The organism is Ruegeria sp. AF2, assembly GCF_056542025.1.
In genome coordinates this window covers 1-913,079 of sequence record NZ_JBQFZC010000001.1, presented here as the reverse complement: position 1 = coordinate 913,079, position 913,079 = coordinate 1, and the positions used below count along the sequence as shown (strand labels likewise).

The following is a 913,079-nucleotide window of genomic DNA, read 5'->3' as shown; positions in this document are numbered from 1 at the left end:
CCTTTGCGTACTGCGCCGACCAGAACGCCTTCTGGGAAATCGATGTCGCGCAGTTTTTGTCCAGCCATGGGCGAGGTTGATAGCACTTCGGCCTCGATTACCTCGGCCTCGGCATCTCCAATGGAATACACCTGACGCACGCGCCCGTGCCGAATGTGACGCAGGATCGAACTGACAGTGGTGGCGCGCGGGTTGATATATGCGTCAATCCCCAGCGGTCCCATCAAAGCGACCATGCTGGGATCGTTGATCAGGGCGATGGCCAGTGGACAACCCTCTCCCTTGGCGCGTACCGCGGCCAGCATGTTGGTGCGATCGTCATCCGTGACCGCCAACATCGCGTCGGCGCGCTCAATCCCTGCTTCGCTCAGCAAAGATGAATCTAGGCCGTCGCCGTTCAGAACAATCGTCCGCTCCAATGCTTCGGCAGCGATTTCGGCGCATTTGCGGTCACGCTCGATAATCTTGGCACGCACCCGGCTTTCGCGCTCTTCTAGTGTGCGGGCCACTTCCAACCCGACATTACCGCCGCCGACGATCACCACACGATCTTGCTTACGCTGAGCCTTGCCGAACACCTCCATCGTACGTTCAACGTCTTTTACGCTAGTGAAGACGTAGCATTCGTCGCCTACAAACAGCTGATCCTCGGATTCCGGCGCAAACAGCGTCCCTTCACGGCGCACACCAACCACAATCGAGCTGAGCGTGGAAAACAGGTCGGTCAATTGTCGCAGCGGTGTGTTGACGATTGGGCAGTCTTCCTCGACCCGAATGCCGAGCAGCTGCGCCTTTCCATCCATGAATATCTCGGTATCGAAAGCAGAAGGTGCCGAAAGACGGCGCATCGCTGCGGCGGCAACTTCGCGTTCCGGGCTGATCACTACATCAATGGGCAGATGATCGCGGCGGTAGAGATCGGAATGGATTGCTTCAAGATAGGATTTCGACCGCAAACGCGCGATCTTGCGCTGGATCGAAAAAACCGAATGCGCCATCTGGCAGGTGACCATATTCACCTCATCCGAATGGGTCGCGGCGATGATCATGTCGGCGTCGCGGGCCCCTGCACGATCCAGCACATCCGGATAACTGGCGAAACCGGCGATCCCCTGCACGTCCAGCGTCTCGGTCGCGCGACGTACCAGATCGGGATTGTTGTCGACCACCGTCACATCGTTCAGTTCGCCCGAAAGGTGACGCGCAATCTGCCAGCCGACCTGACCGGCACCGCATATGATGACCTTCATGCTCTTGGCCTTTCTGCCTGAAATCTTTGAATGACAGATGCCCCCAAAGCGGTCAATTGAATTGTCATGCCTCCTAAGCTGCGCCAAAGTAAGCATATGAAAACCATTCTGCCTGCCCTGATTTGCCTGCTGACGCTGTCCGCCTGTGGTCCGCTTTCTTTGTATTATCGCGAAGGTGAGAGCGTCTCGAGGATGCAGACCGAGACCACGAACTGTCAGGTGCAAGCCCTCAAGGACGCCCCTGTCGCCAATCAGGTCCGGCAGAGCCCGCCAGTCTATTGGCCCGGGCGCACCTATTGCGATGGCCGAGGACGCTGCTATCGCAACCCCGGATGGTGGGAGCCTGGGCGGGTCTATACCGTCGACGTGAATCAGGGGCTGAGAAACAAGGTCGAGGCGCAGTGCATGGCCCAAAAGGGCTATCGCCCGGTCAGCCTTCCGCCTTGCAAACAAGGTGTCAAATCGCGGGTCACGCCCACGCGCACCACGACGCTCCCGCCGCTGAACAGCGCGTCCTGTTTCGTGAAATTCGACGACGGGTCATTTCAGATCATCACTCCGGGACAAGCCAGCTGATTTGCGACGCCGCGCCAGCAGCAGATGCGCTATGATCGCGATGCTATAGAACGCGGCGACGGCTACAAACATGCCAGCCTCATCGACGCCCAGCAATATCGCCAGCAATACCGGGGTTCCAAGCAGGTTTCCGGCATTGCCCATCTGCGCCATCGCACCATAACTCAGAGCTTGGGCTTCGGTGGTATCGTTTAACTCTGGCACAGCGGCGAAGCTGCCGCCCTGTACAAGCCCGAGCACGGCAAACAAGGCGATACATCCGAACTTAAGGGGCGCCCCCAGAAACAATGCGATGATCGTCGCGATCCCCAGCATAAAGCCCAGATTGACGACGCTGACGCAGGACAGGACGGTCAACAGCAAGGGCACCAGCAGCCATGACAGTACAATCCCTGCCAGGGGCATAAGTGCCGCAATCGATGCGCCCTGCCCTTCGGGTAAACGCCCCGGCAGGATCGCTAAAAGAGAAACAAATGTCAGCGTGTAAAAGAACCAGCCAATTGCCGGGGCCGAAATAAAGGGTGAGCGGTAGGTCCTGATATGCACATCAAGGAAGGCGGAGAGCCCCCACCCGGTACCCTCCGTCTGGCCTATGTCGGTTTTCAGATCGCTAAGCGAGATCAGCGCGGCGATCAGCAGCATCAGACCCCCGTGCATGGCAAAGTATGTGGGCAGTCCGAAACGATCGACGATGGGCAGCCCAACCCAAGCGTTTAATGCGAATGCAACGCCAAAGAATGTACTCCACAGCACCATGGAATTATACCGCGCCCGACCGGATGTGATCTGAGCAATCAGCGTCGGTGCCGCCACCACAATCGCAAGATGGGACAGCCCCTCGATCACCCGGCTGAGCAGCATCAGTTGAAAAACCGGCAAGCTTGCTTGCAGCAAAGATAACGCGCCACCGAGCACAAGCCCTAATAGCAATAGACGATTTGGCCCAATACGCGCTGTGATCGCTCCGGATATCGCGCCCAAAGCAGCCCCCATTAGACTGATAATGGACAGCAACCAGCCGATCACGGCAGCGTTGTCCGGGTACAACAGCCCCACATCAGAAAATGGTACGGCAATCTTTGCAAATTGGGTTGCCGCACCGAGGCCAGCAAACCAGATCAGCATGACCTGCAAGAATGTACGAAAAGAGTCACTCATGCAGCCGGTCTATCGCGCCTAACCTGCCAGCGGAACGCATAAATTATGCGGTGACTTCGCGCCGCCCGCTGACCAGACGGACCGGAGTGCCATCACCCAGATACAACCGCTCCCACACGATTTGCCCGGCGCTGATCCTGATTTGATCATGCACAGCCTCGGAAGTCAGAAACGCTTTGGGTGAAGGCGAATGCAAATCCCACCAGCCATCTTTCTGCAGTTCTGCTTCGGCTTGTCGGATCTCATCCGTTGCAAATTGCCAAAGCGACACGCCCAGCAAGGCGCGCTGTGAGGTCTTCCAATCCCGCGCCCGGCTGCCCGAATAAGCAAGGCAGGTATGGCTGGCCTCTTCGACAAGGTGCAAGCACTCTGCCGAATGAACGACCAGACGTTTCAGCGCAGAATCCTGCACCCGAACCGGCCCCAACGCTGCAAAAACGGACTGTTGAATATGCGGCGATGGCGTTTGACCCCCGTTTTCCCACCGGGAAATCGTGGTTTGGTCGACTTCAATCAGATCTGCGAGGGCGGATTGCTTAAGTCCAACCGACCGCCGCAACCGCTTCAACCGTTTACCAAAGGCGGGAAAACCGATGGAAACGGCTGCGGTCTTTGTATTTGGCGCGGCACTCACTCGGCTGGTTCGGGCTCGTCAATCTGAGCCACCCGCGCACCGGATTTGTTCGAGGTCACGACGCCCAGCGACTTGAGCTTGCGATGCAAGGCGCTGCGTTCCATGCCGACAAAACTGGCCGTGCGGCTTATGTTGCCACCAAACCGATTGATCTGGGTGAGCAAATATTCACGCTCGAACGCTTCGCGCGCCTCACGCAGCGGCAGCGTCGCCAGTGCGCCAGACAGTACCACGCGCCCGGACTCGTCGGATTTCTCTTCTTCGTTGGGCAACTCGCGGGCCTCGATCGGGCCAGTGCTATCGCCTAGGATCAGCACCCGCTCAATCAGGTTCTTCAGCTGACGCACATTGCCCGGCCATGTCATCGTTTGTAGCAAAGCAATAGCCTCATCCGACAGCTCGCGCATCGGCAGACCCTGTGTATCGTTGCACATCTCGATGAAATGTTGCGCCAGAACCGGGATGTCCTCTCGCCGTTCCTCCAGCGAGGGAACCGCAATCGGCACCACATTCAGCCGGTGATACAGTTCTTCGCGGAACCGTTCGGCGGCGATCTCTTCTTCCAGATCGCGGTTGGTCGAGGAGATGACCCGCAGATCAACCCGCACCTTGTCAGAGCCACCGACACGCTGGAATTGCTGATCAACCAACACGCGAAGAATCTTGGACTGCGTCCCCAGCGGCATGTCAGCGACTTCGTCGAAGTAGACAACGCCGCCATGCGCCTCTTCCAGCAGGCCTGACTCGATTCCGCGCTCAGACGATTCTCGTCCGAACAGAACCTCTTCAACCCTCTCAGGTTCAATCCCCGCACAATTGACCGTCACAAATGGGGCATTCGCCCGGTTGGAATGGGCATGGATATAGCGCGCGGCAATTTCCTTGCCCGACCCAGCCGGCCCGCTGAGCATAACCCGGCCATTCGACTTTGTTACCTTGTCCAACTGCCCCTGCATCGCTCGGAACGACGCAGAATTGCCAATCATGTCTGAACAGCTGACCTCCTGCCGCTTCAGCGAGGCATTCTCGCGACGCAGGCGCGAGGTTTCCATCGCGCGACGGATCACAACCATCAACTGGTCAATATTAAAGGGCTTTTCGATAAAGTCGTATGCCCCCTGTTTGATCGCAGCCACCGCAATTTCGATATTACCGTGGCCCGAAATGATCACCACCGGCACATCCGGGTTATCCCGTTTAACCGCTTTCAGGATGTCGATCCCATCCATACGGCTGTCTTTCAGCCAGATATCCAGGATCAACAGCCCCGGAGGTTCGGCATTGATCGACGACATGCACTCGTCCGAGTTTGCCGCCAGCCGGGTGGAATAGCCTTCGTCCTCCAGAATATCGGACACCAATTCGCGAATATCGCGTTCGTCATCTACGATCAGAATGTCGCTCATCTTTGGCCTGCTTTCAGTTTGTTTGTTTTAATCGCCTGTTTTTCCGGCGCATTTGTCGGGCCGCCTGAGGCCCCGGGTAGACGAATGACAGCCATTGCGCCGAAATGGTCCTGTCCGTCGAATGTGGGCGCGTCTTCCAATGTCAGCGCTCCGCCATGTTCTTCGATGATCTTCTTTACGATGGGCAGGCCAAGGCCGGTGCCTTCGTCACGCGTGGTCACATAAGGTTCGAACAGCCGTGCCCTGTCCTCGGGCAGACCGATGCCATTGTCCGCAATGGTGATCTGCGTTCCTGCATCGTCAGTGGAGACAACGACTTTGATCTGAGGTTTCAGATTGTCCGGTGCGCCTTTTTCTTTCAGCGTTTCAATAGCCTCGCCCGCGTTCTTGATCAGGTTCGTCAACGCCTGGCTCAACATGGTCGAATCCACATCCGCCAAAATGGGCTGTTTAGGTAAGTCCGCATCGATCTGAACATCAGGCTGACCCGCCTGCTGCAACAGAACCGCCTCACGCACTAGCGTCACGATATTCTCTTCGCGCCGTTCCGGTTCGGGCATGCGTGCGAATTTCGAGAACTCGTCAACAATCCGCCGCAGATCATTGGTCTGCCGCACGATCACGTCGGTCATCGATTCCAGGCTATCGCAATCGTCCTCGTCCAGCTTGCGCGAGAATTTGCGTTTGATTCGCTCGGCGCTCAGTTGGATCGGTGTCAGCGGATTCTTGATCTCATGCGCAATGCGACGGGCCACATCACCCCACGCCGCCATGCGCTGCGCGCTTACCAGATCGGTCACGTCATCAAAGGCCACAACGTAGCCTTCCAGCCTTCCATCCTCGCCACGCCGCGTCGCCATGCGTACCAGTAAGTTCTCCAACCGGCCTTTACGGGTTACCTTGATCTCCCCCTGAACCGCCTCTTGCCCGCTGTCCTTAAGGGCTTCGAACAAAGGCAAAAATTCGGGAACAGCGATACCGATAGCCAGGTTTTGCTCTCCACCAGACCAGCCCAGAAGACGTTCAGCGGATCGGTTCACGAAGGTCACACAACCCTCTGAATCAACGCCAACGACACCGGATGTCACCGAGCTTAGAACTGAATCAAATAGCCGCCTTCGACGTTCGATATGGCGTGTGTTTTCCAACAGCGTGTCGCGCTGCCCCTTCAACTGACGAGTCATCTGGTTGAAGTAGCGGCCCAGCATCGCGATTTCGTCGTCGCTGGCCTCTTCGATGACCTGAACACTAAGATCACCAGCACCAACGCGTTGCGCCGCCGTTGTCAGCCGTCCGACAGGGCGAGAAAGACGTTCGGCGAACCACATGCCCAGCGACATCGCGGCCAGAATCAGGATCACAGCAAAGCCGAGATACAGAAGGCCGAATTCGAACAGGACCCTGCCCCGCTCGCTTTCCAGTTGGCTGTAGAACTGTGCTGTCTCTTTGGTTTCATCAAGCAGGGTCAGAAGCTGCCCATCAACCTCGCGACTGACATAAAGATACCGGTCAAGATAGGCATGCAAAGGAACAAGCGCGCGGAATTCGCTGTTCTCCCAATCGGCAATGATGGCCACGCCCTGATCATTGGCCTCGATCATCTCTTCGGGAGTTGGTGCCTCGTAGTCGAACAGGTAGGACCGATCACCGCGCGATCGGATTTCGGCGCTGCCATCGATCACATAGGCCTCGCGCAAACCGCGTTGTATCTGGGCCTGCCCCTGGGCCAGAACCTCTCGCAATTCGGCGTCTGAGACAAAATAATCCAACGATCGCGCGTTATCGAGGAAACGCGCCAGAACAACCGCATCCTGCGTCAGGCCCTCGCGGTGTTCCTGTTCGTAAGCTTCGGCCGCAGTCAGTGACGACCCAACCACCTGCCGCACACGGTCCGAGAACCAACCTTCAAGGCCGATATTCACCGTCAGCCCGGCGAAAATCGCCACGGTGACCGTCGGTACCAGAGCCAACAGCGTGAAAGCGCCGATCAGGCGCAGGTGAAGACGGGAGCCCGCAGATTTTGCGCGACGCGCGGCGATCAGACTGAACAATTGGCCCAACACCAGCGCAGCTACGACCAGCACGTAGACCAGATCAGCCAACAAAATCAGCCGCAGTGTCGGTGCCGCCGCGCCAAGATCAAAAGGGCCAATGACGAGATAGGTTGCAAGCGCCAGAACCGGGCCCAGCATAACCAATCCCAATGTACTGAAATTGCGCATCCTCCGGGACTTGCGCCACCGGTTGATCGATAGGATCGGCCCGTTCTGTGCCCGGGTTGCCACCGTCTGCCCTCATTCTGATGTGCCGCTTGCGCGGCTTACCGCCATATATCGTGGTCGTTCCCGGGGTCGAACCCGAATGCCACTGTTTGTGTGGCGATATTACATCAGTTTGCGACGGCGTGTCACCTGAATATCGAGGTCAGTAATCTTTTTCCGCAGCGTATTCCGGTTAATCCCCAGGAGATCAGCACATTTTGCCTGATTTCCACCAGTCGCATCCAGCGCGATTTCGATCAACGGTGCCTCGACTTCGCGTAGAATACGTTGATAGAGGCCGGGAGGCGGCAGGATGTTTCCGTGCAGATCAAAATACCGGCGCAGGTGACGACCAACAGAAGATGACAGCTTCTCACGCTCGCCATCACCCAGAACTGGTTCGGCCTCGGGCTGGCTACCCAGCACCATCTCAACTTCGGTGCGCGAGATTTCATCAGATCGGCTGGTTAGACCAAGACGCCGGATCGCATTTTCAAGCTGTCGGACATTGCCGGGCCAGGAATACCGGCGCACCAACTCGACCGCTTCGGGGCTGAGGCGACGCTGCGCGCCGCTTTCCCGCTCCTCCCGCGCCAGAAAGTGATCGGTCAGCAAGGTAATATCATCAACCCGTTCGCGCAACGCAGGCACGTGGATCGTCGCACCGCAGAGACGGTAATAGAGATCTTGCCGCACGCGACCGCTTTCCATCGCGTCGGTCAGATCTGATTGACTTGTGGCCATGAAACGCGGCACGTGATCGCCCGGCGTGTCCATCATGCGCACGATACGGGCCTGAATCTCATCATCAATATCGGCAATTTCATCGATCAGCAGCGTACCACCACGTACGCGCGCCATAACCCGTGCCGGGCCTTCCAAATCGCTCAGATCGGCAGTAGTCACGGTGACAAAGGGCAGTGTCCTTCGGTCAGAGAAATCGTGAATAGCGCGTGCTATCAGAGATTTACCCGTCCCACTTTCACCAGAAATCATTACAGACAGATCCGTGTTCATCACCCGAGCGACCAGACGATAAAGCGCCTGCATCACCGGGGTGCGCCCGACAAGCGGCAGTTCATCAGGTCGGTCTTCGCTGGCCATCACCGGCTCAGCCTGTACCCGCTGCTTTTGATCCAGCGCCCTCGCGGTGCGCTTCATCAGATCGGGCAAATCGAAAGGCTTTGGCAGATAATCGTAAGCTTCCGCCTCAGCCGCCTGAATGGCTGTCATGATGGTGTTCTGGGCCGAGATCACGATGACCGGCAAACCGGGACGGTCCTGCGCGATCTTTGGCAGCATCTCCAACCCGTTTCCATCCGGCATTACCACATCCGAGATCACAACGTCGCCCTTGCCTTCGGCTACCCAGCGCATCAGCGTGGTCAGCGAAGATGTCGCGTGAACCTTGCACCCCGCCCGCGTCAGGGCCTGTGTAAGAACCGTGCGGATCGTGCGGTCGTCATCGGCAACCAGAACTGTGCCATCCATCAGATGCTCTCCTTTTCATACGCGTCGTTCGGTGCACGCCGCAGGGACAGTCGAAAACTAGTGCGTCCGGGCACAGATTCAGCCGAAATCCAGCCGTCGTGGTCGGAAACGATCTTGCTGACTAGCGCCAGCCCAAGCCCGGTGCCGTTCTCCTTGCCCGACACGAAGGGGTCGAAAATATCCCTGCGAATATTTTCCGGCAGGCCCGGCCCATCATCAATAATCTCGATCTGCAGAGGCAGCGAATGACCCGAACCGTCGCTGCGCCGCAGTCGGAATGAATGCTCAAAATAGGTACGCAGCCGGATTGTACCGTTGCCATCAGCAGCTTCCGAAGCGTTTTTGAGCAAGTTCAGAACCACCTGCAGGAACTGATCCGGGTCCCCATAGGCCAAGGGCAGCGAGGGGTCGTAATCCTCGATAATCGCCATATGCGCGCCAAAACCCAACAGCGCTGACCTGCGCGCGCGATCCAGTACATCGTGGATATTGACCGGTTTGAAATCGGGTTGAGACAGGTTTCCGAACTGTTCTACCTGCTCCAACAACTTCACGATGCGGCGGCTTTCCTCAACGATAAGGTCAGTGAGCTCAAGATCTTGCTGCGAAATATTCATGCTGAGCAATTGCGCCGCACCGGTGATCCCTGCCAAAGGGTTCTTGATCTCATGCGCCAGCATCTCGGCCATACCAATCGCAGACTGCGCTGCCGATTTCACAGTGTTGCCACGGGTCATCCGACCGGCCAGTTCGCGCGGCGAGATGATCATGATCATTGAACCGGGATGCCCCATCAGCGGCGCGATTTGCAGCGCACATTGTAGCGGCGCGCGATTGCCCGACCCAACGTCCACATCGTTCACGAACAGCGGTGTACCTTGTTGACGCGCGCGCAGAAACGCCTCTTCCAACGGCGCGTCAACCGCGAGTTGATCCCAGACCGGGTGTCCAATCACTGCCTTGCGGGAGGCGTTCAGAAACCCCTCACCCGAGGAGTTGACGTCCGATATCCGATCTTCGGCATCGATAATGAACGCCGGAACCGGAAGCGAGGTCCAGATGCTCTGGTCAGAGGTCATGCTGCTGCCTCCGCCGTGCCACTAAGCGCATCTGCCAAAAGCCGTAACACCTCATTGGTGTCGCGGGATGTCAGGACAGCCCGCCGCAAGGTGGCGGGTGTTCCGGCCTCATCCATGTACCAACCGAGATGTTTGCGTGCGACGCGCAGGCCCAGATCGGTACCGTAGAACTCCAGCATCGCCAGATAGTGGCCACGCACCATCTCGATCAGTTCAGTGCCCGTGGGAATGGTTGGAGAAGCAGCGCCATAGAGATCATGGCAAATCTGCGCCAGCAGCCAGGGCTTGCCCTGCGCCCCCCGACCTACCATGACGCCATCGGCCCCGGACTGATTCAGCGCGATTTGCGCGGCCTCGGTATCGACGATGTCACCGTTTGCGATGACAGGGATCGAGACGGCTTCTTTCACCGCCCGGATCGCCCGCCAATCTGCCCGGCCTTTATAGAATTGACAGCGCGTACGCCCATGGATGGTCACCATCCGGATGCCTGCGTCCTGCGCACGCCGCGCCACATCCGGCGCGTTCAGCAGATTGTCATCCCAGCCTAGCCGCGTTTTCAGCGTAACAGGCACATCAACTGCACCCACAACGGCCTCGATCAGCGTCAGTGCATGGTCCGGAGTTTTCAACAAAGCTGAACCGGAATAGCCATTGGTTACCTTCTTGGCCGGGCAGCCCATATTGATATCGATCACGCGCGCGCCCCGGTCAGCGACTTGCCGGGCGGCCTCGGCCATCCAATGCGCCTCGCGTCCGGCCAATTGCACTGCGGTGTTTTCCACATCCGCCGACAGCTCGGCCCGTTCACGTACGCCTGGTTTGGCCTGTACCATCTCTTGGCTGGCGACCATTTCGCTGACAACCATGCCCGCGCCGAAGCGCATCACAAGGTCCCTAAAAGGCCGGTCGGTGATTCCGGCCATTGGTGCCAGCAGCACCGGAGGAGTCAGATCCTTATCAGCAAGACGCAGGGCCAATGTGCTTAATCCTTGAGCAGTTGCGCATTTGATATCGAAATTGCGGCATATGAACAATAAAACGGGAACATTCAAGCCCGCAAAATCATCATATGCTTATTTTTTAAGCAAATTGACGCGGGTGATTGCCTCTGCATTCACCGCCCCCTAAACAATGCCCCAATCAGGAGACCTTTCAGATGACCACAGCCGCCATCATCGTCGCCGCCGGGCGCGGCCAGCGCGCCGGAGGCGGAGTGCCCAAACAGTGGCGTGCCTTGGCTGGGCGGCGCGTGGCCGATTGGACGATTGATCGCTTCGAAGGGTTGGTTGATCACGTCGTTTTGGTGCTGGCCGAAGAGGACACAGCCGTTTGGGAAGAATTCAGCGCGACAAACCTGATCCTTGCACCCGGCGGTGCAGACCGCGCCGGATCAGTGCGCAACGGGTTGCAGGCTTTGGAAGCGTACAGCGTTGAAAAGGTTTTGATTCACGATGTTGCCCGCCCCTGCGTCAGCGCTCGGATAATCGGCGATGTTCTTAAAGCACTCGACACGCATGCGGCAGCTGCTCCAGGCTTGGCCGTCACGGATGCGCTCTGGACAGGCGACGGTTCGACGGTGACAGGAACGCAGGATCGATCCGGCCTTTACGCTGCGCAGACACCGCAGGGATTTCATTATGGCACAATCACCGCCGCCCATTCAGCCCATCCCGGAGGTGCGGCGGATGATGTAGAAGTCGCGCGCGCTGCAGGAGTCGAAGTCGCGATTATTCCGGGCGATGCGGATAACCTGAAAATCACACGGCCCGAGGATTTCGCCCGGGCCGAACGTACAATGGGTATGAATATGGATGTAAGGCTGGGCAACGGCTACGACGTGCACCGCTTTGGTGACGGAGATCACGTGATCCTCTGCGGGGTGAAGGTGCCGCACAATCGTGGGCTCCAGGGTCACTCCGATGCAGATGTGGGGATGCACGCGGTCACCGACGCGATCTATGGCGCTCTGGCGCGGGGTGATATCGGACAGCATTTTCCGCCCTCCGATCCGCAGTGGAAAGGTGCAGCGAGTGAAATTTTCCTGCGCCACGCAGTCGAATTGGCTGGGCAGTTGGGCTATGAGATCTCGAATGTCGACTGCACACTGGTCTGCGAATTTCCCAAGATCGGCCCTCATGCCGATACCATGCGTGCCGAAATGGCACGGATCATGGGCTTGCGCACCGATCAGGTCTCGGTCAAGGCCACCACATCCGAACGGCTGGGCTTTACCGGTCGCAGCGAAGGCATTGCCTCGCTCGCAACTGCCTGTCTGGTGAAGTCATGACAGCGGCTCGTCTAATCGGAACCGTCTGCGGCGTCGGTTACCTCCGCCCTGCCCCCGGCACCTGGGGATCGCTGGCTGCTTTGCCGCTGGCGTGGGTTCTGCATACGCTGGGTGGCTTCCCCTTGCTGGTCATCTCAACACTCGCGGTTTTCTTCGGGGGCCTGTGGGCCACGCGAGTGATGACAGCTGGACAAGATGACCACGACCCGTCCGAAATTGTCATTGATGAAGTCGCGGGCCAGTTCATCGCGATATGGGCGATTTCCTACCCGTCTTGGGCGCATGGGATAGACATCACAGCGCTCTGGCCCGGCTGGATCGCGGGTTTTCTCTTGTTCCGCCTCTTCGACATTACCAAACCCGGTCCCATTGGCTGGGCCGACCGGCGTGGAGATCCAATGGGTGTCATGCTGGATGATGTGATCGCAGGGGTCTTTGCAGCCATCGGTGTGGTCGTCCTCGCCGGTATCTCACATGGAGTGATGGGTCTATGACCGTTGTCGAGCTGCTGGATCGCGCCAAGGCGCAGGGCATGATGATCGCCACTGCTGAAAGTTGTACCGGTGGTATGGTCGCCGCTGCACTGACTGACATCCCCGGCAGCTCTGCCGTGGTTGAGCGCGGCTTTGTCACCTACACCAACACCGCAAAGCAAGAGATGCTGGGCGTGCGCGCCGATACGCTTGAGACATATGGAGCAGTTTCAGAAGAAGTCGCCCAGGAAATGGCCAATGGCGCCCTGCAGAATTCGCGGGCACAGTTGGCGGTCTCGATCACTGGCATCGCGGGCCCCGGCGGGTCCGAACACAAACCCGAAGGCCGCGTATGCTTTGGCCTCGCTGCACAGGGTCAACTGACCCGAACCGAGACCGTGGAATTCGGAGCGCAGGGACGGGATAACGTACGTCGCGCTGCGCGGGACCACGCTTTGACCCTTTTGAGCGACGCTCTTGCTGATCTGGCTCAGAACTAAGAAAACCTGCACCCTTCATCGCATCATTTCGAATAATGGGCGCTGTATACAGTTACCGCGCGGCAGCCTACGCATTTGTGACGGCGATGGTGGTTGCGCTTCTTACCTCGCCTCGCATACACGTCGATACCGAGATTGAAGGCACGGTCTTGCCGATTGCGGAAAGCGAGCCTGAGAAATGAGCAGTCAAGCCCACCTTGGCTGCTCTGCCCGCAAGGGCATCAAGCGGACCTCTTGGGGGTCCGCTTTTCTTTTAGCGTGCCCTCTCGACTCTGGGCCGGGGGTCAGGCTATCAGCCTGCGACACCCTTTCAGCCCAGAGGTTTGCGCCATGATCCCCAGTTCCTTCCCCGACAGCACCGAAATCGCCCGCCTGACCGCGCGGATGCTGCTGGAGATCAAAGCCGTACACTTTAATTCCCGCGAACCTTTCACGCTGGCCAGCGGTCTACCAAGCCCGACCTATATCGATTGCCGCAAGCTGATCTCGTACCCGCGCATCCGCTCGACCCTGATGGACTTCCTGACGGTTACCGTGATGCGCGACGCGGGGTTCGAAGCGTTTGACAATATCGCCGGTGGCGAAACAGCGGGTATTCCCTTCGCTGCAATGGTCGCCGAGCGCATGGCACTGCCAATGACCTACGTGCGGAAGAAACCCAAAGGCTACGGCCGGAACGCCCGCATCGAAGGCGCGATGAGCGAGGGTGAGCGGGTACTGCTGGTTGAAGACCTGACCACCGATGGAGGCTCAAAACTGTCCTTTGTCGACGCGATCCGCGAAACCGGTGCGACCTGTGGGCATACGGCTGTGATCTTCTATTATGGTATTTTCCCCGAAACCGAGAAAACGCTGGGCGATCACGGCGTAAAATTGCACTCGCTTTGTACTTGGTGGGATGTTTTGGCGGAAGCCAAAGCGCAAAAGGCCTTTGACGAAGAGACGCTTGATGGCGTCGAGGCCTTCCTGAACGACCCGCGCGGTTGGCAGGACGCACATAAAAGCTGACGTTGCGCAAACTGTTTTCAAAATGGAAACACTGACCGCTGCATCGATCGCTTCATCCACAAGATGTTGACGCAACCCTGCCTCATCCTTCAATATGATGGGGCAGAGAGATATGCACAGCATATCCCCAGAAAACATACAATTTGCGCCGACTCACAGGGCCGCGCTATGGCCTCTGTCCAGGGGACAAAGAGAACAGCAATGAACGAGATCAGCAGTATCGAGCAGGCCGCCGCACAGATTCAGAACCCAGAAACAATGCCGCACTCCATCGAGGCCGAGCAGCAGCTTCTGGGTGCGATTCTGACGAATAACGATCTGTATGATCGCGTCGCTTCGATTATTGGGGCCGAGCATTTCTATGATCCGGTTCATGCGCGCATCTACGAAGTCGCGTCGACCCGTATCGCTAAAAATGCGCTGGCTTCACCCGTCACGCTGAAGTCTTTCATGGCCGAGGATGAGGGCCTGAAGGAACTGGGCGGTCCGGCCTATCTGGTCAAGCTTGCCGGTGCCTCGATCAGTGCCTTTGCGGTGCATGACTACGCCCAAATGATCTATGACCTCGCCATTCGGCGCGAGCTGATCCGGCTGGGCCGGGACATTTCTGACAAGGCGGCGCGGGTCGATGTCAGCAGCGAGCCCAAAGAACAGATCGTCGAGGCCGAGCAACAGCTTTATCAGTTATCCGAGCAGGGCCAGACCGAACAGGGTTTTCAATCCTTCCTCAAGGCGGTCACAGAAGCCGTCAACGTCACCAACGAGGCGTACCAACGCGGTGGCGGCATGGCGGGGATTTCCACCGGTCTGGCCGATCTCGACAAGCAATTGGGTGGCCTGCACCCGTCCGACCTGATCATTTTGGCCGGGCGTCCGTCGATGGGTAAGACCTCGCTGGCAACAAACGTCGCATTTAACGTGGCCAAGGCCTACAAACGCGGCACCAAGCCGGACGGCTCTGAAGGTGCGATCGACGGCGGTGTGGTTGGGTTCTTTTCACTCGAAATGAGCGCCGAACAACTTGCGGGCCGGGTTCTGGCCGAGGCTTCCGAGATTTCCAGTCACAAAATCCGCCAAGGCGACATGACCGAGGCCGAGTTCCGCCGCTTCGTTGACGCCGCGAAAGAACTGGAAGCCTGCCCGCTATTCATCGATGACACCCCCGCCCTGCCGATCTCGCAACTCGCTGCCCGAGCACGGCGGCTGAAGCGGACGCACGGGCTGGATTTGCTGGTGATCGACTACCTTCAGCTCTGCCGCGGAATGGCCGACAACCGCGTCAACGAAATCGCCGAGATTTCGATGGGCATGAAAGCCATCGCCAAGGAACTCAACATCCCGGTCATCGCATTGTCACAGCTCAGCCGACAGGTAGAAAGCCGTGACGACAAACGCCCGCAGCTGTCTGACCTGCGGGAATCGGGCTCGATCGAACAGGATGCCGACGTTGTGATGTTCGTGTTCCGCGAGGAATACTACAAGGAACGCGAAAAACCCGGCGATCACGAGTTGGAAAAGATGGAAGAGTGGAAACAGGCCATGGAGCGCCTGCATGGCAAGGCCGAGGTCATCGTCGGCAAGCAGCGCCACGGCCCCATCGGCACGGTAGAGCTGTCGTTCGAAGCTCAGTTCACCCGATTTGGCAATCTGGTCAAACCCTGGCAACAGGATAGCCAAATCGAGGGTTATTGATTCCTTGACCTGCCCGGTCCGATGTGTACGGATCGGGCCATGCAAGCTTGTCTCAATCCCCTACCCCGGCGCGTGATTCTGGCGCGTCATTTCGGGCATCGCCGCAAACGCTTTGCGGGATAGACCGGGGGCATTTTTGCCCCTGCAATCTTCCCAATATAAGCGAGAGAGACATGACTGAATTCACAGAGATCCCCGTTATTCGTCTGGGTGCACGCCCTGATGAGGAAATCGCGGCCGAGTTTCGTTCGGCCTACGGCACGACCGGTTTTGGCTATATCGAAGATCACGGAATAGACCCGCAGCTGATGCGCGATGTGTTCGAAGCCTCAAAACGGTTTCACGCACTGCCGCTGGATCAAAAGCTGGCAATCGCAGTCGACCACACGCATCGCGGATACATCGCCATCAACACATCGACAGATGTGAACTCAACACTGGCCCATGTAAAAAAACCCAACCAATCCGCCAGCTTCATGATGATGCGCGAGGATGCTGGCGTTGATCCCGATATCTACCTCTCGGGTCCAAACCGATGGCCTGATCTACCGGATTTTCGCGACACCCTAGAAACCTACGTTAAGGCTATGTCGTCCCTTGGACGCAGATTGATGCATATCGCGCTGATCGCTTGCGAGGCGCAGGATTTCTCGATCCTTTCCGCCTTTGATGAGCCTACATTCTGGCTGCGTCTGCTTCACTATCCTCCGCAAGCAAAGACCAGCCCCGATGATCTATTCGGCTCGGCCCCGCACACTGATTTCGGATGCCTTACGCTGCTTGCTCAAGATCAGGTGGGCGGCTTGCAGGTCAAAACACCGTCAGGGCATTGGGTTGACGTTCCGTCCCGTCCCGACGCTTTTGTCGTCAATGTCGGGGATATGCTGCACCGGATGTCGAACGGCCGCCTGCTTTCGACGCCGCATCGGGTCATCAACCGTTCGGGCCGTGAACGATATAGCGTTCCGTTCTTCTTTGATCCTCATGTCAGCACAATCATCGAACCCCTACCCGGGACCGGCCAACCTCAGTTTAGCCCCTTATTATTTGCGGATTTCCTGCGTTCCGAGCTGGAAGCGGCCTATGAGGCGCATAAACCCGCCAAGAATTAAGGTGCTCCCCCTTGACCTGGGCCAATCCTATGTGATGAACGGCGTTTATGAGTACCGCACATCTGACGATAAATCTGCACGCGCTCGCCCAGAACTGGCAGGCGCTTGACGCAAAGACCCAGGTTGAAACCGGCGCAGTGGTCAAAGCTGACGCTTACGGGTTAGGTGCCGGTCCAGTCGCCTCTGCGCTGGCTGAGGAAGGCGTTGCAAAATTCTTCGTCGCCGTTGCCGAGGAAGGCGTGGCCGTGCGTGAGGCTGTGGGCCCCGGCCCGCTGGTTGCGGTGTTTTCCGGACATATGGAGGGTGACACGGATCTGCTGCGCCAGCATGATCTGACGCCGTTGATCAACTCGCCCGAACAATTCAAGCGTCATCGTCAGGCCCTGCCCGATCATGGCTTTGGTATCCAGCTCGACAGCGGTATGAATCGCCTTGGGCTTGAGCCTGCGGACTGGGCCGAACTGCGGCACGAAGCTCTTGCCCTGGACCCGCTGGTCGTGATGTCGCATTTGGCCTGCGGGGATGAGCCTGAACACCCTATGAACCGCCAACAGTTGAACACGTTCAAACAGATGACCGATGGCGTCGACGCGCCGCGCTCGCTTGCGGCGACGGGTGGTACTCTGATGGGGCCGGAATTCCACTTTGACTTTTGCCGCCCAGGGATTGGCCTGTACGGCGGGATGCCCTTTGCCGGGGCCAAGCCGGTCGTCACCGTCGATATGCCGGTGATTCAAGTGCGCGACGTCGCCGTCGGCGAAACAGTCGGCTACGGCAACAGCTGGAGCGCGCGTCGCCCGTCGAAGATTGCGACCGTTGCGGCCGGTTATGCCGATGGGCTGCATCGCGCCATTGGGGGCGGCATCGATACATTCGCTGGTGATCAGCCCTGCCCGGTGGTAGGACGTATCTCGATGGACCTGATCACCGTGGATGTGACTGACTTGCCGTATAAACCTGATCGCCTGCGTATCCTGAACGGGCACCAAACCGTCGATGATCTGGCCGAAGCCGCTGGCACCATCGGCTATGAAATTCTGACCTCGCTCGGCAGTCGCTTTTCGCGGGGCTACGTGGAATGAATCCCGTTTCATTGCTGGGTGAGCTGGGGCGTTCTATCCTGACCATGCTCGCCGCGTTTGGCCGCGTCGCGCTGTTCGCGCTCGACGCGGTTTCGCACATTTTTCGACCACCGTTTTATCCGCGCGAGTTCGGAATCGCCCTGCTGAATATCGGCTGGTTGTCCCTGCCCGTGGTCGGCCTGACCGCCATCTTCACCGGCGGCGCGTTGGCGTTGCAGATCTACGCAGGCGGCGCGCGTTTCAACGCCGAGGCCGTGGTGCCCCAGATCGTCGCCATAGGCATGGTGCGAGAGCTTGGCCCGGTGCTGGTCGGCCTGATGATCGCCGCCCGCGTGACGTCTTCGATCGCCGCCGAGATTGCGACGATGAAAGTGACCGAGCAGATCGACGCTCTGGTCACATTGTCCACCCATCCGATGAAATACCTCACCGCCCCACGCGTGCTGGCCGCCCTGATCACGGTTCCAGCGCTGGTCGGGGTCGGAGATATCATCGGCATCGCAGGCGGTTACACCGTCGCGACGCAAAATCTGGGCTTCAACCCGGCAGCCTATCTGAAAAACACCGTCGATTTCCTTGAAACCCGCGACATCGTCTCGTCACTGGTGAAAGGCGCCGCCTTCGGCGTTATCGCCGCCATCATGGGCTGCTACTACGGCATGTCCTCAGGCCGCGGTGCGCAGGGTGTGGGCCGGGCCACCAAAGGCTCGGTCGAGGCTGCAGCCGTGCTGATCCTCGCCGCCAATTTCGTTCTTACAGGGGTGTTCTTCTCGCTATGATCCGGATGGAGAACGTACATAAGGCCTTTGACGACAACCACGTCCTGCAAGGCATGAACCTTGATATTCCCCAGGGCACCTCGATGGTCATCATCGGCGGTTCTGGCACGGGTAAATCCGTGGCGTTGAAATGCATACTCGGCCTGATCAAGCCTGACAGCGGCATGATCTATGTCGACGGCAAGGACGCCTCCAAAGGAGACCGCGACGCGTTTCTGGCCCGTTTCGGGATGCTGTTTCAGGGTGCTGCGCTGTTTGACTCCCTGCCCGTCTGGCAAAACGTCGCCTTCCGCCTGCTGCGCGGTTCACTGAAACGCCCGGCGGATGAGGCGCGCGAAATCGCCATCGAGAAACTGCGCCGCGTCGGCCTGAAATCCAACGTCGCCGACCGCTTCCCCGCCGAGCTATCGGGCGGCATGCAAAAACGCGTCGGTCTCGCCCGCGCCATCGCCGCCGAGCCCGAGATCATCTTTTTCGACGAACCCACCACGGGCCTCGACCCTATCATGTCCGGCGTTATCAACGACCTGATCCGCGAGATCGTGACCGAGATGGGCGCCACCGCAATGACCATCACCCACGACATGAGCTCGGTCCGCGCGATTGCCGACAACGTCGCCATGCTGCACGGAGGTGTGATTCAGTGGACCGGCCCGGTCGAACAGATGGACGCCTCGGGTGATCCTTATGTGGAGCAGTTCATCAGCGGGAGTGCAGAGGGGCCGATTGAGGCGGTGCGGTAAAGTTTGTTAGCCAGACAATGACCCTCCTGCTCTTTACCCCGCTTGTCTTTCTCGGGCTCTATTTGTTGGCCATACATGACTTGCGCCATGAACGCGGACGTTAACGCGATTTCTCAAAGCTAGTGTTTTTCGGCATGTTGCCGATAGTTTTGTTTGCTGTGACGTTGTGGATCGCAAACTCATCCGATCAATACATTTGGGCTTCGAGTGTATCCACGGTTTTGACACTGATCGCATACTTGAAATGCGGTTTTGATTTGATTGCGTTTCGAAAAGAAGAGTCAGCGCCTGTTCGATCAAATATCGCATTGGCAATTTGGTTCGGTTCTTTGGTGGTCTATGCTTTCGTATTTCTCAATCGATTTCTGGGACTCTGAATACTTCGATAGTGCAACGAACTCCGTTGAAAAGGATTGTCTGGGTAACCCACTTGTTAGGATCAAATAAACCCCTTTATCTGTGTAGCATGACCCTCCGCCTCGCCACCCTCTCCCTCCTGATCCTCTACCCCATCGCGTGGTTCGCCCCGCTGATGCGCGCCGGGCTCCTCCCGATCTTTGGCCTCAGCGAAATCAGCGTCATTACCGGGCTCCAATCCTTGTGGAAATCCGACATCTTCCTCGCGCTGATCGTCACCATCTTTGCCCTCTTCGCGCCCTACATCAAAACCATCGGGACCGCGCTGATCCAATGGAACCTGCTGGACCCGCGCGTCCAACCCGCACTGAACACACTCGGCAAGCTTGCGATGGCCGATATCTTCCTCATCGCGCTCTACATCACACTGGCCAAAGGCATCTCATACGCCACGATCGAAACTGCGTGGGGTCTCTATCTGTTTACCGGCTGCATTCTGGCCTCGCTGGCCTTAGGCCACATTACAGAGATGACATTTGGATCACGAAAACCTCAGACCTGATTGATTGAAAACAGATTTCTGAGTATCATCTTTATATTTCGAGCAGTAAATTTTGTAGTTTTCGGGTCCGTAGCGGATCACTTCGCGTCTGTTTAACCTTCCGCTTCGGCCCGGTTTTGTACCGGTTGAAGAAGGAGAACGACGATCATGGCCGCCCTCCACACAATAACATTGCAATTTCAGAATACCTTATTAAGGCTCACTTTTTTCCTTATCTGCGCCGCAGCATTGTTCGCGGTGACGACCACCATTTTATCCGCGATTGGCATCCTGCCCTGGCTCTCGTTGCAGGCCGGTCTCAGTAACGGTGCAACGATTGACGCAGGCGTATATGTTCAGGCCGGATTGACCGCCCTGATCCTGATGCTGGTCTTCTATCTGCCATCGAACGCCCGCATGATGGCGCTTGAAAACACCCATCGTAAGTTCACAATGAATATGCAGGACGTGGCCGGGGCCTATCAGGTCGCCCATGCCGCCGACCGCAGCGGCGCCTTTGCGCTGGCCTCCGAATTCGACGCGGTGAAAGAGCGCATGGCCTTCCTGCGCGATCACCCCGATTTGCAGGGGCTCGAACCGCAGGTGCTGGAACTGGCTGCTCAGATGAGCCAGATCAGCCAGGACCTGGCCGAGACCTATGGGGACACAAAGGTCGAACGCGCCCGTGCCTTCCTGCGGCAACGTCAGGAAGAGGTCGAACAATTCCAGCAGCGCATCGAGGAAGCCCAAATCATCCAGCACGAGCTGCGCCAATGGACCCGCGATATAGAAATCGAAGAATCCATCGCCAAATCCCAGCTCGCGCGCCTCAGGGACGAATTGTTTGACCTGCTGCCCGAGCTGTCGGCGCAATTGCAATCTTCGACCGACGAATCCAAACCTGCCAGCGTCGTCGCGATGACCCCGCCGCGCGCCGCGGAATAGGCGCGTCTAGCGCCCGCAGCGGACGATGGCCCGCAGGGCCTGAGGACGTGGCGCGCCACCGGCGGTGAGGAAAGCCCGCAAGGGCTTGAAGAACCGCCCTTCCTCGGGCACCAAGGGCGACATGGCAAAGACACAATCCTTCACCTGCTCCGCCTGCGGTGCCTCACATACACGATGGTCAGGCCGCTGCGACGGCTGCGGCGAGTGGAACACCATCGTTCAGGAAGCCCCGCTCTCGGCTGGACCAGCCAAGAAATCCCTCGGCGGCAAACGCGGCCAGTCAATCGCGCTCACCGACCTCTCGACCGAAGAAACACCCCCGCCCCGCACCCTCTGTGGTGTTGAAGAATTGGACCGTGTCCTCGGCGGCGGCCTTGTCCCTGCATCGGCCCTGCTGGTGGGCGGAGACCCCGGTATTGGCAAGTCCACCCTGTTGCTACAGGCCGCCGCACGTTTTGCCCGCAAAGGTGTCAAAACCATCTACGTCTCGGGCGAAGAGGCCAGCGCGCAGGTTAGGATGCGCGCGCGCCGGTTAGGTCTGGAAGAGTCGCCAGTGCAATTGGCCGCTGAAACCAACCTTCGGGACATCCTCACGACGCTAGAGGCAGAAAAACCCGGCCTCGCCATCATCGACTCGATCCAGACGATGTGGGCCGACAATGTCGACAGCGCGCCGGGCTCGGTGTCGCAGGTGCGCGCCGCAGCGCATGAGCTGACGACATTTGCAAAACGCCACGGCGTATCGATCATCATGGTTGGCCACGTCACCAAAGAAGGCCAGATCGCTGGCCCCCGTGTAGTCGAACATATGGTCGACACCGTGCTTTACTTCGAAGGCGAACGCGGGCACCAGTTCCGCATCCTGCGCGCCGTTAAGAACCGCTTTGGCCCAGCGGATGAGATCGGCGTCTTCGAAATGACCGGCAAAGGGCTGGCGCAAGTCACCAACCCCTCGGCCCTGTTCCTATCGGAACGCGGTAAGCCCAGCCCAGGTTCCGCCGTGTTCGCAGGTATCGAAGGCACCCGCCCCGTGCTGGTCGAATTGCAAGCACTGGTGGCGCCGTCCCCCCATTCCCAGCCCCGCCGCACAGTTGTCGGATGGGATAGCGGGCGGCTCGCCATGATCCTTGCAGTGCTCGAAGCACGCTGCGGCATCCCCTTTGCCGGGCTCGATGTCTATCTGAACGTCGCCGGAGGGCTGAAAGTCAGCGAACCCGCCGCTGACCTCGCCGTTGCTGCTGCACTGCTCAGCGCTCGTGAAGACACCGCCCTGCCTGCCGATACGGTCGTTTTCGGAGAAATCTCGCTATCCGGGGCACTTAGACCAGCCCCGCAGACCGAAAACAGGTTGAAAGAAGCGCAAAAACTTGGTTTCACAGCGGCAATTGCTCCGGCAGGTGGCAAAACTGGCACTGTGGCAGGTCTGACACTCACCCGACCCTCTGATTTGGTGGGGTTTGTTGGCGAAACCTTCGGAGCAGGGTAAAGTCGCGCCTTGAGGGGCAGAAAACGAACAGGCGAGGGCCATGGAAGGTTTTACAATAATTGACGGGGCTGTGGCCCTGATCATCGTGCTGTCGGGCTTGCTGGCCTATTCGCGCGGTTTCATGCGCGAGGTTTTGGCCATCGCAGGTTGGGTCGCCGCGGCAGTTCTAGCATTCATCTTTGCGCCGCAGGCTGTGCCGCTGGTCAAAGAAGTGCCAGTGGTCGGTGAATTCCTGCGCGACAGTTGTGAGCTTTCGGTGATTACCGGCTTTGCCGCCGTCTTCGCCATTGCACTGATCGTAGTCAGCATCTTCACGCCGCTATTCTCTTCACTGGTGCAGCGTTCCGCGCTTGGTGGGCTGGATCAGGCGCTTGGCTTCTTCTTCGGCATCGCCCGCGGCATCCTGTTGGTTGCCATCGCGTTCTTTGTCTACGACACGGTGATGACCGGCCAGTCTTATACCATGGTTGATGAAAGCCGCTCTGCCAAAGTGTTCGAACAGTTCAGCGGACAGATCGAAGAACAAAACCCCGAGGCGGCGCTGGGTTGGGTTACCGCCCAGTACGAAGAGCTGGTCGCAAGCTGCACCGCCGACAACGCCTCTGAGGGCTAATCAAACCAAATTCCAACGAGAAGCCCGGTTTCAGCCGGGCTTTTTTGCGTTTGGTTCGGAAAAATCAGATAAACCCTTCGCCACCACAAATATTGCAACGGATGGTCTTCAGGCCAAAGCATCCGTCACATCGGCTTGAGATCGGCTTGCCATACTGGTCTCGGCTCTTGATCACTTCACCGGTTCCCTTGCAGATCTCGCAGGGTGCGCGCCCTGCCCCACGACATCGGTGGCAACGCCGCTTGACAGGTTTGTCCTTCGGTGTGTTTTGCTTGTGTTGCCACATGGCGTCTGCTCCACCAGGTATTGCCGGACTGCATGCAAAAAAACCTTCGTAATGATATGACAGCATAGGTCTGTACATTTGTCATCCTAAACCCGCGGCGTGTACAATTCGCACCTGCGTCAAATCGCGAATGTGATCCTTTGATGACACACGCATCGTTTGGCATTATGTGGAGGCCATACCGACATGGAATCGGAGCTGCCGACCTTGCTGTATCTGTTTTCTTATGCGCTAGCCGCTTTCGTGCTTGTGCCTGAGTCCCGTGCAAACGGACCAAAACACACCATTCAGATACCCGTCCGCACCCGATCCGACCTGAACGCCATCCTAAGCAAGTCATAGAAATTGGAGCCCGTGTATGTGTGGGATTTTGGGGATCGCAAGCCGGACACATGATGTCTTTGCGGAAATCTATGACGGCTTGCTGATGCTTCAGCACCGAGGTCAGGACGCCTCGGGGATCGTCACCTACAACGGCGAGTTCTTCCGTGAGAAGAAAGCAAATGGTCTCGTCAAAGACGTGTTCAATGCCAGTGACGCCGAAACCCTGTTGGGAAAGGTCGGCATGGGCCATGTCCGCTATCCAACCGCTGGCTCGCTCAGCGCGGCCGAGGCGCAACCATTTTTCGTGAACGCGCCTTATGGCATCTATCTGGTTCACAACGGCAACATCACCAATACCGAAGAACAGCGCGAAAAGGTAACTGCCAAATACAGCCGTCACCTGCGCACAACTTCGGATTCAGAGGTCCTTCTGAACGTACTGGCCGACAAGGTCGCTGATGCGATCAAGGTCAATGGTAATGCTGATCCGATCCGCAACCTGTTTGCCGGTGTCAAAATGACGATGGAGCGGGTTCAGGGGGCGTATTCGGTGATCTGCCTCGTCGCGGGCGTAGGGATGCTGGCCTTCCGCGATCCTTACGGCATCCGACCTTTGTCTGTTGCCAAGCGTGCTGCAACTGGTGACGGCGATGATTATGCCTTTGCGTCCGAAGATGTGGCATTCGGCATCAACGGTTTTGACAAGCTGCGCGACCTAGGTCCCGGCGAGGCGATCCTTATCGACCTCGACGGCAATATGCACGAGTTCCAGGCCGTTGAAGGTAAACTGACGCCCTGCATCTTCGAGTATGTCTATCTGGCCCGACCAGATTCGCTGCTGGATGGGGTGTCGGTTTACAAAACCCAGATGCGCATGGGGCAGACGCTGGCCAAGCAAATTCAGGACTCGGGACTTGAGATCGACCGGATCATCCCTGTGCCAGATAGCGCCCGCCCTGTCGCGCTTGAGGCCGCAAAGATCACAGGCATTCCCTATCGCGAGGGGCTTGTGAAGAACCGTTATGTTGGCCGCACCTTCATCATGCCGGGCCAGGAAGAACGGCAGAAATCCGTGCGTCGCAAACTGAACGCGGTGCCTTTGGAGTTTGACGGTCATAACGTACTGCTGATCGATGATTCGATCGTGCGCGGCAATACAATCAAAAAGATCGTCCAGATGTGCCGTGAGGCCGGCGCCAAAAAGGTCTACATCGCCAGCGCCTCGCCCCCGGTGAAATACCCCAATGTCTATGGCATCGATATGCCCACCCGACACGAGCTTGTCGCGAATGGCAAAGAGATCGAGGAGATTCGCGAAGAACTGGGTGCGGATGCGCTGTTCTACCAACATCTCGACGATCTGATCTGGGCTGCCAAGGAAGGCAACCCCGAGATCGAAGCCTTTGACTGTTCCTGCTTTGACGGCAACTACGTCACCGGCGTCGATGAGGAATATCTGGGCAGCCTAGAAAACAGCAGTCGGGTCAGCAAGAAGCGTGAAGATATGCAGGTGGTCGGCAGTTCGTGGAACGCGGCGAAACTTGCCTCGGGGTGATCGGGCGAATCGCTTTGTCCTGAGGCGTCGGCCAAGAGACTTGCGCTAGCCGCCATAGGTCAGAATCCGCCGACAACCTATTGCTGAACAGGCTGCATTTGCAACGGGTTCGGTATGCGGCATTCGAACCGCTCCGAACCGAGTGCTGCCGGCCTTTTGGTCCGGCAAATCCCGTGTTACCCGAATGCCGAAAACCACTCACAAAACGGGGTCCGGGCGCGCAGCTCGGCCACAGATCATGGCAAACGCAACGGTGAAAAGCGCCGCCACACAGGCGGGAGCGCTCAAGAAGAACGCGGTCTCGGTATTGGGCATTTTTGGGCCCAAGGCGGACCTGCAAGCCCTGGTCCGCATGTCGTCGGGGCGCATTAAGAAAGTGAAACCCGGCAGTCGTGTCGGCCCGGGTAAGGTCGTCGCCATTGATGAAAATGGTGTTGTGCTGCGACAAAGCGGCCAGAACCGAAGGATCGACATCCCCGGCAGCTGATCCTGACTTGACGCCCTGCGCGTGCAGGTTCAAACCCCCCTCATGACCGATCAGACCAAAATCGCCCTTATCACCGGGGCTTCTCGTGGGTTGGGCGCGGCGCTGGCCGAAGCGCTGGCCCCCGACTATCACATCGTCGCTGTCGCTCGCACTCAGGGCGGGCTGGAAGAGCTGGATGACCGCATCCAGGCAAAGGGTGGCTCGGCCACTCTGGCCCCCATGGACATCACCGATCCCAATGCGATGGCGACCCTGTGCCGGGGCATTCACGATCGCTGGGGCAAGATCGATTTGTGGTTGCATACTGCAATCCATACCTCAGCCCTGACGCCAGTGCATTTCGTTGATCCGAAGGAATGGAACAAGGCAGTCAGCATCAATGCAAACGCCACCTCGGTTCTGATCCCGTATGTCGCGCCTTTGTTGGGCGAAACTGGCCATGCCGTGTTCTTCGATGACCCGAAGGCAGGCGAGAAGTTCTATGGCATCTACGGCTCCACCAAAGCGGCGCAGATGGCGCTGGCTCGCAGTTGGGCGACCGAGACCGCGCGGACGGGACCGCGCGTGTCGATTGTTGTGCCTGCACCGATGCCGACCGCCGTACGTGCGCGTTTCCATCCCGGTGAGGATCGGGATGTATTAACCAGCACTGCGGATGAGGCGGCGCGGATTATAGCACTGTTGTGAGAATGGCCCTGACGGGCCATGCCTCCGGCGGAGGTATTTCTGGCCAGATGAAGCGGGCGGACTAACCGATATGGACGCCGTTTCGCCCGGCGAGGTCGACGAAGAATTGCCAGGCGACGCGGCCCGAGCGCGCCCCCCGGGTGGCTTGCCACTCGATGGCTTCGGCGCGCAGAGTTTCGGGATCAACCTTGACGCCATGAGCGGCGCAGTAGCGATCGATCATCGCTAGATATTCGTCCTGATCGCAGGGGTGGAACCCCAGCCACAGGCCGAAACGGTCAGAGAGTGAGACCTTCTCCTCGACCGCCTCGGACGGATTAATGGCGCTGGAGCGTTCGTTTTCGATCATGTCGCGCGGCATCAGGTGGCGGCGGTTTGATGTGGCGTAGAACACAACGTTTTCCGGGCGACCTTCGATACCGCCGTCCAGCACGGCCTTGAGCGATTTGTAATGCTGATCATCGTGGCTGAACGACAAATCATCGCAAAACAGGATGAACCTGTGCGGCGCGGCACGCAGGTGGTTCAGCAAACGCGCGACCGAGCCCATATCCTCGCGCTGCAATTCGACCAGTTTCAGGTCAGGATGCTCATCCTGCAACGTACCGTGCACCGCTTTGACGAGGCTGGATTTCCCCATTCCGCGCGCGCCCCACAAGAGCGCGTTATTAGCCTTGTAACCCGCAGCAAAGCGGCGCGTGTTGTCCAGCAACGTATCGCGGGAGCGGTTGATCCCCACCAATAGATCAAGGTCGACCCGATTGACCTGTGTGACGGGTTCCAGCCGGTCAGGCTCGACATGCCAGACGAAAGCCGGGGCCGCGTTGAAATCAGGTTTCGCCAGCGGCGCGGGCGCCATGCGTTCCAACGCGTCCGCAATGCGATTCAGGGCTTGGTCGTCCATCGGCTCCTCCGGGATGTTCTGGCGGAGTTCAACCATGTTCCGATCAACACAACAAGAGTAGCAATTGAAAAAGGCGCGCCTACCTTGGGCGCGCCTTTAAAGCTATTGGAACAGGTTACTTGTTCTCTTCGTAATCCTGCATCACGTCTGCGTCGGCTTCGGCCTCTTCATCGTCGTAGTATCCATCGGCGCGCAACTGTTCTTCGCGCTTCTTCTCGACACGGGCGACCAGGAATATTGAAATCTCATAGAGCCCGTAAACTACGACAAAGAGGATGATCTGGGTGATCACGTCCGGCGGTGTGACAATCGCAGCCAACACCAGAATGCCTACCACCGCATATTTACGCACTGCCCCCAGACCTTCGGCACTGACAAGTCCGGCCTTACCCATCAGTGTCAGCAATACGGGCAATTGAAAGCACAGGCCAAAGGCAACGATGAACTTGATGGTCAGGTTGAGATATTCCTGCGCCGAACCCTGAAACACCACGCTCAAAGGTGCGGTTGCGCCTTCTGCTACAGCTTCCCCTTCCGCTCCAAATTGCTGGAAACCGAGGAAGAAGTCATAGGCCAGTGGCGTGACCACATAAAAAGCGAAGCTTGCGCCCAGCAGGAACATGAAGGGAGAGGCCAGCATGAACGGCAGAAACGCGTTCTTTTCCGATTTATACAGGCCCGGCGCCACGAACCTCCACATCTGCATTCCGATATAGGGAAAGGCCAGAATGAACCCGCCCAGCAGCGAAACCTTGATGGCTACAAAGAACCCTTCCTGCGGCGAGATGAAGATCAGCCCGCAATCCTGTCCACGCTCGGTCAGCACCTCACATAGCGGTTGCGTGAGGAAATTGAACAGTGGCGTGGCCACGGTGAAACAGATGATCATACCGATCAGAAACGCCACAACGCAGTGGATCAGCCGCGTACGTAGCTCGGCCAGGTGCTCGATCAGGGGTGCCGAGCTGTCCTCGATCTCGTCGGTCTTGGTCATGTTTTGCTTTCGGTTTTCAGCGCTGCTTCGGCCTCTTCCGCCTTGGCCAGCGCATCCGCGGCTTCCTTGGCTTTGCGTTCAGCGGCAGCGCGGGCCGTTGTGGCTTGGATCTTCTTGGCTTGCTCTGCTCGCTCGGTGGCCAGCTTGCCGGTCTCGCTGTCAGGGTCGAACTTGGTTGGGTCGATGGATTTGGCCACGTCGCGCGCGGCTTCGTTGATCCCGTCCATCGCTGTACTAACCGGGTTGGTCGCCGCGTTCAGGCCCTTCTTGATCTCATTGACGCCTGCTTCGTCCGCAGCCTCGTTCATTGCAGTGCTGAATTCGCGCGCCATGCCGCGCGCCTTTCCGACGAACCGTCCGACATTGCGGAACAGCACAGGCAGGTCCTTTGGCCCCACCACGATCAACGCGACGATGCCGATGACCAGAAGCTCGGTCCAGCCCAGATCAAACATCTAGGCTCAGACCTTGTCTTTGTCAGTCTCAGGCGTGACGTCTTTGGCCAGCTCAGACGCGTCTTGTTCCAGCTCTTCCGAACCTTCCTTGATGCCTTTTTTGAACGAGGTAATGCCTTTACCCACTTCGCCCATCAGCGAACTGATCTTGCCGCGTCCAAACAGGACGAGAACCACAACAGCAATCAGCAGGATACCCGGAAGGCCAATATTGTTGAGCATGACTTGTCTCCTTCTACGTCGGCGCAGCGCGCCGTGAATATGTCTGGCCCCGTGTCTACGCCCGTACGGGCATCAGCAAAAGTGCGACAGATCAAATCCGCGCGCAAAATTGAACGGATCATGCGTTTTTTGCGGACTCGCATTTCTCAACTGACAGGTTTATGTCAGTTGATATCACCTAGAAGGACGATATCGAAACCTGGTCTACGGAGAACCACATGACCCATGTCGCAGAAATCGTCACCTTTACCCTTGCCGACGGCACAAAGCCCGAACAGTTCGTCAGGCTAAGCCAAGCCTCCGAAGCCTTCGTCCGCGCGGCTCCCGGCTTTACCCACCGCCAGCTAAGCCATGGCGAAGATGGCCGCTGGACCGACTATGTCGTCTGGACCGATATGAAATCCGCAAAGGATGCCGCTGCTGCATTCATGCAACAGGATTTTGCACCCGCTCTGATGGCGGCAATCAACCCCGACAGCGCCCAGATGCGTCACGAGACCGTGCTATGGAACATGACCGCCTAAGGGCGGCTCAGACGGCGTGTCATGCGCCGCACTGACCGCCTGTTCGACATCATACAGATCCTGCGCGATGGTAACTTGCACCGCGCGCAGGACATCGCGGACCGACTTGAGGTGTCGGTCCGTACGATCTATCGCGATATGGACACGTTAGTGGCCTCGGGCGTTCCTGTAGAAGGCGAACGCGGCGTAGGTTACATGGTACGCGAACAGATCACTCTGCCCCCGCTAAACCTGACACCCGCCGAGCTTGAGGCTCTGAACCTCGGCATGGCGATCGTGGCCGAAGCCGCCGATCCCGATCTTAAATCCGCCGCGGAATCTCTGGCCGAGAAAATCGACGCCGTCTTGCCCACGCAGGTCATTGCCGAGGCCGACAGCTGGAAATTCGCGGTCTATCCCTTCGCTGATGTCGTACGCGGAATGGCACATATGGCCCCGATCCGCGCCGCGATCAAATCGCGCCAGAAATTGCAGCTCAGCTACCGTCGCATTGACGGCGCGCTGACCGAACGCACCATCCGACCGCTACATATGGAATACTGGGGCCGTGTCTGGACACTGACTGCCTGGTGCGAGCTGCGCAACGACTTCCGCGTCTTCCGCATCGACCTGATAGAAAACGTCACGCCTCTGCCGGAACTCTTTACTGACGAACCGGGTAAACGGCTCAGCGACTACGATCCCAATGCGTGATCCGTCCTTCAACTGGCCCCAAATACCTCCGCCGGAGGCATGGCCCGGAACGGGCCATTTCGGTCACTTCAGGTAAGGCTCGGGATCAACCGACTCGAACCCTTTGCGCACTTCGAAGTGCACATATGCATTGTCGCCCCCGCGAAGCGAGGCGATCTTTTGTCCCCGTCGCACCCGATCACCTTTCTTGATGGTGATATTGTCGACATTGGCATAAACAGTCAGCAAGTCATTGTTGTGTTTCACAACGATGATCGGAACCTGATCCGCATCCGCGGTGATCGCGGCGACCGTGCCTGCCTCGGCCGCACTGACCGACGCGCCTGGCGCTGCGGCGATATCTATCCCCTCATTCTTACCCTTCTTGTAGGTCCGAATGATGGTGCCGCTCACCGGGCTTGCCAGCGCCGAGCTTCTCGAATTGGTCGGGGCCTCGGCTGTGATATCCGGCGCAGGCGTTGCCGCGGCAACTTTCTCATCCGGCAATGGCTGCGTCGCGCTCGGCGGCGTAGGAGTTGGTGAGCCTTCCCCCGGTTGGGTTACCGCAGTTGCCGTGGCGGCCGGCGCTGCTGCCCGAGGTGCCGGTTGATTCTTGACCGGGATCAACAGGTACTGGTCTTCGCGCACCATAAAATCTGGTCCCAAACCGTTCCATTCTGCCAGAGACTCCACAGGCACCTGATAGAGGCGCGAAATTGTATAGGCTGTCTCACCCCGCTTGACCTTGTGCCGGATCGGCTCAGGCCCCGTAGCAACCGGTGCCGGAGCCGCAGCAGGTTGCGCGGGCTCCAATGTCGATGTCTGTACAGATCCTGTGTCCGGTGCCTCGTCAATCGCGGTTCCGGCAATGGTCGCAATATCAACATTGCTCGTCCCACCGACCGAGCGCGGCAAGGCCAGAACTTCACCGTCACGCAGGCTGTCATTTGGCTGCAATCCGTTAAACCGGGCCAATTCGGCCACCGGCATGCCGATCCGGGTGGCGACATCGCCAACTGTATCCCCACGGCGGGCTACCGCGACCTGATAGTTCGGATAGGTGATCACGCCACGCGCATCCGGCGTCGGGCGGTTGGCGGTCGCTGCAAGGGCGGCATCTGCAGTGGAGAACCCGCCGACATTGCCGCGCAGGTCATAGTCATATGGCCCTTCACACCCGGCCAGAATTGCCAGCGCGGCAACACCTGTCGCATAGCGGCGCATTGCTGATTTGGAAACTGCTCTCATTTTACTGTCCTCAACACCTGCCCCTGTTCTCCGGGGTTCTGGCGCCTCTAATATACCTTCACGCTCCGTCTTTTCCCAGCCCCTCAAGCAAGGGCACAAAACGGACCGGCAACAATTCGTCATAGTCCAGACCGGTTTCAGTGCGCGTGACCCGGATTAGGGTCTGCACCGCGTCCGATTGGCCTACGGGTAACACCATGATACCGCCGATTTTCAACTGCGCCAAGAGCGGCCCCGGAGGATCTTCGGCGGCCGCGGTCACAATGATACGGTCAAACGGGGCCTGTTCGGACAGGCCAAACGATCCATCCGACAGCATCGCGGTCACATTCGTCAGCCCCAGCTCACGGAACAGTTCTCCCGTTTCGCGCACCAGCCTCTTGTGCCGCTCAACCGTGTAGACCCGGCGCGCCAGCTTGGACAGGATCGCCGCCTGATAGCCCGAGCCGGTGCCGACCTCTAGAACCGTATCACGCGGACGCACCTGCAGCGCCTGCGTCATCAGCCCCACAACCGAAGGCTGGCTGATGGTCTGGCCACAGGCAATAGGCAGTGGAGTGTCCTCATAGGCCCGGTCCGCGAACAGGCCTTTGACAAACTGCCCCCGGTCAACCTGCTCCATCGCCGCCAGCACACGTGCATCCGTTACCCCGCGCGAGCGCAGGGCAAACAGGAACTGCATTATGGTTTCTGCGCTTGGTCCAGTCATTCGATGACCTTTAGCGCCTCGAGCGTGTCATATGCTGTCAGATCAGCGCGCATCGGAGTGACCGAGATATATCCTTCCAGATTGACCGCCGCATCCGTGCCCGGAGCAGTCGGGTTATGTTGATACCCGCCCTTAATCCAAAGGAACCGGCGACCCGAAGGCGAGCTGTGCGGCTCGACAGAGAAATGTGTATCGCGTCGGTACCCCTGCGGGGCCACGCGCGTACCCAGCACCTCATCTGCGGGAACCGGAGGGAAATTCACATTATAGAACAGACGATAGTCGCCCTGCTGCTCGGGTGTCGCATCAAGAATGCGGCGCACCAGATCGGCCCCAAATTTGGCAGCCGCCTCAAACGGATCGTCCAGCCCCAGATTGCGCGGCCCGAAATATTGCGACAAGGCAATCGCGGGCACACCTTGCAACGCCGCCTCTATCGCGCCGCCGATTGTACCCGAATACAGCGTGTTTTCAGCCGAGTTGTTGCCCCGGTTCACCCCTGACAACACCAGATCGGGCGGTGCGTCCTTCATAACGTCGTGCAAACCGGCTAACACGCAATCCGCCGGAGACCCTTCGGCGGCATAGCGACGCTCGCCCAGTTTGGCGACCATCATCGGGTGGGTATAGCTGATGCAATGGCCCACGCCCGACTGTTCAAAGGCAGGCGCGACGACCCAGACCTCGCCATCGGGACCGGCCAGTTCAGCCGCGATCGCTTCAAGTACAATCAGTCCCGGCGCATTGATGCCGTCATCATTGGTCAGAAGAATTCGCATGCCCGGTCCACCCCTCGTTTTGCCCTTGATAGACCCGCCTCAGCGCTGCGACAAGCAATGCACATGCGCAATCTGAGGCTTTCACGCACCACTTGGATGAAAATGCAGGATTTGAGCGTCAGGCCGGGAATACAAAACACCGGTCGCGGCGAATGGTCAGCCACATGACACGGCCCTCTTTGGGCACAAAGACGTTCGGGACCGTCGCCTTCAGGATCGAGCCATCATAGTCCATGCGAAACTCGACAAGGCTTTCATTTCCCAAAAACCGAGCACGCTCAACCACGCCTCGGGCGGCAATGCCGTCTGTCGGCGTCGGCGCAGGCCCTTTGCCATTGCGGTCGAAGTCCAGCTTGACGTGCTGGGGTCGAAACACGATTTCAACATCGGTCGCGTCCGGCACACCGGGCGCAAGAAAACGGCCAAACGGAGTATGCGCCAACGCACCATTAACTTGAGCCTTCAACACATTGATATCACTAAAAAACGAAACTGCTGCCTTGTCTGCAGGCCGGGTATAGACATTGTATGGCGCCCCCTGCTGCACAATCTTGCCGCGCCGCATCAGCGCGATTTCATCAGCCATTCGCATCGCCTCGTCCGGCTCATGCGTGACCAACAGAACAGCAGCGTCCTCTTCTTTGAGGACTGCGAGCGTTTCGTCCCGAATGCCGTCGCGCAGACGGTTATCGAGGCCCGAGAACGGCTCATCCATCAGCATGATCCGCGGACGTGGGGCCAAAGCACGGGCCAGAGCAACCCGCTGCTGCTCACCCCCAGATAACTGATGCGGAAATCCATCGATGAACCGCATCAGATCGACCTTGGTCAGCAGTTCCTCGACCCGCGCGCGTTTCTGCTCTTTGCTGCCTTTCAGGCCGAACGCGACGTTATCCGCTACGCTGAGATGTGGAAACAGCGCAAAATCCTGAAACATCAGCCCAATCTCGCGCCGTTCGGGCGGTACGCGGAATACCGTGTCACAGATCAGCTTACCATCGACGTAAATCTCGCCCGAGGTCTGCATTTCGACCCCCGCGATCATCCGCAAGGTGGTCGACTTTCCGCAGCCCGAAGGCCCCAGCAGGCAAGTCACCTGCCCCGCGTGTACGGTCAACGATACATCATCCACGACCGTCCGCCCGCCAAAGCGCGCAATCAGATTGCGGATTTCCAATCGAGGAGGAGTTGTCGTCACTGTCACCGATGGACCCCATTGCCTTTCCCGATCAATTCCATCGGGCTTAGGCGGGGATAACAACCCCGCCCATCAGGCGCAAGGGATCAGCAGCACCCGGTCGAGGCAGCTTCGCCCTGTACAACAAACGGGCTATCCCCGCCGCAGCCTTCGAAAATCCCGTAATGGGTCGAAAAATCGCCGATGAACTCAAAATACCGTGCAAAACGGGTGTCTTGCAACATCATCCACGTGTTGCCACAGACCGGGAATACTTTGCCGGCCTCGATCGTATGGTGGTCATCCAGTACAAATTCATGCGGCGCATGCGGCACTGTGCCCTTGTAGATCACAGCCTGACCGTAATCCTCGCACGCAGGCTCCAACTCCGGCAGCTTGAAAAGACGGTAGGTGGCCGAGATAAAGCTCAGCGGTGCGACCCGTTCTTCAAGAATTGGGTTTTCGATCGTCAAAGGACGATGCGTCACCCGACGGGGATCGCCAAATCCGGCAGCACGCGACATCGACAGAAAATCGTTCCAATAGAGCGCACCCGACAGGCATTCGCCATACAGGATCTCATCCTCGGCCATCGCCTTGGGCACCCGGCGATCGGCGTAGACGTCCGAGAAATACATCTCTCCGCCCTCTTTTAGCAGCCGATGCGTACCACGCAGCACAGCAGCCTTGTCGGTCGCCAGATTGATCACGCAGTTTGAGACGATGATATCGAACGATCCCGGTTCGAGGTCCAGCTCATCCAGCTTTTCGATATAGCCGTGGTGAAACTCGACATTGCTGGCCGAATGTCCGAATGCCTTCGCGTGATGGTCCTGATGCGCTCGCGCCACGTCGAGCTGCTCAGGCGTCATGTCAACGCCGACAACACGGCCCTTTTCACCGACCATCGCGGATAAAGCATACACATCGCGCCCCGCACCACAGCCCAGATCCAGGATACGCATTCCCTCCAGATCCAACGGAGCAATCAGCCCGCATCCATAGTAACGTGTCAGCACATCATCATGAATTTGCGACAGAATTTTCTTGAAGTGATCCGGCATATCATCCGGAGTACAGCAGGCATTTGTTTGCAAATCCGCGCTGCCTTGCAACACCTCACCATAGTAGTTCTGCACAGCCTCGTGCTTCATCGGGGCAATCCTTTTGTCACTGGTCTTTTGCAGCTAGTGCAGCAATCCACACCACGCAATCCACCAGCGCCCGATCTGACGAAACCGTGACAGGGCTCAAGCGAGCAGATCGAAATCCACGCCTGCGTGCACGCGGCCGTTCACTTGAATCTCTAACCGATGCGGCCCAGGAACCAACTTGAATGTTGTTGCATTGCCCTTCAGCTTGTGCCGCTTTCTAAGTGTCAACTGACCACCTGTAAGCGCGGCCTGTTTCAACTTGTGAACCTTGGGTGAGATCTTTCCGCCAGGTCGTTGGAAATGAACGATATAGTCGACCAAGACTGGCTGATCTTCTGCGCCGCTCAGGCGGGTTTCAAACTCCAGCGCTTCACCAATCCGGGCCGGGCCGTTTACCTGAATCTCAACCGCAATATCTGCATCGGGATCGTATCCAAGCACCTTCATCGCCTTGGGATGCCCAGATTTCACAAGGCCTCGTAATGCATGAGATGTCATCCAGTTCAGTTCATCCTTGTCCTGCCGCCCTGCCTTGCCCCAATCCCGCAGACGTTCCAGCACCAGATCGGGGTCTTTCTTGGTGATATCATTCAGATGATTGGCGACCGAGCGCGTCACATAGCGCGTCCGATCCCCGTGCAACCGGTCCAATAACGGCAATGGGTCTGACATTGCCAAGCCAACGGCCTGCCCCCACGGTAAACGCGGCCGCGTGCCCTCGCTGACCAGACGACGCACGTGATAGCTGGGATGGGTGCACCAGCCCTGCATCCGCGCCATGGCCAGTTCGGAGTGGTGATTGAGGAACGGGCGGATCGCCCATTCCATCGAAAATCTCTGGGTCAGCTCTTCGAATACATCCAGCGCCAAAGCGGGATGATCCAGGCCGATTGCACAAACCCAATCACCCAAGGGCGCAAAGATAAAGTCTCCGAAGTCATCATCACTTTTGGCGGGGTCCAGCGGAGGCGGCAGCGCCCGCAGAATGATCGGTGCCACTGCCGGCAAATCGCCAGGCACCGATTCTTGCAGACACTCTGCAATCCACGCCATACGCTCTTTCAGTTCAAGCTCGGGCAAACGCGACATCACTTTCGCCGCGAATGCTTCTTCTTTGAAATCGGAATCAGCATTGGCGAACAAGCCCGCAAGAAAGCTTACCTTTTCCGCGTTGAACAACTGATCTTTCAGAGAAAAGTTCTGTGCCATACCTACATCGTCAAATTGGTGCCACCACCGTCCAGCAAAATGTTCTGCCCGACAATGAACCCGGCGTGTTGCGAGCATAGAAACGCGCAGGTCGCCCCAAACTCTTCCCTCGTGCCATAGCGTCTCGCTGGGATGGTTGCAGCGCGTTCAGCCCGTGCCTCGGCCATCGAAATACCTTTCTGCTCTGACACCCCGCCATCCAGCGCGTTCGCGCGGTCGGTGGCGTGGATACCTGGCAGCAGATTATTGATCGTCACGCCATGTGGTGCCACCTGGCGCGATGTGCCCGCAACATAGCCGGTTAATCCAGTTCGCGCCGCATTTGACAGGCCCAGCACCGCAATCGGCGCGCGTACCGACTGCGAGGTGATATTCACCACGCGACCCCAGCCCTTATCCATCATGCCCGGCAGCAGAGCCTTCATGAAAGCTATGGGTGTCAGCATATTGGCATCCAGTGCTTTGATGAAATCATCACGCTCCCAGTCCGACCACATGCCGGGCGGAGGGCCACCCGCGTTTGTGACAAGGATATCAGCACCCTGCGCAGCACTTATCACCTCGGCCTGACCCTCTGGTGTGGTAACATCACAAGCCACTGTCTGCACGGCAACGCCATATGATGATCGCAAACGCGTGGCTTCAGCCTCCAACGTTTCGGCTCCGCGCGCGTTCATCACAAGATCGACGCCGGCTTCGGCCAACGCCTCGGCACAGCCCAATCCCAAGCCTTTGCTGCTGGCACAAACCAGCGCGCGTTTTCCGCGAATTCCCAAGTCCATTCTGACCCTCCCTATCTTCGGCACACATCTAACATCGGCCCGGCAAAGAAGGCCAGAATGGGATCTTGCGGATTAATAAAAGAACTCTTCACGCACGATCTTGCCATCGGCGACGTGATAAACACCGACCTCACGCATATTAAAGCTCTCACCGGTTTCTCTCACCTTGCCCTGCACTTCAAAGATCACGGCAAAGCGGTCGTCACCATGCGGGTACGGGCCACTGACGGACGCGCCCGATACTTCATGTGCGCCTTCCCACCATTCGTGCTTGCCACGAATAGCTTCCAATCCGTGCGTCTCGCGCCCCATGCCCGCAAAATCCTGTCCCTCAACAGAAACAGCATCCGAGGCATAAAGCTTCTCGAGGTTCTCCTTGGCCCGGTTCTCGCGGCATCCAGCAACCAGTTCGTCCGCGATTTCTTTCAAATTCATTGGTCCACTCCATATTTTGTTCACTATATGTTCTTATTGCCACAGCCACATGATTCGAACCACCCCCTTTGTCTTGCCTCAGTTGGATTCCCCGCCTATACGCGCGCTTATGCTTGATACTTCGAACCAACCCACCCTGCCGCCCGAGATCGCTCGTCGCCGGACATTCGCTATCATCTCGCACCCGGATGCGGGTAAGACGACGCTGACGGAAAAGTTTCTGCTGTACGGCGGCGCGATCCAGATGGCTGGACAGGTACGCGCCAAGGGTGAGGCACGGCGGACGCGGTCGGACTTCATGCAGATGGAGAAAGATCGCGGTATCTCGGTCTCAGCCTCGGCCATGTCATTCGACTACGGGAACTTCCGGTTCAATCTTGTGGACACACCCGGCCACTCGGATTTCTCCGAAGACACCTATCGCACCCTGACAGCCGTAGACGCCGCCGTCATGGTCATTGACGGTGCGAAAGGTGTGGAAAGCCAGACGCAGAAACTGTTCGAGGTCTGCCGCCTGCGCGATCTGCCGATCCTGACCTTCTGTAACAAGATGGACCGCGAAAGCCGGGATACGTTCGAGATCATCGACGAAATTCAGGAAATGCTGGCGATCGACGTCACGCCAGCCGCGTGGCCTATCGGCGTGGGTCGCGATTTCATCGGCTGCTACGACATGCTGCGCGACCGGCTTGAGCTGATGGACCGCGCCGACCGCAACAAGGTGGCCGAGAGCATTCAGATCGACGGGCTGGACGACCCCAAACTGGCCGAGCACGTGCCTGCCGAACTGCTGGATAAGCTGCTGGAAGAGGTTGAGATGGCACGCGAATTGCTGCCCAAGCTCGACCCTCAGGCGGTGCTTGAGGGGCACATGACCCCGATCTGGTTTGGTTCGGCCATCAACTCGTTTGGCGTCAAGGAACTGATGGAGGGTATCGGCGCCTATGGTCCGCAGCCGCAGGTTCAGTCGGCTGAGCCCCGTCAGATCGCGCCCGATGAAAAGAAGGTCGCCGGTTTCGTGTTCAAGGTGCAGGCCAATATGGACCCCAAACACCGCGACCGGGTGGCCTTTGTCCGCATGGCCTCGGGCCATTTCAAACGCGGCATGAAGCTAACGCATGTGCGATCGAAGAAACCGATGGCAATATCGAACCCCGTGCTGTTCCTCGCCTCTGACCGGGAACTGGCCGAGGAAGCCTGGGCCGGTGATATCATCGGCATTCCCAACCACGGTCAGTTGCGCATCGGCGACACGCTGACCGAAGGTGAGGCGATCCGGGTAACCGGCATCCCCTCCTTCGCACCGGAATTGCTGCAAACGGTGCGCGCGGGTGACCCATTGAAGGCCAAGCATCTGGAAAAGGCCCTGATGCAGTTCGCCGAGGAAGGTGCCGCGAAGGTATTCAAACCTTCGATTGGGTCGGGCTTCATCGTCGGCGTCGTCGGTGCGCTGCAATTCGAGGTGCTCGCCAGCCGGATTGAGATGGAATACGGCCTGCCTGTGCGGTTTGAGGCGTCTCAGTTCACCTCGGCCCGTTGGGTCAGTGGCAACAAGGTTGAGATCGACAAATTCGTCAACGCCAACAAGCAGCATATTGCCCATGATCACGATGGAGATATCGTCTATCTGACGCGGCTGCTGTGGGACATCGACCGGGTCGTCCGCGATTATCCCGAGCTGAGCCTGACCGCGACGAAGGAAATGATGACCTGACGGACTCTGCGGGCAATCCAGAAGTGACCACATGGGGGATTGTGTCCACGATCCGCGCCCCGCGTGAGGATATTCTGCGCTTTGCCGCCCACCACCTCGATATCGGCGCGGACCGGATTCACATCTTTCTGGACGAGCCGGTCCAGGGGGACATCTCAGCCCTGCGCGACCATCCCCGGATCCGGGTGCGTACCTGCGATGCGGCGTTCTGGAAGCGCCGCAGGCGTGAGAGGCCGGACAAACATCAGGTTCGACAATCCTCGAATGCGAATTTGATCTACAACAGGACTGATCTGGACTGGGTCGCACATATCGATGTCGATGAGTTTTTGTGGCCAATGTCCCCGATCCCAGACCTGCTGCGCGACATTCCCGATGACATCCCCGCCGTCCGCGTCCGCCCGATTGAGGCGCTGGCGGGTGGCCAGGACCTCTACAAAGCGTTCATTCCCGAAGGTCAGAATCGACAAGCGCTGGTCGAAGCGCTCTATCCCAATTTCGGCACTTACGTTCTGGCCGGTTTCATGAGCCACATTCAGGGCAAACTGTTCGTACGCGGCGGTTTGAAAAAACTGAGCGACCGTATCCACAACCTCTATCAGCACGGTGAGTTTCTGCCAGTCAGAACCGAGCTTCCTCAGATCGATCTGTGTCATCGCCACGCCCCGGATTGGGAGCATTGGCTGGCGCATTATCGTTTCCGCCTCGAACGCGGCTCGTACCAGGCCAGCCTGGATCGGCCGCGAAAGATCGGTGCGCTAGACAGGTACGAATTGATCACCCTTCTGGAAACCGAATACGGGCTCGATGGCCTGCGGGAATTTTACGATGAAATCAGCGCTGCTGACCCGGAAGTGCTGGAACGGCTTGAGGATAACGACATGATCCGTCACCGGCCGCTTGATCTGGACCAAAAAGTCGCGAAACACTTTCCCGGAACCATCTGAATTGTTGCGGAAATCCTTGTTACCGGCAGATTTGCCACGGATTAAACCGACTTCATTTGACCCTGCCCCACGTTTTTGTTATGCCCGCGCCACAGCCGAAACGCGCATGGGGCGCATGGCCATCCGGGCCCGGCATTTTCAGACGCGCGGGCCAGGTCTAGTGTCCGCTTGAACCGGACATACATGACAAAGTTTAACGAACTGAACCTGAACCCGAAGGTCCTCAAAGCAATCGAGGAAGCCGGATACGAAACTCCGACCCCGATCCAGGAAGGCGCAATTCCAGCCGCGCTGGAAGGGCGCGATGTTCTGGGGATCGCCCAAACCGGCACCGGCAAAACCGCCAGCTTCACCCTGCCGATGATCACATTGCTGGCCCGTGGGCGCGCCCGCGCACGTATGCCACGCTCGCTGGTCTTGTGCCCGACGCGGGAACTGGCAGCGCAGGTGGCCGAGAATTTCGATACCTACGCCAAGCACCTCAAGCTGACCAAAGCACTGTTGATCGGTGGCGTTTCCTTCAAGGAACAGGATGCTCTGATTGACCGCGGTGTTGACGTGCTGATTGCCACTCCGGGCCGTCTGCTGGATCATTTCGAACGTGGGAAGCTGCTTCTGACAGGCGTTCAGATCATGGTGGTGGACGAAGCTGACCGGATGCTCGACATGGGCTTCATTCCTGATATCGAGCGCATCTTCTCGCTGACGCCATTCACCCGCCAGACGCTGTTCTTCTCGGCCACCATGGCGCCCGAGATCGAACGGATCACCGATACTTTCCTGTCGGCCCCCACCCGGGTCGAAGTTGCGCGTCAGGCCACCGCTTCGGAAACCATCGAACAAGGCGTGGTGATGTTCAAAGGTGGTCGCCGGGATCGTGAGGCCAGCCAGAAACGCAAGACCCTGCGCGCATTGATCGATGCCGAGGGTGACAAATGCACCAATGCCATCATCTTCTGCAATCGCAAGACCGATGTAGATATCTGCGCCAAGTCGCTGAAGAAATACGGCTATAACGCCGCCGCGATCCATGGCGATCTGGATCAGTCGCAGCGGATGAAAACACTGGACGGATTCCGCGATGGATCACTGCGGCTGCTGGTGGCTTCGGACGTTGCTGCACGGGGTCTGGATATCCCCTCGGTCAGCCACGTGTTCAACTTCGATGTTCCCGGCCATGCCGAAGATTATGTCCACCGCATCGGCCGCACGGGCCGTGCCGGGCGCGAAGGCAAGGCAATCACGATCTGCTCGGGCCGCGATGAAAAGGCGCTGGCCGCGATCGAGAGCCTGATCCAGAAGGACATTCCGCGCATCGACAATCCGGTCAAGGCCGATGAACCCAAGCCCGAGGCGCCAAAGCCAGAGAAGAAGGCCAAAGCGTCGGACAACAAAAAGAGCGAGAGCCGCAAAGAGCGAGAGCCCAAAACCCGTGGTCGAGGGCGTCGCGACGATGGCGGGCCAGCAGTTGTAGGCATGGGGGATCACCTCCCCAGCTTTATCGCCCTCAGCTTTGATGAGCGTCGCGCAGGCTAGATTGTCAGCACAAGCGCCAGTATCGACAAGCCAAGCAACGTCATCCCGGCGATCTCGCGCCGGGTGATGGTTTCACGGAAAAACAGCAGCGATGCGAACAGGCTGAGGATCAGTTCGATCTGACCCAAGGCCTTTACATAGGCTGCGTTCTGCAACGTGAAGGCGAAGAACCAGCAAAACGAACCACAGAGGCTGGTCAGGCCGACAAAAACACCGGTCCGGCGAGTCTCCCACACCGCGCGCAGCTCGGCCCTGTCTCGCCAAAGCAGCCACAGCCACATGCTGAGAAACTGAAACGTTACCACGACGGCAAGTGTCACAAGTGCCCGGAACCACGCATCGATGTCGCCCAATTGCAAAGAGGCGCCGCGATAGCTGACCGAGGAGAATGCGAATAACACGCCTGACCCCAGTCCAAGACGCGAGGCTTTGTTTGTCAGATGTTGCCACCAAGCGCCGCTGCCTCCGGGCGTTTTTGACAATAACAGGACGGCCAGCAACCCAAGCAGAATTGCCCCCAGCGCCCCGGTAGAGACCTGATCGCCGAGGACAAGGAACCCCACAATAGCGGTTTGAATCACCTCAGTTTTCTTAAACGTAATCCCTACCGCAAAGTTGCGCTGCTTGAACAATGCCACAACGCAGATCGTGGCCAAAATCTGTGTGGTCCCGCCAATGACAGCAAATATCCAGAACTTCGCCGTCAGCGCTGGCAGTTCGTACCCTGTCGCGCCCAAAGCAATGAAAAGCCCCAGCAAGGCCAATGGCATGGAATAGGCGAATCGTGCAAATGTCGCCCCGGCAGCCGAAAGCTTCACGCTGCTCAGGGATTTCTGCAGCATGAACCGCACCGTCTGGAACGATGCGGCCGCGATGGTGACGGGAATCCATAAACTCATGGCTTCCCTTCTGTCGTTAAATCAAGGCTTTGGCCAGAGCGGATGCGCCACCGGATCCTTGGCGCGCCAGAAATACTCTCGGAATATCTGCCCGTACGAACGGTAGACATAAGCCTCGTTACAGGCTAAGTATCTTTCCTTGCCCGTGCGGTAGAGTGCAGGCAATCGGTACCAAGGTGCTGATGGGTTCATATGATGAACGACGTGCAAGTTATTGTTCAAAAACAGAAATGCAAGGATGCCACGGTCTTCTACGATCACTGTGCGCGCGCGCGATTTCTCATGCGCGCGGTGTTCCAGGAATGTGCGGATCTTGACCAAACCCAACCCGATATATGCTGAAAGGGCGAAGGCCCAGATCGGCATTTGCGAAAGCGCGACGATCCAAAGAACCGCGACAACGCCGGGCATATGCAGCGCCCATGCCAACAAAATCGCCCGATCTCCGCGAAGTGCACCACGCAGTTCATCCCGCAAGAACGCAACCTGCCCGATCGCAGGCCCCAGAACCATCCGCCCCAGCAAAGTATTGTTCACTTGATACATCCGTCTTTGCCATCGAGCCAGAGACGCCCAGACCTGCGGGTCGAGATAGTTGGTCTCAGGGTCATCATAGGGATCGGTTAGGTTCGCGTCACAGTGATGCGCCAGATGCAGGTCCCGAAACCGATTGTAGGGAATGAACAAAGTCAGTGGCAGCGCCATCAGCGTCTCATTCAGCCACTTCTGGCGAAAGGGATGCCCGTGCAAAGCCTCATGGGTCAGCGAGGAATGCAGCGCAGCCACCAGCCCCATGAACGGGATCGCAAGCCAAAGCGATATGCCTGCCAACCAGAAAATCGCACCAATCCAGGCTAAATAGCACGCGATGATCAGGGCAAATGTCGCCCATTCAGGTGATTTGGGTGTGACCGGCTCAGCCATTGCGGCCCCACGTGATTCCGGCCCAGATACGCTCGTAAATTACATACATGGTCAAGCCAATGGCTGTGTTGACCAGAGCAACCATCCCTCCAAGTGCTGCTGAACCCGTGGCGATCAAACCAACCAGCGTCATCATCGCCAGCCCCATCGCATTCCACACCAGCGCCTTCACGACCGACCTGCGTCGTGTTTCCATTCCAGACCCCATTCTTATTTTTGTAACACCAGCGTTACAGACAGACCCAAGGGTCGTGAATTCTGAATATGATTAACAATTCTCACCAAAGGTGATATTAATCACCACATGATTGATAAAATCGACAAACGGGATCGCGCCCTGCATTTTCGCCAGCGCCTGGCCCGAGCGATGCAGGATCGAGATGTCAGCCAAAGCGCCCTGGCACGCAGCATCGGGGTTGACCGATCTACCGTTTCGCAATTGCTGACCGGGGCGGGGGCACGCCTTCCGAATGCTCATGTCGTCGGCAGCTGCGCCTCGGCGCTTGGGGTTTCCGCCGACTGGCTTCTTGGGCTTTCCAACCGACCCGAAAGCGCGGCAGAACTATTGGCCAGTTCCCTCACCCTAACCGAGGCCGCCCGGGCATTGGTTGATGAGCGCATTTTTGAATGGCATCAAGAGGCCGCCGGCTACAAGATACGCTACGTTCCGGCTACCCTGCCCGACATGCTCAAGACCCGCGCCGTGCTTGAATGGGAATACGCTCCGCATCTCGGCCGTACTGCAGATCAAGCCATTGGCGCCTCGGCAGACCGGCTGGCATGGATGCGCAGCGCCCAGTCCGATTATGAGATTGCCATGCCGTTGTACGAGCTTCACAGCTTTGCCTATGCCACCGGTTACTACGAGGGACTACCGCTTCAGGTCCGGTTGGATCAGATCGATCACCTGCTGTCGGTGTGCGAGCAGCTTTATCCACGTCTGCGCATCTATCTATTTGATGCAAAACGTCTTTACTCTGCCCCCGTCACGATATTCGGCCCACTTCTTTGCGTGTTCTATGCCGGAAGCCACTACATGGCTTTCCGAGACCGCGACCGGATTGAGGTCTTTACGCTCCATTTCGACCGGCTGGTTCGAGAGGCGGATATGACCGCGCGTGATTTCCCGGACCATCTGCAGCAATTGCGCTCAGAAATCTCTCAGACATGACCTGGGCTGAAAGCTGTAGTATAGTCACTTGGCGCGAAACTACAGACATTCCGATCTGAGATGGAGGATGACGGGAATGGACGCACTCAAAACCGCTGAATACGCACGTGCCCTTTATACGGCCCATGGCGATCGGGCCGAAGCCGAAGCTGCGCAGAAAATGCGCGAATGTGAAGCCGCCGGAAATCAGCAGGAGGCGCAGGACTGGCAAGCCGTCCGCAGCGCCATCCGCCAGATTCGGGGGCCAAATCAGGGCTGATTCACAGTTTCGGGTCAGGATTGACCGTATGGCCATCCACCGCGATTACCTGACCCGACACCAGCCTCGCTGCATCTGAAGCCAGGAATACAGCCATGTTCGCTATGTCCTGCGCCTCTACAAAGCGGCCCATGGACGTGCCCGAGGCATAGCCGTCGTAAACCTGATCCCGGGTCATGCCCTTGGCATCGGCCTCGCGCTGTAACACGCCCTCCATGCGTGGTCCTTCAACCGAACCCGGGCAGATCACATTGCAGCGGATACCGTGCGGCCCAAGCTCCATCGCCAGCGTCTTGCCCAATCCCACCATGCCCCACTTGGCCGCCGCGTACGGCGCGCGGTTGGGGTATCCGTACTGGCCTGCAGTCGATGAAGTGATCAAGATCGCCCCGCTGCGCTGCTGTTTCATCAGAGGTGCAGCGTATTTAGAGCACAAAAATGACCCCTCTAGATTGATGGAAAGGCATGACCTCCAATCCGTCAGGGAAACGTCCTCAACTGCTGCGGTGGGACCCGCTATCCCCGCATTCGCACAGAGCACATCAAGCCCGTCCCATTCGGTCTCAAGGTCAGTAAACACAGCCGCGACAGCATCCTCATCCGACACATCAAGCTGGCTTTGCTTCCAATGCGCCGGGCAATCCGCCAACGCATCCGCATCAACATCCGCAACCCAGACCTGAGCCCCGGCAGCATCAAACGCTTCAGCCATGGCCCTGCCGACGCCAGAGGCGCCTGCGGTAATCAAGACCCGGCTGCTCATGCGGGCTTGCGGATCGCCGCGCCCGCGCCTTCGGGATAAGGCAACCCGGCCTGCGCCTCGGCAACCCGTGCCATCGCGGCCTCGATCTCGGGTGAAGGTCGGCTGGGGCGTCGGGTCTCAAGGCTGACATGCAGAAGAAAGCTTTCGCCTGTGGCCAACAGCGTTTCACCCTCGTACATGCTGTGGAAGACATGCAGCTTCTTGCCCTGCCCTAACAGCATCTGCGTACGGCATTCGATCCGCGACCCCGCATGGGTCTCCTGCATGTAACGGATGTGATTTTCGGCAGTGAAATAGCTGCCGCCTGTCGCGATATACTCCATATCGCAGCCAATGATTTCCATGAAACGATCCGTGGCTGCTGCAAAGGCCTCCAGATATTTAGCTTCATTCATGTGGCCATTGTAGTCGGTCCAATCCAGCGGAACGGCGCGCGACAGCGTGAGGATCGGCTGGCTCAGATCCGCCTCGTCCAGCGTCGGCAGCGCTCCTGGCTTCAAGGCCGCATCATGCTGGTTCAATACCGCCCCTGCACCATAGTTCTGGGCCTTCAGCGCCCGCATCATACCAACGAGGTTATTGTCCCGGATACGCTCCAACTCGCGGATCGAGTGCTTGCCAGACTGCGCATCCGACTGATCCGCAATCAAGTCGACCAGTTCGTCGGTAAACTCGGGCACATCCATGAGCTTGGTCCAGGGCCATTTCAGCGCCGGGCCGAACTGAGCCATGAAATGCCGCATCCCGGCCTCTCCACCGGCCACGCGATAGGTTTCGAACAGTCCCATCTGGGCCCAACGGATACCAAAACCCATGCGGATGGATTCATCGATCTCTTCGGTCGTTGCGATGCCGTCTTTCACCAGCCAAAGCGCCTCGCGCCACACCGCCTCGAGGAACCGGTCAGCAATATGCGCGTCGATTTCCTTCTTGATGTGCAGCGGGAAGAACCCCACCGAAGTCAAAAGATCTTTGGCCCGCGCGATCAAGTCAGGTGAATTCTTGTCGGTCGGAACCAGTTCGATCAGTGGTAGCAGGTAGACCGGGTTGAACGGGTGGGTCACCACGATCTGCTCGGGTCGCAACGCGCCTTCCTGTAACTCCGAGGGCTTGAACCCGCTGGTCGAGGACCCGATGATTGCATCTGGATCACAAGCCTCCTGCAGGCTTTTGTAAACCTTCAGCTTCAGATCGAGCCTTTCCGGTACGCTCTCCTGAATCCAGATCGCACCCTGAACTGCCTCACTGAGATCGTCATGAAAGCTCAGCGTCCCTTCGAGAGGCAGAGGTACATCGCTCAACCCCGGCAAAGAACGACGCGCGTTATCTAACACCTCACCGATCTTCCTCTCGGCTTCAGGGTCGGGATCGTATACCCGAACATCCCATCCGTTCAGCAGGAACCGGGCAGCCCACCCGCCACCGATCACTCCGCCTCCGATGATTGCTGCTGCTTTTGCTTGCTGTTCTTTGCCCACGATCCGCCTCTTCATCTGGCCAAAAATATCTCGGGGGTTTGGAGGCTGGCCCCCAATCCGCGACTACTTCGCAACCGGAGCCCGCTTGGTAAGCCCCAGCTTCTCACGTACTTCCTGCGGCCCGATCACCCGCGCGCCCATGTTTTCGATGATGCTGCCTGCACGCTCGACCAACTGCCAGTTTTCGGCCAGAACACCCTTTTCCAGCCACAGGTTGTCCTCCAGCCCGACGCGCACATTACCGCCCGCCAGAACCGAGGCCGCGACATACGCCATCTCATTGCGCCCCAGCGAAAACGCGCTGAACGTCCAGTCCTCCGGCACATTGTTCACCATCGCCATAAAGGTGTTGAGATCATCCGGAGCCCCCCACGGCACCCCCATACATAGCTGGACCAGAGCGTTCGGTTCCAGAACCCCCTCTTTCACCAGCTGCTTGGCGAACCACAGATGGCCGGTGTCGAAGGCCTCGATCTCGGGCTTCACGCCCAGATCGGTCATCATCTGCCCCATCGCCCGTAAGGCGCCGGGCGTATTGGTCATCACATAATCGGCCTCGGCAAAGTTCATCGTGCCACAATCCAGAGTACAGATTTCAGGCAAGCACTCCGCTACATGTGCAACACGTTCAGTCGCACCAACCAGATCGGTTCCGGCCTCTGCCAAAGGCAGCGGATTTTCGATCCCGCCGAACACCATGTCTCCGCCCATGCCCGCCGTCAGGTTCAGAACCGCGTCTACTTCGGCATCGCGAATGCGGTCCGTGACTTCACGGTACAGCGCCAGATCGCGTGAAGGCGCACCGGTCTCGGGGTCGCGCACATGGCAGTGCACCACGGCCGCACCGGCTTTCGCTGCAGCAATTGCACTATCGGCAATCTGCTTCGGCGAACGCGGCACATGTGGGCTGCGATCCTGTGTCCCGCCCGAGCCGGTGACGGCACAGGTGATAAAGACTTCGCGGTTCATTTCCAAAGGCATGGCGTTATCCCCAGCTTATACCCGGTTTTACCGTGGGTTTTCCCCAGGCTTCTCCCCGGATTCCGATTTGCGTCAACGCCAACTCTGACGCAGCCTTGAGGGAACCACTTAGCAAAATGCGAATCAGACTTGATGAAATCCGCAAAAAACATACTGCAGCCCGAACATCGCGCCCTGAAAACGGCGGTGCTGGTGCTGGACGAATGCAACACACTCAGCTTCGCGGCCGCCGTCGATCCGATGCGTGCTGCCAACCGACTAGCGGATCGGCCCGCTTTTGATTGGGACTACGTCACGGCAACCGCAGAACCCGCGTTGCTGACCAGCGCTCTGAATGTGCAGGGCATTCCCCTGGCCCGGTTGCAGGGCTGCGATCTGTTGATCGTAGTTGCCGGATTCCAATTGGCCCGTCATGCGACGCCAAGCCTGCTCGCCGGGCTCCGCAGGATCGCGGCCACCGGTGCAACAATCGCCGGGATAGATGGCGGCCCCTGGTTACTGGCTGAGGCTGGATTGCTCGACGGTCACGCGGCGACGACCCATTGGGAGGATTTGGAGAACTTCGCTGCGCGCTTTCCCAATGTCGATGTGCGCCCTGACCGATTTACCGTCTCCGATACACGCCTGACCTCCGGCGGCGCCGTCCCGGCGATCGATATGATGCTCCATATTATTGCTGCACGTCATGGCGCGGGCTTTGCCGCCCGCGTGTCCGGGCTATTCCTCTATGAAGGTGCGTCTCAGCCCTCAAAACCACAAAGCCGCACCGGTGCGCCGCACCGTCACACCGCGCTCACAGCCAAAGCCAACTCATTGATGGAATCCTCACTGGACGACCCCCTGTCCCTTGCGCACATCGCCGATAGACTCGGCACTAGTACGCGCACCCTGCAGCAGCAGTTCCGCCTGCGCCTGAATACAACTCCACAGGATCATTACCTGCAACTCAGACTGGCCGAGGCCCGCCGACTGGTTACCGATACCGACCTGCCGCTGATGGACGTGGCGCTGGCCACCGGCTTCGCCTCGCAATCCAGCTTCGCGCGCGCGTTCCGAACCGCCCACGGCCTCACGGCTCGCGACCTCAGGCAAGACCGTACGCAACCCACCCATCACTGACGCGATCCAACTTCATCTGGCCTAAAATACCTCGGGGGTGTCGCCAAAAGCGACGGGGGCAGAGCCCCCATCCCTTCAATATGGCATCGGAAACGCCCGATGCGCCGCACTGATCTCGGCCATCACTTCGGACGACAGCTTCAAATCCTTACCCGCCAGAATATGTTCTAGCTGCGCTACATTTGTCGCGCCAAAGATGGTTGAGGCCATGAACGGACGGCTGCAACACCACGCCAGTGACATGTGGATCGGGTCCAGCCCATGCCGCGCGGCGACATCCAGATAAGCCGCCACTGCATCAAAAACGCGATCTGTTTTGCGCCCGCCCATATTCGGCACCAGCGCCATGCGTGATCCTTCTGGAACAGCACCCCCTTGATATTTCCCAGTCAGGAAACCTGCCGCCAACGGTGAGAATGATAGTAGCCCGACATCTTCCAGAAGACACAATTCAGCCAGGTCGGTATCGAATAACCGGCAGAGCAAAGAATATTCGTTCTGGATCGACGCGACCCGAGGTCCACTAACCTCATCCGACGCCCGCAACCACTGAGCGGTACCCCAAGCGCTTTCATTCGACAGACCAAAGGCGCGGATATTGCCCTTGTCCACCTGCGCCTGCAGAGCGATCAGGCTTTCGCGCATCTCGTCCATAATCTCGTCCCGGTTGTGACCCGAGGGTGCATAGTCCCAGTTCTGTCGGAACATGTAGCTGCCACGATTTGGCCAGTGGAACTGATAGAGATCTATACAGTCAGTCTGTAGACGACGCAGTGAACCCTCTATCGCCTCAGGTATGGTCTCTTTCGAGATTGGGGCGCCATTGCGCGCATGCACGAACCCTTCACCAGAGTGTTTCGTGGCCAGCACATAGTCACCGCGCCGCGAAGGATTGGCGGCATTCCAATTGCCAAGAATCTCTTCGGTCCGCCCGACCGTCTCTGCCGAGATCGGGTTCACCGGATACATCTCAGCCGCGTCGACAAAGTTGATCCCACCCGCAAGCGCCATGTCCATCTGGCGGTGCGCCTCAGTTTCCGAGGTCTGAGTACCAAAGGTCATTGTCCCAAGACATAAATCCGACACCATGATCCCGGTGCGGCCCAAAGGCTTCATATCCATTTGAAATCTCCTAAAATATATTTGTGGCCGATCAAGCCTCGGCCTTTTTCTCCCATCGTCCGGATTCCTCGGACCAATACTGTGCCGAACACCCCGCCCCGGTCAGAGCCTTCCACTGCCCGCGCGCATGTTGAACCGCCTCCGGATCATTCCCGTCGAACAGAATGCAGACACGCTCCATGGTCGAAACTTCCTCCGCCTCAACCGTTGCCCCATCGACAGCCATTACACAGGTCGCGTCATTTGCTGCCCCTTGGCCGGTCGTCAGCAGAACGGGCTGTGCCGCGTCGTGCGGGCCACCTTCGCGGCCATGCGGCAGGAACCCGTCCTCAGGTCCCAGCCACAATTTCTCATCCAGCCAGTCCATCCGCGCAGGGTCGACACCCCGCACGGCAATCCGCCATCCGGCCTGCCGTGCCTTGTCGAGCAGCACAGGCAATGTGTGCTCCAACGGCTGACGGGTCAGGTGGTAGAAATAGACGGCACCCATGCGCTTACTCGAAATTATCCTGCACGAACCGGCTTAGCGCGCGGACGCCCCAGCCCGTGGCCCCTTTCGGTGCATAAGCGGTCTCGGAAGAGACAGAGGCCACACCTGCGATATCCAAGTGAATCCACGGCGTCTCTTCCTTGACGAAACGCTGCAGGAACTGCGCTGCGGTGATCGAACCTGCGGGCCGCCCGCCCACGTTCTTCATATCCGCAATGCGCGATTTAAGTTGTTTGTCGTAGCCTTCACCCAAGGGCAGCCGCCATGCGCCCTCGTCCTCGGCCTTGGCCGACTTCAGGAAGGCGTCGCAGAAGGTGTCATTGTTTGAAAACACACCGGCATTCTCATGCCCAAGACCAATGATGACCGCGCCCGTCAGAGTGGCCAGATCGATCATGCCCACCGGCTGGAACCGATCCTGCGCGTACCACATGACGTCACACAGAACCAAACGACCCTCGGCATCGGTGTTGATGATCTCGACAGTGTCGCCTTTCATCGAAGTGACCACATCGCCCGGGCGAGAGGCATTGCCCGAGGGCATGTTTTCGACCAACCCGACCAGCCCCACGACATTGGCTTTGGCGTTGCGCTTGGCCAACGCTCGCATGGTTCCGGCAACAACACCCGCGCCGCCCATGTCCATGGTCATGTCTTCCATGCCTCCGGCCGGCTTAAGCGAGATACCGCCGGTATCGAACACGACGCCCTTACCGACCAAGGCCAGTGGCGCGTCATCCTTGTCGCTGCCGTCCCATTGCATCACCACAACTTTCGAGGGGCTGACCGAGCCCTGCCCGACGCTCAGCAACGTGCGCATGCCCAGTTCTTCCAGCTTGTCCTCTTCCAGAACCTCGACCTTCAGGCCCAGCGATTCCATCTCGACCAACCGGTCCGCGAACTCAGTTGTCGTCAGCACGTTTGCAGGTTCATTTGTCAGATCTCGTGTCATGCGCACACCGTCTGCGACGGCATAGAGCGGGGCAAATGTGGCCTTGGCCTCTTCCGGTTTAGAATGACCGATGGTGATCTCGCCTGCCGGATCGGCCTCCTTGGTCTTGTGGACATCAAAATCATAGGTCCGCAGCACCATGCCCAAGGCCAGTTCTTTGATACGCGCGTGATTGGCGGCCATGACCAGCACGGGTTTGCCCGCTGCAGCTTTCGCCAGATTGGCCCCGGCCTTGCGTGCCTCGTCCGCGTCGGGACGGCGCGGCAACACCAGAATATCCAGCGCCTCGGCCACCATTCCGGCAGGCCAGGCCAGCGAAATAACATTACCCGATTTGACCTTGCTGAACCGCTCGCTTTCGACCAGTCGCGCAACCGCGCCTTTGGTCAGGCGATTGGCTCGACGCGCGGCGGGGCTCATCTTGCCATCGGCGGGAATGAGAATGGCCACGCGCCCTTCGGTTTGCGCTATCGCATCAAGGTCAAAGGGGGTGAATCGGACGGGCACAAGACTGCTCATATCATTCTCCTGAAAAATGCGTTGCCCAAGACCTAGCCCGCGCAGCCACCGTTGACCAGATAGCAGTTTTCCCCGCCGGGCAATTGCATTATGGTCGCGCGAAAATAACGGCAGGCTCGGGGGAGAGAACGTGACACCAATCGGCAGTTACAGGCCGTCGCGCATGATTCCATGCCCGATTGTGATTCTTGGATGCCGGGGTTTGACGGGGATGCCCAAGTGATCCTCGACCGCTATTTTGCCCGCCGCTTTATTCAAAGCTTTCTTGTAATCGGCGGTATTTTTCTGACCTTGATGATCCTGATCGATCTGATCGAACAGGTGCGGCGGTTCGATGGTGTTGACCTATCCTTTGGCCAGTTGCTGCAACTGACGTTGCTGAACACACCGGCCGCGATCAGCGAGATGTTGCCCCTGCTGATGATCCTGGCCACGATCGCGCTGTTTGTCGGCCTCGCCCGCAGCTCCGAACTGGTGGTGACCCGCGCTATCGGGCGATCCGGTATCCGAGCCCTGCTGGCGCCCGTGTTGCTTGCGCTGACCATCGGCGCACTTGCTGTGACTTTGCTGAATCCCATCGCGGCCGCGACGTCGGAAGAGTTCCAACGCTTGTCCGATGGCTATCGCAACCAGGGTGGCTCAGCCCTGTCCATCAGCCGCGAGGGGTTGTGGCTGCGCCAGAGCTCAGCCAACGGTCAGTCGGTGATTCACGCAACCGGCACTGTCAACGGCGACCGGTTCGCCCTGCGGAACGTGACCATCACAACGTTCTCATCCGACGGCAAGCCGAACCAGCAAATCTCGGCCCAGCAAGCTGATCTGGAGGATGGATTCTGGACCTTGCATCAGGCCAAAATCTGGCCCATTCAGGACGATCTCAATCCCGAAGCAAATGCCACCAGCCATGAGATCCTGAACCTACCCACAACGCTGACCAGAGACCGGATTCTGGACACTCTCGGGCAAAAGGATTCAGTTTCGGTCTATGATCTGCCACAGTTGATTCGTGATCTGGGCGAGGCGGGATTTTCAACCAAGCAATATGAGGTCTGGCTGCAGGTACAACTTGCGCGACCCCTGTTTCTGGTTTCGATGGTTCTGATCGGGGCCGCCTTCACAATGCGCCATGTCCGGTTCGGCGGCACCGGAGTTGCCGTGCTGACCGCTGTATTGCTGGGGTTCGGTATCTACTTCATCCGGAATTTCGCCCAAATTCTTGGCGAAAACGGGCAATTACCTATTCTGGTCTCGGCCTGGGCCCCACCCTTTGCGGGCATTCTACTGTCTCTGGGCCTGTTGCTCCATGCGGAGGATGGCTGATGCGCTCCCTCCTGTCTTTGTTGCTGTCGAGCGCACTGATCCTCTCGCTGCCTGCAGCAGTTGCCGCACAGTCCGAACCAGAAGGTGCCGCCAGCGAGGCTGACGCGACTGAACAGAATCAACCCGCCCTACTGGTGGCCGATGAGATATTCATTACCCCGGATCGCAAACTGGTCGCAGAGGGGAATGTCGAGGCCTTCCAAGGCGACGTCAAACTGACAGCGCAAAGCGTCACCTATGATCGCGAAACCGGCGAGCTGACCCTGACCGGCCCAATCCGGATCGATCAAGGCGGGAACAGCACATTGCTGGCCGATTCCGCGCAGTTGGACAGCGGGATACAGAATGGACTTCTGATGGGCGCGCGCATGGTCTTTGACCAGCAAGTGCAGATCGCCTCAGTCCAGGCCACCCGTGCGGCAGGTCGCTATACGCAATTCAGCAAGGTCGCTGCAACCTCATGTCATGTCTGCGCGAATGGCAGACCCCCGATCTGGCAAATTCGCGCCCGGAAAGTGACCCATGACCAGCTTGAACGGCAGCTCTATTTCGAAGGCGCACAGTTCCGAATACTCGATGTCCCGGTCTTCTACTTTCCCACGCTACGCCTACCCGACCCAACACTTGAGCGGGCGACCGGCTTTCTCGTGCCGTCGATCCGCACCACTTCGCAACTGGGCACTGGAGTTCAGGTGCCGTATTTCTTCAAGATCGGAGATCACAAGGACCTGACTCTGACGCCGTATCTGTCGTCCAAGACCCGCACACTTGGGTTTCGTTACCGGCAGGCATTCAAACGCGGGCGCATTCGGCTGCGAGGCTCTTATACACGCGACGACCTGCAGCCCGGTCAGGATCGGGGGTATTTCTTCGCCGATGGCCGGTTCGGTCTTGGAAATGACTACCGGCTGACATTCGATATCAAAACAACTTCGGATGACTCGTATCTGGCAGATTACGGCTTGCCCGATTTTGACCGCCTGCGTAGCGAAATTGCACTTGAGCGGATCAAGCGTGATACGGCGTTCAGAACCAGCTTCATCCACTACAAGTCCCTTCGGGATAGCGAAAATCAGGATGAAATCCCATCGCGTGTCTTCGACATCAACTATCGAAAGCGATTCTTCCCCAGCACCTTAGGGGGTGAAGTTGAACTAAGCCTCGATGGTCACACCCACACGCGAACCAGTGACGAAGATATTATTGGTCGCGACGTCGCCAGGGCAACATTCGATGCGGAATGGCTGCGCAACTGGACCTTTGCGACCGGATTACGTGCAGAGGCATTGGTGGGCGCGTCAGTGGATACGTTCAATATCCGCAATGACAGCGAGTTTCCGAACAATGTAACCCGCTCGACCCCGCGTGCAGCTTTTACCCTGCGCTACCCCATGCTGCGCCGCGAGCAGTCCGGTGCAACACAAATCCTTGAGCCAATCGCGCAAATTGGTTGGACGCATGTTTCGAACAATGACGTTCCCAACGATGAAAGTACCTTTCAGGAACTCGATCAGGGCAATCTTTTGTCCCTTTCGCGCTTTCCGGCCCCCGACCGCCGCGAAGACGGTGCAACCGCCGTTGTGGGCCTGAACTGGTCTCGGTACAATGCTGACGGCTGGCGGGCGCTGGCGACAATCGGACAGGTCTTCCGGTCCGATGCGGATCCGGATTTCACGCTCACATCGGGGCTGCAGGGTACCAAGTCCGACATTCTGCTTGCCGGGCAATTGAATAACGGCAAGGGGCTGACATTGGCCGCGCGTGGGCTTTTAAACAGCGATTTCAGTTTTACCAAAGCTGAAATTCGTGCAGGCTGGTCTAATGGAGATACGGCAATCTCCGGCGGGTACATCTGGCTCGAACCTGATCCTGCTGAAGCAAATAATGATGAAATCTCGGAACTACGGGTCGGTGGCCGCTACCGCGTAGACCAAAATTGGCTAACCCTTGCCAGCGCACGCTATGATTTCAGCGAATCCGAACCACTCCGCCTTGGGTTCGGCGTGACCTACGAAAATGAGTGTGTGCAGGTAAATGTGAACGTCAACAGACGCTTTACCTCCACATCAAGTATTGAGCCTTCGACAGAATTCGGCTTTACCGTTGCCCTGACAGGGTATTCCGTCGAAGGCGATGGACAGAAGTTTAAGAGAAGATGCAGTTGATCTCAGGTTTCACAAAATCTCTCCGCTCTGGCTGCCGCAGATCGGTGCTGCCGGTGCTAGCTGCCGCGCTTGTTGCAATGGCCACACCACAGGTCCAGGCTCAAAGCCTGTTCTCGCCTGCAATCCGGGTCAATCAGGACATCGTCACCTGGTATGAACTTCAACAACGTCAGCAGTTTCTCGAACTGCTCGGCGTTCCGGGCAGTTCCGAGCGCGAAGTCCGCGAAGCCCTGATCGAGGATCGTCTGCGCAAACAGGCGATGCGCGATGCCGGCATCGAAGCCGCGCCCGAAGATATCCAGACCGGGATTGATGAATTCGCCTCGCGCGGCAACCTCAGCAGCGAAGAGTTTCTGCAGCTGCTCAACGATGCGGGCGTATCAAAGGAAACCGTCAGGGATTTTGTTGCCGATCAACTGTCCTGGCGCGACTTTGTCAGTACCCGCTTTCTGTCGCAGGCTCGTCCCTCGGAAGATGAGATCAACCGTGCACTGGGTCAGGGTGGCGGCGGCGGCCTGCAGGTTCTGTTGTCCGAGATTATCATTCCGGTAACACCGCAGACCCTGGCGCAGGCTGAAGCCCTGGCCGATGAAATCTCACAACTTCCCGATCAAGACAGCTTTTCTTCGGCTGCTACGCAATACTCTGCCGCTGCCACACGCGAGAATGGCGGGCGACTGGATTGGCTGTCGCTCAACAACCTGCCTCCGGCCCTGCAACCCGTCATTCTGGGCTTGAAAAACGGTGAGATCACCGACCCACTGTCGCTCCCGAACGCCGTTGCTCTGTTCCAGATGCGCGGCATCCGCGAAGTTGCCGCTGGTGCCCCAACCTATTCCGAGATCGACTACGCGATCTACTACCTTCCCGGTGGCCGCAGCACCGAAACGCTTGCGAAAGCCGAAATGCTCAAGGAAGAGATCGACACTTGCGATGACCTCTACGGCATCGCCAAAGATCAATCGCCCGACGTGCTGGAACGCCTTACCCAAAGCCCCTCGGCGATTCCACGCGACGTAGCGCTTGAGCTGGCCAAGCTTGATCCAAATGAGGCATCGGCCACGCTGACGCGCAACAACGGGCAGACGCTGATGTTCCTGATGCTGTGCAATCGCACCCGCAACCTGGGCGAAGACACCACCCGTGTGGACGTGGCAAACGCACTGACCCAGCAGCGGTTACAGGCCCTTGCAAACAGCCTGCTGGAACAGCTGAGGGCCGACGCTGTCATCATCGAACAATGATCGCCCCAATCGCACTAAGCTGCGGTGAGCCCGCCGGGATCGGACCCGAAATCGCAGCCAAAGCTTGGGCAGCCCTGCGCGATACCTGTCCGTTCTTCTACATCGGCGACGCATCACATTTGCCCGATGGAACACCCATTACCCGGATCGCCGACCCGTCAGAGGCCACACCGGCCAGCGCCTCGGCTCTCCCGGTGCTGCATTTCGACTTCCCCGCCCCGAACATGCCCGGCCACCCCGATCCAGCAAACGCACTTTCGGTCATCGATTCTATTGAAAAGGGTGTTGAGCTGGTGAGTTCCGGCGCAGCCTCTGCACTGTGTACCGCGCCGATCCACAAAAAGGCGCTGATCGACGGTGCGGGTTTTGCCTTCCCCGGCCATACCGAATTTCTTGCGGCGTTGGCAGGCCGGTCGCGCGTGGTAATGATGCTGGCCAGCGAACAGCTCCGCGTGGTTCCGGCCACCATCCACATCCCGCTCTCCCAGGTCCCAAGCGCACTCACCCCAGAAGTGCTGCGTGAAACCATCGAGATCACCGCCCAAGGCCTGCGCACCCAATTCGGCATCCCCCACCCTCGCATCGCCATCGCGGGGCTGAACCCCCATGCGGGCGAAGGCGGGAAAATGGGTACGGAAGAACTCGATTGGATCGCGCCACTGATCGCAGACCTCAATCCAGTCGATTGCACCGTGACCGGACCCCACCCGGCAGACACTATGTTCCACGCCGCGGCGCGCACGCGATATGATGCCGCGATCGCGATGTATCACGACCAGGCCCTGATCCCGATCAAGACACTGGATTTCGACCGCGGTGTGAACGTAACCTTGGGCCTGCCCTTCGTCCGGACCTCGCCGGATCACGGCACCGCTCTGGATATCGCGGGCCAAAGCAGCGCGACCGCCACCAGCCTGATCGAGGCCCTGAAACTCGCCCAGCGAATGGCGCAGTCCCGCTAATGCTTCATCTGGCCCCAAATACCTCCGCCGGAGGCAAAAAAATCTCTGGCGCTCTCCCCGCAACCCGCGCGACGGTAAAGTCATGAGCGCCATCGACTCCCTCCCCCCGCTGCGCGAGGTTATCGCAACTCACCAGCTTTCGGCCCGCAAGTCGCTGGGCCAGAACTTCCTGCTCGACCTCAACTTGACCGCCAAGATCGCGCGGCAGGCGGGTGATCTGACTCAATGCGATGTCCTTGAAATCGGCCCAGGCCCCGGAGGTCTGACTCGCGGGCTTCTGTCCGAAGGCGCGCGCAAGGTCGTGGCCGTGGAAAAGGACACCCGCTGCATCGCCGCCCTGAACGACATCGCCACCGCCTATCCGGGCCAGCTGGAAGTGATCAACGGCGACGCGCTGGAAATCGAGCCGCTGGCCCATCTGACGCCTCCGATCCGGGTGGCCGCCAACCTGCCCTACAATGTCGGGACCGAGCTTCTGGTCCGCTGGCTCGCCCCGCCCGAATGGCCGCCCTTCTGGCAGAGCCTGACCCTTATGTTTCAACGTGAAGTGGCCGAGCGGATCGTCGCCCAACCCGGCAGCAAGGCCTATGGCCGCCTCGCCATCCTTGCCCAATGGCGGGCCGAAGCGCGCATTGCAATGTCCCTGCCACCCGGAGCCTTCACTCCACCGCCCAAGGTCTCAAGCGCCGTGGTTCACCTGACTGCCCTGCCCGAACCCCGCTATCCCGCTGACGCCGCAACCCTGTCGCGCGTGGTTGCCACAGCCTTCAATCAGCGCCGCAAAATGCTGCGGGCCTCACTGAAAGGGGCAGCGCCAGATATCGAGGACCGCCTGATCGCAGCCGGTATCAAACCCACCGACCGGGCCGAGCAGATCCCGCTCGAAGCCTTCTGCGCGCTCGCGCGCAAAATTCGCAAACCCTGAACGAAAAAACCCCAGGCCTTTGCCCGGGGTTTTCATTCAATTCATGATCAAAAAGCGCTTATTCAGCTGCCTCGGGTGCGTCGCCCTTGTCAGCGGGTGCATCCTCAGCCGCAGGGGTGGCAGCCTTTGGCTTCCGGGTGCGCGGGCGGCGCGGCTTTTCCTTACGCTCGGTCGCTTCGGGTTGCTCGGCATCCTTGCTTTCCGGCGTCTCGACCAGCCCTGTATCGGGCGCAGCCGCCTCATTCCCGAAATCCACAACGTCCGGCTGCGGAGCCTCGGCCGGATCGGCCTGACGGGCTGCTTCGCGTTCCTGACGCTCGGCGCGTTCACGATCACGCTCGGCCTGCCGTTCGCGGTTCTGACGCTCTTGCTCTTCGCGGCGCGCTTCGATCTCGCGCTGCGCTTCGCTTAGCATGCGCAGATAGTGCTCGGCGTGTTGCTGAAAGTTCTCAGCTGCCACGCGGTCATTCGACAGCTGAGCGTCGCGCGCCAATTGGTTGTATTTGTCAATGATCTGCTGCGGTGTGCCACGCACCTTGCCTTCGGGGCCCGAGCTGTCAAAAACCCGGTTTACGACGTTTCCGCCAGAAGGACGATTGCGGTTGTTCTTGGCCCGCGAGCGGGATTTGGAAGATCTCATCTTACTTTACGTCAGCCTTATCAATTCACTGTCGATCAACCCGTATCTAACGCTGCTCAGTGGCTTGTGCCGTTACGCGCTATCGACTTTTTGGGCTTGGCGTCAGGGGTGCGCTGAAACAGCGTCAACCTCGCCGACTAATCCTGAGTAAACATGTCCTGAGCGTTCAGACAAGGGGATTCTCGAAAATGTCGCAGCTTTTTTACATCAATCGGCATTTTTCGGCCTCAGTTTCGCTTAGAAGGCGGCATTCTGGCCCCCACAACACGATCACGCCTGTCCAGATCGGGGATCACCTTTACGCCGGTCAAACCAGCGGCATCAAAAAGGGCAGAAACATAAGCGCCCTGTGTCGGGCCAATTTCAACCAAGATACGCCCGCCGGGCATCAGATAATCCGGAGCCGACGCCGCAATACGGCGATAGGCATCCAGACCGTCGCCCTCATCCGTCAGCGCCATGCGCGGCTCATGCTCGCGCACTTCAGGGGAAAGCGCGTGCATCTCGTCCGCTGAAATATAGGGCGGATTCGAAACAATCAGATCGAACTGACCTTCAATGTTTTCGAACCAGTCAGATTGCCGAATCTCGACGCGCGCCTGCACCTGATGCTGTACTGCATTGGCGCTGGCCTGCAGACAGGCAGCTTCGCTGAGGTCGGCGCCGACGCCCGAGGCACTCGCCCGCTCGGCCAGCAAGGTGATCAGGATACAGCCCGAGCCCACACCCAAATCGAGTACATGATCAAACGGCTCGCTCAGCGCCGCCTCGATCAATGCCTCGGTCTCCGGGCGCGGGTCCAGCACATCGCGACTGACCCGAAACCGCCGACCATAGAATTCACGCTCGCCCAGCAGATGCGATACCGGCACTCGGATGGCCCTTAGCGAGATCAATTGATCGTAGCGTTCCGCGATATCCACCGGCAGCTCCTCGGGCGCGATCAGCGTCACCCGGCTGGCCTCGATCCGCGCCGCATGCGCCAGCAGCACCCGCGCATCCCGCGCTGGATCAGGCACACCGGCTGCGCGCAAACGTGCGGTTGCAGCGACCATGGCCTGCGCGGCTGTCAGCGCCGCAATCATTGCGCCATTTCGGCCAGAAGCCGAGCCTGATCATCTGCGGTCAGCGCGTCGATCACCTCATCAAGATCGCCCTGCATCACCTGATCCAGCTTATAAAGCGTCAGGTTGATGCGGTGATCCGTCATGCGGCCTTGCGGGAAGTTATACGTCCTAATCCGTTCCGACCGGTCACCTGAACCGACCTGACTGGCGCGATCCGCCGAGCGTTCGCTGTCGATCCGCTGCCGTTCAAGATCATAAAGGCGCGTTTTCAGCACCTGCATCGCTATCTCACGGTTTCGGTGCTGGGATTTCTCGGAACTGGTCACCACGATACCGCTGGGCAAGTGGGTAATCCGCACGGCCGAATCCGTCGTGTTCACGTGCTGCCCCCCCGCGCCCGAGCTGCGCATCGTGTCAATTCGGATGTCATTGGCATCGATCTGAATGTCCACATCCTCGGCCTCTGGCAAAACCGCCACCGTCGCCGCCGAGGTATGAATGCGCCCACCGCTTTCGGTTTCGGGCACGCGTTGCACGCGATGCACGCCGGATTCGTACTTCATCCGCGCAAAGACATTGTCGCCCTTGATGTGTGCCACCACCTCTTTGATCCCACCAAGATCAGACGCTTGTTCCTCGATGATCTCGAACTGCCAGCCCCGCGCTTCGGCATAGCGTTGATACATGCGCAGCAGGTCTCCGGCGAACAGCGCGGCCTCATCCCCGCCGGTGCCGGGGCGTATTTCCAGCATTGCCGGGCGCGCATCAGCCGCGTCTTTGGGCAACAGCGCCAGCTGCAAGGCATGCTCCGCCTCGGGGATACGCGCCTGCAGTTCTGGAATTTCCTCTTCGGCCAGCTCTTTCATGTCCGGGTCGGACAGCATCGCCTCGGCCTCGGCCAGATCTGAAACCAGCTGACGCCACGCCATGATCTGATCGACCACCGGCTTGAGGTCGGAATATTCCTTTGCCAAAGCTGCAATATCCCCGCCCGAGGCACCATCCGCCATGGCCGCTTCGAGGTATTGGAATCGCTGAGTTATCTGTTCAAGGCGTTCTTCGGGGATCATCCGCGCGGTGTCTATCATCCAGAGGCTTTGGTCAAGGCCCTGCCTTGTGCTAGGCTTGGGCCATGAAGCGACTGATCTTAGCCCTGACACTCATTGCGACGCCCGGAATGGCCGATGTTGTTGGCCCCGGAGGCAAAGTGCAAGACTGCTATTGCACCGACAAATCCGGCACCCGCATCGAGTTGGGAGAGATGATATGCCTGCAGGTCGACGGCCGCATGTTCATGGCCCAATGCCAGATGTCGCTGAACGTGCCCATGTGGCGCGAGGTGCAAGAGGGCTGTTTGTCGTCAGGGTTGCAGCAAAGCAAGCCATTGGGTGACCCGGTCCCGATTAACGCCGAAATCTTTCCGGCCAAATCTTAATCTGGCATAGATACGCAGCGTATCGCCGTCTTGCTGCACGGTGGTGTAGTCGGGAAACCCGAACACCTTGGTACGGGTGATATAGGTGATCATGCCCTCTTCTAGAGATCCGGCCAGCACACTGGTGCGTGGTGTTGCGCGCGCAATTTTGTCGAGACGCGCCAGCCCATCAGGACCGGTTTCGACGACCCGAACGACACCACCCTTCAGGTCTCGTTCCGCGTCTTCAGGGGCCACATGCCAGCGCACAGGATCTGAAGGCGCAAGTCTGATATAGGCACCCATTGCAAGGCCCACCGCAATCAACAGCCACAGCACCATTTTCATCTGCCCATTCATTCCCGCTATGCCCTGCTTACTCGGTCAGAGGATGGCGTCGCACCCCTATCGTGACGTCACTCCGGGCAGAATGCACAGCATCTCGAACAGTAGATTGGCTGCGGTCAGTGCCGTATTGCCCGACGGATCATAGGGTGGAGTTACTTCGACCAGATCGCAGCCCACCACGTTCATGTCCGCCAGCGCATGGATTAACTGCAGCGCCTGCGGAGTGGTCAGACCTGCGATCTCGGGCGTGCCCGTTCCGGGTGCATAAGCCGGGTCAAGGCTGTCGATATCGTAGGTGATATAGACCGGGTGATCGTCAACCGTTTTACGGATCAAAGAGCCGATTTCGGTCAGGTTCTGTTGCCACAGCTCCCACGCCGGGTACTGACGGAACCCCCAACCCTGTGCCTCGGTAAAGTCGCTGGCGGCGTAACCCGAACCTCGAATGCCGATCTGAAAGGTCTTGTCAGGGACAATCAGCCCTTCCTCATAGGCGCGGCGGAAGACAGTGCCGTGGGTTTCCTTTTCACCGAACATCTCATCATTCACGTCGGCATGGGCGTCCACGTGCACCAGAGCCACAGGCCCGTGCTTGGCTGCCATCGCCCGCAGGATCGGCAAAGTGATCGAGTGATCCCCACCCATCGCCACCGGGATGACACCTTGCGCCAGAATGCCGTCATAGCTTTCCTTGATGACCCTAAGACTATCGGCAAGCGAGAAAGTGTTGATCGCCAGATCGCCGATATCTGCGATCTGCAAATGGTCGAACGGTGCCGCGCCATTGGCCATGTTATAGGGCCGGATCATCGCACTTTCGCTGCGAATCTGCTTGGGTCCGAACCGTGTGCCCGACCGCCACGAAGTGCCGATATCCATCGGAACCCCCAGGATCGCCACATCCAGCCCGTCCAGCGACGACGCCTGTGGCAACCGCATAAACGTGTTCGGCCCCGAAAACCGTGCCAGATCATTGCCGCCAATCGGTTGGTTGTATTGGGTCATGTAATGTCTCCGATCCGGTGCCTCACCAAGCAGATACCGGGATTATGCCTAACCAAAGGTTAAGGCTTCACCAGCTTGTTCCACCCCAAAAGGCAAATGATCTGTGTTGCCACATGAGCCCCCGCAATCGCCGTCGCACCAGAGGTGTCATACGGCGGAGAAACCTCGACCACGTCGCCACCTTTGAGGTTGATCCCGGCAATGTCGCGCAGGATGATTTGCGCCTGAATCGAACTCAGCCCACCCCAGACCGGCGTACCAGTACCGGGCGCAAAAGCAGGATCCAGACCGTCGATGTCGAAGCTCAGGTACACGGGGCTGTCGCCCAGAATACCCCTGATCTTCTGCGCCACGGCGGCTGGGCCGGATTCGTAAACCTCGCGCGCGTCGATGATGTTGACGCCCAACGTGTCTTCGTTTGTAGTGCGAATGCCCACCTGAACCGAGCGTTTCGGATCAACCAACCCCGATTTCACTGCCTTGTAGAACATCGTCCCGTGATCCACGCGGGACATGTCGTCATCGGCCCAGGTGTCCGTATGCGCATCAAATTGCAGCAGCGACATCGGCCCATATTTCTCGGCATAAGCTTTGAGGATCGGGAAGCTGATATAATGATCCCCGCCCAGCGTGACCGAAGCGACATCGGCCTTCAGAATGGTCCGAATGTGGTCGGTCAGCGTGTCGGGAAAGGCCGGGATATTGGCGTAGTCATAGGCCATGTCGCCATAATCCACGATGGCCAGCTCACTCAGAGCATCAAAAGGCCAGCCATAAGGCGCATCCGGCGATTGCAGCGCGCTCGCCTCACGGATCGCGCGAGGGCCAAGCCGGGTTCCGGGGCGGTTTGTCACCGCCTGATCGAAAGGCACGCCGGTTACAGCAATATCCGCACCAGTCAGGTCTTTGGTATAAAGCCGCCGCAGGAATGAAGTCGCGCCGCCAAAGGTGTTTTCATAGGACAGCCCCTTAAGATCGGGGTTGGTGAATGCCTCATCCACCTGGTTCTTTGCATCTTCCAGTGCCATGTCTTTTCCCTGTCAGCCCAACGGCTGTGCCTTTTCGACGATCCGTGCGAAGAAGGACGCTCCGATCGGCGCGACGTCGTCATTGAAGTTGTATTTCGGATGGTGCAGCCCCGCGCCATCTCCTTGCCCCATGAACAGGTAAGCACCGGGTCGGGCCTGCAGCATGTAGGAAAAATCCTCTGCCCCCATCTCACGCCCAGCATCATCTTTCACGCGTTCCGCGCCGGATACATCCCGCGCCACTTCAGCCGCGAATGCCGCCTTGTCGGCGTCGTTGATAGTGGCGGGATAACCCTCCTGATAGTCCAGTTTGGCTTCAACACCGTACGAGGCCGCCTGCCCCGCCACGATCTGCGCCATTCTCTCTTTGACCATCCTTTGCACGGCCGGATCAAAGGTGCGAACGGTGCCGTTCAGATAAGCGGTATCAGGTATCACGTTATTCACTGTTCCGGTGTGTATCTGCGTCACCGACACCACCAGATCGTCCAGCGCATAGTGGTTGCGGCTGACGATAGTTTGGATCGCCTGCGCCATCCCGCAAGCTGCCATCACTGGGTCGCGCGTCTCATGCGGCATTGCCCCGTGGCCGCCCACGCCCTGAATATGGATCTCAAACGTATCTACTGCGGCCATCAGCGGCCCCGGCGTGGTTTCGAACAGCCCTTCGGGCCGACCCGGAGTGTTATGGATGCCGTAAACCTGAGAGATATTGAACCGATCCATGATGCCTTCTTCAACCATCACGCCCGCGCCGCCGCCCTCTTCCTCGGCAGGCTGAAAGATCAGCGCAACGCGGCCCGCGAAATTCCGCGTTTCGGCCAGATAGCGCGCAGCACCCAGCAGCATGGTTGTGTGCCCGTCATGACCGCAGGCATGCATCTTACCGGGGTTTTTCGAGGCGTAGTCCACGCCCGTCTCCTCGGTAATCGGCAGAGCATCCATGTCAGCGCGCAGACCAATAGTCGGTCCCTCGCCCTGCCCGTTGATGATCGCGACCATGCCGGTTTTGGCGATTCCCTCATGCAGTTCATCTACCCCAAACTCGCGCAGACGCTCGGCCACATAGGCGGCGGTCTCATAGCATTCGAATTCCAATTCGGGGATGGTGTGAAGGTGCTGGCGCCACTTGGCCATATCAGCGGCGTAATCGGCAATTCGGTTGACGACGGGCATCTGGGGTGGACTCCTGATCATGACTGCGGGATGGATGCATCTGACACCGGAACGAAAGGGTTCGCAATGGCCGAAAATCCTCTGATCCACGATACGGACGCTGGCATAGACCGCCTGCTGGAAATCATGCGCCGCTTACGCGACCCTCAATCCGGCTGCCCGTGGGATATCGAACAGGATTTTTCGACCATCGCGCCCTATACGATCGAAGAAGCCTATGAAGTCGCCGATGCCATCGAACGCGAGGCTTATGACGAATTGAAGGGAGAGCTGGGCGACCTGCTGTTCCAATCCGTCTTCCACGCGCAAATGGCTGAAGAGGCTGGGCATTTTACCTTTCAGGACGTGGTGCGCACCATGTCGGACAAGATGGTTACCCGTCACCCACACGTCTTCGGTGATGAGTCCCGAGACAAGTCGGCGGATCAACAGACAAAGGACTGGGAAACCATCAAAGCCGCCGAACGCGCGGGCAAAGAACAAAAAGGTGCACTAGACGGTGTCGCCGCGAACCTGCCCGCCTTGCTACGCGCACATAAGCTGCAGAAACGTGCCGCGCGCGTAGGGTTCGACTGGCCTGACGCCAGCCATGTGCTCGCCAAGATCACCGAGGAAGCCGCTGAGCTGGAAGAGGCGCGCGACAGCATGGATGCCGACGCGCTCGAGGATGAATTCGGCGATCTGCTGTTCGTGATTGTCAACCTCGGCCGCCACTTAGGCATCGAACCCGAAGCCGCCCTGCGCCGCACAAACGCCAAGTTTACTCGTCGTTTTGAGAAGGTCGAAGCCCGGCTGGCCGAACGCGGAAAAACGCCCACCCAAAGTGATCTGGCCGAAATGGACGCGCTGTGGGACGAGGTGAAAATCGAGGAACACCGCGCCAACGGCAAACTCCCGCCGGTGGATGCCGCACGCGAGGCCTGAAACCGCTGGACAAGCCCCGCGACACTTGCGAGTGTCCGCCCTTCACGGCCCCGGAGACCACAATGCCCCGCAAGATCATAATCGACACCGATCCCGGACAGGACGACGCCGTCGCCATTCTTCTGGCGCTTGCCAGCCCCGAAGAGATCGAGGTTCTGGGTATCACCGCCGTCGCTGGAAACGTGCCTTTGGAGCTGACCGCCAAAAACGCCCGCATCGTGTGCGAGTTGGCAGGTCACACCGATATCCCCGTCTACGCCGGATGCGATCGCCCCCTGAAACGCCCGCTCGTCACCGCCGAGCATGTGCATGGCAAAACAGGGCTCGACGGCCCTGTTTTGCCAGATCCCGAAATGCTCCTGGCCGAGGGTCACGCGGTCGATTTTATCATCGATACCCTACGCGCACATGAGCCCGGCACTGTGACGCTCTGCCCTCTGGGGCCGCTGACCAACATCGCCACTGCGTTCCAGAATGCGCCCGATATCATCGACCGGGTGCAAGAGATCGTATTGATGGGCGGCGCCTATTTCGAGGTTGGAAACATCACACCAGCAGCCGAATTCAACATTTATGTCGATCCGGAAGCTGCTGAAATCGTGTTTAAATCCGGCATTCACATCGTAGTCATGCCGCTGGATGTCACCCACGACGCGCTGGTCACGCCCCATCGCAACGATGCATTCCGGGCATTGGACAGCAAGGTTGGTCATGCGGTCGCAGAAATGACCGATTTCTTCGAACGTTTCGACAAGGAAAAATACGGATCGGAGGGCGCACCGCTGCACGACCCCTGCGTCACCGCCTATCTGATCCGACCCGAGTTGTTCTCGGGCCGCCACATCAATGTTGAGATCGAAACCCAATCTGAATTGACATTGGGCATGACAGTGGCCGACTGGTGGAGGGTCACTGATCGCGCACCAAACGCCATGTTCATGGGAGACGTGGATGCCCAAGGTTTCTTCGACCTGCTCACAGAAAGACTTGCCCGCCTATGACCGCCGCACTCCGCCTTGCCCGCCCCGACGATCTGGACCGACTGATGGCGCTGGTCGCAGCGTTTCACTCGGAATCCGGCATCGCGCAGGATGACGAGAAACGTCGCAACGCGCTGGCCCCTCTGCTGGATGGAATACCCCATGGGTGCATATATCTGATCGGTCCGGGCCGCGCACCGCTGGGCTATGTCATCCTCACCTTCGGTTGGTCGGTCGAGTTTGGTGGCATGGATGCCTTTGTAGATGAGATTTACATCCGCCCCGCCGTCCGCGGACGCGGTATCGCCACCGAAGTGCTGCATGATCTCCCCAAGGCGCTGGCCGAGGCCGGTCTGACCGCCCTGCATCTTGAGGTCGATCGAACCAACGAAACCGCGCAGAAACTATATCTGCGGTCAGGTTTTAAACCGCGCGATCGCTACATGCTGATGAGCAAATCGCTTTAGCGCGATTCCCCCCGGAAGATTACCGCCGGATTTGCCATTTCCTGCACAGGATCATCCTGCGAAACCTGCATCCCTGTGATCGGATAGGTCCCAGGCTCTGAACATGCGGCCAGCATCCCCGCGCAAAGCATTGAAATTACGAGAAAGACCTTTGAAGCAGACATATCGTCCCCCTTTCTGCGATGCTTGCAGACTATCGGGAGTCACAGCGCCGCAATAGGAACAAGTTCACACATAACGACATTTATGTTTGTTTAGCTCAACGATCAGCGGCAGTTCTTATTGAACGTCTGCTCCATGGTCTTGAACTGCCGGGGCACGCGTTTGGGTTTGGGCAGCGCATTCAACTGTTCAGTTATGTTCTCACCGGTGTACCAGGACTCGAACAATAATTCTTTGATGTCATCGTCCAAAACCGTGTTGGCGACGTTATAGGTGCACAGGCATTCCTCCATCGTGACCTGCCCGCTGGGATCGCCTTCCACCATTTTCTGGCACACTGCCTGAGGCGGACGATCAGCCCCTGCAAGCTGAGGCAAGATCAATAGCGCCCCAGCGCCAACGATGCGTTTGAATGTTGTCATAAATCGCCCTCTCCCATGTTGGCCTTCGATGCCCAGCTTAGACGGATCGGTAATGACTCAAAGAAAAAAATGGCCCCGGCGTTCTACCGGGGCCTGATCTGGTTTTACCAAGTACGCCAAACTCAGCGCTTCAGGATCGACGCGCCGGCGTATTCTGCGACCTCACCCAGCGATTCCTCGATGCGGATCAGCTGGTTGTATTTGGCCAACCGGTCCGACCGCGCCAACGAGCCGGTTTTGATCTGCCCGCAGTTGGTCGCCACAGCCAAATCGGCAATGGTGGCATCTTCGGTCTCGCCCGAGCGATGCGACATCACGTTGGTATACCGTGCACGGTGGGCCATATCGACGGCGCGCAGAGTTTCGGTCAGTGATCCAATCTGGTTCACCTTGACCAGCATCGAGTTGGCACAGCCACGATCGATTCCCTCGGCCAGACGCTCTGGGTTGGTTACGAACAGGTCGTCGCCGACCAGTTGTACTTCGTTGCCGATGGCATCAGTCAGCGCTTTCCAGCCATCCCAATCGTCCTCGGACATACCGTCTTCGATCGAGATAATTGGGTAATCTTTGACCAATGTCGCCAGATACTCTGCGTTTTCCTCTGAGGTCAGCGAGATGTTTTCACCCGACAGAACATATTTTCCGTCGCGGTAGTATTCAGTGGCGGCGCAGTCCAGCGCCAGATGGATCTCTTCGCCGGGTTTGTAGCCCGCTTTTTCGACCGCCTGCAGGATGAAATCCAGTGCCTCACGGGTCGAAGCGATGTTAGGGGCAAAACCACCTTCGTCCCCCACTCCGGTGGCCAGTCCGGCAGCCGACAGTTCGCGCTTGAGCGTATGGAACACCTCCGACCCCATGCGCACGGCTTCGCGGATATTCGCGGCCGAGGTCGGCATGATCATGAATTCCTGAATGTCGATCGGGTTATCCGCGTGCTCACCTCCGTTGATGATGTTCATCATCGGAACGGGCAGAACACGGGCCGACGTACCGCCGACATAGCGATACAGAGGCTGGGTGGTGAAATCCGCCGCCGCCTTTGCGGTCGCCAGCGAGACACCCAGAATGGCGTTGGCACCCAGACGGCCTTTGTTCTCGGTCCCGTCGAGTTCAATCATCGCCTGATCGATGGCCACCTGCTCGGTCGCGTCAAAGCCGACCAGCTCTTCTGCGATTTCTCCGTTCACCGCAGCGACCGCTTCCAGCACGCCTTTGCCCATGTAACGGGATTTGTCGCCGTCCCGCTTTTCAACCGCCTCATAAGCACCCGTAGACGCCCCCGAAGGTACTGCGGCGCGGCCCATGGTGCCGTCTTCCAGGATCACGTCCACTTCGACAGTCGGGTTGCCCCGGCTGTCCAGAATTTCGCGTGCGTGGATGTCGATGATGGTGCTCATGATACGGGTCCCAATATGGCAACGATTGTATGCCTCATAGCAGCACCCGACGAAAAGTAAACCGTTTCCGTTATCGCTAACACTTATATTTTTCAGCCTTTAGGGCTAACAGTTTGCTGTTTGCGCCAACAGGTCGCGGGCGCTTAGGCCACTGCCAATGCCCGCGCCAGCTGGCGTTCTCGAATGAAAGTATACAGACCTGATCCGATAATCAGACCGGCACCGGCCAACGTCATGCTGTCGGGGCGTTCGCCAAACATCAGCATCCCGGCCGTGATCGAGAACACCAACCGGGTATACCGAAACGGCGTCAGCGCTGAGGCTTCGCCAATCCGCATCGCGGTTACGATACCGTAATAGCCCAATACGCCGAACCCAATGGCACCCAGATAAGGCCCGATCTGCGCAGCTTGCAGCGGCACAACGGGCTGTGCTGTGAACACCATAAGGGCCGCACCAGCCAGCGCCACTCCGATATAGGCCTGCAATGCGACGACCGACGAGGCCACACGAACATCCAACCTGCGTGTGATCAGATCACGTGCCGCGATCGCAACGACCGATACCAAAACAAACAATGATTCCGGCTGGAATCCCTCGAACCCGGGGCGGATGATCATCAAGACGCCGACAAAGCCGATCCCGATGGCGCTCCAACGGCGCCAACCGACCTGCTCACCCAGAAACAGTGCTGCCCCCATCGTGACGAATAGTGGCATCGCCTGAAAAACCGCCGCCACAGTCGACAGATCAACAAGTGACAGCGCGGTCACGAAGCTGAGTGCACCAAAGGCTTCGGTCCCGGCACGGATCAGCGGCAAAGGTTGCCACGCGACCGGGTCGAAGATGCGTTTGCGTGTTGCCATAGACATAAGCGTGAACACAGCCCCGCAGATCAGACCCAATGCGATCATGATCTGCCCGGTCGACACACTGACCGAGAGATGCTTGATGAACATGTCCTCAAGCGCGAAGGCCGCCATCGAGCCGATGATCAGCAAAATGCCGTTTACGTTGTTCATGCGCGTTTCCATTGGAACAGGCCGCTGACAGGCGGACCTTTCCGGCAGCAAAACCGCAACCTTTGCGACGTCGCAAGCAGTATTACGACATGTTCGATGAAATCGCGTTCACCGACCGATCGATTTTTGTGATGTGTCAGTCTTTTTCTAACGGTACGCCGTACAATTCAAGGCGATGGCCTTTCAGCCTGTAGCCAAGCTTGGCCGCAATCTTTTCTTGCAGCGCTTCTATCTCAGGGTCGACAAACTCGATCACCTCGCCTGACTGCATGTCGATCAGGTGGTCGTGGTGATCACGCTCTGCATCTTCGTATCGCGCGCGCCCGTCGCCGAACTCCAGCCGCTCAAGTATCCCGGCCTCTTCGAACAACTTCACGGTACGATAGACTGTCGCGATCGAAATTCCCGCATCTTCGGCTGAAGCACGGGCATAAAGCTCTTCTACATCCGGGTGATCTTCGCTTTGCTGCAAGACCTGTGCAATGGTCCGCCGCTGGCCGGTCATGCGCAGGCCCTTGGCTTCGCAACGTTCGATAATCGTGTCGGACATGGTGACCCCCGGGACTGTTCGGTGTTCTGTCTTAATATGTCTACGCGCCCTGCGCCACAGACGATTTTGCGGTCAGGCGATGCGTCGCAGATCGGCCCAGACCGGCAAATGATCCGAGGCGATATGCGCGGGCCGCGCATCATGCACCCCGTGCAGTGCAGCCTCAAGCCCCTGACCCACCGCGATTCTGTCCAGTGCCCCCAACGGCTGCGCGGCAGGAAAACTAGGAACCGGTGGCAGAAACTGCATGTCCGGGGCCAAATGATCAAGAACCGGCTGGCGTGACCATTCGTTGAAATCCCCGGCCCAGACGGTGGGCATGTGTTCCAGATCAGAATCACATCGACGGATATGACTGATCTGTTGGCGTCGCGACGCCGGCAAAAGCCCAAGATGCATCCCCATCACCCGCAAAGGCCCGATCTGCGTATCAAACTCGACCCGCACGGCGCCGCGGGGCTCCAGACCCGGCAAATCATGATGACCTGCCTGACGCACCTGAATGGCGTCCCCACGCCAGATCACCGCGTTGCCATGCCAACCAAGACTACCGGCACCGCCCAAGTCCACGATCTGCCACCCGGCCTCATCCAGCATGAAATGTGGCAAAGCGGCAGGACGGGGCGGCAATCGTTTGTCCGCCTCCTGCAAAACAACGATATCGGCCTGCATGCTTTCGATGACCTGCAATATCCGTTGCGGCTGCCGCCGGAAATCGAGGCCCACGCATTTCTGAATGTTGTAACTGGCAAGGCGCAAGGTCGAGCGGTAGGTCATCGGCACACTTAAACTGATTTAACCCAAGATCGCCAACTGGTCGGACAAGTGCAAGCCGAACCCAGCGCTGAATGGCAACGCGCCGCTTGCTCCGCTAACATTTGTGCAAAACGGCCTTGAGCCCGCGCAGCCTCTCGGCCACCTTCACGATCATGTTCATAAGGTTTGTCCACCCGATCAAGATAGAAGATATGGACGCGCGTCAGGGGTTCTTCTGCGCTGCCTACGACCTGCGCGACACCACCGCTCTGGATAAATACACATTCGATCGAATTGAGGCGCTACTGGCTTGGTTCCGGGAAAACCTTGAAATCCCCTATCGTTTCAACAGGACAAAATCTAAAGGCGCCTTTCAACGCAACACCAAAGGCCTCAGCTGGTTCAAACCCGAAGCCAATGAGGTTTTGGGCAAGTCGTATGAGATGGTCGCACTGCTCAAAGAAAACGGATATCAGATCGATACTCTGCGATCAGACCGGATCGGCTACGTTGTCTATGAAGATGCGTGTCAGGTGATCGCCGAACCCTTTGCAGACACGCCCCGATAGCCTCGAAACCTGAAACTTCAAAAGTTTCAGGCTCGGTTTCTTCATAAGAAACCGTCTCTTTGTTACGTACCGCAGAATGTCGCGTGTACGACCTCGTTCTTCGCCGGAGGGCGCATCAGGTCAGCTGATTCTGGTTGATCCTCATACGGCCGTGACAGCACTTCATTCAGCCGATTGAACGGTGCGTAATCGCCCTGCACCGCAGCCTGAATCATCTGCTCCACCCGATGATTGCGTGGAATGAAGGCCGGATTGGCCGCATCCATCACGTCCGAAGGCGCATCCTCACGCGCCAAGCGTTCCTGCCACCCCTTTGCCCATTCGTCAAAAGCCGCCGGGTCGGCAAAATGGTCTCGCGCGCGGTCGCTGCCCAGCGCGCGGAACGTGTTTGAGAAATCCGCCTGATTCTGCGCCATCCGCGTCAACAGGTCCGAGATCATTTCAAGATCCCCCTCCTCTGCCCGAACCAATCCGATCTTGGCCCTGAAATGTTCCAGCCAATGTGCCTGCATCAACGCAGGCATGGCATGGACAATTTCGGTGGCCTCTTCGACAGCTGCGTCCTTGTCCTCAAACTGCTGAATTAGGGCCGTTGCCAGCTGCGCCAGATTCCAAACCGCAATCTCAGGCTGGTTCGAGTAGGCATACCGCCCCATCCGGTCGATCGAGCTATAGACTGTATTCGGGTGATAGCTGTCCATGAACGCACATGGGCCATAATCGATCGTCTCACCGGCGATCGAGCTGTTGTCAGTATTCATGACCCCGTGAATGAAACCCACGCTCATCCATCGAGCGATCAACCCGGCCTGCGCATCCCGAACCGCGCGCAACAAACCCATAGCCCCGTCCGCCTCAGGATAGTGGCGCTGAACGGCATATTCAGTCAGCCGTTGCAGGCTCTCTATCTGCCCTCGCGCTGCAAACACCTGAAACGTGCCCACCCGCAAATGGCTCTGCGCCACACGTGTCAGTACCGCCCCGGGCATCGGACCCTCGCGCAGCACGATCTCTCCGGTTTCAACCGCTGCCAAGGCGCGCGTGGTGGGAATGCCCAGCGCATGCATCGCCTCGGAAACCACATATTCGCGCAAAACCGGCCCCAGCCAGGCACGTCCATCTCCCTGGCGCGAGAAAGGTGTCTGCCCTGAGCCCTTCAATTGAATATCCCGCCGAATCCCGTCGGTTCCGACCGTCTCACCTAACAAAACCGCGCGCCCATCTCCTAGTTGAGGGTTATAGGTGCCAAACTGATGCCCGGAATATAACTGCGCCAGCGGCTCGGCCCCTTCGGGCACAGTATTGCCCGCAAAAGCCTGCGCCATCTCTTCTACGTCGCCCGGCGCAATCCGCAACAGTCGCGCCAGATCACTGTTGAAGGCAACAAGCTTCGGTGCACGCACAGGCACAGGCCCCTGCCGCGCAAAGAAGGTGTCCGGCAGGCGAACATAGCTGTTGTCAAACGGGATCGTCAAAGTCATGCGGCAAACATATGCTCTGCATACACAATTGCCATAGCAGATCGTGCGCGTGCGTGCATAATCCCACAAACAGACCCGAGGCTTCCATGACCGCGCAAGACATCATCCAACACCTGAACCTGCAGCAGCACCCCGAAGGCGGCTGGTTCAAAGAGACCTGGCGCGCCGACAATCCCGGACGTGCCACCGGCACTTGCATCTACTTCCTACTGGCAGAGGGTGAGCGCAGCCACTGGCACAAGGTAGATGCGACCGAGATCTGGCTCTACCATTCCGGCGCTCCGCTGATCCTCTCGCTCAGCGCCTCCGATACAGGCCCTGCCAAAGACCACACCCTCACACCTGATCTGACCCAAGGCGCACCGCAGCTTATTGTACCCAAGGGCCATTGGCAGGCGGCGCGCAGCAGTGGAGACTACACGCTGGTCAGTTGCACTGTTTCACCGGGATTTGATTTTGACGGATTTGAACTCGCGCCACCCGGCTTTGATATTCCAAGAGTGTAATTCCATGGACCACCGCGCCCTGATCGCCGCGATCCCGCCCGAGACCAAGGACAGGCTGCAACAGCGGTCAGACATGGCAGGTCTCAGACATCTAGCGATCTATTTCGGCGCTTTGACAGCAACCAGCACCGGTATCATCCTACAGGTTCCCCTCTGGCCACTATTGCTCCTGCCGCAAGGCCTATTGCTGGTTTTCCTCTTTACGCTCAGCCACGAATGCACCCACAAGACGCCGTTCAAAACCCCTTGGATCAACGAAGCGGTTGGGCACCTTGTCTCAATTCCCATCTGCCTGCCGTTCACATGGTTTCGCTACTTTCACCTTGCCCATCACAAATGGACAAACCACCCGACCAAAGACCCGGAACTTGGCGGCAAACCCCGCCCCGAAAACTGGCGCAGCCTTGCGATCTATCTCAGCGGCTGGCCATATTGGACGGGTATGGCCCGTGTGTTGACCGACAACGCGCGCGGCAGGATTGACGCCGCTTACCTGCCAACCCGCCAGCACCGCGCCATACGAACCGAAGCCCGAATATTATCTACACTATATGCCCTGGCCGCACTCAGCCTGTTCTTCAGCCCCTTGTTGTTCTGGCTCTGGCTTCTGCCCGCCCTTATCGGCCAGCCTTTCCTGCGCCTATACCTGCTGGCTGAACACGGCCTCTGCCCGCCGGTGGCAAATATGCTCGAAAACTCCCGTACCACCTTTACCAATCGAATGATCCGATTTCTGGCCTGGAACATGCCCTACCACGCGGAACACCACGCCTTTCCAAACGTGCCTTTCCACCACCTTCCAGCCTTCCACCGCTGGACCCAGGCACACCTGCAATCCACCTCGGACGGCTACACCGAATTCACCCTGGATTACGCCCGCGCCCTAAATCGCTAGATCCGCCTCTTCATCTGGCCAAAAATACCTCGGGGGAGTCGCGCAGCGACGGGGGCAGAGCCCCCTACCCGCTCACCACGACACCCCTCGCCGGAGACGACACGACACCGCCCCCGACCAGCGCACTTACCCCGGTGGTACCCGGGCAAGAGGTCGGCAATCCCCGCGCCACACGCACGGCAAGGTAGGCAAAGGCCTGCGCTTCCAGCATGTCTCCGTCCAGCCCAACCGCCTCAACCGGTTCGACCGGGCAATCCAGCGACACGCGCAGCATTTCCATCAGCACTGGGTTGTGACGTCCGCCACCGGTAACCAGCATGCGCACAGGCGGCTTGGGACAATGCTCCATCCCCTGCAGCACACCCGCAGCGCTCATCCCGGTCAACGTGGCCACCGCATCCGCATCGCTCAGCTCGGTCACCAGACCGATCATTTCCGAGAAATCATTCCGGTCCAGCGATTTGGGCGGCATTCGGTTGAAATAGGGCTCGGCCAGAAACAGCTCCAGTGCGCCGGTCTCGACCGTACCCTCTCGGGCCAGCGCGCCGTCCCGATCCATCGGCAACCCCAACCGCGCCTGCATCAGATCGTCAACCGGCGCGTTGGCAGGTCCGGTGTCGAAAGCCAGCAACGCCCCTGGCGCTTCAGGCCCGTCAAAAGACGGGTCAACATAGGTCAGGTTCCCAACACCGCCCAAATTGAGGAAACACAGCGGCTCTTCCGCCCCGATCCATTTGGCGCAGGCGAAATGAAAGAACGGGGCCAGAGGCGCACCCTCTCCGCCCAGCGCCACATCATCGCTGCGAAAATCCCAGACCACCGGCAGCCCCAAAGCCTGCGACAGACCCAGCCCGTCACCCACCTGCAACGTGCCACGCCCACGCGGCTCATGTGCCAATGTCTGACCGTGGAAGCCGATCAGATCGACCTCTTCGAACTCTGAAAGAACCTCGGCATGTGCCCGGGTCACCAATTCAGCCGAAATATCAACCTTTGGTCCATGCCAAAGCCCCAGCGCCGCGCGCAGTGAGGCACGCTCTTCTTCGGAATAAGCGCGATACCCGCTGGGACCAAAGCCGAATATCTGCTGCCCATCGGTTTCAACGACCGCAGCGTCCACACCGTCCAGCGATGTGCCCGACATGGCCCCCAACGCTCTGATCGCCCCCGATTTGCTGATGACCCTGCCCACGCCGACCTCGTATTGCGTCTCTCCACCCGTTTCGCCGGGTTCTGAGCACAACCTGCACGGTAATGCAAAGCCAAGGCAAGACACATCATGCGCGAGCTTCATTTTTCTTGGAAAAGGTGCCTTTTCCTTGCCTCTTCCCCCGCCTGTACCGTGCGCCGCTACAGAGTTCCGAAAGGTACGAGACCGCGAATGAAGGCGACAAGGCGTTCCCAAACGCAGCGCAGTTCCGAGTGCTCATGAAAGAGCTGTACAAAGTCCATTACCACATGTTCGCAGATCGCTACAGCTGGTGCCAAGCTCTCCCAAGAATGCCCGTCGCCGGTTTCAGTGTTCCACTTGATCTGAAGCACCTACGATCATTCCATATAGCTCAGCTTCGTCAGATTTTCATTGAAACAAAGCGACTGAATAATGGCAGGTACTTTGGGATGTTCAGTGCAATAAAAGCGCAGGCTCAAAACCCCGGATATTCGCAAATGTTGCACCAATGCTTATAGATGAGATATTAATATGCAGCAAAGCACAGACAACAAATTGAGGACGGGTGAGTAGGTTCATACCGCTTAGTAAAAAGCGGCAGTGAATTGGCCTGAACAGGGTTTATGCCAAACATATACGGTGCATTTCGGACGGACACGACTCTGACCACGAACCAGGCCCAATTCGGCGGCGTTGGAACGACATTTCAGATCTCCGCGTACAATACGATCGAAATTACTGATGGTGTTGACCCCAACACCATCGAAGGAGACGGTGTAAACAACGAATTCCCAGACGACCCCACGCAAACCTATCTGGGGAATGCAATTGCCTGGGACTACAATTACATAGTCACGGATGGCACCAACACCTATACGATTGGTGTTTTCGACTATGATTCCAGCGGCAACGGCGCGTTTGGCGGCGGAGCCGAGCAAGGGTTCTTCATCGGCTTTTTGGGGGATGTCCCCCCGCTCAACACAACACTGACGATCACGGCGCTGGGTGACGGTGCCTTCGCCAGTCCAGTCGTAAATCTGCCCGTTGACGACTTTGTTCCCTGTTTCACCAGTGGCACGAATATTCGGGTAAGGGGTGGCCATAAGGCGGTCGAGGATCTGAAAGCCAGCGATGAGATCGAAGTGTTTGATCCCACAGGTGATGGGCCCGGATTTGCCACCCTGCTGCGGGTGTTTCGCCGTACGATATCTGCCCCGGAACTGGCCGCAAACCCCAAACTGCGCCCGGTTCGTATCAGCGCCGGAGCGTTGGGTCTCGGCTTGCCTCAGCGTGATCTTGTGGTGTCCCGGCAGCACCGGATGCTAGTGTCTTCAAAGATCGTCGAGCGTATGTTCAGGACTTCCGAAGTTCTGGTACCCGCCGTTAATCTGACTTCGCTGCCCGGTATTTTCATCGATCACGATGCCCGGAGTGTCGAGTATTTTCATCTCCTTTTCGGGCAGCACGAGGTGATCTATGCCGAAGGCGCACCATCGGAAAGCCTGTTTACCGGACCGGAAGTGCTCAAGTCCATCAGTGCAGAAGCGCGAACAGAAATTCTGAGCATCTTTCCCGAGATCGAAGAACTGGAGTTTACCCCCAGACCCGCCTGCCCGATCCCGTCCGCGAAGCTGCAAAAGCAATTGATTGAACGCCACATCAAGAATGAAAAACCGCTTCTGTCTGGACACGCTGAACGCTAGAAGCAGAGGTTCTCCGGCAGGATTTTCTGCGCTTCAAAGATTGAAGTAACATTCTGCGCTACGCTATGCGTTGTTTCCTTATGTTTCTTTCCCAAAACTTACCCGCACGATGGTTTCGGTGCGGACTGCACTTGCTCTGCAATGACTGGACATTCTGCGAGACTTAGGGAATTAGAAGGCCAATCGCACGAATGTAGCTACCGTCGTGCAACCAAGCGGGTCTGGTTTTGAAATTACTGACCTAAGACTTACACCAGCCCTTGCAGAGAGGGCCAGAACACAGGGCCTGTTGAGCGTCATGACCTACCACCCCAAATCGGATTTCATCGCCACGATGATCGAGCGCGGCTTTCTCGCCGACTGCACCGATTATCAGGGCCTTGACGACGCGCTGATCTCTGGGGTGCAGACGGCTTATATCGGCTATGACGCCACGGCGCAGTCTCTGCATGTGGGTCACCTGATGAACATCATGGTGCTGCGCTGGCTGCAAAAGACTGGGCACAAACCGATCACCCTGATGGGCGGTGGTACCACCAAGGTGGGCGATCCCTCGTTCCGGTCAGACGAACGGCCCTTGCTCGGCCCTGAACAGATCGACGCCAATATCGCTGGCATGAAACAGGTGTTCTCGAAATACCTGTCTTACGATGACAGCGAAACCGGCGCGCTGATGCTGAACAATGCCGAATGGCTCGACAGCCTGAACTACCTCGATTTCCTGCGCGATATCGGGCGGCATTTCTCGGTCAACCGGATGCTGAGCTTTGAATCGGTGAAATCGCGGTTGGATCGTGAACAGTCGCTGAGCTTCCTCGAATTCAACTACATGATCCTGCAGGCCTATGACTTCCTCGAACTGAACCGCCGATATAACTGCGTTCTGCAGATGGGCGGCTCGGACCAATGGGGCAACATCGTCAACGGCATCGACCTAACCCGCCGGGTGCTGGATCACGAGATCTATGGCCTTACGACCCCCCTGCTGACCACCAGCGATGGCCGCAAGATGGGCAAATCACAGGGCGGTGCGGTTTGGTTGAACGGCGACATGCTGAGCGCCTATGAGTTCTGGCAGTTCTGGCGCAACACGACCGACGCCGATGTGGGCCGTTTCTTGAAAATCTTCACCGAGCTTCCTGTGGACGAATGCGACCGCATGGCCGCGCTGCAAGGGTCCGAAATCAACGAGGCCAAAATCCGCCTCGCCAACGAAGTCACAACTCTGCTGCACGGTGCAGAAGCCGCTGCAACCGCCGAGGCGACCGCGCGCGAGGTGTTCGAAAAGGGCGGCGTTGGCGGAGACCTCCCGACCCTGACCCTCAGCGCATCAGAGCTGGGTGACGGCATGTCCATCGTCCAGCTGATCGTCAAATCCGGCCTCGCCAAATCCGGCAAAGAGGCCAAGCGCCTGATCGCCGAAAACGGCGCCAAACTGGACGATGCCCCGCTGACAGATGCGGGCTTGATGATCGACGCAGGCGCGTTGTCATCGCCGATCAAGCTGAGCGCGGGCAAGAAGCGTCACGCTCTGGTTCAATTGGGCTGATCCAAATTGGGCGGTCGCCGCCGGGTGGCCGTCCATTGAAGTAGAAGTGGCAGATTAATTAGGTCGAGACGTAGTGGTCAGCTTTTGGTTTTAGAACCGATCAAGAACCACGTTTTCACAGCACCCAATCCCTTTATCTCCACCACGCCTCGGGGTTCGAAGTCGTAGTCCGCTTCAAGCTCCTCTTTTGCGGCACCCGTTACCTGGATCCTCCCCGGTTCACCGTGGCTCTCCATCCGGCTGGCGGTGTTCACCGTTTCCCCCCAAACATCATAGAACAACTTCTGGTTTCCAATGACACCGGCGACAGCAGGCCCTGCGTGAAGTCCGATTCTTACTTGAAGCCCATCCGGAAAATCAGGTGACATTTCCGCAACCGACCGCTGCACGTCCAGTGCCATCTCGGCGACGCGATGCACCGGGTCGCCGACCGGAGACGGCATGCCTGCCGCGACCATATAGGCATCACCAATTGTCTTGATCTTTTCCAATCCGTGTTTGTCGGCCAGTTCGTCAAATAGGCGAAAGATCTTGTTCAGAAACCCGACTACATCTTCCGGTGGCAGTTTCGATGCACGGGGCGTGAAATCCACGATATCAGCGAAAAGTATTGCAACCTTGGGCAAACTGTCAGCGATAGTCCGGTCTGGCTCAAGCTTCAATCTTACCGCAATGTCTTCCGGCAGCAGATTGTAAAGCAACTTTTCCGACCGGTCGTATTCGGCTTCCAGTTCGGCTCGCTGGGTCTCTACCTGTTCATATAGATCACCCAGACGCGCACTTGTTGCATTCACGTCGTTTGCCAATTTGCCAAGCTCGTCGCGATTGGGGACATTAACTCGCGTCGCGAAATCTCCTTCGGCGACAACGCTGAGTGTTTGACCAATTCGGCGCATTGGCCAGATCAGCGAGGAAGAGATCGCGTAGCCAAGAAAAAGGGCTGCCCCCATTGCAATTGTTGCCGCCGCCACAACCATTTTGCGCGTCGACTGGTAAACTTCGGCGTTCCTATTTGCCCGGTCGTGCATCTCTGCTTCGGCGGCCTGCACAAGATTATACGCATCGCTTTGCAGTGAACGAACTTGGCGAAAAATCTGATCCAATCCCAATTCGGCGAGATTCTGCATGTCTCCGTCTCTTCGAAACCGCACCATGGCGGCGGCCTTGGTTTTGATGTCGCCCAAATCTGCGCGGATTTCATCAATGGTTCGGGACTCTTTGCTGCCCGCCTGCAGGAATCGACGTATCCCTTGCGCGATGTGATGCTGCAGGTTCTCGATCTGACCGATGAAATTGCCGGTTGAAAATGCAAAAATTTCGTCCGAGTCGTCCCCGGGCGTCTGATCGATGACCAAGGACAAGTTCATCAGGTTCAGCTCGCTCAGCGCCAAATGGATTTCGTTGAAATATGCAATCCTCTCCTGATCATGGATCATCGCATCGACACGCCTGTTCGATTGCTGCAAGGCCGACACCGCAAAAAGAGCCAATCCCAAAAGCAACAAGGTGATACCCAAAAACGCCATCAGCAGTTTTACCCGCACAGACAGGGCAGCTTTTGCCACGCTCCTTACGATCAGATTTGGTTGCTGAGAGTTCCTAATGCCCCGCTCCCACATGGATTAAGCCCGTCTCGAATGGTGCCGATACATTAATCAGACTACAGTCTGCGGGTGGACTAGTCACTTTTGGCCGCAATTCTTTGGCCCGATCGTCTGCCTCGCTGCCATTGTGTGATGCCAACACACCCCCCCACAAAGATGCGTTTGAGATGTTTTAGTGAACCTCCTTCGAGTTGCCGTTTATTTGACGAAACCCCAACGTCGCATTTCGCAACAGTCTTTCGCATTCCTGCATGTGCACCCCACCCTTTCCGTTCCACTCTGAACCGGAAGGAGGCACCATATGACCAGAACTGCCACAGCCACACGTACCGGAGGGCGCTCTGCCCGGCGCGCCATGCGCACCGCTCCAAACTTCGAGATGTTGCCGGGCCTGACCCGAGGCATTCCGTTATGCGAAGTGATGGACGGCGCCCAGGTTGAACGCATTGATGCGGCCTCGATGGATATTCTGGAAAACGTAGGCGTTCAGTTCCGTGACCCCATCGCGCTGGAAGACTGGAAGAAGGCTGGTGCCAAGGTCGAAGGCGAACTCGTCTATCTGGATCGCGGTCTGGTGCGTGAGCTGATCGCGACCATTCCGTCAGATTTCACCTACCACGCGCGCGATCCGAAAAAGAACGTGCGGCTGGGCGGTAAACACTCGATCTTCGTGCCGATGACCGGTGCGCCCTTCCTGCGCGATCTGGAAGATGTGCGCCGCAACCCGACGCTGGACGATCTGGCGATGTTCCACAAGCTCAGCCATATGTTGCCCGCGCTGCATTCCTCGGCCCATCACATCGTGGAGCCCTATGATCACCCGATCAGTCAGCGGCATCTGCGGATTACCTATTCGTCAATGAAGCACTCTGACAAAACCTTCATGGGCATGACCACCAGCCCCAAGAATGCCGAAGATGTCATGGAGATGTGCGCCATCCTGTTCGGCGAGGATTTCCTTGAAGATCACCCGGTCACCACTGGCAATTGCAACGGCAATTCGCCGCTGGTCTGGGATGAAACCATGTTGGGCGCGATGCGCGCCTTCTGTCGCCGAAAGCAGCCGGTGTTGTGCTCGCCCTTCGTTCTGGGCGGGGCCAATACGCCTGCCAGCGTTCCGGCGACCGTGGCGCAACTGAATGCCGAGGCGCTCAGCGCGCTGGCCTATACGCAGGTGATCCGCAAGGGCGCGCCCGCGATCTACGGGCACTACCTGTCGACCGTCTCGATGAAATCCGGCGCACCGATGGCAGGCACGCCCGAGATCAGTCTGATGAACTTCATGATTGGACAGATGGCCCGGTATTACGAAGTGCCTTGGCGTACCTCAAACACTCTGGGCGGAGCCAAGACGTTCGACGCGCAGGCAGGCTATGAATCCGCAACCACTCTGCAGGCCGTGATCCATTCCGGCGCCAACTACATCTGGCATTCGGCGGGCTGGAACGAGGCCGGGATGCACTGCTCGACCGCCAAGTACATCGTTGACGCAGAACAATGCGCCATGGCCTATCGCATGGCCGAGGGCCCGAAATGGGGCGATTTCGATCAGGCCGTTTCGGCAGTCGGTGATATCGGTCCGGGCGGGCATTACCTTGGGCATCCGCATACGCAGGACAATTTCCAGAGCGCATTCTTCATGCCGGATATGTTCGACAACAACTCGATCGAACAATGGCAGGCTGAGGGTTGTGTTGAAATCACCGAACGCGCCCTGAAACACGCCCGCAAGCTGCTGGCCGAGTATCAGGAACCAACGCTCGATATCGCCAAGAACGAAGAGCTGCTGGATTACATCGCCCGGCGCGAGCGTGAAATACCGGCTGCGGATGAGCTGAACCAGTCCTACTAAATCCCGGGGAGGTACACGAATGAGGTTCGCTAAAAAAACCGCACTCGTCACAGGGGCGTCGGGCGGGATCGGGGCCGCCATCGTCAGCCAGCTGCGGGCCGAAGGCGCGCGTGTGGCTATTGCTGACCGCGATGTGGGCAGCCTTGAAGCCGAGGCGCATCTGCCCGGCGATCTGCGCGATCCCGACTATTGCGACGGGCTGGCCTTGGCCGCGCATCAGGCGCTGGGTGGTCTTGATATCGTGATCAACAATGCAGGCGTGATCACCCGCGGCCCGGTGACTGAAACATCCGATGAGGACTGGGCCCTGTCCGTCGGAGTGAATGTCGAGGCCCCTTTCCGTATCTGCCGCGCTGCGATTCCAATCATGGCGGCGGCGGGTGGCGGTGCTATTGTGAACACTGCCTCGTGCTGGGGCCTTCGACCTGGCCCGGATCATGCGGTGTACTGCATGACCAAAGCGGGCATTGCCAGCCTCACCCAATGCATGGGGCACGATCACGCCCATCAGGGCATCCGCATCAACGCCGTTTGCCCGAACGAGGTGAACACACCGATGCTGCGTTCGGGCTTTGCCAAACGTGGGTTCGATCCTGATACGGCGATTGCCGAGCTTGGGAAGTCGGTGCCTTTAGGGCGTATCGCCGAACCCGAAGATATAGCCGAAGTGATCCTTTTTCTCGCCTCGGATTCGGCGCGCTACATGTGTGGTGCTCTGGTCGAAGTGAATGGGGGCAAGCCGGTGCAATGAAAAGATTTGCAGGAAAAACAGCGCTCGTGACCGGTGGCCGCAGTGGCATCGGACAAGCCATCGCCCGGCGGCTGCGCGAAGAAGGGGCAAATGTCTACACTGCGCAGCGCGGTAAAGATGATGAGTTCCCCTCTATCCCAGCGGATTTTGCCAACCCGGAAAGCCCGGCGCAGATCATCAAGCTGGTTGTGGACAGCGCGGGCCAGCTGGACGTACTGATCAACAATGCAGGCATGATGCAGGAGGCTTCCGTCAACGACATGCCGCTTGAAGATTGGCAACGCAACCTCATGGTCAACCTGACCGCCCCGTTCCTGCTGATCCAGGCTGCACTGCCACATCTGCGCAAAACCAAGGGCAGCATCGTCAATATCGGCTCGGTCGAGGGGTTGGGCAGCAACCCCGGCCACGCCGCCTACTGCGCCTCTAAGGCCGGGCTGCATGGGCTGACCCGCGCGGTTGCCGTGGATCACGGAGCAGAAGGCATTCGCTGCAATGCAGTGGCACCGGGCTGGATCGACACAGACCTCAACATCGATTTCATCGAGAGCATGAACGACCCCGGCGCATTCCGCCGGGATATCGCCCGCATTCATCCCGTTGGCCGCACCGGCGACCCGAAAGAAGTCGCCGCACTGGTCGCTTTCTTGGCAGCCGAGGAAGCGGGTTTTGTCACCGGTCAAATTTACACGATCGATGGCGGACGGATGGCAAAGCTCAGCCTGCCCTGACCAGCCTGCAAGCTATTCCGCCCCTGATCGCCACTCTTTCCAGCGCAGATACGCATTGGCCCCAACCGATGCGAAGGGCTCGGGTGGTAAACGCGGTGGCATCGGTTGCGCCAGAAAATGATCTGCAATCTGGGAGTCTTTCCCCAGCACAAGCTCTGCCACACCCATTCCCTGCAGTGTTCCTCGCGCTATACCCAATCCGTTTTGACAGCAGGCGGCATATACACCCTGCTCGATCTCACCGAACGCGGCCGAGCCATTGCGGCTGAGGCACAGCATCCCAGCCCAACGGTGCTGCATCTGTACATTCGGCAAGTTGGGAAATCGCGCCTGAAACTTACGATCGTGCACCGCGCCTGCCCGTTTCAAATGGCTGTCGCCGCTGTGGATTTCAGGATGAAAGCTTGAACAGGTCCGGATCAGAATGCGATCCCCATAACTGCCCGAAACCCGCCGGACCGAAGTGCCCATCGGATCCGCTGGCGTTACTGACCAGCGTGGCTGTCCGCCCAGCGTGGCGATCTGATCTGGCGTCAGTGGTTCCGTTATCGACGCGTAGAGGCAGATGTGCATCAGACGCCGCTGGTAAAATCCAAAGCTTTCCAGATGACCATTCGTTGCCATCACGATCCGCCCCGTCGAAACCCGCGCCTGTTCGGTCTCGACCACCCAGCCACCGCCTTGTTTGCGAAACCCTGTCACGGCAGAGTTTTCATAAACACCGATCCGCCCAGCCAGATGCGTTGAGAGAGCCCGCACATAGGCTGCAGGCTGGATCATCACCGTCCCGGGCGCAAACAGACCAGATGTGTAATGCGGGCTGCCTGTCAGCGCCTGCATCTGCTGTGCATCATAAAGCTCGTGGGGCTCTCCCAATCGTGCCAGATGCACTGCGTAGTCTGCGTTGTGCCGATCACCCGCTGCGGTCGCAGCAGCGTTGATCTTGCCGCACGGGTCGAACATCTCCGGCGACAGGTCGCACTCAGCGGCTACCCGGGTCGCAAAGGAAATCGCCTGGCGATTCAGCGCGATTGTGGCCCGATCTGCCTCCAGCCCATCGCTGGCGTAATTGTCCGAGGCCAAGTCATGCGGCAGATCGATCATGAACCCCGAGTTGCGCCCGGCAGAGCCTTCCGCAAAGCGCCCAGCCTCAAGCACCACAACCTTCAGCGCCGGATCAAGCTGATGCAGCCTCAGCGCTGCGGACAGCCCGGCAAAACCACCGCCGATGATGGTCACATCTGCGGTCTGGTCTTGCTCAAGCCGAGGCAGGTCTTGCTGCAGAGGCAGGATGGCATTCCATCCTGCCACGCCGGTTTGCCGGGGCAAACGTTTGGCGGTGTAGATCGTCAATCTACCGCCTCATCTTCGTCATCGGCCAGATCAATCCAGATGGTTTTCAGCTGGGTATACTGATCATGGGCGTGAACCGAGTTGTCCCGGCCACCAAACCCGGACTGCTTGTAGCCACCAAAGGGTGTGGTGATATCCCCTTCACCAAAGCTGTTGATCGTGACGGTACCCGCCCGGATCGCCCGCGCGCCCCGGATCGCGCGTTTGGCGTTGGCCGTGAAGATCGAGGCGCACAGCCCATACTCGGTGTCATTGGCAATGCTGATCGCCTCGTCAAAGCCCGAAACTTCGATCACCGACAAAACCGGGCCAAAGATCTCCTCGCGCGCCAGCGTGGCATCGTCTCCGGGCACCTCGACCACCGTGGCTTCAACAAACCCATTCTCCGCCTTGCCACCAATCAGCACAGTCTCGGCCTGATCCAGATAGCCGCACACCTTGGAATAATGCCCCTCGCTGACAAGCGCGCCCATGCGGGTCTCTGGGTCCAACGGGTCGCCGACATTCCAGTGCTTGGCATGATGTGCGATCCGTTCCAGCAGTTCTGCCTTCACGTCCTTATGCACGATCAACCGCGACGAGGCCGAGCAATTCTCGCCCATGTTCCAGAATGCGCCATTGACGACATGCGCCGCCACCCGATCCAGATTTTCCGCATCGTGCAAGACGATGGCCGGGTTTTTGCCGCCCATTTCAAGCACAACTTCCTTGGCATTGCTTTCAGCGGAATAGCTCAGGAACTTCTTTCCGGTTACGGTCGAGCCGGTAAAAGACACCATGTCGATGTCCATATGCCGCCCGATGGGTTCGCCCACCTCGGCACCACCGCCGGGCACTACATTCAGCACACCGCGCGGCAACCCGGCCTCAGACGCCAGCTCCGCCACCTTTAAAGCGGTCAGAGAAGTCTCGGCCGCCGGCTTCAGCACCACTGAACACCCCGCCGCCAGCGCCGGCCCGATCTTCCACGCCAGCATAAGCAGAGGGAAGTTCCACGGCAGGACCAGCCCAACCACACCAATGGGCTCGCGCACCACCATGGCAATGTGATCATCGCTGGCGGGCGAGACCTGATCATAGATCTTATCGATCGCCTCGGCATGCCATTTCAGGCAGTGGATCGTCTCGGGAACATCAACGGTTTCGCAATCAAAGATGGTCTTGCCGCTATCGATGCTCTCCATCACCGCCAGTTCCCGCGCGTTGCGGGTAAGCAGCTTGCACAGGCGGATCAGAATGTCCTTGCGATCCGAGGGGTGCATCTTTGACCAACGCCCATCCTCAAACGCCTCACGCGCTTTTTCGACGGCAAAATCCACATCCTCCGATCCGCAGGCAGCAATGCTGGTCAGCACCATCCCTGTGGCCGGGTTCACAGTCTCGAACACCTGTCCCGAGATTGCCGGGCGATAGCCGCCATCAATGAACGCGCCCGTCGGCAAATCCAGATGCGCAGCGATGGATTCGTATTCGTCTTTCGTCAGCAAGCCCATGCCTTAACCCTCCGCCACAATATCTGCGATTTTGCGTTTCAGAACGCGCGTCACCTGCTCCAGCGCGCGTTTGTCATCTTTGTTCAAACCTTTCAGAGGCGGCCTCACCACGCCTGCGTCAATCCCGTTCATGGTGACGCCATGCTTGATCGTCTGGATGAATTTGCCGCCCTGCTCCAGCACCCGCATCAGCGGCATCAGCGCGCTCATGATGCGGCGGCCTTTGGCAAAGTTGCCCTCGATCACACAGGCCTGATACAGCGCCACGTGTTCGGCAGGCAGAAAGTTCGACCCGCCACAGACCCAGAACGGCGCTCCCCAGGCGAAGAACTCCAGCGCCTGATCATCCATGCCACAACCAAGTTGGATATGCGGGTAGTCCCGCGCCAGCAGATGAACCCGGTTGATATCGCCCGAGCTTTCCTTGATGCCACAGAAGTTCCGGCTGCGGCCTACGCGGTCCAGGAACTCTTCCCCCATCATCGTGCCGGTCCGGTGCGGATAGTTGTACAGCATCACCGGCAGGTCAGCCGCCTTGTCGATTGCCAGCGCATTCAGCGCATTCTCGCGGTCGGTGGGCACCGAATACGGCGGGCTGGCCAACAAGATCGCATCTGCGCCTAGGTCTCGCGCACCTGAGGCTAAAGCGACGGAATCCCCGGTCAGCATCGCCCCCGTTCCCACAACCAGAGGCACACGCCCCTTTAGTTGTTCATGCGTAAAGCGCGCCAGTTCCAGCCGCTCATCGACGGTCTGCGCATAGTTTTCGCCGGTGGACCCGCCCGAGATCAGCCCGTGCACACCATTCTCGATCAGGTACTCGATCACCTCGGCCAACGCGTCCCAGTTCACGCCACCATCCGCCGCGTAGGGTGTCACCACCGGCGTATAAATACCCTCAAATCTGAAGATCGGAGTCATGTGTCCCTCATGCAGAAGTCTTACCGGGGACCTGCCCCAGCGGAAAATCCAACCCCTCGGGCATCACGAACAGCTCGATCTGATCGCGTGACAGGGTCCAGTGGTCGTCGGCCAGCTGCGCAGCAGCCGCCTCATCGCCCGCCTCGATGGCGGCGATGATGGCGTCATGCTGGTCGCTCGCCTCTGAAAGGTTCTCAGCCATTCGTGCGGTCTGCGGGCGATAAAATGTCATCCCGATCCGCGCGTGATCGATCAGCAACCGGTTGAACGAAGGGGATAAATAGACATTCCCCGCCATCTCTCCGGTCACCTCGTGAAACCGGGTATTGGCCAGCGTCCGCTCCTCAGCCGAGCCTGTACGCAAGGCTTGCCGAAACGTCTCTTGCGCCTCTTTCAACTGATCGATCTGATCGTGCGTCGCATTCGCCGCGGCCAGACGCAGCACCGCGCCATAGACCATCGGCGCAACCAGAAAGAAATCGCGTAGCGTGGTATGAGACATCTCTGACACCCGCGCCCCGCGATGGGTGCGCAGGTCCAGATACCCCTCACCGGCCAACTGCCGGAACACTTCGCGCAAAGGCGTGCGCGACAGGCCAAAGGCCTGCGACAGCTGCGCCTCGTCCAAATCTTCTCCGGGACGCAAACGCAGGGTCAGAACCGACATCTTCAGATGCTCAGCCAACGCCTTTTTTGGTGATTTCCCTTCGTCCCTCATCCGATCCCCTTCATCACGATCCCGCGAATCGATAGCTTGCCCTCTGGTATCGTATAAAAATACATGTTGTATACAGTTAGTTTTCGTGCAGCATGCAGAAAACTGTCAGAACGCCCTGATTCCGGTCCTATCGATGAGCCAAACACAGCACTACGCCTTCATACTGGTCGAGGAATTCTCGCATCTCGCCTTCTCCTGCGCGGTCGAGCCATTGCGGATCGCAAATTTGCTGGCCGAGGAAGATCTTTATCGATGGTCCTTCCTGTCCGAACACGCAGAGCATGCGGTCTGTTCAAACGGATCGGTCACTTTGGTGCATGGCGGATTGGGATCTATCCCAAAATGTGACCAACTGTTTGTTCTATCAGGAATAAACATGCGCAATCACGTCTCGCGTCCGCTGCTCGCAACCCTGCGACGAGAGCGGGCACGGGGCACCAATATCAGCGCCTTGTGTTCCGGTGCATGGCTGCTGGCCGAGGCCGGATTTTTGGATGGGATGCAGGCGGCGATCCATTGGGAATACCATGATGCTTTCATGGAGGCCTTCCCCGAGATCAATCTTGTTCGCAGCGTCTTTGTCGCCGACGAAAAACACATGACCGCCTCGGGCGGCACCGCGACCGCCGATTTGATGCTGCACCTGATCGAACGCGACCACGGCCACGACCTGTCGGTCGCAGTGGCCGATCAGATGGTCTATAACGCCGTGCGCAACGCCACTGCCGATCAGCGCGTCTCGCTGCAATCGCGTAACGGGATGCGGAACGTGCATCTGGCCAAGGCAATCCACATCATGACCGACAATATCCAAAGCCCGTTGTCCCCCTCGGTCATTGCCAGCGATATCGGCATCTCAACCCGGCAACTGGAGCGCCTGTTTGGGAAATTCCTGAACACCTCGCCTAAGAAATACTTCATGGAATTGCGGCTAGACCGCGCCCGCAATCTGCTGTTGCAGACCGAATCTTCGGTGACCGAGGTCGCCTTTGCCTGTGGCTTCGAAAGCGCCGGCCACTTCTCGCGCGTGTACAGGGCTGCCTTTGGAGTCACGCCCATGCAGCAGCGCAGCAGGCTTGATTGATCAAAGCTGTTACTGGACAGGAGGCCATGGTTGGGATTATCTGAACAAGTGTTCAGATCAGGAAGGAACCCGCCATGCAACTCTCAACCACAGCTGCGGTGATCACCGGCGGAGCCTCCGGCCTGGGTGAAGCCACAGCCCGTCACTTTGCCGAGAACGGCGCGCAGGTCACCATCCTTGACCGCGACGCCGAGCGTGGCCCGCAGGTCGCGGCTGAAATCGGCGGACATTTCGCGCAAACTGATGTGACGGATGAGGCCTCGGTCGCTGCAGCGATTGCACATGCGATGGACAAGATGGGTCGCATCACCGCCGCCGTGAACTGCGCCGGGATCGCGATCGGAGCCAAAACGGTTGGCAAAGACGGCCCCCACCCTCTGGAGGCGTTCCAGCGTACCATCGACATCAATCTGGTCGGCTCCTTCAACGTCTCGCGTCTTGCTGCCGCAGAGATGGCAAAGAATGATCCTGAACCAGATGGCGCGCGCGGCGTGATTATTAACACCGCCTCCATCGCCGCCTTTGACGGGCAAAAAGGTCAGGCGGCCTATGCAGCCTCGAAAGGCGGCGTGGTCGGCATGACGCTACCCATGGCGCGCGATCTGGCCTCGACTGGTATCCGTGTGATGGCCATCGCACCGGGCATCTTCATGACCCCGATGCTGGCCGGCCTGCCTGAAGAGGTACAGCAACAGCTTGCGGCGGACGTCCCCAACCCTGCTCGCCTCGGCGACCCGCGCGAATACGGTCGTCTGGCCGGGTTCATCGTCGAGATGGGCTACCTGAACGGAGAGGTCATCCGCATCGACGGTGCCCTGCGGATGCGCTAAGACGGGTTTCATGACCGAGCGGCAGAAAATGGCGGCAGGCGAGTGGTATTGCTGCCTCGACCCCGAACTGGAAGTGCTTCGTATGAAAGCACGCCGCGCGGTCCATGCCCACAACACCTGCCCGCCCGATGACCGAGGGGCTATAGCTCCCGAATTGGCGGCGCTCTTTGCGGGGATCGGGCAAGATTGCTATTTTGAGGCTCCGTTCCACTGCGCTTATGGAATGAACCTGTCGCTGGGCGACCGGGTTTATCTGAATGCGGGCTGTGTCATTCTCGACACCGCGCCTGTTCGCATCGGCAGTGACTCGATGCTCGGCCCCACGGTGCAGATCTATTGCGCCCAACACGCCAAAGACCCAGCCCTGCGCGCACAGGGTCTGGAAATCGACCACCCGGTGACAATCGGCGAAAACGTCTGGATCGGCGGTGGCGCGATCATCATGCCCGGCGTTACTATCGGAGACCGCGCCATCGTCGGCGCGGGCAGTGTCGTCACGAAGGACGTCCCCGCCGGAGCAACTGTTGTCGGTAACCCCGCCCGCCCCATTTGAGCACGCGCAAACCGGTGCATAGGTTTGTACAACTCAGACAATCTAGTCGATTGAGGTTGTACAACTCGGACTCAACCGGCTTCGGCCTTCTCTTCAAGCATCAGCCACTCTTCCTCAGCCGCTGACAGTTTTTCCTGCCGTTCGACCAAGGCATCGGTTGCCTTCTGGAACTTGATCGGTTCGCGTGTGAACAGCTCAGGATCAGACATCAGTTCTTCGAGCTTGGCGATCTCGGCTTCAAGGCGCGCGATCTCTGCTGGTAGCCTCTCAAGTCGGTGTTTCTCCGAGAACGACAGCCCTGCTTTTGCCTTCGCTTCTTGCTTCACTTTCGGTTTTAAAGGCCTTGCTTTTTCTTCCTTTTTCGCAACTACATCACCTCGCTGAGCGATGTAATCGGACCAACCACCAGCATAGACGGTCGCGCGCCCGTTGCCCTCCATGGCGATGGTTGTGGTCGCAACACGATCCAGAAAATCCCGATCGTGGCTAACGAGCAGCACCGTGCCATCATAGTCGTCCAGCAATTCCTGCAGCAGATCCAGCGTTTCGACATCCAGATCGTTGGTCGGTTCGTCCAGCACCAGCAGGTTAGAGGTTTTTGCCATCAGTTTCGCCAACAGCAACCGGGCTTTTTCCCCTCCGGACAATGACTTAACAGCCGCTCTTGCCTGCGCATCATCAAACAGAAACTCTTTGAGATAGCCCACCACATGCTTGGGCTGCCCGCCGACCATCACCTGATCGGCCTTGCCCGAGACCCGCATCTCGGGATCGCCGGTCAAGCTGTCCCACAGGCTCATTTCCGGGTCCAGCTGTGCCCTCGCCTGATCGAACACGGCGATCTCAAGGTTAGTACCCAGCACCACCGAACCCTTGTCCGGTTCGACCTGACCTAGCAGCATTTTCAGCAACGTGGTCTTGCCCACACCGTTCGGCCCAACAAAGGCCACACGGTCACCGCGCTGAACCAGAAGATCGAAATTGCGCACGATCTGCTGAGAGTCAAATGCCTTTGAAACGCCATTGGCCTCGATGACCTTGCGGCCTGATTTCGGACCGGATTCCAACGTCATGGCAGCCGATCCCTGACGTTTGATCTGCGCTGCACGCTCGGCGCGCAAGGCTTGTAGCGCCCGAACACGACCCTGATTGCGCTTGCGGCGGGCGCTGATACCCTCGACGGCCCATCGCGACTCGGACTTGATCAAGCGGTTCAGCTTGTGGCGCTGCTGATCCTCCTCTTCCCAGACCTTGTCCCTCCAGTTTTCAAAGGCCGCAAAGCCCTGTTCCTGCCGCCGCACAACTCCGCGATCGATCCACAGCGTCGCACGGGTCAACGCACGCAGGAATGCGCGATCATGCGAGATCAGAACATAGGCTGCACGGGTCGAGCCCAACTCACGCTCCAACCACGCTATCGCCTCGATATCCAGGTGGTTCGTCGGTTCGTCCAGCAACATCAGGTCCGGCGCTTCGGCCATCAGCTTGGCCAAGGCGGCGCGTCGCCTTTCCCCACCCGAAGCGGTTTCGACCGCACGCTCAGGGTCGAATTTCAGCCCTTCGCCCGCGCGTTCGACCTTATACAGCTCACCCGGTTCCAACCCGCTTGAGGCATAGTCTCCAAGCGTCGCGAATCCCTGCATTCCGGGATCCTGCTCCATGTAACCCACTGATTTACCCGGAGGGATGACGATTTCACCCTGATCGGCCTCAACCAGCCCTGCCATCACTTTCATCAAGGTGGATTTGCCAGACCCGTTCCGCCCGACCAGCGCGACGCGATCACCGGGTTGAACCACAAGGTCCAGATCGGAAAACACCGGATCACCCCCGAACGTCAGAGAGATACCGGACATCTGCAATAAAGGAATTCTCGCCATACCCGCCAGCTAAACCGGCCAAAGCAAGGCGTCAACGCCCCAACTTCACCTTTTCCCAGATACTCAAATCACCCAGCCACCGCGCGCAGCAACCGTTTACGAGCTGGGGGAATTGCTCCGATTTCAAGGCCAGTGAACACATGCAGGGTGTTCATGTGCCTGTCCACCACCGCATGATCGCTGACCCACCCCCCCATCATCAGATAGGTGCGCAACAAGGGCGGCATCCGAAGCATCGCCTGTTTTACATCGGGGCGTCGGCGCAAACGCGCCGCAAAGCGAAACACATCCGGCGCCTTGACTCGTGGCAACCAACGCCTTGGTGCCAGATGCCGGTGTTTGAGCATCGCAAAAGCGTCAAGATATTCGGCTGTTTCGGTTCCAGCGAATGACGAACAACCAAACAGCATTTCGATCCCGTTCTGATCGACATACGCCGTCATTGCGCCCCACGCGACACGCAAGATATCCGGATCATTGTAGTCCGGGTGGATACAGAACCGGCCCATCTCAACCATCGGTCCCGTAAAATCGCGTAGCGCCGACAGATCATAGAACTGTGCCGAGTAGCTGAGTCCGACTTCGAAGCCGCCCTGCATTGTCAGCACACGGAAACAGCACACCAACGCCTCACCGGCCTGCAGATCTTCGACCAGAACATGGGCGCAGCGTTCGTCAAAAGCATCACAATCCTGACCATCAGTAGCAAAGGTCAGCATCCTCAGCGTCTGCGCCGCCGCCACGTCTTGCTTGGTTTGCGCCAAGCGGGCGCGATATCGGCCCTTGTCCAACAAAACCGCCATGGTCGCATCCTCCTGCGGTTGCTGACCGGTCACATCTGTCTGGTCCTTACTACAGAATGTGTGACTGTCCTGTGACCACTGCAAGAGAATTGGTCGCTTTAGTTGTTTGCGCCAGGAATATTTGCCGGGTTGAAGTTGCCGATGTTACCCAGAAGCTGACGCAGGAAGCCTTTGTCTTCCACGTTGGAATCGGTCACGCGACGATCCAGCACGATGACATAGCCGTCTTCCAGGCCGAACCGCTCGATATTGCGAACGACACCGCGCTGATCAAAGCTGATCGCGACCAGTTCACGTGAAACGACCTCGGGTCGTTTGGGCCCATAATGACGGACGCGCGAGGCGACATAGTAATAGCCCGAATCCCGCACTACCCCCGCCGAGCTGGGCGCGCCGATGGTTTCTTCAACACTATCGCGGGTATCGACGCCGACCTTGATTTTGGCCAGATCCTCTGGCGGAGGCACGTAGCCGTGATTCTTGAAGATTGGTGAACATGCGCCCGCGACCGCCAGACAGGCCGCAAAGACAAGCGTTTTCGACGCTGGTTTCAACCTGTTCAAACCCTTCAACATGCACATCCTCTTGCCATGGCCCCTTGCGGACCCTATCCGATTACAGAAACCAAGGCTCCGGTTCAACACAGGAAAACCTCACGAATGAGCAACCAGACATCTTTACGCGTCGCAGACCTGCCGCAAAACGCTCCGACCCCGTTTGAGTTGCGCCCGACCGGCGACGCGCTGGAGGCCATAAAACAAGAGCTCGGACTGCTTGGCCTGCGCAAGCTCAGCTTTGTCGGCGAATTACGCGCGCAGGGCAAACGGGATTGGATGCTTTCTAGCAAGCTGGGCGCAACGGTGATCCAACCTTGTGTCGTGACGCTGGAACCTGTGACCACACGCATCGACACCCCGGTGAGTCGCGTCTTTGTGGCTGATTGGAGCGATCCGGAGGAGCCCGAGTTCGAAATCCCCGAGGATGACGAGACCGAACCGCTTGGCCCCGAGATCGATCCTGCGCTGATCATGGTTGAAGCGCTGTCGCTGGCCCTGCCCCAATATCCACGGAAGGATGGAGTCGAGCTGGGCCAGATAGACTATACTGAACCGGGCAAACAGGCCCTCACAGATGAGGATGTAAAACCCTTCGCTGGTTTGGCGGGGCTGCGGGATGCGATGAAAAAAGACGAGTGACAGGCGAGGGATTTCCTGTCATAGCAGGCCGTCAGAAAAACCGCTTGAACATGACGAGAATCGCAGTATTTTCGCGCGCTCATTGGAATTTGGGTTGGACATTGCGGGGCAAGCCCCTTAAACGCGCGTCAAACCACGAGAAAACAAAGTACGTAACCCGGCTGACAGCGAATCTGTCAGCCCATATCAGACAAAGGTTGAGACCATGGCCGTCCAACAGAACAAAGTTTCCAAGTCGCGTCGCAACAACCGCCGCGCACACGACGCTCTGGTTGCTGCAAACCCGAACGAATGCCCGAACTGCGGCGAGCTGAAGCGCCCACACCACGTTTGCGCATCTTGCGGCCACTATGACGATCGTGAAGTCGTCGCTCAGGCCGACGAAATCGACCTGGACGAAGACGCGGCCTAAGCCTGATTGGACGCAGGCCAAGGCATGACGGATCAGCCCACGCAGACCGGACGGATCATCATCTCGGTTGACGCTATGGGCGGAGATTCGGGCCCTGCCGTCGTTGTGGCGGGCATTGCAAAATCTGCGGACAAGAACCCGAAGATCGGGTTCATCCTGCACGGTCAGGAACAGGAACTACGCAAGCTGGTTGCCAAACGGCGTGTCCTTGATGGGCGCGTCGTTTTTCGTGATTGCCCGGACGTGGTCACGATGGAAGACAAACCAAGCCAGGTTGTCCGCAGCGGCAAGAGCACGTCGATGTGGTCCGCTCTGGAAGCGGTGCGTGCAGGTGAAGCGCACGGCGCAGTGTCCTGCGGCAATACGGGCGCGCTGATGGCCATGTCCATGTTGCGGCTGCGCAAGCTGCCCGGCGTGAACCGCCCTGCCATCGCGATCCTGTGGCCCTCGCGCAATCCGCATGGGTTCAACGTGATGCTGGACGTCGGCGCAGATGTGCGCGCTGATGCCAAGGACCTTTTGCAATACGCGCTGATGGGGGCTTCATACGCGCGCAACGGTATGGCGCTCAGCCGCCCTCGGATCGGGTTGCTGAATGTCGGCACCGAAGAACACAAGGGCCGCGCCGAACTGAAAGAAGCCCATGCGATGATTTCGGACTTTGCCGATCAGGCGAATTTCGAATTCGTGGGCTTTGTCGAAGGCAGCGATATCCCCGGCGACAAAGCTGACGTGATCGTGACTGACGGGTTCACCGGCAATGTCGCCATTAAAACTGGTGAAGGCACCGCGAACCTTATCGGTGATTTGCTGCGTGAGGCGTTCAAATACTCGCCTCTATCCCGGCTGGCCTCGATCCTGGCAATCACCTCGTTGAATCGTCTGAAAAAGCGGATAGACCCGCGCCGCGTCAATGGCGGCGTGTTCCTGGGACTCAACGGAACCGTGGTGAAATCCCACGGCGGAGCGGACGCAACCGGCGTTTCCGCAGCGGTTAAGCTGGCCTTCACTCTGGCTGAATCCGGTTTCGCCGAAAAATTGGCGGCACGGGTTGCATCAACAGCCGCACTTGCACAAGATGCGGCCCATTCCGTGTCTCAATCGGAATAATAACAAAAAAGGCAGTACCCCAGCATGGCAGGCCGCTCAGTTGTTGTAGGTGTCGGGCATTATTTGCCAGAGCGCGTTGTACCGAACTCTGAGTTCGAGAAAACGCTGGATACGACGGACGAATGGATTCGCACCCGGTCCGGGATCGAGCGGCGACATTTCGCGGCCGAGGACGAAACCACTTCCGATCTGGCCACCAAAGCGGCCGAAGCCGCACTGGCTGATGCCGGACTGACGGCGGATGATATCGACGCGATTGTACTGGCAACCTCCACAGCTGATCTGACCTTTCCTTCGGCGGCAACCATGGTACAGGCCCGGTTGGGCATGACCAAAGGTTTTGCCTTCGATGTACAGGCGGTCTGCGCAGGGTTTGTCTTTGCGCTCAGCAACGCCAACGCCCTGATCCTGTCCGGTCAGGCCAAGCGCGTACTGGTGATCGGCGCCGAGACCTTTTCACGAATCATGGACTGGACCGACCGGTCGACCTGCGTGCTGTTTGGCGACGGCGCGGGCGCACTGGTTCTGGAAGAGCAAGAGGGTCAGGGCACTTCGGATGATCGCGGTATTCTTGCGACCGACTTGAATTCGGACGGACGCTACAAAGACCTTCTCTATGTTGATGGCGGGGTTTCGACCCAATCCACCGGCCACTTGCGGATGCAGGGCAATCAGGTCTTCCGTCATGCGGTCGAGAAACTGGCCCGAACCGCAGAAGTCGCGCTGGAGCGTGCAGGTCTGTCCAGCGACGATGTTGACTGGATCGTGCCGCATCAGGCCAATATCCGCATTATTCAGGGCACCGCCAAGAAGATGGGCCTGCCGATGGATAACGTTGTGGTCACCGTTCAGGACCATGGCAACACATCGGCAGCCTCAATCCCTCTGGCCCTGTCGGTGGGCAAGCAAAACGGCCAGATCAAAACCGGCGATCTGATCGTTACAGAGGCGATTGGTGGCGGTCTGGCCTGGGGTGCGGTTGCCCTGCGTTGGTAACCGGCACAATCCGGCTTACAAAGCCTCCTGCAATTCATTGATATTGACAGCGAATTTTGCATAGCCATATGCTCAGACATCAACAGGGGAAAAAGCATGGGCGACAAAACACTGACCCGAATGGATCTGAGCGAGGCCGTCTTTCGTGAGGTTGGCCTGTCACGCAATGAAAGCGCACAGCTGGTCGAAAGCGTTCTGAACCACATGTCTGACGCGCTGGTGCGTGGCGAACAGGTTAAGATTTCGTCATTCGGCACCTTCAGCGTTCGGGACAAAACCGCCCGTATCGGTCGCAACCCTAAAACCGGTGAAGAGGTTCCGATCCAGCCCCGTCGTGTGCTGACATTCCGTCCGTCGCACCTGATGAAGGATCGCGTCGCCGCAGGGAACCGCAAGTAAGTTCAGGACATCCAGGTTATGAGTAAGTCCCCCGATGCCTTTCGCACCATAAGTGAAGTTGCGGACTGGCTCGGAGTTCAGGCTCATGTGCTGCGTTTCTGGGAAAGCCGGTTTACCCAAGTCAAACCCGTCAAACGCGCCGGTGGGCGGCGATATTATCGCCCCAATGATATGCGTCTGCTGGGCGGTATCAAGAAACTGCTACACGAGGACGGGATTACCATCAAAGGTGTTCAGCGTATCCTTCGGGAACAGGGCGTTGCGCATGTTGCATCGCTGTCACCTAGCCTGGACGAAAACGCGCCAGCACCCAGCATCGACGATACTGTGGTTCCGTTCGCTTCAGCGCCGGAACTATCCGCAAACCAGATCGACATGGATTTGGGCGAACCCGCCCATTCCCCTGCCCCAGAGGCTCCGAAACCCGTCGCAACCCCCGAACCCAAACCGATACCGGCTGAGCTGGATGCAGCGCCGCTGATGGGTGGTATTGCCTCGCTGGCATGGAATCGTGACGAGTATGACGATGAGCTGTTGCACCAGATTGCACCCATCGCCAAGGACCTGCGCAGGTGGCTGGATCGCGTCGAACACCACACGGCGGGATAGCAAAAAAGGCGATGATTTCCTCTTGCCCCCGCCGGGAAAGTCTTTATGAACACCTCAACGTCGGGCTATGGCGCAGCCTGGTAGCGCGTCCGTCTGGGGGACGGAAGGTCGCAGGTTCGAGTCCTGCTAGCCCGACCAAATCACACCGACGTTTATGGCACATAGGCCAGATCCCGCTCTGGCAGCAGAGGGGATCGAGATGACAGGTGTTTGCCCAAATCAACAGCTTGAGGCGATGATTGCACGCGGTGAGATCGCCGCAAGCCCAGACATCATCCCTGCACAGGTGCAGCCGGCAAGCCTTGATCTACGTTTGGGAACAGTGGCTTACCGGGTGCGCGCGTCGTTTCTGGCAGGCGAAGGACGGTCTGTCGCAGACCGGCTGGCCGAGTTTGAGATGCACCGCATCGACATCACTGAAGGCGCTGTTCTGGAAAAGGGCTGTGTCTATCTGGTACCGCTGATGGAATCACTCGCCCTGCCCGATGACGTCAGTGCGGTGGCCAATGCCAAAAGCTCGACCGGGCGGCTCGACTTGCTCACGCGCACGATCACCGATGGCGGAACCGAGTTTGATCGGGTTCCCGCAGGCTACACAGGTCCGCTTTATGCCGAGATCTGCCCGCGATCGTTCTCGGTTCTGGTGCGCCCCGGAATGCGTCTGAATCAGATCCGTTTCCGCAAAGGTCAGGCGGTACTCAGCGACGCCGAGCTGACCGCGTTGCATGGTCAAACGCCGTTGGTTGATGGGCCAGCCGTCATTCAGGACGGGTTGGGGTTTTCGGTCGATCTGCAACTGCCCGATACCGATCTGGTCGGCTATCGCGCCAAGCCCCATACCGGAGTGATCGATCTGGATCGGATCGGCGAATACGACCCGCAGGAATACTGGGAAGAGGTGCATACCAAGGATGGTCGCATCATCCTCGACCCCGGCGCGTTTTACATTCTCGTCAGCCGCGAAGCGGTGCATATCCCGCCAATGTATGCTGCTGAAATGGCCCCATATCTCGCTATGGTCGGCGAGTTCCGGGTACATTACGCCGGATTCTTTGACCCGGGCTTTGGACATGCCGAAGCAGGCGGCGCCGGATCACGCGGGGTGCTGGAAGTGCGCTGCCACGAAGCGCCATTTGTGTTGGAACACGGACAAGTCGTCGGGCGCCTGGTTTATGAGAAGATGGCCGAAATGCCGACACAGCTATATGGTGCTGGGATTGCCTCGAACTATCAGGGTCAAGGCCTGAAACTGTCCAAGCATTTCAAAGCTGTGGGCTGAGTTTCAGAACTTCATGAACCGACGCATCTGACGCGACACCTGCCGCATCTGCTTTGCGCTTTGATTTTGGCGCTTGGTCGCATCGCGCATCTGGCGATCCGCCTCGGGGCCATTCTCAACATCAGACTGCCCCGGTTTGCGGCCCACCTTGCTGGCCATATCAATACCCTTGTCCACACTGTGGTTCACCAGGCGACGCATCACCCGGCGCACGATCATATCGATGATCCGATTGGCATTCATTGGCTCAACTCCGTTATGTGCACCCTAGGATAGGTGCGATCTGCGGCAATAAAAGGGCCGTCCGATCACTCTTCTTCGAACAGCTCGGTTTGATCTTCGTCCTCGTCATCACCCTGCCCTTCGCCCAGCGGCACAGCACCAGGGGGTGGGCGATTCTCCAGCAATCCGGCTGCGCGCAACTCCTTCAGGCCCGGCAGGTCACGGGCGTTTTCCAGCCCGAAATGATCCAGAAACTCAGGCGTTACGACGAATGTCACCGGACGGCCTGGTGTCATGCGACGGCGGCCCAGTCGGATCCACTCCATCTCAAGCAGTTGGTCAATGGTGCCGCGCGAAACGGACACGCCCCGGATTTCCTCGATCTCCGCACGCGTGCAGGGCTGGTGATAAGCCACGATCGCCAGCGTTTCGATGGCCGCCCGGCTAAGCTTGCGGGTCTCAACCGTTTCCTTCTGCATCAGGAAGCCAAGATCGGGGGCTGTGCGGATCGCCCAAGCCTCACCAACGCGCACCACACGCACCCCGCGCCCTTCATACCGTTTCTGAAGCGATTCAACAGCTTGCGCGGCATTGCTGCCATGGGGCATACGCGCTTCGAGATCACCAATCGTCACTGGCTCGGCGCTGGCAAACAGCACGGCCTCGACCATACGTTCCTGTTCCGCCAAGGGTGGCGCTTCGAACAGTGTGCCTGTCTCTTCGTTGGCGTCAGTCACGTGTCTCAGTCCTCTTACGCAGATGGATCGGCGCAAAGGTCTCGCTTTGCTTGATCTCCATATGTCCTTCTTTCACCAGCTCAAGCGAAGCTGCGAAGGTTGCAGCCGTGGCCGAGCGTCGCCGCACCGGATCGGCATCCCAGCCTTCGGGCAGGTAGGTCTCCATATCCGTCCACGCACCGGCAAAGCCTATCAAGGGCCGCATCCGCTCAAGCGCTTGTTCCATGGTGAAAACGGCGTCGCGGTCCATGACGAAGGGGCGGAACTCGTCGCGCGTGCGGATACGCGCATAGCCCTGCATCAGGTCCAGCAGTGTGGCTGAATAGGTCACGGTGCGGATACGCGTAACATCCTCACCCTGCCCGCGTTTGAAAAAATCACGGCCCAATTGATCACGCGCCATCAGGCGCGCAGCGGCATCGCGCATGGCCTGGAGACGCTCCAATTGGAATGCGAGGTGCGCGGCGAGTTCCTCGCCCGATGGGCCTTCGTCATCCGGGTCCGGAGGCAATAACAGGCGTGATTTGAGGAAGGCCAGCCAGGCCGCCATCACCAAATAATCCGCCGCCAGCTCAATCCGCAACTGCCGCGCTTTTTCGACAAAGGTCAGATACTGTTGCGCCAACGCCAGAACCGAGATTTTGCGCAAGTCCACTTTTTGCGTACGCGAAAGTGTCAAAAGCACATCGAGCGGACCCTCAAACCCATCGACGTCCACAATCAAAGCCTCGGCGGCCAGCCGATCGGCAACCGAGACCGGGTCTTCGCTGAAAAGGTTATCCTGCATATACCTGCCCGCCCATTAGGGCAGATAGTTCCGCCTCGGCGGCTTGGATGTCAAGTTCCTGTGGCGGTTGTCTCCGGGCCAGCGCCCGATCTGCGCGGGCTTGTGCCGCATCCGACATCTCACCAGCGGCTTCGAGCACTTGCGCGCGTTCTTCAAAGGCCCCGTTGCAGTGCAAAGCAACATCGCATCCAGCGTCCAGTGCCTTTCGGGCCAAGTCGGCGGGCGCGCCGTTCAGGGCTTTCATCGTGATATCGTCGGTCATAATCAGACCGTCGAAACCGATGCGCTCCCTAATCATCGTCATCATTCCAGCAGAAATCGTCGCGGGCCTTGGATCGATCTGGTCATAAACTAAATGCGCCGTCATCCCCATCGGCAAGTCGTTCAGCGCGCGGAATGGTGCAAAATCTGCTGCTTCCAGTGCACTTAGAGAAAGATCCACATGCGGCAACTCGTGATGACTGTCGAGCGTCGACAGACCGTGGCCGGGCATGTGCTTTACTACCGGCAACACTCCGCCATCAAAGTGTCCGTTGGCAACGGCTCGACCAATCGCGGAAACTTTTTCGGGATCGGACCCATAGCAGCGGTTCTTCAGGAACGCATGAGTACCCTCGCGGGCCAGATCGACCATCGGTGCACAATTGCTGTCGATGCCCAATTCCAGCAGTTCATGCGCGATCAGACGATAGCGCAGATACATCGCGCGCTCGGCCTGATCTCCGGCATGCGCGACATGATCCAAAGGAGGCAACCATTCACGGGCTAAAGGTGCGCGCAGACGTTGTACGCGGCCCCCCTCCTGATCGACGGTGATTAGGCAATTTCGGCCAACCGCTGCGCGAAAGTCCTCGCACAAGGCGCGGGTCTGATCAGCGGATTCGATGTTGCGGGCAAACAGAATGAACCCGAACGGGTTCATCTCTTTGAACAAAGCTTTTTCATCCGGCGTCAGGCGCAGCCCTTCGGCATCGGTGATAACCGCGCCAAATCTCACCGGACGGCGACCGGGATACAGTCTGCACCCTGCGCGACTAGGGCCGCGCAAAACTGGCGCGAGTCGCTCAGATCATCAAACCCCATGACACGCAGACGATAGAAGGTTCGTCCTCCGCTTGAGGTCTTCTGGATAACACGCTGTTTTCCATCCATATATTCTCCAAATCGGCCATTCAAACGTGCCCATTCGGCCTGCGCCACATCTGCACTTTCGTATGCCCCAAGCTGAGCCAATCGCGTGCCTTTGGTCAATGTATCGGGATCAACATCCAGACCAACAGCAGCCTTTACTGCAGCATTGATCGCAGCTTCCGTAGCGCTGTTGGACGAAATAGAACTTGGCGTAGCGCGGGCTGGACGCACATGCGGACGCAGCGACCGGCGCACACCAGGCAGTGCAGCAATCTTAGGGTCGGGCTGTTGCGCGGCGTAATCAGCCGGATCAATCGCGGGCTCGTCTTCGGGCGTGACTAGGGAAGCCAATTGCACGCCCTGCTCAGGCGTCTGTTCAGGCAGAGGTTCGGCGGCGAGCCCTTCGGCCAGAGCGTTCACGATCGCCTGATCAGTGGCGGGTTCCTCAATCATTTGCACTGCCTTTGTGGCCTCAAGCGCGGTCATGGGCGTGTCTTCATCAGTCAGAGACACGGGGCGCGGTGCGAGGATCAGACGATCTGCTGGCGGTGCAGCAGTCCCGACAGCGGCAACTGCATTCACCGCTAGGCCCTGATGATCAGCAGGCGTCCCGCCGGGATTTTCGGGCTGCACGCGCATGGGTCCTTCGGCGGCACGCACGACCGGTACCCCGCTGACGTCGCGCATGATCAGTTGGTAGCCCCAAACGCCGACTCCGGCGACCAGCGCCAAAGACGCAACCGCCCCAAGCACGTTGACAATACGGCCCAGCCCAGCGCCTGCGCGCGGGGCGTCATCATAGTTATAGCTTTCATCAGGATAATCATACGCATCTTCAGGATGCGATTGATTCGAGTAATGCATCTGCTCGGGGCTATTCTGCCCCGAGTAATCGTAACGTGCCATTTCCGCCTCACCGCCCGATTGCGCCGTAAAAAGTGGCGCGCGGGTCATTTCTTGTCTGCCTCAGACCGGCGGTTCGGGCGATATTTGTTATCGCATCTCCTGCGCCGGGGTAACGCCAAGAATACCCAAGCCCGCTGAAATCACAACAGAAACAGCCCGGGCCAGTGCGATTTTCGATTGGCTTGTGGCAACATCGCCATCCTGAATGAAGCGCAACTGGGTTTCGTCATTGCCCTTGTTCCACAGCGCGTGGAAATCTCCTGCCAATTCATAGAGATAGAAGGCAACCCGGTGCGGTTCATTTGTGCGAGCGGCGATTTCAACCAGACGTGGCCATTCTGCCAGCTTCTTGGCAACGGTCAGCTCAGAGGCGTGGTCGATCTTGCCCAGATCTGCCCCTGATAGCGTAGTATCATCGGCAGAAATCCCGGCCTCAGCGGCGCGGCGCAGCACACTCATGACGCGGGCATGGGCGTATTGGACGTAGAACACCGGGTTTTCGCGGCTTTGTTCCAACACCTTGTCGAAATCGAAATCCAGCGGTGCGTCGTTCTTGCGGGTCAGCATCACGAAACGGGTTACATCAGGCCCGACCTGATCGACTACATCGCGCAACGTGACAAAGTTCCCTGCCCGCTTGGACATCTTGAATGGCTCGCCATTCTTCCACAACTTCACCAATTGGGTCAGCTTGATATCCAGCGGCACCTTACCATCGGAAAGGGCCGAAACCGCCGCCTTCATCCGTTTGACATAGCCGCCATGGTCCGCACCGAACACGTCGATTAGCGCGTCAAACCCACGGCTCACCTTGTCATAATGATAAGCGATATCCGGGGCGAAATAGGTCCAGCTGCCGTCCGATTTCTTGACCGGGCGGTCGACGTCATCCCCGTGTTCGGTCGACTTGAACAAGGTCTGCTCGCGCGGTTCCCAATCCTCGGGTTTCTTACCCTTGGGCGGCTCAAGAACGCCTTCGTAGATCAGGCCCTTGTCGGTTAGCGACTGAAGCGCAGCCTCGATCCGCCCTGTGCCGTAGAGCGACTTCTCTGAGAAGAACACATCCATCTCAACACCCAGCGCCTTCAGGTCGGCGCGGATCAGGTCCATCATAGCACCGGTCGAGAACTCGCGCAGCTCTTCCAGCCATACGCTTTCAGGCTTGTCGATCAGGCTGTCGCCGTATTTCTCTTTCAGCGCTTCACCGATCGGGATCAGGTAATCGCCGGGATAGAGACCTTCTGCGATCTCGGGGCTCAGCCCGTTAGCCTCGCGATACCGTTCATATGCCGACCGCGCCAACACATCCACCTGCGCGCCGCCATCGTTGATGTAGTATTCGCGGGTCACCTCATGGCCCGAATAGGCCAGCAAGCTTGCCAGCGCATCACCGAACACAGCCCCCCGCGTGTGGCCTACATGCAGCGGACCGGTCGGGTTGGCCGAGACATATTCCACGTTCACCTTCTGACCATGCCCCATGGTCGAACGGCCATAATCGGTACCCTTTTCCAGCACCGCAGCCAGCACGCCCTGCCAAACCGTAGACGCTAGCCGCAGGTTTAGAAAGCCCGGGCCCGCCACCTCGGCGCTGGTGATCCGGTCGTCTGCAGACAGCTTGCCCGCCAGCACTTCCGCAATGTCCCGCGGCTTCATCTTCGCCGGTTTCGCCAGCACCATCGCCGCATTGGTCGCCATATCGCCATGCGCCGCATCGCGCGGAGGCTCAACCGCCACGTTGTCAAAGCTCAGCCCCTCAGGCAGCGCGCCTTCGGACTGCATCTGCGCCAGCGCGTCCAGTACCAGGCCGCGGATCTCGGAAAACAGGTTCATTTCGGATGTCCTTTTGCTTGTCGCGGGGTTTACCACGCAAAGCGCCAAGGTCAATGGACGCCTAAATTTTGCGCTTGGATTAACCGTCATCGGGGCTAATGTCTGGGAAAACCGTGACCGGAGCCCCTGAATGCGCCTTACCCTGCCCTTTGCCCTGTTGCTGAGCACCGCCTTGCCTACGTGGGCCGAGATGCCCTCACCACAAGGCCACGTGTTGCTTACGCTCGGTGGCGCCGTCACCGAAACCAACTTGCCCGCGCGCGGCGAGAATGACGGCGGGTTGTTGGGTTTTCTCGAAGTCACCCATACCGGTGCAGCAGGCTTTGACGCGGCTATGCTGGACAGGTTGGATCAGATCGAAATCACCATCCCCTACGGCCCGCCAGAAAACCAGCGCGACTATACCTTTTCTGGCCCACTGTTGTCTGACGTAATGACGATGGTAGGTGCTAAGGGCAAATCCGCCCTGCCCATGGCTATGGACGGCTATCAGGCTGAAATCCCCTGGGAAAGTATCGAGACACACCAACCCATCGTGGCCACCCACGCGGATGGCGCGCCCATGGGTATCGGCGGTTATGGCCCCACGATGATCGTGTTCCCGCCCACGGATGATGCTGAGCTGGCTCAGACACAAGCCGGCCAACAGGTCTGGGCCATTGCCTATATTTCGGTCGAGTGATCTCCGGTCAGCCGGGCATGGTCTTGCAGCGCAAACCGGTCAGTCATGCCCGCGATGTAATCCGAGACGATGCGGGCCAGCACGGTTTCATCCGTTGCAGCCTCGATATCGCTGTGCCAATGCCGCGGCATCTGTTTTGGATCGGTCAGGTAAATCGGGAACAGATCCTCAACCACCTTGCTGACTCTGGCGCGCACTTCCATCACGCTGGGCGCGCGGTACATGCGCGAAAACAGGAATGCGCGGATTTGTTTGAGCTTCGCCCAGAGCTCATCCGAGAACTGTATCACCGGATAACCCAGATGGCGGATCTCCTCGACCGACTGCGCCCCCGAGGCAGCCATCAGGCCGCGTGATGTGTCAATCACATCCGAAACCATGACGCCAAATACCCGCCTGAGCGCCTCGTGCCGGCGGCGATACGGATCGAGGCCCGGATATTTGGCATCCACTTCGGCGAAACAGGCATCAATGATCGGAAGCTGCTGAATATCTTCATCGCTGAACAAACCCGCCCGCAATCCGTCAAACAGATCGTGATTATTGTAGGCGATGTCGTCCGATAATGCCGCGACCTGCGCCTCGGCGCTCGCATGAGTATGGAGTTCGAGGTCAAAGCCCTGGTTGCATTCGGCCAATGCCCAAGGCAATGCACCAGTGACCGGCCCGTTGTGCTTGGCTATCCCTTCCAGACATTCCCAGGTCAGGTTGCACCCATCGAACTCGGCGTAGTGACGCTCGAGTTTGGTCACGATCCGAATGGCCTGTGCGTTGTGGTCAAAGCCACCATATGGCTCCATCAACGCATGCAGAGCATCCTCGCCCGTGTGGCCAAACGGCGTATGCCCGAGGTCGTGCGCCAACGCGACCGCTTCGGTCAATTCGCCGTTCAAGCCTAAGGCCCCGGCAATCGTTCGAGCCACCTGAGCCACTTCTATGGAATGCGTCAGGCGGGTTCGATAACTGTCGCCCTCATGCTCAACAAACACCTGAGTTTTGTGTTTGAGGCGCCGAAATGCGCTAGCGTGAATAATCCTGTCCCGGTCGCGCTGAAAGCATGACCGAAAACTGCTTTCCTCCTCAGGTACAAGCCGCCCCCTTGCGCGGCCTGGGTCCGAGGCAAAACCCGCTCTGTCCAAAGGTCTTGTCCTTGTCGCCTGTCGTCAGATTCCATATATTGTACGATGCTAAGGAAATAAACCTTTGGAGACCGGCATGAATCTGCCCCCAACAGTCACAGAACGCGCCTTTGAACGCCTGGCCGAAATCGGTGCCGCAGATCAGGGCCAGGCCCTGCGTGTCGCTGTGGAGGGTGGCGGATGTTCCGGTTTTCAATACGAGATCGCCCTGGATGAGCCGAAAGAGGACGATTTGGTGCTAGAGGGCAAAGGCCAAAAGGTCATCGTCGACTCGATCTCTCTGCCGTTTCTGGAGAACGCGGTAATTGATTTCACACAGGAACTCATCGGCGCGCGCTTCGTGATTGAGAACCCCAACGCCACGTCTTCCTGCGGCTGCGGCACATCGTTCTCGATGTAGCGCCAGTGGGGGGCCTTGCCCCCACACCCCCAAGGTATTTTTAGCCAGATGAAGAGGGATCCGCTCTCTGACAGTCAAAGTCAGAGAGCTTCACCTGGCGCGGTCATCGGCGCCTCCGCCTGTACCGCATGCTCAGTTTTGACGAATATGGTTAAGAATCCGTTTCTTCATCTGGCTAAAAATACCTCGGAGCGCGAGGCAGAGCCTCGCTAACTTGTTCGGCAACTTGCCGTTGCGTGTATTCTGCGCGATAGGTTGCCAATGGCACCGGAGGATCACGCATGAAAATCGCCACATTCAACATCAACGGTATCAAGGCACGCGCCGAGGCGTTACCTCGCTGGTTGGATGAGGCACAGCCCGATGTCGTGTTGCTGCAGGAAATCAAATCAATCGATGAGAATTTCCCCCGCGAGATTTTCGGGGAGCGCGGATATAACGTTGAAACCCACGGGCAAAAGAGCTTCAACGGCGTTGCAATCCTTTCGAAATTGCCGCTTGAGGATGTCTCCCGTGGGTTGCCCGGTGATGAAAGTGATGAGCAGGCGCGCTGGATCGAAGCTACTGTCATAGGAAAGAGAGCACTGCGCATCTGCGGATTGTATCTGCCAAATGGCAATCCGGTGCCGGGGCCGAAATATGACTACAAGCTTGAGTGGATGGAGCGCCTCTATGATCGTGCCCGCGATTTGATGGCATCAGAGGAACCCGCGTTGATGGCCGGGGATTACAATATTATTCCGCAGGCCGAAGATGCCAAGCGCCCCGACGCCTGGCGCGAGGATGCGCTTTTTCGACCCGAAAGTCGCGCTGCATTCCGCAAGGTATTGAATCTAGGCTTCACTGAAGCCTTTCGCGCGCGAACGCAAGGCCCTGGTCATTACTCATTCTGGGATTATCAAGCCGGCGCGTGGAACAGAAACGACGGGATTCGCATCGATCACTTTCTTCTGACGCCGCAATCTGCAGATTTGATGCGTGATTGCAGGATCGATGCCGAAGTGAGGGGGCACGAAAAACCTTCGGACCATGTGCCGGTCTGGGTTGATCTCGACCTGTGAACGCTTACGCGGTCGCGTCGTAGCTATAGATCCACTCGTAGCGCCGTGCCAAGCGTGGACCAACCGCCATTAAGGCGGCCTGTGCGGCCAGCCTCATTGGCCCACGAAGATGGAAATTACGCGCATTTGCGCCTGCGGCGCCAACCACTTGCCTGGCACGCGGTCGTCGAGTGGCTTCATAGGTAGCCAATGCGCGGGCGACGCCTGAGTTGTCCTGGAACGCGCGTGTCAGGACCCAGGCATCTTCCAGTGCTAGGCAAGCTCCTTGGGCCATAAAAGGCAACGTCGGGTGCGCAGCATCCCCAAGCAAGGCCAATCGCCCATTCTGCCAGATTTGCGCCACGGGGCGCAGAAACAGCGCCCAAAGGTGAACCTCGTCAATCTTTGACAATATGTCACCAACCGGTCCGCCAAAATCGGCGAACCGGGTTCGCAGGTCGTCGGGATCACCATGACGTCGCCAGCCTTCCTCTTGCCAGTCGGAACGCTCTTCTATGGCCACGATGTTCACGAGGCGTTGATCGCGCAGCGGGTAGGTTACAACGTGTCGGCCTGGCCCCATCGTCAAGGACGCGCATGGCAATTCTTCTCGCTGGGTCCAGGGGATCGTTGCTCGCCAGGCAACCTGATGGGTGAACACCGGGACCTCGGGGCCATTCAAGATCGGGCGGATAGCGCTGCGCGCACCGTCTGCTGCGATCGCGCATTCCGCACGCAGCCTTTCGCCGCTTTCCAGAACGATCTCGGCTTCGCTTGGGTGTTTATGAACCGTGGTGACAGGTGCATCCAGCCGAATATCCACCCCAGAGCGCAAGGCGGCTTTGTGCAACAGGTCCAGCAGGTCTGCCCGGTGATAATAGTAAGTCGACCCAGCGGCAGGGACCGGGACCCGACTGATCACGCGCCCATTACGGTAATCGCGCAGAACGGTCCCACCCGAGATTTGTCCAGCTTCCGGGACCTTACCAGCAACGCCTAGCGCACGCAGTACCGCCATCCCGTTCGCACTGATTTGCAATCCAGCACCAACTTCGGTCAGTTCTGGGGCCTGCTCCAGAACCGTCACCTGAGCACCCTGACTTCGCAGTGCGAGTGCCGCCGCCATGCCCCCAATGCCGCCGCCAATGACGCAGAAATTCAGACCATTGATATTCATGGGCCTGCCATAACGCAAAAACGCCGGGGCGACAGGCCCCGGCGCTGTTGTTTTGTTGCAATTTCCCAGCGATCAATCGTCGCGGTGGACCTTTTCGCGGCGCTCGTGACGCTCTTGCGCCTCAAGCGTCATAGTCGCGATAGGACGCGCATCCAGGCGCTTGAGCGAGATCGGATCACCGGTCTTCTCGCAATATCCATACTCCCCTTCTTCGATCCGGCGCAGGGCCGAGTCGATTTTGGCCACCAGCTTACGCTGACGATCCCGGGTGCGCAGTTCCAGCGCACGGTCGGTCTCTTCGCTTGCGCGGTCAGCGACATCGGGAATGTTTCGGGTGTTGTCCTGCAGACCTTCGATCGTATCACGGCTGCCTGCGAGTAGTTCTGTCTTCCAATCCATCAGCTTGCGGCGAAAATACTCAAGCTGGCGATCATTCATGAAAGGTTCATCTTCAGCCGGACGGTAATCTTCCGGCAGAAAAACTTCCTGCTTCATATTTGCTCCCTCGGTATGGCCTGAAACGTCGGTTGCGATTGTATTACCTGACATTCGGCACCCCCTTCTGCGGAGCGTTTATCCGACGGGGCAGAGATTGTCACTACACAAACGTATGCCTCGCCGCCGCGTCACTCCGACTGCTCTAATTTTGAGACTTGTAACAACAAAACCTTGTTTTTCTGTGGTTCTCGCAAGGCGTTTTTCAGGCAGCTTCAACCCCTGCGATACCCCGCCCCGAACGAATCGCCCAAAACAGATTGGACTTACAGCCCATCCCATCCTTTCGCGACGCTGCGGCCCGGCTTGTAAATAACCTTGCCTCTCTGTAACCCGAGCAGAGCAAACCCAGCCCGCATTCCGCGGAAACCACATGAGGGGTCCCATGACCGCACGTTTTCAAGGCACCGCAGAATATGTTGCCACCGACGATCTGAACATTGCCGTGAACGCCGCCGTCACGCTGGAACGCCCGCTGCTTGTCAAGGGCGAACCCGGAACCGGCAAAACCGAGCTGGCGAAACAGGTCGCAGGCGCGCTGGGGCTGACGATGATTGAGTGGAACGTGAAATCCACAACGCGCGCGCAGCAGGGACTGTATGAATACGATGCGGTCAGCCGTCTACGTGACAGTCAGCTAGGTGATGAACGCGTGCACGATGTCTCGAATTATATTCGCAAGGGGAAGCTATGGCAGGCATTCGATGCGGATGAAAAGGTTGTGCTACTGATCGACGAGATTGACAAGGCTGATATCGAATTTCCCAACGATTTATTGCAAGAACTCGATAAGATGGAGTTCCACGTCTACGAGACCGGCGAGACGATCCGTGCTAAGAACCGCCCGATCGTCATAATCACGTCGAACAACGAAAAGGAACTACCTGACGCATTCCTGCGCCGCTGCTTCTTTCACTACATCCGCTTTCCAGACGAAGCCACGATGCGCCGTATCGTCGAAGTCCATCACCCCGGCATCAAAGATGCGCTGCTGACCACCGCGCTGACCCAGTTCTACGAAATCCGCGAAACGCAGGGTTTGAAGAAAAAGCCCTCGACCTCGGAAGTGCTGGACTGGCTGAAACTGCTCTTGGCTGAGGACTTGAGCGCTGAGGACCTTAAACGCGACGGTGTGAATGCACTGCCCAAGCTGCATGGTGCGCTTCTAAAAAATGAGCAGGACGTACACCTGTTTGAACGGCTGGCCTTTATGGCACGTAGCAAGCGGTGATCACAGCTTGTCATCGGTACGGTCGGGTGTCAGCATTACATCAACGAAAGACCCCGCGCCAATCGGGCCTCCAGAGCAGGAAATAATAAAATGACTAACGCCCTCACAATTCGCCCCTTGCGACCAGAAGACCGGGATCAATGGGCCGAAATGTGGCGTGACTACCTGGCATTTTATGAAACCGAAGTGCCGGATTCGACTTTCCAAAACACCTTTGCACGGCTCTTAGGTGATGATCCGAATGACTTTTCCTGTTTTGTCGCGGATTTGGATGGGCAACTGCTTGGACTGACCCACTACCTGTTTCATCGCCACGCCTGGAAGGAAGAAAGTGTCTGCTATCTGCAGGATCTCTATGCCCGCCCAGAAGCGAGAGGCACCGGAGTTGGACGCGCCCTGATTGAGGCCGTCTATGAAGAAGCGGACAGGCAGAAAGCCCCCTCAGTGTATTGGCTGACGCAGGAAAACAACCATACCGCACGCAAACTCTATGACCGCATCGGCAAGTTGTCGCCGTTTCTGAAGTATCAGCGACCATGAGGCTTTTGGGCGCAACTCTCCTTCTGGCGGCGCTGTCTGCCTGCACCACGGTCGACCGGATCGAGACGCCGACCCGTACCCAGGTGATCGAAGCATCGCTACCGCCGTCTAAATCCTTCGGCGCTGCTCGTCCAAGCCCACCTGCCCGCTCAAACAAGAACATCGCCGCAGATTTCCTATCGCTGCATTTCGCACTTGAGAGCGGCGCAGAGTTGCCCGTTTTCACCCGGTTTGATGGACCGATCACGGTGCGTCTGACAGGGACACCGCCACCAACGATGCAGACCGACCTGAGCCGGCTACTGACACGGTTGCAACGTGAGGCGAAGATCGACATCCGGCAGATTCCAGAGGGTCAGGCGAACATCACGATCGAGGCTGTAAGCCAGAAACAGATCCGCCGCATCCTGCCGCAGGCCGCCTGTTTCGTCGTGCCCAACTCTTCAAGTCTGGAAGAATACCGCCGTGACAGGCGCAAAAGCAAAAGCAACTGGACCGAACTGCGAAAACGTGAACGGATCGGGATATTCATCCCCTACGATGCCAGCCCACAGGAAATTCGGGACTGCCTGCATGAAGAATTGGCTCAGGCACTTGGACCTCTGAACGACCTCTATCGCCTAACCGATTCAGTATTCAACGACGACAATTTCCACACGGTTCTGACCGGATTCGACATGTTGATCCTGCGCGCAGCCTATGCGCCTGAGCTGCAAAATGGCATGACACGCGAACAGGTGGCAGCGGTTCTGCCCGGCGTACTCAGCCGGCTGAACCCCAGAGGGGATCGGGTTGCGCCACAACAGGTTACTGAGACACCTCGGGCCTGGATTAACGCAGTTCAACGCGCTTTGGGGGCTGGCGCTGGTACGGCCAAGCGCGTTAACGCTGCGAACGAGGCAGCGCGAATTGGTCAACAGCAAGGCTGGACCGACCACCGCCGCGCCTATCCGCATTATCTGCTGGGGCGCATGGGGCAATTCGACGACCCCGAGGCGGCGCAGCAGCAATATGAAATTGCCCTGAAATACCTGAACGCCACCCCGGGAACAGAAATTCAGCGCGCTCATATCACGGCACAAACCGCAGCCTTTGCTTTGGCACAGGGTCAGGGCACCGAGGCCCTGCCCGAATTGAACAAAGCAATCAATGTCATGACCAAGGCCGAGAACGCCGCCCTTCTGGCCACTCTGCTGCTGCTCAAATCCGAGGCACTGCGGCAGTCCGGTCAACTAGATCAGGCACGTCGCGTTCGGCTGGACAGTATCGGATGGGCACGTTACGGCTTCGGCTCGGATTTGGTGGTGCGCTCGGTCACACAAGACATCGCGCAGTCAGCCGCCACAAGCACGGGTGGATAACGTCACATGATAGTGGTTCTGGGCATGGCTATTCTGGGCGCGATTCTGGGCGCGTTGACAGCACGCAAACGTAACGGAAGCGGTGCGGATATGGCGCAATACGCTGCGGGCTACGGCATTGCCTTTGCGTTGGTCGGGCTGGTGATTTCACTGGTCATTGTCCGTCTGGTATAGAACGATGTTCCTGCCCTTCTTCGAAAACCTCCGAAACGCTGGCATTCCCGTATCTCTGCGCGAGTACCTGACGTTTCTGGAAGGGATGAAAAAGGGCTTGGCGACATACGATGTCGAGGCGTTTTACTATCTCGCCCGCGTTTCGATGGTGAAAGACGAGCGCAACATCGACAAGTTCGACCGTGCCTTTGCCGCCAGTTTCGAAGGGTTGGGTGAAATCAGTTTCGATCAAGTACTCGAGGCGGTCGATATTCCTGCCGAGTGGCTTGCAAAGATGGCCGAAAAGCACCTGTCGGATGAAGAAAAAGCCGAGATCGAGGCGCTTGGTGGCTTTGAGAAGCTGATGGAGACGCTACGCGAGCGCCTCAAGGACCAACAGGGTCGCCATCAGGGCGGTAACAAGTGGATCGGCACCGCGGGCACCTCACCTTTCGGCGCCAATGGCTACAACCCCGAAGGCGTGCGCATCGGCCAGAAAGAAAGCCGCCATCAGCGTGCCGTAAAGGTCTGGGACAAGCGCGAATTCAAGAACTTAGATGACACTGTTGAACTAGGCACCCGGAACATCAAGGTTGCCTTGAAACGCCTGCGCCGCTGGGCGCGTGAGGGTGCAGCGGAAGAGCTTGATCTGGATGGAACGATCAGGGCTACGGCTGAACACGGATATCTGGATGTCAAAACCCGACCCGAACGACACAACGCCGTCAAAGTGCTTTTGTTTCTGGACGTGGGCGGATCGATGGACCCGCATATCAAGGTCGTCGAAGAACTGTTCTCAGCGGCCCGAACCGAATTCAAACATCTGGAATACTACTACTTCCACAATTGCCTCTATGAAGGCGTCTGGCGCGACAATCGCCGCCGCTGGGATCAGCAAACTCCGACGCACGAGGTCTTGCGCACATACGGGCCGGACTACAAATGCATCTTTGTCGGCGATGCCTCGATGAGTCCTTACGAGATCGCTTATCCCGGCGGTGCAAATGAGCATTGGAATCAGGAATCTGGCCAAGTCTGGCTGGGCCGTGCACGCGAACAGTGGACATCGAACCTGTGGATCAATCCAGTGCCAGAGAAGTATTGGGAATATACCCATTCGATCGGCATGATCCGTGAGATATTCGAAGATCGCATGGTACCCATGACGCTGGCGGGTTTGGAACAAGGTATGCGGGAACTGACGCGCTAGTCACCGTCGGAGTCCTGGTTGACTCAGAAACCGGAAACAATAGGCCTAGTTTTCAGAGATATTCGCGTCAAAAGCACCACCAAAGAAACAATCTCGGCAAAATTCCCTGCCTCTCTCGAATTCGTGATATACGACAAAGGGATTGAAGCTGGGGGGCTGAGATGACCATTTCAAAACTACGAAATATCCTGACATCTGTTTTGACCATTACAGCGTTCGCAATTGCATCGGGTGCGACCGCGACATTGGTACTTTCCCCTGACGCCGCTTATGCCAAGAATGATAATGGCAAGGGAAAGGGCCGCGGCGGCGGCAAAGGTAGTTCTGGAAAAAGCAACGACGGCAACAAAGGCAAGGGAAAGTCCGGAAAAGGCAACGACGGCAACAAAGGTGGCGAAAAGGGAAAATCCGGCAAGACTAAGGGTGCCAAAAGCGCGGGTAAAGATCCCGGCAAGGCCAAGTCCAAAACGCACCGCGTTAAAAAGGCTTTCGGGTTCAACAAGAAGCAAAAGGCAAAACACCACCGGTCAGCCAAAACCTCTGCTAAAGCTAACGGACGGAACGGCAAGGTACAAAAGACCACACTGGCGGGCTTTGGAAGAGAGTTTAAACGCGATGTCGAGCAACTATTTGGCAAGCGTTCGCCGGTAAAAACCAAGTCAAGCGCGAACCGGGTAAAGAAATCGTACCGCAAGGCGTCGGTGGCTCCGGTTGAGTATTCCCCGCGACCTGTTGCTCGCACAGATTATAAATCCAAGCACTATGACGATAAGAAGCCCAGCAAGCGTCGCTATCGCGACCCGCTTGTTGCAGCGATCACCGATCCCGATGGCTCGGACAAGCTGCGTAACCTGAATGCATCCAAGGCAGCGGCCCCGGCGTTCCGCAATGCTTCACCTAACAGCAATGTGGGCAAGATCGCGACCTATCAGGCGGCGGCGGAAACCTATTACGATCTACGCGGTGACCTCTATGATACGCGCCGCGAACTGCGTGATCTGAACGAAGACTACGATGGCCGCAGCAGCGAAGACATCGCCGATGATATCGCCGCGCTTGATCCTGCGGACCCGGACTATGATGACAAGCTGAGTGCGCTTGAGGATGAGTTGCGCGATGCAGAAACCTATGAGGAGGCGCGCGACGATCTGCGCGCGGATCTGAGGGACCTGAAATACGAAACCCGCGACGCGTTGCAAGATGCGGAGGCTGCCTTTTATGACGCTTCGAAAGGGCGGACATTGACCAAGGCGACGCTGGGCGAGTTCCACGGCAATCTCGATCTGCCACAGCCAAACTACCGGCACAAGGACTGGGCAACGGTCCAGCCGGTGCCTTACAATCCTGACGGCTACCGCTATTCGGACGATAAGAAGATCTATGATGAAACCGACTATCGACTGCGCTTCGACAAGCCATATTCCGATCGCAAGAAGGACCGCTACCGCTATTACCGCGACCCGCTTGTTGCAGCAATCACCGATCCCGATGGCTCGGACAAGCTGCGTAACCTGAATGCGTCTAAGGCCGCGGCCCCGGCGTTCCGCAATGCTTCACCCAACAGCAATGTCGGCAAAATCGCGACCTACCAGGCGGCGGCGGAAACCTATTACGACTTACGCGGTGACCTCTATGAGGCGCGCCGTGAACTGCGTGATCTGAACGAAGACTACGATGGCCGCAGCAGCGAAGACATCGCCGATGATATCGCCGCACTTGATCCTGCGGACCCGGACTATGATGACAAGCTGAGTGCGCTTGAGGATGAGCTGCGCGATGCTGAAACCTACGAGGAGGCGCGCGACGCTCTGCGCGCGGATGTGAGGGACCTGAGAGTTGATGCTCTGGTCGCAGAAAAGGAAGCTGAACGCGCATTTTTTGAGGCTTCGAAGGGCGAGGTCTTAACCAAGCAGTCCCTTGCCGAGTTTCATTCGAACCTGCACCTGCCCTCGCCAGGCAGGTAAGGCTGGATTGAGTCGCATAACTGATCGGACGTGAAGGGCGAGTTACCGCTTGCCTCCTCGGGGTGGGCCGCCCATATCTAACTCATGCTTCGCTTAACACCCATCCTGCTGGCCATAGCCTATGCCGTTGTGATGTACCGGATATCCGTCTGGCGCACGCATCGTGAGTTGGATGCGAAGTCCACCGAACTGGCCGATCCTGCGCTAAAACGCATGACGGACCGGCTGGCTGCAGCCTTGGAGATTGATCGGGTCCCAGTCTACATCTACGAGATCGATCCGGTGAACGGGCTGGCAGCGCCGGATGGGCGTATTTTCATCACTCGCGGTTTTTATCGCAAATTTGGCAACGGCGAAGTATCAGCGGAAGAAATGGCAAGCGTAATCGCGCATGAATTGGGCCATGTCGCCCTTGGCCACGCCCGGCGGCGGATGATTGATTTCTCGGGTCAAAACGCCCTGCGTGCTGCGCTGATGATGCTATTGAACCGCTTCATCCCGTTCATTGGAGCCTGGATTGCAAATATGCTGACTCATTTGCTGGCCTCCCGCCTGTCGCGGAGTGATGAATATGAGGCGGATGAATATGCGGCTGCGCTTTTGACAAAAGCCGGGATCGGGATTGGTCCACAGAAGTCTTTGTTCCACAAGCTTGAGGATCTGACTCAGCAGCGTGCGGGCGTTGTGCCCGCTTGGTTGATGAGTCATCCAAAGACGGATGAGCGGATCGCAGCTCTGGAAGTACTTGAACAAAAGTGGGGCGTGGGAGTTTAGGATAGGAGCGAGGGGCCAGCCCCTCGCGCTCCCCGAGATATTTTTGGCCAGATGAATGGGATCCCGAATTAAGTACTCAGGGCTTTGCCAAGGCGCGGCAGGCGGGCTTTTTTCATTAAGCTGCGCAAGGTCCATTGAGCACCGGATAGCCGGTTGGCTTCAGCAAGGACCGCTTTGGAAACCTGCGTCATGCCTTCGGGGTCGGACAGCCAGAGTTCATGTAGCAGTCCGTCCGGATCGCGCCGCTCAAGCCCTTCGTCGGCCAACATATTCTTGGGAAAATCCTTGGCATTGACGGTGACAATGACATCTGCCGAGCTTGTGACCGCCGTTGCGAGAACGTGGATGTCGGCGGCATCCGGCAACCATAGGCGCTGTTCAACACCGAGGTTGGCGGGTTGCACGGCATTTGGCCAATGGGCCTGAACCAGCGCGATTTCGGCGCGCGCCTGCGCCTCGCCCTCGGGGCCAAGCTTGCGGGCGGCGCGGGCCCATTCTTCGAGGATACGTGCAGACCAGACGGGCGTGAAATAACCAAGCCTCGCAGCGCCCAACAGCATCTCTCGCATCACCGTGGGATAGATGACGCAGGTATCCAGAACGGCCTTCACAGACGGTAAAACACGGCTTTGAGGTAGCCGCTTTCTGCCAGCTGCGGCAGTTGTGGATGGTCCGGCCCGGCAAAGCCAGTTCGGATCAGTTGGGCCTGTCGTCCTGCCCGTCCGATCCCACGGGATGAGGCATCGCGGAAGCGGCCCAGATCAGCGGCATGAGAACAGGAGCAGAGGCCAAGATACCCGCCCGGTTTGACCAGCGGAGCCGCCAGACGTGCGGTACTCTCATAGGCACGCAAACCTGCATCCAACGCCTGTTTCGAAGGTGCAAAAGCCGGGGGATCACAGATGACGACGTCGAACAACGCGCCCTCTTCGCCGAGTTTGGTCAGTATATCAAAGGCGTCGCCTTGTCGGGTCTGGAAACGGGCAGAAAATCCTGAGACTTCTGCGCCCTTCGCCGCCAGTTCGAGCGCCGCTGCCGAGCCGTCAACGGACAATGCCTGTGCTGCGCCGCCCGCCAGCATGGCCAGACCAAAGCCTCCGACGTGGCTGAATACGTCCAGCACCTGCGCCTCGGGGTGAACCAACTTGGCGGCAAAGGCGTGGTTGGGGCGTTGGTCATAGAACAGGCCAGTTTTCTGTCCCCCGGTCAGGTCGGCCATGTAGGTTGCGCCATTCATTGGCACCGGCAGAGGCTTATCGGGCGCGGTGCCGCGCAAGGTCAGATTGGTGTCGTCCAACCCCTCGAGCACACGCGTGCGCCCCGAGGCGTTCTTCAGCACGGTGTCGACCCCGGTCACCTTGACTAGCGCGTCGGTCAGAGATTCAAGGTGTGCCTCAGCCCAGGCAGCGTTGGGTTGGATCACGCAGGCGTCTCCGAACCGGTCGATGATCACCCCGGGAAACCCATCCGCCTCGGCATGGATCAGGCGATAGTAAGGCGCATCGAACAGTCGCTCGCGCATCTCAAGCGCGCGGCGCAGACGGGTTTCAAACCAGTCCGCATCCAACTGCGCGCCGATATCGCGATCCAATACCCGGCACATGATCTTCGAGACCGGATTCACTGCGACCAGAGCGATTGGCGCGCGCTTCTCGTCTTCCAGCACAGCCAAGGACCCCGGCCCGATCTTGCGAGTCCGGCGGTCGGTGACGATGTCATTGGCATAGACCCAGGGAAACCCATGGCGCAGGCCACGCGCATTGGCCTTGGGTTTCAAACGGATACGGGGGCGGTCAGCTACGGGTGTCATGGCGCCCTCATAATCGTGAATGCACGGGGGTGAAAGCCCCGTTAACGATTGCGCTTGCGCCAGCCGCCACGACGCTTGGGGGCTTGGGCCGCCTGCAAACCCTCGGTCAGGACCTGCGTCATCGGATGATCAGCAGCCTGTTCCGAATAGACTGCGTGTAGGTTGGTCAAGGCCTGATTTTGATCAAGCTCTCCGGGCAGGCTCAGCGCCCAATCCAGAAAGATGCTGCGACACTCGGGCAAGGTGATGCCTTCAATGCGATACGCCTCGCGGATCAGGCCTTTGTGGTCATTCGGATCATCACTGCGTGCCATCTTCAACGCCTCCGACAACTGCGCCAATCAACGAGGCCGCAGTGCTGTAATTGTCTTGCAACGCGGATTGCAGCTGTTCGACCTGATCGAACCCGGTCGCCCGACACAGAAAGGCCGTACCGCCTTCACCGATCTTGTCGGCCTCGATCACCTTTCCCGACAGCAGACGCGCCGCACATTGCACCGACCAGCATAAATCGTAACAACCCTTCAGGGTTTGCGCCTGTGCGACATCCAGCAGCCCGACAGCGACCGCCCCGTCCAGACCCGAATGGACATCGCGCTGGGGGAATCCGGCCAGCAATGCGCCCGTCTCTGCCATCAGCTCGATATCCATCATGCGGCCCGGCCCATTCTTTGCGTCCCAAACGCCCGCTGGTGCTTTGGCTGCGGCCAGTCTTTCGCGCATCTCGGCGACTTCTTTCAGCACCTTCTGGTGGTCGCGCGTTTGCGATAGGAATTCAGCGCGGAAGCTTTCGATATCCTCGGCCAGACCGGCGTCGCCTGCGACCACATGGGCGCGGGTCAAAGCAAGGTGTTCCCACACCCAGGCCTCATTCTGCTGATAGTTGGTGAAGCTGACCCAGCTTGTAGCCACCGGCCCCTGATTGCCCGACGGGCGCAGACGCATGTCGACCTCATAAAGCCGTCCCTGCGACATTGGCGCGCTGAGCGCCGTGATCAGAGCCTGGGTGAAACGAGCGTAGTATGTCCGCGTTGCCAGCGGGCGAGGGCCATCGGACATGTCCTGATCCTGAGGATCGTAGATGACAATCATGTCCAGATCGGATTGCGAGTTGATGCGCCCTGCCCCAAGTGACCCCATGCCCAAAACCGCAGCGCCACGCCCGGGCGCCGGTCCATGCTTTTTGGAGAACTGGTCGACAACGCAGGGCAGAACCGCCGCAATCACGGCCTGCGCCAGTTCGGCATATTGCTGCCCGGCCTGCGCCCCATCGATCAGTCCGCGCAGATGATGCACACCGATGCGAAAGTGCCATTCCTTGCACCAGCGACGTGCGAGATCGAGCTGTGTTTCATAGTCGCTTTCCTCTGCCAAGGCCTGCGTCAAGTCCGACTGCAAGGTCGCCTGCCCGGGCCAATCGCTGAAGAAACTGCCACCAATCACCGCATCAAAAACCGAGGCGTTGCGCGACAGATGGGTGGCGAGCGCATGTGACGTCCCAACGATATCGACCAGCAGATCAATCAGATGCGGGTTCGCTTCGAACAGGGAAAACAGCTGCACTCCAGCGGGTAATCCTGCCAAAAACCCATCCAGCGCCAGCAATGCTTCGTCGGGTTTCGCAGTTTTCGCCAATCGCGCTAAAAGTTCCGGTCTGAGCCGCTCGAATATCCGCGCACCACGCTGCGATCGAAGCGCCGGGTAAGTCGGCCAGCGGGCCAGCACACCCTTGTCAAACTCAACCTCCTGAAGCGGCTGGGGTGCCGCGCCTGGTCCAGGGGCGAAGAACCCTTCGGTCAGTTCGTGCACTTCGGTCAGGCGGCGGGTCAGTTCGGCGGTCAATTCGGCGCTGCTGATCCCCATCAGGCACGCGACCCGTTCGAAACCGTCCTCTGAACTTGGCACCTTATGGGTCTGCGCGTCATGCACCATCTGGATTCGATGCTCGACCTCGCGGTGGGCACGGTAATGATCGGTCAGCTTCTCGGCGACATCTTCGGGCACCCAGCCTTTTGAGGCCAGCGCCGCCAGACCGGGAACGGTGCCCCGGACGCGAAGGTCTGGATCACGTCCGCCCGCGATTAATTGGCGGGTCTGGGTGAAGAACTCGATCTCTCGAATACCGCCCTGCCCCAGCTTCATATCGTGGCCGGGAATCGAGAGGCTTCCGCCCGTTCCCTTGTTCTCGCGTATACGCAGTCGCATGTCATGAGCGTCTTGAATGGCGGCAAAATCCAGATACCGCCGCCAGACGAACGGGCGCAATGTATCGAGGAATCTCTGACCTGCCGCGATATCCCCGGCGCAGGGGCGTGCCTTGATATAGGCCGCACGCTCCCACGTGCGCCCAAGACTTTCGTAATACCGCTCGGCCGCTTCCATCGCCAGACAGACGGGCGTGACTGCAGGGTCGGGGCGCAATCGCAGATCGGTGCGGAACACATAGCCATCCGCCGTCTTGTCGCTGAGCGTGGCACAGAAATTCCGCGTGGCGCGCACCATGCCCTGTCGCGCTTCGTAGAAATCATCGGGATCAAAGCGGGTTTCGTCGAACAGCACGATCAGATCGATATCCGAGCTGTAGTTCAGCTCATGTGCGCCCATTTTGCCCATCGCCAGAATGACCATACCAGCTGCGGTTTCGACATCATTCTCGGTCATACCCGGCAGCTTGCCGCGCCGGATCAACGCAGCAATTTCGGCCTTCGCTGCCACATCTGCGGCCAAAGCGCCAAAGTCGGTCAGCGCGGCAGTTACCTTTTCCAACGGCCACGCACCTGCCAGATCGGCCAGCGCCGTCAGCAAGGCCATGCGCCTCTTCGCTTGCCGCAAACCGGGTTTCAACTGATCCGACGGCAGCGCGCGCGCCGCGTCCATCACTTCCGACAATGCCTGGTCCGGTTGCTGCAACGCGTGTGGCAACCAGTTCCTTTCTTGGTCAATCAAACCTTTCAGGTAGGGGCTAGAGCCCGCAGTTCCCGCGATCAACTCCCCCTGCTCGGCAGTCAAATCGGGCAGCGCCGCGCGTGTTTCGTCACCCAGATCGGTATGAAAAGCGCGCGGCAAGCGGTTGATAACAAGAGGCTGGCTCATGACCGTTCCAGTGGCGTGTCCTGGCTGAAACTGTTGATCCAGACGTCGTGACGCCGCTCCCACAGGGATGAGATCAGCATCGCCTCCCATTCCTGTGCTTCGGGGCGCAGATAATCTGCCCTGTATGAGAGCAAAACCACATCCGCCGATAAGACGCGCAACCTGGTATCGCTGAGTTCATATTGCGCCATCGTAGGCGCATCGGCGAACTGGCCAACATGATCGTCGCGATTGGCAAAACCCGTTGGATACACGCCCAGAAAATCGGGGCTCAACAGTGCCCGGTCCGCCTGTGCATTGCCTTCAACCAGCGCAGTCCATACCTGTTTTTCCAGCGAGAGGATCTGATCGAGTGACGGTGGGCTGGTGTTTTCAATATCTTCCATTTGCCTATGACTTGTGACGGCCGAAAATCAGATGCGGCCAGCGCACATGATCGGACAGAGTTGGCTTAGCCCTGTCCGATTGAACAGCAGATAGGGCCGAATGTCCAAATCGTTATAGCCACTGATCCACTGGCGGCAAATCGAAAGTGAACGGGTTTTCAATCCCCTGCCCGGCCAAATCCCACTCATCATAGTGCTCGTCTTCACGAAGCTGCAAAAACACCGCCTCAAGCTGATCGTTCAAACTCACCAACTCGTCCCAGGCGTCACCCATATGAGCCTGGAACATCGCCAGTTGTTGGAACAAGCCATCTGGCAAAGGGCCAAATTCCACACTCCCCAGATCGCGAGCTGGGAAATACATATCCTCTTCAAACTCAAAGTAGCGCGACATTCCGTCGTTAAAGTCAATTTGGCCATCGAACGAGACCGCAGCAAATACTTCATAAAGACCGGTCTCATTTATTTCGAGCTCGAACGACACCTCGAAACTAAGTGCAAAATCAGAAATTCCGTTTTGGTGAAGCTTGCCTGCGATCTCGACGACCTCGTAATAGCCGTATGACGCCAATACCAGATCGCCATTTGTATCGAACCCATGCACATCGAACATCTCCCCCTGTTCGCTGGCTATAGACAGATGCTGAAACTGTGCTGCCTGACTAATGTGAACGCCCTCAAATCCAAAGGCTGACCGGGCCTCATAAGAAACAGGTATGTCCGTTCCATTCATGCTTATGGTTTCAAGCGCGACTTGCTGTGTATGGTACAGCTCGGAAATGAGCGTGGCGCTTCCGCGTGTCGCGATCTCGTGGTTCACCATCGAAAGATTGAACTCAACCTCGTGAGACCCAGCAACTTGATACGCGCTGACCGTGCTGTCGATCACCCCGTCCCAAAACCCGCGCAGTTCGATATCCGGCAGATCTTCTTTCCCTTCGAGATCATGGGGATCTAGGTTCAAAAAAGGCAAATCGACCTGATCAATCGAACTAGATACGCCGCCTTGCGAAGCTAGGCCTGGTTCGGTCGACAAGATGAAACTCTCCTCTGACCCGAACGGCCAATGAGTTGTGTTCACAACATTCATTTCAGCGACCTCCCTTGATTGCTCCTCGGAAAACTATGTATGCAGCCATTGCGCAAACCCTATGGAAGGGTTTGATTATTAAGCGTTCTTAATGAAACGTTTAACCGATGGGCTGCGTCGCTCGGCCTGAATTACTGAGACGTAAATCCGCTATAGTTGAATACTCTATACTGCAGTAGATCAGAGGAAGCGGGATAATTGCGAATGGACCTGAATTGGCGTGTAAAATATGGGCTCAAATGCATTTCCTTAGTTTGAAAATCTCATGAGCCCAATGGTTTTCAAGAAGGCCTTGAACAGCTATTTACGCGGTCTGCTGTTTTCTGGGACATAAAAGTGGCAAATGCCCAATGTCTCATGAAGCCAATCAAACAAATAGTTTTGGGCGCTGGTAAGAATGGCTTAGCCAAGCCATGAGTTGTTTTCATTGAATATCTGGCCAGGGTGAGCGCCCTCCTTTAGGCCAATCAGAACGTGCATATAGCCATCCTCCAAGCCAATACGAGAAGCGCAGCGATAGATCTCCAGTTTCAAAAATAGAACTGGCATTGCCTATGCCTAGACAATGCCAGCGCAGGCAGCTGGGAGGAAAGATTGAACTGCCTAATATTTCTGACCTTCGTCGTGAAACCCGCTTCTTACAGATGCACGAAGAGATCACTGCCCTCTACTGATACATCGAAGCGTCTCGTTTTAATGGACGAATCCACAAGAAACTCACCGCTGCGAATGTCGAATTCCCAACCGTGCCAGGCGCAACGGACGATTTCACCGGCGCGATCATAGACAAATTCGGTTGAGTCCGTTTGGCGGGTCGTACCGCAGACCGGGCCTTCGCAGAGGGCCGCACCTTTGTGAGGACAGATGTTGAGCAAAGCGTGATAACCGTCGTCGAGTTTGAAAACGCCGATGGGCATGTTCGAAACTGTGACGATCTTTGCCGCGTCGCTGGGGACTTCATCAGTTTTGCAGGCGAAATACTTGTTTGCCATGGTCGATGTCTCCTTCTTTATTCGGCGGCATGCGCCATCGGGCGTGGCAGACGGGTATATACGTCCAACGCATTGAGTCCGAAGATCTTCTCGCGCCATGCGGGCGGGACATGCAGCTTGTTGACGTCGTCGTAGTCCCAATGCGGATAGTCCGACGCGAACATCAGGGTGTTCTCTCCATCCATCGCCTCAAGCGTGGCCCACAGGTGCTGGATATTCGCGGGCTGCTCCAACGGCTGGGTCGACATGCGGATGTTCGACTTGAAGTACTCGGACGGCAGACGCTTGAGCCACGGCGTTTCCTTGCGCAGCGCCTTGTAGTTCGCATCTAGACGCCAAAGAACCGAGGGCACCCAGGCGACGCCACATTCGATTATTACCACTTTCAAGCCCGGCCATTTCTCAAACACGCCGTGGGCGATCAGGCTGGCCATGTGGGTCATGGCCGTCTGCGGCAGGATCGCGTGGGTTTCCCAGAAAAAGGTCGAAGGCCCGGCCCCGATCGGGGTCGAGTTGATGCCGCCCTGTCCGCCGAGATGCATAGCGAATGGCAAGCCCATTTCGGCGCAAGCCTCATAGATCGGGTGATAGAACGGGTCGCCATAAGGGCGTGCGGCACCGTGGCTCACCAAAACTTGAACGACACGGGGGTGGCCGCCAACCCGGCGGATTTCAGCGGCGGCCAGATGCGGGTCCTGCGGTGCCACCACGATCGAGCCCCAGAACCGCTCGTCCTTGGGCAGCCAGTAGTCGATCATGTAGTCGTTATAGGCTTTGCACAGCGCATTGGCGTAATAAGGGTTGGCCAGCGTTGAGGCTTCGATCGGTTCGTCGCCGGTCAGGATCGCAACGTCGATATTGTATTTATCGAGGTGCTTTTCCTTCATTATCAAGTAGTTGTCGTCTTCCTCAACCGGGTTCACGTCATGGCGGGCAAATCCTTCGGGGTGGAACCAGGGACGATGGCCATGTGGGAATGCACCACGTGGGCCGGTGCGTTCACCCCGGACGAACATGTCCTTGAAAAGACCTTCCATGTAGGGTTCCAGAACCGTGGCGCTGCACCAATAGTTGTGGCAGTCGCAATCGACGATGAACATGAACTTCTCCTGTTGCTGGCGCCAAAAGGGCGGGCTTACATCTTGTTCAACGATGCTTGATATCTGCGAAACTTTGGCAAATAAATACAATTGAAACGCACCTATCGATCGGGATTACCGATTAAATGAATCGCCAGCTTTTAGTGACCTACATGGATGTTCTGGAAACGCGGAACTTCAACCGCACCGCCGAACGTCTGAATGTGACCCAATCCACGGTCAGCGCTCGCATCCGTCAGTTGGAGCAGGAGCTGGACACACGCCTGTTCGAACGGGGGCGCGGCGGGGCTGAACCCACGGCCGCCGGGCGCCGCTTTGAGACCCATTGCCGGTCACTGCTGGCTGCTTGGAGTCTGGCACGACGCGATGTTGAGGCGGGTGGCAGCGGCAACAGGCAACGCTTGCGTATATCAGTTCAGTTCAGTTTGGCCCGATCCGTGCTGATAGACTGGACTAAGGCAGTCAGGGAAAGAAACCCGTATCTGGACCTGTATCTCGAGGCGAATTTCTCACAACAGATACAGCGGGATGTTCTGACCGGCGAGACCGATATCGGTATTGTTTTTGTCCCGCAGCGGGCGCCTGACATGTTTGTCAGCGAATTGGGCAGCGAAAGCTATGTAATGCTGTCCACCGATTGTGACCGGATCGAGGACGTTCCATGGACGCGCTACATTCAGGTAGCCTACACATCATATTTTGACCGCCAGCATGACGAGGCGTTTTTGGATCAGCCGCAAAGCTCGACCCTGGTGGGCAGCAATGATCTGGCTTTGGATTTCCTAAAAGCCAGCGGCGGAACGGCATATTTCCCCGGATTTGCCGCACCGGGTCTGTGTGCCGAGTATCCAACATTGCAACAGGTTACTGACGCACCAGTGATCCCACAGCCCATCTATTCCATCGTGCACGTTCGAAAACGCCATGACCCGCTGGTGGCGCAAGCTGTCACCCTGTTCAAAGAACTAATCCAACACAGATCAATCGCTCTAACCGATTGATACCGCAATTCTGCACCGTTTTTCAGTCCCCTCGCACCATTATCCTCGCGCGAACCCTATTCTGGAGGTTTCCGCAAGATGCTCGTTGCGACGGACAGTCCGTTTTCCCTGAGTTCAGCCAACAACCAACCCTGCTACGCAGGTGGGCCTGCCACTTTGACCTGCAAAGCGGTGATCGATGAAACGCATGACAGCAAGACCTTCGTCTTTGAAGACACGCAAAGCCGCAGCTTCGACTTCAAACCAGGCCAATACGTGACCTTCTGTTTCGAGATCGAGGGCAAGCAGCATGTACGCGCCTATTCGATTTCGTCCACGCCGACCCGGCCCCACAACATTCAGGTCACCGTCAAGCGCGTGCCCGGTGGGATTGTGTCCAATTATCTGAACGATCAGATGGTCCCCGGAACAGAGATCGAGATTGCAGATATCACCGGTGGCTTCAACTGGGTGGATATCCCCAGCGATAAGCCATTGTTCCTGTCCGGTGGCTCGGGTGTCACCCCGGTCATGTCGATGCTGCAATACGTCACCGACGTGACCTTGCCGAAAGACATCGTTTTCGTGCATTTCGCACGCTCGCCTAGGGACATCATTTTCCGCGACCAGCTTGAGTTTTTGAACCGACGCTTCGCCAACGTGACCATCCATACCATTGTGGATGAAGCGAATGATGGGTTTGAGGGTGAAATCGGTCAGATATCGGCAGATTTGCTGCAGCGACTTGTGCCTGATCACGCCGAGCGCAGCATTTTCATGTGCGGTCCCGAAGGGTTCATGAAAGCAGCCCGTGATGTGGCTTCTGTCATTCCGTTTGCCGCTGTCCACGAAGAAAGCTTTGGCGAAAAGATCACTATCGAAGAAAGCAGCGGCACGGGGGGTGAGGTCTATTTCTCACTCAGCGGTCTGCACGGTCATGCCGCCGAGGGCGAGACCTTGCTAGAGGCTGCGCTGAACGCAGGCGTCTGGATCGACTCGGCCTGCCAGCAGGGCGTTTGCGGCAACTGCAAAGTGCGCCTCACTCAGGGCGATGTTGAGATACAGGACATGGGCGGCCTGCAACCCGGTGATACCGAGCAAGGGTATGTGCTGGCCTGTTGCAGTTGGCCGAAAGGCCCGGTCGCGCTCGACGCGTGAAGCGGAGATTCAAAGGGAGGAATACAAATGTCAATGAAACCACCACTATCGGAACTTCCGATAAAAACCGCTGACAACGGTTTTTACCGGGGGTTCAGCGTCAACGTGACGGTAATCAGCAAGATCGTCATCAGCCTGCTGGTTGTTTGGTGCATAGTCTGGCCAACACAGGCGGGTAGAATTCTTGGCGATTGGAATGCCGCCATTCTTTCGCAGTTTGCTGCCTGGTATATCTGGGTTGTTACCGGGTTTGTCATCGTCTGTATTGGGCTGGCCATCTGGCCAACTGCTGGACGTATGAAACTTGGCGTAGAGGGCGAGAAACCCGAGTTCTCTAACTTTTCCTGGTTCTCGATGATGTTTGGCGCGGGCATCGGTGTCGGAATGTTAACTTGGGCGGTCGCCGAACCTGTCGCGCATTTCAAGAACAATCCATCCGTTATTCAGGGGGTGACGACTGCACTGGATGCAGACAATGTCCGAACGGCGTATGTGTGGTCATACCTGCATTGGGGTTTCGGGGCGTGGGCATGCTATGCGATAGCTGGCTTGGCGCTTGCTTTCTTCAGCTATCGTCGCGGACTGCCGCTGACGATCCGCTCCTCATTGACCCCACTGTTTGGTAAATCACTGTCGGGCAACCTCGGTCATCTGATCGACATCGTCGCCGTTGTCGCCACTATTCTTGGGGTAGCCCAGACGCTCGGCTTCGGTGTTGAACAGTTCGTTGCAGGTCTCACACGCATCGGCATCGGTGGGCTCGCACAGCCCGATGGTTCTGCGACAAACTTGGGTATCGTCGTCGCTCTACTTGTCATCATGGGCGCGTCGACCTTGTCGGCCCTGTCCGGTGTTGGCAAGGGCATCAAATGGCTATCGAACATCAATATGGGCCTGTCGATCTTCCTTCTGGGGTTCTTCATCCTGTTCGGAGCGACCTTCTTTGGCGCCAAAGCGTTTTTTGTAGGCATATGGGACTATGTGGTCGCGCTGCCATGGCTGAGCTTCAACGTATACACATCTGATGGTGTTGAAGGGTCGGAAGCGTTCCTTCTTGCGCAGTGGCAAGGCTGGTGGCCGGTCTTCTATTGGGCGTGGTGGATCGCGTTCGCACCTTTCGTCGGTTTGTTCCTGGCGCGGATTTCCAGAGGCCGGACAATCCGTGAGTTCGTGTTGGGCGCGATGATTGTTCCCGCACTAATGTGCTTTGTCTGGTTCGCCTGGGCCGGAGGCACGGCAATCGACCTGGAACTGAACGGAGACGCAAACGGCGTCATCCTGGATGCGGCGAACGGTGACAAGATCTTCGCGATGACAGAACACATGCTTGCTCCGATTGCAGAAGCATTGGCGTGGGCAATGGCCGCTGTGATCGTTGTCCTGCTGATGACGTTCCTTGTCACGTCTGCAGACTCGGCCGTGCTGATCGTGAATACGATCAACGCAGCTGGCGACGAAGGTCCCAAGGCAAGGCCTCACATCATGTTTTGGGGCGCAGCTCTGGCACTTGTTGTCGGGGGCTTGCTTGTCTCAGGTGGTACCGGAGCCATCCAGACCGCTATGGTGATAGGTGCATTGCCCTTCTCTATTGTAATGGCGTTGATGTGCATCGCACTGATCAAAGCAATCTGGAATGATGGGCGGCGCGAAGCAGCGGGCATCGCGACAACAATCTCAGCTGAAGCAACGACTATGCCAGCCGAATAGAGGTTGAGCTAATATCTTTGATTGGCCTCCGGTATTTCGGAGGCCATTTTCTGTCTGGCCCTCAATGCCAACCCATCAAAGGTGTGAGCAAACTGAAACTGATTCAAATCTGTATTCCAGTTTGAAGTTGTTTGCGACAATGTCGGCCAATGTGGACGCTTTACTACAAGTATCGCCCCGCACTTTTTTGCCGACAATCGAGGTCGCGCACATGATCCGTAAAGGTCAGCTAACGCTTGGAGTCTGTTCCTTTCAAAAGCTCAAAGAACTGACCACTTTATACCGCAGGTCAGATGCATTTATTAGAACTTCAGGAGGCTTCGCTGTAGAACCCTTATGCATTCATGCGGCACCATCGGCCTTCGTCTTGACCGATGCCAGTACGCTTGAGATTAACGCCATACCCAACAAACCGTCACAAAGACCGGGCAGTAAGTGGTCCGCCTTATCCTCACATCGGATCAGTTCGGCGGCCTCGGCGTAGAAGGTTGCAAAGCCTTCCAAATATCCTTCAGGGTGGCCCGGAGGGATACGAGTTGCTCGTTGGGCGGCTTGCGGCAGCACCGATCCTGATCCACGTGTCAGGAGCTGCATAGGTTGGCCAAAGCGGGTGAATTGTAGGTGGTTAGGGTGTTCCTGTGACCACTCCAGACCACCACGTTCGCCATAAACCCGCAAACGCAGGCCGTTTTCGTTTCCCACGGCCACGTGACTGGCCCATAGCATTCCACGCGCGCCACTAGCATAGCGCATCAAGACGTGGGCGTTGTCGTCCACCTGGCGGCCCGGAACCAAGCTTGAAAGGTCGGCGGCAAGGTGCGATGGCACTCCGCCCGTTACAAAATGTGCCAGATTGAACGCGTGAGTACCGATATCACCAATTACACCAGCACCGGACCGAATTGGGTCGGTGCGCCGGTCGGACTGGTTGATGTCCGATGCGGTGGGTACGGCCAGCCAGTCTTGCGCATATTCCACTTGCACCAACCGCAGCTTGCCCAACTCGCCCGCACGCACCATGCCACGTGCCTGACGAACCATTGGATAACCCGTGTAGTTGTGAGACAGTATAAAATGAGCTGATGACGCTTGTCGGAAGCGCAGAATGGCGTACTCGGCATCACGTTCGGTCTCAAGATCGCCCTTCTTTGCGAACCAGGCTCTTATGTGCCCGAATAGTTCGGTATCCGGATCGTAAACCTGTTCGAGATCTTACGAGTCGATGACGGGTTCATACAGTTTTCGAACCTGACATGGTGCCCTGTTCAAACCACCATGCTGCAGATTCAGTTTTTGACCGATGCTTAGGTCATCTGGCTTAATACCTATCATGCGACACTGATTGAACGTCTTGGCCCCCTGCTGTCGTCGTCAAAATTGACATGATTCAAAACCGCGTTTGCGCTGTTGCCACTTTATAGAAGCCGGTTCTGTCGTAACGGGACCCGTTGCAATCTTTTGACCATTGACCTTGGTGGATCTAGCGCCTGTTTGGCGAAAGGTATTATCCAGTTGACGGTCTGCTATTGGTCTCCTTCAAAAGGCGGTTCAGTGCAGCGTGGTCCAAGACTACGCTCCGCTCCGACATGGTTTCTTCTGGGTCCCGGCAAGAAACACGCTAGCGCAGGTAGTGGAAAACCGCGTGGATGATCACTTCATAAGGAAAAAGTGCTCCCTTGAGTAAGATCAGTACATACCGCTCCTGTCTGTTTTGCGAACGCCGCCAAAAGAACTACCTTGCAAGAGACATTTGGGATCGTAGATTGCGACAGAACCTATCTGGTTTGGTCCGAAAAACATCGTTTTCAGGCAAGGCTGTGAGTGTTCAGGGTAGTGTGTTGCAGACTTCAGCCATATCGATTGAATGACCACCGAAGTCTGCAGATGTTGCCTGCCCCGGACCTGCCGAGGCAAGCGTGCGCACCCCTACTTCAGTGCCCAATGCGGGCTAAAATCACGCTGCCGCAATCTGGCGAGCCTTTTCGACCATGACCTCAGCCTGGCGGATCGAGGCATAGTCGATCAGACGACCATCCAGCGACACCGCACCTTTGCCTGCGGTCTCGGCCTCGGCCATAGCAACAAGGATACGCTGCGCCTTGGTGACTTCGGCATCGCTGGGTGACATGACCTCATTCGCCAGAGCGATCTGGCTGGGATGGATGGCCCATTTGCCTTCGCAGCCCAACACCGCCGCCCTTTTGGCAGCTGCCTTATAGCCTTCAGGATCCTGGAAATCACCGAACGGACCATCAATCGGACGCAGACCGTTGGCACGGGCGGCGACAACCATACGGGCGAGCGCGTAGTGCCACATATCGCCCCAATGGGTCGCGCGCGTAGCATCGCCATCCGGGTCGGTCAGAACCGAATAGTCGGGGTTCACACCACCGATGATCGTGGTCCGCGCGCGGGTCGAGGCTGCATAGTCCGCCACACCGAAGTGCAGGCTCTCATTGCGGTTCGAGGCCGCCGCGATTTCGCTGACATTCTGCATGCCCAGAGCGGTCTCGATGATATGCTCGAACCCGATGCGTTTCTTGTAACCCATCGCGTCTTCGATCTGCGTGACCATCAAATCGACGGCATAGACATCTGCAGCTGTGCCGACCTTGGGGATCATGATCAGGTCCAGCCGCGCACCGGCTTGTTCGACTACATCCACAACGTCGCGATACATGTAATGCGTATCCAGCCCGTTGATGCGCACCGACATTGTCTTGCTGCCCCAGTCGATATCGTTCAGGGCTTGAATGATGTTCTTGCGGGCCTGCTCTTTTTCATCCGGGGCTACCGCGTCTTCGAGATCTAGGAAGATCACGTCCACCTCCGAGTTCGCGGCTTTTTCGAACATGCCGGGCTGGCTGCCCGGCACGGCGAGTTCGCTGCGGTTCAGGCGCGCGGGGGCCTGTTCGATGGCATAAAAGCTCATGGTTTTTGCTCCTTTGAAGAAGGGTGCGTCAGATCACGCGGTCACGGGGTGGGCGACCAGCGAAGAAGTCGCCCAGATTGTCCAGCACGCGAAAGCCCATGGCTTCGCGCGATTCTTTTGTTGCGCTGCCCAGATGCGGCAGCATCACCAAGTTGTCGCATTGCAACAGGTCAGGGTTGATGCGCGGCTCGCCGTCGAAAACATCCAGCGCGGCGCCGCCGATCGTGTCGAACATCAGCGACTGCACCAAAGCGCGCTCGTCCACCACCTCACCGCGCGCGGTGTTGATCAGGAAGGCGTCGGGCTTCATCAGGTCCAGCCTGCGTCCGTTGATCAGGTGCCGGTTCGCAGCCCCGCCGGGGCAATGCAGCGAGACAAAGTCGCAATGCGGCAGCAGATCATCCACCGTTTCGACTTGGGTCGCATCGAACTGCTTCAGCACGACGGGCGACACGGCGCTGCGGTTCTGGACAAGAATTTTCATGCCAAACCCGTGATGGGCGCGACGGGCCATTTCCTGACCGATGCGGCCAAAGCCGATGATGCCCAGCGTCTTGCCGCTGACCTTGGTGCCGACCAAATGGGTCGGACGCCAGCCGGTCCAGCCGCTTGCGCGCAGCTCGCGCTCGCCCTCACCGGCGCGACGGGCGACCATCAGAAGCAGGGTCATGGCCAGATCGGCGGTGCATTCAGACAGAACATCGGGCGTGTTGGTGACCGTCATACCCAGATCACGGGCCGCCGGTTCACAGATATGACTGTACCCGACGCCGTAATTGGCCAAAATCTTGGTCTGAGCTGCGGCCACGTCCAGCGCCTCGGCGCTAAGCGTGTCGGTGACGGTGGGCAGAACCGCGTCGTATGTCTTCAACGCGTCGCGGAGTTCCGCCGGAGACATCGGAATGTCCCCGGTATTCAGCACGGCGTTGTAGTTTTCGGCCAGTTGCGCCTCGACGGCGGCAGGCCAGCGACGGGTGACAAGGACCGAAGGTTTGACCATCACGCGGCCTTTCCCATGACACGGGCGATAGTCTCGCCGATCACCGCGGGGTTTTCAGCAACCGTTACACCAGCCGCTGACAGGATTTCCACCTTCTCGCTGGCGCTTTCGCCAAAGGCCGAGATGATCGCCCCAGCATGGCCCATGGTCCGGCCCTTGGGCGCGGTCAGACCCGCGACATAGGCCACAACAGGCTTGGTGACGTGGTCACGGATATATTCTGCAGCCTCGGCTTCCTGAGGGCCGCCGATCTCGCCGATCATAGCTATGACCTCGGTGTCTTCGTCCTGTTCGAACCGCTCAAGGATATCGCGGAAGGACGAGCCGTTGATTGGATCGCCGCCAATGCCGACGCTGGTTGAGACACCGATGCCGCGCTCTTTCAACTGCGCCGCAGCCTCATAACCCAGCGTGCCCGAGCGTCCGATGATCCCCACAGTGCCCGGCAGGTAGATATGTCCCGGCATGATGCCCAGCAGCGCCTTGCCGGGGCTGATGGTACCGGCACAGTTCGGACCGGTCAGCACCATGCGCTTGTCCTTAGGATAGCGGTACATGTAGCGTTTTACGCGGATCATGTCCTGCGCGGGGATGCCGTCTGTGATGCAGACGCAATAGCGAATACCGGCATCTGCGGCCTCCATGATCGAATCCGCCGCAAACGGCGGAGGCACGAAGACAAGGCTAGCCTCGGCGCCAGTGGCCTCAACCGCCTGTTTGACGGTGTCGAATACGGGTACGCCTTCGACGGCCTCTCCGCCTTTGCCGGGAACAACGCCGCCAACGACGTTGGTGCCATATTGCACCATATCCTTGGTATGCAGGCGCGCCATGCGTCCGGTGATGCCCTGAACGATGACGCGGGTGTCGCGGTCCAGAAGAATGCTCATTACACAGCCCTCATCTTGGTGTTTTGGGACAGATCGTTGCGCCATGCACCCACAGCGCGTTCAGCGGCTTCCATAAGGGTTGTCGCGCGGATGATTGGCAGGCCCGATTTGGCCAGGATTTTCTGACCTTCCTCGACATTGGTGCCCGCCAGACGCACGATGACCGGCAGGTCGATTTCCAACTCGCGCAGCGCCTGTACTACGCCCTCGGCCACCCAGTCACAGCGGTTGATGCCTGCGAAGATATTGACCAGCACCGCCTGAACGTTGTCATCGGACAGTACCAGTCGGAACGCCTTGGCCACCCGCTCGGGCGAGGCACCGCCACCGATGTCCAGAAAGTTCGCAGGTTCACCGCCAGCCAGCTTGATGGTGTCCATAGTGGCCATGGCCAAACCGGCACCGTTCACGATACAGCCGATATTGCCGTCCAGTCCGACATAAGACAGTCCGCGATCCGCCGCGCGGCTTTCGCGCGGGTCTTCCTGACTTTTGTCGCGCAATTCAGCAACCTGCGGATGGCGAAACAGGGCATTGTCGTCAAAGCTCATCTTCGCGTCCAATGCCAGAACACGGTCGTCACCAGTGATGACCAGCGGGTTGATCTCGACCATAGTCGCGTCCAGCTCGCTGAACGCAGCATAGCAACCCTGCAGGGTACGGACCATGTGCTGAGTTAGGCGAGGTTCCAGCCCAAGATTAAACGCTATTTCGCGGGCCTGAAACTCCTGCAGTCCAACGGCAGGTTCAACGATTGAGCGGACGATACTGTCGGGGCGCTCAGCTGAGATTTCTTCGATCTCCATCCCACCTTCCGAAGAGGCCACGATCATCACCCGCTGACTGGACCGATCCAGCACAAAGCCCAGATAAATCTCGCGATCAATCGGTACGGCGGCCTCTACATAGACGCGGTAGATGCCTTTGCCCTCGGGGCCGGTCTGGTGCGTCACCAGCTTGCGGCCAAACATCTCGTCACAAGCCTCGTATATTTCGCTTTCCGAGTTGCACAGCTTTACACCACCGGCCTTTCCACGCCCGCCGGCATGGACTTGCGCCTTAATGACCCACTTGTCACCACCCAACTCACGCGCGCGATATGCCGCTTGCTCGGGGCTGTAGGCCAAAGCCCCCGAAGGGACCTCGACGCCGAAATTCGAAAGAAGTTCTTTCGCCTGATATTCATGGATATCCATCTGCATTCCCTCCCGTTATGCAGCGATAGATGTGCCGTAGCGACTTTCCAAAAGTGCTTCGATGGCTTCGAAATCAACCGAGCCGCCCATCTCGCGGATGGCCTGGGCGAACAGCCTGACGATGCGACTGACCGATTGGTGGGTTAGCTGGTTCAGGATGCCGATACGGACTTGAACCGGGGCGCTGAGCGTGGGCCAGATGCCAAAGCCACGGGCGCGGCAGTTCTGTACCAACTCCATCTCTCGACCCGCCAGCTCTGCGGGCAGGTTCAGCACCACAAGGCTGGGCATGTCCGATGTGACCTGGCAACCCATCGCGGTGACGGCGTCGCGCAGGACGGCCTCATGCGTGCGATAGGAATGCGCACGTTTGGCCAATCCCTCCTGCAGAGTCAGGCGTAGCGATTCATGGAAGGCGGCGACCGCATAGCCCGAATGGGTACGGTGATAGGTGCCCTTTTCCACGTCTTGCCCATCAACGATGCCCCAGTGGCGTGCTTCGAAAATCGGGTTGTGGACGTATGTATAGGCGCCGGAGGTCTTCAGCGCGTCGATATAGGCGTCGGTGAAGCTGACCGGCGCATAGGTCAGCGGTAGGCAGCACAGCCCTTTTTGCGGGCACGAGGCCCATCCCGCGACACCCGGATAGTCATCGATGCGTAAATCCGCGATACCCAACGACGATACGGCATCGATCAAACCCATCACATCGTGGCGTTCACAGGCATCCGAGAAGCCACGCAGGTCGTTGACCCGACCCGACCCGGTTTCCCAATGCGCCATGAAGGCCCACTTCGGTTTGTGCGTGGCCAACACCTCTTCGACCATCTCGCCTGTGACGGGCTGGCCGTGGGGAATTTCAATAACGGCGACACTCGCGGCTTGCGGGTCCAGAGGGTTGGTCGCGTGCTCTTCCGGTGTTGCAGCCTTGATCCGCAGAGTCATCGCATCGATGCCCGAGAAGGTGCCATTGGTGAAGGCCACAACCTTGTCACCCGGCATCACCGCCGAGAACATGGTGTCCAGCCCACTCCATCCGGTGCCAGCAACCGCGAAGGTATGGGTGTTGGCGGTGCCCCAGATCAGACGCAGCATGTGCTTGCATTCGATCATGCCACGCAGCACGTCGCTCTGCATGTGGTCGGCAACGCCGGCGCTGGCAAACGCCTGCAAAACACGTGCGTCGGTGTTTCCCGGTCCTGGGCCAGCGGCCAGCGTCTCGGGGATGTCGAGCGTTGGATAGATCTGAAACGTCATGTGCTCCTCCTATGCGTCGGGTGTGTTCGATACCGCCGATCGCCTTGACCCAGAGGAAAACTGAAACTTGCGCCGGGGCGCAACGTAACTTACTACAGCTTTAGCATATCTTGTTAGGTGAGTATTAACCTACCCATTTTGGTAAATATGCCAATGTATACTGAAAGCATCCCCACCAAAGTGGGTAGGTTTAGATAAAATCAGACGGGAAAACAATGTCCGACACATCTCAACGCCCCATTGATGTCATGCTGGCCAACAACAACCCTTTGGTGCTGTCGGCCATGTCCGAGATCTTCGAGCGCGACCCGCGATTCTCTCTGGTGGCCACTTCAGCGACCGCCGAGGGATTTCTGGGCACAGTCATGCGGGTGCCTGTTCAGGTGGGGATCGTGTCCTGGGAACTTCCTGCTTTGGGCGCGGCAAAACTGATTGAGGTTCTGCGCGAGCAGACCAACGCGCCACGCTTTGTGGTCTATGGGGACGAGGCTGGGGATGTACCGCGTCAGGCTATGCAGGCCGGGGCCGCAGGGTTCGCGCCGCGTTCGGGCGAGGTCGAAGGCTTGCTGGAAACCTGTGTCGATGTCGCTAAGGGCAAAATGGTATTTCCCTATATCGACGTGCGCAAAATGCATCAGAACCCTTTGCAGACTCTGTCGCGCAAGGAACTCGCTATCCTTGAGGCACTGGCGCAGGGCATGTCTAACAAGGAATTGTCGAAAGAGCTGCAGATTTCGACCAACACGGTAAAGTTCCATCTGTCGAACATATACGACAAGCTGTCGATCAAGAACCGCGCGCAGGCGATTGCCTTCTATTACGCTTCAAAACTAGACAACGGAAACTCGTGAACTGCGAAACCTCGTGGCGTCCGTTGCTAAGGTTTAGATTGTTAAGCGGCTGGTTCAGCGAATTGATGAAACGGACAGATTCCGGGTATGATTTGACCTTTGCGGATCATATGCGTCACTTACCTTTCGTCGAGCGTTACCCCCGCTGATTTGAGCGCGCTGCTCCAGCCGATCTGAGGTTGAGCTTATGAATGACATTTGGGCCATGGACATCGCGTCGGACCGGCTGGCGTAGATCAGGGGCAAACCAGCGGGCTATGCCTACTATGAGGCGTTGTCGCTGTGCACTGAATTTCTGGACGCAGATATACGCTGATGCTCTAGCCCAGATTTTGTGCCCGTAATTCTCGGATATACACGGGACACCAAATTTCTATTAGGCCGCCCAAGGGCAGCGATTCAGTTGGGGGACCCGAACCTGATCGCAACCCTCGTTGCCTTCGTTCTGTAGTAAGCTCGGTTCGAACACGGCTTCGAACTCAGAGCCTTTCACCCTGACTTAACTGGTCGAAAAAGAGCTTTTCCATAGTCTTTGCGACCCGACCACCGTGAGCGGATACATCAACGGGCAGTAATAATCGCCTTCGGTTGTCTTTCGAGCATTCTTTCCCGACGTTGCGCTGAATATTTCAATCATGCGCCCTGCGCATTGCCTGCCATCCGCCGCGGCAAATGATCTTGTACATCAACTAGTTTCAACGATTGAACGCATCAATTAACAATTTTGATAAGCAACATGCCATTGCTACCACTCGACCTCTGACGCAATTAGTTAAAAAAAACCGGCTAGGAATAAGAACAAAGCTTTGACGTCGTCAATCTGGATTTGACAAGGACTTCGGCAAAAGTGACGGCACATGCAACGCCATCTACCACCGGCAGGCCGAACTCTTCGGACAGTTGTGACATCAGATCTGTCATGCCAGCGCAGCCCAGAACAATCGCTTCCGCTCGGTTTTCTTCGATTGCGGCGCGTATCTCTGCCCGTATTATATCGATGGTCTTGGGGTCGTTTTCCTCCAGCTTCAAAACCGGCACATCCGAAGCCCGAACCCTGACACATCTGCGATCTAAGCCGTATCGCAACAAGTTTGCCTCTAGCCCTGCTAGAGATCGGGACAAAGTGGTGATGACGCTAAATTTTGGACTGATCATGGACGCCGCGTGGTAGGCCGCCTCCCCAACGCCGATGACTGGCGCCGAAGTGACGCAGCGCACGGCGTCGACTCCGGTATCATCGAAACAAGCAACAACAATTGCGTCCGCATCAGCATGCGCCTTCACGACCTCCAGAAGACCGGGTACACAGGTAGAGACATCCAGATAGCCGTGAATGCTGGCGGGGCCTTCTTGCGAATTGGCGGCAATGATCGTGGTTTCGGAATGCGCAGCGGCCCATGCAGCTTCTTCGATCTTTCGCGTCATGGAGGCGGTGGTGTTGGGATTTACAACAAGCAGTTTCACAGCGTCCTCACACTTCTCCGCCCAGATAGGCGGCTTTGATCCGGGGACCAGTGAGCGAAGAAACCAGAAAACGACTTGCTGCAATTATCCATGTCGAAATTTGAATAAAACCATGGCGCGCTTCACCCCGCTGATTGACCCGCCCGGTCAGACGCTGGATTCCGAAAAATGTAAATCTTTTTCACATACCCCCTTGCAACCACCTATCCCCCCTCCCATCTTGGTAATGTGAAAAGCATTTACATCCTAACTGGAGAGAGCACATGACCGCATTGTCCGACCACGCCGTTCCCCAAAATCCGGGATGGCTGCACCGAAGCGAAGCCTGGCTTGATAGCAAGGGCAAAGGCGCCTGGATCGCCGCAATGGTCCTTGGCTTTATCTTCTTCTGGCCCATCGGCCTGGCCTTTCTTGCCTATATGATCTGGAGCAAACGCATGTTCAGCAAATCCTGCAGCCGCCGTTCGTCGTGGAACAGCCACATGAGCGCCATGAAACCTTCGGGCAACAGCGCGTTTGACGCCTACAAGGCCGACACCCTGGCGCGTTTGGAGCGCGAACAGAAAGACTTTGAGGCGTTCCTGCACCGCCTGCGCGAAGCCAAGGACAAGGCCGAGTTCGACGAGTTCATGGACGAACGCGCCCGCGATAATCGTGATGACGAAAACGGCGAACAACCTGCCTAATCGCGGCTTGCCCTGTCCCGCCCATCGGGACAGGGTGTTTCTGCACAATACCCGGATTACAGTCTATGTCTCATCTGCCTGACCCCGACAGCCAACCCGAATTCTACCGATCCGTAGCGACCAAGCGCTTTTTCGCGTGGCTGTTCGACATCGCCTTTATCTCATTGCTCTGTACAGTTGCGATTCTGCTGACCTTTGGCATGGGCTTCTTCATATTGGCGCTGATCTACGCAGTCATCAGCTTTGTCTATCGCGTTGTTACCATCGCCAACGGCTCGGCCACGCTGGGGATGCGCTTCATGGGGATAGAATTGCGTGACGCCTTTGGCGCCCGAATGGATACGGGGAAAGCCATTGCACATACGGCAGGTTACTTTGTCAGCATGGCGATCCCGGTACTACAGATCATTTCGGTCATCATGATGATGACCAGCGCCCGCTGTCAGGGCCTGACCGATGCCTTCCTCGGCACCGTGATGATCAACCAGCGCGCCTAAAAACACCTGAGTGAAACACTTGGCTGCGCCAAAAACCGTTGCTATCATCGGTTCCGAGGAAATGCGGGACCTTCATGCGACACACGCTGCCAATTGCGCCACAATTCTATGTGACGGCACCCCAGCCCTGCCCTTACCTTGAGGGCAGGATGGAGCGCAAACTGTTCACCGCCCTACAGGGGGAAGGTGCGGATCAATTGAACAATTGCCTTTCACAACAAGGATTTCGCCGCTCGCAGAACGTTCTGTATCGCCCGTCCTGCACCGACTGCGCCGCCTGTCTGTCTGCCCGTATCGATGTGTCAGCCTTTCAGCCAAGCAAAAGCCAAAAACGGGCCCACAAGCGCAATTCCTACTTGATCCGACGTGCAACATCGCCCTGGGCAACGGATGAGCAGTTCGACCTGTTCCGTCGGTATCTGGACGCGCGCCATGCGGATGGCGGCATGGCCGATATGGATGTCTTCGAATTCGCCGCGATGATCGAGGAAACCCCGATCCGCAGCCGAGTCGTAGAATATGCCGATCCCGAAACCGGCGAGCTGATCGCCGTCAGTTTGACCGATGTACTGGATGACGGGCTGAGCATGGTTTACTCATTCTACGATCCAGAGTTCCAGCAAAGCTCGCTGGGCACTTACATGATTCTCGACCATATCGAGATCGCGCGCGAGGCTGGGTTGCCCTATATTTATCTGGGCTATTGGGTGCCCGGCAGCCCCAAGATGGGGTACAAGGCCAAATTCGCGGGCTTGCAGGTCTATATGCAGGGTGAATGGCAGCGAATTAAAAATCCCGAGCAGTGTGACCATACGGCCCACCACCCCCTATCGTCGGCCCCGATTGCCGAGCAGGTGGCCAACATCCAACTGCCTGACCGCCACCCCACCAAAGGTTAATCTATCATGCGTCAGAGCCTTCATGCGGTGACGCTGGTCGTTCCGGATTATGACGCAGCGATCGCGTTCTACACCAAAGTGCTGTGCTTTACTCTGACGCAGGATATTGATCTGGGCGATGGTAAACGCTGGGTGCGGATCACGCCTCCGGGCTCGGATGGTGCTTCGTTGTTGCTGGCCAAGGCGGTGGGCGCGGAACAGATCGCATCGGTCGGCAATCAAACCGGTGGGCGCGTTGGCTTTTTCCTCGAAACAGATGATTTCTACCGCGATCACGCGGCGATGCTGGAAGCAGGCGTAGGATTTGAAGAGCGCCCGCGCCATGAACCCTATGGAATTGTCGCCGTCTGGCGGGATCCTTTCGGAAATCGTTGGGATTTGATCGAATTTTCAGCACCTGTATCGACAAAATAAATACATTTTTTTCATCACGTTAAACTACCTTCCGCCATGCTGCGCCCAATTGTTAAGCAATCTTAATCGACCTTCCCCCGCCCGTGCGATTGAAAGTTGACGCTAGGTCACCAAATTAGCCGCACTTCTAAACGTCCAGCCCAAACCTGAAACCCGCAGCTCAATCAGACGCTGACCGGGCTGGCTTTATTGTCGCTACGGCAGGCCTCCCACCCTGTCGCAGAGGTTCTGAAGGAGGGGGAAAATGACATATGCCGCACGCCGACTGGTTTCGGCCACGCTGACGACCCAGATTCTGGTCGCGCTCGCCTTGGGCTCGATCTTTGGTCTGGTCTTGAACTATCTCGATATCGCTGCGCTCAACGCAACACTTGTGCAGGGTGTGCTGTCCATGTTTGGGCAAATGTTCCTTAATGCACTTCAGATGCTTGTTGTGCCGCTGGTTGTGTTCTCACTGCTGTGCGGCGTTGTCGGCATTGGCGATGTCAAATTGCTGGGCCGTGTCGGAGGGCTGACCTTCGTTACCTATCTGGCCACCACCGCCTTGGCCGTGACAACTGCCTTGATCTTTGCGGGCCTCATTGGGCCGGGCACAGGATTCACGAGCCTGCATCTGGCCGGTGATAGCGTAAGCGTCGCCGACCCGCAGACCACTTGGGAAATACTGGCGAACATCATCCCAAAGAACCCGATCAACGCTCTGGCCAATGGTGAGATGCTGCAGATCATCTTCTACGTGATGGTCGTTGGTATTGCAGTGCTAATGATGGGCAGCCGCGCCAAGGCCTTTGTGGAAGGCTGCGAGTTCATGAATGAACTGGCGATGAAGATCGTCAATATCGTCATGGCCTTCGCCCCCATCGGCGTCTTCAGCCTGATTGCCAAAACCTTTGCGATGGAGGGCTTTGGCTTATTCGGACCGGTGATCGGCTATCTGACCACGATCAGCCTGACGCTGGTATTCCATCTGTGTGTCACGTTGATGGCGCTGCTGTATTTTACGACCGGGCTGAGCCCTCGGGTATTCCTGCGCAAGATGCGCTCGGCGCAGGTGTTTGCGTTCTCGACCTCAAGCTCGAACGCGACAATTCCGGCCAGCTTACAATGCGTGACTCAGAGAGTCGGCGTTGACCGTTCCGTGGCGTCGTTCGGTATTCCCCTAGGGGCGACGATCAACATGGATGGCACCGCAATCATGCATGGAGTGGCGACCGTTTTTCTGGCTAATGCCTATGGCATTGATCTGGGGCTAAGCGGTTATCTGACCGTGATTTCAATCTCGGTTCTGGCCTCAACCGGCACGGCAGGTGTGCCCGGTGTGGGGATAGTGATGCTGGCGATGGTTCTGAACCAGTTGGGTATGCCGCTGGAAGGCATCGGCATCATTCTGGCCGTCGACCGGATCCTCGATATGATGCGGACGGTTGTGAATGTCACTGGCGATGCGGTGGTGACCACCATTGTCGGGCAAACGGTCGGCAAGCTGGACAAGGCCACGTTCGACAATCCCAATGCCGGACTTGTCGAGACCACAGACCTTGCAATCGATCATGCCACTGAAGCGGAGTTTGAAAGGCTGACACACCCACAGCCGAATTCCTGAAAAACAAACGGAGGCCCTAATGGGCCTCCGTATTCGTCAGTCTATGCGACAGATCAGTTCGGGATCAGGTCAGGAACGATGGTTACAATCGACGGGAAGAACCACAGGATTGCGATGCCCACAACCTGAATGATCACGAACGGTATGATGCCGCGATAGATGTGGCCAGTGGTGACCTCTTTCGGCGCAACACCCCTGAGATAGAACAGCGCAAATCCGAACGGAGGCGTCAGGAACGAGGTCTGCAGGTTCACCGCCACCATGATGGTCACCCATTTCGGATCAAACGATCCGCCATAGATCACGGGGCCCACGATCGGGATCACAATGTAGATGATCTCAAGGAAATCCAGCACAAAGCCAAGAATGAACAGCACCAGCATCACGATCAGGAAGACCGTGAATTCATTATCAAAGCTGCGCAGGAACTGCTGGATATAGTGCTCTCCACCAAAGGAAATCACCACCAGGTTAAGCAGTTGCGATCCGATCAGGATGGTGAAGACCATCGACGTCACCTTCGCTGTCTCACGCACCACCGGTGTCAGAACCCCGCTTGAGAACAGCACCCAGCAGCCGTAGATCAAGCCGAACAGCGCATAGAGGTAGGCCGAATAGGCGATGATGAACGCGATCCAGCTTTCAACTGAAACATTGCCCTGATTGATGCGCAGATCAAAGTTCACTCCCATCACCAGTGCGATGATCACTGCAAAGGTTGACCAGATGATCACTTTGCCCGACCGGTTCTGATCCTGAAGTTTCCGATAGGCCGCTAGCATGATCGCTCCACCCGCCCCCAGTGCCGCAGCCGGCGTAGGGTTGGTGACACCGCCAAGGATCGAACCCAACACCGCGATGATCAGCACCAGCGGTGGGAAGACCACACGGATCAGATCATTGGTCGCGCAACGGGCGGCAGCTTCTTTGCACCCATACATTGCGAGCGCAAAAGGTATGGCGAGTATCAGGAACGTAGCCCCGGACGAAGTCGTTGGCGCGATCAGCAACACGTCGACCAACAACATCAGCAACAGGCCAATCGCTCCGACGATCAGAGGCTGCGGCGCTTGCGACGGTGCAATCCCGCGACCCAGCACCAGCGTCAGACCCAACAGCACCACAATAACGGCGACGCCGTTGCCGATTGGCGCTGCAGCGGCAATCTTGGCCTCTTGCGCAGCAGCCAGTTCCTCTTCGCTCAGACGCTGCGCTTCGGACGAACCACCTGCTTCGTCAATCGCTTCCTGCTCGGCCACGGCCTGATCCCAGGCTGATTGCCCATGCAGTTCGATCATCGAAGCCTTACACTCTTCGGACACGTTCGTGCGCAGCGAGGCGCCCTGCCCGATATCCGTAAATGCCGAGACCGAGATGTTCTGGCTGCCAATCACTCCCGCGCTTCCCAGAAGCACCGTGCCAACAATCAGAGCAACCGGAGCGCCCAGCAGCCAGGTCAGCCCTTCCGAGCGCGTGATGGTTTCACCCGAGCCTCCCGACAATTCAACAGCCGGGGCCTTTTCCGGGTTCAACAGCGCATAGCCAAAGGCATAGAGCGCATAGAGCAGCGCCAACATGATCCCAGGCAGCAGCGCCGCCTGGAACAGTGTACCCACCGAAACAACTGCAGGTTCGCCCAGATAGGTCAGCGCGTCGGTGCACCCGGCCTCAACCGCGCGTGTTTCCTGCGCGGTCGAATAGAGGTCACCAGCCAGTGTACCTAGCAGAACGATCACGATGGAGGGTGGAATGATCTGCCCCAACGTACCCGAGGCCGCGATCACACCTGTCGCCAATTCCGGCGAATAGTTGTTACGCAGCATGGTCGGCAGGGCCAACAGTCCCATGGTAACAACGGTCGCGCCGACGATTCCGGTCGAGGCAGCAAGGAACGCGCCCACGACCACAATCGAGACCGCAAGGCCACCGGGCAGCGGGCCAAAGACGCGCGCCATCGTGGTCAGCAGGTCGTTTGCAATTTTTGAACGCTCCAGCGTGATGCCCATCAGAACGAACATCAGCACCGCCAGCAGCGTCTCGATCGACTGCCCGGCCAGAACACGTTCGTTCATGCGGTTCACGATGAAGGAAACATTCCGGTCCAGCGCGGTTTCCCAGCCTTGTACAAAGACCGGCTCGGCGATCCTTGGCAAATCCGGGTATCGGAACACGGATATCACGTCAGGTTTGACGCCAGAATTCACCACGTCGCGGTAGGCTTGCGAGCCGGTGTCGATCGCCTGGTGGATCAACAGTCCGGCACTATCCAATGCAGCGATAATCCCGAACGAAATCACCCCGGCCCCACCGATGGCAAAGGCCACGGGGAAACCCGAAAGAATGCCTCCGAAGAGGCAGAAAAATACAATAATGAGGCCTATCTCGACGCCATCAAGTCCGAATAGCATTGTCTGGTTCTCCGTCCCTAATGCGCGCCTTCGTAGGCTTCTTCACCCTCGCCAAGGCTGTCCTTGTCGAGGTATTTTCCTTCACTTTCCGGCCCTTCCACGTATTCCAGATACGAGCGATACAGGAACGCAATCGCGTGCAGGAACACCATGGCGGCAAAGGCCACCAGCAGGATTTTGAACAGGAAGTAGGCGTTGAACCCGTTGGGACTAAACCCGATGGTTTCCACGTTCCAACGCAGCGCTCGGGACTTGGCCACAAGCCTATCCAGCGTGTCACTGGCCGAGGGTTTCGGCACGATCAGGTGCCGCCACATGAAGTACCATCCATACATCCAGGTCAGAACGGCCATGGGCATCATGAACAGAACCGCCCCGCACATATCAACGACGCGTTTGGCCTTGTGACTGATGCCCGCATAAATCAGGTCAACGCGCACATGGCCGCCCTGCACGAATGTGTAGGTGCAGCAAAGGCACACAACCATCGCGTTGTAGAGTTTAAGTTCTTCGGCGAACCAACTGATATCCATTTGAAAAGGGATACCCAGCCCAAAGGACATATCCGGCCGTGTGAACACCCGCTGCATGAATACGATAACGATCTGCTGAATTACCATCAGCAATCCCGCCCACGCAAAGAAGCGGCCAGTGGTATTGGCGAAGCCCTCGAGCCCGCGCACCATTCCCCACATGAAGTTCCGATAGTAAAGACCAATGGCCGTCAGCACCAGAAACAGCGCGAAGATCACGAAGAAGAACTCGACAGACCCGCCATAATAAACAAAGCGCATGATTGCTTCTTTGTTCGACCAGTCCAGCCAGAGCTGCGGATGCGTGATGGCGTATCCGAAATTATAGAAGGCTTCGGCAATGTTCTGAATGAACCAGACCAGTCCATTCCACAGGGCGCCGAAGAACGAGATACCGTTTTCGTCCTGCATGTTGTCCCCAGGTCGCATCGGTTGCACGTTTGGTTATGACGGCATATCCGGGCCGCTTATGTGCAACAGGAAAGGCTCCCCCGCTGACGGGGGAACCGATTGCATTGAGCGGATTGCTTAGCCGCGTACGCGGTCACGCTGCGAGGTGTAGACACCCGACGACAGGTTGTTCCATGCCGACGATGCTGCCATCGACTCCATGGCGCTGTCGTGAATGCGCTTGAACAGCTCATCACCCATGTTTTCATCCAGAACTTCTTGGCTGGCTGCGCCAAACGCGTCCCAAACGCTGTCCGGGAATTCCATGACCTTGACACCACCGGCCTGCAGACGCTGCAGCGCTGCACCGTTGTTGGCCAGGAATTGTGCCAGGTTCCACTGGTGGCACTCGGCAGCTGCGATCTCGATGATCTTCTGCTGCGCGGCGGACAGGCTGTCATAAACCTCGCGGTTGGTGGCCAGCGACAGACCCGCACCCGGCTCATGGAAGCCCGCAGTGTAGTAGGTTTTGGTGATTTCCTGGAAACCCGCTTTTTCATCAGCCCAGGGACCGATCCACTCGGTTCCGTCAATAGCACCGGACGACAGCGCCTGATACACTTCCGACCCCGGAATGTTCTGAACGGAAGCGCCCAGTTTGCCCAGCGCCTTGCCGCCCAGACCCGGCATGCGGAATTTCAGGCCGTTAAAGTCTTCGGGGCTGTTGATCTCTTTCGAGTACCAGCCACCTGCCTGCGCGCCAGTGTTACCGGCCAGGAAGGATTTCAGGCCGAAGATTTCGCCCAGCTCATCATGCAGCTCCATGCCGCCGGCATGGTAGTACCAGTTCACCAGTTCCTGCGCGGTCATGCCAAATGGAACAGCGGTGAAGAACGCATAGCCCGGGTGCTGACCCACAAAGTAGTAGTCTGCCGCGTGGTACATATCGGCCTGACCGGACGATACCGCGTCAAACACCTCAAAGGCACCAACCAGTTCACCAGCGGCTTTGATTTCAACGTTCAGGTCGCCATCCGACATTGTGGTAATGCTGTCGGCGCAACGCTGCGCGCTGTCGAACACACCTGCGAGGCCACGGCCCCACGAGGTGACCATAGTCAGCGTGCGCTTGCCTTGCGCATAGGCGGGCGCTGCCAGCGTGGTGGCTGCAGCGGCCGAGCCGCCCAGTGCTGATGTTTTCAGAAACTTACGACGATCCATATGAGTGATCCTCCCCTTCATATTCATTCCCCGGGTGATGCCGGGTCGATCGTTTCTAGTGCGCGTTAGCCTAGTTCCACACACATGAATGTGAATACCTACTACTACGTAGCCAGTCGGGTTTTTCCACATTCAAAAGCACAAATCCGGTTGATTTTAGCCGCTCGCGCCCAAATCACTGTGGCCGAGCACTGTGTTCTTCCAAATTTTTTGCAATTTCCCGGCAGCTTGCGTATCGATTCGAACATGGGAGGAATCCGGAACCTAATCTCGCTAACCTATGCGCAAAAACTGTCGCTGGTTGCCGCAATCCCGCTGATCGCAGCGGTTGCGGCCATTGCAATGGTGGTCGCTTATGAATCCCGCGCGACCGCCGAGAGTGAGATACAGGCCCTCGAGCGCCGCCTGATCGAAGCCAAAAAAGAAGAGCTGCGTAATTACGTGACCCAGGCGCGGAATGGGTTTGCCTATATTTACGGTCGCGCCTCCCCGGATGACGAAATCGCAAAAAACCTCGTGACCCAGATTCTGTCGGCGATGATTTACGGCAAGGACGGGTTCTTCTTTGTCTATGACTATGACGGCAACAACCTCGTCAGCCCGCGCCAGACTGAATTCATCAATCGCAACTGGGCCGATCTGACCGACAGCGATGGCACCCCGATTGTGGATGAGTTTATCACGCTCGCCCGACAGGGCGCGGGCTGGCACAGCTTTATGTGGCAAAAACCATCGACCGGTGAAGAGGCTCAGATGATCGCCTATGTTGTTGGCCTGCAGGACTGGCGCTGGGTGGTGGGCACGGGTGTGTTCATCGATGACATCGTCGCCACCGTCGCCAATGCTCGTGCTGAGGTTGAGGCGCGCGTGCAGCGCACATTCCTTTATATCGGAGGCATTGTTCTGGCCGCTGTTCTGATCGTCTTTGCCTCGGGCATGTTGCTGAACTTCCGCGAACGGCGGCTGGCTGATGCCAAGCTTAAGGAACTGACACAGCGGGTATTGGACGCTCAGGAAGAAGAGCGCGGGCGCGTCGCCCGCGAATTGCATGACGGCATCAGCCAGATTCTGGTTGGCGTACGCTATGCACTGGACAACGCCCGACGACGTCTGATCCGCGGGGATGACGAGTCGGCGCAGGAACCATTGCAAACAGGTATCGACAATCTGGCCACCGCCATCACCGAGGTTCGCCGCATCAGCCGCGACCTGCGTCCTGGTGTTCTGGATGATCTTGGGCTTGGGCCAGCGCTCAAGGCTTTGACCGACGATTTCAGTGAACGCACGGGGATTGAAACCGATTTCTCGACCGTGGTGTTCCGAAACCGATTGGATCAAGACAGCAAGATCGCCCTCTACCGTATTGCGCAGGAAGCCCTGACCAATATCGAGCGCCACTCGGGAGCAACCCGTGTTACCATTGACCTGCGGGGTCATAAGAAAGGCGCCACGATGCGGATTACAGACAATGGTCGCGGGTTGCGGAACGAACCAGGCCATGTCAGCACCGGGATCGGGCTACGCAACATGCAGGAACGGATCGAACAGCTTGACGGCACTTTACGCATCCTCTCATCGCGCGGCGGGCGCAGCGGCACCGTGATTGAGGTCAGCTTGCCGCTCAGTCATATGCTGCCACCACAGGAAGACCCAACGCCAAAACGAAAGGCCGGTATCTGATGTCCGACTCAATCATCCGAGTCCTTATTGTCGACGATCATCCCATGGTCGCCGAAGGCATTCAGTCTCTGCTGGAAAGCTATGATGAGATCGAAGTTGTCGGCACACTTTCCAACGGACAAGAAGCTGTCGATCGAGCAACCCACCTGCAGCCGGACGTGATCCTGATGGATCTCAACATGCCCGGCCTGAGCGGGTTGAACGCCACCGAGATCATTTTAGAGCGCCTGCCCAAAACCCGCGTTCTGATCCTGTCGATGCATGACAGTCCCGAATACATCTCAACCGCGCTCAGCCACGGCGCCAAAGGCTATATCCTCAAGGACGTTCCCACCGAAGAGATCAAGCAAGCCATCGATGCCGTGATGCGGGGTGAGCGGTATCTTTGTACCGGGGCCAGCGGCTCGCTGGAGCCCAAGGACGGCAACACGCGCGAGGCGCTGACCGGCCGGGAACAGACAATCCTGCTGGAATTGGCGCAAGGTAAATCCAACAAAGAGGTGGCACTGGCGCTGGACATTTCGGTGCGCACGGTTGAGACGCATCGCAAGAACATCAAGCGCAAACTTGGCATCTCCTCCACCGCCGGCTTGACCCGCTATGCCCTGGAGCATGGCGTCCTGCAGGGCACCAGCCCCGGGCTATGACCGCAGCGCGAAACGCGCTGCCCGGCCCAACCGAAGGAGATGTGCCAACGGCACATTGAAGTCGGGCGGGAGCACTACCCGCTGCCGCGTTCACTGATATCTTCACCAAAGAACACCAAAGTCCCGTCTTCATCGAGGACATGAAATTCGCGCTGCTGATAGGGCTGATCGAATGGCGGGCGCACCCGCCCTTCAGGCAGTTCCTCCAACCCGGGGCGCAGGCTTTCGAACAAGCTGTCGATTCCTTTGACGTCAACATAGAACGACTGCTCATCCCCCAATGCGCGCCCATCCTGACGCGGTGGACATTCCAATAATCGGATCGCTACAGGATCACGGCGCAAAAAGGCATAATTGTCCTGCCTGAATGTGCAGGAAAACCCAAGCCGCTGAGTGTAGAACTCAATCTGCACGTCCCAAGAAGAACAAAGGACAAATGGTGTAAGTTGTAATATCTGCATCAAAACAGCCCTCTTCCAACCTCGGGCCCGAGACTAGCACAAATCAGTCAAGCAGTTGATCACCCCGCAACCCTTCACGCTCATAATGATGCGGCAGCACACGGCCATAGAGTTGACGGGTCCGCTCCACCCCACCACACATGCCTTCGGTTTCGACAAACGAAAAGATACCAACATAGCGTTTCCGTTGTCCTTCAACCGGCGCTACCCGGTGCAAGGCATAGCGCCCCTTGAATATCTGCAGGTCGCCCGGTTGCAGTTCCAGTTGGTGTACGCCCCTCCTGCTGCCATCCAAAATCGCAGCGACGCCTTTGAAATTCTCGTCTTCACTGGTCCGCAGATTGGGTGCGTATTCGAATGCACCGCCCTCCTCGCCATTCTGGATTGCCAGCGTCACGGTGTAATTATTGGTGTCAAAATGCCACGGAAAGCCGCCTCCCTTCTCGACCACATTGATGATCACATCCGCCAACGGGTCATCATATCGGAAGAATCGATCCTCCGGCTCGTTCAAAGCCATGCGGATGAAAGGCATGAAACCTTCATACTCATAAATACGCCGCAGCGGGCTTGTGACAGGGAAGTTGTCAGCCGGAACAAAGGCGTTGGATCGGTCATAAAAACGTCGGATTGGATGACCGATCCCGTAACTGGGATCATCCTGCGTAAAATAGGCATTCGTGCGATTGAACGATCGATGAGCTTTGGGAGCGACGTGATCGGCCTCAGCGATCAGTTTCCCAAGGCCATCTTTGTGCACAAAGCCGGGGAGGACCGCGCATCCATCAACTTCCAGATCCCGCCTCAGGTCAGCGATCAGCTGCCTGTACCCGTATGAATCAGGCCGATCGATCGGATAGCGCCCCAGATCCACAAGATCGTGCAGCATGTCTGACCTCCCGATTTAGCGCTGTTTTCACCAGCCTGCCTCAGCATCGGGCGCTGCTCTGGTCTGTTTCAGACATAGGCCTGACGCAATCAGACCACTGTTGATCGCGGGATCGCGCCCCAAATTTCGGCGAATTTTCGCGGATATTTCTCGACCTGCGTCATTTTGCGCAACAAAATATCAAATCTCACAAGCCCAGACTTACAATATTTTTGTATTTGCCTGTTGACGCCCCTTTCCCTCAACCATAATGTCCCTGCACGCAAAGAAGGAGCCTCTGGCGATGAAAGCGCTAGTCGTAATCGTAGGAAACACGCGCATGGGCCGGTAACGGTAAACCATAATCGAACCCATGCGCCTCCGAAAATCTCGGGGGCTTTTTTTTGGCAACACGCAAGACACATGTCGCGAACGGAGCAAAGCAGATGACACGTGAGATGACCGGCGCAAAGATGGTGGTTCAGGCCCTCAAGGATCAGGGCGTGGACACGGTATTCGGATACCCAGGTGGCGCCGTCCTACCGATCTATGACGAGATCTTTCTGCAAAATGACATCCGTCACATTCTGGTACGGCATGAGCAAGGTGCGGTACATGCTGCCGAAGGCTATGCCCGCTCGACCGGCAAGCCGGGCGTTGCTTTGGTCACATCCGGTCCTGGCGCGACCAATGCCGTGACCGGCTTGACCGATGCGTTGTTGGATTCAATTCCGATCGTTGTTCTGACCGGTCAGGTTCCGACCTTCATGATTGGCTCTGACGCCTTTCAGGAAGCAGACACTGTGGGCATCACGCGCCCCTGCACCAAGCACAACTGGTTGGTGAAGGATACGGACTCGCTGGCGGCAACTATGCACGAAGCCTTCCATGTGGCCACTTCCGGTCGCCCCGGCCCCGTGCTCGTTGACATTCCGAAAGACGTTCAGTTCGCCTCGGGTGAATACACGACGCCAAAACCGTCGACCTCTCACTATCAGCCAGTATTGAAGGGCGATCTGGAAGAAATCACGGAGCTTGTTGCAGCAATCGAGACCGCAAAGAAGCCAGTCTTCTATACCGGTGGTGGCGTTATCAATTCTGGTCCAGCTGCCAGCCAGCTGCTGCGCGAACTGGTGGATGCAACCGGCTTTCCGATCACTTCGACTCTGATGGGGCTTGGGGCCTATCCGGCCTCGGGCGAAAACTGGATCGGTATGCTTGGGATGCATGGGCTCTACGAGGCCAACATGGCGATGCATGATTGCGATCTGATGATTAACATCGGCGCGCGATTTGATGACCGTATCACCGGCCGGATCGATGCGTTCTCGCCGAACTCAATCAAAGCCCATGTAGATATCGACCCTTCGTCGATCAACAAAGTTATCCGTGTCGACATCCCAATAGTTGGCGATGTTGCCCACGTGCTTGAGGATATTCTGAAAGTCTGGAAAGCACGCGGTCGCAAAACAGACGCTGCCAATATCAAGCAGTGGCAAGACCAGATTAACGAATGGCGCAACGTCAACTGCCTTGCCTTCACAAACAGCGAGAAGACCATCAAGCCGCAATACGCGCTGCAACGGCTTGAAGAGCTGACGAAGAAATATGACCGCTATGTCACGACCGAGGTTGGACAGCACCAGATGTGGGCGGCGCAATACCTGGGATTTGAAGACCCCAACCGCTGGATGACTTCGGGCGGGCTGGGCACTATGGGCTATGGTTTCCCCGCCTCGATCGGTGTGCAAATGGCACATCCCGATGCGCTGGTCATCAACGTGGCTGGTGAGGCCTCGTGGCTGATGAACATGCAGGAAATGGGCACGGCCGCGCAATACCGCCTGCCCGTGAAACAGTTCATTCTGAATAACGAGCGGCTTGGAATGGTACGACAATGGCAAGAACTGCTGCACGGCGAACGCTATTCGCATTCGTGGTCCGAGGCCCTGCCTGATTTCGTCAAGCTCGCTGAAGCCTTTGGTGCCAAGGGTATCCTGTGTTCCGACCCGGCCGATCTGGACGACGCGATCATGGAGATGATCAATTACGACGGTCCGGTCATCTTCGACTGCGTGGTCGAAAAGCACGAGAATTGCTTCCCGATGATCCCATCGGGCAAGGCCCACAATGAGATGCTGCTGGGCGAAGCCGAAACGCAAGGTGTTATTCAAGCTGGTGGAGCTGTGCTTGTTTGAGCACCGCTTTGCCACATCTAGGTCAAATGCCGGAGCTAAGGTCGCCGCACGTGACATGAAAAAGGGTTAGATCATGCGTGATCTCAGCAGTCAGTTCTCAGCCAGAGCTTCGAGCCCGGAAGAGAATTTGTCGATATTCACCGGCCGTCGCGGTTGGCAAGTGGGGCTCATGGTTCCACTCTTCGTACTAGCGTTGATATTGTTCTGGGTCGGCACAGGCTGGTATGCCGTTGTTGATCAAGGAAAAATGGCGTTATCCGTTGATTTCAAGGTGTTCTGGGCTGCAGGTCACCTCGCGCATTTAGGCGAACCGCTTGCGGCATTTGATATCGACAGATTGTCGGAAATACACGAAGCGTCCAAGGAAGACGATTGGATGCCTTGGTCTTATCCTCCCTCGTTCCTTGTCGCACTCCAACCACTCGGGGCATTGTCGTTTTCTCCGGCTTGGGCGATTTTCACAGCGATTTCAATTGTCGCGATGTTTCTTGCTGTGCGGCCATTTTCCTGCGGAATCGTACCGGTTTGGTTTGCTTTTGCGCTCTCCCCCGCCATGTTGCCAAACTTGTATATGGGGCAGACCACAACCCTTTGGGCAGCAGGCCTTCTGGCCGCACTAGCGGCGCTAAATAACGACCGCTTCGTACTAGCAGGGTTCTTTATTGGATTGCTGACGCTTAAACCCCAACTCGGCCTGCTCATACCGCTTGCGCTTTTGGCAAGCGGTGCGTGGAAGACGATCATATCAGCAACGGTCACGACGGTGGTCTTGTCCGTTCTGGCCACTCTGGTCGTTGGCGTCGAATATTGGACCGAAATGCGCAACATGATGGGCGTTCACTTTGAAGAGATACGAAGCTCAATCCACCTGAATACGGTCATGCTTAGCCCTTATTCCTTGCTAGCCAGCATCGGTGTGCCAGAAACGCTCGCGCTTGCGATGCAATGGACTTTGACAGTGTTGTCTGGAATTGCAGTCTTCGTTGCATGGCGCAGCCCAAGAGTAGGTTTTGACTTGCGGGTAGCGGTACTCTTTCTAGGTATTTCCATGTCTACACCGTACTTCTGGTTCTATGAATCTGGGCTGCTTGCAATCGTTGCACTGTTCCTGCTTCGAGCTGGCGTGCTGACAACTTCTCCATGGCGTCTGATACTGGCCGCCGCAATGTGGATCGGTATCGGACCAGCAACACATATGGTGCTTTTCAAGATGACCGAGATATTGTCTTTGCGCCTCGTGTTTGCCCCGATCCTAATACTGGCTTGCGTAGTTTGCCTCCAAGCGCTGATTTCTGCGCTACGAAAGCCCGAAGAAACTTATGTCCAAGATGAGGTCTATCAATGACTCCGCTAAACATCGTCAAAGGCTCCACCCGCCATTCTGCATATAACCTACGCCCAACATTCTCGGACGTGCAGGAACAACACACGATCGCGGTGCTGGTTGAAAACGAACCGGGGGTTCTGGCCCGCGTAATTGGTCTGTTCTCGGGTCGTGGCTATAATATTGAAAGTCTAACGGTTGCCGAGGTTGACCATACCGGGCATCTCAGCCGAATTACCATCGTCACCACCGGCACCCCGCAAGTGATTGAGCAGATCAAGGCGCAGCTTGGACGCATCGTGTCGGTCCGTGACGTCCATGATCTGACAGTCGAAGGTGCTTCGGTCGAGCGCGAGCTGGCGATCATAAAGGTTGTCGGTGAAGGCGACAAACGGGTCGAAGCCCTGCGACTGGCCGACATTTTCCGGGCCAATGTCGTCGATAGTACGCTGAATTCGTTCATCTTCGAGATCACCGGTGCACCGGACAAGATCGATGCCTTTGCCGATCTGATGCGCCCTCTTGGCTTGATTGAAATCGCCCGTACCGGAGTTGCAGCCCTGTTGCGCGGTGACTAAGCCCCATTTCCGCCCCGGGACTGAATTCATTCTCGGGGCGGCGGCCTGCTTGGCCATTGTGCCCTGCTAACCTCAAGAAGGCTTAATGCGTTCATCAAATATGAGCAACAGCATGAAAAAGATCATGCAAATAGGCTGAAAGCCTATTGATTTTGCTTATCATCAGACTAGCCTGTGAAGCGTAGCGAGGCGCTTTGCAGCGCCCGTTGGGGTCAACTTTACGATTTCTGAATACTGCGCGGCCGCTGTGCCGCCGCAAACCTGTTTTTGCTGAAGATACAAACGGAAATCTGGGACAGAAGTGACCGACATCAATCGCAGCCCCGCAGAATTGCGCAGCATATTCGGAGCCAACCTTAGGCAGCTCGCAAACAGTTATCGGTCGGTTTCAGAGCTTTGCCGCCAATTGGGTATCAATCGAACTCAGTTTAATCGCTATCTGTCAGGTGAAAGTTTTCCCAGGCCGGATGTGCTGGACCGGATGTGTCGATTCTTCGATATCGACGCGCGTATCCTGCTGAAACCTTTGGATGAAATAGAACCGGTCGCCGCTCATCCCGCATCAGAAATCATCGATCGATTTCTCGTCACCGGGTCAGAAAAAACTATGGCGACCGGATTTTATCACGCCGCTGAGGCCTCACCAAACCGACGCGAACCAACACTTCACCGGCTACTGTTTATGCGCCGCATTCGGCATTGCACCTTGCTGCGCAGCTATGAACCCTTGTCGCATATGCCGAAATGCTCCGCGCCCATGCGTGAGGTTCAGGGCATCGTTTCTCACATCGGCGGACAAGTCTGCGCATTGATGTCCCGGCCCGGCGCACAGGATTGCAGAATGATGGTTCTGAACCTTCCGCCTGAATGGGCACCTCAGGAATGGTCGGGTTATGTGTATCGGTTGGCCGGTGGCAGTGGATCCGATGTAAGACGGCTTACGCTGCATCACCTTGGGCATGATTTGTCCGCAGCACTGCAATCGGCCCGAAAGGCGCACAATTCATCAGGGCCTGACTTAAACGGACAGATTTAAGAGGGTGTCGGCTGAGCAACCCCGGACGGATCGTTGTCCAAGATCAAGCGATAAAGATGCCAGCTGGCATGCCCCAGCAAAGGCAGGACGATAAACAGGCCCAGGAACCAAGGGATCATCGCCAAAAAAGTGATGATCGCTATGAAGGCCCCCCACGCCAGCATCACACCCATGTTCGCTTTGACATAGGCAAAGCTGGTGATCATCGCGGTCACAAAATCCAGCTCACGATCCAGCAGCATAGGGATCGACAGCACGGTGATCATGTACAGAATGATCGCAAATACGGCCCCGACCAGTGTGCCCAATACCAACATGCTCAGCCCATTCGGGGTCAGGAACACCTCAAATGATGTTGAAATGTTGGTCATCGTCGACAGCCCCATGAACAGGGCAAAGATCATGTGGCCCAGAAAGAACCAGAACAGAAAGATCACCACGATAATGGCGCAGATTGACGGCAGTTGCCTTCGGCTTTGCTGTATGACCACGCCAAATATCGCACCGGGATTCAACGGCTCGCCCTGTTCCAGCCGGTGCGAGACTTCATATAATCCCACGGCAGCAAACGGCCCGATCAGGGGAAAGCCGATCGCGGCCAAAACCAGCCAGAACGACGTTCCCGTCTGCAGCGTGACCCACGCCATCAGCCACCCGGCCAGCACGTAGAAGCCCGCAAACAGAAGCCCAAAAAGCGGCGCGCGGCGATAATCCTGCCACGCTCGACGCAGTGCCTCTTTCAGCATCGCGGTATCAACGGGTTTCAGCGTCGGCACACCAAAGGGTTTGTCCATTCTTGTTTTCTCCTCCCGGACGGTTGTTCTACATGGCGGGTCGTTTCTGAGGCCAAAGCGTTGCAGAATGATATGCTGCCCCAATCGACAAGATCCGTGCATCTGCACCACGAGGACCGAACAGCTGCATTCCCATCGGCAGCCCGTGTGGTCCGAAACCGACAGGCGCACCCAGACAGGGCAACCCTAAAAGGCTGACGGGTGTCACGACCTGCATCCAGCGATGGTAGGTATCCATCCCCTGCCCCTTGATTTCGGTTGGGTACGGCGTTTCAAGCTCGAACGGCCAGACCTGCGCTGCGGGCAACACCAAGGCGTCATAGTCTTCGAAAAGCTCCACCGCCCGTCTGTGCCAGCCTGACCGGATCACACTAGCCCGGTGCACATCCATCGCGCTGAGCGCCAGTCCGCGCTCCAACTCCCATTGCGCAGTGTCTTTGAGCGATGATTTGTTCTTGGCCAAAGGCTCCAACCCTGCGGCCACTGACCAGGAGCGCAAAGTAATCCAGCTGTCCCAGATCAGGTCCGCATCAAACGGTGGTGCAAGCGCCTCAACGCGCGCACCGCGTCCTTCGAAAACGTGCAACGCATCGCGGCATAGCGCGAGGATACCCTCTTCGCACGGAAACGCCCCGCCCCAGTCGCCCAACCAGCCTATGCGCACCCCTGTCAGATCAGCCGCTTGAACGGGCGACACGCGCTCGACCTCTGTGCTTAATGGCATCCTTGGATCGGGGCCGGATATGACGTCAAGCAATAGCCCGATGTCTTCGGGGCTGCGCGCCATAGGCCCCAGTGTTGAAAGCTGATGCAGATAACTGTCCCCAACTGGCTCAGACGGAACGCGCCCCCAACTTGGCCTGAACCCGTAGACGTTGTTCCATGCGGCCGGGTTGCGCAGGCTGCCCATCATGTCCGAGCCGTCTGCCAGCGCCAGCATTCCAGTCGCCAACGCCACTGCTGCACCGCCCGACGAACCTCCACAGGTTTTCGTGGGATCATAGGGGTTGCGGGTTGCACCATAGACAGGATTGAACGTGTGCGAACCCAGTCCGAATTCCGGCGTGTTGGTCTTACCGATCAGAATTGCCCCAGCAGCCCTTAGCCGGGCGGCCAGCAGATCGTCAGTTTGCGGCATATGATCCTTGAACAATGGCGAACCCTGCGTCGAAGTGATCCCTGCCACATTTACCAGATCTTTCACCGCTATCGGCAACCCGTGCAGCGCGCCGCGAGGTGACGCGGCATCCGCCGCCCGCGCCTCGGCCATCAAAGCGTTTTCATCCCGCAGCGCGACAATCGCGTTTACCTCACCGTTCACCTGGGCGATCCGTTCCAGCGTCGCGCGCATCAGTTCTGCAGCTGAAAGCTGTCGGCGGGATAAGGCGTCAAGAAGGTCCGTCGCGGATGCTCTGGTCAAATCCATGCGGGTTGGTCCTTTGGCTGCTCGTCATCAGCCTAGCGACGTGCTCGGACCATTTAAAGCCACTGTTTAAATGTATCTTTTTAGAATTTCGCGAAGAAGAGCGGCGCAAGAGCGCGCATCATCTGATCCTGAGGTCGATCCGCACATTGCTGTCGCGGCCCAGCACATTCATCAGACCAAAGACGATCATCACCAGACTAAGCACCAGCCACAACCCGCCCCACATCATGGTGGTTCCGCCGAATTCTTCAGCCAGCATATATGCATCTGATCGCAATCCCGCGCGTCGGATCGTGTCATCGAAAATGTCAAACGGAACGTAGATCATGCTGGTCAGCCCGATGACCCGTAGAATCAGATCACACAGGTTGCGGTTCAGGAACCACGCGGTGGCCAGCAGCACCGCTCCACAGCCCGCGCTGAACGCCATGGCAAACGGTTCCCGGATATACAGGAGCGCAACAATCAGCATGACTCCCCCAAAGAGACCAAGCGCAGCCCGATCGGCATTGGTGCGCAGGGCGATCATCAGCAGGCCCATCCCAAGCATCAAGGACCCAAGATATCCCGCTGACAGACTGACAAACCGATTGCCTCCTCGGCCAATAACCAGACCACCTTGTTGTGGAGAGACCGAGAAACTTTCAACCGAACCACCGGTCAGGATAATGGCACCGGCATGTGAAAGCTCATGCAGGAACACAACCAGGATTTTCAACGGAAGCACCAGCATCGTGTTCCAGAACACAAACACCAACGCGACAATTGCGATCAATTGCCAGTGGCCCTTGATCAGGTTCACAGCCGAGGTCAGGGACTGCCGCAATTAGCCCTCGCCCTGCGCCTCGGACCGGCTTTTGCCCGAGACATTCAGGGCCAGTGTCGCCGCCATGAAACCATCCAGATCGCCATCCAGCACACCCTTGGTGTCCGATGTCTCGTGATTGGTCCGCAAGTCTTTGACCATCTGATAGGGCTGCAGCACGTAAGACCGGATCTGGTTGCCCCAGCCCGCATCACCCTTTGCTTCGTGGGCGGCGTTGATCTCGGCGTTTCTGCGATCCAGCTCTTGCTGGTACAGCCGGGACTTGAGCGCCTTCATGGCAATATCTCGGTTCTGGTGTTGCGATTTCTCGGAACTGGTCACCACGATTCCGGTTGGAATATGCGTGATCCGAACGGCCGAGTCCGTCGTGTTCACGTGCTGACCGCCCGCGCCGGACGAGCGATAGGTGTCGACGCGGATATCGGCCGGGTTCACCTCAATCTCTATATTGTCATCCACCACAGGATAAACCCAGACCGAACTGAACGAGGTATGACGCTTGGCCGCCGAGTCGAACGGAGAGATACGCACCAGACGGTGCACGCCACTTTCCGATTTCAACCAGCCATAGGCGTTGTGGCCAGTTATCTTGTAGGCGGCGGACTTGATCCCCGCCTCTTCCCCCGCTGTCTCGGATTGCAGTTCGACCGTATAGCCTTTTTTCTCGGCCCAGCGGACATACATCCGCGCCAGCATCGAGGCCCAGTCGCAGCTTTCCGTACCGCCCGCGCCCGAGTTGATCTCAAGGAAGGTATCATTGCCGTCCGCTTCGCCATCAAGCAGCGCCTCAAGCTCTTTCTTTGCGGCCTTGGTCTGCAGCTTTTTGATCGCTTCTTCGGCGTCGGTCACGACCTCTTCGTCCTCTTCCATCTCGCCCAGTTCGATCAGCTCAATATTGTCGCTGAGATCGGTCTTGATAGATTCGTAGGTCTCGATGGCATCGACCAGCAACTGCCGCTCGCGCATCAATTTCTGCGCGTTCTCGGGATTGTCCCACAGGTTCGGATCTTCAACACGCGCGTTGAATTCCTCCAACCGGTGCGGCGCTGTTTCATAGTCCATGCGCTGCGCCAGCAGCTCCAGCGACTTTTCGATTTCCGCCACGATATTCTGGGTTTCGGCGCGCATGGTCAGGTCCCAACTTGCTCAATCAGGTGTGCGTGATAGCAAGAGGTGCGAGGCACCACAAGACGACTGAGCCGGGAAACTTGGGCGGATCAGTAAAGCCCGCCGCCCTGCAGATCGCCCTGGCTGGCATTGGGGCCAACCGTGATCGTATCCCCGGTTGAGGTGGTCACCTGACGGCCCGAACTTGCCTCTTCAAACAACGGCAGGTCAGATCCCATCGCGAAGCCACCGTCATAGACGCGATCGATAAAACCATCCACGCCATCACGGAAATACTCGGCGACCACATATTCTCCACTCGCGTCTTCTGGCAGGCGCGCGCCGCTGAAACGGTCAATCTTGATGAAATGGCCACCCGGAGGCACCTCGAACGGGCCACCGCCGTATTTCTCGACTGCTTTTTCCATAAAGCTTTGGAACACAGGACCGCACAAGGTGCCGCCGTAGGCTCCTCGGCCCATCGGGCGCGGGCGGTCATAACCGATGTAGCAACCGGCCACGATATTTGAGGTGAAACCGATGAACCACGCATCCTTGGATTCGTTCGTGGTGCCGGTCTTGCCCGCTGTGGGCACGGGCAGGTTCACAACACGTGATGCAGTGCCGCGATCAACCACGCCCTTCATCATCGACGTCAACTGGTAGGCGGTGATGGCATCCATGACCTGGCTGCGATCGGTGAGGATCGTCGGCGATTCATCAGGCTCAAGCCAGCTAGAGTTACAATCGACACACTGGCGATCGTCATGGCGATAGATGGTCTTGCCGAACCGGTCCTGAATACGGTCAACCAGTGTGGGTTCAACCCGCTCGCCACCATTGGCGAACATCGCATAGGCAGCGACCATTTTGTACAGCGTAGTCTCTTCAGACCCTAGCGAGTTCGCAAGGAACGCCCCCATCCGGTCATAAACGCCAAACCGCTCGGCATAGCCTGCGACCACGGGCATTGTGACTTCTTGCGCCAGACGGATGGTCATCAGGTTCCGCGACTGTTCGATCCCGGTACGCAAGGGCGTTGGACCGTAAAACTTGTTCGTCGAGTTCTTGGGTCGCCACAGTCCCTGCGGTGTATTCACTTCAATCGGCGCATCCACAACGATCGTTGCGGGGCTGTATCCGCTGTCTAGCGCCGCTGCATAAACGAACGGTTTGAAGCTCGACCCGGGTTGGCGCTGTGCCTGAGTGGCGCGGTTAAACACGGTATCCTGATACGAGAACCCGCCCTGCATCGCCAGAACACGGCCCGAATTCACGTCCATCGCGACAAAGCCGCCCTGCACTTCTGGCACCTGACGGGCAGACCACTGCCCCTCTTCGCCAGCCATTACCAGAATGACATCGCCGCGTTCGAAATTGTCCTGGAAATTGCCCTGCATCCACTTGATGTCTTCGCGCGGGACGGTGCCATCTGCTGGGCCATCTTCGATACCAACGGTCAGGGATTGGTCGGCCACGTTCAGAACAACGGCAGGATACCACTGCGTCGGCAGCACCACGTCGCGGGGGATTTCCATGATCGCCAGCGCCTCGCGCCACTGTGCTTCATCCGCCAGCTTCTCCTCGGCGATGACCTCGCCTGTGCCGCGCCACCGCCCGCGAGAGCGGTCGTATTTCTGCAGCGCCGTGCGTAGGGCTTTCGCCGCTTCGACCTGCATTTCCTCATCCACCGAGGCGCGTACGGTGAAACCGCCAGTGAAGAACTCACCCTCGCCAAAATCCTCGCTCAACTGGCGTCGGATTTCGTCGGTGAAATAGTCACGCGGCGGCAGTGCAGTGCGGAAGCTTTCAAAATCCCCGTTCTGAACCGAACGCAAAGGCATCTCGACTTCGGTCTCATAGGTGGCCTGATCGATATAGCCGTTCTGCTGCATCTCGCGCAGCACATAGTTGCGGCGGTTCAGCAAACGTTCTTTCTGCCGCACAGGATGGTAGTCCGATGGAGCCTTGGGCATCGCCGCCAGCATCGCGGCCTCATGCGGGGCCAGTTCCTGCAGAGTTTTGTTGAAATAGGTCTGCGCAGCAGCGGTCACACCATAAGAGTTCTGACCCAGAAAGATCTCGTTCATATACAGCTCGAGGATCTGTTCCTTGTCCAAGGTATCCTCAAGCCGGGTGGCGAGGATAATTTCCTTGATCTTGCGCTCGGCCCGGCGGTCACCGGACAACAGGAAGTTCTTCATCACCTGCTGCGTGATGGTTGACGCACCACGAACGGTTTCGCCTTTAGTGCGTACGGCCTCGACCCCGGCAGCAATGATACCCCGCGGGTCATAGCCCTGATGGGTATAGAAATTCTTGTCTTCCGCTGAGATAAACGCCTGTTTTACCAGATCGGGAATTTCCTCGGACGGCGTGAACAGGCGGCGCTCCTGTGCAAATTCGTCGATCAGCTGGCCCTCACCCGAGTAAATCCGGCTGATCGTCGGTGGTTTGTATTGCGCCAATGACTCGTGGCTGGGCAGGTCTCGGCCATACATCCAGAACACCGCGCCAACGACCAGCGCGGCCATAAAAATACCTAAGGTCACGAGACTGAAAATTGCCCCGAAGAACGAAAGAATGAACCGGATCACGTTACTGCCTTTTACTCGCGATGACGCCTATATAGTGTCGCCCCCGCGCAGGGTCAAAACACGAAAGGCTACAATGGCTGTTTTGCGCCGCTGCGTCATTGTCCGATCAGAGATCGCTTCACCAGATCGTCCCGACGCCAGTTCTCAAGCCCCTGCACAAGCCCATGCGCCATGGATGCGCGCCAGTTTGGATCAGAGATGTTCTTGAAATCGCGCGGGCTGGACAAAAAACCCAGCTCAACCAGAACCGACGGGATATCTGCTGCCTTCAACACCGAAAACGACGAAGAACGTAGCGGACGACGATTCATCGGGCCTCCCTGCTGCGTCATTCCATCCACCAGCGAGCGCGCCAGTGCGCTACTGCGTGGTACGGTCTCTTGCCGAGCCAGATCCAGCAACACATCAGCGACCTGATCGTCTGCACCGCTGAGATCAATACCTGCGATCAAATCACTCCGGTCATGCCGTTCGGCCAGCTTTTGACTGGCAACGTCTGAAGCTTCCTCTGAAAGAGTGTACACGACCGACCCATGCGCCAGCCCTTCGGAAAGCGAATCCGCATGCAGTGAGATAAACACGTCGGCCCCGGCCTGATGTGCCAGCGAGATACGGCGTTCGAGCGAGACGAATTGATCGTCAACACGCGTCATCACCACTTCGAAACCGCCGGTACGCAGCAGCGCCTCTCGCAGCTCTCGCGCGAAGGTCAGCATCAGTGTTTTCTCATTGGTATCAGCGAATTCTGCCCCGGGATCAATGCCGCCATGCCCGGGATCCAGCATGACCCGTACCGCCCGCACGCCGTCGCGCCGCGGCAGTGCCGGTGTCACTGCGGGTTCCGGCAAATCCCAGCCAGGCTGACGGGGGGCACCTGCGCTGGCTGCAAAACTGTCAAAATCAGTGCCTTTCAGGTGCAGCGATAGTTGAGCAGTGCCCGTCGCCTGATCAACCCGCAGATCAGCTGTTTCCACCGCCAGCGGAGCGCCCAGCTCCAACACCAGACGCGACCAACCGGGCACGTATGCGCCGAATTGAACACCGCTGATCCGGCTGGTTTGCAGAAAGGTCTCGCGGTTCAGGCCAGACCAGTCGACCTCTTGGAAATCCAGCACCACGCGGTATGGATCGCGCAGCGTGAACACGCGGTATGGCACGCCTTGAGTCAGCCCAAGTTCGACCCTTACGCCGGTATTGCCATCATCGACGATGCCGCTCTGGTCCGGAAGGACGCGTGCGAGCGCGCTGAAGTCCTGCGCGACAGCGACACCGTTCAACGCCCAGATCAGGGCGATTGCGTAGAAAATCCTGCTCATGGCCTCAAGTTATCCCGAGATCGTTTGAGGCAGAGCCTATCGCATGACGCCGCCTTTGTGAACGCTTTAGGCCGATTGCGGGATCGCACCTCGCTTGGCCATAAAACGTTGCAGCCGATCCAGCCCCTCCTGAATGTCTTCGGTCGATCGCGCATAGGAAAATCGCAGCGTCGTGTGCCCGCGCACCGGGTCGAAATCCAGCCCCGGCGTCACGGCAACCCCGGCTTTGTCGAGAATCTCGGCTGCAAATGCCCGGCTGTCGTCGGTCAAGTCTGAGACATCCGCGTAAACATAAAACGCCCCATCCGGCGGTGCGATACTGTTAAAACCGGCCTTAGGCAACCCGTCCAGTATCAACAGACGATTGCGGCGGTATACATCCAGATTGGCCTGCAATTCGTCGTCACAATCCATAGCTGCCAATGCGGCCACCTGACTGGCGTGAGGCGCGCAGATGAACATGTTCTGGGCAATCCGCTCAACCACCCGTACATGATCTTCGGGCACAACCATCCAGCCAACGCGCCAACCGGTCATCGAGAAATACTTGGAGAATGAGTTGATCACATAGCACTCATCCGTCAGCTCGAGCGCAGTGACGGCTTTGGCCTCGTATTCCAGCCCGTGATAAATCTCGTCACTGATGAACGATGCACCCTGCCCGTGCGCCGCATCGATCAGCGCCTGCATCGCCGCATGATCCAGCATTGTCCCAGTCGGGTTGGCAGGCGAGGCAACCATCAATCCCTGCAAATCAAGCCCCGTGAAATCGGCGGGCACCGGCTGCAGCCGGTTTTCCGGTGCTGTCGGCAAGTCTACCGGCACCAAACCCAATGCTTTCAGGATTTGCCTATATGAGGGATATCCCGGGGCACCAATCCCCACCCGATCACCGCTGTCGAACAGAGCGGTAAAGGCGAGCAAAAACCCGCCCGATGATCCCGGTGTGATGACCACCCGTTCTGGATTGAGATCAACGCCATACCATTCACCATACATCTGCGCGATCCGCTGACGAAGAGCGGGCAAACCCAAAGCCACCGTATACCCAAGCGGCCCTTGTTCCATGGCCTTCGCCAATGCTTCGGTTGCCCCTTTGGGTGCGCCGGTCCCCGGTTGACCTACTTCCATGTGAACGACATGCCGCCCGGCTTCTTCCGCCTTGCGCGCGGCCTCCATCACGTCCATCACGATGAAGGGATCGACCCCGGAACGGGTTGAGTTTCTCATGGCCATCTCCCATGTTGCAGCCATGGCTTTTGAACGCTTATCCCGGCTGGCGTCAATCCCGGCCGTGTTGCTGCTGGCAGTGACATGGTCGATCAGCGCCATGCAGGCCAGCGCGCAAAGCCTTATCCGCGATCCCGACATTGAACACGGGCTGCAAGAGCTCGCCTTTCCGATCCTGCGGGCCGCTGGCCTGAACACCAACCGGGTGCGCGTACTGATCGTCAATGATGGTACGTTCAATGCCTTCGTGATCGATTACAACACGATCTATATCAACTATGGCTTGATCCTAAGCGTCGATACGCCCGAGATGCTGCAAGCGGTGATCGCACACGAGGCCGCGCACATCGCCAACGGCCACCTGGCCAGACGCTCAGAGAACCTGCGCGCGGCGCAACGTAATGCGCAGCTTGGGACGCTTTTAGCGCTTGCAGCCGCGGCCGCAGGTGGCGGAGAAGCTGCAGCAGGAATTGCAGCGGGCACACAAGCCTCGGCGCTGCGCAGCTTTCTGGGCCATACGCGGGCTGAAGAAGCCTCGGCGGATCGAAGTGCTGCCAGCTATTTGCGTTGGGCGGGAGTATCTCCGCGCGGGATGGTCATCCTGCACCGTAAGTTCGCGGGGCAAGAGCTGTTGAACCCCGTCAATCAAGACCCCTACATGCGCTCACACCCTACCAGCCGCGAACGTTTGCGCGCCGCCGAGGCCTTTCTGAACGAATTCGGCGACAAGGCAGAGCAAAACGCAAATGCCGATTACTGGTTCGCGCGGATCAAAGGTAAGTTGTCAGCCTTTCTTCGATCCCCGACCTGGACCATGCGTCGCGCGGGCGAAGAAAAAGATCGTGACATACGCCTGATGCGCGAGGCATCGGCCCATCATCAAAATCGCGATCTCGCCCGTGCCCGCGCCGCAATCGATGGTGCGCTGGAGATTCGCCCTGACGATCCGTTTTTTTATGAATTGAAGGGCCAGATTCTATTGGAGAACCGGCGCGTGCCCGAAGCTGTGGATGCCTACGGTGCAGCCGTTGATATGGCGCCCAACAATGCCCTGATCCTCGCCGGTTACGGACGTGCTTTGCTGGCGGATGGCAAGACGAAGAAAGCCCTGCAAGTGCTTGAAAAGGCGCGCGCACGCGACTATCGCAATGCCCGGCTGATGCAGGATCTGGGTTCTGCCTATTCGCAGGTGGGCAACAACGGAATGGCGTCTGCGGTGACTGCAGAACGCTATGCGCTGCAGGGCCGACTTGATGATGCGGGCATACATGCTAAACGGGCTGTTGCACAGCTCCCCGAAGGCTCTCCGGGTTGGCAAAGGGCACAGGATGTGTTGATTGCCTCGGAGCGCGCAAAGAAGAAGAAAAAGAGGAAACGGAAATGATCCTGAGACATGCTGCACCGGCCCTATTGGGTCTTTCCCTGATCACTGGTCCTGCGCAGGCGCTGGAATTGAACGCGATGAGCGACGCCGAGAAGGCCGAGTTTGGCGCACAAGTGCGCGAGTACCTTCTGGAAAACCCCGAAGTGATCCTCGAGGCGATCAACATCCTTGAGGAACGCAATGCCGTTGCCGAGGCTCAGGCTGACAAGGAGCTTGTCGCGGCCAACGCTGACGAGCTTTTTAATGACGGTTACAGCTGGGTCGGTGGCAATCCGGACGGCGATATTACTCTGGTCGAGTTCATGGACTACCGTTGCGGTTACTGCCGGCGCGCCGTGCCCGAAGTGGCCACCCTGCTGGCCGAGGACGGCAATATCCGTCTTGTGATTAAGGAATTGCCGATCCTGGGCGATGCCTCTGTAGCGTCATCCCGCTTTGCCATCGCAACAAAACAGGTGGCGGGAGACGATGCCTATAAGCAGGTCCATGACGCTCTGCTGGAATTCAGCGGCGAGCCCTCCGAGGTGACCCTGCGCCGGATTTCAGATGGGCTGGGTCTGGACAGCGACGCGATCATCGCGGCAATGAACAGCGATGAGGTCACCGAAGAAATCGCAAAAACCCGCGATCTGGCGCAAAAGCTGCGGATTTCAGGCACACCGTCCTTTGTTCTGGGCACCGAAATGATGCGCGGGTACCTGCCCGCAGACCAAATGCTCCAGATCGCAAATGGTGTTCGGGCAGAACAGGGTTAAGTCATCACTGTGGGTTTCCAGCATGGATCGACGGAACCTCTTACTCACTGGAGGTGCGCTGAGTTTTATGGGCCTGTCTAAGCAAACCCTCGCTCAGCGCACCTCAAACTTCTTTGTACCGGCGGAAGAAGCGCCCCACGAACGCACATTTATGCAATGGCCGGTCAGCCGCAAAGTTTACCGTGACCAGATCTTTCTGGATATGGTGCAACAAACCATCGCGGAAATCGCGAACGCCATTTCCGCCTTTGAACCCGTGACGATGCTTGCGGCGGGAAAGCACCATGCGGATGCGCGTCAAAAACTCTCCTCATCAGTCGAGCTCTGGGATGTTCCAACCGAAGATTTGTGGTGCCGCGACGCAGGTCCAATCTTCGTGATCGACAATCGAGGCGGGATTGCGGTCACTCATATCCAGTTCAACGGCTGGGGTCGGAAACAGGTGCACAAACACGATGCGCGGATCGCTGCCAAGGTTGCCGACCATCTCGGTCTGCCCCTGCTTCCGACCGGCTTGAAAGGCGAGGCCGGCGGTGTAGAACAAGACGGTCATGGGTTGATCATGGCCCATGAAAGCTCGTGGGTGAATGAGAACCGCAATCCAGACCTGTCACGCAATGAAATTGAATCTCGATTACTGGCTGCATATGGGGCCGACCGCATGGTCTGGTCTGATGGGGTCTGGGGCGAGGATATCACCGATTACCACATCGACAGTCTGGCGCGCTTCACCGGCCCTGGGCGCGTTTTGATCAACCTGCCAGACGAGCCGGATATGGATGATCCGTTTCATGTCGCGGCCCTTGATACTCATGACCGTCTCGTCGCAGAAGGATTGCAGGTTGAGGTGATCCCTGAACCCAATAGGCGCCGAGTTAACGATCCCGAATTCGTGGCGTCTTATGCGAATTACTATGTTTGTAATGGCGGCATCGTGATGGCCCAGTTCGGAGACCGCGAAACCGATGAGATTGCACAGAAGGCATTAGCTCGTCACTACGCCGGGCGCGAGATCATTGCATTGAATGTCGACGTATTGGGCGAGCTGGGCGGCGGCATTCACTGCGCTACACAGCAAATGCCTGTTGCATAGGCCTTGTTACTCAGCAGCTTCAGCTGCCGCATCCAGCTCTGCTGCCTTCTTTTCGACCTCTTCAACGATGTGATCAATCATCTGGTCGTTTGACATCTTGTGGCTGGCTTTGCCTGCCAGATAGACCATGCCCGAGCCTGCCCCGCCACCGGTGAAACCGACATCTGTCATCAGCGCCTCACCCGGACCGTTCACGACACAGCCGATGATCGACAGGCTCATGGGTGTCTTGATGTGTTCCAAGCGATGTTCCAACGCCTCAACCGTTTTGATTACGTCAAAACCCTGTCGCGCGCAGGAGGGGCATGAGATGATGTTCACGCCGCGATGGCGCAGGCCCAGAGATTTCAGGATCTCATAGCCGACCTTGACCTCTTCCACCGGATCAGCAGACAGGCTGACGCGGATCGTGTCGCCAATGCCCATCCACAGCAGATTGCCCAGACCGATGGCCGATTTGATGGTGCCGCTGACCAGCCCTCCGGCCTCGGTGATGCCCAGATGGATGGGCGCATCCGTCGCCTCGGCAATGCCCTGATAAGCCGCGGCTGACAGGAATACGTCGCTGGCTTTCACACTGATCTTGAAATTGTGAAAGTCGTTGTCTTCGAGAATACGGATATGCTCCAACCCGCTCTCGACCATCGCTTCGGGGCACGGCTCGCCGTATTTCTCAAGCAGGTGCTTTTCCAGGCTCCCTGCGTTCACCCCGATCCGGATCGAGCAATTGTGGTCTCGCGCGGCTTTGATGACCTCTTTCACCCGTTTTTCATCGCCGATATTGCCCGGATTGATCCGCAGACAGGCCGCACCGGCCTCGGCGGATTCGATTCCGCGACGGTAGTGGAAATGAATATCAGCCACGATAGGAACAGGGCTTTCGCGCACGATCTCTTTCAGCGCTATTGACGAGGCCTCATCCGGGACCGAGACCCGCACGATATCCGCCCCCGCCTCTGCTGCCGCCTGCACCTGTGCCACGGTCGCAGCCACATCGGTGGTCAGCGTGTTGGTCATGGTCTGCACGGCAATCGGTGCGTCACCTCCGACGGGCACATTGCCAACCATGATCTGGCGGGATTTGCGGCGATAGATATTGCGCCAGGGGCGCACGTGATTGAGCGACATGAGGATCGATCCGGATCAGCCTGAATTGACCCTTAGATAGTTCGCCATCCCTTGGGGAGCAATGCCAAGATCACTCGGCTGGCGCTTCTGCCGCCTCGGTCTGCAGCTCGGCCACCAGTTGCTTGAGTGCGCTGTTCTGATCGGCCTCAAGATCGGCAACTGCGAAGGTTTCTGCAACGGCATCTTTTGACAGAACAACACCTTTGGCCACCGTACCCGGCGCGCCCACAGGACCAAAATGTTCGCCATTCATCGAGAAATAGACCGACCCCGCGGCTCCTGCTCGCAGTTGCGGGGGTTCCTCGGTGAGCGGCACCTCGAACGTGCTGCCCTGCTCAACGGTGCCCAGAGTTCCTTCGAAAATCACGCTGCCATCGGCTGCCGTGACACGCATCCAAGCGGGGTTCACGGCCACGATCTTCAGCGTCGTATCCAGCTTTTCAACCACTTGAGGCAAGGCCGGGCGTTCAACCGTATGAACTTCGGTCACCTTGATCTGCGGAGGTTCGGGCGCGCGGAACGTTCCGACATTGCGCGGATCAAGGGTGGAAATCGGCGCATCCCGCGCCACCAGCACCGGCACATCAAGTGCCTGCGGACGATACAGACGATCCAGCGCTTCAGAGCTTGGCACCTCGGCGCTGGCCAGTTCCGTTGCCTCGGGCCGGGCCTGTGCGGCATCCAGCGGGTCAAGGTCTGTAAGCACGACGGGGGCCTGCTCAACCGGGCTGACCTGCACCTGCTGAATGCGGTTCAGAACCGACCAGCCCCCATAACCGATGCCGCCAATGACGGCCAACAGCACCAGCGTCGATCCAATAGCACGCGGTTCAATCTGGCTGACTACGGATTCTCGGCCCGGTATATAAGGCGTATTGGGCGAGACAAACGGATCACGTCCCATCGGCCCGCGTGAGGGCACTCCACCTTGCGCCTTTTTGACCACCGACGCCTCAGCCGACATGCCATGCGCAACCTCGAAACCGCTTTCTTGACAGAAGGTCGCAAAAGTCTCATCGGGGTTCATGCCCAGATAGCGGGCATATGAACGCACATACCCGGCGATGAAGCCGGGTGTGTCAAAGGCATCGGGATCTGCATTTTCGATGGCGGCGATGTAGTTGGCTTTGATTCGCAGTTCACGTTGCACATCCAGAAGCGACTTGCCCATCGTTGCACGTTCGCCGCGCATGACATCGCCAAGCCGTACCTCATAGTCATCAAAACCCTTGGGTCTGACGTCCATGTCTTCTTCGGAATCGCGCTGTGATCTGCGCCCAATCATTCCTGCTGCCCCATCTTTGCCTGTCGCGTGTTACGCGCAAACGTCGAATCGCCCCTATAACGATTCGTCCGCTTCTTTTGTTAGCGTAAGCTTAACACGCAGCAAACTCGTTGCACACTTTAGCGTGAGGTTATCCAGCAAGTTCGGCGCGATTTAGCGCACAATGTGACCAAAGTTCGTCCATCGCCTGCACCAGACGGTTCATTTCGTCGGGTCCATGCACCGGAGATGGCGTAAACCGAAGACGTTCGGTGCCGCGCGGAACGGTCGGGAAATTGATTGGCTGCACATAGATACCATAGTCATCCAGCAGCATATCGCTCAACTTCTTGGTGTGGACTGGGTTGCCAACGATCACCGGCACAATGTGGCTGCCGTGATCAATCAGAGGCATGCCAAGTCCTTTCAGCCTCAGCTTAAGAATGCTGGCCTGGGTCTGGTGCTGCTCGCGCAGTTCAGGCGCGCGCTTGAGATAGGCCACCGAGGCTGCCGCCCCTGCCGCAACCGCAGGTGGCAGCGAGGTAGTGAAGATAAAGCCCGGCGCATAGGACCGGATGGCGTCACACATCTTGGCACTCGCCGCGATGTAGCCGCCCATGACACCGTAGGCTTTGGCAAGCGTTCCGTTGATGATGTCAATGCGATGCGCCAACCGATCACGCTCGGTTACGCCCCCGCCGCGGGGGCCGTACATGCCAACCGCGTGAACCTCATCAATATAGGTCAAAGCACCGAATTCATCGGCCAGATCGCAAATATCTTCAATGGGTCCGAAATCGCCATCCATCGAATAGACCGACTCAAACGCGATCAGCTTGGGGGCTGCAGGGTCATCAGCCTCAAGCAACTCACGCAGATGTGCCACGTCATTGTGGCGGAAGATGCGTTTGGCCCCCCCGTTGCGGCGCACGCCTTCGATCATCGACGCATGGTTCAGTGCATCGGAATATATAATCAGGCCGGGGAACAGTTTTGGCAGAGTGCTGAGTGTCGCGTCATTGGCGATATAGGCACTGGTGAATAGCAGTGCGGCTTCTTTGCCGTGCAAGTCCGCCAATTCAGCTTCCAGCCGTTTGTGATAGACTGTCGTGCCTGAAATGTTGCGCGTTCCGCCCGAGCCTGCGCCTGCGGCCTCCACCGCCTCGTGCATGGCCTCCAGAACAACAGGATTCTGACCCATGCCCAAATAATCATTGCCACACCACACGGTGATGTTCTGCTGCGAACCATCGGGACAAGTCCGTACCGCATGCGGAAAATGACCGTTCCGGCGTTCAATATCGATAAAGGTCCGATAACGTCCTTCGTCATGCAGCCTGGCAATCGCTGTATCGAGCTGAGCAGTATAGTCCAACGGACCCTCCTTGGATGCCCGGTTATTATAGCCCCGGGCGACTTTTTTCGCCACTTCACAAGCCGGGCTGGAAGTATGGCGTCGCGTTCATCTGTCCAACTGGCCTACAGCCGAATAGCTGAACCCAACTTTGATTTGCATCAAATAACGCCAAACGCCTAAACCGACAAGCAAAGTTACGACCACAAGACGCGAGGAAACGCCGCAGGCCTTTCCCCCAGATCCAGCACAGAAACCTGCTGGACGGTACCGCCCATGCTGATAGGCTCTGCCCAATTTCAAGACCTTCCCAGGAGACCCCTATGTCGCTTGACGCTGTACTGAGCCGGATCGATACCGATCTGACCACCTCCATCGACCGCCTGATGGAGTTTCTGCGCATTCCCTCCATCTCGACTGACCCGGCCTTCAAGGACCAAGTCGACCAGGCTGCCGATTGGCTGGTGGCGGATCTGAAAAGTATCGGTATTGCAGCCGAAAAGCGCGAAACTCCGGGACATCCCATGGTCGTTGGCCATGTCGGTGAGGACAGCGGTGGGCCGCATGTTCTGTTCTATGGGCACTATGATGTGCAACCTGTCGATCCGCTGGAGCTGTGGACACGCGATCCTTTCGATCCGGCTTTGGAAGACACTCCACACGGACAGGTGATACGCGGGCGCGGCGCTTCTGACGACAAAGGCCAACTGATGACCTTCGTCGAGGCCTGCCGCGCCTGGAAAGCAGTGCATGGCACCCTGCCCTGCCGCATCACGTTTTTCTTCGAAGGTGAGGAAGAATCTGGGTCGCCCTCGCTCGTGCCATTTCTCAAAGCAAACAAATCCGAGCTTCAGGCGGATCTCGCGCTGGTCTGTGATACTTCGATGGTGTCGCGGGGGGTGCCTTCGATAGCGTCGCAATTGCGCGGCATGCTCAAGGATGAATTCACAATCATCGGTCCCCGCATCGACCTGCATTCGGGCCACTATGGCGGGCCGGGTCTGAACCCGCTGCGGGAACTGTCGCGCATCGTCGCATCCTTCTATGATGAAGAAACCGGCCGCGTCGCAGTCGAAGGTTTTTACGAAGGCGTACACGAAGTCCCGGCCGAGCAGTTGCGCCAATGGGAGAATTGCGGGTTCGATGAAGCGGAATACTTGAATTCGGTTGGCTATACTGAGCCGCACGGTGAAACAGGCTATTCCACGCTGGAACAACAATGGGCGCGACCCACGCTCGAAGTGAATGGCCTTTGGGGAGGTTACAACGGCGCGGGCTCCAAAACCGTTATCCCGTCCGAGGCACATTGCAAGATCACCTGCCGCCTGGTCGGCGACATGGACCCGGACGCGCTCCGCAAAAGGATCCGCAAACATGTCGAAGAGCGCCTGTCTACGGATGCTAAAGTGGTCTGGGACAGTGATCTCGAAGGCTCGCCTGCTTCGGTGATGAACCTTAGCCGCCCAGAATTCGAAGCGGCCCGCGGAGCACTTTCGGACGAGTGGAATCGCGAGGCCGTTTTCACCGGGATGGGCGGATCAATCCCGGTGGTTGGATATTTCAATACAGTGTTGGGGCTGGATTCGATGCTGGTTGGGTATGCCAATGACGATGATGCCATCCACTCGCCGAACGAGAAATACGACGTCAAAAGCTTCCACAAAGGCATCCGCTCGTGGGCCCGTATATTGGAAGCAATAAATAAATGAGGATCCTTTGCGAGGCTCTGCCTCGCGCTCCGAGGTATTTTCGGCCAGATGAAGTACGGATCCCCTGCTTCATCTGGCTATAAATATCTCGGGGGAGTCGCGGCTTGCCGCGGCGGGGGCAGAGCCTCCTGTCCTTACATGTGGATCACGCGTCCATAGGCATCCAGCACGCTTTCATGCATCATTTCAGACAGCGTCGGATGCGGGAAGACGGTGTTCATCAGGTCTTCTTCAGTGGTTTCCAACTGGCGACCGACCACATAGCCCTGAATAAGCTCTGTGACTTCGGCACCGATCATGTGTGCACCTAGCAGTTCCCCAGTCTTGGCATCGAAGACGGTCTTGATCAGTCCCTCGGGCTCACCAAGCGCGATGGCCTTGCCGTTGCCGATGAACGGGAAGCGTCCGACCTTGATGTCAAAGCCCAGCTCTTTGGCCTTGGCTTCGCTATACCCAACCGAAGCGACCTGAGGCTGGCAATAAGTGCAGCCCGCGATGCTTTCAGGCTTGACCGGATGTGCGTGTTTGCCCGCGATCAGCTCAGCTACCATCACGCCTTCGTGGCTGGCTTTGTGTGCCAGCCAGGGCGCCCCGGCGATATCACCTATAGCGTAAAGCCCGTCTACCCCAGTGCGGCAGTATTCATCGGTGACCACGTGCGTGCGGTCGATCTTCACACCCAAGGCTTCAAGCCCGAGGTTTTCCACATTGCCGACGATGCCCACGGCCGAGATCACCGTGTCAAAATCGTGTTTCTCAACCTTGCCTTTCACCTCGATATGCGCAGTCACCTTGCCCTTGGCGCGGTCCAATTGTTTAACCATCGCCTTTTCCATGATGGTCATGCCCTGCTTGGTGAAAGCTTTCTTGGCAAATGCACTGATCTCGGCATCTTCGACAGGCAGCACTCGATCCATCACCTCGACCACGGTCGTGTCCGCGCCCAAAGTGTTATAGAAGCTGGCGAATTCGATCCCGATCGCACCCGAGCCGATGACCAGCAGTTTCTTGGGCATCCGCGGCGGTTGCAGCGCGTGTTTGTACGTCCAGACCAGATCGCCATCCGCTTCAAGGCCCGGCAGTTCGCGCGCCCGGGCACCGGTGGCCAGAACGATATTCTTCGCGGCTAGGTCTTCCGTGCCTTTGTCTGTTTTGACGCTGACCTTGCCCTTGGCGGGGATCGATGCCTCACCCATGACAACGGCGACTTTGTTCTTTTTCAGCAGATGACCTATACCGCCGGACAACTGCGCGGCAACACCGCGCGAGCGCTTCACAACCGCATCCAGATCGTAGCCGACCTTGTCTGCTTTCAAGCCAAAATCTTTGGCACGCTCCATCAGGTGGAACACTTCCGATGATCGCAGTAGTGCCTTTGTCGGGATACAGCCCCAGTTCAGGCAGATACCACCCAGATGTTCGCGCTCGACGACAGCGGTCTTCAGGCCCAGTTGCGCCGCGCGAATAGCGGCTACATAGCCACCGGGGCCAGCCCCGATTACGATCAGATCATAAGATTGTGCAGCCATGTTTCCCTCTCGGCACAGGTCAGTTCAAAAACTAGTTTACCGTTAAACTATTTTTTACAACGCATCAACATCAGAGCCCGCGACATATGTGACGCGGGGTCAAATCAGGTATTTGGAGCTGAATTCAGCCTATACCCACGTTACCGCAAAGGCTAGAACTGACGAATATGCACTACCAGTTTTTGACCTTCCCGATTTTCGAAAGGCGTATCATGGCTAAAACGCTCAAAGATTTACTGCTCGCTCTTTTGAACGCGACATTGATATTGTTGGCTTTATGCCTGTTTTTGGGGTGGAAACTTGCGCAGTCTGTCGATCAGATCCGGGTCGGGTTTGCTGAGAACCTGCAGGTCGTGGCGCCGCTACGAGATCAGGCGCAGGGAATTCGTGGGGAACTGGCCGCGTTGCGCAGCGATCTTGCGACCCTTGGCAGTCAGGGCACGCAGCTCGATGCGGTCACGCGCCAACAGTTGAATGCGGCATTGCGACGTTTGGGTGATCTGGAGGGGAAGCTGGAAGACACTCAGGCCCGATTGGCGGGCCTGGTCGAAAAACCAGAAGACTTGATCGACTATGCCATCACGACATCCGCCGACACTGTCACCGACCGCCTTCTGATCCTAAAAGGCTGTGAGCCCGCGACCTAGGTCGCGGCCTGCAACTCGCGCACAGTCGAACCATATCCGCCATTACTGACATATGCGGCTTCGTGTTCAGTGGTCGCGCGTTCCAGCGCATCGTTTCGATACGGGAAACGACCGAACTTGCGGATCACTTCACGATGAGCGCGCGCATGAAGCAGATTGCTCTCGCCGCCTTCCGGCATCCGTTCGATCATAAGGCGCACACAGCGCTCCTGATCGCACAGATTTTCCGAATGCATCATCGGCAAATAAAAGAACTGCCGCGCCGGTTCGTCGATCTTAAGATCCCAGCCTTTGTCGACCGCGCATTTCGCTGCAGCCAGTGCTGCCCGATCCGATGCAAAGGCCTGTTTGCTTCCCCGGAACATGTTGCGAGGCAACTGATCCATAAGAATAATATAGGCCAGCGAACCGCTAGGATAGGTCAGCCAAAGCGAGAATTTACCCTCACACGCGGCTTCCCATGTTGAAAGAAATTTATCCCGGATCCGCGCATCCAGCGCTTCATCCTGCAGGTACCACCCCTCGGGGCCAACCTCATCTAACCAAAAACTCAATACTTCTTCAGGACCTACCATTGCCCTAGACTCCGTAATTGCCCTCCCCAGGACGTAACGTCATTAAAATCACTTTTACAGATTTGTGACAGTAACATATTGCAACACAAAAGTCACATTTCCGACGTTCAGGCGGGTTCTTGCGTATCCTGCTCGTCTTGGGCGGCCTCAATGGCGACCTCTTGCGCAACTTCCAGGGCAACGGGCGAAGATGTCGGGTAGATCGGGGCAATCGATCCGGTTTCATCCACGGGTTTGTAGACGCGCTGGGTCATACGATAGGCCGCGTAGGCGGCCATGATGAACATCAGCGCCGCGATGAACAGGAAAAAGCCTTGTGGGCCGAGCACGCCAGCCCCCATTAGCCAACCGGTGATAATTGGACCTGCGATTGCGCCCAAGCCGTTAATAAAAACCAGACCGCCCGAAGCCGCCGACATATCGTCATACTCCAAGTAGTCATTGGTATACGCGATCAACAGAGAATAGAGCGGGCTTGTCATGCCGCCGATGATAAAGGCAGCTACGAGAAGCATGGTGAAAGTGACGCCAAGTATCATGCCTATCACGGCGCCTACCCCACCAACAGCGGCCACCAGCATGATCAGCAGACGGCGGTCCATTCTGTCGGACATCCAGCCCAACGGATATTGCAGGACTACGGCGCCGATATAAAACACCGCTACGAAGGTCGAAATCTCGACCAGACTCAATCCAACCTGAGCGCCATAAACGGCGCTCATCCCGAATTGCGCTGAAAATATCCCGCCAAGCAAGAACATGCCGACGCAGCCCAGCGGCGATGTTTCCATCAGCTGGCGCAATGTCATCGGTTTGGTGGTATCGAACGCCGGGGTCGGAGAAATGGACAGCAGGATAGGCGCAAATGAGATCGAAACCAGTATAGAAGCGATGACAAAGGTCTCATATCCTGCCGGGTCACCGACCAGCAACAAGGCCTGGGCACTCACCACACCTGTCATCTGCACCATCATATAAAGCGACAGCGCCTGCCCTCGGTTCTCGTTGTTTGCGGCATTGTTCAGCCAGCTTTCCGCGGTCACATACACGCCCGAAAAACAGAACCCGATAATCACGCGGCCAATCGACCATGCAATTGGATCGGTCAGCATCGGATACATGATCATGACAGCCGAGATGAACGAGGCCAGCGCCGCAAACACGCGCACGTGCCCCACGCGGCGGATCATTTCAGGTGCCAGACGCGAGCCGCCAAGGAACCCAAGGAAATAGGCCGACATCACAAAGGACATCTCTAGGGTCGAGAATCCCTCGATTTCTCCACGCACCCCCAGCAACGTGCCTTGCAGGCCATTGCCGACCATCAGCAACCCCATTCCCAGAAGAAGCGCCCAAGCGCTGGAAAGAACCTGAAGCATTCTGCCTATCCAAAATTGCTGGTGTGTTTTGTCCGCTTTGCCGTCAATGACGAAGCACGTCGCGTTTGTCTACGACATTGTAAGGGCGCAGATGGCCAAGATACGACTATGGTATCAGCAGAGACGCGTCGCCGTATGAGAAAAAGCGATATTCTTCTGCGATAGCGTGGTCATAGACCGACTTGACCCGATCCTGCCCAATCAACGCCGAAACCAGCATCAGCAATGTGGATTTCGGCAGGTGGAAGTTGGTCATCAGCGCATCAGTGACGTGAAATTCAAAACCTGGGTATATGAAGATATCGGTCTCGCCCTCCCACGGCGCGATCCGGCCGCGTCGTGCTGCGCTTTCGATCAGTCGAAGGGCAGTTGTGCCCACCGGGATAACGCGCCCGCCCGCTTCTTTGGTCGCCGCAATCTCGGCAGCGGCCTGCGCGCTGACCCGTCCCCATTCGGCGTGCATCTTGTGGGTGGTCACGTCTTCCACTTTGACCGGCAGAAATGTGCCTGCCCCCACATGCAGTGTGACATGCGTGAACTCGACACCGCGCTCCGATAGCGCCTGCAAAAGCGCATCATCAAAATGCAAGGACGCGGTTGGGGCCGCTACGGCTCCGGAGTTTCGCGCCCACACAGTTTGGTAGTCGGTCTTGTCTTGTTCATCCGCCGCACGTTTCGCTGCGATGTAGGGAGGCAACGGCATCGCGCCGGCCTGCTCCAACGCTTGATCGAAATCCTCTCCGGTCAGGTTAAAGCGCAGATAGGCTTGGCCATCGGCAACTCGGTCCAGGGTTGCGCTCAGATCGTCTGAGAATACGATCTCTTCGCCCGGTTTGATCTTCTTAAGCGGCTTGATCAGCGCGGCCCAACAACCATCAGATTGCGGGTCCAGCAATGTCGCCTCAATCGCGGCAGATACCGGCCCTTGCGCGCTGTCACGGTGGCGGCGACCGCTGAGGCGAGCGGGAATGACGCGGGTGTCGTTCAGCACCAGACGGTCCCCGGGCTGCAATATGTCCGGCAGATCGAACACGTGCCGGTCCTGAACAGCATCACCCTGCGCAAGCAGCAGTCGCGCGGACGAGCGCGGGCTGGCGGGACGCGTGGCAATCAGGTGTTCGGGCAGGTGGAAGTCAAAGTCGCTGAGTTTCATGGCCGCGCCATACATCGGCCCGACAGATTCGGCCACAGCTCAGATCAGCGATCCTCACCACGTGTCTGGAAGGCGGGATTGGGTTCGCCAGATCGATCCGGTGTGGCATTCGGGCCATCCGAGACCGTTGGCGCAGGTTCGCGCAACAGGTTGCGCAGAAACAGGGGTGCGAGACCAGACAGAGGATTGACCGAAACTTGCGGGTCGGACAGCGGTCCGGACAAAGTGTAGTTGAAGGCAAAGATACCTTCCCCCTTTTTGGTCAGAACGCTGCCAATAGCATTGACCAGATAGATCGGTGAAATCGCGCCGCGCAGGTTCAGCATCCCGGCTACAGTGTCGACCGTACCATCAAAGGACAGCCCCATTGATGGCCCCACGGCACTACCGCTCAGCACTTTCACCTCGGTCGGAGTGATACGCATTTTGCTGTCGATGGCTGCGAAGAAAATACCTTGCCCCGCCATTTCATCCAGCAACCCCACCAGACTGATCGCGTTCAATATCGCTGCCATGGCCGGGGCGTCCGTGATCCGCGTATTTTTGATTTTCAGGTCGACGTCATAGTTTCCAGGCTCCGCGATCGGATCCAGCTGCAATTGCATTGTTCCACCGCGTGCCTGCGTCAGAACCCCCGCTGATCGCAGAACTGCCCCCGCATCGTCCGAGGTTAGACCAACCGCAGATCGGGACGCGCGCGGGGTGACCTGTCCGCGGATCGCTGCACCGCCATTGACTTGCGACGCAAAGCTGCCGGTCAGTCCGCCAGTGGTTTGAAACGAGCCAGTCAACCCGGTCAACGCAACGGATTCAGTGACTTGTAGTCGGTCCAGCTTCACATCCAGCTTTGGCCCGGGCCCGGCAGCACCACCGCTGCTACCTCCCTCACCGATGGTGGATTTTCCCAGATCAAGCACGCCGCCCAACACACGGATATCTGGCAGCGCGGCACCACGCCCAATCAATTCCGCCGGAACTGCAAGCCAGTCGCCCAGTTCGAACGTGCTGAACCGTACCCTTTCGAACCCGCCATCCCGGAACGAGATCGCTGCAGTTGTCCGTAGACCAGCAGCGTTGATCCGAAGGGAATCGACACTTAGCTGAGCGCCCAGCGTGGCCTCGGCAGTCAGAGAGCCGCCAGTGCTGGCTGATTTGCGCCATCCAAGCTCAGGGATCGCCAACGCGACGCCAACCAAATCGGACTGTGCCGATAAGCGCGGGGGCTCACCCGCACCAAGACTCAGGCTGAAATCGGCGATCCCCTCTCCGGTCAACATGCCGCGCGGCAATCCGGCATTGATTTGTTCCATCAGACGCGGGGAGAGTTCGATTTGACCTGTCAGTTCGCTTTGCTGCGGGGTTTCGCCTCCGATCGGCTGCCGCCAAAGCGCTTCAACCGGTACGACACCAAACAGCCCCTCGCCCTGGATGGCCACTTGCGTCTGGTCGCCGCTCAGGTCCAATCGGTCTGCGCTGACTTCAAATCCGGGTACCAGCTTGCTGCTGTCCAAATTCGACAACTCGCCAATGAAATGGAACCTGGTATCTTCCAGCTTCAGGCCCTTGATCAGCGGCAAGGAAAGCGTTCCACTCAGACTGACCTGACCGTCGGCCAGATCCACCGGCAGATTGGCCTTGGTCAACAGTTGCAGCGGCGGGCGGTCCAGCAATGACATGGCTGCGGTTACACTGCCGCTGGCCTTAATCCGCGCAATGGCCGGGGTGGTTTTTTTGATGCCGGTATCGGGGATGATGAACGAGGTGCCCGAGGCATCAACGGTACCTCCTTCATCCGCGATCACAATCCCCTTTTGCGCCGAGACGGTAAAGCGCCGGTTGAGCAGGCTGGCCTGCCCCTGCGCGTCTTGGATAGTTGGCAACGTCTTGGCGAACCGAATCTCGGTCTTGTCGAATTCGAAATCCGCATAGATGTCCGGCTTTTCGCCGGGCCGTAGACGCAGGGCGAAATCCAGATCGGACATTTCTCCGTGATAGAGGTTATCGGTGACCCAAAGGCGCGGTTTCGGGGCAAGTCGTTCGGGCCAGTAGTTCAACAGCTGATCAGAGCTCATCCGATCAATCTGCGCATCGATGGCTGCGACCCAGCCGTCGTTCAAACCAGCCAGAGACCCGCTGAGCCGTGCGCGATGTGCACCGTCTTCAACCGTCATTTGCCCCAGCTGTATACGGAACGGCGCAAGTTTCATCTGGAAATCAACATCGGCCCGCGTCAGATTCAGTGCTTCGGGGAACAGATTGGCCGGGTTGATCTCAATCCCGCTGAGGCGGAACTGCCCCGACATACTGTCCAACCCGCCAGCTTTGACCCCATGTAGAAAGGCCTTGCCATCTGCCTGCACCGTACCCCAGGCAGACTGGATCGAGACTTCGTTGAAATCCAGCGCCTGTTGTTTCGGGTCGTAGGTAAAATACGTCCGCGCCGCGTCGAATTTGATCGGTGTTGTTTCAGGCGTGGGCTGCACGGCGCCTGCACCCAGATTCAACGTGGCAAAGACCGGCCCCAGCGCGCCCTCAGTATCAATGCCACCCCTCAAAGCACCTGAGATCGGTGTGCGAAGTACCTGCATCCATGCCAGCGCCGGGCTGTGGCCTGCGATATCCTCGGCGGGAAGATCGGTGATCGAGATGCCGAACTGCGCAGCCGGACTACCCAGCAAACTGGTATAGTTGGCCTCGATCGTACTGACATAATCGCGACCGGCCAGCACCGAGAAATTGGTGGCCAGACGAACCTCACCCGCGTTGCGGTTGGCCTGAATGCGCCCGCCGTCCAGCACCCAGGACCGGCCCAACCGCAGGTCTTGATAGTCCAGCGTAATTGCATCCAGTTCGACCGAGGTCAGGGCTGACAAAATAGGTGCCTGGAACACCTCGTCCGATGATTCAATCAGCTGCGCCAGGTTCCGGGCCTGACCGACCGGCGCACTTCCGGCACCGACCGTCAGCGACAGCGCTCCATCGACACCCCGTGTCAGTGCAATCTGCGCGCCTTGCAATATGATCCGCTTCGGGCGCACATGCCCACGCAACAGCGGGCGCATCGACAGGCTGGCCCGCAGGTCGGACACTTCGGCAATCTGCCGTCCGTCCGCATCGCTGATACGAACATCGGTCAGTCGCAATCGCGGACGCCAGCCTTCATGAATGATGAAACTGACATCGCCGAACCGAACTTTGACGCCACCCAATGTCTGATCAAGGCGCGCCTCGACCCGGTCGCGCAACCAATCCGGCGCGTGCATGCGCTGGCCGACAACCATAAAGCCGGTGACCAGTGCCAGAAATCCAAGGATGAAGACACCGCGCAATGTCCACAGCCCTGCGGTCCGACGCCGCGACCGACGGCGGGGTTTCTTATCCGCCTTCGTGTCATCCTGCTGTTCTTGCTGGACCAATTTGCGTCTCACGCCTTTCAACCTGTCAACGGAGCCCTATGATATGCGGCAACCGTTAATTTCTCAGCCGGGGTTTGAATATGCCCGAAGTCTCAGACATCGCACCCGACTTTACACTGCCTCGCGACGGCGGCGGCGAGGTGACCCTGTCGGAACAGCGTGGCCGCGCGGTCGTTCTGTTTTTCTATCCCCGCGATGATACGCCGGGCTGCACCAAGGAATCCATCGGTTTCTCGGAACAACTACAAGCCTTTGCGGATGCGGGTGCTAACGTTTTCGGCATCTCGCGCGATACCGTGGCAAAGCATGACAAATTTGTCGCCAAGCACGGCCTGACGACGCCGCTTTTGTCCGATGAGGGTCAGAGCGTGTGCGAAGATTATGGCGTCTGGGTCGAAAAGAACATGTACGGACGCAAATCCATGGGCATCGAACGCTCGACCTTTCTGATTGATGCGGATGGAAAAATCGCCCGCGTCTGGCGCAAGGTGAAAGTGCCGGGTCATGTGGACGAAGTGTTGGAGGCCGCACGCGCGCTCTAGCCCTCTCGACCCGCGCGGGCATCAAGGGTAGGACCCGCGCGGAGTGCAGCGTAAGGGGGCAAGCGTGTCAAAAACACTGACCGAAATGGCGACCGAGATTCTGACCACATCGGTCGGTCGCGAGAAAACCGCCCTGTCCAAACGATACGCCGCTGCCTGGTTCGCAGCCCGGCAGGGCGACGCGCCCAAGATCGAAGTGGGCACCGCAAAGCCACCGCTATACCCTGCGCGACCTGAAAAGCCCGAACTGTTGTCGCCTCGTGATGTACCGCGCCGAAGGGCGGGGTCCGAGGCCGGCCGCATCGCACTGTTGCACGCTGTCGCTCATATAGAGTTGAACGCCGTGGATCTGCATTGGGATATCATTGCCCGGTTTGGCCATGTGCCCATGCCCATCGGCTTCTATGACGATTGGGTGAAATGCGCCGAAGAAGAATCGCGCCATTTTGAGATGGTCTGCGACTGCCTCGAACAGATGGGGAGCCATTATGGCGCCCTGCCCGCCCATGCAGGCATGTGGCGCGCCGCCGAGGACACTGCCGAGGATCTTATGGGTCGTCTTGCCGTCGTCCCAATGGTGCTTGAGGCACGTGGGCTGGACGTGACCCCCGGAATGATCGACATTTTCCGCAAGGCCAAGGCTGACGACGCAGTCGCTGCACTGGAAGTGATTTATGCCGAGGAAGTTGGTCACGTCGCCTATGGCTCGAAATGGTTCCACTTCTTGTGCGGGCGCGAGAATGCCGACCCCAAGGATGTATTCCACGCCCTCGTCCGCCGCTATTTCCACGGCGCGCTGAAACCACCATTTAACGAAGAGAAACGGGCCGAGGCCGGACTGCCGCCAGATTTCTATTGGCCCCTGACCGAAGACCTGCCACCACCCGGAGTTGTGTCGGACTGACAGCAAATGCTCGCTATCGGCAAGTTCTCGCCGATCACGTGCGGTAATTCTCCGTTCATAGCTCTTGATTGGTTAACAAACTTGCCCGAATGCCTCGACCGCTTTATGCAATCGCGTCAAGGAGCGGCTACTCACTCACGACCGGCTCCGAGATATGGGGACAATTGAGGTAGGACGCGTGCGGACACGTCTGGCAATTAAACTACACTCACTGCTCGAGCGGCACTTTCCAGAGCGCCGTGTTTTTCTGAAATCTGACAACGACACGCGGTTCATCCGACTGAGTTCTGAAACTCAGATCGCTGCAGTCGCCGGTGTGTCGGTGATGGTCGCCTGGACCGCGATTGCCACGTCAGTTCTGTTGATGGACAGCATCGGATCGGGCAATTTCCGGGAACAGGCCAAGCGCGATCAGGCTACGTATCAAGAACGTCTGAACATCCTGTCGGAAGAGCGCGATGCGCGTGCGGCGGAAGCTCTGGCTGCACATGACAGGTTCAACGCGGCGTTGGAACAGATTTCGGTCATGCAGTCCGAATTGCTGGAATCCGAGAACCGCCGGCGCGAGCTGGAAACCGGCATCGAGGTGATCCAAACCACGCTGCGTGCCACTATGAAGCAACGCGAAGACGCGCGGACCAAACTGGCCGAACTGCAACCCAGCACTGATGCGGACGCGGCTTATGCGATGGCATCGGCAAACCCGGAACAGATGGCGTTCATGACCGATGCCCTGGCCCGGACCGCGGCGCAGCGCGACCAGATCGCTGCCGATGCGCAAGGCGCGTTGGACCAGCGTGACGAGCTCGAGCTTGAAATCCGCCTGATGCAGGAGCGCAGCGACGAGATTTTCCGCCAGTTGGAAGAGGCGATGCTGATCTCGGTCGAACCTCTCGACAAGATGTTCCGCAGCGCGGGCATGCCAACAGATCGTATCCTCGACGAAGTTCGGCGCGGATATAGCGGTATGGGCGGTCCGCTGACCCCTTTATCCTTCAGCACCCGCGGTGAGGAACTGAGCCCCGACCAGATCCGCGCCAATATCCTGCTGGAACAGATGGACCAGCTGAACCTCTATCGCATCGCTGCAGAAAAGGCCCCCTTCGCCAGCCCGGTGCGCGCCGCTGTCCGTTATACCAGTGGCTACGGAACCCGCCGCGACCCCAAAACCGGCGGCCGGCGCATGCATAACGGGTCGGATTTCGCCGGTCCTCGCGGGACCGATATCTTTGCGACCGCCGATGGCGTTGTCACCCATGCGGGCTGGCAATCCGGTTTCGGAAAGCTGGTGAAAATCAAACACGCCTTCGGGATTGAGACACTTTACGCTCATAACAGCAATCTTCGCGTTAAGGTTGGCCAAAGGGTCTCGCGCGGGGACCATATTGCTGATATGGGTACCACCGGACGATCGACCGGCACGCATCTGCACTATGAGGTGCGCGTGAACGGAAAACCCATGAACCCAATGACTTACATCAAGGCTGCGAGAAATGTTTTCTAAGAGCAAAATCAACGAACCCGGGTCGAAAGAGACTGAGGCAGCAAAACCGGCCGCTCCGGCCACTCCGGCAACACCTGCACCGGCTGAAACAAAGGCCAGCACCCCTCCCAAGCCCAAGCCACCGGCATCGGTGCTGTCCTCGGATCTGCACATCACCGGTAACATCAAGACCTCGGGCGATATCCAGGTCGAGGGCACCGTCGAAGGCGACATCCGCGCCCATCTGCTGACCATCGGCGAGACCGCCACCATCAAGGGCGAAGTCACTGCAGATGACGTAGTGGTCAACGGCCGTATCGTGGGCCGCGTCCGCGGCCTGAAGGTCCGCCTGACCTCAACCGCCCGCGTCGAAGGTGACATCATCCACAAGACCATCGCCATTGAAAGCGGTGCGCATTTCGAAGGTTCGGTGCAGCGTCAGGACGACCCGCTGAACCCGGGCCGCAGCGGCAAATCGGGTGCCAACCCGGCGGCGGAAGTGAAGCAGTAAACACTTATCGGCAAGACAAATCAGCAACGCCGCAGGATACCCTGCGGCGTTTTTTTTGTTTTGGGGTGTTCGTCTAAATCTGACAATGACCTCAATGCGGGACGTAGCGGCCCCACACCGCGCAAGTGCCGCAATGCGCTTGGTTGATCAGGAGGGCTTGGTCTGCGCTGCCCCCGCTACTCGTACTGCACGATCACCGAAAGAAAATCATCATCGCTTGTTACTACTGTGTGGTGGCCTTTGCCGTGTTTGTCTTCCATATGCCAGACGTCACCCGGACCAATGTCTCTGAATTCCCCGTCGCTCGCGGTCACGCGCACTGAGCCAGAAAGACAAATGAGCTTTTGAGCGACAGGTGTGGGATGAATTGGCTCATCCCAACCCTTCTTGAGTCTCAAGAACATGGTTTGCTTGACAGCTTCTGGCTTTGAAATCTCGATTGCTTTTGCAGGTGGTGCAAAGCTTTGCTCTTCAAGTTCGACTTCGATGTCTTTCCAATGGCTTTCGCCTTGAGCATCCGAATACAGCTTTTTGAACTTCACTTTGATACCCCCGCCACATCGCAAGCCCACAACCGATACCGGACATTGGGGCGCAAAGGAGAAAAACGCAAGTTGGGCCGAGTGTGTCGTTCTTAATCGCCAACACACCGGAATAAGCATATTCCCTAACAGTCCCCCCTATCTGACGTGTCTTGAAGGAAAATCCCTCGCATTCTCACAGTTTCACAAAAAGCGTTTTTTGAATTAACCTTAAAGTCATTGATTTCTGGAGGGCTTTTCATGTCATCAAAACTCATGGCCGAATTCTTCGGTACATTCTGGCTGGTACTGGGTGGCTGTGGCAGCGCGGTACTGGCTGCAGGTGTGGCCGATGTGGGTATCGGCTGGCTGGGCGTTTCGTTCGCTTTCGGCCTAACGGTGCTGACCATGGCTTATGCGGTCGGTCATATATCGGGCGGGCACTTTAACCCGGCGGTCAGTCTTGGGCTGATGATCGGAGGGCGGTTCGATGCCAAAGATCTGATCCCTTACTGGATCGCGCAGGTGATCGGAGCGATCGCCGCAGCAGCGGTGCTGTACCTGATCGTCAGTGGCGCGCCCGGCTTTGAAGGTGTCGGAGGATTTGCTTCGAACGGGTATGGCGAGGCGTCACCCGAAGGCTATTCGATGATGTCCGCATTGATCATCGAAATCGTCATGACCGCGTTCTTCATCGTGATCATTCTCGGCGCGACCTCCAGCGGCGCGCCTGCCGGGTTCGCCCCGATTGCGATTGGTTTGGGGTTAACGCTGATCCACCTGATCTCGATTCCGGTGACCAACACCTCCGTAAATCCCGCCCGGTCAACCGGCGTGGCGTTGTTTGCTGACGGTCCGGCACTGGCGCAGCTCTGGCTGTTCTGGGTGGCACCTTTGATCGGCGGTGCGATTGGCGCACTGATCTGGCGGGCGATGTCGGACGAAGATTGACCCGGCCGCATCAAGAACCCCCGGCCCGCAGAAGCGCGCCGGGGTTTTCTTTTATTCGGTCACCGTGACCTTTTTCATCGCATCCGGTTGTCCGATCACTGCGCCATTAGGGCCATCGCCCCGCTTGATCGCATCGACCACGTCCATCCCTTCTGTCACCTGACCGACAACCGTGTACTGACCATTCAGGAACGGGCCGGGCTCGAACATAATGAAGAATTGCGAGTTCGCGCTGTCTGGGTCCTGCGCCCGCGCCATACCCACGACGCCCCGGTCATAATTGAAATCCGAGAACTCAGCAGGCAGATCAGGGCGATCCGATCCACCCGTACCCGCACGACGCATGTCGCCACCGACCCGGCCAAACTCAACATCGCCGGTCTGCGCCATAAAGCCGTCGATCACACGGTGGAACACAACCCCATCGTACTGACCAGCAGCGGCCAGAGCGGTGATCTGCTCTACATGCTTGGGTGCAATATCCTCGAATAGATCAACGGTGACGGTGCCATTGGCGCCCTCGCCCTCGATCTCAATCTCAAGCCCGGTTGCCAGCGCAGGGCTGGCCAGAAGGGCAAAAACAGCGGCCAGCTTATGCATCGGCGGCCACCTTGACGCTGATCATGCGGTCGGGGCTTGCAGGCGGTTCACCGCGTACGATGGCGTCCACATGCTCCATCCCGTCGATGACGCGGCCATAAACGGTGTACTGGCCGTTCAGGAAGTGGTTGTCCTTGAAGTTGATGAAGAACTGCGAGTTTGCCGAATCCGGGTTGGCTGAGCGTGCCGCACCCAAAGTTCCGCGATCATGGGGCAGTTTCGAAAACTCTGCCGGAACGTTCGGCAGCGACGATCCACCGGTGCCCGCCATACGAATGTTGAACCCGTCTTCCATGTCGCCATGCTGCACATCGCCGGTTTGCGCCATGAACCCGTCGATCACACGGTGGAAGGCGACGTTGTCATATTCACCACCACGCGCCAGCTCTTTCATGCGGGCCGAGTGCTGAGGGGCCACGTCGGGCAGCAATTCGATGACGACATTGCCGTCTTTCAGCTCAATGATGATCGTGTTTTCGGGGTCTTTGATCTCGGCCATCTGGCCCTCCTGTCTTTGAAACTTGCGCAAATACCTATGACGCGGGCGCGCGAATGCCAAGTGACGCATTGACCTGAACGCAAAATGCAGGAAAAGAACCGCTGAAACTGGATGCAATGGGCAAGGATGAGCGCGATGGGCTGGAAATCTCTGGACGATATGGATCTTGGCGGTAAGCGAGTTCTGGTGCGCGTGGATATCAACGTACCGGTCGCGGATGGCATGGTGACCGACGACACCCGCATTCAACGGATCGTGCCAACCGTACGCGATATCCTCGGCGCAGGCGGTAAACCCATCCTGCTGGCCCATTTCGGACGCCCCGGTGGTCAGCATGTACCCGAGCTGTCATTGAAGCAGCTTGTGCCAGCACTTGAATCCGCTTTTGGGGCTCCCGTGCGCTTTGCCGATGATTGCGTAGGCTATGAGGCTGAAACCGCAGCCTCCGCCCTGGCGGAAGGTGAGGTTCTGCTGCTGGAAAACACCCGCTTCCATGCCGAGGAGACCAAGAACAGCGTCCCACTTGCCCAAGGCATGGCAAAGCTGGGCGACATCTATTGCAACGATGCCTTCTCGGCCGCGCACCGCGCCCACAGCTCGACCGAGGCGCTGGCCCGTCTGTTGCCCGCCTGTGCCGGGCGCTTGATGCAGCAGGAACTGAGCGCGCTTGAAGCCGCCCTGGGCGCGCCCAAGCGGCCTGTCACAGCGGTTGTCGGGGGCGCCAAAGTGTCGACCAAGCTGGACCTGCTGGGCAACCTGATCGAGAAGGTTGACTATCTGGTCATCGGCGGTGGCATGGCCAATACTTTCCTGCTGGCCCAGGGGATCGATGTCGGCAAATCACTGGCCGAGCACGCCATGACCGATACCGCCGCCGAAATCCTCGGCAAGGCCGAAGCCGCTGGCTGTACGATCGTCCTGCCGCGCGACATCGTCGTGGCCGAAGTGTTCGAGGCCAACGCGCCGCATCAGGTGCTGCCCGTTGATCAGTGCCCTTCGGACTCGATGATCCTGGACGCCGGTCCCGAAAGCGTCGCAGCCGTGTCCGAAGTGCTGGAAGAAAGCCAGACCCTGATTTGGAACGGCCCACTGGGGGCGTTTGAGCTGACCCCGTTCGATGCCGCAACCAATGCGGCGGCGCTGAAGGCCGCAGCACTAACCCGCGATGGCAAGCTGACCTCGGTCGCGGGCGGGGGCGACACGGTGGCCGCACTGAACGCATCCGGTGCCGCGGTTGATTTCTCGTACATCTCGACCGCCGGTGGTGCCTTCCTGGAATGGATGGAAGGCAAGACCCTGCCGGGCGTGGCCGCGCTGGACCCGTAAGCGCCCAAACCTCAGGTCTCAGCTTTTTCTACACAGGGGATTCACAACCCGAATCACCTGTGACATAGTGCGTCGAGACATCCAAAAAGGGTGCGTTTCTGAGGCAGTATTTCACACGGCGGTTAACACAGTGTCCCGTTCCAATCGGCCCGGTTTAGGGGCTTTCATTTTCTTCACGATCGCCTTCATGCTGGGGGTGTATTTCACCTTTGCCGCCGTTCAAGGGGATTACGGTCTGTTTCGCCGGGTCGAGATTGCCGCCGAGCGCGATGTTTTGTCTCGCGATCTGGCGCAGCTGAACGCCGAGATCAAGCAGATGGAGAACCTGACCCGCCGACTGTCAGACACCTATCTGGATCTCGATCTGCTGGATCAACAGGCCCGCTCAGTGCTCGGCATGATCCGCGCGGATGAGATCGTCATCCGCTGACGAAATTTTTGACTAAGAATCTCTGTACCTTAACGCCTGGAAGATAAGCTGTGGCAGGCCGCAACTCGCGTATCCTGCCCTCGCGTAACATTAGTACTCGCCAGAACGTGTGAAATGCTCTATGAGATAGTTTAACGCTAAACTATCTTGCCGAAAGGGGGAGATCGCCACTATGGCTGCGCGAAAAACCACAAAGAAACCAAATGTTTCTGCGGAAGAACTGACCACATATTACCGCGAGATGCTGCTGATCCGCCGATTCGAGGAAAAGGCAGGTCAACTCTACGGCATGGGTCTGATCGGGGGTTTCTGCCACCTCTACATCGGTCAGGAAGCGGTTGTTGTCGGCCTTGAGGCCGCGGCCAAAGAAGGCGACAAGCGCATCACGTCCTATCGCGATCACGGCCACATGCTGGCCTGTGGAATGGATCCGGGCGGCGTAATGGCCGAATTGACCGGTCGCGAAGGCGGGCTGTCCAAAGGCAAAGGCGGCTCGATGCACATGTTCTCGAAAGAGAAGAATTTCTATGGCGGCCATGGCATCGTCGGCGCACAGGTTCCGCTGGGTGCGGGTTTGGCCTTTGCTGACAAGTATAAAGAGAACGGCGGCGTCACCTTCACCTATTTCGGTGATGGCGCGGCCAACCAGGGTCAGGTCTATGAGACCTTCAATATGGCTGCTCTTTGGGAACTGCCGGTGGTATTCGTGATCGAGAATAACCAGTATGCCATGGGCACCGCGCAAGCACGCTCGACCTCTTCGGCCGACATCTACCACCGCGGTCAAGCCTTCGGAATACCGGGTGAAATGGTGAACGGCATGGATGTGCTGGCCGTCAAAGCCGCAGGTGAAAAAGCGGTCGCCCACTGCCGTGCGGGCAAAGGTCCCTACATCCTCGAGGTGAAAACCTACCGCTATCGCGGCCACTCGATGTCTGACCCGGCCAAGTATCGTACACGCGAAGAGGTTCAGAAGGTCCGCGAACAAAGCGACCCGATCGAGCACGTGCGCGAGCTGCTGCTGACCGGCAAACACGCGACCGAGGATGACCTGAAGGCGATCGACAAAGAGATCAAAGAGGTCGTCAATCAGGCCGCCGAATTCTCGAAAGAAAGCCCCGAGCCGTCGCTGGACGAGCTCTGGACTGATATCTACGCCTGAGAGGACGAATAAGACATGGCAACCGAAATTCTCATGCCCGCCCTTTCGCCCACGATGGAAGAGGGCACATTGGCCAAGTGGCTGGTCAAGGAAGGCGACACCGTATCCTCGGGCGACATCATGGCCGAGATCGAAACCGACAAGGCTACGATGGAGTTCGAAGCCGTCGATGAAGGCATCGTCGGTAAGATTCTGATCAGCGAGGGCACCGAAGGGGTCAAAGTAAACACCCCTATCGCGATCCTGGTCGAAGATGGTGAAGACGCCTCCGCCCTGCCCGTGGCTGCGCCCGCAGCCGCAGCGGAGGCCGAAGCCGCCCCTGCGGCGGTTGAGGCCCCCGCTCCTGCCGCAGCAGCCCCCGCTGCTCCGGTTGTGGACCTGTCGCCCGATTGGCCTGCCGACGCCGAGATGGCGCAGCAAACCGTTCGCGAAGCCTTGCGCGACGCGATGGCCGAAGAAATGCGCGGCGACGAAGATGTCTATCTGATGGGCGAAGAAGTCGCTGAATATCAGGGCGCCTATAAAATCTCTCAAGGCCTGCTCGATGAATTCGGTGCCAAACGTGTCATCGACACCCCGATCACTGAACACGGCTTCACCGGCATCGCCGTCGGCTCGGCCTTTGGCGGGCTGAAACCGATTGTCGAGTTCATGACCTTCAACTTCGCCATGCAGGCGATTGACCAGATCATCAACTCTGCCGCCAAAACGCTTTATATGTCTGGCGGTCAGATGGGCTGTCCGATCGTATTCCGTGGCCCTAACGGTGCCGCTGCCCGCGTGGCCGCGCAACACTCGCAGGACTACGCCGCATGGTACATGCAGGTGCCAGGTCTAAAAGTGGTGATGCCCTATTCCGCAGCCGATGCCAAAGGTTTGCTGAAATCGGCCATCCGCGACCCGAACCCCGTGGTCTTCCTGGAAAACGAAATCCTCTACGGCCGGTCCTTCGACGTGCCGCAAGTGGATGACCTGACCATCCCGCTGGGCAAGGCCCGCATCTGGCGCGAAGGCTCTGACGTGACCATCGTCAGCTTCGGCATCGGCATGCAATATGCGCTGGAAGCCGCCGACAAGCTGGCCGAAGACGGCATCAGCGCCGAGGTGATCGACCTGCGCACTATCCGCCCGATGGACACCGGCGCGATCATCAACTCGGCGATGAAAACCAACCGTCTTGTGACCGTCGAAGAAGGCTGGCCGCAAGGTTCCGTTGGTAGCTACATCAGCTCGGTCGTCATGCAGGAAGCGTTCGATTATCTCGACGCCCCGGTCATCACCCTCACCGGCAAAGATGTTCCGATGCCATATGCGGCGAACCTCGAAAAGCTGGCGCTGATCACCACTGATGAGGTGATCGCTGCGGTGAAACAGGTGACCTACCGGTAATGGAGATCAGGGGCCGCGATCCAGCAACCGAATGCTACCGTGTCGAGATTGACATCGACAACCGCATCGTGCGGGCGCTTGTACCCGAGCGATTGGCGGCGGATATGCGGTTGATCGGCGCGCGCCCCTCACACCAGACCGCCTATGTCTGGATGGCGGAGAACAAAGACAAAATCGAGGCTGCGATTGCGATACTCGCACGCGGCACCGGGCGCCCCAAGGCGCCCTTTGACCAAATTACTCTGATTGAGGAGCGCTGAAATGCCCACCGAAATCCTGATGCCTGCCCTGTCCCCGACGATGGAGGAAGGCACACTTGCAAAATGGCTCGTCAAGGAAGGCGACACCGTCTCCTCGGGCGATCTGCTGGCCGAAATTGAAACCGACAAGGCAACAATGGAGTTCGAGGCCGTTGACGAAGGCACCGTCGGCAAGATCCTTATTCCTGAGGGAACCGAAGGCGTTAAAGTCAACACCGCCATCGCAGTCCTGCTGGAAGATGGGGAAAGCGCTGATGATATCGGTGCAACGCCAACCGCTGCTCCCGCGGCTGCGCCAGCTGCCGCAGCGGGCAACGAGGCTGCCGCACCAGCGGCACCCGAGGCGCCCGCCCCTGCCCCAGCGGCACCGGCCAAAGCGGATGGCGGTCGTATTTTTGCTTCCCCCCTTGCTCGTCGGATTGCCGCGCAAAAGGGTCTAGATCTGGCTCAAATCTCAGGTTCTGGCCCGCATGGCCGTATCGTCAAAGCCGATGTGGAAAGCGCCACAGCCGCACCTGCAGCGGCACCTGCGCCTGCTGCTGCAGCCGCCCAAACCGCCGCCGCTCCCGCAGGTCCATCGGCGGACGCCGTGGCCAAGATGTACGAAGGCCGCGAATACGAAGAGATCAAACTCGATGGCATGCGCAAGACCATCGCCGCGCGTCTGTCTGAGGCCAAACAGACCATCCCGCATTTCTACCTGCGTCGCGATATTAAGCTGGATGCGCTACTCAAGTTCCGCAGCCAGTTGAACAAGCAACTCGAAGGCCGGGGTGTGAAGCTCAGCGTCAACGACTTTATCATCAAAGCCGTCGCCAACGCACTACAGCAGGTTCCCGAATGCAACGCCGTCTGGGCGGGCGACCGGGTTCTGCAACTGAAACCTTCGGATGTGGCTGTTGCCGTCGCCATCGAGGGCGGTCTGTTCACTCCGGTCCTGCAAGATGCCGACACCAAATCGCTGTCGGCGCTGTCGACTGAGATGAAAGACCTCGCCGGACGCGCCCGCGAGCGCAAGCTGGCCCCGCACGAGTACCAAGGCGGTACTTTCGCAGTCTCGAACCTCGGCATGTTCGGCATCGACAATTTCGATGCCATCGTGAACCCGCCGCATGCAGGTATCCTCGCAGTTGGTACCGGCCTCAAGAAACCCATAGTGGGCGATGACGGAGAACTGACGGTCGCAACCGTCATGTCCGTCACCATGTCGGTCGATCACCGGGTCATCGACGGCGCGCTTGGCGCTCAGCTGCTGCAAGCCATCGTCGACAACCTGGAAAATCCGATGGTCATGTTGGCCTAAGCCCAGAAGATCATGCACAAAAAAGGCCGCCTCGAACCCCGAGGCGGCCTTTTTCATCTATTCACTCCGAATTACTGGTCTTTCCCCAGCATATGATCCATCGAGATTGACGGCTGGTCGCACCCGGCCTCACCCACGATCTTGGCGGGAATGCCAGCAACCGTCGTGCACGGTGGCACTTCCTGCAGCACCACTGATCCAGCGGCGATACGGCTGCAATGGCCAACCTCGATATTGCCCAGAACCTTAGCACCCGCGCCGATCAGAACGCCGTCACCAATGGTTGGATGGCGCTGTTCTTCTTCCTTGCCGGTCCCGCCCAGCGTCACCGAATGCAACATCGAAACATTGTCCCCAACCACAGCGGTTTCACCGATCACGATAGAATGGGCATGGTCGATCATGATGCCTTTACCGATGCGGGCAGCTGGATGGATATCAATGCCGAATATCTCGGAAGATCGCATCTGGAAGAAATACGCCAGATCATGGCGCCCCTTGTTCCAAAGCCAGTGGGCTACGCGATAAGCCTGCATCGCCTGATACCCCTTGAAATAAAGGATCGGTTGCAGCAGGCGGTGGCAGGCCGGATCGCGTTCATAAACAGCCATCAGGTCCGCGCGCGCGGCTTCAATCAACGCGTTGTCGTCAGCATAGGCCTCATCCACGATCTCACGCAGTACCATCATCGACATCTCATTCGAGCATAGCTTGGCCGAGATGCGATAGGACAATGCCCTCTCAAGACTGCGGTGATGCAAGATACAGGCGTGCACCAACCCACCCATCAGCGGCTCTTTCTCGACGGCTGCATGGGCTTCCGAGGTGATGCGGTCCCAAACCGGGTCCACAGGTGTCACTTGGCTGCGCGTTTCGAACATGGCTTTTCATCCTTTGCTGCGCTTAGAATAGCCATCTAGTCGTAAAATTACCAAACGCAAACCCTTGATATGCACTACAACAAAAAATGAACTCAGCCGATCTGGACCATTTTCGGAAGCTTATTCACCAGCGCCTTCGCGATCTCGCCGCGCAATCCGCCGCCGGTCAGGATGCGCAATCAGTTGTGGAGCTGGATCAACAGGCAGTGGGTCGGCTCAGCCGGATGGATGCGTTGCAAAATCAAGCAATGGCCAAGGCGCAACAGGCCCGGCGCGACACCGAAACGCATCGGCTTCGGGCCGCGCTGAACCGGATGGACGAAGACGAATTCGGCTATTGCGAAGATTGCGGCGAGGAAATAGCGCACGGAAGGCTAGAGCTGGACCTTGCCGCCTCAAAATGTGTCAGCTGCGCATCTGGCTGATTTGGAACCCGATCAGTTTTCGCAGAACCATCTCGAAACATTGGCAATATTGCAGATCGTCGAAATTTGGCTCGTCTGCCAAGGGCCGGCAGCGCGCGGCTGCCATCAACGAGCCATTTCCATAAACAGGATGCAACCGCCCTGTTCTGGCGACATGTCGATCCGCCAGTTCGGCCTCAGCAATCAGGAGGGTGCTTATCCTATCGCGGTCGGTTCGCGGCGCGGCCAGCAAAGCCCGCGCCGCCGCGCTGAGATCTCCGTGCAGGACTGGCCGCACGGCTAGCCGACCGAAAGGCGCGCAAACGCCCCGGGTCCGTAGGTAGCCGAAACCTGCGCGACTGCGATATCGTAGGGTCCGGCCAGCCCGTCATCGGCTTTCATCGCGGCAGAATACTGCCAAACCGGATCACTGGTGACAGTTTCGCGCAACAAAGCACCCTCAGTGAAGACGCGGATCAGATAGGATTCGCTTTCTTCGCCCAGAGGCACATCCAATACGCTCCAGTCATCGCCATCAATCCGGGTGCGGCGCACCCACGAGATCTTGTCCCCGGTAGCCGACGCAGAAGCCTGCAAATGCACTGGCGCATAAGGTCTCAGCCCATTGCCATCGAACGCTTCAACCAGATGCACATATGCCGGGTCCTCGTAGCCGCGCGTTGCAGGGCCGATACGGTAATGCTTGGCCACGCGGCGTTCGGTGCGCAGCAATCCAGTCTGATAAACACGTTCATCCAGTAGGACAAAGGTAGACGCTTCAGGCCATACATCCGGCATCAGGGCATCCGTACCCAACTGACCACGCAAGCGGCCTGACAAATTGTAAACGCCAGTCTCCTGCAAGACCGCATCCGAGAACTGAAACACTTCCCAATTGCCCGGTGTTCCGTCACCGATGGCAGCCAGATTGGCACCACTCAGCAACGCCGAGCGTGGACGCGACTCCAAAACGCCATCGATCAGGTTGACACGCAACGCGGCCCCTTCGTCCCAGATCCCAGCGCCTGCGCGTCGCAGGGGTGTTTCGGTGAAGCCAATCACCGCCTGCCCCGCGATCACTTGATGCAAGGTATAGTCCTCATCCTGTGCAGCCGAATAGACAGCCACGTTACCGGGCCAGGGCTCGGCCGATATCGCCAGATACGGCGCATGGGGCGCTTCGGATCCAGTGATCAGCGGCAGATCCATGAACACCGGCAGAACTGGCACCGGAGCAATGAATGGCTTGGCTGCCGCTACATCATCCAAAACATCGGACGGGGTATAAACTCCGGGTTCAATCCGCACCGCATCCGCCAATTGCATCTCGGCCTGTTCCAGCCGGTCGATCCGATATAGCGTTCCGTCCCCGCCATCCGGCAAACGCACCACATCGCCGGCCCCGACATGCAGCAGCGAGGGCGGCAGAGCAAATCGCACAGTCTCGCGCGAGATGCGGGATTCGCTCAGCCAGCGCTCGACCGTCTGACGCCCTTCGGCGCGAGTCATCGACAAGGGCATTTCGTTGACGGCGACCGAATGGGTTCTGTCATCAGGCAAGACGGCCTCTTCCGCGACAACATCATGGTCCGCATCCGATTGGACGAACCGTAGCCGCACGCGCCCGGTCATCTCGGCCTCTGCCTCGCGGCGATGTTCCACCGGCCCGTCGATATCCGCGCTGATGGCGATCTGCTCGGGGTCAATGTCAACGGCCCGACGCCCGTCGCGGGTTCTGAACTTCAGCACCCCGTCCCGCTCGATCGCGTCGAACCCATAGCGCAGCATCAGCGGCTGCAAGGCCTGCCGAGCGTTCATCACATCCTCTACCGCGTAACCACGCACCACGCCGTAGAGCTCAGACACATCAATCGCCGTCACCCCTGCCTCATGGCAGATTTCTGTCACGACCGAGGCCAGAGTCCGCGACCCGGACCGCCCGTTCAGCCAATGCCCACGTGCATAGTTATCGCCGTCCGACCAGTGCGTCCGCAGGTTCGGGAAAGTCGGGAACGGACGCGCATCCCAAGCCCAGACAAAGGCGTTCGAAAGGTCCACCATCGGGCCGTCATAGATATCTGAAACCGGGTTGATCTCAGCATCACCCCAATAGCCAAGGACGGCCCGAAGGTACTGAACCATGATAAAATCATCCCGTACTCCGTTGGAATAGCGCGGCAAATTCGATTCAGACGACTTTGGGTCCAAGAATTTGTTCGGCTGGTTCGTACCCTTGTCGATGGCCGCGCAGCCCAGTTCGGTGAACCAGATTGGCTTGGACCCCGGAACCCAACCCGTGGGTGTTTGCTGCCGCACGCCCCCGATCCGCTCATGATGTCGGTTCGCCCACCAGTTGCGCAGGTCCTTGTACCGCCAGACCCACGGCTCGCCATGATCGTCATCAGTGATCGGGCTTCGGATCTGCGCTTCGGCTTCCTCGGGTGACGCATAGTACCAATCATACCCCTCGCCGCCTTCGATATTGCCGCGCAGATAGTCCAGATCGTAGATCGACCCATTCGACACCTCAGCGTCCAGATGCGAGGCCCTATCCCGCCAGTCGGACAGCGGCATATAGTTGTCGATGCCGACAAAATCTATGTTCTCATCGGCCCAAAGCGGGTCGAGGTGGAAATACCGGTCTCCGGTGCCGTCTTGCGGCTGATACCCGAAATATTCGGTCCAGTCTGCGGCATAGCCGACCTTAGTTTCCGGCCCCAATATCGCGCGCACTTCCGCGGCCAGAGACCGCAGCTCCGCAACTGCAGTGAAGCCAGACGCGCCGCGGATTTGCGTTAGCCCGCGCATCTCGGACCCGATGCAGAAGGACTCCACGCCGCCCGCCGCCTTGCAAAGGGCCGCATAGTGCAGAATGAACCGCCGTAATCCCCATTCGCTAGGGCCGCGATAGGTCACTTTGCTGCCGCTGGTCGAGAAATGTGACGCGCGCGCCGTACCAAAGAACGCCGCCACCTGCGCATCCGCATCGGCAGTTTGATCCGGCGAGCCTGGCCGCCCCGGAGCAACATCCAAAGTGATCCGCCCACGCCAAGGCAAATGTGGCTGATCCGGCGCATCGGACCACGGATCAGGCAGGCCGTTGCCCTCTGATTGCTCCATCAAAATAAACGGATAAAACATAACCCGTTTGCCCGAGTTCTTCAGGTGCCGGATCGCCTGCACTACGGCCGCATCAGCCGGTGTGCCGCCATAAACCGGACGCCCATCCTGCCATTTCACCTGCCCCGCCGCAGTTCGGGACAGACCTGAAACACTCCAGGGCATGTTTGCGCCCTCGATATTCTTGCGTTCAACCTTGGGGCGGATCTGGCATTCTCCGCAGCGCAAATCATCGCCGAACCACGACACGATCAACGAAGCCGCCTCGCAGCCCGGCAATTCCTGGCCGAGCGCCCGCGTCGAGGTCACCAGATCGGACTTGCCCGATGGTGAATTGACATTCGCCGCCCAACTGCGCCCCCGGCCCTTGGTGTAATTAACCTGAGATGAAGCCAGTGCGTATTCACCCGTACCCGGCATCAAGGCCACCCCCTTGATGATCCGTGACAGCCCGTCCTCGGCATCCGGCATCTCGTCTTGTTCCTGCCGCACCACCTCGAACGAGAATTGCGGCACGCGGTTGCCAAAGGGGCCCAGCGCCAGATCTTCGATCACCACATAAGCCGTGCCGCGATAGGCGGGCACCGTGCCTGCCCCTTCCACCGCTTCAATCAGCGGGTCGGGCAATTGCTCGTGATCGCCGCGATATATCCGCATGTTCAGCGTTCGGCGCTCGACCTCTTCACCATCGGCCCAGACACGCGTGATATCCGCAACCTGTCCCGCGCCCACCGCAATCGCCAGAGACACCGAATAGCTGTAGCTATGCGTGGTTGTCGTTGTCGTCACTTCAACGGGCTTGGGTTTCCCCTTGCCTCCACCGCCACCGCCTGATGTTTGCGTCGTCGTCGAGGTCGATCGGGTTTCCAGAAAGTCCGAGGCCCAGATGACCTGTCCTCCAACTCGCATCCGGCCGTAGACCGTCGCGACGGTCGCACCCTCACCGGTTTCGGTGAGACGGAAACGATCCAGACGCCCGGTCTCGACCACCTCGCTGCCGCCGCCCATTACGGATTGGCTGGCCATCAACCGGTTGTCGATCACCCGCCCCAGCGTCGCCCCGACCGCGCGGCCAATCACCGCCGTTGACAGGCCCGCAACCGAGCCCCCGATCGAACCACCTATTGCCGCACCTGCAGCAGACAGAACTATTGTGGCCATCAGAAATCCTCCAGCGGGAATTCGAAACAAGCGACCACGCGGCGACGCCAAGGCTCGCTCAGCGTGTTTTCAACAACACCATGCCCGGTATAGGCGTGGATGAATCGCATCGGGTCTTGGGCGCTGACGATGCCCAGATGCTTTGCCACTGCCGCATCCCGCATCCGAAACAGCAATACATCCCCCGGGGCCAAATCATCGGGCGATTTCTCGACTAGATGGCGACGGGCTGCGGCCCACATGCGTTCCTCACCCTGCGGCTCGGACCAATCCATGCTGTAGACCGGCACCGCCTCGGGCTCATGCCCCATCACCGCGCGCCAAACGCCCCGCAGTAAGCCGAGACAATCGGCGCCTGCACCCCGAACAGAGGCCTGATGAACATAAGGTGTGCCCAGCCATCCGCGCGCTTCGTCCACGATATCTTGTTTTGTCCGCATCACCGCCTACTTCCCCCTTTGTGTTGACTACTGCGCTTGGGTACGGCCATGACCCAATCCTCGTGCGGCAGGTCAGGGAAGCCCTGAAAATTCAGCATGTTGTTGAACTTCAGTCGGCAAGTGGTCATACGCTTGTCACACCCAGCGGTCAGCTGGACCCGGTCCCCAACCGCCAGCCCGCCGCCAATCGCCGACCACAGCGTGACATCGCGGCCATCTCTGACCTGTTCATCCAGCTTGATCGAGGCCCACAGGCCCTGCGCCGCCCCGTCCAGCACATCCAGCCTGCCGCGTTCAAACCAACCCGCATCAGAACTCTCCGCGCCCTGCAAACGCAAAGCCGCGCCGTCCAGCGCGACAATTTCAGCCTCAGCGCGATAACCCGGCGTCTCCAGGGCAAAGCGGCACGCCTTATCCCCCAACACTGCCGTACAGGGCTTCTGATAAATCCGCCCAAAAGGCCGGTTCAGCAGATCGGTCAACCCGCGCAATTCCGCATGAAACGCCCCGCCAGCGCGACGCAACTCGCCAATCGAACCACGAAACTGCAACATCCGCTGCTCAGGATCGGCCCAATTGACCAGCCAAGCCCGCACCTCGGCCCCATCAAATCGCCCCGCCTCGATATCCTCTTCCCGGACCGAGGCATCAGACAGCGCGCCCATCGCCTCGGTATTATCGATCGACAGGCCGGTTGCCTGCTCGATCGCCGCAGCGGTCAGACCGGTGCTGGCTCTGAACACCAGCCCGTCAAAGCGCAACTCCATATCGTGATCCGTGAAACCATAGACCTGTGCGTCGCTGCGCGTGATCGCCCAGCAACGACAGGTGGTGGTCAGCCCGCTTTGCAAATGCGCCTGCAGCGCCTGTTTGTCCCCGCTCATCAGACCCGCACCTCGACCACCGGTACGTTCGGGACGTCACCGGCCTGAAAGCTGGCGACGCTGGTCTGGATCTTGTCGGTGTCGAACCGTACCGGAACGTCGAACTCAAACCCGGCTGTAATCTCGACCTTCTCAGGCGGCGGGGCCGAGAACATCACGCGTCCGGTCGCCAGATCGACCTCAAAGTCCACGCCTTCGCGCAGCGCGTCCTGATCCAGCCCCAGTGTCACAGTGCCCAGTACCGGCTTCAGGATTGGCCGCACATAGCTGAACCCGCCCGAGCTGTAGGTCTTGACCAGCTGAAACGAGACCGTCTCGCCATCTCCGCGCGCAATCACCTGATCGCCCTTGTCGACCTCAGCCGTCGCCGCGCCCGACTTGAAATCCGACCAATCCTTCCAGCGGAACCCGAACATCTGGCCCTGTCGCGCCTCGAAGAAGGAAATCAGCGTTTCGATATCGTCCAGCGACCGCATCCCCAGACCCGCATCATAGCGCCTGCGCGAATGCGCCCAGGGCGTGTTGCGTTCTTCGAACCCGTTGGCCAGCGTCACGATATCCGTGCGCCGTTCCGGCCCACCGACCGAGCCAAAGCTCAGGCTGGCGGGAAATCTCACCTCGTGGAAATTCATCGCCTGCTCCCCTTATCTGTTGCGATTGCCGCGGCCCAATGCGCGGCTCATCTGCGCCGCGATCTGGCCTTGAGAGCGGCGGAACCCCTGCACATCCGGTGTTGAGATATTCATCACCACGTTGACCGCTCGCGCGCCGCCCTGTGACCGCACACCCAGCTTGCCATCGGCCCCGCGCGCCAGTGGCATGATCGCCTCAGGCCCCGCCTCACCCATCAACCCGGTGCCGCCTCGCATCGGGAACATGGTTGGACTGCTAACGACCCCACCATTGGCAAACGGCATCACACGGCCCTGAGAAAAACTGCCTCCGTCCGCGAAGGGCAGAATCCCCTGAACCAACCCACCAACCCCGTTGGCCAGCATGCCGCCAAAATGATCCGTCACAGGTTTGATCGCCGCCGAATACGCCGTGCGGATCATCGAGTTCTTCAGCACATCCAGCGCGCCTGAAAGGTTCATTCCGTCTAGCACCACGCCATCAAACGCCTTGCGCAACCCGCCGGACATGCCACGCTCGAGCGTGGCCACATCCTTGCCGGTCTCTTCAAACGCGGCCTTGATCCGCCGCATCTGGCCATCAAATGCCGAGGCCATGGTCGCCGCATCGCCCAGCGCATCACCCAGCGCCTCTCCCCGCTCCTGCAGGTCGTCAAAACCATCACGATCCGTCATTACGCTCTCCTTGTGTCTTGTCCGGATAGGCCGCCAGCAGCGCATCCAGCCCTGCCCGGTTCATCGCGGGCATCCCGGCGCCCTGCCCCAGCATCAGCCGCAGCTCAGCCGGGGTCAGACGCCAGAACTGATCCGGCGTCAGGCGAAGGCCGAGGAACCCGGCCCGCATCAGTACGGCCCAGTCGAACCCGCTCACTCGGGCACCATGAAGGCCCGCGCCAGCAACTCGGCTGCCGCCTTGGCCCCCGCCATCGGCCCGCCCGCAATCTCGGCATGCAGCAGATCATCGCGGGTCACCTGAGACCCGCCGCCGCGCAGCCCGGCGACAAGCAAGGCGAGCACATCGCCGCTGGAATACGCGCCACCCTCGAACCGCTGCACCAGCTCGACCAGAGACCCGGCCTGCAACTCTTGTTCCAATTCCGCCAAAGCACCCAATGTCAGCTTGAGCACCCGCCGCTCCCCATCGATTGTCAGCGCCACCTCGCCCGTCCACGGATTGGCCATCAGAGCGCCGTAAAGCTCAGCGCGCCGGCGCTTGCCATGCTCATCTCATAAGTCGCCTCACCGTTGTGCGAGCCCGCATATTCGATGCTGCTGACCTGAAACGGGCCTTCGACAATACCGAAATCGGGGATGATCACCTGAAAGCCGGGCGTCTCACCGTCAAAGAACAGCTGGCGCGCACGCTCATCTGTGCCCGCATCCTTGAACACGCCCGAGCCCGAGATCGCGGCCGATTTGACCCCGGCCCCCGACAGCAGCTCGCGCCACCCGCCTTGGCTTTCCAGACTGGTCACATCCACACTTTCCGCGTTGAAACTGATCCGCGTGGCGCGCAGCCCCGCGATGGTCTCGAACAGGCCGGTGCCGTTCATATCCACTTTGACCAACAGGTCTTTTCCGTTCTGGGCAGCCATATGCTCTCTCCGTTGATTGCTTAGTCGTCTTCCACGCGGGCGCGGAATCTCAAATCGATCTGGCGGATCGCGCCGCCAGTTCCCGTGCGCCGGGCGCTAGCGCGTTCAAACCACAGCCCCACCAGATGGCCCCGGTCCAAGCTCAGCGCCGCACCTTCCAGCGCGTCACACACCGCGCCCGCCAGTGTCTTGGCCGCACTGAAGCCCGCCACCTCGGACACCACCGAAACCGTGAACCGGTGCAATGCGCCCGCCCCGGATCGGTCCGAGGCGTCCCGCACCTCCTCCGGCCCGAGCGTCACATAGGTCTGGGGCAGCACTCCCGATGGCACCGCGTCATAGATCGCACCGCCTGACAGGGTGCTTACCTGCGCATCCCCCAAAAGCTGTTGAAACACGGCCGCCTGCAACGCGGCTGCAACGCCATAGCTCATGCCGCCACCTCTTCATCTGCGAAACAGGTCAGGTACTGGCCGCGTCCATCACGCTCGGCCACCGCGCGGATGACAAACCGGCGCGCCCCTTCTGCAAACCGCTGATCCGGCGCAGGCCGCATCGAGGACCCCACGGGCGCGCCGCGCACCACGATCCGATACCCAACCCGCGACACCGAGGCACCACCAACCGCCCGTTCCGCACCGCTGCGCGCCGTCACCTCGGCCCAAAGCGAACCCAGCGCGGTCCAGGTCTCGGTATACCCCCCCGCGCCGTCCGCGCTGCGCACCGGACCCTCCAGCACCAGCTTGCGGTTCAATCGCGGCGCGCTCATTGAGTCACCCCTGCACTGAAGCGCACCGTGCGATAGCGCTGGATCAAACTTGTCACGCCAAAGGGCATGCACCCCGCGCCCAGCGCCGTCTCATCGCGGTATTCGTAGTAATGCGCCGCCAGCAGCAGCACCGCCTGCCCAAGGTCAGCGGGCAGCCCGCCCCAATCCGTGGCCATCCCGACAGTGAAGGCAATCTTCACCGAGCCGCCGGTCTGCACCCTTGGCAAGCAAGTGCCAACCGGACGCAACCGAGGGCGCTGCATGTCGCGCTCCAAACGGTAAGCTTCGGCATCCACAACCATGTCGGTCCCCGCCGCATCCGTCAGCGTGATCGCAGCAACCGAGACCACCGGGGCCACCGGCAGCACTTCACCTGCTGGATCGCGCCAACCGTTCAGGCTCCACGAGAAATCCCGTTCTATCAGCACCTTACCGGTGCGCGCCTCAATCGCCGCAATGGCCGCACGCAGAAAGCCATTCAACACCTCGTCCTGCACATTGCCCTCGGCAAACCCCGTGCCCAGCCGCAGATGCGCCTTGAACTGATCCACCGGCAGCGCCGCATCCGCGATGGCGGTTTCTTCGATCAACATCATCCATTCACTCCGCAATCTCGGACCCCTCCGGGGCCGTATCCTTGGAAAATGACGGGCACGCGCCGCCCCACGTTGCTCGGACGGAGGGGAGCAGCTAGACAACGCGAGGGATCTCACCCCGGCCCGCGCCCGCCGCCCGAGGGGCTTGCAGCCCCCCGGATCCGCCACCGCTTAGGCGATGCCGAATTTCAGCAGTTTGATTGCAGCAAAATCGCTCACATCACCGCCCACGCGCTTGGTCGCGTAGAACAGGACATGCGGCTTGGCGCTGAACGGATCGCGCAGCACCCGCAGATCGGGACGTTCGGCTATGGTGTAGCCCGACTGGAAGTCACCGAAGGCAATCGAATAGCTGTCGGTTGCCGCATCCGGCATGTCCTCGGCAATCAGCACCGGATAGCCCATCAGACGCGCAGGCTCACCAGCGGCTAGGCCATCCGACCAAAGGAAGCGGCCATCGCTGTCCTTCAGCTTGCGGATCAGACCCGCGGTTTTCGAGTTCATCACGAAAGTGCCGTTCACCCGGTACTGCGCGCCCAGCGCATAGACCACGTCCACAATCGCATCCGCATCGACGCCACCATCAATGCCCGACGCGACATAACCCAGGCTATCCCAGCCCCAGCTGCCGTTTTCCATCGTGCGGTGGGTCAGGATACCCTTGGGCTTGTCCACACCGTCGCCATTGATAAACGCCGCTGCCTCGGCCCGGGCAAACTTGTCGGCGATACGACCGGCCAGCCAACCTTCGACATCAAACGCACTGTCATCCAACAGACGCTGCGACGCCTTGGGCAGCGCGCTCAGCTCGTGCAGCGGGATCGAAATCCGATCAATCGATGGGGTCGAGGTCTCAGCCGTGGCCGAGTTTTCATCCGCCCAACCAGCGCCCACATCGGTGTGGTCGATCAGCACGTCGAACGAGTTCGCCTCGACATTCACAACTGACGCAATCGAACGGAGCGAAGCGGTTGAATTCAACACCGACTTGATCATCTCAGCCGTCTGCGGATCGACCAGATAGCCACCGTCGCTGTTCACCGCCGTCGAAAGCGACTTGGCCTCAATCTCCAGCCCGCGCAGCCCGTCATCCTCGCCCGAACGCACATAGGCGTCAAAAGCCTTCTGATGCGGGGCGCCTTCTTCGATCGATGCCGCAAGGTGCGGACGCGCCGCGATGGTTGATTTACGATCCAGCATGGTCAGTCGCTCTTCTGTCTGTTGCAGTTGGGTTTTAACTTCGGCCTTGAGGCCGTTGAATTCATTCACGAAGCCAGCCATCGCCTGCTTCACCTCCTGAACCAGGGACGCACCCTCTCCGGTCAAGGCCGGGGTCTCGGTCTTGCTCATCAGCACTTCCTTATTGGGGGGTTAGAGGCGCTAGATTCGCGCCAGCTCCTGCCGGGCGTCGTTGAACACCTCAGCAATACTGCGCCAGGTGTTTTCAACGTCAGGCTCAACACCCTTCGCCGCCACCCGCGCACTGGGCAGCATCGGGAAAGTCACCAGCGACACCTCCCATAGCTCCAGTTCGGTCAGGACCCGCTGGCCCTTGTCATTCTTCACGGCCCGTTTGGTGCGATAACCAATCGACAGGCCATCCATAGCGCCCGCCCGGATCAACTCGGCCGCCTCACGGCCCTTTTGCGTGGCCTCCAGCAGACGCCCTTTGACCCACAGGCCCTTGTCGTCCTCGCGCACCTCATCCCAGACGCCGATAGGCTGCGCCGGATCGTGCTGCCACAGCATCTTGACCCGCTGACCTGCCTTCGCCAGCCCCTCCAGCGAGCCGCGATACGCCCCGCGCTGCACCACATCGCTGCCCTGATCGACCTGCCCAAACAGGCTGGCATACCCTTCGATCACCGCATCGTCGGTTACCGACAAGCTGTCTCCGAACTGTGCGAATTTATGTTCCAAATCCATGAACTTCTCCATGTAACCCACTGACATTATGGCGTTACCACAAGGAATGACTGAAACGCCTGCGCCAAAATCACCGCCGCCACGCCGTACACTGTCAGCCACAACCGTTTCTCCAGCCGCTCCATCATCTCTTCGATCTGATCCAACCTGCGGCACAGATGCGCATGCTGGATCTCGGCCACCCTCTCATGCGCGGCCAGACGTAGGCCCGGCGCACAGTCGAACGGAGGATACCCGTCACCCATCGCCACGCTCCGGCAGCCCCAGCAACGCGCGTTTCTCGGCATCCGTCAGGAAATCCGCCCCGTTGACCCGCGCCCATTGCGCATCGCGTTCCGCCGACAGCGCGGGCACCTGATCCAGATCCGGCTTCAGCACCAAATCCTCACCCGAGAAGCCCGCCAGCCACTCGGACATCGCCGCCGCCACCCGCGTCACCAGAGGCAATACGGTCAGGCGATAAAACGCCCGGTTGGCCTCCTGATAGTTCGAATAGGTCGCGTCGCCTTGGATCCCAAGCAACATTGGCGGGACACCGAAGGCCAGCGCGATCTCGCGGGCGGCGGCTTCCTTGGTCTTTTGAAACTCCATATCGGACGGAGAGAACCCCATCGGCTTCCAATCCAAGCCCCCTTCCAGAACCATCGGACGGCCCGCATTCCGCGCCCCGCGATAGTTCTGCTCGATCTCATCCGACAGTCGCCGGAACTGATCTTCAGCCATCACCCCATGACCATCACCCTTCCACACCAACGCCCCCGAAGGCCGCGCCGCATTGTCCAGCAGCGATTTCGACCACCGCGACGCGCTGTTATGCACATCAATCGCCATCGCCGCCGCCTGCATCGGTGAAAATCCATAATGATCATCCTGAGGATGGAACGATTTGATATGACAGATATTTTCCGCCGCAAACCGGTGCTTCTTGCCACCAACCGCGTAATCATAAGCCTTGGGCCACCCATCCGCACCCGGCACCACGCTCATCCGGTCGGATCGCAACACATGCAGTTCAACCGGCAGGCCCTCATCAGCCTGCACCCCTTCGACATAGGCATTGCCCGACAGCAGCAACTGCCCAAACAAGGCTTCCATCAATTCCGCCCGCCCCTGTGCCGCATTCGGGCGGCGCATCAGCGACAGGATCGGATGGGTATCAAACCGCTGCGCCTGATCCTGCAACACCAAAGGCAACGCAGCCGCCGCCTCGGCAATCAGTTTTACCGAGCGAAACCCCACCGGGTTCCCCGAAAATCCCGTCCGCGTCAGCGACACCGCATCCCGAGGGCTCCACGCCACTCGCCCGCCCGTCTGCCACGCCACCACAGGCCCCGCCGCGCTCGCCTTCGCCTCGGGCGCTGCCTCAGCCGATCCACGACGCAAGAAATCGAATACCATCTGTGCTCCTTTCTGCCGCCGCTCTGCCCGGCTTGTTGAAAGGAGTTATGAGGGAAAGAAGTTTAAGCCTTGGGAATGGGGCGTTCGGGGGGTAGGCAACGGGTCAGCGACCATTCTCCGACTGCCATCAGACAACAAGACAATTAATCGGCAGCTCCGGACTTTCGAAGCTTACGATCTGCACTGCCCACGCCTCGAAAACAAACATGACCGACATGTGATGTCCACGACATTTTGGCTAAATCACTAGGGTGGGTATCGATCCCAAAGAGCAATTGTTGCAGCTTTCATACGTCTGCTGCGTGCTTATTTACAAACTCTTTTACGACGTTTGAGTAATCAATATTGAGAATGTCCAAATTGCGGATAGCTGATTGAATGAGCCACTTTGACTCATCCTCCACCTCAAAGAACAACTCAGCACTATTCCCAGATGCAACACTATCCATATGCTTGATACTGTTTTTGGGGCGCACAAGTAATTTTCTGAGCTCTTTTTCACTCAACTTCTTCCAGCCGAGTTGCTCCACGCCCACTTTTTGGATGACGTTCAAACGATTAACTGCTTCAGTCATTTGGTCCACATCGCCATTTGCACGAATAAGCTTGCCAAGAAGCTCCTCTGCCACTCCGGCCAAATTCATTGCGGCGAAATATCTTTGACGCAACTCTCTTTCTTCAATAGCTGCTTCTAAGTACTCGAGAGCTATGTTTAATTTGGGGTATTTGCTCAAATGCCTTCTCCATACTCTCAAGTAGTATCGGCTGGTATTGGCATGAATTGAAACTTCAAACCAGTGTCGCAATTTGATCGTTGGTCTGCGGTTAGCACGCCGGTTTGACCTATTGTTCTTTTCCGTTGGTCTGGAAACAGGCCTGCTAAAGGCTAAGCATTGTCGTAGAGCCACTAGCTTCGAAATACGCGTTTTAATCACAAACTTCGCACCCGACGCCGACCATACGCTCCCGCAGGCACCACAATCAATTCATGCGGCGCCCATACCAACGCATCTATTCTGTCTGGCGAGCCCTGGCCCTGACTCCAGCTTGGACTATTACAATAGCCGCGGCGCGCTCAACGTCCGACCAAATTCCTTTGCAATCACCGCCAAGTTCTTGTGATTTCGTGCCACGGCAATTGTCTGCGTTTCACATGCCCCCACGTGTGCTTCAAATTGAAGAGGCCACCCGATGAATGAAAACGAACCTGTGCCGTCCGGACACTCCGATACAAACAATAACTGGACCAAGGAACCGACTGCTGCCGACAAACACGTCTATGAGGTGTTTGCCTCCAACGTAGTCGTTCTTGTGCAGCTGCTTGACGACTACAAAACCATGATGTCGCCGGATGTCCATGCAAGGCTGTTTTCTTCGCTGCTGACATTGTCGCGTTTGCTCGGCGAATACGAGGACAGTTGGAATCAAGAGTACCCAACGTCCTGAACCTGAATGCGCCCAGCGAAAGAGCAGCCCTTAAGGCGAAATATGATTGTTTGTAGAGCAACCCTCAAAGTGCTCACAAACTCCGCACCCTGGGCCGCCGAAACGCCCCCGCAGGTGCCACAACTAACTCATGCAGCGCCCAGACCAACGCGTCGACCCGGTCGGGTGAGCCCTGCCCTTCGAACCCGCGCGCGGTCATCTGGCACATCTGCTCCTCTAGCGCATCCAGCCCGGCCACATGGCTTACCCGCCCCTGTTCGTACAGCGCCGCCACAGGCTCAGCCCGCGCGACCTTGCCGCGTGACGCCCGCACCGCGCGATAAGGCACCAGAGGGTCCACCTGCCGCACGACCTCTTCCACCAGTTGCCCGCCCTGATTGACCTCGGCCACCAGCCGTTCGGCCCCGAACTCATCCATCGCGTCAATCGCCGCCTGCGCCCAGCCCGCCGGGCCAACGCCCTGCACCGTCCGGTCAGCCAGCACATAGGCCCGCCAGTCCTCGGGCGGCCCCTCTAGCTGAGCACCAACGACCACGATCCCGCAAGCATCTGCATCCGCCCTCGCCGTTACTGCCGGGTCCAGTGCCACGACGATGCGGTCCAGCGTAGGCACCCGCGTACAGCGCGCCGCCTCCAGCATCGAACCCGTCCACAACGCGCCTTCGGCATCCGACAGCAACACCCCGTCTAATTCCTGCCGCCCCAGCCGCGTGCCTGCATAGCGCGCGCGTACCTCTTCCAAAAAGGAACCCGCCAGATTGGCCCGGTTCGCCTCGGTCGGCGCGTGGGTCTGCACCGTGGACGGAGACGCCAGCAACTCCTTCAAAACCTTCACATTGCGCGGCGTCGTGGTCACACAGACCCGCGGCCGTTCCCCCAGCCGCAGCGCAAATTGCAACATATCCCAGGTCTCGCCCGCCTTCTTCCACTTGGCCAGCTCATCCACCCAGGCCGCATCAAACTGCGGCCCCCGCAACCCCTCGGAATCATGTGCCGAAAACGCCTGCGCCTCGGCCCCGTTAGGCCAAACCAGCTTGCGTTCGGACGCCTTCCAAACAGGCCGCCGATCCGGCGGTGAACACTGCAATATCCCGCTATCCCCAAAGATCATCACATCGCGCACCTGATCAAATGTCTCACCGACCAGAGCCACACGACACGCCTGCCCCCGATCCAGAGGCAATGACCCCTCGACCACCGACCGCACCCACTCGGCCCCCGCCCGCGTCTTACCGGCCCCGCGCCCGCCCATGATCACCCACGACCGCCAGTCGCCCTCGGGCGGCAACTGATGCGGCAGCGCCCAGAACTCGAACAGGAAAGGGAGGGCACACAGCCCCCCCTCCCCGATCTCACTCAGAAATCTGTCCTGCACCGCAGCAGGCGCGGAGGCGAGCCAGCCTGCACCCGATCTCAGATCGTGCCCGATCAAGGTCGAGCGCATAGCCCCCTTGGGCAATTCCGGCTTGTCTGTGATGTTGTTCGACAAAGCTTGTCTCCACTTTCTGGCAACTGCGGATCAGCCCCTCTAGCTGACCCAGTTGCTTGCCTGTTCCGGCAAGGTCTGCATCCTCCCCGGCACCGATCTGTTTTCGCAGTTCTTCCGCCGCTTGGCGCAGATCGCGAATGGATCGCTCAAGCGACTGCAATAAATCAGCCGTCTGAGAAATCCGCTCTTCCGGGGTAATCAAAGTCATGTTTGCCTGTGACCTCATGCGTGAGTTTTTCCGCACGAGAGAAACGAAAAACGACCGCCGGGTCGCCCCGGGGCCGTTGCCCACCTCTTCTAGCATGACATAATTCATACCAAGAAAAGTACGCAAAGTCAATGTGTTACGCAACGAAGATGCAACACCCGGCGTCCGATCCGTTAACGATCAGCCCCGCATGACCTCAAGAAACGCAGCGCTTACGATCAAAGCCGCACCCAATACTTCTCTCATCCCAAACGGCTCGCCCGAGAAGACCGCCGCCGAGATCAGGCCCACCACAACTTCGCTCATCAGCAGTAGACCAACGCGTGCCGGGGTCAGCTTGGTTGCGGGCCAAATCGTCAGAAAAAACATCGGCAAGGTGTACAGGACCGACAGCAACGCGACCGGGCCGATTCGTATAACCATCTCGCCGACTGCCTCTGATGACGCCAAACCGCCGCCGAATGGAAGGCTCAGCAGAGACAACACCAAAGCGCCTGAAACAAAGGCAAAAACCTGCCCCGGAACAGAGATACCGGACGTCCGATAAAGCCCCAGAGATCCCATCGCCCAAGTGATCCCCGAGATCAGGGCCAGCCAGTCTCCAGTATTGCGCGGCCAGGGAAACCCCTGTTCTCCGCCAAGCACGATGAACATGCCACCCAGACCGCAGAGTAAGCCCAGCACGCGCGCCGGGCCAAGACGTTCACCCAGAAACACCATTCCAAGGATCGTTCCCCAGACCGGTGTCAGATAGAACAGCAGGATTGACCGGACGACATCTGTGTAAACCAGACTGATGGTAAACAAGCTGAACGCAGCACCGGTGAACATCCCGCTCAAGATCAGCCCGCGCCAGTCTTTCAAAAGCGCTTGCCGTTCGCGCATCAGGAAAGGCGTCAGTACGATCAACGCCGAGGTGTACATCACAATACCGGGCCATGGGCCATCCAGTCCTTGGTCGACAAAGTAGCGAACCGGAATCCAGTACAGCCCCCACATCATCCCGCCGATGACAAGGGCGACGCTGGCGGTCCTCAAATCCGCTCCGTGTAAAGCTCTGAATGTCATGACCCGACTCATAAAACCTTCCGAACCGTATCTGGCAAACGCGCAACCCGCGCAAGCTTATGGCCGACACGGCGCTTGACAATCGCGACCGCAAGGCGCATGTGCCCCTCAAACAGCGCTACCGCGTGAGCACGTGGGCGACACCGCCCCCAACAGCGCCCGATTCACCCATAGTTCCCCATCACGCAGGGTTCTTGACGCGACAACCAGATGCTGCAGGGAACGCCTGCACGTCCTGAGGTTTCGCACAACCCCTGCCGGTCGCGGAAGCGGCCCATCACGACTTGCCCGTGGACCTTTGCCTCGGGCTGTAAAGGATAGTTATTTGTTCGACTTCGATATGCTGGGCCTTGCGCCCGCTCTAAATGATGCGCTCAAACGCGCCAACTTCACTCAACCGACCCCGATCCAGAACCAGGCGATCCCGCTGGCCCTGAATGGTCACGATATCCTTGGCCTCGCCCAGACCGGTACAGGTAAGACATTGGCCTTTGGCCTGCCGCTGATCGACCATCTGCTGGCCCAGCCCGGCAAGCCCGATCCCAAAACCGCCAAGGCGCTGATCCTTGCGCCCACCCGCGAGTTGGTCAACCAGATCGCCGACAGCCTTTGCAACTTGACCAAGAAAACCAAGATCCGCGTCGCGACCGTGGTTGGCGGTCAGTCGATCAACAAGCAGATCATGTTTCTGGCGCGCGGCACCGACATTCTTGTCGCCACCCCCGGTCGCCTGATCGACCTGATGGATCGCGGTGCGGTTAATCTGGGTTCAGTCAAGCACCTCGTACTGGACGAGGCTGACCAGATGCTCGATATGGGCTTCATCCATGCCCTGCGTCGGATCGCGCCGGAACTGGGCACGCCGCGCCAAACCATGCTGTTCTCAGCCACCATGCCGAAGCAAATGGAAGAGCTCAGCCGTGCCTATTTGACCAACCCGCAACGGGTGCAGGTCTCGCCCCCCGGCAAAGCAGCCGACAAGATCACACAGTCGATCCACTTTGTTGAAAAGCCTGCAAAACCCGCCAAACTGCGCGAGATCCTCTCGGCTGACATGGACGCGCTGACGTTGGTCTTCTCCCGCACCAAACACGGGGCCGAAAAGCTGATGAAGGGGCTTGTCGCCGATGGCTACAATGCAGCCTCGATCCACGGCAACAAAAGTCAGGGCCAACGCGACCGCGCCATCAAGGCGTTCCGCGCCGGTGAGGTCAATGTTCTGGTCGCTACCGACGTCGCCGCGCGCGGCATCGATATTCCGGGCGTGGCCTATGTGATCAACTACGACCTGCCCGAGGTACCGGACAACTATGTCCACCGCATCGGCCGCACCGCTCGTGCAGGCCGCGAGGGCGAGGCCATTGCCTTCTGCTCGGCGGAAGAGGTCGACCTGCTGCGTCAGATTCAGAAGCTGATGAAGATCGAAATCCCGGTCGCCAGCGGTGAGATGCCTGAAGCAATCTCACCAAAGAAAACCCCGCGCCGCCCAAGCAACCGCCGTCGCAGCCCGAAACCTCAGCACTCTGGTGCGCCCAAACCGGGCGGTCAGAAACGCCGCCGACCGCGTCGCGCGAAAGCGGCCTGAATAAGAAACGGCCCGGTCGATTGACCGGGCCGTTGCTTTATCGGGGTCAGAGATTCGTGTTGTACAAGTCGGACAAAGTGCCGTTTCAAACCTGTACAACACGGACGATTGAATCAGTTCCCGGAATTCCGCTCGGCCTCGATCTCACGCCACTTTGCGACGTTGCGATTGTGCTCTTGCAGGGTCTCGGCAAAGGCATGACCACCGGTTCCGTCCGCAACAAAGAAGATGAAATCCGTGTTGTCAGGTGCCACCGCAGCCTCAAGGCTCGCGAGACCCGGATTGGCAATCGGGGTCGGCGGCAGCCCTTCGATGACATAGGTGTTCCAAGGCGTCGCACGGCGCAGTTCGCTTTGCCGCAAACCGCGACCCAAAGCACCCTGCCCTTTGGTTACACCATAGATCACCGTCGGGTCTGTCTGCAGCCTCATACCTTGGTTCAGACGGTTAACGAAAACGCTGGCTACCTGGCCACGCTCTTCCGGCTGACCTGTTTCTTTTTCGATGATCGAAGCCAAGATCAGCATCTCTTCGGGGCTGTTCAGAGGTAAACCATCCTGACGCCCCTCCCACGCCGCGTTAATTCTAAGCTGCTGTTTTTCCTGCATTTCAGAAAGAATTACATTCCGATCTTCACCGGGTCTGACCTCATAACTGTCAGGGGCCAACATCCCTTCAGCGGGCAAATCGGCTACTTCGCCGGTTAGCAAATCCATCGCCTTTAGCGACTCCACAATCTGCCAACTGGTGACGCCTTCAGCTAACGAGATGCGATAACGCGTATCCGCCTCACCGCGTTTTTCTGCATAAACTTCCGGGGCGTCCTCTTCGCCGATCACAAAGGAAGCCACCTCATCAAAATCCAGAGTCGCCGGGTTCAGCTCCCGCACGCGGGTCTGCATACGGGTCACGCCAATGCGGTATTCGATCTCGGTCCCGCAAGTGCTGGCGCCGCTATGAGTTATGTCGTCGACGATTTGCTCCATCGACGCGCCTTCGCGAACCAGAAAGCTACCCGCTTTCAGCTGCTGAGATTTGTCTGTGTAATCAGCAGCTAAGCGGAAAATCAACCCGCTGCTGATCGCACCCTGATCCTCCAGATCACGGCTAACCCTTGTCATGTTAGAGCCCGGCTTTACCTGCAAACAGATCGCAGTTTCTAGGGGACCTTCGGACTTGTATTGCGACTGCCCCCACAGGACGACACCGCCCATCAGGAACAGCCCAACGATCAGTATTGTCAACGCGTTCGAAGCGAGCGCTCGCCACATTTAGTTGACCTTTCCGAAGATCACACTTGCATTGGTGCCGCCGAAGCCGAACGAATTTGACAAGGCCACGTTGATCTCACGCTCGCGCTTGGCATTCGGGGCCAAATCGATCGGAGTTTCAACTGCTGGATTGTCCAGATTGATCGTCGGTGGTGCAACCTGATCGCGGATCGCAAGGATAGAGAAGATCGCCTCAATCGCGCCAGCGGCGCCCAGCAGGTGACCAGTGGCCGATTTGGTCGAAGTCATCGTCGCGTTGCTGGCGTGATCCCCCAGCAGGCGTTCTACCGCGCCCAGCTCAATCGTATCCGCCATGGTCGAGGTCCCATGCGCGTTAATATAATCCAGATCCTTCGGCTCAAGCCCCGCACTACGCAGCGCTGCTTTCATCGAGCGTTCGGCCCCATCGCCATCCTCGGACGGCGCGGTGATGTGATAAGCGTCACCCGACATGCCATAGCCCAGAACCTCGGCGTAAATCTTGGCACCGCGCGCTTTGGCGTGTTCGTAATCCTCAAGAACTACAATGCCTGCACCTTCGCCCATGACGAAACCGTCGCGGTCGATGTCATAGGGGCGGCTCGCTTTCTTCGGATCATCGGCGTATTTGGTCGACAGCGCCTTGCAGGCGTTGAAGCCGGCGATACCGATTTCGCAAATACAGCCCTCGCCGCCGCCTGCGATCATCACGTCTGCATCCCCGGCGCGGATGATGCGGCTGGCATCACCGATCGCATGGGCACCGGTCGAGCAAGCAGTCACGACCGAGTGGTTCGGCCCTTTGAACCCATGACGGATCGAAACCTGCCCTGAGGCCAGATTGATCAGCGCGCCCGGGATAAAGAACGGAGAAACCCTGCGCGGACCTTTGTCGCGGATCAGGTTGGCCGTGTTGGCAATTGATCCCAGCCCACCGATACCGGACCCAATCAGAACGCCCGTGCGCAGGCGGTCTTCTTCGTCTTCGGGCAGCCAATTGGCATCCTTGCAAGCCATCTCGGCTGCAGCGATGGAATATAGGATGAAATCTTCAATCTTGCGCTGTTCTTTCGGCGGCATCCAATCGTCAGGATTAAACGTCCCGTTGGTGCCATCTCCGCGCGGCACTTCGCAGGCATAGGTCGTGGTGACCCCGCTTGCCTCGGCATCAAACTGCGTGATTGGTCCTGCGCCGGATTCTCCATCCAGCAGCCGTGACCATGTTTCCTCGACCCCACTGGCCAAAGGAGTGACCAATCCAAGACCGGTTACAACGACTCTGCGCATGAAGTGCCTCTTGCCTGCTTCCTGTTATGAGAACCGCTCATACCCCGGCCCGGGGTGCGGGGGCAAGAGCAACGGCATATTCTGAACCGGCATCCTTGTGCCGTAACCTGTTCAAATCCTCTGTCAATTGAGTTGAACGATGCCTGAAAGGCAAAAACCCGCCCTTCCTTCAACGGGAAAGGCGGGTCGTCTGGTACTGAAGTTTACTGGAACTCGGCGACTGGCTCGTGTGCCGATTGGGCGACCTCCAATGCTTCGGACAGATCGACGGACTTGCGGAACAGTGCCCGGCCAACGATCGCACCCGAAATATTCGAGATATAGGCGAGACGAGATATATCGTCGCTGGTACGCACGACACCGCTGGCTATGATCGGTGTACGCGATTTTTCGGCCAGTCCTGAAATCAGACCCAGCTGCGCCTCGACGTCTTCCATATCGCTATCGATATCGGTCACCAAAATTGCTGCAAGCGGCGTATCCGCGAAAGCTTCGATGAAGGCTTCCGGGGTAAACGCACTTTGGCTGCGCCAACCTTCGGTCATCACTTGCCCTTGCCAAACATCGACCGCCAACACGATCTGATCGGGATAAAGCTTAGCCAATTCCTTAACCAATTGCGGGTCCCAAGCCGCAAGTGTGCCAATCACGATTCGGCCAGCCCCTTTATTGATCCAATGTTCAACATGCTCGCGGGTCCGCATCCCCCCTGCCAACTGCACTGACATTTCAGAGGAGCGAATGATTTCTTCGATCAGTTCGGAATTGGTATCCCGGCCTTCGATCGCATCAAAATCCGTAAGCTGCATCCATTCCGCTCCAGCCGCAGACCAGCCGCGCGCGGTCTCGACCGGATCGACATGCCAGATCATCGCTTCATCCAGACGCCCCTTGTCCAGCGTAACGCACCGACCGTTCTGCAACTCCATCGTGGGGTAAATCATCATGATTCATATCCTCCGCTGAATCATTCCGTAATTCCACGATAGCATAGAGTCTCAGTTTGCCGCTTTATTTCACAAGATCGGCAAAGCTCGTCCATTTTGCGGCATCGCACTGCCCAATGCGTTTCACACCCGTGTCGGAGGTCCGTCACGGCGAAACAGATGAACGGGGGTGTCGCGGTATTCAGCTTCGCGCAACAGCTTGTAGCCCAGCTTTTCAGCCAATCGCTGTGAGGCTGCATGGTCCGCGTCGATCAGCGCAACCAACGGGCCCGGAATGATCCGGTCGAACCAGTCGTGCGCCGCCTGCGCGGCCTCACACCCGTATCCTTGCCCCTGCATGTCCGGGGCCAGAACCCAGCCGGCTTCGGGAAAACCATCAAAATCATCGCCCAGGGACCGGTTGCCATAAAAGAACCCGGCTTGCCCGATCAGAGTACGATTCGACTGCAGCATCACACCCCATTGACCGAACCCGGTCATCTGCCAATGTCCAGCGTTGCGCAGGAAAGAATCCCACGCCTCGCCGCGCGTTTTCGGGGTGCCTCCAATATGGCGTACAACCTCGGGGTCGCGCCAGATTTCGGCGAACCGGTTGAAATCTTCGGGGCGCATTGCACACAAGGTCAGACGCGCCGTGTTGATCATCGGGGTGGATCTTATCATGCCCTTGCCCGCTCAGAAACTTGCCTCAGGTGTCAGAGTGCGGAGCCTCAACGCCTCAAAGCAAGCGCGAAATGTGGCAGAGCATAAAAAAACGGCGCTTCCGTTGCCCGGAAGCGCCGTTTTTGTCTCAGTCAGGTCAGCTTAGGAAGCTTCGCTGATGAATTTGACCGCGTCGCCAAAGGTCTGGATGGTCTCGGCTGCGTCGTCCGGAATCTCGATGCCGAACTCTTCTTCGAACGCCATTACCAGCTCAACGGTGTCCAGGCTGTCTGCGCCCAGATCGTCGATGAACGAGGCGTTTTCGGCAACCTTGTCCTCTTCAACACCCAGGTGCTCAACAACGATCTTCTTTACGCGATCTGCGACGTCGCTCATGTCTATTCCTCATTTCAATTTCAGGGCTGTCCGCCCGGTTCTGCCCTTGCCCGTTCGGGGTGGACTTGTTTTGCCCTTTCCGGGCGGTTTGGGTCCCGGGTCCCCGGGAAATCAGAGAACCGGCCCTTGGACCGGTTCCTGCGCATATGCGCCGCCTATAGCACAGACAACGCACAAGGCAAACGCTTTCGCGCCCACCCTGAATTGCGATTACAACATGGCCATACCGCCATTCACATGCAAGGTGCTTCCGGTAACATAACCTGCTTCAGGGCTTGCCAGATACAGCACAGCGGCTGCGATTTCCTGCGGATCACCCATACGACCGGCCGGAACCTTGAGCAGCAGACCCTTCTTTTGCTCATCCGTCAGCTTCTCGGTCATCGCGGTGGTGATAAAGCCCGGCGCAACCGCATTAACGGTAATGCCACGGGTCGCAACCTCATGCGCCAGCGCCTTGGAAAAGCCGATCATGCCGGCCTTGGAGGCAGCATAGTTCGCCTGCCCTGGGTTTCCGATCGCAGCCACAACGGACGAGACATTGACGATCCGACCCCAGCGCGCCTTCATCATGCCCCTGATCACGCCTTTGCACAGCTTCATCGTTGCGGTCATGTTCACGTCGATCACGCTCTGCCATTCTTCATCCGACATGCGCATGAACAGGTTATCGCGTGTGATGCCTGCGTTGTTCACCAGAATATCAACCGAGCCCATCGCCTCAGCCGCTTGTTTCGGCAGGGCCTCGACGGCTTCGGGATCGCTCAGGTTACACGGCAAGACATGCGCACGATCGCCAAGGCTGTCGGCCAGAGCTTGCAGAGGCTCCACGCGCGTTCCGGAAAGGCCAACAGTTGCACCAGCGTCGTAAAGCGCGCGGGCGATATCGCCGCCAATACCACCCGAAGCACCGGTGATTAGCGCATTCTTACCTGTCAAATCAAACATCTATGTTTCCTCTCTGGCCGCCGAATCCGGCGGCTGTCCCTTGTTCATGCGCCGGGGTTAACGGCTTTTTGTACATCTTCAGGCGTCCCGACCGCTGTGCAGACCAGAGCACGGTCGATCTTGCGGATCATGCCCGACAAAGCTTTGCCCGCGCCGATCTCCCACGCTTCGGTCACACCCTGCGCGACCATGTACTGTACGCTCTCACGCCACCGAACCGAGCCGGTGACCTGTTCCACCAGCAACTGACGGATCATATCTGGATCAGCCACAGCTTCGGCGCGAACATTCGCAACCAAAGGCACGGCAGGCGCTTTGATTTCAACCGAGGCCAAAGCCTCTGCCATTACATCTGCCGCAGGCTGCATCAGCGCACAGTGAAATGGAGCACTTACCGGCAACATAATTGCACGCTTGGCACCTTTTTCCTTGGCGATCTCGGCTGCGCGCTCAACAGCGGCCTTTGAACCAGACACAACAACCTGGGTCGGGTCGTTGTCATTGGCAGCCTGACAGACCTCATCTTGCGCGGCCTCTTCCGCAACGGCGCGCACCGCTTCAAGATCGAGCCCCAGAATGGCGGCCATTGCGCCCTCGCCCACCGGCACTGCACTTTGCATCGCCTGCCCGCGCGTCCGCAGCAGGCGGGCAGTATCGGCAACCGTCAAGGCTCCGGCCGCAGCCAGCGCCGAGTATTCACCCAGCGAGTGACCCGCCACATAAGATGCCATTGAAATCGAAACGCCTTCGGCCTCAAGTGCGCGTATTGCGGCCATCGAGGTTGCCATCAGCGCGGGCTGTGCATTCTGAGTCAGGGTCAGCTCTGCGATATCGCCGTCCCAGATCAGATCGCTCAGTTTTTCGCCCAAGGCCTCATCGACCTCATCGAAAACGGCGCGGGCGGCTGGATATGCCTCAGCCAAGGCCTTGCCCATTCCGATGGTCTGGGCGCCCTGCCCGGGGAAAACAAACGCGCGTGTCATTGGTGCCTCTTGCGTGACGTCAGATTTCGGCGGGGTTTAAACTGACAATCGGTGCGGCACAAGCATTGCCTGCGTTCTGCATCAGGACACCTTTACTGTGCATTTCTCTGTCTTGTGTCCACACGGCATCCATTTAACTTACCCTCAATTCAGAAACTCGGAGAGCCAATCGATGCCCCTTACCAACACCCGGTCCAGCTATGGTGGTGTAACCAAAGCATTTCACTGGCTGACCGCGCTACTGATCCTGACGGCTCTGCCGCTGGGCTGGTTCGCGAACCAATTGGCCCATGCGATTTACGATCCGAGCATTCCCACGACCGAGGATGATATCGCCCGCGCCGCCCAGCTGTTTTCACTGCACAAAACCATTGGTGTTACCGTGTTCTTCGTCGCACTGGCCCGAATCCTTTGGGCTGTTACCCAGACGAAGCCGGGCTTGCTGAACGCTGAAAACAAACCCGAGGCCTTCGCCGCCGAAACTGTGCACTGGCTGCTGTACGGCTCGCTTGTTCTGGCTCCGCTCAGCGGCTGGATTCACCACGCCGCCACCGACGGCTTCGCGCCGATCCTATGGCCCCTTGGCCAGAACCTGCCGCTTGTTCCGAAGTCAGCTTTCCTTGCCGACATCAGCGCCAGCCTGCATTGGCTTTTCGTCTGGGCCCTGGGTGTGGCGCTCGTGCTGCACATAGCGGGCGCGCTGAAACACCATGTCGTGGACAAAGACAGTACCCTGCGCCGTATGCTGCCCGGCCAATCGGACGCGCCGGAACCCCCGGCACAGCACCATTCCATTGTTCCCGCCTTCGCCGCCTTGGCAATCTGGGGCGCGGTGCTGGTCGGAGGTTGGTCCACCGGTGTCTTTGACGACCAGTCCAAAGCATCCGAAGACACGGCCGAACTTGCGCAAGTTCAATCGGAATGGGAGGTCGAAGACGGATACCTGTCGATTACTATCTCGCAATTGGGCAGTCCCGTAAGCGGCGAGTTTGCTGACTGGACTGCAGCGATAGCGTTTGAGGATCCCGCCGAGCCGGGATTGGCCGGTTCCGTCGATGTAACGATTGCCATTGGCTCACTCAGCCTCGGCACAGTCACCGACCAAGCGATGGGTGCGGATTTCTTTGACAGTGCGCAGTTTCCTACGGCTCAATTTAAGGCCGACCTGTTCAAAACGGATGCGGGTTATGAGGCGCGAGGACCTCTGACAATCCGGGACAAATCTATCGATGTCGTCCTGCCATTTACGCTGGAACTGGCCGACGATGCAGCGACGATGTCGGGGAATCTGGAACTCAACCGAATGGATTTCGACGTTGGAACATCGCAACCCACCGAAGATTCGTTGGGGTTCACGGTTATCGTGGCAGTCGAATTGACGGCAGAACGCGACAACAAATAAAAAACCGCCGGGGCGCATAACCCCGACGGTTTCTTTTTGGGATCATGAAGGGATTAGTCGGCCTTCTGTGCCTCGATCGAAATCTTGACCTCGACCTCATCACCCACGAATGGAGCGAATTGGCCCAAATCAAAATCGCTGCGCACCAGCGTTGTGGTGGCGTCAAATCCGGCCCATGGCTTGCCCGCCATCGGGTGCTCACCCACCTGGTTAAGCTTGGCATCCAGAACCACGGATTTGGTGACACCATTCATGGTCAGATCACCGGTGATGTTGGCTGTGTTTTCGCCAGTGACCTCAATACCAGTTGAAGTGAAGGTCACCAGATCACCTTCGGCTGCGCCAAAGAAATCTTCGGTCATGAAGTGATCTTCGCGCGGTTTCCAACCGGTGATCATCTCAACGACCGGCATCGAAACAGTCACGCTCGATGCTGCCGGGTCTTCCTGATCAAACATGATTTCGCCCTCAAAGCCCGAAAACATGCCCGTGGTGGTCGAAAAGCCAAGGTGGTTATAGCTGAAGATGACCTGGCTGTGGCTGGGGTCCAGAACGTATTTCTCGGCGCTGGCAAACGCCGAGGTCGCTGATACGGCCAAAGCAGCAGCAAGAAGGGTGGATTTCATGACAATCTCCGCAAATTTGTGAATGCAAACCGAATGGGTTGCTCGATAACAAAAATGTGCTGCCCAAGGGCAGCACACAAGTTTTTTTGATTCACAACTTCTGTTCCTTTTTGAACAGAATAAAAATCAGGCGAAAATTGTTACGTTTTGGCTGAGTTGACCTTTGAGCGCTGAGCCAACATCCGCCGATTCCAGTGGCAGCTTCATCAGCAGGCTTCCGTCTACATCGTACAGTTCGACCTGGTCGTCAGCGAAACGCGCGCCACCCAGCGAGTCGTAGCTGCGGCGCAATACCGTTTGCGGCCGACCGTTTTCGTTTTTCTGCAGAATGCGAACCTCGCGGCGGATTGGGTCAAAATAGGCGTCTGGGCGCGCATCCATCACCTCGATGGTCAGCAGGCTGACGCCAACAATCAGGAACATCAGCGAAGCGACCAACTTGATAGGCCAAACCTCGGCTCCCATAACCGAACCCGGCATCAACCACATCGAAAAGGCCGACACGATCAGAAAGACACCAACGGCACGCAGAAGAAACATCCGCGCCCGCCAATTCGGTGCAAACGTAATCAGAACGGGCACGGATTTATCAAATATCGCGGCAGGCGTCGATTGTTCAAAAGTGTTTGTGTTCATGACGGCCATTGTCTTGCCCTGTCTATGTTTTCCAATCTACCGGGTTCTCCCGGCTTCATGAACAACCTCGGGGCGAAAAGCGTCAGGAATTGGGCGCACCAGTGGAAATAGGGCGACTTCACAAAGGCATATGTGGCAGGGCTTGCCCCGCCCGCTCAAACGTGTATACGGAGCCATCCTTCGCAGGAGTTATGAATCGCGCAGCCTCTCGTGGCAGGGTCGCGAAGGACCATATGGCCCCGCCTTTGAAATGCGCCTTGATATAAACAGGAGTGCACATGCCACTGTATGAGCATGTAATGATCGCGCGTCAGGATTTGTCCAACGCGCAGGCAGAAAGCCTTGTCGAACATTTCGGCACAGTTCTGGCTGACAACGGCGGCAACGTCGTCGAAAGCGAGTACTGGGGCGTCAAGACGATGGCTTACAAGATCAACAAGAACCGCAAAGGCCACTATGCCTTCCTGAAAACCGATGCCCCTTCGGGTGCGGTTCAGGAAATGGAACGCCTGATGCGCCTGCATGATGACGTGATGCGCGTTCTGACCATCAAGGTCGACGAGCATGCCGAGGGCCCCTCGGTCCAGATGCAGAAGCGCGATGAGCGCGAAGGCCGCCGCGAGCGCCGCTGATCAACGCCTGACGAAAGGACATAAACCATGGCCGCAAAACCATTTTTCCGCCGCCGCAAGGTCTGCCCGTTCTCGGGTGAGAACGCGCCGAAAATCGACTACAAAGACACTCGTCTGCTGCAGCGCTACATCTCTGAGCGTGGCAAGATCGTACCTTCGCGCATCACCGCCGTTTCGGCGAAAAAGCAGCGTGAACTGGCCCGTGCTATCAAGCGCGCCCGCTTCCTCGCCCTGCTGCCCTACGCCGTGAAGTAAGGAGAGACTGACATGCAAGTTATCCTTCTGGAACGCGTTGCGAAACTGGGTCAGATGGGCGACGTCGTTGACGTCAAGCCCGGCTACGCCCGCAACTTCCTGCTGCCCCAAGGCAAAGCGCTGAGCGCATCGAACGCCAACATCGCGTCGTTCGAAGCCCAGAAAGCCCAGCTTGAGGCACGCAACCTGGAAACCAAGAAAGAAGCTGAAGCGCTGGCTGAAAAGCTGGACGGTCAGCAGTTCATCGTGATTCGTTCGGCATCGGATGCCGGCGCTCTGTACGGTTCGGTCACCCCGCGTGATGCCGCAGACGCCGCAACCGAAGCTGGCTTCACCGTCGACAAGAAACAGATTGCCCTGATCGCTCCGATTAAGGAACTGGGTCTGCACTCGGTCGCAGTCAACCTGCACCCCGAGGTAGAAGTCGAGATCAAAATGAACGTCGCACGTTCGGAAGAAGAAGCCGAACTGCAGGCATCGGGCAAATCGATCCAGGAACTGGCTGCTGAAGAAGAAGCCACCGCCGAATTCGAGATCGCCGAGCTGTTCGACGACATAGGCTCTGCCGCTTCGGAAGACGAAGATCTGGTTGCCGAAGAAGCTCCGGTCGAAGAAGACGAAGCAAAAGCCTGATCTGGCTGCATATCCAATATCAAAGGGCCGCGCTTTTACGCGGCTCTTTTTTCTTTTTGTTACATCGCAAGCAAAATTCGGCCCGATTGTTCGCCTGGCCTTGCAGACCGGCGAGGGTTTCATATCATCGCCATTCGCAATCAGGAGTATTTTGATGACCCCCCTCCTTCGTCGCCGCGTCTTAACCTTGTTGCTTATGGCACCGCTTGCAGCTTGTGGCAGTCCTGGCAGCTCGGGTTCCGGCGATACGTTCGATCCCCCCCTCTACCCCAATGAAACACCCGAGCTTCGCGTTTCGATCAATAAATGGGCTGACCACTACGAGCTCCCGCGGGAGTTGGTGCACAAGCTGGCGATCCGTGAAAGCACACATCGGCCGTGGGCGGTGAACCGCCCCTATTATGGGCTTCTGCAAATCCTCCCGGCCACTGCGCGATCAATGGGTTATACTGGAAATGCCAAAGGCCTGCTGGACGCCGATACCAATCTGGAGTTTGCCGGAAAATACCTGCGAGGCGCCTGGCTTTTGTCTGATGGAGATCAGCAGCGTGCCATCTTTCTTTATGCCAAAGGATATTGGCCCGAAGCAAAGGCCAGGGGCATGCTCGTCGAGACGGGTCTGGTTTCTGCCACAGAATAGGCATGTTTAATTCGCATTTCGATTGTAATGCACATACATAACCTTCGAAATGCCACGGCGAATCCCATGACCTACTGCACAACTCTGACGTTAAATCTTTTAAAGGTGCGTAATTGTGTGCCCGAAAGGCACATTTACCTATAAAAGGCAGACATTTCCCACATCTTCTTGTCTTGACAAGCGAAATGTGGTGTCCTGCTTGACGTCAGGGAAGACAGTATCATTTTCCTGGCCAAGGGGATCCGCCCGCTCACTCGGGTCTAACTGGTCGTTACCGTATGGATATTGTTGATCTCAGCACTCTTCCCGAACAGGATACTCGGTATGACGAGTTCCTGCGTCAGGTCTGTGACAAATATGAAATGGACCACGCAGCCTATGCGGGTATGAATCCTGCTGCAGGTACGATTCACGGCCATGTGACTTATGGGGACGACTGGAAAACCCACTATCAAGAGCAAGGCCTGCACCTGATCGATCCGACGCTGCACATGAGCCAGCGCAGTATCGCTCCGGTCGACTGGAGCCGTCTGGAACGCGGTAAAGATTTCCAGCGCGTTTTTCGCGATGCACATGATTTTGGCATTCCAGATCAAGGCATTACGATTCCGGTCCGCGGGCCGTACGGAGATATCGGCTTGCTTAGCGCAGTGCGCGAGTGCAGCCGGGATGAGTGGAAGAAACTGGTGCCCAACGTGATAAGTGACCTGCAATCATTGGCCGTACACATCCATGACAATGTCATGACATCGGATACGATCAGCCGGATGCTGTACCACCCGACCCTCTCCAGCCGAGAATTGGAGATTTTGCAATGGGCCGCAGCGGGTAAATCGCAACAAGATATCGGCGATATCCTGTCGATTTCGCACCGCACGGTTGAGGTGCACTTGCGCTCTTCTCGCGAAAAGCTTAATGCACTGACGACTCCGCAGGCTGTCGGTCGGGCCATCGGAATCGGCTTAATCTACCCAGGATAAAGCCAAATTTTGCCGAAATTGGGCTAAAAAAAGCCAATATTACGGGAAACCCCCAATAGATTCGCTGTGGAAACCGGGTAACGTCTTATCCACAGACAGATCACTCGAAGGGGGTTAACATGATTTTGGTAGTTGATGGGCTGAACAGACATCTGTTCACCGAAGTTCTTGACGATATGTTCGAACTGCGCGCTCGGGTTTTTGGTGGACGACTTGGATGGGACGTCCACATCGAAGACGGCAAGGAAATCGATCAGTTCGATCACCTGGATCCTGCATACGTAATTGGTCTCGACGATGAGGGGAACGTCGTAGCCGCAGTACGTGCACTCCAGACCACCGGCCCGCACATGCTTTCAGATGTGTTCTCGGATATCTTATGCGGCGAAGCGCCGATGCGCAGCGCGACCATGTGGGAATCCACCCGCTTCTGCGTCGACACGCAGCGACTGACCCGAGGAAAAGAGAAGAACTCGGTTTCTTACGCGACCTGTGAGCTGATGATCGGATCTCTGGAATACTGCCGTAGTGCGGGTATCCAGGACATCATCACCGTGATTGACCCGGTTATGAACCGCGTTCTCAAACGCTCGAACTGTGCGCCTTACGACTATGTGGGCGAAACCGTTCCGATGGGCAAGGTACCGGCCATGGCGGCGTTGCTGGATTGCACAGAAGAAAGGATTTCGGGTCTTCGCGAATTCGCAGACATTCACCACGATGTCTTTATCGAAGAAGAAAAGGCGTTGGAGTTCTTCGAGGCCAAAAAGGCCGCCAAACTCAGCCCGGCAAATCGTGACCACAAGCCGCTCACCGATCTTGAGAAGTACTTTGTCGAACAGATGAGTGCGGCCAAGACGGAAGAAGAAAGGCAGGCAGTGCTGAAACTGATCGAAGCGCTGTCCGACACATTCACCCCAGAGCAGAAGACCGCTCTGTTACAGACCCCCCGTGCTTTTGCTCATGAGGCCTGACCCCCTCACCTCATAGTACAAAGCCACCCATGCGGAGCCGTCTAATTCGAGACGGCTCCGCTTTTTTTTAACCCCTAATGGGGGAAGGAAGAGGATTATTCCTCTTCCAGTGCCTCAACGGCTTTTTGCAGATCGTCCTTGCTGACTTCTTTGTCCGCAACCTGAGCCAGTTCGAAGACGTAGTCGACAACCTTGTCTTCAAAGATAGGCGCACGCAGCTGCTGCTGCATTTGGGCGTTCTGCTGCACAAATTCAAAGAACTGGCGCTCCTGGCCCGGGTACTGACGCGCCTGGTTCATGATCGCTTGTGTCATTTCCGAGTCGGTCACTTCAACCTCGGCCTTCTGGCCCAGTTCGGCAAGCAGCAGGCCCAGACGCACGCGGCGTTCGGCAAGCTTGTTATGCTCGTCGGTTGGTTCGATCGGATCGTGATCGTGACCTTCAACGTCAGGGTTTTCCTCGTGCCACAGCTGGTGTGCGATCTGCTTGGCTTCGGCTTCTACCAGTGACGGCGGCAGGTCGAACGAGACTTTCTCGTCCAGCACGTCCAACAAAGCGCGCTTCATAACTGCACGGGACGCACCAGCATATTCGGCTTCCAGACGCTCGGCGATCTGTGCCTTCAACCCAGCCAGATCTTCGGCACCAAATTTCTTGGCCAACTCGTCGTCGACCTCAGCCGCGACCGGCTCTTTCACCTCTTTGATGGTGCAGGTGAAAACGGCGTCTTTGCCGGCCAGATGCTCAGCACCGTATTCTTCGGGGAAGGTGACGTTGACGTCTTTTTCTTCCTCGGCCTTCACACCAACCAACTGCTCTTCAAAGCCGGGGATGAAGCTGTTCGAGCCCAGAACCAGCGGGTAGTCCTCGGCCGATCCGCCTTCGAACTCTTCGCCGTCAACCTTACCAACAAAGTCGAACACGATCTGGTCGCCATCTTTGGCTTTGGAACCCTTACGGCGCGCTTTGAAGTTCTGAGCGGTCTCGGCCAGGTTGTTCAGCGCTTCTTCAACGGCTGCGTCATCAGCTTTGACAACCAGCTTCTCCAGCTCGACCGATTTCAGGTCGACCTCGGGAATCTCAGGCAGCGCTTCGTAGGACATCGCGACCTCGACATCGTCGCCTTCTTTCCAGTCCTCATTGGTCATCTTGACCTCGGGCTGCAGCGCAGGACGCTCACCGCTGTCTTCAAAGTGCTTGTTCATCGCACCGTCGATGGTTTCCTGCATCGCTTCGCCAAGCAGGCGCTGGCCGAACTGCTTTTTCAGCAGAGCCATCGGCACCTTGCCTTTGCGGAAACCCTTCATTTCAACCTCGGGCTGCGCTTCGGTCAGTTTCTCGTTGACCTTGTCGTCCAGCTCGGCTGCGGTCACAACGATGTTGTAGCCGCGCTTCAGACCTTCGTTCAGCGTCTCGGTAACCTGCATTTTGGTAGTCCCCATAGGATTCGGGGCGCGCAAAACGGGCGCGCCGGGCAAATTTGACGCCTTCTATTTGCACAGCCGCCTGCGCGCAAGAGGCAAAGGCCCTTTCAGGCTGGTTTTACCCCTATTACAGACGAAAAAACGCCCCGGCACAGGCCGGAGCGTTCGATCATCGAAAGCTGAGAAATCAGAACCTCCAGCGGGCCCCCAGCACCCACGCCTCGTTGTTGTCGAACGAAGCGCCATCTTCGAAATCGTGATTGCGGTATTTCAGATACGCATCTGTGTTGATGCTGTCGATACGCTGAACAACAGCGATGCCCCAAGCATCGGTGCTGGAACCGTCATTTACGAAGTCCGAGCCCGAGTAATAGTCGATCCCGATACCGGTTTTACCCCAGGATACCCACTGATCCTCATAGGCAATCTTGCCGTAGAAGTAGTTCGGGTCAGACGCACCATCCGCGTCATTGTCCCGCGTCCCGGCGGCTACGGTGAAGCTCAGGCCGTTTTGCAGCATAACCGAGGCCGACCCGATCGTATCCTTGCGGTCCCCCGATCCATCGTCAGCCGAGCGCACCGAGTATGCAACCGCCGCTGCAAATTCAACCCCGCCGCCGAAGGTGTTGTTATAGCGAAGGCCGATATCGTAATAGTCATCGTCATCGCTGCTGGACAGAATGTTCTGACCATAGGCGATGCCGGCCTTAAAACCGCTGAACTCCGGCGTGTCATACCGAACGCGGCCACGGCGCGCACCGTCAAAGTTGCTGCTGGAATCGCCAACGGTGATGTCGCTCAGCAAACCGTCAGTACCGCGATAGAAGAACCCGCCATTTTCATCGTTGGTAAAGGAATACAGCGCAGTTCCAACGTAAGACAGATCCACTTCGGCAGCGCCATCGGCCACCATGCTGCCCTGACCGGCCGAGAATTTACCCCAGTCACCGGCAAGTGCGAAATCCACGTGACGGATATCTTCACGGGTCCAGCCGCTGAAATCTGTGCCCAGCTGGTTCCACTCGCTCGAGCTCGGCAGACCAAGCCCGGTTTCAAAACGGAAGGTGAAATCGTTGTTGCCGAAGGGCTGCAACAGTTCCAAACCGACGCGGCTGTTTGACAGGTCATTGTCCAGAACGCGCGTTTCGGTCTCTTCACCGTCGTCAACCGAGATTAAGGCCGGGTGCAACTGACCATAAAGCAGGACATAACCGCCCGTGTTGTTTTCGTATTTCAGTTCGGCGGCGGCGGGGATTGCCGTTGTTGCGACAAGCGCCGCTGCTATCGAAGTCAGCTTAATATTCACTGTCATGTCATTCACCATAGATGGGTCAGTTTTTTTGATATTGCCGATATGCGCACCTGGATTAACGGTTCCAATGATTGCTAAAGCTTATTAGCCCGGCATTGCATTTCTGCCACAGGCGGAGGCGGGGACCTTCAGGGAAAGCGTTTTATAATCAATATTTTGACCTAGTTCGAAAGCAGCGCCCAGCTAACCTGCAAGACAATTCTTGCGCTGCGTGTTGCAGCTTGCAAACACCCGTTATGCGCACAGGTAAATCATAAGGCGAAACATTGCCGCTTTGACCCGCGATCGGCCAATATTTGCCTATGACCCATTGATTTCAAGCCGCGCGAATACCGCTGGCACTTGTTCCGGCAGATCTTCAGCAATCAACCCCGGCCCAAATTGCCTGGCGCATTCCACATGTAACCAAGCTGCGGTCTTGGCTGCAGCCATCGGGTTGAAGCTCCGCGCCAGTAGTCCCGTTATGAACCCGGCAAGCACATCGCCCGACCCTGCTGTCGCCAGCCAGGGCGCCGCCCGGTCAAACAGCGCCGCATTGATCGCACATTGCCCATCCGGTGCAGCAATCACCGTGTCAGGGCCCTTGTATAGTACCACACAGCCAGCCTGCTTGGCCGCCTCACGCACGGCATCCACTTTGGAATAAGCCGGCCCTCTGCCCGGCTTGACCGAGAGCTTTTCGGTGATCTCCGGGAACAATCGCGCAAACTCGCCCCCGTGCGGAGTCAGAACACATCTGTCATGGAGCATGTCCAACAGCACCTCTGGCGCATCAGCAAAAGCCGTCAAAGCATCCGCGTCCAGCAACGCGGGACGCCCCGAGGCCAGCGCCGCAGGAACCAGCTCCTGCGCACGCGCCAGCCCCAATCCAGGACCGAGGCATAGTGCATTCAACCGCGCATCCATCAGGACTTCCAACAGATCATCACCGCTCTGGACCCGCTGCAGCATCAGCGCAGTGATATGGCTGGCAACCTCCATCTGAGCCGAGGGTGGAACACCCAGCGTCACCAATCCGGCCCCGATGCGTAATGCACCACGTGCCGCCAGCCTTGCTGCGCCGGTTGCCCCCGCACCTCCACTAATAATCAAGGCATGCCCATGCGCATATTTGTGTAAGGCAGTTGCCTTCGAAAAATCAGCATCCGGGGTGGTCACTAGTTTGACCGCACCCTGAACTCCCTCCTCCAAACCAATGTCCTTGACGACCAATCGGCCACTTCTGACCGGCCCCAGCCCCAGATAATGCCCCAGCTTTGCAGTATGAAACGATACCGTGAGCCTGGCCTGAACCGTCGCGGTCCCCGGGGCCAGCTCACGCCCACTATCGGAACACAGGCCAGACGGCATATCAACGGATACTGTCTTTTCGGCGATGGCTGGATCCGAGGCAGTCATTTCTGCCCATTTTAGAACATCACCCTCAAGCGGTCGCTGTAAGCCCGTCCCGAATAACGCATCGACATAAAGGTCAGCCCCTTGATGCGCGGCAAACACTTCGGAAAATGGGTGAACCTCCCCCAATTCGCGCCACCTGTCATGATTCACACGCGCATCTGGTGGCAGCTTCGCCGGATCACCAAGAAGAAATGCCGCCACCTCCCAGCCGCGCTCCCGCAGCAAGCGTGCAACAACAAATCCATCCCCCCCATTATTTCCTGGCCCGCAAAGAACTACCGCACGCAGCGGATCCTCTTCATCTGGCCCCAAATACCTCGGGGGTGCGGGGGCTGGCCCCCGCTGCAGCTCTGGCCATTCTTCAAATACGGCTTGAAGAACACCGCGCCCCGCCCGCTCCATCAGCTCCAGTCCGCTCACGTCACCGGACTCAATCGCGGACTTTTCGATCGTCCGCATCCGTGCCGCTGTCAGCAACTCTGCCATATTGCGCCCCCACGCGATTCAATTCCGATTACATTTTGTGCATATCGATCAAAATTTAACCCGTTGCACGATTTCGCAGCACCACAAGGCGACCAAATTCGCGGTTCCATTGCCGCCCGATCTTAGACGTGATCATTGCCATCAAGACAACCATACAAGGTGAGCCGGAATGAAAAAGATCGAAGCGATCATCAAGCCGTTCAAACTGGACGAAGTGAAAGAGGCGCTGCAGGACGTGGGAGTCCAGGGCCTCAGCGTGGTCGAGGTGAAAGGCTTTGGTCGCCAGAAAGGTCACACCGAACTTTATCGCGGCGCAGAATATGTTGTTGACTTTCTACCCAAGGTAAAGGTCGAAGTCGTGCTGGATGATGATCAGGTTGACGCTGCGATCGAAGCCATCGTTGGCGCCGCAAAGACCGACAAGATCGGGGACGGAAAAATCTTTGTCTCACCTATCGAACAAGCCATTCGTATCCGCACCGGCGAAACCGGTTCGGAAGCCCTGTAACACAGCAATCTTCAAATCAGAGGAACAAATAGTATGAGCAAGGACGCAGTTCTTCAGCTGATCCGTGATGAAGACGCCGAATACGTCGACATCCGCTTTACCGACCCGCGCGGCAAACTTCAGCACGTCACCATCATGTCCGATCAGGTCGATGAGGACTTCCTGGAAGAGGGCTTTATGTTCGACGGTTCGTCCATCGCGGGCTGGAAGTCGATTGAAGCTTCCGACATGAAACTGATGCCCGACACCGACAGCGCCTATGTCGATCCGTTCTATGCGGAAAAGACCATCTGCCTGCACTGCTCGGTTGTGGAGCCTGACACGGGTGAAGCTTATGAACGTGACCCGCGAGGCACCGCTCAGAAAGCCGAAGCGTACCTGAAGGCTTCTGGTATTGGTGATGTGGCCTACATGGGTCCTGAGGCCGAATTTTTCCTCTTTGATGACGTTCGTTTCTCGAACAGTATCAACAAGGTATCCTACGAAGTTGATGCGACTGATGCATCGTGGAACACCGACACCGAATACGAGATGGGCAACATGGGCCATCGTCCGGGAGTCAAAGGTGGTTACTTCCCCGTAAACCCCGTTGACGAAGCGCAGGACCTGCGCTCGGAAATGCTGTCGACCATGAAACGTCTGGGCATGAAGGTCGACAAGCACCACCATGAGGTTGCATCGTGTCAGCACGAACTGGGCCTGATATTCGACAGCCTGACCAAGCAGGCCGACGAGCTTCAGAAATACAAGTACGTGATCCACAACGTTGCACATGCCTATGGCAAATCGGCGACCTTTATGCCGAAGCCAATCGCAGGTGACAACGGCACCGGTATGCACGTGAACATGTCGATCTGGAAAGACGGCAAGCCGCTGTTCGCGGGCGACAAATACGCCGACCTGTCTGATGAGGCGCTGTACTTCATCGGCGGCATCCTGAAACACGCCAAAACGCTGAACGCCTTCACCAACCCGGCAACCAACAGCTACAAGCGTCTGATCCCAGGGTTCGAAGCCCCCGTCTTGCGCGCCTATTCGGCCCGCAACCGTTCAGGCTGCGTGCGTATTCCGTGGACCGAAAGCCCGAAAGCCAAGCGCGTCGAGGCCCGCTTCCCCGATCCGGCCGCAAACCCCTATCTGGCGTTCGCCGCGCTGCTGATGGCCGGTCTGGACGGCATCAAGAACAAGATCGATCCGGGCGAAGCCATGGACAAGAACCTGTACGATCTTCCTGCCGAAGAACTGGCCGACATCCCGACCGTATGCGGCTCGCTGCGCGAAGCTCTGGAAGCGCTGGCATCTGATCACGACTTTCTGCTGCAAGGCGACGTGTTCACCAAAGACCAGATCGACGGCTACATCGCGCTGAAGATGGAAGAGGTAGAAACCTACGAGCACACACCTCACCCGGTTGAGTACGGCATGTACTACAGCTGCTGATTAAGAATTTTCGACGAAAATTCTCAGGGGGCGCCCATCGGGCGCCCCTTTTTCTGTATCTCCGCGAGATTTGACGGATCGATGATGATCTTTCAAAATTTGAGCTCAACATCAGGCGGAGAGAGCACATGCCCGCAAGCGACAATCCCTTTTCTGAGTATTCAGGACTTGTAACCTCGGAAAAAGATCTGGAACGCATTTGCGGGCAACCCTTGCCGCAGATCATTGCAAAGGAATTGCCTGCACTTGATGAGATGTGTCGAGACTTCATCGGCATGTCCTCGTTCTGCCTGATCGCTTCGGCCAATCCCGATGGGCATCTCGATATTTCGCCTCGTGGCGATCCTGCGGGGTTTGTGCAGGTGCTCTCGAACTCGATGATTGCGATCCCGGACCGGCCCGGGAACAAGCGCGTGGATACGTTTCATAATGTGCTGAAAGATCAGCGCGTCAGCGTGATATTCTTTGTCCCCGGAAAATTGGAAACTCTGCGCCTGCGGGGATCCGCGAGAATTAGCGCAGATCCCGAACTTCTTTCAAACATGGCCGTCGGTGGACGCGTGCCCAAGCTGGCCCTGTTGATCCATGTCGAAACCGTCTTTGCGCACTGCCCCAAATGCATCATTCGATCAAACCTGTGGCAACCCGATGAATGGCCGGACTCATCCAGTCTGCCAAATATGAACGCGATGATGGTCAAACATGCCAAGATCGACAAAACCCCGGATGAATGGTTCGAATCCCTGAAAGGCACAGACGAGCTTGATCTCTATTAAAGCACTTTGCGGTAGGTCGAACTCGGCTTAGGCTGAGCGTAGTTTTTTTTGCACTCGGATTTCCTCTATGCCTCGTCTTCGCCTTTACGCTGCACTCGCGTTCCTTCTGCCCTCGGTGGCACTGTCCGCCCCTTGTGGGAATACCAGCAGCGGGTTTGAGGCCTGGAAAGCCGACTTTGCCAAAACCGCCAAACGAGCGGGTGTGAAAAAGAAGGGTCTGCAAGCGCTCGCACAAACGCAATATGCAACACGTACGATTGCCGCGGATCGCAATCAGAAGAGCTTTAAATACTCATTGGAGAAATTCATGCAGGTGCGCGGGGCAAACACCATCGTTGCGCAAGGGCGCAAGCGCAAAGCTCGCAATCCGCAGTTTTACGCCGCGCTCGAGCGTCAATATGGCGTACCGGCGGGTGTGCTGATTGCCATTCACGGCATGGAAACCGGCTTTGGAGGTTTCATGGGAGATAGTCAGGTTGTTTCCGCAATCACGACATTAGCCTATGATTGTCGCCGATCCGAATTCTTCATCCCGCACGCTATCGGCGCCTTAAAACTGGTTGACCAAGGTACCCTTACGATGGCGACAAAAGGGGCAAAACATGGCGAGCTGGGGCATACACAGTTCCTGCCCGGCAACGCCCTGACCTATGGTGTGGACGCCACGGGCGATGGTCGGGTCGATTTTTATAACATGACCGACGCGCTCGCCTCGACCGCGAATTTTCTACGTAAGAAAGGGTGGAAGCCCGGTCGCGGCTATCAACCCGGAGAGCCGAATTTTGCGGTCATACAGCAATGGAATGCGGCCTCGGTCTACCAGCAATCCATTGCAATCATGGCGGCGCGAATCGACAACTAGGGCAGTCATAGGCTTGACGTCAGAGCACCTGAATTCGGCCACATTGTTGCCACATAGTTTTAAGGAAACCCCGATTTTCTTGGTTTCCAAAGCGTAATCAATCTTGGAATATTTCGACTTTTTTCCATTTTGGTCAAAATTTGCGCCATTTCGCCTGTTAATTTGTTGTGAAGATTATGACAGCAAAGGAACATGCTGTGACTGCAAAGCATAGTTACCACGGTGGGCTCCAGTTTGACGGGTCGGCAGATGGCGCGCTTGAGCGTATGTGCGAGGTCGTCTCGACGACGCTGGGTGACTATGGCCATCTGGTCGAGCGCAAGACGCTTCTTAGCGCATCGGAGGCCAGTATCGTCAGCAGCCAATATCTCGTGCGTCTGACATTGGACTCGGAACCAACCCAAGTAGATCACAATCACCATGAGCGGATGGATCGAACCGCTGGTCTCAAAACTATGCCGCGTGCTGCGGTAACCCTGCCGGGAAACCGGCTGACGATCTCGATTTGTCCGGTGTCAAAACTGCTCGATGACAGTGAAATATCCGAGTTGATGCTTGTGGTGATCCTGTACCGAATGGTCGACATCTGCACGACCCGTCGTGTCGAATGGTTGTCGCCCAAAACCGTTCTGACCATCGAACAATTCATGAGTGCCTTTGATTCAATTGCGCCGCGCAACGCCCGGAACCGAAAGCAGATATTCGAAGCAGTCAGCGGCCCATTTGCGGGGCTCGATCTGCCTGATCCTGATGCGGAAGATGCACAGACCAAACACGCCAAGCCGCGTCCGATCAAGCTAAGTGACGACCAACTGCTCAGTATCGCCTTCCGGACCGAGGCTGATGCTCCCCTGCCCGCCGGCAACATTCACCAGTCCGAGGACGAAACGGAACGCCCAAGCGATATTCTGCGACTGACCAGCTGGGGCATGACTGGTGCTGTGGCAAGCATATCGACACCGATTGCCATATCCCTGGCAGCAGTCAATCTGATCCGGGGTGAGGATTTCCGCCTCAACACTCAGGTTCTGGCTTTTACCACAGCGATTTTTGGCCTGAACGCTACGAATGCTTTTGCCGAGGTCGCAAGCGCGATTGGCATGTAATCAAATTACCCAAGACCCTCCTTGGAGGCCCCGCCGTCAGGCGGGGTTTTCCATTTTAAGGACCTGATCAGCGGCCATTACATAAGTGTGGATCGCGAACACCACCGCGTTTGTCTCAGGTAAACGCAAGAGAGTCTGACGTTCACTACGCAGATATCGGGCCGAATTTTCATCCCGCGGTGTGCGTCGCTGCATGAGACTACGCGGTTGGAACAATTCGGCATCATTGTACCAAAGCGCATTGAACCGCCAGAGTGGCCGGTTGGGCTGAATGCCGTCAAACAAACGTTGAACTCTGCGGGCAATATTGGCGTCGTAGGCGTCAACCGGTTCATGGATCCCAATCAACGGGCGCATGAACTTTTCCGACAGCATCCAGCTTGCAGGAAAGCACAGGATCGCGCCAGTCAAAACATGCTCGTCATCGTGTTTCTGCAGAATGCAGAAATCCTCTTGTACCAAATGGCATAGCGTTTCCAACGGGCGTTCCCGGTCAACCTCAACCCGTACACCGTCGGGCCGCACAACGTGATCGGAGACATTCGGATAAACTTGCTGAATGACCAGTTCCAGCAACTCCTGCGCGGGTGCCAACGCCTCGGGGCTTTGCGCCAAGACATCCTGTTTTTGCTGCGTCAACAGCGCCGCGCGTCGTTGCATCTGGGCAGAAAATGCATCGTCGCGATGCAACCAAGCCCTGGGGTCCGCGGGCTTAATGCCAGGCAGCGGGTTTAGGGCGAGTGGATCATAGGGAATGGCTTGCTGTAATATCACGATCATAGTCGAGGCATAACACCCTGCTCTGGCGCTGTCGGTCAAAAAGCGACCAGAAGACGGTCGCAAACCTAGAAGACGCAGCGCATCTGGATTTGCAGGTTGGGCAGGCAAGCAGAAAGGTCCAACCGTGAACACACCATATCGTGACACCCGTAAGATTGACCCGACCCGGGGCGCCACCCTCGGGGACGGGACACCGAACGACAATGACAGGATCGAGATCGGACCGACACAGCTTGCCTTCGACGAATGGGCCGCTGCCGGGCTTAGCCTGCCCAATCTAGAACAGATGCGTAAATACCGCTGGAAACGCCTCACTCAGGCCATCGTGCAGCGCGATTGGGGCGGGATCCTGCTGTTTGACCCCCTGAATATCCGCTATGCGACTGACAGCACCAACATGCAGCTCTGGAATACCCATAACCCGTTCCGGGCCGTTCTGGTTTGCGCTGACGGGTATATGGTGATCTGGGACTACAAGAACTCTCCGTTCTTGTCGAAATTCAACCCGCTGGTGCGCGAGCAGCGCTCGGGCGCCGATCTGTTCTATTTCGACCGGGGCGACAAGATTGACGTTGCCGCAGATGTGTTCTCAAACGAGGTGCGCGCCCTGATCGAAGAACACGGCGGCGGCAACATGCGGCTGGGTGTCGACAAGATCATGCTGCACGGCCTGCGCGCGCTTGAGGCTCAGGGGTTCGAGGTGATGGAGGGCGAAGAGCTTACCGAGAAAACCCGTGCCATCAAAGGCCCAGACGAAATCCTCGCCATGCGCTGCGCCAGCCACGCCTGCGAGACCGCAGTGGCCGAAATGGAGCGCTTCGCACGTGTCAATGTCGGAGACGGGAAGACATCCGAGGATGACATTTGGGCAGTGCTACATGCTGAAAACATCCGGCGCGGTGGTGAATGGATCGAGACCCGCTTGCTTGCCTCGGGCCAGCGCACCAATCCCTGGTTTCAGGAATGCGGCCCGCGCATCACGAGGCAAAATGAAATCATCGCGTTCGATACCGACCTGATCGGGTCTTACGGCATTTGCGTCGACATCTCACGAACCTGGTGGATCGGCGATCAAAAACCGCGCCCCGACATGATCTATGCCATGCAGCACGCGCATGAGCATATCATGACCAATATGGAAATGCTGAAGCCCGGCGTCATGATCCCGGAACTAACTGCGAATGCCCATCGGCTGGATGACAAGTTTCAGGCACAGAAATACGGCTGCCTGATGCATGGAGTTGGATTGTGCGATGAATGGCCCTTGGTAGCCTATCCCGACAAGGCGGTCGAGGGATCCTATGATTATCCACTTGAACCCGGAATGGTGTTGTGCGTCGAAGCGGCAGTTGGCGAGGTTGGCGGCGATTTCTCGATCAAGCTGGAAGATCAGGTGCTGATCACCGAAGACGGCTATGAAAACCTCACGAAGTATCCGTTCGACGCACAGTTGATGGGGTCTGGCTAAGCGCTATCGCCTAGTTTGACCAGTGGGACCGTCTGACATTACCGTGCCAATCCTCAGGCGCTGTGAGAGTTGGCGTGTCCTCAGACGTATTCGTCAGCGGCCAGCTTTGTCCCAGTGCAAAACCAATTGCGCCAGTCACGAGAATTGCCAACAGAACTCCGGCGTGGAGTGTCGGGCTTAGCGGTGCAGATGTTGTATGTGCCATTTTGACCTCTGCTTTGGATAAGAAGGATGATTGCAAGTTGGGGTCCAAGTATAAATAAGTAAAATGAATGTTTATCCGAATTATCATCACATTTTTTGATTGTTCAGATACCAACCCCAACAATGCATTGATGCGACGCGCCAAGGGCTACGTGGTCCCAACCCCTCACCTTCCTGTTACGCCACTGACACAGGGGTTGAGAGAACCGCACACAGCACACAGTATTGTCGAAACCTGGACCACCAAGGATTCATCATGCCCACCGAACGCATTACTTTCGCCGGTCACGACGGCAGCCAATTGGCCGCGCGCCTTGATCTGCCGGACGGGCCGGTACTGGCAACGGCTTTGTTTGCGCATTGCTTTACCTGCTCTAAGGACATACCTGCCGCACGGCGCATTTCGGCGCGTTTGGCGGCGATGGGCATCGCCGTGCTCAGGTTTGATTTTACAGGCCTTGGCCACTCGGATGGAGAGTTTGCGAATACGACATTCACCTCAAATGTCGAAGATCTGATCGCTGCAGCGCACTACCTGTCCGGCCGCAACATGGCCCCCGCCCTGCTTATTGGCCATTCACTTGGCGGCGCTGCGGTACTGCGCGCACGCGCTGGCATACCGTCGATCAAGGCGGTCGTCACATTGGGTGCGCCTGCTGACCCGGGCCACGTATCACACCATTTCGAGGCCGCCCTGCCCGAGATTCAGGCGCAAGGCAGCGCAGAGGTTTCGCTTGGCGGTCGCCCGTTCCGCATTGGCAAAGCTTTTGTCGATGACATTTCAGAGGCCGCGCTTAGCCCTGCCGTTTCAGATTTGAAAGCAGCGCTTCTGATCCTGCACGCACCGCGCGATGACACGGTCAGCATTGACAACGCCAGCACCATCTTTCTGGCTGCGAAGCATCCAAAAAGTTTTGTCACGCTGGACGATGCCGACCATCTGATCACACGCGCCGCTGATGCGGATTACGCGGCGGATGTCATTGCGGCTTGGGTGTCGCGATACGTCAAACTGTGCCCGCCCGCCCCACCACCCGGCGCCCCGGAAGGTGTTGTTCGCGTGACCGAGGCAGACCCGGCAGGGTTCCTGCAAGACATCCAGTCCGGCCCGCGCCACCATGCGGTCGCTGACGAGCCCGCTTCGTACGGAGGAACGGACCGAGGCATGTCCCCTTATGGATTTGTGTCCTCGGGATTGGGCGCCTGTACCTCGATGACCATTCGCATGTATGCGCGGCGCAAGAAATGGCCGCTGACAGGTATCACCGTCGATGTCTGCCACGACAAGGTACACGCCCAGGACGCCGGACTGGCCAGCGATGGCAAGGTCGATCAGTTCCGCCGCAAGATACGGCTACAAGGGCCGCTGGATGCCGCGCAACGTGCTAAGCTATTGGAGATCGCAGATAAATGTCCCGTGCACCGAACCCTTGAAGGCTCGGCCCATATCACGACTGAGCTGCTGGACTGAAAACCACCTTTGTCAGCTTATGATAATGATTGAAGGGGGCTTTTGCCCCCTTTTTCTAACGGCGCCTCGGTGAGGGTCGGTGAATTGGTGGCCGTGCCGTCGGAGGACGCGCCACCGGGGGATGCGGACGCGACGGCGGTTTGGCGATCGGTGGCTTTGGCCGCGGTGGAGGGTTCGGACGAACCGGTCGATCGGGGCGGTCGGGCCGGTCTGGGCGGTTTATGTCAACATCTACATTCACGTTACGGTCGTGGTAGTAATCATTCCACAGCATCGAGTCGTAGAACGGGTCATACCCAACGCCATACCCTACCCCGACGGACACGCCATCGCAGGCGGACAATGTAAACGTTGCAGTACCCAACCCCAGCGCCAGAACAGACCGTTTTAACAGTTTGCGAGTCATCCGAGCCTCCTTACTGCAAAGACCGGAACGACGCGAAAACGGCGTTCAAGGCATCAACATAAGACGGGTCGGCCCCGTCACGCAGGATCGCAACCCCTATCGCAACACGGTCACGCGGCAGGTCAATCACGGTGGCGGTAAAGTTTACGCCTCGCCCATCCCGATTGCCGGTGCCTCGAATAACGTGGGCTGGCCGCCCACCAATCCTTGTATTGCTGGTGCTGGTCACGGTCGGGTCTTTGACGAGGAATTTGTCGATATCCTCAAGATAGCTCAGCCCGCCCTGAATGCTGGAAACCCGTGATGGTGAGACGAAGCCCATCCAGACATTATCGTCGGTCACCGGTCTGATCCCCATGACGCGCGAAACCGCACGGGCATCGCCCAGATTGGTATCCTCGATTTCACGCGGGCCACCGGTACGCAATGTCCAGAAGTCGGGAACCTCAAAGCGGAACAGGGCGCGTCCTTCATCGGTGTAAGTCACCGGCGTGTCGGCTTGCACAGGCGTTACAGCCAACCAAGTCACGGCACTTGCAGCAAGCACCAAGCTTAACAAAATACGCATATCTCAATAACCTGATCAGTTTTCTGATGTCAGGTTGCCCATGCAGTTTGACTTTGTCCAGCATCCTGTTCTGCAGACAATAAAAAACCCGCGTCCGGAAAGCTCCGAACGCGGGTGTATCTTGCGCAAGAGCGCGCTATCAGGTGCGTGCGTCGCCCAGCAGCTTCCACAGGCCAGGGATCAGCAGAGCGGCCAGCGCCAGCTTGATTGCGTCACCCAGCAGGAACGGTGTCAGACCCCATTCCAGGATCGGCTTGTCCCAGCCATACAGCTGACCCAACCACAGCAGGCCCGGCACATAGATCAGGACATTGGCCAGCACCAGCGCCAGCGCCAGCTTGCCGACCGAACGATCCCAGCCGCGCGCGGCCAGTGCGCCCAGCAGAATGGTCGCCATCAGGTAACCGACCAGATAGCCACCGGTGCCACCCATCATGTAGGTCAGGCCGAATTTTTCGGCCGAGGAACCCGCAAACACGTCAAAGCCCAGAGCACCAACCAGCAGGTAACCCAGCATCGTGATCAGGCCAAGGCGCGCGCCATAGGCGGTGCCGATGGTCAGAACGGCGAATGTGCCCATGGTGATCGGAACCGGCCACATCGGCACTTTGATTTTGGCTGCAACAGCCAGAGCAACGATACCCAGGGCAACCAGAGCCACCTGCTTGACGCGCAGCGCCGTCCCCTCACGCGGGCCAAAAGCATTGGCCAGTACGTTTGCGTTCATCTCATTTCTCCACATTCGGACTTATTTGCACATGCAGCAATGCCCGTTCCGGGCCGTTGCTGCAAGATGATTACGCTATCGCAGCGCGTATTTGGTCTCCATTTCATAGGATTTTCGCGGTCCTGATACAGTCCAACGGACTGTCCAGCGCGGCCATCCTGAGAAATCATAGTCTGCATCATAGCTGTCCGGCGGGCAATCGTGATGATCCTTGACGCGGGTTTGGCCAAGTTTGAGTGCGTGAAAAAACCGATCATCATCAAAATGGATAGCGATCCGATCACCGGCGTCGCGCCAAAGGTATCGACGCGTTCCCGTCATTGCAGGCTGCCCCGGAACACGCAGCGTGACCGTCTCATCATAGACCAACCCTTGGGTATCTTGCCGTAGCTCTGCCTTACCCTCGGCCTGAATGACCTGGCCTGCACGCTCGTCCCGGATGAGGCGGCTCAGGTCCCAAACCCCCTGGAAATCATGAATATTTCTGGGCAGGCTCACTTCAAATAGATTCCGTCAGTTGTATTGCCTGAATCATCCACAAACCGGATGGTTTCACCGCTTTGCTCAACATCATAACAAGCCCAGAAATCCGAAGGCGGCCAGACCGAGCAATAGCGATCATCACGAACGGCCCATCGTCCCGAACTTGGGCGGCCTGAAAAGTACTGCGTTTGCATATTGCTATCGAAGGTCTGGGTGATCCCCTCGCCATAGTCGAGCTTCTTGCCAGCAAGCGCCATCAGAATCTCATCACCCGTCAGTTGCTGAAACTCGTCGGCGGCCACAAATCCGGGCCAAAGCAATAAAATCAGGGCAAACCGTCTCATCCCAGCACTCGCGCCTTGTTCCTTGGTCAATGCGCGGCTAAACCCCGCGCCAACGCCTCATCCCAATCATAAAAAGGTGCTGCCGCCAATGATTCCCCGCTATTCACGCCCCGATATGGTCGCCATCTGGTCACCCGAGAGCAAGTTCCGCATTTGGTACGAGATCGAGGCGCACGCCTGCGACGCCATGGCCGATCTAGGCGTGATCCCGCGTGAAAACGCCGAGGCCGTGTGGAAAGCCAAGGATGTGGAGTTTGATGTCGCCCGTATCGACGAGATCGAAGCCGTCACCAAACACGACGTCATCGCCTTCCTGACCCATCTGGCCGAACATGTGGGTAGCGAGGAAGCTCGTTTCGTGCATCAGGGCATGACCTCCTCGGACGTGCTGGACACTTGCTTCAATGTGCAACTGACCCGTGCCGCCGACCTGCTGATTGCAGACCTCGAAGGTCTGTTGGCTGCCCTGAAACGCCGCGCGATCGAGCACAAAGACACCGTTCGCATCGGTCGCAGCCACGGTATCCATGCCGAACCCACCACGATGGGCCTGACCTTTGCCCGCTTCTATGCCGAGATGGACCGCAACTTGTCCCGGATGCGCGATGCCCGCGCGGAAATCGCCACCGGAGCGATCAGCGGCGCGGTCGGGACGTTTGCGAATATCGACCCGCAGGTTGAAGAGCATGTCTGCGACAAGCTGGGTCTGGTGCCTGAACCGATCAGCACGCAGGTCATTCCCCGCGACCGTCACGCCGCATTCTTCGCCACACTGGGTGTTATCGCCAGCAGCATCGAAAACATCGCTATCGAAATCCGCCATATGCAGCGGACAGAGGTGTTGGAAGGTGCCGAGTTCTTCTCGATGGGACAGAAAGGTTCCTCGGCGATGCCGCACAAGAAGAACCCGGTCCTGACCGAGAACCTGACCGGTCTTGCGCGCATGGTGCGTGCGGCCGTGATCCCGGCGATGGAGAACGTGGCGCTGTGGCACGAGCGCGATATCTCGCATTCCTCGGTCGAACGCATGATCGGGCCGGATGCCACTATCACGCTGGACTTTGCACTCGCGCGATTGACCGGTGTAATCGACAAGATGCTGATCTTCCCCGAGAACATGATCGAGAACATGAACAAGTTCCCCGGTCTTGTCATGAGCCAACGAGTGCTGTTGGCGTTGACCCAAGCAGGTGTAAGCCGCGAGGATGCCTATGCCATGGTTCAGCGCAACGCGCTGAAAGTCTGGGAGCATCGCACCGACTTCAAAGAGGAACTGTTGGCCGACGCCGATGTCACCGCCGCGCTGAGCCCGAAAGAAATCGAAGAGAAATTCGATCTCGGCTACCATACCAAACATGTAGATACGATTTTCGCCCGCGTATTCGGCGAATAATTCAAACTCAAACAGTGCTAAAAACTTGGCCCGGCTTGCTCAATGCAGCCGGGCCTTGTGTCTTTGCCAGATTGGCAAAAATCGGTTAATCTGTTGGCACAGTTTCCGCGAAAGGAAAACTCGATGCTACGAACTGCTCTATGCGCAATTGCTCTTATCTGTGCGGGCACCGCCGGATTTGCCTGTAACGGTAACACCAAGCAAACCCAATCCTGTGCTGAAGGCACAATTTGGGACAGCGAAAGCCAAAGCTGCATGAAAATCGTCAATAGCTGACATTTTTATTTCCTGCTTGTGAATAAAAGCGATCAGTCAATCGTTAGCTTTTTTGAAGATCAAGCTATGATTGTAACAAGTCTCTTTGACAACGGAGTAGGAAAATGCGTCTTGTACTAGCCTCGGCCATCGCTCTTCAGGCCTTTACTTTCGCGCCCATGGCCATTGCTGCGGGTGGTGGGGACAGCAGCCCGCCCAAGCCCACCAACACCACAAAGAAATGCCTGTTTGGCCGCGTCTATGACGAGGCAGCCGGGCGCTGCGTCAAACCCAACAAGACAAATTTCACCGAAGACCAACTGTATGATGCCGTGCGCGAGTTGGCTTACGACGGGCAGTACGAAAATGCTCAGGGCATTCTGCGTATCATGGATCAAGATGATGATCGGGTGCAGACCTATTGGGGGTTCACCTATCGCAAGATGGGTGAGCTGAAACTGGCTGACGCGTTTTACCAGAAAGCAATTGAATCCAACCCCGACAACATCCTCGCCCGCAGCTACATGGGTCAGGGATTTGTTACCCAGGGCAAGACCGAGTTGGCCATCGCACAATGGCGCGAGATCAAGGCGCGTGGTGGCGAAGGCACATGGGCTGAGACATCGCTGCGCGAAGCGATCAGAACAGGGCTGACATATAGCTACTGAGTTTCAGGGTTTCTTTACCCGACTCTCTATATTCTGCCTGCAACGCGAATGAGGCATTGCAGGCAGATGCAGGACACGAACCTAATGGTGCAGATGACGCCGGGCGCGCAACCCCCGGTCGTTGAACAAGACGATGATGCGCCACGTGTTGTGCCGCGCGCCCTCAGCAACCGAGAGAAAGCCGCAGTTGTGGTTCGGCTGCTGCTGAACGAGGGGGCGGATATCCCGCTGGAAGAGCTTCCCGATCCACTGCAGGAACAACTTACCCACCAACTTGGACAGATGGGGTTGGTTGACCGGGTAACGCTGGCCGCCGTCGCGCAGGAATTTGCCGATGCGCTGGATGGCGTAGGGCTTGCATTTCCCCATGGGCTAGCCGGTGCTCTGGACGCGGTGAACGGCAAGATCGCCCCAGCCACCGCCGCCCGGCTGCGCAAGGTAGCTGGCGTGAGGCAGATCGGTGACCCATGGCAGCGTTTGCGCGAAGTACCCTCAGAAGATCTGGCCGAGATGGCCAAAGCTGAAAGCACCGAAGTCGCCGCCGTTATGCTGTCGAAACTCGAAACCGCCAAGGCTGCCCAGTTGTTGGGCCACCTGCCCGGCCCCACAGCGCGACGGATAACCTATGCTGTATCGAAAACGGCCAACGTGACGCCCGAGGCAGTAGAGCGGATCGGATGGTCCTTGGCCGCTCAGCTGGATCAACGCCCCGAGCCCGCCTTTCGGGATGGGCCGGGTGAGCGTGTGGGCGCGATCCTCAACCAGTCGGCCGCGGCGACGCGTGATGGTTTGCTGACCGCGCTGGACGAAGAAGACTCCGATTTTGCCGATACCGTCCGGCAATCGATCTTCATCTTTTCGCATGTGCCCTCGCGCATCCAACCCCGCGATGTTCCAGCGATTCTGCGCGGTGTGGATCAACCCGTTCTCATCACGGCGTTGGCCGGAGCCAATAGCGACGAAGACCTCGCCACGGTCGAGTTCTTCCTAGCCAACATGTCCTCTCGCATGGCGGAAAACTTACGGGAAGAAATGGCCGAACGTGGCAAGGTCAAACAATCCGACAGTGAAGATGCGATGTCGCAGATCGTTGCAGCCATCCGCGCGCTTTTGGACGAGGGCGCGATCGCACTGGTCGAGGCGGAGGAGAATGCAGAATAGTCTGGCAAGGCGCGACCACTTGTGATCGCACGATGGGGCCTGTATGTCTCGTCGCGCAGTTCACAACGCTCAGGTGTCTCTCCCTATGCCCGTCGAAAAGTCGGAACTAAGCCGATTTGAGCTTGGAAAATACTACGTCGCCAACCTGTTTCTGACCGGCGTAATCCGCGGCATGCGCCTGCTGCCATATGAGCGCCGCATCGGAGCGATGGGCGCGATTGTGCGCTGGCTTGCCCCTATTGTCGGGTTTCGAACCCGCGTGCGCCGCAACCTGAAACTCACCTGCCCAGACCTGCCCGAGGCCGAGGTCAAACGCATCTGCCGCGCCGTGCCTGACAATGCCGGGCGCGCGATCATGGAGCATTTTTCAGCCGACGGTTTCATCGAGCGACAAAGCAAGGCCAAAGTATCGGGCTCGGGTGTCGAAGCATTTGATGCCGCCGTGGCGGAAGGGCGTCCAGTGATGATGATCACTGCGCATTTCGGGCACTATCTGGCCGCGCGGGTCGCGCTGCAGGCGCGTAGCGGTAAACCCATCGGCAGCCTCTATCGCCGCATGGCAAATCCATATTTCAACGACATGTATGTCGAGGCATTCTATCAGACCGGGTCGCCCATGTTCGAACAGGGCCGCCGAGGTATGGTCGAAATGGTCCGTTCACTGAAAAGCGGAGGCATCATTGCCATTGTATCCGACCTGCATGCGCATGGTGGTGAGGAGCTGACCTTTTTCGGCAAACCCGCCGTCACCTCGGTGCTGAACGCGGAACTTGCGATCAAATACAAGGCTGTGCTGATCCCCTGCTATGCAGTGCGCCAACCCAACGGGATCGATTTTGAGATCGTCCTACACGACCCGGTCCCGCATACTGATGCCAAAACCATGACCCAGTTCACCAATGACGACCTGGAAGCGATGGTGCGTCAGCACATGGGACAATGGTTCTGGATTCATCGGCGCTGGAAGTCCTGGAGGGGACTGGGGGTCCAGCCAAAGGATATGCCCTGATCACTTAACCCGCGCTGCGGCCACGATCGGACCATGGCCACTGCGCTGGATCAGAACAACGGCAGGCAATTCCGATGACAATGTTGCGGTGAAACTCTGCGGTGTTTGGCCATCCCAGCGACCGGCAATCTGCCAATTCTCGACCACGTTTGCATAATCCAGATCATGTCCGGCCAATTCGCCACGCCGGATCGAGGTGCGACGCATCGGCGAATACTGCACAATCCGAACATCATAGGTTTCGTCGTCTGGTAACTCGATCGGAACGACATTCATGGATACTTCGTTCGCGGTACGCGTGGCACTGACCTCGGCCTCCGGCGGCGCAGTCAGGTGTGCATCGATTAGCCGGTTCAGTTCAATTGACTTGGCCCCAACCACATCCTGCTGCCCATTCACAACCATCTGCGGCGTATAGATCATCGTCCGCCCGCCTTCACGTGCATAGGCGCGCTGACGATAGGTATGGTCGGGATTGGCGTATTCATCTTTCCAGCCAATGTAGTCCCAATAATCCACATGCAACGCCAGACCGATTACATCATCCCGCTTGGCCAATTCATGCATGATCCGGTCTGCTGGCGGGCAGGACGAGCACCCCTGCGAGGTGAACAGTTCGACCACCACCGGGTCATCCTGCGCCTGAGCCGGGGCAGCAAGAAAGAGTGAAACAAACGCGGTCGCAGCGACTGATCTGAGCATGTTTTCTCTCGATAGAGGATGATTGCCTGAAAGGTTTAAGTCGGAACCGAATAAACTGCCAATCAAGGTTTCTTGAGACCTCAGACACAAGCTTTCGACAAAATGTGTGCAATGGTATACAAAAAATCACCCAAACTGCCCGTTGCACCTTGAAACAACGGGTGTGGTAATGCAGATAACCCTTAGCGAAGCCCGTATTCCAAGTCATTTGAGAGGGAGGCCACAGATGCCCATCAAGGTCGGACAGGACACCGCCAAGACACGCCGCAGCCTGAACGTGAATGGCAAATCCATTTCCTATTATTCGATTCCAGCCGCGCAAGAAGCAGGCTTAGGCGATTTTTCGAATCTGCCTGCCGCGTTGAAAGTGGTTCTGGAAAACATGCTGCGGTTCGAAGATGACGGGTTCTCGGTTTCCGTCGATGACATCAAAGCCTTTGCCGAATGGGGTGCCAACGGTGGCAAGAACCCACGTGAGATCGCCTATCGCCCTGCCCGGGTTCTGATGCAAGACTTTACCGGAGTTCCGGCCGTGGTGGATCTGGCAGCGATGCGCGACGGCATCAAGGGCCTTGGTGGGGACGCGCAAAAGATTAACCCGCTGAACCCGGTCGATCTGGTCATCGACCACTCGGTCATGATTGATGAGTTCGGCAACCCACGCGCGTTTCAGATGAACGTGGACCGCGAATATGAGCGCAACATGGAACGCTATCAGTTCCTGAAATGGGGTCAGAACGCGTTCAACAATTTCCGCGTCGTGCCTCCCGGCACCGGAATCTGCCACCAAGTAAACCTGGAATACCTGGCGCAGACCGTCTGGACGGACACGGACCAAAGCGGCGAAGAAGTCGCTTATCCCGATACACTTGTTGGTACTGACAGCCACACCACCATGGTCAACGGCATGGCCGTTCTGGGTTGGGGCGTTGGTGGGATCGAGGCCGAGGCAGCGATGCTGGGTCAACCGATCTCGATGCTGATCCCCGAGGTTGTGGGCTTTGAACTGACCGGTTCGATGGTCGAAGGCACAACGGGAACTGACCTTGTCCTGAAAGTCGTCGAGATGCTGCGCGAGAAAGGCGTGGTTGGTAAATTCGTTGAATTCTACGGCGAAGGTCTGGACCGCTTGCCCTTGGCCGATCGCGCAACCATCGCCAACATGGCCCCCGAATACGGCGCGACCTGTGGTTTCTTCCCGATTGACGGCGAGACCTTGCGCTATATGCGCAATACTGGACGCGACGAAGTCCGCATCGCATTGGTCGAGGCCTACGCCAAGGAAAACGGCTTCTGGCGCGATGCCGATTACGCGCCGATCTACACCGACACTCTGTCGCTGGATATGGGCACAATTGTTCCTGCGATCTCGGGCCCGAAACGGCCGCAGGATTACGTCGCACTAACCGACGCCAAGGCCGCATTCACCAAGGAAATGGCCGAGACCTTCAAACGCCCGATGGGCAAACAAGTAGAGGTCAAAGGCGAAAACTACGGCATGGAATCGGGCAAAGTCGTGATCGCCTCGATCACCTCCTGCACCAACACGTCGAACCCGTATGTAATGATCGGCGCGGGCCTCGTCGCACGCAAAGCCGCCGCGCTGGGATTGGATCGCAAACCGTGGGTAAAGACCTCATTGGCGCCCGGCTCGCAGGTTGTGTCCGCCTACTTGGAAGCTGCGGGTCTGCAGGAAGATCTGGACAAGATCGGCTTCAACCTTGTTGGCTATGGCTGCACCACCTGTATTGGCAACTCAGGTCCGATCCAAAGGGAAATCAGCGAAGCGATTGCCGAAGGCGATCTTGTTGCCACTTCGGTTCTTTCAGGCAACCGCAACTTTGAAGGCCGCATCTCGCCCGACGTGCGCGCCAACTATCTGGCTTCACCGCCGCTGGTGGTGGTTTATGCTTTGGCTGGTACGTTGGACATCGACCTGACCTCGGAACCGATTGGACAGGATCAGGCCGGCAACGATGTCTACATGAAAGACATCTGGCCGACCCAAAGCGAAATCGCCGAATTGGTTGAGGCAACTGTGACCCGCGAGGCGTTCCAGTCGAAATATGCCGATGTCTTCAAAGGCGACGAGAAATGGCAGGAGGTCGAGGTTCCACAACAGGAAACCTATGATTGGCCACCGACGTCAACCTACATTCAAAACCCTCCCTATTTCCAAGGCATGGGGCCTGAGCCGGGCACAATCTCGAATATCGATGGTGCAAAGGTTCTGCTGATCCTGGGTGACATGATCACCACCGACCATATCTCGCCCGCCGGTTCGTTTGCGACAACGACACCTGCCGGGAAGTATCTGACCGATCGTCAGGTTCAGCCGCGCGAATTCAACTCGTATGGCTCACGCCGTGGCAACCACGAGATCATGATGCGCGGCACCTTCGCCAATATCCGCGTCAAGAACGAGATGCTGGATGGCGTCGAAGGCGGTTATACAAAAGGCCCGGATGGTGAACAAACCTCGGTCTACGAAGCATCGATGGCCTATCAGGAGCAAGGCACCCCGCTGGTCGTCTTTGGCGGCGAACAGTACGGTGCAGGTTCGTCACGCGACTGGGCGGCCAAGGGCACAGCTCTGCTTGGCGTCAAGGCAGTGATCGCCGAAAGCTTTGAGCGCATCCACCGTTCAAACCTGGTAGGCATGGGCGTCATACCATTCGAATTCACCGATGGTGATACCCGCAAGACACTGGGTCTGAAGGGTGATGAGACCGTTTCGATCCACGGGTTGGATTCGGTTGAGCCCCTGCAGGAAGTGCCCTGCACCATCATTTACGGAGATGGTACCGAAAAGACGATCACCCTGAAGTGCCGCATCGATACCGCGCCCGAGATCGAATACATCGAAAACGGCGGTGTGCTGCAATACGTGCTGCGCAATCTCGCAAAAGCGTCATAAATCAGCAGGTTGATATCCAACCTCAGCCCCCGGCCCTGCGCCGGGGGTTTTGTTTTCTGGCCATTTATTCAAAAATCTGAAACTGTTGGGCAAGACAGTCTTCGGAATTCCATCACCATGAAAAAGCCCAACGCCCTACTGGTTTGCTCGCTTAGCGTCATCGCCGTGATCGGGATCTGGGGCGTCGTCGATATCGAAAGCTTGGTGACTTGGGCCAACAGCATCGTGCAACAAACCTTCCACAGTCGCGGTTGGTTCGTGATGCTCGCGGCCTCAGGCATGTTGATCGGGTGTTTGGTTCTGGCCTTTTCACCCTATGGCAAAATCCGTCTGGGCCGGGATGATGAAGAGCCCGAGTTCTCGACCGCCACCTGGATCTCAATGCTGTTCTCCGCAGGAATGGGCGTTGGACTGCTGTTCTGGGCGGTCGCCGAGCCCCTGACCCATTTCAACTTCATCTCGGGCATGGCACCCGACTATGTCGCCGCGCAGCAGGCCATGCTGGCAACAAACTTCCATTGGGGCCTGCACGCATGGGCGATTTACGGTTCGACCGCGCTGACCATTGCTTATTTCAGCTTTCGGCGCGGGACAGGCATGATGGTCAGTGCACCGATCAAAAGCCTGTTCCCAGGAGAACGCTGGGCCGAGCGGGTCGGGTGGCTGTCGGATTTCATGGCCATTGTTGCAATCTCTATCGGTGTTGGCGGTTCAATGGCCATGGGTGTGTTCCAGGTTGCGGACGGGATTGCGGTTCTGGGTGGCCGGGAAACGGTTGGTGCCCTTCTGATCGGCGTTGTTTTCCTGGCGATGGTCGCAGCCTACATCCCTGCTCTGTTAATCGACCTTGGCCAAGGCATGGCGCGCTTGTCGAATGCGGCAATGCTGATCGCGATCTGCCTTGTGGCCTACACAGTGGTCCTCGGGCCTACAGAGTATCTGTTGAACACTGTGGTTCAAGGGTTCGGCGATTACGTCACCAATGTCATCCCTCGGGGCTTTCAGACCTTCACCTTCTTCGGCGATGACGTCACCAAATGGTTCAGCGACTGGACCCTCACCTATATGGTCTGGTGGATCGCCTGGGGACCTTTTGTTGGTGTGTTTGTCGCGCGTATCTCTCGCGGTCGCACGATCCGGGAATTCGTGATCGGAGTACTCTTTGCGCCAACGCTGTTCTCGATCCTTTGGTTCGGTGCCTTCGGCGGCATCGGTCTGTTCGAGGCGCTCAACGGTGCCGGAGAACTGCTGGCCTATACGCAAACAAACATCGAGCGTGTGACCTTCGCCCTGCTCGACCGTTTGCCCTTATCGCAGATCACAATACTTGCAACCGTAGCAGCGGCGTTTCTGTTCATCGTAACCAGCGTTGTAAGCGCGGCCTTTGTGCTGGGTACATTCTCGTCCCAGGGGGATGAAAACCCGCCCCCGCGCGTGCGGCTGATCTGGGGTGCATTGCTGGGCTTGTTGAGTGTCGCGATGATCCTGTCGGGCTCGGTGGAATCGGTCAAAGTCCTGATCTCACTCGGGGCGCTGCCCTTTGTGTTCATCTCGGTTCTGCTGATGGTCTGCCTGTTCCGAGGGCTACGAGAAGAGGGGCTGAGCCATGCTGATCGGTGATCTGACGGATACGCTTATGAATCTGACCACTTTTGCATTCATCGGCGCGATGATCTGGATTTTGGTCCGTAAGTAACGGCTTGAATCCCGGCCATTTTACCGATTTCCTACGATTATGGACAAAGTCGCATTGATAACCGGCGGTGCACGCGGAATTGGGCGTGCAATCGTCGAAGACCTCAGCCGTGATCACCGCGTCGCGTTTACTTGGTTGTCGAGTAAACCCATGCCCGAGCTACTGGGTGGGGATGTTCTGGCCATACGCTCTGATCTATCTGCGCCCGACCAGCCGGCTATCGTGATTTCGCAGGTGATCGAGAGGTTTGGAAGGCTGGATGTGATCGTCAACAATGCCGGCCTTGTGAAATCTACCCCCAAAGAGGAATTTCGGGCCGAGGACCACCGCGCCATTCTGGATTTGAACCTGCTGGCCCCCGCCGCATTGTTGGCTGCTGCGCTACCACATCTGAAACGCGACGCCTCAATCGTCAGTATCTCATCTATGAACGCGGTCTTACCGCCTCGGGATGCGGTGACCTATGGGGCAAGCAAGGCCGCCCTGAATCTATGGACCCATGCCATGGCAAAGGAGCTTGGGCCAAAGGGGATACGCGTTAATGCAGTCGCACCGGGTGCGATCAACATCCCCGAAGCGCCCCGGTCCGAGGAGTTGACCGCGCTGTTTGTCAAAGAAACCGCTTTAGGTCGCGCGGGAAAGCCCGAGGATATCGCCAAAGTCGTCAGGTTTCTGGCGTCCGATGCCGCATCCTTCATCACTGGTGAGGTTCTGGGCGTCACCGGTGGCTATCGCTTATGAGCCACCTGCGGCTTTCTCAAGTGCTGGGCGGATCGTGCTTTCGATCACCCGCTGAGTGACCGGACCAGCCCAGCGCAGGATGATCGTGCCCTCACCGTCGATCACATAGGTTTCGGGCACACCGTAGACGCCCCAGTCCAGCCCCATGCGGCCCTGTTCATCCCGACCGATACCGGCATAGGGATCGCCCAGTTCGGCAAGAAATCCTTCGGCGTTGTCCAGTTGATCTTTGTAGTTGATACCATAGACCGGGATACCCTCGTCAGACAGAGCCTGCAGATTGGGGTGTTCGACGCGGCATGGTGCACACCAACTGGCCCAGTAGTTGACCAGCTTGACCTCGCCATCACGCAGTGTGGCATCATCGAAGCCCGGTTTGCCCGCGAACTCGGTCAGTACAACCGGCGGTGCTGGCTGACCCTCGCGCGCCGAGGGCAAGGCGTTGGGATCGTCACGGAACATGCCGATGCCCGCGAGCACAGCGAAGGCGCCGAAAATCAGCGGAGGCGCGATCATCAGGGGCGAAATCTTAGCCATTGCGTGACATCCTTTGTTCAACCTTCTCCATCTCGGCCCGTACCTTACGGCCCCGGATCACGCTGAAACCCACCAATGCGATCAGAAGTCCGATTGATACGACATAGGACCACAAGACGGTATCGGCATATTTTCCAAGATCAGGCATCACCCGCTCACCCTTTCACGCGCCATAAGCGCCTTGGTCCGGCGGGCGCGAATTTCTGTGCCCGTACGATAGAAGACCAGCGCAATGAACAGCAGTACAAAGCCGATGATGCAAAGCAGCAGTGGATAGAAGTAGATATTGCTTACCTTCTCCTCAGTATCCGTGCCTGTGATCGCCCCGGCGCGCATCACCGAAGCCCCTTGATGCAGCCCCTGATTCCAGAAGTTCACCGCATACCGGCTGAGGAACGCAAAGACAGAACCCACAAGGCAAAGGACCGAGGTCAGGTCAGCCGCGGTGTCCGGGTCTTCGATGGCTTCCCACAGGGCGACATAGCCCAGATAGAACAGGAACAGGATGAGAAACGAGGTCAGGCGCGGGTCCCAGGCCCACCATGTCCCCCACATAGGCTGCCCCCAGATCGCTCCGGTGGCCAATGCGATCAGCGTCATCACGATGCCGATGGGCGCAGCGGCGCGAGCAGCCAGCGCACTGACATGGTGGCGACGCACCAACCAGACCAGCGAAGTTGCCAGCATCATCAGCCAGCAATTGATCGCCATCAACGCGGCAGGTACATGCAGGTAGATGATCTTTACGGTCGAGCCTTGCTTGTAGTCATCCGGGGTGAAGAAAAAGCCCCAGATCAATCCGACGACCAGACAAAGACCTGAGCTGATCCAGAAGAACGGAAGGACCCGTTCGCTGGTCGCGAGGAACTTACGCGGGTTGGCGTATTCCCAAAGGGCATTGGCTTTGGCTGCGATTGTCATGGGCTCTATCTAGTCCGAGTCGGCGTGGTTCTCAATTGACCTCAGTCAAGCTTTGTGGCCATCACCTAAGATTGATGCGCAGTACCGCTGCGCTGGCAAAGGGTAAAAGTGCGACCGTTGCGGCGGTAATCCCTGCCAGCATTAGCAGGGGCGTTTGCGTCTCCATGCCTGTCGCACCGCGTCGGGCGACCTCGGCTCCGAAAATCAAAGTCGGCACGTAGAGCGGCAAAACCAGAAGCGACAGTAGCAGACCGCCCCGTTTTAGACCAACAGTAAGGGCCGCGCCAAAGGTGCCGATAACGCTCATCGCCGGAGTACCGAAGAGCAGTGAGATCACTAGCCACGAAAACCCGGGTACAGGCAGGTTTAGCAACACGCCTAGGAACGGCGCGGCCAGAACCAGCGGCAATCCGGTGGTTAGCCAATGGGCTAGCGCTTTGACGGTAACAACCGATTCCAACGGAAGCGGCGCGGTCGCGAGCAGATCAAGCGAGCCGTCTTCCCAATCCAGCGCCAGAAGGCGATCAAGTGACAGCAGACACGCCAAAAGCGCGCCCAGCCAAAGAACGCCCGGTGCGATGGTCGAAAGCAGCGAAGATTGCGGGCCAACCGAGAATGGCACCAGAACGGTGACGATCAGGAAGAAAGCAAGACCGAGACCAAAGCCACCCCCCGCACGGAAGGCCAATTTCAGATCACGCAGCAATAAGGCGATCACAAGAAACCTCCGTCGAAATCGTCGATGGGCTTGGGCTTGGCCTTGTTGGGGCCAACGTCCAGAACCTCTCCGTCCAAGCCAAGATCAATATGGGTCGCGATCAGGGCCGAACCACCCTGCCCCAGATGCGCGCGCACAGCATCCGCAAACATCTGCACGGCGTGACGATCCAGCGAGACCGTCGGCTCGTCCAGCATCCAGATCGGGCGGCCAGTAACCAACATACGCGCCAATCCCAGACGCCGTTTCTGCCCTGCCGAAAGGTTGCCCGCATGGCGGTCAGCCAACTCGTTCAGCTCAAACGCATCAAGGGCGTGCTGGATATCACGGGTGCCAAAGACCGACGCCCAGAAGTTGAGGTTTTCGACAACGGTCAGGGTCGGTTTTAACCCGTCGGAATGGGACGCGTATGCGATCTGGTCTTCTGCCCCGTCGATTTGCCCTGCCAGCGGCGGTTGCAGGCCCGCAAGCGTACGCAGTAATGTTGTCTTTCCAATCCCATTCGGTCCACGCAGAATCAGCGCCCTTCCTGCCTCGAGCGAGAAGCTCAGCCCTTCGAGCACGGGAACTCCGCCGCGTGCGATGGCCAGATCGGTTACCTTTAAAGTCATGAAGCCCGCTTAGCGGATTGTGCGTGTGGGCAAAAGGTCGGAATTGCCGCAGAGCGGCTGGTCGGATCGCAGTGAGGGGCCAGCCCCTCACACTCCCCGGGATATTTTTAGCCAGTGGAAGAACAGATCCTCAGACCGGGATCAGCGCAAGCGCAATGCGGCGGCCTTCAGAAAGCAGCACGTTGTAGGTGCGGCAGGCCGCCGGAGAGTTCATGATTTCGACACCCAGACCTGCCTCTTCCAATGTGGTGCGCAAGTCGGCTGGGATGTGGGTCAGTTCTTTGCCCGTACCGATGAACAGAACATCGACATGTTCGGACAAGGCCAGCAGGGTCTGGGCGTCGGAGTAACCCGCCCAAGCCGATGTACCGGTGGGGCCGGTCAGGACTGCCCCATCATGAACTTCCCCGCCTATCCGAAAGAACCCGGGGCCATAGCCATCAACCGGCTGAGCGTTTGTATATGTGATCTCGTTCAGGCGCATGTGCAGGGTTCTAGCCCCAAAGCGGCAGGCCGGACAAGGCCGCTGTTGCAATCACCAGATAGGCTGCGGCGCGGTAGAGGTTCTCGTACTCGGGTCGGAACATCCAGCCCCCCAGCCAGTTGCCCGCGATGTTGGGAACCGCAAGCGCAAGGCCCAATCCGATGCTCGCGATCGAAAGACGCCCCATCCCGCCAAGATATCCGAGGATCAGCAAATCGAAAGCAAACAGGAACAGCAGGATCGTCGCGCGGATGATCTCAACCGGTAAGGGCCGTGACATATAAAACAGGATGACAGCAGGCCCCGGTATCCCGGCTACCCCGCCAAGTAGCCCTGCAGCCCCGCCGATCGCAGCAACCATGCCACGCGATACCGCTCCCCGGTAGCGCAGACCAAAAACCAGAACGGCCAGCATCGACAATGAAATCAGGCTGACGATATAGCGGAACACTTCGGGATCGGTCCGGGTCAGCAGCCATAAGCCAACCGGTAGAAGTAGCGCGCACCCGACCAAAAGGCGCATCAGATCTGCCTTGTCAACAACCGTCCATGCGCGGCGCAGGTTCGGGATCGGGCCAAATATGTCCATGACCGTCAGCGCGATGATGGCACCGAAGGGGCCAAGATACGGGCTGGCGATGGGCAGGAAGATCAGGGCCGTCCCAAAGCCGGAGAACCCGCGCACGATGCCCCCAACAAAGGCGGCGAAAATAATAACGGCCAGACCGGTTGGGGTCTGGCCGAAATACTCAGGCATCAATGTTGGCAAACTGGTTGCCCGCCGTATTCGACGGCTTCGACCAGTCGCGCTTGACCCCCAGCCACAGCAGGATGGTCGAGGCCACGAAGACCGACGAATAGGTCCCGACGATCACGCCCCAGATCATCGCGAAGACAAAGCCTCGGATCACGTCTCCGCCAAGTACATAGAGCGAGATCAGCGCCAGCAGCGTGGTCACAGAGGTCATCACCGTCCGGCTGAGCGTTTCGTTGATCGAGATGTTCAGCACCTCTTTGAGGTCTTTCTTCTTGTACTTCCGCAGGTTTTCGCGAACCCGGTCGAAGACGACCACGGTGTCGTTCAGCGAATAGCCGACGATAGTCAGAAGAGCGGCGATGATCGCCAGGTCAAAACGGATTTGTAGTTCCGAGAAGATGCCGATGGTCAGGATCACGTCATGCACCAACGCGGCGACCGCCCCGAGTGCGAACTGCCATTCGAACCTAAGCCAGATATAGACAAGCACTGCGCCAATCGCCAAGGCGACCGCAATGACCGCGGTCTGGATCAACTCACCCGAAACCTTGGGGCCAACCGATTCTACCGAGACGAACTGGATATCCGGCGCGGCGACGGTCAGCGCTTCTTCGACGGCTGTGACGGTTGCGGCCGCCACAGCTTCGGCCCCGTCCTGCGCCTGAATGCGGATCATCGCGACGTTTTCATCCTCGCCAAAGGTGGGATCAAAAATCTCGGTGATAGTCACATCGCCAAGCTCAAGCGGCGCGATGGCGTCGCGATAGGCGCCGACGTCGATCTCTTGCGCGCTTTGGGTCCGAATCGTGGTGCCGCCGCGGAAGTCGATGCCGAAGTTCAGCCCTTGCAGCAGGAATGACGTGAAGGCGATCACCATCATTAAACCCGAGATACCCAGCCAGACCTTCCAACGGCTAAAGAAATCGAACGAGGTGTTTTGGGGTACGAGTTTCAGTCTCATGTCAAACCTCGATCGTTTTCGGACGGCGGCGTTCGAACCACATCACGATCATCAGACGCGTCACAAAGATCGCGGTGAAGACCGAGGTCAGAATACCCAGACCAAGCGTAATGGAGAAGCCGCGCACAGGACCACTGCCCATGGCAAACAGGATGGTTGCAGTAATGAATGTGGTCACGTTTGCGTCCAGAATGGCCGAAAGCGCTTTTTCGTATCCCAGCTCGATGGCACGCGCCGGACCTTTGGCAGATTTCAGCTCTTCGCGGATACGCTCGAAGATCAGCACGTTGGCGTCAACTGCCATGCCGACGGTCAGCACGATACCCGCGATCCCGGGCAAGGTCAGCGTGGCGCCGATCAGTGAGAGCAGGCCAAACAAAAGCCCCACGTTCAGGATCAGCGCAATATTGGCGAAGATGCCGAACAGGCCGTAGCTGAGAGCCATGAATACCAACACGGCGACAAAGGCCACGATTGTCGCGACTTTACCTGCGTCGATACTGTCCTGACCCAGCTCAGGGCCGATGGTGCGCTCTTCCAGGAAATCCAGACCTGCAGGCAAGGCACCTGCGCGCAGCAGAACGGCCAAATTGGTGCTTTCTTCAACTGTGAAGTTGCCAGTGATGATGCCCGAACCACCTGGGATATGGCTTTGGATTACAGGGGCCGAGATCACCTCGTCATCCAGGACGATAGCAAAGGGTGCGCCAATGTTTTCCAGCGTGTAATCGCCGAATTTGCGCGCGCCAGAGGTGTTGAACCGGAAGCTGACCGCAGGGCGGCCGTTCTGGTCGAACGACGGCTGTGCGTCGACCAATTCTTCACCGGTCACGACGGGTGCGGCGTCCAGAGTGTAATACACACCATCTTCATCGATCGATGGCACAAGCTTCTCACCAACGCCCGGAATGGCATCCGGGTCAGTCCCGCGCCCAACGACAGGATTGAACGTCAACTGTGCCGTCGTGCCGATAATCTCTTTGAGCTCCCCGGCGCTGCCGATACCGGGCACCTGAATAAGGATACGATCAGCGCCCTGGCGCTGGATAGTTGGTTCGCGTGTGCCAACCTCGTCGATCCGACGGCGGATGATCTCAAGGGACTGGCGCACGGTGCGGTCATCCGAAGCAAGCTTTTCGGCCTCGGACAGTTGGACAACGATAGTGTCCCCCTCCGCGCGGGCCTCTATATCTGTTGCCCCTGCCCCGGTCAGCGTCTGCACCTGTCGGGCCAGACCGCGCACAACCTCTAATGCGCGGGACATGCCCTCGGGTTGGCTGATGCGCACGCGAATCTCGTCAGGCGCCGAATCCTGACGACGGATCGTGCCGACCGTCGCGCGTTCATCACGCAGCGCGTCGCGGATTTCGGGCCACATAGCCTCCATCCGGGATTCGTAGACATCATCAACCTTGACCTCGGCCAGCAAATGCGCGCCGCCGCGCAAGTCGAGCCCGAGATTGACCAGAGACGACGGCAGCCAATTCGGCCATTGCGCGGCCTCGGCCTGCATTTCAGGTGTATCAATGCCAAGCTCAATCGCAGCCTTGGCATCGTTAGATTGTTCGACGCGCGTATAAAACGCATTCGGCAGGGCAAGGAATAGACCGATCACACAGACCGACCAGATCAGAACCCGCTTCCAGGAATCAATTTGCAGCATTACCCTGCCTTTTCAAGGAATTGTCGCGCGAAGTTACTTCGCAGGTTCGGTCTTGTTCAGAACCTGAGCGATGGTCGATTTGACCACGCGAACCTTAACGCCCTCGGCGATCTCGACTTCGATCTCGTTGTCGCCTTCCTTGACCTTCGACACCTTGCCGATCAGCCCGCCTTGGGTGACAACCTGATCGCCCCGGCGCACGGCTTCGACCATGGCCTGATGTTCCTTCATCTTTTTCTGCTGCGGACGGATCAGCAGAAAATACATAATCGCGAAGATCAGGATCAGCGGGAGAAACTGGGCGATTGCGCCACCTTCCATGGGATATTCCTTTGTTCTGATGATGCAGAGAGCTCTCTGCAAAGTTTGCGGGAACCTATGCTTTGAAACATGGGTTTGCAAGCAAACCTGGCCCCATTTCGACCATCGGGTTCAAAGGTTTGCTGCCGGACGTTGCAGATATGTTCTAGGCAGACCCTTCCAGTCAGATATAGTCCTGTGGCAGGAGGCCTAATGATTCAATCAATCCAGACCCTTGGCGCATTTGTTCGCCTGATGCTCGTGACAACCTGTATAGGTCTTTTGGCGTCGCCCGTATGGGCACAGAACGCCACTAGCGAAGAGCCTGCTATAGAAGACACTGAATCAGAGATTTTTCAGGCTCCGGTTATCGTTGACGGCGACACCTTGTTTCACCTGCGCGGCTCCAGCGCGCTGCCCGCTCCGGAACGGGCCGCGAGTGTACAGAACAAGATCATCGAAATCGCCGAGGCCTCAGACGCCGAGCAGGTCTCTATAACCTTCGAGGACTCAGAGTTCGGCATTCGAATCTTTGCCGATGGTGTTCAAGTTTCGATCGTGACCGATGCCGATTCCGAGCTTGAGCAGATGGACTTGAACGTTCTCAGTTTGTTGCACGGCGACGCTATTAAACAATCCATTGAAAGCTATCGCGCAAACCGCACCGAACAGGCGCGTGTTTCGGGTGCCATCGAAGCCTTAGCATGGACAGCTGGATTCGCGCTTTTTGTCGTCGTTATCCTGTGGCTGCACCGGCGCATTCGCCGCCGTACGCTGAAACTGGTCAAGCGTTACCTCAAGGATGTCGAAACCGCGACCGCAAAAAGCGTTCAGGCCGAGGCCATCGCCGCGTTGATCCGGTATGCTCTGAATTTTGTCCTGCTGGTGATCTTTTTCCTCGGCTTCTACTACTACCTTTCCTTCGTTCTGCTTGCCTTTGCCGAGACGCGCTATTTCGCGCAACTCCTGCTGACCTACTTGACCGAACCGGTCCTGCTAATCTTCAAAGGCATCCTCAGCTACATCCCAAACCTGATCATGTTGATACTGATCGCATGGATAACGCTGTATATTATCCGGGGCATGCGTGTGTTCTTTGACGCCGTCGAGGCGGGAACCTTTGACATGGGCGATTTTGAAAGCCACTGGGTGAACCCGACCTTCAACATCGCCCGCGTCGTCGTTATCCTGATCGCTCTGGTCTTTGCTGTCCCTTACATCCCCGGATCAGATTCGGCGGCGTTTCAGGGGCTGACGATTCTGGTTGGTGCCATGCTGTCGCTGGGCGCAAACTCGGTCGTGTCGAACATGCTGGCGGGGCTCTTCGTGATCTATCGCCGCTCAACTTCGATCGGTGATCGGATCCAGATCGGGGACCATATTGGCGATGTGGTGCAGATCAAGTTGATGGAGACGCATCTGAAGTCCATCAAGAATGAACTGATCTCGATCCCGAACGCCCAATTGATGAATTCGGACGTGGTGAATTTCTCGAAGAGAACCGACGGTAGCGGGTTGCTGCTGCATACGACCGTCGGGATTGGCTATGAAGAGCCGCCCGAAAAGATCGAAGCGATGCTGATCGAGGCCGCCCATCGCACCAAGGGAATCAAGGCCAAGCCCGAACCCTTTGTTTTATGGACCGCATTGGCCGATTACGCGATCAACTATCAGATCAACGGCTATACCACGCGAGGCAGCATCATTCCCAAAATCCGCTCGGATTTGCACCGCAACATCGTGGCCGTGTTCAATGAGAATAACGTGCAGATCATGACACCTTCGTACATGGCTGATCCGCCCGAGCCGAAGATCCCAGCGGAAGAGTGGGATGGCCACCTGGCACATGAAACTCCGGACACAATCGACTAGTTAAATTTGAGGCTAACTCTATATCCGATGAATAAATCAACCTATCCTCGCGACCGTTTAGGGAACCGCTCGGTTTCAGTTCAATTTGTATTCGAAGCAAGAGATATTGAAGGTGACGACATTACCGATTGAGCCGGAGGTTTTCTGGGGCATTATCTGGGCCGGGGGATTGCTGACAGCAATCTTGGTGATATTCGGAGCCTTCCCCGAAGGAACGCACCACACAGCCCCGTTGGAGCGATTTCAACAACGACTAAATCTGGACAAAATCAATCCGGGTATCTTTCTGATCTCTCTGATCTTATGGGGCATCCTGTTCGGGTTGCTGTTCGTCAGTATAATCAGTCTCATTTGGGACTTCCTGTGGCTGCAAGCGCCCAGGAATCCTGATGAGCGCATCGACTGGCGCTTTACGCTGGTAAAGTTGACCGCAACAACGGCTGTTTTGGGTGCGGTCGTGGCGTTTCCGATCACAGTCATGAAAGCCTCTTACAACCGACGCCAAATCGAAACGCAGGAAAAAGGACAAGTCACGGATCGCTTTACAAAAGCAATTGAAGGCCTTGGTGCGGATAAGGTGATATTCAAGGACGGTGTGCAGCATACTGTGCCCAACCTTGAAGTACGGATTGGCGCTATTCTGGGACTGGAGAAAATCGCATTTGAAACCTCTTCAGAGCTTGAGCCCTCGCTCGAAACACTTTCAGCGTACGTACGTGAGAACGTTGCAACAAAATTTGAAACACCACAAATTGAAGCAAATGAAGCTTTTATTGCGGAATACAAGCACTTGAGTTTCCCTCGCTCGGACGTGCGGGTCGCGATGAGAGCACTCTCAAAATTGGCTGATGGCTATGAGGACAGAGATATAGATCTGAGAACAAGTAGCTTTAACGGCTTGGCGCTGGTCAACCTAAATTACTCACAATTCGATCTGAGGATGTGCGATTTCACCGATTCTTTCGTAGCAAATTGCAACTTTTCAGACATAAACTTTCATGGCAGCTTCTTTTCCAAAACATACTTCTCGGCGACAAATCTGAGTAGAGCTCAATTCGTCGAAGTGTTTTTCAAAGGGGAACCCGACTTCGAAAACAGCAATCTGAAAGGTGCCCTGTTCTTAGAATGCGACTTGTCACAATCTTCCATTACAAAAGAACAATTGTATTTTACCTATGGCGATGCTTCAGTGAAACTCCCTGAGAACCTTAGACCACCAAAGCACTGGAGCAAACAGATACGGCCCTATGAAAAAGCGCGTCTCAGGTGGGAAAAATTCCTAGAGTACAAAGGTTACAATCGTGATGAAGAATCGGCATAAGGCTGCAATACCGATTCACGCATTAAGGATCTAGGACATGCACGACATCCGCGCCATACGCGAAAACCCAGCCGCCTTCGACGCCGCCCTTGCGCGCCGCGGGGACGCGCCGGTGTCGTCAGACCTGCTGAGGCTGGACGAAAGCCGCCGCGCCAAGATTCTGGCTGCTGAGACAGCTCAGGCCGAGCAGAACAAGGCCTCCAAAGAGGTTGGCGCTGCCAAAGGGCGCGGGGATGAAGCTGAATTCGAACGCCTGCGCGCTCTGGTCGCCGAGAAAAAGGCCGAAGTGGCGCGGATGCAGACCGAGGCCAAGGATCTGGATGCTCTGCTGGCCGATCAGCTGATCCGCATCGCGAACCTGCCCGCCGAGGATGTGCCCGAAGGCGCGGATGAGAACGACAATGTCGAGATCAACCGCTGGGGCACACCACGCGAATTGGATTTCGCGCCGAAAGAGCATTTTGAAATCGATGCCGTTCAGAATGGCATGGATTTTGAGACGGCTGCCAAACTCTCCGGCTCGCGCTTTGTGCTGCTTTCGGGCGGCGTCGCGCGCATCCACCGCGCTTTGGCGCAGTTCATGCTGGACACCCATATCAATGAGAACGAGCTGACCGAGGTCAACGGCCCGGTTCTGGTTCTCTCGGAAATGATGCAGGGCACCGGCCAGTTGCCGAAGTTTGGAGAAGACAGCTATCAGACCCGCGAAGGCTGGTGGTTGATTCCAACCTCCGAAGTGTCGCTGACCAACATCGTCAACGACACGATGATCGAGGAGAGTTACCTGCCTCGCCGCTATACCGCGCATTCGCTGTGCTTCCGGTCCGAGGCTGGTAGTGCGGGCAAGGACACACGCGGGATGCTGCGGCAGCACCAGTTCGAAAAGGTCGAGATGGTCTCGGTCACCCATCCGGACAAGTCGGATGATGAACAGAAACGTATGCTGCGCTGCGCCGAAGGCATTCTCGAAAAGCTGGGCATCCCCTATCGCACCGTGATCTTGTGCACCGGCGACATGGGCTTTGGTGCACGACGCACTTACGACATCGAGGCGTGGCTGCCGGGCCAAAATACCTATCGCGAGATCAGCTCGGTCTCGACATGCGGGGATTTTCAGGCGCGCCGCATGAATGCGCGCTTCCGGCCCGAGGCCGGGGGAAAGCCAGAATATGTCCATACCCTGAATGGTTCGGGCCTGGCCGTGGGGCGCTGCCTGATAGCTGTGTTGGAAAATGGTCAGAACACGGATGGGACGGTCACCCTGCCCGAGGTTCTGGCACCCTATCTGGGCGGCAAGCTAACCCTTCAAACCAACGGCACGCTGACTTAAAAAAACCGGCGCATTCAGGCGCCGGTTCCCGATCGGATAAGGCGGAGAAGTATCACTTCTTCGCCTTTTTCTTATCTTTCTTCTTTCCGGGCTTCTTGTCGGACTTCTTCTTATCGTCCTTCTTTTTGGCGTCCTTTTTCTTAACGTCTTTTTTGGGCTTCTTGTTTTTCTTACCCTTCTTGGTCTTTTCCTTGACCTTTTCCTTGGCTTTGGAAAACACCGCCTCCATTTCAGACTTCTTCTTGGCCGCCTTTTCAGCCTTGGCCTTGGCTTTCGCCTTTTTCTTTGCCTTGGCCTCGGCAGCGGCCTGTTCTGCCGCCGCGCGCTCCTTTGCCGCCTTACGCTCGGCCTCGGCCTTGTTCGCAGCCGCATTGCTTTTGGCTGTCGCGCGCTGCACAGCCGATTTCCGCTCTGCAGGCTTGCGGGTAGCAGCGCGACGCGCGGGCTTGGGCTTGGCACCGACGACTTCTTTCGCAGCCGCGATCAGCTTAGCTGCGCGGGTGGAACCGACGCGCGGGGTGCCGGACAGATCTTCCGGTTTGGCCTTGGCAATGGCTTCTGCTGTTTTGTAGCCCTTTGCATTCAATGCCTTAGCAAGCGCTGGCCCTACGCCACGCACCTCAGTAACTGCGGTCATTTCGTTTCCTTTCGTTAACTCCCCCAGATTGTAAATGCACAGCACATACGTTCCTGAGAGAGCGCCAATTCAAGAATTAGATAGGAGGTTACCCGCTTTCGGCCAGGCGATGGCCTGCAGTTCGGCTGGGAAATGGGACAAGTCTTTTGGCGTCTTCATCCCATAGTTTCAGATTCAGCGCAGCCACTGCCTCGGGAAACTTGATCCGTCGCGGTGTGTATTCTGGCGGCAGGTTATAGTGGCACGCGCGCAGCCGGTAAGATGGGATGCGGGCATTGAAATGGTGGATGTCATGCAATGTGATGCAGGCCACCGCATTATCGAACCACCAGCCGAAATCCAGCGCCGAGGACCCCTCCAACGCAGCCAGCTTCGGATCCAGCTCGGGGCGGCGATCCCAGTAGGTGTCTTCGAAATTGTGCTGCAAATACACCAGGAACACCCCAAGCATCCCGCCCAGGAGCGAAAACACCAGCCAGACCAGAATGCCGGTGGCACCGGCGATCAAATACAGCAGTCCCAAAAACACAACAATCGAGAGGTTGTGCAGCACCACGCCCATAACACCGAACCGCACGGTGTTCTTGGGCCAGCGATAGCGGATGAAGTATGTGAACAGCGCGCCAACCGGCACCAGAATGAAGGGATTCCGATACAGTCGGTAAAACAAACGCTTTTTCCAATCCGCCTCGTTCCATTCACGCAGCGTCATGGTGTGGATTTCACCGGTCTCGCGATGCTCGAGGTTGCCGATTCCGGCGTGATGCAGATTGTGGTTCTGCTTCATCACCTCGAACGGGGCAAATGTGAAGGGCGATAACCCATGGCCAGCCCATTCGTTCTGCTCGCGCGTTTCAAACAACGAATGGTGCCCGCAATCATGCTGCAGGACATAGAGACGCACGGCAGAGAAGGCAAAAACGATCCCGGCCGGGATCATGATGTACCAGCGGTCGACATAGGTGATCGCCAGTGTAAGCGATGCGAAATACACCGCGAATGTTCCGAAATAACTGAGCGCGGCAAGCTTGTTGTCCTGCACCGCGTATTGTCTTGTATATTCTCTCAGATCCATCACGCCCGCTCCCCACGGAGGTCCGACCAATCACAAATTCAAAATTAAGTGCGGAGATCCCGCAAACAAGCAGCACGTGCAAAACAAATGCACGTGCTTGAATGCTAACGCGCAGAAACGGGGCTGTCACGCCCCCTCTCTGAAAATGCTGGAAATTAGCGCAGTTACGCCCGTCCCTTGAGATGCTTGGCCAGTGCGCCTGCGTTTTTCTTGCGCCGCCCTTTGTAGGGGTTCTTATCGCCCTGTCCGCGCAACGTCAGGCGGATAGGGGTGCCCGGCATATCAAAATCCTCGCGCAGGCCGTTGACCAGATAACGCGAATAGCTGTCAGGCATCTTGTCCGGATGCGAACACATGACCACAAACCCGGGCGGGCGGGTCTTGGCCTGCGTCATATACCGCAGCTTGATCCGGCGCCCCTGCGGGGCTGGCGGCGGGTGCTGTTCCAGCATGGCGGTCAACCAACGGTTCAGCGCAGCGGTCGGCACGCGGCGGTTCCACACGTCATGGGCACGCAATATCGCGGCGCGCAAACGTTCCAAACCGCGGCCTGTTTTAGCCGAGACTGTGATCAGCGGCGCTCCACGCAACTGCGGCAGCAAGCGTTCGAAGGATTCTTTCAGATCGCGCAGCTTTTCCTGTTTGTCTTCTTCGATGTCCCATTTGTTGACGGCGACGACCACAGCACGACCCTCACGTTCGGCCAGATCGGCAATGCGCAGGTCCTGTTGCTCGAATGGGATAGCCGCATCCAGCAACACGACGACGACCTCGGCAAACTTGACTGCGCGGAGCCCGTCGGAAACCGAGAGTTTCTCAAGCTTCTCCTGCACCTTGGCCTTCTTCCGCATCCCGGCGGTATCAAAAATCCGCATCGGGGTGCTGTCCCCGTCAGGGTCGGCCCAGTCGATCCGCAAGCTGATCGCGTCGCGCGTGATCCCGGCCTCGGGGCCGGTCAGCAATCGATCCTCGCCGATGATCTTGTTGATCAGGGTGGATTTACCGGCATTCGGACGGCCAACTACAGCGACTTGCAGGGGTTTGTCAGCGGTGATCAGCGGGGATTCGCCTTCCCCGTCTTCGTCCAGCTCGATATCGGTTTGCGGTGTCTCTTCTACGCGCGCCTCTTCAGCCGCGTCAGCCAGTGGCATCAACTGCGCATAGAGGTCCGTCATCCCCTCGCCATGTTCGCCCGACAGACGCACCGGCTCGCCAAGGCCAAGGTTGTATGCTTCAAGCACGCCCGCATCTGCCGCGTTCCCTTCGGCCTTGTTGGCTGCCAGGATCACGTGTTTTGAGCGCTTACGCAGAATCTCGGCGAACATTTCGTCCGTGGGCGTCAAGCCCACCCGCGCGTCAATCATGAACAGGCAGACATCGGCCATGTCCACTGCACGCTCGGTCAGGCGGCGCATCCGACCTTGCAAGCTGTCATCGGTTGCGTCCTCAAGACCCGCCGTGTCGATCACGGTAAAACGCAAGTCGCCCAGCCGCCCTTCACCTTCGCGCAGGTCACGCGTTACGCCGGGCTGGTCGTCGACCAATGCCAGGCGTTTGCCCACAAGGCGATTGAACAGAGTGGATTTGCCCACATTCGGGCGCCCCACGATGGCGAGGGTCAGCGACATGATACTCAACTTTCAAGACTCAAGATGCGCCCTTTAACGCATCTTGTCGTCAACGGAAAGCGTGCAGTTCGCCCTTGGTCGACACAACATACAGCGTCTGACCCGCCACAACCGGTGCCGTGGTCGCGCCACCCGGCACTTCGACCTGATGCACCAGCGCTCCGTCGACGGGATTGAAGAAGCGCAGATAGCCGTCGTTCGAAGCCACGACAAGGCGTCCACCGGCCATGATCGGGCCGTAATGGGCAAAGATCGGACCTCGGCGGCCCGGCTTGTTCTTGACGAAGCCCGGCAGATCGATGGCCCAGACAGTCGAGCCATCGGCGGCATCCAACCGTACCAATTGACTGCGATCACTGATCAGAAAAACACTGTTCCCCGCCGGCCAGACTGTATCAACGGCCCCCTCCGGTGCAGTCCAGTTCCGCTCACCCGAATTCCCGTCGAAGGAAACCGTGCGCCCCGAGTGGTTGCCGATTATGACCGAACTACCCGACACCATGGGCCCGGCGGTCACATCCACGATCTGAGCTGCCGCTCGGCCCCGACGCCCGCCTGCAACGGACGCGTTCCAGCGTAAAATACCGCCCCGGCGGAATGTTGCCGCGACATCACCCGATCCAAAGGCAAAGACTGACAAGTCCGAGGCAATCACGGGCGCAGGTGCACCCAGAACGTTGCCGACGCTCGGCGTGCCTTCGATTTGCCAGATGATCCGCCCATCCTTGGTATTCACCGCCCAACCGGTTTCGTCCCCGGCCACCAGATAGAGTATGCCGCCGCTAACCAAAGGAGCACCGCTGCCAGTTGCATTCAGACGTTTCTGCCACCTTTGCGCCCCGGATTTCGCATTGAGCGCGGTCAGCCTACCGAAACCCGACGAAACATAAAGCACACCGTCGGCATAGGCGAGCCCTCCGCCTGTGGCATCTCCGTCCTTTTCATTCGGCGGGATCAGGTTTGTGCTCCAGGCGACCTGCCCTTGGGGCGTAACAGCCGAGACATTTGCCCCGGAATCGAGCGTATATATCAGGCCACCAGCAACAACAGGGTCTGCGGTGATCCGCTGTTTTCGGCTATCGCCGGACCCAATGTTAGCAGACCAAATACGCTGCGGTGTGGCACTCAGCGCTGCGTTGGTAGTGCGGAAGGCGGGTGTACCCGCGCTTTGCGACCAGTTGGCGTTGCGGCTTTGAGCCGGAATACTGATCGGTTTGGCGCCACGGGTTTCAACGGTTTCGTTGTCGATGGAGGCACGAATATCCTCACGCTCACCCGGCAGAATGACTTCGGGTTCCTGACAGGCGCTGAGAACGGTGAGCGCGGCTGCCGCAACGGGCAATCCGAAGCCTGAGAAATAACGTGATAGCATAATCTACAAACTCGCCTGTGATGTTCCGTTTCGCTGCCGGTTAACCCTGCTGGTTCGCCACGGGCTCGGGTTCGCCCCCAAGCGCGACGATCAGTTGAGCCGCGCGCTGTTGCAGATCGACGCTGGCCTCGGCGTCCTGGCGCAACGCCTGCAAACGGTCCAAAGCGGCTTGCGTATTGCCCTCGGCCACATCGATCAGGGCCAATTGTTCTTCGGCGAGCAGACGCAACGGAGCACCAGGTATGGCCAGCGCTTCGAACTGCTGACGACGATCCGCCACTGGCATCGTGTCAGTTTGCAGTAGCAATGCCTTGAAACTTGCAATCGCGCGATAGATTTCTGGCAAATCCCCCTGCGTGGCGATCGCGTTCAGGCTGTTCACCGCATCTTGCGCCGATCCGGCCTCGGCCTGAGAGGCGGACAGCAACATGTTCAAAACCGCGTCACCGCCGACAGACGCAGCATCGATCGCCTGCAGGCTTTGTGCCCGTTCGGCTGATCCGTTTTCAGCCAGCGCCGACAGAATCGCATCACCCAGAGCCTCGGCCTGGTTGGTATCACGTGCTTTTCGGTATTCGTTGAACGCAGCGCCCCCGACAATGGCCACGACAGCCAGCACACCAACCCAGCCCCAACGGCGCAAAAGAAGGTACATGCGATCGCGGCGCACCTCTTCGGTGACCTCTTCAATAAAACTGTCGGCGTCGCTCATCCCTGCCCCCAGGCTTAAGTGTCCGGTTTTCTAGCGCCATGTCATACCCCGGCGATCAGGCCAAGCCAAGTGCCCGAATTCATACATTTGCCACCATGTGGGTGACCCTTGCGTAAAAAACTAAACCGAACTATTCAGTTCAGTATGGAAAAGACATGGCCACAGCCCCATTTTAAGGGATAGCGGCTAAAGCCGACCGCGCGAACAGATCTGGAGATTCTACCGCATGCGATTGATTTCATTCGTTAACGCCATTTTGGTTATTGTTGCGTTGTATTTTCTTGTTTTCGAGCGCGACGCGCTGTTTGCTTTTGCAGGTCGCGGAGACGAGCCATCCGAGACCGCGACCGAGGCCTCGGAATCGGTGCAATCACCGGACTCGATCGGCGTTGTCGTGCTGCGCTCGACTGCGCGCGAGATCGGCAGCGCCGTTCAATTACGGGGTCAGACCAAGGCAAACCGCCAGGTCGAGGTCCTTGCCGAAACCATTTCGACAGTCCTGTCCGAGCCCAAGCGCAAAGGAGCTTTTGTCGAAGCAGGAGATCTGCTGTGCGAGCTTGATCCCGGAACCCGGCCCGCGAGCCTGGCCGAAGCCATGGCAGCCAAGCTTGAGGCCGAAAGCCGCGTTCCCGAGGCCGAAGCGCGCCTGGAAGAAGCCCATGCCCGTTTGGCTGAAGCCGAAATCAATCTGAAAGCAGCCCGCAAGCTGTCGGAAACCGGGTTTGGATCAGAAACGCGCCGTATCTCAAGCGAAGCTGAAATGAGCACTGCCGAGGCCGGAATCAAATCCGCCGAGGCCGGTTTGGAAGCTACGCAAGCCGGGATTGAAGCCGCCACCGCAGCAGTAGCAGCCGCTCAGCGCGAGATTGATCGCCTGACCATCAGCGCACCGTTCAAGGGTCTGCTTGAAAGTGATACTGCGGAATTGGGCAGCCTGATGCAGCCCGGCTCGCTCTGCGCAACCGTCATCCAGCTCGATCCGATCAAGCTGGTGGGTTTTGTGCCTGAATCAGAAGTGAATCGGATCATTGTCGGATCGATGGCAACTGCGCAGTTGGTTACGGGTCTGCAGGTCGAGGGGCGCGTGACCTTCCTCAGCCGTTCGGCCGATGAAACCACGCGGACATTCGAGGTCGAGATCACAGTGCCAAACCCGGAACTGCTGATCCGTGACGGCCAAACCGCCAACATTCAGATCGCGGCCGAAGGGGTCAAGGCACATCTGCTGCCCCAATCCGCACTGACCTTGAACAATGAAGGTGAGCTTGGTGTTCGCACAGTGGTAGCCGACAATGTCGTTGATTTTGTTCCGATCCGCCTTCTACGTGACACCGCTGATGGTGTATGGGTTGGTGGCCTGCCGGAAACTGCTGATATCATCGTGATCGGGCAGGAATTCGTCACACGTGGTGTGACGGTCGCGCCGACATACAGGGAAGCATCGCAATGACGGGTATCGTCAGTTGGGCCGCAAGCCGTGCCAGAATGGTGCTGGCTTTCATCGCGATTTCGCTGGTTATCGGCGGGTATGCTTATGTCGGGCTCCCAAAAGAGGGTGAACCCGACATCGATATCCCGATGCTCTTTGTGTCGGTGCAGTTTCCAGGGATTTCAGCCGAGGACAGCGAAAGCCTGCTGATCAGGCCGATGGAAACCGAGATGGCCGATCTCGACGGGTTGGACACGATGACCGCCACCGCCGCCGAGGGCTACGCAGGCATTCTGCTGGAGTTCGAGTTCGGTTGGGACAAATCCGCCACCATCGCGGATGTTCGCGATGCCATGAACACCGCGCAAGCTGATTTCCCTGATGGGGCTGAGCAATACACGATTACCGAGGTCAACTTCTCCGAGTTTCCCATCGTCATCGTCAACCTGACCGGCCCGGTACCAGAGCGTACAATGGCGCGCGTTGCCAAAGATCTGCAGGACGAACTTGAGGCGTTGGACGCAGTGCTGGAAGCTGGCATTGCCGGAAACCGCGATGAAATGCTTGAGGTCGTGATCGACCCGCTGCGGCTTGAGGCCTACAACGTCACGGCCGCCGAACTGATCAACGTTGTGCAAAACAACAACCAACTGATCGCTGCAGGTGAGGTCGAGACCGAACAGGGCACGTTCTCGGTCAAGATCCCGTCGTCATTTAAGACTGCTCAGGACGTCTATGGCCTGCCCGTAAAGGTCAACGGAGACCGCGTGGTCACCTTAGGCGAACTGGCCGAAATCAACTATACGTTTGAAGACCGCGCGGGCACGGCCCGGTTCAACGGCGAACCCACCGTCGCGCTGCAGGTGGTCAAGCGCAAGGGCTTCAATCTGATCGACACCGTTGCGCTGATCAAAGCCACTGTCGCCGAAGAACAGATCAAGTGGCCAGCCGAGCTGCAGGCCGCTGTTGATGTGGGCACCTCGAACGACCAAAGCCGCATCGTCGATTCAATGGTGCGCCAGCTTGAAGGATCGGTTCTGACCGCCGTCGCGCTCGTGATGATCGTGGTGCTGGCTTCGTTGGGAACACGCGCCGCGTTGTTGGTGGGTTTTGCCATTCCAACCTCGTTTCTGTTGTGCTTCGCCTTCCTCGCGATGATCGGGGTCACCATCTCGAATATGGTGATGTTTGGCCTGATCCTTGCCGTGGGCATGCTGGTCGATGGCGCCATCGTTGTTGTGGAATATGCCGACAAGCGCATTAAAGAAGGCGTTGGTCCGATGCACGCCTATGTCGAGGCGGCGCAACGGATGTTCTGGCCGATTGTTTCGTCGACGGCCACTACACTGTGTGCATTTCTTCCGATGTTGTTCTGGCCCGGTATTCCCGGCGAGTTCATGAAGATGCTGCCCATCACGCTGATCTTCGTTCTGTCGGCCTCGCTGATTGTGGCACTGATCTACCTGCCGGTCGTGGGCGGTGTCTCGGGCCGTATGAGCCGCAGTTTCGAGCGCAGCTCGAACTGGCTGCGAGCCCGCACGCCTTGGTGGCTGCGAGTGCTTCTGGTACCGCCTTCACTGTATATGATCTTCCTCGGCGCAATGCAGGTCTTGAACCCCAACTATCTGCTGCCCGGCGGTTCACTTTCTGGCGTGCTACTGTTTCTGTTCGGCGCCTTTGCTGGGTCGGTCACGCTGAGTGCTGCCAAGATCGAACGCGCCCCGGATGAACATGTTCATACCGCTAAAGAGCACACGCCCTTCGGTTATGTGATCAAGTTCCTAGTCGGCAATCCGGTCATGCCGGTGGTGTCCATCGCAGTCGTCTTTGCGGCGGTGTTCTGGGTCGCATTCATCATATTCCCGCAAAACTCTCGCGGCGTTGAATTCTTCGTGGAAAGCGAACCGGAACAGGCCACGGCCTATGTCCGGGCGCGCGGCAACCTGTCTCTGGCTGAAAAGGACGAAATGGTTCTTGAGGCCGAGCGCGTAATCAGCGAACACCCGGCGGTGATCAACGTATTTGCCTTTGCGGGCGAAGGCGGGCTCAATCAGAACAATGGCGGTGCAGAAGCCCCCGCCGACACAATTGGTCGCGTCCAGTTCGAGCTCATTCCTTGGGAAGATCGCCCAATCAGCTCTGAACAGATTACCGGTTGGTTCTGGGGACCGATTGCAGGCCTACTTGGCTTTGCAAAGGAAGAGGTCGCGGCGGAATATGACGGCAATTTTGTTCTGGACGAACTGACCGCAGAGCTGGCAACCCTTCCTGGCTTTATCGTTGATCTTCAGGCGCTGGAACAAGGTCCTGCTTCCGCCAAGCCCGTTCATCTGCGCATCAAAGGCGATAGCTGGGAGGATCTGACGGCCGCGACCGTCACAGCACGAGAAGCCTTTGACACCACACCCGGCTTGATCAAGATCGAGGACACCCTGCCCCTGCCCGGCATCGACTGGCAGATCGACGTGGACGTGGCCAAGGCGGGTCGATTCGGCGCGGACGTCGCAACCGTTGGCGCGATGGTACAGCTTGTGACGCGTGGCATCTTGCTGGGTGAAATGCGACCGGATTCAACCGATGAAGAGGTAGAAATCCGCGTCCGCCTACCTGATCAGGATCGCGTCCTGTCGACGCTGGATACGCTGAAAGTTCGCACACCGGACGGGTTGGTCCCCCTGTCGAACTTCGTCACCCGCAAACCCGTGGCTAAGCTCGCCGAGATCAATCGCGTGGATCAACAGCGCTACTATGACGTTAAAGCGGATGTCGAGCCTGGGCTGAGCAAGATCGTGACCACCGGTCCTGACGGTGCAGAGCTGCGTTTGGCAACCGTGCGCGCGATTGGCGAAGGTGCCACACCAACTGGCACCACGATTACCAGCGCGGACGGAGCAGAGTTCGAACTCGTACAACTAACGGGTGCCGAGAACGTGGGTGAAGTGCGGTCCGCCATCGAAAGCGGTGACGCTCGGTTTGCCTTGATCAATCCGAACGAACGGATTGCCGTGCTGACCGAGTGGCTGGAAACCGACCCTTTTGGTCGCACCATCACTTGGGAATGGACCGGCGATCAGGAGGATCAGGCTGAAAGCCAGGCGTTCCTGTCCAGCGCATTCCTGGCAGCACTGGGTCTAATGTTCGTGATCCTGCTGGCGCAGTTCAACTCGTTCTACAACTCGGTGCTGGTGCTGCTGGCCGTGGTTCTGTCTACGACCGGCGTGTTGCTGGGCATGATGGTAATGCAACAACCGTTCTCGATCATCATGACCGGGACCGGGATCGTGGCGTTGGCCGGGATCGTGGTGAACAACAACATTGTTCTGATCGACACCTACCAGGAATATAGCGGCTACATGTCTCGCATTGATGCAATTGTCCGCACGGCTGAGGCGCGCATCCGTCCGGTTCTGCTGACTACGCTGACAACAATGGCGGGTCTGACCCCGATGATGTTCGGCCTGTCGCTGGATTTCATCGGCGGAGGGTATTCGATCGACAGCCCCACGGCATTGTGGTGGAAACAGCTGGCCACGGCGGTGGTCTTTGGCTTGGGTACGGCCACGGTGTTGACACTGATCGTGACGCCGTCATTCCTGGCGCTGCGAGTGTGGGTCACAACCTACGCGGTATGGCTGGGTAAGGCGCTGGCTCGCGCCACGGCGGGCCGATCCAGCCAAATCGCGCAGGACATGGCAATCGGCCAAAGCGCGAGAGATGTGCAAGCAGCCGAAATGATCTGGACCGATGAACAGGACAAAGCTGCCCCTGATCAGAGCGCTCAGGACGACCGCCCTGATCATCCTCCAACAACACCGTTGAAGGCGGCGGAATAAAAAAAGGCGAGCCTTCGGGCTCGCCTTTTCAATTCTGGCAGACGCGTTACTCGACGAACGCGTATTCGCCCAGATCACACAGGTTCAGACCATAGTCTTCAATCGATTCTCCGTCGCTGAAAACACCGCGGATGTCATAGACACAGGTGGTCAGCCCGTCCGCAATAAGGACGTCTACTTCGTAATCCGCGCCCAGATAACCACCCTCAAGCAGGTTGCCTTCCCAGCTGCCGGACGAGGCCGGAGACACGTTGAACTCAACCAGGTCATAGCTGGTTTCGTTGATAATCAAGAATTCCAGATCCTCGGCTGCCGCCGAAGTGGCCATCAACAGTGTTGCAGTCAACGCTGCTGCTGCTCGCATTTTCATGAAGTTTTTCCTTGTCTGTGTTTCGGTCTGCAAAGTGTCGCGGCGGCGGATCCGCGTCAAACGGAAACCGTACCACAGCAGTCGATTTTCTTTTCGAACCGATCCGCACAATCATAGGCAGTCAAGGCTGTCGGGCCTAGGCCGCTTCGCTGTCGGCCTGTTGACGGTTCCATAGCTGGGCATATCGCCCTTCGCGGCTGAGCAGCTCATCATGCGTGCCCTGCTCAATGATCTCACCACGTTCCAGCACGACGATCCGGTCCGCCTCGGCAATGGTGCTAAGGCGGTGTGCGATGGTGATCACCGTCCGCCCCTCACCCGCTCGGGCCAAAGCATCTTTGATGTCCTGCTCGGTATCCGTATCCAAGGCTGACGTCGCTTCGTCCAACAACAGGATCGGCGGGTTTTTTAGCAAGGTTCGGGCGATGCCGACGCGTTGCTTTTCACCGCCTGATAGTTTCAGGCCGCGTTCACCGACCTTGGTATCGTATCCTTCTGGCAGGCTGACGATGAAATCATGAATCTGCGCGGATTTGGCGGCGGTCTCTACATCCTGCTGGGTCGCGCCTTCGCGCCCATAAGCGATATTGTATCGGATCGTGTCATTGAACAGGACCGTATCCTGCGGAACGACACCGATCGAGGCATGCAGGCTTGACTGGCTAACATCGCGCACATCCTGCCCGTCGATTTTCAGCGACCCGCCGGTGACATCGTAGAACCGAAACAGGAGCCGCCCGATTGTGGATTTCCCAGACCCGGTGGCGCCGACAATCGCAACGGTCTGACCGGCTGGTACGGCCAAGGAAACGCCCTTGAGGATTTCGCGATCAGGCTCGTATCCAAAGCGGACATCTTCAAGCGTGACCTCCCCACCATTTACCTTCAGGTTCGGGGCGCAGGGTTTGTCCATCACTTCTGCTGGCTGTTCCAACAGATCAAACATCTGCCCCATATCCACCAGTGACTGACGAATTTCGCGGTACACCGTGCCAAGAAAATTCAGCGGTACGGTTATCTGGATCATATAAGCATTAACCATCACGAAATCGCCGACGGTCAGCGCCCCCTTCTGCACGCCCATTGCAGCCAGAACCATCACGCCAATCAGGCCACATGTGATCAGGAACGACTGACCAAAATTCAGGAATGCCAGCGAATAGGCCGTCTTCAGCGCGGCCTTCGCGTAACCTTTCATCGAAACATCATACCGTTCGGCTTCGCGGGTTTCGGCATTGAAATACTTGACTGTTTCGAAGTTCAGCAGGCTGTCGATGGCGCGCTGGTTGGCCTCGGTATCCTGATCGTTCATCTCGCGCCGCAGCTTCACGCGCCACTCGGTCACCGCAAAGGTGAACCATATATAAAGCGCAATCGTCACCGCAACGACGACCAGATACCAGACGTCGAATAACCATAGCAGGATGATCGACACCAGAAGCAATTCCAGGATCAGCGGCCCGATTGAAAACAGCAGAAACCGCAACAGAAACTCTACGCCTTTCACGCCCCGCTCGATTATCCGGCTGAGACCACCCGTGCGCCGGGTCACGTGATAGCGCATCGAGAGCTGGTGAATGTGCTGGAACGTCTCAAGCGCCAGCGCTCGCAGCGCGCGTTGCCCAACCGGCGCAAAGAACGCATCCCGCAATTGCTGGAAGCCAACAGTCATCATACGGGCCACACCATAGGCAACGGTCAATCCGATCGCACCCGACGCAAGCGGCGGTACACCTTCGCCCGCCAAACCATCCACGGCACCTTTGTACAGGATGGGAGTATACACAGCGATCAACTTGGCCAGCACCAGCATCGCCATCGCCAAAATGACACGCCGTTTCACCCATGGCTCGTCCTCGGGCCAAAGATAGGGCGAAACCTTGCGGATGGTTCGCCAGCCCGAACGATGCTCGTCCGTGTCGGTTTTGATCGCGGATGGTTGTCTCATCACGTACCTTAACTGCGGTCAGAGAAAAGCCCTGGCCCGGGTTGGGCCAGTGGTCATGTTTATTCAGGAATGGTGAAAATCTGCCCTGGATAGATCAGGTCAGGATCACGGATCGAATCTTTGTTAGCCTCGAAAAGTTTGACATACAGCACACCGTCACCAAACCGGTCGCGCGAGATCGCCCAAAGCGTATCACCCTTTTGAACCGTGACCGAGCGGATCGCCGGAGCGTCGGTTGAGGCCTCACCCGGATTGGTGGTTTCGGTCGCGCGCAGGACCTCGACGGGTTCGCGTTTGAACGGCGTTTCAAGCCTGCTGACCACAGTGCCATCAGGGGCAACCTCATCCACTCTCAGAGTGTATACCCCGGGGTCAATGCCCTCGACCTCGCCGCGCCATTGCCCGTCAGTCGCTGGCGCAATGTCGGCCACAAGCTGGTTGTCCAGATACAAGCGTACGGCCGATCCATCCTGTGCCCGCCCGGTCAATTCCACATCACCCGCGTCCGAATAGCCAATCGTGTCCAGGGCAATCTGCTCTGGCGGCGTATCCTGAACAGTGGGTGCTTGCAAAAGTTCAACCCCTTCTTCGCCCGAGCGCAGGATCGCAACCTGCTGGTCAGGCGCGTCGCCTGATTCCGGCTGAGTTTCAGTCGCGGGCGCGGTCTCATTCACAGGTGGCGTTGCGGCACCTGCAACTTCTGGTTCATTCTCTTCGGTTTCAACTTGGTTGGCTGCTTGCTGATCGGTTGTTTCCGTATCCGTCGTCTGTGCCTCGGCAACCTCTTCGACCGGCTCATCGGCAGCGGGCTCCGACACGGCCGGTGGAGCCGGTTCGGGCAGCGCCGCGATCAGATAATCATCTGAACGGCTGGTGTCTTCGCCTTTCCGGGTCTCAAGAACAAGCCCGCGAGCGTCGTCTGCAAACGGGATCGATACAAACTCGGCGAACTGGCCGCTGTCATCGACGGTGAAGCTGTGAACAGTCTCACCGTCCAGCAGAACACTGACCTCGGACCCCGGTTCGGCATTGCCGGACAGTACCGCGTTTCCATCGGACTCAACGAATATCTGATCCAGAACCGGCGCGGCCAAAACCGGAACATCCGCTTCTTCGCTACCCGGAGTTTGATCGGAAATCTCGGGCGGTGTGTCTTCAGCAACAGATTCGCCGGCTTCCGCCGCCTGGCTTTCGGGCTGTGCCTCCGCTGGCTGGGTTTCCGGCTCGGCGACCTCCGCAATCGGCTCGGATGTTTCGGTTGCTTCCTGCTCAGCCTGCTGTTCCGGCTCGCCGAACAGACCGGACAGGTACAACCCGCCCGCAACGAGCACCACAACGATCCCGGCAACCAGCCCCCATATGAAGGTACCAGAACCTCCGCTTCCCGATTTGGCGTTCATTCTTTTCCTTTCACTCCGCCCGGGAAATGCCCAGTTTGGCGCGCATTTCATGGAGCGGTTGAGCCAACCTATCAATCCCGCTATCAGGGGTCAAAACCCCTAACACAAGAGCAGAGAGCCCTACCTATGTCCCAGAAATCCGTCTGTGTGTATTGCGGGTCACGCAATGGTGTGAATCCTGCCTACTCCGCCGCTGCCCACAGCTTTGGAACCTTGTTGGCCAACGAAGGCTGGCGGCTGGTCTACGGGGCCGGAGATGTGGGTCTTATGGGCGAGGTCGCGCGTGCAGCGCAATCGTCCGGCGGCGATACATTTGGGGTGATCCCGGTGCACTTGCTTCAGCGCGAGGTCGGCAAGACCGACCTTACCCGGTTCATCGTGACCGAGACGATGCACGAGCGTAAAAAAGTGATGATCATGAACGCGGATGCCGTAGTTGTCCTGCCCGGCGGCCCCGGATCATTGGACGAGCTGTTCGAAGCGCTGACTTGGCGTCAACTGGGGCTGCATGACAAACCCATTCTGGTGATGAATGTTGACGGGTACTGGGACACGCTACACACGCTGCTGGATCAACTGATCGATCAGGGGTTTGCAGATGGTTCTCTGGCAGAATTCATCACCTGGGTCGACACACCGGATGCGACCATGTCCGCGCTTCACAAATTACTGAACTAAGAAAAACCGGCAATCGGGCGGCGCAAACCGCCCGAGTCTCAGCATTCGATTAGGCAGGTTTTGCCAACCGGGTCTTCAGTATCCGTTCGACCTTGTGCAACGGGTGGTTTGTGAGTGTTTTGTCGACTTCGGCCACGACCTTTGCCAGTACTTCACTGTGCAGCCGACGGCGCAAGAGGCCCAGAACATGCGGACTGGCAACCAACACCAATCGTTTATAGGCCCCTTTCAGACCCTTGCGATTCAGAAGGTTCGCCACATCCTGAACGAACAGAGATTTGGCGTGGGTCTTCCATGTCTCTTCTTCAACCGCTGATTTCTGGTTCGGTCCCGTATCAGGCCGCCGCCCTGCCCGGTCTGTTGGCTTGGACGGCGCCGCGTCCTGTTCTTCGACCGACACGACAACCAGATTGGGGTCTTGTGCGTCCGTGATATTCTCCATCACCAGCGCTTTTTCCCCATCGGCGATGATAACCCATGTTCCCTGTTCAAGTGCAGCCATTCGTGATCTCCTGTATCGCTTTGGTTGGCCTTCGCCTGTCCCTTAGACACACTCGTCCGGCTATGCGGCGTTGGTGTTTCGCGCGCAGTCTGGTCGGTATTTGGTTGATTGGCGGTTCTCTCCCTCCGCCTACTTTACGTAGGTGCTGGAAGGCGGCACACAATGGGTGCGAGCATGAAAGTTGACGTACCGGCAGGTTTTCACCGGCCACTCATCATTTCCTAAGAAAAAGGCCCGCCAGCATCACTGCCAGCGGGCCATTCGTTAAGTTCTACCAAGCGTGGATCACATCCGCGAGGCGACGTTTTCCCAGTTTACCAGGTTGTCGAGGAAGTTCGACAGGTAAGCCGGACGCTTGTTGCGGAAGTCGATGTAGTAGGAATGCTCCCACACGTCACAGCCCAGCAGCGCGGTCTGACCAAAGCACAGCGGGTTCACGCCGTTCTCGGTCTTTGTGACAGCCAGCGAGCCATCGGCATTCTTGACCAGCCACGCCCAACCCGAGCCGAACTGACCAGCACCGGCAGCGCTGAACTGCGATTTGAATTCATCAACCGAACCAAAGCTTTCGGTCAGAGCTTTCTCCAGCTCGCCAGGCATCGCGTTGCCGCCGGGGCCCATCATCTCCCAGAACTGGTTGTGATTCCACAGCTGGCTGATGTTGTTGAAGATACCGTTCTGCGCGACGGCGTTTGCGTCGTAGGTGCCAACGATGATCTCTTCCAGCGACTTGCCGTCCCACTCGGTGCCCGCAATCAGCTTGTTGCCGTTGTCGACATAGGCTTTGTGGTGCAGGTCGTGGTGATATTCCAGCGTTTCCGCGGACATACCCTTGGCTGCCAGCGCGTCATGTGCATAAGGAAGATCAGGAAGTTCAAAAGCCATCTCGGCCCCCTGTTGAAAATGAATGTTGCGGTTCCAAAGGTTAAATGCTTTGACAGCCGCCGCAGGTCAAGGGCCGCAACACAAAAACCCGGAGGTCCGCGATGCTGACACAGGCGCGCAAAATGTTCTATCGCGCCCGCGGATACTATGCGGGCAACTTGAACGGTGAACCCTTTCGCCTGGACCCTTACCACTCGAAATTCTGGCGCAAGGTATCAGCCGGGGAGTGGGAACCCGAGACATTTTCGGTGCTGGACCAATATCTGTCGCCCGAAAAGGACTATCTTGATATCGGTGCATGGATCGGCCCCACGGTCCTCTATGCCGCGCGCCGCGCTCGCCATGTGTGGTGTTTTGAGCCTGACCCAGTGGCCTATCGCCATTTGGCCTGGAATCTGGAGCTGAACGACATCCGCAACGTATCAGCTTTCAGCATCGCATTGTCTGATGGGTTTGGAGTAACCCGAATGGCATCGGCGCACGGAGAGGCAGGCGATTCAACGTCATCATTGCTCCACGAAGGAAGCCATGGCACTGACGCACTTACCATCGGTTGGGATCAATTTTCTGAATCCGTCGACCTGTCTAACGTGTCTTTGGTCAAAATGGATATCGAAGGCGCTGAATTTTCGGTCCTACCTTCTCTGCTGCCTTGGTTAGAAAAAGATAACCCAGCGCTGTTTCTCTCAACGCACGCACCTTATCTGACCGCAGACAACCGCAGCGCGGCCATGAACAAACTATCAGAAGGCCTGGCTTTCTATCGCCATTGCCACGACCCACACACAGGCGAAACCGGCAAGTCAGCCCTCACCGGCCAGCGTGCACTCACTCAGTTCCCGACATTCCTTTTCAGCGCGAACCCCTGACACCCGAACCAGAGATCCGGCCTTCATCTAGACAGAAATACCTTGGGAGTGAGGCCGCAGGCCGAAGGGGCAAAGCCCCCTCACCCACATATCATCAGGCGATCAGGGCTTAATAAACCCCGACCTCGCTGCGGGGCTGCGCCGCAACCTTCAGCAATTTGAACGCATAATCCGCCGCAGAGCGGAAGCAGACGATGCGGAAGGTTTCAGCTTCGTCCATCCAGAAAGCACCGGCCACCTGCGCCAAACGAGAGCGGCGGATCTGGCCGGGTTGGAATGCTTCGGCGGATAGATCGACCGGAGCCAGCTTGCCCAATACCTCGCGCGCACTCGCGCCCGAAACGCGGAATACGGCCCGCGCGTCGGAGACGTTAACCGCCAGCGCGTGCGTACCGCTTAGCGCGTTGGTCATCGCGGCCAGCTTGGCCTCGACCTCGGCATAAGGCACAAGCACCAGAAATTCGTCGGTGGACATCCAGCAAACACCGGTGTCGCCATTCACAAACGCTTCACGCTGACCGGGCACTTTCTGCCCGGTGGCATCTTTGACAGCCTTGGCCAGTACCTTGTCCGACAGATCACCGCGCAGTGTGATCATGCCCTGCAGACCGCATTCCTCAACCTTGGCGATGCCATCATAAGAGGCGTGGTTCAGTGCGCTGATGGGTTCAGACATTCTGCTTCTCCCCGTCCTTGTCATAGAAGATCGGGTCCACGATCTTGGCCTTATAAGTTTTGCCGTCGGTTCCCGGGAACTCGACCACTTCGCCCATCCGATCGGGGCCGTGTTTGATCAGGCCCATGGCGATGCCTTTGCCCAGATTGGCCGAGTAGTAGGTCGAGGTTACGCGCCCGATCATGTTGCGCTGACCATTGGCATTCACGCCTTCGCCAACCGCATATGCTCCGTCGGGCAGAACCGATCCATCCACAGTCTCAAGACCAACCAGTTTCCAGCGTTCAGGATCGGCCATATGGGTCCGCGAATGGGCGCGTTTGCCGAGGTAGTCCTCTTTCTTTTTGGAGAGCGCCCAGTGCAGCCCCAGATCCTGCGGGATCACGGTGCCGTCGGTCTCATCGCCGATCATGATAAAGCCTTTCTCGGCACGCAGAATATGCAGACATTCGGTGCCGTATGGCATCACTCCGAACTCCTGCCCTGCCTCGATCAGAGCGTCCCAGAACGCCTGACCTTGGCTTGCAGGGACCGCGATCTCATAGGACAGCTCACCCGAGAACGAGATACGGTAGGCCCGCGCGTCGAATGCGCCGATCTTGCCATCGCGCCATTCCATGAAGGGCAGCGCCTCTTTCGACAGATCCATGCCGCCCAGCTTCTCAAGTACCTTGCGGGCGTTCGGACCTACCACGGCGACCTGCGCATATTGCTCGGTGACGTTCGCGACGTAGACTTTCCAGTCCCACCACTCGGTCTGCAGCCATTCTTCCATGTGGCCATGGATACGCTCGGCCCCGCCGGTGGTGGTGTGGCACAGCCACGTGTCCTCATCGATGCGGGCAACAACGCCGTCGTCGATCAGGAAGCCATTCTCGGAACACATCAGGCCATAGCGGCATTTGCCGACCTTCAGCGTGGACATCATGTTGGTGTACATCATGTCCAGGAACTTGCCTGCGTCGGGGCCTTTGACGATCAGCTTGCCGAGGGTCGAAGCGTCCAACAGCCCGAGGTTTTCGCGGGTGTTTTTAACCTCGCGATTCACCGCATCATGCACGGATTCTCCGGGTCGCACATAGGCATAGGTTCGACGCCAATGGCCGACCGGCTCCCAATCGGCCCCGTTCTTATCGTGCCAGTTATGCATCGGCGTTTGACGGATCGGCTGGAACACCTCACCACGCGCTTCACCACCAATCGAAGCCATCGAGATTGGAGTATATGGCGGGCGGAAGGTGGTGGTACCGACCTTCGGGATCTCCGAATCCAGCGCATCAGCAAGGATTGCCAGACCGTTGATATTACTCAACTTACCCTGATCCGTTGCCATGCCCAGCGTGGTGTAACGCTTGGTGTGCTCGACACTTTCATAGCCCTCGCGCGCAGCCAGTTGCACGTCCGAGACCTTGACGTCGTTCTGGAAGTCCAGCCACGATTTCATGCGCAGATCAATCTCGGCATTAGAAGGCATGAGCCAGACAGCGGCCATTGGGGCCTCGGCCGTAGTCTCACCAACTGGCGCTTTGGTGCGCTTCGCGGAGAACCCGGCCGCCTTCGCTGCCGCTTTGCCGGCAGTATCTGCATCCTTCAGGACATCCCCCAGGGCCAGCGGGCCGTTCGAAGCCCCTGCCGCCAGAACAAAACCTTCACCGTCTGCCCCCAGCGGAGGACGTGAAGGATCGGGGCGGAAATGCGCGTTCGCCTCGTCCCAGATCAGCTTACCGCCGCAATGCGACCACATATGCACGACCGGAGACCAGCCACCTGACATGGCAATCGCATCGCATTCGACCTCTTCCCGGGCGCCTCCGATCCCCTCTTGATTGCAGATCGCAACTTTCTTGACCCGCTTGCCGCCTTTGACCTTTGCGATCGCCTTGCCCGGATCGACGCGGATACCCAGCTGACGCGCCTCTTCGGCCAGAGGTCCGGCGGTGTCGCGCGCATCAACCACGCGCAGGACATCGACACCGGCCTGTTTCAAGGTAATTGCAGTCCGGTAGGCGTCATCATTGTTGGTGGCGACAATCACACGCTCGCCCGGCGTCACGCCCCAGTTGACCACATAGTCGCGCATGGCAGAGGCCAGCATAACGCCAGGCACATCATTGCCTGCGAATGACAGCGGACGCTCGATGGCACCGGTCGCGGTCACGACCTGCTTCGCACGAATGCGCCACAGGCGGTGACGCGGCCCCTGAACACCCGGTTTGTGGTCTGTCAGACGCTCATAACCCAGTACATAACCATGGTCATAGACCCCCGCACCCATGCAACGATTGCGCATGGTGACGTTGTCCATTGTTTCGATTTCGGAAACCAATTGTTCCACGAACTTATCCACAGGCTCACCATTGATGGTTCCGCCATCAACCGGAGCACGACCACCCCAGTGCGCAGTCTGCTCGATCAGCATCACCTTGGCACCGGTTTGGGCTGCCACCTTGGCGGCCTGCAAACCCGCGATACCACCACCAATCACCAAGACATCAGTGAAGGCGTAAAAATGCTCGTATGTGTCCGCGTCACGGTTGTCCTTGTCGGGCGCTTTGCCCAAACCCGCCGACTGGCGAATAAACGGCTCGTAAACATGTTTCCAGAACGGTTTCGGATGGATGAACATCTTGTAATAGAATCCGGCTGGCAGAAACCGCGACAGATGCGTATTGATCGCGCCGATGTCGAACTCGAGGTTCGGCCAGTGGTTCTGTGATGCGGATGTCAGACCATTGAACAGCTCTGTCGTGGTGGCGCGCTGGTTCGGCTCAAACCGGTTGCCCTCACCCAGACCGACCAGAGCGTTTGGCTCTTCCGCGCCACTGGCGACCACGCCGCGCGGGCGGTGATACTTGAACGACCGGCCCATCATCATCTGATCATTTGCCAGCAAGGCAGACGCGAGCGTATCGCCCTCGTAGCCCTGCATCGAGGTGCCGTTGAAGGTGAAGTTGACCTTTTTCGACCGATCAATCAAACGGCCATGTTTTGCGAGACGGGTGCTCATGATGCGGACCTTTCGCAGGCGGTATTTTGGATGGCTGTACAGATCATTTGTACTCTCTCCACGTCCAGCCGGGACGCTTGGCGGTGATGGCGTCCTTGATCTCTTGGGGCGGCTCGGTTGTCTGCGCCGAATAGGTGCCAAAGACCTCAAGCGTGTTCGTACAGCGCGCGGCGTGGAACCACTTGCCGCACCCATTGGCATGGCGCCAGCGTTCGAAATGAACGCCCTTGGGGTTTTCGCGCATGAACAGGTAGTCGTGGAACTCATCATCTGACGAGCCCGGGCCATAACGCTTCAAATGCGCCTCGCCACCTGCAGCCAGTTCAGTTTCTTCGGCTTCGACGCCGCAATAGGGGCATTTCAAGATCAGCATGTGATCATCCTCTTGGCAGCAGGCGAGACGTATCTGCCTGCAGATTCTGCGTGACGGGCGTGCGAGATTTTTCGACGAAAAATCTTCATCAGTGCGCCACCCCGGCCGCGACGCTTTCGTCGATGAAGCGGCCTTCTTTGAAACGATCCAGCGAGAAGGCTTCGGTCAGTGGTGAATGCCCCGTGGCCATCAGCTGTGCCATGCCCCAGCCCGATCCCGGAATGGCCTTGAAGCCGCCGGTGCCCCAGCCTGCGTTGATAAAGCAGCCATTAAGCGGTGTTTTCGACAGGATGGGTGAACGGTCGCCGGTCATATCCACAATACCGCCCCACTGGCGCAGCATTTTCAGGCGCGAGATCATCGGGAAAGTTTCGACCAATGCGCGTACCGTTTCCTCGATATGATGAAAGCTGCCGCGCTGGGTATAGTTGTTGAACCCGTCCGTGCCACCACCAATCACCATCTCGCCCTTGTCGGACTGAGACATGTAGCCGTGTACGGTGTTCGCCATCACAACGACATCCATGCAGGGTTTGATCGGCTCAGATACCAGCGCCTGCAGCGCGACGGCCTCAAGCGGCAGACGGAAGCCCGCCATCTCAGCCAACTGGCCGGAATGCCCCGCAACCACGATCCCCAGCTTGTCACAATCGATGGCCCCTTTTGTGGTATCGACCCCGACAACACGACCGTTTTCGGACCGGACGCCGGTGACTTCGCATTTCTGGATGATGTCCATACCCATGGCCGAGCATGCACGGGCATAGCCCCATGCCACCGCATCATGGCGCGCGGTCCCACCACGTTCCTGCCAAAGCCCGCCCAGAACCGGATAGCGCGGACCTTCCAGATTAATGATCGGCACCAGTTCTTTCACACGCTCGGGCCCAATCCATTCGGTCTGAACACCCTGCAGCGCATTCGCATGCGCAGTACGCTGATAGCCGCGAATCTCGTGCTGGGTCTGCGCCAGCATGATTACGCCACGCGGACTGAACATGATGTTATAGTTCAGTTCCTGGCTTAGATCTTCGTAGAGACCGCGAGCCTTTTCGTAAATCGCCGCTGACGGGTCCTGCAGATAGTTCGATCGGATGATGGTCGTGTTCCGACCGGTGTTGCCACCGCCCAACCAGCCTTTTTCTATTACGGCGACGTTCTGGATGCCGTAGTTCTTGCCAAGATAGTAGGCTGTTGCCAAACCGTGACCACCGGCCCCGACGATAATGACGTCATAGCGCTTCTTAGGCTCCGGCGAACGCCATGCGCGCTCCCATCCGGTGTGATAGCGCAGCGCTTCGCGCGCTACAGCAAAGGCTGAGTAGTGTTTCATGTGCGAATCCGTCCGGTCTTCGATGATTGGGCGCAGGTATGCCGTGCCCATACATTTTAACCCTGCCGCGCAACGCCGCAATAATGCACTATTGCGACATGAGCGCCCTTCGCGGCTATTTGTCCCTTTTTTCCATGCGCCGACAGGTCTAAGTCAGGGCAACCATTTTGGAGGGACCATGCCGTTCTGGGTTCTCATCTTCTTGATCGCGCTGCTGATCGCGATTTTCCTGGGTTACACGATGCTGCGCGGTCGTCGCGGCACCGGCCCGACAGCTGCTTATGATCTGCGAGTCTATCGTGAACAGCTAGCAGGCGTTGACAAAGACTTGGCGCGCGGCGTGATCGCGAAAGCTGATGCCGAGCGTGTACGCACGGAAATCTCGCGCCGTATCCTGGCCGCAGACGCGCAGATGCGCAATGAAGACAAAGGCACCGGGCCATCACGCTTGGTTACCATAATTGCGTTCCTCGCCATGGCCGCCGTTCTGGTTGGTGGCGGGTTGGCGATGTATCGCCAGTTGGGTGCTGCCGGTTTCCCTGACATGCCCCTTTCAGTTCGTCTGGAAATGGCAGAAGACCTGCGCGAAAATCGACCCAGCCAGGCTGAGGCCGAGGGCATTGCCTCACCGCTCCAGACGCCTCCGCTGGACGAAAGCTATGCAACTTTGCTGAACCGGCTGCGCGAAACTGTGGCCGAACGCCCCGATGATCTGCAAGGCCATACCCTGCTGGCACAACATGAAACCAATGCGGGGAACTTCAAAGCAGGGTATGAGGCACAAACCCGTGTGATCGAACTGTCGGGTGACAATGCCTCGGCTCAGGCCTATTCGGATCAGGCCGAGATGATGATTCTGGCCGCTGGCGGCTACGTCTCACCAGAAGCGGAAGCCGCCTTGCGACAGGCGCTTGAGCGCAATCAGCGCTTGGGTCCTGCCCGGTATTATTGGGGGCAGATGCTGGCACAGACCGGGCGGCCTGATATGGCTTATCGCGTTTGGGTCGAAACTCTGAATGACGCCCCGGCCGGCGCGCCATGGGCGAATGCCATCCGGTCACAGATCGATGAATTGGCATTCCGCGCAGGCGTGTTCAACACACCCGACTTTTCTGCTGCATCCGGCCCCAGCCAGGACGATGTAAATGCCGCTGCCGAGATGTCGCCAGAAGAACGACAAGAAATGATCCGCGGCATGGTCGATGGCCTTTCGGACCGCCTTGCGACCGAGGGCGGGACACCCGAGGAGTGGGCACGCCTGATTGCCGCCTTGGGCGTGCTGGGCGAAGGCCAACGCGCCATCAAAATCAGGAACGAAGCCAAGGAAGTATTTGCGGGTAACGCTGAAGCGTTGGAGATGATCGACGCTGCCGCGCTGCAGGCCGGAATCGCTCAATGATCCACGACGCGTTCGAAGACTTCGCAGCATCCCTGCCCCCAATGTCAGCCCTGATGGGGCTGGATCTGGGAGAAAAGACCATCGGCGTTTCCGTCTCGGACCGGATGCGCGGCGTGGCCACCCCGCTTGAGACGGTACGACGCAAGAAATTCACACTGGATTCCGCGCGTTTGATCGAGATTGTGACCGAGCGTGAGATCGGCGGAATCATCCTCGGACTGCCGCGCAACATGGATGGCAGCGAAGGGCCGCGCTGCCAGTCAACCCGCGCCTTCGCACGAAACATGACCCGTTTGACCGATCTGCCCATCGGTTTCTGGGACGAACGACTAAGCACCGTTGCGGCAGAAAAAGCACTGCTTGAGGCGGATACGACACGAAAACGTCGCGGACAGGTTATTGATCACGTCGCAGCAGGTTATATTCTGCAAGGCGCGCTGGACAGACTGCGCTTTCTTTGACGGATCGGAAAACGCCCATGACGAATATGGTTTGGAAACGGGACGAGGTCGAAAGCCCTTGTATCCAAATCTGCGTCGTTCACCCGACCGAACGTATCTGCACCGGCTGCTACCGCACCATTGACGAGATCACGCGCTGGTCAAAGATGGACAGCACCGAACGGGCCGAAATCATGCAGGATCTGCCGGAACGCAAACCCCGTCTGGCAAAGCGCCGTGGTGGCCGTGCCGGCCGGCTGCAAGGGTCCTGATCCGCAAGCCTAGTATTTTGGCGTCCGCGTAGGCTTGAGATCACTCAGAGATTCGTGATCCCGCAACTCAGAACCGAACAGTTCAACCAGCTCGTTCTGGGTTGTCGTCTTTGCAGGTCGCGGGCGCAACTCAGCTTCCACCTCGTGGCTTTCAGCCTGTTCGGGAGTGTCCTTCGAAAGAATGCGCTTTAGTACTGAGCGAAAAATCATTGCTCTTCCAATATGTAATAAACGACGCGCCACTGCGGGACCGTTCCGAACACCGAGGGGGAAGAGTCCGGAAGCTGTGTTTGAGTGAGTGGTGGCCCACAGCGACGCGAAACAGCTTGTTGCCTCTCCCTCTAAATCCGGGACAGGTAAGGACTTTTTAAGTTATTTGACCAACCAGTCAATAATAGCGCTATCTTAAAGTTGCATTCCGTAACGTCAACGCAAAAAAGAACAATGCCTATGATTACAAGGCATTGTTTCTGAACCATTTTTAGAGCATTTAGCCAGTCGCAAGCCAGGTTTTTGCATTCTCGTATTCCTCAGCCGGGAAATACTGGGTCCGCGTTCCCAGAACATGGCTGGCCATGCGTTGCGCCATTTTTTGCCATGTCTTGTCACCGACAATCGCTGCACGATCCAGCATCCCAATATGACCAGCCGCCAGTCTGAAATGGGCTGCCATTGCAGTCAGACCCTGCCAACCATCGAACTCGCGCAGATCGATCAACAGGCGAAACCCGTCACGTTCGCGCAACAGCGCATCAAGATCGGTTTGAGCCTGACCGTATTCCTGCGAATCCAGTTTGCCCATCAGGCTGATCTGCACGCAAGGTCCGCCCAGATCCGTCACGTGGATCGCCCCGAGAGATTCGCGCATCCATCGACGCGCTTCCTCCACCTCATCCATTCCAAAAACGTGCACCGGGCAAGGCAGGATCGGGGCAGCCAGGCGGACGCTTGTTTGCACCCATCCCTGGTCCGCCACAACGCCAATCCGGTCGAATCCGCGCCAATGGCTGAGCCCCAACTTGGTATCAGACCATGCGGCGCCCAGATCATATCCCTTGAACTCGGACCCAACGATCGCCAGCAGTCGTATTGCGTCGTGCTCTTCCAATGCGGCCTCAATAGCGGGAACAAGCGTGCTCGCGTAATCTGCGCTAGTGACCTCGCCCGAAAGCTCGACCTCAATAAGGGCACCATCTGCATTCGTGTGAACCGTAATCATCGAACCAACTCTCCAAAGCCAAACAATGGCAGGAGGTTACGGGGATTCGAGCCATTGCGCTACACCACCAGGCAACTGAGGGCGGAAATAGGCGATCATCCGTCCATCCGGTCCAGCGCTGGCATTCGGACCCCATGGTGCAACACCATGCAGACAGTGGCGGTGCAACAGATAGGCTTCGCCTGGGCGTGCTGGTAGTTCGAGGCGCGGACAGGTCTCGAATACTTCGCGGCGCGCAGCCTGATAGACATCTGTGATATCGGCCTCGCCCAATTCATGCCGCGGCACCTTCTTCATCGCGGACCGAAAAGCATCGCCGAGGATTTTGTGGCTTCCCTCCCACAGCACCATTGGTGCTGCGTCCACACTGGCCTCGGTAAGTGGGATACCCAATATCCAGGCATGAGGTTCATCCACCCGCCGTCGTCGATCAGGGCCAGCTGGCTTGAGCCCGTCCACATGCGCCGCATCTCGCCGCGCACGATACCGCGCCGCAGCCTCGCTTTCGCCACACCGGGGTTGAGGGTAGCCCGGATATATTACCGACACCTGCCCTTTGTGCAGATCAATCGATCCAAACTGCTGGTGTGCCAGTTCGATGGCCGCGCCCGCCAGTGCAGGCGAACCCGCGACCCTGCCCTGCGCATCATTATCCAGTGCATCAACGCCAATGAACCACGTGCCATCGCAATCGTGCCAAGCTGCATGAGCCGGATCGCTGACGGATGCACGCGCAGTGGGAAGAGCGTGCGCCACCCAATCCGCCAACGCTCCATCATAAGGAAACTTTACCCAACCTAGCTCGTAAAACGACGCTACCACCCCAACGCCTTTCTCAGCATATTCAGAGCAACCAGGGTAAGGAATACCGCGAAGACCCGCCTGAGCGGCTTCGGATCCATCGCATGCGCCAGCTTAACGCCCCACGGGGCGGTGATCATAGTCATCGCAACGACGATACCGAAAGCCACCAGATTGACCGCGCCAATGGTCAGCGGCGGGCGATGCTCCGGAGCGATGTTGAGAAATAAAAAACCCAGCACCGACGGTACAGCGATGATCACGCCAAAGCCCGCTGCGGTCGCAACCGCCCGGTGGATCGGAGTGTTATAAAGGCTCATGAGCGGAACACCGAAACTGCCCCCGCCAATTCCCATCAGTACCGACAGAAACCCGACCGAAGGCGAAAGCGCGGCGCGGCGCAATCCTTTGGGCATCGCATCCCCCAACCGCCACTCGGATTTACCCAATCCAAGATAGATGCCGATAACCATGCCAAGCATGCCGAACAGCGCCTGCAAAAACTCTGTCCTCAGAGCTGAAGCCACCAGTACACCGATCACCGCACCCACCGCTATGCCTGGCCCCCAGCCGCGCAGGATGCCCCAATCCACCGCGCCTTTCTTGTTATGGCTCAGAACCGATCGGATCGACGTTACAATGATCGTCGCCAGCGAAGTTGCGAGGCATAGCTGCATCAGCTGAGGCCCGCCATATCCAAGTGTCTGAAACGCATAGAAAAACGCGGGCACCAGAACGATTCCACCGCCAACGCCCAAAAGCCCAGCCAACACCCCGGCCAAAGCGCCGATCACAAGCAAAAGGCCCAGCATCTGGGCCAGCAACATCGTCTCGGGCATCATTCCCCCATAGCGGCTCGAAGCCGTCTTAGCCTACCTGTTCCACCTGCGATAGCGCTGCGACAGAGTCCAGAGCCTGCAGGATCACTTCTGGGCCGGCATTCTCGCGCACAGCACCTTCGGAGAGCATCCGCCGCCATCCCCGCGCACCGGGACGCCCCGCGAACAGGCCCAGCATATGCCGCGTGATCTGGTGCAATCGACCACCGTCGACAAGATGCGCCTCGACATAAGGCAGCATATTCTGCACCACTTCAATGGGATCCGCGACGCTGCCCGTTCCAAAGATCAACGGGTCCGCAGCCGCCAGAATATCTGTCGGTTGGTGATAGGCGGCACGACCGATCATGACACCATCAAGCCCAGCCTCCAGATGCTGTTGCGCCTGAGCAAGCGACGTAATGCCACCATTGATCGAGATATGCATGTCCGAAAAATCAGCCTTCATCCGATGCACCAGATCATAATCCAGTGGCGGAATATCTCTGTTTTCCTTGGGACTTAACCCCTGCAACCAAGCTTTGCGCGCATGGATCGTGACACGTTGGCATCCGGCCTCGCGAATTTGGTCGAGGAAAGCAGGTAGCACTTCTGAAGGTTCCTGTTCGTCAACACCGATACGGCATTTCACCGTGACTTCGACCTTCACTGCCTCGCGCATCGCCGCAACGCATTCCGCGACCTTTTCGGGTGCGCGCATCAATATCGCACCAAATGTCCCTGATTGCACCCGGTCAGACGGACACCCACAGTTCAAGTTGATCTCGTCATATCCGGCTTCAGCGCCCAGCATAGCCGCCTGCGCCAATTCCTGCGGGTCAGAACCCCCTAGCTGCAACGCAACCGGGTGCTCCTGAGGATTAAAGTCCAGCAGATGCAGCGCGCCGCCGCGCACCAAAGCAGGCGCTGTGACCATTTCAGTATAAAGCAAGGTCTCAGAACTCAGCAAACGATGCAGAAACCGGCAATTCTTGTCGGTCCAATCCATCATCGGCGCGACAGACAGTCTCGCACTTCTACGGATGTCTACAGGTTTCTTATCCGGCATATCTTGCTCATGTCATCGGAACGCAGCTTTCGCCAAGTACCGGGTATACAGAAAGACCTGCAACCGGCAAACCGTTCTTGGGTTTTGGGAGATGGTACCGCCTCCCTGGCTTGAACAGGGGACCTCTGGATCCACAATCCAGCGCTCTAACCAACTGAGCTAAGGCGGCACTTGTGAGGGGCGATTTAGCGAAGGCGTACGGGGATTGCAAGGGGATTAAAGCTGAATTCGCCAGCTTTGTTCGACCAGATCGACACCGAAGGAATGCACCGGCTTGCTGTCGACAAGCTCCCACCCAAACGCACGATACAGCCCGCAAGCGGCGGCGTGACTCTCATGGGTCCACAGCACCATCTGGCGATATCCTGCGTCGCGGGCGAAACCCATGCAGGCAGTCAGTAGCCGCTTGCCCAGCCCCTGTCCACGAGCCTCGGGCAGCAGCAGAAACAACCGCAGCTTGGCGGTTTGATCATCCAGCCTGACACAGAAAATACTACCCAAACGATCCCCGTCGCACTCGGCGATCCAGCCTTGTTCGCAAGTTGGATCGTGATCCGCGATGAATTCCGTCAGAATGCGGGCAACCAGTGGGCCGAAACTGTCATCAAACCCTTCGTCGCGGGAATAAAGCACTCCATGCTGTTCAACCAGCCACGGCGCATCCTCGGCGCGGAAAGGTCTGAGCGTTGCCGTCTCCATGCCCTATCTGAACTCATAGTCGGCTTGATTCTCAACCCATCGCGCGTTAGCACCAAAGCGCATTTCCCGGAGGCGAACATGAGCATCAATACCGAACGCGATATCGAAGCGAACCTGCAGATCGGCCCCACCGATCATGGTATGGTGCGGCTGTTCATTGAAGGTGCCGGTATTGAGATTCCAATGGATTTCGACCCCGAAGAGGCCGAAGAAATCGCCGAGGAAATCCGCGCAGCAGCCCAAGCCGCGCGCGCCATCAAAAGCTAAACCCTGGGGTCGCGCAAGGCCTGCAACCGACGTGCAGAATCCATCGCGAATTTCTGAACCATCTTTTTGCGCCGCGCCGGGGCCAGCTTGCTTTCTGGCCCCATACGGATGATTTCGGCATCATAGGCATCGGCGATGATCAAGCCTGTTTTCGCAGGCAGAAGCTCGGTCGGGAAATCCGTATCAACCGCCCAAAAGAATCGGTCACACCAGTCAAGATAGCCCTGCCATTTGGAATCCGACTGATAATCGGCGCGGCTGGATTTACACTCGACCACCCAAATCTCACCCTTTGGGCCCAACCCCATCACATCGACCCGCAGCCCTCGGGTAGGGACAAATTCTTCAATCGAAACATAGCCGTGGGTCAACAAGTGACGCGAAACACCACGGGCCAGCTTCTGTCCAGGCTGCATAATTAGTGTCATTCCGAGAATGTGAACAATTCATGAACAAAAATCAAGCAGCTTGACATAGTACCATTTGGTATCGCAATAATATGAAACCAAATGGTATCTAATAAGAGGTGCCCGATGAATACACAGACCCAAAACGCATTTCGCGCCCTGGCGGACCCGACCCGCCGCGACATCGTTCAGATGCTAGCAGCGCAGGATATGACGATCGCTCAACTAACCGAACGTTTCGACATGACCCGCGCGGCCGTCAAAAAGCATCTGACCGTTTTGTCCGACGGAGGATTGATCACCGTCGAAGCTCGTGGACGCGAACGCATCAATCGCCTTGAACCCAAAGGAATGGCTCCGGTTCTGGACTGGCTCAGCTACTTCGACCGGTTCTGGGATGATCGCCTCGCAAATCTGAAAAAAGCTATCGAAGGGAATAAGAAATGACAGACGCAGTTTTGCAGAAAACAATCTTTCTCCGCGCCACACCGGAAGTCGTTTGGGACTATTTGACTGATCCCGACCGGTTGGCCGAGTGGTTTCACAAACCCGAACGTCCCCTTGCTGCTGGACAAAAGCTTGAGATGTTCGGGACGACCAGTGGCGACCTTCTGATTTGGGGTGAAGTGCGTGAAGCGAGACGTCCAGAGTATCTTGAATATACATTCACCATAAAACCGATGGGCGGCGCCGAAAGTGTGGTCAAGTGGACGCTGGAACCCGTCGCCGGCGGTACACGCCTTGGACTGCTGCACGAGGGCTTACCTCAAGGGGCTGACGCCTTTGGCCTGATCCTTTCGCTGGATGACGGATGGGATGAACATTTCGGCAAGATGCGCACCGCATTGCACGAAACTGTTGATGCTTAACCCCTTGTGCGAACCTGCTTCAGGCCCTACTTAGGCCCGTGGCGGGTTCTGCCCTTCTTGTGACAGGTAGCATTCTGGTGGCCTTAAGCAATTCCGAGGGGGCTGGCTCTGTTCAGGTCCTGGCCTGATTACCTGGCGCCCACCTGTACATACAGGTCCTCGGGAATCAAACCGCACGGTTGACTGGTGGTCCCGCCACATATTTACCTAATAAATCAGCGCCCTGCGCGCACTTCCTGTTTGATCGGCGCAGGCCTCAAACCATGAGCAATCGGTGTTCCACCACGTGGTTTGTTCGGCTTCTCAGCCATGCTCATGATCGCATAGGCGAACTGCACACCCGCAAAGACGATCCCGTTCATGAACCAGATCATGGCCAACGCGATCAGACCAATTTCCGAACTGGTGATCAGATGCCGTAGATTGGCCACGTTGAGCGCCAGCAGCACCCCGACAAAGACGGCCGAGATCACAAAGCCCCAGATGACTTGCGTAATGTAGAGACGGACCAGTTTGGGCATGGCGAACCTCCTTGCGCTGTGATGGTGAGTCTAGCGCATGCAGGGTCGCGGTAAAGGCGTCAGAACGCCTCGGGCTGGGCTTCGCGCGCCATGTGATCCAACACAGCGTTCACGAATTTGGGCTCTTTGCCTTCCGGGAAGAACGCACGTGCGACATCGACGAATTCGGTGATCACGACCTTTGGCGGCGTGTCGCTCTGGGTCAACTCAGCCCCGGCCGCGCGAAACACAGCGCGCAGGGTCGGATCGATGCGCGCAATGGGCCATTTGGCGACCAATGCACGATCGGTCATCTGGTCGATGGTGGCCTGATAGTTCACGGCGTCATCCACCAACTTACGGAAGACACTAATATCGCCATCCAGCATCTCATCCCCCTCGTAGACCGCGCCAAACCGATGATCCAGAAACTCATTCACAACCTGTTCAGTCGTCTGGCCCGACTGCTCCATCTGGAACAGCGCCTGTACGGCATAAAGCCGGGCGGCGGATTTCATAAGGCGTTTCTGGTTGGCCGGTTTCGGCGCGTCTGTCTGGGTCATGCTGTCGTGGGTCCGTTGCTGTCGCCCGCCACAAGGATGGACTCGGACGGTGGCTTGAAGCCCACGCCCTTTTTGGAAGAGCCCCACTTACGGCTGAGCGCGATCAGATGCAAGGCCGCAGCCGCCGCTCCGCCGCCTTTATTCATCTTTTCGGGGTTTGCACGTACCTCGGCCTGTTCATCGTTTTCGACAGTCAGGATGCCATTGCCGATCAGCAGGCCCTGCAGGCCCATCAACTGGATTGCACGGCTAGAGTCGTTGCAGACGGTTTCATAATGCGTCGTCTCGCCCCGAATGACACAGCCCAACGCGACATAGCCGTCGTAGTTGCACTGGCGGTCGGCCATGGCGATTGTGGTCGGGATTTCCAGCGCACCGGGCACTTCGACCACGTCGCAGGTTCCGCCTGCGGCCTCGATCTCGGCCTTGGCACCAGCGACCATGTTGTCAGCGATGGCACGGTAGAACGGAGCCACCACCAGCAGCAGTTTCACCGGCTTGTCGAAGCTGGGAGTCGGCAGAATGCCATGTTTGTCTTTTTCAGCCATTATCAGTCTTCCTTGAGGATCGAGCGGGTGCCGACGATTGACAGTCCAAACGCGTCGAGCCCCAGATATACGGTTTCAGGCGAGTCTGTCAGCAACACCAGTTCCTGAATACCCATCTTGGACAGGATCTGCGCACCCAGACCGGTTTGCTTGATCGTGCGCGGGCCTTCGTCGTCTGCGGCATACAGCGAATTTCGCGGCTGACGGAAAAGGCAAACGACGCCGCGCCCCTCTTCGGCGATCTTTTCCATCGCGCGGGGCAGCTCTCGTGAAGATTTCGGGCCAAGACCCAGAATATCGGGCGCTTCATGCAGGGCGTGGGTCCGGGTCAGGACCGGCTCGGGCGTTGTGATGTCGCCCTTGATCATGACAACGTGTTCGATACCGTGGGTCTGGTCGGTGAAAATCCGCATCTCCCATTCGCCACCGTATTCGGAATTCACTGTCTCGCGCGAAGTTTCAACCACCAGATTGTCGTTACGCGAGCGATAGGCGATCAGATCACTGATCGTGCCGATCTTCATGTCATGCTCTTTGGCGAAGGCGACCAGATCAGGCAGGCGCGCCATTGTGCCATCGGGCTTCATGATCTCGCAGATCACGCCCGAGGGATTCAGCCCGGCCAGACGCGAGATATCAACGGCGGCCTCGGTATGCCCCGCCCGCACCAATACCCCGCCCCTTTTGGCGCGCAGAGGGAAGATATGGCCAGGTGTCGCGATATGCGCCATTGTGTTCTGTTCATTGATTGCCGTCGCCACGGTCAGCGCGCGATCAGCGGCGGAAATTCCGGTCGACACCCCTTCGCGCGCTTCGATTGACACGGTGAAGGCTGTCTCATGACGCGACGAGTTGTTCACCGCCATCATCGGCAGCCCCAGACTATCGATCCGTTCCGCCGTCATCGGCAGGCAGACCAACCCGCGCCCATGGGTCGCCATGAAATTGATCGCCTCCGTGTCAGCGAACTCGGCCGCTATCACCAGATCACCCTCATTCTCGCGGTCCTCGTGATCCACAAGAATGTACATCCGGCCCTTACGGGCCTCTTCGATGATCTCTTCAATCGGGCTGATCGCCTCGCGCAATTGGGCCTCTACCGGTCCGGGGGTTTCAAAACTCATAGGGCAGCCTTTCGCACAACGGGTTTGAATGGCGGGATAGACCAGAGTGGACGCAAAGACCAGCCTGTAAGCACTGCGACATAGATTGATATGCCCAGCGCTATAGGGCCAGCGATGAAATCTGGTGCCAACTCAAGTTACCAATCCTATGCGCTAGTTTTGACTTAGGCCTTTTCTGCGCATTGTTGCCAATAGCTGAACCTTTAGGTCGGTTGCGTGAACTTTGTCCACAAATTGCCCCAATTGGGCCCTTGGATCGCCTGATATCCTGGGCACCAGTCATTGTATAATGTCCTAGCTAGACGAGAATTTGAGCCCAGTGTCTAAGACCGCTGATCTGCCCGCTGCAAATTTCGTGCGAGTAAGCGCCCTTCGGCGAAACAGGCTGCTGCTATCATTCATTGCACTGCAGATGGTCTATGCCATTGCCGTTAGCATCTATGTAGGACGGTCATATTGGGATTTTTCGACCTCTTCCCTGATTGTCATCTCAGTTCGTCTGCTTGGTTTCATGTTCGCAAATTTCGTTCTTTGGCGACTTGGCGTTGCCATGTTCGTCGTGCGACCCAAAAAGCCAATTCAATGGATGTTGCAAGATCTGCGATCCAAGTTGGCAGATGTTGAAAAAGCGACCGATGCGGTTATCTGCTTTCTCAGCATCGTCGCTCTTATCCTGACCTATACCTTCCTGAAGAACGAAATACATGCTGTGAATCCGACACTCTGGGATGAGCAATTCGTGCAATGGGACCGGTTTCTGCACGGCGGCGTCGATCCGTGGACCTTGCTATGGCCCATTTTGGGATCACCGATCGTAACCACTGCGATAAATGGCGCCTATCACATCTGGTTTCCCATGATTTACATCGCGGTTTGCGTCGCCTGTCTGGACCGCAGTGACCCGAACCGCAGCACCGTTTTTCTGGTAGCGTTTGCACTGTGCTGGTTTGTAGGCGGCAATGTGATTGCAACCATCTTTGCCTCGGTTGGTCCCGTTTACTACGAACCCTTCAATCTTGGCTCTGAATTCGTTCCGCAGATGGAGTTGTTACGCAAATCACACGAAATCAGCCCGGTCTGGGCGCTGAATGTGCATGAAATGCTGTTGGATGGTTATCGGAATAGTGGGCTAGCAGGCGGAATCTCGGCGATGCCCAGCATGCATGTTGCCTCTACCGTGCTGCTGGCGTTCTACGGCTTCACCTATTCGCGTTGGCTCGGCTGGGCGCTGTCGGTGTTTGCCTTCATCATCTTACTAGGCTCGGTTCACCTCGCCTGGCACTACGCCATCGACGGGTATGTCTCAATCCTGCTGGCTTCATGCTTCTGGTGGCTGTCCAAGAGGCTGACGGCCAAATTTGGACCTTCCACCTGAAGGTCAGGACATCTCGGCCAGTCGCGCGACGTATCGGGCCAGGGTATCGATCTCAAGGTTCACGCGATCACCAACCGAGACGTCACCCCATGTGGTGACCTCTTTGGTGTGAGGGATGAAGTTGATACCAAAGTCACACCCGTCCACATCATTAACCGTCAGCGATGTGCCGTTCAGTGCAACGGACCCTTTCGGAGCGATAAACCGGGCCAGATTGGCAGGCGCCCGCAATGTCACCCGCGTGCTGTCACCCTCGTCTATCACAGAGACCACCTCTGCCACGCCATCCACGTGGCCCGAGACGATGTGCCCTCCCAATTCATCCCCGACCTTCAAGGCACGTTCCAGATTGACGCGCTTGCCCACCTGCCAACTGTCCAGATTGGTTTTCGAAACCGTCTCAGCGCTGATCTGCACATCATACCAATCATCGCCCAACGCGATGACGGTTAGGCAGACGCCATCGCTTGCGATGGAAGCGCCAATATCAATGCCCGCCGTTTCATAGCTTGTCTTGATCCGTGCCCGCAGGTCTCCCTGCTGGTCCAGTTCGGTAACGGTGCCAATATCGGTGACGATCCCTGTGAACATGTCATTAACCCTCTGAACCTAGCTTCAATAGCCGAGGTAAAGGCACGTAGCTCTACCGGCAAGCCCTGCCTTGCCGTGAAAACGACAAAGAGGCATAATTTTATACAAACGCACCAAAAGTCACCACACGAGCAGACCGCATGATCCCTTTGGCCAACAGCCCTAACCGGCGTGTGTTCCTGTTTCTACAAGGACCGCATGGTCCGTTCTTTAACGCGCTTGGTCGGATGCTGCGGGCTGCGGGTGCTCAGGTCTGGCGGGTCGGCTTCAACGCGGGCGATCAGGCTTTCTGGGGCGACAAATCCAGTTACATTCCATATCGCGGCGCGCCAGATGATTGGCCGGAGACCTTAAGCGAATTGCTCACCCACTATGATGTGACCGATATCGTGCTCTATGGCGACACCCGGCCCGTGCATGCACGCGCAGTTGAGATTGCCAAAGCACGCGGGACCACTGTTCATGTGTTCGAAGAAGGCTACCTGCGCCCTTGGTGGGTGACCTATGAACGAAACGGGTCGAACGGAAACTCACGCCTGATGGAACTGGATGTGGCGCAGATGCAGACGGCGCTGGAACAGTCCGAAGGGCACGCCCCCCCACCGCCTTCCCATTGGGGCGATATGCGCCAGCACATCTTTTACGGTGCCCTCTATCACTGGTTCGTGCTGTTTCTGAATCGCAGATACCGGAATTTCCGACCCCATCGAGAGCTGCCGGTCTCGAAAGAGTTTCGTCTATACTTCAAACGCCTGACACTGATGCCCATTCACAGGCTACAGCGGGGCTGGGCCACAGCACAGGTCAGGTGGAGCGGTTTTCCCTATCACCTTGTGCTGTTGCAATTGGGGCATGACAGCTCGGTCCAATATCACTCGGATTTTTCCGGTATGTCCGATTTTCTCGAACAAGTGATCGCCGGATTCGCCAAAGGCGCCCCTGCGCATCACCACCTTGTCATCAAGGAACACCCGCTTGAGAACCACCGTGAACCGCTGCGGCTGCGGGCGCGCCAGCTTGCAGCACAGCACGGCATCACAAACCGAATTCACTATGTGCCCGGTGGTAAGCTGGCCAGGTTGCTAGACGATGCAAAATCCGCCGTGACGGTGAATTCCACGGCAGGCCAGCAGGTTCTGTGGCGCGGCATTCCTTTGCGGATTTTTGGGCAGTCGGTTTATGACAAGCCCGAATTCGTATCTCGGCAATCGATTGAGGCATTCTTTGCCCAGCCAGATGCCCCGGGCGGCAAGGCCTATCGGGCTTATCGCCAATTTCTTCTGGAAACCTGCCAAGTCCCCGGGGGGTTCTATTCTCGCCAAGGGCGTCGTCAATTGCTGCGGCGAGCGGCTGATATGATGCTATCGGCTCAGGACCCCTATCAAGGGTTGCTCTCCGATAAAGAGGCCACAGCGCCACAGTTGCGCGTTGTTGAATGATCGCGGGCAACCTGCTGCTGGATGTTTCGAAGCGATGCGGGTAACCTTCCCAAAACAAAGACGATTGAGGTAAATCGGCAGTGCAGCGCTTTCCTACCCGATGGATCCGGGGGGTTTCCCTTGTGGCGGCCCTTGGCCTGCTGGCAGCATGCCAGCTTCCCAAATCCGGACCGAACAAAAACGAAATTCTAGCCGGGTCGGTCGAAAACGGGGGTAACGCCTTTGTGGTTGAGGTCGACGACCGTGTTGCGCGGGCCACATCGGTGATTCCGCAATACGGGTTTTCGAAATCCTTCCGCAGCGCGCAAAGCGTCGCATCCGATACCGTACGCCCCGGCGATATTCTGAGCCTCAGCATCTGGGAAAATGTCGAGGATGGGTTGCTAAGTTCCGCAGCCGGTGGCGCAACCGTTCTGGATCAGGTGCAGGTCGACAGCGAAGGTTACATATTTGTCCCTTATGCAGGGCGGCTGCGTGCAGCGGGCAATACGCCTGAGCAGCTCCGCACGTTGATTTCCTCGAAGCTGGAAGAACAGACTCCGGATCCGCAGGTCCAAGTGTCGCGTACTCCGGGCGATGGGGCGACCGTTTCTCTGACCGGAACTATCGGCGCGCCGGGAATCTATCCGATTGAGCGACCGACTGGCTCGTTGTCGACCATGCTCGCGCAAGCAGGCGGGGTGGCAGTTGCATCCGATATCGCATTGGTCACTGTGATCAGGGGCAAGCAAAGAGGAACAATCTGGTACGACGATCTGTTCCGCAACCCGGAAACCGATATCGCCCTGCGCGGCGGCGATCGCATTCTGGTCGAACAGGACAGCCGCTCATACATCGCGCTGGGTTCGACCGGCGGGCAATCCCGCGTGGCCTTTGAAAGTCAGGACCTATCCGCCCTTGAGGCGCTGGCACAGGTCGGAGGCCTACAGCCGCTATCCTCAGACCCGACCGGTATTTTTGTTCTGCGTGAGGAACGGCAGGATGTGGCGCGCAATGTCATGGGACGTCCCGAGCTACAGGGTGATCAGCGCATGATCTATCTGCTGAACTTGACCGCGCCCAATGGCCTGTTCATCGCCCGCGATTTCGTGATCCGAGACGATGACACGATATACGTCACCGAGGCCCCATATGCACAGTGGAGCAAATCTGTCTCGCTGATTGCTGGAGGTCTGACGCCATTTGCGAATGTGGCGACGCTTACGGGTAACTGATGAATGCTCTCTGAATCGGAGAACACGGCCGGGGGCGAACGCTCCCGGCTTTTTGTTTACAACGGTGGGTTCCTGACACAGTCGCGGCTGCGTCGTATATTATCTCTGGCCGGGTATGACATCCGGCTTGGTCTGCCACAGCCAGACGATCTGGTCGGGGTCTGGGGCAACAGCCCGACAGCCCATCGGGGAATGGGTATCGCGCAGAAACGCGATGTGACCGTCCTGAGGGTCGAAGACGCGTTCCTGCGGTCTCTGCACCCTGGACGAAGCGGTGAGGCACCCATGGGTCTGTTGTTGGATCGATCGGGTCTGCATTTCGATCCGAGTGTGCCTTCGGATCTGGAAACTCTGTTAGCCACGCATCCGCTGGACGACACCGCCCTGCTGGATCGCGCGCGAGGCGCAATCGCGCGCATCCGAGAGCTGAATCTGAGCAAATACTCGGCCTTTGACCTTGATCTGACGCCTCCCGATCCTGGCTACGTTCTAGTGATCGACCAGACGCAGGGAGATGCTGCCGTCACCGCAAGCAACGGCGACTATGCACGGTTCCGCGAGATGCTGGTAATCGCGCAAGAGGAAAACCCCGGCGCACGCATCCTCATCAAAAGCCACCCCGAAACCACGGCAGGCCACCGCAAGGGATACTTTTCCGATCAGGTTCTGAGTGACAGAATATCGATCCTCGACAGCCCCATAAGTCCATGGTCGCTGCTTGAAGGGGCCATCGGGGTTTACACGCTGTCCTCGCAGATGGGATTTGAGGCGATATTGGCCGGGCACAAACCTCGCGTGTTCGGGCAACCATTCTACGCTGGGTGGGGGCTGACGCAGGATGATGCCCCCCTGCTCCGTCGCCAACGGAATCTTACGCGGGCGCAGCTTTTTGCCGCCGCGATGATCCTGTACCCGCGCTGGTATGATCCCTACAATGATCGTTTGTGCGAATTGGAATGCGTGCTCGATACGCTTGAGGCGCAAACCCGAGCCTGGCGGCAGGACCACAAAGGCTGGACCGCCTCCGGGATGCGGGTATGGAAACGCCGCCACCTGCAACGCATTTTCGGCCAGCACCATAAGGTGCGTTTCGTGGCCGAGCAGCCAGAGAACACCAAACAACCCCATATGGTCTGGGCCAGCCGGGCCGGTGAGACGCTGAATGCAACCCGGATTGAGGATGGCTTTTTACGATCCCGTGGGTTGGGCGCGGAGCTGGTTCCACCGCTGTCGCTGGTGACCGATGATATCGGCATCTACTACGATCCAACGCATCCCAGCCGCCTGGAAGAATGGATCACCACGCGCGAAACCTTGCGCCCTGATCAGAGGCTCCGCGCCGAGCGGCTGACAGCCCGGCTGCTGACCGAGGGCCTAAGCAAGTACAACATCGGCCACCCCGCCCCGGACCTACCGAAGGGGCGTCGCGTTCTAGTGCCAGGTCAGGTTGAAGATGACGCCTCGATCCGGCTGGGAACAAGCAATATCCGCACCAATCTGGACCTGCTGCGCGCGGCGCGCGAGGCCAATCCCGACGCTGTGTTGATCTATAAACCTCATCCGGATGTCGAAGCTGGTCTGCGCGACGGCAAGATCGAAACTGATCTGGCCGATGTCATTGTAGAAGGCACCGATCCTGCCACCCTGCTTGGACAGGTGGATGAGGTCTGGACTATGACCTCTCTGCTGGGGTTCGAGGCTTTGCTGCGCGGCGTCCGGGTCACCACACTCGGCGCTCCGTTCTACGCCGGTTGGGGGCTGACAACGGATCTGGGGGCAGTGCCTGCGCGACGTGGCGCGCGGCCTTCGCTGATGGGATTGGTGCACGCAACGCTGATTGACTACCCCCGCTATCTCGATCCGGTGACGGGACAGACCTGCCCCGTCGAAATCGCGGTCGAACGGCTTGCGCAGGGTACGCCATCCCCTACCGGACCCGTAAATCGCATCTTGTCCAAATTTCAGGGCGCGCTGGCAACGCATGCGCATTGGTGGCGCTAAAGGCTAGTGCGTCACGCGCGCCCAGCGATGTAGGATATCGCCGCCTACGACCTGTGTTTTGATCAGATCAAATCGGGGGGCAGTATCCAGAGTATCAAGCCTCAGAGCCCCGATCGCGGACAGACCTTCGGCCCCGATGGTCAGCCCCGCTGTAAAACCGACCAACTCATCGACCAGATCGCCCTTTAGCAAAGATGCAGCCAATGCTGATCCGCCTTCGCAAAAGACACGCGTCAATCCGGCCTGCCCAAGCTGCTGCAACAGATCAGCCGCATCCACGTGATGACCATCCAGCGCACAAGGGATCAGACGGGCACCCAACCCCTCCCATGCGCGCGCACGCTCGGGGTCTGGGTGGGGGCCGTGACAGAGCCAGACAGGGATATCGGACGCGGTTCGCGCAAGTTGCCCCATCAAGGGCAGATCTAGATGGCGCGAGACCACCACGCGCACCGGCTGATGCTGCACGCCCAGATCACGAACCGTCAGCGACGGATCATCGGCGCGCGCTGTCCCTGCCCCAACCATCACCGCATCGTGGCGCGCACGCATCGCATGCACCGCGCGGCGAGCATTTGGACCTGTGATCCACTGACTGTGCCCGGTTTCCGTAGCAATCCGTCCATCAAAGCTGCTGGCCAGTTTCAAAGTCACAAACGGGCGGCCCTGCTCGGTTTTCAGGAAAAACCCTGCGTGGTCGCGTGCTGCCTGTTCCGCCAGAACACCGGTGGTGACCTCAATCCCGGCCTCGCGCAACATGGCAAACCCTTGCCCTGCGACCCGAGGATCGCTGTCTTCGATCGCCGAGACCACACGGGTAACACCGGCCGCAATCAGCGCTTCGGCACAGGGCGGCGTCTTTCCGTAGTGTGAACAGGGTTCAAGCGAGACATAAGCGGTGGCACCTCGCGCGGCCTTACCCGCCTGCGTCAGAGCCATAGGTTCTGCATGCGGACGACCCCCGGGCTGCGTCCAGCCGCGACCAACGATGCGTTCATCGCGCACGACGACACACCCGACGGACGGATTCGGCCAGCAGGTGCCTTGGCCGCGCCGCCCCAATGATAGGGCCAGCGCCATATATCGCTTATCTGTATCGCTCACTCATCCGTCGAGGGTTGCGGCGGGCGCAACTCGTGGACAAACTCCTCGAAATCATCGGCCGCCTGGAAATTCTTGTACACACTCGCAAAGCGAACATATGCGACCGTATCAATCCGGGCTAGCGCTTCCATTACAATTTCACCGATTTTATTCGAAGGGATATCGGTTTCCCCCATGCTTTCAAGACGGCGCACGATACCGGAGATCATCTGATCAATCCGATCGGGATCAATGGGCCGCTTCTGCATCGAAATACGGATCGAGCGTTCCAGCTTGTCGCGGTCGAAGTCTTCGCGCTTACCGTTGGTTTTGATGACGACCAGATCACGCAGTTGCACGCGTTCATAGGTGGTGAACCGTCCGCCGCAGGCCGGGCAGAACCGCCGTCTGCGGATCGCGACGTGATCCTCTGCCGGGCGTGAATCTTTGACCTGAGTATCGATATTTCCGCAAAACGGGCAGCGCATCCGCCGTCTCCTCGTCCCTAGCTGGCCACTTTTTGTAAGCGCTGCGGCTTACTTATCCACAACTATAGGACAGCCTCTAGAGTTTGGGTAGTCGGAATTTTCCACCCCAATATAAAGCGTCACCCAAAATGCGCAGCGACCTTTCTTTCATGCGGCGCGTTGCGGTGTTCAAACAGATATATCCCCTGCCATGTGCCCAGCGCAGGTACCCCATCTGACACCGGTATCGACAGCGATACAGGCATCATCGCGGCCTTGATATGGGCTGGCATGTCGTCCGGCCCCTCATAGGTGTGGCGCAGATAAGCCATCGACGGATGATCCGATTGCGGCACCAACCGATCAAAGAATGCGCGCAGGTCAGTCTGCACCTCGGGGTCGGCGTTTTCCTGAATAAGCAGCGAACAAGAAGTGTGGCGTACAAAGAGCGTCAGCAAACCGTCCGAAACCGGCCTCAGCCAACTGCGCACAGGGGCGGTAATCTCATAGAGCCCCACGCCCTGTGTCTGGATCGAGAATTCTGTCTGCATCGCAGGTCAATTGATAAACGGACGGACGCCGCACCGCGCATTTGCGCCCTGTACCGACATGCTGTCACCCGGCTGGAACCCGGCTGTGACCGAAAAGCTGCCTTTCTGCGGGACATTGGCGGGTTGTTTCAGTGTGAACTGTACCGCCGTCCGGCGTCCCGTTGTCACGCTGGGGCCGTAGCCGCGCAGAACGTAGATTTGTTGCTGCCACCCAGCACCCAATTTCCGGCGGGCAAAATCAGCAGCGGCGCACCAATATCCATCAGTATCCTGACGTGTCCTTGGAATGACCTCGAAGTCTGTGCCGCTCATCGGTTCTGTTCGATAACCGTTCGGCGCTGCATCGACAACGCCCGCAGAGCTGGTCATAAGCAGTGCTGCAAATGCGCAAAGTATTGTCTGTTTCATTGTGACCATCTTCCTGTTTCCATGTGAAATATAGACTAGTGCGTCGCCATCGTCAGCACAGCGAACTAACGATCATGTCAGCTTGACCCACGTGGTTCGTGAACAGGCTCTAACCATCCCTCATAGCGGATCAAGCGCCCCAATCCCGGTGCTGTCGCCGAAATGTCAAAGCGAAACCTCAATTGTGCGTCCTCAGCCTCGGTCGATCCGGAAGGTGGCAAAAGAAACCCCGGACACGGAATGCCAAATAAAGCGAGGCGGCGGATCTCAATGGTCAGCCCCTTATCAGTTCGCACCGGCTGCAACCATATTGTCAGCCCGCCGATCTGTTCCCGCACCATGCCACACAGCGGATCAAAAGTGATCCGTGAACGCGTTTTGTGGCCTGCGAAATCCCGTTCCCATTGCCAATATGCGCCGGACTTTCGGATCGTAAGGGTGACCGGCAAATCTTCGCCCGCAGGTGGAAATCGTCCGATGCGAAGTGCCAGAGCGACCAAAACGCCTCGGCCACGCTGAATGCTGCATCGACCAGAGTAGCGACCTTCCCCGCTGTGCAAATCCCTGACCAATCCAGGCACAGCTTCATCTATACCCAGCGCCTGCAGGAATGGATCACGATCAGAATCCATCTTGGGCAAACCGCGATCTGAGAGAAGGATCAGGAACCAGGCACTCATCCCGCCGCCCAAATAGCGCATATCTGTTACGGGCAATCATCCGGTACAGCGGGTTCTTCAGAAACTTCGGCAGGTATCGACACAAGGACAATACCCGCCACGGAACATATAATGCACGCATCGCAGCGGCAAATGCGTCGAGATTTTGGTGCACCTTTCCTTTGACGATCACCAAATTGGTTTCAAATTCGTCTGTCGGCAGGTTCAGGAGAGCATAAAGCTGCTGCCCAAGCGGTGACTGCGCAGTTGCAAATAGAAATTTCTGATCTCGATCATGGCGCAACATGAAGTGAAAAAACCCTGAACACAGCACGCATTCACCGTCGAAGACGATCAAATCTGTATCGATGGAAAGATCATCAGCCACGAGAGATCAAGAAATAACAAAAGGTTCCCCGTGATGCTGTCACGTCGAATGCGCCGCAGCAATGCGACATGACTGACCAGAAGAATGAGAGGGGCGTGCCGGGGAACCCGTTGAAACGGCTTGGTGGACCGCTCGCTCAGGCTCTGACCTTTTCCCCAAAAGGCGCTGACCCGACAACACCGGTCATGTAGCTATTGGCCAAGGCTACGGACATGGCCATTTCTGCCATATCTTTGCGAGTTGCGGTCAATTCCTGGGTATCAGCACCGAGGCTGGCGCATTGCCACGGTTTGCCGCTAGGGTAACGGTATTACAGTAACGCGTTTTTTGGGCTGGGTGATGGACATCGACATTTCACGCATTCAATTGCTGACACGGACCCTTGAGGATCACGCAAGCGCGACCGTGGTGGAACAAGTCCTGAGTGACTGCGCATTGACCCGCAGCGATATTGAACCGCCTGCCAAAAGGTACAGCGCCCACAAAGAAGCGCTGTTTGTCCGACACGCCTGCGATGCACTTGGCGATATCACCTTTGGCGCACGGGCGGGTCTGGAATTCAGTTCTTCTTCCAGCATTACGGCCTATATCAGCAAGTACTCTCGTGATCTGAAGCAGGTGATCGAGAATACGGCGCGGTTTCATGGCATTATCGACCCGGCCCTGGCCTTCAATCTGCGCCTTTCAGGTAACGCTGCCTCGCTTGAGGCCGATTGGAAAGACCCGAGCTTTTCTCGCTATCATCGGCGGACCGAGTTCCTGCTGTTTGGCGCGATCGCCCGGATGCGGGCGTTGACTCAGTTGAATCTGAATCCGATTGAGATACGGTTTCAGCACACAGTTGGGCAACACCAAGCCACCTACCAGAAGATCGGAGGTTTCCCAGTTACCTTCGGGGCCGAACGCTTGGAAATCATCCTGTCGCTACCCTCGCTGGAAACACCGATCCCAACTTACGACCCTAGCCTGCGCGCGCATTTGGTTGAATTTGGTGAACGCCTGCTGGCCGAAAGACAGTCGCCAAGACAGAAAACCCGAGCACAGATCGAAGGGTTGATCACAGATGCGATGCCGGGGGGAATTGTACAGGTGGACGACGCCGCCACCCAGCTCGGCCTAAGCCCTCGAACACTGGCTCGCCGCCTGGCTGACGAAGGCACTTCATATCGCGAGATTGTCGAAGATTTACGATGTGACCTGGCGCAGACCTTCATCAAGAACGGTATGCATCTGTCCGAAATCTCGTATTCGCTCGGTTATTCCGATCAGGCTGCGTTTTCCACCGCCTTCAAACGTTGGACGGGTCAGGCCCCGACTGCTTTTCGCAAACGTGTCTCTCATCCGCTTTCATGAAGCTACAACGTGGCCGGGGGTCATCAGCCCAATCACCTCGCCCCGGCCTGTCCATGAGTGGACAGCGGCGATATAAAGATGGCATCGCCGGACTCCTTGCGAATTCCCGCCAATTTGATTTGAAGTTCAGTCATTGTGAGCGGGCGAAAGAAAAAAGCGCCTCGGGATGAGGCGCCTTTCGATTTACTGATCCAGGAAGGACCGCAATTTACGCGACCTACTCGGGTGTTTCAGCTTACGCAGCGCCTTCGCCTCGATCTGGCGGATACGTTCGCGCGTCACGCTGAACTGCTGACCGACCTCTTCCAGCGTGTGGTCGGTGTTCATGCCGATGCCAAAGCGCATCCGCAGAACCCGCTCTTCACGCGGGGTGAGAGAGGCCAGAACCCGTGTGGTGGTTTCCTTGAGGTTTTCCTGAATGGCGCTGTCCAGCGGCAGAACGGCATTCTTATCCTCGATGAAATCACCAAGCTGGCTGTCTTCCTCGTCGCCGATGGGCGTTTCGAGGCTGATCGGCTCTTTGGCGATTTTCATCACCTTGCGCACCTTCTCAAGCGGCATTTGCAGCTTTTCGGCCAATTCTTCCGGTGTTGGCTCGCGGCCGATTTCGTGCAGCATCTGACGACCTGTCCGGACCAGCTTGTTGATCGTTTCGATCATATGCACCGGGATACGGATCGTGCGCGCCTGATCCGCGATCGAACGCGTGATCGCCTGACGGATCCACCAGGTCGCATAGGTCGAGAACTTATAGCCCCGGCGGTATTCGAACTTGTCCACCGCCTTCATCAGGCCGATGTTACCTTCCTGAATAAGATCAAGGAATTGCAGGCCGCGGTTCGTGTACTTTTTGGCAATCGAGATCACCAGACGCAGGTTGGCCTCGACCATTTCCTTCTTGGCTTGCCGCGCCTCTTTCTCACCCTTTTGAACCTGCTGCACGATGCGGCGGAATTCAGGGATATCGAGACCAACATATTGGCCAACCTGAGCCATGTCATTGCGCAGTTCCTCAACCTTTTCGGTCGAGCGTTCGATGAACATCTGCCAACCCCGACCCGGTTTCTCGGCCATTTCGGCCAACCAGTTCGGATCCAGCTCGCGCCCACGATACGCATCAATGAACTCGCGACGGTTGATGCGAGCCTGGTCAGCCAGTTTCACCATCGAGCTGTCCAGTGACATAATCCGACGATTGATGCCATAGAGCTGGTCGATCAGAGCTTCGATCCGGTTGTTGTGCAGGTGAAGACCATTCACCAGTTCAACAATCTCAGCGCGCAGCTTCTGATAGGTTTCTTCGTCCTTCGCGCTGAAAGTGCCATCCTCATTCAGCGTCGCAGAAATCCGGCTGTCCTGCATTTCGGACAGCATTGCGAAGTCGGTCGAGATGCGTTCCAGCGTGGTCAGAACCTGATCCTTCAGCGCTGCTTCCATCGCGGCCAGGGACATGTTGGCCTGATCGTCGTCATCATCGTCATCATCGTTGGCGATCGGGTTGCCGTCAGCGTCAAGCTCCGGCCCCTCATCCTTGGCAGGCTTGGCCGCCTGCACCGATGAGGTATCGACAACCGGCTCTTCAACCTCGCCGTCTTCATCCATCTGGTTGCCGAAAGTGGTTTCCAGATCGATGACGTCCCGCAGCAGAATGTCTTCGGACAAAAGTTCATCATGCCAGATGGTGATCGCTTGGAAGGTCAGCGGGCTTTCGCACAGACCAGCGATCATGGTGTTCCGACCGGCTTCGATCCGCTTGGCGATAGCAATCTCGCCCTCGCGGCTCAGCAGTTCGACTGAACCCATCTCACGCAGATACATGCGTACGGGGTCATCGGTGCGATCCAGCTTTTCGGTTGCAGCACCAGCCAGCGCAACCTCGCGCGGACCTTCGGTGGTGACCAGTTCGGTCGAGCCTTTGTTTTCTTCTTCTTCGGCTTCTTCATCTTCGATGATGTTGATGCCCATCTCGGACAGCATCGACATAACATCTTCGATCTGTTCCGAGCTGACCTGATCAGGCGGCAGAACCTGATTGAGCTGGTCGTAGGTGATGTAACCTTTCTCGCGAGCCTCGGCGATCATCTTCTTGACCTGGGCCTGGCTCATGTCCAGCGAGATTTCCTGTTCCTGCTCGTCGGATTTGCGGTCTTCGTTCGTATCCTTGGCGGCCATTCAATGCTCCTGCAGGGATGGGTGATTCGTTTGAACCGAATCATTAGCGCGTAGAAGTGATTCGGCCACCCGTTTACCCGTTTTTCTTTTCCAGTGCCTTACGAAAACACCACTTCATCGATGTTTCCGTTCGAATTTGATGCCAGACGTGATGGCCTCAAACGCGTCTTTCTCATCGCGGTTGATTCGCGCACCATTGTCGGCGATGTCGAAAACGGCCCTGTCTTCGTTCTGGCTGCGGCTTGTACGGTTGCGCTCTTCGGCGGCTTGCGCCAGCCGATATGTCAGCGCCTCATCGGCCAGATCAGACAATTCCTCTGCCGCTTCGGCAATCTCAGCATCCAACCCCCGGAGCGCTTTGATCTTTGCGAGTTCCTCGGCCAGCGTCATCTCGGCCTTTTCAACGTCGCCCGGTTTGTACACACAGGGGATCACTGCGACATGGCGAAGGGCCAGCAGGTTTTCAAGGGGTTCCGGCCCCAAAGTTTGCATGATGTGGTCTTGCAGGTTATCGGGATTGTCAATCGCATGACGCAGGATTGCCCCCCGCAAGGCCGCATGATCAGGGTCGTGGCAATCCATTTCTTCCAGCTGAGTTTCGAATTGCACGACAACTTGTGGATTCAGGATGGCAATCGCGAGAATTGCCGCTTCGCGCAGTTGAATATCCGCATTCTCAGCCGAGGCCAGAAATGACGCCCGTGCGCCTGGCGTGGCAGGCTGTGCCTGCGGCTGCCATTTTCCGCGCGGTTGCCACGGACGATTTTGCGATTGTCGCTGTGGGCGAAACAATTGCCAGCGCAGGTCCTTAATTTCCTGCCCGTAATGCGATCGGATCGAGGGGTCGCGGATCAGCTTGATCTTCTCTCGCAGGGATTTATCCAGCGCCGCTTTGCGTTCGGGGCTGTCAAAGACCTTGCCTTCCGTCTCGCGTTGCCAGAGCAGTTTGACCATCGGGATTGCAGCATCCAGCACACCCTGCACCGCTCCCGAACCTTCGGCGCGCAGCAAATCGTCGGGGTCCTTGCCTTCGGGCATCAGTGCAAAGCGCAAGGATTTGCCCGCTTCCAGCAACGGCAGCGCCAAGTCGACCGCCCGCATCGCCGCGCGCAGCCCTGCCGTATCGCCATCCAAAGCGATGATCGGCTCGTCAGAGATGCGCCAAAGTAGTTGCAACTGATGCTCGGTGATCGCCGTCCCCAATGGCGCAACCGACGCGCCAAACCCGGCCTCTGCCAAAGCGATCACGTCCATATAGCCCTCGGCCACGACCAAAGGCTGCCCCTTGCCTGCCGCCTGTCGTGCGGGGCCATGGTTGTAGAGGCTGCGGCCTTTGTCGAACAGATCGGTCTCGGGCGAGTTCAGGTATTTGGCGTGGTCATTGGGATCCATCGCCCGGCCACCAAACGCAATGCACCGCCCGCGCGGGTCGCGGATCGGGTACATGATGCGGTTGCGGAATGTGTCATAGGGCTTTTTGCCCTTATTCGAAGGTTTCGCCAGCCCGGCCCCAAGGATCAGGTCCTCGGAGACACTCTTACCGGTCAGATGATCCCACAACGCCTGCCAGCCGTCCGGCGCGAACCCGATCTCCCACCGATCCACCGCCTGCGCATCCAGTCCTCGGCGCCCCAGATAGTCGCGCGCCCCCGCCCCTGCGCCGGTCTTGAGTTGCAGGCGGAAAAACTGCACCGCCTGCTCCATCACCTCGGCCAGTTGCGAGCGGCGGTCCTGTTTCTCCTGCGCCCTGGGATCGCGTGCGGGCATCGGCATCCCGGCCTCGCGCGCCAGAATTTCCACGGCTTCTATGAAAGAGACATTCTCGGTCTCTTTCACAAAACTGATCGCGTCCCCTTTGGCGTGGCAGCCAAAGCAATAATAGAATCCCTTTTGGTCATCGACGTGGAACGAGGCGGTCTTTTCGTGATGAAAGGGGCAAGGCGCCCACATATCCCCCTTGCCCTGATTGGATTTGCGCTGGTCCCACATGACCTTACGCCCAACAACCTGAGACAGGCTGAGGCGCGTGCGCAGTTCATCCAGAAATCCGGGGGGCAAAGACATGGGTCAAACCTGCCAGAAATGAAAACGCGCGCCAAGGGGATGGCGCGCGGTTGTCCACAGAGAAATGATCTGACTGTGGATTATTGTTGTAAACACAACTCCAGCCACGCAGCTCCGAGATCCTTCTTACGCACGTCGCGCATCTTCTGCTCATATACCCAAGGCGTGATCAGTGGAACAGCGGCATTGTAGTTCTCGGGCCAGGTAGGACCACTGTCGGCCACCGCCTGCGCCACATCGCGTTCCTTGACTCGGTCAAGTCGCGCTTTCTGTATCGCTGCAACAACGTCGGCCTGATACTTGCAGCTCTGTTCCTTGGTTTCCTGTGCAACCACTGGCGTGGCCAGCACGGCCGCAACGATGGCGATACGCAACATGGGGATCTCCCGGGATTCGTTTCTTTCAGCGCAGCTTACCCGCGCGCGGCGATGCCTTCCATCGCCCTTTTCAAATCGTGAACCAAGGTCTCAGCCATGGATCGGAAGACCATGATCTGAAACGTGTTCTCCCCAACGCGCGTGATCGAAGCAGTCATGTGGAACAGCAGGGTCCGGGCGGAGTGGCCGCGCTTGAAGTTCGCCTTACGCAGATCAATAGGCACTACGCGCGCCAGTACGTCTTCGACATCAGCACCCTCTAACCGGACCACAGCCCAGGCATCTGATTGGTCCACAATGGCAGCATTCTCGGTCAGGGTCGCATCAGGAGACGGCCCGATCAGCATCGCATGCGCCGGGCCGAACCAGATCGCCCGCGCGCCAGCCTTACCCGTTGCGCGGTTGGCCGATGGATAGGCCATCCCGTGCGCTGCTTTCAAATCCTCCGACAGCGCCTTTTGCTTACCCTTGAAAGGTGAGATCGAATGGATCGCCCCTACATCCTCTTCGCTGAGCGTTACTGAGCCGATAGTCAAAGGCAGCAACCCGTCGCAGGGTGTTTTGGCGGTCAGATTATCCACGGACGCGCCCTCCTTCGGGGTCAAAGAAAACCGGGTTCACCACTTCACACAGGGTTGTCACGCCGCGCAGATGATCGACCATTTTCACGATTTCTCCATACCTCTCAGGCCCGTCCGCCAAGAAGCCCAAGCCCAACATCGTTTCCAGCGTCGGGGAATAACACACGGAGGTCAGATAGCCCTGATCATTGGTGCGCACCGGCTCGGCCTCTTCAAGGTAAAGATGCGCGCCCGCCAGCAATTCCTTGCTTTCGCCAATGGGTTTAAGCCCGACCAAACGCTCGCGCCCCGGCTCTTCAAGGCCCGGACGTTGCGACATAGTTTTGCCGATGCAATCCTTCTTCTGCGACACCATCCGACCCATGCCGATATCATAGGCAGTTGTCCGTCCGTGTATCTCGGAGTGCGTAATAAAGCCCTTTTCGATCCGAAGAACGTTCAGTGCCTCCATCCCATAAAGACCACCGCCCAGTGTCTCAGCCCGCTCGGTCAAAATATCGAACAGGCTCGCGCCATAGCGCGCGGGCACGGCGATTTCATATGCATGCTCGCCCGAGAACGAGATCCGGAACAAACGCCCCTGCACACCCAGCACCGAGATCGATCCGCAAGCCATGAAGGGCCAGCTTTCTTCATCAAGAGGTGCGCCCAGCAGATCGTTCAACAATTCACGCGATTTTGGTCCGGCCACGGCAAACTGTGCCCACTGTTCAGTGACCGAGATGAACGAGACATCCAGATCAGGGCGCAGTCCCTGATGAACGAACTCCAGATGCTTCATTACGTCGCCAGCACCTGCCGTGGTGGTAGTCATCAGGTAATGCGTCTCTCCCAGCCGCGCGGTGGTGCCATCATCCATGACGAATCCATCCTCACGCAACATCAGGCCATATCGCGTTCGGCCAACTTTGAGGGTCGAGAACATGTTCGTATAAACGAAGTCCAGAAACGCCCCCGCATCCGGCCCCTGTATGTCAATCTTGCCAAGCGTCGAGACATCGCACACCCCGACGGCCTGACGCACCATGTTGACCTCACGGTCACAGGATTGCCGCCACGTGGTTTCTTCATCTTTTGGGAAATAGCTGGGGCGATACCACAACCCGGCCTCAACCAACGGAGCTTTCCGCGCTACGGTCGCTTTGTGCGAAGTGATAAAGCGTTGCGGCTTGAAACCCTTGCCTTCAGCCCCAGCACCCAGCGCGGCAATGGCGATAGGAGAATACGGAGGGCGGAACGTCGTGGTTCCGGTTTCGGGTATCGCGCGCCCGGTGACGTCCGCTAGAATGGCCAACGCCGCCACGTTCGAATTCTTGCCCTGATCCGTCGCCATACCTTGCGTCGTATAGCGCTTCATGTGCTCGACTGACCGGAAGTTCTCAGTCGCGGCCTGTTTGACGTCTTTCACTGTAACATCGTTCTGGAAATCCAGCCACGCGCGCCCTTTGCCGGGAACGGCCCAAAGCTGCGTGATCTCGTATGGCGTATCCTCGGCCTGCGGTGGCACAGTCTTCGAGGCCTTGTAGCCAAGATCGCCGAGCACGCCTTTGGCTGCCTCAATCCCTTCACGAAGGCAGGCTGTAGTTGAGAAAGATCCATTGCACGCACCCGCTGTCACCATGCCCGGCACGGCCCCCGGCGTTGGCACAAAGGCCTCGATCTCACGCTTCCAGATCGGGCGGCTATTCATGTGACAAGTTAGATGAACCGAAGGATTCCAGCCCCCTGTCATGGCAAGGCAATCCGTGTGTATCCGTTCTTCTCCACTGGCGCGGCGCACTGTAATCGCCTCCAGCCCCTTACGGCCCGAACTGTTACAAACTTGCGCCCCGCGTAGAACCTCGTAGTCGTCAGACAAGGGCGCGTCATGGCGGCTATCGATCACAGCCGCCACATGGACACCAGCATCCAACAAATCACGAGCAGTGCGATGGATATCGTCAGTATTTCCGAAGATCGTCACATTGCGGCCCGGGCTGACACCCCATCGGTTTAGATACGCCCGCACCGCGCCAGCGGTCATGATCCCCGGGCGATCATTGTTGCGGAATGCGACCGGGCGCTCCAACGCGCCTGCCGCCAGAACTGACCGCTTGGCCACGATCCGCCAATAGGTTTCCAACGGCGCCCCGTTGGGGCGGTGATCCGTATGGTGAAAAACGCGTTCCAACGCCGCAAAGGTACCTTGGTCATAGGCGCCTGCGATAGTGGTCCGGGTCATGATGCGGACATTGTCCATCGCGGCTAACTCGGCCAGCACCTCGTCAACCCAATCGGGACCCGGTTTTCCGTCGATCTCATAGGTCTCGGCCAGCAGACGCCCACCCACGCGACTGTTTTCGTCGGCCAGAATGACGTCCGCGCCGGCACGACCCGCGACCAGAGCGGCCATCAGCCCCGCAGGCCCTGCCCCGATAATCAGCAGATCGCAAAAGGCATAAGCGCTTTCGTACTTGTCGGCATTGTCTTCGCCCGACAGTGCTCCCAATCCGGCGGCACGTCGAATGATCGGCTCGTATAGCTTTTCCCAGAAGCTTTTCGGCCACATGAAGGTTTTGTAGTAAAAACCCGCGCCCAAGAACGGGGAAGCCAGATCGTTGATCCCCATCAAATCGACACTCAGGCTGGGCCAGCGATTCTGGCTGCGCGCTTCAAGTCCCGGATAGATCTCTTGCATCGTGGCGCGAATATTTGGTTCTTGACCTGCGCCTGCCCCCAAGGTCATCAGCGCATTCGGCTCTTCGCTGCCTGCGCTCAGCACACCCCTAGGCCGGTGGTACTTGAACGAACGCCCCATCAGTCGTACGCCATTCGCCAAAAGCGCTGAGGTCAGTGTGTCGCCCGCATAGCCGCTATAGCTGGCACCATCGAAAACAAACGGAATCGACTGCGTACGATCGATAAGACCCTTTCCATCGATCCTCATGCCCGCTCCTCCGATGCCGGCTGCGCGTCGATCATCTCATGCGTGACCGTGTTTCGTGTGACCACGATCCATGCACCGCACCCGCCTTCGTGATACCAAAGCTCTCGTGTCGGCCCCGCCGGGTTTTCCCGTTGGTAGACAAAATCATCCCAAGCCGCCTCACCGGCATCCGGGGCCGGTCGGTCCAGATCCACTGCCGCCCCGCGATAGTAGAATTCGCGCCGATCCCGCTCGCCGCAATATGGACAGGTGATCCTCATAGCCGCGCGCCCTTCTTGATCTTTTCAACAATACCCAAATCCAACATCGCGCCCCTCAATGCAGATTGTGCTGAGAGCCCTTGCCCTCTTCATCGATAATCCCGCGCCCGGTGCGGAAACGATCCAGTCGGAAGCCGGTGGCATTCTCGTGATACCCATCCGTCGCAATCAGATGCGCAAACACATTCCCCGAACCTGGAACCGCCTTGAAACCGCCATAGTTCCAGCCGGCATTCAGATAGAGCCCGTCGATATCCGTCCGGTCGATGATCGGAGAGCCATCGGGCGACATATCCATGATCCCGCCCCAGGATCGCAGCACCCGCGCCTTGCCGATCATCGGCATCAGCGCCATCCCGGCCTCCATCACGCTTTCGACGGTGGGCAAGTTACCTCGCGCCGCATAGGAGGCGTAAAAATCCAGATCACCGCCAAAGACCAGACCGCCCTTATCTGACTGGCTGATATAGAAATGCCCCATGCCAAACGTCACCACATGATCGATGCAGGGCTTCAGACCTTCGGTCACGAAGGCCTGCAAGACATGGCTTTCAATCGGCAGCCTCATTCCAGCCATCGCCGCCACCTGACCTGAACGCCCGGCAGCAACCATCGCCACCTTCTTGGCCTGGATCGGCCCGCGCGAGGTCTGAACACCGCGCACCACGCCATTCTCGATATCAATACCGGTCACTTCGCAGTTCTGGATCAGATCCACGCCGCGCTGGTCCGCTCCGCGCGCATAGCCCCAGGCCACGGCATCGTGTCGCGCTGTACCTCCGCGCGGGTGGTAGAGACCGCCATACAGAGGGAACCTAAGGTCATCGAAATTCAGATAGGGCACCATCCGCCTCAATTCATCGCGATTGAGCAGGATAGCATCGTCACCCTGACTGATCATCATGTTGCCCCGGCGCGCAGCGGCATCACGCTGCCCGTCCGAATGGAACAGGTTGATGATCCCGCGTTGCGAATGCATGACATTGTAGTTCAGATCCTGCTCAAGACCTTCCCACAGCTTCAATGAGTGCGAGTAGAACTCGGAATTGCCCTGCAAAAAGTAATTCGCGCGCACAATGGTGGTGTTGCGCCCGACATTGCCCCCACCGATATAGCCCTTTTCCAGAACAGCGATATTGGTCAGACCATGTTCCTTGGCCAGATAATAGGCCGTGCTCAACCCATGACCTCCGCCGCCGATAATGACGATGTCATATTCGGATTTCGGTTCAGGCTCGCGCCAGTGCGGCGTCCAGCCTTTGTTGCCGGTCAGGCCCTCTTTCAGGACACGTAAGCCGGAGAAACGCATTCAGAACTCCCTACAGGTGTGTCGGCATCAAACCAACTTCACCCAGCAGTAACAACGCCGGAATCCGGTTCCACTCCTGTTTTCGACGAAAACTTGTCGCTGGGCGACCAATCCACACACTCTGACGACTTCGACCTAAATGAAAAATGGCCAACCCGATGGTTGGCCACTCAAGAATCTTCTGTTGTCTGTGCGCTCAGAGGCCCTTGGCGCGATAGCTTTTTGAGACGCGGTCGATCGCAACGATATAGGCCGCCGTGCGCAGATCGTCGACATCCGCGCGATCATGCCAGACTTCGCTCATCGATTGATAGGCAATGCGCATCGTGTCATCGAGACCAGAACGCACCAGCTCCAACTCGCCCGCACCCTTTAGGTACTTGGCCTTGAAATCCGGAGACATCGACCAAGCGTCACCCAGATACCGATCCAACCGTTCCAGTTCGCTGACGATCAACTCATGCCGAGCTTCTTCCTGACGCCGCTGCATCCGGCCAAAACGGATGTGGCTGAGGTTTTTGACCCATTCAAAATAGGACACGGTCACACCACCGGCGTTTGCATACATGTCAGGAATGATCACCGTGCCTTTCTTGCGCATGATCTCATCCGCACCCGCCGTGACAGGCCCGTTGGCGGCCTCGATGATCAGTGGTGCCTTGATACGTTCGGCGTTGGATAGGTTTATTACCCCCTCCAGCGCCGCCGGAATCAGGATGTCACACTCGGCTTCAAGCACCGCGCCGCCCTCGGCGGAATGCGTGGCGTCGGGATAGTCCTTCACGCCGCCATGCTTGACGATCCACTGCCGCACGGCTTCTACGTCGATGCCATCGGGATTATACAGTGCGCCATCCCATTCGATGATGCCGACCACACGCGACCCGTCTTCTTCGCTGAGGAACTTGGCTGCGTGATAGCCCACGTTACCCAATCCCTGCACGACGACGCGCTTTCCGTCCAGCGTGCCTGACAAGTTCGCCTTCTTGACGTCTTCCGGGTTTCGGAAGAATTCGCGCAACGCGTATTGGATGCCGCGCCCGGTTGCTTCGACCCTGCCCGCGATGCCCCCCGCGTTCAGCGGTTTACCTGTCACACAGGCTCGCGCGTTGATATCTGTCGTATTCATCCGCGCATATTGGTCAGCCATCCACGCCATTTCGCGCTCGCCTGTTCCCATATCGGGCGCAGGCACGTTCTGTGAGGGGTTGATCAGATCGCGCTTTGCCAGCTCATAGGCAAAACGACGCGTGATCTGTTCCATCTCATGTTCTTCATACTGGCGAGGATCAATGCAAAGGCCCCCTTTCGAGCCACCAAAGGGCGCTTCGACCAGTGCACACTTGTAAGTCATGAGCGCAGCGAGCGCTTCGACCTCATCCTGGTTCACCGCCAAGGCATAGCGAATGCCACCCTTTACCGGCTCCATATGTTCCGAATGAACCGAACGATATCCGGTAAAGGTGTGGATCTGCCCCCGCAGACGCACCCCGAACCGAACGGTGTAGGTGGCATTACAAACCCGTATCTTCTCTTCTAGCCCGGGCGGCAAATCCATCAGAGACGCCGCTCTGTTGAACATCAAATCAACACTCTCACGAAAGCTGGGTTCTTTAATGCCGGTCATAAAATCCTCCGTGCCGGTAGACGAGATACGTCATGACTTTTTGTCGCACTGCTTGCCAAATACCGCAATCAGTAACTGCACGTATTTTCATCAGTTTGTGAACTTTACTTTTCAGCTCCATTGGTGAGTCGGGCGTTAACGAAAGCCGCGCGATTGTCCAAAGGCGCGAAACAAAACCACCAATAACACCGGGAATAAAGCTGAATCTCGTTAAAAACGAGCAGCATAGTGTCCACTGCGCCCAAATCTCGCCACGATCCGTGAGTAAATTATTAAAGTTGCGAAGTGCTGGCATCAGTGTGTCTGATCGACCGAGGAACCAATTATGCGCAAGTTTGATTTGAAGGCCCAATTCAACCGTCTCTGCCGCGAAAACAGTTGTTCGCGGCACTTGCGGCACTTTGTTTCTTCGACAGAAGGCACGATGACGATCCTTGCCCTTTTCCTGATCGTGATAGTCTTCACCGTGGCCGGGTTCGCGGTCGACGTCATGCGGTATGATCGCGAAAGGGTAAGGCTACAATACGCACTTGACCGCGCGGTCCTTGCCGCAGCTGACCTGGACCAAGAGCTTTGCCCACGGGTCGTGGTGAATGATTACATTCGCAAAGAAGGTTTCGATACGAACATCATCAAAAATATCAAGGTCGAGCCCGAGACATGCACGACAAACGACGACGGAACCGTGACTCAGGTTGCAGAACTTGAAGGAAAACGGAAAGTCGAAGCCAGCGCCGACATGAGCATTGAGACACACTTCATGAAATGGAGTGGCGTCGATTACATTGATACAACCGCCACCAGCATCGCCGAAGAATCGATTGGTAACGTCGAAATTTCATTGGTTCTGGACGTCTCGGGTTCGATGCGCGGGACAAAGCTGACCAACCTCAAAAGTGCCGCTGAGGACTTTATCGATGAGATGATCCTGAAATCTGAGGATGGTAGATTGTCGATCTCAATCGTGCCCTACTCGGAACAGGTGTCGGTGCCTGACTATCTTATGAATGCTTTGAACACGATCGGGGCTAACGAAAGGGCCAATTGCATCGATTTCCAGGCTTCGGACTACACAACGACCGATTTCAACTATTACGACATCGTGGACGACGAAGGAAACATCATCACAAAAGGGGATTATGTCCCGCAAACTCTTCATTTCAAGGATAATGGCTCCAGCGACAAAAGGTTCAACGACACGTTGGTAACCAGCAATACGTGCCGTCTTGAAACCACCACAGATCGGCGAGAGATGACGGTAATCCAGAATGATCCTGACATTCTGAAAGGTCAGATCCAGAATCTTGTGGCAAGCGGCTGGACTTCGATCGATGTGGGCCTCAAGTGGGGTCTAACTTTGCTTGACGATAGTATCCAACCGCTGATCGCTCAGATTGCGGACAGTTCAGAAATTCCGGACTCGTTCGCAATTCGGCCAGCCCCTAACAAGACCACGGACACCCTCAAGGTTCTGGTGCTGATGACGGATGGTGAAAACACTTATCAGCACAAAGTGAATCCGCCTTATAATGACGGCCCCTCGGACATCTATTGGAATGAAGATGCCGAAACGTATTCTATCTACGATGAAGAGTATGACCGCTGGGCTTGGCCTAATGTCGCCACAACTGTACGGGACAGTTCGTATAGGCGCTGGACCCGCGACAAATACCAAGATCATGCCCATGGCAATGGGACTTATATGCGCTACCGCTGTACGGATTACTACAACGGCACCTGCTATTCGATGGATCGATCGCAAACACGCGAGGACTCCGAAGGGCTTTCAACAGATTCCGATCCGGTAGAACTGGAATGGCCCGATGTCTGGGCGCATACTGAAAAATACGCAATTCGGAATATGTTGCGTCACGCTTATGGCTGGGATCGCGGCGAAGAATTTGCAGCTGACTCCACGACCGAAATTGGTCCTTCGACCAAAAATCCAAATGTTGTAGATCTCTGCGAAGAAGCTGAAGAAGATAATGTCATCATCTTCTCGATCGCTTTTGAGGCACCCTACGGTGTTAAGCAGATGCTGAAAGACTGCGCGATCAAACCTGCCCGTTACTATGAAGCGACCGGCAATCAGATTGAACGCGTCTTCGATTCAATCAGCACCTCCATTCAAAACCTGAGGCTGACCCAATGACAAAGACACTGCGGAATCGGCTTCGGAGATTTCGAAAGAATGAGGATGGAAACTCGTCAATCGAGTTTATCTTCTGGTTTCCATTCTTCCTGTATGTCGCTTATTCAGGCATGGATCTGGGATTGCAGTCCTTCCACCATGCCGATCTTGAACGATCTCTGGATATGACAATTCGGGAGGTTCGGCTTAATCGCCTTCCTGACGGGGAAGATGAATGGGATCACGCGCTGCTGAAGAAAATGATCTGTGACGAAGCGCTGATAACCAATTGCTCGGAAAACCTCGCGCTCGAGATGAAGTCCATTGATCCGCGGGTCGGCAATCAGTTGGATCCAACCCCCTATTGCGTCGACACTCCGGAGACAATTCGTAAGCCGGACGAAGTTGTTTTTGAACAAGGGACTTCAAATGAGCTTATGATTATCCGCGCCTGTCTTGAGGTTTCACCTGTTTTTGGGCTTTCGATGCTGAGCGGCATTGCGAAGCAGGACAACGACGGCCAATGGGAATTGCAGGCGACGACCGTATTTGTTCATGAACCATTTGGTGGTTCATCAGCTGATCCTGACGATTCATCTGACACAACAGTGGATGTGGCCGATGCCTCGAATTAACAAAGAAAATCGCAACCTTCCCAAGGCACTGCTGAACCGCTTTCTCAAACGAGAAGACGGCGCCTTATCGGTCGAGGCAATGCTGATATTGCCGCTGCTGTTCTGGTCAATGTTTGCGTCTTACACCTATTATGACAGCTATCGCCAAAGCGCGATCAACATCAAAGGAGCGTACGCAGTTGCGGATGTGCTCTCACGCGAAGCTGAAGATGTTAACGCCGCGTATATCAACACTATGTACGACCTTCTGGAAAACATGGTTGATACCAGAGCACCGGTCTCGATGCGTGTGACCTATCTGACCTATGATGGTGATAACGATCTCCACGATGTTCTATGGTCCTGCGTGCGGGGCACTGGATATCAGAAATGGACCGACGCAGAGATCGTGAAAATCAAACAACGGCTTCCGGTAATGCCTGATAACGGCTCAATGATACTGGTCGAAACCAACAATACATACAAAGCGCCATTCCAGATGGCATTCAAATTTGCTGACTTTGAAATGGATAATCTGGTCTTCACACACCCTCGTGTTTTCGACCAGATCGTCAATACCGACCCTGCTTGCTTGGGTGTCTAACTCTTTTCAGCAAGCATCGCCGACAGCATTTCCGACATGTATTTGGTCTCGGTGGCGGCTGTCATGCCGCCTATGCCAATCCTTCGTCCGACACGCCACCAAAGACCGGGCGCCCACTGGTTTGAGCTTCGTGCATGAGTGGTTACCAAGAAGCCATTTGATGGCTTAAATGCGAACACGCCCCGGTCTACGCCTTCGACATCCTCGATATTGCAGATCACCTGCCCTGAGCCTGTGCGCAATTGGGATTGGGTCAGTTCGATCCTGTCTTCGGTCGCGTACCACATGCGACGGGCTAACCAGAACGCGGCTGCCCCGGAAACCAGTAAGAAGACCTGCCAGCCTAACTCAGGCGGCGATGCCAACGCGACGTAAATGACCAACGCCCCGACCGTGACCAGCATCCCTACCCCAGTCCAGCGCCGCGGTGCCGAGGCCGCGACCGTAGCCAGCACTTCTTCTTGCATATTGTTCTCCTGATTGTCCGCCCGCTTTAACCGCTTTGATACGCAAAGGACAGCACCGCGTCACCTGTCTGAGCATCTTCGCACAGCTTCAGTGTTCCTGCGCAAATTGACTGCCTCAGGCCGACGCATAAGTTCCGGTCAAAGGATCAGGAGGCGTTTATGTCACTCAGACCAACTTTGGAATTCCGCAAGGCGGTCCCGACAATGGAAGGCGCGGGCGTCAAATTGCACCGGGCGTTTGGGTTTCAGGACCCGTCGGAACTGGACCCGTTTCTGCTGTTCGATGATTTCCGGAATGACAACCCATTGGACTATATGGCCGGTTTTCCGTGGCATCCGCATCGGGGCATCGAAACGATCACTTATGTCCTGTCCGGTACAGTCGAACACAGCGACTCGCTGGGCAATAGCGGCACGCTGGGTGCCGGAGATGTCCAGTGGATGACCGCCGGGTCAGGTATCCTGCATCAGGAAATGCCCAAGGGGTCGGCCAGCGGTCAGATGCATGGGTTCCAGCTGTGGGGCAATCTGCCATCAGATCAGAAAATGGCCGCCCCGCGCTATCAGGACGTTCAAAGCACTGATATTCCAGAAATCATCGATGATGATGGGACAAAGGTCCGTGTGATTGTCGGCACATTCTGGGGACGCACGGGCCCAGTGGACGGTATCGCTGCCGATCCGCAATACCTGGATATCAGCATACCGGCAGGGGTGAAAAAAACCATTCCGATCGACACATACCGCCGGGCCTTCGCCTATATCTTTGAAGGCAGTGCTGCCTTTGCTGATGCGTCTCAGCCAACCGGTGTTCTTTTGGAAAAAGAAGTTGCCGGGCAAGAGGTCAACATCCGCGACATGTCAGGAGACAGGACGTTGGTTCGGTTCGGGACCGGAGACGAAATCACGGTTCAGGCCGGGCCCGAGGGTGTACGGTTTCTTTTGATTTCGGGCGCTCCGATCGATGAACCCGTGGCGTGGCATGGCCCGATCGTGATGAATACGCAGGCAGAATTACAGCAAGCGTTTCGGGAGTTGCGGAACGGAACGTTCATCCGCCCGGCCCACTAAGGGCTGGTCAGGCGGTAACCGCTTTGCGGACCATGTCCCAATACACCTGCTCGACCTCATCCAGCGACAGGCGGCCACCGCTGCGATACCAAGTGATCACACCATTCAGCATGGCAATCACCGCTAATGTGGCGATCTTGGTATCGGTGACCGAAAATTGACCCGATTGCTGCCCGTTACGCAGAATATGCTCTAACGAGTCCTCGTAACGGCGGCGCAGGGCCTCGATTTCGGCAAAATTTTCGGGGTTCAGATTGCGCAGCTCCATGTAAGCGATGAACACCTCGTCGGGACGCTGCAGGTGAAAACGGATGTGGAACCCGACAAACTGACGCAACGCATCTTGTGGATTATCAAACCGGTCGAGATCGTCATAGGCGGCCATCAGATCCTGCATGTGATCGCGCATCAGCCGAAACAGCAGGCTCTGCTTGTCGGGCGTGTAATTATAGAGTGCCCCAGCCTGCACCCCCACCTCGCCTGCGATCTGCCGCATTGAAACCGCAGCATAGCCATGGCGGGCAAACAGCCCCAGTGCGGCCTCGCGAATGCGGGGGCCGGTGATATCGGAATGAGAACCTTGTGTACGCGCCATGCTTCGATCGTATCTGAACAGACGTTCAGATAGAACCCCGCTTGAACCATTCCGACAAAACGTGCATCACGGGATACACGCTGCGACCCGAAGGACTGCGATGAAGCTTTTGCTGCCCATTCTCTTTGTGCTGGCCACCGCCGGCTGCGCAAATATCCCTGAGTTGGAAGGCAGCGAAACCGCCGCATTGCGCAAGGCACCCTACCCCAAGCTTATTGCTTTAGATCCCGCCCTCGGCCCTCCGACCGATCCAATCAGCGAAGCGGAAGAGGTAGAAGAAGACCTGACAGCACGCAGCGAAGCGTTGGCGGAAAAGGCCGAAGCGCTGCAGAATGCCGAGATTAACTAGGATTTCGGTCACGTCACTAGCTCCAAAAGATTAGACGGATTGCACCCCTGCCTCGAACCCGCTAAGGCAGCCCGCAAAGGACACTTCGCCATCGCGGGCGGTATAGCGAGCAGAAAGGACCCAAGGGAATGACACAGGCGCTGAGGCTTGGAATTGCCGGATTGGGAACCGTTGGCGTGGGTGTGGTCAAAATTGTGCGTCGTCATGCCGATTTGTTGCACGCCCGCACCGGGCGTCGCATCGAGATCACCGCAGTTTCAGCCCGTGATGCCAGCAAGGACCGTGGCGTAAACTTCTCGGATTATGCATGGGAAACCGATCCCGTTGCATTGGCGAAACGCGAAGACATCGATGTTTTTGTCGAACTGATGGGCGGGGAGAACGGCCCCGCGAAAGCTTCGGTCGAGGCGGCGCTGACCAGTGGCAAGGATGTCGTCACCGCAAACAAGGCGCTGCTGGCGATTCACGGGCAGGAATTGGCGGAATTGGCTGAGGCCGCAGGGCGTGTAATTCGCTTCGAAGCGGCTGTCGCGGGTGGTATCCCGGTAATCAAATCTCTGACCGAAGGACTGGCGGGTAACGAGATCACGCGTGTCATGGGCGTCATGAACGGTACCTGCAACTATATTCTGACCCGGATGCAATCGCAGGAGTTGGGCTATAACGCCCTGTTCGAGGAATGCGCGCAGCTTGGCTATCTTGAAGCTGATCCTAATCTGGATGTTGGCGGCATCGACGCGGCGCACAAACTGGCGCTGCTGTCTTCGATTGCCTTTGGCACCAAGCCGAATTTCGACGGGATCGAGATCGAGGGCATTCAGCATATTAGCCTCGATGACATCCATCAGGCCCACGACATGGGGTATCGCATCAAGCTGTTGGGTGTAGCACAGCGAACGGCGCGCGGACTGGAACAGCGGATGCAACCCTGTCTAGTGCCGAGCAATTCTCCGCTAGGTCAGTTGGAAGGCGGAACAAACATGGTTGTGCTGGATGGGGACGCAGTTGAACAAATCGTTCTGCGCGGCCCCGGTGCCGGTGAAGGTCCCACTGCCAGCGCGGTGATGGGCGACGTTTGCGATCTGGCGCGAGGCTTGCATATACCGACATTTGGCCGCCCTGCGACGACCCTGCAAGACGCAGCCTCCGCCGTTACTGGCTTACCTGCACCCTACTATCTGCGGCTCGGTCTTCTGGACAAGCCCGGCGCTCTGGCAAAGGTCGCGGCGATTCTGGGCGATGCTGGCGTCTCGATCGACCGGATGCGGCAGTATGGGCACACAGAAAGCACAGCGCCTGTGCTGATCGTGACCCACAAAACCACGCGGGCGACGCTGGACCATGCACTGGATGGCCTGCGCGCCACCGATGTGGTGGCCGGAGAACCCGTCGCCCTGCGTATCGAACAAGTCTGACCCCTTGCGGCCTATGCTGCGCGCAGGCTATGCCGGATAAAACGCCTTAGCTGACCAAAGGATATGCGAAGATGAACGCTGCCAAGATCGATTTCAACGACCGCCTGCTGTCTCTGGGCCTTGCACGGGTGGCAGAACAGGCCGCGCTGGCGTCCGCCTCTCTGGTTGGCCGGGGTGATGAGAAAGCTGCCGATCAGGCTGCCGTCAACGCTATGCGTGAACAACTGAACCTTCTGGACATTGAGGGTGTCGTTGTCATTGGTGAGGGCGAGCGTGATGAAGCGCCGATGCTCTATATCGGCGAAGAGGTTGGCACTGGTAACGGCCCGGGCGTAGACATTGCGCTGGACCCGCTTGAAGGCACAACCCTGACCGCCAAGGATATGCCTAACGCGCTGACTGTCATTGCCATGGGCCCGCGCGGCTCAATGCTACACGCTCCGGACGTATACATGGACAAACTGGCCATTGGTCCGGGCTTTCCCGAAGGTGTCGTAAGCTTGGACATGAGCCCGCGCGAGCGAGTTGAAGCGCTGGCCAAGGCCAAAGGCTGTGAGCCCGCGGATATTACCGTATGCATATTGGAGCGTCCTCGCCACGAAGCGATGATCGCAGAGGTGCGCGATACCGGCGCCTCGATCCGCCTGATCACCGATGGCGATGTCGCGGGTGTCATGCACTGCGCTGAAAGCGAAGTGACCGGCATCGACATGTATATGGGTCAAGGTGGTGCGCCCGAGGGTGTGCTTGCCGCAGCCGCGCTGAAATGCATGGGCGGTCAGATCTTTGGCCGCCTGTTGTTCCGTAATGACGACGAACGTGGCCGGGCGGCCAAGGCGGGCATCACCGATCTGGACCGTGTTTATGCGCGCGACGAGATGGTAACGGCGGATGTAATCTTTGCTGCTACTGGGGTCACCGGAGGTTCACTGCTGCCGCGCATCAAGCGGGAACCGGGTTGGGTTGAAACAACGACGCTGCTCATGCGATCAAAAACGGGCTCGGTGCGGCGGATGTCCTACCGCACGCCGATGTGGCCACACAACGAAGCGTAGCGGCTTGCGCCAGCGCCTTCAGCAAGAGTATTCATAAAAGACCAAGAGGCCGGATCCGCAGGGGTCCGGCCTTAGTGCATGAGGTGAGATGTGGCATTTCTGGACGTAGAGCAATCTCTGACGGGGCGACGCTGGATCGGACCGGGGATTGAGGTCGAGCGGTCAGCAGAAATGATGGCGCAGCAGACAGATCTGCCTCGCGCCGTCTGTCAGGTTTTGGCACGGCGTGGTGTTCCGGTGATGGAGGCCGCCGGTTTCCTGGAACCTAAGTTGAAGGAACTGCTGCCCGACCCGCGATCGATGAAAGATATGGAAGTCGCTGCGGCCCGGTTTCTACAATCTGTGCGCAAGCGCCAAAAGATCGCAGTTTTTGCTGACTATGATGTGGACGGGGGCAGTTCGGCTGCGTTGTTGTTGGTGTGGCTGCGCCAGATGGGGCTTACCGCGACGCTTTATGTGCCCGACCGGATTGATGAAGGCTATGGGCCAAATGTACCTGCAATGCAGGAACTGGCGGCTAGCCATGACCTGATCATCTGCGTGGATTGCGGAACGCTGAGCCACGAACCTATCGCGGCGGCGAAGGGTGCGGATGTGATCGTTTTGGATCACCATTTGGGTGCAGAAACCCTGCCGGATTGCGTCGCGGTGGTGAACCCGAACCGACAGGACGAAAGCGGCGATCTGGGCTATCTCTGCGCTGCTGCGGTGGTGTTCCTGATGCTGGTCGAGGCGGGTCGTCAGTTGCGTGAGGCCGGGGCCAAGGGGCCGGATCTGATGGCAATGCTCGATCTGGTGGCGCTGGCCACGGTGGCGGACGTTGCGCCGTTGATCGACGCTAACCGGGCGCTGGTTCGACAGGGCCTGAAAGTGATGACCCAAAGGCAAAGGCCTGGTTTGGTCGCGTTGTCAGACGTGGCGCGCATGGATACCGCGCCCAATAGCTATCATCTGGGGTTTCTGCTGGGGCCGCGCGTCAATGCAGGCGGTCGCATTGGTCAGGCTGATCTTGGCGCGCGGCTGCTGAGCACGGACTCGATCACTGAGGCCGAAGCCTTATCCGAGCGGCTGGATGCTCTGAATTCGGAACGGCGCGAGATCGAAAACGCGGTCCGCGCGGCGGCTTTGGCGCAAGCCGAGGACCGTGGGCTGGATGCGCCGCTGGTCTGGGCCGCAGGCGACGGTTGGCATCCCGGCGTGGTAGGTATCGTTGCTTCGCGGCTGAAAGAGTCGGCAAACCGGCCCGCTATCGTGATCGGGTTCGACGGGGATGAGGGCAAAGGTTCAGGCAGGTCGATCTCGGGCGTTGATCTGGGCGCGTCGATCCAGCGACTGGCTGCCGAAGGGCTGCTGGTCAAGGGTGGTGGCCACAAGATGGCGGCCGGTCTGACGGTGATGCGTGATCAGTTGGAGCCTGCAATGTCGCGCCTGTCCGAGCTTCTGGCCAAACAGGGTGCAGGCCAAGGCGGTCCCGCCGACTTGAAACTGGACGGGGCGCTGATGCCCGGGGCCGCGACAGTCGATCTGATCGAACAGGTAGAGAAAGCGGGTCCTTTCGGGGCCGGTGCCCCTGCCCCGCGCTATGCGCTGCCTGATCTGCAAGTGCGCTTTGCTAAACGCGTGGGCGAAACACATTTGAAGCTGTCACTTTCGGATGGAATGTCTGGCGGACTGGATGCCATCGCCTTTGGCGCGTTCGACGGCCCGTTGGGGGATCGCCTGTCTAATCACGGCGGTGCGCGGTTCCATTTCGCGGGTCGGCTTGAGGTGAATACCTGGGGCGGACGACAGAGCGTGCAGCTGCGGCTGGAAGACGCGGCAGAAGCTGTCTGACAACCGTTTCAACGCCGCTCAGGAACGGCCAAAAAAGTTTCACAGCCTTGCGTTTTTCGTCTTGCGGGGGGGGAAGGTAAACCGTAAAAGGCCCTCCACAAGCCAGCGTGGCCCGTTCGTCTATCGGTTAGGACGCCAGGTTTTCAACCTGGAAAGAGGGGTTCGATTCCCCTACGGGCTACCACTTGTGCTTGTCTGGTCTAAATGGCCCGTTCGTCTATCGGTTAGGACGCCAGGTTTTCAACCTGGAAAGAGGGGTTCGATTCCCCTACGGGCTACCATTTTCTTCAATGCTACAATCGTTCCCGGCGACGTATTCTTACGGCATCGTGTTTAGCACGAAACCTGCGCGCCCCGTTTTGAAGACGCGAAATGCGGTTGAAGGCACGCCTGTCAATGGCGGCCCCGGACCGAGTTCACCAGCATTTGGTATTTGCCATTCCATCACCAAGCCTGCACAGTTTTGGCCAACAACAGATATGATTTGGATTCCCAATGGATTACCTCAAAGAACGCAAAGACTTCGCGATCGCGATCTGCAAGGAAGCTGGCACAATCGCCTCCAGATATTTCTCCGACCGGGGCGGTTTGATCGTCGATCAAAAAGGCGCACAGGATTGGGTCAGCGAGGCAGACCGGAATGTCGAAACCTTCATCCGCCAGAGGATCGCCGAGGCTTGGCCCAACGATGGCATATTTGGCGAAGAGCATGGTGAAACACAAGGCTCAAGCGGATTTGACTGGGTGATCGATCCAATTGATGGCACCACGAATTTCGTCAATGGCATTCCGGCCTGGACCATCGTTCTGGCGGGCGTCGCTGAGGAAAATACCGAGATCGGTGTAATCCATGACCCAAATATCAATGAGACCTTCGTAGCCTCGCGCGGAGGCGGGGCAACACTGAATGATGCGCCAATGAGGGTCGCTTCGGGTGTTGCGCTGCATCAAGGAACGGTGGCAGTGGGTTATTCGAACCGGGTGGATAACCGTAACATTGTTCCAATCGTCGCGAACCTGATCGAGCGTGGGGCCATGTTTCACAGAAACGCCAGTGGCGCGCTGTCACTGGCCTATGTCGCAGCGGGCCGGCTGCTTGGCTATGTCGAAGAACATATGAACGCCTGGGATTGTCTGGCTGGTCAATTGATGATCGCGGAAGCAGGCGGCGTGGTCGAAGATCAGGACGCAGGCGCAATGATCCGCAACGGCGGTCGGGTGATCGCTGGTACTCCGGATGTGTTTGATACTTTGCGTGAAATCTCGGAGAACGCGTGGCAGGCCTGACAATCTAGTCGATTGAGCGCCATCCGCTCAGCGGTTTAAGGTCCGTTAGATCGGCTTGCCAATAATGGCCTTGCCCGGGCTGATCATACCTCCGATCAATGGGGCGGCCCGACAAGGAGCACCACAGAAGGGTCCCGACGGCCCCATGGGTAACGATGGCGAGGTCACTGCCATCATGCGTTTCGATAATTGAAGTTACTGCTTGGTTTATCCGCTGCTGGGCGGCAGCGGCAGTTTCCCAGCCGCGAAAACCGGTGTTGGGGTGGGCAAAGAATGCATCTGCGGCAGCTTCGAACCGGTCACTCGGCAGAAAACCGGTGGCGCTTCGATCATTCTCACCAAGTGCGGCATCATGTTTTATCCGCAGGCGTCGGGGCGCAGCCAGGATGTCGGCCGTCTCGCGGGCCTTTTGCTCGGTGCTGGCCCATAGCTGGGTAACCTCTGCAAAAACTCCGCTGGTTGCGAAGGCCGCGGCGCGGCGGCGGCCTACCGCGCTAAGCCCCCAGTCCTGAATGGGGGTGTTCGGGTCAATGATGACCTCGGGGTGCGTGATGATTAGAAGGCAGGGCATCTATTCGGGCAAAAGCACCGGACCTTTCTCGGCGAAGGCCATCTGTACTTCTGCACCCGGCTCTAGCGGCGCATCGACATCGTCATGGACTGCAAAGACCTGGCCGAACGCACCAGTCAGAGTGTACTCCATTCGGACACCCACATAGGTGGCTTTGGAGACGGTCGCTGCAACCCCTTGCGCGGCTCCAATCACAAGTCGAGAAGGCCGGATGGCGACGGTCGCAGGCCCTTCGGTCAAGCCACGGGATGCCAAGGTATGGCGGTAGCCTTCGATCTCGATGGTGGCCATGTCGCCGTCGACCGAGATGATCTGACAGGCAAGCAGATTTGCCTCACCAATAAAATCAGCAACAAAGCGATCATTTGGGGCGTCGTAAAGCTGGCGGGGCGTGCCAATCTGGGCAATCGCGGCATTCCGCATCACGACGATTTCGTCCGATACTGCCAGAGCCTCTTCCTGATCGTGTGTTACGTAGACGACGGTCAGACCAAGGTCTTGCTGAATGGCCCGGATGTCCTCGCGTACCTGGCGGCGTAGTTTCGCGTCGAGGTTCGAGAGCGGTTCATCAAACAACAGCACCTGTGGTTCCAACACCAAAGCCCGCGCTACAGCGACGCGCTGCTGTTGGCCACCAGACAGTTCCGACGGGAGGCGGCTGTCAAAGCCTTTCAGGCCAACCAGCTCCAAACCGTCCAGCGCGCGGCGGCGGGCCTCGTCTTTAGCAAAGCCCGAGAACGTGAGGCCATACATCACGTTCTCAAGCACGCTCATATGAGGAAACAGCGCATAAGACTGGAACACCATAGATACGTCGCGGTCCGTCGCGGGCAGTTTGGTCACATCGCGATCCCCGATGGTGATCTTTCCTGAGGTGGCCATTTCGAGCCCTGCGATCATCCTCAGCGTCGTTGTCTTGCCGCAGCCTGACGGGCCCAACAGCGTGACCAGTTTTCCTGCATCGACATTCAGGTCAATATTGTCGACGGCAACGACATCCTTGCCGAACATCTTTGTCACGGACTCGAACCGAACCGGCGCGGCTTTGGACTGCAGGCTCATGTCAAACTCTCCTAAACATTGGTCCGCGACTGCGTCATTCGTCGCCCGATCTTGGTCCGGCCCACGATCAACTGCATCAGGGCAACCACTGACAGCATCACAAAGATCAGTGTGGTGGAATAGGCGATGGCGAGACCATAGTCGTTATTCTCGACCCGCCCGATGATATAGCTGGTCGCCATGTCATATTCCGCGCTGACCAGAAAAATCACCGCCGAAATCGCCGTCATGGCCCGCACGAAACTGTAGACAAGGGCGGCAAGAATTGCCGGGCGTAGCAGAGGCAGGATGATCCGCCGGAAAGTCTGCCACGAATTTGCCCCGAGGGTCAGAGATGACTCGTCAAGACTGCGATCCAGTTGCGACATGCTGGCGATGCCGGCTCGGACACCGACCGGCATATTGCGGAAGATGAAACTGACAACAAGGATGACACCCGTGCCCGTGATCTCGATCGGTGGCACGTTGAAGGCGAGAATGTAGCTGACACCGATCACGGTACCGGGGATGGCAAAGGACAGCATGGTGCCGAACTCAAAAGCGTCTTTGCCTGCGAAACTCTGCCGGGTTAGTAGATAGGCCGTCACGAGCCCAACTGCAGCCGTAAGCGGCGCGGCGATTGCGGCGATTGTTATGGTGGTCCAGAAACTGTCCCATGCGGCCCCTGTCCAGCGAATTCCTTCCGACTCGAACCGAACCGAGAAGGCAGTGACGTAGTGCTTGAACGTCAGGGAATTATTGACTCCCCACAGTTCAACCACGCTGCCGTAGACGATCATGGCGTAGACGACGATGGTAAACACGGCCCAGCCAAGGGCGACGGTTAGCACCGGGATGGAAAGGCCGGTTGGCATCAATGGATGTACGCCAGCGTCACCTTTGCCCGTGACTGTGGTGTAGCTTTTCTTACCCAGCCAGGCTCGCTGCGCGTAGAAGGCTGAAAGCGTGAAGAACAGAAGCACCATGGCCAGAACCGCAGCGCGGCCTTGATCGTACTGGGCGCCCACGATGGCAAAGAATATCTCGGTCGATAGCACGTCAAAATTGCCACCCAGCACAAGTGGGTTGCCGAAATCGGCCATGCTTTCGATGAAGCCCAAAAGGAAAGCATTGGCGAGGCCCGGGCGCATCAGCGGCAGGGACACGGTTTTGAACGTCTGCCATCTATTCGCGCGCAATGTCTGGGCCGCTTCTTCCATCGAGGGAGACACCCCTTCAACGACGCCAATCAGCACAAGGAAGGCGATGGGTGTAAATGCCAACGTCTGCGCAATCAGAACACCCGGCATGCCATACAGCCAGCGAGTGGGTTGGGTGCCGAATAATTCGGCAAAGAACTGCGTTACTGAACCCGACAATCCAAACAGCAGGATCAGCGCTAGGCCGATCACGAACGGTGGCGTGATAATCGGCAGAACCGTCAGTGCGCGCAACGCGCGCTTGTACCGAAAGCCCGAGCGGGTCACGACAAGCGCAAAGCACAAGCCGAGCGCAGTGGTGATGAAGCCGACGAGGATGGCCAGAAACAGTGAGTTCCATGCCGCCCCGCATCGTGCGCCCCAGAAACATCCCAGCCCCCAAAGCCGGTCGTCAAAGAATTTCGAGAAGAACACTGCCATGGAGTACGCGCCCTCTTCCGTCACAAAGGCAGCGAACAGCATCTTGGCGATAGGAAAGAATACAAACGCGGTGACGATGGTGATCACACCACCGATGGCGCTGACCACGAAGACGTCTCCGTTAATCGCCCCACGTGCGGCGACACCCTGGGTCAGAAGGAACAGAAAACTCGACGCGCAGATCATCGCGCCATAGCCCATGCCGAACTGCCGATCACCGAGCTCGCCAAACAGGGTTTCGAGCCAGTCGAAGTTGTAGCCTCGGATTCCGATGCTGAACCCTTGTGCGATCAGCCAGCCGAAGCCCAGCGCCCCTGACAGGATCAAAATTCGGGCATAAAGCGGATCTGATTTGGCGCGTCTTAACAGCAGAAGTGGCAGCAGGAGTGCAATAAGAAGCGGAGCAAGCCACAGCTTTTCACCCTGCCCGATTAGAAAGGCAGCAGGCGCATAATCTTCGTCGAAAGGGTAGCCGTCCAGCAGCCACTCGAACGACCACAGGCCACCGTCAACCATGTACCACGGCAGCAGGCAGAATCCGACCCACCCGGCGATGACCCAGAAGATCAGAACCGGATGGGTCGTTTTTGTCGTGTCGTCAGTCATTTACTGCGGCAGTACCGAAACCTCTTCGTCCCATTTCTGCAGCAAGCGCTTGCGCTCATCCGACGAGCCGTATTTCTTGAAGTCATAGTCGATCAGCTTGATCTGGCTCATGTCAGGCGCGCTTTCCGAAGTTTCAGCACCTTTGTTTGACGGCACTTGGAAGGCATTTACCTGAAGGGCGAGGTTCTGCGCCTCGGGCGACAATGCCCAGTCATAGAACTTTTTGGCCTCATCTTCGTTGCGCGCGCCTTCGATGATCGACATCGAACCGATCTCGTAACCAGTACCTTCACATGGCGCGACGACTTTGATCGGGAAACCCGATACCGCCTGCTTTACTGCGTCATGCATGAAAACGATACCAATTGTATTCTCGCCTCGACCAGCAGCCTTGATCGGTGCCGAGCCCGACTTGGTGTATTGGTTGATGTTCGAATGCAGCCCCTTCATGAACTCAAACCCTTCGTCCTCGCCGAAGATTTGCACCATCGAGGCCAGGGTCGTGTAGGCCGTACCTGATGAGTTCGGGTTCGCCATCTGAACGTGCCCCTTGTACTCGGGCTTCAGAAGGTCCTTCCAGCACGCAGGTTCGGGAAGGTTGTTCGCGGCGACAAGATCGGCATTGTAGCCGTAACCAAGCGCACCTGAATAGATGCCGATGGTCTTGTTACCCGCGCTTTCCGCCTGAGAAATCGCCCAATCATGAAGCTGGTCACGCATCGGCGACATGTATTCCATCGTCAGGCCCTCTTCTGCGGCCTGTAGATGTGGATCACCGGTACCGCCCCACCAGACATCACCCTTGGGGTTGGAGCTTTCTGCACGGATCTGAGCAAATGTCTCACCCGAGGATTTACGGGTCATATTGACGTCAATGCCAGTCGCATCTTCGAAACTGCGCGCCATAAGCTGGCACCAATCCTCTTGCGCAGAACAATAAAGTGTCAACTTGTCAGCCTGTGCCGCTGACATCGATGCGGCAAGGGCAATAAGCGATCCCAACGTTGTGGATGTAAATTTCTTCATTGATTTCTCTCCCTTTAAGTTCACTGCGTCCGGATTTCCCGGCTCTTATATGCCCTTCCTCATGCGGCCTTTCGCAATTTTTCGATAACAGCCAACGTCTCTTGATTATCTGACAGGCTCTTTAACAAACGCGCCAGTTCTTTCTCTTCGACAAGCTTTGCGGCCTTGGCAGGTGAGAACCAGTGGCGCTTGCGTTCGTCGCGTTCCTTCCAACGGCGTTTGAGCCGTTCCACAATCAACGGATAAAGCGTTACGCGGCAAGGCACGCTGCTTTTACCCTCGTATCGCTTGTCATAGTGAAAGCACCCGATCGATTTCTTGGAGATAAAGCCAACCGCTCCGGCCTCTTCCAAAGCTTCGATTTCAGCGGCATGCCAAGGCTTCTTACCATCCATCATCCAACCTTTGGGGATGACCCACCGCCCCCGGTCACGCGAAGTGACCATGAGAACCCGCAGCTTGTCGGACTTGTCCCATCGCACTGGAAGCGCACCGATCTGATCTGTGAATTCGGTCTTGCTCATGCGCGCGCTCTTGGCTCTGGCACTACGCAAAGGGCAATGGCAACACATACGTGCTGTTGAACAAGGTGGCTACATCCAGAACGCCGGTGCACTTCGATTGCTACGCCTCGAAATAGAAACAGTTCTTTGAAGTCTCACAATGAATCGTGGGCTTTGCAACAGAAATTGTTGCAAAACGACTGAAACGCCACAAAAGTGAGATTGAAACCGAGTCGGATTGCCAGATGCCCAAAGCGGAAACGCGCGATAAGAAAACCAACAAGGGCCAGAGTCGGTTCAAGAAATCCGACCGCCGCCGTGAGATATTGTTGGAGTTGAAGCTTCGCCCGCACGTCCGGATCAGCGAATTGGCGCAGCGTTTCAATGTTTCTGCGGAAACGGTGCGCAGGGATTTTGATGCCCTAGCTGATGATGGGCTGATCTCGCGGGCGCATGGCGGTGCCTCTGCCCCGATACAAGGACGTTATCCAAGTCTGGATGAGCGCACCCACGCCCGCCTTGATGAGCGTGAAAAGATCGGCAAATGCGCAGCTGACCTGATTCAGGAAGGCGAGACGGTGATGATCGATTCCGGCTCAACCACGATCGAGATGGCCCGTATGTTGGCGTATCGGGGCATTCACTGCACGGCAATTACGAATTCGATACCGGTGGCCATGACCCTTGGTCACGCACCAGTTGAAGTCATTCTATGCCCAGGCGAATATCTGACCGCCGAGTCCGCCACGATCGGGACAGATACACTGGATTTCCTGTCTCGTTTCAACGTCGATCGTTGCATGATTGGCGCGTCCGGCCTGTCAGAAGAAGGGCCGTCAGAGACCGTGCGCGGTTTCGCAACCGTCAAACGGATGATGCTGGCACGCGCCGCGACGCGACATCTTCTGATCGGGTCCGAGAAATTCGACCGCAAAGGTTTGACCCGTGTGGGCGACCTTGACGGGCTGAATTCAATCGTAACTGATACCAAACCAACAGGGGATTTGCTTGGCGCGATCAACGACGCCGGGGTGAAGATTCTTGTCGCTGAGCAGTCCTTACAAAGAACGACAAACCGTGGACAGAAAAGCCACGCATGACTGGGAGGAAGAAATGAAATTTGATATCAAACTACTGATCGGAGCTTCCGCAATCGCGCTCTTGTCACTGTCGGGCACGGCTTCGGCGCAAGACTGCCCGCGCGGTGATCTGGATGCGCGGTTCTGCGATGCCGATGGCGATCTGATCGCGGATATCCCCGCTGATCCTGCCGATCAGATTGATCCTGATACCCTGATTTTTGCCTACACCCCGGTTGAAGACCCTGCCGTATACAAAACTGCTTGGTCGGACTTTCTTGATCATCTGAAAGCGGAAACTGGCAAAGACGTTGTTTTCTTTCCAGTTCAGAACAACGCGGCCCAGATTGAGGCCATGCGTTCGGGGCGTCTGCATATTGCGGGCTTCAATACCGGTTCAAACCCGTTGGCCGTGAACTGCGCCGGATTCAGGCCCTTCACGATCATGGCGTCGAAAGACGGAAACTTCGGATACGAGATGGAGATCATCACCTATCCCGGTTCAGGCATCGAAAAGGTTGAGGATATCAAGGGCAAGCAATTGGCCTTTACTTCTCCTACTTCGAACTCGGGCTTCAAAGCGCCGTCAGCGATCCTGAAAAGCGATTTTGATCTGCTACCCGAACGCGATTTTGAGCCGGTTTATTCGGGCAAGCACGACAACTCGATCCTGGGTGTCGCCAATAAGGACTATCTGGCTGCCTCGATCGCTAATTCGGTCAAATCGCGGATGATCTCGCGCGATGTGATCAACGAAGACGACGTCATCACGATCTACAAGTCGCAGACCTTCCCGACGACAGGCTTTGGAACCGTGTACAACCTGACGCCGGAACTGCAGGAGAAAATCCGCAATGCCTTCTTCAGCTTCGACTGGGAGGGAACAACGCTTGAGGCTGAGTTCTCGAAGTCGAATGAAGGTCAGTTCCTTGAGATGACATATCAGGAGTTCTGGGACGTCATCCGCAAGATTGACGCGGCTAACGGCGTTTCCTACGCCTGCCAGTAATCGATACTACATCCAACGGGCCCTGCGGGGCCCGTTACCACCCGAACCGGGGGCATAAATGCTGCGGCTTCAAAAGCTTACAAAAACTTATAAAACCGGCGATCAGGCCCTGAAGGCGATCGATCTAGATGTGCCAAAGGGCCAGGTTCTGGCGCTGATCGGGCCTTCTGGTGCTGGCAAATCCACCATGATCCGCTGCATTAACCGTTTGGTTGAACCCACAAGTGGCGAGGTTCTGCTGGACGACGTGGACCTGGTCAAACTCGGCTCGGGCGCGCTGCGGAAAGCACGTCGTGAAATGGGGATGATCTTTCAGGAATACGCACTGGTTGAACGCCTGACCGTCATGGAAAATGTACTGTCGGGACGGCTGGGATATGTTGGGTTTTGGCGGAGCTTCCTGCGACGTTACCCCCAGTCTGACGTGGATGATGCATTCCGCCTGCTGGATCGCGTGGGTCTGTTGCATATGGCCGACAAACGCGCGGACGAACTGTCAGGTGGTCAGCGTCAGCGGGTTGGAATATGCCGGGCGCTAATCCAAAATCCCAAGCTTCTGCTGGTCGATGAACCGACCGCCTCACTGGACCCAAAAACCAGCCGTCAGATCATGCGCTTGATTACCGAGCTGTGTCAGGAACGCGGATTAGCCGCGATAATCAACATTCATGACGTGGCCCTTGCGCAAATGTTCGTACCGCGCGTCGTTGGCCTACGCTTTGGTGAAATCGTATTTGACGGCCTCCCCTCTGGGCTTACGCCTGACAAGTTGACCGAAATCTATGGCGAAGAAGACTGGGAAGCGACCATAGAGAAAGTTGAAGACGACGAAGAGATCGAGGCCGCGGAATGAGCCATCCCGAACTTGATGACCTGCTGGGCAAAGGCTGGCGGAAACCGGCCTTCGTCAAAAACGCCTTACTGCGCTGGACCTTGATCGTTGGATTCGTCGCCTATCTGATTGCGGCATTTATGACCATCGAGGTGGATTGGGGCCGGGTTTATGAAGGCTTGGATCGCGGTTGGGCTTTTGTCCTTGCTTTCACAAGCCCGGATTTCATATCGCGCTGGAGCGATATCTGGAGCGGTCTTCTCGAGAGCATCGTGATGACGGTTGCAGCGTCGGTGGTGGGCATCCTGATATCGATCCCGATCGGACTGGGCGCTGCACGCAATATTGCGCCTCTCCCGGTCTATGTGATCTGCCGAGGCATTGTTGCGATCAGCCGCGCCCTGCAAGAGATCATCGTCGCCATTCTTCTGGTTGCCATCTTTGGGTTCGGACCTTTGGCCGGCTTCCTGACACTGTCCTTCGCCACTATCGGTTTCCTGTCCAAGCTCTTGGCTGAAGACATCGAGGCCATGGACAAAGTGCAGGCCGAGGCGATCAAAGCCTCGGGCGCGCGATGGATGCAATGGATCAACTACGGCGTGCAGCCACAGGTCATGCCGCGACTGGTCGGGCTGTCGATGTACAGGATCGATATCAACTTTCGCGAAAGTGCAATTCTTGGGCTTGTGGGGGCCGGCGGCATTGGGGCCACGCTGAATACGGCGTTTGACCGTTATGAGTATGACACTGCGGCAGCCATTCTGATCCTGATCATCGGGATCGTCATGGCGCTCGAATACCTCTCGGGTATCATCCGCGCGAGGGTCCAGTAATGCCAGTGCTTGAACATGAAGGTACGCAAATCTGGCGCAGACGCACGACCGGTCAAAGCCTTGTGCGTTGGTTTTGCTGGCTGTTGGGTGTGGCGGTCTTTGTCTACTGCTGGCAGATCATCTCGGCCTCGACGACATGGTTCTTTGTGTGGGACGCACCCCGGATCGCGAACGATATCTGGACCCGCGCGACACCACCAAAGTGGGACTACATCACGCAGTTAGGCCGCCCGATCTGGGACACGCTGAACATCGCCACACTTGGTACGATCATTGCGCTGTTCCTTGCCGTACCGGTCGCCTTTCTGGCCGCCCGCAACACCACGCCGTCGGCCGTGTTCATCCGCCCCATCGCGTTACTGATCATCGTCTCAACCCGCTCGATCAACTCGCTAATCTGGGCGCTTTTGTTAATCGCAATCATTGGACCCGGAGTATTCGCAGGTGTTATCGCCATAGCCATTCGTTCGATCGGCTTCTGCGCCAAGCTTCTCTATGAAGCCATCGAGGAAATTGATCACACCCAAGTCGAAGCCATCACCGCCACCGGCGCATCCCGCTGGCAGGTCATGGCCTATGGAATCGTCCCGCAAATATTGCCCGCCTTTGCCGGGATCGCCGTATTCCGCTGGGACATCAATATTCGCGAGTCTACGGTTCTTGGCCTTGTGGGCGCAGGCGGCATCGGGCTGCAATTGTCGGCGTCGCTGAACGTTCTGGCATGGCCGCAGGTCAGCCTTATCCTGATCGTCATTCTGATTGCCGTCATGATCAGCGAATGGGTGTCTGCCAAAGTACGAGGGGCAATTATTTGAGCCGCTTCACGACCCAAGAGGCTTTCGACGCCTACGAGGCCGTTCGGCATCGACTTCCGGCTGCTGAACCGGCTGTTCAATCCTATCAGCATGCGAACACTTTGATGGATATTGCTGAAGGCTTCGATGTATTCCTTCTGGATGCGTTCGGTGTCCTCAATATCGGCGAGACTGCGATTCCCGGTACAGCCGTGCGGATTGATCAGCTCAAAGCCATGGGTAAACGCGTTCTGGTCGTCTCGAATGCAGCTGGTCACCCTCATGCGGCGCTCGTCGAGAAATACGCCCGGCTGGGATATGATTTTGCGTCAGAGGATATCATCACAAGCCGCGCAACACTGCTGGCAGAGCTGGGCGGTCAACGCGCGCTGCATTGGGGTTTGATGGCAACACCCAGCACCGGCCTTCGCGATCTGGAAGATTTGAACCTGACTTATCTCGATGACGATCCCGAGCCCTATGACTCGGTTGAGGGGTTTCTGATGATCGGCTCAGCCGTCTGGTCCGAGGCACGTCAGGCTCATTTGGAAGCAGCCCTGCTAAAACGCCCGCGTCCGGTATTGGTTGGAAATCCGGACATAGTCGCACCGCGCGAGCACGGGTTTTCAGACGAACCCGGTCTGTTCGCGCACCGTCTTGCCGATCGAACCGGCGTTGTACCCGAATTCTTCGGCAAACCATTTGAGAATATTTTTGACTTGGCTTTCAAGCGACTTGGCCGGGTCGATAAAACTCGCGTGCTTATGGTTGGTGACAGCTTGCATACCGACATATTGGGGGCCCATGCTGCCGGAATCGCCTCGGCCCTGATTTCGGGGTACGGTTTTTTCGCAGGGCATGACGTCGATGACGCAATCACACAGGCGCAGATCATGCCGGATTTCGTTGTGAACCGACCATAATCTGATCACGCCTGCTTAGTTCCGCTTCAAATCCAAGCGCCCGCCCGTGCTTTTCAATACTCGCCATGTGATCAATTCGCGAAGGCATCACAGGTCGTTGTTGGCTCATCGCTTCCCAAATACTGAACCCTGCGCCCTTCATCGAAGGTTGGACTGCCCAACGCACATGCGACCTCTAAGCTCAACCTGTCCCAAACCCGAACATCACCAGCTTCGCTGGTTGTCGCAAAAGAATTTCCGTCTGGTGCCAGCGCAATACGCCAGGTCGGGCCTGCATGGATCTTTTCGACAGGCATGAGCCGACGGTGCGTCGCGGTATCCCACCAATGCAGTTCCCCAGATCGGTCGATTGCCACCAAGGTTGCCTCATCCGCCAAAAAGGCAACATCCGTCGCCCCACCCTTATGGCCGCCATAAGCGGCAAGCTCTTCGCCGGTTTCAACATCCCACACCTTGACCACCTCATCGCTGGAAGCAGTTGCAGCCTGTGCGCCATCACGACCGAAAGCAACACTCCAAAGCGTGTTGTCATCAGCTTCAATCACTCTGATCAACTGACCGTCGCCAATCGACCAAATATAGACCTTACCATCCACCGAGGCCGCTGCCAGCATGCCGCCATCTTCAGAGACGGCGACACGATTTGCCTGAATGTCAGCTGGCGCAAAGCTCTTGACCAAATCAGCGTCTGAGATATCGATTTGCAGCACTCCATCTCCTGTCGCCACAAAGACCTCGGGACCTGACCCCGGCATGATCGACCAGACGGGAGCCTGCCCCAGATCGAGTTGATTTTTCAGCCGCATGGCAGCCGTGTCCCAGATTTTCAAGCCGCCTTCGCGATCACCAGTCACCATGGTTTTGCCATCCAGCGAGAAAGAGATCGCCCACACCTGGCTTTCATGCCCCTTCAGCTGCATGGGTTTCATGGAAGCCCCCATCTTCCAGACCCAGATATTCCCCTCACTGTCACCGATGGCTATAGACTTTGCATCCGGCGTATAAGCGATGCCCAGCGCCTTTGCCCCGTTCTGCAAAACAAGCGTGTCTTTGCCGCCGGGGTCGATCCCAATCCGCCAGAGACGTACCTGCTGATCCCGGCCCAAAGTCGCCAGCAACGGGGCATTTTGGGCGACTTCAAGGTCCACAACCCTCTGACTGTGCGCTTGCACCACGTCGCCAACACTTTCCATGTTTGAATTTTCCAATCGCAGCGTTCCGTCTGCCCCTGCCCCTACCAGCAGATTGTCCGGCGCGGTAAATGCTGCTGCTACGATGTCGGTACTATCTGAAAAACGATCAACAATTGGAGAACCATCCGGAAAACCAATCGTCGTGACCTTCCCGTTCGTATGGGATACCGCGAATGATCTCCCGTCGCGGCTGAAGGACAGGTGATCGGGGTCAGGCCCCAGCGGACCGCCCGGTATCGGCTGAAATGCAGGCGTAGCCTTTGCGTCGACCCAGCCGAATATGCCACCATCGACATTTCCGGCTACAAGTCCTTCTGAAACGGGCGAAAACGCGACCTTTTTGAAGCCCAGCGGCATTTTCGCCAATGGCTCTCCAATTTGCATTCCATTGGAAACGTTCCAGAGGCGAACGGTCCCGTCACCGGTCGCCGACGCGATACGCTTGCCGGTGGAATCAAAGGCCACGCCGAATGCGACGTCATTGCCAGAGAACAGTGTCGTGATCGGGCCGTATTTGGCCGAACCAACATTCCAAAGGCGGACATCCCCATCCGTTGCCGCTGAAACCAGCAACTCACCATCGGGAGAGAATGCAACATCCCTTATCCCGCCGGAATGCCCCACCAGTTCAGCAATAACCGCTCCGCCGGATTCAGCCCTATGAACCACGATGCGCCCATCACGCAATCCAACCGCAACACGCGTACCAGATGCATCAATAGCCATCGTCTGCGCGTCACCAACCGTAAACGGGCTGCCCAATGGGACAAGCCCACCCTCACCCAGATTTTGCCGAGCCATCAGCATCGCCGCCCTCGCCTCTGATGTCGAACCAGCAGTTTCGGCTCGGACAATCGCTTCGGCGCTGAGTGACAGGGCAAGCAAGGGATCTGTATCCGATAACCCGTTCGCCGCAGCGCCTAGCGCCCTTGCGAACCTTTCATTGGCTTCAGCTGTTGCGGCAACGGCCATCTGTCTGTTGCTTTCGGCAAGGTTGGACGCGCGGATAGCCAAGAAAGACGAAACCGTTGCGCCAATGGCCAGCAAGGCAAGGGCAGCAACGGCAACTTGATTGATACGTCGACGCCGACGCCGGCGCATCTTGGATGCAGCCTGCGCTTGGTCACGCGCGTCTCGTGCAGCGCCCAGAAATTCCCGCTCTAACGCACCGAGGATATTCTGGTTCTTCACCGACCATTCTTCAGCCGACAACAACCTTGTGCCGCGATAAAGTAAATCGGGCTCGCGATTTTCAACATCCCACTCTGCAGCGTCATGCTGAATACGCTGACGCATGCGCAGATCATCGCGGCTTTCTTCGATCCATGAATTAAGTCGCGGCCATGTACGCAGCAGCGCCTCATGCGCAATCTGAACATTTTTGTCATCCAGCGTCAGCAACCGCGCATCTGTCAAAGCTTCAACGACCCGCCGCGTTGTGTCCGGGTCCGAGTCGCGCTCGATCTCATCGATCGGCAACAACCGCCGTGTGTCCGGAGTCCCCTCGCCGGGCGTAACCAGACGCAAGAATAGCCGCCGGGTTGCCTCTTGCTGAACTTTGTCAAAAACGTCTGTAAAAAGTGTCTCTGCTGTCTGGCTGATTGCCCCTGTGACACCACCGGACTGACGGTAGCCGTCCAGAGACATGACCGCACCTTTACGTCGGCTCCATGTTTCATACAGAGAATGCGCCACCAGCGGGAGCGAACCCGCTTCGCGCCCGGCCTCATCAACGATCGCATCAATAAGGGACCTGTCCATGTGCAAACCAGCTGCATGTGCCGGTTCGCTGATTGCGCGGCGCAGCTCGGGCCGTGTCATCGGCCCGACCAAAAACTGGTTTTCCGAGATTCGATCCGCAAGCCACGGTATCTCTGCACAGGATGCATAAAAGTCCGCACGGATTGTCAGCACGATACGAACGCGGCTATCTGCAGGGTCCGTCATGGCTGACAAAGCTTCGATGAACTTGCTTCTGCGTTCATGTTTGACCAGCGTGAACAATTCTTCGAACTGATCAATGCAGATCAACAACTCTCCTTCATTCGCGGTGGCCAATCGGCGCGCCGCACTCGGATAGGCGATGAAGTCGTTGAGCGAGACCTGAGCCGTAAGGTGAGAATTGTCGCCGATGAGTTGAAAGTACAAATCGGTCATTGGATCGCGCCCGGGGGTAAAAACACAAACGCGCCAGTTTTCGCTACCGGATATCGCGTTGGCAGCGATCGCTGGCAGCAGCCCTGCTCGCAGAACGGATGATTTACCACTGCCGGATGAGCCACCCAGAACCAATATCCGGCTCTGTTGAAGCCGGGTCACAAGTTCCTCAACAAGATCCTCGCGTCCAAAGAAATAGTCGGAATCCTCTGGCTGGAACGCGGCGAGCCCTTTGTAGGGGCATTCCAACCTACTTTCCGATATCTGCGTCACCGCTTCGGATGCGGCCTCTCGCCGGTCACGATCCAACGCATCATTCATTGCACTGCGCCAGGACACCATATCCAGAAAACGCGCCTGCGGGTCCATTGCCATCCCGTGCTCAATGCAATCGCGCCACATTTCCGGCAGGCTGGAAAGATACTCGGTAACGCGATGGAATGGCGGCGGCGCCTTTCCCGTCAGGACATGCCACATCAGCGCGCTGGCCGAATAGATGTCGGTCATCGGCGTCACGGGTTGCCCGTGCTCAGCTTGTTCTGGCGCTTGGTAGAGCGGTGTCCCAGCCATCATGGTCGCGCCGGTCACACCGATCGCTAAATCCTTCGCAATACCGAGATCCGCCAGAAAAACCCTCTCGTCTAGGCCGACCAAAGCATCAGAAACCGTCGTGCTGTTATCGTCTTTGGACCGCTTCACTCGTTGCAGAAGGACATTTGCGGGTTTGACGTCCCGATGCACGACATTCGCGTCGTGAACCGCAGACAAGCCATCTGCCATTGCATCAATCAGTATTTCCACACCTTCGCGTTTGGTCAAAGCAGCGGGGCTTAGACGCTTTAGTCGGTCGGCCAATGTGCCGCGATCCGCGTAGTCCATGACAAAATAGGGCCGCCCGTCCTCCAAACGCCCCACGTCATGCACGGAGACAACGCGCGGAGATCGAATGCGCCGCAACAGACGGGCTTCTTCGAGAAAATGGGTGATGACTTTGTCATTGGTCGCAAGGTTGGCGTGCAGAATCTTGAGGGTTACCGGAACCTCCAACTCGTCATCCCGCGCAAGGACAACCGCCGCGAACCCACCGCTCGCGATTTCACGGTCAACAGCGTAACGGCCGATGAACGCAGGAAAAGTCATAATATTCTTGGCGCTTCAGAGGTGCTCTTGCACATCCACGCAATGATACTTGGTCGCATCCAATATGTTGTGGTCCCTATCGGCAGCAGTAACGCACAGTGTCGTCCCTCCCTCGCGTGCCGATGTCGAGGCCGCCTCCTTCGTCACATAGCTTGGGTAATCATCGTGCCGATGCCACCTGCCCTGAACGGCATTGAATTCGCTTTGGGCATTTCTGCCGACTTGCTCAACGGAATAGCTTTCGCCCCACCATGTATGGAAATGGTTCTTCGATACGTCCGGAGTGAAATTCGCGTCATAGTTTACAAGCAGTTCGTCGCCCTCTTTGGCGACCGATACAATCTGCACCTCACATCCATCCACAGGGCAGGCATTGGGCATCGCTGACTGGGCAGTTGCATCAGCACCAAACAAGAGTGTAGCTGCACCCAGGATCAGAGCGCCCTGACGAAGCTGGTTTCCTGAAGTATTCAATGACATCATTCCCTCCCAATCTTGGTTGAAATACGCAATTGGTGCCGATTCTAGCACAATCGCGAGTTTCTTTCTGAGACTTTCACCACAGAAGCCAGAATTCAGGCGTGCCACGTCGTTTATCGGCGGACGACCTCAAACTCTAATGGGCGCGCATCAGAGTGCAAAATTGATAGTGCAGGCGATATCAGCCCGCTATCGGCCAGCATTATGTTCTCGCGCTTAAGCTGGATTTCACGCGCATTCTCGAATTGTACGTAAGTTCCCGACGAACTGCGATCCGCCAGCATCAGCTTCCCGCCTTTCATGCTGAGTACCGCATGCAGTCGCGAAACCCACGGCTCAGGCAGGATGACATCGCATTGACTGGATCTGCCGATCGTTAGCTCCCCGCCTTCCCGACACCGCCAGGTATGATCGTCGTGATAAAGAATGAGCGCAAAGCTTTCATTCTGCTGCATGCCCTCAGATCCGCTGGCCGTCTGCGTCGGCAGATGCATCACGGTGCTTAACCCGTCCGTTGAGGCCACGATTGAATAGGCTTTGACCGGGTCACTCACACCTTTCAGGCGAAGCGATCCGATTGGGGTGAGCATCTGGAGACTTTCGGGGCTTAGATCCTTGGCGACGCTTTCGCTGACACAAGCTTCACCCGGATTGGCCGCGGCCGCCAAACGTGCGGTCAGATTTACTGTTTCGCCAAATATCCCATTATCGCCAATAACAACAGGACCTTGATGAACACCCGCGTGGACCGACAGTAATGTTCCGGGCGGTTTTTGAATCATCTCGACCACGGCGATAATGGCTGCCTCGGGTTCTTTGAAATAGGACAAGACATCATCGCCTTTTTGCCCCACAGGAACTCCGCCAAACCCAAGTAGAACCTCACGCAATCGATCGATTTCAAACTGAATCAACTGCTGCGCCTGATCGTCCCCCATTTCTTCGTAGAACGGAGTGCTGTCAGAAATGTCAGCAATTATGGTCGTGACGAGCTTGGTTTCCACGGTGCTACTCGCAATTTGCTTGTCCGGAACGGCAAACCCTATTTGGGATCATAAACATAACCTATACCCCGCACGGTTCTGATGATTTCCGGCTTTTCCGGGTTGGTTTCAAGCTTCCGGCGCAGTCTGGATATTCTGATATCAATGCTGCGATCGAACGGGTCCCAGGACCGGTCATGCGCTTGTTCTAGCAACTGATCACGGTTCAAAACACGCCCTTTGTTTTCAGCAAACACCTTGAGCAGACTATACTCCATCGCCGTTAGCGGGACCTCGGATCCATCCGGCGCAAGAAGTTTGGCTGCCTCTTTATCCAGCGTGTAGTCGCCAAAAAGGGCCAAATTGCCTTCGGAGGCATCTGCAGGCAGACTTTCGTTGATGGCCCCTCGGCGCAATAGGGCCTTGATCCGCGCTTCCAGTTCCCGAAGATCAACCGGCTTTCCAAGATAGTCATCTGCCCCCATCTCAAGCCCGATGATCCGGTCCACTACATCGCCTGCTGCAGTCAACATGATCACGGGCGTCGTGTTTTCAGGACGAAGCGATCTGAGGATCGAAAGACCGTCTTCCTTTGGCATATTGATATCCATGATCATGACATCAACAGCACGAGAGGAGATGACAGACCGGAGCTCTTCTCCGCCAGCGGCTGCAGAAACCTCGTACCCGCGTTTGCTCAGATATTCCTGAAGCATCTCGCGCACGTCGATCTCGTCATCGCAAACCAGGATATGGGTTTTCTGGTCATTCATCCGTTTGATCCTTCTGATCGGCGAGCAGCTTTCCGACAAGTATTCTCAGTTCCGAAGGCGAGACGGGTTTTTCCAGATAGGGCAGACCGGATTCCTTCAGCAGTCCCAATGAGCTTTCACCCATGGTGTCCCCGGTGATGTATGCTGTCCGGGTCAGCATTTTCGGAAAACGCGCCACCAGCGCCTCATAAATCTTGCGTCCGTCAACACCGGGCATGTTCATATCACTTAGGAATACATCGTAGTTGGCGGACTGCAGTTGCCTGAGCGCCTCTTCCCCTGACGTAACGAAATCAACGTGAAAGCCGTCCTTCCGCAGTATCTCGGCATTGATCTCACCCACTTCGACCTCATCATCCACGACCAATGCACGGTGCTTGGCAAAATTCGCGGCGGGTTCGGGTTTTTCTTCAGCCACATCATTTTGCATCTTTGCGACGGGCAGAGTTATCCGGAAGTAGGTGCCGGACACTGCGGCCTGATCAAGCCTGATCTGACCGCCATGGGACAGAATGATCCGGTGACAGAAAGCAAGCCCAATCCCGGTGCCGTCACCCACTTCTTTTGTGGTGAAGAACGGCTCGAAGATACGTGCGCGTATGGCTTTGGGGATACCGGGGCCATTGTCCTGAACCGTGATCTCAACCATTCCGATGGCAGGCTTGACCTCGGCAGACAGCATGATCTGGTCGCCGATGCCGGATGCGGTCATGGCCTGCTCGGCATTGATGATAAGATTCAAGACGACTTGCGTAAGCTGGTCCGCATCCCCGGCAACTGCAGGCAGGTCTGCTGGCACACTTTGCTTAATGCGAATTTCACCTGATGAGCTACCGTACCCGGCGACATCCGCAGCTGTTTCGATCAGGCTGGGAACATCAACCTGCTCGATCTTGCTGGGCTGCTGACGCGCCATCGCCAGAAAGGTCTTTACAATCTTCGCGCAGCGTTCTGCAGCATTGCCGATTTTTTCAATCCTGACACCGAGATCGGGGTCGGAAATTTCTTCCTTCAACATCAACGAATGACCCACAACAACCGACAATGGATTGTTAAGCTCATGCGCCACACCGGCGAGTAGTTCGCCAAGCGCAGACATCTTTTCGTTCTGGAACAGCAGCTCTCGTTGCTTTTCAAGCTCAGCCTCAATGGCCAATTCATCGGTCAGATCGCGGGTATTGGAAACGATTACTTCTTCACCATTGAACTCGATCAGCCGTGAAGAATCCGCCCCCCAGAACTTTCGTCCGCTTGCATCGACGAACTCCATACGCCGATCCTTAAGCGCCCCCGCTTGCCGGAGGTCTTTCAGGTACCGTTCGCGCTCATTCGGATCCGCATAGTAGGATTTCGAACTTTCTGCATCACCAAACAGCGCCTTTATCTCGGGCGTAGCAAACAGCACCTCGCCGGTGTCGGCATGCGTCATGTTGATGGCTGCTGGATAAGCCTCCATGACCTGACGGATCAAGGCATCAGCCTCTTTCTGGACGGTTAGATCGATCACGCTGGTCACGATGACTTCTTCGCCTTTGTAATCGATCAATTGAGACGAAATCGACGCAGGGAAGGTTTTGCCAGCCGCATTAATCAAGTCGAGCTTGTAGTCATCGACACGACCATCGGCCAAAAGCTGGGTTACAAAATCCGCGCGCTCTTCCGGCTTTTGATAATGCTGTTTTGCAGATTTGGAAGGTCCGAACATCTGCAGCGCAGCAGGCGTGCGATACAAGATCTGTCCATCACCAATCCGCGCCATAGTTACGATTGCCGAACTGGCATCCAGCACCTTTCGGATCAATAGATCCCCATCGCGCTCTTCGACCTCGGCTTGTTTGCGTTCGGTGATATCCTCACGCGTGACGACAAATCCGCCGAACTTGGTGGGATGAACAGAAACCAGATAGGTGCGCCCATCCGTTTCCGTCAGCTCAAAGTCTTGGATGAACTCGACCCCGTTGGCCAACCGATCCGAAACCCACTGCTGTTCATTGCCAATCGCATCAGCGTAGATTCCACGGCGCGCCGTCTCGCGCATCAGGATTTCCCAGTCCAGTCCGGGTTGCAGCAGGTCGGCAACCCCCTTGTTCATCTCGGCATATCGTTGATTGAACAGGACAAGGCGGCGATCATCATCATAGAGGGCGAACCCTTCTTTGAGAGATTCGATCGCATCACGAAGAAGGTCCCGCGCCTTCTCGATTTCTTCAAATTCGTTCGCCATGCCCATCGTCATCCTGAATTTTTAGGATACCATTGTTTCAATGCCATTTCAAAATCAGCATCGCGTGTTTCAATTGTTTCAATAGGTGCCAACTCAGCCAAGTACAGGCCGATAAACCTGTTTGTTTTTGAGCCAGATAGCAAGTTGTGTGACCTGCTTCACAGAGCAACAACTGAAACACTTGGCACCGCTTCCAGACATCACACTGAAACATAGAAAGGTCAGTTATTGCCCATCTTAAGTGCGATTGGGTAAGAACGATGACTATTTCTTTTAGAACTACTGAAATGAATAACGCACCTATTTTTGCGTTGCATTCTTCGGCGTCCAATAGTGGGCAATGGAACCAACTGGCGGCGGATCTGGAAGGTCGCTTTAGTGTTCACGCTGTTGATCTTCCCGGGTACGGTCGTAGCCCGTTGACTGGAGATAACTCTCAAAACGGTGCGGCGTTTTCTGCCATACCGGTAATCCGCGAAATCGAAGCGCTGGGACGCCCCGTGCATCTGGTTGGGCATTCCAACGGCGGAGGCGTCGCCATCAAGGTCGCGTTGATGCGCCCTGATCTTGTCAAAAGCCTGACGGTATATGAGCCTGCAGCCTTTCATTTTCTGCAGGCTGGCAATGATGTCAGCAAGAAACTGTTCGGGCAAATCCAGCTTCTCGCGGGTGTGGTGAGCGCCGCAGCAGCGGATGGCGATGCCGCTGCTGGTATGCATCACTTTTTGGATTTCTGGAACAAGAAGGGGTTTTGGAACTCGCTGCCCGCGCAGGCCCGAGACCGGTTCATTGGGATGATCCCATCAGTCATGTCTGATTTTGCAAAAGGTTTTGCTGAAACCTGGCAACTGAAGGACCTGTCCAAGCTTGATATACCGACGTTGGTAATGACTGGTTTGGAGTCACCTGAGATTGCGCAGCACGTCTCGGTTGAGATCGCGAATGCTTTGCCCAATGCGCGGATCGCGTTGCTGCCCGAGCTGGGCCATATGGCGCCGGTCTTCCAGCCCGAATGGATCAACGCAAGGATTTTCGAACACGTGGCCAATGTGGAGCGGCCCGTTGAAACTGTCAGCTGGCCAGAACGTCAAGCTGCCTGACCGGGGCCGCATTTAGCAATGCGGCCTTCATCAAACCACTGCCAAATCAAAAAGGAGCAATATCATGGGTATTCAAACATCGATCAACGCCACCACAGACTTTGCGGCAATCAAAGCAAAGCAAAACGTCGCCTGGGGCTCCGGCGACTACAGTAAAGTGGGTGTCACCCTTCAAATTACGGGTGAAGAACTGGCTGAAACCATGGATATGATGCCTGGTTCCAAGGTGCTGGATGTCGCCGCCGGGAATGGCAACGCCACCCTGGCCTTCGCCCGGCGCTTTTGTGATGTTACATCAACCGACTATGTAGAAGCCCTGCTGGACGCCAGCAGCCAGCGCGCCAAAGCGGAAGGTCTGTTCGTGACCTACAAGGTTGCCGACGCCGAAAACCTGCCTTTCGATGATCAATCCTGCGACGCGGTGGTTTCGACGTTCGGCGTGATGTTCACACCGAACCAACAACAATCAGCAGCAGAGCTGCAACGGGTCGTCAAACGCGGCGGCAAGATTGGTCTGGCCAACTGGACGCCGGATAGCTTCATCGGCCTTCTGTTCAAAACGATCGGTAAACACGTGCCTCCACCTGCTGGCGTAAGCTCTCCGGCTATGTGGGGCAGCCGGGACTGGATTGAAGAAGCCTTCGGATCGCACAGCACCATCGTTTCGTTCCGACGCAAGAACTTCATGTTCCGCTACCGTTCAGCCGAACACTTCCTAGAGTATTTTCGGACTTTCTATGGTCCGATGCAAAAGGCCTTCGATGCACTGGACGCATCGGGACAAGAGGCGCTGCAGCGCGATATCATGGCCCTGATCGAGAAGTTCGATATCTCAGGCAATGACACACTTTGCATCTCATCCGAGTACGCTGAAATTGTCATGCAGCGCGGCTGAGATCGTGAATCACTGGCTCATCGTTCTTTGACCCAACCGTCAAAGAACGATGAAGATCACCCGGTGTAGTCGATCCACCATTTTCTTGGTATTAGTTTGTTTAAGGGGGATTTTGTTATGGCCGAGCGCACACTTTATGAAAAGTACGGTGGGTTTTCACAGATCAGCAAGATCGTGTTCTCGTTCTATGACATCCTGCTGGACAATGACGAGGTTGGACCCTTCTTCGACAACGTGGATATGAGCCGCATGGTCGACCATCAGACCAAGTTCATAGCGTCGCTCCTTGGTGGTCCGGCCTCCTACACCGACAATCAACTGCGCCAGTTACACTCTCATCTCGAAATTACCGATGACCATTTCGACGAATTGGAGGTCGTGCTCCGTGACGCTTTGCAAAGACACGGCGTGGATGCCGAGGACATCGATATCGTTGTCGCGGAATTCAGTAAACGTCGCCCCTTGATTGTTGGATAAATCATGACCATCGAAGCCATCAATGAACAGCTCCTTCGCGCGATTGGTGTGGGCGTTGCCCTACTGGACCGTCAATCGCTGAAGTTTGGGTTCCGCAATGATACGTTTGACGAGTGGTTCAGTGCCGATGGCCCTTCAGACCAATTGCAGCAGCTCTTTCCTGATCTGGATATCGACACAGTGCAAACAAGCCTGTCCGGCACCGGGCGACATACATCAGAAATCACGTTCAAAAAGAAACGCCGCACACTGGTGATCGCACTCGATTTCACGGTCGCGCATGACGATGTGCTGGTTCTGGTATGTCAGAACATCACCCGCATCAAAGAGCTGGAGTCCATGATCGACTCCTATTCGATGATGGTGGAACGGAACACCCGCGAGTTGAAGCGGGAAAAGGAGCAGGTTGAAAAACTGCTGCTAAATCTGATGCCCCGGTCGGTCTACGAAGAGTACAAGACTTTCGGCGTGGTCACGCCACAACTCTATGATCCCGTCTCCGTCCTGATGCTCGATTTCGTGGGGTTCACGGATATGGTCGCCTCGCAGGACCCAAGCGTCACCGTCACTGAGCTAAACGATATTTACAGCGCGTTTGATCGCATAGGTGAGCAATTCGGTTGCGAACGGATCAAGACAATCGGAGACGCATATATCACCGTCGCTGGTCTGCCCGATCCGACTCCGGATCACGCCAAGGCAATCGCAAACACAGCCATTCGTTTCGTACGCTATTTGACCCGCCGAAACCTTAGCCATCCGCATCAGTGGCGGTGCAGAATTGGACTGGCCACGGGATCGGTCGTCGGGTCGGTCGTTGGCATCCAGAAGTATGTGTACGATATCTTTGGTCCGGCTGTGAATCTGGCCTCCAGACTTCAGGAATTCTCTGACCCGATGCAGATTTCAGTCCAGGACGAAGTCGCGCAGGTCCTCAAAGATCAGTTTGACCTTGAGAATGTCGGCGCGCGAACAATCCGTGGGTTTGGAGAGCAAGACATCTGGCGCTTGTCCGACGATAGCTGAGCGTCAATGCCCGCTGTAATCCTTTGTTCGCACTAAATGGTGACTGATCACTGCAGTGAATACAGTAGGCTGTTTAAACAGCCCCAAAAACTACTGATTTTGATCCCGAAATAAGCGGCTACTCGTTTGGGCGTTTGCTGACAACGGATTCCAGCACCTCGCCTTCGTGATCAACAACCCGCCAGAGGCAATGTCTCTTGCCATTCACCTCCACAAAATCTCGTCGGCGTGCCACTTCCATATCGAGAGTGCGCGCAGTTGTTGCATCCGCATTCTTCGGATCTCAGAGGCAAACATCGGACCGAACCTGTCCCAACAGTAGCAGTCGGTTTCTTGACTCAGGTCGATGCCTCGCTCGTGCAACAGATCTACGGCATTCCGAAGCGAGAGCGGGAATCGGATGTACAGCATCTCGGTCAAGCGGATGATCTCAGAACCGGTTGTTATAGTATTTGAAAGATGCAGGTCTGGTCATGGGCAAAAGCTACGCAACACCCCTACCCCGCCCAAGCAAAGTTCTTCTGACAAGATTCTTTTGACAGTTCCCCGATTGCAGTTTTCCTTGGTCACACAAACCTGTTCACATAATTCTCCAGAATCTCCTGACGCCCAGATTGTGGTTTCGGGTTGGTATTTTCCTGCAGAACCCGGGCAGAAATCTCTTCCAGACTGCTACCCAACATAGACACTGCTTCCGGCGTGTTCCAACCGGAATACCGTTCCGTCAGCGCGTCCTCCAAGCCACCGTCTTCAATCATAGCAGCCGCAGCTTTCAAGCCTCGTGCACAAATGTCCATTCCACCGACATGGGCTGCAACAAGATCTTTTGCATCAAGCGATTGCCGACGAATTTTGGCGTCAAAATTTGTGCCCCCAGTTGTAAAGCCACCAGCTTTCAGGATGTGGTAATATGCCAAAGCAACCTCTGGCGTGTTATTCGGGAACTGGTCCGTATCCCATCCGGATTGGTAATCGTTTCGGTTCATGTCGATCGAGCCAAGCATCCCTTCGGCAGCGGCGACCGCAATTTCATGCTCGAAACTGTGTCCGGCCAGGATCGCATGCCCCTGCTCGAGGTTCAACTTGACCTCGTCCTCCAACCCGTACTTCCTGAGAAACCCAATACAAGTCGCGGCGTCGTAGTCGTATTGGTGTTTGGACGGCTCCTGAGGCTTGGGCTCCACGAGAATAGTTCCTTTGAACCCAATCTTGTGTTTGTATTCAACGACCATGTTCAAGAAACGGCCCATGTGGTCCAATTCGGATTTCAAATCCGTGTTCAACAGGGTTTCATAGCCTTCTCGGCCACCCCATAGAACGTAGTTTTCTCCGCCGAGCTTGTGGGTCGCATCCATGCAGGATTTCACTGTCGCAGCTGCAAACGCAAAAACGTCGGGATCAGGATTGGTACTGGCACCAGACATCCAGCGACGATGGCTGAACATATTGGCCGTGCCCCAAAGCAGCTTGGTACCAGACACCTGCATCTTTTCACCGATATAATCGGTGATATCTTCCAATGTGCGCAGGTTATCGGCAAAATTTCCTTGTTCGGGCCGGATGTCAGCGTCGTGCCAGCAAAAGAATGGCTGCCCCAAAAGCTCAAACAATTCGAATGCAATATCTGCCTTCTGACGGGCCCGGCCCATATCGTCCTGAGGATACCATGGGCGTTCGAACGTAGGTCCACCAAAGGGGTCTCCGCCCTCCCACGCGAATGAATGCCACCAGGCCACAGCAAACCGCAGATGGTCCTCCATACGCTTGCCCATGATGATTTCATTCGGGTCGTAGTGACGAAAGGCCAACGAGTTCTTGCTATCCACACCTTCAAACTGGACCTTCTCGATCCCTTCAAAAAATCCACTTGGCATTTCTGCCCCCTACTCTGCTTTTTGTGCTGGCTGCTTGCCGAGAATGATCATCGACAATAGATCGTCATCAGTTACATCTGCGATATCGACCGTCCCAACCAGTTTTCCGTTCTTCATGACCGATGCGCGGTCGCACAGTTCCATGACGGCATGCACGTCGTGATCGATCAGAAATATCCCGATGCCTTGCGCCTTTAGCTGGTGGATCAGATCCGCCACCATCTGAGTTTCATGTGGCCCAAGCGCTGCTGTGGGTTCATCCATGATCAGGATACGGGCGTTGAAATAGACCGCGCGAGCGATGGCCACCGATTGCCTTTGACCGCCGGATAATGCGGAAACGGGATCATTGAACTTTTGAAAGTTCGGATTGAGCTGCGCCATGATCTTTCGGCACTCGGCCTCCATGGCTGCGTCGTTGACCAAGCCAAAAGGCGTCGTCATCTCGCGCCCCAGGAACAGGTTTGATGTCGCGTCCAGATTGTCGGCCAAGGCGAGCGTCTGATATATCGTTTCGATATTGTTCGCCCGGGCGTCACGGGGATTGCCAATCTCGACCGGCTTGCCATCGATCAGAATCTCGCCGTGGTCCATCTGATAGGCGCCGGACAATACCTTGATCAACGTGGACTTTCCGGCCCCGTTGTGGCCAAGCAGGCCAACGACTTCACCCGGATAGAGATCGACCGACACATGGTCGACGGCCTTGATCCCACCGAAGGAAATCGAGATGTCGCGCATCTCGACCAATGGCGGCGCGCCTGAACCGCGCCCAGTGCCAGAAGGTTTTTTCTGCGTATCCTGAGCTTGCATCACTTTGCCCCCAGTCGCTTGCGGTAAACGATGTCGATATAGACGGCCAACACGAGGACGCTGCCGACGACGATGTTCTGAAACGGCGCGTCAACGCCAACCATTGCCATGCCCGATTGCAGCGCCTGCATGATCAATGCACCCAGGATCGCGCCATAGATGGTGCCGATGCCGCCCGACAATGCGGTTCCTCCGATCACTGCAGCTGCTATGACCCGAAGTTCGTCGAGCGTACCAATGTCGTTCGAATGGTTCGCCAAGCGAGCCGAGGCGACCACCGCGGACACGGCGCACAAGAAACCCATCAAAGCAAAGATTTTCACGGTTAGCAGTCGAGTGTTGATACCCGAAAGCTCTGCCGCATCCGGGTTGCCGCCAGTGGCAAAGATGTACCGACCAAACCGGGTTTTTCGCGCCACAATTGTCAGCGTGACAGCCACGATGATTAGGATGAGTACAGAAATCGGTATGCCGTATCCGACGACCAGCCCCTCTGGCATTGTCTCTCCGCGCGCTTCGAACATACGTTGCAGCCGCCGCGTTGGTATGGCGTAACTGTTTACGATGTAAACGTACCCAAGGATGGCGATTGCGATTATCCCGGCCAGAGTGGCTTCGGCCCAGACAGGTTTGACGGGGAATCCATGTGCCGCCTTTGCGCGACGACTGCTCCACAAAGCCCAGATCGCGATTGCGGTAGCAAACAAGCCGAACAGCCAGCTTGTCGTCGCTCCCAATGTCCCGTTGGTCCCGCCAAACATCAGGAATGTACTATCCAGAGGACCGATCGTCTGACCGCTAGTCAAATACCACGCCACGTTTCTCCAAACCAGAAATCCACCAAGCGTGACGATGAAGGCTGGTATCGTCAGGTATCCGACCATCCAGCCATGAAACGCACCAATCAGCGTGCCGACAAACAACCCGACGACAATGGTGATCGCCCAGGTTGCTGGATTGTTCAAACCCATCCCAAGGACTTGTGGCAAAAGCTCGGTTTGCGTCATTGCCATCACAGCCGAGGTAGTTGCCAGCAGCGCTCCTACCGACAAGTCGATGTGTCGCGTGACGATAATGAACACCATCCCACATGCCATAATGGCGACCGAAACTGTCTGGATGGACAGGTTGAATAGATTGCGCGGCGTCAGGAACCTTCCATCTGTGAAGATGTTGAACCCGATGCACAGGATGACAAACGCGCCGATCATTCCCAAAAGCCGCATATCCAGTTCCAGTTGCTGGAACAGGCTGGGTTTCGCTTTTTCAGGTACCGGCTGAGACGAAGTTTCGGTCATTTCCGATCTTTCATATTCAGCAATAGTCCCCGGCCCAGACGGGGCCAGGGACTTTGAAGTTTAGTTGCAGGGAGCAGGTCCGTTTTCAACGCCCTGACACAGATCTTCCAATGGGATCCATCCAGCGTCCACAACAACGGATAGGTTGTCCTTGGTGATCGGAACGGGCGCGAGGAAGACCGAGTTCATCTCGGTGCCACCAGGGGATGTCCAGCTCACTGCGCCTTCGACGTCAGCAGGGCTTGTCCCTCCGCTCAGTGCGACTGCGATTTCGCCAGCGGCCTTTCCGAGTTCACGAGCGTCCTTCCATACCGAAACGGTTTGAGTGCCCAGCGCAACGCGGTTCAACGCTGCGTGGTCGCCATCCTGACCTGACACCGGAATGCCTTCCATACCCTGTGCTGTTAGGGCCGCAACAACACCGCCTGCAGTACCGTCATTCGACGCAACGACTGCATCCACGTTGTTCTCGTTCGCGGTCAGGATTTGTTCCATGTTCCGCTGCGCGTTCGCGGGCAACCAACCATCTGTGTAGGCTTCACCAACGATCACGATGTCACCGCTGTCGACGGCTGCTCCGATGATCTCTTGCTGACCACCGCGCAGGAAATCTGCGTTCGGATCAGTAGGAGAGCCTTTGATCATCACGTAGTTGCCTTTGGGCATGGCCTCAAAGACAGCCCGAGCCTGCATTCTGCCGACTTCCACGTTGTCGAAGGTCAGATAAAATGCTCGGTCGTCCTCGATCAGACGGTCATAGGCTATCACAGGAATACCTTCGTCCGCCGCGGCCTGAACCGCGGGACCAATGGCCTGCGCGTCCTGCGCTAGGATGATAAGCGCGTCCACACCCTGGGCGATCAGGCTTTCGATGTCCGATAGCTGCTTTGCGGAGGACGATTGCGCGTCTGCCGAAATGTACTCGGCACCGCCTGCTTCAAGTGCCGACTTGATGGCCGCTTCGTCTGTTTTCCAACGCTCCTCCTGAAAGTTCGACCAGCTCACGCCGACCACTGGCTCTGCGAATGCGGTCGAAGCCAACAAAGTGGCCACAGCCGAAAAGCTGAGAATTCTCTTCATGATTTCCTCCCATTTGCCGAGCCATCGCATTTCGATTCGCGGCTCTCACAAACTTGAATACCATATTTATTTCAGCCGGTAAAATATTTAGTCTGTTAGGACAGGCGAAATCCAAATAGATTGAGGTAAGAACCAGATTCGTGAGGCCAAGATGCTGAAAAGCAAAGCTTCTCAAAATGCCGCGGACCAGCGGAACATTACGCGCCTGCGGGTGTTGGAACACATTCGGACAAGAGGCTCGATCTCCAGGATAGATATCGCCAGCGCTTTGCAGACCAGCCCTGCGACGGTTACTGCAGCCACAGCCGACCTCATATCTGCGGGGCTGATCAAAGAGATCGAATCCGAACCGCAATCCAAATCCGCCAAAAGGGGTCGGCCCAGAGTTTTACTTCAGCTGGATGGCCGCTCTTACCTTGTTGCGGGCCTCAAAGTGGCGCGCCACATGATCTCGGTCATCCTTGTAGATTTCAAAGGCAACGAGGTCACGTCATACAAACATCCGTTGGACGACGTCCGGATGACGCCAGGCGCATTAGTGGCAACCATTCGCAAGGCCTTGGATGAGGCCTGCGCTCAGATCAACGAGACCCTCGACACCTTATCCGGAGTGTCAATTGGGGTTGCCGGTCTCGTGGACGCAGAAAGGAACTTTGTACACTGGTCCTCTTCACTTACCGATAGAAACGTCGATTTTAGCCAATTTCTGGAAACAGAGCTGCCCTGCCCCGCCTTTATAGAAAACGACGCCAACCTGGTAGCAAAGGCGGAACAACTCTTTGGGTTAGGCAAGGGTTTTAAGAACTTTCTTGTCGTCACGATCGAACACGGCGTTGGGCTTGGAATTGTCCTGGACGGTAAGCTATATCGCGGGGAAAGAGGCTGCGGAGCGGAATTTGGCCACACAAAAGTCCAACTGGACGGCGCGCTTTGCCAGTGCGGCCAGCGGGGTTGCCTTGAGGCCTATGTCGGGGACTATGCACTGATCCGGGAAGCAACCGTCGCCGATCAACGCATTGGAACGGAAACTATTAAAGAGATCCACGAAAATGCTCGATCCGGAGACGAAAGGGCGAAATCCGTTCTGGCCCGCGCGGGCCAGATGTTTGGTCTGGGAATATCCAATCTGATCAATCTGTTTGATCCCGAACGCATTATTTTGTCCGGAGCTCAGATGGACTTAGAACACCTGAATTCGGACGAGGTGATGACCCGAATTCGCAGTGGCGTCGTGAATGTCGATACCCCCTTGCCGGAAATCACAGCCCATCATTGGGGCGACCTTATGTGGGCTAAGGGAGCTGCGGCGTACGGGATTGAGCAGGTCTCGATCCTCAAGGTAAAGGAGCTGTCGACAAATGCGCCCTGAGCTTTGTATCCTATTCGCTTTTGCATCTGCGGCCAGCGCAGAATCTCAAGCTCCGCAATTCCAAAAGATTGACATCGGCGCTCATATTTATGACGGCGGCTGGGAGCACTTTGTTGGCGGCGGAGTCGCCGTTTTCGATTGTGACGGTGATGGGTTGCCCGAACTCTTTGCAGCGGGTGGCACCAACACATCCAAACTGTTTAGAAACACATCGCACGAAAGCGTTTCATTTCGTGCTGATACCCCCGAGCTGCTTTCCATGGTCGACGTAACTGGGGCTTACCCGCTGGATGTCGACAGTGATGGCGTTATGGATCTGGCTGTTTTGCGCGTCGGCCCCGATCTGCTTATAAAAGGTGAGCCTGATTGCAAGTTCCGCCCTTTCAGCTCCCTTGGCTTCAGATCAGAGGATCATTGGACAACCGGGTTCTCTGCCACCTGGGAAGCTAATCAGACTCTGCCAACATTGGCCTACGGAACTTATGTTGATCGTCACAATCCCGACGGCCCGTTTGAGACTTGCGGACCCACGGTCCTATACCGGCCCAGTGGCGGCAGTTACCAGCCACCGGAACATCTCGAACCAGGCTATTGCGCGCTGTCCATTCTCTTTTCTGACTGGTCCCGCACCGGGCAAGCGGATCTGCGGGTCAGTAACGATCGCCATTACTATGTACGTGGCGGCCACGAGCAATTGTGGGCAATGGAAAAAACTCCACGCCCCTATTCGAAAGAAGACGGATGGTTGGCATATTCGCTCTGGGGCATGGGCATCGCTTCACGAGATCTAACAGGCGATGGCTTCCCCGAAGTTTACCTGACTTCTATGGGTGACCAAAAATTTCAAGTTTTTGACCCCGAAGCTGGCGGCCCAACCTGGCGAGACGCCACTTACAGCAAAGGCACAACCGCTCACAGGCCACATATTGGAGACGACGGTCGCCCATCAACTGGATGGCATGCGCAATTTGGCGACGTCAACAACGACGGTCTAGACGATATCTTTGTCGCCAAGGGAAATGTCGAGCAGATGCCAGATGCAGCATTGAATGACCCCAACAACCTACTGTTACAACTGGAGAATGGTCAATTTCAAGAAGCTTCAGTCGAGGCTGGCGTTGCCTCTATGGCCAAGTCGCGCGGCGCCGCTTTGGCTGACTTCAACAATGACGGCTGGCTTGATCTGGTGGTGATTAACCGGGGCTCGGAACTTGAGGTCTATCAAAACCAGCCCCACACCGGGAATTGGGTGATGCTGGACATTTCCCAAGATAAACCAAACCGCTTCGCGGTCGGCGGCTTTATCGAGGCCAGGACCGAGTCAGGTGTGGTAACCCGGGAAATCACAATCGGTGGAGGGCACATCAGCGGTATCGCAGGGCTTCATCATTTTGGACTGGGGGATGCGAAGGCAATCGAAGTTCGGGTTATTTGGCCTGATGGCGAAGAAGGAGGATGGCAGGAAATCCAATCAAATCAGATCATTCAAATTGAGCGATGATCATTGGTCAACCGGCAGTCCACTTGGAACCTGTTCTGGAACACCAAGACGTTCCGCGGGATCTTCCAGACTGGCCAGAAAGCTCAGTAGCGCGCTGATCTCCTGATCCGTCAGACTTATCCTCGACAGGTCGCTGCTTCTGGCAATCGCATCCAAATTCTCCGGGTTCGACAATGGCAGCTGATCCTTTGCACCCGGAAAGTCAGGAAGCACAGCCATTTCCAAGGAGTACGAACGCAGGGAATCCTCTGGGTCGAGATGATGGCGCACGATATCTTCAAGCTGCGCATAGGCACCGTTATGCCCGTACGGGGCCGTCAGCGTTACATTACGCAACGAGGGCGTGCGAAACGCAAACGCATCCTCTGCGTCACCAGTCACGCGTAGGCGCCCATCATCCCGGACATGGCTTTCGAACCGCGCCGCTTTTCCGGGTCCTATCTGCGGCATCGCTATGGAGTGAAATTTGTGGTCTGTTTGGAACCAGCCCGAATGACAGATGCTGCACCCTGCCTTCCCGTAGAACAACTGCATGCCGCGCTGTGCATCTTCCGGCAACTCAGATTCCCCCCGCATCGCAAGGTCAAACGGGCTATTGACAGCGCGCCATTCGAAGGCAATGAAATCAGCTATTACATTCGCAATAGCGGAAAAGGTGATCGTATCCCCCGGTGCAACCTGAGAAAAACGCTGTTCGTATTCCGGGATGGCCGCGACGCGAGCCGCTATCAAATCCCACGCCCCGCCTTCCTGAGTAAGCAACCCGAGGCGTACAGCCTGGCTGACGTCATTCTCGGAATAGTGGCCTGCCATCTCATCAGGAGACAGCACCGGAAACATTGCCTGAGCTGCCAGAGCGGATTTGAAACCTGACCTCATATGAGTGCCCAGCGGCGTCCTGATACCGTTCGCGCGTGTCGGATCAGTTTCAAGGCGCCCATCATGAAAGAAGACTGTGAACTCGGTTGCGCCAAGATTCCAAAGACCCGGCGAATTGCGCGGGATTCGTTGCTCCGGCGGGTTTTTCGCATCGAATTTCCGCTTTGCCCCCAGACCCGCACCACCTTCACCGATCCCAAGCGAGAGCCCATCGGACGTGCCGAGTTTGGGGTGATGACAAGTCGCACAGCTGATATTCCTGTTCCCGGACAAGATCGGGTCGTAGAAAAGCAGTCGCCCAAGTTGGACCTCTTTCACGCCAGGTTCAACAAATTCAGGGATTGGCCCAAGGTTCTGAGCCGCTGCCACCGTAATGGACGCAATTACCACGCTAAAAGCAACAATCGGTGTAACAAGCTTCATGTCACACCCTCTGAAATCTGCAGAATCAATGTCTGCTCGTAAGGGGCTTCAGGAGCGCATATGATCGACGGGAACTCGGGGATGTTGGGCGCGTTGGGATAACCCGATGGCTCGATGCACACGCCAGCGCTCTTGTAAAAGGGTTCCGTGAGGTGAGCCCCGGAGTAAATTTGCACCCCTGCCTGGTCTGACCATACAGATAGCTTCAAACCCGTGGGTGTAGTAAGGTCGGCGACCGGAAGCCCCTTCTCTCGTGCGCTGTTGAAAACGAAGTAGTTGTCCAAATCCGTCAAAACGGCACTGATCGCTTTCGGCGCGGAAAAATCCATACCACTATCTCTTGCGTCCACAATCTTGCCCGAGGGAATACCCTGATTGTCAACTTCAAGATAACGGTTTGAAGTCAGCCGCAGACAATGTTCTGAAATGCCCGTTACGCAACCCAGGCTATAGTAATTATGTTGCGCTATACTTACGGGTGTCGGCCGATCCGGCTGTGCTGAAATCGAATAAACCAGACGCGGATAGTCCAGCCTTACTCGCACTTCAAATCTGACGGTTCCCGGATAACCGCTGGCACCCTCCGGGGAAGTGAGGCGCAATACGGCCTCGTTTGCTGTCATCTGCTCAAGAGCCCAATTCTGATGCGATAGGCCTGCCCGCCCACCGTGCAAGGAATTTCGACCCTCGTTTGCGTCCAGTTCATACCGAACATTTTCCATGTCAAAACGCGCTGCTCCAATCCGGTTGGCGACACGCCCAACGATTGCGCCCAGATAATTATTATCGGTGGCGTAGTCCCGCGGGTTCTCGTATCCAAGGATCATTGGCATCCCCTTGTACCACCAACCTTGAGTTGTCGCCCCGTAGCTGAGTAGCGACACGCGCATGTCGCCATCATTCAGGACGGCTCGTTCGATTCGAGGAGGTATGTCCCGCCTTTTGTTCATCGTTTCGCAAAAGGTGCTAAGGCCGAATAATATTGCCGGTAACGTTGGTATTCATTTTCGAATGCATCGATCAGATCCCCACGAGGCTCGATCACCGTGTCGATTTTGGGCGACATCATCACAGAGTCCGGGTTTGCGCCATTGACGGCGCACATTGCCAGGCGGGCGGCGCCGATGGCGGCACCAAATTCACTGCCCCGGGGCAAGGCAAGGGGCGTATTGAGCACGGTGGCCAGGTTTTTCAACCAATACCGAGATCGCGCACCGCCGCCAACGGCCAAAAGGCTGGTTGGCTTTGTTCCGGTACTCTTGAGGGCCTCCAAACAGTCCCGCATTGCAAAGGCGACGCCTTCCATGACAGCCCGCGTCAAATCAGTGGTCTCCGAGGAGATATCCACACCCAGGAACGCACCACGGATTGCACTGTCATTGTGAGGCGTCCGCTCACCTGAAAGATAAGGCAGAAACGTGATCTCTGATGGGCTATCCAGATCGGCAGGCAGCGAGGCGATCATGTCCCCAACGGACTGGCCCAGATTGCGGGAAAGCCAGTTCAAACTGTTTGTCGCAGAAAGGATGACACCCATCTGAATCCACCTGTCAGGGACAGAATGACAAAAAGAATGTATCGCCGTTTCTGGCGCTGGAGCATAAATGTCTCTGGACACCAGCAACACACCTGAGGTTCCGAGGGACAAGAAGCCAGCTCCATCGCTTGTACTGCCTATCCCACAGGCGGCAGCGGCATTGTCCCCTGCTCCCCCTGCAATCACGACCGGTCCAGACACTCCCCACTCTTGCTCCAACTCGGACCGCAGCTCCCCGCCCGGATCACTGCCTTCGACCAGTCGAGGCATTTGTTCGATGTTCATGTGACTCTGTTCCAGTGCGGTTTCCGACCATCGCCGCGCACCAACGTCCAGCCATGAAGTTCCGGCACTGTCAGACATATCGCTGACGTAGTCTCCGGTCAGCCAGAGCCGCAGGTAGTCTTTCGGTAGTAGGACCTTGGCAGTTTTAGCAAACAGGTCAGGCTCATTTGCGCGGACCCATTCCAACTTGGGGGCCGTGAACCCCGGAAAAACGATATTGCCTGAACTCGAACGCATACCCGGCAGTTGATCAAGAATTTCTGCCTCTTTAGATGCCCGCGTGTCGTTCCACAGAATGCACGGTCGCAACACGTTACCATTGGCATCCAAAAGGGTCGCACCGTGCATGTGCCCGCTCAAACCAATGCCGCGCAGCGCAGAAAACGCGTTTCCGTGTGCAGCCCGAAGCTGACTGACGACTTCTTTGCAAGCTTCCACCCAATCCAAAGGGGACTGTTCGGACCATCCGGGTTTTGAGGAAGACGTAAGGATAATGGACTCAGCGCTACCTGCGACGGAACCTGCGTCGTCGACAAGAATCCCTCTGAGACCGGATGTTCCCAAGTCCAATCCAAGATACATCTTTGAACTCACCTACCTTTATTTTAGTTGCTAAAATTAATAGCCGGATAGATATTGTCAACAAAAGTTTCAGGCAAGTTGGCTTCTCAGTGAGATAACCCCGCACCACTGCAGATTTATCGACCAAACGGCGAAATCCGTATCTCTGATCAGTAGCGCACATCACAACAAGCGCAGCCGTCTTGTTCCTGCGCATCGCAAACATGAAGCCAATCGTCGCCCTGTTCGTTGAGGAAGTGGTTCCCAAATTACTTCGCCAAACACCTCGCAGTTAACTGCGTGGTATAGTTAGGTTCATCCGCTTTTGCGCGTCCAATTCTGGCTTGTATTGAACAACCAATCTCAGAGAGTTGCCCCATTTCCACAACTGGCGGCGCGGATCATGAAGCCCGTCATTCGTCAGATGAGTGGATTCTGGCAATCCAAGCGTGGATAACCGCACGACAAATAATAGCGCGAATATCCGAGTATCATCTTACAACGAAACACTGGGTGGGTCCTAGGCTTCAAACTCCATTGGTGCTGTCAGACAAATTCGAACCAGTCTCAATTTGACTCAAAATCGTGAACCTATCCGGAACAAAGTTGACGCCACTCGTCAAGAGCGGCGGTTCGCGTCAGCTTGAAGGAGTCTCGGCTGGTGAGGGATCTTTCCTGGTTAAAGTGGTTGTATACGGAGGAATGGTCGGAAGCGAAATTCTGTAAACTTCGAATGCGCCTTAAACCCTGCATCGCGCGCTCGCGTTGTTGATACGGCAGGTGCGAGTTCTCGACCCGGTTGTTGAGCCATCTACCCGTCGGTTGTTTTTCGAGCGTGCCCAGCTCTCTGACCGCGACTCTGTATCCGGCGAAGCGATCCGTGACGACGGCTCCCGCTTGGCCGTGTCGATTCATCAATTTCTTTAGAAATTTCAATGCTGCAGCTTTGTTTCGACGTTTGGTGACAACGGCTTCCAGCACTTCGCCCTCATGATCTAGGGCCCGCCAGAGGTAATGTTTCTTGCCAATCACCTTCACGAAAACCTCGTCCACCTGCCACCTCCAATTCGAGAATTCACGCAGTTGTTGCACCCGCTTTTGTCTGATCTCAGAGGCGAAGATCGGACCGAACCTGTTCCACCCATATCGGACAGTTTCGTGGCTCACGTCGATGCCTCGCTCGTGCAGCAGATCTTCGACATTCCGAAGCGAGAACGGGAAACGGATGTATAGCATCACCGCAAGGCGGATGATCTCTGGGCTGGTTTTGAAGTACTTGAAGAGGCAGGTCTGGTCATGCGCAAAAGCTACGCAACACCCCTACCCCGCTTAATCAAACTTCTTCTGACAAGACCAAACAGAATGCCTTATGAGCTAGCGATGAATAGTCTAATTTCGAGCTTGCCGTAGACTACCTCCTCAGCTTTTTGCCCGATGGAAGAAAAGCTGAGCGACGATGGTAACCCTTGTAAGTCCACCAGTTTTCGCGATTCAGGTCTGCTTCCGGGTCGATGTAGCAATGGTTCTTGGCATGCCAAGGGCGTCACTTCACTCCGGCGAAGAGTATTTGTTTCTTGCGGTCTGCATCCCTTTGACACAAAACGAAATCGTTCTCATGCAAAAAGCCCTGAGGGGAGGACGCAAGTAAGAAATGCCCAAAATCATCTCGCCCTGCGACTAGCGCAACCAAAGTTTTCACGCCATTCTGCTGTTTCATTGAAGGCTTTATGAAACGCAACGCCGCACCAATGCGTCTATCGTCTGTGTTATTGGGCCCGGATGCGTGAAAGAGATGCCCGTGATGCATGGATGCCTGCCCCGCACGCAATTCGGCAGCAACTGCATCTTTTTCGTTCACACCGACTGCGATTTCCTGCCCACGTGATAACAGATTGTTTTCGCTGAAAGTGTCCACGTGAGGCACGATACGGCTTTTGTGGCTGCCAGGAACAAACTTCATACACCCGCTTTGCTCAGACGCTTCTGAAATCGCAACCCAACAGGTAACCTCTTCAGCATCATCCAATCCCCAATAGGTCAAGTCTTGGTGCCACGAGACTATCTTCGATGATCGCGCTTCTTTTACGAAAAGTGCACCGCTCCAAACCATGAGGTCCGGCCCTAACACCGTTGAAGCAGCCTCAATCAGCTTCGGATGGCGAAGTAGTGCATCGAATGATGGTATCAGCCTGTCCGGATAAGAATATAGAAGCTTGAGTTTATCTGGGTCGTCTCTGAGAATGCGCTCAGCTTTCTCAAAATCATTGCGCAGCGCTTGGACCTCAGAAGCTGTCAGGATATCCAGCGGAGCTACGAAACCGTCTCTTTCATAAGTCTTTGCAATATCACTCATTCGTCTATCCATCGTCATTTTCTGGAAACGTTAACTGCACCTTCATTGATTGGGTTCGATCAGACGCGACCTCGAAAGCAGTGATGGCCTCGCCTACCTCGAAGGAATGCGTCACCAACTGGTCGACGTTTATTAGTCCGCTTCGCATCATCTCGACCGCGACTGAGAACTCGGAATGGAAACGGAAAGACCCGCGAAGCACTATCTCTTTTGCAGTCAACGCCTGCATCGGCACAGTCATATCTCCGCCCAGACCAAGCTGAACCAATGTTCCACCCGGTCGCAAGCATGCGACGCCAGAAGCCAGAGCCGATTGAGCCCCGGAACACTCCAGTTGTACATCAACCTGACCCTTGTCGTTTTCAAACTGCTCCAGTTTTTGCGGATCGGTGTAGGTGTTGATGACATCGTCTGCCCCGCATTCACGCGCCAGAGCGAGGGTCTGGTCCGAGATATCCGTCGCCACTATTCTGGCCGCCCCAGAACGACGCGCCGCCAAGATCGTGAGGCAGCCGATTGGACCGCATCCCGTGATAAGTACCGTTTTACCTAAGAGGCTCCCGGCTTGTTTAATCGCGTGCAAACAGACCGCCAAAGGTTCGGCCATAGCGGCCTGCGCAGGACTTAACCCATCTGCTGGAACGCATTGACTGGCTTTCGCTACGAGTTTGCTTTGAAAAGCGCCTTGGATATGCGGGAACGGCATCGCGCTGCCATAGAACTTCATATCAAGACAGTGGTTTTGCTGCCCGTTCAGACAATAAATGCAGGCTTGGCAAGGTCGGGATGGAGAAACTGCAACCAGTTGACCTAAATACAACCCCTGCACACTTGACCCAACTCTCACTATTTCCCCGGCGATTTCGTGTCCAAGCACCATCGGCTGACGCAACTTGATCGCGCCAAAACCACCGTGGTTATAATAATGCAGGTCAGAGCCGCAAATCCCTCCCGCGCGCATGGCAATCAAGACTTCGTCTGGCCCCACGTCGTGCACGTCCCGGTTTTCCAACCTCAGATCTTTTGCGGCATGGATAACAACAGCAACACTAGCCGAAGACATTGCGCAGACTCCCTATACAGATCGCCAAAAGATACGGATAGTCGGTGCTGACAACCAAGGGATTTTTGCATGACGCTTGAAATGTTTAGCCTAGAGGGAACACGCGCGCTCGTAACAGGCTCTAGCCAAGGCATCGGATTTGCGTTGGCTCGTGGTTTGGCTGCCGCCGGTGCGCAGGTCGTTTTGAACGGTCGCGATGCCACTAAACTAGCGGCAGCAGCATCCGAGCTGAGCGAAACAGGCGCTTCGGTACGCGAACTTTTGTTCGATGCAACCGATCATGAAGGTGTCCGATCTGCTGTGGACGACTTTGAAGAAAAAGTCGGCCCAATAGACATCCTGATAAACAACGCCGGAATGCAACATAGGACGGAGTTACAGGATTTCCCCGCTGATGCCTTCGAGCGCCTGCTACAGACAAATGTAGCGTCCGTCTTTCACGTCGGTCAGGCTGTGGCACGGCACATGATTGAAAGAAAGTCTGGTAAGATCATTAACATTGCGTCGGTTCAATCCGCATTAGCAAGACCGGGTATTGCGCCTTACACGGCGACAAAAGGCGCCGTGACCAATCTTACAAAAGGAATGGCAACTGATTGGGCTAAGTATGGTCTAAACTGCAATGCCATTGCGCCTGGATATTTCGATACACCTTTGAACGCCGCCTTGGTTGCCGACCCAGAGTTTAGCTCATGGCTTGAGAAACGTACCCCGGCCGGTCGCTGGGGCAATGTAGAAGAACTTGTCGGCGCCGCCATTTTCCTTGCTTCCCCTGCATCCAGTTTCGTCAATGGTCATACTCTCTATGTCGATGGTGGAATAACGGCGTCACTTTGATCTGCAGCTTCCAATCGCCTGCTAAGTAAGACCGACTTAGATATCTTTCATAGCGCCGACCCCAAGGCAATCACCACAACCACCATTAATGAAGCGGCCATCGCAATATTGATCCTTTGATGCGATCTCTCGCTTAAATCAAGGCTACCCAGCTTTGCGCCAGCACCCAGCCAGATCATGTGCACTGGCACCCAAATCATATTGAATACTACGATTTTTATGACGACCTCCCAAACGGGCGCATCGGGTAAAAAGGCAAACCCTGAAAACAATGCTGTGCCGACCACGTAAGCCTTGGGATTAATGAACTGAAGCGTCAGACCGTTCGCAAAACCAAGCGGCGAAACCGCAGGAGAAAATCCGACCTCTGAGCCGGCGCTGGCAATACGCCAGGCGAGAAATACCAGATACCCGACAGAGGCGAATAGCAACAAAGTTCTAAGCACCGGTACAGCCAAAGCAACCGCAGCGACTCCAGAGACAACTAACATCATGTTGATGAACCCGCCCAGCATCAGACCAGCCACAAAGGCGAGTCCAGCTCGAAAACCAAATGCTGATCCGATACCCGCAGTTGTTAGAACACCCGGGCCCGGCGTAATCAGCAGAAAGAAAACCGCGACAGCAAACTCAAACACTTTTCAGATTGGCCTATTACAGATCTCTGCATTCCGGCACAGCTGTGATCACCGATCCGTCCTTATGGTGTTGCAGCAGATTGTTGACAGTCAGGTCACCCATTGCTGCACGCGTCTCAAAAGTTGCGCTACCAGCGTGAGGGAGCAGAACGACATTGGACAACTCGCGCAATGCTTTTGGAACGCGCGGTTCGTCCTCAAAAACATCAAGCCCTGCCCACCCGAGCTCACCATTTTGCAATGCAGTAATTAAGGCAGTTTCGTCGACAACCGAACCTCGACTAACGTTTATCAGAGTGCCGCCTGCCCCCAACGCGCGCAACACCTCAGCGTTGACCAGCCTATTGGTCGACGGGCCGCCAGGCGTGATGCATATGAGAACGTTCACATGCTCTGCCATTTCAACCAAATTGTCGAAATATCGGTACGGGACATCCTTTTGATTGCGGGTGTGATATGAGATTTCGGGTGCCCACGGCTCCAACTTATCAACAATCGCCTGACCAATGCGACCAAGACCAAGAATGCCTATTTTTTGATTGTCCGCTGATCGCGTCAAAGGGGCATTACCTTCAACTTCCCATCGCCCGGACCGGACGTAATCATCGTCACGTATGAGCTCTCGATAACATGACAGCAACAGCAGAACGGCGGTGGTTGCGACTTCTTTGTTCAACACATTGGGCGTGTGCGTCACAACAATCCCGCGCTCAGCCGCAGCACTTGCGTCGACGGCGTCGTAACCGACTCCATAGACGCTGATCATCTTCAGATTACTGAGTGAAATCATTAGGTCATGCGGAACGCCATCATGCCCGTTCGTTACGATATGCGTAATGCTTTCCGCGTTGAAATCGTCCAATTGTTGAATATTGAACACTGAAGACAGGCGTTCTCTCATCCGTTCAGTGATCCCTCCGATTTGCAACAAGTCAGTCATCTTGGCCGACCTTTTGCCGCTGAACACCAAGCCCATCGATACGAAGCTCCATGACGTCGCCTTTTTTCAGATAAACTGGTTCCGGTTTGATCCCCATTCCAACACCGGGCGGTGTTCCAGTAGAAATGACATCACCGGGATGCAGTGTGAAAAGTTGGCTTAGATGCTCAATGATCTCGGCAACGGAAAAAATCATCGTGGCAGTATTCCCGGTTTGCATGCGCTGACCGTTTACATCCAGCGACATACCAAGACTCTGAGGATCCGGCACCTCATCCCGGGTCACTAGCCACGGGCCGGTAGGGCCAAATGTGTCGCAGGATTTTCCTTTGGTCCATTGACCTGTCAGTTGCGTTTGAAAATGCCTTTCCGACACGTCGTTTACGATGCAATAGCCCGCAACATATTCGAGTGCGTCGGCCTTGGGAACGTATTTGGCCGTCTTACCAATGACGACCCCCAGTTCGCATTCCCAGTCGGTATGTGTAGACCCCCGCGGCATAACAACATCATCATAGGCACCTATGACAGCCGAGTTCGCCTTGAAAAAAAGTATCGGATGCTCGGGAATATCTGCGCCGGTTTCTGCAGCATGGTCCGAGTAGTTCAAACCGATGCAAAGAAATTTACCGATGTCACCGACACACGGCGCGATACGAGGGTCACCCTCTACAATTGGCAGGTTGTTCGGATCCAATGACCGCAGGTTATCAAGCGTTCCGTCATCCAACATATCCCCCGTGATATCATTGATATGAGCGGACAGATCCCGCAATTGACCCTCAGAGTCGACCAGGGCTGGCTTTTCCGAGCCCTTGGCTCCGTAACGAACAAGTTTCATTTCTGTTCCTTTTAGTGGTTATCGCGTGGCATGAAGCCTCGCGCGATATCGCGGTAGTTTTCTGCACCCTTGAGCGTCATACCGCGATCCAACCGATCTACTTTTTCGCGGAATAATTCCTGCCACGGGGATTGGTTGGGCGGGGTTGAATAACCACCCTTTGCCTCCAGATCGCGGGCGCGTTGATGCAGTTCTTCAAGCGAAACCAGCATATCTGCTGTGCCTTTGCCAAGATCGATGCGCAGTCGGTCGCCATTTCGCACCAAGGCCAACCCACCACCCTCTGCAGCTTCGGGTGAGGCATTCAGGATAGACGGACTTCCTGATGTACCGGATTGCCGTCCATCACCGATGCAAGGAAGGGCTTCTATGCCCTGTTTCAACAAATATGCGGGCGGCCGCATGTTCACGACCTCTGCAGCACCAGGGTATCCTTTTGGTCCCGCTCCGCGCATAATCAGTATACAGTTTGCGTCGATGTTTTCTGCAGGATCATCGATCCGATGGTGAAAGTCCTCAGGCCCATCAAACACAACCGCCCTGCCCTCAAATGCATCAGGATCATCCGGGTTCGACAGGTAGGTCTCTCGAAATGCCTTTGAGATCACAGATGTTTTCATAATCGCACTCTCGAACAGGTTGCCTGAGAGATTGATGAACCCCGCCTGTTGCTTAACCGGGTTACTGACGGGCTTGATTACGTCGCTATTCTGAGACCGGCGTGCCGAGCAATTGTCGCCCATTGTCTTGGCGTTCACCGTTATCGCATCGGGATGCGGCAGCAATCCAGCATGAAGAAGCTCTCCGACAACGGCGGGTACACCTCCGGCCTGTTGGTAATCTTCGCCCAGATACTCACCCGCAGGCTGCATGTTAACCAACAGTGGAATGTCGTGGCCAAGTTTCTGCCAGTCATCGTTGGTCAACGGAACACCAAGATGCCGAGCGATTGCATTCAGGTGGATCGGCGCATTCGTCGATCCACCAATCGCAGAGTTGATAACAATCGCATTCTCAAAAGCCTGACGTGTCATTACATCGCTGGGGCGTAGATCCTCCCAGACCATGTCCACAATGCGTTTACCCGTTTCATAACTGATTTGACCGCGCTCTCTATACGGGGCTGGAATGGCTGCTGATCCGGGCAATTGCATACCCAAGGCCTCAGCAAGCGAATTCATGGTCGTTGCTGTTCCCATCGTATTGCAATAACCCACCGAAGGTGCTGCGGCGGCTGCGATTTCCATGAACTCATCGGTGTCGATTTCGTCAGCCGCAAGGTCTTCGCGCGCTTTCCAAATAACCGTTCCCGATCCGGCGCGCTCACCTTTCCACCAGCCGTTGAGCATGGGACCGACCGACAGGGCGATCGCTGGGATGTTGACGGTCGCAGCGGCCATAAGAAGCGCGGGCGTGGTCTTGTCGCAACCAATGTTCAGAACAACGCCGTCAATCGGATACCCGAATAGACTCTCAACCAAGGACAGATAAGCCAGGTTGCGGTCGAGTGACGCCGTTGGCCGTTTACCTGTCTCTTGTATCGGGTGGACCGGTATTTCGATGCACGTTCCCCCGGCGGCGATGATTCCATCGCGAACACGTTTGGACAATTCGATATGATGCCGATTACAGGGGCTCAAATCACTGCCGGTCTGAGCAATGCCAATGATCGGTTTGCCTGATTGCAGTTCCTCACGGGTCAATCCGTAATTCAGGTATCTTTCCAGATACAATGCAGTCATCTCAAGGTTCTCAGAATTCATGAACCACTTGCGAGATCGCAAATCGTTTTTTGATACTTTTGTCATTGGCCTGACCAACCCCCGTCAATTAAGTGCGTGTGTCCTGTGGTGAATGCACTTTCATCGCTCGCCAGATAGACGACCAATGCAGCAATCTCTTCTGCTTTCGCTACACGCCCCATAGGCTGTCGCGCCACAAATTGTGCAAGGGCCTCTTCTCTGCTGCCCAGTTGCTCGCCCAACGCATCTACGCGGTCACGCCAACTGGGACTGTCGACTGTTCCCGGACAAATGCAATTGCACCGGATTCCTTTTGTTATGAAGTCCACGGCTACCGATTTCGTCAGCCCGACAACAGCGGCTTTTGTCGTTCCATATACAAAACGATTTGGCGCACCGATTATGGAACCCAGTGCGGAAGACATATTGATTATCGAGCCTCCTCCGCGCTCTAGCATTCCCGGCAATACAGCCTTTGTCGTGCGCACCATTGAGCGCACATTAAGGTCCATGGCGAAATCCCACTCTTCATCGGTTGCATCCAGAATAGTTCCGTGATGCACGAACCCTGCGCAGTTGAACAAAACGTCCGGCTTCGCTCGCGCGACCCCATGATGAATGCTGTCATTATTCGTCACATCCATCTCGAAAATTTCGAGATTTTCGAGATTCTGACCGCGAATCAAATTTAGTTTTTTGGGGCTAATATCCGTCGCATAGACTTTTGCACCCTCTCTTGCCATTGCAATTGCGCTTGCAAGTCCGATCCCCTGTGCGGCGGCTGTGACCAGGACGCTTTTTCCCTTAAGTCTTTCTGACATATAAATATTCCGACCTCAAAAGTGGCGACTGGACAAGTGTTACGTCGTCCCACAGATCAACCGAGAAGCAAAGAAACCTTGGCGGATTTGCAACGACTTCTGGCATGTGGGCACAGAGCCGTTAGCGTATGACAGAGATTTTGGTTTGGCCATAACCATGCGTGGCGCACCTTCGGAAGGACAGTAGATGATGAGCAAGCAGTTCAAAGTGGCTCTGTTGGGAACCGGCCTGATGGGAGCTCCTATGGCGCGGAATATTTTGCGCGCCGAGTTTCCGCTCACTGTATGGAACCGCAGCTTGAAAAAGGCCAAACCGTTGACAGCAGAAGGCGCGACATTGGTGGAAACTGCCCCGCTGGCGGTTTCGGGTGCAGACGTAATAATAACCATGCTCTCGGATGGATACGCGACCGGCGCGCTACTTGCTGACGAGGCTTTCCGCGAGCAACTCAAACCGGGGATGACCTGGATTGATATGTCGAGCGCCAAACCCGAACACGCAAGAGAGCAATCCGCGCAGCTTTCCTCGATGGGGGTGCTGCATCTGGACGCCCCGGTTTCCGGTGGCACCAAAGGTGCCGAAGCTGGCACCCTTGCGATCATGGTCGGTGGCGATCAGGAGGTTATGGAGCGCGTGCGACCGGTTCTGACAGCAATGGGCCGGCCTGTACATGTTGGCCCAAGTGGTTCTGGTCAATTGTGCAAATTGGCCAATCAAACAATTGTCGCTGTAACAATATCGGCGGTCGCCGAGGCGACTCTACTGGCTCAGCAAGGTGGTGCGGACCCCACCGCGTTGAGGGCCGCACTGAAGGGGGGCTTTGCGGATAGTATTATCTTGCAACAACATGGCGAACGCATGTCTGATGGAAATTTTGCACCCGGAGGTTTGTCTAAGTTTCAACTAAAGGATTTGGACAACACGCTGGAGGAAGCACGAAGCCTTGGCGTTGAGCTACCTAGCACCCGATCTGTGCGCGACCGTTTCGAATATCTGATAGACGAAATGGATGGGGCCGAACTGGATCATTCGGCTTTGTATCTAGAACTCAAAAAACGGAACGGAATGCTGTGACGCGGATCCTGATTATAGGCGGCGCAGGAATGCTGGGCCAGAAACTGGCCCATTGCGTGTCGACCCAAGAAACCTTTGGAGCCGATGCCCAAGTCTCACTGTTCGATCTCTCGTTCCCGCCCGACAGTGCGGCAGGTAGTCAAATTGTGGGGGACTTGACTGCGTCAGGCATAGCTAAGTCTTTTGCTAAGCAGCGACCAGACGTCATTTTCCATCTTGCAGCTATCGTTTCAGGCCAAGCTGAAACAGACTTTGCGTTGGGTTGGGATGTAAACCTTATGGCAACGTGGGCACTGCTGAACGAACTTAAGGATGAACACGAGGCATCAGGAAACGAGTACACACCTCGTCTGGTTTTTGCCTCGTCCATAGCAGTTTTCGGGTCACCATTCCCCGAAAAGATAAGCGATGAGTTCCTCTCGGCACCTTTGACAAGTTACGGAGCGCAGAAAGCGGCGGCTGAATTGATGATCACGGATTTCAGCAGGAAAGGATACATCGACGGTATTTCCTTGCGCTTGCCCACTTTGTGTGTGCGCCCGGGCAAAGCCAACGCTGCCGCTTCGTCCTTCTTTTCGGGTATAATCCGAGAGCCATTGAATGGGGATGAGGCTGTCTTGCCAGTTGCCGAAACCGTTCGCCACTGGCACGCCAGCCCCCGCGCCGCTGCGACTTTTTTGACCCATGCAGCAACAATGGACACACAGCTTTTGAATGACAGACGCGCATTGAACATGCCTGGCGTAAGTTGCACCGTCGCCGAACAAATCGAAGCTCTGCGCAAAGTGGCCGGCCAAGAAGCGGTTGGCCTAATCAGGCAAGAACCCGACGAGACAATCGAACGAATAGTCAAGAATTGGCCGCGAGACTTTCAAACAGATCGCGCTCAGGAGTTGGGGTTCGAGGCGGAATCAAGCTTCGACGATATAATTCAGGTGTATTTGGAAGACGATTTTCGGCTTTAGTCGCCCATCGTCTTTCCAGTTAGATGGCGTTCCAGATGGTCGTGAATTTTCTCTCGTGTTAACTGCTCATCCCCTGACAATGCTGCTTCAAGTATATCGGCATGGTGTCTTATGTTCTGAGAAATGAATTCAAAGTTCCGGTCTGCCACCATCAACTGCTGTCTGAATTGCGCATAAACTCGGCTATGCATTTGTTTTAAGGTTTCCGAGCCACAGGCAGAAATAAGTGTTTGGTGAAATTCCTTTTCCGAGGCAAACCATATCTCGATAAGGCCGCTCGGGTCGTCTGTGGCGTGAATGCGTTTTTCGATATGGCTGAGTTTGTGATGTGCGGCCGTCAATCTTGCTTCCCAATCCACCCCGCCGTTACGGATCGACATTGCGGTGCCTTCGGCCTCCAACAGAACACGGACGTGCGTCAATTCGATAAGCTTCTGCGGCGATCGCATTGGCACGCGGAAACCTTTTTGTTCCTGAAAGTCCACCAAACCAACAGCGGCCAAACGAAAAAGGACTTCACGAACGGCGCTCGCAGAACAGCCATACACTTTACGAAGTTCTTCAGCCCGCACCTTCGCTCCATGCTCGAATCCATTAGAGATCAGGCGCATCTTAAGATCTTGATAAATATCTATTTCGTCGTTCATTCCAGTATGCACCTTCAAGTTTTGTCCAAGTAGCGTCCTAACCTTATTTTCGAATTATCGCAAGAATCTCGAAATTTTTAGAAATTTCAATTTTTTCTTGTTGCATTCGATTCGTCGGCTTAACGTTTACCTGCGCGACAGCAAAGGAGGCGGCAAGATCTTCCACACCGCGCACGCTCAACGTCTGGGAGGACAATATGAAAATAGTCAAGACAGCGGCCCTGGCGGCCGTAGCCACGACAATGGCAGCCGGTTTCGCGATGGCTGAAACAACGAAGCTTAGAATTCAAACCCATTTTTCGCCCGAAACTCTGTCAGGCCAGATGGCTGCAAAATTCGTTGAAGACATTCAGGAAATGTCGAACGGCGAAATCGAAGTTGAAATGTTCTATTCCTCTTCGGTGGTCAAATCAGTTGAAACCTTCGATGCCGCAGCTACAGGAATTCTGGATTGCGACATGACGGGCGGCGGCTATCAGACCGGTAAAAACCCGGCCTTCCAGTTTGCGGGCGACCTGCTCGGCGGATATCAGAACCCATATCAGCAAATGGCTTGGCTTCTTCATGGCGGCGGAAGAGAAGCTGTAAATGATCTATACAACGGCTACGACATGGAATTCATCGGATGGTGGATTCCCGGGCCAGAGTCGCTGTCCTCGACCAAGCCGATTGCAAAAGTGGAAGACTTCAAAGATTGGAAGTTCCGCTCGCCTCCAGGCCTTGCAACCAAGGTGTTCGCGGAACTTGGTGCTTCTCCGATCGTGATGGACTTCAACGAAATCTTCACGGCTTTGGAAACCGGTATCATTGATGGTGCGGATGCCGCGAACCTGACGAACAACGTGGGCCTCGGTCTGTACGAGATCGCAGGTCACACAAACTATCCCGGTTTCCACTCGATGCCTGCAGATCACCTAGCTTGTCGCAAAGACGTCTGGGAAGCGATGCCCGCGCATCACAAGAAGATCATGGAAGTCGCAATGGATAGCCTGGCATTGCACAATGCCACAATCAATGAGGTGCAGAACGCTCAGACTGCAAAAGACCTGAAGGCAAAAGGCGTTCAGTTGTACGAATGGTCGCCTGAAGACCTGGCAGCGTATCGCGCGGCCGTTCAGGTCGGTTGGACTGAGTTCGCAACGACACCTGAAGCACAGGCGCTTTTGGAAAGCCACATCAACTTCCTGCGTGACCTGGGCGCAATGCAATAATCAGGCTTCGATCGAACTACGACACACGGAAAGGCCGCGCTTGCGGCCTCTCCGGATCGGCGCCGGGATCCAGAACTTCATGAAAATCACCAGAATAATAAGTCATGTACTGCAGTACGACATGCCGGAAGTTCTGGGCTACTCGCAACAGTATTATGACAAGCGTACAACCCATCTGGTCGAGATTCAGACAGATGAAGGGGTAACCGGTTGGGGGGAGTGCTTTGGTCCTGGAAACGTAGCCATTGCGAACAAATCCATCGTGGAAAATGTAATCCAACCAATGGTCCTTGGCATGGACCCTTTGGACAAAGACGTGATCTGGCACAAGGTGTACAATCTTTTGCGAGACCATGGCCAAAGTGGAATGCCAATACAGGCTTTGTCCGGGATGGACATCGCACTTTGGGACATCTCTGGCAAAATCTCTGGCCTCCCCCTCCATAAACTTGTCGGCGGGGCTCATCGCGCAAGCGTTCCTTGCTACGGCTACGGCATGATGCTCCGGGATGAACCGATATCTAGTCTTGCAAGCCGTTTTGAGGATGAAGCCGCAAAGATCAAGGCAATGGGATTTACCGCCACCAAAATGAAAACGGGCTTTGGCCCGAAGCCTGATGTGAAACTGTGCGAAGCAGTTCGACGCGGAGTTGGTGACGACTTTCCTTTTATGGTCGATGCAAACCATGCCTATACGACTTCAGACGCGTTCTTTGTCGGTCGGGCGCTGGAAGAACTGGACGCATATTGGTTCGAAGAACCGGTCGCGCCAGAAGACATTGACGGATACCGCGAACTGCGCACTTCGCTTAAAGTAAACATCTCGGGCGGAGAGGCGGTATTCAATCGCTGGGCATGGCGCAATCTTCTTGAAAACCGTGGCATCGATATCGCGCAGCCAGAGGTTTGTGCTTTGGGCGGTGTTTCAGAGTATCTCAGGGTACTGTCTCTATGCCACGCACATTTCATTCCGGTCGTAAATCACGTCTGGGGTAGCGCCATCGCCGTCGCAACTAATCTGCATTTACTAGCGGCCATGCCCGCAATTCCAGGCGGCTTGCATCCATGGGAGCCGATGCTGGAGTTCGACACAACGGACAACAAGTTTCGGGACGATCTGCTGACCGAACCGCTGGAAATTCAAAATCAGGTCAAGGCCAACAACGGCCGAGTCATGATCCCGACTGGCCCCGGATTGGGTGTCGAGCCGGACCGAGACTTTATCGATCACTACAGGATCGAAGGATAAGGACGAGGGTTACGCGATGCACAAGAACTCAGGCGGACTAATTGAATGGCTCATACCGTTGGCCTTCGTCGCAACAGCCAGCTGGCTTGTTTGGCATCTTCCCGCATTCCTATTGGACTGGCTGCCTTACACCTCTGAATCCCTCAAAAGTCAGGTAACTGAAATATATCTTCGCAGCGACGCTACGCCCGAATTGTCTGGCGTATTCGGGGGGTATGTCGACATCATCGACATGGCCGCGCTCGTCCTTCTACCGTTTCTTGCAGTGATTGGTACCAAGACCGTGCGCCCGGCGACGATGGAGTTCGAAGGCTCGACGGTTATGGACCGTTTCGCCCTGTTCATAGGTCGAGTGACGATGATGATGATCGCAATCATGACTGTCGTCATGCTCTACGAAGTCTTCATGCGTTATATCCTGGAGAAGCCGACCGAGTGGGCGAACGAAATGACACTCTGGTTCGCCAGCTTTGTGTTTTTAATGTCTGGCTACTACGCCATGCAGCAACGAAGTCACATTCGAATATTCCTGATGTACGACGCAGTTCCACGTTGGCTTCAGCGCGTTTTTGATACGGTTTCGACTATACTGATCGTGCTATTTGCCTTCTTTCTGGTCTACGGCAGCTACAAACAGGTATTCGTGAACAAGCTCTACAAATGGGAGCTTTATGGCTCTGCCTTCAATCCTCCGATCCCGGCGACGTTGCAGCCTATGGTGCTGATCGTGATTACGCTCGTCGCAATGCAAGCAATTTTGAACCTGGTCGCGGATTGGAACAAAGAACCGGAAATCCACACAGATGAACCGGACGAAGACGAAATTGAAATGATCAAACGGGCGGTGGGACAAGACTGATGGACATTGGAACAATCTCACTCATCCTGATGGTCGCCCTGATTGTGCTTCTGGCGATCGGGATGCCCTTGGGTCTGGCCTCGGCTTCGCTTGCGGTTCTGGTTCTTGTGCTCAAGTTCGAACCGACACTGCTTTTAAACCCGTTTTCATTCGGCGACGGGATTCTCACCGGTCGGCCAGGGACTGGGCCGCTCTATATCCTGGCGCAGAAGATATACGGGCTCTTAACGGACTACGTGCTCATATCCGTGCCATTGTTTATCTTCATGGCGTCGCTGCTAGAGCGGTCCGGGATCGCGCGCGACATGTATTCGTCGCTGAATGTCTGGCTGTCCAGAACACGCGGCGGCATCGCGATCGTGACCTCGATCATGGCGGTGATCATGGCTGCCATGTCCGGCATCATCGGCGGTGAGGTTGTCCTGCTGGGCCTTATCGCCCTGCCCCAGATGCTGCGCCTGGGCTACGATCAGAATCTCGCGATCGGCGTCATCTGCGCCTCTGGGTCGCTGGGCACCATGATCCCTCCTTCGATCGTGCTGATCATCTACGGGCTGATCACCGAAACCTCGATCAAGTCACTGTTCACCGCGTCTTTCATTCCCGGCTTCATGCTGGCCTCGATGATCATCCTGTACATCATCATCCGCACTCGGTTGAATCCTCATCACGCTCCGCTGCCGGAACCGGACCCGAACGGCCCCGAACCAGCCGAGAAACGCAAACTGTTTGGTGCCTTCATGAGCATCGTCGTCGCCGGATTTTCCACCGTTCTGTTTATCCGGGCCGCTTTTTTCGAGCTGTCAGGCTCCAACGCTGCCAGCCAGGGCGAACCAGCGCGATTGGGGACAGCTGACTACCTGCCCTGGTTTGCCGGTATCACGATCGTCGCCCTTCTGCTGATTTTCTTCGTCTTTGGCAGACAGCGCGCAAAAATCGGTTGGGAAATGGGCAAGGGTCTCGTCGCGCCGCTGGTTGTAATCGGCGTCGTGCTCGGCTCGATCTATGGCGGGATCACAGGTATCACTGAGGCTGCAGGCATGGGCGCCTTCGCAGTCCTGATCATCGCCATCCTAAGGGGCGAAGGATCGTTCGAGCTGGTTTGGGACAGCTTGATGCGGACACTAAAATCCACAGGCACCATCATCTGGGTTACGATCGGGGCCGCCGCGCTGGCGGGTGCCTATACCATTGCTGGAGGGCCCCAATACGTGGCCGACCTGATCGTCGGCCAGGAGCTGCCGACCATGTTGGTCATTCTGGTAATGATGCTGATCTTGCTGTTCATGGGCGCATTCATGGATTGGGTCGGCATCGTACTGTTGATCATTCCGGTCTTTCTGCCGATCGTCCTGCGCCTTCCTATCGAGGAAATCGGAGTCTTTGGCCAGTTGGAGCCGAGTCATGTCGCCATCTGGTTCGGCGTCGTGTTCTGTATGAACATGCAGGTCAGCTTCCTCTCGCCCCCTTTCGGCCCGGCCGCGTTCTACCTGAAGTCAGTGGCTCCGCCGCATATCAGCCTGACGGATATCTTCCGCGGCTTCCTGCCATTCATCGGGATCCAGTTGCTGGCGCTTTCCGTTCTTCTGATCTGGCCGGGTATCATCGCGCTGCTGTTGTGAGGTTGCACCCATGCTGACACAAGATGCGATTGGCAAGTTCCAGACCGATGGATACCTCGTGGTTGAGGATGTAATTCCCCGCGATGTCCTGGGTCGGGTGCAAGCGGAATACTCAGATGTCCTGAACCGGCTCTATGACTGTTGGTACAAAAAAGGACTGGTCAAGGACGAGCCGTCCGGAATGACCTTCTGGGACAAACTTCTGTCCGCCTATCAGGCCGGATGCGACTATTTCCAGCCGCTGGACATCTCGCTGCCCGGCGATCGGATCATGGCGGACACACCGTTCCATATTGGGCCCGCAGTGTTCGACTTGCTGACGGCCCGTCCCATGCTTGACATCGTCGAGCAGCTGATCGGGCCAGAGTTGGTGAGCAATCCAATCCAGCACGTTCGGCTGAAGCCACCTGCCCTGAAGCTGTCCAAGGACGAGGTGCGCGCGCACATCACCGCAACGGACTGGCATCAGGACCGAGCGGTTGCGCTGGAGGATGCTGATCAGACCGACATGGTCACGGTGTGGATTGCCGTCAACGATGCAACCGTCGAAAACGGCTGCCTGCAAGTGCTGCCGAAGGCACCGGACCAAACCATCCTGCCGCATTGTGCCCGGACGCAGACAGGCATTGCTGACGGGTTCATTGATGAAGGCCGCGCCGTACCCCTTCCTGTCAAGGCCGGCGGGATAATCCTGTTTCACCCTTTGACGCCACACGCTTCGCTGATCAATAAAACGGACCGGTTCCGCTGGTCGTTCGACATCCGCTTTAGTGCAGCAGGCCAACCGACCGGTCGAGATCATTTCCCCAGCTTCATCGCGAGGTCCAGATCGCGCCCCGAAACCGAGCTGCGAGATTGGCGCGTCTGCAAGTCCAATTGGGAGGCGGCACGAGCAAGACTGTCTGGCAAGCCGCATATAGATATTCACCGGTGGTCATCGGACTCACCGTTCTGCGCCTAGCTGCTGCCGCCAGGAAAGCTGATTATGACTTTTGTACGTTTAGATCGAACGGATAGCGTGGTGGTTGCAACTCGGCACCTGGAGGCCGGCAGTATGGTCGAGGATGTCACGACCAATGCGCGCATCCCCTCGGGGCACAAGGTCGCCACGCGGAATCTTGCACTCGGCGATCCGGTCAGAAAGTACGCCCAGATCATCGGCTACGCCACCCAACCGATTGAACCCGGCGACCATGTGCACACCCACAATGTCGAGTTCCGCAACACCAGCGTGAACTACGAGTTTGCGACGGATCACAGACCCACGAAACCCGCCAACTCGGTCGATACGTTTATGGGCTACCACCGGGACAGCGGTCGGGTCGGCACGCGCAACTACATCGCGGTTCTGACCACCGTGAACTGTTCGGCGACTGCGGCCCGCATGATCGCCAATCACTTCACGCCGGACAAGCTGGCCGAGTTTCCGAACATCGACGGCGTGGTGGCCTTTGTCCATGGAACGGGCTGCGGAATGGCCGATTCCGGCGACGGTTTTGAAGCCCTTCAACGGGTCATGTGGGGGTTTGCAAAACACCCCAACCACGCTGCCGTTCTGATGGTCGGTCTAGGCTGCGAGATGAACCAGATCGACTGGCTGCTGGACGCGTATGGGCTGAAGCAAAGTCCCACCTTCCAGACGATGAACATCCAGAACGTCGCCGGATTGCGTCGGACCGTGGAAATGGGCATCAACAAGATCAAAAAGATGCTTCCCATTGCCAATGAGGCGAGGCGCAGCGAAGCCCCGGCGTCCGAACTGATGGTTGCGCTGCAATGCGGTGGCTCGGACGCTTGGTCCGGCGTGACCGCGAACCCGGCGCTCGGACATGCCTGCGACTTGTTGGTTGCGCAAGGCGGCACAGGTGTCCTTGCGGAAACACCCGAAATTTACGGAGCCGAACACCTTTTGACCCGCCGCGCCCTTAGTCGCACAACTGGGGAAAAACTGATCGGACTGATCGATTGGTGGCAGGACTATACCGCTCGCAATCACGGTTCGATGGACAACAACCCAAGCCCCGGTAACAAGCAAGGGGGTCTGACGACCATCCTAGAGAAGTCGCTGGGGGCAGCGGCGAAGGGCGGCACCACCCCTTTGACCGGTGTATTCAAATACGCCGAACCCATCACCGCCAAAGGCTTCACCTTCATGGACAGCCCCGGATATGACCCGGCCTCGGTGACCGGTCAGATCGCGGCTGGGTGCAACCTTGTGTGCTTCACCACGGGACGCGGCTCTGCCTTTGGGTCCAAACCGGCGCCCACGCTGAAAATCGCTACTAACTCTGAGTTGGCAGCGCGCATGCCCGAAGACATGGACGTGGATGCGGGCGACATTCTGACCAAAGGCGCCAGCATCGAAGAAAAAGGACAGGAAATATACCGACGGCTGCTCCAAGTCGCCTCTGGCGCGCGGACCAAGTCCGAGGCGCAGGGCTTGGGTGACTACGAATTTGTTCCCTGGCAAATCGGAGCGGTGATGTGAAACGGATCCTTGTAGCCGGCGGCGGATTAATCGGTATCCGCCACGTCCGCGCCGTGATTGAGCATCCCGGCTGCATGTTGGTCGGGTTGGCCGATCCAGATGGCTCGATCCAGATCGACGCGCCGCGTTTTGCTAGTATGGACGAGGTGCAGGGCCCAGTGGATGGCGTCATCATCGCCACTCCGACCCGCCTGCATGCCGAACATGGCATTCTGGCCGCATCCCGCGGTTGGCACATGCTGATCGAAAAGCCGGTTGCCGCGTCGGTCGATGATGCCCTGCGCCTGAAGACGGCCGTTCGCCAGGCCAATGTCCGCAGCCTTGTAGGCCACCATCGGCGGTATCATACAATCTTGCAACACCTGAAGGAGGTGATCGCGCAAGGTACGATCGGACAAGTCATCAATGTCTCGTTGCTGTGGGCCATGCGCAAACCCGACAGCTATTTTGAACAGAACTGGCGGACTTCCGATGGCAGCCCAGTCATGATCAATCTGGTGCATGATATCGATGTCCTGCGCTTTGTGATCGGAGAAATCTCGGATGTCGTCGCCCTGCCCGGAGCGCCCATCCGCGGATCGGAACGGATAGAAAGCGGGGCTGTCGCGATCGCATTCGAAAACGGCGCGACGGGCACTATCAGCTTTGCCGATACCGCACCCAGCCCCTGGGGGTTTGAGGCCGGAACCGGCGAGAACCCGAACATCGGCACGACCCATCAGGACATGATCTGGATCACGGGAACCAGTGGCGCTGTGAGTTTTCCCTCCATGACCCTGTGGCGCGGACAGGATTGGGGCACTGCGGCCCAAAAAGACCAACTTACACGACCGGAACAACAACGCGCACCGCTAGAGGTGCAGCTGGATCACTTCCTTGACGTGATCGATGGCGCTCCTCCACTGATTGACGTCGAGGATGCAGCCCGAACGCTCGAGGTCACATCACGGATTGAACAGGGGCTAAAGGCGCGAACGACCCGAGCGCGGGCGCCGGCCTGATGGACATGCGGCCCGGCCAAATGCCGGACCACCCAAAAACCAATGATTATCCACCGGGCAATATGAGCATTAAAAAAGCAAAGCCGCCCGCAACAAACACAAGAACAAAAACCAGACACATTCACGGAAAGGGAAACCAATGAGCAAACCATCAATCGGGTTTATCGGCTTGGGATTAATGGGCGGAGCCATGGTGAGCCGACTGTTGGACCAAGGATATTCGGTCGCTGTATTGGGAAACCGCGACCGCACGTACCTGGACGCCGCGATTGACCGAGGCGCCCGCGAGATGCGAAACGCCCAAGAACTGGCTCAGGCCAGCGACATCGTGATGCTGTGCATGGGCACCTCCGAACAGGTCGAGAGCCGAATGCACGGTGCAGATGGAGTGATTGCGGGATTGAAGTCCGGCGCGATTGTCATCGACTTTGGCACCTCGCTTCCTGGCAGCACACGCGCCTTAGCCGAGGAGGTTGCCGCAGCCGACGGAAGCTATCTTGATGCACCGCTTGGCCGGACACCTTCACACGCGCTAGAAGGCAAGCTCAACATTATGACGTCTGGCGACAAGGCTGCCTTTGACAAGGCCGAGCCGACACTGAAAGATTTGGGCGAAAACGTTTTTTACCTTGGCCCCGTTGGGTCCGGGCACACGATCAAGCTGATCAACAACTTCTTCGGAATGACCGTTGCGAACGCGATGGCCGAAGCCTTTGCCATGGCTGACATCACCGGTGTTGACCGCAAGCAGCTGTATGATGTGATGGCCGCAGGGCCGCTGCATTCCGGAATGATGGATTTCGTCAAAGCCTATGGCGTTGAGAGCGACCCAAATCAGCTGGCCTTTGCCATCAAGAACGCGGCAAAAGACCTCGGGTATTATGACCGAATGGCGCGCGAGGCGGGCGTTACCAGCGTGATGTCGCAGGGCGCGCTTTCGGCGCTGAATGACGCCCGCGACCACGGTCAGGCGGATGACATGGTAAGCCAGATGGTTGACTACTACGTTAAGCGTTTCAACACTTGATCGATGGCCGTCTCCGCCAACCCCACCGCTGACCTGCCGCGCCTTGGCATTGTGCTGATGCTGATGGCGTGGCTGTTCTTTTCGTTGGTTGACCTTGGGGCCAAGTGGTTGGCGTTGGCCGGAGTGCCAGCATTTCAGTTGGCGTTCATGCGCTATGCGGGGCACTTTGTGATCTCAGTGGGCGTGATCGCCAAGGGCGGGATAGAGGCCGGTCGGTTCAAGACTGACCATCCATGGCAGGTGATAAGCCGGGCCTTGCTGCTGATCTCGGCGACCGTTTTCAATTTTTATGCCCTACGGTTTTTGCCGCTGACCGTTGTGTCGGCAATCATGTTCTCAAGCCCGGTCATCGTGTGCTTTCTGTCCGTCTTTGTATTGAAAGAAAGCGTGGGCCCATGGCGTTGGGCGGCTATCATCCTGGGCTTTCTGGGGGTGTTGGTTGTCGTACGGCCGTTTGGTTCGGCCTTTCATCCGACCATGCTGCTGATCGTATATAATGCCACCGCTTTGGCCTTGTACTCGATCATGACGCGCAGGCTGTCCGGGGTCGTTGCCGTGGACACTATGCAATTCTACCTCGGGCTTACCGGTACGGTGGTCCTGTTGCCGTTCGCCATCTGGTTTTGGGTCCAGCCAGAAAACACGTGGAGCCTGATTGTACTGATCGGCCTTGGTGTGTTTGGCTGGTGCGGGCATCAGCTGCTGACGAACGCGCATCGGTTTGGAACGGCGAACCAGTTGATGCCATTCACCTATTCGTTCCTAATCTACGTGGCAATCTGGGGTTATCTGTTCTTTGACACAGTACCGGACGCATTCACGTTGGCGGGGGCTGCGCTGATCATGGCTGCCGGTCTCATCATCTGGAAAAGAGAAAAGAAATGACGCGAATTGCCTGCATCGGCGAAGCAATGATCGAATTGTCCATGCTGGAAACCGGCGCGAAGGTGGGCGTCGCGGGGGATACGCTGAACACGGCCATCTACATGCACCGTGCCGCGCCTGACCTGCAGGTGGAGTATGTGACATGTCTAGGCGACGATCCGTTCTCAAGGCGTATCGTGGACTTCATCGCCAGTCATGGCATCGGAACATCCGGCATCCGTATCATTCCGGACGCCTCTCCGGGACTATACGCGATCACGACATCTGCGGACGGTGAACGCAGCTTTACCTATTGGCGCAGCGAGGCGGCCGCCCGTCAGCTTTTTGCCGATCACGACTTCAGCCCGCTGAACGGTTACGACGTGCTGTACTTGTCAGGGATTTCCGTGGCCATTCTTCCGCATGCAGTCAGGCTTGCGCTTCTGGACTGGCTCGAAGGCTCTTCCGTTCGGTTGGTATATGACAGCAACTTTCGTCCGCGTCTTTGGGACAGCGTCCAACACGCTCGGCAGATTAACCAACGGCTTTGGCAACGTGCAGACATTGCCCTGCCGTCCATTGACGACGAGATGGCATTGTTCGGGGAAAGCGCGGACCAGGTGGCTGCACGCTTTGCCGATCATCACGGTGTCGGTGCGTTGAAACGCGGAGAGAATGGCCCTTTATCCATCGGGCAGAACGCTGACCAAACCTATGAACCTGCCGAAAACGTGCTGGATACGACAGCGGCGGGCGACAGTTTCAACGGTGGGTACCTCGCGGCCTTGCTGATGGGGAAATCACAGGCCGACGCCCTGATGGCTGGACACAATTTGGCTTCCACCGTTGTTCAGTTCCGCGGCGCGATCATTCCCGGATAAGTGGCGCGAGATCCTCAGCGCCAACGAGACCCAAAAGCAGCGCTACCGGGTCCGGCTGCTTGACGGCCTTGGCAATTTCCGACGCGCAAGGATCGTTCAGCGCCCTGCCCTTTGCGATCTCGGACACGCAATAGGAGATCCAGGCCCGCATCCCTGCAATCACCGCCTGAGAGCCGGTCTCACGGAGTGTGGGAACAAACCGATACGGCAGCTTCTGGCTGCCATCCATCGCGATTTGGTCCAGACGATGCGCCAGCTCGGGGTTTTCAAAGCGGCGCAACAAAGCCTCGGCATAATCCGGAACCTGTGCTTGCAGTGCAGCGGGCAGCGTTGCGCCCGCATCCTTCATCAACTCAGAAACCAGCGGGCGCAAAACCGGGTCTCGAACCGCTTCGTGGACGTAGGTCATGCCCCGCTCCAACCCGGCATAAGCCAACAGGGAATGGGCACCGTTCAACATGCGCAGCTTTCGCATCTCGTGCGGGGCTACGTCATCGACCAGTTGCACTCCCGGCCAATCCGGGTGCGGACCGGAGAAACTGTCTTCGATCACCCACTCCGAGAACGCCTCGGTCGGAACAGCCATAGGATCGCCGCTGATTGCGCGAACGGCGTCCGTGGTAGCCGGGGTGATCCGGTCGACCATCGCGTTGGGAAAGCGAACAGAGTCCCAATTCACGTCCAGACCGGCTGCTTCCGCAAAATCGGCAACTGCCGTTTCGAGCGTCTTGCCGTTTTCCATGCGATTGTCACAACTTAGTACCGTTACTGGCTTGCGCCGTTCCGCAAGGCCATAAGCTAAAAACCCGATCAGCGTCGCAGGCTCTTGCCCTGCCAGATCGGCGGCAATCGCCGGGTCCTGAAGGTTCAGCTTGCCCGCGGCGTCCAAGTGATAACCTTTCTCGGTTACGGTTGCCGAAATGATCTCGGCATCCGCCATCACATCGAATATCTCTGCGCGATCCTTGGGCGCGACCAGAACGTCACGCAGAGCTTTGATGCGCCGGACTCCCTGCCCCTGTACGCACAAATCGTACTCGAAACCCTGTCGGGCCAATCCATCCCGAACCGAGGATGAACGCAGGCTGACGCCGACAACGTCCCATCCGCCCGCTTGATCCGTGTAATCCAGCAAATGCGCCCGGGCAAAGTTTCCAAGGCCGAAATGAAGAATTGTATCCATTTACCTTTGCAACCCGTAAACTTGTTTCGCCAGATCGACCGCCAGCAATCGCGCCAGATGCTCGGCACTGTCCCGATCGAAATAGCCGCGCGCAACCTGCTCGGCCAGATGAATCGCCACACCCCTTCGCCACAGGTCGTGACGTGCAGGAATGGACAGGAAAGCCCGCGTGTCGTCATTGAATCCGGCCAGATTGTAATATCCGGCCGTTTCAACGACCTGATCGAAATACCGCGCAATCCCGGCTGGGCTGTCGTGGAACCACCAAGGCGGCCCGATCCTAAGGCACGGCCAATGTCCCGCCATCGGGGCCAGTTCGCGGGCATAGGTGCTTTCGTCCAGTGTGAACAGAATGATGCGCAGTTCCGCCGAGTTACCGACCCGGTTCAACAGCGCCTCAAGGCCCGTGGCCCAATCCATCGCGATTGGAATGTCGGCCCCCTTGTCCCGTCCGAAGTCCCGCAGTACCGCGTGGTTCGTGTTGCGCTTGCTGCCAGCATGTATCTGCATTGTCAGGCCATCATCGACAGACATCTGCGCCATTTCGATCAGCATATGCCCATAGAACCGGCGAGCATCCTGTTCGGTACCTTCCCGCCGTCTCAGCCGCTGGTACAGCGCTTCCGAGTCGTCCAGCCACTCGGTCTGTACGCGTTCGATACCGTGGTCGGTGGCAGTACATCCCAACTGGTTGAAATAAGCCCGCCGCATTCGCAGCGCGTTGAGGTAGCCATCATAGCTGTCCAGATCGCAGCCTGTCAGCTCGGCCAACTTGTTCAGGTTCTGTACGAACTCCGGGTCCGCCCCATCCAAAACCCCGTCTGGGCGGAACGTCGGAACAACCCGCCCGCCCCAACCGCTTGTTCGAATCTCCTGATGCTCAGCCAGGCTGTCGAGAGCCGAATCTGTGGTGGCCAGAACCTCGATCCCAAACCTGTCGAACAAAGCCCTCGGGCGAAATTCGGGACGCGTCAGCTTTTCTGAGATCTCATCATAAATCAGGTCAGCCGTGCGAGAAGACAACGCCTCAGACACGCCCAGCGTTTCGTGCAGCACGTAGCTCATCCAGATCCGGGATGGCGTTCCCAGAAACAGATGCCAGTGTTCGGCAAAGGTGCGAAAAACGGCGCGGGGATCCTTCTTTCGCCCCTCTTCCCCAACGCCAAGTTCGGACAAAGGAACGCCCTGCGAATAGAGCATACGGAACACGTAATGGTCGGGAACCACAAGCAGCTCTGCCGGGTTGGGAAACGGCTCATCGGTTGCAAACCACCCCGGATCGCAGTGACCATGCGGAGACACGATTGGCAGGTCCTTGATGCCCAAGTACAGGTTTTCTGCCATGCCATTCAAATTGCCAGTCAATTCTGCCTCCGATACTGCTGCCCGCAATTGTTAACACAGTTTTTAATGGTTGCATCTTTCCCGTTCGAACCCGCAGACTGACCGTGTGATCCGGGGGAATGAATGAATATTGCGCTGATTGGTTTGGGGATGGTTTCGGGCACGCATGTCGCTGCCATTCAAGCATCGGATCAAGGCCTCAGTCTTGCCGGCGTCCTCGGGCGCAACTCTGAAAAAGCAGCTGGGTTCGCGCGGCGAAACGGCGCCCGCGCATTCGGCTCGATCGAGGAAATCGCAGACGACCCAAACGTCGACTTTGCGATCATCGCAACACCGCCCGATCAGCGCTCAGAGTTGGTTCGGGTTCTTTCGAGCGCTTCGAAACCGATCCTGATGGAAAAGCCCATCGAGAGAACGCTGGGCGCCGCGACGGCCATCGTCGAGCAGTGCGAGGTATCCGGTGTGCCGCTGGGCATCGTCTTTCAGCACCGCGCCCGCGCCGCCTCGCAGGCGCTGAAATCAGCCATTGAACAGGGTGAGCTGGGCGCGATCGCCACGGTGGAGATCCGTGTCCCTTGGTGGCGCGATCAGAGCTACTATGACGAGCCGGGTCGCGGCACTTATGCGCGCGACGGAGGCGGTGTCATGATCTCGCAGGCAATCCACACGCTTGACCTTGCGATGTGGCTGCTGGGGCCGATCTCGGACATTCAAGCCATGATGAGAAAAACTCCGTTACACGATCTCGAAGCTGAGGATTGGGCAGGTGCAGTCTTTGAAACGGATAGAGGCGCCGTGGGCACTATGATGGCGACTACTGCCGAATATCCCGGGGCCGCTGAGTCCATTACCATCCAAGGCACACGCGCCAAAGCGCATTTGGAGTCAGGTGTCCTGACCTTAACGACTTTCGATGGTCATAAATCCACGGTTGGCGAAACGTCCGCCACAGGCGGAGGGGCCGATCCCATGGCGTTCACCCATGCTTGGCATCAGGCGGTCATCGAGGATTTCGCCAAGGCTGTTGCCGATGGCACGCTGCCCATGGCCACCGGACGCAGTGCCCTTTTGACCCACGCCGTCATAGACGCGATGCAGATCGCCAATCGAACCGGCCAGAAAACACGAGTCATCTCATGAGCCTGACCTGCGTCGCCCTTGGCCTGGACCACCGCCATATCTATGGCATGACGGAAAACATGCGTAAAATCGGCGTGGACTGCGTTGGCTACTGGACACAAGGCGATCCGGAAACGCTACCGGGCTACGTCAAAAGGTTTCCCGATATTCCGCGGCTGGCCCGACTGGAAGACGCCCTAACCAGTGGGGCGGATCTGGCGCTGATTTCGGCAATACCGGCAGATAGGGCCGCGTTGACGATCCGCGCCATGCAAAACGGCATGGATGTCATGAGCGACAAGCCGGGCTGTACGACGTTCGAGCAACTCGACCAGATCAAGCGAGCGGTCGCCGACACCGGTCGAATCTGGTCGGTGAATTTTTCCGAACGATTTGAAACGCCCGTCAGCACCCGGGCGACCGAGTTGGTCGAGTCCGGTGCCATCGGGCGCGTGATCCAGACGGTTGGGCTTGGCCCGCACCGATTGAACCGGGCAACCCGGCCGGATTGGTTTTTTCAGCGTGACCGCTATGGCGGCATTCTGACCGACATCGCCTCGCATCAAATCGAACAGTTCTTGCATTACACAGGTTCGAAAACCGCAGAAATCACGAACGCTTACGTGGCGAACTACGCAAACCCCAACGATCCCGGATTGCAGGATTTCGGAGAGCTCAATCTGCGCAGCAAGAATGGCACTGGGTACATCCGAGTTGACTGGTTCACGCCGGATGCCTTGCCAAACTGGGGGGATGGTCGTCTGACGATCCTCGGAACCGAAGGATATATCGAGTTGCGGAAATACGTCGATGTGGGTGGGGCCTCAGGGACAGACCATCTGATCCTCGTCAATGGTGAAACCTGCCAAAAGATCGACGCAGCCGACGCCGGCCTTCCCTACTTCGCGCGCCTGGCCGATGACATCCGCAACCGGACCGAAACCGCGATGACACAGACCCACTGCTTTACGGTCATGGAACTGGCACTGCACGCGCAGGAAGCGGCGGAACGCAGATGATCAACGTTGCGATCCTTGGCGCAGGTATCGGTGCGCAACATCTGGACGCTCTGGAACGGCTTGACCGCACCTTTCGCGTAGCCGCCGTGGTCGACCAGAATACGGACCGGATCGAACAGATACGGCAGAACTCGGATTTTCGAGCACTAACCAACATTCAGGACGCTCTTGATGATCCGGCGTTTGATGTCATCGACATCTGCCTGCCGCCCCATCTGCATGTACCGACCACCCTTGCAGCACTGGCCGCAGGAAAACACGTTGTCTGCGAAAAGCCTCTTGCGACCTCGATGCAAGATGTGGATCGGATCACGGCAGCCACACGCAGCGCGGGCAAGCAGGTGTTTCCGGTGTTTCAATACCGGTGGGGGCCGTCACTGGCCCAACTGCGCCACCTGCAACGCGCAGGCCTGACCGGAGCGGTCCAAACTGCCGCGCTTGAGACCCATTGGTCCCGCGGGGCAGACTATTACGCTGTGCCGTGGCGGGGAACATGGGCTGGTGAACGCGGCGGCGCAGTGCTGGGCCATGCCATCCACAACCATGATCTGCTGGCTCATATCGCGGGTGATATCGCCTGGGTGTCTGCAATGGCCACAACGCGGGTCAACCCGATCGAGACCGAAGACTGCGCCGCGATCTGCTTTGGCATGACTTCCGGAGCTTTGTGTACAAGCAATATCACCCTGGGCGCCGCCACGGACGAAACCCGCCTGCGGTTCGTCTTTGAAAAGGTGACCGCCACCTCTGGCACGGAACCCTATGCCCCGGGTCAAACGCCCTGGACATTCGTCGCGCGGGACCCGGTGGACCAAGCCGCTATCGACGACGCCCTTGCAGCCTCCGCTGCCGAGCCTACGGGGTTCGAAGGGTTCTTTACCGAAGTCGGCAGGGCGCTGCGGTCCGAGGCAAATTCGGCCGTTACGCTGAAGGATGGCGCTGCATCCATCGGCCTTGTGACAGCGATTTATCACGCGGCGCGCACCGGGCAGCGCGTTGCTCTTCCCATCAGGTCCGATCACCCGCTGTATGAAGGATGGCTGCCATGAAACAATGCTGGCGTTGGTTCGGACCCGATGATCCGATCGCCCTTGCCGCTCTCCATCAAGTCGGGGTTCAGGGCATCGTCACCGCGCTGCATCACATCCCGCCGGGACAGCCCTGGGACGAACCAAGCATCGCCGATCGGCAAGCAGTTCTGGCTACTGCCGGGTACAGTTGGGACGTTGTCGAAAGCCTGCCCGTTTCCGAGGCGATCAAAACACAGTCCGCAGACATGGCTGAACATCTGCAGGCGTATAAGTCCAGCCTCAGGTCCCTGTCCGCCCGTGGCATCAAAATCGTTTGCTACAACTTCATGCCAATCCTGGATTGGACGCGCACCGCCCTTCGCGCACCGCAGCCGCACGGCGGAACGGCCATGCTGTTCGACCTGACCGATTTTGCTGCTTTCGACATACATATTCTTGAACGTCCGGGCGCGTCCGAAGACTATTCCAGCGTCGTCCAGCAAACGGCCAAGGATCGCTTCTTGCGCATGTCGGATGAATCCAAGGCCCAGTTGCAACACAATGTCACTGCGGGGTTGCCCGGCGCCAACGATCAGTGGAGCGTGCAGGACGTGCGCGCTTTGTTGCAGACCTATGCACATATCGACCGTGACCGGCTTCGCGCAAACCTGATCGACTTCCTGTCAGAAGTCGCCCCAGTCGCCCAAGAACTGGAACTACGCTTGTGCTGTCATCCAGATGATCCGCCGTTCTCGTTGCTTGGTCTGCCGCGGATCATGTCCAGTACCGATGACTACGGCGCCGTTCTGGATGCGGTTGATTTGTTGGCGAACGGCGCAACGTTGTGTACCGGATCGCTGGGAGTGTCTCCCGAATTTGATGGGCCGGACTTCGTGCGCAGGCATGGCGACCGAATTCACTTTGTCCATCTGCGGAATACCCAACGCATCGCCGGGTCAGACAGCCAGAAGCCGGACTTCTTTGAGGCCTCGCATCTGGAGGGCGACACCGACATGGTCGGCACAATTCGCGAACTGATGAACGAACAGCGCCGCCGCAAATCCCAAGGGCGTCGCGACTGGCAAATTCCGATGCGGCCCGACCACGGACAAGAACTGCTGAGCGATCTGGGCGGACACAGTACTCCCGGCTATCCGTTGATCGGGCGTATGCGCGGGCTTGCGGAACTGCGCGGCATCATGGCGGCGTTCTCGTAACGCGTCGGATCAGGCGGTTTCTTTTCGCCCGCAACACTTCTATGCTTGCCTGAGCGCCGCATTCTTCGTTTAATTGCTATACGTAAACGGGCAGCGGGGTGTCTTCCGGACTCGCCCGACGTCTGTACAAGACGCGTGAAACTCCCGCGAAAACCGATGCGATTGGGCATCATTTTTCGAAACGTCTGCCATACGGCAATGGCGAAATATCGGGAGGAGTCTAAATGAAAACTGCAGGCGTAATAGGTCTTGGCGACATGGGCAGCGGCCTTGCCAAGAACCTGATCAAGAATGGCTTTGAAACATCAGGTTTCGACCTGAGCGAGACGCGCTTGACGGCATTTGCTGACATGGGCGGCCAGCCCAAGGACAGCGTGGGACAGGTCGGTCAACACGCCGCCAGTGTGTTTGTCATGGTAATGAACGGAGATCAGGCCCGCGATGTCATTCTGGGTGAAAACGGGCTGGTTGCGAACATGGCCAAAGTCGGAACGGTCATCCTATCGGCGACCATTACCCCGGCCGAAGCCCGCGCCATCGGGCAGGATATGGAAGGCTCAGGCATACATCTGATCGACACGCCGGTCTCAGGTGGGTTTCCCGGCGCGCAGAACGGCACATTGACGATGATGGCTGCCGGTGCTGCGGATGTGCTGGACCGAAACGCCGAAGTCATGCAGGCAGTGTCTGCAACAATTCATCGAGTCGGAGAAAACGCTGGCGACGGGCAAACCGTGAAAGCCTGCCTGCAATCCCTGATCGGATCGATCTTTTCCGCCACATTCGAGGCTGCGGCCCTGGCGGCCAAAGCCGGTGTCAGCGGTCAGGCATTGCTTGATGTGTTCTCCTCATCCAGCGCGGGGTGCGGCGTCGTGAATTCCGCCCTTGAAAACATCATTGATCGCAAGTTCGAGGCCACCGGCAGCCATATCGCAACCATGCATAAGGACCTGACGATCTCGCTGGCACTCGCCGGTGCATTGGGCGTTCCCATGCACACAGCGTCATCCGCAATGCAGATCTTTCACGCAGGAAAAACTAAATACCCGAATGGCGACAACTGGGTGTGTACTCGCGTCATTGAAGAAATCGTTGACGCAGAATTGCATCGCTGAGGGGTCCGGACATGAAATTGGGTGTAATTTGCGACGGCATTTCCCGCGATTTGCTGCATGCCGTTGACGTGATGGACGAATTCGGTCTGGACTATGCAGAGCTTCAATTCGTTGGCGATGCGGAGGTCGGGGATCATTCCCCGCAGGAAGTTGCCGAGATCGACGCGCTTTTGCGCGACCGGGGCAAGCCTGTGTCATGTCTGTCGCGCCATATCTTTGCGGGGATGACAGCTGCCAATAGGCCCGGCGACGACCTCCACACTCGGCATATGGACGCCTTGAAACGCGTAATCGACATGGCGCATGTTGTTGGGTCTCCGCTGGTTCGGATCATGACGCAACGAAAAGAGCAGATACTGTGGGGAAAAAACGGCGCCGAGAAGTGGAACGTAGCGCATGGGGTATGGGACTCGATGCCGCCGCTGATCGCGCCGGCGGTTGAACTGGCAAGAGCTGAGGGCGTGACGCTTGTCGTGGAAACCGGAAACGGCACGCTGGTCAATTCCAACTATACAGCCCGCAAGCTGATTGACGAGTTGGACGCGAAAGACTCTTTGAAAGTGCTGTGGGACCCCGGAAACAACTGCTGGTGCCATGAACTGGCATATCCGGACGGTTATGAAGAACTGCGCGGCGGCTATCTGGGTCACATTCACATCAAGGACGTGAAGGTCGACACGCCACGGGCAACGCTGGAAGTGCGCCGCATGGGGGAAGGTCAGCTTGCGCCTTTGTTCCAACCCATCGCGGACGCGCTCAGATCCGACGCCTATGATGGCGTCATTTCCTTCGAGAGTGTTTATCACCCCGGCAACGGGAATTTCGAAGATGGTTTTCGTCTGTGTGTGGACAGGTTCAAAAGCCTGTTTGCATGAACTTACAGTCAATATACCCTATAAATCAGATATTTGAGCCCCGCAGCTGAATGCCGAATGGGGTATACGAGACTGGTCGCGATCGCGTGAAATCAAGGAAAGGGCCTGCTGGATGAAGCAAGAGTTTTTTGACCTGTCCATTGAAACGCCGGGCAAATCCCTCATCGACATCAGCGGGATCGTTCAGCGTGCAGTGTCCGAACACGAATTTGTCTCGGGCCTGCTGACCCTTTGGTGCGTCCACACCGGTGCCGCGCTGTTGGTGCAGGCCAATGCCGATCCCGAAGTGCTCAAGGATATCGAGACGTTCTTCGAGAAACTCGTGCCCAAGTCACCAGGCAAGTATCACCACCGCCCGACCGAGGACGACAACGCTCCATCGCATCTGCGGGCGCTGTTGACGCAAACTCAGGTATCGATCCCGGTCGAACAGGGGCAGCTTCCGCTGGGTCGCGTACAAAGCCTGTACCTGTTCGAACATCGGGAAGCACCCAAGGCACGCCGATTGAAGGTGCACTACATCGGGACGTGATGCCTTGGATCACATGGAGCGTTGGCAGTGCTAACGCCCCATCCAGCCCCCGTCGACTACAAGGATTTCACCGTTGACGAAGTCCGACGCAGCAGAGGCCAGAAAGACCACCGGTCCGGCAAAATCAACAGGCGTACCCCAACGGCCTTGGGGTGTTCGTTCCAGGATCGACTTCGACCGGACCGGATCATCCCGCAGGGCTTGGGTGTTGTCGGTCGCGATGTAGCCAGGCGCGATCGCATTCACGTTTACGCCCTGCCCGGCCCATTCGTTGGCCAAGGCTTTGGTCAGCTGTCCAATCCCGCCTTTCGAGGCCGCATAGCCCGGAACGGTGATGCCACCCTGAAATGTCAGCAGCGATGCAGTGAAGATGATCTTCCCCGAGCCGCGCGCCAGCATGTCCCTGCCGATCTCGCGTGACAGAACGAACTGCGAGGACAGGTTCACCTCCATCACTTCGTCCCACCAGTCGTCCGGGTGTTCGGCGGCGGGTTTGCGTTTGATCGTGCCGGCATTGTTGACAAGTATATCAGGGGTTTGTCCGTCGGCTCTCAACTGATCAATGAACCCATGCAGCGCGGCGCGATCCGAAAAGTCGCATTGGTAGGCCCGGAAATTGCGTCCCATCGCCGTCACGGCTTTTTCGACATCCGAGCCAGACAGCTCGAGCGAGGCGGACACTCCGATGATATTGGCTCCGGCCGATGCCAATGCTTCGGCCATACCGCGCCCGATACCGCGTTTGCACCCGGTCACAAGGGCCGTCTTTCCCGTCAGGTCGAAACTTTGCAAAACACTCATGAACGCGGTCCTACTTCGATCAGGCTTTTCATTGCGGTTGGGCTGCGATCCAGTGCTTCGAACGCGGCCTGGATGTCTGCCAGAGGGCTGACGTCCGTGATCACAACATCCGCGTCCACTCCGCCCGAGGCGACAACTGCAATGGCTTTCTCGTAATCCTCTGGCTCATAGACCCGAGCACCGATCAGTCGCAGCTCTCGCCAGAAGAACTGGAACAGGTCGATCTGGGGCTTTTGAGCATGGATCGCGACCATTACGATCCGGGCCCGAGTCGCGGCAACGGCGGTCATTGCATCGACACCGGGCTGCGTTCCTGACACCTCGAAAACCACATCTGCCCCTTTGTCGCCCGTGCGCGCGTTGATTGTGGACACCAGATCGGTTTCGATTGGGTTGATCGTGTCAAAGCCAAGTTTTTCAGCAATCGCAAGACGGTTCGGATTCACTTCGGAAATCACGACATTTCCACCCGCGTCCCGCGCAACCATGGCAACCAGGATGCCAATCGGGCCGCCGCCGATAACGACAACGTCCTCTCCAGGTTGCAGGTCAGACAGCCGCACATCGTGGCAGGCAACGGCAACCGGCTCGATCAGCGCCGCGTGATCCATGCGCAAGTCATCCGGCAGAACGTGCAACGTGTGGGCCGGAACAGTCCAGATCTCTTGCATCGCGCCATCGGTGTCGAGGCCGAGAAACTTGAGATTCTGACAGATATGCTGATGCCCCCGCTTGCAAGCTGGGCATTCTCCGCAGTGATCAAGCGGTCGGACAACGACCTTCTGGCCGGGTTCGACCGTATCGACGCCCTCGCCCACCGCTTCGACCACACCTGACATCTCATGCCCAATAACCCGGTTCAGGCCGACGCGGGCATCCATGTTGCCGTGGTAGACGTGCATATCCGTCCCACAAATCCCACAATAGGCAACACGAATGGCAGCCTCGCCGGGACCCGGATCTGTCGCTTGGGCTTGCTCTACTGCAAAGCTCTTATCGCCCCTGTAGTATGCGGCAGTGATCGTCTGGGTCGTCATCTATGCATCTCCTTGTGTTCCGCATTCAATTTGTCCCAGTCGAATTCCACTCCGGTTCCCGGGGTATCCGGGGCCACGGCCAGACAGTCTTCGACAACTAGTGGACGGGTCGTGTACTGGTCTATCGGGAATGAGTGTACTTCTAGCCAGCCTGCGTTGGGTTGCGCAGAAACAAGGCTGACGTGCAGCTCCTGCATCCCATGACTGCAAACCGGAATGCCGTGCTGTGCGCTTAGCGCGGCCACGCGCAGCCAGCCGGTGATTCCACCGCAGTTTGAGGCATCGGGCTGGATAAAACTCAGTTTCGCGTCATCAAAGGCGTATTCAAATTCGTGTATGGTGTGCAGGTTTTCACCCATGGCAAGGGGAACGCCCGTCGCTTCGACAATTCGGCCATAACCTTTGTAGTCGTCTGGAATTGTCGGTTCCTCGAACCACAGGATATCGCAGTCGGCGAACCCTCTGGCAGCGACGATGGCCTGTTCGACACTCATAGAGTAATTCGCATCGACCATGAAGAACCGGTCCGGCCCCAGCATCTCGCGCACCGCCCGGGCACGTGCAAGATCGTCGGCCAGGTCTGGTTGACCGACCTTGATCTTGACTGCGTTGAACCCACGCGCAAGGTACCCTTCGGTCTGACGCAGCAGTTTCTCCAACGAGAAATTCAGGTCGATCCCGCCGGCATAGGCCTTGCACCTTTTCGACGCTCCACCGGCCATCTGCCACAAAGGCGCATTCTGCGTTCTGCCGCGAATATCCCACAGTGCAATATCTACGGCCGAGATGGCAAACGAGGCGATCCCGCCCCGTGCGACGTAGTGCACGTGCCACTGCATGGTATCGTACAGGCTTTCGATCTGTTCGGCGTCTTGTCCAACAAGGAACGGTGCCAGGTCATGCTGGATCATCGCCAAGATGGCATGGCCACCCTTGCCCCCGGTATAGGTATACCCGACCCCCTCGACCCCATCCGAGGTTTGAATGGTGACAGTGATCAATTGAAAAAACGTGTGATCCCCATGTTTGGCATCGACTAGGACTTCGGCGAGCGGAACGTTGAACAGCCGCGCTGATACACTTTCTATGCGATTCATTAACCTAAGACCTTCTGCTGCCTGGCAATAACCCGAGACTGTAGAAGGGTGACCGCAAATAGAAAGCCTCCACGTATGACCATTTGCCAATAGGCACTGAAACTAATGGTGCCCTGACCGTTTTCAAAGTTTAGAACGTTGAAGACCAGCCCCAGCAACAGCGCGCCAGCGACCGTCGCAGGGATCGATCCCATCCCACCCGTCAACAAAGTGCCGCCTACAACCACAGAAGCGATGGCTGACAATTCCCATCCGATGCCTTCAAGGGGTTGCCCAGCTCCAAAACCCGAGGCCAGAAAGACTCCAGCTAGCCCCGCACAGCCACCCGACAGCAGGTAGACAAAAGCCTTGGCGCGATTGACCTTCAGACCCATGAGGTTCGAGGCATCCTCGCTGCCACCGATCGCCAAGACGGTCCGCCCGATGGTTGTTCTTTCCAGCACCAGCCAAAGTGCCAGAGTCAGTCCGGCCACGATGACGATCGCCCATGGAAACAGACCAAAGGCCTGCCCCATGCCAAGCTTGGTGAAGTTCGACCCCCAATCGACCGAAATTGTCTGGGCGCCCGAAATCACCAATGCGCCGCCTTTTGCGGCCAGCATGGTGGCCAGCGTGGCGATGAAGGGCGGGATCCGAAGGATGATTATGCAAAAGGCGTTGATCGCCCCGAAACCAACCCCGGCAAGAACGGCCCCCGGCAACGCAACCTGAATCCCATACGGGCTGAGATAGGCCGCAACAACCGAGGTAAACGCCGCCACGGATCCGACCGACAGATCAATCCCGCCGGTCATGATCACAAAACACATGCCCAGCGCAATCGCGATGAACATCGCGTTGTAATTCAGGAAAGACGAGAAATTGTAGGCGCTGCCAAAGTTGTCATAGCGCATCAGCCCGAACAGAATCAAAGCCAGCAGTGCGATCCACACCGTCACCGAGGCCGAATTACGTCGAAGGTATTTTCGCAGGTCAAAAGCCGTTTCATCCAACATCGATTAAACCCTCCGAAACTGCTGGACCCAAACGGCCAGGATAATGATGACGGCCTTGGCGATCAGTGCAACTTCGTCCTCTACCCCGTTGGCCAACAATGTATATTTGACCAACTGGATGATGACGGCACCCAGTATGGCACCAAAGATCGGCGCTCGCCCGCCTTGCAAAAGAGCCCCGCCAACAACCGCGGCCGCGATGGCATCAAGCTCCATCAGATTGCCGTTGCGCGCGGCGTCCGAGGCCGAGTTGATTGCAACCACGATCAAACCGGCTAGGCCCGCAAGCACCGCGCAGATGACATAGGCCCCGATCTTGACCCGTCGGACGGGACCACCCGACAGATAGGCCGCACGTTCATTGCCCCCTATGGCCAACAGGTAACGGCCCCATGTGGTTCTGGTGATCACCCAAAACAGCACACAGGCAATGGCCAGCGCCAGCCAGCCCTGGAACGGCAAACCAAGCACTTTACCAGTTCCAAGATAACTGAATGAAGGGTTTGAAAACGTCTGCAGGTTCCCGTTCGTCAAGACTTGGGCAATACCGCGACCAGAGATGAAGAGAATGAGCGTCGCAACGATGGGCTGCACGTTCAACACGGCAACCATCACGCCGTTGAATACCCCGCATAGCCCCGCAATGAACAGCGGCAGGACAATGGCCAAAGTGACGCCTAGCATCGGATTGGCAGCGCCCAGATCCGACAGAAAGATCAGCGGAGCAAGCGCCCCCGCCAGCGCCATGACCGCCCCAACCGACAGATCGATCCCACCCGTGGCGATTACCAGCGTCATCCCCATGGCCACGATGGCGATCGTAGCGACCTGGCTGATATTTACGAACAGGGTTTGCAGTTGCAGGAAATTAGGTGTGAAAAACGCGTTGAATACTAATAGGGCGACCAACGCGGCGATGCCGCCGTGAAAGCGGAAGGGCATTGATGCGACCCGTTGCGGCAACTTCATTGCGCGGTCCATGAACCAGTTCCTTCTTCATGATGCGCAAGCGCGCGCACCAGTATGTTCTCGGTGACCCCGGGGTTGGTCAGTTCCTTGACCGAGCGTCCCTCGTGCATGACAACGATGCGGTCAGCGCCTTCCACCAGTTCTTCGAATTCCGAACTAATGAGGACGACACCAAACCCCTTCTCGACATAAGACCGAATGAACGATTGGATCTCTCGCTTGGCGCCAACATCCACGCCTCGGGTCGGCTCGTCGAGTATCAGGATGTCGGGCTGCGTCGCCAGCCAACGGGCAAGCAACACCTTTTGCTGGTTGCCGCCGGACAATTCGCGAATGGGCTGGTCCATATGCGCCGCCTTGATGCCCAGATCGTCGATAAAGGCCTGAACGATCTCGCGCTCGCGGGCAAAGTCGATTTGACCACGGCTGGCCAGTTTCGGCAGCAGGGCCAGCGTCATGTTCTCGCGCACGGACATGTCTGGAACGATCCCTTCGGCCTTGCGATCTTCGGTCAGAAAGCCGACGCCGTTTGCGATCGCGTCACCCGGTCCGGACGGTTGACCGACCGTGCCATGCAACTCGATTGCGCCGCTGCGTTTCCCGTCCACTCCGAACAAAGCGCGCGCCGCCTCGGTCCGGCCAGAGCCCAGCAATCCGCCCAGCCCAACGATTTCCCCGCGGTGGAGCGTGAGGTCGAAATGCGTCAGCCGCGGGCCTGTTGAAACAGAGTCCGCCCGCAAAACGATATCGCCTTTCTTGGCCTTGGCACCTGCGAAGTCCGTCAAACCTTCTGCCGCGATCTCATCCTTGTTGCGGCCCAGCATGTCCGCGATCATTTCCAGTTTGGTCGTGTCCTGGACGTTACGCGTGCTGACGGTGCGCCCATCTCGCATCGTTGTGACTCGATCGCATATTTGGAACAGCTCATCGATGAAATGCGAAACATAAAGAACAGACACGCCCTGTTTCTTCAACTCGCGCACAACACCGAACAGCACCTCGACTTCGCTGGCATCCAGCGACGACGTAGGTTCGTCCATGATGACAAGTTTCGCATCCAGCGAAACAGCCCGCGCAATTGCAACCAACTGCTGGATCGCTGTCGAGAAATTTCCTAGCGGCTCGGTCACGTCGATATCTATGCCAAAGCGCGTAAGCACCTCGCGTGCGCGCCTGTTGCCCTCGCGCCAGTCGACCAGAAAGCCGAGACGTTTGGGCTCGTACCCCATGATGATGTTTTCAGTCACTGACCGCAGCGGTACCAGGTTGAGCTCTTGATAGATGGTGGCAATTCCGGATTCCTGCGCTTCGCGCGGAGTGGAGATGCGGCTCGGCACACCCGCCAGATGAACGTCGCCGGCATCCCGATCGTAAACTCCGGTCAGAACCTTGATCATCGTCGATTTTCCGGCACCGTTCTGGCCGATCAGCGCATGAACCTCGCCGGGCGCGATTTCCAGGTTGGCCTGGCTAAGTGCCGGTACGCCGGCAAACGACTTTTCAATTCCCGACATCGAGACGAGCGCATTCATGAGATGTCTTCCTCCGATTGCTTGCAGGCGGCGCCGACCACAGGCCAGCACCACCCACCAGGGAGAATCAATAGGCTTCGTCGATGTGATCGGCCGCATTGTCCTTGGTAAAGATGCGATCTTCGACTTTCACCCATTCCGGGATCGTCTCGCCAGCTGCGTATTTATTCATGACTTCACAAGCCAGAGGGCCGAAGAAGGGCGAGCTTTCCACCGTCACCCCCATCTTGCCATCGATAATAGCCTGAAGTGCATCGCGTGTCCCGTCGATCGAAACGATGGTCACGTCCTCGCCGGGCTTGCGGCCGGCCAGTTCCAGAGCCTGGATCGCACCGATCGCCATCTCGTCATTGTGGGCGTAGACCACGTTCACATCGGGGTGCGCCTGCAGCAGGGTTTCCATCACCTGACGACCCAGGTCGCGCGCAAAGTCACCGGTCTGAGAAGCCACGATCTCAAAGCGGTCATCCGCTGCAATCGCGTCGTCGAAACCTTTTTTGCGGTCATTTGCAGGTGAAGAACCAGTCGTGCCCTCCAACTGGACGATGACGCCATTGTCGCCGTCGAAATTCTCCATCAGCCACTGTGCGGCCCGGTTGCCTTGATCAATGAAATCCGACCCAAGGAACGCCACAAAATGCTCGCCCGGCTTGGCAACGGCCGGATCAACCGAGCGGTCCACCAAAAAGGTCGGGATTCCCGCTGCACGGGCCTTCATAACGGCTGGGATCAACGGCTTTTCTTCCCGCGGGGGCAGGAACAGAACGTCGATGCCTTGGGCGATCATGCTGTCCACATCCGCAACCTGCTTTGCCGCAGATCCGGCTGCATCCGTCGCGATAAGGTCCCAGCCGCAGGCCTCGGCCGTATCATGGAATGATTTTGTCTCGGCAATGCGCCACGGATTGTTCGACTCCATCTGCGCAAAGCCGACCTTGTAGCGATCTTTCTGCTCAAGCGGTGGCAGATCCTGCGCTATCGCAGTCGTGCCCAACAGCGCACCCGCGACAACCGTCGAGATCAAAAGAGTTCTGCGTTTCATGGTTATTCCTCCTCCATTGGTGCGGTCGCCTCCGTTTTGACCGCGAGTTTTAGGTCATGCCCAATTCATGTAAGTCGTCTGTTTCCTCAGATAGCCATCGAAGCCATATGCGCCGTCTTCGCCCCCAACCCCGGATAAACCCCAACCGGTGTGAAATCCCTGTACGGCCTCACCATTGGAGCGGTTCAGGTACAATTCGCCGAACTTCAAACGGCTCGGGGCCTCCATCAATCGCCGGTGCGATGCCGTAAAGAGATAGGCAGACAGCCCGAATGATGTGTCATTCGCTACGTCTATCGCCTGATCAAAATCATCGACTCGCATGGCTGTCGCCACAGGGCCAAATACCTCCTCTTGCATCGCGGCATTGCCGTTGTCGGAGACCTCGAGAACCGTCGGGGACATCCAGTGTCCTTTGCGGTGCGCGCTGTCCAACAGGGGCCCGCCTTCCAGATGGACCGTGGCACCTTCCGTGATGCTGCGCTTAATGATTTCGTCGACCTTGGACACCTCGGCCTTGCTGACTTTGGGACCCAGATCGCAGTCCTCCATCGGATCCCCGATCGACAAAGCGCGGGCCGCAGACACGAATTTTTCAAGAAACTGATCCGCAATGCCGCGATGTAGATACATACGCTCGTTGCAGGTGCAAATCTGGCCGCAATTGGCAAACCGGGCGGCAATGGCGGCCGAAACAGCAGCGTCAATATCCGCATCCTCCATCACGATGAACGGAGCCTTGCCGCCAAGCTCGAGCCGGACAACCTTGATCCGGTCGGCCGCGGCGCGAAAAATCTCTTTACCGGCTCGTGTGCTGCCGGTCATTGTGATCAGTGAGGTATCGGGGTGTTCGACCAACCGCTGCCCTACCACCGGCCCCTTGCCTGTCAGAACATTCAGAACACCGGCCGGAAACCCGACCTTTTCGGCAAGCTCGGCGATCGCGAGACCGGACAGCGGCGTGATTTCGTGCCCCAACAGAACAACAGTATTGCCCGCGACCAGCGCAGGCCCGACTTTCCTGGCGGCCAATGCCAGCGGATAGTTCCAGGCCGTCAACGCAACAACAACGCCATAAGGATGACGCCGGATCTGGATTTCCTCGGACTTGTTGTCCGATGCCACTATGTCACCCGAAATCCTCCGGGCCTCTTCAGCCGCATGGCAAAGAAAGGTAACAGCGGCATCAACTTCACTTCGGGCCTGCGTGATCGGCTTGCCCTGCTCGACCGTGATCAAGGCTGCCAGACGCCCGGCGTCAATCCGGATGGCTTCGGCCAACCGCTGAACCAGTCGCGCCCGCTCGATCGCCGGACGCGAGGACCACGAGCTAAAAGCACGATGGGCCGCCTCGACGGCCGCATCCGCATGAGCGGCACCGCCATCTGGAACTTGCGCAACGATTTCTTCATTTGCAGGGTTCTCGACACCAACCGTGTCCGCGTCAGAGTCGGTAAAGCGGCCATCGATGAACATCGAATGCCGAACCACCTGACCCAACTCCCCCACCACAGACCGCAATTTCGCCTCCCGCGTTTGCTCGGTCAGACCACATTGGCGACCGCACTGCCGATCAAAACACTAATAATATTATTTCGTCAACACTAATATTAATTACTATTCACTAATATTAGTTGCGTGTCCTCCGCATAGTCGATAAAAAGGAAGCGAACAAAAAGGTTGAGCGATGAACGATCAAGCGAACAAGACCGGGCAGCACAGGGGCGTGGGACGAGTCGCGGGCCGGCAGCGCATAACGATGCATGATATTGCACGCGTCGCCGGGTGCTCACAGACGACAGTATCGCTGGTTCTAAACAAGAACGATTCCGTCAAAATCTCCGAGGACACAAAGCAAAGAGTCCTGGATGCCGCCAACACGCTTGGATACGCCATGCCCTCTCAACTCAGGAAACCCCAGGACAGCGCGCCTCGACCCTCGGCGTTAGACGGCACCATCGCTTTTGTCGTGGACGATCTGGCGTCGAGCCCCGAAATGGTAAACGCGTTTAATGGCGTGAAACAGGCCGTTCGGGACACGGGAAATCTTGTATTGCTGGCAGAAACCCAAAACGACCCCGAGGTCGAACCCAGAACGCTTAGGTATTTCCTCGACCAACAGGTTGCGGGCATCATTTACGCAACCGTTTTCACCCGGCGGGTGGTCGTTCCGGAAATACTCAGGCAGACCGCAACCCCGGTTCTGCTGCTGAACTGCTTTTGCGACGACCTCTCTTTTCCTGCGGTGATCCCCGGCGAAGTCGCTGCTGGACATACGGCGACCAACGCCCTGATCAAGGCGGGGCACAAACGAATCGCCACCATCACCGGTGAGCCGTTCATGGAATGCGCCGCAGGGCGAACGACCGGGTACAGAAACGCCCTTGCTTCCGCCGACATCCCATTTGACGAGGATTTGGTCATCGAGGGCAACTGGCTGCCCAGCGCAGGCTATGCTGCCACGCGCGAATTGATGGACCTGCCCTCTCCGCCAACCGCCATTTTCTGTCAGAATGACCGAATGGCGATCGGCTGCTATGAGGCGCTCAAGGAACTTGGCCTATCCATCCCCGAAGACATCTCGGTCATCGGATTTGACGATGACGAAACCGCGCGACACCTGTCGCCCCCCCTGACCTCGATGATCCTTCCAACTAGGGCGATGGGACGCTGGGTCATCGAACAGTTGTTCCACGGTCCGACGGATGGTCAGCGACACCCTCTCGTGAAGCTTGAATGCGAACTGGTGGAGCGCGACTCGATCAGCGAACCCAAACGCCGGGCCTGAAGGCGAACTCATGACGGAAACCTTCGATCATATCGTCATCGGCGGCGGCTCTGCCGGCGCAGCCGCTGCAGCGCGACTGGTCAACCAGGGCAAGTGCAGGGTTCTGGTGCTGGAGGCCGGGCATTCGCACCGCCATCCGTTGCTGGACATGCCGCCGGGTATCTTCAAGATGATCAACGGGTCCAAGTTCATGACCTACCACCAGACCGAACCGCAGGACCACCTGGACGGTCGCGTGCATGACATTCCGCAGGCCAACGTGCTGGGTGGCGGGTCGTCTGTGAATGCCCAGGTCTATATGCGCGGCCGCCCTTCTGATTATGACGCGTGGGACGACCTGCTACGACAGACCAACGACGGGGTCGGCTGGGGATGGGATGATGTGCTGCCCTACTTCCGTAGAATGGAAGACAATAACAGGCTTCACAATGACCTGCATGGCAGCAACGGTCCGGTGCAGGTCTCGGATCCGGGGCATATCGACGACATGTCACGTTGGTTTGTTCAGTCGGTGCAGGCCCTTGGCGAACCATTCAACACGGACTTTAACGGCGCAACGCAGCGCGGTGTCGGGTTCTATCAGTTCACCAATCGCGCCGGTAAGCGCAGTTCGTCTGCCTATGCGTTTCTCGCCCCTCTCGAGACGAACCCGAACTTGACCATCCAGCTTGGCGCAACGGTCAGCAAAGTCATCATCGAAAACGATAAGGCCGTCGGCGTGCAGTACCGAGACAAACGCGGAGCCCACACGGTCCGGTGCGATGGTGAAGTTGTCGTTGCGGCGGGCGCTCTGGTGACGCCAAAAATCCTAATGCTATCAGGCATCGGACCCGATGCACATCTTGCCGATCACGGTATTCCCGTGATCTGCCCATTGCCTGGGGTTGGCCAGAACCTGATCGACCACCCCGAAGTTCCAATTACCGCCTTTGCCAACGGTCCCTACGGATACTTCAAACAAGGTGAGGGCTGGCGGATGCTTCGCAACGGCATCCAGTTCAAACTGTTCGGCAGCGGACCGGTGACTTCCGCCGGAGTCGAAGCCGGCGCGTTTGTCAATCCGTCGATTCCTGATGGAGAACCAACCATTCAAGCTTTTTGCGTGCCAATTGTTTATCTGGATCGCGACGCTCTGGACGAGGTGCAGGATGACTTTGGCCTGACCGTTACGACCGTCGTGGTCAAACCGAAATCACGCGGAGAGGTCCGGCTTCGCTCGGCCGATCCTCACACCATGCCAGTGGTCTCGCCCAACCTTCTGAAGCATGAAGACGACATGCAAGAGATGATCCGGGGGCAGCGGTTCTTTCGCCGGGCATTCACGTCGGGCCCGCTTGCTCAAAGGGTTCGCGAAATCGTCATTCCCACAGCGGACGACGACCAGACGCTACGAGCACATTGCAAGCGATTCGTAAAAACCAACTATCACCCGGCGGGCACTGCCAAAATGGGCCGGGACGGCGACGGAATGGCCGTGCTGGACGCCAGAATGCGCGTGCGCGGGATCGAGAGCTTGCGGGTGTGCGACATGTCAGCCGTGCCCGACATCAACGCCGGCAACACAAACGCACCTGCCATGATGCTGGGCGAACGATGCGCCGACCTGATCCTCGGCATCGGATCAGCCCGCGAGATACGCAATTCCTAACCTGAGCTGCGGCGTCGCCCGTCATTGATCCGATTTCTAACGCAGAATATGGCGTCGCCCTGCCCGACCCACCGAAAGTAGACTACCCTGCCTCAATGCGCAGAACGTGGCCAAAGGTCATGGCGCGGACGGAAAACGCCTTACAGAAAATCGTCCCGCCTGGGCGTGAAGCAGTCGATCAACTCTCCGGCAGCCAGGCAAACACAACCATGGCTTACACCGGACGGAATAATCAGGCTGTCACCGGGTTCCAACGCTCGCTCCTGATCTCCGATGACAAAGTTGAACCGCCCGGACCGCACAAATGTCGATTGCACATGCGGATGGTCGTGCAACACGCCTTCGGCACCTTCTTCAAACCGGAATGAAACCATCATGAGGTCTTCATTATCCGCCAAAACCTGGCGCGTGACACCTGAGGCAGGTGATACAATCGGATAGCTCTTGGTCATAGTGCGAGGTCCTTAGTCAGTTGGCGGCGTTCAATTTATTCGAAATACTCGGCATGTTTCGAGTGAACCTCCTCGATGGTCTTGTCGATGCGGCCCAGATGGCGGCGTATCATCTCGGTCGCAGTCGCCTCGTCGCGGTCTGCCAGCGCTTTTACCAGCTCAACATGATCCCGAACCAGAATGTCGGCCTCGCTCTCGCGCCCAAGGCTTAGAACGCAAAGGCGGTCGATCTTTCTTTTGCATTCCTGAATCGTGTTGAAGGCCAGCGGGTTGCCGCTCAACTCACAAATCAGCCGGTGAAAGTCATAGTCGAGCTGATGGAACTTCTCGGCTTCGTTCCTTGAAACGACGTCTTTCTGCTGCTTGAGATTGTCCTCCAGCAGCTTCGAATATTCGGGCTTCCAGTTCCGACATGCAGCGCGCACCACTTCCAACTCGACCGAGAGGCGAACAAAGCGCGCATGACCGATCCGTTCCATGGAAAAACTACGTACCCGCGTGGCTTTCTGTGGTCGGATCAGCAGCAAATCCTGCGCCTCAAGCCTGTTGAAAGCATCGCGGACCGGCTGCCTCGACACTTCGAACTTTTTTGCAATATCTGCTTCGGACAGTTTTGTTCCCGGCAGAATTTCCAGTGAAACGATCGCCTCGTACAAACTCTCATATACGATGTCAGTGGTGGTGCGCCGCTCGATTTTATCCGTAATACTTTGCATTTCCTGCCTTTTTCTGCGCGTGACCAACACCGGCGGCATTCTGGGCCACTAGGCCCCTCCCTCCGATATTCCTCAATGTATCTCCAACCAATCCTATTGGCACGCGCCGTGCGATGCTTTTTGAGGATCCCAAACAAAATTGTTGACAATACTAGTATCCTAGTCGACTACAATAGGCAACACTGCTGAATGCTCGTTAAGGCTCAAAGACCAAAACGGGCGCACTGACTGGATGACCGGGGACCCAAAGGGACAGGAAAATGACCGAATTGAACGCTGAACAGATTGGCCCTTACTTGGAACTGGCAGGGAAGGTTGCGATCGTAACCGGCGGCGGACGGGACATTGGCCGCGCCTGCGTCATGAAACTGGCCAAGGCTGGAGCGTCGATCGCGATCAACTATCACAGCTCATCTTCGGGTGCGGAATCGGCGGTTCAGGAAATAACGGCTGCCGGAGGTAAGGCGATTGCCATACAGGGCGACATGACCTCCGGTGCGGATGTGGAAAGGCTGATCTCGGAGACTATTGCGACATTCGGACCTCGGATCGACATTCTTGCCCACGTGACCGGCGGATTGCTGGCCCGGAAGACCCTGTCTGAGATGGATATGGAACATTGGTGCCATGTCATGGACCTGAACACCACTTCTTTTGCTCGCACTGTTCAGGCCGTGTTGCCGCATATGAAAAAAGGCGGCGCGATCGTCGGGTTTGCGAGTCAGGCGGGGCGTGACGGGGGTGGCCCAGGCGCGGTCGCCTATGCGGCCTCGAAGGGTGCGGTCATGACGATGACGCGTGGATTGGCCAAAGAACTGGGGCCGGACATCCGGGTAAATTCGGTTTGCCCGGGCATGATCGACACCGATTTTCACAATGTCTTCACAAAAAGCGAAGTGCGGACCAACGTGGTCGGCGCCACGCCGCTTAAACGCGAAGGCACATCTGAGGATGTCGCCAATCTGGTCGCCTATCTGGCCTCAGACGCCGCTGCTTTCATTACGGGCGCGAACATCGACATCAACGGAGGCCTGCTCTTCTCATAACCGGCCTTCGCCGGGCATCGAGTCAACTGTCTGTTTTCTAGGGAGGAAAATATGAATATCAAACTGACTAAAACGCTGATGAGTGCCGCGACCGTGGTCGCAATTACCGGGAGCGCATCCTTCGCAGAGGATTGGCGCGGGTGGAATATCCACGTGGATGGTTACCCAAACACCATCGCGATGGACAAATTCGCAGAACTCGTTACGGAAAAAACTGGCGGTGAAATCAGCCTTCAAATGTTCCATGGGGGCACGCTGGGCAGTCAGCCCGACGCGGTTGAACAGGTCCGCGCAGGCGCATTGGAAGTCGGCAACTTTAACCTGGGCCCAATTGGCCCGATTGTCGCCGAGGCCAATGTTGTATCGTTGCCCTTTATATTCAAAGACGTCCCGCACATGTTCCGCGTCTTGGACAGTGAGGGTGGCGAGGCAATTGCGGCGGGCATGGCAGCCAAAGGCTTGACACCTCTTGCGTGGTATGACGCTGGCGCTCGCTCCTTCTACAACGGAACAAAGGCAATCAACGCACCTGCCGATGTTGAGGGAATGAAAGTTCGGGTCATGAATAATGACCTCTTTACAGGCATGATTTCTGAGCTTGGTGGCAACCCATCGCCAATGGCGTTTGCCGAAGTTTATCAGGCGCTGAAAACCGGTGTCGTCGATGGTGCCGAAAACAACTGGCCATCATACGAGTCAACTGGCCACTTCGAAGTTGCAGGTTTCTATTCGCTGTCTCAGCACCTGATAATACCCGAATGTATCTGCATTAATACCGACACGTTCAACGCACTGTCACCTGAGATGCAGGCCGCGGTTCGAGAGGCAGCTCAGGAATCTGCAAAACTTCAGCGGCAATTGTGGGCCGAGCGCGAAGCAGCCAGCCGTACAGCCGTCGAAGAAGCTGGTGTGGTCGTGAATGAAGTGGCCGACAAAGCCCCGTTTCAAGCGGCTATGGGCCCGGTTTACGAAGCCTACTTTACTACGAACCCCGATTTACGCCCGCTTGTCGAGACTATCCAGGCGACGGACTGATTTAGCTACATTGGGTCTGATATTGTCCGGTCCCGCACATGCGGGTCCGGACGCCTGATCAAGAGTTGTGAGCCAATGAGTTATACTTCCCTGCCCCCGGCACCAGTGCGCAAGATGATCCAGATCCTGGATTGGATCGCCGATATTTGCCGGGTTTTGACTGGTGTCGCACTGGTTGTCATCACGGTCATATTCGGATGGCTTGTATTTGGTCGCTATGTCCTGAATGCGACGCCGACCTGGGTCGAGCAGGTCGCCTTGCTACTCGTCATGACAATAGCGTTTCTCGGGGCGGCTGTAGGTGTACACGATAACACGCACTTGTCCGTGTCTCTCGTGCGTTCCGCAGTTCCTCCACGTGTGAGGACCATTTTGGTTATCTGCACAGACGTGCTTATGTCTGGGTTCGGCGCCTTGATGCTGTGGTTCGGAGCTCGACTTACGATCTTTAAGTGGGGATCGCTAATCCCATTGATTCAAGTCCCCGAAGGCTTGCGTTCATTGCCTCTCACAATTGGCGGAGGCCTCATATTGCTCTTTTCCGTTGGTCATCTAATCCGCCTCTATGTCGGTTTTGACGAGCGCAATGACAGCATCGAATAGAGGCGAATGATGGGAATACTTCTGTTGCTTGGCGTGTTCGCCCTCTGCGTTCTGATCGGAACGCCTGTAGCATTCGCGCTTGGAATAGCGGCCATTTCGGCATTTTGGTTCGAAGGCTTACCCTTGATGATCGGATTTCAGCGGATCGTCTCCGGGATCAATGTATTCTCGTTGATGGCGATCCCGTTCTTCATTTTTGCAGGTGAGCTGATGTTCCACGGCGGGATAGCCATGCGTCTCGTCAGGTTTGCTTCAGCCGCTGTCGGGGCCGTGCGCGGCGGCTTGGGAATTGTGAACGTGTTTTCTTCGATGCTTTTTGGGGGGATTTCAGGGTCGGCCATCGCAGACATTTCCGCACTGGGGTCTATCTTGGTTCCTGTGATGAAAGAGAAAGGTTACGATGCAGATTACGCCGTAAACGTGACCGTCACGTCCTCGATTGCCGGAATAATTATTCCACCCAGTCACAATATGATCATTTTCGCGATCGCAGCCGGGGGTGGAATATCGATCTCGAAGCTATTTCTTGCAGGCGTTATTCCAGGAGTTTTGATGTGCCTTTGCCTTGCTGTGGCGGCGTACCTTGTAGCGGTGCGCAGAGGTTATCAAGCTGAAACCTTCCCGGGTTGGCAAGCGCTCGTGGTGAGCTTCTTCAGTGCTATTCCAGGGCTTTTGACGGCTGTGATTATCGTCGGCGGTGTGTTGTCGGGTATTTTCACCGTTACGGAGTCCGGAGCGTTTGGGGCCATATATGCATTCGTGGTCACACTGATCGTCTACAGAAGCATAACGTGGGAAAACTTTTGTATTGCTGTCGCTTCTGCTGTGCGCACGACGGCGATGGTAATGATATTAATCGCATGCGCTGGTGCGTTTGCCTACATGCTGACCTTTTACAGAGTTCCGGACAGAACCGTAGATCTGCTTACTGGGTTGACAGAAAATCCTATACTCATCTTGCTGATGGTAAATGCGGTTTTGTTGTTGCTTGGAATGATTATGGATATGGCAGCGCTTATTCTGATCTGCACACCCATTTTTCTACCCGTTGCCAACAGCCTTGGGATTGATCCGCTGCAATTCGGGATGATCTTGCTCGTGAATTTGGGATTAGGATTGTGCACACCACCGGTCGGATCGTGCCTGTTTGTCGGTTGCGCCGTGGGTAAATTGCCAATGGAGAAAGCCGTACGAACAATATGGCCCTTCTACTTGGCAATTCTCTTCGCATTAATGCTTATCACTTTTGTACCCGCGATTTCACTAACACTGCCAAGCTTGGTTGGGTGAATAAAGTAAATTCAAGTTTAAAGGCAGACACTTGAAGCTAAGCTTGCGTTCGAGTTTCTCTCTTAATGAAAAAAGGAAACTGACATGTCGCAAAAACCCAAAGTGAATGCTCCCGTCGAGCACATCAGTGTTTTTGATGTCTGCGGTGGCGAAATAGAGATTGGTCGGCCCAAAGATCGATGGACGATGCTTTTCGTCTATCGCGGGCGTCACTGTCCCAGATGCAAGCGATTTCTCAACAAATTGAACGCCATGCTGGCTGATTGGAGCAGCGTCATGGATGTAGTGGTCGTTTCTGCTGACTCTAAAGAAAAGGCTTTGGCCGACAAGGAAGAGTTCGGTTGGACATTTAACTTGGGCTTTGGATTGACCGAAACGCAGATGCGATCACTTGGACTCTACGTGTCGGACCCTCTTTCGGAGGCTGAGACAACCACATTGTTTGCAGAGCCCGGCGCATTCGGAATTCGACCAGATGGCAGTTTGATGTTGGTCGACATTTCGAATGGCCCTGCTGCGCGCCCGGATCTTGAAGAATTGCTAGACGGAATGAAGTTCAATATCGAAAACAACCGACCGACCCGGGGAACAGTTTTTTAACTGCAACGGTGCAGTCAGGCGAATTCGAACCAGTCTCAGCTAGGCCAGTATAGCTGTCCTTCATTCGTCACAAAGACCCCGCCACTCGGCGAGAGCGGCGGTGAGTATCAGCTTGAAGGTGCCTCGTCTGGCAAGCGCTCTTTCTCGTTGAAGTGGTTGTAGACAGAGGAGTTGACGGCGGCGAGCTTCTGCAAACTTCGCATCCGCCTGAAACGTTGCATGGCGCGTTCGCGTCGTCGGAAAGGCAGGTGCGAATTCTCGACGCAGTTGCTGAGCCACCAGCCCGTTTTCTGTTTTTTGTCAGTACCAAGCTCTCTGAAAGCGGTTCTATATGAGGCGAAGCGATCTGTGACAACGTTTTCCGCTTTACCGTGTCGCTCCATCAATGTCTTGAGGAATTTCAGCGCTGCAACTTTGTTTCGGCGTTTGGTGACAACGGCTCCCAGCACCTTGCCCTCATGATCTACGACCCGCCAGAGGTAATGCTTCTTGCCATTAACCTTCACAAAACCTCATCCACATGCCACTTCCATTTCGAGAATGCGCGCAGTTGTTGCACCCGCTTTCTTCGGATCTCAGAGGCAAACATCGGGCCAAACCTGTTCCACCAATAGCGGACAGTTTCGTGGCTGACATCGATACCTCGCTCGTGCAGCAGATCTTCGACATTCCGAAACGAAAGCGAGAAACGGTTGTACAGCATGACCGAAAGGCAGATGATCTCTGGACTGGTTTTAAAGTATTTGAAAGAGGCAGGTCTGGTCATGGGTAAATGCTGAGAAAGCCCCCTGCCCGCCTCAAGGCAAGGTCTACCGACGAGACCTTTGGGATTGATGACGTCTTTATATTGAATGGTGTCAGTTTTGATCGAAGTGATTTGAGTGTTTATTTGGGGTCCGCAATTTTGGGCATAGACACAGACAATGATGGATTTGCCGATACAACCATCGTTCTAGGGGGCGATTATTCCGGTTCGGAATCTACGGTGAAAGATCTCGATGAGGCGACGGCCATAGCAGCTTCATTTCCACCAAAATGCACAAGACGATGTTTTTCACATTGACGAAGACGATGTCATCGCTGGAAACATCCTAGCCAACGACAACTGGTACACAGGCGGAGGACTAACCGTATCCCTGCTTTCAGGTCCGGAAGAGAGGCTACCAAACCTGAATAATGATGGATCGTTTACATATGAAGCAGATTCAGATGTCTTGATTTGGTCGCCCCCGGTGACGAGATAGTCCAGACATTCACGTATGAACTTGTAGACACGTTCGGTAGAACTTCCGAAGCCACGGCCTTCATTTCTGTAAACATACTGGATGACAGCGTATCGCTTTCGGGAAGTCGGAGACGAGACCATATCAATGGCTTGGATGAAGCTGACATCCTGGAGGATGGCTTCGGAAGAGACAAATTGGATGGTGGGGAAAGCGCCGATATCCTGAGAGGCGGACCAGGCCGCGGTGTTCATATTAGTGGAGAGGAAGCTGACCTTCTTGAGTTTCACTTTTTTGATGGCTTCAACATCATGACTGATTTTGAAGTTGGGATTGATCAGATTGGGATTGGCTCAGGTCTATTTGCAGACAATATCTCTGACATTAAGTACCGGGATCTGGATGACGGGGTGCTGCTTAATTTAAGTGGTGCCAAAGTCTTAGTTGAGGATCTGGCATTTATGGATCTGAGCGAAGATTCATTCGCTTGGTTATAGCGAATATCTGTGCTCGCGCGTTAGAATCTATAGCGTTGTAGAGCCCAGGTTGCCCTACTGAAACCAAAGTCTTGAAAGTGAATCTACCAATTCGGATTGATCCATGCATCAAGCTGCATTTTGAACTGGGCACACGGCAGGCCGCACAACGCCCGAAGTCCTGAATGGTAGACCGATCACGCCACCGATTCTTGTCCACCTCTTGGTACATATTGTGGCAGTTATTTTTTTGCATGAAAAATGGTTACTCAAATAGGGTTGTTCCCCCTTGGTCCGCCACTTACTCCCTATGTGCGACAAATAGTTTTGCCTTTTGCGATAGAAATTTTCCATTACGCCGCACAGCCATGCCTTCTGCCAAGTGGTTACGTCGTACATATTTCCCTTTAACAACTGGTTTTGGGCGAAGCCCTTCAGGGTGCTCGTCTCTAAAACCTGCTCCCGGCGAGGGTTGGGGGGTAGCAAGTGCAATATAGTTCGAAAGGGTGGTGCGCCTACAGGCGTCCGCCCAGGACGGGCTTTGCGCGGTGCCCTCATGACGGCACAGCTCTGCAATACTTTCCTCGCCTATTTGGCCGTCCAGTAAAATCTGGATCTTTTCTTGTGCGGAATACTGTTTACGGGTCGAACGCCAAATGTCCTTTGCTGGCTTCTCACCGTGACTCTGCTTGTTTTAGGGGTTCTTTCTCATCTCCACTCCTTGGCAGCTACGATGAGCCAGAAATCTACTCTTATCAAATCGACCAATACTGTCCCAATGGTACTGACGTCAGACACCGGAAGCTAATGATATAGACCAGAACTAAGGCCCACAATAAGGCACTGATTTTCTTAAATTATTCAAGTTAGCGCCCAATAGTTAACGGCACAGTAAGATTGGGCGTGGGAGCTCACTTCGGGCGGCGTCAATCCTTTGGCTATCACCTCCTCTGCCCCGGACAGTTGGGGGTACAGATAGAACACTCCGAGCCGTCAACGCTATGATGCGATCCTGTTCCAAACCGGAAACGATTCCATATTAGGAAGCCTATGTCTGTTGGTGGTTCTGAAGAAATTCTTTCCAGTGGCGTGTGCGCGGGTTTAGATAAGATGCAGCTTGAGCAGGGCCTACATGTGCTAACAGGTCAAGCCCGGTCACGAACGGCGAAAAATCATCTTCAACACGCCCCCACGGCCTGACATCATATTCCATGTATTCGACGTTGATCCCTGCCAATTCAAACTCCTTGTGTTCCAGATAGTTGCGTGCGCCATGCCCGGTGACATAGCGCGTTCCGCCCAATTCTTGGACGATTTGCAGTATCCTGTTCGAGCCTGTTTCTGTGACATTTAGATCGGTGCTAAGGTGATACTCGCTCGGATTTATGCCAAACTGTGATGCTAGTCCTTTACTGCTGGCGACAATCGCGTCGCAAAGGCCGTCATGCTGATTCAGGTGTAGAACTGGTGCTAGTGCGGAGTCTAGGTAAGGCGTCCCGCTAAGCGATTTCTTGAGTTTATCGATGTGTAAATCTAGCCAATTTGGTTCAGCAGCAACGATGTCAACGATATCTGTCCTGTTTTTAGTATGCTTTACTGGTATGCTAAGCCAGGCGCTGCCAGAAGGCGATCTAATCTGTACGCGGTTAGTAAACGAGCGTCTAGAAAACTGCGCATCTACCAGCCAAACGACTACATCAGCTAAAGCGAGTTGGGCCAAAAAACCTGGCCACGGAAAATACATAGGTTGCGAAATGACGACAGTAGTCATGCAAATTTCCGTCGAATATACCCACCGGGCGAAGAGGACAGCACAAGCTTGCCGTTCAACACCGGATCAACTTCGAATAGGTCTGCTTCTGACATATAGTCATTAAGCGCTGATAGCGGCTCGTTCCCGGCAAACCACGATTTGGAACGGTTTTGTGGGCTGTCCTTCTGGCCGACATACCCGATCATCGTATCCGCAACGACCATGTAGCAGCCAGGTGTAACCAACGGACCGTATGCACGGCACTCGGCCAGAACATGATCGCGGCTGTGGTCGCTGTCTAGAACTACCATGACTTTGGCGCCTTCTGGGATCTCGGCACGCACGGCGGCCAGCGTATCCTCGCTGGTCGACGGCCCCTCAATTAGAGTGACTCGTTTCGACATAGGGTGTTTGTTGATCGTGTCGCGGTTGTGAGCGCGGATATCTATGTCGACTCCGATCACGGTGCCGTTGCCAATCAACTGCAATAGTGAGGCCATAAACAGCACCGAGCCACCGCGTGCCACGCCGGTTTCGATAATGACATCGGGTTTCGTGTTCCAGATCACTTCCTGTGTCGCCATCACATCTGCAGGCATCTGAATAATGGGTGCTCCCATCCAGCTCCACAGATAGGAGTAGTCATAAGGGTCAAGTTGTAACATATGTGCAATTGAACTTTGAAAAACATGCTCGTCTTGCCCAAGCGCCAAGCATTGCTTTTCCTTGTGAGCTTCAAACTCTTTGCGGTCGTCTTTTGACGTCATGATTTGCCTTCAGCATTTTTATTGGTGATTTGCCACGCTCTGGAGCTCTCATCTAAGCTTTGTTACAGGTCGTGTCACCATCCATTGTGTGAGTAAGAACTTTTGTCGCGAACATTCGCGAAGGTCTGACACGCTTTTGAACAATCCGAACACTCTTTTCGCTAGTTGCCAGAATCAATAACTCTAAGGTCTCTGTTAGAACAATAGAGTGTCCCACTTTGAATAAGTGTGCCGAATTCTTAGAACGTTCTAGCTAAAACTGGGGCCATTTAGCTATCGTTACATCATAGCCGCCTCGGTGTCTCTTATGAATTGGCCCTTGATCAGTTCAACCAACTCGAATTTCCCCAGCTTTAAACGTCCTACTCTAAAAGGACTCGTTAACTCGCAGTCTATAGGGGTCGTCGGTCTGGTATTGACGGTCTCGGGACGTTATGAAAAACGAAGTCCTGTGGTATGAGGGGTTTTGACATGGCTGCGACCCTATCCGACGCAGACCGGAATTCCCTCTCCCTGTCATGACATGTATTCAGAAGGGCTGACTATCTGATGGAAAACCTAGACGACGTCGCCTCAAAGTATTTGCAGCCACCTAGTGTCGAGATTGAGAATGATCTCATGATGCGGTGGTATCCCGAAAGGGTGTTTGAGCGCACAGGACATGTCGGGCGTTTGCTAGAGCTTGGGTTGGGGCATGGTTACACAGTTCCCTTCTTTTTCGGGATGAGTGACCAGCACGTCGTCGTTGAAGGCTCTCAAAAGGTCATCGAGAATTTTCAGTCCAAGAACCCTTGGTATACTGGATCATTGGAGGCGGGGTACTTCGAAACTTACACACCTACCGACACCTTCGATCTGATTGTCATGGGATTCGTGCTCGAGCATGTGGATGATCCAGTCGCCATTCTAAGCCGGTACAAAAAGTTTCTAGCTCCCAACGGTCGCATTTGGATTGCTGTACCGAATGCAAAATCGTTAAACCGGCGCCTCGGGCTTGAGATGGGGATGATCGAGGACATTTATGATCTGAACGAAACGGATTTAATGCTCGGACATCAACGCAATTTTTGCCGCGATACATTGCGAAGCGCCATCGAGCTGGCCGGGTACAGAGTAACGCATGAGGAAGGGCTTTACCTGAAGCCTCTTCCATTGGGTGTTCTCAGAACGCTAGATAACTTTGAAGAGAACATGCGCGCGATGATGGCTGTTGGCGTTGACTTTCCAGATCTTTGTGTTGGTCTTCTTGTAGAAGTGTCTCATGACTAGAGCTGTTTGTGCGGGGCCTGAGTTGTGAACGAGCGCCGACGTATTCTGGTCACCGGCGTAGGAGCGCTCATAGGCCAGGGCATCGCCAGCAGTCTGCGGGATGACGGGCGGTCGTGGTTAATTGGACTTGACCGGCGCATGTCGCTATTCGGCGCAGAGCTGTGCGATGAAACTCTGCTGAAACCCAAGCTAGACGAAAGCTCAGATGCGTATCTGACGTTCTGGAAAGATTTGGTGCAGGATCACGGAATTGAACTGATTATTCCAGGTATCAGCATCGACATGGCGTTTCTAGACGCCCACCGAAGTTTTTTCGAAGACCTCGGGGTAGCGTTGGCCCTAAACACATCGCATCTTATCGCGTTGACTGAAAACAAGTCGGATTTTGCAGCCGACTATGCGCAGTTGGGGTTGCCAGTCATCCCGTCGATTACAGGAGGTGGCACTTGGGAAGCGGCCTGCGCGGCGCTGGGGAAACCGCCATTTCTTTTGAAACCCAGCACTGGGGAAGGCTCCGTTGGCATTGTACTTCTTCATGACGAAGTAGATTTTGATTATTGGAGCGGAAAAACCTCGGGCGAATTTCTTGTGCAACGGATTGTTGGTACGGACGACGATGAATATACTGTCGGTACATTTGGCTTTGGCGACGGCGATTACATTGGCCCACTGATCTTTCAGCGCCGATTGACACGTGCCGGTAACACTGGCGAGGCAAAGACCGTCACTCATGAAGCCGTATCCAAAGCAACTGATACAATCATGCGCTACTACAAGCCGCTGGGTCCAACCAACTTACAATTCCGTTTGGAAGGTGAGGATGCCTATCTTCTTGAAATCAACCCTCGGTTTTCAAGTAGTTGTTCCTTGCGAACCGCTTTCGGGTTCAACGAAGCTGAGATGTGTGTTGACTTTTACCTGAACCGACGACGGCCTGCGCAACCTGTCTTGCGTGAAGGGATTGCGCAGCGTCACAACGCAGATCGGATACGTTATGCTGGGCCTGATCTCTGATATTCATGCCAATCTGGCCGCGCTTGAGGCGGTTTTGGCTGACGCGAAGTCCAAAGGGGTGACAGAGTTTGTGTGCCTTGGCGACGTTATTGGGTATAATGGTCAGCCGGAAGAATGCGTACAACTGCTCAAGGCAGAAGGGGTGCGCAATATACTGGGCAATCACGACAGCTACGTTACGTCGGGACAGAATTGCGAACGCTCTAAGGTCGTCGCGGGTATCATAGACAAACATCAGACAGAGCTAAGTTCGGACAGCGTGGCATGGTTAAGCCGATCAATGGACAGCATCCAGGATGGCACAACATTGTTTGTACACGGAGGACCGCAGGATCATGTCGATGAATACCTCTATAAAGTGGGGATCGATACGTTTCCCAAAGGCGTAACACGGCTCTTTGCGGGTCATACCCATGTGCAATGCATTCTAGACTTCGGTACGCACGTCTTTTGCAATCCGGGCTCGGTCGGACAGCCGCGCGATGGAGACCCACGTGCAGCTTACGCAATCTTATCAGATGGCCAGATTGCCCTGCACAGAGTCGTTTATGACATCGACCGCACGATACGCGCGATGAAAGAGCGCGGGTACGAAGAGTTCATGTATCGCGGACTTGCCAAAGGCGCCCAGATCAACGGGCGTATTGACGAGATTGTGAAAGCCTAAGGAGAGGCCAAGGTCTCGATTACCCGACAGACTCGATCAATGTCCCCGTCTGTCATGTCGTGAAAACTGGGCAGGTTCAGTGCCCGCTCGCAAATATCATGGGCATGCGGGGTAGGCGCTTCTACGAACATAGGCTGGCTGGAAAGCGGGTAGAAAAATACACGCGCATCAATGTTTGCTGCCTCGAATGCTGCCAAGGCCCTCTCACGGGAGACGCCAAGTGCCTTGTCAAAAACAACAGTGGGCATCCACGCGCCATTCCGAACGTGAGGAGGCTCAGGGTTCATCGATAGCCCTAGATGCGACAGCCGCTCTTTGTAGGCCGCTAGTATCTCCGCTTTGCGGTTCGTCAGTTCCTCAATGCGCTCAATCTGCCCCATTCCTATTGCAGCTTGAATGTTTGACATCTTGAATTTGTAGCCGACCGTATCAGCCCAGAATTGTTTTTTCTGCGCCTTGTCACGTCCGTGATTGGACAGCGTCAGAATGCGATCCGCCAAAGCATCGTCATCGGTCACCAGCATCCCGCCTTCGCCGGTGGTCAACGTTTTCGTACCATGAAAAGAGAAGGTCCCGAACTTTCCCATCGCGCCTGTATGTATGGCGCGATATCGCGCACCCAACGCTTCGGCCGCGTCTTCGATAAGCACCACTCCACATTCATCTGCGATGCTCAACAGTGTGTCCATCTCACAGAGATTACCGTAGAGATGTGTGGCTATGATGGCCTTGGTTTTCGATGTAATCGCCGCGCGGACCTGATCAGGATCAATACACCAACTGTCTGGCAAGATATCAACGAAAATCGGTGTTGCGCCCAAATGCACGACGGGAGCAACCGTAGCGATCCAATTTGTGTCGGCAAGGATGACCTCATCGCCCGGACCGATACCTAGCGCAGCCAGACCCATCTCCATCGCGCCCGTGCAACTGGAAGTCGAAATAGCATGTTTTGTTCCGACATACTCTGCGAAGGTCGCCTCGAAGCGATGAATGTAGTCATAACATTTCGGCCCCCAACCAGTGCGGGCGGCATCTGTGGCATAACTAACCTCGAGATCGGTGATAGAGGGTCGGGTATAGACGATGCGGTCGGTCATAGGATTTGCAGTTCTGGCACAGCAGTTACAAAACGGGTATCTACAAGCCAATCAAGTGATTGCATAATCTCGGTTTTCAGGTTCCATGGGAATATCACCAGGTAGTCTGGACGTCGGTTCTGTAGCTCGTCTGGCGCCAGAATGGGGATATGACTGCCCGGTAGGTATTTGCCGATCTTAAATTCTGCAGCATCACATACGAATTCAATGGCGTCTGGACCAACGCCTGCGAAGTTCATAAGCGTGTTGCCTTTCGCGGCTGCGCCGTATCCTGCTACCGACTTTCCCTCCGCCTTAGCATCCAGCACGAACCGCAAGAAATCGTCTTTGACCTTTTCCGCTTTGAGTTGGAAACCTGTGTAGAAGTCATCGTCATTCATTCCGTGAGATGCTTCGAGATCACGCATGGCCTTCACGGCGTCGGTTTGCGCATGTCTGGCTCCTTCAAGACAGGCAAAGAGACGCAAGCTGCCGCCATGAGTTGTTAGTTGTTCAACATCGAACACCCGCAAACCTGCCGCCGCCAGAATACGCTCGGCTGAAAGAAGAGAAATGTAGGAGAAATGTTCGTGATACACGGTATCGAACTGGTTTTGCGTCACCAGGTTCAACAAATGCGGAAACTCGAGTGTGACCACGCCCTGAGGTTTTAGGCAAACCGCCAGCCCTCGCGAGAAACAGTTAATGTCGGGTACATGGGCAAAGACATTGTTACCTATGACAAGATCAGATTTGGCCAGCCCCTTAGCCAACCCTTCCCCGAAGAACTCCTCTACAACATTGATCCCGATTGCCGTCGCTGCGGAGGCGGTGGAATGTGTGGGTTCAATACCTAGGCAGGGGATCCCTGCCTTCCGAAAATTGCGCAGCAGATAACCGTCGTTGGATGCAACCTCGATCACATGAGAATCCGCATCTAGAGCAAATCGTTCGATAACCGTGTCGCAATAGGCTTTGGCATGGGCAAGCCAAGAGGTCGAGGTGGAAGAAAAATAAGCGTATTCTTCGGTGAATAGCGCCTCGCCCGACGAGAAGTCTTCCGTTTGTACAAGGCGGCACTCCTTGCACACGAAAAGCCGCAGCGGATAGGTCAGTTCGGGACGAGAAAGCGCTTCCGCACTTAGATAATCGTTTGACGGGGGTGCATATCCCAAATCAAGAAACGCCATAGTGCGTGAAGACAGACAATGTCGGCAGGTATTGGTCATAAGGGGCGAACATCCAGCAGGGCAGGCAAGTTTTGATCTCTTTCCGACATAAGCGTGATAGGTAAGGGCCAATCAATGCCCAGATCGGGGTCTGTCGCACGCACACCACCCTCAAGTTCCGGTGTGTACGGAGCAGTGTGGCAATAGTGTAGCGTCGCAGTCTCGGTCAATGTCTGGAAACCATGAGCGCAGCCCTCAGGAATGTAGATTGCGTTCCCAGCCTCAGCGCATAATGTGATTGCTCTGCTTTGACCAAAGGTTGGAGAGCCTTCGCGCAGGTCAAGCGCCAGATCGAATACCTTTCCTTCGGTTGCACGTATAAGCTTTGCCTCAGCCATCGGCGCACGCTGAAAATGCAGACCGCGCAAAGTACCTTGCCCCTTGGTTTGCGACATATTCATTTGCACCCAATTGGTCAGCAGACCGGCTTGCGCAAAAACGTCAGCACAGAATGTACGAGCAAAAGCACCGCGGGCATCGGACTGGCGCGCCAACTGGACTTCGTAAAGCCCATCAATATCTTGAGGGATAAGCTTCAAGATTCACCATAATATTGCAACTGTTTAAGTGAGACCGCACGAGGGCACTGGCCCTCCGCAACAGACTGGTACCACTGTATTGTAGCGCGGATGCCGTCTTCGAAAGACCAACAGGCGAAATGACCCAGCAGTGCCTCTGCCTTGTCAGTGGCAAGCCGGAGAATCTGAGCTTCGTGGGCAGAATTGGATTTCCGAGAAGTATCTTCCCATGCGCCCGGCCACATGGAGAGTGCCGTTGTAACAACGTCCTTTACGGTTCTTACCCCCTCAGATGGTGGACCAAAATTGAACGCACTTTGGAGATCGGGATCTGCCGACGTAAACAGCTTTTCCGCGAGTATCAAATACCCTCGCAGAGGCTCCAGGACGTGTTGCCATGGTCGAACGGAATTCGGGTTGCGCACTTTGACTGGAATGTCGGCCGCCAGGGCACGTGCAATATCGGGCACGATGCGGTTCTCGGCCCAGTCGCCACCGCCAATAACGTTGCCTGCGCGCGCCGAAGCCATACGGATCTCTGTCTTTGCAAAAAAAGATTTTCTCCAGCTATCGACGCCAATTTCCATCGCGGCTTTGCTGGAACTATATGGATCATGACCACCTAGGGGATCAGTTTCGCGAAATGGCCGCGCTTGTTCGTCGTTGGCATACACTTTGTCTGTAGTTACCATAACCACGGCGCGTGGACCGGTCAGATCACGCAGCGCCTCCATAAGATTGAGCGTCCCCATCACATTGGTGGACCAGGTCTCAATCGGGGTTTCGTATCCACGTAAAACCAAAGATTGTGCTGCCATGTGAAAAACAATTTCGGGGTCTGACGCTGTTACGGCGTTTGTCACGACAGACGAATCTCGAATGTCACCGATAATGTGCCTGATGGTATCTTCTAGTTTCAGAGAGGAAAAAAAGGGACTTTCAGGTGCCAGTGCTATGCCAGTGACTTTGGCACCGAGTTGCGTCAACCACAGCGCAAGCCATGCACCTTTGAACCCGGTATGTCCGGTAATCAGAACGCGTTTGTCTTTCCAGAACGCATTCATCACCAAGTTTTCCATGGTGCATCGCCGGATTTCCAAAGCTCTTCAAGGTAATCACGATCCCGCATCGTATCCATCGGAGCCCAGAAACCCGAATGCTTGAACACTGAAAGCTGTCGCTCAGTTGCCAGAGTTTCCAATGGAGCGCGTTCCCAAATCGTTTCGTCTCCGTCGATGTAGTCAATCACCTCAGGCTCACAGACAAAAAAACCGCCGTTAACCCAGAAGCCATCTCCATCGGGTTTCTCGTTAAACCGGGTCACAAAATCACCCTCGATCTCCAAGGCTCCGAACCGCGCTGCTGGTTGCAAGGCGGTAACGGTCGCACGGCTGCCAGTTCTTTTGTGAAAGGCCAAAAGCTTGGTAATATCAAGGTCCGTCACACCGTCGCCGTATGTAAGACAAAACGTGTCGGTCAGATGCTCCTTCACACGCTTTAGGCGGCCACCGGTTTGGGTTAGCTGACCGGTGTCGACCAATGTAACCTGCCAAGGCTCCGAGTATCGATTGTGCACCTTCATCTTATTGTCTTTTAGATCAAATGTGACATCGGATGTATGTAGAAAGTAGTTCGCGAAATACTCTTTGATCAGATAGCCTTTGTAGCCGCAGCAGATGACAAATTCAGTGATCCCATGGGCGCCATAGATTTTCATGATGTGCCATAATATGGGCAAACCACCAATTTCAATCATGGGTTTTGGGCGGAGGTGAGATTCTTCACTAATCCGAGTTCCAAGCCCGCCCGCTAGAATTACCGCTTTCAAATCATCGCTCCGCTCTGTTCTAATCGACCAACAGGCCGCAGATAATTGAATTCCCTTTAAGCATGATAACTTTGATTAGCAAGGAGAGTGGTGTGAGACGCGTCGAGCTGGTCTCAGTTTGCTACATAATTTGAAAACCCATGTGAATCAAAGCTGCCACTTTGGGTCAGCTCAAAGTTCGGTCGTGAGTTGAGTTGGCGTTCCTGATTGAACTCGGGTATTGCCAAGTTGTCTGCGGCGGACTGCGATCTATTCGCAGATGTTGTCTCATGCCGCCATTCTACCGGAGTAGTCAGCCCAGAGGTTGAGCGTATCTGATCGAGCGCAACGAAGTGAGGCTGCTCCCGCCCGAACAAGCCAAAAATTCAAGAGTCAGAAGCTGGTTAGCATGGAATAATTCCAGTTCAGTTGCCAGCACCTATATTTTCACAGATTGACTTCGATCGTGTTTTGGGGTTGGACACATGCGAAAATATCAAGTTATGAGCCGCGCTGGACCGCATATCTACACCGTCAAATTTCTAATAGACCATAATTCGACGCCGTGTAGCCCACTAGATCTCCGGTATTAGCCGCATAAGGATGCACCATGGTCCCACTAGTTATTCCCACACGTAACCGTCCAATGTCTTTGTCCTTTCTCCTTAAGTATCTGGGCGAGTTCAATCCGGGACAACGTGTGGTGATCGCCAATGGCAGTCATCATTCATACCTTGCTGCTTATGAGGAAGCGGTACGTGACAACGACAGTCTTTTGCAGATCGAATATAAGGAGTACGATTCCGATCTGCATTTTCGGGACCGCATGGTTGATTGTGTGAGCGGGTTGGATGATGACATTATCTTCGTCGGAGCAGATGATGATTTTCCTGTGCTTGATACACTCTATCAAGGTGTTGAATTCCTGCGCGCAAACCACGACCACGTCGTCGCTATCGGCGGGATCATTTGCCTGTCAATGTTTGACGAAGATCAGTTCAACGCGAAATTTCTTCATGCATTCAGCCTTCAAGACGAAGACATAGTTTCTCGTCTGTCTAAATACAGCCAATGGGCCTTCGCGACCAGTTATGCTGCGACACGCCGCGATCACTACCTTGAAAGATGTAACAACTTACAGCTTAATGCCATGAAAATATTTGGCGACTATAATATCGGCCTCCACGACTGTCTGGCTGGGAAGATCAAGGCCTTGCCAGAAATTGGCTACTTCACCACAAAACTAGCCACTCATAGTAGGTTTGGACCGCCCAGCCGTCTGCATTATCTGGAGCATGCACAAGAAACCTTAAACCTGAGAGATTACTATACTGAAAAAATTGCCTCAACTACGGCAATTGACAATCAAGAAGCTCGGTCAATCGCAGATAAACTGATTGCAATGAAAATTGCCCATTGGACAGGTGGCAGCCCGCAGTTTTTGGATGGGTTTGGGTGTTCATCGCTGTTCCGTGATGAAACTGTGCGCAAACAATATGACGCGTTTCAAGATCTATTTCGTCAAGGTACAGCAGAGCAAAAGAAACTTGGAGGCAATCTAAGGAAGGTTGTCGACGCAATGTTGGAAATTAGTGAGGCTAATTCAGATAATCACGGTGAGCCGGAAAAGTACGATTCAATAGAATATTTTTTGGCTTCGACCAATGGCGGTATTTCGCGGCCATGACAGAACGCCTCGTTAAGGAGTAAATGGATGAGACGAAAGATTAAGCGCAAACTTGCTAAGATGTTTTCTGCGCGCCGCTCGGAGAACAGTGCGAAGCCGAGGCCCGAACCAAAAAAACCAAAGCAGATCATTAGCCCACGGTTTAATATAACCTTTTCCCCAGAAACGCTTGAAAGAAAGTGAAGTGGGCCTGCTTTCAAAGGGCGTATTTCTGTCGCGAAATTTATCGCTGAGCGTGGAAATTTCGTCGGATCAACAGGTCAAGCAGCCAAATCCGCGATGCGTTGAAACTAACCGAGTCCAGGCGTAATTTATCCTCCGCGGATCATGTGTGTGTCTTCGATACCTGCAAGTGTTGCCTTCGCTGATCGCGCGTACGATACCAATTGGTTCCGTGAAGCATTGAAAGACAATGGGATACGCGCCTGTGTCCCCGGAGGAAAACAGCGCAAAAAACCTACAAATATGACAGGCGAAGATACCAAAGGCGCAACCCGATCCCCGCCTCCGGTCCATGTTGATCCGCGCCCATGGCTGGACCCACGATCTGAAGTCCGGAGTTCAACTGATGGAAGTTGCGCGGCGTGAAAGCGTCCCCGGCGCTTTCATCCTTGCCCGTGCTCAGCTCGCGTTTCTCTCACTGAAGATTCAGGCCGCGCTTCTCAACGGCACCCAGCCGCCCGAACTTACACTCAAGCGTCTGGTCAGCGTGACCCACCCACTTGATTGGTCCGAACAGGAACGCCTGTTCGGCTTCTGACATCTCCAGATCCTGCGTCCCTGATGCAGACTTCGCCCTCCCTGATCCGGCGGAACAATTCCCCGTTCGCACGAGAAAATTCCCTGCTCCACCTTTTAGGGAATTTGCAACATAAACCCCTGTAAAACATTCAGTTCTGACAGGTGAAATTACTGAACTCAGACCCGTTTCGCGAAAATTCCCTGTAAATTGCCGGGTATCAGGAAAACCCCACCCAAAGCGATCCCGCCAAAATGCGGCACTGAGACTGGGGCCTGAATCGTGATCCGAGTGTACGATCTGCTCCGTCTCTAATTGAAAGCGTATGCGTCAACTCGCGGGAATTGCGGAACAATTCCGGGTCAAAAAACACAACTGAAGTGAGACAGGGAAGTGAGACAGGTATGAGTGGCGGGGAGACAGGGATTCGAACCAGTCTCAGCTAGGCCAGTGTAGCTGTCCTTCATTCGTCACAAAGACCCCGCCACTCGGCGAGAGCGGCGGTGAGTATCAGCTTGAAGGTGCCTCGGCTGGCAAGCGCTCTTTCTCGTTGAAGTGGTTGTAAACAGAGGAGTTGACGGCGGCGAGCTTCTGCAAACTTCGCATCCGCCTGAAACGTTGCATGGCGCGTTCGAGTCGTCGGAAAGGCAGGCGCGAATTCTCGACGCAGTTGTTGAGCCACCTGCCCGTTTTCTGTTTTTTGTCAGCACCAAGCTCTCTGAAAGCGGTTCTGTATGAGGCGAAGCGATCTGTGACAACGTTTTCCGCTTTACCGTGTCGCTCCATCAATTTCTTGAGGAATTTCAGCGCCGCAGCTTTGTTTCGGCGTTTGGTGACAACGGCCTCCAGTACTTCGCCCTTATGATCTACGGCCCGCCAGAGGTAATGCCGCTTGCCATTCACATTCACGAAAATCTCGTCAACGTGCCACTTCCATTTTGAAAAGGCTCGGAGTTGCTGAACACGCTTCTGCCTTATCTCAGCAACAAACATCGGGCCAAACCTGTTCCACCAATATCGGACAGTTTCGTGGCTGACATCGATACCTCGCTCGTGCAGCAGATCTTCGACATTCCGAAGCGAGAGCGAGAAACGGTTGTACAGCATGACCGAAAGGCAGATGATCTCTGGACTGGTTTTAAAGTATTTGAAAGAGGCAGGTCTGGTCATGCGCAAAAGCTACGCAACACCCCCACCCCGCTCAAGCAAAGTTCTTCTTAAAAGACCATCAGAGCAATTCAATCTGACAAGACGTAAAAAAGGCTTGTAATACTATCTACCTATTGATAGGTAGTTTGAATGAAGCACAAACCCCGACGGAGGTACTCAGATGAAGATTTATGATGTCGAAGGGTTCCCGAACCCTGCCCGTGTTCGTATTGCGCTGGCTGAAAAAGGCGCGTCAGACAAAGTTGAATTCATCCCTGTGGATGTGATGGGCGGCGAACATCGTACACCTGAGTTCAAAGCCAAAAACCCCGATGCCGCGGTGCCTTGTTTGGAACTGGAAGATGGATCGCACATCGCTCAATGCAACGCGATCACTGAATATATCGACGCAACCTTCGATGGCCCATCATTGACCGGCGTGACTGCGCAAGAGCGCGCCCGAATCTCGATGATGAATCTGCGCGCGGAAAACGGTCTGTTAAATGCGGTCGGCACCTACTTCCACCATGCCACACCTGGCCTCGGCCCGGACCTGGAAACCTATCAATGCGCCGAATGGGGCAACAAACAGAAAGAGGTTGCCGGAAACACTATGGCCTATCTGGATGCGGTATTGGCCGAAAACGAATACTTGGCTGGAGACACATTCTCGGTGGCTGATATCACCGCCTTTGCAGGATTGGCGTTCGCCGATTTTGCTAAAGTTGAAATTCCTGAAACCCTGACCAACCTGCAAGCTTGGCGTGCTAAGATGGCGGCCCGTCCATCTATCGCCGGCTAAGCGAGAACTGCCATTTAAGTTGAAAGGACCCCTCCCATGGAACTCAACTCGGACTTCTCTTCGCGTGTCGTTGTTCACTCTGATCAGCTTGAGTGGCAGGCCTCGCCCATGAAGGGTGTGGACCGGCGCATGCTGGACCGAATTGGTGGCGAAGTCGCCCGCGCCACCACCATTGTGCGCTATGCACCAGGCAGCAAATTCTCGGCCCACACCCATACGGGTGGTGAAGAGTTCATAGTTTTGGACGGAGTCTTTCAGGATGAGCATGGCGATTTTCCCGAAGGCACTTATGTGCGCAATCCCCCAACGACCGAGCATACGCCCGGCTCAGAACCCGGCTGCACGATCTTCGTCAAACTCTGGCAGTTTGACATGGATGATCGCAATCAGTTCCGCAAAACCATGGCCGACGAACTGGCCGCACCCGTGAACGGGGTCGCCACTGCGACCCTGCACAAGGATGACCGCGAGGTTGTCACTTACAGCCATGTTGATGCAGGCACCGAGATTACTTCGAATGCGCCGGGTGGTATCGAGCTGTTAATGATTGGCGGATCGCTGACCTCAGGCGGTGACGTTCTGAAAAAGAACGACTGGCTACGCCTGCCTGAGGGTGAAGCGCTGTCGGCTATGGCTGGCCCAGACGGGGCGAAGGTCTGGATGAAGACTGGCCACCTGCCCTTTGCACAGCCACCGGTGGTTTAATTCATGAGTAGCAAGAAACCTCTGGCGATTGTCGCCGGCGCGGGGGCTGGACTTGGCCAGTCCCTTCTCGCGCGGTTTCAGGCAGGTGGCATGACGACCATTGGTCTTGGACGGACGCGGCCGCAGGAAACGATCGCACCGTTTCATCAGGTCGATCTGTCCGATCCGAGTGTGGTTGCGCCAGTGATTTCCGAATTGATCGCTGCGCATGGTCCGCCGAAGATCGTGGTGCACAACACGGCTGAGCTGGTGATCGCACCATTCCCCGAAACCACATTGGAGGACTACCGGAGAACGTGGACATCAATGGTGCAGTCTCTGGTCGTGCTGGGGCAATGTGTTCTGCAACCGATGGTGCGCGGCAGTGGTGGCGCGTTGATCGTTTCCGGGGCCACAGCGTCACTGCGCGGCGGCCCGCGGTTTTCCGCTTTTGCGTCGGCTAAGTTCGCCTTGCGCGGGCTGACACAATCGCTGGCACGTGAATATCAACCGGCTGGCGTACATGTCTCGCACGTCATTCTGGACGGGATTATCGATACGCCCCGCTCGCGGGATTTGCACGCGCTGGATCCGTCGAAGATGATGAAACCGGACGAGATTGACGAGGCCTACTGGCAGTTGGCTCAACAACCGCAATCCACCTGGACCCATGAACTGGACCTGCGGCCGGCATCTGAGGGGTTCTGAGCGATGCAGACGCAAACTGTGATCATTGGCGCAGGCCTTTCTGGCCTCTGCCTTGCGCGACAGCTACAGGCACAAAACCATGACTACCTGCTGGTCGAAGCGCGGGATCGTCCGGGCGGACGTATCCTGACGGAAAGGCTGGAGGGTGGGTATTTCGACATGGGTCCGGCCTGGTTCTGGCCCGGACAGCCGCGTATTGCAGCGTTAGTAAAACGGCTCGGACTGGAGTGGTTCGAGCAATATTCAACAGGCGCGCTCAGCTTTGAAAACGAGATCGGGCAGGTCGAGCGCGATCGCGGGTTTGCCTCGATGCAAGGGTCTTATCGCCTGAAAGGTGGTCTGGGCGCCCTCATTGATGCGCTGGCCGCTGAGATACCGCAGAAGCGGCTTATCTTATCCGCGCCGATCGTCGGGTTAGAGAAGTCTGCGTCTGGGATCACCGCGACCGCTCAAACTGGGCAAGTCATCCATGCTCAGGAAGTCGTAATGGCCCTCCCTCCTCGCGTGGCGAGCAAGATCGCGTTCTCGCCTGCTCTATCTGATGAAGCTTTGGCGGCGATGACCGGGATCGCAACATGGATGGCTGGACAGGCCAAAGCCATTGCTGTCTATGATACCCCGTTCTGGCGCACGGCCGGGCTGTCCGGTGACGCGATGAGCCGCAGGGGACCGATGGTGGAAATACACGACGCATCCCCTGCCGAGGGCGGACCTTACGCGTTGTTCGGCTTTATCGGCTTGCCCCCCCGCGTCCGCAGCAACGAAGAACGGCTGCGGCAGGCGCTTAAAGAGCAACTGGCCCGGCTGTTCGGCACGGAAGCTGCGGAGCCAAAGGCACTTAATGTTAAAGACTGGGCTTTTGACCCGTTCACCTCTATCGAAGCGGATCATCGGCCGTCATACGCTCACCATCAATACGGGCTGCCTCATGCGATGACCCGCATTTGGGATGGCGGACTGATCTTTAGCGGGACCGAGGTTGCGCCACAGTTCGGGGGCTATATCGAAGGCGCCCTGGAGGCTGCGGACAACGCGCTGGCCCTGATCATGACGGAAAAGGTTTGAGCAAGTATGACAAGTGATACCAAAACTGCCCTTCTGGATGTTGCCGAACACGCCGCGCGGGCGCGCGGATTTGACGGGTTCAGCTATGCCGATCTGGCCGAGGCGGTGGGTATTCGCAAGGCGTCGATCCATTACCATTTCCCGACCAAAGCAGCGCTGTCGGCGGCACTCATGGATCGCTATCATGAGACCTTGCAAGCAGAGTGCAACCGCATCCGGTTAGAACACAAAACCGGGGCCGAGCAATTGCTGGCCCTGATCGACCTCTACCGGGATGCACTCAATGACGGGAAAACCTTGTGTCTCTGCGTGTCGCTCATCAGCAGCCGTGAAAGCCTTTCGGATGACGTTATCCAAAAGATCAGAAAATTCCGCGCCATGATGGTTACCCAAATCGAAGAGATCCTAAAGCTTGGCCAAGAGGACAAATCAATCACCGGCGTCACCGATCCTACCTCGGAGTCCCGCGCGGTACTGGCCCTTTTGGAGGGCGCGCATCTGACCGCGCGCGCAGAAGAGAATGTGAATACCTTCGATGAGGCTTTGGGCGTTTTAAAGTCCCGCTGTTGACCTTCGCCCCGACACATCGGATCGTTGCCGCAAGCAATTCATTTGATATTCGGAGCTTCCATTATGCCCAAAGTCATTCTGATCACCGGCACGTCAACCGGCCTTGGTGTTCAAATCGCCGTACAAGCAGCCCAAGCGGGCCATACTGTCTACGCTACTATGCGAAACCTCGCCAAGCGTGGCATCTTGGATGCGGCCGCCTCTGACGCTGGCGTCAATTTCTACGTGCTTGAGCTGGACGTGCAGAACAGCGCCAGCGTAAACGCCGCAGTCGATCAGATCATCGCGAACGAGGGGCGGATCGATAAGCTGATCAACAATGCGGGTGCCGGATTTATTCTTACAACCGAACAAGCCAGCGAAGAAGAGGTCGCCTGGGTCATGGATGTGAATTTCATGGGTGTCGTGCGCTGCACAAAAGCGGTGATGCCACACATGCGCGCAGCACGCTCGGGCCACGTCATCACAATCTCATCCGTAGGCGGCCTAGTGGGTCAGCCGTTCAACGAGATCTACTGCGCCGCAAAGTTCGCGGTTGAGGGGTACACTGAGGCTCTGGCCAGCTATGTCACGCCCAATTTCGGCGTCCATTTCTCAACGGTTGAACCGGGCGGTATTCAATCCGAGTTTGCGACCAATGTGCTGAAACATGTCGAGGACACGGGCGGGATGCTTGAGGATGAGTATCTACCTATTCTCCAGAAGTATATTGGCGGCGCTCAGGCGCGAATGGATGGCAGCGATATCTATCAAACTTCGGAACAAGTGGCATCAGTTGTCATGGGCGTGGTTGAAGCCTCTGACCCGCCGATCCGCGTTCGCACTTCAAACTGGGGTGAGGCGTTTACTCGCCTGAAAACCGAAGCAGACCCGGATGGAAAAAAGCAACAAGCAGCCGTGATTGAGCAGTTCCTACGCTAAAACCTTACTGGTGTAAGTCTGCTCGGAATGCGGCAGCCTTGCTGCAATTGCCACAGGTTTCCATGCTGCATCAACGGCGACGTCCGCTTTTTGCGATGTCGAGGAACACCAGCACGCGTCGATCATGCGTACAATCCCTGATCCTTTTCGGATCGGTTTCTGTCGGCAATGTCGTAAAGCTTTTCGCGACCAGCGCCATGAAAACCATTGTACGCGTAACGTCATTTCACTCTGTGATAGACCATTCAGCATCATCCAAATGTCGCCGTTTCTCGAATTGGTCTGGGGTATAAGCCAGACCGCTTAGAGAAAAGGTGCCTGCAGGCAATCGCGGCGTCCGACAATCCAATGATAACACCCCGCGGTGGGAGCTTTGCCTGATCCAACGCAGGGCCTTCGATCCGGTCGCCCGACAGACTCACCGTCGAACCCAACAATTTCGCACAGAATCATGAAAAAGCACTCACTCGTTTAGCCTTGCTGGGCGACACAATGAACACCGTCGCCCGGATAGAAAGTGCTGCCAGAGACTTCGGAGTAGAAGTGGTGATCTCGGATGCTGTCAGGGAACAACTGTCCGATGAAGTTAACAAAATGCTATCCCAACTTCCCGCCTACAATGCCCGCGGAAAAACCGATCAAATGGCGCTTTGGACCATCACTAAGTGATTTGCCATTGCAGAAGCTATCGAAATCTAAACACTTGGGCCGTTCGTGTGGACGGCTCAGACCTTCTATTGGCAAACAGTTCTCAACGCTGAATTGCGGCCCGACAGACCTTACTTTCGCCGCGGCCGCAACATCTGGTTCTTATAAACTCATGGTTTTCGGGCAACGCCGCCAATCGCAATAGCTTTCTAAAGGTGGAAACAAACCTGAATGCAGTCCATTCATTCAGGAATGTACTGTTACTGGTGATGTGACACAGATAGCGTTTCCACTTGCAAAGCTGAATGAACTAGAGCTTCAAGGTTTTTGCGCGACAACATAACGACTCTGGAGCATGGAGGCTTGATCGGAAGTATACAGGATATTGAAGCCTGCGCGCTCAATTTTCCTATCAAGCATCGACATAGACACGAAATTCACAAACGGGGCTTTCCCAAAAAACTGCATGATAGGTATCGCGACACGACTGATCATCGCATACTTGAACCCACCATTCTCAGGCGCACACACCGTTTTGGATATGAAAACCCCACCGGATTTTGTCAATTTGGCAATATGCTCTAGCGCTTGATCCAAATCAGGCAGGAGATGAAGCAGGTTATGCGCCAGAACCGCATCGTAACCACCTTCAACAGGATCGTGCTCGAGAACTTCGGCCACCTTGAAAGTGACATTCTTCAATCCTTCTTTAGCACGCTTCTCGTTGGCAATCTCGATCATGCCCGGAGCGAGATCCGAGGCGGTGATATGGTTGACATGCGGTGCAAGCAACAGCGCGGTTGAACCCGTCCCGCAACCGATTTCCAGTACACTGTCTTCTGCCTTTAGGTGCGACTTCGTACGTTCGAGTGTGTTCAGATACCCTTCCATGTTCCGGATTGGGTCCGCCGCATACTTTCGCGAGATTCTGCTCCAGAACGCGGCATCTTTGGACAAAGCAGCCATTTTATTACTCTCTTTCAAGTTTGTTGTCGCATCCCATACATCCATACACACATTTACTAAATTGCCATAATTCGCAGAAGTGTTATGCATAAATGCATGAACTGGAATGCCATCAATTTCGACTGGAATCAGGTACGGACCTTTCTTGCGACGGCTGAAGAAGGCTCGTTTTCCGCAGCGGCGCGCGTTCTCGAGCAAACTCAACCTACTGTCGGTCGTCAGGTTGCGGCGCTGGAATTGGCGCTTGGGATCACCCTGTTTGAAAGAGTTGGTAAATCGCTTAGTCTAACGACCGCTGGCGCCGAGCTTTTGTTGCATGTCAGAGAAATGGCGGATGTCGCGCACAGGATCTCCCTTACTGCTACAAGCCAGTCGCAAACTGTCGAAGGGCAAGTCAGGATCACCGCGTCAGATGTGATGTCTGCCTATCAGCTGCCGCCTATACTGAAAAAGATCCGACTGGCAGCACCGCGTCTTGAGATCGACGTCGTTGCTGCCAATGACTTACGAGACATACAGAGACGTGAGGCTGATATCGCCATCCGACATGTACGCCCGACGCAACCAGATCTGACCGCAAAGCTTGTTGCCGAGGCGACGGCACATTTTTACGCAGCACCTGCGTACCTTGATCAGTTGGGAAGGCCGAAAAATGAAAACGAGCTCGCAAAGTTGGATTTCGTGGGGTTTGGCGACATTGACACGATGATCGGTTTTCTCGATCCGGCGGGCGTTAAGGTCACTCGAAAGAGTTTCCGGATTGGCTCGCAAAGCGGAATTGTATCCTGGGAGCTGGTGCGCCAAGGGTTTGGCATCAGTGTAATGTCGGATGACGTGGCTGCCTTGACACCAGGTGTGGAGCGCGTGCTACCCGACCGAGAGCCGTTTAAGTTCCCGATTTGGCTGGCGACGCACTCGGAATTACATACTGCGCGAAGGATCAGGTTGGTGTTTGATCAACTTGCAGATCAACTGAGCACAGGGGCCATTAGGTAGTCCGGGAGTTCACCCTATGTCACAGGTCCAACCAACGCTTCACTTGCTTTGTGGTAAAGTCGCCTCAGGAAAATCAAGTCTGGCGGCGAAACTTGCGAATAGCGGCGGGGCGGTGCTCATTTCAGAAGATGAATGGCTTAGCGTCCTATTCGGCGACCAGATGAACTCCCTGCAGGATTATGTAAATTGCGCTTTGAAATTGCGGCCGGTCATGGGGCGGCACATCGCATCGTTGCTGAAGGCCGGGGTTTCTGTCATTCTCGACTTTCCGGCGAACACAATTGAAAACAGAGCCTGGATGCGCAAGCTGCTGGAAGAAACTGCTGCGACGCACCAGCTTCACTTTTTGGACTTGCCGGATGAGGTTTGTCTGCGCCGGCTGCACAAGCGCAACAGTGAAGGTGCGCATGCCTTTGCAGCAACGGAAGATCAATATTGGCGTTTGGCGAGGTATTTCGAGGCACCATCACCCGAAGAAGGTTTTAATGTCATAACTCACAATCGGTAGCGCCAGCCATTCAGTATTTCGCGGAGTCACTCAGATATTTTGGCCACCCACTCTGTATCGGTGAATGGCCAAATGCACTCAGGCAGCTTTCACTGTGTCTCAAATCCGAAGTTTACGCGACGACATGAGGTGCATGCCAGCTTTCGTTAGCCGCCCTTTGCTCGCGGCCCACAAACACAGCAGTCCAAGTACCATCTCTATCCCAAGAGCAGAAAGGATGCTGTCCGATGGTCGTCCATCAAGCATAATGCTGACCACGCGCCCCGCGGCAAAGGCGAAGAACACAGTGGCTCCAAGCCAAGCTGATGTCTGGGCCATCTTTTGGTATAGCGCTCCCGACAGAATGATCAGGCCAAGTGCAGCCAGATTGGCAGCAGGTGCGCGCAATTCGCTCATCAAGTTCGGTTGCGGCGAAATATCAATGCCGTAGCTGGAGTAAAAGGCCAGTGGGGCCAGCGTGATGATCAGCCCCAGGGTGGCTGCAACAAGACCCGCCAACCCCAGGACAAGCCTGCGTTTTACGTCAAACGTCATGATTGTGTTCCTTTGTCGTCAGACCGAATCATGCAGCTTGTGCCCAAGCGCCAGACTTTGCGGCTTCATCAGCAAAATCAGAGAAATCGCGCGGAGCTCTCCCCAAGGCACGTTGAACACCGTCCGCAGTGTTCGCATTGCGACCATCAAGCGTTTCCCTCGCTATGTCAGTAATCACGTCAGCAATCATCTCTCCGCTCGCGTTGATGATTTCCGCATGGAAGTCTTCAAACGAAATCGGCACATATTGCACGGTTCTGCCCATTGCGCGCGAAAGTTCGGCAGCCATTTCGGCAAATGTCATGAGACGCGGCCCTGTAACTTCATACAGCTCGCCAGTGTGTCCTTCCTCGGTCAAGGCGGCGGCGGCAACGTCGGCAATGTCGTCCACGTCGATAATCGGTTCACGCACGTCACCTGCGGGCATGGGCAACACACCGGCCATTACCGGCTCCAGCAATGCACCTTCAGAGTAGTTTTGCGCAAACCACGCCGCACGGACGATCGTAAAGGGCACACCGGAGTTCCGAACAACCCCTTCGGCACGTTCGGCATGAAATTCTCCGCGACCTGTTAACAGCACAAGTCGCTGCAGTCCTTTTTCTCGAGCCAATGCCGAAAAGGCCGCAACTTGCTCGACCGCGCCCGGAAAGGCGATGTCAGGAAAATAGGAAATATAGGCGGCAGAAACACCGTCCAGGATTGCGGGCCATGTCTGCGGTTTTTCCCAATCAAATGGGGTTTTGCTATTCCGCGATCCACGCCGAACTGCATGGCCCCTGTCTTCAAGGCGGGTCACGATACGTGATCCGGTTTTACCTGTTGCGCCAAGTACGAGAATGGTTTGCTGTGTCATCGGTCATCTCCGTAAAATCAGTCGATGACCCCAAAATAGGTAAGCACGAAGGACGAAGAAGTCTGCATCGTCCTAACTTTTTATCCATTCATCCAAATACTGTGGACAATTGGGGAGATATCGAACAGTCTGGTGCAGTGAGCCAGATCAACCCCCATATTCCCGACCCCCATGCAATGGCGCAGCCAATCGGTGATCCGCTTGGGGAAATTCTTCATCTTCTGAAACTGACGGGTACATTCTATTGCCAGTCGCGCATGTCTGCGCCTTGGGGCGTTTCTATACCGGGTTTCCCCGAAATACTGAGCTTTGCGGTCATTACGCACGGGCGTTGCTTTATGAGGGTCGGAGAAGATGTGCCGTTTGAAGTCGAGAAAGGCGACTTGGTTCTGATGACAAATGGCGCGCCAGTTGGGTTCTCCAGCTCAAAAGACACCCCACTTTTGAAACTGGAAGAACTGCCCATACGCAAGGTGACCGAGCTCTACGAAACGCTAGAGCACGGCGGCGGTGGAGCCGAGACCGGAATCATGTACGGGCTCGTCAGGATAGATCACGCGGCCAGCGGCATGTTGATGGCCTTGCTTCCCGACGTGCTGAAAATCGATCCGTGGGAAGAGGATGCAGGGAGCTGGCTACAAGCAACTTTGCAATTCATTGCAAGAGAGGCGCGTGAATTACGACCGGGCGGTGAAACAGTGATTACACGCTTGGCCGATGTGGTTGTCATCGAGGCTATTCGCCGATGGTTGAACAGTGCGCCCGACGCCAATCGAGGTTGGCTGAAAGCCGCCAGAGACCAACAGATTGGCCGCACCATTGTTTCCATTCATCGCGCACCTGCAGCAAACTGGACAGTCGAGTCTCTTGCACAGGTTGCAGGTATGTCCAGATCGGCATTTTCCGCACGGTTTACCGAACTCGTCGGTGTGCCGGCAATACAATACCTCGCAACTTGGCGAATGCATCTGGCGCGGGAACGATTAATTGCTACCGATCAACCAATCTCGCAAATCGTGGCTGAGATCGGGTACCTATCTGAACCTTCTTTTAACAAAGCATTCAAACGGGTTTTTAACATGCCTCCAGGGAAAGTCCGCAAGCTGCAACATCAGTCACAAGGCGCTGTTTAGTCGAAAATAGACACGTCTTGCGAAAAGCGTATTTGCTTTGAGTCTAAACAGGTCGGCTTCAGGCTCGTTGCAGGCTTCAGCGCAGACGCAGCGCAAGCGCCTTCCCCATTCTCCACGATACATCCAACGGCCTAAACCGGGCCTTGCGCGGAGCGATCAGTTTCCGCGAGTGCAGCCCACATAGCGATCATCGATCCGGGACAGCACTGAGGAAAACGGTATCGTTTCGACTTGGTGAAAACCTTTCCAACACCCAATCATAGAGTTGATTATGCTGCCCGGAGACGTCATGGGCAGGCTTTTTGTCTCCCTATCAAAACACAAATGTCTCGCGGTGGCGTCTTGCTTCCTTAACGCCCAGCCCGTTGAGCGCCGCCTCCGTACTGGTCATCATAGCTTCAGGACCGCACATGTACACATCTCGCATTCCGAGATGCGCGACCGATTGAACGTCTTCGCTTTGCATGCGTCGCTCCTCAATCTTCAGCGGCTGGTCGCTGAAAGTCGCGTTCAGATCATCGCGTGCGGATTTCGCAGCCAATGCGTTTTTGCCTGCGCTTTGAAACGCGACAATACGTAGTGTCACCTGGTCCGAAACAGAGCTGTTTTTTTTCGCAAAGTGCTGCAGAACTGCAATGTCATCGTCCCGACCGGAAAACAGAAACACGATATCGATGGGCTGATCCTGCGGGTAAGCCTCTACCACTTGTTTGAGTCCGTCCCACATCACCATGAACGGGGTGATGCCAACGCCACCCGCGATCCAAAGCATCTTTGCTGGGAACTTTGGGGGGCTGCCCTCAGCCACTTCGGAAAAACAGGAAAAGCCCGCTCCGGTGCCCTTGAATTTAACTGGAAGATTGTACGTGATCAGCTTCTCCGCATTGTTGTGCAGGAGGTTGGATATCAGACCGCCTGGTTTGCGTTTGACCGTAACACTGATCCGATTGGTCGTGCGAAACGCGTTGTTCTCTTCGTCAAACTTTGGCGCTCCGGAAAGCGTCCATGTGCGGACGTAGTCCTCGTTCACAAGCTGAGGGTTTGTCTCGTTCATGTGGCTGTATCCGGCGTCCACCAGGTCGGAGAAGTCAAAGACGCCAAAGCCACCAGGCAATGGGGCATTGATTGCCTCAGACAACTCGAATTCGAAGGTACTGATTGTGCTGGACAGGGGTTTTGTAGCGATAAGCTTGGCGGTCAGCGGGATAGCGGCGTCGTGCGCCTTGATTGCATGCCCCATCTTCTCCAACTCTGCGCGCAAATATTTGACCGGCGGATTGTAGGGGGAGAGTTGCTCTTTTGATGCCAGCTTGAGGTTTAGGCCTCCACGCACAAAAACCGCGCCCGTTACCTTGATACGTGTCAGCAGGCTCACGCGCGGCATCAGCGCATCTGCGTCATCCCCAAGCAGATTTTCAGCATCCCCCGTAATGTAGAGGATCTCACCGGTTTCAAAGTCTGGAAAGACCAGCCCAACCTTCGGGTCCGTTTCGATATTGCCCAGCGACTGGTAGAAGCGATTGCCAGAATGATCGGGCAGAACCAAATAGGTCGTAACCCGCGCACCGTCGTTCTCCTCGTAGAGCCGGGTAAAGCCGGGCGCGCCGCCGCGATGATTGACGCCCATATCGGTCTGAGCGCCTGCAGTGGTGGCATCGCTTGTATGTTTTGTCGCCAAGAACAAGGTGCTGGCGCGCGCCACGACGGATTTGGCCTCATTCGACAGCACAGATGAGTGCACATCGAAGCCGTCATGGATAATTTCAGGGTTGCGTCGCGTGTGCCCTAAGGAACGGACTGTAATGTACTTTGGACAGTTCCCCAAGTGCTGATCGGACAACAGTTGTAACCTGATCTTCTCCTCGCCCTCGACATCTGCGGTACGTATGGAGCCCGCAATTTTGTTTCGTCGGCGGTTACCGAAATCGATCCCAACCCCGGCAAAGAGCCGCGCTTCAAGGCCCGATGCGGGATCCTGGCTCACAGCACGCACAAAGGGATCATGCGGATTGGTTTCCGCGACCACATGCGTGGTGTTCTGGCCCGCAACCTGAATGCCAACAGAAGGGTCGCTGTCTGATTGTGTAACCAGAAGGCTGACCCACGGACGCCCATTACGATCAAGAGTTGCGAGCGGCAAATAGGACAGACCCGCAAAGAAATCCGCATGCTGTTTCGGCATGTCGCTTTCGATGTAGTGCGGAATCCCATCGCTCACCTCTTTGGGAGTGTGACGCCGCTCTTGCAGCATCAACTCACCTCTGTGCGATTTATGTATCTGTGCCATCGCTTGATCCTTTCACCTGAGCCGCGCTAGAGCCCGAGATCGCTCAGACCGGGGTGGTCATCCGGACGGCGCCCCGGCGGCCAGCGGAACTTTCGATCCGCCTCTTGGATGGGGTGTTCATTGATGCTGGCGAACCGGCGTTCCATGTAGCCATCCTTGTCGAACTCCCAATTTTCATTGCCATAGGCCCGGAACCAGTTTCCGCCGTCATCGTGGTACTCATAGGCGTAGCGGACCGCGATGCGATTGCCGTCATGTGCCCAAAGCTCTTTGATCAGACGGTAGTCCAGTTCCTTGGCCCATTTCCGGGTCAAGAACTCCTCAATCTGATCGCGCCCTTGGGGAAACTCGATCCGGTTGCGCCACTTGCTGTCCGGCGTGTAGGCCAGCGCGACCTTGGCCGGATCCCGGCCGTTCCAGCCGTCCTCAGCCAGGCGCACCTTTTGAATGGCGGTTTCTTTTGAGAACGGTGGCAAAGGATGCCGTTGGGCTTCGGTCGCCATGGGTTTGCCCTTTCACTCTGCAACAAGACCAACAGCCGTCGCCGGCATCGCTTCAAAACCGGGCAAGGCCTCAAACCGAGCGAGCCAGGCACGGACATTCGGGTATGGCTCGAGAGAGACATTCCCCTCCGGCGCGTGTGCCGTATAGGAGTAGCTAGCCACGTCAGCGATGGTGGGCTGCTCGCCAACGAGCCAGTCGCGACCCGTGAGACCACGCTCCAGTTTCTGCATCGCTTTTTCCGCAGTCGCGGCTGCAAAGTTCGGGTCCAGCGGCGCGCCAAAGACGGTGATCAACCGCGCAGCGCAGGAACCAAACGCAATCTCTCCAGCCGCTAAAGTGAGCCAACGCTGCACATTTGCTTCTCCGACCGCATCACTTGGTATCCAATCAGGCGCATATGTCCGCGCAAGATAGACAAGAATCGCGTTCGAGTCGGACACAACAACCTCGCCATCCTCAAGGACGGGCACTTGCCCATTTGGGTTCATGGCAAGAAATTCAGGCGACTTATGCGCGCCAGCTGCTAGATCGACGGGAACAACCTCATGTGCAATCCCGGCAAGTTTCGCAAAGACCAAAGCGCGGTGTGCATGGCCAGATTTGGCGAAATGGTGAATACGAACAGCGTTGGACATGGGTTTCTCCGGTTGGTTGCAGGTGTTGAACAAGCAATACACATTGCGCTTCTTGATGATAATCTCCTATATTTGACGAACTTTAAGCCCTCAGAAGGCGCAATGGGATGGACAAGATAGACCGCATGCGGGCCTTTGCGCTGGTTGCAAAGAACATGTCGTTCACCGTCGCTGCGCAGCGCATGGGGCGGTCTGCGCGTTTGGTCAGTAAGTACGTCGCTGATCTGGAAAACGCGCTTGGTGTACAGCTGCTCAATCGCACGACCCGCAGCGTGTCGTTGACAGATGCGGGTGCAACATACCTGATGTTGTGCGAGCCGCTTCTCGACGGGTTCGACGAACTCGAAGACAGGGTCAGAAATGAGCAGGCGTCCCTTCGCGGTGTGATCCATATCTCGGCGCCAACGGGGTTTGGCGCATTGCGGTTGGTACCTTCGCTCGCCAAATTCGCTGAGAAACACCCCCATGTAGAGCTCGATCTGAAGTTTTCTGATCGCAGAGCGTCGATTGTTGAAGAAGGCCTCGACCTTGCTGTCAGGATTGGCCCAATGCGGGACAGCTCGCTCAAGGTTCGGCAATTGGGCCGCATGCCCTTGGTTGTCTGTGCCTCACCCACCTATTTGGAACGCGCAGGGCGCCCGGACCATCCCCGGGCACTGGCCAAACATGAGTGCATCCTCGATGGCAATATGACAGAGCCTACAGTGTGGAGGTTCGAGTTCGGCGGCCAAGAAGAGGCTGTCCAAGTGACTGGACGCTTCCGAATGAATGCTCCCGCTGCGTCGGCTCGCCTTGCTGAACAAGGCGCCGCCATCGCACGGTGCCCGGCATATACAGTCGCAGATGCCTTACGGTCCGGCGATCTGGTCGAGCTGTTTCCGGAGAACCGGGTGTCGCCATATGTCGTCGCTGCATTATTTCCACAGAACAGGCGCATTACAACTCGGGTGCGCGCGCTTCTGGATCACCTAGCAGGCGACACGACTTTATGTCCTGATGGAAAGCGCTGACGGCCCGTTGCAGACATTCGACGTGTATCCGAAGTTCTGCGCTAAGAGCGCTCAGCAGAAATTCGAGTGGGCACGAGTTCTAAACCCGTTTGGCATTCATGCAGACAGATGGAGGTTATTTGAATAATTCTATCATTCCGTCGGATCCAAGTAGGGAGCTGCCGCTGGCCGGTTTTTTCAGAGCATGCATGTGATCAAATTGCATCATACAAAAGACCAGTCCGAAATTCGTTAATATATCGTTAATCGGAACATCAAAAAGCCATCTTTTTTTTGCTGCTAACAAATACGCGGAGGTTTTCGCGCAAAAAAGTTGCGGTGGTTTCCAGACCACTCTTAAGGGGTGAACAAGATGTTACGAGTAAGCGGTTTGAACCGCAAAGCGCGCCGTCGTACAGCGGCACTTTCCAAAGCGCAGACGAGCAAATACCATCAAGGAAAATCCGCTGCATATCGCGCTTTCGCTGCTCCAGTTGCTGCCGGTGCGATAGGTTTGGGTGCATCGATTGGAGTGGCAACTCCTTCGATCGCGCAAACGGTTGTTCCCCCATCAAACGGTCCGTGCAGTGTTGCGGGTGACCTCGCCACCTGTACGGGAGATGTTTCAACGGGTGTTCAGGCAAACGGGCCGGCAATCGAAACGCTCAATATCAATAACGTGACTGCTCCGGGAATTGCACCAGGCGGTGGAACAGACGGAGTGGCTTTCAGCACACCAACAGGTAACGTAACCCTTAACATCCAGACGAATGGAACCGACGGCATTGTCACGACGGGGAACGGCGCGGATGGGATTGTTGTGGATGCGGACGGCGACGGGGATGTTTCGATCACATCGACGGGCGAAATTGCAACCGACGGACGTCGATCCTTTGGCATTCGATCCGATCTTGAGGGTGACGGTGCCATTTCGGTTAACTCGACCGGCAATATCACGACATCCGGACCCAGCAGAAGCGCCGGTATCGGCGCTACTCAACAAGGTGGTGATGGCGATGTGTCAGTGGTTTCAGCGGGTCGTATAAGCACATCGGGCAGCCGTTCAGACGGAATCTACGCCAATCAGGACGGTGGAGACGGCACGGTATCGGTCAACTCAGCGGGCGATATCAGCACAATTCGAAATCGATCAACAGGCATCACCGCTCTTCAGAGTGGCGGCGAAGGGGGTGTCTCGGTGGTGTCGAATGGCAATATCTCAACGGCTGGAAACAACTCTGGCGGTATACTTGGACAGCAAAGCGATGACGATGGCGATGTCGCGATCCAATCAACCGGAAACATCACAACAGAAGGAAACAACGCGAACGCCGTCTTGGCGCGTCAAAATGGCGGCGATGGGGATATCACAGTTGAATCCGAGGGCAACCTCTCGACTTCTGGAAATAACGCCCGCGGGATCTTTGCACGGCAAGACGACGGTGATGGCGATATCACGATCCGCTCGACCGGAAATATCACAACAGCTAGCAACAACGCTGATGGCATCTTTGCCCGCCAAAGGGGTGGAGACGGAGATATCAACGTCACTTCGTCGGGCAATATTTCGTCCGCAAGGGACGGCATCCGCGCGCTTCTGACCAATGATGGCGACATTACAATTTCGAACCGGGGCGATGTCAGCGGCGCAGCAGCGGGCGACGGTATCAACGCCACGGTGAATGGCGCTGGTGATGTCGTCGTCGACAGCATCGGGGATATTACTGGCAGAGAATACGGGATTTACGGCGTAGCAAATGGAACAGGCAACGTAACGGTCAATTCCAACGGCAACATTTCTGCTGAAGAAGAACATGCGATCTTTGCTGACGCGGAGGACGGGAATGTGACCGTCAATGTGACGGGCGACGTCCAATCCCTCGATAGCGATGCAATTGATGTGGAAACCGGCAGCCCCGGAGGCGTGATTGACGTCACTGTGGTGGGCAATATCACTGGCGATGCGATCGGCATTGACGCTGATGCCGAGGATTCCGGTGATATCAACATTCAGGTCACAGGTGATATCCGCGCCGGTTCGGATGACGGCATCGAAGCCGAAGTTGATGGTGACGGCGACATCTCGATCACGATGAACGGTGATATCGAAGCAAGCGAACACGGGATCCGCAGCTTTGTTGCTGGCGACGGAAACATCTCGGTTGAAGCGTCGGGTGAAATTGCGGCGGACAATATTGATGGCATTAACGCTGAAATAGACGGAAACGGCGATGTTACTATTTCGGCATCCGGTACCATCGATGCCGAAGTTGACGGAATCTTCGCCCATGTAACCGAGAACGGCAACATAAGCATTACAAACGCTGCATCCATAATCGCCAGAAACGACGAGGGAATTGACGCCGAAATCTTCGGAGATGGCGATGTCTTCATTAGAAACTCGGGGCGGATAACCTCTCGCGAAGACGATGCGATCGAAGTGGATGTCGAGGGAAGCGGCGAAGTCAGCATTGTGAACTCTGCCCAGCTCACCGCCGATTCCGACGCGATCGATATCGAACTAAACGGTGACGGCGATGCCCGTGTGACCAATAGCGGGGCGTTGCGTTCGCTGGACAATAACGGGATTGAAGTGGACGTGGACGGAGCCGGTTCGATCACCATTGTGAACACCGGAAATATTGATGCGTTCGAATACGGTATCGAGATCGAAGATCGCGACAACAACGCCGCTGCAATAATCACAAACTCCGCCCGCATCACCGGTCGAGAAGGCTTTTCCATCGTATATGGCGGCGACGGGAACGACACGTTGAATCTCGAGCCCGGCTCGATTCTGAACGGATCGGTCGATTTCGGCAATGGCAACGATGGCATGGGGGGCACGAACCCGAATGACATTGACACGTTGAACTTTGCGCGCGGGATGAATTCGGTTGTAAATTTTGCTGATGCATCGGGTGACGATAATGACCTCGCGTCCGCCCCCGAAGTCGTCAATTTTGAAGGGGCCGGCGTTGTGGCCAACAATGGCCTCACTGCGGTTTCGGTGGATACGACGGGATTCGCGGCCCAAGGTACCTTTATCAGCGATCTCACCGACGCGGTGTTCAATACGATTGACACCGCCAGCCCCTATGCGTCCGGCTCGTCCGGTGGCCAGGTTAGCAGAAACCTGGGTCCTTTCGGGTATGTTGAACAGGATAACGGCCCATATGTCTGGGGTTCAGCCTTCGGAGGAGATCGCGATGTTGAAGAAGACGGTTCAAATCTTGGATTCAGCCATCGTATGTACGGTTTCGTAGTTGGTGCCGAGACGAATGAATTCATCGATAACAGCGATTTTGGTGTTCTTGTCGGATATGACGACAGCCATGTCTCGCTGGATCAAGACGCAGGAGATACCGATATCACGTCATATTTTGGGGGCGTCTACCTCGAAAGGGACTACGGACGATACAGCCTCAACGCAGCGCTTCTTGCTGGCGTAACCGACAATGAAGCGACCCGAAACGTTGATGGCGGCGAAGCGAAAGGCGATTTTGACGGCACGTTCGTTTCGCCATCGCTCTCGATCTCGGCACCCATCAACGCCTTGCCAATTCCTGCCTTCTTCAGTGCACGCGCAAGCTATGTCTTTCTGAAACTTGATGAATATTCCGAAACAGGAACCGCGTATCCGCTGACTGTCGAAGATCGGAACGTTTCGCTGTTCAACACGCGGGCTCAATTGAACTTGCCCCGCCTCTACGAGGCCGCAAATGGATCGAGTACCTACCTGAACTGGGCCGTTGGAGTAGATGCAACTTTTGATGCAGGATCCGACGATGTGGACGCAATCGTAGCAGCGACACCCTTTTCTTTCGTAGCTTCAACAGAAGATGCAGCTGCAGGGTTTCTTGGCTTTACGCTTGAACATACCTCTGCAGATGGAAACCGATCGATAGGCTTCAGCGGCGAGTTTCAATCAACCTTTGGTGGTGGATCCAGTGTTGTCGGAGAACTCACGGCTTCCATAAGGTTCTAAACCAACGAATTGCCGTATTGTTTGGTCAAATGTTGGTTATTAACAGCCTCTTCAAACTGACTGCCTTAACATGGGAGCGTCTGTTTAGTTTCGTCACGCACATCCAAGCCATCTACGCCTACGAAATCACAGGGGCTTTTTTGTATTTTCGAATCTAGCCGTAGGCGTCGACCGCGAAGGTCGGATTTCGCCTCCGCTACCGGATAGGTTTGCAACTGCAGAGAATGTCAGCTTCCCGCCCTTCGGGACCAAAGTGCTGTCAGACGAATTCGAACCAGTCTCAGTTTGCCACGGAAACCGCGAACCTACCCGGAACAAAGTTGACGCCACTCGCTAAGAGCAGCGGCGCGGGTCAGCTTGACGGTGTCTCGGCTGGCTAGCGATCTTTCCTGTTTGAAGTGGTTGTATACGGAGGAATGGACGGCGGCGAATTTCTGCAGACTTCGCATGCGCACGAAACGTTGCATGGCGCGTTCACGCCGTCGGAAAGGAAGGTGTGAATTCTCGACTCGGTTGTTAAGCCACATGCCCGTCTGTTGTTTTTCGGTAGCGCCAAGCTCTCCAAGAGCGGCCCGGTACGATGCGAAGCGATCCGTGACGACGGTTTCCGCTTTACCGTATCGCTACATCAATTTCTTGGGGAATTTCAGTGCTGCTGCTTTGTTTCGACGTTTGGTAACGATTGCTTCGAGCACTTCGCCCTCATGATCGACGGCCCGCTAGAGGTGGTGTCTCTTGCCATTCACCTTCACGAAAACCTCGTCCACGTGCCCTTCCATTTGGAGTATGCTCTGAATAGCTGAACACGCTTTCTTCGGATCTCAGCAGCAAACATTGGGCCAAACCTGTTCCACCAATACCGGACAGTTTCGTGGCTCACGTCGATGCCTCGCGCGTGCAACAAATCTTCGACATTCCGAAGCGCAACGCCGGGTGGACAAAGAGGCACCGCGGGACTGATCGGTAGATTGAGGTTGTTCAACGACTTCAACACCGGAACCCATGTTCTCCCATGGACGTCAGCAATCCCGATCTTCATGCTTTCAACGTGGAAGCTGCCATAGGTTACGTTCTGAAGGAAGCAGGACCCGAGGTCGCAGCCCAATATCAATATAGTGTGCAAAGATTGCAGCCCGGTGAACGCCGGATTTTTTACAATGCAGTTTTGGGACAGAGGAGGTCCTACTCAGCGCGGTACACGACAGGCCCTCCTAAGTTCAAAAAGTCGTAGCAGAATTTCTCATTGCGAAGCGAAATGATGTAACGCCTCAAATGGCAGAAATCGCCGCTTTGCTGAGAGTAGACACAAATCATTTGAGAGAACGCGGGACAAACCGCCCGGGGTTGCTACTTTGGCGGTGTGAGTAACATTCAATTTAAGATTTCCCCAGTTTGGCCGACTCTCAACGTTCCGCCTTTAGCAACCTCAACATAGACACCCATGTCCGTATGACCCATCAACACCCGAATTTGATAGGGTATCTTCATGTCCCGCTCGGCCGTTTCCGGGTTCACTTCAGTGGCTGCACACCTTTTCGTACGTGAAAGTATCTTTAACTCAACATCGCCAAATCTGAAAACTGATCCAGCTTCATCCAACTCAGAAAACGGAGGTAAACCGTCCATCTCGATATTCGCCCGGAAGCGCGCTGGGTGGATTTCTGCGTTCAGTTTTTCACCCAACTTTTCCACAGACGCCAAATTTAAAACGGATATCGCGTTCATCATTTTGGGTGATACGACAGACACATCTGTAAACCGATGAGGAGCCGACGAAACGAATATTGGCGGTTCGGGATCTTTTAAGCCGATCTCTGAAGAAAGGAAATTTGACGCATTTTTCCGATCTTCTGCAGCTTGCATGTTAAAGCTGTGTGTTTTGCCGCTCGCTTTGATCACAAGATCTTGGGTCTCAATATCAAAATTCGTCTTAACACCTGCCAGAGCAGCCTCATTTAATAGAACAACAAAGCGATCTTTCGGCAGAGGCTGAGGGTTCTGTGCGTTAAATCCGGAGTTGTAGCGCGCGAACCCGAAAAGGCGATCACCTGGAATCCCCTCCCCTGCTCGCAGCGTCACGGTTTGCATAGGCTCGGCACTCAATCCTTTAATTGGATAGCGGTTCAATCTGACGATAGAGAGTGTGTTCATACGTCTGCACCTGACCAAACGAGTTATACACGTTCCCGAGTGGTCCGCGCTATTCGACGCTACCTCCAATTCTCAAAGGTATCGACCAAATAATCTGTGAGTGCTTCAGCAGAGGGTTCGCTAAACGCGTTGGCCGCATGATGGCCGCGATTGTAGGCTGTGCCAATTTTAGTCGATAGAGCCATTTAATACCTCGCTGACGAGAATAGATGCGTATCAAGAAAAATAAACAAATTCTCATATAATCAACGACTAAGAAGCAAATTGAACGTTCCTCTCCGCCTTTTTGAGGTACGAACCTCAAATATTTCTGGACTTGAGGTGCGTACCTCAAATAGCCTTATAGACATGCCGCGATTCGCACATCCTCGAATGACGGCGCAAAAAAGGGAGGAATGGATGACTTACACAAAACTGGCTTCGGCCAGCGCAATAGTCCTTGCCGCTACTACTCTTTCTACCAAGGCAAATGCTGAAGACCTGACGCTCTGTTGGGCTGCATGGGACCCGGCCAACGCGCTTGTTGAGCTATCAAAAGAATTCGAAGCAGAATCCGGCCACACGATGAACTTCGAATTTGTTCCATGGCCAAACTTTGCCGACCGGATGCTGAACGAGCTGAACTCCGGCGGGAAGCTCTGCGACCTGTTGATCGGAGATAGTCAGTGGATCGGCGGGGGCGCTGAAAACGGTCATTATGTAAAACTGAATGATTTCTTCGATGCCGAGAGTATCAGCATGGACGATTTCGCGCCGGCAACGGTTTACGCCTATTCGACATGGCCTAAAGGTACTCCGAACTACTACGCATTGCCCGCAATGGGGGATGCAAACGGCTGGTTCTATCGCAAGGACTGGTTCGAGAATCCGGACATCCAAGCTGCGTACAAGGAAGCAACAGGGCAAGATTTGCGTGAACCTCAGTCTCAGAAAGAATTGCTGCAAATCGCGCAGTTTTTCCAGGGTCGTGAGATCGATGGAAAGACGGTCTACGGTGCGGCGATCTTTACTGAGCGCGGTTCCGAAGGGATCACCATGGGTGTGACCGGAGCGCTCTATCCGTGGGGCTTCAAATATGAAAACACACCAGGATCCTACGATATGGAGGGTGCCGTAAACTCGCCCGAAGCAGTCGAAGCACTAGAGTTTTACAAAGAATTCTACAAAACAGCGACACCCCCAGGATACACAAACTCCTACATGGGCGAGAGCTTGGACGCCTTTAAGTCCGGTCAGGTCGCCATGGCTATGAACTGGTTTGCGTTCTTCCCAGGTCTCTATGCCGATCCCAATACCGGTGGTGACAAGATCGACTTCTTCGTGAACCCACCACAAAATCAGGCAGGCTCGACACTGGGCGGACAAGGTATCTCTGTTGTCAGCTACTCTGACAAACAGGACGCCGCGCTTGAGTACATTAAGTGGTTCGCGCAGCCAGAAGTTCAGGCCAAATGGTGGGAACTAGGCGGCTACTCAGCACATAATTCGGTGCTGGAAGATCCTGGTTTCGTAGACAGCCAACCGTTCGCCGGTGACTTCCTGGAAGCAATGGCCGGGGTGCAGGATTTCTGGCAAGAGCCTGCCTACGCGGAACTGCTGCTGGCAATGCAGAAGCGCATCCACGACTACGTGGTTGCCGACCAAGGCACAGCTCAAGAAGCGCTTGATCTTCTGATCGAAGATTGGACGGAAGTCTTCGAAGACGAAGGCAAGCTTTAGTCCGGACACAGGCAGGAGCGGGTGCAAACCCGCTCTACCTTCACCCGTGAGTCCTAAACCAACAAGAACTGGCAAAGAGATGTCTGACAGGACCGTAGATCGCGTTGCGCAGGCAACGCCAGAGCGAGTTGCGCGAAAAATTCGAGGGCTATCCGATCGCGCGATCGCCTGGGTATTCATCTCCCCAACGATATTTCTACTGCTGGCGATCAATATCTTCCCTTTGATCTGGACCATCCAACTGAGCTTTACCAACTACAAGGCCAACCGGATCGGCCGTGAAGTCAAAGATGTCGGGCTCAGGAATTACGAGCGTATCCTGACAGACACGGACACATGGCTGAACATGCAGGCCACCGCACATTTCCTGTTCTGGACGATTTTTTTTCAAGTCCTGATCGGATTTACTCTGGCGTGGTTGATCAACAAGAAATTCAAGGGCAATGATCTTTGGACCACGATCATCGTGCTGCCGATGATGCTGTCCCCGGCCGTTGTCGGAAACTTCTGGAAGTTTCTCTATCAGCCTCAGATCGGCCTGTTTAACTACATCGTATCGTGGTTTACCGGCAAAGACCCGTCGAGCTTTGAGATGCTCGGGTCCGTAACGCTGGCGCCCTGGTCCATCGTGATTGTCGACACCTGGATGTGGACCCCCTTCGTGATGCTCATCTGTCTGGCCGGGCTGCGCAGTATTCCCGATTACATCTACGAGGCAGCTGAGATCGACAGGGCCAGCAAGCTGCGCCAGTTCTTTACGATTACCATCCCGATGGTCCTGCCATTCCTCATGTTGGCGGTGCTGTTTAGAGGGATCGAGAACTTCAAGATGTTCGATCTGGTGGTGCAACTGACGGGCGGCGGGCCAGGGTCTGTTACGGAGCTGACCTCCATCAATTTGAAGCGCGAAGCCTTTGAGAAATGGCGCACGGGTTATGCCTCGGCTTATGCGATCATCCTTTTCGTCACCGTGTTCGGCCTCGCGTCGATCTACGTCAAAGCCCTGAACAAGGTGAAACAGAGATGAGCAGTTTTTCCGTCACCGAACCTTCGAACCGTTCAAAGTGGATCGCCGGGTTTCTGGTTATCACCTATGCGCTGATCACGATGATCCCGCTGGTTTGGATTTTGCTAACTGGCTTCAAGTCTCCAGCCGATGCGATCAGCTACCCACCCAAGGTTGTCTTTGATCCAACGCTAGAAGGCTATGTCAATCTCTTCACCACTCGCACACGGCAGACGCAGGAGTTCCTGGAAGCCAACCCGCCACAGAACTGGGCCGATGAGATCGTGCGCCAATATGACATGGTGATTGTCGGACCATCCAAATTCGGTGAGCGCTTTATGAATTCGGTTATCATCGGATTTGGCTCGACGTTCCTAAGCATCTTCCTTGGCACCTTGGCTGCTTATGCATTCAGCCGTTTCAAGGTGCCGCTCAAGGATGACCTTCTGTTCTTCATCCTCAGCACGAGAATGATGCCCCCGGTCGCCGTTGCGATCCCAATCTTCCTGATGTTCAGAAACCTCGGTCTAAGCGACACGCATTTGGGGATGATCCTTCTCTATACGGGTGTGAACATCTCGTTGGCTGTTTGGCTGCTGAAAGGGTTCATCGACGAAATCCCGCGAGAGTACGAGGAAGCGGCACTAATAGACGGCTACACGCGGTTTCAGGCGTTTTACAAAGTTGTACTGCCGCAGGCTGCGACGGGTATCGCTTCGACAGCGATCTTCTGCCTTATCTTTGCATGGAACGAGTATGCGTTTGCCGTGTTGCTGACATCCGCGAATGCGCAGACCGCGCCGCCCTTTATTCCCACCATCATCGGGATCGGTGGGCTGGATTGGCCTGCAGTTGCGGCTGGTGCCACGATCTTCCTGATTCCGGTCATGATTTTCACCATCCTGATGCGCAAACACCTGCTGCGCGGGATCACATTCGGAGCGGTGCGCAAATGAGCGAGTTTCTATCAGGATTAATGCGTTTTCGCCGAGGCCCATGGGAGATGGTCGCGACCATCCTCATCGCGGTCGGCGTATTTATGCTGATGCAACCGTTCGTCCTTTGGGCGTTCACTTATTCCTTCATCGTTACGCTGATCGGAACTGTCATGTTCATCATCGTCAGCCATTTTCCGGAGTAGAAATGGCCCAGATCGTTGTCAAAAACGTAAAGAAGATGTTCGGCGATTTCACCGCTGTGCGGGAAAGCTCGTTCACGATTGAAGATGGTGAATTCTTCATGCTGCTTGGTCCATCGGGCTGCGGCAAAACAACGACGCTGAGGATGATCGCAGGCTTGGAGCTTCCAACATCGGGTGAGATCTATCTCGACGGCGAAGAAATCAGCCAGCGACCCCCATCAGAGCGAGACATTGCATTCGTGTTCCAGATGTTTGCGCTGTATCCCCACATGAACGTGCGCAAAAATATCAGCTACCCCCTGATATCGCAGGGCATGCCGCGTGCTGCTGTAAAAGCCAAAGTAGAAGAAGTCGCGGGAATTCTGGGGATCAACGACATCCTCGATAGCCCGGTAGGTGGACTGTCGGGTGGCGACCGGCAGCGCGTGGCGCTGGGCCGCGCGATCGTTCGCGAACCCAAGGCATTCATGATGGACGAACCGTTGGGTGCCTTAGATGCCGAGTTTCGAGAACACATGGCCGAAGAGTTACGCGCGCTTCATGACCGTATGGGCGCAACCACTGTTTACGTGACACACGACCAGTTGGAAGCCATGCAAATGGGCGACAAGATCGTAGTGATGAACAACGCTGTGATTGAGCAATTCGGCACACCTCAGGAAATCTACGACAAACCAGCCACAATGTTCGTTGCAGATTTTATCGGGTCCCCTTCCATGAACTTCCTGCCGTTTCAAGGAAAGGTCGCGCCTGACTCGGAAATGGTTCGACTAAATGGCCATGACGAAGCCGTGCCCAAACTGATGGAGGGGGCGGAAGGTGACTTAGTTTTTGGGGTTCGCCCTGAGCATGTTTTTCTATCGGATGCGAGCGCCTACAGAGCCAAGGTTCTGGCGACAGAATATTTGGGAACCACCCAGATCGTGACGCTGCAAAGCCCGAACGGAGAGCTGAAAGCCCGGATTGATGCGCGCGAAGTCGTAAATCCCGGCGAGACGGTGGGGTTAGAGTTCCGCTCACCCTCAGTAACACTGTTTGAAAAGGCCACCGGACGCGCGTTGAGGTCCGCTCTGAACGACGAGGTACTAAGTAATGGCTGAAGTCGTTTTAGAGAATATCTCGAAGTCATTCGGCAATCTAAAGGCGGTGGATGATATCTCAATGACGATCCCCAACGGCGCCTTTGTGGTGCTATTGGGTCCAACGGGCGCGGGAAAGACAACGACGCTGAGATTGATATCCGGACTTGAGAAACTGGATTCTGGAACCGTTCGCATTGCTGGACGGGATGTTGGAATAGAAACGCCAGCCCAGCGCGATGTGGCTATGGTTTTCCAGCAATACTCACTGTACCCGCATATGACAGTGCGGGAGAACCTGTCTTTTCCTCTGAGGTCGCCGATCCTGAAGACGCCAGAGGATGAGATCAAGAGGAAGGTTAACGAAGTTGCGGACATCCTCCAGATTCCGCACAAGTTGAACAACAAAGCGACTGAACTGTCTGGCGGTGAAATGCAGCGCGTTTCAATTGGACGAGCGCTGGTGCGAGACCCCCAGATATTTCTGATGGATGAACCCCTCAGCTCTTTGGACGCCAAGCTTCGGGCGGATTTGCGGGTCGAATTAAAAAGAATTCAGGCGGATCTGGGATCGACCTTGCTATACGTGACCCATGATCAAGTCGAAGCCATGACAATGGCGACGCATATCGGCGTTTTGGAGAACGGCAGGCTGGTTCAGTACGGAACACCCCGGGACATCTATGAAAACCCCGGTAGCGTTTATGTCGCCAGCCGGTTGGGACTGCCGCGGATCAACATTCTGCCTTCCGAGCTGTTCGGAGGCAATCACAAAGGTCCGCAAATAGGTCTTCGCCCGGAAAACATCATCGAAGGAGAAGGCAGCGAAGCGCGGGTAATACGCGCAGAGCATCTGGGGGATCAAACGCGGCTACACCTGGACCTGAACGGTCACCCGGTTGTGACCTTGATTGATGTACATCAGGATTATCCATCTGGAAAACTTATAAAAATTCGCCCACACAACCCGTTGTATTTTGACGCGTCCGGCGCGCGCGTGAATTAAGGAGCAAAAGCATGGCCCAGTTCCTCAACACAAAAGAAACTTTGGTTACAGAGGCCATAGACGGTCTTCTGGCGTCTTCCGGAGGGCAACTGACCCGGTTGGACGGTTACCCGCACATCAAGGTTGTTTACAGGTCGGATTGGGACAAGTCGAAGGTCGCCCTGGTTTCTGGCGGGGGGTCTGGTCACGAACCCGCCCATGCAGGTTTTGTTGGCGCCGGTATGCTGACAGCCGCGGTGTGCGGGGAAGTGTTTGCATCCCCGTCAGTCGAGGCGGTTCTGGCGGGCATTCTTGCGGTCACGGGTGAGGCTGGGTGCCTGCTTATCGTCAAAAATTACACCGGTGATCGGTTGAACTTTGGACTGGCAGCTGAACGCGCCCGTGCATTGGGCCGCAAGGTAGAGATGGTCGTTGTCGACGATGACATCGCCCTGCCCGATCTTCCGCAACCACGTGGCGTGGCGGGTACGTTGTTCGTTCACAAAATCGCCGGAGCGCTTGCTGAAGACGGTGCTGACCTAGACACCGTTACAAATGCTGCAAGAAGCACCATTGCGAAGGTTGTCAGCATCGGTATGAGCTTGGACACCTGTACCGTTCCGGGATCTCCAAAAGAAGACCGGATCGCCCCCGGGAAAGCAGAGCTTGGCTTGGGTATTCATGGCGAGCCCGGTGTACAGCAAGTCGAGTTCTCAAATGCTGTATCGGCTATGTCCACAGTGGTGGAGAAGCTGAAGCAAAGGGTGGGGTCCGGGGATTGCGTGGCGTTGGTCAACAACCTGGGTTCTACAACTCCGCTAGAAATGGCTGTCCTTACGCATGCGTTGTCCGAAACTGGTTTTGCCCACCATATCATTGGCCCGGCACCCATGATGACGTCGCTGGATATGCACGGGTTTTCGGTTTCCATTCTGCCTGTGGATCAGGACGATTTGTCAGCCCTTGAAACACCCGTTGATCTGGCCGCATGGCCCGGGGTCGATTCCATCGGCCCGATCAAAGTGGCCCCATTGCCTGATGGCCTGACCCCTATCGATCCAATTCCTTCGAACAATCCCACCACAAGGGAAACGATCACCCGGTTGTCTGAACTGCTCATCAACGCAGAGAAGAACCTCAACGAACTGGACGCGAAATCTGGAGATGGCGATACAGGAAGCACATTGGCGACTGCCGCAAGAGCATTGCAAGGTAGCCTTGACCGCATGCCGCTTGCTGATCTGACACAACTGTTTCCGGCGTTGGGCAATGAGTTAAGTCAGACAATGGGTGGTTCTTCCGGCGTGATACTCGCAATCTTCTTCAACGCAGCTGGAGATGCCTGTGCGAGCGGAGCATCGGTACCGAAATCTCTCGTCGAAGGACTGAATCGCGTCAGCCAGGTTGGGGGTGCCAAGGTCGGTGACAGGACAATGATTGACGCCCTAGCACCGGCACTTGCCGCGCTGCCATCTGGTCTGACGCACGCGGCCGAGGCTGCCCGCAAAGGCGCGAACAACACCGCAAATATTCGACGTGCTAAGGCAGGCCGCGCAGCCTATGTTCCCGAAGAAAACCTTGTTGGACATAACGATCCCGGCGCTGAGGCTGTTGCTTTGTTGTTTGAAGGCTTAGCGCGGGAGATTGAGGGCTGAAGAACACGTGGAAGACCAAAAACAAAAACTAGAATTGGTGAAAAAGCCAACCGTTAATGACATCGCGCGCGTTGCGGGTGTTAGCCTAGCGACTGTTGACCGGGTCTTGAACAGACGCCCCGGCGTGCGGGCGGTGACCGTACAGAAAGTACAAAAGGCGATTGATGAGCTGGGGTATGTGCGCGACACGGCCGCGGCCAACCTTGCGCGTAACCGAGTTTACAACTTCCTCTTTGTTCTGCCGGACACGGACAACGAGTTTGTGGAGGCAATCAGCAGTCAGATCGCAGAACAATCACGCGACCAATTTATCGAACGGACTCGCATTGCAATAAAGAAGGTTGCTCCGTTTGAGCCCCAAGATATCGTCAACATTCTGGATGCTGTAGACAGTTTGGATGTAGACGGAGTCGCCGTTTTCGGGCCCGAAACGCCTTCTGTCCGGGATGCTGTTAAAAGGCTCAGGGACAAAGGCGTTCCGGTTGTTGCCCTGGTGTCTGACTTGCCGAGTTCTGAACGAGACCACTTTGTCGGTATTGATAACGTTTCGGCAGGACGAACCGCCGCTCAGCTAATGGGGCGATTTGTGCATCGTGACGGCAAGGTCTTGGTACTTACAGGATCCCGTTTGGCACGTGACCACCTCGAACGACGTCAAGGCTTTGACCTTGTTGTGGCTGAGGAATTTCCGCACCTCGAAGTCGTAGCATCAGTCGAGGGCCGAGATGACCCGGATCTGATTTACAGGATGATGCCCGAAATATTTGAAACCTATCCAGATCTGGTCGGAATATACTCGTCAGCAGCGGGTAACGCAGGCCTGATTCAATTCCTTTCAGAAAACAAGCTCAGCGAAGATCTGGTGATCATAGCTCATGAGCTTACACCGCTCAGTCGTGAGGCGCTCACGCTCGGTACATTTGACGCTCTGATCTCGCAAGACACTGGGCACATTGTACGTTCAGCCGTCCGCCTGCTGCGCGCGACTTCGGATAAGGTTCCGTTCAACAAAGCGCAGGAACGTATCCGCATCGACATCTATCTGAAGGAAAATTTACCGCCATAGAGGCTCAGGTTTTGGGGAGGAGATTTTATGAAGACGATCAAAGGTCCAGCTTTGTTTCTTGCGCAATTTGCGGGGGACGAAGCGCCGTTCAATTCGTGGGACGCGATCACTAAATGGGCAGCTGACTGTGGATACAAAGGCGTTCAGGTGCCCAGTTGGGACGGCCGGCTGTTCGACCTGGAACAGGCCGCGTCCAGCACCGGTTACTGCGATGACTTCAAAGGAAAAGCCAGGGACAATGGTGTCGAAGTTACTGAACTTTCAACGCACCTTCAGGGCCAGCTTGTGGCCGTTCACCCGGCCTATGACAGTGCATTTGACGGCTTTGCGGCCGAAAGCGTCAGAGGGAACCCGAAAGCCCGGCAAGAATGGGCAGTAGACCAGGTCAAGAAAGCGCTATCAGCTTCGAAAAACTTGGGTATTTCTGCACATGCGACATTCTCGGGCGCGTTGGCATGGCCTTATGTCTATCCTTGGCCGCAGCGCCCCGCCGGCTTGATTGAAACGGCGTTTGATGAGCTTGCGCGTCGTTGGGTGCCAATCCTTGATCACGCCGAAGACTGCGGCGTTGATGTATGCTACGAAATCCACCCCGGAGAGGACCTCCACGATGGTGTGACGTACGAGATGTTTCTGGAACGGACGGGAAATCACCCACGGGCCTGCATGCTATACGACCCGTCGCACTACGTGCTGCAATGCCTCGACTATCTGGACAATATCGACATCTACAAAGATCGGATCCGGATGTTCCATGTCAAAGATGCCGAGTTCAACCCAACCGGGCGGCAAGGTGTTTATTCCGGGTATCAAAGCTGGGTTGATCGGGCTGGGCGGTTCCGGTCGCTTGGTGATGGCCAAGTGGATTTCGGTGCGGTCTTCTCAAAAATGGCGGCGAATGACTTTGATGGTTGGGCTGTGGTCGAATGGGAATGCTGTCTCAAACACCCCGAGGATGGCGCGCGTGAAGGCGCTCAGTTTGTGTCAGATCACATCATCCGTGTGACCGAGAAAGCCTTTGATGATTTCGCTGATAGTGGCGCCGACGAAGCCGCCAATCGGAAAATGCTGGGGATTGATTGATGGTCACAGGACGCAGTGAAGAAACATCAGGACGCATTCGGCTTGGCATGGTTGGCGGCGGAAACGACGCCTTCATAGGGGGTGTTCATCGCATAGCGGCGCGACTGGACGACAAGTTCGAGCTGGTCGCCGGTGCTTTGTCTTCGACGCCAGAGAAATCTCTTGAAAGTGGTCAAGCATTGGGGCTCGAACGGGTTTATGAAGACTTCAAGAAAATGGCGATCCGGGAAGCCCGATTGAAATCTGGGATCGAGGCAGTCTCAATTGTCACGCCAAATCACGTTCACTATGCAGCCGCGCGTGAATTCCTGAAACGCGGTATTCACGTCATTTGTGACAAGCCACTCACCTCGACCCTTGCGGATGCAAAAAGACTGGTGAAGGCGGCCGAAAGCGCGAAGGCACTGTTCATTTTGACCCACAATTACACGGGCTATCCGATGGTTCGGCAGGCGCGTGAAATGGTTGCCAACGGCGAAATTGGCAAAATTCGTGTGGTTCAAGTTGAGTACCCGCAGGACTGGCTGACCGAGCAGCAGGATTTCAAACAGGCTGAGTGGCGAACCGATCCTGAACGCTCGGGCGCGGGTGGATCAACCGGTGACATCGGAACCCATGCCTACCACCTCGCTTGCTTTGTAACCGGGCTGAAGGTGGAAAGCCTGGCGGCGGACTTGCAGGCTTTTGTGCCGGGACGCAAAGTAGATGACAACGCGCACGTCTTGCTTCGCTTCGAAGGCGGAGCGCGTGGGATGCTTTGGTCTTCTCAGGTGGCTCCCGGTAATGAAAACGCACTTCGTTTGCGGGTCTATGGCGAAAAAGGTGGGCTGGAGTGGGCCCAGGAAGATCCCAATTACCTTTGGTTCACACCATACAACGAACCCAAGCGTCTGATCACCCGAAATGGAGCTGGAGCAGGTGACGCTGCCAATCGGTTGAGTAGAGTCCCTCCGGGCCATCCCGAGGGATATCTTGAAGGTTTCGCCAATATCTATGGAGAGGCTGCTGAGGCAATCCAAGCTTTCCGAGGCGGGATTTCACCTGATATTCCGGTTGTCTATCCAACGGTCCATGATGGACTCAATGGTGTAAAGTTTGTAGCCGCATGCGTGCAAAGCTCTTCAAGGAATGCGGCTTGGGTCAAGTTAGAGTAAAGTCTGGCTGTGGGAAAAGAGCGGACATCTTAGAGGGTGCTGTCAAACGAATTCGAACCAGTCTCAGTTTGCGGCGGAAACCGCGAAACTATCCGGAACAAAGTTGACGCCACTCGCTAAGAGCGGCCGCGCGGGTCAGCTTGAAGGTGTCTCGACTGGCTAGCGTTCTTTCCTGGTTGAAGTGGTTGTAAACAGAGGAATGGACGGAGGCGAATTTCTGTAGACTTCGCATGCGCCTGAAACGCTGCATCGCGCGTTCGCTTCGTCGAAACGGCAGGTGCGAATTCTCGATACGGTTGTTGAGCCTCCTGCCCGTCTGTTGTTTTTCAAGCGCGCCCATTTCTCTGAGCGCAGCCTTGTAGGAAGCGAAGCGATCTGTGACAATCTATTCGGCGCAACCGTGCCGCTTCATCAATTTCCTGAGGAATTTCAGTGCTGCGGCTTTGTTTCGACGCTTCGTGACAACGGCTTCCAGCACCTCGCCTTCGTGATCAACAGCCCGCCAAAGATAATGCCGCTTACCATTCACCTTCACGAAAACCTCGTCCGCGTGCCACTTCCATTTGGAGTATGCTCTCAATTGCTGAACACGCTTTCTTCGGATCTCAGAGGCAAACATCGGACCGAACCTGTTCCAACAGTAGCAGTCGGTTTCGTGGCTCACGTCGATGCCTCGCTCGTGCAACAAGTCTTCGACATTCCGAAGCGAGAGCGGGAAGCGGATGTACAGCGTTACCGCAAGACGGATGATATCGGGACTGGTTTTGAAGTATTTGAAAGAGGCAGGTCTGGTCATGGGCAAAAGCTATGCAACACCCCTGCCCCGCTCAAGACACGTTCTTCTGACAAGACCCCAACCCGATCCCCGCCTCCGGTCCATGTTGATCCGCGCCCATGGCTGGACCCACGATCTGAAGTCCGGAGTTCAACTGATGGAAGTTGCGCGGCGTGAAAGCGTCCCCGGCGCTTTCATCCTTGCCCGTGCTCAGCTCGCGTTTCTCTCACTGAAGATTCAGGCCGCGCTTCTCAACGGCACCCAGCCGCCCGAACTTACACTCAAGCGTCTGGTCAGCGTGACCCACCCACTTGATTGGTCCGAACAGGAACGCCTGTTCGGCTTCTGACATCTCCAGATCCTGCGTCCCTGATGCAGACTTCGCCCTCCCTGATCCGGCGGAACAATTCCCCGTTCGCACGAGAAAATTCCCTGCTCCACCTTTTAGGGAATTTGCAACATAAACCCCTGTAAAACATTCAGTTCTGACAGGTGAAATTACTGAACTCAGACCCGTTTCGCGAAAATTCCCTGTAAATTGCCGGGTATCAGGAAAACCCCACCCAAAGCGATCCCGCCAAAATGCGGCACTGAGACTGGGGCCTGAATCGTGATCCGAGTGTACGATCTGCTCCGTCTCTAATTGAAAGCGTATGCGTCAACTCGCGGGAATTGCGGAACAATTCCGGGTCAAAAAACACAACTGAAGTGAGACAGGGAAGTGAGACAGGTATGAGTGGCGGGGAGACAGGGATTCGAACCAGTCTCAGCTAGGCCAGTGTAGCTGTCCTTCATTCGTCACAAAGACCCCGCCACTCGGCGAGAGCGGCGGTGAGTATCAGCTTGAAGGTGTCTCGACTGGCTAGCGATCTTTCCTGGTTGAAGTGATTGTAGACGGAGGAATGGACGGAGGCGAATTTCTGTAGACTTCGCATGCGCCTGAAACGCTGCATCGCGCGTTCGCGTCGTCGAAACGGCAGGTGTGAATTCTCGGCGCGGTTGTTGAGCCACCTGCCCGTCTGTTGTTTTTCGAACGCGCCTATTTCTCTGAGCGCAGCCTTGTAGGAAGCGAAGCGATCTGTGACGACCTCCTTGGCGCAACCGTGCCGTTTCATCAATTTCCTGAGGAATTTTAGTGCTGAAGCCTTGTTTCGGCGTTTGGTGACAACTGCTTCCAGCACTTCACCTTCGTGATCTACTGCACGCCACAGATAATGTCGCTTGCCATTCACCTTTACGAAAACCTCGTCCACGTGCCACTTCCATTTCGAGAACGCGCGCAGCTGCTGCACACGCTTCCGTCGGATCTCAGCTGCAAGCATTGGACCAAACCTGTTCCACCAATATCGGACAGTTTCGTGGCTCACGTCGATGCCTCGCTCGTGCAACAGATCTTCGACATTTCGAAGCGAGAGCGGGAAACGGATGTACAGCATCACCGCAAGGCGGATGACCTCGGGACTGGTTTTGAAGTACTTGAAAGAGGCAGGTTTGGTCATGGGCAAAAGCTACGCAACCGTCCTGCCCCGCTCAAGCAATGTTAATCTGACAAGACCCTTGAAAGAGGCCAGATTGGTCATGGGCAAAAGCTACGCAACAACCCTAACTCGCTCAACCAAAGTTCTTCTGACAAGACCTTTTCAGTTTCATTGACTCCGATTTTTGGGATCAACGAAAGAGCGCACGCTAAAGAACTGACAGACAGTTTTTCCCCGCAAATCTCGAACTCCGTAGACAAGCAGTCCGATGCTGGCGTTCACGACTTGGCCTTTTGCTTGGTCGGCTGACCACATGTGGGACAGTGATCGACCTGTGATATTGTTTCGGCATGCACGCGGTTTCGGATATGATCGGCAGCGCGGCGCGAGAGACCCAATTGCTTGCGAACTGCGTCAATCTCTTTCTCATCGGCCTCGCAGATATCGCCGTCTTCCAAGGCCTTTCGAAATTCACGTTCCAGGCTGGCCCGTCGGCGGTGCAACTGGTCGTTCAGGCCGCTGGCAATGATCCCTGCAGGCAACGCAGCCATACCGATGCCAATCACGGTGATCGCAGCGCCGAAGATCTTACCGGCAACTGTCACGGGCGTCACGTCGCCATAACCAACGGTCGTCAGCGTTGCCATCGCCCACCACATCGCTGCGGGGATCGAACCGAAGGCATCCGGTTGCGCTTCGTGCTCGGCCAGCCAAGCACCACTGGCCGCAAAAATCAGCATCACCATCAGGATGAAGAAACCTGCAAAAAAGGCGCCAGCCTCTTCCTCAAACACAGCAAGCAGCATGCCGAGCGCGGGGGAATACCGCGTGAGTTTAAGCAGTCGCAACATGCGGAAGGTACGCAGCAGACGCAGGTCAACCGGGAAGATCAAGTAGAGCAGCGCAGGTAAAATCGCTAGTAAATCGATGATGGCGATCGGGGAGACGGCCCATGCAGCGCGCGTTTTGTAACTTGGATTTTCAGTGGCGACCCACAGCCTTGCCGCGTATTCGACCACGAAGACAAACAGAGAAAGACCCTCAAAGAGGTTCAGAGCCAGGCCCCAACGGAAATATATGGAGTCAACCGTTTCCAGGATAACGGCGGCCACGTTCAGCGTGATTAGGGCAATTAGAGCTATTTCAAGCAACCAGGGACCGGTGGCCGCCCGGTCCGGGCGCTCGAGCCACCAATAGACTTTTCTTTTTAGATAGCCTGAACTTGTAAGTGCCTCACTCATGTCGAAACTGCGTCCAGGCGCGCGTCAGGGGGATCGCGATTTGCGATAGCAAAGCTGTCCCCCAGATCAGATTGCCTAACAAAGAGGGGACATGTGGGACGACAAAGAAACAGATGATTGCCAGCACTATCCCGAATACACGCACGTCCCATCGCCCGAAATCCGACGCCAAACGATGTTCTATGACGTTTTGAAGCACCCAAAGCATGGCAATGTAACCGGCAAGACCGAAACAGCCTATGGCGGCATATTCGGTTGGATATGGCTCCCAAAATCCGACTTTGACCTCGGCAGCAAGAGCCACGCCGACCATGACGCCGCAAAGCATCAAAATCAGGTGCGCAAGCCACCAGATGACCAACGTCGACACCTTTTTGTCTTTTGGTTTGGCATTGCCGACAAAGTCGAAATAGATCCAACACATCACGAACATCGAAACGCCACCGATGACGAAGTTGACGAGTACGTCCGGTGATACTTTGTAAATTCCTTTTTCGGACAGGGTGACGACCAGTTTGAAGAACCCTTCGCCTAATACGATCAACGTTAAAAGAGCAAACCGTTCAGCCATATGGCCAAGACGCGGGACAAACCTCTCGAAACGCAGGACTGTGACACCGGGGATCATATACATTGCCTGCGTGGCCACCATTGCGACGGCAAACACCCAGTAAGCAAGAGGAGCAGGCAAAAAGGCTGCAATCGCAAAGATCACCGCAAAGACCGAGAAATTGCGGATCTGGGCCGTCGACATCGACTCGCCTGATGAATTGGCCCGCCGGGCTCGATAGTACAGCGCCGCGATCATGGCCCTGTTCGCAGCAAATCCTAACGCGAAGAAAACCCAACCCTTTCCGTAAATAGCCGGGATCGCCGCTGCCATGAACATCACCGTGCAGATCATCACGGCCATAATCAGCCGATGCCAAAAGTCGGTACTGACGTAGATCGAGTTGAATATGCTGAGTTCGCCCCAAGCGTACCAGAGCGTTATGAAGACTCCGGCGAACACAAGAAACCCATGCAGATCGAGATGATGCGACAGGTAATTGCCCAATAGAAAGATCGTCACGACGTGGATCAGGTCGTAGAACAGCTCGGCCCAGTGGACATGGTCGTGCGCGTGGTCGAGGTCTTGGTGATGTTGCGGCTTCCGCCAGATGGGGTGATCATGCAGTGCCATAAATTAGGAACTCTTCCAAGTTGAAGGGCTGTAGCGGCCGGCATGCGGCCACTCCGACTGAGTTTTTAATTTAAGAGGAAGGTTGTCGCGGAGACTTACGTCATGCAACCCCCACAATGGTTGTTCAGCGATGGCAGGCCGGGCGACACCTGTCCGATCGTGGTTTTTTTGCGCCGGAAGTGCCTGGTATTCACTGGTGTCACGCGGCCCTGTCGTCTCGTAGATGCAGCAGGATGCGGGCGTAGTTTTCCTCGCCCTGCGCACCGGTCACGAGGTGACGTTGATCGAACACCATTGCAGGCACGCCCCGAACACCTTGGCTGATCCAGAATTGCTCTTTTTGGCGCAAGTGATTGGCCCGATCTTGGCTTTGCAACATGTCTAGCGCATCCACGCGGTTCAGCCCGATGCCTGCGGCCGCGTCGGCGAGAACCTGCATGTCCGAGACGTCCTCGCGACGGGTGAAGAAGGCCGCAAAAAGTGCCTGCTTCATCTCGTGGCCTTTTCCTAGTTCCGTTGCCCAGTCAATCAACTGATGCGCTCGGAAGGTGTTATACATCCGCATGTCATCGGCGTAGTTGAACTTGAACCCAAGTGCTGCGCCCATCTCGCTGAGGCGGGCACGCGCCTTGATCGATCCTTCCAAAGTGGTCCCGTATTTTGCCGCCAGATGTTCGCGTAGGTTCTCGCCACCCTCGGCCATCTGCGGGTTCAGCTCGAATGGATGCCAATGGATATCTAGTTCGGTCTGGGTGTCGCGCGCAGCTTTGGCAAGTTGGTGGTAGCCGATCACACACCAAGGGCAAACAACGTCTGACACGATATCGACGCGAATGGGCAGAGCAGCTTGCACGGTTCAGGTTCCTTTTACATCGCTGGAAAAGCGCGACGCGTTTTCCTTAGCAAAGGCGCTGGCATCTGCGTTGGTATCCCAGAATTGGGGGTTGGCCTTTGGGATGGTCAACGCCCGTTGCACGGCCGGCCGGGCGTCAATACGGTCGAACCAGGCGTTCAGATGCGACAGGTCCGACACATCTACCCTTGCCCAGACATATGCACGCGCCCATGGGAACAGCATCATGTCAGCTATGGTGTATTCGTCTGCAGCAATCCATTCGCGCCCGTCCAGACGAGAGTTCATCACCTCCATCAAGCGGCGGCTTTCGTCCACGTAGCGACGGATTGAAAAGGGCTCTTCATGGCCATTAGGCGCAGCGATGTGCTGGAAATACATCGCCTGTCCCATCATCGGTCCTACGTGCCCAACCTGAAACAGCATCCATTGCATGACCTCGGACCGTTTGACCGGGTCCGATGGCAGAAATTTTCCGTATTTCTCGGCCAGATACCACAGGATCGCGCCGGATTCGAAAATCGCGCGCCCTTCCGAACGGTCTTCGATGGTCGGGATCTTTCCGTTCGGGTTCAGCGCCAGATAATCCGGCGCTTTTTGTTCCTGTTTGGAAAAGTTGATGTGAGTCAGGTCGTATGGGACACCTGCCTCTTCCAGAAAGATGACCGGCTTGTAACCGTTCATCGTACCGGCGGTGTAGAGATGGATATCAGGCTGGGACATGTTCAACCTCGGCAAACGTGGTTTTCAGATGCGCGTCAAATCGAGCGAAATCGGTGTCGATTTCTGGGTTCTTCATTACATCAAATGCCGCAAAGGTCGGAAGCGGCTGCATCGCAAAGAACTTTGCGTTCAGGTGCATCGGGCGCAGCAAATCATCGACGCTACCACCGGCAAAGAACGGTTCGGCCTCATTGTTAAACGCTTCTTTCGGGGCGTTGAACGTCACTGAAAGCATGTAAGTCTTATCGCTCAGCGCGCCTCCCATCCCATAATTGGCCTTCGGTGCTTCTGCCGTCCGACCGTCACCGGTACTTAGCCGCCCATCCATTCCAGCGGTGTAAACTTCATCCATGTACTTCTTGAAAACCCACGGAACGCCCATCCAATTCACCGGAAACTGCATGATGACCGTATCGGCCCACATGTGCGCCTCAACCTCAGCATTCGCGTCATAGCCGTCGGCGACAGTTGCCACGCGTACCTCGTGACCCATTGCGGTAAGCATGTCGCGCGCGCGCTCCGTTAGGCTGGCGTTCAACTGCCCGGGGGCGAATTCGTAGGGCTGAGTACCGTTCACGATCAGGATTTTTCTCATGTCCATATCCTATTTGTGTAATCTTGAACCCTTGACTTTCTTCGGGCTCAGAGAGCATTTGATGGTACAGGTGTTGGAAATCAACTAGTATACTTTTGGTAACCTAGTTGCCTAAGCTAAAGGATGACGATGCGAGCGCGGATTGACGAAGATGCCAAAGGGCGCCGACTGGTCTCGGAGGCCTGTGTGGAGCCATGTGCAATAGAACGAGGTATGCGGATCATTGGCGGAAAATGGACCGGGTCTATCTTATGGCACCTCAAAGATGGTCCTGTGCGTTTCAACGATCTGTCGCGCATGATCGGCGGGGCAAGCAAGAAGATGATCACCGAGCGATTGCGTCAACTTGAGGAGCAGGGCTTGGTTGCGAGGCAAGTAATGGATACTGCCCCTATTTCCGTTCAATATTCCATTACCAAGTTTGGCAGAACGGCGCTTGGATTTCTCGATGAACTGCGAAAGTGGAGTGAGGAGTTACCCAACGGTTTGAATCGATAGCATCGGTGTGTGTTATTGTTTCTTCTGATCGCCGTTTGTCAAAATGCAACGACTCGATTTTGATGTGTACAGTTCCCTTCAGACGTCTTGGTTGCGTCAGAGATTTCTTCCGTCATAGATTATCTCAGGAAGGCGAAGTGCGTCCAACTCATCTATGCATCCCAGGTTAACTCGATAGTGGCCAGGGTTCAGCCGCGTCTCGACGAATGTATGAATTCCACAGCGATTGCAAAAATAGTGCCGCGCCGATTCTGTGCCAAATTGGTAGGTTGAGAGAGCGTCCTGCTCACTTCTGATTTTAATTTCTTCAGGCGGGATAACCGTTGCACTCATCACCATGCCTTTGCGGGAACATAGTGAACAATCGCATCGCATTGCATGATCGATGTCGGGTATCGAAAACGTGAATTTTACAGAACCGCAATGACAGCTGCCTTCGAATTTTTTCACCTTTCACTCCACCGGTTGAGTGCGGAAAGAGCGCCCACAAACGATCTGTAGTCACTCAAGGATTGTTCACACTTTTATTCGGCCACAATTGGGTCCGTATCCGGAACTGTAGAGGTAAGACCAACTGCGTTCCGGCGGCTACCGTTGATGATTGCCTTGATCAGAGCAAGGCCGATCAGCGGCATTGCCAGCCTCCCGGTCTTCTGGACCGGAAGGCCTAAGGGTATCAGACACTTAAGCCGAATTCACTTCCAAGCTTGGAATTCGTTACCGCCTGAAGCATTCTTGGAAACGTATGTCACTACGGGAACCAACTGTCGACAACAGCCGAGTTGTCTTCAACCCATTGCTTTGCAAATGCTTCGGGGTCCTTTTTCTCGACCGCCAAGGCAAAGGACATTTCCGAGAGCATCTCGGTCTCCAACTTGACATTGCTTAGCATTGCGACGGCATCAGGCTGCGCGCTTTCCAAACTGGTCGCATAACTGACATGAAGATCGTCAGTATCCCAGGCAACGCTGGCGGTCGATTTCTCCAACCAGCCCGGGATCGAGTTGGGCGGCACGATAATCCACTTTGAACTTACGTGCGCTGGCTCGCTCAGAACGACAAGTTCGTGCACTTCGAACATGTAGTGCGGCTGATAACAATAGAATACGACATTCTCGTTCTGTCCGGCAGCAGCCCCCAGTTCTGCCAAGGCGTCGGCTTCATCCATGATCCTGAGGCTCATAGTCTTGTGATAGCCGTAGGAACGTGCACGGACTTGTTCGATGGAAGTGGAAGTCCAACCTTCAGCGCCGATCCAGACTTCACCTTTTCCGTCTCCGTTACTATCAAATTTCTGAGCCATTTCCGGATCGGAAAGCTGCTTGATATCCGTGATACCAGTGCGTTCCGCCGTGCCCTTTGTCACGCACATTCCTTGCGCCCCCTTGGGGCCACTGGACTTTACCTGAACCGTTTTTCGGCCGTCGACATATTCCCGTCGAAGGTAGTCGAGACTGGGCAGCCAGACCTCAGGATGCACATGCAGGGTTCCGGCATCCATAGCCGCAAACATGGCTGCATTGGTGCTGTCCTGCAGTTCGACGTCCAAGTCCAGCCGACTTTCCAAGGCAACCTTCAGAATATGTGCGGTGGCTTCCCCCGATGGCCAGTTCGGGACGCCAATGACCATGTCGGCCGCCGAGACTGTAGAAGCGGCAGTTACCGCGGACGCCACACTGATAGCTGCAAAAGATTTACGCGTTTTCATCTCGAAGTCCTTTCATCACTATCAAGCTTCATTCCGCAGCAGATGCCGGGGCGGTGGTCGGAACACCTTCGGCAATTCTTCGACTATCGTTGTAGATCGCCTTAATCAGTGCAAAGCCCATCAGAACCATCGCCAAACTGAATGGCAAAGCCGCAATAACCATCGCGGTTTGAATGGCTCCCAGACCCCCAATGACAAGCAGGGCTCCGACCACCAGTGCCAGGGCGACACCCCAGAAATAGATGTGCGGCTTGGCTTTCGGGCCGTCATCGCCTGCGGCGTTGATTGTATTTACGATCAAAACAGCGGAGTCTGCCGTGGTCACAAGATATGTCAAAAGAAGTACCACAACGATAACTGAGAACACCCATGTCAGATTTTCGTTGAGAATAACGGCCAGTGTCGCAAACAGCTGGTCTGAGATTCCTGCGCCCAGAATCGAGCCCCCAGCCTCACCTGTAAGTTCAAGGTGGATGGCCGTACCGCCAACAAAGGCGAACCAGATGAAACACATCATTGCCGGGACAAGCATTGCACCCAACACAAACTCGCGCACTGTGCGCCCACGCGAAACTCTGGCAAGAAACAGACCAACGAACGGGGTCACTGCGATCCACCAGGCCCAGTAGAACACCGTCCAGCCGCCTTGCCAGCCGGCAAGTGCGGCGCCCGTTTCGGTTCCATCATCTGACCAGACGGTAAAGCTGATTCCCGGCAGCGCCAGCAGGTAATCCCAGATACCGACGAACATGGCCGTCAGACTGAAGAATGTTGCACCGAAAATCAGGAAGAACGCCAACAAGAAAAAGCTCAGCCCCATATTGATATTGGACAGCCACTTGATCCCCTTGCCGACACCGGAGAGTGCGGACAAGGTCGAGGCACCCATGATAACCACAAGAGCGAAGATGATGGCGGCAAAGGACGCTTTTTGTGTTCCTCCCTCGCCGGTCACCAGCAACCAGTCACCGAAACCAATCCGATTAAGGCCGGCTACAAACTGCTCGACACCAAATCCAAGGGTCTGGGCAACGCCCAGGATAGTTGCCACCACGGCCACGATATCGATGACATGACCGATTGGGCCCGAAAGCGATTTGCCGAAAAGCGGGATGAGCGCGGTGCGCACCGTAAGTGGCAGGCCCCTTCGGTATGAGAAATACGCGAACCCCAGTCCGGCAATTGCATAGCATGCCCAGGCCGATAGCCCCCAATGCGCAAATGACCAGATATAGGCTGACCTTACGGTTTCAGCTGTCTGAGCGGGCACGTCTCCCATAATCACGTGGGGGTTGTTCTGAAAATGGTAAATCGGTTCAGCCGTCGCAAAAGTCAGCATCCCAATGCCGATCCCGGCGCTGAACATCATTGAAAACCATGAGAAATTCGAAAATTCAGGCCTTTCATCGTCCTGGCCCAGCCGAAGCCTGCCAGAAGCCGGCAATGCTGCGAGAACAAGGCAAAGTATCAGGAAAAACGCTACCGCGTAGATGTACCAAGAGTTAAAGCTTGCCAGAATGAAGCCATTCAATGCTCCTAGTGTCTCCGCGGCACTCTCCGGAAAGGCTACGGCCCACACGATGAGCAAACCCACGAGGATTTTCGCGGACACGGCAACGTTCTTTGAGAACCCTTCATAAAAGCCGCTCTCGGAAACTGGAATGTCCAATTCGCCTAAAGGTGGTTTCATACTTTCCTCCATTGTATGCTGATTTTGAACCGTCAGCGGACCGTGTCATGGGTTTGCTGGCGGGCTTTGGATATTGCGAATGCCAGCTAGGCCGTTTCTCCCATCAGGCGCTTATCGAGCGGGTAGGTCGAAATCGTTTCGAACCCGCTTTCAGTCACAACTCCCTGATCCTCCAGCTTGACCATGTGGTCGCCGCCGACCTCACCCACCAGCGCTTCGACACACAGCGTCAGCCCAGGTTCGAGAATGGCGTCGAAGGCGCCGTCCACCAGTCGGTCGGGATAGGCGATCAATGGCCATTCGTCGCACAGGCCCACACCATGCATCGGAGAGGAATATTTCAGCGCCTGATACTTGTCCTGCAGCACATGCAATGAGCGTGTCAGCTCCTCCATGTGGAGGCCGGGGCGCAGGAGCGCCGTGTTGTAGCGGATGTGCTCGACGGCCTCGGCGTAGCTCTCGCGCATATGCTTCGGCGCCAGTTCGTCACCGATCCACCATGTACGGCTGAGGTCCGCGCAAATGCCATATGGCCCGATCAGATCAGTGTCGAAGGCGAGGATCTCGTTCTCGGCGATGACCCGAGGTCCACATTCCTGAAACCACGGGTTCGTGCGTGGCCCCGAGGTGAGCAGCCGTGTCTCGATCCATTCGCCGCCACGCTTGATGTTCTCGGCATGGAGCACGGCCCAGACATCGTCCTCGGTCACCCCGCCCTTTGGAATTTCTGCGCGCGCGAACTCTTCCATGGCGGCCATCGAACGCTCGCAGGAATGTATGGCGCAGCGCATGGCGCGTAACTCGTGCTCGGTCTTGATGCCCCGTGTGCGTTCGGTGACTTCCTCGCCGTCGCGATACTCCAGCCCCGCTCGGCGGATCGCGTCCAGTCCCGCAGGCTGGATCTTGTCTATCCCGATCTGTGTATAGCCCGGCGCATGGGTGGCCAGCAGGTCCGCCACCTCGGCAGCGAAGGTGTCGGCCGCTGGCCCAATCCGGTCGCCACGGGCGAAGTAGAACATGTCAGCGCCAGATCGGCTCTCGCGGACAAGCGGATTATACTCGGCGAGGAACGGCGCATTCTTGTAGTCCCAAAGCACCATGTATCCGTCGGCACATAGCAGGCAGGCTCGGAACGGGTTGTGGGTGTTCCACAATTGCATGTTTGTCGTGTCGGTCGCATAGCGGATGTTCAGGGGATCGAACATCAGCAACCCCCCATAGCCGCGGGCCACGATGGCGTCGGTCAGGCGCTTGTGGCGGGCCTTGCGCATCTCGGTCAAATCGGGCAGCGCCAACCCCGCCTCGCGCCATTCAGCATGGGCAAGTGCGGTCGGCCCAATCTCGACCCGGTCGCCGTCATTTGCCGTCCCATCGCCAAGACGAACGCCCTGGCTAGGGTCAATCTTGCGCCGATCACTGTAGTGGGTGTTCATTTTATGCTTTCCTTTCAGACGCTTGATTGCAAGCAAAAAAAGCCGCGTCCCGACTTGCGCGGCCTTTCATTCAAGCTGCGTTGATAGCTTGATCTGCGAAGTCCCCCCATTGTCGTAAGCGGGGTGCGATTTTCTGCGGTATTGTTGATCGGGACACCGAAGGCATAAGAAATCGTTCTGTGATCTGCTTTGCCGCTGTCACAGTTTAATTCCGTAGTGACCAGTGTTGTCTGAGTTGATTGCAACGCCGTTCTCCGAAGCTAGTGCGCAAGCACAACCTTTTCTTCTCGAGGCGCTATGCCGAAGTGCCTTTTGTAGTGCTTGGAAAACAGGCCTTGTGTTGAGAACCCGCAGGCCGTGGCAACGTCGATCACGCGCATCTGGGTTTGCTGCAGCAATACCCGCCCCCTCTCGAGCCTCAGAACCATCATGTAGGTCTTAGGGCTCATCCCCAGATATCGGCTAAACAACCTTTCAAGTTGCCGTGTCGATATTCCAACCTGACGGGCGATTGCCGACGTCGAAACAGGCTCTTCCCAGGTTTCCTGCATAAAGCTCAGCGCTTTGGATAGCTTTTCGTTCCGGTGTTTCGGACCATAAAGACTGGAGATACTCTGACGGCAATTTCCGTCACGCATAGACCCACAAAGGAGCTGGTCAGCAACCTGACTAGAGGCTTCCGGACCTGCTTTTTGGCGGATCAACGCAGAAAAAAGGTCCAGAGTGGCGGCACCTCCCCCGCAGGAGACGATATTTGAAGCCTCTTCAAAAATTGTGCAGGTAGGCTCCAGATCCAGATAGCCTTCCTCAAAGACAGGCTTCATTCTCCAGTGTGCGCTGATGGGTCCTTCGATCGCTATGCCGATCCGGGCGAGAAACAGTGCACCACCTCCTAGACCGCATAGTCGTGCTCCTAGTCTTGCGGCTTGCCTTAGCCAAGCTGCAGTCCTTCCTGACTTAGAGTAGTTTTGGGAATTGAAGGCGCAGCAAACAACGATGCAATCTTCACGGTGCACATCAGGCAGGGCACTATCGACTGCTACTGTCAGCCCTGAAGAAGATTTTATGCTATCGCCCGTTTCGCTGGCTGTTTTCCACTGAAAGAAGGCCTTACCTATTGCTTCGTTGGCGGCGGCCAGAGAGTCGATGCCGGATCCCAGTTCCAATGCCGAGAACCCGGGCATCAATAAGAATACGAAGCGGTTCACCTCAACAAGTTCACTTAGAACCACATCTATGTCTTTCTCTGGCCGCCCCATGGTTTTTCTCCTGATCAAGAACGCATGTTTGCGCCGTTGGCGTCGTAGATTGGTCCTGCCAGAACCAGCGCGTCGTAGAAGTTGCCCAGAATTTCCACCTGAAGCGTCGTTCCCGGCAGTGCGAACTCGGCTGCGACGTAACCCATCGCCATCGACTTGCCGACATGGTGCGCATAGCCGCCCGAGCTGACGTAGCCGACCGGTTCACCATCTTTCAGGATCGCCTCGTCATGGGCCACGTCGATCCCCTCGACGTCGATGGTCATTGTCACCAACTTCTGCGAGACCCCTTCATCGCGGGCTTTCAGCGTTGCTTCTTTGCCGACGAAGTCCTTCTTCCAGTTGATGAAGACATCCATGCCGGATTCGACAGCGTCGAAGTCGGGACGGTATTCCATCGTCCAGACACCCCAGCCCTTCTCGAGTCGCATCGACAGCAACGCACGCGCGCCGTACCAGCGATAGCCCAGATCGGCGCCGGCCTCTTCGATGGCGTCTGCCAGGCGCATCAGGTATTGCGGTTTGCAATAGATTTCGTAGCCCAATTCGCCAGAGAAGCTGATCCGGTTGATGATCACCGGCACGCCGCCGACAAAGGTCTGGCGCAGGTCGCGGAACTTGAAGGCTTCGGCTGAAACATCGTCCCGCGTGATCCGGGCCAGCAGGTCTCGCGATTTCGGGCCAGACAATGCAATGCCGTGCCAGTCGTCTGAAACGTTGGCATAAGAAATGCCCGCAGGCAGGTCTTTTTCGAACCAGCGGCGGTGTGCCTCTTGCATCGCGCCCGAGCCGAACAGCATAAAGTGATCCTCGGCCAGGCAAGCAACCGTCAGGTCGCCGTAAAGCTTGCCCTTGGGCGTCAGCATCGGCGTCAGCGCCAGGCGTCCGGGCTTGGGAACGAACCCGGCAAGGATTTGGTTCAGGTATTCGCGAACACGCTCACCCTTGAACTCATGCTTGGCAAAGTTGGCAATCTCAATGCCACCTACGGCCTCGCGCACGGCCTTGATCTCCCGTCCGACATAATCGTGAGACCGGTTGCGCTCGAACGAGGGAACCTCGTGCGCATCTTCCGGGCCGTCGGCATACCAGAGTACGTTTTCGAGGCCGAAACCCTGATCCATCACCGCACCTTTGGCGATCATGCGATCATAAAGCGCGGTGGTCTTCTGCTTGCGGCCCTTGGGCAGGGTTTCATTCGGGAAGGTCATCACGAACCGGCGTTCGTAGTTTTCCGACGACTTGATTGTGCCCCAGTCGGGTGACGCGAACTCACCAAAACGCGCCACGTCCATCGCCCAGACATCGATGGATGGCTCGCCGTCGATCATCCATTCCGCAAGGGTCAGGCCCACGCCGCCGCCCTGGCAGAAGCCCGCCATGACACCAACAGCGACCCAGTAGTTCTTCATACCTGGAACAGGGCCGATCAGCGGGTTGCCATCAGGGCCAAATGTGAACGGACCGTTGATCACATCCTTGATCCCGGCATTGGCCATTGCCGGAAGACGCTCGAACGCGGTTTCCAGACGATCCGCCACGCGATCCAGATCCGGCGGCAGCAGTTCATGACCGAAATCCCAGGGCGTTCCGCCGACTTTCCAAGGGGTTGCCTGGGCCTCATAGGTACCCAGCAACATGCCCTGCCCTTCCTGGCGGCAGTACACGTTGGCCTCAAAGTCGATGCCATGCGGTAGCTGCTGACCGAAGTTCACGACCTCGTCCATGCGCTCGGTGATCAGGTAGTGGTGCTCCATCGGCTGAACCGGCAGATGAAGGCCCGCCATGTGACCCACCTCACGCGCCCACAGACCGCCGCAGTTCACGACATGCTCTGCATTGATCGTGCCTTTGGGGGTGACAATGTCCCAGCTGCCATCTGGGCGCTGTGTCATATCGGTGGCGCCACAGTGGGTGAAATACTGGGCACCATGCGCCTTGGCCGCCTTGGCAAAAGCGTAGGTCGTGCCGGACGGGTCCAGATGGCCGTCCTGTGCGTCCCAAAGAACCGCGTGATAGTGGTCCGGATCGATCAGCGGATGACGCTCGGCCAGCTCCTTGGGCGAGATGAATTCCTGATCCAGCCCCATGTAGCGCGCTTTCGAACGCTCGCCCTTCAGGTAATCATACCATTCCTTGGTCGAGGCGGCATAAAAGCCACCAGTTTGATGTAGACCAACGGATTGCCCGGACAGTTCTTCGATCTCTTTATAAAGATTGATCGTGTATGATTGCAGGCGCGAGATATTCGGATCCGAGCTGATGGTGTGGATACCGCCGGCCGCGTGCCAGGATGAGCCGGATGTCAGCTCGTCACGTTCAAGCAGGACCGCATCCTTCCAACCGAACTTGGCCAGGTGGAACAAGATCGAGCAACCAACAACGCCGCCGCCAATAACAACGACTTTGGCGTGCGACGGCAGTTTCTTTCCGCCTGTGGACTCGTCGGTCTGAATAGTAGGCATATTTCGTTTTTCCTCAGGAATTCAGCTTTCACTCTGACTGCATTTGGGTGCGCGCTCCTCGTTTTGACCCAAAGCATCTATCTCGGTGAAAAGGGGTTCACTTCTTTGCAGTGGATTGCTGGTGAGCAGAACGATCCCGGTTGTCGCGACCGTCCTGGCGAACCTGCAAGTGTCAGAAATCCGTGGCAGCACCGCCCTCGGCCTTGCGCTTGACGACAAAGGCGTCAAGCTCGTCCCTGATCGCCGGGTCCAAGGCCGGGGCCTCATAGGCGGCAAGGCGGTTTTTCCACTCTGCGTTGGCACGCTCAATCGCAATCGGCGATCCGGCCTCCTGCCAGGTCTCAAAGTTGCGCCAGTCACTCAGGATTGGCGAATAGAAGGCGTCGCGATAACGCGCCTGGGTGTGTTCAGTGCCAAAGAAGTGACCCGCTGGCCCAACCTCATTGATGGCTTCCAGCGCAAGGTCTTCCGGGCTAGTCGAAACCGGCTGAAGAAATTCCGTGACCATCTGCAGCAAGTCGATGTCAAGCATCACCTTCTCATACGAGCAGCACAGCCCTCCTTCGAGCCACCCTGCCCCGTGCATGAGCATGTTGGCGCCGCCATTGATCGCACCCCAAAGCGAGAAGACCGCCTCATACGCCGCTTGCGAGTCAACCGTATTGGCCGCGCACACATTCGAAGAGCGATACGGAATGCCGTAGCGCCGCGCCAGCTGTCCACCGATATGCTGCGCTTTCATGTATTCCGGTGTGCCAAATGCTGGCGAGCCGGTCTTCATATCCACGTTGGACGTGAAGCCGCCATACATCACCGGCGCACCTGGCCGCACAATTTGGGTAAAGGCCACACCCGCCAGAGCCTCGGCGTTTTGCAGCGTGACGGCACCCGCAATCGTAACGGGCGCCATCGCCCCTGCCAGCGTGAAGGGTGTGATCACAACAGGCTGGCCCATCTCGGACAACGCCATCACGCCCTGCATCATCGGAATATCGAGCTGGAGAGGAGAGTTCGTGTTGATGATCGAGAACATACAGGCCTGATCACGCATCTGGTCGTGCGTCAGACCATGGGCAATCCGCGTCATCTCGATTGCATCGGAGACACGCTCCTCACCAAGTGAGTAGATGCAATAGGCCTTATCGGTAAGCGCGATGTAATCCTGAATACAGTCAAGATGGCGGATAGATGCGTGAATATCGACAGGCTCCACCGGATACCCACCCGTCACGTTTAAAACGTTGTGCATCTGGGCCAATCGGAGGAAGTTGCGAAAATCTTCCTGATTGCCTGCGCGCCGGCCCCGATCCGTATCCGAACAATTCGGCGCGCTTGCCATCATGTTGAATACAATGTTGTTTCCGCCCATGGTCACGTTGTGCTGGGCGTTTCGCGCGTGGAGCGTGAATTCAGACGGCACGCTTACAATGGCTTCGTTGATCAGATCAGGATCGAAGCGCACACGTTCTTCACCGTCCCGGACATCAGCCCCCGCTTTTTTCATCGCTGCACGCGCGTCGTCATGCAAGACATCCAGGCCGGTTTCTGAAAGCAGTTTCAGGGATGCCTGGTGAATGTGTTCAACCTGATCATCCGAAATCAGCTCAACGGCAGGATAGGAACGCTTAAGCTGCGCGAACGGGCGCTGCACGATTGCCGGGGCTGGTACCCCGCCATCACGGCGACGCCCACGGCGCCCGCGCGCTTTCTGGGCCAGTTGTTCAGTTGTCATCCGATAGCACCTTCATTGCCGGAGTTAAGCCTGAGAACGAGTGGATTGGGCGTTACGCCTCAAGTCATTTGCTGCTTACGGCGGCACGCAAAGAAACCTGACCGCGATTCGTCGCTCAATCCTGCGTGGGCCCGCGAACGGAAAAGTCCGCTATTACTTGGAGGTACCAGTTGATGTTTCACTTTTAGATTTCCAATATGCCGCACGAGATGCGGTATATTGGAAAATCAATATGATTCAGTCAATACATTTTGTAGGCCTTCTCAAACTGACGCTGTAGGTTCCTGATATTGAGTCGGCTGAGCCACGAGAAGGATGGCCTCCGTTTCTCCATCCGCCTCGTTGTTAATGCGATGATTGCAGTCACTGCGGTATCGCAATGTATCGCCCGCCTCAGCCCGAACAGTTCGTCCAGCGACCGTAACCGACAGTGAGCCGGACAGGCAGGTCAGGTGCTCGAAGGTTCCAGGCGCATGGGGCTTTGAATCAAGCTCTGCTCCGACCTTCATGAGAAGCCTGTGCCATTCTACGGGAAGAACAGTGCGTCGCGGGCTCAGCATATAAATCTCGCATTTACCGTCCGCACTTCGCTGCATCGGCGTGGAATAGTGATGAAGATGCTCGATTGGATCCTCGCCACCAGGCGTGCCCTCAAGCAAGCTAAGGTCAACGCCAAGTGCCTGAGAAAGGGCCCAGACTATGGAAAAGGTCGGGTTGGTGGCACCCCTCTCAATGGCGGATAGCATCGATCGGGACACCCCTGTACGCTCAGAGAGTCGCTCAAGGGTCAGGCCCAGCGATTTCCTGGCTTCCTTCATAATTTTCCCGATTTCAGGTGTAGGTGAAGGTGTGTTCATTCCGTAGTTCCACTATATTAGATTTTTTATTTACGAACGATAGAGGTCTTGCTAAATCCACAATATTAGAAATCTTGGAAAATGCCATGCTCTACTCAAGTACTCGCGGGAACGCACCCGCTCGATCTCTCCGAGAGTTGCTAAGCCGTGGAACTGCCGAAGATGGCGGTCTTTACGTGCCTGAGGCCTGGCCCGAACTTACATCCAGCGAATTGGCCACGCTGAGCGGGCGGGCCTACGACCAGATTGCATCGGATGTTCTGGCACTGTTTGGCGGAGCTGAGTGGCAACAGTGCGACTTCACCGCAGGCATAAGAAAAGCGCTGGCCGGTTTCGAACGCAATGATGGCCCACCTCTGTCTCGCCTGGATGACCAGATGTGGAGCATGGAGCTTTTCCATGGCCCCACGCTCGCTTTCAAGGATTACGCCCTCGCCCCTTTGGCGGAAGCGATCGATCGGGAACTCACAATCACTGACAAGCGCGCGACCGTACTCTGCGCAACGTCAGGAGATACTGGCGCAGCCACCGCAAATGCCTTTGCGGGACGTTCGCGAGCCAATGCAGTAATTCTGTTTCCGGAGGGCCGCGTCTCTGATGTTCAACGCAAGCAGATGACCTGCCTGGGAGCCGCAAACGTTCAGGCAATTTCCGTTCGAGGCGACTTTGATGACTGCCAATGCCTAGTCAAAAACCTGTATCAAAGCGAAGCTGCCAAAGAATATAGCTATACGGCTGTGAATTCGATCAACCTGGCCCGGATCCTCCTTCAGGCGTCCTACTACATTTACGCTTCGGTCAAAATCCACAACGATTGCGGCCAACCCGTGAACTTTGCTGTCCCCAGCGGGAATTTTGGGAATGTCTTTGCGGGCTATATCGCGAAGCAAATGGGCGCTCCCATTGGGAAGTTGATCGTCACATCGAACGAAAATGATGTCCTCCCCCGGCTTTTCGAGACTGGTATGATGTCGAAGGCAGAGACAATACCGACGATCTCACCGAGCATGGATATTCAGGTTTCCAGCAACTTTGAGCGTATGCTGTGGATCCTGAAAGGACGCGACGGGAACGCAACGCGCGACATGCAAAAGCAGCTCGCTGAGAAGTCTATTTACGAACTTTCGCAATCCCAGCATTCAAGACTGACCAAAGACTTCGATGCGATGAAGTGCGGCAAAGATGATGCCTTAAACACCATGCGCCAGATCCATAAGCAGTTCGGCAAGATCATTTGCCCACATTCGGCAACCGGCTACTTCGCGGCGGATCAGCTGAGGGCAACGCTTAACGGACCCATTGTTGTCGCTGAAACAGCTCATCCCGCAAAATTCCCGACGGCAGTTGAAGAAGCGCTTGGAACACTTCCAGAAACTCCGGCGCGGCTGGAAGACTTATTTGCCCGCGAAGAGGAGTTCACAACCGTCGATCCGACGGTTGAAGCGGTGCTAAGTGTGATCGATGGAATATTCGGAACGCCATGAAGCTGACGTGCTTAACCCCGGAAGTTCAATCTCTTCTGAGTGAACCGCGTGACATCCTTCTGATCGGGATGTCGGGAATTGGAAAGACGCTTCTTTCGAGCTTTTTGAACCAATCCGGGGCGTGGCGCTATGTGTCGATAGACGCCCAAATCCAAGGGCAGTATTTGCGCAAGCAGATACTTGACGCATTCAATGCCGAGGTCAGCAAGGGAGCTATGCTGTCCAGGCTGCAGGAACTGGGCATTCTCAACTTGGACGACGAATTGTGCAAGGACACGCTTGCGCCATTGACTTCCTATTTGGGGATGCCTGGAGACCCAGACAGAGGCGGGATTGAATTCAACGAATATGTGAAACGGCAGAACTTTCATAGGCAGGCTGAACTCACCGCAGTCGAAGGCCTTCTTAGCCTGGAATCCGATCAGCCAGTTCTGGCTGATTCAAGCGGGTCGTTCTGCGAATTGTTTGCGGCTGGTGATCCCACATTTTCTGCTTTGAAAGAAAGGTTCCTCATCGTTTCGCTTAGGGAGAGCGATGAACTCGTCCAGAACCTGATAGTCAGGTACGTTGAGAACCCAAAACCAATTTACTATCCTCCAGACCTGCTTTCTGAATATTGGAGTGAGTATTCAGAAATGGCCGGAGACCGAGACAGTGATATCGATCCAACGATGTTCGCGCTTTGGTCGTATCAGAAGCTAATTTCGGTCAGGCGAGATAAATTTGCGGCACTAGCTAGGCAGAGCGACATATCTATTAGTGCCGCAGATTTGCGATATGCCTGAGTCTTCATCGACCAACGCGCCAGGCCATGTTGAGAACGATTATTCTTCGAACACTATTATGTCTTGCGTCAAGTTGACCTCCATCACAGATACCAGCTTGTTTCATGTCGGAAAGTAGATGTGAGCCCCTTTTGTGAACACGGCCTAGTCGGAAACAACTTCTATCAGTTGATTGATTAGCCAGATGTGTAGAGGACTATTGGCGTCTCGAATATGACGAACTGCATGGAGTTTGAATATTCCCCCTGCGATCGGTAGGGGTCGGTGGGATATATCGAACCTCCGAATGTTGTTATTTGCGGCCCGCTTAGGCAATGTCATCACAAGGTCGGAGCTTTCCACAATCGATAGAGCGGAAAAAAGTGAAGGCACAATCGTCTGAATGTTTCTTCTAAGCCCTTGAAGTTGCAGAGCTTGGTCGACCAAGTTTCTAGTAGGACCATGCGGTGAAATGAGCAGGTGGTTCGCCCTGGCTATTCGTTCAAATGTCAAATCTTCCTCCAAAAGAGGATGACCATTGCGACCTACCAGCACGTAATCTTCTGAAAAGAGCTCTTCTGAAACAAAGTGATTTTCACTTTTTGCCGGAAAGTCGAAATATCCTATCGCGAGATCAATGCGCCCCTGCGTCAGGGCCTCAAGAGCTTCGTCGTTGAATAATGAAAATGCGTGGATATTGATGCCCGGACTCACCTTGCGCAGCTTCGCAACCAGCGGCGGAATTACCCCGGTAAGCTCGTAGTCAAATGCACCTATCTTCAAGTCGGTGGAAGTAGAACTCGGTTCGAATTCATCGGCACCTTCTAATGTTTGTGAAATGAGTCGAACAATTCTGCGAACTTTCGGTTCCAATTCGTGCGCTAAAGCAGTTGGTTCTAGCCCATGCGCGCGCCTTAGAAACAGCGGGTCATCATAGAGTTTTCGAAGACGCTTTAAGGCATGGCTGACGGCAGGTTGGGTCAGCCCCATCTCGCGCGCGACGGCTGTGGCCTGCCTGTGGCGCATGGCCCCGAGAAACACCAGGAGTATGGTGGTGTCGACAAGTCTGAGATCAATTTGATTTATATCACTCATAGAATGAATTCATTATTGTGAAAGTGGCCGACCGTCTAGCCTTATCTCAATCGTATGCAAGGCGATTCCGGGAGGGATAGATGGCGGAAATCCAACTTCGCAACATTGGCAAGCGTTGGGGCAGCTTCATTGGGGTGGACAATTTCGACCTTACGATTGCGGACAAGGAGTTCTTAGTCCTTCTGGGCCCTTCGGGCTGCGGCAAAACCACAACCATGCGGATGATTGCAGGACTCGAAGACGCCAGCGAAGGCGACATTTTGATCGACGGCCTGCGGGTTAATGAAATGGAACCAAAGGATCGCGATGTGGCGATGGTGTTCCAGAGTTACGCGCTTTACCCGAACATGAACGTTTATGAGAACATTCGCTTTCCGCTGAAAGTGCGCGGCGTCGATCCAAATATCCATGACGAAAAGGTGCGGCGAGCCAGCGCGATGGTTGAGTTGGATGACTTCCTACATCGGAAGCCTGCTGAACTATCGGGTGGACAGCGGCAGCGTGTGGCGTTGGCTCGGGCAATTGTACGTGAACCAAACGTTTTCCTGATGGACGAACCTCTTTCGAATCTGGATGCGAAGCTGCGGGTTTCGACGCGGGCGCAGATCAAAAACCTGAGCCACGAACTGGCGGTGACCACCATCTATGTAACCCACGACCAGATTGAGGCGATGACCTTGGCGGATCGGGTTGTGATCATGAAACAGGGTGTTGTGCAGCAAGTGGGTTCACCTGTTGAGATCTACGACAGCCCCGCCAACGCTTTCGTCGCCAGCTTTATCGGCAACCCTGCAATGAACCTGATGGATGGCGATATGTCAGGTGGAACTTTCCGCGCACAACATGTCGACGTGCCGGGATTGAGTGCACCAGATGGCAAGGTCACCCTTGGCTTCCGGGCCGAGGACGCCAACGTCGTCGAAATCGGCGGCCAGATCAACGCTCCAATCTACACGATGGAACTCCTGGGTGACGCGACCATGGTTTCGGTTCGCATCGGCGGCGCGCTTGTCTCGGTAAAAGCAGACAAATCTTACCGCGCCGAGATCGGTGAAATCGTTTCGATCAACGTCGCCCCTGAACACTTCCATCTGTTTGATCAGAAATCTGGAGCACGCATCGGAAGCTGACACATGGGACATTCCGAAACAGCCGAGAAACCGGGTGCAAAGTTACAAGATGCGCCCAACATCAAAGGGAGAAAACACATGCTCATCAAAAAACTATTCGTTGCTGGAGCAATGGCAGGACTAATGGGGACGACTGCTTACGCGGCAGATTGCGGCCCGTCTGATCAGTCCATCCGTATACTTGCGAGTGATTTTCCCGCCATTCACGCTGTGGCGGGCACCGCAGAAGGAAATTGCGCCGAAGCAGCCTCAGAGTTTTCGCGCAATCATACGACCGAAGCCCGACAGATCATGAACGCGGCGCTCACTCCGGATCCTGCCGAATACACCAGCGTAATTGTAGCTAATTCGACACTGACACAATTGATGAATGATGGACTGGTCCGTCCGCTGAACGATCTAATCGAAAGCCACGGTCAGAATATTCCCGACAATCTAAAGATCGCCATTGACGGCAATGTCATGGCCATTGCTTTCATGGCTAATGCGCAGCACCTGTTCTCACGCTCCGACATTCTGGCGCAAGTGGGGATCGACAGCGCTCCGAGCACCTATGACGAGGTGATTGAAGCTGCAAAGGCGATCCGGGATGCCGGAATCATGGAATATCCCATCGTCATGAACCTGAAGACCGGCTGGAATGTAGGCGAGTCCTTTAATCTGGTCTTTCTTGCGCACGGCGGTGAGTTCTTCAAACCCGGCACCGCCGAACCAACTGTCAACAGCGAAGCTGGTATTGCTGCCTTGGAAACACTGAAAGCGATGGTGGAATACGCGCATCCAGACCATCTTACGCAAGCCTCGAACGAAACGCAGGGACTTTGGGAAGCTGGCGAGGCCGCACTTGGTATCATGTGGGGGTCTCGTGGAGCGCCAATCCTCGACGATGAAGGGTCAAGCGCGGAAGTTACGTCGAATACAGTTCTATCCGCTGCACCCTCAGTTGAACCGGGTGGCATCCCCGGAGCAACACTATGGTGGGATGGCTTCACAATCTCCACGAATGTATCTGACGCTGAAGCAGAAGCGACATTCGCTGCACTGGCAAGCGCGTTGACGCCGGAAATGGTCGCGGCCAACAACGACGACGCTGTTTGGTTGCTCGAAGGATTTACGCCTGGCCCAGCGGCAGCTGGTGTCGCGGCAACTGTTCAAGGCGGGGCGCAACCGTACCCGATGCTTCCTCAGATCGGATTGCTGCACGCTGCATTGGGTTCCGAGCTGTCGGACTTCCTAAAAGGTGACGAAAGCGCCGAGAAGGCGCTTGCCGATGTTGAGGCTGCATACAGGACAGCGGCGAAAGAAGCGGGCTTCCTTCAGTAACTCCCCTGATCGAGCGCGCGAGGGGGGTACTTGTAAGCCCCCCTCAACCTAACACCCACCGACGGGGACATTTGACATGAAGCATCGCACATTCTTCTGGTTCATCCTGCCAACTCTTTCAGCAATGATTTTGTTCATCGCTCTGCCAATTGTTTCTGTCTTTATCCAATCGCTTTTCGTTCAACACGAACAGGTTCTGGTTGTTTCGGAAAGTTGTGGACCATTTGGATGCAAGGAGTCCACCTCGGTCGATCTTGAGGCGACACAGAAACTTCGTGATGAAGCACCTTTAGGCAAGTTCAATGGATTGGGTACCTATACAAACCGCTCGCACTTGGCCTTTGCCGAAATTGGCGAGGCTTGGGCAAACACCGAGACAATGGGCGAGTTCTGGCGAGAGCTGGGTGACCTGCCATTTTATAATGCTCTCACCTTTACCTTAGCATACACGTTCATAGTAACACCGATGGTCCTGATCCTCGGTATGGCCGTAGCGGTGGGTGTGAACACCCTGCCGCGCAAGCTCAAGGGCGCAGCGATCTTTGTCTCACTCTTGCCCTTCCTTGTCACACCGCTGGTCGGCTCGCTGATCCTATTCTGGATGGTGGATGGCGACGGTGTCATCGGCGCAACCATTCAAAACATCTTCAATGACCCGAACCTCAGCTTGAAAGCTTCCACCGGTCTCATGTGGTTCATGCTTATGGTATATGGTGTCTGGCACACTTTGCCTTTCAGCTTCATCACATTTTATGCCGGGCTACAAACGGTTCCCGCGGACACAATGGAGGCCGCGCAGATCGACGGAGCCTCGAAGTGGCAACGCTTGATCTACGTCGTGGTGCCACATCTGATGCCACTCGTGACCTTCGTGACACTGATGCTGATCATGGACAATTTGCGGGTGTTTGAACCGATCGTGAGTTTCTCTGCCGAGGCCCACGCCCGGTCACTGAGCTGGATTATCTATAACGACCTGCGCGAAAGCGGCAACCCACTCTACGGTTCGGCCGGGGCAACGTCTTTGATCACAATCTTCTTGGTTGTCATCCTGATGATGCCGGTACTCGTTCGCACTTGGCGCGATTTCACGCGCAAATCTCACTGAGGACAAGATCATGGCGAGAAAAGCAGAAACACGCATGACCCCACTGAAACTGTTCTCCTTCACGATGGTAGGGTTATGGCTGCTTATCGCAGCGTTCCCCTTCCTTTGGACCTTCTGGGGAAGTTTCAAGGTGCAAGCCGATTTCCTGTCCAAAGCGGATTGGATGAACGCCGTGCGAGGGACCAACACACTCGAACAAACCGGCAGCACATTCACTGGACAAGGCTATTACGGCGCGTGGGTGACGGAAGATTTTTGGTTCAACTTTAAGAACACCAGCATTGTCGTGTTCTTTACAGTCGTCATTTCCCTGACGTTCGGCACGCTTGGAGGCTATGCGCTGGCGCGCTCGGGTTTTCGGTATGCATTTTGGATTCTCATGGCCGCACTCGTGTTTCGTGCCATGCCACATATAACATTGGTTTCGGGTTATCTGTTGTGGTTCTTCGAGTGGAATGTCTGGGGCATATTGCCGACCACAATCATAGTGTTGGTGGCAATAAATCAACCCTTTACCCTTTGGATGTTGCATTCGTTTTTCAAGAACATCCCTAAAGACATGGACGAGAGTGCCATGGTCGACGGTTGTACACGTTTTCAGGCCTTCAGACACGTGATTGTTCCCGTGATGTGGCCTGGTGTAATCACCACCGGTTTGTTCAGCTTTCTGCTGGCGTATAATGATTTCACCGTCGCCGTGATGCTTCTCAGCGAAGAGAACGAGACGATAATCCCCGCAATCAACAGCTTCATGGGGACCACTCAAGTCGAAGGCAAGGTAATGTATGCGGTTGCCGCCGTGGTATCCGCAACAGCACCGCTGTTTGTCCTGATCCTATTCTTCCAGCGCCAAATCGTAAGCGGTCTGACCGCTGGAGCAGTCAAAGGCTAATACTATGAACGACGCTAGTCCCGTCTCAGACATACACACGCGAAACAAGGCGATCTTGGAGCCTCTTCGAAATGCGATGGTCAATTTTGATCTAAGTAACGTTCGCTCGGCCATTGCCGATATCTTTACGGCAGATGCGGTCATACACATGCCGCACCCGTTTGGTGATTTTTGCGGCCCGACGGACTTTTTCGACGCCTGCTATGTGCCACTTTTCGAAGCAATGCCCGACCTTGAGCGTCGAGATTGGATTGTAATGGCAGGCCGGACCGAGCGGGGGGATGATTGGGTCGGATGCGGCGGCCACTACGTTGGCACCTTTGTAGGGCCGTGGTTGGACATACCGCCAACCGGGCACCTGACACATATGCGTTTTCACGAGTTCTATCGGATTGTGAACGACAAAGTTGTCGAAATTCAAACCCTTTGGGACATTCCGGAAGTGATGATGCAAGCCCAGGCTTGGCCGATGGCGCCGTCATTGGGGCTAGAGTTTTGCATACCGGGCCCCGCCACAAACGACGGCATCATACCCGGACCGTGGGACGAAGTGAAGGCGAACGCATCCTGCGACCACATCGTTACAATGCTGAAGCATATGAAAAAACACCCGAGTCAGGGCGGTCCCGAAAAGATGGAAATGCCGCGTTTCTGGAGCGAACGCGTCAACTGGTACGGCCCGGCCGGAATTGGCACAGCCCGAGGCATCGCTGGTTTCCGCAATTGGCATCAGATCCCGTTTCTGAATGGGATGCCGGATCGCGGCCGATACGTAGATGAAATAACCTATCACTTCTTCGGTGACGGCAACTATGCAGCCGTGACCGGGTGGCCGAATATGATCCAAACCGTGACCAACGATGGGTGGATGGGTATTGCACCCACGGGTAAACGCATCACCATGAAATCATTGGATTTCTGGCGTCTGGAAAACAATAGGATTCGGGAAAACTGGGTCATGGTTGACCTTCTGGATGCCTATCAACAACTCGGCGTGGACGTTTTTGCGCGATTGCGTGAATTCAACAAGGTGCGCGTTCCGGGTCGACTATCCTTCCCGATTGGAGACGCTTGATGCCGTCATACCAAGGACATTAGACATGAACGGTTTTGACCCAAAGTTTGTCGATTTGCCCGACTATATCATCAGCATCACGAAAGAACTGTGGGAAGACCGCCGCATCGCCAAACTGCACGACTATTACGCCCCAGATATTGTCGTTCGCTCGCCCGCGTCGGTTGTTGTAGGCAACAAGGACGTGATCGCAGCGACTATGGCGACGCTTTCAGAGTTTCCAGACCGCAAGTTGCTGGGCGAAGATGTGATTTGGTGTGGTACGCCAGAAGACGGAATGCTGTCATCTCACAGGCTTTTGTCGACGGCGACGCATACGCATCCCGGCGTTTACGGCGCACCCACGGACAAACAACTTCAATACAGGATCATCGCCGATTGCCACGTCATCAACAACCAGATCAACGACGAATGGCTTATTCGCGATCAAGGCGCAATTGTGCGACAATTGGGTCTGAACCCGAAAGAATACGCACGCGGTTTGATTGAACGAGAAGGCGGACCGAGCAAATGCGTCCAGCCCTACTCTCCAGCGAATGATATCAGTGGTCCGTATTCCGGGACAGGCAATAGCAATATCTGGGGCACGCGATTGGCGAACTTGCTTGAACGTTTGATGCACGCCGAATTCGAAGCAATCCCCGAAGAATATGAACGTGCCGCGCAGTTGGAGTATCCAGGTGGGGCAGCAGCTGTTAGCTTTGACGGTGCAGATCAATTTTGGATGGGATTGCGGGCCAGCTTCCCAACGGCTGAATTCAAGATACACCATATAATTGGTCGTGATGATCCCGCGATGCCACCTCGTGCCGCCGTTCGCTGGACGCTTCACGGAATACACGAAGGATATGGCGCATTTGGTGAGCCGACAGGTGCCGAGGTTTTCGTCCTGGGAGCAACCCACGCCGAATACGGTGAATTGGTTACAGGAAAACCAAAGCTTCGTCGTGAGTGGACCCTTTACGACGAAACAGCCATATGGAAACAGATCCTATTGCAACCGAAAGTAGGGTGTCATTGAGCGTTCAAGACAATGTTGAATGTCGCCAGTGCCTGCGGTGTCTTTGCAAATTCGTATATCTCCAAAGTAATAGTCGTATCACCGGCAACACATTTTGGGCCGGCGAAATCAAAAGTGCAAAAACGTCAAAAAATCTACGTTCGACGCCGCATCCCGATTGATGCTCTCGCTCCAAGAAACCCGAGTCGTCTCAGAATTGCGCCGGGTTTAGATCTGGTTTCTGAAATCCGTCATTGGGCGCAGTGCCACGAGATCACACTCTATTGCGCATTGCGACAATAGTGGACGGACTGTCAAATGGCATGCTTTGCGACCACCGGATGTTCTGCGCCACGATAACACAGTACGAACATCGCAGTGGGGGTGTTATGTGAACCGCCTTCTGGTTGAGCGCACCACCCATCACCGCTTGTCGCGAACCACCCCACAAGTCTTCTGCCCATTCGGCCCGCAGAGTTGCCGTGACTTTCATCCAAAGCGGGCATTCGAAGACTCTACACCCGCCGTTCGGGCAGAATGCGGAAAACGGCGGGATTGAGCCCGAAGCGGACACCGAAAAAATGTCAGACGACGCCAAAAAGTAGCGTCGCCCGATAGTCGCGGTTGTCGCTTTATTCTACCAGTTCCAGATCACCGGGACGCCAGGTCTTGTCGAACCAAGGCTCGAGCGGGCCGTAGAGGCGCATCATCACGTTGAAGCTTTGCCCGGGCATGGTTTGCGCCCAGTTGTTCTCCCAACCTTCTGGGGCTTCTGGACCAAAATAGATGCTGGTACTCCCATCCTCATTAGGTTTTATCCCCGGTCTATTAGAGTCGATACCACCGGATTGCTGGTCAGTTTCAAGGATTGACCGAGTCTGTCCGCTATACAACATAAACGACGCAAAGTTTTTGGCGGGAACCGGCGCCGGTAGCGTTACCTTATAGGTTTTTGAGCCGTCAAGGTACTGTCCGTTGCTGTCTCGCGCTGTCATCGCATAGACAGACCCCGTCCCGACCGGTGGCGAGGTCATCGCAGGCGTTATGCCCGTTGCCATATAGAAAAAGTACGACCGATCATCGAGGATGCGCGCGCCGTCCTCAAGAAAAAGATAGCTCTGGCGTTGGAACGGTGAGTTCCATTGCCGGTCGTCATAAAAGAACACTCCTGGATCGCGCGAGGCATACGTGATCGCTCGCGCCGTGGCGTTTGCGATTGCTGCTGCCTCCTTGAAAATGGCCTGCATACGGGCATCGGGTTCGAAGGGCTCGTCCTTCTTGATCCCTATGGAAGCAAACGTTCCTACAATTTCCGGACTGAACGCACCAATTGGATTGTTTTCGAGTGCGACGTGGATCTCTTCAAAGAAGTCTTCGTTGTTCGCGTGAACAGTGTTGTGTTGAACACCGGAGATATTCAGGAAAGTTTCCGCGGGAGGATTGTCCGCTTCACTAAGCGGATAGATATTCAGACCCGCCTTGATCTCGGCAACAGGGCCAGCCGTATCTCCGTCTGCGTCTGGCGAGCGTCTTAGCAACAACCAGTGCTCATATGTCTTTGTGCGTAGTTCGAAGTAGCCCTCGGGCACCGGCGTTTCATCGTCGTTGTGCAAAAGTAGATACTTGCCACCTTCTCCCTTATCCGCGCCAAGCGCCCCGATATCCGTCACATAGTCAAACGCGGCGTCATCAAGCAACCCAAGCAGGCCTGCCGGAACCTCAATCACCATCGGGCCATCCGAGATATCGACATTCGAACCAATGTAGATTGTGGTTGTATTGGGCGTCAGCCAGATGGACCGCGCGTCCAGCAGGTCTTCTGCAATCACGACGTCATTGGGACTGACGCCCAAGTCTTCGTATCCCTGAAACATAGCTCGAAGCGAAGCGATCTTCATGCCATCCAGGAAAGCCGTCGTTGCTCTGATCAGATCAAGGTTGTCGAAGACTTTCTCCACCGTCTCAGGTGATGGCATACCATCGAAGAATTCCAGATCACCAAGCGTCTGGGTCTCGACCTTGTCTGGTGTAAGAACATTCTCAGGAACGTCGGCTTTGAATTCTTGGGCTGAAGAATGCGATGCGAGTACCAGGGCAGTCAGCACAGCTAACGACTTTGTTTTCATTGTTCGCTCCATTGGGAATTACTGTTTGTTTTGATCAGTTTACTTTTTCTAGATCGCCCAGCATCCAGCCACTCTCCAGCCATCCTTCTTGCGGCCCATATAGACGAAACAAAAGGAAGTACGGCTCTGTGGTTGGTATCCAGTTGCTTTCCATGCCTTCCGGTGCTTCTGGTCCAAAAAAGATGTCGTAAGAACCGTCTTCATTAGCCTGCATCGCATCAGTGTCGCGCTCGGACAAACCGACAGGATCAACGTTCCGAATGAAGCTCTTGGTCTCCATCGAATAAACAATCACGGACCAGAAATCGTCGGCAGGTGTATCCGCTGGGACGTTCAGTTTATAGGTCTGATTGTGATCGTACATTTCCCCGTCGCTGTCGCGCAGGCCTGTCAGATAAAATGTACCTCCGCCCAGTTGTTTCGGCAGGTATGTAATCCAGAAATAACTGCCGCCCGCACGCGCATCCACAAGGACTTCGGTCTCAGTCTCATAGGGGAAACCAGCCTCGGGTTGACCATCCGCGAAATCCCAAATCAACCACTGGCTCCTCATCTCGCCGCTATCGTCGACCCAAAGTGGGATCATGGCTTTCCCGGGCGTCACAAAGTAGTTCTGCATCGAGGTGTACGCGAGCAACAATCCCTCGTTCATTGCCTGCATTTGAAGTTCACTTGGTTCGAAAGGCTTTCCCTTCTCGATCCCGAGATCTTTCAGAAAATTCACCATAACCTTGTCTTGTGGACGGATCGGGTTGTTTTGAACGTAATCGTTCAGGTCCTGAAAGAATGTCTCGTTGTAGTATGGAAGCGAGTCGTACGGCACTTCTGACGCTTCGAGATAGTTGTTGGGTGGCGGATTGTCGGCCTCGGACAGGTAGTACACTTTGATCGTCTGAGCGTACTCGGCCGCATCGGCGTCCGTTCCGCCATTCGTCAGTTTTGGCCGGAACGAAAAACCATATTCGTAGGTATCTGTTTCAAAGGGAAGGTATCCCGCCTCAGTTAATTCCTCCAGGGACATATCCCCTTCGTAGCCTGGGGGTAGCATGAGGTACTTGCCGCCGGCACCTTCGTCGAAACCATCGGGACCAACGTCCACGATAGGAACATCCCAAGCATTCACGATTGTACCGAAGTAGTTCACCTTTTCGGTGGCAGCGGGCACTTCAATGACAAGGGGACCGGGTTCCGAGGTCATTGAAGCCCAAGCATAGGCCGTAACATCGTTAGCCGTAAGAAACCCATGTTTGGAATCGAACGGCTTATTGAGATAAATGATGTCGTTGTAGTCGCCACCGAGGTCGCGGCGAATGCCCTTCAGAAAATCGATCATACCAGCGGCGGGCATTCCCCAGATTGCAGTCTGAGTGGCGCGCTGCACCATGATCTTGTAATCAATGTCCTCGACTTCGGCTGATCGTGCAAGGATGTCACCCGTGTCATTGAAAGACTGGGAAAGAACTGGCGAGGAAGAAAGACCCACAATAAGCGCCACGCCAAAAAGACGCGTCGACAAACCGCTGTGTGATGGCCCAAGTATTTTCATGGCGCAATGCTCCCTGCTGTTTGTGGAAAGCTTGCACATCCGTTCAGCCGATGCGTATCATTTCACGACACGCGGGCGAACAAGCGGGTTGACGGATTGAACCTACCACCGATGATTTCGGCCAAGGCCTTGGGCGCGATGCCCCAGTTTGTGCTTGAGGCCGCTGGGGAAAGACGCCTGTTGCGTGCTTTTGACTCTGCCGATCTTCCTGTTCACTTCATTGAGGAAAGAGGCGGTTACATCTCGGAGCATGCCTTGGCGACCTTTGTGCACGAAGCCGCACGATCCTCGGGACAACAAAACATCGGATTGTTGTGGTCACCGTATCTCACTGTCGCTGACTACGGCGCCTGGGGAAGTTACGTTCTTTCTGCTCCAACGCTGGGGGCAGCGCTAATACGAGCTTCTGCCGTCATGCCATTTCATTCGTCCACGGATCGCGCGTGGCTTGAAACTTCGGGCACTAGCGTGCGCTACTGTTATCGTTTTGGACTTCGCTCGCATTTCGCGTATCCGGACATCGGTTTCTCGGCCGTTGGGGTTTTTCTGAGCATATTCCGCGCGTATTTAGGAAACGACTGGAAGCCATCGGCCGTGCTCTTGGACTTCCCGAAAGTTCCTGGGTTTGTCGAGGCAGAAGACACTTACGCTTGTCCTGTAATCTGGAACGCCACCCGCCTTGGGGTTGAGTTTGAAGCTTCGGCTTTGAGCTCCGAAGCCGCGCCCAAAAAACTTAGCGGAGGCTCGACAACTGTCGGAGATATTTCACGCGAACGATTGGGCGGCCCACCTCAAACACTTAGAGGACAAGTCGAGGAAGTGGTTTGGCAACAACTTCATCGGGAGGAAATGTCGATTGATGCCACCGCGCGTTCGCTCGATCTTGGCGTTCGCACACTACAACGGAAGTTAGCAAGCGAAGGGGTTCGTTTTCGCGAAATCGTCAACGATATCAGGGTAGCAAGGGCCGAGGAACTCCTCACAGATACGCGCGAGACAGTCTCCAGTATCTCCTCCATGCTAGGATATGAAACCGCAAATAATTTCAGCCGCGCATTTAAGAAGGTAACGGGATTGGCACCCTCTGACTATCGCCAAAGGAATTCCGGTCATACTTGAATGGTCGTCTGCAAAAGCAAGCCGCTGGCGTCTGCATTGCTCACAAATTAAAGTTCAGGTTGGATGCGACGAGTAACCGCGTCCAACCCGAGTAGGGCGGGAAGCTAACCTAGTTCGATCACTTTATACGTTTTCTTTTAGGATCAAGAAACAAAGTGAACTGGAACAATGACAAAGTTGCAGACTATTTGCTTGTAGAGGTGATTCTATCTGTTGCCCCGCGTCGATTACCCTGGGATAGGATCAACGCGGGGCTGTAGGAAAGTGCTAGGTAATCAAATGACGCCCGCACTCACTACGGGAAACATTCTGATATTTCGATGCTTGCTCTATTTATGTATCCAATTTGGATATTTGATAGATCCAACTTCTTAAAAGTCGGAGCATGCAATGCGCACACCCCTCGAGATGGAGAGCTTTGGTCGCGAGTTAACCGAGCACCTTCTTAGAATTGTTTGGTTGCTTATGTTGGTTGATACTTTTTTGGAGCTATTCCAAACAATTACTCAAAAAGCATCCACGAGATGGAAAATACTTCTGTAAATGCAGCGACGAGCTTTTGTAGTTCTGTTTTGGGTGCAGCCCCTAGTCATTTCCAGACACGAACCAATGGAATTGGCGAAAAAACCCACGGTCGTTCATGGGATGGGAGACGACCGTGGGTATCAGTTAGGGGTATGATAGGTACGAAGCCATCATGAGTTTGGATCAAAACTCCCACAAAAGATTTGTATTTTGAAAGAGGAGCTTGCGAGTTGTTCAGGCTATAGGTGTTCACCGACGTTCCGCAGTGCTTTTCGAGCAGTTGTTTGCAAACGACGCTTTCACTCGTTGAAATGAATTCACATCGAAATATTTGCTTTTGTTGCGTCGTAGGTAGCTACGCGACGCATCATCTAATTGGGAGGAATACATGAAATATGCTGCCATTTTTGCCGCCGTGGCAATCTCCGCTTATGCAACTGTTGCCGCTGCCAAAGACCCAGTTCCGGCAAGTAGCGACAACTTCGAGATTTACAGTGAGGTTGAAGGCTGGACGGTTTATGCTGACAACGACTCTGGTACATGCCTGATAGAAAAAGTCTTCGAGAGCGGGAACGTCATGCAAATGGGTCTAACCAAAAACCAAAAACACGGTTACTTGGGAGTATTCACGCAAGCTGACATAGACATCAAAAACCGTCAAAAAATAGAAATAGCAATTGACGACTTCGTGTATGAAGGTCGCGCAAAAGGCATAAAAAGCAAGAAGCTAGCGGATGACTACTCTGGTGGCTATATCGTTGTAAAGGACGCAAACATGGCGACTGCCGTGGCCGAAGGACAGACTTTGATCGCATTTCCAAAGAAGTCCGCAAATTTCATTGTGGACCTAACCGGTACAAAGAAGGCTATGGAAGAAGGGCGCAAATGCAACCTTGCACTTGCAAGCTAACTTAGGCCGTTGCTCAACCTCAAAAAAGTTGAGTCGCCTTTTCGTCAAACCCTTTGTGGCCCCGCAGTTTGCGGGGTCATTTATTCGTCATTTTTTGTCTCTTCGCCTCAAGCATCAAGGTTTTGGTTAGCCCGCCGAAACTGGTGCGGGCGTTGTCTAGAAAGCAACGAATTTTGGTTTATCCGAGTGAGTGGCCAGATCGAGTGCGATATTCAAACGAGGCAACGCGGTCTGTTATTTCCCGTGTCTGCTTTGACCGAAACTCTGCCGTTCAGCAGATTTCAAAGAACGTCCAGCGCCGTTCAATGCAGACGTTCAGGCGAAATTTCTCGGAATGACCACCAACAATGACTGCTATCCGTTCCTAAGCCGTCATCTGACTTAACGACTCAGATGACTGACTTGAGCCCATACCTACCAAATGCTGCACACTGCACGAATGGCCACTTTCGAGCCGACCTACGCCCGAACCTCTTCACGCATAAACTCCACAAAGGCCCTTACACGCGGCTTTCGAAAGGCCGAAGGTAACTGCACGCTTTGGATCGGCAAAGTGCGGGAATGGAACTCCGGAAAGAGTTGCACAAGACGTCCGGTTTCAAGGTCGTCCCCCAAAAACACATCTGGGCATATGAAGATGCCGCTCCCGGCACGCGTCGGTACGAGGCAGGCGGGAGGACTGTTTGCCAGAAATGGGCCAGAGACAGGCACCTGCACGGTTTGCCCTTCGATCTGGAATGGCCAGCGGTTTGGATCGGGGTTGTTCGCATCTCGAATGCAAATGTGGTCCGAGAGTTCCGCAGGATGTGAAGGCGCACCATGTTCTTCAAGGTAGCAAGGAGTCGCGACGACTTTCATATGCGTTTCACCGAGCTTGCGAACGACCAAACTGGAGTCACTGAGCGCGCCGATCCGTATTGCGATATCGAAACCGCCCTTGGCCAGATCAGCATAATGATCCGACAAGTCCAATTCGACTGTGACGTCCGGGTGTTGCTCTACGAAACGGCTTGCTGCTTTAGCCACCGCCGTGTCGCCATAGGTAAGGGGCGCCGCCACACGAACGATGCCCTTCAAGCCCTCTGAAGCGTCAAACTCAGTCTCCAACTGCTCCAATTCAGCCAGCACCCGTCGCGCTCCTTCCAGATATCGCTCCCCCTCGTGGGTCAACGACATAGACCTGGTGGTGCGATGGAGAAGATTCAGCCCAACCATGTTTTCGAGCTGGGCCACACGTTTGCTGACCAGCTTGTTTGAAATGCCAAGCCGTTGTCCGGCGGCGGCAAAAGAACCGGATTCCACAACAGCCACGAAGCTCTGCATCCCGTCGATCCGGTCCATAGCATTGTCTCCATTTGCGCGATACACACTCGCTCTTATCGCCATTTCATGGAGAAAAGACCATCGCTAAGTTCCTCTCAAGCTGAATCGCAGGAGAAAAGAACATGGCAACGTCAGACGCCCCCATCTCAATAGGTCAGGTCGCCCTGACGGTGCGCGATCTGGATAAGACCGCCACCTTCTATGAAGACGTGATTGGCCTCGGCCTGATCGAACGCAACGGTGAAAGCGCCTTCCTCGGCACCGAAGCCGGAACGCTGATCGAGTTGCGCCAGGACCGAAACGCTAGACCCTTTCCTAAAGAGGCGGGGCTGTTTCACACCGCATTTCTGTTGCCGTCCAAACAAGACCTCGGCGCATGGCTGGTCTACGCGGATGAGCGCGGTGTTCGCCTGGATGGCGTATCCCACCACGGTGTCAGTGAGGCGCTGTATCTGAACGATCCCGAAGGAAACGGCATCGAAATCTATCGTGATCTGCCTCGCGAAGCGTGGAAACGCCAAGGCGATACCATCCATATGACAACGCACCCGCTCGACCTGAAATCACTAACGGAAGATGCCACACAGTGGCAAGGCGCACCGCAAGGCACAGTCATTGGACATGTTCACTTACGTGTCGGTGATGTCAGCAAAGCAACGAAATTCGTTACTGACGAACTGAGAATGGTGCAGACGTTTGAGCTGCCCTCGGCCCGCTGGTTCGGGTCCGGTGGCTATCATCACCACCTAGCTACAAACGCATGGCAATCCAAGGGAGCAGGCTCGCGCTCTGCTGGAGCCACTGGTCTCGCAAGTGTTGGGCTGTTGGCAAACCCCGCAAATCTCACGCCCGGCCACAAGGTCGATCCATGGGGCACAGAATTCACGATCACCTCGGCGCAAGCCTGCACCGCGTGAATGTCGTCAAATCAAACCAAGAGAGGACTACAACAATGACACCTAAAGAACTCGTATTGGATGCTGTAGCCGCCATTTTCGTCAACTTCGACGCTACCGCCGCCGAACAACTGCTGGCAAATGACTACATTCAGCACAACCCTGCTGTCCCCACGGGTGCCGCACCGATCCTCGGGTTTATCCCCGGTCTCAAGGAAAGCGGGATCGAGGTGGACATCCACCGGGTGATCACGGAGGGCGATATGGTCGTCCTGCATACGACCTATAACAACGCCCAGGCGTTTGGTGCAGACACCTTGGTTGGCTTTGATGTCTTCCGCGTCGAGGATGGAAAGGTTGCGGAACACTGGGACAACCTGATACCGCTCACACCGCCAAACCCTTCGGGACACACTCAGACCGATGGTCCGACTGAGATAACCGATCTGGATAAGACTGCTGAGAACAAGGCGCTGGTCACAGACTTTGTGAACACCATCCTGAAGAATGGCGATGTTGACCGGATCACGGAATTCCTGTCCACCGAGACCTACATCCAGCACAACGGCAATATTGCTGATGGCCTGGACGGTTTGGGTGCGGCACTTGCAGGCATGGCCGAGCAAGGCATCCAAATGATCTACTCGGATGTCCACATTGTTGTGGCCGAGGGCAACTTTGTCTTCACCGCCTCTGAGGGTAAGTTTGCCGACAAGCCGACGGCCTTCTATGACCTGTTCCGCGTCGAAAACGGCAAAATCGTTGAGCATTGGGACGTGATCGCAGATATCCCTGCGGAAATGGCTCATGACAACGGCAAGTTTTGATCGGGGGCGAACATGAGAGCATTCCTGATCACCCTCACGATGATGCTAGGAGGCACAGCTATGGCTCAAGAAACTGGTGTAGTCGAGATTGTGACAATGAACCTTGCCGAGGGTGTTTCAGCTCAAGCGTTCGAACCGGTCGACAAGGCCATTGAGGACGAGTACGTCAGTAAACAGCCTGGCTTCATCTCCCGGCAAGCCGCCTTCGCAGACGACAAATGGGCGGTTGTCGTCAATTGGGAAAGCGCGGAGGCAGCGCAAGCATCCATGGACAGCTTTGCCTCTGCTCCGGCTGCTGAGAAGTTTATGAGCATGATCGATGCATCTTCTATGTCGATGAAGCGCTACCAACTGGCACGGTAAGAGCCTTCATACTAACCAAAGCGCCCATGGAAACATGGGTGCTTTGTTGCATTTTGATCATCAGCATTCATCACCGGACAATCGGGCTATCCAGGCGGACGGCAACTCTGTCCGCAGAGCGGACATTTAAGCCTGGTACAGCTAAAGACTGCATTGAGCCCAATGCCGACACAAGACTTACATTGATGGTGGTTCTATCGTGTCGCGACCCATATACCGCGAAAACTTAGGTTTAGTTTCTGCGCCGCAACGTTCGTCCGAAGTTTATCTGGTAATAATGTCTATCGCCAATTCGGCTTATCGCCAAACGCGTTTGCTTCTTGGTCACTTGGCTGTACGAAAAAGTAAATTAGCACCAGAACACCTATCAACGGAACGAAACCTATCAACAGCCACCATCCTGATCTGCCGGTATCGTGCAATCGCCTTGCACCTACCGCAAGGTTGGGAAGAATTACTGCGAGGCTCACCAAAACTGACAGCGGTTGACCTGCATTCTCATCGCCAATCTGAAAGCCAAGTAATGGCGCAATGAACAAAGCGTCCAGAATGCCAACAACAATTAAGACCAGAAGAAGAGAAAGAAACCACCACCAGTACTCTGGTCGCGACGCGCGCCCTGAAAACGTGGCATAATTGGAAAGAACTTTCCCTGTGGCAGCAATCATGTTTCCCAATGCCCGACCTCCCTCACAAAAAGAACTCAACTATTTCATTTCAGTATAGTCTTCAAAACCGTCTACGGAACCATCCTTAATGGTGCAGTTTCCCGCCCGTCTGACCCTGGGGTCGTCCCAATACACATTCCAGAAAACAACATACTGGTTTTCGTTTTCCCAACCAGGGAAAACACTTATTGCGGCATTTGGTAGACTAGAAAAATGTGGGACGTTCCAAACGTAATCATGACACGCAGTCAACGCCTCTGTTGTTTGACGATCGAATGCGGCCGCAGGCACACCGATCAGTGCGAGAATGAAGACTCCTGTTGCCGTTCTCATTTGCCTCTCTTCCTTTAAACATAACTGAATTGATCGCGGTTGAGTTCAAAACTTGCCCAGATAGTACCGGATACCCTAGCGTGAAACCTAACCCTCACGCAAAAACTAAGTCTTTGATTGCGCTTCAACACGAGCAAAGAATGAGTAAACAAGCAGCCGTTCACACAGGCTTGGCGAAAGTCCGCTTTGTCCGCTTGTCGGGATTTGCAAAGTTCAGTTTGGAATGTCCGGCTAGGGCTGCCTCCAGACATAGGCACGGGAACCAGCGAAGGTCGACTGCGAGCCCTCCCCGGTCTTTTCACTTTCGTACTGCGAGCACAAACGTCACCAAAATTGCTGCACCAGCATGGAACCTTAGCAATGTAACGCGCACAAACACCTGCCATTCGTTCAGGAGGCAGCGGGCCGTGTACAGGACGTTTGTTGTTTATAGAGGTTCTCGAATTTCGCTGCGGGTGCGGGAAGCCTACTTTGGTCGATGAAACCCGTTGCCAACAAAAAGAACGAAGGGGGCCGAAGCCCCCTTGTTGAGACTTAGCTTACATCATGCCGCCCATGCCGCCCATGTCGGGCATGCCGCCGCCAGGTGCCGCGCCTTCTTTGGCGGGCTTGTCGGCAACCATTGCTTCGGTGGTGACCAGCAGGCCAGCAACCGATGCCGCATCTTCCAGAGCGGTACGGACAACTTTGGCCGGGTCGATCACGCCGAACGAGAACATGTCGCCATATTCTTCGGTCTGTGCGTTGAAGCCGAACGCTGCGTCGCCGCTTTCGCGAACTTTGCCAGCAACGACCGCACCGTCGACACCTGCGTTCTCAGCGATCTGGCGCAGCGGCGCTTCGATGGCTTTGCGAACGATGTTGATGCCTGCGTCCTGATCGGCGTTTGCACCTTTCAAGGAGTCCAGTGCTTTACCGGCCTGAACCAGCGCAACACCGCCACCGACGACAACGCCTTCCTGAACGGCAGCGCGAGTTGCGTTCAGAGCATCGTCCACACGGTCCTTACGCTCTTTCACTTCGACTTCGGTCATGCCGCCGACGCGGATAACGGCAACACCGCCTGCCAGTTTGGCAACGCGCTCTTGCAGCTTCTCACGGTCGTAGTCCGACGAGGTTTCTTCGATCTGAGTGCGGATCTGAGCAACACGTGCTTCGATCTCGGCTTTCTCGCCAGCACCGTCGACGATGGTGGTTTCGTCTTTGGTGATTTCGATTTTCTTGGCGGTGCCCAGCATGTCCATGGTGACGGACTCGAGCTTCATGCCCAGATCTTCGCTGATGACCTGACCACCGGTCAGGATTGCGATGTCCTGCAGCATGGCTTTACGGCGATCGCCGAAGCCCGGTGCCTTGACAGCAGCAATTTTCAGGCCGCCGCGCAGTTTGTTGACAACCAGAGTTGCCAGCGCTTCGCCTTCAACATCCTCAGCAATGATCAGCAGCGGCTTTTGCGACTGGATCACCTGCTCGAGCAGCGGAACCATCGGCTGCAGCGAGGACAGTTTCTTTTCGTGCAGCAGGATCATGCAGTCGTCGAGTTCTGCGATCATCTTGTCTGCGTTGGTGACGAAGTAAGGCGACAGGTAGCCACGGTCGAACTGCATACCTTCAACAACGTCGGTCTCGGTTTCCAGACCTTTGTTTTCTTCGACGGTGATAACGCCTTCGTTGCCAACCTTCTGCATCGCGTCTGCGATCTGCTGGCCGATTTCGGCTTCGCCGTTGGCTGAGATGGTGCCAACCTGAGCAACTTCGGCCGAGTCTTTGACTTCACGCGAAGCCGACTTGATGCCTTCAACAACCTTGGCAGTTGCCAGGTCGATGCCGCGCTTCAGGTCCATCGGGTTCAGGCCCGCTGCAACCTGCTTCAGACCTTCGCGAACGATGGCTTGGGCCAAAACGGTTGCAGTGGTGGTGCCGTCGCCGGCTTCGTCATTGGTGCGGCTGGCGACTTCTTTCACCATCTGCGCGCCCATGTTTTCGAACTTGTCTTCCAGTTCGATGTCTTTGGCAACGGTTACGCCATCCTTGGTGATGCGCGGCGCGCCGAAGGATTTGTCCAGAACCACGTTGCGGCCTTTGGGGCCCAGCGTCACTTTAACGGCATCAGCCAAAATATTTACACCGCGCAACATGCGATTGCGGGCATCGGTCGTAAACTTGACGTCTTTAGCAGCCATGTGACTTGCTCCTTAGTATGTTGTTTGTTGTTACCTGGTGAACCTGAGGCGTCAGGCGGCTTTTGCCGCGGCAGAATCCTCGATGATCCCCATGATGTCGCTTTCTTTCATGATCAGCAGTTCTTCACCGCCGATGTTGACTTCGGTGCCCGACCATTTGCCGAACAGGATCCGGTCACCTACGGAAACGGCCATTGCGATCAGCTCGCCGTTGTCCTTGCGTGCGCCCTCGCCGATTGCAACAACTTCGCCTTCGCTGGGCTTTTCTTTTGCGCTGTCTGGAATGAGCAGGCCGCCAGCGGTTTTTTCTTCGCTCTCAACGCGACGAACCAGCACACGGTCATGTAGAGGTTTGAAGGCCATTCTGAATTCTCCTCATTTGGCGATTCATCCTATTAGCGCTCCCTGTTGAAGAGTGCTAACAAGCGGGATTTTGGGATGTGAAAGAATAGTTTCAAGAGACATGATTGAATATTTTTTTGGCTTCGCAAAGTACGGATATAAGCGTTTTTATTCAATAGCTTGAAGGAGGTTTGAATATTGACGACGAAGCGCCCAGGACGACGCGAGATTATTGACCGATTGCTGGCCGGGATAGGTTCAAACAGCACCACGTGGCACGTACGCAAAGAGCAGAAAAAGGTGCCTTGCATGTACTTCTCAACGAAAGGCCGGGCCATGCGCCCACACCGTCAACGAGTATCGCTCGCCCTGCTCAACCGGCGTCACCTGGTGTAGCAAGAAGCTCGGAAAGACGGTCGCGCTTCCCTGGTATCGACTGGCTGTCACTGCGTAGGCATCTGGCATGATCTCCAGGTCACCCCCGTCATACAATCCGGGTTTGCTGAGTTGCACAACCAGTGTCAGTTTTCGTTTTCGAGCGGTCGGGCTATCTCCGATATCGGAGTGCCAAGCGAAATGGCCACCATCTGAGGCTTTGTAGCAGGTGACCTGAGGGCTCTCGGAGAATTCCCGCAGATCAAAGTCAAACCTATCAGTGTTGGAGCGGCGCACCAGACTTATCAGACGTGCCATTACCCACCCGGTGCCGGTGACGTCGTCCAGCCAAGTCACATCGCACTTGCGCAAGTTGTGATCTTTGTTCTGGCCGACCAGCAAGGCCTCATTTGCGGGGGCGAGCTTTGATGAGGCAACAATTTGCTCGCATTCCCGCGCCGTGAAAGCGCCGGGAATCGAATGTACTTCCATCATTCTGAACACCATTTTCAGACTGTCGTTGGATATTGCGGCAACGCGCATGTGTCGCTGCGCCGTTTTCGACCAAAGTGTTCGAAAGCGACGTCTTTTTTCTTTTTTGGGCAGATAGTTTCGTGGCGTCGCGGCCCCAAGGCTACGTGCCCGTTCAACCGCCATTCATCCTGGATTTCAGAATAGCAAATATACGCACGACCAAAGTGTCACGTCGCATTCAAACCAGGAGTGGCATCATTGCAGTGGCCAGACTCAGGACGAGGAAAAATCCCGCCATATCCGTAATGGTCGTTAGCAAGGGACCGCTGGCGACCGCTGGGTCCTGACCGATGCGCTTCAATAGCAAAGGCAGGACACCGCCGATTGACACAGCTATGATTGTGTTGAGCCCAAGCGCGCCGCCGATGACCAGTCCCAGAAACGGGTTGCCTTTCCAGAGCCATGCCACGACGCCGATCAGAAGTCCCAGAACGAACCCGTTGATCACGCCGACCGACACCTCCTTTGTCCACACCCGCATGGCGTCGATGGGCCGCACGAGGCCAAGCGAAAGCTCGCGCATGCTGACGGCGACGGCCTGATTGCCCGAACAGCCACTCATGTCCGATACCATCGGCAGGAACACGGCGAGCGCGATCACGGCGGCAAGCGTTTCTTCATAGGCGGCGATTACGCTGGCTGCGATGACGTTGAGGACGATATTGGTCGAAAGCCATTGAAGCCGCCGCCGCGCCCGAAGTGGCAGCGGCATCGAGCGAAGTTCATCACCGAAAACACCCTGACGTTTCAGGCTGGCCGATTCCGCGCGTTCCCGTAAGGCTTCATTCACTGCAGAGCGGGAGATGACGCCGACCAGATGCCCGTCCGCTTCGACAACGGGCAGCCCCAGGAACGGATGTTCATCGAAGAGGTCCTCCAGATCCTCCAGTGGCAGGGTCGCCGGGACGGTGATTGGAGGCACCATGATGTCGGTGAGCCGGGCGCTACGACGGGTGGACAACAGCCCGCGCAGCGAGACCACACCGATCGGCGCACCATTTGCATCCAGAACATAAGGGTGCTGGCCCCGGTAGCGTTCGAGATCGAATTCCTCGTCGGCAAACCGTCGGAGTACTTTTCCCACTGTGTCGGTTTCGAAAAAGGTGAAGGCTTCTGCGACCATAAGACCGCCGGCAAGATCATCGTCATACTCGACCAGCCGCCGGACATCCGCGGCGTCTTCAGGGTCCATTCGGGCCAGGATCGCCTCGGCGTCCGCGCCTTCAAGCTCACCGATGACATCGGCCTGAACATCCGAGGCTAGTTCCTCAATGACCTCTGCGGCCTGCTCCGTCACCATGTGTTCGACCAGATCGACCGCCAACGCATTCGGCGCTTCTTCAACGAGTTCGGCGGCAAGTTCCGATGGCAGCAACGACAGGGCGGCGCTCCGCAGATCCACGGGCAGGTTGAGTAATTCGCGCAGGGCTTCACTTAGGGGCAGCGGATCAAGCAGGTTTGCAAGTGCAGCCCCATCGCCGTCTGACAAAGCTTGCTGCAGTTGCGCTTCAATATCCCCAGGAATGGTGTCTGTGCCGCTCATCTTCGTCTCTTGGGTAAAGGGTCTTGCTGACGGTGTCGTACATGAGGGCGACGCGCTGTTTCACATTGCGGCAACGACCAGCGCGGATGTTGGAATGCGAGTCGACGTGATCGCCAACCAGCTTGATGGAGATCCGATGTGCGACGAGGACGAGATCCTCTAAGTGGTCTCGCCAAAACATAAAAGAACGCGGGGCGGACGTCCCGCCCCGCGCCAGTCTACGAGATTGCACCCAATCTGCGACTCGCCTTTACCTCCCAAACAGCGAGCGCGATCAGCGCCGATCCCGATAGCCATGCATTGGCCGTTGCCACAATGTGGCCGGTGAAGTTCAGCGCCGCAGGAGCGGCGATTAGCGCAAACCCCAGTGCCGATACCGGAGCCACCCGTGCGAGAAGGTGGCTCCGATCGCCAGCGCCAGCCATGACCAAGGCACCAAAGCCAGCGGCCATGAAGACGAGAGCTTCAGATTCAGCCATACCCTGCAACAGAGTTTCCTCACGAAACAGGAGAAATGGGGAAAGAACCAACCAGATACCCACCGCAGCAAGCAGCCATTTATGGGGTGGGATGGGCTTCTTCATAACCAAGACGACCTTTGCCTACTGATCCCCTGCGGGACCAGGGAGAAGCTCTGCATCGACAGCGGCAATCCACTCGTCGTCATTGATGAAACCATCGGCATTCGCGTCGATCTCCAGGAAGAGATCATCCGAGACTTCAGGATACTTGGTCTGAAGCTCTGCCAGCGACGCCAAGCTATCACCGTCCATATCAAGATCGGCAGGCATTGCGAATGCCGGAAGGGCAAACACCGAAGAGAGCAGAGCAACAATAGAAACCCGACTCATTTTTCTTCTCCATGAGAATATGGGCTGCCTTTCATGGCGTGCCCAGTTTGGGGTTGGTGTAGCGCGTGGGCGTCGGTTGGGTTTCTCTGGCACCCAGATTGCAACGGCTCCGCAGATCGGGACCTCCACTACAATATGAGAACGGTTGAAATGCGTTCCGACCTGGTGGGGACACTTTCGCGCTACATGACAAATATGGCACGCACCAATCGTGTTGAATAACGAATTTTTCTCGCGGATAATATCGGATACTTAAATAAGTGATCCATGGACATTGAACTTGCCCACACTTCCTGGCCATTGTTGAAACGGGTACTTTTCTCGACGCTGCGAACAAGGTGCACGTCACCCAGTCTACGGTAAGCATGCGTATTCGAACGCTTGAGCAGTAGCTTGGTCAGCTTGTGTTCGAGCGTGTAAAATCTGGCGCGACACTCACGCCTGCAGGACGGCATTCCCGCATCGCATCAGAAATCTGCTGACCAATTGCAGCCTCACCATTGGCAGAGATTGTGCCGACTTTTGCGATCTCGGTTGTGTCACCAACGGGGGAGACATCGATTTCACTTCGGTCACAACAGCCGCGACGACCTTGTCGATCCCGCGTTTGATACCCATGGGGTTCATGCCCTCTTTGACGATGGCTTGTGCCAGAACAGTGGCTGACCATCGTCAGCACCCTAATGAACGAGTATCATCTTGCGTTGGATTGCTGTCACTGCAGGGTTGGACGTCTCGGTTAGGATCGCTTTCAGAACGGCCATCACATTCTGGCTCATCTCGCGATCAAAAATTGCGTAGGCGGAATAGGGAATGCGTGGTGCGTCTGTGACAACATCGAACACCAAATCTGACAGGTCTTCGCAGATCAAACGATGCGGGAAATAGCCACTGGCTCCAACGTCCTCCACATAATCGACAACGGCCGGGCTAGCATCCAACTGCAGGTTCGGTGTCACAAGATGTGGAAAGTACAGAAGATGCTCGGCCCTGAACTGCGGACCCCAGTCGAGGAACACATAGGAATTGTCTGGCGATGACTGCTTCTTGTCATGACCCACCAAGACATATTCATCACGAAACAGATGTGCACGTTCACCCACATCAAAGAGCGATGCATCATGCGTAATGACAGCATCCAGGCTTCCAAATTTGAACTGTTGGGCAAGCGTTTCCGGAGTGCCGATGATTGTCTTGATCACAATCTTTGGTAGCTCTTTTCTGATCCTGAAGAAGGAAGGCAAGAGCAGATGCTCCCATAGATAGGAGGTCGTTCCAATCTCCAGCGCAACTTCGATGTCTTCTGGCAACGCAACTTCCAGTTTTGCCTTTGTCCAGGTGCGTATCAACGCCCTAGCATGCGGCAGGAAATGCCGACCAGCTGACGTCAGATTTGGGGCAGATCCGTTTTCCTTGAAAACCTGCTTGCCCAACAGACGCTCCATAGCTGCGATTTGATCGCGCACCGTCGCTTCCTCCAGGCTCAGTCTTGCCGCGGCCTTTCGGAAACTGCCGGTTTCGACAATCGCGACAAATGCTCGTGCAAACTTAATATCCATCTAGCTACTTCCATGCGTTCCGGAATGGTCCAAAGGAGTGAGGGGCGGTTTCCCACCCCTCGGTAACAAACTTACTAAGAACTCAACTCGGTTTGAGACTTCACCAGTGCAATTCACCAGTGCAAACAGAGTTGTCACCAAAACACCAAGACCGATCAGTCCGGTGTGCCATGCCGCCGAGGCGTTACTGGAAAACCAGAACAACCAGGGCGATATGATCAGTCCGACTCCGAGAACGCCACCTATGGCCATCTGAATTGCTCGGTGCTTCTTGTAGCTGGCACCCGCGATAAAATGGGCAAGCAGGCCGAATGCCATCAAGGTCACCGCTTCATTGGTTACCACACCTCGAAACAGGGAGGGCTGGTTGAACATCAAAAAGGGGGACAGGATCAACCAGAGCCCAAATGTGGTATCGAGCCATCGGAACAGATCAAATGTTTACATGGCAAGCGTTCACCGGTCGGCTTTATGTGTCGTCGTCGCGGTCAGCGATCAATTCGGCATCGATGGCAACGAGCATCTCTTCGTCATTGACGAGACCGTCACCATCAGTGTCGATTTCCTGAAACACCTCTTCTGTCAGGTCAGGGTAGACCACCTGAAGTTCCGCCATCGACGCGAAGCCGTCGCCATCCGTGTCAACATCGGCGGTCATTGCGCCAGCCGTTGTGGCAAGAATAGAAGCGAGGAAAATAGCGTAGAAAAAGCAATTCATTGTATTCTCCTTTCTCGATTGGGCTGCCCTCAAGCAGCCCTTGTTGTTTTTGGGGCGATCTCGGATGCGCTTAGCGATCCGAGTTGTGTCCGGCTTTGGCAGCGCCGACCGTTGGTTTGTCCTTGGACTCCGGTTTCGACGCGGGTTTGGGCTTGGGTTTGGATGTCGATTTCATGTGAAATGCTCCTGATCACAGCGAGCGAGAGTCGCTCGCAGGATCAAATTCTCACATTCGTTCATACTTGAATAACGAATTTAACATGACGATATTATCGTAGATGCAAATAGGTGCCGTATGGATATCGAACTCGCCCGAACCTTTCTTGCTGTCGTCGAAACCGGTAGCTTTCTCGAAGCCTCAGATAAGGTGCACGTTACCCAATCGACGGTAAGCATGCGTATCAGAACCCTTGAACAACAGCTTGGGCACCCCGTCTTTGAACGGAGCAAGACAGGGGCAACTTTGACGCCAGCCGGAGTGCATTTTCAGCGGCATGCAGTCACGCTTGTTCGAACGTGGATGCAGGCAAAGCTGGATGCCGCATTGCCTGCCGAACTCTATGCCTCACTTGAAATCGGTGCATTCCCCAGCCTGTGGGATGGGTTTTTGACCACAGCTATGCCAGGCTTGGAGAACACGCTGCCAAACGTGGCCGTCAAAGCGTCCTGGGCCAACGCAGTCGATCTGAACCAGCAAGTCGAAGATGGTATTCTAGACCTCGCAGTCATGTACCGTCCCAGAAATACGATTGGGCTTGTTGCACTGCAACTCTTTGAAGACGAGTTTGTCCTCGTCAGCAGTGACATGGAAAATTTCGAAGATCCGCTCGGTGGACGTTATATCTTTATTGATTGGGGTCCCGAATTTCGGGCGGATCACCTGCTGAACTTCCCTGATCTTATTACGCCGGGATTACATCTGGAGATCGGAACACTTGGACTACAATACCTGATGTCCACTCCTGCGTCGGGCTACTTTCCGCGCCGAATTGTTGAAACAGGCATCAAGGACGGATCATTGTGGTTGGTAGATAATGCGCCTCGGTTTGCCTACGCAGCACATGCAGTATTTAACAAAGAACAAAGCGACAGCTTTCCAGGCCAGGCGGCCAGCTATCTTAGGGAATTCGCACGATCCTTGCCGGTCGTTGAAAAGTGAATGCGCTGACATGTACTGCATCAGCGCATCCGATCACAATGCTAGTAGATCATCCCTCCGGTGATGAAACCTCAGGACTGGTCGGTATCACAGCGTCAGTCGCGCCGTCGACGAAGTAGCCGCCGAAGTACGCGGCGGCAACAACAAGAACAACGGTCGCCGCGACACCCGCGATCCAAAGACGTCTGTCTTTCATGGTGAGTGTTGTCATTGCAATGTCTCCTATGGTGTTTCAAGGACGTTTAGTATGTGAGTGTTTCTATCGCTGAAGCCAAATTTTCGGATAATGCAGCAAAAGATGCCTGCATGCGCTTTTTAGCGGCATGCAGGCTTCATGCCCCCTGTTGGACTCAAGTAGTAGCCGGAAAGCTAGTTCTGGGCGGGTGAACCGTAAAAATCTTCACGCCAGGTTTTGGCGTGTTTCTTGGCAAACTTGCGCATCTGTTTTTTTGACTTCAAGCGAGACAAGATGCTCGTTGGGCTGCGATCCTGGTCGCGGAAATACTTATCTACGGGTTTCTGCTTGGCCATCTCTGATTCCTCAGACCAACGATTGCATCATTGCTCAAAGCTACGCGCGCCACGGAATTCTGAAAAGCGAATTTATCTGCGCGTTGATATTCGTTTTGTCAATACATACTCCTTGGACGCAGTCTTTTTCGGACATCTGGCTCCTAAGTTGACGGGGTGAAATAAAGTTCCCGATACATAGTTAACGATCTCGGTGAACCTGTCGGCGTGGTTTTCTTACGAGGTCTCTTGACGGCAAAGCACCAGTTACCAGTACGTCAACCGCTGATCGTCACAGGGTGGATCGATTTTGTCGGCTTACCTGACCTCTGACAGCTTGACCTGAAGGCTAAGATCGTCTCTGGAGCCTTCCGTGGCTCACCCAGCCGGTGCCAGTAGCGCAATGAATACAGGGCAATTTCCCGCCCTTCACCTGCCTGGGAGCGGCCGTTTTGACTGTTACCAAAACACTCGGCAACTGCGATTGAGATGATAGTAACCCCTGCGATGCTAGCACTTAGTGCGACCGTGTACTGTTCGGCGTCGCCGAGCGCCGACGTACCTCCCAGTATTGCAATTCCCAATGCAATTCCCAAAGCGCCACGAACCCAGCAATAATGTTGCGAATTCAATACTGCTGTCACCAACGCCTGAAAACCTATGGACATCGAAACAAGAACTACCAGGGCCGAGGTTCCAGCGGACGGGCTGGCCTGGCTGAGCATGACGAAGGGGGACAGGAGCAGCGAGAAGCCTGCTGCAGCTAAGAACAGTCTTTTGATCCGTGTGCTGTTAGACATGTGTCAAACACTCTGCGACCTCCTGGCTACGCGTCAGTTACCGGATCAGGGATGAGTTCTTCTCCGACCGCTTCCAGGAATTCTTCATCATTGACGTATCCGTCGTCATCAAGGTCGATCTCTCCGAATAGTTCTTCTGTCACTTCAGGATAAAACGCCTGGATTTCGGCAAAAGACGCCATTCCATCACCATCGGTATCGATTTCGGCGGGCATTGCAAAAGCCGATGTCATCATCAGCATCGCGAGAAGTGCACCTATTGATACGCGGCTCATGTTTTTCTCCATGAATGGGCATCCAAGGGATCCCAGGTTGAAATCTTCATTCCTGATGTAGCGGCCCAAGAGCGGGACCGTGAAAACTCCTCACTCAGGCGTCGGCGTCACGAGAGATCGGGTGCGACACTTCTCACAATATCATGGATCGTGTTCCGAACATGTGACTGCTCCTGACCGCTACACAGACAATATGGGGTCAATCGAATGATTTGAAAAACAAATTTATATTGACGGTGATATCGGAATTACAAATAGGTAAGTATGGACATTAAATTTGCACGAACAACCCTCAGGGAGGTTGAGACCGGCAGCTTCTTTGGTGCCGCTGAAATTGTGCACATCACACAAGCAACGGTCAGCATTCGCGTTCGTCCTATGGAATATCAGCTAGGTCAGCCTGTCTTCGAATGCGGGAAGAGCGGAGCAAAGTTAACGCCCGCAGGAAGCCAGTTTCTTCGCACACCCGGGCGTTGGTGCGAACCTGGTCTCAAGCACGGCTCAATGTCTCTCTGCCGGTCGCCTGTGACATGTCGTTGGAAATCGGTGCCGTACCGAGTTTGTGGCACAAGCTGCTGATCGATGCGCTCCCGACGCTTCGGGAAGCCCAAACTAAGGTGTTGCACACGCGAGCAAGTACTGCGCCAGCCAATACCCGCAGGGACGATGGCGGCAAAGTCCCACGTCGTTCGCATAACTGGCCACGTGGCGAAGGTACGTTCTCGATCATGGTCGTTGTACGCGGTTTGAACGGTCGCTGTGGCGAGGCTTGCTGTGACAAAACTAATTCAGTGCTGCTCCTGCGAGACGATGCTGCGTCAGCGAAAGCCACAGATCGAATGACAGCAAAGTCCGCATACCGGTCGTTTGCTGCAACTTGCTTGAATGTCCACTGTGCGGACTTTGCTGCTATTCGCATCTCTGCTCCGGAGTGCAGGAACCCATACAAAGCGGTCTTTGGTTTTGGATCGCTAAAGTTGAATTCACGATGTAATGAACCTTGGTAGCCGATTTAAGAAACTGACAAAGACCTACGCGATGGAACAGCAAACGTTCAACGGGGCACAAATGTAGACCTTACGGGTCGTTGCCTCTAACGTAACTTTTGCGGGGGGCTGACATTGAAGCGGAAACTTGTAGCGATTTTGGCAGCCGATGTTGTTGGCTTCTCACGCCTCATGGGCCGTGATGAAGAAAACACGTTACTACGCCTAAACCTTTTACTTTCTGAATTGGTTCAACCCCAAATACGCGAGTCCAGAGGGCGAATTGTCAAGTTGATGGGCGATGGTTTGTTGGCTGAATTCACCAGTGTGGTCGACGCGGCAGAGTGCGCTATTGCCATTCAACGAGCAATGCAGGACCGAGAATCTGACGTGCCCCGCGCGCAACGCATTCAATTGCGTTTCGGTATTCATCTGGGGGATGTGATTTCTGAAGGTTCAGATGTTTTTGGCGAAGGCGTCAACGTAGCCGCAAGATTGGAGGCAATCGCAGAACCAGGAAGCGTCTGCATTTCCGAGGATGTATACCGTCAGATCAAAGGAAAGGTGTCCGGCAGCTTCAAGGATTTGGGTGAGCAAGATCTAAAAAACATTGAGCATAAGATTGGCGCCTACAGCATCGATCTCGACCCGGCGCGCCTGTCACCCGAGTTCTACGAAGTTCTAACGGGTGAGCAGTTGGAGCTGCCGGACCAACCTTCAATCGCTGTCCTGCCATTTCAAAACATGTCAGGCGACCCAGAGCAGGAATACTTCGCGGACGGAATTACCGAAGACATCATAACCGCGCTGTCGCATATAAATGGCCTCATCGTGATGGCGCGAAATTCGACATTCGCCTACAAAGGAAGGTCTGTCGACGTAAGACAGGTTGGACGGGAGTTAGGTGTTCGTTTCGTCCTTGAAGGGAGTGTTCGAAAGGCGGGGCAGCGGATTCGCATCACTGGGCAGCTTATTGAGTGTCAAACCGGGTCGCATTTGTGGGCCGACCGGTATGACCGTCAGATTGAAGACATTTTTACCGTTCAAGATGAAATCACACGCGAGATTTCCATCTCATTGGCGGTCAACCTTACTCATGGACAAGAGCTCAGGCTTTGGGCTGATCAAGCGCCTGACTTTGAGGCGTGGGATTTGATGATGCGTGGCATCAGTGAACAATACAAATTTACAAAAGAAGGGAATCTCTCCGCGATTCAGCTCTACCGGAAAGCAGTTGAGCTTGACCCCGAGAACTCATCATTCAGAACGGGCCTCGGCTGGGCGTTGCAAGTCGGTGCCCGCCTTGGGTTTCATCAAGATCCGAAGGCGTCAACTGACGAGGCCCAGTCCATCTGCGACGCATTGTTACCGATGAAAAATGTCCCGGCAGATGTCTATGCTCTACAAGGGTATATTTTCACAAATGAATCTCGTTTTGATGAAGCCAAAGCCTTCTGCAAAGAAGCTATCGAACGGCAACCCAGCGTCTCGATTTCTCATGCCATGCTGGCAATTGCTTACAATAGTTGTGGTGAATTTGAGGAAAGCCTGAACAGCATGCGAAAGGCCATTCGGCTGTCGCCCTACAGCCCGGACTGGTATTTCAGCCATTTGGGGGATGCCTATCGCGGGTTAGGTCAGCTGGAGCAAGCAAGAACAGTTTACCGGCACTTGGAAACCCGCCTGCCTGGCACCTTGTTGTGCCAAATCCGTTTGGCAGCGATCCACGCTGATCTTGATGACACCGAAAATGCTACGAAAGCAGTAGACGCAGTTCTTTCAATCGATCCTCAATTTTCAGTGCAAACCTATACTGGCCATATGGTCTACAAGACTGACGAACTGCGCAGGTTCTGGGCGGATGCTATGCTAAAGGCCGGTCTACCAGAGTAGCGCCGCAGTATCGCTTCGGCCGCCACGAGTTGGCGAAGCGCTTTCACACGTAAAGAGGAAATTCGGATCATGCACAATATCGACCAAGTTAGCTGTCGGCCCGAAGTAGACATTCCAGACTAAGCTTTGCCATTGCCGACAAGCGGACTTTGCCGCCGTTGGTCATTTTCATTCAAAAGCTGCTCTCGGTACCTAAGCGGAACTTCGGCAAATCTACCGGGCCTAAGAAAACGACCTAATATGGACCAGATAATGTTTCAGTTACAGATCTCCCTGTGCCTCCCGCCACCGATCACGCCCGATACTTGGCAAGTTCATTCCAAACCAATTCAACCGCGGCAGACGTGTTCTGCGACTTGCGCGCTGCGCAAATGTTCCATGTAAGGTTCTGTTTCATCGACACGGGTTTTGCGGTCTTTGCACGGATCAGCTCTGCGAATGTGTCCGGCATCCCTCCAACGATAAATTCAGGCTCTGCCAGCAGTCCAGTCAGGAGGTTGTAGTCGTCGCATTCGATATGCGGCTGCACATTGACCTTTTCGACAGCCTCGGCACCGCCACCAAGTGCTTTTGTCAAAGCGGCTTTCCAATGTTTGTGGAGATGGGGTGATGCAAAGGGAAAATCGAATATGCCTGCCATGGTTTGCGGGCCGCGCTGGTGAATCTCATGATCTCGATGAGCAACGAACTGAATGGATTGCTTCTCCATCACCATGATCTCTACATCTTCTGCTTCGGGTGTGTAGGTCAGATCACCGAGGAATACGTCGAACTCTCCTGCCTGCAACAAATCGAGCGGGCGCGCGTAGGCACTCACCAGAATTCGGAAGCGCAGATCAGGCATTGTCCTTCGGACGGCTCCCAAGACGGGCAGGATCAAAGTTCTTGTGGTGAGCGGCCCGCAACCGATCAGCAAAGTGCCCGGCCCGGTTTCGCGCAATCCAGAAACACGGGTCGCATAGCGGTCCAGGTCTTCACGCAACGCCTGTGCGATTGGCAAGAACTCCTGCCCCGCGCGTGTCAACGAGCTGCTGTTTCGGCTGCGATGGAACAAAACAAGTCCCGTGTGGTCCTCAGCCTGCCCGACATAGCGAGACAACGACGCGTTGGAGACACCCATCGCACGAGCGGCGTTTTGGAAACTGCCGGTTTCAGCCAATGCGAGAAAGGCGGTCAAAGCGTTTTCGTTCATCATACGGTCTGATTGTTTCAGGTTTTGTGTTTTAATTTTCACAATATGAAATCATGGTAAAGCTCTGTTGCGACGAGAAACTCTCAATCGCTATCCCTGATGGACCCTTCGATATTCCCACCATCGATATCGTCTTCCACGTCCACAGAGGTAACAATGTTCATTCTTCGATCCATTGCGGTTTCCGCCACGCTGGCCACAGCTTCGGTCTGTGCAATGCCGGTTTTGGCCGAAACCGACCAACCCAATATTCTTGTCATCATGGCCGATGATGTTGGTTGGGCCAGCCTAGGCAGTTATCATCAGGGCGTGAAAAGCATCAAAACCCCGAATCTTGATCAACTGGCTGCCGATGGTATGCGTCTGACGGATTACTATGCTCAGCCAAGCTGCACTGCTGGGCGATCCGCATTTATCACCGGACAATTACCGGTTCGAACCGGAATGCACACAGTCGGCCTGCCCGGAGATCCTGAAAAGGGTCTGAATGAAAATGACCCGACGCTGGCCAATATGCTAAAGTCTCTGGGCTATACCACTGGGCAGTTCGGCAAGAACCACTTGGGCGATATGAACAAATTCCTGCCGACGGTGAAGGGTTTTGATGAATATTGGGGCTGGCTCTATCATCTGAACGCGATGGAATACACATCCGACCCGGACTGGCCAAAAGATCAGAAATTCAACGACACGTTTGGCCCTCGGAACATCATTCACGCTTATGCCACGGATACAGTCGATGAAACTGTGGACCCACGCTGGGGTCTGGTTGGCAAGCAACGCATCATCGACGATGGCCCGGCCCCGCCCGAACGCCAAAAGACGCTGGACGACGAGGTAACAGCCCACACGCTGGACTTCATCAACCGCGCAGTCGACAACGATACGCCGTTCTTTGTCTGGATGGCACCGGCGCGGGCGCATGTTTGGACCCATCTGAGCCCCGAATACGAGGCCATGCTGGGCGAAGGGCGCGGTTTGCAGGACATCGTGATGAAAGAGCTGGACGACAACGTCGGCAAAGTCATGGCGCGACTGGACGAATTGGGCGTCTCGGACAACACGATTGTCGTCTTTACGTCCGATAACGGCCCCGAAACTATGACTTGGCCCGATGGTGGAACAACCCCGTTCCATGGCGAAAAGGGCACAACATGGGAAGGCGGCTTCCGCGTCCCTGCCATCATTCGCTGGCCCGGCAAAGTCCCTGCCGGAACCGTGAGTAACGGTATTTTTGCGGGTCTTGACTGGATGCCCACGCTTGTTGCCGCCGCCGGAGGGCCTGACGATCTGACCGGATCATTGCTGGAGGGCCACGAAGGCTATCAGGTGCATCTCGATGGGTACAATCAACTGTCGTTCCTGACTGGTGAGGGCGAGAGCAACCGGGACGAGATCATCTACTACGAGGGTCCAGACTTGCAGGCAGTGCGCCACGGTGACTGGAAAGCACATTTCACGATCCAGACCGAAGGTTGGGCTGGCCCCAAAGAGGAACTGAACGCCCCCCCGCTGTTCAACCTGCGTCGCGATCCTTACGAAAAAGCGGCCGAAGAATCGGGGATGTATACGCGCTGGATGGGCAACAAGATGTGGGCATTTGGGCCGGCGGCCAAAATCGTTCAAAACCACCTGTCTACGTTCAAGGACTATCCTCCACGGGGTTCGGACGTAACCAACCAAGGTCATGTTGAAGAACAAATCTCGACCGAAGGCGGGATGTCACAGTAGAAATCCATTCACGGGAGGCACCAACCCTTGCCTCCCGATCCTTACAAGAACTCGTGGGAAACACCTGCTGACGAAGATCCGCTTATGCACCAAGATTGTCATTTGGACCCAGCGCAGCATCGGTCAAAGTGGGCTCACTACTGACTTCGGATTCAGCGCAGAGTTGCCCCCTGCCCCACAATTGACGGATCACACGAGCGGCCCATTGCCGACATCCGGCGGCCAGTCCAGATTCTTAACCCGCGCCCGCTTTCGGGATATTCGCTGCAGGCGCGAAGCCCATCTAAAATCGCGTATCAACCTGCGGGATCATGAATATAGAACCGTAGCACGCCTAGGTCCGGATCTGACGTCGATAAGGCACCCCGAGCCTTTTCTCCATGATCGTGTAGTCCAAACTAACCCGCTGTGCTGACAAGATACAGTTGCAGGACCGGCCACCCGCAGCAACTCACGAAGATTCTACCTTGCGGAACGGGTTTTCCTGATCTTGCTCAGGCGGTACGTGTTGCGATTTTCAAATGATCATTTTAATATTCACCGATGGGTAGACCAAGATCATATTCGCGCGAAACCGTGGTTGAAAAAGCCATGGGTGTTTTTTGGCAAAACGGCTACAAGGCTACGTCAATAAGTGATGTCGTCCGCGAAACCGGACTAAATACGGCCAGTATGTACAAGGAGTTTGGGGACAAGGAGGGATTGTTCTCAGCGGCTCTGGATCATTATCGTGATCATGTCATCGGGCCGCGCTACCGTATTCTGATCGACAACCCGAATTTAGAGGGTGTCGAAATGTTTCTCCGAAACGTTTTTTTGGGAGCCGCCAAGTCGGAATACAAGGGCTGCCTGATGATGAACCACCTTGCGCAGAAACATGTGATAAGTCCTGAGGCCGCTGAACAGGTGGGCGCGTTCTGTGCAGAGGTGGAATCGCTGGTTGAAACCGCTCTTCGCAATGCCCAGGCGGATGGAGACATCGGGCCTGACAAGGACACGGCGCAGCTTGCAAGCTTTGTTGTTTTTTGCGTTCACGGAACCGTCTTGTATGGGCGGCACGACGAAAAAAAGCACGTGATACCAAATTTCTACGATATGATCATGAGGGAAATTCGCGAGTGAAGTTCATCCTTCATTTATTTTAAAATTGTTTTTTTAAAATAAATGTTCTAAAATTATTTCATCCAAACAGAACTGATGGCGACGAAGCGCTGGACGTAAGGAAACAGGGATAGGAGAGACACGATGAGTATTTCCGAAACGGCCATGGCCTTCTTTGATGCGTGCGAAACAGGCAAAGGCTGGGACGTCTGCAAGACATACTGTCAGATCGGTGCCACATTTACATGCGAAGCGGACGCATTGGCCGACATCTCGACAATCGAGGGTTATACAGCCTGGACGGCAGGAATTTTAACCCCAATCCCCGATGGCAATTACGACATCACCTCTTTCTCGACTGATCACGAACGAAACATCGTAACGGCCACAGCAGTATTCAGCGGCAAACAAACCGGTGAGGGTGGGCCGGTTCCTGCCACCGGCAAGGAAATCGCAACCAACTATGCCTACGTAATGGAATTTGAAGGTGGTAAGATCGCCCGAATGACCAAGATCTGGAACGACGGGCACTCACTAAAACAACTCGGATGGACGTAGGGCCGTCGCTGTAGTGGCGCCGCCTTTTAGGGGCGGTGATGCGTGAATTGGTGACCACTTCGGCCTCTCACCTGCTACTAAGCCTCTGAGCTCCCAGCCTACTGTTGATGACGACCGTCTATGGCGAGTTTCAGCCCGAAGTGGTTTTGAGCCCTGTGTGAAACGCAAGCATTCCGCAGATCTGGCGTCAATTGACCTTGAGGGCTAATCGCCAGTGCAACAGAAAAAGTAATCCCGCCAAACACTCTTTTGGGGAGGGCGCCATGTCAACTCAAACTGGATATCTGTTGATCGCCGATATATCCGGATACACCCAATTTCTGACATCGTCAGAAATGGATCATGCCAATCCGATTTTGCAATCTTTGTTGGGTGTGTTGATCGAGCAAGTGGGTGATCCGCTTCATTTTTGGAAAACTGAAGGCGATTCGGTTCTGGCATATTCGACACGGCAGGATTTCCCCTCCGGCGAGACCTTCCTGACCATCTGCGAGAACCTCTACAACGCATTTGCACTTCGTCGGCAGGACATAATTGCGAATACAACCTGTACCTGCAACGCTTGCGCAAATGTCAGCGGGCTGGATTTGAAGGTTATCGCCCATCATGGCCAGTTCGAAGAAATGCAGCTTGGCTCGGTAAAGGACTTTTCCGGCGCCGACGTTATTCTGGTCCACCGAATGGCCAAGACGAACGTTGTTGAAGCCACCGGTGTGCGTAGTTACGCGCTGTTCAGTGAAACCGCTGCAAACGCCATGGATATCAAGAGCATAGTGGAACCGTTTTCGCAGGAAATCGAACATTTTGGCGAGGTTTCAATGATGGTCTACGATTTGGCAAAATCGTGGGAACATTTACGTGCCAATCGTGAGCGTCATTTCCTGACCGAGGAAGACGGAGTTTGGACGTTCCGCCATCATTTCGATGCGCCAATTGCAGTCGTCTGGGAGGCGTTGGTGGCGCCGGAACTAAAGCTGAAATGGATGAACCGAGTACAGAAAATCACCGTCGACAGCCCACAAGGGCGTCTCGGCAACGGGTCGGGTTATCATTGCTCTCACGAATTGGCGGACTTTTTCTATCGCATCACTGATTGGGAACCGTTCGACTATTTCTCGACCTGCATCCAGGATCCGGCGCGCACTGGGGTGAGCTTGCCCGAGACATATCAACTGACGCAAACGAACACTGGCACCGACCTGCGATATACACTGGGTCAAGCGACGGATGCCGAGGGCAATAGATCGGAAATCTCAGAACAGGAGGTTTCAGCGTTTCTGGCAGAATTCTGGGCAACATCGTTTTCTGATCTGGACAAACAACTCAACGCCTCGATCTAAGAGTGCTTTGCTGAGTGGCTTACATTGCACGGGTAACCGCGAATTGCCGCTTACCATGAGTACGATGTCTGACGTCATCGCCCACCGGACGCCGGAGCAACAGTAGCAAATTCCCATACCCTGTTTTTTAAGATTTAGCCAATGGTCCCACCCGTCACATACTCAAAGCCCCCTGCCCCGCTACTAACTAACCACATAGACAGTTCATCCCCAAAATTCGAGCAAAGCAGAATTTGTGATGACTGCTTCAGCAGAGCCGAAGTTCGCAAACTGCGTAACATCAGACGATCAGTTCGTCGTTCAGTAGCATCTTTTAGACCTTGACCGTTTATCTCTCGGATGGATTTCCGAATTGGAATTTCAATTGGTGGTTTGTCCTGAAATAAGACAACGGCGTCCCTAAAGTCTCCTCTGCTTTCAAGATCACAGAAGCTGAAGCACGGGCGTCTTCACCAGCATCATGGTGATGAAACTCAAGGCCGAGATGCTTCTTAAGATTTGCCAACCCGTGCCCACCGGCGCCCTTCAACGATGGCCATGCTCGACGGGCAATCGACACGCTATTAGTCCAATGCGACGAGATCATTGGCAGGCCATACCGGGCACAAGCAGCCGTCATCGCCTTTTCATCGAACGTACTGTGTTGCACAAGGTTGTGAGTGTTCAGGACTTCAAACAAGGACGCGTAGACCATTGGGAAAGTTTCAGCCCCAATCACGGTTTCAGCGGAAATCCCGTGAAGCTCAGTATTGAAATTCTCAAATGGTCCCTCGGGGTCAATTAGGACAGAATAAGTTTGCATAAAACCAGTCTCGCTAACAAAACAAAGCCCGATCTGGCATATGCTACTGATAGATCTGCCCGCCGTTTCGACGTCCAACGCTATGAATCGAAAAGGCCCTGCAGGCGGCGTACTAAGATGCCCATATCTGTTCAATGTGTCCACCGTTTGGGCGTGTTGCGCCGGTCGAATTTCATCAGCCATCGCTACACGGGTCGACAACTGAGCATCCTAGTTCTTGCGGGCCAAATGAATATTGGCAAGTCATTCTCGTCCTCAAGCAGTGCAGCCTGCCTATAGGACGCTTCGCTCAACGGCCCACAGCAGCCGTTCACCCAACGTCTCGGTCGCTGCGGTGCGGCTCGTCAAACCGGCCGTTCGCTGCGAGCGCAAAATCGAGCTAAGGTTGAACCTATACATCGTTGGCAAATTTGTTGTTGGCTGAGGTGATGAAGTTCAGAATTGGAAAGTTGGTCGCATCGTAAATGAATACGAGCAGCGTGCAGGTGTCGCTTCGATCCTCGAGCCTTCGGTGATCGGAGCCGTCAATCTGGTTCAACTCGCAATAACCCTCCCGGCGCAAGCGCTGTAAGTGGAATGTCCGTCGCTGTTTACGCAACAGCAAATTTCAGTTGTCGTGTTGGTCAACCCGATGAAAATGACACGCAACACTGTGGCCGTCGAACGATGTTTTTAGTTTCGGCTTGTCAGTACTGCAAATATCCTGGGCCATGGGACATCTCGTACGAAATGGGCACCCGGACGGAGGCGCCAGCGGAGAGGGCAACTCTCCGTCGACCATCAATGACGCCCGGTCTGCCGGGGCGGGCTTGTCCAGATCCGGCACGGCTGCAATCAAAGCGCGGGTATATGGGTGTGACGGGTTCCGATATATGGCTTCGCTTTCGGCCAATTCCACCACATTACCCAAATACAGAACCATCACGCGTGTGGAGATGTGTTTTACAACGCTCAGGTCATGGGCGATGAACATCAGGGAGAGGTTCATCTCTTTCTGTAGGTCCATCAGCAGATTTATTACCTGCGCCTGGATCGACACGTCCAGCGCAGAAACCGGCTCGTCACAAATGATCAGCTTGGGTTCTAGTATCAGTGCTCTCGCAATCCCGATCCGCTGACACTGGCCACCGGAAAACTCGTGCGGATAGCGGTTGACCATGCTGGTCAACAGGCCAACTCGCGCCATCATGGCAGCCACCTTCGAGCGGATCTCGGATCGGGGCATCTTGGGGAAATGTGTTTTCAACGGTTCCGCGATGATCTGCCCCAAAGTCATGCGCGGATTCAGCGAGGCTAGCGGATCCTGAAAGATCATTTGAAGGTCCTTGCGCTGGTCGCGCATGGCGTTTCCATCCAATTCAAGCAGGTCTTGACCCATCCACAACACACGCCCGGAATGCGCAGGAACCATCCGTATGACAGCGCGAGCCAGCGTGGATTTACCGCAACCGCTTTCGCCGACGATCCCCAGCGTTTCGCCGCGTCTAATGTCGAAGCTGATCCCGTCAACAGCCTTGATGTACTTTTGTTCCGTTCTCTTCGCGAGGCCGGTTCCGCCGTACTTGAAATAGACCTTGACGCCATCGACCTTGAGTAATGTTTCGGTACTGGTCATACGAGCTCCTCCAAGGACAGATGACAAGTGCGGCTGCGACCCGCTCTGAATTGTTCCAGCTTGGGCTTCTCGGCGATGCAGCGGTCGTTGGCATACCCGCAGCGCGGAGAAAATGCGCAGCCCTTAGGTGGTTGCTGCATGTTGGGCGGATTCCCGGGGATGGTAGCCAGCTTGGCGTCATTTGACTCCAACCTTGGCACCGCATGCAACAATCCACGGGTATAGGGATGGGTGGGCGCCTCAAAGAGCTGATCCGTCGGGCCGCTTTCCATTACACGCCCGCCATAGAGCACCAGCGTGTTCTCGCACGATCCCTTTACGACTCCAAGGTCGTGGGTAATCAACACGATGCTCATACCAAAATCGCTTTGCAGGTCACTTAACAAATCCATAATTTGCGCTTGCACAGTTACGTCCAGCGCAGTTGTCGGCTCGTCGGCGATGACCAACCTGGGGTGGCATAGCAAGGACATCGCAATCATCACCCTCTGTCGCATGCCACCGGAAAACTCGTGCGGGTACATGTGAACACGTCGTGCCGGGTCGGGGATTTTAACGGCGTCCAGCATCTTGGTGCTATCCTTGATGGCGTCCGTTTTACTTAACCCTTTGTGAAGCATCAGCACCTCAGCCATCTGCTTTGACACTCGGACGAAAGGGTTCAAAGATGTCATCGGATCTTGAAAGATCATCGCAATCTGCGCAGCGCGGTAGGTATTCATCACTTTTTCCGACGCATTAAGAATCTCGGTTCCGTCGAATTTGACCGATCCGGTCACCCGCCCGTTGCCGGCGAGCAGCCCCATGATTGAAAACGCCGTCTGGCTCTTCCCTGATCCGCTTTCTCCGACGATGGCCAGAGTCTTCTGCTCTCCGAGCGAAAAGCTGACGTCCTGCACGGCACGTACCGGCCCGTCGGGCGTGTCGAATTCTACAGAGAGGTTTTTGACTTCTAGCAAGCTCATGAATGGTCCCTACCTGTCTTTGGGGTCCAGCGCGTCGCGCAGGCCGTCACCGATGAAGAAGAAGCAAAAGAGCGTCACAATAAAGAAAGCGAGCGGGAAGAAGAGCTGCCAGTAGGTGCCGTATTGCAGGGTCGAGGCACCTTCCGAGATCAACGCTCCCCAGCTTGTGTTGGGCTCCTGAACTCCGAGGCCAAGGAACGAGATAAAGCTCTCGGTCAGGATCATCTGAGGCACCAGCAGGGTGGCGTAGATCACGATCACACCCAGCAAGTTCGGGATGATATGCCGGATGACAATCACATGGTGCTTGACCCCGATAGCCAGTGCCGCCTCGACATATTCTTTGGATTTCAGGGTCAATGTCTGGCCGCGTACGATCCGTGACATTTCCAACCAGGAAATCAATCCGACACCCACGAACAGCAGCCACATCGAGCGGCCAAAGACGACCAGCAGCAGGATAAGCACGAACATGTAAGGGATCGACATCAGGATATCGACTAGCCGCATCATGATGTTGTCGGTGCGCCCGCCTACATATCCAGCTGTCGCGCCATAGAGGGTCCCGAAGGTGACGGCGATCAACGAACCGACGATCCCGACCATGAGTGAAACCTGCGTACCTTGAACGACACGCGCAAAGAGGTCTCGGCCAAGTTCATCGACGCCGAAATAGTGGCCGTTTCCTAGCGACGGCGCGCCCAACGTAGCAATGTCGCCCAAGACGCTCCAGTCCACCTCTTCGTTGTTCCATGCGGTAAAAAACGGGCCAAGAACGGCAACAAGGCATATAAAACTCAGCACGAATAGGCTGATCACAGCGGCCCGGTTTTGCAAGAACCGGCGGCGCGCGTCCTGCCAGAGGGATCGCCCTTTTGTCGGTGTTTCCACGTGGCCGTCAGGAGTTGCAATGGCGGTGTCAGACATGGTGCGGCCTCCTCATAGTTTGATCTTGGGGTCAATCCAGGCGTAGAGGATGTCCACGACCAGATTAAAAAGGATGGTTAGGCAGCCGATCAGGATCGTGATCCCCATCATCACCGAATAGTCCCGGTTCAGCGCCGAGTTTACAAAGGCCTGCCCGATACCGCCGGTGGTGAAATAGAGGTCGATCACAACAGATCCGGTGATCATGATCACGAAGGTCGGCCCGAGGTAGGAAATCACCGGCAGCATCGCCGGCTTCAAGGCGTGCCGGAAAAGGATTGCACGCGCCGACAGGCCTTTGGCGCGCGCGGTTCGTATAAAGTTGCTGTGCATCACTTCCAACAGCGACGACCGCATGATCCGGGCAATCGACGCCATGAAGCTGGTCGACAATGCGATCACCGGCATGACCAGGTAGGGCCATTGCCCACCGTTCCACCCACCGCCGGGCAGCCATCCGAGCCATAGCGTAAAGATCAGCACGAGGATCGGCGCCATGACAAAGTTCGGCAGCACCTGAGCGCCGATAGAAACACCCACGGCAAAATAGTCCAGCCACGAGTTCTGGTTCAGCGCTGCCGTGATGCCCAAGGCGCACCCAAACACAACGGCAACCACAAATGCGATCGACCCATAAGTCAACGTCACCGGAAAACCCTGAGCGATGATCTCGTTTACCGTCCTATCCTTATATTGAAAGGACGGACCGAAATCGAACTGGGTGACGACACCCACAACGTAGTTCCAGATCTGGAGCGGAAGAGGATCGTCGAGATGGTACTTGGCCTCGATGTTGGCCAGCACTTCGGGCGGCAGGGGTCGGTCAGAAGAAAACGGGCCGCCGGGTGCGGAATGCATCAGCAGAAAGGAGAAGATGATCAGAACAAGTAGCGTAGGAATCGCGGATAGCAGACGTCTGAATATGAATTCGGTCATTGGGACCTCCCGCGGAAAGGGAATGTTTGGGGCGAATTCGGGATGAGGTGCCGGACCAGAGACGTGGTGTGCGGTCCGGCGCTGCCCAGTCAGTCAGCCGCGAAATAGAGCTCGCGCGAGTACCATTTCTGCTCGACATTCCCAACGGGCCAGTTCCTAAGATCGTCGTTCATCATGTAAACGCCTGCGTAGTGATAGATCGGAATGATCGGGAAGTCGGTGGCCAGGATTTCCTCGATACGCGTAAAACTTGCAGACGGATCGGGGCTGGTCTTGGCTTTTTCCAGCAGTGCGTCAACCTCGGCATTGGCATAGCCCGCATCGTTATATGCGTGTGTGCTGCTCATCAGGTCCAGGAAGGACGATGCCAGGTTATATGGCCCGCACCATCCAGCGCGGCCTATGTCGAACTGCTGGTTCGAACGCGCTTCGAGGAAGGTTTTCCATTCCATGTTTTGTAGGACGGTATCGACACCCAGCTTCTGTTTCCACATCTGGGACGCAATGATCGCAATCTTCTTGTGCGCCTCGCTGGTATTGTAAAGAAGATCCAGCTCAATCTCTTCGCCAGAGTAGCCAGCCTCGGCCAGCAAAGCCGAAGCGCGCGCGTCTCTTTCGGCTTGCGTCATTCCACGTGCCGAGCTGTCTGGGCTGACGAAGTTAGCTGTCGCCTCGGGCGTGAAGGTGTAGGCCGGAAATTCGCCACCCTGCAGGATCGCATTGGTGATCACCTCTCGGTCAATGGCCAGGTAAAGCGCCTCGCGAACACGCGGGTCCAGCAGTGCGGGATGCGTGTTTTCCGTCATGTTGATGAAGTAATAGTAGGCACAGAGACGCGGAAAACTAACTGCGTCGTCTGGGTGTTTTTTGCTTAGGGCATTGTATTGCCCGGTAGGCACCTCTGTGCGATCCAACTCACCGGCGAGATAGCGCGTCAGGGCACCGTTGTCGTCACTGATGACAAGAGCCTCGACCCTTTCCAAAATCGTGTTCTGGTCGTTCCAGTAAAGCGGATTGCGTTCGCGCACGGATTTTTCTTGGGGGACATGTTCGGTCAGAACATAAGCACCGTTTGATACGATGTTCCCGGGCTTGGTCCAGTCGGACCCATGCGCATCGATCGCCCATTTTGGCGACGGAAATGTCGGTTCGCTCGTCGTCATCAGCGGAAAGTGCCCCATGCTGTTTTCCAGCTGAACTTCCAGTGTGTGGTCATCCAAGGCTTTCACACCAAGCTCGGACGGATCCATATCTCCGGCCATAACAGCTTTGACATTCTTCAGCCCCATTTCTTTAGCGAACCAGGAATAAGGAGAGGCCGTGTTCGGATCGGCAAGTCGCTTCCACGAATACTCAAAATCATGGGCGGTCACAGGTTTGCCATCCGACCATTTGGCGTTGTCACGCAATTGAAATGTGTAGACGGTGTTGTCAGCGTTCGCTTCAAAATGTGTGGCGACACCAGGCACCAGATTGCCATCTGCGTCCTGGTTCATCAGCCCTTCGAAAAGGTCCCGAATGAATTCACCGCCTTGGACATCTTCCGCCAGTTGCGGATCAATCGAGGCAAATTCATCACCGACGCGGTATGTAAACACCTGCTCGTCGGCTAGTTCTTCATTGGTGACAGGATGGACATCCGCGATTGAGGGCGATGCAAGCAGCGCCATGCTGATTACGGAGGACAATGCAAGTGCACGGTTCGAGATCATGTTTGCTCCGAGTATGTACAGTGGCATCAGCAAAAAGAATGCGCAGGACTTCACTTGGTCGCTAGTTTGCCAGGCCTTATCTTGTGCCTTGCTGTGCCTTGTGGTTCATCGTGGTCGGAGTGGTAGCAAACATTTTCCCTTCGGAATCCTGCTGAATCATCAAGGTACTTGACCTTACGTCAGCAATACAAATTTTTCGCATTTATCCTAAGATGTTAAATGGCGGCGAGCGCCGAGCGGTTTCTTTGCGACCACCGCTTATTTGAGCGCCTCCAACTTGCGAAGCGATGGCGTGCACCGTAATCTGACGCCTATCGGAACTTCGCCGGTATTGGTCGGGAATCGCGTTTTTTTACCTGAAGGATCCTCAACGAACTGTTGGCCACACTATATTGGATCATTCCTCGAAGAGGGTTGGACGATGACATTTAGGCAGCTTCAGGCGTTTCTGCTCGTGGTGCGAACTGGGACATTGGCGGCCGCCGCTGAACATATGGGGTTAACACAATCGGGTGTAAGTCGACTTGTCACCGAACTTTCGCGAAATGTAGGGTTCGAACTTTTTACTCGCGTGGGCCGGGGCGTAACACCAACAGTTCAGGGTATGGCCTTTTTTAGGATCGCTGAGGGTGTCTACGATAGCGCCGAATCGCTACAACGCGCTGCTGCTGAAATCCGTGCAGGGATCGAAGATCGGGTTCGCCTAGCCTGCCTACCGACTATCGGCGCCGCGGTATTGCCCTCGGTTCTAGAGTCATTTCATCAGAACTACCCAAATGCCTTCGTCGACATTTATGATCAGGATGCCAAAGAAACTGTGGAAGCTTTCTACGACAAAAAGCTCGACTTTGCCGTAACGCACAAAGTTGGTCATCTTGAAGGGATCCATACCGAAGCCTTTGCAACGGCCGATTATGTGTTCGCTGTGCATCAGGACCATGAGCTAGCCAATCTGAAGGTGATCAAAAATACAGATCTCAGCGGGCATAGTCATGTGGGGTTTGAAAGCGAAACGATGTTCTTACCCAATGATGACGAAACCCGGTTGATTGGCGAAGCGTCTGGCAGCATATCCAAGCGAATCTGGTGCCAATCATCCGTAATGCGGTACGCGCTGTTGGCCAACAAACGAAACGTCAACATTGCGGAACCATTTTCACTGCCGCTATTTGCACCGCATGGCGTTGTTGCACGCAGGTTCGAACCGCGGGTTACCATTGAGATGGAATTTGTGATGCCAATGGAAAACACAAATGTGTCTATGTATGTCGTCCTCAAACGAGCATTTCGCAATGCCACATCTGAATTTGCGGCCCGTCACGATCTGCCGATCTTTGTAGGAGGTGCAGAGAAGCTGTAAGCTAGGCCGGCCCCGGTGTGCTGAACAACAACGTCACTGCTAAAATTAGGATTGGCTGATGCTCGACTTACAGGCGCTGCTGACAAGCATATCAGATCGAATCTATCACGAAGCGGATTGGGGACAGCCTGCGCAGTACATTCCGGATCTTGCTGAAATTGAACCCGCCCAATTTGCTATCAGTGTCTGCTTGGCAGACGGGGCGACGTATTCTGCGGGGCTGGCCAATCAACGGTTCACGATACAAAGCATCTCTAAAGTCTTTGCACTTATTGCAACCTTGGGAAGGATCGGCGACCAATTGTGGGCACGGGTCGATCGCGAACCCTCAGGTACTGCTTTCGACTCGATCGTTCTTTTGGAGAGCGACAAAGGCCACCCCAGAAACCCGTTTGTGAATGCAGGCGCTATTGTTACCACAGACGCCCTCCTGTCTGGCCGTGAGCCCAAACTGGCTTTGGCCGAAGTCTTGAATCTCGTGCGCGCAATGGCCGAGGATGATGACATTCATATCAACGGCGCCGTGGCCAGATCCGAGCAAGAGACTGGGGCCAGAAACAAGGCACTCGCTCATTATCTGGCGTCTTATGAGAACCTTTTTAACCCGCCCGATTTGGTCCTTGGAACGTACTTCCATCAATGCGCAATTGAAATGACAACCATCCAACTTGCACGAGCCGGTCGCGTTCTTGCCGGTTTGAAGGGATCGCCAAGAGTGATGTCCCTAAATCACGCGCGACGTGTCAACGCGTTGATGATGACCTGCGGTCACTACGATGGTTCCGGCGACTTTGCATTTCGCGTTGGATTGCCAGGGAAAAGTGGCGTAGGTGGCGGAATTCTCATTATTGCACCCAACGTTGCTTCCATCGGCATTTGGTCACCGGGATTGAATTTCTACGGCAATTCAAATGCTGGTACACGGGCAGCCGCCTATTTGACTCAAGAAACCGGATGGTCCGTCTTCTGAAATAATCAGTGAGTAACCGTTGCTCCAAGATAGGACAGTTTCGTCCGCGACCCGTAAGTTGCCCGCTCTAATCTCGTTGTGTCCTGAACGAATGGCCGGTTTTCACGCTGCCGCGCAGCGCTTAGAAGGGTGCAAGATCAGCAAGGTAGTTTCTTCGTACGCCCGTAGCACAAACTTAGTTCTTCTCCTTCAGACTCCTTTCAGTCGTCGGATGCAGCGCTGCATCAGCTGGAACTAATCGAGTTGCACTACGACGGGTGGCCCACAGCTGCATTCCATCCACCAGTTCGATGTTGCTAAACAGATCCCAATGCGACCGTTCACGACACAAGAGATAGCTGATCAACAGTAGGCCAACACCGCAGAGCGAAGCTGGCCTCAGCTGTTTTTTCCGTAGCAAAAGAAAGCGTTTTCACAATATCCTGAGCAAGTCAAAGGCACCTTTGTATTACGAAAACCCTTCTTTCGTCGTATATCCCCAACTTAAACCGATTTGTTTGGTTGACCGAACCCACCGCCGCCGGGTGTTTCCATTACAAACTCGTCTCCCGAATGAAGAACTGACTGGTCGTTGCCACAGAGCTTTTGTACGGCTCCGTCGCTACGGACAATTGCGTTCTGTCCCGTCGCGCCGGGGGCGCCGCCTGAAGCACCGTGTGGATGGGTATCCCGGTGGGACGAAAGGATGGTCACGGTTGTTTCTTCTAAGAACCGCAACCGCCTGCGGATACCGTCGCCACCTTGAAACTCACCGTTCCCGCCTGAACCAGAGCGGATCGAAAACTCCTCCAACCGTACCGGGAACCGGCTTTCCAGAACCTCCGGGTCCGTCATGCGGGTGTTTGTCATATGGCTGTGTACCGCGCTCGTACCGTTAAAGCCCTTGCCGGCTCCGGTCCCGCCGCAGATGGTTTCGTAGTTTTGATAGGAGGCATTACCGTAGACAAAGTTGTTCATCGTGCCCTGGCTGCCGGCAATAACCCCAAGCGCGCCATAAAGGGTGTCCGCAATGGCTTGCGAGACTTCTGTATTGCCGGAAATGACTGCCGCGGGTGCGTTGGGATTGATCATCGTGCCAGCCGGAACAATCAGTTTCAAAGGTTTCATACAGCCTTCGTTCATCGGAATGTCGCTGCCGACCAACGTTCGGAACACGTACAAGACAACGGCACGGCAAATTGCCAGCGGTGCATTGTAGTTGAGGGGCGATTGATCGGATGTGCCCGAAAAATCGATAGTGGCGGTTCGGGATTCCCTGTCTACCGAAATTGCCACTTCGATTTTTGCCCCTCCGTCCAATGGGTAGGAAAAACTGCAATCTCGCAGGACGTCGAGAACCTGTCGCACGCTTTCCTCAGCGTTGTGCTGAACGTGCCCCATATAGGCGTGGACTGTTGGCAAACCAAACTGCGCCGATATTTTGCGCAGTTCGGCTGCGCCGGTCTCGTTCGCTGCAATCTGTGCCGCAAGATCCGCCATGTTCTGATCGACATTGCGACACGGGTAACGCCCTGAACCCAACAGGTCGCGCGCCGCGCCGTCTCGTAATTTACCCTGATCGACCAACAAGAAATTGTCGATCAACACGCCTTCTTCTTCAATGTGGCGACTGTCGGGCGGAGCCGAGCCAGGGGTCTTACCTCCGATGTCAGCGTGATGGCCGCGCGAGGCGACGGTGAACACGATTTTCTCACCTGCTTCGTCAAAAACTGGGGTGACGACGGTAACATCGGGAAGGTGGGTGCCGCCATTATAGGGGTTGTTCATCATAAACACGTCACCTGGACGGATTTTGCCCTTGTTTTGACGTAGGATCGTACGAACACTTTCCGACATCGAGCCCAAGTGCACGGGCACATGCGGTGCGTTGGCAACCAGATCACCGTTTTGGTCAAATATCGCGCAGGAAAAGTCGTACCGTTCTTTGATATTCACTGAATACGCCGTATTCGCGAGCGTTGCCCCCATCTGTTCGGCTATAGACATGAAAAGGTTGTTAAACACTTCCAGCATAACCGGATCGACATTTGTGCCGACTGCTTCAACCCGCTGCAGCGGTGTTTCACGCGTCAGGACCAGGTTGCCACCGCTCAGACAGGTGGCAGTCCAACCGTCTTCGACGACATTTGTTCCAGTTGGTTCGGTCAAGATCGCCGGGCCTTTGATCGATTGACCAATGCCAAGCTGCGTCCGATCAACAAGGGGAACCTGTTGGTGGTGCCCGCTGCAATAAAGCGTCACCGGAATCCGAGCGGCGTTGGTTGCGTCACTATCGGGCAAAGTGACCTGCTCACCCGTCTTTCCAATAGCCTCTGTCACCAGCATTTCGATGATCAGATCGCTGGTATCCGGCGCGAATCCAAAGCGCTGCTTGTGCGACACGACAAATGCGTCGCGCATCGAAATCGGGTCGGAAAATGGCACCGACAGACTTTGCTGAGCGTCCGCGGGACGGATATGGGCAGTTGCTGAGATCGAGATATCTACCTCTGCCACGCCCTGCGCCGCAACCTCGGCCCTGGCGGACTTCGCCAGAGCATCGCAGATATTCTGTGCCTCTGGATCCAGAATAAAGGACTGGAACTGATGTTCCCGGATCGCTGTGATGTCCGCCAAACCCATACCAAAGGCTGACAAAACGCCCGCATACGGGTGGATGAAAATCCGTTCCATCCCCAACGCGTCGGCGACCAGGCAGGCGTGCTGTCCCCCGGCACCGCCAAAGCAATTCATGGTATATTTGGTAACGTCGTAACCGCGTTGCACACTGATTTTCTTGATCGCATTTGCCATGTTCTCAACAGCGATGCGCAAGAACCCTTGGGCAAGTTCTTCAATCGACTTATCCGTACCCATTTCAGCCGCCAGCGCTTCAAATTTTCTGCGCACAATTTCCTTATCCAACGGTTCGTTGCCTTCATGGCCGAAAACCGACGGAAAATGATTGGGCTGCAGTTTGCCAAGCAAAACATTGCAGTCGGTGACGGTTAGCGGGCCACCGCGTCTATAGGCAGCAGGTCCGGGGTTGGCGCCAGCACTTTCCGGCCCGACCTGCATCCTGCCATCACGAAAGGACAGGATAGATCCGCCACCTGCGGCGACCGTATGGATCGACATCATCGGCGCACGCATCCGGACGCCGGCAACCTCGGTTTCAAAGAATCGTTCATATTCACCGGCATAGTGACACACGTCCGTAGACGTGCCGCCCATGTCGAAACCAATCAGTTTGTCAAAGCCGTGATCGGCAGCGGTGCGTACCATTCCGACGACACCGCCCGCCGGCCCGGACAAGATGGCATCACGACCCTGGAAAAGATCGGCGTCGGTCAAGCCGCCGTTAGACTGCATGAACATCAATTGATCGCACCCGCCTTCATCGGCGCCCAGAGCTGTCGCTACCTGCTCTACGTATCGACGAAGAATGGGTGACAAATAGGCATCAACCACTGCGGTGTCTCCGCGGCCCACCAGTTTGATCAGCGGGCTCACCTCGTGGCTAAGCGAGATTTGTGGAAACCCAACGGCACGCGCCAGCTCACCAATCAGTTTTTCATGAGCGGGATACTGAAAGCTGTGCATCAACGCGACAGCGACGGATCGGTACCCGTCCGAATAGGCCTTTTCCAACGCGGTTTTCGTTTTGTCGATATCCAGCTGTGTCACGACCTCGCCATCTGCCGCGACACGTTCCTCGACTTCGACTACGTCTTCGTACAGAAGCTCGGGCAGCTGGATGTTCAGGTCGAACAGGCGCGGACGGTTCTGATACCCGATCCGCAAAAGATCGCGCAGCCCCTTCGTTATGAACAGAATGGTTCGTTCGCCTTTCCGTTCCAGCAGCGCGTTGGTCGCGACCGTGGTTCCCATCTTTACCGCACGAATTGACCCTTTTGGGATGTCCTGATCGCTTTCCAGACCCAGCAATTCACGAACACCTTGTACAGCGGCGTCGGCATAGCGTTCAGGATTCTCGGACAGCAACTTATGTGTCTGCAAACTTCCATCCGGCTTGCGTGCAACGATGTCGGTGAACGTGCCACCCCGATCTACCCAAAACTGCCACATGGACATAACTCCTCTGCTTGCCGGCCAAACCGGCATTGAATTTCATGAAGGGGGAAGGAAGCCTCGGCGGTTTAGTACACCAAGGAAGGCAACCAGGTTGCGAGCTTCGGAAAAACCAAAAGAAGCCCGAGCATGACGAACATGGTAACAACAAATGGCAATGCGCCGCGGATCACATCCATCATCGGTCCTGCTTTCCTGATCCCTTGCACCACATAAAGGTTGATCCCTATCGGCGGTGTGATCAGAGCGGTTTCCAGAAGTACCATCAACAAGATGCCAAACCACACCGGATCAAAACCCAGCGCCACAACGATCGGGGTAACCAGCGGCGCCATGGTCAACAGCATGGACAACGTCTCCATGAAGCAGCCGATCAGGATCAGCACCGCGACGATCATCAACATGGTTTGCATTGGGCTCCAGCCCAGCCCTGTGACAAAATCGGTCAAAGCCTGGGTCAGGCCGATTATTGAAAGGACAAAGTTCAGGAACACCGCAGCTATAATGATCAGCATGATCATGGCGGTCGTGCGCATTGTGCCTTCGATTGCGTGACGCATGGTTTCCATCGACATCTTGCCGTTGAACGCCGCAAGCGCCATCGAGGCAACAACGCCCAATGCTGCGGCTTCGGTAGGCGTAGCCAGACCTGCGTAAATCGAGCCGACGACCACCATGAAGATGCCAAGAGGGGGGATCAGTGCAGGAAGCGCAGCAAGCCGCTCTGCCCAGCTGTGGCGTAATTGGTCCCCGCCCCATTCCGGCCTGATCATGCATGCCACAACGACGGTTGCCATGAACAACAGTGCCAGCAGAAATCCAGGCAGAAAGCCCGCCAGATACAGTTCCGGCACCGAAGTATTGGTCAACAAACCATATAGGATCAGGTTGATCGAAGGCGGGATGAGAATGCCGAGCGTTCCTCCGGCAGCCACGGTGCCGAGAAACAGCCGCTCGTTGTAACCCCGTTTTTTGATCTGCGGCACAGCCACCGTTCCGATGGTTGCGGCTGTGGCTACGGATGACCCAGACGTGGCCGCGAACAGGGCCGAGGATCCGATATTGGAATGCATCAACCCACCCGGCAACCATCCAAGCCATTTGACAATACCGTCGTACATCCGTTCGGTGATGCCAGCACGCAAAAGGATCTCTCCCATCATTACGAACATCGGGATTGCCACCAGCAGAAAGTCCGTGCTGGTCTGCCATGCCATATCCGATATTGCGCGGTGCAACGGCATCGGGCTGTCGGTCCATTGCAGGATCAGGCCCAGCCAACCCAACGAGGCGGCAATAGGAACGGCCAAACCGATGAGGGCAAGTAGGATCAGGAGTGTCTTGATCAGCATCGGTCTATACCGTCTCGTCTTCTATTTGTTCGTCCAGGGATTTCACGCCGATCAGGTCCTGCACTCCGGCCAGATCGCCTCGTAAGTATTGTCTGATCGCGGCCAGAGCGATCAGAACGCCCGAGCCTACAAAGAACATCCAACCCAAGAGCCACGGTATCTGGGGAATGGCCAACGGTACGCGCATCGGAGTAATCGACCGGGAACCGTTAGCCAGCGTGTCGGCCACCATACCCCACACCATCACAACGATGACCAAGGCAAATCCTGTCAAAAGCACGAGGCCAAACAGGTTGATAATTGGGTGCAGCACCTTGGGAATTGCTCCGAGCAGGGCGTCAACCCGGATATGCGCGCGTTCAAACAGCGCAAAAGACATCGCCAACGCGGTTGCCACACCGAAGGCATAGCCCGAGATTTCGTCCGCCCCGCCCAGCGAGATGTTGAAAACTTTGCGTAGAAAGACTTCGAGAGTGATGAGGAAGGCCGAAAACACGATCAGTGTACCACCCAGCCACGTCATCCAAAGGCTCAGCCTTCGCGCGCCGCCTAAGAGCTTGTCTAACATTTTGATTACCTGATGTTTTGTGGTGGGTCGGCGGGAGTTTGACCGCCCCACTGAATCGGCCGGATTACTTGGCTTCGGCTTTCAGGCCAAGGATCGGGCCAACGGTTTCATTCCAGTTTGCAGCACAATCGGCGCCGCAGCGTTCCGCCCAACGGGCCAGCACGACATCGGTCGCGATCTTGTCCCGTGCGGTCAAATCGTCTGCCGTGGGTTCGACGAGCGTCATGGATCCGGCTTCACCGATTTCACATGTGCCGCCGGTGATGCAGGAAATCGCAATATCATCTTCGGTTGCCGTCTCGGCCCACATGGAGTCCGTCAGAACCGCGAGTTCGGTTTCCAAGAGTGCCTGTTGTTCTGGCGTCAGGCTGTTCCATTTGTCCAGGTTCATGGCTCCGAATGCCAGACCCCAGCCAACACGCAAGGTATAGGCATGAGTGGCCACCTGGTTCCACTTGGCCGTATAGGCTGACATGGTGCCGGTGATCGCGCAGTCTACGACACCTTTTTCCAGCGCCGGAATAACCTCGGAGAAGGCGACAGTTACGGATGTGCCCCCGACACCTTCTACAAAATCACCCAAAGTCGTCGAGTAGACGCGGATCTTTTTGCCTTCCAGATCGGAAATTCCGTTCACTTCAGCGTTGCACCAAAGGGTTTGGCTTGGGAACGGGTACAGCATAAGCAGCTTGGCGTTGTAGATCTCTTCGAACGCCGAGGACAACGTGTCGAAATAGGCGTCGGCCACCTTACGCTGCGTGTCGATGTCCTGTGTCAAAGTGGACAGATCAGCGCCTTCGAAAATCGCATTTTCGGCGGCGACGTAGCCGGGCAAGCCAAAGGCAAAGTCGAAGACACCGTTCTTGACCATGCGCATGATCTCGAAGCCCTTTAGCCCCAAACCGGATTGCGACTGGATTTTTCCGACTATTTCGCCGCCCGATGCCTCGTTGAGCCGTTGGTTAAAGAATGGCTCTTCGTGTTTTTGGTAGTTGGTCAGGCTGGACCACGTTCCTACTGCGTTCAAAACCACGGGATTGTCGGCAAACGCTGCGGTTGTTGAGACAGCGAGCGCGCCGAGAGTTGTTGCGAGTTTCTTCATCTGGTTTCTCTCCTGTTGTATTATTTTGATTGATAGATGGGTGTTTCAGCGTCATCCGCGATGTCGGTGATCAGCATGTGCCCCGGCTTGTGCGTGATCGCGATTGAAGGTTTGGCATTCTTGATCGCAGCCTGTGGTGTGACGCCACAAGCCCAGAACATTGGCGTGGTGCCGTCTGAGACCGGAGCCGGATCGCCCCAGTCCGGGCTATTTATTTCGGCGATACCAATTTTCTCTGGCTCGCCCCAATGCACCGGCGCTCCGTGCGCCAGAGGAAATTTGCGTGAGATATCGACAACTTCGTCTACCCTGGCATCAGGGATCGCCCGCATACTGACAACCATTGGCCCCTCGAAAGGACCAGATTTGATCGTTTGGATATTGGTCACGAACATCGGCACTGTGCGGTCGTTTTCGATGTGCCAGAGCGGTACGCCGGCCTGTTGCAATGCATGTTCGAAAGTGAATGAGCACCCCAAAGCGAACGCCACAAAATCATCGCGCCACAGTTGCTTGAGATCATGAACCGTGTCGACGTGGATGCCGTCGCGATATACGTAGTAAGCCGGAGTATCGGTGCGGATATCAATATCAACTCCCAAGGTGTCCATGTTTGGATTGCCCGTATCGGAAACGCCGACAATCGGGCAGGGTTTTGGATTTCGCTGGCAGTAGCGCATGAAATCCAACGCATAATGTTCGGGCAAAATCGCCAGATTGGCCTGCAGGGTATTCCCGCCCAATCCGGCTGTGTGACCGCGATAGGCCCGTGACCTGATCTGCGCGCGCACAGACGCTGTTGTCGCAGATTTCAACGGCTCAAACAGATCGCTCATTACGACCCTCCCTAGTTTGGAATACGTTCGTGCGACTAGGGCATAAAATCAAATTGTATTATTTTTGTCTTCTACATAATATATTTTTATACCTGTTGAAGCGCTACATCTCGGGCGATGACCGCTGCGGCCTCAAGCAGATGATTGCGCGGATCACCCAGGTAAGAGGCAGAAAATTGAAGAGGTTCGGGAACCCAGCCCGGGTCGAATTCGACCAGCTTTCCCTCTTGCACCAGCTTCTTCGCTAGCGAGATCGGCAGCGCGCCAACACATAGCCCGGCCTCGACCATCCGAAAACAAGAAGACAAAGAAGAGGACGGGAACAGGGAGATTTCGGAACCGAATCGTTCGAAAAGTGCGGCCCTCAGTTCCCGGTACGGCCGGGTGTTCTTGGCGTAGGTCGCGATTGGGATGCCAGCCAGATCGACGTTTTGCCCTAGAGTTCCGCCTGCTGCCTGAAACCAGGCCAGTGGTACATCCGGAAGCACCACGTTGTCGACCGTGTAATCTGAGACCGGCCCAAGCAGAATACCCAGATCGATTTCACGCCCCAGCAACTGATCCCGGAGGTTCAATGAAATGTCGACGCTGATCTCGATCTTGAGAGACGGGTACTTTGCTCGCAATGCGCCGACAAATTCGGGCAGCCAACTTTGAGCGATAGTCTCGGACACGCCCAGGCGGATCAACCTGTCAACGGCGCTCGTATCCACAACGTGCTCTTCGACCAGATCTGAAAGGTGCTGAAATTGCTCGGCATAGTGGACAAGCATATCGCCACGCTTGGTGAGGCGCATGCCAGCGCTTTCACGTTTGAACAACGACGTTCCCAAACCATCTTCCAAGGACTTGATGCGAGTAGTCACGGCAGGCTGCGTCAGGTTAAGTACTTCGGCTGCCTTGCTGACACTGCCGAAGCGCACAACAGAAAGAAATGTTTGTAGATGTTCGAGTTTGAGCCGAGCCAAGTTGATCGCTTTCTGCTAAGAACGGTCCTGATCTTACTATCGTATTGTCTACGTTTGAATTGTCAGAGGCTATTGATGATGAACTTGTTGAATATTTATAGGAAACCAGACTTCCATTGAAGGTAATACGGCAATGGGATCAGATAATTACGGCCCTGAACTGCCGTTCACCGACACATGTCGCCGCTGCGGTGCGGCCCGTAGAACCGGCCATTCGCTGCAGGCGCAAATTCTCAGGACGCACGGACTCACAGTCAGCGGACAAAGCTGACTCTGCAGGTCTGGCTACGAGTTCCCTTCCTAGCAATAAATTCCGTAGGCTCTATCATGCTGGCTTTGCCCCACTGTCGAAGGAAACAACATGTTGCGTTCAATGCTAATCCCCGCAGTTCTTATTGCACCTCATTGTCTGACTGCTGCAGAGAAAGTGTCGGTAACGAACTTCTATGTCGTCAACCAAGAGCAAATTTCCGCGGGCGAGGACGTGTTCTGGAAAGAGGACAACTATGGGACTTATACCGTTGACGAGGGACCAATCGATCCTGGGTTTGTCCGGTGCGTTGGCTCGGGTTTCGGCGGACCCAGCGGTGTCAGTGGCGGTGGCGTCTGCGTTTATGGTGAAGAAGAAGACACGTTCACCATGAGATGGGAGGTTGTTGCCTTCGGCGTCAACAACTGGCGGATCGTTTCCTCGACCGGCAAATACTCGGGGATGACTGGAAGTGGAACGACCAAAACACGTGTGGCGTCAAAATTCCTGGCGCTACCGCACCGTATTTCTGACTGGGAAGGCGAGGTTGCCTTGCCCGCTAGGGATTGAAACTCGAACTGAAAAGGTCGGGGATGATGGTGATTTGAAAGGTTGGCAAAGCCCGCATTGGGCTCTCGCCGGACCTACACCGCCAGACGTTTGGGAGGACGTAGCGCAGCGCTTTTCGACAGTTTGTCAAAGCTCCGCATTTGGAGCACTGGTGATAGTTTGATGTCTCAACTGCTTTCACCATCTTTGTGGCAGACAACCTCGAGCTTAATGCCGTGTGGGTCGAGCCAATAGGCCGCATAGTGGATCCCGTATTGAGGAAACTCCTGGGGTTCGTCCAGAATATGTGACTTCCGCGAGAGTGCCCAATTGTACGCCTCATGCACGATCTCACGCTTTTCCACCGAGAATGCCAAGTGCTGTAGCCCGGTAGCGTGGCGCAAATAGTGCCCATCGTCCCTCGCCTGGTAGAAGAACAGCTGCGTCCCGAGTTTCCCATCCGGTCCGTAGTTGAATGCCGGTTCGGTTTTGAACCACTCCTTGAGGCCAAGGATCGGCATTAGCTCATCATAGTAGGCCTTCGCCGCCGCAAGATCCGGCACCGCGATGCCGATATGATCTATGAATCCCGTTCTGGGCATGACTGCTCTCCAGTTCTTAGAGCCTCATGGCCCCTACCTTAGCTGTGATCAGCCAGCAGATTTGTGCTCTTGGTTTCGACATCGAGGCTACATTGAGTATCGGCTAAGATGCAAAATTCGAAAAGCTTGTGCTCATTCTCGACCCTGGTTGCGTGGCTGCTATTGTGTTGCAATTCGTTTATTATGCCAGCTTGTTGCTTACCTCGACCAGATTGTCATCTGGATCACGGAAGTACACGGACATAAGCCTGCCGACGGCGCCCAGTTTCTCAGAAGGACCTTCCACGATAGTGACGTCATGCGCGCGAAGCTTCGCGGTGATTTCCTCGATTGGTGTGTCGGTCAGTAGACAGAAATTACCGCTTCCCGGAACGGTTTTTATCGCCAGATCCGGTGCTGTGCCTGCACCTTGAAGACTGATTTTGTTTGAACCGAAATGTAGGGACCATTTGCCGGGGCGTTCCTCTCGCGGAGTCATGCCTAGCAGGTGTTGATAGAACTCAAGCGTTACGTCGACATTATTGACGCAGAGAACGATGTGATCGAAGCCGTGGATGTTCATGGACAAAGCATACATTTGGTCAGTTTCGCTGCAAGAGGTGAGCAACGCGATTTCGATCAGACCAAACTATCCGCCCAAGCGGTTCTGAATTTGCGCACCTGTCAGAGTTTCAGTCGTCTTGCTCAGAATCCACGCATGCCCGAATGGGTCGAGAACGCGGCCCGCTCGCTTGCCAAAGGGACGATCCGCGAACTCGATAACAACTGCCCCGCAGAAGCCCACCATTGCCATGGCGATTTCATTCCGGATTTGCGAACCTCGGAGCTGACGCAGCATAAGCCCCTGCCCTGTTTTTCGAGACATTTTCAACGGCCCGTTGCCGACTTTGAGCGAGGCCATCAGGTGTTGCAGCAGAGCCCGCTTTGCCGACATTCGCTGCGGCAGTAAAATCTGGGCGAGCCTGAATTCACAGATCGCGGAAAAAACCGACTTTTGCAGCCACGACTTTTGCTCATGCTGAAAGTGCTCGCATCCGCAGCGGTAGACTTTTCGGTCGTGCAGTGATTTCCCGTTTGCGGCCATTCTACTGGGCGAATCCAGCCCGAGTTCAAGCTATGCTTTCGCTGGAATCAGCGCTTAAAATTGAACGCCAGCGAAGCGGGTTCCCAAAAAAGAAAAAACGAAATTCAGTTATGGAATTTTTGTAACTTACACGATTAGCAAAAACGACATCGGGTCGCTGCCAGGAGAGAAAAAATGAGGAAACAGGTTTGACTGATTCCCAGTCTATTGAGTACTTCTCATGCATGAACGCCGAATACCAGAATGGCTTCGCCATGCGCCAGCACCCAGCGTGCGGGGATTCGCCATTCTGGCGGGATCAGAGGCGATTGCCAGGGGTATTTTGATCTCTGTTTTTCCGGTAGCGATATACAACGCGCTGAAGGATGCGCGATTTGTATCCGAAATTTATTTCGCCATTGGCACAGTTTCACTCTTGATCGGTCTTCTGGTTCCCTACCTGATCCGGTTTGTCCCAAGGAGATGGGTCTATGTATTCGGCACTCTTTCGTACGTCGCGGGTGCGGTTGTGACGACCGTTGCGACCCCTGCTACCGTTATTGCGGGGCTTGCACTCACGACTTTCGCCGTTGTGACGACATTTGTGTGCTTCAACGCCTATGTGCTCGACCATGTTGCCAGGATTGAACTGGGACGTTTTGAGACATCTCGGCTTTTCTACAGTGCGCTGGGTTGGACGGCTGGCCCTGCACTTGGCGCGATATTGTACGAGTGGTGGCAACCTGCACCGTTCCTGATTGCAGCCGGTGCAGCGATTGTCATGCTTCTCATCTTTCTTGTTATGCGCCTCGGAAACGGCAGGCTCATCACCAGAAGCCAATGCGCTCCCGCAAATCCGTTCGCCTATTTCGGGAGGTTTTTTGCGCAACCGCGATTGGTTGCCGGATGGGTATTCGCAGTCGTTCGTTCCTGCGGGTGGTGGATTTATGTCGTATATCTGCCCATCTATGCGGTTCAGAACGGGCTAGGCAGCCAGCTTGGAGGGATTGCTTTATCGATTTCCAATGCCGCCCTGTTTTGCACCCCGCTGATGCTTAGGTTTATGCAGCGCAGTTCGGTGCGCGCAGCAGTCAGAACCGGATTCCTCATGTCCGGGCTGCTATTTCTTTTTGCTGGAGTTCCATTCGGAATCCCTGAAGTCACAATCGCGTTCTTAATGATGGGCTCGATTTTCCTGATCTTGCTCGATGTTTCCGCAGGTTTGCCGTTCCTTCTCGCAGTCAAACCTTCCGAACGAACTGAGATGTCAGCAATTTACGCGAGCTTTCGCGATGTTTCGGGTATTATTACACCTGGTGCCGCCTGGCTGGTTCTTCTCGTAGCACCGCTCTCTGGCGTGTTCGCCGCGGGTGGCGCAGGTTTGCTTTGGACGTGGATTTTGGCTCGTAAGCTGCACCCCCGGTTGGGTCAGACACGCATATCTGTCGAAAGTACTTCAAAGGCAGCTGGCAAAGTTGCTTCTGATATGGTGAGCCTGCCAAACTTAGTCCATGAGAAATCAGTCGCCAGTCGCTTACCGGCGGATACATAATAGAGGTCAGCCAATGAGTGACCAAAGCAACTCAGGCGTCAGTACCGTGCGGATTCCAGGATTTAGCAGATACGTTGGACTACAGGAAATGCCATTTCAGCGCATATGTTAAAGGCAAGCCTAACACTTTCGACTCTGTTTCCTACACGAAAGGAATCGTTAGCCTTGTAGTCTCGGATTCTTAATCAAACGAGTACGGAAATCATCACCGAAATGCCGGGCCATGCGCCCAGACCGTCAACGAATACCGATCACCATTCTCAACCGGTGTCACCTGATGCAACAAGAAGCTAGGAAAGATGGTCGCGCTGCCCTGATACCGGCTGGCCGTTACAGCATAAGCCCCCGGCATTATCTCCAAGTCTCCGCCGTCGTACATTCCGGGTTTGCTGAGTTGAACGACCAGCGACAGCTTTCTTTTTCGGGCGACTGGCCCGTCGCCGATATCGGAATGCCACGCAAAATGACCACCATCTGATGCTTTATAGCAGGCAATCTGCGGACTTTCGGCGAACTCGCTCAGATCGAAGCCAAACTTGTCGGTGTTGGAGCGATGGACAACATTGATCAGGCGTGACATCACCCAATCAGAGCCTTCAACGTCGTCCAGCCAAGTCACATCCGCTCTGCGCAGATTGTGATCCTTGTTTTGCCCGACAAGCAGAGCCTCGTTTGCCGGGGCTTTTTGTGATGCAGCAACAATCTGCTCACATTCCCGCGCGGTAAATGCACCGGGAATCGAATGAACTTCCAGCATTCTGTACACCATTTTTGATTGGTACTGAATTTTGCCAAGATGCACAGATGGCGCTGCGCTGTTTTCGACCTAAGAGGCTGAAAGCGACGTAATTTTTCTGCAATCTCAATTGTTTTGGGTCCAGCAATCCGGATTTGGAATTCACCCTAGACGTTCTCGGATCCCAAACGGTATGCGATGCGGGATCAGGGGACGCGAGCTTTGTGTCACCTGTGACTGAAATATCCAATATTCAGGCCTTGGGTTCCCCTCAGCCTCCTTTGAACCGGTGATTGTGTCCGCGCCAAGGAAGTTCGCCGGTTGTGTCCCATTCGTAGTCGCTCGGGCGCAAACGTCGTTCCCGGTTTTCTTTTTCCGGGTCGAATTCGGACGGGTCCCATATCTCGGCGGCTTCGTCCCAATCTTGTGGGATTTGCAAATCCTGCTGTTTTGCTGCCGAGCGCTTCGCAATCCCGAACCGTTGTGACGCAATGAAACGACTTATGTGTTCGGTAACGCGATTTACCCAGCGCCTATCCATCGATTTCTCCTTTCCCTCCACTTCGTTAGTTTAGGAGATCAATGTTCGTTTTCGGAGTGCAAAACCTTATGATTTTTTCTCAACCATGTTATCGACGATCTGAATAGATGTTTTTTTCAGTATATTGTCTCTTTGAGTGTCAATCCTTTCGATTTGGCAGACTTTTATTCCTCCTTATACTGATCTGGTCTCGATGGATGGCCGTGGAGAGAGAAATGCGTTTGCAAAGGTCTTTTGGTTGGAGGTACTGGGCCGTCATGGGCGGCGTTTTGATGGTCGTGATTACCGCTGGTTTAATTTTCGAATCTGGCAAAGAGCAGCCCGCAGCAACCGAAGCCCTGGAGGCTTCCGAGAACTAACAATTCGCCTTCTACATGGTAAGCCGCGAGTAGCTCGCCATCTCAGACCGTGACGGGAAACTGTTCTTTTGCAAAGGCACTCAATAGCTGGGCGGCCTTGCAGGGGAGGCTTTCAGGATCATCTTCTGCAAAAACGGCATAGGCGGCATAGGCAAACCGAGGAGCATCCTCAATTACCCTCAACCAACCGGTTTCGACTTCCTGCGCAACTACCCGCCAGGGGAAATATCCGGCGCTAGGCTGGGCTTTCAAATAGTTCAGGCCGAGAGTTCCAATGCCAAGCTGCAACATTGGCGTTGGTATTTCCGGGAAGTTCAGCAGGTGATCGGCACGGAATTCCGGTCCCCAGTCGATCAGAACATAGTTTTGTTCAAATGGGCTTCGCGAGGTATCGAAATCGCTGCTTACGAGTACGAAATCATCTTCGAACAACTGCATTGCGGTCAGCCCGACAGTGTTCCGCGGATCATACATCACAGCCAAATCCAGCGCGCCCGCAGTCGTTAGGCTCAGCAATGTTTCAGTTGAAACCGTAGACCCGTGAACCGCCACATTCGGCAACGCTTGCATAAATTCTGGCATCGCGTCGATCAGGAACCCGTCCCACAAGCTGGGCACAGCTCCGATTTCCAGAGCAGCTTCCACCGCATCAGGCAGGGAGGCGTCGATCCGGGCCTGTGTCCAGCACCTGACAAGTGCCTGCGCGTGTTTATGAAAGCGGTGCCCGGCCGGAGTAAGTGTAGCACCCGATTTTCCGCGCTCGAACACTGGTCGTCCGAGCTGTTGTTCGAGTGACCGAATACGCATGCTCACTGTTGATTGTGTAACGTAAACCTTGTTGGCAGCCTCCAGAAAACTGCCCGTCTCGACAATCGCCAGAAATGTTCGCGCGAGTTCAATATCCATGGGGCATCTATTCGATTTTCAAATATAATGCATGAAACAATTTCGCTATTCAACTAAAACAGTATGTGGCAGATTTGGCTCGTAGCATGAAACTGCTGCCGCTGTTCGGTTGCGACCCCAGGGTCTCAGAGTCCCCCATCTCGAAGTGAGTGTCGAAGAACGGCTCCCGGCAGCGCGAAGCATCTTTCATGCTACACGACCTGCCTCAGCTGATCGGGAACGTATTGGCCTGCGTTCCCGATCCACACAATGTTTAGACCGTACCTAAGCGCAGAGCTGGTACAGTTCTGAGCTATCTCTCTTGACGGTAACAGCCAGCGGGAATTTCGCCCCAGTGGCTGCTACCGGATTTCCTCCAGCAGCACTTTTAGGTGCGATACAGGAACCCCTATGTTGGAGCCGCCAAATTCGGGTAAGATCGCGGCGTTGATCGCGACCACCTTACCGCTTCGGTTCAAGGCGGGCCCACCGCTTCCACCGGTTGTGGTTTCAGCATCATAAACGACGGCACCGGGACTGGTCTGGGCGACGATCCCCCGGCTGGCCAGAGGCCTGATCTTGTTCTGCTCTGAAAGGTTTTTTGCAATTGTCCAGAAATCGACGGTGCCATCGGATTCAAGTGAATTCAGAAAGTTCGGCCCGGCCTGCACAATCAAGGCCTTAAGGCCGGTCGGATACCCAAGCAGGAAAACTTCTTCACCTGCACGCGGCGGGTCTGGTGCCAGTGAAAGCCCGAGCCCTTGAACACGGTTCGCATCAACGGACAGAAGCGCCAGATCGGCCGTTTTGCTTGCCCTAAGCAATACCGCTTCCATTGGCTTGGATTGTTCTGGCAGATAAGCCAGCAGATTAAGTATCTCGGCTTCAAGCCCTGCTGCCTTCAGGGCCTGTGCCCGATCCCCGGTCGTCCAGGGCAAGGCGACATGACGGTTGGTCACCAACAGAGAGGTGTCCTGCAACAGAAACCCGGTTCCGGTGAACTGAAACTCCGCCGGCGCGCCTGCCGCATCTGGTTCAATCCATGGTTTTCCGAATGGAGTTTTTAGGTTCTCCCCGTCCGGGCCAAGCACATGCCGCAGTAATTTGCCGCTTTCGGTTTGACGCAATCCGTAGGCCCCTTGGATAAAGGCAATAGAGCGCGTCGAGGCTGTGATAACTCGCCTTGACGCACCAGCGCGTTCTTCCAAAGTGCCAAGGCGCTGCTCGGTGGAAATTACCTGGTTGTCAAACGCTTCTCTGAGCGCGACCAGATCATCCGCCGTCAGTGCATCTTCTCGCGTCTGCGTAAGCATGACAGCAACCGCCTCGATCTTGAGAGATTCCTGTTTCAGGCTATCCGCCAGCTTCCGATCGTTCTGAAAAAGCAAATAGCCAAAGGCTGTAATCAGTAGAAGTAGACCGATAACGGTAAACCGGAACAAAACCGTGGTTTGTGATGTCAGTCGACGTCCGCCTTCGCGCAGCGCACTGGACATTTTGCTGGCGAAGGGTCGTCGGCTGGAGCGCGCATACACATAAGCGTCACTTATTATGTCTTCGACCGTGTGATGTGCAGGGAATGAGTGGTCACACATCCTGTAGCGCGACATGGGACCCTTTTCACCAAACTCGATCATGTCGCCATGCCTAAGAACTGCCGAAGCAGTCTTTTGACCATTGACCCAGATTTCCCGGCCGGGCAGCGCGTTTAGCGTGTAACCGCCTTGCGACCATTGAAAGGTCGCCACATCTTCGTCATGTGGGGGTACATCCTCTTTCCGCCTTATCTTCAGGATACGGTCTTGACCTAGTGAAGCGGACAAAGCGGTGCCGACAAGCCAGGTTACGGTTCCGCGAGACGGACCGGTCAAGCTTTCCAGAAATGCCCGGACATTGCCCGCTCCATATTCCGTATCGCTTTCATCCGGTAACCGCATGGTTCATCTCTGATCTTATGCGTTGCAAGCAGTTTATCATGCGCAATTGTGAAGCCGCCACAGCTTCCACGGAAAATGTTTGGATCGCGAGAACGGATCGTCAAGTTATAGATGACAACCCCATTTGTCCGGCTCAACTCCGGCTTGATAGACGTTCCCTCTACACGAGCAGCAGTGACCATACTTAACGTTTGCAACACTTCTGGTACTGCGGCTGCACCAAGCGAGAAATTCGAATTCACAGGCTAGGCTCACAGTTGACCTAGGGTGCATCACAGTATCAGCGACAGGGCCAGCAGACGGCCCAGTGCTGCCGTCCAGCGGACACCTTCGATGCTGCGGTGCGGCCCGTCAAACCTGCCGTTCGCTACCAGTACAATATAGGGTATCAGTCGAGCGAACAGTTCGCGGATTTTCTGGTCCTTCAGCCCAACGCCTCACAGGTGCGCAAACGGTCCCAACCGTGCCTTCCCAGCAGAGTCAAGCGCCGCATCGGAGCTTGACCGAAGCGGCCAATAGTCAAACTCGGGCACACGGAGTTGTGAGAGGTTGAGCACACGATACTGAATTTTAGGTGAAGTCTGTTATCTGTCCCTAAAAAATCCAGTTCTGTGTCGCAAAAAAGTATTTAGACAGGCAATTCCGACTTGGATTCGTCTATCTGCTCAATGTCAACCTCGGCCAGCGAAGAAATAACGCAATCCGCAGCCGTTAGTTCACTCTCGTGATCTTCATGAAGAAGACCTACGCAATAGAAACCACCATTCTTTGCCGCTTCGACACCGGAAGAGGAATCCTCGATCACGATACATTCATCCACATTAAGCCCCAGCCCGCTGGCGGCGGTGAGGAATATATCAGGGTTGGGTTTCCCTTTTTCGACATCGTCGCCTCCGATAACAACCGGAAAGGCATCCAACAAACCAGCTTTTTCAAGAACGGCTCGGACATTGGCGCTGCTGGAAGCGGCCGCCAGACCGTAACCCTCCGACTGGCATTGTCTTACGAGGTGCACAGCAGCATCGAAGACACGAAATTCGCCTCGCTCGATCATTTCAACATAATAGTCATTCTTTTTGTCTGCGGCGGTTCTGACTTCATTTTCCGAATGCCGGGTCATGACCGCTCGCGCCCCGTCATAACGAGGGCGCCCATCGACAAGCCGCCGGTATTCCGCCCTTCCAAACTCATACCCGTATTCTTCGAACATGCGTTTCCAAGCAGCAAAATGCGCCGGTACGGTGTCGACCAAAACACCATCGAGGTCAAAGATCAGTCCTTTGATCGGCATGCTGAATCTCCTGGTTCGAGCCTGTGCAAGAAACACGTAGCATGTAAGGAATTTTCTTCAATCGGCTGGCATGTGAATGTTTATCTGGCATAATTATTCACGCTGTCAGGATCCTGCTAACGAACAATATTGAACAAATGATCGACGTTAAAAAACTTCCATTTGAAGAACGCGCCCAGTGCGCTGCCTATATGCGCGCAACGCACAACATGTCACAGGTAGAGATAGGAGCAATTCTTGGTGGCCTGTCTCAACCGCATGTATCGCGGTTACTGAAACACGCTGAACGCCAAAACTACCTGGTCATCGAACAACGCTTCGTCAAAGAACAATTCTCAGACGAGTGGATTGCCCAGATGGACGAATTGCTGGCTCCTTCAGGGCTTAATTCTGATCTGAAACGATATTGCAACAGGAACAACCTCAGACCGCCTCGGCTTGGGGTGTTTGAAAGCGGCCCGGGGAACACCGAGGCTGCGCTGTCACAGCGACGGGCCAGATTTGGGCGAACGGCATCCGGGCGATTGATGGAACTGATCGAGAGATCGAACGTCGTAGGCGTTGCGTGGGGGCGAACGATTAAATCGCTGGCAGAAGGAATTGCCGCCTCAAGGCAACCCATAGATAAAACGAAAAAGACGGAGTTTGCAGCGGTATGTGCAGAATTGATGTCGCTGGCTCAGCATGGATACTCTGCCAGCCGGCTTGCCGAAACGTTTGATGAGCTATTTAACGATCAGCCGGAGGATAGCCCTCAGCTCACTGGTTTCCCGGCATACATACCCCGTCACTACGATGAAACCATGCGCCGTTCCATTTGGCAGTACATCTCTGACACCCCAGGATTTCACCGCGTGTTTTCGGGGCCTGACGCGTTGATTGGCAAAATGGATATGCTGATTTCCAGCGTTGGGTCTTCAAGCACTCCGGTTCTGGGCAGTTTTGAAGAGCTGGTTCAGGCAGGCGGGTTAAGGGCTGATGATCTTCGGCAATTGGTTGTCGGGGACCTTGGCGGTATTTTGATCCCGAGAACCGAGATTTCACAGGCCAAGATGGACCTGATTGACGAACTGAACGGGCTGTGGACCGGGATCAAAACAGAGCATGTCAAGGCCATAGCAGATCGGGCATTTGACGATCCTGACCAAAGTGGGGTTGTGGTCGTCGCGATTCAGAAGGAACGAGGTGATACGGTATTTGAACTGATCACCCGGGGGCTTGTTAACGAATTGCTCATCGATCACGCGGCGGCGGAACAACTGCACACGCGCGTTGCCGAGGCTCTTGCAGATTGACGATAGCACCTCGGCACACCTTGACCATTCCTGCGAGAATAATCTTGGTTGTCACGCTGGCTGCGGCGCAAAGACCACTTCCTCTCCTGCAATCAAGGTAACAGGATGACCCATTACCTCGATCGTTTCTTTTGTGCCGGGCGGAGCGATGAACTTAAACCGGCACTCGTCGTGGGAAATCGCGACCATGACGTCATTCCCTTTCCATTTCAGGTTAAACCGGATTCCGGACCATGCCTCGGGCAGCCAGGGTTTGAACGTCATCTCGCCGTGCTTGACCCGGAACCCGCCAAATCCACAAACAAGCGACTGCCAGGTACCACCGGCCGAAGCGATATGCATACCGTCTTGCGTGTTACCCTGATTGTTGACCAGATCAACAAAGGCAGAGCGTTCGAAATAGCGATGCGCCGAAGAGATGTCGCCGACTTCAATCCCCATGATCGAATGAATGGCGGGGCTAAGTGAAGACTTGTGCATCGTACGTTTCTCGTAAAACGCGTAGTTTGCCGCTTTGACCTCATCCGAGAACTCATCAGGTAAGAGATAGTTCAACATGATCACATCCGGTTGTTTAAGCAGCATTGAACCATTCAGCGAAAAGTGATCATGCCCTTCGGGATAGACCGGCATACGGTTTTTGTCCCATTCCGTGATAGGAATGTCCTGAAGCTGAAAGTACCCTTCAAACTGCTCAATCAGATTACGAGACGGGTCAAAGGGAACGTAGATTTTTTCGGCGGCTTCAACCCACTGCTCTACTTCGTTCGCTGTCAGCCCCAACCGGTTCAGAAGGTCATCGTGGGTCAGAGATGAGGTTTCGCTGAGTTCAGCAAAAACACGTGCGGATTGCTCCAGGTGCCATTTCGCCATTCGGTTGGTGAACGTGTTGTTGTCGACATGTTCGTGGAACTCGTCCGGCCCGATAACATTTGTCAGCTCGTACCTGTCCTTGTCTTTGTTCCATTCCAGCCGACTGATCCAGAACCGGCTGGTTTGATACAAAACCTCGGCACCGAAATCGCGAAGGAAATCTCTGTCTCCGGTCGCCGCAACATAACTGAGGATGCCATATGCCACGCATGCGGTGACGTGAATCTCTTCTTCTCCGGTCCAGATACGGTTCGCACCGTCCGCTGTCCATTTTGGCGTTGTCTCCACTCCGGTATCAGCAGATTCCCACGCGTACTGCGCGCCCTTAAGCCCATTCATTCGGGCGTTCTCAAGTGCGCCGTTCAACGTGTTGAAACGGTATTTCAGAAGGGCTTTGGCGGTCTCCGGCTGCGTGAAAATGTAGAATGGCAGCAGGAATATCTCGGTATCCCAGAAAACGTGACCTTTGTATCCTTCCCCAGACATGGACTTGGCGCCGATATTCGCGCGCGGGTCGTTTTCGTTGGCTGCTATAAGCAAGTGATATATGTTGAAGCGCATCGCCCGCGTTGCTTCAGGATCACCGGTCACCACACAATCACAGGAATCCCATTTTTCGCGCCAGGCTGCGGCACTTTCGCTTAGACATGCGGAGAACCCTTTGGCATGCGCGGTCTCACGGGAGGCTTCGCACTTGGCCGCCAATTCCGCGCCGTTCAGATCTCGCGATGTATAAATCGACACCAGCTTTTCGAAGGTCAGGCTTTGCCCGTTGAGCGCCTCGACAGAAACGGTTTGCGAAACCCGCTCATAATCACGGTTTGCGCCTTTGAACTCGCTGAAGGAAGGACAATCCAAGGCAGACGCCATGCCAATCGAAATGCCAGTGTCCAGAGTTAGAGCTTCGATATAGGACGCATCGCTGCTTGCATGTGACTGAGTGACCTTCATGTGCCGGCTTTTGGCCCACTTCTCCCATTTGACTTCGGGGTGGAAGACGGGATTTCCCTGATAAGCTGGCAGGCGGTCCAGATTGTACCGTTGGGCATCCAGGGCGCTTTCGACAGTGATTTCGGACGAGTGGTTTTCTGGTGTGACGGTTAGGCGAATGCCGCAAATATGCTGATCGGAAAAACTGGCAAAGCGGATGCTGGTGATGCGAGTGCGACGGCCTTTGCTATCTTCAAACACCGTATCTCGGTGGAGAAATCCGGTCTGCAGATCCAACACGCGCCTGTGTTCGATAACTCTGCACGTTTGGACATCCAGAATTTCACCTTCCACGCGCACCCGAAGCGGCAGCCAGGTAGGCACATTGACCTGATCGATCACCGTCGAGTCATGGTGATCGTAAACACCGGCCAGATAGGTGCCAGACAGCTCACCCTTGTGGCCCTCTTCCAGTGAGCCGCGTGTGCCCTGATAGCCGTTGCCGACCGTGAAAATGGTCTCCTTGAAGTTCGCTTCATCCAGATTGAATTGGGTTTCTTCGATCAGCCAGTCGCTACTGCTCAGCATTGTCTGCATGTCAGGGCTCCATTCGGGTGATATTTCGGGTAATTCAGTCGCCGTAGGTTTCGGCAATCTGACGTTCGGTTTCTTCCAGTGATCCGTAGACATCCAACTCGCTGCTCGAGCAGCGCTGCGCCCCGGCACAGTTGCCGAACTGGCAGGCTTTGACGAAATCGCGTGTCTTGAGGTAGCCAAAGGCCAAGCCACCAGCAAAGCTGTCACCGCAACCGGTGGTGTCGACTACATCCTCGACAAGCACCCGCTTGACCAGATGTTCCCGCATCCGTCCATTCGCGTCCTTGTGGTAGACGGCGCAGCCGTGTTGATCCAGCGTGACGTAGAGCGCCTTGACACCCAGATCCAGGCAGTGTTGGGCGAACTTGGGCAACTGGTCCATCGTGAGTTCGCTTATTTCCTGCAACTCGTCAGAACCGTATTCTCCCTTGAACCAACTGCATTGAGCCTCCTCCAAATTCATCTTTAGAAGGTCGATATGCGGAAGCCAGCGATCTCGGTCGATCCAAAATTTATGATACCGTTCACCATGTGCTGAACACCCGCTGGTGGGACCATGTGCATCAAATACAACCAGACCATCGCTGTTGGCCTTGATGTATCGGATCGTTTCCAACGGAACCTCGAAATCCGTGATCGGAACGAAAACGAAAGCCTCGCAATCCATCAGGTCTTCGATGTCGTCGGGCAGGATCGGGTTCATGAAACCCGTTTGCTTTTCGTTGCGATGGTTCTGATCGACGTAGACCAGATCGATCACCGCGCCCTGATCGGCGTCGCCTGTAACATGGCTGACATCCAGATACGGAAACTCAGACAGCAAGTTGCGAACATTGTCGACGTCCGACCTGCGCACATGGCTGACGACGTTGATCCGCGAACCCGGACCGGCCAGCGAGGACATACAGACCGCTGTATAGACCGCGCAGCCAAATTTATTGAATTTCTCACCCTGATAGCTGGTGATATTGTCCCTTGGGATCGGGCCAAGGACTGCGACATTGATCTTGTCAGACATTTCGGTCCCTTGCTTTTATTCGCTGTATTGTCGACGGGCGTATGCGTGATTATAGCAGCTTCAGTTCCGATAGATCTGTTCGCTGGTATAGAACCCGCCGTCGATCACCGTGCTGTCGATCGTATCTTTTGACACTGCGAAGACAGGGGTGATAACCGTCGGGATTTCCGCGAAACCATTGTCGATCAGCGTATGCTCACCGATCAGTTCGCTGATTTCGGCATCCGGAGACTGCGCTATTTTCACGGCAATATCCGCCGCCTCATAGGCCAGAGGCTTGATTTGCTTCCAGATTTCCAGCGCCTGTATGTCATTGGCGACCATTTGGACATTCTTCAGATCAGCATCTGACCCGGCAACAAAGACCTGATCAGCCGATGCCAGATCCTCATCCGACAATGCTGCCAGGACTCCAAAGGCAAGCCCGCTGTTGTTGGCGATGAACGCATCGATGTCGTTGTCATATTCGACCAGTAGGTTCTCGGCAGTGTCTCTGGCCATATCGGGAGACCAGTCTACATGGCTTCGATCCGCAACAAGCTCGAGCCCAGGATGATCGGCAATCACTTTCAGCACACCACTGCTGAGCGCTTCGGCATTGGCATCACCGGGCTGGCCCCGGATCAGGGCGACGCGGCCTTTGACCTCTCCGCGGGTGTCGTTCAGCCAGTCGACCATTGCTTCGGCCTGTAACTGCCCGACGGTCCAGCTGTCCTGCATGACCATGACGTCAAGCGGTCCGTCCTGTAGCATCGAGTCGTATCCGACCACTTTGACGCCTTGATCGTGAGCCAGATCAACCAGCGCACCGGCAGTTGCTGTGTTGACGGGTTGCAGAACCAGAACGTCCACCCCCAATTCCAGCATTTCCTCAACCTGCTGCAACTGACGCAATGGATCATTGCCGCTGCTGTCAAAGATCACATTTGCGCCTTGGGATTCCGCGCGTGCGATGAACAGGGATTTGTCTGTCTGGTACCTGTCTTCCTGCATGGTCTTGAGCAGGAACCCGATTGTAGCGTTGTTCTGCGCTGCCGCGATCATTGGCAGCGATGCGGATAGAAGGCCGGCCAAACCCAAAGCTCTGAGGCCGTTTGTGCGTAAGGTTGCTAAAATGGACTGGACCATCGCTTACCTCCCAACTGTCATTCAAGTTTTCGGGGATTTTGGCGGTGCCCCCGGTGTATGTGACCGGGGGCAGGCCTGCAGCTTTATTTTTTCTGCATTACATCGAACCAGACGGCGAGAATGATGATCAGGCCCTTGATGATCAACTGATAGAACGTAACCACACCAAGCAGGCTCATGCCGTTGTTCAGGACACCGATCAGTAGGGCTCCGATGATGGTTCCACTCACCTTGCCAGAACCACCCGCCAGGCTGGTACCGCCGATAACAACCGCTGCAATCGCATCAAGCTCAAACATGGTTCCAAGGTTGGGAGAGGCACCGTTCAGACGCGAGGCCAGGATGATACCAGCCAGCGCCGACAGAACCGAAATGACCGTATAGACAATCATCTTGGTGCGGACGACGTTGATGCCGGACAGGCGAGCCGCATCCTCGTTTCCGCCAAGCGCATAGAGGCGTCGACCAAAGCGGGTGCTGTTCAGCGTATAGATCCCGGCAAACGCAATGACTGCAAAGATCGCAACAGGCACGGGGATCCCTTTGTAGCTGGTGAACACGTGGAAGGCCAAAGCAAACCCGCCGATCATTACGGCCCCGTTGACCAACAGTTCCTGCATATTCACTTCGACGCCATGCGCCTTGCTTTGCTGAACATCCCGGAAGATCGAATAAACAGCAAGCGCAGCACACACGATCAGCACGATACTGGACATCATCGGCGGGATATAAGCCCCACCAATCAATGGGAACACATTACTCGTTACCGGGACAGAACTGCCGTTGGTCAGGGTTAGTGCCAGACCGCGTGCGATGGTCAGCATTCCAAGGGTTATTATGAATGGGGGTATGTTGAACTTGGCTATCCAAAACCCGTTCCACAGACCTATTCCAACACCCACGATCAAAAGGGTTGCAGGTACCGCCAATATGGTCGGCACGCCCCATTGCATCATGAGCGTACAGACGACCGCTGATAACCCGACGACAGAGCCAACGGATAGGTCAATGCCCGCAATCAGAATGACCATGGTCATGCCCACGGCAATGATCCCGATGATGGTAACCTGACGGGACAGGTTGCTAAGGTTCCTCGCGGTGAAAAACGCGTCGTCGGCAAAGCTGAGCCCAACGACAAGCACGATCAACGCAATTAGCGTCGCGTTGTCCTTTATGAAGTTTATCAGGTGGTTTTCCTTGGCGCCATTGACGCCAACACCTGCAACGTTGCTGTCAGCACTCATTTGCTTCCTCCCTTATGCGCTGCCGGTGGCATACGCCATGATTGCTTCTTTCTTCGCGTCGTCCCGTTCAAAGTTCGACACGATCTCGCCTTCGCACATCACCAGAATCCGGTCGCACATGCCCAAAACCTCGGGCAGTTCCGATGAGATCATGATGACGGTGACACCCTGCTGGACCAGCTCGTTCAGCAGCTTGTAAATCTCGACCTTGGCACCGATATCGATCCCACGTGTGGGTTCATCCAGAATGAACACATCCGGGCGTGAATTCAGCCACTTACCCAGAATGACCTTCTGCTGATTGCCGCCGCTGAGTGTACCGATAACGGTGTCAATCGACGGTGTTTTAACGCCCAACTGGTCGACATATTCCTTAACGATTTTGCGCTCCTGCTGGGTGTTGATAATGCCCAGAACCTTTGAACTGATCGTCTCAAGCGAGGAAATCGTCGTGTTGAAGGAAATGGATTTGTCCAAAAACAGCCCCAAAGCCTTACGATCTTCGGTCAGCAGCGCGATGCCGGCATCAATGGCGTCCTTCGGCGATTTGATGTCCAGCTTTTGCCCGTTCAGCTTCACTTCACCGGTGGTCTGGTCCGGATAAGCACCGAATACACCGCCAACCAGTTCGGTCCGGCCAGCGCCCATTAGCCCGGAGATGCCCAATATCTCGCCTTTGCGGGCAACGAAGCTGGCGTTCTTGACCAGATAGCTGCCAGGCAGGTCGGGGTTTGTGACGGACAGATCGTTGACCTCCAAAGTCACCTCACCCGGTGTGAAATCGACCTTGGGGAACATATCTTTGATGTCGCGTCCGACCATTCGGGCGATGATCTGATCAAGCGTGATATCCGCGATAGGCGTGACGTCACCGATGGTCTGGCCATCGCGCAGAACCGCAATCCGGTCGGCGATCTGCTCAATCTCTTCCATTTTGTGCGAAATGTAGCACATACAGACGCCGTCGGCTTTCAGCTTGCGGATGATACGGAAGAGATCCTTGACCTCTTTATCCGTCAGCGCCGATGTCGGTTCGTCTAACACCAGTATCTCTGCCTTGAGCGACAAAGCTTTGGCAATCTCAACCATCTGTTGTTTGCCCACAGTGATGTTCTGCACCAGATCGGTCGGGCGAATGTCATTGATGCCCAGTTCGGTCAGCAGCTTCTGGGTTTCGGCAAAGGTCTGGTTCCAGTTGATCCTGCCCTTGGCATCGGTGAACTGGCGATCCAGAAAGATGTTTTCGGCGACAGACAAACCGGGGATCAGGTTGAGTTCCTGGTAGATGATACCGATGCCTGCTGCCTCGGCCTCTTTTGTATTCGCGAATCGGACCTTTTCGCCGCGCAAATAGATATCGCCTTCGTAGGTCGGATAGGGCCAAACTCCACTGAGCACTTTCATCAACGTGGATTTGCCCGCTCCGTTTTCTCCCATCAACGCCAGGAGCTCGCCCGAGCGGGCTTCGAAATTGACATTGTTCAGGGCGCGGACACCGGGAAAATCCTTGATGATACCCTGCATTTTCAGGACGACTTCAGACATGCTTTTTCCCATCACATTCAGAAAGGTATTTCGGACGTTCCCCACCCTGACCGGCAGTTTCTCCGTGACGGGTTAAGGAAGGAGGGCACCATGAAGCCGCGCGCGGGGAGTACACGCATAGGGAGCCAGATGGCGAAACGCCCTCCTTCAGGAAAAGGTCCCGAGGATCAGTTCCCGTAGACTTCTTCCTTGGAGTAGAAGCCGCCAGCGATGATCGTGTCATCGATGTTGTCCTGTGTCACAAGCGTGATCGGGGTCACGATTGTTGGCACATCGGTGAAGCCGTTGTTGATAACCTTGTCCACCTCGACCAGATCAGCAGGAGCAGTGTCCGGCGCTTTAGCCAACGCCACTGCAACTTCTGCCGCGGTTTCCGCAAGTGGATCGATCTGTTTCCAAATTTCTACAGCCTGCTTGCCTTGCGCCACGTATTGGATGTTTGCCAGGTCAGCATCGGATCCGGCTACAAATACTTTGTCTGATGACGCCAGCCCCTGTGCTTCCAATGCCGCGATAACACCACGGGCCATGCCGCTGTTGTTGGCGATAAACGCGTCGATGCTGTTGCTGTTCGAAGTCAGCGTGTTCTCAGCAGTCGCCATGGCCTTTTCCGAGGACCAACCTTCATGCGCCTGATTTGTTACCAGTTCTAACCCCGGGTTCGCTTCGACAATCTCCAACACACCGCTGCTCATGGCAATCGCGTTGGAGTCGCCGGGTTGACCTTGAATCAGGGCGACCTTGCCGGACACCTCTCCGTTCTTCTCCTGCAGCCATTCGACCATGGCTTCGCCTTGCAGGCGACCCACAGCCCAGCTGTCTTGCATCACCATCGCATCCAGCGGCCCGTCCACGAGCATCGAGTCATACCCGACAACGCGCACACCTTCGCTGTTTGCCATGCTGACCATGCTACCGGCGGTACCGGTGTTCACAGGCTGCAAAACGATGACGTTCGCACCCTTGGCGAGCATATTTTCAAATTTCGCCAGCTGGGTCAGCTCGTCGTTGTTCGCTGAATCAAAGATGACTTCGGCGCCCAGTTCCTCGGCTTTCGCAGTAAACGCGGCGCGGTCACGCTTGTAGCGCTCTTCCTGCATGGTTTTCAGCAGAAAGCCAATTTTGACATCGCCTGCATACGCTGTCCCGGCAGTTAGTGCGACAGCGGCGACAGAAAGCAAGGCGGCTCTACGGGTAATGGTCTGCAACAGGGACATATTTCCTCCAGTGTATGTTCCTTGGCTGCCGGGCAATTGGGTCGGCAACGCGAAATGCTTCGTAAATTGTGCTGGGTGCCGGCTAACCGGTGATAACAAGCGTCAATCCCAAAGCGATAACGCTAACATAACGCTGCAAAGTAAGGGGAGAATTTGTATATTTAGACAGCATATATATTCACAACCCCGCTGAGAACACGGCGTCCAAAAGGATTTTACATATTTAACAAAACCATAATAGGTTGCCGCCCACTTATCGAAATCGTTGAAATCTCTTGGATAGGCCGCGACAGAGTTGTGCCGTAATCGCGAAGCGGGTTGCAAAGCCGCGAAATCGGCAATCAAACATCCTGATTAGGTAGCCAGGCCGACAACGTCTGGTGTTTCCTCTGTTGGCGCGCTCCAGCGGACCTATACGCCAATTCATGCAACCGCTGTCGAATGGCCGCTAACCAAGAATGCGAATGGCTATTTCGCGAGAGTAGCGAAGGTCTGCTTTCCGCCCTTCGGGCCCAATGGCCAAGGATTCGCTGGGCGGTTCAAGCTCGACGATCGGCGTCTAACCTAGCTTTCTGTTCTACCGTCGCCTAACCCTCTCGCGGTTACGCTCCCGACGTTCGATGTTGATCTGGTGATCGCGACCCAGCGCCCGGTAGAAGCCTAGTCCCTTGGACCAGTTCAGAAAATGGGCAAAGCTGTCGACCTGATCGTCTTTGCGCCCGCGTGGAAAGGACTGCAGCTCCCGCTTGAAAGTCCGCAGCCAGGGCGCGTCTACAGGCAGATACACCTTGCCCTCTTCGACAGGGCCGCAAGCGGACTGGAACCGGGTTTCCTTGTCTTTGTCGGGTTTAATGCGTTCGTATCGCCGACGGTCATCACGAAACAGCTCGTCCAATAGCGGTTTGCCTGAGGCAGCATCCTCGATCAGAACACGATCGGGATCCCAACGGCCGACAAGCTGCAGCGCCTTAGCTTTCAGGTCTGGGTAGTCCACCTGCCCACGCCAGACGTCGACAAGGTACCACGCATTTTCGCGGAACCCCCATGTTGTACAGACCGAGAAGTCGGACCGGGGATCCGCAGACATGCCTGTATCCCAGCTTTGAACGACCAGTTGGAACCAGCGACGATCTTCGAGGATCTCATAGGTGCCAAACCACTCCCAGCGCAGGGGTGACCCGTCTGGAGCAATGGGGTTCTGCTGATACTGGCAATTGAACACGGCTGCGCCCATTTCACGACGCTTGGTATCCAGCGTGTTCTGGTCCAGGCGCGACGGGCACAGGAGATCACCCGGTTTGCGGTGCATGACCCTTCCATGCCCAAGAGGCACCGTCTCATGGTCTTCGGCGATGGCAGGCAGATTTAGGTGCCGATAGGTCCCGCGTTCCAGCAGGTAGCCCGGCGGGTCCATCTCGTGCAACCGCTGTGCAACCATAACCACACGCCCCTCAGCCGGGTTGTCAAAGCGCGATAGCAAGGTCCCCTCAATGAACTCCTGCGCCTTGATCAGTTCGGCCTCGGAGCCCGCATCACCCGCTTTCAGCAGATCATCGATGATGATGTAATCAGCACCATGACCAGTCACAGAACTGCCGATGGAGACAGCCTTACGGCTGCCTCCCTTTGTGGTGCGGATTTCTTCTGAGGTGTTGCCCTTTTTAGCCAAGACCGTTTCAGGGAACATTTCCCGGTACCAGCGTGCAGACATGATCCGACGACAATCTTCGGAATGTTTGCGCGCCAGATCCAGCCCATAGCTGGCAACGATGATCTTGGCGCTGGGGTTATGCCCCAGAAGATAAGCGACATATGCAACAGCCACGGTGACCGATTTCAGGCACCGGGGCGGAATGTTGATAATCAACCGCTTGTTCTCGCCGATGCGTACGTTGTCCAACTCATGGCACATGGCCCGCACATGCCAGGCCGGATCAAAGCCGTGGTCAGTCCCTTGATGCAGCGTGTCAAACACACGCCACACGAAGGGAAAGAAATTGTCCCGGCAAACCTCGCGCGCAACTTGCCGGACCATTTTTGGATCAGGAGCCGTCATCTTCCGCCTCCTCATCTTCCGGACCGCCGTCACCATCCGGGTGACTGGAAAAGAAATCCCGGAGGATGTCATAGTCGACAGCGTCCGGCTCAACCGCACGGACGCTTTCTTGCGCGTCCAATTCACTTGTGTTGAACAGATCTGTGTCCAGCTTCAGCAGCGCCATCAACAATTTCGTGTCGCCCTTCAACGCGCCAGCCGTGAGCCGCTTGGCAATCGCCTCCGCCTTGGAAATCCGGATTTCGTGGCTGCCTTCGCGAACCGTAATCTTGGTTTCCAATTCGCGTTTCAAGCTGGCATTCACCCCTTTGGCACCTTTCGGCCGTCCTTTCGGATTGCCGGATCGGCCTTTTTTGAACCGGGTTGCTTTAGGTGGTTTGCCGTAGCCGACCTCGTAATCCTTCGTATCGTCAGACATGATCCGCCTCCTGCTTCGAGGTGGTGTCGCTGGCAGCAAAACACTCATCGAACGTCTGGCCTGTCACAGAATGCACGGCGTTCTCACCGGTCATCTCCTGCCAACGGCGGATGGCGACATCGACATAAACCGGGTCGAGCTCAATCAGCCGCGCCCGGCGCCCGGTTTTCTCAGCTGCCAGCAAGGTCGCGCCGGACCCGCCAAAGGCGTCCAGCACAACATCGCCGCGCTGGCTCACATCCATCATGGCATCTGCCACCAAGGCTGTCGGCTTCACTGTGGGATGATCGGCAAGATCCGCCTCACGTCCTGCCCCAAAGCTGTTCACACCGGCATAATCCCAGACATTGGTCCGGTTGCGCCCGTGTTTGCCCAGCTCGACATTGTTGATATGCGGCGCACCGGGCTTCTTAAAGATGCAAACCAGCTCGTGCTTGGAGCGGTAAAGGCTGCCCATGCCTCCGTTAGATTTATTCCAAACGCAGAGGTTGATGAGATCAAAGCCGCCTGCCTTGCCCGCCGCAATCAGTTCTTCGATGTGACGCCAGTCCATACAGATCATCGCAATGCCCCCGCCCGGCAAGCAGTCAAACAGCCGGTTGTTCACGTCCGAGAGAAAGCCACGGAACTCACTGTCCGACATTTCTCCTGACGCCATGGCAAATTCGCGGTGATCGCCGCCGGTGCCGCAACGGACATGCCCATTGACCGGCACATTGTAAGGAGGATCAGTGAACACCATCTGCGGGGTCTCGCCATCCAGCAGCATCTCGTAGCTCTGGGCTTGCAGGGCATCCCCGCAGAAGATGCGATGATCTCCGAGAACCCAGAGGTCGCCCGGCTGCGTGATGACAGGTACCGCAGGGTTCGGCGTCTCAACAGATTCCGCTTCCGTCTCTGTGGCCTGGCCCGCACTATCGATGATGATGTCGATCTCCGGTGTTTCGAACCCGGTGATGTCCAGATCAAAGTCCAGCTCGCCATCAAGGCTGAGATCCATCAGCTCGGCAAATTCGATCTGCAGCGCCGCTTTGTTCCAGTCGGACAATTCCGCCAGCTTGTTATCCGCGATGCGCAGGGCGCGTACTTCAGCATCTGACAAGTGATCCGCGACAACCGTCGGCACAGACGTCAACCCCAGAGCCTTGGCGGCCTCATAGCGGCCATGACCCGCGATGATTGTGCCCGAACCATCCAACAGGATCGGGGTGACAAAGCCAAACTTGGCCACCGACGCTTTGAGCTTGTCGATATTCTTGGCCGCGTGCACGCGGTTGTTGTTGGCGTAAGGCTTGATCTGGCTGACCTGGGATTGGATGACTTTGTCCGCCATCCAGATCGGCGTGTTGGACGCCTTGGCGTCGTTGTGTGTTTTCTTGGCAGACATAGCCGCCTCCTTTCGTTTGACGCTCGTTAGCGTCGACAAGAAAGGATCGTGTTGGGAATTCGGAGAGAGCACGATTAACAACTCTCCGGACCAATCGATCCGGTTCGTTGCCCCTTCGAATGCTCTCGGTCTTATCCGCTTCAAAAAATGCGGCGCCGAATGCTGCCTGGGAGATGTATCCACCTCCCCGTGGGACCTTGTCCCTTGCAGGGCTGGCTAGAATCTATGCGCGGGCTTTTGCAATTGCAACCCCCAAGCAAAAAGTAACCAATTAAGATTGTTGACGAATAATCGGGGGTTCAGCAGCAACGCCCGGCATAACACAGCCCTCTTCGGATTGCCCAAGAAAGAGCTGGACTGTTGCTGTGAACCACGCATCACTGAACCCACGCCCGCGCCATTCGGGCGCTCCTCAGTACCGGGGTTCGGCATCTCGCTGACCCCAGATCAGAGGAGACGATACATGTCCAAATCCAAACCAACCAAAATTGACAAGGTGCAAGCCTTGTTGCGTCGCCCGAGTGGCGCCAGCCTTGAGGCGCTCTGCAAAGCAACGGGATGGCAGCCTCATTCGGTCCGAGCGGCATTGAGTGAGTTACGGAAGAAAGGCGCGACGATTGAACGGCGGGCATCCGACAAACCAAAAGGACCATCCACGTATCACCTGACGGCGGGACCTGGAGAAGCGTCATGACCAAGACGAGCGATGTCGCCGATCTCGCCGCCATGGGTCGATCGGATCTGGTCACGCTTTGGCAACAACTGTTTCATCAACCCGCACCCGCCATGCTCAGCCAACCCTTCCTGCGCCGTTTCATTGCCTTTGAGATGCAGTCCCACCGTCATGGCGGGCTACCCCGGCAGGTCAAAGCCACGCTGGAAAAGGGCTCTGAGAAGAAACCCCGGCCGACATGCCCTGCCCTAAAACCCGGTGGGCGCCTGCTGCGCGAGTGGAATAGCGTGACCCATGTAGTCGACGTTACAGAAGACGGCTTTGTCTGGAACAGTCGGTCCTATCGCTCACTCTCGGCCATCGCCCGAGAGATAACCGGCGCGCATTGGTCAGGGCCGCGTTTTTTCGGGCTCACCGGAAAGATCGCCAAATGAGCCCGCGCCGTAAAATCCGATGCGCCATCTATACGCGCAAGTCGTCCGAGGATGGGTTGGACCAGGACTTCAATTCACTAGATGCGCAATATGAAGCCTGCGCGGCCTATGTCGCCAGCCAGCGACATGAAGGCTGGACCCTACTGCCCGGGCGCTACGATGACGGCGGCCTGTCGGGCGGAACCCTAGAGCGCCCTGCCCTGCAGCGCCTTCTTGAAGAGATCGATGCCGGGCGTATTGACATGGTGGTGGTTTACAAGATTGACCGGCTGACCCGGTCGCTTGCCGACTTCTCGAAGCTGGTCGAACGGCTGGAACAGGCGAACTGTTCCTTTGTCTCGGTTACACAGGCCTTCAATACCTCCTCATCCATGGGCCGGCTGACCCTGAACGTGCTGTTGTCTTTTGCTCAGTTTGAACGGGAAGTCACCACCGAACGTATCCGCGACAAAATCGCGGCGTCTAAGAAAAAAGGGCTTTGGATGGGTGGCAACCTGCCTCTCGGCTATGACCGCCACCCCGATCCAAAAGCAAGAACGCTTGTGGTGAATGAGGAGGAGGCCAGAACGGTCCGGCATCTCTTTGGGCTTTATGACGAGCTGGGTTGCCTGCGCAAAGTAGAAGAACGGGCAACAACAGACGACCTGCGGTCAAAACGGGTTGTTCGGACAGATGGCAGCGTGAAGGGGGATTGTCCGCTGTCACGGGGTCAAATCTATTACCTGCTGCGCAACCCGGTTTATCTCGGCAAAATTCGCCACAAGGATAAGATCTGGGACGGACAACATCCGGCGATCATCGACCAGGACATCTGGGACCGGGTGCAAGAGAAGATGCGGCAGGCCTCTAATCGTTCCCGGGCACGCGGCGGCTCCGATGCGCGCCAACACTCCACTGACCCCGCGGCCTGGCTCACCGGTCTGCTGCAGGACGAAACTGGTGATCGGTTGACTCCAACCCACACGACGCGCACAGGCCGACGGTTGCGCTACTATGTCTCCAACAGACTGATCTCGGGCGGAAAGGATATCTCCGGCTGGCGACTGCCCGGCCCAGCGCTGGAAAACGCGGTCATTGATGTCATCGTCAGACATCTGCAAGACGCCGCAATCACGCATCGAGTTCTGGCACAGCCGGAGGCCGGGTCAGCGGAGGCAATTCAGACTTCAGTTGCGGATTTAGTAATCCGGCTTCAAGGCCAAGGCGGTCAGGTCGGCGCTGCTCTTCTGGCCAAAGGCAAAATTGAACCAGGTCAGATCGACCTCGAATTGAACCCCAAAACTCTGGCAAGCGCAGTTGGCATGGCTGCGGACCATCTGCACCCGGATCTCACCCACGTCACCGCATCTTTCGGTCTGCGCCGCCGCGGCGTCGAGGCCAAGGTCATCGCCGGAGATATGGCACCCCAATCTGATCCCCACCTCCGGTCCATGCTGATCCGCGCCCATGGCTGGGCGCGCGATCTAAAAGCCGGAGTTCAACTGATGGAGATCGCACGCCGCGAAAGCGTCCCTGGCGCCTTCCTCCGCACCCGCGCCCAGCTCGCCTTTCTCTCCCCGAAGATTCAGGCTGCGATTCTCGACGGCACACAGCCGCCCGAACTCACGCTTAAGCGTCTGGTCAGCGTGACCCACCCACTTGATTGGTCGGAACAGGAACGCCTGTTCGGCTTTTAATAGCTTCAGTCATGCTTCCCTGATGCAGGGTTCGCCCTCCCTGATCCGGCGGAACAACTCCCTGTTCCGACGAGAGAATTCCCTGTTCCACGTTTTAGGGAATTTGCAACATAAACCTCTGAAAAACATACAGTTCCGACAGGTGAAATGACGGATCTCAGACCTGTTTCGCGAAAATTCCCTGTAAATTGCGGGTTATCAGGGAAATCTGGCCCAAAGCGACCCCGCTAAAATGCGCCACTGAGACTGGGGCCGGAATTGTCCTCTGAATGTACAGTCTGCTCCGTCTCTGATTGAAAGCACGCGCGCCAACTCGCGGGAATTGCGGAACAATTCCGGGTCAGAAAATACCACTGAAGTGAGACAGGTATGAGTGGCGGGGAGACAGGGATTCGAACCCTGGGAACGCTCTCACGTTCAACGGTTTTCAAGACCGCCGCATTCGACCACTCTGCCACCTCCCCGCGTGAGGCTGGGTCTATGACGAGTTGAGCGCGGTGGCAAGCCATAAAGCGGGAAATCTTGCCGAAGCGAATGTAGCAGTCTTTCCATGGCCCGATGCCCGCGCTATGATCTGCGGGAAAGACCGCACAAGACTGGCAACAAGAACCAGCAATGACGCGGTGGGGCGCGGCCGGAATGGCCTTGTCAGGCAAGGGATTGAGAAAATGGAGCGAGCTACGGGCACACGCTTTGGGCCACAACGGCTGGCAATTTTGGTCGTGACCATGGCAGCATTGGCTGGATGCGAAGAAGGGCTACTTACTACAGAGGACCCGCCTGAGGATACGGCCGCCGAAGATGCGGACAACACAAACCGGTTCGAACTGTTCCCCGAGGCTGCCGCGACCAATCAGCGCGATGTTGAAGCCCCCGAGGTTTTTCAGGTCACCGAAGCAGGGTTGTGGGACGGGCGGCCATCGCTGGGTGGTATCTGGGTGGCGCATCCCAATGTGACTCAACCCGAACGGGTGCTGATCAAGAATACAGCCAACAACAAATCGGTAACGGGTGCACTGTTCCGCCGTGAGCGGAATTTGCCGGGACCCGCGCTGCAGGTCTCGTCATCCGCTGCCGAGCAATTGGGAATGCTGGCTGGTGCTCCAACCAGGGTGCAGGTTGTCGCGTTGCGACGTGAGGCTATTGAAGAACCCCCTGCACCTGTCGCCGCGGAACCTGCCGAAGAGACAGATAGTGCAGAGAGTTCGGAAACAACCGACACCGCAGAAGCGTCAGAAACGGGCGCTGCTGAAAAGCCTCAAAAGCGGAAATGGTGGCAGAAAAAGCCAAGCACCGAAGCAGCGACCGGAGCTGCGGTCGTTGCCGGGGCTGCCGTTGTTGCATCGTCGGATGAAGATGCGCCCAGTGCAGAAGCCCCGACCAATGCAGAAGCACCGACCAGTGAATTGGCCGCGAATGAGGCCCCAGCCCCAGAGAAACCGGCCAAACGCAAATGGTGGCAGAAAAAGCCAAGCGACGAGACTGCAGTCGCAGCAGCTGGCGCAGCAACCGCAGCGGCTGCCGAGACCGAATCCCCTTCGTCAGAAACACAGACGGCAGCATTGTCGGATCCCGAACTGACGGCACCGGCTGAAAAACCGGCCAAGCGCAAGTGGTGGCAAAAGAAAGACCCTAACGCAATCACCGAAACGCCTCTGGACCCGATTGCCGGAGCGGCAGCGGCCATCGAGGCCTCTGAACCAACGGCGGCGGCACCAGCGACGGCGAGTGCTGCGACGACAAGTGGGTTGGCAAAACCTTTTGTTCAGGCGGGCACATTCAGCGTAGAATCCAACGCCAAGAGCGCGGCGGACAAGATCCGGCGCAATGGCATGGCTGCCGAAGTCATGGAACTGAAAAGCGAGGACAAGTCGGTCTGGCGCGTTTTGGTTGGACCCGTTGCAACCCGCGCGGAACGCCGGGCGATGTTGAACGATGTGAAAGACCTTGGGTTTACCGATGCTTTCACGGCGAAGAACTGATCAAACAGGAGGCCCATGATGCTTTCCGCTTTGCGATCCACCACACTGGCCCTCGGGTTGGCGCTGTTGGCACTGCCCGCCCATGCCTTCGACACCACCGCGCGTGCGGCTTATGTGATGGACCAGAAAACCGGCACTGTGCTGTTGTCTAAAGACGCCGATCAGCCTCTGCCTCCAGCGTCCATGTCGAAACTCATGACGCTTTATGTGGCGTTTGAAGCCTTGCGCGATGGCCGTTTGACGCTGGACGAAACTTTGCCCGTCTCGGAGCATGCGATGAGCTATGGCGGCTCGACCATGTTCCTGAACACGCAGGATCGTGTCCGGGTCGAGGATCTTTTGCGCGGGATCATCGTGCTTTCGGGCAATGACGCCTGTGTCGTGATCGCCGAAGCGCTCAGCCCCGACGGAAGCGAAGCCGGATTCGCCCGTTTCATGACTCAGCGGGCGCAGCAGATGGGCATGAACAACTCGAACTTTGCCAATTCCAACGGCTGGCCTGCTGCTGGGCACATGATGTCAGTGCACGATCTGGCAGTTCTGGCCGACCGGCTGATCACCGATTTCCCCGAGTACTATCCCCTGTTTGCCGAAGAAGAGTTCGAATTCGATGGCCGAGCGCCCTCGAACGCGCGAAACCGCAATCCGCTGCTGAAGCTGGATATCGGGGCCGATGGCCTCAAGACGGGCCATACTCAAGAGGCAGGATATGGTTTGGTCGGTTCTGCCAAACAAGGCGACCGACGGGTTGTCTTTGTTCTTTCAGGGCTCGACAGCACTGCCAAGCGCGCAGAGGAGGCTGAGGCCGTGGTTAACTGGTCGTTTCGAAATTTTGTCGAGAGGACAGTTGCCAAATCAGAAGAACCGGTAGCCCAGGCCAAGCTTTGGATGGGGGCGGAAAAGACTGTGGGATTGGTGCCCGAGGGTGATCTGACCTTGCTGTTCCCCGTTTTGGGCGACAAGGACATCAAGGCCGAGGTTGTCTATGACGGCCCTATCAACGCACCGGTCAGCAAAGGCCAGCAATTGGCCGAGCTTGTGATCCAACCCGAGGGATTGCCCGAAATCCGCCGCCCGCTGGTTGCGGAAAAGGATGTTCCCTTGGGCGGGTTTGTCGTGCGTATGTTGACCGTGGGTGGCATCGTTCTGAAAGAAGTGATCAACACTCCGCTGGAGCAAATGTGACAGCGCGCGGAACGTTTCTGACCTTCGAAGGCATTGACGGATCAGGCAAATCCACGCAGGCCCGCCTGCTGGCCGAGCACTTACGCCGTCAAGGCCGCGACGTCGTTCTGACGCGCGAACCCGGCGGATCGGACGGGGCCGAGGAGATCCGCAGCCTTGTGCTGCAGGGCGATCCGGATCGCTGGTCGGCCGAGACCGAGATTCTGCTGTTCACCGCCGCCCGGCGCGATCATCTTGAACGCACGATCGAACCCGCGCTGGCAGGGGGCAAGGTCGTGATCTGCGATCGCTTCGCCGACAGCACCCGGATGTATCAAGGCCTGTCGCGCGGCGATCTGCGCGGTTTGGTGGATCAGTTGCACAGTTTGATGATCGGTCGAGAACCTGACATGACCTTGCTGATCGACATGGACCCGGAAACCGGCTTGTCACGCGCCAAGGGACGTCAGGGTGCAGAAGAGCGGTTCGAAGATTTCGGTTTGGATCTTCAACAACAGATGCGGGCAGGATTTCTAGGTCTGGCCCAAGAGTTCTCTGACCGTTTCCGCGTGGTGGACGGCAATCGGGACATGGACAGCGTTGCACGGGATGTGACAGAGATTGTCATGACATCCCTGCGATAGACCAGACATGAGCGACGATACCCCAACCCCGGATCAGGCCCCCGGCGCGCCGCATCCACGCGAAACCCAACGGATTTTCGGGCAGGATGCGGCACAGCAGGCGTTTCTGACCGCATATAACTCGGACCGGCTGCACCACGGCTGGTTGCTAACGGGGCCACGCGGCGTGGGCAAGGCGACCCTTGCCTGGCGTATTGCGCAGTTCTTACTGGCCACGCCACCGGCGGATGACGGCGGGTTGTTTGGTGCTCCTCCTGCGCCTAAGACGTTAGGCATCGACCCGGACCACCCCGTCGCTCACCGAATCCAGGCGGGGGCCGAGCCCGGCCTTGCCGCAATCGCCCGGTCCGTCAACGATCAGGGACGGCTGCGCAACGAAATCGTTGTCGATGATATCCGCAAACTGGGGAAGTTCTTCGGCCTGTCCTCTGCCGATGGTGGTCGCCGGGTCGTCATCGTGGATTCAGCAGATGAAATGAATGTCAGCGCGGCCAATGCGCTGCTGAAGATGCTCGAAGAGCCGCCAGCGCGCACAACGCTGCTGCTGATTTCACACCAACCTTCCCGCCTGCTGCCGACCATCAGGTCGCGTTGCCGCACGCTGCGGCTTTCGCCCCTTGGCACCGATGACATGCAGGCTGCGCTGACACAGACCGGCACTGAAATCTCTGGACAGGCCGAGCATTTGGCAGCCCTTGCCGCCGGGTCCGTGGGCGATGCCGTTCGCTTGATCAATCTCGACGGGCTGGAACTTTATGCCGAGCTGATTGCCATTCTGGGCACCCTGCCCCGGCTTGACCGGCAGCGCGCCCTGAAACTGGCAGAAACGGCTGCTCAACGGGGGGCTGCAGAACGGTTTGATCTGCTGCTTTCGCTGATCGACGTGGTGCTCTCGCGGCTGGCTCTGACTGGTGCGACAGGTGCCGCCCCGATACCCGAGGCCGCCCCGAATGAGGCCGAAACTCTGTCGCGCCTCTCCAACTCGCCGCACAAAGCCCGCCAATGGGCCGAGGTCGCCGCCCTGATCACGGCGCGCGCGCGGCATGGGCAGGCGGTGAACCTTGACCCTGCCTCGCTTGTCCTAGATACGGTGTTCAAGATACAGGAAACCGCCGGTCACAGCTGATGAGCCTCACCCCCGAAATTACCGACAGCCACTGCCATCTGGATTTCCCGGATTTTGACGGTCAAATGGATGACATCATCGCCCGCGCTGCCGAGGCCGGCGTGACCCGTATGGTGACCATCTGCACCCGGCTGCGTCACGAACCCGCTGTGCGCGCCATCGCCGAGGCCCACACCCCAGTCTTCTACGCCGCAGGCACCCACCCGATGAGCGCTGCTGATGAACCGATGGCCACAGTCGATGAATTGGTCGCATTGGCCAAGCATCCGAAATTTGTGGGCATTGGGGAAAGCGGCCTTGATTATCACTACACGGCCGAGTCGGCGGATGTGCAGAAACAATCACTGCGCATTCATATCGAGGCCGCTCAGCGCACTGGCCTGCCCCTGATCATCCACGCGCGCGCTGCTGATGACGACATGGCCCGCATTCTGGCTGAAGAGCATCGCAATGCGCCCTATTCCTGCGTCATGCATTGTTTCTCTTCATCGGCAGAACTGTCACGGGCTGCGCTTGATCTAGACTTTTACCTGTCCATGTCCGGGATTACAGCTTTCCCCAAAAGCCAGGAACTGCGCGATATCTTCGCTGCGGCCCCTGTTGACCGAATTCTGGTCGAAACCGATGCGCCCTATCTTGCCCCCCCACCATATCGCGGTAAACGGAATGAGCCCGCCTATACCGCACACACCGCCCGTAAAGGGGCTGAAGTCTTCGGATTGGATTACGCAGATTTCGCCGCAAAAACGCAGGCCAATTTTGATCGGCTCTTCACTAAAGCCGCCACATACAAGGCGGCTGCATGAGCGAGCTGCGCCTGACAATTCTGGGCTGCGGGTCATCCGGTGGCGTCCCCCGTCTCGGGGGACATTGGGGCGATTGTGATCCGGAAAACCCGAAAAACCAGCGTCGGCGATGCTCGTTACTGGTCGAACGGGACGGGCCGGACGGGACTACTTCGGTTCTGATCGACACCTCACCTGATATGCGTAGCCAATTGCTGGACACCGGGACGGGGCGATTGGACGGTGTCGTCTACACGCATTCCCACGCCGACCACATGAATGGGATCGACGATCTGCGGATGATCGTTTTCAATATGAAAACCCGCGTCCCCGTCTGGGCCGATGGTGACACGCAGAACGATCTGCTCAGCCGGTTTGGCTATGCCTTCGTTCAGCCCGAGGGATCGCCCTATCCGCCCATACTCGACCTCAAAACAATCAATGGGCCGTTCGAAATTTCCGGCCCTGGTGGCACGATCCCACTTCGGCCATTTCGCGTGAACCACGGATCGATTGATGCGCTTGGCTTCAGAATGGGAAACATCGTCTATCTGCCTGATGTAGCAGAGCTTTATGATGAGAGCATGACTGAACTGGCGAATCTGGATTGCCTGATTATTGACGCCCTGCGCCGCTCTCCGCATCCGACACATGCCCATCTGGAAAAGACGCTGGAGTGGATCGACCAATTGAAACCAAAACGCGCCGTTTTGACCAACATGCATATCGATCTGGATTATGCGACGGTCGATGCGGAAACACCGGATCATATCACGCCTGCCTATGATGGCATGGTGATCCGGCACGCCCTGTAAGGCATGCTGCTGCACGCGCTTACGATACCCCGTATGGCGCCGCCATGTTACAAAGCCTGATTGATGTCATCCTGCCGGTGTTTCTGGTCATCGGTGCCGGATACACGGCGACGAGGTTCGGCTATTTTCGCGAAACCCATATCGATGGGTTAATGAGTTTCACGCAGAACTTTGCCATTCCCTGCCTACTGTTTCTCGCCATTGCCAATCTCGATCTCGGCACCAGCTTCGATCCTCGGCTTTTGGTCAGTTTCTATTCAGCAGCTGGCCTGTGTTTTGTCGCTGGTATGATCGGTGCGCGCCTGATCTTCGGACGAGCGTGGGAGGATTCGGTTGCTATTGGATTTTGCTGTCTGTTTTCAAACTCGGTCCTCTTGGGGTTGCCTATTACCGAGCGCGCCTATGGGGTCGAAAACCTAGTTGGCAACTTCACAATCATCGCGTTCCACTCACCCTTTTGCTATTGCCTCGGCATCACGGTGATGGAGGTGCTTCGAAACCGCGGCAACGGCGGAGTGCTGATGTTGAAATCCGTGCTGTCGGCCATGTTCAAGAATGCACTCATTCTTGGGATCTCGTTGGGTTTTGTCGTAAACCTCACTGGACTGGCCATACCCGGAGTTGTGGACGAAGCCTTGAACCTGATCACCCGCGCGGCCTTGCCCGGTGCCCTGTTCGCGCTGGGGGGCGTGCTGGTTAAGTACCGACCCGAGGGCGATCTGCGTACCATTATTTTCGTCTGCTGTATCTCATTGATGCTGCACCCGAGCCTGGTTTGGTTCTTCGGGTCATCTCTGGCGTTGCCGCAAGACCTGTTCCGCTCGGGCGTTCTTACCGCAGCGATGGCGCCGGGGATCAATAGCTACATCTTCGCAAACATGTACGGACATGCCAAACGTGTGGCCGCGTCGTCGGTTCTGATCGGAACGACCGCGTCAATATTGACGGTCTGGTTGTGGCTGACCCTCTTGGGATGACGAAAGTGCCGACACAACATTGACTCCGCCTGCCAGCAATACATCTATCGCAGAACCTATCCGGAGCCCTGCATGACACACGCCGTTATCGTCGCCCATGGCCAACCCTCGGACCCTGCACCTGCAGAAGCTGCGCTAGCAGCCTTTGCGCGAGAGGTAGATGAGTTATGTCAACGGGTTTCGGTATCGTCGGCCACATTGGCAGCCCCGCAGGCGTTGGAAAATTGCCTTGATGGATTGACCAGCGACACGGTTATCTACCCCTTATTCATGGCGCGCGGCTGGTTTGTCACCAGCGCTCTGCCAAAGCGGATTGGCCAGCGTTCTGTCACGATTCTGGACCCCATGGGTATCGATCCCGAACTGCCTGCCCTGATTACAGCGGCCATACATCAGGAACTGACGCACAGGGTTTGGAGCGCGGCGGACACAGATCTTGTGATCGCTGCACATGGCTCGGGCCGCAGCGCCAATCCGGCCATTGTCGCAAAGGGTTTCGCCGAGAATCTGGGTCGGCTTACCGCGTTCAATAGCATTCGCACCGGGTTCGTTGAGCAAACCCCATCAATTGCGGACGCCGCCACCGGGTGCGGTGGCAAGGCGCTGTGCCTGCCGTTTTTTGCCTGCACCGGAGGCCATGTTTTGGAAGATGTACCCGAGGAACTTGCCCGCGCCAGCTTTCACGGACACGTAATGCCCGTGATTTCAGAGCTTCCTCAGGTCAAGCGACACATCGCGGCGATGTTGGATACACTTTAGCGAAGCAAAGGGGGGCAACCTGCGTCAACCGGAATGCTGCGCATCCGATAGCTCGCAATAGAAACGGTGGCAGGATCGCCCGCTTCGTTTCGCTGCGTATAAAGCCAGATCGGCGGCATGAAGAATATCTTCGGCCTTGGGCACTTCGAATTGTGTCGAGAGTGCTGTACCAATACTTGCCGATATACGGCAGGTTGCCCCATCGAACTGCATCGGCTTGCACAGGCGTGAAATCAGGCGCCCTGCAATACCATCAAGCTTTGTACGATCGTTCATGCCCTTAAAAATCAAGACAAACTCATCACCCCCGACTCGGGCAACCGTGTCGTCGCTGCGTGTGACGTCCAGCATGATCTTTGCGGCTTGCTGCAGAACATAGTCCCCTGCAGCATGCCCCAATCGATCATTGACCGATTTGAAGAAATCCAGATCCAGATGCATCATTGCAAAACTCGATTTCGACGAAATCAAATGCCCCAGTATATGATCCATCGCGCGTCGATTTTTCAGCCCGGTCAACGTGTCCGTATAGGCTTGTTCTTCTGCCGCCAGCATCGCACCTTGCAGACGCAAGTTCAGCGAGCGTGACGCTTCCATCGCGGCAGAATTTGCCTCGACCAGATACAACAATTCTATGGCCAGATCAGTGCCCGGGAAATCGGTGCTGGTCAGAGAATAGTCGCGTACCGCATCCAGTATCGAAATTCCAAACGACAGGTTGATGACCGCCCCGCAACCGCCAGGAAACGGCGCGATCAGACCTTTGAACGCAGTCTGCGGCCGGTCTTGAAACCTAAGGTGTAGCTTTCGGTCCGGCACCATCATCAGCGCAGCTACTGTCGTGATTGAGCGAGGGCGCACCAGTTCAAAGACATCCAGAAAGCTTTGGCCGACCATAGGCCGATCCGGGCGTAGCTTCTGCAGAGTTGGTCCAACCTGCCCGATCCGCCCCATGTCATCTACAAGGACGAACATCGGACATAAGGTGTCCAGCAACTGTCCAAGATCTGCGGTCTTGATCATGATTTACGTGCCCCAAGATCAAAGTGACGCCCTTCGGCAAACGCGCTTTCGATCAATGTGATTGAAATCAACTCAGCCCCGTTTTGGCACCCTTCATTGGACAGGATCACCAACGCCCCATAGTCATCCGCCATGGCTCGCAGTACACCGGTCATGACGCTGGAATACCCCGGCAAATCAGGAGTGCAATGCAGGTGATATTCCCCGGGCGAGTGTTCCTGCAATTCCAAATCCGGCAATCTCAGATCGGACACAGCAAGGCGGACGCGATCCGACAGATCATCAAGCGAATGCAGAAACTCCAAATAGGTGACCCCGCCAAAACGCAATAACCTGCGTAGATCTTCCATGTTCGAGTGTGAGACCAGATAAGTGCCCAAATCCTCAAGAAATTCGGATTTTGGGCGGTTCAAGTCAGCGCACAAAGCGTCGAGCACTCGGGTCGATATCTCCGTGTCATAGATCAACATCGCCTCGAACTCGTCAAATCCCAGCCCGGCCGTATGAGTCGCGCGCAACCAGCATTGACGCCCGTAGGTGGCGCAGACAAAGGATTGGATCGCCCTGTTGATCAGCCCGTGCATGTGTCGCCTCAGATTGAAAGACACTCTCAAGTGATCGCAGAAAGCTTAACAAACACCCAAAATCCGATACGGGATTATGAGAATCCGATCTAATCCCAAACTGAAGGGCGGATTGGGCAGCGATCAGAAATCGGTCGGCGCACCGCCTTCGGCCTTGCGGCGCTCAACAAACTCGGCCAGCTCCTCGCGGATCGCCTCATCCATCTTCGGGGCTTCGAAATTGTGCACGATCTCCTTGAACATCCGATGGGCACGTTCCGCAGTCCAGATACCACCAGCTGCTTCCCAGGCTTCGAAGTTTTTCCAGTCACTCAGGAACGGCTGATAAAATGCGGTGGTATAACGATCTTGCGTATGTTGGATGCCAAAGAAATGCCCGTCGTTTCCAACAGACCGGATCGCTTCAAGGGCGATGTCATCCGGGCCCGTTGCTGTCAGTTCCGGCTGCATATACCGCTGAATCTGCTGCAGGATTTCGCAATCCATGATGAATTTCTCGGGGCTTGCGATAAGGCCTCCTTCAAGCCAGCCTGCCGCATGATATACCATGTTGGTGCCTGACTGCACCGCCGCCCAAAGGGAATTCGAGGTTTCCCAAACCGACTGCCCATCGGGCACATTTGCCGCGCAAACGCCCGAGGACCGCATAGGCAAGCCATAATACCGTGCCATCTGCCCAGTCATCTGGGTCGAGCGCATGTATTCCGGTGTCCCGAATGCAGGCGCACCGGATTTCATATCGACATTCGAAGTAAAGGTCCCGATCACGCATGGAATACCCGGGCGAACATACTGAAACAACGCAATCGCGCACAGCGCTTCGGCAAGCGATTGTGCCACTGCGCCAGCCATCGTCACGGGGGCCATCGCCCCGGCCAGAGTGAAAGGCGTCACGACAATTGCCTGCCCACGCCGCGCAAGCCGCAGGCAGCCATCGATCATTGGATGGTCGTGTTTCAACGGTGAGGTCGAGTTGATGTTAGTGTACATCCGCGGCGTGGCCTCGAATTCCTCATGGCTCAGGCCACCCGCGATACGCACCATCTCCATCACGTCTTCGACGCGCTCTTTCCCCAGCGAATAGGCATGCATTGCCTTGTCGGTCAGGGTCAGCTTGTCATAAAGCACATCAAGGTGCCTTATGCTGGCGTGGATATCGACCGGCTCAACCGGATATCCACCTGCAAAGTGGATACAGTTGAAGTATTGCGTCAGCTTCAGCAGGTCCTGACACATCCGCCGGGTGCCGGGCACTTTTTTTCCGATTTCCATGTCCCAATAATTTGGTGGGGATGAAACATTGCCGAACAGAATGGTCCTGCCACCAATCTCGATCTGATGCTCCGGGTTGCGCGGCGTGATGGTAAATTTGCTGGGCGCCTTGCCCACCATTTCCATCACGAAATCCCGGTCCATGCGGACGTTGTCGCCGGAAATTGTACAGCCCGCCTTGCGCAGGATCCCGATGGCTTCTTGATTGTAGAACTCGATGCCGATCTCTTCGAGAATCCGCATGGCACCTTCGTGAACCGCTTCGATTCCCTCGGGTCCCAACGGCTCGATTGGCTTGTCGATGTTTGTGGGCGGGTTCCAGGGCATCTGCTCGATCACCGCCGCGCCGCGCCTTGCGGCTGCACCCGCGCGTCCACCACCGCGACGTTTGCGTGTCTTGCTCTCAGCCATCACCATCCTCCGCGCTTTCACTCCTATGAAAGCCCCGAAGATTCAGCATCGCCGTTCTGTCTGCGACAAGAGTTGTCGGTTTTATTATCTAACCCGGCGATTTGAAACCGAGGTTATTCGGTTTTCGACAACCAGCCGGGAATGTGCCCGATGTTGGGCAAGACGACATCCGCCAGCGGTTCGAGTGTTTTGGCCGTCGCCATGCCGGTCAGAACCCCGATGGTGACCATCCCTGCGGCGCGTCCCGCCTCTAGATCGTGAAGACTGTCACCAACCATCGCAACACGAGATGGCGCGACCTCGACATGCTGAGCAAAGGCCAATAGCTGCCCCGGACCTGGCTTGTAACCATGTCCGCTGTCATATCCGGCTACAAAATCAAAATGGTCTCGCACACCAACGGACTGCAGGTGCTGCAGGGCCGGCATTTCAGCATCGTTCGTCGCAACGCCCAGTTTCAGCCCGGCGCGCCGCAGCTCGGCAAGGAATGGTGCCAAGGGAACGGCTTGGATCTGCTCTGCGTTCGCTGACGCCCGGTTGAGTGTTTCGATCAGGTGCCCCAGAGATACCTCAGGCAAATGCGGTGTCAGAGCTGCAGCAACTTCATCGACCGTTCCGGCGATGACTACGCTATTCGGGTCGTAGCTCTCTTGTTCAAAATCAAATCCGATGGCCTTCCCCAACTCGGTCGCGCGTTGCACATCTCCATCAGAGAGCTGCAGCATCGCGATACGCCCGAACGCACCCCAAGTGGCTGCAAAATCAAAAAGAGTACCGTCCTTGTCGAACACGAGGGCGTCGATTGCCATGAAACAAATTTCCTTTGGGTTAGGTCCAGTGCATATCCGAAATTCCGGACAACGCGGCACGGGCTTGACCCGGCTCTTCGTAGGGCACGGAATTGGCGTCACAAAAAGCGATCACCCATGAATCGTCAAGCAGCAGAAAGTCCAACACAGACCCAAGAAATTCAGCCTCACCCGCACGGTCGCGCAAATCTTGTTCCGAGGCACCTGTCGCCCCCAGGAAAACGGGCAGCAACTCATCATTTCCCACCAGCCAGCCCAGCACATTCAGGGCCAGAGTTTCAGCGGAATTGGCGGAGATCGGCATAAACTGGCCTCGGACACTGTGTTGGAAAGGGTTTGTTAACCAGACTCATAAACACTTTAGCAACGCATGCAATCAAACGGTGAATGGCTATGTCTGTACAAGGCACCATACTCGTCCTCGACGGTGTTTCGACCAATCGCATAATGCTCAAGGTTCAGTTGACGGCCGCCTGGTACCATGTCGTGCAGGGTGAGAAAGTGGCCGGGCTTGGTGCATTGCTGCGGCGGACACGGCCTGATCTGGTTCTTACAGCGCAAACTCTGCCCGACGGAAGCGCTGCGGATGTTAAGAAAGTGATGGCGGCAGATCCTGCTCTGATCGATGTGCCGATTGTTGCGATTGCACCGCAAAACGACAAAGCAGCGCGTTTGAAGGCACTGTCGGACGGGCTGGATGATGTGCTTGGCTATCCGTTCAAGGATACACTTCTATTGGCCCGCGTGCGCAGCTTGTTACGTACGCGCGCCGAACGGCAGGAATTAAACATCGAAGGTTCGGCCCAAACCATTGGCTTTGGCGAGGCGCCACAGGTGCTGATCGCCCCGCCATCGATGGCAGAGATCGCGATCCTGACGCAAACAGTTCGAACCAGCGCGTTGTGGAGAAATGCTCTGACCCATCAAACCCGGCATCGTGTGACCGGCCATACTCTGCCTGATCTCAAAGGCATCCTGTCCGGAACGATCCCGGACGCGATTGTTGTTGAGCTTGCACCGAATAGCTCGGGGCGGAACCTACTGGCAGATCTTCGGTCGCGCGGTGCGACACGAAATACGGTGCTGATCGGTGTGTTGCCGGATGGTAATCCCGCACTTGCGGCCGAGGCGCTGGACCGAGGCGCTGATGCGGTCTGCATGGGCGGGTTTCAGACAGATGAGATATGCTTGCGGCTTGAAACTCTGATCGCCCGCAAGACCCGAGACGACAGATTGCGAGCGACATTGCGCAGGGATTTGGCCGAATCCCTGATCGATCCGCTGACCGGACTGTTCAATCGCCGCTATGCGATGCGCGCGCTGGACCAGATCGCGCTTCAGGCCCCAGAAACGGAACACGGATTCGCTGTGATGCTGGCCGATCTGGACCACTTCAAGGCAATCAATGACCGTTACGGTCACGCCGCGGGGGATTTGGTTCTGACCGAAACCGCGAAAAGGCTGCGAGTCGTGATAGGAAAAACCGGTTTTGTCGCGCGTATCGGCGGCGAAGAGTTCATGATCGGGCTACCGAATACCTCAACCGACCAAGCGCTGAAGCAAGCGAAACAGATTTGTGAAACTATTTGCGAAAAACCTTTTCAGCTGCCGGATCGTCCGGCCCCAGTACCCGTAACGATCAGCGTGGGGGTGAAATTATGTACCCCGCCCGAACTCTCTCATCCAGGCGAAACAGACCCGGTTGGTCGATTGATCAGCTCGGCGGACAGAGCACTTTATGCCGCCAAAAAAGCGGGCCGCAACCAGGTACAGATTCGGCAAAGCGCAGCGTGACTAGTCAGTCCCGTTTTTTGTGTTTGCGCGGGCCGCGTTTAACCACGTCCTCCAGCCGGTCCGCGTAAGCGGCACGTTGGTCATCATTCATGGCCGAGATCTGGGCCAGCCATTGCTGATGAAGCGCAGTCTGCAGATCAGCAGTTGCCTTCGACTGCTGTGCCAAAAGACTCGCAACCGCTGCGGGATCGAAGGGCACGGCCCTGAGCACTTGACTGAGAGCAGTAAAATCCTGCTTGCGCCGATGTGATCCTTTTCCGCGCAGGTCCGACAACTCACCCCTCAGAGCCTTTCGATCCGACTTTGGCAGCGCATAATACAGCGCCGGGCCAAATCCCGGAGGCGCATCGGCATGAGCGCTTCCTTTAAAGCGCAATGCCGCACCCAAAATGACTCCGACAATCAGCAGATTCAAAGCAAGAGAGACAACCAGCAATATCGGCATCCATTTGCGTTTGGGTGCGGGATGATCGCTCATTCTGCGTCCTCCAGATAGTTTTCGTCTAAATTCAGATCGGCCATCAGATAGGTCGTCTCTTGTGAGATGAAGTAGTCAACAGGGTCCGGCAAGAAGGCCGGCGCGGAGAACCCGATCCAGACGCCAGCTGCGCTTGCCGCCACAAGACCGCTCAACCCTTGCCACCCCCCGATAACGCCTATCTTTTGCCGCCATGTCCGCCGCTGCGGTCTTGCAATCCGGGCCAGACGTATGGCTTCGGCATCAGTTTCGATGCGAACCGCAAGATCGTCAGGAAACGTATCCCGCGCCGCACGCGCCCGTGCAAACAGATGGTCGAGTTCGTTATCTTGATCAGCCATGTTCGTACCCCAGTTCATCCCGACGCCCCGCCAGTATCGCGGTAAGAGATCGTTTGCCACGCGCGGTCAGGCTTTCAACCGCCTCGACCGAAATATCCATGATCCCCGCGATTTCGGGATTGGACAATTCTTCGATGTGCCGCAGAACCACAGCCTGCCGCTGCCGGTCCGGCAAATGCTCCAATGCAGCCTGCAACGCGTCCTTGCGGGCACTCTCCTGCATCTGGTCGACCACACTGGCAGTCTCATCTTCGGGTTCGGCCACATTGTCCAACGCTTGAGGCCGCTTTTTCCGGCGCAAGTCCACACATAGATTCAGTGTTACGCGATAGAGCCAGGTCGATAACTGCGCCTGCCCCGGCACCCAGTCAGGTGCCATCTTCCAAAGGCGCATCATCGCCTCTTGCGTCACGTCCTCTGCTTCGGCTGGGTTTCCCAGCATTCGCAAAGCCACGGAATAACTTCGCGGCCCCAACCGCCCGGTCAGCAGGCGGGCCGCCGTAGCATCGCCATCAGAAAACCGGCCCAGCAACTCTTCGTCGCTGGGCTCGGGCATGGCAGGTGTTCCGCCATGCTCGATGTCGGGATAAGAGGTCAGATCCTCCATCCCGCATCAGTTGTTGTCGGTGTCCGACTTCTGATGCCGCTTGTGTTTCCGGCCCATTTTGTCTTTTGCATCCGCGTATTCCTGTTCTGAGATCGAACCGTTGCCGTCGGCATCGATGCGCTCGAACATCTTGGAGGCGCGGCGCGGTTTCGGCAATTCATCTTCGCTAAGGAAACCATCCGCATTTGCGTCGTGCTTTTCAAACATCTTGGTGACACGCTCGTTGGCCTTGGTCTGCGCCGCAGCCTGCATTTCTTCGACGCTCAGTTGGCCGTCGCCATCCGTATCGGCAGCGGTGAATTTCTGGTTGCGATGTGTCTCGATCTCGGCCTGTGTCACCTGCCCGTCCCCGTCGGCATCCAGTTCCTGAAATGTCGCACGCGGGCCCTTGGCCAAAGCGGAAGTGCCGGTCACAGTAACTGCAGCTACGACGATTGCCGAAATGAAGCTTTTGGTTTTCATTACATAGTTCCCTGAATTTGGCGGCCATTTGCCGCTGTTGATACCTATTCAAACGCGGCTTGGGCGGGTTTCCGTCGCTTCCGGCACAACTTTTTTTGCTTTATTTGAAACGCCAATAGAAAATGATACGCTAAGCAGCAGCGCCACAAAGCGACGCACCCCCCTTTTCCGTTGGGTCTGATCCTGCCTATATGCCTCCAGGAAAGATGCGCGAGATACATATGATTGACCAAACTATTGACAGTTCGCTCGAAGAAGACCGCCCAACAAAACCCGCATTGATCCGAGGGTTCCGGTGCAAATGCCCGAATTGCGGTGAGGGTGCGCTGTTGCACAGCTATCTCAAGGTGAATGACACCTGTTCGGAATGCGGGGAGGAATTGTTCCATCATCGCGCTGATGACGGCCCGGCCTACCTGACGATCCTGCTGGTGGGGCACCTTCTGGCACCCGCCCTTCATGTCTCTTATGTGCAGTGGCGTCCCGATCCATGGACCATGGCGATTGCATTCTCGATCGGCTGCGTCGCGCTGTCCCTGTTCCTTCTGCCCCGTCTCAAAGGGGCCGTGGTCGCCTATCAATGGGCGCGGCGGATGCACGGGTTTGGCAAGGCCGGATGACGGCGGATAAAACCGCAATCCGGGATGCTGCTACCGTAATCGTATTGCGTGATCGGTTCACAGACCCGTCGATCCTGATGGGCCAACGCGGTGCCAAGGCTGCGTTCATGCCGAACAAATTCGTGTTCCCGGGCGGCGCGGTTGATGCTTCCGATGCGGGCATCCCGCTTAGCGCGCCATTGCCCGATCTATGCACCGATCGCCTGTCACAACAATCAGCGCCAAACTTGCAGACCTCTCTGGCTGTCGCGGCGATCCGAGAGTTGTGGGAAGAAACCGGGCTTGTTCTGGGGCAACAAGGGGATTGGCAAGGCGCGATCCCGGCCGATTGGCAAAGCTTTGCGGCGATGGGCTACCTGCCGTCTGCAGAAGCACTGCAATTTGTCTTTCGCGCAGTCACACCGCCGGGGCGACCCCGCCGGTTCGACGCCAGGTTCTTTCTGGTCGATGCGGACGCGATTCAGGGGGATCTTGACGACTTCACCCATGCCTCGAACGAGCTATCGCATTTGCAATGGGTCAAGATCAGCCAAGCGCGAGAGTTCGACCTGCCCTTCATCACCGAAGTTGTTCTGGCCGAAGTCGCTGCCCGTGCAGAGGACCCGAACCCGCCTGAAACCGTGCCCTTCTTTCTCAACAACGAAGAGGCCAGCCTTTTCCTGCAGCTTCGGGGCTATCCGATGCCCTACGCGGATTAGCGCATCCGGCTGACCACCACGGTCACTTCTGGTTTCTTTCCGATCTCGGCCTGCGCAGTCTGGCGCGCGATCCGGCGCAACCCTTCTTCCAGTTTGTCGTCATCACGCAGCGTCTTTGCGCCCGCACGCATCAGGAACTGGTTCAGGTCCTCTTCCAGCACCTCAATCAGCCCCGCGCGGGATGATCCCATTTCGGGCAGGCCCATCGTTTCGCACCACGGCTCACCCAGCGGTTCGTCTTCTTCGTCCAATATCACGGTGATGGTGATATGGCCGTTCAGCGCCATGCGAATCCGGTCGCGCACCACGCCGTCCAAGGCGCCGATTTTGACTGTACCATCCAGATAGGTCCGGCCAGTCTCGATATAATCCGCCACTTTGGGCGCATTCCCAGTCAGATCCAGCATAGTGCCGTTAACAGCGAGAACCCCAGTACGTCCGCCCGTTTCGGCCAGTTTGGCATGCTCACGCAAGTGGCGGTGTTCGCCATGCATCGGTATGACCATCTGCGGATCGATCAGAGCGTGAACCTTCTCAAGATCAGGCCGGTTGGCGTGACCCGAGACGTGATACAGACCAGAGCTGTCATCGACCACATCCACGCCCTTCTCACTGAGCTGGTTCATGATGCGGATTACGCCACGTTCATTGCCGGGAATAGTCTTGGACGAGAACAGAAACAGATCGCCCTCTTTCGCTTCTAGCCCGCGATATTTACCACGCGCCAGTTGAGCGCTGGCCGCGCGGCGCTCGCCTTGGCTGCCAGTCACAATCAACATCAGGTTCGCGCGCGGCACGTCGACGGCCTCTTCGGCGCTGATAACCTTTGGAAAATCGGTCAGGATGCCGGTCTCGGTCGCCGCCTCGATCATACGCCGCATCGCACGACCCAGCAGAACGACCGAACGGCCGGCTTTCTGTCCCGCCTCTGCCAGCGTTTTCACGCGTGCCACGTTCGAGGCAAACGTGGTTGCGATGACCATGCCGCTGGCCTCTTGAACCAGACGGGTGATCTCGGGGCCGACTTCGGATTCCGAACGCCCGGGATGGCTTGAGAACACATTGGTACTGTCACAGATCAACGCTTTGACGCCGGGCTTTGCCACCTCGGCCCACAGATCGGGATCGAATGGTTCGCCCACGACCGGGTTGGAATCGAGCTTGAAATCCCCCGTATGCACCACGCGTCCGGCAGGCGAGTCGATAACGAGCCCTGCACTTTCAGGGATGGAATGCGAAACCGGCAGGAAACCAACGGTAAACGGGCCAGCCTTGATCTGTTCGGGCCATGGAGACGCAGTTTGCACCGCCTCGGTCGGGTGGCCGCGTTCTTCCATCTTGCGACGCGCGATATTGGCGGTAAAAGCGCGCGCGTAGACCGGCGCGCCTAAAGCCTCATAACAGTGGGCCACCGCCCCGACATGATCTTCGTGCGCGTGAGTGACAAAAACTGCTTCCAGCTGATCGGCGCGCTCTTTCAACCAGGTGATGTCTGCAAAGATCAGATCCACGCCGGGCGAGGTGTCCATGTCCGGGAAGGCAACGCCAAGATCCACAAGGATCAACCGCTCTTGCCCCGGCTTACCGTAACCATAGACATAGGCATTCATGCCGATTTCGCCTGCACCGCCCAGCGGCAGATAGATCAGTCGTTCACTGCTCATGTTGAGCCATTTTCCTTGTTATAGCGATGTATCACGGTCAACCCGTGCATCGTCAGATCATCCTCGATAGCGTCAAAACCCACGTCAGCCTGGTCAAACAGAGGCGCCAGGCCACCGGTACCGACGACTTTCATCGCCATTCCGTATTCAGCTTTCACGCGCGAGATCAGCCCTTCGATCAGGCCGGAATATCCCCAATACACGCCGGACTGGATACAGCCAACCGTGTTTGTTCCAATCACTTTTTCGGGCCTCGTGATGTCGATATGCGGCAACGCCGCGGCACCCTGATGCAGTGCCTCAAGGCTCAGGTTCACGCCAGGGGCGATGATACCACCGACATAGGCGCCGTCGGCTGCGACTACGTCGAAATTCGTAGCCGTCCCAAAGTCAACCACAACCACATTGCCGCCATGGCGGTCGAACGCCGCCGCCGCGTTGGCCAACCGGTCCGGACCGGGCACGGTGCCTTCGTCCACGCGCGGATTGACCGGCAGCAGGCAATCTGGCTTGCCAACAACAATCGGCCGGCATCCAAAAAAGCGATCAGCAAAGACCCGCAGGTTGAACACCACGCGTGGCACGGTTGAGGCGATGATCACATCCGAGATATCAGCTTCGATACCGTAGTGTTTCACCAAGGTTGAATACCAAGTGAAATATGCGTCCGCTGTGCGGGCATGATGAGTTGAGGTGCGCAGGGTGCACAGAAACTTTTCGCCATCCCAGATCGAGAAAACGGTGTTGGTATTGCCGCAATCAATCGCCAGAAGCATCCCGCGCCCCTTTCAGAAGTACACATCCGCAGCCGGAATGCTGACCCGGCCCTTGGCGGTGTTTAGGACAAGGCTGCCACCCACGTCTACCGTTTCGAAGGTTCCAACCGTTTCGGACGTGGCTGTACGAGCGGTTATGACTTCGCCCAACCGCGCTGCTCGGGATAGCCAGGCGGTGCGGATCGGTTCGAACCCGTAGGTCATGAACTGGGTCTCATAATGCGCATAAGCTACCGCCAGTTCGGTCAGAAAATCCTCGGGGGTGGTGAGCGCGCCGGTTTCCGAGAGCAGAGAAACAGGTCGCACCGCTCCGGCTTCGACGCGATCAGTGCCCGGTGCCTCGGACAGGTTCACCCCAACCCCTATCGCCAGATGTGACACCCCCCGGCCCTGCCCCGTGCTTTCTAGCAGGATACCCGCTAGTTTTCCGCCGTTGAGCAGCACGTCATTGGGCCATTTCAGTGCCAAACCTACTGCGCGCCCCGTTACCGCCACACAGGCATCATACAGGGCGAGCGCTGCGACAAAACTTCGAAGGGCCGCCTGTTCCGGATCACCCGGCGGGCGCATCAGCAAAGTCGCTGCCAGATTACCTTTGGGGTTGGCCCAAGCTCGCCCGCGCCGACCACGCGCGGCGGTCTGATGATGTGCCATGATCCAGACCGGACCGGTCGCTGTTGGCGCAAGCCGCACCGCCTCATTCAGAGTACTGTCGACTTCTTTCAGTATATGCAGGCCATATCCCTGCGGCCATTCGCTCATGTCAAAAAGGCCCGGTCGCGCGACCGAGCCTCGGTTGATCGAAACGCGGCAGTATCAGTTGACAAGCGTCGCCGCAGCAGCTGAAGCTGCCCCTTCCACACCGAACTGATAAAATACGCCAATCAACATCAGAGCCGCAGAGCCCATCAGCGCTGCCCACAAAACCGGGGTCGAGCGGATCTCGATCGGGTCTTCATTCTCCGCCCCGAAATACATGTAGAACACGATCCGCAGATAGTAGAACGCACCGATGACCGAGGCGATGGCCGAGACGATCACCAGCCCGAACAGGTCGGCATCGATACCCGCTTGCCAGACGCCGAACTTGGCGAAGAAGCCCAGCATCGGTGGCACGCCCGCCAGACTGAACATCAGGATCAGGACTGCCAGAGCTTTGCCCGGATCGCGCTTCGAGAACTGACGCAACGCATCGATATCGGTGACAGGTTTGCCATCACGCTCCATCATCAGGATGAATGCGAAGGTTCCGATATTCATCGTCACATAGATGGCCAGATACATCAGCATTGCCTTGATGCCCATCTCGGTCCCAGCGGCCAGTCCGATCAGAGCATATCCCATATGGGCAATCGACGAAAACGCCATCAGCCGCTTGATGTCCCGCTGCCCGATAGCCGCAACCGCGCCCAGCAGCATCGACAGGACCGAAAGCAGCACGATCACTTGCTGCCAATCCTTGATCACGCCTCCGAATGCGTCATGCATCAGGCGCGCGAACAAGGCCATCGCAGCCACTTTCGGAGCGGTGGCGAAGAACGCGGTAATCGGGGTCGGTGACCCTTCATACACATCCGGCGTCCACATGTGGAACGGCACGGCCGAGACCTTGAAGGCCAGACCCGAGATCATGAACACCAGGCCAAACAGGAGGCCAATCGAGACATCTCCATGATGCACCGTTTGGATGATGCCCGAGAACAGCGTGGTGCCAGTGAAGCCGTAAACCAGCGACGCACCATAGAGCAGCAAGCCAGAACTCAACGCGCCCAGCACGAAGTATTTCAGACCGGCTTCGGTGGATTTGGCACTGTCGCGCCGCAAGGCGGCCACGACGTAAAGCGACAGCGACTGCAGCTCAAGCCCCATATAAAGCGACATCAGATCGCCTGCGCTAACCATCATCATCATGCCTACAGCCGCAAGTGCGACCAGCAGAGGATATTCAAAGCGCAGCAGATCGCGGCGCGCCATATATTCTTGGCTCATCAGCAATACCGCAGCGGCGGACAGCAGAATCGCAACCTTTGCAAATCGAGCAAAGCCGTCATCCACAAACATGCCGTTGAAGGCCACGTTGGTACCTTCGCCATTCATCGCAATCCAGATTGCCAACACCGCCATCAGACCTGAAGTGGCCCAGACCAGCATGGGGGCCAGAGCATCCTTGGTGGTGTAGACAGCCCCGATCAGCGCCGCCATCGCATAAATTGCCAGAACAATTTCCGGCAGGATGATTGTCAGATCAGCCTGGATCATGTCTCCAAAGCCCCCTTAATGCGAAGCGGCTGTCTGGGTTGCGGCTTCAGCCGCGGCCAGAGCCGTGTCATAGTTCGAGATTAGCGCTGCGGTGGATTGCCCGATCACATCGGTCACCAGCGAGGGATAAACCCCAAGCAGAATGGTCATCACGATCAGCGGCGCGAAGATCAGCCGCTCGCGCGAGCTCATGTCTGTGATGGCCTTGAGGCTTTCCTTGATCAGATCTCCAAAGACTACCCGGCGATAGAGCCATAGCGCATAGCCCGCTGAGAAGATCACACCGGTTGCAGCCACAGCCGTCACCCAGGTGTTGACCTGGAATGCGCCCATCAGGGTCAGGAATTCCCCGATGAAGCCCGATGTACCAGGCAAGCCGACATTGGCCATGGTGAACAGCATGAAGACCAGAGCGTAAGCCGGCATCCGGATGACCAAACCGCCATACGCCTCGATATCGCGGGTGTGCATCCGGTCATAGATCACGCCAACACACAGGAAGAGCGCTGCGGAAATGAACCCATGACTGAGCATCTGGAAGATCGCGCCATCAATGCCCTGCTGGTTCGCTGCAAAGATACCCATGGTCACAAAGCCCATATGCGCGACCGAGGAATAGGCGATCAGCTTCTTCATATCCTCCTGCACCAGCGCGACCAGAGAGGTGTAGACAACGGCAATCGCCGACATCCACAGCACCACATCGGTCATCACCGCAGACCCCACCGGGAACATCGGCAGGCTGAAGCGCAGGAAGCCATAGCCGCCCATCTTCAACAGGATCGCCGCCAGCACGACCGAACCCGCCGTCGGCGCCTGAACGTGCGCATCCGGCAGCCAGGTATGCACCGGCCACATCGGCATCTTCACCGCGAACGACGCGAAGAAGGCCAGGAACATCAGCGTCTGCATGCCGCCGACGATATAGATGCCCAGTACGCTGAACCCTTCGGACGAGAACTGATGGCTCATCAGCGCCTCGATATCCGTGGTGCCCGCATCCGCATACATCGCAACCATCGCCACCAGCATCAGCACCGAGCCGAGGAAGGTGTATAGGAAGAACTTGAAGCTGGCATAGATGCGGTCCTTGCCACCCCAGATACCGATGATCAGGAACATCGGGATCAGGCCCGCCTCGAAGAACAGGTAAAACAGCACGAGATCCAGCGCCATGAACACGCCCAGCATCAGCGTTTCCAGCAGCAGGAATGCGATCATGTATTCCTTGACCCGGTCCGTGACCTGCCAGCTGGCCAGAATGGTCAGCGGCATGATGAAGGTGGTCAGCAGCACGAAAAGAACGCTGATACCATCGACACCCATCTTGTACTTCAGGCCCAGCAGCCACTCGCCCTCTTCCACCATCTGGAAGCCGGTGTTGGACGGATCAAAGCCGGTATAGATGCCGATTGAGACCAGAAAGGTCACGGTTGTGGCAACCAGCGCAACCCATTTGGCGTTGCGCTGCGCGGCTACGTCCTCGCCATGCAGAAACAGGGCCAGAATGCCTGCTGCGATGGCGGGGATGAAGGTGACAATAGATAGGATATTGTCCATTAGTTTGCGCCTCCGCCGATCGACATCCAGGTGACAAGAGCGGCGATGCCCAAAACCATCCAGAAGGCGTAAGTAAAGATGTAACCCGTCTGAGCTTTGCCTGCGAGGCGGGTAAAGAAGGGCACGACGCCCATCGAAACCCCGTTCAGGAAGCCATCAATCGTGTTGCCGTCACCGCGTTTCCACAGGAACCGACCCAGCGCAATGGTAGGTTTGACAAAGATCGCGTCGTAGATCTCGTCAAAGTACCACTTATTCTTGAGAAACAGGTACAGCGGCCGCTGGTTCGCCGCCAGACGAGCGGGCAGCGACGTGTTCACGATGTAGAACCAATAGGCGACGACAAAACCCAGCAGCATAGCAACAAAAGGCGATACTTTGACCCATTTCGGAGCCTCATGCGCATCGTTCAGGACATTGTTGTCAGGTGCCATATAAAGCGCGCCTTCGCCCGGCTCACCGCCAAAGCTGGCATGCTTTTTGTCCGCCTTGTAGTCACCCTCGCCTTTATCAGCCTTCGCGTCGACTTGGTCGTCATCTGCCTTGGCCTCACCATGAGATGCGTCTGCGGCAACTTCGCCATGACCGCCGGTCTCTTCCGCCAGCGGAATGCCGTAGAACTTGGCCACTTTATCGGTGTAGCCGAAGAACTGGTTGTACCACAGCATCCCCGAGAACACCGCGCCCAGCGACAGCACGCCCAGTGGGACCAGCATGACCATTGGACTTTCATGCGCGTGCTCATGCGTGTGCTTGTCGCCACGCGGCTCGCCATAGAAGGTCAGGAATATCAGACGCCAGCTGTAGAATGAGGTGAACACCGCTGCGATTACCAACATCCAGAAGGCATAACCTGTGCCACCTACAAAGGCGCTTTCGATTATGGCATCCTTCGACAGGAACCCGGCGAAGCCAAACGTGGTCAGCGGGATGCCCACACCGGTAATGGCCAGCGTGCCGATCATCATCGCCCAGAACGTATAGGGGATTTTCTTCCGCAGACCACCGTACTCGGTCATCTCCTGCTCATGATGCATTGCATGGATCACTGAACCGGCACCAAGGAACAGCAGCGCCTTGAAGAACGCGTGCGTCAGCAGATGGAACATCGCGGCTGAGTACATGCCAACGCCGGCGGCGACAAACATGTAACCCAATTGCGAACAGGTCGAATACGCAATGACCCGCTTGATATCGGTCTGCACCAAGCCCACGGTTGCTGCGAAAAACGCAGTCGAAGCGCCAAGGAAGGCTATGAACCCAGTGGCCCCCGGTGCGAACTCCATCAGCGGCGACATACGGCAGACCAGGAACACACCTGCGGTAACCATGGTCGCAGCGTGGATCAGCGCGGACACAGGGGTCGGACCTTCCATCGCATCCGGCAGCCAGGTGTGTAGTATCAACTGCGCCGATTTACCCATCGCGCCAATGAACAGCAGAACACAGATCACCTCAATCGCAGTCCACTCACCCCAGAGGAAGCTCAGTTTTTCCTCCGCCAATGCCGGGGCCGACGCGAATATGTCTGAGAAATTGATGCTGTCGGTCAGGAAGAACAGCGCGAAGATCCCCAGCGCAAAGCCGAAATCGCCCACTCGGTTCACGATGAACGCTTTCATCGCCGCTGCATTGGCGCTGGGCTTGCGATAATAGAACCCGATCAGCAGGTACGAGGCGACACCCACGCCTTCCCAGCCAAAGAACATCTGAACCAGATTGTCCGCCGTCACCAGCATCAGCATGGCGAAGGTGAAGAACGACAGATAGGCAAAGAAACGCGGCTTATAGCTTTCGCCTTCACGCCATTGCGGGTCGTGATCCATGTAGCCGAACGAATACAAGTGAACCAGCGCCGAAACGGTCGTCACCACGATCAGCATGATCGCCGTCAGACGGTCCAGACGAATGGCCCAGCTGGTCGACAGCGAACCACTTTCGATCCAGCGCATGATCTCGATCTGCTGGGTGTGGCCGTCAAATGAAAGGAAGACGATCCAGCTGAGCAGGCAGGCCAGAAACAGCAGGCCCGTGGCAGTCCACATGGCGGCTTTCTCACCAATGAAGCGCCAGCCAAAACCGCAGATCAACGCACCCACGAGCGGGGCAAAGAGGATGGTGGTTTCCATATTCTCTTACCCCTTCATCATATTGACGTCTTCAACCGCGATGGTGCCACGGTTGCGGAAGAAGCAGACCAGAATGGCAAGACCAATCGCCGCCTCAGCCGCCGCAACTGTCAACACGAACAGCGTAAAGACCTGCCCGACCAGATCGCCGAGGAAACTAGAGAACGCCACGAGGTTGATATTCACCGCCAGCAGCATCAACTCGATGCTCATCAGCAGGATGATGACGTTCTTGCGGTTCAGGAAGAGACCGAAAATGCCGATGACGAATAGCGTCGCCGCGACCGTAAGATAGTGTTCAAGTCCGATCATCGTCTCAAAGTCCCTGCCCCGGTTTCACGTCCTTCAACTCCATCGCTTTGGCCGGGTCGCGCATCATCTGGCCGATGATGTCCTGACGCTTGATGTCCTGACGGTGGCGCAGTGTCAGCACAATGGCACCGATCATGGCCACCAGCAGGATCAGGCCCGCCAGTTGGAACAGAAGGAAGTATTGATCGTATAGAATGACGCCTAGCGCCTCAGTGTTGTGGCGGTCGCTCGGTACCGGCTGCGCCAGATTGGCGGCGGCACCCTGCGCGCTGTCCCATGCTCCGATGGCCATGACGAACTGCATCAGGATCACCAATCCGATCAACAGCGCTAGCGGCATGTAGCGCGCCATCTCGGCCTTCAGCTCGGCAAAGTCCACATCCAGCATCATCACCACGAAGAGGAACAGAACCGCGACCGCGCCGACATAAACGATAATCAGCAGCATCGCCACGAACTCGGCCCCCAGCAGCACGAACAGGCCCGCCGAGGACAGAAAGGACAGGATCAGCCACAGCACCGAATGCACCGGCTGGCGGCTGATCACCGTGAATAGCCCGCCGGTGATGGCGCTGATGGCAAACAGATAGAAGGCAAAGACGGTCATTGATCCTCATCCTCGTTATCACCCATGACCTCTTGCGCCAGATCCAGTGCGCGGGTCATGGCCGGAATGCCGGCAAAGACCGACATCTGACCGATCGTTTCCACGATCTCTTGTTTCTTCGCGCCAGCTTCCAGCGCGTGGCGCACGGTCTGACGCACCGCCGAGTCCGCCTGAGCGCCCTGACAGGTCAGCCCGGCCAGCGTCAGCAGAAGGCGAGTTTTGGCGTCCAGCCCGTCCTTGTTGACGGTATTGCCGAACATCATCTCCATGACCTCTTTCGGCATGGTCGGCCACAGCGCCTCGAACCCTTTGGGCGAGAAATTTTCCATCGCCGGGTTCATCGCCTTGGCCATGTCCTGAGCTTGCTTCATCATCAGCTCGAACGGATTTGTCGGACTGTCACTCATCTGTACGGCGCGTCCATTTCCAGATTGCGAGCGATTTCGGCTTCCCAGCGTTCGCCATTATCCAGCAGTTTCTGCTTGTCGTAGAACAACTCTTCCCGGGTTTCGGTGGCGAATTCGAAATTCGGGCCCTCGACGATGGCATCAACCGGACATGCCTCCTGGCAGAAACCGCAATAGATGCATTTGGTCATGTCGATGTCATAGCGCGTGGTGCGGCGGCTTCCGTCTTCGCGCGGCTCGGCATCGATGGTGATGGCTTGTGCAGGACAGATCGCTTCGCACAGTTTGCAGGCGATGCAGCGTTCCTCACCGTTCGGATAACGGCGCAGGGCATGTTCACCCCGGAACCGCGGGGACAAGGGCCCCTTTTCATGCGGGTAGTTCACGGTGGCTTTTGGGGCGAAGAAATACTTCAAGCCCAATTTCATTCCGACCCAGAAGTCCTGCAGCAGGAAATACTTGGCGGCGCGGGTGTATTCGATTTGAGTCATATCAGCCTCCTACGCTCCAACGGGCAAACGCGCCCCAGAACCAGTCGAATTTCGCCGCGAAGGCCACGAAGACGACCCAGACGAGGCTGAACGGCAAGAACACTTTCCAACCCAGGCGCATCAACTGATCATAGCGGTAGCGGGGTGTGATCGCCTTGACCATCGCGAAGATGAAGAAGAAGAACGCCATCTTGGCAACCATCCACAATACGCCGTCAGGCAGGCCTGGGATCGGGGACAGCCAACCGCCAAAGAACAGCAGTGTGGTCAGAGCACACATCAGGAAGATGGCGATGTATTCACCGGCCATGAAAAGCAGGAAAGGCGTGGCCGAGTATTCGACCTGATAGCCTGCAACCAGTTCCGATTCCGCCTCGGGCAGATCGAAGGGTGGCCGGTTGGTTTCAGCCAATGCCGAGATGAAAAACAGGAACACCATCGGGAAATGCGGCAGCCAGTACCAGCTGAAGAACCCGAACGAGCCATCCTGTGCGCGGACGATATCACCAAAGTTCATCGAACCGGTCGAGATGATGATGCCGATGATGATCAGACCGATGGATACCTCGTATGAAATCATCTGCGCGGCAGAGCGCAGCGACCCAAGGAATGGATACTTTGAGTTCGACGCCCAACCACCCATAATCACGCCATAAACCTCAAGCGATGAGACTGCGAAGACATAGAGGATGGCGACGTTGATGTCCGACAGGACCCAGCCATCGTTGAACGGGATCACCGCCCAGGCGATCATCGCGAGGACAAAACTGGTCAATGGTGCGAGGATAAACACCGTACGGTCGGCACCTGCGGGAATGACGACCTCTTTCACCACATATTTCAGTGCGTCCGCCACCGATTGCAGCAGGCCGTATACGCCGACAACGTTGGGGCCGCGACGCATCTGGACGGCGGCCCAGATCTTGCGGTCGCCGTAAACGAGGAACAACAGCGAGATCATCACGAACGCAACAACAGCAAGCACTTGCGCCAGAATGATGATGGCTATTCCGCCTGGGGTGTTAAAGAAGTCAGCCATTGGTCCTCACACCGTGGGTATTTTGGTTTCCGCGTGCGATGCAAAGGCCAGATGCCTGCGCAATCTGCGGCTGGGTCGGCGCGTTGGTGTAAACAGCATCTGCCGTCTGTACGCCACCCTTAATCTTCAATTTCACACGCAAATCCGGCGCGGCTATCTGCCACCCGGGCACCGCGTACGTCTGCGATATGAAACGTTTCTGGTTCATTCAGCCGCAATCTTCTCAGTCTTGCGGGTCTGCGCCTGTGCCGATAGTTCGGCCATCAATTGGGAGGCGCGGGCAATCGGGTTGGTCAGGTAGAAATCCTTGATTGCATTGCGGAAGCTGGCTTCACCCAATTTTCCGGCTTGTAGCGCCGCTGCTTCATTCTCAATCACCTCATCAATGCGCGCCAGATGCGGAACAGATTCGAGCAAGGAGGTGCGCAATTGAGCCAATGTATCGTAGGGCAGAGTAGCCCCCAGCTCGGCAGACAACGCCCTTAGGATTGCCCAGTTTTCCTTGGCCTCTCCCGGTGCAAAGCCTGCGCGCATGGCGAGTTGAGGACGCCCTTCGGTGTTCACGAACAGACCGTTTTCTTCTGTGTAAGCCGCCCCCGGCAGGATCACATCTGCGCGGTGCGCGCCACGATCGCCGTGACTACCCTGATAGATCACAAAAGCACCCTCGCCGATCTCGACCTCATCGGCACCGAGGTTATAGATCACATCGGCCGCGTTGACCGCCTCCATGCCACTTTCGTTGGTCGCATCCACATCCATCGCACCCACGCGCGATGCTGCGGTGTGCAGAACGATCAGCCCACTTTCGGTATTGCTTGCAATGGCTTGCGCGGCGGCCAGAACGGCAGAGCCATCGGCCTCCTGCAGCGCGCCCTGCCCGACGATGACAAGAGAGCGCTTGCCCTTGATCTCATCATCACCACCCATATCAACGATGGTCTGCAGCGCGGCACGGTCGCTGCCTACATGGTGATACTCATAGGTCAGATCGACGGCAGGCCCGACCAGGGCCACCTCGGCGCCGTGTGCCCAGGCCTTGCGGATACGAGCATTCAAAACCGGAGCCTCGTCACGCGGGTTGGTCCCGATCAACAGGATACGTTCAGCCGCATCAATATCTTCGATTGCCGCGGTCCCGGCATAGGCTGCTCGGTTACCCGCAGGCAGTTTGGCGCCGTCGGTGCGGCACTCAACGATACCGCCTTGCCCTTCGATCATCTGTTTGAGTGCGAATGTGGCCTCAACTGGAGCCAGATCACCGACAATCCCGGCTGGCTTCTCAGCCCCTTTCAGTGCCTCAGCGGCTTTGGTCAATGCCTCGGGCCAAGTGGCTGGTCGCAGCTTGCCGTTTTCCCGCACATACGGCTTGTCCAGCCGTTGGCGCCGCAACCCGTCCCAGACAAAGCGGGTCTTGTCGCTGATCCATTCCTCGTTCACACCGTCATGGTTGCGCGGCAGAAAGCGCATCACTTCACGCCCTTTGGTATCTACACGGATGCTTGAGCCCAAAGCGTCCATCACGTCGATACTCTCGGTTTTGGTCAGTTCCCAAGGGCGAGCGGTGAATGCATATGGCTTCGAGGTCAACGCCCCTACCGGGCACAGATCGATGATGTTGCCCTGCAGGTTCGAATCCAGCGTCTGGTTCAGGTACGAGGTGATCTCGGCATCTTCGCCACGCCCGGTCTGGCCCATCTGAGTGATCCCGGCAACCTCGGTGGTGAAGCGCACGCAACGAGTACAACTGATGCAGCGAGTCATCGCGGTGCCAACCAACGGACCCAGATCCAGATCATCCACGGCACGCTTGGCTTCTTTGAAGCGCGTCCCTGACAGACCATAGGCCATGGCCTGATCCTGCAGGTCACACTCACCGCCCTGATCGCAGATCGGGCAATCCAGCGGGTGGTTGATCAGCAGAAACTCCATCACCCCTTCGCGGGCCTTCTTGACCATAGGCGAGTTCGTCTTGACCACCGGTGCCTGCCCTTCCGGACCCGGACGCAGATCGCGCACCTGCATCGCGCAGGAGGCCGCCGGTTTCGGCGGGCCGCCCACGACCTCGACCAGACACATCCGGCAGTTCCCGGCAATCGACAGACGCTCGTGATAGCAAAAGCGCGGCACTTCGACCCCGGCCTGCTCGCAGGCCTGGATCAGTGTCATCGCGCCATCGACTTCGATTTCCTGCCCGTCGATATTGACTTTGCGGAGGTCAGACATCGCTAGTTCGCCCTCAAATACACGCCGATGGCGCTGTTTCTTTCAATCTCTTTCCGCCCCAACGTGCAGAAAGAATTGGGATTTTCATAAGACACGCCGTTTTGGGTCAGATACGCCTCACCCTTGGCACGCATCCTGTCTTTCTCGGCATCCGAGTCCACATAGGCGCGGATTTCCTTGTCCGAATATCCCAGTTTGTTCGCCTTGGACCGCAGATCCCACATCACCCCAATCGCCTTAAGTCGACGCCCGCTGATCGACGGACAGTACTCCGAAATCTCATTTGCGATCGCGATGTAGTAGAGTTCGTTGTCGATCTCTTTGACATCCCTCAAGGGTGGTTTGGCTTCGGCCATTACAGGCATCGAAATCGCGCAAATCGCGGCCAGAAGTCGTACAACAGTCATGACATTTCCTTTCGTCTTGGGATTCCCAAGACGGCGGTCAGCCGGGCTGCTATGCAATAACAGCCCATGGGTTTTGCCGTGATATGCGATACGGTGGCTCATGGTCGCTGACAGCTTCCGGCATACGTCAGCTTATCGTTTTCGATCCGTAGATTTTGCGGCTCGGTCTCCGGCCCAACCTTCCATACAATTCTGGACGATCCAAAATTCTGAATGCAGAATTTTGTCGCCTCATAGCGGCCCGCTTCGCGTGCGCCTTCCAATGACTGCGAAACGCCATTCACAGTCACAGTGAAATCGGTAGGTGTCGTCTTCTTATCCACGTGTTTAGCGTTGGCGTTGAAGAAAATGCCATCAAACGCCACGCGGGTCGCCCTCGATTTCGCTGTACCGCAGGCAGATACAAGTAAGCTTCCCACCAATACCATTGTCATTACGAATACGCGTTTCGCCATCATGACCACTCCTGTTTCGTGGCTGGCGCTTGTGGCATCCGCTGATGCGCAGGAGAAAGCGTATGAAACAACATCCCGCTCACTCCGCCGCGACCTGTACGCAACGATTGTCGCGCCACTTGCTGGCCTGTTTCAATTCTGCCCACCCAAAGGCATGCTCGCTGGGTCCTTCCGAGCGCAGCTTTTCCAGACGATCCAGCGCTTCGGCCAAACTGGGGCAATGCCCTTCCCGCACCCACCACATGACAAAATGTTGTTCGCCAAGGATTTCGAACCACTCTTGCCGACGCTCGTAGAACTGTTTGTGGATAGTCCCCCAAACAAATTTCTCAAGGCTGGCGACGTCTTCCCAAACCGTCAGGTTCGCGACGAATTGCGGATCATCCCCGATGCTGTTTTCGGTGTTGCCTGTTCCCGGTTCTCCGGACCCTTCCATCATCCAGACAAAGCCGGACATCCGCTTGCCAAGCCCGTTGACGCGATCCAGGTTGGCCATGAATTCAGCCACGCGCGGATCGTCTGTTGGCGCCAACAAACGGCCGACATTCAACTCGGCCAGATGATATCCTTCGGGCTGGATCAAAACGCGGCCACCAAAGCAATAAGGCCAAGAATGAACATGCAGGCCCATCCAACCACATAAGCAACAGACCGGACCCCGCTATGCGGCTTGCCGATCCCGCGCAGGTGAATCACCAACATAACAACCCGCGCCAGCAGCGCTACTGAGGCCAGCAGGTTCACCCAGAACGGGCTGGCCCCCAACAGGATCGCCGCGACTGTAACAGTCAAAAAGGCAGGCAGAGTTTCAGTGCCGTTCAGATAAGCGCGGTTCAAACGATAGGCCCTGTCCGAATAATCCTGATCCGGAGTGGCCCCCGGTGCCAGCCCCTTGCCCGCTTTTGCAAGCGCCGAGAACGGCGACATGAACAGAACGATCAGGGTAAAGATCACCAAAGCGGCGATCGCGTGGGAATATTCGGCATAGACTTCCATCGATTTTACTCCGCTGCCATCGCACCCATGCGGCCCGATTTCTGGGCCTTGATGCGGTCCTCTATTTCTTCTCGGAAATTGCGGATCAGACCTTGGATCGGCCAGGCCGCCGCATCGCCAAGGGCGCAGATCGTGTGGCCTTCAACCTGTTTGGTGACGTCAAACAGCATGTCGATCTCTTCCAGTTCGGCTTCACCGCGTACAAGACGGTCCATCACGCGCATCATCCAACCAGTGCCTTCACGACATGGCGTACACTGGCCGCAACTTTCGTGCTTGTAGAACTTCGACAACCGCCAGATTGCCTTGATGATGTCGGTGGACCTGTCCATCACGATGACCGCTGCCGTGCCCAGACCCGAACCCAGCTCTCCACGCAGATAGTCAAAATCCATGATCGCGTCGCGCATGTTCTCACCGCGAACACATGGCACCGAAGACCCGCCGGGGATCACCGCCAGCAGATTGTCCCAACCGCCACGAATGCCGCCGCAGTGGGTCTCGATCAGCTCTTCGAAGGAAATCGACATCGCCTCTTCGACGACGCACGGGTTGTTTACATGGCCCGAGATCGCAAACAGCTTGGTGCCCGCGTTGTTCTGACGGCCAAAACCGGCGAACCAGTCCGCGCCACGACGCAGGATGGTAGGCACAACGGCGATGGATTCCACATTGTTCACCGTGGTCGGGCAGCCATAAAGGCCCGCGCCCGCCGGGAACGGAGGCTTCATGCGCGGCATGCCCTTCTTGCCCTCAAGGCTTTCGATCAGAGCGGTTTCCTCGCCGCAGATATAGGCCCCGGCTCCGTGATGCAGGAACAGGTCGAAATCCCAGCCCGAACCAGCGGCGTTCTTGCCCAGCAGACCGGCATCGTAAGCCTCGTCGATCGCAGCCTGCAGCGCCTCACGCTCGCGGATGTATTCACCGCGCAGGTAGATATAGCAGGTATGCGCGTTCATCGCGAAGGACGCGATCAGGCAGCCCTCGATCAGCGTGTGCGGATCATGACGCATAATCTCGCGGTCTTTGCAGGTACCGGGCTCGGATTCATCCGCGTTCACAACCAGATAAGCTGGACGCCCATCGCTTTCCTTGGGCATGAACGACCACTTCAAACCGGTCGGAAAACCCGCTCCACCACGACCACGAAGGCCTGAGTCCTTCATCGTCTGGATGATCCAGTCGCGGCCCTTTTCGATCAGGCCAGCGGTGCCGTCCCAATGCCCCCGGGCCTGCGCGCCTTTCAACGTACGCTCATGCATCCCGTAGATGTTGGTAAAGATCCTGTCCTGATCCTTCAGCATCGCTCAGTTACCCTTGGCTATCCTGACGCATGCGCCAGAGTTGAAATATGTTGACGCCCGCATAGATGAATCCCGCCAGAGCGGCGAAATCAAACAGCAGCGCATAGCGCCCCGGCAATCCGATTGCTGGGCCGATGAACAAGGTCATGCCAAGCCAAATCACCATCGTCACCGCAATGACGATGCCGATATGTCGGCCCTTGCGGGCTATGGCCAGTTCCTTGTCCGTATCCATCTCGTCCTGATGCCCCGAACGGGCACTCGTTTAATCTTCGTAAGTGCCGTCTTCTTTGGCACGTTTGGCAAACTCGGTTTCTTCACCTGCAGCCAGTTTCGCGGCTTGTTCGATCCACCCGTCCCGTTCGATCCGGCCTTTGAATTTCAGGCGCGCATCCACCCAGGCCACTTGCTCGGGTGTCCAGGCAGCGATCTGGTCATAGTGGTAGAAGCCCAACTCGTTCAGAGTCTCTTCCAGCTTTGGACCTACGCCCTTCAGCATCTTCAGATCATCGGGCTTGCCATCGCGCGCACTGCTCAGCGTTTCCGGTTGATCCTCTTTCGCCGCTTTCGCCTCAGCGGCCTGTTTCACCGCTGGCTTCGCCGGGGCCGGCGCTTTAGGCGGCTTCGGCGCGGCCTTGGTCGCCGTCGCTTTTCCATCCTTGCCCAGCCAAGGGGTCAGGATTGGAACCTCGGTCCCATCGATGCGCTTGACTGTATCGCCCAGATCGCTCGCAAGCTGAACACTTGCGTTATACTGCGTTCTGCCGCTGTCATACTCTGTCAAGCTGGTCAGGCCTTTCAGAGGTTCCGCTGCATATCGCCCGTTCTGAGGGCCTGGAGTTGGCACTTTGCCCGCCACCAGATCATCGAGAATCTTGCCAAAGCTCTCGGTCGTCAGGTCTTCGTAGTAATCCTTGCCGATCTGAGCCATCGGCGCGTTGGTGCAGGACCCGAGGCATTCCACCTCTTCCCAACTCAGCTTGCCGTCAGCAGACAGTTCATGCGGCTTGGTCGCGATCTTTTCCTTGCAGACCGCAATCAGATCCTCGGCCCCGCAGATCATGCAGGAGGTCGTGCCGCACACCTGAATATGTGCAACCGATCCAACCGGCTGCAGTTGGAACATGAAGTAGAACGAGGCGACCTCAAGCACGCGGATATAGGCCATGCCCAGCATGTCAGCGACGGATTCAATCGCCGGACGGCTCAGCCACCCCTCTTGTTCCTGCGCACGCCACAGCAGCGGGATCACCGCACTGGCCTGACGGCCCTCGGGGTATTTGGTCATCTGCGCTTCGGCCCATTGCTGATTGGCAGCGGTGAAGGCAAAGCTTTCGGGTTGTTCAGGATAAAGACGGCGGAGCATTAGCGGTCAATCTCTCCAAATACGACGTCCATGGTGCCGATGATGGCGGCGACGTCGGCCAGCTGGTGGCCCTTGGCGACGTGGTCCATGGCTTGCAGGTGCAGAAAGCCTGGCGCGCGCAGTTTGGCGCGATAGGGTTTGTTGGTACCATCGGCGACCAGATAGACGCCGAACTCGCCCTTGGGGGCTTCGACGGCGGCGTAAACCTCGCCCTCAGGGACGTGAAAGCCTTCGGTATAGAGCTTGAAGTGATGGATCAGGCTTTCCATCGAGGTCTTCATGTCCAAGCGTTTCGGCGGAGTGATCTTGCCACGCGCCAGAACGTCACCGGGGCAGTCGCGGATTTTGGCGATAGCTTGGCGTATAATCAGCAGCGACTGGCGCATCTCTTCCATGCGGACGAGATAGCGGTCATAGCAGTCGCCGTTTTTGCCGACGGGGATCTGGAATTCGAATTCGTCATAGCATTCATAGGGCTGCGCGCGACGCAGGTCCCAAGCCAGGCCCGATCCGCGCACCATAACGCCCGAGAAGCCGTATTTCTGAATGTCATCCTCGGTCACGACACCAATGTCGGCGTTACGCTGTTTGAAGATGCGGTTTTCGGTCAGCAGACCGTCGATGTCGTCCAGAACGGCGGGGAATTCGTGGCTCCAAGCCTCGATATCGTCCAGCAGTTCCGGCGGTAGGTCCTGATGAACACCACCGGGGCGGAAATAGGCGGCGTGCAAGCGGGCACCACAGGCGCGCTCGTAGAACACCATCAGCTTTTCACGCTCCTCAAAACCCCAGAGCGGCGGGGTCAGCGCGCCCACATCCATCGCCTGAGTGGTCACGTTCAACAGGTGGTTAAGAATACGACCGATCTCGGAATAGAGGACCCGGATCAGCGAGCCGCGACGCGGCACTTCAACCCCGGTCAGCTTTTCGATGGCCAGACACCAGGCGTGTTCCTGGTTCATCGGCGCCACATAATCCAGACGATCGAAATAGGGCAGGTTCTGCAGATACGTCCGGCTTTCCATCAGCTTTTCAGTACCACGGTGCAGCAGGCCGATATGCGGGTCGCAGCGCTCGACAATCTCACCGTCCAACTCAAGCACAAGACGCAAAACCCCGTGCGCCGCAGGGTGTTGCGGGCCGAAGTTGATGTTGAAGTTGCGGATTTTCTGTTCCCCGCTCAGCGCGTCCGTGCTGCCGTCATCGTATCTTGAGCCGTCCATCAACGCCCTCGTTTCTTCTTCGCTTCGGCCCGAACCCGGACCTTTTCCGCCTCAGCTGCCTTGGCAGCGGCCCCAGCCAACAGAACCCCAAGCGCCCCCAACGCAATCAGTTCCCCCAGACCCATCAACGGCGCTCCATCTCTTGCAGTTTCATGGCCATGATCCAAATCAGGATCAGCGTTCCAATCGGGATGACGCAGGCTACGACCCAGTATTTCTCGATCCCGAAATGCGGTAGCAGCTTCAGCATCGGGATAATCGTGGCAACCGTGACGGCAATCCAGATCAGGAACTCCATGACTTACGACTCCTGTTTTTCATCCCCCGGAAGAATGTAGTTCGCACCTTCCCACGGGGACATGAAATCAAATTGACGGTATTCCTGAACCAATGAGACCGGTTCGTAGACCACGCGCTTTTGCGCTTCGTCATAGCGGACTTCAGTATAGCCAGTGGTCGGGAAATCCTTGCGCAGCGGATAGCCGCGGAAACCATAATCCGTAAGGATGCGTCGCAAGTCTGGATGACCCGAGAACAGGATGCCGAACATGTCGAACACCTCGCGCTCGAACCAATTGGCAGAGGGGTGCACGTCCACGATTGAAGGCACCATGTCATCTTCTCGGATCGAGACTCGCAAGCGAATGCGCTGGTTCTGATACATTGACAGGAAGTGGTAGACCACATCGAACCGCTTGGCCCGTTCGGGGTAGTCGACGCCGGTGATGTCAACCAGGGTCGAGAACTGGCAGGTCCGCTCACTTTTGAGAAACTCAATGAATTCCACCAGATTCGAAGGAGCCACATCGACGTTCAGCTCGCCATGGGTCACATCCCAGGCCAGAACGCAATCTGCACGTTTCAGCTCCAACTGAGCGCCGAGTTCTTTGAGTGCTTCGCTCATCTGCCCTCTCCCTTAGCGTACAATCGTGCCGGTGCGGCGGATTTTGCGTTGCAACTGCATCAATCCATACAACAACGCCTCAGCGGTTGGAGGGCAGCCGGGCACGTAGATGTCCACCGGAACAACCCGGTCACAGCCACGAACGACCGAATAGGAATAGTGATAGTACCCACCACCATTCGCGCAGGACCCCATCGAGATCACATAGCGCGGCTCGGGCATCTGGTCATAAACCTTGCGCAGCGCCGGAGCCATCTTGTTGGTCAGCGTTCCAGCGACGATCATCACATCAGACTGGCGCGGAGACGCACGAGGCGCGATGCCGAACCGTTCCGCGTCATACCGTGGCATCGAGGTGTGCATCATCTCTACCGCGCAGCAGGCCAGACCAAAGGTCATCCAGTGCAGGGATCCGGTCCGCGCCCAGTTGATGATGTCCTCGGTCGAGGTCAGCAGAAATCCCTTGTCCTGCAGTTCTGCGTTCAGGGCCTGGGTGGCGACTTCCTTGTCGACGCCGGCGGTGTTTGCGCCCGTCATCACTCCCATTCCAGGGCCCCTTTCTTCCATTCATAGGCAAAGCCGATGGTCAGCACCGCCAGGAACACCATCATCGACCAGAACCCAACATTGCTGATGTCTTTGAAGCCAACGGCCCAGGGGAACAGGAAGGCGATTTCCAGATCAAAGATAATGAAGAGAATCGCGACCAGATAGAATCGGACATCAAACTTCATCCGCGCATCGTCGAATGCGTTGAAGCCACATTCATAGGCGCTGACCTTTTCGGGGTCGGGATTGCGGACAGCCAGGACCACAGCAGCCAGAATCAGTACGATTCCAAGGCCTACGGCAACGGCCAGAAACACCAGAATCGGGAGGTACTCCCGCAGCAGGTCTTCCACGTATAGCTCCTTTCCTGCGCAAGTCCCGAAAGGGTGCGCCGTCAATTGGCGATTTGACTGGACATTCTCTATCCCTGTGGGGTCAGAGGGTCAACCGAACAGAAACGCGCAGGTCGGCATTGTTACAATCATCCAGCGGGCTATTGCGGAGAACACTTCTGGAACAAAGTGATCGGCTAAACCTAACTAATCCATGCAGGTTTTCGTTTGTCGAAAAAGGCGCCGATTCCCTCTTGCGCCTCATCAGTTTCCCAACGCGCGACAAGCTGTCGAATGGTGTGGTCAATCACCGCGTCATCAATTCGCGGCCCAAGTGACTGGATCAGCTGCTTGGCCGAAGACACTGCACCGGGTGCACAGGACAGATAGGGAAGCACCTCGGCTTCAACCGCCTCGGCCAACGTTTCAGCGGGCACTGCGCGGGCCAGCAGGCCCAGTTCGACCGCTTCCGCCGCTTCGAACAGGCGGGCAGACATAAAGACGCGCCGCGACCGTGCTTCGCCCATTCGGGCAATGACATAGGGTCCAATCGTCGCCGGGATCAGGCCAAGCCGCGTCTCGGTCAGACCCATCTTCAGGCTTTCCACACCGATCGCCACATCGCAGACCGAGGCCATCCCGACACCTCCACCAAACGCGTTTCCCTGCAACGCGCCGATCAAGGGTTTGGGCAGCGTATTTAGGGCATTCAGCATCTCAGCCAGCTTGCGCGCTTCGGCAAAACGCGTCTCGGGATCTGCAGCCATCTGCGCCTGCATCCAACCCAGATCTCCCCCGGCGCAAAAGCTCTTGCCCGCGGCGGCCAGAACCACCACCCGCACCGCATCATCATTTGCCAATTGCCCAGCGGCCTTGGTTAGTTCTGCAATCATCTGCGCCGACAGTGCGTTGTGCTTCTCGGGTCGATCCAGCGTCAGAGTTGCCACGCCACGCGCGTCTGTGTTCAGCGTAATGGTCTCGAACATATCTTATTCCGCCCGCATTGCCCGCGCCATGCGCGCCGCCTGTTCCAGAACCGGCACATCCAGACCGGTCTCATATCCCAACCGTTCCAGATGTGCGGTCACGGCTTCGGTTGCGACATTACCGGCCGCGCCCGGCGCATAAGGGCAACCACCCAGCCCGCCCACGGCGGTATCAAATACCCGCACACCCAAGGCAAGCGAAGCGTCTATGTTGTCGATTGCCCGCCCGTTGGTATCATGAAAATGTCCTGCAAGCCGGGTAACCGGCACTCGTTCGCGCACGGCCAGCAGCATATGAGCAATCTTGTCCGGCGTTCCCTGCCCAATTGTGTCCCCCAGCGAAATCTCATAGCAGCCATGGGCAAACAGCGCGTCCGCCACCTCGGCCACCTTCTCGGGTGGGGTCGGGCCGTCATAGGGACAGTCGGTCACGCACGAGACATAGCCCCGGACGGGCAGATCAATATGTCGTGCCGCTTCGAGAATGGGCACAAACCGTTCGATGGATTCGGCAATCGTCGCGTTTATGTTCGCTTTCGAGAATCCCTCGGACGCCGAAGCAAACACCGCGATCTCATCTGCCTTGGCTGCCAACGCGTCCTCATACCCGCGCATATTCGGCGTCAGCGCAGCGTACCGCACGCCTTCGGTCCGTGTGATTCCAGCCATAACTTCACCGCTGCCCGCCATTTGCGGGACCCATTTCGGTGAGACAAAACTGGCAACTTCGATCCGGTTGAAACCGGCCCGGCTGAGGCAATCGACCAAGGCGACCTTCTCGGCCACCGGGATCTCGCGCTGTTCGTTCTGCAGGCCGTCGCGTGGCCCGACCTCGAATATTTCGACCCGTTCTTTCATCAGCGCATCCCTTCCCGGTTTCTTATCGTTTCAATTACGGATGGCCCGACTGTGCCACGCAATCCGCGGGCCGAACAGATCAATCCTCGGCCAACCGAACTAACGCCGCACCGGCCTCGACCTGTGCCCCCGCTTCGGCCAGCACTTCTGCAACCACGCCATCGCGGGCGGCTAATAGAGAATGCTCCATCTTCATGGCTTCCAGAATGGCCAGCCGGTCGCCCTCTTTCACCTCCTGCCCCGCCGAGGCGAAGACGGCCTTGACCAGCCCGGGCATCGGCGCCTCGATCACGTTGGTGTCACCTGCAGCACTGGCATCGCGGTCCAGAGGGTCAATGACCTCAAATACCTGCCCATAGTCGTCGAATACAGTGACCTGTGACCCGGCCATGACAACATTGGGCATGGGTGTCCCATCGATGGTCCAGCCAGCGCCATGCCGCCGCGCAACAAGCTGCGCACCTTCGATCTCCCAAATCTGCCGATCCGGGCCTTCGACCTGGACATCCAGATCAACAACCTCTCCGTCCCGCAGTAACTGCACAGCGCGATGTAACGGTGCCCATAGCGTAAAGCCCGTTTCAGAGACCGTCTCGGCCAGACCCAACGCCGTCATCGCCGCAGCCACTGCCGACGCGTTGCTTGCGCCAGCTTCCTGCACCAGATCATCAAGATCCCGCCCGATCAGCCCGGTATCCACGTCGCCCGACGCAAACCCGCTGTGCCGCGTCAGAGCACCAAGGAAGGCGAGATTTGTGACAGTCCCGGCGACCTCGGTCTGGCGCAAGGTCCGGTGGAGATTTTCCAAAGCGACCGCGCGTGTCGGGCCATGCACCACGACCTTGGCGATCATAGGGTCGTACCATGGGCTGATCGTATCCCCGGCGCGCACGCCACTGTCGGCACGGCAGCCTTCCGGGAACTGTAGATGAGTCAGCGTACCCGTCGCAGGCAGAAAGCCTTTGGGCACATCTTCGGCATAAAGCCTCGCCTCAAAGGAATGCCCGCGGATCGACAAATCGCCCTGCCGCTTCGGCAGGCTTTCACCCGCTGATACGCGCAACTGCCATTCGACCAGATCAACGCCGGTAATGGCCTCGGTCACCGGGTGCTCGACTTGCAGGCGCGTGTTCATCTCCATGAACCAGAACCGATCCGGGCGCAGCCCGTCCGAGGCATCGACGATGAACTCAACCGTCCCTGCGCCCTTGTATCCAATCGCCTCAGCCGCACGCACGCCCGCCTGCCCCATCGCCTCACGCATCTCGGCAGTCATTCCAGGGGCTGGGGCCTCTTCGATCACTTTCTGATGTCGCCGCTGCAACGAGCAGTCGCGTTCAAACAGATGCACCGCATGGGTGCCATCGCCGAACACCTGCACCTCGATATGGCGGGGCTTGGCGACGAATTTCTCGACAAGTACAGCATCGTTACCGAACGCCGTCTTTGCCTCACCGCGCGCGCTGTCCAATGCAGCCGAGAACTCCTCGGGCGCCTCGACCAGCCGCATCCCCTTGCCACCACCACCTGCAACGGCCTTGATCAAAACGGGATACCCGATGGTATCTGCCGCGCCAGCCAGATGTTCAGGGTCCTGATTGTCGCCATGATAGCCGGGGACGACGGGAACTCCTGCGTCCTCCATCAATACCTTGGCTGCATCCTTAAGGCCCATCTTGCGGATCGCGTCCGCCGATGGCCCAATGAAGGTCAGACCTGCAGCCTCGACTGCATCCACAAAATCCGGGTTTTCGGACAAGAACCCATAACCAGGATGGATCGCCTGCGCTCCTGTATCCAGCGCCGCCTGAATGATCACATCACCCTTCAGATAGCTTTCGGCTGGGGCCGCGCCACCAATATGCACCGCTTCATCCGCCATTTGCGCATGCTTGGCCGATGCATCAGCATCCGAATACACAGCCACACAATATACGCCCATCTTCTGAGCAGTTTCCATGACCCGGCAGGCGATCTCGCCGCGATTGGCAATCAGGATTTTGTTAAACATAGCTTACCCCTAAACCGCCAGATCTTCGACAAGGCGGAAGCGTTCGCACAGCAATTCCATCTCGGGATCGAACCCGCCATTGCGTTCGAAATACCGGCGATGATCCTCGCGCCATCCCTCAAGCGTTTCATTCTCACCCTCGGCCAACGCAAAGTCTTCGGTCACATCGCAATATCGGCAGGTCGAGACCTCGACCGTTTCGATCACCAAAGCGGGGCGATCATCCCATTCCAGCGCAATATCCTGACGCCCAACGACCGGGGTATCAGCACTGCCTTCTGGGTAGTCTCGCAAAGCACCACATGTTGCCGTTTTTCGGCCTGATCTTACCAACGCCAGCAGCTCGGCGCTTAGCGATGCGCTGTCTCCAAACTTGAAGGTCTGCGCGCCCGGGTAGCGGGCCATTACTTCATTCAATGAAACGCTCATCTTACATCCTGAACACGCCGAAACGTGTCTCCTCAATCGGGGCGTTCAGTGCGGCACTTAGCGACAATGCCAACACATCGCGCGATTTGCGCGGGTCGATGATGCCGTCATCCCACAACCGCGCCGACGCGTAGAGCGGGTGGGATTGTTCTTCGAACATGTCCAGCGTCGGGCGCTTGAATTCAGCTTCTTCCTCAGCCGACCATGTGCCGCCCTGTCGTTCGATCCCGTCGCGTTTGACAGTCGCTAGGACACCTGCAGCTTGCTCGCCCCCCATCACTGAGATACGCGAATTCGGCCAAGTCCACAGGAACCGAGGCTGATAGGCGCGTCCTGCCATGCCGTAGTTTCCAGCTCCGAAGGACCCTCCGACAAGCATTGTGATCTTTGGAACGCTCGTCGTCGCCACCGCCGTCACCATCTTGGCCCCGTGCCTCGCGATGCCTTCGTTTTCGTATTTGCGGCCGACCATGAAGCCGGTGATGTTCTGCAGGAAGACCAGCGGGGTTTTGCGCTGCGAACACAGTTCGACAAAATGCGCACCCTTCTGCGCAGCCTCCGAGAACAGCACGCCATTGTTGGCAATGATCCCAACCGGGCAACCTTTGACATGGGCGAATCCGGTCACCAGCGTCTCACCAAATCGCGGCTTGAACTCATCGAAGCGCGAGCCATCGACCAGCCGCGCAATCACCTCGCGGATGTCATAGGGCGTCCGCAGATCGGCCGGAACTACGCCCAAGATTTCCTCGGGATCATAGGCAGGCTCTTCCGGTGTTTCGAACTGTAGGCCAGGCTTCAGCCCGGCACCCCCCAACGACCCGACGGCCCGCCGAGCCAAGGCCAACGCATGCGCATCATCCTCGACCAGATAATCCGCCACACCGGACAGGCGCGTATGCACATCGCCGCCACCCAGATCTTCGGCTGTCACAACCTCCCCCGTCGCGGCCTTGACCAAAGGCGGTCCGGCCAAAAAGATCGTCCCCTGCTCTTTCACGATGATCGTCACGTCGGACATCGCCGGAACGTAAGCCCCGCCCGCCGTACACGACCCCATTACAACGGCGATCTGAGCAATCCCCTTCGCGCTCATCCGCGCCTGATTATAGAAAATGCGGCCAAAGTGATCGCGGTCGGGGAAAACCTCATCCTGATTGGGCAGGTTCGCGCCGCCGCTATCGACCAAATAGATGCAGGGCAGATGGTTTTCCTCGGCAATCTCCTGCGCGCGGAGGTGTTTCTTGACCGTCAGCGGATAATATGTGCCGCCTTTCACAGTGGCGTCGTTGCACACCACCATGACCTCGCACCCCTGCACCCGGCCAATCCCCGCGATCACCCCGGCACAGGGCGCGGCATCTCCATACATCCCATGTGCCGCCGTCGCGCCGATTTCCAAGAACGGAGAACCCGGATCGAGCAGGTTCGCCACCCGACGACGCGGCAGCATCTTGCCCCGCGATTCATGCCGCGCCCGCGATTTTTCACCGCCACCCATGCGGGCCGCTTCGGCGGCATCCGCAATATGTGCCAGCGCATCCAGATGTGCGGCTCGGTTCGCTTTAAACCACTCAGAGGTCGGTATGGCTTTGGATTTTATTTTCATTCCATCTTCCCCAAGTCGCGCAATTCCACAGCGCGTTCAGCGGTTTCGGTCAGCAGGCAATTTGCGGCAACAATCGAGCGTATCGTTCCATCAGACCATATGCCGTAGGCCAGAGCACATTCAGCATCCCGAAACCCGATCCATGCGTGTTGAGCATCTCGCAACTGGCCCGAAAGTTCGGGACTTTGTTCAGCCAGTTCTGCTCTACGCAGTTTATACTGTTCGTTTAGATATGAATCCCAAATTTGGGTTTCGGCTTGAATACACTCGGTGATGCCAAGGGTTGTTTCATTTCCCGGTATCGTTTGGCAGGCATTGGCAGCTGCGCCGAGACATGATGACATGCTATCGCCCTGCTGCGTCTGAGAAAAACATTGTTGAATATACGACTGGTCTACCCAAGCGCCCTGAGCGGAAACAAGCGATGGTACTAGCATCGCAGCAAGTGCAATTCGCATCATGTAATTGCCTCCCCTGCAGCCCGCGCCTTCAATTCCTTCCGGATCACCTTTCCCGTCACCGTCATCGGCAACTCTTCCAGAAACGACACCTCACGCGGATAGGAATACTGCGCCAAACGGTCCTTAACCCAATTCTGCAACTCAGCGCCCGACGCCTCAGCCCCCGGCTTCAATACCACATAGGCCTTCACGATCTCGGTCCGCAGCTCATCGGGCTTGCCGACCACGCCCACCGTTGCCACTGACGGATGGGTCAGCAAGCAATCCTCGATCTCCGCCGGACCGATGCGGTATCCTGCCGAGGTGATCACGTCATCATCGCGACCGACAAAGCGCAGATAGTCCCCTTCCCACACGCCACGGTCACCGGTGATCAGCCAATCACCTCGGAATTTCTCAGCCGTTGCTTGTGGATTATTCCAGTATTCCAGCAGCATTGAGGCCGAACCGCGCCGGATGGCAACATCGCCTTCCTCCGTCGTCGGTTGGCCATGATCGTCAATTACCGCCACCTCATGACCCGGCACCGGTTTACCGATACAGCCGGGGCGAACGGGGAAGTCCTCGGCGCAGGAGGATACGACCATGTTACACTCGGTCTGGCCATAAAACTCGTTGATCGTCAGACCAAACGCCTGCTGGCCCCAAGCCAACATCTCAGCGCCCAAAGGCTCGCCCCCAGACGCCACCGACCGCAATCCCGGTATCGACTGATCCGCAGCTTTGAGCATCCGTAAAGCCGTCGGCGGAAAGAAGACGTTCCGCACCCCTGCCCGCGCGATCACATCGGCGCAGGCCTGTGGGGTGAATTTGTCCAACCGCGTGGCGACCACCGGAACGCCCAGCGCAAGCCCGGGCATCAGAACGTCGAACAAGCCGCCGATCCACGCCCAGTCTGCTGGCGTCCACAGGCAATCCCCTTCACGCAGGTGGTTGTGGCTGATCGAGACGCCCGGCAGGTGGCCCAGCAGCACACGATGACCATGCAGCGCACCCTTGGGACTGCCAGTGGTGCCGGACGTGTAGATTAGGACTGCCGGATCTTCGGGGCCGGTATCGGCAAAGGGCACCGGTTCCCCCTCCTGCCTGATCTCGTCAACCAAAAGTGGCTGGGCCAGATCCCCCAGCAACGCGGCCCCTTCTGCATCCGTCAAAACGATCCGCGCACCTGCATCTCTGACGCGCGATGCCAGCGCATCGTGTTTGAACAGCTTGAACAACGGCACCGAAATCGCACCGATCTTCCAGATCGCCAGATGCGCGGCGGCACACCACGGCGACTGGCTGAGCAAGACGCCAACCCGGTCTCCTGGCTGGACCCGAGCTATCAACGCGCGAGCGATGCCATCAACCATAAGCTCCAGTTCGCCAAATGTTACCACGCTCGGATCGCCCCGGGTCAGATCCAGCAAAGCAACCCGATCGGATTGTTGCGACAGGCATTGCTGCGCCATGTTCAGCCGATCAGGCATCGCCCAGCTTTGGTCGCCGCGCAAACCCGGTATGCGCTCAGCGGGATGCATGCTGATTTTCCCTTATTTCATTCGCGGTTGCAGCTAGCCTCCCCGCTTCAGCAATTTCCGGAGTTTGATGCAGATCAGAGCATTTCTGCGCCGCGGCATCCAAAACATCGGCATCAACGCAAGCAAAGGCACGAATATGACAAAGAAACTCGCCGCTTTGACCCTTTCTACCGCACTTGTCGCTCTGGCTGCCCCAGCCTCCGCCCAATCCCAAGGCGATTGGACAGTCGGTGTTGGTGTCGGCTATCTGGACCCCAAATCCGACAATGGGACTCTGGCCGGGTTCGACGCCGAAATCGACTCGGACACCCGTCCGATTTTCACCGTCGAATACTTCGTTCAGGACAATCTCGGGATCGAGCTCTTGGCCTCGACCCCCTACAAGCATGACGTCACTCTCGGTGGCAGCGTTGACGCGGGCAGCGTCAAGCATCTTCCGCCTACTCTGTCGCTGAACTATCACTTCCCGACCAATAGCGCGTGGAAGCCCTATGTCGGCGCTGGTCTGAACTACACCATCTTCTTCGAGGAAGACTCGCCTTTGGGCGATCTCGATCTGGACAACTCCTTCGGCGTTTCTCTGCAGGCCGGTCTGGATTACATGGTCACGGAAAAAGGCGCGGTGCGTCTGAACGTGCGCTGGTTCGACATCGACTCGGACGTCAAACTTGACGGCAACGACATCGGCACCGCCGAAATCGACCCGTTCCTGATTGGCCTGTCCTACGTTCATCGTTTCTGATCCAATCGCAAAAAGCCCCGTGGTTCAATGAACTGCGGGGTTTTCCGTCACAACATCTCGTTCATCATTTCGCGCCCAATCAGCATGCGGCGGATTTCGCTGGTGCCCGCGCCGATCTCCATAAGCTTTGCATCTCGGAAAATCCGGCTGACCGGCGAATCCGACAGGAATCCGGCACCACCCAACGCCTGAACGGCCTGATGCGCCTGCACCATCGCCTGTTCCGAGGCATATAGGCAGCACGCTGCAGCATCCTGACGGGTTACATCCCCGCGGTCGCATGCCTTGGCAACTTCGTAGACATAGGCCCGCGCCGAATTCATTGCTGTGTACATATCCGCGATCTTGCCTTGCATGAGCTGGAAGCGCCCGATCGGTTTTCCGAACTGCTTACGCTCGGCCAGATAGGGCATCACTTCATCCAAGCAGGCGGCCATGATCCCGGTTCCAATTCCCGCAAGAACCACACGCTCATAGTCCAGACCGGACATCAGAACGGCTACACCCCGCGCTTCTTCGCCCAGAACATTCTCGAACGGCACTTCAACATCTTCAAAGATCAACTCAGCGGTGTTCGAGCCGCGCATGCCAAGCTTGTCGAAATGAGGCGAAGTCGAAAACCCGGTCATCTCTTTCTCGATCAGAAAAGCCGTGATCCCCTTTGACCCGGCGTCCGGATCGGTCTTGGCATAGACGACCAGAGTGTCTGCATCCGGCCCGTTGGTGATCCAGTATTTGTTGCCATTCAGCCGATAGTGATCGTTTCGCTTTTCAGCACGTAGCTTCATGGAAACCACATCCGACCCAGCCGAGGGCTCGGACATAGCCAACGCCCCGACATGCTCACCCGAAATCAGACGGGGCAGATATTTTTTCTTCTGCTCTTCTGTTCCGTTCAGCTTGATCTGGTTCACGCACAAGTTCGAATGCGCCCCATATGACAAAGATACCGAAGCCGAGGCGCGCGCCACTTCCTCAACTGCCACCGTATGCGCCAGATAGGACATACCGGCCCCGCCATATTCTTCAGGGACTGTGACGCCCAACAAACCAAGCTCACCCATCTCTTTCCACAGCTCATTCGGAAAGGCATTGGACGCGTCGATCTCGGCCGCCATCGGCTTGACCCGTTCCTGAGCCCAGCGGTGCACCATCTCACGCAGGGCGTTCACGTCCTCGCCCAGATCGAATTGCATTGTGGCCATAAACATGCAGGGCTCCTCCGATTGCATTAATGAACAAGCGTTCAATAATCAGATAGCAGCGTTTCCTCCTCTGGTCAATGACGACACGCAGGCCAACGCAAAACGCCGCCCGGCAAGGGGCGGCGTTTTCAGATAAATCGAGCGTGCGCTGAAAGCGCACTCCGCTGGACTATAACTGATAGACAGCGCTGACTTCAGCCCGGATAATGCGCGCAATTTGGGCACAATCTTCCAGCGAAAAGGTCAGTGGAACGCGCATATCCATGATCCCTGCCAATATCCGATCACTGACCGGCATCGGGGCGCTGTCGGCATAACGCCAACTGTCATAGCGTGAGGTAAAGCCCGACGGTTCAGCCCCCCCGAACCACTTCAGTTCGACCCCGCGCGCGGCGCAACGCTGGATTACCTCGGCAATGCGCGCGGGCGTCCAGTCCAGCAACAGGAATTGTATCGATGAACCGACATAGGTCTCAGCATCAGGCCGCTCCACCATCGTCAAACCCGGCGTTTCACGCAGGCCATGCTCAATCTCAACATAACGTTCATTCCAACGCTGCACCTGCCGATCAAGATCACGCAACTGAGGACGTAAGATCGCTGCACGCAAATTATCCATCCGACCCGAGACATTGGGGGTTGTGTACTTGATCTGCTCGAACACCTCCGGCCCAGGCGCGGCCAGATGGCGTTCATACAGCATATATGAGCCAGAGAGCATCGTTGCCTTGGCCGCCAGCTTCGGATCATCCGTGATCAGCAACCCGCCCTCGCCCGAATTGACATGTTTATAGGTCTGGCACGAGTAACATCCGATGGCCCCCTGCCGCCCAGACAGCTGCCCGCGCCAGGCGGCACCCATGGTATGGGCGCAATCTTCGATCACGATCACACCCGCCGCATCACACCTCTGCATCAGGCGATCCATATCGCATAGATGCCCTCGCATGTGGCTCAGCATCAACACCTTCGCCTGATCCAGCTTGGCCTCAAGATCATCCAGATCGATGGTCAGGGCTTCGGTCACACCAACAAAGACCGGCTTTGCCCCAACCGACGCGATCGCCCCGGGCACCGGGGCCAGAGTGAACGCGTTGGTCAAAACCGGATCGCCCGGCTTAACCCCCACCGCCCGCAGAGCTGTGGCCAGAGCGTAGCCACCCGACGAGACCGCCAGACAGTATTTCGCTCCCATCTGGGCGGCGAATTCCTGCTCCAACAAAGCCGTCTCGCTCAACTCGCCAGGGGCAACATTGTAGCGGTGCAAACGACCATGGCGCAAAACGGCCAAGGCGGCCTCGATCGCCTCTTCGGGAATGGGTTCTTGCTGGGTGAAATTACCTGTGAATGTCTCAGTCATGAATCCGTTTTTATGCTGAGTGTTAAGCGGGTCAAGGGATCAGGCCGCCGCTCCGATCAAATCGGAGACCAGTTTCGGTAAATCATCAAAATGATGCAACAACGCCTCGGGCTCCAGCGCAGCCATCTCATCGCCCGACGGGCCGAATGTCACCAGTACCGACGGCACTCCCGCAGCCCGCGCCGTATTTCGGTCGGTATCTGAGTCGCCGATCAATACGCAGTGGTCAGGGTGCCCTCCGGCGCGACGCGCTGCTTCGCGTAACGGTTCAGGGTCGGGTTTCCGCACCGGTAATGTGTCTGCACCGATCAGTGAAGCAAAGTGATCACGGACACCCATCCGGGTCAGCAGCAAATCAGCCAGGCCTTCGGGCTTGTTGGTGCAAATCCCCACGCCATAACCTGCATCTTTCAGTGCTTCGACGGCTTCAAGCGCACCGGGATAGAAATAGGTATGCGTATCGATCGCCTGCCCATAGACGTCCAAAAAGACCGGATAATAGGCTTCAACAACGTCCGCGTCATAGGCGCCGACCCGCTTCAATCCATGGGACAACATCAAGCGTGCACCGCGTACCGATACCGCCGCATCAAGCTCGGGCGACAGAACATCCCCATGACCCATCTCGCGAAAACAATGGTTTGCAGCGGCCAGCAAATCACCAGATGTATCCGCCAAAGTTCCATCCAGATCAAAGATTACCGTTCGCATGCTCACCTCCTGAACCGGCGGGTTTCCGCCATGTCGTGTTGCAAACGGCAATCTTCTTTGATGGCTGAACCGCTTGCGCCTTTGCCCACAGCGGATAAAACGGGCGGCGACAAAACAAAAGAGAAAACGATTTCATGAGCACTGCCCTTGTCATTCTTGCCGCCGGAAAAGGCACAAGGATGAACTCTGATATTCCCAAAGTCCTGCATCCGATCGCTCAGGCCCCAATGCTGGTTCACGCCATGCGAGCCGGTGCTGTCCTGTCGCCCGAGCGCACGGTGATTGTTACCGGCCACGGCGCGGAAGCTGTCGCGCGTGTGGCTGAAGCCGAAGATGAAAACACCAGCATTGCGGTGCAGGAAGAACAGCTTGGCACTGCCCACGCGGTTGCGCAGGCGCGTGCAGCGCTGGAGGGCTTTCAGGGGGATGTGGTCGTCCTCTATGGTGATACCCCGTTTCTACAGCCCGACACCCTGCAGCGGATGATCGAAGCGCGCGCAAAAAACGATCTGGTCATTCTTGGATTCGAAGCTGCAGACCCCGCCCGTTATGGCCGCCTTGTGATGAACGGGGACGCCTTGGAGCGGATCGTCGAATTCAAGGATGCCACAGATGAAGAACGCACTATAACCTTCTGTAACTCAGGACTTTTGGCATGCGATTCCGAAACCTTGTTCTCGCTGATCGATGCCGTTGGCAATGACAACGCCTCGGGTGAATACTATCTAACTGACGTAGTCGAGATCGCCCGCAGCCAAGGGCTGACCGTAACTGCAGTTGCCTGCGACGAAGCTCAGACGCTGGGCATTAATTCGCGCGCTGATCTGGCGGCGGCGGATGCGGTGTTTCAGGTGCAAGCACGGTCTGCATTGCTGGATCTGGGGGTCACTCTGATGGCCCCTGAAACGGTTTATCTGGCCGCAGATACCGTCATTGGCCGCGACACTGTCATTGAACCCAATGTGGTTTTCGGCCCCGGAGTGACCGTGGAAAGCGGCGCAATGATCCGGGCGTTCTCACATCTCGAAGGCTGCCATGTCAGCCGAGGTTCGGTGGTCGGACCCTATGCCCGGCTGCGTCCGGGTACAGAGCTGGCTGAAAACGCCAAAATTGGCAACTTTGTCGAGATCAAGAACGCCGAAATCGCCGAAGGCGCTAAGGTGAATCACCTCAGCTATATCGGCGATGCCTCAGTCGGGGCGGCGACAAATATTGGTGCGGGAACCATCACCTGCAACTATGACGGCGTGATGAAGCATAAAACGACCATCGGGGAAAACGTGTTCATCGGATCGAACACGATGCTGGTGGCTCCGGTCACTCTGGGTGATGGCGCAATGACCGCCACGGGGACCGTAGTGACCAAGGATATTGAGCCAGACGCATTGGCCGTAGCGCGTTCCAAGCAGGAAAACAAACCCGGCTATGCGCGTAAATTGTTTGAAATGTTGAAGGCGAAGAAGGCTCGCCGCGACAAAGGAGCCTGAGTTATGTGTGGAATTGTTGGTGTTCTGGGCAGTCACGAAGCTGCCCCTATCCTGGTCGAAGCACTGAAGCGGCTTGAGTATCGCGGTTATGACAGCGCCGGTATTGCGACCGTGAACGATGGCGCATTGGGCCGCCGACGGGCCGTCGGCAAGTTGGTGAACCTAAGCGACCTTCTGGTTCACAACCCCCTTCCGGGTAAATCCGGTATCGGTCATACCCGCTGGGCCACCCATGGTGCCCCATCGGTTAACAATGCACATCCGCACAAGGCCGGGCCTGTCGCCGTAGTGCACAACGGCATCGTTGAAAACTATCGTGAATTGCGGGCTGAACTGGCCGATAATGGGGTCGGTTTCGTGACGGATACCGACACTGAAACCGTTGCCCTGATGACGGAAAGGTACATGTCCGAAGGTCTCTCTCCGGTCGACGCCGCGTTTAAAACCATTGATCGGCTTAAGGGCGCCTTTGCGCTCGCCTTTCTGTTCGACGGTCAAGAAGACCTGATTGTTGCGGCGCGCAAGGGCTCGCCCCTTGCAATTGGTCACGGCGATGGTGAGATGTTTGTTGGGTCTGATGCGATCGCGCTGGCCCCCCTGACGGATCGCATCACCTATCTTGAGGAAGGCGATCGGGCGGTTCTGACCCGCACTTCGCTTGAGATTCGAACCGAATCGGGAGAGCTTGCCAACCGCGAAATTCGGCAAATTCAAATCGATCAGACCCGTGCCGACAAAGGCGGCCACAAGCATTATATGGCCAAGGAAATTGCCGAGCAGCCTGTTGTGGTGGCCGAAGCCATCCGCTCGTATCTTCCGACCGGAGGCGATCAGGTTGTATTGCCCGGTGACGGTCTGGATTTCACCAAGCTGGACCGTCTGACCATGGTGGCTTGCGGCACGGCATTCTACGCTTGCCTGACGGCAAAATACTGGTTCGAACAGCTGGCCAAGATGCCGGTTGAAGTCGATATCGCCAGCGAGTTCCGCTATCGCGAACCTCCGATCTCGGACCGGACGTTGGCGCTGTTTGTAAGCCAGTCGGGCGAAACCGCCGACACGCTTGCTGCCCTGCGCTATTGCGAGGGCAAGGCGGACAAGATTGTCTCGGTCGTGAATGTCGCGGAAAGCTCGATTGCGCGCGAAAGCGATGTGGCGTTGCCGATCCATGCGGGTGTTGAGATCGGTGTTGCTTCGACCAAGGCGTTCACCTGTCAGCTTAGCGTGTTGCTGATGCTTGCCCTCAAGGCCGCTGCAGATCGAGGCACGCTTAGCGATGAAGAGATCGCCGATCACGCAGCCGCCCTTCGCGGTTTGCCGACTGTTCTGAATGCTGCGCTGGATCAAAATGACGCTATTCGCCAATCTGCCCAGCGCCTGTCCGAGGCGCGCGACGTGCTGTTCCTGGGCCGTGGCCTCATGTACCCGCTGGCGATGGAAGGCGCGCTGAAACTCAAGGAAATCAGCTATATTCACGCCGAAGGCTATGCCTCGGGTGAGTTGAAGCACGGCCCCATCGCCTTGATCGACAAGCATATGCCGGTTGTTGTCATGGCACCGCGCGACGCAGTTTTCGACAAGACAGTTTCGAACATGCAGGAGGTGATGGCGCGCAAGGGCAAGGTTATCCTTGTCTCGGATGATGACGGTATCGCTGAGGCAGAAGATGGAGTTTGGAGCACGATCCGTATGCCACATGTGCACACCAGCCTTGCCCCGATTCTCTATTCGGTGCCCGCGCAATTGCTAGCCTACCACACGGCGGTGGCCAAAGGCACAGATGTTGATCAGCCCCGTAATCTGGCAAAATCCGTCACGGTTGAGTGATCAGGTATGCAAGCCTATCTTGATCAGATCAAAGCCCATGCCGATCCCGAACGCGCAGAACAGGTGGCGGCCTATCACAAGGTAGACCGCCCCTATCTGGGTGTTCCGAACCCGGTTCTGAACGATCTGACCAAGGCGTGGCGACGCGAACTTGAGGTCGCTGACCGCATCTCCGTCGCCGATGGGTTGTGGCAGACCAACATTCACGAGGCGCGGGTCGCGGCAGCAAAGCTGCTGACCCAAGCCCGTATCCGACCGGATGACGCGGTGTGGGACCTGCTGCAAAGCTGGCTACCGGATTTTGACGCCTGGGCAGTGGCCGATCATGCCTGTATGGCGATGCAAAAGCGTCTTTCGGCGGATCCAACCCGGCTGGATCAGGTCGAACGCTGGACTACGTCGGGCCACATGTGGACCAAACGCGCCGCGCTGGTCGCCACCTTGCCCTGGACCAAACAGAACCATCCCAAACCGAAAGACCTGGCATGCCGTGACCGTATACTCGGCTGGGCTGCCACGTATGTCTCCGATCGGGAATGGTTTATCCAGAAGGCCATCGCATGGTGGCTGCGCGAATTGTCAAAGCATGATCCAGAGCGCGTAGTCGCGTTTCTGGAAACGCACGGCGCAAACATGAAACCCTTTGCCCGCAAAGAGGCTGGGAAATACCTGCGCGCTCAGTCGGAATAGACTTCCAGTTCCACCAACTCGTCATATGGCACCAACAGCGCGCGCATGGCTTCAAGCGACAGCCGTCCGCCACCGCCTTCGGGGCCTGGTGCGGGAACAAGCGTGACATAGGCCTGCGCACCCGTGCGCGGCACAACCACGCGGCCGTTGATTTCAGTTTGTACCAGAGGCGTCTGCAACCAGCGCCCCGGTGTGTTGGGATCGCCCAGCCCGGCAACGGTCGTTTTGGCGCCAGACCACCCTGCGGCAGCCACAGGTTCAGGAGTTACCTCCGTCGCCTCTGCTGTAACGGGTTCAGCCGCCGTCTCGTTGGATGAACTTCCGAACACCCGATCCGTCGTGGACCGAACGGAATCGCAACCGGCAACGAAGCTAAAAGCTAAAACCAAAGCATATTTCATAACACAAAACCTAGAGCGCTGCGCCTAACTGTACCAGTCCAAAACGCAGATGGCACTTGCCGCGAACATGCCTCCGCTTTACCTATGAGCCATGACAGCTCCGCTTATAGACCCGTTTGCCCGCGCCATCACCTATCTTCGCGTCTCCGTTACGGATCGCTGCGATTTCCGCTGCGTCTACTGCATGTCCGAAGATATGAAGTTTCTTCCCAAGAAAGACCTTCTGACTCTGGAAGAGTTGGATCGTATGTGCACGACTTTCGTCAATTTGGGCGTCGAGAAATTGCGCATCACCGGGGGCGAACCACTGGTTAGGCGAAACATCATGTCATTCTTCAACAGCATGACCCGACATCTGGACAGCGGCGCCCTGAAGGAGTTGACGCTGACAACCAACGGATCACAATTGCACCGATTTGCGGATGATCTTTACGCAGCGGGCGTGCGGCGCGTGAATGTATCGCTCGATACGCTGGATGAAGACAAATTCGCCAAGGTCACCCGATGGGGCCGCCTGAAACAGGTGCTGAACGGCATTGACGCAGCGCAGAAGGCTGGCCTGCGGATCAAGATCAACGCTGTCGCTCTGAAAGGGTTCAACGAGCCCGAGCTACCCAAGATCACCGAATGGTGTGCCGAACGTGATATGGATCTGACCTGGATCGAGGTGATGCCCATGGGCGACATCGGCAACGAAGACCGGCTGGATCAGTATTGGTCGCTCAAAGACGTCCGCAAGGAATATCAGAACCACTATACGGTCACTGATCTGGCCGAACGGACAGGTGGTCCGGCGCGGTATGTCAGGCTTGAGGAGACCGGTCAAAAGATCGGTTTCATAACGCCACTCAGCCATAACTTCTGCGAAAGCTGCAACCGCGTGCGCCTGACCTGCACTGGTGAGATCTACATGTGCCTTGGCCAGGAAGATATGGCTGATCTGCGCGCGCCCTTGCGCGATCATCCCGATACCGAGAAACCGTTGGAAGACGCGATCCGCGCAGCCATCAATCTCAAGCCCAAGGGCCATGATTTCGACTATTCCCGGCAAGCCGTCGACGGTCAGATGAGCCGCCACATGAGTCATACGGGCGGCTGAGATGCCCGATAGATCCGCGCAGCCGACGCTGCTGTACAAACTGTACTGCGGTCTCATATCTATTGCCGAACCCCTGATTTGGCGGAAAGTACGCAACAAACTGCACGCTGCGGGTGTTCCCGAAAGCCGCCAACAAGAACGGCTTGGCCATGCCAGTTTGCCGCGCCCAGATGGGCAGCTGATCTGGTTTCACGCGGCCAGTGTGGGTGAAAGCCTATCGGTTCTAAGCCTGATCAACCGTCTGGGGCAGCGCCTGCCGAATGCTGAGTTTCTCATCACCTCAGGCACCCCGACCTCGGCGACGTTGATTGCCAAGCGCTTACCTGCGCGGACGCGCCACCAGTATCCGCCATTGGACAGCGCCGCTCCGGTGCGCGAGTTTCTGGACCACTGGAAACCCGATGCAGGCATCTTTGTAGAAAGTGAAATCTGGCCCCGGCTGATCGTAGAGGCCGCAAATCGCGGCACGCCACTGGCGCTCTTGAATGCCCGGCTATCTGACAAATCAGTGGATAGTTGGAACAAGCGCCCGAACACGGCGCGCTTCATTCTGGATCATTTCAAGGTATTTCTGACCCAGAACGACAAAACCGCCGCTAATCTGATCGCAATTGGTGCCGACGCGGATCGCGTACAGCCCGGCACCAACCTCAAGGCCATGTCTGACCCGCTGCCCGTAAATCAGGATGTCCTGACCAAAACCCAAGCGCAGATAGATGGTCGCCCGCTATGGATTGCCAGTTCGACCCATGCAGGGGAAGAAGAAACGGTTCTGGCAGCCCACAAAGCGTTGCTACAGCGCTGGCCCGACCTGCTATTGCTGCTGATCCCTCGCCATCCGGAGCGTGGAGACGACGTTGCTAAATTGGTGAGTGATGCTGGTCTTTCGCATGCACGACGCAGCGCTGACCAACAGATAGCATCAGACATACAGGTCTATGTCGCGGATACATTGGGTGAAACCGGAACCTGGTACGCCCTCTGCCCCATCGTTTTCCTAGGGGGATCGCTGAAAGAGATCGGCGGCCATAACCCGTTTGAACCGGTTCAGGCGGGGGCCGCGGTGATCACCGGCCCTGGTTATTTCAATTTTGCCGAGACATTTGAGCCGCTCATCAAAACGGGCGGCGCCGTCCGGATCAACTCGGCCAACGCATTGTCAGATGCTGTCACCCTCTGGCTGTCGGACAAAGCCGAACTGCAAACCGCTCGAATGGCAGCCGATGCCTGCGTGAAAACACAGAGTTCGGCGTTGGATGCGGTGATCGAAACGCTCTGCTCCCGCCTGTCTCTCGGCTGACAAAACACACCGATCCCTCGTCATCTGGCTAAAAATACCTCGGGGGTGTGGGGGCAGAGCCCCCACCCTTCCGATCAAGCAGCAGGCATCCGCTGCTCAACAATCTCGGCCCACCAACTACACCCGGCAGGAATGGCCTCGTCGTTGAAATTATACTCGGGATGATGAACCATGGCCGTATCGCCATTGCCCACCAGAATATAAGCCCCCGGACGCTCTTCGAGCATAAAGGCAAAATCCTCACCCCCCATGACAAGGGGCGCCTCGTCACAGCTGCCCGAGACCGATTTCGCCACCTCGGCCGCGAAATCGGTCTGCTCGTCACTGTTCACCATCACCGGATAGCCACGAATGTAGGTCACATCCGCCGTGCCACCAAAGGTCGCTGCAACTCCTGCGCAAATCTCGTTGATCCGTTTCTCGGCAAGATCGCGCATCTCTTTGCTCATGGTGCGTACGGTGCCTTTGATCTGCACCGTCTGCGGGATCACGTTAAACGCCTTCGAGGATGTCTCGAACGATGTCACAGACACCACGACCTGATCGATCGGGTCGGCATTGCGCGAGGCAATCGTCTGCAACGCCAACACGGCCTGCGCCGTCATCACGGTTGTATCCACGGTCTCCTGCGGTTTCGCGGCGTGGCCACCGCGTCCTTCAAAGGTGATGTCGAACTGATCGGTCGCGGCAAAGAACGAACCCGGACGGATCGAGAAGCTGCCGACCGGACGGCCCGGCCAGTTGTGCATGCCGTAGACTTCCTGAATGTTCCAGCGCGCCATCATGCCGTCTTCGCACATTTCGCGACCACCGCCGCCACCTTCTTCAGCGGGCTGGAAGATGACCACTACAGTGCCGTCAAAATTACGCGTTTCCGAAAGGTATTTCGCCGCCCCGAGCAGCATCGCCGTATGTCCATCATGGCCACAAGCATGCATCGCCCCATCGGTTTTCGAGGCGTAATCCAACCCCGTCGCCTCGTGAATCGGCAGCGCATCCATATCAGCACGCAGACCGATGACTTTGCCACTCGAGTCTGATTTGCCCTTGATCACACCGACAACCCCGGTGCGACCGATCCCGGTAACGACCTCGTCGCAGCCGAACTCTTTCAGTTTGTCCGCGACCAAAGCACTGGTGCGGTGGGTTTCAAACAGAATCTCGGGGTTTTCATGAATATCCCGTCGCCATTCGGTGATTTCGGCCTGCAATTCGGCAAAGCGGTTCTTAACTGGCATGTCTTCTCTCTCCTAATTCAAGCCGCCGGCATCCGGCGCTCGACCATTTCGGCAAACCATGAGCATCCCATCGGGATGATCTCATCGTTAAAATTGTATTCAGGGTGGTGCAGCCCGGCGCTGTCGCCATTGCCCAGCACGATGAACGCTCCGGGGCGTTCTTCCAGCATGAACGAGAAATCTTCGCCGCCCATCACCATGGGCGCTTCATCACAGCTGCCACCTACGGAAATGGCGGCCTCAGCGGCAAATTCCGTCTGTTCTTCGGCGTTGATCGTCACCGGAACTCCACGCGTGTATGAGACTTTGACCGTGCCACCGAAGGTTTCAGCAATACCCTCAGCCACCTCGCTTAGCCGCGTCTCGATCAGGTCGCGCATTTCGTTCGAATGCGTTCGTACAGTACCGCGCACCTGCGCCGATTGAGGGATCACATTGAACGCTTTGGATGAGGTCTCGACCGAAGTCACAGACAGAACCGCCTGTAAAATAGGGTCCGCGTTACGCGACACGATGGTCTGCAAGGCCACGATCAGTTGCGACAACATCACTGTAGTATCAATTGTTTCATGCGGTTTCGCCGCGTGGCCGCCTCGACCTTCCAGATGAATGTCGAACTCATCCGCAGCCGCCAGCAGCGGGCCAGACCGGATCGCGAACTGCCCTGTCGGCACACCTGGCACATTGTGCATGGCATAGACTTCCTGAATGCCGAACCGATCCATCAGACCGTCTTTGCACATCGCCTCGGCCCCATTGCCACCTTCTTCCGCTGGTTGGAAAATCACAATGGCCGTGCCGTCGAAGTTCCGCGTCTCAGACAAGTATTTCGCCGCGCCCAACACCATCGCCGTATGGCCATCATGGCCACAGGCATGCATGGCGCCATCGGTTTTCGAGGCATAATCAAGGCCCGTCTGCTCCTGCATCGGCAGCGCGTCCATATCGGCACGCAGGCCGATCACACGACCCTGCGTGTCGGTCTTGCCCTTGATGACGCCAACGACACCGGTGCGGCCAATGCCCGTCACAACCTCATCACAACCGAACTCTTTCAGCTTTTCAGCCACCAAGGCGCTGGTGCGGTGGGTGTCATAGAGGATCTCAGGGTGTTGATGAATATCCCGCCGCCAACCGGTGATTTCTTCGTGCATTTCGGCAAGTCGGTTCTTGATTGGCATCTGATCCTCCCAAATCAGGCGACGGGTAATCGTCGTTCCACCAGCTCGGCAAACCAGCTGCAACCGGCGGGAATGGCGTCGTCGTCGAAGTTGTATTCCGGGTGATGGCACATGGCCGTGTCCCCGTTTCCGATAAAGATGTAGGCTCCGGGCCGTTCTTCAAGCATGTAAGCAAAATCTTCTGACGGCATGATTGGATCGGTGCTGTCATTGACCTTGCCTGCCACGGCCTGCGCGGCCTCAGCAGCATAGATGGTTTCATCGTCCGAATTCACCGTCACCGGATAGCCCGGTGTCCACGTCATCTTAGCCGAAGCTCCAAAGGCCGAGGCAGTGTCTTCGGCGATCCGGCGCACGCGTTCTTCAGCGACCTTTCGATATTCTGGGTCAAGTGTACGAACAGTTCCCCGCAACCGCACCGTATGGGCAATCACATTCGAAGCCACACTATCGGTTTCAAAAGTCCCGACGGTCAGCACCACCCTTTTGATAGGGTCCACGGTACGCGACACCACTGATTGCAAAGCTACAACAATGTGCGACGCAATCAGCGTTGTATCTACCGCCTCATGCGGGGCGGCAGCATGACCGCCTTTACCCGTTACAACAATTTCGAATTCATCCGAAGAAGCCAGCAATGCGCCTGGTCGAATGGCAAACTCACCAACCGGCATTCCCGGCATGTTGTGCATGCCATAGACTTCCTGAATACCCCAGCGCTCCATCAGCCCGTCCTGACACATGGCCAGACCACCCGCCCCGCCTTCTTCGGCAGGCTGGAAAATCAACACAACGGTACCGTCAAAATTCCTCGTCTCGGCCAGATACTGCGCCGCGCCCAACAGCATCGAGGTATGACCGTCATGACCACAGGCATGCATCTTACCAGAAACCGTCGAAGCATAGTCCAGCCCCGTCGCCTCTTCTATGGGCAGCGCATCCATGTCGGCACGCAACCCGATAACACGGCCTAGCGTATCCTGACGTCCCTTGATCACGGCAACCACGCCAGTCTTGCCGATGCCGGGCGTGATCTCATCCACACCGAACTCCTTCAGTCGGTCGACCACAAACCCTGCCGTTTCTTCCACATCATACATCAGCTCGGGATGCATATGCAGGTGACGGCGCCATTTGGTGATCTCGCCATGCATTTCGGCGAGCCGGTTCTTGACGGGCATCTTTAACCTCTCCTTTGAGATGTTATTCGCAAAGCCTCTTTACCAGACGCTCCATAAATTTTTGACCTGCGTTGAATTGAGAAATCGTAATGAACTCATTCGGCTGATGGGCCTGCGCGATATCACCTGGGCCGCAGATAACAGCGGAATAACCAGCTTCCTGAAACTGCCCCGCCTCGGTGCCATAGCTTACCACATGTGTCGCATTGTCACCGGTGAGCGCGCGCACCAGCGTCTCAGCCTCGCCATCTTCTTCAGGCACAAGACCTGGGATCGAAAAATGCTCGGACAGCTCGATCCGGGCGTCGGGATTAACCGCTTGCATCCGCGCCTCGACTTCACGAACCTTATCGAAATAGGCCTTCTGCCAGACCGATTTTTCATCGTCCGGAACGGTGCGGAAATCCATCATGAAGCGACAGTCTTTGGCAGTGATATTATGCGCGGTTCCGCCTTCGATCATACCAACATGGCAGGTAGTCCAAGGCGGATCGAACACTGACGCAATGTCTGAAGGTTGCGCCGCCATATTCTCGGCGTTCCGATCATTGGCCCAATTGATCAGCGGCGCGGCCTCCATGATCGCATTGACGCCTGTGTGCATGATTGAGCTGTGAACTTCGAACCCCACCACATGCGTGTCAAAGCCAAACCCGCCCTTATGGCCGGTGACGGCCTGCATCATCGACGGCTCGCCCACAATCACGGCTGATCCTTTGGGCAGAACCTCCTGCATGTGGGCGATCATCGGCGGCGCGCCGGTGCAGCCAACCTCTTCATCAAAGCTCAACGCCAGTTGCAGGGGGCGTTTGGTGTCAGCGTGATGCGCCTCGACCAAGGCCCAGATCGCCAGCGCGTCAAAGCCCTTCATGTCGCAGGTGCCACGCCCGAAATACTTGCCATCTTTCTCGGTCACGACAAATGGATCGGTGTCCCAAGGCTGGCCATCGATGGGAACAACATCAGTGTGACCTGATAGGACAATCGCGCCCTCTTCCCACGGGCCGACATGCGCGAACAGAGCCGCCTTATGCGGCTGATCCGGATCAGGCCAACGATGCGGTTCGATCCCGTGGCTTTGCAGATACGCCTCGACCCAATCCACCAGCGGTAAATTCGTATCGCGACTGACAGTCGGGAATGAGATCAGCTTAGTCATGATCTCTAGCGGAGACAGGCGCTCAGCCATGAGGGTCAATATCCGCTGTCAGTGGTCAAAACAAAATGGCCCGGTTCAACCTCGTTGTATTGCGAGGGTTCGGGCGCGTATCCAATCGGATGAATTGGCGACGGGATCGGTTTGAAGTTCAAGTCTTTTTCCGACTTGCGCTTGTTCGGGTCGGCAATTGGTACCGCCTTCATCAGTGCCTGCGTATAAGGGTGCTGTGGGTTCTCAAAAACCCGAGCACGCGGGCCCAGTTCGACAATGCGGCCCAGATACATCACACCGACATGGTGACTGACCCTCTCGACCACCGCCATGTCATGGCTGATGAACAGATAGCTGAGGCCAAGCTCGGACTGCAGCTCCATCATCAGGTTCAGCACCTGCGCCTGAACCGAGACGTCCAGCGCCGAAACGGCCTCATCCGCGATGATTAGCTTGGGATTCAGCGCCAGTGCTCGCGCAATCGCAATCCGTTGCCGCTGACCACCCGACATCTCATGTGGGAAGCGGCGCATGAAGCTGCGCGGCAGTTGCACTTTGTCGAACAGTTGCGCCACGCGGTCCTGCAGTTCTGACCCCGACGCAACCCCATAGTTCCGCATCGGTTCGGCGACCTGATCAACCAATTGCATCTGCGGGTTCAGCGAGGCGAACGGATCCTGAAAGATCATCTGCATGTCCAGCCGCGCTTTGCGCAGGCCGGCCTGGTCCAGCTTCATGATGTCGACACCGTCCAGATCAACCTCACCCGCCATCGGCTCCACCAATCGCAGGATCGAGCGCCCTGCCGACGACTTGCCACACCCAGATTCGCCAACGAGGCTGAGAGTCTGCCCCCGGTTCAGCGTGAACGAGACATCTTCGACTGCATGCACGTTCGAGATGGTCCGACGCAGCAATCCGCCTTTCACCGCAAATCGCGTGGTCAGGTTCTTGACCGTCAGCAACACTTCGTTCGTACCCGGGATCGGAGCGATCTTCTGGCCTTCCTCACCCAGCAGTTTCATTGGCTCGGGCGCGGCTTTACCCTGCATCTCGCCCAATTTCGGAACCGCCGCCAGCAACGCCTTGGTGTAATCGTGCTGCGGGTTTTCGAAGATTTCTTTGACGGTGCCTTCCTCGACCTTGTTGCCGCGGAACATGACCACCACGCGGTCCGCCATCTGCGCGACCACAGCCATGTCATGGGTGATAAACATCACCGCCGTTCCGGTCTCGCGTTTGAGGCGGTCCATCAGCGCCAGAATCTCGGCCTGGATGGTGACATCCAATGCAGTAGTGGGTTCATCCGCAATCAGCAGGCGAGGCTCACACGCCATAGCCATGGCGATCACCACACGCTGGCGCATGCCACCGGACAGTTCATGCGGATATTGCTTCAAACGTCGCTCGGGCTCGGGGATGCGCACCTGACGCAATAATTCCAGCGCGCGCTCTTCGGCCTGCGCTTTGTTCATGTCCTTGTGGATTCGCAATCCTTCGGTGAGCTGCCGTCCGACGGTGAAAACCGGGTTCAAGGCCGTCATCGGCTCCTGAAAGATCATTCCGATCTCATTTCCGCGAATCTGCTTCATCAGATCTTGATCGGCGTGGGACAGATCCATTTCCTCGCCGCCGCGGCGATCGAAAAGCAGTTGCCCGCCAGCAATTTCACCGCCGCCGAACTCGACCAAGCGCATCAGCGATAGGGATGAGACTGATTTGCCCGACCCCGATTCGCCTACGATACACACGGTTTCGCCTTGGTTAACCTCGAACGAGACGTCCTCGACGCCCACCACCGGGCCATCTTTAGTTTGAAATTCGACCCGCAGTTTTTTGATCTGGGCAATTGGCTGATCCAGCACGCGCGCTCTCCCCTTGGCGGCTTTTCGGATTGGGTGCCAAACGCTAAGGCGGGCAGATGTGAAAAGTCAAACCGATAGGTCAAATTTCGCAAGGCAAGGCTTGCAATTTTCCAAAACTCTGTTTCGATACGCCGCGTAACCGTTCTGGGGAGAGGTCTGAATACACGAAGGCGATACAATCGTTTCCGTTTGATTCCAAATCCTTATCCCTTTTGACGGCCACGCCTAACCCGCGGGCATCGCGGAGATAATCGAGACACGTATGTGTCCAACATGGAGTGTATGATGAAAATCAAAACCCTTTTGCTTGGTGCGATTGCAAGCACGGCAATGGCCCCGATGGCCATGGCCGAGCGTGGATCGGACGGCAATGTCAGCATCATTTACTGGCAAGCCCCATCGATCCTGAACCCGTTCCTTTCGGGTGGCACCAAGGATGTGGAATCCGCGTCGCTAGTGATTGAGCCGCTCGCCCGGTACAATCAAGATGGCGAAATGGTTCCGTTCCTGGCATCTGAAATTCCGACAGTTGCAAATGGTGGCGTTAGCGAAGACCTGACCTCGATCACTTGGAAAATCGCGCCGGGAATCACCTGGTCAGACGGCACGCCATTCACCTCCGCTGATGTTGTGTTCACTGCAAACTATTGCATGGACCCAGAAGGCGGTTGTGCGCAGGTGACCAAATTTGAAGGTGTCACCAATGTCGAAGCTGTCGATGATCTGACCGTCAAAGTCACATTCGATGCGCCGACCCCGTTCCCTTACGGCCCGTTCGTGGGTGGTGAGAGCCCGATCATCCAGGCAGCACAGTTCGCGGATTGCATGGGAGCCAAAGCGCCCGAATGCACCGAGCAGAACTTTAACCCGATCGGCACAGGCCCATTTGTTGTCACCGAATTCAAGCCGAATGACGTGATCACTTTCAAGGCCAATGATAACTACCGTGACCCGGCAAAGCCTGCGTTCGCAACGGTAACATTCAAAGGCGGTGGCGATGCAACTGCTGCTGGTCGTGCGGTCATGGAAACCGGCGAATTTGACTATGCCTGGAACTTGCAGCTTGCGCCTGAAGTGATCGCGCAGATGCAGGAAGGAGGCAAAGGTACTCCGGTCGCAGGCTTCGGCCCGCTGGTGGAACGCATCATGCTGAACCAGACCAACCCGTCGCCAGATCTGCCGGAGGGCGAGCGTTCGACTGCAAAGCATCCGCACCCGTTCCTGCAGGACCCTGCTGTTTACAAGGCCATGTCGCTGGCCATCGACCGGCCGCTGCTGGTTGAAATCGGCTACGGTCAGGCCGGTAAGGTTACCTGCAACTGGGTACCTGCGCCTGCCGCGGTGAATTCCGACACATTCAGCTGCGATACTCAGGATATCGAAGGTGCCAAGAAGCTTCTGGATGACGCGGGTATCGTAGATTCCGATGGCGATGGCATCCGTGAAAAAGACGGTGTACCGCTGAAGATTGTCTACCAGACTTCTACCAACGCAGTTCGCCAGGACTTCCAGGCGCTGATCAAAGAATGGTGGAGCCAAATCGGTATCGAAACTGAGCTGCGCAACATCAATGCTTCGGTCTTCTTTGGTGGTGATCCGGGTTCGCCTGACACCTTCCAGAAGTTCTATGCCGACGTTGAAATGTATGCCAACACCTTCAACGGCACTGACCCGCAGTCCTATCTGGGCAACGGCCTGTGCGACAAGGCACCCAAGCCTGAAAGCCAGTGGCAGGGCGAGAACATCAGCCGTTTCTGCAACGAAGAGTTCGACAAGCTGCATGGCAAACTGGCCGAAACCGCAGGTGCGGATGAGCGCGCGCAGATCGCGCGTCAGCTGAACGACATCATGGTTGAAAATGGCGGAATGATCCCGCTGGTGCACCGTGGTCGTCTGTCGGCACACGCCAACACGCTGGGTGGCGTTGTCCTGAACGTTTGGGACAGCGAGCTGTGGAACATTGCGGACTGGTACCGCAAGACCGGTTCCTAAGCGTTAATCTTGCAAAACCGCGCCCCGACCCATATCGGGGCGCGGTCATTTGCAGACCACTCCAACAAGAAGACGCATATAAAGGCGCCTCTTAATGCTCAACTTTACCATCAGACGACTGGTGCTGGCCGTTCCCACGCTACTGTTCATCAGCCTCGTCATCTTCCTGCTCCTCGAACTCGCACCCGGCGATCCGATGGCGCAGGTTCCACTTACCGTCCCCCCCGAAGTCAAAGAGAAGATGCGCGAGGCACTGGGCCTCGGTCAGCCGATGCATATCCGGTTCTGGAAATGGATCGTGCAGTTCTTCTGGATCGAACCGCAGGTTCTGGTCGACTCGATCTTTGGTACAACCTTCTCCGAAGGCGACCTGCGCGTGATTTCGTGGCAGACCCGCTCACCCGTCATGGACATCGTCGTTCAGCGCATCCCGCAGACCCTGTGGGTTGTCGGCACCGCTTATGTGGTCGCCATCCTGATCGCCCTGCCCATCGGCATCTATTCGGCCTATCGCCAGTATTCCTGGTTCGACCAAATGGGCACATTCGTGTCGATGGTCGGCTTCTCGGTACCGCCGTTCTTCTCGGGCGTATTGGTGATCGTGATCTTCTCAGTCCAGCTTGGATGGTTCCCGTCGATCTATGACACCACCCATGTGGTCAATAGCTGGGACAGCTTTGTTGTACAGCTGAAACAGATGATCATGCCGGTCATGGTTCTGGCTCTGCAGATCACCGCGCAGCTCAGCCGATTCATGCGCGCCTCGATGCTGGACAACCTTAATCAGGATTATGTCCGCACCGCCCGCGCTAAGGGCCTCAGCGAATACACGGTCGTCATGGTCCACGTCCTGCGCAACTCGATGATCCCTGTGGTCACCGTTATCGCGCTGGGTATTCCGGCCATCTTCGGCGGAGCGATCATTACCGAGCAGGTGTTCAAAGTGAACGGCATCGGCCAGTTGCTGATCGGGGCTATTCAGGCCAATGACTTGCCGATGGTCCAAACCCTGACCTTCATATTTGCCGTGCTGATCGTCCTGTTCAATCTGATCGCCGACGTTCTCTATGGCATTCTGGACCCGAGGATTCGTTATGACTGATCATGATCGTACCGATACACTGGTCCCGGACGAAGGGCTTGCGCCCGCCTCGACAGCGCTGCCAACCACCGATGTGATGGAAGAACTGGCCACCCCACCACGGAGCCAATGGCGCGATGTCTGGGATCAGTTCAAGACCCACAAAGGCGCAATGATCGGAGCGATTCTGTTCATCTTCATCGTCGCAGGCGTCTATCTGGGACCATACTTATGGAGCATCGACCCCACTCAGATCGACATCCGTTCGCGCAATCAGGGCCCCAGTTGGGCGCATCCCTTTGGCACCGACCAGTTGGGCCGCGATATCCTAGCTCGCATGATGTCAGGCGGTCAGACATCGGTGTCAGTCGGCATCACCGCGATGCTGTTGGCGCTGTTTCTGGGCTCGTTCATCGGTGTTCTGGCCGGGTTTTTCAAACGGCTGGATGGCCCACTGATGCGCCTGACGGATCTGTTCTTGGCCTTGCCGTTGTTACCGCTGCTGCTGGTCATGATGCTGCTCTTCCGCGAGCCGCTATCTGCCGCCTTCGGGTTAGAGCGTGGAATCTTCATCCTGATCGTCTGCGCCATCGGCATCACCTCATGGATGCCCACAGCGCGGATCGTGCGCGGCGATGTGCTGGCGATCAAAGAGCGTGAATTCGTTCTGGCCGCCCGGTCCATCGGCACCAGCAATGGCCAGATCATCACGCGGCACATCCTGCCGAATGTTCTGTCTCCGATCATGGTGTCGGCCACGCTGGGGATTGCAACTGCGATCATCACCGAAAGCGCGCTTTCCTTCCTCGGCCTCGGATTTCCGCCGGACTTCCCGACATGGGGTCGGCTGCTCTTCGATGGCGTCGACTATCTGCAGCAATACCCCGAGCGCGTGTTCTGGCCCGGACTGGCGATCTCACTAACCGTCCTCAGTGTAAATTATCTGGGTGACGGCCTGCGCGATGCGCTGGATCCACGTATTCGCGGACGTTAAGAGAACTTAGTCGGCGCGCTTCAGCGCGCCGGCCAATACGATGATCAGAACGGCCAGCGGTAAAAGAACTGCAAAGGCAAATCTCAGCGTCATCAACTCGGCCAGAAATCCGATCAGAGGCGGCCCAATCAATAAACCTCCGTATCCCAAAGTCGCGACGCTTGCGATCGCCTGTCCGGGCGGGACATGCGGGTCGTTGGCCGCGCGGCTAAAGGCCAGAGGCATGATTACCGCATAGCCCACTCCCATCAGAGCAAAACCCGCCAAAGCCAATCCTGCCCCTCCCGCCGATACCACGCCAAACACGCCCAGCGCGGCGCAAACGCCGCCAAATCGTGCTGTTGCAACAGGCCCGAAACGCGCGATCACCACCCCGCCCGCAAGCCGGAACGCAACCATTGTGACCGAGAAGACCGCATAGCCCAACGCCGCGATACTCTCAGCCGCTCCGGTAACGTCACGCAGGAAAATCGCGCTCCAATCCGCAACAGCCCCCTCGCCCAAAGCGCCGCACAGCGCTGAGAAACCCACAAGGATTAGGGCACCCGACGGCAAAGCGAACACCGATCCAGGTTTTGAAGCCGATCGTTTCGAAGTCCAGCGTACCCAAGACAAAACAAGCGCAAGCGCGACGACAACACCACCCGCTAGTAGAAAATGTTGCAACACCGACAGCCCCAACTGTACGGCACCGTATCCGCTGAGCGCCCCCAGCCCGGCTCCAAGGCTCCACATCGCGTGAAAGGACGACATGACCGGCTTGTCATAGGCCTGTTCGACCTCTGCCGCCCAGGCGTTCATCGCAACATCCATCGAGCCATGGAAGGCTCCGAATACAAACAGAAACGCCGCAAGCGACCAGAACCCGTCGGCGAGAGCCAAAAGGATCAGGGAAAAGGTGTAGAGAACCGCGATCACCCGCGTGATCGCCACCGCCCCAAACTTGTCCGTCAAACGGCCCGTGATCGGAAACGAACAAACGGCCCCTGCTGCCATGAACAGCAAACCAAGCCCTAGCGCCTCGTGCGTCAGATCCAGCCTGTCCCGAACCGCAGGTATGCGCGATGCCCAGATGCCGAACAGCGCACCGTTCAGGATAAACATGGCGGCCACAGCCCGCCACGCCGCAACAATACCGATCACAGGGAATCCTCATAAAATCTGCCAAACGCCACCCGTTCTACAGATCATTCGTCGCCCGGCATAGACCGCTTATTCAATTCGCTTCCGGATCTGGCGCACCCCGAACCAAACGGCAAGGATGACAGGCACGGTCACAATTGCCGTCAGCATCCCTTTGCTAATCCCGGCCTGCGTCAGTGGGTAGAGCAAGTAGCTGACCAGAGACACCGCATAGTAGCTGATCGCCACCACAGATAATCCCTCGACTGTGTGCTGCAATCGAAGGGCCAGATCAGCACGCCGGTCCATGCTTTCCAGCAGAGCCTGATTTTGAGCGCTGCGTTCGACATCGACACGGGTACGCAACAGGTCGCCGGCGCGAATAGCCCTGTCGGACAAGGCCTGCAAACGTCGCTCGGTTGATTTAACCGTCCGCATCGCGGGGTCATAACGACGCATCATGAAATCGGCAAAACTCTGACGTCCATTGAATCTTTGTTCACGCAACACTTCGATGCGCTGATTGACAATCGCCTCATAGGCACCCGTGGCGCCGAACCGAAAAGAACACCGTGCCGAAAGTGTCTCAAGCTCGATCGAGGTAGACAGAAGATCCGGCAACAATTCGTCTGGGTGCGCTGTTTCATCGGACATCTGCCCCATCAGGCGGGTCAATTGACCATCCAGTTCGCCGATGCGCGGCATCAGTTGCTTGACCCGTGCAAATCCCAGCATCGACATTGCCTTGTAGGTCTCAATCTCGCACAGCCGCTGAACGATCCGCCCGGTCCGACGCCGCCCGGTGCCTTTCTTGACAAACATCGCAAGCCGCATATGCCCCGCCGGATCAATTCGGAAATCACAAGCGCAGATCGCAGCATCATCCAGCACCCGCGCCACTGCTAGGCTTTCCGGCTCGAACCACTGAGCCAGCGAAGCCTTTGCCGCCTCATCTCCCTCGTACTCGACGACGCGAATTAAGGCCGATGTCACCCGCTGCCCCGGGCTCGCCTTCAACCAGTCTGGAGGAAACACCTCAAAGTCTGCCGGATTGAATGCACGTTCACTGACATTCGGAGTGATCGCGGTATAGGTCACAAACTCGGTATGTTGTTCCCATTTCAGCCAATGACGCCCGATCTGACCCGCGTAGTGAGTGGCCTCTGGCTGAGGGTGCTGCGCGCCGTGGCGATCAAGCAGATTGATCAGGTGGGCCATATCCTCGCCACGATCGCGCGTAACCGCTTCTTTGGGCTTCTTGATCGCCAGAAACACAACCGTGCTGGGTAAGGGTGCAACCGGAAATGGGCGTGCATGCAGTTCATTGGCCAGCGCATAGCGAAGCGGATGATTGTCTATGGGCGTCATGTGAGGCTCCGGTGTATCACCGGCACTATAAGGCAGACCGACACAACATCAATTGTTTATTTATTTCAATTACTTACAAGGATACAACGGTATACAATCCCGCTATCTTATTGATTCGGCTCCCATAGCTCGATGGGATTGCCTTCAGGATCGTGGATGCGGGCGAATTTCCCGACCTCGCTGTCCCACTCCGGATTCGTCTCGACGGTGATTCCGGCGTTCTGTAGTTGGTCGATCAACGCGCTCAGGTCATCGACACGAAAATTGATCATCCATTGCTGCTCGGAGCGGCCGAAATACTCGGTGTCCTGCGCAAAGGGTGCGAACACCGTATATCCTTCCCGCTGCTTCCAGGGCACAGGATCGTAGTGATTGACGCCCAAATGCTTCTCATACCAAGCACTCAACGCCTGCGGATCACGGGCCCGAAAGAATATCCCGCCAATTCCATTTACCTTCTGCATGGTCTGCCTCCGACTATCCCGAACACTCGCCAAGTTTAACACAGCCCGCTTGCTTCATATGGCTAAAAAACCTTGAGGGGGTTGGAGGCAAGCCCCCATCTCATCACAAAAGAAAAGGGCGCCCTCAGGCGCCCTCTGCAATCAGATTGTCCCTTCTGATCAATCGATCATGGGCAACAGCTTGTCGAGCGAAGCCTTGGCGTCGCCATAGAACATGCGGGTGTTCTCCTTGAAGAACAGCGGGTTCTCGATGCCCGAATAGCCGGTGCCCTGACCACGCTTGGACACAAACACCTGCTTGGCTTTCCAGCATTCCAACACCGGCATCCCGGCGATGGGGCTGTTCGGGTCTTCCTGCGCCGCAGGGTTCACGATATCGTTCGAGCCAATCACGATGGCCACATCCGTATCCGGGAAGTCGTCGTTGATCTCGTCCATCTCCAGAACAATGTCATACGGCACCTTCGCCTCGGCCAGCAGCACGTTCATGTGGCCTGGCAGACGACCGGCAACGGGGTGGATCGCAAAGCGCACGTTCTTGCCCTTGGCGCGCAGCTTGCGAACCAGCTCGGACACCGATTGCTGCGCCTGCGCCACGGCCATGCCATAGCCGGGGATGATGACGATACTATCTGCATCATTCAGCGCCGCCGCGACACCATCTGCCTCGATGGCGATCTGTTCACCCTCAACAGCCATCTGTTCGCCCTGCGGGCCACCAAAGCCGCCCAGAATTACGCTGACAAAGTGACGGTTCATCGCCTTACACATGATGTAGGACAGGATCGCACCAGACGAGCCCACCAATGCACCAACCACGATCAACAGGTCGTTGCCTAGCGAGAAGCCGATGGCCGCAGCCGCCCAACCCGAATAGCTGTTCAGCATCGACACAACCACCGGCATGTCGGCCCCGCCGATGCCCATGATCAGGTGATAGCCGATGAACAGCGCTGCCAGCGTCATCAGGAACAGCGGGAAGAAACCGCCCGAATTGGTGTACCAGATCAGGCAGATGAACGACAAAGCAGCCGCACCCGCGTTCAGAGCATGACCGCCCGGAAGCTTGGTCGCCGCCGAGGTCACCTTGCCCGCCAACTTGCCATAAGCCACGACCGATCCAGTAAAGGTGATCGCACCGATGAAGATACCGAGGAACAGCTCAACATGCAGGATCGCCAGTTCGGCCGCGGTCTTCTTGGCGATCAGCTTGGCGAACGCCCCCAGATCGGACAGGTCCGCCTGAGACGCACTGTCGGCAATCGCCATGACTTGCGCCACATTGCCGATCTCGAAATGGGCATTGAATCCCACGAACACAGCCGCCAGACCCACCAGCGAATGCATCGCGGCCACAAGCTGCGGCATCTCGGTCATCTGGACGCGCTGTGCCACGTACTGACCGATCAGACCACCGCCCGCGATCAGCAGCAACGACAGCAGCCACAGGCCTGAACCCGGACCAACCAGCGTCGCAAAAACCGCGAGCGCCATACCAACAATGCCATACCAGACCGCCCGCTTGGCGCTTTCCTGGTTCGACAATCCACCCAGAGACAGGATGAAAAGGACAGCCGCAACGACATAGGCGGCAGTAGTGAAGCCAAATTCCATGTGCCCGGCCTCCTTAAGATTTCTGGAACATGGCGAGCATGCGCCGGGTTACGAGGAAGCCGCCGAAGATGTTGATTCCGGCCATGAAGACTGACAGCGCCGCCAGCAGAATGACCAGGAACGACCCCGATCCGATCTGCATCAAGGCTCCAACGATAATGATCGACGAGATCGCGTTGGTGATCGCCATCAGTGGTGTGTGCAAGCTATGGCTGACATTCCAGATCACCTGGAAGCCCACAAAGATCGCCAGCACAAAGACGATGAAATGCTGCATGAAGCTGGCCGGAGCGATCAACCCCACCAGCAACATCAACGCACCGCCGACGCCCAGCAACGTGAACTGTTGCTTGGTCTGCGCTTTGAAGGCCGCGATTTCCTGCGCCCTTTTCTCTTCCGGCGTCAGTTCCTTGACCTCGGCCTTAGGCTGTGCCGCAATCGCCTGCACCTTGGGCGGCGGTGGCGGGAAGGTGATCTCGCCCTCATGGGTCACGGTCGCGCCACGGATCACGTCATCTTCCATGTCGTGATTGACCTTGCCGTCCTTCTCGGGTGTCAGGTCAGCCATCATGTGACGGATATTGGTCGCGTAAAGAGACGATGACTGCGCCGCCATCCGGCTGGGGAAGTCGGTATAGCCGATGATGGTCACGCCATTGTCGGTCACGATCTTCTCATCCGGCACCGTCAATTTACAGTTGCCGCCCTTTTCCGCTGCAAGGTCAACGATGACCGAACCCGGCTTCATGGCCTCGACCATATCTTTGGTCCAAAGCTCAGGTGCCTCACGGTTGGGGATCAGTGCCGTGGTGATGACGATGTCCATCTCGGGTGCCAGTTCCCGGAACTTGGCAAGCTGGGCGTTGCGGAATTCTTCCGACTGGACCGATGCGTAGCCGCCAGTCGATGCACCGTCCTGCTGTTCTTCCTCAAAATCCAGATAGACGAACTCAGCCCCCATGGATTCGACCTGCTCGGCCACTTCGGGGCGCACGTCGAACGCGTAGGTGATCGCACCCAGCGAGGTTGAGGTCCCAATCGCGGCCAGACCAGCCACACCAGCACCAACGATCAGCACCTTGGCAGGCGGTACCTTACCGGCCGCCGTCACCTGACCGGTGAAGAAACGGCCAAAGTTGTTGCCTGCCTCGATCACAGCACGGTACCCGGCGATATTGGCCATCGAAGACAGCGCGTCCATCTTCTGCGCGCGCGAGATACGCGGGACCATCTCCATCGCGATCACGGTCGCGCCCTTGGATTTGGCGGCCTCCATCCCATCTTCATTTCCAGCCGGGTTAAAGAAGGAAATCAGGGTCTTATCCTTGGTCAGACGCTTCAGTTCGGTGGCATCGGGCTGACGCACCTTGGCAATAATATCCGCCGCCTTCCAAAGCGAGGCGGCGGTCTTCATGACCTCAACGCCTGCGGCTTCATAAGCGGCGTCCGAAAACCCCGCAGCAGCGCCTGCGCCCTTTTCGATCAGGCACTCATAGCCCAGTTTCTGCAACTGCACAGCCGAGTCCGGAGTCATCGCGACCCGGTTCTCGCCCTTGTACGTTTCCTTTGGCGTCCCAATTTTCACCAGTCGGTTCCCCCTAATTTTTGATTCAGGCCAGGTGGGTGTTCGGCATAGAATGACAAGCAGACATGTATCCTGCGCAAGATTATTTCGCAAGCGCAGCAATTATGACGCTGTGTCATGATGACCACACCCTTATATCCATCGTCTGGTCTTGCGTTCATACCGGGCGAAATCGGCGCGGAATGTGCGGCGCAGACGGTCTTCCTCGGGTATGATAAAGCGGCGTTCCAGCACCCAGACAAAAACCGGGATCAGCACCAGCGACAACACCGCGTCAAAACGCAGGATCAGCCCGGTCAGGATCAGCACATCGCCCACATAGATAGGATTGCGGCTGCGCTTATAAATCCCGGTCTGCACCATGGTCGAGGGTGTTTCGTGCGGAAAGACCGTGGTTTTGTGCCGGCGGAACTCGATTACCGCCATCACGGCCAGAATGATACCGCCACCGATCAGTATGCCGCTGAGCAGATCTGTCACCGCCCCATCCAGAGACAACCCCAGCGGCAACACGCGGGCCTGGACCCAGGCGAGCAAGGCAAAGCCCACAAGCCAAACAGGTGGTATGTCGATCAGGCGCATGGCTGTCCCTTCACGCGGCGACACATGGTGGCAGATGTCGCTTCTGATCGCTCTCCTATCGTTTTCTGACCGCATTGGCAAAAGCGCAGGGTGTCGCATCGACCCAGGGCGCTGGACAACCCGCACCAATAGACAGACACAACGGGATCAGATAGCCAGTTACAACCTGACTGTTTCAGAAAGACAAAGCCTCGCCATGACCGATTTCGCCAAAACCAAATCCATGTTTCACCTGCCCGAGGGCGTTCTTTATCTCGACGGTAACTCTCTGGGCCCGTTGCCGAAATCAGCCGGTGACCGTGTCGGAAGCATGATGAAGGACGAATGGGGTCAGTTGCTGATCACCGGCTGGAACAAAGCCGGGTGGATGGGCATGCCGACCGGCCTGGGGGATCGGATCGGACGGCTGATCGGGGCAGAGCCCGGCAGCGTCGTGGTGGGCGATACTCTGTCGATCAAGGTTTATCAGGCGGTCGCCTCAGCGCTGGAGCTGAACCCGACCCGCAAGGTCGTCCTGTCGGACAACGGCAATTTCCCGTCGGATCTTTACATGGCAGATGGACTATTGCGATCACTGGGAACGGATTACGAACTGCGCGTGGTCGATCCCGAAAGCGTCGCTGCACATATCACCGAAGAGGTCGCCGTTCTGATGCTGACCGAGGTCGATTATCGCTCCGGCCGTATGCATGACATGAAGGCTTTGACCGAACTGGCCCACGCGAACGGTGTCGTGACCGTCTGGGACCTTGCCCATTCTGCGGGGGCAATCCCGGTCGATCTGTCCGGTTGCAACGCGGATTTCGCTGTTGGCTGCACGTATAAGTACCTCAATGGCGGTCCCGGTGCGCCAGCGTTCGTCTATGTCGCTCCGCGTCTGTCGGATCGCGTGCGCCCGGCGCTTTCGGGCTGGTTGGGGCATGAAGCCCCCTTTGCCTTCGATCTCGACTATCGCCCCGGCGCGGGAATCGAGAGGATGCGGGTCGGAACCCCTCCGGTCATTCAGATGGCAGCGCTGTCGGCAGCGATGGATATCTGGGACATGGCTGAAATGGCCGATGTGCGCGCCAAGTCAATCGAATTGACCGAATTGTTCATTACCCGGGTTGAGGCTACCTGCCGGGGATTGACACTCGCAAGCCCCCGCGATCCAGCCCAGCGCGGAAGTCAAGTATCGTTTCATTTTGATGAAGGATACGCTGCCATGCAGGCTTTGATCGCGCGTGGCGTGATCGGCGATTTCCGAGCGCCCGATATCATGCGGTTTGGCTTCACACCGCTATATGTCGATGAAGGGGATGTAGAACAGGCCGCCCAAATTCTGGCCGATATCATAACCAACAAGCTGTGGGACAAACCGGAATACAAAATCCGTCAGCGCGTCACCTGACCTCAAGCGCCGCGCCCAAAAGCGTGGCCAATTGCGAAATGCCTTGTTCGAACTCTTCAGCGCTGGAGGCTGTCATCTTGACGCCCTTCAGCGATGTGGTGATTGTCTTTGCGGCCTCATCCGGGCCGACAGGCAAATGCGCGCGACCTGCCGCATCCTCGCGCCGTAACCATTCGGCGTAAAGTCGCGTCAATTTGGCCTCGCCCTCCTGAACGATATCCGTCGACATGGATTTGGTCGCGTCCAGCATTTCAAGCCCATGAGGTGAGGCCAAAATTTCAGCCATCCCGTTTGATTGCGCCTCGATCGCCTGAGCGAGGATCTGAGGCAAAGGACCTTCGCCGGCCAAGGCTTCAGCGACTAGGGTAACTTTCTCGCCATAATAAAACTGCGTCAGTTCGCGAACGATGGCCTCTTTATTCTTGAAATGCAGATAGACCGCAGGCCGGGACATCCCTGCCCCTTTGGCAATGTCATCCATCGAAGTTTTCTTAAACCCATAGGTCGCAAAGGCCTGAAATGCCGATTTCAGAATGGCCGCTGTCTTGGAATCTTCACTTACACTCGTCATGCGAGAACCTCTGACACTTCTTGTTCATTTTGTCAATTGACAAGCTGACACTTTTCATTAATTATGTCAGAAACCAGCCAAAGCTAAGAGAGGTGCGCCATGGCGACGGCCCTTAAGATCAACGGAAAGACCCATCAGGTTGATCTGCCTGATGATGTGCCCTTGTTATGGGTTCTGCGTGATGAGGTTGGACTAACCGGTACCAAGTTCGGCTGTGGTGTGGCTGCCTGCGGTGCCTGCACCGTTCATATTGATGGTGAGGCCGTGCGGTCCTGCCAGGTAGCGCTCTCGGATGTTTGGGGTGATGTCACCACGATCGAGGGGCTTGGCACGCCTGACGCCATGGCAACGATCCAGAAGGCCTGGGTTGACCACCAAGTGGCCCAATGTGGTTACTGCCAGTCGGGCCAGATCATGCAGGCCGCATCGCTACTGGCTGAAAACCCGGCCCCAACGGACGAAGACATCGACGATGCGATGCAAGGCAACCTTTGCCGCTGTGGCACCTATCCTCGCATCCGCGCGGCCATCCATGATGCCGCTGCCAAGTTGAAGGAGGCTTGAGCCATGGGACGTATCGGTAAAATCGTTCGCCGCACATTCCTGATCGGATCTGCCGCCATCGTAGGTGGAGTGGCCTTCGGTGCCTACTACGTCACGCGTCCAGCTGCGAACCCGCTGAAACCGCGTGACGGGGAAACCGCGCTTAGCCCCTTTGTTCTGATCGACCAGCAGGGCGTGACCCTGTTCGCCCCCCGCGCTGAAATGGGTCAGGGCGTTATGACCACCTGGGCAGCACTGATCGCCGAGGAGCTGGATGTTGAGCTGGACGAAATCCGTGTGCTGCACGGACCTGCTGCTGCCGCCTATTACAACCATGCTCTTATGGGGGAAAGCCTGCCAGGCAAGGGCTATGACATCTCGGATTTCCAGCACAATCTGGGTGAGGCACTGGGTGTTCTGGGCAAAACGTTAAGCCTGCAGGTTACCGGCGGCTCAACCTCGATGAAAGACGGGTTCGAACGGATGCGGATGGCCGGCGCTACTGCGCGAGAAACCTTGAAGCAGGCTGCCGCGGACCAACTGGGGGTCGATCGCGATCAACTCATGACCGAAAATGGTGCTGTGGTTGCCCCGGATGGCACGCGCATTCCCTATAGCGAACTGGCCGAGGCCGCAGGCCAGATCGAACCGCCCGAGGTTTCCCTGCGTGATCCGTCCGAATGGCGTTTGATCGGCAAATCCCTGCCCCGCGTCGACATTCCGGGCAAATCCACCGGCACCGCCACCTTTGGCATCGACGTGCGCCCCGAGGGCCTGAAATTCGCCTCGGTCCGCATGAACCCCAAGCTGGGCGGGGCAATGAACGGCTTTGACGCCAGTGCTGCAGAAACCATGCCCGGCGTTGAAAAGATCGTCGATCTGGGCACGGGCGTCGCGGTGATTGCCAACAACACTTGGCTTGCCATGCAGGCGGTCGAGGCGATTGACGTGGATTGGGGCGATGCCCCCTATCCGCCCGAAAGTGATGCGATATTCGCGCAAATTGCCAAGGCGTTTGATGACGCGCCGAACTCGACAATGCGCGATGATGGCGATGTCGAATCCCTACCCGAAGGTGCAACTGAGATCACGGCCGAATATACTGTGCCCTATCTGGCCCATGCCACGATGGAACCGATGAACGCCACGGCGCTCTATACCAGTAACAAGCTGGACCTGTGGTGCGGCAATCAGGCCCCGACTCTCATCCAAATCCGCGCAGCCAACACCGCCGGTCTGGACACCGAAGCCGTCGAGATTCACACCACCTATCTGGGCGGCGGTTTCGGACGCCGGGGCGAGTTGGATTTCGGCGAGATCGCCACAAAGGTCGCCATGGCCATTCCAGGCACCCCTGTGCAAACGACGTGGAGCCGCGAAGAGGATATGCGTCACGATTTCTACCGCCCCGGCGCGATGGCGCGCATGCGGGGGGCAGTGAAGGATGGCAAGGCCGTTCTGATCGACGGTAAGGTTGCTTCGCAATCCCCGACCCACCAAGCGGTCGAACGTGTGACGGGTTTCTCTGGCGGCGGCCCCGACAAGGTTCTAGTCGAAGGCTTTTTCAACCAGCCCTACGCGGTGCCGAACTACAGAATGAGTGGTCACGTTGCCGATTTGGCTGTACCGGTTGGTTTCTGGCGCTCGGTCGGCAACAGCCACAATGCCTTCTTCCACGAGACCTTCCTGGATGAAATGGCCCATGCCGCCGGGCGCGACCCGCTGGAGTTCCGGCTGGAGTTGGCAAGGTCCGAGTTCGCCCCGGCTGCGGGGTGCCTGGAGGCCGTGAAAGAGATGTCAGGCTGGACCGGCAAAACCCCCGATGGTGTCGGACGTGGCGTGGCAATGGCCTACAGCTTTGGCACCCCTGTCGCACAGGTCATCGAAGTGGTGGACGAAGACGGCACCATCCGCATCAACAAGGCCTGGATCGCCTGCGATGTCGGCTTGGCTTTGGATCCGGCGACGGTCGAGGCGCAGATGATCGGCGGCATGATCTACGGATTGTCTGCCGCCGTTCAAGAAGAGATCACCTTTGCCGATGGTGAGGTCGAACAGTATAATTTCCCGGATTATGATGCGTTAAGGATGCAAAGCACACCGATCACGGAAGTCCGGATACTCGAGACCAACAAACATCTGGGCGGTGTCGGTGAACCGGGGACACCGCCGTCGATGCCCGCTTTGGGCAACGCGCTGTTCGACCTGACCGGCCAACGCGCGCGCAGCTTGCCGCTGAACAAGCAGTTCGACTTGCTCGTATGATCAATTTGCGCCGACCCGGCTATGGGTCGGCGCTCGCTCTTTCTGATGGCCTTAGAAGTTGACAGAGAGAAAGATTGCAGCTTCCGTCGCTTCAAAATCACTTTCGAACATGTCGAGATATCCGATTGAAGCCTCCAGAAACACCGTCTTGCTTGTGCGTCCTCTCACACCCAAACGGGTTGACCAAACAACATCATTGTCAGTGTTTGCAACTGTTCCACCCCCTAAGTTCTCGCGTTCAAACCAATAGGTCGCGCTGAGCGATGCATAAGGTGAAATGACAGAGCTGCCATTGAAGAACGGACGACTTACTTCGACCTCGGGCGTTAGGGCACTGTATTTTGCTTCTTGGATTTCACCAATAAACTCGGCTGGATTTCCCAGATACGTCCCGGTGAGATCGTAATCCTCGGCACTGTAATTATAGTAATCAAACGAGATCGACGGACGAATTAAGTAAGCTCCAGCCTCATATTGTCCGATTGCCTCGAGATTCGCGCGCCAACGGGTGCGATCAAAATCACCGCTCAGCTCCAGCACATCCACATCCGTGGAGAAGCGACCGACCGTGGCGAGACCGTTTAGAACCCACCTCTCAGACATCCGCCAGGCGAAATAGGGTCCGATCGCGAATCCCGAAGTATCCTGAGAAAACTGCCCCTGAAAGCCGTCCAGCTGGGTGTTTTCGTATTCAAGCTGCAAACCAAGCACGAGGTTTTCTTGGACAAGACGGTCGATTCCAATTTCGAAAAAGCTGTCGTTCACATCCAGTTCGCTGTTTCCACGGGTGTCTTCAATGTCTGTGTAGGTGAAATTGGTCCATACATTCCAAACAGATTCTGGCCCAAACTCGCGCCCCTCCGTCAGCGGAGGGCCGACAACCGGATCGCACAAGGCAGGGTCAAGCTTACCCGTCGCATCCGCCACGCAGGCTTGATCATCGCCCGAAGGTCGCCCACTTACGTAGAGCGGATTAACGGGTCGACCTGTCTCGCCTATGTTGCCAATTCCACCGCCCGACCCTCCGGAACCGCCACCAGAGCCACCACCAGAACCGCCACCAGAGCCACCACCGGATCCGCCACCAGAGCCACCACCGGATCCGCCCGAGCCGCCGCCACCGCCGAAGCCACCCCCGGAACCGCCGCCTCCAAAGCCGCCCCCGCCTCCGAATCCGCCACCTGATCCACCCGAGCCGCCGCCACCGCCGAAGCCACCACCGGAACCGCCGCCGGATCCACCCGAGCCGCCTCCGTTTCCTCCCCCGCCGCCACCATTGCCACCACCCCAACCCGGCAGCGTCCAATCTCTTTTTTGGTTTTGCGTATCGATCAGACAGTCGCGCCCATTTGGTGCCCCTCCGCGTTTGAACAGACGATGAACGCCCCCTGATCCATTAGATACGAAGGGAGACAAGCTTAGATGAACTCCGGGCCGAGATCGGCTCCAGGTATCAACGGTCGTGTTGCCCTGTGCAGCTTCCAGACGAAAAGCACCGCTTTCCGTCTGCGATAACCACAATGAGGATGAAGAGTCAGGTGTTCGCCCGATGTAAAGCAGGTCTCCGGCCGAGCTGCATTGTTGCGCATGCCCAGCAGTTCCCAGGACCGCCAAAAAAAGTGCCGCAGGAACGAATTCTCTTAAACCGCGAGGGTACTTTCCTGAAAAGCTGTGCATGAACTGCTCCGAACCCAGTCAGATTTGAATATGGCCAAGGGTATCTCGGCGCAAATTCGCGGTTCAGGGAAGATATCCAATTATCTTTTTATTCGAATGTTGCCGGCAAACCTTAGAACGATCCATCGACAGATTAGCGTGACTAAGCAGACTGCCGGATCGCCCCGACCGTTTTCGCGTTTTTCCAATCGTATACGGCGCGACCAAATTCCTTGAACAATGGCCGCGAAACCGGGTCATTCGCCGCGTCCCATTCAGGGTGCCATTGGACCGAAAGGGTAAAGCCGGGGGCATCCTCGACATAGATCGCCTCGGGCGTGCCATCAGGCGCGTGGCCATCGATCACCACATTCTCGCCCAGCGTCTTGATTCCTTGTCCGTGTAACGTATTGGTCATCACTTCGGCCGCGCCCAGCAGGCGGTGGAACACACCACCTTCGGTTAGCGACACGACATGGCGCAGAGCAAACTTCTCCTCCAAAGTGCCGTCGGGTGGCATCCGGTGGTTCTGACGCCCCGGGAGGTCACGAATCTCAGGGTAGAGCGTACCACCCAAGGCGACGTTTACTTCTTGAAACCCGCGACAAATCCCAAAGAACGGCTGACCCCGCTCGGCACAGGCCCGGATTAAAGGCAGCGTGATTGCATCCCGCGCGCGGTCAAACTCACCATGCGCCTCGGTCGCGGGCTCGCCATATTCTTCGGGGTGAACGTTCGGACGGCCGCCGGTCAGCAGGAAGCCGTCGCAAACCTCGAGCAACTCATCAACCGCTACATAACGCGGGTCGGCGGGGATCAGTAGCGGCAGACAGTCAGACACGTTCGAGACCGCCTCGGAATTCATCGTTCCGCCCGCATGGGTCGGATACTGATCATTCATCAGATAAGAGTTGCCGATTATTCCAACGACGGGGCGCGCCATTCCAAGTCCCTTGTATCGCTCATTTCCTGCAAAACCTATCGGCAGGTTTGGCCGCGCGCAACGGCACAGACCCTGCATGGTAGCGCAAGCGCGTGTTCAGCGACGCACATCCCCGATGAAGTTCGGCGTAGGGGTCAGATCTCGCCCGTCAACCCAGCGGCTTCGATACCTGCCAACGCGGCCGCTGCGTCATTATCCGAAGTGTCGCCGGTTACACCCACGGCACCGATCACCGCGCCCTTGCGGTCACGCAGCAGCACACCGCCAGGAACCGGAACAACCTGACCGCCATAAACCCCGTTCACGGCCGCCATGAAATAGGCCTGCCCTTCGGCCCGCTGCATCTGCGCGGTCCCCGCCATACCCAGCATTACCGATCCGTAGGCCTTACCATGTGCGATAGCAAAACGCCCCGGCGCAGCACCGTCTTCGCGTTCGAACGCGATCACGTGGCCTCCGGCGTCCAGGACAACAACCGAGAGCGGTTTCAGCTCCATCTCGCGCCCTTTTTCCAGAGCTTTACGAATGATGGTCCGCGCTTTGCGCAATGAAATGTTCATGCCCGATCCTTTTCATCTGGCCAAAAATACCTTCGGGGGAGCACGCGGGGGAGCACGAGGGGGCAGACAGCCCCCTCGTTCCTACCCTTGCCCCTAGCTCAAACTTGCCTTCAGTTCCAGGCGACGAGCGTGCAGCACAGGCTCGGTATAACCCGAGGGCTGCACCCGCCCCCGGAACACCAGATCACAAGCCGCCTGAAACGCCACCCCGTCAAAACCCGGTGCCATGGGCCTGTAGGCCGGATCGCCTTCGTTCTGACGGTCCACTACCGCGGCCATTTTCTGCATCGCCGCCATCACCTGTTCCTGACTGACCACATCGTGGTGCAACCAGTTGGCCAGCGCCTGCGAAGAAATCCGGCAGGTCGCGCGGTCCTCCATCAGACCTATGTCGTTGATATCCGGAACTTTCGAACAGCCAACTCCCTGATCAATCCAGCGCACAACATAGCCCAAGATTCCTTGTGCGTTGTTTTCGATCTCACGGGTGATCTCACCAGCGCTGAGATTACGACCGCCCAGCAGAGGTATGGTCAGCAGATCATTCAACGTACCGCGAGCCCCACCAGCGGCCAATTCATCCTGGCGCGCCATCACATCGATCTTGTGATAGTGGGTTGCATGAAGCGTTGCCGCAGTAGGTGACGGCACCCAGGCGCAGGTTGCACCGGATTGCGGGTGGCCGATCTTGGTCGCCAGCATGTCCGCCATCCGATCGGGCATGGCCCACATACCCTTGCCAATTTGCGCTCTGCCTTTCAGGCCGCAGACCAGTCCGATATCCACATTGCGATCCTCGTAAGACGCAATCCATGGCGTATCCTTGATATCGCCCTTCGGCAGCATCGGGCCTGCTTCCATAGAAGTATGAATCTCATCCCCCGTCCGATCCAGGAATCCGGTATTGATAAAGGCCACGCGCGATTTTGCGGCCCGAATGCATTCCTTGAGGTTGGCCGATGTGCGCCGCTCTTCATCCATAATGCCCAGCTTCACCGTATTGCGCGGCAGGCCCAGGATGTCCTCGACCATGTCGAAAATCTCGACCGAAAACGCCACCTCCTCGGGCCCGTGCATCTTGGGTTTGACCACATAGACCGACCCCTTGACCGAGTTCCCGCCCTCGCGCTTCAGGTCATGCATGGCGATCAGCGTTGTGCAGAGCGCGTCCATCAAACCTTCACCAATCTCGCGCCCTTCGGCATCCAGCACTGCGGGGTTCGTCATTAGATGGCCCACATTTCGCACCAGCATCAGCGACCGACCTTTCAGAGTGGCTGGCGTGCCATTCGGAGCCATGTAGGCCAAATCCCCAGCAAGCTTGCGCGTGAAGGTTGTGCCGCCTTTCGTAACCTCTTCGGTCAGGTTGCCGGCCATCAAGCCAAGCCAGTTTCCATAGGCCAACACCTTGTCGGTCGCGTCGACACAAGCAACAGAATCCTCGCAATCCATGATGGTCGAAAGCGCGGATTCCAAACGGACATCAGAAATACCTGCAGGATCGGTGGCGCCAATAGTGCTATGCGCATCAATCCTGACTTGAATGTGCAACCCGTTGTTGCGCAGCAGTACAAACTCCGGTGCTTCAGCTGCGCCAGCGTAGCCTGCGAACTGAGATGGGTCTGCGAGCTTCGGTATCAGCGCACCGTCCCTAACGCTTAACCCGGAGACCTCCGCCCAAGACCCTTCGGATAGCGGCACAGCCTCATCCAGGAACGCCTTGGCCCAGGCGATGACCCGCGCACCGCGCCCGGCGTCATAAGCCTTGCCTGTCGGCAGATCGCCTAACGCATCTGTTCCATAAAGCGCATCATATAAACTGCCCCAGCGCGCATTTGCGGCATTCAACGCAAAGCGCGCGTTGGTGATCGGCACAACCAATTGCGGTCCGGGGATTAGCGCGATTTCAGGGTCGACACTGGCTGTCTCGATCTCGAAATCGTCGCCTTCCTCTACCAGATACCCAATCTCACGCAGAAAAGACTGATATTCAGCCGCGTCAATGGGCAACCCCCGCCGCGCCGCGTGCCAGCCATCGATCCGGCCCTGAATGTCAGCCCGCTTGTCCAGCAGCGCCCGGTTTTTCGGCCCAAGTTCATTGGCCAAGCGCGCCAGACCCGCCCAGAAATCAATTGCCGAAACTTCCGTGCCCGGCAGCGCCTTCTGTTCGATGAAATCCACCAGAACCGGGTCAATCTGCAGCCCGTTGCGGGTCTCTCTGGTGCTCATATTCCGAATCCCCTACGATTGTGTGCCATTGTATGCGCTCCTCAATTAGGGCGTTCGTTTCCGATAGGCAACTTCTGTCCCGACATGAGGGGCATTTGACCCAGCGCGAACCGTCTCAAATGAACAGCGGCAATGGCACATCGGTTGCAGCGTCCGCGCGAAGCCCATAACGTCGCGCCAGATTCCCAGTCGATGAGGCCCCCGATGCGCGACGCCGCCCCCACAACGATTTATCTGAAAGACTACACTCCGTTCGGGTTTCTAGTGGACAGTGTGCATCTGACCTTCGATCTGGCCGCACACGCCACTCGCGTCACTTCCCGCATCGCCTTCCGCCCGAACCCCGAAGCGACCGACCGCACGTTTTTTCTGCATGGCGAAGAGCTAAAGCTGATCCGTGCTGCAATTGATGGCGATGTGATCACGCCTGAGGTGACCACCGAAGGCCTCACCGCACCGGTTCCAGACGCGCCTTTCGTGTGGGAGGCCGTGGTCGAGATCGATCCCGGCAATAACACCGCGCTTGAGGGGCTGTATATGTCGAACGGCATGTATTGCACCCAATGCGAGGCCGAAGGGTTTCGCAAGATCACCTATTACCCCGACCGCCCGGATGTGATGTCTACCTTTACGGTGCGCATCAATGGCGACCTTCCCGTGCTGCTATCGAACGGCAACCCTTCGGGCAAAGGCGAGGGCTGGGCTGAATGGGTCGATCCATGGCCAAAACCCGCCTATCTGTTCGCGCTGGTCGCCGGAGAGCTGATCGCCCACCCCGGCCAGTTCACCACCAAATCCGGTCGCGACGTCGAACTAAATCTCTGGGTCCGCCCCGGCGATGAAGGCAAATGCGCCTTTGGCATGGAAGCCCTTAAGAAGTCAATGAAATGGGATGAGGATGTCTATGGCCGCGAATACGATCTGGACGTGTCCAACATCGTGGCCGTGGACGATTTCAACATGGGCGCAATGGAGAACAAGGGGCTGAACATCTTCAACTCCTCCGCCGTTCTGGCCAGCCCTGAAACCTCGACCGATATGAATTTCGAACGGATCGAGGCGATCATCGCACATGAGTATTTCCACAACTGGACCGGCAACCGCATCACCTGCCGCGACTGGTTCCAGCTGTGCCTGAAGGAGGGGCTGACTGTGTTCCGCGATGCGCAGTTCACCTCGGATATGCGCTCGGCCCCTGTAAAACGTATCCACGATGCCATCGACCTGCGCGCGCGGCAATTCCCCGAAGATAACGGGCCACTCTCGCACCCGGTCCGGCCCGAGAGTTTTCAGGAAATCAACAACTTCTACACCTCAACCGTCTATGAAAAAGGCGCCGAGGTGATCGGGATGCTGAAACGGCTGGTCGGGGATGAGGCCTACAGCAAAGCACTGGACCTGTACTTCGATCGCCACGACGGGCAGGCCTGCACGATCGAAGATTGGCTGAAAGTATTCGAAGACACTACGGGCCGCGACCTGACCCAGTTCAAACGTTGGTACAGCCAGTCCGGCACCCCCCGTGTCTCAGTCGCGGAAGATTGGGCCGATGGCACCTATACCCTGACGCTGCACCAACGGACCGAGCCGACGCCGGGACAAGAGGACAAGCAACCTCAGGTCATCCCTATCGCTGTGGGTCTGCTTGGTCCAAACGGGGACGAGATACGTGCGACCGAAGTGCTGGAACTGACCGAAGCCGAGCAGAGTTTTACCTTTACCGGTCTCACGGCCAAACCTGTGCCCTCGATCCTGCGTGATTTCTCGGCCCCTGTGATCCTTGAACATGAGATCAGCAATGCCGAACGCGTCTTCCTTCTGGCTCATGACACCGACCCGTTCAACCGCTGGCAGGCAGGGCGGTCGCTAGCCGAGGAAACCCTGCTGCGCATGATCACCGATGAGGCAACGCCTGATACCGACTATCTTGACGGCTTGCTGGCAGTGCTACGGAATGAGGCGCTGGACCCGGCCTACCGGGCACTGATGCTGGGTCTGCCGACGCAATCGGAACTGGCCGCAACACTATTTGACAAGGGCATCACCCCCGACCCGATGGCGATCTGGCGAGCGGTTGAGACTTTGCGTCAAGCCACGGCGCAACACGTTCAAGACCTGCTCCCCCGTCTGAACAGTGAAACGCTGGTGGACGCGCCTTATCAGCCGGACGCTGAACAATCAGGCAAACGCGCCTTGGGCAGCGCGGCGCTTGCGCTGACCTCGAGACTGGATGGAGGTGCCAAGGCCGCAGAGCAATATGCACGTGCTGACAACATGACCCTGCAGTTGGCCGCGTTGTCTTGTCTGCTACGCGCGGGCAAAGGCGAACGTGAGCTGGCCGCCTTCTATGATCAATGGCAGCATGACCGGCTGGTCATGGACAAGTGGTTCGCCATGCAGGTCTTGATGACCGGACCGGAAAAATCAGTTGAGACCGCGCGCAGGTTGACCGAGCATGCTGATTTTAATTGGAAAAACCCAAATCGTTTCCGCGCCTTGATGGGATCCCTAGCAGGCAACCACGCAGGCTTCCACCAAGCGAACGGAGCAGGTTACGCGCTGCTGGCAGACTGGTTGATCCGACTTGATCCAGTAAACCCGCAGACCACCGCCAGGATGTGCAGCGTGTTCCAAACTTGGAAACGCTATGACACCGACCGTCAGGCCTTAATACTTGCACAACTGAATCGCATTGCCGACACGCCGAACCTGTCTCGGGACACGACCGAAATGGTCACGCGCATCTTGGGCGCATGACCGCGTTTACGTTCACTCGACAGAACCGAAATCAGCGAACGGTTCTGATCCTGATCGGCGTTTACGCGATGTTGATCGCTTTGATGATCCTGCTGAACGCGGTCTGGTGGCTGATGGCGCTTCTGGCCCTGACTACCCTGCCCGCGCTGTGGGATGTCATCAAGGACACCAGCGCAGGTATGGAGCTGACCGATGAAACCCTGCGTTGGCACACCGGCCAACGTCAGGGACAACTCAAGCTGTCCGAGGTGGATCGATTCCGGTTTGACACGCGGTGGGATTTCTCGGTGCGCGTCTCAGCGGTTCTGAAATCCGACAAACGCGTGCGTTTACCCGATGAATCACTGCCGCCACACAAGCAATTCGAAATGGTCCTGAATCAGGCGGGATTCGCGGTCGAACGACATCATTTTAGAGTTTTCTGAAACGATTCATGGAGTCTGGGCCACATTGGCACCTGAATCGCGGGTTCTCCGCGACGCAGTCTTGATTTGAGCAGATTTTTTGGCAAACTGGACGGGTTACAAGTTTGTTCCAGTTCGAGTTTTGCCATGTTTTGGTCTTTGAAGGCTTTTGCCGCCCGTATTGTCGGTTCTTCTGATCCCACCCCTACACCTCTGCCTGCGTCCGTCGCCGATGCTACTGCATGGCTTGTCGCCTCGGGGCAGTTGAACATCCCAATCGCAGAATCAGATGAAAATGATGCGATCGGGCATCAGGTGATCGAACGTGGCCGCCATCTGGCGCGGCAGGATATGTGGGCAGAACTGTCGCTGGAGATGCGCGCTGCAGATGAGGGGCGCAAGGCTACCCCTTGCGGGCAGCCGATCTCCGAGCTGTTGGCCTTTGGGGCCCGGTCCGATGTGGTTTTGGCGGCCGAGCACGCGCTGTCGGACGGCAAAGCACTGTCAGACTATGATCTGCTGGGCGGGATCTCGGAATTGGAAGGCGAGATTCAGAACCATCCCGATGATCCGATGATCACGCTTGTGGTTGCCTTGGCCCATATCGATTTGGCGTGGGCCTGGCGCGGGACGGCGCACCCGGACACGCTGCCGGCGCTGCACCAATCCCGTTGTGCCGCGCATTTCGACCGGGCTGCTGCGCTGCTTCCGAAATGCCGCGCTGCGCTGCCCGACAGTCCGGCGATTGCTGCAGCGGATTGCGCCTTGCTGGCAGGACACATTGATCCGCGCACCCGCGTTGCTGATAAATACGAGGCCCTGATCACGCTGGATCCCCAGAACCATCGCCACATGCGCGCGATGGGCAGCCACCTGCTGCCACGCTGGTTCGGCAGCTATGAACAACTTGAAGTGCAAGCCTTGCGCAACGCCGCACGGACCCAGAAAAATTGGGGTGCGGGTGGGTATACCTGGGTGCAATTCGACGCCATCGCGCTGGATGACGAGGCCTGCGCGCGGGTAGATGTCGAATACTTCCTTGAAGGTTTGCGCGATATCGTTGCACGTCGTCCGGATCAGCAGACAATCAACCTGCTGGCGGCCTATTGCTCGGTCACATTGCAGAACAGAATGGGCCAGAACCCGCGCGCCGATATCGCCCGCAAACAGATTTGCGAGGCCGCAAACTGGCTGATCCGCGATCACATGACCGAACTGCATCCGCTGATCTGGGCCCACGCGGCAAACGGGTTCAACAACAGCCTTCGCGTCAACTCGGCCGAGCGTTTTGCCGCCCGTGGCCGCCGCGATGCGCTGAAGGCAATCGCCAATCTGTTGCGGGATGAGTTGCGCAGTGGGCAGAGTGTGACCTTTACACCGTCGGGGCTGCAGTTCTCGGGGAACTAAAGCGCCATTGCCCCTTGCCCCTTTGGCGCGCCGGGCCTAATACGCAGGCTTAGACTTCTGCGGAAATGAGGCGCGCCATGCTCGACCTGACATACGAAATGCCCAAACCCAAAACCATTGCCGGGGCCAAGCACGATTGGGAACTGGTGATCGGGATGGAGGTGCACGCTCAGGTCTCATCCAATGCCAAGCTGTTCTCGGGTGCATCAACCCAATTCGGGGCCGAGCCGAATTCGAACGTGGCCTTCGTGGACGCCGCAATGCCGGGGATGCTGCCGGTGATCAACGAGTATTGCGTTGAACAGGCCGTGCGCACCGGGCTGGGTCTGAAAGCGGATATCAACCTGAAATCGGCCTTTGACCGCAAGAACTATTTCTATCCCGACCTGCCGCAGGGCTACCAGATTTCCCAGCTTTATCAGCCTATTGTAGGTGAAGGAGAAGTTCTGGTCGAGATGGGTGACGGCACCGCGCGCATGGTCCGCATCGAACGCATCCACATGGAGCAAGACGCGGGCAAATCGATCCACGACATGGATCCGCATATGTCCTTTGTCGACCTGAACCGGACCGGCGTCTGCCTGATGGAGATCGTTTCGCGCCCCGATATTCGTGGACCAGAAGAGGCCGCGGCATATATCGCCAAGCTGCGTCAGATCATGCGTTACTTAGGCACCTGCGACGGCAACATGCAGAACGGCAACCTGCGGGCGGACGTAAACGTTTCGATCTGTTTGCCGGGTGCTTACGAGAAGTATCAGGAAACACAGGACTTTTCGCATCTGGGCACGCGCTGCGAGATCAAGAACATGAACTCAATGCGCTTTATCCAGCAAGCGATCGAGGTCGAAGCCCGCCGTCAGATTGCCATCGTCGAAGGCGGCGGTACCATCGATCAGGAAACCCGTCTGTACGACCCGGACAAGGGCGAGACACGCTCGATGCGGTCCAAGGAAGAGGCTCATGATTATCGCTACTTCCCCGACCCCGATCTGCTGCCGCTGGAGATCGAACAGGCATGGGTGGATGACATCGCCGCCAATCTGCCCGAGCTGCCAGACGATAAAAAAGCTCGTTTTATCAGTGTGTTCGGCCTGACCGACTATGACGCATCGGTGCTGACCGCCGAGGTGGAATCAGCGGCTTATTTCGAAGAGGTCGCCAAGGGGCGCAGCGGCAAGCTGGCCGCGAACTGGGTCATCAACGAACTGTTTGGTCGCCTAAAAAAAGAAGACCACGACATCACCGAGTCTCCGGTGTCTCCGGCTCAGTTGGCGGGTATCATTGATCTGATTTCGTCGGATGCCATCTCGGGCAAAATTGCCAAGGATCTGTTCGAAATCGTCTATACCGAAGGCGGAGATCCGGCGCAGATCGTTGAAGACCGCGGCATGAAACAGGTGACAGATACCGGCGCGATCGAGGCCGCTTTGGACGAGATCATCTCGGCCAATCCGGCACAGGTTGAGAAGGCCAAGGTGAACCCGAAACTGGCCGGATGGTTCGTCGGTCAGGTGATGAAGGCCACCGGCGGCAAGGCCAACCCGAAGGCCGTTAACGAACTGGTCAGCAAGAAGCTGGGTTCGTAAATCTTCCGAGTTGTACAAACCCCGGACAGGGGTTTGTTCGACTTGTACATAATGAAAACTTAATTTCAGAGCGCTCAAATCGGGCAAGCCATCGGCTTGACTCCCTGCCCGAATGCGCATTCTCATCTCGCCAAGTCAGAGAGGTGAGCATCAATGAAAAATCGTTTCGATCAGGAACTGGAAACCCGGCTGGTGCGCTATGCCGCCATCGACAGCCAGAGCGATGAGACCTCGCCATCGACCCCCAGCACCGAAATCCAGTTCGACATGCTGAACCTGCTGAAGCAAGAGCTTACCGAAATCGGTGCGCAGGATGTTGAGATGACTGGTGACAGCGTCGTGGTGGCAACCATCCCCGGTACGGCCGAAGGACCGACCATCGGGTTTCTGGCGCATGTCGACACCGCGCCTCAGTTCAACGCAACCGGGGTCAAGCCGCGGGTGATCAAGGGGTATAATGGCGGCGAGATTACATTCCCCGATGACCCCGATCTGGTGCTTTCGCCCGAAGAACACCCCTATCTGGCCGAGAAGATCGGGCATGACCTGATCACCGCCTCAGGCACCACGCTACTGGGGGCTGATGACAAGGCGGGCGTTTCGATCCTGATGACGATGGCGCGACACCTGCTTGAGAACAAGGACGTGCCGCGCGGTCCGATTCGCATCGCCTTTACCCCGGATGAAGAGATCGGGCGCGGTGTTACCGAACAGCTGCCCAAAGATCTGGGCGCGGATTTCGCCTATACGCTGGACGGGCAGGAACTGGGTGAAATCGAATACGAAAGCTTCTCGGCCGACCGCGCGGTAATCAAGATTACCGGCGTGTCGATCCACCCCGGGCTAGCCAAAGACAAAATGGTAAACGCGGCACATCTGGCTGCAAAGATCGTGCAGACCCTACCTCAGGCAACGATGACGCCCGAGGTGACGGATGGGCGCCAGGGATTCATCCATGTCACCGATATGAACGGCGGCTCGTCCGAGATGGAGATAAAACTGATCCTGCGCGATTTCGAGATGGATGCGTTGGAAGCCCAGCGCGAGATCGTCCGACAAGTCTGCGCCGCCGTACAGGCCACCGAGCCGCGTGCGACCATCACCTGCGACATCTCCCATCAGTATCGCAACATGCGCTATTGGCTCGAAAAGGACATGACGCCGGTTGATGTGGCCCGCGAGGCCTGCCGTGAACAAGGGATCGAGCCGGTCTCGGTGCCGATCCGGGGTGGCACCGACGGCTCGCGCCTGACCGAATTTGGCACACCGACACCTAATATCTTCACGGGCATGCAGTGTATTCACGGACCGCTAGAGTGGATTTCGGTGCAGGACATGGCAGTCGCTACAGAAACCTGCCTGTCGCTGGTCAGCAAAGCGGCGCGAGGCTAAAGCAACAGTGCGGGCCGAAATTCGCCAATGCGCGATCTTGGCTTTCGCCCGCCTGTCAAAATGTTAATTTGCCCCGACACGGCAATCAGGACCAGTTGATGCAGCGCTACGAATACAAAGTTGTCCCCGCTCCGCAAAAGGGCACCAAGGCGAAGGGCGTGAAAACGCCCGAGGGCCGGTTTGCCACCTCGATCGAGCAACTGCTGAACCAGATGGGACAGGATGGCTGGGAGTATCAGCGCGCCGAATTGCTGCCCAGCGAAGAACGTTCGGGGCTGACCGGGTCAACCACCAACTGGCGCAACGTGTTGGTTTTCCGCCGGGCTCTGGCGTTGGAAAAACCTGAACAGCCCGAACTCGTCGAAGAGGACACCGCCCCAACCGCGCGCGCAGTCCCGGGACCCGAAGAGGTTTTGGCCAAAACTCCTGCCGCCCCTGCCCCAATCTCGGAAGAGCCCGAAGACCCGCCCTTGTTTTTGAAACCTTCGGACGAAGTGGCGGATGATGAAGTGCGCCCCGAGCAAGCACGCCCAGCCGAGCCGTGATTGGATAACAATCAATCGAAGGATACCGCGTGAAGGGGCAAGGCCCTTATACCCTGCCCCATAACGGTTATGCTTTCTCAGTTCCGACCCGCGAACCCCATCGGCGAGAAACGACGCAGTAATGGGATTGCTGCTGAGCCAGTTGACCTTGAATTTGGCACATCCAGGAAGCTAGGCGCGCAACCGCCAGACAGGGCAACTAAATGACCTGCGAAAACAATATTTGCGGAGCCAAAAACGAGCTTGGGGTAAGAGGGTTTATTGCAAGGTTGTCAATTGCAAGCTGATTGCCCTGCATACATCCCAGCGCCTGCACCTGCTGCAGTCGCGAGTGTCTTGCCTGTACCGCCACCGAACCGATTTCCAACCACTCCCCCAAGGGCAGCGCCACCAAGGATTCCCGCAGCGCAGCGGGCGTCTTGCTGTACCTGCGCCTGAGTTGGCGTCGTCGGAGCCCCGCAAGCAGCCAAGAGCAGTGAGGTCGCAAGCGCACAGGTTGTCAGTGCTTTGTTCATCTCGATTGCCTCTCAAATACCAAATAGTTATCTGAGTAAGTGGCTCTGGCGCGTCTAGCGTACAAGATATCAGCGTCTGTTTGATTCGAGATTAATCAAAACTTAATAAAGAAGACTAACGGTCGAGCGCTTAATGCGATATTTGCTGGTTTCCGATGGTTGCGGGTGCCGGGTTCCTGGTAAACCCCGACATTGGACGGCCGTGTTTTAATTGTAGAAAACGGGCGATGAGCGCGGAGCATCACAGTAAGATTTGACGCACAATAAAGCGCGACTACTGAATCTTCTGTTCCCCTATATTTGCCCCCATGACCACATAGGTCGCGAGCCAGATCGAGCAAATATACATAGATATCTGAAGAGATGGTGCCCCCACACGGACTCGAACCGCGGACCTACTGATTACAAATCAGTTGCTCTACCAGCTGAGCTATAGGGGCACTGGGTGTCGATTAATATCTCGGAACAGCGACTGCAAGCCCGAAATTTCGGGTCATCTTAACTTTGTGCTGGTTTGCCTTAGGATAACAGTAATATCAGGCCTCATCCGAATTTGACTGCACCGGGGACAGGTTGTAACCCAAGCGGCGATCCCGACCGAGGTGAGGACAATTCCGATATGCAGATGGTCATCCAAGCCGGAGCGCACTTTACCGACCATGATCACCTGCTCAATCTACTGCAGGCGAATGCGGATCTGGTTGCGGGAAATCATACTGCCTTCTGGGGGCTTCGTCCGTTCAGAAAGATCTTTCGACCTGCGCTGAAACCCTCTGCCGACCGGCCATCACATCAGGATACACTGGCGCGATTTCATAAACTGTTCCCCAATGGGCAGCAGGTCGACCGGGCGATCTTGTCGAGCGCGCTTTACCTGGGGGAACGGCCTTCCATCATCATGGATGGGCAATTTTACGCGAATGCCGGTCAAAGGTTGGCCTATCTGGATAATCTGTTCAGCGATTCGACGGTTGAGCTATTCGTGGGGCTACGTAATCCCGGCAGCTTTATTCCCAAGGTGCTGATGCTGCTGTCGGCGCCTGAGCGCGAGCATATCATTGCCACCACCGATCTGAGTTGCCTGAGTTGGCTCGCCATGATCGAAGACATTCGCGACCTAGCACCAGATGTCAAAATCACTTTGTGGAGCAACGAGGATTCGCCGCTGATCTGCGGCGACATCGCGCGCGCACTTGTAGGGCTACCCGAGGACACGCCGCTGGAACAGGAATACGCTCTGCTGTCCTCACTTGTCTCAGACATGGGCAAACAGGAGATTCAGAGCTTGTTAGAGCATCAAGCGGCCCCCAATGATCCCGTGCTCAGGGGCAGGCTGGCGCAGATGTTTCAGCAGCATGCGCTGACGGATGAAATCGAAGAAGAGGTGGAGCTGCCTGGCTGGAACGAAGATATCGTTACCGCCTTTACCGAGCTTTATGAGCAGGATCTGGCACGGCTGCAGACCATGCCAGATATACGTTTTCTGAACCCGTAAGCGGCTGGCGCTACATGCCCAGCGCTTCCTTGTACATTTCCAGTACCGCCTCTTCCTCGGCGATGTCGTCCTTGTCGCGCTTGCGAAGAGCGACGACCTTGCGCATGACCTTGGTGTCGTAGCCGCGGGCCTTGGCCTCGGCCATGACCTCTTTCTGCTGGTCAGCGATATCTTTCTTTTCGGCCTCAAGACGCTCGAACCGTTCGACGAACTGGCGCAGCTCGCCTGCGGTCACTCGGTAGTTGGCTGCGGCCTGATCTTCGGTGATGTCTTCCATCTGCGTCTCTCCCAAGGGCTGAAAATAAGGTGCCGGATACATCGGCACCGACCCGACCGCAAGCGTGCATTCTGCACGGCGGGCTTGTCTGACCTGCGCCGATCCGATAAGCGCGGTCACGGATTCAAAGGGTGAGCGTAAACAACCATGTTCGACATTATCGTCTGGGGCGGGGCCGCCCTGTCTGTGGCCGGGCTGGTCGGTCTGGTCTGGTGCATCCTGCAAGTGATGAAAGCGCGCAAAGCCAACCTGACGGATGACGAGTTGCGCGCTGCAGTTCAGGGGGTTCTGCCTTGGAATCTGGCGTCGCTTTTCCTGTCGGTACTTGGGCTGATGATGGTTATCCTGGGCATTTCGCTGGGATAACCAGATCGATCAGATCGGCATATTGTCGAACCGCGCTTCAAGCACGTCTTCGCATAGCGCAGCATCCAGCCGACGCAAGCGCGATGGGATATGAACCCCCTGCGCGCGCATTTTATCCAGAACCATGCTGACATGTGGCTGAAGCTCTAGCCGGGTCTCAAGACACGCACCATTCAGCTTTTGTTCAAGCCGTTCCGCTTCGGTAAAAAGATCCTGAGCAGTCATTTCCTTCCTCCCATATGGTGCCAATGTGCCTGATATAGGTAACGAGTTTAAGACGAGCACGAGACCGGAACAAAACATCGCGAATTCTTGCCTATTCAGGCAAAAAACCGTCAATATGTCCGTGGTCGCCTAAAGCATACGCTCAAATTGCGGAGATTGCTTTGACAGACATCAACTCGTGATTAGGGGCTTTAAACATATTCCAATATTGTTATATGTATGCAAGCTGAACGGAGGAACCCATGACGCCCAGTGTGAAAGCTTTTTTCGACCCGCAGACCTTCACCGTCTCTTACGTTGTGCAGGAACCTCAGGGGCAGGCCTGCGCCATCATCGACAGTGTACTGGATTTCGATCACGCCTCGGGGCGGACCGACACCAGCTCGGCCGACCAGATTGTCGACTATGTGACGGCACAGGGACTGAAGGTGGAATGGATTCTGGAAAGCCATGTCCATGCCGACCACCTGTCAGCAGCCCCTTACCTACAGGAAAAGCTGGGTGGTCAGATCGGGATTGGCGAGAATATCGTGGTCGTTCAGGACACGTTCGGCAAGGTCTTCAACGAAGGCACCGAGTTTCAGCGTGATGGCAGCCAGTTCGATGCACTGTTTGCCGAAGGGTCCAGCTTTCACATCGGCCAGATGCGCGGGGACGTTTTGCACACGCCAGGCCATACGCCCGCCTGCATGACCTACGTGATCGGCGATGCGGCGTTTGTGGGCGATACGCTGTTCATGCCGGATTTCGGAACTGCCCGATGCGATTTTCCCGGCGGGTCATCGGCGGACCTGTATGCCTCGATCCAGAAAATCCTGTCTCTGCCTGACGAGACGCGGATTTTTGTAGGCCATGATTACAAAGCGCCTGGTCGCGATGAATACGCGTGGGAGACCACAGTTGGCGAACAGAAGGCGCTGAACGTTCATATCGGTCAGGGCCGCAGCGTCGAAGAATTTGTCGAGATGCGCGATGCGCGGGATGCAACCCTTGCGATGCCGCGCCTGATTTTACCCTCGCTGCAGGTCAATATGCGGGCCGGTCAGATGCCACCAGCGGATGAGCAGGGCGACGTTTTCATGAAAATCCCAGTCAATAAGCTTTGATACGAGGGCAGATGAGACAATGAATATCGAATGGATTTCGGGTCTGGCTGGTGGTCTGCTGATCGGGCTGGGTGCCAGCGTTTATCTGCTGTGTAATGGGCGGATCATGGGGGCGAGCGGCATATTGGGCGGGCTGTTGGAACGCAGCGACCGGAGCGTATTAACGGAACGCCTGGCTTTCGTCGCTGGCTTGATCGGGATGCCCTTATTGCTGCGCCCATTGATTGCGCCGCAGGCCGAGACCCATTTGACCCCGGATCTGGCGATCGTGATCCTTGCTGGGCTGCTGGTGGGGGCTGGAACACGGATCGCCAATGGCTGCACGTCGGGTCACGGCGTTTGTGGGATTTCTCGCTTCTCGTTGCGCGGGATCGTCGCAACGGTGTTCTACATTCTTGCAGGTGGCCTGACGGTTGCGCTGTTTCGCCATGCTTTGGGGGTGATCTAATGCGCGCAGTGTTTGCTTTTCTCGCCGGATCGCTGTTCGGCATCGGGCTTTTGATCTCAGGCATGACCGACACCACCAAGGTGCAGGGGTGGCTGGATGTGTTCGGCAATTGGGACCCGACGCTCGCCTTTGTCATGGGCGGGGCGATCCTGCCGATGCTGGTGGCGTGGCGATTGACACGGAACAGGGTCCCTTTTGTGGGCGGACAGTTCCCCGCCCCGCCCCGTGTTGAACTGGATCGCCGTCTGATCGTCGGGTCGGTCCTGTTCGGCGTCGGTTGGGGATTGGCGGGTTTGTGCCCGGGCCCGGCGATGGCCTCGCTTGGATATGGAGGCGTTGGCGGGATTGTGTTCCTGATTGCGATGATCGCGGGCATGTTTGCGGCACCAAAGCTGGGTGCGCAACTGGACAGGATCGCCGACGCAGCCTAAGCAATTGCCATGGAGATTCGACCGATAACCCCCCGCTACGCCGTCTCACCTCAGATCTCGGTGGAGGACGTGCCAGCCATTGCCGAGGCCGGTTTCGTCAAGGTGATCTGCAACCGTCCCAATACCGAAGTTCCGCCGGATCAGCAGTCAGACGCCATCGGTCAAGCCGTTCGCGAGGCCGGGATGGAATATGAGGTTCTAGAGTTGACACACCAGACGATGACACCGGAAAACGTGGCGCTGCAACGCGATCTGGCCGAAAGCTGCAGCGGGCCGGTTCTGGCCTATTGCGCCTCTGGCACACGATGTTCGGTGGTCTGGGCGCTGGGACAGTGCGATCGGCTAAGCACGGATGAAATCCTCGATGCGACCGGAAAAGCAGGCTATGCGCTCGACGGGTTGCGCCCGGCATTGGAACAGCTGCGAGGGCGCGGGTAAGCCCCTTAATCGCGGCCATTGCCTTCGGGCGCTGGTAGACCGGCGAGGTGCGAGATTTCCGTGACACGCTGTTCGGAACTGGCAGGCAACAAGTCGTCGGGTTCCAGGAGGGAATCCTCGGTCGTCAGATCATGCGCTACAATATCGTCATCAAGCGGGGACGACATCTCGTCATCCGGGGCCGAGGGCGTCAAGCTTGATTTGCTGGCCAGAAATCCGGCGCAGTCCTTGGCGGGCAACGCAGTAGGAGGGCCTTGTTCGTTGATCCGTACCGCACGCATTCCGCCGCACTGTCCCAGACGTCCGATGGCGGTTCGGGCACGATCGATTGACAGAACTTCAACCCCATCCACCCGCGCGCCTTGCAGCGACAGGACATCCCCGACGGACAATTCCGAAAGCGCTGTCAACGGCAAAGACAGGCGGCAGATCACGGTGTTCAGCTCAGCCCGAATTACCCCGGATGCCTGATCCAGATTCACCCCCGATTGGGTGATATCCGCAACCTGTTCCTGATCCGAGAGCGGGCGCTCGGGCAGCAGGATACAGACCTCGCCCTGACGTGGACCACCGGCAAGTTCGACCGTCAGATCAAACATGCGATAGACCTCATCCACCAGCGCCAGGTTCAGTGCGCGCCGACCTTCGGCGCGTGAGGTGAACTCATACCCGGACAGGCTGGCCATGTCTGCCGGGGACTCAACCAGTTTCAGCGCCCTGCTCAGCATATCCTCGATCAGAGGGGCGACCATGGCAGCGTCGGTGTCGGTAAACGCACGCTCGGGTGGTGGGTCAGAGGTGACCATGGCAATCGTTTGCTGCTGGACGATGGCAGAGACGCAACCCGGGTCCAGACAGGCCGCAGCCAGGCCGCCCTGATCCGAGGTAAACAGCAGCATCAACCACCCCTCATTCAGCCGGTCGGCGACATCTTCCTGCGAACGTACGGCCTGCTTTGCCCCGATGACCGACAGCGCCAGCCCCATGCTTTCGCCGGAGGCGCGTGCCAACCCCAGCCGCAAGGCGCGCAGGACCGAGCGGGGCGTGTCGGCACCGCATTGCCCCGCTGAAAGCTTTCGTGCCAGTGCTGATGTGGTCATGGCCCCGTTCCGCCGTTTGTCGATGCGATGACAATTTGTCTAACCCGGCGGAGGTTACGAATGTCTTTATGACGCCCTCATTGCGCGGCCTGACGAAAAGCCAGCGGAAGGCTGACGCGGAAGGCCGCCCCTCCCTGCCCCGGCAGATAGGCAACTTCGCCGCCCAGGCGCTGCATAATCTCTCGGCAGATCGCCAGCCCCAACCCTGCCCCGCCTGCCTTGTCCGAGCCGACGCGGGCAAATTTCTCGAATACCATCGATTGCGCCTCGGCCGGGATACCACCGCCGTTGTCGATGAAATCGATTACCACCTGCCCGCCGACATCATGGGCCGAGATGGTCAGCACCGGTTCAATGGCGTCGCAATATTTCTGGGCGTTGGAAATCAGGTTGATGAACACCTGCCCCAGCCGGTCGAGATCCGTGTGCAGCGGGATACGTTCACTTGCGCGCACCCGCCGTACGCCAATCTTTCGATCACTGCCCGCCAGCGCGCTTGAAACGGCGCGGTCCAGAACTTCGCTTAGGGTGGCTTCGCCCATGTTCAGGCTAACCTGGCCGCTTTCCAGCACGCTAAGGTCGAGCAGATCATCCAGTAGCCGGGTCAGACGCAGCGATTCATCATGTATGATCGCAGCATAACGGATTTGTTCCTCGGCACTGAGGCCATCGGTGTCGCGCATAATTTCAGAAAACGCCCGAATCGAGGTCATGGGCGTGCGCAATTCGTGGCTGACCTGGCTAAGAAACGCGTCTTTCTGTTTCGAGACTTGCGTAAGCTTGGCATTCGCCTCGCGCAACTGCCGCGCTGTGCGGCTGAGCTCAGTCGATTTCGCCTCAAGTTGGCTGGAATATTCCAACATCTGCGCGGACTCGTCGGCAACGGCCAACAGGTCTTCGACAGACACAGACGCCCCGCCAACGATCTGACCGATCATCGCATGGGCGGTTGCGGCCCCGACCGAGCCGCTGAGTTCGCGTTCCAGCCGTTCCAGAAACTGCGGCGTAGGCTCGGGCAGTCGTCCGGGGCGACCATTCTGGCGCTCGGCTTCGGCTTGAAAGAACTCTTGCGCGGGAATAGTGCCCAGAATCCGCTGGGTCATGATCATCAGGTCTTCGCTTTGCGCCACCGAACCGGTCCAGCCACGGGCTGAAACCGAATGGTCAAATACGTTTACGAATTGCGCACCCTGAAGGCGTTCCAGCGGGCTGGGGAAGCTGAGCATCGAGGCGACGCAGAAGGCGATTGTATTCAGCGACAGCGACCACATGACCGTATGCACCATCGGGTCGATCCCTTCGATCCCGAACAACGCCTGTGGGCGCAGCCAGCCCCAGCCGAAGGGTCCGTTTTCAATCACCGATGCCGGGACAATGCCGCCACCCATGCCAGGCAGCAGCAGTGTGTAAATCCAGAGAAAGAACCCGACGCTGAGCCCGACCAACGCCCCAGTTCGGGTCGCGCCGCGCCAAAACAGGCCGCCCACCAGTGCGGGCAGAATCTGGGAAATCCCGGCAAAGGCCACCAGCCCGATCGAGGTCAGGGCAGCCCCGCCCCCCGAAAGCTGGAAGTAGAAATAGCCCAACGCCATGATCGCCGCGATCGAGACGCGCCGCGCCATCAGCACGACTGTTCGCACATCACCAGAGACCGACGCGGTGCCTTCCTGCGTATTCAGCCAGATCGGCATGACCACATGGTTCGAGACCATGGTTGACAGCGCCATCGCGGTAACGATCACCATTGATGTGGCCGACGAAAACCCGCCGATGAACGACAGCATCGCCAACCAGTCATTGCCCTGCGACAGCGGCACGGTCAGCACAAACAAGTCGGGGTTCGAGCCTTCGGGCATCAGGTCCAACCCAACGACGGCGATGGGCACGACAAACAAGCTCATCAGCAGCAGGTAGAGCGGAAAGGCCCAGGCGGCGGTGCGCAGGTGGCTCTCATCGTCATTCTCGACCACCATGACCTGAAACATCCGCGGCAAGCAGACAAAGGCCGCCGCCGAAAGGAAAATGAAAGTGGTCCAGCGCCCGGCATCCACATGCCATTGGCCAATTTCCGAGGCATCGATCTGATCCATCATCGGCCCCAAGCCGCCAGCGACGCCCCAGACAACAAAGATGCCAACGGCCAGAAGGGCGAAGAGTTTCACCACAGATTCCAACGCAATAGCGGTAACAACGCCGTGGTGGCGCTCATTGGCATCCAGATTGCGCGTCCCGAAGAGGATCGCGAAGACGGCCAAGCCCGCCGCGACCCAGAACACACTGGAGCCTTCGCGATAGAGACCTGAGGGATCGGCCTCGGCAAAGATCGAAAAGGACAGTGTGATCGACTGCAATTGCAGCGCGATATAAGGCGTGCCGCCCAACACCGCCAGAATGGTCACGCAGACCGCCAGTGTGTTGGACTTGCCGTATCGTGACGAGATCAGGTCAGCGATCGACGTCACGCGCTGGCTGCGTCCGATGCGCACGAGTTTGCGCAGGCCCCACCACCAGCTGATCATCACCAGTGTAGGACCCAGATAGATGGTTACGAATTCAAGCCCAGAACGCGCGGCGTTGCCAACCGCGCCATAAAACGTCCATGCAGTGCAATAGATCGACAGTGACAGGGTGTAGATCAGCGGGGAACGCAACCATTTCCCGCCGCCACGCGCAGCCAGCCTGTCCGCTGCGAAGGCGACGCCGAACAGAAGAACCACATAGCCCAGACAGACCAGAATCAGGACATTCAGGGTTGCCATGTCTCGGCCTCGGGCTCGGCAGTCTCGCGCGCGGTCATGCGTTTGGCGACGAAGCCGAAGATCACGCTGATCAGGATCAGAACACCCCAGCACGCAAAGATGTAGAACATGGCCGTCGACAGCGACAGAGCCTCGGCGCCTGCGCTGTCATCCGGCCATAGAAGCGGCAGCGCGAGCATTGCGGCACCCAGAAAAGGCAGCAGCCGCGCTGCATCCGCCAGCCTGCGCCGACGATAGCTTTGCCGTTCCAGAAACAGGGACGGACGAACTGGCGAGGGCCGATCTTTGCCGTCGCCCGCGGAGCTCATAACTGAGACGCCTGCGCATGCAGGTCGCGCACCGCTGTCAGGACTTCGGTATTCGAAAACGGCTTGGTCATGAATCGGCTGACCCCTGCCTGCTCGGCCATTTCACGATCGCGGGATTGCCCGCGCGCGGTCAGCATCAAAACCGGCAACGCCTTCATTTCATCATGTTCGCGCAGATCGCGCAGTACATCCATCCCGCTTTTTCCCGGCAACATCACATCCAGAATCACCAGATTGGGCCGCGCGGACAGAATCACCTGCACCGCATCCGTTCCCTCGGCATGGGTTTCAACCTGCCACCCCTCGCGTGTCAGCAGAAACCGGATCGCCTCGGTGATGTTGGGCTCATCCTCGATCAACAGAACCTTGCGGCTCATATTTGCATATCCTCCCCATGACGGATTGCACGTCCGGCCACCCGTCCAGCCCAGATTAAGCGCTGCGTCACGAAACTGTCAAAACCCTTCGCTCAGGATCGATGGCTCGCGCCGCGCGCTGCATTCGCGTTTCGGGCATATCCGACAACTGGCTCCGGCTTGCGCCGCGTTTTCCGCAGGCTGCACCGTGTCTTCGACCGGCAGCACCAGCATGACCGATCGGTAGACCGGCTCGGCCCCGAATTCCTTAGCTGGCTGAGGGGTTGCGATTGCAAAACACTCAAACTCGGCAGCGGTTCGACCAAGCTGAACGACCCGTTTCCGGATCGGGACCAAGGGCCGATTCAAGGCGGTGAACAAGGGCCAGAGCGGACAGGCCTCGCCATGGCGCGGCAGAGCAAACCCCGGCGCGGGTTTAAAAAACAGAACGCTGCCGGAGGCGTCGCAAATCACCAAGCCAGCCGGACGCGCCAGCGTGCCTTCAGGCAGAAAGGCCAACCGTCGCAATACCGTAGCAAGATCCACTGAAAACAACGTCGCCAACGCCAGCGGATCGGGGTTTGCTGCATCCAGCGCGGCACACACCTGATCCAGCGGCATAGCGCGCGCGTCGGCGGCATAAAGGTCCAGCAACCCCGAGGCCACAGTGTTGGCTGCAGCGGAATCGAGCCCATCCAGCGGCACTTCGGTCAATTGCCCACCGGCTTCGAGTTCCGGGAAATGATATCCTTGCTCGGCAAAAAACGCCTCGACCGCGTCCAGTGGGATACCGCGCAGATCGCGCTGCCCGTCGCTGTCATCCAGATAGGTCACCAGCGCTTTGGAACTTTCGGCCAGTCGCTCGGCATCCTGATGCAGGTTGCGATGGAAACGGTCGCGCCATTCCGGTTCGATCTCTCCCGGTTCAGCCAAGATTGCAGCTGTTGAGCGGATGGCGGCGGCGGTCGACAGCACCTCGTGCATTGAGGCCGCCAGATGCGGGTCATGGGTCAGTCGGTCGGAAAGAACTTCGACAGTGCGCTCCAGCGACACTACGCGGCGATGCATCTGCGCCAGAACACCCGACCAACCGGGAAAGCGGCCGGCGAATTCTTCCAGCCCGTCCACCTCGGCCTTTTGACCGACTGCATCCGCCGCGGCTTCGCGCAGAGCGGCGATGAGCGTCTCTTCGATCCCTTGAGTCAGCAGCGACGGCTCGACGGACAAAGCCGCCGCGATATCGACAAGCAGTTTGCCCCCAATGCGGCGGCGGTTGTGCTCGATCAGGTTCAGATACGATGCCGAAATCCCCACCTGCCGCGCCAGTTCCGCCTGTCGCAGCCCAGAGATTTGCCGTCTTTCGCGTATCCGGCTGCCGGTCAGCGTGTCGCGCATGGCGTTTAGATCCTTGGCTGTTGCGGCTGGATTTGCAGATTAACTAAGTATTTATTATATGTTGCTGACTAATTTTCAAAGAAGATTTACAACTTTGACAACAGCAACAGAAAGAAACCCGCCCTTTCCTGCCGCCCACCCTTCTCTTTCGACGCAATACCCGTCACCATAAGAACATGAGCGATCCCGCCTTTGAATACGCCCCCATCGGCCTTGTTGAGCTTGAGAACCGCATCATCCGACGGTGCAATCTGCAATTTGCGCGGACCTTTGGCGGGGATGAGATTGACTATCGCAACATGCCCCTGCTGCATCTTTATCCTTCGGTCGCCGATTGGGAACGGATCGGCGCGCGTAGTCTGCAGGTGATGCGCGATACAGGCTATTACACAGACGAACGGGTGATGCGGCGACGCGACGGTGACCTGTTCTGGTGCCGCGCGCGGGGGCGTTCGCTGACGCCAGACGATCCGTTCCGGCACGGGATATGGAGCTTTTCGGACATCTCGGAAGAGCGCCCCTTGGTGCAATTGACAACCCGCGAACGCGAAGTGGCCATCCTGTCATGCCGGGGTTTATCCGCGAAGGAAATTGGCGTTGAACTTGGGCTAAGTTACCGCACGATCGAGGCCTATCGCGCCCGCCTTTTGGAAAAATACGGAGCCCGCAAGCTACCAGAACTGGTCGCAAAATTGTCTGGAACGCCGCTGTAATCGCGACAGCCCTCGTAATTCGCGCAAAAACCCCCATTTGGCAGGCTTAGACGGCGCTTTTCATGGCCGTCTGCATGGCTTATAACCCTGCGTAATCAAACCAAGCCCGCAGCAAACAGACGGGCATAGGGGAACCTTCGAGGACACTCATGACAGATACCAAACACGAAGCGGATGTCGCGTTTATCAAGGCACTGGCCGAACTGCTGCGCGAGAATGACCTGACCGAATTGCAGGTCAAGCGCGAATATGGCGAGGAAGACAGCCTGAATGTCCGTGTCAGCCGCATGTCGCAGACCGTGGCCGCTCCGGTTCAGGTTGCGGTTCCTGCGGCTGCACCGGTTGCCGCACCTGCTGCCGCGCCGGCCGCTGCCGAAGCGCCCGCTGCCGTGGATGATCCCGCCAGCCATCCAGGCGCTGTGACCTCGCCCATGGTAGGCACGGTTTACATGCAACCGGAACCGGGCGCGCCTGCGTTTATCTCGGTCGGTGCATCGGTCTCGGAAGGTGACACGCTATTGATTGTCGAAGCCATGAAGACAATGAACCACATCCACGCACCCAAGTCGGGCACCATCAAACGCATTCTGGTCGGCGATGGTGATGCTGTGGAATTCGGCACGCCTCTGGTCATCGTTGAGTAAGGCGGGCCCATGTTCGACAAAATCCTGATTGCCAACCGAGGCGAGATCGCCCTGCGTGTGATCCGTGCTGCGCGCGAGATGGGGATCAAGACGGTTGCCGTGCACTCCACCGCCGACAGCGATGCGATGCATGTGCGCATGGCGGACGAATCGGTCTGCATCGGCCCCCCGCCCAGCCCGCAAAGCTATCTGTCCGTGCCCGCGATCATCTCGGCCTGTGAAATCACCGGCGCGCAGGCGATCCATCCCGGCTATGGCTTCCTGTCCGAGAATGCCGAGTTCGTGCAGATCGTCGAAGATCACGGCATTACCTTCATCGGACCCACCGCCGAGCATATTCGTGTCATGGGTGACAAGATCACCGCCAAGGACACGATGAAGGAACTGGGTGTACCTTGCGTTCCCGGTTCGGACGGCGGCGTTCCCACGCTGGCCGACGCCAAGCGTATCGGCGAGGAATTCGGCTATCCCGTGATCATCAAGGCCACCGCCGGCGGCGGCGGTCGCGGCATGAAGGTGGCACAAAACGCCGATGAGATGGAAAGCGCCTTCATGACCGCACGCGCCGAGGGCAAGGCCGCCTTTGGCAATGATGAGGTCTATATCGAGAAATATCTGACCACCCCCCGCCATATCGAGATTCAGGTCTTCGGCGATGGCAAGGGAAAGGCAGTGCATTTGGGCGAACGCGACTGTTCGCTGCAGCGCCGCCACCAGAAGGTGTTCGAAGAAGCCCCCGGCCCCAGCATCACGCCGGAAGAACGCGCCAAGATCGGTAAGATCTGCGCCGATGCGGTCGCCAAGATCAACTATATCGGCGCAGGCACCATCGAGTTCCTTTATGAAAACGGCGAGTTCTATTTCATCGAGATGAACACGCGTCTACAAGTGGAACACCCCGTGACCGAAGGTATCTTCGGCGTCGATCTGGTGCGCGAACAAATCCGCGTCGCCGCTGGTGAGGACATGTCGTTCGGTCAGGACGATCTTGAGATCAACGGCCACGCCATCGAGGTTCGCATCAACGCGGAAAAACTGCCGAACTTCTCGCCCTGCCCGGGCAAGATTACGGCCTATCACGCGCCAGGTGGTCTGGGCGTGCGGATGGATTCCGCGCTCTATGACGGCTATTCGATTCCGCCGTATTACGACTCGTTGATCGCCAAACTGATCGTTCAGGGCCGTGACCGGGCTGAAGCTTTGGCCCGTCTGGAACGTGCTTTGGGCGAGTTGATCGTCGACGGTATCGACACCACCGTGCCGCTGTTCCACGCGCTGCTGCAGGAACCTGACCTGCACAGCGGCGAGTACAACATCCACTGGCTGGAGCACTGGCTTGCGGAGAACATGGCCTAATCTGACCAAAGGGCCGAAGGACAACCCCCCTTCGGCCCCGAGGCACCCGGCATGAGCCTTTCCCCTGAACTTCTGCTCCATGGCTATTCCATCGGCATTTTTCCGATGGCTGAGCATCGCGACGACCCCGAGTTGTTCTGGGTCGACCCGAAGTTTCGCGGCGTGTTCCCTCTGGATGGGTTCCACATCTCCCGCAGCCTAGCGCGGCGTATCCGGACCTGTGGGTTTTCGGTAAGCATCAATCGCGATTTTGCGGGCGTCGTGGATGGCTGCGCCGACCGATCGGATACCTGGATCAATCCCGAACTGCGCCATCTGTATCAGGAACTACACCGGACCGGCCGCGCGCATTCCCTCGAAGTCTGGGACGGCGCTTCACTGATTGGCGGCGTTTACGGCGTAGTCCTCGGCGCGGCCTTTTTTGGCGAAAGCATGTTCTCGCGTCGCACGGACGCATCGAAGATTGCACTTGCCTATCTGGTGGATCGACTGCGCCAAACCGGGTTCACGCTGTTCGATACGCAGTTTCTGACGGCGCATCTGGCCTCGTTGGGCGCGATCGAGATCCCGCGTGCGGTTTATCATAGCGAATTGAAACAAGCGCTTGACCTGAAAGCAGATTTCACCGCTGATCTGCAGCAAACCCCTCAGGGTGTGATACAACGTATCACCCAGACATCGTAGCGGGCGTGATCCAACGCGTTCAGCGCGGGTGAGGTCGCAATCATCCAGCCATCAAACAGCTGCTGCGCCTTGCCCTGTTCCCAGATAGTCAAATAGGCAAAGGCGTCACCTGTCGGGTTTTCGGCTGGATAGCGACAATCACCCAGCGCGACATCCAGACCAAAGACCGACGTGGTCTCGCCGTTCTGCATTTCGATGTCCACCGTCTGCCCGCTGACCTTGTCCAACCCGCGCAACATTGCGCCGGGGCCGGATTCGACCTTTTGCTGCGCAGCAGCTCCGGTTGCGGTGACTATCAGAGCCACCAGTGCAGCGCGGATCATTCGCTTCCGTCCCCGGCCACGAATTTGACCAGCAACGAGATCAGGCTGACCGCGCCTTGCGTATCGGTAATCTCATCACCCGCCTCAAAATAGAACGGGGAACCGCCCGGCATAACCTCAACAAAGTTGCCACCCAGCAAGCCTTCGGAAGAAATCACAGCGGCGCTATCGTCTGGAATAAGAATACCATCTGCCACGGAAAATCGGGTGTCCGCGCGGTACGTATCAGAGTTTAGCGTAACGCCAGTCACTGTCCCGATCTTGACCCCGGCAAGGCGTACATCCGTGCCAACGCCCACACCTTCGAGCGAGCGGAAAGACGCGCCCAGCTCGTATCCTGCGCCGGATTGAGACAGGCCTGTGGATTGGCTGGCGTAAACACCGAACGCAATGGCGCAGGCCAGCACGGCACCGCCGACGATAACTTCGGTCTTCGTATGATTAGACATCTGGCCTCGCTTATTCCGGGCTCCACGCCTCGTAATCGCTGCGTTCAATCGGATCGGCACGACGCAGCGAACCGGCAGGTGCATAGGCCAGCGCAGTGCCGGTCAGGTTTTCCTGATGCGGTTTTTCCCAGGACTTGTGCGCCAGTGGTTTGTCGGTTGGCGGCTCATCCCAGGTGCGGTGCAGCCAGCCATGCCAATCGGGGTCGATCCGGCTGGCCTCGGCCTCGCCATTGAAGATCACCCAGCGCTTGCTGTCGTCGGCGTTGCGATAGAACACGTTGCCTTCGTCGTCTTCACCGACCTTGATCCCTTTGCGCGCAGTGTAAAACTGCGTGTTCAGAGTGGCCCCGTTCCACCAGGTCACGGCCCGCAAAAGACTGTTCAGGATACCCATCGGCTGCCTCCGGCATTTCTGTTCCCGCAGATATGGACCAAAGGCGCGCCAAGGTCCAGTGCCGCCAGCACTGCCTGCGTCATTCCGGCAAGATCGCAGTGACTTCGATCTCGATCCGGTATTTCGGATCGATCAAGCCACATTCGATCATTGTCGCTACCGGAGGGTTCGCACCAAAGGTTTCAGAAAGAACGGGCCAACAAGGTTCAAACTCGGTTCGATCCGGCAGCATATAAGTGATGCGCACGACATCAGAGAATGAAGCACCCGCCTCGGCCAGCGCGTTCTCGATGATAGACAGCGCCGAGCGGCATTGCTCCACGACCGTTTCACCTTGCCCAACAGTTCCCGCAACATGAACCCAACCACCCGCGACAACCGCGCGGCAATAGCCAACCTTGGCTTCAAACTCACCACCCGAAGAGATACGTCTTACTGTCATCGTGTCCTCAAACGAAAACGGCGCGGGCATTGCCGCGCCGTGTGTGCATCAATCTATGCGGTTCAACCCGCCGAAGCCGATTCCGCCGCGTCTGCGTAGATGATCAAAGGCTGAGAATCCGACGTCACAGCCTCTTCGTTGACCACAACTTCGGTCACGTTCTTCATGCCCGGCAGTTCGAACATTGTATCCAGCAGGATGTCTTCCAGGATAGAACGCAGACCACGTGCACCGGTTTTACGCTCGATCGCTTTCTTGGCGATCGCCTTCAGCGCATCATCGGTAAAGGCCAGTTCCGCATCTTCCAACTCAAACAACCGCTGGTATTGCTTGACCAGAGCGTTCTTCGGGCTGGTCAGGATGGTGACCAAAGCGTCTTCGTCCAGATCTTCCAGCGTCGCCAGAACCGGCAGTCGGCCGACGAATTCGGGGATCAGGCCAAATTTCAGCAGGTCTTCGGGTTCCAGATCCTTGAAGATCTCGCCCACGCCGCGCTCGTCATTGTCACGCACGTCGGCACCAAAGCCCATGGCCGAGCCTTTGCCACGCTGTGCAATGATCTTGTCTAGTCCGGCGAATGCGCCACCACAGATGAACAGGATGTTGGTGGTATCCACCTGCAGGAATTCCTGCTGCGGATGTTTGCGCCCACCCTGCGGAGGAACGCTGGCCACGGTGCCTTCCATCAGTTTCAGCAGGGCCTGCTGAACGCCCTCGCCCGATACGTCGCGGGTGATCGAAGGGTTTTCAGACTTGCGGGTGATCTTATCGACCTCGTCAATATAGACGATGCCGCGCTGTGCGCGTTCGACATTGTACTCGCTGGCCTGCAGCAGTTTGAGGATGATGTTTTCAACATCTTCACCCACATAACCGGCTTCGGTAAGCGTGGTTGCGTCCGCCATCGTAAACGGCACGTCAAGAATCCGCGCCAGCGTTTGCGCCAGCAGGGTTTTGCCGCAGCCGGTGGGGCCAATCAGCAAGATGTTGGATTTTGCCAGTTCTATATCGCTGCCCGCTTTCTGGGCATGATTGAGACGCTTATAGTGGTTATGTACCGCAACCGACAGCACCCGCTTGGCGGTGGCCTGACCGATCACATAGTCATCCAGCACTTCGCAGATATCCTTGGGTGTTGGCACACCGTCCGAGGATTTCAGACCGCTGGCCTTGGTTTCCTCGCGAATGATATCCATGCACAGCTCGACACACTCATCGCAGATGAACACGGTCGGGCCTGCGATCAGCTTACGCACCTCATGCTGGCTTTTGCCGCAAAAGCTGCAATAGAGCGTGTTCTTGCCGTCACCGCCTGAATTCGTCGCCATGCTTTACCCCTCGGGCTCCGTCTCAGCGGCCCCTCTCAAGGGCCGCGCTTGCCGTATATGCCTGCAGCTTAGGCCAGCGTTCTGGCAGCTACAATCTCAAAATCATCCCTCACGCCGGACGCGCGCGGATTTGAACCTAGGCCTCTTCACCATCCATCTTGGCGCGGTTCTCGACGATCTCGTCGATATGGCCCCAATCCTTGGCCTCTTCCGGGCTCATGAAATTGTCACGATCCAGCGCCTTTTCAACTGCCTTTTTGGTCTGCCCGGTATGGCGCACATAGATGTCATACAGGCGATCTTTCAGCTTTTGCGTCTCGGCCGCGTGGATCATGATGTCGCTCGCCTGGCCCTGATAACCGCCGCTGGGCTGGTGCACCATGATCCGGCTGTTAGGCAGCGAAAAGCGCATTCCCTTCTCGCCCCCGGCCAGCAGAACCGACCCCATCGACGCCGCCTGACCGATCACCAATGTGGAACATTTCGGCTTGATATACTGCATTGTGTCGTAAATCGACAAACCACTGGTGACCACGCCACCGGGAGAGTTGATGTAGATCGAGATTTCCTTGTTCGGATTTTCCGCCTCAAGGTGCAGCAGCTGAGCGACCACCAAATGGCTCATACCGTCATGGATGGGGCCGTTGATGAAAATGATCCGCTCTTTCAGAAGGCGCGAGAAGATGTCGTATGCGCGCTCGCCCCGGCTGGTCTGCTCGACGACCATGGGGACGAGTGTGTTCATATATGTATCAACTGGATCGAACATTCGGAACCTGCCTGTTTTGCGATGGATCGGGACATTACCCGAAGAGTAGTTACCCGAGTCTTAGTGCCGCCACAGGGGGGCTGCAAGGGGGGCCGAACGTTCCCACGAATTCCGCCTACCTGTACGACCCGAATGCACACGCCGCTACAGGTCGGTTGACGGATTGCGCGGAAACGTGCTGGTTACATCACGCTATTTTGATCCATGCATATGGAAATACATGCCTGGAAATTGTACCAAGAGTTCTCGCTGCGGATGCGGCGCCGGTCAGGCGTCGGGATTCGGCGGCAATAACGAGGGAATACGATCATGGCTTTTCCGCAAATGACCGAGGATATGTCACCCGGCGACCTTGACCGGATGGTTGAAAACGCAACGCGCGCGTCGAACTTTCTGAAAGCCATAAGCCACGAAGGGCGTTTGATGATCCTGTGTCACCTCGTCTCGGGCGAGAAATCCGTTACTGAACTGGAACAATTGCTATCGGCCCGCCAAGCCGCCGTTTCTCAGCAACTGTCGCGGCTCAGACTTGAGGGGCTGGTTGTTCCTCGTCGCGAAGGCAAGGCGATATACTACCGGCTGGCAGATGATCGACCAGCCCGAATACTGGAAGTGGTGTACGAACTGTTTTGCGCTCAGGATGCGACCTGAGCCTAGTTTTTAGCCCTTCGAAATCGGCCATGCAAAACCTGTAGCTATGGCCCGGGAAAGCTGCTAGTCAATTCGAAACAAGCACTTATGGAGCAACCTATGATCCGCGCAATTCTGATTGGCCTGGCCCTGTTCACCTTGACCGCCTGTGAAACCGCAAAGGGCGCTGGCAAAGATATCGAAAACGCCGGAGATGCCATCCAGAACGCGGCCGAGGACGTGCAGGAAAACATCTGATCGTGACGGGATGTTGCGTTCAGGCAACGCTTACCCGCAATATGTAGTTGCCACACCAATCCAACCCGAGTAGTGTGCCGGTACAGGTGCATAGACGCGGCATTGCATTTCTGACACTTTGACGGGGTTCTTTTGCGCAAGCGAAAGAACCCCGTTCTGGTCCGGAGGGTGGTGCGTGGTAGCCTGTATGAACCTTGGGTTCTCAAAAAGGAAAAGGCGTCAGGTGCTCAGACGCGGTCTTTGCATGCATCCTTGCGGACACTCCTGACGCCTTGCCGGTCCGTTCCGCCCGAGGGGCTTCCCGGTCCAGTTGCCTCGGCCCCCGAAGGGACTTTGGCCACTGCCACACGCGCTGTGTCGCGTCGCAGTCCGCGCGGACCTTCTGATAGGCTTAGCATTTAACCCGAACCGAAGCCCAGACCACCTGCTCCACCACCGGTAAGCCATTGCAACTACAAACAAATCCTAAAATCCGCCTTCGCCGCTGTGGCCCCCTTGGCCCTTGCATCCCACCCCTGTTCCAAAGATCAGAAGCAGTAACCAGACTGTTACATCAGCGTCATGATCCGGCAAGAAAATAGCACTGCAGCATAAAAATTAGACGGGGATAAGCTGTTGATATCCGCCGGGAGAGCCATGTGGATAACCCGAGAATTCGCGTCATCGCGCAGGCTTGGGGATGGAAAAAGTCAAATATGGATCTCGGGCCAGAATTCGCTTGGTTTCTGCACCTGCGAAGGTCCCGCGCGCTGAATTAGGGGGGTATTGTCCGAGTTGTACAACACTCAAGCCCCCAATCTTTCGAATCGTACAACCGGAGATTCGTCTATGCGCCTGACCATTTCTCAAGCTCGCGCCCGTTTGGGCGAACTGGCCACCTTGTCGCAAGACCCCCGGCAAGTGATCGTGCTGACCCGTTATGGCAAACCGATCGCCGCACTGGTGTCGATGAACGAGGCGCAGCGGATTTGGGAGTTAATGGATGATGACACCATCGGACGCAAACACCCGCTCAGCGGGGTGCGCGGGTGGTGGTCGAAGGGGCGTGGTATTCCGGGGATGGAACCTGGGCCGGACGGTTCTTACCTCACCGCGCGCGACGCCGCGCTGAAGGTCCGCGAGATCCAGATGACCCGTGCCGAGGAACGCCGCATTCTCAAACGCGGGGGTCTGGACCCTGTCGCGGGCGGCGAGATCGCCGCCCGGCCCGTCGCCTCCCTGTGGAGACTGTTGTTTATGAGAAGCGCTCCGACCTGAACGGGGTACCTACTACTCCTGCCGCAGTCACAAATCTCAGCGGCATTAACCCCCTTTAACATCCGATCGGGCCGGAAACGCTTCAGTTCACCTGACGTTCCAGAACTGTGCTGTAGGTCGTTCCGTTTCGCAGGCTACGGAAATCGGCAAAGATCTTGCCGTCCTCGTACCGCGCATCGATCAACGCATTGGCGCCAATCACCAGCGGGGATGTTTCAACGATGCCGATCGAGCCAGACCCATCGAGGCTGATGGTTCCGGTGGCCTCGTATTCATTCCATTCAGTGTCGCCATCCCGACGCCACTTGCTGGGCCCCCAGAAGACATTGTCTTCCTGCATCTGGACGTCGAGCATCCATTCGGCCTGATTAAAGCGGGGCTGATCGCCCTTGTAATAATGGCTGGGCTGCACGGTCGTGTAGGACCCGACCCACGTGCCGCGCAGATCCGGTGTGGTATCGGCCAGTGCTGCGGTTCCGAGGGCGAGGGACGTGGCCAGAGCGGCGGCTCCGGCAGTCATGTATCTGGTCATGGGGATCTCCTCCTGAAAGCGACCCTTTGGAGTTCAAAAGCGAACATCCTTGCTGTGGCATACAGATTGGGCGGAGGTGCGCCAGTTACAACTTACCTAAGGGAAACTTCATGAACCGGTAATGTTTGCGTCAGGCCCAGGCCAGCGCAGTGCCGAGGATGACCAGACCGATACCTGCCGCCTCGCGATACGAGAAGTTCTCGCCGAAAAGAAAGAATGAGGCGATGGCGATCAGAACAACCTCGGCCCCAAGAATGCCGGTATAGATGATGCCCAGCCGTTCCTCGCGCAGCGCGGCGAGTTCGAGCGTGGCCCCGGCCAGCAGGGTCGCGACGATCAGTAGACCAAGACCCACGCCGGGGAGTTTCCACCAGAACTTCATCGCGATCATGGCAACGGAATAAAGGCCTGCTGATCCAAAAGCGATAAGGGGAACAAGCGATGTAGACATAAGGGCCTCCTGCAAAGGTTGCCATTAGGTCAACTGTAGCAGATGGGCTGATTTAGGGCTGTGAGGTGGGTCACAGTTTCAGGTTCCATTCTCGCTTTTCTACTTGTGTTTTTTTGCCCCCGAACTTGCAGTGATGGGTCGACCTGTTCAAAATTCAATTATTCATATGCGACTGGGGAGGGGTGCAATGACAACACTTTGCGAAATAGGTCAAACCGGAGTGCGAATCCCACGAATTGGCTTTGGATCAACCGGTATAGGCAACATTCCACAGATTTACGGTTACGAAGTTGATGAGAATAGGGCGCGCGAGACCATACGTGCCATACTTGCCCGGCCCGACGGGTTTATCGACACCGCCCGAGGCTATGCGTTGGGGCGTAGCGAGGAGCGCATCGGGAGTGTCATACGTGAACTCGGTGGCTGGCCGAAAGGCCGCGTTCTGTCCACAAAAGTAGACCGTGATATGGAAACGAATGTTTTCGACGCCGCCCAAGCGCGGCGGTCCTTTGAACAAAGCCTCAAGGCTCTTGAGGTAGATCGCGTGGACATCCTTCATCTGCACGACCCGGAATACGCTGGTGACGTAACTGAGATTACCCGCAGCGGAGGTGCGCTGGACGAATTATTCAAAATTAAAGAGGAAGGATTGGCAACTGCAGTTGGTCTGGCGGGCGGGCAGTTGGATGTGTTGATGCCAATGCTGCGCGAACGGGATTTCGACGTGGTGATGACTCACAACCGGCACACGCTTGTAAACATGAATGCGGCGCCGCTGATCAAACTGGCCAACTCGAAGGACGTTACGGTATTGAACGCAGCGCCTTACGCCGGCGGAATCTTGGCCAGAGGCAGCGCAATCCATCATTTCTACGTCTATCGGCCAGCAACAGAAGAAGCGCTCGCACCTGTGCGCGCGGTTGAGGAAATCTGTGCCCGCTATGACGTGCCCTTAGGCGCCTTAGCGCTGCAATTCTCGATGCGGGACGCAAAAATTGCGTCAACGGTGTGTGGAGTGACTTGGCCACAGCATGTGAGACAAACACTCGAATGGGCGGATTGGGATATCCCAAGAGCGGTTTGGAGTGAACTCGCGGAACTTGGTCAGAGTGACGCTGATCCTGAGGCCGTATAGAACCGATCAACGGAGAGGAAGGACAGCCTTAGCTGTCCATCTTCAACGCTGAAATAAACGCCTCCTGCGGGATATCCACCTTCCCGAACTGACGCATCTTTTTCTTACCCGCCTTCTGCTTGTCCAGCAGTTTGCGTTTCCGCGTGGCGTCGCCTCCGTAGCATTTGGCGGTCACGTCCTTGCGCAAGGCCGAGAGGGTCTCGCGGGCGATGACCTTGCCTCCGATGGCGGCCTGGATCGGGATTTTGAACATGTGGCGCGGGATCAGGTCCTTGAGCTTTTCGCACATTGCACGGCCCCGCATCTCGGCCCGGTCGCGGTGAACCATGGTCGACAGCGCGTCGACCGGTTCGTCATTCACCAGCACCGACATCTTGACCAGATTGTCCTCGGTGTAGCCGGTCATCTGGTAGTCGAACGAGGCATAACCCTTGGTCACCGATTTCAGGCGGTCGTAGAAGTCAAAGACAACCTCGTTCAGCGGCAGGTCATAGACGACCATGGCGCGGGTGCCCGCATATGTCAGGTCCAGCTGGATGCCACGGCGGTCTTGGCAGAGTTTCAGCACGTCGCCGAGGTATTCATCCGGCACCAGAATGGTCGCCTTGATGCGCGGTTCCTCGATATGGTCGACCTTCGACGGGTCGGGCATGTCGGCGGGGTTGTGCAGCTCGATCATCTCGCCGTCTTTCATGTAGACGTGATAGATCACCGAGGGAGCCGTCGTGATGAGCTCGATATCGTATTCGCGTTCGATCCGGTCGCGGATGACCTCTAGGTGCAGCAGGCCGAGGAAACCGCAGCGGAAGCCAAAGCCCAATGCCGCCGAGGTTTCCATTTCAAAGCTGAAGCTGGCGTCGTTCAGGGCCAGTTTGTCGATCGCATCGCGCAGGTCTTCGAATTCGGAACTGTCGACGGGGAAGAGGCCGCAGAACACCACCGGCTGCGCGGGTTTGAATCCCGTCAGGGCCTCTTCGGTGCCGTTGCGGTCATTGGTGATGGTGTCGCCGACGCGGGTGTCGCGGACCTGTTTGATCGAGGCGGTCAGGAAGCCGATCTCACCGGGGCCCAGCGAATCCACCATCTCCATCTCAGGCCGGAAGACGCCGACGCGGTCGACATGGTGCAGGGTGTTGTTCGACATGAACTTCACCCGCATCCCCTTTTTCAGCGTGCCGTCCATGATGCGGACCAGAACGATGACGCCGAGATAGGCGTCGTACCAGGAATCCACCAGCATCGCCTTGAGCGGCGCGTCCAGATTGCCCTGTGGCGCGGGCAGTTGCTGCACGATGGCTTCGAGCGTTTCGTGGATGCCCTGCCCCGTCTTGGCGGAGACCTGAATGGCGTCGGTGGCGTCGATGCCGATCACATCCTCAATCTGCTCCGCGACGCGGTCACAATCGGACGCTGGTAGGTCGATCTTGTTGAGCACCGGCACGATCTCATGATCGGCGTCGATGGCCTGATAGACATTCGCCAGCGTCTGCGCCTCAACCCCTTGGGTCGAGTCCACGACCAGCAGCGAGCCCTCGACCGCACGCATGGAGCGGCTGACCTCATAGGCAAAGTCCACGTGGCCGGGGGTGTCGATCAGGTTCAGCACATATTGCTCGCCATTGTCGGCGGTATAGTCGATGCGAACCGTGTTGGCCTTGATGGTGATGCCGCGTTCACGCTCGATATCCATGCTGTCGAGCAGCTGTTCCTTCATGTCGCGATCCTTAACCGTTCCGGTCTCTTGGATGAGCCGGTCAGCAAGGGTGGATTTGCCATGGTCGATATGCGCGACGATGGAGAAATTGCGGATATGAGCGAGGTCTGTCATGGGTTGGGGATATGCGTCGGAATTGGGCTGTGGTCAAGGTGGGACGAGACCCAGCGAAACCCTTTGTTTGCGAGGCCTCCGTCCAGTCAGACCAGCCTGTTTTTAACCAGCTCTGCGTTCATCCAATGCGTCTCGCTTTGCACATGACCCTCGCGCACGTACTTCGCGAGGTGAGTGGGCAGTTCTTCTTCATTAAACGCTGCAATTGTGCGAACGACAAAACCCTCCTGAGTATCCAGATCCAGGCCCGCGATCACATCTGCCACAACCTTAACAGAGAACCGTCCGCGATAGAGTTCGGGAACGGCAGTAATCCCCAGCTCGAGAAAGCGTGAAAGCGTCGCGTCCCACGATTGCACGCGCTTTGCCTTGATCCAGGCGAAGCCCAGGAAATAAGTCGGCAACGCCGAGTACGCTATCGAGTGGCGAGCAAACAGATATTCACCGACTATGCGCTCATCTTCGTCATGCTGTGGCGAAATTCCGGCAGCGAAGGCCTTCATCCAATCTCGGGACGGGTGGTGTCGCGCGTCAATGCTGCGAGGATGGCAGCCCTGACTATGAATCGTTGTATTCTCACCGTCCAGTTTTTCGGTGAAGACAACCTCATCAGCCGAAGCCAGTTCGTCAACGCTGGACATGATCTTATCATCGCTGGTCGCCCCGGGAGACTCCGGCAGATGGAAGTGCGCCCGTATTTCTTAAGCATAGTGGTCTCATGAAAGAGATTTAAACAATGTCTGGCCAGAAAACGCGACATCCCAGCCGCGTGCAATCACTTTTTCGAACCACCCAATTGATCCCGAATCCACTTTGATTCATACTCCGCCGCAGACCGAGAGGGGCATAAGACCCGTCCGGGCAGGCAAAAAACGAGGCTCGAGTATGAAACAGTTCCTCTTAATCGCATTTTGTGCGGCATCACTGACGTCGGTGGCCCACACAGTGGACGCGGCGCAGATCAAGCGGGCGTGTCTGGCATCAGACCGTGAAGCGGCGACGCGGGCGCGGTGCCGGTGTATTCAGCGCGTGGCGGATCAGGCGCTGACGCGTAGTGATCAGAAGACCGTCGCCAAGTGGTTCACCAACCCGCATCAGGCGCAGGAGTTGAAGATGTCGCAGACCGCGCGCGATGATGCGCTGTGGGATCGGTATCAGAACTTTGGCCAGATGGCACAAGCGATCTGCAACTGAGCCCTGTCAATCCTTGACCTGATGCCCGCTGCGCCTCAGAAATGGCGCAGCGAAAGGTATGTGCGATGGTGATGAAAGGGCTGACCCTGCGGGGCCTTGAGGTGTTCGAGGCGCTGGCACGGACGGGATCGGTGGCGCAGGCGGCCGAGATCACGGGGCTCAGCCAGCCCTCGGTTTCCCAGCAATTGCGCAATCTGGAAAAGGCTTTGGGCACCGATCTGGTGGATCACGGGCGGCGACCGATGCGACTGACGCAGGCCGGCCGCAGTTTCCTGGCGCGGGCCGAGGCAGTGCTGGCCGAGTTGCAGATGGCGCAAGGCGAACTGGCGGTGATGGATCTGGGGCATCTGACCACCCTGTCCATCGGCTTGATCGACGATTTCGACAACGACCTGACGCCGCGATTGGCGACGTTGCTGGCCGACAGTCTGACCCGGTCGAAATTCAAGCTGATCACGCTGCCCAGTCTGGACCTGTTTGCCGAGCTGGAAGCGCAGCGCCTGCACATGGCGGTCTCGGCCCATTCTGGCGAGGTGCTGGAGGGCGTGGTCGAATATCCGCTAGTGCAGGATCCGTTCATTCTGGTCGCGCCTAAGGGCGTTGCGCAACCAGTGCAGGATCTGCCCTTTCTGCGCTATGCCCGCGAGCAGTTGATCAGCCGTCAGATCGAAAGCCATCTGGCCCGGCAGCAGCTGGAATTCGAGGAACGGTTCGAAATCGGCTCACACCTCGCGCTGATGGCGATGGTTGCGCGCGGCCTCGGCTGGGCGATTACCACGCCGCTGGGCTATATGCGCGCCGCCCGCTTCCACGACGGGATGGAGGCGCACCCCGCCCCGTTCGGTGAGTTCGCACGCACCATTTCCTTGTTTACACGGACCGACTGGTCCGATCAGGTACCTCAGGAAGTGGCCGACATGATCCGACGCCTGATGCGCAGCCAGATCGTTGATCCAGCGATTGCGCAATTGCCGTGGTTAGGTGGTCAGTTGAAGGTGGTGGGATAGAGCGAGAGGCAGCGAATACGATTATTTGCTATCGCTCTAATTTGCGACTTTCAAAAGTTTATCTCAAGAACGCAGCATTTCTTCTACAACGAAACCAGATGGACTCTGGCGCCTCTCTTTTTAGCGGCAAGTCACCATTTTCATTAAAGTACGTTGCCAAGCATTGCCTTTGCAACATCGTGTGCGCTTCATGTTTTGAATTTGCTACGAAAGTTTTTTTAGAATGACGATGACTATAGATGGCATCGGTGCAGAGCCGCCGGGTTACAAAGATGCTCTAACTCTTGAACAAGCGTTGCTTCTGACACCCAAAGCGCTCGATCGACAAATTTCAAGCGATCTCAGACGCATAGCTAACGCGCATGGTCGAAGCTACTCGATTGTTAGCTGGTGGCAAGAGCAGAAGGCACGGTTTATTGGCTGGTCGGGTCGCTTGCTTGCTCGACAAGTCAAGAGAAAACCACCTGGCGAACCTGAGGATTTTTGTGACAAAATCGACTATTGCCGACGGCGCAAACAAGCCCGGACTGCTGTCGGCTTTATCCGGAGCCTTCAGGAAGATCGCGTACTGTTGGCAACCGAGGCATACGATAAGTTCCGAGAGAACAATGAGACAATAGCTATACTACTTGAGGAAGCGATGGCTCTGACGACTGAAATCGCTGAATTTACGGCCGACACCGTTGTTCCAGTTACTGTTATTGCTAAGATCGTTCTGGAAGCAATGGATGAGATTTGCCCATGCCCGGATGAGGATAGCGCTACATAAGGAAGCTTCAGCCACCACCTGCTTTGCCCCATTTTTGCCGTAGAACCTATTTGAAACACTTGGCTCAAATTTAGTTGTTACAAATTGAGTTCGACATACCCATCAGTCCAGAATTGGACATATATCGCATGGGGAACAATGCCGTCCGCATCTGCCGTCGTAAATGAATGGTATATTCAAGCTAGGCCCGCACATGTGCCTCGAGCCCCTGCACCGCCTCTTCGATCAGGTCCAGCGCGCCGTCGAAATCCCGGGTGTAATAGGGATCGGGCACGTGGTCCGCGCCGCTGTCAGGCGCAAAATCGGTCAGCAGGCGGACCGGGGTGGTGATGCCGTCGGGGCGCAGGGCCTCGATACCCTCGATGTTTTCTGCGTCCATTCCGATGATCAGGTCGAAGTGGTTGAAATCCTCGGCCACGAACTGGCGCGCGCGTAGGTCGCTGAGGTCGATATCACGCGCGCGGGCGGCCTTTTGCATTGGGCCGTAAGGCGGGTCTCCGATATGCCAGCCCGAGGTTCCGGCGCTGTCGGTCTGGTGATGCGGGGCGCGGGCGCGAAAAGCGCCCTCGGCGGCGGGGGATCGGCAGATATTGCCCAGGCAGACGAAAAGGATACGGTGTGTCATAAGAGTGGTTTAGCGCGTGGGGCGGGTATGGAAAAGATCGTCATTTTGACCGGGGCCGGGATTTCCGCCGAAAGCGGATTGGGCACGTTCCGCGATGAAGGGGGCCTGTGGGCGCAGCACCGGATCGAGGATGTGGCCACGCCCGAGGGCTTTGCCCGCAATCCGTCGCTGGTGCATCAGTTTTACAATGCCCGCCGAGTACAGGCCGCCAAGGCGCAACCCAACGCGGCGCATCAGGCGCTGGCCCGGTTGCAGCAGGGCTGGCCTGGAGAGGTGATCCTTGTCACCCAGAATGTCGACAGCCTGCACGAGGCAGGAGGGGCCGCGCATGTGATCCATATGCATGGCACCTTGGCTGGGGCTTTGTGTGAGGCGTGCGGATATCGTTGGGCTTCGCCACCCGAAATGGATGTGGGTGAGCCCTGCCCGTCCTGTCACCAGCCCTCGGCCCGGCCCGACGTGGTATGGTTCGGCGAGATGCCATATTTCATGGATGAGATCTACGACCATCTGATGGAAGCATCGCTGTTCGCCTCGATCGGCACCTCGGGGCAGGTTTATCCGGCGGCAGGGTTTGTACAAGAGGCGCGGGCCGTGGGCGCGCGGACGATCGAATTGAACCTTGAGCCATCAGCCGGAATATTTGATGAAACCCGGCTGGGGCCAGCCTCGAAGGCAGTACCGCGCTGGGTCGATGAGCTGTTGGCGCGAGGCAGCACGCGATAGGGGCAGACAGCGGCGCGTCTTCCCGTCTATGGTGCAGAAAACGCAAACCCGAGTGAGTGACATGACCGATCTACCGCCCAAAGACGGAGAAATCCTTGACGACAGCAGTATCGACGCGCGCGATACGTTAAGTACCAATCTGGCCAGCCTGTGGTGGACCTTTCTGCTGCGTGGAATTCTCGCGGGTCTGATCGGGATTGCAGCGCTGTTCTGGCCGACCAGCAGCATCTCATTATTGCTGCGATTGGTAGGGGTGCTGCTGATTCTGGATGGCGCGCTGACCTGGCTGGGTTTTGGGCGGCGCGGGCTGATCGGAGGCGTCGGTATCGGTGCCGCGCTGATCGGTTTGGTGTTGCTGATCTGGCCACAGGGCGTGGCCTGGCTGGCGTTCACCCTCATGGGGGCGATGGCGCTGTTCGTTGCGATCGGCTCGTTCATGGCGCTGCCGCAAATGCATCCACAAGACCCCGAGCGCGCAACGGTGCGTAATTCAGGTATCTTCGCACTCATCGTCGGGCTGGTGCTGATCTTCTGGCCCGGCAGCGGCATGGTGGCGTTGGGCTGGGCAATTGCCTTCTTCGCGCTGACCTCGGCGGTGGTGATGTTCTTTCTGGCGGCACGGTTCAAAAAAGCGGGCGATCGATTGGAGATGAAAACCGTCAACAGATGACGCAACAGGCCGGGCATTGCCCGGCCTGACGTATGGATGATGGCTGTACCACAGCCTGAAGACAGGCGTTAGTTCGAATGGCCGCCTTTGTCCTGGCGCTCAAGATCGACCGGGATCTCGACCGCGACCTCTCCGGCGTTTTCGAAGATCAGTGTGACGGGAACGCTCCCTCCCTGTTCGAAGGGCGCTGTCAGGCCCATGAACATGACGTGATCACCGCCGCGTTTCAGCATGTGGGTTTCGCCCGCCGGAATGGCGAAGCCTTCCTTCACATGCACCATCTTGGCGACACCGTTTTCGTCAACCTTATGAGTGTGCAGTTCCACTCGGGCAGCCGCATCCGAGGTCACGCCGATCAGGCGGTCATCGGTATCGCCTTGATTCTGGATCATCATGAAGGCGGCACCCGCCTTCGCGGTTTTGCCCGAAGACCGTGCATAAGGGTCTTCGACCGAGATGGTATCGGCAGCCAGCGCCGCACCGGTCAGCGAAAAGGTAGTCAGGACTGCAAGCAGGCTGGATTTGAGGGTCATTATGCCTCTCCTTGGTAACTGTCTGATAGAATTTGGAAACTGGAATCAGGCAGAAACCGGCGGGGCACGAGCTGGGTGTCGCGGCAGCGGCGCGGCAATCAGATGCTGGGAAAGGAGCGACGGCGCGGGGAGCGCGCGCGACGGGGCCGGAGGTACGGCAACCGAGGCTTCATGTATCGCGCCCAGCAGGTTGAGCGCATAGTCAGGGCAGTATTGCGGTGCGCGGGTCGGTTGGCCGTCTTCGTCCATATAGACGACGACCGGCCCGCTGCCGGTGCACAAAACCATCTGCCCGACCGCGCGCTCCATACCCCGCGACACGGCTAGTCCCTGCCCGGTGAGGATCACCATCAAGGACAGCGCATAAGGCAGAAATGTGCGGAAAAAGCCTGTCATGTCAGCTTGGTATATACGCCGCCCGCTGAACCGGCTTCAAGCGCAAAGCAGTGGCTGAGACAGTATGGCCTAGCTCAGCTTTTCGGCGGCCTGAACGCCTCGGCATTCATCCCCGTATGCAGTCGGTTTACCCGGCGCTGCATCCGGGTGCAGCGGATCACAGCTTTTGCAATTGATCGTGGCAGTAAAAACAGAAAATTCTTTGCTTTGAGTGACATGGTAACCCCCTCAACATGAATATGCATAAACATATGCGATATTCAGCAGGCGTTCTGTGAACAACGTCACGAAGCGGGGCGTTTTATTACCATTTCAGAGACAATCATTCGCACAGGGGCAGCGAATGCAAAAAAGAAAAGCCCCACACCGCAGGGTGCAGGGCTGAATTCTTGCGTGAGAAAGCGCTTAGGCCGAGGCTTGTGCCTTGGCGATTTCTTTCTTCACTTTCAGGGCGTTCGCCGACAGCTCGTCATCCTTGGCTTTGGCCAGGAACGCGTCCAGACCACCGCGGTGGTCGACCGAGCGCAGGGCAGCTGCCGAGATGCGCAGCTTGACGCCACGACCCAGAGTTTCCGACTGCAGGGTAACGTCGTTCAGGTTGGGCAGAAAACGGCGACGAGTTCTGTTTTTGGCGTGGCTGACATTGTTGCCAGTCATCGGGCCTTTTCCGGTCAATTCGCAACGGCGCGACATGGTTTCTTCCTTTGTTTCTGGAGGCCGGGTACAAGACCCGCGGCCAAATCACAAGGGGCGCAACCCGAAGTCGCGCCCGAAAACTGGTTGGATGCGTTTAGTGGGAATCGCGCGAAGGGTCAAGACGGCTGCGGCGAAATCTTTGCCCCCTTGTTGAATTCCTTGGAAGTTCAGATCCGAGGCATCCGCAACAGCGGCTTGTTATTCTTCAAATGCCGTGTGATCAACTGCGCTTGCAGCCGCCCGCCGGGGATCATGCGGGCCGGGTCGGCGCGGTAATCAAGGTCTGTCAATTCGGGAAAAATCTCGAATATCTCGCGACGCGACGCGGCGCTCAGCATTTTCAGCGCTTCGGGGCCGGTATAGAGGCTTTCGGTTGGCGCATCCTCGGCAAAGATCACCTGATGGCGGTCGAACAGCAGGTGGTAATACTCGACGCTTTCCACGCTTTCATCAACGTAGATATCCGGCATTGCGGTGAGTTTGATGGCCGGAATCAGAACCTCGGTCGTGCCGAACATGCGTTGGGCGATCTTTGAGTGCACCAGCATTCGATGCTGGCGCGAGACCAGCAGATCGCGATGCGGCAGCCCCTCGCCCAATGCCCCTGCAAGGATACGCACAGGCCAGAGTCTGGGGTTGGCTTCAAGCTGGAAGCGATCAAATTCGCGCCGCCCGATCCAACGGATCGGGTGCAGGCCCTGCCCCAGCGTGGGGATCAGGTCACCGGTGCACAGCGACTGGATGGGGGTCTGGCCCTGCTGCGTCGTGATCAATGTATCGCGCGTGAAACAGGGCATACCCGACCCGTTCTCGAACGCTGAATACGTGACGGTGATGCCTGAAGGCAGGGTAAATGTGCCGCTAGAGACTGAGTAACCAACCCCGTCTTCGACCGTAATCACCCCGAAAGTATCGTCCGTGATAACAGTGCCCTCAGGGAGGTTCAGCGTGTCGGTTCCGCTGCCGCCGCGAATGTCACCCGACACCGTGGTGCTGGTGAAATTCAGCGTGTCATTACCGGCACCAAGCCGGATATCGCCGACGGTTGACCCCCTGATATCAACCGTATCCGCATCGGACCCGCTAGCGATGCGCCCGCCAACCGTGCTGTTGGTGACAATGATCGTGTCGGTGCCTGCATTGCCCAGGACATTGTTGGCAATGGTGCTATTGGTGATGGTGATATCGTCATCGCCGCCACGGCCAAGGATACCGGTCACCGGAGGCGTCGCCGGGTTTCCGTTCAGAGTACCGTTGTCATTTGTGACATCGATATCGTCGTCGCCGTTGGTACCATTGATATTGGGCATTCTGACGTGTCCCGTTCCTCGGAGAATCCGGGCACGATCCGAGGTGACCAAGCCCTTTCTCAACCCGGTTCAAACGCAGTGACTTACACTCAAACACAACAATATATGTAGCTTTAATACACGATTAGCGGTCAGCGCACCAGCCGCGCACGCATCATACCGCCAGAGTGTTACGCGTCGGACAGCCCGGAGAGGATTTGTTCGGCCGCCGCCGATGGGCGGAGGTGGCCCGCACTGACCTGAGCGCCAAGATCGCTCATCCGACTGCGCATCTGTGGCGTTTCGAGACGCGCAAGCAATGCGTGGCGTACCTCTTGCTCGAACCAGTATTTTGCCTGTGTGGCGCGGTTCAATACCCAATGCCCGGCTTCGCGCCGCCAGGTTGTCAGGGCCTGCATCTCGTCCCAGGCCTGTTCCAGCCCATGCTCTTCAACCGCTGAAACGGTCATGGCCTTGGGAAACCCTTCGGGGTCCTGCGGGCGTTTGCGCAGCAGACGCAGCGCGCCCGCGTAATCGGCGCAGGTGCGGGTTGCAGTCGCTTTCAGGTCACCATCGGCCTTGTTGATCAGGATCATGTCGGCCATCTCCATGATGCCGCGCTTGACGCCCTGCAACTCATCGCCGCCCGCCGGGGCCAGCAGCAGCAGGAACAGGTCAGACATCTCGGCCACCACGGTTTCAGATTGGCCCACACCCACGGTTTCAATCAGCACGACATCAAAACCCGCCGCCTCACAAAGCGCAATCGCTTCGCGCGTGCGACGCGCCACGCCACCAAGATGGCTTTGGCTGGGGGACGGGCGGATAAAGGCGTTTTTCTCGCGGCTCAGCCGCTCCATGCGGGTTTTGTCGCCCAGGATCGAGCCGCCCGAACGGGCCGAGCTGGGATCAACTGCCAGAACCGCAACACGCAGCCCCTGCCCCGTCAGCATCATGCCGAAGCTTTCGATAAAGGTCGATTTGCCAACGCCCGGCGTGCCCGACAACCCGATCCGCAGCGCCTGACGTCCGGCGCCGCTCAATTGATCCAGCAGCGCGGTTGCCTGCGCCCGATGATCTTCACGCCCGCTTTCGACCAGCGTGATCGCTCGGGCCAGTGCCCTGCGCTCTCCGTTCAAGATCCTGTCGCCAAGCTCGGCAATGTTCATCGGTAAGTCCCCGGCTGGAATTTGCCCTAGATGAGGGGGGATGACCCGGTTTGTCCAGCCCCAACCGGAGCCGAGTTTGGCGACGCTGGACCTTGGCCGAGGCTTTGGCGATAAGGCGATATGACCCGGTTGCCCATTGATGACGCCATTCCCGATATTCTGAACGCCTTGCGAACGCATGGGCGCGCGGTGCTGCAGGCGCCGCCGGGTGCGGGCAAGACAACCCGCGTGCCGCTTGAGATGCTACAGGCCGGTCTGTGCGAGGGCCGGATCGTCATGCTGGAGCCCCGGCGGCTGGCCGCCCGCGCCGCCGCCGAACGCATGGCCGAGACGCTGGGTGAACCCGTGGGCCAGACCGTGGGCTATCGTGTCCGTGGAGACGTGAAAATTTCAAAGGCGACGCACATCGAGGTTGTGACCGAAGGTATCCTGACACGGATGCTGCAATCCGAACCTGACCTGCCCGGCGTAGGTGCTGTGATATTCGATGAATTCCACGAACGGTCCCTGAACGCCGATCTTGGGCTTGCACTGTGCCTTGAGGTGACTGGAGCGTTGCGCGATGACCTGATCTTGCTGGCGATGTCCGCGACGCTGGATGCTGAACCGGTGGGCCAGCTGATGAACGCGCCTCTGGTGACATCCGAAGGGCGCAGCTATCCGGTCGAGACCCGCTGGTTGGACCGGCCTTTGGCGCCGCAGGCGCGGCGACTGGACGCGCTGATCGATCTGGTGGTGCGAGCCGAACGGGAAACCAAAGGGGGCATGCTGGTGTTCCTGCCCGGTGAAGGTGAAATTCGGCGGGCCGAGGCGGCTTTGGCCAGCCGTCTACCCGACACCTGTTCAGTGCGGCCTTTGTTCGGAGCACTGCCCTTTGCCGCCCAGCGCGTGGCGATTGCGCCGGTTAAGCAAGGTCGCAAGGTAGTTCTGGCGACGTCGATTGCCGAAACCTCGCTGACTATTCCCGATATCCGCGTGGTGGTCGATATGGGGCAAGCCCGGCGGGCGCGGTTCGATCCGGGATCAGGCATGTCGCAGCTGGTGACCGAGCGGGTGACGCGGGCCGAAGCGACGCAGCGCGCAGGCCGTGCGGGGCGTGTGGCCGAAGGTGTCTGCTATCGGTTGTGGTCCAAGGGCGAAGAAGGTGCACTGGTCGCCTACCCGCCTGCCGAAATCGAGGCTGCCGATCTGACCGGGCTGGCGTTAGAATTGTCGCTCTGGGGCGCAGAACCGGGTGATCTTGCATTTCTGACCGCGCCGCCCGAAGGCACGCTGGCTGAGGCGCGCGCGTTGCTGGCGATGCTGGGTGCCCTGGATGGCAAAGGTCGGATCACCGAACATGGGCGGGCGCTGGCGGCGCTGCCGCTGCATCCTCGGCTGGGGCACATGTTGCTGCACGCAGGACCTGAGGCCGCGGCACTGGCGGCGCTGATGGCGGAACGCGATCCGCTAAGGGGCGCTCCGGTCGATCTGTCTTTGAGGCTTGAGGTGCTGCGGGACGTGCGCGCGTTTCAGCGCAATCGGGTCTGGCAGGTCAACATGGGCGCGCTGGATCGGATCAAGGGCGAAGCAAAGCGGTTGCGCGCGCAATCTAAGGATGCGGGCGGTCTGAGCCCGGCAGCGATGGCGGCGCTGGCCTATCCCGATCGCATCGGACAGCGACGCAAGGGAGATGTCCCGCGTTATGTCCTGTCGGGTGGCAAAGGCGTCGTGCTGGAAGCCGGTGATACGCTGGCGGGTGCACCTTATCTTGTGGTGACGGATACGGATGGGAACCCGCGTGAAGCGCGCGTGCGCATGGCAGCGCAGATTTCCGAGGGGGAAATTCGCGATCTATTCGGCGATCAGATCGCGTGGGTCGACAGCTGCGACTGGTCGAAACGCGAACGCCGTGTCGTGGCGCGCAGGCAAGAGCGGTTCGGAGCGATCACGCTGGACGACCGCATCTGGAAAGATGTCCCCGGGGATGCATTGGCGCAGGCGATGTTGGACGGGGTGCGCGATCTGGGTGTGCGGCTGACCGGGGCCGCAGCGCGATTGGCCGCTCGGGTCGAGTTGATCCGCGCGGAAGGCGCTGATCTGCCGGACTTCTCGGAAACCGGGCTGATGGAAACGCTGGAAGACTGGCTGCTGCCGATGCTCTCGGGCGTGCGCAATGCCGATGACTGGAAGCGGTTCGACCTGCTGCCCGCGCTGCGCGCCCGGCTGGACTGGGACCAGATGCAGGAACTGGATCGGCGGGCGCCGGGCTCGTTTGTGACTCCGTTGGGCCGCAAGCTGCCAATTGACTATGGCGGTGCGGTGCCCGAAATCTCGGTTCGGCTACAAGAGGTATTCGGCGTTACGCAACATCCGGTGGTTGGGGGCGAGCCTTTGAAGATCACTCTGCTGTCACCGGCCCAGCGACCGATCCAGATCACCCGTGATCTGCCCGGATTCTGGGCCGGGTCATATGCCGATGTGCGCAAGGACATGCGGGCGCAGTACCCAAAACATCCCTGGCCCGAAGATCCAACTCAGGCGGATCCAACGCTGCGCGCGAAGCGGCGCAAAGGCTGAGTTGATCAGGTGGGCGTAAATAAGCCTCATTGGCGGAAACAGTGCAAAGCGCACAAATTGCTGCAAAAATACACGAAACACCGAAAGTTCAGGCCATATTTTGCGGTTATCCGAGGGCGGTATTGTTAACTCAGCGATACATGATTATGTAACTTCTTCGAATTACAAAAAGAATACGCCCGAGCAGGCCTGACATGACGACATGGATACGCAACATCTGGGAAGAGGTCGCGCGACCGCTGATCCAGCGCCCAAGCCGGGTGCAGGTTGCTGCGTTGTGTACCCGCAAGGCAGGTCCCGGTGACGACGTTCTGTTGATCACCAGTCGGGGCACCGGACGCTGGATTATCCCCAAAGGCTGGCCCATTGATGGGCTCAACGGGCCGGAAACCGCATTGCGGGAAGCCTGGGAAGAGGCTGGGGTGCGCGCGACTGAGGTGCAGAAAGATCCCGTTGGTCATTACTCTTACGACAAAAGGTTGGATGACGGCACGGCGTTGCCGGTTATCACCAGCGTTTATCGGATCGAGGTGACCGATCTGGCGGATGTATTCCCCGAGTCCGATCAGCGTAAGCGCTGCTGGGTGTCCCCGAAGGTGGCCGCCGAACGCGTGCAAGAGCCGGAATTGCGCGACTTGCTACTGCAATTGTAACAATATTGTAAAAAACTGATGACAAAGGTTGCCGCGCCCATTGGAACCGTTTAGCGGCGGGCATCATTCAAAACAGCCGTTGTGAACCGATGTCAGACCACTCCACCAAAGCCCGTTGGCACGCACTGGACCGTGACCTACAGCGTATCTCGCGCGTTGAGCACGCCAATGCCCAAGTATCGCGTCCTCTGTTGGCCCCCGGAATTGCACTGGCCTTTATCGCGCTAGCAGGATTGGCTGCAGCGCTTCTGTTCGGACGGGCCGATGGTGGCGTGATCGTTGTCGCAGCTGCGGCATTCGGCGCTTACATGGCGATCAATATCGGTGCCAACGACGTAGCCAACAATATGGGCCCGGCAGTGGGGGCCAATGCTCTGACCATGGGCGGAGCCATCCTGATTGCCGCCATCGCAGAAAGCGCAGGCGCGTTGCTGGCAGGGGGGGATGTGGTTTCGACCATCTCTAAGGGCATCATCGATCCGATGTCGGTGCAGAACAGCAATGTGTTCATCTGGGCGATGATGGCGGCCCTGATATCGTCGGCACTGTGGGTCAATCTGGCTACCTGGGTCGGGGCACCGGTTTCGACCACGCATTCGGTGGTCGGCGGCGTGATGGGTGCCGGCATTGCTGCGGCGGGCCTAAGTGCGGTGAGTTGGGGCACGATGAGCGCGATTGCCGCCAGTTGGGTGATCTCACCCGTTTTGGGCGGGATGATTGCAGCCGCCTTTCTGGCATTGATCAAACACAAGATCCAGTATCAGGACGACAAGATCGCGGCAGCACGGCGCTGGGTGCCCATTCTGGTTGCCGTGATGGCAGGGGCGTTTGCCACCTACTTGTCGGTCAAAGGCCTGAAGCGGATCGTCAAAATTGATCTTCAATTTGCCCTTTTGATCGGTCTGACCTTTGGCGGCCTGGTCTGGACTGCGACGGTACCGTGGGTCAAGCGCAAGTCTGAAGGGTTGGAGAACCGGACCCGGTCGTTGAAGACATTGTTTGGCCTGCCTCTGGTGATTTCGGCCACATTTCTGAGCTTTGCGCATGGGGCCAATGATGTGGCCAATGCGGTGGGTCCATTGGCGGCGATCGTGCATGCGGCCGAGTTCGGAGATTTTGCCACGAAAGTATCGATCCCGACATGGGTCATGGTGATCGGCGCGTTTGGCATCTCGTTCGGCCTATTCCTGTTCGGTCCCAAGCTGATCCGTATGGTCGGCAGCCAGATCACCAAGCTGAACCCGATGCGGGCGTTCTGTGTCGCGCTATCGGCGGCGATCACGGTCATCGTCGCCAGTTGGCTGGGTCTGCCGGTCAGTTCGACTCATATCGCGGTTGGGGCCGTCTTTGGTGTTGGCTTCTATCGGGAGTGGCATGCAGAACGGCGGTGGAAATACTCGAACCGCCAGCGGCCGGCGGAGCTGCGACTGGCGCGCGAGGAACGGCGGCGGCGCAAGCTGGTGCGGCGGTCGCATTTCATGACCATCGTGGCGGCCTGGGTGATCACGGTACCGGCAGCGGCAGTGATGTCGGCGCTAATTTTCTGGGTTTTGACTGCGTTCGCTTGATCGGAATTTGCGAGGCTCTGCCTCGCGCTCCGAGGTATTTTAGGCCAGATGAAGAGACGGATCAGGTTATGATCTGGTCGACTGTGAGCGGCGTGTCCGGTGATTGGTGGATGAGTTGAGAGACTCGGCTATTGATCGGGGTTGGGATCGCGTACTGTTGGCCGAGTTTGATGATTTCGCCCTGTAGACTGTCGATTTCGGTCGGGCGACCCGCCGTCAGATCATAAGCCATCGAGGTGCGCGCATTGGGGTCGATGGTCAGCATTTTTGCCGCAATTCGTGTAAAAATTGGCGTTGGCAGACGTAGAATGTGCGGTGTCATCCATGCGGGTAGTGGCGTTGTGGAGGTGGCCTCGATCTCGGCGACTTTCAAAACACGCTGCGCCTCGGCCATTTGATCAGCCATCAGGCGACGCCAGTTTCGGTCGAGCAGTTGGTTTTGCAAGGTCAGGCCGGACAATGCGTTCAATGCATTGTTGAGGTTGATCACCAGCTTACCCCATTGCACTGCCTCGATCTGGTCGCTTTCGCTGAAGGGTAGATCCGGGGCGCTTAGGCGTTCAGCCAGAGACCGGGAGCCACGCTCGATGACGATCTCGCCCGATGTGGCGCGGTGATAGGTTGCCGGGCCCGTCGGCACCACGTTGAAGGGCACCATTCCAGCCCGAACGTCGCGTCCGGGAAGAGCGGTGCGCAGGGTGCGGGCGTTCTCGAGCCCATTCTGCCAAGACAGAACCGGGGCCGTTTCCGTGGCGTATGCGGCGATCAGCATGGCCATCTCGGCGGTCGCGCCGGTTTTTACCGTGACGATGACTAACTCGGCATCCCCAAGACAGGCAGGGTCTTCGCTGAGCAGGAGTTGTGCGGCGGCGACGTGCCGATGCAGGTTCGAGAAATCTGTCACCGTCAGCCCCTGTCCCCGGATGGCGTCCAGCACCCGCGCGCGGCCCAGCAGCGTCACGCTGTGTCCCGCTGCGGCCAGCAATGCGCCGCAAAAGCAGCCAATGCTGCCTGCACCGGCGATGACGATATTCATGGCTTACCTCCGCTGTGCCTCCAAGGATCGCCGGGATCGTTCAACGGAGCCAGCGTGACGTGAGGTCAGACGCGGGCGCGTCTGGGTCGGGTGCGTTCGAGGTCTTCCGAGATCGGAATGAACTCCTGATCATCACCGGGCGGCAGGTGGAAGGCGCCGTTCGCCCAGTCGGCAGTTTTCCATTCGCGTGTGGCGGTTTCTATCTTCTCCTTCGAGGAGGAGACGAAGTTCCACCAGATGTAGCGATCTTCGTTCAAGGTCGCGCCGCCCAGCAGCAACAGCCGCGCACCCAGTGGTCCGGCCTTCACGGACAGGTGATCGCCGGGGCGGAAGACCATCATGCGACCCGCCTCGAAGCTGTCGCCTGCGATCTCGACCGAGCCTGTGGTGACATAGACACCGCGATCCTCGTGATTGTCGGGCAGCGGGAAGGAGGCACCCGGTTCGAGCTGGACGTCGAGATAAAAGGTCTCGGACAGCATGGTGACCGGGCTGGTTTCGCCATAGGCGGAACCAAGGATCAGGCGGGCGCTGACGCCTGCATCCTGAATATGGGGCAACGCGCCCTGTTTGTGGTGTTCGAAATCGGGGGCCATATCTTCGTGAGTTTCGGGCAGGGCGATCCAAGTCTGGATGCCAAACAGGCTGTGTTTCTTGCCGCGTGTTTGGTCACTGGTACGTTCGGAATGGGTCACACCACGCCCAGCGACCATCCAGTTGACCTCGCCGGGATAGATCATCTGATGCGTACCGAGACTGTCGCGGTGTTCAAACTCGCCCTGATATAAATAGGTCACGGTACCAAGTCCGATATGGGGATGCGGCCGTACGTCAATACCGCCTTCGGTGATGAATTCGGCCGGACCCATTTGGTCGAAGAAGATGAAGGGGCCGACCAGTTGCCGTTTGACCGAGGGTAGCGCGCGGCGCACCTCGAACCCGCCCAGATCACGGGCACGGGGGATGATCAGGCTGTCCAGCGCCGGGTTCTCGGACCGGCAGTCGGGGGTATGGGTCGGATTCCAGCTCATTCTCGCTCTCCCTTGGGTCAGGATCTGGCTTGGGCTTCAATATGTTTGATTATGTGGAATATAGTATGATTTATTGTCGGGCATAGCGCATGAGTGCACATATACAGTGCACGATGGGCGGAAACGGCGGCAACGCTCACGTGACGGTGATGAAATGACCCGATCTTCAGACCAGCTTAACTCGGCTTTCGCAACAAACGTGCTAGATTGAGTATCAGGCCAGACAACATGCCCGTTATCGAAAGGAGCCCTCTCGATGTCGCACGTTCTTCTTACCCGCCGCAGCGCGTTGGTTACGGCGGGCTGTTTTGCAGCGCTAGGCACGGCCGGGCTGACCACGCCCGCGCGGGCGCAGGGCGTTGCACCGACCCCGTCCATGCGGGGCGGATCGAACAACTATCGCCCCGGCGCCCCTATTGTGCAGCGCATCGGCGGCGGAGGTTTCTGGATGACCGGCACCGTGCGCCGCGCAGGCGACGGTGCCCCCTTGCCCGGCCAACGTATCCAGATCTGGGCGCATACGACCGAGGGGCACGAGCGCGACCAGCGCAGCCATGGGGCGACGCTGACGGATGCGAACGGTGAATTTCGGCTTGAGATGCCACAAATCGTGCCCGCCTTTGGCCAACCGCACGGGCATCTGGCCTATGACAGCGGCGAGTTCGAAACGGTTTTCCTACGCCCGGTGATGTCGAGCGCGAAGGATAAAACGCTTGCCGCGCATTTCGTCTTGCAGCCTGCCTGATACGTGTTGAGGCGCATACTGATCTGGGCAGCGTTGATTGTCGCCCTTCTGGTGCCGGTTATCGCGGCAGCATTCAGCCCTTATCTGGCGTGGCGCGAGCCGATCTACATCCTTGCCGGGTTTGCGGGCATCGTCGGGATGTGCCTTCTGCTGATGCAACCCTTGCTGGCCGGACGCTGGTTGCCTGGGCTTTCACCTGTGCGCAGCCGCTTATGGCACAGGCGGTGCGGTCTGGCCCTTGTCGCAGCGATCGTAATCCATGTGGGCGGTTTGTGGATTACGAGCCCGCCGGATGTCGTGGACGCGCTTCTATTCGTATCAGCCACACCCTTTTCCGTCTGGGGTGTGATCGCGATGTGGACGGGTATTGCTGCAGCAACGATGGGCGTTCTGCGCCTACGCCTGAACCTGCGATTTCGGCTCTGGCGTCTGGGGCACACAGGACTGGCGCTGGTAACCATTCTGGGCAGTGTCGTACACGCCCTGCTGATTGAGGGCACAATGGAGATCATGACCAAGATCGCATTGTGTGTGCTGGTAGTTCTGGCGTGCGTCGCTACGCTCGCCAGATTACGGGTCTGGGAAGTGTCCCGACGCGCTTAGTCCTCCCATACGCATGCCGGGGCCGCGTCAGGCTGATAGGCGTTTGGCATAGGTCGCGCGATCTATTTCAACATCCCGCACGGTGATGCTGCCGACCGTGGGCGCAGACGCAGCCAGAACATTCAGAATGATCGCGTTCAACTCGACGCGCGTTGCCTCATCACGGCCCTGCAGCAACAAGAGCGTGGCATGAATGAAGGTCTGCGGTTCGGTCCCGATGCGGAAATACGGAAACGAGGTGGCACGGATTTTGAGTGTTGGGGCATCGAATTCTTCATGCGCGGCGAGCACGGAATAGAGCTGCTCACAGATGGCTTGAAAATCATGAGTTTTTTCGAGCCCGGCAGAGAATTCCAGAGTGATGTGTGGCATTGGTTGCTCCGAGATTTAAGAGAGCCATCTATGGCTCTCCCAGATTGCTGTCGGCCTCAGACGCCCAGACACCAGCGCATCACGGCTTTTTGCGCATGCAGGCGGTTTTCGGCCTCGTCAAAGATCACCGAGTTCGGGCCGTCCATGACCTCGGATGTGGCCTCTTCTTCGCGGTGCGCGGGCAGGCAGTGCATGAACAACGCGTCTGGCTTGGCATGCGACATCAGCTCGGCGTTGACCTGATAGGGGCGCAGCATGTTGTGGCGGCGCTCCTTCGCGGATTGGGAATCGTGCATCGAGACCCAGGTGTCGGCGACTACAAGGTCGGCACCCTCAACAGCTTTGTGCGGGTCCCGTTCGATCACGATTTTCGAGCCCTTCTGGCGTGCAAGCCCCATGAATTCTTCTTCCGGGTCCAGCTGCGCCGGGCCGGTGAATGTCAGGTCGAAACCGAATTGACCGGCGGCATGCAGAAATGAAGCGCAGACATTGTTGCCGTCGCCGGTCCAGACGACCTTTTTTCCTGCGATGGGGCCGCGATGCTCTTCATAGGTCAGCACATCGGCCATGATTTGGCAGGGATGTGTACGATCGGTCAGACCATTGATGACGGGAACGTCCGAGTATTCGGACATCTCGGTCAGGATGGTTTCATCAAAGGTCCGGATCATGATCATGTCGACATAGCGCGACAGGACCCGGGCGGTGTCGGCGATGGTCTCGCCATGGCCCAGCTGCATGTCCTTGCCGGACAGCACCATGGTCTGCCCGCCCATTTGGCGCACGCCAACATCGAAGGACACACGGGTCCGCGTTGATGGCTTTTCAAAGATCAGCGCAACCATGCGGCCTGCCAGAGGCTGCTCGTCGTCGGGGGCGGCTTTGGGACGCCCAAGGCGCGCCTGTTTCATCGCTCTGGCCTGATCGATCATGTTCCGCAGATCACCTGCGTCAGTTTTGTGGATATCAAGGAAGTGGTTCATTTTAATTCACTTTTTAATCAGGCGAGTTCAGGCCGAAGCCATTGCGTTTTCGACTTGTGCCGCAGTTTTCTCGAGGCGGATCAGGGCTTGTGCGATGTCATCCTCGGTGAGGGTCAGCGGCGGCAGCAGCCGGATCACGTTATCAGCAGCAGGGACGGTGATGACCTCGTTGTCATAACCTGCATTGACCACGTCGATATTGGCGGGTTTGCATTTCAGGCCTAGCATCAGGCCTGAGCCGCGCACCTCCTCGAATACTTCGGGGTGGTCCGCGATCAGGCCTTCGAGCTTCTGACGCAGCAGGCCCGCCTTGCGATTCACCCCTTCGAGAAAGGCCGGAGTGGCGACCTGATCGATCACCGCGCAGCCTACAGCGCAGCCCAAGGGGTTGCCGCCATAGGTCGAGCCGTGGGTGCCTGCCGTCATGCCGCTGGCGGCCTCTTCGGTGGCCAGAACCGCACCCAGAGGAAAACCGCCGCCGATGCCTTTGGCGACCATCATGATATCCGGCGTGATGCCGGCCCATTCATGTGCAAAGAGTTTGCCGGTCCGTCCAACGCCGCATTGGACTTCATCGAGGATCAGCAAAAGGCCGTTATCATCGCAAATCTGGCGCAAGGCTTTCAGCTCTGCATCCGGAATGGGGCGGATGCCGCCTTCGCCCTGAACCGGTTCGATCAGGATGGCTGCCGTGGTGTCGGTGATGGCGTTGGTGACACCGTCGAGGTCTCCGAATGTCAGATGCACAAAGCCGGGAAGCAGCGGTCCAAAGCCTTTGGTCATCTTCTCGGACCCGGCGGCGGCGATACCCGCCGATGACCGGCCATGGAATGAGCCGTCGAAGGTGATGATCTCGACCTTCTCGGGCTGACCTTTGTCATAAAAATACTTGCGGGCCATTTTGACGGCCAATTCGCAGGATTCGGTGCCCGAATTGGTGAAGAACACCGTATCGGCAAAGGTGTGTTCCACCAGCTTGTCCGCCAGTGCCTGCTGTTGCGGGATGTTATAGAGGTTTGAAACATGCCACAGCGCATGCGCCTGTTCCGTCAGGGCCGCCACCAGCGCCGGATGCGCATGACCCAGCGCGTTTACCGCTATGCCCGCGCCCAGATCCAGAAAACGTCGGCCATCCGCCTCGGTCAGCCAGGCGCCTTCGCCCTTCACGAATGTCAGGGGCGCGCGGTTATAGGTCGGCAGAACGGACGGGATCATCGGATCATCCTTTTCGAATAGCTTGAGCCCTGTGAGTGATACACTGGGGCCATGGTCGTCAACTGATTTGGTGGGGTTTGCGCGGATTTGGACAGCGCAAATGGATCAAACGGGCCGATTATGCGGTCAGGCGTCGGCGTCGGAGGCGCAGGGTATGTGCGGTATTGATCATGTGAAGCCATATAGCGGGGCGCACCGGGTCTGAAAACCCCGTTTTTGCGATCGGGGCAAAAATCATTCTGAGACCGGGATTTACCGCTTGTCATTTACCCGACGCTGGCGCACGGCTGAACCATGACACCGATACGTCAGAATCCTGCCCTTGCGGCCCTGCTGATCCTTGCGGCCAGCGCCCTTCTCGCAGGGACCACATTGCTGGCGAAAGCACTGGGGACGGATGTGCTTGGCCCTGCCCTGCATCCTATGCAGATCAGCCATGGGCGGTTTCTATTTGCCTTTCTGGTAATCGTGACAGCCGTCGGCATCATGCGCCCCCGCCTGAGCCGCCCGCATTGGGGTCTGCATATCGGACGGACAAGCTTCGGCTGGCTGGGGATCACGCTGATGTTTGCATCCGTTGCTTTCATACCGATTGGGGATGCGACGGCTATCTCGTTCCTGAACCCGGTCTTTGCCATGATGTTGGCGATCCCGCTGCTGAAAGAAGGTGTCGGCCCGTGGCGCTGGTTGGCCGCCATCGTGGCCTTGATCGGTGCCTTGGTTCTGTTGCGTCCAACGCCCGCTAGCTTTCAACCCGCTGCATTACTGGCCCTGACCGCAGCAGTGATAATTGGGATGGAACTGATCTTTATCAAAAAGCTCTCGGGCCGAGAAATACCGATCCAGATTCTGCTGATCAACAATGCGATGGGTCTGACCATTGCGACAGTCGCGGTAAGTTTCGTTTTCCAGATGCCGACGCCTCAGCAATGGGCGGCGCTGGCCTCGATTGGTGTGCTAATGGCCTGTGCGCAGGCTTGTTTCGTCAACGGAATGGCGCGGGCGGATGCCTCTTTTGTGGCTCCGATCAGCTACGCTACGCTGATCTTCGCTGCCTTCTACGATTTCGCGGTATTCAAGGTGATACCGGATGGGATCAGCCTGATCGGCTCGGCCATCATCCTGACCGGAGGTCTGATTCTGGTCTGGCGCGAGGCGATACACCGTCAGGCCTTGAGCCGGTAGCCGGTGCGCAACATCTGCCAGGTCAATCCTCCAACCAACAACGTCGCGCTGGCGCAGATCGCCATGCCCAACCAAGGAGAGCTGTCGGACACGCCGATCATCCCATAGCGCAACCCGTCTATCAGATAGAAGACCGGGTTCGCATGGCTTAGCCGATTGAGCACTGGCGGTAGCGCCTGCACAGAATAGAAAGTGCCGGACAAGAAAGCCAAAGGCGTGACGATGAAATTGGTGATCGCCGCCATCTGGTCGAACTTGTTGGCAAAAATCCCGGCAAAAAGCCCAAGCGCGCCCATGAACGCGCCGCCTAAAACCACGAATATCAGTGCGATCATCGGGTTCTGCGGCACGATGCCCAGAACCAACGCCAGAGCGATTGCGACAACAAGGGCGATCAGGATACCGCGGGCGATGCCTCCGGCCAGATAACCCAACAGGATTTCCAGCGGCGATAGCGGCGGCATCAGCGTATCGACGATATTGCCCTGAACCTTGGCGATCACCATCGATGACGATGTATTGGCAAAGGCGTTCTGAATCACGGTCATCATCATGATGCCCGGTGCCAGAAAGGTCAGAAACGGCACCCCCATCACATCCGGTCGGCTGGGACCAATAGCAATGTTGAAGATCAGCAGGAACAGGCCTGCCGTCACCAGCGGTGCCAGCAGGGTCTGCGTCCACACGGCCAGAAAGCGCAGGGTTTCGCGCTGCGCCAGTGTATAGAGACCCATCCAATTCACCGCGCCAAAGCGGCGTGCGTCGTGATCCATGAGATTATGCATGCTCTGCCCCATACCTGATTCGAAGACCGCTTGTAACTCGGGCCGCAGTGTTTAGAATAGGGCGCTGAGATGATTTCCCAAGGCGGCCCGAATCCGGGGCCGCTTTCCGCTTTTGAAAGGCAAATGATGTCCTGGACTGACGAGCGTGTAGAGCTGCTGAAAAAGATGTGGGGCGAGGGCCAGTCGGCCAGCCAGATCGCCAAGGAACTGGGCGGCGTGACCCGCAATGCGGTGATCGGCAAGGTGCACCGTCTGGGTCTGTCGAATCGCGCCACCGGTGCAAGCCCGGCAAAGGCCGAGCCTAAGGAAAAACCGGCCCCCGCGCCCAAGGCCGAGGCCAAACCGAAACCGATACCCAAGACTGAACCGGCCCGTCCGGTGCCAGCCCCCGAGGCCAAACCGGTCACCCCGGCCCGTCGCCAGATCATACCCGCCGGCCAGCCGCTGCCTCCGCAGCCATCGGCCAACGAAATCAGCCCCGAGGCGCTGGCCAAAGTCAACGAGATCGAGAAGAAGGCCAAAAAGCTGACGCTGATGGAACTGACCGAGAAAACCTGCAAATGGCCCGTCGGCGACCCCGCGACCGAGGATTTCTGGTTCTGCGGCCTGCCGGTCGAGGCAGGCAAACCCTATTGCGAGGCACATGTGGGCGTGGCGTTCCAGCCGATGAGCTCGCGCAGAGATCGTCGGCGGTAATTCTTAGACATGACAGCGGGTGTTGGCCTTGGTTGGCCAACGCCCTATCAACATTAGTCTGCAGAACGGGTGCTTTCCGTATAGTCGGATAGCAATGATCGGGCGTGTTGAGCGTGGCGCGACACCAGCTGTTTCTGACGCGCGTTGTCCGGCACCAGATAACTGGTATCCGAGAGGCCCCCGGTCGAAATGCCCGAAAACAATACAGTAAGTTCCTCGACCATTGCAGGAGGGAGTGAATTCAACGCTTCCTGTCCTATCAGCAAGCTTTCGGTCGGGGCACCCTCGGCGATAATCACTTCGTGCGTCGCCAGGACCAGATGGAAATACGTGATGCTGTCTACGGTTTCATCGACATAAATCCCCGGCAGATCGGTCAGCCTTATCGCGGCGACCAGAACCTCAGAACGACCGAACATGCGTTTCACAATCGCCGAGGACACCAGCATGCGATGCTGACGCGAGACAAGCAGATCACGTCGGGGCAGGCCTTGTCCAAGTGCGCCCGCGCAAATTCGCACTGGATAAAGTTTCGGATTGCGGCGCAACTCGCGCGCAGTGAATGAACGGCGCAAGATCTGCAGCAAAGGCTGGTTGCCACCCCGCGCCAGCAAAAGCAGTTGGCCAGGCTTCAGATCTTCTACCGGCACCGCACCCAAATTAGTGGATACGAGTGTGCCCGCAGTCAGGCAGGGGATGCTGCCCGGGGTGGGATCGGTATTGACTGTATATGTACCGCCATTGTCGGTCGAAATCAGGGAATCGCCAGCGCCGGCCTGCCCGATGACTGTCGATTGCATACCGTTGGCCGGGCCAGTGTTCGCAGTGATCGGGCCGGGACTTGGAGGATCGCTGAAAGAATTAAACTGATAAACCGTTGTCCCTTCGGAAAGCGAGATACCATTGGTTTTACCCAATCCGTTAAATGTCCCGGAACTTGTCGTGTCGATGACATAGATATCGCGACCGGCAACTGTTGTCGGCGTGATACCGGCCAGAGTATTGGTGGTTCGGATCGAGCCATTGCTCAAATAGATCGTCACGACCAACCCCGAGACATCCGTACCAGCGTCAACCGCGACCTCGATAAAATCCAGGGTCGGGCCACCTAAGTATTTGAGCTCAGAAAAGTATGGATCTGGCATAAATCACATGTCTTTCGATGATACTAAGACGTACACCCGGCACTGACGGGACAGAAATGCTGTGGCTGCTGTTGATACATCTTTCGTAGGAAGGCAAGCTGTTGCTTCTGTCACTGCGCCGGATGCGAAGGCAGATTTGGCATCGGCACCCATCGGGGCAATTCCTCGGGCGAAACCGAGACATGCAGCTTCTCTGACCGGTCACGCCCTACTTTGCGATGCTTGCGCAGCAGGAAAATCTTACCCCAGCCACGCCAGGTGCCCACGGATTGCGCATGCGGATCGCTAGGGAAACGGTCGCGCCAGCCCTCGGGCAATGGCAGGCCGTGCAGCTCGGCCTTGTCCAGCATCCAGATCAGGGAGATGTTGCTGAGGGGGCGGGCCTCTTCGAACCCGTTCAGCTGGCCGCCAACATCGCCGTGGGTGCCGCGGAACCAAACCTGCTCGATATGGCCTTTGAAGTCAGGCGTGCATTTCCACAGCACCGGCTCGAACACTTCGCGGGTCTCGTCCAGCGCCATGGCGTGATAGCCGTGGCGGGTGGCCGGGCCAAGCTGGTGGTTGTGGAAGGCATGGCGTTCCTCGGCCCAGCGCCAGAGCAGCGGAAGGCGCAGGCCCAGCGCCTTGACCGTGTCCCAGACGCCGACCATCTCGATGGCGACATCCTCGTGACAGAACTCCCGACGAAAGACCGCCGCCGCTTCGCCATTGGCGTTACATTCATAGTGTCGATAGGCCTGTTTGATATTGCGGACAGTGGCGTGTTCGGCCTTGAGCAACCCGATAGCATCGATCACGCCCGCAAGGCTGCGGACCCCGTATGCGCCGCGTGAATAGCCGATGAAAAAGATCTTATCACCGGGTTTGTAACGCGAAGCCAAATAACCATAGGCCCGACGAATCTGACGGTTGATACCCCGCCCCATCATCACGTCCATAGTCGACTTCCAGCTTTCCCACTGCACGCCGGATTCGTAGAAAACCGAAACCTGGCTGCCCATCTCGCAGCACAGGCGCAGGGTCTGGCCCGCGTGGGTTTCCCGCCCTGCTTCCAGCGTCGACATGGTGCCGTCAAGAATGATGACATGGCTGACAGGTTCGCGGTGGCGCGTTTCGGCCGAGTGCTCGGACCGCAGAGGCCGTCCGAGCCATCCCAGTACCTTTCTACTCAGCCGCGACAGAACCATGCGTCAACAATTCCCAAACTTTGTGAGGTGTGAAAGGCATATCCGCCTGCCGCACCCCGTGATCCCAGAGCGCATCCTGTACCGCGTTCGCCACTGCGGCCAGTGCGCCCACGGTGCCTGCCTCGCCACAGCCTTTCATCCCCATCGGGTTGGCGGTTGACGGAACCGGCGCCGAGGTAAACTCTATCATGGGTATCTCAGCAGCGCGGGGCAAGGCGTAGTCCATGAACGAAGCCGTGAGCAGTTGCCCCTCGGCATCATGAACAACATACTCGGTCAGTGCTTGACCGATACCCTGCACTACCCCGCCATGCACCTGCCCCTCGGCCAGCATCGGGTTGATAAGATTGCCGAAATCATCCACCACCGTGTAGCGGTCGACCCATGTTTCACCAGTGAAAGAATCGATAACGACTTCGGCAACATGTGCGCCGTTCGGATAGCTGCGTGCATCTAGCGTGGCGCGGGCTTCGTGCTGCAACAGATCGGTGCGCCCGTCTGCGCGCGCCATCTCGGCCGCCTCGGTCAGCGTGGGGGTCAGGTTGGACCCCGGCGCGCGGAAGGTTTCATGGTCGAAGGTCACATCGCTTTCCTCGACCCCCATCTTATCCGCAAGATAGGGCGTGAATGCGGCGATCATCGTATCAACTGTGACCAGTGTCGCGTTGCTTTGGGTCGTGACCGAGCGTGAACCGCCAGTCCCGCCGCCCTGCGCCAGCCTGTCTGTGTCGCCTTGCACAACATTGATCAGGTGTGAAGGAATCCCTGTCTGGTCCGATAGGAACTGGGCATAGACGGTCTCATGCCCTTGCCCATTGGACTGAGTACCGACATAGAGGTTCACCGTTCCGTCCTCGCAAAACTCGATCTTCGCGCCTTCGGAAGGGTCTCCCAAAATACTTTCGATATAGTAACAAAGCCCCTGCCCCCGGATCAGGCCGTTTTCCGCATCCGCCGCCTTGCGGGCCTCGAAGCCCGTAGTCTGTTCGGCGGCGCGGCTGAGGACCATGTTGAACTCACCCACATCATAGGTTTCGCCGGTTGCGGTCTTATAGGGGAAGGCTTCGGGTCGGATGAAATTCTTGCGCCGCAACTCCCACGGATCAATCCCCAACTCACGCGCAGCACGGTCCATGACGCGTTCCAGCACATAGATCGCCTCGGGTCGCCCGGCACCGCGATAGGCGTCGACCTGCGTGGTGTTGGTGAAGAATCCTTCGACCCGCAAGTAGGTGGTCTGAACATCGTAGACACCCATCAAAACCTTACTGAACAGGCTGGTCTGGATCGCCTGCGCGAAATGGCTGTTATAGGCACCAAGGTTGATCTTGCTGTGAACCCGATAGGCGGTGATCTTGTGATCGGCATCAAAGGCAAGTTCCGCCAGCGACGTCAGGTCACGGCCGTGGTGATCTGACAACATCGCTTCGGACCGGTCCGACATCCAGTGCACGGGCTGGTCCAGTTTCATGGCAGCAACAGCAACGGTGAAATATTCGGGATAAGGCATCGCCTTCATACCAAATCCGCCGCCGACTTCTGGCGTAGTAACACGGATCGCCTCGGGGTCCAGTTTCAGCTTTTGTGCCAGTTGCGCTTTCATCCCCCAGACACCCTGCCCGCCATATGAGAAATGCATACGGCCACCCGACCAATCGGCCTGACAGCCACGCGGTTCGATCGAGCTCACGATGACCCGGTTGTCATGCACGTTCAGCGCGACGGTGCGCGCCGCTGCATGAAAGGCGGCATTGGTCGCCTTCTCATCACCCAAGCCCCAGTCAAAGGCGCGGTTGTCGGGGGCTTGTGGATGCAAAGGTTCGCCACCCGCAGCGACATCCATCTTGACCGGCAGGTCTTCGGTTTCCATCCAGATCAATTCGACTGCATCGCGGGCCTGTAACAACGAGTCGGCAATGACGACCGCAACGGGTTCTCCGACGAAACGCACGCGGTCCTTGGCCAACATGTTCCGCTCGGACGCAGCGCCTTGACTGCCGTCGCGGTTGGCGACTGTAGTCGCGTTCATCACCGTATCGATCCCGGCAGCAGTCAGATCTTCCAGCGTCATGACCAAGCGCACCCCATCCGCTGTACGTGCATCTTCAAGGTCCAGCGACGTGATCCTGGCATGCGCCACCGGGCTGCGAAAGAATGCTGCGAACAGCGCATTCTCGGGCACAGAATCGTCCATGTATTGCCCCTGCCCGGTCAGAAACCGCTGGTCCTCGGTCCGTTTGATGGGCTGGCTTTTGCCGAATTTTTCCATGGGATGATCCTCTGGCTGCCTGAATGCGCGACCCTAGCGTGAAGCAGGACCTTGTCCAGTGGCTGAGAAAATTAACCCCGCACGGTCTGAAAGCGACATTCATGTCTGGAAACAGCGTTGCGCGCCGATCTGGGCCGCGCCTAGGCTGAATCTAAATTCAGTCGAGTGGAGGTTTCCATGCCCAAAGAAATCAAGCTGACGAATGGCCGATTGGACAGCCAAAGTGCCGAGGCCTATTGGGATTATGGGTTTATATTTCCAATCCCCGTGTTCTCTGCCGCAGAAGCCGCCGGGTACCGTGCCGAGTTGGAAGATGTCGAGGCCAGCTGGCGCGAGGCTGACCTGCCGCTACCCTTGAACATGTACAAACGCATCAACGCGCATGTGGTGATGCCATTTGCCACTCGCATCGCGTTGGACCCGCGCGTTTTGGACGTTGTCGAAGGTGTTTTGGGCCCAGACCTGCTGTTGTGGTCGGCTGAGCTGTTCATCAAGGAACCGCGCACGACGCAAGTGGTGGGCATGCATCAGGACCTGACATATTGGGGTATGGGTGAAACCTCGGACCAGTTGACCGCCTGGATCGCCCTATCCCCTGCGACGGTTGAGAGTGGCTGCATGGATTTCGTGAAGGCCAGCCACAAGAACCCGATCCTGCCGCATAATGATACGTTTTCCGACAACAACCTGCTGTCGCGCGGGCAAGAGGTGGCAGTCGATGTCGCAGAGGAAGACAAAACCCATATCGAGTTGCAGCCCGGCCAGATGTCGCTGCACCATGGGCTGACCATTCACGGGTCAGGGCCGAACGTATCTGATGATCGTCGAATTGGCCTGGCTATCCGTTATCTCAACCCCAATGCGCAGCAAAAAGTGGCGGATCGCGACTATGCCATTCTGGCGCGGGGCGAGGACCGGGTGGGGAATTTCATCCATATCCCTGAGCCGACCGAGCTGTTTGCTCCTGAGGCGCTGGACCTGCACGCGCGCATCCGCAGCGATCAGGCCAAGGCGATGGGGCAAGGGGCCAGCGAAAAGCTGGATCTTTATGCGCCCGCCCCATCAAATCCCGGCTGATCATTGCAGGACCGCCGCGCAGGGCCTTCCCCTTCCTGCGTCCATTCGCTATTGCAGGCGCTGACCCGATATTGTTGACGCAGGACGCATCCCATGGCGATGGAAAAGACATTCAACGCGGCCGAGGCCGAGGCCCGCATCTATCAGGCCTGGGAAGCGGCCGGAGCCTTCAAGGCAGGCGCGAACAAATCGCGCGACGAGAGTTTTACCATCATGATCCCGCCACCGAACGTGACGGGTGCGCTGCATGTGGGCCACGCGTTCAACAACACGCTGCAGGATGTTCTGACCCGCTGGCACCGGATGCGCGGGTTCGACACGCTATGGCAGCCCGGTCAGGACCACGCTGGTATCGCCACGCAGATGCAGGTGGAAAAGATGTTGGCCAACACCCAGCAGCCGGGTCGTCGTGAGCTGGGACGTGAGGCGTTTCTGGACAAGGTCTGGGAATGGAAGGGAGAATACGGCGGCACGATCATCGAGCAGCTCAAGCGCCTGGGCTCGTCCTGCGATTGGTCGCGCAACGCCTTCACCATGGCGGGTGCGCCGCGTGACCCGCGCACCGGGCACGAAAATTCTGCGAATTTTCACGACGCGGTGATCAAGGTCTTTGTCGACATGTACGAAAAGGGTCTGATCTATCGCGGCAAGCGGCTGGTCAACTGGGACCCACATTTTGAAACCGCGATCTCGGACCTCGAAGTCGAGAATATCGAAGTTGCGGGCCATATGTGGCACTTCAAGTATCCGCTGGCGGGCGGTGAGACCTATACCTACGTCGAGAAAGATGAGGACGGGAATATCGTGCTGGAGGAAGAGCGCGACTATATCTCGATCGCCACGACTCGCCCCGAAACCATGCTCGGCGACGGCGCAGTTGCGGTTCACCCATCGGATGAGCGCTATGCGCCCATCGTCGGAAAACTTTGCGAAATCCCGGTTGGCCCGAAAGAGCATCGCCGTCAGATCCCGATCATCACCGATGATTACCCTGATCCAGATTTCGGCTCGGGCGCGGTGAAAATCACCGGTGCACATGACTTCAACGACAATATGGTCGCCAAGCGCGGCGGCATTCCAATGTATCGCCTGATGGACACCAAAGGCGCAATGCGCGCCGATGGTGCGCCTTATGCCGAAGAGGCGGACAAGGCGCAGGAATACGCGCGCGGGCGTGAGTTCACCGAGAACGAGATCGACGCGATCAACCTGATCCCTGATCATCTGCGCGGTCTCGACCGGTTCGAGGCACGTGCGAAGGTCGTCGAGGAGATCACTGCAGACGGTCTGGCTGTCATGACTCGCGCCGATGACCCACGTCTGGGTTCGACCGCTTTAAAGCCGGAACACGAAGGCGCGGACAAGCTGGTGCCGCTGTTCGAAAGCAAACCGATCATGCAGCCCTTCGGCGACCGCTCGAAAGTCGTCATCGAGCCGATGTTCACCGACCAATGGTTCGTCGACGCCGCCAAGGTCGTCGGCCCTGCGCTGGACGCGGTCAAGGACGGCACTGTCAAGATCATCCCCGAGTCGGGCGAGAAGACCTATTACCACTGGCTGGAAAACATCGAGCCGTGGTGCATCTCGCGCCAGCTATGGTGGGGGCATCAGATACCGGTTTGGTATGGCCTCGATCTCTCGGCTGAGAATTTCAAGGACGACGAAAACGACGGCGACCTTGATTTGGTCGAATTGGGTCGTTTGCTGAACGAAGGCGGCATGCTGCATCGTGGCAATGTCATGGAATGCGCGGCAAGCCTTGAGGCCGTTACAGAGAAATTCCTCGACGACAATGCCAATATACCCAGCCCGCTGAGCCACGCGACGGTCATCGAAGTTGCCGATAAGCAGGAAGCGATCCATCAGTTCGCCGAAAGCCTTGCTCAATACGCAGTCGAACAAGACCCGACCAAGCTGGTCTACCCGGTCTGGCGCGACCCCGACGTGCTCGACACATGGTTCTCTTCCGGCCTCTGGCCTATCGGCACGCTGGGCTGGCCCGAAAAGACCGAAGAGTTAGAGCGCTATTTCCCAACCGATGTGTTGATCACCGGCTTTGACATCCTGTTCTTCTGGGTCGCGCGGATGATGATGATGCAACTGGCGGTGGTGAACGAAATCCCGTTCCACACCGTGTATCTGCACCAGCTCGTCCGCGACGAGAAGGGCAAGAAGATGTCCAAAACCACCGGCAACGTGATCGACCCGTTGGAGATCGTGGACGAATTCGGTGCTGACGCGCTGCGCTTTACCAATGCCTCGATGGCGGCTATTGGCGGGGTACTGAAACTTTCGCGCGAGCGCATCACAGGTTACCGTAACTTCGGCACCAAACTGTGGAACGCCGTCCGCTTTGCCGAGATGAATGAGGTCTTCACCGACGCTGTCCCGCAACTGGACGTGGCTGACCTGAAACCCAAAGCCGCCGTGAACCGCTGGATCATCGGTGAAACCGCCCGTGTGCGGGAAGAGGTCGACGCGGCGCTGGAAAGCTATCGTTTCAACGACGCGGCCAACGGGCTTTATGCCTTTGTCTGGGGCAAGGTCTGCGACTGGTACGTGGAACTCTCTAAACCCTTGCTGCAAGGCGACGACACCGAGGCACAGGCCGAGACCCGCGCCACCATGCGCTGGGTTCTGGATCAGTGCATGGTTCTGCTGCACCCGATCATGCCTTTCATCACCGAAGAGCTGTGGGGCCTGACCGGTAAGCGTGCCAAAATGGTTGTACACGCAGATTGGCCGACCTATGCGGCTGCCGACCTGATCGACGCGGATGCGGATCGAGAAATGAACTGGGTGATCTCGGTGATCGAAAACACCCGCTCGGCCCGCGCACAGATGCGGGTTCCTGCTGGCCTCTACGTGCCGATGCTGGTGACTGAGATTGACGCGCACGGCCAAGCGGCATGGGACCGCAACGAAGCGCTGATCAAACGTCTGGCGCGGATCGACAGCCTGACCAAGGCGGATGAACTGCCCAAGGGCACGATCTCGATTGCCGCCCCCGGTGCCTCCTTTGGCCTGCCACTGGCGGACATCATCGACATTGGTGCGGAAAAGGAACGGCTGGAAAAAGCCAAAGGCAAGTTGGCCAAGGAACTCGGCGGTCTGCGCGGACGCCTGAACAACCCGAAATTCGTGGCATCGGCCCCGGAAGAGGTTGTTGCGGAAGCCAAAGCTAACCTTGCCGCCCGCGAAGAAGAAGAAGCCAAGCTAAACGAAGCTCTCGCCCGTTTGGCTGAAATCGCCTGATCTTTTTCCTGCTGCTGATATATTGAAATCGAACCTCACCACCCAACCGGCGGTGAGGTTTTTCTTTACCCTCAGAGCTTTGCCCTTGTTCACGCCACGCCCCGCTTGTTAGCACTTCGGCGACACAACCTAGCGAGGCACTGACGATGCGATCTTTCCCTCCGATGCAGACAGTCTCAACCGGGTTGGTTGTGGCCATTGTCGGGTTCTTCAGCTCGTTTCCCATCGTGCTGCAGGGGTTGGGCGCGATGGGAGCTTCATCGCAGGAAGCCGCCTCGGGTCTGATGAGTGCAGCGATTGCCATGGGGCTTGCAGCCATCGTCCTCAGCCTGCGGTACAAAATGCCGATCAGCGTTGCGTGGTCGACCCCGGGGGCCGCTCTGTTAGCCGTCTCGGCCACCCCGGTCGAGGGATTTTCAGGCGCGATTGGTGCGTTCCTGTGCGCCGGAGCATTAACGGTTCTGGCAGGGCTGTGGAAGCCGCTGGGACGATTGGCAGCAGCAATTCCCACAACACTGGCGCAAGCAATGCTGGCAGGTGTGCTCTTGCCACTATGCCTTGTGCCCTTCCAGGCGGCGGTCGAGATTCCATGGCAGGCGTTGCCGGTGATCCTGACGTGGTTTGTCGCGGGCCGTTTCAATCGGTTGATCGCGGTTCCGGCAGCTGTGGTCGCGGCGGCTATCATTGTGTCGCTGAACGCAGGAGATGCCCAATTGATGCCGGATCGTTTGATCGCGGCTCCGATCTGGACCATGCCATCATTCTCGGTCGCGTCGGCCATCGGGATCGGCGTACCGCTGTTTATCGTCACGATGGCGACACAGAATATCCCCGGCGTCGCGGTGATGCGCAGCTTTGGCTTTGATCCTGTTCCCGGCCGGTTGTTTTCATCCGTCGGTGGCGCAAGCATGCTTTCGGGCCCATTCGGGGCGCCTGCAACCTGCCTGGCCGCGATCACCGCCGCGATGTGTTCCAACGAGGAAAGCCACCCCGATCCGGCGCAGCGTTATTGGTCGGCAATCATGGGTGGCGTGTTCTACTGCCTCTTCGGTATCTTTGCCGTGGCGATCACCAGTTTTGCCGCCCATGCCGACCCGCTGCTTATGGGCACTCTGGCAGGTGTGGCCCTGATCGGGGTCCTGGCCAATGCCATGCATGCCGCACTGGACGTCCCTGTCGAGCGCGAAGCGGCTATTTTGACACTGGCCATCACAGCCTCTGGAATAACGGTTTTTGGGTTGGGCGCGGCAGTCTGGGGGCTGTTGGCTGGGGGTATCGCATATCTGGCAACAAACCGAGTGCGCTGAGCCCTTTCATCAGAACCCCTCAGGCGGTAAAATGAGCGCATGTTCGGATCGCTTGGAAAACTGATTGAACGCCAGATCAAAAAGGCGCAGGCCGAAGGCCAACTGCAGGGTCTTGAAGGCGAAGGTGCCCCGTTACCCGACCGCTCGGGCGAGGCACAAGGCGATCCCGCCATTGCTGCGGGTCATCGGATCATGGCGCAGGCCGGAGTGCTACCCGAGGAGTTCGACATCAAGAAACAGCTCGACGCCGCCCGCAAGGAGTTTGCAGCGCTGACTGACAATCAGGACCGCAGGGCCGCAATGGCAAAGATTGCTGATCTTGAGATGCGATACAACATGGCCCGCGATGCACGGCGCGCATTCATGCGGTGATCATTTGAACTCGGGCTTTCGGCCCTGCATCTGTGCCATGACAACTTCCATTTGATCCGACTTACCGATCAGGTCGACCTGTTCGGTAGATTCGGCCAACAGCACATCAGCACGGTCACGGGTTTCGGCCAAATCAATCAACCGTTTGGCGGCGCGGATGGCGGACGGGCTTTTACCCGCGATGTCCTCGGCCAGCGCCAGCGCTTCGGTCAGGGGATCATCGGACAGTTTGGTAACAAGCCCCCAATCTGCCGCCTGTGGCGCTCCGATAGGGCGGGCGGTATAGGTCAGCAGGCGCAGCACGTCCGAGCGCACGAGCTCTGGCAGCAGAACCATGCCGCCCATGTCGGGGATAATGCCCCATTTCATCTCCATCACTGCCAGCTTGGCTTCGGGATGCGCGATGCGGATGTCAGCACCCAGCGCAATCTGTAGCCCACCGCCATAGGCGACGCCTTGAATAGCGCAGATCACCGGCACCGGGACGCGCCGCCAGATCAAGGCAAGTTCCTGCATTTCGTTGGCATCTTCGTGGCTGCGGGTCATCAGCCATTCGCTTGGGTCTGTGTGCGCCATGCTGGCAAAGCTGGCCATATCGAGCCCAGCGCAAAAGCTTTTGCCTTCCCCCGATAGCACCACCGCGCGGATGTCGGCTGCGGCGACCTCTTGACCGGCCGAAAGGATCGCCTTGATCATCGCATCGTCCAGCGCGTTCATCTTGTCGCCGCGAGTCAGCGTGATATGGGCAATGTGGTCTTTGTATTCGACGGATACGCGGGACATGGGACCTCCGGGGCGTGATTTGCTGTATAAACATGCCAGCAAGACGCCAGCAGCGCCACAGCGACGTCAGGGCAAACCGCGCATCCGAAGCCTCCTTTGAACTTCTGGCAAGGCTTGCCCCGCCTGATCGGTTGCGCTTATCTGCGGCCATGACTGGTCCTCGTTATACCCCGCTTGCCCTCACGCTGCCCGCGACCGTGCCTTTTGTCGGCCCCGAAACGCAGGAGCGCCAACGTGGCGCGCCCTTCGTGGCCCGGATCGGTGCGAATGAAAGCGTGTTTGGCCCGTCCCCGCGCGCCATCGATGCAATGCAACGGGCCGCAGGCGAGATATGGATGTATGGCGATCCCGAGAATTACGAACTACGCCATGCGCTGGCGGTACATCATGGGGTTGCGCCTGAAAATATCGTGGTTGGCGAAGGCATTGACGGGTTGCTGGGCTATCTGGTGCGCCTGCTGGTTGGTTACGGCGATGCAGTTGTGACTTCGGATGGAGCTTATCCGACTTTCAATTACCACGTGGCCGGGTTTGGTGGGGTATTGCACAAGGTCCCCTACCGCGACGATCACGAGGACCCGACGGCACTGTTCGCCAAAGCGGCGGAGGTAGACGCCAAGTTGGTCTATCTGGCCAACCCGGACAACCCGATGGGAACATGGCATTCAGGTGAGGATATCGTGTCCGCTCTGGAGGCTTTGCCAGAGGGCTGTTTGGTGGTTCTTGACGAGGCATATGTCGAATGCGCGCCCGAGGGGACCGCTGCACCTGTCGCTGCTGATGATTCACGTGTGATCCGGATGCGAACGTTTTCCAAGGTTTATGGCATGGCCGGGGCGCGGGTAGGCTACGCTATCGGCTCGTCCGAGTTGATTGCGAGCTTCAACAAAGTGCGCAACCATTTCGGCATGAACCGAGCCGCGCAGGCAGGGGCATTGGCCGCGCTAAAAGATGAAGATTGGCTGACGCATGTGCAGCAAAGGATTGCCGGGTCCCGGAACCGCATCGAAGAGATTTCACGGTCGAATGGTCTGGTGCCTTTGCCGTCTGCGACAAACTTTGTGGCGATTGATTGTGGGCGCGATGGGGTGTTTGCCAAGGCCGTGTTGGACACGCTCGTTGAACAAGGCGTGTTCGTGCGGATGCCATTTGCCGCGCCCCAGAACCGGTGCATTCGGGTCAGCTGCGGAGGTGAGGCGGAAATGGCGGCGTTTGAAGCTGCTCTGCCCACGGCCTTGGCAAAAGCCTGAGCCTCGTAAAGGGGGCTGTCTGCCCCCGATCGCGCCCAAGCGCGATTTCCCCCGAAGTTATTTATGGCCAGATGAAGAGGCGGATCGGGCTTATCCGGCCAGCGTCGCGGCGGCGGCTTCGAGCGCGCCCTGACCACGGGGGATATCGAGCGCAGCCATAGCGGTTTCGACGCCACCCAGCATGGCCATGACCATTTGAGCGTTTACGTGCCCCATGTGGCCAAGGCGGAAGCAGCCGTCCCAATCCTCCATTCCCAGACCGATTCCCAGCGTCAGACCCAGTTGGGTTTCGGTATAGCTGCGCAGCGGCGTGCCCCGCCCCTCGGTCAGGCGGAGGGCAGTGACCGCGTGGCTTCGATGGGCCGGGTCGGTGACGTTGAAATGCAGCGCGCCACCTTGCGCCCAGATTTCACAGGCGGCCCAGATGGCCTTTGCCAGGTGTTCGTGGCGGGCCCAGACCTGTTCGATCCCTTCGCCATGGATCAGGTCGAGCGCGGCGCGCAGGCCATACAGGTGGTGGGTTGGCGCGGTGCCGTTGAAATACTGATAGAACAGATCTGGATTGGCGCGTGGTTGCCAGTCCCAATACTGCGAGACGCGGGGCATTGTGGCGCGCTTGGCTTGCGCCTTGTCGTTGAAGAAGACAAAGCCGGTGCCCGCCGGGGTCATCAGCCCTTTCTGGCAAGCCGTGACAGTGACGTCGACACCCCAGGCATCCATCTCGAACCGGTCGCAGCCCATCGACGCGATGCAGTCAGCCATCAGCAAGGCTGGGTGGTCAATGTCGTCGAGCAACGCTCGCAAGGCCGGGATATCGTTGCGGATCGATGTGGACGTATCGACTTGGACCGCAAGGACCGCTTTGATCTTGTGGCTGGTATCGTTACGCAGGGCCTCGGCGATGCGGTCAAGATCCCAGGGCGAGGACATTCCGAAATCGATCAGGTCAACCTTGGCGCCGATTCCTTCGGCCATCTCGGCCCAACCGTGGGTGAAGCGGCCAGAGGCCGGGGCAAGCACGGTTTCACCGGGCGCGATGACGTTGGAAAGCGCAGCCTCCCATGTACCGTGGCCGTTGGCGATATAGATGGCGACGTTGTGCTGGGTTCCGGCAACGCGTTTCAAGTCTCGGGTGAGCGCGGGCATCATCTCGATCAATTCGCCGTCATAGATATTGGGCGACGGACGGTGCATCGCCTGCAGCACCGTATCGGGCATGACCGAAGGGCCGGGGATGGCCAGATACTCGCGCCCATGCGCGAGGGAGGTTTGGTTTGTCATGAGGGCAACCTGTTTGAATTGAGGCCTACCCTAGCGTCTTGCCCTGCGGCGTCAATCCAGCAGACTGGCGGCCTCGCGGGCAAGTGTTTCGATCCCGGACCAATCACCGTTTTGAACCATCTGCTTGGGCGCGACCCAGCTGCCGCCGGCGCAGACAACATTCGACAGCGACAGGTAATCGAGGGCATTTGACGGCGATACGCCACCAGTTGGGCAGAAGGTGATCTGCGGTAGCGGTGCGCCGATGGCTTTTAGGGCGGGAGCCCCTCCTGAGGCCTCGGCGGGGAAGAATTTCAGCATGTCATAGCCCTTTTCCAGCAGCGCCATGGCTTCGCTTGCAGTAGCCGCACCGGGGAGAAGGGGCAGTCCTTCGGCTTCGCAGGCGGCGATCAGGGCATCGGTCGCACCGGGTGAGACGCCGAACTGAGCGCCCGCCTCTTTGGCAGCGCGGACATCTTCGGGTGTGACCAGTGTACCCGCCCCGACAACACCGCCGGGGACGTTGGCCATGGCGCGGATCGCGTCGAGCGCGGCGGGAGTGCGCAAGGTGACTTCAAGCGCCGGGAGGCCACCGGCGACCAAAGCTTCGGCCAACGGGCGCGCATGGGCCGCGTCGTCGACGACCAGGACTGGAACAATCGGGGCCAGCGCGCAGATCTCGCGGGTGCGTTGGGTTTTAGACATTGGGTTACACTCCGAAAATGCTGGCGCCGGTGTCGGCTGAGCCGACATTCTGACGGAAGGCGCCGAAGAGGTCACGGCCAACGCCGTGTTGGTTTGCCGTAAGGTCGGCGGTGGCCGGATTTCGGTCGAGAACACCGGGGGTCAGGACTTCCAACTCGCCCTTGACCGCATCAACGCGCAACTGGTCGCCGTCTTGCAGATAGGCGATCGGTCCACCATCCAGCGCCTCGGGGCAGACATGGATGGCGGCGGGCACTTTGCCGGATGCGCCCGACATACGGCCATCGGTGACCAGAGCCACCTTCTGCCCCCTGCCCTGCAGGATCGACAGGATCGGCGTCAGCGAATGAAGTTCAGGCATACCGTTGGCTTTTGGCCCTTGGAAGCGAACAACAACGATGACGTCATCGGTGAATTCTCCGGCTTTGAAAGCGGCTTTAACGGCGTTCTGGTCGTGGAATACACGCACGGGCGCTTCGACCACTTGGTGTTCAGGTGCTACAGCCGACACCTTCATGACCCCTGTGCCCAGATTGCCGGTCAAGCGAGAGAGCCCGCCCGTGGGTTGGAACGGGTCTTTGGCCGGGCGAACGATCTTTTCGTTCAGACTGTGGCCCGCGCCCTCTTCCCAGACCAACTCGCCGTCTTTCAGCTTGGGTTCTTTGGTGTAGTTGTGCAGGCCCTGCCCCGCGACAGTGAGCGTATCGGGGTGCAGCAAGCCATCTTCCAGCAGCGTACCGATGGCAAAGCCCAGGCCACCCGCAGCGTGGAAGTGGTTCACGTCTGCCAGACCGTTGGGATAGACGCGCGCGACCAAAGGCACGACAGCGGAGATGTCGGAAAAATCCTCCCAGTCCAGCACGATCCCACCCGCGCGCGCCATGGCGATCAGGTGGATCAGCAGGTTGGTGGAGCCACCGGTGGCCATCAGGCCGACGATGCCATTGACGAAAGCGCGTTCGTCGAGGATCTGGCAGACCGGTGTGTAGTGATTGCCCAACGCGCTGAGCGACAGGGCGCGGCGCGCGCCTTCCTCGGTCAGCGCATCGCGCAGGGGTGTGTTGGGATTGACGAAGCTGGAGCCCGGCAGGTGCAAGCCCATGAACTCCATCAGCATCTGATTGGTGTTGGCGGTGCCATAAAAGGTGCAGGTGCCGGGGCCGTGATATGCGGCCATTTCGGCCTTCATCAGCTCTTCGCGGCCCACCTCTCCGGCGGCGAATTTCTGGCGGACCTTGGCCTTTTCGTCATTCGGCAGGCCACTGGTCATCGGACCTGCAGGCAGGAAGACGGCAGGAAGATGCCCAAAGGCTTGCGCGCCGATGATTAGGCCGGGCACGATCTTGTCACAGACGCCCAGGAAAACGGCGGCGTCATAAGTGTTGTGGCTTAGCGCCACTCCGGTCGCCAACGCGATCACATCGCGCGAGAACAGCGAGAGTTCCATCCCCGCCTCGCCTTGCGTGACGCCGTCGCACATGGCTGGCACGCCGCCTGCAACCTGCGCTGTGCCGCCTGCTGCGCGGATCGCATCGCGGATCAGGGCCGGGTAGCGTTCGAAAGGCTGATGGGCCGAGAGCATATCGTTATAGGCGGTGACGATCCCCAGATTGCCAGCCGTGCCGGTGGCCATGGAGTCCTGATCTTCGCCCGCCCCGGCATAGGCGTGGGCCTGCCCGCTGCAGGACAGGTGCGCGCGCGCAGGGCCCTTGGATTTGGCCTGCTCCATTCGTTCAAGATGCGGACCACGCAGATCGGCGCTGCGGTCGATGATGCGTTTGGTGACGTCGGATATAACTGTGTTGACCATGATTACCCTCCGATCTGACGCCAGCGGCGCCCATCGCGATGCATCAGCATCAATGCTTCTTCGGGCCCCGAACTGCCCTGATCGTATTTCGCGGGCTTATCGCCACGCTCTTCCCAGCCGTGAATGATGGGATCGACCCAGGCCCATGCGGCCTCGGCCTCATCGCCACGCATGAACAAAGTCTGGTCGCCGCGGATGACATCCATGATCAGGCGTTCATAGGCATCCGGGGATTGGCCGTCGTCGCCCAGCGCATCAGCGAAACTCATGTCGAGTGCAACGTCGGACAGGCGGAACCCGCCCTGCCCCGGTTCCTTGATGGTGGTGCGTAGCGTGATGCCTTCGTCCGGTTGCAGGCGGATCACCAGCACGTTGCCATGCAATGGTCCGACATTCGGAAAAATCGTATGCGGCGGATCGCGAAAGAACACTGCAATCTCGGATTCACGTGCGCGCAGGCGCTTGCCGGTCCGCAGATAAAACGGGACACCGGCCCAGCGCCAGTTGCCGATATGCGCCTTCAGCGCAATGAAGCTTTCGGTACGGCTGGCGGGGTTGCCGACGTGATCCAGATAGCCATCGCCCCCTTTTTCAGTGCGGTACTGACCACGAGCGATATCCTTGGGTTCCACCGGCTCCAGCGCTTCGATCACTTTGACTTTCTCATCGCGCACCGCGTTGGGTGAGAATTTCGAAGGCGGTTCCATCGCCGTCAGGCACAGCAATTGAACCAGATGGTTCTGGATCATGTCGCGCATCGCGCCGGACTGATCATAATAAGCACCGCGCCCTTCGACGCCCACGGTTTCGGCCACGGTGATCTGGACGTTATCAACATGAGTGGCGTTCCAGAGCGGTTCGAAAAGCGAGTTGGCAAAGCGCAGCGCCATCAGGTTCTGCACGGTTTCCTTGCCCAGATAATGATCGATCCGGTAAATCTGATGTTCTTCAAAACAGGCCCGCAGCCCTTCGTTCAACGCTTTGGCTGATGCCAGATCGTGACCAAAGGGTTTCTCGACCACGATACGACTGTCAGGTGTGGACAGGCCGTGCTCGTTCAGACGTTGGGCGATGCCCGAGAAAAGGCTTGGGCCTACTGACAGATAGAAGGCGCGTACCACATCCGGTCGCAGCGTTTTCGCTAGGTCAGACCAACCCGCATCGCCAAGCGCATCTACCGGAACATACTCGACGCGGGACAGAAAGCGATCAAGCGTATCCTTTTTAAAACCCGGCGCAAACTCTTGCATCGACGCACGCAGCTGTTCACGGAACCCGTCGCTGTCCATGTCGGATCGGGCGGTTCCAATGATGCGCGCATCCTCAGGCATCTGGCCGACTTCGAAGCGATGATAGAGGCCCGGCAGGATTTTACGCTGCGCCAGATCGCCCGTCGCGCCGAACAACACAAGGTCGAACCGATCTACCGGAATTACGCGTGAGACCATTGCAAGGCTCCTTTCGAATTCCCCGCCAGCATAAGCGAGGTTTCAGCCCGGGATTAAAACGCATGTGCGTCATTAGCTATGTTATCGCTAACATTCACCGGCTGAATAGAAAACCTGAGCGCAAAAATCAAGCGCGGATTTGCAGCGGGCATCGCGGAAGATCAGTCAGGACTGCGTCCGCAGCCAGTCCATCACCGCCGGACGCACGGATTGTTCCCCACGATGGCGGGCATCGGCGATAATTTTACGCACATCCTGAAGGTTCGACCGCAACAACAGGCTTTTGACCGGCCCGATTGAGGCCGGGCGCATCGAAAGGGTACGGATGCCCATGGCCGCGAGACACAGCGCCTCGACCGGGCGGCCGGCATCTTCGCCACAGAAGCTGAGCGGTGTGTCCGAGATCGAGCATCTCTCAACGATACGTTCAATGAAACTCAGAAAGCTGACATTCAGAGTATCGTAGCGACGGCGAACCAGTTCATTTTCGCGGTCGGCGGCGAAGAAAAACTGTTTCAGGTCGTTCCCACCGATCGAGATAAAGCCGACTTCGTCAAAGAACTTCTGCGGCGCAAAGGCAAGTGAAGGCGTTTCCAGCATCGCCCCCACTTCGAGCGATTCAGGCAGAACATGGCCCAGACGCCGTTCACGCTCGATCGTTTTCTTGACCTCCCAGCGCGCCTCTCGGAATTCGTCAGCCTGCGCGACAAACGGGAACATGATCGTCAGGGGGCGGCCATCGGCGGCCCGGATCAGCGCCTGCAACTGCATCCGCATCACGCCGCGCTTGTCCAGACCCACCCGGATCGCCCGCCAGCCCAGCGCAGGGTTCGGTTCTTCCACATGCTTCATATAGGGCAGAACTTTGTCTGACCCGATATCGAGTGTACGGAACACCACACGCTTTTCGCCCGCAGCATCCAGAACCCGTTTGTATTGCGTCACCAGCTCGGATCGCTTGGGCATCTGATTGCGGATCAGAAACTGCAGTTCGGTGCGGAACAGGCCCACGCCCTCGGCACCAGAATTGCTAAGTGAGGGCAGATCGGCCATCAGGCCCGCATTCATCACCATGTTGATTCGCGCACCATCCTGAGTAACGGTGGGCGTTTCACGGATCGAGGCGTAGCGCTCCTGCGCTTTGGCCTCCATCGCGATTTTGTCACGGAACGCACTAACGACGGTGTCTTCGGGGCGCAGATGAACGACACCGCTATCGCCATCAACCAGAATGTGATCGCCGTTCAGGGCTTCGGTGGTGATGCGGCCTACATGCACCACCAGTGGGATCGCCAACGCGCGCGCCACGATAGTGGCATGGCTTCCGACCGAGCCTTCTTCCAACACGATCCCTTTGAGAGAACGGCCATATTCCAGCAGATCACCGGGGCCGATATTTCGCGCAATTAGGATCGGATCGGGCGGCAGGTCAGCCCCATTTCCGTTACCCTGTCCAGTCAAAATTCGCAGCAACCGATTGCTGAGGTCGTCCAGATCGGCCAACCGTTCACGTAAATACGGATCGGTAACCTGCCCCATGCGAGCCCGCGCCTGAGATTGTTCTTTCTCGACCGCCGCCTCTGCGCTGAGACCAAGAGCGATGTCCTCCTCCATCCGGCGCATCCAACCCTTGGAGTTGGCGAACATCCGGTAGGCTTCCAGAACCTGCAACTGCTCTTTGTCGCCGCCCTGAGAAATCTCAAGCATCTTGTCGACGCCGACGCGTAGCTCTTCAACGGCCTCGGTCAGCCGCTCACGCTCACGATGCGGGTCTTCGGCAATGGGATTGGTGACAACAACACGAGGTTCATGCAGCCAGACATGGCCTTCAGCAGATCCCTCCTGCGCCGGGCCACCGGTAAGTTGCACCGATTGCTGGTGCAGCGGTGACAAGGCCGCGCCTTCGCCGACGAACGCGCCCAGTTCGGCCATTTCGGCCAGAACCATCGCGACAACTTCCAGCGCATAAACCTCGTCCGCTGAAAACTCGCGCGCGTCCCGGGACTGAACCACCAGCACGCCCAGTTTCTGACCCAGACGCTGTACCGGCACACCAAGAAAGGACGAATACCGTTCCTCGCCGGTTTCCGGCATGTACCGAAAGCCCTTGGCCGAGGGCGCGTTCGCCGTATTCACCACCTTGCCAGATTTGGCAACGCGACCGACCAGCCCTTCGCCCATACGCATCCGCGTCTTGTGCACCGCTTCTGGGGACAGACCTTCGGTGGCGCACAGTTCAAGCGTATCCTCATCCCGAAACAGGTAGATCGAGCAAACTTCACGACCGGTACTGTCGGCGATCAGGTGCGTGATCCGGTCAAGACGTTCCTGACCGGCGGCTTCGCTCGCCATTTCTTCGCGCAGCCGTCCCAGCAACTTGCGAGATTCTGTTTCCGTGCCTTCCGCCATGGCCCACCCACGTTACGGTTTCAGACAGGACACTTGGCTGAAAGCTCAGGCCGCCTTGTCCAGTTCAAAGGCATCATGCAGTGCCTGAACCGCAAGTTCCATGTATTTCCTGTCGATCAGGACGGAAATTTTAATCTCGGAGGTTGTAATGACCTTGATGTTAATCCCCTCATCCGAGAGAATCTTGAACATCTTGGCCGCAACACCGGATTGCGAGCGCATACCGATCCCGACAACTGAGACCTTGCAAACATCCTCATCCGCAACCAGTTCGGCGTAGTTCAGCTCACCCTGATCCTTGATCGCCAGCAATGCCTTTTCGGCGCGGGAGACCTGATTGGTCGGACAGGAGAAGGTCATGTCGGTGCGCCCTTCGTCCGAGATATTCTGGACGATCATGTCCACGTTCACGCCCTCGTCGCTGAGCGCGGTAAAGATGATCGAGGCGATGCCGGGACGGTCCGCCACGGAAACGACGGTCATCTTGGCTTCGTCGCGGGAATAGGCCACACCGGCCACAACATTGGATTCCATGATATCCTCCTCGTCGCAGACCAGTGTACCGGCCTCGTCGGATTGTTCCTCAAAGCTTGAAAGAACGCGCAGTTTCACCTTGTAGCGCATCGCCAGCTCGACCGAGCGGGTTTGAAGCACTTTGGCCCCCAGCGAGGCCAGTTCGAGCATTTCCTCGAACGAGATCTTGTCCAGCTTGCGCGCCTTTTCACAGATGCGCGGGTCGGTCGTATAGACACCGTCCACATCCGTATAGATGTCGCAGCGCTCGGCTTCGAAAGCGGCAGCAAAAGCCACGGCGGTGGTGTCCGAACCGCCCCGACCCAGCGTGGTGATGCGACCTTCGGGGCTGATGCCCTGGAAGCCCGCGACCACCGCAACGCGCATCCCTTCGCCGAATTTCTGGTTGATATTCTCGGGCGGGATTTCTTCGATCCGGGCCGCTGAATGGGCACCGTTGGTGATCAGCGGCACCTGCCAACCCTGCCAGCTGCGCGCCGGGATGTCCATTTCCTGCAGGGTCAGCGCCATCAGGCCAGCTGTAACGTTTTCACCAGAGGAGACAACGGCATCATATTCGCGCGCGTCATAGAGCGGAGAGATTTCATCGACCCAGCCCACCAGCTCGTTGGTCTTGCCGGACATCGCCGAAACGATGACGATGACGTCATAGCCTTTGGCTACCTCGACACCAACCCGTTTGGCAGCACGGCGGATCCGGTCCAGATTGGCGACCGATGTGCCGCCGAATTTCATCACGAGTACGGGCATGGGGGCTAGTGTCTCCGCGCCTTGAATTTCTGATCCCGTGCCTCTTATGCGAGGGGGGGCGCAAGGGCAAGTGGGCAAAGTCTGCACCGCAGTGCTTTACTTTGGTCGTGCGTGGTGTAAGCGTTCGGTCAAAGTCTTATTCCAAGAGGATTTCAATGTTCCGCTTTGCCCTTGCCCTAAGCCTGGTTTCGACTGCCGCAAATGCCCAAGTGGCCACCCTATCGGGAACGGATGGCGAGAACTCATTAGGCACCGTTCCATGCGCTGCATTGGCAGGTGATACACTGGCCAGTTGTCCGGCCGAATTGCGGAAGCGCGAAGATGGAACGGCGACGTTGGCGGTTCAGTTGAACACTGGCGAGGTTCGGCGGATTTACTTCACCAAAGGTGTGCCGGATTCCAGCAGTTCGACATCGAAACTGACCTATGAGACACGCGGTGATATCATGGTGATCTTCATTGATCCCGGTGAAGTCTACGAAATCCCCAAGGCGGCCCTGAACTCTCAGTAAGGGTGCGCCCGACCATCCCAGGTTTCAAAACAACCGGTAGTATCGAGCGAGAGAGCCGCAAATCGCTCGATCAAGCCGTTTGCCGCCTGATCGACCGTGATCTCTGCTGCAGATCCGCCCATGTCCGTCTGCACCCAGCCCGGATGGTAGATTCCCACCGCAATGCCATCCGCCTGTAGGTCAGTCGCTAGGTTGCGGCCCAAATTCAGCGCCGCCGCCTTTGACGCACGGTAGATATAGCTGCCACCCGGCGCGCGCGTATGTGACGCCATCTGAGACGAAACGATGGCGATCCGGCCCCGCGCGGTACACAGGTTCGGCAACAAGGACTGGATGGTAAGAAACACGCCTGTCACGTTGGCGGCGAAGCTTTGCGCCCACATCTCGGCGGGATAGCCACTAATGTCGTGTCCTTTGTCCAGATAAACGCCCGCATTGCAGATCAGCAGGTCAATCTGGCGGCCTCGCAGTTGCTCGGCCATTGCAGCGTGCTGTTCTGGGTCCGTGACATCCAGCACGATATCTGCGCTACCGTCCCGGGCAGTTCCGGTCACTTCATGACCTTCTGCACGATACTGATCCGCAATGGATTTCCCGATCCCTCGGTTCGTGCCCGTAATAACGATGTGCATGGGTCAGTTGGTCTTGCGGCTAGGAACAAACGGCAACGGTGCGACCGGCACGCCGTCTTCAATCAGCGATTGCGCCTCTTCGGGCTTGGCCTCACCATAGATCGCGCGCTCGGGCGCATCCCCCAGATGGATTTTGCGGGCTTCTTTGGCGAAATCCTTGCCCACATAGTCCGAGTTTTCCTCGACCTTTCGACGCAGTTCGCTGAGGACCTCAGCGATCTCGGGCGAAGGTGTTGCCATGCTGATCTCATCCGCAGAAGGCTGCTCTGGTGCAACCTCGGTCACCGCCTTGCGCGCAGGTCGGACACGCGGTGTCATCACCGCCTTTTCCACCTTGTCGCAGCCGCAGACCGCGCAGGTTACCAACCCGGCCGCTGACAGTTTGTCAAAGCCGGCTGCGGATTGAAACCAACTGTCAAAGCTGTGGTCATTGCTGCATTTCAATGCGTATTGAATCATATCACATCCAAAATCCGGTTGGCGAATAGATACCGACCAACATGGCAATATCAAGTCTTGATCTTGTCGCGCTACTGCCGGTGCAGCCCGAATCCACCCAAAAGCGCGGCGAGATCAGGCGACGCCACTTTCGATGACGCCTTTTTGGGCGAAACCCATTTGCGCCTGCGCTCACCCGCTTCGGGAAAATGCGCCTCGGATCGCTGCACATGCAGCGGAAACACATCAACTAGACACAGCGCCGATGGCTTGCCAGGCCGGTTCTTGATATAGGCAAACCGACCAAGGCTTTCGCTTCCGCACTGCCCCAAAACACCAGCCTCTTCCCAGGCCTCGCGGGCGGCTGTTTCAGACGGGGTCAGCCCGTTGATCAACCACCCCTTCGGGATGATCCAGCGCCGCGCCCTGCGCGTTGTGATCAACAAAATCTCTGGCAGGTCATCATTGGTTCGATAGCAAAGCGCAGCGGATTGAGCATAAACAGGCAGCGCCCCGGAAAGGGAGAGGTTTTCTGCCGAAAGCCCGGCAATCGCACCACTACTGCGCCCGTCAAACACGGTTCATATCCACTGCTCGCTCCGCTTATGTTGCGGTTTATAAAGTGATATTTATCATATCCGGCAGAGTCTGCCAAGCTTTACGGGAAAGCGCCCTTATTAAGAGCCATCCGCCCCGACAAGCGCCGCACCAGCTCGTCATGAGGTATGTCGGCATCAATCGCCAATCGACGCAGCCCAAAATGCACATGCGCGATCTGCTGGTAGTAGCGGGTATAGACAAAATTTGTACCGCCCCCGGCAAGCGCCCCAAGCAACGGTACAGACTGCGCCGCCAGCTTCTGGCCCAGCACTAAGGACAGGCGCGGCGCCACCATCGCAATGAGGCGTTGCATGGTCGGTCCGCTCAGGGTCATGCGCATTGAGAAAAAGCCCAGATCAGCCCCGTCATCCTCGGCCAAAGGACCTGCGGCTGACAACACTCGGATCGAGTCGAATTTCACGTTCTCGGCGGTCGGATCAAATCCTTCCCGCATCGCTGCGCCTTGGATCGCGCGCAGCATCATGGCGGTTGTCGCGGGCAGCTCGACAAGTGCTGTGGACACTCCACCCAGACCTCCGGCTGCGCCCATGGCAGTAGTCAAGGCTGTGTTGACCCATGGTTTCTGGTCCGGCACGGCACGCCGAGAGCCTTCGGCCGCATGCATGGCAAGCCAAAGCGCCTGTTCGGTTGCTTCGGTCAGACCTTCTCGCACCGGCTTAGGTAACTGATCCAATAAGGATTCCGCCGAACCACCAAGCTTGTTCAGCAGATTCACTCCTGCGCCACCTGCCGCACCGTACAGCTGCGCAAGCCGATCAAGCTCGGCCTCGGGATCGAGTTTTTCGACAAGAACCACGTCCTGCATCTGTGCCCTCCTGTCCTGAAAACATCGGGACTTTGCAGCGGGTTTTCAATGGGTCAACGGGTCCAGCGCCTAACAAGCCCCTGAATTTCGGACCAAACTCCGGGGGTCAGTTCCAAACCCAGTATGCGATCAGGGTTGGTGGGCGGGGGCATTTCGACACCCGTCAGCGGGGTGAACCCGAACCGGGCATAATAGGGCGCATCGCCCACAAGCATGACGCGATCCCACCCTTTGGCGCGCCCGGCCTCTACCCCCTGATGGATCAGATATCCGCCCAACCCTTCGCCTTGATGGGTCGGGTGGACCGCCACTGGACCTAGCAGCAGCGCGTCATGTTCACCCACATGCACGGGCCAAAACCGGATCGCACCAGCCAGAATGCCCTGCCCATCGCGCGCGACCTGCGACAGGCCAGCGACAGGCGGCACGTCATCGCGCAGACGATAGGACGACAACGCCTCGCGCCCCGGAGCAAAGCACAGGTCATAGAGCGCTTCGACCTCCCACCAGTCTTCCGGCTCTTCCGGCCTGATCTTGAATTGCTGCACGCGCGCCCTCTTATCCTTGCTGGAAATCGCCCTAGCACTTCGATAGGCCTTGGGCAAACGCTTGGAGTCCATATGTTCTATCGCCCCGAAGACGGCCACGGCCTGCCGCACAACCCCTTCAACGCCATCATAACCCCACGCCCGATCGGCTGGATTTCGACGCGCGATGCTGACGGGATCAACAACCTGGCCCCGTATTCCTTCTTCAATGGTGTCGCTTATACACCGCCTCAGGTGATGTTCGCCTCAACCGGCTCCAAACACGATCAGGATGGCGGCAAGGACAGCATCGCCAATATCGTGGCCACGAAGGTATTCTGCGTCAACGTGGTGGCCCATGCGCATCGCGACGCAATGAATGCCAGCTCAGAGGGTTTGGAAAAGCACGTCGACGAGTTCACTCATGCTGGGCTGACACCCGTTGAATGCGAAACCATAAATTGCTCTCGGGTCGAGGGAGCGCCCGCAGCGCTGGAATGCAAACTCACTCAGATCGTAACTCTGCCGGGTGAGTCCAATCGGGTGGTGTTCGGAGAGGTCACTGGTGTGCACCTGCACGATGACCACATCCGTGACGGCAAATTTGACGTGACCTCATTCAACCCGCTCGCGCGGTTGGGTTATCGGGACTATTCTATGGTGACAGAATTGTTCAGCCTTTCACGCCCGGATGACTAATGCCACTGCCTGATCCTACACGCAGATATCCGATTGTTCTGCCCGACGGCTCTAGCCACAACGGAACAGTGTTTCTGTCTCAGGCCATCGATCATCCCCGCTTTGAGGCAGGAGCTTACACTTATGCTTCGGATTTCGATGCGCCGAAGGACTGGGCGCAGCGGCTTGCTCCGTATCTGTTTCCCTTTTCAGAAGAAAAGCTGATGCTGGGCAAGTTCTGCCAAATCGCTCATGGAGTAAGGTTTATCACTGCCTCCGCAAATCACGCGACCGATGGCTTGACCTGCTTTCCATTTCCAATCTTCGATCCGGATCGCATGTCAGGCTACCAGCCTGATACACGTGATACCGTTATCGGGCACGATGTCTGGATCGGTTACGGAGCTTTGATTTTACCCGGAGCGCAGATCGGAAATGGCGCGATTGTTGGCGCAGGCTCGGTCGTGCGGGGTCAGGTTCCACCCTATGCAGTCGTTACCGGCAATCCGGCAAAAGTCCGGCGCTATCGTTTTGATCGCGATGTGATTGAAAGGCTGCAAGACTTGCGATGGTGGGATTGGCCCGCAGAAACAATCACTCGGGCCGAAGATGCCTTGCTTTCAGGCAATATCGATGCGTTGGAGCGCATTGCTTCTGAGATATAAGGCGGCCAATCCGGCCGCCCTTTCGCGTATTCAGTGCCCGCCCAGAATACCGGTGCGGACCGAATAATCCACAGCCAGTTCGTAATCCGGGTCATCATCGCTGTCGACCATCAGATGGCCGGCCTTGTTCAGCAGTGTATGACAGTCACGGCTCAGGTGCCGCAGCATGACGCGTTTGCCAGCCGCTTCGTATTTGGCGGCGATGTTTTCGATAGCCTGCAGCGCGGATTGGTCCACGACACGGCTGGCTGCAAAGTCGATGATGACGGTCTCGGGGTCGTTTGTTACGTCGAACAGCTCCACGAAGCCCTCGGACGAGCCAAAGAACAGCGGGCCCTGAATTTCATAGACCTTCGCCCCTTCTTCCGTTTCCGAGTCGCGCGTAACCGCGTGGATGCGTTTGGCGTTATTCCATGCATAAGCCAGGGCAGAGACAATCACACCTACCACAACAGCCACCGCAAGGTCTTCCATCACGGTGACGACTGTCACCAGTACGATCACGAACGCATCCATCAAAGGCACCTTGCGCATGATCTTCAGCGAATTCCAGGCGAAGGTTCCGATCACCACCATGAACATCACACCGACAAGTGCGGCCAGTGGAATCTGCTCGATCAGAGGCGAACCCACCAGGATGAAGAGCAACAGAAATAGCGCTGCAGCGATACCTGCGATACGCGTGCGCCCGCCTGACTTCACGTTGATCATCGACTGACCGATCATCGCACAACCGCCCATACCACCAAAGAAACCGGTGACTACGTTCGCTGTGCCCTGCGCGATACATTCCTGCGAAGCACCACCGCGCTTGCCGGTGATCTCACCCACAAGGTTTAGCGTCAGCAGGGATTCAATCAGACCGATTGCGGCAAGGATCAGGGCATAGGGCAGGATGATTTCAAAGGTCTCCCAGTTCAGCGGCACCATAGGTATATGGAAGCTGGGCAGGCCGCCTTCGATCGAAGCCAGATCACCGACACGCGGGACGTCCAGCCCAATGCCAATGACCAAAGCAGCGACAACAAAAATCCCGGCCAGAGGCGCTGGGATGACGCGGGTGATGCGGGGCATGATCCAGATCACAGCCATGGTCAGAGCGACCAGACCCAGCATTGTGTAGAGCTGTAGGCCCGAAAGCCACTCGCCACCGCCCATGCCGTGGCCGGTATTTTCCATGGTTCCGGGCACTTTGAATTGCCCCAGCTGCGCCAGAAAGATCACAATCGCCAGGCCGTTCACAAAGCCCAGCATCACCGGGTGCGGCACAAGACGGATGAACCGGCCCCAATGCATCGCTCCTGCGATAATCTGCATAATCCCCATCAGCACCACTGTAGCGAACAGGTATTCGACCCCGTGCTGCGCAACCAATGCGACCATGACAACCGCAAGCGCCCCGGTTGCGCCCGAGATCATGCCGGGGCGACCACCGATCAACGCAGTGATCAGACCAACCAGGAATGCGGCATAAAGCCCGACCAGAGGGTGCACCCCGGCGACAAAGGCAAAGGCCACGGCTTCGGGGACCAGCGCCAAGGCGACGGTGAGACCGGACAGCAACTCGATCCGCAGGCGGGAAAAGGTCAATCCCTCATCCGGGACCCAGCGCAAATCGGGTTTGGCTATACGATTGGCAAAGCTTGCCAGCATGGCTCGGGGCATGGATCGGTCCTGTTGGTCGGTTTTGTTCGCGCGAAAGGGGCCTTCTAGCGGTCAAACCGGTCTTGAGATACCGCGCCAGGCGGGACCCTGATATGCGCCGTGCGCATAGCTTGACCCAAGCGCACACAAACCGTTGAACCCACTTGTCAAATGAAGCTGTGGCCCGCAGAACTCACACAGCAGGAATTTTCAACGGAGAGCACTCGTGACCCAAACAAAAATCGCCGTCATTGGAGGATCGGGCATTTATGACATCGATGGTCTGGAGAATGCCGAGTGGGTCACAGTAGAAACGCCATGGGGCGATCCGTCGGATCAGATCCTGACCGGGTCGCTGGATGGGGTCGAAATGGCCTTCTTGCCGCGTCACGGTCGCGGACATGTGCACTCGCCGACCGAGGTGCCCTATCGCGCCAATATCGACGCGTTGAAACGGCTTGGCGTAACGGATGTGATCTCGGTCTCGGCCTGCGGGTCGTTCCGCGAACATTTGGCGCCGGGTGATTTCGTGATCGTGGATCAGTTCATCGATCGAACATTTGCCCGTGAAAAGAGCTTTTTCGGGACTGGCTGCGTCGCCCATGTCAGTGTCGCGCATCCGACCTGCCCGCGCCTGTCGGACGCTTGTGAGACTGCAGGCAAGACGGCTGGCATCACCATCCACCGAGGTGGAACCTATCTGGCGATGGAAGGACCGCAATTCTCGTCATTGGCGGAATCCAAATTATATCGCGAACAATGGGGGTGCGACGTGATCGGCATGACCAACATGCCCGAAGCGAAACTCGCACGCGAGGCCGAGCTTTGTTATGCCTCAATTGCCATGGTCACCGACTATGACAGCTGGCACCCTGATCACGGTGAAGTCGACGTGGCCGCCATCATCGCCACGCTGACCGGCAATGCGGAAAAAGGCCGGGCATTGGTCAAAGGTCTGCCCGCTATGCTGGGGACCGACCGTGCGCCCTGCCCGCATGGCTGCGACCAGGCGCTGGAGTATGCCATCCTGACCGCGCCTGAAAAGCGCGATCCGGAATTGTTGGCCAAGCTGGATGCTGTGGCTGGGCGGGTGTTATAAACTCAGTACTGCGACAGTTTCTTTTGCACCTCGTCCCATAGGCCATGCGACCACAAATCGTTGTGGGTACCGTCGGGGATCACGTAAATCTGCGCGGTATCGGACATCTCGGCCAGAGCTTTTCCGTGATGCAGTGGAATAGTTTCATCCTCGGTGCCGTGAAAAATCAACGTCGGCACCGAGATCTGTTCGATAAGATCACGTGTGGCGAACTGATCCCTCATCAAGGCTGAGACCGGCAGGAAAGGATAGCGTTCCGCCGCGACATCAACGGTTGCAGTGAACGGGGCCTCAAGCACCAGAAGTTCTGCATCGGGACGCTCGGCTGCCACAGCGGCAGCAATGCCGGTGCCGAGGCTCTGACCGTGCAGCACCACAGCTTTGCCCTGACCCGCCAGCCTGTCATAGAGCTGAACTCCATCAGAGATCAGCGCCAGTTCCGAGGGCTCGCCTTCGCTGCCCGGAAAGCCGCGATAGCTGGGGGCAAGCAGCCCGTAGCCCGAGTTGAGGATTTCGCGCAGCCGTTCAGCACGGTCCCCCAGATTGCCGCTTTGGCCGTGGAAGAATAGGACGGTCGGTGCATCCGGGATTGCAGCGGGTGCAGCCCAGACCGTCAGGGCAGTACCATCAGCCATTGTCAGCGACAGCGCATCAACATCCGCCAACCCCACCGAAGCCGGATCCGGTAACGTACCTTCGGGTTTGTACAGCAGAGATTGCTGGTTGAAAAACATGTATCCGAGGACGCCCGCATACAAGATCGCCCCGGTCAACAGCAGTCCTACCAAGATGCTTTTGAGGCGCTCGACTCCGGATCTGGCGCGGCCGGTATCGGCCTCAGCGTGTTGGGTTTGAACCATGGCTCCCTCCTTTGGGTCGCATTGCGAGAGTGGGGTACATTGGAGGCGTTTCAAGATGCATAAGCCAAGCTTCATCCAATCTTAAACCTGTTGCGGCAATCCCAGATCGCATTGCACGCCTGAATTCCCTGCCCCATGTCCTCGGTATTTAGGCGACCCCGGCTTCGCAAATCCGAACGCCAACCCGTTGGAGTCGGTGTTTCACCACGAGAATGCGCCCGCAAAGCCTTGACCAATACGTCGTGCCAAGGCTTGCTGTGGGAAACACTCTAATAGGATACTCCATGTCCATTGAAATCTGGCTGGCCTTTGTGGCCGCTTCGACCGCGCTGCTGCTGATCCCAGGCCCGACCGTGTTGCTGGTGCTTAGCTATGCGCTGTCGAAAGGACGCAGTGTGGCGGTTGCTTCGGCCACTGGGGTCGCATTGGGGGATTTGGTGGCGATGACCGCGTCGCTGCTGGGGCTGGGGGCGCTGGTGCTGGCCTCTGCCACACTGTTTACCGTGCTGAAATGGGTTGGGGCAGCCTATCTGGTCTGGCTGGGTGTCAAACTCCTGCGCAGCGCGCCGTCGGGCGGGCTGCAAGCAATTGAAACCGAACGTGACGTGACCGCCCGCAGTGTTTTTGGCCATGCCGCTGCAGTCACCGCGCTGAACCCGAAGTCCATTGCCTTCTTCATCGCTTTCGTACCGCAATTCTTGCGTCCAGCCGAACCTTTGGGTCCGCAATTCGCGATCCTGATCGCAACATTTGTGGGTCTCGCGGGGCTGAACGCGCTGGCCTATGCGCTGCTGGCGGACAAGCTGCGCCGTATGATCGGACGTGCGAATGTCATCACGACCATGACCCGGTTCGGAGGGTTGACCCTGATCGGAATGGGCATCGCCACAGCGGTTCTGCGCCGCCCGGCGTGATTTCAGTTTTCAGCGTTTTCCTTCATGAACCCCCGGATAAACCGGCGGATTTCGCGGGCGGCAGAGGTGTCCAGATCCCTGCACAACTCGACGAACGCGTCGCGCTCATCCTTGTCGAGGCGCAAAACCAACTGACTGTTTTTCTTCGTAGATTTCTTTCCATCTTTCTTGGTCACACGTCCAGTCCCCGTCCTGCCCTTGATTCTAAGTGCGATGCATTGTATATACACAGCATATAATATGTAGATATCGGGCACATAACAGCAAAAGTGAGATTAAAGCAATGAACCTTCATGTCGCGCAAGCCATTCTTCTTCGGGATCAACGCAACTGGCGCAAGCCGCACCTATCCTGGCTTCCGAACGCGCTGTATCGCTACTACGGCCTGCCTAACGCCATGCGCGGCCGCAGCAAGTAGCCGCAGGGGCCAGAGTTCTCTTGCATGACCGCACCTTATGGGCGAAATACCCCGCGCGTGTTTGATGCCAAAGGGGTGGCCCATGTCCAGAAACAAAACGGTCAAGGATTACATTCGGACCATCGTCGATTTCCCGCATGAAGGGATCATGTTCCGCGATGTCACCACCCTGTTTGCCGACCCGCGTGGGTTCCGCATGGCAATCGACCAGATGTTGCACCCTTACGCCGGTGAGCGAATCGACAAAGTTGTGGGCCTTGAGGCGCGCGGCTTTATTCTGGGCGGTGCGATTGCCCACCAGCTGAGCGTTGGATTCGTGCCGATCCGCAAAAAGGGCAAACTGCCCGGCACCACGATCAGCCAGGACTACAAGCTGGAATATGGCGAGGCGATCGTCGAAATTCACGATGACGCCATCCAGCCGGGTGAGAAGATCCTGGTCGTTGATGATCTTCTGGCTACCGGAGGCACCGCCGCCGCGGGGATCAAGCTGATCGAACGGCTGGGCGGCGAGATCATCTCATGCGCGTTCATCATCGATCTGCCCGAATTGGGTGGTCGCAAAGCGCTGGAAGATTTGGGCATGGACGTACACGTTCTGTGCGAGTTCGAAGGGCTCTGAACTCCACAAACTTCACAAACTCGTGACTGGAAATCGCGTGCGCCGCAGGCTTAGCGCGATTGGGGTCACATTCAAGAAACAGTTGCCTCTGGATTCTGTGATCTTGTCGCGACCTGACTGCGTACCCCGAATGATGCCACCTAAGGCATTCTCAACAAGGGAAATCATGTCATGTTGCGCAAATTCGCTGTTGCTGGAGTTGCCAGTTTTCTGTTGACCACCTCTGCTTTGGCAGATGGGCACGCCAAGGATATCGTCGATACTGCGGTGGGCGCGGGCAGTTTTGAAACGCTCGTCGCTGCCGTTCAGGCCGCCGAACTGGTTGAAACGCTGAAAGGCGAAGGGCCGTTCACCGTTTTCGCCCCAACGGATGAGGCCTTTGCAGCGCTGCCCGAGGGCACGGTCGAAAATCTTCTGAAGCCCGAAAACAAGGACCAGTTGGTCGCAGTGCTGACCTATCACGTTGTCCCGGGCAAAGTGATGTCGGGTGATCTGTCCGATGACATGACCGCCGCCACCGTGCAGGGCGGAGATATCACCATCGATCTCGACAATGGCGTCATGGTGAATGATGCCAACGTTGTGCAAGCCGATATCGAAGCCTAGAACGGCGTGATCCATGTGATCGACAAGGTCATTCTGCCCGCGTCGTAAAGAACCGCAGCGCCCCGGTATACGTCCGGGGCGCGTCTATTAAGCCAGAACCGCCCCGGGGTTCATAATCCCCTGAGGATCAAGCGCTGTTTTAATCGCCCTCATGGCCTGCAACTTGACCGGATCACCATAGCGTTCCAGATCATCTGTTTTGAGCCGACCCACACCGTGTTCGGCGCTGACCGATCCACCAAATTCATGAACCAGATCATGTACCGCGCGTTTGACCGCGCCCCGCTGTGCGACAAAATCCGCCTTATCCTGCCCGGCGGGTGGAAACACGTTATAGTGCAGATTACCGTCGCCCAGATGTCCAAAGCAGTTTACGCGAAACGGCCCCTGCCCGGCCACCACATCCGCACCGCGCCGAATGAACTCTGGAATGCGGGAAATCGGGACCGAGATATCATGGCTGGAAACTGATCCGATCAGCCGGTTGGCCTCGGGGATGCGCTCGCGCACGGCCCAGAGTTCGGACCGCTGTGCTTCGCTCTGCGCGATGACCGCATCGCGGACCAGATCGCGCTCATCAGCGGCGACATAAATCGCCTCAAGCATGTCCGAAGGGTCTTGGCCGACCGACAAGCCCAGCTCGATCAACACACTCCATTCCGGTGTTGCCTCAAAGGGTTGCCGCACGTCGGGCAAAACCTCGGTCAGGAATTCGAGGCCCTGCCCATGGATCAGCTCAAACGTACTGACCGCTTCCCCCACTTGATCCCGCGCCACTGACAACAGATCAATGGCAGCCTCGGGTGAGGAGACCTGAAACATTGCGGTTCCAACGCCCTTGGGTCGCGGGAACAACTTCAACGCCGCCGCCGTAATGATGCCAAGTGTCCCTTCGGACCCGATCATCAGGTTACGCAGGTCATAACCGGTGTTGTCCTTACGCAACCGGCTAAGCCCGTGCCATATCTCACCACTGGGCAATACCACTTCAAGCCCCAGGCACAGATCGCGTGCATTGCCATAGCGCAGCACATTCACGCCACCCGCATTAGTGGCCAGATTGCCGCCAATCCGGCAAGAACCCTGCGCAGCCAGCGACAGGGGAAATAGACGGTCCGCGTCTTCAGCGGCAGTCTGGACGTCGGCCAGAATGGCACCGGCCTCGGCCACAAGTATGTTCTCGGTGGGGTAAGTCGCCCGTATCGCCGTCATCCGTTCCAGGGAAACGATCAAAGGGGCGGGACCATCCGGAACAACCTGCCCTCCTACCAGACCGGTGCCGCCGCCATAAGGGACAACAGGCACCCGAGCGTCTGCGGCCAATTGCACCAAAGCCGACACATCTTCCACGGTGCGCGGCAAGGCAAGCAAACCGGGCTGCCCGACAAACCGCTGACGCGGCTCTTCAAGGTAACGATCTGCAATCGGGCGCAAAACGTCAGCACCCAATCGGGCTCTGATTGCTTCGGCAAGGCGGCTGTCTGCAGGGTTCAGTTTCATGGCTCTTCCCTGCCAAAGGCCACGGGCCGCGACAAGCCCTATTCCAGCTCTATCAGGTACTGAGGCTCCAGCACCACAACCGTCGGCCTGTCGGGCAGCGTGCGCAACGAGACGACAATCTCGGACACCCCATCCCGTTCAACCGGGAATTCATCCCGAATATCCACCAAAAACCGCTGGAGCGAAAAGTCCGAGAACCAATGCATCGGGATAATGACCGAGCTTTTGAGGCGTTTCAGAACCTGAACCATCTCGGGCAAGGGCATCGTGGTGCCTCCGTCCACCGCCGCCATGACCACATCCAGCCGACCCAGTGCAGCGAATTGTTCATCCGACGGAATGTGATGCAGATGCCCCAGATGGCCGATGCACAACCCTTCGACCTCGAACACAAAGATCGAGTTTCCGCGATCTTCAATACCGCCATAGGCCGAACGGATATCGGTCGACACATTGCGAATCAGCATCTCACCCAGATCAAGATGGTGCTCGATGCCTTCGCCGAACTCTCCCCAGCCCGGCAAGACATACGGGATGGCCGGATCGGGATGGGCAGTCCAGTGGGTGCTGTGCGCATGGTTCATTGTGACCACGTCAGGAATTAGCGCAGCGCCGCCGATAAAACCGGTGAAATCGGTCACCGCGTTCAGCCCGCCCTGTGTCTGGATCAGAAACGATGCATGCGCGACATAGCTGATACGAACCGAAAACTCGGGCACGGGATCCTGCCACGCCGCTTTGTGAAGATATTCAATCCCCGGTGCCGCATCTGCGATGGCGATGCAGTGACTAGGCCGCCGCTCCTGCGCCACAGCCCCGCCTGCAATCATCATCAGTCCCGCAACAAACCGCCACATAGGGCAAGTGTAGCGCAATGGGCCAACAAGTCATGCCCTTGTTGATCTGGCCACGGATATCTCCAGGACAGGAGGCTTGCCATGCCTGGCGGCAGAGCCCTCTAGCCTGCCTCAGTCTTGCCCCGACGATCGGACCTTAAGCTGGCATACAGAACATGTGTTCGCCAGCGCCCATTGATCTGCAGATAAGACTGCGCCACGCCTTCGTATTTGAAGCCTGAGCTTTCCAGCAGACCGCGAGAGGCCTTGTTCTCAGGCAAACACGCGGCCTCGATCCGGCTTAAATCCAGACGGGTGAAGGCGTGATGAACAACGGCGCCAATTGCTTCGCGCATGAACCCCTGACGCGCAAAGGCCTGCCCGGTCCAATAGCCTAAGGTGCCAGCCTGCGCCGGACCACGGCGAACATTGTCCAACGTGATCGCCCCCAGCAGAATATTGTCTGTGCGACGAAACAGGAACAGAGGTATCGCCGTACCACCCGCGACTGAGCGCTGGGCCCAATAGACCCGGTTGGTAAACGACTTTCGGCTCAGATGGTCCTTGGCCCAAACCGGCTCCCACGGCACCAGATAGTCCTTTGAAGCACGCCGCAAGGCGGTCCAGTCGTTGAAGTCGGAATGCATGGGCGGGCGCAGCGTCAAGCGCTCGGTTTCGAGTTTCAGCTTGCGTCTGCCTAACAGCATCACGCCGCACGCCTCTCCTGCAGATCCACCAGCGTCGGTGCGCCCGAGACCGGCCCATACAGCGCCAGCGCTGCAGGGGCTTTGACTGCCATGTCTTCGGCAAAGGCACGCACGTCCTCAGTGCTGACCGCATCGATCTTGGCCACGGTGTCCTCAAGCGAGGGCACACGTCCCCAGATCTGCACCAGCCGCGCCAGACGTTCGGCCCGGTTCGACGGGCTTTCCAGCCCCATCAGCATCCCGGCCTTCATCTGGGCCCGCGCGCGGGCAACCTCTTCTGCGCTCATGTCTTCGGCAGCGCGCTTCATCTCGTCGATGGTAATCGTCGCCAATTCGCCCACCTGATCGGCCGAGGTGCCTGCGTAAATCGTTGTCGTACCGGTATCCGCATAAGCACCGGTCTGAGCAAAGATTGTATAACAAAGCCCGCGAGTTTCGCGCACTTCCTGAAACAGGCGCGAGGACATGCCTCCACCCAGAGCGGTCGAGTAAATCTGGGCCGTATAGATCGCATCATCGCGATAGCCCGGACTTTCCAGCGCCAGCGCGAAATGCGCCTGCTCCAGTTCTTTCTCCTGCCGCGCCTCACCACCAGTGAACCGCGCAGCGTCGGGGATCAGACCCTTGCGCGGCTGCAGGTGGCCGAACATCTCTTCGGCCAGTTTCATCAGCGCATCGTGGTCCACAGCTCCAGCTGCAGACAGGATCATCTGTTCCGGCCCGTAGTGTTCGGCCACGAAACCCGACAAGTCCTCACGGGAAAACGCACTGACGCGCTCGGTCGGGCCCAGAATGGTGCGGCCAAGGGGTTGGTCGTGATAGCTCTGCTCTTGCAGCCAGTCAAAGATTACATCGTCCGGCGTATCATAGGCCTGACCAATCTCTTGCAGGATCACTCCGCGCTCGACCTCGATCTCGCGCGGGTCGAATACCGGGTTCATGACGATGTCGCCGATGACATCCATGGCCAGCGCCACATCGTCCTTCAGTACGCGTGCATAATAGGCCGTAACTTCGCGCGAGGTATAGGCATTGATGTACCCGCCCACATCCTCGATCGCTTCGGCGATTTGCAGCGCAGAACGCCGCTGGGTTCCCTTGAACGCCATATGCTCAAGGAAATGCGCGATACCGTTCTGCTCGATCCGCTCGTGCCGCCCACCGGCGGTTACCCAGATGCCGATGGCCGCAGATTGCAGCCCCGGCATATGTTCACTGACGATACGAAATCCGTTCTTCAGTTGGTCCTGTCTGACTGTCACTCAGCAATATGCCTTCTGATATGATCCTCAAGGGCACCCAGATCGTTCGCAACTCGGGTCACCCGTTCCGGTCGTTCATACAGATCAGACATGCGGGATGGAAGAGGCGGATGTTCGCCGCTTGCCTTCTCGACCGCCGCCGGGAACTTCGCGGGATGCGCGGTTGCGAGCGTGATCATGGGCACATCGGCAGCGCGGTGGTCTTCAGCCACTTTGATCCCAACGGCGGTGTGCGGACAAACCAACTCGGCGCTGTGGACCATGGTGCGCCTGATCGTCTCAAGCGTCTCGTCCTCAGAAACGCGGCCCGAGTCAAAGCTTTCTCGCAGAGCCTCCATTGCGCCTTGGCTGACATTGAAGCCTCCGCTCTTGAGTTCATCCATCAATTGAGCGACTGCGCCGCCATCTTCGCCATAGGCGTAGTACAGTGCGCGCTCAAAGTTCGAGCTAACCTGAATATCCATCGAAGGGCTGATTGAGGGGATCGTATCGCCCTTGAAATACCCCTCGCCGGAGAGACAGCGATGCAGAATGTCGTTCTGGTTGGTCGCCACCACCAGACGATCGATGGGCAGCCCCATGCGTTTGGCCAGATAGCCTGCGAAGATATCGCCGAAATTCCCTGTCGGCACGGTGAAGCTGACCTTGCGATGTGGCGCGCCGAGGCTGACGGCGGCGGAGAAATAGTAAACGATCTGTGCCAACACGCGGGCGAAGTTGATCGAATTGACGCCTGCAAGTTTCACACCGTCGCGGAAATCAAAGTCGTTGAACATGTCTTTGAGCGCGGCCTGACAGTCATCGAAATCGCCGTCTACCGCCAAAGCGTGCACATTATTGTCTGCAGGCGTAGTCATCTGACGGCGCTGCACTTCTGAAACACGGCCATGTGGGAACAGGATGAACACATCCACCGCGTCCAGCCCACGGAACGCCTCGATGGCGGCAGAACCGGTGTCCCCGCTCGTCGCGCCGACAATGGTCACGCGATCTTCGCGCCGTTTGAGCGCGACCTGGAACAGCTGGCCGATTAGCTGCATGGCGAAATCTTTGAAGGCCAGCGTGGGGCCGTGAAACAGCTCCAGCAGAAAATGGTTCTCGTTCAGCTGCTTCAACGGCGCGCGGGCGTCATGGCCAAAGCCCTCATAAGCGCGCGCTATGATATCTTTGAACTCATCATCGGAGAACGAGCCGCTCACATAAGGCCACATCACGCGGAATGCGATTTCCTCATAGGACAGGCCAGCCAACGCAGCAATTTCGTCCTGCGACATCACCGGAATTTCAGCGGGCAAGTACAGACCACCATCGCGGGCCAGTCCGGTCAGCATCGCCTCTTCAAAGGTCAGTTCGGGCGCCTGCCCGCGGGTCGAGATGTATTTCATGTCGCGTCACTTTCGGAATTGGCACGGCTGCGCCACAGGAAGTATCCGGTCATTGCGGCCCAGACCAGAGCAAGACCAAACCAGATGATTGCATATTGCAAATGATCGTTGGGGATGCCCGCCGTATTCACCGGCATTGGCGTTACATTCGGATCGGTTTCCGAGCGTGCAATTAGCAACACCGGCTCAGCCCCCAGCGCGGCGGCCAGATTGGGCACATCACGGGCGAACCAGATGTTGCCGTCAATATCTGCGTCAGGCGTGTAGCCATCGACTTCATCGGGCCAGTGCAGGTTGCCGGTGATTTCCATCGGGCCAGTCAGGCGATCAGCCTGCTTGGCTGTGGTCGGCACAAAGCCGCGATCCACCAGAATAGTCCGGTCGTCGGTGGCAAAGGACTGGATGATCCGATACCCCGGCCCCACCTGCTTGACCGAAACCAAAACGTGGATCTCGCCCGGTTCGATCTCGCCTGTGACCGTCACCGGCAGGTATTTGTCCGCATCTTCGGACACCTGCAATGGCAAAGCGACAGGATCGGCAGCGATACGGCTTTCGATCTCGGCCAGCACCTCCTGTTTCCAGGTCAGCCGCTGCAGTTGCCAAATGCCCAGCGACAGCAGCAGGCCCAGACCGGCAAAGCCGAAGATCAGCAGAAACAGAATGCGACGCATATTGGGATCAGACCTTGTTGCGGGAACCGGCGCCTTGTTAAGGGGCACGTGAACCGAAGTGCAACCATGTAATTGTATGGGGCGCAATCTTGCGCCCCTGATTGAGAAAAAGCCGCCCCGTGGGGCGGCTTTTGCAATTGGATCACCTGCGTGGCGTTACATCAGCGGGGCCTGACCCCAGATGTAGACGGCGAAAAACAGGAACAGCCAGACGACGTCAACGAAGTGCCAATACCATGCGGCAGCCTCGAAACCGACGTGTTTCTCGGGCGTAAAGTCCCCCTTCAGGGCGCGGATCAGACAGACCGATAGGAAGATGGTGCCGATAATCACATGCGCGCCGTGGAAACCGGTTGCCATGAAGAAGTTCGAATAGAACTGATCGCCACCGAACTTCCAGCCTTCATGGGCCAGCAGCTCATAATACTCATAGCCTTGCAGGAGGGTGAACGCTACGCCCAGTGCGATGCCGATGGACAACCCCTGTACCAGTGCCTTGCGGTCGTTATTGTGTACAAGAGCATGGTGGGCCCAAGTAATTGCGCAGCCCGACAACAACAGGACCAAAGTGTTGATCAGTGGCAGGTGGAACGGATCAACGGCGTGGATATCCGGCTGGATGTATTCAGTACCGGCATAGTCGTACATCGGATACATGCGATGTTTGAAGAACGACCAGAACCAGGCGAAGAAGAACATCACCTCGGACATCACGAACAGGATAAAGCCGTAGCGCAGGCCGATACGCACGACCGGCGTATGATCGCCCTGACGGCTTTCGACCACGACTTCGGACCACCATGCAAACATGGTATAAAGAACCCCGACCAGCCCCATCCAGAAGATCCACGGGGTGATCCCGTGCATCCAAAGAACGGCCCCGAACAGCATCACAAATCCGCTTACCGCGCCGATCAGTGGCCAGATTGACGGGTTCAGAATGTGGTAATCATGGTCTTTTGCGTGTGCCATCAGCGTCCCTCACCTACAGGCGTTAGTTCTTGTTTGTCTCAGCCTGCACGTCAAGGGCGGCATAGCCCTCGGGCAGATCAATCTCATAGAATGTATACGACAGCGTGATCGTATGCACATATTTTGCTTCGGGATCTTCGATCAGTTCGGGATCGACGAAGAACGTAACGGGCATCTCGACTCGCTCACCCGGCTCCAACACCTGTTCATCGAAGCAGAAACAGGCGATTTTCTGAAAATACCCCCCGGCGGAATAGGGCGCCACGTTGTAGGACGCCTGCCCTGCGACGGGCTTGTCGGTTGGGTTGTACGCTTCGTAGAACGCCAGACCTGTCTCACCGATACGTATTTTCATCTCGCGTTCGACCGGCTTGAATTCCCACGGCATACCCTTGGCCTTGGAGGCATCAAATCGGACCGTCACCACTTGGTCGAGAATGTCATCAGGGGCTTTCTCGGCAACCCCCGTGGTCCCTCCATACCCCGTGACCCGGCAGAACCAATTATAAAACGGCACCGCTGCCCATGCCAAACCGCCCATAAGGACGACGACGCCGACCAGTTGCGCGACCGTTTTCTGTGGCCCCGTCAACTTCATCAGTTCTGCACCTGCTGCGTCGCCAGACTAAAATCTGTGTTCGAGACCTTGACGACTGTCAGGCCGAAGATGATCACGATAAACGCGGCCAGTGTCAGGCCGACGCCCAGATTGCGGCTGAACCGTCTTTGGTGAAGTTCGTGAGTTTTGCGCAGGCTCATGACCAGCCTCCTAATCCGTAAGGTTTCAACAGGGCCTCGACGAGAATCGCGCCGAAATGCAGAAACAGGTACAGCAGCGACAGTTTGAAGAAACTGCGTTCGACCTTGAAGTTGTCGGCCTCCGAATCGTCTTCGTTTCGACGAGAAATCTGCCAGGCCCCCCGCAGAAACAAGCCATTCAGAACCAGCGCAACGACCAGATAAATCGGGCCTCCGATATCCGAGAACGCAGTCCCCACCGCCAGCAACGCCAGCAACGCGGTATAAACCAGAATATGCCAGCGCGTCGCGCGTCGACCATGGGTGACGGTCAACATCGGCACCCCGGCATCGTCATAGTCCGAGCGCATGAACAAGGCCAACGCCCAGAAATGCGGAGGTGTCCACATGAATGTCAGGGCAAACATCAACCACGGTTCGAGCGTCATCGAGCCAGTGGCCGCGACCCATCCGATGACCGGCGGGAACGCCCCCGCGGCACCACCAATGACGATGTTCTGAGGCGTCGAGCGTTTCAGCCACATCGTGTAGACGACAACATAGAAGAAAATAGTGAAGGCCAGAAACGCCCCTGCAAACCAGTTGGTTGCCAAACCCAGCATAATCACGGACAGGCCAGACAGAGCCAGACCCAACGCCAATGCCTCGCCTTCTTCGACTTTGCCAGAGGGGATTGGACGGCCTTTGGTGCGCTTCATCACGCGGTCGATATCCGCGTCCCACCACATGTTCAGCGCGCCGGATGCACCGCCACCAATAGCGATGAACAGGATGGCGCAAAAGCCAACAAATGGATGTATCGGAACCGGAGCCGCAAGCAGTCCGACCAAAGCCGTGAATACGACCAGCGACATCACGCGCGGCTTCAGCAGGGCGAAATAATCGCCAAAGCTGGCCTCGTCCGCGCGGGTCTGCGCAGAGACGGTGCTGGCATTGAAGCTTGCGTCGCTCATATCCGGTCCTTTTCGGGGCAAAAGCTGCGCGATTTCCGCGCAGCCCGCATGTGTTTATCTAGGCCGCAAAGGGCTTAGTTCGAGGCCACTTGGTAGGAAGCAGGCTGACCGGCATACTCTTCAAGCGCGCCCTGCAGCCACTGTTCATATGCCTCTTCACTGACCACTTTGACAGTGATTGGCATATAGGCATGGTCTTTACCGCACAGCTCAGAGCACTGTCCGAAATAGATGCCTTCCTTGTCTGCTTCGAACCAAAGTTCGGCCAGACGACCAGGAACGCCGTCCTGCTTCACGCCGAACGAAGGAATGGTCCAGGAATGGATCACGTCCGATGCGGTAACCTGCATCACGACAATCTTGCCGACCGGAACAACGACCGCGGTGTCGGTGGCGAGCAGCCATTCGTCTTCGCCATAGCCTGCATCGGCCAGCTTCGCCCGCATCGCATCGTCCAGAACAAACGGTGTTACGTCGGCATCCGCCGGGCGCGCGCCCTCGTCGAGGGTGGCCGGGTGGCCCAGAAGATAGCTATCGAAGGCAAAGTCATGATCGACATATTCGTAGGTCCAGTACCACTGGTTCCCCACGACTTTGATGGTGATGTCGCCTTCGGGAATCTCTTGTTGCTTAAAAAGAACCGGCAGCGAGAAAGCCCCGATGAAGACCAGAATCAGGATCGGGCCCAAAGTCCAGGCAATCTCAACCGGAGTGTAATGCGAGAACCGAGCCGGGTTCGGGTTTACGCGCTGGTTGTAGCGTACGATGCAGTAAACCAGCAGACCCGCAACAAACACACAGATCGCGGTGATGATCACCAGAATCATGTTGTCCAGCGACTGAATCCCTTCGGCAAGGCTGGTGGCAGCAGGCTGGAACCCCATGCCGCCGTCAACCGGCTTGCCAATAATCTCAAGCTCCTGAGCCATGGCGGGAAGGCTGGAGAGGGCCGTAGCAAGCCCGGAAAGCATCAAAGCATTCTTCATTTTCTGTCCTGATCGTTTGATCTTTGCGTCTCTCGCGAAAAGGTGTGAATCGGTCGCACCTCTCCCGTTGTCTTTGGCCGCGTTAAAAACCATATTCCGTCGGGTAGATAAAGCAAAATGCTTGCGTCAAACAGACGCTATTTTTGATCTGGATCAAACCCGAAAGGTCACAACTGATGACACAGGCCCCGTTTCGCCCGTTTGAAAGCGTTCTTCCGAAGGATGAAGCGCTTGCTGTACTGAAGGCTGCAACTGATGGCGCCGAGGATGGGGAACTGTTCGTAGAACGGCGCAAATCCGAATCTTTGGTGTTTGATGACGGTCGATTACGCACGGCCTCTTACGACGCTTCCGAGGGGTTCGGTCTTCGCGCGGTGCAGGGTGAAGTGGCTGGATACGCGCATTCAACGGATGTTTCGATTCCCTCTCTGAAGCGTGCAGCCGAAACCGCGCGGTTGGCGGTCGGCGATGGTGGTGGGACGCTGGCCGGGCCACCACGTGCCACCAATACCAGATTATATACCGATGAAGACCCGATCGAATCCGCCGCCTTCCCGGTCAAAATCGAGACACTGCGCGAGATAGACGCTTTTACCCGTGATCTGGATTCCCGGGTTGTGCAAGTCAGCGCCACGATTGCCGCTGCAGTGCAGGAGGTCGAGATTCTTCGCCCCGATGGTGTGCAGGTGCGCGATATACGCCCGATGACCCGCCTGAACATCTCGGTTATCGTAGAACAGAACGGCAGGCGCGAAAGCGGCTCTGCCGGAGGTGGCGGACGTGTTGGGCTGGATGGCTTGATCGATCCCTCAGACTGGCAAGATAAGGCGCGTGAGGCTCTGCGGATCGCGATGGTCAATCTGGATGCCGTCCCTGCACCTGCCGGCGTGATGGAAGTCGCGTTGGGCCCCGGATGGCCCGGTATTCTGTTGCACGAGGCCATCGGCCACGGGCTTGAAGGTGATTTCAACCGCAAGGGCAGTTCCGCTTTTGCCGGGCTGATGGGGCAGCAGATCGCTTCGAAAGGTGTAACAGTCGTGGATGATGGGACGATTGCAGACCGACGCGGTTCGATATCAGTGGATGACGAGGGTACACCCAGTTCGCGTACAGTTCTGATCGAGGATGGAATCCTCACCGGATATATGCAGGACCGCCAGAACGCACGCCTGATGGGCGTTGCTCCAACCGGGAACGGCCGGCGTCAAAGCTATGCCCATAAACCGATGCCGCGCATGACCAACACGATCATGTTGGGTGGCGATGCCGATCCGGCCTCGTTGGTGGCAGATATCAAAGACGGCATCTGGGCTGTGGGCTTCGGCGGTGGCCAGGTCGACATCACCAACGGCAAGTTCGTGTTCTCCTGCACCGAGGCATATCGTGTCGAGAACGGGAAGATCGGCGCTCCGGTCAAAGGCGCGACGCTGATTGGCGACGGCCCCTCGGCGCTAAAACGCATTCGGGGACTGGGCAATGACATGGCGCTGGATCCCGGCATGGGCACATGTGGCAAGGATGGGCAATGGGTGCCGGTCGGTGTCGGCCAACCTACCGTTTTGATGGATGGGCTGACTGTGGGCGGCTCTGCCACCTGAGTCGGCCCAAAATGAGAATCGAGGCGCGAAGGGTTAACACACTACCCTTCGCGTCAAATCAAAAACTCATCCATGGATATGTGAGCCAAGATAATTCGCACGAATTTTCTTTCTTTCTTTCAATGACATAATCATCTCTCCGAGGGATGGGTTCGAAAAATACTGATCTAATTTTCTAAGATTCACAGGCTGTTAACCCGCTGCACCGTAAACCAGTTTTGCAATCAGGCGGAGCATCGGATGACCGAAGAGCAGCTTTCTTCCAATCACCCCCCACTCCCACCCACCACGGAAGAGGACCGGTTTTCCTGGCTCCGTCTGTTGCGCTCACGCAAAGTAGGGCCGGCAACATTCCGGCGCTTATTGCGCGAACATGGCTCGGCGCAGAACGCGCTGGCCGCGTTGCCGGAAATGGCGCGCGCTGCCGGGATCGAGGATTATGAAATCTGCCCGCCCGGCGTAATTGAGGCGGAGCTCAAGGCCGCAAAGGTCGCTAAAGCGCGGCTTTTGTGCCTTGGGGCCGCCGATTACCCTTACGCGTTATGTGACCTTTCGGATGCGCCCCCGATGCTTTGGGCAATCGGCGATCCGTCGATCTTGAAACGCCGGGCAGTTGCAATGGTCGGGGCACGGAACTGTTCTTCGCTGGGCGCGCGCATGGCGCGGGCGTTGGCGACGGATCTGGGTAAGCAAGACTATGTCGTGGTCTCGGGGCTTGCCCGCGGCATTGACACCTCGGCGCACCTCGCCGCGTTGGCGACCGGTACTGTGGCAGTGTTGGCAGGTGGGGTTGATGTGATCTATCCGGCCGAAAATGCCGATCTGGCGCGAGATATCGCAGACGCCGGACTTCGCCTGTCTGAACAACCGATGGGCACAACGCCTCAGGCACGACATTTTCCACGCCGCAATCGCATTATCTCGGGTCTGGCGCAGGCAGTGGTCGTTGTCGAGGCCGCGGCGAAATCCGGCAGCTTGATCACCGCGCGGGACGCCCTGGACCAAGGGCGCGAGGTTCTGGCCGTGCCCGGCCATCCCTTTGACGCCCGCGCGGCAGGATGCAATCTGCTGATCCGAGACGGGGCGACACTCGTCCGCAATGCAGAAGACGTGATTGATGCTTTGCCCAAGCAACAGCTACAATCTTCTGCCCAACAAATCCCACCGCTTGGACCCGACGCAGACTCAGCCGAATTCACGCCCCAAGCCTTGCACGAGGCGATTCTGACTCGACTTGGCCCATCTCCGATCGCGGAAGACCAGTTGATCCGGGACATCGCTGCATCTGCGGGCGAAGTCGGCCCTGTGTTGGTCGATCTGGAGCTTGAGGGCAAGATTCAGCGGCAACCAGGCGGCCTGCTGTCACTTTGCGCCTAAGCTATCGAATGGATTCGGCACCTGATTCCGCGAGCGGCACGACCAGATCAGGCTTTAATACAAAGTATTTTTGGTGGTGAAAACGAACGCATTGACAATTCGATCTTGCCCCACACATTTTGCACGGTCATACAAAGCGCAAAATCCGTCGAGCGAGGATTCCTCTTAAATGCCCGTAGTTGTTGTAGAATCTCCGGCCAAAGCAAAAACGATCAATAAGTATCTTGGCCCCGACTACACCGTTTTGGCCTCATATGGCCATGTGCGGGACCTGCCGCCGAAGGATGGGTCGGTCGATCCCGAGCATGAATTTTCAATGAAATGGGAGGTCGGCAATGACAGCCGTAAGCATGTCAAGGCGATCGCCGACGCTCTGAAAGAAGACAACGCACTGATCCTCGCGACCGACCCTGATCGAGAAGGCGAGGCAATCAGCTGGCACCTCCAAGAAGCGCTGACCAAGCGGCGTTCGATCAAGAAGGACACGCCAGTCAGCCGTGTGACGTTCAACGCGATCACCAAGGACGCCGTGACCGAGGCGATGCAGAACCCGCGTGAGGTCGATATGCCGCTGGTCGAGGCCTATCTGGCCCGCCGCGCGCTGGACTATCTGGTAGGGTTCAACCTGTCACCCGTTCTGTGGCGCAAGTTGCCGGGTGCCCGTTCAGCGGGGCGCGTGCAATCGGTCTGCCTGCGCCTCATCGTTGAACGCGAGATGGAGATCGAAGCCTTCAAGCCGGTCGAATACTGGTCGGTCAAAGCTGTGTTCGAGACGCCTCGGGGCCAGACCTACGAGGCGCGTCTGGTCACGCTGGCAGGCAAGAAACTGGACAAGCACGATCTAGCGAATGCAACGCAAGCCGAACTGGCGGTTCAGGCGATCACCAGCCGTGATCTGAGCGTGACATCGGTCGAGGCCAAGCCTGCCGCGCGCAACCCCTCTGCCCCGTTCATGACGTCGACCTTACAGCAAGAAGCCAGCCGCAAGTTCGGCATGGGCGCACGCCATGCGATGCAGGTGGCCCAGCGGCTGTATGAGGCCGGATACATTACCTACATGCGAACCGACGGTATCGACATGGCCCCCGAGGCCGTGGCGGCAGCGCGCGATGCAATCGCCGACCGTTATGGTGCGGAATACGTGCCAGACAGCCCGCGCATGTACAAAAACAAGGCCAAAAACGCTCAGGAAGCACACGAGTGTATTCGCCCGACAGATATGTCGCGCGATGCCAAGGCGCTGAAGGTGACCGATGAGGATCAGCGCAAGCTTTATGATCTGATCTGGAAACGCACCATTGCCTGTCAGATGGCTGCCGCACGACTTGAACGCACGACTGTTGAGATTACCAGCACGGACGGTCAGGTTGGCCTGCGCGCCACTGGTCAGGTGGTGCTGTTCGATGGCTTCATGCGCGTTTATGAAGAAGGCCGCGATGACGTGGTCGACGATGACGACAAGCGCTTGCCACAGATCATGCAGGGCGATCCCGCACGTTTTGCCAAGACCTCGCTGCGTGATCAGTTTGCCAAGGCCACCGCCGACTCGGAAAAGGCCGCCATTCTGGCCGAGAACGAATCCGTTTTGGCGCTGCAGCATCACACCCAACCGCCCCCGCGCTATACAGAGGCGACGCTGGTCAAACGGATGGAAGAGCTGGGGATCGGGCGTCCGTCGACCTATGCCTCGATTGTCACCACGATTCAGGATCGTGAATATGTACGTAAAGACAAGAATCGGCTGATCCCCGAAGAAAAGGGCCGGATCGTCACCATCTTCCTGCTGAATTTCTTTCGCCAGTATGTGGGCTACGAGTTCACCGCCAATCTGGAAGAAGAGCTTGACGACGTCAGCGCAGGTGAACGTGACTACAAGGATCTGCTCGGCAAGTTCTGGCGCGATTTCTCTGCCGCGATTGGTGAGACATCGGAGCTGCGTATCTCGGAAGTGCTGGACAAGCTGGACGAAGCGCTGGCACCGCAGCTGTATCCGCCGCGTGAAGATGGCTCGGACCCGCGCATTTGCCCGAAATGCGGTGTTGGCCAGTTACATCTGAAAACTTCGCGCACCGGCGGGTTTGTCGGTTGTGGCAACTATCCTGAGTGCACTTATACCCGTCCGATCGCTGGTGAGGGCGCGGAAGGTGACGAGCGTTTGCTGGGCGAAGATGGGGGCGATGAGATCTGGCTGAAATCCGGTCGATTTGGGCCATATGTCCAGCGTGGAGAGCCCACGCCTGAGAACAAGAAGCCTCCTCGTGCGTCCCTGCCCCGTGGCTGGAGCAAAGACGACATGGATCTGGAGAAAGCTCTGACGCTTCTGTCCTTGCCCCGTCAGATCGGCGAGCACCCCGAAGGCGGCATCATCAGTTCGAACTTTGGTCGCTTTGGACCTTATCTAATGCATCAGTTGGCCGACGAGGCAAAGCCTGTCTACGCCAACCTCAAAGACCCGAACGATGTGTTTGAGATCGGCATGAACCGCGCCGTCGAACTGTTGGCCGAAAAACGCGCCAATCCAGGTCGCGGACGTCGGGCGGCCGCGAAGCCGCTGAAAGAGCTGGGCGACCATCCCGACGGCGGCGCGATGCAGGTGTTGGACGGGCGCTATGGGCCGTATGTGAAATGGGAAAAGGTCAACGCGACGATCCCCAAAGACATCAAGCCCGAGGATGTGACCCAGGAAATGGCCATCGAACTGGTCAATGAACGCGCGGCCAAGAAAGGCACAAAGAAAAAGGCAGCCCCCAAGAAGAAAGCTGCTGCCAAGAAGACCACCAAGAAAGCAAGTTAGGTAGAAATACCACCTGCCCCTTGGATTCGTTGACTTCCCCGTGACGTGGCGGCACAAATCGGCCCAACACCATGTCATTGGGGGAGTTTTCCATGAAGAAAATCTATGACAATGCCGATGAGGCGCTCGATGGGGTGATATCGGACGGCATGCTGATCGCCGCGGGCGGCTTTGGGCTGTGCGGTATCCCGGAAATGCTGCTTGAAGCGATCAAGGCCTCAGGCGCGAAGGACCTGACGTTTGCCTCAAACAACGCAGGTGTGGATGATTTTGGCATCGGCATCCTGCTGCAAACCAAGCAGGTCAAAAAGATGATCAGCTCTTACGTTGGGGAAAACGCCGAATTCATGCGCCAGTATCTCAGTGGAGAACTGGAGCTGGAATTCAATCCACAAGGCACACTGGCCGAGCGGATGCGGGCCGGTGGCGCTGGCATCCCCGGGTTTTACACCAAGACGGGCGTGGGAACGGTGATCGCTGAAGGCAAAGAGCACAAGGACTTCAACGGCGAGACCTATATCATGGAGGAAGGCATCTTCGCCGACCTCGCGATCGTAAAGGCGTGGAAAGCCGATGACACCGGGAACCTCGTGTTCCGCAAGACCGCCCGCAACTTTAACGTGCCCGCAGCGACTTGCGGCAAGATTTGTGTGGCTGAGGTTGAAGAAATCGTCCCGCGCGGCTCGCTGGACCCGGATGGCATCCACCTGCCCGGCATCTATGTGCATCGCATTATCCAAGGCAGCCACGAAAAGCGCATCGAACAGCGCACCACCCGCAAGAAGGAGGACGCATAATGCCCTGGGACCGCAATCAGATGGCCGCGCGCGCGGCAGAAGAGCTGGAAGACGGCATGTATGTGAACCTCGGCATCGGTATTCCGACGCTGGTGGCGAACTATGTGGGCGACAAGGATATCACCCTACAGTCCGAAAACGGTATGCTGGGCATGGGGCCTTTCCCGTTTGAGGGCGAGGAAGACGCTGACCTGATCAACGCAGGCAAGCAGACGATTACCGAACTGTCCCGCACCTCTTACTTCGATAGCGCGACCTCGTTCGCCATGATCCGAGGCGGTAAGATCGCTGCTGCGATTTTGGGTGCGATGGAAGTGGACGAGAAAGGAGACCTGGCCAACTGGATGATTCCCGGCAAGCTGGTCAAAGGTATGGGCGGTGCGATGGATCTGGTCGCTGGCGTTGGTCGCGTGATCGTAGTGATGGATCACACCAACAAGCACGGTGATTCAAAAGTGCTGAAGGAATGCACGCTGCCTCTGACTGGCCAGGGCGTTGTGGATCGCATCATCACCAATCTGGGTGTTCTGGATGTCGTCGAAGGCGGCCTGAAGATCGTCGAACTGGCCGATGGCGTCAGCGAGGACGAGATGCGAGGAGCGACTCAGGCAACAATCGTAGATTGACCTTAGGTCAATGAAACATAAGGCCCGCTGCGACGCGGGCCTTTTTTAGTTCGAAGTCTGAAAAATGCAGGGGTCCGAAACGAACTGCGGTGTTGTTGTACAAAGAGCACTCGCGACCTGAAACGCGGCCAGAACCTTGGGCACGTAGTCTCTGGTCTCGGCATAGGGTGGCACACCACTATGCTTGCGCACGGCCCCTTCGCCCGCATTGTAGCCTGCCAATACGAGAATCGGGTCATTGTCGAACTCGTTCATAAGCCAATGCAGGTATTTGACCCCACCTTCGATATTCTGTTCAGGTTTCAGGCTGTCCTCTACCCCAAAACGTTCGGCGGTAGCTGGCATCAATTGCATCAAGCCCTGCGCCCCGGCAGAACTGACAGCCTGTGTGCGGCCTGCAGATTCTACCGAGATAACGGCTAGGACAAGTGCGGGTGAGACATTCGTCCCTACGGTCGAACGTAGAATATCCACCCCTCGCTTTTCTGCGATGTCTTGCAAGGTCTGCAGACGCGGCGCCGCGACACCCGTGGCAGTAAGCGCTTGAACGGCCTCTCTCAGCCTACCTGCGCTGGCCTGCGCCAGATCGGGGGATACCCGGCTCCAGAATGCTTTATAAGAGCCAACTGGCTTGGTCGCCCCCTCAATCTTCTGAGGAACCGATGGGGGCGGCTTTGCGATAGCGGCAATCTCAGGCACTTCCAGCTTGGCGCCAGTGCTGGGGGCTGATGGTGATGCTGCATGTTGTTCGGGCGTGATCTGAATCGTCACGCGCGGACGTGTCCCCGGTTTTGGGGCCTTTATGCGCTTATAGACGCCGCGCGGCTCGGTTTCGGTTGCAGTGACAGGAATTGCACCCGCCATCAGAAACACCGCTGCACCGGCGCATATTACTGCGTCCCGGAAATACATTTGCCTGCCTCGATTTCTTATCTTTTGAAGCATTTTGAACATCATAACGGCCCGCAACACCAGAAAAACCAAGCGAATTGGGGCAATTTCGCCTCAATTGCCGCCATTTTGCATCGCCCACACAACGGAAGTACAAAAAAGGTGTGATTTTTTTTATTTATTTCCAACTAGTTACTAAATTCACCAACAAAAAATTAAGCTTTGAGCAAAAAAATATTGGTTTGGCCCAATTCCTGCCACGCACAGGGGTCAAACATATATCCATACCGAGACGATCGGGAGCGGACTGAGAGAGAAAGCTCTGAAAGACGCCGAGGTTAATTAATTTTTGATCCTTTAGGAGGGACATAACATGATCAAGTTCATCAAGAACTTCCGCAAAGACGAAGACGGCGCCGTAACTGTAGACTGGGTCGTTCTGACCGCAGCTGTTGTTGGCCTGGCAGCCGTTGCTTACAACCAGATCCACAATGGTGCCAGCAGCCTGGCAGGCAACATCGATGACGCTCTGGGTTCGGTAACTGTGACAGTTCCGGATACCGAATAATCTGATATCGGTCTAGCATAACGACTTGGGGCCATGTCTTTACTCAAAGGCGTGGCCCCTTTGTTTTTAGAAGAGAGCGACCCGGTATAGTCCAATGTTAAAAAGAGTACATAGTTTCCGAACCGATGAGACCGGCGCGATAACCGTAGACTGGGTGGTTTTAACTGCTGCAATCGCAGGTCTCGCCGCAATAATCTACTTCATCCTGAGCCAAGGACTTCTAACAGCGGGACAGCCGATCGCAAATGTAGAAGTAGAAGAGATGGTCTTTGAGTAGCGCGGGCCCGTTCCCATTTACTAGCGAAACGGCAACCCTGCGAATAAGCGTATTTTCTGTCAAAAATTACCGGGATTGTCCGCTTTTTCGACACAATTGAAAAATATCTTGGATCCTGAATCGATGTGACTTCAAGAGTCGCGGTCTACGGAAAATAAAGAGGGACAAATGCGAGCTGTTTTTGGACTTGTTCTTATCATCGGGGTCGCGTTGGCCGGTGGTGCTGTCTATATGGCACGCGAATACATCACGGACAATCAGGCCAAACTTGCTCAGGAACGCAAGTTGCGCGAAGAGGCGCTTGCCAATGCGCAGGCGGGCATTGTCCCGACAGTAGGCGTTTTGGTTTCGAATCGCTCCTTCAAATACGGCGAACGTTTGAACCAGGAAGATATCCGCGTCGTTCAGTGGCCAGAGGATGCGATTCCCGAGGGTGCCTTCGTGGACATGACAGCCCTATTCCCGGAAATCAAAAACAATGAACGATTCGTTCTCCGCGCGATGGAGAAAGACGAAGCGATTATGGAAGTCAAAGTCACCAATCCAGGCGAGACTGCGGGCCTCAGATCACAATTGCCCAAGGGAATGCGCGCATTTGCGATAAGCGTTGATGTGGCATCTGGCGTATCAGGCTTCTTGCGCCCAGGCGATACGGTGGATGTGTATTGGACCGGCTCATTGCGTGGCACCAGTGATTCTGGCCGCGGTGAGATTACTCGTTTGGTACTGACGAACATCGAATTGGTCGCTGTTGATCAATCGGCGGGACTGGATGTAACCGGCACAACCATTGCTCGCACGGTCACAGTTGCAGCGACGCCACAACAGATCGCCGCTTTGGCGCAGGCTCAGAACACGGGTCGCATGTCGCTGGCACTGGTTGGCGCTCAAGATGACAAGGTGGCAGAGGTGGTTGAAGTCGATCAGCAGTCTTTGCTTGGCATTGAAGAGAGGGCCCCGGCCCCCGTCGCGGCTCCGGAGAAGGTCTGCACAATCCGCACCCGTCGTGGCGGCGAGACGGTAGAGACCCCAATTCCCTGCACAAACTAACTAAGTTTCAGACCTTTACGAGACAAAGACCGCGCATTTTGCGCGGTCTCTTTCTTTGTGTTGTTGCGCATAATCCACATAAGGAACTTTCCAGAAACCATTGATTATTGCAATAAATCTGGTTCTGTCGCAGGGTTTCATAGCATAGGGCATAAGACCCAAAAAAAATCGAGTGGTGATCGGAGAGGCAGGTCACATGACAATACGTTCCTGGATCAGCGCAACCCTGCTGGGGTTGTCGCTAGTTGTGAGCCCAATCGGCGATGCCGCTTGGGCCCAAAATCTTCGCGTGGTTAAAAAGGGTACAGCGGAAACGCTGGATGTCCCCGTAAATCGCGCAATCGTGGTGGAAAGCGAACAACCGTTCGCAGACATCAGCATTGCCAATGCAGGCATAGCGGATATTTCGACCCTGTCGGACCGCACTATCTATGTTCTCGGTCGGGCACCGGGTACAACCACCCTGACAATGTTCGACGGCGCGGGTAATCTGATTACCAACGTGCGTGTGCGTGTTTCCCCTGATGTTTCGGAATTCAAAGAACGCTTGCGTCAGATTCTTCCCAGTGAGCGAATCGAGGTTCGGACCGCCAATGATGGGATCGTCTTGTCGGGAACAGTTTCCAGCAGTGCCAAACTGGCGCGTGCGCTTGAGTTGGCAGAACGGTATGCCCCTGAACGTGTATCGAACCTGATGAATGTCGGTGGCGTGCAGCAGGTCATGCTGAAAGTGCGCTTTGCGGAAATGAACCGCTCTGTAGCCAAAAACTTGTCGGCATCGTTGGGCTTTGGCGGTGGCGACACCACTGCGGGCTTCAATTCCTTGAATAACCAGGGCGCACTGAACAACGCACTGGCGAACAACATCCCGTTTGTTCAGACAAATTCCGGTGCCATTCTCTTCGGTTTCGGCGCGGGGTCGACACAGGTTAGACTGCTTTTGGAAGCCCTTGAAACCAAGGGTTTGGTTCGCAGCTTGGCAGAACCGAATCTTTCTGCACTGTCTGGCCAAGAGGCGGAGTTCCTTGCCGGTGGTGAGGTGCCAATCCCAGTACCCCAAGGCGACGGTGTTGTTGCGATCGAGTATCGTCAGTTTGGCGTACAGCTCCTGTTTGTTCCGCGCGTCGTCGATGGCAACCTGATCAACCTGGAACTGGGTGCATCAGTATCGAGCATCGACCAGAGTGCGAACTTCACGATTAACGGCGACAATGTTCCCAGCTTCATCACGCGTCAAACACGGACAACCATCGAGTTGCGCGACGGTGAGAGCTTTGCCATTGCAGGCCTAATCCAGGATGATTTCACGGATCTGAACAGCCAGGTTCCCTGGCTTGGCGATGTGCCTGTATTGGGCGCGTTGTTCAGGAGCGCTCAGTATCAGCGTGAGCAGAGTGAATTGATCATCATCATTACCGCGCATCTGGTGTCGCCCACTCGTGGCGAGGCGCTTGCCCTGCCGACCGATCGTGTGAAACCGCCCAGCGAGTTCGATCTGTTCGTAAACGGCAAGATCTCTCGGACTGAACGCGCCGGAAATGGTGCAGCCTCTGAAGTTGCCAATCAGGATTTTGGCACCTCTTACGGCTACGTGCTGGACTGATAGAGAGGATAGAACCAATGGAAAAGTGGATCATCACACTGGGTCTTTCGGTTGCTGTCGCCGGTTGTACACGCGAGGCCGGGTACGAAATCGATCAGGGCACGTTTGGTAACGCTACACTGAACAACATTCAGGTCATGAATGGTGAGTTGACGTATGGCCAAATCCTCGCGCGGCGTTTCGCTGCCGAGGTGCCAACACAGATCAACTTTGCATTCGATAGCGCGCAATTGGACGCTTCGGCGCAACGAATCCTGTTGCAGCAGGCGGCCTGGATCAAACAGTTCCCCGAGGCGCGGTTCCGTGTCTATGGGCACACGGATGCCGTTGGCTCTGAGGCATATAACAAGCGATTGGGCCAGCGCCGCGCCAATGCCGCCGTTGCATTCCTGACACGACAAGGAATATCGCGCTCACGGTTGGAAGCCGTTGTTTCCTTTGGTAAATCCAGGCCGTTGGTTGCCACCCAAGATCGGGATCGACGCAATCGACGGACAGTGACCGAGGTATCCGGCTTCTTCGACCGGCATCCAAATATTCTGGATGGAAAATATGCGGACGTGATCTATCGCGAATACATCTCAAGCGCGATCCCGATAAGCGATATCCAACGGCAAGAAGACGCCGGTGGTACCAGCGACTAATAAATAGGAAATGGGCGGCATTGTCGCCCATTTCCCTACAATTGGTTCTTTTGCGCCCAATTCTTGCCTAACTTCCAAGCCACTTTGTGAACAATTGGGTGACCTGCGGCCAAAATCGACCGCATCGGGCGACAGCATACCAGAACTGAATCTTCTCGCGTTCAAATGGTTTGCTCAGCCCTCTCGATGAGGATTGTGTTAATGACGAGCGCGACGCCGCAAGACGATAATAACGCCATTTTGGCCTGTACCATCAGCCGTGATGTCCAGAACTTCGACCTTTTGATCGAGGATATGGAAGCTGCGCTGGGCGAACGCTGGGGTGATCTTGGATTTGCCGAAGCGCTTGCGTTCTTTAGCCAACCCGAAGCCAAGACGCTTCAATTTGTAGCGCTGGCGCTCGACGGCGATGATGAAGACAACCTGACACTGATGGGTGAGATCATCACTCAGGCCAAGGAAAAAGGCATCAAAGTTGTCTTGATCGCCGAGGATGTCACCCCTGCCGCATTGCATCAGCTGCTACGCAGAGGTGCGGACGAGTTTGTCCCCTACCCGCTTCCCGAAAATGAACTTCAGGAAGCAATCGATCGTATGCAACAACCCGATCCGGTTGTGGCACCACAAGCAGCGCCTACTGCGACGAACGGCTCCTCGAAAGAAGGGGCGCTTTTTGTCGTACAGGGTCTGGCAGGTGGTGTCGGTTCTACAACCATGGCGGTCAATCTGGCATGGGAACTTGTAACGGTTTCAGCCAAAGAAGCCCCGAAAGTGTGCCTGATCGACCTGGATCTGCAATACGGCACTGTTTCGACCTATTTGGATCTGCCTCGTCATGAAGCCGTGTTCGAAATGCTCTCAGACACGGATTCGATGGACGAAGACTCCTTTGGACAAGCGCTCCAGACGTTTGAAGAGAAGCTGCAAGTTCTAACGGCACCATCTGACATGGTGCCGCTGGACATCATCACGCCTGAGGACATTCAGCGTGTGATCGACACCGCACGCGCGAATTTTGATTATGTCGTCATAGACATGCCAAAAACACTTGTTCACTGGTCAGAAACGGTTCTGCAGGCCGCCCATGTCTATTTTGCGTTGCTTGAGCTGGATATGCGCTCGGCCCAGAACGCATTGCGTCTGAAACGGGCACTGCAGGCCGAGGAATTACCCTTCAACAAACTGCGGTTTGCTATGAACCGGGCTCCTAAATTTACCGATCTCAACGGTAAAAGCCGGGTTAAACGTATGGGTGAAAGTCTGGGTATTTCCATTGATCTGCTTCTGCCCGATGGCGGCAAACCCGTCATGCAAAGCGGCGACCACGGTTTACCGCTGGCAAATTCAGCGGCCAAGAACCCGCTGCGCCGGGAAATCGCCAAATTGGCTCAATCGCTTCATAGCCTTGGCAGTAGTGACGCCGAAGCCGCATAACTCAAAGGGGAGCTGCCGTGTTTTCAAGATACAAAAAACAGCCTTCGGCACAGCCGGTTGAAACCCAGGCGTCGAAAGTCGAGGCCCCGGCAGCAGCAGCTGCGGCACCAGCTGCCAACGCAATTGCGCGCAAGCCGGTCAAGAAAAAGGCGGCAGAAGTTGTTGGAAACGACAAGGAACGCAAGCGCAAGGAACGGCTGGGCGAAATCAAGCTTGAGCTGCACCGCGAGCTTCTTGAAAACCTGAACCTCGCAGCCCTTGAAAAAGCTGAAGAATCAGAACTGCGGACAGAAATCAGCGCGATTGCCAGCGAAGTTCTGGAAGCCCGCAACATCGTTCTGAACCGTGAAGACCGCAGCCAGCTAAACAAAGAGCTTTATGACGAGGTCACCGGTCTCGGGCCGCTGGAAGCGCTGCTACAAGACGACTCGGTCAACGATATTCTGGTCAACGGCCCCCAGCAGATTTTTGTCGAACGGGCCGGTAAGCTTGAGATCAGCGACATCACGTTCAAAGACGAAAAGCACCTGATGCGGATCATCGACAAGATCGTTTCTGCCGTTGGTCGCCGTGTCGATGAATCCAACCCGTATGTTGACGCCCGCTTGGCTGATGGCTCACGTTTCAATGCGATGGTGCCGCCGATCGCGGTGGATGGTTCGCTTGTTTCCATTCGTAAGTTTAAGAAAGACAAGCTCGGCATCGACGATCTGGTCAATTTCGGTGCGTTTACCGAAGAAATGGCAGCCTATCTGCAAGCCGCCGTGTCGACTCGTCTGAATATCATTGTTTCGGGCGGTACCGGTTCCGGTAAAACGACAACGCTGAACGCGCTGTCGAGCTTTATCGACGACGCCGAGCGCATTCTGACCATTGAGGATACCGCGGAACTTCAGCTGCAGCAGACCCATGTGGGTCGGATGGAAAGCCGTCCGCCCAACGTTGAAGGCAAAGGCGAGGTCAGTCCACGCGATTGTTTGAAAAACGCCCTGCGGATGCGCCCCGACCGCATCATCGTGGGCGAGACCCGTGGCGCCGAAGTGATCGATATGCTGCAGGCCATGAATACCGGCCACGACGGATCAATGACCACGATCCACGCGAACTCGGCCCGTGACGGTATCTCGCGTCTTGAAAACATGATCGCCATGGCGGGGATCGAAATGCCGATCAAAGCGGTCCGCAGCCAGATCTCGTCGGCTGTGAATCTGATCGTTCAGGCCAGCCGTCTGCAGGATGGTTCGCGCCGGATGACATCAATCACCGAAATTACCGGCATGGAAGGTGACGTCATCTCGATGCAGGAAATATTTAAATTTCAACGTGTTGGCCTGACCCCCGACAACAAGATCATCGGTCATTTCACCGCCACAGGTGTGCGCAGCCACTATTCCGAGCGCTTCCGTCTGTGGGGCTTCGATCTGCCCGCCTCGATCTACGATCCAACCACGATGTAGGAGAACCAAGATATGCAACTGCCTGTCGAGGCGCTCATCTACATCGTGATTTTCGTCGGGGTCTTTGCCCTGGTCGAAGGTATCTATCTCGTCGCATTCGGAAAATCGATCAGCCTGAACAGCCGCGTCAATCGCAGGCTGGACATGATCGATAAGGGCGTCGGGCGCGAGCAAGTACTGGAGCAGCTGCGCAAGGAAATGCAGCAGCACATGAAATCGCAGAGCATACCGCTCTACTCGCTATTGGCAGACAAGGCGCAGAAGGCGGCAATCGCCTTCTCTCCTCGGCAGTTGATTGTGATCATGGCACTGGTTTCAGGGCTGGCTTTTGTAGGTTTGAGCGTAGGAACAGCGACCGAACCGACGCTTCGGGCGGCTCTATCGGTCGCGATCGGGGTCGGAGCGGTGTACGCTTGGGTCAATAACAAAGCCAATAAACGTATGGCCTTGATTGAAGAACAATTGCCCGACGCGGTGGAACTGATGGTTCGGTCACTTCGCGTCGGAAACCCATTTGTTTCCTCGATCCAAATCGTTGCTAACGAGGTCGAGGACCCCCTTGCGACAGAGTTCGGTGTTATCTCGGATGAATCCGCTTATGGCCGGGATGTCGGTGAAGCACTCAAGGATATGGCAGAGCGGCTGGATATGCAGGATTTACGGTTTTTGGCCGTCGCCGTTTCGATCCAGCAACAATCGGGGGGTAACCTTGCCGATATTTTGGCCGGTTTGGCCAAGGTGATCCGCGCACGTTTCCGACTGTTCCGCCGGGTGAACGCTATCACCGCCGAAGCCAAATGGTCGGGCAAATTCCTGTCGGGTTTCCCGGTCGCCTGTCTTCTGTTCATCATGGTTAAGGACCCGAACTACTACGACGCCGTAATCGACGATCCGCTTTTCATTCCGGCATGTTTCTTTGTCGGTATCACGCTGACCCTGAACCTGATCGTCATGCGTATCCTGACCGACATTAAGGTTTAAGAGGCCCAAAGATGGAATTTTTGAACCAGATCAATGAACTGTTGAAGCAGAACTTGGGTGAATTCGGTCCGCTGATTGTCGTGGGCGTTTTGGGATTGTTCATGATCCTGGTCACGATCCCGCTGATGCTGAACCAGCCGGAAGACCCACTAAAGAAGTTGCAGCGGTCAAATTCACCGCCAAAAAACAACAAGAAAGAAAAGAAAGAACGTCTCAGAACAGCCAGCCGGAACGAACAGCTTGAGAAGTTCGCCAACTTTCTCGAACCAAAGAACGAAGAAGAGTATACCGCCGTTCAACTCAAGTTGAGGCAAGCCGGCTATCAGTCCAAGGACGCGGTTCGTTTCTATCACTTCGCTCAGTTCGCATTGGGCATAATCGGGATCCTGATCGGCGTCTCGCTGGTTACCGTGTTTGCGGGCGATCAGGAATTTGACTCGACACAAATCCTCATTCGCGTTCTGGGACCTGGTATTGCGGGTTACTTCGTGCCCAAATACTGGATCACGCGGCGCGTAGAGGAACGCAAGGAAGCGATCGTAAATGGTTTCCCTGATACGCTCGATCTGATGTTGGTATGCGTCGAGGCCGGGCAGTCCTTGGATCAGGCCATTGTACGGGTCGCGTCTGAGATGAAAGCATCTTACCCAGACATCGCGCTTGAGTTCGAGGTTGTCGCCTACGAAATGAAAGCCGGTAAAGAAAAGGACACCGTTTTGCGCGACTTCGCGACGCGATGCGGCGTTCAGGACGTTAGTGCGTTCGTCACCGTGATGATCCAATCAGCGACATTCGGGACATCCATTGCCGAAGCGTTGCGGGTTTATGCCGATGAAATGCGTGACAAACGCGTGATGCGCGCCGAAGAGGCAGCGAATAAGTTGCCAACCAAAATGACCCTTGCGACAATGATGTTGACCGTCCCTCCTCTGCTGGTCATCCTTGTTGGACCTTCGGCAAAAGGTATTATGGAGTTTGGAAACCGATAACGCCTTCCCGCTTCTTCGCTGGGTTGCCAAATCAGGTTGTTGGCACCTTCGTATGACAATTCAGGCCGCCATGGTTTTCACCATGGTGGCCTCTTGCACTGAAACAGGCGCGACAGACGATCCGTTTGCCCCTGGCGTCGACCCAGATGGGCCTGCGGTAGATGAGGTGACCGTCGGAAACCGATTGATGGCGGCGGGCGAATATGAGCTTGCACTTGAATCCTTCACCCGTGCCGCGTTGCAACAGGGTATGACCCCGCAAATCCTGACTTCGCTTGGGACAGCTAATTTGGGATTGCGCCGGATTGGCCAAGCTGAACCGCTACTGCGTCGTGCTGTCGAGGACGATCCCGAGTGGCCTGTGGCATGGAACAACCTGGGTGTCTTCTTGGTGGAAACGGGCGAATATGCCGAAGCCGCGCAGATGTTCCGCAGAGCCTATGCGCTGGACAATGGCGAAAGTGACGCAATCCGCGACAATCTGCGGTTAGCACTCGCAAAAATGGAAAATCCTGTTAATAATACCCCTCAAGAACAAGAATTTGAACTGGAGCAGCGCGGCAACGGGCAATTTGTTCTGCGTAAAATCCAGTAATAGAGGCAGAGCAGTAAAGGACGCACAAAAATGCGCCAACCCTTCTTGATTCCGACGATGCTGGCGTGCGGGCTGGTTTTGGCCGCCTGCGCAAAGGAAACCGAAGAGGAAAAGGTTGAACGTACTTTTCAGGAAGTGAACGTTATCGACGAGACCAACCTGAATGACGTGATGCTAAATGCGGCCGATCCCAATGAGGCGGTGACCTATTTCCAAAGTGCGGCCGCCAAGAACCCCGACCGCATCGACCTGCAACGAGGACTAGCGATCACGCTGACCCGTGCCAAGCGCAGCACTGAAGCTTCCGCCGCGTGGAAACGTGTGCTGAGCATGAAAGGGGCCAACAACGCCGACCGTGTCGAATACGCTGATGCGCAGATTCGCAGCGGCAACTGGGATGGCGCAAAGGCGACATTGGACAAGATCCCCCCTACATATGAAACCTTTAAACGGTATCGGCTTGAAGCGCTGGTGGCAGATGCCAAAAAAGACTGGAATCGCGCCGACCATTATTACGAAACCGCAGTGGGCCTGACGACCCGCCCTGCCGGAGTCATGAACAACTGGGGCTATTCCAAACTGACGCGCGGGCAATATGCGGAAGCTGAGCGGCTGTTTACCGACGCGATTCGGCAGGACAATTCTATGTTTACCGCCAAAAACAACCTTGTTCTGGCGCGCAGCGCACAGGGCAACTACAGCGTTCCTGTCGTCCCAATGACGCAGACCGAACGGGCGAAACTGTTGAACACCATGGCCATTTCAGCCGTGAAACAGGGGAATATCAACCTGGCCAAGAACCTCTATCGCGAGGCGATTTCCACCCACCCGCAGCATTATGACGAGGCGGTCCGCTCGCTTCGGGCCCTTGAGGACGCCTGATCCATGATCATACCAGCGGCAGCGGCGGCGTGGTTACTACCTTTTGTTCTGCCGATCTGTTTCTACGTTGCCTTTACGGATATGCGTGAGATGCGGATCAAGAACCACGCGGTCATCGCGCTGGCGGTTGTTTATCTCATCGTCGGGCTTATCGCATTGCCACCGTGGTCCGGTCCGTGGATCCCCGGCAACATCGGGCCGTTAACCCTGACCCTGCCTGTCTACGGATGGCAGCTGCTTCACATGGTTGTCGTTCTTGTTATCGGCATCGTGCTAAATGCAGCTGGGGTGATGGGGGCCGGAGACGCGAAGTTCTGCGCCGCTGCCGCAGCGTTTGTCTGGGTCGGTGACCTGATGTGGGTCATGGTGATTCTGACGGCAACTCTGCTGGGAGCGTTCTTTGCCCACCGGCTGGCGAAATACACCCGGCTACGCCAGATCGCACCACATTGGGAAAGCTGGGATCGAGGTAAACAGTTCCCCATGGGTCTGACGCTGGCTGGCAGCCTCGTTGTTTATTTGATTTTGGGCATAATCCACGGATCGTGAACAATCATCAGCGCGCCTTGCCCGCGCCTTTGTCCTGCCACAAATCCGCGCCAAATTCTTCCAAAGCGGCCCCGCAAGGGCCTTTGGCGTGATTTTTGGATGGACGAGCCCCGCTCATGAATATGCAGACCTCCTCTGTGATTGCCCCCCCCGCCCCTAAAGGCTTGGGAGAAATGCAACTTCCGCTGGTGATGATGCGGGACATTCTGTTGAAGACCGTCTTTCGCAAGAACGTGGATACGGTCAGCGAAATCGCGGGTGCCATCTGTCTGCCCGGGTCCGTGACACAGGAACTAGTTGATATCGCACGCGAGCAGAAACTGCTTGAAGCGACCGGGACTCTGAACGCCAACTCCGGCAATGAAATGGGCTATCAGCTGACCGATGCGGGCAAAGCGCGGGCGTTGGACGCGTTGAGCCAGTCTGAATATTTCGGTGCGATGCCGGTGCCGCTCGATGTTTACCGCGAGCAGGTCAAGCGCCAGTCGATCCGCAACATTCAAGTCACCCGCGACCAGCTAACCGGCGCGATGGGCCATCTTGTTCTGCCTGACAGCCTGCTGGATCATCTGGGCCCGGCGGTCAGCGCCGGTCGCTCAATTCTGATGTATGGCCCTCCGGGCAATGGTAAATCCTCGATCTCGAACGGCATTCGTGATGCTTTGGGGGACAACGTCTATGTTCCGCGCGCAATCGAATATGCCGGTCAGGTGATTACGGTCTACGACCCGATCGTGCACACCGCGATCGAGCAAGAAGAGGACGATCCCAACAGTCTGCGCCGCCGCAAGCGGTTCGACACTCGCTATGTTCAATGCGAACGCCCCACCGTTGTGACTGGTGGTGAGCTGTCACTGAGCATGCTGGATTTGGTCTACAACCCCACTGCGCGTACCTATCAGGCGCCTCTGCAGTTGAAATCCACCGGCGGCATCTTCATCGTGGACGACCTTGGACGTCAGGCAGAGCCCCCTCAGGCCCTGATCAACCGCTGGATTGTTCCGCTTGAAGAAAGCAAGGATATCCTTGGCCTGCAATCGGGTGAGAAGTTCGAAGTACCATTCGACACGCTGGTTATATTTTCGACCAACTTCCACCCGAATGAGATTTTCGACCAAGCGGCCCTGCGCCGGATTTTCTTCAAGATCAAAATCGACGGCCCGAACCAAGAGAACTTCCTGAAGATCTTTGCCATGGTCGCCCGCAAGCGCGGTATGCCACTAGACGAGGCGGCGCTAGTGCATTTGCTGAAGGTCAAATACCCGACCATCAACAACATCTACGCAAACTATCAGCCGATCTTCCTGATCGACCAGATGATCTCAATCTGCGAGTTTGAGGGTATCCCGTATCAGATGAGTCCGGACCTGATCGACCGAGCCTGGGCCAACATGTTCGTGAAGGAAGAAAAGATCATTCACTGATCCCCTTGTCCTGGTTTCCATGGCCTGAGGGCTGCGCTAGGTTTGTCGGATGGTGCAGATTCCCCCGGCAATCCAAAACTGGTTTTCGAACAAAGGCTGGTCGATTCATCCGCATCAGCAGGAAATGTTTGAGCGGGCGAATGATCCCGCGACCCTTCTTATCGCTCCAACTGGTGGCGGCAAAACCATGGCCGGTTTTCTGCCTTCCCTGGCCGAGTTGGCGCAGGGGCAGCATGACGGATTGCACACGCTTTATGTGTCTCCTCTCAAGGCGCTGGCAGCGGATATCAGGCGCAATCTGCGCGTTCCCGTCGAGGAAATCGGCCTGCCAATTCGGATCGAAGATCGCACCGGCGACACATCGGCCACGCAGAAGAAACGCCAGCGCGCCGATCCTCCACATATCCTGCTGACCACGCCCGAAAGTCTGGCGTTACTTACTTCATACGAAGATGCTCCGCGCATGTTTGCTGGGGTCCAGCGCATTGTTGTCGACGAAATACATGCACTTGCAGAAAGCAAACGGGGTGATCAATTGATGCTGGCGCTCGCACGATTGCAGACACTCTGCCCCGATCTGCGCCGCGTAGGCTTGTCCGCCACGGTTGAAGACCCCGAAGGCATCGCACGATTTCTAGCCCGCAATCCCGATCCTTGCCGAGTTATTCAGGCTGATCCCGGCCCTGACCCCAATATCTCGATGCTGCAAACACAAGAGATGCCGCCATGGACGGGCGGTGGCGCAGCCTATTCCATCCCCGCTGTGATGGAGCAGATCAAAAAGCACAAGACGACACTTATCTTTCACAATACTCGGGCGCAGGCCGAGATTTTCTTTCACAACCTCTGGCTCGCCAACGACGACGCTCTGCCCATCGGCATTCACCACGGCAGCCTGGATCGGCAACAACGCGAACGGGTCGAGGCTGCGATGGTCAGGGGTGATCTGAGGGCAATTGTCTGCACCGGCAGCCTCGATCTGGGGATCGACTGGGGCGATGTGGATCTGGTGATTCAGATCGGCGCGCCGAAGAACGTCAAGCGGCTAGTGCAGCGGATCGGGCGCGCAAATCACCGCTACAATGCCCCTTCCAAAGCTATTCTCGTCCCAGCCAACCGGTTCGAAGTGGTCGAATGTGTTGCTGCACTGGAAGCTGTGCAAGAACATGATCTGGATGGCGACCCCCGCGGGCCAGGACCCAGGGACGTTTTGTGCCAGCATATTCTGATCGCCGCCGCAGCGGGACCGTTTGATGCAGATGCACTCTACGCCGAAATGACGGCTGCCGGGCCTTATGCGCAGATCACCCGTGCTGAATTCGATGCCTGTTTGGAATTCTGCGCCACCGGTGGATATGCCCTGCGAGCCTATGATCGGTGGCAGAGGCTACAGCAGCGTCCGGATGGAGCCTGGCAATTGCGCGACCCGAGGGCGGCACAGCGTATCCGCATGAACCTTGGCACGATTCAGGACACCGACACGCTGAAGGTTCGGCTTAAGCGCAATCGCGGGGGCAAGCCTCTGGGTGAGGTAGAGGAGGGATTCGCGGCCTCGCTAACCCCTGGTGATACCTTTCTGATCGGTGGTCAGATCGTCCGCTATGAGGGTCTGCGAGAGATGGTGGTCGAGGTCAGCCGCCGCGCTGACCGCAAGCCCAAGATCGCGACCTTTTCGGGTACTAAGTTCGCCACGTCCACCCAGCTGAGCGACCGAATCCTACGGATGTTCGCACAGCCGGATTGGCCTCAACTGCCCGGACATACTGCCGAATGGCTGGGTCTTCAGCGCGAGATATCACGCCTGCCGCAAAGTGACCGCCTGTTGATTGAGAGCTTCCCTGACAGGGGGCGCGAGCATCTATGCGTCTACGGATTTGCCGGCCGCAATGCGCAACAGACGCTGGGCTTGCTGTTGACCAAACGCATGGAGGAAACCGACCTTGCGCCGCTGGGATTTGTAGCCACTGACTATGCCACCTTAATCTGGGGGCTGGATGCGGTGACCGATCCGCGCCCACTATTTCAGTTGGACGCGCTACGAGAAGGATTGGAGACTTGGCTGGCGGGTAACGCCGTGATGAAACGCACATTTCGTGCTTCGGCCACAATCGCGGGGTTGATCGAACGCAACACTGGTGGGCAGCGCAAGAGTGGTCGGCAGGCGACATTTTCGTCAGATATCCTCTATGACACCTTGCTGAAATACGATCCTGACCATCTGCTGATGCAAATCACCCGCGAAGAGGCCATGCGCGGGTTGGTCGATTTCGGACGGATCGAAGCCATGGTCGCCCGGATCGGAGACCGGATTGACCTGCTGCGGCTAGACCGCGTCTCACCCCTGGCGGCGCCTCTGTTCCTCGAAGTTGGCAAAGTCCCCGTCAAGGGCGAAGCCGAGGAACGCCTGCTTGCGGAAGAAAGTGCCCGTTTACTGCAGGCGGCCGGATTGCAACCGGCATAAACCACTTGCGCAATCCGCAAAATCGTATGAAGAACGGATCATGAACAAGATCGCGTTTTCATTTTCCGGCCAAGACCTGACTGCGCTTGGGTCGGGCGCACTATGGTGGCCGGAACAGGGCTTGCTCTGTGTTTCCGATCTGCATTTAGGCAAATCCGAACGGATCGCCCGCAGAGGCGGCCCGACCTTGCCGCCGTATGACAGCCGCGAAACATTGACCCGATTGGCAAGTGATCTTGCCCGTACCGGTGCCACGACGGTCATCTGTTTGGGGGACAGCTTTGACGATCTCGATGCCTCGGGCGCGTTGGCTGCCGAGGATAGGCAACAGATCACCGCAATGCAGGCTGGTCGACGTTGGATCTGGATCGAGGGGAACCATGACCCCGGCCCGGTAGAAATGGGCGGCACACATCTGTCCGAGTGGGCTTGCCACGATCTAATTTTTCGCCATATCGCCCAGCAAAACAGTGCAGGTGAAGTCTCGGGCCACTACCACCCCAAAGTTAACCTGAATGCCCGAGGGCGCTCGATCACCCGCCCGGCTTTTTTGTTGGATCAATCACGTCTGATCCTTCCAGCTTATGGCGCTTACACTGGGGGGTTGCGCAGTTCAGCAGAGGCTCTGAGCGGCATCATGGCACCGGATGCGCGGGCAATTCTGACCGGCGCGCAGCCTCAACTCATCCCGATGCCCAGATAGGTTCTAGAGCAACCCGTCGTCCACGAGCTGTTGCTTGTATTTCCTGCTGACAGGAACCTGATCGCCGTTGCTGAGGTGCAAAAAGGATTTTCCCTTTTCTTTTTCGACCCCAACAATCGCCGAATCCACGACCCAGTGTGAACGGTGCGTACAATGGCCTTGTACCGGCTCCATCTCGGCAATCGCGTCGGTAAAGCGCGAGCGGATTGTAAACGTGCCATCGGACGTGACCACATCGACATAGTGATCGCGCACGGTCAACCGATAAACCTGACCCTCAAACTTGGCAGACAAACGATTGAAAAGACGTGGTCTGGGTTCGAATACCGGTGCTGCAGTTTCTTCCCGCTGACGCACAAGCAAAAGTCCGGTGGCGAAGAGAAGACCATAAGGGGCGACTTTCAATATGCCCGGTGCCATCAATCCATTTAGCGTGAACAGAATCCAGGTCAGCAACCACAGCGATGGGGCAAACAATGTCAGGATCAACAGGACGAAGGCAAAATCACGGACCAACAATCCGGATCGATTTAGCCGTTCGCGTACTAGCTTTCCAGCCGACCAAGTCGCTGCAAGCGCGAGCAGCATAACACCTGTCCAGAACACCATCCGCTGACTGAATGGCAGTGTCATATCCCGAAAGGGGGCAAAGGAATACGCCAATAAAGGAATAAAAACGAGGCCCGCCACTACCCGTTGAATGCTTATTAACGAGAAGATCGGACTCAGCTTCATCATACCAGGTAACGCACCCCGCCAAAGGTAAAACCATGAAACACGAACAGACAGGATTATAACCCCTTAAACGGCTGGAATAGAAGGATTATCACCGACCGACGCTAGGTCAAGTCAAGATGTAGTTATATAAATATCCTAATCTAATGAAAAAGGCCGGAGAGCTTTTCGCGCTCCGGCCAATTCAATCATGGACGTTGCTCCCGGATTGAACACCGAGGCTGCTATTAAGCAGTCAGACCTTCAGGTTCAGGCAAGCCGTTTGCGCGGCAAGCCGCGGTGAGCGTGTTCGCAAGGAGGCAGGCGATCGTCATAGGGCCAACTCCGCCGGGAACAGGGGTAATCGCACCAGCGCGTTCTGCCGCAGTGGCGTAGTCAACGTCGCCAACCAGCTTGTTCTTGCCGTCGCGTTCGATCCGGTTGATGCCGACATCGATCACGGTTGCGCCTTCCTTGATCCAGTCACCCGGAACCATCTCGGGGCGACCAACTGCGGCGACCACAATATCAGCACGGCGCACAACATCGGGAAGGTCTTTGGTGCGGCTATGCGCGATGGTCACGGTGCAACTGTCGCCCAGAAGCAACTGCGCCATCGGCTTACCCACGATGTTCGACCGACCGATCACTACAGCATCCATGCCGGACAAAGAGCCGTGGTGATCGCGCAACATCATCAGACAGCCCAGCGGAGTGCACGGCACCATTGACTTCTGACCTGTTCCCAGCAGGCCCACATTCGAGATGTGGAACCCGTCCACATCCTTTGCCGGATCGATCGAGTTGATCACCAGATCTTCGTTCAGATGCTTGGGCAGCGGCAGTTGCACCAGAATGCCGTGCACCGCAGGGTCATTGTTCAGTTTGTCAATCAGCGCCAGCAGGTCCGCCTCGGACGTGTCCACATCCAGCTTGTGCTCGTACGAGTTCATGCCGACCTCGACGGTCATCTTGCCCTTGGACCGGACATAGACCTGGCTGGCCGGGTCTTCGCCCACCAGAACCACCGCCAGACCGGGGGTGATGCCGTTCTCTTCTTTCAGCTTTGCAACCTGGTCAGCCACCTGAGCGCGCACTTTGGCGGCAAAGGCCTTTCCGTCGATAACCTGCGCTACCATTCTTTGATCCCTTCTTTCACAAAACGGATCGGGCGCACTAGGCGCCCGTTTCTTCAGTCTGGGCCGAGCACGCGTTCTTCGCGGGCAATCGACCAATCAATCAGTATACGCCAGAGCTTTTCGGCAAGATCGGGGTCCATACCCAACTCATCCGAGCTCTTGCGGACGCGCTGCACCACATCTTCGACACGTTCCGGGATGCGGGCTGGCAGGCCCTCGCCGGGTTTCAGCTGCGACGCGCGGTCGATATAGGTTGCGCGCTTTACCAGCAACCCAATCAATTGGCGGTCCAGCTTGTCGATCTGAGGCCGCAATTCCTTCATCGAATGACAGTCTTGCGGAGGTATCAGAGTGGGCATTTTGGTCTCCTGCGGCCCGGGGATATCCCCGGACCACGAGATGTCTTATTTGAGCGCTTAGAACAAGCCCTCGATCTCACCTGCGTCGTTAAGGCAGATGGTTTCGGCGGCCGGTTTGCGCGGCAGACCGGGCATGGTCATGATCTCACCGCAGACAACGACGATGAAACCAGCTCCGGCGCTCAGGCGAACCTCACGCACCGGAACCGAATGGCCGGTGGGCGCGCCGCGCAGCGACGGATCGGTCGAGAACGAATACTGGGTTTTCGCCATGCAGACCGGCAGGTTGCCATAGCCTGCTTCTTCCCATTCGCGCAGCTGGTTGCGGATCTTGTTGTCGGCCAGAACTTCGTCGGCGCGATAGATACGCTTGGCGATAGTTTCGATCTTCTCGAACAGCGGCATGTCGTCTGGGTAGATCGGTGAGAAGTTCGCGGCACCATTTTCGACGATTTCGACAACTTTTTCGGCCAGAGGCGCAGAGCCATCCGAACCCAGCTCCCAGTGACGCGACAGGATTGCCTCAACACCATGCTCGCCGCAGTAGTCCTTGACCGCCTGAACTTCGTCATCGGTGTCGGTGACGAAGTGGTTGATCGCGACGACAACCGGAACACCGAAGGATTTGACGTTTTCGATGTGGCGACCCAGGTTGGCACAACCTGACTTCACAGCGTCAACGTTTTCCGCACCCAAGTCAGCCTTGGCCACGCCGCCATTCATTTTCATCGCGCGCACGGTGGCAACCAGTACCACTGCCGACGGAGCAATACCCGCCTTGCGGCACTTAATGTTCATGAACTTCTCGGCACCGAGGTCAGCACCAAAGCCCGCTTCGGTGACAACATAGTCGGCCACTTTCAGAGCGGTTTTGGTTGCGATGACTGAGTTACAGCCGTGCGCGATGTTCGCGAACGGGCCGCCGTGGACGAAGGCCGGGTTGTTTTCCAGCGTCTGCACCAGGTTCGGCTGCATAGCGTCTTTCAGCAGAACCGTCATAGCGCCTTCTGCCTTGATGTCGCGGCAGTAAACCGGGGTCTTGTCGCGGCGGTAAGCAACAATAATGTCGCCCAGACGCTTCTCCAGATCTTTCAAGTCGTTTGCCAAGCAGAGGATCGCCATGACTTCGGACGCCACGGTGATGTCAAAGCCTGCTTCACGCGGGAAACCATTCGACACGCCGCCCAGAGACGCCGTGATCTGACGCAGAGCACGGTCATTCATGTCGACGACGCGGCGCCATGCAACGCGGCGTGTGTCGATTTCCTGCTCGTTACCCCAATAGATATGGTTGTCGATCATCGCCGACAGCAGCGAGTGGGCCGAGGTGATGGCGTGGAAGTCACCTGTGAAGTGCAGGTTCATTTCTTCCATCGGAACAACCTGCGCGTAACCGCCACCTGCGGCGCCGCCCTTCATGCCGAAGTTCGGGCCAAGCGAAGCTTCGCGGATACAGATCATCGCGTTCTTGCCGATGCGGTTCAAGCCGTCGCCCAGACCTACGGTGGTGGTGGTCTTGCCTTCACCTGCGGGAGTTGGGTTGATCGCGGTCACCAGGATCAGTTTGCCGTCTTCGCGGTCCTGTACCGAGTTGATGAAGTCCTGGCTGACTTTGGCCTTGTCATGGCCGTAAGGCAGCAGATCATCGCTGGAGATACCCAGCTTCGCGCCGATTTCCTGAATCGGCTTTTTGTTCGCCTCGCGGGCAATCTCAATGTCGGATTTGTAGCTCATTGGGCAGGGTCCCTGATTGAATTCCGTGCAAAACCGACGCACGGGCGTCGGCGCTGCGCAACATATACTGACGTACACAACTCTGATGGCTAAGGATTCCGACATTTTCATGCCGCGAAACGGCGTTGCGAGAAATCGTAATACGCAAATCGGAAACGGATTGAACCTATGGGTTCCAAAGGGGCTGATCCGGCACAAACAATTGCATCTTGTCGCCGCGTTTCAGAGCCCCCGGGCGTTCGACCCAAGCCGTTATCCCGCGTCGCCCTTGGGCCGCAGGTTTGAATGCCGCCCCGTAACCAGTGTGATCCGCCTCGATCTCACGGCCCGGAAGAACGCAGGGGGCGTTTTCCATGTCCACAGTGATCGTTAAACCGCTCTCGGCCTGCAACCGCGAAGATGGAGGGATATGAGAGAAATCGGGAATGCCCTTCAGGACAATCGAAGCCCCAAGGTAAGACGGATCAAGCGTTGCCAACTCCATCTCAGCCGCAATATCACCCAATTCCTCTGCCGACAGCACTGACAGTTGCCGCACATTCCGGATCTCGGTGCCCTTTTGATAGAGATTCGCTACTCGAACACAGGACGCCCTATTGAGCCCCTGATGCCGTTCCCCCTGAACGCCATCAAAATTCAGGTCCAAATCGTTGACAGGCTTGGCCCGCAAAGACTGGCCTGCTGGAACATGGCCCAGCCATACCACCTCGGCTGAATATTCTGTTTCACGCAAGAATGGCATGAGGCGCCCCCCCTTCAATGACAGGTTAGCAGGCATAATGCCCAGCAACGCCCTGATGAAAAGAGAAAACCCGGAGGCTGGCTCCGGGTTTTGCAATTATGCGGTGGGTTCTGGTTCCATCCCGCCATCTGGTGGCGATTTCTTGGACTTGGTCTTCGGGATGGCAGTCACGCTGGGGGCGTTGCCCTCATCGGGGCTGTCGCCCTCATCATCGCTTTCGGTGGGCGGTTCGCCATTCATGACGCGCTTGATCTCATCGCCGGTCAAGGTTTCGTATTCCAGCAAACCTTGCGCCAGACGCTCCCATTCCTCGTTCTTATCGGTCAGGATCTTGTGCGCGCGCTCATAGCCTTGCTGGATCAGGCGCTTCACCTCTTCTTCGATCAGCTCTTTGGTATGCGCGGACACGGAGAAACCGGCAGTATTGCCCTGATAGCCTTCATGGGCTTCGGCATAGTCGATATTGCCGACCTTGTCCGACATGCCCCAGCGCATCACCATGGCGCGCGCCAACTGGCTGGCCTGCATGATATCGCCCGCAGGGCCGTTCGACACGTGATCTTCGCCGTATTTAATCACCTCGGCGGCCTTGCCTGCCATAGTCATGGCCAGCTTCTGCTCACACTCATCGCGGTGATAGTTCAGACGATCCATTTCGGGCAGTGACACAACCATACCCAGCGCACCACCGCGCGGAATGATGGTCGCCTTATAGACCGGATCGCACAGCGGCAGTTCCAGACCCACAACGGCATGGCCGGCCTCGTGATAGGCAGTTTTTTCCTTCTGGTCCTGCGTCAGCACCATCGAACGGCGCTCGGCCCCCATCATCACCTTGTCTTTGGCGTTCTCAAAGTCCTCCATGGTGACAAAGCGACGACCCACACGCGCGGCCATCAAAGCTGCCTCGTTCACGAGGTTCGCCAGATCGGCACCCGAGAAGCCCGGCGTGCCGCGCGCGATAATGCGCAGGTCGACATCGGGGCCCAGAGGCGTCTTGCGCGCGTGAACGCCCAGAATCTTCTCGCGGCCTTTGATGTCGGGGTTGCCAACAGTTACGTTGCGGTCAAACCGGCCCGGACGCAGCAGCGCAGGGTCCAGAACGTCCTTACGGTTGGTGGCCGCCAGAATGATCACGCCTTCATTGGCCTCGAAACCGTCCATCTCGACCAGCAGCTGGTTGAGAGTCTGTTCGCGTTCGTCGTTACCGCCGCCATAGCCAGCACCACGATGGCGCCCCACGGCGTCAATTTCGTCGATGAAGACGATACAAGGCGCGTTCTTCTTGGCTTGCTCAAACATGTCACGCACACGCGATGCACCAACACCAACGAACATTTCAACGAAATCGGAACCCGAGATCGTAAAGAACGGCACACCCGCCTCGCCCGCAATCGCACGGGCAAGCAGCGTCTTACCAGTGCCCGGAGGGCCAACCAGCAGCGCGCCTTTGGGAATCTTACCGCCCAAACGCGAAAATTTCTGCGGGTTGCGCAGGAATTCCACGATCTCTTCCAGCTCTTCCTTGGCCTCGTCGATGCCCGCAACGTCGTCGAACGTCACCCGGCCGTGCTTTTCGGTCAGCATCTTGGCCTTGGACTTGCCAAAACCCATCGCGCCACCTTTGCCGCCACCCTGCATCCGGTTCATGAAATAGACCCAGACGCCAATCAACAGCAGGAAGGGCAGCAGCGTGATCAGGAACGACTGGAAACCCGATTGCTGCTGTTTTTCAGCACGTACGGGGATGTTCTTGTCGATCAGCAGCTTCGTCACCTCGGCATCGGTGGGTTTGATGGTGACAAAGTCCTGATTCTCATTCGTGCGATAGCGGATCTGTTCGCCATCTAGCGTCACGCTGGTGACGTCTCCGGCGTCCACGGCGCTGACGAATTCGGAATAGGTGCGTTCATTGTTCTGAAGCGACCCGCTGGGTCCACTGAACAGGTTGAACAGTGCCAGGATCAGCAGAAACAGAACGACCCAGAAGGCGATGTTGCGAGCGTTGCCCAAGGAAAATCTCCCGAAAGGTTTCGGCAGGTGGGGACCTGCCGGGGTTGTTCCTTAAAATAGAGAGGATTGTGGCAGGTTCAATGAGATAAAATCACCGCATCGAAGTCGGACCTTTCTGGAAGCAGTTCGGCCCGCCATTCGTTTGCAAAACCGACCAGGGGTGCAGCCAATAGAGTGCCTTCGGCCCAAACCGAGGGCGTCGACAACACTGCAGCGCGAGGTTTGCCCACAGAGCGCCAGTTTTCCAGCTGCAATATACCATCCTCACCAAGCGCCCGGATTTCCGCAACTTCAGTTTTTGGCCCGGACATAATCCAACGCCTGTCCCAAGGTTCTGAGGGGCGCGCGTGCTGATTGCTGACGGCGTTTAGCTCTCTGCAAATCCAAGTTTTTTTGCCTTCCGGGATTAAAATGCATCCCCCCAGGGTGGCCGTCTGAGCAGACGAAATCGCATCCAGCACTTGATCCACCGCTTTGTGTCGCGGCGGATATTCTCCCCCTGCGATCCATGAAACAGACGCAATCACAAGCCGACGACAGATTTCTTCGGGCAGAGTTTCGAACCCATCGCGATCGATGCAAAGATCGCCATCCGCCACCGTGAAGAACCGGAGAGCGGATTCCTGCGCGTATTGCGCCAATGCTTCACGCGCTTGTGCCATATTTTCAGCGACCCGTGATAATGACTCTGCCGTGATCCCGATTTGATTTAATCCTAACAGGGCCTGGCGGGCTTTGATCCGGTCAAAACGAGGGTCCTGATTCGACGGATCATCAATCCACGAAATACCTTGCGCCGTCAGATATTCCCGAAGATCGGAGCGTGTCGTGGACAGCAATGGGCGCAGCAATGTGACCAGACCTTCTTTTCGCGATACAGCCATGGCCGAAAGCCCCGAAACGCCCGAAGCACGGGCCAGCCGCATCAGTACCGTTTCAGCCTGATCATCCTCCGTGTGGCCCAGCGCAACTGCCTCTAGGCCCTTCGATTCGGCCCACGCGACCAGCAACCGGTATCTCGCACGCCGCGCCTGATCCTGCAGATTTCCGGATCCATCCCACCCCTGCCATTTCAGCGTTTCATGAGGAATGCCTAAGCGCTGCACCAGTGTCGCGACGGCCAAGGCCTCTGACGCAGATTCAGCTCGCAGGCCGTGATCAACGGTCGCCGCAAACAGCTCGATCTGCTCTTGTCGCGCGATATCAACAAGTAATCGCAACAGGGCAGTCGAATCACTGCCCCCTGAAACCGCCACCCCCAGACGGCGCGGCAGTGGATCCGGCAGACCCGCCCGCAGATTTGCCCGAAGCGTATCGGCGTCAGAGGTCAAGAACAGCCCAGCGTTGCCATTTCCTGTGTGGCCGAAGCAGCTGGTGCCGATGCCGGAAACCGAACGCCAACTTCGCCGAGAGTGATGCAAGCCTGATCGGTTTGGCCCAGCTGTCCAAGCGCTGCGCCCAACTCAAACAACGCCTCGGGTGCCAGAGGCCCTTCGGAGTCGCCCGTGAAGCTGGCCAGAAAGGCGCGCGCCGCTTCGCGTGTATCGCCCACCCCTTTCAGCGCCTGCCCGCGCCGCAGGTTGGCTTGGCTCGCCAGCGGGCTGCCCGGATAGGACTGGTCGAATTGCGCAAACAGATCGGCCGCGGTCTGGAAATCTCCATCCACCAGGGCCTGCGAAGCGGCATCAAAATCCGCTTGTTCACCGACTGCAAGCTCACCCTGATCAGTGACCGTGGGTTGCGTAGGGTTGGGGGTGGGTGCCACAGCCACATCGGTGGATGTCTCACCACCCAGCGTTGAGGTTTCGCCCAGCGCGCTCAGATCACCGCCTTCAAGCTCAACCAGACGAAACTCCAAATCACCGATACGGTTGGTGCCATCGGTCACGACATTCTGCACCCGTTGGTTCAACTGCTCGGTCTGACGAGTCAGGCGCTGTAGTTCGGCCTCGATCGCATCAACGCGCTCAAGCACGGAACTGCCGGACAGGTTTGGCGCAGGGGAACCAGTGGTTGAAAACTCGCGCTTGAGACGCTGAATTTCCACATGCAGCACGGTTAATTCCTGACGGATATCCGCCAGCGTCTGCTGATCCTGTGCCTGTGCCATACCAGCGACGGTCACGACCGCCGCCAGAACCAAACCTGCAATTCGCATCATCTTACCCCAAGGTTGAACCGGTCAGCACCGTCACCGCGCGGCGGTTTTTCGAATAGCAATCCTCGGTGCTGCAAATTTCGATCGGGCGTTCTTTGCCATAGCTTACGGTGGTCAACCGGTTGCCTGCCACCCCACGTGAGATCAGATACTCCCGCGCCGCATTGGCCCGACGAGCTCCAAGCGCAAGGTTGTATTCGCGCGTGCCCTGCTCGTCCGCATGGCCTTCGATATTGGCGACAAAATCCGGATTGGCGAGCAGCCAATCGGCCTGACCTTGCAGAATCGTCTGCGCCTGCGGGCTGAGCGTGGACTGATCGACCGCGAACAGAACCCGGTCACCAACTGTCTGCTGGAAATAAGCCGGTGAGCGCGGATCACTGGGTGAGCCCGGAACCAGTGCGCCGCTGCCACCAGCGCCGCCACCCAGAGCCGACGGATCATTATTGGAACAGGCCGCAATCAGGGTCAGCGCCCCAATTGCCGCGACTTTGCTCAACAGTTTCATCTCAAGTGCCTCGTGTTTCGTTGTTTATTGCCGCGCTTCTATCACATTGCGGGTTTGTTGTGAACTTTACCTGCTGTCTGTTCCGATCAATTCTGCAGTGGCCCCCAAGACGGGTCGCTACCGCCATCCGGCGTTCTAACAGGACGCAAGTTACGGCCCGAAATATCCACAGAGTAAAGCGTCGATCGACCGCTTGCACCCTGCGTTTCGCGGGTGAACATGATGACCCGCCCGTTTGGCGACCAAGTGGGACCTTCGTCCAGGAACGAGGCGGTCAAAAGGCGCTCTTCGCTGCCATCCGTGCGCATAACACCGATGTGGAAGCGACCTTTGTTCTGCTTGGTAAAGGCAATCAAGTCACCACGCGGAGACCAGACCGGCGTGCCATAGCGGCCTTGCCCAAAACTGATCCGCGTTGCCTCGCCTCCGTTGGCGGGCATGATGTAAAGCTGCGGAGTGCCCGACCGGTCGCTTTCAAACACGATCCGACTGCCATCCGGCGCATAGCTTGGTGCAGTTTCAATCGCGGGCGTATTGGTAAGTCGCACGCTTTGGCCCGAGGCTAGATCCATTTTCCACAAATCCGTGTTTCCGCCCTGGGTCAGAGAATAAACGATCGAACGGCCATCGGGTGAGAAACGTGGCGAAAAGCTCATGGTGCCTTCCTGCGTCGGCAATTCCTGCCGTTTCACACGGCCTACATCCAGTAGATAAATACGCGGCTGACCGGTCTCGTAGCTGGTATAGAGCAACTGGTCGCCCGTCGGTGAGAACCGAGGCGCCAGAACAATCGCTGCGCTGTCGGTCAGATACTGCACATTAGCGCCGTCGTAATCCATTATGGCCAACCGTTTGCGCCGTTGATCCTTTGGGCCGCTCTCCGACACGAACGCGACACGGCTGTCGAAATAGGCGCCCTCTCCCGTGATCCGGGTATAAACCTGATCCGCGACCTTATGCGCCATGCGCCTCCAACCGTCGGTTGTTCCTGCAAACTGCAAACCGTTGCCGAGTTCCTGCCCCGAGAAGACATCCCAAACCCGGAACCGGACCGTCAGGCGCTTGCCCGACACGTTGACCGCCCCTGTCACCAGTGCTTGAGCGTTGATCGCCTTCCAATCAGCGAACTGTACCGGCGCATCGAAACTGCTGACGCGGCTGATATATGCATCCGACGAGATTTCACGAAACAGGCCCGTTCCGGTCAGGTCAGACACGACCACCCCCGAGATATCTTGTGCATATTGTGCCGCCGAGGGACCGTCAGGCACAAAGCTTGGCACGGCAAACGGCATAGGTTCGATGATCCCTTCATCGATTTCCAGACGCAGCGGGCCACTTTGGGCGTAAGCCGAGGTCGAAAGAAGGGTCAGGCCAATTAAGAGGCTGGTCAGAAGTTTCATCATTTGATCCGCATCCTCTCGGGATTGAATGTAATCTCAATATCCTGCCATTGATCGTATTTGTCAGCAGGTAGGTCATATCCTTTAGACCCACAGCGCAAAATTGCGCGCCGCGCGGCTTCGTAGGCTTGTTTTGCTGATGCGGCTGAGCCGCCTGAACTGTCGAGTAGCTGCAAACTGCCGCCAACCACTTTGCCATCTCTGGTTAACGAAAACCCGACAACAACCACGGTTTCCAGCGCATCCGTCGACAGGGACCCGACATTCCAACACCGCGACACCGCAACCCGCATCGCGTCTTTTTCACCGCTTGTCAGTGGTGGGCCCGAAGGTTCGGTGCCATTGCCCAATGCTTCGGCCAAGGCGTCATTGATCGCTTGCTCGTTTTGCGCAGGTTCAGTCGGCGCGGGCTCGGGCGTTTCTGCAACCTCAGGCTCTGGCTGGGGTGCCGGCCGGTTCGGGCGCACGCGCGGACGAGGAGAAGTTCGCGGGGCCGGATCTTCGACTTCTTCCGCCTCGGTCACAATCTCGGGCGCGGCCTCTTCCGGTGCCGTTTGATCTTGCTGTTCTTGTTGGATTTCCGCCCCTTCATCCAGCGAAACCGGAGGGGTTTCAATGTCATCCGGCTTGGCCTCGGGCGGAGGAGGAGCAATCTGCTCGGGCGCGATCTTATCCGCAGGGCTTGGTTCGGCCTCTGGGCCCGGAGGCGCAGGAAGCGCCGCCAGCTCAGGCTCGGGCTCTTCAAGCGTCGGAGGTTGTTCGATCAGTTCGGGCTCGGGCGGGACTTCCACCGTTTCCGGTTCCGGCTCGGGCTCAGGTTCCGGCTCGGGCTGGGCAACCGGCTCAGGTTCGGGCGTTTCTTCCGGTGTCGGGTCCAGTATTTCGATCTTATCAGGTTCTGCAGGCTGTTGCAGTTCAGCCGGGTCAGTCGGCACCTCGGGTGCCTCGCGTTGCGCGGTCATGGCCGCAAACTGCTCAGCCGAGATCACCGAGACATCCTGTACAGCCATCGGCAACGGCTCGGACCGGAAGGTCCCGCCGATCAGCGCCCAGCCAATCAGGCTGACATGCGCAATTGCCGAAATCTTGGTGCCGGTATCCACCGCGCAGCCTCACTCTCACCCTTCGTCCAGCGTTGGCCCGCCGGTATCAGTCACAAGGCCAACGTTGGAAAACCCGCCCGCGTTCAAAGCACCCATGACCTGCATCACTTGCGCATATGGAATCGCGCCGTCAGCACGCAAGAACACGCGGTCGCTGCTGCGCTCAGCTGCGATCGCGCGCAGCTTACCGATCAGTTCTTCGCGCAGCACATCCGTGGTCTGGATCTGCACGCGCCCATCTGCGGTCAGGGTCACGGTCAGCGGCTCTTCGTTGTCACCGGGTAAGGCACTTGCGGCAGTCTTGGGCAGATCGACAGGTACGCCGACGGTCAACAATGGGGCCGCCACCATAAAGATGATCAGCAACACCAGCATGACATCAACAAAGGGCGTCACGTTGATCTCGGCCATCGGTTGGGCGCGCCCGCGCCGCCGTCCGCGCCTGCGTCCGTTCCCGCCCGAGCTTTGCTGAACTGCCGCACCCATCGTCAGCTATCCAACTGACGCGACAGGATAGTGGCGAATTCATCGGCAAAGGCCTCGTAGCCGCCGACGATGCGGTCACTGTCTGCGCTGAGTTTATTATAGAATATCACCGCCGGGATCGCGGCCAGCAAGCCAAGACCGGTGGCCAGCAACGCCTCGGCAATACCCGGGGCCACAACGGCGAGGTTTGTGTTCTGCTGCTCGGCAATCTCGATAAAGGCATTCATGATGCCCCAAACGGTGCCAAACAGGCCGATAAACGGCGCTGTCGATCCGACAGTGGCCAGAATGGGCAACCCTTTTTGCAGACCCTCAGCCTCTTTCGCGATCGCCACGTCCATCGAGCGATCGATCCGCGCCGTCGCCCCTGCGATCAAGCCGCCATCGGTGCGGTGCGAGCGTCGCCACTCGATCATCCCCGCCGCGAAAATCTTTTCGGAACTGCCATCGGGCTGGGTTCCGATCTGCTCGAACAGCTCATCCAGCGGATTGCCAGACCAGAAGCTTTCATCGAATACCTGCGCCTCGCGCCGCGCGGCTCGGTAGTTGATCAGTTTCTGAATGATAATGCCCCAGGACCAGATGGATGCACCGATCAGCATCAACATCACCAGTTTGACGATAAAGGTCGCGCGGGCATACAGCCCCCACATGGAGAAATCGATCTCCTGCGCCAGCGCCAGAGTTTCAGCTTCCATGAACCTGCTCTTTGTTTTGCCTGATGGCCATTTGGCCTTGTTTTGCCAAACGCTAACGCAGATGGAGATGAAAAGCCAACAGAACCACCCCGGAGGCTGAAAATGTTACATCAATGCGCGAATCTCTGCCGGAAGACGAACGGGCTTACCCTGCGCATTCATGCAGACAGCCGTTACCTCGGCGCGGAAAATCTCGGTCTCGCCACGCTTGACCAATTGCGACATTGTCAACCGAGCGCCCGATAGCGAGACCATCTCGGTCTCGACCATCAGCTCGTCTTCAAACCTAGCGGCGGCGAGATAATCCGCCTCGATCCGCCGCACGACCCAGACAATGCCTGCGTCCCGCATCGCGTTCTGATCATTACCCAGTTTACGCACCCAGTCCGACCGGGCGCGTTCGATGAATCTCAGATAATTTGCGTGATAGACCACGCCTCCCATGTCGGTGTCTTCGTAATAAACACGGACCGGGTAGTGATGCTTCATTGCGACGGCTCCAATCTGGCGAACAAGCGAAACGCATGAGAGGGGTCCTGCGCGGCACCGGGCAGAACAGGATCGTAGGCGGCGCGGATCAAGGCCGCAATATCAGGCCGCAAGATCGTCGCGTCACCAGCAATCGCCAGAGGTGAGGCGCTGCGAAAAGCTGTGTCGGACCAAAGCAGGATCGTTTGTACAACCTGGCTTAACGCCAGCGTTTCTGCCGGCACTTTCGACAGCTCTTTGTCCATGCGCAAAAACACAAATGCCGCGCGGATAGCGCCGTCATCCTCGAACCGAAATATGCGATACTGATTGGCATCGGCAGCCACCAGCCGGTCAACCAGTGGGGCCAGATCCGGGATCAGGCGATCCAGATCGGGCACGTCCAACAATTCCTGCCACTCACGGAAGAAGAACACCATGCAATTGGCACCCAGTTCGGGATCCGTCTCGGCCATCTTGTGATTTGCCAGAGTGACAACCGCCTCGAACGCACCTTTTACGGTCGACAGCGTTTCATCCTCGACACCAAACACGATGGGCACGATGGGTCTGCCCCAGCGCGCAAACAGAAACTCACCGCTATCGCGTGTGAACAGCGCCTCAATCTCATCGGGTGTCACGCCCTAGTCCTTCTTCACGATTTAGATACGACTGCCTGAGGCTTAAAATCTAATGCGCCCCACTTCAACCAAACAGATCGCTCTGTCCTTTGGGTGCAGCCATCCCCAGATGCGTCCATGCCTTTTGCGCCAGCATCCGTCCGCGCGGAGTGCGCTGGATCAGGCCTTGCTGCAGGAGATAAGGCTCGATCACCTCTTCCAGCGAATCCCGGCTTTCGGACAACGCCGCCGAGAGTGTTTCAATCCCCACTGGCCCGCCCGCATAGTTCTCGGCAATCAGCTTCAAATACCGGCGGTCGGCCCCGTCCAGACCAAGGTTATCGACCCCCAGCCGGGTCAGTGACCCATCCGCCAAGTCGCGCGTAATCCGCCCATCGCCTTCAACAATGGCAAAATCCACTACGCGTCTCAGCAGACGACCGGCGATCCGTGGTGTTCCACGAGACCTGCGCGCGATCTCACGCGCGCCTTCGTCATCCGCAGGTGCGCCCAGTTTGCGGGCATTGCGGGTGACGATCTCGTGCAACTCGTCGACCGTATAGAACTGCAGCCGGGTCGGGATGCCAAACCGATCGCGCAACGGCGTGGTCAGCAACCCCATCCGCGTTGTCGCCCCGACCAGCGTAAATGGCTGCAGCTCGATCCGTACAGTCCGCGCCGCCGGACCTTCACCAATGACAAGATCAAGTTCGAAATCCTCCATCGCGGGGTACAGCACCTCTTCGACCGCCGGGTTCAGACGGTGAATCTCGTCGATGAACAAGACATCCCGCGATTCCAGATTGGTCAGAATCGCCGCCAAATCCCCCGCCTTGGCCAGAACCGGTCCCGAGGTCATGCGGAAATTCACTCCCAACTCGCGCGCCATGATCTGCGCAAGCGTGGTCTTACCCAATCCAGGTGGACCATGGAACAGCGTGTGATCCATCGCCTTACCGCGTTGGCGGGCCGACTGGATGAAGATGCGTAGGTTGGCCCGCGCCTCGGCCTGACCAATGAATTCATCCAGCCCCTGCGGGCGCAGGGCGCGGTCATTGTCCTCGGGCATCGGTTCGGGTCGCAGGGCGGGATCAGCGTCTACCATTCAGTTACCCTTTCACTCAGCCCTTGGGGGCCAGTAGCTTCAGCGCGGCGCGTATCAGATCGGCCTCGCCCGCATCTGGCATATTAGCCGCTGCCTCGGCCACGGCCGATGCCGCCTCGGACGGTCCATAGCCCAGATTGCCCAACGCCGACAGCGCATCCGCAGAAGCAGCGGCAGCGCCCGAGGCCGGTTTCGCCACCCGTTTCGGAACAGGCGCAGGCTCGGTCGTCTCAACCACTTCAAGTGCCGGGCCATCCATCGCTTCGGTCACCGTGCCGCCCATCGCCATCACACCCGGGGCCTTGTCCTTGAGGTCAAGCACGATCCGCTGCGCGGTCTTGGGGCCGACACCCTTTGCGGCCTTCACGGCCCCCCAGTCGCCCAAGGCAATCGCGCGGCTGACACCATCAGGCCCCAGCGCACTAAGAATGGCCAGCGATACCTTCGCACCCACACCCTGAACCGAGCACAGCAGACGGTGCCATTCCTTCTCGACCAAGGACAGAAAACCATAAAGCTGCATCAGGTCTTCGCGCACGACCATATCGGTGTAGATTGACATTGCCTCACCCACCCCCGGCAGGGCCGCCATGGTCCGGTCCGAGCAATAGACGATATAGCCGACCCCCCGCACGTCGATCAGAACGTGATCCGCCGCGCGGTAATCCAGCCGTCCAGTGAGCTTGCCGATCATGCGCGTACCTCTTTCATCCGTGCCTGCGGTGCGGCGCCATAGTAGGAATGGCAGATGGCAATCGCCAATGCATCCGCAGCATCCGCCCCTTTGGGGGAACAACCGGGCAGTTGGAGTTTGACCATATGCAGAACCTGCTCTTTTTCGGCGTGGCCGACGCCCACCACAGTTTTCTTGACGCGGTTGGGGGCGTACTCGCCAACCGGCAAACCCGCCTGCGCAAGCGTCAGAAGCGCAACACCACGCGCCTGACCCAGTTTCAGTGTACCGGCCCCATCTTTGTTGACGAAGGTCTGTTCAATTGCCGCCTGATCTGGATTGTGCTCGGCGATGACTTCGACGATTTGATTGTGTAGCGACAGCAGCCTTTCCCCCAGATCATCACCATCGGATTTGCACAATCCATTCGCAACGTGGCTCAGGCGGCTGCCATGCGATTCGATGACGCCCCATCCCAAGGTTCTAAGCCCTGGATCAATGCCCAGAATTCGCATGTTTTGTCTCGGCCTGCTCGGGTTTGTGTGATCTTTTTTCATCGACTAGCACGAAGCGTGAACATTTTCCAAGGAAATCAACTCGAGGTCCAAAACCGACATTCATGTCGCCTCCGGTTCCTCGCGGCCTGTTTGCGACCGGGTTAGGTTCGTTTTCGACGCTTATCCGATCGAACTTTAACCAATGATTTAAGGGGTTTTCATCAATTTCGAGCGTTGCAAAAAATGCATAGGACACATGCAATTTCTGCGCTTGCGCACGGCGAAACTCATCACTAGATGCCGCTCAGATCGCAAGATCAGAGTTTAACACAAACCAGAAGGAAACAGGATATGGCTGCACTGGATACCACCCGCACCACCACTGGCTCATTCGGCCTCGTCGGCCGTATCGGCGCACTTTTTGCATCGGTTGTAAACGCCGTTGTTGAATGGAATGACGCCCGCGCAACCCGTAACGCGCTGAACGGTCTTTCTGACCGCGAACTGGACGATATCGGACTATGCCGCGGCGACATCGACGTTGTCGCCGAAGGCCGCCGTTACTGAGATAACGGACTACCGCATACGCCCCTTCCTCCTCCCTGTGGGGCAAACAGAAACACCGCACGCCGTGAGGCATGCGGTGTTTTTGTTAGGAGGGTGCAAGATATCCGGTTAGAACCAAACCTTGTTCAGTTGGCTCGAGAAAAACGCGGTCACCGGATCGGCCTGCATGATCCAGGCGCCAGCTTTCTCAACCGGCGTGCCCTGATTCAGGCTTTCAACACGCGTTTCGTACGCAGTCGGGCCAAGATGAGACAGTAAAAAGGCCTTGAAGGCAAAGAAGCCAACCAAACACAGTAACAAAACCCTCGCTGGAACTGCTGAACGCATACGCTGTGGTTTCATCACCACCAGCCCGTCTGAGCGCAACGTGGCACGATAGCCGCGGCTGAGTTTCTGGTGCTTTTTGTTCAAACGCGAGATGCGTTGATCGAATTCGAGTTGTTTTCCTGTCATGGCAGCCTCCGAAAACCGCCCCCCGAGTGCATTGAAAGACGGTAATTAGAGAATGCGACAAAAACGTGGCAAAAATCCACAAAACTCCCGTAAATGGCCTAAATTCAGCCCTGTTTGCTTAAGATTAGCGTCGTCCACTCACCAATCCGATCCTGGCGAACCAGATTGAAGCCGTTTTGGAGATAAACCGAGATCACGTCATCGGACTGTTCATTGAGGATTCCCGATAGAATCGCTTGTCCACCCCCCCGCAGGTTCGCCGAAATTTCAGGCGAAAGGGCCACGAGCGGACCTTTTAGGATATTGGCGAATATCAGATCGTAAGGCGCATGCGCCTTCAGATCCGGGTGATCGAAACCTGCAGCTTCAACACATTTAACCGCACCCGCCATACCGTTCGCCCGAAGGTTGGCCTCGGCCACGTCGACGGCAACCTCATCAATGTCGCTGGCGATGATATCGCCATCCCAAACCCGAGCTGCGGCCATCGCCAGCACGGCAGTACCGCAGCCGATATCGGCAACTTTGGTGGCCGTGAACCCATGATCCAGAAGATGGTCCAAAGCCTTGAGGCAGCCAAGCGTTGTCCCATGGTGCCCTGTGCCAAATGCCATCGCAGCTTCGATCAGCAGCGGAATGCGGCCTTCGGGCAGTTTGTCGGCATCATGGCTTCCATAGACAAAAAACCGGCCGGCCTCGACCGGGGCTAGTTCGCGGCGGACATGGGCGACCCAATCCGTTTCGGGCAGTTCCGAGACCACAAAGGGCTTGGCCTCGAACGCGGCGGCCAGAACCGCCAGCGCGGTTTCATCCGGGGTTTCGGTAAAATAGCCGCCGACCTCCCACAGGCCCGAGCCATCTTCGACCTCGAACACGCCGACGCCGGTTGGTTCCGGGTCCAGCCGTTCCATCGCCTCGCCCAATCCTTCGGCGGCTTTCTTGCCGGTCAAAGTGGTCAGAGCAGTGAATGTTGGCATGGGGGCCTCCTGTTTCGATCGAAACAGCGCCTATGGGCACCGACCGCCAAGGTCAAGCGGAGTCGCTTATTCGGCGAGCGCGGGGGCGTATTTCGACAGGATGGTTTCGTTGCCCGGTTCCGGATGACGCGGGATCAGTAATGACAGCAGAAGCGAGATGATCGCCATTGCAGCGGCCAAACCAAACACAGCGCCGGGCGAAACCACCCATAGCAGACCTAAAAGTGCTGGCAAGAAAACAGCGGCGATATGATTGATGGTAAATGCCACCGCCGCAGTGGGTGCAATATCCGCCGGGTCGGCGATCTTCTGGAAATAGGTTTTCAAAGCCAACGCCAGAGCAAACAGCACATGGTCGATCACATAGAGAATCGCCGCCAGCAGCACGCCCCAGCTAAACCAGTAGATGCCGCCATAGGCTGCGAAAACGATCGCGAGCCCGGCATATTCAAAGATCAGCGTGCGGCGTTCGCCAAACCGCGCGACTGCCTTGCCCAGCAGCGGAGCCGCCATCATGTTGATCATCAGATTGATCAGGTACAGGCTGGTCAGTTCGTGTACTTCAAAGCCGAATTTCTCGACCATCATGAAACCGGCGAACACGACAAAAATCTGCCGCCGCGCGCCCGCCATGAACTGTAATGCATAATACAGCCAGTAGCGGCGGCGTAGGATCAGCTTCTTGGTCTGCGGCGTCGGTGCGTCGAATTGCGGGTAAGCAATCAAGCAAAACAATGCCAGCAAAGTTGTCACGCCGCCTGCCGCCATGAACACGAAGTTATAGGACAGGTCGAAGCGGTCCCATGTCAGAACGATCAACCCATAGACTACAGCCGTCGCAGCCGAGCCCATAGCCACCAGCCAGCCAAGCACCTGCGGCGCACGGACTTTAGGCAGCCATTGCAGCTGCAGTGACTGGTTCACCGTCTCATAGTAGTGAAACCCGATCGAGCTGAACAGCGTCACAAACAGCAACCCGCCAAGGCTGGGAAACCAGGCCGTCACCGCCGTCGCCACGCCCAACATCATCAATGAGATCATGGCCAGTACCTGCTCGCGGATGAAAATGATCACCGCAATCACGCCAACGGCCAGAAAGCCCGGAATCTCGCGTACCGTGTGCAAAAGCCCGATATCCGCCCCGTCGAAGTTCGCCGCCTCGATGACGAAATTGTTCAGCAATGCACTCCACGCGTTAAACGCGATCGGCATGGTCAACGCCATCACGAACAAGAGCGTCATAGGGCGGCGCCAGAGCGGAAGACTCTGCGCCTCAGACAAGGGCATGGGTTTCAGCATGAGGATGCTCTACGCCCATTTGTACTTTTTGGCGAGGGGAAAGCGGCCGGCGCACAGCGGCTCTGCACTGATGCAGGGGTCAGTAGAAGCTTTGCGGATCGATATCCACGGTCAGGCGGATATCGCCTTTCAACTTCAACGGGGCGATCCAGCGGGCGATGGCGTCCTGAATAGGCGCACCTTTCGGGGCTTTGACCAACAGCCGGACGCGGTGACGCCCGCGTATGCGCGCGATCGGGGCTGGAGCCGGGCCAAATACCTGAGCACCAACATCGCGCAACGGCGCATCGTTGCGCGCCATGGCGTTGCCGATGTCGAAGACCGGCCCGACCTCGGGGCCAGACAGGACAATCCCGGCCATTCGACCATAAGGCGGCACCCCGGCGGCCTGACGCCCGGCGGCTTCAGCCTTCCAGAACCCTTCTTCATCGCCCGATAGAATCGCCCGGATCACCGGATGTTCCGGCTGGAATGTCTGCAACAACGCCTGCCCCGGTTTTTCCGCACGACCTGCCCGGCCCGACACCTGCCGCATCAATTGAAAAGTTCGTTCCGCCGCGCGCAGGTCAGCCCCATGCAGGCTGAGGTCCGCATCAATCACCCCAACCAGTGTCAGCTTTGGAAAATTATGTCCTTTGGCCACCAGCTGCGTCCCGATAACGATATCCGCATCGCCTTCGGCAATCTCTTCGATCTTGGCCTTCAGGGCACGAGCCGAACCAAACAGATCAGAGCTGAGCATAGCGATCTTGGCTTCGGGGAACGCCGCCTCGGCTTCTTCTGCCAGCCGTTCAATCCCGGGTCCGACCGGTGCCAGTTTACCCTCGACCCCGCAGGATGGGCAGGCCTCTGGCATTGGCTTGGTCTCACCACATTGATGGCACATCAGACGCTTGAGGAACCGGTGTTCAACCATTCGCGCGTCGCAATGATCGCAGGCAATCTGCTCCCCGCACGCCCGGCATAGTGTCACGGGCGCATAGCCACGGCGGTTGATGAACAGCAGTGACTGCTCTTCGCGTTCGATACGCTGTTGCACCGCCTGCCGCAGCGAGGGGGAAATCCAAGTCCCGGCCTGCATCTGCTCGGCGCGCATGTCGATCGGCTTCATTTCGGGCAGGACTGCTGCACCAAAACGCGAGGTCAGGTCCAGCCGTTCGTATTTACCCGCCTCGGCATTGGCCCAGCTTTCCAGTGAAGGCGTCGCGCTGGCCAGAATCACCCGCGCTCCGCAGATGGCCGAACGCAGAACGGCCATATCCCGCGCACTATAATGCACCCCATCTTCTTGTTTGTACGAGGTGTCGTGTTCTTCATCGACAACTACGAGACCAAGATCGCGAAATGGAAGAAACAGTGCTGACCGGGCACCAACGACCAGTTGCGCATCACCCTGACCGACCATCCGCCAAACCCGGCGACGTTCAGTCATGGTCGCGCCCGAATGCCATTCCGCCGGACGCGCACCAAATCGCGCCTCGACACGGGTCAGAAATTCAGCCGTCAGCGCGATCTCGGGCAGCAAGACCAGTGCTTGCCGCCCCACGCGCAGGGCCTGGGCGACCGCCTCAAGATAAACTTCGGTCTTGCCCGAACCCGTCACTCCCTTCAGAAGAGTCGTTCCATAATCTCCCGTCCGTTGCCCGGTCTGAAGCCGCATCACGGCCTCCGCCTGATCCTCGGTCAGGTCCTTTCCCGGCAATTCAGGATCAAGATGAGGATAGGGAAGATCACGCGGGCTGTCCTCTTCACGCACAGCGTTCTGTTTGACCAACCCCTTAATGACCGAAGATGTGACCCCCGCTTGCTCGGCCAGTTCCTTCAGCGTAAAGGCCAAGCCGCCATAGTCTCGCAAAACTTCAAGTACCCGCATTCGTGCGTCGGTCATTCGGTCCGGTTGACCACCGCCCAAACGATAAACCTTGCGCATTGAGGGCGGATCGCCCAACCCCGGCGCGCGCGTTGCTAGCCGCAGCATCGCAGGCATCGGCGTCAGGGTGTAGTCAGCCACTTTCCCCAGAAACACCCGCATTTCTTCACGCATCGGCGCGACCTCAAGCACCCGGTTCACCGACCGCGCCTTGGCCAGATCAAAACCACCCTGCCCCGGCCCCCAAACCACACCCAAGACTTTGCGCGGGCCCAAGGGCACCTCGACAAACGCCCCAAGAAAGCACCCGCCCTCGGGCGCTTTGTAATCCAACGTCCGGTCCAGCGGCTGCGTGGTCAGCACCGCAACCAGCTCTCCTTCGTCGAAAAATCCGTTAGCGCTCACGGCATATCCTTCGCAGGGGGTTCCAGCATGGGTCTCTTTGAGGTAAAGCCATCCGCGACCAAGGCCAACCCATCAAAGGACTGCCCTCATGAAATTCTTCGTAGACACCGCCGAAATCGACGCCATCGCCGAACTGAACGATCTGGGCATGGTGGACGGCGTAACCACTAACCCCTCGCTGATCCTGAAATCGGGCCGCGACATTCTGGAAGTCACCAAAGAGATCTGTGATCTGGTCGACGGCCCCGTCTCGGCCGAAGTTGTCGCCACCGAGGCCGACGACATGATCGCCGAAGGCCGTAAGCTGGCCAAGATCGCGCCCAACATCGCAGTCAAAGTGCCGCTGACATGGGCCGGTTTGAAAACCTGTAAAACACTGACCGACGAAGGCCAGATGGTCAACGTGACCCTGTGCTTCTCGACCAATCAGGCCATTCTGGCCGCCAAGGCGGGCGCGACCTTCATCTCGCCGTTCATCGGACGTCTGGATGATATCAACCTCGATGGCATGGACCTGATCGCAGATATTCGCCAAGTTTATGACAATTACGGGATCGAGACCGAAATCCTCGCCGCCTCGATCCGCACCGTAAACCACGTGACCGACAGTGCCCGCATCGGGGCTGACGTGATTACAGCACCTCCGGGCGTGATCAAAAAACTGGCCGACCACCCGCTGACCGACAAAGGCCTTGAAACTTTCCTGGCCGACTGGGCCAAGACAGGTCAGAAAATCCTCTGATCCCAAGCATTGCCGCGCGGTGCCATCAGGCACCGCGCCCGGCCCAACGGCAAAAGCTGATCATTGATCAGCGCCGGGCAGGCGGGAGCGCCCGCCACAGCAGCGACGAAATTCGCCTTTCGCGTGCATTTTTCCCAAGGCAAATCCAGCGACCCATGTTATAAGCCCGCCAAACAAAAAAAAACGACCGGACGGGACATGAGCAGCGATCCTAAACTCAAGGACAATCTCCGCGCCGCAATTCTGGCTGAGCCTGACGCCGTGCTGGATGACAAAGACCTGATGCAGGCCTTGGTGGCTGCAAATGAGCAGGCGCGTGGTGACAACGTTATCGACCTGCGCGGTATCGCCATGCAGCGGCTTGAGGCGCGTCTTGACCGCCTTGAGGACACTCATCGCTCGGTGATCGCTGCCGCGTATGAGAACTTGGCGGGCACAAATCAGGTGCATCGCGCCATTCTTCGCCTGTTGGAGCCAACCGTGTTCGAGGATTTCCTGCGCGCGCTAGGCAATGACGTGGCCGAAATCCTGCGTGTCGATCACATCACTCTGGTCCTCGAAACAACCGTCGTACGCGATGATCCGGTAGTGAACCAGCTCGGCGGCGTGCTGACTGTGGCTGAGCCCGGCTTTATCGATAGCTATCTGACCGCTGACCGCAACGGTCAGCCGCGCGAGGTTACCTTGCGCGAAATCCGCCATCCCAATCCGCAAGTTTACGGTAAACAAGCCGATCAGCTACGATCCGAGGCCTGCCTGAAACTCGATCTTGGCACTGGCCGCCTACCCGGCATGATTGTCATGGGCGCGCGCGATCCGAGGCATTTCTCACCTCAGCTTGGCACTGATCTTCTTGCCTTCTTTGCCGGCGTGTTCGAACGCTCTATGCGCCACTGGCTGTCGTGAGCCTGATTTCCCCAGCCTGCCGCGATGCTCTGCAGCATTGGCTGGACAGTCTGGGGGCGCTGGCGGGGCGGTCTGAAAATACGCTCAACGCCTATCGCGGCGACGTGACAGAATTCCTGTCCTTCATGACCTTGCATCACAGCGAGCGCCAAGGGCTGGCCGCGCTGGAACGCATCAGCGTTTCTGACATGCGGGCCTGGATGGCAGAGCAGCGAAATTCTGATGTCGGCGCGCGATCTCTGGCGCGCAAGCTTTCTGCCGTCAAAACCTTCTATCGCTGGTTGGCCGAACGCGAAGGGTTCGAACCTACTGCGGTGCTGTCCACCCGAGCGCCTAAATTTACCAAGAAACTGCCCCGACCCCTGGCCGAAGATGCCGCGCGCGCAATGATCGACACGGTCGAGCTACAATCCTCATCGGACTGGGTCGCTGCACGGGATGTTGCGGTTGTGACGCTCCTCTACGGGTGCGGGTTGCGGATTTCCGAGGCGTTGTCTTTGACCGGTGTGGACGCTCCTCTGCCAGAAACGCTGCGCATATCGGGTAAGGGCGATAAGGAAAGAATCGTACCGGTCTTGCCTGCCGCTCGGGCTTCGGTGGATCGCTATCTTCACCTCTGCCCACATCCGCAATCCCCCGATAAGGCGTTGTTCCGAGGTGTCAGGGGCGGCCCGCTCAACCCCGGAATCATTCAGGCTGTGGTCGCCAAGGCACGGATGCAACTTGGCCTTCCCGCAACAGCCACCCCGCACGCGATGCGCCACAGCTTTGCCACCCATCTGCTGTCTGCGGGTGGCGACCTGCGCGCGATCCAAGAGCTTTTGGGTCACGCCTCGCTTTCGACCACGCAGACCTATACCGCAGTCGATACGGCCCGGTTGATGGAAGTCTATAACCGCACGCACCCAAAAGCCTGAAGCAAAGACCCTTTTTGCTTTGCATCTGCGCCTTGCTTCCGTCATGACACCACCATGACACTCAGATTCAAAGCGCTTTCCGTTCATCTCTTCACCGCTACAGGTGCCGTTTTCGCAATGCTCGCCATGTTGGCAGCAGTCGAAGAGAAATGGAGCCTGATGTATCTCTGGCTCGTTGTCTCGTTCATCGTCGATGGCATCGATGGCCCGCTGGCGCGGCACTATCACGTTAAGAAGAACGCACCCGAGTTTGACGGAGTCTTGCTGGACCTGATCATCGACTATCTGACCTATGTTTTCATCCCTGCCTTTGCCCTGTTCAAATCGGGTCTGATGGACGGTTGGACCGGCTGGTTCGCAATCATCGTCATCACCTTTGCAAGTGCGATGTACTTTGCGGATACACGTATGAAAACCAAGGATAATTCCTTCTCTGGCTTTCCAGGCTGCTGGAACATGTTCGTCATTGTGATCTTCGCCCTGGAGCCCAACTTCTGGGTCATCCTGCTGCTGGTCACCTTGCTGTCTGTCGCAATGTTCCTGCCGCTGAAATTCATTCACCCAGTCCGGACCGAGCGTTGGCGCACCCTGTCATTGCCTATGGCTTTTGCTTGGACATTCTTTGCAGGCTGGGCCGCCTGGGTCGACTTTCACCCCGAAAGCTGGGCCCATTGGGGGCTGGTGATCACCAGCTTGTATTTGGTCTCGGCCGGTATTGCGCAGCAGATCATTCCGCCGCGCAAGGCCCGGGATTACAAGACTTCCTGAACCTCGAACTCAGTCCCGTTATGGGTGAACACGTCACCCTCTTGCAGGCCAACCATAGCTAGATAGATCGGGCTTTGGGTCGAAATGCCCATGTAGGTTTTGCCGTCCACCTCAAACCGAGTCGTTGAGACACATACGACGAAGCGGCGATTGTTGAACTTGATTACGGCGCCGGGCTGCACCGTATCCGTGAGGCCAAAATCGGTGTTCTCGATCACGTCAATCTTGGCGTGATGCGCATGAACAGGCGCATCAAAGGCGGCCGCCAGATCTGCATTCTCGCGCGAGGCAGCGATGTCGTCCTTGTCATGCCCTTCTCGGTCATCCAACTGCGAGTCCTTAAGGAAGGCATCATAATGTGCCTGTGCGGTTGCCAGTTCCTGTTCTTCCAAAGACATCAGATGATCGATGATGGCTTTCTTGCGTGCGGCGGGGTCTGTCTGGCCGGTCATTCAATTCGGTCCTTCAAATTCACTATTCGATATAGGTTGGGGCCGTGCCGCTCCGATTGCAACAGATAAGTACCGATCAGATCAACAGGCTGGCAGCACCTTCGTGACGCAGCAGAGCCACTTTGGTCTCAACACCGCCGTGGCCTGAAAAACCAACCATCTTCCCATCTGCACCCAGAACCCGGTGACAGGGAATAATGATGGGGATGGGATTTCCCCCGCATCCGCGCCCAACCGCCTGCGCCGAGTAGCCAAGGTCGTTAGCCAACTCGCCATAGGTGCGCGTATCACCAAATGGGATAGCATACATGGCATCGCACACCTGACGCTGAAATTCCGATCCCTTGATCCGGTAGGGCAGTTCGAACTGCTGCAAACGCCCTTCGTCATAGGCACGCAACTGCGCCGCCGCTTCTCGCAGAACCGGGGTGGCTAGACCTTCGTCACGGCCATTCCAGACAAGACGCGTGATGGCGCCGCTGGTCTCTTCGACACCAAGGCAACCAAACTGAGTTTCTACGGCGATCATCGGCATAAGAGAACGGTTGCAGATGTTTCACCACACCTGCAACCCGAATCCTGACTATCCGCCTCTTCATCTGGCCAAAAATACCTCGGAGCGCGAGGCTGAGCCTCGCATCATCGATCTCTCTCTCGCGCTCCGTTCGAATGTCAGCTCAGCGCCTCGTTACAGCGCCCGCATACGCCCGGATGGGCGTGCAGCCCAACATCAGGAAGGATTTTCCAGCAGCGCTGGCATTTGTCACCTTGGGCTTTTTCGAACACTACAGCTACGCCCTCGATTTCTGGCACACGGAACGCCTCAGCCGGGGCCGGATCGCCTGTGACGGCCAGACCAGAAGTGATGCACATGTCATCCACGTCGAAGGTCGCAAGCAGATCGCGGGTTTCCTGATCTTCGACATGCACGATCGGTGCGGCCTCAAGGCTGGATCCGATCACCTTGTCCTGCCGCTGAATTTCCAGCGCTGCGGTCACGGCGCGGCGCACGCGGCGGACTTTGGCCATGCTGGCTTCCAGTTCTTCATGGCGCCAATCAGCGGGCGTTTCAGGGAAATCCATTAAATGGACCGAACTATCATCGGCCGGGAACCGTTCCAGCCAGACCTCTTCCATAGTGAAGACCAGAACTGGGGCCAGCCATGTGGTCAGACGGTGGAATAGGATATCCAGCACAGTCCGCGCGGCACGGCGGCGTAGGCTGTCACCGTCGCAATAAAGCGCGTCTTTACGGACATCGAAATAGAACGATGACAGATCAACCGTGGCGAATGTGAATACGGCGCTGAATACACCCTGGAAGTCAAATGCTGCATAACCTTTGCGCACCTGCTCATCCAGATCGGCCAGTCGGCTTAACACCCAGCGCTCCAGGCGCGGCATATCTTCAGGCGCAACCCGATCCGCTTCGGTGAAGTCCGCCAGCGAGCCCAGCATGAACCGCATGGTATTGCGCAGGCGGCGATAGCTGTCGGCTGTCCCTTTCAGGATCTCCGGTCCGATCCGCTGGTCGGCGGTGTAATCGGTCTGAGCCACCCACAAGCGCAGGATATCGGCGCCGTATTGTTTAACGACCTCTTCCGGCACGATGGTGTTGCCCAGCGATTTGGACATCTTGTTGCCCTTGGAATCCAGCGTAAATCCGTGGGTCACTACGTTGCGGTATGGTGCCCGCCCCTTGGTGCCGCAAGCCTGCAGCATCGACGAATGGAACCACCCGCGGTGCTGGTCGGTGCCTTCCATATAGACGTCAGCGATGCCGTCCGCGGTCCCGTCCTCACGATCACGCAGCACAAAGGCGTGGGTCGAGCCAGAGTCGAACCACACATCCAGCACGTCAAAAACCTGATCGTAGTCGTCGGGGTTCGCGATACCGTCGAGGATCTTCTCCTTGAACCCGTCCGTGTACCAGACGTCTGCGCCATCCTTCTCAAACGCGGCTTTGATGCGGGCATTGAGTTCGTCATTGCGCAGCAGGTAGTCCGCGTCGGTCGGCAATGCCCCCTTCTTGGTGAAGCAGGTCAGCGGCACGCCCCAGGCGCGTTGGCGCGACAGAACCCAGTCCGGGCGTGTTTCGATCATGGAATATAGACGGTTGCGGCCGGTCTGCGGCGTCCATTTCACCAGTTCATCAATCGAGCGCAGGGCCCGTTCACGGATGGAGTCGCCCATCTCACCCATGCCGTCCTCCAGCTTGCGGTCGACAGAGGCAAACCACTGCGGCGTGTTGCGGTAGATGATCGGCGCCTTCGAGCGCCACGAATGCGGATAGCTGTGCTTGATCTTGCCACGCGCCAGCAGCCCGCCAACCTCGGCCAACTTGTCGATGACGGCCTTGTTCGCATCGCCTTCACCGCCCTTGCGGGACAGGATGTATTTACCGCCAAAGAACGGTAGATCGGCGCGGAAGCTGCCATCATCCATCACGTTGTAAGTGATGACCTGTTCCAACATCCCCAGATCACGGTAAAGCTCGAATTCCTCCATCCCGTGCGACGGCGCGCAGTGGACAAAGCCGGTGCCTTCGGTGTCGGTCACAAACTCAGCGGCGCGGAAATCGCGGATGTCGTCCCATTCGCCATTGCCACCTTCGGCCCCGGCCAGCGGGTGTGCCAGTTGGATCTTGGCAAGATCCTCCTGCGTGACATCACACAGGCGGCGGTACATCGTATCGTCCAGACGCGCGCGGGCAAACACATCCGCCGCGCGGTCATCGGCCAGTAGATAGCGTTCACCGATCCGCGCCCAGCACTCCTCGGGGCGGCCGATGACTTCGTAGAGACCGTAGGAGATATCCTCGCCATAGACCACGGCCTTATTCGAGGGCATCGTCCATGGGGTCGTCGTCCAGATCACCACATAAGCGTTGTCCAGCGTCACATCGCCGGTGTTTACAACCTTGAACTTCACCCAGATGGTGAAGCTTTCCTTGTCGTGATACTCGACCTCGGCCTCGGCCAGAGCCGTCTTCTCGATGGGCGACCACATCACGGGTTTCGAGCCTTGATAAAGCGTCCCATTCATCAGGAACTTCATGAACTCATCCGCGATCACGGCCTCGGCGTGATAGTCCATCGTGATGTAGGGATCGGGCCAGTTGCCGGTGATACCCAGACGCTTGAACTCTTCACGTTGGATGTCGATCCAGCCTTCGGCGAACTTGCGGCATTCCTGACGGAAGTCGACGATGTTCACCTCGTCCTTGTTCTTGCCCTTCTTGCGATACTGTTCCTCGATCTTCCATTCGATGGGCAGACCGTGGCAGTCCCAGCCAGGTACATAGCGTGAATCGTAGCCCATCATTTGATGGGACCGAACAATCATGTCCTTGATGGTCTTGTTCAGTGCGTGGCCGATATGCAGATGGCCGTTCGCGTAAGGAGGGCCGTCATGCAGGGTAAAAGGCTTGCGGCCCTCTTTCTCGCGCAGGCGGTCATAGACGCCGATCTTTTCCCAGCGGTCCAGCCATGCTGGCTCGCGCTTGGGCAGGCCTGCACGCATGGGGAATTCGGTTTTCGGCAGGTTCAGCGTGTCTTTGTAGTCAGGTGTTTCGGCGCACATTTGGGGCGTCCTCAGGATGTTCTGGTCGTGTATGGATCGAAGCGGTCAGTGCGATAACTCAAGCACCTTTGCCCGGCGTCTCGCGATATCAGAGCGCCGGGGATATAATTCGAATAATGATGGCCAGCCGGTCAAACATGGCCGCGCTTATAGGACGCCTGCTCTCAATGGTCCAGAGGTTCCGGGTCTTGCGACGAATGGCGCAGCTTGGCCCAGCGATTGAGCCATGCGAGACCCGCCAGTGCGAGACCGAGCGCCAACAGCGAAAACACCCGGATCAGCCCGCCCAATCCGGCAATATCGATCAGAAACACCTTGGCCACCGCGACGCCAATCACGGCCAAACCGGCCTTGCGCATCAAATCGGACCGGCGGGCCAGCGACTGGTAGAACAACCCTGCGCCGACCACCAACAAGGTGATAGTGTATGAATAAAGCTCGGGCTGGGTGACGCCGTTGCCTTCATACATGCCACCCGCCCCCTGCCAGACATGACGGATTGTAAGCCCCAGCCAAAACGCGATCAGGGCACCGGCGACCCCATAACTGATCTGCTTCAGTAGCACGGGCTGCGTCACGACGCGCCAAGCCGAGAAGCCGATGGCCAGCGCAGGCAACAGATAGGCCACCGCCAACGTGTTCAGCACCGGCGGGCCGAGCACGGGATCGGCAAATGGGTCGAGCAACGGGTTAGCCTCAGACAAAGCCTGAACCAGACGCATCATGCCGTGTGCCGCAAAGAACGCCGCGAGCGCGTAACGCGCGTAGTTCAGCTTACCGCCAAGCTCGAACCGCTGTATTTGTGCAAAAGCCAGCAGCAGCCAGATCACTGCAAGCAGCCCCAGCCCCCAGTGGCTGTCTGTAGCGCCGCCTTCTCCGAAGCTTTCCAGCCAGCGCAGCAACAAGAGCGATAGCAGTATTCCCGCCGTTGCCCAGGCTGCGCTTTCAAGCAGCAATGAGGCAATCGGGCGGTCCAAGGACCTTAGCAACGCCCACCCCATGATGAACCCGGCAACCGCCACTGCATAGACCAAGGTCATTTCGATCAAAGGCGCGGTTTCGGCCCAATCTAGCCCCGGGTCGAGCACCAGCCGTACGGTCACCGTGAACACACCCGCCCAAATGAACCAACTCATCGGAGCCAAAACAAATCGCCGGTCCAGCGCCGCGGCCACAACAATCATGGCGACAAGTGCTACGGTCAATGCGGCAGAGCTGAGTACGATGATGCAGGCAAAGCTAAGGCACGATAGCGCAGACAGAGTTGCCAGTGCAGGCCGCATCCGTTTCTCACCATCGGCCCGCGCAAACCGTTCGGCCAAAACCACCATCATCGCGCCTATTGCGATTGCGTGTAAGGCCCACGCATAAGCTCCGATCACGTTTGCAGGCTGCCAACCGACTTCAAGCGCGATCGCCAGCGTCGGAGCATATAGGGCTGCCCCCCCGGCCCAGACCACAGCGTAGCGCCCGGCGTGGAAGGACCGCCACGCAGCGAGCACGCTGATCAAGGCCCCGAGGGCAACCAATAGCGTGACTACCCAAGGATAATCGGCCTCGGCCGTTTCCACGTATGTGTCGGCAAAGCCGCGCCACACGGAGCCACCGTCCAACCCGTGCAGCAGAACAAACCAGATCAGACCCAACGCAGGCAGCACCGTCACATCCTGCAAAGCACGCGCAGCTTTTGTCCAAAGCATCAGCGCCAGTATCAACGCGGTAAACAGAGCAACGCCCAGCCAAAACTCACCGCTTGAATCCGACCAATGCAGCGACAGGATGATGGAACTGGTGAGAACTGCACCAAAGGCAATTCGGGTTGGAAACTCGGGCCATGGAATCCCTTTCCGTCGCCGAATGACTTCAGCAATCATCGGGCCGGTGTGGTCGGGCCAGATACTGCGCACGGGTATCGCCATCGCAATCAGCGCCAGTGCTGTCACACAGATCAGATACCCCGGTTCCGTTGAGGGAGAAGACAGCACCAGCAAAAACGCCGCACCGTATGCACCCACTAGCGTCAGAATGGAAATCCATGCCCAACGCCTGACGGTATCGATACCCAAGCCCAAAATGGCGATGATAAAGAAATAACCATAAAGCCAACTGGGATCGTCCGATGCGCCTCCAACCATAAAGGGCGCGGCAAAGGCTCCGATTAGGCCTACGGCGGCGAGCAGCGGCCCGTGGAACCATCCCAAGACCAACGCAAACAGAGCGATGATAACGAGACCGGCCAGAGCGGCCTCGGGGCCGATCAGATCATAAAGCTGGCGCGCGGCAAGGACGCCACCAAACAAGGTCACCAGACCCGCGCCCGAGAAGACCGATGGTAGATAAGCGGTCGACGCGTCCTCGTCATCGCCGAAGCGGCGGCGGATCACTTCACCTGACCCAATCAGCAGAAGGCCAAAGATCAGGGCTGCGGCGACCCGCGCGGTGGGTGGCAACAGCCCGTTCTCAACCCCGTATTGCACCAGAAATATCCCGGCCAAGGCCAGTGACAGCGCCGAAACCGCATAGAACCAGTTCTCACGCAACCACGCGCCCAGCGCGGCGATCTTTTCCTCACGAAAAACGATGGTGGCAGGAGGATCGGCGGCCTCAACGGCCTGCGGCGCATCCGATGGGCTTTCGTCAGTGGCAGATGAAGTTTTTGCCGCTGCCCAAGGATCAGGCTTGGTTTGCGTCGTCGTCGGCTCCGGCCTTGATGCCTTGGAGGTTTCGGCGCCGCTTTCCGGTATTTGCCTGGCCAATTGCCGCTCAAGCTGATCGACGCGCTTACGCAACCGCGATTGACCAATCAGCAAAGCGATGATCGAAACAGGAATGGCCAGAACAATCAGACCAACGAGGACAAGCAAGGATTCCAACCGAGACCTCCGGGATGCGATGCGCCAAACGTACCGTGCAGACAGGCTGCTTTATAGTCTGGAAATCCGCATGGATACCGCCTGCTGCACAGGTAATCGGCCTAGAAAAGCAGAATGTGAGGGCGTGCCAGCATCAGCCAAGGGATCGCCAGCACTGCGGCAAAGGCCGGAATACCGCAAACGAACCATGTGCGGAACAGTTTGTAGTAACTGCTTGGCAAGGAGGTACCATCCCGATCAGCCTGCGTTGCATAATCCCTCAGACGCACCTGAATCCAAACCACCGGCAGCCAGAACAGGCCGGTCAATACGTAAAGCAGCAGTGACATCGCGATCCGACCCTCCGACAGCGACCAGCCCAGTTGCCAGCCCAGTTGCCAGGCCAGCAACACGCCGGTGATCAGCTGGAAAATGACTGAGGTGGCCGTAATAACTGTGTCGGCCAGCACCAAGATTCCCACCGTATGAGCAATCACCCGTGCATCTGCTGTGCGGTGCGCCATCAGCATGAAAAAGGCGATCCCCGCGCCAGTGCCCAATAGAACGCATGCTCCGATCACGTGAAGCCAGCGCAAGAACAGATCCGGGTCCATCAGCGGCTCTCCAACATGGGTCGCGCGATCAGTGATAGCATCAAAGCCGGTGCTATCTTGACCAACGGTCCCAAAGGGTCGAGCCACAGTTCAGGCACCGTCACCGTGGCGGCGATCAGATAGAAAGCGGCGATTGCAGGCTGCGCGAGGCAAGCGCGCGCGGCCCACGGACGCCACAAGATTGCCAGCCCCTGCGCGATATTGATCATCGACCAAAACACCACGCTCGCGTTGCCAATCCCAACGGGCCAACCATTGCGCGAGAGTATCTCGGCTGCCCGCGATAGCCCCGTCAATCCGCCGCCGACTTGAAATCACGTAGATCCCCCGAGATCAGCGCAATATCCGGAAGGACCCTCTCAGCCGTCTTCTGGCTGCGCACAAGCCCCTTCACACAGGCGCCATCCGCATGCAGCGACCGAACGACCGCAGCACCGATGAAGCCATAAGCGCCCAGCACCAAAACAGTTTTTTCAGGACGATCCGTTGCCACGAGGTGCCTCGCATTGGTTTACAACACCCTAGCGGATCAGATTCTGAGGATCAGCCTGATCACCCCGTCCGCGACAACAGCACCATTCAGGGGTGAAACAACGAGCCAACCCAGAAGGCGATAGCTGCCGCCGCACCCCCGATCAGCAGGGTTTCTCCGCCTGATCGCCACCAGGGGGCAAGCGACCACCGGCTTTTCATCGCGCCAATGGCAAAGAATACGCCCGCAGTCATCCAGGCTGATACCGTGAACGCATTTGCAACGGATAAGAGGAACGGCAATAACGGAATCATCCCCGCGATCAGAAAGGCAAAGAACGTCGCCATCGCGGCTTTGAGGGGATGCGGGTCGACGCTGCCCAGCCCGTATTCGCCCTCGATCATCAGGTCGACCCAATTGTCGTGGTTCGAAGTGATTTCAGCCGTCGCGTCATCCAGAACGCTGCCTGAAAGGCCTTTTTGTGCGAGGATTTCGCGCACCTCCTTTCGCTCGCCATCCGGATACAACTTGATATGCCGTTCCTCGATGGCTCGAATACGGTGGATGTTATCGAGCTCGGCCTTGGTTCCCGAGTAGTTGCCCGCCGCCATCGAGAAACCATCCGCCAGCACGTTGGCCAGCCCAAGTGCCACGATGACAAAAGGCGATAAACCTGCCCCGGCAACCCCGGCAACGATCGCGAATGTCGTGACTGAGCCATCGATGCCGCCATAAACCACATCGCGCAGAACCCCACGACCCGGAGGCGCATTGATCCGTTCGAAAATCTCTTGCTGGCTGTGGCCGTGTTCGGTCATGGCTGGCTCCGTCCTGTTTATGCAGGACAGGTTCAGGCATGGCCTTGCGCCAGATCAAGTCCTAGAGAACAACCCGCTGAGCGCGCGTTTGATCATGCCACGGGTCGAGGGCTGGTGGCGTTTCGCGAAAGGCAAAGGTCGACAGACCTCCATCGCAGCGACACCCACGCGGGCGGTGAGCGCGCCGTTGACCAGCCCCTCACCGAACCGGCGCGACAATTTGCTGAGGACTGAGCCGCCCAAAATCGGCTCCAGAAGATCATCCCCCACTGCCACCGCGCCAGTTGCAATCAGATGCACGAATACGGCGCGGGTTAGGCGCCAACTGCCCAAGAAACCTGCGCGACCGCCATAGATTTCGGCAATACGTCGGATCATTCGCAATGAGCTTGCCAGCGCGGTCGCGACATCGGCCAGCGCGAGCGGAACCAAAGCGGTAACGGTGGCAACCTGCCGGGCTGCGGCCTCGACCTCGCGGCTGGCAGCAGCGTCCAGCGGGGCCAGCAATTCGTCTTCGGCCAAGCTCAGCAGGGTTGCCGCATCGAATTGCTCTCCCATGCGTTCGGTCAAACGGTCGCGACCCCAGCGTGTTTCATCGCGTCCCTTATAGAACGCAATCAGCCGTGTGGTTACAGCGCGGGCTTGCGACAAGTCCTCGTCTGTTAAAGCTGTGTCCGCCGCGCGCCGCAGCCCGTCGACGCGAGACAGACGGCTGATTGCGGCCAACTCGCGCAGTGCAATGATCAGGACGACCAGCAACAGCGCAGCGATCAGACCGGTGACGATCCAACCCAGAATTGGTGCGCGTTCCAGCAGAGAGATGGCAAAATCCCATGCGGCGACCGAGACCACCGCCCCCACAACCGCTAGTGCCAGCCCCCAGAACCAACGCGCTAAAACCGAAGGTTTCCGCGCTGCAAACCGTACCGCTGCCTGCATCGCCTGCCCCTGCGGAGGCGCGATGTCCGGAACAGGAGGCGCGGTCGAGACATCAACTGCCGAGGCATCGTCTTCCAGATCAATCAAAACGGGGCCTTTAGCCATCGACCAACTCCTCGCGCGTCCAAACATATCTGATGTCGGGCAGGTTTTCGTCGTTCTCGGACCCATCGCCGCGTGCGACCTCGACAAAGCCGTTACGCTCATAGAACCGGCATGCGGAAGGATTGGCCTGAAACGCATACAAGTTGAGCGTGGGACGCTGCGCTTTGGCACGATCCAGCAATCGCTGCCCGATCCCCTGCCCGCGCGCCGAGGTCGCCAGATAGAGCGACTGCACTTCGTCCCAATTCAACGCCAGAAATCCGGCCACCTGCCCCTGCTTTTCGGCCACCGTGACCCAGCCGAGATCAATCATCCTGCCGCAAAACGCAATGGTCTCGGCCTCAGAATGCAGTTCTGGCATCCAGTCGTTTTCGCGGGCGAACCCGTGCAGAATAGCGCCTGTGGTTCCGGCATCGGTACTGCGAGCGGGGCGAAGGATCACGTTCACAGCCGGTCTCCGATCAGAAACTGCGCAGCCCGGTCCAGCCGAATATGTGGCGGACCGTCACCGGGATTCAGGGTCAAATGTGCGGGTGCAAAGGCCATATTGCCATAGTCCTCGCCCAGCCATCGCTCGGCCCCATTGCGCGCGGGGCCCAGCAGATGGGCAGGGTCCTCTGGCAAATCACCGGGGTAAAAGGCCGCCTGCTTACCGCTATCTAGCAGAGTGCCGCGCACGCATGGCAGTTCTACTCCGTTATGGCTGCGCATCTCTTCCGTCGTTGTCCGAAGTGAAGCCAACGATAAGGCCGCAGTTTCAGCCCCGGCAAAGCTGGCGCGGTCGCGGGCCTCACGGGTCAGGGCCTCAATGATCGCGGTCAGGCGCGGGTGCTGCAGATGGTGCAGATGGTCCGCTTTGGTGGCCGCGAACAGGATACGCTCGACCCGCTTGCCAAGCAGCAGCCTGTTGAGCCATGCGTTGCGACCGGGGTGGAAGGCCGACAGGATATCGGCCATCGCGCGGCGCATATCCTCGACCGCTTGCGGGCCTTTATGGATTGCCCCCAACGCATCTACCAGAACGATCTGCCGGTCGATCCGGGCAAAGTGGTCGCGAAAGAAAGGTTTGACCACACGCGATTTATACGCCTTGTACCGCCGCTCCATCTCGCGGTGTAGTGAACGCCGAATTGACGCCCCCGACACCGGGAGCGGCGCGAATGTCAGCACAGGAGACCCGGCCAGATCGCCCGGCAGAAGAAACCGTCCGGGAGTGCAGTCATAGAAACCGGCATCACGCGCGGCATTCAGGTAATCGGTGAAGCTGCGGGCGAGGTCCTGCGCCTGCGGCTCATCATGTGGCGCGGTTGGGTCGGTCGCCTGAACCTTTGCCAGAAATGCCCCTGCTTGTGGGCGACTGGATATGTGTTCGAGCGTGTCCCGCGACCAATCTTCATAGGATTTGTCCAGTAGGGCCAGATCCAGCAGCCACTCACCCGGATAGTCCACAATGTCCAGATGCAATGTTCGAGGGCCCTGCAATCCCGAAAGCAGACCTGCGGGCTTGACTTTGAAGGACAGGCGTAACTCGGAAACAGCACGCGTGCTGTCCGGCCAGTGCGGCGCTGGTCCGGTCAGCGCGGACAGATGGGATTCGAAATCGAACCGGGGCACGGTGTCGTCGGGTTGCGGCTGCAGATAGCTGGCGGTGACACGCCCCTCTTGCTGCGCCACAAGACCGGTCATGCGGCCCCGATCCAGCAGGTTGGCGACCAGTGATGTGATGAACACTGTCTTACCAGACCGCGCCAATCCCGTGACGCCCAGCCGGATGACCGGTTCGAAGAATGTCTCAGACACACGGTCACCCACGGATTCGACGCCGCGCACCAGACTGTCTGCCAATGATGAGATGACCAAGCTGTCGCCCCGCAATTATCGTTTTGCCCAAGATAGGTAGCGGTTGCGGCACTTGCCAGAGCTTTCGCCCCCTTGCCCGTCCGACCAAGGCGCGATACCAGCGCCCCATGCCCAGATACGCGCTGCAAGTCGAATACCAAGGGGAACCGTTTGCCGGATGGCAGCGGCAAAAGGAGCTGCCTTCGGTTCAGGGCGCGATCGAACTAGCGCTTTCGCGGATCGAACCCGGAGACCACACAATCGCCGCCGCCGGTCGTACCGACGCGGGGGTTCACGCGCTAGGACAAGTGGCGCATTGCGATCTGGTCAAAGAATGGGACCCATTTCGCCTGTCTGAGGCGTTGAATTATCATCTCAAACCGCAGCCTGTCGCGATCGTGCAAGCTGCACGAGTGGATGATGATTGGCACGCGCGGTTTTCGGCGCTTGAGCGGCAATATCTGTTCCGTATCCTGATGCGTCGCGCACCTGCAACCCACGACAAGGGGCAGGTCTGGCAGATCAATCATTCTCTGGACGTTGCAGCGATGCAGGCCGGGGCGGATATGCTGATCGGGCGACATGACTTCACCACCTTCCGGTCCTCGATCTGTCAGGCCGCCAGCCCGGTCAAAACACTGGATGAGTTGCGGGTGGAACAGGTTCAGGGCTTATCGGGGGCCGAAATCCACTTCCATGTTCGCGCCCGATCGTTTCTGCACAATCAGGTACGTAGCTTCGTTGGCACGTTGGAGCGCGTGGGGGCCGGAGCTTGGACGCCCGAGGACGTTCGCGATGCGCTTGAGGCGGTTGACCGTGCGGCCTGTGGACCGGTTTGCCCGCCGCAAGGATTGTATCTGGCACGGGTAGGATATCCCGAACCGGTGTTTGGCTAAGTCTACAAGGCCCGCAGTAGCAGCCCGCTTGCAATCACGGCGATGATAAGACCCGCAACCAGTTCGATGGTCGGGGCCAGTACCGATGCAAAGCGCGTAGCCGAGGCTGAGGCCAGCAACCCGCCGCGCAACCCAAAGGATGTCCAACCGACCAAAGTGGTGACGGTTGCGGTGCCTAAAGCCATGGCGAATGCGCCCGCGATGCCGACCATTGCGATACCCATCTGCCATGTCAGGATCAGCACGAATAACGCGCCGGTACAGGGGCGTGCGGCTATACCAGCGATCAGGATCAACGCCTCGCGCAAGCTGCCGACCTGAGCGACTTCTTCGGCCGTCGGGCCGTGGCGGTGGCCGCAGTCAGCGCAAACCTCGTGGTCGTGATGATGGTGGTCGTGATCATGCGCATGGTGATGGTGGTCGTGCGTTTGAGAGGCCTGGTTTTTGTGACGCCGCGCAAAACTGCGGATGGCGCGAAAAACCAGCCACAGGCCTATAGCGGCAATTGCGCCGTAGCTGATCGGTGCCATGACCTGTTCGGTCGTGCCTACAAGCGACTCGCGTGACATTTGGAATACCAATACCCCGGCATAAACCAGCACAACCGCCGTCACTGCTTGCCCTAGGCTCGACAGGACACTGATTGCAGAAAGTCGCCAAAACGCAACACGACGGCCAAGCCCATATCCTCCGATCAGAACCTTGCCATGACCCGGTCCGATGGCATGAAAAAACCCATATGCAAAACAGACCGTCAGTAGCGTTGCCACAGCTTCGGGCTGCTCGGCGCGTGCTGCGCGCAGGGCGCGGGCGATCTGGTTCTGGAATTCGCGCTGCTCTCCAGCAGCCCAAGCGGCCAGATGGTCAAAACCACCGCTGCCCCAGAACCACAGCAGCACCCCGCAGGCGATGGCAACGGGAACGATCAGGTATTTGGACATGAAAGCCGAATCTCGGTTGCGAATTTCTCACCGACCAGAGGGATATCGTTTTCTTCAAGGTCATACTCGGCATCCAGCGTCAGCAAAAAAGCCTGCATCTGGGCCAGTTCGTTGTCGATATCCGGATCGCTGCGTTCGATATTGCAGGTCGTGGGGCCTGAAACCAGAACCGGGCGGGTCACTTCGTATGCGGTATAAAAGCTCTCATCAAAGGCTTTGATCGACAGCGCATCCGCGGGAACGGGGTCTCCTTCGATCGCGCGCAGATGTGTGGTCACGATGCGGGCATCCTCGGTCGTGGCCTGCGGCTCAAGCGGGCCAGAGAGCGGGATCACATTTTCGCCCATGCGGATGACCAGATCGCCATTGTAACCTTCGACCCACTGCGCGTCGAAGCCACTTAGAAACTGCTCTTCGGCCTCGGTCAGCACGCCATCTGCATCCTGATCCAGTCGCATGTCTTCGAGAACCAGCAATGAATAGAACTCATCATAGGCCCAGGTCACACGCACATGGGTCAGGTTGCCTGCGTCATCGACCATGAACTCTAGCCCCGTGTCGATAAAAACATGGGGATGAGCCAGTGCCGGTATCGGCAGAAGGCAGGTCAAGGAGAAGGCAAGCCAGCGCATGTTGCAAAGATAGAATGCGCAGCGGGTATCGGCAATCCGACTAAACACCAGGCTGCAGAATCCCGCCATTTACTCCGGCGGGAACAAGACCAATGTCTGCAAAGCCGTCCCAACTGGCCCCTGCGTATCAAAAAGAACTGACTGCGACATACCGATCCCCGAGGGTTGCCAGTGCGAGATCGAGTCAGAGGCCAGCCAGTCCGAGACAGGCTCGCGGTGGACTTGCACAGTCAGGTCGGTATTCATGAAACCCATCTCAGATGTGGGCGCGTTCCACGATATGCCATTGCCGCAATCCGCAAGCGGGCAGAGCGCTTGGATCGGCGATGGGTCCTCTCCTTCCAGCAAGGCAGGTGTGCGCATCCAGACGGTTTTCGGACCTGCCCCTTGCTTGCCATCAGCGGGATAGCCGATCTGGGAGTGATGGGCAAAACCGGGCAACTGATGGCGCATCTCACCGATCGGAAACGGGCCATCGACCATATCTTCGACCCTGGGCGCGGGCAGTTCGACATTAGGCACGGCCCCAAGGTCTTTGCGCACCATATGCATGGTTGTGGCGGTGGCGCAAAGCGTGTCGTCCAGATCATGTACGGTGACCCGTGTGGTCGCCAGCGTCTTGGTATGGCGTGTCGTCTCTGCCGCGACTCGCAAACCAGCCAGAGGCAATGGACGCAGCAGATCGACGGTCAACCGGGTCAACATCTTCTCAGGGCCAACTTCGGTTTCTGCCGCCCGCACGATCAATCCGCTGACTGGCCCAGCATGGCAATGATCGGCTGACCAAGGCCCGCGCGCGGGGTCATTTCCGACAAACACACCCTGCGCATTTTGGTGGAAATACGCCTTCCCCAACACATCCGATGTCATTGTGGTTCTGTCGCCTCAGACTTTTTCCTGCGTGTATTTCTTCAACTCGGCACGCGCGACCTGACGGCGATGCACGGCGTCAGGACCATCCGCCAGGCGCAGCGTACGCACATGGGTCCATGCATTTGCCAAGGGCGTATCCTGACTGATCCCCTGTGCGCCGAACATTTGCACGGCCTCATCGATCACCTTCAGCGCGACCTTGGGCGCAACGACCTTGATCTGGCTGATCCATGGGGCCGCCGCCCGTGCATCGCCCTGATCCATGTACCAGGCGGCCTTGAGGCACAGCAAACGGGCCATTTCGATCTCCATCCGACATTCGGCGATGATGTCGTAGTTTGCCCCCAGCTGCGCCAGTTTCTTCCCAAACGCCTGGCGCTGTAGTGAACGCTTGCACATCTGCTCCAGCGCAGACTCGGCCTGACCAATCGCGCGCATGCAATGGTGAATACGGCCCGGCCCCAAGCGACCTTGCGCAATCTCGAACCCGCGCCCTTCACCCAGTAGAATGTTTTCGGCTGGGACCCGAACTTCTGTGAAACGGATGTGCATGTGTCCATGGGGCGCATCGTCGTGGCCATAGACCTCCATCGGGCGCAGCACTTCGATCCCGGGCGCGTCCGCTGGGACCACGATCATCGACTGGCGCTGGTGCTTTGGCAGATCGTCCCCGCCGGTTTTGACCATCACGATATAGACCTTGCAACGCGGATCGCCCGCCCCAGACGACCACCATTTTTCGCCGTTCAGAACATAGTCGGCCCCGTCCCGCACGCAGGACATCGAAATGTTGGTGGCATCTGATGAGGCCACATCGGGCTCGGTCATCAGATAGGCCGAGCGAATCTGCCCGTCGAGCAAAGGCTTCAGCCACTGCTCTTTCATCGCGTCTGACCCGTAGCGTTCAAACACCTCCATATTCCCCGTATCGGGCGCGGAGCAGTTGAAAACTTCGGCCCCCAAGGGCGTCTTGCCCATCTCCTCGGCGAAATAGGCGTATTCAACTGTACTGAGGCCAAAACCTTTGTCGCTGTCTGTCAGCCAGAAGTTCCAAAGCCCCGCCGCCTTGGCCTTGGCTTTCAGCCCCTCGAGAATCTCGGCCTGTCGCTCGGTATATTTCCAACGATCGCCTTTATTGATTTCTGCCTGATACTCATCTTCAAGCGGCATGACCTCGTCGTGAATCATATCTCTCACCCGCTGTAACAGGGCGCGGTTTTCCTCACGCAATCCGAAAGTCATGGTCATGTCTATTCCTTCCCTGTGGCGCAATGCGGGTCTTTGGCTTTGGTCCGAGGATGGCTTAGTGGCCATGAGCGTGTCCAGCTAAGTGACGGAACGTCATTCACGCAAATTGAGCCCGGTCCAGCATCAATGCGATGCCCAGCAGGGGGCTTGCGGTAAAATTAGCTAGAGCAAATCACAAGGGTGCAGCTGTGCTAGTTCGGGTGCTGGCCAAGGCAACGGCCTTTAAGGTGTCAGGATCCAGTTCCCATCAGCGGTCTTGCAGCGGCGCGTTCTGATATCGCGGGCCTGTGCAGCACCTTCAGGCTGCACAAAGTGCTGAAGTATAACACAATTGCCCTGAACGCTTTGCACGCGGATTGTCCCCTTCGAGCCGGTGTCCTGATTGAGCCAAGCCCTCTCCTGCCCCACGGATGGAGTGCCCGTCGACAGCAACGCGTTTGAGGTGTCGTTCAACACCTCAAAGTCAGCGGGGCTCAACCCCATTTCCGCGATGATTCGGGAAAGTGGTTTAGCCTGTGCTATTCCACCCACCCCCAGAAAAAGTGCAGCAACCAGCGCTGTGTAAACAAAGGCTTTCATCAAAGGGCCTCGCCGATTTGAATGACTTTCACGTCCATAGATATACCTCTATGCGTGTGCGGCCAAGCCCCACTTGGCCACCTTCAAATTATCCCGAACAAACCTTTCGCAAGGCGGGCGCTAGGTCCGCCCGTGAGATCGCCTCATATTGTGCCCAGACGAAGCAGAGGCATTTGATGACACATCCTAAATATTATGCACCGACAGGCGGACATCCGGGGCAAGAGCAACTGTTGACCGACCGTGCCATGTTCACCGATGCCTTTGCGGTAATCCCCAAGGGCACGATGCGCGACATCGTCACCAGCTTTCTGCCTTTCTGGGAGAATACACGTCTTTGGGTCTTATCCCGGCCTTTGAGTGGTTTTGCCGAGACATTCTCGCAATACATAATGGAGGTGCAGCCCGGTGGTGGCAGCGATACGCCCGAAACCGATCCAAATGCGCAAGGGGTGATCTTCGTGGTCGAGGGCAGCGTCACGCTGACCCTGAACGAAGCGGATCATGTTCTTGAGATCGGTGGATATGCCTATATCCCCCCGGGCAGCGACTGGACGCTGCACAACCATGGCGATTCAGTTGCCCGGTTCCATTGGGTGCGCAAGGCTTATGATGCAGTGCCCGGCCTGTCCGCCCCTGACCCGATCATCACCAATGAACGCGACGTGGTACCCAACGAAATGCCCGGCACCGAAGGCCGCTGGTCTACCACCCGCTTCACCGATCCGCAGGACCTGCGTCACGACATGCATGTCAACATCGTCAATTTCGAACCCGGTGGCGTGATTCCCTTTGCCGAAACCCATGTGATGGAACACGGCCTTTATGTGCTTGAAGGCAAGGCTGTTTACCGGCTCAATCAGGATTGGGTCGAGGTCGAGGCCGGTGACTACATGTGGCTGCGCGCTTTCTGCCCACAGGCCTGTTACGCAGGCGGACCGGGACGGTTTCGCTATCTGTTGTACAAGGATGTGAATAGGCACATGCCGTTGTCTGTACCGTCTAGGTAGCTGACGATCGGGGCTTTACCGGGTCAAGTTCTGGTAAAGGGGTTCACAGAATCGCTGGAATCTGATGAAATCAAATGAGTTTTCAGCACTGGAGATTGTTCGATGTTACTGCGCGGTACGATGATTGCACTGGTTGCCACCCTTGGCCTTTCGGCGTTCAACGCCGCCCCGGTCGCAGCCAAGGAAGAAACCAAATCCGTTTTCGTCATGAGCCGCACATGGGCGGTGACGCAGGTCTCGGACGCGCCTGTGGTTTATCGGGCGACGCGGGATAATAACAATCTGAACCCCTTTGGCCCGCCGCCACGTCTTCGCACCATCCAGGCAATGGCCGCGATACAGAAGGCGACTGGCTGCAAGGCGATCTATTCCAGCATGTATCAGAACATTTCGGGCCAGTTCTTTTCGCAGGTCAGCTGCAACTGAAATTGGTACAATACTTTGATTGAGATCGCCTGATCTGCCTGCCATAGCTTGCGCATGAAACTCGCGATCAACGGATTCGGCCGTATCGGCCGCACCATTCTGCGTCAGGTCTTAAGCCTGCCGCAGCATTCGGATGTAGAACTGGTGCTGATCAACGATATCGCACCGCTGGAAACATGCGCATACCTGTTCAAATATGACAGCACGTTTGGCCCCTATCAGGGTTCGGTCACGACCGAAGGTGAAGCACTGAATATCGATGGCCGCGTTATTCTGATGTCTCACAGCGCCGATTTGGCACAGGTCGATCTGTCCGGCGTCGATGTCATGCTCGATTGCACCGGCATCGCGCGGACATCCGACGTGGCCAGCCGGGGCTTGACTGCTGGGGCGGATAAAGTGTTGATTTCCGGCCCTTCACCCGCTGCCGAAGTCACACTGGTGCTGGGGGCAAACGAAGATCAATTGGGCAGCGCACGGATCGTTTCAAATGCATCCTGCACCACCAATGGTCTTGCACCGCTCGTCAAGCTGATTGATGACATCGGCGGGCTTGTGTCCGGGCACATGACCACCATCCACTGCTATACAAACAGCCAGCCGATGGTCGATGCGCCACGCGGGGATTTGGCCCGATCGCGCGCCGGGGCATTGTCGATGGTGCCCACGACCTCGAGCGCGACGCATTTGATTGATATCGTCTTGCCAGACCTGGCCGGTCGTATGTCGGGGGCCGCGGTGCGTGTTCCGACGGCCAGCGTATCTGCCGTTGATCTTGTCGCCTCGCTTGAACGTGGCATGAGCGCAGATCAATTCGAACAAGCGTTTCGCGACGCGGTCGCAGCTTCTGCCGTGCTGGGATGGACCGATCTGCCCTTGGTGTCATCTGATTTGCGGTCCCGCCCTGAGTCACTGGTAGTGGCGGGGCCCGAGACGCGCATGATTGGAGAGAGGCAGATCAGGGTCTTTGGCTGGTACGACAATGAATGGGGGTTTTCAGCCCGCATGCTGGATGTCGCACGCCTGATGGCGAAAGCAGGGTGATCCGCAGCGCTGAAGCACGCTGCGGATTACTTCAAGACTTCAATCGTGAGGTAGGCTACCCGCCCCGTGACCGGCCATACCCCCTGAAACCTCTTCAGTCGATTCTTCGGCCAATTCTTCTGGCAGGACCAAATTCAGTACAATGGCGATCAGCGCTGCGGGCAGCAGGCCGCTGGTCATCAGGATACGAAGTGTATCAGGTAGGTGCTGAACCGCGCCTGGCTCCAGCTGCAACCCAAGACCGATCGACAGCGAAATCGCAAAGATCACCATGTTGCGACGGTTCCAATCCACGTCTGACAGCATCGAGATACCTGCCGCGACCACCATGCCGAACATGACGATCACACCACCGCCCAGCACTTCGATAGGCACGGTGCGGATAATTGCCCCGACTTTTGGCACAAGGCCACACAGGATCAGGAAGATAGCTCCACAGGTCACGACATGGCGGCTCATGACGCCCGTCATCGCAATCAAACCGACATTCTGGCTGAAGGACGTATTGGGAAACCCGCCAAACATACCGGCAATCGCTGTTCCGAAACCATCGGCATAGGTCGCGCCAGCGATTTCCTTGTCGGTTGCTTCGCGACCTGCACCACCTTTGGTGATACCCGATACGTCTCCGACGGTCTCGATGGCCGAGACAAAAGACATCAGACAAAAGCCGATCACGGCGGCCAGAGAGAACTCAAACCCATATTTGAACGGTACGGGCAGAGCAAAAGCTGAGGCGCGTGACCAACTTGTGCCAATGGCCTCGAACGTCACCATCCCGACCATCAGGGCATAGACGTAGCCGATGGCCAAACCAACCAGTACGGCAGACACCGACAGCATACCGCGTGCAAAGAACTTGAGGCCAAGCGTCACAACAACCACAACCAAAGCTGCCGACCAGTTAAGCAGCGATCCGTATTCCGAGGTGCCAATCGCAGGCACGCCACCGGCCGCGTATTGAATACCGACCTTGACCAGCGCCAAACCGATCATTGTTACGACAAGTCCGGTGACCAGCGGCGGAAGCGCAAACCGTATCTTGCCTATGAAGAGGCCAAGAAAGGCATGAAACAAGCCGCCAACCAGGACACCACAAAACAGCGCCCCTAAGGCATCCACGCCTTTTCCGGCGACCAGAGGGATCATGATGGGCAAAAACGCAAAGCTCGTTCCTTGTACAATCGGCAGAGCCGCTCCGACCGGGCCAATCGTGATAGTCTGCAGCAGTGTCGCAAGCCCTGCAAACAGCATTGACATCTGGATCAGGTACAGCAGTTCGGGAAAATCCGGGGAGTTCGACCCAAATCCAAACCCGGCAGCACCCGCCACGATGATGGCCGGTGTCACGTTCGAGACGAACATCGCCAATACGTGCTGAATGCCCAGCGGTATCGCCTTGTGCAAGGCGGGTGTGAAGTTCGGGTCCCGAAGCTGTTCAGGCGTCCCTATCGAAGTTTCAGCCATGATCTCATTGTCCTCCCTAAGATCCAATGGGGTTCTTACCGCTTCTCCGGCGGCTTCGGTTCTGGTTTCAGCGGTTGACCACCTCGTACGGTGTGCTGAACCAGTATTCCTCCAAGTTCGGGCCTTCCCCGATCCGATCAACGACTGCGAACAGACCGGGTCCATGCAAGGGTGTCAGAACTCCGTGCCATGTTCCCCGGTGATAGTTCACCGCCTGTCCCGGCTGTGTAATGAACGCGCGAGGACGACCCGGTTGCCCCTCCTCATCCGGGGCGACGATCACGAGAAAGGGCTGGTGAGTCATCGGAATGAACGCCTGGCTGCCGTCAGGATGACGCTCAACCATCTCTAGCTGATAAGGCAGTTCGCGTGGGTTTGCATTGAACAGGCTGATGCCCGCGTGGGCATCACCGAAATCCAGCCTTGCCCGATCATGATACCGCCCGCACTGGCCCTGGTTGATGATCTTGTCGGCCTCACCTGATACATCAATCAGATCACCAAAGGGTGCGAAAGCTTCGGCCGAGATCGGTTCAGCGACAATCCGTGTCATGAGGGCAGCACATCGCGAAGACGGAACTCGGCAATCCGCTCGACCTGTCGGCAGGCCTCGGCGAACTCGGTTTCGCGATCCTGTTCGATGCGCCGTTCGAATGCGTTTAGGATCGACGCTTTGTTGTGGTCCCGTACGGCAATGATGAACGGAAAGCCGAATTTTTCCGTATAGCACTGGTTCAGTTCGGTGAAGGTGGCGCGTTCCTCATCCGTCAGCGCATCAAGCCCTGCCGAGGCTTGCTCGGACGTGCTTTCCTGTGTCAGCCGCTTAGCCTGCGCCAGTTTGCCTGCCAGATCAGGGTGGGCCGTCAAAACGCCCAACCGTTCCTCGGTTGAGGCGGACCGGAACATGCGGGTCAAAGCATTGTGTAATCCGCCTGCCGTGTCATGCGCCGCGCCCAATTCCAGATCATAGGCGCGCTCGGCGATCCAAGCGGAATGCTCGAAGATACCTCCATACGCAGAGACGAATTCTTCGCGGCCCATTTGCGAGGGTTGTGGACGCTCAGCCGCCGGGTGCTTTTCGGCCCAATGCTCGGCAATCTGCAATCGCGTCGCGAACCACACGTCCGAGAACCCGCGCGCGTAATCCAGAAACCGTTTCAGCGCCATGACGCGTCCCGGTCGCCCGATCAGGCGACAGTGCAAACCGATCGACAGCATCTTGGGTGCACCAGCCTCGCCTTCCGCATAAAGCGCATCGAAACTGTCTTTCAGATATGAATAGAACTGATCCCCGGCGTTGAACCCCTGTAGCGTCGCAAAGCGCATGTCGTTGCAATCCAGCGTGTAGGGAACAATCAACTGATCCCGACCACCGGTTTGCATCCAGTAGGGTAGATCGTCTGCATAGGTATCGGCAACATAAGCAAAGCCACCTTCCTCGGCGACCAGACGCACGGTGTTGTCCGAACAGCGCCCAGTGTACCAGCCGCGCGGGCGATCCCCTACGACTTCGGCATGCAGACGGATCGCTTCGGCGATTTGGGCCCGTTCTTCCGCCTCGGGCATATCCTTGTGCTCGACCCATTTCAGGCCATGGCTGGCAATCTCCCACCCTGCCGATTTCATCGCCGCAACCTGATCTGGCGAACGCGCTAACGCGGTAGCGACACCATAAACGGTGATCGGTAGGTCTTTCATCAGGCGATGCAGGCGCCAGAACCCCGACCGCGAGCCATATTCATAGATCGATTCCATGTTCCAATGACGCTGGCCCGGCCACTGCGCCGCCCCAACGATCTCGGACAAGAACGCCTCGGACGCAGCGTCCCCGTGCAGGACACAGTTCTCGCCGCCTTCTTCGTAGTTCAACACAATCTGCACAGCCAGTTTTGCACCGCCGGGCCATGCGGCGTCAGGTGGGTTGGCTCCGTATCCGATCATATCGCGGGGGTAACGAGGCGGCTGCATAGGGTCTTCCAGTCCGATTAGGTGTTTTGACAGCTTTACCGCAGAAACGGTCTATTGATTATCAAATCAATCCGAACACTGTTTCCAGTTCTTTCGGCATTTCAACCATTTTGCGGTTTGGCCCAGACTGTGGCACACCAAAAGAGACACATAGGAGAGACCCTTGGCTGGCTATCTGACAACCCACGTTCTCGACACGGCGCGCGGCTGCCCCGCTGAGGGATTGAAAATCGCGCTCTACAAAGTGTCAGGGAACTCGCACCGTAAACTGGTCGAGATGGAAACCAACGCGGATGGCCGAACCAATAGCCCGATCTTACCGCAGAACGACTTTAAAACCGGCACTTATGAGCTGATATTCTTCGCCGGAGATTACCTGCGCGCGACGGGTCAGGATGGCGATGATCCTCTGTTTCTGGATCAGGTGCCGATCCGCTTTGGCATGTCCGATGCGGACGCGCACTACCACGTTCCGCTGCTGTTGTCCCCCTACGGCTACTCGACCTACCGGGGCAGCTAGTCCTAGACTTCGGCGCTTCGAACCACTTTGCCGATCCGGTCAATCATGAAATCCATAAACAGCCGCGCCTTCGGGTCCTGATGGCGGCGATGCGTATACAGGCAGGCCATTTGCACGGGAACCGGAGGCGTCTTCATCGCCACCGGGATCAGCCTCCCCGCCTTCAAATGCTCTGACACCTCAAAAACGGGTTTCATGGCAATACCTTGCCCGGACAGCGCCCAATCGGTCAAAACATCACCGTCGTCACATTCATACCTGCCCGAGACAGCAAATCGTTTCGGGCCATCGGGTGTTTCCAGCATCCACTGAAACTCTGCCGCGCCGGGGAAGCGCAGGTTCAAGCATTCATGTTTGCCTGAAATCAGATCGGATCCAGCTTCGGGCATCCCACATCGGCTCACGTAATCAGGGGCCGCGCATAGCACACGCTGGCAATCCGCAATCTTGCGAATGCGCAATGTGCTGTCTTCGGGCTGACCGATGAAAAAAGCCAGATCCAAGCCTTCGGTGGTCAGATCAACCGAGCGGTCTGTCAGTCTTAGACGCACATCAATCTCAGGGTATTCTGACAGAAAATCAGGTACATGAGGCGCCAATAACCGGCGCCCGACACCTAAAGGCGCGGCAACAAACAGAGACCCGCGGGGGGCTTCGGTCAGATGCGTGACCTGGGCCTCTGCCTCATCAACTGCATCCAGAACCGCAACTGCGCCGGGGTAGAACGCCCGCCCCTGCTCCGTTGGTGTCAGGTTCCGAGTTGTGCGCTGAAACAGACGCACTCCCAGATGATCCTCCAACTGCGAAATTCGCGCCGACGTCACCGCAGGTGAAATTCTCATATCCCGCCCGGCGGCTGACATGCTGCCCAAGTCATAGACCCGGACAAAGGTTCGAATGTTGTCGAGATAGGACATCTTATCGTTTTTTTTGATACAGTTTGACAATATACGGGAATACCGAAGAAAAGCCCGTTTGCCTAGTGTGGCGCAACGCAATCGGAGACATAAGCATGTACGACTTCGCCGTGTTCTGGGATTGGATTGGTTTTGGCGTGCGCTGGTTGCACGTTATCACCGCGATTGCCTGGATCGGATCATCCTTCTACTTCATCGCGCTGGATCTTGGTTTGAACCGCGATATCCCCGGACCGGCAGACGGCGAGGAATGGCAAGTCCATGGCGGAGGATTCTATCACATCCAGAAATATCTCGTCGCTCCAGAACGTATGCCCGACCACCTGACCTGGTTTAAATGGGAAAGCTACGCCACATGGCTCAGCGGTGCCGCGCTACTGATGATCGTCTACTGGGTAGGCGGAGAGCTCTATCTGATCGATGCCCAAAGGGCGGATCTGGCGCTATGGCAAGGCATATTGATCTCGGCTGCCTCGCTGACTGTCGGTTGGCTGGTCTACGATTTTCTTTGCAAGTCGGGATTGGGCGAGCGTCCGACATTGCTGATGGTTCTTCTGTTCGTGCTGCTGGTGATTATGGGCTGGGGTTATAACCAGATATTCACCGGTCGCGCGATGATGCTGCATCTGGGGGCCTTCACGGCCACAATCATGACCGCAAATGTGTTTTTCATCATCATGCCAAACCAGCGCATTGTGGTGGACGATCTAAAGAACGGGCGCACACCTGATCCGAAATACGGCAAGATCGCCAAGCTGCGTTCGACCCACAACAACTATCTGACATTGCCGGTCGTGTTTCTGATGTTGTCGAACCACTATCCGCTGGCTTTTGCGACCGAGTACAATTGGATCATCGCCGCGCTGGTCTTCCTGATGGGTGTCACGATCCGGCACTATTTCAACACCCGCCATGCGCGCGCTGGAAACCCAACCTGGACCTGGTTGGTAACGGCTTTGCTGTTCATGACCATCATGTGGTTGTCGACTGCTTCGATGAACGACCCGTTGGAAGAGGCCGAAGCACGGCAACTAACTCCCTACGAACAGAAATTCGCATCAGCGGATGGCTTTGAAGAAGCACAGGACATAGTTCTGGGTCGCTGTTCTATGTGCCACGCGCGCGAGCCTGTCTGGGAAGGCATCCTGTGGGCACCCAAAGGTGTCCTGCTGGAAACAAAAGCTGACATTGCTCAGAACGCGCAGCAGATTTATCTGCAATCCGGCGTCACACATGCCATGCCTCCCGCGAACGTGACCTATATGGAACCTGAAGACCGGGATGCGATTGTTCGCTGGTTCCGAAATGCCGGTCTGTAGCGGATTGGCACACGAGTTTGCCAATAAAAACACCTGAACTTTGTTTAGTTCTTCCCCTAAGCGCCGTCAGATGCTCTAAATGAATTCAACACGCCGCATTCGTTTTGTTTCGCGGCCATAGCGATTTCGACTTGGGGCAGTTGGAGCCAGACAATGACAGGGAGCAGACCGCGCAGCGATCTGAGAGGCTGGCTTTTTGGTGCGTTTGTGGCCTTGTCCCCCAATCTTGCTACCGCGCTAGAAACGACCCTATCCGCCCCTGGTGCATCTGAAGATCTGGTCGACCGCTTGGAAGAGACTTCATCCATCTTCACCTCGGAATCGCGTGGTCTTGATACGTCACTGGAAATACTGTCGGCAGCTTTGTCCGACTACCGCACCATCGTTCAGATCATGTACGACGAAGGCTATTTCAGCCCCGTCGTCAGCATCAAGCTTGACGGGCAGGAAGCCGCCAAAATCAATTCGCTGAACGTTCCAGCCCAATTCAAACGGGCGACTATCCTTGTCACACCAGGGCGGAAGTTCAAGTTCGGAACGGCTGTCGTGCAACCGCTGGCACCGGGCACGGAACTGCCCGAAGAGTTCGCCACGGGTAAGACCGCGACCACCGGAGCGATCCAACAGGCGGCTTCGGCCGGGGTGCAGGGCTGGCGCGATACAGGCCATGCCAAGGCGGAAGTGGAAGATCAGAAAGTAATAGCGCGCCATGCGCAGGCACGGCTGGACGCGACAATTGATCTGGCTCCGGGGCCAAGGTTGCGGTTCGGCAAAATGATCATTCAGGGCGATACAAATGTCCGCCATCGATCGATCGAGAAAGTCGCAGGCTTCCCGTCGGGTGAGGTTTATTCGCCTGAACAGGTCCAAAAGGTTGGCACCCGCCTACGGCGCACCGGCACATTCGCTACGGTTTCGCTCAAGGAACATGAAGAACCCAACCCGGATGGCACGCTTGATTTCGACGCGACGTTTGAAGACCTGCCACCGCGCCGCCTGACCTTTGGGGCCGAGATTGCCTCGCGCGACGGGGTTGATCTTACAGCTACGTGGACCCATCGAAACGTTTTCCGGCGAGCCGAAAGGCTGCGGTTCGAGGCGGCAATCCGCAATATCGGCGGTGCCGAGGATATCGATGGGCGCATTGGTCTGCGGCTAGATCAACCTGATCGTCTGGGCCCTGACGACAATACATTCTGGAGCGCGCTGTTGGAGCGGCGCAATACCGAAAACTACAACGTCACCGTCGCCTCGCTTGCCTATGGTGCACGCCGCACATTCTCTGACCGCCTCTACGCCGAAGCCTCGGCAGGTTTCCAATGGTCGGACGCAGATGACGCCTATGGCGATGGGCGCAAGTTTCGATACTTCATTCTTCCGTTCCGGTCAGAATGGGATGAACGCGACAGCAAGGTCAGCGCGACGCGCGGTTATTATCTAGACTCGCAAGTCATGCCCTTTGTCGGGTTCTCCGGGTCGGATACCGGCCTGAGAATGTTCTTTGACGGTCGCGCCTATAACGATCTGGGCACCGCCGGTCGGCTGGTGTTGGCAGGCCGGGTGCAGTTGGGATCGGTCCTCGGACCTCCGGCAGATGGTGTGACTCCAGATTTCCTGTTCTTCTCGGGTGGTGCCGGTACAGTACGGGGTCAGCCATTTGAAAGCCTAGGTATCCCCGTCGGGGATGGTGTCGCCGGTGGCAAATCCTTTCTGGGGCTCTCAGCCGAGGTCCGAGGCAAAGTCACTGAAGCAATCTCGTTGGTTGGGTTTTATGACTACGGTGTGGTCGACACGTCCTCATTCATCGGCAGCGGCGCGGAAGAGCATTCTGGCGCGGGCCTTGGAATCCGTTATGATCTGGGCGGCTTCGGGCCCTTGCGCTTTGACCTTGCGGTGCCGGTTCAGGGCGATACGGGTGACGGGCTGCAATTCTACCTCGGGATCGGGCAAGCCTTTTGATGCGTCGCGTTGTATATCCCCTGTTGCTAAGTTCAGCAGCGATCACCGTTCCCATCGCGGCGACCGCTCAGGACGAGGGCGGCAGCATGATCGAGCAGTTTCTGCAAGATACCCTGTCCGGTGATGATCAGAATGTGCGGGTGATCGGCCTTGAAGGTGCCTTAAGTTCGCGTGCGACGATTCAGGAAATCACAGTCGCCGATGACGACGGCGTCTGGCTCACCATTAAAAACGCTGAATTGGACTGGAACCGATTGGCACTGCTGCGCGGTCGGTTCTCGGTCAACACACTATCGGCGCAGGAAATCGATGTCGCCCGCGCACCCGGTACAACAACAAAGGACGCACCGCCCCCTTCAGCCGAAACCCAACCCTTCCAACTACCTGAGCTTCCGGTTTCGATCGAAATCGGAGAGCTGCGTGTCGATGACCTTTCTTTAGGTGAGCCGCTGATCGGCGTCGCTGCCGAGCTTGCCGTGAACGGCAACCTATCGCTGGCTGATGGAACACTGGATACTACGCTGGATATCGACCGACTGGACCGCGCCGGGGACACGATTGATCTGAAAGCAGGCTTTCAGAACGACAGCCGCCAGATCGATCTGGACTTGACCGTAGCCGAAGCCTCAGGCGGGCTGATCGCAACGGCCCTGTCCATCCCCGATGCCCCGCCGCTTGAGCTGACTGCAAAAGGCTCGGGGCCGATAACGGATTTTAATGCTGATATCGGTCTAAGCAGCGATCAGCAGCTTCGCGTGTCCGGTCAGGTACGACTGCGCACCGCCGAAGAGAGTGGCAACGCCTCTGATGGAATCGCGTTTACTGCCGATGTCGGAGGCGACCTGACGCCGTTTCTGGCCGAAGAGATGGACACGTTCTTCGGTACCGACACACGGCTGTTTGTAGATGGGCGCACCCATTCTGACGGGGCGCTGGATATATCGGATATCGAGATTACCTCGGAAGCGCTGGACCTCAAAAGCGAACTCAGCCTTGCTTCGGGTGGTGTTCTGAAACTGGTCGCCCTGCAAGGTCGTATCACGCCGCCGGAAGGTGACAAGGTCGTTCTGCCCGTCAGCGGCGGCGATACGTCAATCGGCGCGGCTCAGATTTCGGCCTTGTACAATACCGAGAATGGCAATCTCTGGGACCTGAGCCTGACGACCAACAAGATTGAAACCCCCAACCTGAACCTCGATCATGCACGGATCAGCGGGCAAGGCACGCTAGATCAATCCAGCGGGCTGTCGGTCGATGGCGATCTGCAGGCTGTGCTGGCTGGCATTGATCTGACAGATGCCGCACTGAATGCCGCCGTCGGAAATCAGATCACACTGGATGGGCAGTTCGAGTACGGCAGCGACCAGACATTGCAATTGTCCGGGGTCGAACTGGTCGGCAGCGACTATACTCTAGACGCTGATGCGTTGATCAGCGGGCTTGCGACCGGGTTGCAGGTTGATGGCACGGCACTGCTGCAGGCGACCGACCTGTCGCGGTTCTCGGACCTGGCACAGCTTCAGCTTGGTGGCGAGGCATCGGTCCAGGTGGCTGGAAAGGGCTCGCCACTGGAACGCAGCTTTGACGGCAAGGTCACGGTGAATGGGCGTGATCTGGTGACCGGGCGTGACGATATTGATCCAATGATCACGGGTGAAACCGAAATCGTTCTGGATGCCAAACGCGACACCGATGGGGTAACAATTCGCGATTTCACCGTGAATGGCGACGCTCTGACAGCGCAGGCCAGCGGCACGGTCACGACGCCAAATGGCAATCTGACGATTGACGGTCAGGCCAGCGTGAACGCCCCAAATCTGGCGGTGTTCTCAGGCATCACACAGCGTGATCTGGCGGGCGCATTACAGGCCCGGCTGGATGGCAAAGGCACCGTACAGACGTTGGAATTCGACGGCCAAGCCAGCGTGATCGGAACAAATATCGAAACCGGGATGAGCGAGTTCGACCCGCTGTTGAAAGGCCGGACATCAATCAATCTGGACGGTGCGCATTCGGGCAACCAAATCGTTATTCGAAACGCCACGGTCAAAAGTGCTGCTCTTACTGCCGAGGTGGGCGCAACCATCGATGACCCCACCGGAAACATCACGGTGGATGGAAGCGCCAAGCTGAACGCCCCCGACCTGTCTTTGTTCTCCGGCCTCGCCGGGCTTGATCTGGCCGGGTCGATTGATGCCGACGTCACCGGTCGGGCCGCGCAAAGCAGCAAGGCCTTTGATATCAAAGGGAACCTGAGCGCAGACGACCTTGCCACGGGTATCCAAGCCGTAGATGCGTTGGTACAGGGACGAACCACGCTGAACGTGGATGCCGCCAACGATGATCAGGGGCTGAACATCCGCACTTTCAGTCTGAACGGAACCGCGCTGACCGCAGATGCATCGGGCCGATTGGATCGGGAGGCCGGTGGCCTCGATTTCTCGGCCATGCTGGACGACATCGGCCGTCTATCTTCGACATTGTCCGGGCCGCTCACGCTGGATGGCAACGTCGCCCCTACAGGGTCCGGTTTGGAAGGCAATGCGCGCCTGCAGGGACCAGATAGCTCGTACGCCAATTTAACCGGAACTGTAGAAACCGGTGGCACCGCGGATCTAAACTTTGACGCCCGCCTGAATCGGGTCGAACGTTTTGTGCCCGATTTCCCCGGAACCGTCGCCGCCAGTGGTACCGCCCGCCGCGACGCCGGGATGTGGACCATCGACGCAAAGGCTAATGGCCCCGCCGATATCAATACGACAGTTGCCGGGACCTTTAACGAAACCAGCGGCGAAGCGGACCTGAAGATGCAGGGCGGTGTCAACATCGGTATCGCCAATGCATTTATCTCTCCCAACAATCTGGCCGGTACTGCCCGGTTCGACCTGGCCCTGAAAGGGGCACCTGCGCTGGATGCGCTTAGCGGAACGATTTCAACATCCGGCGCGTCGATGGCCTTGCCCGATGTGGGACAGACAATCACTGGCATCGGGGGTTCCGTAAACATCGCGCAAAGCCGCGCCACGATTGCACTGCAGGGTGGGTTACGAGCGGGCGGAGGGTTTACCGTCAACGGCCCGATTGATCTGACGCCACCCTTCAACGCCCAGATAACCACAGCGCTCAACAATCTCGTGCTGACAGACAAGCTGCTCTATGAAACCACATTGAACGGTCAGATCGCCCTGACCGGGGCATTGGCCGGTAACAGTTCGCTGGCCGGGCAGATCAACTTTGGCGAAACCAACATCAATCTTGCAGCCGCCGCAGGAGCAGTCGGCGCAGCACCAATTCCGACGATCCAACACCTGAACGAAAGCCGTGCCGGTTTCGTAACGCGGGAACGCGCCAATCTGGTGGAAACCGAGGATGAGACTAAAAGCAACTCGCGCATGACGCTCGACATCGGATTGCTTGCACCCAAGGCAGTTTTTGTCCGAGGACGCGGCGTGAACGCGGAACTGGGCGGTCGCATACAAATTGGTGGAACTACAACTTCTGTTGTGCCGTCAGGCCAGATTGAGCTTATCCGAGGTAATATTGATATCCTTGGTCGCCGCCTTGCGCTGACTAAGGGTGTGGTCACCCTGCAGGGTGACCTGACGCCATATATCGAGTTTGAATCGTCCTCCAGCACCTCGGACGGCACCGCAACGATCGAGATCGCCGGGCCGCTGGACTCACCCGAGGTCGACGTATTCTCCGATCCAGAGCGCCCGACCGAGGAAGCGCTGGCCATGTTGTTATTCGGCAACCGCTTCTCGGAGCTGTCGCCTTTTGTGATCGCCCAGATGGCGGCCTCACTTGCCCAACTCAGCGGCGCGGGCGGGGATACTACCAAAGGGGTGCGCGAGGCCACGGGCCTGGACACTATCGACCTAGGCGCGACTGAGGGCGGTGGGGGCAGCCTTGGTGCGGGCGCATATCTAAGCGACAATCTCTACACCGATTTCACCGTCAATACCGAAGGTGACACCGAGGTGAATTTGAACCTCGACGTCACCGACAGCTTCACGGTGCGCGGCACGGTGGATGGCCGGGGCGAGACGGGTTTGGGTATCTTTTTCGAACGCGACTACTGAAAATAAAGGCGACCCCAAAGGGCCGCCTTTTTTCAGTTGATTGAAGACTATTCCGCCGCGACGGCGTCTACGATCTTTTCGACGCGAATTGCCGAGAACTTGAATTCGGGGATCTTGCCATAAGGATCGATGGCCGAGTTGGTCAGGATATTCGCCGCCGCCTCGACATAGGCGAACGGGATGAACACCATATCTTCGGCAATCGCCCGGTCGGCCCGCACCATGATTTCAATCGAACCGCGGCGAGTAGTCAGACGGATCATATCGCCCGGCTCAATTCCCATCAGTTTCAATGTACGCGGGTTCATCGAGCAGTTCGCTTCAGGTTCCACGGCATCCAGAACGTTGGACCGGCGGGTCATCGACCCGGTATGCCAATGCTCCAGCTGGCGCCCAGTGGTGGCGATCATCGGGTATTCATCATCCGGGGCCTCATCCGGTGGGATGACACTGGCTGGCGTGAACCGGGCGCGACCGTCCGCACGTGGGAAACCATCGCCGAACACAATCGCCTGACCTGGGTCTGTCTCGGACAGTGACGGGTAAGTGATCGTCTCCGTCTCAAGCCGTTCCCACGTGATGTTGTCGAGCGAATTCATCGTCAGCTTCATCTCAGCAAAGACCTGAGAAACATCGGAATAATCCCAGTTCAAACCGATCCGCTGCGCCAGCTCAACGGTGATCTTCCAATCCTCGCGCGCCTCACCCGGAGGGGTCACGGCGGGCCGCACACGCTGTACCTGACGGTTGGTGTTCGACACAGTGCCGTTCTTCTCATAGAGCGCTGAGGCGGGCAGAATGATGTCGGCATAGTTCGCCGTTTCGGTCAGGAAGATATCCTGCACGATCATCAGTTCCAGCTTGGCCAGTGCGTCGCGCGCGTGATTCACATCGGGGTCGGACATGGCGGGGTTTTCCCCCTGGATGTACATACCCTTGATGTTGCCCGCATAAGCCTGATCGATGATCTCGGTGACGGTCAGCCCCTTCTCGTTCGAGAAGTCGCGGTCGTCATTCCAGACGTTGGTGAACTTGGCCCGAATGCCGTCGTCGGTAACGGACTGATAGTCCGGCAGGAACATCGGGATCAGGCCCGCGTCTGAGGCACCTTGCACGTTGTTCTGACCGCGCAGAGGGTGAAGACCTGCACCGGGTTTACCAACATTGCCGGTCATCAGAGCCAACGAGATCAGGCAGCGCGAGTTGTCGGTGCCGTGGATGTGCTGGCTGACACCCATACCCCAGAAAATCAGACCGGCCTTGGCTTGTGCAAAGGTGCGCGCCACTCGGCGCAGCTGATCCGGTTCGATGCCGCAGATCGGCGACATAGCCTCAGGCGTGAACTGGCGCAGGTGTTCTTTCTCGGCTTCCCAGTTCTCGGTCCAGCGGTGGATGTACTGGCTGTCATAGAGCTCTTCTTCCACGATCACGTTCATGATCGCGTTCAGCATCGAAACATCCGCACCGGGACGGAATTGAAGCATCTCATCAGCAAACTTGCGCATCCCGACGCCGCGCGGGTCCATAACTATCAGCTTGCCACCACGTTTGGTGAACTGCTTGAAGTAGGTCGCAGCGACAGGGTGGTTTTCAATCGGGTTGGCCCCGATGATGATCGCCACATCCGCGTTTTCGATCTCGTTGAAAGTCGCGGTCACAGCGCCCGAGCCCACATTCTCAATCAGGGCCGCAACAGATGACGCGTGGCACAGACGGGTGCAGTGGTCGACGTTGTTGTGGCGGAAGCCCTGACGGATGAACTTCTGGAACAGATAGGCTTCTTCGTTGGTGCACTTGGCCGAGCCGAAGCCTGCAACGCTGCGCGGGTCTTTGTCGCGCAAGTCCATCAGCTTGGTCGCGGCCAAGTCCATCGCCTCTTCCCACGTTGCTTCACGGAAATGGGTATCCAGGTTGCCGGGATCGACGTTCAATCCCTTGGCTGGAGCATCCTCGCGACGGATCAGCGGCTTGGTCAGGCGATGCGGATGGTGAATGTAGTCAAAGCCAAAGCGGCCTTTGACGCACAGACGACCTTCGTTTGCAGGGCCGTTGATGCCCTCGACATACTTCACCTTGCCGTCTTTGACCTTGAGCGAAACCTTACAGCCCACGCCGCAGAACGGGCAGACGCTTTCCGTTTCCGAGTCGTAGTCCTTGCTGTCGCCTCGCTGCTGGTCATCCAGTACGGTTGCTGGCATCAAAGCACCGGTCGGGCAGGCCTGCACGCATTCACCACAAGCCACACAGGTCGAAGCACCCATCGGGTCGTTCTGGTCGAACACCACCTGCGCTGTGTGGCCACGACCGGCCATACCAATCACGTCGTTGACCTGCACGTCGCGGCAGGCCCGGACGCAGAGGTTGCAGTTGATGCAAGCGTCCAGATTGACGCGCATCGCAACGTGGCTGTCATCCAACAGCGGGATTTTCTCGGCCTCTTTCGCCGGGAAACGGCTGTCGCTGACATGGTTCAGCTTGGCCATATCCCAGAAGTGGCTGGAGGCGTCGTGCGCTTCCTCAGGCTGATCCGCGACCAACAGCTCCATGACCATCGCGCGCGATTTCTCGGCCCGGTCGCTGTCGGCCTTAACCACCATGCCGTCGGCTGCCGGACGGATGCACGAGGCGACCAGCGTGCGCTCGCCTTCTACCTCGACCATGCAGGCACGGCAATTGCCGTCGGGTTTGTAACCGGGTTGCGGCTTGTGACACAGGTGAGGGATAGTGAACCCCTGCCCCTTTGCGGCTTCCCAGATGGTCCAGCCCTCGGGCACGGTGACATCTTCGCCATTCAGGTTGAAGGTGACGGTCTTGTTTGGGCTTGCATCAAGCATGGCTATCTCCCTCAGATTTCGTCAGCGAAATGTTTCATGACCAGGCGGATCGGGTTCGGGGCCGCCTGCCCCAGACCGCAGATCGAGGCATCGCCCATGACCTGACACAGGTCTTCCAGCAGTTCCTGATCCCATTTGTCGGCTTGCATCAGCTTGACCGCCTTTTCGCAGCCTGCACGGCAGGGCGTGCACTGGCCGCAGCTTTCGTCTTCGAAGAAGCGCAGCATGTTCAGTGCCGCATTGCGTGCGGTGTCCTGATCGGACAGAACCACAACCGCAGCGGACCCGATGAAGGTGCCATGCGGTTGCAACGTGTCGAAATCCAGCGGGATGTCATCCATCGATGCAGGCAACAGACCCGAGGATGGACCACCCGGCTGATAAGCCTTGAAGGTCTGGCCCCCGGCCATGCCTCCGGCAGCCTCGATCACGTCCAGAATGGTCGAGCCAGCGGGCAGAAGGTAAACACCCGGCTTTGCGACACGACCCGAGACCGAATAGCTACGCAAACCCTTGCGACCGTTCTTTTCGGTGCTGTTAAGGCATTCAGGCCCTTCACGGCAAACTTTGGTCACCCAATAGAGCGTCTCGACATTGTGCACCAAGGTCGGACGGTTAAAGACCCCAACCTGCGCCACGAACGGAGGACGATGACGCGGCAGTCCTTTTTTGCCTTCGATCGACTCGATCATCGCGGATTCTTCACCGCAGATGTAAGCGCCAGCACCACGGCGCAGGTCGATATAGCCTTCTTCGACGATCCCGGCTTGTTCGAGCGCGGTAATCTCACGACGCAGGATTTCCAGAACTGCCGGGTATTCGTCGCGCATATAGATAAAGCAGGTCTCTGCCTCGACGGCCCAAGCGGCGATCAGCATCCCTTCGAGGAAGACATGCGGCGTGCGCTCAAGATAGTAGCGGTCCTTGAATGTCCCAGGCTCGCCCTCATCGCCGTTGACAGCCAGATAACGCGGGCCTTCATTCATGCGAACAAAGCCCCATTTCTTGCCCGACGGGAAGCCAGCGCCGCCCAGACCACGCAGGCCCGAGGACAGTACGTCTTCCTGCACCTTCTCCCAATCGCCGCCCTCGCGCAGCTCTTTCAGTTTGGCGTAGCCGCCATTGGCTTCATAAACCGCAAAGGCTTCGTAATCGGGCAGATGGGCGTGGGTGTCATTCGCCGCAATCGCGGCCTGCACCTTTTCGGGGGTCGCGTGGTCGATGTGGTTGTGACCGATCTCCAGCACTGGAGCGGTGTCGCAGCGTCCCATGCAGGGCGCACGGACAACGCGGACCTGCGAGGCATCCAAACCGTCTTCCAGCGCTTTTTGCAGCTGCTGGGCACCGGCCATTTCGCAGGACAGCGAATCGCACACACGGATCGTCAACGCCGGAGGAGGCGTTTCACCCTCTTTCACTACATCGAAATGGGCATAGAAGGTTGCGGTTTCGTAAATCTCAGCCTGCCCGATCCGCATCTCAACCGCCAGAGCGGCGATGTGGTCGGCGCTGATATGGCCGTGTGCGTCCTGAATCAAATGCAGAAATTCAATCAGCAGGTCGCGACGTCGCGGGCGGTCACCCAACAGTCGTGCAATTTCCGCTTGTGCCTCGTCCGAGAATTGACGGCCTTTGGGCGTGTGCCGCCCCTTGCCTTTACCTGACTTCCAGACGCCCTTTGGCGCGCCCGATGGCTTGGTGTCTAATGGTGCCATGATGCCCTCCGATTGAGGCCCCGTGTCTCATCAGATTAGCATATCGTCAAATCGCATATTTCAATCGCACGATAACGACAGTTTATCACCGCAAAGACGCCATCACTGTGCGTAAGGCCGCGACCGTGGGCAATTCCGGGTCGCGAGTGAGCGTGGCCAGACAAATCGGCTTGCTCACCACGGGTTCGATCAGGGACAGAACCCTTGTGTCCTTCAGGTCGCCCAGCGCCCGCACCAGCACGCGTGGAATCACGGTGGCCGCTAGCCCCTCGCGTGCCATGACCATCGAGGCAGTGAATCCGCTGGTCTCGGCCACAATATCCGGGTGCAAGCCCTGTTCGGCGAATATCCGATCCAGAATCCGCCGGTTCTGCATCTGTGGTTCCAGCAGGCTCAGGGGAAACTCGGCCACGCGGGCCCATGGGATCGGGCCTGTCTCATCGGTCATATGCGAGGGGACCAATAGGACATAGGTTTCTTCGTACAAGCGCTGCACTTGCCGTAGATCGGTACCGATACTGTCGCCATAAGTGATGCCAGCATCCAGACTTCCTTCGTCCAACCGGTGCTGAATGGCTGTTGCAGACATTGTTTCAATCCGGGTCACGATACGTGGATGCGCATCGCGCAACCGCTTCGTAAGACGCCCGGTGAAGGCAATCGCGGTAGGGATTACACCCAAAATAAGCGTGCCGGTGATCTCACCCTTTGCAGCGAGCACCTGTTGTTCCAAAGCCTTGGTGTCGTCGAGAATGCGCCGCGCGCGCTGGACAATCATCTCGCCCTCTTCGGTCAGCCCCTGAAATCTGTTTGCGCGGCGAACGATGGAGACACCCAGCCGATCCTCCAGGTTTCGGATTCGCATCGAGAACGCAGGCTGTGAAATCCCGCATTCCTCGGCTGCCTTGGCGAAATGACGATGCCGCGCCAATGCGCTGAGCAATTGCAGGTCGCGGATTTCGATCATCTAGAGCTGTCTCAAGTATCAGGTCAAAATCCAAACTAACCACATTTCTGCACGAGAGAAATGTGTGAGATGCGAGCATCGTCAATTTGTTGGCTGCCAAAGGATCGGCGCTTCAGATACATGCAATACTCGGGTGGTTGAGCCTGCCGAACTGCTGTTCCAGCCCAAATGAAACTAACAGGATCGCATCTTGCCACCTGAGCGGTTTTGACACTTCGCCATAACGCGCGATATGCCGGTTCAACAACAACATAGAACCGAATTATTCCATGAACCTTACGAGAAACCAAATTGAGGACTTCTTGTTGCGTGAATGCGTCGATTTTGATCCTCTCGATTCCAAAGAAGGTGGTGAGGTTGTTCAATGCTGGCATCAGACATTCGCCGGGAACGTAAAGAAATCAACCGGTTCCTGGATTCACAATCGCTTTCGCTGGCATGGTTTCAGTTACGGGTTTCAAATCGCGCGGGCGGGCGATGACGCTTTAAATGCCTATAAGAATCAGTGGCCTGCCGCGTATGTTATCTTTGATGAAGATATCAAATGGTCGTATCGCTGCGTCTCAGAAACATATCCAGATTTCTCATCTTTTGGCGCGGATATCTACGTAGCCCACCACAACATGAAGTGGACAATGGCATTCACGCACGAGCAACCCGATATCGGCCCGTTCTTCGCAGAAAATCCGAGGTTATAAGCTGAGCAGTGACTGCTTTGGTGGCTTCTCAGGTGTTGAACAAAAAGTGCATCACATCGCCATCCTTGACGATGTAGCCTTTTCCTTCGGCCCGCATCTTACCCGCCTCTTTGGCACCCTGTTCGCCATTGGCGGCGATGTAGTCGTCATAGGCGATAGTCTCGGCACGGATGAAACCCTTCTCAAAGTCTCCGTGGATGACACCTGCGGCCTGTGGTGCGGCGGTGCCGGTGCGGATGGTCCAGGCCCGGGCCTCTTTCGGGCCGACGGTGAAATAGGTTTCCAGCTTGAGCAGGTCGTAACCGGCACGGATCAGACGGTCGAGGCCGGGCTCTTCCAGACCCATTTCCTCTAAGAACATCTGTGCCTCGTCGTCTTCCAGAAGGCTGATCTCTTCCTCGATCTTGGCACTGATAATGACATGAGCATTACCTTGCGCTGCAGCCATCTCAGCGACTTTGGCAGAGTACTCGTTGCCTTCGGCGGCCTCTTCTTCGGACACGTTGCAGACATAAAGCACCGGCTTGGTGGTCAGAAGTTGCAGCATTTTCCATGCCTTGGCGTCTTCATCAGACACTTTAACCAGACGCGCTGGCTTGCCGTTTTCCAGCATCTCCTGCGCCTCGGCCAGCAGGCGGTCCTGCTGTTGCGCTTCTTTGTCATTGCCCTTCAGCTTGCGCACCAGATTGGCGCGACGCTTTTCGATGCTTTCCAGATCGGCCAGCATCAGCTCGGTCTCGATCGTATCGGCATCGGCCACCGGATCAACGCGGCCATCCACATGGGTCACGTCACCATCTTCGAAACAACGCAGCACATGGGCAATCGCGTCAGTCTCGCGGATGTTTGCCAGGAACTGGTTGCCCAGCCCCTCGCCTTTCGAGGCCCCTTTCACCAACCCCGCGATATCCACAAAGGTCATGCGGGTTGGAATGATCTGTTTCGAGGACGCAATCGCCGCCAGTTTATCCAGCCGGTCATCAGGAACGGCGACATCCCCCACATTGGGTTCGATGGTGCAGAACGGGAAATTCGCCGCCTGAGCTGCCGCAGTTTTGGTCAGTGCGTTGAAGAGAGTCGACTTGCCAACATTCGGCAAACCCACGATTCCCATTTTAAAGCCCATGACGGCCTCCTGATACCATTCGAGCGCCGCTTCTAGGCAGGTCCGGTGCAATGCGCAAGGCAAAGTGCCTGAACACAGCCGCGAGTCTATTCTGCCACATCACAAAATCGACATCGCTTTGTGTTCTTGCGTCCATTGAAAACATGCACCTACATTCCTCAATAAAACCAATACCAACGAACGACGGACATAGTAGGTAAAAATGAAATCCCTTGTTATTCTGGCTTTTGCGCTGACAGCCGCTACTGCAGCACAAGCCCAATCCATCATTTTCGGAGCAGGCTACGCAGATTATTCCAGCGCTCAGAGCGAAGATCAGGCGATTGTTTCGCTGGAATACCAGCATCGCTCTTTCTACGAAGCGACCCGTTTCAGCGCCACCTGGGGTGCGTCCCTGTCTGTTGATACCGACGGTGACACGCATGTTGGCGCGGGCCTGATCGGGCTTTACACTTTTGCGGACCGTTGGTTCATCGAGGGCAGTGTCATGCCGGGATACTATAGTGAATCCAACGAACTGAATGATCTGGGCGGCAGTTTTCAGATACGCAGCTTACTGGGCCTTGGCTATACGCTGGAAAGCGGCAACAAACTGTCTGCCGCTATCACTCATATATCCAACGCCAGCACGCAGGAAGACAACCCAGGTGTAAACGCACTTTTGCTGAGATACCATTACGCCTTCTGATCGGAAGCCCACCAAGCGGGATTGATTTTCAGCGAAAGTTTCTGCACATCAGGTCCAAACCCGAGTGCAAGGATTTCCGATGACCCGTATTGACGCCAAATTCGACGCCCTGCAAAAGCAAGGCAAAAAGGCATTTGTAGCTTATGTCATGGCCGGAGATCCCGACTATGACACTTCGCTGGAGGTCGTGAAGGGTTTGCCCGGCGCAGGTGTCGACGTTATCGAGTTGGGCCTGCCCTTTACCGATCCCATGGCCGATGGCCCGACCATTCAGGCTGCTGGCCAACGGGCGTTGGATGGTGGAATGACATTGCAACGCACTCTGGATTTGGCCCGCGCCTTTCGTGAATCCGATGACACCACACCGATCGTGCTGATGGGATATTACAATCCGATCTACAGCCGAGGTGTCGAGAAATTTCTGGCAGATGCAAAATCAGCGGGGATCGACGGGCTGATCGTCGTCGACCTGCCCCCCGAAGAGGACGAAGAGCTTTGTCTGCCCGCGCAAGCTGCCGGGCTGAACTTCATCCGCTTGGCGACGCCGACGACCGATGACCAACGCTTGCCTCGCGTACTGCAAAACACATCCGGCTTTGTGTATTATGTATCGATTACCGGCATAACCGGTGCTGCCGAAGCGCAGGCAACCGATGTTGGGCCCGAGGTCGCTCGGATCAAAGCTGCAACTGATTTGCCCGTGATCGTCGGTTTCGGCATCAATACGCCAGAAAAGTCTCGCAACATCGCGAGTGTATCCGATGGCGCGGTAGTTGGATCTGCCATTGTCAGCCAGATCGGTTCCGGAAAACCGGTGACCGAGGTTCTGGATTTTGTCAAAACACTGTCAGATGGCGCGCACTCCGCCTAACAATTTCTTTCCATTTTCAGATGGTTCTTCACCGCAGCAAGCGCGCCGCCTACTGCGGTGTTTTTTTGTTTTGACCAGGCGGCAACCAACCGCAGCAAGCGGGCATTGCAGTGTTTCAAAATAATTGGTAAAGAAACTTAACCAATCCTGCGAGAACCTGATCAATGCCAGTCATTACCAATATCGAAGACCTCAAACGGATCTATGAGCGTCGCGTTCCGCGCATGTTTTTCGACTATGCAGAAAGCGGCAGCTGGACCGAACAAACCTTCCGCGAGAACACGTCGGATTTCGAAGATATCCGCCTGCGCCAACGGGTCGCCGTAGACATGACAGGGCGCTCGACCGCATCGCAGATGATCGGGCAGGATGTATCCATGCCCGTTGCATTGGCTCCGGTAGGTCTGACAGGAATGCAACACGCGGATGGCGAGATCAAAGCGGCCAAAGCCGCCGAAGCCTTTGGCGTACCCTTCACACTGTCGACCATGTCGATCAATTCGATCGAAGATGTCGCTGAAAACACTTCGGCCCCTTTCTGGTTTCAGCTCTACACCATGAAAGATCAGGACTATGTCGGGCGACTTATCCAGCGCGCGAAGGATGCGAAATGCTCGGCCCTTGTCATTACGCTTGATCTGCAAATCCTTGGCCAACGACACAAGGACCTGAAGAATGGCCTATCTGCGCCGCCAAAGCTGACCCCCAAGACCATCGCCAACCTGATGACGAAATGGGCCTGGGGCATCGAGATGCTAGGTGCCAAGCGCCGAGAATTCGGGAATATCGTCGGTCATGTCGATAGCATCACAGATACGCGCTCGCTCGGCACATGGACCGCCGAGCAATTCGATCCCAGCCTCGACTGGGGCAAAGTCGAGAAGCTGATGGAACAATGGGGCGGCAAGGTGATCCTTAAGGGCATACTCGATGCCGAGGATGCCAAAATGGCTGCCAAGCTGGGCGCAGATGCAATTGTTGTCTCAAACCATGGTGGACGGCAGCTGGATGGCGCGCTCAGTTCGATCCGGGTTCTGCCCGAGATCATGGATGCCGTCGGCAGTGATGTCGAAGTGCATCTGGATAGCGGCATCCGTTCAGGGCAAGACGTGCTGAAAGCTCTGGCGCTTGGGGCCAAGGGCACCTTTATTGGTCGCGCCTTTGTCTATGGGCTGGGTGCAATGGGTCAGAAAGGCGTGACAACGGCATTGGAAGTGATCCAGAAAGAGCTCGATACAACGATGGCACTTTGCGGTGAACGTAACGTAGCCGATCTTGGGCGCCACAATCTTCTAGTCCCCGAAGACTTTGGCGGTCGCTGGCAGGCTTGATCCTACGCCTCCCACGTAGATGGAGACGCCGCCTGGCCGCCCATTGAGCGTCTCGTTCAAGGTACTTGCAGCCAGATGAAGCAGAGGATCCGTCCTTCATCTGGCCGTAAATACCTCGGAGCGCGAGGCAGAGCCTCGCAAAATTTCTCGGGCTACAAAAAGCCCTTTCCAAACCAACTGAATCAAGCTAAGGACGCGGCTTCACGCGGGCATACAGCCTTGGAGGATGCCCGCCCTAACATTGGAGAATTATCATGGCTGGAGAGATTCCTGATCTCGTAGCTCTGGAACGGACGGGGACAGGCAAGGGCGCCGCTCGTCAAGCACGCCGCGATGGCATGGTTCCGGGCATTGTTTTTGGTGGCGACAAAGAGCCGCTGCCGATCCAGATCCCGTTCAACGTACTGTTCAAGCGCCTGAAAGCAGGCCGGTTCAAGTCGACCCTGTGGAACCTGAAAGTCGAAGGTCACGAAGACGTGCGCGTCATCTGCCGCGATGTCCAGCGTGACGTTGTCAAAGACCTGCCGACCCACCTGGACCTGATGCGCCTGCGTCGGACCACCAAGATCGCGCTGTTCATCCCCGTTGAATTCATCAACGAAGAAGAAGCCCCCGGTATCAAAAAAGGTGGCGTTCTGACCGTTGTCCGCCCCGAGGTTGAACTGCTCTGCACAGCCGGTGACATTCCTGAGAAGATCACTGTTGATCTTACTGGCATGGAAATCAACGACGTTGTCACCATCTCTTCGGTTGTGCTGCCCGAAGGCACCAAGCCCACCATCGATCGTGACTTCGTGATCGCCAACGTCTCGGCACCCACCGGTCTGTCGACCAGCGACGACGAAGAGGGTGATGAGGAAGAAGTGGCTGCAGATGAAGTTGAAGTCATCGGCCAGGAAGAAGAATAAATCCGGATCAAATCCAGATTTGAAACGGGGCGCCTTCTGGGGCCCCGTTTTCTTTTGCGTGTACGGGGCTGGAAAACATCCCCTGATCCATGCAATGAGATAACGACGCGAGACTGTAAGGGACAAAGCGATGAAACTGTTTGTCGGTTTGGGAAATCCGGGATCAAAATACGCTCGCAACCGGCACAATATCGGCTTCATGGCGTTGGAGCGAATTGCCGAAGATCACAACTTTGGTCCGTGGAAGTCCAAGTTCCAGGCTGAAATTGCCGAAGGACGTCTAGGCGGCCAAAAAGTGCTGCTGGTCAAGCCGCAAACCTTCATGAACCGCTCAGGCCAATCGGTGGGAGAGGCAATGCGCTTCTACAAGCTCGACTCGACGGACGTGACCGTCTTTCATGATGAGCTGGACTTGGCACCCGGTAAAGTGCGCGTTAAGGCAGGCGGTGGTCACGCAGGCCATAACGGGTTGCGGTCGATCCACGACCATATCAGCCCGGCCTATGATCGCGTGCGGCTGGGTATCGGTCATCCGGGCCGCAAAGAAATGGTCTCGCCTTATGTTCTAAGCGACTTTGCAAAGGCGGATGCGGACTGGCTGGATGACGTGCTGCGCGGCGTCTCGGACGGTGCCACCTATCTTGCCGATGACGAAAGCGGGAAATTCATGAATGCCGTTGCCCTGCGCACTGCTCCGCCTAGATCATCGAAGCAGCCCACTAAACCTGATACGCCCCCCAAAGCTGCCGCCGAAGCCGTTTCAGCGCCCGATGAGCGTTCGGCCATGCAAAAGCTGCTGGATAAATTCAGATAATCATTCCGCAACGTTGCGCTTGCGCAAAGCCTCAGGCCAAAGTCCAATGTCAGAGGAAAAGGGAGTTGTCGAATGAAAACAGCGCTCAGATGGCTGCTGCGTATCCTGTTGACCTTAGCATTGGCAGCGGCGGTTGTCGGATTTTGGAAACGCGAGGAAATCCAACGCCTGATGGCGGTGAATTCGCTGTTTTCAGAAGAAAAGATCGTCCACAACTTTTCGAATATGGACGAAGCCTTTCTGACGGTCACTCTGCCGCGTGGCAATGGCCCGACCTGGGAGCTGCCGTATGGGCCCGGCTTCGATCTTCCCGATGGAACAGACCAGTGGATCGAAGATCGCTCGGTAACATCCCTGTTGGTGATGCAGGACGGAGAAATTCGTTTCGAAGAATACTATCTGGACACCGGGCCGGATGATCGCAGGATCTCCTGGTCAATTGCTAAAAGCTACCTGTCTGCCTTGTTCGGCATTTTGCTGGATGAAGGCGCGATCAATTCGCTCGACGATCCGGTTGTGCAATACGCACCCGACCTCAAGGGCAGCGCCTATGAGACCGCCACGATCCGCAACGTGTTGAACATGGCCAGCGGCGTGACCTTTGACGAGGATTATCTGGACTATAATTCCGACATCAATCGCATGGGCCGCGTCGTGGCGCTGGGAGGTGAACTGGACGACTTCGCGGCTTCGTTGAGGGACAGTTTCGTCGCGCCGGGTGAAACATGGCAATATGTGTCGATCGATACTCATGTGATCGGAATGGTCATCCGGGGGGCAACAGGACGCAGCGTTGCAGAGTTACTGACCGAGAAAGTGATCGCACCGCTGGGGTTGGAGCGAGAAGGTTACTATATCACCGATGGAGCAGGCGTTGCATTTGTTCTGGGTGGTCTCAACTTCACAACGCGCGATTTTGCCCGGTTCGGGCAGTTGATTTTGCAGGATGGCGAACGCGATGGACGGCAGATTGTACCCGCGGATTGGATCGACGCCGCTACTTGGCCAAGCGCACCGACCGAACCGGGCAAGATAGGGTATGGCTATCAATGGTGGATTCCGATCGGTGCCCATGAAGGTGAATTCATGGCGCGGGGCGTGTATGGGCAGTACATTTACTTCGACCAGCCACGTGGTGTTCTGATTGTCACGACGGGCGCAGACCGAAAGTTCCGCGATCCAGGTGTCGGTGAGCAGAACATAGAAATGTTCCGCAAAATTGCGCGAAGCCTGTAAGATACCATCATGCAGAAGCAAGACAGCATCAATGTTCTGGGCGGCGTGCTCGCGCCCTGTTCGCGCAAACCATTAACCGGTTTCTTTCGCGACGGTGCCTGCAACACCTGCCCCGAGGATCAGGGAAGCCATACGGTCTGCGCCGTGATGACGGCAGAGTTTCTGGCATATTCGAAATATGTCGGAAATGACCTGAGCACACCCCGGCCTGAATTCGATTTTCCTGGGCTCAAGCCTGGTGATCGCTGGTGCTTGTGTGCGGGGCGCTTTTTGCAAGCCCATGACGAGGGATGCGCGCCCAAGGTGCACCTTGAAGCCACGCACCAGAGGGCGCTGGATATCGTACCTCTCCATATTCTAAAAATGCAGCGCGCTGAAGACGAGCACTAGATGGCGATCGCCCGATATCCGCGAGACGTGCGCGACGGCGGCCCGGTTGGAAAGCCATGCTCGGCCTGCAGATCCCAGCCCGAACGCGCGAGCATCTCCGCCACAATATCCGGTCGATAGGTTCGGTGCCGCCATTGGAACCAGATGATCACATTACACCAATGTGGCTTGCTGACAACCAACCAAAGCGTTGCACCCGGTTCAGCCAGATCGCGCATGCGGCGCAAAGCATCTGTCGGATCAACGCAATGCTCCAGAACATGCGCAGCCAACAGGCAGTCAAAACGGGATGCCGGATGGAACTCTTCCAAGCGCGATTGGACAGTCTCGGCGTTTCCACCGCGCCGTTGCAACGCTGACCCTGCCAGTTGCAGCATTCGGGCCGAAGGTTCCAAAAGCGTCACATGCCCTTCGCGCCGGATCACGGCGCGTGCTTCGGCAAAGGCTCCCGTACCGCACCCGATATCCAGTGCGTTACGGCCCAATTCGACCTGCGGGTCCGAGGACAGAAAACCCAGATAGGCATCGAAATACCCCAGCAGACGCATCTTGTCTGCCCAGCTCGGGGCGGCCTGATCGTATTTCTGGTCAAGTCGGTCGGGTCCGGCCTTTGAGGAAACACTGCACATGCAATGCAAACTGGCACAGTTCCTCAAAGGCGCAAAGCCTGTTAGGCCTAATCAGTCCGCTGCGCGACCTTCGGTATCCGACATATCAAAGTTCAGGTACCGTGCGACGGTCTGCACATCTTTATCCCCCCGGCCACACATATTCATGCAGATCAGGTGGTCCTTGGGCAATTCCGGCGCGATTTTCATAACATGCGCCAGCGCATGGCAGGGCTCCAGCGCAGGGATGATACCTTCGGTGGCGCAGCACAACTGGAACGCTTCAAGCGCTTCTTTATCCGTGATCGAGACATAGTTAGCGCGACCGATGTCGTGCAGCCAGGAATGCTCGGGGCCAATGCCCGGATAGTCCAGACCGGCCGAGATCGAATAGCCTTCGAGAATCTGCCCATCATCATCCTGCAGCAGATAAGTGCGGTTGCCGTGCAGCACGCCCGGACGACCTCCGGTCAATGAGGCGCAATGCTCCATCTTCTCGTTAACCCCCTTGCCGCCCGCTTCAACACCGATGATATTCACATCCTTGTCGTCGAGAAACGGGTAGAACAGGCCCATCGCATTCGAACCACCTCCGATGGCGGCGATGATGGTGTCGGGCAAACGGCCCTCGGCCTTTTGCATCTGTTCCTTGGCTTCCTTGCCGATGATCGACTGGAAGTCGCGTACCATCGCCGGGTAAGGATGCGGGCCAGCAACGGTGCCGATGCAGTAAAAGGTATCGCGCACATTGGTCACCCAGTCGCGCAGAGCGTCGTTCATCGCATCTTTCAGCGTACCCCTGCCGGATGTCACCGGGATCACTTCGGCTCCCAGCAGGCGCATACGGAACACGTTCGGGGCCTGACGCTGAACGTCATGGGCACCCATGTAGACAATGCACTTCAGGCCGAATTTGGCGCAGACGGTGGCTGTGGCCACGCCGTGCTGCCCTGCCCCGGTCTCAGCGATGATCCGGGTCTTTCCCATGCGCCGCGCCAGAATGATCTGGCCCAGCACATTGTTGATCTTATGCGCGCCGGTGTGGTTCAGTTCGTCACGCTTCAAGTAAATCTTTGCGCCGCCCAGATGTTCGGTCAGGCGTTCCGCGTAGTAGAGCGGCGAAGGGCGACCTACGTAGTTTGCCCACAGATCGTCCATCTCGGCCCAAAATGTGGGGTCATCCTTGGCTTTGTCATATTCCTCTTCCAGTGACAGGATCAGCGGCATCAGCGTTTCGCTGACAAAGCGCCCGCCGAAGATGCCAAAGCGGCCTTGTTCATCGGGGCCGGACATGAAGGAATTAAAAAGATCGTTGGCCATGGAAGTCTCCCTCGTCGTACCCGATGTTCATAGGAGGTGATGGAGTGATTTGCCATCGCAAAACGTATCATTCCGCCGCCTGAGCGCGCTGTTCCCACACCTGAAGTGCCTGAACTCGACTTGGAACAGCAATGCAGGGAAATTGACAGAACACATTGATATCGGCCAGACGGGTCGACGCGCGTACTACACGGCGATGAGGGCCGGAATATGCGAATGTCAGCATAGCTTCGGCATCATGCCAGACTGTGTATGAAAAATAACAGCCTTGACGCACAAATACCTCGGCATGCAGGCACAGCGCGTCACCGCGTGCCTGCCGCAAGGATTGATGAGCGCGCCAGAAGAACTCGGGCCCGTGATACCATCGTTTAAGTGAAACTCCGCCGATCACTGCCAGCATGCTCTCCCCCATTTTGAGGAGATACGCAGGTTCGTGCAAATCAGATCAACTTGCCGCGTCGATAAAGGCGCGGATCAGCCCGGCATCCTTTACACCCGGAGAGCTTTCGACGCCGGATGAGACATCCACCTGCTGTGCGCCGGTCATTCGCACCGCTTCTGCGACATTGTCAGGGGTCAGACCTCCGGCCAGCATCCATGGCCTACGCCAGTATTTACGACCTGCCAGCAGGCGCCAATCAAAAGACAAACCGTTACCACCAGGCAGCTCCGCGTTTCGCGGTGGCTTTGCGTCGATCAACAGCTGATCCGCCACATCTGAATAGAGATCGATGGCCGCGAGGTCTTCGGCCTCGGCCACACCAATGGCCTTCATTACTGGCAGGCCGAAGTGGTCTCGCACTTGCTGCACACGCTCAGGACTTTCTTTGCCATGCAGTTGCAACATATCCAGAGGCACGATCGAAAGAATGTGATCCAAATCCTCGTCCGTCGCATTCACTGTCAGCGCCACCTTGGCGACGCCCGCAGGCACCTCCTGTGCCAATGTCGCAGCTGTCTGGGGCTCAACATGCCGCGGGGATTTGGGGAAAAACACAAAACCAACATAACCCGCGCCCGCATCCACAGCAGCGCGCACGTGGTCAGGGGCGGTCAGGCCGCAGATTTTAACTCGGATATCAGCGGGCATCGTAGGGCCTCAGCTTGCCTCATCCAGAATGGCCAGCACATCATCCTGACCTTCATTCTGCTTTTTCTTGAGCTTCTTAACTTCACGCTCAAGTTTGCGCACTTCGCCTTGCTTCACGGTCACATCCTTGCGGTGCTTATGCTCGCGCAGCCATTCCCACAGGAAGCCGATGACCAGGCCGGCAACAACCCCACCCAGCACGACCAGAAACAGCGGCAAGGAGGTTGACAGGTTGAACCCCAGCAACTCGGACAAAGCATCCGGCATAAGCTTAAGTTCAACAATTTGGCGATTGGCCAGCGAAACCGAGACCAGAACGATCCCCAATGCTGCCAGAAAAGCATAACGAATGTAGCGCATCATGAGGCTAGGCTTTACCGTTCAAACGGTCCCTTAGCAACTTGCCAGTTTTGAAAAATGGAACACATTTTTCTTCAACCTGCACAGTTTCACCGGTGCGGGGATTGCGGCCTACACGTGCGTCACGCTTTTTCACCGAAAACGCGCCGAAACCGCGCAGCTCTACGCGGTCGCCGCGTGCCATGGCGTCGGTCACTTCTTCAAAAACGGTATTCACGATCCGCTCGACGTCGCGTTGATAGAGATGCGGGTTTTCGTCGGCAATTTTCTGAATCAATTCTGAACGGATCATACGCAATACCCTCCCAGGCGGACGATGTGACAAGCCTATAGTTCTGACAGTATAGGAAAAAACCCGGATCGGGGGAACGGATACTCTGCCAGCAAAGGCGGCATTTTGCGACAATCTCACGCGAATTTTTGCCCGTTGGCCTGATTTCCACACTTCATGCGCGAACGATAGACAAATTAAGCCGACTATTTGGAAGATATTGATTCGCAACAAAAACGGCCCCGCACCATGGTGCGAGGCCGAATTTCATGTTTGGGATACGCCCCGGACTTAGTCGCCCGACTTCAGTGCTGCACCCAGGATATCGCCCAGCGACGCGCCCGAGTCGGAAGAACCGTACTGTTCCACGGCCTCTTTCTCTTCGGCGATCTCGCGTGCCTTGATCGACAGGCCCAGACGGCGGGTCTTGCTGTCGACGTTGGTGACGCGGACGTCGACCTTGTCGCCGACCGAGAAACGCTCGGGGCGCTGCTCAGCACGGTCACGCGACAGGTCCGAACGACGGATGAACGACTTCATGCCTTCGTACTCGACCTCGATGCCGCCATCTTCGATCGCGGTCACTTCGACGGTGATGACCGAACCACGCTTCACGCCGCCCACGGCTTCGGCGAACTTGTCACCGCCCAGGGCTTTGATCGACAGCGAGATACGCTCTTTCTCAACGTCAACTTCCGAGACGACGGCCGAAACCATGTCGCCTTTGCGGTAGTTCTGGATCGCATCTTCGCCACGCTCGTCCCAGGACAGGTCGGACAGGTGAACCATGCCGTCGATGTCGCCTTCGAGGCCAATGAACAGACCGAATTCGGTGATGTTCTTGACTTCGCCTTCGACCTCGGTGCCCTCGGGGTGCGTTTCTGCAAACACTTCCCATGGGTTGCGCTGGGTCTGCTTCAGGCCCAGAGACACGCGACGCTTGGCGCCGTCGATTTCCAGAACCATGACGTCGACTTCCTGGCTGGTCGAAACGATCTTGCCGGGGTGGACGTTTTTCTTGGTCCAGGACATCTCGGACACGTGCACCAGACCTTCGACACCGGCTTCCAGCTCGACGAACGCGCCGTAGTCGGTGATATTGGTGACGCGACCCTGATGGACCGAGCCCAGCGGGTATTTCGCAGCAACCAGATCCCACGGATCTTCCTGCAGCTGCTTCATGCCCAGGCTGATGCGGTGGGTCTCTTTGTTGATTTTGATGACCTGAACCTTGATGGTTTCGCCGATCGTCAGGATCTCGGACGGGTGGTTCACACGGCGCCATGCCATGTCGGTGACGTGCAGCAGGCCGTCAACGCCGCCCAGGTCAACAAATGCACCGTATTCGGTGATGTTTTTGACAACACCCTCGACGGTCTGACCTTCGGACAGGTTGCCGATGACTTCGGCACGCTGTTCGGCACGCGATTCTTCCAGGATAGCGCGACGCGAAACAACGATGTTGCCACGGCGGCGGTCCATTTTCAGAATCTGGAACGGCTGCTTCAGACCCATCAGCGGGCCAGCGTCGCGCACGGGGCGAACGTCAACCTGCGAGCCGGGCAGGAACGCAACTGCGCCACCCAGATCGACGGTGAAGCCACCTTTGACGCGACCAAAGATTGCACCTTCGACGCGCTGGTCGTCGGCATATGCTTTTTCCAGACGGTCCCATGCCTCTTCACGGCGGGCCATCTCGCGCGAGATGACAGCTTCGCCACGGGCGTTTTCTGCGGCGCGCAGGTACACTTCGACCTCGTCGCCTACAGCGATTTCAGGGGCTTCGCCGGGATTTGCGAATTCTTTCAGATCAACGCGGCCTTCCATTTTGTAGCCTACGTCGATGATGGCTTGGCCGGCTTCGATCGCCAGAACCTTGCCTTTGACAACAGAACCCTCTTCGGGCGTGTCCATTTCGAAGCTTTCATTCAGGAGGGCTTCGAATTCCTCCATGGATGCGTTAGCCATGTGGCGTTGTTTTCCTTTACATAACGTTTTTGCTGGCCGAGCGGTTGTCTCCGCCGGTCTTGTTTCATGATGCCTGAATGCGTGATCCAGAACGCGCCCGAGCTAACAAACACAAAGGGCCGAGGTAACCCGGCCCTGCTCAGATACGTCATCCGGACGTTAACCGCCCTTGTTCAGACAGCGCGCGTATAGGCGGATTCCGTGTCATGTGCAAGAGCAAAGCCCTTAAACACTGGCCAATCCCACAAAATCCGAACATCGGGTCCGGGCATCGAAGCAAACGCGATCCGATCCCCGGCCTTCTTTGTCAGTTCTGCCGAATGATACCATGCGGCGCTAGAACAGTTGCAGATCCTTCTTGCCGCTTTGAATCTCAGCGAGGTTTGGCATGTTCTCGATCACCACGGGTGCCGGTTTCGCGCCCGGCATTGCGACAGTCGGCTGCCCCATTGCAGCCTTGCCAAAGGCAGGCTTCTCCAACTCGCCCCGGATATCTCGCAGCAGGGTTTTGTGATCCGGCATGGTCTTGAGGATCTGCGCAAGGTCCATTTTTGCCCCCTTCCACCACTGGAACCAAATCGGTTTCTTCAGCGGTCGCAGACGATCACGGATACCTTCGCCATACCCCGTATCATACACCTGTTTGCCCAGAAGAACCGTCTGATAGACGCGGAAATTGAACAGCGTCGCAAACTCGATATCGTGTTCCATCGGCAGACGATGCTGCCACAGCTCAAGGTTCTCGGACAACCGATCCGGAATCTTCATCTCGGTGCGGGCGTCGATCCAATATTGATCATCGGTGCGGTTACCCAACCGGTAGTGCAGGCAGATAAAATCCAGTACCTCGTCATAAAGCTTGTTCATCTGCCGGTTATATCGGTTGCGCAGCGCGGGCTCGATATCGCGGGTCGGCAGATGCTCGGCAAACCAGCGGATCGCGTGATCGATCATGTGGATCGCGGTACTTTCAAGCGGTTCGATAAATCCACCAGACAAACCGATCGCCAAGCAGTTCTTAACCCAGGCATTGCGGACACGACCAACACGCATGGGGATCACGCGCGGTGTCAGCCCCTTGCCGCTGTCGCCCAACCAGTCAAGATATTCGTCCGCCGCCTGATCATCGGTCCGATGCGCGGATGAATACACATATCCCGTACCTACACGATTGTAGAGCGGCACACGCCACGTCCAACCCGCACCAAGCGCGGTCGAGCGTGTAACGCTTTCGATCTTTTCGGGGTTAGGGTGCTCGATCTGCAAGGCCATGGCACGGTCGTTGGGCAAGTAGTCCGAGTAATCCATGAACGGCTCGCCCAACGCTTGATTGATGATCAACCCCCGGAAGCCGGTGCAATCTATGACCATCTCAATGTCATGGTGTCCCTTGCGCTCTAACATCAGGTGACTGACATTGCCCTGCTCGTCCAATTCGACCGATCGCACTTCGTCTTGAATATGCTCTACGCCGCGCTTGGCGCAGACCTTTGTTAGCATGCCCGCAAACTTCACGGCATCCAGATGATAAGCATAGCCAAACCGCTGCTCGAATTCAGGTGCACCCAAAGGACGCGCACCCTTGCACAACCGGGCCAGATCATCATGCGGTGAGATTGACTGCGTGAAATCCCGATCCCCGTTACCAAAACGCAGAAAATACTCGGCAGCCTCCAACCCCTCCAGCAATTGACCATGGGCAAACGGGTTTACGTAGTCGATCCGATTGCCCTTGGCATCGTTGTTCCAATTGCAGAACTTAACTCCCAACTTGAACGATGCGTTGGTTTCGCGGAAGAAATCCCGCTCTGATATGCCCGCCTGACGGAGCGTGACCGGCATACGCGGCACCGTCGCTTCACCGACACCCACAGTCGAGATGTTGGGGCTTTCGATCAAGCAAATGCGTGGGCGATCCTTGGGTGCTGACGTGCGGGAGAACACCATGTCCAGGATCAGCGCAGTCATCCAACCCGCCGTACCACCACCCACGATGGTGATCTTACGCAAACGATTATTCATATTTTTTGTCCCTGTTGGCTTGGGATTTTGTAGCTGCCTCCCCTTTTTTTGAGTGATGGGGATTTAACAGCAGCTTTCCCTTATTTAGCTGTGAGAAGACTATAACAGCTTTCAAGCATCCAGCTAGAGCCTATGACACCCATGGTCGCAGGCACATTCGTCATCAGAATTCAGGCTATGCGCCAACTTTGGACAAGTGTCAGATTTCCTCACCCTTCTTCAGAAGTTCTTCGATCAGCTCACGCTGCAGATCATGGCTGTCGCCCCCTCCGAATTCCGCCGCACCACCGGTGTACAATGTGCCATAGGTGTTGGCGATATTCACAGTCTGGGCCAGCCCCGAGATCAACTGATCCCTTTGCAACAGCGAAAGCGGGTGAATGAACGCAGCCCATAAGGTGCCATTTGCAATCGCATAGCGCGCATCCAGCGTGCTGTCGAAATTTGCCTGCATCATCCGTTGCAAATCGGCTGGCGACAAATCCGCAGCACTGCCAATCGCGACCATCGCCCGCATGCGATCAGCATTGGTATCGGTGACAACCAGCACCGTCACATCAGATATCGTCAACTCAAACCCCGGCCCGATCGGTTGCGCCTCGGGATCTAGCGCAAAGATGATTTTTCCCAGACGCTCGTAAGTCATCGGAGGTTCGGCCGCGGGCACCGGCGTATCTGATTGCTGCGCAGCTACGCTACCTGCAAGAAAGAACAAAAACAGGGCTAGTCTGATCATGGGCCACTCCTACGGTTGTCCAGCAAGCTTAGGCGGCCATCGGACAGGTGGCCAAACAAAGCTATGTGAACAGTTTTTGCAAAACGCACTGATCTTTGGACGATCTGCAAAATCTCATGACCTATCTGCGATTACCCGTCCGGATAACCTTTTCTAACTTAGTTACATCGGCTTGGGGCGGACCCGAGCCTTGAACCAAAAAGGGAAAGGACCCCTACTATGAAATCGCTCGCACTTACTGCATTAGCCGCAACTCTGGCCCTGGCAGCTCCGGCTTTTGCCGCAGACGAAATCAACGTCTCCAAAGGCCTGTCGGCGGCTGGTGCACCCCTGGCAGCCCATGGCGTCGATCTGGTCGCGCTTGTCAACAATGGCAATCCGGTCGAAGGCTTCGCCAATCATTCGGCGACTTATGACGGCGCATCCTATTACTTCACCAGCGCGGAAAACCTTGAAGCGTTCGAGGCCAACCCGGCGGCTTACTTGCCCCAGCACGGTGGCTATTGTTCGTTCGGGGTGTCTGTTGGCAAAAAGTTCGACGGCGATCCGGATCAGTACCTGATCGCAGACGGCAAGCTGTATCTGTTCCTGAATGCTGATACCCGCGCTGCTTTCCTGAAAGACGTCACCGGCACCGCTAAAACCGCAGATGACCAGTGGACCAATATCAAGAGCATCGCAGTTGGTGAATTGTAGTTAACGGACACCTGTCCGCGGCCATTTCAGGCTGCGGGCAGGTTCTGTTCTATCGTTTCGAGCGCCCGTGCCAACGCGGCCTCAATGCTCAGGTTTGACGTGTCAAGCTGCACGGCGTCATCTGCAGGTTTCATCGGTGCAGTGCTGCGATCCGCGTCACGTGCGTCACGCTCTTTGACATCCGCGAGCACCTGTTCGCGTGACAAGTCCGAACCTTTGGCCGAAAGCTCAAGATATCGCCGTTCCGCCCGGACTTCGGGGCTGGCGGTGACAAACAGTTTGACCTCAGCGTCTGGGCAAATCACGGTTCCAATATCGCGCCCGTCCAGCACGGCGCCTCCGGCGCGGCGGGCAAACCCCCGCTGAAAATCAACGAGTGCGCTTCGGACTTCAGGAATGACCGCAACTTTCGAGGCCGCCTGTGCGATCTCAGCCGTACGCAGATCGCCCTGCTGCAATTCTTCTGCTGTCAGGGACCCTGCCGCTGCAACCGGTTCGTCACCTTGCAGCATACGACGCCCCACTGCGCGATAGAGAAGACCGGTATCCAGATGCGCAAACCCGAAATGCGCAGCAACGCCCTTGGAAATCGTCCCCTTGCCCGCAGCCGCAGGGCCGTCGATAGCTACGGTGAATCTCATGTACGCTCGACCTTGGCACCGAGCGCGGCCATCAAAGGCTCAAAAATCGGGAACGACGTTGCGATCGGTCCGCCGTCATCCACCGAAACCGCCTTTTTAGCCCCCATCCCCATGACCATGAACGACATGGCAATGCGGTGGTCCAAGAAGCTTTCGCAGGTCCCACCACCGGGCACACCGCCGATGCCGCGCCCGTCGACTGACCACCATTCGTCACCCTCGTTCACGGTCACACCGTTGGCGCGCAGGCCACGGGCCATTGCGTCGATCCGGTCACTTTCCTTGACGCGCAGTTCTTTCACGCCGCCCATCATTGTTGTGCCCGTCGCATTTGCGGCCACAACAGACAGCACCGGGTATTCATCGATCATCGACGCCGCGCGCGCGGGCGGGACATTGATCCCCTTCATGTTGGGCGAGTATTTTGCACGCAGATCGGCAACCGGCTCACCCCCTTCTTCGCGCTCGTTTTCGTAGGTCAGATCGGCACCCATTTCGCGCAGCGTGGTGAACAGGCCTGCGCGGGTCGGGTTCAGGCCGATACCGGGGACCAACACGTCCGAGCCCGGTGTGATCAGTGCGGCACAGACCGGGAAGGCCGCACTGGACGGGTCGCGCGGCACGGCGATGACTTGTGGCTTCAGCTCGGGCCGACCGGTCAGCGTAATGACGCGCCCTTCATCCGTGTCCTCGACCGTGATTTCGGCACCAAAGCCCGCAAGCATCCGTTCGGAATGATCGCGGGTCGCTTCCTTCTCGATCACGATGGTCTTGCCGGGAGCGTTCAGCCCTGCCAGCAGAACGGCGGATTTCACCTGCGCCGAAGGCACAGGCACCTCATAGCGCACCGGGGTGGGGTCCGCAGCTCCGACAATGGTCATCGGCAGACGTCCACCGTCTCGGCCGACAGATTGCGTTCCGAACAGCGCCAGCGGATCGGTGACCCGCGCCATCGGACGTTTGTTCAGGCTCGCATCTCCGGTGAAGGTCGCTGTGATCGGAGAAGTCGCCATCGCCCCCATGATCAGGCGCACGCCAGTGCCCGAATTGCCACAATCGATTACCTGATCTGGTTCGCAAAAACCACCAACGCCCACGCCATGCACCGACCATTCACCACCGCCATGATCCGTTACTTCGGCCCCAAAGGCACGCATGGCCTTAGCGGTGTCCAATACGTCCTCGCCTTCCAGCAGGCCCGATATCTTGGTTTCTCCCACAGCCATTGCCCCCAGGATCAGGGACCGGTGCGAGATCGACTTGTCCCCGGGCACCTCTGCGGTGCCTGTCAGCGGGCCGCAAGGCTGCGACGTCATCGGGATGGGCGTGCCGTGTCCGGACATGGGGGCTCCTGTTTTCGCTATCAGTCCTCAGGCCGATTAGCGAATTGGGGCCGGTTGGTCCAGCGACAATCAGTCTTTGCGGCAGAAGGTCAGGTAATGGGGTGTACGGCCTTCGCGCAGCGCCTTCTGTTCGTAGCGCGTGGAAATCCAGTCATCCCACGGCTCACGCCAGTCGGCGGGGCGCTCGGCCAGCCATTCGAAGCCCGCCCGCGGCACCTCTTCCAGCGTTTGGCGCACATAGTCAGGGATGTCTGTTGCAACGCGAAAAATTGCGCCCGGCTTTAACGCGCGTGCCAAAGGCTCCAGATGTTCAGGTGTCACAAACCGGCGTCGGTGATGCCGGGTCTTAGGCCAGGGATCGGGATAGAGCAGAAAGGCGCGCGATATGCTGGCCTCGGGCAGAACGTCAAACAGATCCCGCGCATCACCGGGGTATACGGCAAGGTTTTCGACACCCGCCTGCCGGATTTTACCCAACAGCATTGCAACGCCGTTGATATAAGGTTCAGCCCCGATGATACCGATATCCGGGTTTTGCTGCGCCTGATGCACCAGATGCTCGCCGCCGCCAAAGCCGACCTCAAGCCAGACAGGCTTGCCTCTGAATAGACCGTCGAGATCGAGCGGATCGCGTTCAGGATTACCGTCCCAATCCACCGCACCGGGGGACAAGGCAGCAAGATCTTCCGACAGATAAGTCTTTTGACTGGGCTTCAGGGTTTTGCCCTTAAAGCGGCCATAAAAATTTCTGCGCGGGCGTTGTGGGGTCTTTGTACTCATGGCGCAGCCCTTACTGCGGGGCTGAAATTGTTGCAAGTGGTCGCCGACTTGCAAAAAAACGCGCCGAAACCGGCGCGTTTTTCTAATTGTTGATCAGACCGCCTGTTTCAGCGCGTCCACCAGATCGGTGCGCTCCCAGCTAAATCCGCCGTCCGCATCGGGTTCACGACCAAAGTGGCCATAAGCAGCGGTCCTCTGATAAATCGGCTTGTTGAGTTGCAGATGTTGGCGAATTCCGCGCGGAGTCAGGTCCATCACCTGCCCAACTGCTTTTTCGATCACTGCATCGGCAATCTGGCCAGTTCCATGCGTGTCGGCATAGATCGAGAGGGGCTTTGACACCCCAATCGCATAGCTCAACTGAATGGTGCAGCGCTCTGCCATCCCTGCAGCAACGACATTCTTGGCCAGATAACGCGCTGCATAAGCCGCCGAGCGGTCCACCTTGGTTGGGTCTTTGCCCGAGAATGCGCCACCACCGTGAGGTGCTGCACCGCCATAAGTGTCGACGATGATCTTGCGACCGGTCAGACCCGCATCACCATCCGGACCGCCGATGACGAACTTGCCGGTGGGATTCACGTGCCATTCGGTTTCGGCGGTCAGCCAGCCGTCAGGGAGGGTTTCACGGATATAGGGCTCGACAATGGCGCGAATATCACCCGAGGTCAGCGCCTCATCCATGTGCTGCGTCGACAGCACGATTGAGCTGACACCGACTGGCGTGCCGTCGCGATAGATAACAGACAACTGTGATTTTGCATCCGGGCCAAGGGCGGGTTCACTGCCATTTTTGCGAACTTCAGCGAGACGGCGAAGGATAGCGTGCGAGTATTGGATCGGCGCAGGCATAAGCGCTGGCGTCTCGGTCGTGGCATAGCCGAACATGATGCCCTGATCGCCTGCACCTTCGTCTTTGTTATCGGCAGCATCCACGCCTTGCGCGATATGAGCCGACTGCTCGTGCAACAGGTTGGTCACTTCGACGGTTTCGTGGTGAAACTTGTCCTGCTCGTAGCCGATATCTTTGATACATGCCCGCGCGATATCGTCGATATGCGCCATATAATCATGCAACTTGTCCTGATCCGACAGACCCACTTCTCCGCCAATAACCACACGATCGGTAGTGGCAAATGTTTCACAGGCCACGCGGGCCTCGGGTTCTTCGCGCAGGAATGCGTCTAATACTGCATCAGAAATACGATCGCAGACCTTATCCGGGTGCCCTTCGGAAACGGACTCCGAAGTAAATGTATAATTCTGTCGGGACATGAATGTGCTCCATTAAGTTTACCCCACCACGTCAGGAAGCCGTTGTGACAGGCGTGCGACCGAATACGCTTAGCGTTTGACAGGGTCAATCGGAATTTGGTCGTTTACGCGCAGGGTGTGTCGCCATAGCAGCGCGAATAGCACCAATAGAGCTACTAAAACCGGACTATCACCAATTCGGGAATAAACGGTCGGGGTTTGAGGGCGCGGCAATTTGGCGTCGATAAACCCCGCCTGCCCAAGCGCCAGCGCCTCGGTGATCCGCCCCAATGGGTCAATCATTGCCGAAACTCCGGTATTGGCCGAGCGCAACATCGGTAGGCCTTGTTCGATTGCACGCATCTGCGCCTGGGCGAGGTGCTGATACGGGCCGGAACGCGTTCCGAACCAAGCGTCGTTTGTAATCTGCAAAAGAAAATCCGCACGATCCGGCGCGGATAAAATATCCTGCGTGAATACCGCCTCGTAGCAGATCAGCGGCAGCGCCTTGCCAAGCGTGCCTGCATCCATCAATGCGGCACCCGGTCCCGCGCTAAAGCCATTCCCTGTGGTTGCGGCCATCCCGTAGATGCCGAACTGTGCCATCACTTCACCAAATGGCACATATTCCCCAAAGGGCACCAAGTGGTGTTTATCGTATAGCCCGTCTTGCTGACCCTCCTCATTTAGATAGATCATCGAGTTATAGATCTGCTGCCCATCGGCACGCTGAATGCCCAGGACTACCGGGGTGCCCTGTGCCGCTTCGCCAATGGCTGAAAGATAGGGCTGTGCGCTGCCCAGCCATGCCGGGACCGAGGTTTCCGGCCAGACGATTAGGTCCGGGCGGGGCTCGGCCGCTGTGAATTCAAGTTGGCGTGCGAAAAACACTGACGCATAGGCAGGATCCCATTTCTGGTCCTGGGGTGCATTGGGTTGAATCAGTCGCACGATATGACCAGAGGGCATGACAGGAGGTCGGTTCGCTGCATAGAGCAAAGCCAAGGCCGCACAGCCTGCGGTCAACGCGATCGGTACAACGATGCCGCTTCGGGTACGATTGCTGAACAAGGCTGCGCCCAATGGCAATGTGGCAAGCAGTGTCAGCGCTCCCAATCCATAAGGGCCGACAAGTGACAGAGTCTGGGCAAACGACGTATCCACCCAAATCTGCGCGATGCCTGCCCAAGGAAATCCGGTCAGAATGTAGCCACGCGCAAACTCGACCAGCGCCAGCGTTACAGACAGCAAAGCCCCCTGCAAGACGGGCGCTCCACCGATGCGTTTCGAAACTCCGAAGGCCAACGCCCAGAACAAGGCCAACCCGCCCGACAAGAAGATCAGAGCAAAAGGGGCCATCCACGCATGGCGTTGGACATCAACCAGAAACGGCTCGATTATCCAGCTTAATGCGTGCGCAAAATAGCCCGTTGCAAAGACCCAACCCAGCAAACCCGCTCGACGATTTGTCTCAGCGCTCAGATACAACGGAGCTATCAGCACCAGCGACAGCAAGCTTATTGGCCAATATCCCAATGGTGCCTGACCACTGGCCGCTGCGACACCCAACAGCGCCGCCAGCACCAACCGCAGCCAAAAGGGCCACCCATCGGCAGGGTTCATGCAACAATATCCGGCAGCATGACACGCAACCGTTTTATGCGGCGCGGATCTGCGTCAATGACCTCGAACTCGGGCCCTTCGGGGTGGCATACAACCTCACCACGCGCCGGAACCCGCCCCGAGAGCATGAAGACCAAACCGCCCAATGTGTCGATCTCTTCTTCGTCTACATCTTCGTGGCTGGTCAGAGAGCGGCCAATCTCGGCCTCGAACTCTTCAAGTGGTACACGCGCCTGAACCACGTAGCAGCCGGGTTTCTCTTGTATCCATAGCTGATCTTCGTCGGCATCATGTTCGTCGGCGATTTCTCCGACAACCTGTTCAATCAGATCTTCGATAGTCAGCAAACCATCGACTCCACCGTATTCATCGATCACCAGAGCCATATGGCGACGTTCTGTCTGCATCTTAGTCAGCAAAACGCCAATTGGCATCGATGGTGGCACGAACAGCAATGTCCGCAGCATCGACCTCAGATCGAACTCGGAGGAGTTGCCGTTAAAGCCATGAGTCAGCGCAAAGTCCCTGAGATGCACAAACCCCAAGGGCGTATCCAAAGTGCCATCGTAAACCGGAATGCGTGACAAGCCGCTGTCGCGGAAAATCTGGACAAGTTCGTCTTTCGGGGTTGTCGAGGGGACCGATACGATTTCGGCTGTTGGGATCGCAACATCTTCGACCCGCATTCTGCGCAGGTTGATCATGCCCCTTGGCTGAGCGCTGACGGCCTCTGCCCCGTTTAGCTGGCTGGTCTCTTCGCCCTGAGAAGAAAATACGTCGATGAGTCGAGAAAAAAGCCCGCCTCTCTCGTCGCTGTCATTGCTGCTGTTCTGAGAATGCGCGCCATGCGCCGCCCTAGAACTGCCGTCTGTTTCGCCCATTATCCTGTTCCAAATGATCGGGCAAAGGTGCCCATGTCATACATTATATGGGTCATCTATACCCAGTTTGCCAAGTATCTCGACCTCGACCCTTTCCATCAAAGTGGCGTCGAGGTCACGAATGTGATCATACCCCAGCAAATGTAGTGTACCGTGAACGATCAGATGCGTCACGTGATCGTCGGTGCTTTTGCCGGCTTCAGCTGCTTCGCGCGCGCAGGTGTCATAAGAGATCGCAATGTCGCCCAGCACGATTTCGCCAGTAAAGTCAGGTTGCGGAGCCGGCGGAGTGTCTCCCGCCCGATCCGGGGCCAGTTCTTCGGCAGGCCAGCTGAGGACGTTGGTCGGCGTGGATTTTTCACGAAATTCAGCATTCAACTCAACGATCCGTGCATCATCGCAGCCCAGCAAGCTGATCTCGCATTGATCCGCCTCAAGATCGCAATACTCAAGAACAGCAGCAATTGCGCGCGTGGCCAAAGGCTCCAGCCCGCGCCAGCGATCATCCTCAAGCGTGATTTCCAGATTCATACCTTTGGCTCCGAGCCCAGCTTCAATCGGCGCCTTGAAAGTTAACCGGTTTCGCGCCCCGCATCGGCCTCATACGCCTCGATAATGGCGGCGACAAGAGGATGGCGGACGACATCTTTCGAGGTGAAATAGTTGAAGCTGATATTCGGGATCGTTTTCAGCAACCGTTCGGCATCCTTGAGACCCGACTGCACACCGCGCGGCAGATCAACTTGAGACCGGTCGCCGGTAATAACCATCCGGCTACCTTCACCAAGCCGGGTCAGGAACATCTTCATCTGCATCGTTGTGGCATTCTGCGCCTCGTCCAGCACTACAAATGCATTTGCCAGCGTACGACCGCGCATGAAGGCAAGCGGAGCAATCTCGATCCGCTTTTCTTCGATCAGCTTGGCAAGTTGTTTTCCGGGCAGGAAATCATTCAGCGCGTCATAAAGCGGCTGCATGTAGGGATCGACCTTATCCTTCATGTCACCGGGCAGGTAACCGAGCTTTTCACCGGCCTCGACCGCCGGACGGCTGAGAATGATGCGGTCAACGTGCCCGCCAATGAACATGGACACCCCGACCGCAACGGCCAGATAGGTTTTGCCGGTGCCCGCGGGACCAATGCCAAAGGCCAGTTCGTTGTTGAACAGCGACTGCACATAGGCCTTCTGGGCGTCGGTGCGCGGCTCGACCAGTTTTTTGCGTGTCTTGATCTCGACCGTGCCACCCTTGAACATCTCAAGCTGGTCACCATCGCGCGTGCCAGTTCCGACCTCGGAATTGCCCATGCGCAACTCGCGGTCGACATCTGCGGCTTCCACATCACGCCCACCTTCGAGCCGTGTATAGAGGGCCTGTAGAACCTCAATCGCCTGCTTTTGCGAATCCTCGTCGCCCAGCACGACAAGCTGGTTGCCGCGTCGCACAATCTGCACCGAGAGCTTCTGTTCGATATCGGTCAAGTTGCGGTCATACTCTCCGCACAAATCGATCAATAATCTGTTGTCTGGAAATTCAACAAGCGCCTCACGCTGGGGCATGTCATCTTGCGGTGGGGTCAGGGCACCGATGGCCAATCCGTTCTCCTGTCTTGGCGGTTCACCTTGAGCGTAGACAAACTGAAGAGGTAGACGCAAGCGGCAGTTTCAAAATTTGCACACCTCATGACAAATGCGCCGATGAACGCTGAAACAGCCAACTTTAAACGCCAATCGCGCGGATATCAGAATGTATAGTTCAACCCGATCCGCAGTCCGCGATAGCTTGGCGTCGATTTGGTCGAGAATGACGGACCCAGTTCGACCGTTTTTGATTCGAACTGCAGATACTCGATCTCGCCGGTGATCGACCAATTTTCGTTCAGTTTGTGTTCAGCGCCCAAGCTGGCCGAGAAACCTTGTCGGCGGTCCTCGCTCTCAAATCGGCTTGTCCCGCTTGCATCAGTTAGTGAGCCTGACGTGGTGATATCGCCGCGGACATAACCCACAGTCACGAAATAGAGGACACTGCCGCTGCGGTTGGTAAGCCCGTTCCGCAGGCGGATGGACAATACATCCGAGATCGCGGATCTGCCGCTGACCTCTGCCCCACCGGATCGGGACGAGGTGATGTCATCGAGCGTGCCAAAGTCATAGCCGACTTCCAGCCCATACACATAGTCGCGCCCACCTCTGGCTGGCAGAATGCCGCGCCAGCCACCGCGAAAACCTGCGAAATTTCCGCTTGGCTTAAGGTCGCCCGCAGCAAACGTGTCTCCGTCGTTCACGCGCAGGCCAAACTCGTCCGAACCGCCCGAGGCATGTCCGGCGCTGACCCCCAGATAGAACGCATTGACGTCGCGCGCGAAACGCTGAGACGAGATTACGTCGGGCTCAGTGACTTCCCCGACGACATCGCCGGCCAAAGTCGGGGCAGCGCAAGATAGAAACACGACAGTCGCCGACAAAACACGGGAAAGGTTTACACTCGGAAAACGTATCCAGCTCACTACTCGTACCCTCCGCAAAGGCGGGCCGTCAGGCGGGGTCGGTGCGTTTGTCGACACCCAAAATTCGGCCCAGAAAAATCTAGCCTTCCTCGGAACATAGTTCCAAGCCATAAATCAAGGGTTAAATTTCAAGGCGAAAACCCTTTGCGGGCAAGCCACAAGGGATCAGACCAACTCACCACCCAGCGAGTTCGCGCCAGACGATTTTATCCTTACCTTACGTAAGTCGCCGCTCGCGATATCAGCGTCCGCGACGTGAACCGCATGCAGATACTCGGATTTTCCAACCATCTGGCCCGGTTGCCGCCCAGGCTTTTCAAACAGGACATTAACTGTCTTTCCGACCATCGAGTCCTGAATCTCGCGCTGGTGGCGCGTGATCAACCCTTGCAAGCGCTGCAGGCGTGCATCCGCCACTTCGGCCTCGACCTGTGGCCGTTCTGCTGCAGGTGTGCCGGGTCGCGTCGAGTATTTGAAGGAATAGGCGTAGCCGTATTTGACCTCTTCGACCAAATCCAGAGTGGCCTGAAAATCCTCTTCCGTTTCTTCCGGGAAGCCCACGATGAAATCGCCGGACATCAGAATATCGGGGCGCGCTTCTCGGATACGCTCGATCAATCGCAGATAGCTTTCAGCCGTGTGGCTGCGGTTCATCCGCTTTAGAATTTTGTCCGACCCCGACTGCACCGGCAAATGCAGATATGGCATCAACTTCTCACAGGTGCCATGCGCTTCGATCAGCGCATCATCCATGTCGTTCGGGTGCGAGGTGGTAAAGCGTATGCGCTCTAGCCCGTCGACCTTGTTCAATTCCCAGATCAGACCGGCAAGGGTCATGTCTCCGTCCGGTCCAGCCCCGTGATAGGCATTTACGTTCTGCCCCAGCAGCGTGATCTCACGCACACCGCGTTCAACCAGATCGCGGGCCTCACGCAGGATGCGATCTGCCGGGCGGCTGACCTCGGCCCCGCGTGTATAGGGCACAACGCAGAAGGCACAGAACTTGTCACACCCCTCCTGCACGGTCAGGAATGCCGTCGGTCCGCGCTTGGCCTTGGGGCGGTTCTTGAGCTTTTCGAATTTGTCTTCTTCGGGGAACTCGGTATCCAGCGCCTTTTCACCCGCGCGCGTCTTCGCCTCCATCTCGGGCAGGCGATGATAGCTTTGCGGCCCCACCACCAGATCGACAAGCGGCTGGCGACGGATGATTTCCTCGCCTTCGGCCTGAGCGACGCAACCTGCGACACCGATTTTAAGTTCCGGCTTTTCCGCCTTGAGGCCCTTGAAACGGCCCAGTTCGGAATAGACTTTCTCAGCTGCCTTTTCTCGAATGTGGCAGGTATTGAGCAGGATCATATCCGCATCATCGGGCGATTTGGTCTCGACATAGCCCTGTCCGCCCAGCGCTTCGGCCATGCGTTCGCTGTCATAGACGTTCATCTGACAGCCATAGGTCTTGATAAACAGCTTTTTCGGTTCAGACATGGGTTGGCCTTTGCAGTCGCTGGGTCGGCGTCGTCTATACGTATCGAACGCCGCTTGCAATGCTGGCGCAATTACCCGAATTTGGCGGGAATTTCCAGCAAGGCGGCAACGAAACCAACGATGCAGTACGAATCCCTTGATCAACTTCTGAATTCCGATCGGTCGATCCTGAGCAAGGGACCCGTGGCACTGATATTTGCCGAAGATAATGTCGAGTTAGAAGGGACGCTGCACCATCATTTGAAGCTGGGGTTCAAATCCGTGATCACATTCCTGCCCCAAGAATTCACGCTGGATGAAGCGCTGGAGGAAAGGGTTCATCGAGTGACGATGACCTGCGCGCCCAGAACCGTCGTATTTGAGGCCGTCAATCGGATCATTCAGGCGGCTCAAGGCACGTGGGTATACTACTGCTACAACTCTGAATATCTGTTCTACCCTTTCTGCGAGACCCGCTCGGTCGGAGAGTTACTGGCCTTCCATTCTGAAGAACGGCGCCAGGCCATGCTGACCCATGTGATCGATCTTTATGCGAATGATCTGACGGCCTATCCAAACGGAGTGGCCCCCGATCACGCAATGCTGGACAAGACCGGATACTACGCCCACACGCGGCATGACGCATCTGGCAAGCCGCTAGAGCGGCAACTGGATATGTCCGGTGGTCTGCGTTGGCGGTTCGAAGATCATATCCCGTATGAACGACGCCGTATCGATCGGATTTCGCTGTTCAAAGCAAAAGCCGATCTGAAACTTCTGCCTGATCACACTTTCAATGAGCCGGAATACAATACCTATGCCTGCCCGTGGCACAACAACCTGACCGCCGCGATCTGTTCGTTCCGGGCGGCCAAAGCATTGAAGACGAACGCCGGATCGACGTTTGATATCTCCAACTTCTGCTGGAACCATTCAACTCCGTTCGAGTGGGATTCGCGCCAATTGCTGGATCTGGGCCTGATCGAATCGGGCCAGTGGTTCTAGGTTCTAACGCTGTAACAGAACTGGGAACCAGTCCTCGCGCAGCCGCTGCCCCGGCACCATTTCATGTCCCGGAAATGGCGGCGAAGTCCGGCCTGGACGCTCGACATAACGTGCATCATCACCAACCAATCGCAGCGAAAATGCCCTGCGTCGGCCATCGGAAGTATTGCCTCGGGCCCCGTGTAGCGTGCGATAGTTGAAGGCCACTGCGTCACCGGGCTCCATTTCAAATTCTACAATCTTCATCCCTTCGGCATCTGGGTCCGGAATCGGCATGTACTGCCCCTCGTCGGGGAAGAAACCTTCTTCCGAGGCCCAGCGGGTAGGCAGCACTTCTTTTTCCCAGCGGTGCGAACCGGCAACGCAGCGCAAGGTCGCTTGTTTCACCGGGTCCAACGGTGACCAGAAGCTGATATTCTGTTGACCATCAACAAAATAGTACGGCCCATCCTGATGCCACGGCGTTGCCATCGAGGTTCCGGGTTCCTTCACCAGAACATGGTCATGGAACATTTGCACGGATTGCGACTGCATGAGATCGGCCGCTACTTCAGCAGCAGGAGATTTTTCGATCACTTCACGAAACTGCGGGATACGGGACCAGTTGCAATAGTCGTCAAAAAAACGGCCGGTTTCGCCATCTTTCCTGTTCTCCGAAGCATAAGGACCCGGCTCGGCCATATTCGCGGCAACCCCGGCCCGTAGGGTTTCAATATGATCGGCGAACAGGCCTTTGACCAACACAACGCCGTCCGTCTGGAAGTTGTCGATCATGGCCTGAGAAACAAGAGGGTGAGTCATCGCGGTCTCCTTAGATTTGTCGCCCGATCTGCGCATGAATAAGACATCTGTTCAAATCATATCTTTCAAATTAGGTATTAACTCTATGTTATACCTCACTCTGCGCCAGTACGAATATGTTTGCGCCATCGGCCAGCATGGCAGCCTGTCTGCTGCGGCACAACGCCTAAATGTCTCGCAACCTGCCTTGTCCAATGCGCTGACCCGGGTCGAATCACGTTTGGGATATCCACTGTTTGCCCGAAGACGGGGTGCCGCGATGGCGCTGACCCCGCAGGGCCGCAAATTCATCGAAGAGGCCGAGGCCTTGTTGAAGCGAGCTGCGCTTTTGGAACAGTCAAAGCAGCCGATAACCGGCGAGCGCCGATTGCGCCTGGGATGCTTTGTCGATCTGGCACCCTTTCTTCTGGCCCAATCTCTGCACCGCCTGCAAAAAGCTTTGCCCGACGTCGTCCTGACACACGGGGTTGAGACGTTCGAAGGCCTGATTTCCGGCCTGATCGATGGCAGATACGATTTTGCACTCACCTATGACCTCGGCATGGATGCCGGTTTTTCCTGCAAGAAGTTGTTCGACAGCACCCCACACGCGCTGCTTTCACCTGATCATACACTGGCGGCGGCCAAGCAGCTAACCCTGACCGAGCTAGCGTCATATCCACTGATTCTGTCTAAAGAGGGTTTGTCTGCACAGCATGTACTCGCGCTTTTCAGACGCAAAGGTTTGAACCCCACAATCTCGCACCGAGCGCAATCATTGGAGCTTTCGCGCAGTCTGGCCGCTCATGGGGAAGGCATCGGGATAAGCTATACCAGCCCTAAAAACGGCTTCAGTTATGATCAGGTCCGCGTAATAAGCCTGCCGATCACCGATCCAGATGCAACCGAATCTGTTGTATTGGCACGGCATGGCACGGGGCCGACAGATCCGATGATCACGCAGGCTGAGCATGCGTTGGTTACGTTGTTATGTAAGGATTAGAGGTTACTTCTTCCGCAGGCGGATCACCACATCGACCGATGCGATTTCGACGCCTTCAGGAGCTTCCGGCAATTGTTGGATCACCAATTGGTCGGATGGTGCATCGCTCAGACGGCTTTCGTCTTCCCAATAGAAATGCGGATGGTCATGCGTGTTGGTGTCGAAATAGCTTTTGGACCCGTCAACAGTGATCTCTTGAAGCACCCCGGCATCGCAAAACGCCCGCAATGTGTTGTATACGGTCGCAAGCGAAACCGCGTCACCTTTGGCTTTTGCGGATTCAAACAGGCTTTCTGCAGTCACATGACGATGCAGACCGTCGCCCACAAGCAATTCGGCCAAAGCAACCCTTTGGCGCGTGGGGCGCAAACCTGCGTCAACCAACCAATTTGCAGCGATCTCACGGCTCTGAGGTGTCATGAATCCGATACCTGTGTTTTGCTGCCCTTAATATAAGTGCGCCCTGCCTGCAATTTCAAATGAAATTCATTCGCAAAGAATATTGTAGTCACAACAAGATATGGAGTGCTGGTCTTGCAGGACCTTGCATACGGGTGATAGACGAGGCCAGATGTAATAAACGGACCCAGGCAGGAGAGGCGGCAGAATGGCCCAATTCCCGAGCAGTTTTGACAAGGACGATCTGCTGAAATGCGCCCGCGGCGAACTATTTGGCCCTGGCAACGCGCAGTTGCCGGCTCCGCCGATGTTGATGATGGACCGCATTACCGAGATTTCCGGCGATGGTGGCGCGCATGGCAAGGGTCATGTGCTGGCCGAATTTGATATCACACCTGACCTTTGGTTTTTTGACTGCCATTTCCCCGGCAATCCGATCATGCCCGGCTGTCTGGGCCTGGACGGTTTGTGGCAACTGACCGGCTTCAACCTCGGCTGGCGCGGCTGGCAGGGACGTGGCATGGCGGTCGGCGTCGGAGAAGTCAAGTTGACCGGCATGGTGCGCCCGGACCGGAAGATGCTGACCTATAAGATTGATTTCAAAAAGGCGATCCAGACGCGCCGCCTGACCATGGGTGTGGCAGATGGCATCGTCGAAGCCGATGGCGAATTGATATACGACGTCAAGGATATGAAGGTCGTTCTGTCAGACGCCTGAGCCTGACCGGCCGCAATAAGGAGTACGCACATGCGTCGAGTAGTCGTCACCGGTCTGGGGGTTGTGTCCTCGATCGGGAACAATGCCGAAGAGGTGCTCGCCTCGCTCAAAGCAGGCAAATCCGGCATCGTAGCAAGCGAACAGATGGTCGAGCACGGCTTTCGCAGCCAAATCGCCGGTTCGCTGAAAATCGATGTGGCCGATCACGTGGACAAGCGGACCCTGCGGTTCATGGGTCCGGGTGCTGCCTATGCCCATATCGCGATGAATCAGGCCATCGCGGACGCCGGGCTGACCGAAGATCAGGTGGTCAATCCGCGCACAGGTCTGGTGGCAGGTTCGGGTGGACCATCGACCAGCGCGATGTTGACCGCGCACCAAACCGTGCTGAAAACCGGCGCAACCAAACGGATCGGCCCGTTTGCAGTGCCAAAGTGCATGTGTTCGACGATTTCTGCGAACTTGGCGACCGCGTTCAAAATCAAAGGTATCAACTACTCGATCACCTCGGCCTGCTCGACCTCGCTGCACTGCATCGGCAATGCGGCTGAACAGATCATGCTGGGCAAGCAGGATGTGATGTTCGCGGGCGGCGGAGAAGAGCTGGACTGGACCCTGTCCTGCCTGTTCGACGCGATGGGTGCGATGTCGTCCAAGTACAACGACACACCTGATAAAGCCTCGCGCGCATTCGATCAGAACCGCGACGGATTTGTGATTTCCGGCGGTGGCGGCATCGTGGTTCTGGAAGACCTCGAGCATGCGCTGGCGCGCGGTGCGAAAATCTATGCCGAAGTAACCGGCTATGCCGCGACATCTGATGGGCACGACATGGTGGCACCATCCGGCGAAGGCGGCGAGCGCGCGATGCGTCTGGCGCTGTCGACCGTGCCCGAAGGCCGCAAGGTCGGCTATATCAATGCCCACGGCACCTCGACCCCAGTGGGCGACGTCGGAGAAGTCGAAGCCGTACGCCGTATCTTTGGTGAAGGCAGTGTGCCTCCGATTTCATCGACAAAATCGATGACCGGTCACGCGCAAGGCGCAGCGGGCGCGCTTGAGGCGATCTTCTGCCTGCTCATGCTGGAACATGATTTCATTACTCCGTCGATCAATGTCGACACACTTGCCGACGGCATCCTGCCCGGTGAAATTGCAACTCAAGTGGTTGAAAACGCAGGCTTGGACAGCGTGATGACCAATAGCTTCGGCTTTGGCGGCACCAACGGATCCATGGTTCTGTCGAAGTATAACGGGTGAACAAGATGTCGGATATTCTCAAGGGTAAACGCGGCCTGATCATGGGCGTGGCTAATGACCGCTCTATCGCGTGGGGCATCGCCAAAGCCATGCACGAAGCGGGCGCTGAGCTGGCTTTCACCTATCAGGGCGAGGCGTTTGGCAAACGGCTTGAACCGCTGGCCCAAAGCTTGGGCAGCGACTTCATGGTCGATGCGGATGTGACCGATGATGATTCACTGGATCGCGCGTTTGGCGAGTTGTCCGCCCGCTGGCCAACAATAGATTTTGTTGTCCACGCTATCGCTTATTCGGACAAGTCCGAACTGACCGGTCGATTCTTGAACACCACGCGGGCAAACTTCAAACACTCGCTGGATGTGTCGGCCTATTCGTTCATCGAAGTTGCCCGTCGCGCCTATCCGCTGATGAAGGACAATGGCGGCACATTGTTGACACTGACCTATCAGGGATCGAACAAGGTTGTACCAAACTACAATGTCATGGGCGTCGCCAAGGCTGCGCTGGAATCGGCGACGCGCTATCTGGCGAACGATCTGGGCCCTGAGGGTATTCGCGTGAACGCCATCTCGCCCGGCCCGATGAAAACATTGGCGGGTGCGGCTATTGGTGGTGCACGCAAGACCTACAAGTTCTGTGACCAGAACGCACCGATGCGTTCGAATGCCACGCTGGAGGCCGTCGGAGGCACCGCCGTTTATCTTGCGTCCGACGCCGGCAGCTATACTTCGGGTGAGATCATCCGCGTCGACGGCGGGTATCATATTCTGGGCATGCCCCAGCCAGAGGCCATGTGACTATATCTTTCCCTGCGGGTGCCAAGATTTGAACATCTTTGCCCCGCAGGGATTACGATATGAGCAAACTTGAACAGATCCTTGCGAGCAACACGCGCTCGCCAGCTTTGAAACGCAAATCAGGAAGCGGACGTGCGCGTCTTTTGCTGCTGATTCTCACATCGCTGCTGATTGCCTTTGTGTTTCTGACCCAACCGCCCGTGCGCGATGCGATTGAGCCGTTGTTGTCACATATCCCGGGCCTTTGATCCAATCAGCATCAGTTGATCGAAACGATTTCGATATCGAAGACCAGATCTTGCCCCGCTAGTGGATGATTTGCATCCAAGGTCACTGTCGCCTCATCTACCTCGACGACAGTCACTGGCAATGCCTGACCGTCAGGAGTTTGCATCTGTAACTGCGTGCCGGGTTCAAGCGGAATGTCATCCGGGATGCCTTCACGCGGGATCTGCTGCCGCATGCCCGGATTGATCGGGCCATAGGCGTCAACGCAATCGATCTCGACACGCTTCTTCTCGCCAATCTCCATGCCCGGCAGGGCAGCGTCCAGACCGGGTATGATCTGCCCGGAACCAACCGCAAACTCCAACGGATCGCGCCCCTCGGAACTGTCGAAGACTTTGCCGTCCAGCAGAGTTCCGGTGTAGTGGATGCGAACCGTGTCGCCTTGTTTGATTGCGGTCATGATGGCCTCCGGCCTGAAAAGAAATGAACGGCGCAGCCTAGAGGCTGACACAGCATTGTAAACCCTGCCCTCTTTAACCCCGGAACCGGTTGTGATTACCTGCGCCCGATCAGGGGAGGATCGGATGGCTATCACCACGTGTGTATTCGACGCTTATGGTACTCTGTTTGACGTGGCCGCCGCCGCCAGGCAGGCCGCAACAGAGCCCGGATTTGAAGCGTTGGCTAGCAAATGGCCCGAGTTGGCCAATCACTGGCGTCTGAAGCAACTGCAATATACATGGTTGCGTGCTGTCGCTGATGCGCATTGTGACTTTTGGGATGTCACGCAAGATGGGCTGGATTGGGCCTTGGAAGCGGTAGGCCTTCTGGGGGATAACACCCTTCGGCAGCGTCTGCTCGATTTGTATTGGGAGTTGCAGGCCTATCCCGAGGTCCCCTATATGCTGAAGGCGCTGAAGGCCAGTGGGTTGCAGACCGCCATCCTGTCCAACGGTTCACCCCCGATGCTGAACGGGGCGGTGCAGTCTGCCGCGATCGGTGATGTGCTGGATGATGTTCTGTCGGTCGAAAGCGTGGGGGTCTTCAAACCCCATGCCAGCGTATACGATCTGGTGCAGAACCGCTTCGGCTGCGCGCGCGATGAAGTGCTGTTCGTCAGCTCAAACGGGTGGGACGCTGCCGGGGCCAGTGGCTATGGATTTGTCACAGCTTGGGTCAACCGCGCTGGCGAACCAATGGACCGTCTGCCGTGGAAACCTGCACATGTGCTGCCAGACCTGACGACGATCCCTCAATTGGCAGGGCTTTGATGGCATATTTCACCACCTCGGACGGCAAACGCCTGTACTATGAAGATACCGGCACGGGCCATCCTCTGCTTTGCTTGGCTGGCTTGACGCGCAACTGCCGCGACTTTTCATTTCTTGCGCCACATATGAGTGATCTTCGTATGATTGCGATGGATTATCGCGGGCGCGGCAAGTCCGATTTTGATGCGAACTACATGAATTACAACATCCTGCGCGAAGGACAGGATGCGGTCGAACTTCTGGATCAGCTGGGTTTGGAGAAGGTGACCCTGTTGGGCACGTCACGGGGGGGGCTGATCGCCATGACCTTGGCCGCCAGCCATCCTGACCGGCTGGCAGGTGTTATCCTGAACGACGTTGGCCCGGTGATCGAACCCGGTGGCATTGCCAAGATTATGGACTATGTCGGCAACCCCCCAATTTCACAATCCTATGATGAGGCTGCGCAGGTCCTGCACGCGATGATGGCACCTCAGTTCCCCGGCGTTGCTCAGGACGTCTGGAAACAGCAGGTAGAACATCAATACATCCAGACCGGAACCGGACTGGAGTTGCGCTATGACCCCGCATTGCGACAAGCGTTGATCGAGCAGGCCGCCATCACCCCAACGCCGGATCTGTGGCCCTTGTTTGACGCCCTGCGTGCTATTCCAACCGGTGTGATCCGAGGTGCTAACTCAGATTTGTTGAGCAACGCCACGGTGCAAATGATGCACGCAAACCGCCCCGAATTGATCTCGACCGAAGTGCCGGACCGAGGACATGTCCCGTTCCTGAACGAGCCCCAATCCCTAGACCTGATCCGCAAGATACTGGACGCCAAATGAGCAACATAGACATGATCGAAGCCGCCGCCGAGCGGCTGAAAGGTCACGTGCGCGAGACACCACTTCTGTCATCGCCTTTCCTGGATGAAATCGCGGGTCGCCGCGTTCTGATCAAACCCGAATGCCTGCAACACACCGGCAGCTTCAAATTTCGCGGCGCGTGGTCAGCTATTTCGGCATTAGATGAGGCGGCGCGCAATCGGGGCGTCATCGCCTATTCCTCGGGCAATCACGCGCAGGGTGTTGCTTATGCGGCGGCACAGCATGGAATCTCGTCCGTCATCGTCATGCCGTCGGATGCGCCAAAGCTGAAAATTGAAAACACCCGCGCGCTGGGCGGTGAGGTCGTCCTTTATGACCGCGCCAGCGAAAGCCGCGAAGACATCGGCGAGGCATTGGCTGCCGAGCGCGGTTTGACCTTGATCCGGCCTTATGACGAACCGCAAGTGATCGCTGGCCAGGGAACAACGGGACTGGAGCTGGCACGTCAGGCACGGGCGCTGGGCGTGACCGAAGGTGACGTTCTGATCTGCTGTGGCGGCGGCGGGCTGACATCTGGTATCGCGCTGGCGTTAGAGCATCACGCGCCCGGTCTGCGCCCTCGTCCATGCGAGCCTGAAGGGTTCGAAGACGTGAAACGCTCGCTGGCAAGCGGGACGATCCAAAGCAACGACGCTACTTCGGGAAACATCTGCGACGCAATCCTGACGCCACAGCCGGGGCAGATTACCTTTCCCATCCTGCAGCGGCTTTGCGGCCCTGGACTGTCGGTATCTGAACAGGAATCACTACGCGCCATGGCCCTTGCGTTTCTGCGTCTGAAGATCGTGCTGGAACCGGGCGGAGCTGTTTCGTTGGCCTCTGCCCTGTTTCGCAAGGATCAGATTGATGGGAATGCGGTGATCGTAGTCGCCTCGGGCGGCAACGTGGATCCGCAGATCTTTGAACGGGCGTTGGAATTCCTTACCTGACAATCGCTTACAGCCGGTGCAAAATCCGGTCGTAGTCGTTTTAACCGACACCCTGAGCAGACGGGGACGCTAAACATGCATATCGCTGACCTCAAAGATGTTCGGATACACTACCGAATTGATGGCGACGCCGCTGGCGCCCCCATCGTGTTTGCTAATTCACTGGGCACGGATATGCGGCTGTGGGACCCGATATTGCCGCTACTGCCCAAAGGCCTGCGCATCATTAGGTACGACAAACGCGGGCACGGATTGTCATCAGCACCCTCAGCGCCCTATTCCATGGGAAATCTGGTGCGCGACGCCGAGCAATTGCTGGATTATCTAGAGGTCAAGGATTGCGTATTCGTGGGTCTGTCCGTCGGTGGCATGATTGCGCAGGGTTTGGCGGTCAAGCGTATGGATCAGATCCGCGCGCTGGTGCTGTCGAATACGGCCGCCAAGATCGGCACTCCCAAGATGTGGCAGCAGCGTATGGATGCTGTCCGTAAAGGCGGGATCGAGGCACTGGCGGATGCCACCATGGATCGGTGGTTCTCGAAATCATTCCGGGCCAGCGCCGAGATGACGCTTTGGCGCAACATGATGGTCCGACAACCGGTCGATGGCTATCTGGGCTGTTGCGCTGCAATCTCGGGCACCGATTTCTATACGCCAACCAGCGGATTGCGCCTGCCGACCATAGGGATTGCGGGCAGCGAAGACGGCTCAACCCCGCCCGATCTGGTGCGTGAAACTGTTGATCTGATCCCTGGCTCGCGCTTTGCGCTAATCCGAAAGGCAGGCCACCTGCCTTGCGTCGAGCGCCCTCAGGACTTTGCCCAATTGATTGGTGATTTTCTGACCGAGATCGGACATATTTGAAGGAGGGATTGTTGGCAGATTTCTTGCTTGTTCATGGCTCGTGGCACGGTGCCTGGTGCTGGCGCGATCTGATCCCGGAATTGACCACATTCGGACATACCGCCCGCGCCATCGATATGCCAAGCCACGGCTCGGACCCGACGCCTATCCGCGATGTAACCCTTGGAACGTGCAGAGATGCCGTGCTGAAGGCTTCGACACCAAAGACTATCATCTTAGGGCACTCGTGGGGTGGATATCCCGTAAGTGCGGCTGCCGAGACCGACCCGAACGCCATGCGAGGTGTGATTTATCTAAGTGCCTATGTTCCGAAATCCGGGCTATCTATGGTCGAAATGCGCAAACGAGCCCCACGCCAACTGATCGGAAATGCCGTCGAAGTATCCGGCGACGGGTTGTCGTATTCGGTGGTACCGGATCAGGTGCACGACCTGCTTTATCACGACTGCGCGCGCGAGGTGGTTGCCTATGCATTCGCGCGCCTGTGCCCCCAGGCGATTGCACCGCAGACTACCCCCCTAGACGTCGGCGATAACTTCGCGCGCGTTCCAAAAGGGTACATCAGAACTACCGATGACCGAATCGTTCCGACCGAATATCAGGCCGAGATGGCGGGCTGCGCGGACCCTGATATGCACCTTACGATAGACAGCTCTCATTCGCCGTTTTTTTCGCATCCTGAGCATCTTGCCGGGTTGATGCACCAGATCTCGCAACGAATGTAGCCAGCCACCGTCGATGTCCCGACCCCGATACGCCGTGCGCCGATCTGTTTGGTTGTCGCACACTGAACCGATGACCCACACAATGCTTATCAATAGGTGGATTCTTTTGCGTCTACCCCACTTTGGCAGAACAACGACACATCCGTGACGGTTTCCACCTTGCAGGTCCCGCCGGGACGGGTCACCGTGATCCCGTTAGGGAGCGGGAAAACACATGCAAACCATCAAAGCAGCCGTATGCCGGGCCTTCGGCGAACCTCTGGTCATCGAAGACATCCTGATTGCACCACCCGGCATGGGCGAGGTCGAGGTCACGCTGGATGCAGTGGCGATTTGCCATTCGGACATTTCCTTTGCAAGCGGCGCATGGGGCGGCCACTTGCCCGCGGTTTACGGGCACGAAGCGGCTGGCATCGTTTCTGCTGTTGGTGAAGGCGCAGGGGATTTCAAACTTGGTGATCCCGTTGTGGTAACCTTGATCCGCGCCTGCGGGTCCTGCCCGTCCTGTGCCGGTGGCACGCCCACCATTTGTGAAACACCTTATGACACGGTGAAAGGTCCGCTGCAGACTGCCGACGGTGATGCGCTGGAACAGGCCATGGCATGCGGGGCCTTTGCCGAAAAGGTAGTTGTCAGCCACCGACAAATCGTCCGCATTCCCGAAACGCTGCCCAAGGACCTTGCCAGCCTGCTGTCCTGCGGGGTGATCACCGGTGTTGGTGCAGCAGTCAACGCCGCCCAGCTTCGCCCCGGGCAGGACGTGGTTGTCATCGGCGCCGGGGGCGTCGGCTTGAACGCAATCCAAGGCGCACGTATTGCCGGAGCTCGCCGTATCGTTGCGGTCGATATGACACAGGATAAGCTGGATATCGCAATGGAGTTCGGCGCGACCCATGGTGTTTTGGCCAGCCAGAAAGAGCCGTGGAAAGCCGCCTACAAGGCGCTGGGCGGACGTGGCGCAGACGCCGTCTTGATTACTGTTGGTGCAATCCCCGCCTATGATCAGGCCCCGCGTTATCTTGGTCGGGGCGGTAAGGCGATCATGATCGGGATGCCCCATTCTGGTGACATGTCCAGTTACGAACCCGTCGTGCTGGCCGCGCTTGGCCAGGGCATGGTGGGCTCAAAAATGGGCGATGTAGTGATCCAGCGAGACATCCCCTGGATGATCGATCTGTATGAACAGGGGCGGCTGAAACTGGACGAGTTGATCTCGGGTCGCTGGACCCTGTCACAGATCAATGAGGCCATCGAAGACACCAAGTCCGGTGCGGCCAAACGCAATGTAATCTTGTTTGATCGCGACTGAACCCCGCAAAAGGAACACCCGATGAAACTGCAAGATCTCGATGTCATTGTCACCGCGCCTCCGGCACCGGGTTGGGGTGGGCGCTATTGGATTTTGGTCAAGGTCACCACGGATACGGGCGTGATCGGTTGGGGGGAATGCTACGCGTCCTCGGTTGGTCCCGAAGCCATGACCCATGTCATTCGCGATGTATTCGAACGGCACATGCAGGGCGAAAACCCCGAGAATATCGAGTTGATGTTCCGCCGCGCCTATTCCAGCGGCTTCACTCAGCGACCAGACCTGACCGTCATGGGTGCGTTCTCAGGGCTCGAAATTGCCTGCTGGGACATTTTGGGCAAGGATCGTGATCGTCCGGTCTATGCGCTGCTGGGCGGGCGGATGAACGACCGTATCCGGGCGTACACCTATCTCTACCCACTTCCTCAGCATAACCTGACGGACTTCTGGACTTCACCTGAGCAGGCCGGAGAAAGTGCTGCTGAAATGGTCCGGCGCGGCTATACCGCCGTCAAGTTTGATCCCGCCGGGCCTTATACGATCCGCGGTGGGCACATGCCCGCTATGTCCGATATCTCAATGTCGATAGCGTTTTGCAAAGCGATCCGTGAGGCAGTTGGAGACAAGGCCGATCTGCTGTTCGGCACTCATGGTCAGTTCAACACAGCCGGAGCTATACGTTTGGGCCAAGCGCTCGAACCCTGTTCGCCGCTGTGGTTCGAAGAACCCACACCCCCCGACATGATCGAGGATATGGCCCGTGTGGCGCGCAATGTCCGTATCCCTGTCGCGACCGGTGAACGGATGACAACCAAAGCGGAATTTGGCGCGGTCCTGCGCGCCGGGGCCGCCGAAATCCTTCAGCCTGCGTTGGGACGCGCTGGCGGTATATGGGAGATGAAGAAAGTCGCCGCAATGGCCGAGGTTTTCAACGCCCAGATGGCACCCCATCTGTATGCGGGACCGATCGAGTGGGCGGCGAATATTCATCTGGCGGCGTCGATCCCGAACCTGCTGCTGCTTGAAAGCATCGAGACCCCATTCCACGATCAACTGATAAAGGGAAGCATCCGCGTCGAGGAGGGGTTCGTCACTCCTCCGACCGAGCCCGGCCTTGGTATCGAAGTCGATGAAGGCCTTGCCCGAGCCCATCCCTACAAAGGTGACGGGCTGCACCTACAGATGCAGGAAACCCCATGTGACTATGCAAATGGGAATGCGTTTCAAGGCGGTGCACCCGCAACCGAAGGGTAACAATCGACAGGCGAGCAAGCCGATCAGTTCGAGACATACCCCGCGATGACCTGCAACAGTTTAAAGGCTGTGGCTGCATCGTTCTCGACGACCGCCAGAAATTCCTCCTCACCGATCCGTAGGCAGGACAGTTCCGTTTCAGCCACCATGCTCAACGCCCGAGGCTCTTTTCGGATCAACCCCAGCTCTCCCACCAACGCGCCCGCACCAACCGTTGTGATCAGTTGATCGGCCTCGCCCGAACGCGGCAGGTACAATCCTGCCTCGCCCTCAAGGATGACATAGGCGCCATCGGTTGGCTGATCATCCTTCAGAAACACCACCTGGCCAGGTTTCGCTTCGAACCAGCGCGCACCAAAGGCCAGCAGTCGAAGCTGGCGACGGTCGAGCCCAGAGAACAACGGGGTCTGCTCAAGCGCACGCAATTTGCGTACCAAATCGGCAGACGCAGCACCGTCGCCGTCGACGTCGGTTGGGCCTTCACCCGTCACGACCCGGCCCTGACGGATTTCAACATACATGTCGAAAACATCTGGATTTTCGAACGCATCATTTAGGTAGATTACAGTAGTTTCGGGCAGCAATTCACGCAGATTTTTATAAACTGCGACCTGTGTCTCCATATCATAGCTGGCAAGCGCGGTTTCCAGGATCAGAATATCGGGCTTTTTGATCGCAGCGCGGGTAAAGGCTAGCGGTTCGGCAAAAACGGCAGGCAAGTTCTGGCCGCCAATCGAGACCGGCACATCATAGATCAGTTCCACCACCATCGGTCGCGCCCCGTTCTCGGCCAGAACATCGACGATCAGTTTGCGCGCCTCGTCGGTCCGCGCACCGCCGATCTGGCTGACCTTGCCAAACAGTGCGTTTTCCATAACCGTCAAACCGGGTGCAAAGGCATCTTCATCCAACGGGACGAATACATCGTGCAACGGTTCCAGCAATTTGGCCGAGTGGCTGTGGCGAAGCTCAAGAATGCGGTTCTTCAGCTCATTCGAAAACGCCGGGCCAATCTGCTCGGCCGAGATCACAAATGGCACCGAAAGCAAGCTAGCCAATTGTTCGTCATCCAGCCCGTTTGCGCCTTCCTTCCGGGTTTGCTCGACCAATTCAACCGCGGCCTCGTAGGTCTGGGCCTCAAGCCCCAGCTTGCGGAACAGAGGGTGATCCGTTCCATCAAGCCCAAAGATCTGGCGCAGCATCTCAATAACGTCGCGTGTCAAACTGATCAGGGTTTCATCCAACCCCAACTCGCGCAACTGGCCTAGAAACACGGTTTGCTGTGCCAGCAATTGCCGTGTCACTGGAACACAAGGGGTGGCAAACAACAGGTTCTCAGCAACAGGTAGCGCAGGGTTATACGCGCAGCGATCGAAAATCAGCGCCTGCTGATCAAGCCCGGCCTCGCGCACCGCCTTCTGCACCCGAGGGCGCAATTCGACCAGCTTTGCTGCCAGTTCCGGGCGCTCATTCGCATCAAACACCTGCTCGGCACCGCGCTGAAACAACGCCGCGCCCGAGCCCATGCCATCGATCAGTTTCAGCCACCAATCGCGCAGCCGCGCCGTATCGTCAAAACCCGCCATTCCGGGGTCAAGCCATTCGGCGTTGAATGGATCAGCACTATTGCCTGCCCTCAGCGTCTCGGGGAAATCCGGATCCTCGGTGGACTTGGACAATGGATGTGACCGCATCGGCATCATCACATTTTCACCTAACGTGCCCTGAAACATTATGGGGCGCGAGGTTGCTAGACCTATTCGTTGGGCAACAACGCTTTGATGCAGGCCAGCCATATTGATGCCGCCGATTTCAATACGGCCAGAGGTTGGCAGAATCTCGCGGGTCAGCAACTCGGTCAGCGCATGGCGATCTTCCTCGCTGGTGGCCGAAATGCCGACAGTTTTACCTGCTGGGAACGTCAGGTCCAGATCATCCAAAACCTGATTGCCGTCGATATCACGAACCGAGACTTGATTCAGTACGATATCGCCATTCAGATGTGGACGATCCGCTGGCTCTCCGTCAAACAGGGCCTCATCAATCATTCCATCCGGTGCGAAACGATCAATCACAACATCCCATCGCAGCGACATGTCCTGCGTTTGATTATAATAGGTCAGCAGTTCTTTCCAGGGTGAGCTCAAGTCTTTGTAAGCCGCCAGCGCAGCCACCAGAGCACCCAGCGAAACAGACCCCTGCAACACCAGCAGGCCACCGACAAGGTAGAACATGAATGGCGTCAGCTGCGATATGAAGTTGTTGATGAACTTCATAAAGAACTTCTTCTGATAGATCTCAAAGCGGATGGCGAACAGGCGCCCCAGCTGATCCGAGATCATCGCCCGCCGATAACGCCAACCGCCATTGGCGCGCAGGGTCGAAGCACCGGCAGCGTTCTCGCCGATCTGGGCAGCCAAAACGCGGACCTCTTGAATGCGCTTCTTGTTCAGAAGATTGATCTGGCGTTGCAATCGCGGGATCAGCCAGGCCTGCAGCGGGATCAACGCCACCGCGGCCAGTCCGAACCAAACGCTTTGGAGGAACAGAAAGGACAGGATCGTGATCATTTGTCCGGCCTGCAGCACGGGCTGACTGATCGCATCCCCCATCAGCCCACCCATCGGTTCGCTTTCAGCGGTTATCATCGAGACCATTTCGCCCTGACTGACCCGCTCAAAATATGGTTGTGGGAAGCGAAGCGCGCGGTTGATCAACTGATAGCGAAAGCGACGCAGCATACGCTCACTCAGAACACCCTTCATGGTGTTGATACGCATCTTCATCAGCCCGTGCGCCAGCACCGCAGCCAGAAAGGCAAAGCACAGGATCATCAGAAAAGTGGTCTGTGTCAGGCTATAACCCCAGACATCGACAATCTGACTTGTCGCGCCGATTGCGTCATTGATGATGCGCTTGGGCAGCTCCAACGTCAGGTAAAGCAAAGGAAACAAGGTCGACGTCACGGCCAGCAAAATCAACTGGTCGCGCTTCGAGTATTTCCAGATGAACTGAAAGATCGATCGTTCTATTGAACCCGCCCCTACTAACGATCCGCCGCTCAAATCACTGATTTTGGCGTGAATACAACGGGCCGAATTTACCGCAATCGTATCCTCGGAAGCAAATGAATTTCCGATTTGCGCCTAATTTGCGTTGTGTGAACAAGTTCATTTGCGCGTTTCGCGTTTACCCCCTAATCTCCTGATTCAGGACGATATCGGGAGGATTCATTTGCCTGCCAGCTTTGGCGCTGTGTTTCTGTTGCTGTGCCTGCTTCAGATCAAACACATGTTCGCCGACTATTATTTACAGACGCCCAAGATGCTTTCCGGGCGAGGCACGTATTTCCACATGGGGCGCGCGCAACATGCTGCTGTGCATGTTGTGGGTTCGGTCGTGATTTTCGCGCTCTTTCGCGCCCCGATTGAATTCATACTGATCATCGCTGCGTTGGAATGGATCGTGCATTTTCACATCGACTTTGCCAAAGCCAACTATTCTGACCGCAAACAGTTGCAACCCAATCAGGCCGCTTTTTGGCGTGCCGCTGGTCTGGATCAGTTGTTTCACAACCTTACTTATATTGGCATGGCCTGGGCTTGGGTGGCTTTCGCGGCTTAAGCTTCAGGGTACCACCGGTCGGTTCCGTTTGATCGTCCGCAGCACGACATTCGTTTGCGCGCTGGCGACGGCGGGCAATCGAAACAAGAAATCTTCCAGAAACGTGTTGTAAGCCGACAGATTCCTGCACAAGACACGCAGATGATAATCCGCCTGACCTGTCGTGGCGTAGCATTCCTGCACTTCGGGGCTGATCTCGACGGCCCGGATGAAGTCGACAATCTTGTCCGGGTCATGCCGGGTCAGGTGAACATGCACGATTGCTTCGAACGTCAACCCCATCTCGGCAGGGTTCACCAAAGCGCCATACCGTTCGATCACCCCAGCCTCTTCCAGCGCGCGCACCCTGCGCCACAGGGCGGAGGCTGACATGCCGACAGCATCTGCCAATTCGGCGTTTGAAACCCGGCTGTCATTTTGAAGCAGCGTCAGAATGCAGTGGTCCCGATCATCAAGAGTGGTCATCTTGGAAAGATCCATCCGTAAATATAACTAAATCTGGTGAATCCTATCATATTTTGCAGAACTCGCACAAACTCTGAAACAGAAATTCACCTGCGGGGGGTTAAAATAACCGAACACCAAAGACAAAAACCCATGGACGCGCAGCAATGAGCCACCACGAACCCTCCCCCCGCACCTATCGGCTTGAAGACCGCTATACCCTGACGCAGGGCCGGGTTTTTCTAACAGGCACGCAAGCCTTGGCGCGGATTATGATGGACCAGGCCCGACGCGACCGTCAGGCCGGGCTGAATACGGCAGGGTTTGTCTCGGGGTATCGCGGATCGCCACTGGGCGGGCTGGATCTTGAGCTATGGCGCGCAAAGGACCGACTGAAGACGGATCGCATCACGTTTATGCCCGCCGTGAACGAAGACCTCGGCGCAACGGCGGTTCTGGGTGCGCAACAGGCCATTTTGGACCCGCATTGCGAGGTCGAGGGCATCTTTTCGATGTGGTACGGTAAAGGCCCCGGTGTCGACCGATCAGGCGATGCATTGAAACATGGGAATGCATATGGGTCTGCGCCAAAAGGTGGCGTGCTGGTCGTGGCAGGCGATGATCATGGTTGCGTCAGTTCTTCGATGCCCCATCAGTCGGATGTGGCCTTCATGTCGTGGTTCATGCCGACATTGAACCCAGCCTCGGTCGAGGAATATTTGGAATTCGGCGAGTACGGGTTCGCTCTGTCCCGTTTCTCAGGCACGTGGGTCGGGTTCAAGGCGGTCTCGGAAACGGTCGAAAGCGCGCGGTCCGTCGATCTGCACCCGGATCGCAGCTTTTCCCTGCCGCAGATCGACTTGCCCGAACGCGGCTTGCACGTACGCAGCGCCGATTTGCCCTCGCCCGAGATCGAGACCCGCATCCAACACAAGTTGCGCGCCGTTCGGGCCTTTGCCGAAGAAAACCCCATCGACCGGCGTATTTATGACATCGACAGTGCGAAGTTCGGCTTCGTGACCACCGGCAAGGGGCACCTCGATCTGATGGAGGCGCTGCGTTTGCTGGACCTTGATGAAGCCGCCTGTCGCCGCTTGGGGATCGACATCTACAAGGTTGGCATGGTCTGGCCGCTGGCCCGTCGCAACGCGTTGCGCTTTGTGAAAGGCAAGGCCGAGGTTCTGGTCGTCGAGGAAAAGCGCGGCATCATCGAAAGCCAGTTCAAAGAATATTTCTATGACTGGCCCGGCGACAAACCCCATAAGATGGTAGGAAAATATGACAGCCATGGCGAACCGCTGATCCCATGGACCGGGGAACTCAGCCCTTTGATGCTGGCCCCTATTGTTGCCGCCCGACTTAACACGTTCTTCCCTGAAGAAAACCTGCCTGCCAAAGCGCGTGCACTGACTGAGACAGAACCGCCCGTGATCAATGTCCCGGGCGCAACACGGACACCCTATTTCTGCTCGGGCTGCCCGCACAATACATCAACCAAAGTTCCAGAAGGCTCTACCGCTGCCAGCGGCATTGGTTGTCATGTAATGGCATCTTGGATGGATCGCGAGACGGTCGGCTATGCACAGATGGGAGGCGAAGGCGTACCCCATGTGGTGGCCTCACAATTCAATGGCGGCAAGCATATCTTCCAGAACCTTGGCGAAGGAACGTGGTACCATTCGGGTTCGCTCGCAATCCGTCAGGCGGTCGCGGCCGGGACAAATATCACGTATAAAATACTCTACAATGATGCGGTCGCAATGACCGGAGGGCAACCAGTGGATGGACCTGTCAGCGTTGCAGGCATTGCCCAAACCTGCCGGGCTGAAGGCGTTGCGCGGATCGCGCTGGTCTCGGACAACATTGCCAAGTTTCACCGATCCGATTTCCCGGCTGGCACCACATTCCACGACCGGGCAAAGATGGACAGCCTGCAACGCGAATTGCGCGACATTCCCGGTGTTACGGTCCTGATCTACGAACAGACCTGCGCCACCGAGAAACGCCGCCGCCGCAAGCGCGGTACGATGGAGGACCCCTCGACCTTCGTCTGGATCAACGATCTGGTCTGCGAAGGCTGCGGCGACTGCTCGGTCGCGTCGAATTGCCTGAGCGTTGAGCCGCGAGAAACCCAGCTGGGGCGCAAGCGCAAGATCAATCTAAGTTCGTGCAACAAGGATTTTTCGTGCTTGAACGGGTTCTGTCCGAGTTTTGTGACCGTTGAGGGCGCAACCCGACGAAAGCGCGCCATCGAAATGGACTTCAATGCGCTTGAAACAGGCCTGCCGGACCCAAAGCTTCCATCTTTGGACACACCGTTTGATCTGCTTGTGACAGGCGTGGGTGGCACTGGGGTTGTCACGGTTGGGGCCCTGATCACTATGGCCGCGCACCTGGAAGGCAAAGGTGCCTCGGTCCTGGATTTCACCGGATTTGCGCAGAAATTCGGCACGGTACTCAGTTACATCCGCCTTGGCGCAGCTCCGGATGCGCTTAACCAAGTACGCATAGATCAAGGCGCTGCGGATGCGGTGATTGGCTGTGATGTGGTGGTGAGTTCGGCCCCCAAAGCCTCAGCTCATTATGCCCGCGGGACAAGCGTTGTGCTGAACAGGGCTGAGATGCCCACCGGCGATCTTGTCCTGCGTCGCGATGCCCAATTGCGGGTCGATAAGCGGGAACAGGCGATCGCAGATGTGGTTGGGGTGGACAATCTCGCCAGCCTTGACGCAAATGCAATAGCTGAGGCGCTACTGGGGGATTCCGTCTTCGCCAACGTCATTTTGCTGGGTTATGCATGGCAAAACGAGCTGGTTCCGGTGTCGCATCTTGCATTGGCTCAGGCCATCTTGCTGAACGGTGTTGCCGTCGAAAAAAACCGGCTGGCCTTTGCTCTTGGGCGTTGTCTGGCGGCTGACCCCGACCGCATTCACGGGCTGGCACTACCCGAAGAGGCAAACGGCACCTTGGATCAGGTGATTGCGCGTCGGGTGGCGTTTTTGACAGATTATCAGGATGCCGCATATGCGGATCGCTATGCGCAACAGATTGAAGCAATCCGCGCGTCGAACCCGAAAATATCCGACGATATTCTAGAATCCGTAGCCCGTAACCTGTTCCGCTTCATGGCCTATAAGGACGAGTTCGAAGTGGCCCGGATGCAAACGTCCCAAAACTTCGACAACGAACTGAAGCAACAGTTCGACGGGGATTTCAAAACCAGTTACCACTTCGCCCCGCCAATGCTCAGCTGGCGCAAGGACGAACGGGGCCGCCCCCTCAAGTTTGCACTGGGCCCATGGATGCGCCCGGTTCTGCGGGGACTGTCCCGTCTACGTGGTTTGCGCGGCTCGGTCCTGAACCCCTTCGGCTATCACTCCGAAGCGCGACTGCATCGAGATATCCTAAACTGGTACCAATCGCTGTTGGACATGTATCTGACAAACCCCTCCGCCCATTCCGAGGCCGAGTGGCTGGACGCGCTGTCAGCTGCGGACCAGATACGCGGTTTCGGTCCAGTACGGGAAGAAAGCTATGAGAACGCGCGCGCGATGGCGCGTTAACCAAGCACCGAGAAACTGCTATCGGTATTGACCGGTCGCTTGCGGGAATAAAAACCGGTGTCGATTGTGCGTCCAATGTAAGGCAGTTCAAACTGCATCGGCTTGTCGTCATGATCCGCACCGCCTTCGACGTAGTCGATCAGTTCAGCCATCATTTTGCCTGCAATCGGCGCGTTCTTGTATTGGTTACCGCTGGTGCCGCAGGCCATGTAAAACCCCGGCAGGCTGGACTTGTCATAGATCGGAATCCAGTCAGTCGAGGCATCATACAAATCCACCACCCCACGGGTTCTGGAGGGTATCCCCAGGCTAGGGACCCGTTGGGCATAACGCATGGCCTGCGTGGTCCATTGATCCGTAAAATCGTGGTTATAGCTTACATCATCTTCGCACCATTGATGCGGATCACAAGCCGGATCCTCGGAACCGATCAGAATATGATTGCCATGTTCTGGACGGCAATACAGCGCGATATCACTATCCGAGACAATTGTTCCTTGCGTTTCGAAATCAAATCCTTCGGGCGCGGGTACATGCACCACCTCCTGCCGCAGCGGGCGGGTTTGAATGGTCATGTCACCCAGAACCCCGGCCATTTCGTTGACAAGCGCTGACCCGGGACCGGCAACATTCACCACCACTTTGGCGTGGATTTCTTCACCAGAGGCAAGTCTGACACCTGCGACGCGCCCCTGCTGCGACAGGATTTCGCGTACGTCTGCGCCCGTTCGCACTTCGGCACCATGCAGCTTGGCGGCATCCATCAGGTTTTGCGCCGACAACGCCGGATCGGTCACATAACCTGCTTTCGGCCAGAATACTGCGCCCTGAATCCGATCTCCGTTCGGTTGGCCGAACTCCGGATCATCCATGCGCCGCGCCGGGGCAAAGCTGTCCAGAGAATAGATCGGCAGACGTTCGGCAATCCGCTCAGGTGTCCATTCTTCAAACGGACAATCCAGTTCGGCGCTGTACTTCTTATGTTTCTCAAGAAACCCATTGGACTCGGTCTTGACGACCAAACAACCGGTCTCACGAAACTGCGCCAAATCGGCTGTGTCGGGCAAGCCCAGATAGTTCGCCCAATCACGCCAATAGTGATAGCCTTCCCAAGCGAACGCGGTTCCATCGAGGGTCGAATAATGCATCCGAATTATCGCGCAAGAGCCTGCGGTCGAGCCATGCCCAACCTGCGCATTGCGATCCAACGACAGAGTTTTCCAACCGGCCTTGGACATCTCGAACGCGATGGCGGCGCCGATCACACCGGTGCCAATGATGATTGCGTCAGGTTGGTTCATGTCCTGCCCCTTCCCAGAAACGTTTCGCATACGCGCTGAACTCGGTGATTTCCTCGGGTCGCGGTTCGACCCCTGTAAAAACATAAAGGTAGTGTGGAACCATCGACAGCCTGATCGCCAATGGTTCGTTTAACTGCGCCAGATCATATCCGATCTGCATATAATATAGCACCCGCGCCCGCGTCTCTGCCTCGGTCTCATCATAGTTGAACCGGATGAACATCGCGCGCAGCGCGGCCAGGCGACGGGCATCGGACTGGTCCAGCATACGCCGCACCTTTCCCGATCTTCGTGCCCAATCCCGCACAGCAAAATCAAGCGCCGTATCAAATAGTTCGGTATTCACAACGCAGCGCTGCACATTGCACACCGCAGCCGTGATCGTTTCAGCAGGCAATTCGGATTGCGCGATCAAGGCCGCCGTATTTGTCGCCTGCCATCGCGCCAGCAGCGCATCCAGCAATTCCTGCCGCGACTTGAAGTACCAGTAGAATGATGAGCGCGAGACCGCCATCCGCTCGGCAAGGTTCATGACTTTCACCTGCTCGACCCCGTCCGAAATCAGGACGTCCATGGCCACGTTCAACCAATCATCGCGCGTGACCTTGACGTTACCAATCAGTGGCTCAGCTTCGGGATCGTCCCGGTGCAGGATGGGTTTGGTGTTCATTCAACTCTCCGGCGGTGCGCCGCCCTCTTCTGTACGGCGCGCTATGAAATCCTTCAACGCACCAAGGCGATCCGTATCTGATGCCGGTGCTTTGAAATTTGCCAGGATTTCCTTCCATACACCGGTCGCGCGATGGTTGGCGTCGATCGCGCCACGCTCGGTCCAGGTGCCAAAATTTGCGTAATCATGCAGGTGCGGCTCATAAAATGCGGTATTATAGCGCTCCATTGTCTGGCTCGTGGCGAAGAAATGTCCGCTGGGTTCAACCTCGCTCAGCGCAGTATCAAACCCGATCTCTGCACCATTGGCCTGTGCCCCTGCACAAAGCTCGGCCACCATGTTCAACACTTCGGCATCGCAGATCATCTTCTCGAAAGATACGGTCAGGCCACCTTCGAGCCATCCGGCCGAATGAATGATCACCGTCGCCCCGGCCATCAGGCAGCCCCACAGGCCGAACTGGTTTTCATTGGCGGCCTGAACGTCGTTGATATTTGCCGCAGACCCCGCCGCCGACCGCCAGGGCAGGCCCAGATACCGGGCCAACTGGCCCGCCGCCAAAGACGCCTGAAAATGCGAGGGTGTCCCGAATGCAGGCGCCCCTGATTTCATGTCGACATTGCTGGTAAAGGTCCCATAGCACACCGGCGCACCGGGGTTGGTAAGCTGGGTCAGCGTCAAGGCCGCAAGCGCCTCGGCATGGGACAGCGTGATGGCCCCGGCCACCGTGATCGGAGCCATTGCGCCCATCAGGGTAAAGGGTGTGATGATCGACATCTGACCATGGCGCGCAAAGTCGATCAGCCCCTGAGCCATTGGAATATCCAGCGTCCGCGGGCTGTTGGTGTTGATAATCGTGTAACAATGGGCGTTAGCGCGGAACTCCTTGTCAGACAGACCTCGCGCCGTCGAGAGCATCTCGAAGCAGTCCATCACTTGCGGCGTGCCTCGCGAGAAGAAGAACGGGAACTTATCCGTCAGCTCCATCTGCGCTTGTGTGGTGAAATAGTGCCGCACATTGGTTGGCACGTCCTGCGGTTCGACCTGCGGTGAGATCATCTGGAAGACATCAAAGTGATGAGTGAGCTTTAGGAACTCCAGATAATCCTGCCCACTCGCTGGCCGCCGACCGCGTTCCAGATCGGTCGCGTTTGGAGCGCCAGCCCCGGGTTGGAACACCAAAGAGCCCAGCTCCAAAGTGAAATCCCGGTGCCGCGCGCCCGCCCGGCAGCCGATGGATTTCGGAGCTGAGGCCACCGCAGCCTCAACCATATCCCGCCCGATGAAGACCATTTCGCTGTCTTCATCCACGCGGGCGCCACCCTGCGCGTAGATTCGCCGCGCTTCGGGCAATAGAACTTTCACGCCCAACTCTTCCAGTGTGCGCAATGCGGTGTCGTGCATATCTGCAATCTGATCCGTCGGGAACACTTCCATCTGTGGAAACGGATTGCGCAACTGGCGATAATTCACCTCGCGACTAGATTGCGGGGCGGCATCGGTCCCGCGCCCGCGCCGTCGGCGTCTTTGGCCCAAGTCCGACATGGTCAACCTCGCATCGCTTTGCCAAGCGGGTCATAGGGCGACGGCGCAATCACGCGGGCCGGGCGTTCGACACCGACCACATGCACCGACAACTCGGTGCCTGGTTCAGCCTTGTCGCGGTCGACCAAAGCCATGGCCAGCGACTTGCCCGTGTAGTGGCCATAGCCACCCGAAGTCACAAATCCAACGCGCTCATCCCCAGCCCAGATCGGTTCATACCCACTGGCATCTGCGTCCAGCGCATCAACCTCAAGCGTCACTTGAACTTGCGCCGGACCGTTGCCATCGCGTTCAGCCAGCGCAGCCTCTTTGCCAACGAAATCCTTGTTCCAGTCGATCCAGCGATCCATTCCGGTCATGCCTGGCGTGTAAAGCTGAGTGAATTCTGCAGACCAGATACCAAAGCTCTTCTCAAGCCGCGTCGACAGCATCGCGTTGAATCCGCATTCGCGGATACCGTCCCCGGCCCCAGCCTCAAGCAGCATCCGGCGCAGTTTGATGTGGTCGCCATAGCGGCAGTTTATCTCATACCCTTTTTCGCCCGTCACCGACATACGCGCCACACGGGCACGCACCAGACCGATATCAAAGTCGCCGCAGCCCATGAATTTCAGGCCTGAGATATCCTGTTCTGCCAGTTTCTCGACCACAGCCTGCGATTTCGGCCCAACCACGGCAAAACCGCAATATTCCTCGCCCAGATCGCGGATATTCACGGCGTCCATCATGTGATCATTGAACCAGCGCATATGCCATGCGCGCAGATAATAGCTGCCCATGATCCACCAGGTCCCGTCGCCCCAGTTCAGCACGGTCAGATCACCCTTGAGGCGACCGTTTTCACCCAGCATTGGAGCCAGCTTGGCACGCCCCGGTGCAGGCAGTTTCGACGCCATGATCCTGTCCAGCCAAGCCTCGGCATTTGGCCCTGTGACCTCGAAGCGCGAAAAGCCCGAGATATCCAGTAGTCCCACGCCTTCGCGGATGGTTTTGCACTCCTCAGCTACGATGTCGTGCGCGTTCGAGCGTTTCAGCGTCGGCGTCTCTTCAAAGCCCTTGGGCGCAAAGTAAAGCGGTACTTCCAGATCCCAGCTGACGCCCCATTTGCACCCCGCCTCGGTCATTGCATCATGGGCTGGGGCCATCTTCAGCGGGCGACCTGCGGGCAGTTGCTCGTTCGGGTAGGTCATCACGAAACGACGGGAATAGAACTGACCGGTTGTTTCGCGGATGTAGCGTTTGTTCTGAGCGAAATCGCCATAGCGCGCCACGTCCATAGGCCATGCGTCGGCCTCAGGCTCGCCATGGATCATCCATTCGGCCAGTGTCTTACCAACGCCGCCACCCTGCAGGAATCCGGCCATCACAGCACAAGCTGACCAATAACCGCGCTTGCCTGGGACCGGACCGACCAGCGGGTTACCATCGGGTGAGAAGGTGAACGCGCCGTTCACCCATGTTTTGATGCCAACATTCTGGATCGACGGGTACCGTTCAAAGCCCAGCGTCAGCTCGTTCTCGATCCGGTCCAGCTGTTCCTGAAACAGCTCTTCGCCATAGTTCCATGGCGCGCCGTCCATGGCCCAGTGCTCGTGATCGACCTCGTAAATACCAACCAAAACGCCCTTCTGGTCCTGCCGCATATAGGTGAAACCTTCGAGGTCCACGGTCATCGGCATCTCGAAATCTGTCTCAGCCACCTCAGGCACCGTATCGGTGATCAGATAGTGGTGTTTCAGCGGCGAAACCGGCAGCTCCACTCCGGCCATGCGCCCCACCTGTTTGGCCCAGAGGCCAGCGGCGTTGACCACATGTTCACAAGTGATAGTGCCTTTGTCGGTCACAACTTCCCAACCATCCGCAGTCTGCGTCAGGCTTTCGACCTTGGTTTCTTCGTAGTATTCCGCGCCGCGTTTCTTGGCCGCTGTTGCATAAGCCTGAACCGTACCGGTTGTATCGATGTAACCTTCGCGATCCGCCCACATTGCGCCCAGCACGCCGTCGGTGGACATGATCGGGCAGCGTTTCTGCGCCTCCTCTGGCGACAACAACTCACAGTCGTCAATGCCGATGGACTGGAAAATGCGGTAGTTGGCCTGCAGCCACTCCCACCGTTCGGGCGTGCCTGCCAGCGTCAGTCCACCGGTCATGTGCAGGCCGATATTTTGGCCCGATTCTTTTTCGATCTCGCTGAGCAGATCGATCGTGTAGGCCTGAAGTGATGCCATGTTCGGATCGGCGTTCAACGCATGGATACCGCCCGCCGCGTGCCACGAAGACCCCGAGGCCAAACGCCGCCTTTCCAGCATGACCACATCTGACCAGCCAAACTTGGCGAGATGGTACAGAACCGAGGCGCCGACAACGCCGCCACCGATGACTACGACACGATACTGAGATTCCATCCTGCGCTCCCCTGCATGACTCGCAGAGGACGCTAGAGGCACTGTTCACTTCTGTCTAGACATTTCTGTACAGTTCGAGGGACAGCACCCGGATCAGCTTAAAGCCGGGCGCTCGGGCGTGTCTGAACGGCATCAAACCAGGCGCGTGTGGCCGTGTTCTCTTCTGGGATACGCATCTTGATGACACGTGCGAAATCGACAAACACAAATGTGGTGATATCGGCCAGTGAAAACATGTCACCCGCAACGAAACCGCTCACTTGCAGACGGGCCTCAAGCAAATCGAAGAAGGCACGCACCCGCTCAGCCCCCCGCTGCGCTAGTTCAGGGATTTGCGCGTGGCTTGCAGGCCCGGTAATCGCGCGATCTTTGAACGAAGGATGGGTGTTGCGCAATGTTTCCGCGATTGGTGCGCCACATTGTTGTTCGGCGATGGCATTCCACATCAGAATTTCGCCTTTTTCATCCGGCGTTTGCCCCATCAAGGCAGGTTCCGGAAAGCGCGCCTCGAGATAGGCGGCGATGCCAAGATTTTCTGTGAGCGTGGTACCTTCATCCGTAACAAGCACAGGAATCGTTGCACCGGGGTTCACGGTCCGGAAGGCATCACTAAACTGTTCACCCTTGGCGATTGAGATATGGCGGGTTTCAATCTCCAGCCCCTTTTCCGCAATAAACATCCGGGCACGGCGCGGGCTTGGCGCGGTTGAACAATCGTAGAACAGCATTTTTGACGGTCCCCTCCAAAGCTTCACGCCTCAGACGTTAGACCGGCCCGGTACTACAGCGCGAGTCGGATCACACAGTGACCCTACGGCAGATCAACGCCGGTAGATGAAACAACGTCCCTCCACCGCGCCTGCAGGCAGCGGCACTTCGGTCAGTGTTTCGAAATACATACGATCGCTGGAAACCATCAGTCCATCCCGCGCCAGAAGCGGTTCGATCAAAGGTGAGACGAGGCGGGCAAAAGCATCATTCTTTTGCCGGTTGTGTCCCCCAAGATCGGCATGGATCAGACTGGCTGACGCGCCAAATCGCGTAACCGAAGCAGGCAATGTTTCGCGCACATCACCGAGAATCACCAGATCATCGGGCGGTGTCGAATCGGGATGAGACGCAACGGCCCGTTCAAAAACATAAACAGGACGGTCCTGAATGTGCTTAACCATGTGGTGATATGTGCGCCCATTTCCCAATCCCAGCTCAAAAACCGGACCGGGCTGCCCCGTGGTCTGCGCGATGGCAAAGTCCAGACAAGCACGTTGCGAGACCATTCGGTCAATGAACAGATCCAATCGGCTTTGTTGCTCGGACACGGGGCACCTCTTTCAAAATCATTCGACACCAGTCGGGGGGCGATTGCGCCTTTGATGGCAAAAACTCAAGACTTTGTGTAGCCATACGGCCCGAGTTTCACGATTCCGCGACAATTCGGGTGAAGAAGGTGTTTGACTACGCCGCCCCAACCGCGCGAAACTGCTCAAAAAAGACAGGGAGTTCACAAAGCCGATGTTTTTTAGCGGCCAGACGGGTGGAAAACCCGCATGAGTGCGTTGTTGTCCGTTCGGGATCTCAGCATTGGCTTTGGCACGGGTCCATCCGTTGTCCAAGATGTCAGCTTCGAGGTCGAACCCGGGCAGACACTTGCATTGGTTGGAGAATCCGGTTCGGGCAAAACGATTTCCTGTCGCGCTGCACTGCGTATTCTGCCGCGTACCGCCCAGATCCGTAGCGGAACGATCACGCTGAACGATTCCAAAGGCACCGCTAATCTGATCGAACTGAGTGAAAGACAGATGCGCGGTATTCGCGGCAATCGGGTTTCTATGATTTTTCAGGAACCGATGCGATCTCTGTCACCGCTTCACAAAATCGGAAATCAGGTCAGCGAAGTTCTTTGGTTGCATCGCGGCGCATCCGATGCACAGGCCCGCAAAGAAGTTCTGACCCAGTTTGAGAGGGTTGGTTTCCCCGACCCTGCCCGCGCCTACGACAGCTATCCGTTCGAGCTGTCCGGCGGCATGCGCCAGCGTGCCATGATTGCCATGGCCATGGTGTCCAAGCCTGAATTGCTCATCGCGGACGAGCCGACAACAGCGCTGGATGTTACCACCCAAGCGCAGGTTCTTGGGCTGATCAAAGAGCTGCAGCGCGAGACCGGTATGGCGCTGATCCTTGTCACCCATGACCTGGGTGTAGTTGCTAACATGGCCGAGCGGGTGGTCGTCATGCACAAAGGCCGCGTGATGGAAGCTGGCCCGGCAGCACCAATTCTGAACGATCCGGCGCACCCCTATACGCAGCAGCTGTTCGACGCTGCGCCTGAGATACCCGATCAGGATGCCGTCGGCATACCGATGCCCGATGAGGACCTAATTCTGCAGATGACCGGGGTCTCAAAGACCTACACGATGCGATCGAGCAAAGGTTGGAAAGCCGACAAACTGATCCATGCCTGCCGGGGCGTAGATATGAAGCTGGCGCGCGGCAAGACGCTTGCAATCGTTGGCGAAAGCGGATCTGGCAAGACAACCGCCGCCAGAATCGCTCTGGGCGCTGAACTGCCCGACCCGGGCGGCGAAGTTCTGTTCAGAACAACAAGGGATTCCGAACCGATAACGGTTCACAGTATGACACGGACCGAACGCACCGCGTTTCAGCGCAAGGCGCAAATGGTGTTTCAGGATCCCTATAGCTCTCTTAGCCCCCGTATGCGCATTCAGGATGCCATGACCGAGCCGTTGGAGATACACCGCCTCGGCACCGTGGCAGAGCAGCGCGACAAAGCGGCCGCGATGTTGCAGCGGGTCGGGCTGAATGCCGATATGCTCAAACGCTATCCGCATGCGTTTTCTGGTGGACAACGACAGCGCCTATCTATCGCCCGCGCTATGATGCTGGACCCGGCGCTGATTGTTTGTGACGAGCCAACCTCGGCGCTGGATGTATCCGTTCAAGAGCAAATTTTAACCCTGCTCGAAGAACTGCAGGACAGTCTGAACCTGTCTTACCTGTTCATCTCGCATGATCTGGCCGTCGTCGCACGCATTGCCGACGAGGTCGCCGTCATGCGCCGGGGTCTTGTGGTGGAACAAGCCCCACCCGAAACTCTGTTCTACAATCCACGTCATCCCTATACCAAGGCACTGATTGCCGCCCAGCCGGAACCAGATATCAATCGCCCGATTGATCTGAAACTGGTTGCGTTAGGTGCCGGTTCTCCCGACAGTTGGGATGACGCCTTTCGATTTTCCGACTCCGTGATACCTTCTTTGGTAGAGTTGGAGCCCGGCCATAAGGTACGTTGCCATGTTTAAGACCACTCACCGATTGATTCTGGCCGCGTCGCTGGCCATCGCAGGAATGCTGCCCGCTGTGGCAGAAATTCCGTCTAATCTTCAGGAAAACGCGTTCTGGCAAACCGAGGTTGAAAGCGGCGACCTGCCACCGGTTGCTGAACGTATTCCGCAAGATCCGCTGATCGTGGACTTAGCCGCCAAAGGTCGCGAATTCGGCGTACCCGGCGGTACACTGCGCACGATGGTCACCCGGTCCAAAGACATTCGGCAAATGGTGGTCTATGGCTACGCAAGGCTTGTGGGCTTCGATCAGGATTACAACATCGTCCCGGATTTGCTGGCTTCTTTCGAAAACGAAGACAATCGCAAATTTACTTTGAACCTGCGACCCGGCCACAAATGGTCAAACGGATCCGCGTTCACATCCGAAGACTTCCGGTATTGGTGGGAGGATGTGGCCAACAACGAATTGCTCAGCCCTTCAGGCCCACCAGATTTCCTGCTGGTTGAAGGCAAAACACCCACCGTCACCTTCCCCGACGAAACAACAGTTGTATTCGAATGGGATGACCCCAACCCGAATTTCCTGCAATCACTTGCTCAGGCGCGGCCGCCCTTTATCTATCGACCGTCTGAGTTCCTTAAGCAGTATCACGAGAAGTTTGCAGACCCCGAAGAACTGGCATTCAAGGTCGAAGATGCGCGGGTAAAAAGCTGGGCGGCGCTGCATAACAAGTTGGACAATCTATATAAGTACGACAATCATGAACTGCCGACGTTGCAGCCATGGCTCAACGCAAGTTCGGGCAAGAAAATCCGGCACAACTTTGTCCGTAACCCTTATTACCATCGGGTGGATTCAAATGGGGTTCAGCTGCCCTATATCGACGTAGTCGAAATGGAAATCGTCGCACCGGGTTTGGTTGCGGCCAAAGCAAATGCGGGTGAAACTGACTTGCAAGGTCGCGGATTGGCATTCCGCGATGCCTCGATCTTGAAAAAGGGCGAGGCTGAAGGTGGATACAAGACGCTTCTGTGGAAAACAGGCGTCGCGTCGCAGATCGCGATTTATCCCAATTTGAATTACACTGACGATGCATGGCGCGAGGTTCTGCGCGATGTACGTGTACGCAGGGCACTGTCGCTCGCCATTGATCGCAAGACGATCAATCAGGCGCTCTATTTCAAGCTGGCCCAACCCGGCGCGATGTCGGTTCTGCCCGCATCGCCCTTCTACGACGAAGCGAATGCGCAGGCTTGGGCACAGTATGACATCGACAAGGCGAATGCTCTGCTTGATGAGGCTGGGCTGACCGAGCGTGACAAAGATGGTATCCGATTGTTGCCCGACGGGCGTCCGATGGAGCTGATCATCGAAACCGCAGGTGAGCGGCAAGAGGTTGAAAATGCCCTGCAGATCGTCACGGATACCTGGCGTGAGATCGGAGTCGAACTGGTCATGCGACCATTGGATCGAGACATTCTGCGCAACCGGGTCTTCTCGGGCAATACAATGGCGTCGGTCTGGTTCGGCTGGGATGACGGCATTCCGCAAAGCCACACATCGCCGGCCTATCTCGCCCCGACCGATCAGGTCTTTCTGGCATGGCCTAAATGGGGCCAATACTATCAGACAAATGGAGGGTCGGGCGAACCACCAGACATGCCCGAGGCCGAACTTCTCATGAAGCTTGCCCACGATTGGGAAATCGCCTCCACGGATGAAGAACGCGGCGCAGTCTGGTCTGAGATGCTGAAAATTCACGCCGACCAGCTTTATGCGATCGGCATCCTGAACGGCGCACCGCAGCCTATTGTCGTGTCGAACCGCCTGCGCAATGTGCCTGAGCAGGCCATGTGGGCATGGGAACCCGGCGCACATTTCGGCATTCACCGTCCCGACGAGTTCTTCTTCGCCGACTAATTCAGGAGCAGCTAAATGGTCATGCTGCGCTACGCGGTGTATCGCTTTTTCACGATGCTGCTGACATTGCTGGTGGTGTCGGTTCTGATTTTCGTGATCATCAACCTGCCCCCCGGCGACTATCTCAGCAACCAGATCGCCGAACTGCAGGCTTCAGGACAGTCCGCCGGTGTCGCCAAGGCCGAGTTTCTGCGCAAGGAATACTCATTGGACCGGTCGTTGCCCGAGCAGTACCTGATCTGGATGGGCTTCTGGCCCGGACCGCATGGGTTCGAGGGCCTGTTACAGGGCAATTATGGCTGGTCCTTCGAATTCGACCGCCCCGTGCGCGAGATCGTGGGCGATACGCTGTGGTTGACGGTTGTGGTCAATCTGGCCGCCATTCTATTCGTCTATGCCGTTGCTCTGCCATTGGGGGTCATCGCTGCGGCCAGATCACGGACGTGGATTGACTATACCTCGGCCTTTGTAGGCTATCTGGGTCTTGCGACCCCGAACTTCCTGTTGGCGCTGATCCTGTTCTACTATGGCCATCGCTATTTCAACCTGCCCATCGGCGGACTGATGGACCCTTCCTTTGAGGGACAACCGATGAGTTGGGACAAGTTGAAATCCATCCTTGTCCACCTGATCGTTCCGACCTTCGTCATCGGAACCTCGGGTGCTTCGGCCATGATGCAGCGCCTGCGCGCCAATATGCTGGATGAACTAGGGAAACCTTATGTCGAAACAGCAATCGCCAAGGGCATGTCCCCATCGCGGATGCTGACGAAATACCCATTGCGCGTGGCCTTCAACCCGTTTGTCGCCGACATTGGAAACCTGCTGCCCTCGATGGTTTCCGGGTCGGTTTTGGTCTCGGTAGTTCTGGGTCTGCAAACAATCGGCCCGACCCTGCTGACTGCCTTGAAAACGCAGGACCAGTTCCTGTCGGCCTTCATTCTTATGTTCGTGGCTCTGCTGACGCTGATCGGCACCATGATTTCCGATATCCTGCTGGTCATGCTTGATCCGCGCATTCGTTACGAGGGGCGCGAAGCATGACCGATAAACCCGATGGTCGCTATGTCGACGACGCGCCATTTGACCCGCAGGCCTCTATTCAGCAGCTTGAGCGCGCAGATCTCGATGCCCCTAATTGGGTGCTGGTCTGGCGCAAGTTCAGGACCCACAAGCTGGGTCTGATTTCTGGCCTCTTCTTGCTGCTCTGTTACTTGATGCTGCCTTTTGCGGGCTTTATTGCCCCCTACGGCCCCAATGACCGGAACGGAGAGCACCTGTATGCTCCACCCCAGTCGGTCAACTGGTTTCATGAGGGGAAGTTCATCGGCCCCTACGTTTATCCAATAGTTGCAGAGGCAGACCTTGAAACTTTCCAGTGGAAATTCGTCGCTGACACGGAAGACCCGCGCCCAATCCAGTTCTTCTGCGAAGGGTCAGAATACAAACTCGCAGGCTTGATCAAATCCGATACGCACCTGTTTTGCGCACCCGAAGGGGCCACGCTGTTTCTGTGGGGCTCGGACCGTCTGGGCCGCGATGTATTCAGCCGCATCCTATATGGCGCGCAACTGTCGCTGACAGTGGGCCTGATCGGCATTTCGGTATCCTTCTTCCTCGGCATCCTGTTCGGATCAATGGCCGGGTATTTCGGAGGGCGCATCGACTGGACCATCAACCGTGTGATCGAAATCCTGCGCTCGCTGCCGGAACTTCCCCTCTGGCTGGCCTTATCCGCCGCGGTGCCATCAAATTGGAGCCCGGTCGCGGTATTCTTCATCATCTCGATCATCCTCGGTATTCTCGATTGGCCAGGCCTTGCCCGATCTGTCCGCGCAAAATTCCTGTCTCTCAGAGAAGAGGAATACGTACGTGCGGCCGAGATGATGGGCGCAAGTTCGGGTCGTGTGATCCGGAAGCACCTGCTACCCAATTTCATGTCGCATTTGATTGCCTCGGCCACGCTTTCAATCCCTGCGATGATCCTGGGCGAAACCGCCCTCAGCTTCCTTGGCCTTGGACTGCGGGCCCCGGCGGTCAGTTGGGGCGTGATGCTGAACGATGCGCAGAACCTCGCCTCAATCGAAATCTATCCATGGACCGCGATCCCGATGCTGCCAATCATCGTCGTCGTGCTGGCCTTCAACTTCCTTGGCGACGGGTTGCGCGACAGCCTTGATCCCTATCAGCAATGAGCTTGCTGTCCGCCCTCCCCTCAACTGACACCTACAGGGTCAATGGGGCGGGTGCGCGGCCCAGCGCCTTTGCGGTCTCGGAACTGGCGACGGCCAGTTTTGCGGCAGTCGGGCAGGAGCTGTCGCGCCTTGTGACAGCCTTGAACCTGGCGCCTACACCTCCGGAGGTGACCGTAGATCATCGACTGGCCTCCTTGTGGTACGGCTTTTCCTTCAAACCCGAAGGGTGGGATATGCCCAGCCTTTGGGACGCGATTGCTGGCGACTATCAGGCCTCTGATGGGTGGATCAGGCTGCACACCAACCTGCCCAGTCATCGCGCCGCCGCCCTGAACGTTTTGCAAGTCGCGCCGGACCGTGCGCTGGTATCGCGCGCAGTTCGGGATTGGAGCATCTCTGAACTGGAAGCTGCGATTGTCGCCGAGGGCGGCGTCGCTGCCGCAATGCGCAGCCGCTCTGAGTGGCATGACCATCCGCAAGGACGCATATTGGCCCGCGAGCCGTTGATCGGATGGCAGGGGCCACGCAATATTCAACTACGTGATCGGCCTCAGGCGACTGCCGCGCGACCTCTTTCTGGGCTGCGTGTGCTCGATCTGACCCGCATTCTGGCCGGGCCAGTCTCGACACGAACACTTGCGGGTTTTGGCGCCGAGGTCCTGAGGATCGATCCACCCGGCTGGGATGAACCTGGCGTCATTCCTGACATTTCTCTCGGCAAGCACTGCGCCTATCTGAACCTGAAATCACCCGATGGAAAATTAAAACTGCAAGAGCTGCTGGCCCAAGCGGACATATTTGTCCACGGGTATCGGCCCGGCGCTTTGGACGCACTCGGTCTGGGCAAAAACACGCGGGATCAGCTTGCCCCCAACAGGGTTGAAGTCACGCTCGACGCTTATGGCTGGCAAGGACCATGGGCAGCGCGCCGCGGTTTTGACAGCCTTGTACAGATGAGTTCCGGAATCGCACATGCAGGGATGGGTTGGGCGGGGGTCGACAAGCCAACTCCGTTGCCTGTTCAGGCACTGGATCACGCAACTGGCTACTTGATGGCAGCCGCCCTGCTCTCGGCGCTCGCCGAAGCCGCATCCGGTCAGGCCGTCATGGATGCCCGGCTCTCGCTGGCGCGCACCGCCGAATTGCTGGCCACCCTCGCCAAGAGCGAGCCCGGTGACGAAATTACCGAGTCGCTGCCTGTCGATTATGCGGATGCGCTCGAACCTTCCGGGTGGGGGCCCGGCTATCGATTGAAGCCGGCGCTAACCGTTGGATCCGCAAAGATGCACTGGGCTTTGCCTGCGTCCAAACTGGGAACTTCGCAGCCCACTTGGCCGTCACTTACCGCTTAAAGCTGCCGCCGCGCGGGACGCGCGGCCCGGCCCAACGCTTTGGTTGACGTCTCGCCAGAGACGCAAACCAAAGGGGCGGGAGCCCTCCTAGCGATCATCACCACCGCCGGGGCCGATATCGTCCAGATAGTCTTCGTCAATCGCGGCCTGAACGGCCCCTGTGACAGCCTCGCGTTGTTTGGGAGTCAGGTCCTCGGCCTCTTTGTCATCCGCCAGTCGCACGGTGACTTCCCGATGCGCAAACCGGATGCCTTCACGGGCAAACAGCTCACGAATATCCTGATAGACTTTCTTGCGCACCAGCCACTGATCGCCCGGCTTGGTCATAAATTTGACCCGGATAATCATCGCAGAATCCTGCATTTCGATCACACCCTGCGATTTCAGCGGCTGGATGAAGTTATCACCAATCACCGGATCGCTCAGCAGCTCTTGACCCAGCTTCTTGATCAGCTTCCGCACTTTTTCGACATCGGTGTCATAGGTCACCCGCAACGGCAGCTTCATGATAACCCAGTCGCGGGAATAGTTTGTCAGAACCTTGATCTCTCCAAACGGGATCGTGTTGAGCGCACCAAGGTGGTGGCGCAGTTGGAAGGACCGGACCGATATCTTTTCGACCGTCCCCTTTACATCACCGATGTCGATGTATTCACCCTTGCGGAAAGCATCATCCATCAGGAAGAACGCACCCGAGAAGATGTCGCGGACCAAGGTTTGCGACCCGAAACCAACGGCCAGACCCACAACACCTGCACCGGCAAACAGCGGGCTGACATTAATCCCCAGTTCCATCAATACAATCAGCGCGATGGTCACAACGACCACAGCCAGAATGGCCCCGCGGAACAGAGGCAACAAAGTTGCAAGACGGCTCTGCCCACCTTCGCCTCCTTCGTCGCCCAGCTCGGCTTCAGCACCGCCGTCATCCGTCTCTTCCGCGATCTTGCTATCGATCCAGACGCGGAAGAAGTGAAACAGAATGTAACCCATAAACAGGATCACCATCACATCCAGTGCCCGCTCGATCGGCAAGTCATCCGACCAATTGGCCTGCGGGTTCCAGATCACTACCAGCGCATAGAGACCCACCACAAAGGCCAGAATGCCTGCCACACGACGGGCAAGGTCTTCGTACGTCAGAATGGCGTGTTTGCGCTTTTCGGCCTGCGGCGTATCAGCCACCAGCTCATCCTCGATCTGCTCAGCCGCTTCTGCGTCGGCATTCATCACCTCAATTCTGCGATTGCGATCAAAATACCTTTCAAGCAGATAGTTCATCGCGCCGTAGGCCACGACAACGGACATAAAGATGGCATAGCTGCTGGCCACGATCGGGATCGAATCCTGAACCTCAAGCACCAGATCAACGGCCAGTTTGAACCAGCTGAACACCATATAAAGCACCAGAACCGGCGCCCAGGCGAAAGAGATGAACTTCAGTATCCAAGACACCTGATCCGGAGCACGCCCGCCACGAATAGCGTTCGAGATCGCGCGTGCATTGAACAGGATCATCAGTATGTTGCCCAGCGCCCCGATCAGCGTCAGGCTACCATAGACCATGGCATATACGTTATAGTTCAGCCCAAAATCCGCGACCCATGTCGAGAACAGAACAACCGAGATGTCATAGGTCGCCAGTGCTGACGCCCAAACATACAGGCGCTTGGCGTCCCGGTCTGAAAAAGGCGGCAAGCGATACTGGCTGAGGTAAGGCGACAGAACCATCCGCCACAAGTCCGAGACGGTGCGCGAGAGGAAGAATGCGGTAAAGATTGCGGTAACGGTAAACTGGATTGATATGTCTTCCGCTTCACCAAAGAACAGATAGCCAACGATCAGCGCCATGAGCATGGCAAAGATCGTTCCGCCAATGCCCATCACGAAACGATACACAAGGAAAGGCATCTTTTCACGATAGCCGACCGGGTTTTCCTTGATGCGCGCAACCACCAAACGCTTCGCGATGCGCTTGCCGTAGATTTCGATCGACAACCAACGCCCCAGCAAAAGGAACAACACGTTCAGGACCAACACCTCGACATAGGTCTGGATCCGCCCGTCCGGACTGGTCTGTCTGAGGATGTATTGCACCTCAAAGACCGAATAGGGCAGCGCCTCCATCCGCGAGCGCACGGAATCCCGGAACTTTGAGAACCGCTCTTGCGCCTTCATCAGCTGAGAACCCTCAGCCATGTGATCAATGCTATCTGCCTCGGGCGTCGCGTCACCGCTATTGCCTGCTGCCGATACAACCTGCCCGGCGCTGTCGATTACGATTACGCTTGCGCCCGCCTCGGAAGCGGATCGAATGGCCGCCGCCAGATCGCTGTCAGCGGCAGAGCTTGAAGAACTGGCTTCATCGCTTGATCCTATTGGGTATCCCGGAATAAGCGAAGTTTGCGCAACCGCGTCGGTTGCACTGGCCAGCATCGCCGCCCAAATCACCAAAATCAGCCCGGCCAGAACATTCATTTTCATCGTATATCGCATCCAATTCGTAGCTGCGTCCAAGACTATAGAACCTCAGAAGGCTGTTCAAATCATCCGCACACGCGGTGTCAACATCGTGAGAGCCCGTGTTCCTGACGCAATGGATGGGATAAAGTGTTTCCAAGACAACAAAAATTGAATATGACCACCTAAGGCGTCCAGCCTCCGAATTGGCTTGTGCATGAAGAACCATCGGCCTGCATATCGCAAGGTGCGCCTGTTGCCGGCGGTGGCATTATGCTGTTGCCAATTCGCAATGTTTGGCGCATTTGGACGGCGGAATCTGTGCCTTTGGCAAGAAGGTCTGGCAGAATTACGATAATCAGGTGCAGACGCGCGGAGTTGCACCGGAACCGAAACAGGCGAAGGCATGAGCCTAGGGATCAAAAACGAAAATCACGGCCGCGCACCGCGCATCCTGCTATATAGTCACGACACGTTCGGCCTGGGTCACCTGCGCCGGTCACGCGCGTTGGCTGCGGCCATAACACAAGCCGATCAACGCGCTTCGGCCCTCATATTGACCGGTTCACCCATTGCCGGACGGTTTACTTTTCCGCGTCGCGTTGACCATGTCCGTCTACCCGGGGTCACCAAACGCGCCGACGGCTCGTATGCTTCGCAGACCATCGGCATGGGCATCGATGATGTGACCGAGTTGCGCGCAAGCCTGATCCAGACATCTGTCGAACAGTTCGACCCCGATGTGCTGATCGTCGACAAAGAGCCTACCGGTTTTCGCGGTGAGCTGCTGCCGACGCTTGAGTATCTTGAAAACTCCTGCTCAACCAAATTGGTTCTGGGCCTGCGCGACGTTCTGGATGAGCCCGAAGTACTGGCCGCCGAATGGGAGCGTAAGGACGCGATCTCGGCGACTGAACGATTCTATGATGAGATCTGGGTATATGGGTTGCGATCGGTCTACGATCCTACACAAGGCCTTCCCCTCAGCCCGGCGACGCAACAGCGCATTCATTGGACAGGGTATCTACGTCGCGATCTTGGGCCGGTTGGTGAGCCACCAGAACAACCGTATATCCTGATCACCCCTGGTGGTGGCGGCGATGGCAAGGCGATGGTCAATTTGGTGCTGTCCGCATATGAAAAAGACCCGGATCTGTCACCCCGCGCTGTACTGGTCTATGGGCCCTTCCTGTCAGGCGAACTACGCGAAGATTTTGAAACCCGTGTCGCCGCCCTAAATGGCCGTGTGACCGCTGTTGGCTTTGAATCGCAGATCGAAACGCTGTTCGCGGGCGCTGCCGGTGTGGTCTGCATGGGCGGGTACAATACCTTCTGCGAGGTTTTGTCCTTCGACAAACGCGCCGTCATTGTTCCGCGCACGACGCCGCGGTTGGAGCAATGGATTCGTGCCTCGCGCGCCGAGGATCTGGGTCTGGTACGCATGCTGGATGAAAACCGTGACGGTCTGACAGCGGATGCAATGATCCGCGCGATCCGCGCCTTGCCCCATCAGCCGCTGCCTTCGCAGGCCATTCGCGCAGGGCTGTTGGACGGGCTAAGCTACGTCACTCATCGCATAAACGCGCTGCTAGGCGCGGAACAAGAGCGCGCCACCGGATGACGCGCGAACCCCCCAAGCTGGCGGTGCTAGTCAAAGGCTGGCCGCGCCTGTCCGAGACGTTCATCGCGCAAGAATTGGTGGCCTTGCAGGAGGCAGGGCACAGCTTCGATATCTGGTCGTTGCGCCACCCGACCGATACCAAGCGCCATCCTCTGCACGATCGCTTCAAGGGGCAGGTGCATTACCTGCCGGAATACCTTTATGAAGAGCCTGAGCGGCTGGCGACTGCGCGAGACATTGCAGCTCGTCTGCCCGGATACGCGAAAGCTTACCAGGTCTGGCGGCAAGACCTTCGCCGAGACCCGACTCACAACCGAATTCGCCGGTTTGGCCAGGCTTGCGTGTTGGCCGCAGAGCTGCCCGATCAAACGCAGGCGCTATACGCGCATTTCATGCACACACCGTCTTCGGTCGCCCGCTATGCGTCTATCATGCGCGGCCTGCCCTGGAGTTTTTCGGCGCATGCCAAAGATATCTGGACCTCACCAGACTGGGAAAAGCGGGAAAAGCTGCAACTGGCCTCTCACGGCGCCATCTTCGGGGCAACCTGTACTGCCATTGGTGCCGCACATCTGCGCGAACTGGCTGATGATCCTGCGCGGGTAGAACTGATCTATCATGGGCTGGACCTGTCGCGGTTTCCTGCACCTCCCCAGCAGTGTTCGCGTGCAGAGGATGCACCCTTTCACATGCTGTCAGTCGGGCGTCTTGTCGAAAAGAAGGGCTTTGACCGGCTTCTCAAAGCTTTCGCGCTACTCCCCAGATCGCTGAATTGGCATTGGACCCATATCGGCGGCGGAAATCTGGGCGATGAGTTGAGCGCACAAGCCGATGCCGCAGGGATTTCCGATCGGATCACGTGGATGGGGGCTTGCGATCAACCGGAAGTCATTGCCGAGATGCGCCGCTCTGATCTGTTTGTCCTGCCCAGCAGAATTGCTGCCGACGGCGACCGCGATGGTTTACCCAATGTTTTGATGGAAGCCGCGTCCCAGCGCCTCCCGATCCTGTCAACGCCGGTGTCAGCCATCCCGGAGTTCATTGAATCCGGTATTCACGGTCAGTTGTCAGCAGATGACCCGACCTCTCTTGCCTCGGCTATTGCGGATCTCGCCCGGAACCCGACCAGAACGGCCGAGATGGCTGAGGCCGCGTATAACCGGTTGATCGCCGACTTCCGGATGGACCCGGGCATACGTCGCTTGTCCGAGCGGCTCAGCGCCTTGTGCGCGGACGAGCCCTGATGGCGCGGGTGGCTTTCTATGCACCGATGAAGTCCCCCGACAGTCCCAAGCCCTCGGGTGATCGCGAAATGGCCCGCAACCTGATGCAGGCCCTCGGCGCTCAGGGAGACATTGTTGAGCTGGCCTCGCAATTGCGGATTTACGACAAGGCAGGCGACCGGGCACTTCAGGACGAATTACGTCGCAAAGCAACGACCGAGGCTGCACGACTGGCTGAGGAACTGCCCTCTGACACGAACCTGTGGGTGACTTATCACAACTACTATAAGGCCCCCGATCTGCTCGGCCCGGCCGTGAGCCGCGCAAGAGACATCCCGTATGTGCAGCTGGAAAGTACCCGCGCCACCAGCCGGCTTGCAGGCCCATGGGCTGATTTTGCGCAAGCGGCGCATGACGCGTGCGACAGCGCGCAGGTGATTTTCTACCACACTGCCAACGACCTGATCACGTTAGAACGGGAAAGGTTCGGTACGCAGGCGTTGGTGGAACTGCCTCCGTTTCTTCCCATCACGGAATTGCCCCCTGTTTCGACCCGTGATGGGCCGATGCTGACCGTGGGCATGATGCGGCCGGGGGACAAGCTGGCCTCGTACGCCATTCTGGCCGACACGCTGGAACATCTGACAGGGGATTGGGCGTTGGACGTGGTAGGCGATGGCCCGGCCCGATTGGAAGTCGAGGCGCTGATGGCGCGGTTCGGACCTCGTGTCCGGTTTCTGGGTCAGCTGGATCGGGACACGTTGAAGGTCCAGTACCGCCAGGCGTCCTTGTTCGTTTGGCCCGGGGTCAACGAAGCCTATGGAATGGTCTATCTTGAGGCCCAGGCCTGCGGCGTTCCCGTCGCAGCACAAGATCGCCCCGGTGTTCGTGATGTGCTGATGCCTTCGGATCATCCCGGCGTCGGATCGGGTGCCAAAGGGTTGGCCGCGCGTATACAGAGGTTTCTGGACCATCCCGACCTGAGCCAGTCTGAGGGCAATCGGGCCCGCGCCTATGTCGCGCACCGCCATCTGATGCCATCCGCCACCGAGCGGTTCTGGACCACTGTGCGCCCATTGTTGGAGAAAAACCGATGACCCGTCTCGCCCTTCTGCGCCATGGACACACGGATTGGAATCGCGCGGGTCGCATTCAGGGGCGCAGCGACATCCCGTTGGATGCCGACGCGCGGGCTGAACTTGCGGGGTATTGCCTGCCATCGCCGTGGAACGCAGCATCAATCTGGTCCAGCCCGCTAAGCCGCGCGTCTGAAACAGCGCAGTTGGTATCGGATAAAGCGCCCAAAACATCTCAGGCGCTGACCGAGATGAATTGGGGCGATTGGGAGGGACGGCGCGGTGCCGAACTGATCGAAATCCCCGACAGCGGTTATCGCCACATCGAAGACTGGGGCTGGGATTATCGGCCACCGGGCGGTGAAAGCCCGGCTGAATTATGGGCAAGGCTTAATCCATGGTTGACCGAGTTGCAGGGAGACAATCTTGCTGTCTGCCACATCGGAATCATGAGGGTAATATTGGCCAAGGCCTGGGGCTGGAACTTTTCCGGTCCCGCGCCGTTTAAGATCAAGCGCAACAGACTGTTTATCGTAGACCTGGACGAAATGCGGCCTGAACCCGAACCGGTTCGATTGATTGCGCGTGAGGCTTGACCATGAAGGTGATGATCGTTGTTACCCATTTGCTAGGGACCGGACACCTTAGCCGGGCCCTCACATTGGGGCGCGCATTCGCCGAACAGGACCACGAGGTATTTGTGGTCTCGGGTGGCCTGCCTGCGCCTCAGCTTGACACACGTGGATTATCATTACTGAATTTACCGCCGCTGCGGTCTGATGGCACCGATTTCACCCGCCTGCTTGATCAGAATGGCGCTGTGGCCGACTTGGCCTACTTCGCTGCGCGCACAAACGCCCTGACGCAGGCGGTAAGCAGCTTCGGGCCGCAGGTTCTGATCACCGAGCTTTATCCGTTCGGGCGGCGCTCTTTGGCCGCGGAGTTCAAATCTGCGTTGAAAGCCGCACGAGACCTACCTCGGCCACCCGTCATCCTTGGTTCGATCCGTGACATTCTTGCGCCGCCATCGAAGCCCGCAAAGGTAACCCAAACGGATGAGGTTATCGCAGAGTTTTACGACGGCGTTCTGGTCCATTCCGACCCCAAGATCACCAAGCTGGAGGTCAGTTGGCCTGTCTCGGCTCAACTGGCATCGCGCCTTCATTACACCGGTTTCGTCGCCCCAAGTGCTGCGCCCAGCCATCCGGATGGCATAGGCCAAGGCGAGATATTGGTCAGCGCGGGTGGCGGGTCGGTCGGCCAGCCGATCTTTCAAGTGGCCATCGAGGCCGCCCAAAAGATGCCCAACAGGCGCTGGCGATTGTTGGTGGGCGGGCAGGATGCAGAAGCACGGATTTCCCAGCTTTCGCAAATGACCCAGAGTACCTCGGTTCTTCTTGAATCCGTCCGCCCTGATTTTCGCCAAATGCTGCCGCTAGCCGCCGCCTCGGTCAGCATGTGCGGTTACAACACGGCCATGGACCTGCTGCAAAGCGGTACCCCGGCGGTTCTGATACCGTTCGATGATGGAAAAGAGGTTGAACAGACTTTGCGCGCGAGATCTCTGTCTCAGTTGAACGGGATCAAGGTGCTTAACAGTTCTGACCTGAACGCGGACTCACTGGCGAATGCGCTTGAGCATGTCATTTCGGGTGCTGAACGCCTCCCTATGACCAACGGGTTTGATGGTGCACGCCGGTCGGTGGAAATTGCAGTGAGCTTGTACGAGGCCAGCCGATGAGGCCTGATTGGCGCCCCTTGCAGTCAGAGTTGCGGCGCTGGCAGGATGCAGGATTGACCCTGCCCTTGTGGTGGCGTGATGACGATGCAGTTGCAGTGACACCACAGATAGAAAAGCTATCGGCCATGTCAGACGAGCTCGGCCTGCCAGTCCATCTGGCGGTAATCCCGCGTGAGGCGCAGACGGCGCTGGCAGAGTATGTGTCGGATCAGTCTGTTTTGATCCCGGTTGTGCATGGCTGGGCGCATCAGAACCACGCGCCTGCGGACGAGAAGAAAGCCGAATTTCGCCTGCACCGGCCCCTTGAAGCGGTAGTTGCAGATGCCGAGGCTGGATTGTACCGGTTGCGAGAATTGTTTGGTGCGCACCTGCGACCGATGTTTGTTCCGCCATGGAACCGGATCGACTCCAAAGTCGCCATGCAGCTTCACGGGCTGGGCTATCGGATACTGTCGACGGCGACCCCCCGAAAGATACCGCTCGCAGCGCCCGGCCTCGCGCAGATAAACACACATCTCGATCCAATCGACTGGCGCGGGACGCGCGGTTTAATCGACCCTGACAGACTGATCGCACAGACAGTTGAGCTGCTGCATGACCGACGCACCGGTCGCGCAGACAATGCCGAAGCATTTGGGGTGTTGACGCATCATCTGGTCCATGATCAGGACATCTGGACGTTTACACAGGATCTGTTGCACAGGCTGCTTGATGGACCGGGCACACCCTGGACCGCACCACGCAACTGAACTCGCAAGGAGAGCCCGAATGAGCCGACTGGATTCCATGCTGCGCCGCCTGACGGCGCAACGCGATGGGCTAAACTGGGCCGCCGCACAGATCGGCACCATGGAAGGGGACGTTCTGGACCTGGGGCTAGGTAACGGACGTACCTATGATCATCTGCGAGAGATCCTGCCCTCTCGGCGTATATGGGTGATGGATCGCGTCTTGCAGTGTCATCCCGACAGCACGCCACCGGCACAGGATTTCCTGCAGGGTGAGGCCGAGCCGATGTTGCGTAAACTGGCGGACGCAGGCCAAACAATCGCGCTGGCGCACTACGATTTCGGCCGCGGGATCAAGTCCGAAGATGTTGCGGAAGCGGCGCGCCTCAGCCCTCTGATCAAACAGGTCATGCGACCCGGTGGGTTGTTGATTTCAGGGCAACCGTTGACGGGTTTTGCTCAGATTGAAGGCCCCGAGACCATCGCGCCAGATCGATATCTTTTCTATCGCGCCTGAGCAGGCTTTGAACTGGCGGGTTTGTATATTGAATCTATCGATCAGATTCACCGCAGTCAGGCCTATGCATTGACGCGAGTCGAGGGTATACGCCACCGCAACAGCACACCCACATGAGGCCAGTCATGAGCTTTGACCGTTCCATCAAGATCGCTCCCTCGATCCTGTCAGCCGATTTCGCAAATTTCGGACAGGAGATTCAGGCCATCGAAGCGCAAGGGGCGGATTGGGTTCATGTAGACGTGATGGACGGCCACTTTGTCCCAAACCTCACTTTTGGTCCCCCAGCGGTCAAAGCGTTTCGCCCACATGTTAAGACCGTCATGGATGTGCATTTGATGATCACTCCGGTCGATCCTTATATTCAAGCCTATGCCGATGCGGGCGCTGATGTGCTGACCGCGCACGTCGAAGCGGGGCCGCATACGCACCGCACGCTGCAGGCGATACGCGCTGCGGGAATGAAAGCAGGGATCGCGTTGAATCCCGGGACGCCCGCCGAGGCCGTCGAACATCTGTTGGACCTGACTGATCTGGTGTGCGTCATGACCGTCAACCCCGGCTTTGGGGGGCAAAAATTCATCGACATGACCGCAAAAGTGCAACGTTTGCGCGAGATGATCGGCGACCGACCGGTGCATATCGAAATCGACGGCGGTGTTGATCCCAAAACAGCGCCTCTGGTGGCCGCTGCAGGCGCTGACGTGTTGGTCGCCGGATCAGCAGTTTTTAAAGGCGGGTCAGTGTCAAACCCGTCGGTCTATGGCGACAATATTCGCGCTGTGCGGACTGCTGCCGAAGGTGCACTGGGTTAACCACAAACCTTCCCGTCAGTCGTCGACGTTTCTTACGAAACGCCTCCTCCTGTTGGGCCCGGCATCGCGCTTTACGCGA

Annotated in this window: 884 protein-coding genes, 6 tRNA genes, 10 pseudogenes and 1 riboswitch (1 of these 901 running past the window's edge); of the genes and pseudogenes, 386 read left to right on the top strand and 514 right to left on the bottom strand. The window is 57.0% G+C overall.

What is annotated here, in order from left to right:
* Positions 1 to 1,250 carry the 5' portion of a Trk system potassium transporter TrkA gene (gene trkA / locus ACR0NM_RS04500; protein ID WP_480613411.1) on the bottom strand. It extends 127 nt beyond the left edge of the window, so 1,250 of the gene's 1,377 nt are visible here — the first part of the coding sequence; it begins with the start codon at positions 1,248 to 1,250; the stop codon falls past the left edge of the window.
* A 96-nt stretch (positions 1,251 to 1,346) separates the two neighbouring features.
* On the opposite strand from trkA, the gene ACR0NM_RS04495 reads away from it, so the two are divergent.
* The gene (locus ACR0NM_RS04495; RefSeq protein WP_170396863.1) at positions 1,347 to 1,826 is read left to right on the top strand and encodes a hypothetical protein; all 480 of its coding nucleotides are present in this window, start codon (positions 1,347 to 1,349) and stop codon (positions 1,824 to 1,826) included.
* Here ACR0NM_RS04495 and ACR0NM_RS04490 read toward each other — a convergent pair.
* The 7 genes from ACR0NM_RS04490 to dusB all read right to left on the bottom strand — a co-directional run bounded on the left by ACR0NM_RS04490 (position 1,791) and on the right by dusB (position 10,835).
* Entirely contained in the window at positions 1,791 to 2,984 is a 1,194-nt protein-coding gene (locus ACR0NM_RS04490) for an MFS transporter (RefSeq protein ID WP_480613409.1), read from the bottom strand. The two genes, ACR0NM_RS04495 and ACR0NM_RS04490, sit on opposite strands and share 36 nt — an antisense overlap.
* Before the next feature lie 43 nt (positions 2,985 to 3,027).
* Positions 3,028 to 3,618 carry a helix-turn-helix domain-containing protein gene (locus ACR0NM_RS04485; RefSeq protein WP_170595453.1) on the bottom strand — a complete coding sequence of 197 codons (591 nt, stop codon included), beginning with the start codon at positions 3,616 to 3,618 and terminating at the stop codon, positions 3,028 to 3,030.
* A complete protein-coding gene (ntrX, locus tag ACR0NM_RS04480; RefSeq protein WP_170396856.1) occupies positions 3,615 to 5,024 on the bottom strand; it encodes a nitrogen assimilation response regulator NtrX in 1,410 nt (469 codons plus the stop codon). The genes ACR0NM_RS04485 and ntrX overlap by 4 nt, the downstream gene beginning before the upstream one ends.
* The gene (locus ACR0NM_RS04475) at positions 5,021 to 7,246 is read right to left on the bottom strand and encodes a sensor histidine kinase NtrY-like (RefSeq protein WP_480571092.1); all 2,226 of its coding nucleotides are present in this window, start codon (positions 7,244 to 7,246) and stop codon (positions 5,021 to 5,023) included. The genes ntrX and ACR0NM_RS04475 overlap by 4 nt, the downstream gene beginning before the upstream one ends.
* A gap of 162 nt (positions 7,247 to 7,408) precedes the next feature.
* The gene (locus tag ACR0NM_RS04470) at positions 7,409 to 8,776 is read right to left on the bottom strand and encodes a response regulator (protein ID WP_480613407.1); all 1,368 of its coding nucleotides are present in this window, start codon (positions 8,774 to 8,776) and stop codon (positions 7,409 to 7,411) included.
* Positions 8,776 to 9,855: a two-component system sensor histidine kinase NtrB gene (locus tag ACR0NM_RS04465; RefSeq protein WP_480613405.1), complete on the bottom strand. Its 1,080-nt coding sequence runs from the start codon at positions 9,853 to 9,855 to the stop codon at positions 8,776 to 8,778. The genes ACR0NM_RS04470 and ACR0NM_RS04465 overlap by 1 nt, the downstream gene beginning before the upstream one ends.
* The gene (gene dusB / locus ACR0NM_RS04460; RefSeq protein ID WP_480613403.1) at positions 9,852 to 10,835 is read right to left on the bottom strand and encodes a tRNA dihydrouridine synthase DusB; all 984 of its coding nucleotides are present in this window, start codon (positions 10,833 to 10,835) and stop codon (positions 9,852 to 9,854) included. Before dusB ends, ACR0NM_RS04465 begins: the two co-directional genes overlap by 4 nt.
* 179 nt (positions 10,836 to 11,014) lie before the next feature.
* Between dusB and ACR0NM_RS04455 the strand changes: the two genes are divergently transcribed.
* From ACR0NM_RS04455 to ACR0NM_RS04375, 17 genes are all read left to right on the top strand, one after another.
* Entirely contained in the window at positions 11,015 to 12,145 is a 1,131-nt protein-coding gene (locus tag ACR0NM_RS04455) for a bifunctional 2-C-methyl-D-erythritol 4-phosphate cytidylyltransferase/2-C-methyl-D-erythritol 2,4-cyclodiphosphate synthase (protein ID WP_480561421.1), read from the top strand.
* On the top strand, positions 12,142 to 12,639 hold the full coding sequence (locus ACR0NM_RS04450) for a phosphatidylglycerophosphatase A family protein (RefSeq protein ID WP_170567122.1): 498 nt from the start codon (positions 12,142 to 12,144) through the stop codon (positions 12,637 to 12,639). The genes ACR0NM_RS04455 and ACR0NM_RS04450 overlap by 4 nt, the downstream gene beginning before the upstream one ends.
* Positions 12,636 to 13,118: a CinA family protein gene (locus ACR0NM_RS04445; RefSeq protein WP_480613401.1), complete on the top strand. Its 483-nt coding sequence runs from the start codon at positions 12,636 to 12,638 to the stop codon at positions 13,116 to 13,118. Before ACR0NM_RS04450 ends, ACR0NM_RS04445 begins: the two co-directional genes overlap by 4 nt.
* A gap of 330 nt (positions 13,119 to 13,448) precedes the next feature.
* Positions 13,449 to 14,126, top strand: a complete 678-nt coding sequence (locus ACR0NM_RS04440) for an orotate phosphoribosyltransferase (RefSeq protein WP_170406124.1) — start codon at positions 13,449 to 13,451, stop codon at positions 14,124 to 14,126.
* A 201-nt stretch (positions 14,127 to 14,327) separates the two neighbouring features.
* Positions 14,328 to 15,818 (top strand): replicative DNA helicase, encoded by a 1,491-nt coding sequence (locus tag ACR0NM_RS04435; protein WP_170567117.1) that lies wholly within the window; start codon positions 14,328 to 14,330, stop codon positions 15,816 to 15,818.
* A 173-nt stretch (positions 15,819 to 15,991) separates the two neighbouring features.
* A complete protein-coding gene (locus ACR0NM_RS04430) occupies positions 15,992 to 16,930 on the top strand; it encodes an isopenicillin N synthase family dioxygenase (RefSeq protein WP_480613399.1) in 939 nt (312 codons plus the stop codon).
* Between the two features lie 47 nt (positions 16,931 to 16,977).
* Entirely contained in the window at positions 16,978 to 18,012 is a 1,035-nt protein-coding gene (alr, locus tag ACR0NM_RS04425; protein ID WP_170800638.1) for an alanine racemase, read from the top strand.
* Positions 18,009 to 18,791 (top strand): MlaE family ABC transporter permease, encoded by a 783-nt coding sequence (locus ACR0NM_RS04420; RefSeq protein ID WP_480613397.1) that lies wholly within the window; start codon positions 18,009 to 18,011, stop codon positions 18,789 to 18,791. The genes alr and ACR0NM_RS04420 overlap by 4 nt, the downstream gene beginning before the upstream one ends.
* Entirely contained in the window at positions 18,788 to 19,534 is a 747-nt protein-coding gene (locus tag ACR0NM_RS04415) for an ATP-binding cassette domain-containing protein (RefSeq protein ID WP_170421956.1), read from the top strand. The genes ACR0NM_RS04420 and ACR0NM_RS04415 overlap by 4 nt, the downstream gene beginning before the upstream one ends.
* 466 nt (positions 19,535 to 20,000) lie before the next feature.
* Positions 20,001 to 20,453 (top strand): paraquat-inducible protein A, encoded by a 453-nt coding sequence (locus tag ACR0NM_RS04410; protein WP_170421959.1) that lies wholly within the window; start codon positions 20,001 to 20,003, stop codon positions 20,451 to 20,453.
* A 237-nt stretch (positions 20,454 to 20,690) separates the two neighbouring features.
* On the top strand, positions 20,691 to 21,377 hold the full coding sequence (locus ACR0NM_RS04405) for a DNA repair protein (RefSeq protein WP_480613395.1): 687 nt from the start codon (positions 20,691 to 20,693) through the stop codon (positions 21,375 to 21,377).
* A 121-nt stretch (positions 21,378 to 21,498) separates the two neighbouring features.
* Positions 21,499 to 22,863: a DNA repair protein RadA gene (gene radA / locus ACR0NM_RS04400; RefSeq protein WP_170406458.1), complete on the top strand. Its 1,365-nt coding sequence runs from the start codon at positions 21,499 to 21,501 to the stop codon at positions 22,861 to 22,863.
* Positions 22,864 to 22,903: 40 nt separating this feature from the next.
* Entirely contained in the window at positions 22,904 to 23,476 is a 573-nt protein-coding gene (locus ACR0NM_RS04395) for a CvpA family protein (protein ID WP_170396819.1), read from the top strand.
* 472 nt (positions 23,477 to 23,948) lie between these two features.
* Positions 23,949 to 24,104, top strand: coding sequence for a hypothetical protein (locus ACR0NM_RS04390; RefSeq protein WP_170396817.1), 156 nt, complete (start codon positions 23,949 to 23,951; stop codon positions 24,102 to 24,104).
* Between the two features lie 16 nt (positions 24,105 to 24,120).
* The gene (gene purF, locus ACR0NM_RS04385; RefSeq protein WP_170396815.1) at positions 24,121 to 25,641 is read left to right on the top strand and encodes an amidophosphoribosyltransferase; all 1,521 of its coding nucleotides are present in this window, start codon (positions 24,121 to 24,123) and stop codon (positions 25,639 to 25,641) included.
* A 238-nt stretch (positions 25,642 to 25,879) separates the two neighbouring features.
* The gene (locus ACR0NM_RS04380; protein WP_170396813.1) at positions 25,880 to 26,128 is read left to right on the top strand and encodes a hypothetical protein; all 249 of its coding nucleotides are present in this window, start codon (positions 25,880 to 25,882) and stop codon (positions 26,126 to 26,128) included.
* Between the two features lie 42 nt (positions 26,129 to 26,170).
* Entirely contained in the window at positions 26,171 to 26,815 is a 645-nt protein-coding gene (locus ACR0NM_RS04375; protein WP_480613393.1) for an SDR family NAD(P)-dependent oxidoreductase, read from the top strand.
* A gap of 61 nt (positions 26,816 to 26,876) precedes the next feature.
* Here ACR0NM_RS04375 and ACR0NM_RS04370 read toward each other — a convergent pair whose 3' ends face one another.
* The 4 genes from ACR0NM_RS04370 to ACR0NM_RS04355 form a co-directional block, all read right to left on the bottom strand.
* Positions 26,877 to 27,719, bottom strand: a complete 843-nt coding sequence (locus ACR0NM_RS04370) for an ATP-binding protein (protein ID WP_480613391.1) — start codon at positions 27,717 to 27,719, stop codon at positions 26,877 to 26,879.
* A 115-nt stretch (positions 27,720 to 27,834) separates the two neighbouring features.
* Positions 27,835 to 28,713, bottom strand: a complete 879-nt coding sequence (tatC, locus tag ACR0NM_RS04365) for a twin-arginine translocase subunit TatC (RefSeq protein WP_170396809.1) — start codon at positions 28,711 to 28,713, stop codon at positions 27,835 to 27,837.
* A complete protein-coding gene (gene tatB / locus ACR0NM_RS04360; protein ID WP_170396807.1) occupies positions 28,710 to 29,168 on the bottom strand; it encodes a Sec-independent protein translocase protein TatB in 459 nt (152 codons plus the stop codon). Before tatB ends, tatC begins: the two co-directional genes overlap by 4 nt.
* A gap of 6 nt (positions 29,169 to 29,174) precedes the next feature.
* Positions 29,175 to 29,390, bottom strand: coding sequence for a twin-arginine translocase TatA/TatE family subunit (locus tag ACR0NM_RS04355; RefSeq protein ID WP_010440381.1), 216 nt, complete (start codon positions 29,388 to 29,390; stop codon positions 29,175 to 29,177).
* Positions 29,391 to 29,608: 218 nt separating this feature from the next.
* Between ACR0NM_RS04355 and ACR0NM_RS04350 the strand changes: the two genes are divergently transcribed.
* Positions 29,609 to 29,914 carry a hypothetical protein gene (locus ACR0NM_RS04350; protein WP_170406158.1) on the top strand — a complete coding sequence of 102 codons (306 nt, stop codon included), beginning with the start codon at positions 29,609 to 29,611 and terminating at the stop codon, positions 29,912 to 29,914.
* A gap of 21 nt (positions 29,915 to 29,935) precedes the next feature.
* Complete coding sequence (locus ACR0NM_RS04345) at positions 29,936 to 30,607, top strand: helix-turn-helix transcriptional regulator (RefSeq protein ID WP_170406161.1); 672 nt, start codon at positions 29,936 to 29,938, stop codon at positions 30,605 to 30,607.
* Between the two features lie 63 nt (positions 30,608 to 30,670).
* On the opposite strand, the gene ACR0NM_RS04340 is transcribed toward ACR0NM_RS04345, so the two are convergent.
* From ACR0NM_RS04340 to ACR0NM_RS04305, 8 genes are all read right to left on the bottom strand, one after another.
* Positions 30,671 to 31,834 (bottom strand): peptidoglycan DD-metalloendopeptidase family protein, encoded by a 1,164-nt coding sequence (locus ACR0NM_RS04340; RefSeq protein ID WP_480613389.1) that lies wholly within the window; start codon positions 31,832 to 31,834, stop codon positions 30,671 to 30,673.
* A 58-nt stretch (positions 31,835 to 31,892) separates the two neighbouring features.
* Positions 31,893 to 32,543, bottom strand: a complete 651-nt coding sequence (locus ACR0NM_RS04335) for a protein-L-isoaspartate(D-aspartate) O-methyltransferase (protein WP_170509978.1) — start codon at positions 32,541 to 32,543, stop codon at positions 31,893 to 31,895.
* Positions 32,540 to 33,322 (bottom strand): 5'/3'-nucleotidase SurE, encoded by a 783-nt coding sequence (gene surE, locus ACR0NM_RS04330; RefSeq protein WP_480613387.1) that lies wholly within the window; start codon positions 33,320 to 33,322, stop codon positions 32,540 to 32,542. Before surE ends, ACR0NM_RS04335 begins: the two co-directional genes overlap by 4 nt.
* 118 nt (positions 33,323 to 33,440) lie before the next feature.
* Positions 33,441 to 34,526: an ABC transporter ATP-binding protein gene (locus ACR0NM_RS04325; RefSeq protein ID WP_170396795.1), complete on the bottom strand. Its 1,086-nt coding sequence runs from the start codon at positions 34,524 to 34,526 to the stop codon at positions 33,441 to 33,443.
* Positions 34,527 to 34,606: 80 nt separating this feature from the next.
* On the bottom strand, positions 34,607 to 35,653 hold the full coding sequence (locus ACR0NM_RS04320; protein WP_480613385.1) for a methyltransferase domain-containing protein: 1,047 nt from the start codon (positions 35,651 to 35,653) through the stop codon (positions 34,607 to 34,609).
* A gap of 96 nt (positions 35,654 to 35,749) precedes the next feature.
* Positions 35,750 to 36,862, bottom strand: a complete 1,113-nt coding sequence (locus ACR0NM_RS04315) for a hypothetical protein (protein WP_480613383.1) — start codon at positions 36,860 to 36,862, stop codon at positions 35,750 to 35,752.
* A 2-nt stretch (positions 36,863 to 36,864) separates the two neighbouring features.
* Complete coding sequence (locus ACR0NM_RS04310; RefSeq protein ID WP_170396789.1) at positions 36,865 to 37,644, bottom strand: SDR family oxidoreductase; 780 nt, start codon at positions 37,642 to 37,644, stop codon at positions 36,865 to 36,867.
* Between the two features lie 72 nt (positions 37,645 to 37,716).
* Positions 37,717 to 38,079: a SnoaL-like domain-containing protein gene (locus tag ACR0NM_RS04305; RefSeq protein WP_480613381.1), complete on the bottom strand. Its 363-nt coding sequence runs from the start codon at positions 38,077 to 38,079 to the stop codon at positions 37,717 to 37,719.
* A gap of 109 nt (positions 38,080 to 38,188) precedes the next feature.
* Between ACR0NM_RS04305 and ACR0NM_RS04300 the strand changes: the two genes are divergently transcribed.
* From ACR0NM_RS04300 to ACR0NM_RS04290, 3 genes are all read left to right on the top strand, one after another.
* On the top strand, positions 38,189 to 39,793 hold the full coding sequence (locus ACR0NM_RS04300) for a peptide chain release factor 3 (protein WP_480613379.1): 1,605 nt from the start codon (positions 38,189 to 38,191) through the stop codon (positions 39,791 to 39,793).
* 41 nt (positions 39,794 to 39,834) lie between these two features.
* Positions 39,835 to 40,740 (top strand): glycosyltransferase family 2 protein, encoded by a 906-nt coding sequence (locus ACR0NM_RS04295; RefSeq protein WP_480613377.1) that lies wholly within the window; start codon positions 39,835 to 39,837, stop codon positions 40,738 to 40,740.
* 183 nt (positions 40,741 to 40,923) lie between these two features.
* On the top strand, positions 40,924 to 42,276 hold the full coding sequence (locus ACR0NM_RS04290) for a DEAD/DEAH box helicase (protein WP_170396782.1): 1,353 nt from the start codon (positions 40,924 to 40,926) through the stop codon (positions 42,274 to 42,276).
* On the opposite strand, the gene ACR0NM_RS04285 is transcribed toward ACR0NM_RS04290, so the two are convergent.
* Genes ACR0NM_RS04285 through ACR0NM_RS04275 form a run of 3 tightly spaced genes read right to left on the bottom strand, consistent with a single transcriptional unit; the run spans position 42,273 to position 44,295 of the window.
* Positions 42,273 to 43,175, bottom strand: a complete 903-nt coding sequence (locus tag ACR0NM_RS04285; protein ID WP_170396780.1) for a DMT family transporter — start codon at positions 43,173 to 43,175, stop codon at positions 42,273 to 42,275. The two genes, ACR0NM_RS04290 and ACR0NM_RS04285, sit on opposite strands and share 4 nt — an antisense overlap.
* A 21-nt stretch (positions 43,176 to 43,196) precedes the next feature.
* Complete coding sequence (locus ACR0NM_RS04280) at positions 43,197 to 44,099, bottom strand: fatty acid desaturase (RefSeq protein WP_480613375.1); 903 nt, start codon at positions 44,097 to 44,099, stop codon at positions 43,197 to 43,199.
* On the bottom strand, positions 44,092 to 44,295 hold the full coding sequence (locus ACR0NM_RS04275) for a DUF2061 domain-containing protein (protein WP_170396775.1): 204 nt from the start codon (positions 44,293 to 44,295) through the stop codon (positions 44,092 to 44,094). The genes ACR0NM_RS04280 and ACR0NM_RS04275 overlap by 8 nt, the downstream gene beginning before the upstream one ends.
* Positions 44,296 to 44,403: 108 nt before the next feature.
* Here ACR0NM_RS04275 and ACR0NM_RS04270 point away from each other — a divergent pair, with 108 nt between their 5' ends.
* On the top strand, positions 44,404 to 45,270 hold the full coding sequence (locus ACR0NM_RS04270) for a helix-turn-helix domain-containing protein (protein WP_480613373.1): 867 nt from the start codon (positions 44,404 to 44,406) through the stop codon (positions 45,268 to 45,270).
* A 76-nt stretch (positions 45,271 to 45,346) separates the two neighbouring features.
* Positions 45,347 to 45,529, top strand: coding sequence for a hypothetical protein (locus ACR0NM_RS04265; RefSeq protein ID WP_170396771.1), 183 nt, complete (start codon positions 45,347 to 45,349; stop codon positions 45,527 to 45,529).
* A gap of 1 nt (position 45,530) precedes the next feature.
* On the opposite strand, the gene ACR0NM_RS04260 is transcribed toward ACR0NM_RS04265, so the two are convergent.
* The 3 genes from ACR0NM_RS04260 to bcoG all read right to left on the bottom strand — a co-directional run bounded on the left by ACR0NM_RS04260 (position 45,531) and on the right by bcoG (position 48,751).
* Positions 45,531 to 46,292, bottom strand: coding sequence for an SDR family oxidoreductase (locus tag ACR0NM_RS04260; protein WP_480613371.1), 762 nt, complete (start codon positions 46,290 to 46,292; stop codon positions 45,531 to 45,533).
* The gene (locus tag ACR0NM_RS04255) at positions 46,289 to 47,770 is read right to left on the bottom strand and encodes a carnitine 3-dehydrogenase (protein ID WP_480613369.1); all 1,482 of its coding nucleotides are present in this window, start codon (positions 47,768 to 47,770) and stop codon (positions 46,289 to 46,291) included. Before ACR0NM_RS04255 ends, ACR0NM_RS04260 begins: the two co-directional genes overlap by 4 nt.
* 63 nt (positions 47,771 to 47,833) lie before the next feature.
* Positions 47,834 to 48,751 carry a 3-dehydrocarnitine:acetyl-CoA trimethylamine transferase BcoG gene (gene bcoG / locus ACR0NM_RS04250; RefSeq protein WP_170509547.1) on the bottom strand — a complete coding sequence of 306 codons (918 nt, stop codon included), beginning with the start codon at positions 48,749 to 48,751 and terminating at the stop codon, positions 47,834 to 47,836.
* 132 nt (positions 48,752 to 48,883) lie between these two features.
* On the opposite strand from bcoG, the gene ACR0NM_RS04245 reads away from it, so the two are divergent.
* Positions 48,884 to 49,870, top strand: a complete 987-nt coding sequence (locus ACR0NM_RS04245) for a GlxA family transcriptional regulator (RefSeq protein WP_170396763.1) — start codon at positions 48,884 to 48,886, stop codon at positions 49,868 to 49,870.
* A 75-nt stretch (positions 49,871 to 49,945) separates the two neighbouring features.
* Here ACR0NM_RS04245 and ACR0NM_RS04240 read toward each other — a convergent pair whose 3' ends face one another.
* Genes ACR0NM_RS04240 through ACR0NM_RS04230 form a run of 3 tightly spaced genes read right to left on the bottom strand, consistent with a single transcriptional unit; the run spans position 49,946 to position 52,953 of the window.
* On the bottom strand, positions 49,946 to 50,992 hold the full coding sequence (locus ACR0NM_RS04240) for an aldo/keto reductase (protein ID WP_480436753.1): 1,047 nt from the start codon (positions 50,990 to 50,992) through the stop codon (positions 49,946 to 49,948).
* A 31-nt stretch (positions 50,993 to 51,023) separates the two neighbouring features.
* Positions 51,024 to 51,482 (bottom strand): DNA polymerase III subunit chi, encoded by a 459-nt coding sequence (locus tag ACR0NM_RS04235; protein WP_170509541.1) that lies wholly within the window; start codon positions 51,480 to 51,482, stop codon positions 51,024 to 51,026.
* A gap of 4 nt (positions 51,483 to 51,486) precedes the next feature.
* Entirely contained in the window at positions 51,487 to 52,953 is a 1,467-nt protein-coding gene (locus ACR0NM_RS04230) for a leucyl aminopeptidase (RefSeq protein ID WP_480613366.1), read from the bottom strand.
* A 219-nt stretch (positions 52,954 to 53,172) separates the two neighbouring features.
* Here ACR0NM_RS04230 and lptG point away from each other — a divergent pair, with 219 nt between their 5' ends.
* From lptG to rsmA, 5 genes are all read left to right on the top strand, one after another.
* Positions 53,173 to 54,273: an LPS export ABC transporter permease LptG gene (lptG, locus tag ACR0NM_RS04225; protein ID WP_223118273.1), complete on the top strand. Its 1,101-nt coding sequence runs from the start codon at positions 53,173 to 53,175 to the stop codon at positions 54,271 to 54,273.
* Positions 54,273 to 56,438: an LPS-assembly protein LptD gene (locus tag ACR0NM_RS04220; RefSeq protein WP_480613364.1), complete on the top strand. Its 2,166-nt coding sequence runs from the start codon at positions 54,273 to 54,275 to the stop codon at positions 56,436 to 56,438. Before lptG ends, ACR0NM_RS04220 begins: the two co-directional genes overlap by 1 nt.
* Entirely contained in the window at positions 56,429 to 57,682 is a 1,254-nt protein-coding gene (locus ACR0NM_RS04215; protein WP_170817852.1) for a peptidylprolyl isomerase, read from the top strand. The genes ACR0NM_RS04220 and ACR0NM_RS04215 overlap by 10 nt, the downstream gene beginning before the upstream one ends.
* A complete protein-coding gene (pdxA, locus tag ACR0NM_RS04210) occupies positions 57,679 to 58,644 on the top strand; it encodes a 4-hydroxythreonine-4-phosphate dehydrogenase PdxA (RefSeq protein ID WP_170610978.1) in 966 nt (321 codons plus the stop codon). The genes ACR0NM_RS04215 and pdxA overlap by 4 nt, the downstream gene beginning before the upstream one ends.
* A gap of 82 nt (positions 58,645 to 58,726) precedes the next feature.
* Positions 58,727 to 59,569 (top strand): 16S rRNA (adenine(1518)-N(6)/adenine(1519)-N(6))-dimethyltransferase RsmA, encoded by an 843-nt coding sequence (rsmA, locus tag ACR0NM_RS04205; protein ID WP_480613361.1) that lies wholly within the window; start codon positions 58,727 to 58,729, stop codon positions 59,567 to 59,569.
* A 58-nt stretch (positions 59,570 to 59,627) separates the two neighbouring features.
* Here rsmA and ACR0NM_RS04200 read toward each other — a convergent pair whose 3' ends face one another.
* The 3 genes from ACR0NM_RS04200 to prfA form a co-directional block, all read right to left on the bottom strand.
* Positions 59,628 to 60,209, bottom strand: coding sequence for a DUF4167 domain-containing protein (locus ACR0NM_RS04200; RefSeq protein WP_170396747.1), 582 nt, complete (start codon positions 60,207 to 60,209; stop codon positions 59,628 to 59,630).
* 227 nt (positions 60,210 to 60,436) lie between these two features.
* On the bottom strand, positions 60,437 to 61,294 hold the full coding sequence (prmC, locus tag ACR0NM_RS04195; protein ID WP_170610984.1) for a peptide chain release factor N(5)-glutamine methyltransferase: 858 nt from the start codon (positions 61,292 to 61,294) through the stop codon (positions 60,437 to 60,439).
* The gene (prfA, locus tag ACR0NM_RS04190; RefSeq protein WP_170396981.1) at positions 61,291 to 62,346 is read right to left on the bottom strand and encodes a peptide chain release factor 1; all 1,056 of its coding nucleotides are present in this window, start codon (positions 62,344 to 62,346) and stop codon (positions 61,291 to 61,293) included. Before prfA ends, prmC begins: the two co-directional genes overlap by 4 nt.
* Positions 62,347 to 62,408: 62 nt before the next feature.
* On the opposite strand from prfA, the gene ACR0NM_RS04185 reads away from it, so the two are divergent.
* Complete coding sequence (locus tag ACR0NM_RS04185; RefSeq protein WP_170406248.1) at positions 62,409 to 62,711, top strand: hypothetical protein; 303 nt, start codon at positions 62,409 to 62,411, stop codon at positions 62,709 to 62,711.
* On the opposite strand, the gene ACR0NM_RS04180 is transcribed toward ACR0NM_RS04185, so the two are convergent.
* From ACR0NM_RS04180 to ACR0NM_RS04165, 4 genes are read right to left on the bottom strand one after another with little or no spacing between them, the layout of a single operon-like run.
* Positions 62,637 to 63,050: a DUF1499 domain-containing protein gene (locus ACR0NM_RS04180; protein ID WP_480438606.1), complete on the bottom strand. Its 414-nt coding sequence runs from the start codon at positions 63,048 to 63,050 to the stop codon at positions 62,637 to 62,639. The genes ACR0NM_RS04185 and ACR0NM_RS04180 overlap by 75 nt on opposite strands.
* Positions 63,051 to 63,095: 45 nt before the next feature.
* Entirely contained in the window at positions 63,096 to 64,043 is a 948-nt protein-coding gene (gene speB, locus ACR0NM_RS04175; protein WP_170406251.1) for an agmatinase, read from the bottom strand.
* Between the two features lie 59 nt (positions 64,044 to 64,102).
* On the bottom strand, positions 64,103 to 65,071 hold the full coding sequence (gene speB, locus ACR0NM_RS04170) for an agmatinase (RefSeq protein ID WP_170406255.1): 969 nt from the start codon (positions 65,069 to 65,071) through the stop codon (positions 64,103 to 64,105).
* A gap of 12 nt (positions 65,072 to 65,083) precedes the next feature.
* Positions 65,084 to 66,247 (bottom strand): M20 aminoacylase family protein, encoded by a 1,164-nt coding sequence (locus ACR0NM_RS04165; RefSeq protein ID WP_170422051.1) that lies wholly within the window; start codon positions 66,245 to 66,247, stop codon positions 65,084 to 65,086.
* Positions 66,248 to 66,313: 66 nt separating this feature from the next.
* Here ACR0NM_RS04165 and mazG point away from each other — a divergent pair, with 66 nt between their 5' ends.
* The 3 genes from mazG to ACR0NM_RS04150 all read left to right on the top strand — a co-directional run bounded on the left by mazG (position 66,314) and on the right by ACR0NM_RS04150 (position 68,618).
* On the top strand, positions 66,314 to 67,171 hold the full coding sequence (gene mazG / locus ACR0NM_RS04160) for a nucleoside triphosphate pyrophosphohydrolase (protein WP_480613921.1): 858 nt from the start codon (positions 66,314 to 66,316) through the stop codon (positions 67,169 to 67,171).
* Positions 67,172 to 67,233: 62 nt separating this feature from the next.
* Entirely contained in the window at positions 67,234 to 68,172 is a 939-nt protein-coding gene (locus tag ACR0NM_RS04155; protein ID WP_480613358.1) for a nucleoside hydrolase, read from the top strand.
* On the top strand, positions 68,169 to 68,618 hold the full coding sequence (locus ACR0NM_RS04150) for a GNAT family N-acetyltransferase (protein ID WP_170422057.1): 450 nt from the start codon (positions 68,169 to 68,171) through the stop codon (positions 68,616 to 68,618). Before ACR0NM_RS04155 ends, ACR0NM_RS04150 begins: the two co-directional genes overlap by 4 nt.
* Here the strand turns inward: ACR0NM_RS04150 and ACR0NM_RS04145 are convergent.
* The 6 genes from ACR0NM_RS04145 to ACR0NM_RS04120 all read right to left on the bottom strand — a co-directional run bounded on the left by ACR0NM_RS04145 (position 68,615) and on the right by ACR0NM_RS04120 (position 72,951).
* A complete protein-coding gene (locus tag ACR0NM_RS04145; protein WP_170396730.1) occupies positions 68,615 to 68,782 on the bottom strand; it encodes a hypothetical protein in 168 nt (55 codons plus the stop codon). The two genes, ACR0NM_RS04150 and ACR0NM_RS04145, sit on opposite strands and share 4 nt — an antisense overlap.
* Before the next feature lie 102 nt (positions 68,783 to 68,884).
* Positions 68,885 to 69,202, bottom strand: coding sequence for a hypothetical protein (locus ACR0NM_RS04140; RefSeq protein ID WP_170422059.1), 318 nt, complete (start codon positions 69,200 to 69,202; stop codon positions 68,885 to 68,887).
* 122 nt (positions 69,203 to 69,324) lie between these two features.
* A complete protein-coding gene (gene eno, locus ACR0NM_RS04135; RefSeq protein WP_170406273.1) occupies positions 69,325 to 70,602 on the bottom strand; it encodes a phosphopyruvate hydratase in 1,278 nt (425 codons plus the stop codon).
* 143 nt (positions 70,603 to 70,745) lie between these two features.
* Entirely contained in the window at positions 70,746 to 71,624 is an 879-nt protein-coding gene (locus tag ACR0NM_RS04130; protein WP_170422062.1) for a DMT family transporter, read from the bottom strand.
* A gap of 136 nt (positions 71,625 to 71,760) precedes the next feature.
* Complete coding sequence (locus ACR0NM_RS04125; protein WP_480613356.1) at positions 71,761 to 72,174, bottom strand: Fur family transcriptional regulator; 414 nt, start codon at positions 72,172 to 72,174, stop codon at positions 71,761 to 71,763.
* A gap of 72 nt (positions 72,175 to 72,246) precedes the next feature.
* Positions 72,247 to 72,951, bottom strand: a complete 705-nt coding sequence (locus ACR0NM_RS04120; protein WP_170406281.1) for an endonuclease/exonuclease/phosphatase family protein — start codon at positions 72,949 to 72,951, stop codon at positions 72,247 to 72,249.
* A gap of 116 nt (positions 72,952 to 73,067) precedes the next feature.
* Between ACR0NM_RS04120 and ACR0NM_RS04115 the strand changes: the two genes are divergently transcribed.
* On the top strand, positions 73,068 to 73,499 hold the full coding sequence (locus ACR0NM_RS04115) for a hypothetical protein (protein WP_480503309.1): 432 nt from the start codon (positions 73,068 to 73,070) through the stop codon (positions 73,497 to 73,499).
* Positions 73,500 to 73,561: 62 nt separating this feature from the next.
* Here the strand turns inward: ACR0NM_RS04115 and ACR0NM_RS04110 are convergent, their stop codons facing one another.
* The gene (locus tag ACR0NM_RS04110; RefSeq protein WP_480613353.1) at positions 73,562 to 74,980 is read right to left on the bottom strand and encodes a protein adenylyltransferase SelO; all 1,419 of its coding nucleotides are present in this window, start codon (positions 74,978 to 74,980) and stop codon (positions 73,562 to 73,564) included.
* Positions 74,981 to 75,066: 86 nt separating this feature from the next.
* Between ACR0NM_RS04110 and ACR0NM_RS04105 the strand changes: the two genes are divergently transcribed.
* Positions 75,067 to 75,486 carry a cupin domain-containing protein gene (locus ACR0NM_RS04105; protein WP_170626825.1) on the top strand — a complete coding sequence of 140 codons (420 nt, stop codon included), beginning with the start codon at positions 75,067 to 75,069 and terminating at the stop codon, positions 75,484 to 75,486.
* Between the two features lie 4 nt (positions 75,487 to 75,490).
* Positions 75,491 to 76,381, top strand: coding sequence for a fatty acid desaturase (locus ACR0NM_RS04100; protein WP_480613351.1), 891 nt, complete (start codon positions 75,491 to 75,493; stop codon positions 76,379 to 76,381).
* A 64-nt stretch (positions 76,382 to 76,445) separates the two neighbouring features.
* Here the strand turns inward: ACR0NM_RS04100 and ACR0NM_RS04095 are convergent, their stop codons facing one another.
* Positions 76,446 to 77,525 carry an anhydro-N-acetylmuramic acid kinase gene (locus ACR0NM_RS04095; RefSeq protein WP_480613919.1) on the bottom strand — a complete coding sequence of 360 codons (1,080 nt, stop codon included), beginning with the start codon at positions 77,523 to 77,525 and terminating at the stop codon, positions 76,446 to 76,448.
* A gap of 650 nt (positions 77,526 to 78,175) precedes the next feature.
* Here ACR0NM_RS04095 and ACR0NM_RS04090 point away from each other — a divergent pair.
* Complete coding sequence (locus ACR0NM_RS04090) at positions 78,176 to 79,255, top strand: Hint domain-containing protein (protein WP_480613349.1); 1,080 nt, start codon at positions 78,176 to 78,178, stop codon at positions 79,253 to 79,255.
* Between the two features lie 298 nt (positions 79,256 to 79,553).
* A complete protein-coding gene (gene tyrS / locus ACR0NM_RS04085; protein WP_170595380.1) occupies positions 79,554 to 80,804 on the top strand; it encodes a tyrosine--tRNA ligase in 1,251 nt (416 codons plus the stop codon).
* Between the two features lie 77 nt (positions 80,805 to 80,881).
* On the opposite strand, the gene ACR0NM_RS04080 is transcribed toward tyrS, so the two are convergent.
* Positions 80,882 to 82,369, bottom strand: a complete 1,488-nt coding sequence (locus ACR0NM_RS04080; protein WP_480613347.1) for an adenylate/guanylate cyclase domain-containing protein — start codon at positions 82,367 to 82,369, stop codon at positions 80,882 to 80,884.
* A gap of 340 nt (positions 82,370 to 82,709) precedes the next feature.
* Between ACR0NM_RS04080 and ACR0NM_RS04075 the strand changes: the two genes are divergently transcribed.
* Genes ACR0NM_RS04075 through ACR0NM_RS04065 form a run of 3 tightly spaced genes read left to right on the top strand, consistent with a single transcriptional unit; the run spans position 82,710 to position 85,742 of the window.
* On the top strand, positions 82,710 to 84,260 hold the full coding sequence (locus ACR0NM_RS04075; protein ID WP_480613345.1) for a trimethylamine methyltransferase family protein: 1,551 nt from the start codon (positions 82,710 to 82,712) through the stop codon (positions 84,258 to 84,260).
* A gap of 19 nt (positions 84,261 to 84,279) precedes the next feature.
* Positions 84,280 to 85,011: an SDR family NAD(P)-dependent oxidoreductase gene (locus ACR0NM_RS04070; protein ID WP_480613343.1), complete on the top strand. Its 732-nt coding sequence runs from the start codon at positions 84,280 to 84,282 to the stop codon at positions 85,009 to 85,011.
* Positions 85,008 to 85,742, top strand: a complete 735-nt coding sequence (locus ACR0NM_RS04065) for an SDR family NAD(P)-dependent oxidoreductase (RefSeq protein ID WP_480613341.1) — start codon at positions 85,008 to 85,010, stop codon at positions 85,740 to 85,742. Before ACR0NM_RS04070 ends, ACR0NM_RS04065 begins: the two co-directional genes overlap by 4 nt.
* Before the next feature lie 12 nt (positions 85,743 to 85,754).
* Here ACR0NM_RS04065 and ACR0NM_RS04060 read toward each other — a convergent pair whose 3' ends face one another.
* From ACR0NM_RS04060 to ACR0NM_RS04045, 4 genes are read right to left on the bottom strand one after another with little or no spacing between them, the layout of a single operon-like run.
* A complete protein-coding gene (locus ACR0NM_RS04060) occupies positions 85,755 to 87,095 on the bottom strand; it encodes an NAD(P)/FAD-dependent oxidoreductase (protein ID WP_480613339.1) in 1,341 nt (446 codons plus the stop codon).
* The gene (locus ACR0NM_RS04055) at positions 87,092 to 88,588 is read right to left on the bottom strand and encodes an aldehyde dehydrogenase (RefSeq protein WP_480613337.1); all 1,497 of its coding nucleotides are present in this window, start codon (positions 88,586 to 88,588) and stop codon (positions 87,092 to 87,094) included. The genes ACR0NM_RS04060 and ACR0NM_RS04055 overlap by 4 nt, the downstream gene beginning before the upstream one ends.
* Before the next feature lie 3 nt (positions 88,589 to 88,591).
* Positions 88,592 to 89,509: a dihydrodipicolinate synthase family protein gene (locus tag ACR0NM_RS04050; protein ID WP_170509877.1), complete on the bottom strand. Its 918-nt coding sequence runs from the start codon at positions 89,507 to 89,509 to the stop codon at positions 88,592 to 88,594.
* A gap of 7 nt (positions 89,510 to 89,516) precedes the next feature.
* Positions 89,517 to 90,227 carry a GntR family transcriptional regulator gene (locus tag ACR0NM_RS04045; RefSeq protein ID WP_170626815.1) on the bottom strand — a complete coding sequence of 237 codons (711 nt, stop codon included), beginning with the start codon at positions 90,225 to 90,227 and terminating at the stop codon, positions 89,517 to 89,519.
* A gap of 133 nt (positions 90,228 to 90,360) precedes the next feature.
* Between ACR0NM_RS04045 and ACR0NM_RS04040 the strand changes: the two genes are divergently transcribed.
* The 3 genes from ACR0NM_RS04040 to ACR0NM_RS04030 all read left to right on the top strand — a co-directional run bounded on the left by ACR0NM_RS04040 (position 90,361) and on the right by ACR0NM_RS04030 (position 92,694).
* Positions 90,361 to 91,311, top strand: a complete 951-nt coding sequence (locus tag ACR0NM_RS04040) for a GlxA family transcriptional regulator (RefSeq protein ID WP_480613334.1) — start codon at positions 90,361 to 90,363, stop codon at positions 91,309 to 91,311.
* A gap of 74 nt (positions 91,312 to 91,385) precedes the next feature.
* Complete coding sequence (locus ACR0NM_RS04035; RefSeq protein WP_170509423.1) at positions 91,386 to 92,141, top strand: SDR family NAD(P)-dependent oxidoreductase; 756 nt, start codon at positions 91,386 to 91,388, stop codon at positions 92,139 to 92,141.
* Between the two features lie 10 nt (positions 92,142 to 92,151).
* On the top strand, positions 92,152 to 92,694 hold the full coding sequence (locus ACR0NM_RS04030; protein WP_170626814.1) for a sugar O-acetyltransferase: 543 nt from the start codon (positions 92,152 to 92,154) through the stop codon (positions 92,692 to 92,694).
* A gap of 71 nt (positions 92,695 to 92,765) precedes the next feature.
* Here the strand turns inward: ACR0NM_RS04030 and ACR0NM_RS04025 are convergent, their stop codons facing one another.
* From ACR0NM_RS04025 to ACR0NM_RS04015, 3 genes are all read right to left on the bottom strand, one after another.
* The gene (locus ACR0NM_RS04025; RefSeq protein ID WP_480613333.1) at positions 92,766 to 94,574 is read right to left on the bottom strand and encodes an ABC-F family ATP-binding cassette domain-containing protein; all 1,809 of its coding nucleotides are present in this window, start codon (positions 94,572 to 94,574) and stop codon (positions 92,766 to 92,768) included.
* A gap of 68 nt (positions 94,575 to 94,642) precedes the next feature.
* Complete coding sequence (locus ACR0NM_RS04020; protein ID WP_480613917.1) at positions 94,643 to 95,377, bottom strand: GNAT family N-acetyltransferase; 735 nt, start codon at positions 95,375 to 95,377, stop codon at positions 94,643 to 94,645.
* Positions 95,378 to 95,475: 98 nt separating this feature from the next.
* Entirely contained in the window at positions 95,476 to 95,952 is a 477-nt protein-coding gene (locus ACR0NM_RS04015) for an outer membrane protein assembly factor BamE (protein ID WP_170396685.1), read from the bottom strand.
* A gap of 84 nt (positions 95,953 to 96,036) precedes the next feature.
* On the opposite strand from ACR0NM_RS04015, the gene ACR0NM_RS04010 reads away from it, so the two are divergent.
* The 8 genes from ACR0NM_RS04010 (at position 96,037) to ACR0NM_RS03975 (ending at position 101,378) form a co-directional block, all read left to right on the top strand.
* Positions 96,037 to 96,573: a YceD family protein gene (locus tag ACR0NM_RS04010; RefSeq protein WP_480613331.1), complete on the top strand. Its 537-nt coding sequence runs from the start codon at positions 96,037 to 96,039 to the stop codon at positions 96,571 to 96,573.
* 205 nt (positions 96,574 to 96,778) lie between these two features.
* On the top strand, positions 96,779 to 96,985 hold the full coding sequence (gene rpmF, locus ACR0NM_RS04005) for a 50S ribosomal protein L32 (RefSeq protein ID WP_008756996.1): 207 nt from the start codon (positions 96,779 to 96,781) through the stop codon (positions 96,983 to 96,985).
* 24 nt (positions 96,986 to 97,009) lie between these two features.
* Entirely contained in the window at positions 97,010 to 98,095 is a 1,086-nt protein-coding gene (plsX, locus tag ACR0NM_RS04000) for a phosphate acyltransferase PlsX (RefSeq protein WP_170396680.1), read from the top strand.
* 24 nt (positions 98,096 to 98,119) lie between these two features.
* The gene (locus tag ACR0NM_RS03995; protein ID WP_170406350.1) at positions 98,120 to 99,091 is read left to right on the top strand and encodes a beta-ketoacyl-ACP synthase III; all 972 of its coding nucleotides are present in this window, start codon (positions 98,120 to 98,122) and stop codon (positions 99,089 to 99,091) included.
* 96 nt (positions 99,092 to 99,187) lie between these two features.
* Positions 99,188 to 99,490, top strand: coding sequence for an integration host factor subunit alpha (gene ihfA, locus ACR0NM_RS03990; RefSeq protein WP_008755922.1), 303 nt, complete (start codon positions 99,188 to 99,190; stop codon positions 99,488 to 99,490).
* Between the two features lie 18 nt (positions 99,491 to 99,508).
* A complete protein-coding gene (locus ACR0NM_RS03985) occupies positions 99,509 to 100,099 on the top strand; it encodes a MerR family transcriptional regulator (protein WP_480613329.1) in 591 nt (196 codons plus the stop codon).
* 61 nt (positions 100,100 to 100,160) lie between these two features.
* Positions 100,161 to 100,237: transfer RNA gene (locus ACR0NM_RS03980), tRNA-Pro, on the top strand.
* Positions 100,238 to 100,298: 61 nt separating this feature from the next.
* A complete protein-coding gene (locus ACR0NM_RS03975) occupies positions 100,299 to 101,378 on the top strand; it encodes a 2'-deoxycytidine 5'-triphosphate deaminase (protein ID WP_170509858.1) in 1,080 nt (359 codons plus the stop codon).
* Positions 101,379 to 101,381: 3 nt separating this feature from the next.
* Here ACR0NM_RS03975 and ACR0NM_RS03970 read toward each other — a convergent pair whose 3' ends face one another.
* The 6 genes from ACR0NM_RS03970 to argS all read right to left on the bottom strand — a co-directional run bounded on the left by ACR0NM_RS03970 (position 101,382) and on the right by argS (position 106,994).
* Positions 101,382 to 101,621, bottom strand: coding sequence for a hypothetical protein (locus ACR0NM_RS03970; protein ID WP_170800552.1), 240 nt, complete (start codon positions 101,619 to 101,621; stop codon positions 101,382 to 101,384).
* A gap of 65 nt (positions 101,622 to 101,686) precedes the next feature.
* Complete coding sequence (gene scpB, locus ACR0NM_RS03965) at positions 101,687 to 102,337, bottom strand: SMC-Scp complex subunit ScpB (protein WP_170396671.1); 651 nt, start codon at positions 102,335 to 102,337, stop codon at positions 101,687 to 101,689.
* Positions 102,330 to 103,124, bottom strand: a complete 795-nt coding sequence (locus tag ACR0NM_RS03960) for a segregation and condensation protein A (protein ID WP_170509855.1) — start codon at positions 103,122 to 103,124, stop codon at positions 102,330 to 102,332. The genes scpB and ACR0NM_RS03960 overlap by 8 nt, the downstream gene beginning before the upstream one ends.
* The gene (gene nagZ, locus ACR0NM_RS03955; protein WP_480613327.1) at positions 103,114 to 104,121 is read right to left on the bottom strand and encodes a beta-N-acetylhexosaminidase; all 1,008 of its coding nucleotides are present in this window, start codon (positions 104,119 to 104,121) and stop codon (positions 103,114 to 103,116) included. Before nagZ ends, ACR0NM_RS03960 begins: the two co-directional genes overlap by 11 nt.
* Entirely contained in the window at positions 104,118 to 105,209 is a 1,092-nt protein-coding gene (locus ACR0NM_RS03950; RefSeq protein ID WP_480613325.1) for an SPOR domain-containing protein, read from the bottom strand. The genes nagZ and ACR0NM_RS03950 overlap by 4 nt, the downstream gene beginning before the upstream one ends.
* 39 nt (positions 105,210 to 105,248) lie before the next feature.
* Positions 105,249 to 106,994, bottom strand: coding sequence for an arginine--tRNA ligase (gene argS, locus ACR0NM_RS03945; RefSeq protein WP_480613323.1), 1,746 nt, complete (start codon positions 106,992 to 106,994; stop codon positions 105,249 to 105,251).
* Positions 106,995 to 107,124: 130 nt separating this feature from the next.
* Between argS and ACR0NM_RS03940 the strand changes: the two genes are divergently transcribed.
* Entirely contained in the window at positions 107,125 to 107,676 is a 552-nt protein-coding gene (locus ACR0NM_RS03940; RefSeq protein WP_480613321.1) for a putative pterin-binding protein, read from the top strand.
* Here the strand turns inward: ACR0NM_RS03940 and ACR0NM_RS03935 are convergent.
* Positions 107,658 to 108,815: a deoxyguanosinetriphosphate triphosphohydrolase gene (locus ACR0NM_RS03935; RefSeq protein WP_480613319.1), complete on the bottom strand. Its 1,158-nt coding sequence runs from the start codon at positions 108,813 to 108,815 to the stop codon at positions 107,658 to 107,660. The genes ACR0NM_RS03940 and ACR0NM_RS03935 overlap by 19 nt on opposite strands.
* Before the next feature lie 76 nt (positions 108,816 to 108,891).
* On the opposite strand from ACR0NM_RS03935, the gene ACR0NM_RS03930 reads away from it, so the two are divergent.
* Positions 108,892 to 109,215: a HesB/IscA family protein gene (locus ACR0NM_RS03930; protein WP_170406378.1), complete on the top strand. Its 324-nt coding sequence runs from the start codon at positions 108,892 to 108,894 to the stop codon at positions 109,213 to 109,215.
* 281 nt (positions 109,216 to 109,496) lie between these two features.
* On the top strand, positions 109,497 to 110,276 hold the full coding sequence (gene xth, locus ACR0NM_RS03925) for an exodeoxyribonuclease III (protein ID WP_480613317.1): 780 nt from the start codon (positions 109,497 to 109,499) through the stop codon (positions 110,274 to 110,276).
* A gap of 4 nt (positions 110,277 to 110,280) precedes the next feature.
* On the opposite strand, the gene ACR0NM_RS03920 is transcribed toward xth, so the two are convergent.
* Both ACR0NM_RS03920 and dksA read right to left on the bottom strand, forming a co-directional pair.
* Positions 110,281 to 111,432, bottom strand: a complete 1,152-nt coding sequence (locus ACR0NM_RS03920; protein ID WP_480613315.1) for an FAD-dependent monooxygenase — start codon at positions 111,430 to 111,432, stop codon at positions 110,281 to 110,283.
* Positions 111,433 to 111,504: 72 nt separating this feature from the next.
* On the bottom strand, positions 111,505 to 111,927 hold the full coding sequence (dksA, locus tag ACR0NM_RS03915; RefSeq protein ID WP_074736317.1) for an RNA polymerase-binding protein DksA: 423 nt from the start codon (positions 111,925 to 111,927) through the stop codon (positions 111,505 to 111,507).
* Positions 111,928 to 112,312: 385 nt separating this feature from the next.
* Between dksA and ACR0NM_RS03910 the strand changes: the two genes are divergently transcribed.
* The 7 genes from ACR0NM_RS03910 to ACR0NM_RS03880 all read left to right on the top strand — a co-directional run bounded on the left by ACR0NM_RS03910 (position 112,313) and on the right by ACR0NM_RS03880 (position 119,160).
* Positions 112,313 to 113,158, top strand: a complete 846-nt coding sequence (locus ACR0NM_RS03910; RefSeq protein ID WP_170406386.1) for an AAA family ATPase — start codon at positions 112,313 to 112,315, stop codon at positions 113,156 to 113,158.
* 90 nt (positions 113,159 to 113,248) lie between these two features.
* Positions 113,249 to 113,698, top strand: a complete 450-nt coding sequence (locus tag ACR0NM_RS03905) for an N-acetyltransferase family protein (protein ID WP_480613313.1) — start codon at positions 113,249 to 113,251, stop codon at positions 113,696 to 113,698.
* Positions 113,695 to 115,059 (top strand): DUF2927 domain-containing protein, encoded by a 1,365-nt coding sequence (locus tag ACR0NM_RS03900; protein WP_170406392.1) that lies wholly within the window; start codon positions 113,695 to 113,697, stop codon positions 115,057 to 115,059. The genes ACR0NM_RS03905 and ACR0NM_RS03900 overlap by 4 nt, the downstream gene beginning before the upstream one ends.
* A 6-nt stretch (positions 115,060 to 115,065) precedes the next feature.
* On the top strand, positions 115,066 to 115,233 hold the full coding sequence (locus ACR0NM_RS03895; RefSeq protein WP_170396648.1) for a hypothetical protein: 168 nt from the start codon (positions 115,066 to 115,068) through the stop codon (positions 115,231 to 115,233).
* A gap of 4 nt (positions 115,234 to 115,237) precedes the next feature.
* The gene (locus ACR0NM_RS03890; protein ID WP_170646299.1) at positions 115,238 to 116,422 is read left to right on the top strand and encodes a vWA domain-containing protein; all 1,185 of its coding nucleotides are present in this window, start codon (positions 115,238 to 115,240) and stop codon (positions 116,420 to 116,422) included.
* Between the two features lie 161 nt (positions 116,423 to 116,583).
* Positions 116,584 to 118,386, top strand: coding sequence for a hypothetical protein (locus ACR0NM_RS03885; protein ID WP_480613311.1), 1,803 nt, complete (start codon positions 116,584 to 116,586; stop codon positions 118,384 to 118,386).
* 84 nt (positions 118,387 to 118,470) lie between these two features.
* A complete protein-coding gene (locus ACR0NM_RS03880; RefSeq protein WP_170396642.1) occupies positions 118,471 to 119,160 on the top strand; it encodes a M48 family metallopeptidase in 690 nt (229 codons plus the stop codon).
* Positions 119,161 to 119,228: 68 nt separating this feature from the next.
* Here the strand turns inward: ACR0NM_RS03880 and ACR0NM_RS03875 are convergent, their stop codons facing one another.
* The 8 genes from ACR0NM_RS03875 to ACR0NM_RS03840 form a co-directional block, all read right to left on the bottom strand.
* On the bottom strand, positions 119,229 to 119,771 hold the full coding sequence (locus ACR0NM_RS03875; protein ID WP_170612309.1) for an RSP_2648 family PIN domain-containing protein: 543 nt from the start codon (positions 119,769 to 119,771) through the stop codon (positions 119,229 to 119,231).
* Entirely contained in the window at positions 119,768 to 120,970 is a 1,203-nt protein-coding gene (locus ACR0NM_RS03870) for an RSP_2647 family RNA methyltransferase (RefSeq protein WP_480613309.1), read from the bottom strand. The genes ACR0NM_RS03875 and ACR0NM_RS03870 overlap by 4 nt, the downstream gene beginning before the upstream one ends.
* A 41-nt stretch (positions 120,971 to 121,011) precedes the next feature.
* Complete coding sequence (locus ACR0NM_RS03865; RefSeq protein WP_170396636.1) at positions 121,012 to 121,284, bottom strand: hypothetical protein; 273 nt, start codon at positions 121,282 to 121,284, stop codon at positions 121,012 to 121,014.
* Positions 121,271 to 124,063 carry a [protein-PII] uridylyltransferase family protein gene (locus ACR0NM_RS03860; protein WP_480613307.1) on the bottom strand — a complete coding sequence of 931 codons (2,793 nt, stop codon included), beginning with the start codon at positions 124,061 to 124,063 and terminating at the stop codon, positions 121,271 to 121,273. The genes ACR0NM_RS03865 and ACR0NM_RS03860 overlap by 14 nt, the downstream gene beginning before the upstream one ends.
* Positions 124,060 to 124,449 (bottom strand): nuclear transport factor 2 family protein, encoded by a 390-nt coding sequence (locus tag ACR0NM_RS03855; protein ID WP_170396632.1) that lies wholly within the window; start codon positions 124,447 to 124,449, stop codon positions 124,060 to 124,062. The genes ACR0NM_RS03860 and ACR0NM_RS03855 overlap by 4 nt, the downstream gene beginning before the upstream one ends.
* Before the next feature lie 112 nt (positions 124,450 to 124,561).
* A complete protein-coding gene (locus ACR0NM_RS03850; protein WP_480613305.1) occupies positions 124,562 to 125,485 on the bottom strand; it encodes a hypothetical protein in 924 nt (307 codons plus the stop codon).
* Between the two features lie 692 nt (positions 125,486 to 126,177).
* Positions 126,178 to 126,531, bottom strand: a complete 354-nt coding sequence (locus ACR0NM_RS03845; protein ID WP_170396629.1) for a Rieske (2Fe-2S) protein — start codon at positions 126,529 to 126,531, stop codon at positions 126,178 to 126,180.
* A gap of 17 nt (positions 126,532 to 126,548) precedes the next feature.
* Positions 126,549 to 127,631, bottom strand: a complete 1,083-nt coding sequence (locus ACR0NM_RS03840) for an amidohydrolase family protein (protein ID WP_170566039.1) — start codon at positions 127,629 to 127,631, stop codon at positions 126,549 to 126,551.
* Between the two features lie 125 nt (positions 127,632 to 127,756).
* Between ACR0NM_RS03840 and ACR0NM_RS03835 the strand changes: the two genes are divergently transcribed.
* From ACR0NM_RS03835 to ACR0NM_RS03825, 3 genes are all read left to right on the top strand, one after another.
* Positions 127,757 to 128,632, top strand: coding sequence for a LysR family transcriptional regulator (locus ACR0NM_RS03835; RefSeq protein WP_170396625.1), 876 nt, complete (start codon positions 127,757 to 127,759; stop codon positions 128,630 to 128,632).
* Between the two features lie 78 nt (positions 128,633 to 128,710).
* Positions 128,711 to 129,769, top strand: a complete 1,059-nt coding sequence (locus tag ACR0NM_RS03830) for an FAD-binding oxidoreductase (RefSeq protein ID WP_480613303.1) — start codon at positions 128,711 to 128,713, stop codon at positions 129,767 to 129,769.
* A gap of 27 nt (positions 129,770 to 129,796) precedes the next feature.
* Positions 129,797 to 131,476: a BCCT family transporter gene (locus tag ACR0NM_RS03825; protein WP_170396620.1), complete on the top strand. Its 1,680-nt coding sequence runs from the start codon at positions 129,797 to 129,799 to the stop codon at positions 131,474 to 131,476.
* 342 nt (positions 131,477 to 131,818) lie between these two features.
* Here ACR0NM_RS03825 and ACR0NM_RS03820 read toward each other — a convergent pair whose 3' ends face one another.
* The 6 genes from ACR0NM_RS03820 to ACR0NM_RS03795 form a co-directional block, all read right to left on the bottom strand.
* On the bottom strand, positions 131,819 to 132,517 hold the full coding sequence (locus ACR0NM_RS03820) for a Gfo/Idh/MocA family protein (protein ID WP_480613301.1): 699 nt from the start codon (positions 132,515 to 132,517) through the stop codon (positions 131,819 to 131,821).
* Positions 132,518 to 133,430: 913 nt separating this feature from the next.
* Positions 133,431 to 134,408, bottom strand: a complete 978-nt coding sequence (locus tag ACR0NM_RS03815) for an HpcH/HpaI aldolase/citrate lyase family protein (RefSeq protein ID WP_480613299.1) — start codon at positions 134,406 to 134,408, stop codon at positions 133,431 to 133,433.
* A gap of 28 nt (positions 134,409 to 134,436) precedes the next feature.
* Positions 134,437 to 135,408, bottom strand: a complete 972-nt coding sequence (locus tag ACR0NM_RS03810; RefSeq protein ID WP_480613915.1) for a 2-hydroxyacid dehydrogenase — start codon at positions 135,406 to 135,408, stop codon at positions 134,437 to 134,439.
* A complete protein-coding gene (gene sucD / locus ACR0NM_RS03805) occupies positions 135,408 to 136,298 on the bottom strand; it encodes a succinate--CoA ligase subunit alpha (protein WP_170598132.1) in 891 nt (296 codons plus the stop codon). Before sucD ends, ACR0NM_RS03810 begins: the two co-directional genes overlap by 1 nt.
* The gene (locus tag ACR0NM_RS03800; protein WP_480613297.1) at positions 136,298 to 137,494 is read right to left on the bottom strand and encodes a malate--CoA ligase subunit beta; all 1,197 of its coding nucleotides are present in this window, start codon (positions 137,492 to 137,494) and stop codon (positions 136,298 to 136,300) included. Before ACR0NM_RS03800 ends, sucD begins: the two co-directional genes overlap by 1 nt.
* Before the next feature lie 15 nt (positions 137,495 to 137,509).
* Positions 137,510 to 138,751: a pyridoxal-phosphate-dependent aminotransferase family protein gene (locus ACR0NM_RS03795; RefSeq protein ID WP_480613295.1), complete on the bottom strand. Its 1,242-nt coding sequence runs from the start codon at positions 138,749 to 138,751 to the stop codon at positions 137,510 to 137,512.
* 215 nt (positions 138,752 to 138,966) lie between these two features.
* Between ACR0NM_RS03795 and ACR0NM_RS03790 the strand changes: the two genes are divergently transcribed.
* Complete coding sequence (locus ACR0NM_RS03790; RefSeq protein ID WP_255612072.1) at positions 138,967 to 139,602, top strand: response regulator transcription factor; 636 nt, start codon at positions 138,967 to 138,969, stop codon at positions 139,600 to 139,602.
* A gap of 786 nt (positions 139,603 to 140,388) precedes the next feature.
* Here the strand turns inward: ACR0NM_RS03790 and ACR0NM_RS03785 are convergent.
* A complete protein-coding gene (locus ACR0NM_RS03785) occupies positions 140,389 to 141,066 on the bottom strand; it encodes an aspartate/glutamate racemase family protein (RefSeq protein ID WP_480613293.1) in 678 nt (225 codons plus the stop codon).
* 263 nt (positions 141,067 to 141,329) lie between these two features.
* Between ACR0NM_RS03785 and ACR0NM_RS03780 the strand changes: the two genes are divergently transcribed.
* The 5 genes from ACR0NM_RS03780 (at position 141,330) to ACR0NM_RS03760 (ending at position 145,165) form a co-directional block, all read left to right on the top strand.
* Positions 141,330 to 141,752, top strand: coding sequence for a DUF2852 domain-containing protein (locus ACR0NM_RS03780; protein ID WP_170396606.1), 423 nt, complete (start codon positions 141,330 to 141,332; stop codon positions 141,750 to 141,752).
* A 65-nt stretch (positions 141,753 to 141,817) separates the two neighbouring features.
* Positions 141,818 to 142,249, top strand: a complete 432-nt coding sequence (locus tag ACR0NM_RS03775) for an RDD family protein (protein WP_480613291.1) — start codon at positions 141,818 to 141,820, stop codon at positions 142,247 to 142,249.
* A gap of 74 nt (positions 142,250 to 142,323) precedes the next feature.
* Positions 142,324 to 143,148: an arginyltransferase gene (locus ACR0NM_RS03770; RefSeq protein ID WP_170396602.1), complete on the top strand. Its 825-nt coding sequence runs from the start codon at positions 142,324 to 142,326 to the stop codon at positions 143,146 to 143,148.
* 6 nt (positions 143,149 to 143,154) lie between these two features.
* On the top strand, positions 143,155 to 143,562 hold the full coding sequence (locus ACR0NM_RS03765) for a VOC family protein (protein WP_170396600.1): 408 nt from the start codon (positions 143,155 to 143,157) through the stop codon (positions 143,560 to 143,562).
* A 244-nt stretch (positions 143,563 to 143,806) separates the two neighbouring features.
* The gene (locus ACR0NM_RS03760; RefSeq protein ID WP_480613289.1) at positions 143,807 to 145,165 is read left to right on the top strand and encodes a dicarboxylate/amino acid:cation symporter; all 1,359 of its coding nucleotides are present in this window, start codon (positions 143,807 to 143,809) and stop codon (positions 145,163 to 145,165) included.
* Between the two features lie 53 nt (positions 145,166 to 145,218).
* Here ACR0NM_RS03760 and ACR0NM_RS03755 read toward each other — a convergent pair whose 3' ends face one another.
* The 3 genes from ACR0NM_RS03755 to ACR0NM_RS03745 all read right to left on the bottom strand — a co-directional run bounded on the left by ACR0NM_RS03755 (position 145,219) and on the right by ACR0NM_RS03745 (position 149,717).
* Positions 145,219 to 147,573: a TRAP transporter large permease gene (locus tag ACR0NM_RS03755; RefSeq protein WP_480613287.1), complete on the bottom strand. Its 2,355-nt coding sequence runs from the start codon at positions 147,571 to 147,573 to the stop codon at positions 145,219 to 145,221.
* A 17-nt stretch (positions 147,574 to 147,590) separates the two neighbouring features.
* Positions 147,591 to 148,517, bottom strand: a complete 927-nt coding sequence (locus ACR0NM_RS03750) for a TRAP transporter small permease subunit (RefSeq protein ID WP_170396594.1) — start codon at positions 148,515 to 148,517, stop codon at positions 147,591 to 147,593.
* Between the two features lie 117 nt (positions 148,518 to 148,634).
* The gene (locus ACR0NM_RS03745) at positions 148,635 to 149,717 is read right to left on the bottom strand and encodes a TRAP transporter substrate-binding protein (protein ID WP_170396967.1); all 1,083 of its coding nucleotides are present in this window, start codon (positions 149,715 to 149,717) and stop codon (positions 148,635 to 148,637) included.
* Between the two features lie 246 nt (positions 149,718 to 149,963).
* Between ACR0NM_RS03745 and ACR0NM_RS03740 the strand changes: the two genes are divergently transcribed.
* On the top strand, positions 149,964 to 151,397 hold the full coding sequence (locus tag ACR0NM_RS03740) for a cache domain-containing protein (protein WP_170396592.1): 1,434 nt from the start codon (positions 149,964 to 149,966) through the stop codon (positions 151,395 to 151,397).
* The gene (locus ACR0NM_RS03735; protein ID WP_170396590.1) at positions 151,397 to 152,044 is read left to right on the top strand and encodes a response regulator transcription factor; all 648 of its coding nucleotides are present in this window, start codon (positions 151,397 to 151,399) and stop codon (positions 152,042 to 152,044) included. The genes ACR0NM_RS03740 and ACR0NM_RS03735 overlap by 1 nt, the downstream gene beginning before the upstream one ends.
* 74 nt (positions 152,045 to 152,118) lie before the next feature.
* Here the strand turns inward: ACR0NM_RS03735 and ACR0NM_RS03730 are convergent, their stop codons facing one another.
* On the bottom strand, positions 152,119 to 152,505 hold the full coding sequence (locus ACR0NM_RS03730; RefSeq protein WP_480613285.1) for a bleomycin resistance protein: 387 nt from the start codon (positions 152,503 to 152,505) through the stop codon (positions 152,119 to 152,121).
* A gap of 43 nt (positions 152,506 to 152,548) precedes the next feature.
* Entirely contained in the window at positions 152,549 to 153,394 is an 846-nt protein-coding gene (locus ACR0NM_RS03725; protein ID WP_480570150.1) for a HalD/BesD family halogenase, read from the bottom strand.
* Between the two features lie 425 nt (positions 153,395 to 153,819).
* Here ACR0NM_RS03725 and ACR0NM_RS03720 point away from each other — a divergent pair, with 425 nt between their 5' ends.
* From ACR0NM_RS03720 to ACR0NM_RS03705, 4 genes are all read left to right on the top strand, one after another.
* Entirely contained in the window at positions 153,820 to 155,571 is a 1,752-nt protein-coding gene (locus ACR0NM_RS03720; protein ID WP_170598101.1) for an acetolactate synthase 3 large subunit, read from the top strand.
* A 73-nt stretch (positions 155,572 to 155,644) separates the two neighbouring features.
* Positions 155,645 to 156,916 carry a glycosyltransferase family 87 protein gene (locus ACR0NM_RS03715; RefSeq protein ID WP_480613283.1) on the top strand — a complete coding sequence of 424 codons (1,272 nt, stop codon included), beginning with the start codon at positions 155,645 to 155,647 and terminating at the stop codon, positions 156,914 to 156,916.
* Positions 156,913 to 157,473, top strand: coding sequence for an acetolactate synthase small subunit (gene ilvN, locus ACR0NM_RS03710; RefSeq protein WP_170396580.1), 561 nt, complete (start codon positions 156,913 to 156,915; stop codon positions 157,471 to 157,473). Before ACR0NM_RS03715 ends, ilvN begins: the two co-directional genes overlap by 4 nt.
* Positions 157,474 to 157,774: 301 nt before the next feature.
* A complete protein-coding gene (locus tag ACR0NM_RS03705; RefSeq protein ID WP_480613281.1) occupies positions 157,775 to 158,509 on the top strand; it encodes a helix-turn-helix domain-containing protein in 735 nt (244 codons plus the stop codon).
* Here ACR0NM_RS03705 and ACR0NM_RS03700 read toward each other — a convergent pair.
* The 7 genes from ACR0NM_RS03700 to ACR0NM_RS03670 form a co-directional block, all read right to left on the bottom strand.
* Positions 158,506 to 159,303: a DUF2189 domain-containing protein gene (locus tag ACR0NM_RS03700; protein WP_480613279.1), complete on the bottom strand. Its 798-nt coding sequence runs from the start codon at positions 159,301 to 159,303 to the stop codon at positions 158,506 to 158,508. The two genes, ACR0NM_RS03705 and ACR0NM_RS03700, sit on opposite strands and share 4 nt — an antisense overlap.
* Before the next feature lie 28 nt (positions 159,304 to 159,331).
* Positions 159,332 to 160,729, bottom strand: coding sequence for an amidase (locus ACR0NM_RS03695; RefSeq protein WP_480613277.1), 1,398 nt, complete (start codon positions 160,727 to 160,729; stop codon positions 159,332 to 159,334).
* 118 nt (positions 160,730 to 160,847) lie between these two features.
* Positions 160,848 to 161,555, bottom strand: coding sequence for a M50 family metallopeptidase (locus tag ACR0NM_RS03690; RefSeq protein ID WP_480613275.1), 708 nt, complete (start codon positions 161,553 to 161,555; stop codon positions 160,848 to 160,850).
* Positions 161,556 to 162,683 (bottom strand): peptide chain release factor 2, encoded by a 1,128-nt coding sequence (gene prfB, locus ACR0NM_RS03685; RefSeq protein WP_170403025.1) that lies wholly within the window; start codon positions 162,681 to 162,683, stop codon positions 161,556 to 161,558.
* A gap of 89 nt (positions 162,684 to 162,772) precedes the next feature.
* The gene (locus ACR0NM_RS03680) at positions 162,773 to 165,259 is read right to left on the bottom strand and encodes a PBP1A family penicillin-binding protein (RefSeq protein WP_170403028.1); all 2,487 of its coding nucleotides are present in this window, start codon (positions 165,257 to 165,259) and stop codon (positions 162,773 to 162,775) included.
* Positions 165,260 to 165,354: 95 nt separating this feature from the next.
* Positions 165,355 to 166,575 (bottom strand): N-acetylmuramoyl-L-alanine amidase, encoded by a 1,221-nt coding sequence (locus tag ACR0NM_RS03675; RefSeq protein ID WP_170626681.1) that lies wholly within the window; start codon positions 166,573 to 166,575, stop codon positions 165,355 to 165,357.
* Positions 166,576 to 166,641: 66 nt separating this feature from the next.
* On the bottom strand, positions 166,642 to 167,805 hold the full coding sequence (locus ACR0NM_RS03670) for a pyridoxal phosphate-dependent aminotransferase (protein WP_480613273.1): 1,164 nt from the start codon (positions 167,803 to 167,805) through the stop codon (positions 166,642 to 166,644).
* Between ACR0NM_RS03670 and ACR0NM_RS03665 the strand changes: the two genes are divergently transcribed.
* The 3 genes from ACR0NM_RS03665 to ACR0NM_RS03655 are packed head-to-tail and all read left to right on the top strand — an operon-like array spanning position 167,804 to position 171,037.
* Positions 167,804 to 169,189, top strand: coding sequence for a M48 family metalloprotease (locus ACR0NM_RS03665; RefSeq protein WP_480613271.1), 1,386 nt, complete (start codon positions 167,804 to 167,806; stop codon positions 169,187 to 169,189). The genes ACR0NM_RS03670 and ACR0NM_RS03665 overlap by 2 nt on opposite strands.
* Entirely contained in the window at positions 169,186 to 169,944 is a 759-nt protein-coding gene (locus ACR0NM_RS03660; RefSeq protein WP_170396556.1) for a DsbA family protein, read from the top strand. The genes ACR0NM_RS03665 and ACR0NM_RS03660 overlap by 4 nt, the downstream gene beginning before the upstream one ends.
* Before the next feature lie 22 nt (positions 169,945 to 169,966).
* Positions 169,967 to 171,037 (top strand): agmatine deiminase family protein, encoded by a 1,071-nt coding sequence (locus ACR0NM_RS03655; RefSeq protein WP_480613269.1) that lies wholly within the window; start codon positions 169,967 to 169,969, stop codon positions 171,035 to 171,037.
* 6 nt (positions 171,038 to 171,043) lie between these two features.
* Here ACR0NM_RS03655 and ispG read toward each other — a convergent pair whose 3' ends face one another.
* The 3 genes from ispG to hemA form a co-directional block, all read right to left on the bottom strand.
* The gene (gene ispG, locus ACR0NM_RS03650; protein WP_480613267.1) at positions 171,044 to 172,165 is read right to left on the bottom strand and encodes a flavodoxin-dependent (E)-4-hydroxy-3-methylbut-2-enyl-diphosphate synthase; all 1,122 of its coding nucleotides are present in this window, start codon (positions 172,163 to 172,165) and stop codon (positions 171,044 to 171,046) included.
* Positions 172,166 to 172,235: 70 nt separating this feature from the next.
* Positions 172,236 to 173,450 (bottom strand): helix-turn-helix domain-containing protein, encoded by a 1,215-nt coding sequence (locus ACR0NM_RS03645; protein WP_480613265.1) that lies wholly within the window; start codon positions 173,448 to 173,450, stop codon positions 172,236 to 172,238.
* A 130-nt stretch (positions 173,451 to 173,580) separates the two neighbouring features.
* Complete coding sequence (gene hemA / locus ACR0NM_RS03640) at positions 173,581 to 174,804, bottom strand: 5-aminolevulinate synthase (protein WP_170598075.1); 1,224 nt, start codon at positions 174,802 to 174,804, stop codon at positions 173,581 to 173,583.
* A gap of 302 nt (positions 174,805 to 175,106) precedes the next feature.
* Here hemA and ACR0NM_RS03635 point away from each other — a divergent pair, with 302 nt between their 5' ends.
* Positions 175,107 to 176,492: a dipeptidase gene (locus ACR0NM_RS03635; RefSeq protein ID WP_170512055.1), complete on the top strand. Its 1,386-nt coding sequence runs from the start codon at positions 175,107 to 175,109 to the stop codon at positions 176,490 to 176,492.
* A 134-nt stretch (positions 176,493 to 176,626) separates the two neighbouring features.
* On the opposite strand, the gene lpdA is transcribed toward ACR0NM_RS03635, so the two are convergent.
* Positions 176,627 to 178,021, bottom strand: coding sequence for a dihydrolipoyl dehydrogenase (gene lpdA / locus ACR0NM_RS03630; protein ID WP_480613263.1), 1,395 nt, complete (start codon positions 178,019 to 178,021; stop codon positions 176,627 to 176,629).
* A 212-nt stretch (positions 178,022 to 178,233) separates the two neighbouring features.
* Between lpdA and ACR0NM_RS03625 the strand changes: the two genes are divergently transcribed.
* The gene (locus ACR0NM_RS03625; protein WP_170565982.1) at positions 178,234 to 178,668 is read left to right on the top strand and encodes a hypothetical protein; all 435 of its coding nucleotides are present in this window, start codon (positions 178,234 to 178,236) and stop codon (positions 178,666 to 178,668) included.
* Here the strand turns inward: ACR0NM_RS03625 and ACR0NM_RS03620 are convergent.
* From ACR0NM_RS03620 to ACR0NM_RS03605, 4 genes are all read right to left on the bottom strand, one after another.
* Positions 178,665 to 179,243: a DUF924 family protein gene (locus tag ACR0NM_RS03620; RefSeq protein ID WP_170396541.1), complete on the bottom strand. Its 579-nt coding sequence runs from the start codon at positions 179,241 to 179,243 to the stop codon at positions 178,665 to 178,667. The genes ACR0NM_RS03625 and ACR0NM_RS03620 overlap by 4 nt on opposite strands.
* Positions 179,244 to 179,350: 107 nt before the next feature.
* On the bottom strand, positions 179,351 to 180,622 hold the full coding sequence (locus ACR0NM_RS03615) for an MFS transporter (RefSeq protein ID WP_170422201.1): 1,272 nt from the start codon (positions 180,620 to 180,622) through the stop codon (positions 179,351 to 179,353).
* 106 nt (positions 180,623 to 180,728) lie between these two features.
* Positions 180,729 to 181,775 (bottom strand): tRNA preQ1(34) S-adenosylmethionine ribosyltransferase-isomerase QueA, encoded by a 1,047-nt coding sequence (gene queA / locus ACR0NM_RS03610; protein WP_480613913.1) that lies wholly within the window; start codon positions 181,773 to 181,775, stop codon positions 180,729 to 180,731.
* 44 nt (positions 181,776 to 181,819) lie between these two features.
* Complete coding sequence (locus ACR0NM_RS03605) at positions 181,820 to 185,203, bottom strand: YhdP family protein (protein ID WP_480613261.1); 3,384 nt, start codon at positions 185,201 to 185,203, stop codon at positions 181,820 to 181,822.
* A gap of 68 nt (positions 185,204 to 185,271) precedes the next feature.
* Between ACR0NM_RS03605 and ACR0NM_RS03600 the strand changes: the two genes are divergently transcribed.
* From ACR0NM_RS03600 to ACR0NM_RS03585, 4 genes are all read left to right on the top strand, one after another.
* Entirely contained in the window at positions 185,272 to 185,733 is a 462-nt protein-coding gene (locus ACR0NM_RS03600; RefSeq protein ID WP_170396533.1) for a peroxiredoxin family protein, read from the top strand.
* 85 nt (positions 185,734 to 185,818) lie between these two features.
* Positions 185,819 to 186,637 (top strand): ferritin-like domain-containing protein, encoded by an 819-nt coding sequence (locus tag ACR0NM_RS03595; protein WP_480613911.1) that lies wholly within the window; start codon positions 185,819 to 185,821, stop codon positions 186,635 to 186,637.
* Between the two features lie 178 nt (positions 186,638 to 186,815).
* The gene (locus ACR0NM_RS03590) at positions 186,816 to 188,141 is read left to right on the top strand and encodes a DUF5930 domain-containing protein (RefSeq protein ID WP_170512951.1); all 1,326 of its coding nucleotides are present in this window, start codon (positions 186,816 to 186,818) and stop codon (positions 188,139 to 188,141) included.
* The gene (locus tag ACR0NM_RS03585) at positions 188,131 to 188,631 is read left to right on the top strand and encodes a bactofilin family protein (RefSeq protein ID WP_170396528.1); all 501 of its coding nucleotides are present in this window, start codon (positions 188,131 to 188,133) and stop codon (positions 188,629 to 188,631) included. Before ACR0NM_RS03590 ends, ACR0NM_RS03585 begins: the two co-directional genes overlap by 11 nt.
* Before the next feature lie 176 nt (positions 188,632 to 188,807).
* Here ACR0NM_RS03585 and ACR0NM_RS03580 read toward each other — a convergent pair whose 3' ends face one another.
* Positions 188,808 to 189,173 carry a cupin domain-containing protein gene (locus ACR0NM_RS03580; protein WP_170403066.1) on the bottom strand — a complete coding sequence of 122 codons (366 nt, stop codon included), beginning with the start codon at positions 189,171 to 189,173 and terminating at the stop codon, positions 188,808 to 188,810.
* A 240-nt stretch (positions 189,174 to 189,413) separates the two neighbouring features.
* Between ACR0NM_RS03580 and aqpZ the strand changes: the two genes are divergently transcribed.
* On the top strand, positions 189,414 to 190,103 hold the full coding sequence (gene aqpZ, locus ACR0NM_RS03575) for an aquaporin Z (protein ID WP_480613259.1): 690 nt from the start codon (positions 189,414 to 189,416) through the stop codon (positions 190,101 to 190,103).
* Positions 190,104 to 190,154: 51 nt separating this feature from the next.
* On the opposite strand, the gene ACR0NM_RS03570 is transcribed toward aqpZ, so the two are convergent.
* Positions 190,155 to 190,703: a peptidylprolyl isomerase gene (locus tag ACR0NM_RS03570; RefSeq protein ID WP_170512043.1), complete on the bottom strand. Its 549-nt coding sequence runs from the start codon at positions 190,701 to 190,703 to the stop codon at positions 190,155 to 190,157.
* Entirely contained in the window at positions 190,696 to 191,202 is a 507-nt protein-coding gene (locus ACR0NM_RS03565) for a peptidylprolyl isomerase (RefSeq protein WP_170396522.1), read from the bottom strand. Before ACR0NM_RS03565 ends, ACR0NM_RS03570 begins: the two co-directional genes overlap by 8 nt.
* 135 nt (positions 191,203 to 191,337) lie before the next feature.
* On the opposite strand from ACR0NM_RS03565, the gene ACR0NM_RS03560 reads away from it, so the two are divergent.
* The 6 genes from ACR0NM_RS03560 (at position 191,338) to ACR0NM_RS03535 (ending at position 197,072) form a co-directional block, all read left to right on the top strand.
* Positions 191,338 to 192,528, top strand: a complete 1,191-nt coding sequence (locus ACR0NM_RS03560) for a phosphoglycerate kinase (protein ID WP_480613257.1) — start codon at positions 191,338 to 191,340, stop codon at positions 192,526 to 192,528.
* A 130-nt stretch (positions 192,529 to 192,658) separates the two neighbouring features.
* Positions 192,659 to 192,958 carry an FtsB family cell division protein gene (locus ACR0NM_RS03555; protein WP_480613255.1) on the top strand — a complete coding sequence of 100 codons (300 nt, stop codon included), beginning with the start codon at positions 192,659 to 192,661 and terminating at the stop codon, positions 192,956 to 192,958.
* A gap of 172 nt (positions 192,959 to 193,130) precedes the next feature.
* On the top strand, positions 193,131 to 194,120 hold the full coding sequence (gene pdhA, locus ACR0NM_RS03550) for a pyruvate dehydrogenase (acetyl-transferring) E1 component subunit alpha (protein ID WP_170396516.1): 990 nt from the start codon (positions 193,131 to 193,133) through the stop codon (positions 194,118 to 194,120).
* A 15-nt stretch (positions 194,121 to 194,135) separates the two neighbouring features.
* Positions 194,136 to 195,509: a pyruvate dehydrogenase complex E1 component subunit beta gene (locus tag ACR0NM_RS03545; RefSeq protein ID WP_480613253.1), complete on the top strand. Its 1,374-nt coding sequence runs from the start codon at positions 194,136 to 194,138 to the stop codon at positions 195,507 to 195,509.
* Entirely contained in the window at positions 195,509 to 195,769 is a 261-nt protein-coding gene (locus tag ACR0NM_RS03540) for a hypothetical protein (protein WP_480613251.1), read from the top strand. The genes ACR0NM_RS03545 and ACR0NM_RS03540 overlap by 1 nt, the downstream gene beginning before the upstream one ends.
* Position 195,770: 1 nt before the next feature.
* Complete coding sequence (locus ACR0NM_RS03535; protein ID WP_170646353.1) at positions 195,771 to 197,072, top strand: pyruvate dehydrogenase complex dihydrolipoamide acetyltransferase; 1,302 nt, start codon at positions 195,771 to 195,773, stop codon at positions 197,070 to 197,072.
* 71 nt (positions 197,073 to 197,143) lie between these two features.
* Here ACR0NM_RS03535 and cysE read toward each other — a convergent pair whose 3' ends face one another.
* A complete protein-coding gene (gene cysE / locus ACR0NM_RS03530; protein ID WP_480613248.1) occupies positions 197,144 to 197,953 on the bottom strand; it encodes a serine O-acetyltransferase in 810 nt (269 codons plus the stop codon).
* Positions 197,954 to 198,039: 86 nt separating this feature from the next.
* Here cysE and ACR0NM_RS03525 point away from each other — a divergent pair, with 86 nt between their 5' ends.
* On the top strand, positions 198,040 to 198,378 hold the full coding sequence (locus tag ACR0NM_RS03525) for a TraR/DksA C4-type zinc finger protein (protein WP_170396506.1): 339 nt from the start codon (positions 198,040 to 198,042) through the stop codon (positions 198,376 to 198,378).
* Here ACR0NM_RS03525 and ACR0NM_RS03520 read toward each other — a convergent pair.
* From ACR0NM_RS03520 to ACR0NM_RS03440, 17 genes are all read right to left on the bottom strand, one after another.
* Complete coding sequence (locus ACR0NM_RS03520) at positions 198,359 to 198,655, bottom strand: DUF7742 family protein (RefSeq protein WP_480561357.1); 297 nt, start codon at positions 198,653 to 198,655, stop codon at positions 198,359 to 198,361. The two genes, ACR0NM_RS03525 and ACR0NM_RS03520, sit on opposite strands and share 20 nt — an antisense overlap.
* A gap of 2 nt (positions 198,656 to 198,657) precedes the next feature.
* Positions 198,658 to 202,638: a baseplate multidomain protein megatron gene (locus ACR0NM_RS03515; RefSeq protein WP_480613246.1), complete on the bottom strand. Its 3,981-nt coding sequence runs from the start codon at positions 202,636 to 202,638 to the stop codon at positions 198,658 to 198,660.
* Positions 202,638 to 203,078 carry an NlpC/P60 family protein gene (locus ACR0NM_RS03510; RefSeq protein WP_170396502.1) on the bottom strand — a complete coding sequence of 147 codons (441 nt, stop codon included), beginning with the start codon at positions 203,076 to 203,078 and terminating at the stop codon, positions 202,638 to 202,640. The genes ACR0NM_RS03515 and ACR0NM_RS03510 overlap by 1 nt, the downstream gene beginning before the upstream one ends.
* Entirely contained in the window at positions 203,078 to 203,962 is an 885-nt protein-coding gene (locus ACR0NM_RS03505; protein WP_480613244.1) for a DUF2163 domain-containing protein, read from the bottom strand. Before ACR0NM_RS03505 ends, ACR0NM_RS03510 begins: the two co-directional genes overlap by 1 nt.
* Positions 203,962 to 204,594: a phage distal tail protein, Rcc01695 family gene (locus tag ACR0NM_RS03500; RefSeq protein WP_480613242.1), complete on the bottom strand. Its 633-nt coding sequence runs from the start codon at positions 204,592 to 204,594 to the stop codon at positions 203,962 to 203,964. The genes ACR0NM_RS03505 and ACR0NM_RS03500 overlap by 1 nt, the downstream gene beginning before the upstream one ends.
* 12 nt (positions 204,595 to 204,606) lie before the next feature.
* The gene (locus ACR0NM_RS03495) at positions 204,607 to 205,269 is read right to left on the bottom strand and encodes a phage tail tape measure protein (RefSeq protein WP_170403101.1); all 663 of its coding nucleotides are present in this window, start codon (positions 205,267 to 205,269) and stop codon (positions 204,607 to 204,609) included.
* The gene (locus ACR0NM_RS03490; protein WP_170403104.1) at positions 205,256 to 205,465 is read right to left on the bottom strand and encodes a rcc01693 family protein; all 210 of its coding nucleotides are present in this window, start codon (positions 205,463 to 205,465) and stop codon (positions 205,256 to 205,258) included. The genes ACR0NM_RS03495 and ACR0NM_RS03490 overlap by 14 nt, the downstream gene beginning before the upstream one ends.
* Positions 205,462 to 205,776, bottom strand: a complete 315-nt coding sequence (locus tag ACR0NM_RS03485) for a gene transfer agent family protein (RefSeq protein WP_170403106.1) — start codon at positions 205,774 to 205,776, stop codon at positions 205,462 to 205,464. Before ACR0NM_RS03485 ends, ACR0NM_RS03490 begins: the two co-directional genes overlap by 4 nt.
* Complete coding sequence (locus ACR0NM_RS03480; RefSeq protein WP_170396490.1) at positions 205,776 to 206,189, bottom strand: phage major tail protein, TP901-1 family; 414 nt, start codon at positions 206,187 to 206,189, stop codon at positions 205,776 to 205,778. The genes ACR0NM_RS03485 and ACR0NM_RS03480 overlap by 1 nt, the downstream gene beginning before the upstream one ends.
* A gap of 20 nt (positions 206,190 to 206,209) precedes the next feature.
* Positions 206,210 to 206,623 (bottom strand): DUF3168 domain-containing protein, encoded by a 414-nt coding sequence (locus tag ACR0NM_RS03475; RefSeq protein ID WP_480613240.1) that lies wholly within the window; start codon positions 206,621 to 206,623, stop codon positions 206,210 to 206,212.
* Entirely contained in the window at positions 206,620 to 206,958 is a 339-nt protein-coding gene (locus ACR0NM_RS03470) for a phage head closure protein (RefSeq protein WP_480613238.1), read from the bottom strand. The genes ACR0NM_RS03475 and ACR0NM_RS03470 overlap by 4 nt, the downstream gene beginning before the upstream one ends.
* Entirely contained in the window at positions 206,955 to 207,554 is a 600-nt protein-coding gene (locus ACR0NM_RS03465) for a head-tail connector protein (protein WP_480561352.1), read from the bottom strand. Before ACR0NM_RS03465 ends, ACR0NM_RS03470 begins: the two co-directional genes overlap by 4 nt.
* Positions 207,555 to 207,725: 171 nt before the next feature.
* Positions 207,726 to 208,904, bottom strand: a complete 1,179-nt coding sequence (locus tag ACR0NM_RS03460) for a phage major capsid protein (RefSeq protein WP_480613236.1) — start codon at positions 208,902 to 208,904, stop codon at positions 207,726 to 207,728.
* 30 nt (positions 208,905 to 208,934) lie between these two features.
* Positions 208,935 to 209,480, bottom strand: coding sequence for an HK97 family phage prohead protease (locus ACR0NM_RS03455; protein ID WP_480459285.1), 546 nt, complete (start codon positions 209,478 to 209,480; stop codon positions 208,935 to 208,937).
* A gap of 26 nt (positions 209,481 to 209,506) precedes the next feature.
* On the bottom strand, positions 209,507 to 209,725 hold the full coding sequence (locus tag ACR0NM_RS03450; RefSeq protein ID WP_010442100.1) for a GTA head formation protein, RCAP_rcc01685 family: 219 nt from the start codon (positions 209,723 to 209,725) through the stop codon (positions 209,507 to 209,509).
* The gene (locus ACR0NM_RS03445; RefSeq protein ID WP_480613234.1) at positions 209,718 to 210,878 is read right to left on the bottom strand and encodes a phage portal protein; all 1,161 of its coding nucleotides are present in this window, start codon (positions 210,876 to 210,878) and stop codon (positions 209,718 to 209,720) included. The genes ACR0NM_RS03450 and ACR0NM_RS03445 overlap by 8 nt, the downstream gene beginning before the upstream one ends.
* 287 nt (positions 210,879 to 211,165) lie before the next feature.
* Positions 211,166 to 211,612: a hypothetical protein gene (locus tag ACR0NM_RS03440; RefSeq protein WP_480613233.1), complete on the bottom strand. Its 447-nt coding sequence runs from the start codon at positions 211,610 to 211,612 to the stop codon at positions 211,166 to 211,168.
* A gap of 457 nt (positions 211,613 to 212,069) precedes the next feature.
* Between ACR0NM_RS03440 and ACR0NM_RS03435 the strand changes: the two genes are divergently transcribed.
* Positions 212,070 to 212,324 (top strand): hypothetical protein, encoded by a 255-nt coding sequence (locus ACR0NM_RS03435; protein WP_170598023.1) that lies wholly within the window; start codon positions 212,070 to 212,072, stop codon positions 212,322 to 212,324.
* 73 nt (positions 212,325 to 212,397) lie between these two features.
* Here ACR0NM_RS03435 and ACR0NM_RS03430 read toward each other — a convergent pair whose 3' ends face one another.
* Complete coding sequence (locus tag ACR0NM_RS03430) at positions 212,398 to 213,768, bottom strand: DNA-packaging protein (RefSeq protein WP_480613909.1); 1,371 nt, start codon at positions 213,766 to 213,768, stop codon at positions 212,398 to 212,400.
* 433 nt (positions 213,769 to 214,201) lie between these two features.
* Complete coding sequence (locus ACR0NM_RS03425) at positions 214,202 to 215,089, bottom strand: DMT family transporter (RefSeq protein ID WP_480613231.1); 888 nt, start codon at positions 215,087 to 215,089, stop codon at positions 214,202 to 214,204.
* Between the two features lie 325 nt (positions 215,090 to 215,414).
* On the opposite strand from ACR0NM_RS03425, the gene ACR0NM_RS03420 reads away from it, so the two are divergent.
* Positions 215,415 to 216,674: a DEAD/DEAH box helicase gene (locus tag ACR0NM_RS03420; RefSeq protein ID WP_480613229.1), complete on the top strand. Its 1,260-nt coding sequence runs from the start codon at positions 215,415 to 215,417 to the stop codon at positions 216,672 to 216,674.
* A gap of 113 nt (positions 216,675 to 216,787) precedes the next feature.
* Here ACR0NM_RS03420 and mltG read toward each other — a convergent pair whose 3' ends face one another.
* From mltG to fabD, 7 genes are all read right to left on the bottom strand, one after another.
* Positions 216,788 to 217,945 (bottom strand): endolytic transglycosylase MltG, encoded by a 1,158-nt coding sequence (mltG, locus tag ACR0NM_RS03415; protein ID WP_480613227.1) that lies wholly within the window; start codon positions 217,943 to 217,945, stop codon positions 216,788 to 216,790.
* On the bottom strand, positions 217,946 to 219,211 hold the full coding sequence (gene fabF / locus ACR0NM_RS03410) for a beta-ketoacyl-ACP synthase II (protein ID WP_170403139.1): 1,266 nt from the start codon (positions 219,209 to 219,211) through the stop codon (positions 217,946 to 217,948).
* A gap of 203 nt (positions 219,212 to 219,414) precedes the next feature.
* A complete protein-coding gene (locus ACR0NM_RS03405; RefSeq protein ID WP_170396463.1) occupies positions 219,415 to 220,158 on the bottom strand; it encodes a 1-(5-phosphoribosyl)-5-[(5-phosphoribosylamino)methylideneamino]imidazole-4-carboxamide isomerase in 744 nt (247 codons plus the stop codon).
* Between the two features lie 123 nt (positions 220,159 to 220,281).
* Complete coding sequence (locus tag ACR0NM_RS03400) at positions 220,282 to 220,821, bottom strand: GNAT family N-acetyltransferase (protein ID WP_170403143.1); 540 nt, start codon at positions 220,819 to 220,821, stop codon at positions 220,282 to 220,284.
* 141 nt (positions 220,822 to 220,962) lie between these two features.
* Positions 220,963 to 221,196 carry an acyl carrier protein gene (locus ACR0NM_RS03395; protein WP_008756330.1) on the bottom strand — a complete coding sequence of 78 codons (234 nt, stop codon included), beginning with the start codon at positions 221,194 to 221,196 and terminating at the stop codon, positions 220,963 to 220,965.
* 210 nt (positions 221,197 to 221,406) lie between these two features.
* Positions 221,407 to 222,144 (bottom strand): 3-oxoacyl-[acyl-carrier-protein] reductase, encoded by a 738-nt coding sequence (gene fabG / locus ACR0NM_RS03390; RefSeq protein WP_170396459.1) that lies wholly within the window; start codon positions 222,142 to 222,144, stop codon positions 221,407 to 221,409.
* A gap of 44 nt (positions 222,145 to 222,188) precedes the next feature.
* On the bottom strand, positions 222,189 to 223,127 hold the full coding sequence (gene fabD / locus ACR0NM_RS03385; protein ID WP_480613225.1) for an ACP S-malonyltransferase: 939 nt from the start codon (positions 223,125 to 223,127) through the stop codon (positions 222,189 to 222,191).
* A gap of 172 nt (positions 223,128 to 223,299) precedes the next feature.
* Between fabD and ACR0NM_RS03380 the strand changes: the two genes are divergently transcribed.
* Positions 223,300 to 224,529, top strand: coding sequence for a cytochrome b/b6 domain-containing protein (locus ACR0NM_RS03380; RefSeq protein WP_480613223.1), 1,230 nt, complete (start codon positions 223,300 to 223,302; stop codon positions 224,527 to 224,529).
* A 53-nt stretch (positions 224,530 to 224,582) separates the two neighbouring features.
* Here ACR0NM_RS03380 and ACR0NM_RS03375 read toward each other — a convergent pair whose 3' ends face one another.
* Both ACR0NM_RS03375 and ACR0NM_RS03370 read right to left on the bottom strand, forming a co-directional pair.
* Entirely contained in the window at positions 224,583 to 225,155 is a 573-nt protein-coding gene (locus ACR0NM_RS03375; RefSeq protein WP_170396453.1) for a YceI family protein, read from the bottom strand.
* Positions 225,156 to 225,281: 126 nt separating this feature from the next.
* Positions 225,282 to 225,791, bottom strand: a complete 510-nt coding sequence (locus ACR0NM_RS03370; RefSeq protein ID WP_480613221.1) for a hypothetical protein — start codon at positions 225,789 to 225,791, stop codon at positions 225,282 to 225,284.
* A 278-nt stretch (positions 225,792 to 226,069) separates the two neighbouring features.
* Here ACR0NM_RS03370 and rpsF point away from each other — a divergent pair, with 278 nt between their 5' ends.
* From rpsF to ACR0NM_RS03340, 6 genes are all read left to right on the top strand, one after another.
* Positions 226,070 to 226,423, top strand: a complete 354-nt coding sequence (rpsF, locus tag ACR0NM_RS03365) for a 30S ribosomal protein S6 (RefSeq protein ID WP_068332653.1) — start codon at positions 226,070 to 226,072, stop codon at positions 226,421 to 226,423.
* Positions 226,424 to 226,450: 27 nt separating this feature from the next.
* Positions 226,451 to 226,678 (top strand): 30S ribosomal protein S18, encoded by a 228-nt coding sequence (gene rpsR, locus ACR0NM_RS03360; RefSeq protein ID WP_005608650.1) that lies wholly within the window; start codon positions 226,451 to 226,453, stop codon positions 226,676 to 226,678.
* Positions 226,679 to 226,690: 12 nt separating this feature from the next.
* Positions 226,691 to 227,311, top strand: coding sequence for a 50S ribosomal protein L9 (rplI, locus tag ACR0NM_RS03355; RefSeq protein WP_480613219.1), 621 nt, complete (start codon positions 226,691 to 226,693; stop codon positions 227,309 to 227,311).
* Positions 227,312 to 227,465: 154 nt separating this feature from the next.
* Positions 227,466 to 227,951 carry a transglycosylase SLT domain-containing protein gene (locus tag ACR0NM_RS03350; protein WP_480561346.1) on the top strand — a complete coding sequence of 162 codons (486 nt, stop codon included), beginning with the start codon at positions 227,466 to 227,468 and terminating at the stop codon, positions 227,949 to 227,951.
* A gap of 278 nt (positions 227,952 to 228,229) precedes the next feature.
* The gene (locus ACR0NM_RS03345; RefSeq protein ID WP_170396446.1) at positions 228,230 to 228,931 is read left to right on the top strand and encodes an autoinducer binding domain-containing protein; all 702 of its coding nucleotides are present in this window, start codon (positions 228,230 to 228,232) and stop codon (positions 228,929 to 228,931) included.
* A gap of 119 nt (positions 228,932 to 229,050) precedes the next feature.
* Entirely contained in the window at positions 229,051 to 229,905 is an 855-nt protein-coding gene (locus ACR0NM_RS03340; protein ID WP_170396444.1) for an acyl-homoserine-lactone synthase, read from the top strand.
* A gap of 95 nt (positions 229,906 to 230,000) precedes the next feature.
* Here ACR0NM_RS03340 and tig read toward each other — a convergent pair whose 3' ends face one another.
* From tig to ACR0NM_RS03325, 3 genes are all read right to left on the bottom strand, one after another.
* On the bottom strand, positions 230,001 to 231,332 hold the full coding sequence (gene tig / locus ACR0NM_RS03335; protein WP_170396960.1) for a trigger factor: 1,332 nt from the start codon (positions 231,330 to 231,332) through the stop codon (positions 230,001 to 230,003).
* Positions 231,333 to 231,516: 184 nt separating this feature from the next.
* Complete coding sequence (locus tag ACR0NM_RS03330) at positions 231,517 to 232,641, bottom strand: porin (protein ID WP_480613217.1); 1,125 nt, start codon at positions 232,639 to 232,641, stop codon at positions 231,517 to 231,519.
* A gap of 300 nt (positions 232,642 to 232,941) precedes the next feature.
* Positions 232,942 to 234,525 (bottom strand): NAD(P)H-hydrate dehydratase, encoded by a 1,584-nt coding sequence (locus ACR0NM_RS03325; RefSeq protein WP_480613215.1) that lies wholly within the window; start codon positions 234,523 to 234,525, stop codon positions 232,942 to 232,944.
* A 169-nt stretch (positions 234,526 to 234,694) separates the two neighbouring features.
* On the opposite strand from ACR0NM_RS03325, the gene ACR0NM_RS03320 reads away from it, so the two are divergent.
* The 5 genes from ACR0NM_RS03320 to ACR0NM_RS03300 all read left to right on the top strand — a co-directional run bounded on the left by ACR0NM_RS03320 (position 234,695) and on the right by ACR0NM_RS03300 (position 239,217).
* Positions 234,695 to 235,033: a P-II family nitrogen regulator gene (locus ACR0NM_RS03320; RefSeq protein ID WP_170422248.1), complete on the top strand. Its 339-nt coding sequence runs from the start codon at positions 234,695 to 234,697 to the stop codon at positions 235,031 to 235,033.
* A 33-nt stretch (positions 235,034 to 235,066) separates the two neighbouring features.
* On the top strand, positions 235,067 to 236,473 hold the full coding sequence (gene glnA, locus ACR0NM_RS03315) for a type I glutamate--ammonia ligase (protein WP_170396436.1): 1,407 nt from the start codon (positions 235,067 to 235,069) through the stop codon (positions 236,471 to 236,473).
* Between the two features lie 128 nt (positions 236,474 to 236,601).
* Positions 236,602 to 237,249, top strand: a complete 648-nt coding sequence (locus ACR0NM_RS03310) for an MSMEG_1061 family FMN-dependent PPOX-type flavoprotein (RefSeq protein ID WP_480613213.1) — start codon at positions 236,602 to 236,604, stop codon at positions 237,247 to 237,249.
* A 67-nt stretch (positions 237,250 to 237,316) separates the two neighbouring features.
* The gene (locus ACR0NM_RS03305) at positions 237,317 to 238,111 is read left to right on the top strand and encodes a lytic murein transglycosylase (RefSeq protein ID WP_170612388.1); all 795 of its coding nucleotides are present in this window, start codon (positions 237,317 to 237,319) and stop codon (positions 238,109 to 238,111) included.
* A gap of 197 nt (positions 238,112 to 238,308) precedes the next feature.
* Positions 238,309 to 239,217 (top strand): hypothetical protein, encoded by a 909-nt coding sequence (locus tag ACR0NM_RS03300; protein ID WP_480613211.1) that lies wholly within the window; start codon positions 238,309 to 238,311, stop codon positions 239,215 to 239,217.
* A 36-nt stretch (positions 239,218 to 239,253) separates the two neighbouring features.
* On the opposite strand, the gene ACR0NM_RS03295 is transcribed toward ACR0NM_RS03300, so the two are convergent.
* Complete coding sequence (locus tag ACR0NM_RS03295; protein WP_480613209.1) at positions 239,254 to 239,997, bottom strand: heme-dependent oxidative N-demethylase family protein; 744 nt, start codon at positions 239,995 to 239,997, stop codon at positions 239,254 to 239,256.
* A gap of 124 nt (positions 239,998 to 240,121) precedes the next feature.
* On the opposite strand from ACR0NM_RS03295, the gene dddP (ACR0NM_RS03290) reads away from it, so the two are divergent.
* Positions 240,122 to 241,465 (top strand): dimethylsulfonioproprionate lyase DddP, encoded by a 1,344-nt coding sequence (dddP, locus tag ACR0NM_RS03290; protein WP_170422254.1) that lies wholly within the window; start codon positions 240,122 to 240,124, stop codon positions 241,463 to 241,465.
* A 460-nt stretch (positions 241,466 to 241,925) separates the two neighbouring features.
* On the top strand, positions 241,926 to 243,140 hold the full coding sequence (locus ACR0NM_RS03285) for a bifunctional alpha/beta hydrolase/OsmC family protein (RefSeq protein WP_170403180.1): 1,215 nt from the start codon (positions 241,926 to 241,928) through the stop codon (positions 243,138 to 243,140).
* A gap of 55 nt (positions 243,141 to 243,195) precedes the next feature.
* On the opposite strand, the gene ACR0NM_RS03280 is transcribed toward ACR0NM_RS03285, so the two are convergent.
* The 5 genes from ACR0NM_RS03280 to ACR0NM_RS03260 all read right to left on the bottom strand — a co-directional run bounded on the left by ACR0NM_RS03280 (position 243,196) and on the right by ACR0NM_RS03260 (position 245,668).
* Entirely contained in the window at positions 243,196 to 243,546 is a 351-nt protein-coding gene (locus ACR0NM_RS03280) for a hypothetical protein (RefSeq protein ID WP_170403183.1), read from the bottom strand.
* 10 nt (positions 243,547 to 243,556) lie between these two features.
* Complete coding sequence (locus tag ACR0NM_RS03275; RefSeq protein ID WP_170511968.1) at positions 243,557 to 244,114, bottom strand: hypothetical protein; 558 nt, start codon at positions 244,112 to 244,114, stop codon at positions 243,557 to 243,559.
* Positions 244,115 to 244,253: 139 nt separating this feature from the next.
* On the bottom strand, positions 244,254 to 244,841 hold the full coding sequence (locus ACR0NM_RS03270; protein ID WP_010442062.1) for a biotin transporter BioY: 588 nt from the start codon (positions 244,839 to 244,841) through the stop codon (positions 244,254 to 244,256).
* A gap of 75 nt (positions 244,842 to 244,916) precedes the next feature.
* On the bottom strand, positions 244,917 to 245,339 hold the full coding sequence (locus ACR0NM_RS03265) for a DUF6314 family protein (RefSeq protein WP_480613207.1): 423 nt from the start codon (positions 245,337 to 245,339) through the stop codon (positions 244,917 to 244,919).
* On the bottom strand, positions 245,336 to 245,668 hold the full coding sequence (locus ACR0NM_RS03260; RefSeq protein WP_170396412.1) for a hypothetical protein: 333 nt from the start codon (positions 245,666 to 245,668) through the stop codon (positions 245,336 to 245,338). Before ACR0NM_RS03260 ends, ACR0NM_RS03265 begins: the two co-directional genes overlap by 4 nt.
* Positions 245,669 to 245,756: 88 nt before the next feature.
* Between ACR0NM_RS03260 and purB the strand changes: the two genes are divergently transcribed.
* The 4 genes from purB to ACR0NM_RS03240 all read left to right on the top strand — a co-directional run bounded on the left by purB (position 245,757) and on the right by ACR0NM_RS03240 (position 250,154).
* On the top strand, positions 245,757 to 247,061 hold the full coding sequence (purB, locus tag ACR0NM_RS03255; RefSeq protein WP_170396410.1) for an adenylosuccinate lyase: 1,305 nt from the start codon (positions 245,757 to 245,759) through the stop codon (positions 247,059 to 247,061).
* Positions 247,062 to 247,441: 380 nt separating this feature from the next.
* Complete coding sequence (locus ACR0NM_RS03250; RefSeq protein ID WP_170403198.1) at positions 247,442 to 247,984, top strand: hypothetical protein; 543 nt, start codon at positions 247,442 to 247,444, stop codon at positions 247,982 to 247,984.
* A 66-nt stretch (positions 247,985 to 248,050) separates the two neighbouring features.
* A complete protein-coding gene (locus tag ACR0NM_RS03245) occupies positions 248,051 to 249,145 on the top strand; it encodes a flagellar motor switch protein FliG (RefSeq protein ID WP_480613204.1) in 1,095 nt (364 codons plus the stop codon).
* 85 nt (positions 249,146 to 249,230) lie between these two features.
* Positions 249,231 to 250,154, top strand: coding sequence for a lysophospholipid acyltransferase family protein (locus ACR0NM_RS03240; protein WP_170396406.1), 924 nt, complete (start codon positions 249,231 to 249,233; stop codon positions 250,152 to 250,154).
* On the opposite strand, the gene ACR0NM_RS03235 is transcribed toward ACR0NM_RS03240, so the two are convergent.
* A complete protein-coding gene (locus tag ACR0NM_RS03235) occupies positions 250,155 to 250,856 on the bottom strand; it encodes a DUF1223 domain-containing protein (protein WP_480613202.1) in 702 nt (233 codons plus the stop codon).
* 226 nt (positions 250,857 to 251,082) lie between these two features.
* On the opposite strand from ACR0NM_RS03235, the gene acnA reads away from it, so the two are divergent.
* From acnA to ACR0NM_RS03220, 3 genes are all read left to right on the top strand, one after another.
* Positions 251,083 to 253,773, top strand: a complete 2,691-nt coding sequence (gene acnA / locus ACR0NM_RS03230) for an aconitate hydratase AcnA (protein WP_480613200.1) — start codon at positions 251,083 to 251,085, stop codon at positions 253,771 to 253,773.
* A gap of 117 nt (positions 253,774 to 253,890) precedes the next feature.
* Positions 253,891 to 255,393 (top strand): BCCT family transporter, encoded by a 1,503-nt coding sequence (locus tag ACR0NM_RS03225; RefSeq protein ID WP_170403204.1) that lies wholly within the window; start codon positions 253,891 to 253,893, stop codon positions 255,391 to 255,393.
* Between the two features lie 115 nt (positions 255,394 to 255,508).
* Complete coding sequence (locus tag ACR0NM_RS03220; RefSeq protein WP_170403208.1) at positions 255,509 to 256,210, top strand: SDR family oxidoreductase; 702 nt, start codon at positions 255,509 to 255,511, stop codon at positions 256,208 to 256,210.
* Here the strand turns inward: ACR0NM_RS03220 and ACR0NM_RS03215 are convergent.
* From ACR0NM_RS03215 to yajC, 10 genes are all read right to left on the bottom strand, one after another.
* Positions 256,205 to 256,747, bottom strand: coding sequence for a DsbE family thiol:disulfide interchange protein (locus ACR0NM_RS03215; RefSeq protein ID WP_170396396.1), 543 nt, complete (start codon positions 256,745 to 256,747; stop codon positions 256,205 to 256,207). The two genes, ACR0NM_RS03220 and ACR0NM_RS03215, sit on opposite strands and share 6 nt — an antisense overlap.
* The gene (ccmD, locus tag ACR0NM_RS03210; RefSeq protein ID WP_037321536.1) at positions 256,740 to 256,895 is read right to left on the bottom strand and encodes a heme exporter protein CcmD; all 156 of its coding nucleotides are present in this window, start codon (positions 256,893 to 256,895) and stop codon (positions 256,740 to 256,742) included. The genes ACR0NM_RS03215 and ccmD overlap by 8 nt, the downstream gene beginning before the upstream one ends.
* Positions 256,895 to 257,668, bottom strand: coding sequence for a heme ABC transporter permease (locus ACR0NM_RS03205; protein WP_170396395.1), 774 nt, complete (start codon positions 257,666 to 257,668; stop codon positions 256,895 to 256,897). The genes ccmD and ACR0NM_RS03205 overlap by 1 nt, the downstream gene beginning before the upstream one ends.
* Before the next feature lie 61 nt (positions 257,669 to 257,729).
* Positions 257,730 to 258,386: a heme exporter protein CcmB gene (ccmB, locus tag ACR0NM_RS03200; RefSeq protein WP_480613198.1), complete on the bottom strand. Its 657-nt coding sequence runs from the start codon at positions 258,384 to 258,386 to the stop codon at positions 257,730 to 257,732.
* Positions 258,383 to 258,997, bottom strand: coding sequence for a heme ABC exporter ATP-binding protein CcmA (gene ccmA, locus ACR0NM_RS03195; protein ID WP_170396391.1), 615 nt, complete (start codon positions 258,995 to 258,997; stop codon positions 258,383 to 258,385). Before ccmA ends, ccmB begins: the two co-directional genes overlap by 4 nt.
* A gap of 130 nt (positions 258,998 to 259,127) precedes the next feature.
* Positions 259,128 to 259,481, bottom strand: coding sequence for an Mth938-like domain-containing protein (locus ACR0NM_RS03190; RefSeq protein ID WP_170626639.1), 354 nt, complete (start codon positions 259,479 to 259,481; stop codon positions 259,128 to 259,130).
* Between the two features lie 10 nt (positions 259,482 to 259,491).
* Complete coding sequence (locus tag ACR0NM_RS03185; protein ID WP_480613196.1) at positions 259,492 to 260,250, bottom strand: TSUP family transporter; 759 nt, start codon at positions 260,248 to 260,250, stop codon at positions 259,492 to 259,494.
* Positions 260,231 to 261,199 carry a protein translocase subunit SecF gene (secF, locus tag ACR0NM_RS03180; RefSeq protein ID WP_170396385.1) on the bottom strand — a complete coding sequence of 323 codons (969 nt, stop codon included), beginning with the start codon at positions 261,197 to 261,199 and terminating at the stop codon, positions 260,231 to 260,233. Before secF ends, ACR0NM_RS03185 begins: the two co-directional genes overlap by 20 nt.
* 1 nt (position 261,200) lies before the next feature.
* Positions 261,201 to 262,862 carry a protein translocase subunit SecD gene (gene secD / locus ACR0NM_RS03175; protein WP_170403231.1) on the bottom strand — a complete coding sequence of 554 codons (1,662 nt, stop codon included), beginning with the start codon at positions 262,860 to 262,862 and terminating at the stop codon, positions 261,201 to 261,203.
* 33 nt (positions 262,863 to 262,895) lie between these two features.
* The gene (gene yajC, locus ACR0NM_RS03170; protein WP_155151194.1) at positions 262,896 to 263,183 is read right to left on the bottom strand and encodes a preprotein translocase subunit YajC; all 288 of its coding nucleotides are present in this window, start codon (positions 263,181 to 263,183) and stop codon (positions 262,896 to 262,898) included.
* 192 nt (positions 263,184 to 263,375) lie between these two features.
* Here yajC and ACR0NM_RS03165 point away from each other — a divergent pair, with 192 nt between their 5' ends.
* The 3 genes from ACR0NM_RS03165 (at position 263,376) to serS (ending at position 267,685) form a co-directional block, all read left to right on the top strand.
* Entirely contained in the window at positions 263,376 to 265,034 is a 1,659-nt protein-coding gene (locus ACR0NM_RS03165) for a mechanosensitive ion channel family protein (RefSeq protein WP_480613194.1), read from the top strand.
* A 112-nt stretch (positions 265,035 to 265,146) separates the two neighbouring features.
* The gene (locus ACR0NM_RS03160; protein WP_480613192.1) at positions 265,147 to 266,355 is read left to right on the top strand and encodes a pentapeptide repeat-containing protein; all 1,209 of its coding nucleotides are present in this window, start codon (positions 265,147 to 265,149) and stop codon (positions 266,353 to 266,355) included.
* 37 nt (positions 266,356 to 266,392) lie between these two features.
* Complete coding sequence (gene serS, locus ACR0NM_RS03155; protein WP_480613190.1) at positions 266,393 to 267,685, top strand: serine--tRNA ligase; 1,293 nt, start codon at positions 266,393 to 266,395, stop codon at positions 267,683 to 267,685.
* Positions 267,686 to 267,737: 52 nt separating this feature from the next.
* Here the strand turns inward: serS and ACR0NM_RS03150 are convergent, their stop codons facing one another.
* From ACR0NM_RS03150 to ACR0NM_RS03130, 5 genes are all read right to left on the bottom strand, one after another.
* Positions 267,738 to 268,322, bottom strand: a complete 585-nt coding sequence (locus ACR0NM_RS03150; RefSeq protein WP_480613188.1) for a helix-hairpin-helix domain-containing protein — start codon at positions 268,320 to 268,322, stop codon at positions 267,738 to 267,740.
* Between the two features lie 88 nt (positions 268,323 to 268,410).
* Positions 268,411 to 269,397 (bottom strand): fatty acid desaturase, encoded by a 987-nt coding sequence (locus ACR0NM_RS03145; RefSeq protein WP_170396376.1) that lies wholly within the window; start codon positions 269,395 to 269,397, stop codon positions 268,411 to 268,413.
* Between the two features lie 164 nt (positions 269,398 to 269,561).
* Positions 269,562 to 271,025 (bottom strand): ribosome biogenesis GTPase Der, encoded by a 1,464-nt coding sequence (der, locus tag ACR0NM_RS03140; protein ID WP_480613186.1) that lies wholly within the window; start codon positions 271,023 to 271,025, stop codon positions 269,562 to 269,564.
* Between the two features lie 49 nt (positions 271,026 to 271,074).
* Complete coding sequence (locus ACR0NM_RS03135) at positions 271,075 to 272,397, bottom strand: outer membrane protein assembly factor BamB family protein (protein WP_480613184.1); 1,323 nt, start codon at positions 272,395 to 272,397, stop codon at positions 271,075 to 271,077.
* A 40-nt stretch (positions 272,398 to 272,437) separates the two neighbouring features.
* Positions 272,438 to 273,109: a hypothetical protein gene (locus ACR0NM_RS03130; protein WP_170396370.1), complete on the bottom strand. Its 672-nt coding sequence runs from the start codon at positions 273,107 to 273,109 to the stop codon at positions 272,438 to 272,440.
* A 226-nt stretch (positions 273,110 to 273,335) separates the two neighbouring features.
* On the opposite strand from ACR0NM_RS03130, the gene ACR0NM_RS03125 reads away from it, so the two are divergent.
* Positions 273,336 to 274,559 carry an efflux RND transporter periplasmic adaptor subunit gene (locus tag ACR0NM_RS03125; protein WP_170612415.1) on the top strand — a complete coding sequence of 408 codons (1,224 nt, stop codon included), beginning with the start codon at positions 273,336 to 273,338 and terminating at the stop codon, positions 274,557 to 274,559.
* A complete protein-coding gene (locus tag ACR0NM_RS03120; RefSeq protein WP_480613182.1) occupies positions 274,556 to 278,371 on the top strand; it encodes an efflux RND transporter permease subunit in 3,816 nt (1,271 codons plus the stop codon). The genes ACR0NM_RS03125 and ACR0NM_RS03120 overlap by 4 nt, the downstream gene beginning before the upstream one ends.
* 46 nt (positions 278,372 to 278,417) lie before the next feature.
* Here the strand turns inward: ACR0NM_RS03120 and ACR0NM_RS03115 are convergent, their stop codons facing one another.
* From ACR0NM_RS03115 to ACR0NM_RS03105, 3 genes are all read right to left on the bottom strand, one after another.
* Entirely contained in the window at positions 278,418 to 278,741 is a 324-nt protein-coding gene (locus ACR0NM_RS03115) for a hypothetical protein (protein ID WP_170612419.1), read from the bottom strand.
* 136 nt (positions 278,742 to 278,877) lie between these two features.
* The gene (locus tag ACR0NM_RS03110; protein ID WP_480613180.1) at positions 278,878 to 280,689 is read right to left on the bottom strand and encodes an ABCB family ABC transporter ATP-binding protein/permease; all 1,812 of its coding nucleotides are present in this window, start codon (positions 280,687 to 280,689) and stop codon (positions 278,878 to 278,880) included.
* Positions 280,690 to 280,748: 59 nt separating this feature from the next.
* Positions 280,749 to 282,089: a LysM peptidoglycan-binding domain-containing protein gene (locus ACR0NM_RS03105; protein ID WP_480613178.1), complete on the bottom strand. Its 1,341-nt coding sequence runs from the start codon at positions 282,087 to 282,089 to the stop codon at positions 280,749 to 280,751.
* 126 nt (positions 282,090 to 282,215) lie between these two features.
* Here ACR0NM_RS03105 and ACR0NM_RS03100 point away from each other — a divergent pair, with 126 nt between their 5' ends.
* Positions 282,216 to 282,767, top strand: a complete 552-nt coding sequence (locus ACR0NM_RS03100; RefSeq protein WP_480613176.1) for an LOG family protein — start codon at positions 282,216 to 282,218, stop codon at positions 282,765 to 282,767.
* Between the two features lie 49 nt (positions 282,768 to 282,816).
* Here the strand turns inward: ACR0NM_RS03100 and ACR0NM_RS03095 are convergent, their stop codons facing one another.
* On the bottom strand, positions 282,817 to 283,269 hold the full coding sequence (locus ACR0NM_RS03095; protein ID WP_170585319.1) for a host attachment family protein: 453 nt from the start codon (positions 283,267 to 283,269) through the stop codon (positions 282,817 to 282,819).
* 285 nt (positions 283,270 to 283,554) lie between these two features.
* Positions 283,555 to 284,154, bottom strand: a complete 600-nt coding sequence (locus ACR0NM_RS03090; protein ID WP_113789565.1) for a superoxide dismutase — start codon at positions 284,152 to 284,154, stop codon at positions 283,555 to 283,557.
* Between the two features lie 101 nt (positions 284,155 to 284,255).
* Between ACR0NM_RS03090 and ACR0NM_RS03085 the strand changes: the two genes are divergently transcribed.
* The gene (locus tag ACR0NM_RS03085) at positions 284,256 to 285,023 is read left to right on the top strand and encodes an FkbM family methyltransferase (protein WP_480613174.1); all 768 of its coding nucleotides are present in this window, start codon (positions 284,256 to 284,258) and stop codon (positions 285,021 to 285,023) included.
* A 109-nt stretch (positions 285,024 to 285,132) separates the two neighbouring features.
* Here ACR0NM_RS03085 and ACR0NM_RS03080 read toward each other — a convergent pair whose 3' ends face one another.
* The 4 genes from ACR0NM_RS03080 to ACR0NM_RS03065 all read right to left on the bottom strand — a co-directional run bounded on the left by ACR0NM_RS03080 (position 285,133) and on the right by ACR0NM_RS03065 (position 290,412).
* Positions 285,133 to 285,699, bottom strand: coding sequence for a sarcosine oxidase subunit gamma (locus ACR0NM_RS03080; RefSeq protein ID WP_480613172.1), 567 nt, complete (start codon positions 285,697 to 285,699; stop codon positions 285,133 to 285,135).
* The gene (locus ACR0NM_RS03075) at positions 285,692 to 288,706 is read right to left on the bottom strand and encodes a sarcosine oxidase subunit alpha family protein (RefSeq protein WP_170612431.1); all 3,015 of its coding nucleotides are present in this window, start codon (positions 288,704 to 288,706) and stop codon (positions 285,692 to 285,694) included. The genes ACR0NM_RS03080 and ACR0NM_RS03075 overlap by 8 nt, the downstream gene beginning before the upstream one ends.
* Positions 288,707 to 288,749: 43 nt before the next feature.
* The gene (locus ACR0NM_RS03070; RefSeq protein ID WP_170422295.1) at positions 288,750 to 289,079 is read right to left on the bottom strand and encodes a sarcosine oxidase subunit delta; all 330 of its coding nucleotides are present in this window, start codon (positions 289,077 to 289,079) and stop codon (positions 288,750 to 288,752) included.
* An 88-nt stretch (positions 289,080 to 289,167) separates the two neighbouring features.
* Positions 289,168 to 290,412, bottom strand: a complete 1,245-nt coding sequence (locus ACR0NM_RS03065; protein ID WP_170422297.1) for a sarcosine oxidase subunit beta family protein — start codon at positions 290,410 to 290,412, stop codon at positions 289,168 to 289,170.
* A gap of 178 nt (positions 290,413 to 290,590) precedes the next feature.
* Here ACR0NM_RS03065 and ccmI point away from each other — a divergent pair, with 178 nt between their 5' ends.
* Genes ccmI through ACR0NM_RS03050 form a run of 3 tightly spaced genes read left to right on the top strand, consistent with a single transcriptional unit; the run spans position 290,591 to position 292,523 of the window.
* Entirely contained in the window at positions 290,591 to 291,811 is a 1,221-nt protein-coding gene (ccmI, locus tag ACR0NM_RS03060; RefSeq protein ID WP_480613170.1) for a c-type cytochrome biogenesis protein CcmI, read from the top strand.
* Positions 291,808 to 292,272, top strand: coding sequence for a Holliday junction resolvase RuvX (gene ruvX, locus ACR0NM_RS03055; RefSeq protein WP_170403288.1), 465 nt, complete (start codon positions 291,808 to 291,810; stop codon positions 292,270 to 292,272). The genes ccmI and ruvX overlap by 4 nt, the downstream gene beginning before the upstream one ends.
* Positions 292,273 to 292,289: 17 nt before the next feature.
* The gene (locus ACR0NM_RS03050; RefSeq protein WP_170512846.1) at positions 292,290 to 292,523 is read left to right on the top strand and encodes a DUF1289 domain-containing protein; all 234 of its coding nucleotides are present in this window, start codon (positions 292,290 to 292,292) and stop codon (positions 292,521 to 292,523) included.
* Positions 292,524 to 292,532: 9 nt separating this feature from the next.
* Here the strand turns inward: ACR0NM_RS03050 and ACR0NM_RS03045 are convergent, their stop codons facing one another.
* The 7 genes from ACR0NM_RS03045 to ACR0NM_RS03015 form a co-directional block, all read right to left on the bottom strand.
* Positions 292,533 to 292,733 carry a hypothetical protein gene (locus tag ACR0NM_RS03045; protein WP_170512844.1) on the bottom strand — a complete coding sequence of 67 codons (201 nt, stop codon included), beginning with the start codon at positions 292,731 to 292,733 and terminating at the stop codon, positions 292,533 to 292,535.
* A 280-nt stretch (positions 292,734 to 293,013) separates the two neighbouring features.
* Positions 293,014 to 293,742, bottom strand: coding sequence for a SpoIIAA family protein (locus ACR0NM_RS03040; RefSeq protein ID WP_170396335.1), 729 nt, complete (start codon positions 293,740 to 293,742; stop codon positions 293,014 to 293,016).
* A gap of 36 nt (positions 293,743 to 293,778) precedes the next feature.
* Positions 293,779 to 294,564, bottom strand: coding sequence for a hypothetical protein (locus tag ACR0NM_RS03035; RefSeq protein ID WP_480613168.1), 786 nt, complete (start codon positions 294,562 to 294,564; stop codon positions 293,779 to 293,781).
* A complete protein-coding gene (locus ACR0NM_RS03030; protein ID WP_170511906.1) occupies positions 294,558 to 295,382 on the bottom strand; it encodes a sulfite exporter TauE/SafE family protein in 825 nt (274 codons plus the stop codon). The genes ACR0NM_RS03035 and ACR0NM_RS03030 overlap by 7 nt, the downstream gene beginning before the upstream one ends.
* A gap of 28 nt (positions 295,383 to 295,410) precedes the next feature.
* Positions 295,411 to 296,430 carry a tRNA dihydrouridine(20/20a) synthase DusA gene (dusA, locus tag ACR0NM_RS03025; RefSeq protein WP_480613166.1) on the bottom strand — a complete coding sequence of 340 codons (1,020 nt, stop codon included), beginning with the start codon at positions 296,428 to 296,430 and terminating at the stop codon, positions 295,411 to 295,413.
* A gap of 92 nt (positions 296,431 to 296,522) precedes the next feature.
* A tRNA-His gene (locus ACR0NM_RS03020) sits at positions 296,523 to 296,599 on the bottom strand.
* Positions 296,600 to 296,646: 47 nt separating this feature from the next.
* Complete coding sequence (locus ACR0NM_RS03015) at positions 296,647 to 297,129, bottom strand: GNAT family N-acetyltransferase (RefSeq protein ID WP_170403306.1); 483 nt, start codon at positions 297,127 to 297,129, stop codon at positions 296,647 to 296,649.
* A 78-nt stretch (positions 297,130 to 297,207) separates the two neighbouring features.
* Between ACR0NM_RS03015 and ACR0NM_RS03010 the strand changes: the two genes are divergently transcribed.
* Positions 297,208 to 297,396, top strand: a complete 189-nt coding sequence (locus ACR0NM_RS03010) for a DUF6324 family protein (protein ID WP_170396325.1) — start codon at positions 297,208 to 297,210, stop codon at positions 297,394 to 297,396.
* Here ACR0NM_RS03010 and ACR0NM_RS03005 read toward each other — a convergent pair.
* A complete protein-coding gene (locus tag ACR0NM_RS03005) occupies positions 297,393 to 297,812 on the bottom strand; it encodes an MmcB family DNA repair protein (RefSeq protein ID WP_480613164.1) in 420 nt (139 codons plus the stop codon). The genes ACR0NM_RS03010 and ACR0NM_RS03005 overlap by 4 nt on opposite strands.
* Before the next feature lie 117 nt (positions 297,813 to 297,929).
* On the opposite strand from ACR0NM_RS03005, the gene ACR0NM_RS03000 reads away from it, so the two are divergent.
* Positions 297,930 to 298,250, top strand: coding sequence for a metalloregulator ArsR/SmtB family transcription factor (locus ACR0NM_RS03000; protein ID WP_170396321.1), 321 nt, complete (start codon positions 297,930 to 297,932; stop codon positions 298,248 to 298,250).
* A complete protein-coding gene (locus ACR0NM_RS02995) occupies positions 298,247 to 298,672 on the top strand; it encodes an SRPBCC family protein (RefSeq protein WP_170626627.1) in 426 nt (141 codons plus the stop codon). Before ACR0NM_RS03000 ends, ACR0NM_RS02995 begins: the two co-directional genes overlap by 4 nt.
* A 215-nt stretch (positions 298,673 to 298,887) precedes the next feature.
* Here the strand turns inward: ACR0NM_RS02995 and ACR0NM_RS02990 are convergent, their stop codons facing one another.
* From ACR0NM_RS02990 to ribB, 4 genes are read right to left on the bottom strand one after another with little or no spacing between them, the layout of a single operon-like run.
* Entirely contained in the window at positions 298,888 to 299,193 is a 306-nt protein-coding gene (locus tag ACR0NM_RS02990) for a hypothetical protein (protein ID WP_170512831.1), read from the bottom strand.
* Between the two features lie 59 nt (positions 299,194 to 299,252).
* Positions 299,253 to 299,735, bottom strand: a complete 483-nt coding sequence (nusB, locus tag ACR0NM_RS02985; RefSeq protein ID WP_170396315.1) for a transcription antitermination factor NusB — start codon at positions 299,733 to 299,735, stop codon at positions 299,253 to 299,255.
* Entirely contained in the window at positions 299,732 to 300,283 is a 552-nt protein-coding gene (locus tag ACR0NM_RS02980; protein ID WP_170396313.1) for a 6,7-dimethyl-8-ribityllumazine synthase, read from the bottom strand. The genes nusB and ACR0NM_RS02980 overlap by 4 nt, the downstream gene beginning before the upstream one ends.
* Before the next feature lie 2 nt (positions 300,284 to 300,285).
* Positions 300,286 to 301,407: a 3,4-dihydroxy-2-butanone-4-phosphate synthase gene (gene ribB / locus ACR0NM_RS02975; protein ID WP_480613162.1), complete on the bottom strand. Its 1,122-nt coding sequence runs from the start codon at positions 301,405 to 301,407 to the stop codon at positions 300,286 to 300,288.
* Between the two features lie 319 nt (positions 301,408 to 301,726).
* Here ribB and ACR0NM_RS02970 point away from each other — a divergent pair, with 319 nt between their 5' ends.
* The gene (locus ACR0NM_RS02970) at positions 301,727 to 302,782 is read left to right on the top strand and encodes a phosphatase PAP2 family protein (RefSeq protein ID WP_480613160.1); all 1,056 of its coding nucleotides are present in this window, start codon (positions 301,727 to 301,729) and stop codon (positions 302,780 to 302,782) included.
* Between the two features lie 3 nt (positions 302,783 to 302,785).
* Here the strand turns inward: ACR0NM_RS02970 and ACR0NM_RS02965 are convergent, their stop codons facing one another.
* Positions 302,786 to 303,373, bottom strand: coding sequence for a riboflavin synthase (locus tag ACR0NM_RS02965; RefSeq protein ID WP_170396310.1), 588 nt, complete (start codon positions 303,371 to 303,373; stop codon positions 302,786 to 302,788).
* A 140-nt stretch (positions 303,374 to 303,513) separates the two neighbouring features.
* On the opposite strand from ACR0NM_RS02965, the gene ACR0NM_RS02960 reads away from it, so the two are divergent.
* From ACR0NM_RS02960 to ACR0NM_RS02950, 3 genes are all read left to right on the top strand, one after another.
* The gene (locus ACR0NM_RS02960; RefSeq protein WP_170597926.1) at positions 303,514 to 304,812 is read left to right on the top strand and encodes a capsular biosynthesis protein; all 1,299 of its coding nucleotides are present in this window, start codon (positions 303,514 to 303,516) and stop codon (positions 304,810 to 304,812) included.
* A gap of 80 nt (positions 304,813 to 304,892) precedes the next feature.
* On the top strand, positions 304,893 to 306,026 hold the full coding sequence (locus tag ACR0NM_RS02955) for a polysaccharide biosynthesis/export family protein (RefSeq protein WP_170597923.1): 1,134 nt from the start codon (positions 304,893 to 304,895) through the stop codon (positions 306,024 to 306,026).
* Between the two features lie 3 nt (positions 306,027 to 306,029).
* A complete protein-coding gene (locus tag ACR0NM_RS02950) occupies positions 306,030 to 308,027 on the top strand; it encodes a capsular polysaccharide biosynthesis protein (protein WP_480613158.1) in 1,998 nt (665 codons plus the stop codon).
* Positions 308,028 to 308,030: 3 nt separating this feature from the next.
* On the opposite strand, the gene ribD is transcribed toward ACR0NM_RS02950, so the two are convergent.
* The 6 genes from ribD to ACR0NM_RS02920 form a co-directional block, all read right to left on the bottom strand.
* Positions 308,031 to 309,131, bottom strand: a complete 1,101-nt coding sequence (gene ribD / locus ACR0NM_RS02945) for a bifunctional diaminohydroxyphosphoribosylaminopyrimidine deaminase/5-amino-6-(5-phosphoribosylamino)uracil reductase RibD (RefSeq protein WP_480613156.1) — start codon at positions 309,129 to 309,131, stop codon at positions 308,031 to 308,033.
* On the bottom strand, positions 309,128 to 309,598 hold the full coding sequence (gene nrdR, locus ACR0NM_RS02940) for a transcriptional regulator NrdR (RefSeq protein WP_039534475.1): 471 nt from the start codon (positions 309,596 to 309,598) through the stop codon (positions 309,128 to 309,130). Before nrdR ends, ribD begins: the two co-directional genes overlap by 4 nt.
* Before the next feature lie 119 nt (positions 309,599 to 309,717).
* A complete protein-coding gene (locus tag ACR0NM_RS02935) occupies positions 309,718 to 310,128 on the bottom strand; it encodes a secondary thiamine-phosphate synthase enzyme YjbQ (RefSeq protein ID WP_170403327.1) in 411 nt (136 codons plus the stop codon).
* 6 nt (positions 310,129 to 310,134) lie between these two features.
* Positions 310,135 to 310,536, bottom strand: a complete 402-nt coding sequence (locus ACR0NM_RS02930) for a hypothetical protein (protein WP_255612048.1) — start codon at positions 310,534 to 310,536, stop codon at positions 310,135 to 310,137.
* A 77-nt stretch (positions 310,537 to 310,613) separates the two neighbouring features.
* Positions 310,614 to 311,168: a DUF4166 domain-containing protein gene (locus ACR0NM_RS02925; RefSeq protein ID WP_480561321.1), complete on the bottom strand. Its 555-nt coding sequence runs from the start codon at positions 311,166 to 311,168 to the stop codon at positions 310,614 to 310,616.
* Entirely contained in the window at positions 311,158 to 311,583 is a 426-nt protein-coding gene (locus ACR0NM_RS02920; RefSeq protein ID WP_480613154.1) for a thiol-disulfide oxidoreductase DCC family protein, read from the bottom strand. The genes ACR0NM_RS02925 and ACR0NM_RS02920 overlap by 11 nt, the downstream gene beginning before the upstream one ends.
* 339 nt (positions 311,584 to 311,922) lie before the next feature.
* Here ACR0NM_RS02920 and ACR0NM_RS02915 point away from each other — a divergent pair, with 339 nt between their 5' ends.
* Positions 311,923 to 312,936 carry a helix-turn-helix domain-containing protein gene (locus ACR0NM_RS02915; RefSeq protein ID WP_480613152.1) on the top strand — a complete coding sequence of 338 codons (1,014 nt, stop codon included), beginning with the start codon at positions 311,923 to 311,925 and terminating at the stop codon, positions 312,934 to 312,936.
* Between the two features lie 183 nt (positions 312,937 to 313,119).
* On the opposite strand, the gene rpoD is transcribed toward ACR0NM_RS02915, so the two are convergent.
* The 9 genes from rpoD to ACR0NM_RS02870 all read right to left on the bottom strand — a co-directional run bounded on the left by rpoD (position 313,120) and on the right by ACR0NM_RS02870 (position 324,547).
* A complete protein-coding gene (gene rpoD, locus ACR0NM_RS02910; RefSeq protein ID WP_170396291.1) occupies positions 313,120 to 315,108 on the bottom strand; it encodes an RNA polymerase sigma factor RpoD in 1,989 nt (662 codons plus the stop codon).
* Between the two features lie 114 nt (positions 315,109 to 315,222).
* Positions 315,223 to 317,172: a DNA primase gene (gene dnaG, locus ACR0NM_RS02905; protein ID WP_480613150.1), complete on the bottom strand. Its 1,950-nt coding sequence runs from the start codon at positions 317,170 to 317,172 to the stop codon at positions 315,223 to 315,225.
* 80 nt (positions 317,173 to 317,252) lie between these two features.
* A complete protein-coding gene (locus ACR0NM_RS02900) occupies positions 317,253 to 317,549 on the bottom strand; it encodes a hypothetical protein (protein WP_170396287.1) in 297 nt (98 codons plus the stop codon).
* Between the two features lie 35 nt (positions 317,550 to 317,584).
* On the bottom strand, positions 317,585 to 318,130 hold the full coding sequence (locus tag ACR0NM_RS02895; RefSeq protein ID WP_480613148.1) for a sarcosine oxidase subunit gamma: 546 nt from the start codon (positions 318,128 to 318,130) through the stop codon (positions 317,585 to 317,587).
* Entirely contained in the window at positions 318,123 to 321,056 is a 2,934-nt protein-coding gene (locus ACR0NM_RS02890; protein ID WP_480613146.1) for a sarcosine oxidase subunit alpha family protein, read from the bottom strand. Before ACR0NM_RS02890 ends, ACR0NM_RS02895 begins: the two co-directional genes overlap by 8 nt.
* A complete protein-coding gene (locus ACR0NM_RS02885; RefSeq protein WP_170396281.1) occupies positions 321,053 to 321,316 on the bottom strand; it encodes a sarcosine oxidase subunit delta in 264 nt (87 codons plus the stop codon). The genes ACR0NM_RS02890 and ACR0NM_RS02885 overlap by 4 nt, the downstream gene beginning before the upstream one ends.
* Positions 321,317 to 321,371: 55 nt before the next feature.
* Entirely contained in the window at positions 321,372 to 322,625 is a 1,254-nt protein-coding gene (locus tag ACR0NM_RS02880; protein WP_480613144.1) for a sarcosine oxidase subunit beta family protein, read from the bottom strand.
* Between the two features lie 196 nt (positions 322,626 to 322,821).
* Positions 322,822 to 324,252: a Glu/Leu/Phe/Val family dehydrogenase gene (locus ACR0NM_RS02875; protein ID WP_170396277.1), complete on the bottom strand. Its 1,431-nt coding sequence runs from the start codon at positions 324,250 to 324,252 to the stop codon at positions 322,822 to 322,824.
* Complete coding sequence (locus tag ACR0NM_RS02870; RefSeq protein ID WP_170512807.1) at positions 324,239 to 324,547, bottom strand: hypothetical protein; 309 nt, start codon at positions 324,545 to 324,547, stop codon at positions 324,239 to 324,241. Before ACR0NM_RS02870 ends, ACR0NM_RS02875 begins: the two co-directional genes overlap by 14 nt.
* Positions 324,548 to 324,676: 129 nt before the next feature.
* On the opposite strand from ACR0NM_RS02870, the gene ACR0NM_RS02865 reads away from it, so the two are divergent.
* The 3 genes from ACR0NM_RS02865 to ACR0NM_RS02855 are packed head-to-tail and all read left to right on the top strand — an operon-like array spanning position 324,677 to position 327,601.
* A complete protein-coding gene (locus tag ACR0NM_RS02865) occupies positions 324,677 to 326,404 on the top strand; it encodes a Tad domain-containing protein (protein ID WP_480503377.1) in 1,728 nt (575 codons plus the stop codon).
* Complete coding sequence (locus ACR0NM_RS02860) at positions 326,401 to 327,018, top strand: hypothetical protein (RefSeq protein WP_170512803.1); 618 nt, start codon at positions 326,401 to 326,403, stop codon at positions 327,016 to 327,018. The genes ACR0NM_RS02865 and ACR0NM_RS02860 overlap by 4 nt, the downstream gene beginning before the upstream one ends.
* Positions 327,005 to 327,601, top strand: coding sequence for a hypothetical protein (locus ACR0NM_RS02855; RefSeq protein WP_170396270.1), 597 nt, complete (start codon positions 327,005 to 327,007; stop codon positions 327,599 to 327,601). The genes ACR0NM_RS02860 and ACR0NM_RS02855 overlap by 14 nt, the downstream gene beginning before the upstream one ends.
* On the opposite strand, the gene ACR0NM_RS02850 is transcribed toward ACR0NM_RS02855, so the two are convergent.
* Complete coding sequence (locus ACR0NM_RS02850; protein WP_480613142.1) at positions 327,598 to 328,068, bottom strand: hypothetical protein; 471 nt, start codon at positions 328,066 to 328,068, stop codon at positions 327,598 to 327,600. The genes ACR0NM_RS02855 and ACR0NM_RS02850 overlap by 4 nt on opposite strands.
* Positions 328,069 to 328,227: 159 nt before the next feature.
* Here ACR0NM_RS02850 and ACR0NM_RS02845 point away from each other — a divergent pair, with 159 nt between their 5' ends.
* On the top strand, positions 328,228 to 329,139 hold the full coding sequence (locus tag ACR0NM_RS02845) for a pirin family protein (RefSeq protein WP_170396266.1): 912 nt from the start codon (positions 328,228 to 328,230) through the stop codon (positions 329,137 to 329,139).
* A gap of 7 nt (positions 329,140 to 329,146) precedes the next feature.
* On the opposite strand, the gene ACR0NM_RS02840 is transcribed toward ACR0NM_RS02845, so the two are convergent.
* Entirely contained in the window at positions 329,147 to 329,734 is a 588-nt protein-coding gene (locus tag ACR0NM_RS02840) for a TetR/AcrR family transcriptional regulator (protein ID WP_170422345.1), read from the bottom strand.
* Between the two features lie 100 nt (positions 329,735 to 329,834).
* On the opposite strand from ACR0NM_RS02840, the gene ACR0NM_RS02835 reads away from it, so the two are divergent.
* From ACR0NM_RS02835 to ACR0NM_RS02805, 7 genes are all read left to right on the top strand, one after another.
* A complete protein-coding gene (locus ACR0NM_RS02835) occupies positions 329,835 to 330,083 on the top strand; it encodes a hypothetical protein (protein ID WP_170396262.1) in 249 nt (82 codons plus the stop codon).
* Positions 330,084 to 330,211: 128 nt separating this feature from the next.
* Positions 330,212 to 331,498 carry a homoserine dehydrogenase gene (locus ACR0NM_RS02830; RefSeq protein ID WP_480613140.1) on the top strand — a complete coding sequence of 429 codons (1,287 nt, stop codon included), beginning with the start codon at positions 330,212 to 330,214 and terminating at the stop codon, positions 331,496 to 331,498.
* A 71-nt stretch (positions 331,499 to 331,569) separates the two neighbouring features.
* Positions 331,570 to 332,553 carry a class II fructose-bisphosphatase gene (gene glpX / locus ACR0NM_RS02825; protein WP_170422349.1) on the top strand — a complete coding sequence of 328 codons (984 nt, stop codon included), beginning with the start codon at positions 331,570 to 331,572 and terminating at the stop codon, positions 332,551 to 332,553.
* Positions 332,554 to 332,643: 90 nt separating this feature from the next.
* Positions 332,644 to 334,386, top strand: a complete 1,743-nt coding sequence (gene recJ, locus ACR0NM_RS02820; RefSeq protein ID WP_480613138.1) for a single-stranded-DNA-specific exonuclease RecJ — start codon at positions 332,644 to 332,646, stop codon at positions 334,384 to 334,386.
* A 109-nt stretch (positions 334,387 to 334,495) separates the two neighbouring features.
* A tRNA-Glu gene (locus ACR0NM_RS02815) sits at positions 334,496 to 334,570 on the top strand.
* A 22-nt stretch (positions 334,571 to 334,592) separates the two neighbouring features.
* Positions 334,593 to 334,667 (top strand) — tRNA-Glu (locus ACR0NM_RS02810).
* 214 nt (positions 334,668 to 334,881) lie between these two features.
* Positions 334,882 to 335,673: an inositol monophosphatase family protein gene (locus ACR0NM_RS02805; RefSeq protein WP_170612481.1), complete on the top strand. Its 792-nt coding sequence runs from the start codon at positions 334,882 to 334,884 to the stop codon at positions 335,671 to 335,673.
* A gap of 4 nt (positions 335,674 to 335,677) precedes the next feature.
* Here the strand turns inward: ACR0NM_RS02805 and ACR0NM_RS02800 are convergent, their stop codons facing one another.
* From ACR0NM_RS02800 to ACR0NM_RS02780, 5 genes are read right to left on the bottom strand one after another with little or no spacing between them, the layout of a single operon-like run.
* Positions 335,678 to 336,244, bottom strand: a complete 567-nt coding sequence (locus ACR0NM_RS02800; RefSeq protein WP_480613136.1) for a histidine phosphatase family protein — start codon at positions 336,242 to 336,244, stop codon at positions 335,678 to 335,680.
* Positions 336,245 to 337,306: an ABC transporter ATP-binding protein gene (locus ACR0NM_RS02795; protein ID WP_480613134.1), complete on the bottom strand. Its 1,062-nt coding sequence runs from the start codon at positions 337,304 to 337,306 to the stop codon at positions 336,245 to 336,247.
* An 11-nt stretch (positions 337,307 to 337,317) separates the two neighbouring features.
* Positions 337,318 to 339,531, bottom strand: coding sequence for an ABC transporter permease (locus ACR0NM_RS02790; protein ID WP_480613132.1), 2,214 nt, complete (start codon positions 339,529 to 339,531; stop codon positions 337,318 to 337,320).
* Positions 339,532 to 340,557 carry an ABC transporter substrate-binding protein gene (locus ACR0NM_RS02785; RefSeq protein ID WP_170422361.1) on the bottom strand — a complete coding sequence of 342 codons (1,026 nt, stop codon included), beginning with the start codon at positions 340,555 to 340,557 and terminating at the stop codon, positions 339,532 to 339,534.
* Positions 340,558 to 340,616: 59 nt separating this feature from the next.
* Entirely contained in the window at positions 340,617 to 341,081 is a 465-nt protein-coding gene (locus tag ACR0NM_RS02780; RefSeq protein WP_170396245.1) for an NUDIX hydrolase, read from the bottom strand.
* Between the two features lie 224 nt (positions 341,082 to 341,305).
* Between ACR0NM_RS02780 and ACR0NM_RS02775 the strand changes: the two genes are divergently transcribed.
* From ACR0NM_RS02775 to ACR0NM_RS02750, 6 genes are read left to right on the top strand one after another with little or no spacing between them, the layout of a single operon-like run.
* Complete coding sequence (locus ACR0NM_RS02775; protein ID WP_170403399.1) at positions 341,306 to 342,160, top strand: DeoR/GlpR family DNA-binding transcription regulator; 855 nt, start codon at positions 341,306 to 341,308, stop codon at positions 342,158 to 342,160.
* 13 nt (positions 342,161 to 342,173) lie between these two features.
* Positions 342,174 to 343,148 carry a phosphate/phosphite/phosphonate ABC transporter substrate-binding protein gene (gene phnD, locus ACR0NM_RS02770; protein ID WP_170396240.1) on the top strand — a complete coding sequence of 325 codons (975 nt, stop codon included), beginning with the start codon at positions 342,174 to 342,176 and terminating at the stop codon, positions 343,146 to 343,148.
* 58 nt (positions 343,149 to 343,206) lie between these two features.
* Entirely contained in the window at positions 343,207 to 344,001 is a 795-nt protein-coding gene (gene phnC, locus ACR0NM_RS02765) for a phosphonate ABC transporter ATP-binding protein (RefSeq protein ID WP_170396238.1), read from the top strand.
* Positions 343,998 to 344,813: a phosphonate ABC transporter, permease protein PhnE gene (gene phnE / locus ACR0NM_RS02760; protein WP_170403405.1), complete on the top strand. Its 816-nt coding sequence runs from the start codon at positions 343,998 to 344,000 to the stop codon at positions 344,811 to 344,813. Before phnC ends, phnE (ACR0NM_RS02760) begins: the two co-directional genes overlap by 4 nt.
* Positions 344,813 to 345,628, top strand: a complete 816-nt coding sequence (phnE, locus tag ACR0NM_RS02755; protein WP_170396234.1) for a phosphonate ABC transporter, permease protein PhnE — start codon at positions 344,813 to 344,815, stop codon at positions 345,626 to 345,628. Before phnE (ACR0NM_RS02760) ends, phnE (ACR0NM_RS02755) begins: the two co-directional genes overlap by 1 nt.
* Entirely contained in the window at positions 345,592 to 346,530 is a 939-nt protein-coding gene (locus ACR0NM_RS02750) for an HAD-IIA family hydrolase (protein ID WP_480613130.1), read from the top strand. Before phnE (ACR0NM_RS02755) ends, ACR0NM_RS02750 begins: the two co-directional genes overlap by 37 nt.
* Positions 346,531 to 346,601: 71 nt before the next feature.
* Here ACR0NM_RS02750 and ACR0NM_RS02745 read toward each other — a convergent pair whose 3' ends face one another.
* The 5 genes from ACR0NM_RS02745 to ACR0NM_RS02725 all read right to left on the bottom strand — a co-directional run bounded on the left by ACR0NM_RS02745 (position 346,602) and on the right by ACR0NM_RS02725 (position 355,480).
* Positions 346,602 to 351,020, bottom strand: a complete 4,419-nt coding sequence (locus ACR0NM_RS02745; RefSeq protein WP_480613128.1) for a WD40 repeat domain-containing serine/threonine protein kinase — start codon at positions 351,018 to 351,020, stop codon at positions 346,602 to 346,604.
* A gap of 15 nt (positions 351,021 to 351,035) precedes the next feature.
* The gene (locus ACR0NM_RS02740; protein WP_170396227.1) at positions 351,036 to 351,500 is read right to left on the bottom strand and encodes a hypothetical protein; all 465 of its coding nucleotides are present in this window, start codon (positions 351,498 to 351,500) and stop codon (positions 351,036 to 351,038) included.
* Between the two features lie 113 nt (positions 351,501 to 351,613).
* Positions 351,614 to 352,504 (bottom strand): adenylate/guanylate cyclase domain-containing protein, encoded by an 891-nt coding sequence (locus ACR0NM_RS02735; protein WP_480613126.1) that lies wholly within the window; start codon positions 352,502 to 352,504, stop codon positions 351,614 to 351,616.
* 38 nt (positions 352,505 to 352,542) lie between these two features.
* Positions 352,543 to 353,256, bottom strand: coding sequence for a response regulator (locus tag ACR0NM_RS02730; RefSeq protein ID WP_170396223.1), 714 nt, complete (start codon positions 353,254 to 353,256; stop codon positions 352,543 to 352,545).
* Complete coding sequence (locus tag ACR0NM_RS02725; RefSeq protein WP_480613124.1) at positions 353,249 to 355,480, bottom strand: ATP-binding protein; 2,232 nt, start codon at positions 355,478 to 355,480, stop codon at positions 353,249 to 353,251. The genes ACR0NM_RS02730 and ACR0NM_RS02725 overlap by 8 nt, the downstream gene beginning before the upstream one ends.
* Positions 355,481 to 355,767: 287 nt before the next feature.
* Here ACR0NM_RS02725 and ACR0NM_RS02720 point away from each other — a divergent pair, with 287 nt between their 5' ends.
* The 4 genes from ACR0NM_RS02720 (at position 355,768) to ACR0NM_RS02705 (ending at position 358,978) form a co-directional block, all read left to right on the top strand.
* Positions 355,768 to 356,580: an alpha/beta fold hydrolase gene (locus ACR0NM_RS02720; RefSeq protein ID WP_480613122.1), complete on the top strand. Its 813-nt coding sequence runs from the start codon at positions 355,768 to 355,770 to the stop codon at positions 356,578 to 356,580.
* Positions 356,581 to 356,644: 64 nt separating this feature from the next.
* Positions 356,645 to 357,475, top strand: a complete 831-nt coding sequence (locus ACR0NM_RS02715) for a class I SAM-dependent methyltransferase (protein ID WP_480613120.1) — start codon at positions 356,645 to 356,647, stop codon at positions 357,473 to 357,475.
* Positions 357,476 to 357,592: 117 nt separating this feature from the next.
* A complete protein-coding gene (locus ACR0NM_RS02710; protein WP_170396214.1) occupies positions 357,593 to 357,952 on the top strand; it encodes a group I truncated hemoglobin in 360 nt (119 codons plus the stop codon).
* 3 nt (positions 357,953 to 357,955) lie between these two features.
* Positions 357,956 to 358,978, top strand: a complete 1,023-nt coding sequence (locus tag ACR0NM_RS02705; protein WP_170396212.1) for an adenylate/guanylate cyclase domain-containing protein — start codon at positions 357,956 to 357,958, stop codon at positions 358,976 to 358,978.
* 124 nt (positions 358,979 to 359,102) lie between these two features.
* On the opposite strand, the pseudogene ACR0NM_RS02700 reads toward ACR0NM_RS02705, so the two are convergent.
* The 5 genes and pseudogenes from ACR0NM_RS02700 to xylF form a co-directional block, all read right to left on the bottom strand.
* A pseudogene (locus tag ACR0NM_RS02700) lies at positions 359,103 to 359,453 on the bottom strand (DDE-type integrase/transposase/recombinase); the annotation flags it as partial.
* Between the two features lie 91 nt (positions 359,454 to 359,544).
* Positions 359,545 to 360,852, bottom strand: coding sequence for a xylose isomerase (gene xylA / locus ACR0NM_RS02695; protein WP_480613118.1), 1,308 nt, complete (start codon positions 360,850 to 360,852; stop codon positions 359,545 to 359,547).
* Between the two features lie 9 nt (positions 360,853 to 360,861).
* A complete protein-coding gene (locus ACR0NM_RS02690; protein WP_170379765.1) occupies positions 360,862 to 361,665 on the bottom strand; it encodes an ATP-binding cassette domain-containing protein in 804 nt (267 codons plus the stop codon).
* The gene (locus ACR0NM_RS02685) at positions 361,665 to 362,963 is read right to left on the bottom strand and encodes a sugar ABC transporter permease (RefSeq protein ID WP_480613116.1); all 1,299 of its coding nucleotides are present in this window, start codon (positions 362,961 to 362,963) and stop codon (positions 361,665 to 361,667) included. The genes ACR0NM_RS02690 and ACR0NM_RS02685 overlap by 1 nt, the downstream gene beginning before the upstream one ends.
* A 60-nt stretch (positions 362,964 to 363,023) precedes the next feature.
* Positions 363,024 to 364,043: a D-xylose ABC transporter substrate-binding protein gene (xylF, locus tag ACR0NM_RS02680; RefSeq protein WP_155150139.1), complete on the bottom strand. Its 1,020-nt coding sequence runs from the start codon at positions 364,041 to 364,043 to the stop codon at positions 363,024 to 363,026.
* Between the two features lie 151 nt (positions 364,044 to 364,194).
* Between xylF and ACR0NM_RS02675 the strand changes: the two genes are divergently transcribed.
* On the top strand, positions 364,195 to 365,412 hold the full coding sequence (locus tag ACR0NM_RS02675) for an ROK family transcriptional regulator (protein ID WP_170396206.1): 1,218 nt from the start codon (positions 364,195 to 364,197) through the stop codon (positions 365,410 to 365,412).
* Positions 365,402 to 366,913, top strand: coding sequence for a CRTAC1 family protein (locus ACR0NM_RS02670; protein WP_480561305.1), 1,512 nt, complete (start codon positions 365,402 to 365,404; stop codon positions 366,911 to 366,913). The genes ACR0NM_RS02675 and ACR0NM_RS02670 overlap by 11 nt, the downstream gene beginning before the upstream one ends.
* On the opposite strand, the gene ACR0NM_RS02665 is transcribed toward ACR0NM_RS02670, so the two are convergent.
* The 6 genes from ACR0NM_RS02665 to ACR0NM_RS02640 form a co-directional block, all read right to left on the bottom strand.
* The gene (locus tag ACR0NM_RS02665; protein ID WP_480613113.1) at positions 366,914 to 368,215 is read right to left on the bottom strand and encodes a cytochrome-c peroxidase; all 1,302 of its coding nucleotides are present in this window, start codon (positions 368,213 to 368,215) and stop codon (positions 366,914 to 366,916) included.
* A complete protein-coding gene (locus tag ACR0NM_RS02660) occupies positions 368,212 to 369,165 on the bottom strand; it encodes an aldose epimerase family protein (protein WP_480613111.1) in 954 nt (317 codons plus the stop codon). The genes ACR0NM_RS02665 and ACR0NM_RS02660 overlap by 4 nt, the downstream gene beginning before the upstream one ends.
* Complete coding sequence (gene xylB, locus ACR0NM_RS02655) at positions 369,162 to 370,619, bottom strand: xylulokinase (RefSeq protein ID WP_170597865.1); 1,458 nt, start codon at positions 370,617 to 370,619, stop codon at positions 369,162 to 369,164. Before xylB ends, ACR0NM_RS02660 begins: the two co-directional genes overlap by 4 nt.
* A gap of 570 nt (positions 370,620 to 371,189) precedes the next feature.
* On the bottom strand, positions 371,190 to 371,834 hold the full coding sequence (locus ACR0NM_RS02650) for an IS6 family transposase (RefSeq protein WP_480613109.1): 645 nt from the start codon (positions 371,832 to 371,834) through the stop codon (positions 371,190 to 371,192).
* A gap of 307 nt (positions 371,835 to 372,141) precedes the next feature.
* Positions 372,142 to 372,951, bottom strand: coding sequence for a phytanoyl-CoA dioxygenase family protein (locus ACR0NM_RS02645; protein WP_480613107.1), 810 nt, complete (start codon positions 372,949 to 372,951; stop codon positions 372,142 to 372,144).
* 4 nt (positions 372,952 to 372,955) lie between these two features.
* Positions 372,956 to 374,014: an L-idonate 5-dehydrogenase gene (locus ACR0NM_RS02640; protein WP_170396195.1), complete on the bottom strand. Its 1,059-nt coding sequence runs from the start codon at positions 374,012 to 374,014 to the stop codon at positions 372,956 to 372,958.
* A gap of 69 nt (positions 374,015 to 374,083) precedes the next feature.
* On the opposite strand from ACR0NM_RS02640, the gene ACR0NM_RS02635 reads away from it, so the two are divergent.
* Positions 374,084 to 374,851, top strand: coding sequence for an SDR family oxidoreductase (locus tag ACR0NM_RS02635; protein ID WP_480613105.1), 768 nt, complete (start codon positions 374,084 to 374,086; stop codon positions 374,849 to 374,851).
* A gap of 47 nt (positions 374,852 to 374,898) precedes the next feature.
* On the opposite strand, the gene ACR0NM_RS02630 is transcribed toward ACR0NM_RS02635, so the two are convergent.
* From ACR0NM_RS02630 to ACR0NM_RS02610, 5 genes are read right to left on the bottom strand one after another with little or no spacing between them, the layout of a single operon-like run.
* Positions 374,899 to 375,489 carry a LysE family translocator gene (locus ACR0NM_RS02630; RefSeq protein ID WP_480613103.1) on the bottom strand — a complete coding sequence of 197 codons (591 nt, stop codon included), beginning with the start codon at positions 375,487 to 375,489 and terminating at the stop codon, positions 374,899 to 374,901.
* A 16-nt stretch (positions 375,490 to 375,505) separates the two neighbouring features.
* The gene (locus ACR0NM_RS02625; protein ID WP_480613101.1) at positions 375,506 to 376,429 is read right to left on the bottom strand and encodes a 2-hydroxyacid dehydrogenase; all 924 of its coding nucleotides are present in this window, start codon (positions 376,427 to 376,429) and stop codon (positions 375,506 to 375,508) included.
* A complete protein-coding gene (locus ACR0NM_RS02620; RefSeq protein WP_480613099.1) occupies positions 376,422 to 377,270 on the bottom strand; it encodes a fumarylacetoacetate hydrolase family protein in 849 nt (282 codons plus the stop codon). Before ACR0NM_RS02620 ends, ACR0NM_RS02625 begins: the two co-directional genes overlap by 8 nt.
* An 11-nt stretch (positions 377,271 to 377,281) precedes the next feature.
* Positions 377,282 to 379,078, bottom strand: a complete 1,797-nt coding sequence (locus tag ACR0NM_RS02615) for an IlvD/Edd family dehydratase (protein ID WP_480613097.1) — start codon at positions 379,076 to 379,078, stop codon at positions 377,282 to 377,284.
* Positions 379,075 to 379,833: an SDR family oxidoreductase gene (locus tag ACR0NM_RS02610; RefSeq protein ID WP_480613095.1), complete on the bottom strand. Its 759-nt coding sequence runs from the start codon at positions 379,831 to 379,833 to the stop codon at positions 379,075 to 379,077. The genes ACR0NM_RS02615 and ACR0NM_RS02610 overlap by 4 nt, the downstream gene beginning before the upstream one ends.
* A gap of 190 nt (positions 379,834 to 380,023) precedes the next feature.
* Here ACR0NM_RS02610 and ACR0NM_RS02605 point away from each other — a divergent pair, with 190 nt between their 5' ends.
* Together ACR0NM_RS02605 and denD are read left to right on the top strand one after the other, a co-directional pair.
* The gene (locus tag ACR0NM_RS02605) at positions 380,024 to 380,908 is read left to right on the top strand and encodes an NAD(P)-dependent oxidoreductase (RefSeq protein ID WP_480613093.1); all 885 of its coding nucleotides are present in this window, start codon (positions 380,024 to 380,026) and stop codon (positions 380,906 to 380,908) included.
* Positions 380,905 to 381,873: a D-erythronate dehydrogenase gene (gene denD, locus ACR0NM_RS02600; RefSeq protein WP_480613091.1), complete on the top strand. Its 969-nt coding sequence runs from the start codon at positions 380,905 to 380,907 to the stop codon at positions 381,871 to 381,873. The genes ACR0NM_RS02605 and denD overlap by 4 nt, the downstream gene beginning before the upstream one ends.
* On the opposite strand, the gene ACR0NM_RS02595 is transcribed toward denD, so the two are convergent.
* The gene (locus tag ACR0NM_RS02595; RefSeq protein WP_170396177.1) at positions 381,870 to 382,520 is read right to left on the bottom strand and encodes a GntR family transcriptional regulator; all 651 of its coding nucleotides are present in this window, start codon (positions 382,518 to 382,520) and stop codon (positions 381,870 to 381,872) included. The genes denD and ACR0NM_RS02595 overlap by 4 nt on opposite strands.
* Before the next feature lie 197 nt (positions 382,521 to 382,717).
* Between ACR0NM_RS02595 and ACR0NM_RS02590 the strand changes: the two genes are divergently transcribed.
* The 10 genes and pseudogenes from ACR0NM_RS02590 to ACR0NM_RS02545 all read left to right on the top strand — a co-directional run bounded on the left by ACR0NM_RS02590 (position 382,718) and on the right by ACR0NM_RS02545 (position 393,722).
* Positions 382,718 to 383,731 (top strand): TRAP transporter substrate-binding protein, encoded by a 1,014-nt coding sequence (locus tag ACR0NM_RS02590; protein WP_170396175.1) that lies wholly within the window; start codon positions 382,718 to 382,720, stop codon positions 383,729 to 383,731.
* Between the two features lie 79 nt (positions 383,732 to 383,810).
* Positions 383,811 to 384,980 (top strand): mandelate racemase/muconate lactonizing enzyme family protein, encoded by a 1,170-nt coding sequence (locus tag ACR0NM_RS02585; protein WP_480613089.1) that lies wholly within the window; start codon positions 383,811 to 383,813, stop codon positions 384,978 to 384,980.
* Positions 384,981 to 384,996: 16 nt separating this feature from the next.
* Positions 384,997 to 385,839 carry a TRAP transporter small permease subunit gene (locus ACR0NM_RS02580; RefSeq protein WP_480613087.1) on the top strand — a complete coding sequence of 281 codons (843 nt, stop codon included), beginning with the start codon at positions 384,997 to 384,999 and terminating at the stop codon, positions 385,837 to 385,839.
* On the top strand, positions 385,839 to 387,461 hold the full coding sequence (locus ACR0NM_RS02575; RefSeq protein ID WP_480613085.1) for a TRAP transporter large permease: 1,623 nt from the start codon (positions 385,839 to 385,841) through the stop codon (positions 387,459 to 387,461). The genes ACR0NM_RS02580 and ACR0NM_RS02575 overlap by 1 nt, the downstream gene beginning before the upstream one ends.
* 10 nt (positions 387,462 to 387,471) lie before the next feature.
* The gene (locus ACR0NM_RS02570; protein ID WP_170612548.1) at positions 387,472 to 388,422 is read left to right on the top strand and encodes a phytanoyl-CoA dioxygenase family protein; all 951 of its coding nucleotides are present in this window, start codon (positions 387,472 to 387,474) and stop codon (positions 388,420 to 388,422) included.
* Between the two features lie 24 nt (positions 388,423 to 388,446).
* The gene (locus tag ACR0NM_RS02565; RefSeq protein ID WP_170612550.1) at positions 388,447 to 389,949 is read left to right on the top strand and encodes an altronate dehydratase family protein; all 1,503 of its coding nucleotides are present in this window, start codon (positions 388,447 to 388,449) and stop codon (positions 389,947 to 389,949) included.
* A complete protein-coding gene (locus tag ACR0NM_RS02560) occupies positions 389,946 to 390,950 on the top strand; it encodes a Gfo/Idh/MocA family protein (RefSeq protein ID WP_170612552.1) in 1,005 nt (334 codons plus the stop codon). Before ACR0NM_RS02565 ends, ACR0NM_RS02560 begins: the two co-directional genes overlap by 4 nt.
* Before the next feature lie 106 nt (positions 390,951 to 391,056).
* Positions 391,057 to 391,977: pseudogene (locus ACR0NM_RS02555) on the top strand (NAD(P)-dependent oxidoreductase); the annotation flags it as partial.
* Positions 391,978 to 391,980: 3 nt separating this feature from the next.
* Positions 391,981 to 392,862, top strand: a complete 882-nt coding sequence (locus ACR0NM_RS02550) for a DMT family transporter (protein WP_170396161.1) — start codon at positions 391,981 to 391,983, stop codon at positions 392,860 to 392,862.
* Complete coding sequence (locus ACR0NM_RS02545) at positions 392,859 to 393,722, top strand: sugar kinase (protein WP_480613082.1); 864 nt, start codon at positions 392,859 to 392,861, stop codon at positions 393,720 to 393,722. The genes ACR0NM_RS02550 and ACR0NM_RS02545 overlap by 4 nt, the downstream gene beginning before the upstream one ends.
* On the opposite strand, the gene ACR0NM_RS02540 is transcribed toward ACR0NM_RS02545, so the two are convergent.
* Together ACR0NM_RS02540 and uxaC are read right to left on the bottom strand one after the other, a co-directional pair.
* Positions 393,709 to 394,905 carry a mannitol dehydrogenase family protein gene (locus ACR0NM_RS02540; protein ID WP_480613080.1) on the bottom strand — a complete coding sequence of 399 codons (1,197 nt, stop codon included), beginning with the start codon at positions 394,903 to 394,905 and terminating at the stop codon, positions 393,709 to 393,711. The genes ACR0NM_RS02545 and ACR0NM_RS02540 overlap by 14 nt on opposite strands.
* Complete coding sequence (uxaC, locus tag ACR0NM_RS02535; RefSeq protein ID WP_480613907.1) at positions 394,906 to 396,249, bottom strand: glucuronate isomerase; 1,344 nt, start codon at positions 396,247 to 396,249, stop codon at positions 394,906 to 394,908.
* A 123-nt stretch (positions 396,250 to 396,372) separates the two neighbouring features.
* Here uxaC and ACR0NM_RS02530 point away from each other — a divergent pair, with 123 nt between their 5' ends.
* The 7 genes from ACR0NM_RS02530 (at position 396,373) to ACR0NM_RS02500 (ending at position 403,136) form a co-directional block, all read left to right on the top strand.
* On the top strand, positions 396,373 to 397,389 hold the full coding sequence (locus tag ACR0NM_RS02530) for a Gfo/Idh/MocA family protein (protein ID WP_480613078.1): 1,017 nt from the start codon (positions 396,373 to 396,375) through the stop codon (positions 397,387 to 397,389).
* The gene (locus ACR0NM_RS02525; protein ID WP_480613076.1) at positions 397,386 to 398,387 is read left to right on the top strand and encodes a Gfo/Idh/MocA family protein; all 1,002 of its coding nucleotides are present in this window, start codon (positions 397,386 to 397,388) and stop codon (positions 398,385 to 398,387) included. Before ACR0NM_RS02530 ends, ACR0NM_RS02525 begins: the two co-directional genes overlap by 4 nt.
* Positions 398,384 to 399,436, top strand: coding sequence for a Gfo/Idh/MocA family protein (locus tag ACR0NM_RS02520; protein WP_480613074.1), 1,053 nt, complete (start codon positions 398,384 to 398,386; stop codon positions 399,434 to 399,436). The genes ACR0NM_RS02525 and ACR0NM_RS02520 overlap by 4 nt, the downstream gene beginning before the upstream one ends.
* Positions 399,433 to 400,614, top strand: a complete 1,182-nt coding sequence (uxuA, locus tag ACR0NM_RS02515) for a mannonate dehydratase (protein WP_170403527.1) — start codon at positions 399,433 to 399,435, stop codon at positions 400,612 to 400,614. Before ACR0NM_RS02520 ends, uxuA begins: the two co-directional genes overlap by 4 nt.
* Before the next feature lie 224 nt (positions 400,615 to 400,838).
* Positions 400,839 to 401,729 carry an NAD(P)-dependent oxidoreductase gene (locus ACR0NM_RS02510; RefSeq protein ID WP_480613072.1) on the top strand — a complete coding sequence of 297 codons (891 nt, stop codon included), beginning with the start codon at positions 400,839 to 400,841 and terminating at the stop codon, positions 401,727 to 401,729.
* An 11-nt stretch (positions 401,730 to 401,740) separates the two neighbouring features.
* Positions 401,741 to 402,604: a sugar phosphate isomerase/epimerase family protein gene (locus ACR0NM_RS02505; RefSeq protein WP_480613070.1), complete on the top strand. Its 864-nt coding sequence runs from the start codon at positions 401,741 to 401,743 to the stop codon at positions 402,602 to 402,604.
* A gap of 112 nt (positions 402,605 to 402,716) precedes the next feature.
* Entirely contained in the window at positions 402,717 to 403,136 is a 420-nt protein-coding gene (locus ACR0NM_RS02500; RefSeq protein ID WP_170466261.1) for a secondary thiamine-phosphate synthase enzyme YjbQ, read from the top strand.
* A 30-nt stretch (positions 403,137 to 403,166) separates the two neighbouring features.
* Here ACR0NM_RS02500 and ACR0NM_RS02495 read toward each other — a convergent pair whose 3' ends face one another.
* The 8 genes from ACR0NM_RS02495 to ACR0NM_RS02460 form a co-directional block, all read right to left on the bottom strand.
* The gene (locus tag ACR0NM_RS02495) at positions 403,167 to 403,937 is read right to left on the bottom strand and encodes an SDR family oxidoreductase (protein WP_480613068.1); all 771 of its coding nucleotides are present in this window, start codon (positions 403,935 to 403,937) and stop codon (positions 403,167 to 403,169) included.
* Positions 403,934 to 404,974: an alcohol dehydrogenase catalytic domain-containing protein gene (locus tag ACR0NM_RS02490; RefSeq protein ID WP_170403544.1), complete on the bottom strand. Its 1,041-nt coding sequence runs from the start codon at positions 404,972 to 404,974 to the stop codon at positions 403,934 to 403,936. Before ACR0NM_RS02490 ends, ACR0NM_RS02495 begins: the two co-directional genes overlap by 4 nt.
* Positions 404,971 to 406,071 (bottom strand): mandelate racemase/muconate lactonizing enzyme family protein, encoded by a 1,101-nt coding sequence (locus tag ACR0NM_RS02485; protein WP_480613066.1) that lies wholly within the window; start codon positions 406,069 to 406,071, stop codon positions 404,971 to 404,973. The genes ACR0NM_RS02490 and ACR0NM_RS02485 overlap by 4 nt, the downstream gene beginning before the upstream one ends.
* Positions 406,071 to 407,066, bottom strand: a complete 996-nt coding sequence (locus ACR0NM_RS02480; RefSeq protein ID WP_480613064.1) for an ABC transporter permease — start codon at positions 407,064 to 407,066, stop codon at positions 406,071 to 406,073. Before ACR0NM_RS02480 ends, ACR0NM_RS02485 begins: the two co-directional genes overlap by 1 nt.
* Before the next feature lie 3 nt (positions 407,067 to 407,069).
* The gene (locus ACR0NM_RS02475; RefSeq protein WP_170403552.1) at positions 407,070 to 408,047 is read right to left on the bottom strand and encodes an ABC transporter permease; all 978 of its coding nucleotides are present in this window, start codon (positions 408,045 to 408,047) and stop codon (positions 407,070 to 407,072) included.
* Positions 408,032 to 409,567: a sugar ABC transporter ATP-binding protein gene (locus ACR0NM_RS02470; RefSeq protein ID WP_480613062.1), complete on the bottom strand. Its 1,536-nt coding sequence runs from the start codon at positions 409,565 to 409,567 to the stop codon at positions 408,032 to 408,034. Before ACR0NM_RS02470 ends, ACR0NM_RS02475 begins: the two co-directional genes overlap by 16 nt.
* A gap of 67 nt (positions 409,568 to 409,634) precedes the next feature.
* Entirely contained in the window at positions 409,635 to 410,609 is a 975-nt protein-coding gene (locus tag ACR0NM_RS02465) for an ABC transporter substrate-binding protein (RefSeq protein WP_170635328.1), read from the bottom strand.
* Between the two features lie 54 nt (positions 410,610 to 410,663).
* Complete coding sequence (locus tag ACR0NM_RS02460; RefSeq protein WP_480613905.1) at positions 410,664 to 412,121, bottom strand: aldehyde dehydrogenase family protein; 1,458 nt, start codon at positions 412,119 to 412,121, stop codon at positions 410,664 to 410,666.
* A 247-nt stretch (positions 412,122 to 412,368) separates the two neighbouring features.
* On the opposite strand from ACR0NM_RS02460, the gene ACR0NM_RS02455 reads away from it, so the two are divergent.
* Positions 412,369 to 413,397 carry a LacI family DNA-binding transcriptional regulator gene (locus tag ACR0NM_RS02455; protein WP_170396944.1) on the top strand — a complete coding sequence of 343 codons (1,029 nt, stop codon included), beginning with the start codon at positions 412,369 to 412,371 and terminating at the stop codon, positions 413,395 to 413,397.
* A gap of 10 nt (positions 413,398 to 413,407) precedes the next feature.
* Positions 413,408 to 415,045: a GMC family oxidoreductase gene (locus tag ACR0NM_RS02450; RefSeq protein ID WP_480561289.1), complete on the top strand. Its 1,638-nt coding sequence runs from the start codon at positions 413,408 to 413,410 to the stop codon at positions 415,043 to 415,045.
* A 140-nt stretch (positions 415,046 to 415,185) separates the two neighbouring features.
* Here the strand turns inward: ACR0NM_RS02450 and ACR0NM_RS02445 are convergent, their stop codons facing one another.
* Positions 415,186 to 415,497, bottom strand: coding sequence for a cupin domain-containing protein (locus tag ACR0NM_RS02445; RefSeq protein ID WP_170396125.1), 312 nt, complete (start codon positions 415,495 to 415,497; stop codon positions 415,186 to 415,188).
* A 35-nt stretch (positions 415,498 to 415,532) separates the two neighbouring features.
* The gene (locus tag ACR0NM_RS02440) at positions 415,533 to 416,213 is read right to left on the bottom strand and encodes a GntR family transcriptional regulator (RefSeq protein WP_480613060.1); all 681 of its coding nucleotides are present in this window, start codon (positions 416,211 to 416,213) and stop codon (positions 415,533 to 415,535) included.
* A gap of 260 nt (positions 416,214 to 416,473) precedes the next feature.
* On the opposite strand from ACR0NM_RS02440, the gene ACR0NM_RS02435 reads away from it, so the two are divergent.
* The 5 genes from ACR0NM_RS02435 to ACR0NM_RS02415 all read left to right on the top strand — a co-directional run bounded on the left by ACR0NM_RS02435 (position 416,474) and on the right by ACR0NM_RS02415 (position 420,787).
* Positions 416,474 to 417,259 carry an SDR family NAD(P)-dependent oxidoreductase gene (locus ACR0NM_RS02435; RefSeq protein WP_480613057.1) on the top strand — a complete coding sequence of 262 codons (786 nt, stop codon included), beginning with the start codon at positions 416,474 to 416,476 and terminating at the stop codon, positions 417,257 to 417,259.
* Positions 417,260 to 417,310: 51 nt separating this feature from the next.
* Positions 417,311 to 418,294, top strand: coding sequence for a TRAP transporter substrate-binding protein (locus ACR0NM_RS02430; RefSeq protein WP_480613055.1), 984 nt, complete (start codon positions 417,311 to 417,313; stop codon positions 418,292 to 418,294).
* Positions 418,295 to 418,369: 75 nt separating this feature from the next.
* Positions 418,370 to 418,897, top strand: coding sequence for a TRAP transporter small permease (locus ACR0NM_RS02425; RefSeq protein ID WP_170396119.1), 528 nt, complete (start codon positions 418,370 to 418,372; stop codon positions 418,895 to 418,897).
* 9 nt (positions 418,898 to 418,906) lie between these two features.
* The gene (locus ACR0NM_RS02420; RefSeq protein WP_170566058.1) at positions 418,907 to 420,187 is read left to right on the top strand and encodes a TRAP transporter large permease; all 1,281 of its coding nucleotides are present in this window, start codon (positions 418,907 to 418,909) and stop codon (positions 420,185 to 420,187) included.
* Between the two features lie 84 nt (positions 420,188 to 420,271).
* Positions 420,272 to 420,787: a redoxin domain-containing protein gene (locus ACR0NM_RS02415; protein ID WP_223117806.1), complete on the top strand. Its 516-nt coding sequence runs from the start codon at positions 420,272 to 420,274 to the stop codon at positions 420,785 to 420,787.
* 60 nt (positions 420,788 to 420,847) lie between these two features.
* Here the strand turns inward: ACR0NM_RS02415 and ACR0NM_RS02410 are convergent.
* A pseudogene (locus ACR0NM_RS02410) lies at positions 420,848 to 421,553 on the bottom strand (IS6 family transposase).
* A 283-nt stretch (positions 421,554 to 421,836) separates the two neighbouring features.
* Here ACR0NM_RS02410 and ACR0NM_RS02405 point away from each other — a divergent pair.
* Both ACR0NM_RS02405 and ACR0NM_RS02400 read left to right on the top strand, forming a co-directional pair.
* Positions 421,837 to 422,031: pseudogene (locus ACR0NM_RS02405) on the top strand (hypothetical protein); the annotation flags it as partial.
* Between the two features lie 131 nt (positions 422,032 to 422,162).
* A complete protein-coding gene (locus ACR0NM_RS02400; RefSeq protein WP_170399850.1) occupies positions 422,163 to 422,507 on the top strand; it encodes a hypothetical protein in 345 nt (114 codons plus the stop codon).
* 1,027 nt (positions 422,508 to 423,534) lie between these two features.
* Here the strand turns inward: ACR0NM_RS02400 and ACR0NM_RS02395 are convergent.
* Both ACR0NM_RS02395 and ACR0NM_RS02390 read right to left on the bottom strand, forming a co-directional pair.
* Complete coding sequence (locus ACR0NM_RS02395; RefSeq protein WP_480613053.1) at positions 423,535 to 424,257, bottom strand: WbqC family protein; 723 nt, start codon at positions 424,255 to 424,257, stop codon at positions 423,535 to 423,537.
* Positions 424,254 to 425,006: a cephalosporin hydroxylase family protein gene (locus ACR0NM_RS02390; RefSeq protein WP_480437993.1), complete on the bottom strand. Its 753-nt coding sequence runs from the start codon at positions 425,004 to 425,006 to the stop codon at positions 424,254 to 424,256. The genes ACR0NM_RS02395 and ACR0NM_RS02390 overlap by 4 nt, the downstream gene beginning before the upstream one ends.
* A 549-nt stretch (positions 425,007 to 425,555) precedes the next feature.
* Between ACR0NM_RS02390 and ACR0NM_RS02385 the strand changes: the two genes are divergently transcribed.
* The 3 genes from ACR0NM_RS02385 to ACR0NM_RS02375 are packed head-to-tail and all read left to right on the top strand — an operon-like array spanning position 425,556 to position 427,956.
* Positions 425,556 to 426,275, top strand: coding sequence for a class I SAM-dependent methyltransferase (locus tag ACR0NM_RS02385; protein WP_480613051.1), 720 nt, complete (start codon positions 425,556 to 425,558; stop codon positions 426,273 to 426,275).
* A gap of 24 nt (positions 426,276 to 426,299) precedes the next feature.
* A complete protein-coding gene (locus ACR0NM_RS02380; RefSeq protein WP_170399829.1) occupies positions 426,300 to 427,289 on the top strand; it encodes an ATP-grasp domain-containing protein in 990 nt (329 codons plus the stop codon).
* Positions 427,270 to 427,956 (top strand): metallophosphoesterase family protein, encoded by a 687-nt coding sequence (locus ACR0NM_RS02375; protein WP_170399826.1) that lies wholly within the window; start codon positions 427,270 to 427,272, stop codon positions 427,954 to 427,956. The genes ACR0NM_RS02380 and ACR0NM_RS02375 overlap by 20 nt, the downstream gene beginning before the upstream one ends.
* Here the strand turns inward: ACR0NM_RS02375 and ACR0NM_RS02370 are convergent.
* Genes ACR0NM_RS02370 through rfbF form a run of 5 tightly spaced genes read right to left on the bottom strand, consistent with a single transcriptional unit; the run spans position 427,953 to position 432,610 of the window.
* The gene (locus tag ACR0NM_RS02370) at positions 427,953 to 429,056 is read right to left on the bottom strand and encodes a DegT/DnrJ/EryC1/StrS family aminotransferase (RefSeq protein ID WP_170627347.1); all 1,104 of its coding nucleotides are present in this window, start codon (positions 429,054 to 429,056) and stop codon (positions 427,953 to 427,955) included. The two genes, ACR0NM_RS02375 and ACR0NM_RS02370, sit on opposite strands and share 4 nt — an antisense overlap.
* Positions 429,053 to 430,264, bottom strand: coding sequence for a class I SAM-dependent methyltransferase (locus ACR0NM_RS02365; protein WP_170399820.1), 1,212 nt, complete (start codon positions 430,262 to 430,264; stop codon positions 429,053 to 429,055). Before ACR0NM_RS02365 ends, ACR0NM_RS02370 begins: the two co-directional genes overlap by 4 nt.
* Positions 430,261 to 430,803 (bottom strand): dTDP-4-dehydrorhamnose 3,5-epimerase, encoded by a 543-nt coding sequence (rfbC, locus tag ACR0NM_RS02360; protein ID WP_170399817.1) that lies wholly within the window; start codon positions 430,801 to 430,803, stop codon positions 430,261 to 430,263. Before rfbC ends, ACR0NM_RS02365 begins: the two co-directional genes overlap by 4 nt.
* Positions 430,800 to 431,861, bottom strand: a complete 1,062-nt coding sequence (rfbG, locus tag ACR0NM_RS02355; RefSeq protein WP_480613048.1) for a CDP-glucose 4,6-dehydratase — start codon at positions 431,859 to 431,861, stop codon at positions 430,800 to 430,802. The genes rfbC and rfbG overlap by 4 nt, the downstream gene beginning before the upstream one ends.
* A complete protein-coding gene (gene rfbF / locus ACR0NM_RS02350) occupies positions 431,846 to 432,610 on the bottom strand; it encodes a glucose-1-phosphate cytidylyltransferase (protein WP_170627351.1) in 765 nt (254 codons plus the stop codon). The genes rfbG and rfbF overlap by 16 nt, the downstream gene beginning before the upstream one ends.
* A 589-nt stretch (positions 432,611 to 433,199) precedes the next feature.
* Between rfbF and ACR0NM_RS02345 the strand changes: the two genes are divergently transcribed.
* The 3 genes and pseudogenes from ACR0NM_RS02345 to ACR0NM_RS02335 all read left to right on the top strand — a co-directional run bounded on the left by ACR0NM_RS02345 (position 433,200) and on the right by ACR0NM_RS02335 (position 435,036).
* A complete protein-coding gene (locus ACR0NM_RS02345; RefSeq protein WP_480613046.1) occupies positions 433,200 to 434,276 on the top strand; it encodes a TIGR00180 family glycosyltransferase in 1,077 nt (358 codons plus the stop codon).
* A 366-nt stretch (positions 434,277 to 434,642) separates the two neighbouring features.
* Positions 434,643 to 434,776: pseudogene (locus ACR0NM_RS02340) on the top strand (IS5/IS1182 family transposase); the annotation flags it as partial.
* 14 nt (positions 434,777 to 434,790) lie between these two features.
* Entirely contained in the window at positions 434,791 to 435,036 is a 246-nt protein-coding gene (locus ACR0NM_RS02335) for a hypothetical protein (RefSeq protein ID WP_223117798.1), read from the top strand.
* Positions 435,037 to 435,478: 442 nt separating this feature from the next.
* Here ACR0NM_RS02335 and ACR0NM_RS02330 read toward each other — a convergent pair.
* Positions 435,479 to 436,185 (bottom strand): annotated as a pseudogene (locus ACR0NM_RS02330) (IS6 family transposase).
* 160 nt (positions 436,186 to 436,345) lie between these two features.
* Here ACR0NM_RS02330 and ACR0NM_RS02325 point away from each other — a divergent pair.
* From ACR0NM_RS02325 to ACR0NM_RS02295, 7 genes are all read left to right on the top strand, one after another.
* Positions 436,346 to 436,966, top strand: coding sequence for a glutathione S-transferase family protein (locus ACR0NM_RS02325; RefSeq protein WP_170399737.1), 621 nt, complete (start codon positions 436,346 to 436,348; stop codon positions 436,964 to 436,966).
* A 36-nt stretch (positions 436,967 to 437,002) separates the two neighbouring features.
* Entirely contained in the window at positions 437,003 to 437,671 is a 669-nt protein-coding gene (locus tag ACR0NM_RS02320) for a cupin domain-containing protein (RefSeq protein WP_170511673.1), read from the top strand.
* Between the two features lie 3 nt (positions 437,672 to 437,674).
* Entirely contained in the window at positions 437,675 to 438,358 is a 684-nt protein-coding gene (locus ACR0NM_RS02315) for an SDR family NAD(P)-dependent oxidoreductase (protein ID WP_480613044.1), read from the top strand.
* 3 nt (positions 438,359 to 438,361) lie between these two features.
* On the top strand, positions 438,362 to 439,423 hold the full coding sequence (locus ACR0NM_RS02310) for a flavin monoamine oxidase family protein (protein ID WP_480613042.1): 1,062 nt from the start codon (positions 438,362 to 438,364) through the stop codon (positions 439,421 to 439,423).
* 6 nt (positions 439,424 to 439,429) lie between these two features.
* Positions 439,430 to 439,993, top strand: a complete 564-nt coding sequence (locus tag ACR0NM_RS02305; protein WP_480613040.1) for a TetR/AcrR family transcriptional regulator — start codon at positions 439,430 to 439,432, stop codon at positions 439,991 to 439,993.
* Between the two features lie 63 nt (positions 439,994 to 440,056).
* Positions 440,057 to 440,914, top strand: coding sequence for an SDR family oxidoreductase (locus ACR0NM_RS02300; protein ID WP_480613038.1), 858 nt, complete (start codon positions 440,057 to 440,059; stop codon positions 440,912 to 440,914).
* A 492-nt stretch (positions 440,915 to 441,406) separates the two neighbouring features.
* Positions 441,407 to 441,583 (top strand): hypothetical protein, encoded by a 177-nt coding sequence (locus ACR0NM_RS02295; RefSeq protein ID WP_223117796.1) that lies wholly within the window; start codon positions 441,407 to 441,409, stop codon positions 441,581 to 441,583.
* A gap of 297 nt (positions 441,584 to 441,880) precedes the next feature.
* Here ACR0NM_RS02295 and ACR0NM_RS02290 read toward each other — a convergent pair whose 3' ends face one another.
* Positions 441,881 to 442,573 carry a class I SAM-dependent methyltransferase gene (locus tag ACR0NM_RS02290; protein ID WP_480613036.1) on the bottom strand — a complete coding sequence of 231 codons (693 nt, stop codon included), beginning with the start codon at positions 442,571 to 442,573 and terminating at the stop codon, positions 441,881 to 441,883.
* A gap of 51 nt (positions 442,574 to 442,624) precedes the next feature.
* Here ACR0NM_RS02290 and ACR0NM_RS02285 point away from each other — a divergent pair, with 51 nt between their 5' ends.
* The gene (locus ACR0NM_RS02285; protein WP_170508695.1) at positions 442,625 to 443,524 is read left to right on the top strand and encodes a LysR family transcriptional regulator; all 900 of its coding nucleotides are present in this window, start codon (positions 442,625 to 442,627) and stop codon (positions 443,522 to 443,524) included.
* Positions 443,525 to 443,540: 16 nt separating this feature from the next.
* Positions 443,541 to 444,032, top strand: a complete 492-nt coding sequence (locus tag ACR0NM_RS02280) for a P-loop nucleotide/nucleoside kinase family protein (RefSeq protein ID WP_170399709.1) — start codon at positions 443,541 to 443,543, stop codon at positions 444,030 to 444,032.
* A 99-nt stretch (positions 444,033 to 444,131) separates the two neighbouring features.
* Here the strand turns inward: ACR0NM_RS02280 and ACR0NM_RS02275 are convergent, their stop codons facing one another.
* Both ACR0NM_RS02275 and ACR0NM_RS02270 read right to left on the bottom strand, forming a co-directional pair.
* Positions 444,132 to 444,566, bottom strand: coding sequence for a DUF4345 domain-containing protein (locus ACR0NM_RS02275; protein WP_170399705.1), 435 nt, complete (start codon positions 444,564 to 444,566; stop codon positions 444,132 to 444,134).
* 28 nt (positions 444,567 to 444,594) lie between these two features.
* Positions 444,595 to 445,422 carry an NmrA family NAD(P)-binding protein gene (locus ACR0NM_RS02270; RefSeq protein ID WP_480613034.1) on the bottom strand — a complete coding sequence of 276 codons (828 nt, stop codon included), beginning with the start codon at positions 445,420 to 445,422 and terminating at the stop codon, positions 444,595 to 444,597.
* On the opposite strand from ACR0NM_RS02270, the gene ACR0NM_RS02265 reads away from it, so the two are divergent.
* Positions 445,416 to 446,555, top strand: a complete 1,140-nt coding sequence (locus ACR0NM_RS02265; RefSeq protein WP_480613032.1) for an AraC family transcriptional regulator — start codon at positions 445,416 to 445,418, stop codon at positions 446,553 to 446,555. The genes ACR0NM_RS02270 and ACR0NM_RS02265 overlap by 7 nt on opposite strands.
* A 313-nt stretch (positions 446,556 to 446,868) precedes the next feature.
* Here ACR0NM_RS02265 and ACR0NM_RS02260 read toward each other — a convergent pair whose 3' ends face one another.
* Genes ACR0NM_RS02260 through ACR0NM_RS02250 form a run of 3 tightly spaced genes read right to left on the bottom strand, consistent with a single transcriptional unit; the run spans position 446,869 to position 449,981 of the window.
* Positions 446,869 to 448,842, bottom strand: coding sequence for a pyridoxamine 5'-phosphate oxidase family protein (locus ACR0NM_RS02260; RefSeq protein ID WP_480613030.1), 1,974 nt, complete (start codon positions 448,840 to 448,842; stop codon positions 446,869 to 446,871).
* A 26-nt stretch (positions 448,843 to 448,868) separates the two neighbouring features.
* A complete protein-coding gene (locus ACR0NM_RS02255) occupies positions 448,869 to 449,345 on the bottom strand; it encodes a nuclear transport factor 2 family protein (RefSeq protein WP_480613028.1) in 477 nt (158 codons plus the stop codon).
* Between the two features lie 12 nt (positions 449,346 to 449,357).
* On the bottom strand, positions 449,358 to 449,981 hold the full coding sequence (locus tag ACR0NM_RS02250) for a glutathione S-transferase family protein (RefSeq protein ID WP_480613026.1): 624 nt from the start codon (positions 449,979 to 449,981) through the stop codon (positions 449,358 to 449,360).
* A gap of 107 nt (positions 449,982 to 450,088) precedes the next feature.
* On the opposite strand from ACR0NM_RS02250, the gene ACR0NM_RS02245 reads away from it, so the two are divergent.
* Both ACR0NM_RS02245 and ACR0NM_RS02240 read left to right on the top strand, forming a co-directional pair.
* On the top strand, positions 450,089 to 450,991 hold the full coding sequence (locus ACR0NM_RS02245) for a LysR family transcriptional regulator (RefSeq protein WP_480613024.1): 903 nt from the start codon (positions 450,089 to 450,091) through the stop codon (positions 450,989 to 450,991).
* A gap of 352 nt (positions 450,992 to 451,343) precedes the next feature.
* Positions 451,344 to 454,958 (top strand): autotransporter domain-containing protein, encoded by a 3,615-nt coding sequence (locus ACR0NM_RS02240; RefSeq protein ID WP_480613022.1) that lies wholly within the window; start codon positions 451,344 to 451,346, stop codon positions 454,956 to 454,958.
* 305 nt (positions 454,959 to 455,263) lie between these two features.
* Here ACR0NM_RS02240 and ACR0NM_RS02235 read toward each other — a convergent pair.
* Positions 455,264 to 455,886: pseudogene (locus ACR0NM_RS02235) on the bottom strand (IS6 family transposase); the annotation flags it as partial.
* A gap of 443 nt (positions 455,887 to 456,329) precedes the next feature.
* Positions 456,330 to 457,109, bottom strand: coding sequence for an MOSC domain-containing protein (locus ACR0NM_RS02230; RefSeq protein ID WP_170399685.1), 780 nt, complete (start codon positions 457,107 to 457,109; stop codon positions 456,330 to 456,332).
* Positions 457,110 to 457,508: 399 nt separating this feature from the next.
* Here ACR0NM_RS02230 and ACR0NM_RS02225 point away from each other — a divergent pair, with 399 nt between their 5' ends.
* From ACR0NM_RS02225 to ACR0NM_RS02180, 10 genes are all read left to right on the top strand, one after another.
* Positions 457,509 to 458,828, top strand: a complete 1,320-nt coding sequence (locus ACR0NM_RS02225) for an extracellular solute-binding protein (protein WP_170399683.1) — start codon at positions 457,509 to 457,511, stop codon at positions 458,826 to 458,828.
* A 79-nt stretch (positions 458,829 to 458,907) separates the two neighbouring features.
* Positions 458,908 to 459,855: a carbohydrate ABC transporter permease gene (locus ACR0NM_RS02220; protein WP_480613019.1), complete on the top strand. Its 948-nt coding sequence runs from the start codon at positions 458,908 to 458,910 to the stop codon at positions 459,853 to 459,855.
* The gene (locus ACR0NM_RS02215; RefSeq protein ID WP_010442361.1) at positions 459,852 to 460,790 is read left to right on the top strand and encodes a carbohydrate ABC transporter permease; all 939 of its coding nucleotides are present in this window, start codon (positions 459,852 to 459,854) and stop codon (positions 460,788 to 460,790) included. Before ACR0NM_RS02220 ends, ACR0NM_RS02215 begins: the two co-directional genes overlap by 4 nt.
* Positions 460,787 to 460,975 carry a hypothetical protein gene (locus tag ACR0NM_RS02210; RefSeq protein WP_170399676.1) on the top strand — a complete coding sequence of 63 codons (189 nt, stop codon included), beginning with the start codon at positions 460,787 to 460,789 and terminating at the stop codon, positions 460,973 to 460,975. The genes ACR0NM_RS02215 and ACR0NM_RS02210 overlap by 4 nt, the downstream gene beginning before the upstream one ends.
* Positions 460,976 to 460,977: 2 nt before the next feature.
* Positions 460,978 to 462,075: an ABC transporter ATP-binding protein gene (locus tag ACR0NM_RS02205; RefSeq protein WP_170734706.1), complete on the top strand. Its 1,098-nt coding sequence runs from the start codon at positions 460,978 to 460,980 to the stop codon at positions 462,073 to 462,075.
* Positions 462,068 to 463,060, top strand: coding sequence for an ABC transporter ATP-binding protein (locus ACR0NM_RS02200; RefSeq protein WP_170403462.1), 993 nt, complete (start codon positions 462,068 to 462,070; stop codon positions 463,058 to 463,060). Before ACR0NM_RS02205 ends, ACR0NM_RS02200 begins: the two co-directional genes overlap by 8 nt.
* Before the next feature lie 11 nt (positions 463,061 to 463,071).
* A complete protein-coding gene (locus ACR0NM_RS02195; protein WP_170626548.1) occupies positions 463,072 to 464,694 on the top strand; it encodes a dihydroxyacetone kinase subunit DhaK in 1,623 nt (540 codons plus the stop codon).
* A gap of 7 nt (positions 464,695 to 464,701) precedes the next feature.
* Entirely contained in the window at positions 464,702 to 465,760 is a 1,059-nt protein-coding gene (locus ACR0NM_RS02190) for a LacI family DNA-binding transcriptional regulator (RefSeq protein ID WP_170567733.1), read from the top strand.
* Between the two features lie 27 nt (positions 465,761 to 465,787).
* Complete coding sequence (locus ACR0NM_RS02185; protein ID WP_480613016.1) at positions 465,788 to 466,843, top strand: sugar phosphate isomerase/epimerase family protein; 1,056 nt, start codon at positions 465,788 to 465,790, stop codon at positions 466,841 to 466,843.
* A complete protein-coding gene (locus ACR0NM_RS02180) occupies positions 466,843 to 467,997 on the top strand; it encodes a Gfo/Idh/MocA family protein (protein ID WP_480613014.1) in 1,155 nt (384 codons plus the stop codon). Before ACR0NM_RS02185 ends, ACR0NM_RS02180 begins: the two co-directional genes overlap by 1 nt.
* A gap of 88 nt (positions 467,998 to 468,085) precedes the next feature.
* On the opposite strand, the pseudogene ACR0NM_RS02175 reads toward ACR0NM_RS02180, so the two are convergent.
* Positions 468,086 to 468,793, bottom strand: a pseudogene (locus tag ACR0NM_RS02175) (IS6 family transposase).
* Here ACR0NM_RS02175 and ACR0NM_RS02170 point away from each other — a divergent pair.
* The gene (locus ACR0NM_RS02170; protein WP_480613012.1) at positions 468,792 to 469,121 is read left to right on the top strand and encodes a hypothetical protein; all 330 of its coding nucleotides are present in this window, start codon (positions 468,792 to 468,794) and stop codon (positions 469,119 to 469,121) included. The pseudogene ACR0NM_RS02175 and the gene ACR0NM_RS02170 overlap by 2 nt on opposite strands.
* A gap of 442 nt (positions 469,122 to 469,563) precedes the next feature.
* On the opposite strand, the gene ACR0NM_RS02165 is transcribed toward ACR0NM_RS02170, so the two are convergent.
* From ACR0NM_RS02165 to ACR0NM_RS02140, 6 genes are all read right to left on the bottom strand, one after another.
* Positions 469,564 to 470,271, bottom strand: coding sequence for an IS6 family transposase (locus ACR0NM_RS02165; RefSeq protein ID WP_480613010.1), 708 nt, complete (start codon positions 470,269 to 470,271; stop codon positions 469,564 to 469,566).
* A 257-nt stretch (positions 470,272 to 470,528) separates the two neighbouring features.
* Positions 470,529 to 471,491 (bottom strand): ion transporter, encoded by a 963-nt coding sequence (locus ACR0NM_RS02160; protein WP_170510845.1) that lies wholly within the window; start codon positions 471,489 to 471,491, stop codon positions 470,529 to 470,531.
* Complete coding sequence (locus ACR0NM_RS02155; RefSeq protein WP_480613008.1) at positions 471,484 to 472,674, bottom strand: low temperature requirement protein A; 1,191 nt, start codon at positions 472,672 to 472,674, stop codon at positions 471,484 to 471,486. Before ACR0NM_RS02155 ends, ACR0NM_RS02160 begins: the two co-directional genes overlap by 8 nt.
* A 199-nt stretch (positions 472,675 to 472,873) precedes the next feature.
* Positions 472,874 to 473,527: a DsbA family oxidoreductase gene (locus ACR0NM_RS02150; protein ID WP_259462648.1), complete on the bottom strand. Its 654-nt coding sequence runs from the start codon at positions 473,525 to 473,527 to the stop codon at positions 472,874 to 472,876.
* 3 nt (positions 473,528 to 473,530) lie between these two features.
* Positions 473,531 to 474,250, bottom strand: coding sequence for a glutathione S-transferase family protein (locus tag ACR0NM_RS02145; protein WP_170567742.1), 720 nt, complete (start codon positions 474,248 to 474,250; stop codon positions 473,531 to 473,533).
* Complete coding sequence (locus ACR0NM_RS02140; protein WP_170510850.1) at positions 474,237 to 474,845, bottom strand: NAD(P)H-dependent oxidoreductase; 609 nt, start codon at positions 474,843 to 474,845, stop codon at positions 474,237 to 474,239. Before ACR0NM_RS02140 ends, ACR0NM_RS02145 begins: the two co-directional genes overlap by 14 nt.
* A gap of 213 nt (positions 474,846 to 475,058) precedes the next feature.
* Between ACR0NM_RS02140 and ACR0NM_RS02135 the strand changes: the two genes are divergently transcribed.
* Positions 475,059 to 475,343, top strand: a complete 285-nt coding sequence (locus tag ACR0NM_RS02135) for a winged helix-turn-helix transcriptional regulator (RefSeq protein ID WP_259462647.1) — start codon at positions 475,059 to 475,061, stop codon at positions 475,341 to 475,343.
* A 96-nt stretch (positions 475,344 to 475,439) separates the two neighbouring features.
* Here the strand turns inward: ACR0NM_RS02135 and ACR0NM_RS02130 are convergent, their stop codons facing one another.
* The 8 genes from ACR0NM_RS02130 to ACR0NM_RS02095 all read right to left on the bottom strand — a co-directional run bounded on the left by ACR0NM_RS02130 (position 475,440) and on the right by ACR0NM_RS02095 (position 486,487).
* Positions 475,440 to 475,793 carry a GFA family protein gene (locus ACR0NM_RS02130; RefSeq protein WP_120981186.1) on the bottom strand — a complete coding sequence of 118 codons (354 nt, stop codon included), beginning with the start codon at positions 475,791 to 475,793 and terminating at the stop codon, positions 475,440 to 475,442.
* A gap of 301 nt (positions 475,794 to 476,094) precedes the next feature.
* Positions 476,095 to 477,051 (bottom strand): ABC transporter substrate-binding protein, encoded by a 957-nt coding sequence (locus tag ACR0NM_RS02125; protein ID WP_120981185.1) that lies wholly within the window; start codon positions 477,049 to 477,051, stop codon positions 476,095 to 476,097.
* A 28-nt stretch (positions 477,052 to 477,079) separates the two neighbouring features.
* Positions 477,080 to 478,741 (bottom strand): BCCT family transporter, encoded by a 1,662-nt coding sequence (locus ACR0NM_RS02120; RefSeq protein ID WP_480613006.1) that lies wholly within the window; start codon positions 478,739 to 478,741, stop codon positions 477,080 to 477,082.
* An 86-nt stretch (positions 478,742 to 478,827) separates the two neighbouring features.
* Positions 478,828 to 480,174 carry a dimethylsulfonioproprionate lyase DddP gene (gene dddP / locus ACR0NM_RS02115; protein ID WP_170694919.1) on the bottom strand — a complete coding sequence of 449 codons (1,347 nt, stop codon included), beginning with the start codon at positions 480,172 to 480,174 and terminating at the stop codon, positions 478,828 to 478,830.
* Positions 480,175 to 480,434: 260 nt separating this feature from the next.
* Positions 480,435 to 481,382 carry a GlxA family transcriptional regulator gene (locus ACR0NM_RS02110; protein WP_480613003.1) on the bottom strand — a complete coding sequence of 316 codons (948 nt, stop codon included), beginning with the start codon at positions 481,380 to 481,382 and terminating at the stop codon, positions 480,435 to 480,437.
* Positions 481,383 to 481,447: 65 nt separating this feature from the next.
* Entirely contained in the window at positions 481,448 to 483,898 is a 2,451-nt protein-coding gene (locus ACR0NM_RS02105; protein ID WP_480613001.1) for a GcvT family protein, read from the bottom strand.
* A 172-nt stretch (positions 483,899 to 484,070) separates the two neighbouring features.
* The gene (locus ACR0NM_RS02100) at positions 484,071 to 485,630 is read right to left on the bottom strand and encodes a trimethylamine methyltransferase family protein (protein WP_480612999.1); all 1,560 of its coding nucleotides are present in this window, start codon (positions 485,628 to 485,630) and stop codon (positions 484,071 to 484,073) included.
* Positions 485,631 to 485,893: 263 nt separating this feature from the next.
* A complete protein-coding gene (locus ACR0NM_RS02095; protein WP_170646503.1) occupies positions 485,894 to 486,487 on the bottom strand; it encodes a helix-turn-helix domain-containing protein in 594 nt (197 codons plus the stop codon).
* A gap of 86 nt (positions 486,488 to 486,573) precedes the next feature.
* On the opposite strand from ACR0NM_RS02095, the gene thrC (ACR0NM_RS02090) reads away from it, so the two are divergent.
* Entirely contained in the window at positions 486,574 to 487,971 is a 1,398-nt protein-coding gene (gene thrC, locus ACR0NM_RS02090; RefSeq protein WP_480613903.1) for a threonine synthase, read from the top strand.
* Positions 487,968 to 488,756 (top strand): hypothetical protein, encoded by a 789-nt coding sequence (locus tag ACR0NM_RS02085; RefSeq protein WP_170612628.1) that lies wholly within the window; start codon positions 487,968 to 487,970, stop codon positions 488,754 to 488,756. Before thrC (ACR0NM_RS02090) ends, ACR0NM_RS02085 begins: the two co-directional genes overlap by 4 nt.
* Positions 488,757 to 488,900: 144 nt before the next feature.
* Here ACR0NM_RS02085 and ACR0NM_RS02080 read toward each other — a convergent pair whose 3' ends face one another.
* Positions 488,901 to 489,830 (bottom strand): LysR family transcriptional regulator, encoded by a 930-nt coding sequence (locus ACR0NM_RS02080; protein ID WP_010442716.1) that lies wholly within the window; start codon positions 489,828 to 489,830, stop codon positions 488,901 to 488,903.
* An 80-nt stretch (positions 489,831 to 489,910) separates the two neighbouring features.
* On the opposite strand from ACR0NM_RS02080, the gene ACR0NM_RS02075 reads away from it, so the two are divergent.
* The 6 genes from ACR0NM_RS02075 (at position 489,911) to ACR0NM_RS02050 (ending at position 496,379) form a co-directional block, all read left to right on the top strand.
* Positions 489,911 to 490,960: an ABC transporter ATP-binding protein gene (locus tag ACR0NM_RS02075; RefSeq protein WP_480612996.1), complete on the top strand. Its 1,050-nt coding sequence runs from the start codon at positions 489,911 to 489,913 to the stop codon at positions 490,958 to 490,960.
* Between the two features lie 78 nt (positions 490,961 to 491,038).
* Entirely contained in the window at positions 491,039 to 492,283 is a 1,245-nt protein-coding gene (locus ACR0NM_RS02070) for an ABC transporter substrate-binding protein (RefSeq protein WP_029622133.1), read from the top strand.
* 76 nt (positions 492,284 to 492,359) lie between these two features.
* Positions 492,360 to 493,391, top strand: coding sequence for a carbohydrate ABC transporter permease (locus tag ACR0NM_RS02065; RefSeq protein WP_480612994.1), 1,032 nt, complete (start codon positions 492,360 to 492,362; stop codon positions 493,389 to 493,391).
* 34 nt (positions 493,392 to 493,425) lie between these two features.
* Positions 493,426 to 494,283, top strand: coding sequence for a carbohydrate ABC transporter permease (locus ACR0NM_RS02060; protein WP_029622134.1), 858 nt, complete (start codon positions 493,426 to 493,428; stop codon positions 494,281 to 494,283).
* 76 nt (positions 494,284 to 494,359) lie between these two features.
* Positions 494,360 to 495,358, top strand: coding sequence for an ester cyclase (locus ACR0NM_RS02055; protein ID WP_170733136.1), 999 nt, complete (start codon positions 494,360 to 494,362; stop codon positions 495,356 to 495,358).
* Between the two features lie 25 nt (positions 495,359 to 495,383).
* Positions 495,384 to 496,379: a nuclear transport factor 2 family protein gene (locus ACR0NM_RS02050; protein WP_170512638.1), complete on the top strand. Its 996-nt coding sequence runs from the start codon at positions 495,384 to 495,386 to the stop codon at positions 496,377 to 496,379.
* A gap of 611 nt (positions 496,380 to 496,990) precedes the next feature.
* Here ACR0NM_RS02050 and ACR0NM_RS02045 read toward each other — a convergent pair.
* Complete coding sequence (locus ACR0NM_RS02045) at positions 496,991 to 498,484, bottom strand: DUF1254 domain-containing protein (protein WP_170660758.1); 1,494 nt, start codon at positions 498,482 to 498,484, stop codon at positions 496,991 to 496,993.
* A gap of 34 nt (positions 498,485 to 498,518) precedes the next feature.
* Positions 498,519 to 500,030 (bottom strand): DUF1214 domain-containing protein, encoded by a 1,512-nt coding sequence (locus tag ACR0NM_RS02040; protein ID WP_480612992.1) that lies wholly within the window; start codon positions 500,028 to 500,030, stop codon positions 498,519 to 498,521.
* A 96-nt stretch (positions 500,031 to 500,126) separates the two neighbouring features.
* On the opposite strand from ACR0NM_RS02040, the gene ACR0NM_RS02035 reads away from it, so the two are divergent.
* A complete protein-coding gene (locus tag ACR0NM_RS02035; RefSeq protein ID WP_480612990.1) occupies positions 500,127 to 501,149 on the top strand; it encodes a helix-turn-helix domain-containing protein in 1,023 nt (340 codons plus the stop codon).
* Between the two features lie 913 nt (positions 501,150 to 502,062).
* Positions 502,063 to 502,584, top strand: a complete 522-nt coding sequence (locus tag ACR0NM_RS02030; protein ID WP_170660761.1) for a hypothetical protein — start codon at positions 502,063 to 502,065, stop codon at positions 502,582 to 502,584.
* Positions 502,585 to 503,043: 459 nt separating this feature from the next.
* On the opposite strand, the gene ACR0NM_RS02025 is transcribed toward ACR0NM_RS02030, so the two are convergent.
* Complete coding sequence (locus ACR0NM_RS02025) at positions 503,044 to 503,925, bottom strand: LysR family transcriptional regulator (protein WP_170660762.1); 882 nt, start codon at positions 503,923 to 503,925, stop codon at positions 503,044 to 503,046.
* Between the two features lie 104 nt (positions 503,926 to 504,029).
* On the opposite strand from ACR0NM_RS02025, the gene ACR0NM_RS02020 reads away from it, so the two are divergent.
* The 3 genes from ACR0NM_RS02020 to ACR0NM_RS02010 are packed head-to-tail and all read left to right on the top strand — an operon-like array spanning position 504,030 to position 505,993.
* Entirely contained in the window at positions 504,030 to 504,824 is a 795-nt protein-coding gene (locus ACR0NM_RS02020) for a VOC family protein (RefSeq protein ID WP_480612988.1), read from the top strand.
* Positions 504,825 to 504,859: 35 nt separating this feature from the next.
* Entirely contained in the window at positions 504,860 to 505,630 is a 771-nt protein-coding gene (locus tag ACR0NM_RS02015) for a nuclear transport factor 2 family protein (protein WP_480612986.1), read from the top strand.
* Positions 505,631 to 505,690: 60 nt separating this feature from the next.
* Positions 505,691 to 505,993: an antibiotic biosynthesis monooxygenase family protein gene (locus ACR0NM_RS02010; protein WP_480543496.1), complete on the top strand. Its 303-nt coding sequence runs from the start codon at positions 505,691 to 505,693 to the stop codon at positions 505,991 to 505,993.
* A 281-nt stretch (positions 505,994 to 506,274) separates the two neighbouring features.
* On the opposite strand, the gene ACR0NM_RS02005 is transcribed toward ACR0NM_RS02010, so the two are convergent.
* From ACR0NM_RS02005 to ACR0NM_RS01980, 6 genes are all read right to left on the bottom strand, one after another.
* Positions 506,275 to 506,661 (bottom strand): DUF805 domain-containing protein, encoded by a 387-nt coding sequence (locus ACR0NM_RS02005; protein ID WP_170567776.1) that lies wholly within the window; start codon positions 506,659 to 506,661, stop codon positions 506,275 to 506,277.
* A gap of 39 nt (positions 506,662 to 506,700) precedes the next feature.
* On the bottom strand, positions 506,701 to 506,994 hold the full coding sequence (locus ACR0NM_RS02000; protein ID WP_480612984.1) for a hypothetical protein: 294 nt from the start codon (positions 506,992 to 506,994) through the stop codon (positions 506,701 to 506,703).
* Positions 506,995 to 507,533: 539 nt separating this feature from the next.
* Positions 507,534 to 509,177 carry a chaperonin GroEL gene (gene groL / locus ACR0NM_RS01995; protein WP_480612982.1) on the bottom strand — a complete coding sequence of 548 codons (1,644 nt, stop codon included), beginning with the start codon at positions 509,175 to 509,177 and terminating at the stop codon, positions 507,534 to 507,536.
* 51 nt (positions 509,178 to 509,228) lie between these two features.
* Positions 509,229 to 509,540 (bottom strand): co-chaperone GroES, encoded by a 312-nt coding sequence (groES, locus tag ACR0NM_RS01990; protein ID WP_480468804.1) that lies wholly within the window; start codon positions 509,538 to 509,540, stop codon positions 509,229 to 509,231.
* 297 nt (positions 509,541 to 509,837) lie between these two features.
* Entirely contained in the window at positions 509,838 to 510,389 is a 552-nt protein-coding gene (locus ACR0NM_RS01985) for a 2OG-Fe(II) oxygenase (RefSeq protein WP_480612980.1), read from the bottom strand.
* A 217-nt stretch (positions 510,390 to 510,606) separates the two neighbouring features.
* The gene (locus tag ACR0NM_RS01980) at positions 510,607 to 511,971 is read right to left on the bottom strand and encodes a magnesium transporter (RefSeq protein WP_480612978.1); all 1,365 of its coding nucleotides are present in this window, start codon (positions 511,969 to 511,971) and stop codon (positions 510,607 to 510,609) included.
* Between ACR0NM_RS01980 and ACR0NM_RS01975 the strand changes: the two genes are divergently transcribed.
* A complete protein-coding gene (locus ACR0NM_RS01975) occupies positions 511,961 to 512,134 on the top strand; it encodes a hypothetical protein (RefSeq protein WP_480612976.1) in 174 nt (57 codons plus the stop codon). The genes ACR0NM_RS01980 and ACR0NM_RS01975 overlap by 11 nt on opposite strands.
* Positions 512,135 to 512,189: 55 nt before the next feature.
* Here ACR0NM_RS01975 and ACR0NM_RS01970 read toward each other — a convergent pair whose 3' ends face one another.
* Both ACR0NM_RS01970 and ACR0NM_RS01965 read right to left on the bottom strand, forming a co-directional pair.
* Positions 512,190 to 512,555, bottom strand: coding sequence for a hypothetical protein (locus tag ACR0NM_RS01970; protein ID WP_480612974.1), 366 nt, complete (start codon positions 512,553 to 512,555; stop codon positions 512,190 to 512,192).
* An 18-nt stretch (positions 512,556 to 512,573) separates the two neighbouring features.
* Positions 512,574 to 512,822, bottom strand: a complete 249-nt coding sequence (locus tag ACR0NM_RS01965; RefSeq protein WP_480612972.1) for an EF-hand domain-containing protein — start codon at positions 512,820 to 512,822, stop codon at positions 512,574 to 512,576.
* Positions 512,823 to 513,115: 293 nt separating this feature from the next.
* Here ACR0NM_RS01965 and ACR0NM_RS01960 point away from each other — a divergent pair, with 293 nt between their 5' ends.
* Positions 513,116 to 513,214 (top strand): LysR family transcriptional regulator, encoded by a 99-nt coding sequence (locus ACR0NM_RS01960; protein WP_480613901.1) that lies wholly within the window; start codon positions 513,116 to 513,118, stop codon positions 513,212 to 513,214.
* A 44-nt stretch (positions 513,215 to 513,258) separates the two neighbouring features.
* Here ACR0NM_RS01960 and groEL read toward each other — a convergent pair.
* The 4 genes and pseudogenes from groEL to ACR0NM_RS01940 all read right to left on the bottom strand — a co-directional run.
* A pseudogene (gene groEL, locus ACR0NM_RS01955) lies at positions 513,259 to 513,488 on the bottom strand (chaperonin GroEL); the annotation flags it as partial.
* A 14-nt stretch (positions 513,489 to 513,502) separates the two neighbouring features.
* Positions 513,503 to 514,381 (bottom strand): LysR family transcriptional regulator, encoded by an 879-nt coding sequence (locus tag ACR0NM_RS01950; protein ID WP_480612970.1) that lies wholly within the window; start codon positions 514,379 to 514,381, stop codon positions 513,503 to 513,505.
* Positions 514,382 to 514,813 (bottom strand): SPW repeat protein, encoded by a 432-nt coding sequence (locus ACR0NM_RS01945; protein ID WP_480613899.1) that lies wholly within the window; start codon positions 514,811 to 514,813, stop codon positions 514,382 to 514,384.
* 37 nt (positions 514,814 to 514,850) lie between these two features.
* The gene (locus ACR0NM_RS01940) at positions 514,851 to 515,099 is read right to left on the bottom strand and encodes an EF-hand domain-containing protein (RefSeq protein ID WP_480612968.1); all 249 of its coding nucleotides are present in this window, start codon (positions 515,097 to 515,099) and stop codon (positions 514,851 to 514,853) included.
* A gap of 295 nt (positions 515,100 to 515,394) precedes the next feature.
* On the opposite strand from ACR0NM_RS01940, the gene ACR0NM_RS01935 reads away from it, so the two are divergent.
* On the top strand, positions 515,395 to 516,258 hold the full coding sequence (locus ACR0NM_RS01935; protein WP_480612966.1) for a LysR family transcriptional regulator: 864 nt from the start codon (positions 515,395 to 515,397) through the stop codon (positions 516,256 to 516,258).
* 49 nt (positions 516,259 to 516,307) lie between these two features.
* Here the strand turns inward: ACR0NM_RS01935 and ACR0NM_RS01930 are convergent, their stop codons facing one another.
* From ACR0NM_RS01930 to ACR0NM_RS01915, 4 genes are all read right to left on the bottom strand, one after another.
* Positions 516,308 to 516,469, bottom strand: coding sequence for a hypothetical protein (locus ACR0NM_RS01930; RefSeq protein WP_480612964.1), 162 nt, complete (start codon positions 516,467 to 516,469; stop codon positions 516,308 to 516,310).
* 158 nt (positions 516,470 to 516,627) lie between these two features.
* Positions 516,628 to 516,789, bottom strand: a complete 162-nt coding sequence (locus ACR0NM_RS01925; protein WP_165590736.1) for a hypothetical protein — start codon at positions 516,787 to 516,789, stop codon at positions 516,628 to 516,630.
* Between the two features lie 257 nt (positions 516,790 to 517,046).
* Positions 517,047 to 517,568, bottom strand: a complete 522-nt coding sequence (locus tag ACR0NM_RS01920; RefSeq protein WP_480612962.1) for a hypothetical protein — start codon at positions 517,566 to 517,568, stop codon at positions 517,047 to 517,049.
* 26 nt (positions 517,569 to 517,594) lie between these two features.
* Entirely contained in the window at positions 517,595 to 517,843 is a 249-nt protein-coding gene (locus ACR0NM_RS01915; protein WP_480612960.1) for an EF-hand domain-containing protein, read from the bottom strand.
* 264 nt (positions 517,844 to 518,107) lie between these two features.
* On the opposite strand from ACR0NM_RS01915, the gene ACR0NM_RS01910 reads away from it, so the two are divergent.
* Both ACR0NM_RS01910 and ACR0NM_RS01905 read left to right on the top strand, forming a co-directional pair.
* Positions 518,108 to 518,422: a helix-turn-helix domain-containing protein gene (locus tag ACR0NM_RS01910; RefSeq protein WP_480612958.1), complete on the top strand. Its 315-nt coding sequence runs from the start codon at positions 518,108 to 518,110 to the stop codon at positions 518,420 to 518,422.
* A 542-nt stretch (positions 518,423 to 518,964) separates the two neighbouring features.
* Positions 518,965 to 520,722, top strand: a complete 1,758-nt coding sequence (locus ACR0NM_RS01905) for an adenylate/guanylate cyclase domain-containing protein (RefSeq protein ID WP_480612956.1) — start codon at positions 518,965 to 518,967, stop codon at positions 520,720 to 520,722.
* Between the two features lie 292 nt (positions 520,723 to 521,014).
* On the opposite strand, the gene ACR0NM_RS01900 is transcribed toward ACR0NM_RS01905, so the two are convergent.
* Positions 521,015 to 521,956 (bottom strand): LysR family transcriptional regulator, encoded by a 942-nt coding sequence (locus ACR0NM_RS01900; protein WP_480612954.1) that lies wholly within the window; start codon positions 521,954 to 521,956, stop codon positions 521,015 to 521,017.
* Between the two features lie 114 nt (positions 521,957 to 522,070).
* On the opposite strand from ACR0NM_RS01900, the gene ACR0NM_RS01895 reads away from it, so the two are divergent.
* From ACR0NM_RS01895 to ACR0NM_RS01880, 4 genes are all read left to right on the top strand, one after another.
* A complete protein-coding gene (locus ACR0NM_RS01895; RefSeq protein WP_480612952.1) occupies positions 522,071 to 523,645 on the top strand; it encodes an arylsulfatase in 1,575 nt (524 codons plus the stop codon).
* A gap of 576 nt (positions 523,646 to 524,221) precedes the next feature.
* Positions 524,222 to 524,767 (top strand): TetR/AcrR family transcriptional regulator, encoded by a 546-nt coding sequence (locus tag ACR0NM_RS01890; protein WP_480612950.1) that lies wholly within the window; start codon positions 524,222 to 524,224, stop codon positions 524,765 to 524,767.
* Positions 524,768 to 524,890: 123 nt separating this feature from the next.
* Entirely contained in the window at positions 524,891 to 525,304 is a 414-nt protein-coding gene (locus ACR0NM_RS01885) for an ester cyclase (RefSeq protein WP_480612948.1), read from the top strand.
* A 263-nt stretch (positions 525,305 to 525,567) separates the two neighbouring features.
* On the top strand, positions 525,568 to 526,644 hold the full coding sequence (locus ACR0NM_RS01880; RefSeq protein WP_480612946.1) for a DUF2652 domain-containing protein: 1,077 nt from the start codon (positions 525,568 to 525,570) through the stop codon (positions 526,642 to 526,644).
* Between the two features lie 328 nt (positions 526,645 to 526,972).
* Here the strand turns inward: ACR0NM_RS01880 and ACR0NM_RS01875 are convergent, their stop codons facing one another.
* From ACR0NM_RS01875 to ACR0NM_RS01845, 7 genes and pseudogenes are all read right to left on the bottom strand, one after another.
* On the bottom strand, positions 526,973 to 527,629 hold the full coding sequence (locus tag ACR0NM_RS01875) for an exonuclease domain-containing protein (RefSeq protein ID WP_480613897.1): 657 nt from the start codon (positions 527,627 to 527,629) through the stop codon (positions 526,973 to 526,975).
* A 268-nt stretch (positions 527,630 to 527,897) separates the two neighbouring features.
* A pseudogene (locus ACR0NM_RS01870) lies at positions 527,898 to 528,047 on the bottom strand (ISNCY family transposase); the annotation flags it as partial.
* Positions 528,048 to 528,053: 6 nt separating this feature from the next.
* Positions 528,054 to 529,061, bottom strand: a complete 1,008-nt coding sequence (locus tag ACR0NM_RS01865) for an oligopeptide/dipeptide ABC transporter ATP-binding protein (protein WP_170403814.1) — start codon at positions 529,059 to 529,061, stop codon at positions 528,054 to 528,056.
* On the bottom strand, positions 529,058 to 530,026 hold the full coding sequence (locus ACR0NM_RS01860; RefSeq protein ID WP_170511016.1) for an oligopeptide/dipeptide ABC transporter ATP-binding protein: 969 nt from the start codon (positions 530,024 to 530,026) through the stop codon (positions 529,058 to 529,060). The genes ACR0NM_RS01865 and ACR0NM_RS01860 overlap by 4 nt, the downstream gene beginning before the upstream one ends.
* Positions 530,027 to 530,035: 9 nt before the next feature.
* Positions 530,036 to 530,953, bottom strand: coding sequence for an ABC transporter permease subunit (locus ACR0NM_RS01855; RefSeq protein WP_170734001.1), 918 nt, complete (start codon positions 530,951 to 530,953; stop codon positions 530,036 to 530,038).
* 12 nt (positions 530,954 to 530,965) lie between these two features.
* Entirely contained in the window at positions 530,966 to 531,889 is a 924-nt protein-coding gene (gene oppB / locus ACR0NM_RS01850) for an oligopeptide ABC transporter permease OppB (protein ID WP_170511019.1), read from the bottom strand.
* 89 nt (positions 531,890 to 531,978) lie between these two features.
* A complete protein-coding gene (locus ACR0NM_RS01845; protein ID WP_170511022.1) occupies positions 531,979 to 533,601 on the bottom strand; it encodes a peptide ABC transporter substrate-binding protein in 1,623 nt (540 codons plus the stop codon).
* Positions 533,602 to 533,893: 292 nt separating this feature from the next.
* Here ACR0NM_RS01845 and ACR0NM_RS01840 point away from each other — a divergent pair, with 292 nt between their 5' ends.
* Complete coding sequence (locus tag ACR0NM_RS01840; protein WP_170403831.1) at positions 533,894 to 534,961, top strand: LysR family transcriptional regulator; 1,068 nt, start codon at positions 533,894 to 533,896, stop codon at positions 534,959 to 534,961.
* 58 nt (positions 534,962 to 535,019) lie between these two features.
* Positions 535,020 to 535,931, top strand: a complete 912-nt coding sequence (locus tag ACR0NM_RS01835; protein WP_170511028.1) for a glutaminase — start codon at positions 535,020 to 535,022, stop codon at positions 535,929 to 535,931.
* 483 nt (positions 535,932 to 536,414) lie between these two features.
* On the opposite strand, the gene ACR0NM_RS01830 is transcribed toward ACR0NM_RS01835, so the two are convergent.
* The 6 genes from ACR0NM_RS01830 to ACR0NM_RS01805 form a co-directional block, all read right to left on the bottom strand.
* Positions 536,415 to 539,999 carry a hydantoinase B/oxoprolinase family protein gene (locus ACR0NM_RS01830; RefSeq protein ID WP_170733999.1) on the bottom strand — a complete coding sequence of 1,195 codons (3,585 nt, stop codon included), beginning with the start codon at positions 539,997 to 539,999 and terminating at the stop codon, positions 536,415 to 536,417.
* A gap of 71 nt (positions 540,000 to 540,070) precedes the next feature.
* A complete protein-coding gene (locus ACR0NM_RS01825; protein ID WP_010441863.1) occupies positions 540,071 to 541,354 on the bottom strand; it encodes a TRAP transporter large permease in 1,284 nt (427 codons plus the stop codon).
* A gap of 4 nt (positions 541,355 to 541,358) precedes the next feature.
* The gene (locus ACR0NM_RS01820) at positions 541,359 to 541,922 is read right to left on the bottom strand and encodes a TRAP transporter small permease subunit (RefSeq protein WP_480439428.1); all 564 of its coding nucleotides are present in this window, start codon (positions 541,920 to 541,922) and stop codon (positions 541,359 to 541,361) included.
* A 64-nt stretch (positions 541,923 to 541,986) separates the two neighbouring features.
* Positions 541,987 to 543,024, bottom strand: a complete 1,038-nt coding sequence (locus tag ACR0NM_RS01815; RefSeq protein WP_170511034.1) for a TRAP transporter substrate-binding protein — start codon at positions 543,022 to 543,024, stop codon at positions 541,987 to 541,989.
* 20 nt (positions 543,025 to 543,044) lie between these two features.
* Positions 543,045 to 543,860 (bottom strand): putative hydro-lyase, encoded by an 816-nt coding sequence (locus tag ACR0NM_RS01810; RefSeq protein WP_170687396.1) that lies wholly within the window; start codon positions 543,858 to 543,860, stop codon positions 543,045 to 543,047.
* Between the two features lie 86 nt (positions 543,861 to 543,946).
* Complete coding sequence (locus ACR0NM_RS01805) at positions 543,947 to 544,828, bottom strand: LysR family transcriptional regulator (RefSeq protein ID WP_170403851.1); 882 nt, start codon at positions 544,826 to 544,828, stop codon at positions 543,947 to 543,949.
* 361 nt (positions 544,829 to 545,189) lie between these two features.
* On the opposite strand from ACR0NM_RS01805, the gene ACR0NM_RS01800 reads away from it, so the two are divergent.
* The gene (locus ACR0NM_RS01800) at positions 545,190 to 545,648 is read left to right on the top strand and encodes a hypothetical protein (protein ID WP_170403745.1); all 459 of its coding nucleotides are present in this window, start codon (positions 545,190 to 545,192) and stop codon (positions 545,646 to 545,648) included.
* Between the two features lie 167 nt (positions 545,649 to 545,815).
* Here ACR0NM_RS01800 and ACR0NM_RS01795 read toward each other — a convergent pair whose 3' ends face one another.
* The 3 genes from ACR0NM_RS01795 to ACR0NM_RS01785 form a co-directional block, all read right to left on the bottom strand.
* The gene (locus ACR0NM_RS01795; RefSeq protein WP_170403748.1) at positions 545,816 to 546,229 is read right to left on the bottom strand and encodes a VOC family protein; all 414 of its coding nucleotides are present in this window, start codon (positions 546,227 to 546,229) and stop codon (positions 545,816 to 545,818) included.
* A gap of 181 nt (positions 546,230 to 546,410) precedes the next feature.
* Entirely contained in the window at positions 546,411 to 546,791 is a 381-nt protein-coding gene (locus ACR0NM_RS01790) for a VOC family protein (RefSeq protein WP_170733998.1), read from the bottom strand.
* Between the two features lie 66 nt (positions 546,792 to 546,857).
* The gene (locus ACR0NM_RS01785; RefSeq protein ID WP_170733997.1) at positions 546,858 to 547,313 is read right to left on the bottom strand and encodes a VOC family protein; all 456 of its coding nucleotides are present in this window, start codon (positions 547,311 to 547,313) and stop codon (positions 546,858 to 546,860) included.
* A gap of 220 nt (positions 547,314 to 547,533) precedes the next feature.
* Between ACR0NM_RS01785 and ACR0NM_RS01780 the strand changes: the two genes are divergently transcribed.
* Positions 547,534 to 548,844, top strand: coding sequence for an MFS transporter (locus ACR0NM_RS01780; RefSeq protein ID WP_170733996.1), 1,311 nt, complete (start codon positions 547,534 to 547,536; stop codon positions 548,842 to 548,844).
* 205 nt (positions 548,845 to 549,049) lie between these two features.
* On the opposite strand, the gene ACR0NM_RS01775 is transcribed toward ACR0NM_RS01780, so the two are convergent.
* From ACR0NM_RS01775 to ACR0NM_RS01755, 5 genes are all read right to left on the bottom strand, one after another.
* Entirely contained in the window at positions 549,050 to 549,601 is a 552-nt protein-coding gene (locus ACR0NM_RS01775) for a 2OG-Fe(II) oxygenase (RefSeq protein ID WP_480612942.1), read from the bottom strand.
* Positions 549,602 to 549,851: 250 nt separating this feature from the next.
* Positions 549,852 to 550,121, bottom strand: a complete 270-nt coding sequence (locus ACR0NM_RS01770; protein ID WP_170733994.1) for a hypothetical protein — start codon at positions 550,119 to 550,121, stop codon at positions 549,852 to 549,854.
* Between the two features lie 401 nt (positions 550,122 to 550,522).
* Positions 550,523 to 551,386 (bottom strand): LysR family transcriptional regulator, encoded by an 864-nt coding sequence (locus tag ACR0NM_RS01765; protein ID WP_480612940.1) that lies wholly within the window; start codon positions 551,384 to 551,386, stop codon positions 550,523 to 550,525.
* Between the two features lie 341 nt (positions 551,387 to 551,727).
* Positions 551,728 to 553,302 carry a S1 family peptidase gene (locus ACR0NM_RS01760; protein ID WP_170733992.1) on the bottom strand — a complete coding sequence of 525 codons (1,575 nt, stop codon included), beginning with the start codon at positions 553,300 to 553,302 and terminating at the stop codon, positions 551,728 to 551,730.
* A gap of 628 nt (positions 553,303 to 553,930) precedes the next feature.
* A complete protein-coding gene (locus tag ACR0NM_RS01755; protein WP_170451108.1) occupies positions 553,931 to 554,593 on the bottom strand; it encodes a beta-phosphoglucomutase family hydrolase in 663 nt (220 codons plus the stop codon).
* Between the two features lie 527 nt (positions 554,594 to 555,120).
* Between ACR0NM_RS01755 and ACR0NM_RS01750 the strand changes: the two genes are divergently transcribed.
* Entirely contained in the window at positions 555,121 to 555,888 is a 768-nt protein-coding gene (locus ACR0NM_RS01750; protein WP_480612938.1) for a sugar-binding transcriptional regulator, read from the top strand.
* Positions 555,889 to 555,939: 51 nt separating this feature from the next.
* On the opposite strand, the gene ACR0NM_RS01745 is transcribed toward ACR0NM_RS01750, so the two are convergent.
* The 9 genes from ACR0NM_RS01745 to ACR0NM_RS01705 form a co-directional block, all read right to left on the bottom strand.
* Positions 555,940 to 558,288, bottom strand: coding sequence for a glycoside hydrolase family 65 protein (locus ACR0NM_RS01745; RefSeq protein WP_480612936.1), 2,349 nt, complete (start codon positions 558,286 to 558,288; stop codon positions 555,940 to 555,942).
* A gap of 34 nt (positions 558,289 to 558,322) precedes the next feature.
* Positions 558,323 to 559,306 (bottom strand): carbohydrate kinase family protein, encoded by a 984-nt coding sequence (locus ACR0NM_RS01740; protein WP_480612934.1) that lies wholly within the window; start codon positions 559,304 to 559,306, stop codon positions 558,323 to 558,325.
* A gap of 60 nt (positions 559,307 to 559,366) precedes the next feature.
* The gene (locus ACR0NM_RS01735; protein WP_480612932.1) at positions 559,367 to 560,434 is read right to left on the bottom strand and encodes a substrate-binding domain-containing protein; all 1,068 of its coding nucleotides are present in this window, start codon (positions 560,432 to 560,434) and stop codon (positions 559,367 to 559,369) included.
* A gap of 83 nt (positions 560,435 to 560,517) precedes the next feature.
* Positions 560,518 to 561,678: a sugar ABC transporter permease gene (locus ACR0NM_RS01730; RefSeq protein ID WP_217354249.1), complete on the bottom strand. Its 1,161-nt coding sequence runs from the start codon at positions 561,676 to 561,678 to the stop codon at positions 560,518 to 560,520.
* Positions 561,679 to 561,690: 12 nt separating this feature from the next.
* Positions 561,691 to 563,223 (bottom strand): sugar ABC transporter ATP-binding protein, encoded by a 1,533-nt coding sequence (locus ACR0NM_RS01725; protein ID WP_480612930.1) that lies wholly within the window; start codon positions 563,221 to 563,223, stop codon positions 561,691 to 561,693.
* A gap of 167 nt (positions 563,224 to 563,390) precedes the next feature.
* Positions 563,391 to 564,440: a sugar ABC transporter substrate-binding protein gene (locus ACR0NM_RS01720; RefSeq protein ID WP_480612928.1), complete on the bottom strand. Its 1,050-nt coding sequence runs from the start codon at positions 564,438 to 564,440 to the stop codon at positions 563,391 to 563,393.
* Positions 564,441 to 565,017: 577 nt separating this feature from the next.
* Positions 565,018 to 566,496 carry a phage terminase large subunit gene (terL, locus tag ACR0NM_RS01715; RefSeq protein WP_480612926.1) on the bottom strand — a complete coding sequence of 493 codons (1,479 nt, stop codon included), beginning with the start codon at positions 566,494 to 566,496 and terminating at the stop codon, positions 565,018 to 565,020.
* Complete coding sequence (locus tag ACR0NM_RS01710) at positions 566,483 to 566,914, bottom strand: DUF5681 domain-containing protein (protein WP_480612924.1); 432 nt, start codon at positions 566,912 to 566,914, stop codon at positions 566,483 to 566,485. Before ACR0NM_RS01710 ends, terL begins: the two co-directional genes overlap by 14 nt.
* Positions 566,907 to 568,301: a site-specific DNA-methyltransferase gene (locus tag ACR0NM_RS01705; protein ID WP_480612922.1), complete on the bottom strand. Its 1,395-nt coding sequence runs from the start codon at positions 568,299 to 568,301 to the stop codon at positions 566,907 to 566,909. The genes ACR0NM_RS01710 and ACR0NM_RS01705 overlap by 8 nt, the downstream gene beginning before the upstream one ends.
* A 463-nt stretch (positions 568,302 to 568,764) precedes the next feature.
* Between ACR0NM_RS01705 and ACR0NM_RS01700 the strand changes: the two genes are divergently transcribed.
* From ACR0NM_RS01700 to ACR0NM_RS01690, 3 genes are read left to right on the top strand one after another with little or no spacing between them, the layout of a single operon-like run.
* A complete protein-coding gene (locus tag ACR0NM_RS01700) occupies positions 568,765 to 568,995 on the top strand; it encodes a DUF3489 domain-containing protein (protein WP_480612920.1) in 231 nt (76 codons plus the stop codon).
* The gene (locus ACR0NM_RS01695; RefSeq protein WP_480612918.1) at positions 568,992 to 569,408 is read left to right on the top strand and encodes a DUF2924 domain-containing protein; all 417 of its coding nucleotides are present in this window, start codon (positions 568,992 to 568,994) and stop codon (positions 569,406 to 569,408) included. Before ACR0NM_RS01700 ends, ACR0NM_RS01695 begins: the two co-directional genes overlap by 4 nt.
* Positions 569,405 to 571,084, top strand: coding sequence for a recombinase family protein (locus tag ACR0NM_RS01690; RefSeq protein WP_480612916.1), 1,680 nt, complete (start codon positions 569,405 to 569,407; stop codon positions 571,082 to 571,084). Before ACR0NM_RS01695 ends, ACR0NM_RS01690 begins: the two co-directional genes overlap by 4 nt.
* Positions 571,085 to 571,458: 374 nt before the next feature.
* Here ACR0NM_RS01690 and ACR0NM_RS01685 read toward each other — a convergent pair.
* Positions 571,459 to 571,548 (bottom strand) — tRNA-Ser (locus ACR0NM_RS01685).
* A gap of 204 nt (positions 571,549 to 571,752) precedes the next feature.
* Here ACR0NM_RS01685 and ACR0NM_RS01680 point away from each other — a divergent pair.
* The 8 genes from ACR0NM_RS01680 (at position 571,753) to ACR0NM_RS01645 (ending at position 579,336) form a co-directional block, all read left to right on the top strand.
* Positions 571,753 to 573,066 (top strand): SPOR domain-containing protein, encoded by a 1,314-nt coding sequence (locus ACR0NM_RS01680; protein ID WP_170396990.1) that lies wholly within the window; start codon positions 571,753 to 571,755, stop codon positions 573,064 to 573,066.
* Between the two features lie 18 nt (positions 573,067 to 573,084).
* The gene (locus tag ACR0NM_RS01675; protein WP_170396992.1) at positions 573,085 to 574,251 is read left to right on the top strand and encodes a D-alanyl-D-alanine carboxypeptidase family protein; all 1,167 of its coding nucleotides are present in this window, start codon (positions 573,085 to 573,087) and stop codon (positions 574,249 to 574,251) included.
* On the top strand, positions 574,248 to 574,874 hold the full coding sequence (gene tmk, locus ACR0NM_RS01670) for a dTMP kinase (RefSeq protein WP_480612914.1): 627 nt from the start codon (positions 574,248 to 574,250) through the stop codon (positions 574,872 to 574,874). The genes ACR0NM_RS01675 and tmk overlap by 4 nt, the downstream gene beginning before the upstream one ends.
* Positions 574,875 to 574,881: 7 nt before the next feature.
* Entirely contained in the window at positions 574,882 to 576,000 is a 1,119-nt protein-coding gene (locus tag ACR0NM_RS01665; RefSeq protein WP_480612912.1) for a DNA polymerase III subunit delta', read from the top strand.
* The gene (locus ACR0NM_RS01660; RefSeq protein WP_480612910.1) at positions 576,000 to 576,806 is read left to right on the top strand and encodes a TatD family hydrolase; all 807 of its coding nucleotides are present in this window, start codon (positions 576,000 to 576,002) and stop codon (positions 576,804 to 576,806) included. The genes ACR0NM_RS01665 and ACR0NM_RS01660 overlap by 1 nt, the downstream gene beginning before the upstream one ends.
* Positions 576,803 to 577,600 carry an MBL fold metallo-hydrolase gene (locus tag ACR0NM_RS01655; protein WP_170511617.1) on the top strand — a complete coding sequence of 266 codons (798 nt, stop codon included), beginning with the start codon at positions 576,803 to 576,805 and terminating at the stop codon, positions 577,598 to 577,600. Before ACR0NM_RS01660 ends, ACR0NM_RS01655 begins: the two co-directional genes overlap by 4 nt.
* A gap of 44 nt (positions 577,601 to 577,644) precedes the next feature.
* Complete coding sequence (locus tag ACR0NM_RS01650; protein ID WP_170424079.1) at positions 577,645 to 578,577, top strand: AEC family transporter; 933 nt, start codon at positions 577,645 to 577,647, stop codon at positions 578,575 to 578,577.
* A gap of 72 nt (positions 578,578 to 578,649) precedes the next feature.
* Positions 578,650 to 579,336: a CbiX/SirB N-terminal domain-containing protein gene (locus ACR0NM_RS01645; protein ID WP_170564972.1), complete on the top strand. Its 687-nt coding sequence runs from the start codon at positions 578,650 to 578,652 to the stop codon at positions 579,334 to 579,336.
* A 24-nt stretch (positions 579,337 to 579,360) separates the two neighbouring features.
* Here ACR0NM_RS01645 and ACR0NM_RS01640 read toward each other — a convergent pair whose 3' ends face one another.
* The 5 genes from ACR0NM_RS01640 to ACR0NM_RS01620 all read right to left on the bottom strand — a co-directional run bounded on the left by ACR0NM_RS01640 (position 579,361) and on the right by ACR0NM_RS01620 (position 583,739).
* Positions 579,361 to 580,359, bottom strand: a complete 999-nt coding sequence (locus ACR0NM_RS01640) for a diguanylate cyclase domain-containing protein (protein ID WP_480612908.1) — start codon at positions 580,357 to 580,359, stop codon at positions 579,361 to 579,363.
* A complete protein-coding gene (locus ACR0NM_RS01635; protein ID WP_170424083.1) occupies positions 580,356 to 580,943 on the bottom strand; it encodes a heme NO-binding domain-containing protein in 588 nt (195 codons plus the stop codon). Before ACR0NM_RS01635 ends, ACR0NM_RS01640 begins: the two co-directional genes overlap by 4 nt.
* Positions 580,944 to 581,066: 123 nt before the next feature.
* Positions 581,067 to 582,626: a trimethylamine methyltransferase family protein gene (locus ACR0NM_RS01630; protein ID WP_170635365.1), complete on the bottom strand. Its 1,560-nt coding sequence runs from the start codon at positions 582,624 to 582,626 to the stop codon at positions 581,067 to 581,069.
* Positions 582,627 to 582,739: 113 nt separating this feature from the next.
* On the bottom strand, positions 582,740 to 583,435 hold the full coding sequence (locus ACR0NM_RS01625; protein WP_170424087.1) for an HAD family hydrolase: 696 nt from the start codon (positions 583,433 to 583,435) through the stop codon (positions 582,740 to 582,742).
* A 19-nt stretch (positions 583,436 to 583,454) separates the two neighbouring features.
* Positions 583,455 to 583,739 carry a DUF3572 domain-containing protein gene (locus ACR0NM_RS01620; protein ID WP_170397013.1) on the bottom strand — a complete coding sequence of 95 codons (285 nt, stop codon included), beginning with the start codon at positions 583,737 to 583,739 and terminating at the stop codon, positions 583,455 to 583,457.
* An 89-nt stretch (positions 583,740 to 583,828) separates the two neighbouring features.
* Between ACR0NM_RS01620 and ACR0NM_RS01615 the strand changes: the two genes are divergently transcribed.
* The gene (locus tag ACR0NM_RS01615; protein WP_480612906.1) at positions 583,829 to 585,229 is read left to right on the top strand and encodes a diguanylate cyclase; all 1,401 of its coding nucleotides are present in this window, start codon (positions 583,829 to 583,831) and stop codon (positions 585,227 to 585,229) included.
* Positions 585,230 to 585,233: 4 nt separating this feature from the next.
* On the opposite strand, the gene ACR0NM_RS01610 is transcribed toward ACR0NM_RS01615, so the two are convergent.
* From ACR0NM_RS01610 to ACR0NM_RS01595, 4 genes are read right to left on the bottom strand one after another with little or no spacing between them, the layout of a single operon-like run.
* Positions 585,234 to 585,707 carry a periplasmic heavy metal sensor gene (locus tag ACR0NM_RS01610; RefSeq protein ID WP_170397015.1) on the bottom strand — a complete coding sequence of 158 codons (474 nt, stop codon included), beginning with the start codon at positions 585,705 to 585,707 and terminating at the stop codon, positions 585,234 to 585,236.
* Positions 585,704 to 586,048: a hypothetical protein gene (locus tag ACR0NM_RS01605; RefSeq protein ID WP_170403955.1), complete on the bottom strand. Its 345-nt coding sequence runs from the start codon at positions 586,046 to 586,048 to the stop codon at positions 585,704 to 585,706. Before ACR0NM_RS01605 ends, ACR0NM_RS01610 begins: the two co-directional genes overlap by 4 nt.
* A complete protein-coding gene (locus ACR0NM_RS01600) occupies positions 586,041 to 586,655 on the bottom strand; it encodes an RNA polymerase sigma factor (RefSeq protein ID WP_170403958.1) in 615 nt (204 codons plus the stop codon). The genes ACR0NM_RS01605 and ACR0NM_RS01600 overlap by 8 nt, the downstream gene beginning before the upstream one ends.
* A 6-nt stretch (positions 586,656 to 586,661) precedes the next feature.
* Complete coding sequence (locus tag ACR0NM_RS01595; RefSeq protein ID WP_170403961.1) at positions 586,662 to 587,117, bottom strand: EF-hand domain-containing protein; 456 nt, start codon at positions 587,115 to 587,117, stop codon at positions 586,662 to 586,664.
* 221 nt (positions 587,118 to 587,338) lie between these two features.
* Between ACR0NM_RS01595 and ACR0NM_RS01590 the strand changes: the two genes are divergently transcribed.
* The gene (locus tag ACR0NM_RS01590; protein ID WP_170647708.1) at positions 587,339 to 587,737 is read left to right on the top strand and encodes a DUF983 domain-containing protein; all 399 of its coding nucleotides are present in this window, start codon (positions 587,339 to 587,341) and stop codon (positions 587,735 to 587,737) included.
* Positions 587,734 to 588,435, top strand: coding sequence for an NUDIX hydrolase (locus ACR0NM_RS01585; protein WP_480612904.1), 702 nt, complete (start codon positions 587,734 to 587,736; stop codon positions 588,433 to 588,435). Before ACR0NM_RS01590 ends, ACR0NM_RS01585 begins: the two co-directional genes overlap by 4 nt.
* On the opposite strand, the gene ACR0NM_RS01580 is transcribed toward ACR0NM_RS01585, so the two are convergent.
* The 32 genes from ACR0NM_RS01580 to ACR0NM_RS01425 all read right to left on the bottom strand — a co-directional run bounded on the left by ACR0NM_RS01580 (position 588,432) and on the right by ACR0NM_RS01425 (position 617,318).
* Complete coding sequence (locus ACR0NM_RS01580; protein ID WP_480612902.1) at positions 588,432 to 590,099, bottom strand: ribonuclease J; 1,668 nt, start codon at positions 590,097 to 590,099, stop codon at positions 588,432 to 588,434. The genes ACR0NM_RS01585 and ACR0NM_RS01580 overlap by 4 nt on opposite strands.
* Positions 590,096 to 590,875, bottom strand: coding sequence for a type III pantothenate kinase (locus ACR0NM_RS01575; RefSeq protein ID WP_170397028.1), 780 nt, complete (start codon positions 590,873 to 590,875; stop codon positions 590,096 to 590,098). Before ACR0NM_RS01575 ends, ACR0NM_RS01580 begins: the two co-directional genes overlap by 4 nt.
* 12 nt (positions 590,876 to 590,887) lie before the next feature.
* Positions 590,888 to 591,637 carry a biotin--[acetyl-CoA-carboxylase] ligase gene (locus tag ACR0NM_RS01570; protein WP_170403973.1) on the bottom strand — a complete coding sequence of 250 codons (750 nt, stop codon included), beginning with the start codon at positions 591,635 to 591,637 and terminating at the stop codon, positions 590,888 to 590,890.
* Positions 591,638 to 591,691: 54 nt separating this feature from the next.
* A complete protein-coding gene (nuoN, locus tag ACR0NM_RS01565) occupies positions 591,692 to 593,134 on the bottom strand; it encodes an NADH-quinone oxidoreductase subunit NuoN (protein WP_480570685.1) in 1,443 nt (480 codons plus the stop codon).
* 15 nt (positions 593,135 to 593,149) lie between these two features.
* On the bottom strand, positions 593,150 to 594,694 hold the full coding sequence (locus ACR0NM_RS01560) for an NADH-quinone oxidoreductase subunit M (RefSeq protein ID WP_170403976.1): 1,545 nt from the start codon (positions 594,692 to 594,694) through the stop codon (positions 593,150 to 593,152).
* A complete protein-coding gene (nuoL, locus tag ACR0NM_RS01555; RefSeq protein WP_170511198.1) occupies positions 594,694 to 596,823 on the bottom strand; it encodes an NADH-quinone oxidoreductase subunit L in 2,130 nt (709 codons plus the stop codon). Before nuoL ends, ACR0NM_RS01560 begins: the two co-directional genes overlap by 1 nt.
* Before the next feature lie 6 nt (positions 596,824 to 596,829).
* Positions 596,830 to 597,135 (bottom strand): NADH-quinone oxidoreductase subunit NuoK, encoded by a 306-nt coding sequence (nuoK, locus tag ACR0NM_RS01550; protein ID WP_005984024.1) that lies wholly within the window; start codon positions 597,133 to 597,135, stop codon positions 596,830 to 596,832.
* Between the two features lie 4 nt (positions 597,136 to 597,139).
* Positions 597,140 to 597,742, bottom strand: a complete 603-nt coding sequence (locus ACR0NM_RS01545; protein ID WP_170397038.1) for an NADH-quinone oxidoreductase subunit J — start codon at positions 597,740 to 597,742, stop codon at positions 597,140 to 597,142.
* Entirely contained in the window at positions 597,739 to 598,149 is a 411-nt protein-coding gene (locus tag ACR0NM_RS01540; protein ID WP_010442761.1) for a carboxymuconolactone decarboxylase family protein, read from the bottom strand. The genes ACR0NM_RS01545 and ACR0NM_RS01540 overlap by 4 nt, the downstream gene beginning before the upstream one ends.
* Positions 598,146 to 598,640, bottom strand: coding sequence for an NADH-quinone oxidoreductase subunit NuoI (nuoI, locus tag ACR0NM_RS01535; protein ID WP_480612900.1), 495 nt, complete (start codon positions 598,638 to 598,640; stop codon positions 598,146 to 598,148). The genes ACR0NM_RS01540 and nuoI overlap by 4 nt, the downstream gene beginning before the upstream one ends.
* A 1-nt stretch (position 598,641) precedes the next feature.
* The gene (nuoH, locus tag ACR0NM_RS01530) at positions 598,642 to 599,679 is read right to left on the bottom strand and encodes an NADH-quinone oxidoreductase subunit NuoH (RefSeq protein ID WP_039534288.1); all 1,038 of its coding nucleotides are present in this window, start codon (positions 599,677 to 599,679) and stop codon (positions 598,642 to 598,644) included.
* A gap of 204 nt (positions 599,680 to 599,883) precedes the next feature.
* Entirely contained in the window at positions 599,884 to 601,905 is a 2,022-nt protein-coding gene (nuoG, locus tag ACR0NM_RS01525; protein ID WP_170564942.1) for an NADH-quinone oxidoreductase subunit NuoG, read from the bottom strand.
* A gap of 2 nt (positions 601,906 to 601,907) precedes the next feature.
* Positions 601,908 to 602,312, bottom strand: a complete 405-nt coding sequence (locus ACR0NM_RS01520; protein WP_170424103.1) for a DUF5333 domain-containing protein — start codon at positions 602,310 to 602,312, stop codon at positions 601,908 to 601,910.
* Between the two features lie 98 nt (positions 602,313 to 602,410).
* Positions 602,411 to 602,770 (bottom strand): hypothetical protein, encoded by a 360-nt coding sequence (locus tag ACR0NM_RS01515; protein ID WP_170397047.1) that lies wholly within the window; start codon positions 602,768 to 602,770, stop codon positions 602,411 to 602,413.
* A 76-nt stretch (positions 602,771 to 602,846) separates the two neighbouring features.
* Positions 602,847 to 603,350 carry a DUF3291 domain-containing protein gene (locus tag ACR0NM_RS01510; RefSeq protein ID WP_170403991.1) on the bottom strand — a complete coding sequence of 168 codons (504 nt, stop codon included), beginning with the start codon at positions 603,348 to 603,350 and terminating at the stop codon, positions 602,847 to 602,849.
* Positions 603,347 to 603,763, bottom strand: a complete 417-nt coding sequence (locus tag ACR0NM_RS01505; RefSeq protein WP_170424105.1) for an MAPEG family protein — start codon at positions 603,761 to 603,763, stop codon at positions 603,347 to 603,349. Before ACR0NM_RS01505 ends, ACR0NM_RS01510 begins: the two co-directional genes overlap by 4 nt.
* Before the next feature lie 5 nt (positions 603,764 to 603,768).
* On the bottom strand, positions 603,769 to 605,067 hold the full coding sequence (gene nuoF, locus ACR0NM_RS01500; RefSeq protein WP_170403997.1) for an NADH-quinone oxidoreductase subunit NuoF: 1,299 nt from the start codon (positions 605,065 to 605,067) through the stop codon (positions 603,769 to 603,771).
* Between the two features lie 7 nt (positions 605,068 to 605,074).
* Positions 605,075 to 605,302, bottom strand: a complete 228-nt coding sequence (locus ACR0NM_RS01495; protein WP_480612897.1) for a DUF5337 domain-containing protein — start codon at positions 605,300 to 605,302, stop codon at positions 605,075 to 605,077.
* A 30-nt stretch (positions 605,303 to 605,332) separates the two neighbouring features.
* Positions 605,333 to 606,433, bottom strand: coding sequence for an NADH-quinone oxidoreductase subunit NuoE (gene nuoE / locus ACR0NM_RS01490; protein ID WP_480612895.1), 1,101 nt, complete (start codon positions 606,431 to 606,433; stop codon positions 605,333 to 605,335).
* Positions 606,433 to 607,656, bottom strand: a complete 1,224-nt coding sequence (locus ACR0NM_RS01485) for an NADH-quinone oxidoreductase subunit D (protein ID WP_480612893.1) — start codon at positions 607,654 to 607,656, stop codon at positions 606,433 to 606,435. Before ACR0NM_RS01485 ends, nuoE begins: the two co-directional genes overlap by 1 nt.
* Positions 607,656 to 607,781 carry a hypothetical protein gene (locus ACR0NM_RS01480; RefSeq protein ID WP_010442774.1) on the bottom strand — a complete coding sequence of 42 codons (126 nt, stop codon included), beginning with the start codon at positions 607,779 to 607,781 and terminating at the stop codon, positions 607,656 to 607,658. Before ACR0NM_RS01480 ends, ACR0NM_RS01485 begins: the two co-directional genes overlap by 1 nt.
* The gene (locus tag ACR0NM_RS01475) at positions 607,781 to 607,954 is read right to left on the bottom strand and encodes a hypothetical protein (RefSeq protein ID WP_170397057.1); all 174 of its coding nucleotides are present in this window, start codon (positions 607,952 to 607,954) and stop codon (positions 607,781 to 607,783) included. The genes ACR0NM_RS01480 and ACR0NM_RS01475 overlap by 1 nt, the downstream gene beginning before the upstream one ends.
* A gap of 3 nt (positions 607,955 to 607,957) precedes the next feature.
* Positions 607,958 to 608,560 carry an NADH-quinone oxidoreductase subunit C gene (locus ACR0NM_RS01470; protein WP_170511208.1) on the bottom strand — a complete coding sequence of 201 codons (603 nt, stop codon included), beginning with the start codon at positions 608,558 to 608,560 and terminating at the stop codon, positions 607,958 to 607,960.
* 12 nt (positions 608,561 to 608,572) lie between these two features.
* Positions 608,573 to 609,106, bottom strand: a complete 534-nt coding sequence (locus tag ACR0NM_RS01465) for a NuoB/complex I 20 kDa subunit family protein (protein ID WP_010442777.1) — start codon at positions 609,104 to 609,106, stop codon at positions 608,573 to 608,575.
* Positions 609,097 to 609,462, bottom strand: a complete 366-nt coding sequence (locus tag ACR0NM_RS01460) for an NADH-quinone oxidoreductase subunit A (protein ID WP_480612891.1) — start codon at positions 609,460 to 609,462, stop codon at positions 609,097 to 609,099. Before ACR0NM_RS01460 ends, ACR0NM_RS01465 begins: the two co-directional genes overlap by 10 nt.
* A 182-nt stretch (positions 609,463 to 609,644) precedes the next feature.
* The gene (locus ACR0NM_RS01455; protein ID WP_480612889.1) at positions 609,645 to 610,427 is read right to left on the bottom strand and encodes a crotonase/enoyl-CoA hydratase family protein; all 783 of its coding nucleotides are present in this window, start codon (positions 610,425 to 610,427) and stop codon (positions 609,645 to 609,647) included.
* Positions 610,428 to 610,430: 3 nt separating this feature from the next.
* Positions 610,431 to 611,285 (bottom strand): hydroxymethylglutaryl-CoA lyase, encoded by an 855-nt coding sequence (locus tag ACR0NM_RS01450; protein ID WP_170397063.1) that lies wholly within the window; start codon positions 611,283 to 611,285, stop codon positions 610,431 to 610,433.
* A gap of 79 nt (positions 611,286 to 611,364) precedes the next feature.
* Positions 611,365 to 613,296, bottom strand: a complete 1,932-nt coding sequence (locus ACR0NM_RS01445; protein ID WP_480612887.1) for an acetyl/propionyl/methylcrotonyl-CoA carboxylase subunit alpha — start codon at positions 613,294 to 613,296, stop codon at positions 611,365 to 611,367.
* A gap of 9 nt (positions 613,297 to 613,305) precedes the next feature.
* Positions 613,306 to 613,725, bottom strand: coding sequence for an ASCH domain-containing protein (locus ACR0NM_RS01440; RefSeq protein WP_480612885.1), 420 nt, complete (start codon positions 613,723 to 613,725; stop codon positions 613,306 to 613,308).
* Position 613,726: 1 nt separating this feature from the next.
* On the bottom strand, positions 613,727 to 615,334 hold the full coding sequence (locus ACR0NM_RS01435; protein ID WP_480612883.1) for a carboxyl transferase domain-containing protein: 1,608 nt from the start codon (positions 615,332 to 615,334) through the stop codon (positions 613,727 to 613,729).
* The gene (locus ACR0NM_RS01430; protein WP_480612881.1) at positions 615,331 to 615,795 is read right to left on the bottom strand and encodes a lysozyme inhibitor LprI family protein; all 465 of its coding nucleotides are present in this window, start codon (positions 615,793 to 615,795) and stop codon (positions 615,331 to 615,333) included. The genes ACR0NM_RS01435 and ACR0NM_RS01430 overlap by 4 nt, the downstream gene beginning before the upstream one ends.
* On the bottom strand, positions 615,792 to 617,318 hold the full coding sequence (locus tag ACR0NM_RS01425) for an AMP-binding protein (RefSeq protein WP_480592247.1): 1,527 nt from the start codon (positions 617,316 to 617,318) through the stop codon (positions 615,792 to 615,794). Before ACR0NM_RS01425 ends, ACR0NM_RS01430 begins: the two co-directional genes overlap by 4 nt.
* A gap of 136 nt (positions 617,319 to 617,454) precedes the next feature.
* On the opposite strand from ACR0NM_RS01425, the gene ACR0NM_RS01420 reads away from it, so the two are divergent.
* On the top strand, positions 617,455 to 618,060 hold the full coding sequence (locus ACR0NM_RS01420; protein ID WP_480612879.1) for an OmpW/AlkL family protein: 606 nt from the start codon (positions 617,455 to 617,457) through the stop codon (positions 618,058 to 618,060).
* A 47-nt stretch (positions 618,061 to 618,107) separates the two neighbouring features.
* On the opposite strand, the gene ACR0NM_RS01415 is transcribed toward ACR0NM_RS01420, so the two are convergent.
* The 3 genes from ACR0NM_RS01415 to ACR0NM_RS01405 all read right to left on the bottom strand — a co-directional run bounded on the left by ACR0NM_RS01415 (position 618,108) and on the right by ACR0NM_RS01405 (position 621,336).
* A complete protein-coding gene (locus tag ACR0NM_RS01415) occupies positions 618,108 to 619,271 on the bottom strand; it encodes an isovaleryl-CoA dehydrogenase (RefSeq protein WP_480612877.1) in 1,164 nt (387 codons plus the stop codon).
* Positions 619,272 to 619,434: 163 nt separating this feature from the next.
* Entirely contained in the window at positions 619,435 to 620,625 is a 1,191-nt protein-coding gene (locus ACR0NM_RS01410; RefSeq protein ID WP_480612875.1) for a DegT/DnrJ/EryC1/StrS family aminotransferase, read from the bottom strand.
* A 39-nt stretch (positions 620,626 to 620,664) separates the two neighbouring features.
* Positions 620,665 to 621,336 (bottom strand): HAD-IA family hydrolase, encoded by a 672-nt coding sequence (locus ACR0NM_RS01405; protein ID WP_170424133.1) that lies wholly within the window; start codon positions 621,334 to 621,336, stop codon positions 620,665 to 620,667.
* Positions 621,337 to 621,470: 134 nt separating this feature from the next.
* Here ACR0NM_RS01405 and glmU point away from each other — a divergent pair, with 134 nt between their 5' ends.
* The 3 genes from glmU to ACR0NM_RS01390 are packed head-to-tail and all read left to right on the top strand — an operon-like array spanning position 621,471 to position 625,340.
* Positions 621,471 to 622,823 (top strand): bifunctional UDP-N-acetylglucosamine diphosphorylase/glucosamine-1-phosphate N-acetyltransferase GlmU, encoded by a 1,353-nt coding sequence (gene glmU, locus ACR0NM_RS01400; RefSeq protein WP_480612873.1) that lies wholly within the window; start codon positions 621,471 to 621,473, stop codon positions 622,821 to 622,823.
* 3 nt (positions 622,824 to 622,826) lie between these two features.
* A complete protein-coding gene (glmS, locus tag ACR0NM_RS01395; RefSeq protein WP_170736393.1) occupies positions 622,827 to 624,650 on the top strand; it encodes a glutamine--fructose-6-phosphate transaminase (isomerizing) in 1,824 nt (607 codons plus the stop codon).
* Positions 624,651 to 624,656: 6 nt separating this feature from the next.
* Positions 624,657 to 625,340: a DNA alkylation repair protein gene (locus tag ACR0NM_RS01390; protein ID WP_480612870.1), complete on the top strand. Its 684-nt coding sequence runs from the start codon at positions 624,657 to 624,659 to the stop codon at positions 625,338 to 625,340.
* Here ACR0NM_RS01390 and ACR0NM_RS01385 read toward each other — a convergent pair.
* Complete coding sequence (locus tag ACR0NM_RS01385; RefSeq protein ID WP_480570736.1) at positions 625,328 to 625,741, bottom strand: hypothetical protein; 414 nt, start codon at positions 625,739 to 625,741, stop codon at positions 625,328 to 625,330. The two genes, ACR0NM_RS01390 and ACR0NM_RS01385, sit on opposite strands and share 13 nt — an antisense overlap.
* Before the next feature lie 91 nt (positions 625,742 to 625,832).
* Between ACR0NM_RS01385 and moaA the strand changes: the two genes are divergently transcribed.
* Together moaA and ACR0NM_RS01375 are read left to right on the top strand one after the other, a co-directional pair.
* Positions 625,833 to 626,840 carry a GTP 3',8-cyclase MoaA gene (moaA, locus tag ACR0NM_RS01380; RefSeq protein ID WP_170404063.1) on the top strand — a complete coding sequence of 336 codons (1,008 nt, stop codon included), beginning with the start codon at positions 625,833 to 625,835 and terminating at the stop codon, positions 626,838 to 626,840.
* Position 626,841: 1 nt separating this feature from the next.
* The gene (locus ACR0NM_RS01375; RefSeq protein WP_480612868.1) at positions 626,842 to 628,140 is read left to right on the top strand and encodes a 3-deoxy-D-manno-octulosonic acid transferase; all 1,299 of its coding nucleotides are present in this window, start codon (positions 626,842 to 626,844) and stop codon (positions 628,138 to 628,140) included.
* A 74-nt stretch (positions 628,141 to 628,214) separates the two neighbouring features.
* Here the strand turns inward: ACR0NM_RS01375 and ACR0NM_RS01370 are convergent, their stop codons facing one another.
* The 5 genes from ACR0NM_RS01370 to ACR0NM_RS01350 are packed head-to-tail and all read right to left on the bottom strand — an operon-like array spanning position 628,215 to position 634,755.
* Positions 628,215 to 629,378, bottom strand: coding sequence for a M20 aminoacylase family protein (locus tag ACR0NM_RS01370; protein ID WP_170511235.1), 1,164 nt, complete (start codon positions 629,376 to 629,378; stop codon positions 628,215 to 628,217).
* A gap of 17 nt (positions 629,379 to 629,395) precedes the next feature.
* Positions 629,396 to 630,559, bottom strand: a complete 1,164-nt coding sequence (locus ACR0NM_RS01365) for a M20 aminoacylase family protein (protein WP_170397097.1) — start codon at positions 630,557 to 630,559, stop codon at positions 629,396 to 629,398.
* Positions 630,560 to 630,573: 14 nt separating this feature from the next.
* On the bottom strand, positions 630,574 to 631,740 hold the full coding sequence (locus ACR0NM_RS01360; RefSeq protein WP_170424149.1) for a M20 aminoacylase family protein: 1,167 nt from the start codon (positions 631,738 to 631,740) through the stop codon (positions 630,574 to 630,576).
* A gap of 22 nt (positions 631,741 to 631,762) precedes the next feature.
* Positions 631,763 to 632,929 carry an acetylornithine deacetylase gene (gene argE, locus ACR0NM_RS01355; RefSeq protein WP_480612866.1) on the bottom strand — a complete coding sequence of 389 codons (1,167 nt, stop codon included), beginning with the start codon at positions 632,927 to 632,929 and terminating at the stop codon, positions 631,763 to 631,765.
* Positions 632,930 to 632,934: 5 nt separating this feature from the next.
* Entirely contained in the window at positions 632,935 to 634,755 is a 1,821-nt protein-coding gene (locus ACR0NM_RS01350) for an ABC transporter ATP-binding protein (RefSeq protein ID WP_480612864.1), read from the bottom strand.
* A gap of 285 nt (positions 634,756 to 635,040) precedes the next feature.
* On the opposite strand from ACR0NM_RS01350, the gene ACR0NM_RS01345 reads away from it, so the two are divergent.
* The 3 genes from ACR0NM_RS01345 to ACR0NM_RS01335 all read left to right on the top strand — a co-directional run bounded on the left by ACR0NM_RS01345 (position 635,041) and on the right by ACR0NM_RS01335 (position 638,822).
* Entirely contained in the window at positions 635,041 to 636,747 is a 1,707-nt protein-coding gene (locus ACR0NM_RS01345) for a peptide ABC transporter substrate-binding protein (protein ID WP_170404084.1), read from the top strand.
* A 94-nt stretch (positions 636,748 to 636,841) separates the two neighbouring features.
* Entirely contained in the window at positions 636,842 to 637,849 is a 1,008-nt protein-coding gene (locus ACR0NM_RS01340; protein ID WP_170397107.1) for an ABC transporter permease, read from the top strand.
* On the top strand, positions 637,842 to 638,822 hold the full coding sequence (locus ACR0NM_RS01335; RefSeq protein ID WP_170397109.1) for an ABC transporter permease: 981 nt from the start codon (positions 637,842 to 637,844) through the stop codon (positions 638,820 to 638,822). Before ACR0NM_RS01340 ends, ACR0NM_RS01335 begins: the two co-directional genes overlap by 8 nt.
* 6 nt (positions 638,823 to 638,828) lie before the next feature.
* On the opposite strand, the gene ACR0NM_RS01330 is transcribed toward ACR0NM_RS01335, so the two are convergent.
* The 6 genes from ACR0NM_RS01330 to ACR0NM_RS01305 form a co-directional block, all read right to left on the bottom strand.
* The gene (locus ACR0NM_RS01330; protein WP_480612861.1) at positions 638,829 to 639,965 is read right to left on the bottom strand and encodes an MFS transporter; all 1,137 of its coding nucleotides are present in this window, start codon (positions 639,963 to 639,965) and stop codon (positions 638,829 to 638,831) included.
* Positions 639,966 to 640,034: 69 nt separating this feature from the next.
* A complete protein-coding gene (locus ACR0NM_RS01325) occupies positions 640,035 to 641,312 on the bottom strand; it encodes a DUF3422 domain-containing protein (RefSeq protein ID WP_170597041.1) in 1,278 nt (425 codons plus the stop codon).
* A 107-nt stretch (positions 641,313 to 641,419) separates the two neighbouring features.
* On the bottom strand, positions 641,420 to 641,776 hold the full coding sequence (locus ACR0NM_RS01320) for a VOC family protein (RefSeq protein WP_223117761.1): 357 nt from the start codon (positions 641,774 to 641,776) through the stop codon (positions 641,420 to 641,422).
* 159 nt (positions 641,777 to 641,935) lie between these two features.
* Positions 641,936 to 643,390, bottom strand: coding sequence for an NAD(P)(+) transhydrogenase (Re/Si-specific) subunit beta (locus tag ACR0NM_RS01315; protein ID WP_170397117.1), 1,455 nt, complete (start codon positions 643,388 to 643,390; stop codon positions 641,936 to 641,938).
* A 13-nt stretch (positions 643,391 to 643,403) separates the two neighbouring features.
* Positions 643,404 to 644,975 (bottom strand): Re/Si-specific NAD(P)(+) transhydrogenase subunit alpha, encoded by a 1,572-nt coding sequence (locus ACR0NM_RS01310; protein WP_480612859.1) that lies wholly within the window; start codon positions 644,973 to 644,975, stop codon positions 643,404 to 643,406.
* 132 nt (positions 644,976 to 645,107) lie between these two features.
* Entirely contained in the window at positions 645,108 to 645,557 is a 450-nt protein-coding gene (locus ACR0NM_RS01305; protein WP_170397122.1) for a methyltransferase family protein, read from the bottom strand.
* 196 nt (positions 645,558 to 645,753) lie between these two features.
* Between ACR0NM_RS01305 and kynU the strand changes: the two genes are divergently transcribed.
* Positions 645,754 to 646,947, top strand: coding sequence for a kynureninase (gene kynU, locus ACR0NM_RS01300; RefSeq protein WP_480587198.1), 1,194 nt, complete (start codon positions 645,754 to 645,756; stop codon positions 646,945 to 646,947).
* Here kynU and ACR0NM_RS01295 read toward each other — a convergent pair.
* Complete coding sequence (locus ACR0NM_RS01295; protein WP_480612857.1) at positions 646,940 to 647,518, bottom strand: TetR/AcrR family transcriptional regulator; 579 nt, start codon at positions 647,516 to 647,518, stop codon at positions 646,940 to 646,942. The two genes, kynU and ACR0NM_RS01295, sit on opposite strands and share 8 nt — an antisense overlap.
* Before the next feature lie 99 nt (positions 647,519 to 647,617).
* Between ACR0NM_RS01295 and ACR0NM_RS01290 the strand changes: the two genes are divergently transcribed.
* Together ACR0NM_RS01290 and ACR0NM_RS01285 are read left to right on the top strand one after the other, a co-directional pair.
* Positions 647,618 to 648,082: a (2Fe-2S)-binding protein gene (locus ACR0NM_RS01290; RefSeq protein ID WP_170397127.1), complete on the top strand. Its 465-nt coding sequence runs from the start codon at positions 647,618 to 647,620 to the stop codon at positions 648,080 to 648,082.
* Between the two features lie 3 nt (positions 648,083 to 648,085).
* Positions 648,086 to 650,326 (top strand): xanthine dehydrogenase family protein molybdopterin-binding subunit, encoded by a 2,241-nt coding sequence (locus ACR0NM_RS01285; RefSeq protein WP_480612854.1) that lies wholly within the window; start codon positions 648,086 to 648,088, stop codon positions 650,324 to 650,326.
* A 51-nt stretch (positions 650,327 to 650,377) separates the two neighbouring features.
* Here the strand turns inward: ACR0NM_RS01285 and ACR0NM_RS01280 are convergent, their stop codons facing one another.
* From ACR0NM_RS01280 to ACR0NM_RS01265, 4 genes are all read right to left on the bottom strand, one after another.
* On the bottom strand, positions 650,378 to 651,742 hold the full coding sequence (locus ACR0NM_RS01280) for an autotransporter outer membrane beta-barrel domain-containing protein (RefSeq protein WP_480612852.1): 1,365 nt from the start codon (positions 651,740 to 651,742) through the stop codon (positions 650,378 to 650,380).
* Positions 651,743 to 652,145: 403 nt separating this feature from the next.
* Positions 652,146 to 652,925, bottom strand: a complete 780-nt coding sequence (locus ACR0NM_RS01275) for a gamma-glutamyl-gamma-aminobutyrate hydrolase family protein (RefSeq protein WP_170397133.1) — start codon at positions 652,923 to 652,925, stop codon at positions 652,146 to 652,148.
* 134 nt (positions 652,926 to 653,059) lie between these two features.
* Positions 653,060 to 653,485 (bottom strand): heme-binding protein, encoded by a 426-nt coding sequence (locus ACR0NM_RS01270; RefSeq protein ID WP_170424166.1) that lies wholly within the window; start codon positions 653,483 to 653,485, stop codon positions 653,060 to 653,062.
* Positions 653,486 to 653,578: 93 nt separating this feature from the next.
* A complete protein-coding gene (locus tag ACR0NM_RS01265; RefSeq protein ID WP_480612850.1) occupies positions 653,579 to 655,714 on the bottom strand; it encodes a malate synthase G in 2,136 nt (711 codons plus the stop codon).
* A 204-nt stretch (positions 655,715 to 655,918) separates the two neighbouring features.
* On the opposite strand from ACR0NM_RS01265, the gene pepN reads away from it, so the two are divergent.
* The 6 genes from pepN to ACR0NM_RS01235 all read left to right on the top strand — a co-directional run bounded on the left by pepN (position 655,919) and on the right by ACR0NM_RS01235 (position 663,808).
* Positions 655,919 to 658,471: an aminopeptidase N gene (gene pepN, locus ACR0NM_RS01260; RefSeq protein WP_480612848.1), complete on the top strand. Its 2,553-nt coding sequence runs from the start codon at positions 655,919 to 655,921 to the stop codon at positions 658,469 to 658,471.
* Complete coding sequence (locus ACR0NM_RS01255) at positions 658,468 to 658,896, top strand: hypothetical protein (protein WP_170397141.1); 429 nt, start codon at positions 658,468 to 658,470, stop codon at positions 658,894 to 658,896. Before pepN ends, ACR0NM_RS01255 begins: the two co-directional genes overlap by 4 nt.
* Positions 658,897 to 659,022: 126 nt before the next feature.
* On the top strand, positions 659,023 to 660,282 hold the full coding sequence (locus ACR0NM_RS01250; protein WP_170404131.1) for a hypothetical protein: 1,260 nt from the start codon (positions 659,023 to 659,025) through the stop codon (positions 660,280 to 660,282).
* A 77-nt stretch (positions 660,283 to 660,359) separates the two neighbouring features.
* Entirely contained in the window at positions 660,360 to 661,871 is a 1,512-nt protein-coding gene (gene gatB / locus ACR0NM_RS01245; protein WP_480612846.1) for an Asp-tRNA(Asn)/Glu-tRNA(Gln) amidotransferase subunit GatB, read from the top strand.
* Between the two features lie 153 nt (positions 661,872 to 662,024).
* Positions 662,025 to 663,263: a peptidase T gene (pepT, locus tag ACR0NM_RS01240; protein WP_480612844.1), complete on the top strand. Its 1,239-nt coding sequence runs from the start codon at positions 662,025 to 662,027 to the stop codon at positions 663,261 to 663,263.
* A 98-nt stretch (positions 663,264 to 663,361) separates the two neighbouring features.
* Entirely contained in the window at positions 663,362 to 663,808 is a 447-nt protein-coding gene (locus ACR0NM_RS01235) for a DUF4177 domain-containing protein (RefSeq protein WP_480612842.1), read from the top strand.
* Positions 663,809 to 664,080: 272 nt separating this feature from the next.
* On the opposite strand, the gene ACR0NM_RS01230 is transcribed toward ACR0NM_RS01235, so the two are convergent.
* Positions 664,081 to 664,323: a glycine zipper 2TM domain-containing protein gene (locus ACR0NM_RS01230; RefSeq protein WP_170397150.1), complete on the bottom strand. Its 243-nt coding sequence runs from the start codon at positions 664,321 to 664,323 to the stop codon at positions 664,081 to 664,083.
* Between the two features lie 364 nt (positions 664,324 to 664,687).
* Positions 664,688 to 664,763: transfer RNA gene (locus tag ACR0NM_RS01225), tRNA-Thr, on the bottom strand.
* Positions 664,764 to 664,942: 179 nt separating this feature from the next.
* Between ACR0NM_RS01225 and ACR0NM_RS01220 the strand changes: the two genes are divergently transcribed.
* The gene (locus ACR0NM_RS01220; RefSeq protein WP_480612840.1) at positions 664,943 to 665,818 is read left to right on the top strand and encodes a hypothetical protein; all 876 of its coding nucleotides are present in this window, start codon (positions 664,943 to 664,945) and stop codon (positions 665,816 to 665,818) included.
* A 10-nt stretch (positions 665,819 to 665,828) separates the two neighbouring features.
* On the opposite strand, the gene ACR0NM_RS01215 is transcribed toward ACR0NM_RS01220, so the two are convergent.
* Positions 665,829 to 666,095, bottom strand: coding sequence for a DUF2312 domain-containing protein (locus ACR0NM_RS01215; RefSeq protein ID WP_170397751.1), 267 nt, complete (start codon positions 666,093 to 666,095; stop codon positions 665,829 to 665,831).
* A 147-nt stretch (positions 666,096 to 666,242) separates the two neighbouring features.
* Between ACR0NM_RS01215 and ACR0NM_RS01210 the strand changes: the two genes are divergently transcribed.
* Positions 666,243 to 666,461 (top strand): hypothetical protein, encoded by a 219-nt coding sequence (locus ACR0NM_RS01210; RefSeq protein WP_170397154.1) that lies wholly within the window; start codon positions 666,243 to 666,245, stop codon positions 666,459 to 666,461.
* Positions 666,462 to 666,470: 9 nt separating this feature from the next.
* On the opposite strand, the gene ACR0NM_RS01205 is transcribed toward ACR0NM_RS01210, so the two are convergent.
* Positions 666,471 to 666,686, bottom strand: coding sequence for a hypothetical protein (locus ACR0NM_RS01205; RefSeq protein WP_170397156.1), 216 nt, complete (start codon positions 666,684 to 666,686; stop codon positions 666,471 to 666,473).
* 242 nt (positions 666,687 to 666,928) lie between these two features.
* On the opposite strand from ACR0NM_RS01205, the gene ACR0NM_RS01200 reads away from it, so the two are divergent.
* From ACR0NM_RS01200 to ACR0NM_RS01185, 4 genes are read left to right on the top strand one after another with little or no spacing between them, the layout of a single operon-like run.
* Positions 666,929 to 667,792, top strand: a complete 864-nt coding sequence (locus ACR0NM_RS01200) for an MBL fold metallo-hydrolase (RefSeq protein ID WP_170397158.1) — start codon at positions 666,929 to 666,931, stop codon at positions 667,790 to 667,792.
* Positions 667,793 to 667,811: 19 nt separating this feature from the next.
* Positions 667,812 to 668,240 (top strand): YeeE/YedE family protein, encoded by a 429-nt coding sequence (locus tag ACR0NM_RS01195; protein WP_170511517.1) that lies wholly within the window; start codon positions 667,812 to 667,814, stop codon positions 668,238 to 668,240.
* Entirely contained in the window at positions 668,240 to 668,671 is a 432-nt protein-coding gene (locus tag ACR0NM_RS01190) for a DUF6691 family protein (RefSeq protein WP_170733220.1), read from the top strand. Before ACR0NM_RS01195 ends, ACR0NM_RS01190 begins: the two co-directional genes overlap by 1 nt.
* A gap of 9 nt (positions 668,672 to 668,680) precedes the next feature.
* The gene (locus ACR0NM_RS01185) at positions 668,681 to 669,109 is read left to right on the top strand and encodes a protein tyrosine phosphatase family protein (protein WP_170397163.1); all 429 of its coding nucleotides are present in this window, start codon (positions 668,681 to 668,683) and stop codon (positions 669,107 to 669,109) included.
* Between the two features lie 5 nt (positions 669,110 to 669,114).
* Here the strand turns inward: ACR0NM_RS01185 and ACR0NM_RS01180 are convergent, their stop codons facing one another.
* The 5 genes from ACR0NM_RS01180 to ACR0NM_RS01160 form a co-directional block, all read right to left on the bottom strand.
* Entirely contained in the window at positions 669,115 to 670,209 is a 1,095-nt protein-coding gene (locus tag ACR0NM_RS01180; protein WP_480612837.1) for a FliM/FliN family flagellar motor C-terminal domain-containing protein, read from the bottom strand.
* Between the two features lie 77 nt (positions 670,210 to 670,286).
* Positions 670,287 to 672,968, bottom strand: a complete 2,682-nt coding sequence (locus ACR0NM_RS01175; protein WP_170397168.1) for an ATP-binding protein — start codon at positions 672,966 to 672,968, stop codon at positions 670,287 to 670,289.
* Entirely contained in the window at positions 672,956 to 673,276 is a 321-nt protein-coding gene (locus ACR0NM_RS01170; RefSeq protein ID WP_170397170.1) for a hypothetical protein, read from the bottom strand. Before ACR0NM_RS01170 ends, ACR0NM_RS01175 begins: the two co-directional genes overlap by 13 nt.
* Positions 673,273 to 673,653: a response regulator gene (locus ACR0NM_RS01165; protein ID WP_170511295.1), complete on the bottom strand. Its 381-nt coding sequence runs from the start codon at positions 673,651 to 673,653 to the stop codon at positions 673,273 to 673,275. The genes ACR0NM_RS01170 and ACR0NM_RS01165 overlap by 4 nt, the downstream gene beginning before the upstream one ends.
* Before the next feature lie 78 nt (positions 673,654 to 673,731).
* Positions 673,732 to 675,027, bottom strand: a complete 1,296-nt coding sequence (locus tag ACR0NM_RS01160) for a short-chain fatty acyl-CoA regulator family protein (RefSeq protein ID WP_480612835.1) — start codon at positions 675,025 to 675,027, stop codon at positions 673,732 to 673,734.
* Between the two features lie 176 nt (positions 675,028 to 675,203).
* Here ACR0NM_RS01160 and ACR0NM_RS01155 point away from each other — a divergent pair, with 176 nt between their 5' ends.
* The 4 genes from ACR0NM_RS01155 (at position 675,204) to aat (ending at position 678,424) form a co-directional block, all read left to right on the top strand.
* Positions 675,204 to 675,740, top strand: coding sequence for a LuxR C-terminal-related transcriptional regulator (locus ACR0NM_RS01155; RefSeq protein WP_170799917.1), 537 nt, complete (start codon positions 675,204 to 675,206; stop codon positions 675,738 to 675,740).
* 149 nt (positions 675,741 to 675,889) lie between these two features.
* Entirely contained in the window at positions 675,890 to 676,384 is a 495-nt protein-coding gene (accB, locus tag ACR0NM_RS01150; RefSeq protein WP_170397178.1) for an acetyl-CoA carboxylase biotin carboxyl carrier protein, read from the top strand.
* A 9-nt stretch (positions 676,385 to 676,393) separates the two neighbouring features.
* The gene (gene accC / locus ACR0NM_RS01145) at positions 676,394 to 677,740 is read left to right on the top strand and encodes an acetyl-CoA carboxylase biotin carboxylase subunit (RefSeq protein ID WP_170397180.1); all 1,347 of its coding nucleotides are present in this window, start codon (positions 676,394 to 676,396) and stop codon (positions 677,738 to 677,740) included.
* Positions 677,741 to 677,791: 51 nt separating this feature from the next.
* On the top strand, positions 677,792 to 678,424 hold the full coding sequence (gene aat, locus ACR0NM_RS01140; protein WP_170404159.1) for a leucyl/phenylalanyl-tRNA--protein transferase: 633 nt from the start codon (positions 677,792 to 677,794) through the stop codon (positions 678,422 to 678,424).
* Here aat and ACR0NM_RS01135 read toward each other — a convergent pair.
* The 6 genes from ACR0NM_RS01135 to ACR0NM_RS01110 all read right to left on the bottom strand — a co-directional run bounded on the left by ACR0NM_RS01135 (position 678,388) and on the right by ACR0NM_RS01110 (position 682,129).
* Positions 678,388 to 678,747: a DUF2155 domain-containing protein gene (locus tag ACR0NM_RS01135; RefSeq protein WP_170397184.1), complete on the bottom strand. Its 360-nt coding sequence runs from the start codon at positions 678,745 to 678,747 to the stop codon at positions 678,388 to 678,390. The genes aat and ACR0NM_RS01135 overlap by 37 nt on opposite strands.
* Positions 678,744 to 679,196 (bottom strand): outer membrane lipid asymmetry maintenance protein MlaD, encoded by a 453-nt coding sequence (gene mlaD / locus ACR0NM_RS01130; protein ID WP_170466091.1) that lies wholly within the window; start codon positions 679,194 to 679,196, stop codon positions 678,744 to 678,746. Before mlaD ends, ACR0NM_RS01135 begins: the two co-directional genes overlap by 4 nt.
* Positions 679,197 to 679,206: 10 nt before the next feature.
* A complete protein-coding gene (locus ACR0NM_RS01125) occupies positions 679,207 to 679,590 on the bottom strand; it encodes an NADH:ubiquinone oxidoreductase subunit NDUFA12 (protein WP_480612833.1) in 384 nt (127 codons plus the stop codon).
* Positions 679,591 to 679,669: 79 nt separating this feature from the next.
* Positions 679,670 to 680,032, bottom strand: coding sequence for a RidA family protein (locus ACR0NM_RS01120; RefSeq protein WP_480612831.1), 363 nt, complete (start codon positions 680,030 to 680,032; stop codon positions 679,670 to 679,672).
* 62 nt (positions 680,033 to 680,094) lie between these two features.
* Complete coding sequence (clpX, locus tag ACR0NM_RS01115; protein ID WP_170397188.1) at positions 680,095 to 681,360, bottom strand: ATP-dependent Clp protease ATP-binding subunit ClpX; 1,266 nt, start codon at positions 681,358 to 681,360, stop codon at positions 680,095 to 680,097.
* Between the two features lie 136 nt (positions 681,361 to 681,496).
* Positions 681,497 to 682,129 (bottom strand): ATP-dependent Clp protease proteolytic subunit, encoded by a 633-nt coding sequence (locus tag ACR0NM_RS01110; RefSeq protein WP_170564807.1) that lies wholly within the window; start codon positions 682,127 to 682,129, stop codon positions 681,497 to 681,499.
* A 309-nt stretch (positions 682,130 to 682,438) separates the two neighbouring features.
* On the opposite strand from ACR0NM_RS01110, the gene ACR0NM_RS01105 reads away from it, so the two are divergent.
* From ACR0NM_RS01105 to ACR0NM_RS01095, 3 genes are all read left to right on the top strand, one after another.
* Positions 682,439 to 682,780 carry an ArsR/SmtB family transcription factor gene (locus tag ACR0NM_RS01105; protein ID WP_170397190.1) on the top strand — a complete coding sequence of 114 codons (342 nt, stop codon included), beginning with the start codon at positions 682,439 to 682,441 and terminating at the stop codon, positions 682,778 to 682,780.
* 99 nt (positions 682,781 to 682,879) lie between these two features.
* Positions 682,880 to 683,017, top strand: coding sequence for an entericidin A/B family lipoprotein (locus tag ACR0NM_RS01100; protein WP_010443271.1), 138 nt, complete (start codon positions 682,880 to 682,882; stop codon positions 683,015 to 683,017).
* A gap of 828 nt (positions 683,018 to 683,845) precedes the next feature.
* Entirely contained in the window at positions 683,846 to 684,274 is a 429-nt protein-coding gene (locus ACR0NM_RS01095; protein ID WP_170397191.1) for a type II toxin-antitoxin system Phd/YefM family antitoxin, read from the top strand.
* A gap of 82 nt (positions 684,275 to 684,356) precedes the next feature.
* Here the strand turns inward: ACR0NM_RS01095 and ACR0NM_RS01090 are convergent, their stop codons facing one another.
* Together ACR0NM_RS01090 and ACR0NM_RS01085 are read right to left on the bottom strand one after the other, a co-directional pair.
* Positions 684,357 to 684,806, bottom strand: coding sequence for a hypothetical protein (locus ACR0NM_RS01090; RefSeq protein WP_170466098.1), 450 nt, complete (start codon positions 684,804 to 684,806; stop codon positions 684,357 to 684,359).
* Between the two features lie 130 nt (positions 684,807 to 684,936).
* Positions 684,937 to 685,257, bottom strand: a complete 321-nt coding sequence (locus ACR0NM_RS01085) for a hypothetical protein (protein WP_170397195.1) — start codon at positions 685,255 to 685,257, stop codon at positions 684,937 to 684,939.
* A 187-nt stretch (positions 685,258 to 685,444) separates the two neighbouring features.
* Here ACR0NM_RS01085 and ACR0NM_RS01080 point away from each other — a divergent pair, with 187 nt between their 5' ends.
* A complete protein-coding gene (locus ACR0NM_RS01080) occupies positions 685,445 to 686,392 on the top strand; it encodes an aldo/keto reductase (protein ID WP_480612829.1) in 948 nt (315 codons plus the stop codon).
* A gap of 28 nt (positions 686,393 to 686,420) precedes the next feature.
* On the opposite strand, the gene lepA is transcribed toward ACR0NM_RS01080, so the two are convergent.
* Both lepA and ACR0NM_RS01070 read right to left on the bottom strand, forming a co-directional pair.
* On the bottom strand, positions 686,421 to 688,220 hold the full coding sequence (gene lepA / locus ACR0NM_RS01075) for a translation elongation factor 4 (protein WP_170424201.1): 1,800 nt from the start codon (positions 688,218 to 688,220) through the stop codon (positions 686,421 to 686,423).
* A gap of 86 nt (positions 688,221 to 688,306) precedes the next feature.
* On the bottom strand, positions 688,307 to 688,861 hold the full coding sequence (locus ACR0NM_RS01070) for an RNA ligase family protein (RefSeq protein WP_480612827.1): 555 nt from the start codon (positions 688,859 to 688,861) through the stop codon (positions 688,307 to 688,309).
* A gap of 244 nt (positions 688,862 to 689,105) precedes the next feature.
* Between ACR0NM_RS01070 and ACR0NM_RS01065 the strand changes: the two genes are divergently transcribed.
* From ACR0NM_RS01065 to ACR0NM_RS01055, 3 genes are all read left to right on the top strand, one after another.
* Entirely contained in the window at positions 689,106 to 689,414 is a 309-nt protein-coding gene (locus ACR0NM_RS01065) for a hypothetical protein (protein WP_170404173.1), read from the top strand.
* Between the two features lie 65 nt (positions 689,415 to 689,479).
* Positions 689,480 to 690,421: a LysR family transcriptional regulator gene (locus ACR0NM_RS01060; RefSeq protein ID WP_170397757.1), complete on the top strand. Its 942-nt coding sequence runs from the start codon at positions 689,480 to 689,482 to the stop codon at positions 690,419 to 690,421.
* A 223-nt stretch (positions 690,422 to 690,644) separates the two neighbouring features.
* Positions 690,645 to 691,190: a hypothetical protein gene (locus ACR0NM_RS01055; protein WP_223117711.1), complete on the top strand. Its 546-nt coding sequence runs from the start codon at positions 690,645 to 690,647 to the stop codon at positions 691,188 to 691,190.
* Between the two features lie 181 nt (positions 691,191 to 691,371).
* On the opposite strand, the gene ACR0NM_RS01050 is transcribed toward ACR0NM_RS01055, so the two are convergent.
* Entirely contained in the window at positions 691,372 to 691,815 is a 444-nt protein-coding gene (locus tag ACR0NM_RS01050; RefSeq protein WP_480612825.1) for a low molecular weight protein-tyrosine-phosphatase, read from the bottom strand.
* Between the two features lie 27 nt (positions 691,816 to 691,842).
* On the opposite strand from ACR0NM_RS01050, the gene ACR0NM_RS01045 reads away from it, so the two are divergent.
* Both ACR0NM_RS01045 and ACR0NM_RS01040 read left to right on the top strand, forming a co-directional pair.
* Positions 691,843 to 692,541 (top strand): NAD-dependent deacylase, encoded by a 699-nt coding sequence (locus ACR0NM_RS01045; protein WP_170511485.1) that lies wholly within the window; start codon positions 691,843 to 691,845, stop codon positions 692,539 to 692,541.
* 61 nt (positions 692,542 to 692,602) lie between these two features.
* Positions 692,603 to 693,211 carry an HdeD family acid-resistance protein gene (locus ACR0NM_RS01040; RefSeq protein WP_480592178.1) on the top strand — a complete coding sequence of 203 codons (609 nt, stop codon included), beginning with the start codon at positions 692,603 to 692,605 and terminating at the stop codon, positions 693,209 to 693,211.
* A 68-nt stretch (positions 693,212 to 693,279) separates the two neighbouring features.
* On the opposite strand, the gene ACR0NM_RS01035 is transcribed toward ACR0NM_RS01040, so the two are convergent.
* The 5 genes from ACR0NM_RS01035 to meaB all read right to left on the bottom strand — a co-directional run bounded on the left by ACR0NM_RS01035 (position 693,280) and on the right by meaB (position 697,294).
* On the bottom strand, positions 693,280 to 693,744 hold the full coding sequence (locus ACR0NM_RS01035) for a copper chaperone PCu(A)C (RefSeq protein ID WP_170397208.1): 465 nt from the start codon (positions 693,742 to 693,744) through the stop codon (positions 693,280 to 693,282).
* 45 nt (positions 693,745 to 693,789) lie between these two features.
* The gene (locus ACR0NM_RS01030) at positions 693,790 to 694,140 is read right to left on the bottom strand and encodes a glycosyltransferase family protein (protein ID WP_170424215.1); all 351 of its coding nucleotides are present in this window, start codon (positions 694,138 to 694,140) and stop codon (positions 693,790 to 693,792) included.
* Between the two features lie 405 nt (positions 694,141 to 694,545).
* Positions 694,546 to 694,833 carry a 50S ribosomal protein L28 gene (gene rpmB, locus ACR0NM_RS01025; protein ID WP_008756960.1) on the bottom strand — a complete coding sequence of 96 codons (288 nt, stop codon included), beginning with the start codon at positions 694,831 to 694,833 and terminating at the stop codon, positions 694,546 to 694,548.
* Positions 694,834 to 695,003: 170 nt separating this feature from the next.
* Positions 695,004 to 696,146 (bottom strand): Hint domain-containing protein, encoded by a 1,143-nt coding sequence (locus ACR0NM_RS01020; RefSeq protein WP_480612823.1) that lies wholly within the window; start codon positions 696,144 to 696,146, stop codon positions 695,004 to 695,006.
* A gap of 170 nt (positions 696,147 to 696,316) precedes the next feature.
* Positions 696,317 to 697,294, bottom strand: coding sequence for a methylmalonyl Co-A mutase-associated GTPase MeaB (meaB, locus tag ACR0NM_RS01015; protein WP_480612821.1), 978 nt, complete (start codon positions 697,292 to 697,294; stop codon positions 696,317 to 696,319).
* Between the two features lie 120 nt (positions 697,295 to 697,414).
* On the opposite strand from meaB, the gene hrpB reads away from it, so the two are divergent.
* The 3 genes from hrpB to ACR0NM_RS01000 all read left to right on the top strand — a co-directional run bounded on the left by hrpB (position 697,415) and on the right by ACR0NM_RS01000 (position 702,074).
* Entirely contained in the window at positions 697,415 to 699,853 is a 2,439-nt protein-coding gene (gene hrpB / locus ACR0NM_RS01010; RefSeq protein ID WP_480612819.1) for an ATP-dependent helicase HrpB, read from the top strand.
* Positions 699,854 to 700,047: 194 nt separating this feature from the next.
* Positions 700,048 to 700,506 (top strand): NUDIX hydrolase, encoded by a 459-nt coding sequence (locus tag ACR0NM_RS01005; RefSeq protein WP_170404203.1) that lies wholly within the window; start codon positions 700,048 to 700,050, stop codon positions 700,504 to 700,506.
* Positions 700,507 to 700,595: 89 nt separating this feature from the next.
* Positions 700,596 to 702,074 carry an inorganic phosphate transporter gene (locus tag ACR0NM_RS01000; RefSeq protein ID WP_480612817.1) on the top strand — a complete coding sequence of 493 codons (1,479 nt, stop codon included), beginning with the start codon at positions 700,596 to 700,598 and terminating at the stop codon, positions 702,072 to 702,074.
* A 61-nt stretch (positions 702,075 to 702,135) separates the two neighbouring features.
* On the opposite strand, the gene ACR0NM_RS00995 is transcribed toward ACR0NM_RS01000, so the two are convergent.
* Positions 702,136 to 703,110: a 2-dehydropantoate 2-reductase gene (locus tag ACR0NM_RS00995; protein WP_480612815.1), complete on the bottom strand. Its 975-nt coding sequence runs from the start codon at positions 703,108 to 703,110 to the stop codon at positions 702,136 to 702,138.
* A gap of 65 nt (positions 703,111 to 703,175) precedes the next feature.
* The gene (locus ACR0NM_RS00990; RefSeq protein ID WP_170424227.1) at positions 703,176 to 704,141 is read right to left on the bottom strand and encodes a pirin family protein; all 966 of its coding nucleotides are present in this window, start codon (positions 704,139 to 704,141) and stop codon (positions 703,176 to 703,178) included.
* 256 nt (positions 704,142 to 704,397) lie between these two features.
* On the opposite strand from ACR0NM_RS00990, the gene ACR0NM_RS00985 reads away from it, so the two are divergent.
* Together ACR0NM_RS00985 and ACR0NM_RS00980 are read left to right on the top strand one after the other, a co-directional pair.
* Positions 704,398 to 704,886, top strand: coding sequence for a peptidase associated/transthyretin-like domain-containing protein (locus ACR0NM_RS00985; protein WP_170397223.1), 489 nt, complete (start codon positions 704,398 to 704,400; stop codon positions 704,884 to 704,886).
* A gap of 6 nt (positions 704,887 to 704,892) precedes the next feature.
* Positions 704,893 to 705,489: a ferric reductase-like transmembrane domain-containing protein gene (locus ACR0NM_RS00980; protein ID WP_480612813.1), complete on the top strand. Its 597-nt coding sequence runs from the start codon at positions 704,893 to 704,895 to the stop codon at positions 705,487 to 705,489.
* Between the two features lie 27 nt (positions 705,490 to 705,516).
* Here the strand turns inward: ACR0NM_RS00980 and ACR0NM_RS00975 are convergent, their stop codons facing one another.
* From ACR0NM_RS00975 to ACR0NM_RS00965, 3 genes are read right to left on the bottom strand one after another with little or no spacing between them, the layout of a single operon-like run.
* Positions 705,517 to 705,861, bottom strand: a complete 345-nt coding sequence (locus ACR0NM_RS00975) for a 5-carboxymethyl-2-hydroxymuconate Delta-isomerase (RefSeq protein WP_480612811.1) — start codon at positions 705,859 to 705,861, stop codon at positions 705,517 to 705,519.
* Between the two features lie 56 nt (positions 705,862 to 705,917).
* Positions 705,918 to 706,844, bottom strand: coding sequence for an ornithine carbamoyltransferase (argF, locus tag ACR0NM_RS00970; protein WP_480612809.1), 927 nt, complete (start codon positions 706,842 to 706,844; stop codon positions 705,918 to 705,920).
* 27 nt (positions 706,845 to 706,871) lie between these two features.
* Complete coding sequence (locus ACR0NM_RS00965) at positions 706,872 to 708,059, bottom strand: acetylornithine transaminase (RefSeq protein WP_480612807.1); 1,188 nt, start codon at positions 708,057 to 708,059, stop codon at positions 706,872 to 706,874.
* 294 nt (positions 708,060 to 708,353) lie between these two features.
* Here ACR0NM_RS00965 and ACR0NM_RS00960 point away from each other — a divergent pair, with 294 nt between their 5' ends.
* Positions 708,354 to 709,244, top strand: coding sequence for a DMT family transporter (locus ACR0NM_RS00960; protein ID WP_480612805.1), 891 nt, complete (start codon positions 708,354 to 708,356; stop codon positions 709,242 to 709,244).
* Here the strand turns inward: ACR0NM_RS00960 and ACR0NM_RS00955 are convergent.
* Positions 709,226 to 710,029 carry an ABC transporter permease gene (locus ACR0NM_RS00955; RefSeq protein WP_170511463.1) on the bottom strand — a complete coding sequence of 268 codons (804 nt, stop codon included), beginning with the start codon at positions 710,027 to 710,029 and terminating at the stop codon, positions 709,226 to 709,228. The genes ACR0NM_RS00960 and ACR0NM_RS00955 overlap by 19 nt on opposite strands.
* 126 nt (positions 710,030 to 710,155) lie before the next feature.
* On the opposite strand from ACR0NM_RS00955, the gene ACR0NM_RS00950 reads away from it, so the two are divergent.
* Complete coding sequence (locus ACR0NM_RS00950; protein ID WP_480612803.1) at positions 710,156 to 710,725, top strand: GcrA family cell cycle regulator; 570 nt, start codon at positions 710,156 to 710,158, stop codon at positions 710,723 to 710,725.
* Positions 710,726 to 710,778: 53 nt separating this feature from the next.
* Here the strand turns inward: ACR0NM_RS00950 and ACR0NM_RS00945 are convergent, their stop codons facing one another.
* The 3 genes from ACR0NM_RS00945 to ACR0NM_RS00935 form a co-directional block, all read right to left on the bottom strand.
* Positions 710,779 to 711,870 carry a Hint domain-containing protein gene (locus tag ACR0NM_RS00945; RefSeq protein WP_480612801.1) on the bottom strand — a complete coding sequence of 364 codons (1,092 nt, stop codon included), beginning with the start codon at positions 711,868 to 711,870 and terminating at the stop codon, positions 710,779 to 710,781.
* A 110-nt stretch (positions 711,871 to 711,980) separates the two neighbouring features.
* The gene (locus tag ACR0NM_RS00940) at positions 711,981 to 713,057 is read right to left on the bottom strand and encodes a DUF2235 domain-containing protein (RefSeq protein ID WP_480570826.1); all 1,077 of its coding nucleotides are present in this window, start codon (positions 713,055 to 713,057) and stop codon (positions 711,981 to 711,983) included.
* Positions 713,035 to 715,326: a xanthine dehydrogenase family protein molybdopterin-binding subunit gene (locus tag ACR0NM_RS00935; RefSeq protein WP_480612799.1), complete on the bottom strand. Its 2,292-nt coding sequence runs from the start codon at positions 715,324 to 715,326 to the stop codon at positions 713,035 to 713,037. The genes ACR0NM_RS00940 and ACR0NM_RS00935 overlap by 23 nt, the downstream gene beginning before the upstream one ends.
* Positions 715,327 to 715,503: 177 nt before the next feature.
* On the opposite strand from ACR0NM_RS00935, the gene ACR0NM_RS00930 reads away from it, so the two are divergent.
* The 4 genes from ACR0NM_RS00930 (at position 715,504) to ACR0NM_RS00915 (ending at position 721,337) form a co-directional block, all read left to right on the top strand.
* Entirely contained in the window at positions 715,504 to 716,403 is a 900-nt protein-coding gene (locus ACR0NM_RS00930) for a phytanoyl-CoA dioxygenase family protein (protein ID WP_480612797.1), read from the top strand.
* 93 nt (positions 716,404 to 716,496) lie between these two features.
* Entirely contained in the window at positions 716,497 to 719,658 is a 3,162-nt protein-coding gene (locus ACR0NM_RS00925; RefSeq protein ID WP_480612795.1) for a valine--tRNA ligase, read from the top strand.
* A 146-nt stretch (positions 719,659 to 719,804) separates the two neighbouring features.
* Entirely contained in the window at positions 719,805 to 720,965 is a 1,161-nt protein-coding gene (locus ACR0NM_RS00920; RefSeq protein ID WP_480612793.1) for a benzoate/H(+) symporter BenE family transporter, read from the top strand.
* 39 nt (positions 720,966 to 721,004) lie between these two features.
* Positions 721,005 to 721,337, top strand: coding sequence for a DnaJ family domain-containing protein (locus ACR0NM_RS00915; RefSeq protein WP_170511344.1), 333 nt, complete (start codon positions 721,005 to 721,007; stop codon positions 721,335 to 721,337).
* Here the strand turns inward: ACR0NM_RS00915 and ACR0NM_RS00910 are convergent, their stop codons facing one another.
* Entirely contained in the window at positions 721,338 to 722,120 is a 783-nt protein-coding gene (locus ACR0NM_RS00910; protein ID WP_480612791.1) for a crotonase/enoyl-CoA hydratase family protein, read from the bottom strand.
* Between the two features lie 149 nt (positions 722,121 to 722,269).
* On the opposite strand from ACR0NM_RS00910, the gene ACR0NM_RS00905 reads away from it, so the two are divergent.
* Positions 722,270 to 723,370: a pyridoxal phosphate-dependent aminotransferase gene (locus ACR0NM_RS00905; protein WP_480612789.1), complete on the top strand. Its 1,101-nt coding sequence runs from the start codon at positions 722,270 to 722,272 to the stop codon at positions 723,368 to 723,370.
* Positions 723,371 to 723,460: 90 nt separating this feature from the next.
* Here ACR0NM_RS00905 and ACR0NM_RS00900 read toward each other — a convergent pair whose 3' ends face one another.
* The 6 genes from ACR0NM_RS00900 to ACR0NM_RS00875 form a co-directional block, all read right to left on the bottom strand.
* The gene (locus ACR0NM_RS00900) at positions 723,461 to 724,651 is read right to left on the bottom strand and encodes a pyridoxal-phosphate-dependent aminotransferase family protein (RefSeq protein WP_480612787.1); all 1,191 of its coding nucleotides are present in this window, start codon (positions 724,649 to 724,651) and stop codon (positions 723,461 to 723,463) included.
* A gap of 51 nt (positions 724,652 to 724,702) precedes the next feature.
* Positions 724,703 to 725,335, bottom strand: coding sequence for a bifunctional 4-hydroxy-2-oxoglutarate aldolase/2-dehydro-3-deoxy-phosphogluconate aldolase (locus ACR0NM_RS00895; protein WP_170397269.1), 633 nt, complete (start codon positions 725,333 to 725,335; stop codon positions 724,703 to 724,705).
* Positions 725,336 to 725,339: 4 nt separating this feature from the next.
* Positions 725,340 to 727,145 (bottom strand): phosphogluconate dehydratase, encoded by a 1,806-nt coding sequence (gene edd, locus ACR0NM_RS00890; RefSeq protein ID WP_480612785.1) that lies wholly within the window; start codon positions 727,143 to 727,145, stop codon positions 725,340 to 725,342.
* Positions 727,146 to 727,147: 2 nt separating this feature from the next.
* On the bottom strand, positions 727,148 to 728,593 hold the full coding sequence (zwf, locus tag ACR0NM_RS00885; RefSeq protein WP_170799859.1) for a glucose-6-phosphate dehydrogenase: 1,446 nt from the start codon (positions 728,591 to 728,593) through the stop codon (positions 727,148 to 727,150).
* Between the two features lie 165 nt (positions 728,594 to 728,758).
* Positions 728,759 to 731,002 carry a phosphoenolpyruvate--protein phosphotransferase gene (gene ptsP, locus ACR0NM_RS00880; protein WP_170404255.1) on the bottom strand — a complete coding sequence of 748 codons (2,244 nt, stop codon included), beginning with the start codon at positions 731,000 to 731,002 and terminating at the stop codon, positions 728,759 to 728,761.
* Positions 731,003 to 731,047: 45 nt separating this feature from the next.
* Positions 731,048 to 732,286 (bottom strand): aspartate kinase, encoded by a 1,239-nt coding sequence (locus ACR0NM_RS00875; RefSeq protein ID WP_170397275.1) that lies wholly within the window; start codon positions 732,284 to 732,286, stop codon positions 731,048 to 731,050.
* A gap of 155 nt (positions 732,287 to 732,441) precedes the next feature.
* Here ACR0NM_RS00875 and ACR0NM_RS00870 point away from each other — a divergent pair, with 155 nt between their 5' ends.
* Positions 732,442 to 732,798, top strand: coding sequence for a hypothetical protein (locus ACR0NM_RS00870; protein ID WP_170397277.1), 357 nt, complete (start codon positions 732,442 to 732,444; stop codon positions 732,796 to 732,798).
* Here the strand turns inward: ACR0NM_RS00870 and ACR0NM_RS00865 are convergent.
* The 5 genes from ACR0NM_RS00865 to ACR0NM_RS00845 form a co-directional block, all read right to left on the bottom strand.
* Positions 732,792 to 733,430 carry an SDR family NAD(P)-dependent oxidoreductase gene (locus tag ACR0NM_RS00865; RefSeq protein WP_170424264.1) on the bottom strand — a complete coding sequence of 213 codons (639 nt, stop codon included), beginning with the start codon at positions 733,428 to 733,430 and terminating at the stop codon, positions 732,792 to 732,794. The two genes, ACR0NM_RS00870 and ACR0NM_RS00865, sit on opposite strands and share 7 nt — an antisense overlap.
* Before the next feature lie 3 nt (positions 733,431 to 733,433).
* Entirely contained in the window at positions 733,434 to 733,889 is a 456-nt protein-coding gene (locus ACR0NM_RS00860; RefSeq protein ID WP_480612782.1) for a DUF1178 family protein, read from the bottom strand.
* 71 nt (positions 733,890 to 733,960) lie between these two features.
* The gene (locus ACR0NM_RS00855) at positions 733,961 to 734,446 is read right to left on the bottom strand and encodes an NUDIX hydrolase (RefSeq protein WP_480612780.1); all 486 of its coding nucleotides are present in this window, start codon (positions 734,444 to 734,446) and stop codon (positions 733,961 to 733,963) included.
* 80 nt (positions 734,447 to 734,526) lie between these two features.
* Positions 734,527 to 735,294, bottom strand: coding sequence for an EcsC family protein (locus ACR0NM_RS00850; protein ID WP_480612778.1), 768 nt, complete (start codon positions 735,292 to 735,294; stop codon positions 734,527 to 734,529).
* Between the two features lie 53 nt (positions 735,295 to 735,347).
* A complete protein-coding gene (locus tag ACR0NM_RS00845; protein ID WP_170511441.1) occupies positions 735,348 to 735,842 on the bottom strand; it encodes a GNAT family N-acetyltransferase in 495 nt (164 codons plus the stop codon).
* A 72-nt stretch (positions 735,843 to 735,914) separates the two neighbouring features.
* Between ACR0NM_RS00845 and ACR0NM_RS00840 the strand changes: the two genes are divergently transcribed.
* Positions 735,915 to 736,520 carry a flavin reductase family protein gene (locus ACR0NM_RS00840; RefSeq protein WP_480612776.1) on the top strand — a complete coding sequence of 202 codons (606 nt, stop codon included), beginning with the start codon at positions 735,915 to 735,917 and terminating at the stop codon, positions 736,518 to 736,520.
* The gene (locus tag ACR0NM_RS00835) at positions 736,520 to 737,164 is read left to right on the top strand and encodes a CatB-related O-acetyltransferase (RefSeq protein ID WP_170397291.1); all 645 of its coding nucleotides are present in this window, start codon (positions 736,520 to 736,522) and stop codon (positions 737,162 to 737,164) included. Before ACR0NM_RS00840 ends, ACR0NM_RS00835 begins: the two co-directional genes overlap by 1 nt.
* Positions 737,165 to 737,194: 30 nt before the next feature.
* Here the strand turns inward: ACR0NM_RS00835 and ACR0NM_RS00830 are convergent, their stop codons facing one another.
* Positions 737,195 to 738,829: a SulP family inorganic anion transporter gene (locus ACR0NM_RS00830; RefSeq protein WP_170397293.1), complete on the bottom strand. Its 1,635-nt coding sequence runs from the start codon at positions 738,827 to 738,829 to the stop codon at positions 737,195 to 737,197.
* Positions 738,830 to 739,034: 205 nt separating this feature from the next.
* Here ACR0NM_RS00830 and ACR0NM_RS00825 point away from each other — a divergent pair, with 205 nt between their 5' ends.
* Positions 739,035 to 739,907: an S-methyl-5'-thioadenosine phosphorylase gene (locus ACR0NM_RS00825; protein ID WP_480612774.1), complete on the top strand. Its 873-nt coding sequence runs from the start codon at positions 739,035 to 739,037 to the stop codon at positions 739,905 to 739,907.
* Between the two features lie 2 nt (positions 739,908 to 739,909).
* Here the strand turns inward: ACR0NM_RS00825 and ACR0NM_RS00820 are convergent, their stop codons facing one another.
* A complete protein-coding gene (locus tag ACR0NM_RS00820) occupies positions 739,910 to 740,767 on the bottom strand; it encodes an alpha/beta hydrolase (protein ID WP_480612772.1) in 858 nt (285 codons plus the stop codon).
* 284 nt (positions 740,768 to 741,051) lie between these two features.
* On the opposite strand from ACR0NM_RS00820, the gene ACR0NM_RS00815 reads away from it, so the two are divergent.
* Positions 741,052 to 741,681, top strand: coding sequence for a LysE family translocator (locus ACR0NM_RS00815; RefSeq protein WP_170397298.1), 630 nt, complete (start codon positions 741,052 to 741,054; stop codon positions 741,679 to 741,681).
* 2 nt (positions 741,682 to 741,683) lie between these two features.
* Here ACR0NM_RS00815 and ACR0NM_RS00810 read toward each other — a convergent pair whose 3' ends face one another.
* The gene (locus tag ACR0NM_RS00810; RefSeq protein WP_170397300.1) at positions 741,684 to 741,857 is read right to left on the bottom strand and encodes a hypothetical protein; all 174 of its coding nucleotides are present in this window, start codon (positions 741,855 to 741,857) and stop codon (positions 741,684 to 741,686) included.
* A 107-nt stretch (positions 741,858 to 741,964) separates the two neighbouring features.
* Here ACR0NM_RS00810 and ACR0NM_RS00805 point away from each other — a divergent pair, with 107 nt between their 5' ends.
* The 3 genes from ACR0NM_RS00805 to ACR0NM_RS00795 all read left to right on the top strand — a co-directional run bounded on the left by ACR0NM_RS00805 (position 741,965) and on the right by ACR0NM_RS00795 (position 743,327).
* On the top strand, positions 741,965 to 742,099 hold the full coding sequence (locus tag ACR0NM_RS00805; protein ID WP_255612018.1) for a hypothetical protein: 135 nt from the start codon (positions 741,965 to 741,967) through the stop codon (positions 742,097 to 742,099).
* An 82-nt stretch (positions 742,100 to 742,181) separates the two neighbouring features.
* Positions 742,182 to 742,721: an adenine phosphoribosyltransferase gene (locus ACR0NM_RS00800; protein WP_010441681.1), complete on the top strand. Its 540-nt coding sequence runs from the start codon at positions 742,182 to 742,184 to the stop codon at positions 742,719 to 742,721.
* Positions 742,722 to 742,892: 171 nt separating this feature from the next.
* A complete protein-coding gene (locus ACR0NM_RS00795) occupies positions 742,893 to 743,327 on the top strand; it encodes a fasciclin domain-containing protein (RefSeq protein WP_480612770.1) in 435 nt (144 codons plus the stop codon).
* 87 nt (positions 743,328 to 743,414) lie between these two features.
* On the opposite strand, the gene ACR0NM_RS00790 is transcribed toward ACR0NM_RS00795, so the two are convergent.
* The 11 genes from ACR0NM_RS00790 to coxB form a co-directional block, all read right to left on the bottom strand.
* Positions 743,415 to 744,827 carry an FAD-binding oxidoreductase gene (locus tag ACR0NM_RS00790; RefSeq protein WP_170424276.1) on the bottom strand — a complete coding sequence of 471 codons (1,413 nt, stop codon included), beginning with the start codon at positions 744,825 to 744,827 and terminating at the stop codon, positions 743,415 to 743,417.
* A 38-nt stretch (positions 744,828 to 744,865) separates the two neighbouring features.
* A complete protein-coding gene (locus ACR0NM_RS00785; RefSeq protein WP_255612132.1) occupies positions 744,866 to 745,657 on the bottom strand; it encodes an MBL fold metallo-hydrolase in 792 nt (263 codons plus the stop codon).
* Positions 745,658 to 745,785: 128 nt separating this feature from the next.
* Entirely contained in the window at positions 745,786 to 746,370 is a 585-nt protein-coding gene (locus ACR0NM_RS00780; protein ID WP_480561164.1) for a GNAT family N-acetyltransferase, read from the bottom strand.
* Positions 746,370 to 747,632: a M16 family metallopeptidase gene (locus ACR0NM_RS00775; protein ID WP_480612768.1), complete on the bottom strand. Its 1,263-nt coding sequence runs from the start codon at positions 747,630 to 747,632 to the stop codon at positions 746,370 to 746,372. Before ACR0NM_RS00775 ends, ACR0NM_RS00780 begins: the two co-directional genes overlap by 1 nt.
* Entirely contained in the window at positions 747,629 to 749,017 is a 1,389-nt protein-coding gene (thrC, locus tag ACR0NM_RS00770; protein ID WP_480612766.1) for a threonine synthase, read from the bottom strand. The genes ACR0NM_RS00775 and thrC (ACR0NM_RS00770) overlap by 4 nt, the downstream gene beginning before the upstream one ends.
* On the bottom strand, positions 749,014 to 749,691 hold the full coding sequence (locus ACR0NM_RS00765; RefSeq protein ID WP_480612764.1) for an SURF1 family protein: 678 nt from the start codon (positions 749,689 to 749,691) through the stop codon (positions 749,014 to 749,016). The genes thrC (ACR0NM_RS00770) and ACR0NM_RS00765 overlap by 4 nt, the downstream gene beginning before the upstream one ends.
* A 156-nt stretch (positions 749,692 to 749,847) precedes the next feature.
* Complete coding sequence (locus ACR0NM_RS00760) at positions 749,848 to 750,663, bottom strand: cytochrome c oxidase subunit 3 (RefSeq protein ID WP_170612133.1); 816 nt, start codon at positions 750,661 to 750,663, stop codon at positions 749,848 to 749,850.
* A 22-nt stretch (positions 750,664 to 750,685) separates the two neighbouring features.
* Positions 750,686 to 751,261: a cytochrome c oxidase assembly protein gene (locus ACR0NM_RS00755; protein ID WP_170397318.1), complete on the bottom strand. Its 576-nt coding sequence runs from the start codon at positions 751,259 to 751,261 to the stop codon at positions 750,686 to 750,688.
* On the bottom strand, positions 751,261 to 751,422 hold the full coding sequence (locus tag ACR0NM_RS00750; RefSeq protein WP_170397320.1) for a hypothetical protein: 162 nt from the start codon (positions 751,420 to 751,422) through the stop codon (positions 751,261 to 751,263). Before ACR0NM_RS00750 ends, ACR0NM_RS00755 begins: the two co-directional genes overlap by 1 nt.
* Positions 751,419 to 752,375 (bottom strand): heme o synthase, encoded by a 957-nt coding sequence (gene cyoE, locus ACR0NM_RS00745; RefSeq protein ID WP_170397322.1) that lies wholly within the window; start codon positions 752,373 to 752,375, stop codon positions 751,419 to 751,421. The genes ACR0NM_RS00750 and cyoE overlap by 4 nt, the downstream gene beginning before the upstream one ends.
* Positions 752,376 to 752,449: 74 nt before the next feature.
* Positions 752,450 to 753,361 (bottom strand): cytochrome c oxidase subunit II, encoded by a 912-nt coding sequence (gene coxB / locus ACR0NM_RS00740; protein WP_480612762.1) that lies wholly within the window; start codon positions 753,359 to 753,361, stop codon positions 752,450 to 752,452.
* A 176-nt stretch (positions 753,362 to 753,537) separates the two neighbouring features.
* Here coxB and tldD point away from each other — a divergent pair, with 176 nt between their 5' ends.
* From tldD to ACR0NM_RS00715, 5 genes are all read left to right on the top strand, one after another.
* The gene (gene tldD, locus ACR0NM_RS00735; RefSeq protein WP_480612760.1) at positions 753,538 to 754,959 is read left to right on the top strand and encodes a metalloprotease TldD; all 1,422 of its coding nucleotides are present in this window, start codon (positions 753,538 to 753,540) and stop codon (positions 754,957 to 754,959) included.
* A gap of 240 nt (positions 754,960 to 755,199) precedes the next feature.
* A complete protein-coding gene (gene dprA / locus ACR0NM_RS00730) occupies positions 755,200 to 756,336 on the top strand; it encodes a DNA-processing protein DprA (protein ID WP_480612758.1) in 1,137 nt (378 codons plus the stop codon).
* A 169-nt stretch (positions 756,337 to 756,505) separates the two neighbouring features.
* The gene (topA, locus tag ACR0NM_RS00725; RefSeq protein WP_480612756.1) at positions 756,506 to 759,130 is read left to right on the top strand and encodes a type I DNA topoisomerase; all 2,625 of its coding nucleotides are present in this window, start codon (positions 756,506 to 756,508) and stop codon (positions 759,128 to 759,130) included.
* 92 nt (positions 759,131 to 759,222) lie between these two features.
* Positions 759,223 to 759,927 carry a CoA transferase subunit A gene (locus tag ACR0NM_RS00720; RefSeq protein ID WP_170404323.1) on the top strand — a complete coding sequence of 235 codons (705 nt, stop codon included), beginning with the start codon at positions 759,223 to 759,225 and terminating at the stop codon, positions 759,925 to 759,927.
* Entirely contained in the window at positions 759,927 to 760,553 is a 627-nt protein-coding gene (locus tag ACR0NM_RS00715) for a 3-oxoacid CoA-transferase subunit B (RefSeq protein ID WP_170397333.1), read from the top strand. The genes ACR0NM_RS00720 and ACR0NM_RS00715 overlap by 1 nt, the downstream gene beginning before the upstream one ends.
* Before the next feature lie 45 nt (positions 760,554 to 760,598).
* On the opposite strand, the gene ACR0NM_RS00710 is transcribed toward ACR0NM_RS00715, so the two are convergent.
* A complete protein-coding gene (locus ACR0NM_RS00710; RefSeq protein ID WP_480612754.1) occupies positions 760,599 to 761,465 on the bottom strand; it encodes a lytic transglycosylase domain-containing protein in 867 nt (288 codons plus the stop codon).
* 352 nt (positions 761,466 to 761,817) lie between these two features.
* Here ACR0NM_RS00710 and ACR0NM_RS00705 point away from each other — a divergent pair, with 352 nt between their 5' ends.
* From ACR0NM_RS00705 to pdeM, 14 genes are all read left to right on the top strand, one after another.
* Entirely contained in the window at positions 761,818 to 762,012 is a 195-nt protein-coding gene (locus tag ACR0NM_RS00705; RefSeq protein WP_170397337.1) for a hypothetical protein, read from the top strand.
* 445 nt (positions 762,013 to 762,457) lie between these two features.
* The gene (gene cpaB / locus ACR0NM_RS00700; protein ID WP_170397341.1) at positions 762,458 to 763,339 is read left to right on the top strand and encodes a Flp pilus assembly protein CpaB; all 882 of its coding nucleotides are present in this window, start codon (positions 762,458 to 762,460) and stop codon (positions 763,337 to 763,339) included.
* Between the two features lie 196 nt (positions 763,340 to 763,535).
* Complete coding sequence (locus tag ACR0NM_RS00695; RefSeq protein ID WP_170397343.1) at positions 763,536 to 764,942, top strand: type II and III secretion system protein family protein; 1,407 nt, start codon at positions 763,536 to 763,538, stop codon at positions 764,940 to 764,942.
* A gap of 17 nt (positions 764,943 to 764,959) precedes the next feature.
* Entirely contained in the window at positions 764,960 to 765,586 is a 627-nt protein-coding gene (locus ACR0NM_RS00690; RefSeq protein WP_170397345.1) for an OmpA family protein, read from the top strand.
* A gap of 201 nt (positions 765,587 to 765,787) precedes the next feature.
* Complete coding sequence (locus tag ACR0NM_RS00685) at positions 765,788 to 767,020, top strand: AAA family ATPase (protein ID WP_170397347.1); 1,233 nt, start codon at positions 765,788 to 765,790, stop codon at positions 767,018 to 767,020.
* 17 nt (positions 767,021 to 767,037) lie between these two features.
* Positions 767,038 to 768,477, top strand: a complete 1,440-nt coding sequence (locus ACR0NM_RS00680; RefSeq protein ID WP_170397349.1) for a TadA family conjugal transfer-associated ATPase — start codon at positions 767,038 to 767,040, stop codon at positions 768,475 to 768,477.
* A 12-nt stretch (positions 768,478 to 768,489) separates the two neighbouring features.
* A complete protein-coding gene (locus ACR0NM_RS00675; RefSeq protein WP_170397358.1) occupies positions 768,490 to 769,458 on the top strand; it encodes a type II secretion system F family protein in 969 nt (322 codons plus the stop codon).
* Between the two features lie 11 nt (positions 769,459 to 769,469).
* Positions 769,470 to 770,447: a type II secretion system F family protein gene (locus ACR0NM_RS00670; RefSeq protein WP_170397360.1), complete on the top strand. Its 978-nt coding sequence runs from the start codon at positions 769,470 to 769,472 to the stop codon at positions 770,445 to 770,447.
* A gap of 52 nt (positions 770,448 to 770,499) precedes the next feature.
* Positions 770,500 to 771,042 (top strand): tetratricopeptide repeat protein, encoded by a 543-nt coding sequence (locus tag ACR0NM_RS00665; protein ID WP_370644360.1) that lies wholly within the window; start codon positions 770,500 to 770,502, stop codon positions 771,040 to 771,042.
* A gap of 30 nt (positions 771,043 to 771,072) precedes the next feature.
* Complete coding sequence (locus ACR0NM_RS00660; RefSeq protein WP_170397362.1) at positions 771,073 to 771,924, top strand: tetratricopeptide repeat protein; 852 nt, start codon at positions 771,073 to 771,075, stop codon at positions 771,922 to 771,924.
* 3 nt (positions 771,925 to 771,927) lie between these two features.
* Positions 771,928 to 772,473: a prepilin peptidase gene (locus ACR0NM_RS00655; protein ID WP_480612752.1), complete on the top strand. Its 546-nt coding sequence runs from the start codon at positions 771,928 to 771,930 to the stop codon at positions 772,471 to 772,473.
* A 116-nt stretch (positions 772,474 to 772,589) separates the two neighbouring features.
* On the top strand, positions 772,590 to 773,897 hold the full coding sequence (locus ACR0NM_RS00650) for an ATPase (protein WP_170397365.1): 1,308 nt from the start codon (positions 772,590 to 772,592) through the stop codon (positions 773,895 to 773,897).
* Positions 773,898 to 773,946: 49 nt separating this feature from the next.
* Positions 773,947 to 776,358: a ligase-associated DNA damage response DEXH box helicase gene (locus ACR0NM_RS00645; RefSeq protein ID WP_480612750.1), complete on the top strand. Its 2,412-nt coding sequence runs from the start codon at positions 773,947 to 773,949 to the stop codon at positions 776,356 to 776,358.
* A 40-nt stretch (positions 776,359 to 776,398) separates the two neighbouring features.
* A complete protein-coding gene (gene pdeM / locus ACR0NM_RS00640; RefSeq protein ID WP_170424301.1) occupies positions 776,399 to 777,061 on the top strand; it encodes a ligase-associated DNA damage response endonuclease PdeM in 663 nt (220 codons plus the stop codon).
* Between the two features lie 3 nt (positions 777,062 to 777,064).
* On the opposite strand, the gene ACR0NM_RS00635 is transcribed toward pdeM, so the two are convergent.
* From ACR0NM_RS00635 to ruvC, 18 genes are all read right to left on the bottom strand, one after another.
* Positions 777,065 to 777,649: a LytTR family DNA-binding domain-containing protein gene (locus ACR0NM_RS00635; RefSeq protein ID WP_480612748.1), complete on the bottom strand. Its 585-nt coding sequence runs from the start codon at positions 777,647 to 777,649 to the stop codon at positions 777,065 to 777,067.
* Between the two features lie 374 nt (positions 777,650 to 778,023).
* Entirely contained in the window at positions 778,024 to 778,914 is an 891-nt protein-coding gene (gene folD, locus ACR0NM_RS00630) for a bifunctional methylenetetrahydrofolate dehydrogenase/methenyltetrahydrofolate cyclohydrolase FolD (protein ID WP_170397373.1), read from the bottom strand.
* 53 nt (positions 778,915 to 778,967) lie between these two features.
* Complete coding sequence (locus tag ACR0NM_RS00625; RefSeq protein WP_170424305.1) at positions 778,968 to 779,273, bottom strand: chorismate mutase; 306 nt, start codon at positions 779,271 to 779,273, stop codon at positions 778,968 to 778,970.
* Positions 779,274 to 779,330: 57 nt separating this feature from the next.
* Positions 779,331 to 781,007 carry a formate--tetrahydrofolate ligase gene (locus tag ACR0NM_RS00620; RefSeq protein WP_170511397.1) on the bottom strand — a complete coding sequence of 559 codons (1,677 nt, stop codon included), beginning with the start codon at positions 781,005 to 781,007 and terminating at the stop codon, positions 779,331 to 779,333.
* A gap of 166 nt (positions 781,008 to 781,173) precedes the next feature.
* Positions 781,174 to 781,749 (bottom strand): MOSC domain-containing protein, encoded by a 576-nt coding sequence (locus ACR0NM_RS00615; protein ID WP_170663875.1) that lies wholly within the window; start codon positions 781,747 to 781,749, stop codon positions 781,174 to 781,176.
* Positions 781,750 to 781,845: 96 nt separating this feature from the next.
* Positions 781,846 to 783,762 (bottom strand): ATP-dependent zinc metalloprotease FtsH, encoded by a 1,917-nt coding sequence (gene ftsH / locus ACR0NM_RS00610; protein ID WP_170424311.1) that lies wholly within the window; start codon positions 783,760 to 783,762, stop codon positions 781,846 to 781,848.
* Between the two features lie 77 nt (positions 783,763 to 783,839).
* Positions 783,840 to 785,093 (bottom strand): tRNA lysidine(34) synthetase TilS, encoded by a 1,254-nt coding sequence (tilS, locus tag ACR0NM_RS00605; protein ID WP_480612745.1) that lies wholly within the window; start codon positions 785,091 to 785,093, stop codon positions 783,840 to 783,842.
* On the bottom strand, positions 785,090 to 785,920 hold the full coding sequence (gene ybgF, locus ACR0NM_RS00600) for a tol-pal system protein YbgF (RefSeq protein ID WP_170404791.1): 831 nt from the start codon (positions 785,918 to 785,920) through the stop codon (positions 785,090 to 785,092). The genes tilS and ybgF overlap by 4 nt, the downstream gene beginning before the upstream one ends.
* Positions 785,921 to 785,924: 4 nt before the next feature.
* Complete coding sequence (gene pal, locus ACR0NM_RS00595; RefSeq protein ID WP_170397385.1) at positions 785,925 to 786,428, bottom strand: peptidoglycan-associated lipoprotein Pal; 504 nt, start codon at positions 786,426 to 786,428, stop codon at positions 785,925 to 785,927.
* 86 nt (positions 786,429 to 786,514) lie between these two features.
* Entirely contained in the window at positions 786,515 to 787,834 is a 1,320-nt protein-coding gene (gene tolB, locus ACR0NM_RS00590; RefSeq protein ID WP_480561153.1) for a Tol-Pal system beta propeller repeat protein TolB, read from the bottom strand.
* Complete coding sequence (locus tag ACR0NM_RS00585; RefSeq protein WP_170612104.1) at positions 787,831 to 788,934, bottom strand: energy transducer TonB; 1,104 nt, start codon at positions 788,932 to 788,934, stop codon at positions 787,831 to 787,833. The genes tolB and ACR0NM_RS00585 overlap by 4 nt, the downstream gene beginning before the upstream one ends.
* A 15-nt stretch (positions 788,935 to 788,949) precedes the next feature.
* On the bottom strand, positions 788,950 to 789,420 hold the full coding sequence (tolR, locus tag ACR0NM_RS00580; protein ID WP_170424320.1) for a protein TolR: 471 nt from the start codon (positions 789,418 to 789,420) through the stop codon (positions 788,950 to 788,952).
* 2 nt (positions 789,421 to 789,422) lie between these two features.
* Positions 789,423 to 790,118 carry a protein TolQ gene (gene tolQ / locus ACR0NM_RS00575; RefSeq protein WP_170397391.1) on the bottom strand — a complete coding sequence of 232 codons (696 nt, stop codon included), beginning with the start codon at positions 790,116 to 790,118 and terminating at the stop codon, positions 789,423 to 789,425.
* Between the two features lie 105 nt (positions 790,119 to 790,223).
* Positions 790,224 to 790,607: a tol-pal system-associated acyl-CoA thioesterase gene (ybgC, locus tag ACR0NM_RS00570; protein WP_170404386.1), complete on the bottom strand. Its 384-nt coding sequence runs from the start codon at positions 790,605 to 790,607 to the stop codon at positions 790,224 to 790,226.
* Positions 790,604 to 791,227, bottom strand: coding sequence for a hypothetical protein (locus ACR0NM_RS00565; RefSeq protein WP_480612743.1), 624 nt, complete (start codon positions 791,225 to 791,227; stop codon positions 790,604 to 790,606). The genes ybgC and ACR0NM_RS00565 overlap by 4 nt, the downstream gene beginning before the upstream one ends.
* 64 nt (positions 791,228 to 791,291) lie before the next feature.
* A complete protein-coding gene (gene ruvB, locus ACR0NM_RS00560) occupies positions 791,292 to 792,311 on the bottom strand; it encodes a Holliday junction branch migration DNA helicase RuvB (RefSeq protein ID WP_480612741.1) in 1,020 nt (339 codons plus the stop codon).
* Positions 792,312 to 792,327: 16 nt separating this feature from the next.
* Complete coding sequence (gene ruvA / locus ACR0NM_RS00555; protein WP_170424326.1) at positions 792,328 to 793,005, bottom strand: Holliday junction branch migration protein RuvA; 678 nt, start codon at positions 793,003 to 793,005, stop codon at positions 792,328 to 792,330.
* Positions 793,002 to 793,499 carry a crossover junction endodeoxyribonuclease RuvC gene (ruvC, locus tag ACR0NM_RS00550; RefSeq protein WP_170404395.1) on the bottom strand — a complete coding sequence of 166 codons (498 nt, stop codon included), beginning with the start codon at positions 793,497 to 793,499 and terminating at the stop codon, positions 793,002 to 793,004. The genes ruvA and ruvC overlap by 4 nt, the downstream gene beginning before the upstream one ends.
* 333 nt (positions 793,500 to 793,832) lie before the next feature.
* On the opposite strand from ruvC, the gene ACR0NM_RS00545 reads away from it, so the two are divergent.
* Positions 793,833 to 794,048 carry a DUF1127 domain-containing protein gene (locus ACR0NM_RS00545; protein ID WP_170397404.1) on the top strand — a complete coding sequence of 72 codons (216 nt, stop codon included), beginning with the start codon at positions 793,833 to 793,835 and terminating at the stop codon, positions 794,046 to 794,048.
* Between the two features lie 108 nt (positions 794,049 to 794,156).
* Here the strand turns inward: ACR0NM_RS00545 and ACR0NM_RS00540 are convergent, their stop codons facing one another.
* The 4 genes from ACR0NM_RS00540 to ACR0NM_RS00525 form a co-directional block, all read right to left on the bottom strand.
* Positions 794,157 to 794,501: a hypothetical protein gene (locus ACR0NM_RS00540; protein ID WP_170397406.1), complete on the bottom strand. Its 345-nt coding sequence runs from the start codon at positions 794,499 to 794,501 to the stop codon at positions 794,157 to 794,159.
* Between the two features lie 104 nt (positions 794,502 to 794,605).
* Positions 794,606 to 795,478, bottom strand: coding sequence for a 50S ribosomal protein L11 methyltransferase (locus ACR0NM_RS00535; protein WP_170397408.1), 873 nt, complete (start codon positions 795,476 to 795,478; stop codon positions 794,606 to 794,608).
* Positions 795,479 to 795,544: 66 nt separating this feature from the next.
* Entirely contained in the window at positions 795,545 to 796,777 is a 1,233-nt protein-coding gene (locus ACR0NM_RS00530; protein WP_480612739.1) for an MFS transporter, read from the bottom strand.
* A gap of 79 nt (positions 796,778 to 796,856) precedes the next feature.
* Positions 796,857 to 799,052, bottom strand: a complete 2,196-nt coding sequence (locus ACR0NM_RS00525; RefSeq protein WP_480612737.1) for a primosomal protein N' — start codon at positions 799,050 to 799,052, stop codon at positions 796,857 to 796,859.
* An 88-nt stretch (positions 799,053 to 799,140) separates the two neighbouring features.
* Between ACR0NM_RS00525 and fsa the strand changes: the two genes are divergently transcribed.
* The 4 genes from fsa (at position 799,141) to ACR0NM_RS00505 (ending at position 802,385) form a co-directional block, all read left to right on the top strand.
* On the top strand, positions 799,141 to 799,794 hold the full coding sequence (gene fsa, locus ACR0NM_RS00520; protein ID WP_480612735.1) for a fructose-6-phosphate aldolase: 654 nt from the start codon (positions 799,141 to 799,143) through the stop codon (positions 799,792 to 799,794).
* Positions 799,795 to 799,992: 198 nt separating this feature from the next.
* The gene (locus ACR0NM_RS00515; RefSeq protein WP_170397417.1) at positions 799,993 to 800,700 is read left to right on the top strand and encodes a DUF484 family protein; all 708 of its coding nucleotides are present in this window, start codon (positions 799,993 to 799,995) and stop codon (positions 800,698 to 800,700) included.
* Positions 800,697 to 801,617 carry a tyrosine recombinase XerC gene (locus tag ACR0NM_RS00510; protein WP_170397419.1) on the top strand — a complete coding sequence of 307 codons (921 nt, stop codon included), beginning with the start codon at positions 800,697 to 800,699 and terminating at the stop codon, positions 801,615 to 801,617. Before ACR0NM_RS00515 ends, ACR0NM_RS00510 begins: the two co-directional genes overlap by 4 nt.
* Positions 801,618 to 801,671: 54 nt before the next feature.
* Complete coding sequence (locus ACR0NM_RS00505) at positions 801,672 to 802,385, top strand: CDP-alcohol phosphatidyltransferase family protein (protein ID WP_170397421.1); 714 nt, start codon at positions 801,672 to 801,674, stop codon at positions 802,383 to 802,385.
* Here ACR0NM_RS00505 and ACR0NM_RS00500 read toward each other — a convergent pair.
* From ACR0NM_RS00500 to ACR0NM_RS00450, 11 genes are all read right to left on the bottom strand, one after another.
* Positions 802,370 to 802,837, bottom strand: coding sequence for a hypothetical protein (locus ACR0NM_RS00500; RefSeq protein WP_170397423.1), 468 nt, complete (start codon positions 802,835 to 802,837; stop codon positions 802,370 to 802,372). The two genes, ACR0NM_RS00505 and ACR0NM_RS00500, sit on opposite strands and share 16 nt — an antisense overlap.
* Before the next feature lie 76 nt (positions 802,838 to 802,913).
* Positions 802,914 to 803,372: a methylated-DNA--[protein]-cysteine S-methyltransferase gene (locus ACR0NM_RS00495; RefSeq protein ID WP_170397424.1), complete on the bottom strand. Its 459-nt coding sequence runs from the start codon at positions 803,370 to 803,372 to the stop codon at positions 802,914 to 802,916.
* Positions 803,373 to 803,509: 137 nt separating this feature from the next.
* Positions 803,510 to 806,419, bottom strand: coding sequence for an isoleucine--tRNA ligase (gene ileS / locus ACR0NM_RS00490; protein ID WP_480612733.1), 2,910 nt, complete (start codon positions 806,417 to 806,419; stop codon positions 803,510 to 803,512).
* Positions 806,420 to 806,583: 164 nt separating this feature from the next.
* Positions 806,584 to 809,292, bottom strand: coding sequence for a DUF2339 domain-containing protein (locus tag ACR0NM_RS00485; protein ID WP_480612731.1), 2,709 nt, complete (start codon positions 809,290 to 809,292; stop codon positions 806,584 to 806,586).
* A gap of 101 nt (positions 809,293 to 809,393) precedes the next feature.
* Positions 809,394 to 809,885, bottom strand: a complete 492-nt coding sequence (locus ACR0NM_RS00480) for a DUF2269 family protein (protein WP_480612729.1) — start codon at positions 809,883 to 809,885, stop codon at positions 809,394 to 809,396.
* Positions 809,885 to 810,181: a DoxX-like family protein gene (locus ACR0NM_RS00475; RefSeq protein WP_480612727.1), complete on the bottom strand. Its 297-nt coding sequence runs from the start codon at positions 810,179 to 810,181 to the stop codon at positions 809,885 to 809,887. Before ACR0NM_RS00475 ends, ACR0NM_RS00480 begins: the two co-directional genes overlap by 1 nt.
* Positions 810,178 to 810,378 carry an NAD-dependent epimerase/dehydratase family protein gene (locus tag ACR0NM_RS00470; protein ID WP_170397433.1) on the bottom strand — a complete coding sequence of 67 codons (201 nt, stop codon included), beginning with the start codon at positions 810,376 to 810,378 and terminating at the stop codon, positions 810,178 to 810,180. Before ACR0NM_RS00470 ends, ACR0NM_RS00475 begins: the two co-directional genes overlap by 4 nt.
* 86 nt (positions 810,379 to 810,464) lie before the next feature.
* Complete coding sequence (locus tag ACR0NM_RS00465) at positions 810,465 to 811,175, bottom strand: VIT1/CCC1 transporter family protein (RefSeq protein WP_170404431.1); 711 nt, start codon at positions 811,173 to 811,175, stop codon at positions 810,465 to 810,467.
* A 54-nt stretch (positions 811,176 to 811,229) separates the two neighbouring features.
* Complete coding sequence (locus tag ACR0NM_RS00460) at positions 811,230 to 812,219, bottom strand: YcjF family protein (RefSeq protein WP_480612725.1); 990 nt, start codon at positions 812,217 to 812,219, stop codon at positions 811,230 to 811,232.
* Positions 812,212 to 812,667: an N-acetyltransferase family protein gene (locus tag ACR0NM_RS00455; RefSeq protein WP_480612723.1), complete on the bottom strand. Its 456-nt coding sequence runs from the start codon at positions 812,665 to 812,667 to the stop codon at positions 812,212 to 812,214. The genes ACR0NM_RS00460 and ACR0NM_RS00455 overlap by 8 nt, the downstream gene beginning before the upstream one ends.
* Positions 812,664 to 814,079: a YcjX family GTP-binding protein gene (locus ACR0NM_RS00450; protein ID WP_480612721.1), complete on the bottom strand. Its 1,416-nt coding sequence runs from the start codon at positions 814,077 to 814,079 to the stop codon at positions 812,664 to 812,666. Before ACR0NM_RS00450 ends, ACR0NM_RS00455 begins: the two co-directional genes overlap by 4 nt.
* Positions 814,080 to 814,186: 107 nt before the next feature.
* Between ACR0NM_RS00450 and truA the strand changes: the two genes are divergently transcribed.
* The gene (truA, locus tag ACR0NM_RS00445) at positions 814,187 to 814,954 is read left to right on the top strand and encodes a tRNA pseudouridine(38-40) synthase TruA (protein WP_170612086.1); all 768 of its coding nucleotides are present in this window, start codon (positions 814,187 to 814,189) and stop codon (positions 814,952 to 814,954) included.
* Between the two features lie 2 nt (positions 814,955 to 814,956).
* On the opposite strand, the gene ACR0NM_RS00440 is transcribed toward truA, so the two are convergent.
* From ACR0NM_RS00440 to ACR0NM_RS00420, 5 genes are all read right to left on the bottom strand, one after another.
* Positions 814,957 to 815,895 (bottom strand): nickel/cobalt transporter, encoded by a 939-nt coding sequence (locus ACR0NM_RS00440; protein ID WP_480612719.1) that lies wholly within the window; start codon positions 815,893 to 815,895, stop codon positions 814,957 to 814,959.
* On the bottom strand, positions 815,880 to 816,527 hold the full coding sequence (locus ACR0NM_RS00435) for a DUF1007 family protein (RefSeq protein WP_170511583.1): 648 nt from the start codon (positions 816,525 to 816,527) through the stop codon (positions 815,880 to 815,882). Before ACR0NM_RS00435 ends, ACR0NM_RS00440 begins: the two co-directional genes overlap by 16 nt.
* A gap of 69 nt (positions 816,528 to 816,596) precedes the next feature.
* Positions 816,597 to 817,397 carry a thioesterase family protein gene (locus ACR0NM_RS00430; RefSeq protein WP_170397449.1) on the bottom strand — a complete coding sequence of 267 codons (801 nt, stop codon included), beginning with the start codon at positions 817,395 to 817,397 and terminating at the stop codon, positions 816,597 to 816,599.
* Between the two features lie 15 nt (positions 817,398 to 817,412).
* A complete protein-coding gene (locus ACR0NM_RS00425) occupies positions 817,413 to 818,648 on the bottom strand; it encodes an acyl-CoA dehydrogenase family protein (RefSeq protein ID WP_480612717.1) in 1,236 nt (411 codons plus the stop codon).
* A 222-nt stretch (positions 818,649 to 818,870) separates the two neighbouring features.
* Positions 818,871 to 819,227 carry a hypothetical protein gene (locus tag ACR0NM_RS00420; RefSeq protein ID WP_170404458.1) on the bottom strand — a complete coding sequence of 119 codons (357 nt, stop codon included), beginning with the start codon at positions 819,225 to 819,227 and terminating at the stop codon, positions 818,871 to 818,873.
* Between the two features lie 176 nt (positions 819,228 to 819,403).
* Here ACR0NM_RS00420 and ACR0NM_RS00415 point away from each other — a divergent pair, with 176 nt between their 5' ends.
* The 3 genes from ACR0NM_RS00415 (at position 819,404) to ACR0NM_RS00405 (ending at position 821,707) form a co-directional block, all read left to right on the top strand.
* On the top strand, positions 819,404 to 820,237 hold the full coding sequence (locus tag ACR0NM_RS00415; protein WP_480612715.1) for a bifunctional allantoicase/(S)-ureidoglycine aminohydrolase: 834 nt from the start codon (positions 819,404 to 819,406) through the stop codon (positions 820,235 to 820,237).
* A gap of 102 nt (positions 820,238 to 820,339) precedes the next feature.
* Positions 820,340 to 820,663, top strand: a complete 324-nt coding sequence (locus tag ACR0NM_RS00410) for a hypothetical protein (protein ID WP_170397457.1) — start codon at positions 820,340 to 820,342, stop codon at positions 820,661 to 820,663.
* 54 nt (positions 820,664 to 820,717) lie between these two features.
* The gene (locus tag ACR0NM_RS00405) at positions 820,718 to 821,707 is read left to right on the top strand and encodes a type I glyceraldehyde-3-phosphate dehydrogenase (protein ID WP_480612713.1); all 990 of its coding nucleotides are present in this window, start codon (positions 820,718 to 820,720) and stop codon (positions 821,705 to 821,707) included.
* Positions 821,708 to 821,746: 39 nt separating this feature from the next.
* Here the strand turns inward: ACR0NM_RS00405 and ACR0NM_RS00400 are convergent, their stop codons facing one another.
* The 3 genes from ACR0NM_RS00400 to puuE form a co-directional block, all read right to left on the bottom strand.
* Complete coding sequence (locus ACR0NM_RS00400; protein WP_480612711.1) at positions 821,747 to 823,174, bottom strand: nucleobase:cation symporter-2 family protein; 1,428 nt, start codon at positions 823,172 to 823,174, stop codon at positions 821,747 to 821,749.
* A 67-nt stretch (positions 823,175 to 823,241) separates the two neighbouring features.
* The gene (locus ACR0NM_RS00395) at positions 823,242 to 823,727 is read right to left on the bottom strand and encodes an ureidoglycolate lyase (protein ID WP_480612709.1); all 486 of its coding nucleotides are present in this window, start codon (positions 823,725 to 823,727) and stop codon (positions 823,242 to 823,244) included.
* Positions 823,724 to 825,142, bottom strand: a complete 1,419-nt coding sequence (gene puuE, locus ACR0NM_RS00390; RefSeq protein WP_480612707.1) for an allantoinase PuuE — start codon at positions 825,140 to 825,142, stop codon at positions 823,724 to 823,726. Before puuE ends, ACR0NM_RS00395 begins: the two co-directional genes overlap by 4 nt.
* A gap of 163 nt (positions 825,143 to 825,305) precedes the next feature.
* On the opposite strand from puuE, the gene uraH reads away from it, so the two are divergent.
* Positions 825,306 to 825,662 carry a hydroxyisourate hydrolase gene (gene uraH, locus ACR0NM_RS00385; protein ID WP_480612704.1) on the top strand — a complete coding sequence of 119 codons (357 nt, stop codon included), beginning with the start codon at positions 825,306 to 825,308 and terminating at the stop codon, positions 825,660 to 825,662.
* Between the two features lie 2 nt (positions 825,663 to 825,664).
* Here uraH and ACR0NM_RS00380 read toward each other — a convergent pair whose 3' ends face one another.
* Complete coding sequence (locus tag ACR0NM_RS00380) at positions 825,665 to 826,579, bottom strand: LysR family transcriptional regulator (protein ID WP_170511345.1); 915 nt, start codon at positions 826,577 to 826,579, stop codon at positions 825,665 to 825,667.
* A gap of 95 nt (positions 826,580 to 826,674) precedes the next feature.
* Here ACR0NM_RS00380 and ACR0NM_RS00375 point away from each other — a divergent pair, with 95 nt between their 5' ends.
* From ACR0NM_RS00375 to ACR0NM_RS00365, 3 genes are all read left to right on the top strand, one after another.
* On the top strand, positions 826,675 to 827,898 hold the full coding sequence (locus tag ACR0NM_RS00375) for a urate hydroxylase PuuD (RefSeq protein WP_480612702.1): 1,224 nt from the start codon (positions 826,675 to 826,677) through the stop codon (positions 827,896 to 827,898).
* Positions 827,899 to 828,051: 153 nt separating this feature from the next.
* Positions 828,052 to 829,857, top strand: coding sequence for a BamA/TamA family outer membrane protein (locus ACR0NM_RS00370; protein WP_170511451.1), 1,806 nt, complete (start codon positions 828,052 to 828,054; stop codon positions 829,855 to 829,857).
* Positions 829,857 to 833,939, top strand: a complete 4,083-nt coding sequence (locus ACR0NM_RS00365) for a translocation/assembly module TamB domain-containing protein (RefSeq protein WP_480612700.1) — start codon at positions 829,857 to 829,859, stop codon at positions 833,937 to 833,939. Before ACR0NM_RS00370 ends, ACR0NM_RS00365 begins: the two co-directional genes overlap by 1 nt.
* A 47-nt stretch (positions 833,940 to 833,986) precedes the next feature.
* Here the strand turns inward: ACR0NM_RS00365 and fdhF are convergent, their stop codons facing one another.
* The 3 genes from fdhF to ACR0NM_RS00350 all read right to left on the bottom strand — a co-directional run bounded on the left by fdhF (position 833,987) and on the right by ACR0NM_RS00350 (position 839,455).
* Positions 833,987 to 836,773 carry a formate dehydrogenase subunit alpha gene (gene fdhF, locus ACR0NM_RS00360; protein WP_480612698.1) on the bottom strand — a complete coding sequence of 929 codons (2,787 nt, stop codon included), beginning with the start codon at positions 836,771 to 836,773 and terminating at the stop codon, positions 833,987 to 833,989.
* An 11-nt stretch (positions 836,774 to 836,784) separates the two neighbouring features.
* On the bottom strand, positions 836,785 to 838,488 hold the full coding sequence (locus ACR0NM_RS00355) for an NAD(P)H-dependent oxidoreductase subunit E (RefSeq protein WP_480612696.1): 1,704 nt from the start codon (positions 838,486 to 838,488) through the stop codon (positions 836,785 to 836,787).
* Positions 838,489 to 838,573: 85 nt separating this feature from the next.
* Complete coding sequence (locus ACR0NM_RS00350) at positions 838,574 to 839,455, bottom strand: LysR family transcriptional regulator (RefSeq protein WP_170404498.1); 882 nt, start codon at positions 839,453 to 839,455, stop codon at positions 838,574 to 838,576.
* A 269-nt stretch (positions 839,456 to 839,724) separates the two neighbouring features.
* Between ACR0NM_RS00350 and ACR0NM_RS00345 the strand changes: the two genes are divergently transcribed.
* Positions 839,725 to 840,153, top strand: a complete 429-nt coding sequence (locus tag ACR0NM_RS00345) for a DUF4275 family protein (RefSeq protein WP_480612694.1) — start codon at positions 839,725 to 839,727, stop codon at positions 840,151 to 840,153.
* A gap of 28 nt (positions 840,154 to 840,181) precedes the next feature.
* Here the strand turns inward: ACR0NM_RS00345 and ychF are convergent, their stop codons facing one another.
* Positions 840,182 to 841,279: a redox-regulated ATPase YchF gene (gene ychF / locus ACR0NM_RS00340; RefSeq protein ID WP_480612692.1), complete on the bottom strand. Its 1,098-nt coding sequence runs from the start codon at positions 841,277 to 841,279 to the stop codon at positions 840,182 to 840,184.
* Between the two features lie 202 nt (positions 841,280 to 841,481).
* Here ychF and ACR0NM_RS00335 point away from each other — a divergent pair, with 202 nt between their 5' ends.
* From ACR0NM_RS00335 to ACR0NM_RS00305, 7 genes are all read left to right on the top strand, one after another.
* Complete coding sequence (locus ACR0NM_RS00335; RefSeq protein WP_480612690.1) at positions 841,482 to 841,967, top strand: acyloxyacyl hydrolase; 486 nt, start codon at positions 841,482 to 841,484, stop codon at positions 841,965 to 841,967.
* A 79-nt stretch (positions 841,968 to 842,046) separates the two neighbouring features.
* Entirely contained in the window at positions 842,047 to 842,838 is a 792-nt protein-coding gene (gene trpA, locus ACR0NM_RS00330) for a tryptophan synthase subunit alpha (protein ID WP_170404505.1), read from the top strand.
* A 164-nt stretch (positions 842,839 to 843,002) separates the two neighbouring features.
* Positions 843,003 to 844,169, top strand: a complete 1,167-nt coding sequence (locus ACR0NM_RS00325) for an alpha-hydroxy acid oxidase (protein WP_170397492.1) — start codon at positions 843,003 to 843,005, stop codon at positions 844,167 to 844,169.
* Between the two features lie 254 nt (positions 844,170 to 844,423).
* Complete coding sequence (locus ACR0NM_RS00320; protein ID WP_170397494.1) at positions 844,424 to 845,077, top strand: 50S ribosomal protein L25/general stress protein Ctc; 654 nt, start codon at positions 844,424 to 844,426, stop codon at positions 845,075 to 845,077.
* A 130-nt stretch (positions 845,078 to 845,207) separates the two neighbouring features.
* A complete protein-coding gene (pth, locus tag ACR0NM_RS00315; RefSeq protein WP_170397497.1) occupies positions 845,208 to 845,891 on the top strand; it encodes an aminoacyl-tRNA hydrolase in 684 nt (227 codons plus the stop codon).
* 72 nt (positions 845,892 to 845,963) lie between these two features.
* Positions 845,964 to 847,127: a serine hydrolase domain-containing protein gene (locus ACR0NM_RS00310; protein WP_480612688.1), complete on the top strand. Its 1,164-nt coding sequence runs from the start codon at positions 845,964 to 845,966 to the stop codon at positions 847,125 to 847,127.
* Positions 847,128 to 847,136: 9 nt separating this feature from the next.
* On the top strand, positions 847,137 to 847,517 hold the full coding sequence (locus tag ACR0NM_RS00305) for a DUF2237 family protein (protein WP_170397502.1): 381 nt from the start codon (positions 847,137 to 847,139) through the stop codon (positions 847,515 to 847,517).
* Here ACR0NM_RS00305 and ACR0NM_RS00300 read toward each other — a convergent pair.
* The 9 genes from ACR0NM_RS00300 to ACR0NM_RS00260 all read right to left on the bottom strand — a co-directional run bounded on the left by ACR0NM_RS00300 (position 847,514) and on the right by ACR0NM_RS00260 (position 855,895).
* Positions 847,514 to 848,146 carry a class I SAM-dependent methyltransferase gene (locus ACR0NM_RS00300; protein ID WP_480612686.1) on the bottom strand — a complete coding sequence of 211 codons (633 nt, stop codon included), beginning with the start codon at positions 848,144 to 848,146 and terminating at the stop codon, positions 847,514 to 847,516. The genes ACR0NM_RS00305 and ACR0NM_RS00300 overlap by 4 nt on opposite strands.
* A 51-nt stretch (positions 848,147 to 848,197) precedes the next feature.
* Positions 848,198 to 849,445 carry a tryptophan synthase subunit beta gene (gene trpB / locus ACR0NM_RS00295; protein ID WP_170397508.1) on the bottom strand — a complete coding sequence of 416 codons (1,248 nt, stop codon included), beginning with the start codon at positions 849,443 to 849,445 and terminating at the stop codon, positions 848,198 to 848,200.
* 67 nt (positions 849,446 to 849,512) lie between these two features.
* Positions 849,513 to 849,848 carry a hypothetical protein gene (locus ACR0NM_RS00290; RefSeq protein ID WP_480612683.1) on the bottom strand — a complete coding sequence of 112 codons (336 nt, stop codon included), beginning with the start codon at positions 849,846 to 849,848 and terminating at the stop codon, positions 849,513 to 849,515.
* 45 nt (positions 849,849 to 849,893) lie between these two features.
* On the bottom strand, positions 849,894 to 850,538 hold the full coding sequence (locus ACR0NM_RS00285; RefSeq protein WP_170424387.1) for a phosphoribosylanthranilate isomerase: 645 nt from the start codon (positions 850,536 to 850,538) through the stop codon (positions 849,894 to 849,896).
* A 9-nt stretch (positions 850,539 to 850,547) separates the two neighbouring features.
* Positions 850,548 to 850,898, bottom strand: coding sequence for a LapA family protein (locus ACR0NM_RS00280; RefSeq protein WP_170397774.1), 351 nt, complete (start codon positions 850,896 to 850,898; stop codon positions 850,548 to 850,550).
* Positions 850,899 to 850,905: 7 nt separating this feature from the next.
* Positions 850,906 to 851,190, bottom strand: coding sequence for an integration host factor subunit beta (gene ihfB / locus ACR0NM_RS00275; protein ID WP_050603110.1), 285 nt, complete (start codon positions 851,188 to 851,190; stop codon positions 850,906 to 850,908).
* Positions 851,191 to 851,460: 270 nt separating this feature from the next.
* Complete coding sequence (gene rpsA, locus ACR0NM_RS00270; RefSeq protein WP_039532111.1) at positions 851,461 to 853,137, bottom strand: 30S ribosomal protein S1; 1,677 nt, start codon at positions 853,135 to 853,137, stop codon at positions 851,461 to 851,463.
* 336 nt (positions 853,138 to 853,473) lie between these two features.
* On the bottom strand, positions 853,474 to 855,159 hold the full coding sequence (locus ACR0NM_RS00265; protein WP_480612681.1) for a tryptophan halogenase family protein: 1,686 nt from the start codon (positions 855,157 to 855,159) through the stop codon (positions 853,474 to 853,476).
* Positions 855,160 to 855,358: 199 nt separating this feature from the next.
* Positions 855,359 to 855,895, bottom strand: a complete 537-nt coding sequence (locus ACR0NM_RS00260; protein ID WP_480612679.1) for a hypothetical protein — start codon at positions 855,893 to 855,895, stop codon at positions 855,359 to 855,361.
* 219 nt (positions 855,896 to 856,114) lie between these two features.
* Here ACR0NM_RS00260 and ACR0NM_RS00255 point away from each other — a divergent pair, with 219 nt between their 5' ends.
* Positions 856,115 to 856,591: a YHS domain-containing (seleno)protein gene (locus ACR0NM_RS00255; RefSeq protein WP_170424393.1), complete on the top strand. Its 477-nt coding sequence runs from the start codon at positions 856,115 to 856,117 to the stop codon at positions 856,589 to 856,591.
* A gap of 26 nt (positions 856,592 to 856,617) precedes the next feature.
* Here the strand turns inward: ACR0NM_RS00255 and cmk are convergent, their stop codons facing one another.
* The 10 genes from cmk to miaB all read right to left on the bottom strand — a co-directional run bounded on the left by cmk (position 856,618) and on the right by miaB (position 867,104).
* On the bottom strand, positions 856,618 to 857,232 hold the full coding sequence (cmk, locus tag ACR0NM_RS00250) for a (d)CMP kinase (protein WP_480612677.1): 615 nt from the start codon (positions 857,230 to 857,232) through the stop codon (positions 856,618 to 856,620).
* Positions 857,229 to 858,575 carry a 3-phosphoshikimate 1-carboxyvinyltransferase gene (aroA, locus tag ACR0NM_RS00245; RefSeq protein WP_480587133.1) on the bottom strand — a complete coding sequence of 449 codons (1,347 nt, stop codon included), beginning with the start codon at positions 858,573 to 858,575 and terminating at the stop codon, positions 857,229 to 857,231. Before aroA ends, cmk begins: the two co-directional genes overlap by 4 nt.
* Positions 858,576 to 858,644: 69 nt before the next feature.
* Positions 858,645 to 859,355 carry a tRNA (guanosine(46)-N7)-methyltransferase TrmB gene (gene trmB, locus ACR0NM_RS00240; RefSeq protein WP_480612675.1) on the bottom strand — a complete coding sequence of 237 codons (711 nt, stop codon included), beginning with the start codon at positions 859,353 to 859,355 and terminating at the stop codon, positions 858,645 to 858,647.
* Between the two features lie 93 nt (positions 859,356 to 859,448).
* Complete coding sequence (gene metK / locus ACR0NM_RS00235) at positions 859,449 to 860,630, bottom strand: methionine adenosyltransferase (protein ID WP_170511314.1); 1,182 nt, start codon at positions 860,628 to 860,630, stop codon at positions 859,449 to 859,451.
* Between the two features lie 5 nt (positions 860,631 to 860,635).
* A riboswitch (SAM-SAH riboswitch) is annotated at positions 860,636 to 860,684 on the bottom strand.
* A 15-nt stretch (positions 860,685 to 860,699) separates the two neighbouring features.
* A complete protein-coding gene (gene lnt, locus ACR0NM_RS00230) occupies positions 860,700 to 862,232 on the bottom strand; it encodes an apolipoprotein N-acyltransferase (RefSeq protein WP_480612673.1) in 1,533 nt (510 codons plus the stop codon).
* Complete coding sequence (locus ACR0NM_RS00225) at positions 862,229 to 863,113, bottom strand: hemolysin family protein (RefSeq protein WP_480587140.1); 885 nt, start codon at positions 863,111 to 863,113, stop codon at positions 862,229 to 862,231. The genes lnt and ACR0NM_RS00225 overlap by 4 nt, the downstream gene beginning before the upstream one ends.
* A gap of 36 nt (positions 863,114 to 863,149) precedes the next feature.
* Complete coding sequence (ybeY, locus tag ACR0NM_RS00220) at positions 863,150 to 863,644, bottom strand: rRNA maturation RNase YbeY (protein WP_170511310.1); 495 nt, start codon at positions 863,642 to 863,644, stop codon at positions 863,150 to 863,152.
* Between the two features lie 41 nt (positions 863,645 to 863,685).
* The gene (locus ACR0NM_RS00215; protein ID WP_170404555.1) at positions 863,686 to 864,708 is read right to left on the bottom strand and encodes a PhoH family protein; all 1,023 of its coding nucleotides are present in this window, start codon (positions 864,706 to 864,708) and stop codon (positions 863,686 to 863,688) included.
* Positions 864,709 to 864,854: 146 nt separating this feature from the next.
* Positions 864,855 to 865,619, bottom strand: coding sequence for an outer membrane protein (locus tag ACR0NM_RS00210; protein WP_170511305.1), 765 nt, complete (start codon positions 865,617 to 865,619; stop codon positions 864,855 to 864,857).
* 165 nt (positions 865,620 to 865,784) lie between these two features.
* A complete protein-coding gene (gene miaB / locus ACR0NM_RS00205; RefSeq protein ID WP_170404560.1) occupies positions 865,785 to 867,104 on the bottom strand; it encodes a tRNA (N6-isopentenyl adenosine(37)-C2)-methylthiotransferase MiaB in 1,320 nt (439 codons plus the stop codon).
* Between the two features lie 120 nt (positions 867,105 to 867,224).
* Between miaB and ACR0NM_RS00200 the strand changes: the two genes are divergently transcribed.
* Positions 867,225 to 868,088: a hypothetical protein gene (locus ACR0NM_RS00200; RefSeq protein ID WP_480612671.1), complete on the top strand. Its 864-nt coding sequence runs from the start codon at positions 867,225 to 867,227 to the stop codon at positions 868,086 to 868,088.
* 3 nt (positions 868,089 to 868,091) lie between these two features.
* On the opposite strand, the gene ACR0NM_RS00195 is transcribed toward ACR0NM_RS00200, so the two are convergent.
* A complete protein-coding gene (locus ACR0NM_RS00195; RefSeq protein WP_480612669.1) occupies positions 868,092 to 868,889 on the bottom strand; it encodes a phytanoyl-CoA dioxygenase family protein in 798 nt (265 codons plus the stop codon).
* 85 nt (positions 868,890 to 868,974) lie between these two features.
* Between ACR0NM_RS00195 and ACR0NM_RS00190 the strand changes: the two genes are divergently transcribed.
* Positions 868,975 to 869,871 carry a LysR family transcriptional regulator gene (locus tag ACR0NM_RS00190; protein ID WP_480612667.1) on the top strand — a complete coding sequence of 299 codons (897 nt, stop codon included), beginning with the start codon at positions 868,975 to 868,977 and terminating at the stop codon, positions 869,869 to 869,871.
* 3 nt (positions 869,872 to 869,874) lie between these two features.
* Here ACR0NM_RS00190 and irrA read toward each other — a convergent pair whose 3' ends face one another.
* Positions 869,875 to 870,291, bottom strand: coding sequence for an iron response transcriptional regulator IrrA (gene irrA, locus ACR0NM_RS00185; protein ID WP_170397577.1), 417 nt, complete (start codon positions 870,289 to 870,291; stop codon positions 869,875 to 869,877).
* 187 nt (positions 870,292 to 870,478) lie between these two features.
* Here irrA and fabA point away from each other — a divergent pair, with 187 nt between their 5' ends.
* Genes fabA through ACR0NM_RS00165 form a run of 4 tightly spaced genes read left to right on the top strand, consistent with a single transcriptional unit; the run spans position 870,479 to position 873,293 of the window.
* A complete protein-coding gene (fabA, locus tag ACR0NM_RS00180) occupies positions 870,479 to 870,988 on the top strand; it encodes a bifunctional 3-hydroxydecanoyl-ACP dehydratase/trans-2-decenoyl-ACP isomerase (RefSeq protein ID WP_039538618.1) in 510 nt (169 codons plus the stop codon).
* Between the two features lie 30 nt (positions 870,989 to 871,018).
* Positions 871,019 to 872,248: a beta-ketoacyl-ACP synthase I gene (gene fabB, locus ACR0NM_RS00175; RefSeq protein WP_170397584.1), complete on the top strand. Its 1,230-nt coding sequence runs from the start codon at positions 871,019 to 871,021 to the stop codon at positions 872,246 to 872,248.
* A 5-nt stretch (positions 872,249 to 872,253) separates the two neighbouring features.
* Positions 872,254 to 873,045: an enoyl-ACP reductase FabI gene (locus ACR0NM_RS00170; RefSeq protein ID WP_170397587.1), complete on the top strand. Its 792-nt coding sequence runs from the start codon at positions 872,254 to 872,256 to the stop codon at positions 873,043 to 873,045.
* Between the two features lie 59 nt (positions 873,046 to 873,104).
* Positions 873,105 to 873,293: a hypothetical protein gene (locus tag ACR0NM_RS00165; protein WP_170397589.1), complete on the top strand. Its 189-nt coding sequence runs from the start codon at positions 873,105 to 873,107 to the stop codon at positions 873,291 to 873,293.
* Between the two features lie 11 nt (positions 873,294 to 873,304).
* Here ACR0NM_RS00165 and ACR0NM_RS00160 read toward each other — a convergent pair whose 3' ends face one another.
* Complete coding sequence (locus tag ACR0NM_RS00160) at positions 873,305 to 873,733, bottom strand: FKBP-type peptidyl-prolyl cis-trans isomerase (protein ID WP_170397592.1); 429 nt, start codon at positions 873,731 to 873,733, stop codon at positions 873,305 to 873,307.
* A 124-nt stretch (positions 873,734 to 873,857) separates the two neighbouring features.
* Here ACR0NM_RS00160 and ACR0NM_RS00155 point away from each other — a divergent pair, with 124 nt between their 5' ends.
* The 7 genes from ACR0NM_RS00155 (at position 873,858) to ACR0NM_RS00125 (ending at position 880,494) form a co-directional block, all read left to right on the top strand.
* Positions 873,858 to 874,544, top strand: coding sequence for a haloacid dehalogenase type II (locus ACR0NM_RS00155; protein ID WP_480612665.1), 687 nt, complete (start codon positions 873,858 to 873,860; stop codon positions 874,542 to 874,544).
* On the top strand, positions 874,544 to 875,371 hold the full coding sequence (locus ACR0NM_RS00150) for an alpha/beta fold hydrolase (RefSeq protein WP_480612663.1): 828 nt from the start codon (positions 874,544 to 874,546) through the stop codon (positions 875,369 to 875,371). Before ACR0NM_RS00155 ends, ACR0NM_RS00150 begins: the two co-directional genes overlap by 1 nt.
* The gene (locus ACR0NM_RS00145) at positions 875,368 to 876,342 is read left to right on the top strand and encodes a threonine ammonia-lyase (protein ID WP_480612661.1); all 975 of its coding nucleotides are present in this window, start codon (positions 875,368 to 875,370) and stop codon (positions 876,340 to 876,342) included. The genes ACR0NM_RS00150 and ACR0NM_RS00145 overlap by 4 nt, the downstream gene beginning before the upstream one ends.
* Positions 876,343 to 876,417: 75 nt before the next feature.
* Positions 876,418 to 877,206, top strand: coding sequence for a 3-oxoadipate enol-lactonase (gene pcaD / locus ACR0NM_RS00140; protein ID WP_170818121.1), 789 nt, complete (start codon positions 876,418 to 876,420; stop codon positions 877,204 to 877,206).
* Between the two features lie 11 nt (positions 877,207 to 877,217).
* Entirely contained in the window at positions 877,218 to 877,931 is a 714-nt protein-coding gene (locus tag ACR0NM_RS00135; RefSeq protein ID WP_170397608.1) for an alpha/beta fold hydrolase, read from the top strand.
* Between the two features lie 214 nt (positions 877,932 to 878,145).
* On the top strand, positions 878,146 to 879,240 hold the full coding sequence (locus ACR0NM_RS00130; protein ID WP_480612659.1) for a Zn-dependent alcohol dehydrogenase: 1,095 nt from the start codon (positions 878,146 to 878,148) through the stop codon (positions 879,238 to 879,240).
* 21 nt (positions 879,241 to 879,261) lie between these two features.
* On the top strand, positions 879,262 to 880,494 hold the full coding sequence (locus ACR0NM_RS00125; protein ID WP_170397615.1) for a mandelate racemase/muconate lactonizing enzyme family protein: 1,233 nt from the start codon (positions 879,262 to 879,264) through the stop codon (positions 880,492 to 880,494).
* Between the two features lie 23 nt (positions 880,495 to 880,517).
* On the opposite strand, the gene ACR0NM_RS00120 is transcribed toward ACR0NM_RS00125, so the two are convergent.
* The gene (locus ACR0NM_RS00120; RefSeq protein WP_170397618.1) at positions 880,518 to 883,559 is read right to left on the bottom strand and encodes an ABC transporter transmembrane domain-containing protein; all 3,042 of its coding nucleotides are present in this window, start codon (positions 883,557 to 883,559) and stop codon (positions 880,518 to 880,520) included.
* 169 nt (positions 883,560 to 883,728) lie between these two features.
* Here ACR0NM_RS00120 and ACR0NM_RS00115 point away from each other — a divergent pair, with 169 nt between their 5' ends.
* On the top strand, positions 883,729 to 884,118 hold the full coding sequence (locus ACR0NM_RS00115; RefSeq protein WP_170397621.1) for a DUF3307 domain-containing protein: 390 nt from the start codon (positions 883,729 to 883,731) through the stop codon (positions 884,116 to 884,118).
* 3 nt (positions 884,119 to 884,121) lie between these two features.
* Here ACR0NM_RS00115 and ACR0NM_RS00110 read toward each other — a convergent pair whose 3' ends face one another.
* Complete coding sequence (locus tag ACR0NM_RS00110) at positions 884,122 to 884,583, bottom strand: Lrp/AsnC family transcriptional regulator (protein WP_480587159.1); 462 nt, start codon at positions 884,581 to 884,583, stop codon at positions 884,122 to 884,124.
* A gap of 146 nt (positions 884,584 to 884,729) precedes the next feature.
* Between ACR0NM_RS00110 and ACR0NM_RS00105 the strand changes: the two genes are divergently transcribed.
* Positions 884,730 to 888,125 carry an indolepyruvate ferredoxin oxidoreductase family protein gene (locus tag ACR0NM_RS00105; RefSeq protein WP_480612657.1) on the top strand — a complete coding sequence of 1,132 codons (3,396 nt, stop codon included), beginning with the start codon at positions 884,730 to 884,732 and terminating at the stop codon, positions 888,123 to 888,125.
* Here ACR0NM_RS00105 and ACR0NM_RS00100 read toward each other — a convergent pair.
* The 6 genes from ACR0NM_RS00100 to ACR0NM_RS00075 form a co-directional block, all read right to left on the bottom strand.
* Positions 888,122 to 889,426, bottom strand: coding sequence for an NAD(P)/FAD-dependent oxidoreductase (locus tag ACR0NM_RS00100; RefSeq protein WP_480612655.1), 1,305 nt, complete (start codon positions 889,424 to 889,426; stop codon positions 888,122 to 888,124). The genes ACR0NM_RS00105 and ACR0NM_RS00100 overlap by 4 nt on opposite strands.
* Positions 889,413 to 890,096: a TetR/AcrR family transcriptional regulator gene (locus ACR0NM_RS00095; protein WP_170397633.1), complete on the bottom strand. Its 684-nt coding sequence runs from the start codon at positions 890,094 to 890,096 to the stop codon at positions 889,413 to 889,415. The genes ACR0NM_RS00100 and ACR0NM_RS00095 overlap by 14 nt, the downstream gene beginning before the upstream one ends.
* Complete coding sequence (locus ACR0NM_RS00090; RefSeq protein WP_170663919.1) at positions 890,097 to 891,641, bottom strand: trimethylamine methyltransferase family protein; 1,545 nt, start codon at positions 891,639 to 891,641, stop codon at positions 890,097 to 890,099. It lies immediately after the preceding gene.
* A 2-nt stretch (positions 891,642 to 891,643) separates the two neighbouring features.
* Positions 891,644 to 894,046: a GcvT family protein gene (locus ACR0NM_RS00085; protein WP_480612653.1), complete on the bottom strand. Its 2,403-nt coding sequence runs from the start codon at positions 894,044 to 894,046 to the stop codon at positions 891,644 to 891,646.
* Positions 894,047 to 894,144: 98 nt separating this feature from the next.
* Positions 894,145 to 894,774 (bottom strand): glutathione S-transferase family protein, encoded by a 630-nt coding sequence (locus ACR0NM_RS00080; protein WP_480612651.1) that lies wholly within the window; start codon positions 894,772 to 894,774, stop codon positions 894,145 to 894,147.
* A gap of 93 nt (positions 894,775 to 894,867) precedes the next feature.
* Positions 894,868 to 895,365 (bottom strand): class I SAM-dependent methyltransferase, encoded by a 498-nt coding sequence (locus tag ACR0NM_RS00075; protein ID WP_170397645.1) that lies wholly within the window; start codon positions 895,363 to 895,365, stop codon positions 894,868 to 894,870.
* Between the two features lie 228 nt (positions 895,366 to 895,593).
* Here ACR0NM_RS00075 and ACR0NM_RS00070 point away from each other — a divergent pair, with 228 nt between their 5' ends.
* From ACR0NM_RS00070 to ACR0NM_RS00050, 5 genes are read left to right on the top strand one after another with little or no spacing between them, the layout of a single operon-like run.
* The gene (locus ACR0NM_RS00070; RefSeq protein WP_170397648.1) at positions 895,594 to 897,366 is read left to right on the top strand and encodes an ABC transporter ATP-binding protein; all 1,773 of its coding nucleotides are present in this window, start codon (positions 895,594 to 895,596) and stop codon (positions 897,364 to 897,366) included.
* Positions 897,359 to 899,272: an ABC transporter substrate-binding protein gene (locus ACR0NM_RS00065; RefSeq protein WP_170818128.1), complete on the top strand. Its 1,914-nt coding sequence runs from the start codon at positions 897,359 to 897,361 to the stop codon at positions 899,270 to 899,272. Before ACR0NM_RS00070 ends, ACR0NM_RS00065 begins: the two co-directional genes overlap by 8 nt.
* Before the next feature lie 15 nt (positions 899,273 to 899,287).
* Positions 899,288 to 900,316: an ABC transporter permease gene (locus tag ACR0NM_RS00060; RefSeq protein ID WP_170397654.1), complete on the top strand. Its 1,029-nt coding sequence runs from the start codon at positions 899,288 to 899,290 to the stop codon at positions 900,314 to 900,316.
* On the top strand, positions 900,313 to 901,467 hold the full coding sequence (locus ACR0NM_RS00055) for an ABC transporter permease (protein ID WP_170424449.1): 1,155 nt from the start codon (positions 900,313 to 900,315) through the stop codon (positions 901,465 to 901,467). The genes ACR0NM_RS00060 and ACR0NM_RS00055 overlap by 4 nt, the downstream gene beginning before the upstream one ends.
* Positions 901,464 to 902,819 carry a CoA transferase gene (locus ACR0NM_RS00050; protein WP_170424451.1) on the top strand — a complete coding sequence of 452 codons (1,356 nt, stop codon included), beginning with the start codon at positions 901,464 to 901,466 and terminating at the stop codon, positions 902,817 to 902,819. The genes ACR0NM_RS00055 and ACR0NM_RS00050 overlap by 4 nt, the downstream gene beginning before the upstream one ends.
* Positions 902,820 to 902,906: 87 nt before the next feature.
* On the opposite strand, the gene ACR0NM_RS00045 is transcribed toward ACR0NM_RS00050, so the two are convergent.
* Positions 902,907 to 905,303: a mechanosensitive ion channel family protein gene (locus ACR0NM_RS00045; protein ID WP_480612649.1), complete on the bottom strand. Its 2,397-nt coding sequence runs from the start codon at positions 905,301 to 905,303 to the stop codon at positions 902,907 to 902,909.
* Between the two features lie 382 nt (positions 905,304 to 905,685).
* Here ACR0NM_RS00045 and ACR0NM_RS00040 point away from each other — a divergent pair, with 382 nt between their 5' ends.
* The 8 genes from ACR0NM_RS00040 (at position 905,686) to rpe (ending at position 913,000) form a co-directional block, all read left to right on the top strand.
* The gene (locus ACR0NM_RS00040; protein ID WP_170424455.1) at positions 905,686 to 906,900 is read left to right on the top strand and encodes a hypothetical protein; all 1,215 of its coding nucleotides are present in this window, start codon (positions 905,686 to 905,688) and stop codon (positions 906,898 to 906,900) included.
* Complete coding sequence (locus ACR0NM_RS00035) at positions 906,897 to 908,144, top strand: glycosyltransferase family 4 protein (protein ID WP_480612647.1); 1,248 nt, start codon at positions 906,897 to 906,899, stop codon at positions 908,142 to 908,144. The genes ACR0NM_RS00040 and ACR0NM_RS00035 overlap by 4 nt, the downstream gene beginning before the upstream one ends.
* The gene (locus ACR0NM_RS00030) at positions 908,144 to 909,220 is read left to right on the top strand and encodes a glycosyltransferase family 4 protein (RefSeq protein WP_480612645.1); all 1,077 of its coding nucleotides are present in this window, start codon (positions 908,144 to 908,146) and stop codon (positions 909,218 to 909,220) included. Before ACR0NM_RS00035 ends, ACR0NM_RS00030 begins: the two co-directional genes overlap by 1 nt.
* Entirely contained in the window at positions 909,217 to 909,795 is a 579-nt protein-coding gene (locus ACR0NM_RS00025) for a histidine phosphatase family protein (protein WP_170636477.1), read from the top strand. The genes ACR0NM_RS00030 and ACR0NM_RS00025 overlap by 4 nt, the downstream gene beginning before the upstream one ends.
* A gap of 2 nt (positions 909,796 to 909,797) precedes the next feature.
* Complete coding sequence (locus ACR0NM_RS00020) at positions 909,798 to 910,940, top strand: glycosyltransferase family protein (protein ID WP_480612643.1); 1,143 nt, start codon at positions 909,798 to 909,800, stop codon at positions 910,938 to 910,940.
* Positions 910,937 to 911,689: a polysaccharide deacetylase family protein gene (locus tag ACR0NM_RS00015; RefSeq protein ID WP_480612641.1), complete on the top strand. Its 753-nt coding sequence runs from the start codon at positions 910,937 to 910,939 to the stop codon at positions 911,687 to 911,689. The genes ACR0NM_RS00020 and ACR0NM_RS00015 overlap by 4 nt, the downstream gene beginning before the upstream one ends.
* A gap of 19 nt (positions 911,690 to 911,708) precedes the next feature.
* Entirely contained in the window at positions 911,709 to 912,185 is a 477-nt protein-coding gene (locus tag ACR0NM_RS00010; RefSeq protein ID WP_170397683.1) for a class I SAM-dependent methyltransferase, read from the top strand.
* Between the two features lie 125 nt (positions 912,186 to 912,310).
* Positions 912,311 to 913,000: a ribulose-phosphate 3-epimerase gene (gene rpe, locus ACR0NM_RS00005; protein ID WP_480612639.1), complete on the top strand. Its 690-nt coding sequence runs from the start codon at positions 912,311 to 912,313 to the stop codon at positions 912,998 to 913,000.
* Positions 913,001 to 913,079 lie beyond the last annotated feature (79 nt).

Coding starts and splice junctions, on each gene's coding strand:
- ACR0NM_RS04495 (WP_170396863.1), top strand. CDS start 1,347: ATGAAAACCATTCTGCCTGCCCTGATTTGCCTGCTGACGCTGTCCGCC.
- ACR0NM_RS04490 (WP_480613409.1), bottom strand. CDS start 2,984: ATGAGTGACTCTTTTCGTACATTCTTGCAGGTCATGCTGATCTGGTTT.
- ntrX (WP_170396856.1), bottom strand. CDS start 5,024: ATGAGCGACATTCTGATCGTAGATGACGAACGCGATATTCGCGAATTG.
- ACR0NM_RS04475 (WP_480571092.1), bottom strand. CDS start 7,246: ATGCGCAATTTCAGTACATTGGGATTGGTTATGCTGGGCCCGGTTCTG.
- ACR0NM_RS04470 (WP_480613407.1), bottom strand. CDS start 8,776: ATGGATGGCACAGTTCTGGTTGCCGATGACGACCGCACGATCCGCACG.
- ACR0NM_RS04465 (WP_480613405.1), bottom strand. CDS start 9,855: ATGACCTCTGACCAGAGCATCTGGACCTCGCTTCCGGTTCCGGCGTTC.
- ACR0NM_RS04455 (WP_480561421.1), top strand. CDS start 11,015: ATGACCACAGCCGCCATCATCGTCGCCGCCGGGCGCGGCCAGCGCGCC.
- ACR0NM_RS04450 (WP_170567122.1), top strand. CDS start 12,142: ATGACAGCGGCTCGTCTAATCGGAACCGTCTGCGGCGTCGGTTACCTC.
- ACR0NM_RS04445 (WP_480613401.1), top strand. CDS start 12,636: ATGACCGTTGTCGAGCTGCTGGATCGCGCCAAGGCGCAGGGCATGATG.
- ACR0NM_RS04440 (WP_170406124.1), top strand. CDS start 13,449: ATGATCCCCAGTTCCTTCCCCGACAGCACCGAAATCGCCCGCCTGACC.
- ACR0NM_RS04435 (WP_170567117.1), top strand. CDS start 14,328: ATGAACGAGATCAGCAGTATCGAGCAGGCCGCCGCACAGATTCAGAAC.
- ACR0NM_RS04430 (WP_480613399.1), top strand. CDS start 15,992: ATGACTGAATTCACAGAGATCCCCGTTATTCGTCTGGGTGCACGCCCT.
- alr (WP_170800638.1), top strand. CDS start 16,978: ATGAGTACCGCACATCTGACGATAAATCTGCACGCGCTCGCCCAGAAC.
- ACR0NM_RS04420 (WP_480613397.1), top strand. CDS start 18,009: ATGAATCCCGTTTCATTGCTGGGTGAGCTGGGGCGTTCTATCCTGACC.
- ACR0NM_RS04415 (WP_170421956.1), top strand. CDS start 18,788: ATGATCCGGATGGAGAACGTACATAAGGCCTTTGACGACAACCACGTC.
- ACR0NM_RS04410 (WP_170421959.1), top strand. CDS start 20,001: ATGACCCTCCGCCTCGCCACCCTCTCCCTCCTGATCCTCTACCCCATC.
- radA (WP_170406458.1), top strand. CDS start 21,499: ATGGCAAAGACACAATCCTTCACCTGCTCCGCCTGCGGTGCCTCACAT.
- ACR0NM_RS04395 (WP_170396819.1), top strand. CDS start 22,904: ATGGAAGGTTTTACAATAATTGACGGGGCTGTGGCCCTGATCATCGTG.
- ACR0NM_RS04390 (WP_170396817.1), top strand. CDS start 23,949: ATGGAATCGGAGCTGCCGACCTTGCTGTATCTGTTTTCTTATGCGCTA.
- purF (WP_170396815.1), top strand. CDS start 24,121: ATGTGTGGGATTTTGGGGATCGCAAGCCGGACACATGATGTCTTTGCG.
- ACR0NM_RS04380 (WP_170396813.1), top strand. CDS start 25,880: ATGGCAAACGCAACGGTGAAAAGCGCCGCCACACAGGCGGGAGCGCTC.
- ACR0NM_RS04375 (WP_480613393.1), top strand. CDS start 26,171: ATGACCGATCAGACCAAAATCGCCCTTATCACCGGGGCTTCTCGTGGG.
- ACR0NM_RS04370 (WP_480613391.1), bottom strand. CDS start 27,719: ATGGACGACCAAGCCCTGAATCGCATTGCGGACGCGTTGGAACGCATG.
- tatC (WP_170396809.1), bottom strand. CDS start 28,713: ATGACCAAGACCGACGAGATCGAGGACAGCTCGGCACCCCTGATCGAG.
- tatB (WP_170396807.1), bottom strand. CDS start 29,168: ATGTTTGATCTGGGCTGGACCGAGCTTCTGGTCATCGGCATCGTCGCG.
- ACR0NM_RS04355 (WP_010440381.1), bottom strand. CDS start 29,390: ATGCTCAACAATATTGGCCTTCCGGGTATCCTGCTGATTGCTGTTGTG.
- ACR0NM_RS04350 (WP_170406158.1), top strand. CDS start 29,609: ATGACCCATGTCGCAGAAATCGTCACCTTTACCCTTGCCGACGGCACA.
- ACR0NM_RS04345 (WP_170406161.1), top strand. CDS start 29,936: ATGCGCCGCACTGACCGCCTGTTCGACATCATACAGATCCTGCGCGAT.
- ACR0NM_RS04340 (WP_480613389.1), bottom strand. CDS start 31,834: ATGAGAGCAGTTTCCAAATCAGCAATGCGCCGCTATGCGACAGGTGTT.
- ACR0NM_RS04335 (WP_170509978.1), bottom strand. CDS start 32,543: ATGACTGGACCAAGCGCAGAAACCATAATGCAGTTCCTGTTTGCCCTG.
- surE (WP_480613387.1), bottom strand. CDS start 33,322: ATGCGAATTCTTCTGACCAATGATGACGGCATCAATGCGCCGGGACTG.
- ACR0NM_RS04320 (WP_480613385.1), bottom strand. CDS start 35,653: ATGAAGCACGAGGCTGTGCAGAACTACTATGGTGAGGTGTTGCAAGGC.
- ACR0NM_RS04315 (WP_480613383.1), bottom strand. CDS start 36,862: ATGGCACAGAACTTTTCTCTGAAAGATCAGTTGTTCAACGCGGAAAAG.
- ACR0NM_RS04310 (WP_170396789.1), bottom strand. CDS start 37,644: ATGGACTTGGGAATTCGCGGAAAACGCGCGCTGGTTTGTGCCAGCAGC.
- ACR0NM_RS04305 (WP_480613381.1), bottom strand. CDS start 38,079: ATGAATTTGAAAGAAATCGCGGACGAACTGGTTGCTGGATGCCGCGAG.
- ACR0NM_RS04300 (WP_480613379.1), top strand. CDS start 38,189: ATGCTTGATACTTCGAACCAACCCACCCTGCCGCCCGAGATCGCTCGT.
- ACR0NM_RS04290 (WP_170396782.1), top strand. CDS start 40,924: ATGACAAAGTTTAACGAACTGAACCTGAACCCGAAGGTCCTCAAAGCA.
- ACR0NM_RS04285 (WP_170396780.1), bottom strand. CDS start 43,175: ATGAGTTTATGGATTCCCGTCACCATCGCGGCCGCATCGTTCCAGACG.
- ACR0NM_RS04280 (WP_480613375.1), bottom strand. CDS start 44,099: ATGGCTGAGCCGGTCACACCCAAATCACCTGAATGGGCGACATTTGCC.
- ACR0NM_RS04275 (WP_170396775.1), bottom strand. CDS start 44,295: ATGGAAACACGACGCAGGTCGGTCGTGAAGGCGCTGGTGTGGAATGCG.
- ACR0NM_RS04270 (WP_480613373.1), top strand. CDS start 44,404: ATGATTGATAAAATCGACAAACGGGATCGCGCCCTGCATTTTCGCCAG.
- ACR0NM_RS04265 (WP_170396771.1), top strand. CDS start 45,347: ATGGACGCACTCAAAACCGCTGAATACGCACGTGCCCTTTATACGGCC.
- ACR0NM_RS04260 (WP_480613371.1), bottom strand. CDS start 46,292: ATGAGCAGCCGGGTCTTGATTACCGCAGGCGCCTCTGGCGTCGGCAGG.
- bcoG (WP_170509547.1), bottom strand. CDS start 48,751: ATGCCTTTGGAAATGAACCGCGAAGTCTTTATCACCTGTGCCGTCACC.
- ACR0NM_RS04245 (WP_170396763.1), top strand. CDS start 48,884: ATGAAATCCGCAAAAAACATACTGCAGCCCGAACATCGCGCCCTGAAA.
- ACR0NM_RS04240 (WP_480436753.1), bottom strand. CDS start 50,992: ATGGATATGAAGCCTTTGGGCCGCACCGGGATCATGGTGTCGGATTTA.
- ACR0NM_RS04235 (WP_170509541.1), bottom strand. CDS start 51,482: ATGGGTGCCGTCTATTTCTACCACCTGACCCGTCAGCCGTTGGAGCAC.
- ACR0NM_RS04230 (WP_480613366.1), bottom strand. CDS start 52,953: ATGAGCAGTCTTGTGCCCGTCCGATTCACCCCCTTTGACCTTGATGCG.
- ACR0NM_RS04220 (WP_480613364.1), top strand. CDS start 54,273: ATGCGCTCCCTCCTGTCTTTGTTGCTGTCGAGCGCACTGATCCTCTCG.
- ACR0NM_RS04215 (WP_170817852.1), top strand. CDS start 56,429: ATGCAGTTGATCTCAGGTTTCACAAAATCTCTCCGCTCTGGCTGCCGC.
- pdxA (WP_170610978.1), top strand. CDS start 57,679: ATGATCGCCCCAATCGCACTAAGCTGCGGTGAGCCCGCCGGGATCGGA.
- rsmA (WP_480613361.1), top strand. CDS start 58,727: ATGAGCGCCATCGACTCCCTCCCCCCGCTGCGCGAGGTTATCGCAACT.
- ACR0NM_RS04200 (WP_170396747.1), bottom strand. CDS start 60,209: ATGAGATCTTCCAAATCCCGCTCGCGGGCCAAGAACAACCGCAATCGT.
- prmC (WP_170610984.1), bottom strand. CDS start 61,294: ATGATTGCGGCGCTGACAGCCGCGCAGGCCATGGTCGCTGCAACCGCA.
- prfA (WP_170396981.1), bottom strand. CDS start 62,346: ATGATCCCCGAAGAACGCCTTGAACAGATAACTCAGCGATTCCAATAC.
- ACR0NM_RS04185 (WP_170406248.1), top strand. CDS start 62,409: ATGAAGCGACTGATCTTAGCCCTGACACTCATTGCGACGCCCGGAATG.
- ACR0NM_RS04180 (WP_480438606.1), bottom strand. CDS start 63,050: ATGAATGGGCAGATGAAAATGGTGCTGTGGCTGTTGATTGCGGTGGGC.
- speB (WP_170406251.1), bottom strand. CDS start 64,043: ATGACCCAATACAACCAACCGATTGGCGGCAATGATCTGGCACGGTTT.
- speB (WP_170406255.1), bottom strand. CDS start 65,071: ATGGCACTGGAAGATGCAAAGAACCAGGTGGATGAGGCATTCACCAAC.
- ACR0NM_RS04165 (WP_170422051.1), bottom strand. CDS start 66,247: ATGCCCGTCGTCAACCGAATTGCCGATTACGCCGCTGATATGGCCAAG.
- mazG (WP_480613921.1), top strand. CDS start 66,314: ATGGCCGAAAATCCTCTGATCCACGATACGGACGCTGGCATAGACCGC.
- ACR0NM_RS04155 (WP_480613358.1), top strand. CDS start 67,234: ATGCCCCGCAAGATCATAATCGACACCGATCCCGGACAGGACGACGCC.
- ACR0NM_RS04150 (WP_170422057.1), top strand. CDS start 68,169: ATGACCGCCGCACTCCGCCTTGCCCGCCCCGACGATCTGGACCGACTG.
- ACR0NM_RS04145 (WP_170396730.1), bottom strand. CDS start 68,782: ATGTCTGCTTCAAAGGTCTTTCTCGTAATTTCAATGCTTTGCGCGGGG.
- ACR0NM_RS04140 (WP_170422059.1), bottom strand. CDS start 69,202: ATGACAACATTCAAACGCATCGTTGGCGCTGGGGCGCTATTGATCTTG.
- eno (WP_170406273.1), bottom strand. CDS start 70,602: ATGAGCACCATCATCGACATCCACGCACGCGAAATTCTGGACAGCCGG.
- ACR0NM_RS04130 (WP_170422062.1), bottom strand. CDS start 71,624: ATGAACAACGTAAACGGCATTTTGCTGATCATCGGCTCGATGGCGGCC.
- ACR0NM_RS04125 (WP_480613356.1), bottom strand. CDS start 72,174: ATGTCCGACACGATTATCGAACGTTGCGAAGCCAAGGGCCTGCGCATG.
- ACR0NM_RS04120 (WP_170406281.1), bottom strand. CDS start 72,951: ATGACCTACCGCTCGACCTTGCGCCTTGCCAGTTACAACATTCAGAAA.
- ACR0NM_RS04110 (WP_480613353.1), bottom strand. CDS start 74,980: ATGACTTTGACGATCCCGTTTGACAACAGCTATGTTCGCCTGCCGGAC.
- ACR0NM_RS04105 (WP_170626825.1), top strand. CDS start 75,067: ATGACCGCGCAAGACATCATCCAACACCTGAACCTGCAGCAGCACCCC.
- ACR0NM_RS04100 (WP_480613351.1), top strand. CDS start 75,491: ATGGACCACCGCGCCCTGATCGCCGCGATCCCGCCCGAGACCAAGGAC.
- ACR0NM_RS04095 (WP_480613919.1), bottom strand. CDS start 77,525: ATGTCGGGCACATCGCTGGACGGTGTGGACGCTGCGGTCGTTGAAACC.
- ACR0NM_RS04090 (WP_480613349.1), top strand. CDS start 78,176: ATGCCAAACATATACGGTGCATTTCGGACGGACACGACTCTGACCACG.
- tyrS (WP_170595380.1), top strand. CDS start 79,554: ATGACCTACCACCCCAAATCGGATTTCATCGCCACGATGATCGAGCGC.
- ACR0NM_RS04075 (WP_480613345.1), top strand. CDS start 82,710: ATGACCAGAACTGCCACAGCCACACGTACCGGAGGGCGCTCTGCCCGG.
- ACR0NM_RS04070 (WP_480613343.1), top strand. CDS start 84,280: ATGAGGTTCGCTAAAAAAACCGCACTCGTCACAGGGGCGTCGGGCGGG.
- ACR0NM_RS04065 (WP_480613341.1), top strand. CDS start 85,008: ATGAAAAGATTTGCAGGAAAAACAGCGCTCGTGACCGGTGGCCGCAGT.
- ACR0NM_RS04055 (WP_480613337.1), bottom strand. CDS start 88,588: ATGGGCTTGCTGACGAAAGACGAATACGAATCCATCGCTGCGCATCTG.
- ACR0NM_RS04050 (WP_170509877.1), bottom strand. CDS start 89,509: ATGACTCCGATCTTCAGATTTGAGGGTATTTATACGCCGGTGGTGACA.
- ACR0NM_RS04045 (WP_170626815.1), bottom strand. CDS start 90,227: ATGAGGGACGAAGGGAAATCACCAAAAAAGGCGTTGGCTGAGCATCTG.
- ACR0NM_RS04040 (WP_480613334.1), top strand. CDS start 90,361: ATGAGCCAAACACAGCACTACGCCTTCATACTGGTCGAGGAATTCTCG.
- ACR0NM_RS04035 (WP_170509423.1), top strand. CDS start 91,386: ATGCAACTCTCAACCACAGCTGCGGTGATCACCGGCGGAGCCTCCGGC.
- ACR0NM_RS04030 (WP_170626814.1), top strand. CDS start 92,152: ATGACCGAGCGGCAGAAAATGGCGGCAGGCGAGTGGTATTGCTGCCTC.
- ACR0NM_RS04025 (WP_480613333.1), bottom strand. CDS start 94,574: ATGGCGAGAATTCCTTTATTGCAGATGTCCGGTATCTCTCTGACGTTC.
- ACR0NM_RS04020 (WP_480613917.1), bottom strand. CDS start 95,377: ATGGCGGTTTTGTTGGACAAGGGCCGATATCGCGCCCGCTTGGCGCAA.
- ACR0NM_RS04015 (WP_170396685.1), bottom strand. CDS start 95,952: ATGTTGAAGGGTTTGAACAGGTTGAAACCAGCGTCGAAAACGCTTGTC.
- ACR0NM_RS04010 (WP_480613331.1), top strand. CDS start 96,037: ATGAGCAACCAGACATCTTTACGCGTCGCAGACCTGCCGCAAAACGCT.
- rpmF (WP_008756996.1), top strand. CDS start 96,779: ATGGCCGTCCAACAGAACAAAGTTTCCAAGTCGCGTCGCAACAACCGC.
- plsX (WP_170396680.1), top strand. CDS start 97,010: ATGACGGATCAGCCCACGCAGACCGGACGGATCATCATCTCGGTTGAC.
- ACR0NM_RS03995 (WP_170406350.1), top strand. CDS start 98,120: ATGGCAGGCCGCTCAGTTGTTGTAGGTGTCGGGCATTATTTGCCAGAG.
- ihfA (WP_008755922.1), top strand. CDS start 99,188: ATGGGCGACAAAACACTGACCCGAATGGATCTGAGCGAGGCCGTCTTT.
- ACR0NM_RS03985 (WP_480613329.1), top strand. CDS start 99,509: ATGAGTAAGTCCCCCGATGCCTTTCGCACCATAAGTGAAGTTGCGGAC.
- ACR0NM_RS03975 (WP_170509858.1), top strand. CDS start 100,299: ATGACAGGTGTTTGCCCAAATCAACAGCTTGAGGCGATGATTGCACGC.
- ACR0NM_RS03970 (WP_170800552.1), bottom strand. CDS start 101,621: ATGAATGCCAATCGGATCATCGATATGATCGTGCGCCGGGTGATGCGT.
- ACR0NM_RS03960 (WP_170509855.1), bottom strand. CDS start 103,124: ATGCAGGATAACCTTTTCAGCGAAGACCCGGTCTCGGTTGCCGATCGG.
- ACR0NM_RS03950 (WP_480613325.1), bottom strand. CDS start 105,209: ATGACCCGCGCGCCACTTTTTACGGCGCAATCGGGCGGTGAGGCGGAA.
- argS (WP_480613323.1), bottom strand. CDS start 106,994: ATGAACCTGTTTTCCGAGATCCGCGGCCTGGTACTGGACGCGCTGGCG.
- ACR0NM_RS03940 (WP_480613321.1), top strand. CDS start 107,125: ATGCGCCTTACCCTGCCCTTTGCCCTGTTGCTGAGCACCGCCTTGCCT.
- ACR0NM_RS03930 (WP_170406378.1), top strand. CDS start 108,892: ATGAATCTGCCCCCAACAGTCACAGAACGCGCCTTTGAACGCCTGGCC.
- xth (WP_480613317.1), top strand. CDS start 109,497: ATGAAAATCGCCACATTCAACATCAACGGTATCAAGGCACGCGCCGAG.
- ACR0NM_RS03920 (WP_480613315.1), bottom strand. CDS start 111,432: ATGAATATCAATGGTCTGAATTTCTGCGTCATTGGCGGCGGCATTGGG.
- dksA (WP_074736317.1), bottom strand. CDS start 111,927: ATGAAGCAGGAAGTTTTTCTGCCGGAAGATTACCGTCCGGCTGAAGAT.
- ACR0NM_RS03910 (WP_170406386.1), top strand. CDS start 112,313: ATGACCGCACGTTTTCAAGGCACCGCAGAATATGTTGCCACCGACGAT.
- ACR0NM_RS03905 (WP_480613313.1), top strand. CDS start 113,249: ATGACTAACGCCCTCACAATTCGCCCCTTGCGACCAGAAGACCGGGAT.
- ACR0NM_RS03900 (WP_170406392.1), top strand. CDS start 113,695: ATGAGGCTTTTGGGCGCAACTCTCCTTCTGGCGGCGCTGTCTGCCTGC.
- ACR0NM_RS03895 (WP_170396648.1), top strand. CDS start 115,066: ATGATAGTGGTTCTGGGCATGGCTATTCTGGGCGCGATTCTGGGCGCG.
- ACR0NM_RS03890 (WP_170646299.1), top strand. CDS start 115,238: ATGTTCCTGCCCTTCTTCGAAAACCTCCGAAACGCTGGCATTCCCGTA.
- ACR0NM_RS03885 (WP_480613311.1), top strand. CDS start 116,584: ATGACCATTTCAAAACTACGAAATATCCTGACATCTGTTTTGACCATT.
- ACR0NM_RS03880 (WP_170396642.1), top strand. CDS start 118,471: ATGCTTCGCTTAACACCCATCCTGCTGGCCATAGCCTATGCCGTTGTG.
- ACR0NM_RS03870 (WP_480613309.1), bottom strand. CDS start 120,970: ATGACACCCGTAGCTGACCGCCCCCGTATCCGTTTGAAACCCAAGGCC.
- ACR0NM_RS03865 (WP_170396636.1), bottom strand. CDS start 121,284: ATGGCACGCAGTGATGATCCGAATGACCACAAAGGCCTGATCCGCGAG.
- ACR0NM_RS03860 (WP_480613307.1), bottom strand. CDS start 124,063: ATGAGCCAGCCTCTTGTTATCAACCGCTTGCCGCGCGCTTTTCATACC.
- ACR0NM_RS03855 (WP_170396632.1), bottom strand. CDS start 124,449: ATGGAAGATATTGAAAACACCAGCCCACCGTCACTCGATCAGATCCTC.
- ACR0NM_RS03845 (WP_170396629.1), bottom strand. CDS start 126,531: ATGGCAAACAAGTATTTCGCCTGCAAAACTGATGAAGTCCCCAGCGAC.
- ACR0NM_RS03840 (WP_170566039.1), bottom strand. CDS start 127,631: ATGTTCATCGTCGATTGCGACTGCCACAACTATTGGTGCAGCGCCACG.
- ACR0NM_RS03835 (WP_170396625.1), top strand. CDS start 127,757: ATGAATCGCCAGCTTTTAGTGACCTACATGGATGTTCTGGAAACGCGG.
- ACR0NM_RS03830 (WP_480613303.1), top strand. CDS start 128,711: ATGCTCGTTGCGACGGACAGTCCGTTTTCCCTGAGTTCAGCCAACAAC.
- ACR0NM_RS03825 (WP_170396620.1), top strand. CDS start 129,797: ATGTCAATGAAACCACCACTATCGGAACTTCCGATAAAAACCGCTGAC.
- ACR0NM_RS03820 (WP_480613301.1), bottom strand. CDS start 132,517: ATGGTTCGTCAGGCACGTGGCATGGTGCGTGCGGGCGAGTTGGGCAAG.
- ACR0NM_RS03815 (WP_480613299.1), bottom strand. CDS start 134,408: ATGAGCTTTTATGCCATCGAACAGGCCCCCGCGCGCCTGAACCGCAGC.
- ACR0NM_RS03810 (WP_480613915.1), bottom strand. CDS start 135,408: ATGGTCAAACCTTCGGTCCTTGTCACCCGTCGCTGGCCTGCCGCCGTC.
- sucD (WP_170598132.1), bottom strand. CDS start 136,298: ATGAGCATTCTTCTGGACCGCGACACCCGCGTCATCGTTCAGGGCATC.
- ACR0NM_RS03800 (WP_480613297.1), bottom strand. CDS start 137,494: ATGGATATCCATGAATATCAGGCGAAAGAACTTCTTTCGAATTTCGGC.
- ACR0NM_RS03795 (WP_480613295.1), bottom strand. CDS start 138,751: ATGACGTTTCAGATCTATCCAACGCTCGACATCCCCGAGACGCTGGCC.
- ACR0NM_RS03790 (WP_255612072.1), top strand. CDS start 138,967: ATGTCCGACACATCTCAACGCCCCATTGATGTCATGCTGGCCAACAAC.
- ACR0NM_RS03780 (WP_170396606.1), top strand. CDS start 141,330: ATGACCGCATTGTCCGACCACGCCGTTCCCCAAAATCCGGGATGGCTG.
- ACR0NM_RS03775 (WP_480613291.1), top strand. CDS start 141,818: ATGTCTCATCTGCCTGACCCCGACAGCCAACCCGAATTCTACCGATCC.
- ACR0NM_RS03770 (WP_170396602.1), top strand. CDS start 142,324: ATGCGACACACGCTGCCAATTGCGCCACAATTCTATGTGACGGCACCC.
- ACR0NM_RS03765 (WP_170396600.1), top strand. CDS start 143,155: ATGCGTCAGAGCCTTCATGCGGTGACGCTGGTCGTTCCGGATTATGAC.
- ACR0NM_RS03760 (WP_480613289.1), top strand. CDS start 143,807: ATGACATATGCCGCACGCCGACTGGTTTCGGCCACGCTGACGACCCAG.
- ACR0NM_RS03755 (WP_480613287.1), bottom strand. CDS start 147,573: ATGCTATTCGGACTTGATGGCGTCGAGATAGGCCTCATTATTGTATTT.
- ACR0NM_RS03750 (WP_170396594.1), bottom strand. CDS start 148,517: ATGCAGGACGAAAACGGTATCTCGTTCTTCGGCGCCCTGTGGAATGGA.
- ACR0NM_RS03745 (WP_170396967.1), bottom strand. CDS start 149,717: ATGGATCGTCGTAAGTTTCTGAAAACATCAGCACTGGGCGGCTCGGCC.
- ACR0NM_RS03740 (WP_170396592.1), top strand. CDS start 149,964: ATGGGAGGAATCCGGAACCTAATCTCGCTAACCTATGCGCAAAAACTG.
- ACR0NM_RS03735 (WP_170396590.1), top strand. CDS start 151,397: ATGTCCGACTCAATCATCCGAGTCCTTATTGTCGACGATCATCCCATG.
- ACR0NM_RS03730 (WP_480613285.1), bottom strand. CDS start 152,505: ATGCAGATATTACAACTTACACCATTTGTCCTTTGTTCTTCTTGGGAC.
- ACR0NM_RS03725 (WP_480570150.1), bottom strand. CDS start 153,394: ATGCTGCACGATCTTGTGGATCTGGGGCGCTATCCGATCGATCGGCCT.
- ACR0NM_RS03720 (WP_170598101.1), top strand. CDS start 153,820: ATGACACGTGAGATGACCGGCGCAAAGATGGTGGTTCAGGCCCTCAAG.
- ACR0NM_RS03715 (WP_480613283.1), top strand. CDS start 155,645: ATGCGTGATCTCAGCAGTCAGTTCTCAGCCAGAGCTTCGAGCCCGGAA.
- ilvN (WP_170396580.1), top strand. CDS start 156,913: ATGACTCCGCTAAACATCGTCAAAGGCTCCACCCGCCATTCTGCATAT.
- ACR0NM_RS03700 (WP_480613279.1), bottom strand. CDS start 159,303: ATGGACAAACCCTTTGGTGTGCCGACGCTGAAACCCGTTGATACCGCG.
- ACR0NM_RS03695 (WP_480613277.1), bottom strand. CDS start 160,729: ATGGATTTGACCAGAGCATCCGCGACGGACCTTCTTGACGCCTTATCC.
- prfB (WP_170403025.1), bottom strand. CDS start 162,683: ATGCGCGCCGAAACCCAGAATATCGTGGCGGAAATCGAAAAGTCGCTG.
- ACR0NM_RS03675 (WP_170626681.1), bottom strand. CDS start 166,575: ATGAGCAGGATTTTCTACGCAATCGCCCTGATCTGGGCGTTGAACGGT.
- ACR0NM_RS03665 (WP_480613271.1), top strand. CDS start 167,804: ATGGCCATCTCCCATGTTGCAGCCATGGCTTTTGAACGCTTATCCCGG.
- ACR0NM_RS03670 (WP_480613273.1), bottom strand. CDS start 167,805: ATGAGAAACTCAACCCGTTCCGGGGTCGATCCCTTCATCGTGATGGAC.
- ACR0NM_RS03660 (WP_170396556.1), top strand. CDS start 169,186: ATGATCCTGAGACATGCTGCACCGGCCCTATTGGGTCTTTCCCTGATC.
- ACR0NM_RS03655 (WP_480613269.1), top strand. CDS start 169,967: ATGGATCGACGGAACCTCTTACTCACTGGAGGTGCGCTGAGTTTTATG.
- ispG (WP_480613267.1), bottom strand. CDS start 172,165: ATGTCGCTCAATCACGTGCGCCCCTGGCGCAATATCTATCGCCGCAAA.
- ACR0NM_RS03645 (WP_480613265.1), bottom strand. CDS start 173,450: ATGATTGGGCGCAGATCACAGCGCGATTCCGAAGAAGACATGGACGTC.
- ACR0NM_RS03635 (WP_170512055.1), top strand. CDS start 175,107: ATGTCGCTTGACGCTGTACTGAGCCGGATCGATACCGATCTGACCACC.
- lpdA (WP_480613263.1), bottom strand. CDS start 178,021: ATGGCTGCACAATCTTATGATCTGATCGTAATCGGGGCTGGCCCCGGT.
- ACR0NM_RS03625 (WP_170565982.1), top strand. CDS start 178,234: ATGGCTAAAACGCTCAAAGATTTACTGCTCGCTCTTTTGAACGCGACA.
- ACR0NM_RS03620 (WP_170396541.1), bottom strand. CDS start 179,243: ATGGTAGGTCCTGAAGAAGTATTGAGTTTTTGGTTAGATGAGGTTGGC.
- ACR0NM_RS03615 (WP_170422201.1), bottom strand. CDS start 180,622: ATGCTTCAGGTTCTTTCCAGCGCTTGGGCGCTTCTTCTGGGAATGGGG.
- queA (WP_480613913.1), bottom strand. CDS start 181,775: ATGAAACTCAGCGACTTTGACTTCCACCTGCCCGAACACCTGATTGCC.
- ACR0NM_RS03600 (WP_170396533.1), top strand. CDS start 185,272: ATGCCCGAAGTCTCAGACATCGCACCCGACTTTACACTGCCTCGCGAC.
- ACR0NM_RS03595 (WP_480613911.1), top strand. CDS start 185,819: ATGGCGACCGAGATTCTGACCACATCGGTCGGTCGCGAGAAAACCGCC.
- ACR0NM_RS03585 (WP_170396528.1), top strand. CDS start 188,131: ATGTTTTCTAAGAGCAAAATCAACGAACCCGGGTCGAAAGAGACTGAG.
- aqpZ (WP_480613259.1), top strand. CDS start 189,414: ATGTCATCAAAACTCATGGCCGAATTCTTCGGTACATTCTGGCTGGTA.
- ACR0NM_RS03570 (WP_170512043.1), bottom strand. CDS start 190,703: ATGCATAAGCTGGCCGCTGTTTTTGCCCTTCTGGCCAGCCCTGCGCTG.
- ACR0NM_RS03565 (WP_170396522.1), bottom strand. CDS start 191,202: ATGGCCGAGATCAAAGACCCCGAAAACACGATCATCATTGAGCTGAAA.
- ACR0NM_RS03560 (WP_480613257.1), top strand. CDS start 191,338: ATGGGCTGGAAATCTCTGGACGATATGGATCTTGGCGGTAAGCGAGTT.
- pdhA (WP_170396516.1), top strand. CDS start 193,131: ATGGCTGCGCGAAAAACCACAAAGAAACCAAATGTTTCTGCGGAAGAA.
- ACR0NM_RS03545 (WP_480613253.1), top strand. CDS start 194,136: ATGGCAACCGAAATTCTCATGCCCGCCCTTTCGCCCACGATGGAAGAG.
- ACR0NM_RS03540 (WP_480613251.1), top strand. CDS start 195,509: ATGGAGATCAGGGGCCGCGATCCAGCAACCGAATGCTACCGTGTCGAG.
- ACR0NM_RS03535 (WP_170646353.1), top strand. CDS start 195,771: ATGCCCACCGAAATCCTGATGCCTGCCCTGTCCCCGACGATGGAGGAA.
- cysE (WP_480613248.1), bottom strand. CDS start 197,953: ATGTTCGAAACGCGCAGCCAAGTGACACCTGTGGACCCGGTTTGGGAC.
- ACR0NM_RS03525 (WP_170396506.1), top strand. CDS start 198,040: ATGAACTCAGCCGATCTGGACCATTTTCGGAAGCTTATTCACCAGCGC.
- ACR0NM_RS03515 (WP_480613246.1), bottom strand. CDS start 202,638: ATGGCCACAATAGTTCTGTCTGCTGCAGGTGCGGCAATAGGTGGTTCG.
- ACR0NM_RS03510 (WP_170396502.1), bottom strand. CDS start 203,078: ATGCGGACAAAACAAGATATCGTGGACGAAGCGCGCGGATGGCTGGGC.
- ACR0NM_RS03505 (WP_480613244.1), bottom strand. CDS start 203,962: ATGAGCGGGGACAAACAGGCGCTGCAGGCGCATTTGCAAAGCGGGCTG.
- ACR0NM_RS03500 (WP_480613242.1), bottom strand. CDS start 204,594: ATGAATTTCCACGAGGTGAGATTTCCCGCCAGCCTGAGCTTTGGCTCG.
- ACR0NM_RS03495 (WP_170403101.1), bottom strand. CDS start 205,269: ATGACGGATCGTGATGGTTTTGACGACCTGCAGGAGCGGGGAGAGGCG.
- ACR0NM_RS03485 (WP_170403106.1), bottom strand. CDS start 205,776: ATGGCCAATCCGTGGACGGGCGAGGTGGCGCTGACAATCGATGGGGAG.
- ACR0NM_RS03480 (WP_170396490.1), bottom strand. CDS start 206,189: ATGGCTGCCCAGAACGGAAAAGACCTGTTGGTCAAAGTGGATATGAAC.
- ACR0NM_RS03475 (WP_480613240.1), bottom strand. CDS start 206,623: ATGAGCTATGGCGTTGCAGCCGCGTTGCAGGCGGCCGTGTTTCAACAG.
- ACR0NM_RS03470 (WP_480613238.1), bottom strand. CDS start 206,958: ATGAGCGCGCCGCGATTGAACCGCAAGCTGGTGCTGGAGGGTCCGGTG.
- ACR0NM_RS03465 (WP_480561352.1), bottom strand. CDS start 207,554: ATGATGTTGATCGAAGAAACCGCCATCGCGGATGCGGCGCTGCCGGTG.
- ACR0NM_RS03460 (WP_480613236.1), bottom strand. CDS start 208,904: ATGAGCAAGACCGAGACCCCGGCCTTGACCGGAGAGGGTGCGTCCCTG.
- ACR0NM_RS03455 (WP_480459285.1), bottom strand. CDS start 209,480: ATGGATTTGGAACATAAATTCGCACAGTTCGGAGACAGCTTGTCGGTA.
- ACR0NM_RS03450 (WP_010442100.1), bottom strand. CDS start 209,725: ATGGGTGACGGGTATCCTCCGTTCGACTGTGCGCCGGGCCTACGTCTG.
- ACR0NM_RS03445 (WP_480613234.1), bottom strand. CDS start 210,878: ATGGTATTCGATTTCTTGCGTCGTGGATCGGCTGAGGCAGCGCCCGAG.
- ACR0NM_RS03435 (WP_170598023.1), top strand. CDS start 212,070: ATGAATGAAAACGAACCTGTGCCGTCCGGACACTCCGATACAAACAAT.
- ACR0NM_RS03430 (WP_480613909.1), bottom strand. CDS start 213,768: ATGCGCTCGACCTTGATCGGGCACGATCTGAGATCGGGTGCAGGCTGG.
- ACR0NM_RS03425 (WP_480613231.1), bottom strand. CDS start 215,089: ATGACATTCAGAGCTTTACACGGAGCGGATTTGAGGACCGCCAGCGTC.
- mltG (WP_480613227.1), bottom strand. CDS start 217,945: ATGTGGCGAGCGCTCGCTTCGAACGCGTTGACAATACTGATCGTTGGG.
- fabF (WP_170403139.1), bottom strand. CDS start 219,211: ATGCGCAGAGTCGTTGTAACCGGTCTTGGATTGGTCACTCCTTTGGCC.
- ACR0NM_RS03405 (WP_170396463.1), bottom strand. CDS start 220,158: ATGATGATTTACCCCACGATGGAGTTGCAGAACGGTCGGTGCGTTACG.
- ACR0NM_RS03400 (WP_170403143.1), bottom strand. CDS start 220,821: ATGATAAGATCCACCCCGATGATCAACACGGCGCGTCTGACCTTGTGT.
- ACR0NM_RS03395 (WP_008756330.1), bottom strand. CDS start 221,196: ATGAGCGACGTCGCAGATCGCGTAAAGAAGATCGTTGTTGAGCACCTG.
- fabG (WP_170396459.1), bottom strand. CDS start 222,144: ATGTTTGATTTGACAGGTAAGAATGCGCTAATCACCGGTGCTTCGGGT.
- fabD (WP_480613225.1), bottom strand. CDS start 223,127: ATGACACGCGCGTTTGTTTTCCCCGGGCAGGGCGCCCAGACCATCGGA.
- ACR0NM_RS03380 (WP_480613223.1), top strand. CDS start 223,300: ATGCCCCTTACCAACACCCGGTCCAGCTATGGTGGTGTAACCAAAGCA.
- ACR0NM_RS03375 (WP_170396453.1), bottom strand. CDS start 225,155: ATGAAATCCACCCTTCTTGCTGCTGCTTTGGCCGTATCAGCGACCTCG.
- ACR0NM_RS03370 (WP_480613221.1), bottom strand. CDS start 225,791: ATGAACACAAACACTTTTGAACAATCGACGCCTGCCGCGATATTTGAT.
- rpsF (WP_068332653.1), top strand. CDS start 226,070: ATGCCACTGTATGAGCATGTAATGATCGCGCGTCAGGATTTGTCCAAC.
- rpsR (WP_005608650.1), top strand. CDS start 226,451: ATGGCCGCAAAACCATTTTTCCGCCGCCGCAAGGTCTGCCCGTTCTCG.
- rplI (WP_480613219.1), top strand. CDS start 226,691: ATGCAAGTTATCCTTCTGGAACGCGTTGCGAAACTGGGTCAGATGGGC.
- ACR0NM_RS03350 (WP_480561346.1), top strand. CDS start 227,466: ATGACCCCCCTCCTTCGTCGCCGCGTCTTAACCTTGTTGCTTATGGCA.
- ACR0NM_RS03345 (WP_170396446.1), top strand. CDS start 228,230: ATGGATATTGTTGATCTCAGCACTCTTCCCGAACAGGATACTCGGTAT.
- ACR0NM_RS03340 (WP_170396444.1), top strand. CDS start 229,051: ATGATTTTGGTAGTTGATGGGCTGAACAGACATCTGTTCACCGAAGTT.
- tig (WP_170396960.1), bottom strand. CDS start 231,332: ATGCAGGTTACCGAGACGCTGAACGAAGGTCTGAAGCGCGGCTACAAC.
- ACR0NM_RS03330 (WP_480613217.1), bottom strand. CDS start 232,641: ATGACAGTGAATATTAAGCTGACTTCGATAGCAGCGGCGCTTGTCGCA.
- ACR0NM_RS03325 (WP_480613215.1), bottom strand. CDS start 234,525: ATGGCAGAGTTGCTGACAGCGGCACGGATGCGGACGATCGAAAAGTCC.
- ACR0NM_RS03320 (WP_170422248.1), top strand. CDS start 234,695: ATGAAAAAGATCGAAGCGATCATCAAGCCGTTCAAACTGGACGAAGTG.
- glnA (WP_170396436.1), top strand. CDS start 235,067: ATGAGCAAGGACGCAGTTCTTCAGCTGATCCGTGATGAAGACGCCGAA.
- ACR0NM_RS03310 (WP_480613213.1), top strand. CDS start 236,602: ATGCCCGCAAGCGACAATCCCTTTTCTGAGTATTCAGGACTTGTAACC.
- ACR0NM_RS03305 (WP_170612388.1), top strand. CDS start 237,317: ATGCCTCGTCTTCGCCTTTACGCTGCACTCGCGTTCCTTCTGCCCTCG.
- ACR0NM_RS03295 (WP_480613209.1), bottom strand. CDS start 239,997: ATGATCGTGATATTACAGCAAGCCATTCCCTATGATCCACTCGCCCTA.
- ACR0NM_RS03285 (WP_170403180.1), top strand. CDS start 241,926: ATGCCCACCGAACGCATTACTTTCGCCGGTCACGACGGCAGCCAATTG.
- ACR0NM_RS03280 (WP_170403183.1), bottom strand. CDS start 243,546: ATGACTCGCAAACTGTTAAAACGGTCTGTTCTGGCGCTGGGGTTGGGT.
- ACR0NM_RS03275 (WP_170511968.1), bottom strand. CDS start 244,114: ATGCGTATTTTGTTAAGCTTGGTGCTTGCTGCAAGTGCCGTGACTTGG.
- ACR0NM_RS03270 (WP_010442062.1), bottom strand. CDS start 244,841: ATGAACGCAAACGTACTGGCCAATGCTTTTGGCCCGCGTGAGGGGACG.
- ACR0NM_RS03260 (WP_170396412.1), bottom strand. CDS start 245,668: ATGAGACGGTTTGCCCTGATTTTATTGCTTTGGCCCGGATTTGTGGCC.
- purB (WP_170396410.1), top strand. CDS start 245,757: ATGATTCCCCGCTATTCACGCCCCGATATGGTCGCCATCTGGTCACCC.
- ACR0NM_RS03250 (WP_170403198.1), top strand. CDS start 247,442: ATGCGTCTTGTACTAGCCTCGGCCATCGCTCTTCAGGCCTTTACTTTC.
- ACR0NM_RS03245 (WP_480613204.1), top strand. CDS start 248,051: ATGCAGGACACGAACCTAATGGTGCAGATGACGCCGGGCGCGCAACCC.
- ACR0NM_RS03240 (WP_170396406.1), top strand. CDS start 249,231: ATGCCCGTCGAAAAGTCGGAACTAAGCCGATTTGAGCTTGGAAAATAC.
- ACR0NM_RS03235 (WP_480613202.1), bottom strand. CDS start 250,856: ATGCTCAGATCAGTCGCTGCGACCGCGTTTGTTTCACTCTTTCTTGCT.
- acnA (WP_480613200.1), top strand. CDS start 251,083: ATGCCCATCAAGGTCGGACAGGACACCGCCAAGACACGCCGCAGCCTG.
- ACR0NM_RS03225 (WP_170403204.1), top strand. CDS start 253,891: ATGAAAAAGCCCAACGCCCTACTGGTTTGCTCGCTTAGCGTCATCGCC.
- ACR0NM_RS03220 (WP_170403208.1), top strand. CDS start 255,509: ATGGACAAAGTCGCATTGATAACCGGCGGTGCACGCGGAATTGGGCGT.
- ACR0NM_RS03215 (WP_170396396.1), bottom strand. CDS start 256,747: ATGGCTAAGATTTCGCCCCTGATGATCGCGCCTCCGCTGATTTTCGGC.
- ccmD (WP_037321536.1), bottom strand. CDS start 256,895: ATGCCTGATCTTGGAAAATATGCCGATACCGTCTTGTGGTCCTATGTC.
- ACR0NM_RS03205 (WP_170396395.1), bottom strand. CDS start 257,668: ATGACAATCGCAGCCAAAGCCAATGCCCTTTGGGAATACGCCAACCCG.
- ccmA (WP_170396391.1), bottom strand. CDS start 258,997: ATGACTTTAAAGGTAACCGATCTGGCCATCGCACGCGGCGGAGTTCCC.
- ACR0NM_RS03190 (WP_170626639.1), bottom strand. CDS start 259,481: ATGCGCCTGAACGAGATCACATATACAAACGCTCAGCCGGTTGATGGC.
- secF (WP_170396385.1), bottom strand. CDS start 261,199: ATGAGACTGAAACTCGTACCCCAAAACACCTCGTTCGATTTCTTTAGC.
- secD (WP_170403231.1), bottom strand. CDS start 262,862: ATGCTGCAAATTGATTCCTGGAAGCGGGTTCTGATCTGGTCGGTCTGT.
- yajC (WP_155151194.1), bottom strand. CDS start 263,183: ATGGAAGGTGGCGCAATCGCCCAGTTTCTCCCGCTGATCCTGATCTTC.
- ACR0NM_RS03165 (WP_480613194.1), top strand. CDS start 263,376: ATGATTCAATCAATCCAGACCCTTGGCGCATTTGTTCGCCTGATGCTC.
- serS (WP_480613190.1), top strand. CDS start 266,393: ATGCACGACATCCGCGCCATACGCGAAAACCCAGCCGCCTTCGACGCC.
- ACR0NM_RS03150 (WP_480613188.1), bottom strand. CDS start 268,322: ATGACCGCAGTTACTGAGGTGCGTGGCGTAGGGCCAGCGCTTGCTAAG.
- ACR0NM_RS03145 (WP_170396376.1), bottom strand. CDS start 269,397: ATGGATCTGAGAGAATATACAAGACAATACGCGGTGCAGGACAACAAG.
- der (WP_480613186.1), bottom strand. CDS start 271,025: ATGTCGCTGACCCTCGCCATCGTGGGGCGCCCGAATGTGGGCAAATCC.
- ACR0NM_RS03135 (WP_480613184.1), bottom strand. CDS start 272,397: ATGCTATCACGTTATTTCTCAGGCTTCGGATTGCCCGTTGCGGCAGCC.
- ACR0NM_RS03130 (WP_170396370.1), bottom strand. CDS start 273,109: ATGAGCGACGCCGACAGTTTTATTGAAGAGGTCACCGAAGAGGTGCGC.
- ACR0NM_RS03125 (WP_170612415.1), top strand. CDS start 273,336: ATGCGATTGATTTCATTCGTTAACGCCATTTTGGTTATTGTTGCGTTG.
- ACR0NM_RS03120 (WP_480613182.1), top strand. CDS start 274,556: ATGACGGGTATCGTCAGTTGGGCCGCAAGCCGTGCCAGAATGGTGCTG.
- ACR0NM_RS03115 (WP_170612419.1), bottom strand. CDS start 278,741: ATGAAAATGCGAGCAGCAGCAGCGTTGACTGCAACACTGTTGATGGCC.
- ACR0NM_RS03110 (WP_480613180.1), bottom strand. CDS start 280,689: ATGAGACAACCATCCGCGATCAAAACCGACACGGACGAGCATCGTTCG.
- ACR0NM_RS03105 (WP_480613178.1), bottom strand. CDS start 282,089: ATGAACGCCAAATCGGGAAGCGGAGGTTCTGGTACCTTCATATGGGGG.
- ACR0NM_RS03100 (WP_480613176.1), top strand. CDS start 282,216: ATGTCCCAGAAATCCGTCTGTGTGTATTGCGGGTCACGCAATGGTGTG.
- ACR0NM_RS03095 (WP_170585319.1), bottom strand. CDS start 283,269: ATGGCTGCACTTGAACAGGGAACATGGGTTATCATCGCCGATGGGGAA.
- ACR0NM_RS03090 (WP_113789565.1), bottom strand. CDS start 284,154: ATGGCTTTTGAACTTCCTGATCTTCCTTATGCACATGACGCGCTGGCA.
- ACR0NM_RS03085 (WP_480613174.1), top strand. CDS start 284,256: ATGCTGACACAGGCGCGCAAAATGTTCTATCGCGCCCGCGGATACTAT.
- ACR0NM_RS03080 (WP_480613172.1), bottom strand. CDS start 285,699: ATGTCTGAACCCATCAGCGCACTGAACCACGCCTCTTATGATGGCATC.
- ACR0NM_RS03075 (WP_170612431.1), bottom strand. CDS start 288,706: ATGAGCACCCGTCTCGCAAAACATGGCCGTTTGATTGATCGGTCGAAA.
- ACR0NM_RS03070 (WP_170422295.1), bottom strand. CDS start 289,079: ATGCTGATCTTGAAATGCCCCTATTGCGGCGTCGAAGCCGAAGAAACT.
- ACR0NM_RS03065 (WP_170422297.1), bottom strand. CDS start 290,412: ATGAAACACTACTCAGCCTTTGCTGTAGCGCGCGAAGCGCTGCGCTAT.
- ccmI (WP_480613170.1), top strand. CDS start 290,591: ATGCCGTTCTGGGTTCTCATCTTCTTGATCGCGCTGCTGATCGCGATT.
- ruvX (WP_170403288.1), top strand. CDS start 291,808: ATGATCCACGACGCGTTCGAAGACTTCGCAGCATCCCTGCCCCCAATG.
- ACR0NM_RS03050 (WP_170512846.1), top strand. CDS start 292,290: ATGACGAATATGGTTTGGAAACGGGACGAGGTCGAAAGCCCTTGTATC.
- ACR0NM_RS03045 (WP_170512844.1), bottom strand. CDS start 292,733: ATGATTTTTCGCTCAGTACTAAAGCGCATTCTTTCGAAGGACACTCCC.
- ACR0NM_RS03040 (WP_170396335.1), bottom strand. CDS start 293,742: ATGATTACGGTTCACACGAATGCAGATGGTGCCCTTATTGAGGTCGAG.
- ACR0NM_RS03030 (WP_170511906.1), bottom strand. CDS start 295,382: ATGCCCGAGACGATGTTGCTGGCCCAGATGCTGGGCCTTTTGCTTGTG.
- dusA (WP_480613166.1), bottom strand. CDS start 296,430: ATGCCGGATAAGAAACCTGTAGACATCCGTAGAAGTGCGAGACTGTCT.
- ACR0NM_RS03015 (WP_170403306.1), bottom strand. CDS start 297,129: ATGGAGACGGCAACGCTCAGACCTTTCCGCGCCGAGGATGCGCCGTGG.
- ACR0NM_RS03010 (WP_170396325.1), top strand. CDS start 297,208: ATGAGCATCAATACCGAACGCGATATCGAAGCGAACCTGCAGATCGGC.
- ACR0NM_RS03005 (WP_480613164.1), bottom strand. CDS start 297,812: ATGCAGCCTGGACAGAAGCTGGCCCGTGGTGTTTCGCGTCACTTGTTG.
- ACR0NM_RS03000 (WP_170396321.1), top strand. CDS start 297,930: ATGAATACACAGACCCAAAACGCATTTCGCGCCCTGGCGGACCCGACC.
- ACR0NM_RS02995 (WP_170626627.1), top strand. CDS start 298,247: ATGACAGACGCAGTTTTGCAGAAAACAATCTTTCTCCGCGCCACACCG.
- ACR0NM_RS02990 (WP_170512831.1), bottom strand. CDS start 299,193: ATGCCCAAACTGGTCCGTCTCTACATTACGCAAGTCATCTGGGGCTTT.
- nusB (WP_170396315.1), bottom strand. CDS start 299,735: ATGACCCAGACAGACGCGCCGAAACCGGCCAACCAGAAACGCCTTATG.
- ACR0NM_RS02980 (WP_170396313.1), bottom strand. CDS start 300,283: ATGGCTGAAAAAGACAAACATGGCATTCTGCCGACTCCCAGCTTCGAC.
- ribB (WP_480613162.1), bottom strand. CDS start 301,407: ATGAGTTTTGAAACCCCCGGACCGGTAGAGGCCCAATTGCGCGAGGCG.
- ACR0NM_RS02965 (WP_170396310.1), bottom strand. CDS start 303,373: ATGTTCACAGGGATCGTCACCGATATTGGCACCGTTACCGAACTGGAC.
- ACR0NM_RS02960 (WP_170597926.1), top strand. CDS start 303,514: ATGATCCCTTTGGCCAACAGCCCTAACCGGCGTGTGTTCCTGTTTCTA.
- ACR0NM_RS02950 (WP_480613158.1), top strand. CDS start 306,030: ATGCTCTCTGAATCGGAGAACACGGCCGGGGGCGAACGCTCCCGGCTT.
- nrdR (WP_039534475.1), bottom strand. CDS start 309,598: ATGCGCTGCCCGTTTTGCGGAAATATCGATACTCAGGTCAAAGATTCA.
- ACR0NM_RS02935 (WP_170403327.1), bottom strand. CDS start 310,128: ATGCAGACAGAATTCTCGATCCAGACACAGGGCGTGGGGCTCTATGAG.
- ACR0NM_RS02930 (WP_255612048.1), bottom strand. CDS start 310,536: ATGAAACAGACAATACTTTGCGCATTTGCAGCACTGCTTATGACCAGC.
- ACR0NM_RS02925 (WP_480561321.1), bottom strand. CDS start 311,168: ATGGATTCTGATCGTGATCCATTCCTGCAGGCGCTGGGTATAGATGAA.
- ACR0NM_RS02915 (WP_480613152.1), top strand. CDS start 311,923: ATGGACATCGACATTTCACGCATTCAATTGCTGACACGGACCCTTGAG.
- rpoD (WP_170396291.1), bottom strand. CDS start 315,108: ATGGCCGCCAAGGATACGAACGAAGACCGCAAATCCGACGAGCAGGAA.
- dnaG (WP_480613150.1), bottom strand. CDS start 317,172: ATGTCTTTGCCCCCCGGATTTCTGGATGAACTGCGCACGCGCCTCAGC.
- ACR0NM_RS02900 (WP_170396287.1), bottom strand. CDS start 317,549: ATGTTGCGTATCGCCATCGTTGCGGCCGTGCTGGCCACGCCAGTGGTT.
- ACR0NM_RS02890 (WP_480613146.1), bottom strand. CDS start 321,056: ATGAGGATCGATGGAAAGGGTCTTATCGATCGTACGCAGTCGATTCCG.
- ACR0NM_RS02885 (WP_170396281.1), bottom strand. CDS start 321,316: ATGAGGATCACCTGTCCATATTGCGGCGAGCGGGATCGGCGCGAATTC.
- ACR0NM_RS02880 (WP_480613144.1), bottom strand. CDS start 322,625: ATGCGTTTCTCCGGCTTACGTGTCCTGAAAGAGGGCCTGACCGGCAAC.
- ACR0NM_RS02875 (WP_170396277.1), bottom strand. CDS start 324,252: ATGACCGGCATTAAAGAACCCAGCTTTCGTGAGAGTGTTGATTTGATG.
- ACR0NM_RS02870 (WP_170512807.1), bottom strand. CDS start 324,547: ATGCCAGCACTTCGCAACTTTAATAATTTACTCACGGATCGTGGCGAG.
- ACR0NM_RS02865 (WP_480503377.1), top strand. CDS start 324,677: ATGACGATCCTTGCCCTTTTCCTGATCGTGATAGTCTTCACCGTGGCC.
- ACR0NM_RS02860 (WP_170512803.1), top strand. CDS start 326,401: ATGACAAAGACACTGCGGAATCGGCTTCGGAGATTTCGAAAGAATGAG.
- ACR0NM_RS02855 (WP_170396270.1), top strand. CDS start 327,005: ATGCCTCGAATTAACAAAGAAAATCGCAACCTTCCCAAGGCACTGCTG.
- ACR0NM_RS02850 (WP_480613142.1), bottom strand. CDS start 328,068: ATGCAAGAAGAAGTGCTGGCTACGGTCGCGGCCTCGGCACCGCGGCGC.
- ACR0NM_RS02845 (WP_170396266.1), top strand. CDS start 328,228: ATGTCACTCAGACCAACTTTGGAATTCCGCAAGGCGGTCCCGACAATG.
- ACR0NM_RS02840 (WP_170422345.1), bottom strand. CDS start 329,734: ATGGCGCGTACACAAGGTTCTCATTCCGATATCACCGGCCCCCGCATT.
- ACR0NM_RS02835 (WP_170396262.1), top strand. CDS start 329,835: ATGAAGCTTTTGCTGCCCATTCTCTTTGTGCTGGCCACCGCCGGCTGC.
- ACR0NM_RS02830 (WP_480613140.1), top strand. CDS start 330,212: ATGACACAGGCGCTGAGGCTTGGAATTGCCGGATTGGGAACCGTTGGC.
- glpX (WP_170422349.1), top strand. CDS start 331,570: ATGAACGCTGCCAAGATCGATTTCAACGACCGCCTGCTGTCTCTGGGC.
- ACR0NM_RS02805 (WP_170612481.1), top strand. CDS start 334,882: ATGGATTACCTCAAAGAACGCAAAGACTTCGCGATCGCGATCTGCAAG.
- ACR0NM_RS02800 (WP_480613136.1), bottom strand. CDS start 336,244: ATGCCCTGCCTTCTAATCATCACGCACCCCGAGGTCATCATTGACCCG.
- ACR0NM_RS02795 (WP_480613134.1), bottom strand. CDS start 337,306: ATGAGCCTGCAGTCCAAAGCCGCGCCGGTTCGGTTCGAGTCCGTGACA.
- ACR0NM_RS02790 (WP_480613132.1), bottom strand. CDS start 339,531: ATGACTGACGACACGACAAAAACGACCCATCCGGTTCTGATCTTCTGG.
- ACR0NM_RS02785 (WP_170422361.1), bottom strand. CDS start 340,557: ATGAAGAAATTTACATCCACAACGTTGGGATCGCTTATTGCCCTTGCC.
- ACR0NM_RS02780 (WP_170396245.1), bottom strand. CDS start 341,081: ATGAGCAAGACCGAATTCACAGATCAGATCGGTGCGCTTCCAGTGCGA.
- ACR0NM_RS02775 (WP_170403399.1), top strand. CDS start 341,306: ATGCCCAAAGCGGAAACGCGCGATAAGAAAACCAACAAGGGCCAGAGT.
- phnD (WP_170396240.1), top strand. CDS start 342,174: ATGAAATTTGATATCAAACTACTGATCGGAGCTTCCGCAATCGCGCTC.
- phnC (WP_170396238.1), top strand. CDS start 343,207: ATGCTGCGGCTTCAAAAGCTTACAAAAACTTATAAAACCGGCGATCAG.
- phnE (WP_170403405.1), top strand. CDS start 343,998: ATGAGCCATCCCGAACTTGATGACCTGCTGGGCAAAGGCTGGCGGAAA.
- phnE (WP_170396234.1), top strand. CDS start 344,813: ATGCCAGTGCTTGAACATGAAGGTACGCAAATCTGGCGCAGACGCACG.
- ACR0NM_RS02750 (WP_480613130.1), top strand. CDS start 345,592: ATGGGTGTCTGCCAAAGTACGAGGGGCAATTATTTGAGCCGCTTCACG.
- ACR0NM_RS02745 (WP_480613128.1), bottom strand. CDS start 351,020: ATGACTTTTCCTGCGTTCATCGGCCGTTACGCTGTTGACCGTGAAATC.
- ACR0NM_RS02740 (WP_170396227.1), bottom strand. CDS start 351,500: ATGTCATTGAATACTTCAGGAAACCAGCTTCGTCAGGGCGCTCTGATC.
- ACR0NM_RS02730 (WP_170396223.1), bottom strand. CDS start 353,256: ATGAATGACCAGAAAACCCATATCCTGGTTTGCGATGACGAGATCGAC.
- ACR0NM_RS02725 (WP_480613124.1), bottom strand. CDS start 355,480: ATGGCGAACGAATTTGAAGAAATCGAGAAGGCGCGGGACCTTCTTCGT.
- ACR0NM_RS02720 (WP_480613122.1), top strand. CDS start 355,768: ATGAATAACGCACCTATTTTTGCGTTGCATTCTTCGGCGTCCAATAGT.
- ACR0NM_RS02715 (WP_480613120.1), top strand. CDS start 356,645: ATGGGTATTCAAACATCGATCAACGCCACCACAGACTTTGCGGCAATC.
- ACR0NM_RS02710 (WP_170396214.1), top strand. CDS start 357,593: ATGGCCGAGCGCACACTTTATGAAAAGTACGGTGGGTTTTCACAGATC.
- ACR0NM_RS02705 (WP_170396212.1), top strand. CDS start 357,956: ATGACCATCGAAGCCATCAATGAACAGCTCCTTCGCGCGATTGGTGTG.
- xylA (WP_480613118.1), bottom strand. CDS start 360,852: ATGCCAAGTGGATTTTTTGAAGGGATCGAGAAGGTCCAGTTTGAAGGT.
- ACR0NM_RS02690 (WP_170379765.1), bottom strand. CDS start 361,665: ATGCAAGCTCAGGATACGCAGAAAAAACCTTCTGGCACTGGGCGCGGT.
- ACR0NM_RS02685 (WP_480613116.1), bottom strand. CDS start 362,963: ATGACCGAAACTTCGTCTCAGCCGGTACCTGAAAAAGCGAAACCCAGC.
- xylF (WP_155150139.1), bottom strand. CDS start 364,043: ATGAAGAGAATTCTCAGCTTTTCGGCTGTGGCCACTTTGTTGGCTTCG.
- ACR0NM_RS02675 (WP_170396206.1), top strand. CDS start 364,195: ATGCTGAAAAGCAAAGCTTCTCAAAATGCCGCGGACCAGCGGAACATT.
- ACR0NM_RS02670 (WP_480561305.1), top strand. CDS start 365,402: ATGCGCCCTGAGCTTTGTATCCTATTCGCTTTTGCATCTGCGGCCAGC.
- ACR0NM_RS02665 (WP_480613113.1), bottom strand. CDS start 368,215: ATGAAGCTTGTTACACCGATTGTTGCTTTTAGCGTGGTAATTGCGTCC.
- ACR0NM_RS02660 (WP_480613111.1), bottom strand. CDS start 369,165: ATGAACAAAAGGCGGGACATACCTCCTCGAATCGAACGAGCCGTCCTG.
- xylB (WP_170597865.1), bottom strand. CDS start 370,619: ATGTATCTTGGATTGGACTTGGGAACATCCGGTCTCAGAGGGATTCTT.
- ACR0NM_RS02650 (WP_480613109.1), bottom strand. CDS start 371,834: ATGCTATACATCCGTTTCCCGTTCTCGCTTCGGAATGTCGAAGATCTG.
- ACR0NM_RS02645 (WP_480613107.1), bottom strand. CDS start 372,951: ATGAGTGATATTGCAAAGACTTATGAAAGAGACGGTTTCGTAGCTCCG.
- ACR0NM_RS02640 (WP_170396195.1), bottom strand. CDS start 374,014: ATGTCTTCGGCTAGTGTTGCTGTTGTTATCCATGCCGCAAAAGATCTG.
- ACR0NM_RS02635 (WP_480613105.1), top strand. CDS start 374,084: ATGACGCTTGAAATGTTTAGCCTAGAGGGAACACGCGCGCTCGTAACA.
- ACR0NM_RS02625 (WP_480613101.1), bottom strand. CDS start 376,429: ATGACTGACTTGTTGCAAATCGGAGGGATCACTGAACGGATGAGAGAA.
- ACR0NM_RS02620 (WP_480613099.1), bottom strand. CDS start 377,270: ATGAAACTTGTTCGTTACGGAGCCAAGGGCTCGGAAAAGCCAGCCCTG.
- ACR0NM_RS02615 (WP_480613097.1), bottom strand. CDS start 379,078: ATGACAAAAGTATCAAAAAACGATTTGCGATCTCGCAAGTGGTTCATG.
- ACR0NM_RS02610 (WP_480613095.1), bottom strand. CDS start 379,833: ATGTCAGAAAGACTTAAGGGAAAAAGCGTCCTGGTCACAGCCGCCGCA.
- ACR0NM_RS02605 (WP_480613093.1), top strand. CDS start 380,024: ATGAGCAAGCAGTTCAAAGTGGCTCTGTTGGGAACCGGCCTGATGGGA.
- ACR0NM_RS02595 (WP_170396177.1), bottom strand. CDS start 382,520: ATGAACGACGAAATAGATATTTATCAAGATCTTAAGATGCGCCTGATC.
- ACR0NM_RS02590 (WP_170396175.1), top strand. CDS start 382,718: ATGAAAATAGTCAAGACAGCGGCCCTGGCGGCCGTAGCCACGACAATG.
- ACR0NM_RS02585 (WP_480613089.1), top strand. CDS start 383,811: ATGAAAATCACCAGAATAATAAGTCATGTACTGCAGTACGACATGCCG.
- ACR0NM_RS02580 (WP_480613087.1), top strand. CDS start 384,997: ATGCACAAGAACTCAGGCGGACTAATTGAATGGCTCATACCGTTGGCC.
- ACR0NM_RS02575 (WP_480613085.1), top strand. CDS start 385,839: ATGGACATTGGAACAATCTCACTCATCCTGATGGTCGCCCTGATTGTG.
- ACR0NM_RS02570 (WP_170612548.1), top strand. CDS start 387,472: ATGCTGACACAAGATGCGATTGGCAAGTTCCAGACCGATGGATACCTC.
- ACR0NM_RS02565 (WP_170612550.1), top strand. CDS start 388,447: ATGACTTTTGTACGTTTAGATCGAACGGATAGCGTGGTGGTTGCAACT.
- ACR0NM_RS02550 (WP_170396161.1), top strand. CDS start 391,981: ATGGCCGTCTCCGCCAACCCCACCGCTGACCTGCCGCGCCTTGGCATT.
- ACR0NM_RS02545 (WP_480613082.1), top strand. CDS start 392,859: ATGACGCGAATTGCCTGCATCGGCGAAGCAATGATCGAATTGTCCATG.
- ACR0NM_RS02540 (WP_480613080.1), bottom strand. CDS start 394,905: ATGGATACAATTCTTCATTTCGGCCTTGGAAACTTTGCCCGGGCGCAT.
- uxaC (WP_480613907.1), bottom strand. CDS start 396,249: ATGGCAGAAAACCTGTACTTGGGCATCAAGGACCTGCCAATCGTGTCT.
- ACR0NM_RS02530 (WP_480613078.1), top strand. CDS start 396,373: ATGAATATTGCGCTGATTGGTTTGGGGATGGTTTCGGGCACGCATGTC.
- ACR0NM_RS02525 (WP_480613076.1), top strand. CDS start 397,386: ATGAGCCTGACCTGCGTCGCCCTTGGCCTGGACCACCGCCATATCTAT.
- ACR0NM_RS02520 (WP_480613074.1), top strand. CDS start 398,384: ATGATCAACGTTGCGATCCTTGGCGCAGGTATCGGTGCGCAACATCTG.
- uxuA (WP_170403527.1), top strand. CDS start 399,433: ATGAAACAATGCTGGCGTTGGTTCGGACCCGATGATCCGATCGCCCTT.
- ACR0NM_RS02510 (WP_480613072.1), top strand. CDS start 400,839: ATGAAAACTGCAGGCGTAATAGGTCTTGGCGACATGGGCAGCGGCCTT.
- ACR0NM_RS02505 (WP_480613070.1), top strand. CDS start 401,741: ATGAAATTGGGTGTAATTTGCGACGGCATTTCCCGCGATTTGCTGCAT.
- ACR0NM_RS02500 (WP_170466261.1), top strand. CDS start 402,717: ATGAAGCAAGAGTTTTTTGACCTGTCCATTGAAACGCCGGGCAAATCC.
- ACR0NM_RS02495 (WP_480613068.1), bottom strand. CDS start 403,937: ATGAGTGTTTTGCAAAGTTTCGACCTGACGGGAAAGACGGCCCTTGTG.
- ACR0NM_RS02490 (WP_170403544.1), bottom strand. CDS start 404,974: ATGACGACCCAGACGATCACTGCCGCATACTACAGGGGCGATAAGAGC.
- ACR0NM_RS02485 (WP_480613066.1), bottom strand. CDS start 406,071: ATGAATCGCATAGAAAGTGTATCAGCGCGGCTGTTCAACGTTCCGCTC.
- ACR0NM_RS02480 (WP_480613064.1), bottom strand. CDS start 407,066: ATGTTGGATGAAACGGCTTTTGACCTGCGAAAATACCTTCGACGTAAT.
- ACR0NM_RS02475 (WP_170403552.1), bottom strand. CDS start 408,047: ATGGACCGCGCAATGAAGTTGCCGCAACGGGTCGCATCAATGCCCTTC.
- ACR0NM_RS02470 (WP_480613062.1), bottom strand. CDS start 409,567: ATGAATGCGCTCGTCTCGATGTCGGGAATTGAAAAGTCGTTTGCCGGC.
- ACR0NM_RS02465 (WP_170635328.1), bottom strand. CDS start 410,609: ATGAAACGCAGAACTCTTTTGATCTCGACGGTTGTCGCGGGTGCGCTG.
- ACR0NM_RS02455 (WP_170396944.1), top strand. CDS start 412,369: ATGCATGATATTGCACGCGTCGCCGGGTGCTCACAGACGACAGTATCG.
- ACR0NM_RS02450 (WP_480561289.1), top strand. CDS start 413,408: ATGACGGAAACCTTCGATCATATCGTCATCGGCGGCGGCTCTGCCGGC.
- ACR0NM_RS02445 (WP_170396125.1), bottom strand. CDS start 415,497: ATGACCAAGAGCTATCCGATTGTATCACCTGCCTCAGGTGTCACGCGC.
- ACR0NM_RS02440 (WP_480613060.1), bottom strand. CDS start 416,213: ATGCAAAGTATTACGGATAAAATCGAGCGGCGCACCACCACTGACATC.
- ACR0NM_RS02435 (WP_480613057.1), top strand. CDS start 416,474: ATGACCGAATTGAACGCTGAACAGATTGGCCCTTACTTGGAACTGGCA.
- ACR0NM_RS02430 (WP_480613055.1), top strand. CDS start 417,311: ATGAATATCAAACTGACTAAAACGCTGATGAGTGCCGCGACCGTGGTC.
- ACR0NM_RS02425 (WP_170396119.1), top strand. CDS start 418,370: ATGAGTTATACTTCCCTGCCCCCGGCACCAGTGCGCAAGATGATCCAG.
- ACR0NM_RS02420 (WP_170566058.1), top strand. CDS start 418,907: ATGGGAATACTTCTGTTGCTTGGCGTGTTCGCCCTCTGCGTTCTGATC.
- ACR0NM_RS02415 (WP_223117806.1), top strand. CDS start 420,272: ATGTCGCAAAAACCCAAAGTGAATGCTCCCGTCGAGCACATCAGTGTT.
- ACR0NM_RS02395 (WP_480613053.1), bottom strand. CDS start 424,257: ATGACTACTGTCGTCATTTCGCAACCTATGTATTTTCCGTGGCCAGGT.
- ACR0NM_RS02390 (WP_480437993.1), bottom strand. CDS start 425,006: ATGACGTCAAAAGACGACCGCAAAGAGTTTGAAGCTCACAAGGAAAAG.
- ACR0NM_RS02385 (WP_480613051.1), top strand. CDS start 425,556: ATGGAAAACCTAGACGACGTCGCCTCAAAGTATTTGCAGCCACCTAGT.
- ACR0NM_RS02375 (WP_170399826.1), top strand. CDS start 427,270: ATGCTGGGCCTGATCTCTGATATTCATGCCAATCTGGCCGCGCTTGAG.
- ACR0NM_RS02370 (WP_170627347.1), bottom strand. CDS start 429,056: ATGACCGACCGCATCGTCTATACCCGACCCTCTATCACCGATCTCGAG.
- ACR0NM_RS02365 (WP_170399820.1), bottom strand. CDS start 430,264: ATGACCAATACCTGCCGACATTGTCTGTCTTCACGCACTATGGCGTTT.
- rfbG (WP_480613048.1), bottom strand. CDS start 431,861: ATGGAAAACTTGGTGATGAATGCGTTCTGGAAAGACAAACGCGTTCTG.
- ACR0NM_RS02345 (WP_480613046.1), top strand. CDS start 433,200: ATGGTCCCACTAGTTATTCCCACACGTAACCGTCCAATGTCTTTGTCC.
- ACR0NM_RS02335 (WP_223117798.1), top strand. CDS start 434,791: ATGTTGATCCGCGCCCATGGCTGGACCCACGATCTGAAGTCCGGAGTT.
- ACR0NM_RS02325 (WP_170399737.1), top strand. CDS start 436,346: ATGAAGATTTATGATGTCGAAGGGTTCCCGAACCCTGCCCGTGTTCGT.
- ACR0NM_RS02320 (WP_170511673.1), top strand. CDS start 437,003: ATGGAACTCAACTCGGACTTCTCTTCGCGTGTCGTTGTTCACTCTGAT.
- ACR0NM_RS02315 (WP_480613044.1), top strand. CDS start 437,675: ATGAGTAGCAAGAAACCTCTGGCGATTGTCGCCGGCGCGGGGGCTGGA.
- ACR0NM_RS02310 (WP_480613042.1), top strand. CDS start 438,362: ATGCAGACGCAAACTGTGATCATTGGCGCAGGCCTTTCTGGCCTCTGC.
- ACR0NM_RS02305 (WP_480613040.1), top strand. CDS start 439,430: ATGACAAGTGATACCAAAACTGCCCTTCTGGATGTTGCCGAACACGCC.
- ACR0NM_RS02300 (WP_480613038.1), top strand. CDS start 440,057: ATGCCCAAAGTCATTCTGATCACCGGCACGTCAACCGGCCTTGGTGTT.
- ACR0NM_RS02295 (WP_223117796.1), top strand. CDS start 441,407: ATGAACACCGTCGCCCGGATAGAAAGTGCTGCCAGAGACTTCGGAGTA.
- ACR0NM_RS02290 (WP_480613036.1), bottom strand. CDS start 442,573: ATGGATGTATGGGATGCGACAACAAACTTGAAAGAGAGTAATAAAATG.
- ACR0NM_RS02285 (WP_170508695.1), top strand. CDS start 442,625: ATGAACTGGAATGCCATCAATTTCGACTGGAATCAGGTACGGACCTTT.
- ACR0NM_RS02280 (WP_170399709.1), top strand. CDS start 443,541: ATGTCACAGGTCCAACCAACGCTTCACTTGCTTTGTGGTAAAGTCGCC.
- ACR0NM_RS02275 (WP_170399705.1), bottom strand. CDS start 444,566: ATGACGTTTGACGTAAAACGCAGGCTTGTCCTGGGGTTGGCGGGTCTT.
- ACR0NM_RS02270 (WP_480613034.1), bottom strand. CDS start 445,422: ATGACACAGCAAACCATTCTCGTACTTGGCGCAACAGGTAAAACCGGA.
- ACR0NM_RS02260 (WP_480613030.1), bottom strand. CDS start 448,842: ATGGCACAGATACATAAATCGCACAGAGGTGAGTTGATGCTGCAAGAG.
- ACR0NM_RS02255 (WP_480613028.1), bottom strand. CDS start 449,345: ATGGCGACCGAAGCCCAACGGCATCCTTTGCCACCGTTCTCAAAAGAA.
- ACR0NM_RS02250 (WP_480613026.1), bottom strand. CDS start 449,981: ATGTCCAACGCTGTTCGTATTCACCATTTCGCCAAATCTGGCCATGCA.
- ACR0NM_RS02245 (WP_480613024.1), top strand. CDS start 450,089: ATGGACAAGATAGACCGCATGCGGGCCTTTGCGCTGGTTGCAAAGAAC.
- ACR0NM_RS02240 (WP_480613022.1), top strand. CDS start 451,344: ATGTTACGAGTAAGCGGTTTGAACCGCAAAGCGCGCCGTCGTACAGCG.
- ACR0NM_RS02230 (WP_170399685.1), bottom strand. CDS start 457,109: ATGAACACACTCTCTATCGTCAGATTGAACCGCTATCCAATTAAAGGA.
- ACR0NM_RS02225 (WP_170399683.1), top strand. CDS start 457,509: ATGACTTACACAAAACTGGCTTCGGCCAGCGCAATAGTCCTTGCCGCT.
- ACR0NM_RS02220 (WP_480613019.1), top strand. CDS start 458,908: ATGTCTGACAGGACCGTAGATCGCGTTGCGCAGGCAACGCCAGAGCGA.
- ACR0NM_RS02215 (WP_010442361.1), top strand. CDS start 459,852: ATGAGCAGTTTTTCCGTCACCGAACCTTCGAACCGTTCAAAGTGGATC.
- ACR0NM_RS02210 (WP_170399676.1), top strand. CDS start 460,787: ATGAGCGAGTTTCTATCAGGATTAATGCGTTTTCGCCGAGGCCCATGG.
- ACR0NM_RS02205 (WP_170734706.1), top strand. CDS start 460,978: ATGGCCCAGATCGTTGTCAAAAACGTAAAGAAGATGTTCGGCGATTTC.
- ACR0NM_RS02200 (WP_170403462.1), top strand. CDS start 462,068: ATGGCTGAAGTCGTTTTAGAGAATATCTCGAAGTCATTCGGCAATCTA.
- ACR0NM_RS02195 (WP_170626548.1), top strand. CDS start 463,072: ATGGCCCAGTTCCTCAACACAAAAGAAACTTTGGTTACAGAGGCCATA.
- ACR0NM_RS02185 (WP_480613016.1), top strand. CDS start 465,788: ATGAAGACGATCAAAGGTCCAGCTTTGTTTCTTGCGCAATTTGCGGGG.
- ACR0NM_RS02180 (WP_480613014.1), top strand. CDS start 466,843: ATGGTCACAGGACGCAGTGAAGAAACATCAGGACGCATTCGGCTTGGC.
- ACR0NM_RS02170 (WP_480613012.1), top strand. CDS start 468,792: ATGGGCAAAAGCTATGCAACACCCCTGCCCCGCTCAAGACACGTTCTT.
- ACR0NM_RS02165 (WP_480613010.1), bottom strand. CDS start 470,271: ATGACCAAACCTGCCTCTTTCAAGTACTTCAAAACCAGTCCCGAGGTC.
- ACR0NM_RS02160 (WP_170510845.1), bottom strand. CDS start 471,491: ATGAGTGAGGCACTTACAAGTTCAGGCTATCTAAAAAGAAAAGTCTAT.
- ACR0NM_RS02155 (WP_480613008.1), bottom strand. CDS start 472,674: ATGGCACTGCATGATCACCCCATCTGGCGGAAGCCGCAACATCACCAA.
- ACR0NM_RS02145 (WP_170567742.1), bottom strand. CDS start 474,250: ATGTCCCAGCCTGATATCCATCTCTACACCGCCGGTACGATGAACGGT.
- ACR0NM_RS02140 (WP_170510850.1), bottom strand. CDS start 474,845: ATGAGAAAAATCCTGATCGTGAACGGTACTCAGCCCTACGAATTCGCC.
- ACR0NM_RS02135 (WP_259462647.1), top strand. CDS start 475,059: ATGCGGATCATTGGCGGAAAATGGACCGGGTCTATCTTATGGCACCTC.
- ACR0NM_RS02125 (WP_120981185.1), bottom strand. CDS start 477,051: ATGAAAACGCGTAAATCTTTTGCAGCTATCAGTGTGGCGTCCGCGGTA.
- ACR0NM_RS02120 (WP_480613006.1), bottom strand. CDS start 478,741: ATGAAACCACCTTTAGGCGAATTGGACATTCCAGTTTCCGAGAGCGGC.
- dddP (WP_170694919.1), bottom strand. CDS start 480,174: ATGAACACCCACTACAGTGATCGGCGCAAGATTGACCCTAGCCAGGGC.
- ACR0NM_RS02105 (WP_480613001.1), bottom strand. CDS start 483,898: ATGCCTACTATTCAGACCGACGAGTCCACAGGCGGAAAGAAACTGCCG.
- ACR0NM_RS02100 (WP_480612999.1), bottom strand. CDS start 485,630: ATGACAACTGAACAACTGGCCCAGAAAGCGCGCGGGCGCCGTGGGCGT.
- ACR0NM_RS02095 (WP_170646503.1), bottom strand. CDS start 486,487: ATGAACACACCTTCACCTACACCTGAAATCGGGAAAATTATGAAGGAA.
- thrC (WP_480613903.1), top strand. CDS start 486,574: ATGCTCTACTCAAGTACTCGCGGGAACGCACCCGCTCGATCTCTCCGA.
- ACR0NM_RS02085 (WP_170612628.1), top strand. CDS start 487,968: ATGAAGCTGACGTGCTTAACCCCGGAAGTTCAATCTCTTCTGAGTGAA.
- ACR0NM_RS02080 (WP_010442716.1), bottom strand. CDS start 489,830: ATGAGTGATATAAATCAAATTGATCTCAGACTTGTCGACACCACCATA.
- ACR0NM_RS02075 (WP_480612996.1), top strand. CDS start 489,911: ATGGCGGAAATCCAACTTCGCAACATTGGCAAGCGTTGGGGCAGCTTC.
- ACR0NM_RS02070 (WP_029622133.1), top strand. CDS start 491,039: ATGCTCATCAAAAAACTATTCGTTGCTGGAGCAATGGCAGGACTAATG.
- ACR0NM_RS02065 (WP_480612994.1), top strand. CDS start 492,360: ATGAAGCATCGCACATTCTTCTGGTTCATCCTGCCAACTCTTTCAGCA.
- ACR0NM_RS02060 (WP_029622134.1), top strand. CDS start 493,426: ATGACCCCACTGAAACTGTTCTCCTTCACGATGGTAGGGTTATGGCTG.
- ACR0NM_RS02055 (WP_170733136.1), top strand. CDS start 494,360: ATGGTCAATTTTGATCTAAGTAACGTTCGCTCGGCCATTGCCGATATC.
- ACR0NM_RS02050 (WP_170512638.1), top strand. CDS start 495,384: ATGAACGGTTTTGACCCAAAGTTTGTCGATTTGCCCGACTATATCATC.
- ACR0NM_RS02045 (WP_170660758.1), bottom strand. CDS start 498,484: ATGAAAACAAAGTCGTTAGCTGTGCTGACTGCCCTGGTACTCGCATCG.
- ACR0NM_RS02040 (WP_480612992.1), bottom strand. CDS start 500,030: ATGAAAATACTTGGGCCATCACACAGCGGTTTGTCGACGCGTCTTTTT.
- ACR0NM_RS02030 (WP_170660761.1), top strand. CDS start 502,063: ATGAAATATGCTGCCATTTTTGCCGCCGTGGCAATCTCCGCTTATGCA.
- ACR0NM_RS02025 (WP_170660762.1), bottom strand. CDS start 503,925: ATGGACCGGATCGACGGGATGCAGAGCTTCGTGGCTGTTGTGGAATCC.
- ACR0NM_RS02020 (WP_480612988.1), top strand. CDS start 504,030: ATGGCAACGTCAGACGCCCCCATCTCAATAGGTCAGGTCGCCCTGACG.
- ACR0NM_RS02015 (WP_480612986.1), top strand. CDS start 504,860: ATGACACCTAAAGAACTCGTATTGGATGCTGTAGCCGCCATTTTCGTC.
- ACR0NM_RS02010 (WP_480543496.1), top strand. CDS start 505,691: ATGGCTCAAGAAACTGGTGTAGTCGAGATTGTGACAATGAACCTTGCC.
- ACR0NM_RS02005 (WP_170567776.1), bottom strand. CDS start 506,661: ATGATTGCTGCCACAGGGAAAGTTCTTTCCAATTATGCCACGTTTTCA.
- ACR0NM_RS02000 (WP_480612984.1), bottom strand. CDS start 506,994: ATGAGAACGGCAACAGGAGTCTTCATTCTCGCACTGATCGGTGTGCCT.
- groL (WP_480612982.1), bottom strand. CDS start 509,177: ATGGCTGCTAAAGACGTCAAGTTTACGACCGATGCCCGCAATCGCATG.
- groES (WP_480468804.1), bottom strand. CDS start 509,540: ATGGCCTTCAAACCTCTACATGACCGTGTGCTGGTTCGTCGCGTTGAG.
- ACR0NM_RS01985 (WP_480612980.1), bottom strand. CDS start 510,389: ATGATGGAAGTACATTCGATTCCCGGCGCTTTCACGGCGCGGGAATGC.
- ACR0NM_RS01980 (WP_480612978.1), bottom strand. CDS start 511,971: ATGAGCGGCACAGACACCATTCCTGGGGATATTGAAGCGCAACTGCAG.
- ACR0NM_RS01970 (WP_480612974.1), bottom strand. CDS start 512,555: ATGAAGAAGCCCATCCCACCCCATAAATGGCTGCTTGCTGCGGTGGGT.
- ACR0NM_RS01965 (WP_480612972.1), bottom strand. CDS start 512,822: ATGAGTCGGGTTTCTATTGTTGCTCTGCTCTCTTCGGTGTTTGCCCTT.
- ACR0NM_RS01950 (WP_480612970.1), bottom strand. CDS start 514,381: ATGGATATTAAGTTTGCACGAGCATTTGTCGCGATTGTCGAAACCGGC.
- ACR0NM_RS01940 (WP_480612968.1), bottom strand. CDS start 515,099: ATGAATTGCTTTTTCTACGCTATTTTCCTCGCTTCTATTCTTGCCACA.
- ACR0NM_RS01935 (WP_480612966.1), top strand. CDS start 515,395: ATGGATATCGAACTCGCCCGAACCTTTCTTGCTGTCGTCGAAACCGGT.
- ACR0NM_RS01930 (WP_480612964.1), bottom strand. CDS start 516,469: ATGACAACACTCACCATGAAAGACAGACGTCTTTGGATCGCGGGTGTC.
- ACR0NM_RS01925 (WP_165590736.1), bottom strand. CDS start 516,789: ATGGCCAAGCAGAAACCCGTAGATAAGTATTTCCGCGACCAGGATCGC.
- ACR0NM_RS01920 (WP_480612962.1), bottom strand. CDS start 517,568: ATGTCTAACAGCACACGGATCAAAAGACTGTTCTTAGCTGCAGCAGGC.
- ACR0NM_RS01915 (WP_480612960.1), bottom strand. CDS start 517,843: ATGAGCCGCGTATCAATAGGTGCACTTCTCGCGATGCTGATGATGACA.
- ACR0NM_RS01910 (WP_480612958.1), top strand. CDS start 518,108: ATGGACATTAAATTTGCACGAACAACCCTCAGGGAGGTTGAGACCGGC.
- ACR0NM_RS01895 (WP_480612952.1), top strand. CDS start 522,071: ATGTTCATTCTTCGATCCATTGCGGTTTCCGCCACGCTGGCCACAGCT.
- ACR0NM_RS01885 (WP_480612948.1), top strand. CDS start 524,891: ATGAGTATTTCCGAAACGGCCATGGCCTTCTTTGATGCGTGCGAAACA.
- ACR0NM_RS01880 (WP_480612946.1), top strand. CDS start 525,568: ATGTCAACTCAAACTGGATATCTGTTGATCGCCGATATATCCGGATAC.
- ACR0NM_RS01875 (WP_480613897.1), bottom strand. CDS start 527,629: ATGGCTGATGAAATTCGACCGGCGCAACACGCCCAAACGGTGGACACA.
- ACR0NM_RS01865 (WP_170403814.1), bottom strand. CDS start 529,061: ATGACCAGTACCGAAACATTACTCAAGGTCGATGGCGTCAAGGTCTAT.
- ACR0NM_RS01860 (WP_170511016.1), bottom strand. CDS start 530,026: ATGAGCTTGCTAGAAGTCAAAAACCTCTCTGTAGAATTCGACACGCCC.
- ACR0NM_RS01855 (WP_170734001.1), bottom strand. CDS start 530,953: ATGTCTGACACCGCCATTGCAACTCCTGACGGCCACGTGGAAACACCG.
- oppB (WP_170511019.1), bottom strand. CDS start 531,889: ATGACCGAATTCATATTCAGACGTCTGCTATCCGCGATTCCTACGCTA.
- ACR0NM_RS01845 (WP_170511022.1), bottom strand. CDS start 533,601: ATGATCTCGAACCGTGCACTTGCATTGTCCTCCGTAATCAGCATGGCG.
- ACR0NM_RS01835 (WP_170511028.1), top strand. CDS start 535,020: ATGCTCGACTTACAGGCGCTGCTGACAAGCATATCAGATCGAATCTAT.
- ACR0NM_RS01830 (WP_170733999.1), bottom strand. CDS start 539,999: ATGTGGCAGTTTTGGGTAGATCGGGGTGGCACGTTCACCGACATCGTT.
- ACR0NM_RS01825 (WP_010441863.1), bottom strand. CDS start 541,354: ATGCTGATCAAGACACTCCTGATCCTACTTGCCCTCATCGGTTTGGCC.
- ACR0NM_RS01820 (WP_480439428.1), bottom strand. CDS start 541,922: ATGTTAGACAAGCTCTTAGGCGGCGCGCGAAGGCTGAGCCTTTGGATG.
- ACR0NM_RS01815 (WP_170511034.1), bottom strand. CDS start 543,024: ATGAAGAAACTCGCAACAACTCTCGGCGCGCTCGCTGTCTCAACAACC.
- ACR0NM_RS01810 (WP_170687396.1), bottom strand. CDS start 543,860: ATGAGCGATCTGTTTGAGCCGTTGAAATCTGCGACAACAGCGTCTGTG.
- ACR0NM_RS01800 (WP_170403745.1), top strand. CDS start 545,190: ATGTTGCGTTCAATGCTAATCCCCGCAGTTCTTATTGCACCTCATTGT.
- ACR0NM_RS01795 (WP_170403748.1), bottom strand. CDS start 546,229: ATGCCCAGAACGGGATTCATAGATCATATCGGCATCGCGGTGCCGGAT.
- ACR0NM_RS01790 (WP_170733998.1), bottom strand. CDS start 546,791: ATGAACATCCACGGCTTCGATCACATCGTTCTCTGCGTCAATAATGTC.
- ACR0NM_RS01785 (WP_170733997.1), bottom strand. CDS start 547,313: ATGGCCGCAAACGGGAAATCACTGCACGACCGAAAAGTCTACCGCTGC.
- ACR0NM_RS01780 (WP_170733996.1), top strand. CDS start 547,534: ATGCATGAACGCCGAATACCAGAATGGCTTCGCCATGCGCCAGCACCC.
- ACR0NM_RS01775 (WP_480612942.1), bottom strand. CDS start 549,601: ATGCTGGAAGTTCATTCGATTCCCGGTGCATTTACCGCGCGGGAATGT.
- ACR0NM_RS01770 (WP_170733994.1), bottom strand. CDS start 550,121: ATGGATAGGCGCTGGGTAAATCGCGTTACCGAACACATAAGTCGTTTC.
- ACR0NM_RS01765 (WP_480612940.1), bottom strand. CDS start 551,386: ATGGATATTGAACTCGCGCGAACATTTCTGGCGATTGTCGAGACGGGC.
- ACR0NM_RS01760 (WP_170733992.1), bottom strand. CDS start 553,302: ATGCGGTTACCGGATGAAAGCGATACGGAATATGGAGCGGGCAATGTC.
- ACR0NM_RS01755 (WP_170451108.1), bottom strand. CDS start 554,593: ATGCCGATCAAAGGACTGATCTTTGACCTCGATGGTGTTTTGGTCGAC.
- ACR0NM_RS01750 (WP_480612938.1), top strand. CDS start 555,121: ATGGAACTGATCGAGAGATCGAACGTCGTAGGCGTTGCGTGGGGGCGA.
- ACR0NM_RS01745 (WP_480612936.1), bottom strand. CDS start 558,288: ATGCAGACAATGCTGAGCAGTAGCGACTGGCTGATCGAAGAAACCCAA.
- ACR0NM_RS01740 (WP_480612934.1), bottom strand. CDS start 559,306: ATGTCTGACAAGATCAATGTCGCAGTCCTTGGCCCGATCCCAAGGGAC.
- ACR0NM_RS01735 (WP_480612932.1), bottom strand. CDS start 560,434: ATGGTCCAGTCCATTTTAGCAACCTTACGCACAAACGGCCTCAGAGCT.
- ACR0NM_RS01730 (WP_217354249.1), bottom strand. CDS start 561,678: ATGAGTGCTGACAGCAACGTTGCAGGTGTTGGCGTCAATGGCGCCAAG.
- ACR0NM_RS01725 (WP_480612930.1), bottom strand. CDS start 563,223: ATGTCTGAAGTCGTCCTGAAAATGCAGGGTATCATCAAGGATTTTCCC.
- ACR0NM_RS01720 (WP_480612928.1), bottom strand. CDS start 564,440: ATGTCCCTGTTGCAGACCATTACCCGTAGAGCCGCCTTGCTTTCTGTC.
- terL (WP_480612926.1), bottom strand. CDS start 566,496: ATGACGGCTCCTGATCCAAAAATGGTCCGGCAAGTTGCGCGCGAGGTT.
- ACR0NM_RS01710 (WP_480612924.1), bottom strand. CDS start 566,914: ATGTCTGACGATACGAAGGATTACGAGGTCGGCTACGGCAAACCACCT.
- ACR0NM_RS01705 (WP_480612922.1), bottom strand. CDS start 568,301: ATGTCTGCCAAGAAAACACACAACGACGCCAAGGCGTCCAACACGCCG.
- ACR0NM_RS01700 (WP_480612920.1), top strand. CDS start 568,765: ATGTCCAAATCCAAACCAACCAAAATTGACAAGGTGCAAGCCTTGTTG.
- ACR0NM_RS01695 (WP_480612918.1), top strand. CDS start 568,992: ATGACCAAGACGAGCGATGTCGCCGATCTCGCCGCCATGGGTCGATCG.
- ACR0NM_RS01690 (WP_480612916.1), top strand. CDS start 569,405: ATGAGCCCGCGCCGTAAAATCCGATGCGCCATCTATACGCGCAAGTCG.
- ACR0NM_RS01680 (WP_170396990.1), top strand. CDS start 571,753: ATGGAGCGAGCTACGGGCACACGCTTTGGGCCACAACGGCTGGCAATT.
- ACR0NM_RS01675 (WP_170396992.1), top strand. CDS start 573,085: ATGCTTTCCGCTTTGCGATCCACCACACTGGCCCTCGGGTTGGCGCTG.
- ACR0NM_RS01665 (WP_480612912.1), top strand. CDS start 574,882: ATGAGCGACGATACCCCAACCCCGGATCAGGCCCCCGGCGCGCCGCAT.
- ACR0NM_RS01660 (WP_480612910.1), top strand. CDS start 576,000: ATGAGCCTCACCCCCGAAATTACCGACAGCCACTGCCATCTGGATTTC.
- ACR0NM_RS01655 (WP_170511617.1), top strand. CDS start 576,803: ATGAGCGAGCTGCGCCTGACAATTCTGGGCTGCGGGTCATCCGGTGGC.
- ACR0NM_RS01650 (WP_170424079.1), top strand. CDS start 577,645: ATGTTACAAAGCCTGATTGATGTCATCCTGCCGGTGTTTCTGGTCATC.
- ACR0NM_RS01645 (WP_170564972.1), top strand. CDS start 578,650: ATGACACACGCCGTTATCGTCGCCCATGGCCAACCCTCGGACCCTGCA.
- ACR0NM_RS01640 (WP_480612908.1), bottom strand. CDS start 580,359: ATGATCAAGACCGCAGATCTTGGACAGTTGCTGGACACCTTATGTCCG.
- ACR0NM_RS01635 (WP_170424083.1), bottom strand. CDS start 580,943: ATGCACGGGCTGATCAACAGGGCGATCCAATCCTTTGTCTGCGCCACC.
- ACR0NM_RS01630 (WP_170635365.1), bottom strand. CDS start 582,626: ATGGCTGAGAGCAAGACACGCAAACGTCGCGGTGGTGGACGCGCGGGT.
- ACR0NM_RS01625 (WP_170424087.1), bottom strand. CDS start 583,435: ATGGCAATCGACGCCCTCGTGTTCGACAAGGACGGTACTCTTTTTGAT.
- ACR0NM_RS01620 (WP_170397013.1), bottom strand. CDS start 583,739: ATGCCGATCTCCGCCAATTCCGCTGAAACTCTGGCCCTGAATGTGCTG.
- ACR0NM_RS01615 (WP_480612906.1), top strand. CDS start 583,829: ATGTCTGTACAAGGCACCATACTCGTCCTCGACGGTGTTTCGACCAAT.
- ACR0NM_RS01610 (WP_170397015.1), bottom strand. CDS start 585,707: ATGAGCGATCATCCCGCACCCAAACGCAAATGGATGCCGATATTGCTG.
- ACR0NM_RS01605 (WP_170403955.1), bottom strand. CDS start 586,048: ATGGCTGATCAAGATAACGAACTCGACCATCTGTTTGCACGGGCGCGT.
- ACR0NM_RS01600 (WP_170403958.1), bottom strand. CDS start 586,655: ATGGAGGATCTGACCTCTTATCCCGACATCGAGCATGGCGGAACACCT.
- ACR0NM_RS01595 (WP_170403961.1), bottom strand. CDS start 587,117: ATGAAAACCAAAAGCTTCATTTCGGCAATCGTCGTAGCTGCAGTTACT.
- ACR0NM_RS01590 (WP_170647708.1), top strand. CDS start 587,339: ATGATTGACCAAACTATTGACAGTTCGCTCGAAGAAGACCGCCCAACA.
- ACR0NM_RS01585 (WP_480612904.1), top strand. CDS start 587,734: ATGACGGCGGATAAAACCGCAATCCGGGATGCTGCTACCGTAATCGTA.
- ACR0NM_RS01580 (WP_480612902.1), bottom strand. CDS start 590,099: ATGAGCAGTGAACGACTGATCTATCTGCCGCTGGGCGGTGCAGGCGAA.
- ACR0NM_RS01575 (WP_170397028.1), bottom strand. CDS start 590,875: ATGCTTCTGGCGATTGATTGCGGCAATACCAACACCGTTTTCTCGATC.
- ACR0NM_RS01570 (WP_170403973.1), bottom strand. CDS start 591,637: ATGAGCGAATGGCCGCAGGGATATGGCCTGCATATACTGAAAGAAGTC.
- nuoN (WP_480570685.1), bottom strand. CDS start 593,134: ATGATCCAGGCTGATCTGACAATCATCCTGCCGGAAATTGTTCTGGCA.
- ACR0NM_RS01560 (WP_170403976.1), bottom strand. CDS start 594,694: ATGGACAATATCCTATCTATTGTCACCTTCATCCCCGCCATCGCAGCA.
- nuoL (WP_170511198.1), bottom strand. CDS start 596,823: ATGGAAACCACCATCCTCTTTGCCCCGCTCGTGGGTGCGTTGATCTGC.
- nuoK (WP_005984024.1), bottom strand. CDS start 597,135: ATGATCGGACTTGAACACTATCTTACGGTCGCGGCGACGCTATTCGTC.
- ACR0NM_RS01545 (WP_170397038.1), bottom strand. CDS start 597,742: ATGACCGTCTTTGCCTTCTATCTGTTTGCCATCAGCGCCATCACCGGC.
- ACR0NM_RS01540 (WP_010442761.1), bottom strand. CDS start 598,149: ATGAGTGACAGTCCGACAAATCCGTTCGAGCTGATGATGAAGCAAGCT.
- nuoI (WP_480612900.1), bottom strand. CDS start 598,640: ATGACTCAAATCGAATACACCCGCGCCGCCAAGTATTTCCTGCTGCAG.
- nuoH (WP_039534288.1), bottom strand. CDS start 599,679: ATGGCTGACTTCTTTAACACCCCAGGCGGAATAGCCATCATCATTCTG.
- nuoG (WP_170564942.1), bottom strand. CDS start 601,905: ATGTCTGACCTCCGCAAAGTCAATATCGACGGGCAGGAAATCGAAGTC.
- ACR0NM_RS01520 (WP_170424103.1), bottom strand. CDS start 602,312: ATGACTGTTGTACGACTTCTGGCCGCGATTTGCGCGATTTCGATGCCT.
- ACR0NM_RS01515 (WP_170397047.1), bottom strand. CDS start 602,770: ATGATGGCGAAACGCGTATTCGTAATGACAATGGTATTGGTGGGAAGC.
- ACR0NM_RS01505 (WP_170424105.1), bottom strand. CDS start 603,763: ATGGAAGTCTATGCCGAATATTCCCACGCGATCGCCGCTTTGGTGATC.
- nuoF (WP_170403997.1), bottom strand. CDS start 605,067: ATGCTGAAGGATCAGGACAGGATCTTTACCAACATCTACGGGATGCAT.
- ACR0NM_RS01495 (WP_480612897.1), bottom strand. CDS start 605,302: ATGGATACGGACAAGGAACTGGCCATAGCCCGCAAGGGCCGACATATC.
- nuoE (WP_480612895.1), bottom strand. CDS start 606,433: ATGCTCCGCCGTCTTTATCCTGAACAACCCGAAAGCTTTGCCTTCACC.
- ACR0NM_RS01485 (WP_480612893.1), bottom strand. CDS start 607,656: ATGGACGGCTCAAGATACGATGACGGCAGCACGGACGCGCTGAGCGGG.
- ACR0NM_RS01480 (WP_010442774.1), bottom strand. CDS start 607,781: ATGGGTCTGGGGGAACTGATTGCGTTGGGGGCGCTTGGGGTTCTGTTG.
- ACR0NM_RS01475 (WP_170397057.1), bottom strand. CDS start 607,954: ATGGAGTTCCTGATCTGGATTGCCGTCACGGTTGCCACGATTATCCCG.
- ACR0NM_RS01470 (WP_170511208.1), bottom strand. CDS start 608,560: ATGAGCGAAGCACTCAAAGAACTCGGCGCTCAGTTGGAGCTGAAACGT.
- ACR0NM_RS01465 (WP_010442777.1), bottom strand. CDS start 609,106: ATGGGAGTGATGACGGGCGCAAACACCGCCGGCGTCGACAAGGAAGTC.
- ACR0NM_RS01455 (WP_480612889.1), bottom strand. CDS start 610,427: ATGTTCGAGACCATTACGCTGAACACAGACGCGCGTGGCGTGGCAACT.
- ACR0NM_RS01450 (WP_170397063.1), bottom strand. CDS start 611,285: ATGAAAGAACGGGTCGAAATATTCGAGGTCGGGCCACGCGACGGCCTG.
- ACR0NM_RS01445 (WP_480612887.1), bottom strand. CDS start 613,296: ATGTTTAACAAAATCCTGATTGCCAATCGCGGCGAGATCGCCTGCCGG.
- ACR0NM_RS01440 (WP_480612885.1), bottom strand. CDS start 613,725: ATGAGCGTTTCATTGAATGAAGTAATGGCCCGCTACCCGGGCGCGCAG.
- ACR0NM_RS01435 (WP_480612883.1), bottom strand. CDS start 615,334: ATGAAAATAAAATCCAAAGCCATACCGACCTCTGAGTGGTTTAAAGCG.
- ACR0NM_RS01430 (WP_480612881.1), bottom strand. CDS start 615,795: ATGATGCGAATTGCACTTGCTGCGATGCTAGTACCATCGCTTGTTTCC.
- ACR0NM_RS01425 (WP_480592247.1), bottom strand. CDS start 617,318: ATGCATCCCGCTGAGCGCATACCGGGTTTGCGCGGCGACCAAAGCTGG.
- ACR0NM_RS01420 (WP_480612879.1), top strand. CDS start 617,455: ATGACAAAGAAACTCGCCGCTTTGACCCTTTCTACCGCACTTGTCGCT.
- ACR0NM_RS01415 (WP_480612877.1), bottom strand. CDS start 619,271: ATGTTTATGGCCACAATGCAATTCGATCTGGGCGAGGACGTGAACGCC.
- ACR0NM_RS01410 (WP_480612875.1), bottom strand. CDS start 620,625: ATGACTGAGACATTCACAGGTAATTTCACCCAGCAAGAACCCATTCCC.
- ACR0NM_RS01405 (WP_170424133.1), bottom strand. CDS start 621,336: ATGCGAACGGTAATCTTTGATCTGGATGGAACTTTGGCGGATACATCT.
- glmU (WP_480612873.1), top strand. CDS start 621,471: ATGAGCACTGCCCTTGTCATTCTTGCCGCCGGAAAAGGCACAAGGATG.
- glmS (WP_170736393.1), top strand. CDS start 622,827: ATGTGTGGAATTGTTGGTGTTCTGGGCAGTCACGAAGCTGCCCCTATC.
- ACR0NM_RS01390 (WP_480612870.1), top strand. CDS start 624,657: ATGCAAGCCTATCTTGATCAGATCAAAGCCCATGCCGATCCCGAACGC.
- ACR0NM_RS01385 (WP_480570736.1), bottom strand. CDS start 625,741: ATGAAATATGCTTTGGTTTTAGCTTTTAGCTTCGTTGCCGGTTGCGAT.
- moaA (WP_170404063.1), top strand. CDS start 625,833: ATGACAGCTCCGCTTATAGACCCGTTTGCCCGCGCCATCACCTATCTT.
- ACR0NM_RS01375 (WP_480612868.1), top strand. CDS start 626,842: ATGCCCGATAGATCCGCGCAGCCGACGCTGCTGTACAAACTGTACTGC.
- ACR0NM_RS01370 (WP_170511235.1), bottom strand. CDS start 629,378: ATGCCAGTTAAGAACCGCTTTGCCGAATTGCAGGCCGAAATCACCGAA.
- ACR0NM_RS01365 (WP_170397097.1), bottom strand. CDS start 630,559: ATGCCAATCAAGAACCGACTTGCCGAAATGCACGAAGAAATCACCGGT.
- ACR0NM_RS01360 (WP_170424149.1), bottom strand. CDS start 631,740: ATGCCCGTCAAGAACCGGCTCGCCGAAATGCATGGCGAGATCACCAAA.
- argE (WP_480612866.1), bottom strand. CDS start 632,929: ATGGCTGAGCGCCTGTCTCCGCTAGAGATCATGACTAAGCTGATCTCA.
- ACR0NM_RS01345 (WP_170404084.1), top strand. CDS start 635,041: ATGAAAATCAAAACCCTTTTGCTTGGTGCGATTGCAAGCACGGCAATG.
- ACR0NM_RS01340 (WP_170397107.1), top strand. CDS start 636,842: ATGCTCAACTTTACCATCAGACGACTGGTGCTGGCCGTTCCCACGCTA.
- ACR0NM_RS01335 (WP_170397109.1), top strand. CDS start 637,842: ATGACTGATCATGATCGTACCGATACACTGGTCCCGGACGAAGGGCTT.
- ACR0NM_RS01325 (WP_170597041.1), bottom strand. CDS start 641,312: ATGACGCCCATAGACAATCATCCGCTTCGCTATGCGCTGGCCAATGAA.
- ACR0NM_RS01320 (WP_223117761.1), bottom strand. CDS start 641,776: ATGCAGAAGGTAAATGGAATTGGCGGGATATTCTTTCGGGCCCGTGAT.
- ACR0NM_RS01315 (WP_170397117.1), bottom strand. CDS start 643,390: ATGGAATTTGGCTTCACTACTGCCGCCTATGTCGTTGCGGCTGTCCTT.
- ACR0NM_RS01305 (WP_170397122.1), bottom strand. CDS start 645,557: ATGCGCCTGATCGACATACCACCTGTTTGGCTTGTGGGCTTTGCCTTG.
- kynU (WP_480587198.1), top strand. CDS start 645,754: ATGACCGATTTCGCCAAAACCAAATCCATGTTTCACCTGCCCGAGGGC.
- ACR0NM_RS01295 (WP_480612857.1), bottom strand. CDS start 647,518: ATGACGAGTGTAAGTGAAGATTCCAAGACAGCGGCCATTCTGAAATCG.
- ACR0NM_RS01290 (WP_170397127.1), top strand. CDS start 647,618: ATGGCGACGGCCCTTAAGATCAACGGAAAGACCCATCAGGTTGATCTG.
- ACR0NM_RS01285 (WP_480612854.1), top strand. CDS start 648,086: ATGGGACGTATCGGTAAAATCGTTCGCCGCACATTCCTGATCGGATCT.
- ACR0NM_RS01275 (WP_170397133.1), bottom strand. CDS start 652,925: ATGGCGCGCCCCGTCGTTGGAATAATCGGCAACTCTTATCTGATGAAT.
- ACR0NM_RS01270 (WP_170424166.1), bottom strand. CDS start 653,485: ATGAACATTTCATTGCGCAAAGCGCGGACCATCATTCGTAAAGCTCTG.
- ACR0NM_RS01265 (WP_480612850.1), bottom strand. CDS start 655,714: ATGAGCACCAGAGAGACCCGCAACGGGCTGCAGATTGACCCGGTTCTG.
- pepN (WP_480612848.1), top strand. CDS start 655,919: ATGCGCGACGCCGCCCCCACAACGATTTATCTGAAAGACTACACTCCG.
- ACR0NM_RS01255 (WP_170397141.1), top strand. CDS start 658,468: ATGACCGCGTTTACGTTCACTCGACAGAACCGAAATCAGCGAACGGTT.
- ACR0NM_RS01250 (WP_170404131.1), top strand. CDS start 659,023: ATGTTTTGGTCTTTGAAGGCTTTTGCCGCCCGTATTGTCGGTTCTTCT.
- gatB (WP_480612846.1), top strand. CDS start 660,360: ATGCTCGACCTGACATACGAAATGCCCAAACCCAAAACCATTGCCGGG.
- pepT (WP_480612844.1), top strand. CDS start 662,025: ATGAAAAATCGTTTCGATCAGGAACTGGAAACCCGGCTGGTGCGCTAT.
- ACR0NM_RS01235 (WP_480612842.1), top strand. CDS start 663,362: ATGCAGCGCTACGAATACAAAGTTGTCCCCGCTCCGCAAAAGGGCACC.
- ACR0NM_RS01230 (WP_170397150.1), bottom strand. CDS start 664,323: ATGAACAAAGCACTGACAACCTGTGCGCTTGCGACCTCACTGCTCTTG.
- ACR0NM_RS01220 (WP_480612840.1), top strand. CDS start 664,943: ATGCAGATGGTCATCCAAGCCGGAGCGCACTTTACCGACCATGATCAC.
- ACR0NM_RS01215 (WP_170397751.1), bottom strand. CDS start 666,095: ATGGAAGACATCACCGAAGATCAGGCCGCAGCCAACTACCGAGTGACC.
- ACR0NM_RS01210 (WP_170397154.1), top strand. CDS start 666,243: ATGTTCGACATTATCGTCTGGGGCGGGGCCGCCCTGTCTGTGGCCGGG.
- ACR0NM_RS01205 (WP_170397156.1), bottom strand. CDS start 666,686: ATGACTGCTCAGGATCTTTTTACCGAAGCGGAACGGCTTGAACAAAAG.
- ACR0NM_RS01200 (WP_170397158.1), top strand. CDS start 666,929: ATGACGCCCAGTGTGAAAGCTTTTTTCGACCCGCAGACCTTCACCGTC.
- ACR0NM_RS01195 (WP_170511517.1), top strand. CDS start 667,812: ATGAATATCGAATGGATTTCGGGTCTGGCTGGTGGTCTGCTGATCGGG.
- ACR0NM_RS01190 (WP_170733220.1), top strand. CDS start 668,240: ATGCGCGCAGTGTTTGCTTTTCTCGCCGGATCGCTGTTCGGCATCGGG.
- ACR0NM_RS01185 (WP_170397163.1), top strand. CDS start 668,681: ATGGAGATTCGACCGATAACCCCCCGCTACGCCGTCTCACCTCAGATC.
- ACR0NM_RS01180 (WP_480612837.1), bottom strand. CDS start 670,209: ATGACCACATCAGCACTGGCACGAAAGCTTTCAGCGGGGCAATGCGGT.
- ACR0NM_RS01175 (WP_170397168.1), bottom strand. CDS start 672,968: ATGGCAACCCTGAATGTCCTGATTCTGGTCTGTCTGGGCTATGTGGTT.
- ACR0NM_RS01170 (WP_170397170.1), bottom strand. CDS start 673,276: ATGAGCTCCGCGGGCGACGGCAAAGATCGGCCCTCGCCAGTTCGTCCG.
- ACR0NM_RS01165 (WP_170511295.1), bottom strand. CDS start 673,653: ATGAGCCGCAAGGTTCTGTTGATCGAGGATGAGCCCAACATCACCGAG.
- ACR0NM_RS01160 (WP_480612835.1), bottom strand. CDS start 675,027: ATGCGCGACACGCTGACCGGCAGCCGGATACGCGAAAGACGGCAAATC.
- ACR0NM_RS01155 (WP_170799917.1), top strand. CDS start 675,204: ATGAGCGATCCCGCCTTTGAATACGCCCCCATCGGCCTTGTTGAGCTT.
- accB (WP_170397178.1), top strand. CDS start 675,890: ATGACAGATACCAAACACGAAGCGGATGTCGCGTTTATCAAGGCACTG.
- accC (WP_170397180.1), top strand. CDS start 676,394: ATGTTCGACAAAATCCTGATTGCCAACCGAGGCGAGATCGCCCTGCGT.
- aat (WP_170404159.1), top strand. CDS start 677,792: ATGAGCCTTTCCCCTGAACTTCTGCTCCATGGCTATTCCATCGGCATT.
- ACR0NM_RS01135 (WP_170397184.1), bottom strand. CDS start 678,747: ATGATCCGCGCTGCACTGGTGGCTCTGATAGTCACCGCAACCGGAGCT.
- mlaD (WP_170466091.1), bottom strand. CDS start 679,196: ATGTCTAATCATACGAAGACCGAAGTTATCGTCGGCGGTGCCGTGCTG.
- ACR0NM_RS01125 (WP_480612833.1), bottom strand. CDS start 679,590: ATGGGTATCCTGAACAGTCTTTTGCGGGCCGTGACCTGGTGGAACGGG.
- ACR0NM_RS01120 (WP_480612831.1), bottom strand. CDS start 680,032: ATGACAGTAAGACGTATCTCTTCGGGTGGTGAGTTTGAAGCCAAGGTT.
- clpX (WP_170397188.1), bottom strand. CDS start 681,360: ATGGCGACGAATTCAGGCGGTGACGGCAAGAACACGCTCTATTGCAGC.
- ACR0NM_RS01110 (WP_170564807.1), bottom strand. CDS start 682,129: ATGTTCGATCCAGTTGATACATATATGAACACACTCGTCCCCATGGTC.
- ACR0NM_RS01105 (WP_170397190.1), top strand. CDS start 682,439: ATGGCTTTTCCGCAAATGACCGAGGATATGTCACCCGGCGACCTTGAC.
- ACR0NM_RS01100 (WP_010443271.1), top strand. CDS start 682,880: ATGATCCGCGCAATTCTGATTGGCCTGGCCCTGTTCACCTTGACCGCC.
- ACR0NM_RS01095 (WP_170397191.1), top strand. CDS start 683,846: ATGCGCCTGACCATTTCTCAAGCTCGCGCCCGTTTGGGCGAACTGGCC.
- ACR0NM_RS01090 (WP_170466098.1), bottom strand. CDS start 684,806: ATGACCAGATACATGACTGCCGGAGCCGCCGCTCTGGCCACGTCCCTC.
- ACR0NM_RS01085 (WP_170397195.1), bottom strand. CDS start 685,257: ATGTCTACATCGCTTGTTCCCCTTATCGCTTTTGGATCAGCAGGCCTT.
- ACR0NM_RS01080 (WP_480612829.1), top strand. CDS start 685,445: ATGACAACACTTTGCGAAATAGGTCAAACCGGAGTGCGAATCCCACGA.
- lepA (WP_170424201.1), bottom strand. CDS start 688,220: ATGACAGACCTCGCTCATATCCGCAATTTCTCCATCGTCGCGCATATC.
- ACR0NM_RS01070 (WP_480612827.1), bottom strand. CDS start 688,861: ATGTCCAGCGTTGACGAACTGGCTTCGGCTGATGAGGTTGTCTTCACC.
- ACR0NM_RS01065 (WP_170404173.1), top strand. CDS start 689,106: ATGAAACAGTTCCTCTTAATCGCATTTTGTGCGGCATCACTGACGTCG.
- ACR0NM_RS01060 (WP_170397757.1), top strand. CDS start 689,480: ATGGTGATGAAAGGGCTGACCCTGCGGGGCCTTGAGGTGTTCGAGGCG.
- ACR0NM_RS01055 (WP_223117711.1), top strand. CDS start 690,645: ATGACGATGACTATAGATGGCATCGGTGCAGAGCCGCCGGGTTACAAA.
- ACR0NM_RS01050 (WP_480612825.1), bottom strand. CDS start 691,815: ATGACACACCGTATCCTTTTCGTCTGCCTGGGCAATATCTGCCGATCC.
- ACR0NM_RS01045 (WP_170511485.1), top strand. CDS start 691,843: ATGGAAAAGATCGTCATTTTGACCGGGGCCGGGATTTCCGCCGAAAGC.
- ACR0NM_RS01040 (WP_480592178.1), top strand. CDS start 692,603: ATGACCGATCTACCGCCCAAAGACGGAGAAATCCTTGACGACAGCAGT.
- ACR0NM_RS01035 (WP_170397208.1), bottom strand. CDS start 693,744: ATGACCCTCAAATCCAGCCTGCTTGCAGTCCTGACTACCTTTTCGCTG.
- ACR0NM_RS01030 (WP_170424215.1), bottom strand. CDS start 694,140: ATGACAGGCTTTTTCCGCACATTTCTGCCTTATGCGCTGTCCTTGATG.
- rpmB (WP_008756960.1), bottom strand. CDS start 694,833: ATGTCGCGCCGTTGCGAATTGACCGGAAAAGGCCCGATGACTGGCAAC.
- ACR0NM_RS01020 (WP_480612823.1), bottom strand. CDS start 696,146: ATGCCCAATATCAATGGTACCAACGGCGACGACGATATCGATGTCACA.
- meaB (WP_480612821.1), bottom strand. CDS start 697,294: ATGAACATTGCCGAGCTTGGCGACAGGATCTTGAACGGAGAGCGCAGG.
- hrpB (WP_480612819.1), top strand. CDS start 697,415: ATGACCCGGTTGCCCATTGATGACGCCATTCCCGATATTCTGAACGCC.
- ACR0NM_RS01005 (WP_170404203.1), top strand. CDS start 700,048: ATGACGACATGGATACGCAACATCTGGGAAGAGGTCGCGCGACCGCTG.
- ACR0NM_RS01000 (WP_480612817.1), top strand. CDS start 700,596: ATGTCAGACCACTCCACCAAAGCCCGTTGGCACGCACTGGACCGTGAC.
- ACR0NM_RS00995 (WP_480612815.1), bottom strand. CDS start 703,110: ATGAATATCGTCATCGCCGGTGCAGGCAGCATTGGCTGCTTTTGCGGC.
- ACR0NM_RS00990 (WP_170424227.1), bottom strand. CDS start 704,141: ATGAGCTGGAATCCGACCCATACCCCCGACTGCCGGTCCGAGAACCCG.
- ACR0NM_RS00985 (WP_170397223.1), top strand. CDS start 704,398: ATGTCGCACGTTCTTCTTACCCGCCGCAGCGCGTTGGTTACGGCGGGC.
- ACR0NM_RS00975 (WP_480612811.1), bottom strand. CDS start 705,861: ATGCCACACATCACTCTGGAATTCTCTGCCGGGCTCGAAAAAACTCAT.
- argF (WP_480612809.1), bottom strand. CDS start 706,844: ATGAACCACTTCCTTGATATCCACAAAACTGACGCAGGTGATCTGCGG.
- ACR0NM_RS00965 (WP_480612807.1), bottom strand. CDS start 708,059: ATGATCCCGTCCGTTCTGCCGACCTATAACCGCGCGCCCCTGACATTC.
- ACR0NM_RS00960 (WP_480612805.1), top strand. CDS start 708,354: ATGACACCGATACGTCAGAATCCTGCCCTTGCGGCCCTGCTGATCCTT.
- ACR0NM_RS00955 (WP_170511463.1), bottom strand. CDS start 710,029: ATGCATAATCTCATGGATCACGACGCACGCCGCTTTGGCGCGGTGAAT.
- ACR0NM_RS00950 (WP_480612803.1), top strand. CDS start 710,156: ATGTCCTGGACTGACGAGCGTGTAGAGCTGCTGAAAAAGATGTGGGGC.
- ACR0NM_RS00945 (WP_480612801.1), bottom strand. CDS start 711,870: ATGCCAGATCCATACTTTTCTGAGCTCAAATACTTAGGTGGCCCGACC.
- ACR0NM_RS00940 (WP_480570826.1), bottom strand. CDS start 713,057: ATGGTTCTGTCGCGGCTGAGTAGAAAGGTACTGGGATGGCTCGGACGG.
- ACR0NM_RS00935 (WP_480612799.1), bottom strand. CDS start 715,326: ATGGAAAAATTCGGCAAAAGCCAGCCCATCAAACGGACCGAGGACCAG.
- ACR0NM_RS00930 (WP_480612797.1), top strand. CDS start 715,504: ATGCCCAAAGAAATCAAGCTGACGAATGGCCGATTGGACAGCCAAAGT.
- ACR0NM_RS00925 (WP_480612795.1), top strand. CDS start 716,497: ATGGCGATGGAAAAGACATTCAACGCGGCCGAGGCCGAGGCCCGCATC.
- ACR0NM_RS00920 (WP_480612793.1), top strand. CDS start 719,805: ATGCGATCTTTCCCTCCGATGCAGACAGTCTCAACCGGGTTGGTTGTG.
- ACR0NM_RS00915 (WP_170511344.1), top strand. CDS start 721,005: ATGTTCGGATCGCTTGGAAAACTGATTGAACGCCAGATCAAAAAGGCG.
- ACR0NM_RS00910 (WP_480612791.1), bottom strand. CDS start 722,120: ATGTCCCGCGTATCCGTCGAATACAAAGACCACATTGCCCATATCACG.
- ACR0NM_RS00905 (WP_480612789.1), top strand. CDS start 722,270: ATGACTGGTCCTCGTTATACCCCGCTTGCCCTCACGCTGCCCGCGACC.
- ACR0NM_RS00900 (WP_480612787.1), bottom strand. CDS start 724,651: ATGACAAACCAAACCTCCCTCGCGCATGGGCGCGAGTATCTGGCCATC.
- ACR0NM_RS00895 (WP_170397269.1), bottom strand. CDS start 725,335: ATGTCTAAAACCCAACGCACCCGCGAGATCTGCGCGCTGGCCCCGATT.
- edd (WP_480612785.1), bottom strand. CDS start 727,145: ATGGTCAACACAGTTATATCCGACGTCACCAAACGCATCATCGACCGC.
- zwf (WP_170799859.1), bottom strand. CDS start 728,593: ATGGTCTCACGCGTAATTCCGGTAGATCGGTTCGACCTTGTGTTGTTC.
- ptsP (WP_170404255.1), bottom strand. CDS start 731,002: ATGGCGGAAGGCACGGAAACAGAATCTCGCAAGTTGCTGGGACGGCTG.
- ACR0NM_RS00875 (WP_170397275.1), bottom strand. CDS start 732,286: ATGCCCGTACTCGTGATGAAATTCGGCGGCACATCGGTCGCCAATCTG.
- ACR0NM_RS00870 (WP_170397277.1), top strand. CDS start 732,442: ATGTTCCGCTTTGCCCTTGCCCTAAGCCTGGTTTCGACTGCCGCAAAT.
- ACR0NM_RS00865 (WP_170424264.1), bottom strand. CDS start 733,430: ATGCACATCGTTATTACGGGCACGAACCGAGGGATCGGGAAATCCATT.
- ACR0NM_RS00860 (WP_480612782.1), bottom strand. CDS start 733,889: ATGATTCAATACGCATTGAAATGCAGCAATGACCACAGCTTTGACAGT.
- ACR0NM_RS00850 (WP_480612778.1), bottom strand. CDS start 735,294: ATGCAGGACGTGGTTCTTGTCGAAAAACTCGATCCCGAGGCCGAGCTT.
- ACR0NM_RS00840 (WP_480612776.1), top strand. CDS start 735,915: ATGTTCTATCGCCCCGAAGACGGCCACGGCCTGCCGCACAACCCCTTC.
- ACR0NM_RS00835 (WP_170397291.1), top strand. CDS start 736,520: ATGCCACTGCCTGATCCTACACGCAGATATCCGATTGTTCTGCCCGAC.
- ACR0NM_RS00830 (WP_170397293.1), bottom strand. CDS start 738,829: ATGCCCCGAGCCATGCTGGCAAGCTTTGCCAATCGTATAGCCAAACCC.
- ACR0NM_RS00820 (WP_480612772.1), bottom strand. CDS start 740,767: ATGGTTCAAACCCAACACGCTGAGGCCGATACCGGCCGCGCCAGATCC.
- ACR0NM_RS00815 (WP_170397298.1), top strand. CDS start 741,052: ATGTCCATTGAAATCTGGCTGGCCTTTGTGGCCGCTTCGACCGCGCTG.
- ACR0NM_RS00805 (WP_255612018.1), top strand. CDS start 741,965: ATGAACCTTCATGTCGCGCAAGCCATTCTTCTTCGGGATCAACGCAAC.
- ACR0NM_RS00800 (WP_010441681.1), top strand. CDS start 742,182: ATGTCCAGAAACAAAACGGTCAAGGATTACATTCGGACCATCGTCGAT.
- ACR0NM_RS00795 (WP_480612770.1), top strand. CDS start 742,893: ATGTTGCGCAAATTCGCTGTTGCTGGAGTTGCCAGTTTTCTGTTGACC.
- ACR0NM_RS00790 (WP_170424276.1), bottom strand. CDS start 744,827: ATGAAACTGAACCCTGCAGACAGCCGCCTTGCCGAAGCAATCAGAGCC.
- ACR0NM_RS00785 (WP_255612132.1), bottom strand. CDS start 745,657: ATGATTGCAGGCGGGGCTGTGGCGCAGGAGCGGCGGCCTAGTCACTGC.
- ACR0NM_RS00780 (WP_480561164.1), bottom strand. CDS start 746,370: ATGCTGTTAGGCAGACGCAAGCTGAAACTCGAAACCGAGCGCTTGACG.
- thrC (WP_480612766.1), bottom strand. CDS start 749,017: ATGAAATACATCTCGACCCGCGGGCAGGCGCCCGAACTGACCTTTGAA.
- ACR0NM_RS00765 (WP_480612764.1), bottom strand. CDS start 749,691: ATGCGTCGCATTCTGTTTCTGCTGATCTTCGGCTTTGCCGGTCTGGGC.
- ACR0NM_RS00760 (WP_170612133.1), bottom strand. CDS start 750,663: ATGGCACACGCAAAAGACCATGATTACCACATTCTGAACCCGTCAATC.
- ACR0NM_RS00755 (WP_170397318.1), bottom strand. CDS start 751,261: ATGAAGTTGACGGGGCCACAGAAAACGGTCGCGCAACTGGTCGGCGTC.
- ACR0NM_RS00750 (WP_170397320.1), bottom strand. CDS start 751,422: ATGAGCCTGCGCAAAACTCACGAACTTCACCAAAGACGGTTCAGCCGC.
- cyoE (WP_170397322.1), bottom strand. CDS start 752,375: ATGAGCGACGCAAGCTTCAATGCCAGCACCGTCTCTGCGCAGACCCGC.
- coxB (WP_480612762.1), bottom strand. CDS start 753,361: ATGAAGAATGCTTTGATGCTTTCCGGGCTTGCTACGGCCCTCTCCAGC.
- tldD (WP_480612760.1), top strand. CDS start 753,538: ATGACACAGGCCCCGTTTCGCCCGTTTGAAAGCGTTCTTCCGAAGGAT.
- dprA (WP_480612758.1), top strand. CDS start 755,200: ATGACCGAAGAGCAGCTTTCTTCCAATCACCCCCCACTCCCACCCACC.
- topA (WP_480612756.1), top strand. CDS start 756,506: ATGCCCGTAGTTGTTGTAGAATCTCCGGCCAAAGCAAAAACGATCAAT.
- ACR0NM_RS00720 (WP_170404323.1), top strand. CDS start 759,223: ATGAAGAAAATCTATGACAATGCCGATGAGGCGCTCGATGGGGTGATA.
- ACR0NM_RS00715 (WP_170397333.1), top strand. CDS start 759,927: ATGCCCTGGGACCGCAATCAGATGGCCGCGCGCGCGGCAGAAGAGCTG.
- ACR0NM_RS00710 (WP_480612754.1), bottom strand. CDS start 761,465: ATGTATTTCCGGGACGCAGTAATATGCGCCGGTGCAGCGGTGTTTCTG.
- ACR0NM_RS00705 (WP_170397337.1), top strand. CDS start 761,818: ATGATCAAGTTCATCAAGAACTTCCGCAAAGACGAAGACGGCGCCGTA.
- cpaB (WP_170397341.1), top strand. CDS start 762,458: ATGCGAGCTGTTTTTGGACTTGTTCTTATCATCGGGGTCGCGTTGGCC.
- ACR0NM_RS00695 (WP_170397343.1), top strand. CDS start 763,536: ATGACAATACGTTCCTGGATCAGCGCAACCCTGCTGGGGTTGTCGCTA.
- ACR0NM_RS00690 (WP_170397345.1), top strand. CDS start 764,960: ATGGAAAAGTGGATCATCACACTGGGTCTTTCGGTTGCTGTCGCCGGT.
- ACR0NM_RS00685 (WP_170397347.1), top strand. CDS start 765,788: ATGACGAGCGCGACGCCGCAAGACGATAATAACGCCATTTTGGCCTGT.
- ACR0NM_RS00675 (WP_170397358.1), top strand. CDS start 768,490: ATGCAACTGCCTGTCGAGGCGCTCATCTACATCGTGATTTTCGTCGGG.
- ACR0NM_RS00670 (WP_170397360.1), top strand. CDS start 769,470: ATGGAATTTTTGAACCAGATCAATGAACTGTTGAAGCAGAACTTGGGT.
- ACR0NM_RS00665 (WP_370644360.1), top strand. CDS start 770,500: ATGACAATTCAGGCCGCCATGGTTTTCACCATGGTGGCCTCTTGCACT.
- ACR0NM_RS00660 (WP_170397362.1), top strand. CDS start 771,073: ATGCGCCAACCCTTCTTGATTCCGACGATGCTGGCGTGCGGGCTGGTT.
- ACR0NM_RS00655 (WP_480612752.1), top strand. CDS start 771,928: ATGATCATACCAGCGGCAGCGGCGGCGTGGTTACTACCTTTTGTTCTG.
- ACR0NM_RS00650 (WP_170397365.1), top strand. CDS start 772,590: ATGAATATGCAGACCTCCTCTGTGATTGCCCCCCCCGCCCCTAAAGGC.
- ACR0NM_RS00645 (WP_480612750.1), top strand. CDS start 773,947: ATGGTGCAGATTCCCCCGGCAATCCAAAACTGGTTTTCGAACAAAGGC.
- pdeM (WP_170424301.1), top strand. CDS start 776,399: ATGAACAAGATCGCGTTTTCATTTTCCGGCCAAGACCTGACTGCGCTT.
- ACR0NM_RS00635 (WP_480612748.1), bottom strand. CDS start 777,649: ATGCTGCTCGCGCTTGCAGCGACTTGGTCGGCTGGAAAGCTAGTACGC.
- folD (WP_170397373.1), bottom strand. CDS start 778,914: ATGGTAGCGCAGGTTATCGACGGAAAGGCCTTTGCCGCCAAAGTGCGC.
- ACR0NM_RS00625 (WP_170424305.1), bottom strand. CDS start 779,273: ATGCCCACTCTGATACCTCCGCAAGACTGTCATTCGATGAAGGAATTG.
- ACR0NM_RS00620 (WP_170511397.1), bottom strand. CDS start 781,007: ATGAGCTACAAATCCGACATTGAGATTGCCCGCGAGGCGAACAAAAAG.
- ACR0NM_RS00615 (WP_170663875.1), bottom strand. CDS start 781,749: ATGCCATTCTTGCGTGAAACAGAATATTCAGCCGAGGTGGTATGGCTG.
- ybgF (WP_170404791.1), bottom strand. CDS start 785,920: ATGCGAATTGCAGGTTTGGTTCTGGCGGCGGTCGTGACCGTCGCTGGT.
- pal (WP_170397385.1), bottom strand. CDS start 786,428: ATGAAACTGTTGAGCAAAGTCGCGGCAATTGGGGCGCTGACCCTGATT.
- tolB (WP_480561153.1), bottom strand. CDS start 787,834: ATGATGAAACTTCTGACCAGCCTCTTAATTGGCCTGACCCTTCTTTCG.
- tolR (WP_170424320.1), bottom strand. CDS start 789,420: ATGGGTGCGGCAGTTCAGCAAAGCTCGGGCGGGAACGGACGCAGGCGC.
- tolQ (WP_170397391.1), bottom strand. CDS start 790,118: ATGGAAGCTGAAACTCTGGCGCTGGCGCAGGAGATCGATTTCTCCATG.
- ybgC (WP_170404386.1), bottom strand. CDS start 790,607: ATGAAGCATCACTACCCGGTCCGTGTTTATTACGAAGACACCGACATG.
- ruvB (WP_480612741.1), bottom strand. CDS start 792,311: ATGGTAGACGCTGATCCCGCCCTGCGACCCGAACCGATGCCCGAGGAC.
- ruvA (WP_170424326.1), bottom strand. CDS start 793,005: ATGATCGGCAAGCTCACTGGACGGCTGGATTACCGCGCGGCGGATCAC.
- ruvC (WP_170404395.1), bottom strand. CDS start 793,499: ATGCGAATTCTGGGCATTGATCCAGGGCTTAGAACCTTGGGATGGGGC.
- ACR0NM_RS00545 (WP_170397404.1), top strand. CDS start 793,833: ATGGCTGCACTGGATACCACCCGCACCACCACTGGCTCATTCGGCCTC.
- ACR0NM_RS00540 (WP_170397406.1), bottom strand. CDS start 794,501: ATGACAGGAAAACAACTCGAATTCGATCAACGCATCTCGCGTTTGAAC.
- ACR0NM_RS00535 (WP_170397408.1), bottom strand. CDS start 795,478: ATGCCAACATTCACTGCTCTGACCACTTTGACCGGCAAGAAAGCCGCC.
- ACR0NM_RS00530 (WP_480612739.1), bottom strand. CDS start 796,777: ATGCTGAAACCCATGCCCTTGTCTGAGGCGCAGAGTCTTCCGCTCTGG.
- fsa (WP_480612735.1), top strand. CDS start 799,141: ATGAAATTCTTCGTAGACACCGCCGAAATCGACGCCATCGCCGAACTG.
- ACR0NM_RS00515 (WP_170397417.1), top strand. CDS start 799,993: ATGAGCAGCGATCCTAAACTCAAGGACAATCTCCGCGCCGCAATTCTG.
- ACR0NM_RS00505 (WP_170397421.1), top strand. CDS start 801,672: ATGACACTCAGATTCAAAGCGCTTTCCGTTCATCTCTTCACCGCTACA.
- ACR0NM_RS00500 (WP_170397423.1), bottom strand. CDS start 802,837: ATGACCGGCCAGACAGACCCCGCCGCACGCAAGAAAGCCATCATCGAT.
- ACR0NM_RS00495 (WP_170397424.1), bottom strand. CDS start 803,372: ATGCCGATGATCGCCGTAGAAACTCAGTTTGGTTGCCTTGGTGTCGAA.
- ileS (WP_480612733.1), bottom strand. CDS start 806,419: ATGTGCGCCGAAACACCTGACTACAAAGACACGCTGAACCTGCCGAAA.
- ACR0NM_RS00480 (WP_480612729.1), bottom strand. CDS start 809,885: ATGGACCCGGATCTGTTCTTGCGCTGGCTTCACGTGATCGGAGCATGC.
- ACR0NM_RS00465 (WP_170404431.1), bottom strand. CDS start 811,175: ATGACCGAACACGGCCACAGCCAGCAAGAGATTTTCGAACGGATCAAT.
- ACR0NM_RS00460 (WP_480612725.1), bottom strand. CDS start 812,219: ATGGCTAAAGGCCCCGTTTTGATTGATCTGGAAGACGATGCCTCGGCA.
- truA (WP_170612086.1), top strand. CDS start 814,187: ATGCCCAGATACGCGCTGCAAGTCGAATACCAAGGGGAACCGTTTGCC.
- ACR0NM_RS00440 (WP_480612719.1), bottom strand. CDS start 815,895: ATGTCCAAATACCTGATCGTTCCCGTTGCCATCGCCTGCGGGGTGCTG.
- ACR0NM_RS00435 (WP_170511583.1), bottom strand. CDS start 816,527: ATGCGCTGGCTTGCCTTCTCCTTGACCTGCCTTCTGCCGATACCGGCA.
- ACR0NM_RS00430 (WP_170397449.1), bottom strand. CDS start 817,397: ATGACATCGGATGTGTTGGGGAAGGCGTATTTCCACCAAAATGCGCAG.
- ACR0NM_RS00425 (WP_480612717.1), bottom strand. CDS start 818,648: ATGACCATGACTTTCGGATTGCGTGAGGAAAACCGCGCCCTGTTACAG.
- ACR0NM_RS00420 (WP_170404458.1), bottom strand. CDS start 819,227: ATGAAAGCCTTTGTTTACACAGCGCTGGTTGCTGCACTTTTTCTGGGG.
- ACR0NM_RS00415 (WP_480612715.1), top strand. CDS start 819,404: ATGACACATCCTAAATATTATGCACCGACAGGCGGACATCCGGGGCAA.
- ACR0NM_RS00410 (WP_170397457.1), top strand. CDS start 820,340: ATGTTACTGCGCGGTACGATGATTGCACTGGTTGCCACCCTTGGCCTT.
- ACR0NM_RS00405 (WP_480612713.1), top strand. CDS start 820,718: ATGAAACTCGCGATCAACGGATTCGGCCGTATCGGCCGCACCATTCTG.
- ACR0NM_RS00400 (WP_480612711.1), bottom strand. CDS start 823,174: ATGGCTGAAACTTCGATAGGGACGCCTGAACAGCTTCGGGACCCGAAC.
- ACR0NM_RS00395 (WP_480612709.1), bottom strand. CDS start 823,727: ATGACACGGATTGTCGCTGAACCGATCTCGGCCGAAGCTTTCGCACCC.
- puuE (WP_480612707.1), bottom strand. CDS start 825,142: ATGCAGCCGCCTCGTTACCCCCGCGATATGATCGGATACGGAGCCAAC.
- ACR0NM_RS00380 (WP_170511345.1), bottom strand. CDS start 826,579: ATGTCCTATCTCGACAACATTCGAACCTTTGTCCGGGTCTATGACTTG.
- ACR0NM_RS00375 (WP_480612702.1), top strand. CDS start 826,675: ATGTACGACTTCGCCGTGTTCTGGGATTGGATTGGTTTTGGCGTGCGC.
- ACR0NM_RS00370 (WP_170511451.1), top strand. CDS start 828,052: ATGACAGGGAGCAGACCGCGCAGCGATCTGAGAGGCTGGCTTTTTGGT.
- ACR0NM_RS00365 (WP_480612700.1), top strand. CDS start 829,857: ATGCGTCGCGTTGTATATCCCCTGTTGCTAAGTTCAGCAGCGATCACC.
- fdhF (WP_480612698.1), bottom strand. CDS start 836,773: ATGCTTGATGCAAGCCCAAACAAGACCGTCACCTTCAACCTGAATGGC.
- ACR0NM_RS00355 (WP_480612696.1), bottom strand. CDS start 838,488: ATGGCACCATTAGACACCAAGCCATCGGGCGCGCCAAAGGGCGTCTGG.
- ACR0NM_RS00350 (WP_170404498.1), bottom strand. CDS start 839,455: ATGATCGAAATCCGCGACCTGCAATTGCTCAGCGCATTGGCGCGGCAT.
- ACR0NM_RS00345 (WP_480612694.1), top strand. CDS start 839,725: ATGAACCTTACGAGAAACCAAATTGAGGACTTCTTGTTGCGTGAATGC.
- ychF (WP_480612692.1), bottom strand. CDS start 841,279: ATGGGCTTTAAAATGGGAATCGTGGGTTTGCCGAATGTTGGCAAGTCG.
- ACR0NM_RS00335 (WP_480612690.1), top strand. CDS start 841,482: ATGAAATCCCTTGTTATTCTGGCTTTTGCGCTGACAGCCGCTACTGCA.
- trpA (WP_170404505.1), top strand. CDS start 842,047: ATGACCCGTATTGACGCCAAATTCGACGCCCTGCAAAAGCAAGGCAAA.
- ACR0NM_RS00325 (WP_170397492.1), top strand. CDS start 843,003: ATGCCAGTCATTACCAATATCGAAGACCTCAAACGGATCTATGAGCGT.
- ACR0NM_RS00320 (WP_170397494.1), top strand. CDS start 844,424: ATGGCTGGAGAGATTCCTGATCTCGTAGCTCTGGAACGGACGGGGACA.
- pth (WP_170397497.1), top strand. CDS start 845,208: ATGAAACTGTTTGTCGGTTTGGGAAATCCGGGATCAAAATACGCTCGC.
- ACR0NM_RS00310 (WP_480612688.1), top strand. CDS start 845,964: ATGAAAACAGCGCTCAGATGGCTGCTGCGTATCCTGTTGACCTTAGCA.
- ACR0NM_RS00305 (WP_170397502.1), top strand. CDS start 847,137: ATGCAGAAGCAAGACAGCATCAATGTTCTGGGCGGCGTGCTCGCGCCC.
- ACR0NM_RS00300 (WP_480612686.1), bottom strand. CDS start 848,146: ATGTGCAGTGTTTCCTCAAAGGCCGGACCCGACCGACTTGACCAGAAA.
- trpB (WP_170397508.1), bottom strand. CDS start 849,445: ATGGCCAACGATCTTTTTAATTCCTTCATGTCCGGCCCCGATGAACAA.
- ACR0NM_RS00290 (WP_480612683.1), bottom strand. CDS start 849,848: ATGCTGGCAGTGATCGGCGGAGTTTCACTTAAACGATGGTATCACGGG.
- ACR0NM_RS00285 (WP_170424387.1), bottom strand. CDS start 850,538: ATGCCCGCTGATATCCGAGTTAAAATCTGCGGCCTGACCGCCCCTGAC.
- ACR0NM_RS00280 (WP_170397774.1), bottom strand. CDS start 850,898: ATGCGCTACATTCGTTATGCTTTTCTGGCAGCATTGGGGATCGTTCTG.
- ihfB (WP_050603110.1), bottom strand. CDS start 851,190: ATGATCCGTTCAGAATTGATTCAGAAAATTGCCGACGAAAACCCGCAT.
- rpsA (WP_039532111.1), bottom strand. CDS start 853,137: ATGGCTAACGCATCCATGGAGGAATTCGAAGCCCTCCTGAATGAAAGC.
- ACR0NM_RS00265 (WP_480612681.1), bottom strand. CDS start 855,159: ATGAATAATCGTTTGCGTAAGATCACCATCGTGGGTGGTGGTACGGCG.
- ACR0NM_RS00260 (WP_480612679.1), bottom strand. CDS start 855,895: ATGATCAGACTAGCCCTGTTTTTGTTCTTTCTTGCAGGTAGCGTAGCT.
- ACR0NM_RS00255 (WP_170424393.1), top strand. CDS start 856,115: ATGAAATCGCTCGCACTTACTGCATTAGCCGCAACTCTGGCCCTGGCA.
- cmk (WP_480612677.1), bottom strand. CDS start 857,232: ATGAGATTCACCGTAGCTATCGACGGCCCTGCGGCTGCGGGCAAGGGG.
- aroA (WP_480587133.1), bottom strand. CDS start 858,575: ATGTCCGGACACGGCACGCCCATCCCGATGACGTCGCAGCCTTGCGGC.
- trmB (WP_480612675.1), bottom strand. CDS start 859,355: ATGAGTACAAAGACCCCACAACGCCCGCGCAGAAATTTTTATGGCCGC.
- metK (WP_170511314.1), bottom strand. CDS start 860,630: ATGTCCCGACAGAATTATACATTTACTTCGGAGTCCGTTTCCGAAGGG.
- lnt (WP_480612673.1), bottom strand. CDS start 862,232: ATGAACCCTGCCGATGGGTGGCCCTTTTGGCTGCGGTTGGTGCTGGCG.
- ACR0NM_RS00225 (WP_480587140.1), bottom strand. CDS start 863,113: ATGGGCGAAACAGACGGCAGTTCTAGGGCGGCGCATGGCGCGCATTCT.
- ybeY (WP_170511310.1), bottom strand. CDS start 863,644: ATGAATCTGGAAATCACGCTTGAGGATGATCGCTGGCGCGGGCTGGAG.
- miaB (WP_170404560.1), bottom strand. CDS start 867,104: ATGTCTGAACCGAAAAAGCTGTTTATCAAGACCTATGGCTGTCAGATG.
- ACR0NM_RS00200 (WP_480612671.1), top strand. CDS start 867,225: ATGCAGTACGAATCCCTTGATCAACTTCTGAATTCCGATCGGTCGATC.
- ACR0NM_RS00195 (WP_480612669.1), bottom strand. CDS start 868,889: ATGACTCACCCTCTTGTTTCTCAGGCCATGATCGACAACTTCCAGACG.
- ACR0NM_RS00190 (WP_480612667.1), top strand. CDS start 868,975: ATGTTATACCTCACTCTGCGCCAGTACGAATATGTTTGCGCCATCGGC.
- irrA (WP_170397577.1), bottom strand. CDS start 870,291: ATGACACCTCAGAGCCGTGAGATCGCTGCAAATTGGTTGGTTGACGCA.
- fabA (WP_039538618.1), top strand. CDS start 870,479: ATGGCCCAATTCCCGAGCAGTTTTGACAAGGACGATCTGCTGAAATGC.
- fabB (WP_170397584.1), top strand. CDS start 871,019: ATGCGTCGAGTAGTCGTCACCGGTCTGGGGGTTGTGTCCTCGATCGGG.
- ACR0NM_RS00170 (WP_170397587.1), top strand. CDS start 872,254: ATGTCGGATATTCTCAAGGGTAAACGCGGCCTGATCATGGGCGTGGCT.
- ACR0NM_RS00165 (WP_170397589.1), top strand. CDS start 873,105: ATGAGCAAACTTGAACAGATCCTTGCGAGCAACACGCGCTCGCCAGCT.
- ACR0NM_RS00160 (WP_170397592.1), bottom strand. CDS start 873,733: ATGACCGCAATCAAACAAGGCGACACGGTTCGCATCCACTACACCGGA.
- ACR0NM_RS00155 (WP_480612665.1), top strand. CDS start 873,858: ATGGCTATCACCACGTGTGTATTCGACGCTTATGGTACTCTGTTTGAC.
- ACR0NM_RS00150 (WP_480612663.1), top strand. CDS start 874,544: ATGGCATATTTCACCACCTCGGACGGCAAACGCCTGTACTATGAAGAT.
- ACR0NM_RS00145 (WP_480612661.1), top strand. CDS start 875,368: ATGAGCAACATAGACATGATCGAAGCCGCCGCCGAGCGGCTGAAAGGT.
- pcaD (WP_170818121.1), top strand. CDS start 876,418: ATGCATATCGCTGACCTCAAAGATGTTCGGATACACTACCGAATTGAT.
- ACR0NM_RS00130 (WP_480612659.1), top strand. CDS start 878,146: ATGCAAACCATCAAAGCAGCCGTATGCCGGGCCTTCGGCGAACCTCTG.
- ACR0NM_RS00125 (WP_170397615.1), top strand. CDS start 879,262: ATGAAACTGCAAGATCTCGATGTCATTGTCACCGCGCCTCCGGCACCG.
- ACR0NM_RS00110 (WP_480587159.1), bottom strand. CDS start 884,583: ATGACCACTCTTGATGATCGGGACCACTGCATTCTGACGCTGCTTCAA.
- ACR0NM_RS00105 (WP_480612657.1), top strand. CDS start 884,730: ATGAGCCACCACGAACCCTCCCCCCGCACCTATCGGCTTGAAGACCGC.
- ACR0NM_RS00100 (WP_480612655.1), bottom strand. CDS start 889,426: ATGAACCAACCTGACGCAATCATCATTGGCACCGGTGTGATCGGCGCC.
- ACR0NM_RS00095 (WP_170397633.1), bottom strand. CDS start 890,096: ATGAACACCAAACCCATCCTGCACCGGGACGATCCCGAAGCTGAGCCA.
- ACR0NM_RS00090 (WP_170663919.1), bottom strand. CDS start 891,641: ATGTCGGACTTGGGCCAAAGACGCCGACGGCGCGGGCGCGGGACCGAT.
- ACR0NM_RS00085 (WP_480612653.1), bottom strand. CDS start 894,046: ATGGAATCTCAGTATCGTGTCGTAGTCATCGGTGGCGGCGTTGTCGGC.
- ACR0NM_RS00080 (WP_480612651.1), bottom strand. CDS start 894,774: ATGCTGTTCTACGATTGTTCAACCGCGCCAAGCCCGCGCCGTGCCCGG.
- ACR0NM_RS00070 (WP_170397648.1), top strand. CDS start 895,594: ATGAGTGCGTTGTTGTCCGTTCGGGATCTCAGCATTGGCTTTGGCACG.
- ACR0NM_RS00065 (WP_170818128.1), top strand. CDS start 897,359: ATGTTTAAGACCACTCACCGATTGATTCTGGCCGCGTCGCTGGCCATC.
- ACR0NM_RS00060 (WP_170397654.1), top strand. CDS start 899,288: ATGGTCATGCTGCGCTACGCGGTGTATCGCTTTTTCACGATGCTGCTG.
- ACR0NM_RS00055 (WP_170424449.1), top strand. CDS start 900,313: ATGACCGATAAACCCGATGGTCGCTATGTCGACGACGCGCCATTTGAC.
- ACR0NM_RS00050 (WP_170424451.1), top strand. CDS start 901,464: ATGAGCTTGCTGTCCGCCCTCCCCTCAACTGACACCTACAGGGTCAAT.
- ACR0NM_RS00045 (WP_480612649.1), bottom strand. CDS start 905,303: ATGAAAATGAATGTTCTGGCCGGGCTGATTTTGGTGATTTGGGCGGCG.
- ACR0NM_RS00040 (WP_170424455.1), top strand. CDS start 905,686: ATGAGCCTAGGGATCAAAAACGAAAATCACGGCCGCGCACCGCGCATC.
- ACR0NM_RS00035 (WP_480612647.1), top strand. CDS start 906,897: ATGACGCGCGAACCCCCCAAGCTGGCGGTGCTAGTCAAAGGCTGGCCG.
- ACR0NM_RS00030 (WP_480612645.1), top strand. CDS start 908,144: ATGGCGCGGGTGGCTTTCTATGCACCGATGAAGTCCCCCGACAGTCCC.
- ACR0NM_RS00025 (WP_170636477.1), top strand. CDS start 909,217: ATGACCCGTCTCGCCCTTCTGCGCCATGGACACACGGATTGGAATCGC.
- ACR0NM_RS00020 (WP_480612643.1), top strand. CDS start 909,798: ATGAAGGTGATGATCGTTGTTACCCATTTGCTAGGGACCGGACACCTT.
- ACR0NM_RS00015 (WP_480612641.1), top strand. CDS start 910,937: ATGAGGCCTGATTGGCGCCCCTTGCAGTCAGAGTTGCGGCGCTGGCAG.
- ACR0NM_RS00010 (WP_170397683.1), top strand. CDS start 911,709: ATGAGCCGACTGGATTCCATGCTGCGCCGCCTGACGGCGCAACGCGAT.
- rpe (WP_480612639.1), top strand. CDS start 912,311: ATGAGCTTTGACCGTTCCATCAAGATCGCTCCCTCGATCCTGTCAGCC.